A 913,971-nucleotide genomic window follows, 5' to 3' on the forward strand; every position below is an offset into this window, starting at 1 on the left:
TGCGCTGGAACCGGCGTACCGGCCGGGCCCGGTGCGCACCATGACCCTGCTCGGGCTCAACGACGACTCCCGGGCCGCGGCCGTCTTCCCGACCATGATGTCGCTGAACAACCTGCCCTTCCTGAGCTCGGACATCGACCTGGCCCGGGCCGGCACCGTCGAGCAGTGGGACATCGTCAACACCACGCCGTTCGACCACCCCATCCATCTGCACCTGGCCCGGCTGCGGGTGATCGGCCGCCAGCCCATCCTCACCTCGGCCTACTTCTTCGCCAACTATCCGCCCAGGTTCGGCGTCCGGTGGGCGCCGTCGGCCGACGGGTTCGCCATCGGGCCCGAGCAGGGGCCGCCGCCCTGGGAGGCGGGATGGAAGGACACCATCGAGTGCCCCACCGACACCATCACCCGGATCATGGTGAAGTGGCCCTCGGTGGACGAGCTCGGCTTCGATCCCGATGCCGTGATACCGGTGCCGCCGGGTGCGGAGGCCATATCCCTCAACGGATCCGGCATGGCAGGCGGGATGGCGGATACTCCGGAGATCCGCGGCTATGTCTGGCACTGCCACAACCTCGACCACGCCGATCACGACATGATGCAACAGATCCGCGTCCGGCCGTAATGGCGCGGGGGTGCGAAGTTGCCGATGCCCCAAGGCATCTCGCCTCGGATCCCTAGAGTTGGAGCCATGCAGGAATCGGTCGATGCCCGGTTCGAAGCGGTCGCACGCAAGGCCGGGCACATACAGGACGCGGTCGACCGGGTGCGCGCCCGTGCCGTCGCGGACGGAGTGAGTGTCGAGGTGGGACCGGACGGGCGGATCATCGATCTGGTCCTACCCGATGCCGTTCTGGCACAGTCTGTTTCGCGTGCGCACGAGCGGGCGCGTGGCCGTGCGCTCGAACAGGCCGCCGTCCTGCGCCGCGAGCTCACCGCCGATCCCGTGGTCGCGGCCGCCCTGCGCCGGTTTCTGCTGGCCGCGCCCGGACGGTCGAATACGGGTGCACCGCAGCAATTCTCCGGCCCGCGGCCGGTGGACGTCCCGAATCCGTATGCCCTACCGCCCGCCGTCCGGCAGCGCTACGGCTTGGCCTGACCCGGTCGCCGGGACGGGTCGATCGGATGCGGACCCGGCGCTGCCGATCGCGGCCGGCGGGCGTGCCGACCCAAGGTTGCGGGGGGTATCGGTCGAGGCCTTGCCCCGCGTCGATCGGAAGGTTGCGGGCAATGACCGCCCGCCCGGGGCGAGGCCGCGGTCCGCACGGGACGGCGATTTCGTGCCGATCGGGTGCGGCGGAGGCCGGATCGCGAATGCGCGAGAGCTGGAGGTTTGCTCGGATTAGGATGGCCGCGGACCATTTTCGGACCTTAGGGAGAAAGCGGGCGGTTCATGGATCTGGGTGTCCGCTGGAAGGTGCACGGCGACGGCCGCTCGCCCGCGCCGGGGGCGGTGGTGCGGCCGGACGAGCGGCTGTCGTGGCCGCGCACCTTCGGGCTGGGCGCGCAACACGTGGTGGCCATGTTCGGCGCGAGTTTCGTTGCGCCCGTGCTGATGGGGCTCGATCCCAACCTCGCCATCATGATGTCGGGCGTCGCGACCGTGCTGTTCCTGCTCGCGACCCGCGGCCGGGTGCCCAGCTATCTGGGCTGCTCGCTGTCGTTCGTGGGTGTGGCCGCGGTGATCCGGGCGCAGGGCGGCAATAGCGCGACGGTTACCGGCGCCTGCCTGGTGGTGGGCGCCGCGCTGTTCCTGATCGGGCTGGCCGTACAGCGGTTCGGCGCGCGCATCATTCACGCCGCCATGCCACCGGTGGTGACCGGCGCGGTGGTCATGCTCATCGGCTTCAACCTGGCCCCGGTCACCGCCTCGACCTACTGGCCGCAGGATCAGTGGACCGCACTGCTGGTCATGCTGTTCACCGGGTTGGCCGTGGTCGGCCTGCGCGGATTCTTCGCGCGCATCGCGATCTTCCTGGGCCTGGTTTTCGGGTACGGGCTCTCGTGGGTGCTGGACCGGGTATTCGGGCAGATCCATTCGGCCGACGGCAGCGGCAAGGTCACCGATCACTGGCGGCTGGATCTGTCCGGCGTGGCCAAGGCGGATTGGCTCGGCCTGCCCAGCTTCCACGCCCCGTCCTTCCAGTGGTCGGCGGTGCTGGTGGCGCTGCCGGTGGTGATCGCGCTGGTCGCCGAGAACGCCGGGCACGTGAAGGCGGTCGGCGAGATGACCGGCGCCGATCTGGACGACAAGCTCGGCACCGCCATCGCCGCCGACGGCGCGGCCTCCATGCTGTCCACCGCGGTCGGCGGCCCGCCCAACACCACCTACTCGGAGAACATCGGCGTCATGGCCGCCACCCGGGTGTACTCCACGGCCGCCTACTGGGCCGCCGCGTTCTTCGCGCTGCTGTTCGGCCTGTGCCCCAAGTTCGGCGCCATCGTCGCGGCCATTCCGGGCGGCGTGCTGGGCGGGATCACCGTCATCCTGTACGGCATGATCGGCCTGCTGGGCGCGCAGATCTGGACCAATGCCAGGGTCGATCTCCGCAATCCGCTGAACCTGGTGCCCGCCGCCGCCGGCCTGATCATCGGCATCGGCAATGTGAGCATGAAGTTCACCAGCAACTTCACCCTGAGCGGCATTGCCCTGGGCACCCTGGTCGTCATCACCGGCTACCACGTGCTGCGCGTCTTCGCGCCCGCGCACTTCAAGGGGGAGGAGCCGCTGCTCGACGAGGGCACCTCCTCCTACGACGAATCAGGCGGGTAGCGAACGGGGTTCGGCCTCGGCCGGCCCGTCGGCCTGTGCCCCGGCGTAGGGCAGCTGCAGCGCGTACCAGGAGTGCTCGGACGAATACTCCAGGTATTGCGAGGCTTCCGGGTCGCAGGCCAGTCCTTCGATCCGGGTCCACTGCCCGTCACCGGAGGCGATGGTGTCGGTGTAGCGGACGTGCAGATGGCCGTGGAAAAGCACGCTGGGCCGCAGCGTCCGCACCACCCGCTGGATGCGGTCCTGGTTGGGATAGCACTCGTCCTTGTCCTTGCGATTCCACTTCGGCTGCGAGGCGCGCGGTTTGTCGTGGGTGAGCAGCACGTCCACCGGTGAGCTGTCGGCATCGAGCAGGTCGGTCAGCTCGGCGTCGGTCATCTCCTCCTCCGGAAACCACAGCATGCCCGCGGTGTCCGGCCGCTTCGAGGAGCCGTAGCCGCGCCGCTTGGCGACCTGCTCGGCCTTGCGAGCCTCCCGGGCCAGCCGCCAGCCCTTGTCGGTGGAGCGCGCCCCGCCGAACGCGGCGAAGCTGGTGCCCTCCCAGTTCCAGCGGTGCCCGCGCGGGGCGTACCGGAGGTGCTTGCGGCACACCAGGAATCCCTCGTCGTCGGGATGCTCGTCGTAGAGCTCGTGCAGCAGCGAGCTCTTGTCGTGGTTCCCGTCCAGGAAGTACACGGTGACCCCGGCGCGCTTGGCCGCCTTGTTCACCACGTCGAAGTACCGCCGCCCCGAGTGCATGTGCTCCCACGCCCCGAAGTCCCCCACCGCGAACACCCGCTCGCAGTCATTCCGTGCCGCGACCTGTATCAATGTCAGCGCATGCGCGGTGTTCCCGTGCAGGTCTCCGACAATCAGGACATTCCCCATCGCCACATGGTGGCACCCCCGTCTCCGGACGGCATCCGCAATTCCCGCGCGCCGGTTCGGCCGGCCCGAATTAGGCTGACCTCCATGAACTCTGTGTTGGTTACCGGCGCGGCGCGCGGCATCGGCAAGGCCGTCTGCCTGCGTCTGGCGCAGCAGAACTGGCAGGTCTACGCCGGCGTCCGCAAGCTCTCCGACGGTGAGGAGCTGGTCGCGGCGGACTCCCGCATCACTCCGGTCATCCTCGATGTCACGAATCCGGACCACATCGCCGCCCTCGACGAGGTGCTGCCCGCCGACCTGACGGCCGTGGTCAACAATGCGGGCATCGTCGCCGACGGTCCGGTCGAGCTCCTCGATCTGGAGACCCTCCGAAACCAGTTCGAGGTCAATGTCTTCGGTGCGGTCGCGGTCACCCAGGCCGTTCTCCCGCGCCTGCGCGCCACTCGCGGCCGCGTGGTCTTCATCTCCTCGCTGTCCGGCCGCATCTCCACCCCCGGGACCGGTGCCTACAACTCCTCCAAGTTCGCCCTCGAGGGCCTGGTCGACGCCCTCCGGGTGGAGCTGCGCCCCTGGGGAATCCGCACGTCCCTCATCGAGCCCGGCCCGATCGCCACCGACCTCTGGTTCGGCGCGACCGACATGGTCGACACCACGACCGCCCACCTCACCGATGCCCAGCGTGAGCTGTACAGCGCCCACCTCGCGGGCCTGCGCAAGATGTCCCAGCAGGTCCCGAAGATCGCGGCCCCGGTCGACTCGGTGGTCAAGGAGGTCGAAAAGGCCCTCACCGCAAAGCACCCCAGGGCCCGCTATATCCCGGGCCTCGCCGGAAAGATCCAGGTGGTGGCCACCTCGCTCACCCCGACCCCGGTCCTGGACACCCTCTTCGCCCTGGTCTCCGGCATCCGCAAGAAGTAGCGGGCACAGCGCAGCTTGCGCCGGAGCAGATCAGTAATCGGATACGGAACGACCGATTTCGCGAGATCGGGGTAACTCACCGGGTACGTCCAGAACGGTCGGGGCACCCTACCGCCGGCACGGAATGCCAACGGTAGGGCTCTCTGCCGTCCGCTGAAGACCCGGAGAGGCGGGGGAGGTTACGCGCCGTAGACCGGCTCCGGGGTGGTGGCCTTGGACAGCAGGTCGCGCACGACCGGCCCCAGCTCGGCCGGCTCCCAGCGGGCGCCGCGGTCGATGGAGGCGCCGTGGCGCCAGCCGTCGGCGACGGTCACCTTGCCGCCCTCGACCTCGAACATACGGCCGGTGACACCGGCGGAATCGGCGCTGCCCAGCCAGACGACCAGCGGCGAGACGTTTTCCGGGGCCATGGCGTCGAAGCCGTCCTCGGGAGCGGCCATCATGTCGGCGAAGACCGTCTCGGTCATCCGGGTGCGGGCCGCCGGGGCGATGGCGTTGACGGTGATGCCGTAGCGCGCGAATTCGGCCGAGGCGGTGAGGGTCAGGCCCGCGATGCCGGACTTGGCGGCGGAGTAGTTGCCCTGGCCGACCGAGCCGAGCAGGCCCGCGCCGGAGCTGGTGTTGATGATGCGGGCCTCGGGGGTGCGACCGGCCTTGGCCTCGTTGCGCCAGTACTCGGCGGCATGCCGCATGGGCGCGAAGTGGCCCTTGAGGTGCACCTTGATGACCGCGTCCCACTCGTCCTCGGCGAGGTTGACCAGCATCCGGTCGCGGACGATGCCGGCATTGTTGACCAGCACGTCCAGGCGGCCGAAGGTGTCGACGGCGGTCTGGATCAGGCGGCGCGCGCCCTCCCAGTCGGAGATGTCGTCGCCGTTCACGATGGCCTCGCCGCCGAGGGCCTTGATCTCCTCGACGACCTGCGCGGCCGGGGAGTCCGGGCTGGGGGCGCCGTCGAGCTCGGCGCCGAGGTCGTTCACGACCACCTTCGCGCCGGCGGCGGCGAAGGCGAGGGCGTGGGCACGGCCGATGCCACGACCGGCGCCGGTCACGATGACGACGCGGCCGTCGCAGATCTTGTTGTCGGTCATATCGATTACCTCTTCGTGTTCGATCGGTCTAGCGGCCCGAGACGGCGGGGACGTCTGCGGTGGATGCTTCGAGGAAGGCGGGCTTCTCGCCGCCGCCGTGCACGAGTAGCGCGCTGCCGGTGACGTACGCCGCCAGGGGCGAGGCCAGGAACGCGGCGGTACGACCGATGTCCTCGGGCGTCGCCATGCGCTGCATGGGAACCGTTCGGCTCACCGAGGCGATGCCCTCCTCGTCGCCGTAGTGCAGGTGCGAGGACTCGGTGTTGACCAGGCCGCAGATGACGGAGTTCATCCGCACCTTCGGAGCCCACTCCACCGCGAGCGACGAAACCAGGCTGTCCACACCGGCTTTGGCCGCACCGTAGGCCGCGGTGCCCGGGGAGGGCCGATGCCCGGAGACGCTGGAGATCATCACGATCGATCCGCCCGTCTCCTGTTTCTGCATGACCTCGTTGGCGACCTGCGAAACCAGCAGCGGCGCCAGCAGGTTCAGCTGCACGATCTTGGCGTGGAAGTTGGCGCTGGCGTTGGCGGCCAGGGCGAAGGGCGCGCCACCGGCATTGTTCACCACGGTGTCCAAGCGCCCGTACTTCTCGACGATGGCCTCGATCAACCCGCGCACCGAGTCCGGGTCGCGCACGTCGCACGGCAGGAAGTCGATGCCGCGGCCATTGCTCTCGACGGGGGTGTCGCCGGGCCGTCGCGCGCAGGCCACCACGGTCGCGCCCGCGTCCAGGAAGACCCGGCTGATGCCGGCGCCGACGCCGCGCACACCGCCGGTGACCAGGACGACCGAGCCGGACAGGTTTACTTCGATTCCCACCGTGCTAACCTACCAAGCACTTGCTTGTTTTGCCAACGATGGGACATTCGATGGGGATCAACCGTCACACCGAAACCGAGGGCGTCGAAGTCGTCACTGTCGACTACCCCCCGGTCAACGCTCTGCCGTCCGACGGCTGGTTCGCCCTGGCCGATGCCGTCACCGCCGCCGGCCGCAACCCGGAGACCCGGGTCGTGGTGCTGCGCGCCGAGGGTCGCGGCTTCAACGCGGGCGTGGACATCAAGGAGATGAACGCGGACACCGGGCACACCGCCCTGATCCGCGCCAACCACGGCTGCTTCGCCGCCTTCGCCGCGATCTACGACTGCGAGGTTCCGGTCGTCACCGCCGTGAACGGTTTCTGCCTCGGCGGTGGCATCGGCCTGGTCGGCAACTCCGACGTCATCGTCGCCTCCGACGACGCGACCTTCGGCCTCCCCGAGGTCGACCGCGGCGCGCTCGGTGCGGCCACCCACCTGGCGCGACTGGTCCCCCAGCACCTGATGCGGACCATGTTCTACACCGCGGGCACCCTCACCGCGCAGCAGCTGCACCACTACGGCTCGGTCTTCAAGGTGGTGCCGCGCGCCGAACTCGACGCCGCCGCCATGGAGGTCGCCAAGAACATCGCCAACAAGGACGGCCGCGTCATCCGCGCCGCCAAGAAGGCGCTCAACGGCATCGACGTGCAGGACGTGCATCGCTCCTACCGCTTCGAGCAGGGCTTCACCATGGAGCTCAACCTCGCGGGCGTGGCCGACGAGATCCGGGCGCGTTTCGACGACGATCTGGCCGCTCAGAAAAAAGCAAAGTAGAAGGGGCGAAACAATATGCGCGACAAGCGAATGAGCCTCGACGAGGTCGTCGGCGAGCTCCGTAGCGGCATGACCATCGGCATCGGCGGCTGGGGTTCCCGGCGCAAGCCGATGGCCTTCGTGCGCGCCCTGCTGCGTTCGGACATCACCGATCTGACCGTCGTCACCTACGGCGGCCCGGATCTGGGCCTGCTGTGCTCGGCGGGCAAGGTGCGCAAGGCCTACTACGGCTTCGTGTCCCTGGACTCCGCGCCGTTCTACGACCCGTGGTTCGCCAAGGCCCGCACCGAGGGCGCGATCACCGTGCGCGAGATGGACGAGGGCATGGTCAAGTGCGGTCTGCAGGCCGCCGCGGCCCGTCTGCCGTTCCTGCCGATCCGCGCCGGATTGGGTTCTGCCGTCCTCGATTTCTGGGAGGGCGAGCTCGAAACCGTCCAGTCCCCGTACGCCGATGCGGACGGTCGCCGTGAAACCCTCGTCGCCATGCCCGCTCTGAACCTGGACGCCGCCTTCGTGCACCTGGACCTGGGTGACAAGCACGGCAATGCCGCCTACACCGGCGTCGACCCGTACATGGACGACCTGTACCTGCTCTCCGCCGAGAAGCGCTACCTGTCGGTGGACCGTCTCGTCGAGACCGAGGAACTGGTGAAAGCCGTTCCGACGCAGGCCCTCATCCTCAATCGCATGATGGTCGACGGGGTGGTCGAGGCCCCCGGCGGCGCGCACTTCACCTTCTCCGGCAGCTACGGCCGCGACGAGAAGTTCCAGCGCCACTATGTCGAGGCCGCCAAGACGCCCGAGTCGTGGGCCGAGTTCAAGGCTCGCTACCTGGATGTGTCCGAGGCCGAATACCAGGCCGCCGTCAAGGCTTTCGCCGAGGAGCAGAAGTAATGAGCGACACCACCACCATTACTCGGGCCGAGATCTGCGTCGTCGCCGCCGCCGAGATCTTCCGGGGCGCGGGCGAGATCATGGCCTCGCCCATGTCCACCGTCACCACCATCGGCGCGCGGCTGGCGCGGCTCACCTTCGAGCCGGATCTGCTGCTGTCCGACGGTGAGGCGTTGTTCTTCGCCGAGATCCCGCCGATCGGCGGCAAGGCGCCCATCGAGGGCTGGATTCCGTTCTCGAAGGTCTTCGATGTGGTGAATTCCGGTCGCCGCCATGTGGTCATGGGCGCCAACCAGATCGACAAGTACGGCAACCAGAACCTGTCCGCGTTCGGTCCGCTGCAGCAGCCGACCCGGCAGATGTTCGGTGTGCGCGGCGCGCCGGGCAACACCATCAACCACGCCACCAGCTACTTCGTGCCCAAGCACAACAAGCGGGTGTTCGTCGACCAGGTCGACATCGTCTCCGGAATCGGTTACGACAAGGTCGATTCCGAGAACCCGGCCTACCGGTTCCACCACCTGCACCGGGTGGTCTCGAACCTGGGCGTGTTCGACTTCAACGGCCCGGACCACACCCTGCGCGCGCTGTCGCTGCACCCGGGTGTGACCGCCGACGAGGTCGCGGAGAACACCTCCTTCGAGATCGCCGGGCTGGCCGAGGCGGGCGAAACCCGTTTGCCCACCGAGGAAGAGCTCACCATCATCCGGACCGTGCTGGACCCCAAGGGCTTCCGTGAGAAGGAAGTGACGGCATGACCGCGCAAAGGCTCAAGACGCCGCTGACCGAACTGGTCGGCATCGAGCACCCGATCGTGCAGACCGGCATGGGCTGGGTCGCCGGTCCGGGCCTGGTCGCGGCCACCGCCAATGCCGGCGGCCTCGGCATCCTCGCCTCGGCGACCATGACCCTCGACGAGCTCGAGGTGGCCATCGCCAAGACGAAGGCCAAGACCGACAAGCCCTTCGGCGTGAACATCCGCGCCGACCTGTCCGACGCGCCCGACCGCATCGACATGATGATCCGCGACGGCGTGAAGGTGGCCTCCTTCGCGCTGGCCCCCAAGAAGGAGCTCATCGCCAAGCTCAAGGACAACGGCGTGGTCGTCATGCCGTCCATCGGCGCGGCCAAGCACGCGGTCAAGGTCGCCTCCTGGGGCGCGGACGCGGTGATCGTGCAGGGCGGTGAGGGCGGTGGGCACACCGGTTCCGTCGCAACGACTCTGCTGCTGCCGTCCGTTCTCGACGCCGTCGACATCCCGGTGGTCGCCGGTGGCGGTTTCTTCGACGGCCGCGGCCTGGCCGCCGCGCTGTCCTACGGCGCGGCCGGCGTCGCCATGGGCACCCGTTTCCTGCTCACCCAGGACTCGAGCGTCCCGGACTCGGTCAAGCAGGAGTACCTCAAGCGCGGACTGCAGGACACCGTCGTCTCCAAGAAGGTCGATGGCATGCCGCACCGCGTGCTGAACACCGAACTGGTGGACAAGCTGGAGCACTCCAGCGGCCTGCGCGGACTCACCGCCGCCGTCTCGAACGCCGTCAAGTTCAAGAGCATGACCGGCATGAAGTGGTCGACCATGATCAAGGACGGCATCGGGATGCGGAAGCAGAAGGGCCTCACCTGGTCCCAGGTCATCATGGCCGCCAACACCCCGATGCTGCTGAAAGCCGGTCTGGTGGAGGGCAACACCCACGCGGGCGTGCTCGCCTCCGGCCAGGCCGCGGGCATCATCGAGGACCTGCCCACCGTGCAGGACCTCATCGACCGCATCATCATCGAGGCCATCGAGCGCATCGACAGCCTCAACACCTACCGCGTCACCACCACCGCCTGACGCGTCCCCGAACGTGCGCGGCCACCACAGCCCGACCGCGCACCCGGATCCGGCCAACCCTCGGATCCTTGCGCGCGCCCATCCGGCGCGCGCCGAGCCGTCCCCGGAACCTCTCGCCCGGGGGCGGCTTCGCGCGTTCTGCCGACCATGACGCAACGTTGGGGCCCATCGTGTGGATCCATGTCGGGTCGGCGGGGGCACCTGCGAGTTAGCTGCCTTTTGCCTGATTTGTCGGCTTTCGTACGAGGTTTCGGACCTCACAGTTGTTCTGTCTCGACGGTGAGGTCCGGCCCGAAGGGCCTGGCCCGGGCCAATTGGCCTGGGCCGCTGGTGATATTGGCTACATAGGGTGTCGCGCAGGCGTACGGTTTGTAGGCCCCCCTAACGCATTCGGGGACTTGCGCGGATTGCCCTGGTGACCGGTACGATGGCCGCGTTCCGCAACAGTCCGGCAATCGGGGCGACAGTGAGAGCTCGAAACCTGTCCCGATCTGCCTGGTGCGGATCGGGATTCCGTACCCCGGTGCGGAGGAAGCCAAGTGCGCGGTATCGATGAGGGGATGGCTGTCGCATGATCGTCGATCGTGCAATGCGCCTGGTGGCAGTGATCGCAGCTGTCACCGGTTCGGCGCTGCTCGGGCCCGCGGTTGCCGAGGCGCAGCCGGGGAGCATCCCGCTCGATCCCGTACCCGCGGGCCAGGATCCTACCCTGCCCGCTTCCGGCGGTTCGCAACCGCAGGCGGACGCCGTCACGCAACCACGGGCAATTGATGCCACTGGTCCGCAGCCCGTCACCCCGGTGGCCGGACCACAGGATCTGCTGTCCGTTCTGCTCGCGCTCGGAACCGGCTCCGCCGGTGTCGGCTCCGCCGGTGTCGGTTCGGCCGGACTGGGCACCGTGCTGGGCGGTACCGGCTCTGCGGCCCTGGGCGTCGGCTCCGTCGTAACCGGTTCCGCCGGTGCGGGATTGGGTTCGGCCGTCGCCGGTACCGGCTCGGCCGGGGCGGCCACCGGTTCGGCTGCGCTCGGAACCGGTTCGGCCGCAGTCGGTTCCGCCGGTCTCGGTACCGCGGGCGTGCTCGGCCTGGGCTCGGCGGGCGTCGGCTCCGCGGGCGTGGGCACCGGCTCCGCATTGCTGGGCCTGCTGCTCGGCACGGGTTCGGCCGCAACGGGTTCGGCCGCGGTGGGCTCGGCTGCGACGGGTTCGGCCGGACTGGCCGCGCTGTGCACCGGTTCGGCCGCGGTCGGTTCCGCGGGAATCGGTTCCGCCGGTGTGGGTTCCGCGGTCGGTGCGCTCACCGGCCTGGGCTCGGCCGGCACCGGTGCGGGTTCGGCCGCGACGGGCTCGGGTGCCGGTTCGGCCGGAGCGGGTTCCGCCGCAGGCTCGGCCGATCTCGGTTCGGCCGCCGTGGGTTCGGCGGGGCTCGGATCGGCGGGGCTCGGTTCCGCCGCGGTCTGCGCCTCGCCGCTGCTGCTGTTGCTGATCCCGCCGCCCGCCGCACCCGCGGTACCGCCGGTGCCGCTGGAGATTCCGAAGCCCCCGGCCGTGCCGCAGCTGCCCGCCGTGGTGGCCCCGGTGGCCGCGCTGCCCGAGCCGGAGGCCGCGCCCGCCGCGCCACCGCCTCCGCCGGCCCCCGCGCCGGCGCCCGCTCCCGTTCTGGCCCAGCCGAATCCGGATGTGAAGCCGACCTCGAACAACACCCGGCTACCGCAGTGGAAGCCACTGTCGGTGATCGGCGGGCTGATCGCCATGGCGCTGGTGGGCACCGGCTCGGGCGCGGTGAGCTTCCAGAGCGCGTCCGCGGCCCAGGCGCGCGTCGATGCCGCGCGCGCTGCTTTCTTCGGACCGAGGGCATGAGGGGACCACGATGACCGGGAGCAAGGCGCATAGCATCGGGTCCTACCGCCGGGTGGCCGCCGCGGTGGACGCGGTGTGCGCGGTGGCCGCCGATTTCGACGCCACCGACCTGGACGAGGTGGTGCTCGCCATCTCGGCGGAGCGGCGGCGGATCATCGAGATCGCCAGTGCCCAACTGGGTCCGGGCGTGTGCGGCCAGCGCCGCAGCTATCCGGATCGGGATGTGATCGTGCTGGCGCAGTCGCTGCCCAGTCGGGAGCACACCCTCGCGCACGAGCTGGGGCACATCGTCTTCGACCATCCGGGCGAGGCGGCGACCGAGGTGGTGCTGGAGGCCAGCGACGACCTCATCGCCTACATGCTCAGCCAGCGCGCGCATCAGAAGGCCATCGATCTGGGCGACGACGAGCAATGCGAGTGGGAGGCAGAGACTTTCGCGAGCATGCTCATGACCCGCCTGCGCGTGTTCAACAGCCGGGGCGCGGGCGTCTCGGTCCTTCGATTCGATGAGGCGTTGGGATGAGCGAGTCCTTCGGTTATCCCCGAAAGGATGCGGCATGACCTTCTGGGTGACGGCCATGCTGGTGTGGATGGCCTCGGGTGCACGCGTCGGGCGCGTGCTGGTGAAACCGGCGACCACCGCGCGGGTAGCGATCGTGATCGCGGTGGCCGCGGTGGCGCTGGCGGTGACCGTCGGCGTGCCGGAAATCGCTCTGGCCGTTGACCATATGGCGCCGGGTGGCGTGCACGGCCAGTGGCTGGGCGACCGGGTGGTCACCGCGGCATGGATCATGTTCGCCACCGCCACCTCGGTGGTGGCGGCCGCGGCGTGGCCGGTGGTGTCGCGCCGCAATCTGCGTCAGATCGGCATGATGATCTACGCCGGCGGCGCGATCGCCATGATTCTCACGCTGCTCTGGTCGCTGACCTTCGGCTGGGCGATCGTGCTGCTGGAGTGTGTGTTCATCGTGGTTACCGGTGTGCGCAACCTGGATTGGACCACGCTGGGCCGCGGCATCGCGCTCTACACCACCGGTACCGCGGTGGTCGGTGTGCTGGCGGCGATGTCGATTCGCCGCCAGGTGAGCGACGCGCCGATGCCGAAGCCGGGCGACGAGGGCTGGTTCTGGCCGATGTGGCAGATCGCGGCCATGCTCATCGCCATCGGCGCGGTGTGGATCGTGATCGAGCTGTGGTGGCGAGCCCGGGTGCTGCTCGAGCAGATTCGCACCCTGCACCGGGTGCTGATCGGGCGCTTCCCGGAGGTGGTGGCGCACGAGCAGACCGGATCGGGCACGCAGCTCAAGGCTTCCGATCAGGTCGCGCAGATCATGGACGCGCTCTACCTACAGTCCGGTGGCGGGGTGGAGCTGGCTGCGGCGGGTACGCCGCCGGTCTCGGTGGCCGAGCGCGCGCAGCGGGTGGCCGAGTGGTCGCGGAATCCGTTCGGCGAGGTGGTGATCGACGGTCGCTGGATCTCACCGCCGGCGGGGGTCAGTCCGCGCGGCTGGGTGCAGGCCATCGCCCGCGCCTATGACGCGACGGCGGCCGCGTCGCCGAGCACGATTCAGGGCTCCGCACAACGGTAGTCATTACTTTTCCATTACTATTCGGCGGATCTGCGGATTGCCCTCCGACGGGCTCCGAACTTGATCACGCGGAGATCACCGACTCAATTGCGATCTTGTCGCAAATGCGCAAGACCCGCACCGCGCGCGATTGCCAAGGGCGTGGCATTCCGGCGGGCCCTGCACGATGAGACTTCGTATCCGAGGTTTCGTCTCATCGAACCCGTCGTGCGCAGTACGGGACTTTGCTTGTCAGTAGATGTTGTCACTCTTGCTTGTCGCGGATGGTGCATTGGAGGCCGAAACACTCCCAGTGCACAAAACGACATAGTGCACAAAACAACTCATTAGACCGACCGGACTTGCCCAGTCGGCGTAATGCCAGGTTTGTGCATACTGCACCAGCGCAAGGGTCTACGCCACATGGCCTCAGCACGCTGAGACCGGTGCAACATCCATCACTCGGACCGAATGGTCCGGCGGGCCACCGGCACTGCCCTGCAAGCAGTGCCGGTGACCCGTCCATGTCGAGTCCGGAGAAGCCCTGTAACAAACCAACACAGTGCGGCCTCCGAGCTAGCCGCACTGTGTTGCTCTGTGGCAGTGCCTATTCCGTGCCGTCCGGAGGAATTTCGGGCAGTCCTTCGCTTGCCCGCAACTTCTCCGCCATAGAGGTGAGGAGATTCTGAGATTCTTCGGACAGGTCGAACGCCCTACTCGACAGACGACGGAGTCCATAGCCCTGCAGCTGGGACAGCAGCTCGAGATCGTGATCGATCTTCGCCGCGTAGATGTCGTTGAAGAAGTAGTCCGGCTTGACCTTGAAGAACTTTGCCAACGCTGCAACCGTCTCATCCGACGGGTTCGTGCGCTGTCCCGACCGCAACTGCGACAGATACGGTTTCGAGATCGGATGGCCGGATGCCGTCAAGGCGGCCGCCACCTCTGCGTTCGTGTGCGGCTTACGCCCCGGGGGATGCACGGTTTCGAACAGCTTGTTCAGCCGCGCCGCGAAATCAGCCATTGTGAGCCGCCCAATTCCCTTCGCTGTACTAACAGTCGTTATCTCGGATACGTATCATTGATATTAGCGGCTCAGTAACTGAAAACCTACGCCTGATTCGCGATTTCCTTGAAGCTTCTAGGCGGTCATCCGCTTCACCCGCCGTGGCTTGGGCGTTTGCGGGCTAACCCTACGGTTCTTGCTGAGGGCTTAAGAGTCCCGGTTCTGGCCCGTCGCGAGGCTCTTCCCGGACGGGCCACGGGTAGCCATAAGATAGCTGACGTCTCATCTTCCTGGCTGCGCCGGTGAGTGTGTGGCGTACGCCACGTTTCGGGGCCAGCAGGATGAACGTTCAACCTGGCCGAAAATCATTGAGGGACTAGATCCGTTCGATGATCGTGCCCGTCGCGAGGGCGCCGCCGCAGCACATCAGGACCATGGCGGTGCTCTTGTCCGAGCGCTCCAGCTCGTGCAAAGCCGTTGTGATCAAGCGGGATCCGGTGCTGCCGACCGGGTGGCCGAGCGCGATGGCGCCGCCATTGACGTTGACGCGATCGAAATCCGGCTTGTGCACCGAGGCCCACGACAGCACCACGGACGCGAAAGCCTCGTTGATCTCGAACAAGTCGATGTCGGAGATGGTCATGCCGCTGCGCTCGAGCAGTCGCTCGCACGCCTGCACCGGACCGTCCAGGTGGAATTCGGGCTCGCCACCCACCAGGCACTGCGCCACGATACGGGCGCGCGGGCGCAATCCCTCACGCTGCGCGGCCTTTTCGTCCATGAGCAGCACCGCGGCCGCGCCGTCGGAGATCTGCGAGGAGGTGCCGGCGGTGTGAATTCCGCCCTCCAGCACCGGCTTCAGCTTCGCCAGGCCCTCGCGGGTGGTCTCGCGCAGACCCTGGTCGCGGCTGATGTCGGCGAACTCGCCGGTGAGGTTGCCCTCCTTGTCGACCTGCGGCGCGTTCTTGATGGTCAGCACCTCGCGGTCGAAGCGGCCCTCCGCCCACGCCTGCGCGGCCAGTCGCTGCGAGCGCTCGCCCAGCTCCTCGACATCGTCGCGAGTGATGCCGCGCCGCTTGGCGATTCGCTCGGCGGCCTCGAACTGGTTGGGCATGTCGATGTTCCAGGACGCGGGCCGGCGCGGGCCGGCGTGCGTTCCGACGTTGGCGCCCAACGGAACATGGCTCATGGACTCGATGCCGCACGCGATGCCGGCCTCGATGGCGCCGGTGGAAATGAGGCCGGCCACCAGACCCGCTGCCTGCTGCGCCGAACCGCACTGGTTGTCGATGGTGACGGCGCCGGTCTGCCACGGCAGCCCGGCGTGCAGCCAGGCGGTGCGGGTGACGTTGTTGCCCTGCTCGCCCACCTGCATGACGCAGCCGCCGATGACCTGTTCGATCAGCGCGGGGTTCAGCTCCGCGCGCTCGAGCACGCCCTTCTGTGCCGCACCCAGCAGCTCGGCGGCGTGCAGGCCGGCCAGCCAGCCATTGCGCTTGCCGATGGGAGTGCGCGCGGCCTCGACGATGACGGGAGTACCCATGTCTTTCCTTCCGGATTAGAACTGCAACGAGTTCACAACCAGTAACGTAAGCCTGTTCCGGACCAATACCTAGTCCCTTCTCTTGTTTTACCTCCTGTGCTTCAATAGCGGTAGAACGTGTTTCAGTTGGTCAAAGGAGACTGCTGGTGGTCGACACTGCAGCCCGGCCCGATGTGCCGGATGGATTCGATGTCACCGACCCGGAAATGTGGGCGCACCGGGTCCCGGTCGAAGAACTCGCCGAACTGCGCCGCAGCGCCCCCATCTGGTGGAACCCGAAGTCACCGGAGGTCGGTGGCTTCACCGACGACGGCTTCTGGGTGCTCAGCAAGCACGCCGACGTCAAGACCGTCTCGCGGCGCGACGACGTGTTCTCCACCTATGAGAACACCGCCATCCCGCGGTTCCAGGACGACATCACCCGCGAGCAGATCGATCTGCAGCGCTTCGTCCTGCTGAACAAGGACGCCCCGGAGCACACCAAGCTCCGCAAGATCATCTCCAAGGGCTTCACCCCGCGCGTCATCAACGGCCTGCGGGCCGAGCTGACCGCCCGGGCCGAGGCCATCGTGAAGGCCGCCGCCGACTCCGGCACCGGTGACTTCGTGGAGCAGGTGGCCGCCGAGCTGCCGCTGCAGGCCATCGCCGAGCTGATCGGCGTGCCGCAGGAAGACCGCATGAAGCTGTTCAAGTGGTCCAACGACATGACCAGCTACGACGATCCGGACAGCGACGCCGACCCGGTGACCGCCTCCACCGAGATCCTCGGCTACTCGTACCAAATGGCCGAGGCCCGCCGGGCCTGCCCGGCCGACGACATCGTCACCCAGCTCATCAATGCCGACATGGACGGCGAGGCGCTGCTGCCGGAGGAATTCGGCTTCTTCGTCATGATGCTGGCCGTCGCGGGCAACGAGACCACTCGCAATGCCACCACACACGGCATGATCGCGTTCATGGAGAACCCGGATCAGTGGGAGCTCTTCAAGAAGGAGCGGCCCAAGACCGCCGCCGACGAGATCATCCGCTGGGCCACCCCGGTCAGCTCGTTCCAGCGCACCGCGCTCGAGGACGTGGAGGTCAGTGGCGTGCAGATCAAGAAGGGGCAGCGGGTGGTGCTGTCCTACCGCTCGGCCAACTTCGACGAGGAGGTGTTCGAGGATCCGTACACCTTCAATATCCTGCGTGATCCGAACCCGCACCTGTCCTTCGGCGGCACCGGCGCGCACTTCTGCATCGGCGCGAACCTGGCCCGACTCGAGATCGAAATCATCTTCAATGCCATCGCCGACCACATGCCCGACATCTCCAAGCTCGGAGATCCGCGACGGCTGCAGTCCGGCTGGCTCAACGGCATCAAGGAATTCCAGGTCGACTACAAGACCTGCCCTGTGAAGCATTGAGCCGCAGATGATTTGATCCGCCCCGTTCCCCCCTCTCACTCCTCGGGGCGGAGAAAAGGAAGCGGGCGACTGGATGAATCCAGTCGCCCGCTTCGTCTTTCGTGTGCCGACCGGAGGTCTAGGTCTTCTTCATCGTCGCCATGGCGCGCTCGGTCTCCCAAAAGGCGCGCAGGGCCAGGATTTTCCCGTCCTCGTCGACCTTGTAGGTGAAGACGCCCTCCGCGTCGACGATATGACCGCCCATGGTGGTGCGGATGCGGCCCGTATAGGCCACCTCACGACCGCAGGCGAAGGAGTCGTCGAAGAGGAACTCGATGGACTCGGTGGGGGCAATCGCCTTGTCCCAGAAGGCCGCGATGGCCTCCGCGCCGCGGTGCCCGACGCCCTCGGGATCGAAGAAGGACGGCCCGATGGGGTCCTCCACGATCCCGTCGGCGGCGAACAACGCCACCCAGGCCTCCTTGTTCTTCGCCCGTACCGCGGCCTGCGATGCCGTGCCCGCTACCCGGGCCGGGTGTTCGGTCGTGGTGGTCACGGCTGCTCACTCCCGACGACCCACATCGAGAAGTACTGCGAGCCACCGCCGTACGCGTGACCGTAGGCCTTGCGGGCGTTCTCCACCTGGTAGTCGCCGGCCCGGCCCATGACCTGCTTGGCGGCCTCGGCGAAGCGGATCATGCCGGAGGCGCCGATCGGGTTCGAGGAGAGCACGCCGCCGGAGGGGTTGACCGGCAGCTTCCCGCCGATGGCGGTCTCCCCGGCGTCGGTGAGCTTCCAGCCCTCGCCCTCGGGCATGAAGCCCAGGTTCTCCAGCCACATGGGCTCGAACCACGAGAACGGGACATAGATCTCGGCCGCGTCGATCTCCTCGAGCGGGTTGGTGATCCCGGCCTGCTTCCACAGCGCCTTGGCGGCTTCCTGACCGGCCTTGGGGTTGACCTGGTCGCGGCCGGCGTAGGCGAGCGGCTCGGTGCGCATGGCGGTGCCGTGCACCCAGGCCACCTTCTTACCCTGCGCCTCCACGGCCTTGCCGGACGCCTCGTCACCGATCACGATGGCGCAGGCGCCGTCCGAGGACGGGCAGGTCTCGTCGAAACGAATGGGGTCCCACAGCATTTGGGAGGACATCACGGATTCCAGGGTGATGTCGGGCTGGTGCAGGTGCGCGAACGGATTGCGTGCGCCGTTGCGGCGGTCCTTCACCGCGACCATGGCGCCCACGTGCAGTGGGGCGTTGGAGCGGCGGATGTAGGCGCGGACGTGCGGGGCGAAGTAGCCGCCCGCACCCGCGCCGACCGGCATGGTGAACGGCACCGGATTCGACAGCGCCCACATGGCGTTGGACTCCGACTGCTTCTCCCATGCGATGGCCAGCACCTTGCCGTACACGCCGGCCTGCACCTGGTTGGCCGCGACGATCGCGGTCGAGCCGCCCACCGAACCGGCGGTGTGCACCCGGAGCAGCGGTTTTCCGGTGGCGCCCAGGGCATCCGCGAGGAACAGCTCCGGCATCATGGAGCCCTCGAAGAAGTCGGGGGCCTTGCCGACCACCACGGCGTCGATATCGGCCATGGTGAGGCCGGAGTCCACCAGGGCGCGGTCGATGGCCTCGCGGACCATGCCCCCCATGGATACATCCGACCGTTTGGTCACGTGATGGGTCTGTCCGGTGCCGAGCACCGCGGCTGGCAATGTCATCGTGCCTCCAGGGTGGCGACCAGGTTCTGCTGCAGCGCGGGGCCCGAACTGGCGTGGGCCAGTGCGCGATTCGCGGTGCCGTTGATGATTTCGGTGGCGGCGAAGCCGATGCGCTCGAGGCCCGCGGCGAACATCGGATTTCCCGACAGCGGACCGCCGGACGGATTGATCCGGGTGGTGCCGTTCAGGCCGATGGCCTGCTTCAGGATCAGCTCCTCGTGGCTGAACTGCGCGTGCAGCTCGGCGATGTCGAAGCCGCTCGCGTCGCCGCCGGTGAGGGCGTCGGCCGCCTTCTTGGCCGAGGCCGAGACCGTCAGGTCGCGCGCGCCCAGCACCGGGGTGTCGATGTAGTGGGCCATGCCGGTCAGCCAGGCCGGACGCTCGCACAGCTCGCGGGCGCGATCGCCCACGGCCAGCACGATGGCGGCCGCGCCGTCGGTGATGGGCGCGATGTCATGGGCGCGGAAGGGATCGGCGACCTTCGGTGCGGCCAGCAGCTTTTCGGCGTCGGAGCCGGTGCTGCGCGCGGCCACCGCGGCCATGTCCGCCTCGGTCCAGCGGCCCGCGTCCAGGCCCGCGCGGGCCTGCAGGCCGGCGATGGACACCGAGTCCGGCCACAGCGGCGCGACCAGGTACGGGTCGGTCTGCAGGGTGAGGATCTGGCGCAGGGTGCCGGCCGAGGACTTGCCGAAGCCGTACACCAGCGCCGTCTCGGCCTGCCCGGAGCGCAGTTTCACCCACGCCTCGTACAGCGCCCAGGCCGCGTCCATCTCCACGTGCGACTCGTTGATCGGCGGCACCGCGCCGATGGAGTCGATGGCGGAGATGAACGAGAAGGCGCGTCCGGCAAGGTAATCCGAGGAGCCGGAACACCAGAAGCCGATATCGGAGACCCCGATGCCGAGCTTGGTGTAGAGCTCCTGGAAGCAGGGCGCGAGCATCTCGACGCCATTGGTGGTGCCGAAGGTCTCCGGCACGTGCGGCGCGTGCGCGAAGCCCACGACCGCGATGTCAGTTGCCTTGTGGTTCAAGGTGGTTCAGCGCCTCTCTACAGGTGGTGCGCGAAGCTGTCGTAGTCGGCGTCGGGTTCGCCGGTCGGCCGGAAGTGGTCGATATTGGCCATGGACAGGCCCCACTCCTCGCGCGGCTTCCACACCGCCTCCACCCGCATACCCATCCGGACCTCGCTCGCCTCGACGCCGAGCACCAGGTGTAGGAAGGGGATGTCGGCGCCGTCGAGCAGCACATAGGCCGCCACGTACGGGGGCTTGAGGCGCTGGCCCATGAACGGCACGTTCACGATGCAGAAGGTGGTCACGATGCCCTTGTCGGACACCTCGACGTAGTCGTCGGTCGGCGAGCCGTCACGCGGGTCGGCGCCGCGCGGCGGGAAGTACACCTTGCCGTCCATCCGGGCGCGGGCGCCCAGCAGGCGGCCCTCCATGAGGGCCTTCAGGAAGACGGCCTCCTGCGGCGCGGCGGTGTGCTTGATGGAGAAGTCGACCGGGGTCACGATGCCGGTCACTGGTTCGGCATCACTCGCGGAATCGGCCGGGGCGGCAGAGGTCTCGCCCGGTTCGAAGGCCGCGATGTCGTGGATGTCGCCGGTGCGCTCGGCGGCCCAGCGCGCCCGCACCCGCAGGCCGGTGCTGATGTCGGCCGGGGAGGTCACATCCACCGCGTGCAGGATGGCGGTATCCGCGCCGTCCAGCTTGATCAGCGCGTAGGCGAAGGGCCGGTCGAAGGGCTGACCGGGCAGCGGCTCGGCCACCCAGGACCAGGTCTGGACGGTGCCGACGTCGGACACGCCGACGAACTCCGACAGCGCCTCGCCGGTGGCCGGATCGAATTCCGCGGGCGGCACGATCACGCGCCCATCGGAACCCCGCACCCCGACGACCTTGCCGGATCGCAGTTCCGTGAGGAAGCGACCGATGATCGGACCGGTGGAGCGGGTGTAGTCGAATTGCATCCGCAGCGGTGCGGACAGTATTTCGGTGTTCCCCAGAGTCACGAGATCGAGTAGAACAGGTTCTAGTGACGGTGGCAAGAGTACGGGCTGCGGCCCTGACGACCAGCCCCGGATGTTCTAGGAAGGACATGGAAATGCGCTTTGGTTTGCAACTGGGATATTGGGGCGCGCAGCCGCCCGCCAATCATCGGGAACTGGTGCTGGCCGCGGAGGAGACCGGCTTCGACGCCATCTTCACCGCGGAGTCCTGGGGATCGGACGCCTTCACGCCCCTGGCGTGGTACGGCTCGGACACCAGCCGGGTTCGGCTGGGCACCTCCGTCGTGCAGATGTCGGCGCGCACGCCGACCGCCACCGCCATGGCCGCGCTGACCCTCGACCACCTCAGCGGCGGCCGGCACATCCTCGGCCTCGGCGTCTCCGGCCCGCAGGTGGTGGAGGGCTGGTACGGGCAGCCGTTCGCCAAGCCGCTGGCCCGCACCCGCGAGTACGTCTCGATCGTGCGGCAGGTGCTGGCCCGCGAGGGCAAGGTGACCAGTGCGGGCCCGCACTACGCGCTGCCCTACTCCGGATCGGGCGCAACGGGATTCGGCAAGCCGCTCAAGCCGATCACCCACCCGCTGCGCTCGGACCTGCCGATCTGGCTCGGTGCGGAAGGGCCCAAGAACGTCGCGCTGACCGCCGAGATCGCGGACGGCTGGCTGGCCATCTACTACACGCCGCGGCTGGCCGACATGTACAACGAGTGGCTCGACGAGGGCTTCTCGCGCCCGGGCGCGCGGCGCTCGCGCGAGGACTTCGAGATCGCCGCCACCGCGCAGGTGATCCTGACCGACGACCCCAAGGCCGAACTGGATCGGCTGCGCCCGGTCATGGCGCTCTACATCGGCGGCATGGGCGCCGAGGAACTCAACTTCCACGCCGAGGTGTACCGGCGCATGGGCTATGGCGAGCAGGTCGACGAGATCACCCGGCTGTTCCGCACCGGCCGCAAGGAGGAGGCCGCGGCGGTCGTGCCCGACGAGCTGATCCTCGACACCACCATCATCGGCAATGAGGCGCAGGTGCGTGAGCAGCTGAAGGTGTGGGAGCAGGCCGGCGTCACCATGATGCTCGTGGGTGTCCGCGACGTGGCGCAGTTCGAGGCGCTGCGCCCGCTGATCGAGTCGCACGGACACTGATTCGGTCGTAGAACTAGTTCCAGAAATCCGGCCTCGCGGAAGCGCTTCGCGGCCGGTTGGAAAGGGCGCGCCCCAGTGAGTGGGTCGCGCCCTTTCGTATCTGTTCCAAATCAGCGTAAGTCGCCGTAGGGTGTGACAGGGGGCACATCCGGTCACTGGACCAAAGCCGAATCTGTGGCTTGTCACACACAAGAACACGTTCTATTTTGAAGCAGTGAGCTACAACATTGCGGACCTTGTCGAGCACACCATCGACCTCATGCCGGAACGTGTCGCGCTGGTTGACGACGCTCGTTCGGTGACCTACGCCGAGCTCGAGGACCGAGCCAACCGGCTGGCGCACTACCTGCAGGATCAGGGTGTGCAGCCGGGTGACAAGGTCGGCGTGTACTCGCGCAACACCATTGAGGCCGTGGAGGCCATGGTGGCCATCTTCAAGGCGCGGGCAGTCATGATCAACGTGAACTACCGCTACGTCGAGAACGAGTTGCAGTACATCTTCGAGAACTCGGATATGGTCGCGCTCATTCACGAGCGGCGGTACAGCGACAGGGTGGCCAATGTGCTGCCGAACGTGCCGAAGATCAAGGCGGTCGTCACCGTCGAGGACGGCACCGACCTGCCATTGCCCCCGAGCGCGGTGGAATACGAAGCGGCGCTGGCAGGCTCGCGCGGCGAGCGCGATTTCGGCGAGCGCTCCTCCGACGACATCATGATGATCTACACCGGCGGCACCACCGGCATGCCCAAGGGCGTCATGTGGCGGCAGGAGGACTGGTGGCGCGTCCTCGGCGGCGGCATCAACTTCTACACCGGTGAATTCATCCAGGACGAGTGGGAGCAGTCCAAGGGCGGCGCGAGCGGCAACTCGCCGATGGTGCGCTACCCGATTCCGCCGCTGATCCACGGCGGCGCGTTCACCGCGACCCTGCACAGCCTGTTCGACGGCGGCAAGGCCGTCATGCTGCCGGAGTTCAGCGGACACGGTGTGTGGCAGGCGATTCAGCGGCACGGCGTCAACATGATCTTCATTACCGGCGATGCCATGGCCCGTCCGATGCTGGACGCGCTGGCCGAGGGCAATGCGGAAACCGGTGAGGCGTACCAGCATTCGAGCCTGTGGGTGCTGGCCAGCAGCGCGGCGCTGTTCTCGCCCGCACTGAAGGATCAGTTCATCGAGAACTTCCCGAACGCGCTCATCACCGACTCCATCGGTTCCTCGGAGACCGGCTTCGGCGGTCTGGCCGTGGCGGCCAAAGGCGCCACGCACACCGGCGGCCCGCGGGTGAAGATCGACGGCTCCACCAAGGTGATCGACGAGGAGGGCAACGAGGTCGCGCCCGGCTCCGGTCAGGTCGGCATGCTGGCGCGGACCGGCAATATCCCGCTCGGCTACTACAACGACCCGGTCAAGACCGCCGAAACCTTCAAGGTGTTCAACGGCGTTCGCTACTCGATCCCCGGCGACTTCGCCCGCGTGGAGGAGGACGGCACCGTCACCATGCTGGGCCGCGGCTCGGTGTCCATCAACTCCGGTGGCGAGAAGATCTACCCCGAAGAGGTCGAGGGCGCGCTCAAGGCGCACCCGGAGATCTTCGACGCGCTCGTGGTCGGCGTGCCGGACGAGCGCTGGGGCCAGCGGGTGGTCGCGGTCGTGCAGTGCCGTGGCGGCGCCCGCCCGACGCTGGAGGAACTGCGGCCGACCCTGGTCAAGGAGATCTCCTCCTACAAGATGCCGCGCAGCCTGTGGTTCGTGGACGAGATCAAGCGCTCGCCCGCGGGCAAGCCGGACTACAAGTGGGCCAAGGCGCAGACCGAGGCCCGCGAGGCCGACAACCACGCCCAGGCCTCGAACACCAAGTAACACGGCTCAGCTCGTGGCATGTGCCGGTGCCCGTCTGCGATCGCAGACGGGCACCAACCTTTTCGCGGGTGTTTCTTGTCGGTAGGCTGTGCGACGCTGTCTGGCATGAGCGAGAAGGTGGGCGGCACCGTTTCCGACGATGTACTGCGGTCTTTCGAGGGGCATCGGCGGGAGCTGTGCGCCTACGCGTATCGAATGCTCGGGTCCTCGTTCGAAGCCGAGGACGCGGTGCAGGAGACCTTCACGCGGGCGTGGAAGTCCTACGACTCCTTCGAGGGCCGGTCCAGTCTGCGGTCCTGGCTGTACAAGATCACCACCAATGTCTGTCTGGACATGCTGGACGGTCCGCAGCGCCGCGCCAGACCCATGGATCTCACTGGTCCCTCGACCCCCGATTCGCAGCTGCCCCCGCCGGAGCCGGATTACGTGTGGGTGGAACCGATTCCGAACGCCCTCGCCTTCGGCGCCGATCCCGCCGAGGCCGCCAGCGCGAAGGACACATTGCGCCTGGCCTTCGTCGCGGCGGTGCAGCATCTGCCGGCCAGTCAGCGCGCCATCCTGATCATGCGCGAGGTGCTGCGCTTCTCGGCGGGTGAGACCGCCGACATGCTCAATGTCTCCCCGGCCTCGGTGAACAGCGCCCTGCAGCGGGCCCGCGCCACCATGTCGAAGGTGCAGGAGACGGCCACGGTGTCGGACCCCTTCGACGAGAACAACGAGCAGCAGCGCAAACTCGTCGACGATTTCGTCAAGGCCTTCGAGGCCTACGACATGGACGCCCTCACCGACCTGCTGAAAGCCGATGTGGCCCTGTCCATGCCGCCGTTCTCGCTGTGGATCTCCGGTCCCGAGAACGTGGCCGCCTTCATGCTCGGCACCGGCCACGCCTGCCGCGACTCCCGCATGATCCCGCTGGCCGGCGCCAACGGGCTACCCGCCTTCGGCCACTACAAGCCGAGTGACGAGCCCGGCCGCTGGATCCCCTGGTCCATCACCACTCTCGAACTGGACGGTGACCGCATCTCCGGTCTCACCTTCTTCCTCGACACCGAGAAGCTCTTCCCGCTGTTCGGCCTGCCCATGGAGCTCGGCTCGAACTAGGGCGGGCTCGTCACCGTCTGTCGCAGCGCACCATTGGGGTGTTCCGCGGGCCGGTCCCCCTCCATCCACACCTCGGATGACGGGTGAACTCCGGCCCGCGGACCGGCTTGGCGCGCAACCTCCGTCGAAAGACGGAGGACATCGGTGGCCGTCGCTGATCGCCGTTGATCGGAGGCTCCGCACGAACTAGCCGGTTCCCCTACCTTCACGTCGGCGCCGCCACCGGTCAAGATCGGCGACTCACCCTTTTTGGGTGACACCCAGCGCATGCGGTTCATCCGAAACACTGATATCTCGCCGGGGTCGCGAGCCACGGCGGTTGTCGTCGGCGCACACCTCGGGCGGGCACGGGTTGTCCCACCCCCGTTCGAATTCCGGATTCGATCGGCGGGCATCGCCGATGACTGAGCCGATCGACCCGGAATCGAAATATGCTCTCCCACAGGTGCTCACGAGAGGTGCGTGATGACAGTAGAGCTGCACGCGGACGAGCTGTGGGCGGAGAATCTGCGCCGCATGCTGGTGGGGGTGCGCCACGAGGCCGTCATGGCCATCGCCCGGCCTGTCCGGCCGGAGACCGAATACGGTTCCGAGGACACGGTTTTCCGGCAGCTGCATGCCGCCGGCAAGCAGGTCCGGCTGCTGCTGTCGGCCGCCTATGTAGGCGCGCGTGGACGGCAGTCGGTGCTTCGGCAGTTCGCGGTCGGCTCGCAGATCCGGGTCACCGACACCGACTTCTGCAATGTGCTGATCGTCGATCGCGAGCGGGCGGCGCTGTGGTCGGCCGCGCCCGGGCAGCAACCGCGCGGCCTGCTGGTGGCCGAACCGGCGCTGCTCGGCGTGGTGCACCAATTCGCCGTCCGCACCTGGCATTCCGCGCGTCAGCTCCGCGATCACCTGGAGCTGGGGGAGCGCGGGCTGGACGCGGTGGCGCTCGCGGTGGTCGAGCAGCTGTACGCCGGGGCGAAAGACGAGACGGCGGCCCGAGCGCTGGGGGTGTCGCTGCGCACCTACCGTCGCTATGTCGCGCAGCTGATGGTCCGTTTCGGGGTCAGCACCCGATTCCAGCTCGGGGTGCGGGTGCGTGACCTCGGGGTGCTGAGCTGACGGCACACCCGGTCAGCGGGGAGCACGCATCTGCTCGGCGTGCTCGGCCGCATACCGTTTGGCGCCGGGATAGTTCGCCTTGCCGCTGGGCTGCCGCATGACCTGGTCTACCAGCCAATACCCTCGGGGTGCTTTGTATCCCGCGATCTTGGTGCGCAGGTGCATGTCGAGCTCACCGAGTGTGAGCGCGGCGCCCGGCCGCGGCTGCACCAGCGCTGCCACGGCCTGTCCGAAGCGGTCGTGTGGAATGCCGATCACCAGGGCGTCGAAGACCTCGGGATGGGATTTGAGCGCGGTCTCGACCTCTTCCGGGAACACCTTCTCGCCGCCGGTGTTGATGCACTCCGAGCCGCGCCCGAGCAGGGTGACGGTGCCGTCGGCCTCGTAGCGTGCATAATCGCCCGGCGCCACATAGCGTTTGCCCTCCACCTCGGCGAAGATCGAACGTGTCTTTGCGGGATCCTTGTAGTACCCGAGCGGCACGTGCCCGGTCCGCGCCATCCGGCCCACCGCGCCCGGCCGGGGTTCGACCAGGTTGCCGTCGTCGTCGAGCAGGGCGGCCTGCGCGCCGAACTTCACCCGTGGGCCCTGCGTGTGGTCGGAATCCCTGGTGACCACGGACAATCCGGTGCTGCCACTCTCCGAGGAGCCGATCACGTCGGTGATGAAGAGGTTCAGGAAGGTGTCGAGGTACTGCTGTTTGAGCGAGTGTGAGAACAGCGCGGCGTGGCTGCTGAACGCCCACAGCGACGAAACGTCGTAGTGCCCTTCGTGATAGGCCTCCAGCAGCGGTTTGGCCATGGCGTCACCGACCACGGTGAGCACATTGACCCGGTGCCGCTCCACGACCCGCCAGACCTCGTGCGCGTCGAACTGTGGCACGAAAACCACGGTGCCACCGGAGTTCAATGCGAGGAACGCAGCCCACTGCGCGGCGCCGTGGATAAGAGGCGAGAGCGGAGCCATGACGATCCCGGTCGACGCGGACTTCGCGTTCTCGGCCAATTCCCATTCGTCCGAGACGTATTCGCCGGTCACGTGATTGATGCCGCCGCCGAGCGCCCGCCAGACGTCCTCGTGCCGCCACATCACGCCCTTGGGCATGCCGGTGGTGCCGCCGGTGTAGAGGATGTACAGGTCGTCGCCGCTGCGCGGACCGAAATCGCGGTCCGGGGACTGTGCGGCCAGCGCTGCGTCGTAGTCGGGTCCGATCGCGAGTACCTCGGTCACGGACGGCACGGCAGCCTGGACCTCGGCGACGATGGCACTGTACTGCGCCTCGTGGACAAGGGCTTTCAGATCCGCGTTCTCGACGATGTAGCGCACCTCGTCGGCCACATAGCGATAGTTGACGCATACCGATACCGCCCGCAGTTTGTAGGTCGCGAGCATCGTTTCCAGGGCCTCGGCCGAATTGCGTGAGTACACGCCGACGTGATCGCCCGCGCCGATGCCGCGGGCGGCCAGGTGATGGGCGAGGCGGTTGGCCCGCTCGTCCAGTTCGCGATAGGTGAAGTGCCGGTCGGCGCAGATCAGGGCGATTCGGTCCGGGACCGCGTCGACGGCGTGCTCGAACAGGTCTGCAATGGTGAAAGCCATGGGTTCACCCTGGTTCGCACCCGGGTGAACCGACACTTCATCGGATGGCAGGAGGCTGCCGATCGGCGGTCAGGCGGGGTAGGCCATGTGGAAGGGCTCCCACTGGTGGCCGTCGAGATCGAGGAAGTTACGGCTGTACATGCCCACCTCGGCCTCCTGGGCGCGGCGATCGGGGTTGAGTTCTTCGGTGCCGCCGTTCCGGAGGGCCGCTTCGACGAGGGTGTCCACTTCGTGGGGGCTGGACAGGGCCAGGGCGTAGACGCCGTTGACGGTGCCGCGGGTGTCGCCGAGGGGGCGGGTGCTGAAGGTGGTGAAGAAGTCGTGGGTCAGCAGCATGACGCAGATGTTGTCGTCGACCACGATGCAGGCGGCATTGCCGTCGGTGAAGTCCTGGTTCATCTTCCAGCCCAGGGCCTCGTAGAAGCGCTTGGACCGGTCCAGGTCGGCGACGGGCAGATTGATGAAGATCATCTTGCTCGGCATGGTGGTTCGATCCCTCTCATTCGATGTACTGATGGGGACGAAGCGGGTGCGGAAAACTCATCGGTCGTGCGAGAGTGACTGGGGGAGGTGCCCGATGACTCACAGCTACCTGGTCGCCCTCACCGGAAGCGGCGGAACGGTTCCACCGGAGCTGGGCGTGGTGCGGCGTCTGGTGCGGCGTGGCCATCGGGTGACCGTGCTCGCGGAGGAATCCCTGGCCGGCCCGGTGGCGGCCACGGGTGCGCGGCTGCGCCCGCGTGCGGGGGCCGGATTCGCCCGCGACACCGCCGACGAGATCGATGCCGAGCGACCCGATCTGGTGCTGACCTCCTTCTTCGCCTTCGGGGCCATGGTCGCGGCGCAGGCCTGTGGGGTGCCCTTTTCGGTGCTCATCCCCGGCATCTACCCGCTGCCGGTGGAGGGCGGCCCGCCGCCGGGTTCCGGCTTCGGCAAGGCGCACGGTCCGCTGGGCCGGTTGCGCGACCGGGTGGTGGGCTCGCTGGTGCAGCGGCGCTGGGACGAGGAACTGCTCCCGAAGCTCAATGTCCTGCGCGCGGATTTCGGGCTGGAGCAGCTGGCCCACTATCAGGATCAGGCGCAGCTGGCCCGCCGGCAGCTGGTGCTGTCCAGTGCGGCGTTCGATTTCCCGGGGCAGGGGCCCGCTGGGGTGCGCTGGGTCGGCCCGATCCTCGACGAACCGGATTGGGCCGAGGGCGCCACGTGGACGCAGACCGACGGCGGCGACCCGCTCGTCCTGGTCGCGCTGTCCACCACCTTTCAACACCAAACCGATTGCCTGCAGCGCATTTCCGACGCCCTGGGCCAGCTCCCGGTGCGCGGTGTCGTCACCACCGGCCCCGCCGTCGACCCGGACGCGCTGCACGCCCCGCCGAATGTGACGGTCCTGCGCGCGGCCGGGCACCGCGAAATCATGCGGCACGCCAGCCTGGTCGTCACCCATGGCGGGCACGGCACCCTGATGAAGTCCTTCGCCGCCGACCTCCCGGTCGTGGTCCTGCCGCACGGCCGCGACAATGCCGACAATGCCGCGCGCGTCCGCGCCCACAATGCCGGAATCACATTGCCGCGCACCGCGACCCCGCAGCGCATCGCCCGCGGGATCCGCCACGTTCTGCGCACCCCGGCGCACTACCGGGCCGCGGCCGAACTGGGCCGCGCCATCCGCCACGACGCGCGCGGCGAGGCCCTGCTGTACGAACTGGAGCCGTCGACGGATCACCACGACCCGGTGGGTGAGCGCATCTCCTCCGTTCCGTGAATTCGAATCCTGATGTTCGGCCGGATTTCGCGTTCTACCGGCCGCATATGGCTGGCAGGCGGAGTTTTCGCTGGTTAGCGTGGGCCGCATGGATTTCGTGGCCATTTTGCGCGAGAAATTGAGCGAGCTCGGAGAGCTGATCACACCGGGGGTCGATCTGGCCGCACCGGTTCCCAGCTGCGGGGATTGGACCTTCTACGACCTGGTCGACCATGTCGGCCAGGGCAATCTGTGGGTGGTCACCGGCATCCGGGAGGGCCGCGGCGACTACCAGGGCGAACCCGCTCCGAAGGATCCCGTCGATCTGCGGGCCTGGTACGACGAGACCGCGCAGGCCCTGCTCGAGGCGGTGGCGGTCGCCCCCGAGACCCCGGCCTGGACCTTCACCAAGCTGCTGCCGCGCACGGTCGGGTTCTGGCAGCGCCGCCGCGCCCAGGAGACCCTCATGCACGTGTGGGACGGCAAGAACGCGCTCGGTATCGCGGAAGAATTCGATCCGGCGCAGGCCGCCGACGGCATTGCGGAGGTCTTCGAGCTGTTCGCGCCGCGCATGATTCACCGTGGGCTCGCGAGCGAGCCCGAGGTGGCGATCAGGGTCCACGCCACCGATACCGGTGAGAGCTGGACCTACGGCCCTGGCACCCCGGTCGCCGAAATCTCCGGCACCGCTTCGGATCTGCTGCTGGCGCTGTGGCAGCGCAAGCCCACCAAGGACGCGGCGCTGACCTGGCAGGGCAACTGGGCGGCGGGGGAGCGGGTGCTCGCCGGTCCGCTGGTGCCGTAAATCGTTCCCGGACAAAGAAAAACGGCGAGGTGGTGGCCGGTATGGGAGCCACCGCCTCGCCGTCGGCCGCAGTGCAGGGTTCGGCCGAGTCTCCGGGAGTTGGTACCGAGTCTCTCCGAGAGTTGTTACTGCGCAGCGTCGGTCAGCAGCAACCCGAGCGCGCGCAGGTGGTCGGTCGCGCCGCCGAGGGCGAACTCGTTGTGCTTGGCGGCGGTGAAGTACTGGTTCACGATGTGGTCGCGGTCGATACCGACACCACCGTGCACGTGCACCACGGTGTGGGCGACGCGGTGGCCCGCCTCGGCGGCCCAGAACTTGGCGGTGTGCACCTCGGCCGCGGCGGGCAGGCCCTCGGCCAGCCGCCAGGCCGCCTGCTGCACGGCCAGGCGCACGCCCTGGACGTCGATGTAGGCGTCGGCCAGACGCTGTGCCACGGCCTGGAAGCTGCCGATCTTGCGATTGAACTGCTCGCGCTCGCGGGCGTAGTCGGCGACCAGTTCCAGGCCCTTCTCGACCACGCCGAGCTGGGTGGCGGCCAGGCCGAGCCACGCGCGCTCGAGCAGCCAGGTCAGGATCTCGGCGCCCTGGTCGATGGTGCCGACCAACTCGGCCGGGGTGCCGGCGAATTCGACCTCGGCCTCGGGGGAGCGGTCGGTGACGATCTGGTCCTCGACGCGCACCGAGGCGTGCGACGGGTCGACCAGGAAGACGGCGGGGGAGCCGTCGACACTGGCGGACACCAGGATTCGCGCCGCCTGGCGAGCGAAGGGCACCGTGGTCTTGAGACCGGTCAGCTGCCAGCCGTCGCCCGCCATCGCGGTGGTGACGGGGCTGGCGAGCTCCCAGTTGCGCTCCTCGCTCAGGGCGGCGGTGAGGATGACCTCGCCGCGCGCGGCCTGGGCAGCCAGCTCGCGCTGTGCCGTGGAACCGAACTGCGCGAGCGCGCCGGCCCCGAGCACGATCGACCACAGGTACGGCACGGGCGCGACGGACTTGCCGATCTCGCGCAGGATGGCGGTCTGCTCCAGCACGCCGAAGTCGCTGCCGCCCACCGTCTCCGGCAGGGCCGCGGCCAGCACGCCGGTCTCGGCGAGCGAGCTCCACAGCGATTCGTCGAAGCGCACGGTCGGGTTGCCCGACGCGTCGGTGTTGCGGTCGAGCTCACGCAGCCGGTCGGCGGTGACGAGCTTGCCGGTGACCTCGGCGGTGAGGCGGGCCAGATCCTGCTGCGCCTCGGTAAGGGTGAAATCCATGATGGTTACCTTGGTTTCGCGCGATGTGAGCGTCAGGCCCGGAGGAGTCGCTCCGCCTCTCCGTGCTTGCTTGCGTAACCACGGAGGCCCCGCTCACATCGCTATCGGACACAGCTAGCGCGCGGCCGCGGGCTGCTTGAGGGCGGTCATGGCGATGATGTCGCGCTGCACCTCGTTGGTGCCGCCGCCGAAGGTGAGGATCAGGCAGGCGCGGTGCATGCGCTCCAGGCGACCCCGCAGCTGCGAGCCCGCCGAGTCCTGGCGCAGGTAGGCCTGCGGGCCGAGGATCTCCATCAGCGCGCGGTAGGACTCGGTGGCCAGTTCGGTGCCGTACACCTTGGTGGCGGAGGCGTCCCACGGGCGCGGAGCGCCCTCGCCGGTACCGGTCGCGGGGTCCTTTTGCGCGTCGGCGCGCGAGGCGATCTCCCAGTTGGTCAGCTTCAGGTACTCGACCTTGGCGTGGATGCGAGCCAGGCTGATCTGCACCCATTCCTGGTCGATGACCCGGGCGCCATTGGCGGTCTTGGTGTTGCGCGCCCACTCGGTCACCTGCGCGACGGCCAGGGCCAGCGGCGCGGAGGAGGTCAGCGCGACGCGCTCGTGGTTGAGCTGGTTGGTGACCAGCGCCCAGCCGCCGTTCTCCGGGCCCACCATGTCGGAGTGCCTGACCCGCACGTCCTGGTAGTAGGTGGCACTGGTGTCGGGTCCGGCCATGGTGTGCACCGGCGTCCAGGAGAAGCCCTCTGCCGTGGTCGGCATGATGAACATCGAGATGCCCTTGTGCTTCTTGGCGTTCGGGTCGGTGCGGGCGGCGAGCCACACGTAGTCGGCGTAGGCGATGAGGGAGGTCCACATCTTCTGGCCGTTGATGATCCAGTCGTCGCCGTCGCGGACCGCGGAGGTGCGCAGCGAGGCCAGGTCGGTGCCGGCGCCCGGCTCCGAGTAGCCGATGGCGAAGTGCAGCTGACCGGCGGCGATCTTGGGCAGGAAGAACTTCTTCTGCTCCTCGGTGCCGTAGTGCATGATCGTCGGCGCCACCGAGTTGATGGTCAGGAACGGCACCGGGGCGCCGGCGATGGCGGCCTCGTCGGTGAAGATCAGCTGATCCATGGTGGAGCGGTCCTGGCCGCCGTACTCCTTGGGCCAGCCGAGGGCGAGCCACCCGTCGCGGCCCATCTCCTCGACCACCTCGCGGTAGACATTGCCCTCGCCGTACTCTCCGGTCTGCGCCGAAAGCGCTTGCCGCCGTTCGGGAGTGATGAGGCGGGTGAAATAGTCACGCAGCTCGGCACGCAGCTGTTCCTGTTGCGGCGTGTAGGCGATACGCATAGCAGTCCGTATCCTTTCTGCCGCGCCTGCGGCGCGGCGGGTTCGCGGCCCTGGAGGTCTCGTTCTTCCCTCCCTCCGCTCCTCCGCTTCGCTCCCCCGCTCCGCTCAGTCCAGAACGAGACGGGCCGCGAACCTTCGGGTATGGCCCGATCATGGCACATGAACTGGAACTTGTTCCAGTATGGCTGCTTTTTCGGTCCTTGATCGCTGTCGAATGGGAGGTCTGCTTGTTAGGCTCGGGAAGAACCTGTGGTTAAGGAGAGAACTATGAAGGTGATCGTCGATTTCGATCAGTGCGAAGCGAACGGAATCTGTGTCGGAATCGCCCCTGACGTCTTCGATCTCGATGACGACGACAACCTGCACGTCAACGAGGCCGAGGTCACCGAGGCCAACCGTCGCGATATCGAGTCCGCCGTGGCCCAGTGCCCCAAGGCGGCATTGAAGCTGGTCTGAGCGGACGCTTGCCCGTCGGGTGGAACACGTTCTAGAGTCGGCCCGGTGAGCGATTCTGATGTAAGTCTTTCCGGCCGGGTTGCCATCGTCACCGGCGCGGGCGCCGGGCTGGGCCGGGCCGAAGCCCTCGAGCTGGCCCGGGCCGGCGCGTCGGTCATCGTCAACGACCTTGCCGAGAACGACGCGGTGAGCGCAACCCTCGCCGACATCCGGGCGCTGGGCGTCAAGGCGGAGTTCGTGGGCGGCAGTATCGCCGAGCGCGCGACGGCCGACGCATTGATCCGCACCGCCGAGGAGACCTTCGGCGGGCTGGACATCGTGGTGAACAATGCCGGGATCACCCGGGACAAGATGTTGTTCAACATGTCCGACGAGGATTTCGACGCGGTCGTCGCGGTCCACCTGCGCGGGCATTTCCTTCTGACCCGCAATGCGGCCGCCTTCTGGCGTGGCAAGTACAAGGAGACGGGTGCTCCCGTTTATGGGCGCATCATCAACACCTCCTCGGAGGCCGGTCTGCTCGGCCCGGCCGGCCAGGCGAATTACGGTGCGGCCAAGGCCGGCATCACCGCGCTGACGCTGTCGGCCGCGCGGGCGCTGGAATCGGTCGGCGTGCGCGCCAATGCCATCGCGCCGCGGGCGCGGACGGCCATGACCGAGAAGGTCTTCTCCGCGGCTCCCGACCAGGGTCCGGACCCGCTCTCGCCCGATCATGTCGCGCGGCTGGTGGCCTACCTGGCCTCGCCGGCGGCCGAGGCGATCAGCGGTCAGCTGTTCGTCGTCTACGGCCCGATGGTGGCCCTGATGGCGGCTCCGGTGGTGGAGCAGCGCTTCGACGCCGAGGGCGAGTGGACCCGCGAGGGCCTGGCCGCGACCCTGGGCGGCTACTTCTCCGAACGTGGTTCGGACGCTACGTTTTCCGCCTCCTCACTGAAGGATCTGGGCTGAGGCAGGCCTTGGTGTCCCGCCCGGGGGTCGTGAGTTCCTGAAGACACGGCCCGGCCCCCGGCGCCTGCGGTTGATCATGAGATCGATCGTTGGTAAGAAAAGGGACAACTATGTGTGTCGCCTCACAATGCGGCATACCTGTGGTGGTTAGGCTGACATGAACCTGTTCTCAAAACTGGACGCCAGTTCGGAAAGATGACCTGTTCAAAACCGTCGAAACCTTCCCGAACCGTATGAGAACGTGTTCTAATCTTCGAGCGGGACCGAGATCACATTCAGATCTCGGTTGCTATAGCTAGGCAGGGGCAGGAGGAATAGCGGGAATGAATGAAGTCCTTGCCGTACCGCTGCGGGCGGTCGGAGGGTTCTTCGAACTCGCCGGTGCGGTCGCTCGCGCCGCGGTACGGCCCCCGTTCCAGCGACGGGAATTCATCGATCAGTCCTGGTTCATAGCCCGGGTATCCATCTTCCCCACCCTGATGGTGGCAATTCCGTTCACCGTGCTGGTGAGCTTCACTCTCAACATCCTGCTGCGCGAGATCGGCGCGGCCGACCTCTCCGGCGCGGGTGCGGCCTTCGGCACCATCACCCAGATCGGCCCGATGGTCACTGTGCTCATCGTGGCCGGCGCGGGCGCGACCGCCATCTGCGCGGACCTGGGCGCGCGCACCATTCGCGAAGAGATCGACGCCATGAAGGTGCTCGGCATCGATCCGATTCAGCGCCTGGTGGTTCCGCGCGTGCTCGCCTCGATGTTCGTGGCGTTCCTGCTCAATGGTCTGGTGTCCACCATCGGCATCCTGGGCGGATTCCTGTTCTCGGTCTACCTGCAGGGTGTGAACCCTGGCGCCTTCGTCAACGGCCTCACCCTGCTGACCCACCTGCCGGAGCTCGTCATCTCCGAGGTGAAGGCCATGCTGTTCGGACTCGTCGCCGGACTGGTCGCCTGTTATCTGGGCCTGAACGTGAAGGGCGGTCCCAAGAGTGTCGGCGACGCCGTCAACCAGACCGTTGTCTTCGCCTTCATGGCGCTGTTCGTCATCAACGTCGTGGTAACCGCCGTTGGCATCAAGTTCACGGCGCGGTGATCAGATGGCGTTCGTGATCCAGTCTCGTTTTCCCAAGGTGACCAAGCGTTTTCAGCGCTTCACCGAGGCTCTCGATTCGGTCGGCAAGCACGCGGTGTTCTACGCGCAGTCGATCGCCTCGGTGCCCAAGGCGCTGGTGCACTACCGCACCGAGACCATCCGGCTGATCGCCGAGATCTCGATGGGCACAGGAGCTTTGGCCGTCATCGGCGGCACCGTCGTGATCGTCGGGTTCCTGACCCTGGCCGCCGGTGGCACCATCGCCGTGCAGGGTTACAGCTCGCTCGGCAATATCGGTGTCGAAGCCCTGACCGGCTTCTTCGCCGCGTTCATCAACGTTCGCATTGCGGCCCCGGTCATTTCGGGTATCGGCCTGGCGGCGACGCTGGGCGCCGGTACCACGGCACAATTGGGCGCCATGCGCGTCTCCGAAGAGATCGACGCCCTCGAGGTGATGGCCATCCGGCCGGTCCCCTTCCTGGTGGGCACCCGCATGCTGGCGGGCATCATCGCCATCATCCCGTTGTACTCGCTGGCGGTCATCGCCTCCTTCATCGCCTCGCGCTTCGCGACCGTGGTGATCTACGGCCAGTCGGCCGGTGTGTACGACCACTACTTCTCGACGTTCCTGATCCCCAGCGACATCCTCTGGTCCTTCGCGCAGGCGATCTTCATGGCCATGGCGGTCATGCTGATCCACACCTACTACGGCTACAACGCCGCAGGCGGACCGGTCGGCGTCGGCGTGGCGGTAGGTAATGCGGTGCGGGCCTCGCTGATCGCGGTCGTCATGGTGACGCTGCTGATGTCGCTGGCCATCTACGGCACCTCCGGCAATTTCCATCTCTCCGGGTAGGGGCGGGACGACACACATGGTCCAACAACAGCGCGGAGTGTCGAGCCCGATCGGCTCGCCGTTCGTCGAGAAACCCAAGCCGAAACGCTATCTCGAACAGGGGTGGGTCATTCGGCTGGCCGGCGTGGGCATGGTGCTCGGCCTGGCCGCTGCCGTCGCGGTCTGCCTGGTGATGTTCGCCGGCGGATTCGAAGACAAGGTCAAGGTCACGGTCACCGCGCCGCGGGCCGGCCTGGTCATGGACAAGGACGCCAAGGTCAAGATCCGCGGGGTCGAGATCGGGCGGGTCACCAATATCACCGACAGCGCCGACGGGGCGCGCATCGAACTGGCGATGGACCCGGACAAGCTGAAGATGGTGCCCGCCAACGCCACCGTCGACATCAACTCGACCACGGTGTTCGGCGCGAAGTACGTCAACTTCATCGAACCGCAGCACCCCTCCTCCGACTCGCTGAAGGCGGGCTCGGTGGTGCAGGCGGGCGCGGTGACAGTCGAATTCAACACGCTCTTCCAGCATTTGAACGATCTGCTGGCGAAGGTGCAGCCGGAGAAGCTCAATGCGACGCTGACCGCGCTGGGCACCGCCCTGCAAGGTCGCGGCGACAAGCTGGGCCAGCTCATGGTGGACAGCGATCAGCTCCTGAAGGACATCAACCCGAGCCTGCCCGACCTGCAACGCGATCTGCAGACCTCGGTCGGGGTGACCAACCTGTACGCCGACACCGCGCCGGATCTGTTGCGCACCACGCGCAATATGACGGTCACCGGCGGCACCATCGTCGATGAGAAGGACAATTTCGACAAGGTGCTGCTGAACCTGGTCGGCCTGGCCGACGACACCGGCGGCGTGCTCTCGGACAACCAGAAGGCGCTCGTGGACACCCTCGGTGTGCTGCGTCCGACCACCGAATTGCTCAACGAGTACAACCCGGCCCTGTACTGCCTGGTCGTCGGTGCGGCGAACGCGCTGCCGGACGGCAACCGCATCTTCGGTGGCGACGGTCCGTGGGTCACCCTGAACGCCAGCTTCATGGGCGGTGGCACCCCTTACTCGTACCCGAAGGATCTGCCGAAGGTGAATGCCACCGGTGGCCCGCACTGCGAGAACATTCTCGACCGGGTGCCGGGCAGTCACTCCAACTATCTCGTCACCGACACCGCCGAGGGCGAGGTGTGGACGCCGTCGATGTCCACTCACCTCAACGGCCCCAGGGTGTTCCAGCTGCTGTTCTCGGACCTGCCGGGGGTGCCGCACCCATGAGACTCAAAGTGCATTCGAGCAGCGTGAAATTGGGGATCTTCACCCTGATCATGGTGCTCGTCCTGGCCGCGCTGGGCATCGTCTTCAGTCAGATGCGCTTCGCCCGCTCGACCGGCTACCACGCGATCTTCACCAGTGCGGCCGGGATGCTGCCCGGCTCGAAGGTGCGCATCGCGGGTGTGCCGGTGGGCTCGGTGAGCCGCGTGTACGTCGGTAAGGACCATCTGGCCCACGTCGACTTCGACATCGACAACCAGTACCACGTGTATTCCGGCACCCAGGCGGCCGTCCGTTACGAAAACCTCGTCGGCGACCGCTATCTGGAGCTGATGGACGGTCCGGGCACGGCCCAGCCGTTGCGCAAGGGCGCCACCATCGGGACCGACAAGACCAAGCCCGCGCTCGATCTCGATCTGCTGCTCGGCGGATTCAAGCCGCTGCTGCGCGGCCTGAATCCGGAGCAGGTGAACGATCTGACGGGGGCGCTGCTGCAGGTGTTCCAGGGACAGGGCGGCACGCTGGTCTCGCTGCTGAACAGTGGCGGGTCGTTCAGCAAGACCCTCGCCGACCGGGATGCCCTGATCGGCAGCGTGATCGAGAATCTGAAGACGGTGCTGGGCACCATCGACCAGCGCAACGCGGACTTCGGGACCACCCTGAACGAATTGCAGCGCCTGGTCAGCGGTCTGGCGGCCGACAAGGATCCGATCGGCGACGCACTGCCTCGATTGGCCGGGGCCACCGGCGATCTCACCAGTCTGCTGCAGCAGGTCCGCCCGGACCTGAAGGCGAACGTCGAACAGCTCGGCAAGCTGTCCCAGAACCTGGACGACCGCAAGGACGACGTGCAGTACGTGCTGGACCTGCTGCCGGAAACCTACAAGAAGCTGATCCGCATCGGCTCCTACGGCTCGTTCATGAACATGTACGTCTGCGGTACGGCCGTCATCTTCGACGGTCCTGACGGCCAGCATCAGACGCGCATGGTCGCGCCCGGCGGTCAGTCCACCGGAAGGTGCTCGGACAAATGAATCAACAGCGCTCACCCCTGATCGATATCGGGGTCACGGGCATCGTGCTGGCGGTGACGATCTGCCTCACCGCCCTGCAGTTCGACCGGTTGCCCTTCATCCGCTCGGGTGCGGAGTTCACGGCCTACTTCGCCGACGCCGGCGGGCTGCTGCCCGGCGACCAGGTGCAGGTGGCCGGCGTGAAGTCCGGCCGGGTGGAGAATGTCGCGCTGGACGGCGCGAAAGTCAAGGTGCGGTTCACCCTCGACGAGGCGATCGTGCTGGGCACCAAGACCACCGCGGCCATCAAGACCAATACGGTGCTGGGCCGCAAGTCGCTCGAGGTGGTGCCGACCGGTGACGGCGCGCTGCGTCAGGATCAGCCGATCCCGTTGGAGCGCACCACGTCTCCGTACTCGCTCACCGATGCGCTCGGCGATCTGGCGACCACGGTGAAGGGCCTCGACACCGACCAGGTCAACAAGACCCTGGACACCCTGTCGGACGCGTTCACCGATACCCCCGGACCGCTGCGCTCGGCGCTCGACGGCGTCACCCAGCTCTCGCGCAGCCTCAACAACCGCGACAAGGCGCTGACCGAGCTGCTCTCGCACGCCCAGAACGTCACCAAGGTGCTGGGTGATCGTGCGGCGCAGATCAATTCGCTGCTGGTCGACGGCAACAGCCTGCTGGGTGAGCTGGATGCCCGCCGCGCGGCGCTGAGCCAGCTGATCGTGTACATCAACGGGCTCGCCAAGCAGCTCTCGGGCTTCGTCAACGACAACGAGGCGCAGCTGAAGCCGACGCTGGACAAGCTGAACTCGGTGCTGAAGCTGCTGCAGGACAACAAGGACAACCTCGGTAAGGCGGTCGACGAACTCGGGCCGTTCGAGGCCGCGCTCGGTGAGCAGGTCGGCAGTGGACCGTACTTCCAGGCGTACCTGTCCAACGCCACGAGCCCGACCTTGCAGACGCTGGTCGACGCGATGGTCTGGCCGGAGCACCTGCCCTCCTCGCTCCAGCACCAACTCACTGACAACGGGGCCCTGCAGTCCCAGACCGTGCCGAAGGAGCCGGAGCGTTGAACGCAATTCGCAAGCTGCCCCGGTGGACCCGGATCGCCGCAGCGGCACTGGTCGTCGCGCTGGCCGGGTGGCTGGTCTACGGACTGGTCTCCGATATCGGCAAGAAGCACATCACCGCCTACTTCCCCTCGACCAACGGCCTGTACGCCGGTGACGAGATCCGCGTGCTCGGTGTGAAGGTCGGCAAGATCGACTCCATCGATCCCGGCAAGGACAGGGTGACGGTGAAGCTCACCGTCGACCGCGGCGTCGATCTCCCCGCCGACGCCAAGGCCGTGATCATCTCGCCGTCGCTGGTGTCGGCGCGTTTCATCCAGCTCGCACCCGCCTACACCAGCGGGCCGAAGATGGGTGACGGCGCCTCGATACCGGTGGAGCACACCGCTGTTCCGGTGGAGTGGGATGACATCAAGGCCGAATTGACCAAGTTGTCCACCGCGCTCGGCCCGATCGGTGAGGACAAGCAGGGTTCCTTCGGCCGGGTCATCAACACCGCCGCCGACAACCTCGGCAATGGCAATGCCCAGGCCTTCCGCGACACCCTCAAAGAGCTGTCCAGCACGCTGAATACGCTCTCCGACGGCCGCACCGACCTGTTCGGCACCATTCGCAATCTGCAGCAGTTCGTCGATGTGCTGTCCAAGTCCAACGATCAGATCGTGCAGTTCGGCGGCCGGCTGGCCTCGGTCTCCTCGGTACTCGCCGGGGTGTCCACCGATCTCGGCTCGGGCCTGGACAATCTCGATTCCGCGGTCGCCGATGTGAAGCGGTTCCTCGACGGACGCGGCGGGGCGCTGACCGAGAGCGTGCAGCGACTGGCCGACGCCACCCAGGTGCTCGCCGACAAGAAGCCCGAACTCGAGCGGATCATGCACTCCGCGCCGACCGCGCTGGTGAACTTCTACCAGCTCTACAAGCCCGCCCAGGGCTCGCTCACCGGCTTTCTGGCCGCTCCGAACTTCGCCAATCCCTTCGCCTTCCTGTGCGGTGCGGTCGAAGCCAACGAGAACAACGACTCCCAGCACAGCGCCGACCTGTGCAAGCAGTATCTGGCGCCCGTCGTCCAATCGCTGATGATGAACTACCCGCCGCTGCTGGTGAATCCGCTGACCCAGCAGAACGCGTTCCCGAATCAGCTCACCTACAGCACGCCCGATCTGGCCGGCCAGGTGCCCGCACCCGACGCCGCACCGGTGGCGTCGCCCAAGTCCCTGACCGATCTGCTCGTTCCTGGAGGTGGACGATGATGAGCCGCCGACGGATTCGCCTCGCTGGCGCGGCGATCAGCCTGGTCGCGGTGCTCGCGGTGAGCGGCTGCGAATGGGACGGGCTGAACTCGGTGCCCATGCCCGGTGCGGTCGGCACCGGGGAAGGCTCCTGGCAGGTCGACATCCAGATGCCGAATGTGACCACCCTGACCCGTAATTCGCCGGTCATGGTGAACGACGTGCCCGTGGGCACCGTCAGCGGTATCAAAGTCGAGAACTGGCACGCACTGGTGACCGTCTCCCTCGAGAAGGGAGTCGCGTTGCCCGCCAATGCCATTGCGCGCATCGGGCAGACCAGTCTGCTGGGCAGCAATCATGTGGAGCTGGCGGCGCCGACGACCGAACCGGCGCAGGGCCGTTTGAAGGCCGGGGATGTGATCCCGCTCGAGCGGGCCGGGGCCTACCCGACCACCGAGCAGACGCTGTCCTCGCTGTCGGTGGTGCTCAACGGCGGCGGCATCTCCCAGGTGGAGACCATCACCAAGGAGCTCGACGCGACCTTCAAGGGTCGTACCGACGCCATCCGCGACCTGCTGCCGCAGCTGAATCAGCTGACCACCACGCTGGACAAGCAGACCACCGACATCATCGCCGCCATGAGCGGGCTGGACCGGTTCGCCGGGGTGCTGGCGCAGCAGAAGGACGATGTCGCCGACGCCGTCACCAAGATCCACCCGGCCCTGACCGTGCTCGCAGACCGCCGCGAGAACATCACCAAAACCGTGACGGCACTGGGTGGTCTGAGCGATATCGTGCAGCAGATCATCGACAAGGGCGGCGACAACCTCAAGGCCGACCTGGCCAATCTCGAGCCGGCGCTGCAGTCGCTGGCCGCCACCGGCGGCAAGCTCGCCGACTCGCTGCAGTGGCTGCTGACCTTCCCGTTCCCGATCAAGAACATCGACAAGGTCATCAAGGGCGACTACATGAACCTCTTCATGACGGTCGATCTCACCGGCGCCCGGCTGGATTCGAACTTCCTGACCGGAACCCCGCTGGGCGGCACCTTCGGTGGCGCCCAGGCCACCCTCGGCGAGGGGACGCATCCCGCTCCGCCGCAGGGCAAGGGCGATCCGCTGACGGATCCGCTGAAGCCGCCGGCGGAGTCCACCACTCCGACGCCGAGTATCGCTGGGTTGCCGCCGATTCCGGGCCTGCCGGCCATTCCGGGACTCACCGTGCCCGCGCAGCAAGGGGCTGACGGAAAGTGAAACTCACCAAGTTCGTCAAGGTTCAGCTGGCTATCTTCACGGTGCTGACCGTGATCGGCCTGACCGTCATGGGCGGCAACTATGTGAAGCTGCCGGCCATGTTCGGCATCGGACGTTACGGCGTGACAGTGCAATTGGCCGCCACCGGCGGTCTGTACCAGACCGCCAATGTGGCCTACCGCGGCACCAATGTCGGCAAGGTGGATGAGGTCCGGCTCACCCCGTCCGGGGTCGACGCCAAGCTGTCCATCGACAGCGACTACAAGATCCCCGCCGATGTGCGGGCCTACGTGAAGAGCGTCTCGGCGGTCGGTGAACAGTACGTCGACCTGGTTCCGCCGGACGCCCCCACCAGCGGCAACCTGAGCGACGGTGCGGTGATCCCGGTGGATCGCACGCAGCTGCCGCAGGACGTCGGCGCCATGCTCGACCAGGCCGACCGGCTGCTGTCCACGGTCGCGGACACCAAGCTGCAAGAGGTCATCAACGACGCCTTCGTCGCCTTCAATGGCGCCGGGCCGGATCTGCAGCGGTTCATCGACTCGGCGTCCCTGCTGGTGCAGGAGGCGAAGAACAACACCGATCAGACCAAGGATCTGCTGGACAAGATCGGTCCGCTGCTCGACACCCAGAACCAGTCCGCCGACTCCATCCGCGGCTGGACCAAGGACCTCGCGACGGTCACCGACCAACTGCGCCAGCATGATCCGTCGCTGCGCGCGGTGCTGCAGCAGACGCCGTCCACGGTGCAGCGGGTGAACAAGACCTTCCAGGACTTGAAGCCGACCCTGCCGATCATGCTCGCCAACCTGCTCAGCGTCGGACAGGTCTCGCTCAAGTACCACGCCGGGCTCGAGCAGATCCTGGTCGTGTACCCGCCGCTGCTCGCGTCGCTGCTCACCGCCATTCGCGGGGACGTCTCGAACGGCGCCATGGTCGACTTCATGCTCGGCCTCAATGACCCGCCGGGCTGTACCACCGGCTTCCTGCCGCCGAGTGAGCGGCGCTCGCCCGCTGATCTGAGCCAGATCGGCACTCCCGACAACCTGTACTGCAAGGTGCCGCAGAACGCGAAGGAAGCCGTTCGCGGTATCCGCAATACGCCCTGTGTCGATGTGCCGGGCAAGCGGGCTCCGACGCCCGCGCTGTGCCACGACCCGAACGGCTATGTGCCCGAGGGTGACAACCCGCCGTTCGGTGATCCCCAGCCGGTGGACAACAACGGTCAGCCGCTCGATAAGCTGCTCGGTAACCAGAAGACCCCATTCATCGGGCATTCGGACCCGAGTACCGGCACCTTCGTCGGACCCGACGGTCACGTGTACCGTCAGGGGGACGTCAATGCAGATGGTTCAACCAAGGTCCCGTCGAGTTGGCAACAGCTGCTTCAGGAGCCACCGCGATGAGCGATAACCCAGCAAATCGAAACCGCACTCGGCGGCGTGTCGTCCGGCAGGCGGGCCCGCCCGTCGAGGACGACCGCACCGGCATCGAGGTCCGGGAGGCGGCGCTCGGAGCCGCCGGTCCGGAAACAACTGCCGCTGAGCCGAGTACGGTTGCCGATGCTGGGGCGGCGGGCGAGACCGCCGTGCCGAAGCCGGTGCAGACCGCGAAGTCGAAACCGGCGGAGACTGCGGAGTCGAAGCCCGCCGAGGCCTCGAAGTCGACGCCGGCCGAAGACGCAGAGTCGAAGCCCGCGAAAGCCGCGGACCCGATCGACGCCGAATCCGCTGACGCGGAGCCGGAAATCGTGGTCGGGTCCGGGGTGGCCGACGACGAGCCCGTCGAGGATGCGGCGGAATCCGAGGACGGCGAGCCGGACTCGCGGCTGCGCAAGATCTACGTCTCGCTCGGGCGGCTGGGTTCGGTGGCCGCGGTGGTGGCCCTGGTTTCCGCGCTCGTGCTGATCGGTTCGGGTGGCCTGTTCTTCTACCACCAGAACCGCGCGGACGCGCTGCGCGACCGGCGCGCCGAATACGTGCAGGTGGCCAAGCAGGCGTACCTGGACATGGTCACCGTCAAGAGCGACACCGCCGATCAGGACATCGACCGTCTGCTCTCGGTCGCCGGCGGCGGTCTCAAGGACGAGTACGCGACCAACAAGGACGAGTACAAGAAGCTGTTCGAGCAGTTGAAGGTACAGTCCTCCGGCAAGGTCATCTCCGCGGCGATCGAACGCGATGACAAGGACTCGGCCACCGTGCTGCTGCTCGCGCAGCAGACGGTCTCCAATGTCGCGTCCAACGGGCCCATGCAGAAGGACTACCGCTTCCGGGTGACCGTCACCCGGAAGGGCGACTCCGTGACCGCCTCGTCGATGGAGTTGGTGCCGTGAAGCTCACCGTGCGTTCGATTGTCATTGCCGCCGCCGGCATCCTGCTCGTGGCAGCCGTCGTAGTCGGCTCACTGGTCGGGGACCGGTTCTGGTCCGAGCGTCAGGCCGAGCAGAATCGTTCCTCCGCAACCGCTTTCGCGGCGGACACGGTGGAGTCGCTGTTCACCTACAACTACGATTCCGCCGAGAAGGACCTACCGGCCGTCGCTGACAAGCTCACCAGCGACTACAAGGACTCCTACCTGAAGGTGATCCACGAGCAGGCCATCCCGGCGGCCAAGGAGAAGAAGCTCTCCGTCCAGACCACGGTTCAGGCGACCGGGGTCATCTCGACCACCCGTGACCGCGCCACCGTGCTCGTCATCGCGGATCAGCGGTTCTCGAGCGCCGACACGCCGCAGGACACGCTCATGAGCGATCGACTGCAGGTGGAACTCACCAAGCAGAGCGGTCATTGGCTCGTCTCCGACGTCAAGCCGATCTGAGCCGATCCTCCTCGATTCCCATCAAGCGCGCAGCTCCGGACGCGATCCGGGGCTGCGCGCTTTTTCGGCAGCCTATGCCGGGCAATGTATCGAAGTACGTGGAGTTACAGCAACTTTCGGAATTGGCCGCGTTGACACCTTCTGAAACCGGCTCCAGATTTGGAAGCGTGTCCCACACGGGCGGTGCGCGGCACAGCGCCGATGCGCAATGGGGTATCCAGGGTTTCACGGTTGGAATCACGAAAGACATTTGTTTCTGGTTCTTTTCGTTGCTGCTTCCTTCGAGAAGCTCGCGCACATGGCCCCGGTCTCGGTATGCAGGTCGAAGACCTTGGCGGTCACCAGGAGCGGCGGCACCAGCAGGACGGCCGGGACCGCGGCTGGATACTCCGGAAAGTAGCGCCGCAACCGGTACCTGAGCCGGTCTTCGGCCGCCGCGAACGGGCTGGGACGGGATCGGATGCACTCTCGACGAAATCCATTGCACTCCCAGAAGTGAAACGCGACCTAGTCAAAAGATGTCCGTGGGTCCATATGTGTTTGGTCACAGCGGATTTGCCGACCCAAGCTCTGCATCAAGCTGTAGAACAAGTTACAGTGCGAAGGGGTGGGTGGGTTCATGGGTGTTGAAAGTCGCTGAGACGCAATAGATCTGCGTGGACGCGCGGCAATCGGAAACAGCTCGGCCGTGAAACTGGTTGGCGGAGTGGCACAGTCACGCGTTACGGCGATGATAGGGGGTTCTATGGATATGCTGCGGTGTCCAGTACATCGATACCCGTCGGGGACAACGAGATCACTGGGTCTGCAGGTGCGCTGGCACAGCGGGTCCGCGGTCTGGCAGCTGGCCGAACTACCGGTGTGCCTGTGATGGCGGTCGGAATCCTGCGCACCGGCGCCTACGTGCCGCCCGCCGAGATCGGCAATGCCACCATCGCGGAGTGGGCGGGCACCACCCCGGCGTGGGTGGGCGAACGCACCGGCATCGACACCCGGCGGTACGCCAGATCGGAGACGGCCACCTCCGATCTGGCCCACCGGGCGGCCCTCGATCTGCTCGGGCCCAGGGAGACCTGGCCGCGGATCGGCAGCGTCATCGTCGCCACCTCGACCGGGGATCAGCCGCAGCCCGCGACAGCCGCTGCGCTGCAACACAAATTGGGGCTCACCGGCATACCCGCCTTCGATCTGAACTCGGTGTGCGTCGGCTACCTCTTCGCCCTGACCGTCGCCGCCGGACTGCTGGAACGCGAGGGGGAGCGGGCGGACCCGGCACTTGTCGTCGGAGCCGACATCTACTCGCGGATCATGAACCGCGCAGACCGCAAGACCGTGAGCCTGTTCGGTGACGGCGCGGGCGCGACCCTGGTCGGACCGGTGCCGCCGGGCTACGGGCTGCACGCGAGCCGCCTGGTCACCAATGGCGAACTGCGTTCTCTCGTGGAGGTTCCCGCGGGCGAGCGGCTGTTCCGGATGGACGGCCGCGCGGTCCGCGACTACGTGCTGACCATGCTGCCCAAACTCATCGCGGAGGCGCTGGCGGAATCCGGCTTCACGCTCGCCGAGGTGGACCGGATCATCCTGCACCAGGCCAACACCCGGCTGCTGGAGACCTGTATCCGGGAACTCGGCGTGGATCCCGCCCGGGTGCCGCTGACCGCTCCCCGCTACGGGAACACTGGCGCGGCCTCCATTCCCATCACCCTGCACAGCACCCATCTCGAACGCCCGCTGCAACGCGGTGAGCGCATTCTGCTGGCCGGCGTCGGCGGCGGTATGAGCGCCGGGGCGGCGGTCCTGACGTGGTATTGACCCGAACGAAATCGGAGGACTCCTGATGCGGCTCGAAGGAAAGGCCGCCGTCGTCACCGGCGGCACCCGGGGGCTCGGCTTCGCGATCGCGAAAGCGTTTCTCGCGGAAGGCGCGTCGGTCATGTGCTCGGCGCGCACGTCCGGGGACTACCAGCTCCTCAAGGAGGAATACCCGGACCGCTGTCTGTTCCATCCGGCCGATGTCGCCGATCCGGCGGCGGTCGAGCAGCTGATGGCCGCGGCCGCGGAATCGCTGTCCGGACTGGACGTGGTGGTCGCCAATGCCGGGGTGAGCCGGGACGGGCGGATCGAACAGCTCGCCCCGCACGACTGGGACGCCATGGTCGCCACCAATCTGACCGGCACCTTCCTGTGCACCCGCGCGGCCGTGCCGCATCTGCGGGAGCGCGGCGGCGTGATCATCAACATGTCCTCGTCCATGGCGAGTCGGATAGCGGTCGGCGCGGCCGGCTACAGCGCCACCAAGGCGGCCATCGAGATGTTCACCCGGACCAGCGCAATCGAACTGGGGCAGTATGGAATCCGGGTCAACGCCCTCTCGCCCGGCATTCTCGACGCCGGCATGGGCGGCCGGTTGGCCGACAACGACCGGGTCTGGGCCGCCTACCGCAAGCGGTTCGCCCTGGGCCGGGCCGGGCGGGTCGACGAGGCAGCGCAGGCTGCCGTATTCCTCGCCTCCGACGACGCCTCCTACGTCAACGGGGCGATTCTCGATGTCAACGGAGGTTTGATGTGGGCCTGACCGACCAGCGCAACAATCCGTTCAGCGAACCCGAGTAGCTGCCGGGCCTGGCCGAGCGCACGCTGAACGGGACCAAGCTGGCCCGCGGATCGGATTATGTGCTGCCGCCCATGCCCTTCGGCCTGACCGCCGCCCAGACCCGCGCTGCCGCAGCAGATCCCGGGAGTCTCCGGCTATCAGGAGCTTCCGACCTGCAACCGGTGACCGGCGGCGCCGTGCGGGTGCCGATCGGGCTGGATGCCCTCGAATACTGCCCGGACACACCGGGTCCCGGACGCGGCTGGTGCTCACCGGTGATGCTCGAGGTGCGCTGCGCGGTCATCTACCAGAAGCCGCACTCGGCCTGCAGCGCAGGCTGCCGCTGGTCCGGAACCACCGCCATCTGATCGCGCGGCTCACCTTCGCGTAGGGGCCGCGGCGCGGCTGCGGCCCACCGGCGACCGGGTTAAGGTCACAGAGTTGAGTGAAACCCGACCGGTCAGGATGCAGCACGTGGAGAACAAGAAGGCACCGTGGACTGCCGCCGACATCCCGAATCTGCAGGGGCGCACCGCCATTGTGACAGGGGCCAGTGCCGGGCTGGGGCTGGAAACCGCGCTGCGGCTCGCCGAACACGGCGCCCGGGTGGTCCTGGCCTGCCGCAATGCCGACAAGGCCGCGGCCGCGGCGGAAACCATCCGCCGGACCGCGCCGGACGCCGAATTGCCGCTCGTGGAACTGGATCTGACGTCGCTGAAATCGGTCCACCGGGCCGCGGCACGGCTGCACGACGACTTCGGGCAGATCGATCTGCTGGTGAACAATGCGGGCACGCTGTGCCGGGAGCGGACCGTCACCGAGGATGGGTTCGAAACCACCTTCGGCACAAACCATCTGGGCCCGTTCGCGTTCACCGGACTCCTGCTCGATCTACTGCACGCGGCTCCGCAGGCCCGCGTCGTCACGGTGACCAGCGGGGTCCCCGCGCAGAAGGGCACCTGGCTCGACCTCGACGACCTCACCTACGAGCGGCGCACCTACAAGGCCTACCCCGTCTACGCGCAGTCCAAGCAGGCCAACGCCAGCTTCGGATTCGAACTCCAGCGGCAGCTCAACGGCACCGGCAGCCGGCTGATCTCGGTGCTGGCCCACCCGGGCGCCGCCGAATCCGACTTCGCCCAGAACTTCGGTCCCGCAGTCGCCTTCCTGTCCCGGCCATCGCTGCGCTGGGTGTTCCGGATCGTCATGCAGAGCGTCGAGATGGGTGCGCTGCCGAGCCTGCGCGCCGCCACCGACCCCGGTGTGCGCGGCGGTGACTTCTACGGCCCGACCGGCTCGACCAAGGGCTATCCGGTGCCGGACACGGCCGGGGAGCGCACCCGCGATCCCGAGCTGGCGGCCCAGCTGTGGGCCGAATCCGAACGGCTCACCGGAGTCGCCTACCGGTTCGACCAACTCGACGGCGAGTCGGACTAGGCCCGGCACGCCGAACGCCCCCTGAAATCCTCAGGGGGCGTTCGCCTTAGACCGGGTCAGCGGCTCAGATCCGGATCCACGTCGTCGTCGGTCAGCAGGGCGCTGCCGGCGACGCGATCGGTGGCCAGGGCGTCGAGGAAGGCACGCGCCCACCGGTCGACGTCATGGGTGAGGACCTGGCGCCGCATCGAACGCATCCGACGGCGACGGGTGTCGCGGTCGTCGTCGATCGCGCCGATCAGGGCGTCCTTGACGCTGTCGAGATCGTGCGGATTGCACAGGTAGGCCTGCCGCAATTCCGCTGCCGCACCGGTGAATTCGCTCAGCACCAGCGCGCCGTTGAGGCTGCCCTGACAGGCCACGTACTCCTTGGCGACCAGGTTCATGCCGTCGCGCAGCGGTGTCACCACCATGACGTCGGCGGCCACGAAGAACGCGATCAGCTCCTCGCGCGGGATGGGCCGGTGCAGGTAGTGCACCACCGGATAACCCACCCGGGCGAACTCGCCGTTGATCCGTCCCACCTGGCGTTCGATATCGCCGCGCATCTGCTTGTAGGACTCGACCCGCTCGCGGCTCGGCGTGGCCAGCTGCACCATCACCGTGTCCGCCGGATCGATCCGGCCGTCGTGCAACAGCTCCTCCAGCGCGGCCAGCCGGATGTCGATGCCCTTGGTGTAGTCCAGGCGGTCCACACCCAGCAGGATCGTCTTCGGATTGCCCAGCTCAGCACGGATTTTCGCGGCCCGCTCCCGCACCCCGCGCCGGCGTGAATACTCGTCCAGCTCGGTGGAGGTGATGGAGATCGGGAACGCGCCCACCCGCACGGTGCGGAAACCCACCTGCACCACACCGAGTTTCGAGCGCACGCCCACATTGCCGCGCGACGTGGGCTGCCCGGCCAGCCTTCTGGCCAGATACAGGAAGTTCTGCGCGCCGCCCGGCAGATGGAAACCGATCAGGTCGGCGCCCAGCAGGCCCTCGACGATCTCGGTGCGCCACGGCATCTGCATGAACAGTTCCACCGGCGGGAACGGAATGTGCAGGAAGAAGCCGATGGTCAGATCCGGGCGCAGCATGCGCAGCATCTTCGGCACCAGCTGCAGCTGGTAGTCCTGTACCCACACCGTCGCGCCCTCGGCGGCCACCTTGGCCGTGTACTCGGCGAAACGGCGGTTCACCTGCACGTACGCCTGCCACCACTGGCGGTCGTAGACCGGCCGCACGATCACGTCGTGATACAGCGGCCACAGCGTCGCGTTGGAGAAACCCTCGTAGTAATCGGCGACCTCGTCGCCCGACAACGGCACCGGATGCAGTTCCAGACCGTCCTCGACGATCGGATCCAGATCCACATCCGGGACGCCGGCCCAGCCGACCCAGGCGCCCCTGTTGTTGCGCAGTACCGGTTCCAGCGCGGTCACCAGGCCGCCGGGGCTGCGCTTCCAGCGAGTGGTTCCATCGGGTAGTCGCTCCAGGTCGACCGGAAGCCGGTTGGCGACGACGACGAAACCGGAGCCGGAGCTATCCGGATGCACGGGTCATTCGCCTCGCGTCGGACCGATGCCCAGCATGGACAGCAGCATGCGGCACTCGTCGGCATCGGTGGCGTAGGCGGCCACCACGCGCTGGGCCTGTCGAGCGGTTTCGTCGGCGAGCGGTTCCAGATCGTCGTCCGCGATGTCGTTTGCGCCGGTCTTCGCGGCCATCTCATGTCCTCTCGGGGAAGTCTGCTCGGTGCGAGGAGTCCATCGTATCTGCCAGGAAAGTCGAGGCCACCCGCTGCGTACATTGCGAGCCCTAACCGCAATCGTCCGTATCAACGGGACCATCCGGTCGGAATTCATGCGACGCGCCGGTCGGCGGTGCCGAGCGAAACGTTTCGAAGTCGGATGGCTATACGGTGAACGAACCTAAGAATCGGACACATGGTGAAGGGGTCGCAAGCATGCCGTTGGCGACGGTGAACGGAATCTCGCTGAACTACCAGGTCAAGGGAGACGCATCCCGGGGCACGGACGTGAAGGGCTCCGCACCGCTGGTCGTCATGATCATGGGCACCGGCAGCGGCGGCCGGGTATGGGAACTGCACCAGGTTCCGGCACTGATCTCCGCCGGATACCGGGTCTGTACGTTCGACAACCGCGGCATCGCACCGTCCTTCGAATCCCCGGACGGGATCACCATCGACGACCTCGTGCGTGACACCGCCGCCCTCATCGAATTCCTCGGCGAGGGACCGGCATTGGTGGTCGGGCAGTCCATGGGCGCGCGTGTCGCGCAGGAACTCGCGCTGGCCCGGCCCGAGCTGGTCCGCAAGGCCGTCTTCATGGCGGGACACGCCCGGCTCGACCAGTTCCAGAAGACGCTCTCGTTCGGCGAACACGAACTGGACGCTTCCGGCATGCGGCTGCCCGCCAGATACGAGGCCGCCATGACCGCCATCATGAACCTCTCCCCGGCAACCATGGCCGACCCGCACGCCGCCCGCGACTGGCTCGACCTGTTCGAATTCACCGGCGGCCCGGCATCGCCCGGAGTGCGCGCCCAGCGGCGCATGGACCACGATTTCGACCGCACACAGGCCTACCCGGCCATCACCGTGCCCTGCCTGTCCATGGGCTTCGCGGACGACCGGATGATCCCGCCCTACCTTTCCCGCGAGGTCGCCGATATCATTCCGGGAGCCCGTTACCAGGAGGTTCCCGACGCCGGACACTTCGGCTACCTGGAACAACCGGAGGCCGTCAACAAGATCCTGCTCGAATTCTTCGCAGCCTGAATGAAGTGCAGGTAACCGCCCAGCGGTAACGCCTGCCTTGCTAGGGTCGAATCAACGTCGGGGGCTCGTTCCATCACTGCGGTGGCTGGACGATCCGTCTACGTTCCCGTACACAGCGCCAGTATCCAGTGAGGTGAAATGAGCACCAATCCCTTCGATGACGAAGACGGCCGGTTCTTCGTCCTGGTCAACGATGAGGAACAGCACTCCCTGTGGCCCGCCTTCGCCGAGGTTCCGGCGGGTTGGCGAGTCGTTTTCGGCGAGGACAGCCGCGCCGCGTGCGTCGAGTACGTCGAGAAGAACTGGACCGACATGCGTCCGAAGAGCCTGCGTGACGCCATGGCGGCGGACGACGCGGCTCGTCAGGCGGCTCAGTCCTGACACCCTGCGGTTAGTCCGATACTGCGCGAACGGCTTCCGAACGCGGCCGGCCGATGCCACGAGCGTCGCCCGGCCGCGCTCCGGTCTTCCACGCAGCATCGTTCCGACTGGGACGCCGGCTTTTCCGCGCAGCCGGCTACCCCGGTTATGATGGCACCGTTTTCCGCCTCCTTAGCTCAGTGGTAGAGCACCGCTCTTGTAAAGCGAAGGTCGTCAGTTCAATCCTGACAGGGGGCTCAGCAGACAAGCAGGGCGAGGACCTCCGGGTCCTCGCCCTGCTGTCGTTCCGAGGTCCGGGGCGCGGCCCCGCAGCGCCACCCGGGGTTGGTGCGCTCCTCGCAGGAAACTCCCAGGGAAGGGCCAGGTTCTTCGCGGGGGAAGCGCAGAATATGGCCTTATGACAGGTGTGTCCGTTCAGTCGCGCGAATCGGAGGCGAGGGTGCTCGTCGTTGACGACGAGCCCATGATCGTCGAGCTACTGTCGGTGAGCCTGCGGTATCAAGGCTTCGAGGTCGCGAGCGCCGCGAGCGGCACCGAGGGGCTGGACAAGGCCAAGACGTTCCGGCCGGATGCACTGATCATCGATGTGATGATGCCCGGGATGGACGGCTTCGGGCTGCTGCGGCGGCTCCGGGCCGACGGAATCGACGCACCGGTGCTGTTCCTGACCGCGCGGGACGACGTGGATGACAAGATCACCGGGCTGACGCTGGGGGCCGACGACTACGTCACCAAGCCGTTCAGCCTCGAAGAGGTGGTGGCGCGGCTGCGGGTGATTCTGCGGCGGTCCGGGCGCTCGGCGCCGGAGACCAAGACATCGCGGCTGCGATTCGCCGATATCGAACTCGATGACGACACCCACGAGGTGTGGAAGGCGGGCGAACCGGTTGCCCTGTCGCCCACCGAGTTCACGCTGCTGCGGTACTTCCTGGTCAATGCCGGCACGGTGCTGAGCAAGCCGCGGATCCTGGACCACGTGTGGCGCTACGACTTCGGCGGTGAGGTCGGCGTGGTCGAAACCTACGTGTCCTACCTGCGCAAGAAGGTCGACACCGGACCGGATCGGCTCATCCACACCCTGCGCGGGGTCGGCTACGTCATGCGGGAGCCCCGCGGTAAGACGGCCAACGCGTGAACGCTGCCCCGCCGGTCGATGGCAAAGGCACGGCTCGCAGTCTCCGGGGCAGGCTCGCCGACCGGCTCGCCGCGGTGCCGCTGCGCACCACCCTGGTACTCGCGCTGGTGTCCCTGGTCGGATTCGGGCTGCTGGTCTCGGGTATCGCGGTCACCTCCCTGATGCGCAATGTGCTGGTCGAACGCATCGACCGGCAGCTCTACGACGCCGCTCACAGCTGGGCGGCGCCCGGCGCGCAACGCCCCGAACCGCTGCCTACCGTGCGCGGACGGGAACGGCCGCCGCACCTGTACTGGGTGCAGGTGCAGGATTCGACGGGCCAGGTCACGCTGAGCCTGTCGGCGGGCGTGCAGCAGCCCGAGGTGCCCGCGGATCTGGGCAATCGGCCGGAGACCGTCGGATCGGTCGGCGCGTCCACCGAGGAGTGGCGGGTGCTGCGGACCGTCAACGAGTACGGCACCAGCACCATCGCGCTGCGCATGGACGAGACGAACTCGCTGCTGGACAAGCTGATCGTGCTGCAACTGGTGATCGGGGCGCTGGTGCTCGCGGCGTTGGCGGCGGTGGCGCGCATCGTGATCCGGCGCAGTCTGCGGCCGCTGCGGGAGGTCGAGCGCACCGCGGCCGCCATCGCGGGCGGTGACCTGCATCAGCGAGTTCCGGTGCGCGGCACCGACACCGAGGTCGACCACCTCTCACAATCGCTGAACACCATGCTGACCCAGATTCAGCAGGCCTTCGCCGCCACCGAGGCCTCCGAGGAGGCGGCGCGCCGCTCCGAGGCCAAGATGCGGCGCTTCATCGCCGACGCCAGCCACGAACTGCGCACCCCGCTCACCACCATCAAGGGCTTCTCCGAGCTGTACCGGCAGGGCGCGATCACCGATCCGGACATGCTGATGGACCGCATCGAACGCGAGTCCAAGCGGATGGGGCTGCTGGTCGAGGACCTGCTCATGCTGGCCAGGCTGGACGCGCAGCGACCGGTCGAACGGCGGCCGCTGGACCTGCTCATGATGGCCAGCGATGCCGTGCACAGTGCGCGTGCCCTGGCGGCAGCCCAGCGCCCGGAGGGGCCCGAACGCAAGATCGACCTCGAAATCCGGCCCGGGCCCGGCACTCTGGAGATGCTCGGCGACGAGACGCGGCTGCGGCAGGTGCTGGCCAACCTGATCAACAACGCGCTGGTGCACACCCCGCCCGAGGCGGAGGTGACAGTGCGGCTCACCCCGGCCGCCGACGAGGTGCTCATCGAGGTCGCCGACACCGGGCCGGGACTGGAGGCCGAACAGGCCGAGCGGGTCTTCGAACGCTTCTATCGCACCGACGCGTCCCGCAGCCGGGACAGCGGCGGTACCGGACTCGGGCTTTCCATCGTGCATGCACTGGTCGCCGCGCACAGCGGCAAGGTGTCGGTGACCAGCGCGCCGGGGGAGGGCACCACCTTCACCGTCCGGTTGCCGCGCGAACCGTCCCGCCTCTCCGGGCCTTCTGCGCCCGGCTGAGAGCCGTCGGGGTCGTGCATGCGTGCCGGCGGTGGGGAGCCGAACAAATTTTGGGCGTACCCGAGGAGTTGCCCCGATCCTCACGAGATCAGTTGCTGCGTTCCCGACGGTCCCCGTGCCGGCGACTGGCGGGCACGGGAACGTCGGGATCTCAGCTCACTCCGGGACGTTCGCGCCGTAGCCGAGGTCGCGCAGGGCCTGCTTGATCATGGCCTGCGCCTCGTCGAGGGATTCCTTGCTGGGTTCCGGGTCCGCCCCGCTGATGTCGAAGTCACCCAGGTGGAAGGCCGGGAAGACGTGCATGTGCAGGTGCGGCACCTCGAGACCGGCGATGAGCAGGCCCGCCCGCGGGGCGTCCCACGCGGCCCGCACGGCCTGGCCGATCTTCTGGGCGACCGCGGTCAGGCGAGCGAAGGTGCCCGGATCGACGTCCTGCCACTGGTCGATCTCCTTGCGCGGCACCACCAGCGTGTGCCCCTGCGTCACCGGGGCGATCGTGAGGAAGCCGACGAATTCGTCGTCCTCCCAGACGAACCGGCCCGGCAGCTGACCGTCGATGATTGCGGAGAAAACAGAAGCCATGCCCCGGACCTTACGCGGGGAAGGACACCCCCGCGCGAACGCACAACAGACCGCCACCGGTTGCGTCTGCCCAGCCCTTTAAGCTGTCTGCCGTGCGCGTACTCGTCATTGGTTCCGGAGCCCGTGAACATGCCCTCGTCCTGGCACTGCGCAAGGACCCGGCGGTGTCCGCCGTGTATGCGGCGCCCGGCAATGCCGGCATCGCCCAGCACGCCGAGGTGCGTGCGGTGGACGCCACCTCCGGGGCGGAGGTGACCGCCCTCGCCCAGGACCTCGGTGTCGATCTGGTCGTGGTCGGACCCGAGGTGCCGCTGGTGCTCGGCGTGGCCGACGCGGTGCGGGCCGCTGGCATCCCGGCGTTCGGCCCGTCCGCCGCCGCCGCGCGGATCGAGGGCTCGAAGGCCTTCGCCAAGGACGTCATGAACGCGGCCGGAGTGCGCACCGCGCACAGCGAGATCGTCGATCATCCGGGCGAATTGGATGCGGCGCTGGATCGTTTCGGGCCGACCTGGGTGGTCAAGGACGACGGCCTGGCCGCCGGCAAGGGCGTCGTCGTGACCCCGGACCGGTCGGTGGCCCGCGAGCACGGCGCCGAACTGCTCGAGCAGGGTCACCCGGTGCTGCTGGAGTCGTTCCTCGACGGCCCCGAGGTGTCGCTGTTCTGCCTGGTCGACGGCGAGACCGTGGTGCCGCTGCTGCCCGCCCAGGACCACAAGCGGGTCGGCGACGGCGACACCGGGCCGAACACCGGCGGCATGGGCGCGTACACGCCGCTGCCGTGGCTGCCGGACCAGACCCTGCAGGCCATCGTCGACGATGTGGTGAAACCCGTTGCGGCCGAGATGGTTCGCCGCGGCGTGCCGTTCAGCGGCCTGCTGTACGCCGGTCTCGCCGTCGGGCAGGCCGGGCCGGCCGTGGTCGAATTCAACTGCCGCTTCGGCGATCCCGAGACGCAGGCCGTGCTGGCTATGCTGGACAGCCCGCTGGGCGAGCTGCTGTACGCCACCGCGACCGGCACCCTGGACCAGGTGTCCGCGCCGCGCTGGAAGAACGGCGCCGCCGTCACCGTGGTGCTGGCCGCCGAGAACTACCCGGCCCGCCCGCGCAGCGGCGATGTCATCACCGGGGCCGAATCCACCGGCACCGGAACCGAATCCGAGGTGCTGCACGCCGGCACCGCGCAGCGTGAGGACGGCGCGCTGGTGTCCGCGGGCGGCCGCGTGCTCGCCATCGTCGGCCAGGGCGCGGATCTCGCCGAGGCCCGCAAGAACGCCTACGAGCGGCTGGCCGGAATCAAGCTGCCGGGCGGCCACTTCCGCACCGACATCGCCCTGGCCGCCACCGAGGGCCGCATCACCGTCCCGACCTCCGCCTGAAGGCCGACGACCCGACGTCCGAATCCGCGCCTGAATTCGAATGCCGGCGCGACAACTGATTTCGTACCGATCGGGGTAACTCGCCGGGTACGTCCGAAATTGTCTCGGCCCTGAACCACCAGCACGCGTCGCCAACGGTCAACGGCTCCCGAGCCGTGCGCTGAAGTTTCGGGGAGGCGGGGGAGCGGCGGGTCAGAGGATGATGCCGTGCTGGGCCAGCCAGGGCTGCGGGTCCACGTGCTGGCCGTTGATGACGATCTCGAAGTGCAGGTGCGGTCCGGTGGAGTCGCCGCGGTTGCCGATGCGCGCGATCTGCAGGCCCGCCGGGACGCGCTCGCCGACCGACACCGAGAAGTCGTACATGTGCCCGTAGACGGAGATGGTGCCGTCGTCGTGGCGGATGCGCACCCACAGCCCGAAGCCCTGGGCCGGGCCCGCGTCGATGACGGTGCCCGCCGCCACCGCGTAGATCGGTGAGCCGAGCGGCGCGGCGATGTCGATGCCCGCGTGGAAGGTGCCCCAGCGCGCCCCGAATCCGGAGGTGAACACGCCCTTCGCGGGCAGCGCGAACCCGCCGGCGCCGGGAATCACGAAGCCGGGCGGCAGCGAACTGTCCGGCGACGGCGTCATCCACGGCTGCGGCTGCCCGGCGACGGCCGCCGCGGCCTCCGCCTTGGCGCGTTCCAGCGTGGCCGCCGCGGCCGCCGAGACCACCGCCTGCTCGCGCAGATGCTCACCGTTGTTGATGGCGTCCAGATACCGCTTCGACGTCTCCGGGGAGGCCTGTACCTGCAGCGGATACTGCACCGGAACCCGCAGCGCCACACCGGGACCCACCTCGGCGTCGGTGGGCAGCAGGCCCAGTGTGCCGTCCGCGCTCGCGAACACCAGCACCGCGACCACGCCGCCGATCAGCACCCGGTGCCGAATGCTCCACGCGCGCAGCACCGGCCACTGTCGCCGTGCTTCGGCTCGGCCCCGCCGCACCAGCTCGACGGTCTCGGTCCACGAGCGCGGCCGCCGGGCCCACAGCTCGATGGCGCGTTCCCGCGCGATCGGCGCGTATATCCGCAGCCAGGTGATCGCCCGTCCCGCGAGCCGGACCACCGCCCGCCGGACCCGTTCCAGCGCCTCCTGACTCCGCGACGGCTCGTCCTGGAATGCCAGCTGCGACCGGACACCCGGCGTGTAGCTGTGCGTCGCGCCGTCTGTCCGCGGCGGCGCGGATTCGGGTGGGTGCGGGTCGGCCTCCGGGGTGGTCCCGGTGGTTGCTGGTCCCCCCTGCACAGCCGCCTCCTCAGGCATTCGGGTGGCAGTTCCCGGACGGGCGGGGGAGCGGGTGCTCTACCGTCTGTCGAGTGCGTATCGAATCTCGCCGGTCGGCCATCCCACCTTTTTACGTGATGGACGTCTGGAAAGCAGCAGCTGAACGGGCCCGGACACGCGGAGATGTGCTGGTGCTGGCCGCGGGGCAGCCGTCCACGCCCGCTCCGGCGCCGGTTTTGCGCGCCACCAAGGCGGCCATGGATTCCGAATTGCTGGGCTATACCGAGACATTCGGGACCCTGGCGCTGCGGGAGGCCATCGCGGAGCATCATCGCAGCACCTACGGGGTGCGCGTGGACGCGGACGATGTCGTGGTGACCACCGGTTCCTCCGGCGCGTTCACCCTCATCTTCCTGGCGGCCTTCGATCCCGGCGACACCGTGGTGGTGGCCCGGCCGGGCTATCCGGCCTACCGGAACACGCTGACCGCGCTGGGCTGCGACGTCGCCGAACTGGACTGTGGGCCGGAGACCCGGTTCCAGCCGACCGTGGCCATGCTGGAGGCGCTGCCGGAGCCGCCCGCGGGCCTGATCGTGGCGAGCCCGGCCAATCCGACCGGGACCATGATCGCGCCGGAGGAGCTGGCGGCGCTGGCCCGCTGGTGCGACGAGCACGGGACGCTGCTCATCTCCGATGAGATCTACCACGGCATCGTCTACGCCGACACCGAGCCGACCTCCTCGGCCTGGGAGACCTCTCGGGAGTCGGTGGTCATCGGCTCGGTGTCCAAATACTTCTCCATGACCGGCTGGCGGCTGGGCTGGATGCTGGTGCCGGAATCGCTGCGCCCGGCACTGCAGCGACTGGCGTCCAACATGACGGTGTGCCCCCCGGCTATTTCTCAGTTCGCGGCGGTGCACGCGTTCGGCGCGGAGGCCAAAGCCGAACTGGACGGTCATGTGCGGCGCTATGCGGCGAATCGCCAGCTGCTGCTGTCGGGTCTGCCCAAGCTCGGCATCACCGACCTCGCCCCCGCCGACGGCGCGTTCTATGCCTACGCGGATATCGCTCACCTGACCGATGATTCGATGCGCTGGTGCACCGAGGTGCTCGACGCCACCGGTGTGGCGCTGGCGCCCGGCATCGACTTCGACACTCGCAACGGCCATCACACGGTTCGCTTCTCGTTCGCCGGAGCCGGCGCCGACATCGAAGAGGCACTGGACCGATTGGAACGGTATTTGGCCTGATCTGCCAAGGAGATTGAGCGCAGTGGGCAAAATGAACACAGCGCCGGTGATGACTGGCACGATTGCACCGTGACCACTGCGACGACTCCGAAAGGCGAACGGCGTCGCCAAGCGCTGGTTTGTGCCGCCGCCGAGCTCCTGCTCGAAGGTGGCTTCGAAGCGGTCCGGCACCGCTCGGTGGCAACCCGGGCGGAGCTGCCGCTCGCGTCGACCACCTACTACTTCGAATCGCTCGAGGATCTGATCGCGCGTGCGGTCGAGTTCTCCGGCAATGCCGAACTGGAGGCCATGCGCCGCCGCGTCGGCGAGGTAACGCACCGCCGCCGCGGGGCGGAGGCCACCGTGGAATTGGTGCTGGACCTGTTGGTGGGTCCGGAGATTCAGGACCTGGACGCGCGGGGCCAGCTGATCGCCCGCTACGAGCGCTCGGTCGCGTCCGCCCGGCACCCGGAACTACGAGAGGTCCAGCTGCGACTACGCGCGCAGCTGGACGAGCTGCTGACCGACGTGCTGCGTCGCTCCGACCGTGTGGTGCGCGCCGAACAGACCCGCCGCCTGGTGGCGGTCGTCGATGGGGCGGTGGTGACCGCGCTCGGTGAACTCGACCCGCAGCCCCGGCGCATGGCGCGGGGCGCGCTCCTCGAGATCATCGACATCGTCGCCCCACCGGCATAACGCCCCGCCGGCACAACTCTGCCCAACTCCCGGGGCCTCCCAGGGCGGCCTGGGGCCGCCCCGGCCGGGGCGAACCTCCGCCGCGATGACGGCGGGGCAAACCGGCGGGAAACCCACCGGTAAACTGGGACAACGTGAGTCTTGTGCCGAACGTCCTTGCCACCCGCTACGCCAGCCCCGAGCTGGTTCATCTGTGGTCGCCCGAGAACAAGATCGTACTCGAGCGGCGGTTGTGGCTGGAGGTGTTGCGGGCCCAGGCCGAGTTGGGGGTGGATGTTCCGGCGGGGGTCGTCGACGACTACGAGCGGGTCATCGATCGGGTGGATCTGAAGTCGATCGCGGAGCGCGAGCGGGTTACCCGGCACGATGTGAAGGCCCGAATCGAGGAGTTCAACGCGCTCGCGGGGCACGAGCACGTGCACAAGGGCATGACCTCGCGGGATCTCACCGAGAATGTGGAGCAGCTGCAGATCCGGCTGTCGCTCGAGCACGTGTACGGCCACGGCGTGGCCATCGCGGCCCGGCTGGCGGAGCGGGCCGCCCAGTATCAGACGCTGGTGATGGCGGGCCGCTCGCACAATGTGGCGGCGCAGGCCACCACCCTCGGCAAGCGATTCGCTTCCGCCGCAGACGAATTGCTCATCGCGCTGACCCGGCTGCGGGAGCTGATCGACCGATACCCGTTGCGCGGCATCAAGGGTCCGATGGGCACCGCGCAGGACATGCTGGATCTGCTCGGCGGCGACGCGGTCAAGCTGGCGCAGCTGGAGCAGAAGGTGGCCGGCCACCTGGGCTTCGCGAATGTGTTCACCAGCGTGGGCCAGATCTACCCTCGCTCGCTGGACCACGATGTGCTCTCCGCGCTGGTGCAGGTGGGTGCGGGCCCGTCCTCGTTCGCGCACACCATTCGCCTGATGGCGGGCCACGAGCTGGTCACCGAGGGCTTCCAGCCCGGCCAGGTGGGTTCCTCGGCCATGCCGCACAAGATGAACACCCGCTCGTGTGAGCGCGTCAACGGCCTGCAGGTGGTGCTGCGCGGCTACGGCTCGATGGCGGCCGAGCTGGCGGGCGCCCAGTGGAACGAGGGCGACGTGTTCTGCTCGGTGGTGCGCCGGGTCGCGCTGCCGGACGCCTTCTTCGCCATCGACGGCATGATGGAGACCTTCCTGACCGTGCTGGCCGAGTTCGGCGCGTACCCGGCCGTGGTCGACCGCGAGCTCAACCGCTACCTGCCGTTCCTGGCCACCACCCGCATCCTGATGGCGGCGGTGCGCGCGGGCGTGGGCCGCGAGACCGCCCACGAGGTCATCAAGGAGCACGCGGTGGCGGTCGCGTTGGCCATGCGCGAGCAGGGCCGCGAACCCGATCTGCTGGACCGTCTGGCCACCGACGACCGCATGCCGCTGGACCGGGCCGCCCTGGATGCGGCCCTGGCGGACCGTTCCGCCTTCATCGGCGCGGCCGAGGCGCAGACCGCCGATGTGATCGCCCAGGTCCAGAAGCTGGTCGACGCGAATCCGGAGGCCGCCCGCTACACGCCGTCGCCGATCCTCTAGGGATACAACGACTCTCGAATCTCGCCCCCGGCTCCGGAATGGAGCCGGGGGCGATCGCGTTGCCGGGCGGCTCTAGGCTCTGCGGGCATGAACCCTTACACGATCTTCTCCGACATCGTTGCCGGGCGGGCACCGTCGTCCAAGGTGTACGAGGACGAGGATTGCCTGGCGTTCATGGATATTCGGCCGGTGACGCCAGGGCATGTGCTGGTGGTTCCGAAGACGCCCGCCCGGAGCCTGGCGGAGCTGGATCCGGCGTTGGGCGGCAAGCTGTTTCAGGTGGGACAGCGCATCGCGGCGGGCCTGCGGGAGTCCGAGGTGCACTGTGACGGAGTGAATTTCTTCCTGGCCGACGGGGTCACGGCGGGGCAGGAGGTCTTTCATGTGCATCTGCACGTGATTCCCCGCACCCCGGGCGACGGATTCGGGCTGCGGGCGCGGCCGACCAGTCCGGCGCGCGCGGACCTGGATTACCTGGCGGGATCGATCCGGGGCGCACTGTCCCGAATCGCGGCCGACTGATAGCCGATGCGCATTACCATATCCGAACCGTGTGGTTAGCCAACGACACGCCATAACTTCATTCCCGCGCATCACAATAGCCACTCGAGTTACGTTTGATGGTGATTGTGGTGGGCTGATGAAGGTGGGGCCATGCGTCGAAGAGTCGTTGCCGCAGCTGTTTTGGCGATCGCTGCAGGTTTGCTTTATCCGGTGGCCGCCCCACCGGCAATCGCGCACGCGGGCCAGGTCGTCCGCGTCGACCAGCTGAGCGCCACTCGCTCGGCGATCTTCATCGACTCCGCGGCCATGGGCCGCACCATCCAGGTGCAGGTGCTGCATCCGGCCGGCGGCGGCGACCGGCCCGCCTACTACCTCCTCGACGGCCTGGATCCCGGTGCGACCCAGAGCACCTGGACCAATGCCACCGACACCGAACCCTTCTTCCAGGGCAAGGACGTGAACGTGGTACTGCCCATGGGCGGTCAGGCCAGCTACTACACCGACTGGGTGTCCGACGACCCGCGCTTCGGCCGCTACCGGTGGGAAACCTTTCTGACACAAGAGCTTCCGCCCATCATCGACGAATACTTCGCTGGTAACGGGGTGAACGCCATCGGTGGTCTGTCGATGGGCGGCATCGCGGCCTTCGTGCTGGCGGTGCGGCATCCCGAGCTGTACCGGGCGGTGGCGGGCTACAGCGCCTGTCCGGACACCACGATCGCGCAGGGCGCCATGATGTTCTCGGTGGCCAATCGCGGTGGCAATCCGCTCAATATGTGGGGTGCGCCGGGTAGTCCGGCGTGGACGGAGCACAATCCGGCGGTGCTGGCCGAGGCGCTGCGCGGCAAGACCATCTTCCTGTCCACCGGCACCGGCCTGCCCGGCCCGCACGAGCTGGAGATCAAGCCGCAGCTGCCGGAGAACATCTTCTTCGGCGGTCCCATCGAATTCGGGGTGGACGCCTGTGTCACCGCGTTCGAGCAGCGGTTGCGTGCGATGAACATTCCGGCGCGGGTGGAGCACTCGCCGGTGGGCACGCACTCGTGGTCGTACTGGCAGGACACCCTGCACGAGTCGTGGCCGACCATCGGTGCGGCGATAGGGGCCTGAACAGTGTTGTGCCCGGCTCGTTTCGAGCCGGGCACGCCCGAATCAGGCTCCGGGCCGGTTGAATTCGCCGTCCTTGGCCCCGGCCACGAAGGCTTCCCATTCGCCGGGGGTGAAGATCAGTACTGGCCCGTCCGGATTGCGGGAGTCCCGTAATCCGATGTTTCCACTGGCCAGAAACGCGATCTCGACGCCGTCGGCGGTGTCGTCTCCGCGCCGCCACACCGCATCGGCCTCGATGACGCGGTTCTTCGCTTCCACTGTCGGCCTCCCCTGTGCGCACCAGCAGTACTGGTCGGTGATGTAGATCGCACTCATAATGCCAGGGTTTGTGAAGGCTTCGGATCGGATATTCCATCTTCTGTCAGTGGAAGGAGGTATGTGGTGCGCACGCCATGGTCCCCGCAACGAGCCGCCCCGGTCTCCGACAGCTGTGCGGTGGTTCCCGAGCGCTTCACAGCGGAATTGGCCCACAGCATTCTTCGGATCCACCGAAGTTGCCCGACCGACCAATGTGCTCGTCGCAAGGCCGCCGTCTTCTACCTCTACGAGCAGCATCAGCACGCCAACGGGACGCGGCAGCGACGGATGCGATGACGGCTACCGTGCGTCTCCTGCGCTCGACCGGCGCGGGAGCCGCACCCACGCCCGATACCGCCGGGTCGGGGGCCCGCGGTGCGGGATCGCTACTAACGTGGTGCCCATGGCTTTGGACAGTGGTAGCGCGATCTCAGTAGACGGCGCGGTGGTGGCGCCGATCGCCAAGCGGGCTCCGGAGGAGCGCGTGCACCACGGGGATGTCTTCATCGACGAGTACGAGTGGCTACGGGAGAAGACGGATCCCGAGGTCATCGCGTATCTGGAGGCGGAAAACGCCTACACCGACGCGCAGACCGAGAAGCTGGGCCCGCTGCGGGAAAAGATCTTCGAGGAGATCAAGTCGCGGATCCAGGAGACCGATCTGTCGCTCCCGACCCGGATGGGCAAGTTCTGGTACTACTCGCGCACCTTCGAGGGCAAACAGCACGGCGTGCACTGCCGCTGCCCGATCGCCGGTCCGGACGACTGGACCCCGCCCAAACTGGAGGCTTCGGCCACCATGCCCGGCGAGGTGGTCCTGCTGGACTCCAATGAGCTGGCCGAGGGCCACGACTATTTCGCGCTCGGCGCGTTCTCCATCAGCCACGCCGGTGACATGCTGGCCTACTCGGAGGACACCTCCGGTGACGAGCGCTATGTCCTCCGCTTCAAGAACCTGACCACCGGTGAGCTGCTGCCCGACGAGATCACCGGCGTCACCCAGGGCGCGACCTGGTCGCTCGACGGCGCGTATGTCTTCTACTCGACCTACGACGACGCGTGGCGGTCCGACACCGTGTGGCGGCACAAGCTGGGCACGCCGATGTCGGCCGATGTCCAGGTCCTCCATGAGCCGGATGCCCACTACTCGGTGGGCGTGACGGCGACCAATTCGGAGAAGTACCTGCTGCTCTACGTCGAATCCAAGATCACCACCGAGAACTGGATCCTGGAGGCCGACAACCCCGAGGGCGAATTCCGGCTCATCATGCCCCGGCGCGAGGGCGTCGAGTACTCGGTCGATCATGCGGTGGTGGGCGGGGAGGACAAACTGCTCATCCTGCACAACGATGTGGTCGACGGGGTCAAGGCCGAGAACTTCGTGCTCGCCGAGGCGCCGCTGCACGACCCGACCAACCAGACCATTCTGATTCCGCACCGCGACGATGTCCGCCTCAACGGCCTGGAGTCCTTCTCCGACAAGCTGGCGGTCAGCTACCGGCGTGACGCGATGCAGCGGGCCGCGGTCTGGCCGCTGACCGACACCGGGTACGGCGAACTGCACGAGATCGATTTCGGTCTCGAGCTGTTCGACTCCGGCTTCGGCGCCAACCCGGAGTGGGAGCAGCCGATGCTGCGGGTCGGGGTCACCTCCTACATCACCCCGATGAAGATCTTCGACTACGTGCCCGACACCGACGAGCTGCTGCTGCGCAAGGAGCAGGTGGTGCTCGGCGACTACAACCCCGGCGACTATGTGCAGCACCGGGATTGGGCGGTGGCCGCGGACGGCACCCGGGTGCCGATCTCGGTGGTCATGCGCAAGGATGCCCCGGCCGGTCCGAAACCGTTGCTGCTCTACGGCTATGGCTCCTACGAGGCGCCGATGGATCCGTACTTCTCGGTGGGGCGGTTGTCGCTGCTGGATCGCGGCATGGTCTACGCCGTCGCGCATGTCCGCGGTGGCGGCGAGATGGGCCGGCGCTGGTACGAGGAGGGCAAGAAGCTCGAGAAGAAGAACACCTTCACCGACTTCGTCGCCTGCGCACGGCATCTGGTGGATACCGGTGTCACCGCTCCGGACCGCATGCTCGCCGAGGGCGGCAGCGCGGGCGGGCTGCTGATGGGCGCGGTGGTGAACCTCGCGCCCGAGCTGTTCGCGGGCATCCTGACCAATGTGCCCTTCGTGGACCCACTGACGTCCATTCTGGACGAGTCGCTGCCGCTGACCGTCACCGAGTGGGACGAGTGGGGTAATCCCCTGGCGGACAAGGAAGTCTACGAGTACATGAAGTCCTACGCGCCCTACGAGAACGTCGAGGCGAAGGACTATCCGGCGATCCTGGCCATCACCGGGCTCAACGACACCCGCGTGCTGTACGTGGAGCCGGCCAAGTGGGTGGCCAAACTCCGCGCCACCAAGACCGGCGACGCGCAGCTGCTGCTCAAGACGGAGATGAGCGCGGGCCACGGCGGTGTCAGCGGCCGCTACGAGAAGTGGAAGGAGGCGGCCTTCGAGCTCGCCTGGCTCCTCGACACCGTGGGCCTGGCGGGTCAGTAGGTTCCGAGTTCGAAAAACGAAGCGGCGGCGGGAATCTCGCCGCCGCCTCGCGGTATTCGGTTGCCGCCGCGGTTATCCGGCGGCGGCCGAACTCTCGGCCGCGCTCACTTCTTGCCGGCCTTGGATTTGTCGTGCTTGGATTTGGCGGTCTTCTTGCCGTTCCTCGCGGCCTTGCCATCGTCCTTGGCCCGCACCGGTTTCGCCTTGGGGGTGGGGACGACCGCGCGTGCGTTGTGCGGGAAGCCGCCCGCCTCCTCGCGGGTGAGCGAGATCTGCATCGGGTGCTTGTCGAGCACCTTCAGGCTGCGGTGGAGGTCGGCGAGCAGCAGGTCGGCCATGTCGATGGTGAAGCCGTGGCGTAGCACCGCGCGCATGATGACCTCGTCCTCGCGGTCGGCGGGCAGCGGGTAGGCGGCGATGAGCCAGCCGCGGGTGCGCAGCCGATCGGACAGGTCGTAGAGGTTGTAGTCGGCGCCGTCGGCCAGCTTCCACGAGACGGCGGTGATGCCGCGGCGCGGATCGGCATCATGGATGAGCTCGAACGGCCCGGCCTCGGCAATGCCCTTGGCCAGATGCTGGCTCGCGGTGTAGATGGCGGTCTGCACATTGCGGTAGCCGGTGCGGCCCAGCCGGATGAACTCGTAGTACTGGGTGACGGCCTGCCCGCCCGGCCGGGAGAAGTTCAGGTTGAAGGTGGGCATATTGCCGCCCAGATAGTCGACATCGAAGATCAGCTCTTCGGGCAGGTCCTCCTTGGTCCGCCAGATGGCCCAGCCCGCGCCCAGCGGTGCGAGACCGGTCTTGTGGCCGGAGGCGTTGATGGACTTGACCCGCGGAAGCCGGAAATCCCAGCAGATTTCGGGTGCGCAGAAGGGCGCGAGGAAGCCGCCGCTGGCCGCGTCGACGTGGATGGGAATGTCGAGTCCGGTCGCGGCCTGCAGCGCGTCGAGCGCCTTGCTGATGCCCTCGACGTCCTCGAACAGGCCGGTGAAGGTCTGGCCGAAGGTGGGCACCACCATGATGGTGTTCTCGTCGCAGTACGCGGTGATGTCGTCGGGGTGCATGGTGTAGCGCTCGCTGCGCAGCGGGATCTGGCGGATCTCCACGTCGAAGTAGCGCGCGAACTTCTCCCAGCACACCTGGACCGGGCCGCACACGAAGTTGGGGGTGCCGGTGCCGCCGCGCTTGCGCCAGCGGAATTTGGCGGCCAGGCCGCCCAGCATGGCGGCCTCGCTGGACCCGGTGGTGGAGGTGCCCAGCGTGCTCAGCGGATCGGGGGAGTTCCACAGGTCGGCGAGCATGTGCACGCCGCGCTGTTCGAGTTCGGCGGTCTGCGGGTACTCGTCCTTGTCGACGATGTTCTTGTCGAGGCATTCGTTCATCAGCCGCCGGGCCTGGTCGTCGACCCAGGTGGTGCAGAAGGTGGCCAGGTTCATCCGCGAGACGCCGTCGAGCATCAGTTCGTCGTGGACGATCTGGTAGGCGACCTGCGGGAAGATCTCGTGCTCCGGGAAGCCGCGGTGCGGAGCCGCGCGCCTGATGCCGGGCATCGCGAAGACGTCGTCGGGTTCCGTGGTGCCGGTCATATGGCCTCCGATCGAGATTCGGCAGGGGTTTGCCGAGACGATGGTAGCCAGCCGGCCATGATCGAAACTGGTTCAGCGAGCTACCGTTTCGTAATCAAGAGAAAGTTGCTGAACGGTTACTATTCAGCACTATGGGCTATCAGCATGTCATAGCGCAGGCGATGTCCGCCACGCAGCCGCACCTCGGGGAGGGTGCGGTCTCCGATCACGTTCCCGGCCTGGCCCAGCTCGATCCCCAGCAGTTCGAATTCGCCGTGGCGACCGTGGACCGACAGCTCTTCACCGGCGGTGACATGGACGGCGATCGTGATTGCCGATCAGCCGCTGACCCACACCGTCGACCGCAATCGCGCCATCTCCTATCCGATGTCGAGTTCGGAAACCTGCGCACCCTGGAAACAATCGGTCACCTGAAGAAGGGTGAGACCGTGAAACCCGATACCGCCAAGTGATCAGGAGGATGTCATGACCACGACCGCAGGGGTGCAGGAGGATTCGAAGGTGGCCGCGCTGCGCGCCGCTGTCAAGGAACTCATGCCGCGTGCGAAAAGCGATCTCGCGCAGCTCGTCTCGTTCAAATCGGTATACGACGCCCGGCAGTTCCCGATCGAGGAGTGCGAGAAGACCGCGCAGTGGGTGGCCGATGCGTTCGAGGCGGAAGGGCTGACCGAGGTGGGGCTGCACGAAACCCCGGACGGCAGCAAGGCCGTCGTGGCCCGCAGCCGGGGCCCGCAGGGTGCGCCGACCATCATGCTCTACTGCCACTACGACGTGCAGCCGCCGCTCGACGACGCCGCCTGGAAGACGCCGGTCTGGCAGCTCACCGAAAAGGACGGCCGCTGGTACGGGCGCGGCGCGGCCGACTGCAAGGGCAATATCGTCGTGCATCTGACCGCGCTGCGGGCGCTGCGCAAGGTGTACGGCGACGACTATCCGGTCGGGCTGGTACTGGTCTCGGAGGGCTCCGAGGAGCAGGGCACCGGCGGCCTGGAGGAGTTCGTGCCCGGCAATGCCGACCTGCTGCGCGCCGACACCGTGCTCATCTACGACTGCGGCAATTTCGCGGTCGGCGTGCCCACCTTCACCCAGACCCTGCGCGGCAATGTGAATGTGGTCGTCACCGTCGAAACCCTCTCCGGTCCCATGCATTCCGGCATGTTCGGCGGTCCCGCGCCCGACGCGCTGGCCGCCATGATCCACCTGCTCGGCACCCTGCGCGACGTCGACGGCAACACCACCATCGACGGGCTGCGCAATGACCAGGTCTGGCATGGTCACGAATATCCGGTGGGCCAATTCCGTTCCGACGCGGGTGTTCTCGACGGCGTCCATCTGCTGGGCAATGGCGAGGTCGCCGACATGCTGTGGGCCCGTCCGGCGCTCACGGTGCTCGGTATGGACGTCCCGCCGGTGGTCGGCTCCTCGGCGGCCATCCAGCCCAGGACCCGGGCCCGCCTCAACCTGCGCATCCCGCCGGGCACCAAGCCGGAGGACGCGCTGAAAGCCCTGACCGCGCACCTGAAGTCGCACGCGCCGTGGCACGCGAAGGTGACGGTCGAGACCGAGGCCACCGGTTCGCCGTTCGTCGGCAGCACGGACGGACCGGCGCGGCAGGCCATGTCCGCGGCCCTGGAGGCGGCCTACGGCCGTTCCGCCACCACCGAGGGGCAGGGCGGGTCGATCCCGCTGTGCAATGTCTTCGCCGACACCTATCCGCAGGCGGAGATCATGCTCATGGGCGTGGAGGAACCGAAGTGCCTGATCCACGCGCCCAATGAGAGTGTCGATCCGACGGAGATCGAGCACATGGCCCTGGCCGAGGCGCTGTTCCTGGCCTCCTACCGCTGACCCGGGGTGAGGCGGATTCGTCACGAATCCGCCTCGGCCACAAGGGTTACACAGCTCGCGCCGCCGGGCGGTGGCCGCTCCCGCCCGGCGGTGCGGGGTCAGAATTCCGCGTGATCCCCAGGTTCGATGATCTTGAATTCAGTATTGGCGGGACTCATTTCGACCAGTCGACCGAAATAGATGCCCTGTGCTTCGGGGGTGATGATGCCGTAGTGGATGGGGAACGCGACACGCGGATTTACCGCACGCAGGTAATCCACGGCCTCACTGATGCGCATCCACGGGGCGACCGCGGGAATGGCGAGAACACCGACCGGAGTCGGCGGAACCCAGAGCGAATCACCGGGATGGACGAGTTGTGCGGGATCGTCCGGAGTACCGAGTTGGAAGACGGTGTTGTCGATAACGGGGATCTCCGGATGGATGACCGCGTGCCGGCCGCCACCGCCGGTAATGTGGACATCACCGACTTCGAGAATATTTCCGGCGTGCACCGGCTCCCACGGCTCGCCCCGCAGCAGCGCGGTCTGCGGATCGGACAGCAGCCTGGCCTGCGGATTCGCCTCGATCAGCGCCTCGATCCGGTGCGGGCAGATGTGATCGGGATGCTGATGTGTCACCGCAATGGCATCCAATCCGGTGAGGCCTTCGAATCCGTGCGAGAAAATGCCCGGATCGAACAGGATCTTGCTGCCGTTGAGCTCCACGAGAATGCAGGAATGTCCGAAATGGGCTATGTGCATGAATCAACGGTAGCCCGCGGGGCTGTGGTGTAGACCACGGCCGGCACGACCCGGCGGTATGTCCGCCGCCCCCGCCAACTACGCTGATCAGCGATACCCCCCGCCCGGCAGGCATGCATGCCGGGCGCCGCCCCACCAGCTGAGGAGCAACGCGTGGCACGTGTCGTGGTCGAGGTGATGCCGAAGGCCGAGATCCTGGATCCGCAGGGACAAGCCATTGTCGGCGCGCTGGGGCGTCTCGGGCACCCCGGCATCTCGGATGTACGGCAGGGCAAGCGATTCGAACTCGATGTCGATGACAATGTCACCGACGCCGACCTGGAGCAGATCGCCGAATCGCTGCTCGCCAATGTCGTGATCGAGGACTGGAAGGTCGTCCGGCTGTGAGCGCCCGCATCGGTGTCATCACCTTCCCGGGCACGCTCGACGACGTCGACGCCGCGCGGGCGGTGAAACTGGCCGGTTCCGAGCCCGTTTCGCTGTGGCACGCCGATGCCGACCTCAAGCAGGTCGACGCGGTCGTCGTCCCCGGCGGCTTCTCCTACGGCGACTACCTGCGCGCCGGCGCCATCGCCTCCATGGCCCCGGTCATGGGCGAGGTCATCAAGGCCGCCGAGCAGGGCATGCCGATCCTGGGCATCTGCAACGGCTTCCAGATCCTCTGCGAGGCGGGCCTGCTGCCCGGCGCGCTGACCCGCAACGAGGCCCTGCACTTCGTCTGCCGCGACCAGTGGCTGACCGTCGAGCAGACCGACACCGCCTGGACCACCCGCTACGAGCCGGGCGCCCAGATCCTCATCCCCGTCAAGAACGCCGAGGGCCGCTACCAGGCGTCCACCGCCGTGCTCGACCAGTTGGAGGGCGAGGGCCGCGTGGTGTTCCGCTACGCGGGCGGCAACCCCAACGGCTCACAGCGTGACATCGCCGGCATCACCTCGGCCAATCGCCGGGTCGTCGGCCTGATGCCGCACCCCGAGCACGCCACCGAGCCGCTCACCGGCCCCAGCGACGACGGCCTGGGCCTGTTCCTCTCGGTGCTGGACAGCCTCGTCAAGGCGTAGCTCCATGTGAGGCGGGACTAGATCCCGTCCAGGATTTCGAAGTCGACTCCGCCCGCCCTGGCCAGCCAGGTCGGGCGGACTGCTTGTACCCCCTCGAAACCGACCTCACCCCACGGAGTTTCGACGACCCGCCGGTCTGCCACCGCGGCCTGGATGCGCGGCACCTCGAGCGATCCGGCCAGCTCGGCCATGCTGTGCAGGGTGTGGATGGCCTCGTAGCTGGTATTGCTGAAATTGGTGAGCGTGGGCGCGAACCAGCCGTGCAACCGGTGATAGCGGTCCAGCCGCTCCCGATCGTGCGGTCCGTTCACGAAGAAGCCCGACGGCACGAACAGATTGTGGTTCGCGCCGCCGCCCGCGGCCAGCAGCACGTTCTCGTCCACGGCCGGGCTCACCCGCACCTGCTGGTCGGACCGTCCGGTCCGGGAGAACTGCAGGTTGAACCGGGCGACATCGGCGCCCACCAGCAGCACGATGATCCCGTCGGCCAGGTCGAGCCGTGGATCGTCGAGGAACCGGCCGAAATCCCGGGTGCCCATGGGCACGAACATCTCCAGTGGAATCGGCTCCGGATCCTGCAGTGCCGCGCGCACGGCCAGCGCGGTGCGTCGCGGCCACACGTAGTCGTTGCCGATGATCGCCCAGCGCCGGGCCTCGAGGGACCGCCGCAGCCAGTCCAGCGCGGGCACGATCTGGTGTTCGGGATCCGCCCCGATCATGAACAGCCCGTCGGGGACCGACTCCACGCCCTCGTGGTCGGTGGCGAACAGGTATGGCACCCGCCCGGCCGTCACCCGCTCCACCGCGCGGCGCACCGCCGAGGTGTGCCAGCCGGTGACCGCGTGCACCATGCCGGTGGCCAGCAGTGCCGCCACCTCTCCGGCCACCAGGTGGGGTTCGCGTCCGCCGTCAATGTGGGTGACGCGCAATTCCCTTCCCAGAATTCCGGCACCGGAGTTGATTTCTTCCAACGCGAGAGAAATAGCCGCCTCGCAGGATGGCGCGAAGATACCGCCGGGTCCCTGCTGCGGAACTATGTTGATGATCTCGATGACGTTCTCGGGATTCCCGCCGAACGGGGACATGGGCTACCCTTCCCCTCGTTCAAGCGGTTTTCTGACGGGCGGGAAATATGGCGACAATTCTAGGTGGATTTTCCACCTTGCATGGAGCCCTCCGAGCGGCCGAGCGGAGTTGGCTTCGTCACCTGGACGCCGCATTGTGTGCCAGGCGGCTCACCGCCGACCAGTGGTGCATGCTGACGAATCTGTCCGCTGACATCGGCATCACCATGAGTGAGCTGGCGTCGCGGGCGCAGCTCCCCCCGTCCTCGGCCACCCGGCACGCCGACCATCTCGCGGAGCGCGGGCTCATCTTCCGGGTCGCGGCGGCCGACGATCGCCGGCGCATTCTGATCGGACTGAGCCGCCGCGGTGAGGATTTGGTCGATGAGGTGCGCTCCGAGGAGGCGCGAGCCGAGGCCGAAATGCGCCGCAGTCTCGGAAGTGACGACTATCTGGAGCTCGTGCGGCTGCTGGGCCGCGTCGCCGAGGCGCCGCTACCGGACTAGCGCGGCGCTGATCATGGTTGCCTAGGATCGAGCCCATGCCAGTTGCCGAGACCACCGCGACCGCCGCAGGCCTGTGCGCATTCATCGATGCCTCCCCGTCGCCGTTCCACGTCTGCCGAACTGTCGCAGCCGAACTCGACGAGCACGGCTTCACCCGGCTGTCCGAATCGGCGACCTGGCCCGCGGGTGGCGCGGGCCGCTACTACGTGGTGCGCGCCGGTTCCCTGGTGGCCTGGGCCGACGGCGACCCGGACGCGGCCACCGGCTCGGGGCAGACCACTCCCTTCCGGGTGGTCGGCGCCCACACCGACAGCCCCAATCTGCGGGTCAAGCAGCATCCGGACACCGCCGTGGCGGGCTGGCAGATGGTCGGGCTGGAGCCCTACGGCGGCGCCTGGCTGAACTCGTGGCTGGACCGCGATCTCGGGATCTCCGGGCGGCTGTCGGTGCGTGACGGAAATACGGTGCGGGAGCAGCTGATTCGCATCGACGAACCGATTCTGCGGGTGCCGCAGCTGGCCATCCACCTCTCCGACGACCGGCGCGGCGTGCAGCTGGATCCGCAACGGCACGTGAACGCGGTGTGGGGGATCGGCGGCGAGCCGCGCTCGTTCCTGGCGTTCGTCGCCGAACGCTCCGGCATCGACCCGGGCGCGGTGCTGGGCTGGGAGCTGATGACCCATGATCTGGTGCCCTCCAGGCTGATCGGGCGCGACCTGGATCTGATCAGCGCCCCCCGGCTGGACAATCAGGGCACCTGCTACGCCGGGCTGCGTGCCTTCCTGGCCGCCATCGCCGAACCCGGCGCGGCGACGCCGGTGCTGGCCATGTTCGACCACGAGGAGGTCGGCAGCCAGTCCGACCGCGGCGCCCAATCCGGGCTGCTGCCCACGGTGCTGGAGCGGATCGTGCTCGCCCGCGGTGGCGGACGCGCGGAATACCTGGCGGCCCTGGCCGATTCGGTGTGCGCCTCCGGCGACATGGCGCACGCGACGCACCCCAACTACCCGGACCGGCACGAGCCCTCGCACCGCATCGAGGTGAACGGCGGGCCGGTGCTCAAGGTCAACCAGAACCTGCGCTACGCCACCGACGCCACCGGCGCGGGCGCCTTCGCCCTGGCCTGCGCGCAGGCGGACGTCCCGTTGCAGCGCTACGTGCACCGGGCGGATCTGCCCTGCGGCTCCACCATCGGGCCGATGACCGCGGCCCGCACCGGCATGTCCACCGTCGACGTCGGCGCGGCCCAGCTGGCCATGCACTCGGCGCGCGAAATGATGGGCGCCGCAGACGTTCCCGCGTACGCCGCTGCTCTCGCGGCGTTCTTGACCCCTACGAGTTGAGAAGCGCGGCCCTTTCCGGGGCCGGGTTCGGGCGGTAGGTGAGTGCCGCCGCGACGAAGATGGCGAAGGTGAAGATGACGTAGCCGTTGCCGACGATCTGCTGCCACCAGTTCCAGGTGAGTTCGCGGTCGTGGTTGTGGGGGAGCAGCCACATCGGCCCGATGGCGAACATGACCATTGCCAAGCCGACCGCGCCGAGGAACCACGGGTTGCGGCGGCCGCGGGCGACGGCATCGGCGGCCACGATCAGCGCGGGCGCGATCCACACCCAGTGGTGCGACCAGGAGACCGGGGAAACCAGCAGCACCGCAGCGGCATTCACCATCAGGGCCGCGACCGTCGCGCCGGCGTCGAGCAGGCGTTTCATCCACAGCGCGGCCAGAGCCACCGCGGCCACCGACAGCACCAGCCAGATCAGCGTCGAGATCGAGGTCGAGTAGCCGAGCCGGAACACGAAGCCCTTGATCGACTGGTTGCCCGCGTACCAGGGTGGGCCGATGCGGCCGGTATCGGACAGGGTGTGGAACCAGTACTGCGGCGAATCCTTCGGGAACAGCACGAATCCCACCGCCACCGCGCCGATGGCGGACAGCACCAGGGTGATCGCGCCCTTCCAGTCCTTGCGCAGCAGGAAGTAGAGGAGATAGCCGCCCGGGGTCAGCTTCACCGACACGGCGATGCCGATCAGCATGCCGCGCGGCCAGAAGGGCTTGCGCACCAGGCAATCCAGCGTCACCGCGGCCATCAGCACCAGGTTGATCTGCCCGAACCCGTAGGTCTCGCGGATCGGCTCCAGCAGTTGCAGCAACCCGACCGCGCCGATGACGACGGCCAGCCGGGTCTGCCACGCCAGGCTCGGCCGGATCCGGTCCAGCACCACCCACAGCGTCGCGCCCAGCGAGGCGATGGAGACCGCGAGCACCGCCCACTCCGCGACGGCCAGCGGCATGATGGCCAGCGGCGCGAAGAACAGCGCGGCCAGCGGGGGATAGGTGAACGGCAATCCGATCCCGTACACCGCCGGCATCGGCCCGTACAGATCCTTGCCGTCGAGCCAGGCCCGCGCGCCGTTCCGATACACCTGCAGGTCGATGAACCCGTGCCACAGGGTCGCGAAACTGATCGCCGCGGATATCACGAACAGCGCGACCGCGATCGCCAGCAGTTGCCCCTGCCGCCGTGTCAGCCCTCCAGGCGTGGTCACGGGCTTCTCGGTCGGATCCGCGACCCCGGATCGATCGTTCACCCGGACAGAGTAGCGGGCAGCGGTCGCGACTTCGGTTCTCGGCTCGTGCCGGGGTGTGCTCCCGAACACAGCGCCAGGCGGCGCAAGAGTGGGATTTCCCGGCAATTAGACTCGGCCTGTATCTCGCCGACATCCAGCAACGCCGGCTTTCGCTTCCGCCCTGCCCGGCCGAAAGGACTCTGGTATTCCCGTGACCAGCCACGTCGATACCGTCAGCAACGCCGCGGCCACCTCGGACCACCCGCAGCCCTACAAGGAACTCGGCCTCAAGGACGACGAGTATGCCCGGATCATTGAGATCCTGGGCCGGCGTCCCACCGACGCCGAGCTCGCCATGTACTCGGTGATGTGGTCGGAGCACTGCTCCTACAAGTCCTCCAAGGTGCACCTGCGCTACTTCGGTGAAACCACCACCGAGGAGATGAAGAAGTCGATGCTCGCGGGCATCGGCGAGAACGCCGGTGTGGTGGACATCGGCGGTGGCTGGGCGGTCACCTTCAAGGTCGAGTCGCACAACCACCCCTCCTATGTGGAGCCCTACCAGGGCGCGGCCACCGGCGTCGGCGGCATCGTGCGCGACATCATGGCCATGGGCGCCCGCCCGATCGCGGTGATGGACCAGCTGCGCTTCGGTGCGGCCGATCACCCGGACACCCGGCGCGTGGTCGACGGCGTGGTGCGCGGCGTCGGCGGTTACGGCAACTCGCTGGGCCTGCCGAATGTGGGCGGCGAGACCGTGTTCGACTCGTCCTACCAGGGCAATCCGCTGGTGAACGCGCTGTGCGCGGGCGTCATGCGGGTCGAGGACCTGCACCTGGCCTTCGCCTCCGGCCAGGGCAACAAGATCATCCTGTTCGGCGCGCGGACCGGCCTCGACGGCATCGGCGGCGTGTCCGTGCTGGCCTCGGACACCTTCTCCGGCGACGAATCCGGTTCCGGCCGTAAGAAGCTCCCGAGCGTCCAGGTCGGCGACCCGTTCGCCGAGAAGGTCCTCATCGAGTGCTGTCTCGAGCTGTACCACGCCGGACTGGTGGTCGGCATCCAGGACCTCGGCGGTGCCGGACTGTCCTGCGCCACCTCGGAACTCGCGGCGGCCGGCGACGGCGGCATGCACATCGAACTGGACCAGGTGCCGCTGCGCGCCGCCAATATGACTCCCGCCGAGATCCTTTCGAGCGAGTCGCAGGAGCGCATGTGCGCGGTCGTCACCCCCGAGAACGTGGACGCCTTCATGGAGGTCTGCAAGAAGTGGGACGTCACCGCAACCGTCATCGGTGAGGTCACCGACGGCGAGCGCCTGATCATCACCTGGCACGGCGAGACCGTGGTGGACGTGCCGCCGCGCACCGTCGCCCACCAGGGCCCGGTCTACGAGCGCCCGGTCGAGCGTCCCGCGGATCAGGATGCGCTGAACGCGGATTCGGCCGCGCGCCTGAACCGGCCCGAGACCGGCGACGAGTTGCGTGACACCCTGTTGAAGATGCTGGCCAGCCCGCAGCTGTGCTCGCGCAAGTGGATCACCGAGCAGTACGACCGCTACGTGCGCGGCAACACCGTGCTCGCCGAGCACGCCGACGCCGGTGTCATCCGCATCGACGAGGAGACCGGCCGCGGCATCGCGCTGGCCACCGACGCCTCGGGCCGCTACACCAAGCTGGATCCGTACACCGGCGCGCAGCTGGCGCTGGCCGAGGCCTTCCGCAATGTCGCCGTCACCGGCGCCACCCCGAAGGCCGTCACCAACTGCCTCAACTTCGGCTCCCCGGAGGACCCGGGTGTCATGTGGCAGTTCCAGCAGGCCGTGCGCGGCCTCGCGGACGGCTGTGCGGCCCTGGGCATTCCGGTCACCGGCGGCAATGTGTCCTTCTACAACCAGACCGGCCAGACCGCCATCCTGCCGACCCCGGTGGTGGGCGTGCTCGGCGTCATCGACGACGTGCACCGCCGCATCCCGACCGGCCTGGGCACCGAGCCGGGCGAGACCCTCATTCTGCTCGGCGAGACCCGCGACGAGCTGGACGGCTCCATCTGGGCGCAGGTCGAGCACGACCACCTCGGCGGTCTGCCGCCCCAGGTCGACCTGGCCCGCGAGCAGCTGATCTCCGAGATCCTGGTCTCGGGCTCCCGCGACGGCATGGTCTCCGCCGCCCACGACGTCTCGGAGGGCGGCCTGATCCAGACCGTCGTGGAGGCCGCCCTGGCCGGCGAAACCGCCTGCCGCATCATCATTCCCGAGGGCGCCGACCCGTTCGTCACCCTCTTCTCCGAGTCCGCGGGCCGCGTCCTGGTGGCCGTGCCGCGCTCGGAGGAGACCCGCTTCACCAAGATGTGCGACGCCCGCGGCCTGCCGTGGGCCCGCATCGGCGTGGTCGACGACGGGTCGGACTCGGTGGAGGTCCAGGGCCAGTTCAGTGTGAAGCTCGACGACCTGCGCGCCGCCCACGAGGGCACCCTCCCCGCGCTGTTCGGCACCTCCGACCACTGAGCCGACTCGGCCCCGGGGCCGTGGATATTCCGAGAGCCCGCCGGTTCCCCTGGATCCGGCGGGCTCTCGTCATTCCTGCTGTGCGGGACAGTTCAATTGATCTTGAACGGGTCGTGCTCGGCCATCAGCTTCTCCATCCGGGCCTCGTCGATGCGGTGATGCACCTTCGAGGATTCGTGTTGATCGCGAATCACTTTCGCGAGGGTGAAACTGCTGCTCACCAGGAACAGCATTGCCATCAGCAGGAATCCGCGCTGCCAGATGTCCAGCGGGAGGTAGACGATGCCGATGATCAAGGCGCAGAAGCTGATTCCGAAGGCGATCGTGGCCTGAGCCAGAAACGCCGTGGTGCTCTTGGTGTGTGCGCTCGGAGTGCTCATGGTTCGTGAGTCTGGCGGCCCCGCCGCCGAATCGACCGAGTACATCTACTCGAGTGCACCGAGTAGAGGCCGCGGGCGACACGCCGGTGGGATGGTCCCTCTCACATCCCGGGGTCCACGGATTCCGGCCGGTTGCGTCCATACTTGACGGGTGCTGGACTCCGCCGACGCCCTGAACCGGCTGCGCACACGTGGCGCGATGGTGTATCGGCGTGGCACGGTGGTCGCGCGAAAGGTCGAGGACGTCATCGACCTCAACCACACCGGGCTGGTGGTGGCGACCATCTTCTTCGCGTGGTCGGTGACGCCGTCGCTGGTGCCACGCGACTGGCTGTTCCAGGGTTTGATCTCCGGCCTCAATGCCGCCATCGGTTACGGCGTGGGCTGTGTGCTGCAGTGGTTGTTCCGCAAGTGGATTCGGCCGCGCATCAAGATCGCGACTCCGACCGAGTGGGCGCGCTACGTGATCAAGGTCGCCGTGGTTGTCGTCTGCATTCTGGTCGCGGCCTACATGCTGGTGCTGTCCGCCGACTGGCAGCGCGAGATCACCACCCTCATGGGCATGGAGGGCACCACCCGGGCCGCGTATCTGCGTACCGGCGGGCTGAGTTTCGCGGTCGGCGCGCTGGTGGTGGCGGTCTACCGCACGCTGCGCGAGATCGTGCGGTTCCTGGCTCGGCTCCTCAGCCGCTGGGTGCGGGTGCCGCCCGCGCTCGCACCAGCCACCGGCGCGCTGCTGCTCACCGTGCTCATCGTCACGCTGTTCAACGGCGTCGCCACCCGCGCCTTCTTCGCGGTCGCCAACTCGGCGTTCAGCGTCCGCAACGACAAGGTGACCGAATACGCGGTGCAGCCGGCCGAACCCGAGCGTTCGGGCAGTCCGGCCTCGCTGGCCAGGTGGGAGACGCTGGGGTCGGAGGGCCGCTGGTTCGTCTCGCACGGACCCGACCCCATGCTGATCAGCGCCGTCACGGGAAAGCCCGCGCGCGAACCGATCCGGGTGTACGTCGGGTTGCAGTCGGCGAGCAAGGACACCACCGAGGAGGACCTGGCGGTCGCCGAACTCGAGCGCACCGGGGCCTTCGACCGCAAGGTGCTGGTACTGGCCACCACCACCGGCACCGGCTGGGTGAACGGGCAGGCCGCGGCCGCCATCGAATACATGTGGGGCGGCGACACCGCCATCGTGGCCTCGCAGTACTCGTATCTGCCGAGCGTGCTGTCATTCCTGGCGGACCGGCAGAAGGTCGCGATCAACGGGCGGAAGATGTTCGACGCGGTGTACCAGCGCTGGTCGCAGCGACCGCCCGAACATCGGCCCAAGCTGCTGGTGTACGGGGAGAGCCTCGGCTCGCAGGGCTCCGAGTCCGCCTTCGACGGCCTGGCCGACCTGCGCTCCAAGGTGGACGGCGCGCTGTGGGTGGGCCCGCCCAACTCGAATCGCCTGTGGCAGCAGTTCGTTCAGCGCCGCGATCCGGGCACCCGCGAGGTGGATCCCATCTACGCCGACGGCCTGGTGGTCCGATTCGCCGCCACCGCCGCCGATCTGGGCAGACCCTCGGCGGACTGGCGCAAGCCGCGCATCGCCTACCTCCAGCACCCCTCCGACCCCATCGTCTGGTGGTCCTCGGATCTCATCTTCTCCCAACCGGATTGGCTGTCGGAGCCGCGCGGCGCGGATGTCTCGTCCCAGATGCGCTGGTGGCCTCTCGTCACCTTCTGGCAGGTTGTCGCCGACCTTACCAATGCCCAGGGCGTGAGCGACGGTCACGGCCACAACTACGGCTCCCTGGTGCTGGACGGCTGGGCCGCCATCGCCGCCCCACCCGACTGGGATCAGGACCTCGGCGAACGCATCCGCACCCAGATCGAACTCGCGGAGGCGTACGAGCGGGCGGTGAAATAGCCGTGCTCGCCACGGCCCGCGCCCTGCTACGCCCGAAACCCCTTGCCGCGGTGGCGCTCCCGCTGCTGTGGAGCAACCGTGCACTGCCCGCGCTCGACCTCGACATTCGCGGCCGCACTGTCGCCAACACCGCCTTCGCCGCCGCGTACGCCCTCGTCTTCCGGGGCGAGCCGAACTGGCCGTCCCCGCGCGGCCTGCGCGCCGGCGGTCTCGCGGCCGGGCTGGTCCTGTCCGGATACGGGGCGGCCCTGGCCATGCCCGCGACCCGCCGCCACCTCGCCGAACTCGCCGACCGCGGCCCGGGGGTCTCCACCGTCGAATGGACCGCCCTGCACATTCCCGGCGGCACCGTCCTCACCGAGGAGCTCGTCTACCGGGCCACCCTCACGCCGCTGCTGGAGCGGGCCGCCGGGTGTCCGGGAATCGCCCTCGGCGCGTTGACCTTCGGCCTCTCCCACATCCAACCCGCCCGCGCTGCAGCCGATCCCGTCCCCGCCACCGTCGTTCTCACCACCGCCGCCGGTCTGGTCTTCGATCGACTCCGCCGCCGCACCGGCAGTGCCGCCGCCCCGGCCCTGCTGCACCTCGCGCTCAATGCCGGAGGAGCCCTCGCCCCGGTAGCCGCCCGGCGACTCGGGCGACGGTAGCCTCGCGGCATGGCGCGACGAGGTGCGGTGGATCCGGCGGAGGTGCGGGCGGCGGTAGCGGTGGTGGGGGAGTGGCTGCGCGATGAATCCGCCGCGTCCCCGGCCCGAGCCGAGCTCGCGGCGGCGGTGCGGGGGACGGCGCGGGCGCTGGCGGCGGATGCGCCGGGGCATTCGGTCGAGGTGCGGGTGCCGCCGTTCGTGGCCGTGCAGTGCATCGAAGGGCCGCGGCACACCCGGGGGACGCCGCCGAATGTGGTCGAAACCGACGCGCGCACTTGGCTTCTGCTGGCCACGGGGCTGCTGGGGTTCGAGGCCGCGCGCGAGTCCGGGGCGCTGTCCGCCTCCGGTAATCGGGCGGCCGAGGTCGAGCGGTGGCTGCCGGTGACCGGCGTCTAGGCGTCCGTGGATGTGGCGTGCTTGCCGCCGCCGGCGGTCTCCACGGGCCTGCGCTCCAAGCCCTTCCGGTCGTAGACGCGGGTGATGAACAGGCCGCCGACGACGCCGATGGTCAGGCCGAGCACCGCCATCCAGACGCCGCGGGTGAGCCCGGCCTGGCCGTTGCCGTAGAAGTACAGGATCGAGCGGGTGCCCAGGAAGACCTGGTGCATGGGCTCGAACTTGGCCAGCCAGCCGAAGTATTTGGGTGTCGCCTCGATCGGAATGGTGCCGCCGGAGGAGGGCAGGCCCAGGATGATGAAGATGATCAGGTTGATGATGAGGCCCGCGGTGCCGACCGCGGCCAGCATCGAGGTGCAGGTGAAGCCGACCGCGACGATCACCAGGGTGCCGTAGATGAACAGCAGCAGCGGTCTGTCGATCGGCATGCCGAGCGCGGCCGCGATACCCATCAGCGCACCCGAAACCGCCAGCGCCATCACCACCACCGCCGACCATTTGATGAGCAGCGTCTTCACCCGCGAGATCGATGCGCGTGGATAGTGCACGTACCACGGCCCCCACTCGGTCGGCAGGAACCCGAGGGCCGAATCGATGAGCTGATGGATGATCATCGCCCCGACCATGCCGACCAGCAGGAGCAGCAGGCTGTAGAAGAACGCGGTCAGGCCTTCGCCGGAACCGCCGGGCAGCGGCCGGAATTGGTCGACGACGATATTCAGGGGCTGCGCCAGCACCAGCCGGGTGGCGGCGGTGAGTTCCGTCGGGGGTGCGCCAGGGGCCGGTGTCAGCTGCGCCTTCACCTGGTCGGTCAGCTGCTGCCCGACCTGAGCGTTCACCTGGGTGAGAGCTCGCTCACCGAATTTCTGCACCACGGCGGTGGCGAACGCGCCGGTGCGCGGATTGGTCTGCAGCGTGATGATCGGCTTGGTGATGTCGCCGGGCACCACGCTGCCGACGCCCAGAATGCCGAGACGCTTGGAGAAGTCGGACGGAATGATGATCGTGCCGTACACCCGAGCGGACTGCATCTGCAGCTGCGCCTCGTTGATGCCGAGTACCCGCAGATCGATCTGGTCCGACGGCACCGCCTTCTGCAAACCGTCGGAGACCTGATCGCCGAAGTTGACGTGCTTGCCGCCGATATCGTCGCCGGCATCCTGATTCACCAGAGCGATCGGAAAGTCGTGCAGATTCTTCTCCGGATCGACCACGTAATCGAGGTACATGACGCCCAGCAGCGAGGCGAGCAGGGTGACCACCACAATGGGAAACACCCACCTGAACGGGCTCAGATGCCTGGGTCGTGGAGCGGTTTCCGTACCGCCGGTGCTTTCGGTGCTCGCCACGGTCGAACGCTAACAGCAAACCGCCTGCCATTCCGGTTATCCCAACGGTGGGTTGCCTTGCGGTTACCCGTAGAATGGCGAACGCCCCCAGCCCGCCGAACAGGGAGCAAACGGTGACTCTCCCCTCCGCCGCCACCACCTCCGACCAGGACGAGAACGAACCGCGCGAAGAGTGCGGTGTGTTCGGTGTCTGGGCACCGGGCGAAGATGTGGCAAAGCTCACGTATTACGGACTTTACGCATTGCAGCACCGCGGTCAGGAGGCGGCGGGCATCGCCGTCGCCGACGGCTCGCAGGTGCTGGTTTTCAAGGATCTCGGCCTGGTCAGCCAGGTCTTCGACGAACAGACCCTGGCCGCCATGCCCGGCCACGTGGCCGTCGGCCACTGTCGTTACTCCACCACGGGTTCCACCACCTGGGAGAACGCGCAGCCCATCTTCCGCACCACCGCAGTCGGTACCGGAATCGCGCTGGGCCACAATGGAAATCTGGTCAACACCGCCGAATTGAGTACGCGGGCACGGGAACTCGGACTGGTCACCGGCCGGCTGGCGGGTACCGTGGCCGCCACCTCCGACTCCGATGTGATGACCGCGCTGCTGGCGCACGCGGCCGCCGACAAGAGCATCGAGCAGGCCGCCATGGAGTTGCTGCCGACGCTGCAGGGCGCCTTCTGCCTCACCTTCATGGACGAGCACACCCTCTACGCCGCCCGCGACCCGCACGGGGTGCGCCCGCTGTGCCTGGGCCGGCTGGACCGTGGCTGGGTCGTTGCCAGTGAGACCGCCGCCCTCGACATCGTCGGCGCGTCCTTCGTGCGCGAGATCGAGCCGGGCGAGCTGCTCGCCATCGACGCCGACGGCGTGCGCTCGCTGCGCTTCGCCAATCCGACGCCCAAGGGCTGCGTCTTCGAATTCGTGTACCTGGCCCGGCCCGACTCCACCATCTCCGGCCGTTCGGTGCACGCCACCCGCGTGGAGATCGGCCGCCGCCTGGCCGCCGAGCACCCCATCGAGGCCGACCTGGTCATCCCGGTGCCGGAGTCCGGCACCCCGGCCGCCGTCGGCTACGCGCAGGGCTCCGGTGTGCCCTACGGCCAGGGCCTGATGAAGAACGCCTACGTCGGCCGCACCTTCATCCAGCCCAGCCAGACCATCCGCCAGCTCGGCATCCGGTTGAAGCTCAATCCACTACGCGAGGTGATCCGCGGTAAGCGGCTCATCGTGGTGGACGACTCCATCGTGCGCGGCAATACCCAGCGGGCCCTGATCCGCATGCTCCGCGAGGCGGGCGCGTTGGAGATCCACGTGCGCATCGCCTCGCCGCCGGTCAAGTGGCCCTGCTTCTACGGCATCGACTTCGCCTCGCGCGCGGAGCTGATCGCCAACGGCGCGGGCCCCGAGGGCATCGAGGGCGAGAGCCTCGACGACATGGTGGAGGGCGTGCGCCGCTCCATCGGCGCGGACAGCCTCGGCTACATCTCGCTCGAGGGCATGGTCGCCGCCACCGAGCAGCCGCGCTCGCGGCTGTGCTGCGCCTGCTTCGACGGCGATTACCCGATCGCGCTGCCGGCAGAGAACGCCATCGGCAAGAACGTGCTCGAGGGCATGCTGTCCGGTGCGACCGAGACCGAGCTGCTGGCGGGCAATGTCAATGCCTCGGCGCTGAGTCGCCCATAAGCCCGAGCCCGGAGTCGTCCGTAAGCACAAGCATTCACGGTGCCCGTTCGCGTAATCGCGAACGGGCACCGTGCTTTTCCCGCTCCGAACAGGGAAATTCGGTGGCGCAGTTGCGACATGGGCGTCTCGGGGGCGGATGGCCCGATTTGTGTACCGATTGTTCCGAAACGCAACACGCCGGTTATAACCGGTCGATACTGTGCCCAGCCAAAGGATGTCCACCGCGGCGCGGCGGGACCGTGACCCGGCCGCTGCGCTGCGCTTCGAGAGCAGGGCAGTATGCGCGCGAGAAGAGTTGCGGCAGTAGGTTTTGCGGGACTAGCGGTGCTGGCGGTCGCCGGCTGCGGTTCGGGAAAGACATCGGACAGTGGTGGGGGAGCGGGAATCCTGGTCGGCACCACCGACAAGGTCACCTCACTGGATCCGGCCCGGGCCTACGACAACGGCTCACTGCTGGCGGAAACCCAGGTCTACCAGTTCCTGATGAACTTCCCGGCGGGCGAGGCGGTGCCGAAGCCCGACGCCGCCGACAAGTGCGAGTTCACCTCGCCGACCGTCTACACCTGCACGCTCAAACCCGGATTGAAATTCGCCAACGGTGATCCCCTCACCGCCCAGAGCGTGAAGTTCTCCTTCGACCGCATGGTGAAGATCGACGACCCGCAGGGCCCGAAGGCGCTGCTGGACAACCTCGATCACACCGATGCGCCCGACGACAAGACGGTCGCCTTCACCCTCAAGAAGGGCAACGACCAGACCTTCCCGGCCATCCTGCCCACCCAGGCGGCGGCCATCGTGGACGAGAAGGTCTTCCCGGCCGACAAGGTGCTCGCCGACGAGGACATCGTGAAGGCCAAGCCGTTCTCCGGGCCGTACACCATCACCAGCTACGACAAGAACAAGCTGGTCGAATACAGGTCCAATCCGGACTACAACGGGCTGTTCGGCAAACCCAAGACCGACGCGGTCACGGTGAAGTACTACGCCGAGGCCGCCAACCTGAAACTCGATGTGCAGCAGGGCAATATCGACGTCGCCTGGCACACCCTCACCCCGACCGACCTGGACTCGCTGAAGACCAGTGACAAGGTGACCGTGCACCAGTCGCCCGGCGGCGACACCCGCTACATCGTGTTCAACCTCAACACCCAGCCCGGCGGCAATCCCGCCCAGAAGCTGGCCGTGCGCAAGGCGGTCGCCGTCTCCGTCGACCGTGAGGCGCTGGCCACCAGCGTGTTCAAGGGCACCTGGGCCCCGCTGTATTCGCCCGTGCCCAAGGGTGTTCCGGGCGGCACCGAGGCTCTGAAGGACATCTACGGCGCGCTGCCGAACAAGGACGCGGCCGCCAAGTTCCTCGCCGACGCGGGCGTGGCCACGCCGATCGAACTGAACCTGCAGTACACCACCGAGCACTACGGGACCGTCAGCTCCGAGGAGTATGCCGCCGTCAAAAGTCAGCTCGAGGCCACCGGGCTGTTCAAGGTGAACCTGCAGTCCACCGAATGGGTCGCCTACCAGAAGGCCCGCTCCACCGACGGCTACCCGGTATTCCAGTTCGGCTGGTTCCCGGACTACCCGGACGCCGACGACTACCTGCGCCCCTTCTTCACCGAGGACAACTTCCTGCGCAACCACTTCGGCGATCCGAAGATCACCGCGGAGCTGAACGCCGAACTGACCGAACCGGATCCGGCCAAGCGGACCGCCGCGCTCGCCACCGTGCAGCACGACCTGATGGCCGACTTCCTGCCCATCGTGCCGCTGCTCACCGGCAACCAGATCGCGGTGGCGGGCAAGAACATCCAGGGTGTGGACAACACCCTGGACCCGTCCTCCAAGTTCCGCTTCGGCGTACTGAGCAAGTAGTCGGATGGTGACGACCACCGAACCCGAGGGCGGGCCGGCGATCCCGGCCCGCCCTGCGGGTACACGAACGCACCGCAGGTTCTTCCCGGCCCGCCGCGGCGACACCCGCTACGGCGCCCTGACGCGGTACCTCGGGGTGCGAGCCCTGCTCATCATCCCCACCACCTGGATCCTGGTGACCCTGGTCTTCTTCCTGATGCGGGTGATCGGAGATCCCATCACCGCCGCGCAGGGCGGGCGCCTCACCCCCGAGGAGTTGCAGCGGCGCAAGGAGGCCGCCGGACTCACCCGGCCCATCCTCACCCAGTACCGGGACTACCTGTCCGGCCTGCTGCGCGGGGATTTCGGCCGCTCCCAGGACAATCGGGCCATCAGCGACGTCATCGTCACCTACGGCGCGGCCACGCTGGAACTGGTGTTCTGGGCGCTCCTCGTGGCCTTCGCGGTCGGTGTTCCGCTGGGCAGATACGCCGCCACCAAACGGGATTCGGCCGCCGACGTGAGCCTGCGGTTGTTCGCGATCCTGGTGTACGCGGCCCCGGTGTTCTTCGTGGGCCTGCTGCTCAAGTTGATCTTCGCGGTCAAGCTGGGCTGGCTGCCCGTGGCCGGGCGGGCCAGTACGACCGTGGAGCTGCAACTGCAGCACGTGTCGCCCAAGACCAACATCATGATTGTCGACGCGATCCTCTACGGCGACACCGGGAACATCGTCGACGTGCTGAAACACGCTGTGCTGCCGGCGATCGCGCTCGGCCTGCTCACCGCGGGCGTATTCCTGCGACTGGTGCGGATCAACCTGATCCAGACCCTGCGCTCGGGCTATGTGGAGGCAGCCCGGGCCCGCGGCCTGTCCGACCGCGTCGTCACCGGACGGCACGCCTTCCGCAATGCCCTCATCCCGGTGGTCACCGTCATGGGCATGCAGATCGCCATGATGCTCGGCGGCGCGGTGCTCACCGAAACCACCTTCGAATGGAAGGGATTGGGCTACCAGCTCGCCACCTACCTGCAGGCGCGCGACTTCGTGGCGGTGCAGGGCATCGTCGCGTTCATCGCCATCGTGGTGGCCGTCATGAGCTTCGTGGTGGACCTGATCGTGGCGCTGATCGACCCGAGGGTGAGGTTCTGATGACCGTCATCGAAACCGGCGTACGGGCGCCGGTCCCCCCGACCCGCTCTCGGCTGCGGATCCCCGGAACGGCCCTGGTGCGCATGACCTCCGGGCTGCAGCGGGCCACGCTGCTGCTCGGGCTCGCCCTGGTCGCGGGGTTCATCCTGGTGGCCGTCTTCGCGCCGCTGCTGGCGCCCTACGGATTCGCGCAGAACGCCTCCGGCGGCGTCGATTTCGCGCGGCAGCAGGCGCCGTCGGCCGCGCACTGGTTCGGCACCTCGGTGCGCGGGGAGGACGTGCTCTCCCGCGTCATCTTCGGGGCGCGCACCGCGCTTTCGGTGATCGCGGTGTCGCTGGTGCTGTCGCTCATCGTGGGCGTGCCGCTGGGCCTGGTGTCCGGCTACCTCGGGCGCTGGGTGGACCGTGTGCTGGTGCTGTTCATGGACGCCATGTACGCGTTCCCGTCGCTGCTGCTGGCCATCGTGGTGTCGATCGTGGTGTCCGGCGGGCAGTCCAGCAGCTTCGGCGGCATCGTGTCGGCGGCCATCGCCATCACCGTCATCTTCGTGCCGCAGTACTTCCGGGTGGTGCGCAACGCCACCATCTCGGTGAAACAGGAACCGTACGTGGACGCCGCGCGCGTCACCGGTGCGTCCACGCTGCGAATCCTGTTCCGGCACATCCTCGCCAATGTCACCCAGTCGCTGCCGGTGCTCATCACCCTCAATGGCGCGGAGGCCATCCTCACGCTGGCCGGGCTGGGCTTCCTCGGCTTCGGCATCGAACCCACCCAGGCCGCCGAATGGGGCTACGACCTCAACAAGGCGCTGGCCGACGTCTCCAACGGCATCTGGTGGACCGGCGTGTTCCCCGGCGCCGCCATCGTGATCGTGGTGCTCGGCATGACCCTGGTCGGCGAGAGCCTCAACGAGGTGCTCAACCCGCTGCTGCGCACCCGGCGCGCCGCCACCGCGGCCGCCACCGAGACCGAGCCCGCGCAGGAGGCGGCCGATGCCTGAACCCGTCCTGTCCTTCGACTCCCTCACCGTCACCTTCGCCACCGACGCCGGGGCCGTCACCGCCGTGAAAAACGTGTCCTACCAGGTGTATCCGGGCGAGGTGCTGGCCGTGGTCGGCGAATCCGGCTCCGGCAAATCGGTCAGCTCGCGCACCGCCATGGGACTGCTGCCGCCCACCGCCGGCGTCCGCGGGCACGTCCTGCTGGGCGCGAAAGCGATCACCCGGATGAGCGAGAAGGAACTCACCGCGGTACGCGGCGGAGCCGTCTCGATGATCTTCCAGGAGCCCGGCGCGGCCCTGGACCCGCTGTTCACCGTCGGCTTCCAGATCGGCGAGGCGCTGCGGGCACACTCCGGCATGAAGCGGAAACCGGCCCGCGCCAAGGCGATCGAACTGCTGCGCGCCGTCGGGCTGCCCGACCCCGAGGCGCGGGTGGACTACTATCCGCACCAGCTCTCCGGCGGCCAGAAACAGCGTGTGGTGATCGCCATCGCCATCGCCTGCGAACCCCGGGTGATCATCGCCGACGAACCCACCACCGCCCTCGACGTCACCGTACAGGCCGAAATCCTGGAACTACTCCGGGATCTGCGCGACCGCATCGGCGCGGCCATCGTGCTCATCACCCACAATATGGGCGTCGTGGCCGACCTCGCCGACCGCGTCGTGGTGATGCGGGAGGGACGCATCGTCGAAGAGGCCCCGGTGGAAAAGCTCTTCGCCGAACCCGAGCACGAATACACCCGTGCCCTCTTGGCCGCGGTGCCGAAACTGCATGTGCTGCCGGATAACTGGGAAGCCGCGGAGTATCCCGGTGACAGCGCACCGATCGCTGGGGCCGAGGCCCGAGCAGACTCCGCACCCGTGGCCGGGGCGGCACTGGCGAGAACGATCGTCCGCGAACCCATCCCGTCCGATGCCGCCACCGTGCTGGAGGTCTCCGGCCTCGTGGTGGAGTTCCCGGCCCCGCTCGGCCGCCCGTCCTTCCGGGCCGTGAACGAGGTCGGCCTCACCCTGCGCCGCGGCGAAACGCTCGGCCTGGTCGGCGAATCCGGCTCCGGCAAGTCCACCATCGGCCGCTGCGTGGCCGGTCTGCAGCAGCCTACCGCGGGCAGCGTCCGGGTGCTCGGCACCGATATCGCCGGCCTCTCCGAACGCCGGCTGCGGCCCATCCGCCGCCGCTTCGGCTTCGTATTCCAGGACCCGGCCACCTCCCTCAACCCGCGCCTCACCATCGGCGACTGCGTGGCCGAACCGCTGCTGGTGCACAAACAGGCCAAGGGCGCGGCCGCCCGCGACCGCGTCCGCCGCCTCCTCGACGACGTGCAACTCCCGGCCGGGGTGGAAAAGCGCTACCCGCACGAACTTTCCGGAGGCCAGCGTCAGCGGGTCAGCCTGGCCCGGGCACTGGTGCTCAATCCCGACCTGCTGGTCGCCGACGAACCCACCAGCGCCCTGGACGTCTCGGTGCAGGCCCGGGTGCTCGAGCTGTTCGCCGGCCTGCAGCGCGAATTCGGCTGGGCCTGCCTGTTCATCAGCCACGACCTCGCCGTCGTGGATCAGCTGGCCGATCGGATCGTGGTGCTGCGCAACGGGACCGTCATCGAACAGGGCAGCAACGACGACATCCTGCGCAACCCGCGCGAGGAGTACACCCAGCGCCTGGTCGCCGCCGTCCCCGTCCCCGACCCGGTGGAGCAACGGCGTCGGCATCGTTACGAAACGTGACAACAGATCTCTTGGCGCTATGGGTAACTCACCGGGTACGTCCACAATAGATTTGGCACCCAACCGCCGGCACGGGTACTGAGTCAGACGACTCTGTGCCGTCCGCTGAATTCCCGGGGGCGAGCCCACTGAATTCTCGGGGAGGCGGGCGAGCCCGCTGAGTTCTCGGGGAGGCGGGTGAGCTAGCGTGAGCAGGCATCATTCCATCGATTCGGCTTGGAGCTCTCTCCGACAATGACTGAACAGATCCCCAGCGGTGCCGGTGCCTCGTACGCGGCGGCCGGCGTCGACATCGAAGCCGGTGACCGTGCAGTCGAGCTGTTCGCTCCCCTGGCCAAGAAGGCCAGCCGCCCCGAAGTGCAGGGCGGACTCGGCGGCTTCGCAGGACTGTTCGCACTGAAGGGCGGCTACAAGGAGCCCCTGCTCGCCGCCTCCACCGACGGCGTCGGCACCAAGATCGCGGTCGCCCAGGCCCTCGACAAGCACGACACCGTCGGCCTCGACCTGGTCGCCATGGTCGTCGACGATCTGGTGGTCTGCGGCGCCGAACCGCTGTTCCTGCAGGACTACATCGCCGTCGGCAAGGTGGTTCCGGAACGTGTCGCGCAGATCGTCTCCGGCATCGCCGAGGGCTGTGTCATCGCCGGCTGCGCCCTGCTGGGCGGCGAGACCGCCGAGCACCCGGGTCTGATGGGCGTCGACGACTACGACCTGTCGGCCACCGGCGTCGGCGTGGTCGAGGCCGACGCCGTGCTCGGCCCGGACCGCGTCCGCCCCGGCGACGTGGTGATCGGCATGGGCGCCTCCGGCCTGCACTCCAACGGCTACTCGCTGGCCCGCAAGGTGCTGCTCGACATCGACCGCATGTCCCTCACCGGGCACGTGGAGGAATTCGGCCGCACCCTCGGCGAGGAACTGCTCGAGCCGACCAAGATCTACGCCAAGGACTGCCTGGCCCTGATCGCCGAGACCGACGTCCGCACCTTCTGCCACGTGACGGGTGGCGGCCTGGCCGCCAACCTGGCCCGCGTGCTCCCCGCCGGCCTGGTCGCCGAGCTGGATCGCGGCACCTGGAACCCGGCCCCGGTCTTCAAGATGATCGCCCAGCGCGGCCGCGTCGAGCGCGCCGAGATGGAGAAGACCTTCAACATGGGCGTCGGCATGGTCGCCGTCGTCGCCCCCGAGGACGCCGACCGCGCTCTCGCCGTCCTCACCGCCCGTCACATCGACTGCTGGACCCTCGGCACGGTGAAGAAGGCCAAGGACGCCGACGCCGCCCGCGCCGTCCTGGTGGGAGACCACCCGCGCTTCTGAGCCCTCCGGCGCCTTCAGCGCACAGCCTGGGAGCCGCAGCAGGTTTCGCATGCGTGCCGGCGGTCGGGTGGCCGAACCATTTCGGCCGGACCCGACGAGTTACCCGTGCCGCAGCGAAATCAGTTGCCCCGAATACAGACGAAGGCCCCGCACTGTCGAGTGCGGGGCCTTCGTGCTGAGAGCGGCAGGATATACAGAACAACGTCCCATCCAGCGTGGATGGGACGTCAGTGCTGCCCAGCGAACCTTCAGCGTCGGCCGAAGCTCGGCGTAAAACGACGTGCTAAAGGGGGAAGCCCATCGGCCTCCCCCTGCAGTACGTCGAAATATCCGAGTCAGCGACGCCAGTCGTCGTAGCTGTCTTCTTCTTCCCAGCTCGACCGCGATTCGCTCGCGTCATGCTCTTCGGAAAGCACACCACTCCGCTGTGTGTCGGAGGGACTCCCCGACAGCTCGCGCTGAAGGCTCGTGAAGTCGGTAGACGGCGAGCTGTACTTGAGCTCCCGTGCAACCTTGGTCTGCTTTGCCTTAGCCCGGCCACGGCCCATGGCTGACCCCCTCGCGTCACTGCGGGGCGGCCTGGGGTGGGTTTGGCGGCCCCGTTCGAATTAATACTCTTCCTGACGAACACTTTAGCGTGTGTCCGGCGGTCGCGCTTCCAGGAGTGGGGGATAAACGTCCCGGGGCCGGGCCGGGCGATCTCCGGGCCGGTGCGAAAAGGTTGCCGACCGGGGGCTACAGCACCCCGGGAATCGCTCGGACGATGCCCACCCGGGTTCCGCCGCCGAGCACCGCGGGGGCCGCCAGCTCAGCGTGCTCGTCGGTCCACGGCACCCCCATACGCTGGAGAATGGCCAGCGTCAGGGGAAGTCGCGCGCGATCGGCGCCGTCGTCGATCTTGTAGGCGAAGGCCGAACCGTCGGGCAGCGCGCCGGCGTGCACCCCGTCCGCGCCGATCTTGCACACCAGGCCGGGGGTCGCGGTCATCACCCGGAAATCGGGACCGTCCGTGCCGGAAATCACTCGCGGATGCGTGCGGATCGCATCCGCGAGACGGCGTTCCGGGCTGCCCTCGGGCGCAGTGGCGAAGGTCGCGTAGGCGCGGGCCAGATTCACCAGCGACACCGGCACGATCGGCAGGCCGCAGCCGTCGATGCCCAGATCGGTCTCCGGTTCACCGGTCAGCTCGGCGACCGTCTCCAGCACGGCCCGCTGCAGCGGGTGCCCGACCTCGAGATAGCCGCGGGTGGGCCAGTCGTTGATCCGGCAGGTCGCGAGCATGGCGGCGTGCTTGCCGGAGCAGTTCATATAGACGCGGCGGGACGCCTTCGCGCGGTCGCGCCCGGCCAGCGCCTGAGCGCGAGCATGCTCCTCGAACGGCAGATCGGGCGGGCACTCGAGATCGTCCTCGGTGAAGCCGAAGCGCTCCAGCAAACGCTGCACCAGCTCCACATGGTCGGCCTCGCCGAAGTGCGAGGCGGTGGCGATGGCCAGCTCGGCGGCGTCCACCGGCTCGAAACCGTTGCGCAGCAGGGTGAGTGCCTGCATCGGCTTGTTGGTGGAGCGCGGGAAGATCGGGCCGTGCACCGCGCCCACCGCGACCAGCGGCTCGCCGTCCGGGCGCAGCACCACCGCCGAGCCGCGGTGCACGCACTCCCGGAACCCGGACCGCACCACCTCGACCAGATCGACGCTCATGGCTGTGCCCCTTTCACACGTGAGCGGAGCGCTACGTGGTTACGCGCCGCAAGCGCTGGGTGGTGGAGCGGCTCCTCCGCGCTCGACCGCTCACCCGCAGGGCTCCCCTCGGAAGTCGGTGTCATCGGGCGGCCGCCCCGGCGGCGTGACGGCGGCGGTGGCGATCGATCTGCATGCGGACGTCGTCGGAGATGGTGGGTTCGGCCTCGGCCAGCAGCTCCAGGCGGGCCGGGTCGGCGCCGGTGAACAGATCGCGGACGGTGATCCGGTGCTCGGGCACGTACACCACCTGCACCTCGTCGCCCGCGCCGATCGTGCCCTCGGTCAGCACGCGCAGATAGGCACCCGTATTCGCCTGTGCGGTGAAGCGTTTCACCCACTGCGGCTCGCCGGAGTGCCACTGGAAGGTGGCGCACGGGACGCGCGGGGCGGACACCTCGAGCAGGGTGTCGCCGATGGCCCAGCGTTCGCCGATGACCGCGTCGCTCACGGGCAGGCCGGTCAGGCGCAGGTTCTCACCGAACCAGCCCGCGTCGAGGTCCCGGCCGAGCTCGGTGGCCCAGCGCCGCGCGTCCTGCTCCGCATAGGCGTAGACGGCCTGGTCCACGCCGCCGTGATGTTTGGTGTCGCACACATGGTCGCCGTCCAGCCCCAGCGCCCGGACCGGAACCCGGTGCGGCACCGGGCGTTTGTCGATGGCGGTGCGGCCCACCTTGGAGGACCGGGCAGGCACCTCCAGTTCGGCGTGCACGACGCAGACGGCCAGCACCCGGCCGGCCGGAACGACGGCGTTCACCGGCCGCGCAGCTTCTCGACGGCGAGCCGGCCGGCCTGCGGCTCGTCGTGGGCCGGCATCGAATCCGGGTCGATGGCCGCCGCGCACGGGCCCGCCACCAGGGCGGTGTCGGCCGGGATGGTGCGTTTGATCAGGGCGAGGGCGATCGGGCCGAGTTCGTAGTGGTCGACCACGGTGCCCAGGACGCCGACGGCCCGGCCGCCCGCGGTCACCGGGTCGCCGGTCTCGGGGCGGGAATCCGCGGAACCGTCCAGGTGCAGCAGTACCAGGTGCCGGGGCGGCTTGCCGAGGTTGTGCACCCGGGCCACCGTCTCCTGGCCGCGGTAGCAGCCCTTGTTCAGATGCACCGCACCGTGTTCGGCGGGGCCGCCGATCCAGTTCACCTCGTGCGGGATGGTGCGGTCGTCGGTGTCGACGCCCAGGCGCGGGCGCAGCGCGGCCACCCGCAGCGCCTCGAACGCCCACAGGCCCGCGGCCGTCGCACCCGCGTCGCGCAGCCGGGTCCACCAGGCGGCCAGCTGGTCGCGCGGGACGATCAGGTCGAAGGAGTCGGCGGTGGGCCAGGGCATGCGGCGCAGGAAACCGCCGCCGGGCAGGGGGACCGCTCGATAGGTGCCGGGAAGGGCTGGGACGCCGAGGGTTTCGGTGAGCTCGGCCACACCCGGGCCCAGCAGGCTCAGCACCGCATGGTCGTTCGCCTCGACGGGTTTCGCGTCGGCCCAGAACACCATCTTCTGAAGGAAGCTCAGTAGCTCGGGGCCGCGCGCGCCCTCGGTGTCGATCCACACCGTGCCGTCCAGGTCGGTGAGCACGAAGTGGTTGAGCACCCGGCCGTTCAGATCCAGGTCCAGATTCTCGGCGGATTCCCCGTCGCCCAGATCGGCGACCGCCTGACTGGAGATGGTGTGCAGCCAGCTCAGCCGTTCCTTGCCGGTGATCGACAGTACGAATCGGTGGGAGCGATCGACCACCGCGACCCCCTGTACCGCCGCGCGCTGCTCGCCGAAGGGATCGCCGTAATGCCACGCGACCGCGGCATCCGGTGACTCCGGCAGCCCCGCGACAGCCCCTGGAACCTGCAGAATCGGACTGGGTGCAACCGATGAGGACACACACCTACACTAACCCGCCTCTCCGCGCCTTCAGCGCACAGCTCGGGAGCCGTTGCCGGTTGGGCACGCGTGCCGGCAGCCGAACCGAGTTTGGACGTACCCGGCGAGTTACCCGGGTCGGTGCGAGATCAGTCGTCGCGTTGGGAGACGGGACCGGGTGGCGTGATCAGGTCATGGGTGGGTTTGTCGTGCCCGGAACAATGTCGCCAATGGGCCGCGGGCAGAGGTTTACCGCGTGGTGACAGGCGTGTCGACGGGCTGGGTGACGCGGTATAGCCGCCGGGGTCCGCCATCTGTCATAGGGTCGAGTTCATGGTGGAACGGGTCTTGGTGACACTCGACGGCGCGATCCGGGATCCGGACGCGCCGTTGTTGTATGCGGACGACATCGGGGTGCTGCGGGGGGACGGCATCTTCGAGACGGTGCTGGTGCGCGGGGGCGTGCCCTGTGCGCTGGAGTTGCATCTGGCCCGGCTACGCCGCTCGGCGGCGGCGCTCGAGCTGCCCGTGCCGGATCTGGAGGCGTGGCGGTTCGCGGTGGAGCTGGCCGCCGAGCAGTGGGGGAGCGAGCGTGAGGGGACGCTGCGCATGGTGCTCACCCGGGGGCGTGACAGCGATCACGGAGCCGGTGGCGAACGAATGGCGAACAAGGGTGGGGACCTGGCCGGCGCCGAACCGGCAACCACCGGTTACGTTTTCGTGGTGCCGGTCCCGGACCGCGTGGAAAAGGCGCGCACCGAAGGTGTTTCGGTGATCACGCTCTCGAAGGGCATCTCCATCGACCTGGCGCAGAACGCGCCGTGGCTGCTGCTGGGCGCGAAGAGCCTGTCCTACGCCACCAATATGTCCGCGTTGCGGTTCGCCCAGCGGATGGGCGCCGACGACGTCATCTTCACCAGCACCGAGCATCGGGTGCTGGAGGGTCCGCGCTCGACCGTCGTCGTGCAGCGCGACAACAAGCTCATCACCCCGCCCGCGCGCAATGGCGTGCTGCCCGGCACCACCCAGCGCGCATTGTTCGCGCAGGCGGAGAAGGCGGGCTGGGAGTGCCTGTACGAGCCGCTGTTCACCGCCGACCTGATCACCGCCGACGCGGTCTGGATGCTGTCCTCGATCACCCTGGCCGCGCGGGTCAAGTCCCTGGATGGACTGCGCATGTCGGCGCCGGAGAACGCGGACGAGATCGTCGAGATGGTGAATCGCGGCATCGCGCTGCCCGGGAGCCTCGCCGACTGGTGATCGGCCCGGGTTTCCCTGACGGTCACCAGGTTCCGGCGGCGACCGGTGGGATTCGTCGCGGTGTCCATCACATTCCGGCAAATATCCGGCACGCTGTGGTGAGGCATACGTTGATCTGAGCTCCCATGGGCGTAATGTCTGGTACTACGTCATGTCGTAGATCGGCAGGGAGGTCGGATGAGCGTCGTAGATCTGGCGCGCTGGCAATTCGGAATTACCACCGTCTATCACTTCATCCTGGTGCCGCTCACCATCGGCCTCGCTCCGCTCGTCGCGGGTATGCAGACCGCCTGGGTGATCACCGGTAAGGAGCATTGGCTCAGGCTCACAAAGTTTTTCGGCAAGCTGTTCCTGATCAACTTCGCCCTCGGCGTCGCCACCGGCATCGTGCAGGAATTCCAGTTCGGCATGGGCTGGAGCGAGTACTCCCGCTTCGTCGGCGACGTGTTCGGCGCCCCGCTGGCCATGGAGGCGCTGGTCGCCTTCTTCATGGAATCGACCTTCCTGGGCCTGTGGATCTTCGGCTGGACCCGGCTGCCGCGGAAAGTGCACCTGGCCTGCATCTGGCTGGTCGCCATCGGCACCAATGCCTCCGCGTACTTCATCATCGCGGCCAACTCGTTCATGCAGCACCCGGTCGGGGCGAAGTACAACCCGGAGACCGGCCGCGCCGAACTGCACAGCATCTGGGAGGTGCTGACCAACAACACCACCCTCGCCGCCTTCCCGCACGTGGTGGCCGGATCCTTCCTCACCGCAGGCACTTTCGTCGCGGGCATCTCCGGATGGTGGATGGTGCGCAATGCGCGCAAGGGCAAGGCCGAGAGCAGCGACGCGCCGATCGAGGAGGCCCGCACCATGTGGCGGCCGAGCGCGCGCCTGGGCCTGTACGTGATCCTGGTCGCCTCGGTCGCCCTCATCTTCACCGGTGACATCCAGGGCAAGCTCATGTTCAAGCAGCAGCCCATGAAGATGGCCTCGGCGGAATCGCTGTGCCACACCGAGACCGACCCCGACTTCTCGGTCCTGACGGTCGGAACCCACAACAACTGCGACAGCGTCGACCACCTCATCGAGGTGCCCTACGTGCTGCCGTGGCTGGCCACCGGCGACTTCACCGGCGTCACCCTGAAGGGCGTCAAGGACCTGCAGGTCGAGTACAACCAGAAGTACGGCATCGGCGACTACCGGCCCAACCTGTTCGTGACCTACTGGTCCTTCCGCGCCATGATCGGCTTCATGGCCGGCCCGATTCTGTTGGCGCTGGCCGGATTCTGGGTCACCCGCCGCGGCCGGGTACCGGATCAGCCCTGGTACAAATGGCTTTCGCTGCTCGCCATCGTCACCCCCTACCTGGGCAATATCTCCGGCTGGGTGTTCACCGAGATGGGCCGTCAGCCCTGGGTGGTCGCACCCAACCCGACCGGCGACCAGCACATCCGGATGACGGTGCAGCAGGGCGTCTCCGGGGTATCGGCGGGCACGGTGCTCACCTCGCTGATCGTCTTCACGGCGCTCTACGGACTGCTGGCCATCGCGTGGTTCTACCTGATGCGCCGCTACGTGAACGCCGGACCCGAGAAGGCGTCCACCGGTGCGGGTACCCCGAAGATGACCGGGGAGCCCGTCGAGAAGCTTTCCTTCGCCTACTAGGAGCCGAGGATGAGTCTCCCAGAATTCTGGTTTCTCCTGATCGCGGTGCTGTTCACCGGCTATTTCGTGCTGGAGGGCTTCGACTTCGGCGTCGGCATGCTGATGCCGATCATCGGTCGCGGCGACGAGCAGAAGAAGCGGACCGTGCTCAACACCATCGGCCCGGTGTGGGACGGCAACGAGGTGTGGCTGCTCACCGGCGGCGGCGCCATGTTCGCCGCCTTCCCGGAGTGGTACGCCAGCCTGTTCTCCGGGTTCTACCTGGCGCTGCTGCTCATCCTGGTCGGGCTGATCGCGCGGGCCTGCGCCATCGAATGGCGCGGCAAGATCAACGATCCGCGCTGGCGCACCTGGTGTGACGTCGGCATCGCGCTCGGGTCGTGGATTCCGGCGCTGGCCTGGGGTCTGGCCTTCGCGAACATCGTGCGCGGCGTGCAGCTCAACGAGCACCGGCACATCGAGGGCACGCTCCTCGATCTTCTGAACCCGTACGGCATCCTCGGCGGGCTGACCACACTGCTGCTGTTCCTGCTGCACGGCGCGATGTTCATCGGCCTGAAGACCGGCAGCGAAGTGCGCGACGACGCCCAGCGCATCATCCGGCTGCTCTACGCGCCGACCGCGGTCGTGGTGGTGGCCTTCGGCCTCTGGACCCAGCTCGCCCACGGCAAGGGCTGGACCTGGGTTCCCTTGGTACTGGCCGTGATCGGCCTGATGCTGGCGGGTCTCGCCGCCACCCGGGACCGCGACGGCTGGGGCTTCACCGGGACCGCGATCACCATCGCGTCGGCGACGGTGCTGCTGTTCGGGTCGCTGTTCCCCTATGTGCTGCCGTCCACCATCAATGACGCGTTCAGCCTCACGGTCGACGGGCGCGGCGGCACCGTGGCGGCGTCCTCGACCCACTACACGCTGGTGGTGATGAGCTGGGTCGCGGTGGCCCTGGTGCCGATCGTGCTGATCTACCAGGCTTGGACGTACTGGGTGTTCCGCAAGCGGCTCACCGTGGAGCAGATCCCGGCCTCGATCGGGCTGCCCATGGAATCCGCGAAGAGCTGAACGGAGCGGGCGCGCCGAACCCGGTGTCCGCGGGTCCGGCGCGCCCGTTCGCAGAGGAGATCGACCATGGCACGACCGGTGGACCCGCGACTGTGGCGGCACGCCCGCTCCGCCCGCAGCTATCTCGGGCTGAGCGTGGGGCTGTCGCTGGTCACCACGGGGTGCATCGTCGTCGCGGCGCTCGCGCTGGCGCGGATGCTCGCCGGGGTCATCACCGAACCGGACCAGCGCCGCATCGGTTCCTGGACCGTCGAACTGGTGATCTTCGCGGTCGCGGTCGGATGCCGGGCGGCCGCCACCTGGTGGCAGTCGCGGCTGGCGCACCGGGCGGGGGCGCAGGTGGTCGCCGAACTCGAGACCGCCGCACTGGCAGCCGGGGCCCAGCTCCCGCCGCGGGAACTGGAGAGCCGCCGTACCGAACTCGCGGTCGTGGTCGGCTCCGGATTGAGCGGGCTGCGCGCCTACCTCGCGGGCTACCTGCCCGCCCTGCTGCTGGCGATGCTCGTCCCACCGGTGGTGCTGGCCGTGATCGCGGTGCACGACTGGGTCTCCGGCCTGATCATCTTCGTCACCCTGCCGCTGATCCCGATCTTCATGATCCTCATCGGCCTGCTCACCCAGGGGAAATCCGCCGGTACCCTGGCCGCCACCACCCGGCTCTCCGACCAGCTCCTCGACCTCTTCGCGGGCATGCCGACCCTGCGCGCCCTCGGCCGCGAGACGGGACGCGCGGACAGCGGTGGGGGAGAGGGCGATTCGCCGCGCAGCATGGCGGGCCGGGTCCGCGAGCTCGGCGATGTGCTGCACCGCCGGACCATGTCGGCGCTGCGCCTGGCCTTCCTGTCCTCCATGGTCCTGGAAATGCTCGCCACCCTGTGCGTGGCCCTGGTCGCGGTCTCCATCGGCATGCGGCTGGTGTTCGGCCACATGGGCCTGTACGCGGGCCTGCTCGCCCTCATCCTCGCCCCCGAGGTCTACCTCCCGCTACGCGCCGTCGGCGAACGCTTCCACGCCGCCCAGGACGGCATGGCCGCCGCCGACAAGGCTTTCGCCATCCTCGAGCCGGACACCGCACCCGCCGCCGACTCCGACGCGAACACCGATGCGGCATCCGCCGCGCCGACGCCCGTGCCGGCCGGACCCGACCACCGGAACCTGAACGGCCACATCGACATCCGCGAACTCACGGTGCGATCCCGCGACGGATGCGCACCCGAAGGGCTGTCCGCCGCCCTCCGGCCGGGCACGGTCACCGTCCTCACCGGCCCTAACGGCTGCGGCAAATCGACCGCGCTGCAGGCCATCCTGGGACTGCTCACCCCGGACTCCGGAAGCGTTCTCGTCGACGGCGTCCCCGTCTCAGACCTGGACCCCGACCACTGGTGGTCCCACATCGCCTGGCTGCCCCAGCGCCCCGTCCTCGTCCCCGGCACCCTCCGCGCCAACCTCGAACTCCTGGGCCCGCCATCCGGCCCCGACCAGGTCGACGCCGCTTGTGCCGCAACCGGTTTCGACGCCGTCCTGGCCACCCTCCCGTCCCGCTGGGACACCGTGCTCGGCACCGGCGGCATCGGCCTCTCCCTGGGCCAGCGCCAGCGCCTCGCCCTCACCCGCACCCTCGCCGCCCCACGCTCGATCCTGCTCCTGGACGAACCCACCGCCCACCTCGACGACGCCTCCGAGACAACGGTTCTCGCGGCCCTGACCGCCCGCGCCCGCGCCGGAGCCACCGTCGTCCTGGTCGCCCACCGCCCCTCGGTGCTCGCCATCGCCGACCACGTGGTCGAAGTCCGGGCCACTACCCCTGCACAGTCCGAGTATGAACCCGCACAGGCGGATACGACGGCGGCCGCCCCACGGCAATCACAGGCCGTGACGGACTCGGACGCCGAGCCTGGCGGGAGCAGCGCGCAGGGGTCTGCCGACGCCTCCGGAGTCGGTCTCGACGGGTCAGCGGCCGCTCCCGAGTCGGGCGCCTTCGAACCCACGCCCGAAACCGGTGCCGCCGAGACGGTATCGGGTCCCGGAACGGATCCGAGTCCCCGCCGGGCGGACGGGGGCGCACTCGGCCGAGCCGGGAGCGGCGCGAGCGGGAGCGCGGGTGCGGTGAGCTCGATGGAGGTGTGGGCGTGATGAGGGCGGTACTGGCCGATTTCCGGCGGATTCGGGAGCTGCTCGAGCTGTCGCGGGGACGGATGGCGCTGTCGGTGGGGTGGGGGGTGCTGGCGCTCGGGAGCGGGCTCGGGCTGGCGGCATTGGCGGCGTGGCTGATTGCGCGGGCGTGGCAGATGCCGCCGGTGCTGGATCTGAGCATTGCCGTGGTGACCGTTCGGGCGCTGGGCATTTCGCGGGGGCTGTGCCGGTATCTCGAGAGGCTGGCCACTCACGATGTGGCGTTGCGGTCCATGAGCACCGCGCGGACCACGACCTATCGGACGCTGGCGGGTGCGGACATCTGGCGGCTGCGGCGGACCGGATCGGCGGACGGCGATGCCTCCGGTCCGGAGGGCGCGGAAGACGAAGCCCGGCAGGGGGATCCGACGAATCTGCGGCGCGGTGAGCTGCTCGGCCGGGTCATGAGCGATATCGACGATCTCGGGGCCGTGGTGGTGCGCGCGTTCGTGCCGATCGCGGTGGCTCTGATCCTGTCGCTGCTGGCGGTCGGGCTGCTGGCGAGTATCTCGGTGCTAGCGGCGGTGATTCTGGCGGTGGCGCTGGCCGTTTCGGGCATCATCGCGCCGTGGCTGTCGGCGCGCGCGGCCCGGGAGGCGGAGCTCGCGGTGCGGACCGATCGCACCGAGTTCACCGCCGAGGCGCTGACCGTGCTGGATCACGCGCCCGAATTGCGGGTGGCGGGCCGACTTTCCGAGGCGGTCGGCGCGGCCGCCGCGGCGGGGCAGCGGGCGGTCGCGGCGGAGGATCGAGCGGCGGCGCGCAGCGCGTGGGCCGCGGCGGTGCTGCCGCTGTCCATCGGGGCGAGCGTGCTGGGCGCGTTGCTCCTCGGAATCGTGCTGTACGGCAGCGGTTCCCCCATACCGACCGCGGGCTTCCAGACCGTCCCGCCGGGCGGCATCACCCCGATGGCGTTCACGGTGCTGGTCCTGGTGCCGCTGTCCGCCTTCGAGGCCGTGGCGGTGCTCCCCGCCGCCGCGCAGGCCCTCACCACCGGCCGCGCCGCCCTGCACCGCCTGGATCGGCTCGAGCACGGCGAATCCGAGGCTCCCGCACCGAATTTCCCCGCGCTGCCGTCCGGCCGCCGGATCGCCGTGGTCGGTCCGAGCGGCGCGGGCAAGACCACACTGCTGATGTCCTGGGCCGGGCTCTTCGAGACGCCGCGACCGGGCGTCACCTTCTTCGCCGAGGACGCGCACCTGTTCGGTACCACCGTGCTGGAGAACCTGCGCGTGGCCCGCGGTGACATCACCCCGGGCGAGGCCGAATCCGCTCTGCGCGCGGTCGGGGCCGGCGACTGGCTGGACTCCCTCCCCGACGGCGTCGAGACCGACCTGGTCGGCGGCGCGGCCGCGGTCTCGGGTGGTCAGCGCCGGCGCCTCCTGCTGGCCCGCGCCCTGCTCGCCCCGGCCCGCGTACTGCTGCTCGACGAACCCACCGAGCACCTGGAGGCCGACGCCGGGGCCGAGCTGCTGCGCCGCCTGCTCGACGAATCCAGCGGCCTGGTGGAGCGCGACCGCACCGTGGTCGTCGTCACCCACCAGCTGCCGCCGGACACGAAGGCGGACACCATCGTTCGCGTCGAGCCGGGCGGCACCGTCGCCGTCGATCGACTTATTCCCACAACGCGGGCCTGACCTGCGATTTCGCAATCCGAGAAAATACGTTGCCGCTTCTGTCTCACGCGACTAATTTCGTCGGTACACAGGAAGGAGGTGGTTCGAGAATGATTTCTGGGACGCGTGAGGTGGCTGCCGGCTAGGCGCTACCGCTGCAATCGGATTCCGATCGCGCGAGCCCTCGCGAATCCAAGGCAGTCACCCGGCCCCCGAGTTACGGTCCGTCCGACCGGATCAGCGTGAAAAGTTGCATCTCCGCTGATACAACTCGGGGGCCGTACCTGTTTCGTACCAAGCCGACCGGCTGCCGTGCACACAGTTCCGCGACTCGGCGACTGATCTCGTGAGGGCCGGGGGTAACTCCTGGGGTACCCCCGAAATCGGTTCGGTACCCAACGTAGGCACGGAAACCCCAACGCCGACGGCTCCCAGCCGCCCGCTGAAGTCTCGGGGAGGCGGGCTAGCCGATGTACCGCTGTAGGCGGGCCGAGAGTCGCGGCTCCAGTGCACCGTCGGCGGCGATGCGCTCCTCGACGTAGCCCAGGTCGCCGCCCTCGACAATGCCGTAGAGCCGCTTCGCGCCGCCCACCACGATGCCGGACTGGCTGCGGATCACCACGTCGGTGGCCAGCTCCCAGGAGGACTGGGTGAGCGCCTGGCCGTAGAACAGCTCGACAATGCCGGTGGAGTGGGTGAGCAGCAGCTCCAGCACCTCGTCGTCACCGTCGATGCCGACCCGCCAGAAACCGCTCTCCCGCAGATCCGGGCCCCCGTATTCGCCGTGGGCGTCCAGCTTCCAGGAGCGTGCCTCCCAGGTCAGGTAGTCGCCGCCGTCGTGCGAGACGATGATCTGCTGACCGAAGCGGTAGTCGCCGGTCTCGAAATCATTGCCCTCGCCCTCACCGCGCCATACGCCGACCAGTGGCAGCAGCGCGAGCATGGAGGAACTCAGATCCGGGCCCAGCCGCAGGTTCGCGGTATCGACGGGTAACGGCAGATCGGGGAGCGTCGGAACGTTCAGTGCCCCGGTCGACTTGGCACGCTCGGCCGCGTCCGCGACCGCCTGGTCGCCGCTGCGCCGGGGGGCGGCAGCATCAGCGGGCTTCGCGCCCTGGTCGTGGCGAACGGTCGGCGTCGACGACGACGAACCGTTGGCCACTCCGTTTTCGATGTTCTCGTGGGCCGGATCTGTCACGACTCGGTGAACAGCCGGTAGAGGACGTACAGACCGAACCAGGCGATCAGCACGGAGACGAGAACCAGCAGAATCTCGAAGGTAAGCACCACGTCTGGGAGTCTAATCGCACCGGCGAGGTCAGATGAAAACGACCCCGGGAAAATCCGCCGCACACCCCGGAACGTCCTGTGGTGAGGACGAGAACGGCCCCGGGATCATGAATCCCGGGGCCGTTCTTGGTGTTTCGTCTAGTTCGACACCGCGTCTAGTTCGACACCGCGTCCTACTTGGCGACGGAGACGTCCACGTTGTGGATGCCGGCGCCCTCCGGCGACACCTCGGCGGTGCCGTTGCCGGACGCGGACAGCGCGCGCAGGGTCCACGTGCCCGGCGCCGCGAAGAAGCGGAAGTCGCCGGTGCCCGAGGCCACGACCTCGGCGGTGAAGTCGCCGTTGCCGTCCAGCAGGCGGACGAACGCGCCACCGACGGTCTGGCCGTCAGCGGTCAGGACGCGGCCGGTGATGACCGTCTCCTTCTCGACGTCGACATTGGCGGGCAGGGCCTGGCCCTGGGTAGGTGCTGCACACATAGGTAATTACGCTCCCAACTCGATCGGTGCACCGACGAGGGACCCGTACTCGGTCCAGGACCCGTCGTAGTTCTTGACGTTCTGGTGGCCCAGCAGCTCCTGCAGCACGAACCAGGTGTGCGAGGAACGCTCACCGATGCGGCAGTAGGCGATGGTCAGCTTGTCGCCGTCCAGCCCGGCCTCCTTGTAGATCTCCGCCAGCTCGGCGTCGCTCTTGAAGGTGCCGTCCTCGTTCGCGGCCTTGGACCACGGCACGTTGATGGCGGTCGGGATGTGGCCCGGACGCTGCGACTGCTCCTGCGGCAGGTGCGCGGGAGCTAGGATCTTGCCCGAGAACTCGTCGGGGGAGCGCACGTCGACCAGGTTCTTGGCGCCGATGGCTTCGATGACCTCGTCGCGGAAGGCGCGGATGGACAGGTCCTGCGCGGCGGCCTTGTACTCGGTGGCAGCGCGGTCCTTGACCTCCTTGGTCAGCTCGCGGCCGTCCAGCTCCCACTTCTTGCGGCCGCCGTCGAGCAGCTTGACGTCCTGGTGGCCGTACAGCTTGAAGTACCAGTAGGCGTAGGCCGCGAACCAGTTGTTGTTGCCGCCGTACAGCACCACGGTGTCGTCGTTGGCGATGCCACGCTCGGACAGCAGGGCAGAGAACTGCTCCTGGCTCACGAAGTCGCGGCGAACCTGGTCCTGCAGGTCCTTCTTCCAGTCGAGACGCACGGCGCCCTCGATGTGTCCCAGGTCGTAGGCCGAGGTGTCTTCGTCGACCTCGACGAGGACGACGCCCGGGGTGTTGAGGTTCTCTTCGACCCAGTCTGCGGAGACCAGGACATCGGAGCGAGCCATGTTGTTCCTTTCGATGCGGTGCCGGTTCAGGCGTTGCGTTCGTGTGGTTGAGGGATGGACGGTCAGGGGCTAGACAGAGGAGTTCACGGAGCTGGTCGAGGTCGAGACGGTGCTGCCCGGGGCCGAGTGGAACCGCGCGACCAGCGGATAGATCTTGCAGCCCAGGCAGATTCCGAAGGCCGCGTTGAGGAAGGCTGCGAACAGCGCGAATCCGGTGAAGATCGCGCCCGCCACGGGGCTGCCGGCCGCGAAGCCCAGCACGCCCAGCACCGCGAAGGCCAGACCGACCAACTGCGCGAACCGAAGCGGCGCAACGGGTTCCAGCTCGGTCGGCGCACCGATGCGCGGGGCGACCGCGGCGGCGTAGAGCCGGCCGTACGGGCTCCGGCGCGGACCGTAGGCCGCACCCAGGCCGAACACGATGGCCTGCAGCGCCAGCAGCACGGTGGCGGCGGGAACCGAGACGGCGGCGAGAATCAGAACGAGGGCGAGCACCGCGGTGGTGATCCAGGCGGCGAAGCGGGGGCCGCGGACATCCACCTGCCCGGCGGGCGGTGTGCTCGGATGAGGGTTCGACATGGGAGTACTCCTGCGCTGAAGGTGTATTGGCCAGATCGCCGGAGGATCGAAACGATCTCTCGACAGCGGGACAAATCCGGTCGGCGACAGAGGAATACGAAAGGCCGACCGGCTAGCGGCACAGGCAGCAACAACCACCGAGCCGGCACAGGTCTACCGTGCGGCGTCGGGTGAGCATCAGCTCGCGGTTGGATTGCACGAGAGGCAGTTTACCCAATTTTCGGGGGAAATTGGACCCGGGGTCCGTAATGCTGATCACTCAGCCGAGCCGGCGACCGTTAAAGGGGCCAATGACGTGCGCAGATCCGCCGCTTTCGGAACGCCGGAGATACGGAAGCGTTCCAATCCTCGAGAATCCAATCCGAAAGTGGTGGGCAGCGAGAGCACGTTCAGCTCGCGCGCCAGCTCCGGATAGGCGTCGATGTCGACCTCGAGATCCAGCGGCGGCAGCTCGGCCGACTCCAGCTCGCCGACCACCGACGCGACCACCCGGCGCACCGCCGCGCACGGGCCGCACCAGTCGGCCGAGAAGTGCAGCACGGTGGGCCGTTCCGGGACCACGCCGGCCGCGGCCAGCAGCGCGGCCCGATTCGATTCGGGCTCGGGCGGATTCGCCGCCGCGGCGGCGCGCACGCGACCCTCGTTGCGGCGCACCAGGATTCCCACACCGGTCGCCAGGACCAGCATGACCACCAGGATCTCGATCGCGATCATTGCTTCTGCAACCTGTCCAGGTCGACGGTCGCATCGCGGCCGGAGCCCTCCACCACGATCTGCCCGCCGCTGGCCTGGACCCGGGTCGGGACGATGCCGAACGGCATGTTCTTGGTGTCGATGGTGCGGGTGAAGCGGGCCAGCACCGCGGGCCGGTCCTGCTCGGGGATGACGACCCGGTCCTGGTCGGGAAGCACCGAATCGGTGTCGGCCTGTAGATCCCGGCCCGAGATGGCGGTGGCGGTGATCCGCACCTCGTCTCCCTCCAGCCGCAGATCGGCCAGCACGTGCACCTTCTTCTTCGTCACCTTCTCGCCGCCGTCGCCGCGCGGATCGGTGACCGCCGCGGTGTCGGCGTCCGGACCGACCGGCACGGTGCCCTCCAGGATGATGGTGCCCCCATTGGTCGTGGGGACACTGCCGGAACCACCGGAGCCGCCGGACTTGTCGGTGGGCGGGCCGAAGACCTGGAGGTCCGGAATCTTGAACAGCCGGCCCAGCTCGGTCGGCTCGATGCGCATGCGGGCCTGTACCTCGTCCACCGGGACCCGGCCCACATTGCCGTCGATGAGATTGCGCATCGACAGGTGCACGCCCGTCAGATTGGCCTCGACCGTGATCCGGCCGGGAATGTCCGGGCGCATGGCGCGGGCGCGGACATCGATGTTTCCGTACTGGCCGTCCAGCGCCTGGGCGACGAAGGGGTGCCGCAGCGACTCGTGGATGGTGATCTCCGGATCGGCGCTCAGGTCCGAACCGGTCCGCAGGAGTCGCGAGACCCGGTACTCGGAATACGCCGCTACCCCGAAATCGAGTAGGACGGTCAGCCCTGCCAGGCAGAGCAGTCCGATGAGCAACCTCCGGAAACGCATAGCTGCACCCTAATAGGGAAGGCATTCGTGTCAGCGGCGTAGTCACCGCACCGACCACATGCGGAGTGAACGCTGGTAGTTCGCGGCGCGTCTCGTTCTGGACCGAGCGGAGTGGAGGAACGAAGCGGGGGAGCGGAGGGAGGGAAGAACGAGACTTTCAGCGCCGCGAACCCCGCCCGGAGCGGAGCGAAAGGCAGATCCAGCACCGGACACGCTAATGTAGGCAGCGATTACCTGTGATGACCTGCATGAGGTAGTGGCGGACAGTGCGGTAGCCACACACATGCCAGATGGGATGGAGGGCCCCCATGGAGCTGCTCCTGCTGACCTCCGACCCCAACCCCGAGTCGGTGTTGCCGTCCCTGGCGTTGCTGCCGCACCACGTGCGACCCGCGCCGACCGAGGTGGCATCGCTGCTCGAGGCGGGTTCCGCCGATGTGGCGCTGGTCGATGCCCGCACCGATCTGGCCGCCGCGCGCGGACTGTGCCGTTTGCTGGGCAGCACCGGATCGTCGGTGCCGGTGGTGGCCGTGCTGACCGAGGGCGGTCTGGTCGCGGTGAACGCGGACTGGGGACTCGACGACATCCTGCTGCCCGGCACCGGGCCCGCCGAACTCGACGCCCGGCTGCGCCTGCTGGTGGCCCGCAACGGCGGGGTCGCCAGCCCGGAGAACACCGGCAAGATCACCCTCGGCGAGCTGGTGATCGACGAGGGCACCTACACCGCGCGGCTGCGCGGCCGCCCGCTCGACCTGACCTACAAGGAGTTCGAACTCCTCAAATACCTGGCGCAGCACGCCGGCCGGGTCTTCACCCGCGCCCAGCTGCTGCAGGAGGTCTGGGGCTACGACTTCTTCGGCGGCACCCGCACCGTGGACGTGCACGTGCGACGCCTGCGCGCCAAGCTGGGCAGTGAATACGAGTCGCTGATCGGCACGGTCCGCAATGTCGGCTACAAGGCGGTGCGCCCGGCGCGCACGGCCGGCAAGGGCGACGCGGTCACCTTCCCCGACTCCGACGGCACCGACGACTCCGAACTGACCACGGCGAACGGCGCTCTCTGATGGCCTCCTGGACCGACCGCCTGCCCGCCGAGACCGCCGCGCAGGTGCGGGCGGTCCTGGAGCGCGCCACCGCCGCCGACGGTGTGGCACCGGTATCCGAACAAGCGGTGCTGTCGCTCGGAAATGATTCGCCCGCACGACATCTGGTGGACATCCGCGACGGCGCGGTCGCCGGGTACGCGAATCTGGTTCCGGCCCATGACGAACATCCGGCCATGGCGGAGGTCGCCGTCGATCCGGCGGCCCGCGGGAACGGGATCGGCGCAGGTCTGGTGGCCGCCGCACTGGCCGCGGGCGGGCCGGGAGCGCGGGTCTGGGCGCATGGTGACCTGCCGCCCGCGCGGGCGGTGGCGGCTCGTTTGGGCCTGTCCGTTTCGCGTGAATTATGGCAAATGCGAAGAGAATTGGCTAATTCGGAGCTACCGGAATTGGCGGTGCCCGACGGACTTGAATTGCGCACCTACGCAGGGCCTTCCGATGATGCCGAACTGCTGCGCGTGAACAGTGCCGCCTTCTCCTGGCATCCCGAACAGGGCGGCTGGACCGAGCGCGACATCGACGCCCGCCGCGCCGAATCCTGGTTCGATCCCAAAGGTCTTTTCATCGCCGTGGATCCGGCGCGGCCGGACCGCATCCTCGGATTCCACTGGACCAAGGTGCATTCCGATGAGACCCCGCCGATCGGTGAGGTCTACGTGGTCGGCATCGACCCCGATGCGCAGGGGCGCGGCCTCGGCCGGCTGCTGACCCTGGCGGGTCTGCACTATCTGCGCGACCGCGGTCTCGGCGCGGTGCTGCTCTACACCGAGGGTGACAACACCGCGGCCGTCCACACCTACACGCGGCTCGGTTTCACCCGATTCCACATCGACGTCGCCTACTCGAGCGGGTCCTGAAATCCCTTCGGCAACAATGCGGCTAATGTCACATCCGGTGTGCCGCAAAGAGGGTGGGTTGTTCATCTCTCGTTCACCTGTGCTGGTCCAACTGTCAACCAGGTGCCCTTACGTTGCAAGTGGGCCGCAGACCGCTGCCCGGTGCGCTAGTTCGCAGCGAACAGCCGCCAGATCGCGCCCGTCCGACCGTTGAGGGGTTGGACGTGCAATCGTGATTCCCGGAGGAATAGGTGAATCTCAAGCGCAGCAGCGCCCTGCTCGGTGTGTTGGCCGCGGCCGGTGCCCTGACTCTGTCCGCGTGTGGCAGTGACAACAACAGCACCGCCAACGGCGCCGCCAAGATCGACGTCGCGTGTGGCGGCAAGTCGTCGCTGAAGGCCAGCGGCTCGACCGCCCAGAAGAACGCGATGGACCGCTTCGTCGCCGCCTACCAGGCGAACTGCAGCGGTGCCAAGCTGGACTACACCGGCTCGGGCTCCGGCGCCGGTGTGAACGAATTCATCGGCAACCAGACCGATTTCGCCGGTTCGGACTCGCCGCTGTCCGCCGAGAAGGGCGAGACCGACAAGGCCGCCGCCCGCTGCGGCAGCCCGGCCTGGAACCTGCCGGCCGTGTTCGGCCCGATCGCCGTCGCCTACAACATCCCCGGCATGGACGACCTGGTCCTGGACCCGCCGACCCTCGCCAAGATCTTCTCCGGTGACATCACCACCTGGAACGACCCGCAGATCAAGGCCCTGAACACCAACAAGGCCGACAAGCTGCCGTCGGACAAGATCGGCGTGATCTTCCGCTCCGACGAGTCGGGCACCACCGACAACTTCCAGAAGTACCTGACCGCCGCCGGTGGCTACACCAAGGGCGCGGGCAAGGCCTTCAACGGTGGCGTCGGTGAGGGCGCCAAGGGTTCGGACGGCACCTCGGGCGCGGTCGCGAACACCAAGTTCACCATCACCTACACCGAGTGGTCCTTCGCCAAGGCGCAGAAGCTGTCCACCGTGCGCGTGCTGACCACCGCCACCTCCAATGACCCGAAGCCGGTCGAGCTGACCACCGAGTCCGCGGGCAAGGCCGTCGACGCCGCCAAGGTCGCCGGTCAGGGCAACGACCTGGTGCTGGACAACAGCTCGATCTACAAGCCCACCACCGCGGGCGCGTACCCGATCATGCTGGCCACCTACGAGATCGTCTGCTCGAAGTACAGCGACGCCGACACCTCCAAGGCCGTCAAGGCGTTCCTGACCTCGGCGGTCGGCAACGGCCAGACCGGTCTCGCCGACGCCGGCTACGTGCCGCTGCCGGACGCGTTCAAGACCAAGCTGACGACCGCGATCAACGCCATTCAGTGATCGACTGATCGAAAAACCACGATGACCGTGCACGACGAAGCTGCATCCTCGGGTCTGTCCGTTTCGACCGACCCGAGGGATGACCGTGCCCAACTGCCGGGGGATACTGCGCTGATGCCGACCGAACCCAGCACCAAACCGGCCGCGGGGCGCGGCGCACCCACGAAGTTCGGCGCGGAGTTCGCGTTCCGCTCGGCGGCCACGGCCGCCGGCGGGATCATCGTCGCCGCCATCGCCCTGATCGCACTGTTCCTGCTGATCCGGGCGTGGCCTTCGATCATGGCGAACAAGGCGAACTTCTTCACCACCACCGAGTTCAACGTCAAGGACGAGAACAACCTGCGCTTCGGCATCAAGGACCTGATCATGGTCACGGTGCTGAGCTCGGTGTTCGCGCTGGCGATCGCCGTGCCGATCGGTGTGGGCATCGCGCTGTTCCTGACGCAGTATTCGCCGAAGGCGCTCGCGCGGCCGTTCTCGATCATCGTGGATCTGCTGGCGGCCGTGCCGTCGATCGTGTTCGGTCTCTGGGGTCTCCTGGTCGTGGCCCCCAAGCTGGGGCCCTTCCAGGATTTCCTGAACAAGAATCTGAGCTGGCTGTTCCTGTTCTCCGACGGCAATGTCAGCATCGCCGGTGGCGGCACCATCTTCACCGCCGGTGTGGTGCTGGCGGTGATGATCCTGCCGATCATCACCTCCGTCAGCCGTGAGGTCTTCGGCCTCACCCCGCGCTCGCAGATCGAGGCGGCGCAGGCGCTGGGCGCCACCAAGTGGGAAGTGGTGCGCCTGACCGTGCTGCCGTTCGGCCGCTCGGGCGTCATCGCCGGTTCCATGCTCGGCCTGGGTCGCGCGCTCGGTGAGACCATCGCGGTCCTGATCGTGCTGCGCACCTCGACCAAGGCCGGCCACTGGTCGCTGTTCGACGGCGGCTACACCTTCGCTTCCAAGATCGCCTCGGCCGCTTCGGAATTCAGCTCGAAGCTGCCGACCGGCGCCTACATCGCCGCCGGTTTCGTGTTGTTCGCTCTGACGTTCGTCGTCAACGCACTGGCTCGGCTGGCGGCCGGCGGGAAGGTCAACGGATGACCACCACACTCGACAAGCCGATCAAGGCGCCGACCTTCCGGCATGTCAGCGTCGCCCGCCGGCTCAAGAACAATGTCGCCACGGGCCTGGTCTGGCTGTGCTTCGGCCTGGCCCTGGTGCCGCTGCTCTGGGTGCTGTACGTGGTGATCCAGAAGGGCGCGAAGGCCGTCGCCAATATCGACTGGTGGACCAAGTCGCAGAACGGTGTGCTGCCCGATCAGCACGCCGGCGGTGTCTACCACGCCATCTACGGCACCATCGTGCAGTCGGGCATCGCCGCGATCATCGCGGTGCCGCTCGGCATCATGGCCGCCGTCTTCCTGGTCGAGTACGGCCGGGGCTGGCTGGCCAAGACCACCACCTTCATGGTGGACATCCTGGCCGGTGTGCCCTCGATCGTGGCCGCGCTGTTCATCTTCGCGCTGTGGATCGCCACCTTCGGCAACCCGCAGAGCGCCTTCGCGGTGTCGCTGGCCCTGGTGCTGCTCATGCTGCCGGTGGTGGTGCGCAGCACCGAGGAGATGCTCAAGCTGGTTCCGGACGAATTGCGGGAAGCCTCTTACGCTCTCGGCATTCCGAAGTGGAAAACCATTGTGCGGATCGTGATTCCGACCGCCGCGCCGGGCATGATCTCGGGCATGTTGCTGGCCGTCGCCCGCGTCATGGGTGAGACCGCGCCGGTGCTGGTGCTGGTGGGTTATTCGAAGGCCATCAACTTCGATGTCTTCAACGGCAATATGGCCTCGCTTCCGCTGCTGATGTACCAGGAGCTGTCGAATCCGGAGCCCGCCGGCCGCGAGCGCATCTGGGGTGCGGCGCTGACCCTGATCCTGATCATCGCGCTGCTGTACCTCGCCGCCGCGGCGGTCAACAAGCTGCTGACGCGGAACCGATAGAAGGAAAGACTGATGGCCAAGCGAATTGACGTCAAAGACCTCAATATCTACTACGGCAAGTTCCACGCGGTCGCCAATGTCGGGCTGACGGTGCTGCCGCGCAGCGTGACCGCGTTCATCGGTCCGTCCGGTTGTGGCAAGTCGACCGTGCTGCGCGCGCTCAACCGCATGCACGAGGTGACCCCGGAGGCCCGCGTCGAGGGCGCGGTGCTGCTCGACGGCGAGGACATCTACGGCGCCCAGGTCGATCCGGTCGGCGTGCGTCGCACCATCGGTATGGTGTTCCAGCGGCCGAACCCGTTCCCCACCATGTCGATTCGCGACAATGTGGTGGCGGGCCTGAAGCTGCAGGGCATTCGCAACAAGTCCCAGCTGGACGAGGTGGCCGAGCAGTCGCTGCGCGGCGCCAACCTCTGGAACGAGGTCAAGGACCGCCTCGACAAGCCGGGCGGCGGCCTGTCCGGTGGTCAGCAGCAGCGTCTGTGCATCGCCCGCGCCATCGCGGTGTCGCCGGACGTGCTGCTCATGGACGAGCCGTGTTCGGCGCTGGACCCCATCTCCACGCTCGCGATCGAGGATCTGATCACCGAGCTGAAGAAGGAGTTCACCATCGTCATCGTCACCCACAACATGCAGCAGGCCGCGCGTGTGAGTGACCAGACCGCCTTCTTCAATCTGGAGGCGCAGGGCAAGCCGGGCAAGCTCATCGAGATCGACGAGACGGAGAAGATCTTCTCCAACCCTTCGCAGAAGCAGACCGAGGACTACATCTCGGGTCGCTTCGGCTGACAAGCAGACTTTCCGGCGTTCACGGCCCCTGCCATCTGGCAGGGGCCGTTCCGTTTGTGCAGGTGGGGCCGTGTAAGCGGTCGCTGTGTGGCGTCGGTCATATGGTCTGCCGGTGATTGTGTGCAACCGTTCGTAACAGCTAGTCTGACCCCGTTGGTAAACCGATCGGTTTAGTAAGGAGGTATCGGATGACCGTCTCAACGGCGAGCCCGGTATCCGGACAGGCCGCGGCGGAACTGCCGCAGCGGGCCAAGGTGGCGGCCCTGATCGCCATCTGTCTGGCGGAATTGCTCGTGGTCCTGGACAACACACTGGTCAATGTGGCCCTGCCGTCCATGGCCGTACAGCTGCAGGCCGACATGAGCGGCCTGCAATGGATCGTGGACGCGTTCACTCTGGCCTTCTCCGGCCTGCTGCTCGCCATGGGACACCTCGGCGACCGGTTCGGACGACGGCTGTTCATGATCATCGGACTCAGCGGCGTCGCGGTCATGTCCGCCGCCGGCGCACTCTCCTCCGGCCTCGGACAGGTCATCGCGGCGCGCGCCGGTATGGGCGTGTTCGCGGCCGTGGTCTTCCCGGCCACGCTGGCGCTCATCACCAATATCTTCACCGCGGCCCGCGAACGCGCCGCCGCCATCGCGCTGTGGACGGCTATGGCCGGCATCGCCGTCGCCATCGGCCCGACCGTCGGCGGCTGGCTGCTCGAATACTTCTCCTGGCACTCGGTGTTCTGGATCAACGTCCCCGTGGCGCTGGTGGGTATCGGGGCGGTGCTGGCCACCGTGCCGGAATCCCGGGCCGACCACGTGGACCGGCTCGATCGCATCGGCATCCTGCTGTCCCTGGCCGGGGTGACCGCGCTGGTGTGGTCCATCATCGAGGCGCCCAAGCACGGCTGGTTCGCGACCGAAAGCCTTGCGGGCTACCTGCTTTCGATCGCCCTGCTGGCCGCGTTCGTGGGCTGGGAGCTGCGGGTGCCCGCGCCGGTGCTGAACATGCGGCTGTTCCGCAATCGCCGCTTCGCGCTGCCGTCGCTGGCCATCACGGTGTCCTACTTCTCGGCGTTCGGCTTCCTGTTCCTGATCACCCAGTACTTCCAGGGCGTGAAGGAGCTCTCGCCACTCGAATTCGGCATCCACTCACTGCCTTTCGCGGTGGCGGTGGGCTTCGGCGCACCCATCGCGACCATGCTGGCGCAGCGGGTGGGCACCACGGCCATGCTGGTGTCCGGGCTGCTGATCCTGGCGGTGGCCATGTACATCGCGGGCCGGACCACCGTCGAAACCCCATATCTGGGACCAGTTGTGGTGTCCATGATCCTGATGGGCCTGGGCTTCGCCGTGGTGCAGGGACCGGCGACCGAATCCATCATGGGCGCGGTGCCGCTGGAGGAGGCGGGGGCGGGCTCGGCGGTCAACGACACCACGCGTGAGGTGGGCGGCGCGCTCGGGGTGGCCCTGCTGGGTTCGATCATGACCTCGGTCTACGCCGGGAAGATCGGCGGCCGGATCGACGCGATTCCCGCGCAGATCATGAACGCACAGCAGAAGGAACTGGCGGGCAATACGCCCATCAGCATCATCGGGATCGTGAAGGCGCCGGTGAATCCGCTGCTGGCGCAGGCGAAGGCAGATCTGATCCATGCCATGAAGGTCGCGGCGATGCAGGGCGCCGAGGCCGCGTCCTATGTCGCGGTCGGCACCCTGGTGGTGTGCGCGGTCATCGTGGCCGCGACGCTCCCGTGGCGCCCCGAACAGGGTCGATCGATCCTGATGGGCTGGCGCGAGTCCGGCGAGGACTGACCCGCACCGAATCGAGGTAGTTCCGGGGCGCGCCCCGGAACTACCTCGATCGCCGTCCTAGATGCTTTCCTTCTCGGAATCCGGGTCGGGCGGCAGCACGCCGGTGACCAGGAACACCACGCGACGCCCGATCTCGACGGCATGGTCGGCGAAACGCTCGTAGTAGCGTCCGAGCAGCGCCACGTCCACGGCCGCCGCCACGCCGAACTGCCAGTCGCGGTCCATGATCAGCGTGAACAGGTGCTTGCGCAGGTCGTCCATCGCCTCGTCGTCGTCGGTGAGCTTGGCGGCCCGCTCGGGATCGCGGGACTCCAGCACCTCCTTGGCGGTGGCGCCCATCTTGACCGCGACCCGGCCCATCTCGGCGAAGTAGCTGTTGACGGCCTCCGGCACGGCGTGCGCCGGGAAGCGCCGCCGGGTCATCTTGGCCACGTGCAGCGCCAGCACGCCCATCCGGTTCACATCGGCGACGATCTGAATCGCACTGACCACCTGCCGCAGATCGCCGGCGACGGGGGCCTGGAGGGCCAGCAGCGCGAAGGCCTTCTCCTCGGCCAGCTGGATCATCTCGGCGATGCGGTCGTATTCGGTGATCACCTGCTCCGCGAGCTCGAGATCGGCGGTGAGCAGGGACTGGGTGGCCCGCTCCATCGCCGATCCGGCGAGCCCGGCCATGCCGCCGAGCAGATCGGCGAGCTCGGCCATTTGTTCGTTGTAGATGACACGCATGACTCAAGACATTAGTGCGCACCGCTGACCAAGTCACCAACTGCGGGTTAACCGTCGGTGCTGGTCGGTTCCAGCGCCGATGCCGCAGTTCCGGCCAGCGGGACGCGCGGTCACTTACACAGGTCGTCGGCGGCGTTGACGTGCTCCAGATCGGACGGAAGTGTGACCGGAGCCGCACTGGGTCCGCCGGAGTCGCTCGGCGTGTCGGGCAGCGCCTGCCCAAAGGCGGTGGGCGCCTTCACGGTGCCGGTGAAATCGGAACCGGCGACCACTTCGACAATGCTGCCCAGCCCGCTCGCCGGTTCCAGGATGGCGCCCGGAATGGCGCTGGCCACCGTCCCGGCCTCGGCCTCGTGGCCGCTGGAGTAGCGGACCTTGGTCCTGGGCGAGGTGCCGTCGGCGTAGTTGCCGGTGCTGTAGATCTGGAAGCCCTGCGCGGCCAGCTTGGTCGCCGTGGTGCTCGCGATGCCCGCCTGGCCGGAGCCGTTGGACACCTGCACCGAGACGGTTCTCGGATCCACGGCCGCCGGCTTGGGCTTGGCCACGGGCGCGGCATTGGCGCTGGGCGGGGGATCGGTCTTCTTCTCGCCGGGCAGCGGCTGGTCGTCGATGACGGCGCGGAAGATGGCCTTGATATCCGATTCGCGCGGGATCTCGTTGCCGTAGGAGGTGGTGCCCGCGGTGGGGACGGTCAGGAAGGTGATGGCCCCGGCCTGCATCTTCTGCATCGAACGGCCCAGTGTCAGCAGGTCTTTGGTGGTGACGTTGTCCATGAAGGAGTGCTTGGCGAAGGCATCGATGAAGCCGTTGAACTTGCCCGGATCGAAGAGCACCTTGCTCGACAGCGCACTGCGCAGCAGCGAGGACAGGAACCGCTGCTGCCGGTTGATGCGGTCGTAGTCGCTGCGCTCCTCCCCGTACACGTGCCGGGCGCGCACGTAGTCCAGTGCGGTGGAGCCGTTCACGACCTGCTTGCCCGGCGTGGTGAGCACGGTGCCGAGGATGTCGTCGACCAGCGGCTTGGTGGTGCACACCTCGACACCGCCGACCACGTTGACCATGGATTCGAAGCCGGAGAAGTCGATGCCGACGAAGTGGTTGATCTTCAGGCCGGACAGTTTGGTGATCACCTTGGTCAGGCACTTGGGCCCGCCGAGGGCGTAGGTGGCGTTGAGCTTGTCGCCGTCGGCGGCGGGGAACTTCTCGCTGCTGTAGGCGGCCTTGTCGTTGTCCCAGCCCTCGCAGACCGGGCGGGAGACGTCCAGATCGCGGGGGAAGGACACGGCGACCACGCGGGACCGGTTGGCGGGGATGTTGACCAGCATGACGGTGTCGGAGCGCGCGCCCTCGGCGTCGTCCACGCTGCCCGCGCCGAGGCTGCCGTTGACGCCCGCGCGGGTGTCGGTGCCGACGATGAGGAAGTTCTCGTCACCGGTCTGGCCGTCGGCGTCGACGACGTCGGGTGAGTTGTCGTCGAGTGCGGAAACCTGCTGGAAAGTGTTGTCCTTGGCGCGGATGTAGCTCCAGCCGGTGCCGGTCACGATGAGCGCGATGACGGCGACGACGGCGAGCGTGGCGCGGCCGGCCAGTTGCAGCCGCCGGTTGCGGCGGCGGCGCGTGCTCGAAACCCATTTGGCCGGAGCGGGTCCCACTGCCGCCGGGAGCGCGGTGGTCGGATAGTCGGCGGGCGAATCGACCTTTCGCGCGAGCAGTGCCCGGGTGCGGGCGGCCGCGCTGGGTGCGGCCGGTGGCGGTGCGGTGTCGGTGACCGGGGGTAGTTCCACGGTGACCGGATCCGCGGTCGGGTCGGCCGGGCGCGCGCCGCGATTGCCGGGTGCGTTCGCGACCCGGCGTAGGTGGCTGGTGTCGCGCACAGTGCGCTGGGACCCGGTGTTCGCCGCGGGCTGCGCGCCGGTCGAGGCCGTTTGCTGTGCGCCGGCGGCGGGCACGGGTGCCTGCGGGGCTGCCGGTTGTGGCGACGCGGGTGCCGAGCCGTTCGGTCCGGGGGTTTCGCGGCTCGCCGCGGCGGCGGGTTCGTTCGGAGTCTTCGGTTCGGCCCGGGGCCGGCGGCGGGCCTGGCGTTCACTGTCCACGCGCTCGACCAGGTCCTGGACCGAAATGGGTGCGGCGGCAGCGGGTTCGGCGTCGTCGGTGTGCCGGGAGCGGCGGCCGGTGCGCGCCGGATCGTCCCCGTCCGCGGGGTGGCGCTCCCAGGGGGCGCGACCTCCGGACCGTGGCGTACGCCCGTACCGATCGTCACCCACCAACGAACCTCACTTTGCTCTTGATGCCGAGGGCCATGATAACGATTTCGCCACGACGAACCACTCGAACGTATGTCCACCGCAGGTGGGGCCGGTTTTTCCGCTTTGTCGGGTATGTCGCACACCCGGGTAGGCACACTTCGCAAAGTGTGCCAGGGCGTCGCCACGACGCCCGGGAGCTGCGCCGGGCGGTGATCGGATCGAACTCGAAACGGGGAGCGATCAGCCGCCGCCGTAGGTGTCTCAGCCGCCGCCGTAGGTGTCTCAGCCGCCGCTGTGCATGACGTCGGCCGCGGTGGGCACGGTCGCGTCCTCGGGATCGTCGAGCCAGCCGTCGGGGAGGGCCACCTTGGTCTGCGGGGAACCCTGGCGTCCGCGCGGGCCGAGCGCGTCGGCCGGGAACGGTACGTCCGGTTCCAGCTGCCCGACCAGATCCGCGATCTGCGCCAGGCTGGTCACGGTGGCGAACTGCCGGCGCAGCGCCGACCCCACCGGGAAGCCCATCAGGTACCAGGCCATGTGCTTGCGGATATCGCGCATGGCCTTGTCCTCGCCGTCGTGCTCGACGAGCAGCGCGGCGTGCCGGTAGAGGATCTCGCCGACCTTGCCGAGGGTCGGGCCCTCCGGAATCGGCTCGCCGCGCAGAGCGGCGCTCAGCTCCGCGAACAGCCAGGGCCGGCCCAGGCAGCCGCGACCCACGACCACGCCGTCGCAGCCGGTCTCGGCCATCATGCGCAGGGCGTCGTCGGCGGTGAAGATATCGCCGTTGCCCAGCACCGGGATGCTGGTCACGGTCTCCTTGAGCCGGGCGATGGCGGACCAGTCCGCCTGCCCGGAGTACAGCTGCGCGGCCGTGCGGGCGTGCAGCGAAACCGCCGCGGCGCCTTCGGCTTCGGCGATGCGGCCGGTGTCGAGGTAGGTGTGGTGCTCGTCGTCGATGCCGATGCGGAACTTGAAGGTGACCGGCACATCGCCTGCGGCCGCGACCATTTCGCGCACGATCTCGCGGAACAGCCGTCGCTTGTAGGGCAGCGCCGACCCGCCGCCGAGGCGGGTGACCTTGCGCACCGGGCAGCCCAGGTTCATGTCGATGTGGTCGGCCCAGCCTTCGCCGACGACGATGCGCACCGCCTCGCCCAGGGTCTTGGGGTCGACGCCGTAGAGCTGCATGGACCGCGGCGACTCGTCCGGCCCGAAGGCCATCATGTTCAGCGTCTTCTCGTTGCGTTCCACGATGGCCCGCGCGGTGATCATCTCGCAGACGTACAGCGAAGTGGCGCTGCCGAATTCGCGGCACAGGGTGCGGAAGGCGACATTGGTGATGCCCGCCATCGGGGCCAGCACGACCGGCGGATCGAGCGGGTAGGGCCCGATCCGCAGCTCGGTCTTGGGGGCTTCGAGCGAGGCAGTCACATCGCCCAGTCTCTCATCCGCGCACTCGCGGCCAGAGCCGCGTACCGCCCGCAGTGCCCCCGGTCACACGGGTCACCACATTCGCAGGCCGCGGCGCCGCACCACGGCGACCGCGAGCACCGTGCCGGCCAGCCACACCGCGAGCCCGACACCGAGGTGGATCGCACCGCGCAGATCGCCCGGCATCGAGCGGCCCAGGTGGTAGCCGAGGATGGCGCGCTGCTCGCCGTCGATCGGCGCGACGAAGTAGTAGAGCCCGTACGGCAGGACCAGGTGGGTCAGCCAGGGCAGCGTGCTGCGCCAGTCCCGGCGTGCGGCCCAGCGCCGCCCGAGCGCGCGCGGCGGCACCGCGAGCAGCGCCGACACGATATTGCCCACCCCGAGCCAGGCCAGGATCGGCAGCGCCACATCGGCGACCGAAACCCCGGCCCGCTGCATCGGGTGCGCGCTGGTCTTCGCGGTGAGCACGGCCGTGGCCAGCAGCGTCGGCAGTCCCACGATGATCAGCAGCGCGAGGTTCTTGACCACCAGGATGCGCTGCACCGGCACCCCGGCGGCCAGGCTCAGCCGGGTCCGGTCGGCGTCCACGCCCAGCACATTCGTGGTGGTGACGTCGGCGAGCACGAAGGTCGCGAAGTAGACGCCGACCAGCACCACCCAGCCGTGCCTGTGCAGGGTGAGCGGCGAGATCAGCAGAAACAGCCCCGACAGCACCACATTCGCGCCGACACCCTCGAGCCAGAGCGCGGGCGGGGTGAACGACCAGCGCACCTCGCCCGCGACCTGCCGCCACAGCGACTGTCCGGGCTCGATCGGGCTGGGGGCGGGATGCCGGCGCTCGGTGTGGAACTGGGTGCGCGCACGTTCCCGCACGGCCAGCAGGGTGCCGCGCATCGGTTCAGTCCAACGAGTCGACAAAGTCGCCTATCCGGGCGGCCACGGCGGCGGGCAGCCGTCGTGGCAGATGGTGGCCACCCCCGTTGATCAGATCGATTCGGGCACAGGGCAACTGCTCATACAGTGCGTGGGAGGTGGAGATCGGCACGACCCTATCGGCGGGGTCGGCGAGGATCAAGGCCGGCACGCGGATGTCCGCGAGCCGCGCCGTCCACCGGTCCAGCGTGTCGAACATCTCCCGCTGTTCGGTCAGGAAACTGCGCCATACCGGACCGTGCCGGTGGTGCACGCCCGCGAGCAGCGCGAGCGCGGTCCCGGCGGCGGTCCCGGCGGGGCGGTGGTCGAGGCCCTTGCGCGCCAGCCACGGCAGCACCGACCATGCGGTCAATGCGAGTGCGGTGCCGGCGTACGGTGCGGCGAGCAGCTCGTCCCAGGCGGTCAGGCAGCCCGGCCCCACGCTGGAGACCAGTACCAGTCCGCGCACCCGGTGCGGCGCGAGCGTCGCGGCCGCCAGCGCGACCGCCCCGCCGTACGAATGTCCGGCCAGGACGGCACTGTCGATGCCCTCGTGGTCGAGCCGGTCGAGCAGCCAGCGGGCATTGTCCTCGATGGATCCCGCCGGTTCCGGATTGTCGCCGTATCCGGGGCGGTCGAGGGCCAGCGCGGTGAGCGATCCGGGCAGCCGGGCGGTCACCGCGTCCCAGTCGGAGCGATCGCCCGGTTGCCCGTGCAGCAGCACCACATTCGCCGTGCGGACCCGGGTGTCGAGGCTCATGCAGTCATGATCGGGCCCGCGGGCCCGGACCGGCTGGGGAATCCCGGTGAGCTTGCTGTGAGTCACGCGCAGGGCACGAAACGGCCCCTCCGGATCGAAATCCGGAGGGGCCGTTGGCTATTCGCTCGAGGGTCCGAGTCGCAGCCCGCAGCCGCTAGCTGCCGGTGGCGGCCAGCTCCTTCTCACGCTTGGCGGCCTCGCGGGCCAGCATGCGGTCGCGCTGCTCCTCGAACTTCACGACGTCCTTGCCCAGCTTCTCGAGGAAGGTACCCAGGCGCTCCCGGATCTCCTCGCCGCGCACGGTGAAGTCGTCCCGCTCGAAGATCCGCCACTTCTTGAGCACCGGGTTCACCACCTCTTCGAGGTGCTGGCGCAGGTCGTAGATGCCGTGCTTGGCCATCAGCACGCCATTGCGGCGGAAGTTGGGCATGCCGGCGCCGGGCATCTGGAAGTTCTCCAGGATGAGGGTGATGGCCTCGAGGGTCTGGTCGGGCGACAGGTCGAGGGCAGCACCGCACATGTTGCGGTAGAAGATCATGTGCAGGTTCTCGTCGGCGGCGATGCGCTGCAGCATGCGGTCGGCGATCGGGTCGTCGCAGACGCGGCCGGTGTTGCGGTGCGAGACGCGGGTGGCCAGCTCCTGGAAGGTCACGTACGCGACCGAGTAGAGGAAGCCGGCATTGTTCGACAGCTGCTCGAGTTCCTCGGTGGGCGAGGCGAACCCGTTGGTCATGTGGATCATGCGGGCCTGCTCGAGGGCGACCGGGTCGACGCCGCGGGTCACGACCAGGTAGTCGCGCATGACGATGCCGTGCCGGTTCTCCTCGGCGGTCCAGCGACCGACCCAGGTGCCCCAGGCCCCGTCCTGCGAGAAGTTCTCGGCGATCTCACGGTGATAGGACGGCAGATTGTCCTCGGTGAGCAGGTTGGTGATCATGGCCGCCTTGGCGACCTCGCTCAGTTTCGACTGTTCCGGATCCCAGTCGACACCACCCATGGCGGCGAAGTTTCGACCTTCGTCCCACGGCACGTAGTCGTGCGGGTGCCATTCCTTGGCCAGGGAGAGGTGGCGATTGACGTTCTCCTCGGCAACCGGCTCCAACTCCGTCAGCAGCTCGAGTTGAGTCAGATCCTTTGCCATACGTGTGCCCTTCGTGTCGTGCGTCGTGCTGTCGTACCCTCGCCGGCCTGCCGCCGCGCCCATACCTTACGTGACCGTAGGGTGATGTGAAACTCACATGTGCGCCATTGCGGCGTAGGTGAGAGATGTCATATGACAAGCGGCCCGCAGCGACGGGTGTATCGCCGTGGGCCGTGGTTCGTTAGCCGCGCATCCGGTCGAGATGCCCGATTACTTCCTACCCAGTAGCCCGCCCAGCACGTTGCCGAGCACACTGCCCGCGTTCTGGCCGACCGCCTTGCCGAATATGTCGCCCAGACCGCCGCCGCTGTTTCCACCGGTGGCGCCGCCGAGCAGACTGCCGAGCAGATCGCCGATCCCGCCGCCGGCCGCGCCCTCACCTCCGCCCAGGGCCTTCTTGCCGAGGTAGGCCAGCACGATCGGCGCGAGCATGGGGAGCAGCTTGCCCATCAGGTCCTGACTGATGTCGCTGCCTCCGACATTACCGAGAGCGCTGATCACCGTGTTCTTCTCGGCGCCGAAGGTCTGATCGACGATCTGGTTGCCGTTGGAGACGTCCACCTGATTCATGTCGACACCGCCGTCGAGCAGGCCGTGCGGCTGGCTGGCGACTTCGCTCTCCAGATTCAGTCCGACCTCGGGGTTGCCGGCCTGTGCCTGGAAGCCGCCGAGTAGCACGGGGACGGCCGCATCGATCGCCGTCTTCGCCGTCGCCTCGTCGACGCCGAGCTTCTCGGCGATCTGGGCGACTGGGACATTGGAGAGCAGGTCATCGAAGGAAGTCATGAACTCCGCCTGTGGTGATGGTTCCCGGGAAAAACTCTGCTCCGGTCACGGTAGGTGAAGTCCGAGCAGATTGCTGCAGATTCGCGGATGTGGCGAGGGGCCCGGAGGTATCATTCCGGGCCCCTCACATGGGTGTGCCCCCACCAGGGCTCGAACCTGGGACCTGCGGATTAAAAGTCCGTAGCTCTACCAACTGAGCTATAGGGGCGTGCGGGACGTCAGTTTAATGGGCCGACCCCATAAGTGTTAAACGAGTATCCGATTGCGCTCTGGCGGACGGTATTTGCGCAGGTCACGACACGGCGTCGGGGTCCGGGCCGGTGCGGCGCCGGCACGCGACGGGGAACCGCCGGGATCGGTGGCGTCCTGGTGGGAATGACGCGGTGTGCCTTTGGGGTGACGGGTCGTGCCGATCGGCGGGGCTCGGGGGGCCGCGGCGGTCGGTTGGGGGGACGATGTGGCCCTGTGAGGGTGCGGACCGGTCGGTGCGGCACCGCGAGAAGGTGGACCCGGGGGCGGGTCGGGGTCGGCGCGGAGTGTGGGCGGGGTGGGGTGGCGGTGTGGTTTCGCCGTGTCCATTGCCCGATGGGTTCCGGACGGCCCGGTAAGCGGGCGCTGATCGCCGGTGTCGAGGGGTCCGGCAATCGCCTTGCCATTCAGTTTGTTTCGTTGCGCTGGAGTGTGAATATCATCCAATGGTGATGTGTGGCAAGCTATTTGGAGCGGGGGGTGGAAACCGGTCGGAGTCGGCGCAGGCGTGGGGGCGGCGGCTCGGCGGCGATGCGGTGTCGGTGTGGACAGCGCGCGCGGCGGCGATCGGCCGGACGAACATCGGTGGGATATGGGCGAATTCGTCGATTCGAACCAATCATCCCTTCGATTGCTGTGGAATTGCGGCTTTCGATAGGGGGTGTTCTGGCTAACTGACTTTCCGGTACACCTCACGCTGGGTGCGCTTTCCGGGTACGGTGACCGACTGGTGAATTCCCGAAGAACCGGGATTGCCCCGGCGGCACGGGATTCGGCTTATCGTTGATGTGCCCGAACGTGTCGCGACCGGTCTGGCCGATCGCGGCTCCACCACGATGAAGCTGCGGGGAGGCGGACCAGGACGACGTGAACGCCCGGGTGCACAGCCCCTGTGGTGCACCCGGGCGGGAAAAACTTAACCCGTTGGTGTGTTTCAAGTTTTTCGCGCTTTTTCGTACCAAAAGTTTGGTAATTCCGGGCGAAGCCCGTTTAGAAGTATTTGAAAGACACGTAACTTCGCGTCGAGGCCGCGCGGCGGTCGGCGACGGTTAGCTAGCTTCGGAGGCGTTTCGAGCATGGCACGGCAGCAAGAGCGGGCCCGCCGGACACGCGCGGCGATCATCAGGTCCGCCGCCGTTGAGTTCGGGAAGAGCGGCTATGCCGCTGCATCGCTCAACCGCATATTGGAAGGCTCCCGGGCGACCAAGGGGGCCATGTACTTTCACTTCGACTCCAAGGAGGACCTGGCTCGTGCGGTGCTGGAGGCGGCGGTCGACCGCTATCGGGCATCGACCGAAAGATGGCTCGCCAGAGCCGATCTCGGTCCGCTGGATGTACTGCACGGCATGATCGACGAGATCGCGCTGCGGCTGGAGAACGACATCATCATCCAGGCGGAGTTCCGGCTCATCATCGAGCCGGAGTTCTACCGCGACATCCAGGCCGGCGGCGGCCGCATCCTCGGGCGCGCCATCCGGCAGCTCGCGGTGAAAGCGGCCGAGCACAAACAACTGCGCCCGGATTCGGATCCGGACCGGTTCACCCGCACCTTGGCGGCGGCGCTGGCGGGCCAGCGCTATATCTCCGACGTGCTGGCGGGACCGGTGGATCTGCGGGCCCGGTTCGCCGAGGCGCTCGAGGTGATCGTGGAAGCCACCGCGACACCGGAGTGGACCGAGGAGTTCCGCCGCACCGGCTGGCGGGTGTCCGCCCGGCTCGAAGATCTCAACTTGGGACTCTGACCAGCTGATTTGGGAATCACGCGGAGCCTGTCATAAGCTATCTCCGCTCCCAACGGAAGCCGTTGAGCAAACGGTCCGGAGAAATCCGGCGGGCCCCCTTCGTCTAGCGGCCTAGGACGCCGCCCTTTCAAGGCGGTAGCGCGGGTTCGAATCCCGTAGGGGGTACAACGATGGCAACATCGTTGTAGGAGCAAGAGCAAGGCCCTGTGGCGCAGTTGGTTAGCGCGCCGCCCTGTCACGGCGGAGGTCGCGGGTTCGAGTCCCGTCAGGGTCGCAAGACTCCTTGCATGGCAAGAAGTGGTACAGCGTGGCATTCGAATCGGGTGCCTACGGCCAGGTAGCTCAGTTGGTACGAGCGTCCGCCTGAAAAGCGGAAGGTCGCCGGTTCGATCCCGGCCTTGGCCACCGGATCTGGAAGACCCCGTCCCTCGGACGGGGTCTTTCTGCATTCCCGGGTGCTCCGCGTGTTTTTCGACCTGTGGGTCTGATCTCGGTGGAATGCTGGACCTCATGGCTGAGGACAAACAGTGGTATTACTGCATCTCCCATCAGAAGGCGGAGCAGGGGAAGACCTGCTGGGTCGGCGATCGGATCGGGCCCTATCCGGATAAGGCGACAGCGGAGCGGGCGTTGGATATTGTGCGGGAACGAAATCGGCGCGCGGACGAAGAGGACGACTGACGCCGGAGTGACGGGGGTGACGCGCTGTTCGGTGCGCTCACGAGGCACTCAGGTTGACCAGGTACGGTTTCGTAGCCAGAAAACGACCAAGCGGGAGGGTAAACCTTGAAGGTCACCGTGGTGGTGCCGACCTACAACGAGCGGGAGAACCTGCCGGTGGCGGTGGAGCGGCTGACCGCGCTACCGGTGGCCGACCTGCATGTGCTGGTGGTGGACGACAATTCGCCCGACGGCACGGGTGAGGTGGCCGACAAGCTGGCCGCCGACCTGCCGAACGTGGTGGGCGTGTTGCACCGCACCGAGAAGGACGGTCTGGGCCGGGCGTACATCGCCGGCATCACCAGGGCGCTTGACGAGGGCGCCGACGTGGTCATTCAGATGGACGCCGACCTGTCGCACCCGGCCGAGGTCATCCCGGCCATGCTGGACAAGCTGGAGTCCACCGATGCCGGCGTGGTGCTGGGATCCCGTTATGTTCCCGGGGGTTCCACCGCGGCGGAGTGGAAGTGGTACCGCAAGGCGCTGTCGGCCTGGGCCAACTTCTACGTGAATATGATTCTGCGCCTGGGCGTGAAGGACGCGACCGCCGGTTTCAAGGCGTGGAAGGCGGACACGCTGCGCGCCATCGACGTGGCCTCGATCAAGTCCAATGGCTATTCGTTCCAGGTCGAGATGAACTACCGGACGGTCAAGAAGGGCATTTCGATCGCCGAGGTGCCGATCCGTTTCGAAGAGCGCACCAAGGGCGCGTCCAAGATGAGCCTGAAGGTGCAGCTGGAGTCCGCGGCCATGCCGTGGAAGCTGCTGTTCGGTCGCGCTGTCTGACTAACTGCCGGGCCGGCTTTCGGGCCAGTGGAGCAACGTGTCCACGAACAGCTGCCGGACCTGCTCCACCTCGGCGTCCATATCGGCCGGATCCCAGCCGCTGACATCGATCGGCGGTAGGACGGCCACGTCCACGACGCCTTTGCGCACCACGGCGGAATTGCGCCACGCGATTTCGCCCGCATTCCGGATCACCACCGGAATCACCGGCACGCCCGCCTGCCGGGCAATGTGGAACGCGCCCTTCTTGAACGGCCCGATGCGCGGGGTCAGGGATCGGGTGCCCTCGGGCGCGATCACGACCGACAGTCCGCCACGCAGGGTGTCGACGACGGGTTCCAGCGCGGCCTTGGCGGCCGCGGTGTCGGCGCGGTCGATGAAGGTCACCTCGACGAAGCGCATGAGGGGACCGAAGATCGGGTTCTTGGTGATCTCCCGCTTGGCGATGCCGGTGAATCCGGTGCCCAGCACCTCGGCCAGCACCACGATGTCGAACTGGCTCTGGTGGTTGAAGATGAACACTGCCGGGCGTGGGGCGCGGGCGTGCTCGGCGCCCACCACGCGGACCTTCACTCCGGTGCCGCGCAGGGTGGTGTCCGCGGCGTAGGTCATCATCGAATCCGCCATCTGGCGGCGCTGTTTCGTGTGCGCCTTGGCGGCCACGCCGAACAGGGCCCCGCCCAGCAGACCGGTGAATCCGGCCAGGGTGCGGGCATAGTCGGTGGCCCCGGGCGCTTGCCTGGGCCGGAAATGCAGCACCGGCCAATCCTTTTCGGCCGCCTCCAGCACGACGCGCGGATCCGGGTTCACCGCCACCGGGTGCCCGGCGGTCTGCAGTAACGGCAGGTCGGCGGCGCTGTCGGCGTAGGCCCAGCTCTGGGTGAGGTCGATGTCGTGGGTGATGGCGAAGCGGCGCACGGCGTCGGCTTTGCCGTTGCGCCACAGCGGCTTTCCCGCCACGTGCCCGGTGAGCACGCCGTCCTGGACGGCCATGGCGGTGCACAGGACGTGCGGGACGCCCAGTTCCTCGGCTACCGGCCGCACCTGGTAGCAGGTGACCGAGCTGATCAGCACCAGCGTGTGCCCGGCCGCCTCGTGTTCGCGCACCAGCCGCCAGGCCTCCGGGTAGATGTGCCCGTACACGCTGCGCGCGAACGCCTGTCGCCCGAGTTGGGCCAGCTCGTCCTCGGCTGTCCCGGCCCAGCTGTACATCACCGATTGCAGGAAGCGCTCGTACTCGCCCTCGCTGCGCGCCCCGCGAATACTGCCGAGCAGGGCGGCGGTGAGCGCGCCCTGGGTGCTGCTGCGCCGCAGCAGTCGCCGGGGCAGCGGCGGCGGGTTGAATCCGTGCACGACGGTGCCGCCGAAGTCGAAAATCGCTGCGACGCGGGGTCCCTGTGGTCCGGTGCGCACGGCTTCGAGGGCCTCGCCGAGATCCTGTGCGCCGACCGGGCGCTGGGTGACGCCGACGCCGGGCCGGAGCGGCAGTGCGGGCCGGCCCGCGCCGATTCCCCGGACCCGGTGTGTCACAGCGCTTCCAGGCGGTTGGAGGGGTCGAGGGTCGCGGCCCGGGAGATGCGCTGGCCGATGGCGCGCAGTTCGGCGGCGAGCCCGCTGCGGCGGGCGGCCAGATCGGCGGCGGGATCGTCGGAAGGGGTGAGCAGGCCGTGGTTGTCGGCGAGTTTGACCGCGCTGCCGAACAATTCGGAGGACACCGATTCGGGGCTGTGCAGCCGCTGTTGCAGCAGCATCTGCTTGCCGACCTGCAGGCATTCGTCGATGAGGGCCTTCTTGTCGATCTCGGCCATCGGGTCGTGGGCGGCCAGCCGTTCGGCCACCACCAGTTGCGCGTCGAAGAAGGAGCGCAGCACCCGGTGCGCCATCATGAACCCGGATTCGGCCAGCCGGGCCAGAATGTCGGAGCCGACGGTGCCGGCGGCGGTGCGCTGATGCCAGTCGGGGTCCACCAGCAGCATTTCCGCGGTGATCTGGCTGGTGAATTCGGCCCGCTCCGGGAAGAAGAACTCGAACTTGAGCAGGTCGCGCAGCCGGAAGGCGGCCTCCCAGCCGACTCGGAGTTGATCGCCCGCGGGCGCCTCGACGGCGGTGAGGATGGACAGTTCGAGGATGGCGCGGTTGACGAACCAGTGCACGGCGCTGTTGCGGTAGAACGCGGCCTCCAGGTGTGCCCCGGCATTGATGGCGTACACCGGTTCCAGCCCGCCGCGGTACACGGTGACCACGGTGGCGACGGTCAGCTGTTCGAGCACCACGGCCAGCCCGTGATCGTCACGCAGCGCGTCGAGTTCGCCGCTGGGCAGGTTCCGGCGCTGGATGTAGCCGAGCACGGGCGCGATGGCGGCACACAGTTCGCCGCGGGTGAGGGCGCGCTCGTGCACGCCCAGCAGCACCAGGGTGGTGAGGGCGTTCACGGTGATCGGGGTGACGTCGTTGATGCCGACGGCGACCTCGAAGGCGAGCCGCTGTACGGCCAGGTGCTCGAGTTCGAGGGTCCGCTCGGGAGGCGGATTCGAGTGGACCGTCAGCGGATCGCCGTTCGCTGCCAGCCGTTCACGGGCCGAGAGCGGGGTCCCGAAGCGCACGTACACGCGCCCGGCCGAGTGCTGCTGGTTGCGCACGTAGCGGGCCAGCCAGGTCAGGCCCTCGGGTTGTTTGCGGCCGCCGGTCTGTTCATCGGCGATGGCCCCGATCTCGTTGAGCCGCTCGTAGGTGATGGATACCGGCACCAGCATGACGTCGTCGATGCGTTTCGAACGCAGCGCCGCCGCAAGGTAATTCAGCAGCCCGTAGCGGGGCGGCCGGAGTTTGCCGGTGCGGGTGCGCCCGCCCTCGAAGTACCACTCCAGGTTGAAGCGTTTGGTGAGCAGGTAGGCGAAGTACTCCTCGACGACCGCCTTGTACACCTCGTCGTCGCCGAAACTGCGGCGGATGAACACGGTTCCGGTGCGCCGCGCGATGGGCCCGATGGGCCAGAACTTGAGGTTGGCCCCGCCGACCACGTGGTTGGGTGGAAAGTCGTTGCGCGCCAGGATGTCCCCGAGCACGAACGCGTCCACGTAGGAGCGGTGCGAGGGCAGGAAGACGAGCGGGTAGCGCCGGTTGAGCGAGCGCAGCCGGTCCAGCCCGGATTCGTCGGCGTCGACCTTCCAGGTGGAGGCGTGCACCGGCCGCATGGCCTGGGTGAACAGGTCCGACACCAGCCGGCTCTGTGCCGCGACGAGTTCGCGCAGGCCCTTCTCGGCCCGCCGGTACACCTCGCGCGCGGGCACGCCGGTCTCCTCGGCGATGGCGTCCAGCCGCCGCAGGAATTCGGGCGAGTCCAGGATTTCCTCGACCACCAGCCGCGGCACCTTGTATCGGTCGCCGATGACGGCGCGTTCGGCGCGTTCCAGGGCGACGATGCCGGCGCGCACGATGGCCCGCCCGAAAGCGTCGGGCGCACCGGCGGATCCGGGATTGTTGGCGCGCAGCTCGCTGAGCCGGGCGGGTTGCCCGGTCAGCACCAGGTGCCGGTCGGGGGCCTTGCTGAGCAGCCGCCGCTGCATGAGCCGGTTGGGTTTGCGAGGGTTGGTGAGGGTGAGCAGGTCGCTGAAGGTGGTGCGGCGCACGCCGTCTCGCTCGGGCGGCAGCCACAGCACCCGGACCGGCACCACCAGCGGATCGTCGTTGCGCCCGACCAGCCGGGTGGTGACGGCCGCGGGGTCGAGGTCGAGCTGGGTGACGGGGGCGGCGGTGCCGAACTCCTGGGTGATGCCACCCTCGGCCAGCCAGTGTCCGACGAGGGCGCGCTCCACCGGGGAGGCGGCGTCGACCAGGGCGACCACGGACTGCGGAGCGGTGAGCGCGGCTTCGGGGAGCCGGCTGTCATGATCGAGCATTCTGGTTACCTCCGCATGAGCCGCTGCGATCCATTGAAGCCCAAACGTGCGGCGTCGGTCGGTAGGTCGGGCAATTCCCCGGTCGGGGCGTGGGTTTCGGGCGGCGCGGCGGTGTCGTGACGCAGGTCGCGATCGACCCCTCCCCACTCTGGGAAAGGTAATGCTAACCTCACTCGTCGAGTTAGGTAAGCATAACCTTGGAGGTCTGGTGTCGGTCGCTGACGAACGGGTACGGCTCGAGGGGGAGCAGCGGTGGGGCGAACACGTCACCGATCCGGTCGCGGCGGTCACCGCGCTGGCGGCGGCGGATCGCTTCGGCGAATACGTGGTGTACGAGCGCCCCGGCGAATGGGTGTTCGCGGCCGACCCGCTGGGCGGCGTCGAGCTGGACGCGAACGAACTGCGGGTGAGCTGGGACGGACGCACCACCGCCGGGCCGTGGACGGGGAATCCGGCACAGGCCGTCGACGGCGCGCTGGCCGCACTGCCGCTGGACGGCCGAAATGCGTTCGGGTGGATCGGATTCGAGTTCTGCGCCTGGTCGCTGGGCGCGACCGCGCACGTGCACCCGCGAGCGACGCTGGCGCACCTGATGATTCCGCGCATCGAGGTGCGCATCGACGCCTCGGGGGTTCGGGTGTCGGGTGCGACGCCGTCCGAGACCGATGACATCCACGCGCTGATCGCGGCCGCGCAGAACACGCCGCTCCCGGTCGCGCACCCCGTCGACGTCACCGTGGATCCCACGGGCTACCGGGACCGGGTGGCCTCCGGCGTCGCCGAGATCCGGGACGGCAGGTACCAGAAGGTGATTCTGTCGCGGAAGGTGGAACTGCCCTTCGCGGTGAACGTTCCGGCCACCTATCGGCTGGGCCGCGTGCACAACACCCCGGCGCGCTCGTTCCTGCTGCGGCTGGGCGGGCTGGAGGCCGCGGGCTTCAGCCCGGAACTCGTCGCGGCCGTGGACGGGGACCGGGTGGTGACCACCGAGCCGCTGGCCGGGACCCGGGCCTTCGGACGCGGTGACGAGGTCGATCTGGCCGCTCGCGCCGACCTGGTGCGGGATCCGAAGGAGATTGTCGAGCACGCCATTTCGGTGCAGACCTCGTTCGCCGAGATCGCGGCCGTTGCGGAGCCGGACACCACCGCGGTCTCGGACTTCATGGCCGTGCGTGAGCGCGGCAGCGTGCAGCACCTGGCCTCCACGGTGCGCGGGCGGCTGGCGGCCGACCGCAGCCCGTGGGACGCGCTGGAGACGCTGTTCCCGTCGGTCACCGCCTCCGGGATTCCGAAGGCCGCGGGCGTCGATGCGGTGTTCCGTCTCGACCACGATCCGCGCGGCCTGTACTCCGGTGCGGTGGTGACGGTTTCGCCCGACGGTGCGCTGGAGGCGACGCTGGTGCTGCGCGCGGTCTATCAGACCGGGGCGGGCGCGTGGCTGCGCGCGGGCGCGGGCGTGGTCGGGCAGTCCCGGCCCGAACGCGAATTCGAGGAGACCTGCGAGAAACTCGGCAGCGTCGCGCCGTACGTGGTGCGCGCCTGAGCGTCAGACGCCGAACTCGACCCCGGTCAACCGCTCGGACAGCTCCCAGAGCTGCCTGGCGGTCTTCTCGTCGTGGGAGGCGGCATTGGAGCCGACCTTGGCGGGGTGACCGCGCCAGTTGAACCGGTCCGGCCCGTAGTAGCCGCCCGGTTCGACCGCGGCGGTGGCGGCGTACAGCGTTGGCAGAGCGCCCATCTCGGCACTCTGCGCCACCAGCCGATTGCCGAGCCCGACGATCTGCTCCAGCAGGTTCTGGGTCTCCGAGCTGATCTCGGTGGCGGCATAGCCCGGGTGCGCGGCCACCGACAGCGTGGGCGAGCCGGTGAGCGTCAGCCGGCGCTGCAGCTCGTAGGTGAACAGCAGCAGCGCCAGCTTGGACTGTGCGTACGCACCGAAACGGGAGTAGGCGCGCCGCTCCCAGTTCAGGTCCTCCAGATCGATGCGGCCGATGAAGTGGGTGATGCTGGAGGTGTTCACCACCCGCTCCGAAATCCGGTCCAGCAGTAGGCCGGTCAGCGCGAAGTGGCCCAGATAATTGGTGCCGATCTGCAATTCGAAGCCGTCGGCGGTGCGCTGTTTCGGCACCGCCATCACCCCGGCGTTGTTGATGAGGACGTCGGCGCGCTCGATACCCGCGGCGAAGGTGCGCACCGAGGTCAGGTCGGCCAGGTCGAGCTGGCGGATCTGCACGGTCCCGGGCATGGTCCGGGCCACGGCCTGCGCCTTGATCTCATTGCGGCAGGCCATGATCACCTGGGCGCCGGCGGTGGCCAGGGCGCGCGCGGTGGCCTCGCCCAGGCCGCTGGTCGCGCCGGTGACGATCACGATCCGGCCGGTCTGGTCAGGAATGTCCGATGTGCTCCACCCACCCATTCCTGAACCCTAGGGCGTGTGGCTCAGTAGCGCGCGGCGAGGGCCTTCTTGTCGATCTTGCCGACCGCGGTGACGGGCAGGACGTCGGCCTGCCGCAACACATCCGGGAGCTTGTAGGTGGCCAGGCCGCGCTCGGTCAGGAAGGCCTTGATGGCGGCCGCCGACGGCAGGTCGCCCGCGGTCACCAGGACCACGCAGACCTTCTCGCCGAGCGCCGGATCGGGCAGGCCCACGGCGGCCGCGTGCCGGACGCCCGGATAGGCGAGCAGGTGTTCCTCGAGCTCGTCGCAGGAGATGTTCTCGCCGCCGCGATTGATGACGTCCTTGATACGGCCCGACACGATCAGGTGGCCGCTGGGCAGGCGGCGCACCAGATCGCCGCTGCGGTAGTAGCCGTCCGGGGTGAAGGCGCGCGAATTGTGTTCGGGGGCACGGTAGTAGCCGCGCAGGGTGTAGGGGCCGCGGGTGAGCAGCTCGCCCTCCTCGCCGTCTTCGACGTCGTCGCCCTGTTCGTCCACCACGCGGACCTCGTCGGCGGGGGAGAGGGGGCGGCCCTGGGTGGTGCAGACCAGCTCGTCGGAATCCCCGGCGCGGGTGTAGTTGAGCAGGCCCTCCGCCATGCCGAACACCTGTTGCAGCCGCACATCCAGGGCGGGGACGACATCGCGGGCGTTCACCTCGGCCAGCTTCGCGCCGCCGACCTGGAGCAGGCGCAGCGAGGACAGGTCGGCGTCCTCCCACTCCACTGCCGCGCACCAGAGCTGGGCCAGCGGCGGCACCACGGCGGTGACGGTGACGCGGTGGCGTTCGATGGCGGCGAAGGCGCTCTCCGGGCTGGGGTCGGTCACGAAGGCCACGGCGCCGCCGGCGGCCACCGTGCCGAGCACGCCGGGGCAGGCCAGCGGGAAGTTGTGGGCGACCGGGAGGGTCGCGAGATAGACGTCGTCCGGGCCGAGCTCGCAGACCTCCGCACTGGCCTTCGCGTTGTAGGCGTAGTCGTCGTGGGTGCGGGCGATGAGCTTGGGCAGGCCGGTGGTGCCGCCGGACACCAGCATGAGCGCGATATCGGAGGCGTCGACCTCGGGCAGCGAATCGCCGTCGGCGGGAATCGAATTCAGGTCGGTGAACGGGCCCGGGTCGCCGAGCACCAGAACGTGCCGCAGGGCCGGGACGTGCGCGCTCACCTCGGCGGCGAGGGTGCGGTAGTCGAAGTCGGCGAGCCGGTCCGCCGTCACGTAGGCGACCGCGCCGGAAAGCCGTGTCAGATGCTCGATCTCGGCGCGCCGGTGGGCGGGAAGGGTGAGCACGGGGATGATCCCGGCGCGCAGCAGGCCGAACAGCACCGGAACGAACTCGGGAACATTGGGCAGCTGCAACACGACTCGGTCGCCCGGCCGGATGCCCAGGGCGAGGAAACCGTGCGCCATCCGGTCGGACGATAGATCGAGCGCCGCGTAGGAGGTCTCGGTGTCGCCCAGCAGCGCCGGCCGGTCGGGCCACTGCCGGGCCGCGTCGCGCAGGAGTTCGCCCAGCGGCCGGCCCGCCCAATATCCGGCCCGCCGGTACCGCTCGGCCAGGTCGTCGGGAAACGGGACGAAGCCGTCGCGGTGGTCCGTGGCGGGTTTTGCGGTCGATGTCTCCGCGGATGCGGTCGATGTCACAGCTTTGACCTCTGGCTAGTAAGGGTGGCCTTGCATAGGTTAGGCAACCCTATCTCAATGGGTTACGCTGCTGTCGAACGACATCCGAATTCCGGATCGGCAGCGGCCATCCCCTCCCCTCGAACAAGGAGTACCAGCGGAAATGGAGTCACCCCAGGGGTCAGCGGCGAGCATCGCCCGGGACGAGATCCGCACCGCCGTCGCCGGCCACCTCGGCCTCGACCCGGCCGCCATCCCCGACCATGCCGACCTCATCGAGCTCGGCCTCGACTCCATTCGCACCATGAAACTCGCGGGTTCCTGGCGCAAACGCGGCCTGGCCGTCAACTTCGCCCAACTCGCCGCCGAACCCACCGTCGCCGCCTGGCACCGGCTCCTCGGTGGGCCGGGATCGAATGATCCGGCGGGCGACGATGCCGCACCGACGGTGAATCCGGCCGCCGCCCTGGATGATTCGGGTGCACCGAGCTCGGAGCGCGGACAGCGCGGCGGCTCGGCCGCGGGCGATGTGCCGCCGGCCGCGAGCGAGGAGCCGGTCGCGCGGGCGGACGACGGGAGTCCGTTCGGGCTGGCGCCGATGCAGCACGCGTACTGGGTCGGGCGGGGCGAGGGGCAGGAGCTCGGGGCGGTCGCGGCCCATCTCTACGTCGAATTCGATGGGGCCGGGGTGGATCCGGAGCGGCTGGGGGCGGCGGTCGAGGGGCTGGTGCGGCGGCATCCGATGTTGCGGACGCGGTTCCTGCCCGACGGGACCCAGCAGACGCTGGAGCGGCCGGGCCGGGATGTCTGGAGTGTCACCGATCTTCGTGCGGCCGACGCCGAATCGGTGGAGCGGACGCTGGAGGCGTTGCGGGAGCGCCGGACTCATCAGCTGATGGCGGTGGAGGACGGTCAGGTCGTCGATATCGCGCTGACCCTGCTGCCGGACGGGCGCACCCGGCTGCACCTGGATGTGGACATGCTCGCGGCCGACGCCATGAGCTACCGGATCCTGGTGGCCGACCTGGCGCGGCTCTATCACGCCGAGCAGCTGCCGCCGCAGCACTACACCTTCCGGCAGTACCTGACCGAACATGCCGGTCCCGCACCGGAACACGCCGCCGATCGCGAGTGGTGGCAGCAGCGGCTCGCGGAGCTGCCGGGCGCGCCGGAGCTGCCGGGCGCCTCCGAGGTCGAGGAGCAGGCGCGCACCGTGCGGCTGCATCGGTGGCTGTCGCCGGAGGCCAAGGCGCGGATGTTCGCGGCGGCGCATGCGCGGGGGATCACCCCCGCGATGGCGTTGGCGTCGGTGTTCGCGGAGACCATCGGCGGGTGGTCGGCGCAGCGGCGGTTCCTGCTCAATCTGCCGCTGTTCCATCGGGATCCGGTGCATCCGCAGGTGGACGGGGTGATAGGCGACTTCACCTCCTCGGTGTTGCTGGAGGTCGATGTGACCGAGCCGGCCACCGTCACCGACCGGGCTCGCGCGCTGCAGCGTGAATTGCATGCCGCCGGAGCGCATTCCGGCTACACGGGCCTCGAGGTCCTGCGCGACCTGGGCCGGCTGCGCGGCGAACCGATGCTGGCCCCGATCGTCTACACCAGCGCCATCAACCTCGGCGAACTCTTCGCCGACCAGGTCACCGACACCTTCGGCGAGCCGGTCTGGATCATCTCCCAGGGCCCGCAGGTGCTGCTCGATGCCCAGGTCACCGAGGTCCGCGGCGGCCTCCTGCTGAACTGGGACGTCCGCGCCGACGCCTTCCCGCCCGCCATGGTCGAGACCATGTTCACCCGCTACATCGACGCCGTCCTGCGCCTGGCGGGCAGTGACGAGCCGGACGTGGACGTCCGCGACGCGGGGTGGGATGCCGAGGCGGCGGTGCGAATTCCGGTGGAGCAGGCGGTGGTTCGCGCCCGGGTCAATGCCACCGATGGCCCGGTGAGCGGGCGGGCGCTGCACAGTGGGCTGTTCGAGTTCGCTGCCGCGAATCCGGATGCACCCGCGGTCATCTGGGAGGACGACCTCGTGGATACGTCCGCCTCCGCGGCACGGGTGCTGACCTATGGCGAGCTGGCCGGGCAGGCGCTCGCGGTGGCGGGTGCGTTGCGTGCGGCGGGGGTGCGGCCGGGGGATGCGGTCGCGGTGCAGTTGCCGAAGGGGCCCGAGCAGATCCTGGCCTGCGCGGGTGTACTCGCGGCCGGCGGCGTGTATGTGCCGATCGGGTTCGATCAGCCCGCGGCGCGCCGGGACGAGATCGTGCGGACCGGTGCCGTGGTGGCGGCGGTGACGGCCGGGGCGGAGGTCACCGGGGTTTCGACGCTGGCGCTGACCGAGGCGCGGCGGCATCCGGAACCGTTGGCCGAGGCAGTGATTCCGGATCCGGAGGCCATCGCGTATGTGCTGTTCACATCGGGCTCGACGGGGCAGCCGAAGGGCGTGGAGGTGCCGCATCGGGCGGCGATGAACACCATCGACGACCTCGACGAGCGGTTCGGAATCGGCGCTGACGATCGGGCGCTCGCCCTGTCGGCGTTGGAGTTCGACCTGTCCGTCTACGACATCTTCGGCCTGCTGAGTGCCGGGGGTGCGGTCGTCGCGCTGGATGAGGGACAGCGCGACGAGCCGGGGCGGTGGGCCGAAATGATTCGGCGGCATCGGGTTTCGGTGGTCAACTGTGTCCCCAGCCTGCTGGACATGCTGCTCGAGGCGGCCGCCGGGAAGCCTGTGGATAGTTTGCGCATGGTCATTCTGGGCGGCGACTGGGTGGATGTGGCGCTGCCCGGACGGCTGGCCGCGGTGGCCCCGGACTGCCGGTTCGCCGGATTGGGCGGGGCCACCGAGACGGCCATCCACTCCACCATCTGTGAAGTGGTGAATGCCGAAGTGCCGCACGAGTGGTCGGCCGTTCCGTACGGCACTCCGCTCCGCAATGTGCGCTGCCGGGTGGTCGGGCCGTCGGGGCAGGACTGCCCGGACTGGGTCACCGGCGAGCTGTGGATCGGCGGTGCGGGTGTGGCCGCCGGGTACCGCGGCGACGCCGCGCGTACCGCCGACCGGTTCGTCACCCACGAGGGCCTGAACTGGTACCGCACCGGCGATCTCGCTCGGTACCTGCCGGACGGCTGCCTGGAGTTCCTGGGCCGCGCCGACCATCAGGTCAAGATCCGTGGGTATCGAGTGGAACTCGGCGAGGTGGAGAGCGCTCTGCGCGCCCTGCCGGGCGTGCGGCACGCCATCGCGGCGGTGACCGGCGCGGCCGCACCGAAACTCGCGGCGGTCGTGGTGGCGGGCGAGGGCGTCACCCTCGAGGTCCCCGCCCTGCTGGCGGCGGCCGCGGACCTGTTGCCCGCCTATATGATTCCGTCCCGGGTCGAGCTGCTGGGTGAGCTGCCCTTCACCTCGAACGGCAAGCCGGACCGCAAGGTCATCGCGACCCTGCTGGCCGCGGGTGAGCGGGACGGCGAATTCGTCGCTGCCCGAACCGATATCGAGCGCGCGGTGGCCGACATCGTCGCCACGGTGCTGGGCCGCGAGCGGGTCGGCGTGACCGACGACTTCTTCGCCCTCGGCGGCGATTCCGTGCTGGCGACCGCTGTCGTCGCGCGGGTGCGGGATTGGCTGGATTCCCCGGACACCGTGGTCGCCGACTTCTTCGCGGCCCGCACGGTCGCGGGACTGGCCCGCCGCCTGCTGGATCGCGAGGAGCGCGCCGGCGCGGCCGGCCGGCTGGACGAGGTGGCCCGCCTCTACCTGGAGGTGGCCGCCATGTCCGACGACGAGGTCCTCGCCCTGTCCTGACCGCCGGCCGGTACTGGATCCGACCCGGGAATCCGTCACCGCCCCGCTCGGTGACGGTGGCCTCGGTGTCCGCGGCGGTCACAATGTCGGATCAGCACCAGAACGCCCAGCAAACCCGCGACTATCGGCGTGTCCATGGTCGCTGACGCCAGCGCTCGAGCAGGTCGAAGGGTTCGACGGCGCGGCGGACACGCCGCGCCGGAGCGCCCCCGGGGGCGTCGGCAAATTTCGAATCCGGGAGCGGTTCGCGCCGACATCAGACGAGTATGCCGCCGCGCCCCTAGACTCGATCCCGTGAGTGGTTGGGACATCTCCGACATCCCCGATCAGGCGGGCCGGACGGTCATCGTGACCGGCGCCAACAGCGGGCTGGGCGCGGTCACCGCGCGTGCGCTCGCCGGTGCCGGGGCGCGCGTGATCATGGCGTGCCGCAATGAGGTCAAGGCGCGGGCCGTCGCCGACGAGATCGGCCCCAATGCCCAGGTGCGCCGGCTGGATCTGGCCGACCTGACCTCGATCCACGAGTTCGCCGACTCCGTCGACGGCGCCGACGTGCTGATCAACAATGCGGGCGTGATGGCGGTGCCGCTCAAGCGCACCGCCGACGGCTTCGAAATGCAGATCGGCACAAACCACCTCGGTCATTTCGCGCTGACCGGGCTGCTGCTGGACAAGATTCGCGACCGGGTGGTCACGCTCTCCAGCGGTATGCACGCCATCGGCCGCATCGACCTCGAGGATCTCAACTGGGAGCGCCGCTCCTATCAGCGCTGGGCCGCCTACGGGCAGTCCAAGCTGGCCAATCTCATGTTCGCGCGGGAACTGCAGCGCCGGCTGACGGCCGCCGGATCCACCAAGGTGTCGGTGGCCGCGCATCCCGGCTACGCCGCCACCGAGCTGCAGGGGCACACCGAGTCCCTGTACGACACGCTCATGTCCATCGGCAACCGGCTGTTCGCGCAGAGCGCCGAAATGGGCGCGCTGCCAACGCTGTTCGCCGCCACCACGGAGGTCGAGCCGGGTGGCTTCTACGGCCCGACCGGGCTGCGCGGCATGCGCGGCTACCCCGGGCCCAGCACCTCCACCGCCGCCTCCAGGGACGAGGTGATGGCGCGGCGGCTGTGGGAGCTGTCCGAGCAACTGACCAAGGTCACCTATCCGTTCGTTCGCCGCTGACCCGGAGGCCGGGGAACTGATGAGCATTCCATTCGACCGGCGGGATCAGCTCGACAAGATCCAGCAGGGGCTGCTGCCGGGTGAACAGATCCTGGCCGTGTACGACGCCATCGGGGTGGGCACCGGATTCCTGGGGCTCACCGACCGGCGCGTCGTCATCCAGGACAACTCGTTCGTCGGGAAGAAGATCGCCATCACGAGCATCCCGTACGCGCGGATCTCCAGCGTCAGCATCCTGACCAACAAGTCGTTCGCGGGACAGTTCTTCTCCTCCGGGCACATCGCCATCAGCACCGGGCACCACACCTACGAGGTGGAGTTCCGGGGCGACGAGAAGACCCGCCACGTGCACGATGTGATCCTGCACTACATCCTGCGCTGACCTTGGCCGTCCCAGTGCGTGGGACGCTCATCCCATCGAACGTGTCCCACGCCACAGGCACGAACCGGGATCTCTGGTACAGTCCGGGACATGCAGCGTGTGTATTTCTGGTTTAGCGAGCCGGCCCCGGGTGGGTCGCGCGGCGTGAACCTGCGCTGACATACTCCACCCCGAGCCGGACGAAAACAGACCGGCTCCAAGGGGTTTCGAAGGAACTCTGCACGGGTCGGCCTGGGACAGGAAACCCACCCATGACCACCAACGCCGATCTCGACAAACGGCATGTCGATCTGGACGATCAGCGCACACTCAATGTGAGCCCGCTGAGATCGCCCCGCGAGATCCGTGCCGCCCACCCGATCGACGACACCCTCGCTGACACCGTGCGCGCGGGCCGCAAGGCCACCGTCGACGTGCTCAATGGTTCCGACGACCGCCTGATGGTGATCGTCGGCCCGTGTTCGGTGCACGACACCGACGCCGCCATGGACTACGCGCGCCGGCTCGCCGCCAAGGCCGCCGAGCTGGACGACCGGCTGCACGTGGTGATGCGCGTCTACTTCGAGAAGCCGCGCACCACGCTGGGCTGGAAGGGTCTCATCAACGACCCGCACCTGGACGGCAGCTTCGACATCAACACCGGCCTGGACCTGGGCCGTCGCCTGCTGGTCGACATCACCGCGCTGGGGCTGCCGGTGGCGTGCGAGTTCCTGGACCCGATCACCCCGCAGTACATCGCCGACCTGGTCGCCTACGGCGCGATCGGCGCCCGGACCGCCGCCAGCCAGGTGCACCGGCAGCTGTCCTCGGCGCTGTCCATGCCGGTCGGCATCAAGAACGGCACCGACGGCGACGTGCAGGTCGCGGTGGACGGCGTGCGCGCCGCGGCCGCCTCGCACGTCTTCCCCGGCACCGACCTGGACGGGCGTTCCGCGCTCATCCGCACCGCGGGCAACCCGGACTGCCACGTCATCCTGCGCGGCGGCAGCAACGGCCCCAACTTCGACGCCGCCTCCTGCGCGGAAGCCCTGCTGCGCCTGGAGAAGTCGTCGCTGCCGGAGCGGCTGGTCGTGGACGCCTCGCACGGCAACTCCAACAAGGACCACAACAAGCAGGTCGACGTCGTCACCGATCTCGCCGAGCGCATCGCGGCGGGCGAGGACACCGTGGTCGGTCTCATGATGGAGTCCTTCATCGTGGCGGGCCGCCAGGACCTCACCCTCGGCCACCCGGAGGAGCTCACCTACGGGCAGTCCATCACCGACGCCTGCATCGACTGGGACACCACCGCGGCCCAGCTCGACCGGCTCGCCGACGCCGTCACCCGCCGTCGAGAGGCCCGCGGCTAGACGACCCGGCCACCTGACCAGCACCCGCTCGTCGCGAGTTCACCTCGCGTGGAACGAGTCCGGGGTGCACACTGTGTTCGGCGCACACCCAGTCCGGCGGGTGTGCGCCGAACACGTTTCCGGGTGTGTCAGACACCCTCGGGCCAGTGCGGGCTGGGCGTCGTGGGGTCGTCGCGCAGGCGGCCCGCCACCCAGGTGTCGCGGCGGACGCCGCGCTGGAGCGAGCCGCCGCGCAACAGTCCCTCGTAGTGGTAGCCGGCGCGGCGGGCCACCGCGGCGGAGGCGTGATTGCCGACGAAGGCACGCCACTCCAGCCGCTCGAAGGCCAGCCCGGCGGGATCCAGTCCCGCCGCGGTGACCAGGAGCGCGGCCCTGGTCATCAGGCCCTCGCCGCGGGCGGCGGGGGTGAGCCAGAAACCGATCTCGGCGGTGTCCTCGTCCCGCCGGCGATTGGGCAGGGTCAGGCCGATCATGCCGACCACCGGCCCGTCCGCGGCGCGGCGCGGCGCCCAGATGGGGCTGCGGGTGACCCAGCCGGGGCCGACGATGTCGTAGATGAACTTCTCGGCGTCGGCGCGGTGATAGGGGACCGGCATGGTGGTCCAGGCGCCGATGGACGGTTCCTGACACAGGGCCGTGATGGCGTCGATGTCGGAAACTGCGGGCGGCGACAGCCGGACCACGCCGTCGGAGAGGAATTCCGCGTCCATGCGGCCATGCTGTCACGGAAACGTGCGCGGGCACAGCGGGTTCTGGCCACCGGGGCGGTGACGAGGCTGTCGTAGCCCGGCCGTAGGATCGATCCGATGGTTGCCGCTCTCCTTGCCGACTTGTTCGAAACGCATCGGTCGCATCTGCTCTCGGTGGCCTACCGGCTCACCGGCAGCGTCAGCGACGCCGAGGACGCGGTGCAGGAGAGCTGGCTGCGGCTCGCGGTGGCCCGCCAATCCGAGATCGAGGATCTGCGTGCCTGGCTCACCACGGTGGTCGGCCGCATCTGCCTGGACCGGCTGCGCAGCGCCGCCGTCCGGCGGGAAAAGTATGTGGGGCAATGGCTCCCGGAGCCCGTGGTCAGCGCGGTGACGCCCTCCAGCGCCCCGGACCCGCTGGCGGCCGTAGTGCGCAAACAGGAATTCCGCTTCGCCGCCCTCGTGGTGCTGGACACTCTGACCCCGCCGCAGCGCGTGGCATTCGTTCTGCACGACGGCTTCTCGCTGCCGTTCAGTGAAATCGCCGACATCCTGAGCATTTCCGTGGACTCCGCGCGACAGCTGGCCACCCGGGCCCGCAAGGCGGTCGCGGCCGCGCCCGCCCCGGTCACCGACGACGAGCACAATGTCGCGGTGCAGCGGCTGCTCGCCGCGCTGGGCAGCGGCGACGTCGACGCCGTCGTGGCCGCGCTGCACCCGGACGTGCGCACCATGGGTGACGGCGGCGGCGCCGTGTCCACCGCCATCAATGTGGTTGCGGGCGTGGACAAGAACGTCCGCCTCTGGCTGGGCCTGTGGCGCCGATTCGGGCTCTTCGACGCCGAGCACATCGGACCCGCCCGGCTACTCGAACCGGTCCTGGTCAACGGGCAGTGGGGAATCCTCGCGCACGCGATCCCGGCCGAGAACGGGTCCGCCGGGAACCCGCAGCGCGTGTACGCCTTCACCGTGCGCGAGGGCCGGGTGTGGGGCGTCTACGACGTGGTGAACCCCGCCAAGCTGACGGGCATCCGGCTGCCGCAGTGAACCGCGGCCCTTCGCTGTGAGGTAAATCACTGTCGAAGGCTGTTTTCGTCGATGGATTAGGCTCCGGACATGCCGCGCATTCCCACCGTCGCCCGACTGCAGCCCTTCGCGTCGACGATCTTCGCCGAGATGACCGAACTCGCCGTGCGCCACGGTGCGGTCAACCTCGGTCAGGGTTTTCCGGACAGCGACGGCCCCGCGGGCATGCTCGAGGTGGCGCGGCAGGCCATCGCCGACGGGTTCAACCAGTACCCGCCCGGCCGCGGCGTGCCCGTCCTGCGGCAGGCCATCGCCGCCGACCGCGCCCGCCGCTACGGCACCCACTACGACCCGGACACCCAGGTGCTGGTCACCGTCGGCGCCACCGAGGCCATCGCGGCCACCGTGCTCGGACTGGTCGAACCCGGCGAGGACGTGGTGCTCATCGAGCCCTACTACGACTCCTACGCCGCCGCCATCGCGCTGGCCGGGGCACGGCGCCGCACCGCGCGGCTGGTGCCCGACGGCGACGGCTTCGCCCTCGACCTGGACAGCCTGCGCGCCGCCATCACTCCGAAAACCCGTCTGCTGCTGGTGAATTCGCCGCACAACCCGACCGGGACCGTGCTCTCGCGCGCCGATCTCGCCGCCATCGCGGACATCGCCATCGAACACGACCTGTACGTCATGTCGGACGAGGCGTACGAGCACCTCTACTACGACGGGCACGAGCACATCAGCCTTTCCACACTGCCCGGCATGTTCGAGCGCACCATCGTGATCTCCAGCGCCGCCAAGACATTCAGCGTCACCGGCTGGAAGATCGGCTGGGCCTGCGCGCCCGCCCCGCTGCTGGACGCGGTGCTCGCGGCCAAGCAGTTCCTCACCTTCGTCGGCGGCGGGCCGTTCCAGCCCGCGGTCGCGCACGCGCTGAACACCGAGCAGCAGTGGGTGGCCGCGCTGCGGGACACGCTGTCGGAGAAGCGACTTCGGCTCTCGGCCGCGCTCGCCGACGCCGGGTTCGGGGTGAAGCGCAGTGACGGCACCTATTTCGTGTGCGCCGACATCACGCCGCTGGGCGCGACCGACGCCTACGCCTTCTGCAAGGAGTTGCCCGAACGCCTCGGCGTGGCCGCGGTGCCGGTGAGCGTCTTCGCCGATGACAAGGCCGCCTGGAACCACATGGTGCGCTTCACCTTCTGCAAGAAGGAGGAGACCATCGCCGAGGGTGTCCGCCGCCTGCGCGCGGGCCACAACGCGGAAGCGGTCCGCTAGCGCAGCGCGGAAGCGGGCGAGGACGGGGTGATCGTCGGGTCCGGGCCTACGGCATCGATCACGACGATCTCAATCTGATCCAGCGGCGGCCAGACGGCCGGCGGCCGGGCCGGGACGTCGCCGGGGTTGTCGTGCGAGCGGCCGCCGACGGCACCGGGCCCGCGGTTGGTGCGCGCGTCGTTTGCTATCTCGGCTGGGAGGGCTGGGCCGAGCGTATCCCCGTCCCCGTGAAACGCATTGCCGGGCGACGCGCGTGGTCGATTCAGGACGGGCGCAGCTCGGTGGCTCGGGGTTCGGGGTCCAGATGGTGGTGAGTGGACCGCGACAGCGGGCGGGTGGGGCTCGGAGAATTGGCCGGGTGATCGAGACGAGTGCGGTGCTGGGAGTGGCCGCGGCGGCGCTGGGGCTGGTGCTCACGCCGGGGCCGAACATGATGTATCTGGTGTCGCGGACCGTGTCGCAGGGGCGGCGGGCCGGGCTGGTGTCACTGGCGGGGGTGGCGGTCGGGTTCGGGGTGTATCTGGCGGCGGCGACCGCGGGGATCACCGCGGTGTTCGCCATGGTGCCGGCGCTGTATCTGACGCTGAAGGTGGCGGGGGCGGTGTACCTGCTCCATCTGGCGTGGAAGACGTTCCGGCCCGGCGGGGTTTCGCTGTTCACGCCGACGGAGCTGCCCGCGGATCCGACGCGGCGACTGTTCACCATGGGTCTCGTCACCAATCTGCTGAATCCGAAGATCGCGATCCTCTACATGGCGCTCATTCCGCAGTTCGTGGTGCCCGCGCACGGGCGGGTGTGGCTGCAGAGCCTCTGCCTGGGCGCGGTGCAGATCAGCATCGCCATCACGGTGAACGGGTTGATCGTGCTCAGCGCGGGCGCCATCTCGACCTTCCTGGCGCGGCGGCCGCTCTGGCTGCGCGCACAGCGGTTCGCCACCGGCTCGGTGCTCGGCGCCATGGCAGCGCTGGTGCTGTCGGACCGTACCCGCCCGCTTCCGGCCTGACCGGATCGCGGTCGCCGACGCGGTGGCCCGCCGCGAATTCCCGCGGCGGACAACGCCTCACGCGCGCAGGCTGCCGGGGTAGAGGAACTCGTCGGCGGGACGGTCGGTGCGGTCGAGCCAGGCGGTGAAGAAGCCCTTCAGGTCGTGGGGTGTGCGGGTCTGCATGAACGCGCGGAACTCGGGCATGGACGCATTGCCGTACGTGTGCCCCATGACGAAGTCGCGCACTGCCGGGAAGAAGGCGTCATCACCCATGATGCGGCGCAGCGCGTGCAGGAACAGCGGGCCGCGGTAGTAGACGGAGGTGAATTCGCTGCCCTTGCCGGGGTTCTGGAGCGGGATCTCCCAGAACTTCGGGTCGTCATGGTATTTCGCGACCGTCTCTCGGTACTCGGCATCGACGTCCTTGCCGTCCTTGCGTTCCGGCCACAGGTAGTCGGCGGTGTAGCTGGCGAAGCACTCGTTCAGGCAGACGTCCGACCACTGCTTCACCGACACGGAGTCGCCCCACCACTGATGGGTGATCTCGTGCACCACGGTGCCCAGATCGGTCCAGGGGGCGTAGATGGGCCGCGACTGGGTCTCCAGCGAGAAATGCAGATCGGTGTCGACGTAGATGCCGCCCCCCGTGTCGAACGGGTACGGCCCGTACAGCTGCTCCTGGAAGTCCAGGATCTCCGGCAGCCGCGACTCCACCTCCCTGGCCTTCGACGCGTCCGGCGCGAACGCGCTCAGCAGTGGAGTTCCATTGGCGCGCCGCTGTTCCAGGAACTGGAACCGGTCGATGGCGATGGTGGTGAGATACCCGACCACCGGCTGGCGCATCTCCCAGGAGACGGTGCGGACCGCGCCCTGCACGGTGTCGGATACCTTGTCGCCGTTGGACATCACCTCCCACTCCTGCGGCACGGTGGCGTGCAGCGTGAAAGTCGCCTTGTCCAAGGGCGTGTCGTTGAGCGGGTACCAGGCGCTCGCCGAATGCGGTTCGCCCGCAACGAAAGCCCCGCCACTGGGCGAGAACACCCAGCCGGCGCCATCGGTGCCGGTCGCCGCGCCCGCGTACTCCACCTGCACGGTGAACGGCAGGCCGGGCAGCAGCGGGATCAGGGGCGTGACGACCAGTTCGTGCTCATCGGTGCGGTCGAACCAGGCCGGCAGGCCGTTGACCGTCACCTTGGAGACCTCCGGCCCGCTGTAATCCAGATCGAACGTCCGCAGCGCCTGCGTGGCCACCGCGTCGATCCGGGTCGACCCGGTCAGCTGATGGGACGGCGGATCGTAGGAGATGGTGACGTCGTAATGGCCGGCGTGATAGCCGCCATTGCCGTCCATCGGATAGTAGGGATCGCCCAGCCCGGGCGAGCCGGCGAGCGGGTCACCCGAATCCGCCTGCGCGGGAGCCGCATTCGCGCCCGCCAGCAGTACCGCCCCCACCGCCAGGTACCGCCAGTTCCGCCTCATGCCCTGCACCGACCCCTTTCCGTGATCGACCGCCGACCAGCCCGATGCTAATCGGCGCACCCCTCAGTTACCGCTGCCCGACACGGCGACGCTCGCGCCCAGTCCGATGATCATCACTCCGCCCGCGCCGCCGACCACCTCCAGCCGCTTGGGCGACCGGGCGAACCAGTTCCGCGCGGTACCCGCCAGCACGGCGTAGATCGAGTCCGAGATCAGCGCGACCACCAGGAACAGCCCGCCCAGGATCAGCATCTGCACCGGGACCGCGCCCGCCTTCGGCGCCACGAACTGCGGCAGCACCGCGGAGAAGAAGATGATGGCCTTCGGATTGGTCAGCCCGACCAGCACCGCCTGGCGCAGCACCCGGCCGTTCTCCATGGGTTCGACCTTCGCCTCGAAGGCCTCGCGCAGTGAACGCCGTTCCCGGACGGCCTGGATGCCCAGGTAGATCAGGTACAGCGCGCCGGCCAGCTTCACGATCGAGAGCGCGATGGCCGAGGCGGCGAGAATGGCGCCCAGTCCGGCGGCCACCAGCCCCAGGATCACCATGACGCCGACCGAATGGCCCAGCACCGACAGCAGTGCCGCGCGGCGCCCGTAGGTCAGCGCCCGGCCGATCACGAAAAGCACGCCGGGACCAGGAATTATGACAATGACGATGGATGCGACGAGAAACGCCAGCATATTCGCGGCGGGAATCATCCGATCATTCTATTTTCGGCGGCCGCGCCTGTCGCCCGGATTGTTGCCTGTCGCCCGGATTGTTCAGCCGCGCAGTTCTTCCGGCAGCTGCTGCGGGTCCAGCAGCAGGCGCTTGGCGTCCGCGCCGCGCACCTTGGTGGCCAGGTCCAGATTGTCGGTGAGCAGCTTCCACTCCACCTCGTTGATGGCGCCGCGGGCCCGCTCGATGATGTTCAGATCCCGGGTGCCCCAGGCAATGGGCATGGCGCTCACCGACTGCCACAGATCCCCGACCGGGCCGGGCGCGCGGTCCACCCGCACGGTCACCGCGGGCACGCGCTCCCCGGCCCGGGCCCGATGCCCGGGTAGTGAGCGGACCGTGCGGGTCACCAGCGCGTAGCGGGGCCCCGCGGTATTCGGCTTGGCCAGATCGACCAGGGCCAGCAGGGTGGCCCCGTTCCCGTGGGTCTCCGACACCACCGCGGGCACCAGATCGCCGGCGGCGTACAGCTTGTCCACCCGGCCGCGATGCGGCGTCCAGTACCCGATGAACAGCGCGGTCACCGCGGCGAGCAGGAACGCCACCGCCAGCAGCCAGGACCAGGGGTGGTTCACCCAGATCAGGAATGCCGTGCCCAGTCCCAGCCCGACGGCCGCGCTGTACGCCCAGATGCGAAGCCGCCGCAGGTACGCGACGACCTCGTTGACCGCCCGGGCATGGTCGCGATCCACCGCGAATTCGAAGCGCCGCACGTACGTCCCTCCCGCCTTATGGAGGCTCTTCCTCCACTTATCCTATCGTCGGCCCCAGCAGGTCGTCCGCATCGGTGATGCGATAGGCATACCCCTGCTCCGCCAGGAAACGCTGCCGGTGCGCGGCATACTCGGCGTCCAGCGTGTCACGTGCGACCACGGAATAGAAGTGAGCTTGGCCGCCGTCGTGTTTGGGGCGCAACAGCCGTCCGAGCCGCTGCGCCTCCTCCTGCCGCGACCCGAACGTGCCCGAAACCTGCACCGCCACCGAGGCTTCCGGTAGGTCGATGGAGAAATTGGCCACCTTCGACACCACCAGCACCGGGATCTCGCCGCGGCGGAAGGCGTCGAAGAGCTCCTCGCGCTCCCTGGTGCGGGTGGAACCCTGGATGACCGGCGCGTTCAGATGCTCGCCCAGTTCGTCCAGCTGATCCAGGTAGGCCCCGATCACCAGGCTCGGCGCGTCCTGGTGCCGGGCCAGGATCGATTCCACCACCGGCAGCTTGGTGCGCGCGGTGGAGCACAGCTTGTAGCGCTCCTCCGGCTCGGCGGTCGCGTAAGTCATGCGCTCGGCGTCGGTCAGGGTGACCCGCACCTCGATGCAGTCCGCGGGCGCGATCCAGCCCTGCGACTCGATGTCCTTCCACGGCGCGTCGTAGCGCTTGGGGCCGATCAGCGAGAACACATCGCCCTCGCGGCCGTCCTCGCGGACCAGGGTGGCGGTCAGTCCGAGTCGGCGGCGCGACTGCAGGTCGGCGGTCATGCGGAAGACGGGGGCGGGCAGCAGATGCACCTCGTCGTAGATGACCAGGCCCCAGTCCCGGCTGTCGAAGAGCTCGAGATGCCGGTACTCGCCCTTGGTCTTGCGGGTGATGACCTGGTACGTGGCAATGGTGACCGGGCGGATCTCCTTGCGCTCACCGGAGTATTCGCCGATCTCGTCCTCGGTCAGCGAGGTGCGGGCCAGCAGCTCGCGCCGCCACTGCCGCCCGGCCACGGTATTGGTGACCAGGATCAGCGTGGTGGCCTTCGCCTTGGCCATGGCCGCCGCGCCCACCATGGTCTTGCCCGCGCCGCAGGGCAGCACGACCACGCCGGACCCGCCCGCCCAGAAGGATTCCGCGGCCATTTCCTGATAGTCGCGCAGATGCCACTCGCTGGACTCGTAGTCCAGGTTGATCTCGTGGGCCTCGCCGTCCACGTACCCGGCGAGATCCTCGGCGGGCCAGCCGATCTTGAGCAGCATCTGCTTGATGCGCCCGCGCTCGGACGGATGCACGACCACCGTGTCGTCGTCGAGGCGCGCGCCCAGCATGGGCTGAATCTTCTTGTGCCGCAGCACTTCTTCCAGCACCGCGCGATCCAGGCTGACCAGCACCAGTCCGTGCGCGGGATGCTTGACCAGCTGCAGCCGCCCGTAGCGGGCCATGGTGTCGACGATGTCCACCAGCAGTGGCTGCGGCACCGCGTACCGGCTGTGGCTGACCAGCGCGTCCACCACCTGCTCGGCGTCGTGCCCGGCCGCGCGGGCGTTCCACAGCGCGAGCGGCGTCACCCGATAGGTGTGCACATGCTCGGGCGCGCGCTCCAGTTCCGCGAACGGCGCGATGGCCTGCCGCGCCGCATCGGCCGACTCGTGGTCGACCTCCAGCAGCAGCGTCTTGTCGCTCTGCACGATGAGTGGACCGTCGGTCACGACACCTCCTGGCTTTGTCCGAGCCCGAATGGGCCTGGTCCATTCTCCAGGAAGCCACCGACAAAGCCACGTGACCTGCGTCCTTTTCGCTAAGGGCGCACGTGACCGGCCGGGGAATGGCTGATCGATCTCGTGAAAACGGTCAAGCCCCGAGTTTCGGTGGCTACGATCACTCAAAACTTGGACGGATGTCCATTTGGACGATTGACCTGAAAGAACTGAACAAGGATGCCGATACACAGGACCACCACGGCCCGGATCGGGCGCGGACGCGCCGGACGCTGGATCCGCGGACTGCTCACCGCCGCACTGGCGGGTGCGCTGATCGCGCCCGCCGCCGTAGCCCAGGCCGCGCCCGAGGGCTCCGCGCTCGCGCGGCTCCATACCGACGGCGCGCGGTTCGTCGACGACAGCGGCCGCGTCGTCCTGCTGCACGGGGTCAACAATGTCGACAAGGAGCCGCCCTTCCTCGAACCCGGCGACGGCCTCACCGTCACCGCCGACGATGCGGCGCTGCTCGCGCGGCACGGTTTCAACACCGTGCGCCTCGGCGTCTCCTTCGACGCGCTCATGCCGACCAAGGGTGTGGTCGACACCGCCTACCTCGATCGTGTCGCCGGCGTGGTGGACACCTTGGCGCAGTACGGGATTCACACCCTGCTCGACAACCACCAGGACGGACTCTCGAGCATCTGGGGCGGCAACGGCTTTCCCGAGTGGGCCATCCACGCGCGGCCCAGCGGCCTGGAGCCCAATGTCGGCTTCCCGTTCTACTACCTGATGCCCAGCATGAACTCCGGCTGGGACGAGGTCTGGAACAACAGTTACGGAGTGCTCGACTACCTGGGTGACGCGCTCGGGGCGCTCGCGGCGCGGGTGAGCGGACACCCGGGCGCGCTGGGCATCGAACTGCTGAACGAGCCGTGGCCGGGTTCGGCCTTCCTGTCCTGTTTCCCGAACGGCTGTCCGGGCTTCGACGTCAAATACCAGGCGGCCATGCAGAAGCTGACCGATGCCGTGCGCGGCCGCAATGGCGACCTCATGGTGCTGTGGGAACCCAATGTCACCTGGAACGAGACCATGCCCACCAATCTGGGCAAGAATCCGCCGATCAGCGCGCCCGACATCGCCTTCGCCCCGCACGACTACTGCGTCCCGAGCCAGCTCGCCATCTATTCGGGACTGCCCGCCTTCCTGCGCGGTCTGTGCCCGGTGCAGCAGGCCAAGACCTGGGGCAATATCGACGCCTTCACCGCCCGCACCCAGTTGCCCACCCTGGTCACCGAATTCGGTGACGGCGACGCGTCCGTACTGAGCAATACCCTCAGCCGCGCCGACGAGCGCTTCGTCAGCTGGCAGTACTGGGCCTACACCTCGCGGTTCGGCGCGGGCGGGCCGAAGCCGGACCCCTTCCTCGGGGATGTCGGCAAGCAACTGGTGCGGACCTATCCGCAGGCCACCGCCGGCACGCCGGGGCGGATGATCTTCGATCCCGACACCGGTGACTTCGCCTACCGGTACACCCCGCGCCCGGCGAGTGGGCCGACCGAGATCTACGTGTCCGATGTGCACTATCCGAACGGGTACGCGGTACGGGTCGACGGCGGCCATGTCACCTCTGCGGCGGGTGCCCGGGTGGTCACGGTGGAGGCGGATGCCTCGACGCCCGTGACCGTCTATGTCAACCGGCCGGGCTCGAAGGGCGCGACCGTGCCGAGTGGTCCGATCGGGACCGGTTCCGCGGACAGTGGTTCGGCGAGCGGCTCGGCCGACAGTGGTTCGGCGAGTGGCTCGGCCGACAGTGGCTCGGCCAGTGGTTCGGCGGGCACCGGATCGGGGACCGGTTCGGCGCACTGATGCGCGAAACCCGTTGATGTGCTTATGTAACGAGTCGAGGGTGGGGAGCGACACAGGGCGCAGGGACAATGTTGGACCTGCGCCCAGTTTGATCCGATCGAGAGGTACAGACCGTGAACGCCTTCAGCCTGCAGTTGCTCAATGCCCTCCCCACCATCCTCGTGAACCTCTCGTGGCTGGGCATGCGCGGGCTGTCCATGCTGCACTGAGAAAATCATGCGGTTCTGATATAACCCCCATGTCGGATGCGCGTGCAGGCGGCACACAGGTATTCTCACCGCGTTCACAGCCGTGAATTGTTCGGTGAGAAAGGTTTTCGCTAGTGAAGTTCGCAGGAACGAGGACGCTGGTGCGCCTCGTACTCGCCCTCGTGGCGGTGGCCGTGGCCGTGCTGGCCGTTTCCGGCTGTTCGATGCTCAAGGACGCCAGTAAGTCCGACACCGCCAAGTCCAAGGTGGGCGACTGCATCAACGTCATCGAAGGCTCGGCCACCGACTCGAAGACGGCCCCGGTCGACTGCTCCGACCAGAAGGCGGTGTACAAGGTCGCGGCGGTCTACGACAAGAAGACCGACTGCAAGGAGGAGGAGACCTCCTACGAGGAGTCCCTCAATGGCGGCACCACCGCGTTCCTGTGCCTGAGCCCGAACTTCAAGGAGGGCGCCTGCTACAACGAGAGCCCGTCCACCGGCTACAAGTACGTGGCGTGCACGGCTCCCGAGGCGTCCTTCAAGGTGCTCAAGCGGATCGAAGGCCAGGACGACGAATTCGCCTGTGACGCCAGCACCGCCACCAGCTTCCGCATCATTCACGACCCGAAGACCACGTTCTGCCTGGGCAGCCCGAAGGGGTAGCCCAGCGCTCGGGACTTGCGGCCCGGTACGCGGACGACATGACGAATGTCGTTCGGGTACCGGGCTTTTCCTGTTCGAGGGCGACCGAGGCCGCTATTCCACCAGGGCGACCGAGGCGATGCGGTGCAGTGTGAAGTGGCGGACCGCACCGGTGACCGGATCCAGGGCGTCCAGCTGGCCGCCGCCGACCTTGAGCGGTTCGACCACGCGCTGGGTGGCGACGCCCTGGGCGTCCACGTAACCGATGTGGACGGGGCGGCGGGTGCGGGCGGCCAGCTGCAGCAGGTTGAGGGTGGCGGCGGTGCTGGTGCGGGATCCGTCGGAGCGCACCGCCTGGCCGGGGCGGACATTGGCGGCGCGTTCGCCCGCGCGGAGTTCGGCGACCAGGGATTCGAGCTGTTCGGCGCTCGGCGGGTTGGGCCGCCAGTTCGGGCGCTGCTGGCCTCGCGCGGACAGGCGGGCCCCGCGGGGGCGCAGGTCGACGATGGCGCCGGACGAATCCTCGCCCGCCGGGCTGAAACCCGCGGCGCGCAGGCGCTCCAGCACCTCGCCCAGCGGCGCCTGTGAGATGGCGACGGTCGGGGCCACGGCGCGCAGCGCGAGTTCGCCGGCCACGGGCGCGGCCAGCACCTCTGCCAGCAGCGTCGGGTCCTCACTGCGCAGGAAGCTCTGCGCCATGCCCGCGCGCAGGCGTCCATGGCGGCGGGCCACATCGTCGATGAGATAGGTCAGCGACTGGGGGACCGGGGTGCGGGAGTGCGTGATGAACAGATTGTGCAGTTCCGCGGCTGTCGCGCCCGCGTCCAGCGCCCGGCGCACCGAGGTCTCGCTGATGCGGTAAACCGTTGCGGCGCCCGCGGATTCGACATCGGCGACCATGGCGACCCGGTCCTGGAGTTCCGGGGTGAGCGGACCGGGCGCGATGACCGTCAGATCCGCCTGCACCAGGACGTGGTCCACCGGCTCCGGCAGCGCGATCGCCATCTCCGATTCGGCGTCCTCGGGACTGCCGTGCAGCAGGGCCCGGCCCGCCGAGCTGACGGCCCCGCGCGCCACCAGCCCGAGCGCCTCGGCCTCGGCCAGCGTGTTCGCCACCGCCTCCAGCCGGTAGTGCCGTCGCCGGCGCGGCTGTCGCCAGGCCAGGATCCGGCCCAGGTCGGCGGCGGAAATCTCGGTGCCGGGCGGGAATTCGGCCAGCACGCCCAGCACGGCGTGCCGGTCGCGAACGGCGTGCACATACCGCAGCTCCGCCGACAGCGCGGCCAGGGGCTTGTCATTGGCGTCGCGCAGGCCGATCATCCACGGGAACCGATCCAGGTCCAGCCAGGCCTGCGCCAGCACCGTCCAGCGCCGCGGCGGCACCACCGCGAGCCAGGCGTCGGCGGTGGTGGTGGGCGTCCAGTAGTCCTCGGCACCGTCGCTGTCGGGCGCGGGTTCGGGAGTGCCCTTGCCGATCAGCCGGGCCGCGGTGAGGATTTCGGCCAGCAGGCCGACCCGGTTCTCGTCGATGCCGGTCTGCTTGGCGACGCGGCGCAGCTCGCGGACGCCGAGACCGCCGGAGCGCAGCACCGGGGCGGGTGACCCGCCCAGCGCGTCCAGCACGGCCGCGCTGTGCCGCAGCAGTTCTCCCACCTCGCCCGCGGCCACCGCATTGATGTCGGCGGGAGCGTGCTTGGTCGAATCCGGGTGCGGCGGCACCAGCGCATGCGGATCGCTGACCGGCTCGTTGCGCAGCACCTGCCCGACCGAGGCCGGCAGCTCCACGGTCTCCTCGTCGATCCAGTTCAGCAGCCGATGCGCCAGCAGCCGCTGCACCGGGCGCTCGGAGGGGGTGCCGGGCGCGGCATCGCGGGTCCGCCCGCGCGGGCCGGTGCCGGCCAGCTTCTCCAACAGAGTCCGCTCCTGCGGAGTGGACGCGGCCAGGGCCGCCGTGATCTCGGGTTCGGTGAGCGAGTCGGGCAGTTCGGTGGTACTGCCCAGCGGCCACGGGAGGGCCTCCTGGGCGGCGGGTGTGACGCGCAGGGCGGTATCCGGACCCCAGACGAGGGCGCGGGCGCGCAGCTTCTGCAGCGCGGCATTGACCGTGGCCGCCGGTACCCGGTCCGAAAGCAGCTTGCGCAGGGTCTTGGCGGGCAGTGGCACACCGCGGCCGCCGTCTCCGGCTCCTTGCACCACAAGGGTTTCGATGACGGCGAAGTCGAGGGTGTCCAGCTCGTCGCCCGCGCGCAGCACCGAGGCGCGCTGTTCGGTCCGCGCGGCCAGCACGGCCATCGAACCGGGCAGGGGGACGGCCAGATCGGGCCGCAGCTGCAGCAGCGTCACGAGATCCGCGTCGCTGCGCTTGGAAAGCCATTCGGCCAGAGTCACATCCGCGCGGGCGGCGGATTTCGCGGACTTGGCGGGACGGGCGGCCGCGTCGGCGGTCGTGGCTGGGGTGGGGAGGTCGGTCACTTCACCCGATCCATCGGGCAGCCGGCATGTCGGGGAATGCCGTGGCGCGGTTCATCGGGCACGGTGCGGACGCGGTTCAGCGGCCGCCGCGGCGACCAGGCGGTAGGTGGGGCTGCTGGCGTTGTGCCCGCCCCGCGGGCCTGTGGTCGTATACGCGGCGGCCGCCCGGGAACGAGCGCCGTTAACCGCATGGTTGTCGGTCGTGCGTCGGATCAGCGGTTGACGATGGTGTGCGGGTGCACGTAGGGCAGCTGATCGGCCGGCAGCGGGAACTCGGTGTCCTCGCCGTAAGGGGACAGACCACCGGAACGGGTCGACGAGAGTTCGGTGACCGCGTGATCGCCATTGGCCATGTCCGGCCAGCCATTGTCGACATAGGGTTTGTTCGATTTGTTCACCACGCGCCCATTCTGGCATGCGGCCATCGGGACCGCCCCCTCCGGCACTGCGTTAAGAGCAACGCGGGCAATCGGACACGCAGAAACGCCGAATGCCCCGCATCGGCATTGATGCGGGGCATTCCGAAGAGGGAACGAGTTGCTACTGGGGCAGCAGGCCCTTGTTCGCCTCGAAGAAGTTCACGATGCTGGGGTCCAGCTTGGTGCCGTTGGCCTTGGTGGCGTTGAGGAAATCCAGTGCGGGCTGCGGGATGTTGACGCCCTGCGACTGGGCGACCGCGATGGCGCGGTCCACCGCCTGGAAGACTTCCTGGGTGCCGTCCGAGCCGCTGCCGGGGCCCGCCTGCTGCGGGTTCCACTGGGGGGTGTCCGAGGTCGCGGGCGCGGGGGCGGTCCGCGGCGTGGATCCGCTGGTCAGGCCGAGGCTCGAGGAGCAGGTGGGCCAGGCGCCCCAGCCCTGTGTGGCGAGCACCTTCTCGGCGACCGCGATCTGCTGCTCGCGGCTGGCCTGGTTGGCGGTGGGGGCGTATTCGCCGCCGCCCGCTGCGTTCCAGGTGCCGGGCGAGAACTGCAGCCCACCCTGGAAACCGTTGCCGGTGTTGATGCCCCAGTTGCCGCCGGCTTCGCACTGTGCGAGGCGATCCCAGTCGGAGTCGGGTGCCGCGCTGGCGTTACCTGCCATGGCCACTCCGGCGCCGCCGAGAGCGATGCCCGTCAGGGCAACCTTGGCGACAGTGCGGCCGGTGTTGGTCGGCTTGCGATGGCGTCCACTCATTTTCGGGTCTTTCCTCTCGTACGCGCCTGCGAGGCCGACTACCGGGGTCGAACTGAGAGGTCGTCCGGCCCGGCGCACTGGATGTGCGCTGTTCCTCGTCTTCGCCCCTTTTCTCCAGTTGGGGGTCCGGTACCCGCGGGGCGAAGTTCGGTGCGGCGGGCCGGTGGCGCCGGGCTGACCCGGCGAGGAAGACACTACGACGACCGCCGCCAAAAATCACCATTTGGTAACCGCTGTGTCTGTCCGGGTCGCCAACCGGCGCAAGGGGTTCCGGATGGCTTCTTCGCAGGTGGTCACGGCGAGTCCCCGCCGATAGGCGTCTGTCACCGCTCTGTGACCTTCTCGTTATGTGACAAAGATCACACACATGCTCGGGTAACGAACTGGGCAATCTCCGTGCCGCCGCCCGCGTGTCGGCAGACTCCCGATCCCGACCCGGACGGTCAGCGGGAACGGCGGCCCGACCAGAGCGCGTAGACCACCGCGAGCAGGAAGCCCAGCGGCGCGCACATGGCGAGCAGATACAGCCACAGGCCCGGCTTCGCATCGGTCAGCAGATGCACGCCGAAGATCGCGAACACCGCCAGCAATCCAATCGCGAACAGGCCCAAGGCGATATACAGCAGCCAGCTCGCGGAACCGCGAGGGGCCTGCTTGGAAGAAGTGTCGGACACCTCTGAACCGTAAAACTGATGTGCTTGCGCTATTCGCACCGGGGTAGACTCGGTGTCAGTCGCGTCCTGCATAGCTGTGTGGGGCGCGTTCTTTTCGCAAAAGGAAAGGTCGCCGGCGCATGCGCCGGCGACCACGAATGTGCCCGGCTGCCCGGGCTTGAATGACGAACGGGTGAGCGCAGTGCCGACCGGCAAGGTGAAGTGGTACGACGTCGAAAAGGGCTTCGGCTTCCTTTCCCAGGATGAGGGTGAGGACGTCTATGTTCGATCGTCGGCGCTGCCCGATGGCGTGGAGGCCCTCAAACCGGGCCAGCGCGTCGAATTCGGAATGGCGGCGGGTCGCCGTGGCCCGCAGGCGCTTTCGCTGAAGCTGCTGGAGACCCCCTCGCTGCGCGAGGAGCGCGGCGGCCGTGGCGAGCGCGGCGACCGTCGCGGCGGCGGGCGCAATGACGCCCCCATCAACCGCAAGAGCCCCGACGAGCTGCACGGCCTCATCGAGGACATGATCACGCTGCTGGAGACCAAGGTGCAGCCGGATCTGCGCCGCGGCAAGTACCCCGACCGCAAGACCGCCCAGCGCATCGCCGAAGTGGTGCGTGGCGTGGCGCGGGAGCTCGACCACTAGGTCGTGACGAGAAGTCAACGGGCCCCGGTGATTCCATCACCGGGGCCCGTTGCGTTGTTGCGGCAGGCGGGATCTCAGCTGAAGAGCGCGGGGTCGAACGCGGGGGTGTGCAGCGCCCAGATCCCGCGGGAGATGACGCCCTCGTTACCGTTCTCGTCACGGGCGGGAATCGGCAGATGCAGTTCCATGATGGCCAGGCGCACGTGCTCGGTCGGCGGGGTCTTGATGGTCAGGGTGAGCGGCTTGTCGTACTTGGGATCCTTATCCCGCTCCGGCTTGCCCGACAGCCGCCAGGGCTGCTTGTAGGTCAGGACCTCCGCGTCGACCGTGTTGTTCGGCAGGCGGTAGCCGATCAGCATCTCCCACGGCGCGTCGGCGACCTCCTTGGGCAGCGAGATCTGCACCGTCGCGCCCGGGGGCACATCGAGATCGGAGACGGACTGGGTGGAATTGCACTTGCCGATCGCCAGCCGGTCCTTCGACACCTCGAGGTCGCAGTACAGGAACGGATTCACCGACACCGACTTCCCGTGCGCGTACGCGGTGATCTGCGGATCCGGCTTGGTGGTGTGGCGGGCGATGACAACGATCGCGGCGAAATAGGCCACTGCCACCACGACTAGAACCGCCAGCAGAGCGATGATCGTGCGGGCTTTGGATTGGTTCACCGGGGCTTCCTGTCCGTCACTGGGTGGGTTCCCCCGCGCCGTGCGCGGCGGGGATCTCCTGCTTGGCGTGCTGAGGTCGGTTACCGCCCAAACCGGGCAGCAGCGAATGACCACGGTAGCTGACCACGGTTTGGATCAAGCCCAGCGCCATCACCGACGAGACCACGGTGAAACCGATCCACCAGGTCGGCGGCAGCATCACACCCATCGCACCGCCGATCACCCAGGAAAGCTGCAGCACGGTCTCGGAGCGGCCGAAACCGGAGGCGATGGATTCGGGTGGGAGATCGTCCTGGATGGAGGCGTCGAGCGAGACCTTGGCCAGGGCACTCGCGCCCGAGGCGATCAGGGTGGCGATCGCGGCGCCCATCAGGTTGCCCATCACCGCTGCCAGCACCGCGACGCCGACGCACGCTGCGGTGCAACTGACCACGATCAATTGCGGGCGGCCGAGTTTCATACGCGCGCCGGAGGCATTGCCCGCGAAATTGCCGATACCCGCGGCCACGACGATGACGCCCAGCATCGCCACCTGTTGCACGGCCCGGTGCTCGGTGGACTTGGCGACGAATGCACCGTAGAAGGTGAGGAAGCCGGTCAGGATTCGTACGGTGCTGTTGCCCCACAGCCCGGTCACCACCGAACGGCCCAGGGGCTGACGGCGTTTGCTCGGCTGCACCGTGTCGGCCCGACTCGGGTCCAGCACCTCGGTGCGGGCGTCGTTGCCGTGATAGCCGAGGGTGGCCGGGACCTCGCCCTCGGTGACCTCCACCCAGGATGGGATGCGCAGGCTCAGGATCATTCCGGCCGCCGCCAGCGCCGCGGCGAACAGCAGCGCACCGGTGGAGCCCGCGACCTTGGCACAAAGCGCGGCCACCGCACCGGCGCCCATGGTGCCGCCGACGAGGCCGAACACGGTGAGCCGGGAGTTGGTGCGCACCAGGTCGATTCCCGGTGGCAGGACACGCGGCGTGACTGCGGACTTCAGCACCGAGAACGACTTGCTGAGGATCATCATGCACAGCGCGAGCGGGTACAGCGCCCAGTTGTCGATATTGAAGATGAGCAGCCCGGCGATGAACACCCGAAGCGCGAACGAGCCGGCCAGCGCGACCCGGCGACCGCGTTGCAGCCGGTCCAGCATGGGGCCGATGACCGGGGCGATCACCGCGAACGGGGCGATCGTGATCAAGAGGTACAGCGCCACTTTGGTTTTGGACTCCGCCGTGGCGCTCGCGAAGAACAGCGTGTTGGCCAGGGCCACCGCGATCGCGGCGTCGGTGGCGAAGTTGGCCATGGTGGCGTAGATCAGCGCGGTGAGACCCGACTCCTCGGCCCCGTCGGCCTTGGCGGCGCGCTGGAAGGTCGCGAAACCGCTCTGCGTCAGCTCGATGCTGCGGCGTGCCGCGACCCGGGTGACGGTCAGCTTGCGGGGCGGCTTGTGCAGCCCGCCGCTGTCCTGGGCATCCGGGTCGGCCTCGTGCGAAAACGATTGCGTGTGAGCCGCTTCCTGGTGCGGAGGTTCGGTGTGCGCCCGCCGCGTGTTGTCGGGGCGCGTCGGATGACCCTGATCGCGGTGTGCGGGCGGCGCGGATTCCGGCTCGTGCGATCGGGATCGGGACGCGGACTCCGCGTCGTACCGTTCGGAGTCGTGCGAGCGCGAGGGCTTCGGGTCGTGACTACGTGGCTCGTGGCGGTGCGAGCGCTTGGGCTCCGGGAAGTTTCCGGACTCCGGGTCGTAGCGCACCCGTCGCGTGGTGCCGAAGTCGTGCGGCCGCTGCCACGTTTCCGGCTCGCTCGCAGTTCCGTTGGGCGGCTGGGTCTCGTACGGCCGAGTCGGCGGGTTGTCCTTGGCCCTGTCATCCGTTGCGGCCTTGTCATGGCGGCGGCGCGCCCAGCGCGAGGTCCGGCCCTCCGGTTCGCGCGGCGGTTCGCCACCTGAGCTGCGCGGAGATTCGCCACGCGACCTCGACGGCCGGTCGGTGGGACGCGCGGACGTACGCCGGGCCAGGAATTCCGGCACTTCGCTCTCGTCGCCCGGCGGGACGGGTCGGCGGCCCGCGCGGTTCGCGGGCGGATAGCGGTCGTACCCCGGGTGCCGTTCGATCATGGGAGAGTCCTCGTCGTCCCAGCGACCTGGGTCGGCACCGGGGTCACGGGGAGGAGTCACGCACCCAATTCTTGCAGTGCCGTCGGCCGGTGGCTGCACTACGGCCGGTGTGGGCCGCCACAAGTTCGTAGCGACCGGTCGCGATGGACCGGATCAGGCAGGGACGAAACGCACCTCATAGGACGTCGGCCACTTCTTGCCGGTGAGGAGGAAGTGGTCGGTGCCGGGGAGGTGGGCGATGCCGTTGAGGACGTCGGTGTCGGGGGTGCGTGCGCTGCGGGGGAGCAGGCCGGAGGCGTCGATCGCGGCGAGGACCTCGCCGGTGCCCGGATCGATGCGCAGGATGGTGTTCGTCGGCCAGGTGTTGGCGTAGACGGAACCGTCGGGGGCGCAATCCAGTTCGTTGAGCTTGGCGTCCTTGTGGCTGGTCAGCGCCACACTCCCGGTGATCGCGAAAGTGCGCGGATCGCGGAAGGTGAGGGTCGAGCTGCCATTGCTCATGAGCACGCGATCGTCCCGGGTGCACAGGCCCCAGCCCTCGCCGTCGAAATGCGTGGTGCGTAGTTCAGCGAGGGTGCCCGGGTCGCGGGCGATGGCCAGGCCGTCCTTGTAGGTGAGCTGCCACAGCACGTCGCCGGCCCGGGTGATGCCCTCGCCGAACAGGGGCGCGGGCAGGTCGGCGCGGGCGAGTTCGGTGCCGGTGTTCAGGTCCGTCGCCCGGATATGGGAATTGCCGGCGAGTCCGGTGCCCTCGTAGAGAACCGACCCGTCAATCTCCAAGCCCTCGGTGAACGCGCCCGGGTCGTGCGGCCGGGTGGCGACCACCTCGACCCGCAGCTTCGGCGTGTTGTCGCTGCTGGTGCAGCCGGTCGCGGTCGCGGCCAGGGCCAGCGCCGTGGACAGCGTGATCGTGGCGGCCGCTACCGGTGCACGGCGTTTGCGCTCCATACGGCAAAATGTAGGGCGTGAGCGCGGTTGGAGTTTCGGAGTCCGGTATGCGGCCGATCCTGGCGGAGGCGGTCGAGCTGGCCCGCCGTGCGCTCCTGGACCTGGAACCGGTCGGGGTGGGCGCGCATCTGGGCGTGACCGGCGAGGACGAATCCTCGGCCACCCATCACTTCGCGGCCACACTGCCCGGCTATCGCGGCTGGCAGTGGGCGGTCGTGGTGGCCGCGCCGCCCGAGGCGACCAGTGCCACGGTGAGCGAGTCGGCGCTGCTGCCCGGGCCGGACGCGCTGGTGGCGCCCGACTTCATCCCGTGGGAACAGCGCATCCGCCCCGGCGATCTCGCGCCCGGCGATCTGCTGGCCCCGCCGCTCGGCGACCCGCGCCTGGTACCCGGCTATGTCGCCACCGGTGACCCGGCCGTCGACGAGGTCGCCCTCGAGATCGGGCTCGGCCGCACCCAGGTGCTCTCCCGCGAGGGTCGCGAGGAGGCCGCCGACCGCTGGTTCTCCGAATACGGCCCCGACACCGACATGGCCCGGGCCGCCCCGTCCACCTGCGGCCGCTGCGGCTTCTTCGTTCCCATGGCCGGCGCGCTGGGCGCTGCCTTCGGCGTCTGCGCCAATGCCATGGGCGCCAACGGCCATGTGGTCCACGTCGCCTACGGCTGCGGCGCCCACTCGGACGTCGAACTCCCCACCGGCAGCGGCTCTCCCCTCTACGAGGCCTACGACGACGCCGCCGTGGACCTGTTCCCCACCACCGACCTGCGCACCGAAACCACCGTGGCGGAAGCGGAATCCGCAAAGAACGGCGAAGCGGACGAATCCGGCGCGGCAGCGGGTGCGGAAGCGCCTGCGAGCGACACTGATTCGACGCCCACAGCGACGGACGCCGACGCGACGGCCGATGCCGCCACGACCGCTGACGTCGCCACGACCGCTGACGTCGCTGCGACTGCTGACGCTGCCGCTGAGCCTGCCGCGACCGCTGACGCTGCCGCCGAGCCTGCCGCGACCGCTGACGCTGCCGCGACGACCGAGGCCGTGGAAGCTGAACTTGCCGCTGTGGCCGAGGTGGAATCGGGCGAGGCGGACGAATCTGGCGCGGTTCGGACTGCGGAGACCGACACGGTCGCTGCGGACACGAGCGTTGCGGCTGACGCCGATCCGGCGACGGGCCTGACTGATGCCGCGGATGTGCGGGCGGGCGTGGTCGATGCGGACGTCGAGGTCGCCGCTGTTTCGGTGGCACCCGAGAACGGCGAGTCGGCGGGAGCGTCCGAGAACGGCGACGCTGCGGGAGCGTCCGAGAAGTCGGTGGCCGCGGATGATTCCGGCGCGGCCGGGTTGTTCGAGGTGGGCGATCCGGATGCGGTGTACGACGATGCGTGGGCCGTGAATGCGGTGCGGGTGGAGCCCGAGACCGGTTCGGCCGAGTCGCGCTGAGGCGATCGCCCGGATAGGTTGTAGCGCCGCCGGATTCCCGGCGGCGGGTGCGGTTTTCGATGGATCGCGCCGGAGTTCTGTGAGATACCCGGATGCTTGGCTCTGGCGTGCCATCAACGGTTGTGCGGAAGGGGTGTAGGGCGTGGTCGCGACCGATGTGGGGGATCCGTTCGGGACGGCGGAGCTGCGGGCCGGGGTGGTGGCCGCCTGGCGTGGGTCGCCCACCCGGTTGCGGGAGGACGCCGCCACGGAGGCGGACCTGGTCCGGGCCGGATACCGGGACCGGTTGCTGACCGAGCTGGCGCAGAACGCCGCCGACGCGGCCGCCAAGGCGGGCGTCGACGGGCGGATCGCGGTGTGGCTGGACGGCCGCACCCTGCACGTGGCCAATACCGGTGCGCCGCTGGATGTTTCGGGCGTGCACGCGCTCACCGCGCTGCGGGCCTCGGGGAAGACGGACGCCGCGGCCGTCGGGCAGTTCGGCGTGGGATTCACCGCTGTGCTGACGGTGTCGGACGAGGTGGAGTTCCGTTCGACCGGCGGCTCGGTGCGGTTCTCACGGGCCGAGACCTGGGCGCTGCTCGGCGTGGCGGGCATCGAGATCCCGCAGACGCCGGAGGATTTCGAGCCGCCCGCGCTGCGACTGGCCTGGGCCACCGCGGAGAAGCCCGTGAACGGCTTCGACAGTGAGATCGTGCTGCGGTTGCGCGAGAGCGTGGACACCGTCGCCCTGCTCGCGGAGATGCGGTCGGAGGCGGCCGATCTGCTGCTGGAACTGCCCGCGCTGCACGCCATCCGGATCGGTGACGACGAGATCGTCAGTGCCGAGCGGGAACTCGGTGACGGCCTCACGGAACTGCGGGTCACCGGCCCGAATTCCGATGAGCGCGTGTGGTGGCAGTACCGCACCGAGCGCGCCCGCTGGCTGCTGCCCGTGCGCGACGGCCGCCCGATCGCGACCCGGCCCGATGTGCTGCGCGCACCCACTCGCTCCGACGAGGAGCTGTCCATCCCGGCCCTGCTCATCGCCGACATCCCGATGCAGCCGGACCGCCGCCGCCTGCTCCCCGGCGCGCACCTGACCGCCCTGGCTGCCGGTTACGCCGCGTTCGCACGCTCCCTGCCGCCGCGCGACCGCCTGGTCGTGGTCCCCACTCCCGGTTTCGCCCGCAGTGAGGCCGACGGCCTGCTCCGCGAGGCCCTGATCGCCGAGCTCCGCGACAACGAATGGCTTCCGGTCCTCACCGGCCGTCCGGAACGCGCTGCCGAATACGCCCCGGTACCAGAAGAATTCGACGCCGCGTTCGGCGCGGTGGAAGCCGCCGTGCCGGCCGGCAGTGGTGCCGAGGCCGATGAGGTTCAGGCATCGGGCGATCCCGATACCGCGGCCGCGCTCGAACTGGCCGCCGCGCCGGACGTCGACTCGGCCGCCGCGCCGACCGCCAAGGCGAGCGCGGCATGGGAGCAGGAAACCCTGCCGCTGTGGGATCTTCCGGCCCAGGACGAAGTGCCCGGCGACTCGGTCGAACCCCACGACGCCATCGGACCGCACGACGTGGTCGCGACCTTCGGCCCGTCCGAGTTCGAGGAACCATCCCCAGCGGACCTGGGGATCGTTGTGGATGAATCGGCGATCGCCGAAACTCCGCGTGCGGGCGCGGATTCGCGGGAGAACGTCGCCTCGCCGCGCCGGGCCACCGTATTCACCGGTGCGACAGTGGAATTGGCCGATCTGCTGGCGGACATGCTCGGCCCCCTGGTGATTCCGGAGCTGTCCGGCCGCATGTACGCCGATGCCCTCGCCGTGCTGGATGTGCACCGGATCGGCCTGGCGCGGATCGCCGAGCTGTCGAGCAGCCTGGAGCGTGAACCGCAGTGGTGGTATTCGCTCTACGACGCCCTGGAGCCGTTCGCGGTGGATCCGCTGGCGGTGGAGGAACTGGGCGCGCTGGCGGTGCCGCTGACCGACGGCCGCCTGGTGACCGGGCCGCGCACGGTGGTGCTGGACGACCGTCTGGAACAGGCGATTCCGGTGCACTGGGCACGTCTGGTGCACCCGGAGGCAGCGCACGAGCTGCTGGGCCGGCTGGGCGCGCGCCCGGCCACCCCGGAGGATCTGCTCAATGACGCCGGGCTGCAGGCGGTGCTGGAGGACGATCCGAGCGATCCGGACACCGTCGACGCGGTGCTGAAGCTGGCGGCCACCACCCTGGCCGCGCCGGGTGTCCTCCCGTCCTGGCTGGGCCTGGTCGAATTGCCCGATGTCGACGGCGAATCGACGCCGGCCGACGAACTACTGCTGCCCGATGCGCCGCTGGCCCGCGTGCTCGTCGAGGATTCGCCCTTCACCACCGTGGACGCCGGCGTGCTCGAGCGCTACGGCCGGGAGGCCCTGCGCGCCATCGGCGTCGGCTGGAGCTTCACCCTGGTCGCCGAGTCGGATCCGACCGGTCCGGACCACCACCTCGACGACGAGGAGACCTGGTGGGAGGGTCTGGTCGAGGATCCGGCCGAACTGGTGGCGGTCCGCGATCTGGACCTGGTGGACGACGCCGAATGGCCGGAGGCGCTGCGGCTGTTGCTGTCCGATGAGACGACCCGCCGGCTGCTCGCGGACCGCGACGGCTACACCGCCTGGTGGCTGCGCCACCACGCCCACATCGACGGCATTCAGCTGGGCCTGCTGCGCCACCCGGATGACACTCTCTTCGCGGGTCTGCTCCCGCAGTTGCCGGGCTTCGACGCGAACGATCTGGCGGTGCTGCGCGGCGTGCTCGCCGACCCGGAGGTGCTCACCCCCGCGCTGGCCGAGGAACTCCTCGACGCCCTCGCCGATCCGGCGAGAATGCCCACCCCGGAATCGATTTCACAGACGTACCGGTATCTGGCCGAGGCGCTCGACGCGGGCCGCCTGGAGACCGAGGATCTGGTGCTGCCGGGTCAGGTGCGCGCCCTCACCGGCGAGGTGATCCCGGCCGGCGACGCCCTGGTGCTGGATCGCCCGTGGCTGGGCCCGGCGCTGCCCGCCGACCGGCTGGTCGTGGGTGACCTGGCGTCGGCGCGCCCGCTGGCCACGCTGCTGGACCTGCCGCTGGCCTCCGAGGCGGTGACGGCGGAGGTGGTGAGCACCGGCCGGGAGACCAGCTGGACCGCCGAGCCGCTGGGCGTGCTGCTGCGCCTGCAGTTCGACTTGCCGCTGCCCGCAGGCGGTCTCGTGGTGCACGATGAACTCCGGGTCCGGCTGACGGGTGCGTTCGAGGCCACGGTGACGGTCGCGTGGTGGCGGGAGGGCGATATCACCCACGTGCAGGCGCAGCCGCAGAACTTCTCGCGTCGCTGAGGATGCGCGCCGGCCCGAATGGAAGTGCGCGGGCCCGGCCTGGATGAGATACACAGGCGGGCAGGCGAATTCGGGTCCGGCGCGGGCGATGCTGCACAGTGCCCGCGCCGGAGCGGGGGAGGCCCGGGTCAGGCCGAGTGGGCTGCCACGGTGGTGGCGAGGACGTCCAATTGCTGACGGACAGCGGCGCTGTCGTTGTCGACCAGCCAGCGCAGCACGATGCCGTCGATGGCCGCCAATATGAAACGGGACAGCGTGTCGACGGGAACGGTCCAGGAGGTGCCGGTGGCTTCGCGCGCGTGTTCGATGACGTCGGCGACCGTGGAGTCGTTGAAGGTGTACTGCTCGCGTGCGATGGCGAGTTTCGCGGGCGTCTGTTCGCCTTCGCGTAGGGCGTAGGTGGTGGTTTCGTAGGTGAGTAGTTGGCGCTCCGGAGTGGCTTCGATGTTGAGCCACATGAGTTCCAGACCGGTGCGCACCAATTGTTGCAGCGCGTCTTTTCCGGTTCCGACGTCCTGCCATACCGTTTCGTTGGCATCGACGGAATCGCGCAATTCCATCGAGAGTGCCTTGACCAGCTCGGTCATCAGCTGATCTTTGTTTTCGAAACAGTAATGCACCACACCGAGGGAAACACCGGCTGCCTGGGCAACATCGCGCGTGGTAACTCCTGCCACGCCCTTTTTTTCGGCAAGGCCGATGGCTGCCTCGATAAGGTGGGCCCGTCGTTCTTCGACGCTCAATCGGGAGGACACTCCAGGGAGTTAAGCGTCCGAGGCGCGTGCAGTCAATTCGCACGGTCCGCAAGTTCGTTTTGTCAGACCCCACTGGACGGCCGACCAGTCGCTTCTGGTGCTAATCCGGCCCCGGGGCCCGCTAATCCAGACCGAGCTGTGCGCCTTTGTCCCCGCGCCGCGCGCTCCGGCGCTGAATCGTGAAGATCGTGTAGCCGAGCAGACCCACCGCCAGACCCATCAGGCAGACCGGACGCGCGGTCGCCCACGCGTCGTTCGCCCACACCGCCACCGTCGCGATCAGGAAACCGATGGTGCCCACGGCCAGTACCGGGCGCGGATCGGTGAAGCGCGGGGGAATCTCCGGAACGGGCGGCGTGGTCACCCCACCAGCCTAGAGGGCAGGGTCCGGTTCGGGTGGCACACCGGGGCGGCGGGCCCCCACGCACCGGAACAGCCGACTCCCGCGCGGGCGGTCCCGTATCGTTTGCCTCTGTGACAACGCCTTCCGACATTCGAGCGCTCGCCGGTGAACTTTCGCTGGCGGTGGTGCGCTTGACTCGGCATCTGCGAGGCCGGCGGGCCGATGCCCAGATTTCGCTGACCCAGCTGTCCGCGCTCGCCACGCTGAATCGGGAGGGCGCCATGACGCCGGGCACGCTGGCCGCCAAGGAGCGGGTGCAGCCGCCGTCGATGACCCGGGTCATCGCCTCGCTGTCGGAAATGGATCTGGTGGAACGCAATCCGCACCCCACCGACGGGCGGCAGATCATCGTATCGCTGTCCGACGCCGGCCGGGCCCTCATCGCCGACGAGAACCAGGCCCGTGAGGCCTGGATGACCGATCAGCTGTCCCGGCTGTCCCCCGCCCAGGTCGGCGTGCTCGCCGAGGCGGTCGGGATCATGAAGCAGATCGTCGACGAATCCGAGTGACTCAGTAGCCGAAACGCCGGTCGCTGTCCACGATTTCGCGGCCCAGGGGGAACAGTGAGATCGGGATCAGCTTGAGATTGGCCCAGGCGAACGGGATCCCGATGATGGTGACGGCGAGGGCGATGCTGGTCATCAGGTGCCCCAGCGCCAGCCACCAGCCCGCCACGACGATCCAGATGATGTTGCCGAGCATCGAGCCCACGCCCGCGCTCGGCTTCTCCACCGCTTCCCGGCCGAAGGGCCAGAGCACGAAGTTGGCGATGCGGAACGACGCGACGCCCCACGGGATGGTCACGATCAGCACACAGCAGATCAGCCCGGCGATGACATAGCCGATGGCCATCCAGAATCCGACCAGCACGAGCCACAGGATGTTGAGTATCAACTGGATGGGTTTCACGCATCCCAGCATGCCAGCGTCCGGTGCTCACCCACCACCGGGAAAACCCTGAACTCGCCGGGGGTGGCCCTCGCCCGAATCGGGTGAAATGCCCCGAAGGCGAGTTGAGGTATTGACTCGCTGTTAATGTCGCGCTATCTCAGCCCATACAGCTCTATCCATTTTTTCTGGCAAGGAAAGAATCAGGAGCGCATTTTGAGCAAAGCGATACGACTATCGGTGGGTCTGACGGTCCTGGCCTTGGCGGCCACCGGCACGCTCGTCGCGTGCAGCAGTGACAGTTCCTCGGATTCGAGTTCCAGTTCCAGCGCCGCGCCGGACCCGGCGGCCGGGTCGGGCCCGGCCCGCAACCCGTATCTGGCCGCCGACAAATACGCGATCACGCATCTCGATTCGGGCCAGTCCGACGGCTTCCCCGATCCCGTGCCGCGCGGCACCTTCCACATCGACCCCGCACAGATGCCGCGGGTACCGGTCGGGCCGGTCAGCATCATCACCCTCGCGTCGACCTCCGACAACTATCGGTGGATTTCCTCCTCCTCGGGTGTGCGCTACGTCGACGTATCCAATCGTGGTTTCAAGGAGGTCGCGGCGGCGGACGCGCCGGGCGTGCAGCCCATTTCGCCGGACGCGCTGAACAAGGTGCTCGATCAGAACTTCGCCGATGTCGGCCAGATACAGAGCGCGGTCCAGCAGGACTGGGCCGGCGCGACCTGGACTCGCATCGCCAACGGCGTCTACAGCCTGGTGGACAAGGACAATCAGGTCTACTACACCACCGCGGATTCGCAGCTGTACGTCTTCGGCCTGAAGAACAAGGACAAGCCCGAGGACGGCATCGAGGTCGTCCGGCACCTCGATCTGAAGCCGCTGCTCGGTACCGGCGTGACCTCGCTGGGCATCCCGGAGAACGTCGTCGGCGTCAGCATGACCTATGACGGGCACATCCTGGTCGCCACCTCGCGCGCGCTGTTCGCCATGGATCGCAACTTCGAGGGCACGCCGCAGCAGGTGAGGTTCGGCGATGACGAGACCGTCTCCAATTCGATCGCCGTGGACGAGCACAACGGCATCTACATCGCCAGCGACCGGATCATGCGCAAGATCGTGTGGACCGGCTCGAAGCTGTCCGCCGACGAGGCCGACGGGGCATGGTCCTCACCCTACGATTTCGGCGGGCAGCCGCCCGCGGTGAAGTTCGGCACCGGAACCGGTTCGACGCCGACCCTCATGGGCTTCGACGGCAAGTCCGACGAACTGGTGGTCATCACCGACGGCGCGAATCAGATGCATCTGGTCGCGTTCTGGCGCAACAAGATTCCCGAGGGCTTCCAGCAGAAGCCGGACACCGGATCGAATCGAATCGCGGACCAGATCCAGGTGACGGCGGGCCTGCCCGACCCGAAACCCGAGTTCATCCAGTCCGAGCAGTCGGTGGTCGTGAACGGATACGGCGCCTTCGTGGTCCAGAACATCGGTGCCGGCGGCGAGCCCGATCGCCTGATCGACGTGCTGGCCAACGGACCGGTGGACGGCCCGCCGCACGGCATGCAGCGCTTCGAATGGGATCCGCGGGCCCACGCCTGGAAGTCGGTGTGGGAGCGCGGGAATGTCGTGTCCACCTCGATGGTGCCCGCGGTCTCGCTGTCATCCGGCATCGTGTTCGTGAACGGCTACACCAAGGCCGACGGCTGGGAGGTCACCGGCCTGGACTGGAAGACCGGGGAGACGGTGCACCGCACCATCTTCGGGCAGTCCAACCTGGGCAACGGCGCGTACGCCATCGTCGAGGCATTCCCGAACGGGGATCTGCTGTTCAACAGCGTCGGCGGCCCCTTCCGGGCCAAGATCGCCGACAAGTAGGCCGGTCCGAGAACCGAAGCAGGCTGCCGGGCCTCACCAATAGTGGTGCCCGGCAGCCGTTTTCGTCTGCCGACTCAGAAGAACCAGCCGAGTTCGGCGTCGCGTTCGGCGGTGAACGCCTCGTCGAACGCGCGCAGCACGGCCCCGTCCTTGGCCTGGATCCGGTTGGCGGCGGCGAAGACCCGCGCCCGGTACGCGCCGAAGTAGAGGCTGCCGAGTACATCGATGCCGAGTTCCAGATCCGGGGTGCGGCCGGTGGGCGCGCACTCGGCGATGCCGTCGCGCACCCGCAGCGCGAAGCTGCCGCCCGCGTCGCGGAACGGATCGTCCACGGACAGCACGACATCCAGATCCCGCTGGTAGGTACGGGCGGTGAGGGCGGCGGGGACGTCCATCACCCGGGTCCACAGTGCGTCGTGGCGGCCGGTGACCCGCACCAGGCGCGGATTCGTGACCAGGTAGGGGAGTGGATCGTTATCGCTCAGCGTGGCCTCGACCGCGTCCACCAGATCCAGGCTGAGCAGCACCCGCCACAGCGCGACATGGGCTTCCGCTGTGACAGTCCGCAATTCGCGGACCGTGGCGGTGTTCTTGTCCTCGTGCCAGGCGCGCCGCAGGATGGCGTAGCCGTCCGGATGGATCAGGAAGAACTGCGGTGAGCTCTCCTCGCTCTGCACCGCATCGGCGAAGAACCGCTGCTGCCAGCGGGCTGCGGGCCGCGCCTGCGCGCCCGGGACCAGGCGCCGCCAGCGGTCGTAGATCTCGGGCAGCCGGATTTTCGCCTCTTCCAGGCCGGCGACCTGGACGCCGCCGGGATCCGGTGTGGTGGAGCGGAATTCGGCGGTGCGCCCGCGCACGGAGATCTCGTTCTCGACAATGGACGGGCCGTAGCCGAAGCGGCCGTAGATGGTGCCCTCGCTGGCGGTGAAGATGGTGAGCGGTATGCCCTCGGCCTCGGTGCGCCGATGCTGCTCGGTGTAGAGCGCCCGCAGAATGCCGCGCCGCCGATGGGTGGGCGCGACCACGACGCTGGTGACGCCGCAGGCCTGCACGGTGCGCGCGCCGGGCACGGTGACGGTCATGGTGCGGTCGTTGGTGTGCCCCACGATGCGATCGCCGTCCACCGCCACCAGGGCCCGCTCGGTCGGAAAGACGTCGCCGCCGTATTCCAGATCGGCCGGGCCGACCCGCATCCCGAAACAGATCTCCGAGAGCCGGATGATCTCCGCCCGCTCGTCCGCTCGCGCCGAACGCACGGTAATGCCATTCGTCGATGCCATACCCCGAACATCCCACGTATCACCGGGCCCCGCACCCGAATTTCTCCGGTGCCACCTGCCGCCCCCGCCGCGGCAGGTGACACCGGAGCTGAGATCGTTTCCATCTCACGGGAACAAGATTGCCGTCGCACCCCAGCGAGATTCTTAACAAGAACTTGTGAACGAAAAACCCCGCCGCAACCATGCGTTGCGGCGGGGTTCGTCGGAAACCCTTCGGGCGCTGGGCCCGTCGAGGTCAGCGACCGTTGATCTGCACGTAGTCGCGCTCGCCGTAGCCGGTGTAGATCTGGCGCGGACGGCCGATCTTCAGCGGCTCGCGGTGCATTTCGCGCCAGTGGGCGATCCAGCCCGGCAGGCGGCCCATGGCGAAGAGCACGGTGAACATGCGGGTCGGGAAGCCCATGGCCCGGTAGATGACGCCGGTGTAGAAGTCGACATTCGGGTACAGGCGACGCTCGATGAAGTACTCGTCGGTCAGGGCGGCCTCTTCGAGGGCCTTGGCGATGTCGAGCAGCTGGTCGTCGCCGCCGATCTTGGACAGGATGTTGTCCGCGACCTTCTTCACCAGGGTGGCGCGCGGGTCGTAGTTGCGGTAGACGCGGTGCCCGAAGCCCATGAGCTTCACGCCGTCTTCCTTGTTCTTGACCTTGCGGACGAACTCCTTGACGTCGCCGCCGCTGGCCTTGATGTCGTCCAGCATCTCCAGCACCGCCTGGTTGGCGCCGCCGTGCAGCGGGCCCCACAGCGCGTTGATGCCGCCGGAGACGGAGGTGAACAGGTTGGCGTCGGACGAACCCACCAGGCGCACAGTCGAAGTCGAGCAGTTCTGCTCGTGGTCGGCGTGCAGGATGAGCAGCATGTCCAGCGCCGCGGCGATCTCCGGGTCGACCTCGTAGGGCTCGGCCGGGAAGCCGAAGGTCATCCGCAGGAAGTTCTCCACCAGCGACAGCGAGTTGTCCGGGTACAGGAACGGCTGGCCGACCGACTTCTTGTACGCGTAGGCCGCGATGGTCGGCAGCTTGGCGAGCAGCCGGATGGTGGACAGCTCGACCTGCTCGGGGTCGCGCGGGTCCAGCGAGTCCTGGTAGTAGGCCGACAGCGCGTTGACCGCGGAGGACAGCACCGGCATCGGGTGCGCGTTGCGCGGGAAGCCGTCGAAGAACCGCTTCAGGTCCTCGTGCAGCAGGGTGTGCCGGCGGATCCGGTCGGTGAAGTCGTCCAGCTGGGCCTGGGTCGGCAGCTCGCCGTAGATCAGCAGATAGCTGACCTCGATGAAGGTCGACTTACCGGCCAGCTGCTCGATCGGGTACCCGCGGTAGCGCAGGATGCCCGCCTCGCCGTCGATGTAGGTGATGGCCGACCTGGTCGAGGCGGTGTTCATGAAACCGGGGTCAAAGGTGACGTACCCGGTGCTGGCGAGCAGCTTGCCCAGGTCGATTCCGTCATTGCCCTCGACAGCCTTGGCGACGGTCATCGGGTACTCGCCGCCGGGGTATTGCAGTACCGGCTTGGCGTCGTCGTCGACGTTGATGATGTTCTCAGCGGGCACGGAAGGATCCCTCTCAGGCTTGTAACCGTAGGCATCGGACACGGTCGGCGTGCGATGCGCTCGAGTCAACGCTAGCCGCTGTCCACTACGCCCTACCAATGAGGGTGGCTCTTTGCTACCTCACAGTCACATCGTTCGCGGGTGAGGAGAGCGGCTGTCATGTGCTATGTGCATGAACCCCGCGACACTACGCGAGCTGCACCTCCGAATACGCACGTGCCACGCGGTATCGAACGAACGCCGGAAACGCCACGGCCGCGATCATCATGCCGATCACGACCAGCACGCCACCGCCGGCCGCAGCTGTCGCGGTACCCACCGCCGCGGCCGCGAAACCGTGCGCAACATCACCGATGCGCGGTCCGCCCGCCACGACGACGATGAAGACCCCCTGCAGTCTTCCGCGCATCTCGTCGGTCGCCACCGACTGCAGCATGGTGGTGCGCAGGGCCGCGGAGAACATGTCCACCGCGCCGCCGAAAGCCAGGCAGGCCAGCGCGATCCAGAGTGCGAGCGTCATGCTCAGGCCGTGCCCGACCAGGCCAACGGCCAGGCCGAACCCGACCATGCCCAGCCCCCACAGCACGATGCAGACCACCACGGCCAGACCCTGCCGCCGCACCCGCGACAGCCAGCCGGAGAACACCCCGCCCAGCACCGCGCCCACCGACATGGCGGCGAACAGCAGGCCCAGTGCCGTTCCGCCGGAAGCGGTGTCGCCGAAGCTGTCCTGGGCGATCTGCGGGAACAGGGCGCGCGGCATGCCGAACACCATGGCCACCACGTCGACCGCGAACGATGCCAGCAGGATGCGCTGGGTGGCCAGGTAGGCGAAACCGTCGAACACCTCCCGCAGGCCCGCGCGCCGGGTCTCGCCGTGCGGCGGGATGGGCGGCAGCTTCCAGGTCGCCCACAGCGTGGCCAGCAGCGCGATGGAGTCGATCAGGTACAGCGTGGCCAGGCCCGCGAACGGAATCAGCATGCCCGCCAGCACGGGACCGGCGATGGCGCCGAACTGCATGACCGTCATGCTCAGCGAATTGGCCGCGGGCAGCTGGTCGGGCGGCAGCAGCCTGGGGTAGATGGCGCTGCGCGCGGGCTGGTTCATGGCGAAGAACGCCTGCTGCGCCGAGAACAGGATCAGCACCAGCCAGGCGTTGTTCAGCCCGGCGGCAGCCTGCGCCCAGAAGGCCAGCGAGGTCAGGCCGGTGCCCGCGCTGGTGACGAGCAGCATCCTGCGGCGGTCCATGGCGTCGGCGAGCGCGCCGCCCCACAGGCCGAACACGATGAGCGGGATGAGGCCGAACAGCCCGGCCAGGCCGACATACGAAGAGCTGTGGGTGATGTCGTAGAGCTGCTTGGGGACGGCTACGACGGACAGCTGTGCGCCGATCACGGTGACGATGCCGGTGGTCCAGAGCCTCCGGTAGTCGGGATTCCGCAATGGAGTTATGTCGGCGAGCAGCTTCACCGGCCCAACCTAGCCACGTCGAAGAGCGCTTGGGAAGGCATTTTGGGCCGATCATCCCATCATTTGAACGTGAGATATCCAACTCTTTCGGGCCCGGGAGGGTCGGTCAGGGTTGCAGGCGTTCGACTTTCATGACCGATACATCGGTATTGCCCGGTTCGACGGTGACCCGGATGCGGTTGTGCATGCGGCTGCGGCGGCCCTGCCAGAACTCCACGGTCTCCGGCTGAATCTGGAAGCCGCCCCAGAACGGCGGCACCGGGATGTCGCCGACCTCGGCGAACCGGGCGGCCGTCGCATCCATCTGCCGGTCCAGCTCGGCGCGGGAGGCAATGGGCCGCGACTGCTCCGAGGCCCACGCGCCCAGCCGGGAACCGCGCGGACGGGACTGCCAGTACACCTCGGTGGCCTCGGCCGGGACCCGCCGCACCGGCCCGCGCACCGTGACCTGCCGGCCCATGGCGGGCCACACGAAAGTGGCCGAGGCATACGGGGTTCGGGTCAGCTGGCGGCCCTTGAACGATTCGTAATTCGTGTAAAAAGTCACACCTTCGGGAGAAAGCCCCTTGCACAGGACAGTTCGCGACGAGGGTCGCGGACCGGTTTCGGTGATCTCGACGGTGCTCAGCACCATCGAGTTCGGATCGGTCATGCCCGCGCTGGTCGCGTCCTCGATCCAGTTGCGCAGCAACGGCTCCCAGCCGTCGGACAGCCAGGTCTCGTCGAGGTCGGTTTCCGGGCCCGGATGGTTGTCGCCCTGATCGACTCCGTACTCGACCCGCAGGGCGGCCATGTCGACATCGGGCGTGGCGAATTTCTCCTGGTCAACCATGGGGCAGACGTTACTCCGGAGTAATGCGGGGGTTAAGCTCCAGTTGATCGGCGTGGCTGCCCAAAGATCGGGCGGCCCGACTTTGCAAGGAGAGTCACAACATGACTGCCAGCGCTGCGGTACCAAGCTCGGTCGTCCCCGACGGCTTCGTGAGCGGTCTCGAGGGAGTGGTGGCCTTCACCACCGATATCGCCGAACCCGACAAGGACGGCGGTGCGCTCCGGTATCGCGGCGTCGACATCGAGGACCTCGTCGGTAACTCGGTCACCTTCGGCGACGTGTGGGCTCTGCTGGTCGACGGCGAATTCGGCCGCGGCCTACCGCCCGCCGAGCCGTTCCCGCTCCCCATCCACACCGGCGACGTGCGCGTCGACGTGCAGGCCGGCCTGGCCATGCTGGCCCCGATCTGGGGCTACGAGCCGCTGCTCGACATCGACGACGACACCGCCCGTGAGAACCTGGCCCGGGCCTCGGTCATGGCGCTGTCCTACGTCGCCCAGTCGGCGCGCGGCATCTACCAGCCGGCCGTGCCGCAGGCGAAGATCGACGAATCGGCCACCATTACCGAGCGGTTCATGACCCGCTGGAAGGGTGACCCGGACCCGCGCCACATCGAGGCCATCGACGCCTACTGGGTGTCGGCCGCCGAGCACGGCATGAACGCCTCCACCTTCACCGCCCGCGTCATCGCCTCCACCGGTGCCGACGTGGCGGCCTCGCTGTCCGGCGCCATCGGCGCCATGTCCGGCCCGCTGCACGGCGGCGCCCCGGCCCGCGTGCTGCCCATGATCGAAGCCGTCGAGAAGACCGGCGACGCACGGGTTCTGGTCAAGGGCATCCTGGACCGCAAGGAGAAGCTGATGGGCTTCGGTCACCGGGTCTACCGGGCCGAGGACCCGCGCGCCCGCGTGCTGCGCGCCACCGCCAAGCGCCTCGACGCCCCGCGCTACGAGGTCGCCGCCGCCCTGGAGCAGGCTGCCCTGGCCGAGCTGCGCGAGCGCCGCCCCGACCGCGCCATCGAGACCAATGTCGAGTTCTGGGCCGCCGTGATCCTGGACTTCGCCGAGGTCCCGGCGCACATGATGCCCGCCATGTTCACCTGTGGCCGCACCGCCGGCTGGTGTGCCCACATCCTGGAGCAGAAGAAGCTGGGCAAGCTGGTCCGCCCGGCTGCCATCTACACCGGCCCGGCCCCGCGCAAGCCCGACGCCGTCCCGGGCTGGGATCTGGTGTCGCACAAGTAATCCGGTCCGAACACGACGGTGGCCCGCAGCGAGAATCGCTGCGGGCCACCGTTTTTCATATCCGTCCCCGGGTCACCCCCCAGCCCCGGGAAACACTCAGGCCTTCACGACGATGGTGCTGACGATCTTGTCGGCGAAGGTCTGCTTCTTGTTGTCCCAGGCGGGCCACAGGAAGCCGAGGTAGCAGGGGAGAGCGTCGATGAAGTGCAGCAGGCGGCGGCCGATGGCGAGACCGAAACCGACCGGCTGGCCGGTGGATTCGCGGACCAAGCGGATGCCGACCACGCGCTTGCCCGGGGTCTGGCCGGTGGTGCCCTCCTGGTGGCTGATGAAAAGCAGGCCCGCGACGCCGACGACGAAGGCGAGCAGCAGGCAGATGATGCCCACCGCGTTCATCCCGCCGCCCGTGCAGGACGTGTGATAGGTGCCGGGCGTGACGCTGCACTGCACCTTCGAGGTGCCGGCGGTGACCGCGATGGTCCGCAGGATCGCACCGGGCAGAATCCAGATCGCCCCGTCGATCAGGTACGCGCCCACACGCGCGCCCCAGCTCGCATACTGTGCCCCGTACCCTCCGAACGGCGCATAGCCGGGCTGCGGCGCCCCGTAAGCGGGTTGCGCTGCGCCGTAGGCGGGTTGGGGCGCGCCGTACGCGGGCTGCTGCGGAGCGCCGTAGGGGGACTGGGCGTCATAGCCGGGCTGCGGAGCCCCGTACGCGGGTTGCGGGGCGCCGTACGCGGGCTGGGGCGCACCGTAACCGGGCTGAGGTGCGCCGTAGGCGGGCTGCTGCGGCGCGCCGTAGCCGGGCTGGGGTGCACCGTAGCCCGGGGCGGGCTGATCGGCGGGCGGGTAGCCGTATCCGGGCTGCTGCTGCGGGTACGGGTTGTTCGGGTATGTCAATGCGTTTCCTTGCAAAGGGATTGTTTCGGTCGGGCAGGCTACAGTCTGGAGCAATCCGGCCTTCGGGATGAACTGGAAATCCGACACGCCGTGAGCGCTGCGCGATTGCTGATCCGCGCACCGGCGGCGGCGTCCTGAGGTGCTCGTATCCGGGCGGCTGCGGCGAATCCTGCGGTGGAACAATGGATTACATCTGCACCAACGGCGGTGGCGAATTGGTTGCCGGACCGCAACGGTTGGAACAATCATGATCGTGGTCCTGGCTACTGCGACCGGATTCACATAACCTGCACCGGTGCTCGACGCAGGACTGTCCAGGCGCGGCTTCTTCGCCGCGGGCGCGGCGCTCGCCGCAGGCCTCGTCACCGCCGGATGCGGTGTGGCGAACGGCAATTCGTCCGACCGCATCCTCGATCCGCACGCCGGGGCCGATCCGGCCACCGCGCCGGCGCGGCTACCCGCCGCCACGGTGTCGCCCGACGCCGTGGCCGCGAAGTACGCCGGTCGGCAGCCGCAGGGCTGGGGCGTGGACCTCGACGGCATCGTGACCGGGTTCAATGCCACGGGCAAGCAGTTCGCGATCACCTTCGACGCCTGCGGCGGCCCCGGCAACAACGACATCGACGAGAACCTGCTGGCCTTCCTGCAGGCCCAGCAGATTTCGGCCACCCTGTTCCTGAACAAGCGCTGGATCGACGCGAATCCCGGTCGCGCCGGGCAGCTGGCCGCCAACCCGCTCTTCGAGATCGGCAATCACGGCACCGCGCACTGCCCGCTGTCGGTGAACGGCCGCGCCGCCTACGAGATCAAGGGCACCGCCTCCCCGCAGGCGGCCGTGGACGAGGTCTGGGGCAACCACCAGCGCATCACCGCCCTGACCGGGCACGCGCCCCGCTTCTTCCGCGCGGGCACGGCGCACTACGACGACGTGGCCGTGGCGATCGTGAAGGAGCTGGGCGAGACCCCGGTCGGCTTCTCGGTCAACGCCGACTTCGGTGCGACCGCGACCGCCGCCCAGGTCCAGAACAACATGACGGCCGCCAAGACCGGCGGCATCTCCCTGGCGCACATGCACCGCCCCAAGTCGGGCACCGGCGCGGGCATGCTCGCCGCCCTGCCCGCCTTGAAGGCCGGCGGCTTCCAATTCGTGCACCTGCCATAGCCTTTCGGGCCCGGCGGTCAGCCGGGTAGCGAGGCCGCCCAGTCCACCGCGACGGATTCGCCGCGGTCGACGGTGAAGAAGGCGACCTCCAGGTGCCGCCCCCGATCCACCAATTCCAGGGCGGACATGGGGACCGGCTGCACCACCCGGACCCGCCACGGCCCCGGCTCGTCCCAGGCGTGCAGTTCCAGATCCAGCCGCAGCACCGGATCGTCTCTGCCGGTGTAGTCGGCCGCGACCGGTGTCGCGGCCAGCACGGTGGCGCGGGCGCGTCGGCCGTCGGCCAGGATCTTGGCGATATTGGTGCGCGAGGTCTCCTCGGGCGCGGGCGGATACAGCACCACCCGGTCGTCATCGCCCGGATCGACCCGGCAGCGGACGACATCGCCGGGCTGCATCCACTGCCGATCGGCGGCGTTCATCCGCTGCCGGATCCGCGTCTCGTAGGCATGCCGGCCGTCGAGCTGGACCCGCACCCAGAACTCCGGCCCCGGCTCGGCCTCGGCGGTGCCGTGGACACTGAGCACGGTCGCGGCGCCCTCGATGCCGTGCAGCAGCAGTTCGCGCCGCGCGGCGTCGTCGAGAGCCGGCCCGCGGCGGGCGAAGCCGCGGGAACCGAATTGCGAGGACAGCCGGGCGAGCAGGCCGATTCGCGGAGCGGGCGCGACCTGCTGACCGCGGTGCGGCCGGCCGGAATTCGGGGGCGCGCCGGGTCCGGAATCGGGCGGCTGGTCGGAAGCGCTGCTCGGTCGCTCGTGTGCGGCCATGTCCATGGCGATACACCGTAACCGCTGTGTGGCGCCCGACACAGCGATACCCATGGTTTGCCGAACCCGCTCGTGGGAATGTTTTTCCGACCGGACCCGGGCGTGAGCGCGGGTGATAGCACCTCTACCCTTGTCGCCATGACCTCTGCGTTCCCGACCATCCCCGACGATCTCAAGCCCGCCGACGGACGGTTCGGTTGCGGCCCCTCCAAGGTCCGCCCCGAGCAGCTGCAGTCCCTGGTGGATACCGGCGCCTCGGTGTTCGGCACCTCGCATCGGCAGAAGCCGGTCAAGGACGTGGTGGCGCGGGTGCGCTCCGGTCTGCGGGACCTGTTCTCGCTGCCCGACGGCTACGAGGTCGTGCTGGGCAACGGTGGCACCACCGCGTTCTGGGACGCTGCCGCCTTCGGCCTGATCCGCGAGAAGTCGCTGCACCTGAGCAATGGCGAGTTCTCCTCGAAGTTCGCCTCGGTCGCCAAGGGCAACCCGTTCATCGGTGACCCGATCGTGGTGAAGTCGGAGCCGGGCGACGCCCCCGAGCCGACCTCCGACCCGTCGGCCGACCTGATCGGCTGGGCCCACAACGAGACCTCCACCGGTGTCGCCATCCCGGTGTCGCGCCCGGCCGGTTCCGAGCACGCGCTGGTCGCCATCGACGCCACCTCCGGCGCGGGCGGTCTGCCGGTGAACATCGCCGACACCGACGTCTACTACTTCGCCCCGCAGAAGTGCTTCGCCTCCGACGGCGGCCTGTGGATCGCGCTCATGAGCCCGAAGGCGCTCGAGCGGGTGGAGGAAATCAAGAACTCGGGTCGCTGGACCCCCGAATTCCTCTCGCTGCCGATCGCGATCGACAACTCCACCAAGGACCAGACCTACAACACCCCGGCGCTTGCCACCCTGTTGCTGTTCGCCAACCAGATCGAGTGGCTGAATGGCAACGGCGGCCTGGACTGGGCCGTGAAGCGCACCGCCGACTCGTCCTCGCGCCTGTACTCGTGGGCCGAGACCAGCGCGTACGCAACGCCGTTCGTGCAGAACCCGGCGCTGCGCTCGCAGGTCGTCGGCACCATCGACTTCGCCGACAGCGTGGACGCCGCGCAGGTGGCGAAGGTGCTGCGCGCCAATGGAATCGTGGACACCGAGCCGTACCGGAAGCTGGGCCGTAACCAGCTGCGCATCGGCATGTTCCCGGCCATCGACCCCGAAGATGTGTCGCAGCTGACCCGCTGCGTCGACTGGGTCGTCGAAAAGCTGGCCTGAGCAGTAAAAAGACATCGGTTCACGGTTCTCTCACGATCTTCGGGAGATCATGAAACCGGTTTCGCCGCTGAGGCGAATCGATCACACTAATGCGGCGCGGAAGTCTGGGAACAGATTTCCGCGCCGCGTGTCTTGCCCCATGATTCTCAGAAGTGCACTACTGTTCCAGAACGTGGGCGGTGTCGCGAGCCTAGCTATAGCTGTGAGTTGCGCAGCGAACAGGAGGTAACGGTGCGTGAACTTCGAGTAATCGGATTGACGCCCGATTCCACGCACATCGTGTGCATCGATACCGAGAGCGGCCAGAAGTACCGGCTCGCCGCCGACGATAAACTGCGCGCCGCTGCCCGCGGAGATCTTGCCCGATTCGGCCAAATCGAGATCGAAACGGAAGCCACGATGCGTCCTCGCGATATCCAGGCCCGTATCCGTGCCGGTGCGTCGGTGGAGCAGGTCACCGAAGAGTCGGGTATGCCGCTGTCGCGGGTGGAGCGTTTCGCGTATCCCGTTCTGCTGGAACGCGCCCGGGCCGCCGAGCTGGCGCAGAAGGCGCACCCGGTCCGCAACGACGGTCCCGCCGTGGAGACCCTCATCGAGATCGTGTCGGCCGCCTTCGCCGAGCGCGGCCACAATATCGAGGTCGCCGAATGGGACGCCTGGAAGGACGAGAAGGGTTACTGGGTGGCCCAATTGCAGTGGCAGGCGGGCCGTTCCGTGATCGCCGCGCACTGGCGCTACCAGCCGGACGCGCACGGCGGCTCGGTGGTGCCGCTCGACGATCCGGCCTCGGACCTGATCGATCCCGACTTCGGCCGGGCGCTGCGCGGCCTGGCGACCATCCTGCCGAACCAGACCGATCCGGCGGTGGACGAGGTGCCGGCCCCCGCGCCCGCCCCGCGCGAGGAGCGGACCCCCGACTACGAGTCCGCGCCGGCGCGAGTCGCCAAGCAGCAGAACGTGGACGACTACTTCGAGCAGCGCGCCGCGGTCGGCGACGGCACCGTGCCGGTGACCACGGCCGCTGCCCCGGCGCCCGCGCCTGCTCCGGCGGCGAAGGAGCAGCCCGCTCCGGCGCTCCCGGCCGCCCCCACACCCGCTCCGGCCCCGGCGGCTGCCGCCGAGCCCGCGGAACCGGCTCCCGCACCGGCACAGCCGGCCGCGAAGGCCAACGCGCAGAAGCCGAATCGCAAGCCCGGGGAGGCGGGGCGCAAGCGGGGAGGCAAGGCGCCGATGCCGTCCTGGGAGGATGTACTCCTAGGCGTGCGGTCCTCCGGTCACTGAGTCAACCGGACAGGCCGCTCGAATTCCTCGGATGCCAGTGGATTGCTGAATCCGCCGGCCAGCTACTCTGCGCCGCGCCGCGAAACAAGGCTGGCAACGGCGATATTTCGGCCCTCGCGGGGGTAGATTCATTGAGTCGGTGGTCAGCGCCGGGCCGATCCACGTCGATGCCGGCGATCGGCCGCTGAATGTTTGCTCCAAAGTAACCAGCCTGTGTGCAGTGACTGAGGGGAGGTGACGTCGGTGCCAACAACGGTCTCGTCCCTGTGGTACGTCGACGCCCCCGATCCGGTGGCCGTGCTGCGTGCGCACCCGGGACCCGACCCGGACGCCGCCTTCGCACTTGCCAGACAGCTCAACCCGGACCGTGATGTGGTGCCCGCCGCCTCGGGCACCATGAAGGTGTGGGCGGGGCCGGATCCCGAATCCATCTATATCGGTTGCTATCCCGGCGTCACGGTCGTCTGCTCCACCCAGGCCGCGCTGCCGCGTCCCACCAGACTGCCGGAGCTGCTGGTACGTCCGCTCGCCTCCGAGCAGACCTACCTGATCTGCTACGACCTGTCCCTGGGCTGGGGCGCGTTCGCGCACTGGGAGCGCGGCGAATTCCGCCGTTCCTTCAGTGCGACCCGGGTCAATATCCTCGAGGACGAGGGCATGCCGCGGGTGTGGGAGCGGCCCTACTGGGCGGGTGAACATCCCATCCACCTCGCGCCCGGCGAAATGCCCGACCCGCAGCTGCTGCCCTTCAACCCGCCGGACTTCGCCGACGCCGCCAATCAGGAGTGGCTCGGCTTCTGTTATCGCGGCCAGGATCCCGAGCAGGCGCTGACCGCCGACCGGATCGAGGTGTGCGGCTTCTCGCTGTTCCCCCGGGGCGAGGCGCCGCTGGTGGTGGAGGTCGTGCCGGAGGCGCCCGTCGAGCACAACGGCAGCAAACGCGGACTGCTGGGCTGGCTGCGCGGCCGCGACCGGGTCTCCTGACTCAGAACAGCAGCAGGCCCAGCCAGGCCAGCAGTACGCCCGCGCCCAGGCCCGCGATCACCCAGCGGGTCACCGGGGCGTAGCGCCAGCGCCAGGCGGTCGGCGCGGCCCCGCCCACCGCGATCAGGTTGACCGCCACCGACAGCACCGGATGGATCTGGGCCAGCGCCGCGCCGAAGGCGTAGACGCCGACGGCGGTCAGTGCGGCCACCATGACGACCACGGCGATGCCGCTGGCCCACGGGGTGGGTTCGGAATAGCCGTATCCATACGGTCCGTCGGGCGGATGGCTCACTCGGCACGCACTCTCTCGTAGAAGGCCATGGCGGCTGCGGTCGCCACATTAAGCGAATCGGTGCCCGCCGTCATGGGGATGCGGGCACGAATGTCGCTGGCCCGCATGGTCTCCTCGGTGAGGCCGGGTCCCTCCGCGCCGAGCAGCAGGGCCACCTTCTCGCCGGTCATGGCGGTGGCGAGGGTGTCGGCCTTCGGGTTCGGGGTCAGGGCGATGATCTGGAAGCCGTTGTCGCGCAGCAGGTCCAGCCCCGCCGGGAAGGGCGGCAGCTGGGCGAAGGGGACCCGCAGCACGTGGCCCATGGAGACCCGCACGGCGCGCCGGTACAGCGGATCCGAGCAGCGGTCGCCGAACAGCACGGCATCCGCACCCAATCCGGCGGCGTTGCGGAAGATCGACCCGATGTTCTCGTGGTCGTTCACGCCCTCGAGCACCGCCACCGTGCGCGCGTCCGCGAGCAACTCGTCCGCGGTGAGTTCACGCGGCCGATAGGCGCCCGCGAGGACGCCGCGATTCAAATGGAATCCGACGACCTGCGCCATCACCTCGGCGCTGGTCCGGTAATACGGAATTTCCACTCCGGTCAGCTCCTCGGCGAGCTGTTCGTATCTCTTCGCGACTCCGAACAATGCGAAGGGCGTGAATCGCGAGGCCAGCATGCGCTGCACGACCACCACACCCTCGGCGATCACCAATCCCTTGCCGCCGGGCAGGTCGGGGCGTCGATCGGCATTGTTGAGGTCGCGGAATTCGGCGACCCGCGGATCGTCCGGGTCGTCGATATCGATCACTTCGGCCACCGGGACATTTTCGCCTCCGCTGCGGGCGGGCGAATGCGCGGGGCATAAGGTGATCGAGACCCGATTCCGATCTATCGAAGAGGACAGCCCATGAGCAGCAAGCCGGAAATCGAGTTCCAGGATGGTCCCGCCCCCGCCGAGCTCGTGATCAAGGACCTCGTTGTGGGTGACGGCGCCGAAGCCAAGCCCGGCGACACCGTCGATGTCCACTACGTGGGCGTCGAGTACGACTCCGGCGAGCAGTTCGACGCCTCCTGGGACCGTGGTGAGTCCATCGTCTTCCCGCTGCGCGGCCTGATCCAGGGCTGGCAGGACGGCATCCCGGGCATGAAGGTGGGCGGCCGCCGCCAGCTGACCATCCCGCCGAAGCTGGCCTACGGCGAGGCGGGTGGCCACCACCTGTCCGGCAAGACTCTCGTCTTCATCATCGACCTCCTGGACGTCGTGAACTGACGACTCCCGGTCGACGAAAAACCCGTGCCCGCCGTGCTTTTCAGCGCGGCGGGCACGGTTGTCTGCGCTGCCGGAACTCACACCTTCACGACGATGCTGCTGATGATCTTGTCGGCGAAGGTCTGCTTCTTGGCATCCCAGAGCGGCCAGAGCCAGCCGAGGTAGCAGGGGAGGGTGTCGACGATGTGGCAGATCTGCCGGACGAAGGCCATGCCGAAGCCCAGGGGCTGCCCGTCGGCCTCGCGGATCAGTTTGATGCCCAGCAACTTCTTGCCGGGGGTCTGGCCGCTGGTGCCCTCCATATAGATGAGGTACAGCCCGCCGATGATCGCGATGGCCGCGCCGATCAGTACCAGCACGATCCCGCCCGCGGACAGTCCGCCCGAGCAGGACGTGCTGTAGGACGAGTCGGTCGAGTCGGTGGTGCAGTTCATGTCCTTGGACCCGACCGCGAAGCCGATGCCGTAGAAGATGGCCGCCGGCACGCCGATGATCAACCGGTCGATGAGGTACGCCCCGACACGCGCGCCCCAACTGGCGTAGGGCGCTTGGGGATACGCGGCATAGCCGGGTCCCGGCGGATAGCCCCCGGGCTGGCCCGGATAGCCGCCCATCGGCTGCCCGTACCCGGGCTGTCCCCCGTAACCGGGTGGTGGCTGCTGCCCGTAGCCGGGCGGTGGCTGCTGGCCGAACCCGGGCTGCTGCCCGAATCCGGGCTGTTGCGGCTGCTGCGAGTAGGGATCGTTGCCGTACGTCATCGGTTCCTCCCCAGGGGGAATGCGGGGGCTGGGCCCCCGCATTGTCTCCCGAATCCCTACCCGACGATGGCATTCATGATTGTTCCGGCGCTCGTGGCGGTCGCGCCCCCGATCATGGCGTTGGCGACCATCTTGGGGGAGGCCGAGCCGCCGCCCCACTTCTCCCAGGCGAAGCGCCCGCCGCCGTAGGTGATGGCCGCGACGCCCGACATCTGGGTGAACCAGGTGAAGTAGCGGAACATCTTCATCATCTTGTCGGCCATGGGCGGGGTTTCCGCGGTGGGGTTGCCCATCTGGGCGAGAACCGTGCCGTACATGTCATGCGCGGCCATCAGCATGCTCACGATCGTTTCCTCTCCTGTACCGGGTCGCTAGGTGGAGCCAGGTCGGTAGAGCAGTGGAGCTTCCGAAACGGGTCGATTAGAGCAATCCGGACAGAGTGTATCCGGGTGAATCGCCGATTGTTGCTGATTGTTTGCGAACGTTATTTCCGGACGATGTCGACCGGGTCGGTGAGGGCGGCCGCGATGGCCGTTTGCTGTGGCACCCCGAGCTGCGGGAGCGCGCCCATCGCCTGGTTGGCCTGATTGCCCAATGTTTTGGTCACGGCCTGCAATTGGGTGACGCCGCCGGTCAGCGCCTGCATGGCCGCCACCAGCTGGGTGCCCGCCTGATCGGCGATGGCCGGAATACTCTGCGCCAGCGACGCGCCCTGATTCAGTTGCGTGCTCGCGTCGTTCAGCCTGCCGGCCGCGTCGCGCAAAAGTTGTCCGACCTTGGTATCCGGAGTGACTTGCGTACCGGTCAGATTGGCGAAGCCGCTGAGCTGGGTGTTGGCCTGATTCGCCACATTCCGCAGACCCTGCAGCTGGGTGATGACATTCGCCAGCTGCGGATCATCGGCGAACGGCAGCGCCTGCAGCAGTGGCACCACGAAGTCGAGACCGTTGGACAGCGTGCTCGCCGTCTGGGAGACCTGCCCCATGGTGACGCCGGTCGAATCCAGCGCCGCGGCAAGCTGATTCGCCTGCGTGGTGGCGGCGCTCAGCGTGGAGTTCAGTGCGTCGATGCCGGAGGTCAGTTGTCCCGCACCGGATTTCGCCTGATTCAGGAAGTCCATCATCTGGTCCGCGCCGCCGGAGAACTGCTGCGCCCCGTCGGCGGCCGCCTGCACGCCCGCGTTGAGCAGCTGCGAGGTGCCCGCGATCTGCGACACCTGCAGGCGCGCGGTGTTCATCGTCGCGAACAGGGTGTCCAGCCCGGCGGCGCTGATCTTCTTGGTCACCTCGGTCACCGCGTCGTTGACCAGGTTCGGGTCGGCGCGATCGTGGGTGGTGACGGTGACCTGCGCCCGCTTCGGCTTGTCGGTGAGCAGGGAGGTGATATCGGTGCTGAGGTCGGTGGGCAGCGTGACCACCGCGGCGTAGTCCTTGGTGCTCGCCTCGTCGACCACCTCCCAGTGCCGGGCTCCGCTGCCCTGCAGCTCCTTCGCGATGCGCGCGCCCAGCGGCCCGGTATCGCTGTTGATGAGCGCGACCGCGGTGGGCGCGTGGCGCAGCCGCAGGACGCTGATCGTGCCCGCGGTGACCGCGGCGGCGAGCAGCAGGACGATCAGGACCCAGCGGGCGCGTTTTCCGAACACCATTCAGACCGTAGAGGGGCAGCGTGTCCCGGGCTCTGATGGTTGTCTGAGAGTTCGGTAAAGACCGGTACGTTCACCCGCGGCCGGGCTGCGGCGCATCCCGGTCCGGAAGCTCCAGCACCAGGCGCACCCCGCCCAGCGTGCCGTCGTCGAAATAGGCTCGGCCACCGTGCAATTGGGCCTGCTGCGCGACCAGCGCCAGCCCCAGCCCGGACCCGCCCTTGGCGGCATGGCTACCCCGGAAGAACCGTTCGAACACCGCCTCGCGCTCGGCGGCCGGCAGTCCGCGCCCGTTGTCGTCGATGGAGATGACGATGCGCCCGTTCGCCGCCCGGTGCGCCGACACCAGCGCCTCGGTGGCCCCGCCGTGCCGCGCCGAATTGGTGAGCGCGTTGTCCACGGCCAGCCGCAGCCCGGTCGGCAGACCCCGGGTGACGAGTTCGGCGTCGGTGTCGATGCGCACCTTCAGCTGCGGGAAGTGCCGCATGGCGTCGTGCGCGGCGGCGTCGCAGAGCTCGGCCACATCGGTGACCACGTGGTCGCGTTCATCGGTCAGGTCACCGGCGGCCAGTCGTTCCAGCGCCGCGAGGGTGGTCTCCACCCGGTTCTGGCCGCGCTGCAGGTCGCCGAGGATCTCCCGGCGCTGGTCCTCGCTGAGGTCGAGGGTGCGCAGCACCTCCAGATCGGTGCGCATGGCGGTGAGCGGGGTGCGCAGTTCGTGGGCGGACACCGCGGCGAAGTCGCGCGCGGTCTCCAGCGCCGCGGCGATCTCGGCCTGCGCCCGATCCAGCCGCTCCAGCATGGTGTTGACGGCCTCGCTCAGCTTGTCGGCCTCCCTGACCCCCGAACCGTCCACCGGCAGCGGCGCATTCGGGCCGCCGGTGGGCCCGCGCTGATCGACCGCCTCGGTGAGCCGGACGATGGGCCGCACCGCGCGGCCGCCGAACAACCAGCCCAGCCCGGCCGACGCCGTCACCGCGGCCAGCGCCGCGAAGAACACGAACCGCCGCTGCTCCGCGGTGGCGTGCTCGGTCTCCGTGGTCGGAATGCCCAGGGAGACAACACGTCCCGCGGGCTGGTTCTCGGTGGTGGTGAGTACCCGGTAGGAATTGCCGTCCACGGTGACAGTGTGATTACCCACCGACAGGGCGGGCAGCTGCACGGAGGTGCTGGTCATGGAGCCGTCGGCATTGCGCACGGTGAGCGCCAGCTGGTTGGTGGGCCCGAGCACGTCGAGGACGGTCACCGCGAGTTGTGGCTCGATGAGCACGATCCGCGAGGACAACGCCAGCTGCTGATCGGCCTGACTGAGATTGTTGCGCTCGATGGCGGTGACGGTCACCCAGCTGAGCACCGCCACGATGATGGTGGCGCCCAGCGCCGCGGCCGCCGCGACCCGGAAGCGCAGCGAATAGGAGTGACGGCGCCGGCGTGGCGGCGCGGAATCGTGTGCGGGCCGGTTCATTTGGGTGCGCGTAAGACGAATCCCACCCCACGGATGGTGTGCAGCAGGCGCGGGGTGCCGTCGACCTCGAGTTTGCGGCGCAGGTAGCCGACGAAGACGTCCACCACATTGGTGTCGGCGGCGAAGTCGTAGCCCCATACCAGTTCCAGCAGCCGCTCCCGGCTCAGCACCACGCCGGCGCTGCGGGCCAGCGTGGACAGCAGCTCGAATTCCCTTTTGGTGAGCTCGATCTCGGTACCGTGCAGCAGTGCCCGGTAGCCGGCGACGTCGACTTCCAAGGGGCCCACGGTGATCGCGCCCGGGATGGCGGAGGCGGGTACGTCGCTGCGCCGCCGCAGCAGCGCCTTGATGCGGGCGACCAGCTCGGCGAGTACGAACGGCTTCACCAGATAGTCGTCGGCCCCGGATTCCAGCCCGGCGATCCGGTCGTTGACCGAACTGCGCGCCGACAGCACGCAGATCGGCACCTCGTTGCCCATGGCGCGCAGCGCGGTGACCACGCCCGCGCCGTCCAGCACCGGCATGTTCATATCGAGCACGACCGCATCGGGGGCGGATTCGTTGACACTGCGCAGCGCCGCCGCGCCGTCCCGGGCGATGACCACCCGGAACCCCGACAGCCGGAGCCCGCGCTCGACCGATGCGAGCACATCCTCGTCGTCGTCGACGACCAGGACGGTGGGTACCGCTGTATCCAATTTGCCCTCCGCTTCGCTCCGGGCGGGTTCGCGGCCCTGGAGGTCTCGTTCTGCCTCCCTGCGCTCCTCCGCTTCGCTCCCCCGCTCCGCTCGGTCCAGAACGAGACGGGCCGCGAACCTTGTGTGGTGTGCCACCCCGGGTGGCACACCACACAAGTATCGTCCGACGAAGGTCAGTAGTTGTGGCAGGAGTCGGCGACCTGCTGGATCGCCGCGGCGATTCCACCTGCCCGCGGGTCGGCCGCGGCCTGGTTGGCGGCGTCCGGGTTGTCCTTCAGGTACTGGTCGAGTTCGGCCTGACGCTGCTCGGGCGACAGCGCGAACTTCGCCTGCAACTCGGACTTGTAGCCCGGGTTCTGGTCCAGGAACGAGGCCAGCGCCGGGGCCTTGTCGTGCAGGGCGGCATCCACCTGGGCGAAGGTGCAGGTCGAGTTCAATAGCGGCGCAACCAGATCCGCGGGGGAGGCCGAGGCGGTGGCGGGCGCGAGGGCGAGGGCCACGGCGGCGACCGCGCCGGCTCCGAAGAGCGCACCGACGCGGCGATTACGGACGAAGCTCATGCATCGACCTTTCTTGTTCCACAAGCAGAGCGAAAGAGTGGCGCGCGAATTCCGCGATTCGCGCCCGCCCGACGCTAAACCACCCGCATGGGAGGCCGATGAGCGAAGTATGAAAACTCTCTGAGGCTAGCCTGAGACGGCCGAATCCCCGGCCTGAGCGGCCGGACCCACCCCGGGCGCGCCCGTATCGAGGGTGGCCGGATCGACCCGTTGGAACGGGGCGGTGGCGACCGCTGCGGCATCGGCGGCGGCGATGCGCTCCTTGTCCTCCATGAGGGTGACCGCGTCGCGGATCTGCTTCTCCAGGGTGGGCAGCATGCCGGCGTCGTCGATGGTGGGCGGCACCTCGAAGGTTTCACCCGCCGCGATCTGACGCATGGTGCGGCGCAGGATCTTTCCGGAGCGGGTCTTGGGCAGCGCGGTCACCGCGACCACGTCGTAGAGGGTGGCGATGGCGCCGACCCGCTCGCGCACCCGCTCGATGACCTCGGCGCGCAGCCGCTCGGACTCGATGTCGATGCCGGTCTTGAGCACCACGTACCCGATGGGCCGCTGCCCCTTCAGCTCGTCCGGGATACCGACCACCGCGGTCTCGGCCACGGCCGGATGCCCGGAGATGGCCGCCTCGATGCCGCCCGCCGACAGCCGGTGCCCGGCCATATTGATGACGTCGTCACTGCGGCCCAGGACGAACAGGTAACCGTCCTCGTCGAAGAAGCCGGAGTCCCCGGTCAGATAGTGGCCGGGATAGGCGGAGAGATAGGAGCGCTCGTAGCGGGCGTCGTCGCGCCACAGCGTGGTCAGCGTGCCGGGCGGCAGCGGCAGCCCGATGACGATGTTTCCTTCTGTATTGGGTGGGACCGCATTGCCTTCGGAGTCCAGCACCCGCAGCCGGTACCCGGGCACCGGCACCGAGGCCGAACCGGGCTTGATCGGAAGCTGCTGCAGACCGAGCGGATTGGCGCAGATGGGCCAGCCGGTCTCGGTCTGCCACCAGTGGTCCACGACCGGGCAGTCGGGCCGCTCCGCGAGCAGGGTCTCCACCGCCCACTCGTAGGTGGCGGGATCCAGCCGCTCACCGGCGCAGAACAGCGCCCGCAGCCGGGTCAGATCGTGCCGATGCGCCAGCGCGGCATCCGGATCGGCGCGGCGAATGGCCCGCAGCGCCGTCGGTGCAGTGAACATCACGTCCACCTTGTACTCGTCCACCAGTCGCCAGAAGGTCCCGGCGTCCGGGGTCCCGATCGGCTTGCCCTCGTAGAGGATGGTGGTCGCCCCGACCAGCAGCGGCGCGTAGACGATGTAGGAGTGCCCGACCACCCAGCCGATATCGGAGGTGGTGAGCATGGTCTGCCCGGGGCCGACCTCGTAGATATTGCGCATGGACCAGGCCAGTGCGACCGCGTGCCCGCCGTTGTCGCGCACCACGCCCTTGGGTTTTCCGGTGGTCCCGGAGGTGTAGAGGATATAGAGAGGATCGGTCGCGGCCACCGAGACCGGATCGGCCGGTTCCGCGCCGATCTGCGCCTCGTCCCAGTCCAGCCAGCGGGCGGCGACGGTGTCGGACGAGGCGGGCAGGTGTTCGGTGGCGGCCTGCTCGGCCGGAAAACGAATGGTCGGGAAGCCGTCCCGCTGCTTGACCAGCACCGTCCGGGGGGCGGTGGTCTCCGCGAGGTCGAGGGCGGCCAGCACGATCGGCGGGTATTCGATGCGGCGGCCGGGTTCCAGCCCGCCGGAGGCAGTGATAATCAGCACAGGTTCGGCGTCGTCGATGCGGGCCGCGAGTTCGTGTGCGGCGAATCCGCCGAAGACCACCGAGTGCACCGCGCCGATGCGGGCGCAGGCGAGCATGGCCACCACGGCTTCCGGAATCATCGGCATATATATGACGACACGGTCACCGGTCTTGACGCCCAGCCGGAGCATGGATCCGGCAAATCGGGCGACTTCGTCCAGCAGCTCCCGATATGTGTAAATCCTTCTGGACCCGGTCATAGCCGAGTCGTATATTAGGGCCGGTTGTTCAGCGCGACCCCCCTCCTGACCGCCGGTCGGGCCCTCCGGGGATGTGATATCGCGCACATGCCGGTCCAAGGCGTTGTAGGAGGTGTTGAGGCGAGCGTCGGGAAACCAGCGCGCCGTCGGACGGGCCGCCGTATCGAGAATCTGAGTGGGGGGCACGTCCCAGCTGATGGCTTCGGCCGCGTCGCGCCAGAACTCCGAGGGATCGACCAGGCTCAGCTGATACGCCGGTCGGTACTCCTGCTTCGCGTTCAACCCGGTGACTCCCTAGCTCCGCCATGTGTCCTTGAGATGCGCTGAGATGCCCGCCTCGATAGATCCAGCTGATTGTGGCAGACTTCACGCGACGTCCGGGCGGACGCCGCGACCTTTGATTTTGCCTGCAAATGGCAGGTCAGGGACCGGTGGTTGCCAAGAGGTCACACAAGAAGTTATTGATCCGTTAGAATCGCATGTCACATATTTCGGCCGTCATGGACGCAATTTCTCGGCCAGCCGCAGTTCTCGGCCAGCTGTGCCAGTCGAGCCCAGCGTGCGATCGCGGAGGCTCGCTGATGGCGCGTGGCTGGGGCCAGTTTGGAAAGTGAGTGGGAGATGCGTGACGCCGCTAGGTCCGGCAGCAATAAGCGCTGGGCGCTGAGCAACTGGGACCTGCGATGGAAGGTCACGGCGGTGCTCGCCGTGCCGCTGTTGGTCGCCGTTGTGCTGGGAGCGTCCAGGATCTCGGCGGAGTTCGCCGACTCCAGCCGGCTCTCGACGGCGACCGATCATGTCGGGGTCATCCCGGCGATCACCGGTCTCAGTGCTGATGCGGCGCAGGTCGCCAGTGGTCAGATGGTCATGCTGGGCCCGACCCAGTCGCTGACCTCGGATCCGGAGCTTGCGCAGTTGGATACGGCCATCGCGTTCGCGGAGAAGGCCGCCGCGCGATTGAGCGATATGCCCAGCGCCCGCTCGGCGCTGGACGAGATGATCGCGGGCGCCAAGGCGATCCGGGCCCAGGGCCTGGCGCCGTCGAAGTCGATTCCGGACACCGTCACCGCGGTCGAACGGATCCGCGGCGACAGCGTGCGCACGGTGGAGAACATCGTGGCCAGCGTCGCCGACAAGAACGTGGACCAGTCCAAGCTGCGCCTGGTCGACTCGCTGAACAGCCGTTGGATGCTGTTCAACGAGGTCGCCGGTATGGCCGAGGCGCTCCGTAACAACCCCAAGGATGGCCTCAAGGACATCCAGATCGGCGTCAATACCGAGCGGCAGATGCTGGCCGTACTCGCGCACCGCTTCCCGGACGGTGACGCCACCATCGCGGAGCTCGATCGGCAGGCCGACACCCGCGTGCAGCTGGTCAACGGCCCGCAGGCGCTGGCCGGGCAGCTGCCCGTCGCCGAGCTGAAGGATTCGCTGGTCGCCAGCATCAACGGCTACCAGTCCATCGCGACCGCCTCCACCAAGGACATCGTGTCCCGGGTGGACGATCTGGCCGCGGCGGCCCGCTCGGGCGCCATCCGCTACTCGATCATCGTCATCGCCACCATCCTCGGCGCCCTCGCGCTGGCCGTGCTGATCGCGCGCGCGATGATCGTCCCGCTGCGCCGTCTGCGTCTGGCCGCCCTGCGCGTCGCCGAATACGACCTCGGCCAGGAAGTTTCCTCGCTGCGTGACGGTGCGGACCCCGAAGATGTTCCGCTGGAACCGATGCCGGTGCACACCGACGAGGAGATCGGCCAGCTGGCCCGCGCCGTCGACGACATCCACGGTCAGGCGCTGCGCCTGGCCGCCGACCAGGCCGCCATGCGTACCCAGGTCAACGACATGTTCGAGACGCTGGCCCGCCGCTCCAAGTCCCTTGTCGATCACCAGCTCTCGCTCATCGAGGCGATGGAGTACGACGAGAAGGACCCGCGCCTGCTCGAAAACCTCTTCCGTCTCGACCACCTCGCTGCCCGTATGCGGCGAAACGGCGACAACCTGCTGATTCTGGCCGGTACCAAGCAGCGCCGGACCAAGTCCGCCCCCGTCGAGATCGCCGACGTGCTGCGCGCCGCCATCTCCGAGGTGGAGGACTACGAACGCGTCAAGCTGGGTGCCACCCCGCGGGGTGCGCTCGTCGAGCCCGCCGCCTCCGACCTCGCGCACCTGTTCGCCGAGCTCCTGGACAACGCGCTGCGCGCCTCGCCCCCGGAGACGGACGTCAAGTTCACCTTCGCGCAGGCGCACGATCAGGGTCTGCTGATCGAGGTCGCCGACCGAGGTATCGGTATGCCCCCGGCCGAAATGGCCGAGATCAACCGGCGACTGGAGGCCGTGGCCGAGGTCGGTCCGGACACCGCCCGCCACATGGGTCTGTTCGTGGTCGGCCGTCTGGCCGAGCGGCACGGCCTGACCGTGCGGCTGCGCCCGACCTTCGACATCGCCCGGGACCCGGGCGTGACGGTCACCGTGCACGTGCCCAAGCCGCTGATCGTTTCGGCGGGCGGGCCGATATCGGTGCCGCCGCAGCAGGGTCAGACGCCGCCGCCGGCTCCGGCTCCCACGTCGTCCGCGCCGCAGGGTGCGGGCAACCAGGCCGGTGCGCCGTCCTCCATGCAGATGCGCGCGGTCACCCGCACGGCGACCGGCAATGTGATGGTCACCGTGGATCCGGGTGTGAGCGGGCCGATTCCGGCTCCGGCGGGACAGACGCCCGGCGCTGCCCCGGCCCCCGCCGCGGCCAGCGCCTCGACCGGACTGCCCACGCGGCAGCCGGGCGCCCAGGTGCCGGGCGGTCTGCCGACCCGGCAGCCCGGTGTGAACGGGCCCACCGTCAAGCACACCCTGGGGGCTCCGGGCGGGTCGAAGCCCGCCGGCCTACCCCAGCGTGATCCGGGCGCGCACGGTCCGTCCGCGCCCGCGGCCCAGCCGGGCGCCAATCTGCCGCAGCGCGGCCAGAGCCCCGAGGGCCCGTCGCAGCCGCGGGGCGGTCTCGCCGCCAATATGCTCAAGCGTCAAGGTGCTCCGGGCGGCATGCCGCCGCGACCGGGCGAGCCGGGAGCCGCGCCCAGCGGTCCGGGCCAGCTCGGCGGGCAATCGCTGGGAGGCGGAGCGGCGCAGCCGGGTCAGTCCGGTCCGATGCCGCCGCGCAATCCCTCTGTCGGCCTTCCGCAGCGCGATGCCGCGCCGGGTGGGGCTCCGTCGGGACCGGGTGGCCTGCCGCAGCGGCAGCCGGGCACCAACGGTGCGCCGGGCCGCGAGGCCGGCCTCGGCCAGCCGCATCGCCCCGGGCCCGGCGGTCAAGCGCCGGGAGGTGGAGCGGATTCGGGTCCGACCCGTCGTGAGCCCGCCGCTGGTGGTCTCCCGCAGCGTGATTCCGCCGCTGGTGGTCTGCCGCCGCGTGATCCTGCCGCCGGTGGTCTCCCGCAGCGTGATTCCGCTGCCGGTGGTCTGCCGCGTCGGGAGCCGGGTGCCAATGGCGCTCCGCCGCAGCGTGGCCTGGGTGGCCCGGGCCAGGGGCTGCCGCAGCGGGGTGCCGCGCCGCAGCGGGACGGGGCCAATGGCCTTGCCGCCGCTCAGGATTCGGACCTGCCGGGTCTGCCGAAGCGTGATGGCCTCGCGCCGCGCGACGGCGGCCTGCCGCAGCGTGGTGCGGCGGCCGGTGGCCTGCCCCAGCGCGACGCGGGTAACGGTCTGCCTCCGCGTGACGCGGGTAACGGACTGCCGCAGCGTGGTGCCGCGGGTGCTGATCCGTTGTCGGGTGGTCTGACTCAGCGTGATCCGCTGGGTGGTTCGCAGGCGCTGGGAGGTGGAGCGGCGCAGCGTGATTCCGCTGCCGGTGGTCTGCCCCAGCGCGGTGGCAACGGACTGCCGCAGCGGGACGCGGGCAGTGGTCTGCCGCAGCGGGACGCCGGTAGCGGTCTGCCGCAGCGAGAGTCGGCCGGTGGCCTGCCGCAGCGTGGTGCCGCGGGTGCTGATCCGTTGTCGGGTGGTCTGACTCAGCGTGATCCGCTGAGCGGTCCTCTTCCGCAGCGTGATCCGGGCGCGGGCCTCCCGCAGCGGGGCGCGACCGGTCTGCCGCAGCGTGATCCGGGTGCGGTGCTGCCGCAGCGCCCGAGCCCGATTCCGGGTGTGGGTCTGCCGCAGAACGGCTCCGACGCTGTCAAGGAACCAGGACGGCACAGCTTCCGGTCGAATCCGCAGAAGGCGGCGTCGTTCTTCCAGACCCGTTTGCAGCCGGCCGATTCCGGTGGCGATGCGATCATGGGTGGCACGCCGATTTTCGCGGAGATGATGTCGGCGTGGCTGTCGGATCCGAATGCCGACCGGTCCCAGGTGGCGTCGTCGTTCGAATCACCGGGTGACGAGGGCTGGCAGGCGGCTCGCCGAGTCAACGAGTCCTCGGCGGACAGGCGGACCGCCGCGGGTCTGCCGCAGCGCGATCCCGGTAACCGACTTGTGCCCGGTGGTGTCACCGGAAACGCTGACAAGGCGGCCCATCGGGACCCAGAATCCATCAGGTCAAGTCTGAGTCGTCACCAGCAGGGCGTCCGGGATGGCCGCGCGATGAAAGCTATGAACCTAACCGGAGATAAAGGAGACCGATGAACCCCGATCTAGGTGGTACGAAGCGTCAGCTGGATTGGCTGGTTTCGAATTTCGCCAATGAGGTTCCCGGCGTTGCGCACGCGGTCCTGGTGTCGGCTGACGGCCTGCTGATGGCCGCGAGTGCGCAGCTGCCCGTGGACCGCGCCGAACAGCTGTCAGCGGTGACCGCGGGGCTCGCGAGCCTCTCGGTGGGTGTGTCGAACTTGTTCGAGGGCGGCACCGTGCTGCAGTCGGTGGTCGAGATGGAACACGGCTACCTGCTGCTCATGGCGGTCGGCGACGGCTCGTACCTGGCAGTCCTGACGAATACGTCCTGCGACATCGGCCAGGTGGGATACGAGATGGCCTTGTTGGTCGAGCGAGTGGGCCAGACGGTTCAGGCCACACCTCGCGTCACGATGGGTTCCTGATGGCGGGATGGACATAGATAACGAACGCGTTGGGAGCGCCGAACCGAGCCTGGTTCGCCCTTATTCACTGACGGCCGGTCGCACCCGGCCGAAGGTGGAGCTCGCCTTGGAGGCGCTCGTCGCATCGCATCCGGTCGCCCTCGAGCGGCAGTTCGAACTCACCAATATCGAGACGTCAATCGTGGAGTTGTGCAGAGAATCGCCGTCGGTTGCCGAGGTAGCCGCGCGTCTGGGCATCCCGCTCGGGGTCGCGCGGGTGCTGGTCGCCGACCTCATCGATGCCGGCCATGTGCGGGTATCGGCGACATTGAAAGACGATTCCAGCGACGATGAACGTCGCGAGCTGATCGAAAGGGTTCTCAGTGGACTCCGGCGTATTTGATTCGACGACACAGGTCGACACGCGCACCAGCAAGCCCACGTCGGCCAAGATCGTCGTGGCAGGTGGTTTCGGTGTCGGCAAGACCACCCTGGTCGGTGCCGTGTCGGAGATCGTTCCGCTGCGCACCGAGGCTTTGGTGACCAATGCCAGTGTCGGCGTGGACTCCCTGACCGGGATCCCGTCGAAGGCCACCACCACGGTGGCCATGGACTTCGGCCGCATCAGCCTGGCCGATGACCTGGTGCTGTACCTGTTCGGCACGCCCGGCCAGTACCGCTTCTGGTTCATGTGGGACGACCTGATCAAGGGCGCCATCGGCGCGGTGGTGCTGGTCGACACCCGCCGGCTGGAGGACAGTTTCGCCGCCGTCGACTACTTCGAGGCACGGAACCTACCCTTCCTGGTGGCCATCAACGAATTCGATGATGCGCCACGGTATCCGGTCGAGGACATTCGCCAGGCCCTGGCGGTGCCCGCGGACGTGCCGATCCTCTCGATCGACGCCCGTCGCCGGGAGCCGGTGAAGCAGGCTCTGGTCGCGGTCACCGAGTACGCCCTGCGCAAGGTCGTTCAAGGCTACTGACACACGCGGTGATCGGCGTCGACCGCAGTGACGCCGAGCACCGATATGCTGCCCAGACCCACCCTCTGGTTCGCGGCGCGTCTCGTTCTGGACCGAGTGGAGCGGGGGAGCGCAGCGGAGGAGCGGAGGGAGGGAAGAACGAGACCTCCAGCGCCGCAAACCCGCCCGGAGCGAAGCGGAGGGCAAATTGGGTACAGCGCGGGAGCTGCTCGGCGCATTGCTCGATCCCGGTTCCTTCGTGAGCTGGGATCGGCCACCCGTAACGGTGGCGGCATCGGCCCGGTATCGCGAGGATTTGCTGGCTGCTGCGGCAACGGCGGGCACCGATGAGGCGGTGCTCACCGGGGAGGGGTTGCTGCGCGGGCGGCGGGTCGCCGTGGTCGCGTGTGAGTTCGGGTTTCTCGCGGGGTCCATCGGGGTGGCCGCGGCCGAGCGCATCGTGTCGGCGGTGGAGCGTGCCACCGAGCTGGGACTGCCGCTGCTCGCCTCGCCGACCTCCGGCGGTACCCGAATGCAGGAGGGCACAGTCGCTTTCCTGCAGATGGTGAAGGTCGCCGGGGCGCTGGCCGCGCACAAGGCGGCGGGACATCCGTATCTGGTGTATCTGCGCGACCCGACCATGGGCGGGGTATTCGCCTCGTGGGGATCTCTGGGGCACATGACATTTGCCGAACCGGGCGCGCTGGTCGGCTTTCTCGGGCCGCGAGTTTACAAGGCGCTGTACGGGAAACAGTTCCCCGAGGGTGTGCAGACGGCCGAAAACCTTTACCACAACGGCGTTATCGACGGAGTCGTACCGGTGCCGGTCTTCCGCCGGATCGCGCATCGAGCTCTGAATGTCCTGTGTGACCGACCGCTGCCGCTGCCCGAAAAGGCTGGCGGCCCACGCCGTTCCACCGAGGGCGTCGGTTCCTTCCTGGCGGGTCCGGAGGAACATGGCGGGCCGGAGCCGCTCGATACCGGTGATGTCCACGGCTGGCAGTCGGTGCTCATCTCGCGGCGGGCCGATCGGCCGGGAATCCGGGAGTTGCTACGCCACGCCACCGATCGAGTTCCGTTGTCCGGCACCGGACAGGGTGAGCTGGATCGCACCGTCGTGCACGCGCTCGCCCGTTTCCGGGGTCAGCCCTGCATCGTCTTCGGTCACGATCGCGCGGGGCAGTCGCCCGAGAACACCATGGGCCCGGCGGCATTGCGCGAGGCCCGGCGCAGCATGCACCTGGCCGCCGAACTCCGCGTCCCCCTGGTCCTCGTCATCGATACCGCGGGCGCCGCGCTGTCCCGTGAGGCGGAGGAGCGTGGTCTGGCGCCCGAAATCGCCCGCTGCATAGCCGATCTCGTCACCCTCGATACTCCGACGGTGTCGGTGCTGCTCGGCCAGGGCACCGGTGGTGGTGCGCTGGCCCTGCTGCCCGCGGACCGGGTGGTGGCGGCCGCGAACGGCTGGCTGGCTCCGCTCCCGCCGGAGGGTGCGAGCGAGATCGTCTACCGCGACACCTCGCACGCCCCGGAACTGGCCGCCGCCCAGCGGATTCGCGCGCAGGATCTGCGGGCCGACGGGATCGTGGACCGCATCGTGCCCGAGTATCCCGATGCCGCGGACGAGCCGGTGGATTTCGCGCTGCGCACCGTGGCCGCCATTGCCGATGAACTCGCCGGTCTCACCAGTAGGTCCTCCGTGGATCTGCTGGCCGCCCGGCAGCTGCGATACCGTCGGCTGGGTCTCGGGTCGTAATTCTCGTCGCATCGCACCAGAGTGACGCTGAGAAGTTGCCGCCGTGCGGATCAGATCCGGTTTCTTCCCTATCGCATGTTCGGTTGACGGGGCGGAACCGCGCTTCTACCTTCGGAATGGTGACTTATCGGTTCGAGGCCAGCGACATCCCAGCGATAGTGCTCAATGATGGCCAGGTCATGCCGAAGCTAGGGTTCGGTGTGTACGACGTCGTCGGCGACGAGGCGGTCGGCACCATTACGACGGCCCTCGAGCTCGGCTACCGGAGCATCGACACCGCCGCCTTCTACGGCAATGAGGAGGAGGTCGGCCGCGCGGTCCGCGCATCGGGCCTACCGCGGGACGAGGTGTTCGTCACCACCAAGCTGTGGAACGCCGACCACGGCTACGACGCCGCCATGCGCGCCTTCGACGCCAGCGTCAAGCGGCTGGGCCTGGACACCATCGACCTGTTCCTGATCCACTGGCCGCTGCCCGCGGCCGACCTGTACGTCGACACCTTCCGCGCGCTGCAGACGCTCAAGCGGCAGGGCCGGGTGGTCTCCATCGGCGTCTCCAACTTCACCAGGGCGCACCTGGAGCGGGTGCTGGGCGAGACCGGTGAGGTGCCGGCCATCAATCAGGTTGAGCTGCACCCGTATTACGCGCAGTCGGAGCTGCGGGCGTTCCACGCCGCGCACGGCATCGTGACCGAGGCGTGGAGTCCGCTGGGGCGCGGGGCGGAGTTCAACGACTCGGTCATCATCGCGCTGGCGGACAAGCTCGGCCGGACGCCCGCGCAGATCATCCTGCGCTGGCACATGCAGCTGGGGAACGTGGCCATTCCGAAGTCCACGATGCGGTCCCGGATGGCGGAGAACCTGACGGTCTTCGATTTCGAGCTGACCGGCCGGGAGATGACACAGATCGCCGGCATCGACAAGGGGGCGCGGCAGGGCGCGGATCCGAATACATTCGACATGGACGCCCCCGCCTGACCTCACGGCTCGTGCTGGGTGGGAATGCCCAGGTACGAGGTCAATTCGACGGCGGCGGCCCGGCCCGCGCGATTCGCGCCGATGGTGCTGGCGGACGGGCCGTAGCCGATCAGGTGGATGCGCGGATCGGCCTCGACCCGGGTGGCCAGCCGACCGCCCATGGTGATGCCGCCGCCGGGACCGCGCAGCCGCAGCGGGGCCAGATGGTCGAGGGCGCTGCGGAATCCGGTGGCCCACAGGATCACGTCGGCGTGCTGGAAAGTGCCGTCGGCCCAGCGGATTCCGTCGGCTTCGAGGTGGTCGAACATGGGTCGCCGGTCCAGCACGCCGCGGTCGCGCATGGCCCGCACCCGCGCGTCCTCGGGCAGGCCGGTGACCGAGACCACCGAGCCGGGCGGGAGTCCGCGCCGCACACGGTCTTCCACCATGGCCACCGCCGCCCGCCCGTCCTCGGGCGCGAATTGCCCCGAGCGGAACACGGGTTCGCGCCGGGTCACCCACGTGGTGCCGGTGACCTGCGAGATCTCGTCCAGCAGTTGAACGGCGGTGATCCCGCCGCCCACCACGACCACGTGCTTGCCCGCGAATTCCTTTGCGGTGCGGTAATCGTGGGCGTGCAGCTGACGCCCCGCGAAGGTGTCCGCGCCCCGGTAGTAGGGAATGAACGGCTTGTCCCAGGTGCCCGTCGCATTCACCAGCCCGCGCACCCGCAGCGTCGCCTCCGGTGTCAGCTCCGCGTGCAGCAGCCCGTCGACCTCCTGATCCGGGCAGGTGGCCGCGGTGGCCCGGTCGCACACCAGGCTGACCGACACCGGCCGGTGCACCCGCAGATCGAAGCGCTTCTCGTAGAGCTCGAAGTAGTGCGGCACGGCCGTGGCCGCCTGTGCGTTCTCCGAGCCCTCGGGCAGCGTCTCCGCGAACGACATGCCCGGAAGATCGTGCACCCGATTGACGTTGCTCAATGTCAGTGACGGCCACCGGAACTGCCACGCCCCGCCGGGCGCGGGAGCGTGGTCGACAATGAGAAAGTCCTGCTCCGGCCGCAAACCGAGCCGTCGCAGGTGATATCCGACCGATAAGCCGGCCTGCCCGGCGCCGATTACCAGGATGTCGACGTCGGGAGTTGCGGTCACCGGCCCGACGGTACGCGCACCTAGAGTGAAAGCCGATCATGGGTCGAAAGCGCAGGTGAGTTGGACAGTGGGGAAGACACAGATGCTCGGAGTCAGCCGCGATGGCGAGGTAGTGACCATCGAACTGCAGCGTCCGGATCGACGGAACGCCCTGAACGAGGAGCTGATCGGGCTGCTGCGCACGGCGCTCGAGGAGGCCGCGACCTCGGCCCGCGTGATCGTGCTCACCGGCCAGGGGCCGATCTTCAGTGCGGGCGCGGATCTGGACGGCGTGTATTCGGACAAGTTCCTGACCGGGCTGCTCGGCATGCTGCGCACCATCGAGACGATCCCGGTGCCGGTGATCGCCGCCATCAACGGCGGGGCGCTGGGCGCGGGCGTGCAGCTGGCCTTGGCGTCGGACCTACGGGTCATGACGCCGGACTCCTTCATCGCCGTTCCGGCGGCGAAACTCGGTATCTCCGTGGACCGTTGGACCGTGCGCCGGTTGTCCAACCTGATCGGGCCCGGCCCGGCGCGCACCATCCTGATGGGCGCCGAGCGGGTGCAGGCCGCGGACGCGTACCACTTCGGTTTCGCCAACCGGATCGGCTCACTGGCCGATGCGCAGGCCTGGGCCAAGCAGATCGCCGACCTCGCGCCGCTGTCGCTGCGGCATCTGAAACTGGTGTTCAACGACGACGACACCCGCGGTCCCGACTCCCCTGAGCAGACCGCGGCTCTGGACGCGGCGTGGCAGAGTGCCGACGCGCAGGAGGCGCGCACGGCACGCCAGGAGAAGCGGCCCGCGAAGTTCGAGGGCAAATGAACCGGCAGCGCGCGACCGCGAATACGCGGAAACTGGTGGGTATGTCTGCGGGTGCATTCGGTCTTTCCTGGTTGGTGCGGGCGGCGTGGGGGATTCCCTCCGCCATGGGCGCCTCCATGTCCGCGATCGCGCCGACGGCGCGCGGGGCGACCACCTATCGCAATCGGCAGTTCCACAACACCGAACCGAGCAGCCAGATCACCGGTTCCCCGCTGGAGCTGCTGTATCAGCTGGCCACCGAGCGCAACCGGGGCCGCCCGGCCGGGACGATCCCGCTGGTGACGCCCGCACTGCCGGAGCAGGCGGGGGACCTGGCCGTCACCTGGTACGGGCACGCCACCTGCCTGATCGAGGTGGACGGCTACCGGGTGCTGGCCGATCCGGTGTGGAGTGAGCGGGTCTCGCCGTCGCCGCTGGTGGGTCCGGCACGGCTGCATCCGGTGCCGTCGCCGCTGTCGGAGCTGCCGGCGCTGGACGCGGTGCTCATCTCCCACGACCACTACGACCATCTGGATCGCGACACCGTGATCGAGCTGGTGGACAGTCAGGATTGCGTGTTCATCGTGCCGATCGGCATCGGCGCGCATCTGCGGCACTGGGCGGTGCCCGAGCATCGCATTGTCGAATTGGATTGGGCGGCTGCGGTTTCGCTGTCGGAGCTGCAGCGCGATCACGGTGACGGCACCGATCTGGTGATCACCTGCGCTGAGGCGCGGCACTTCTCCGGCCGGGGGCTGGTGCGCAACACCACGCTGTGGGCGTCCTGGTCGATCGCCGGTCCCACCCGCCGGGTCTACTTCGGCGGCGACACCGGCTACACCAAGGCCTTCGCGGAGGCGGGTGCGCGGCTGGGCCCGTTCGATCTGACCCTGCTGCCCATCGGCGCCTACGACCGGCACTGGCCGGATGTGCACATGAACCCCGAGGAGGCGGTGCGCGCCCACGCCGATCTGTGTACCGGTGATGCGGGCTACGGGCTGTTGGTGCCGATCCACTGGGCCACTTTCAATCTGGCCTTCCACGGCTGGTCGGAGCCGGTCCGGCGGTTGGTCGAGGCGGCAGAGGCGGCGGGGACACGCATCGCCGTGCCGAAGCCGGGCGAGCGGATCGATCCGATTGGCCTCCCACCACGGGATTCGTGGTGGGAAGATGTTCGCCAATGACGGACCGAGATTGAAGGAGCAGCGCTGTGAGTCTCATGGACACGCTCAAGGGCTTGGTCGGCAAGGGCAAAGAGGTGGCGGCCCAGAACGCCGAGAAGATCGAGCAGGCGGTCGATAAGGCCGGACATGTGATCGACGAGAAGACCGGGGGGAAGTTCTCCTCCCAGATCGACAAGGGTGCGGAGGCGGTCAAGTCCGCCATCAAGCCCGAGGCGCCGGCCGCGGCCCCCGCGGAGGCTCCCGCGGCCGAACCGCCCGCGGAGCCGGCACCCGCCGAGGCGGCGGCCGAACCGGCTCCGGAACCCGCTGCGGGGGCCGCGGAAGGCGAACAGCCTCCGGCGTAATCGTCGCGGCGTCTCGTAGTAGTCGCACCGGTCGTTCCACGGGCTGTTCGGGAGTGGCGGGATTCCCGTCGCTGACCTGAACGGCCCGTTGGCATTTCACGGATGGCGCGAGTTCGGGTTGCGGGTTTTTGCCGGGACCCGGACCTAAACTGCTGTCATGGGGTCCCGCAGGGATTTCGGGGGTATCGAGGTTGGGCTGACCAACCTCGACAAGGTGCTGTACCCGGCCACCGGGACCACCAAGGGGGAGGTCATCGACTATTTCACGGCCATCGCGCCGGCCCTGCTGCCGCATATCGCGCAGCGGCCGGTGACCCGCAAGCGGTGGCCGAACGGGGTGGACGAGCAGTCGTTCTTCGAGAAGAACCTGGCCGAGCACGCGCCGAAGTGGTTGGAGCGGAGGACGGTTCGGCATTCCGATCGGCCGGTCACGTACCCGCTCATCGACAATCTGGCGGGCATGGCCTGGCTCGGGCAGCAGGCAGCGCTGGAACTGCATGTGCCGCAATGGTGTTTCGACGGGGCCGAGGTCGGGGATATCACTCGCCTGGTGTTCGACCTGGATCCCGGGCCGGGGGCCGGGCTGGAGCAGTGCGCCGAGGTGGCGCTCATCCTGCGGGACGTGGTGCGCGAGGTGGGGCTGGAAGCCTACCCGGTCACCAGCGGCTCCAAGGGAATTCACGTCTATGTGCCGCTGGACCGCAGACTCGGGCCGAACGGGGCGTCGGCGGTGGCCAAGCAGGTCGCCACCAACCTGCAGCAGCTGCGGCCGGAGCTGGTGACGGCCACCATGGCGAAATCGGCGCGCGGCGGGAAGGTGTTCCTGGACTGGAGCCAGAACAATCCGGCCAAGACGACCATCGCGCCGTATTCGCTGCGCGGGCGCACCGAGCCGTGGGTGGCCGCCCCGCGGGCCTGGACCGAGATCGAGAAGCCGAAACAGCTGCGGCACTTGCGCTTCGACGAGGTGCTGCGGCGCTGGCGGGAGCAGGGGGATCTGCTCGAAGGACTGGACGAACCACTGCCGGAACCGGGTCCGGACCGGCTCGACACCTACCGCTCCATGCGCGACCCGCGGCGCACACCCGAACCGGTCCCGCCGGGCCCGCCCGACGCCGGGCCTGGGAATCGGTTCGTGGTGCAGGAGCATCACGCCCGGCGGCTGCACTGGGATGTCCGGCTGGAACGCGAGGGCGTGCTGGTGTCCTGGGCGGTACCCAAGGGCCCGCCCACCGATACCGGCGAGAACCGGCTGGCCGTGCACACCGAGGACCATCCGATGGAGTACCTCACCTTCCACGGGAGCATCCCCAGGGGCGAGTACGGCGGCGGCGAGATGACCATCTGGGACACCGGCACCTACGAGACCGAGAAGTGGCGTGACGACGAGGTCATCGTCTGGCTGCGCGGGCAGCGGCTGACGGGGCGGTACGCGCTGATCCAGACCAACGGCAACCAGTGGCTCATGCACCTGATGAAGGATCAGACGCCGCCGGGGGCGGAAGGGGATGGGGCGCAGCCGGTTCCGGCCGCGCCGCCGCGCACGCCCGCGCCCATGCCGCGGGGACTGAAACCCATGCTGGCCACGGCGGGTGATGTGGGGACCCTCGACGCCGAGCACTGGGCCTTCGAGACCAAGTGGGACGGGTTCCGGCTGATCGCCGAGATCGAGGACGGCGCGGTCACGCTGCGCAGCCGGGCCGGGCACGTGGTGACCGGGAAGTATCCGGGCCTGGCGGTGCTGGGTTCGGAACTGTCCGGGCACAGCGCGGTGCTCGACGGCGAGGCGGTGGTCTTCGACGATCACGGCGGCGCGAATCTCGGTCTGCTGCGGGAGGATTCGACGCGGGCGGTCTTCCTGGCCTTCGACCTGCTGTATCTGGACGGCACCTCGCTGGTCCGCAAACGCTACGATGACCGGCGACGGGTGCTGGAAGCCCTTGCCGGGCAGGCACGTTCGCTGATCGTGCCGAAACAGCTGCGCGGGTCGGGCGCGGAAGCCCTGCGATACAGCCAGGATCACGGCATGGAGGGCGTGGTCGCCAAGCGGCGGGACTCGGTGTATCTGCCCGGGCGGCGCGGGCAGTCGTGGATCAAGACCCGGAACTGGCGGACGCTGCCGGTGGTGATCGGCGGCTACCGGAGATCGGAGGCGCGGCAGTTCGCTTCGCTGCTGGTCGGTGTGCCGCACGAGGGGGAGCTGTACTACCTGGGCCGGGTCGGCACCGGGTTCAGTGAGCAGGAGATGAGCGACATCGCCGATCGGCTGCGCCGCCTGGCACGCAAGACCAGCCCGTTCGACAATGAACTCACCGCCGACGAGCGCAAGGACGCGGTGTGGGTGACGCCGAAACTCACCGGCACCGTGCGCTTCATGAACTGGACCGAGACCGGACGCCTCTGGCATCCGGCCTGGATTCCCAGCTCCGACTGACCGTTTCGGCTAGCTCGACTTCTCGAGCAGCGGCACGATGCTGTCGATATCGGTGACGATGGCGTGGCCCTGGAAGGCGAAATCGTCCCAGGCGCGCTGCTGTCCGGGCTCGTCCCGCCCGCCGACGCCGTCCCGGATCACGACCGGGATGAAACCCAGATCGGTGGAGTGGCACACGGTCGGCGCGATGCCGATCTCGAGCGCGACGCCGACGATGGCGTACGCCCCGATTCCGAGGTCCCGCAGGGTGGAGGCCAGCGGGGTGCCCTCGAACGCCGACATAGAGGTCTTGTCGAAGACGGTCTCGCCCGCCTGCGGCCGAAGTTCCGGCACCAGCTCGAATCCCGGGGTGTCCCGCTGCAGGATCGGCACCACATCGTCCGCGGATTCCACGCCCTGCCAGCTCATGGCCATGCGCAGTGCGAAGGTCCCCATCAGGCGCTTCGGCAGGAAGAAGTGCCGCAGGAAGATCACGGGGTAGCCGCCGCGCCGCGCCGCCTCGACGACCCGCGCGACCCGTTCGGTGATCGCCGGGCCGTCGTCGAGCTGCCCGAGCACCCCGACCTGCATGTCGTACACGACGACCGCCATCTTCTCCGGCGAACACACGTCCTCGAGCGTCTCCGGAATCTCCAGCCCGTTCCCGCGCCGCATAAAGCCCTCCGCAATCTCCCACTGCCCCACCCTCTTTCGCCACCCTACCCCGCCGGTGAATCACGATCGGGGACCTCTCGATGCGGGTAATCGGGCGAATCCCTCGACGGAAGCTCCCTGACTCAGGCGGCGGGGCGGGCTGGGCGGGGCGCGGGCACCAGGCCGAAGCGGATGAGGCTTTCGGCGGTGTCCAGCAGGGAATCCGCCACGGGGCGCATGGTCCAGTTGAGGTCGTGTTCGGCCTTGGCGGCGCTCAGGTGCGCTGCGCGGCCGAGGAAGCGGACGGCGGTGCGGGCGTCGGGGTTGAACCGGGCGCTCAGCCGGACGAGCCAGTCGGGGAGCACGCGGGTCGCGACCCGGTAGCGCTGGGCGAGGATCTGCGCCATCTGCGGGAAGGAGACTTCCTCGCCCGCGCAGATGTAGCGATTGCCCGCGGCCTGCAGGGTTTCCATGGCGAGGCGATGCGCCACCGCGAGGTCGCGGACATCCACGGTCGCGAAGTTCAGGCGCGGGACGCCGGGCATGCCCCCGGCCAGCAGGGCGCGGATGCCGTCCACCGAGGTGCCGGCCTCGGCGCGCAGGATGGGGCCGATGATCATGCCCGGATTGATCACGGCCAGTTCGAGATTCGGGTGTTGGGCGGCGAAATCCCAGGCGGCGCGCTCGGCCAGGGTCTTGCTCTTCTGGTAGGCGTCGCACTGTTCGGTGTCGGACCAGTCCACCTCGGTGAGCAGATGCCCTTCGTTGCCGACCTCGACCGCCGCGATCGAGGAGGTGACGACGACCCGTTCGACACCGCTCCCGGCGGCCGCGCGCAGCACCCGCAGCGTGCCGTCCACGGCGGGGCGGACGAGTTCGTCCTCGTGGTCGGGGACGCCGGAGGGGAAGGGCGAGGCGGTGTGCAGCACGAAGCGGCAGCCCGCAACGGCCGCGGCCCAGCCCGCGTCCGAACCCAGATCGGCCTCGACCAGCTCGACGCCGGGCAGTAGTTCCGCCACCGCGGTGGCACGGGCGGCCGAGCGCACGGTGCCGCGCACCCGATAGCCCTGGCCGAGCAGTTCCTGGATGACATGGCCCGCGACATAGCCGGAGGCGCCGGTGACGAGAACGAGATCGGACATTGCCTGACTCCAATCTGAGCAGTGCTTAGAATCTGAACAATGTATAGATTCCGAGGCCGGGAGCCGTCAACCCCTTACGCTCATCCCATGCCGCCGACCAAGGACCGCTATCACCACGGAGACCTCCGCGAGGAACTACTGCGCGCCTCCCTGCAGCTGATCGAGTCCGAGGGCCTGGCCGCGGTGAGCCTGCGCAAGGTCGCCCGCGAAGCCGGCGTCAGCCCCGGCGCGCCCTACCACCACTTCGCCGACCGCGCCGCCCTGATGTCCGCACTCGCCGCCCGCGGTTTCGAAATCCTCGGCGCCGCAATGACATCCGCCCGCGCCGCCGCCCCCGATCCGCGCGCCGCCCTGCTAGCCATGGCCGAGGGGTACGTCGGCTTCGCCCGCGACCACGCCGCCTACTTCCGGATCATGTTCCGCCCCGAGCTGTCCCAGCCCGAGAAGCACCCCGACACCGAGGCCGCGGGCGACGCCGCCTACGCCGTCCTCGAATCCGCCGTCGCCGACGCCGTCCGCTCCGGCTTCCTCCCCGCCACCGACGCCGAAACCATGGCCCTGGCCTGGTGGTCGCTGGCTCACGGCATGGCCGCCCTCACCGTCGACGGCAAATTCGGCCTCCGCGCAACCCAATCCGGCACCACCCCCGAAGCCCTCACGACCCGCATCACCCACATCTTCGCCAACCTCATCGACCAGCACCCGGCCTAGCGGCCCGCGCTGCGGTCCCATCCGCGTGACCGCCGGGTGGGCCATGCCATAGAAGTCGGTGTTTCCGCTGATCGACCGCTGATATTTGTGGCGGCACTGCCCGCAGTCTGTGGAGATGTTGAGAGGTCGCGGTGGGTTGGGGTGCGGACACGGCAGACTGGTAGGCGTGACCGATTCGTACCGGATTCGCGGTGGGCTGGCCGAGCAGGTCGGGGTGTCCAGTGCCGGGAGCAGTGCTGAGGCGACGCTTCCGACGGGGGCGTTGCGGCCCATCGAGCTGGCTGCCTCGGCCGTGCTGGGCGGGGCGACGGTGGGGCTGGTGACGCTCGGGTCGCTGGTGCCGTTCGCGGCTGCGCTGCAACTGGTGGCGGCGGTGCCCATGGGGCTGCTGGCGCATCGGCACCGGTTCCGCGCGCAGCTGGCGACCACCATCGCGGGGGCGCTGGTGACCTTCGTCGCGGCGGGGCTGCTGCCCGCCGAGAACCTGGTCGGCGTCGCCGTGATCGGTGGAATCATCGGCACTGTCAAGCGCAGGCGAGGCGGTCTGCCCGCGGTGGTGGCGCTGTCGGCGGTGGCCGGATCCGTGATGGCCGCCTTGACGGTCGGCATGCTGCTGGTATTCGCCCAGTCGCGGCACTTGCTGTTCGACAGCATCCGCAACTCCGCGGCAGGCATCGAAAACCTTGCGGCGCGCCAGTCTTCGCTGGAGCCGCTGGGCCGTGCCGTGGCCGACTACACCGACACCGTCCTGCACTGGTGGTGGGCCTTCGTGGGCGGCGGCATCATCGCCGCCATGGTGGTCAGCGGAGTGTTCTCCTGGTTCGTGCTCGGGCGGGTGCTGGATCGCCTGTCCTGGCTGCCGGGCCGTGACAGCCTGCTGGACGCGCCCGCGGACCCGCGTCCGGTCGCGCCGCTGCCGGTCACGTTGCGGGAGGTCGCGTTCCGATACTGGGGAGCGCGCACCGATGCGCTGCACAATATCGACCTGACCGTCGACGTCGGCGAATTCGTGGCGGTGGTCGGCCACAACGGGTCCGGAAAGTCGACGCTCACCAGGATTCTCGCGGGTCGCCCACCCACCGCGGGCACAGTCACCCGGCTGGGCGCGGCGGGTCTGGGCGTGCGTGGCGGTACCGCCATGGTGCTGCAGCGACCGGAGAGCCAGACGCTGGGCGTGCTCGTCGCGGATGACGTGGTGTGGGGCCTGCCCACCGCGGATGCCGCGGCCGTCGATATCGACGGACTGCTGTCCGAGGTCGGCCTGGCCGGTATGGGCGGCCGCGAGACCTCGACCCTGTCGGGTGGCCAGCAGCAGCGGCTCGCGGTGGCCGCCGCCCTGGCCCGGCAGCCCACGTTGCTCATCGCCGACGAGGCGACCTCGATGATCGACCCCGAGGGACGTCGCGACCTGGTCGCATTGCTGGCCGACCTGCCGCGCAGACATCCGATGGCCGTGGTCCTGGTGACCCATCACGAGGCGGACGCGGCCGCCGCGGACCGGGTGGTCCATCTGGAACAGGGCCGGTCGGTCGGCCATCTGCCCGCCTGGCCGCGCCCCGTCCGCGATCCACGCCGCCGGCCCATGGGCGCCGCCGTCCTCGAATTGCGGGGCGTCGGCCACACCTACAACCGCGGCACCCCCTGGGAGGCGCCCGCCCTGCACGACATCGACCTGAGCGTGCGCCGGGGCGAAGCCCTGCTCATCGTGGGCGGCAACGGTTCCGGAAAGTCCACGCTGGCCTGGATCATGGCCGGGCTGACCATGCCCACCGCCGGCACCTGTGTGCTGCGTGAACCCATGGGCACCACCCGTCCGGTGCACAAGCGGATCGGGGCCGTGCAGCTGGCCTTCCAGCATTCCCGCCTGCAATTGCAGCGCCAGGACGTCGGCACCGAGATCGAGGACTGGGGTGGCCGCGGCAGTTACGCGGTCGCGCGTGCCCTCGACGCCGTGGGACTGGACCGGGCACTGGCCTCGCGCTCGGTCGAGGAGCTCAGTGGCGGGCAGGCCAAGCGGGTGGTGCTGGCGGCGATCGTGGCGAGCCACCCCCAGGTGGTGGTGCTCGACGAGCCGCTGGCCGGGCTCGATCCGGAGGGCCGCGCCGGCGTGGTGGAACTGCTTGCCCGGCTGCGGGATTCGGGCCTGACCCTCATCGTCATCTCGCACGACGTGTCCGACATGGCGGCGGTGTGCGACCGCACCGTCCACCTGCGCGACGGCCGCCTGGTCGAGAACGGTTCCGCCGCAGTGCACGACAACCGTATTCAGGATTTCACCGGAGGTGTCCGATGAGCAGCGTCGTCCTCCGCGAGGTCCCGGTCGACAGCCCCGTGCATCGACTCTGGGCCGGTACCAAGATGATCGGCGTCTTCGCCGTCAGCGTGCTGCTCATGTTCATCCCGTCCTGGGCGCTGCTGGGTGTCGCGACGCTGTTCCTGGTGGCGGTGTTCCTGCTGGCGAAGCTGCCGCTGGGCACGCTGCCCCGCCTCCCGTGGTGGTTGTGGGCGGGCGTGCTGATCGGGGCGGCCATCAACGCGCCCGTCGGCGCGTCGGCGCTGCTGCGGTACGCGCAGGTGGTCCTGTTCGGCTTCCTGTTGCTGGGTGCGTCGTTCCTGGTCGCCTGGACCACGCCGATGGGTGAGGTGGCGCCCGCGCTGGCCCGACTGGGCGCGCCGCTGAAGCGAATCGGCTGGACACGCAATGGGGTCCGGCACGCGATTCCGGTCGACGAGTGGGCGGTGGTGGTCGCGCTGACCCTGCGCGGCCTGCCGCTGCTGATGGAGGAGATGCGCATCCTGCGCGCGGCTCGCAAACTGCGGCCCAAGGATTCGCTGCTGCATCGCGCGTCGGAGAACCCGCTCGTCGACATTCTGACCGCGAGCATGGCTGTCTCGAGCCGACGTGCGGGTGAACTCGGCGAGGCCATCACCACCCGCGGTGGCACCGGCGAGCTGACCGCCCGCCCGGGATCGCCGGGGCGCGCCGACGTGGTGGCGCTGCTGGTGGTGGCTCTGGTGTGCGCCTTGGGTATCGGCGTCGAACTGCTCTTCTAGCAACACTCGAGCCGAAAATAATTCGCGGTGTCGGTGCCGCGCGCTACGCTACCGTGCCAGTAGAACGCGTTGCTTATGCAGCACGGGCTCACAGTCGCAAAGGGGGGAATTCTTTCAACTGAGCCGTGTGTTGCCACAAACACCTGATCAAGATTGGAAGACCCATGATGCTGCGCAAGATCACCGCCATCGCCGCGCCGGTTGTCACGGCAGTCGCCATCGCCGGAGCCGGTGTGGCACACGCGGATCCGGCGGTGCCCGACATCGGTTACCAGACCCGGCTGGTCGGCACTACCGTTGTCACCACCCTCACCAACGGCAGCTTCGAGTTGGCCGGGCGAGCGGTGAACGTCAAGGACTCCGCGGGCGCGACCGTCCTCAGCTTGCCGCTGGCCTTCGAGCAGGACGGCCTGAGCTACCCGGTGCCGGGCACGGTCAGCGATGACGGCGCCACCCTGTCCCTGACCGCGGTCAAGGATGTCGCCGCGGCCACGCCGGCACTGCACCCGGTGGCCTCGACGAACGAGAATCAGCGCGCCATGGAGGCGTTCAGCACCCAGTTCGGCATCGGCACGGCCATCGGCAGCTTCCTGGGCCTGGCGCTGGGTGCGGCGGTCGGCGCGATCGGATTCCTCGGTGGCGCTTTCGGTTTGGCGACCGTCCCGGTCGCCGCGGCTGTCGGCGCGGTCATCGGCACCCTGGTGGTCGGCGGGCCCGCCCTGCTCATCGCCGGCATCGAGCTGATCAACACGCTGAACGCGGAGCCCGGCAGCACCAAGTGGGCACAGCCCGGCGACCGGTAACGCACTGGCGCGGGTGCACCGACCGCTGCGGACGATCGTCAGCGCACGGTGCACCCGGCGACCACCGGATCCCCGTCGAAGCGATCCGACAGAAAGTTCATGGCCCCCAAGGCTTCTCCCGCAGCGGCCGGATTGTGGCCCGGTATCGCCGAGTGCACGGCGGTGAGGTTCGCGCCCAGCGCGCAGTAGCGGTCCACGAGGGCGCTGAAGCCCGCCGATGGAATCACGTCGTCATTGTTGCTGTGGTACAGGTACAGCGGCACGTCGGGGGCCCAGTCGCCCAGCTCCTGATGGTTGGTGGCGGCCCGGAAGGCTTGGCTGTCGAGGATGTCCGGGACGCTCGAGTAGTCGTCGACGTGCCCGAAGATGTGGCGGACCACCAGATCGCCGCCGCAGGAGGCCGCCTCCTGCGCCAGCAGCGCCCGGCCGCTGTCATTGAGCGTGTCCGCGAGTCCGGAGCCGGAATCGTTGCGCGCCAGGGCGAGCAGGATCAGCACCGCGAGCCCCGCCTGATAGCCGCCGTCCACGCCGCGCGCGATGGCGGGGATATCGGCGGGTACGCCACCGGAGGTCACGCCGGCGAACCAGATCTCGGGCGCGTAGCTCGCCCGCAGCTGCATGGCCCACAGGGTGGCGAAGGCGCCGCCGGAGTAGCCCCAGGCTCCTAGCGGGCTGGCGTCCGTGATACCGAGTGGTGCAAAGGATTTGGCTGCGCGCACGCCGTCCAGCACGGCCCGGCCGGAGTTCACGCCGTCGAAGAAGCGGGACTGCGGGCCCTCGTAGTCCGACACCACCACGGCCCAGCCGCGGCGCAGCGCCTCGGCCAGGAACGGTATGTCCAGCAGGGTGGTGGCAATGGAGAAGTCGCGCCCGCCGCGCAGCGCGAACGATGGGGCGCAATGGGTTCCGAGGCTGTCCTCGGCGATCTGATACGACAGCAGCGGGCGATCGCCGGGACCGGTCCAGGGCGTGAGCGGCGTCATGACGGTGGCCACGTCGGCGGCGGCCTCCCCGGCGGAATCGGTGGTGCGGTACTGCACCTGCCAGCCCGCCACCGGGAGCGGCAGTCCGAAGACGGCGATCGGCCGGGAGTTGAGAATTGCCCCGTTTGCGAACTCTCCCAGGTTGATCGGCGCGACGTAGAACGGATCATCGTCGGGATAGGGGATGTCGGCGCGAGTGCCGGGCACCGCGACGGCCGCCAGCAGGGTCATCGCGCCGATCAGTCCGGCGCGCCACCGATGTCGAACCTTGGGTGAGCGCCCCGTGAATCCGCGCGTGCGTACCCCGAACCATGCGCCGTCCCGCCGCATAACGCCTCCAGCGTCGAATCATCCGACGCTCCAGACATCACGGACCCGCTGTTCGCGCCGACAAGAATTCCGGCGCATCGGAGAATCAAAATTACGTCGGTCCGGTCCTCGCGGTCAACGGCGTCTCCGCGCGTCGTAACTACGGCGTTGCGCGGTTTCTTGTACGAAAAGATATATCCACCTTGATATCCAGATCTTTGCGACTGGCTCTACCGGTTGCATGCCAGTTGCCGCCATGCTCGGTCAATGTTGTTGCGCCGCCTCATTGCCCTGTATGTCGGACTCTGGTTGTACGGGTTCTCCATGGCCGTGATGATCCGCGCCGCGCTCGGCCTGGATCCATGGGATGTGTTCCATCAGGGCGTGGCCGATCAGGTGCCGCTGAGTTTCGGTACGGTCGTGGCGATTATGGGCGCGGCGGTACTGCTGGCCTGGATTCCCCTGCGGCAATGGCCGGGTCTGGGCACGGTCAGCAATGTCGTGGTCATCGGCGTCTCGGTGGACGCGGGGCTGTGGTTGCTGCCGGAGTTGCACGCATTGCCGATCCGGATCGCGGCCATGGGAGCGGCGGTGGTGCTCAATGCGATTGCGACGGTGCTCTATATCGGCGCGGGCATGGGGCCGGGTCCGCGCGATGGCCTGATGACTGGCCTGGTTCGGCGCACGGGCAAGCCGGTGTGGGTCATCCGGACAGGGCTGGAGGCGACGGTGTTGTCCGTCGGTTGGATCCTCGGCGGCAGTGTCGGAGTGGGCACGGTCGTGTACGCGTTCGCCATCGGACCGCTGATCCAGCTGATGATCCCGTTCGTGGACCGGTTCCTGCCGGGCTTCCATCCCGCGGAATCGGCTGGTTCGCCCGCCCCGGAGGCTGAGCCGATGGCCGCCTGAACCTCCGGGGTTGACTGGCTAACGACGTTAGCCTAACGTGGTGGCTAACAACGTTAGCTCCAGTTAGAAGCCTCGGAGGGTCCGATGACCATCATCGCCGCCAACCTGCCGGCCACCACCGATCACCGCGTCCCGGCCCTCGTCCGCAAGGCCGGATGGATCACCTGGACCGTCTTCCTCGCCGCCTTCGCCATCCTCGAGGGCGTCAATCACGGCACCGGCTCCTGGCTGGCCCTGACGGCCGGCCTCATCGCCCCCGACCTCACCTTCTTCGCCGCGATCGGCACGATAGACCCTGTGCAGCAGGGCCAATTGCCTCGCCGGGCCGTCCCGTTCTACAACACCGCCCACCGCACCTGGATCCCCCTGACCCTGGCCGTCGCGTACGCCTTTGCCCCCCTCCAGATCCCGGCCCTGTTCACCTTCCTCCTGGCCTGGATGCTGCACATCGGCATCGATCGCAGCGCCGGCTACGGCCTCCGCACGGCGGACGGATTCCTCCGTGCCTGACCGGACCGGACCACTCACCGAGCGGCAGCGGCAGATCGCCGCCGCCGCTCGCACCCTCCTGGACACCCGGGGCCCCGAGGCCTTGACCATGCGAAACGTGGCCGAGGCCTTGGGCATCAAAGCCCCCTCCCTCTACAAACACGTCCCCGACAAGACCGCCCTCGAAACCCTGGTGGTGGCCCAGGCTTTCACCGAGGTGGCGCAGGCCCTGGAAACCGCCTCCACACGGGGCCTCCCGGGCGTGGCCAAGGCATACCGCGACTACGCCCTGGCCCACCCGCACGTATACCGCCTCATGAACTACCGTCCACTCCGCCGCGACCTACTCCCGCCCGATCTGGAAGAACGCACGGCACAACCACTCGTCACGGCGGTCGGCGGCGACCCGGCCCGAGCCCGCGCCCTCTGGGCCTTCGCCCACGGCATGGTGAGCCTCGAAATCGACGGCCGCTTTCCCAGCGACGCCGACCTCGAGGCCGCCTGGCAATCCGGCCTCGCCGCCTTCGGCGGGTAGCGGCCGATCTCGCAGTGAGCGCCTCAGCGCACGCTGCAGCCGGAGGGCATCGGTTTGCCGGCGAAGCGGTCGGACAGGAAGTTCAAGGCTCCCAGGGATTCCACGACCGCTGCGGGGTTGTGGCCGGGTATCTGTGAGTGGATGGCGGTCAGGTTTGCGCCGAGGGAGCAGTAGCGGTCGACGAGGGCGCTGAAGCCTCCCACCGGGATCACGTCGTCGGCATTGCTGTGGTAGAGGTACAGCGGGGTATCGGGGGCCTGGGCGCCCAGTTCCTGACGGCTGGCGGCGGCCTTGAACGCTTGGCTGCCGATGAGATTCGGTGCGGTCGAGTATTCGTCGAGGTGCCGCATGGCGTGGTGGACAACCAGATCGCCGGCGCACGAGCCGGCCTCCCGGGCCAGCAGCGTGCGGCCGTTGTCATTGAGTGTCTTGGCCAGCCCGGTGCCGAAATCGTTGCGCGCCAGGGCGATCAGGATGAGCACGGCGAGCCCGGCCTGGAAGCCGCCGTCCACCCCGCGCATCATGGAGGGGATGTCCACGGGCACGCCGCCGGAGGTCACGCCCGCGAACCGGAGTTCGGGTGCGTAGCTCGACCGCAGCTGCATGGCCCACAGGGTGGCGAAGGCGCCGCCCGAATAGCCCCACGCGCCGAGCGCGCTGTTCGCGGTAATACCCAGCGGGGCAAAGGATTTGGCGGCACGCACGCTGTCCAGCACGGCCCGGCCGGAATTGACGCCGTCGAAGAAACGGGACTGCGGGCCCTGGTAGTCGGATACCACCACCGCCCAGCCGCGCCACAGCGCCTGAGCCAGGAACGGGACATCCAGCAGCGTGGTGATGATGGAGAAGCCGCGTCCGCCGCGCAGCGCGAACGATGGCGCGCACCGCGTTCCGAGACTGTCCTCGGCGACCTGGAACGCCAGCAGCGGGCGGTCACCCGGCCCGTTCCACGGGGTATTGGGCTTCAACACCGTGGCCATATCGGCGGCGGCCTCGCCGCTGGAGCCGGTGGTTCGGTATTGGACCTGCCAGGCCGTTACCGGCAGCGACTGCCCGAACACCGAGATCGGCCGGGAGTTGAGAACCGACCCGTTCGCGAATTGTCCCAGGTCGGCGGGCGCCGCGTAGAACGGATCGTTGTCGGGGAAGGGGATATCGGCGCGGGCGCTGGGCACCGCGATTGCCGTCGTCAGCAGTGTGACTGCGCCGATGAGTCCGGCGCGCCACCAGTATCGGATTGTTTTCGATAGCTTGGTCGATCTCTTCGTGCGTTTCCCGAACCGTGCGGCATCGAGCTTCAAAACGCCTCCAGTGTGTATCGGCCGACGCTCCAGATACCACGGACCACTGCTTGCGCCGGTAAGAATTCCGGCGCATCGGAGAACAAACTAGGTGGCCTGGTACGCGCGGTCAACGATGACTCGCGCACGGCGACAAAGGTGTTGTGCGGAGTCCAGCTCTCCGGCCCCCGATGCCCTCGGCTACCCTTCGGTCCGGCCGGCCGAGGGCCGGTTGTCATCCGCAGATCCAGCTACTACGAAAGGTTGGTCTCACATGAGGTTGATCAGTGCGCGGTACGCAGGCGTGATTGCAGTGACGATTGCCGGATTCGCCGCCGGTGCGGCACTGTCCGGTGCCGGAGTGGCGGGGGCCGATCCGATGAGCGATCTCGAACCGCTGTTGAGCTCGAGTTGCTCGTTCGATCAGATCGACGCCGCCTTCCACCAGGTGGAGCCCCAGATCGCGGCGCAGCTCGATGCCGCACCGGCGCGCAAGGCCGCGTTCCGGATGGCCTACGACCAGCCGGCCTGGCAGCGGCGCCTCGCCTTCGAGGCCCTGCTCGCCGAACAGCAGCAGATGGGCGCGCCCACCGACATCAACTCGGATTTCGGTCCGCACCTGCGCCAGGTCACCGACAGCTGCCACCAGTACTGACCAACGGGGTTGCCCTTCTGATTCTCATTGAGCATCTGATTCTCATTGAGCGGTGAAGCCGAGGAATCGGGAAGGTTCGATGCTGGTGGCAGACGGCCCAAGCGGATCGCCCGCCGTCTGCTGCCGGCACCGTGTTTCCTCGCATGGTTGAGATGACTTGGTGGGCAAGGGATTTCGCGTCCAGGCCGACTCAGGCCAACCCGTTTTGCTGATCAGCCTCGGATCGGGGTGAAGGTGTAATCGGGGAGGCGGAGGGAGCGGGTGCGGCGGCGGTAGCTGCGGGTGGTGCCGGGCCAGTTGTTGGTGATGCGGCCGGAGGGTGTCCGATACCAGCTGGTGCAGAAGTTCCACGGGGTGCGGGCCAGGCGCTGCTGAAGGGCGTCGTTGAAGGCCAGCTCGGCTTCGGGGCGGACTTCCAGACAGGTGCGCGGTCGTTCGGCGAGGAGTTGCAGGGCGTGGCGGATGTAGTGGGCCTGGGATTCGATCATGTAGATGACGGATCCGGCGGCGAGATTGGTGTTGGGGCCGTAGACCATGAACATATTGGGGAATTCGGGGACCGTGATGCCCAGGTAGGCGTGGGCGCCGCCGTCCCACACGTCGCTCAGGTTGCGGCCGCCGCGGCCCCGGATCTTCATGGGCCACAGGAATTCCGTGCCCTTGAAGCCGGTGCCGTAGATGATGACGTCGGCCTCGTACAGCACGCCGTCGGCGGTGCGGACGCCCTCGGGGACGATCTCGCTGATGGCGGTGGTCTCCACGTGCACATTGGGCTGGGTGAGGGCCGGGAAGTAGTCGTTGGAGAACAGTCCGCGCTTGCAGCCGATGGGGTAGTCGGGGGTGAGCTTGGCGCGCAGCTCCGGATCCTCGACCTTCACCTCCAGATGCTTCTCCGCGATCCGCGCGACCGCGCGCACGATGCCGGGGAACTCGACCAGCCCCAGCGATATGAACTCGCCGATCAGCCACCACGAAAGGCGCTCGGCCCTCGGCATTCCCGGAATCGAGATGAGGATCCGCTGATGCACCGGCTTGTAGTCGGTGTCGAACTTGGGCAGCACCCAGGCAGCGGAGCGCTGGAACACCGTCAGCTGAGCGGCCTGCGGCTGGATCTCGGGAATGTACTGGATCGCGCTGGCCCCGGTCCCGATGCAGGCCACCCGCTTGCCGGCCAGTTCGACCCCGTGATCCCACTGCGCCGAATGGAACGATTCCCCGCTGAAGAGTCCGATGCCAGGAATCGGCGGCATGGCCGGGCGCGACAGCTGCCCCGCGGCCGGGATGAGCACATCCGTGGTGCGCGTCACCCCATCGGCGGTGCGCACCGTCCACTGCCCGGTCGTCTCGTCGAAGTCCGCCTCGGTGACCTCGGCCCCGAACACGATGTGGTCCAGCAGCCGATGCCGCTCGGCGATCCCGTGCATGTACGCCCAGATGTCCTCGCGTGTCGAATACCGCTGCCGCCACTTCGGTTTGGGCTCGTGCGCGAACGAGTACAGCGGTGACGGCACATCGCAGGCCACCCCGGGGTAGGTGTTCTCCCGCCACACCCCGCCCAGATCGGCCGCCTTCTCCAGGATGGTGAACTCGCGGAAGCCATTGCGCTGCAACTCGATCGCCATGCCGAGCCCGCCGAATCCGGCGCCGATGATGATGATGGACGGCATTGTGGTGCTCCTCACATCGAAGACTCTTCTCACTGTAGGAGCGAGCGTTCGATTTGGTGGGCGACCGGATCGAGAATTTCGGCCATAATCAGGCTATGGGCACGGTGCAGGAGGCGGGGATTCGCGACTGGAATTTCCCGCGCGGCGTGGCGAGTGTCGCCCTCATGGTCGGATTCGCGCGCGAGCACGGGGTCCCGCCGGCCCGCATGCTGCAGGGCAGCGGGTTGAACGAGAAGCAACTGGCCAATCCGGACGAGCAGATCGACGCGCACACCGAACTGGCGGTGATCCGGAACCTGGTGCGTGAACTGGGCGCCCGCCCCGATCTCGGGCTGGAGGTGGGCCGGCGGTACCGCATCACCACCTTCGGTATCTTCGGCTTCGCCTGCGTCAGCAGTCCCACTCTCGGTGAGGCCATCTCCCTCGCCCTGCGCTACCTGGAGCTCAGCTTCACCTTCTGCATTCCGGCGGCCCGCTGGCGGCCGGGCGAATTCGTGGCCCGCATCCATGACGAGCGGGTGCCCGCCGACGTCCGCCGCTTCCTGGTGGAACGCGACGTCACCGCCATGTTCCAGATGCTGTCGGACCTGATGGGTCACCGCGTCGAACTGCTGCGCGCCGATTTCGATTTCGAGCCGCCGCCCGACCTCCGCCTCTACACCGAAATCTATGGTCTGACACCGAATTTCGAGGCCGAGCACAATCTGTTCACCATGGATCCGGCGATCCTGGAGCAGCCGCTGCCGCAGGCCAACGAGCACACCTGGGCCATGTGCCTGGCGCAGTGCACCGAACTGGTCTCCCGCCGCCGCGCCCGCACCGGCATCGCCGCCGAGGTGCGGGAGCTGCTGGTGCCGCGCGGCGGCCTGGACGGCTTCGCGGTGCCGCCCGGAATCGATTCGGTGGCAAGGGATCTCAATATGAGCACCCGCACCCTGCGCCGCCACCTGGACACGGCGGGCACCAGCTACCGGCAACTGCTGGACGAGGTGCGGCGCGCACTGGCAGAGGAAATGCTCACGGCCACACCGCTGTCGGTGAGCGATGTGGCGATCCGGCTCGGCTACGCGGAGGCATCCACCTTCATTCACGCCTTCAAACGCTGGACCGGCACCACGCCCTCGGCCTACCGGCGTGGCGCGCTCACTCCGTCGGTTCGCTGAGCCAGCCGCCCATGGCGATGGGCCGGAACATCGACAGCAGCCGGCCGTCGGTAATGGAGTGGAAGATCATCGACGGGTCGGGCGCGAAATCGATCGGCACGTGTCCCGGTGCGGCCGTTTCCCATTCGCAGCCGATGGTGGAGGAGACGCTGGGCGCCACGATCAGCGGCTTGCCCGCGAACTGGGTCATGAGCCCGGCGTGCACGTGGCCGGTGAGGACGGCGGTGATGCGGTCGTCGCCCGCCACGATCTCGGCCAGGCGCTCCGGATTGGTGAGCCGGATGGGATCCACGACGGTGGACTGCACCGGCACCGGCGGATGGTGCATGGCCACCAGCACAACGTCATCGTCCGGGGCGGCCGCCAGCAACTCGGTGAGGAAGTCGTAGGTCTCGTCCTCGAGCATGCCCTCCGGTTTGCCGGGGATGCTGGAGTCCAGCAGGGCCAGGGTCACGCCGTCGACCCGGTAGGACTGGTTGATCGGTCCGGTGCCCGAGGTGGCGGGGAAGAGCACGCTGCGCATATTGGCGCGGTCGTCGTGATTGCCGGGCAGGATCAGCACGGGCAGATCGGCGGTCAGGGCCGCGCGCGCCTGCTGGTACTCCTCCACATCGCCCTCGTCGGCGATGTCCCCGGTGACGATGATGACGTCGGGTCGCTGCGGCAGCTCGGCGAGAAAGGCCATCACCCGTTCGGCGCGTTCGACATTGCGGGCGCCCATATTGAAATGGGTGTCACTGAGCTGAGCCAGCAGAACCATCGGCGTTCGCTTTCTGTGAAGGGCAGCATCATTGCGCCCGGCTGTGCCGCCGCACCGCGGTCACCCCATTCAGGCTAATTGACCTGCCCTGATGCGGTCTCGGTGAGACCCGCCACCCAATATAGCGAAGTCGCATCAATAACCGGTCGATGTGGTGCGCGTCATGAGTTCGCTTGCGCTGCTCAACAGTTGCCGCGGATCGGTGGTGACCGGGGTGTCGCCGATCCGCCAGAAGTCGGCGCCGGGCTCGGCCTCCAGTTCGAGTGTGCCGGTGGGACGCCACGCCGCGTCCAGGGTCAAACGCCACGAATGCAGATGCGTGCGGGGAAATACGCCGGACCGGTCGAACAGCGGGTCGCCGACGATGGGGTGACCGATCCAGGCCAGGTGCACGCGAATTTGATGCCGCCGCCCGGTGATCGGGCGCAGTGCCAGCACGGTGTGGGAATCGGTGCGGGCCAGGGTGATGAATTCGGTGACCGACGGATAGCTCTTGCCCGCCGCCACCTCCTGCTCGTCGACCAGCCAGGTGTCGCCCGCGCGGTGAATGCTCTCGCGGGGCGCGGCGATTCGCACCCGGTTCTTGCGGCCCACGCTCAGCGGCAGGTCGATGACGCCGCGGTCGGGCAGGCCCGTGGAGGCGGTGACGGCCAGGTACGCCTTCTCCGCGGTGCGCTTGTTGAACTGCCGGGTGAGCTGCCCGTGCGCGGGCAGCTCCTTGGCCAGCAGGACGAGACCCGAGGTGACCTTGTCGATCCGGTGCACCGGATACAGCGTCTCGCCCTGCGCCGCGGCCATTTCCACGATGTCGGTGTCGTGGCGTTCGCCCGTCACCGAGATCCCGGCCGGCTTGTTCAGGGCCAGGACCGCCTCGTCCTCGAGGATCAGGCACTCGGTGCGCAGTTCGGGCCACGATGTTTCCACGCGGACCAGCGTAATGAGGCTCTGCGCGGCCCCTTGCCACGAGGCGTCAGGCGACTGCTCGCTCCAGCTCGGCCAGGCCGTTCTCCAGGTGGTCGGTCATGCGATCGAGATCCGGCACGGTGCGGCGGCAGCCGACCAGGCCGAAATCCAGATTGTCGCCATTGGTGGTCAGCGTGATGTTCATGGCCTGCGATTCGAACGGAATCGACAGCGGGTAATTGGCGTCCAGACGCGCACCTTGCATATAGACCGGTTTGCGCGGCCCGGGCACATTCGAGATCACCAGGTTGAACGGCATGCGCGGCAGTGCTTCGAAGCCCGGTAGTAGCGACACCCCGAACGGCGTCATCAGCGCGGCCGACAGCAGCATGGCCTCCAGCTTCGGCAATTGCGTGAACACCCGTTTGGCGTCGCGCATGGAGGTACTGATGGTTTCCAGCCGGACCGCCGGATCCTCGATGTGGGTGCCGAGGTTGGCCAGGCAGGCCGCCACCAGATTGCCCTCGGAGGTATCGGATTCGGCGGAGCTGCGAATGTTGACCGGCACCATGGCGATCAGCGGCTCGTCCGGCAGTGCGTCACGCTCGAGCAGATAGGCGCGCAGTGCGGCAGCGCTCATGGCCAGCACGATGTCGTTGACGGTGGCCCCGGTGGCCAGCCGGACCGCATTGATCCGCTCCAGCGGCCAGGACCGCACCGTGATGCGCCGGGCCCCGCCGATGGAGGTGTTGAACATGGTGCGCGGGGCGGTCATGGGCAGCGTGAGCCGTCCGTCGATGGCGCCCCGCAACGGCGCGGCGATCGATCCGGTGGCGCGCAGGATCCTCGGCACCGCCCGGCGCAACTGCGTCCAGGGGCTTTCGGGTTCGGCGCCGTCGTCGCGCGGCACCGGCGCCGTGCCCCACGGGACGGTGAGCCGGCTGTCGAACGGGTCGTCGGTGAGGGTGCGCTGCAGCAATCGCATCGCCGAGACGCCGTCGATGAGGGCGTGGTGCATCTTCATGTAGACCGCGAAGCGGCCATCGGACAGGCCCTCGATGAGCCGGGCCTCCCACAGCGGGCGGTGCCGGTCCAGCAGGATGCCGTGCAGGCGCTCGGTGAGGTCCAGCAGATCACCCATGCCGCCGGGCGCGGGCAGCGCGGAACGCCGCAGGTGGTAACCCAGATCCACGGTCTCGGCATGGGACCAGGCGAGGCTCGAGAAGCCGCCCAGCAGCCGACTCGGTTTGCGCCGGAATCGGGTGCGGACTTCGGTTTTCGCCGCCATCGCCGCGAAGAGCTCATGGGTGAAGTCGGGGCCCGCGTCGGCGGGCGGTTCGAACAGCTGCAAGCCACCCACGTGCATGGGATGCTCGCGGGATTCGATGGCCAGGAAGATCGCGTCGAGCGGGTTCAGAAGGTCCATGGGAGCCGCCTTGGCCGGGTGGGGCACAACTGCCCGGAGCGGATACGGTGCGGCGACGCTGCCCCCCGCTGCGTTATCGGTTAATCAGGCTATCACTCTATATGATTCAGCCCACGTCGACCTGTTGGCGCAAACTCCCAGCTCTGCGCGGCGTGTCTGCTATCGGGGCGCGAGTTCGGCCGCCCGCCACGGGACTTCCCGCTCGGTGTCGGTCCGCGACGCGAAAGTCATCGTGACGATGGTGCGGCGGCCGTGCGCGAAGGGGTGCACGCGGTGCAGGGTGGTGTCGGTGCGCATCAGGTAGAGGTCGCCGGGCTGTATCTCCCACGAGTGGATCGGATTGCGGGTCAGGGTCCGGTAGATGTCGGCGTGATCCCAGTCGCGGCGGGTGTGCGCGACCGTCTGCACGAAGCCGCCGTCCGCCAGCGGCGGGCACTCCACCACCAGGACGAGGGCGAAAGCGTACTCGTCCCAATGCCATTGGTCGGCCGAGTCGTCGTGGTGCAGGCGGCTCACGCGGTAGCGTTCGGCCTCGGGGCGGGCCAGGACCGGTTCGGCGGCGACCACGGAAAGGCTGTGCCGCAAGGGTTCACAGTCGTAGAGCCGCGGGATGCAGGAGGCGTGGGCGGCCACCTCCTGCTCGGTCAGGTCGACCTGCTGCCGGGCCAGGCCCTCGCCCTCGGGCAGCAGGTCGCCCCACTGTTTGTGATGATCGAGCAGGGTCAGCGCCTCGGCCGCGAGGGCCCGTTTGACCCGGTGCGGGAGCAGAAATCCCAGCCGTGCGATTCCGGTCTCCGCCAACCGGTTCCGCGCGTGGTGCAACGCCGAGGGATCCACTCCCCTCAGGTGCCGTAGGGCGATGTCCACCGTGCTGTGAGCCGGCATCGCGCACGTCCTTTCACCCGGCCGTCTCGCGAGCGGCCCACTGCCGAAAAGACCGGGTCGTGACCCGGGCGACCCGGTCTCAATTGTATTCCCTTGCCCGGCAACGACTATGGAATCGGGTTGCCAGTTGATCACGATCCGGAACGGCTGCCGCCGCTCGGACGCGCCGAATCCGCGCGATTTCGCCCGGGCGCCCCCGACGGCGCGGTAGCTTGATATTCGCTATGGCGGATTACGGGCATGAGCTCCGGTTCGGGATCTTCGTGCCGCCCGAGGCGGCGCGCGGGCGTCTGCTGCTGCGCCTGGTGCGTCACGCCGACGAGTCCGGGCTGGAAGTGCTGGCGGTGCAGGATCATCCGTATCAGCCCGCCTTCCTGGACACCTGGACCCTGCTGTCCTATCTGGCCGGCGTCACCCGCAACCTCACCCTCATGCCCGCGGTCGCGAACCTCCCGCTGCGCCCGCCCGCGGTGCTGGCCCGCAGCGCCGCCAGCCTGGACCTGCTCAGCGGCGGCCGGGTCGAGCTGGGCCTGGGTGCCGGCGCGTTCTGGGACGCCATCGAGGCCATGGGCGGCACCCGCCGCAGTCCCGGCCAGGCCCTGGCCGCGCTGCGCGAGGCCATCGCGGTCGTTCGCGCGCTGTGGGGTGAGGGTGAACGCTCGCAGCTGGCCGGGGAGTTCTATTCGCTGCGCGGTGCGAAACCCGGTCCGCGCCCGGTCCATCCGATCGGCATCTGGCTCGGCGTCTACGGTCCCCGTGCCCTGCGCCTGACCGGTGAACTGGCCGACGGCTGGCTCGGCAGCTTCGGCTACGCCCCGCCTGCCACCCTGGCCGCCATGATGACCGCCATCGACGCCGCCGCCCGCGGGGCGGGTCGCGTCCCGGCTCTGATCCGCCGCGCCTACATCATCGACCCCACCATGACACCCGGCCAGCTCACGGAAGTGGCCCTGGCCCACGGCATCAGCGAATTCCTGCTCCCCGTCGACCCCGGCGGCGACCGCGCCACGCACCATTTCGCCACCGAGACCGTCCCCGCGGTCCGGGCCGCGGTCGCATCGGCCCGCGCCGGTCACCCGGTTGTCTAGCCCCGAAGACAGCTATCTGGCCCCGAAGAATCGGTTGTGCATGATCTGGCGGATGGGGGAGAGCAGTCCGTCGAAGGTCACCCGGTCCGAGCGGACGGTGTGCAGGCTGGCGTCGCCGCGCTTGGGGTCCTCGCAGATGACGCGCAGTTTCTTGGCGTTGCTGTGCACCGCACCGAGCGTGAGGGTGACGGTGCCGTCGGCGCCGACGATGCCCCACGGACCGCTGATATCGGACGCCGCGATCTGGCACTTGTTGTCCGGCTTCTCGCCGGTGACCCGGGCGGTCACCTCGGTGCGGCCCTGGATCACTGCCTTGGGTTCGCCATGGGCATTGGTGGCGGCACCCACGGCGAGCACGGTGCCGAGGCTGCCGACCACGGCGACGGTGAGAACGCGGGTGCGCAGTGATCGAGACATAGCACCGATATTGGACCCTGCCTCGTGAGTATTTCGTGATGGCGCGGGATGAACTGCCAATGAACAACGCACCAAACCTGTTCGAGACCGCCATCGACGCGGAGGGTTGCTCTGCAGTATCTTGCATTCCAATCGCTGTTCACCCCGACCGGAGTGTTTTCGGCGAGGATCGATTTGCTGTCGGTACGCTGTGCGCCGTTCTATGTGCCCCGATTGGTAGAGCTGGACGGAACCCTCCCGAGGAGGATGTGGTGACTGCAGTTGCTCCAAAGCCCGAACAGAATCTCGAGGCGGTGCGCCCGTTTCCGCCCCGGCACAGTCCCAAGGGCTCGTTCATCCTCAAAGTGATCACCACGACCGATCCCAAGATGCTCGGCATGATGTACATGACCACGGCCATCAGCTTCTTCCTGATCGGTGGCCTGATGGCGCTGCTCATGCGCGCCGAGCTGGCCCGGCCGGGTATGCAGTTCCTCTCGACGGAGCAGTTCAACCAGCTGTTCACCATGCACGGCACGATCATGCTGCTCTTCTACGCGACCGCGATCGTGTTCGGATTCGCGAATGTGGTGCTGCCGCTGCAGATCGGCGCGCCCGACGTGGCGTTCCCGCGCCTGAACGCGCTCAGTTACTGGCTGTACCTGTTCGGCGCGAGCATGGCGACCGCCGGCTTCCTCACCCCCGGCGGTGCGGCCGACTTCGGCTGGACCGCCTATACGCCGCTGTCGGACATCACGCACGCCCCGGGCGTGGGCGGCGACCTGTGGATTCTGGGTCTGGCCGTTTCCGGCCTGGGCACCATCCTCGGTGGCGTCAATATGATCACCACCGTGGTCTGCCTGCGCTGCCCTGGCATGACGCTGTTCCGGATGCCGGTGTTCGTCTGGACCATTCTGGTGACGAGTTTCCTTATCCTGGTGGCCTTCCCGATCCTGACCGCCGCCCTGTTCGCGCTGGCCTTCGACCGCCACCTGGGCGGGCACATCTACGATCCGTCGAACGGCGGCAGTATTCTCTTCCAGCATTTGTTCTGGTACTTCGGGCATCCCGAGGTGTACATCATCGCGCTGCCGTTCTTCGGCATCATCTCCGAAGTCATTCCTGTGTTCTCGCGCAAGCCGATCTTCGGTTACACCACCCTGGTCTACGCGACCTTCGCCATCGCGGCGCTGTCGATCGCGGTGTGGGCGCACCACATGTACGCGACGGGTGCGGTGCTGCTGCCGTACTTCTCGTTCATGACCTTCCTCATCGCGGTGCCGACCGGTGTGAAGTTCTTCAACTGGATCGGCACCATGTGGCGCGGTCAGCTCACCTTCGAGACACCCATGCTGTTCGCGCTCGGCTTCATCGTCACCTTCCTCTTCGGTGGTCTGTCCGGCGTCATCCTGGCCTCGCCGCCGCTGGACTTCCACGTGTCCGACACCTACTTCGTGGTCGCGCACTTCCACTACGTGCTCTTCGGCACCATCGCCTTCGCCACCTATGCGGGCATCTACTTCTGGTTCCCGAAGATGACCGGCCGCATGCTCGACGAGCGCCTGGGCAAGTGGCACTTCTGGACCACCTTCCTCGGCTTCCACGCCACCTTCCTGGTGCAGCACTGGCTGGGTGCGCAGGGCATGCCGCGCCGGTACGCCGACTACCTGCCCAGCGACGGATTCACCACGCTGAACACCATTTCCACCATCGGGTCCTTCATTCTGGGCGCGTCGGTGCTGCCGTTCGTGTGGAACGTTTTCAGGTCCTATCGGTACGGCGAGGTCGTGACCGTGGACGACCCGTGGGGCTACGGCAACTCGCTGGAGTGGGCGACCTCCTGCCCGCCGCCGCGGCACAACTTCTACGAGCTGCCGCGCATCCGTTCCGAGCGTCCCGCGTTCGAGCTGCACTACCCGCACATGATCGAGCGCATGCGCGCCGAGGCGCATGTGGGGTGGGGTTCCAGGCAGCACGCGGTGGAGGAGTTGGAGAAGACTCCCAGCTAGCTCGTTCCGCACGTCAGGGCGCGGCGGCCGTCTCCGGATGGCCGTCGCGCTTTTTGTGTGCTGAGCAGGGTCTTTCCACTCGGGAGAAATTTTATGTTTGACATAGAAACTGGATCGACACTAATTTTAGAACCAGCATAGAAACCCTGGCCGCAGCGTCGGGTCTCACCGAAAGGCACTGCCAGTGCGCAAGATTCAGTTCTCCGGCCGCAGCCCCGTCGTCGTCACCGCCGCCGATCTCGTGCCCGGCCCGGCCCAGTTGCTGGTGCGCACCGAGCTGGCGGGCGTCCATCTCGGGCTGGTGCGCATGCTGCAGCGGGACGGCGGCCCCGACGGCGGTGAGATCGTCGGCACGGTGGTGGCGGCCGGGCCGGACCTCGCCGACTGGGTGGGCAAGCGGGTCGGCGGCGTGGTCTTCGAGGGCGCCTACGCCGAATATGCTCTCGCCGCACCGCAATTGATGTCCGAGATCCCCGCCGGGGTGAATGCCGCCGACGCGCTCACGCTGGTGCGGGGCGGCGTCATCGCCCTGGGCCTGCTGCAGACGGCGCGGTTCGTCGCGGGGGAGTCGGTGCTGGTCACCGGCGCGGCCAGCGGCGTCGGGCATCTGGCCGTCCAGCTGGCCCGGGCGCTGGGTGCGGTGCGGGTGATCGCCGCCGTCGGCAGCCTGGACAAGGCCGAGTTCCTGCGCGGCTGTGGCGCGGACGAGGTCGTCACCTACGCGGACGCCTGGACCGAGCGGGTGGACGTCGTCCTCGATGGCGTCGGTGGCGACGTGGCTCAGCGCTGCGTCGACATCCTCGGCCCACACGGTCGTCTGATCGCCTTCAGTGCTTTCGGCGGAAGTATCGACGCGGGCAGCCTGCTCGGTGACCTGAAGACCGTCGGCGGCTTCTCGATGGGCCTGCTCAGCCGGACCCGGGCCGATCTGTTGGAGAATTGGCGTGTCGAACTGTGGAACCTGCTGGCGTGCGGGCTGATTCGTCCGCGCCACACCATCTTTCCGCTCGACGAGATGGATGCCGCACTCGAGCTCATCGAGACCCGCGGCAATCGGGGCCGGGTCGCGGTGCGCATCGCCTGAAGTCGGGGCACACCCTCTGCGCAGTCCGGCGATCCGTCAGGGGCGAGGCCAGGGCCGCCCGTCGAGGCGCTCGATATCGGTGTTGAAGCGTTCGAGATAACTCGCGAAGGCGGCGACGTCGACGGCCGACCAGTTCACCATGACGCGGTCGAGGCCATCGGTATTGGCCTGCCGCTCGGACTCCAGGGCCTGTTCGCCCGTGTCGGTGATGCGGAATTTGCGGGCGATGCCGCCGACGGGGTCGGGGATGCGGTCGACCAGTCCGGCGCGCAGCAGCGCGGCGGACTGCCGGTTGACGGTCGAGGTGTCGAGGCCGAAGGCCTCGGTGAGCTGGCCGATGGACATGGGTCCCTCGACGCTGAGGCGGCTGAGCAGGACGTAGGCGCTGCGGTCGAGGCGGGTGCCGTCGCGGCGGTAGCGGGCGGCAATGGAGTAGCGGCCGAGCAGCATGGTCTCGAATTCCACGCGGTCCGTGGCTTTTTCGGATGAGACCGGATTTCCGGACGAATCCGCGGGCTGTCCCATGCCGTCCTTTCGTTGCGAGCTGCGGAATCTGTTTATCACAGCGGGAAGAACGGTCGCCGTCCTGGCGCCGCCCGTCGCCTGATCATTCGTCCATCTGCGGCACGAATCGAATAGCGGCGGACTTGCTGCTCCGGTGCGGTACTGTCCGCAATCGGAGCGCGAAACCGCCGCGCTCCGATGCGATCCGCAGGTCTCGACTTCGGGAGGGACAATGCTTGCCGATTCCCCGGATGTTTGCGATACCGCAACGACATTCGCCGGTAGCTCCACCGACTCGCCCTACGATTGGCAACGGCAGCTACGACGGTGGAACGACACCAGCACGGCCGCCGCGCTGACGCTACCCCAGCTGCTCACCCGGGCCGCCTCCTACGATCCGGAGGCTGCTGCCGTGGTCTCCGGGACCGTCACGCTCACCTACCGCGAGCTCGCTGAGCATTCGAATGCCTTGGCGCGCAAACTGATCGATGCCGGCATCGGCCCCGAGGACGTGGTGGTGGTGGCGCTGCCGCGCTCGCCGGAATGGGTGGTGGCGGTGTGTGCGGTGGCGCACGCCGGGGCCGCGTTCCTCGCGGTCGACCCGGACGCGCCGATCACCCGCGTCAACCCGATCCTCACGGATTCGGCTGCGGTCGCGGGGATTACGGCCGCCCACCGGCGGGACCTGCTGCCCGACTTGGCCGCCGGGTACTGGCTGTTGATCGACCCGATCGAGCCCCTGGAACGGCTCGGCGCCGCTTCGTCCGCACGGGCGGGGGTGTGGTCGGCCCCGATCACCGCTCGGGTCACCGATGCGGAACGGGTACGGCCGCTGCGCCTGCAGCATCCGGCCTGTGTCGTCTATCCGCACGAACCGAGCGACATCGTGCGCGGTGCGACCCTCACCCATGCCGGGCTCGCCGATCTGGTGGTGACCCAGGCGCAACGGTGCGACTCCGATCCGGACGCGCGGGTGCTGGCCGCCGCAGTACCGGGCCGCGACGCCGCAGTGTGGGAACTGTTGCTGGCCTTGGCATCCGGTGCCACCCTGGTGCTCGCCCCGGCCGGACCCTACGCGGGCGCGGACCTGTACGAACTCATGGTGGACGCCCGGGTCACCCATGCGGTGCTCACCCCGCACATCCTGGCCACCCTGCCCGGCGCGGAACCGCTGCCGCACCTGCGGCTGCTCGCCACCGCGGGTGCGCCCTGCCCGGCCAAGCTGACCGGAATCTGGTCGGCCGGAAGGTCGTTCGTGAGCGGCTACGGCTGGGCGGAGGCGGGCCTGTGCGCCACCATGAGCCGCCCGCTGAGCCCGGTCGCGCCGCATGCCGCGGTGTCCATCGGCGGGCCGGTGGTCGGCGCCCGCTGCTATGTGCTGGACGAGGGGATGAATCGGCTGCCGCCGGGAGTGGTCGGCGAAATCTATGTGGCCGGTGCGGGATTGGCGCGCGGCTACCATCACCGGCCGGGGCTCACCGGAACCCGGCTGATCGCCGACCCGTACGGTGCGCCCGGCGATCGGATGTACCGCACCGGGGAGCTGGGCTGCTGGCGCAGTGACGGCGAGCTGGACCACCACGGCCGGCTCGGGTCGCTGCCCATCGGACAGCTCGTCGGCTACGGCACCGCCACCGTGCTGAATACGGCGGGCGCGCAGGCCTGACGGAAGCGGCTGCCGCCCGGCCGATTTCGCCGGGCGGTACCCCGTTCGCTCACGCCTGCTGGGTCGGCAGGACGACCACCTGGCGCAGGTTCACGTGCGCCGGACGGCTGGCGGTGTAGGCGATCAGATCGGCGATATCGTCCGCGCGCAGCGACTCCATGAACCCGAACATGCCGTCCAGCTCGCCGCTGAGCTCGGCATTGTCGATGTGGCTGCCGAGTTCGGTGTCGGTGAGGCCGGGCTCGATATTGGTGACGCGCACCTTGCGCGCGCCGAGTTCGGTGCGCAGCGTCGCCGACAGTTGGGTGATGGCGGCCTGGGTGGCCCCGTACACCGCGTAGCCGGGGAAGGCCACGTGCGCGCCGATCGAGGAGATATTGACAAGGTCGGCGGTGCGGCCCGCGTCCGCGGCGGCCAGCAGGTCCGGCAGGAAGGCGCGGATCATGCGCAGCCGCCCGGCCACATTGGTCTCCAGCATGCGGGTCCACTCGTCCTCGCGGCCGTCGGTGATCGGGTTGGGCAGCATGACGCCCGCCGAGTTCACCACCAGATCGACCGGGCCGAACGCGGCGTGCACCGCATCCGCCGCGGCGGTCACGCTCGCCGAGTCGGTGACGTCCACAGGCACCGCCAGCGCGGTCCCGCCCTCGGCTTCGATCTTGGCGGCCAGGGTGTCGAGCCGGTCCGCGCGCCGCGCCAGCAGCGCCACCCGGGCCCCGTTGCGGGCCAGCAGCAATGCGGTGGCCTCGCCCATGCCGCTGGCGGCTCCGGCGATGACGGCGGTGCGGCCGGACAGGTTCTCGTAGCTCATGTCGAATGCTCCTTCGCTTTCTGCGTGTGCATTCATCCTGCGAGCGCGCGCGGATGGCAACGAGGGTTGCGGTTTTCCTGGGTCTGCCGGTACCAGGATGGGTTCGTACGCTGGACCGGGACGGTCTCGAGCAGCGAACGACCGTACACGCCAGCAGAATTGGATCGGTTCGCAGCACACGCCGGATCGGGCCGTGCTCACGATCTGCGTCGGCTAGCGGATCGGCACTGTCACGCCGGGTGACGATGGCTCCCCGTGCAGGATCAGATGGCTCGGAGCGACGTCTTTCCTATCGTCGTTCTTTTTGCCCATATCGTCCTTCTTGTTGCCCGCCTTGTCGGGGAGTTCGAAGGCCAGCGGAATCGTGGTGGTGGTGCCGGGAGCGAGCTGGTAGAACTCGCCGTTGTACGGGTGAAGCCTCGCTGTGGCGGCTGCATCGGGGGCTACCGAGCGGCCGTCGACGGTGATCAGGCGCTGAGCGGCGATGGTGAACAGTTGCTGACGTCCGGATATGTTCGTGACCGTCAGTGTCACGATGGTGTAGGAGCGGTTCGCGTTCGCCGGGGCGGTGATGAGAACTCCGGAAACCACATCGCTCACGGTGAAGGCGAAACTGCCGTCGTACACAGTGTGCGCCGGGTCCGCGGGCTGACCGCCGATCGTGGACGGCAGCGGACCGGACGCTGTTGTCGCCGAAACAGAAGGCTGCGCCGGGATGCTCGTACCTGGGCCCGACCCGGTATCCAGGCCGCTGGTAAACAGCCACAGAATCACCGCAGCGATGAGCGCGATCCCGGCCGCCGCCGATATCCATCTGGGTCCCAGAGGATTTCGTCGTGGATCGGAATGTGCGGCAGGGGCAGGTGAGGATGCGTAGGACTCGTGCGTCACTGGGCGAGTCGCCGCCGGGCCGGTGGCAGTTGTGACGGGGGTCGGCGGGCTGGGGCCGGGGGCTGCCGCGTCCAGGATCGGCGGGGGCGGTCGTGCCGGTGCAGGCAGGTCCAGGGCGGCTCGCGCGGCAGCGGCGAATTCTCCCGCGCTTGCGTAGCGATTGTCCGGGTTCTTGGCCATGCCGCGGGCGATGACATCGTCGAGCGCGGTCGGGACAGCAGGGACAGCCTGCGAGGCGTGCGGTGGTTCGGACATCAGATGCGCGTGCATCTGCTGTGCCGGGGTGCCGCTGAAGGGCGGATGCCGGGTGAGGGCCTCGTAGAGTACACAGGCCAGTGAATAGATATCGGAGCGCGCGTCGAGCGTGCCGGTGAACCGCTCCGGTGCCATATATTCCAACGTGCCCACCACCAGACCGGTGGCTGTGAGTGCGGTGCTGTCGGCGGCGCGGGCGATACCGAAGTCGATCAGGTACACGAAACCGGTGGTGTGCTCGAGGATATTGCCCGGCTTGACATCCCGATGGACAAGTCCCGCCGCGTGTGCGGCATCCAGCGCCTCGGCCGCCTGGGCGATGACCTCCACGGCCCGAGCCGGAGCCATGGTGCCCGACCGCAGGCGCGCGGCCAGGTCGATGCCTTCGATGTAGGCCATCTCCAGGAACAGGTGCCCGTCGATTTCACCGAAGGCGCGAATGGGGACGATATGCGGGTGGCGCAGCTGAGCCCCCAACCGAGCCTCTCGCTCGAAGCGACGCCGATAGCCCTGATCTGCCGAGTTCGCGGCAGACAGCACCTTCACGGCTACGGTGCTGCCGGTACGGTCGCGCGCCAGCCATACCTCGCCCATGCCGCCACTCCCCAGCAAGCGTTCGAGACGATAGGTCCCGAACGAGCCGCCGTGCTGCCCGGACATGCTCCGACCGTACCCCCGGAACAGACCGCTGCACGACCGCGACGGCGCTGGGTTCATACGCTGGACCCCATGCAGAACGATCTCGGTGACTTCCTGCGCTCGCGCCGCTCCCGTATCCAGCCCGCGGACGCGGGGCTGCGCGAATACGGCCGCCGCCGGGTCCCCGGTCTGCGCCGCGAGGAGGTGGCGCAGCTGGCCGGGGTCAGCGTCGACTACTACATCCGCCTGGAACAGGGCCGCGGCAAACATGTTTCGGATGCCGTGCTCGACGCGGTCGCCCGCGCCCTGCGGCTGAGTGATCCGGAGCGACTGCACCTGTACGCGCTGGCCCGGCCGGGCGGCACCGTCGACGCGCATCCGACCACCGTGTCCAGCGTCTACAGCGACGCCGTCCACCCCGGTGTCCGGCTGGTGCTCGACGCCCTCACCGCGCCCGCCTTCGTGCTGGGGCGGCGCATGGATGTGCTGGCTTGGAATGCCCTGGGCGACTTGGTATCCGGCTTCTCCCGCATACCCGCCGCGGAGCGGAACCAGGCGCGCTACCTGTTCCTGGATCCCGCCGCGTCCACCTTCTATCCCGACTGGGAGACGGTGGCCGGCGAGACCGTCGCGTTCCTGCGGCGCGATGCGGGACTGCATCCCGACGATCCGCGGGTGGCGGCGCTGGTCGGGGAACTCTCCGCCCGCAGCGCGGTCTTCCGGCGGCTGTGGGCCGCGCATCCGATCAAGGAGAAGACGCGCGGCGCCAAGCTGATTCAGCATGCCGAGGTGGGGCGGCTGGACCTCGGCTACGAAACCCTCGCGCTGCCGGGCGATCCCGATCAGCTGCTGGTCGTGTACACCGCGGCGCCGGAGTCACCGGCCGCGGCGGCGCTGGCCCGGCTCGCCGGGCTGCACTCCGTTCACGCCTGAACCAGCAGTCGACTCTCAGTTCGTGGCAATGGATTTGCGGTGCACCGGGCCGTGCGCGTCCTGGCAGTGCGGGACGTGGTCGTGCTCGGTGTCCGGGCATTCCTCGTGGTCGGTGTAGTCGACCTGGAGCACGCTGTGATCGATGTGGTGCTTGTCGGAGAGCATGCCGGCGACCGCGGCGCGCACCGCCTGGCTGTCGGTGCCCGGCCCGACCAGGATGTGCGCCGACAGTGACGGGGTACCGGAGGTGATCTCCCAGATGTGCAGGTCGTGCACCTCGATGACGCAGTCCACCTCGGCCATCTCCCGGCCGATCTCGATCGGGTCGAGGTAGGCGGGCGCGGCCTCGAGGAAGATGCGGCCCGAGGCGCGGACCAGGCTGACGCCGGCCTTCACCATGAGCACCACCACGATCAGGGTGGCGATGCCGTCGGCGCGGGCGAAGCCGGTGAGCATGATGATCAGACCGGCGACCGCGGTGGCGATGAAGGCGAACAGGTCGTTGAGGATGTGCTGATAGGCGCCCTCGACATTGAGACTGGTCCGGTTGGCGCGGCTGATCATCCAACCGGCCAGCACGTTCACCACGATGCCGACCAGCGCGGTGGCCAGCACCAGGCCACCGGTCACCTCGGGCGGGTTGATCAGGCGGCGGATGGCCTCGTAGGTGAGCCAGGCCGCCAGGCCCAGCAGGGTCAGGCCATTGGCCTGGGCGGAGAGGATCTCGGCGCGCTTCCAGCCGTAGGTCATGCGGCCCGCGGCGGGCCGGGCCGCCAGCCGGATGGCCCACAGCGCCAGCACGATCGAGGCCGCGTCGGTGAGCATGTGGGCGGCGTCGGAGAGCAGTGCGAGCGAGCTGGCGACCAGGCCGACCACGACCTCACCGAGCAGGAACGCCACGATGACCGCGAGCGCGCCGGCCAGCCAGCGCTTGTCGCTGTCGGCGGTCGCGCCGTGTGAATGTCCGGCGTGGTCATGCCCGTGTGAATGCTCGTGCCCGCCCATAACCCTCCTTCGGTAGTGCCCGACGAACACCATATGCATGAATCGCTATGTATGCAATGTTTGTGACACGTCCGATTCGGGTGGTTTGCCCGGAGAAAGCTCCGGCCTCGTCATGAGAGGTCGCGGAACGTCATGAGGAACCCGGCGAACGCGATCACGAACAAAGCGACGAACCCGGCCGCCCGCAGCCCCGGCCAGGGCCAGTCCCGGACCCACAGCCCGGTGAGCATGACCCCGACCAGCATCAGCGCCCCATAGAACGGCGTCCGCTGCGGATGACGACCCATGACTCCTGCATACGCCTGTTCCGGGGATCGGGCACTCGCGGCACGCCGGGCCCGCGTGGGATCAGTTCCCCTATTACCGCACCGCGGGCGCCCCACATCGCTGGTGGTCGCGCACGCACATCGAGACCACGACACAGCTGGAGTCGGTGGCCGACGCGCTGACGATTCGCCGGCGGACGCACCGTGCAAAGCCGACAGCGCCCCGTCCGATCGTCGAAAAGCCTAGAATCACAAGGGTGGACGCAATCCTGACAACCATCGGTGTGGTCGTGGTGATCGGCATCTCCGGCGCGGCCTACGCCGCGTTTCTGCTGCTACGCGGACGTAAATAGCTCGGGGGCAACGGGTTCCGCGTTGCCGCCTGCTCAGTTCTGGACCCGCGGCCAGGGGTAGAAGGCCAGGTGGATGAGTAGCACCACGAGTGCGGCCAGCAGGATGCCGGCGACCGGGTGGGCGCGGCGCTCCAGGTAGCCGATGGTGCGAAACAGGGTGGGGAACGGGACATCCCGGCTGAAGAACATGGCCAGAATGCTGGGCACGATGACCCACATCAGGGCGATCAGTCCGTAGAGGACGTACGCGCCCAGGTACGACTGCGCGTGCATACCCCGGTCGGCGGCGGCGAACAGGACGCCGAAGACGAAGGTGCCCGCCGCGGCCAGCAGGTACCCCGCGCCCAGCAGGGTGATCGGCGAATACGGGTTGGTGACACGGCCGTTCACGGTGAGGGTGCGCCCGGCGACCATCTGCGGGGTGGGCTCGGGCGCGGTGGCCAGTTGTGGGACAGCGTAATACGCCAGCAGCACGATCACCGACACGACGATGAGCCGCACGAACGAGTGCTGAGTCTCCAGATGCCCGATGGTGTTCGAGATGGTCGGCCAACTCGCCAGTCCGAAGACCGACGCCAGCTCCGAGGTGGCGATCGCCAGTCCCGCGAGGCCCCACATGCAATAGCCCCAGAATTCCACCGAGCGCCCCGCCGCTGTCGGTACGGCCGCGCTGCCGACATCCTCCGTCATACTGCCGTTGTATCACTGGAACGGGGGCCTACCTGGGACCATGCGCAGTCGATGCCGGGTTGTCACGGGTCCGACATCTAACGGTACCGGCGGGTCGGTTCGGGTGCGTCACAGCTGGTTTCGGCTCCCCCGGCGACCCGCCGGTGTACCGACTACTTGCCGTCGGCCGTCAGTCGACCGGCCGTGCCCCAGCTGTCGGCGGGCGTCTCGTGGATCCACACCTGTACGGCCTCGGCCGGAATCTGATAGGCGTCCACGAAGGCGTCGGTGATACGGCGGACCAGGTCCCGCTTCAGCTCGACGGTGCGCGGGCCCTGCTGCACGGTGACGATGGGCATGACTGTTCTCCTTCGCGAAAACTGCTGGGATACCGGCCATCTCGGAAACTGGGGTTCCGATCTCCGATCCGTTCGGCGGCCTGGGAACAGTTCACCGGAAATCCATGCCTCGACCAATGAGCAGGTCGTGCGCGCAGCGATAAGCGAGCCTTATCGCCTGTGCGCCCGCGAGATCCCTACGCGCCCGCGAGCAGAGCGCCCAGCAGGCGCAGATTCGGCGAGGCCGCATCCGCCCGCACCGCCAGCGCGATGGGCAGGGTCAGGCCCGCATCGGCGAAGGGGCGGAAGGCGACCCGGGCATTGTGCACCTGCCGCGCATTCGATTCGTAGACCACCGTCCACATGGGCGAGCCCGCGCCGATGGCGGCCAGGGTGTCCTGCAGGGTGGTGGAGGTGGGCGCGGGCACCGGCTCGAATCCGGCGCGCACACATGCGTTCAGCACCAGATCCACCAGCGCCGGATGGTTGCGCCGTTCGGTCAGCCGCAGCGGCACCGTGGCCAGGTCCGCCAGCCGGACCGAATCCTGGGTTGCCAGTGCATGTTTGGCGGGCAGGGCCGCTACCAGCGGATCGTCCCAGGCGGGCAGGAAGTCCAGTTCCGGGCTCTCACCGGGTTCCGGCGAGCGTACGAAGGCGGCGTCCAGACCGCCGTCCGCCACCCGGGCCAGCCGATCCCGCACCGGCAGTGCCACCAGCTCGACCTGTACCTGCGGCGCCTGCTCGGCGAAGGCATCCAGGACCGCGTCCAGGCGCTCGCCCAGTCCGGTCACCGTGCCCAGCCGGAACACCTCCGCGCGGCCGCCCGCCAGACCGGCCACGCTGGCCCGGGCCTGGTCGGCCGCGGCCAGCACACCCCGCGCCGCGGGCAGGAAGCGCAACCCGGCCTCGGTCAGCCGCACCCGCCGCGGCGACCGGTCCAGCAATTGCACGCCCAGGTCCCGTTCCAGCCGGCGCACCTGCTGGCTCACCGCGGGCTGCGCGATGTGCAGGCGCTCGGCCGCTCGCCCGAAGTGCAACTCCTCGGCGACGGTCACGAAGTACCGCAACTGACGCAATTCCACGAGCCCATGGAACCATCAGCGCCCGCCCGGGCCGTAGCGAGGCGGCCGGGTCGGCGTGACCGGCGGGGTCAGGCCAGGTAGCGGCCGTACCAGTCGAGCACCCGGCGCCAGGCCTCGGCGGCGGCGGTGGGCTGGTAACGGGGGCCGGTGTCGTTGAAGAAGGCGTGGTCGGCATTGTCGGCCACGAAGCTCTCGTGCGGGAGCCCCGCCTTGTCCAGGGCCGCCTCGGCGGCCGAGCGGGAGGCGTCGACCCGGCTGTCCAGCGCGCCGTAGACGGCCAGTACCGCGGCCTTGGATCCGGTGACCTCGCCGCCGTCGGGGAACGGGCCGTAGAAGGGGGTGGCGGCCGCGAGTTCGGGGGTGCCCGAGGTGAGCAGCAGCCAGGTCAGGCCGCCACCGAAGCAGAAACCGGTGGCGCCCAGCTTCTTTCCGGGCACGCGGCGCTGCAGCTCGGCCAGGCCCGCGCGCAGATCGGCGACGAATCGGTCCTGGGGGATCTTGCCGAGCGCGGCGGTGGCGGCCGCCTGATCGGTGAAGGTGGCGGTGCCGCCCTCCTCGGAGAGCAGATCCACCGCGAGCGCCGAATACCCGACACCCGCGAAACGCCCTGTCACCGAACGGATGTGGTCGGTCAGGCCGCGGTTCTCGTGGATGACGAGCACGCCGCCCATGGGCTGGGACGCCTCGGCCCACGCGGCCTGCAGGGTGCGGCCCTCGGGTCCGGCGAAGGTGATGGCGGTGGGCTGCAGGGCCGTCGCGGTGCCGGGCGGTGCGGCCGGCGGGGTCGCGGACGAGCTCGTGGCGGCGGTCGTGGGGGAGGACTGCTTACCCGAGTCGGCGCAGGCCGCCAGCAGCGCGACGGCCGCCGGTGTCCCCATGCCGAGCAGCCCCAGCCGCCGTAGCGCTTCCCGTCGGCTGAGCAGGCCCTCCGCGTGATCGGTGGCGATTTCCTCTGCGATATAGCGCTGCAGCGGCGTCATGCCCTCAGCCTAGGCCGCCGGACCGGTTCGGTCTCGGCCGAAACGCTGTGGATCTGCCGTCTGCCGAGATGGCCGACGCGTGAGCGGCCGGGGTCAGCGATAGGCGGAAATGTCGAAGGCGCCGTTGCTCTGGCGGAACGAGACTGCTGAGTCCGGCCAGAGCAGTGTGACGCGACCGGTCTGTTCGTCGCGGTACCAGCTCGTGCAGCGGCCCTGGGTCCACACCGTGTCGCGGGCGCGCTCCTCGATATCGAGCATGGAGGAGCGGACCGCCTCGGGCGTGACCTCCAGGACGGTGTCCGCGCTGGAGGCGAGATGGTCGAGCGCGCTGAGCACGTAGTCGATCTGGGTCTCGATCACGTAGATCGCGGAGTTGTGGCCCAGCGCCGCGTTCGGCCCGTCCAGCACATACATATTGGGGAAGCCGTCCACGGTGGTCGACGCGTGCGCGACCATGCCGTTGCTCCAGCGCTCGGACAGCAGCGAGGTGCGGCCCCGGATGTGCTTGGCGATCGACGGCCGGGTGGCGTTGAAACCGGTGGCGAAGACCAGGATCTCGAGATCGTGGGTGTGCCCGCTCGCGGCGATGGCCAGGCCGTCGTCGATGCGGGTCAGCTCGGTCGGTTCCAGGTGGACGGTGTCCCGCTGCAGGGCCGCGTAGTAGTCGTCGGAGAAAAGGATTCGCTTGCAGCCGATTTCGTAGTCGGGCGTCAGCCGCTGCCGCAGGCGTGGATCGCGGACCTGGGCCGCCAGATGGTCCGTGGCGCGCTGGTGCAGCAGATCGATCTCCGGGTGGCGGCGGCGCCGGGCGGCGATGCTGAGCTCGGCCTCGGCGAACAGCTCGTCGCGTAGGTCGGTGATGGTCCGTGGATCGGCGGCGAAGCTCGACAGCTCGTCGGGGGTGTAGAAGCGATCCCCGCGCGGCAGCACATAGGGCGCCGAACGCTGGAAGACCACGACCTCGCTGGCCTCGCCCGCGAGCCGCGGCAGGATCTGGACCGCGGACGCGCCGGTGCCCACCAGGCCGACCCGCTTGCCGACCAGGGATACCTTCGGATTCCAGCGTGCCGAATGCCAGTGGCGGCCACCGAAATTCTCCAGGTTCGCGATCGGCGGGATCTTGGGTTCGGTCAGCCGTCCGGTGGCGATGATCAGGGTGGCGGCCGAGAAGTCGCCGCGGGAGGTCCGGACGAACCAGCGCGCCTCGGCCTCGACCCACTCCGCCTGTTCCAGCGCGCAATTCAGCCGCAGATACGGTTCCAGCTCCTCCTGCTGGACGCACGACCGCAGGTAGGCGTGGATCTCCGCGCCCTCGGCGAAAACTCGCGACCATCGCGGATTCGGCCGGAACGAAAAGGAATACAGGTGGGCGGGGATATCGCAGGCCACGCCCGGATAGCGATTGTCGCGCCAGGTGCCGCCCACATCGTCGGCCTGCTCGATGATGACGAAGGAGTCCCGGCCCCGGCGGGCGAGCTGAATACCCATGCCGATACCGGCGAAACCCGCGCCGACGATCAGGACGTCGACCCGTTCGGGGCTCGAATGTCCTTCGGCGGTGGCCGGATCCGTGCTTTCAGGCATGGCCGTACCCGGTGGTGCGGCGGCGCAGCGAGCGGCCCAGCTCCGCGGCGATCCGATCGACATCGGTGACGGTGAGGCTGAGCCCGGCCTCCGGACCGGACTCCGGCGCGAGCCGGCCGTCGAGCAGCAGGCCGCCGAGATCGTTCGCGCCGCCGCGCAGCAGCTCGACCGCCACCGCCAGCCCCAGCCGGGGCCATGCGGCCTGAATATTGTCGATGCGCCCGTGCAGGAGCAGCCGCGCGACGGCGTGCACCGCCCGCGTCTGCCGCCGGAGCGCTTCGGGCACAACGGGATCGAGGAAGCCGGACGCCGCGGTCACGGGAACCATGGGCATGGCGATGAATTCGGTGAAGCCACCGGTGCGGTCCTGGATATCGGCGAGCAGCCGCAGGTGGGCCACCTGCTGCGCGGGGGTCTCCACATGCCCGTAGACCATGGTCGAGGTGGAGGTCAGGCCCGCGCGGTGGGCGGTCTCGATCACCTCCGTCCAGCGGCTCACGGGCAGGTCCGGGCTGCCCTTCAAGCGGGCGCGGACATCGTCGTCGAGGATGCGCGCACCGGTGCCGGGAACCGATCCGAGGCCGGAATCCTTGGCCCGCGCCAGAAAGTCGTCCAAGGGCATCGCGCGGCGTGCGGCGCCGTCGAGCAGTTCCTCCGGGCGGAAGGCGTGCAGGTGCAGGGGCGCGGTCTCGGTGATGGCGGCGATCAGCGCCAGATAGTCGTCATCGCTGTCGGCGGGCAGCGGGCCCTGCATGCAGATCTCGGTGGCGCCCAGCGCGTGCGCCTCGGACACCAGCGCGGCCAGTCGCTCCCGCGCCGCGGAGCCGGAGACCACTGCGGTATCCAGATTCCGATTCACGACATAGGTGAGGCCGTCGCCGACCGTCCGCTGCCGGAGCGCATCGGCCAGCTCGCACAACCGCTCCAGCTCGGAGCCGTCCGCGTGCAGCAGCGCGATGTATCCCGCGTCCGGCAGGCCCGCCGGATTCCGCTCCGCTTCCGCGAGCCACTCCCGCACCCGGCCCGCATCGGACAAGCCAACCTCGGCGACACCACGATCCACGATCGCCACGATACCGCCGCGCCTGCGGGCGTCCCGGCCCGCTCGGTGCTGCGAACACCCGGCCCCGATTCAGGCGGGCCGGAGCCGTCCGAGCAGGGCCGGGAGTTTGGTGGCGGCGAGCAGGGCGCGGAAGGCCCGGCTGTCGTCGCGGGGCAGGATGCCGGCGCGCTGGGTGACATCGAAAGCGTCGTAGAGGGTTTCGCCCTCCGCCATGAGGCCGGCGGCAGTGAAGTGGTAGCGGTCGACCGCCGGGCACTGGATGAAGCGGCCGTCGCCGTGCAGGGCGGGGGCGGTGCGGTCGTAGGGGTACAGGCGCAGCGGGCCGCGCCAGTGGCCGCTGCCGAGGTAGCGGATGACGGTGCGCACGGTGCCCTCGGGGGTGACGTCGATGTAGGCCTGCCCGGGGATCGGGTCGTAGCGCCAATCGGGGATGGCGTCGAAGAAGGCGAAGTTGTAGGTGACGAAGTCGTCGATGCCGACGATGGTGCGGCCGAAGGTCGTGACATCGGTATAGCGCACGTCGGAGGCGTAGAGCTCGTGGTTGTGGCTCATGTCCCGAGTGAGGAAGCTCCACCAGTACTTCTTGGCCCACACCAGCAGCCAGGACAGGTCGAGGCCGAGCTTGCCGTAGAACTCCAGCTTGCGCTCGAACTCGCCGAACCACGCCTGGGTGCCGGCTCGGAGTTCGGATTCGGGCACCACTCGGATCGGAACCGCCCGATTGGCTTGCAGCACATCGGGAACCGGGCCCGAGAGCCGATTGCGGCGCAGGGCTTGCCGGAACTCTTCCTCGTCGAACACGACGCACCTCTCCGTGAACTGGAATCATGTGATTCTTGTTGAATCGTATGATTCAAGTTCAAGGACGGGCTGTCAACGGTTTCCCGGAACCCCTGATGCGACGATGAGGCCATGAACGCACCCAAGCTGTGGCGAGGACAGACCCTGCGGGACCGGTCCGTCGACCGTCGCGAGCAGCTGCTGGAGGTCGCGTTCGAACTGCTGGGCACGGCCGGGGCGGCGGCGGTCACCATGCGCGCGGTCACCCGGCTGGCCAATCTGAGCCCCCGCTATTTCTACGAAAGCTTCGACAGCCGTGAGCAATTGGTGACCACCGTGTACGACCGTGTCGACGACGAGCTGCGGTCCAGGATGCGAAACCTGCCCGCTGACGCCGGGCCGGCCGCGACGGTGCGCGCGGCCCTGGAGATCTGCGCCGACTACTTCGAGCAGGACCCGCGCCGTGCCCGCGTCCTGCTGCGCGAACCGCTCGCCGACGACGCGCTGCGCCGCCATTCCGCCCAGCGCGCATCGGCTTTCGTCCGCGCCCTCGCCGCCGCGCTCGGCCCGGAAACCCAGGCCCTGCTGCCTGCCGACGAGCAGGCCCTCGCGCTCACCACCACCGCCCTGAGCGGCGCGCTGGTGGCGCTCTATCTGGATTGGATCGACGGCCGCCTCGAAGTCTCCCGCGACGGCCTCGCCGACACCGCCACGGAAGTCACGCTGGCCCTGGTCGATCGCGATCGCTGACGGTTCCACTGCTCCAGGGCTGCCGGGTGGGCGGCCCTGAAGCAGGGTGTCGACAACCATGCTCGTCAGGCGGCGGTGGTGTGCCCGATGGTGATGTTGCCGTAGGAGTTCCGGGCGTGGACCTCGACGATGTCCTGCGGCCGGCTGACGGGGTACAGCTGGTTCTGGATGGTGCCCTTCTGTGCGTTGGTTTCCATGCGGGCGGCGCTGCCCGGGTGGATGCCGACCGACAGGTCGCCGGTGGAGGTCTCCACGTCGATCACGCCGCGGGCGGCCTCGACGATGCGGATGTCGCCCTTCGCGACCTTCGCGGTGACCGAGCCGAGCGGCCGCTCGACGGTGATGTCACCGGCGGAGACCTCCAGCTCGCATTCGCCGAGCGGGCCCGCGCCCAGCAGGTTGCCCATGCCGAGCGAGCCGGTCAGGCGGGAGCCGGCGGGCACCTCGATGGTGACCTCGACCGACCCGCGGCCCGCGAGCGGGGAGAACTTCCGCCAGCCCTTGGGGGCCTGCACGGTCAGGGTGCCCGCGGCGAACTCGGCGCGGATCTGCTCGGCGGCGCGCACATCCTCCTTCTTGGACGCGTCGGCCGGGCGGATCTCGACGACGGTGTCGGTGCGGTTCGAGGCGATGACGGTGACGTTTCCGGCGGCCACCTCGACGGCGACGGTGATGGCTTCGGGGGTCTGGAACGCGGTCATGGTGTTTCTCCTTCGAGGGTCTGTGCTGCTGATGTGACTACTTTCGCGAGCCCGGCTGACAGCGGCCTGACGCCGGACTGACACGTCCGCTGACACGTGTTCGGCCCGGCTGGACAGCGCACGGCAGAATGGTCCAGGTGCAGATCGGAATGCTTGGGCCGCTCGAAATCCGAGCAGACGACGGCGGATTGCTGGAGGTACCGGGCGCCCGGTTGCGGTCGCTGCTGATCGCGCTCGCGCTGGAACCCGGCCGGGCGGTCTCGAAAGGGCGGCTGGTCGACTGGATTTGGGGCGAGGAGCCACCGTCCGATGCGGCGAATGCCTTGCAGGCCTTGGTTTCCCGATTGCGGCGGGTTCTGCCGGACGGGTCGATCGACGTGCAGGCGGGCGGCTACCGGCTGACGGTGGCGCCCGGCGACATCGACGCCGTGCGGTTCGAACAGCTTCTCGACCAGGCCCGCGGCGGCGATGACGTCCACCAGGCCGAACTGCTGCGCGAGGCCCTCGCACTGTGGCGCGGCGCGCCCATGCGGGATATCGGTGCACAGGACGGCGCGGCCCTCGACGCGGTGATCGCCCGGCTCGAGGGACTGCACCTCGGTGCGCTCGAGGATCGGTACGACGCGGAACTCCGGCTCGGCCGGGGCGCGGAACTGGTCACCGAACTGAATGATCTGGTGGCCCAGCACCCGGTGCGCGAACGGCTCGCCGCGTCGCTGATGCGCGCGCTCGCCGCCGCGGGCCGGGGCGCCGAGGCGCTGGTCGTGTACCAGCGAGTCCGGGAGGCCCTCGCCGACGAGCTGGGTGTGAATCCCGCGCCGGAGTTGTCCGCCCTGCACGTCGCCTTGCTGCGCGGGGAGGTGGGCGGTCGGGAGGACGACCGCCGGACCAACCTGCGCGCCGAGCTGACCCGATACGTCGGCAAGCAGGCCGACGTCGCCGCGGTGAGCGCCCTCGTCGCCCGCCATCGGCTCACCACGGTGACCGGACCGGGCGGTTCGGGAAAGACCAGGCTGGCCACGGAGACCGGGCAGGCCCTGCTCGACGGGCTGCCGGACGGCGCGTGGCTGGTGGAGCTGTCCTCCTCTAGCGCGGGCGGTGACCTCGCACAGGCGGCACTGGCCGCGCTCGGGCTGCGGGACGCGCTGCTGGGCGGCGGGTCGAGTGCGGAACCCATGGACCGTTTGATCGCGGCCATCCGGGAGCGCGACATGCTGCTGATCCTGGACAACTGCGAGCACGTGATCGAGTCCTCGGCGGCGTTCGCCCACCGTCTGCTCGGGGAGTGCCAGCGGTTGCGCATTCTCGCCACCAGCCGCGAACCGCTCGGCATCACCGGTGAAGCGCTCTGGCAGGTCGAGCCTTTGGCGCTGCCCGCCGCGGACGCGGACCCCGGCGCGATCGAATCCTCCCCGGCCGTCCAGCTTTTGCGCGACCGCGCCGGCGCGGTGCGCCAGGACCTCGGCGCCGATGCCCGCACCCTGGCGACCATGGCCCGCGTGTGCCGTGCGCTCGACGGGATCCCGCTGGCGATCGAACTGGCCGCGGCCCGCCTGCGCACCATGTCCCTGGAACAACTCGCCACCCGTCTCGACGATCGGTTCCGGCTGCTGACCGGGGGCAGCCGGACCGCGCAACCGCAGCACCGGACCCTGCGGGCGGTCGTGGACTGGAGTTGGGAACTGCTCAGTGAGGCCGAACAGGCTGTGCTGCGGCGGCTTTCGGTGTTCGCCGGCGGCGCGAGCCTCGAGGCGGCCGAACGGGTCTGCGCCGGCGGCGAATCCGAGGGGCAGCCTGCGGTCGAACAGTGGGAGGTGCTCGAACTGCTGACCGCGCTGACCGAGAAATCGCTGCTGCTCACCGCGGGCGACGACGGGCCGCGCTACCGGATGCTCGAGACGATCAAGCAGTACGCCCGCGACCGGCTCGCGGAGGCGGGGGAGGCGGACGCGGCGCGGCGCGCGCATCTGGCGTACTTCACCGGACTGGCCGCGACCGCGGAACCGCATCTGCGCCGGGCCGAACAGCTGGAATGGCTCGCCGTCCTCGAACCCGAGCACGACAATATCGCGGCCGCCATGCGCGGCGCGCTCGCCGCGGAGGACGCGACCGCGGCCATGGGGCTGGCCGCGGCCGCCGGCTGGTACTGGTGGCTCAGCGGGCACAAGGCCGAGGGCATGGAGCTGGTCACCGCGGCCGCCCGGACGCCCGGCGAAGCCGACGACGAGACCCGGGCCACGGTGTACGGGCTCGTCGTGCATTTCATGACCTCCGGCCCGAATGACGAACACCACGTGGAGGAATGGATCCACCAGGCCTACCGGGCCGGCGGCGATCGGACCGGCGCCGGCCGGACCGGTCATCCGACGCTGGCGTTCGTGGTCGCGCTGGAACGCATGCTGCAGGGGCCGGATCAGTTCCTGCCCGCCTTCGAGGCGCTGCTCGACGACGACGATCCGTGGGTGCGCGCGCTGGCCCGGCTGCAACTGGGCAAGTTGCGGACCGTGCTCGGCCAGGGCGGGCCGGAGGCCGACGAACAGCTGGAGCTGGCGCTGGCGGAGTTCCGGGCCGTCGGTGAGCGCTGGGGGATCTCGTTCGCGCTGACCGAGCTGGCCGACAGCCTCGCCCTGCGCGGCGAATTCGCCAGTGCGTGTGAGTATCTCGAGCAGGCGATCGCGGTGGTCGCGGAGGTCGGCGCGATCGAGGACCTGGTCCGGATGCGGTCACGGCAGGCGCAGCTGTACTGGCTGCTGGGCGAGGCGGCGGCGAGCGCGGCCGCCATGGCCGAGGCCCAGCGGTACGCGGATCAGACCGGCTGGCCGATCGCACTGGCCGAAATGGCCCTGGCCCGAGCGGAATTGGCGCGCTGGAGCGCGGATCCCGAAGAGGCGCACCGGCAGATCGGCCTCGCGACGACCCTGCTGGCGGGGGAATCGGAGCAGCCGTTCATGAGTGCGGTGATCCACGATCTGCTCGGCTATCTGGCGGACGGTCTCGACGAGGCCCGGGACCATCGGGCCGTGGCCTTCCGGGTGGCGTCGGCGGCGGGGCACGCGCCCCTGCTGGCCAAGGTGCTGGTCGGTCTCGCGGATCTGGCGCTGCGGGCGGAGCAGGACGAGCAGGCGGTGCGGCTGCTCGCGGCCAGTACCGCGGTGCGTGGCGTATCCGATCATTCCCACCCGGATGCGGCCCGGATCGAGCGGACAACGCGAAGTCGCCTCGGTGACGTGAAGTTCACCGAGGCGACGGGGGAGGGAGCGCGGGCGGTCTGGCATGAACTGGCCGAGATCACGCTCGCTTCGTGAAAGTGGCACGGGACCACAGATATCCGACGATCGCGAACCCGGCGCACCAGGCGAGCGCCGCGGCGGTGTAGCCGCCCGACGGGTGCCCGGTGAGGAACCCGCGCAGGGACTCGATGATCGGGGTGAAGGGCTGGTACTGCGCGAACTGCCGCACGCCCTGGCCCATCTGGTCGGCCGGGACGATCGCGCTGCTCACGAAGGGCAGCATGATCAGCGGCACCACGGACATGCCCGCGGACTCCGGGGTCTTGGCGGCCATGCCCAGCGCGACGGTCAGCCAGGACGCGCCGAACGAGGTGGCCAGGACGATGCCGAGCGCGCCCAGCCAGTCCAGCGCGGTGGCCGGCGGCCGGAAGCCCAGGGCGAACGCCACTCCCAGCACGGCCGCGATGGCGACCACATTGGTGAGCATGGTGGCCACCACGTGCCCGGTCAGCACGGCGCCGCGGGAAACGTCCATGACCTTGAAGCGGTTGATGACGCCCTTGGCCATGTCCGAGCTCACCGCGACCGCGGTGCCGGAGAGCCCGTAGCTGATGGCCAGCAGGATCATGCCCGGTGTCGCGTAGTTGATGTAGTGCTCGCCGACATTGAAGGCGCTGCCGAACACGTAGACGAAGATCAGCAGCATCACCACCGGCATCAGCGCGGCGTTGAAGATCGCGACCGGGTTCCGGGCGATGTGTTTGAAGTTGCGGCGCAACATGATCGCCGAGTCGCCCAGCGACGCTGCCAGGGCGCCGGCCGCGACGGTGCGGTTCGGGGTGCTGTCGGTGGAAACGATGGTGCTCATTGTGCGTCGGCCTCCGTGGTGGCATGCCCGGTCAGGGCAAGGAAAACGTCATCGAGATCAGGGGTGTGGATGGAGATCTCCGCGGCCTCGACCGAGTGATCGGCCAGCCGATCCAGCAGGGCCCGAAGGGTTTTGGTGCCGCCGTTGCCGGGCACCTGCAGGGTCAGCGCCTCGCGGTCCATGGTCGCGGCGGGCAGGATCCGCGCGGCTGCTTCCAGTTCGGTGAGGTGGGTGAACCGCAGCTGGAGGTAGCTGCCGGGGACGCGGCGCTTGAGGTCGTCCGGGGTGCCTTCGGCGACGATGCGACCCCCGTCGAGGACCGCGATCCGGTCGGCCAGCTGGTCGGCCTCCTCGAGGTACTGGGTGGTGAGGAAGATGGTCACGCCGTCGGAGGTCAACTCCCGCACGATCTCCCACATGGTGCGCCGGCTGCGCGGGTCCAGTCCGGTGGTCGGCTCGTCGAGGAAGACGATGTCCGGCTTGGTGACCAGCGTCATCGCCAGGTCCAGCTTGCGGCGCATGCCGCCGGAGTAGGTGGCCGCCTGCTTACGCGCGGATTCGGTGAGGTCGAAGCGCTCCAGCAGTGTGTCGACCACCTGCTTGCGGGCCGCGCCTCGCAGCCGGTGCAGATCGGCCATCAGCTGGAGGTTCTCTTCGCCGGTCAGCAGGTCGTCCACCGCGGCGAACTGACCGGTCACCCCGATGGCCGCCCGCACCGCCTTGGTCTCGGTGGCGATGTCGTGCCCGGCGACCCGGGCCGTCCCGCCGTCCGCCTTCAGCAGTGTGGTCAGCACGTTCACCGTCGTGGTCTTGCCCGCGCCGTTCGGCCCGAGCAACGAGAAGATCGTTCCCGCACCGATGTTCAGATCAATGCCGTCGAGGATCGTCTTGTCCCCGTAAGCCTTCCGCAGCCCCGAGGCCGCGATTGCTGTGCTGTTCATGTGGACTACTGTCGCGACCCGGCCTGATACCGGCCTGACACCGACCTGATACGCCCTCTGACACGGTGTTCTGCCTGTTCACGAGGGGTGGGCGAGGATTGTCGGCCGCCGGACGGAGCCGGCAGGGCGTCGGCCGGATGGCTCTTGCTTCACCTACCTCGACCCCATCATCGGCGACCCCAACTGTTGGGGCTGTCGGTGGTGGCGGCCCGGGTCGATACTTGCTCCCGCCGAGATCGAGAAAGATGGAGCCGCAGATGAATTCGAAGAAGACCTTCGCCGCGTTCGCCGTGTTCGCGGCGCTCCTCGCACCCGCTGCCGGGCTGGCCGCCTCCGCCCGGGCTGACGCGCCGGCGTCGACTCAGGTCCAGCCCGTGGACACCACCGCCACCGGCTCGTCCAGCGGGTCCTACTCCGCAGCCAACCATCTGGTCTGCATCCTCTTCCACACCAGCCTCGATGGCTCCGTGGGCATCCCGTTCTGCTGACGGCCGCCGGCCGGGACTGTGATTCATCACGTTTATCTGCTTCAGTGACCCGTACTGCCTCGGCAGCGCTTACCGTGCGCGGGGCACAACGGTTTGTTTGGGAAGGTGGCAACAAGCGTGATCGGTACGCGGGCGAAGCTCGATGAACTGGCCAAGATCCTGGAGATGGCCGCGGAACCGGCGGGTGAGGCCGGCATCGCCAAGCGGGCGTCGAAAGGCATTCCGAGCGTTCGGCAGCGGGTGGAGATGCTGCTCGACCGCGGGACGTTCATCGAGACCGGCGCGCTGGCTCGCCAGCCCGGTCAACTGGACGCGCTCTACGGTGACGGGCTGGTCACCGGTCGCGGGCTGATCGGGGGGCGTCCGGTGGTGGTGATCTCCCACGATCAGACCGTGTACGGCGGGTCGGTCGGGGTCACGTCCGCCCAGAAGTTCATGCGGGCACTGAAATTCGCGTTCGACAACGCGTGCCCGGTGGTGACGATCAACGATTCGGGCGGCGCGCGGATCCAGGACGCGGTGGGTTCGATCGCTTCGTTCGGTGATATCTCCCGGGTGCTGGAGAAGCTGTCCGGCTATGTGCCGCAGGTGTCGATCATTCTCGGCAAGTGCGCCGCGGGCTCGGTGTACGGGCCGATCAATACCGATGTGCTCATCGGCACCAAGGACTCGTACATGTTCGTCACCGGGCCGGAGGTGATCAAGGCCGTCAACGGTGAGGACGTCACCGCCGAAGAGCTCGGCGGCGCGAAGGTACAGGCCGAACGCGGCACCCTGCATCACGTGGCCGAGACCGAGCAGGAAGCCTACGAGTGGGCCCGCAACTACCTGAGCTTCATGCCGACGAGCTGCCTCGAGCAGCCGCCGATCGTGAATCCCGGCCTGGAGCCGGAGATCACGGCCAGTGATCGGGAGCTCGACACGATCATCCCGGACTCCGATCGTGCCGGTTACGACATGCACGAGATCCTGCTGCGCCTCTTCGACGATGGCGAGTTCCACGAGATTCGCGCCGCGTTCGCGCCGAACCTGATCACCGGCTTCGCCCGCGTCGACGGCTATCCGGTCGGCGTGATCGCGAATCAGCCACTGGTGCTGGGCGGTTCGATCGACGCCGCCTGCTCGGACAAGTCGACGTACTTCATCCGGCTCTGCGACGCCTTCAACATCCCGCTCGTGTTCGTCGCCGACACTCCCGGCGTGCTGCCGGGCCTCGCGGAGGAGGCCAACGGCGTCATCATCCGCGGCGGCCGTGTCCCGCGCGCCATCATCGAGGCGACGGTGCCGATCATCAACCTGGTGGTGCGCAAGTCCTATGGCGGCGCATACGGCATGATGGCCGCCCGGCAGGTCGGCGCGGACGTCAGTTTCGCCTGGCCCACAGCCCGTATCGCGGTGATCGGCGCCGAAAGCGCGGTCGACCTCCTCGGTAAGCGCCAACTGGCCGCGATGCCGGAGGAACATCGCGCCGCAGCCCGCGAATTCATGATCAACCAGTACAACGAGACGGTCGCCACCCCCTGGGTCGCCGCCGAACGCGGCTATATCGACGCCGTCATCGAACCGTCCCGCACCCGCCTGGAAATCCGCCAGGCCCTCCACCTGCTCCGCGACAAGAAGCCGGTCAAGCCGGAGTTCAACCCCCGCAAGCACCCGGTGTACCCGATGTGACCTACCTCCGCGAAAACCGGTGCGGGACAACAGCCGGATGGCCCTGAGCCATCCGGCCCAGCGCCCCCGTCGTCGCCTGTCGTCACGTGCGGGGTGACGGATTCCGAGGGCTCGGACGGATCGAAATCGTGTCCGAGCCGGTCAGGAAGATCAGCTGGTTCTGCGTACTACAGGTGGAGAGTCGGCCATCGATCAGCTCCTGTCGTTCGTCGATATTCGATGCAGGCGAATGGGTCCCACGAAGCGGCGCCTGGGTGCTGTTTTGGTGTTCACGAGCGAGAGGTCGCCGTCGTAATGGGCCAGGACACGGTGGTCCATGACGGCGCGCCAGAGCGGTGGAACGGCGGCGAGCACGATCATGGTGGCGTAGCCGGCCGGGAGCTGTGGTGCCTGTTGTGAGCTCCGCAAGGTTTGGTAGCGGCGACCGGGATTGGCGTGATGGTCGCTGTGGCGCTGTAGGTGGAACAGGAATAGGTTCGTGACCAGGCGGTCGCTGTTCCAGCTGTCGCGCGGGGAGCACCGTGCGTAGTTGCCGTTGGCGCGGCGCGGGCGCAGCAGTCCGTAGTGCTCGATGTAATTGACCGTTTCCAGCAGCCCGGCACCCAGCACCGCCTGCAGCATCAGAAACGGAATTATCCCGAGGCCGAAGACCAGGATCAGGGTGCCCCACAACGCGACAGTCATCGACCAGGCCTGCAACAGCTGGTTGTGCCAGCTGAACCAGTGTCTGCCCTTGCGGGACAGGCGTTCTCGCTCCAGAGCCAGTGCCGAGCGGAAGCCGCCGACCGCGCTGCGCGGCAGGAACTCCCACAGCGACTCGCCGAATCGGGCGCTGGCCGGATCCTCGGGCGTCGCCACACGCACATGATGACCCCGATTGTGTTCGACGAAGAAATGACCGTAACCCGACTGTGCCAGAGCGACCTTCGCCAGCCAGCGTTCCAGTTGTTCGGACCGATGCCCGAGCTCGTGGGCGGCATTGATACCGATGCCGGACACGAACCCGAGCGTCACGGCCAAACCGAGCTTGTCGGCTACGCTCAGCTCGGAGCTTGCCCAGAGATAGCCCGCAATAAGCAGACCGATGAACTGCAGCGGCAGAAAGAGATACGTACACCACCGATAGAACCGGTCTTCGGATAGTGCGTCGTAGTCCTCGTCGCGTGGGTTGCTCCCGTCATCCCCCACGGACAGATCCAGCAGTGGTATCAGCACCAGCACGAAAACTGGACCGATCCACCAGAATATTGGTAGCCCCGTGCGGGCTACCAATTGTGAGGGAAGTACAGCGCACGAAGGAGCGATCAACCCCAGAATCCAGAGGTATCTCTTGGGGTCTCGGGCCTTCGAATCCTGGAAAATCGACATAGGCGCCTCTTTGATCCAACACGGCACTCGGTCACGAGTGCGGACGGCCGAAATCGTTTGGCTCAAACCCGTCGATTCAGATTAGACGGTTTTCTGTGTTGCGCTAGATGAACTGCCAAAAATGGTGACTGACCGGGCAATTCGCCCCATGCCCGGTCACGAAACATCGAGTTCTATACATGATGCCCGGCAGTCGGGGTCGGTGCGAGGACCGATCCCGGCTGCCGGGCATCATGGGCCGAACGTCGGAGGGTCAGGGCAGGGCGCCGCAGTTGGTCGGAGCGGGCCAGCCGGCGAACCGATCGGTCAGCCACTGCTGCGAGTCCGCCAGCGACGGAAAGAACGCCAGCACATGGGTGCCCACCAGACCCCACATGGTCGGAATCTGCGCGTTCGGATCCAGTTCGACGGGTACGCCGCCACCGCACCAACTGGCCGCCATCTCCCGCACCGGCACGTAGGGCGCACCCTCATCGTTCATGGCCGAGGCGGTGAGGACCGGCACCGACGGGGTGAGCGTGCCGATGCGCTGTTCGTCGAAGGCCGATTTCAGCTCGGGGTTGCGATCGATGACCGCGGTGAGCGGTTCGCCGCTGGTGGTCCATTCGGAGGTGCGTGGATGGTCCTGAGCCAGGCCGATCGGGACCGCGCATTTGCCCAGAGCTTCGTGCAGGATCGCTTTACCGGTGTCATTGAGCTCGGCGTCGAGTATCGGGCGAGTCTCCGGGTAGTCGGCGGCGATGCCATTGAGAATCCAGGCGAAAGCCGGTGCGATGGAGGACCGTCCGTCGTTGTATCCGATGAAGTATTCGTCATCGACCACCGGACCGCCCACATAGGCGCCGCGTACATTCAGTTCGGGAGCGTAGCTCGACTGCAGTTCGGCCGCGCCCGCGGAGGCCATGCCGCCCTGCGAGTATCCGTAGAGAGCCACCGGAGCAGCGGGGTTGAGGCCGGTGCCGGGCAATTGCAGTGCGGCGCGCGCCGCATCCAGCAGTGCGTAGGCCTGTGCCTTGCGGTTGAGGTAATCGTGCACGTCGGGCGTGCCGAGGCCGTGGTAGTCGGTCACCACCACCGCCATTCCTCGGGCGAGCAGCGAAGACAGCGCCAGCAGGTCGTATTCGAAGATGATGTCCGCCGGGGGCTGGTATTGCACGACCTGCGTCATCAGTTTCGACGGCGCACATTGATTGCCCTGGCCCTTGGTGCCGCCCGCGTACGCGATCAGCGGGCGCTCGCCTGGGCCGGTCCACGGCACGCTCGGCTGCAGGTACGTGCCGACGACCGCCGTCGGCGCATCGTGGGTGTCGCTGCTGACGTACATCATTCGCGTCGCGGCGGCCGGAACGATGCCGGGCATTCCGGGCGCGGAGAGGGCCACCTGTGCCGGTTCGGCGCGCACGATGGCTCCCGGTGTGGGTGGTAGCGGCGGCGGCAGGTAGAAATCGTCGCCCGCCGCGACGGGATTCGCGCTGGCGAGCAGCACCGAGTTCGCGGCGCCTCCGCCGGCCATGATGAGGGTTCCTGTCAAAGCTACGGCCAATCCAAGCAGTCGCCTCCGCACTTTTTCGGTCCTTCCTGCGATTGTGAGGGGCCCAGGGCATCTCGAATCGGATGTTGAGGCTATACGCAGGGTTAACGGTTTTTTGTGAATCAGCGGAAGAAACGCCGAACTTGCGTCGGCCCACCACGACTCGACCGCGTGTCGTTACGGGATTGGTTGTCGTGTCGGTATTGCCAATTCAGGGATGTCCGTGAACGATCTGTGCGCCGTGGAATGATCTGTGCGCCGTGCGTGATTGGGAATCCGCGGGTTACGCAGGCGCGAGGGCACGTTATCGGGTGGTCGGCGTCGGGCAGGCGAGCATGTGAATCCCGGTCTCGGGGATGACTCTTGGCTGATCAATGGCAAAACGCACGTTTTGGCATGTAGCTGAAAGTTTGCCGATATAGTCGCATCAGAATTCTGACGAGCTTGTCGAACGACGTGAACTATTCATGGAGGTCAGACTGGTGCTTGGTCGGTTTCGTGTTTCCCTACGCAGCGGCTCGGTGAAAGTTGCGGGTGCGCTGGGCGGTGTGGTTCTCGGGTTGTCGATGACGACAACGGTTGCGGCGGAGCCGATATACCCGGTACCCGATCCGGATCCGTTCTACGCTGCCCCGGCGGATCTGGCGGCACACCGGCCCGGTGACGTGCTCCGCGTGCAGGCACTGCCGCCGGTGGCCGCATTTCCCGGCGCCACAGCCACTCTGGTGCAATTCCGATCCACCAACTCCCACGGTGCGCCGATCGCGGCGACCACCACGGTCCTTACCCCGCTGGGTCACCAGCCCGATGCCCCGTTGATGTCGTATCAGCACTTCATCAATGCGCTCGGCACCGGCTGCGCAGTGTCGCATCTGTTGTACTCCAACGATGTGAATCTGGTAGCGACGGCGTCGATTCTGAATGTGGCACTGGCGCAGGGCTGGAGCGTAGCGCTGCCGGATCATCTCGGTCCGTACTTCGCATTCGGGGCGGCGCGTCTGGGTGGCCGGATCGTCTTGGACGGCGTCCGAGCGGTGGAACGGCTGCCAGAACTCGCCGCCCAGAACAGTCCGGTTGTGTTGGCCGGCTACTCCGGCGGCGGCATGGCCACCGGGGCGGCGGCTGCGCTCCAACCGTCGTACGCGCCGGAGCTGAAACTCGCGGGCGCGGCCATCGGCGGTGCTCCGATGAACCTGATGAGCATGGTGCAGGCGTTGGGCTATGACCCGCACCCGGCCTTCGGGCTGGCCATGGCGGCGGCCATCGGCCTCGAGCGCGAATATCCACGCGAGCTGCCGATCAGCTCGTACCTCAACCAGCGTGGCTTGGCGGTCCGCGATGCCATGGCCAATGACTGCACCAATCAGATCCTCGCAGACGGTGTCGGCGGCAGCGCGCGGGAATACATTACCGATACCTCGGGCTTCGACGTCCGTGAAGGCGAGACGGTGCTGGCGGAGAACAGCTTGGAACTCTTCGACGAAGTGCCGCAGATACCGGTGTTCGAATGGCATTCACCTGACGACCCGCTGATTCCGGTCCAAGCGATCGACAACACGGACCACCACTGGTGCGCAGCCGGCGTTCCGGTGCAGATGCTGCGCGTTTCCGCACCCGAGCATCTGACGGCAGCGGTGCAGGGTGCCCCCGAGGTACTGACGTGGCTCAACGGCCGGGTTCGCGGCGAGCCCGCACCCAGCAGCTGTTGACAGGAGCCGGGTTGGCGTGACTTCTCGGTAGGCGTTCTCACCCGGTCCGGGCGGCCTGGCAGGTCGCCCGGACCGTGCTGCTCTGTCCGATCGGGCGGCTCCGGCTTCCCACCCCGGCAGGGTGGTCGGCCGAGCTCGACGCTCTGACCTGGATAAGTGTGCCCTCGGCAGGATTCGAACCTGCGACACCCGCTTTAGGAGAGCGGTGCTCTATCCCCTGAGCTACGAGGGCTGGACGTTCCGCGCGGGAGGCCCGGCCGGGACGTCGGGGAGTCTACCTGGTCGAGGGGCCGGGGGCCGCATTCGTGGTCGGGTAGCGGGGTGGGCTGATCGGCGGGGCGTCGGGCGTGGCGAGCCGGCCCGGAGTCGCTAGCGGCCTGCGGGTCGGCTCTCGTCGTAGTCCGACGGTGCGAATCTGCTTGTCTTCCAGCGGAAGAGGAGGGTGGCACCGGGCCAGTTGTTGGTGATTCGGCCGGAGGCGTTGCGGTACCAGCTGGAGCAGAAGTTCCAGGGGGTGTCCTTCAGGCGGCGCTGCAGCCAGTCGTCCCAGGACTTTTCGGCGTCGGGGCGGGGTGAGAGGCAGTGGCCGGGGCGGGCGGAGAGGTAGTCGATGACCTGGCGGATGTAGCGGGCCTGGGACTCCAGCATGTAGATGATGGAGCCGGAGCCGACGTTGGTGTTCGGGCCGTACATCATGAACAGGTTGGGGAAGCCGGGGACCGACATGCCGAGGAAGGCGCGGGCGCCCTCGGGGGACCACTCGTCGGCGAGCTTGCGGCCTTGCAGGCCATAGATATTCATAGGGGCGAGGAACTCGGTGCCCTTGAAACCGGTGCCGTAGACGATGACGTCGACGGGATGCTCGATGCCGTCGACGGTGCGAATGCCGTTGGGCGTCACCGCCTCGATGGCGGTGGTCTCCACGGTGACATTGTCCTGGGTCAGGGCGGGGAAGTACTCATTGGAGAACAGGCCGCGCTTGCAGCCGGCGGCGTAGTCCGGAGTCAGCTTGGCGCGCAGCGCCTCATCCGGCACCTGCCTGTTGCGATGCCGGTCCGCGACGGCGATCACCGGATGCTTGATGGCGGGAATGTCCGTGAGCGCCAACGCCATCACCTCGAAGAAGGTCCAGATGGCGAATCGCTCGGCCAGCCGCGTCCCGGGCACGTACTCGAACAGCGCGTGGTGCAGCGGGGTGTACTCGGTGTCGAACTTCGGCAATACCCAGGCGGCCGAGCGCTGGAACAGCGTGAGGTGTTCGACCTTCGGCTGGATCGCCGGAATGTATTGGATGGCACTGGCTCCCGTGCCGATGCACGCCACTCGCTTGCCCGTGAGATCGACCGAGTGATCCCACTCGGCGGAGTGGAAGGCCGCGCCGGTGAAGGTGTCGATGCCGGGGAGGTTGGGCAGCGCGGGGCGGGAGAGCTGCCCGACGGCGGGGATGAGGACGTCGGCGAGGTGGGTGACGCCGTCGGCGGTGCGGACCCGCCACAGGCCGCCCTGCTCGTCGAATTCGGCGTCCACCACCTCGGCGCCGAACTCGATCTTGGCGGGCAGGTCGTGCTTCTCCGCGACGGTGCGCATGTACGCGTGAATGTCGGCCTGCTGCGAGAACCGGCGCGGCCAATCGGATTTCGGCTCGAACGACCACGAGTACAGCGGCGAGGGCACATCGCAGGCGGCGCCCGGGTAGGTGTTCTCGCGCCAGACGCCGCCGAGGTCGGCGGCCTTCTCCAGGATGGTGAAGTTGGTCAGGCCGTGCCGTTGCAATTCCAGCGCCATGCCCAGCCCGGCGAATCCGGCACCGATGATCAGAATGGATGGCTCTCGCTGCATACCAGCAACGGTAGGGCGTATTCCCGCTGGTCCTGCAGACATCGCCGGACAGTGAATCCGCATTTTCGGTCACCCCGGGCGGGTGAGTCCGGATTCATCCCTGGCAATCATGGGAAGGCCTCCCTCACGGCCGGCTGTCCGGGTCAGTGAGTGCCGTCTGACCTGCGACGCTGTCCTCGACTGGACAGCCCGGTGTCACACTCAATATATTCACGGAAGTTCTTGCTCCAATTTACTTGTCCTGGTTAGTGATTGGCTATTCTGCGCCGCCGCAGGGGGCGTCGTCAGCAGGTCGTGACGCTGATCGGGATTGCGGAGCCGGCTGGTCGTCGTGTTGGGCGGCGGCGGGTCGGCTACGGGCTGCGGGCGGCGACGGTGGGGTACGCCGCCCGCAGCTCGAATAATTCGCCAGCTCACCGCCCCGGACTGAGGTCACCATGCCGTCAGTTCGGGCCCCGACCCGTGTATGTCCGAATCGGCTAGGCTCGCCGCAAGTGACTCAGTTCACTCTCCAGTAGGTACATGCAAGGAGCGGTTGGGAAATGTTGAGCACCATGCAGGACGAGCAGCTGTCACTCGCGACACTGCTGCGCTATGCCTCCACCTTCCAGGGCGACAGTCACGTCTCCACCTGGACCGGCGACGGCTTACGCACCCAGACCTATCGCGAGGTCGGCCAGGACGCGGCCCGGCTCGCCAATGCCCTGCGTGACCTGGGTATCGGCGTCGGTGACCGGGTCGGCACGTTCATGTGGAACAACAATGAGCACATGGTCGCCTACATCGCGGTCCCCGCGATGGGCGCGGTGCTGCACGCGCTGAACATCCGGCTCTTCCCCGAGCAGCTGGTGTACGTGGCCAACCACGCCGAGGATCAGGTCGTCATCGTCGACGGCTCGCTGCTGCCGATGTTCGCGCAGTACCTGCCGAACCTGAAGACGGTGCGCCACGTCATCGTCGCCAATGGCGATGCCGCCGCGCTGCAGGCCCCCGAGGGCGTCACCGTGCACTCCTACCGCGAGCTGCTCGACGCCCAGCCCGACACCTACGACTACCCGGTCGTCGACGAGCGTTCCGCCGCCGGCATGTGCTACACCTCGGGCACCACAGGCGACCCCAAGGGTGTCGTCTACTCGCACCGGTCGAACTGGCTGCACGCCATGCAGGTGATCTCGCCCAACGGCATGGGTTTCACCGCAGCCGATAACGTGCTGGCCATCGTGCCGCTGTTCCACGCCAATGCCTGGGGCATTCCGTACGCCGCGCTCATGTCGGGCGCGAATGTGCTGATGCCCGACCGTTTCCTGCAGCCCGCACCGCTGCTGGAGATGATGGCGGCGGCGAAGCCGACCTTCGCCGCCGCGGTCCCGACCATCTGGGGCGGCGTGCTGGCCGGGCTGCAGGCGCAGCCGCAGGACATCTCGCACCTGCGCACCTGTGTGGTCGGTGGCGCGGCGGTCCCGCCGTCGATGATGCGGGCCTTCGAGGAGCGGCACGGCGTGAAGCTGCTGCACGCCTGGGGCATGACCGAGACCTCGCCGCTGGGTTCGGTGGCGAACCCGCCCGCCGGCGCCGAGGGCGAGGAGGCCTGGAGCTACCGCTACACCCAGGGCCGCTTCCCGGCCGGTGTGCAGGCGCGCCTGGTCGGCGATGACGGTTCGGTGCTGCCGAACGACGGAGAAGCCCTGGGCGAGTTGGAAGTTCGCGGCCCGTGGATCACCGGCGCCTACTACTCGCCGTCCGGCGGCGAGGTCGATCCCGACAAGTTCCACGACGGCTGGCTGCGCACCGGTGACGTCGGCAAGATCAGCCCCAATGGCTACCTCACCCTGGTCGACCGGTCCAAGGATGTCATCAAGTCCGGCGGCGAATGGATTTCGTCGGTGGACCTGGAGAACGCCGTCATGGGTCATCCGGCCGTGGCCGAGGCCGCCGTCATCGGCATCCCGGACGCGAAGTGGGACGAGCGCCCCCTGGTCGCCATCGTCCTGGTCGAGGGCACCGAGGCCAAACCCGAAGAGCTGCGGGACTTCCTGGCCCCCAAGTTCGCCAAGTGGCAGCTGCCCGAGCACTGGTGCTTCATCGCCGAGGTCCCCAAGACCAGCGTCGGCAAGTTCGACAAGAAGCGCCTGCGCGCCCAGCACGCCGACGGCTCGCTGACCGTCGTCACGCTGTCCTGACCCACCCGGGTGCGCCCTCGGCACGAGGGCGCACCCGCCGGTCTGCATTGGCGGAAATGCGCTGTGTCGCAGCGCGTCACGCCGTCCCGAGCGGATTCAGGACGGCGAATCGCCATTCCCCGTTCTCGAGCTGCCGGGCGATATTCGCGGTGGTGCCGGTGGGGGAGACCCGCGTGCCGTCGGGCGCGTCGATCTCCAGGGTCCAGTCGGTGACCAGCAGGGCTGCGTCACCGCCGATCAGCAGATGCTGGCTGTTGTTGGTGAGCTGTCCGCGGGCGGCGACCGTGCCGCTGATCTCCTGACGCAGGGCGTCCGAGCCGGAAATGACGGCTCCGGTGGTGGTGCGCATGGTCGCGCCCGGGGCGAAGAGCGACAGCACACCCGCCACGTCGCCTGCGTTCAGGCGTTCTTCGAAAACCCTTGGCAGTTGGGCGGGATCGGTGATCTGGGTGGCCATGACCTGGTCCTTTCGTGGTCGGATCGACGCTGTCCATGCTGGTCTGCGGCGGTGACCCGGGCGAGGTCGAAAGGGGACGTGTCCTGGTCAGAAGTGGACAATCGCGGTTCGGCTAGCCCTCCGGGTAGAAGACGAACAGGGTGCAGCCGGTGACCGTCGAGGGGACGTGCCAGGAACCGGCGGGGGCGTGCAGGAAGGTTCCGGCGGGGTAGTCACGCGCGCCGTCGTTGAAGACGCCCGAAACCACGTACACCTCTTCGGGACCGGGTTCATGGATGTCGCGACCGTGCCAGGAGGCGTTCGGGTCCAGCTCGACGACATTGGCGCTCGCGCCGTTCGGTCCGGTCCAGAGGTTGCGTACCCGGATGCCCGGGAAGATCTCGCGCGCAGGGGATTCCGTGACGGAGGCCGAGATGTAGCCGCGCTGGGTGAGGATTTCGGAAGTCATGCCGATCACAGTGCCGTGCGTGGCATGGGCGGCACAGTGTCAGCAAAGACGTTATGGGGTACTTTTCTGCCATGCATCGCGTGACGGCTCTGGTGCGACCGGTCCAGTCGACCTTCGAGCTCGGCTGTGCCGCAGAGGTATTCGGCACCGAACGGGAAGGTGTGCCGAACTACTACGAATTCGGGGTGTGCACCGAGACGCCGGGGCTGGTGCCCACGACGGCCGGGTACTCGCTGGATGTGGCGCACGGGCTTGCGGCCCTGGCCTCCGCCGACACTGTGATAATTCCGGGCTGGACGCCGGTGGAGGCTCCGCTCTCCGAAGGTGTGCGTCGCGCGCTGCTGCGGGCGCACGGCCGCGGTGCTCGAATCGTCACGATCTGCCAGGGCGTATTCGCCCTGGCGCGCACCGGATTACTCGACGGCAGGGCCGCCACCACGCACTGGGCGCGCGCCGAGAAGCTGCAGGCGGAGTTTCCCGGAATTCACGTGCAGCCGGACGTCCTCTACGTCGACCACGGCGACGTCGCCACCAGCGCCGGTGCGGGCGCGGGCATCGATCTGTGCCTGCACCTGGTCCGCCGCGACCACGGCGCCGCCCACGCCGCACTGCTCGCCCGGCACATGGTGATGCCGCCGCACCGCGAGGGCGGCCAGACCCAATACGCGCCGACGCCCCCGCCCGTCGACGTGCTGGACGGCCTGCTCGACTGGGTGGCGGACCGGCTCGGATCCCCACTCTCGGTGCGCGACATGGCCGCTCACCTCAATGTCTCGCCCCGCACGCTGGCCCGCCGCTTCGACGATCAACTCGGCACGAGTCCGGGTGCGTGGTTGCTCGCACGCCGGGTGGCGGCGGCCCGCACGCTGCTCGAGGACACGGACCTGCCGGTGGACGCCATCGCGACCCGCGTCGGTCTCGCCTCGGCGGTGAACCTGCGCCGTCGTTTCCATGCGCAGGTGGGGACGACTCCGGGTGCGTACCGCAGGGCCTTCCGGATCCCGTGAGCGCCCGGTGTCGCCGCGGGGCTAGGCGTCCTTGACCGCGGACAGACCGTAGAGGACCGGGATGATGGGGTCGGTGGGAGGGAGTCGCCACCAGCCGGTTTCGGTCCGGATCATCTGGGGCCAGCGGGGCCACGGGAGGATGTCGGTCTCGGTGAGGTCCGTGATGCGCAGGCCCGCCGCGAGCAGGGCGTTGACGACTTCGCCGAGGCCGTGACGCCATTCGTAGGCGGTGGTGTCGGTGCTGAGGTCGGGGCCGTCGGTGTAGGTGTGGGCGCTGTCGCGGCGCTGGGCGCCGCGGCCGGCGAGGTAATCGTCGTGCAGCACAAGCTGTCCCGGGTCGACACCGGGTGGCGGGGTGGGTCCGAGGGCATGCAGGAGCGGATGGAATTCCACCAGATAGAGCAGTCCGCCCGGGCGCAGCAGGCCGGCGATTTCGCGCGCCCAGCGGGGCAGGTCGGGGAGATAGCAGAGCGCGCCCTTGCCGGTGTAGGCGATGTCGAAGGTGCGCTCGCCCAGGGCTTCCCGCGCGTGGTAGACGTCCGCGCAGACGTAGTCGACCGCGCCCCCGGCCAGTTCGCGGGCGTGGCGCACCGATTCGGCCGAGAAGTCCAGGCCCACCGCGCGGGCCCCGCGCCGCGCGAATTCGATTGTCTCCGTGCCCAGATGGCATTGCAGGTGCACCACGTCGAGGTCGCGCACGTCGCCGAGGGCGTCCCATTCGAACGGCGCGAACCAGTAGCTGGAATCCCGGTCGCGATAGAAGCTGCTGGCGGCGTGAATGCCCGCCCGGGCATCCCAGTTCCGCCGGTTCGCCGACAACGGATCTGTCACGGTCGCCACTATAGGCACCGCGCGGACCCCGGGGCCGGAGCCTGCATCGGAGAGGTTCCGGTCGCGGCTCCGGATCCGTACCGTTAGTTTGAGGGCAGATGCCCGCAATCTGCAGGGGTGGACGAGGAGGTCCGGGTGGAATCGACACGCGCGCACACCGCATGGCCGGTCACGGCGGGGAAGGTACCGTCGATCACACAGGCCGGGGGTGGCCGCGCATGACGCTCGGGCTGATCAGATCGGTGGGGGAGCGGGCCTATCTGGAGGCGGAATCGGCGCGGTTGGTGCTGGAGGCCGGGCTGGCCCGGCTGGAATCACCGGCGGTGCTGCTGTCGGCGGCCACGGCCATGCTGCGCTACGGCACGCTGGCGGCCGCGTTGCGGCTGTCGGCGGCGCGGTACGGCGGGCGGGTCGCGGTCATCGACGAGCTGGGCGAGCTGACCTTCGCCGAACTGGAGGACCGGTCGAATCGGCTGTCCAACGCCTGGCGCGAGCGCGGCCTGAAACCCCATGAGGGCGTGGCGATCCTGGCTCGCAATCACCGCGGCCTGCTGGACGCGATCTTCGCCGCCGCCAAGTGCGGGGCCCGGATCATCCTGCTCAATACCGATTTCGCGGGCCCGCAGATTCGCGATGTCGCCACCCGCGAGGGCACCGACCTGCTCGTCTACGACGACGAGTACGCGCACATGCTCGACGAGGTGAGCCCCCGGCGCGGCAGCTACCGGGCCTGGACCGAGCAGCCACGCGAGGACAGCCTCGAATTCCTGATCGAGACCGGCTCGTCCGACGCGCCGCCCGCGCCCGGCGCGGAACCCAAGATCATCCTGCTGACCAGCGGTACCACCGGCACCCCCAAGGGTGCGCCGCGCGCCGAGCCGAAATCCCTGCTGTCGCTGGGCGGTCTGCTGTCCAAGGTCCCGTTCCGGGTGAACGAGGTGACCGAGTGCTGCGCCCCCATGTTCCACACGCTCGGATTCGCCTGCGCCATGCTGACTCTGGGCTTCGGCTCCACCCTGGTGATCCGCCGCCGCTTCGACCCGCAGGCCGCCATCGACTCCATGGCGCGGCACGGGGCCACCACGGCGATCGTCGTCCCGGTCATGCTGGCTCGCATGATCGACCTCGGCGGCCGCGCGCTCACCGGGCGCGATCTGTCCGCGCTGCGCATCATCTTCGTCGCGGGCTCCCAGCTGGGCGCGCAGCTGTGCCGGGAGGTGACGGCGGCCTTCGGGCCGGTCGTCTACAACCTGTACGGCTCGACCGAGGTCGCCTACGCCACCATCGCCACGCCCGAGGACCTGGCCGCGGAGCCCGGGTGCGTGGGCCGGCCGGTGCTGGGGGCGCGGGTGGAGATCCTCGACGACAGGGGCCGCCGGGTGCCGGCCGGGGCCACCGGCCGCATCTTCGTCGGGAACACCATCCAGTTCGAGGGCTATACCGGCGGCGGCCACAAGGAGGTCGTCCGCGGCCTCATGTCCTCCGGCGATGTCGGCCACTTCGACGGTGCGGGCAGGCTTTTCATCGACGGCCGCGACGACGACATGATCGTCTCCGGTGGTGAGAACGTCTTCCCGGTGGAGGTCGAGGAACTGCTCTACACCCACCCGTCGGTGCGGGAGGCGGCCGTCCTCGGCGTCCCCGACGAGCAATTCGGCGCGCGCCTCGAGGCTTTCGTGGTCGTCCACGACGGCCACCAGCTCAGCGAGCTCGAGATCAAGGACTTCGTGAAGGCCAATCTGGCCCGCTACAAGGTTCCCCGCGAGGTGGTCTTCCTGGCCGAACTACCCCGCAACCCCACCGGCAAGGTGCTCAAGCGCAAGCTCCGGGAGGCCTGAGCCGACAGCGATTCGGGGGATTCGGCACCGTGTGTTTCCCCGCCCGGGGTCGTATGCTGGGCACCTCGCAGTACGCGGCTGAGCATGGGGGAGGACAGGTGCCGGGGGCAGGCAATCTCGGCCATTATCGACTCGTCGAGCTGATCGGGCGGGGCGGCATGGGCCAGGTGTGGCTGGCCGAGGACACGCACCTGGAACGGGAAGTCGCGCTGAAGCTGCTACCCGTCGAGCTCGCCACCGACGAGGACTACCGGCGGCGGTTCGAACGCGAGGCCCGGCTGGCCGCCCGACTGCGCGGACCGCATGTGGTGCCCATCCACGCCTTCGGCGAACTCGACGGCCGCCTGTACATCGACATGGAGCTGATCGAAGGCTCCGATCTGGGCAAGACCCTGCGCGAGGTGGGCTCGCTCCCGCCCGACCGCGCGGTCGACCTCATCACCCAGATCGCCGAAGCCCTCGACATCGCGCACCGGGCGGGCCTGGTGCACCGGGATGTGAAGCCCTCCAACGTCCTGACCCTCCCCAACGGCTTCGCCTACCTCATCGACTTCGGCATCGCCCGCGGCGTCGGCCAGGCCACCATCACCAGTACCGGTGTGGCAGTGGGCACCTGGGCCTACATGGCCCCCGAGCGCTACTCCGGCACCGAGGACCTCCGCTCCGACGTGTACTCACTGGCCTGCCTGCTCTTCGAAGTCCTCACCGGGGCCAAACCTTTCGCCCACACGGATCCGGTCCAGCAGATGGCCGCCCACCTGACGGCCGACCCGCCCCGGGCCAGCGACCGCAACTCGCTCATTCCCGCGGCGCTGGACGCGGTCGTCGCACGCGGCCTCGCCAAGGACCCGGCGCACCGCTTCCCCAGCGCGGGCGCCCTGGCCGGCGCCGCCCGCGCGGCCCTCGAAGCTCGCCCGGCCCCGGTCCGGCCGGCGCCCGCGCGCCCGGCCCCGCCGACGGTCAAATGGGATGGGGGACGGGCGCCTACCGGTTACACGCCGGGCTTCACACCGCACGCCGCGAATCCGGTGGCGACCCCGTCGCCGACCCGGTTCGCTACGCCCCCACCGCCGACGGGATACACCCCGCCGCCGGCGATTTCCCCTGGTTACCAGTCGTCGGTATCGTCGGTCGGCCCGTCACAGCTGGGCGGCTCGGGGTATCCCGGGTACCCGGTGGCGAATCTGCCTGGGACTCAGGGCGGTCCGTTCCAGTCGGGCGTTGCCGCCTACTACGCGCCCCCGCCCCCGCTCCCGAAGATCGGTTTCCTGCGCGTGCTCTGGTGGATAGTCCTGGCGATCGTGCTGCTGTTCTTCGGCCTGATGACCATTTTCGCGATTCACGACATCTTCACGCGCGGCTTCGAATCCGCGGCCGTGGCGATCGGTGTCAACGTTTTCGTCGACGGTCTCTTCGTTGTGTTCGCGTGGCTGGCCTGGCGGGAGATCAGGCTGGTGCGGCGATCTTCGCACCAACCCGTCCCACGGCATTGATCCGGCGCGACCCGGTCGCGGTCGCGCCGGATCGGTTGTGCGCTCAGCGGTTACCGCATCGCACTCAGCAGTTCCGGAGTTCCGGGCTCTGGTTGAGCAGCTGGGCGCGGGTGGAGATGAAGGTGGTGTAGGTGTCGCCGCCGACCGAGGTGAGCGGGAAGGCCGCCACCCGGTGACAGTTCTGGAAGGCGAGCTTGATGCCGAAGTGGCGTTCGAGGCCGCCGCGGATGGCGTCGGAGGCCATGGCGCGCAACAGCTGGCCGCGGGCGGTCTCATCCGGCGGGGGAATGGTGTTGTCGGCGTATTCCGCCGTGCCGGAACGCAGATCGGCGGCTACCCGGCTGACGACCTCGTAGGCGTAGGGCAGCGAATTACGGACGCATTCGACGAACTCTGCGTCGCTGACTTCACCGCGTTCGGCGCGCTCGAGTAGTGCGGTGGGTACGTCGAGTGACATATCGCTCTCCTCATGGGATGGCGGAAGGTGTCAGCCGATTGTAGATGGAATCGGTTGTCAATAAGTCTGGATTCGCAGCGAAAATGCCCGCTCCAGAGCATTTTTCGCATCCGCCGACAGGGTGCGGACCAACTCGCCCGCCGGTAGCTCCGGCGCCAGCGAATGCGCTTGACCGGCCCAGAGATTCACCGCGTCGGCATTGCCCGCCGTCCGCGCGGCCGCCCGCAAAGGCCCGGTGGCGTAATGGATCTCGGGGTACGCGACGGGGGCGTCCGGATGCTCCACCATGAACCGATTGCGCAGGCCGCGCGCCCGCCGCCCGGTGAAGGCGCGGGTCAGCATGGTCGGCGTCGATGCGGTGATGGCGTCCCGGACCAGGGGCGCGGTTCCGGCCTCGGGGCAGCGCAGGAACGCGGTGCCGAGCTGCGCCGCCGCCGCGCCCGCGCACAGCACCCCCGCGACCGCCGCCCCGGTCGCGATGCCGCCCGCCGCCACGATCGGTGTGTCCACCGCGGCGCGCAGCAGTTGCAGCAGCGTCAGCAGTCCCAGCGGGTCGGTGAGGTCGTCGGCCGGATCGTCGACGAAGACGCCGCGGTGCCCGCCCGCCTCCGCGCCCTGTGCGATCAGCACGTCCGCGCCCGCGGCAACCGCCTGCCGGGCCTCGGCCACGGTGGTGACCGTCACCCACACCTCGGACCCGGCCGCGTGCAGGCGCGCGATCTCCCCGGCGGTCGGGCAGCCGAAGGTGCTGGACACCACCGGTACCGGATCGGCGATCAGCAGGTCCAGCTTGGCGGCCCAGTCGTCGCTGTCGTAGCGGGCCTCGCCGACCGGGAACTCGGCCGCCAGCGTCCTTACATATGCATCGAACCGATCGGTCGGACTCGGTTCGGACGGATAGAACAGATTGACCCCGAACGCCCCGGAGGTCAGTGCCCGGGTGGCCTTGATCCGGGCGGCCAGCTCGCTCGCCGGCAGGTATCCGGCGGCAACGAAGCCCAGCCCACCGGCCTCGGTCACGGCGGCGGCCAGTTCGGGGGTGGACGGTCCGCCCGCCATGGGGGCAAGAACGATCGGCGTATCCAACTCGTCGAGAACCATCTCGCAAGTGTGCGCCTTCCGTTACGGTTTGTGACCAAGGGTTCGAGCACTCGACCTGGTGTTATCGCACAAAAGGTTGCGAATTGGTCACAGGCGAGTACAGTTTCCGTCACAGCGATGCCGAATCGTTACCGGACCCACCGAACGCTAGGACTTGCAGTGCCGCACCATCGAACGACCGCGAACTCTGTCACAGTCATGGATCTGATTGGTGATTCCGGTGCGGGCAGCACTGTCACCATGCCGCGCCGACGCCACCGGGCCGAACCCTCCACCGCCGAGCGCGTGAAGACCGCCGCGGGTGTGGCCGTCGCCGCCGGCGCCCTGATCGGCACCGGGACGCAGCTGGTCCCGGCCCTGGCGCACGCCGCGCCGCTGCTACCCACGCACGACGAGAAGCCCACCACCATCGGCGAGGACGTCGCCCCGGTCGAGCAGGCCGACCTCGATCTGAAGCAGGCGAAGGACTCCGCCCCCGCGGCGCAGATCCCGCAGGCCCAGCTGATCGCGGCCACCACGCCCGATCCTGCCCCGTTCGGCCTGCAGAACCTGCCGCCGGAGATCTCCGCGCCGCTGCAGCAGGCCGAGCAGACCCTCAAGAACCTCCAGCAGCAGCTGAACCCGGGCCCGAACGTGGTCAAGCCGGTCGACGGCCAGCTCACCTCCGGCTTCGGCATGCGCTGGGGCGCAATGCATTACGGCATCGACTTCGCCGATCCGATCGGCACGCCGATCCGCTCGGTCATGGGCGGTGAGGTCATCTCCGCCGGCCCTGCCGCGGGCTTCGGCCTCTGGGTGCGCGTCAAGCAGGACGACGGCACCACCGCGGTCTACGGCCACGTCAACGACATGTACGTGACGGTAGGCCAGCGGGTGAACGCCGGCGATGTCATCGCCTCCGTGGGAAACCGCGGAAACTCCACAGGTCCCCATCTGCACCTCGAGATCTGGGACGCCGCCGACAACAAGATGGATCCGCTGCCATGGCTAGCCAGCAAGGGCGTTCTCATGCAGCAGCAGTGGGGACCGGACCAGTAGACCGTTCACCGCTGCCCTCGACCGGACGCTTTCCGGACCGGCGCCCGCCGGTGGGTGCGGTGACGACACTGGACGATCTCTTCGACCCGGCCTCCGTGCCCGGCCGCTCCTACGCGGTGCTCGTGCAGCACCCGCGCTCGACCGTGCTCGAGGTGGCCGAGCGGCTGACCATCCCGCCGCGCGTGGCCGAGGCCGCGCTGGAGGCGCTGTGCCAGCTCGAGGCCGCGGTGCGCCTCACCGACGGCAAGGGCGTGGTGCGGTTCGACGCGCACGCGCCGGAAGCCTTGTCGGAGGCCGAGACTCGCCGGCGCAATCAGGACATGTTGCGCATGCAGTCGGCCGCCGCGCGCCTGGGCGAGACCTTCCGCTCGGTGCGCCGCACCACCGATGCCGACGGCGCGGTGGTCGCGGTCTACGAACGCCGCCAGCTGCTGGCCGATTTCGAGGACCTGCAGCACACCGCGCACGCCTGCGTGAAGGTGGTGGAGCGCGGCCCGTTCCTCTCCGATGTGGAGACCGAGGAGCGGATGTTCGAGCTGAAGTCCTCGCGCATCGCCGCGGGCATCGCCTACCGCACCCTGTACCAGGAGACCATCTACCAGGACCCGGAGCGGCTGCGCCACGTCCTGGCCACCAATGCGATTGGGGCGCAAGCGCGTACGCTGCCCGATCCGCCCATGAAGCTGATCGTCGCCGACGATCGGCGCGCGGTGCTGGTGCTGCACACCGATGAGCGCCGCGGCGACCCCATGGGCGTGCGCGTCGGCCCGTCGCCCACGCTGGACCTGTTGGTCAAGACATTCGACTCGCTGTGGCTGATGGCCACGCCGATCTCGGTGAACCCTTCCGAAGCCCTCGACGAGCGCGACAAGGCCATTCTGACGCTGATGAGCATGGGCGCCACCGACGACACCATCGCCCGCCGGCTCGGCCTCTCGCGCCGAACGGTGGTGCGCCGCACCGCGAGTCTGCTCGAGCGCCTCGGCGCCAGCACGCGGTTCCAGGCCGGCGTGCAGGCGACACGCCGCGGCTGGCTCTGAACCGCTGTGGTGCAAGTCACTTCATAGCAACAATCATTGCTGCTCAGCGATAGTCACTGTGCTCGGGCCGCTCGAGGCCGCTCGCGAGCATCGATATGATTGTTTGATCCGCTCACCCGTTGGCGTCCAAGGGAACAAGACGCCTTTTTTTCGTGGGTCGGGCCGAGTGTCTTCGGCCTGCGGAAAAGATGAACCCGAGAGGTGAATGCACGCGAATGGATACTGCCCGCCGTACAGCTCGCGGTAATCGTCGGCGTCGGTCCGGCAGCCCACTCTTCGGGCAGTTGCTCACCGCCGCGGTCGAGTCCGCCGCCGACGACATCGCCATCCGGTTCAATCCCACCGGAAACCCGGCCGACCAGCGCGAGATCAGCTACCGCGAACTCGATGCCGGGTCCTCGCAGCTCGCCCGGGAATTGATCGGCCGCGGCGTCGGCCCCGGCGACATGGTCGCGATCGGCATCACCCGCTCCATCGAATCGGTGCTGTCGGTCTGGGCCATCGCCAAGACCGGCGCGGCCTACGTGCCGGTCGATCCGGCCTATCCGCCCGATCGCATCGAACACCTGCTCACCGACTCCGGCGCGGTGCTGGGCCTGACGACGCGGGAGTACCGCGCCGCGCTGGGCACCGCCGCCGAATGGATCGAACTGGACGATCCGGCGCACGCGCAGCGCATCGCCGCGCACCCGGATCACCCCATCTCCTATGCCGACCGGCCGGGCACGCTCACCGAGCAGCATCCGGCCTATGTCATCTACACCTCCGGGTCGACCGGAAAGCCCAAGGGCGTGGTGGTCACCCACACCGGCCTGGCCGGGCTGGTGGCCGCCGAGCGGGAGCACTACGCGGTCACCGCGGATTCGCGTGTGCTGCACGTCTGCTCGCCGAGCTTCGACGTCTCGGTGCTGGAACTGCTGCTGACCTTCACCGCCGGTGCGACCCTCGTCATCGCACCGGCCGGGGTCTTCGGCGGCGTGGAACTGGCCGAGCTGCTGGGCCGTGAGGCCGTCACCCATGTGCTGATCACCCCGGGCGCACTGGAATCGGTGGATCCGGCCGGGCTGACCGAGCTGACCACCGTGGTGGTGGCCGGTGACAAGTTCGGCCCGGAACTGGTGTCGCGCTGGGCGACCGCCGACCGCTCCTTCTACAACGGCTACGGCCCGACCGAGGCGACCATTCTCGCCACCTCGAGCGCCCCGCTGCTGCCCGGCGAGCCGATCACCATCGGCTCGGCCATCCCGGGTGTCGGTGCGTACGTACTGGATTCGCGCTTGCGGCCGGTGCCGGACGGCGTCGTAGGCGAGCTGTACCTGTCGGGTCCGGCACTGGCGCAGGGCTACAAGGGGCGGCCGGGGCTGACCGCGGAACGCTTCGTGGCGAGTCCCTTCGGCGAGGCGGCGGGTACACCGGGCGCGCGCCTGTACCGCACCGGCGACCTGGTGCGCCGCACCCCCGCCGAATCGGACAACCCGGGCATCATCGAGTACCTGGGCCGCTCCGACTTCCAGGTCAAGATCCGCGGCCTGCGCATCGAACTCGGCGAGATCGACAATGCGCTGAGCGCGCACCCCGACGTGGATTTCGCTGCGACACTGGGCAAGACGCTGCCCTCCGGCGCGACCGCGCTGGTGTCGTACGTGCTGCCGCGGCCGGGCGCGACCCTGGACACCGCGGCGCTGGCGGCGCACGTCGGCGAATCGCTGCCCGCCTACATGGTGCCCGCCGCCCTGCTGGTGCTGGACGAGATTCCGCTGACCCCGGTCGGCAAGCTGGATCGGAATGCCCTGCCGGAACCGGTTTTCGCGGCCCGCGAGTTCCGGGCCCCCGCCACCCGCGCCGAGGAGATCGTCGCGGAAGTGTTCGCCGCCTTGCTGATTCCGGACAACCCGGACGCGCGGGTGGGTGCGGACGACGACTTCTTCGAACTCGGCGGCAACTCGCTGCTGGCCGCACAGGCCGCCGCGCGCATCGGCACCGCACTCGGCGTGCGGGTCCCGGTCCACGTGCTGTTCGAGGGCTCGACCGTGGCCGAGCTGGCCCGGCGGCTCCACGGCGAATCGGCCCCGGCCGCCGCGGGACCGGCACTCGGCTCGCTGCCCCGCCCGAACCGGGTGCCGCTGTCGTTCGCGCAGCAGCGCATGTGGTTCCTCAACCGCTTCGACCCGAACAGCGCGGTCGACAACATGCCGCTCGCGGTGCGGCTGTCCGGCGCCCTCGACGTGGACGCCATGCGCGCCGCGGCCGCGGATCTGGTTGCGCGCCACGAGGTCCTGCGCACCCTCTACCCGGAGGTCGACGGCGAGGGCTACCAGCTGGTGCTGCCCGCCGGCGATCCGCGGGCGCTGCCCGAACTGCCGGTCGTCGACATCGACGCCGCCGAGATCCCGGCCCGGGTGGCCGAGGTGGTCGGCGCCGGCTTCGATGTCACCGCCGCCCCGCCGCTGCGGCTGCGCCTGCTGCGGCTCGCGCCCGACGAGCACGTGCTGGTGGCCGCCATCTATCACATTGCCGCCGACGGTGTTTCGATCGGCGTGCTGGCTCGCGACCTGGTCTCCGCCTACGCCGAGCGCATGCGCGGCGCCGCCCCGCAGTGGGCCCCGCTGCCGGTGCAGTACGCCGATTACGCGGTGTGGCAACGGGAATCGCTGGGCAGTGAGGACGATCCTGACTCGGCGCTGTCCCGCCAGATCGCCTACTGGCGCGAGGCCCTCGCGGACCTGCCCGATGAACTGGTGCTGCCCTGGGATCGGCCGCGGCCCGCCGTCGCCTCCTACCGCGGCGGCACCCACGCCTTCCGCATCGACGACGAGATCTACGCGGCCGCCCGGCATTTCGCCGAGACGCACAACACCACCCTGTTCATGGTGGTGCACTCGGCGCTGGCCGTGCTGCTGGCCCGGCTCTCCGGCACCCGCGACATCGCCATCGGCACGCCGGTGGCCGGACGCGGTGAGGCCGAACTCGACGACCTCATCGGCATGTTCGTCAACACCCTGGTGCTGCGCACCGACATCGACCCGGCCGTCTCCTTCGCGGACCTGGTGGCGCGGGTGCGCGAGACCGACGTGCGCGCCTTCGGCCACGCCGACGTGCCGTTCGAGCGTCTGGTGGAACTGCTGGACCCGGCCCGCTCGCAGGCCCGCAATCCGCTGTTCCAGGTCATGCTGACCTTCCAGAACATGGCGCCGACCCGTTTGGAACTCCCCGGGCTCACGGTGGCCGGCGCGGACCTCGAGATCCCGTTCGCCAAGTTCGACCTGCAGCTCACCATGCAGGAGTCGCACGACGAGCACGGCGACGCCACCGGCCTGGCCGCCGAATTCTCCTACGCCCTGGACCTGTTCGACGCGGCCACCGTCGCCGAACTGGTCGCTCGCTTCCAGCGGGTGCTCGCCGCGGTGACCGCCGCCCCGGCCGCCCCGGTCGGCGATCTCGCGCTGTTCTCCGCGGGGGAGCGGCACCGGGTGCTGGGCGACTGGAACGCCACCGCCTTCGACGTGGCGGCGACGCTGCCGGAAGGCGCTGCGGCGACCCTGGTTTCGCGGTTCGAGGCGCAGGTGGCGGCCACCCCGGACGCCATCGCGCTGAGCTTCGCGGACGAGACCCTCACCTATCGCGAGCTGTCCGAACGGGCCAATCGCCTGGCGCGGCTGCTCATCGCCGAGGGCGCGGGGCCGGAATCGCTGGTGGCGCTGGCCCTTCGGCGTTCGACGGAACTGGTCGTGGCCATGTACGCGGTGCTGCACGCCGGCGCCGCGTACGTGCCGCTGGACCCGGACCAGCCGCTCGACCGCATCGGCCACATTCTCGACACCGCGCGCCCGCGCCTGCTGCTCACCGCCGAGCGGGACGAATTCGACGCCGGCGCACGCGAGGTCGTGACGGTCACGGTGGAGCGGGCGGAGGCCGCGGCGCGGTCGCACAGCGGTGCGCCGATCACCGATGCCGAGCGTGTCCGGCCGCTGCGGCCGGAGCACACCGCCTACGTCATCTTCACCTCCGGCTCGACCGGCCGCCCCAAGGGCGTCGCCGTCGAGCACCGGGCCATCGTCAATCGCCTGGTGTGGATGCAGCACGAGTACGCGCTGACCGCGGAAGACGCGGTGCTGCAGAAGACCCCGGCCACCTTCGACGTGTCGGTGTGGGAGTTCTTCTGGCCCTTGCAGACCGGCGCGCGCCTGGTGGTCGCCAAGCCGGACGGGCATCGCGATCCGGTGTACCTGGCGCAGATCATCGCGGAACAGCGCATCACCACGGTGCATTTCGTGCCGTCCATGCTCGCGGTATTCCTCGCGGCACTGGGTGAGACCGGCCCGATGGTTCGCGGCGCGTCTCGTTCTGGACTGAGCGGAGCGGGGGAGCGAAGCGGAGGAGCGGAGGGAGGGAAGAACGAGACCTTCAGCGCCGCGAACCCGCCCGGAGCGGAGCGGAGGGCAATCGAACTCAGTCGGGTGTTCGCCTCGGGTGAGGCGCTGCCCGCGCCCACCGCGCGGCAGCTGCGGGAGCTGACCGGTGCGCGGCTGCACAACCTCTACGGTCCGACCGAGGCCGCGGTCGACGTCACCTATCACGAGGTGACCGAGGCCGACACGGTGTCGGTGCCGATCGGCCGCCCCGTCTTCAACACCCGTGTCTACGTGCTGGATTCGCGCCTGAATCCGGTGCCCGTCGGCGTCGCGGGCGAGCTGTATCTCGCCGGTGTGCAGCTGGCGCGCGGCTACGTCGAACGGCCCGACCTGACCGCCGATCGCTTCGTGGCCGATCCCTTCGGCACGGGCGAACGCCTGTACCGCACCGGCGATCTCGTGAAGTGGGATGCCGCCGGTGAGCTGGAGTACCTGGGCCGCACCGACTTCCAGGTGAAGCTGCGCGGTCTGCGCATCGAACTCGGTGAGATCGAGGCGGCGCTGCTGGCGCGGCCGGGCGTCGCGCAGTCGGTCGTGGTGGTGCGCGCGGACGCGCACACCGGTGACCAGCTGGTCGGCTACGTGGTGAGCGCCGAGGCCACCGCCGATGAGCTGAAAGCCGGTCTGGCCCGCGCGCTTCCGGCCTACATGGTGCCCAGTGCCATCGTGGTGCTCGACGCGTTCCCGCTCAATGCCTCCGGCAAGCTGGACCGCAAGGCGCTGCCGGCCCCGGTGTTCGAGGCCAAGAGCTTCCGCGCGCCCTCGACCCCGATCGAGGAGAGCGTGGCCGATGTCTTCGCCGAACTGCTCGGCGCGGACCGGGTGGGCGCGGACGACGACTTCTTCGAGCTGGGCGGCAACTCGCTGATCGCCACTCGCGCGGTGGCCCGCATCAACGCCGCCCTCGACGCCAATGTGGCCGTGCGCGAACTCTTCGAGACCGCAACGGTTTCCGGTCTGGCGGCGCGTATCGTGCCGGGGGCCGCGACGGGCGTGCGTCCGCCGCTGGTGGCGGGAGAGCGTCCGGCGCGGGTCCCGCTTTCCCTTGCACAGCAGCGCATGTGGGTGCTCAATCAGCTGGATCCGGAATCCCCGGCCTACAACATTCCGATGGTCATCCGCCTCACCGGCGCACTCGATGTGCCCGCCCTGCGGCACGCCGTCGAGGATGTGCTGACCCGCCACGAGGTGCTGCGTACGCGCTACCCCGAATCGGCTCCGGGCGCACCGGCCTACCAGGAGATCCTCTCGGTCGCCGATGTGCTGCCGCACGGCCTCGAGGTGGAGCGGTCCGGCGATATCGGCGGCCGGGTCGCCGAGCTGGTCGGCACCGGATTCGATGTGGCCCAGCGGGTTCCGGTGCGGGTGCGCCTGATCACCGGCGACGATCCGGACGACTACCTGCTGGTCCTGGTGGCCCACCACATCGCCGCCGACGGCGCTTCCATGGCCCCGCTCGCCCGCGACCTGATGACCGCCTACCTCACGCACGCCGCCGGCGAGGCCCCGGCGTGGGCGCCGCTGCCGGTGCAGTACGCCGACTACGCGGTGTGGCAGCGGGCGGCCATCGGCGTCGAGGACGACGCGGACTCGCCCGCCGCCGCGCAGGTCGCGTTCTGGCGTGAGCAGTTGGCCGGACTGGCGGATCGCCCGATCCTGCCGCTGGACCGGCCGCGCCCGGCGGCGGCCGCCATGCGCGGCGCGCTGCTCGACTTCACCCTGCCCGCCGAGGTGCACGCGGGGCTGAATCGCCTGGCGCGCAACCACAATGCGTCGCTGTTCATGGTGGTGCACGCGGCGGTGGCGGCCTGGCTGTCGCGGCTGTCGGGCAGCGCCGACATCGTCCTGGGCACGGCGGTCGCCGGGCGCGGCGAGCGTGCGCTCGACGATCTGGTCGGCATGTTCGTCAATACCCTCACCCTGCGCACCCGGGTCGATGCGGCCGCACCGTTCGACGAGCTGGTCGAGCGGGCCCGCGAGACCGACCTGTCGGCCTTCGCCCACGCGGATGTGCCGTTCGAACGGGTCGCCGAACTCGCCGCGCCGGGCCGGATCGCAGCGAATCCGCTACTGCAGGTGGTGCTCTCGCTGCAGAACACCGAGACCCCGGTGCTCGAGCTGCCGGGCCTGACGGTGGCGGCGGTCGACACCGAGCTGGCGACGGCCAAGTTCGATCTGCAGATCAGCGTGGAACCGCGCCCCGGCGCGGCGGGCGCTGCGGGTGAGCTGGCAGTGATCCTCAACTACGACACCGAGCTGTTCGAGGCCTCCTCCATGGAGTCCTTCGGCCGGGCCCTCGAGCGGGTGCTCACCTCGGTTGCCGCGGATCCACAGCTGCCCGTCGGTGACATCGTGCTGCTCGATGCCGCGGAATCCGCTGCGGTGCAGGCACTGTCGCAGCCCGCGTCGGAAACCGCCGGCGTCGGTGTGCGCGGCGCCGCCCTGGCCCAGGTGCTCACCACCGCCGCCGAGGACGACCCGGACGGCCCGGCGCTGGTGTGGGGCGACGAGGCGCTCACCTATCAGGAACTCGACGCCCGCTCCTCCCGGCTGGCCCGGGTGCTCATCGCCCGCGGCAGCGGCCCGGGCACCGGCGTGGTGCTGCGCCTGGACCGCGGCGTCGACCAGGTGGTCGCGGTGTGGGCGGTGCTGAAGGCGGGCACCATGGTGGTGCCCTTCGCCGCCGCGGAAGTCCCGGGCCGGGATGTGAAGGTCGGCATCACCGTCGGCACCGCGCCCGACAGCGTGCGCGGCATCGAATGGCTGTCGCTCGACGACTCCGAGACGGCCGCCGAGATCGCCGCCGAATCGGCGCGACCGGTCACCTACGCCAACCGGATTCGCGCACTGAGCGGCACCGATATCGCCCACGCGGCGGCGGACCGGACCCTCACCTACGACGGCCTGGCCGCCGCGGTGGACCGGGCCCGAGCCCTCGCCCTGACCTTCGAGTCGCGCACCTTCCACCACGGTGCGGCCGATTCCGCGCTGACCCTGATCGAGGTGGTCGCGGCGGGCGCGGTCGGAGCCTCTGTGGTCCTGGTGGATTCGGCCGGACCGGATCTCTCGGAGGCGCTGGGCGACGAGTGGGTCACCCACGTCTTCGCCGACCACGATCGCCTCGGAGAGCTGAATCCCGCTCCGCTCGAGGATCTTCGGGCCGTGGTGCTCGACGCGCCGACGACGGCCGCCGAGCGCTGGACGGACGCCGCCGTGCTCGTCCTACCCGAGTAGCCGTGCGCTAGCGGGTCGTGCTCGCGCCGCCGGATCCACCTCCCGGCGGCGCGAGTAGTAGCGAACGGCAATCGCTATGGCGCAGGTCACATGCTGCAACGCCGGGACCGGGCCGCCGATAGTCCCTCCAGTTCGAGCGGCCGTAGCTGCTGTGCGCGGCTATGCTGTGCCGGTTCGCCCGGGCGAGTCGGTTTCGTCGGCCCGGGCTGTCGAAGAAATTCGACATGTGTGGATTGCTGGACGTGTGAGGTGGACAACACGGATGGATACAACCCGTAGATCAGTCCGTGGGAGCAGACGCCGCCGGTCCGGCAGCCCCTTCTTCGGTCAACTGCTCACCGCGGCAGTCGAATCCGCCGGCGATGCCGTCGCCATCAGTTTCAATCCCACCGGAAACCCTTCCGACCAGCGCGAACTCACCTACCGGGAGCTCGACGAGCAGTCCTCGCGGGTGGCGCGCGAACTCATCGCCCTGGGCATCGGCCCAGGTGACGTGGTGGCCATGGGCATCGCACGCTCGGTGGAATCGGTGCTGGCCATGTGGGCCATCGTGAAGACCGGCGCCACCTATCTGCCGGTGGATCCGACCTATCCGGGCGACCGGATCGAACACATGCTCACCGACTCCGGCGCGAAATTCGGCGTCACCCTGGCGACCCACCGGGCCGGGCTGGGGACCGCCGCCTACTGGATCGAACTCGACGATCCCACCCGGGCCGAGCGCATCGCGGCCCGGCCCGCGCACCCGATCTCCTATGCCGACCGCACCCGGCCGCTGACCGAGCAGCACCTGGCCTACGTCATCTACACCTCGGGCTCCACCGGTAAACCCAAGGGTGTGGCCATCACGCACTCCGGGCTGGCCGGGCTGGCCGCCCGCCGGGAAAGCCGTGCGGTGACCGAGGATTCCCGCATCACCCAGCTCACCACCCCGAGCTTCGACTTCTCCATCGTCGAGATGCTGTACGCCTTCACCGCGGGCGCCACCCTGGTCGTGGTGCCGCCGGACGTGTTCGGCGGCCACGAGCTGTCCGAGCTACTCAGACGCGAACGGATTACCCACATCTGCATCACGCCGGCGGTGCTGGAATCGCTCGATCCGGCTGTCCCGCAGGACCTGCGCGCCATCATGTGCGGCGGTGAGCGGGTGCCGCCCGCCCTGGTGGATCGCTGGATCACCCCCGACCGCGACTTCCATATCGAATACGGCCCGACCGAGGTCACCGCGCTGTCCACCGGCACCGCGGCGCTGTCGCCCGGCGGCGGCACGCACATCGGCACCCTGCTGCCCGGGATCGGCGCGTACGTGCTGGACGCGGGTCTGCGGCCGGTGCCGCCCGGCGTGGTCGGCGAGCTCTATCTGGCCGGACCGGCACTGGCCGCGGGCTATCTGAACCGGCCCGTGCTGACCGCGGAGCGCTTCGTCGCCGGACCCTACGGCGAACCCGGACAGCGGCTGTATCGGACCGGCGACCTGGTCAAACGCCTGGAGAACGGGAACTTCGAACACCACGGCCGCACCGACTTCCAGGTCAAGATCCGCGGTCTGCGCATCGAACTCGGCGAGATCGACAGCGCCCTCACCGCGCACCCCGGCGTCGACTTCGCGGTCACCCTGGGCACCACCCTGCCCACCGGCGCCGCCGCCCTGGTCACCTACGTGCTGCCCAGCCCCGGAACCGCCCTCGACACCGCGGAATTGGCAGCCTTCGCGGGAGAATCCCTGCCCGCGTACATGGTTCCCGCCGCCATCATGGTGCTCGACGAGATCCCGCTGACCCCGGTCGGCAAGGTCGACCGCGAGCGGCTGCCGGAGCCGGTCTTCACCACCCGGGCCTTCCGTGCCCCCGCGACCGCCGCCGAATCCGCTGTCGCGGAGGTCTTCTCCGGCCTGCTCACCCCGCCCGGCGCCGAGCCGCTGCGCGTCGGCTCCGACGACGACTTCTTCGAGCTGGGCGGCAATTCGCTGCTGGCCACCCAGGCGGTGGCCCGCATCGGCACGGCGCTGGGCCTGCGGGTTCCGGTGCGCGTGCTGTTCGAGGCGTCCACCGTCGCCGACCTGGCCGCGCTGCTGGCCGGGGAGGCCGACGGGAACACCGCCCCCGCACTGGTATCCGGGCCGCGGCCCGATCGCGTGCCGCTGTCCTACGCACAGCAGCGCATGTGGTTCCTCAATCGGTTCGCACCCGACAGCGCGGTCGACAATGTGCCGCTCGCGGTGCGGCTCTCGGGCGAGCTCGACGTCGAGGCCATGCGCGCCGCCGTCCGGGACCTGGTCGAGCGGCACGAGGTGCTGCGCACCGTCTACCCCGAGGTGGACGGCGAAGGCTATCAGCAGGTGCTGCCGCTCACCGATCCCCGTGCGATACCCGACCTCCCGGTCGAGGACATCGATGCCGCGGAGCTGACCACCCGGGTGATGGCACTCGGCGGGACGGGCTTCGACGTCACCGCCGCCCCGCCCATCCGGTTGCGGGTGCTGCGCCTCGGACCCGGCGAGCAGGTGCTGGTCGGCGTGGTGCACCACATCGCCGCCGACGGCTTCTCCATGGGCCCGCTCACCCGGGACCTGGTGACCGCGTACGTATCCCGCAGTTCCGGGGCCGCGCCGCACTGGGCTCCGCTGCCGGTGCAGTACGCCGACTACACCCTGTGGCAGCGCACGGCACTCGGCGCCGAGGACGACGAGAACTCCACGCTGGCACGGCAGATCGCCTTCTGGCGCGAGACACTGGCCGAACTACCCGACGAACTGGTGCTGCCGTCGGATCGCCCGCGCCCGCCGGTCGCCTCGTATCGCGGCGGCACCTACCGCTTCGAACTCGCCGACAATGTGTACGCCGCCGTGCGCCGGCTGGCCCGTGGCCACAACGGCACCACCTTCATGGTCGTGCACACGGCACTCGCGGTCCTGCTGGCTCGGCTGTCCGGCACCCGGGACATCGCCGTGGGCACCCCGGTGGCCGGGCGCGGCGAGGCCGAATTGGACGACCTCATCGGCATGTTCGTCAATACCCTCGTGCTGCGCACCGACGTCGATCCCGCCGCCGGGTTCGCCGACCTGCTGGATCTGGTGCGCGACACCGACGTGCGCGCCTTCGGCCACGCCGACGTGCCCTTCGAACGACTGGTGGACCTGCTCGATCCGGCCCGCTCGCAGGCGCGCAATCCGCTGTTCCAGGTGATGCTCTCGTTCCAGAACCTGGCGCCCGCCGAATTCCGGCTACCCGGGCTCACCGTCTCCGGCACCGACCTGGAGGTGCCCTTCGCCAAGTTCGACCTGCAGCTGACCGTGCAGGAGAGGGTGGACGAGCGCGGCGACGGCACCGCGATGGCGGCCGAATTCTCCTATGCCCTGGACCTTTTCGATGAGCCGACCATCGCGTTGTTCGCCCGCCGTTTCGCCCGGGTGCTGGAACTGGTCGCGGCCGACCCGGGCGCACCCGTCGGGGATCTCGACCTGCTCGCGCCCGAGGAACGCCGCCGCGTCCTGACCGACTGGAACGCCACCGGCTTCGACGTCACCGCCGCGGCCGGCCTGCCGAACGATGTCGCGCCGACCCTGATCTCGATGTTCGAGGCGCAGGTCGCCGACACTCCGGACATCGTGGCACTGGTCTACGCGGACGAGCGCCTCACCTATCGGGAACTGGCCGACCGTGCCCGCCGGCTGGCCCGCGAACTCATCGACGGCTACGGGGTCGGGCCGGAAACCTCGGTGGCCCTGGCCATCCGGCGCTCCACCGACCTGGTGGTGGCCATGTACGCCGTCCTCATGGCCGGCGCCGCCTACCTGCCGCTGGACCCCGAACAGCCGCTCGACCGCAACGAGCACATTCTCGGCACCGCCGGGCCCCGCCTGGTGCTGACCACTCGGCGGGACGGCTTCGACAGCGGGCGTGGCACTCCCGCCCTCTTCGTCGAGGAGGCCGAGGAGCGGGCGCGGACCCGGCGGGCGAGCACACCGATCTCGGACGCCGAACGGATCCGTCCGCTGCGGCCGGGGCACCCCGCCTACATCCTGTTCACCTCCGGCTCGACCGGTCGGCCCAAGGGCGTGGCCGTCGGCCACGCCGCCATTGTCAATCGGCTGGTCTGGATGCAGGCGCAGTACCGCCTCACCTACGCGGATGTGGTGCTGCAGAAGACTCCGGCCACCTTCGACGTGTCGGTGTGGGAGTTCTTCTGGCCCTTGCAGACCGGCGCGCGCCTGGTGCTCGCCACCCCGGACGGGCACCGCGATCCGGTGTACCTGGCCCAGGTGATCGCCGAACAGGGCGTCACCACGGTGCATTTCGTGCCGTCCATGCTCGCGGTATTCCTTGCGGCACTGGGTGAGACCGGCCAGAACCCGCCCGGAGCGGAGCGGAGGGCAATCGAACTCCGTCAGGTGTTCGCCTCCGGCGAGGCACTACCCGGGCCGACGGCGCAGCGACTACGGGAGCTGACCACCGCCCGCCTGCACAACCTCTACGGTCCGACCGAGGCCGCGGTCGACGTCACCTATCACGAGGTGACCGATGCCGACACCGTGTCGGTGCCGATCGGCCGACCGGTCTTCAATACCGCTCTCTACGTGCTGGATTCGCGGTTGCGACCGGTCGCCCCCGGCGTCCCGGGCGAGCTGTATCTGGCCGGTGCCCAGCTGGCCATCGGCTATGTGGCCCGCCCGGACCTGACCGCCGACCGGTTCGTCGCCGACCCCTTCGGTCACGGGGCGCGCATGTATCGCACCGGCGATCTCGTGAAGTGGCGTGTCGACGGCGAACTGGAATATCTGGGCCGCACCGACTTCCAGGTGAAACTGCGCGGCCTGCGCATCGAACTCGGTGAGATCGAGGCGGCCCTGCTGGCCCAGCCCGGGGTGGCCCAGTCGGTCGTGGTGGTGCGCGCCGACGCGCAGGGCGGTGAGCAGCTGGTCGGCTACGTGGCCCGCGACCCCGCCGCGGAGGTCGATCCCACGCTGGTGAAAGCCGCTCTGACGCAGCTGCTTCCGGCCTACATGGTGCCCTCCTCGATCGCGGTCATGGACGCCTTCCCGCTCAACGCCTCCGGCAAGCTGGACCGCCGGGCACTGCCCGCCCCGGTGTTCGAGCCCCGGCGTTTCCGCGCGCCGTCGACCCCGATCGAAGAGATCGTGGCGGGCGTCTTCACGGATCTGCTCGGCGCGGACCGGGTCGGCGCGGACGACGACTTCTTCGAGCTGGGTGGCAACTCGCTGATCGCCACCCGGGCGGTCTCGCGGATCAATGAGGCGCTGGAAGCCGGCGTCTCGGTGCGCGAGCTCTTCGAGACCGCAACGGTTTCCGGTCTGGCCGCCCGGATCGCGCCGGGCACCGCGACCGGTGCGCGTCCGCCGCTGGTGGCGGGGGAGCGTCCGGCGCGGGTGCCGTTGTCGCTGGCGCAGCAGCGCATGTGGGTGCTCAACCAGCTGGACCCGGAATCCCCGGCCTACAACATCCCGATGGTGATCCGCCTCACCGGCACCCTCGACGTGCCCGCGCTGGCACGGGCCGCGGAGGACGTCCTGACCCGCCACGAGGTGCTGCGCACCCGCTACCCGGAATCGGGTCCCGGCGGCGCTCCCTACCAGGAGGTGCTCTCGGTCGCGGAGGCGCTGGCGGGTGGTCTCGAGACGGAGCGCGCCCGCGACATCGGCGCGCGGGTGCAGGAGCTCATCTACGCCGGATTCGATGTCGCGCACCAGGTTCCGGTGCGTATGCGACTGCTCACCGGGGACGCGCCCGACGATTACCTGCTGATCCTGGTCGCCCATCACATCGCCGCCGACGGCGCCTCCTTCGCGCCGCTGGCCCGCGATCTCATGATCGCCTACACCGCGCGCGCCGCGGGCGAGACGCCCGGCTGGGCGCCGCTGCCCGTGCAATACGCCGACTTCGCACTGTGGCAGCACGCGGTGATCGGCTCGGACACCGACGAGAACTCCGTCGCCGCAGCGCAGGTGGACTACTGGCGCGGACAGCTCGCCGATCTGCCCGCGCGGCCGCTGCTGCCGCTGGACCGGCCCCGCCCGCCGGCGCCGTCCATGGCGGGCGCGCTGGTCGACTACGTCGTGCCCGCCGAGATCCACGCCGAGTTGAATCGCATTGCGCGCCGCCACAATGCGTCACTGTTCATGGTGATGCACGCGGCCGTCGCGGTTCTGCTGGCGCGGCAGTCGGGCAGCCCTGACGTCGTCGTCGGCACCCCGATCGCGGGCCGCGGCGAGCAGGTGCTCGACGGCCTGGTCGGCATGTTCGTCAATACCCTCACCCTGCGCAGCACGGTCGATCCCGCCGCCTCCTTCGACGATCTGGTGGCCGCCGCCCGCGAAACCGATCTGTCGGCCTTCGCCCACGCGGACGTGCCGTTCGAGCGCGTGGTGGAGGCGGTCGCGCCCGGCCGTGGCCAGGCCGATCCGCTGCTGCAGGTGGTACTGGCGTTGCAGCACAACGAGGTGGCCGAGCTCGAGCTGCCCGGCCTGTCGGTCTCCGGGGTGGACGCGGCACTGGAGGCCGCCAAGTTCGACCTGCAGATCGGCGTCGAGGCCGGGCCGCTCGCCGCGGACGGCACCCCCGGCGACCTCGCCGTCGTCTTCTCCTATGCCACCGAGCTTTTCGACGAGTCCACCATCGAGGCCCTGGGCGCGCGCCTGGTGCGCATCCTGGCCGCGGTGGCTGCCGACCCGCACATGCCGGTGGGCGACATCGATCTGCTGAGCCCGGCCGAGCGCGCCCGCCCCCGGGCGCTGCCCGCGCCCGCCCCGGCGGTGACCACCACCGCGCACGGCACGGCGCTGCCGCAGTCGCTGTCCGCCGCGGTCGAGGACGACCCCGACGGTCCCGCTCTGGTCCGGGGTGAGGAGACGGTGTCCTACCGCGACCTCGACGCCCGCTCCTCGCGTTTGGCCCGCTTCCTGATCGGGCGCGGCTGCGGGCCCGGCACCGGCGTCGCCGTGCGGCTGGGCCGGGGAGCCGACCTGGCCTTGGCCACCTGGGCCGTGCTCAAGACCGGTGCGGCGGTGGTGCCGCTGGCCGGTCTGGACCGGCTGCCGCCCAGCGGACTGGATGTGAAGGTGGGCCTGACCGCCGGGAAACCGGTCGCGGTGCCCGGCATCGACTGGCTCGCGCTGGACGATCCCGCGGTGACCGCCGAGGTCGCCACCGAATCGGCCCGGCCGGTCACCTACGCGCACCGCATTCGCGCGCTGCGCGGCGATGACACCGCCTTCGCGGCGCCGGGCCGGACGTCGCTGAGCTATGACGAGGTCGCGGCCATGGTGGATCGGGTGCGGGCCGAGTCCGAGCTCACCTTCGAATCACGCACCTACTGGTCCGGTCTGGCGGATCACCCCCTCGCGCTCATCGAACCGATCGCCGCCGGCGGCGTCGGGGCGTCAATGGTCCTGGCGGAGGCCGGCGCCGATCTCACCGAGACCCTCGCCGACGAATGGGTCACCCACCTGTTCGCCGACCGGGTCCGGCTCGACGGGCCGGACCCCGCGGAACTGGACGATCTCACCGCCCTCGTGGTGGACGGGCTGCCCGTCCCCGCGCGGTGGTCGGGTCTGACCGTCGTCGCCGTCCCGGGGGCCGCCACCGCCCGATGAGCACCTGGTGAGCGGCCCGGAGTGGCCCTCCCGCTCGCAGGACTGAATACTCCTTTGGGGAAGCGCGCGTGACCGGTCCCTCCGCGGGGGCCGACAGCCCTGCCACCAGCAGGGTCGAGTAACGCGGCCTGCGTGAACCCGATGAACAATGTCGGTGCACGCGGCGGTATGGGCAATGACGGACAGGATGAGGACAGGCTGCATGATTCGGGTGGTCGGGGACCGGAAGATCGAGCTCGTGGCGGTGGCGGCATGACCCGCACGGCTCGCGTACGTCCCACCCGGACCCGCCGCGGACCCCATATTCCGACACTCCCGCAGTTGCTGGCGACCGCGGTCGAGGCCAATCCGGGCGGCCTCGCTGTCACGGTCGCCGACGCCGACCGCAGCCTGGCCGCGCTGAGCTACGCCGAACTCGACGAGCGTTCGAACCGGCTGGCGCGCCTGCTCATCACCCGGGGCATCGGCCCGGAGGATCTCGTAGCGGTCGGTATCCGCCGCTCGCTGGAGTCGGTGGTGGCGGTGTGGGCGGTCGCCAAGACCGGCGCGGGTTTCGTCCCCGTGGACCCCAACTATCCGGCCGACCGTGTCCGGCACATGATCTCGGACTCGCGGGCCGTGCTCGGCCTGACCGTGGCCGAGACCCGCTCGAGCCTGCCGACCACGCTGCCCTGGCTGGAACTGGACACCGAGGAGATCGCGGCCGCCGCCCAGGGCTATCCGGCCGAACCGGTCACCAATGCCGACCGCGCGCGCCCGCTGCGGGCCGAGCATCCGGCCTACGCCATCTACACCTCGGGGTCGACGGGCCTGCCCAAGGGCGTGGTGGTCACCCACACCGGCCTCGCCGCGCTGACCGCGGAGATGCGCGAACGCTTCGGCATCGGGCCGGAGTCGCGGGTGCTGCAGGTGGCCACCCCGTCCTTCGACGCCTCGATCATGGAACTGCTGATGGCCATCGGCGCGGCCGCGACCATGGTGGTCGCGGTGCCCGAGGTGTACGGCGGTGACGAACTGGGCCGCCTGATCGCCCGGGAGCGGGTCACCCACGGCCTGATCACGCCGTCGGTGCTGGCCTCGCTGGATCCGGATCAGCTCACCACCATGGAGGCCATTGTCGGTGGCGGCGAGGCCATTTCGGCCGAGCTGGTGCGCCGCTGGTCCGGCGACTCGTCCGGTCGCCGCCGCTTCCACAATGCCTACGGCCCGACCGAGGCGACCATCGCGACCAATATCTCCGATCCGCTGTCCCCGGACCGGCCGGTGACCATCGGCGCCCCCATTCGCGGCGCCGGCGCGTACGTGCTGGACGAATGGCTGCGGCCGGTGCCGGTCGGCACCCCGGGCGAGCTGTACATCGCCGGTGCGCTGCTGGCGCGCGGCTATCACGCCCGGCCGGAACTGACCGCGGCCCGCTTCGTCGCGAACCCGTTCGGCGGGGGCGCGGGCGCCCGGCTCTACCGCACCGGTGACCTGGTGCGTGCCAATGCCGCCGGTGAGCTGGAGTATGTGGGCCGCAACGACTTCCAGGTGAAGATCCGCGGCCTGCGCATCGAGCTGGGCGAGATCGACGCGGTGCTCGCCGGGCACGAGTCGGTCGACTTCGCGGTCACCGTCGGTCACGAGGTGAACGGCCGCGCCACCGCGCTGGTCTCGTATGTGCATGCGGCCCCGGGCTTCTCGGTGGACACCGCGGTGCTGTCGGAGCTGGCCGAGCGGACGCTGCCCGCGCACATGGTGCCGGCCGCCATCATCGTCCTCGACACCATCCCGCTGACGCCCGCGGGCAAGCTGGACCGCCGCGCGCTGCCCGAGCCGGAGCTCGAGGTCACCGAGTACCGGGCTCCCGAGACGGCGACGCAGCAGGCGGTGGCCGAGGTCATCGCCGAGGTGCTGCGCCTGGATCGGGTCGGCCTCGACGACGACTTCTTCAGCCTCGGCGTGGATTCCATCACCGCCATCCAGATCGTGTCCCGGGCCCGGGCCCGGGGTCTGGGCTTCAAGCCCAAGGAGATGTTCACCGCCCGCACCGTGGCCGCGCTGGCCGAGCTCGCGGTGCCGGTCGACACCGCCGCCGCCACCGAGGAACTCGCCACCGGGCCGCTGGTCGAGCTGAGCGCCGACGACGAGGCGCGGCTGCGCGAGCGCTACCCGAACCTGTCGGAGGTGTGGCCGCTCACCCCGCTGCAGACCGGCATGCTGTTCCACGCGCGCCTGGCCGAATCCTCGGTCGACGCCTACATGGTCCAGTTCGCCCTCGACCTGGCCGGTGAGATCGACGTGCCGCGCGTGCACGCCGCCGCCCGCGCCATGCTGGACCGGCACGTGAACCTGCGGGTGGTCTTCGCCGAGGACAGCGCGGGCAATCCCCTGCAGGTCGTCCTCGACGAGGTCGAACTGCCCTGGCAGTACCTGGATCTCAGTGACCGGGTGCCCGCCGAGGCGTTGGCCGAGACCGACCGCCTGATGGCCTTCGACGTGGCCCGCCACTTCGACATGAGCACCGGGCCGCTGCTGCGCGTGGCGCTGTACCGCACGGGCGCCGACCAAGCGCAGGGAGGTGGAGCGTATCGGGTCTGCGTCACCAGCCACCACATCCTGATCGACGGCTGGTCCATGCCGCTGCTCATCCAGGACATGCTGCTGCTGTACGCGGCCGGCGGCGACGCGGCGCAGATCCCGGCGGCGCGGTCCTACCGTGACTACCTGGCCTGGCTGGCCGCGCGCGATCACGACGCGGCGCGGAAGGCGTGGCGCGAGACCCTCGACGGGTTCACCGAGCCGACGCCGCTCGCGGCCGTCGATCCCTCGCGCGAGATCACCTCGGGCATCGGCGAAGTCACCTTCCAGCTGTCCGAGGACGACACCGCCGCGCTCACCAGGGTGGCGCACCAGGCGGGTGTCACCCTCAATACCGTCGTGCAGGCCGCGTGGGGTCTGCTCATCGGCCGCAGCACCGATCGCGACGACGTCGTCTTCGGCGCCACCGTGTCCGGCCGTCCGCCGCAGCTGGCGGGCATCGAGACCATGATCGGCCTGTTCCTCAACGCCATTCCGGTGCGGGTGCGGCTGACCCCGGGCAGCACGCTCACCGAGGTGCTGCGGGCGCTGCAGGACGAACAGGCCGCGCTGCTCGACCACCACTACGTCGGGCTGGGCGAGATCCAGGAGATCGCCGGAGTCGACGGGCTTTTCGACTCCATCGTGGTGTTCGCCTCCTTCCCGGTGGACGAGGAGTCCCTCGACGACGCCGCCGCGCCCATCGACGGCGCGGGCATTCTCGGCGCATCCGCGGTGAACGGCACCCACTACCCGCTCACGGTGATGGTGCAGCCGCGCGGCAAGGGCCTCGGCTTCGGCGTGAAGTACCTGCGCGACCTCTTCGAGGCGGACGCGGCCGAGGCCATCGCGCACCGGCTTTCGGCGCTGCTGTCCCGCATCGCCGCCGACCCGCGGGCGCGGGTGGCCGCGGTGGACGCGCTGCTCGACGGCGAGCGCCGCGAGCTGGCGGCCGTCAATGCCACCGAAGTGCCCGAGCTGCTGGACGATTCGACGCTGCTCACCCTGTTCGACGCCCAGGCGGCGCGGACCCCGGACGCCCCGGCCGTGATCTTCGGCCGCACCACCCTGACCTATGCCGAGCTGGACGCCCGCTCCCGCCGGCTGGCGCAGGAGCTCACCCTGCGCGGTGTCGGCGCGGAATCCCGGGTGGCCGTGGCCATGCGGCGCGGCATCGATCTGGTGGTCGCCGTCTACGCGGTGCTGCGCTCCGGCGGCGCGTACGTGCCGGTGGATCCCGATCATCCGGCCGAGCGCAACGAGTACGTCCTCGAGGGCTCGGCGCCTGTGTGCGTGCTCACCCGCGCGGCCGACGACTTCGAAACCGCTTCCGGCGTACCGCTGTTCTTCGTGGACGCGCTCGCGGGCGCGGACCCGTTCGTGGAGGTCGCCCCCGCGGGCGTGCGCCCGGACAACGCCGCCTACGTCATCTACACCTCCGGCTCCACCGGCCGCCCCAAGGGCGTGGTCATCACGCACCGGCAGATGGCCAACCAGTTCCGCTGGGCCCAGCGCACCTACCCGCACCGCGCGGGCGACGTGGTGCTGCACAAGACGCCCATCACCTTCGACATCTCCACGTGGGAGCTGTTCTGGCCGTTGCAGACCGGCGCGGCCGTGGTGGTGGCCGAACCGGACGGGCACCGCGACCCGGCCTACATCGCGCGCACGATCGACGAATACGCCGTCACCTCCGTGCATTTCGTGCCGTCCATGCTCGACGCCTACCTCGACGGCGCGGCCCGGCGGCACGCCTCGCTGCGGTGGGTGTTCGCCGCCGGTGAGGCCCTCACGGCGGAGAGCGCCACGAAATTCGCTGCCACGCTGCCGGATACCGAGCTGGTGAACTGGTACGGCCCGGCCGAGGCCACCGTGGTCACCGCGCACCCGGCCGAGCGCACCCACGGCGTCGCCGTGCCGATCGGCAGCCCCGTCGCCAATACCCGCGTGCTGGTGCTGGATCGGCAGCTGCTGCCGGTGCCCTTCGGCGCGGCCGGTGAACTCTATGTCGCCGGTGTGCAATTGGCGCGCGGCTACCTCGGCGCGCCCGCGCTCACCGCCGAACGCTTCGTCGCCCACGAGGACGGGCAGCGGCTCTACCGCACCGGTGACGTGGTCCGCTGGATCGACGTCGGCGGTGCCGAGCCGGCCGGGGCCGGTACCTCGCATGCCCTGGAGTACCTGGGCCGCAGCGACTTCCAGGTCAAGCTGCGCGGCCAGCGCATCGAGCTCGGTGAGATCGAGACCGTGCTGCTCGGCCAGGCGGCCGTGCACCGGGCCGCGGTCTCGCTGGTGCGCGGCGCGAGCGGCGACCGTCTCGTCGCCTACGTGGTGCTCGAGGACGGCGCGCAGGTCACCGACGCCGAACTGCTCTCGCACACCCGCGAATCCGTGCCGTCCTACATGGTGCCCTCCGCCGTGGTGCGGCTGGACGCCATGCCGCTCAACGCCTCCGGCAAGCTGGACCGCAAGGCGCTGCCGGTGCCGCAGTTCCAGGCCCGCGAATACCGCGAGCCCGCCACCGCCGCCGAGCGCACGGTGGCCGAGGTGTTCGCGACCGTGCTGCACCTGGACCGGGTGGGCGCGGACGACGACTTCTTCGAGCTGGGCGGCAACTCGCTCAATGCCACCCGGGTGGTCGCGCGACTGGGGGCCGCGGTCGGCGCCCGGGTGCCGGTACGCGCCCTGTTCGAGGCGCCCACCGTTGCCGAACTCGCGAATTCGCTGGGAGCACTGGACGATTCGGCCGTCGCGCCGCTGCGGCCGATGCCGCGGCCGGAGCTGGTGCCGCTGTCCTATGCGCAGCAGCGCATGTGGTTCCTCAACCGCCTCGACACCGACGCCGCCACCTACAACCTGCCCATCGCGCTGCGCGTCACCGGCCCGCTCGACGTGCCCGCGCTGCGCGACGCCGTGGCCGACCTGGTCGCCCGGCACGAGGTGCTGCGCACCTACTATCCCGAGCACGAGGGCGTCGGCCACCAGGTGATCCTGGATGTCCACGAGCCCGACGCCATGCCATCACTGCCGGTCGTTCCGGTCACCGAAGCCGAGGTGGCGCAGGTGGTCTCGGAGGCCGCCTTCGCGCCCTTCGACGTGACCACCACCCCGCCGCTGCGGCTGCGGCTGCTGCGCCTGGACGCCGAGGACCACGTGCTGGTCTGCGTGGTCCACCACATCGCCGGCGACGGCTTCTCCGGCGGCCCGCTCACTCGCGACCTGATGACCGCCTACTTCGGCCGCATGCAGGGGCAGGAACCGTCCTGGACCCCGCTGCCGGTGCAGTACGCCGACTACGCGCTGTGGCAGCGCGAAAGCCTCGGCGACGAACACGATTCCGGCTCGCTGCTGGCCCGCCAGTTCGACTACTGGCGCTCCGCCCTGACCGGACTGCCCGATCAGCTGGAGCTGCCCACCGACCGGCCCCGGCCGGTGGTGGCCTCCGGGCGCGGCGCGGTGCACGCCTTCGATATCGACCCGCACGTGCACGGTGCCCTGAACCGGGTTGCGCAGCAGCACAATACGACGCTGTTCATGGTGCTGCACGCCGCCTTCGCGGTGCTGCTGGCGCGGGTGTCCGGCACCCGCGACATCGCCATCGGCGCGCCCATCGCGGGCCGCGGCGAGGCCGAGCTGGACAACCTGATCGGCATGTTCGTCAACACCCTGGTGCTGCGCACCCAGGTCGACCCCAATGCCAGCTTCGCCGAAGTGCTCGCCGCCGTGCGGCAGACCGACCTGGCCGCCTTCGAGCACGCCGACGCGCCGTTCGAACGCATTGTGGAGCTGCTGGATCCGCCGCGCTCGCAGGCCCGGCACCCGCTGTTCCAGGTGTCGCTGACCGTGCAGAACATGGCCCCGGCCGTGTTCGACCTGCCCGGCGTCACCGTCTCGGACGTCGACCTGACCGTGCCGGTCGCCAAGTTCGACCTGGACCTGACGCTGGTCGAGCGGACCACCGCCGACGGTGTGGCACAGGGCATTTCGGCCGCGTTCACCTACGCCACCGACCTGTTCGATCCGGAATCCCTGGATCGGCTGGCCGAGCGGCTGCGCCGCACCCTGGTCGCGGTGGCCACCCATCCGGAGCGGGCCGTCGGCGACTTCGACCTGCTGGCCGTGGACGAACGGCAGCGCGTGCTGTCGGACTGGAACGCCACCGCCGTCGACGTCGCGGCCGGGCTGCCCCGCGCGGCCACCGCGACCCTGGTGTCGCTGTTCGAGACCCAGGCGCTGCGCACCCCCGACGCCATCGCCCTGGTCCACGACGGCGAGCAGCTCACCTACACCGAGTTCTCGGCCCGTGTCCACCGCCTGGCCCGCCGCCTCATCGCCGAGGGCGTCGGACCGGAATCGCTGGTGGCCCTGCACATCCGGCGTTCGCTGGACTTCGTGACCGCGGTATACGCCGTGCTGGCCGCGGGTGGCGCGTACGTGCCGCTGGACCCGGACCAGCCCGCCGAGCGCATCGCGCACGTGCTGGACACCGCCGAACCGGTGTGCGTGCTCACCACCTCCCGCGACGCCTTCGACGCGGGCGCGCACCCGGTGCTCGAGGTCGATACCGCCATCCTCGCCGGGTACGCCGACCACCCGGTCATCGACGTGGAACGCCGCGCGCCGCTGCGCGCGGAGAACACCGCGTACGTCATCTTCACCTCCGGCTCCACCGGCCGCCCCAAGGGTGTGGCCGTGCCGCACGCCGCCGCCGTGAACCAGATCCGCTGGATCACCGCCGAATACGCGCTCGACGGCGACGACATCGTGCTGTTCAAGACCCCGGCCACCTTCGACGTGTCGGTGTGGGAACTGTTCGGCCCCTTGGCCACCGGCGGCCGCATGGTCGTCGCCACGCCCGACGGGCACCGCGACCCGCTGTACCTGGCCGATGTCATCGCCGCCGAACGGGTCACCCTCACCTCGTTCGTGCCGTCCATGCTGCGCGCCTTCTCGGCGGCCGCCGATCCCGCGCTGCTGACGTCGCTGCGGGCGCTGCTGGTGGCCGGTGAGGCGTTCACCTCCGATGCGGTCGACGCCTTCCGCGCGATCAGCCCGGCGGAGCTGCACAACCTGTACGGCCCCACCGAATTCACCGTGCACGCCACCTACGCACCGGTCGCCGGCGACGTCTCCGGCGCCGTGCCGATCGGCGGCCCGGTCTGGAACGCCCGCGCCTACGTGCTGGACTCGCGCCTGTACCCGGTCGCCCCCGGCCTGGTGGGCGAGCTCTACCTGGCGGGCGCTCAGCTGGCCCGCGGTTACGTCGGCCGCGCCGATCTGACCGCGGATCGCTTCGTGGCCAGCCCCTTCCGCCGCGGCGAGCGCATGTACCGCACCGGCGACCTGGTCCGCTGGAACGCCGACGGCAACCTGGTCTACCTGGGCCGCACCGACTTCCAGGTGAAGCTGCGCGGCCTGCGCATCGAGCTCGGCGAGATCGAGGCCGCGCTCACCTCGCACGCCTCCGTGGACCAGGCCGTCGTGGTCCTGCACTCGGCCGAGAACACCGGCGACATGCTCGCCGCCTACCTCGTGCCCGCCGCCGGCGATATCGACCGGCACGCATTGAAGGCGCACCTGGCCGCCCGGCTGCCGTCGTACATGGTGCCCGCCGCCCTGGTGGTGCTGGACGCCATGCCGGTCAACGCGAACGGCAAGTTGGACCGGAAGGCGCTGCCCGCACCGGAATTCGAGGCCCGCGAGTTCCGCGCCCCGGTCTCCCCCGTCGAGCAGACCGTCGCCGGCGTCTTCGCCGAGACCCTCGGCCTCGGTCACCCGGTCGGCCGCGACGACGACTTCTTCGCCCTCGGCGGCAACTCCCTGGTCGCCACCCAGGTGGTGGCCCGCCTCGGCGCGGCCCTCGACACCCGCGTCCCGGTCCGCATCCTCTTCGACGCGCCCTCGGTGGCGGCGCTGGCCGCCGCCCTCGAATCGGCCACCGGCACCGGCCGCCGCGCCCTGGTGGCCGGTCCGCGCCCGGAGCACATTCCGCTGTCCCCGGCGCAGCAGCGCATGTGGTTCCTCAACCGCTTCGACACCGAGTCCGCCGCCTACAACATCCCCGCCGCGGTCCGGCTCACCGGCGCCCTGGATGTGGCTGCGCTGCGCGCGGCCGTCGCGGATGTGGTTGCGCGCCACGAGATCCTGCGCACCATCTACCCCGAGACCGACAACGGTCCCGTGCAGGTGGTACTTCCGGTCGCGCAGGCGACGCCTGTCCTCGAGGTTCGCTCCGTCGCCTCCGGCGAGGTTCCGGGCGCGGTGCTCGCGGTGGCCTCGCACCTGTTCGACGTCACCACCGAGGTGCCGCTGCGCATCGCGTTGTTCGAGATCACCGACGCCCCCGGCGAATACGTGCTGACCCTGGTGATCCATCACATCTCCGGCGACGGCTCGTCGGTGACCCCGCTGACCCGGGACCTCATGGTGGCCTACGCCGCCCGGTCCATGGATCTGGAACCGGCCTGGCAGCCGCTGCCGGTGCAGTACGCCGACTACGCCATCTGGCAGCGCGAACTGCTGGGCGACGAGCACGATCCGCAGTCGGTGGCCGCCGCCCAGATCGGCTACTGGCAGCAGGCGCTGGCCGGACTGCCCGACCAGCTCGACCTGCCCTCGGACCGGCCGCGCCCGGCCGTGCAGTCCTTCCACGGCGGCAAGGTCGAGCTCAGTATCGATGCCGCCGCCCACCGCGCGCTGGTGGATCTGGCGCGCGCCGAGGGCGCGACGCTGTTCATGGTCGTGCACACCGCGCTGGCCGTGCTGCTGGCCCGGCTCTCGGGCACCGACGACATCGCCATCGGCACGCCGATCGCGGGCCGCGGCGAAGAGGCGCTCGACGACTTGATCGGCATGTTCGTCAACACCCTGGTCTTCCGTACCCGGGTGGACGCGGGCGCGAGCTTCACCGAACTGCTCGCGCGGCAGCGCGAAACCGACCTCGCCGCCTTCGCGCACGCCGACGTGCCGTTCGAGCGCCTGGTGGAGGTGCTCAACCCGGTGCGGTCCACCGCCCGGCACCCGCTGTTCCAGTTGGGCCTGTCCTTCCAGAACCACAGTCAGGCCGGTCTGGAACTGCCGGAGCTGACCGTCGCGGGCCTCGACATCGACACCGAGCTGTCGCAGTTCGACCTGCACCTGATCGCTGCCGACCGCTACAGCGAAACCGGCGAGCCCGCAGGCATTCTCGGCCACTTCACCTACGCGACGGCCCTGTTCGACCAGGCCACCGTCGAAGGGTTCGTCGAGCGTTTCGTGCGGCTGCTGACCCGCGTGGTGGCGGAACCGGCCACCCCCGTGGGCGAGGTGGAGTTGCTCGCGCCCGAGGAGCGGGCCCGAATCCTGCAGGGCTGGAACGACACCCGGAACGAGGTCGACACCCGCGCCACGCTGGCGTCCCTGCTCGACCGGACCGCGAGTGCCCACGCGGGGCGGACCGCCCTGGTCGCCGACGGCGAGGGCGAGCTGACCTACGCCGAACTCACGCAGCGGGTCAACCGCCTGGCGCGCCACCTGATCTCGCTGGGCGTCGGCCCCGAGTCCCGGGTGGCGCTGGCCCTGCGGCGCTCGACCGACCTGGTGGTCGCCATGTACGCGGTCACCGCGGCGGGCGGCGCGTACGTGCCCGTCGATCCGGATCAGCCCGCCGAGCGGACCGGCCACATCCTGGAATCGGCCGCGCCGGTGTGCGTTCTCACCACGACCAGGACCGGCTTCGTGACCGGTCTCGCACCGATGGTCCGCATGGACGAGCTGGCGACGGATTCGGTTCCGGCCGGGCCGATCACCGACGCCGAGCGGGTCGCGCCACTGCGCCCGGCGAACACCGCCTATGTCATCTTCACCTCGGGATCGACGGGCCGCCCCAAGGGCGTGGCCGTGCCGCACGCGGCGATCGTCAACCAGTTGCAGTGGAAGACAGCGGAATTCGATCTCGGCGTCGACGACGCGGTACTGCTGAAGACGGCGTCCACCTTCGACCTGTCGGTGTGGGAATTCTGGTCGGCCGCCGTCTCGGGCGGCCGCCTGGTCATCGCCGAGCCCGACGGCCACCGCGATCCGGTGTACCTCAATGCGCTCATGGCCCGCGCGGCCGTGACCGTGCTGCACACGGTGCCGTCCATGCTGGACGCGCTACTGGCCGAATCGAATTCGGCCGTCGGACTGGGCGCGCTGCGGCGCGTGCTGGCCATCGGCGAGGCGCTGCCCGCGACGCTCGCACAGCGGTTCCGCACCGCCTTCCCGGCGGTGGGTCTGTACAACCTCTACGGCCCGACCGAGGCCGCGGTGTCCATCACCAACCACGAGGTCACCGCCGCCGACCGCGTCTCGGTGCCCATCGGCGCACCGGAATGGAACAGCCGCGTCTACGTGCTCGACGCCCGGCTGCGGCCGGTGCCCGCCGGGGTGCCGGGCGAGTTGTACCTCGCCGGTGCGCAATTGGCGCGCGGCTACTTCGGGCGTTCGGACCTGACCGCGGATCGCTTCGTGGCCGATCCGTTCGCGACCGGTGAGCGCATGTATCGCACCGGTGACCTGGTCGCCTGGTCCGGCAATGGTGAGCTGGAGTACCGGGGTCGCACCGACTTCCAGGTGAAGATTCGTGGTTTCCGTATCGAGCTCGGTGAGATCGAGGCGGCGTTGCTGGCGCTGCCGGAGATCGCGCAGACCGCGGTGCTGGCCAAGACCGACGCCAAGACGGGTGACCGGCTGGTGGCCTACCTGGTCCCGTCCGGCTCGGGTGTCGATGTGCCGCTGGTGAAGTCGGCGCTGTCGGCGGCGCTGCCGTCGTACATGGTCCCGGCTGCCTTCGTGGTCCTCGACGCCCTGCCGTTGAACGTGAACGGCAAGCTGGACCGCACCGCGCTGCCCGACCCAGAATTCGAGGCGGCCGTCTTCCGTGCCCCGGCCACCGCCCTGGAACAGACCGTGGCGGAGGTCTTCGCCGACGTGCTCGGCCTGGAGCAGGTCGGCGCGGACGACGACTTCTTCACCCTCGGCGGCAACTCGCTGCTGGCCACCCAGGTGGCGAGTCGCCTGCGCACGCTGACCGGCGCCGAGGTCCGGGTGGCGTGGTTCTTCACCGCGCCGACCGTGGCCGGACTCGCCGCGCAGATCCTGGCCGCGCTGGAGGGCGAACACGACTTCGACTCGAATTCCGAAGCCGGACTTCAGGTCGTGCTGCCGATTCGCGCCACGGGCACCCGGACGCCGATCTTCTGCGCCCCGCCCATGTCCGGAATGTCGTGGTGTTACGCCGGTCTGGCGCGTTTCCTCCCCGAGGACCAGCCGCTGCTCGGCCTGCAGTCGCCCGCCCTCACCGAGGCCGACTACGACCCGGCCGACCTGGCCGACGTGGCCCGCCGCTACGCCGCCGAAATGCGCGCCATCCAGCCGGAGGGCCCCTACCGGGTGCTCGGCTACTCGCTCGGCGGCATCCTGGCCTACGCCATCGCCACCGAGCTGCAGGCCGCCGGGCAGCGGGTCGACCTGGTCGCCATCCTGGACTCCTACCCGGAGTCGAAGTCCGACTTCCGGACCTCGATCCTGGACGAGTTCGCCACTATCGGCGTCGGCCCCGAGGCCTTCCCCGACGGCGACCTGCTCAACCTGAGCGAGGAGGCGCTCACCGCGCTGCACGGCGCGGTGCCGCCGGACCTCGGCGTCCTCACCCTGGACCGCCTGCGCCGCATCTACCGCGGCGCGGTGCGCAGCCTCGAGCTCGAATCGCAGTACCGGCCGCGGCATTTCGACGGCCCCGTCGAGCTGTTCCGAGCCGAGTTCCTGAGCGCCGGTGTCCCGCAGACGAAGTCGTCCGCCGACTGGCGGCCGTACGTCAGCGGGACCGTGGGCGAGCACCCGGTGCCCGGCACCCACCAGATGATGACCACCGCGGAAACCCTCGCCGTGATCGGACCGGTGCTGGCCGGCCTCATCGATCGCGCCGACACCGAACCGGCCGTGGTGTCCGAACCTGTGGTGCGGTCCGAACCGGCTGTGTGGTCCGAACCGGCTGTGCTGTCCGGCGACACCGCCGCTGCCGCCGAGCCGGTGGGCACGCTGCCCGAGCTCATGGCCGCGGCCGTCGAGGCGAATGCGGCCGGCACGGCGGTGATCATCCGCGGTCGTGCCTTCACCTACGCACAGCTCGACGCCGAATCCTCGCGTCTGGCACGGGTTCTCATCGATCAGGGCGCGCGCCCGGGCACCCGGGTGGCCGTGGCGCTGCCCCGCTCGGTGGCGCTCATCCTCGCGGTGTGGGCGGTCGCCAAAACCGGTGCGACCGTGCTGCCGGTGGATCCGGCCACCGGTGACACGGGTGCGATCGACCACCGGACCACGCACGGCATGACCCTCAGCACCGCGACGGCCGCGCTGCCCCCGCTGGCCGCCGGCGGGGAGTGGCTCGTGGTCGACGATCCGCGCGTCGGCGCGGACGTCGAATCCCGTTCGCCCGCACCGGTCGCCGACTCGGACCGCCGCGCACCCGTCTCGCCCGGCGACGCGGCCTGGGTCGATCGCGCGGCCGACGGCTCCGGCGAGGTGGTGCTCGCCCAGGCGGACCTGTACGCGATCGCCACCCGGACGCTGTCCTTCGGCCTGCACGGCGAGGCACGGGCGATCTATCTCGCGGCGGCCGGGTCGAGCCTGTCGCCGCTGGAACCGCTGCTGCCGCTCGGCGCCGCCGCCGCCCTGGTGGTCGCGCAGCACCGCGCGTACGAGCCGGGCGAACTCACCGAACTGCTCACCCGCGAGGCGGTGACCCACCTGGTCCTCGCCGAACCGGTGCGGGACGCCCTGTCCCCGGCGGTCCCCGCGGACGTGCGGATCATCGCCGCCGAGGACCTGCGCGCCCGGCCCGTGGCCGGCATCCGCGACGACGCCGTGTCCGCTACCGGCGAGCCGGTGTCCGTCACAGACGAATCCACGTCCGCCGCAGGGCAGTCCGAGGAGCTCGAGGTCGACTGGGCCACCACCGCGGTGCTCCCGGTGATCAGGCCCGAGGATCTCGAGCGGTCGGTGAAGCTGCGCGATCCGGAACAGCCCGCCGAACCGGAATCGATCCGGGAGCCCGAGCCGGATCCCGATATCGCGTTCCGGCCGGTTGCCGAGCCCGAGCCGGTGAGCCGGGCCGCTGCTGTCACCTCGGAGAACGACGTGGCGGTCGCATCCGAGGAGACCGCACCGGCCGCGTCGCCGCGCGTGGCCGTCCAGAAGCCGATCATGGGGCCGAGACTCAGTGCGGTGGGCGAGGTTTCGCCGCTACCCGCGGGCGCCATGGGCCTGCTCGAGGTGGAACCGTCCGGGGTCTGGGTCCGGGCCATCACCCTCGATATCGCCGCCGGCATCTCCGGCACCCGGGTCCGCCGCTCGGTCGCCGGACTGCTGGACCGGCATCCGGGCCTGTGGGCGCGACTGCGCCGCAATGGCGACGCGGTGGCGCTCGACATCCCGGCCGCCCAGCCGCGCGGCGCCGCGGTGGTCTGGCAGATCGACCCCAACCTGGAGGCCGTCGGTGACCCCATCGAGGCCGTGATCCACGCCGCCGCCGCCGAGTTGGACCCCGAGAAGGGGTACAACATGCGCTTCGTGCTGGTGGAGAACGCGGCGACCGACTCGGCGGAGGAACCGCAGGACCGGCCGGCCGCCGTGCTCGTCGTGGTCGCCAACGGTCTGGTCGTGGACGACGCCTCCTGGCGCACCGTCATCGAGGACCTCACCGCCTCCTGGTCCGGCGGCCACGCGACCCCGCACAGCGCGGACGCCCACCCGCTCGGTATCGCCCGCGCGCTGGCCGAACGCGCCGTGGACGCCGACACCATCGACGAATTGGACTGGTGGCGTGGCCAGCTCGCCGACGTCTCGGAGGGCGTGTCGCCGGAGCTGGTGCTCGGCGACGCCGATTCCGGCGCCCGCGGCCGGGTCTCGGTGTCCATCACCGGCGAGGGCGCGGCGGCCGTCGACGGCGTGGCACGCCGCTACGGCGCCAGCATCGACGACGTGCTGCTGGCGGCCCTGGCCGCCACCCTGCTCGACCCGGGGGCCGAAACCCTGTGCGACACACTGGGTTCGGTGGTGCGGTTGATCGCCGACGGCCGCACCCCCGGCGATCCGGCCGGGCTGCGGACGGTCGGCGCGTTCAGCACCGCCTACCCGTTCCCGCTGCGCCTGGACGGCGTCGACCTCGCGGAGGTGCGGGCCGGCGGCCCGACCGCGGGCGCGGTGATCGAGCAGATCCGCGACCGGGCCCGCGAAGTACCCTCGCAGGGCGTCGGTTTCGGGCTGCTGCGGCACCTGAACCCGGAGACGGTGGCGGAGATCGCCGTACTCCCGGTGGGCCGCATCGGCTTCCGCTACCGTGACCTGCGTCCGGCCCGGGTCTACCCGGAACCGGTCGCCGACGACCTGTACCTGGACATCACCGTGGACACCAGCCAGGACGGCCTCATCGCCCGCTTCGATTTCGTGGGCACGGCGCTCGGTCTGGACCAGGTCAAGCAACTGGTGGAGGGCTGGGTGCAGGCGCTCGGTGGACTCGCCGAGCACGGGCGCTGACGCCCGCGGTGTGACCGACCCGTAGTATCAGCTGAATTCGACACGAGATGAAGGTGCGAAACATTGATTCGTCGACATGTCCGGAACGGGCGGCGCGGGCTGCGAGCCGCGGCCTTTCTTGCTGCCACAGCGGTTCTCACCGGTCTGATGACCGGCGTCGGTGGCGGCACCGCCTCCGCTGACCCGATCATCGACGGCAAGAAGCTGCTGGCCGATCCGGTCTCGGCGGATGGTTCGAAGATCACCAAGGCCGAGATGAAGGACGACCGGAACATCCGGCTCTACGTCTACTCAGCGGCCATGGGCGCCACCTACCCGGTCGACGTGCAGCGGCCCGCGGACGCCTCGGTGCCGCGCCCGACCCTGTACCTGCTCAATGGCGCGGGCGGCGGTCAGGACGACGCCTCCTGGGTCAAGAAGACCAATATCGTCAATGGCTTCCTGGGCGACAAGAACGTCAATGTCGTGCAGCCCATCGGCGGCAAGTGGTCCTACTACCAGGACTGGGACAACGACGATCCGGTCCTCGGCCGCAACAAGTGGACCACCTTCTTCAGCGAGGAACTGCCCCCGCTGATCGACGCCGCCCTCGGCACCAACGGCGTCAACGCCATTGCCGGCATCTCCACCTCCGGCACCACCGTGCTCACCCTGGCCGAGGCCAAGCCGGACCTGTACAAGTCCGTCGCCGCCTACTCCGGCTGTGCCCAGATGGCCGACCCGCAGGGCCAGGAGTTCATGCGCCTGACCGTCGAGACCTGGGGCGGCGGCAAGCTCGAAAACATGTACGGCCCGGCGGATTCGCCCGAGTGGGCCCAGCACGATCCGGTCATCAATGCCGACAAGCTGCGCGGCATCAACCTGTACATCTCCTCCGGTAGCGGTCTGCCCGGCGTGTACGACACCCTCAACGGCCCGTACGCGCTGCCCGGCGCCTACGGCCTGGCCAACCAGATCATCATCGGCGGCGTGATCGAGGCCGGCACCAACTTCTGTAGCCACAACCTGGCGAACAAGCTGAACTCGCTGGGCATCCCGGCCACCTACAACTTCCGGGCCACCGGCACCCACTCGTGGGGCTACTGGAACGACGAGTTCATCAACTCGTGGCCGATCCTCGCCCAGGGCCTCGGCATCTGACCGAAAGTCCACGCGGACAAGGCAGGACAGCCCGGCACCGACAAGGTGCCGGGCTGTTGCGCGTTATGGCTGTGGTCACAGCTTGGTAGGAAGGGCTAAACAAAAAGTTCGGGTACCCGTAAACTCGGTGTGTGAGTACCAGCTTGGCCTATCAGCGCAGCCCGTTCCAGCGAGCGCGATCGGCCGCGGTGCTATTGGGCCCGGCCTTCGTCGCCGCCATCGCGTATGTCGATCCGGGCAATGTCGCCTCCAATATCAGCGCCGGTGCGCAGTACGGCTACCTGCTGGTGTGGGTGGTGGTCATGGCCAATGTGATGGCCGGGCTGGTCCAGTTCCTGTCCGCGAAACTCGGCCTGGTGACGGGCAAGTCGCTGCCGGAGGTGGTGCGGGAGAAGTCCGGCCGTCCGGTGCGGCTCGCGTACTGGGCGCAGGCCGAGACCGTGGCGGTGGCCACCGATCTCGCCGAGGTGGTGGGCGGGGCGATCGCGCTGAACCTGCTGTTCGGACTGCCGCTCATGATCGGCGGCATCATCACCGGCATCGTGTCGATGATCCTGCTGCTGGTCCAGAATCTCCGCGGGCAGCAGCCCTTCGAGCGCGTCATCACCGGCCTGCTCGGCATCATCGCGATCGGATTCCTTGCCTCCCTGGTGTTCTCGCCGCCGTCGGCCTCGGAAACCGTGGGTGGCCTGGTGCCCCGCTTCGACGGCTCCGGCAGCGTGCTGCTGGCCGCGGCCATGATCGGTGCGACCGTCATGCCGCACGTGGTCTACCTGCACTCCGGCATGGCCCGCGACCGGCACGGGCATCCGGAGGTGGGCGCCTCGCGGAACCGGTTGCTGCGCATCACCCGGTACGACGTCGGCCTGGCCATGCTGCTGGCGGGCACCGTGAACCTGGCCATGCTGCTGATGGCGGCCAGCACGCTGCGCGGCCGCGACGGGGTGGACACCATCGAGGGCGCGCACGCCGCGGTCCAGCAGGTGCTCGGCCCGGTGGCCGGGCTGTTGCTCGCGGTCGGCCTGCTCGCCTCGGGCCTGGCGTCCACGTCGGTAGGGGCCTATGCGGGGGCCATGATCATGCAGGGCCTGCTGGACCGGCACATTCCCCTGGCCGTGCGCCGCGTGATCACGCTGATACCCGCCCTGGTGGTGCTCGCGCTGGGCATCGATCCCACTCGCGCCCTGATCATTTCGCAGGTGGTGCTGTCGTTCGGCATTCCGTTCGCGCTCATCCCGCTGGTGCGCTTGACCAGCGATGCCGGGCTCATGGGCGCGAACGTCAACCACCGCGTCACCACCGGCCTGGCCTGGCTGGTGGCCGCGGTCATCACCGCCCTGAACGTGGTGCTGATCTACCTGACCGTCGTCGGAAAAGGCTGACGCGCCGCGCTATTCGGCGAAGACCGCCCGGCGCTTCTGCAGCATGGCGGCCGCGCCCTCGGCGAAATCGGCCGAGCCGAGCAGTTCGCACTGGCCGGCCTTCTCGGCGGCCAGGGCGGCGTCCAGCGACGTCAGCGCCGCCGCATTGAGGGCGCGCTTGGTGAGCTCCAGGGCGCGGCGCGGACCGTGCGCGAGCTTGGCGACCGCCGCCTCCACCTTGGCATCGAGCTCCTCGTCGCCGTACACGCCCGTGATCAGGCTGTGCTCCACCGCCTTTCGTGCCGGGAGCCGCTCGCCGAGCAGCGCCATCTCCGCGGCCAGCGGGCGACCGGCCGCGGCCGCCACCAGGGCCGCCGCGCCGCCGTCGGGCATCAGGCCGATATTGATGAAGGCCAGCAGCAGGTAGGCGTCCTCGGAGGCGTAGGCCAGATCGGCGGCCAGCGCGAAGGCCACGCCCACCCCGGCGGCCGCGCCCTTGACCCGGGCGATGACCGGCACGGGGGAGTCGACGATCGCTTTGATCATCCGGTTGGCCACGTCCATGGTCATCTCGGGCGTGATGCCGCGTTCCTTCTCGCCCGGGGCGGCGGCCAGATCCGCGCCGGTGCAGAAGTCGCCGCCCGCTCCGGTCAGTACGATGACCCGCACGGCCGGATCCGTCGAGGCCGCGAGCACGGTATCGCCCAACCCGGCCATGGTGTCGTAGCTGAGCGCGTTCTTGCGCTTGGGGTTGGTGATGGTGATGCGCAGGACCCGCCCGTCCTGAACCGCGGTGTACCCCGGCGTGGTCGCGATGTGGCCACCCGTCGCCCCACCACCGCTGACGGAATCGCTGCGCGATGCGGCATCCATGTGCGCTCCCCGGATATATATGCGGCGGCAATGCCGCAGACTGTGTTCGGCTTTGCGAATTGTGGTTAACTTAGGGGGGTTCGTCCGGCACTGTCAACAGCCGGTGTTCGTCGAGAAGGAGAAACTGTATGGTCGCCGATCGCAGCGAGGCAACCCTCGCTTCCGCGCGACCGGACAGCGCCACCGGGCCATCCGACAGCGAACCCGGGCCCCGCCGCCGCCCCAAGAACCGCAAGGCCCAAATCGTGCGGGTAGCGGCCCGGGCGTTCGCCGAACGCGGCTACCACCCGGTCGGGGTGGACGAGATCGCGGCCGAGGTCGGCATCTCCGGTCCGGCACTGTACCGCCACTTCACCAATAAATACGCGCTGCTGGTGGCCGCCGCGGAAATGGGCGCACAGCAATTGCTGGACGCCGCCAAGGCCGCCGACCATCCCGAGCTGGAACCGGAACCGCGACTCACCGCGCTGATCCGCGGCATTGCCGAGTACACCATCGATGTGCGCCGCGAGGGCGGGCTGTACCGGTGGGAGCGCCGCTACCTGGAACGCGCGGACCGCGACCGCATCCGGGTCATCTACAACGAACTGCGCGCCACCCTGGCCGCCGCGATCGCCGAGCTGTACCCCGACGCGGACACCGCCGACATCGAGCTGCGCGCGGCCGCGGTACTCAGCGCCATCGGCTCCATCACCGCGCACCGCACCGCCCTGTCCACCACCCGCCTGGTCAACCTGATCACCGAGATCTGCTGGGACCTGCTGCGCTGCGACCTGCCACCCGCGCCCGCCCCGGACACCGGCGACACGCTGGTGCGCGGCCTGCCCGTCATCTCCAAGCGCGAGCAGCTGCTCACCGAGGCCATCCGCATCTTCGGGCGGCAGGGCTACCACGAGGCCAGCATCGAGGAGATCGGCGCCGCCGCCGGCATCAACGCCTCCAGCGTCTACCGCTACTTCGCCAGCAAGGCCGACCTGCTGGCCGCCGCCTTCCACCGCACCGGCGAACGGGTCGCCATCGGCAACAACGAGGCGCTGGCCGAGGCCACCAGCCGCGCCGACGCGGCCGTGCGGATCGCCGACCGGTTCTCCCGCATGACCTTCGCCATGCCCGAGATCCTGCCGGTCTACTTCTCCGAATTCTCCAATCTGCCCGCCTCGGAACAGCATCGGCTGCGCTCGGTGCAGCGGCAGAACGTGCTCGAATGGGCCAACCTGCTCGAGGGCGATCAGGTCGAGGCGCGCTTCCGGGTGCACGCGGCCATCGCCCAGGTCATCGATGTGGGCCGCCGTATCCGCTTCGACGGGCGGCCCGAGAACCTGGCCCGGGTGAGCGCGCTCATGCGCGCCGTGCTGCTGGGCGTGCCCGCCGCCGAATAGCCTCCGGCGGCAGCCACTTCCACCGTCAGACCCGGTGCCGCATCCGGAACAACGCGCGGGCCACCCGGAGACGACGCGGATGCTTCTCGAAGGTGCCCGAGGTGATCTGGTCCGGCGGATGCTTCTCGGTGATCGTCTGCGGCCGCGCGAATTCCCGCAGCGTGCGCGGATCGCGAATGCGGCCGGGCCCGTTGACCCCGTAGACCGGGGCCGCGTTGACCGTGATGAGCTCGCTGCGCAGCCGGGCCGCGAAGTCCGGGACGCTGCGGGTGTCACGCGTGAAAACCGAGACGGCGCGCGGCCTTTCGGCGGCATTCACCCGATCGGCAGCCTCGTCCATGGTGGACACCCGATTCACCACCAGCACCGGCCCGACGGCGTCCCCGGTGACCGCGGTGCTCACCTCGGGCACCTCGGTGAGCACGATCGGCTCGATATACGGTTCGCGGATCGACTCCAGACTCCCGACCACCAGCCGCGCACCCCGGGTGACGGCATCGCGCACCTGGCGGCGCACCACGTCGATCTGGGCGTCCAGGATCATCGGTCCGTAGGAGGCGCGGCGATCCGCGCCGGGGCGTAGCCGCCGGGCCTGATCGGCCACCAGCTCCAGGAACGGTTCGTACACCGAGTCGGCCACGTACACGCACTGCACGCCCGCGGGCTGCTGACCGGAATTGGCCATGGCGCCGTACACCGCGGCCGCCGCGGCGGTATCGAGCTTGGCGTCGACCTGGACCACCATCGACCCGCGTCCCCCCTGCTCGACGAGCAGGGGGGTGGACGCCTGCGCGGCCAGCGTGGCCACCTCCCGCGCCCCCGCGCCGGATCCGGCATAGGCCAGCTTGTCCACGCGGGCGCGGCACAGGGCGGCGGCGGTGCCGCTGTCGCCGGTGACCACCTGCAGCACAGGCTGATTCGGGGCGAGGTGGTTCCAGGTGTCGGCGAGCCAGGCGCCCACACCGGGGGTCAGCTCACTGGGTTTGAACACCACCGCATTGCCCGAGGCCATCGCGCCGGCGATCGAATTCATCGGTGTCAGAACGGGATTCTGCCAGGGGCCGAGCACGCCGACCACGCCCAGCGGCAGGTAGCCGACGGTGCCGGCGGCCTCGCGGCGCAGTGCGGTGCCCAGCCGGGTGGTGCGGCCCAGCGTCTTCTCCGCATGCCGCGCAACCCAATCCAGGTGTTCCACCGCCAGCGTCACCTCGATGGCGGCGTCGATGCGCGGCTTGCCGGTCTCGCTGCTGATCAGCTCGACCAGATCGCGGGTGCCGCGGGCCAGGCTGCGTTTCCAGTCCAGCAGCCAGCGTTTGCGCGCGTCGAATCCCAGTGCCGCCCACCATTGTTCGGCACTGCGTGCCGAGCGGACGGTGCGGGTGAGCTCGCCCGCGCCCATGCTGGCGTATTCGCCGACGACCTCCCCGGTCCGTGGGTCGAAGGACGTCAGCACCTTGGATCGGCGCGCGCCGGCGCGCCCTGTTGCCGGCTGCGCCGACTCGGCCATGGTCAACCTCTCGTGGCCTGTGAATGTCTCTCCCCGCCAACGCCAGACTATGGTTCGAGTCGCAGATGCGACAAGGTAGCGAAATTGCCGCATACCGGCCGGTCTGCGCCTGGATCAGCAGCTATGCCGGAACCCTCCGGTTTGTGACCAAGCGCACAGTTTGGAGAATGCTGCTTCCACAAAGAAACGGCCTTGTTTGGGATGCGCCGGTAACATCACGCCCGGCGGTGTGGATCATCCCGGCGGGCGGTAACGACCTATCCTCGCGGGATGTGCGATCCGCCGCACAGGGCGACATCGTTCAGCCCGACCAGTCGATAGTGGAGAGTTGATGCCCAGCTTGGACAGACCGCAACCCGGAGCACCCGATGATCCGGCCGTTTTCGTCGAAGACGTCCGCAAGTCCTTCGGCGAGGTGCACGCGCTGCAGGGGATCAGCTTCACCGCCGCCCGTGGACAGGTCCTCGGCATTCTCGGCCCCAACGGGGCGGGCAAGACCACCACGGTCAAGATCCTGTCCACTCTGCTGCGTCCCGACTCCGGCATCGCCCGCATCGCCGGGCACGATGTGCGCTCGGACCCCGCCGCAGTGCGCCGATCGATCATGATGACCGGCCAGTACGCGGCCCTCGACGAGAACCTCTCCGGTCGCGAGAACCTCGAGCTCTTCGGCCGCCTGATGGGCCTGCCCCGCAAGGCCGCCCGGCAGCGCGCCGACAATCTGCTCGAGGAATTCGACCTGACGGGTGCCGGCCGCCGCGCGGTGCGTCACTACTCCGGCGGCATGCGCCGCCGCGTCGACATCGCCTGCGGCCTGGTGGTCCGGCCCGAGGTGGTGTTCCTCGACGAACCCACCACCGGCCTGGACCCGCGCTCGCGGCAAGGCGTCTGGGACCTCGTCACCGCGCTCAAGAACCAGGGCATCACCGTCCTGCTGACCACCCAGTACCTCGAAGAGGCCGACGTGCTCAGCGACAACATCATCGTCATCGACAAGGGCACCGTCATCGCCGAGGGCACCGCCGACGCCCTCAAGGAGAAGACCGGCGGCAGCTACTGCGAGGTCGTGCCGCTGGATCCCAAGCAGCTCACCACCGCCGCCGACGCGCTCGGGGACCTGGTGCCCGAGGCGGTGCGCGCGGAAATCGATGGCGGCGACCGGCTTTCGATCCCGGCCCCGGATGGCGCGGACACCCTGTCGGAGGCGCTGCGCCGGCTCGACAGCGCCGGGGTGCGACTCGCCGACATCGGGCTGCGCCGCCCCTCGCTCGACGACGTGTTCCTCACCCTCACCGGGCACTCCGGGACCAAGGAGGCGGAGGAATCGTGACGGCAGTGGAAAGCGAACGCGCCGCCGACCTCTTCGCCGGCGTACCCCCGGCCCGGCCCAACAGCTTCGCGCAGTGGCGGGCGCTGACCGGACGCGTCGTGTGGGTGATGGCCACCAAGGGCGAACTGATCGTCGCGGTGATCATCCCGCTGGTCTTCACCCTCGGCTTCTACCTGCCGCTGAAATTCGTCATGCAGGTCAAGGGCATTCACTACGAGCAGTTCGTGATGCCGATCATCGTGCTGCAGACCATGTCCTTCACCATGATGTCGAACGCGCAGCTGGCCGCGTTCGAGGCCATGACCGGACTCAACACCCGCATGCAGACCATGCCCATCGGCAAGATGGTGCCGCTTGTGTCGCGGCAGTCCGCGGGCTTCGTGCGGTCGGTGGTGTCGCTCGTCGCGGCGCTGGGCTGGGGCCACATGATCGGCTTCCGGTTCGTCGCCGGGTGGGGTCAGGCCGTGCTGTTCTGCGTGTTCTCGCTCGCGGTCGGCACCGTGCTGGCCATCGGCGCGGACGGGCTCGGGTCGCTGACCAAGAGCCCCGAATCCCTCAGCCAGGCGCTGACTTTGCCGACGCTCATCTTCGGCATGCTGTCCTGCGGGTTCGTGCCCGAGGCCGGATTCCCGGCGTGGGTGCGGCCGTTCGTGCGCAATCAGCCCATCTCGCAGTTCTCCTTCGCGCTGCGGGACATGGCCGACCACGGGGTGACGTGGCAGGTGTTCTGGGTGCCACTGGTGTGGCTGGTCGGCGCGGCGGTCGTCTTCACGCCGTTCGCGGTCTGGGCGAGTGTGAGGCGGTCATGAGTACGACGACCACGGCAGAAGTGGCGGAACAGGATTCGTGGGCGGGGCATCAGCCGCTGCCGACGGTGAAACCGCGCTCCGAGCGCACGCTCGCGATCTGGGTGGAACAGAGCTTCATCCAATGTAAGCGGTTGCTCATCGGCTGGATGCGTGATCCCTCCACCACCATTCAGACGCTCGTGTTCCCCGCGGCCACGCTGATCATGTTTCGGATCGTGCTGGGCGACTCCATCGAACAGGCCACCGGCATGCCCGCCATCTACGGCTTCGTGCCGATGGTCATGCTGGTGGCGGCCATGTCCGGATCCATCGTGAGCGCGCTCGGCTTCAAGGCGGAGAAGGCCACCGGACTGCTCGGGCGGTTCTACACCATGCCGATCCACCGCGCCGCCGGACTCACCGGACGATTGCTGGCCGAGGCCGTGCGCGTGCTGATCACCTCGCTGTTCGTGCTGGCGGTCGGCCTCGCGCTGGGCTTCCGGTTCTGGTACGGGCCCGCGGCTTCGATTGCCATGCTGGCCATTCCGATCCTGTTCGCCATCGGGTTCGCGGTCCTGGTGACGGCGCTGGCCACGCTCACCGAGGGCGTCATGCTGGTGGCGGTCGTCGGCATCGTGCAGACGCTGCTGATGTTCTTCAACTCCGGCTTCGTGCCGGTGTTCGCCTACCCGGTGTGGCTGCAGAAGACGGTCGAGAACCAGCCCATGAGCACCGCCATCGACGCCATGCGCGGACTGTCCTACGACGGTCCGATCGCGACACCGCTGTGGAAGACCGTGGCGTGGTCGGTCGGCATGATCGTGGTGTTCGCCTACCCCGCGGTCCGCGGGTACCGGCGGGCGGCCGAGACCGGAGCCTAGACACGCCCGACCGTTTCCCCGGGGCCGCACCGGAGTTCGAGTGACGTACATCACGTTAAGGTGGGCGCCATGAATTACCTGGTTACCGGGGCAACCGGGTTCATCGGTCGATTTCTGCTTCCCGAACTTCTGAAACGCGGCGCGGACGTCCACGTCCTGGTGCGACCGGGCGAAGACTCCGTGTTGCGTTTCAACCGCTGCCTACGGGACTGGGGCGCCTCCGACCGGGTGCGCCCGGTGCGCGGCGACCTCGGCGCGCCCGGGCTCGGCATCGACGCGGGCTGGATTGCGGCGCACCGCGGTTCGATCGACCATGTCTTCCACCTGGCCGCCGGCTTCGACACCCGCGGCGCGGGCGGCGGTACCCGGCGGGTCGCCGAACTCGCGGCGGCGCTGGAAGCCGGACGGCTGCATCATGTTTCGACGGTGCGCGTCGCCGGGGCCTGGGAGGGCCTGTTCACCGAGGACATGACCGACGTCGGGCAGCTGCTGCCCACCTACTACCAGCGGGCCATGCTGCGGGCCGAACAGGACGTGCGCGAGCAGACCGCGGTGCCGTGGCGGATCTACCGCCCCGCCATCGTGATCGGCCATTCCCGCACCGGCGAGATCGACCGCATCGACGGCCCCTATTACTTCTTCCGGCTGCTGCGGATGGCCGCGCAGCTGCCCCGCATCCTGCCCGTGATCGCGCCCGAACTCGGCGAAACCAATCTGGTGCCGGTCGATTTCGTGGCCCGCGCCCTCGACCACATCGCGCACCGGCCCGGCGACACACCCGCCACCTATCACCTGGTGGATCCGCGCGAGCAGAGCGTCGCCGACGTTTTCAACCTCGTCGCCGACGAGGCCGGGGCGCCGCACCTGATCCAGGTCATGCCCAAGCAGACCCTCGACCTCACCCTGCGCGTGCCCGGCATGGGCTGGGTGTTGCGCCAGGTCGGCATCCCCATGGACGTCATCGAGGACACCGAACTGTCCTGCCGCTTCGACTCCCGCCACACCGAGGCCGCGCTCGCCGGCACCGATATCAAGGTGCCGCCACTGGCCGCCTACGCCGCGGTCGTCTGGAAGTACTGGATCGAGAACTGGGTCTGAGCCCTACCTCGGTCCGGCGTGCTACTGCGCGGTGTCCCCGGGTAGCAGATCCTCCCGGGGTAGCAGTAGGTCGTCCAGAGGGCGCGGGCGGCCGTAATCCCAACCCACCCAGCGGTTCCGGTTCCCCCAGCCGACCAGGTCGTAGCGCCAGCGGAACGGCCGGGTGGTGCCGACCGTCATGAACAATGCCGTACCCAGCGCCGAGTAGTCGGCGTGCGCCGACAGCAGCGCGCGCTGCTGCCGGGGCGGGCGGGTGAAGAACGCGTCGAACATGGCGATGGACTGGGCGGTCGTCAGCCGCCCCAGGCCGTACACGCCCCGCATGCGCATCCAATAGACCAGGCGCGCCTGCCACGGCCACAGCGCCTCGACCGGATCGTCGCCGCGGCGCACCGCGGCCAGGGCGGTATCCACCAGCGCCAGCGAATCCGCCACGCAGTAACCGGTGATCGGATGCATCATGCCGCCGCGCGAGCCGAACGGAATCACCCGGCCGCGACCGGCTTTCGGGGGCAGCTCGTCGAGCGGATAGTGGGCGGCCTCGGTCGGCTCGTCACCGCGCAGCCGAATCCCGTGCGCCGCCAGCCGATTCAGGGTGCGCCGCCGCAGCTCGTGCTGCGGCATGCCGCCGCGCAGGCCCAGGCTGGTCTCCTCGAAGATCACCGTGCCGTCCCCGAGCGGCACCGAGTACAGGAACGACGGCGGCTCGTCCGGGCCCGCGCCGTTCTCGTCGCGCCAGTCCAGCAGCAGGCCCTCACCGGCGGTCACCATCGGGGCCGCGGTGTCCTCGTCCACGAAGATGCCGTGTGCGCTGGCGGTGCGCCGCGTGCCCGGCGCGGCCTGGCCGCGGGTGTCGAACACGGTGGCGGCGCGCACCTCGGTACCGTCGGCCAGCTCCACCCGGTGCGCCTCCACCGTGCGTGCGCGGCCCGCGATGACCGTCGCGTCGTCCAGCGGCAGCGCGTCGAACAGACCCTGCTTGGACAGCACGCAGTAGGGCCGGGGAATCCGGTGCTCGGTGGTGGTCCACACCGCGGGCGCCTCGATGCGGCTGGCAATCGCACCGTGCCCCAGCCACTCCGGCAGCTCGTCCACCCAGCACGAGAACGTCGGCGCCCACAGCCGTGTCGGCCGCGGATCCACCGCGACCACCCGCATACCCGCCGCCATGGCGCGATGCGCCAGCGCCCGCCCTGTGGGACCGAGCCCCACCACGCACACGTCGGCAGCCCCGCCGACCTCACGGCCACTCATATCCGCATTCAAACAGCCGCGTCCCGCCCCCGCCAGGCCGACTCCGACTTCGCACCCCCGCGCCGTGCGGCCGAATCCTCGCCGCGCGCCACCCTTCGGCGGTTATTGCCGCTTGCTATCGTGCCTGCCGTGGGCGACCGGCGGATGCGATGCGGTGGGGGAGAGGCGGAATGAAGACCGGCGAGCGGTACTGGTGGGTGCCGCCGACCGCGTCGTCGGTGCTGTTCGGGTTCGGCCTGCCCCTCTACTTCGCGCTCTTCGTGCTCAGCGGGTTCGCCACCGACTCGTGCAACGGCCGCGACTCCTGCCCCGATACCTTCGGCCACCTCGACGACGCGCAGCAGTTGCTGCTGTTCGGGCTGCTCGCGGTGACCACGCAATGGGTGGTCGCCTACTGGGCGCCGTGGGCGGTGCGGATCGTGCTGGCGGTGGCGCCGATCGGGCTGGGTCTCGCGGCCCTGGTCATGCTGATCAGTACCCCGGTCGGTGCATAGCCGGACCGGGGAGGGTGGCAAGTCCATTGCGGCACAACGGACTTGCCGGCCATCGAACATGCGGTGCGATGGAGCGGCTCACTCGGCCGGCGTCGATGACGGTGCCGCGGGCGGGGTAGCGCCGGATGTGGCCGACGGGGTAGCGCCGGATGTGGCCGGCGGGGTAGCGCCGGGTGTGGCCGGCGGGGTGGCGCCGGGCGAATTCGGCGGCGTCCCATTCATATCGGCGTGCTCGCGGGCGTGAGCGATGCGGGTCGCGGCAATGGTGCCGTTGGATTCCTGACCCTGCACCATGATCTGATCGCCGACCGCGAACTGCGCGGCGGTCTCGCTCTTCGCCCGGGTGCCGAATTCCGTGGTGGAGGAGATGGTCACGTTCTCGGTGCTGCCGTCCTGCTTGGTGATCACCCAGGATCCGGAGTCCTCGCTGGTGATCTTGCCGCCGACGCCCCGGCCGCTCTGGCCGTCGCCGTGATGTCCGCCGGGCCCCTGCTGTTGATTGCCGCCGCCAGCGGAGTTGTGATCGCTGGACCCGCAGGCGGCCAGGCTCAGCGTGGCCGCCAGGGCCAGCGCCGCGCCGGCCACGGCGAGGGCGACACGACCGGGCCGGCGTCGTCCCGGAAGGGGGTGGGAACTGTCTGCGGCGGGAATTGAATCTGTCATGGCCGCAACGCTATTGATGGTAGCTGTGAGGTTCCTCGGCGTCGGCTGGTGAGTCGCTTCCAGGTGGTTGTGACTACTTCGGCGTCACCCAGGTGGTGATGTCGGCGTGCACGACCTCCAGGCCCGAGCGGTCGAAGATCGACACCGGCACCACCAGATCCCGCCCCTCGGTGATCTGCGAGAAATCCGGAACCTCCGGCAACTTCGCGACCGCCCGCAGTCCCGAGTTCGCCTTCGCCAGATACTGCACGTTCATCGCCTTGGGGATCCACCGGTGCGTCTCCGGCACCGTCGCCTCCGACAGCATGCCCATCGCCACCTCGGCCAGGTTGCAGGCCGCGATCGCGTGGAACGTCCCCAGATGATTGTGAATCCCGAACCACTTGGGTGCGGTCACCTCGCACAGCCCCGGTTCCAGCCGCACCACGCTCGGCAGCACGGTCCCGAAATACGGCACCCGCGCCACCATCCCGAGCGAGAACAACGTGTGCCCGATCCAATTGTCGGGAAGCTTCTTCCACCCGCGATATGTAGCGGTCTCTTTGGCCATGCCCGTATCTTACTCAAAAGTAAGTTCTGTGGAAGCGTCTCTCGCGTTCAGCTCTCGTACTCCCGCGAATAGGTCATCGAATCGGTAGGCGGCTTGCCTCGACGCGCGAGACCGGCTGGTTGCTTGTTATCTGGATTGGCCGCGCCGGAGGTGCGGCTGGGAGCCGACGCCACACGGGTCGGCTATCGGGGAAATCAGGAGTTCTCGAAATCATGCGTATTCGCACCGCGGTGGCCACCGTTGGCATCGCACTCGCGGGGGCGGCCCTCGCCACCACCGCATCCGCCGGTTCGGCCGCGGCCTTCACGCCGTACATCAATCCGGGCGGCGGCATCTACGTCGGCGTGGACCTCGACCACGACGAGACCGTGGCCCTGTCCAACACCTGGATCCCGGCGGCGATCGACCAGATCAACAGGGCCCACAACCGGATCGCCCTCGACCCGTACTACTCGGAGATTCCGATGGTCGACGGCAAGATGTACGGCAACCTGACCCAGGTCGTCGCCGAGGCCGCCGACACGCCTGGCGGCCAGGTCGGCCTGGCCCTGACCGACCCCGCCGTGCATCACGGTGGCAACTTCCTGTTGATTCAGGACCTCGGCGGCTGGGACTACTACCTCCAGTACCTCCGCAACCGCTGAGATGTGAAATGGCCGGTGCGAGATCACAGTTCCGCACCGGCCATCGCGCTCTCCGGGCCGGGCGGCTCGACCCGGTGTGACCAGGGCCATCGAGTCCGGGGTGGGGGAGGGGGCGATTTGAAGTGGGCTGGGGACTCGAGGCATACTGTTCGGGTTGCCCACACCGGGTTGCGTCTTTTCCGTTGGATCGGCGCTGGTGATGGGTGAGCAAGACCCAATTTTGCACCCCGCTGGATTGCGGCGTGGGTGCGTCCGGAACAATGTTCCGAGGCTTACAGGATTTTGGTCCGGGCTGAGGAATGGGCGGCGGAGCGACACGCCCGACCGCGTGGACCGGATGAACCATGACAGATGAACAGCGGCGATGGATCGGGCCCAGGTGGCCGGTCGTGTGGTGGCTGATGCGTCTTCGTGTGTTCGGGCTGTGCAAATGAGGGTGGTGTGAGAGCGAAAGCTCTTGGACCACAACGTAAGCGGAGAAAAGGACACTCAGCGTGGCGGGACAGAAGATCCGCATCAGGCTCAAGGCCTACGACCATGAGGCGATCGACGCGTCTGCGCGCAAGATCGTCGAGACGGTGACCCGTACCGGTGCCCGCGTCGTCGGCCCGGTGCCGTTGCCCACCGAGAAGAACGTGTACTGCGTCATCCGTTCGCCGCACAAGTACAAGGACTCGCGCGAGCACTTCGAGATGCGTACTCACAAGCGGCTGATCGACATCCTCGACCCGACGCCGAAGACGGTTGACGCCCTGATGCGTATCGACCTGCCGGCCAGCGTCGACGTCAACATTCAGTGACGGGGACTTCGAATATGACTGACAACAAGAGCCGTCCGGCCGCGGGCATCCTGGGCACCAAGCTCGGCATGACCCAGGTCTTCGACGAGAAGAACCGCGTCGTTCCCGTGACCGTCGTCAAGGCGGGCCCGAACGTCGTTACCCAGATCCGCACGGTCGAGCGTGACGGCTACTCCGCCGTCCAGGTCGCCTACGGCGCCATCGACCCGCGCAAGGTGAACAAGCCGGTCTCCGGCCAGTTCACCAAGGCCAACGTCACCCCGCGCCGCCACATCGCCGAGCTCCGCCTCGCCGATGTCTCGAACCTCGAGGTCGGCCAGGAGCTCAACGCTGACGTCTTCGAAGAGGGCGCCTACGTCGACGTGACCGGCACCTCCAAGGGCAAGGGCTTCGCGGGCACCATGAAGCGTCACGGCTTCCGTGGTCAGGGTGCCTCGCACGGTGCGCAGGCCGTGCACCGGCGTCCGGGTTCCATCGGTGGTTGCTCCACCCCGGGCCGTGTCTTCAAGGGCATGCGCATGTCGGGCCGCATGGGTAACGACCGCGTCACCACGCAGAACCTCTCGGTCCACAAGGTGGACGCCGAGAACGGCCTGCTGCTGATCAAGGGCGCGATCCCGGGCCGCACCGGCGGCATCGTGATCGTCAAGAGTGCAGTGAAGGGTGGTGCCCGGGCATGAGCACCGAGACCAAGACCAACCTGACGCTCACGGTCAAGGCCGCTGGCGGCAAGACCGAGGGCACCGTCGAGCTCCCCGCGGAGATCTTCGACGTGACCGCGAACATCGCGCTGATGCACCAGGTCGTCGTGGCCCAGCAGGCCGCGGCTCGCCAGGGCACGCACGCCACCAAGACCCGCGGCATGGTCCGCGGTGGTGGCAAGAAGCCGTACCGCCAGAAGGGCACCGGCCGTGCGCGCCAGGGTTCGACCCGTGCGCCGCAGTTCGCCGGCGGTGGCACCGTCCACGGCCCGCAGCCGCGTGACTACACCCAGCGCCTGCCCAAGAAGATGAAGGTCGCCGCGCTGCGTGGCGCTCTGTCGGACCGGGCTCGCAACGAGCGCATCCACGTGATCACCGAACTGGTTGCGGGACAGACCCCGTCGACCAAGTCGGCCAAGTCCTTCCTCGCCGAGCTGTCGGAGCGGAAGAACATCCTGGTCGTCGTCGGCCGTGAAGATGTCACCGCGTGGAAGAGCGTGGCGAACCTGCAGGGCGTGCACCCGATCGCCCCGGACCAGCTGAACACCTACGACGTTCTCAAGAGCGACGAAATCGTGTTCTCGGTCGAGGCGCTCAACGCCTTCGTGCACGGCCCCGCCGAAGCTGCACAGGAGGAGAGCAAGTGACCACCATCGCCGATCCCCGCGACATCCTGCTCGCGCCGGTGATCTCCGAGAAGTCCTACGGACTGATCGAAGAGGGCACCTACACCTTCCTGGTGCACCCGGACTCGAACAAGACGCAGATCAAGATCGCCGTTGAGAAGGTTTTCGGTGTGAAGGTCACGAGCGTCAACACCGCCAACCGTCAGGGCAAGCGCAAGCGGACCCGCTTCGGTTACGGCAAGCGCAAGGACACCAAGCGCGCGCTCGTGACCATCTCGGCCGACAGCAAGCCCATCGAGATCTTCGGAGGCCCGGTCGCGTAAGCGGCTGGAGCTCCAGAAAGTAGAGAAGAACTCATGGCAATCCGTAAGTACAAGCCGACAACCCCGGGCCGCCGCGGTGCCTCGGTCTCGGACTTCGCCGAGATCACCCGCTCGACCCCCGAGAAGTCGCTGCTGCGTCCGCTCACCAAGACCGGTGGCCGTAACGCGCAGGGCCGCATCACCACTCGTCACAAGGGTGGCGGCCACAAGCGCGCCTACCGTCTGATCGACTTCCGTCGACTGGACAAGGACGGCATCCCGGCCAAGGTCGCGCACATCGAGTACGACCCCAACCGCACCGCCAACATCGCGCTGCTGCACTTCGCCGACGGCGAGAAGCGCTACATCATCGCGCCCAAGGGCATCGCCCAGGGCACGAAGATCGAGTCGGGCACCGGCGCGGACATCAAGCCGGGCAACAACCTGCCGCTGCGCTCCATCCCGACAGGTACCACCGTCCACGCGGTGGAGCTGCGTCCGGGCGGCGGCGCCAAGCTGGCTCGTGCCGCGGGCATGTCCATCCAGCTGCTGGGTAAGGAAGGCGCCTACGCCGTCCTGCGTATGCCCTCCGGTGAGATCCGTCGCGTCGATGTGCGCTGCCGCGCCACCATCGGCGAGGTCGGCAACGCCGAGCAGTCGAACATCAACTGGGGTAAGGCCGGCCGTATGCGGTGGAAGGGCGTTCGCCCGACCGTCCGTGGTGTGGTCATGAACCCGGTCGACCACCCGCACGGTGGTGGTGAGGGTAAGACATCCGGTGGCCGCCACCCGGTCTCCCCGTGGGGCAAGCCCGAGGGCCGCACCCGTAAGCCCAACCGTCCCAGCGACAAGCTCATCGTCCGCCGCCGCGGCAAGAAGCGTTAAGGAGGAGGTTAGACATGCCACGCAGCCTGAAGAAGGGCCCGTTCGTCGACGAACACCTCCTCAAGAAGGTGGACGTCCAGAACGAGAAGGGCACGAAGCAGGTCATCAAGACCTGGTCGCGTCGTTCCACCATCATCCCGGATTTCATCGGCCACACGTTCTCGGTCCACGACGGCCGCAAGCACGTGCCGGTGTTCGTGTCCGAGAACATGGTTGGACACAAGCTCGGTGAATTCGCGCCGACCCGCACGTTCAAGAGCCACGTCAAGGAAGATCGGAAGAGCAAGCGGCGATGAGCACTGAAACTCAGAACCCGACCGCGCGCGCGACCGCCAAGCACGTTCGCGTGACGCCGATGAAGGCCCGTCGCGTCGTGGACCTGGTCCGTGGCCGCCGTGTCGAGGATGCGCTGAACATCCTGAAGTTCGCGCCGCAGGCCGCGAGCGAGCCGGTCGCCAAGGTGGTGGCCTCGGCCGCCGCCAACGCGGAGAACAACCTCGGCCTGAACCCGGCCACGTTGGTCATCTCGACCGCGTACGTCGACGAGGGCGCGACCATGAAGCGTTTCCAGCCGCGTGCCCAGGGCCGCGCGTTCCGGATCCGCAAGCGCACCAGCCACATCACCATCGAGGTCGAGAGCGTGCCCACCGCCGGCGCTGCCACTCGTAGCCGCCGGAAGGGAGGGGCAAAGTAAATGGGACAGAAGATCAATCCCCATGGCTTCCGCCTCGGTATCACCACCGACTGGAAGTCGCGTTGGTACGCGGACAAGCAGTACGCGGACTACGTGAAGGAAGACGTCGCGATCCGCAAGCTCCTCGCCACCGGCATGGAGCGGGCCGGCATCTCGAAGGTCGAGATCGAGCGCACCCGTGACCGCGTGCGTGTGGACATCCACACCGCGCGCCCGGGCATCGTGATCGGCCGTCGTGGCGCCGAGGCCGACCGCATTCGCGCCGAGCTGGAGAAGCTCACCAAGAAGCAGGTTCAGCTGAACATCCTCGAGGTCAAGAACCCCGAGTCGGATGCGCAGCTGGTTGCTCAGGGTGTGGCCGAGCAGCTCTCGAACCGTGTGGCGTTCCGTCGTGCGATGCGCAAGGCCATCCAGTCGGCCATGCGTTCGCCGAACGTCAAGGGCATCCGTGTGCAGTGCTCCGGCCGTCTCGGCGGCGCGGAAATGTCGCGCTCGGAGTTCTACCGTGAGGGTCGGGTGCCGCTGCACACGCTGCGCGCCGACATCGACTACGGCCTGTACGAGGCGAAGACCACCTTCGGCCGCATCGGCGTGAAGGTCTGGATCTACAAGGGCGACATCGTCGGCGGCAAGCGTGAGGTCACCGCGGTGGCCCCGTCCGGCCGCGAGCGTGACGACCGCCCGCGTCGCGAGCGTCCGAGCCGTCCGCGTCGCAGCGGTGCCCAGGGCACCACGGCGACCAGCACTGAGGCCGGCCGCGCCGCCACCGCTGTGGCGGAGGCTCCGGCAGAGAATCAGGAGGGCTGACCTATGCTGATGCCCCGCAAGGTCAAGCACCGTAAGCAGCACCACCCCAAGCGGTCCGGCATGGCCAAGGGTGGCACTGCGGTGTCGTTCGGTGAATTCGGCATTCAGGCTCTCGAGCCCGCCTACGTCACCAACCGTCAGATCGAGTCGGCGCGTATTGCGATGACCCGCCACATCAAGCGTGGCGGCAAGGTCTGGATCAACATCTACCCGGACCGTCCGCTCACCAAGAAGCCTGCCGAAACCCGCATGGGTTCCGGTAAGGGTTCGCCGGAGTGGTGGATCGCGAACGTGAAGCCCGGTCGGGTCATGTTCGAGTTGTCTTACCCGAACGAGGAGACCGCTCGTGAGGCCCTGCGCCGCGCGATGCACAAGCTCCCGATGAAGTGCAGGATCGTGACCCGAGAGGAGCAGTTCTGATGGCTACTGCCAATCCGGCCGCAGAGCTCCGCGAGCTCGACAATGACGCGCTCGTCGCGAAACTGCGCGAATCCAAGGAAGAGCTGTTCAACCTGCGCTTCCAGATGGCGACCGGCCAGTTGCAGAACAACCGGCGCCTGCGTGTGGTCCGCCACGAGATCGCGCGCATCTACACGGTCATGCGTGAGCGCGAGCTCGGCCTGGCCTCCGGTCCTGAAGGCAAGGGAGACGCGGCATGAGTGACGCCAAGGGCCCGGCCAAGACGCCGGCCAAGCAGGAGGAGCGGGGCCAGCGCAAGGTGCGCATCGGCTACGTCGTCTCCGACAAGATGACCAAGACCATCGTGGTCGAGCTGGAAGATCGCGTGAAGCACAAGCTTTACGGCAAGATCATCCGCACCACCTCGAAGGTGAAGGCCCACGACGAGAACGAGATCGCCGGTGTCGGCGACCGCGTGCAGCTGATGGAGACCCGTCCGCTGTCCGCCACCAAGCGGTGGCGTCTGGTCGAGGTCCTGGAGAAGGCCAAGTAAGCCTGCTCCTCGACTGAAACGGTCGTAAGCGTAAGGCCCGCTTCCCATTCGGGAAGCGGGCCTTATCTCTTTTTCCGAGTGTTTTTCTGTGGGTCGATAGGTTCTATGCGTGCCCGCGCTCGAGTGTGATCAAACCGAAACCCTGTATATCCGAACGGAATTGGCGTGTCGCCCCGGTGAGGCGCTAGTTTTGTCTGGCTATGAGGGATGCTGCAACAACTTCCGGGGCTTGGCGGATCGACGACCGGACCGCGGTGACATTCCGCGATGCGGCGGTGGCCTGGGCTCTGGCCGCCCACGAGGTGCTGGCCGAATGCGCCTCGGGCTACGGCCATTTCGTGACCATCAATGAGCTGGCCGAGCGGGCGCAGGAGATGTCGGGCATCCGTACCGACGCCCCCACCCGCACCTGGATGGACGCCATCCTGCGCAAGGTCGCCCGCCGCTGCCACAATGCCGGCGAGCCGCCGTTGACGGCATTGTGCGTCAAGCAGAACCACAAGGTCAGCGACAGCTACAAGTACGTGCTGGAGCTGGCCCACCTGCCCGTCCCGGCCGACCTCGAGGTGCATGCCGCCTACGCCCGCTGGCAGTGCTACGCCGCCTACGGCGCGGACATCCCCTCCGACGGCGGCATCCCGCCCCTGATTCCGCGCAATGGCGGCGCGCCCCGCCGGGTCACTCCCGCCGGCCCGGTCTCCACCCCCAAGCCGGAACCCGAGGCCCGCAAGGCGGTCTGCAACTCCTGCTTCACCGAACTCCCCGCCAACGGCGTCTGCTACTACTGCTGACGCGCGGTCGAGCCGGAACTCGAAGGCCCGCTTCCCCCGGAGCGGGTCTGCGCGTCTCCAGAGCCCTCACGCGTCCCTGTGGCAGACCGCCTCCAGCATGATCCCGTCGAAGCCGGTCCAGAACGTCGCGTAATAGGGCGGCGGGTACTGCGGGAATTCCTGTGGCGCGTGCAGGATTTCGTCTCCGCGCCCGGCCGCCCACTCGTGCACCCGCCGTACCGCCGCACGCGTGGGCACCATGAACGCCAGGTGCTGAAGTCCCGGCAGCGCCCGCGAATACCCGCCCGACGCCGCCGGGTAGAAGAACACGTAGGTGCCGATCTTGCGGGCCGCGGGCCAATAGGCGAACTGGGTGTCGTCGGCCAGCAGCGGTTCGTAGTCGAGCAGCGGCATCAGTTCGTCGTAGTACTTTCGCGCACCTGTCAGATCGCTGACATTGATCCCGAGATGTCCAAGAGGCATGCCCCGAACCTACGTCCGGAACTTGTTGCGGGCGTCCCGAATTGGTCATCGCCGCTGCAGCTTCGACTCATGTGAGCCCCGAGTGCCATTGCGGTACTAGCCGGCCTCTTTCTGGAACCAGGCGAGCAGGTCCGGTTCGGTGGTGATCGCGGTCGGGGGTGCCCCCGCGGCCCCGGCGCAGTACACGCTCACAATGGGTTGGCCGTCGAGGATCGAGCCCAGGCAGGGCCGGTGGTCGTCTGGGTGGATCTGATCGCCGGGGTATGGGTAACAGGTAAACCGGCCGATCGGTTGATTGTTTCGGGTCCAGATGCTGTCCTGTCCGGGCCGACCATCGCAGGCGTGGCCTGAGTTCACGTTGATCATGGTTTGGTACGTCGTTCTCGCTGCGTTGGCGGTGGGATAACTCAGGAACCCTGCGCTGGGGTAGTTCACCGGTGTGCCACAGTCGATTTCCGTGTTCGCGGGTTGTGGTGGGTTAGTGTGCCGGCAGTTCGTGCGGGTGAAGTCCTGCCCGAGATGTGACAGCAGGTTTTTGTCGGCGGCGTTGAATACGTCCGGGTCGTTCGCTTCGTCCGGCGCCAGGAACTGGCGGTAACCCCGCGACGCGTGGTAGTCGCGTAGTTGTTCAGCAAGAGGTGAGGTCCAGTCGGTAGGCAGGTAGGCGAAAGTGGCGATCGCGAGATCGGGTTCATCGGTCACGGTCAGCACCGACGCGGGCGGGCTGACCGAAGGATCGAGGCCGCAGGTTTTGCGGCCGACCAGTTTGTGCAGATTGTCGAAGACGGGCGCGTCTGGACCCGGCGGGTCGCTCGGGCAGTTGCCGGTGTGCAAGGTCCGACCGATCGTTTGGAAGAAGTCGGTGAGTTTGTCGGCGTTGGAGAATCGGTAGAACTGCGAAAATGGCGCGCCCGCTGCTTTGGTGGTTTCACAGACGATATGGGCGATCTGGCCCGGGTCCGGGTCGGCGTGGTAGCAGTTGCTGCGGTGACTGCTGCTCGAGTCGATCAGTCCGAGCAAGTCGATGTCGGGCCCTCGGAGTGCTGTTTCGTCGGCGATGGGGTGACCGGCTATGCCGGTACGGGCGAGGTGCCAGCCGCCTACCGCGACTACGCAAGCGATCGTCACAGCGGCGGCTGCCAGAGGTATCGCCCATTTCCGGGGTACAGCCCATTTCCGGTCGCGGAGTCTGCGTCGGGAACTGCTGTCGCGGCGTTCGATTGTCCGGTGTTCCGGTGGGACAGGCGGCCCGGGTTCGCTGAACACCCGGGCGATGGTCGGCGCGTCTTCGTGTTGTGCGGCGTCGTTGCCGCGCCCCGGCGGCGTTGCCGGGGTGGTCTCGCCGACCGGCTGGGGGTCGGGCTTCATGGTCGTATCGGTGCCGTCACCGGCCGGCGGCGTTGCCGTGCCGGTGGGGTTGGCGTCGAGCCAGTGGGCGGCCGCGGCGGCGATGGCGCGGCTGTCGTCGTCCAGGAGTCGGGTGATGGCGTCGCGGACGCGGGACCGGACAATGGCGCCGCCGGTGCGGTGCAGCTGGTCCAGGTCATCGAGCGCGTTCCGCCGATCGCGGACGGCCGGACTGTCGAGTGCGGTTCGAATATGTTGCGGTACTTGCCAATTGCGGTTGCGGGCCAGCAGGGTGCGGCCTTCGATATTGTCTTGTTTCTTGGGCCGCTGGCGGGGGCGTTCGGCGACGACATGGTCGTGTACGTAGCTGTAGAGCTCGTCGACGGTGATGTCGCCGTCCTGGTCGAGGTCGGCGCCGCCGTCGCGCAGACCGGCGACGAGGTGCCGGGTGAACACCGACTGCGTCGCCTGTCCGTGCGGAGTCTCGCCCTCGAATGCGAACTGGGTGGCGTCGGAGGCGGTGAGCACGCTCCGGCCCCGGCCGCTGAAGGTTTCCAGGGCGTGGACCTGGTCGTCGGCCTTGGCGATGGTGCCGACGGGGAAGGCGCCGCTGTAGCAGCAGTCCAGGATCAGCACCTGATGGTTGGAGAGGCAGCCGGTCATGGCGTAGTCGATCTGATCCGCGGCGACCGAGGTGAACAGGGGGTTGAGCGTGCGGGTGTCGGTCATCGCGAGGTAGAGCTTGCCGGCGTCGTCCTTGAGTCCGTGCCCGCTGAAGTACAGCAGCGTCAGATCATCGCGCCGGCGGTCCGAGAAGAAGTCGCCGATCGCCGCGCCGACCACGTGGTGCGGCTGGTTGATCAATGTGGTGACCTCGAACCCGCCGATCGCGGGGTCGGCCAGCACCTCGGCGAGTGCCTCGGCATCGTGCGCGGGTGCGGTCAACTGCCGCAATCCGGGATCGTGGAACGTGTAGGTCGCCACTACCAGGGCGAATCGGCCGGTCATCGCCGTCACCCCGCCACGACGCCGCCGTGGCGGCGAATATAGGCGTCGACCAGTGCGCGCTGCTGGTCACCGCTCGCGGCCTCGAGCTCGATGCTCTCGCCGTCGATCGTGACCGTCACCCGATGGGTGCCCGGATGGCGGCCCAGCCAGTCCCGCACCGTCTCGATCAGGGTGGTGAACACCCCGCCGGAAGCACTCAGCGCCAGCACGATCGCGCCGATCGTGACGGGGTCGGCCACCTTCGTACCCGGCGTCGTTCCGGCGCTGTCCCGCGCCAGCGCCGCCGATTCGACGCCGTCCATCGCGGCCAGCTCCGCCCGCAGCATCCGGGTCTGCCGGTCCAAGCGCTCGTCGTCGATCCCCGTGGCGGCCATCGATACTCGAACTGTCACGCCGCGGTGGTCGTTCTGCGCGATACCCATCGGAAACCTCTTTTCCCGCCTGGGCGGCCGACGCCGACCAGGATGCGAATCGACAAGACCGATTCTCATCGCTGGTATCCGGCGTCACACGGGTACGCGGCTACCTGAACCAGGCAAAACGGGCAGTGCGGCCGGCGCGATGCCATCACCCGCAGCGGGATGGGGCCGACCATCACCGGCGCGGCCCACAGAGTCCGTTGTGGCACAACAAGATCGGCAACCTGCGCGCCGGCCCTTCGCCGCGCGACGTAGGTAGCCGACTACTTGCCGACAGCTATCTCAGGGTTCCGCGCCGTAGGCCGGTCCTGGGAATCAGGCTGGGGCGCGGAGGGATTCGAGGGTGTGGACGAGCGGTGCCAGTTCGGGATTGCGGGAGGCCGCGGTGAGCGCCTCGCGGAGGGCGGTGGCGTTGGTGGGTCGGGCCGCCTCCAGGAGTTCATGGCCGGAGTCGGTGACCTTGGTGTAGATGCCGCGGCGGTCGTGGGGGCAGAGGTAGCGCGCGAGGAGGCCGCGGTCCTCGAGGCGAGTGACCAAGCGGGTGGTGGCGGATTGGGAGAGGACGACGGCGTCGGCCACCTGTTTCGTCTGGAGCATGCCGCCGTCGCCGTCGTGCTCCTTGCGCTCACCGAGGGCCAGATCGTCGCCGAACGCCTCTCGATCCGCCTGGCGCCGCTGCTCGGCAAGCCGATCGCCAAAGAAGGCCCTGCAGGCGGCCTCCTTCGAGGCGCGGACCACCACTCGGCCGCTGGCCGACATCCTCGCCGAATGCCCCGATATCGCCCTGCATCTGACCAAACCGGAACTGGCCGAGCTCCTCCGCCCTGAGAACTATCTCGGCGCGGCCCCCGACCTGGTCGACCGGGTGCTGCGCCGGATCTGATCCGATTCGGCGGTGGCGGAAGGGAGTTCAGGGCAGATGACCGGGCCGGGGCGTCGCGTTCAGTTGCCGAAGCGGTTCTTGGGCGGGCGGTTGGAGGCGGCGCGGCGGGCGGCCTCCTTCTCCTTGACGCGTCCGGCTTCCTTGCGGACCGCGACCAGATTCTCGCGTTCGCGGAGCAGCCATTCGGGCGGGTCGGCGAGCAGGGCCGCGATCTCGTCCGCGGTGAGGGCGTCGGCGACGCCGGCGCGGGCCAGACCGGAGTTGGAGATGCCCAGCTTGCGGGCCACCACATCGCGCGGGAAGGGCCCGTTGGCCCGCAGCTCGATCAGCCACTGCGGGGGATCGGTGCGCAGTTCCTCGAGCTGGCTGCGGGTGACGGGTGAGTTCCGGAACTCCGCGGGGGTTGCCGGGAGGTAGATGCCGAGTTTGTTCGCCGCGGTGAGCGGCTTCATGGTCTGGGGGTTCTTGTCCGGGCTCACCGATCAAGGGTATCGGGCGGGTGGGGTGAACCTCCTGGCCGGTGCAATACCGTGGACGCCATGAGCCGGTTGGAGTCCATCGATCTGACGCGCCTGCGCTGGTTCGTCGCGGTTGCCGAGGAATTGCATTTCGCCCGGGCGGCGCGTGGCCTCGGCATTTCGCGGCAGCGCTTGAGCGGGACGGTCATCGAGCTGGAGGAAGAGCTCGAAACCAGACTGTTCGTGCCGGGCGCGCAGCCCACCCAGCTGAGCGAGGACGGGCGCGTGCTGCTGGACGAGGCCCGCGCCCTCATCGCGGCCTCCGCGGCCGCGGAGCCGGAGCCGGCCGCGGCGGACCGCCTGCGCGTCGGCTTCGTTCCGGGCGTGACCGTCACCAAATGGGAGCGCATCTGGCGCGAGCGGTTCCCCGAGGTCGCGCTGGAGCTGACGCCGATCCCGATGAAGGAGCAGGAGCAGGCCCTGCGCACGGACGCGGTCGACATGTGTTTCGTGCGGCTGCCCATCGATCGTGATGGGGTGAGCGCGATTCCGCTCTACCGCGAGGTCCCGGTCGTGGTCGTCCCCAAAGATCATCCGATCGCCCTGTTCGATCAGGTCGCCACGGCCGATCTGGCCGATGAGCGCATGCAGGACGCCGCCGATCTGGACGACGCCGCCATGACCATGGAGCTGGTGGCCGCGGTGAGCGGGGCAGCCATCGTGCCGCACTCGATCGCCCGCCTGCACCACCGCAAGGACCTGGTCTACCGGACCGTCACCGATGTGCCCGAGACCGAGATCGCGCTGGCCTGGCCTGCTGACCGCACCACCGAGCTGGTGGAGGAGTTCGTGGGCGTGGTGCGCGGCCGTTCCCAGCGCAGTTCCCGTTCGCCGTCCGGTCAGCAGCCGGACAAGCCTGCGCGGCAACAGAATTCGCCGAAGCGGGCGGGTGCGGCCAAGGCGGGCGGGACGCGCGATCAGGCCGGGGGGAAGAAGCCGCAGACCGCCGCGAAGTCGAAGCAGGGCGGTGCGAAGAAGCCGGGCAAGCGGCGCGGGCGCTAGCGCGGATGACCGACGAGGGCCCGCCTCCCGTTCGGGAGGCGGGCCCTTTCGTGTCCGGATGCTCAGGGATGTACCTGGAGAAAGTTCAGGGTCGAGTCAGGGTTGCGCTATACGTATACGTCTACTTATAGTGGCTGAAGACGGGAATGACCGTCCGGAACCCTGAGAAGTGCAGCGGCACAGCGGGTATCGACCCGCAGTGCCGTGCTGTACACGCATGCCCATATGCGCATTCACTGATGATTTGGAGCATCCCATGGCCCTCGATATGGACAAGTCCAACGACGCCGACCCGCAGGACGCCCCGGCGCCGGAGGCACCGGCCGCGACCGGCGCCGACCTGGTGCCGGACCCGCTGCCCGAGGGCATGCGGGAGATCACGCTGCGCGTCGGTCCCGGCGGTGGCCGCACCCAGCGCTTCGTCGGCCGGCTGCTGGCCGAGGCCCAGCACGTGACCAAGGAGGGCAGCGAGTCCGTGCAGGTCTTCCTGAGCCGCAAGGGCAAGCTGGTCGTGCACCGGCACTATGTCGAGTGGTCGGATTTCGCTCAGGCCTCCAAGAACGCCGCGCGCGAGCGGAAGGAGGAGTTCCTCACCGCCCGGCACGGTTCCGACCAGTCGGACCTTGCGGTATTCACGAACTGGGCCAAGGGATTTAAGAACTGGCGCGAATTCCTCGGCCTGGGTGAGGATGGTTACGGCGACTTCACATTGGAGATCGTGGACTCGCTCGTGGAACTGCGCGACCGCATTCCGGCGAAGGTCTATCGTATCGTCGCCGACGTGGTGGAGAACCCGTCCTCGCAGGTCCTCGACATCTGAATAACGCGGCCGAACCCGGAAAGGACTTCTCCCGCATGTTCTCCCGCTTGGGGCGCTTCGTCGTCCGATTCCCGTGGCTGGTGATCGCCTCGTGGCTGATCGCCATCGTCGCGGTCGTCGCCACCGCGCCGAAGCTCACCGCCACCACCGACCAATCCGACTTCCTGCCTTCGCATTACGAATCCATCCAGGCAGCGAAGTTGCAGCAGCAGGCATTTCCCAACAGCAATACCCCCGCTGCGCTCATCGTCTTCGAACGCTCCGACGGAGCCCCGATGACCGATGCCGACTCGACCGCGGTGGCCGCCGCCGCGGCCAAGCTGTCGGAGCGGAACATCAAGGATGTCACCGGAATCCAGGCGGTGCCCCCGGCGGAGAACCGGGCGATCGAGGTGGTCGCGGTGCAGATGACCAAGGTCGCCGGCGCCAATGACACCCACCAGTCCGACGCGGTGAAGTCCCTCCGGGACGCGCTGAAGGAACAGGTGAACGGCACCGACCTGAAGGCCGGCATCACCGGCACCGCCGCGCAGACCCTGGATCAGCAGGATTCCAGCACCAAGGGCCTGATCATCATCGGTGTGGCGACCGTGGTGCTGATCCTGCTGTTGCTGCTGCTCATCTTCCGCAGCCCGATCATCGCGCTGCTGCCCATCCTGGTCATCTTCATCGCGGTGTCCCCGATGGCCAGCGGTCTGATCGCGATCGCCAGCAACACCTTCGACCTCAAGATCGACAGCTCGGTGCAGTCACTGCTGGTCGTGGTGCTCTTCGGCGTCGGCACCGACTACATCCTCTTCCTGATGTTCCGCTTCCGGGAGCGCCTGCGCGCCGGTGAGGACGCCAAGACGGCCGTGGTCAGCGCGGTCACCCGGGTCGGTGAGGCCATCACCTCGGCGGCCGCGGCGGTGATCATCGCCTTCGGCGCGCTGACGCTGTCCACCCTGGGCATGTTCCGGTCCATGGGTATCGCCCTGGCCATCGCGGTCGCGGTGGCGCTGCTGGCCGGGCTCACGCTCATCCCCGCGATCGTTTCCCTGTTGGGCACCAAGGTTTTCTGGCCCTCGAAGGCCTGGCAGGTGGAGCCGACGGGTGCGCGGTTCGCGGCCGTGGGTGGCGCGCTGGGCAAGCGGCCGGGCCTGTTCGCCGTGGCGTCCGGCGGTGTCCTGATCGCCCTGGGCGTCTTCGCCTTCGGCTTCAATCCGACCTTCGACCTGAGCTCGGGTTCGACCTCGGGCAGCTCCGAATCCGTGGTCTACGGCAAGGAATTGCTCAAGGGCATGCCCGCGGGCAGCACCCAGCCCTCGCAGGTGTACCTGCGCAGCGAGCACGGCGCGCTGAGCGCCGACGAGCTGAACGCCTTCGGTGCGGCACTGCGCGGCGTCCACGGTGTGGGCGAGGTGGGTCCGCAGCCAGCACTGTCGGCCGACAAGACGGTCGCCGAATACCAGGTGACGCTGTCCGACAAGCCGGAATCCGATGCGGCCCTGAAGACCGTGAAGGGTCCGCTCCGGGATGCCGCGCACGCGGCGGCGCCGGTCGGCACCTCGGCGGTGGTGGGCGGCATGACCTCGGTGTTCGTCGACTTCCAGCACGCCATGAACCGGGACTACATGGTGGTGTTCCCGGTGGCGGCCATCCTGATCATGATCGTGCTGGCCCTGCTGCTGCGCAGCGTGGTGGCGCCCTGGTATCTGATGGCCTCGGTGTTCCTCGGCTTCGCCGCGACGCTGGGTTCGGCGGTGCTGGTCTTCCAGCATCTGCAGGGGGATTCGGGTCTGATCTTCACGCTGCCGCTGATCATGTACCTGTTCGTCGTCGCCCTCGGGACGGACTACAACATCCTCATGGTCGCCCGGTTGCGGGAGGAGGCGCGGGAGGGCAACGACCCGCACCGCGCGGCCGCTCTGGCGCTGCGCCACACCGGCCCGACGGTGGCGGCGGCCGGTGTCATCCTGGCGGGCACCTTCGCCTCGATGATGCTGGCGGGCAACGACACCCTGTCGCAGATGGGCTTCGCCATCTCGGTCGGCATCGCCATCGCCGCGTTCGTCATGGCCATGTTCTTCACCCCCGCGGTGACCGCGCTGATCGGCCGCCGCGCCTGGTGGCCGGGCCACGGTGGTGATGCGCAACAGCAGCAGCCGCAGTGGGATACGGAATGGACGCCGCCCGATGTGGTGAGTGACGCTCGCCGCTGACGATCCGAGTTTGCTCCGAACGGGTCGGCCCGCCTCTCCTCCGGGGAGGCGGGCCGATTTCGTTGTGGCGATCCTGCCGCTGACCTGCATCGAACCACGTCTGACAGAAACGTGTTTCAGTATTTTCCCAAAAGTGCCACGCGATGAACTGGACAACCGATACAGTTCGCCGGACCGCATCGAAGCGGGTTGGCACCAAGGAGTTGAAGACATGACAGTGTCCCTGAGCAAGCGCATCGCCCGGCGGGCCGGCGTCGGCCTCACCGCCGTCGCCGCGATGGCCTGTTCCGTGGGCCTGACCGCCTCCACCGCCTCGGCCGTACCCACGGGCCTGTCGGTGAACGCCCGCAATATCTACATGGGCTGCGTGTACCAGATCACCGCGACCTACGACAGCTGGATCCAGGCCTGGTTCTACGACAATGGCATGGTCATCTCGGGCAGCCCGATCACCCCGAGCAACGGGCAGGCCACCATTCAGTGGACCCCGCACAGCGCGGGCACCCACACCCTGTCGACCCTGCAGGGTTCGGCCTGGGAGCTGAAGGTGAACGTCCTCGAGCCCACCCTGACCGGCAGCGCCACCTGTGGCGCGGGCCCGCTCGGGTTCCTCGGTTCGTAGCAGAGCTTCCCGGGCTCGTAGAAGACTCGGTTCGGTGTGGGCTCGACCCGCCGGACCGTTCCCGGGCCGACTGACCATAATCCTCTGTTCCCAGGTCAGTCGGCCCCCTCTGCGTTCGCGCGCCCGGCCGCGGTCAGTGCACGGTCACGTGCCAGACCACGGCCGCGGCCAGCGCGCCCGCGCCGTTCACCGCCCAGTGCAGTGCGATGGGCGCGAGCAGGCTGCCGCTGCGTCGCCGCAGCCAGGTGAAGACCACGCCCGCACCGGCGGTCGCGAGGACCGCGAGCGCGATGCCGAGCAGCTGTCCGGCCGGGCCGCCGCCGAGGAATCCGGTCAGTCCCTTGTTCCCGCTGGTCAATCCCAGCGACGAGGCAATGTGCCAGAGCCCGAACAGCATTGATCCCGCCGCGAACACCCCGCGCGCCCCGGCCACCCGGTCCAGGGTGCCGTGCAGCACGCCGCGGAAGGCGAGCTCCTCCGGGATCGCGGTCTGCAGCGGGATCACGATCATGGACGCGATGAGCGCGCCCGAGACCGCGGCGTAGCGGTCGTTCAGGAAGAAGGGCCGGGTGATCGGCAGCGCCGCGCCGATAACGACGGCCGCCAGCACCACGCCGACCGCCGCCAGCGCCCACAGCGACCCGCGCCGCCACTGTCGCGGTGACAGGCCGAGGTCCTCCCAGCCCAGGCCGCGGCGGCGCACCAGGGCAACCAGCACCAGTGCGGCAATCGGCACCGTGAAGATGCTCGCCCACCGGTTGGTGAAGTGTGCGATGAGATTCGTGCAGATCAGGACGGCAACGACGACAGCCACATCCACGTAGGCGTGCAGCTTGTGGCCGGGCAGCGGGGGCGGATCAGGGAGCACCGCGATCGCACCGTTATCGTTTCGCGACATCCTGGCCAGTCTACGAGCGGATTCTTGGAGCGGCCTTCGATTGTGGTTAATCCCGCTGTGCGGAATACCCCGAGGCCGGCACTCGTCCACTCGCCCAGCCGTCGGGATCGTCCCAGGCCTGCAGCGTGCGCGCGGTGTCGAAGCGACGCGGCTCCCGGGTGATCGGATCGATGAATTCCAGTGCCGAGGCCAGTAGTTGCAATGGCCGGGTGTAGTCGTCGACCGGTTTGTCGGTGAGTTCGGGATAGAAGTCGTCACCGAGGATCGGGACCCCGAGGCTGTTCATGTGCAGCCGGATCTGATGCGTCCGCCCGGTCCGCGGCCGGAGCCGGTAGCGCCCCGATCCGTCCCGCTGCTCGACCAATTCGACGAGGGTCTCCGCATTCGGTTCGCCCGCGGTCTCATAGGCGCGCAGCACCTGCCGCTCCTTGACGATCCGGCTGATGATCGTGCGCGGCAGCGCGAGTTCCGGATCGAAGCGTGCGACGGCCTCGTATTCCTTGTGCACCAGCCGCTTGTGGAACATGGTCTGATACGCCCCGCGCACAGCCGGATTCACGATGAACAGCACCAGCCCGGCGGTGACCCGGTCGAGCCGGTGCGCGGGCACCAGATCGGGCAGGTCCAGATCGCGGCGCAGTTTCACCAGGGCGGTCTGCAGAATGTGCTGCCCGCGCGGGATGGTCGAGAGGAAGTGCGGCTTGTCCGCGACGAGGATGTCGTCGTCGCGGTAGACGATGCCGATCGGGAACGGAACCTCGGTCTCGTCCGGCAGATCGCGGTGGAACCACACCGCGCCGCCGGGGGCGTAGGGCGTGTCGAGGGCGATCGGGCCGTCCAGATCCACGATGCCGCCGGTGGACAGCAGCTCGTCGATGCGTTCGGGGCGCACCCGCGGCAATCGCTCCACGAGATGGTCGCGAATGGTCGCCCAGTCGCCGTCCTCGGGTAGCCGCAACCGGGCCGGGTCCAGCCCGTGCCGCTTGGGTAGCGGTGGTTGCTGCCTGCGTCTCACTCGCCAAACCCTAGTCCCCGAGTTTGTCCGGACCAGGAGGTACGGTTGGCCAACGCCCGGAATGTCCGGGTCGGAACGAGTGATCGGGGGTCTCGTGTACCCGAACGACCAACAGCCGCAAGGGTTACCGGGTCAGCCTGGTCAGCCGGACTACGGCCAGATTCCACAACCCCCGCAACCGGAATACGGCCAGCCGCAGCCGGGATACGCCCAGCCCGCCTACGGTCAGCCGGGTCAGTGGGATTACGGCCCAGGTGGTCAGCCCGGCTATCAGCCGATGCCGCCGGGCTATCCGATGGCTCCGCCGCCTCCGCAGGGCACCAATGGCCTGGCCATCGCCACCCTGATCCTCGGTCTGCTCGGCGCCTGTCTGCTCGCCGTCCCGTTCGGCATCATCGCGCTGACCCAGATCAAGCAGCGCAATCAGACCGGTAGGGGGCTGGCCATCGGCGGCCTGGTCGCCTCCGGGGTGTGGGCACTGATCGTCGTCATCCTCGTCGCCGTGGGCGTGGTGAACGACTCGGATACCTCGGCGTCACAGGACAATCCGATCCGCACCTCGGCCCTGCCGGATTCGCCCACCTCCATCTCGGTCGACGAGGTGAAGATCGGCGACTGCCTGCAGACCGTCGAGGAGAACAACCACATTCGCAAGGTGACCGTGCTGCCCTGCGATTCCGCGCACGATGCCGAGGTGATCGCCCAGGTGCATCTGACGGGTTCCTGGCCGGGTTCGCTGGATGCCTCGTTCCAGCAGGCCAATGACGCCTGCCTGGACGAGATCGACAAGCAGCTGAGCAAGAGCTCGATGTACGACCAGCTGGAGACCTTCATTCTCTACCCGGCGAACGAGACCCAGTGGAACAAGCTCAATGGCCGCGCGACGTGCATGGTCCATGACGCGAGCGGCAAGAAGCTGACCGGGAAGGTGCCGCGCTGACCGTCGGTGTGGTCGTTCAGCAAAAGTTAGCCTAACCTATCTTCTCGCCGGTGTTCGTGGGAGCGCCGGACGAGAAGGTGGGAGGCGGACTGATGACGGTCGAGTCACCGCCCGCGGTCGAGGCACACGCCATCGGTCCGGGCCCGGCGGCAGCCGACACGGGCGGGCCGGACGCGAAAGCGGAGGTGAAGGCGCGCCGACGGCGGGAGGCCGCCGCGCGCAAGGAGATCCTCGCCCCGGTGCGCGGGCCGCTCACGGTGGCCGGGCTGATCGTGGCGGTGGCCGCGGTGTGCTCGGTGCTGCCGTTCCTGCTGATCGTCTCGGCCTGCCGTGAGCTGCTGCGGGATGCGCCCGACGCCGACCGGGTGTGGCGGCTGCTGCTGATCGCGGTGCTGGTGCTGGTGGCCCGGGCCGTGCTGCAGGCGGTCGCGCTGACCTGGTCGCACGCCGTGGACGCCCGCTACCAGCTGACCCTGCGCCGGCTGCTGGCCGACAAGCTGACCCGGGTGCCGCTGGGCTGGTTCGGCGCCCGCACCTCCACCGAGGTGAAGAAGTACCTCCAGGACGACGTCGAGGCGCTGCACTATCTGGTGGCGCATGCACGGCTGGACTTCATCGGTTCGGTGACCGTCCCACTGGTCACCCTGGTCTACCTGGCGACCGTGGACTGGCGGCTGACGCTGATCCTGCTGCTGCCGCTGGTCGTCTACGCGCTGTGCATGCGCGCGATGCTGGACGAGCCCGGCCGCGAACGCCTGCTGGCCTACAACGCCGCCGAGCAGCGCACCCGCGCCGCGACCGTCGAATTCGTGGATGGCATCCAGGTGGTGCGGGCCTTCGGGCGAGCGGGCAGGGCGCACAGCGAGTTCCGGGCCGCCGTCGAGGAGCAGACCGAGCGGCTGCGGCGGCTGAAACTGCCGGTGATGACGGTGCAGTCGATCTCGGACACGGTGGTCTCGCCGGTGTTCGTCATGCTGCTGGTCGTGGTGGCCGGGCTCGCGGGCGTGGGCCTCGAGTGGATCGAGCCGCTGGATGTGCTGCCGTTCCTGCTGGTCGGGCTCGGGCTGGGCAGTTCGCTGCTGGGTCTGGGCTACGGCACCCAGGCGCTGCGCACGGCCGGTGACGCGGCGCTGCGGCTGCACGATCTGATGCAGACCGCCGAATTGGCCTCCGGCACAGGCGATTCCGCATCGAAGCAGGCTCCCGCCGGGCTGATCCGTTTCGAGGGCGTGAGTTTCGGCTACCGCGCCGACCATCAGGTGCTGCGCGACCTCGACCTCGAGCTCGTGCCCGGCACCATGACCGCCCTGGTGGGCCCCAGCGGTTCCGGCAAGTCGACGCTGGCCAAGCTGCTGCCGCGCTTCTACGACGTGGACGCGGGCCGGATCACTCTCGGCGGCCGCGATATTCGCGACTTGCCGAGCGAAGAGCTCTATCGCACGGTCGGATTCGTCTTCCAGGACGTCCGCCTGATCCGCGGCACCATCGCCGACAATCTGCGCCTGGCCCGCCCCGACGCCGATGCCGCAGCCCTGGAGCGCGCGGCCCGCGCGGCCCGCGTTCACGACCGCATCCTGGCGCTGCCGCGCGGCTACGACTCCGAGATCGGGGTGGAGGCGGTGCTGTCCGGTGGTGAGGCGCAACGGCTTTCGATCGCCCGCACCCTGCTGGCCGACACCCCGATCCTGGTGCTGGACGAGGCCACCGCCTTCGCCGACCCCGAATCCGAGGCGGCGGTGCAGGACGCGCTGGCCGAACTGGTGGCCGGTCGCACCGTGCTGGTCATCGCGCATCGGCTGCACACCATCACCGGCGTCGACCGAATCCTGGTGTTGGAGAACGGAACCCTGGTCGAACAGAGTGACCATACGACTCTGAGCACCGCGGGCGGCGTCTATCAGCGGCTCTGGGAAATCAATGAGGCGGCGCTGCGGGCGGTCGGCAGTACCGAGCCCGCCGCTCGGCGTTCCGGCCCGCTGCCCGACGGAATCGAGACGGTGGCTGGAGATCTCGGCGACGACCGGGCCGCGACGACGGCCGGCGCGTCAGCCGCTGCTGAGGAGACGAATCGATGATCCGCAAGGTGCTCGGCTTGGTGCCGGGTGAGTTCGCGCGACTGACACCGCGATTGCTGCTGGCCATCGTGGCCCAGGCGTTGTCGCAGGCTGCGGCCTATGTGCTGTTGGTGCCGGTCCTGCAGGCGCTGTTCGACCGGGATCTGGGCCGGGCCTGGTGGTGGACGCTCTGGCTGGCGCTGGCCGTGGCCGGGGTCGTGGTGTTCGGTTACCTGCAGTCGGTGCTGGGCCTGCGCGTCGGCGTGGGCATGCAGCACGGTTTGCAGACCCGGCTCGGTGATCACCTGAATGCCCTGCCGCTGGGCTGGTTCGACGACCGGCACGCGGGAGAGTTGTCGCGGGTGATGGTCGAGAACGTCCGCGAGGTGCAGGGCCTGATCGCCTATCTGCTGGCGAAAATGCTGACCGGCGTGCTGGTTCCGCTCGGTGTGGCGGTGGGCATGCTGGTCGTCGACTGGCGTATTTCGCTGGCCATGCTGGTGACGGCCCCGGTGCTGTACCTGGTGAATCTGTGGGCCAACCGCTCCTATGTCGCCGCCGATGAGCGCATGCACGACGCCGCCGCCGAGGCGAACGCCCGGGTGCTGGAATTCGCGCAGGCGCAACCGGTGCTGCGTTCGCTGGGCGCGGTCGGCGCGGGCAATCGCGCGTTGGACGCGGCATTGGCCCGCCAGCGGCGGGCCGCCAATGGCCTGCTGATCGCCGCGGTGCCCGGCCTGATCGTGTTCTCGCTGGTGGTGCAGGCCGTCTTCCTGGTGCTGGTCTACCTGGTGGTGGGCCGGGCCACCGACGGCGCGCTCTCCGCCGCCGCGGCGATCGCCCTGATCGCGGTGAGTTCCCGTTTCATCGAGCCGCTGACCCAGGCCGCGCAGCTGGGTGGCGCCCTGCGCTCCGCCGCCGCGGCGGCCGACCGGGTGAGTGCGCTGCTGGCCGAACCGGCACTGCCGCAGCCGGATTCACCGGTGCCGCCAGGCGCCCCGCAGGTGGAGTTCGACCGGGTCAGCTTCGGCTACGGCCCGGACAAGGTGGTGCTGCAGGACATCTCGTTCACGGCGGCGCCCGGCACCACGACCGCCATCGTGGGCCCGAGCGGCGCGGGCAAATCCACGCTGCTGCGCCTGGCCGCCCGCTTCCACGACACCGATTCCGGTCGTGTCGTGGTCGGCGGCCACGATGTCCGCGAGCAGCCGGCGGCGACCCTGCTGAACCGGCTGGCGCTGGTCTTCCAGAACGTCTACCTCTTCGATCGCTCTGTGCTGGAGAACATCCGGGCGGGCCGTCCGGACGCGACCGAGGCCGAGGTCCTCGCGGCCGCCCGGGTCGCGCGGGTGGACGAGATCGCCGACCGGCTGCCCGACGGCTGGCAGACCGCGGTCGGCGAGGGCGGTTCCGCGCTGTCCGGTGGTGAGCGCCAGCGTGTTTCGATCGCCCGCGCCCTGGTCAAGGATGCCCCGATCGTGCTGCTGGACGAGGCCACGAGCGCCCTCGACCCGCACAACGAGGCGGCGGTGGTGCGCGGTGTGCACGAACTCACCCGTGGCAGAACCGTTCTCGTGGTGGCGCATCGTCTCGCGACCATCGCGCACGCCGACCAGATCCTGTTCATGGACGCCGGTCGTATCGTCGAACGCGGTACGCACGCCGAGCTGCTCGCGCTCGGCGGCCGCTATGCCGCCTTCTGGACCGAGCGCACCCGTGCCTCCGGCTGGCGTCTGGCGCCGGTACCCGCCTAGACGGACGGCCCCGGATTCCGCGCGAGTCCGGGGCCGTTCGGGGTGGGTCACTCTCGAAGTGCCCGAGTCACTCTCGAAGGATCAGAGGCTGCAGGGCAGCATGGCAACGCTTGCGACGGTGCACTCGGCGTCGCGGGACAACTTCCAGTTGCCGTCGATGAGCTTCCAGGTGAGCGGGAAGGTGAACGGGTCGAACCCGTCCACGGCGGTCTGCAGGGTGGCCGAGAGGGTGTCGCCGTCCTCGGTGACCGGGCCCAGGATGGTCCAGCGGAAGCTGGGCGGGGCGGCGTTCATGGCGGTGCCGACCTGGTCGAGCAGCGGCAGGCCGGCCTCGCCGGCCTCGAGCTCGGCGGCGCGGGTGGCGGCCGGGGCGCCGGTGTTGAGAGCGGTCTGCAGCTTGGCCTTCAGGTCGCCGGTGCCGGGGGTGGCGGTGCGCACGGGGGCGAAAGCCGGTGCGGCCGTGGCGGTCACCGCGCTGACGCCGGTTCCGGCGAGCAGGGCGGCGGCGGTGAGGGCGGCACCGAGGAGGCGCGAAGTACGGGGCATTGTGTTCTGTCCAATCTTTTCGTCTCGAGCGCTTCGCAAGCGCTGCCCAGCAATATAAGGTAAGGCTATGCAAACCTAAAGCGATTGGTGGGTTGTGCGAGGCAGGCAACAGTGAGCAACTGGGACGGAGAACCGGTGGAGACACTTCTGGTGGTCGGTGCGGGGCCGAAAGCCCTGGCGGTAGCGGTCAAGTCGCATGTGCTGCGGAAACTCGGCCTGCCCGCACCGCGGGTGACCGTGGTCGAGGCGCAGACAGTCGGCGGTAACTGGCTACCCACCGGCGGCTGGACCGACGGTCGGCACCGCCTGGGCACCAGCCCCGAGAAGGACGTCGGCTTCCCGTACCACTCGACCTGGGCGCGCGGCCACAACCGCGAGATCGACACGGCCATGCGGGCTTTCAGCTGGACCGCCTTCCTGGTCGAGCACGGCACCTACGCCGAGTGGATCGACCGCGGCCGGCCCAGCCCGCAGCATCACGTGTGGGCCAAATACCTGCAGTGGGTGGCCCGGTGCATCGACCTGGATCTGGTCCGGGGCACGGTGACCGGCATCGCCGCCGCGGCCGACGGCTGGCTGGTGTCGGTCACCGACGCGGACGGCCACGTGGACGAGATCGATTGCGACGCGGTCATGATCACCGGACCCGGCCGCAGCGACCGGGCCCTGGCCGAGCACCCGAAGGTGCTCAGCATCTCCGAGTTCTGGGAGCTGGCGGGCCGCCGCGAACTGCCCCCGTCCTCGCGGGTCGCCGTGATCGGCGGCGGCGAGACCGCGGGTTCGGCGCTGGACGAATTGGTTCGCCACGAGATGCTTACTGTCTCGGTGATCTCGCCCAAGGCGACGCTGTACACGCGCGGTGAAAGCTATTTCGAGAACTCGCTCTACAGCGACCCGACCAAGTGGGCGGGCCTCGGCATGGCCGAGCGCCGCGATGCCATCCGGCGCACCGATCGTGGGGTGTTCTCGGTGCGGGTGCAGGAAAGCCTGCTGGGGGACAACCGGGTTCACCATCTGCAGGGCCGGGTGGTGAAGCTCGCCGACCAGGACGATCGGGTCGCCCTCACCCTGCGCAACGACCTGCGCGCCGATCAGGTGCACACCTTCGATCTGGTGGTGGACGCCACCGGTGGTCAGCCGCTGTGGTTCCTGGATCTGTTCGATTCGGCCGCAACCGATCTGCTCGAACTGGCGGTGGGCGGCCCGTTGGAGCCCGCGCGCATCGAGGCGGCCATCGGCTTCGACCTGGCGGTGTCCGGTCTGGATGCCAAGCTGTACCTGCCGAACATGGCCGCCATGGCGCAGGGTCCGGGTTTCCCGAATCTCAGCTGCCTGGGCGAGCTTTCGGACCGGATCCTGCAACCGTCGGTGAATCCCGCGACGCGCTACCGGATCTCGGGCAGGTCGGTCGCACTGCGCGGTAGCGCGTAGAGCGAGATGCGCCGATCCGGCCGGATGTCGAAGTCGCCCAGGTGCTGCCACCCGATCTTCTCCAACGCCTTCCGCATGGGGGTGTTGCGATGATCGGGTTCGCACAGCAGCCGGCGGCATTCGGGTTCGGCCGCCAGGATCGCCTGCCCCAGCAGGCGCATCCAGCCCGACATGACACCGCGGCCCAGCAGGGTTGTGTCCGCAGTGGCGATGTGGAAGCCCATGTCGCGGGCGTCGGCGTCGTAGAGCCGCGCGATCTCGTCCTTGGCGGGGCGGTACAACTCCACATAGGCCACCTCGCGGTTGCCCAGGTCGGGGCGGTCCAGGGCGGCGAAGTCGTATTCGAGAATGCACGGGCGGGAGAAGGTTCCGGCCAGTTGCGCCGCGCAGTCGGCGCGGCGGCGATCGGCGTCCCAGGCCTGTTCCCAGGTCTCGAGCAGGTGCGGCCGGTGCATCCACTCGGTGATGGTCTCCGGATCGCGGGAGTCGACTTCCACCGGCCGCAGTGTGAACGGTGCGGCGAACTCGGGCAGCACCGGGGCGGGCGCGTGGCGGATGTGGTCGGGAAGGTCCGTGAGTTCGCGCGCGAGGACGTAGGTCGTCCGGTTCATCGCTGTGGCGCTCCGTTCGTCGGTTAGCTTGATCACCCTGCTTGGTAAGGCTAGCCTATACTAAGTAGGCGGTGTTACGGTTGCCCGGACATTGCAAGGGGGACAAGCGGAACCGACGCCGAATGCGGTCGGGCAGTTGCGTAGGAGAGATGCGGGAAATGCCACGGGAACTCGGCTGGATCAGGCAATTTCAGGCCCCGAGTGCGGAATCCGCGCCACCACTGCTGATCTTCCCGCACGCCGGTGCGGGCGCCTCCGCCTATCGGGTTTTCGCCAAGACGCTGGCCGCCGAATTCGATGTCGTGGTGTTCCAGTACCCGGGCCGTCAGGACCGGGCCCGCGAGGCGGCCCTGGAAACACTGCCCGATATCGCGGCCGGGGCCTTCGCCGAATTCCGGGAATCCGCGCATGAAACCGGTGTTCCCCTCACGATTTTCGGGCACAGCATGGGCGCGGTGATCGCGTTCGAATTCGCCCGCCTGGCCGAGGCCGCGGGGCTGAGCGTGCGACTGCTGGTCGCCTCATCGGCCGCCGCACCAGCCCGGGTCGCCGCGCTGCCGGGGCATCCCACCGAGGACGAGGCCCTGCTCGACCACATGTCGGCGCTCAACGGCACCGGTGCGGAGGTGCTGGGCAGTCGCGAGGTGCTACGCATGGCGCTGCCGGTCATGAAGGCCGACTACCGTGCCTTCGACGCGTATTCGTGTACGCCGGATATTGCCGTGGACGCGCCGATTCTGGTCCTGGGTGGCGACGAGGACGAATTCGTCGCGCCGCGTGATCTGTACGCGTGGGAAAGCCACAGCCGCGGCGGAATTCGGGTCACCCTGTTCGCGGGCGGGCATTTCTATCTCAACGACCATGTCGACGGCATTGCCGAACTGCTGGTAGCCGAGAAGAGCGTCGTCGCGTGAGCGCGCTGGATTCCGGCGATCCCATTGTGATCGTCGGCATGGGTATCGAGGCGCCCGGCGGCATCGACACCCTGCCGGAATTCTGGGCGGCGCTGGCGTCCGCGCGGGAATTGCTCGGCCCCTTTCCCCGTGATCGGGAATGGCCGCTGGCGGAATTGCTGACACTGGACCGGCACGAGGGCTGGGGCGCGGTGCCGGACGCCGGCGGGTTCCTCACCGGCGCCACCGACTTCGATGCGCTGTTCTTCGGCATCACGCCGCGCGAGGCCGTGGCCATGGATCCCCAGCAGCGGGTCGGCATGCGGGTGGCCTGGCGGGCACTCGAGCAGGCCGGGATCAATCCCGGTGCGGTGGACGGTGATTCGGCCGGATGCTGGATGGGCGCCTCGGTCATGGAGTACGGGCCGCGGGCGGCCTCGGTCAACGAGTACAGCGGGTACCGGGCCACCGGCACCGCGCTGGGTGCGGTGGCCGGGCGGATCTCGCACGGGCTGGGCCTGATCGGGCCGTCGGTCACCGTCGACACCGCGTGCGCGTCCGCGCTCACCGCCGTGCATCAGGCGGCCGCCGCCATTCGGGCGGGGGAGTGCGAGTGGGCGCTGGCGGGCGGGGTGTGCGTCATGGGTTCGCCGGGCGCGTTCTACGAGTTCTCCAAGAACAATGCGCTGGCCGCCGACGGCCACTGCCGGTCCTACTCCGCCGACGCCACCGGCACGCTGTGGGGTGAGGGCGCGGGAGTCGTTGTACTGGAACGGGAGTCGCGGGCGCGTGCGCTCGGGCATCGGGTGTACGGGCGGCTGCTGGGTTCGCGCGTGAACCACAATGGCAAGGGCGCGCCGATCGCGGTCCCGAGTGCGGCGGCGCAGGAGCGGCTCATCCGCGACACCCTGGCCGTGTCCGGGATCTCCGCCGGACAGGTCGGGCTCATCGAGGGGCACGGCACCGGCACTCCGGTGGGCGACCCGCTCGAATTGGCGGCGCTCGCGGCCACTTACGGCCTTCCGTCCGCCGCGGGTCCGCGGCTGGGCTCGGTGAAGTCCAATGCCGGTCACGCGCAGGCCGCCTCCGGGGTGTTGGGCCTGATCAAGGTGCTGCTGGCAGGAGTGCACGGGCAGATCCCGCCCACCCTGCACGCCGAGCGGCCGACCGCCGAAATCGATTGGGCCGAGACCACTCTGCGGCTCGCCACCGAACTCGAACCCTGGCCCGCCGTGGACGGCGTGCGATACGCGGCCGTGTCCTCGTTCGGTGTCGCGGGCACCAATGCCCATGCCCTCGTGAGCCTGCCCGAGCTGGAGAAAAGCGATGTGTAGCCACCGGCTGCCGGATGGCAGCATCCCCGTCCTGCTCTCGTCCGATACCGCCGACGGCGTGCGCGCCGAGGCCGCGGGCATCCTGGCCTACCTGGAGGAGCGGCCCGCCGTCGCCCCGGATCCGTTGGCGGACATGCTGTTCCGCACCCGCACAGCACGCCGGTACCGGGCATTGGCCATGGTCACCGGGCGTGCGGATCTGCTCGATGCCCTGCGCGCCGTCGCCGACGGGACCTCGCATCCCGCGGTGGTGCTGGGTGACGGTCCCGCCACCGCGCGCCGGATCGGCTTCGTGTTCCCCGGTCAGGGCAGTCAGCGTCCCGGCATGGGCGCGCTGTACTACGACCTGTCCCCGCACTACCGGGCCGCCGTCGACGAGTGCGCGGCCGTGCACGCCGAGCGTTTCGGCCACGATCAGCCGCTGCACTATCTGCTCGGCACCGCGGGCGGGTACCAGGACACGGTGTGGGAGGTGCAGCCCGCCTTGATGTTCCACATGGCCGGTCTGGCCGCCATGTGGCAGGCCGCCGGTGTGCGCCCGGCCGCCACCATCGGCCACAGCCAGGGCGAGCTGGCCGCGGGCGCGGTCTCGCGGGTCATGTCGGTGCGCGACGCCGTGCTGGTGGTGACCCACCGCGCGCGCCTGGTGGAGCGTCTCTCGCCGCGCGGCTACGCCATGGCCGTGCTGGCCATGAACCGCGAGGACTGCGAGGCGCTGCTGGCCCGCCATTCGGGCTGGGCCGAGCTGTCGGTGGTGAACGCCCCGCACATCATGGCCATCTCCGGCGACCGCGACACCATCGCCGACATGGTCGCCGCCGCCACCGAGCGCGGCCATTTCGCCCGCGAGATCGGCGTCGCCTACCCCGCGCACACCTCGATCGTGGCGGAGCTGCGCGCCGAATTCGAAGGCTTCCTCGGCGGCGAGCTGACCCACCCGACCTTCGCCGACACCGACATCCCCTGCTACGGTGCGACTCTCGGCGCCCCGATCACCGCCGACCTGATCCAGGAACAGTACTGGTACTGGAACCTGCGCAACCGTGTCCGCTTCGACCGCGCCGTGGTCGCCGCCGCCACCGACGGCATCGACACCCTCATCGAGGTGGTCGAACACCCCGTCCTGCAACTGGCCCTCCAGGAAAACCTCTCCCTGGTCCCGCGCGACCCGTCCCGCGGCTCCCGCGACGTCAAGGTCCTCGGCACCTCCCTGCGCACCGCCACCTCCCTGCGCGAATTCACCCGCAACCTGGCCACCATCGCCGTCCACGACCTCGCCTACGACTGGACCGCCCTGCGCACCGACGCGCCCCCGGCTCTCCCGCTGCGCGACTTCCCCCACACGGTCATGAACCCCAAACGCCTGTGGGCCAACCCGGGCTACGCCCCCGAGACGGTGCACCCGCCGACCCCGGCCGTCCCCAAACCCCAACGCCTGGTGGAGAAGTGGACCCCCTGGGAACGCCGCTCCCTGACCCCGCCCCGCCGCCTGGCCTTCGTCGATCCGACCGGCCGTTGCGCGGAACAGGTGTCGGCCCTGCTCGCCGCGGCAGACTGCTACGGCGCCACGGCCATTGCCCTCGAGCCCGCCGCGCTCGCCGGGACAGTTCGGGCTGCCGAGACCAGTCAGGCCGAACCGGCGACGACCGCAGGCGTGGCGGCGCACGTCACCTCGCGCGGCACCGAGCCGGAAATCCTGGGCCACCGGGCAGTCGGCCGTTTCGATGTCGGCGCGGTTCTGGACCTGGCCGAGATGGCGGCGGTCGTCGCGGAGAACGCCGGCCGCGACGCACTCGGCGAGGCGCTGGCCGCCGAAGCCGCCTCGGTCCTGTCCGGATCGGGCATCGGCACCGGAACGCAATCACCACAGCAGGCGGACTTCGACAGCGTGGTGATCCTGTGGCCCGCGCTGCCCGAGTCGACCGCCGCGGACGCGGTGGCGGAGCTGACGGAGTTCTTCGCCGCCCGCAGCTGGCTATCCGCGGTATCGGATGTGTGTGCGGGCGGCGAGGTCTGGCTGGTGACGGTCGGGGGTGAGGTCGTGGTGCCGGAGGATGCGGTGCCGCAGTTGTTCCACGGGGCCGTGGCGTCCGGGTTCCGGTGTGTCGGGGTGGAGAAGCCCGGGGTGCTGTTCCGGCATCTGGATATCGCGGCCGGTGCCGGGGCCGGGGAAGCGAATCGGGTTGTCGCGGCGCTGCACACGGCGGGTGAGCCGGAGGTGGCGCTGCGTGGCGGAAAGGTGTTCGTCAAGCGGTTGGTCGCGGACGAGTCTGTGCCGGGGGAGACCGCTGAGCTCGATCATGTGCTGATCGTCGGTGGCACCGGCAAGCTCGGGCTGTTGTTCGCCGAGCACTTCGCGCGGCAGGGCGCCGGGCGGATCACGCTGGTGAGCCGGTCCGGCGAATCCGGTTCGGCTGCCGCGGAAGTGGCGCGACTGCGCGCGCTCGGTGACACCGAGATCGTGGCCGCGGCCGGCGATGTCAGCGATGCGGACGCTGTCGCGCGTCTCGCGGCAGGGCTGGGGGAGCGGCCGGTGAGCCTGCTCGTCCATGCGGCGGTCAACTACGTGGACGCCGGGATCGAGGAGATCACCGCCGAGATGGTCGCCACCGCCGCGGCGTCGAAGGTGCTGGGCCTGGAGGCGGTGCTCGACGCGGTGCCGTTGCGTCCGACTGGCCGCGTGCTGCTGTGCTCGTCCATGGCCGCGACACTCGGTGGGCGCGGACAGATTCTGTATGCCGTCACCAACCGGATGCTGGATATTCTCGCCCGCCGCCTGCGCAGGCGCGGGATCGATTGCTCCGCACTGGAGTGGGGCCTGTGGAGTGTCGCGGGTCCGCTCGATGCTGCGGGCATGGCGCGGGTGGAGGGTGCCGGGGTGTACCCCATGAATCCGGCCGACGCCATCGCCGCGGGATTCACCGGGCAGCCGACCGACGCGGTGGTGATCTCCGCCGACTGGCCGTTCCTGCGCGCTGTCTTGGGAGCCTTCGGCCAGGCTGCTGTGCTGACGGAAGTGCCGGAGCCGGAGACGATTACGCCGCCGCGCATCGCAGATACGGCAGTTGCGGATGCGAGCGTGAATCAGCCTGTCACCGAGACCAATACGTCATCTCCTGCCGCTGACCACCAGCCGTCGGCATCGACCCCGGACCGCCCACTGGCCGACCAGGTGCTCGCCGAACTCGAGCGGGTCATGGGCATCGACGCCGGCGACACCATCGATCGCTCCACACCGCTGGTCGCACTGGGCCTGGATTCGTTGCAGGCCCTGGACTTCCGCAAGCGGGTCCAGGCCTCGCTCGATCGGGAGCTGCCGGTCGCGGCGATCCTGGGCGGCGCGTCGCTGGACGATGTCGTGCTGCTGATGGCAGAGAACACCAACTAGGGCTAGGGGCCAGATTTCATGTCAGACACCGATGCCACCGTGACCGTGGCCGGAACCTCCGTCGCCGACCGTCGCCGGGAACTGCTGCGGCGCAGGCTCGCCGAGCAGGGACTGGCCGCCGCCACCGCCGCGCCGGTGCGCCGCACCCGGGCCGGGGAGCGGCGACCGCTGTCGGCCGGGCAGCGCCGCATGTGGTTCCTGCAGACGCGCGACCCCGAGGACACCACACTGAATATCTGTGTGGCGTACCGGCTCACCGGCGCACTCGACGAGCAGCGCCTGCGGACCGCGGTGGCGGCGGTGTTCGCCCGGCACGACGTGCTGCGCACCACCTTCGGTACCGACGCGGACGGCGAGCCGTTCCAGGTGTTCGCCGAGGACATCACGCTGCCGTGGCAGTCGCACGATCTGACCGACCTGGCCGAGTCCGCCCGCCCGGTGCGGGTGGAGGTGCTGGCCCGCCGGGAATTCGGCCGCCCCTTCGACCTCGCCACCGAGGTGCCCCTGCGAATCACACTGGTGCGCAACGGAACAGCGGAGTGGGTGCTGCTGCTGGCCGCACACCACAGCTGCTGGGACGACGACGCCTGGGGCGTGTTCTTCACCGACCTCAATGCCGCCTACAACGGAGTCCGGACCGCGGCGCCGGCCGCGCAGTTCGTCGATCTCGAGGTCCTGGACGCCCCGGCCGAGGACGAGGCGGACATCGCCTACTGGCGGAACACCCTGCGCCCCTTGCCGGAACCCCTCGAACTGCCCGGCTCGGCCGTGGTCGCGGCGTCGAAGCGAGCCGACCGCTGCACCGTCGCGCTGCCGGCCGATCTCCTGAACCGGGTGGACGTCTTCGCCCGCGAGCAGGCGGCCAGCCCGTTCATGGTGCTGCTCGCCGGCTACGCCGCCCTGATCCAGCGCTACACCGCCGCCGATGATTTCCTGGTCTCCATCCCTGTCACCAATCGCCGGTCGGCGGCCGCCGAACAGCTCATCGGCTACTTCGGCAACACTCTGCTGCTGCGCGAAACCTTCGACCGCGCCGAGACTTTCACCGGCCTGGTCGCGGCCACCAAGCGCACCTGCCTGGACGCCTTCGCCCATCAGGCCGTCGGCATCGACCGCGTGGTGCGCGAGGTGAACCCGGAGCGCGTCGCTGGACGGGACGGCATGGATCAGCTGGTGCGCCTGGGCTTCAGCGTCCGCAAGAGCGCCGACGGTTTCGCGCTGGACGGCGTCACCTCGACCCAGCTGGACGAACTGGGCGCTCCCACCGCGCAGGTCCCGCTGGCCGTCGCGGTCGTGACCGAGAGCGCGCACGGCGCGGTGCTCGAGGCCGAATACCAGGTGGACGTGCTGCCCCGGCCGATGGTGCAGCGCATGCTGGAACACTGTGTGCGACTGCTGGATCGGGCGCTGAACACCCCTGACGGCCGGCTCGCCGACCTCGACATACTGGGCGGTGACGACCGCCTCGCCATCCTGGAACAGTCGCGTGGCGCGGACGTGCCGGCCGACCCGGCCACCATGGTCGACCTGTTCGAGGCCAGTGTCGCCGCCGGACCCGGCACCCTGGCACTGGTCTCCGACGACCTCGAACTCACCTACGGCGACCTGAACCGCCGCGCGAACCGCCTGGCGCACTGGCTGATTCGCGAGGGCATCGGCAGCGAGGACATCGTCGCCCTGCGCATGAGCAACTCGGTCGAGTTCATCGTGGCCGTCTACGGCGTGCTCAAGGCGGGCGCCGCCTACCTGCCCATCGACCCGGCCTACCCGGACGACCGCATCGACTACCTGATCGCCGACGCGGGCCCGCGGCTGGTGCTGGGCCGCGTCGAACTCGACGCCGCCGAGGATGCCGCCGCCGCGCTGCCGGACACCGATCCCGCCGACACCGACCGCGTCCGCCCGCTGCTCCCGGCGAACCTGGCCTACGTCATCTACACCTCCGGCTCGACCGGCAAGCCCAAGGGCGTCCCGGTCTCGCACGCCGCCATCGCCGAGCATGTGGTGAGCTTCACCGCCGAATGGGGCATGACCGCCGACGACCGGCTGCTGCAGTCCTCCTCGGTGAGCTTCGACGCCTCCCTGCTGGACATCTTCGTCACCCTGGCTCTGGGCGCGCGGCTGATCGTGCCGAAACCCGATGCCTTCCGCGACATCCGCTACGTCGCCGACCTGATCACCCGCCGCGGCGTGACCGTGCTGCACATGGTGCCGTCCATGCTCGGCACCTTCCTGCTGCTGCCCGAGGTGAGCGAGTGGCGTGCGCTGCGCCATGTCCCGGTGGGCGGCGAGGCGCTGCCGGGCGAGGTGGCCGATCGGTTCGCCGCCGTCTTCGACGCCGAACTGCGCAATCATTACGGGCCGACCGAGGCCGTGGTGTGCGCGACCCATCAGCCGGTGGCGGGCCCGCAGGGCACCGGTATCGTGCCCATCGGCGTGCCCAATCAGAACGTGCACGCCTACGTGCTCGACGAGGCCCTGCAGCTGGTGCCCGCCGGGGTGGCCGGCGAGATCTACCTGGGCGGTGCGCAATTGGCGCGCGGCTACCTGGGCCGTCCCGCGCTCACCGCGAGCCGCTTCGTCGCCGACCCGTTCACCGCCGGTGCGCGGCTCTACCGCACCGGAGATCTGGCCCGCCGCAACGAGTTCGGGGAACTGGACTTCGTCGGCCGCGCCGACGAGCAGGTCAAGGTGCGCGGCTTCCGCATCGAGCTCGGCGAGGTGGAGTCGGCGCTGACCACGCATCCGAGCGTCGGGCGCTGCGTGGTGATCGTGACCGAGGATCCGGCCGTGGGCGCACAGCTCGCCGCCTACCTGGTGCCCGCGGCCGGTGCGACGATCGAGGTGGACCAGGTGCGCGCCCACGCCGCCGCCGCGCTGCCGGAGTACATGGTGCCCAGCGCTTTCGCCGTCATCGACGAGATTCCGCTGACCGTCAACGGCAAGCTGGACAAGCGGGCGCTGCCCGCGCCGGCGCCCGCGGTCGAGCGGGTGCACCGCGCGCCCGCCACCGCCACCGAACGCCGCCTGTGTGCCATCTACACCCAGCTGTTCGGGATTCCGACGGCCGGCGCGGACGATTCGTTCTTCGAACTGGGTGGGCATTCGCTGCTGGCCGCGCGCCTGGTCGCGCAGATCCGCGCCGAATTCGGTGTGGAGCTGGATGTGCGGATCGTGTTCGACACCCCGACCCCGGCCGGGCTGGCCGCCGGTCTGGCCGCGCGGTTCCGTGACGAGTTCGGCATCGACCTGGATGCCATGGACGACGACGTCGAGACGGCCGAGACCGTTGTTGCCGCACCGGTTTCCGGGCGTCCGGCCGTCATCGCGCGCCCGCGTCCGGACCGACTGCCGCTGTCCTACTCGCAGCTGGCCATGTGGTTCCAGTACCGCATGGAGGGCCCGAGCGCGGTCGGCAATCTGCCCTTCGCGGTCCGGTTCGACGGCGGCATCGATATCGCCGCGCTGCGGGCCGCACTCGCCGATGTGGTGGCCCGGCACGAGGCGCTGCGCACCGGTTTCGGTGAGCGGGACGGCGTTCCGTACCAGGTGGTGCGAGCCGCCGGGGAGGTCGAGCTCGAAGTCACCGGCATCGATGCCGACCGGTTGACGGACGAGCTCGCCGAGATCGGCCGCTACCCCTTCACGGTCGAATCCGAGCCGCTGCTGCGGGCCCGCCTGCTGGTCCTCGACCCGGGCACGCACGTGCTGTCGCTGCTGGTCCACCACATCGTGGCCGACCACGCGTCGCTGGGCATCCTGCTCGAGGACCTGGTCGCCGCCTACCGTGCGCGGGTCGATGGCGGGCGGGCGCCGCAGTGGACCCCGCTTGCCGTGCAGTACCCGGATTACGTGCTGTGGCAGCACGATGCGTTCGCCTCCGGTGCGGATGGCCTGCCCGGCGACTACGGCCGGGCGCAGCTGGACTTCTGGCGCGTCGCCCTCGCCGGTCTGCCGGATCAGATCGATGTCGCCCCTGATCGGGCGCGGCCGGCGGTCCTCGGCAAGCGCGGCGAGGTCGCGACCTTCGCGGCGCCCGCCGCCCTGCGCTCCGGACTGGCCGCGCTCGCGGAAGCCTGCGGCGCAACGGAATTCATGGTGTACGAGGCCGCCGTCGCGACCCTGCTGCACAAGCTGGGCGGCGGCACGGACATCACCCTCGGCACGCCGGTGGCCTGCCGCGTCGACGACGCGACCGCACCTCTCGTCGGTCTCTTCGCCAATATGGCCGTGCTGCGCAACGATCTGTCGGGCACCCCGACCCTGCGCGACACCGTGCTGCGCGGCCGCGACGTGGTCCTGGATGCCCAAGCGCACCAGGAACTTCCGATCGAACGCCTGGTGGAGGCGCTCAATCCGCCGCGCTCGCGCTCCCGGAACCCGCTGTTCCAGAGCATGCTGCACTTCCGCGGCGCGGACTGGGCGCCCGCCACCCTGGCCGTGGCGGGCGCGACCACCGCCACCGTGCTGCCGGTCGACTTCGACGTCTCCTTCCTGGACCTCAATGTCTCCGTGAACGTCACCGGTGACGGCGGCCTGGCCGTGCGCGTGGTCGCCAATGCCGACCTGTACGACCGGGAGACCGTGCAGCACATCGCGACCGCGCTGGCCACCACCCTGGAGGCGTACGCCACCGCGCCCGACCGCACCGTGGTCGAGCTCGAGGTGCTGCCCGTCGACCGGCTGGAGCGGCTGCTCGCCCCGCCCGCGCCCGCCGCGGCGACCCGCGCCGCCGCCACCGGCGACCACGCGCGCACCGAACGCGCGCTGATCGAACTGCTCGAAGAGCTGTTGGACATCAGCGAGGTCGAGGCCGACGACAACTTCTTCGCCCTCGGCGGCGACAGCGTCATCTCCATCCAGTGGTCGGCCCGCGCCACCGCGCTCGGCCTGCCGCTCAGCCCGCAGCTGGTGTTCGAGCACCTCACCATCGCCGAACTCGCCGCCGCGGTCGACGCCGCCGAACCAGTTGCCGCGCAAGCAGAGTCGACCCGACCGGAGGAATCCGCCCCCATGAGCGCCTCCGGCCTCGACGCCGACGCCCTCGCCGCCCTCACCTCGTCCTGGCAGGCCCGATGACCACCACCGAAAACCGCACCGCGCCACCGCAGATCGAAGACGTGCTGGCGCTGAGCCCGCTGCAGGAGGGGCTGTTCTCGCTGTCGCGCCTCAACGGCGACGGCCTCGACCTGTACACCATGCAGTTCGTGGTCGACATCGACGGACCGCTGGACACCGAGCTGCTGCGGCGCAGCGCACAGGCCATGCTGGACCGGCATCCCAACCTGCGCGCCGCCTTCTGGGACGAGAACATGCCGCGGCCGGTGCAGATCGTGCCCGCAGAGGCCGAACTGCCCTGGGCCGAAAAGCAAGCGCGGCCGGCGGAATTCGACGCCATCGCCGCGGCCGAACGACACGCGCCGTTCGACCTGAGCCGCGGCCCGGCGCTGCGCATCCTGCTGCTCACCGTGCCGGACACCGGCACCCGGCGCATGATCCTCACCGCCCACCACATCCTGATGGACGGTTGGGCGGTGGCGGTGTTCTTCACCGAACTGCTCGCCGTCTACCGGTCCGGCGGATCCGTTGCGGCACTGCCGAAACCGCGTCCCTATCGCGACTACATCGCGTGGCTGGGCGCACAGGACACCGCCGCGGTCACCCAGCGCTGGGTCGACTACCTCGCGGGGGTGAGCGGTCCGCTCATGCTGGCGGACGGCGCACCGGCCGGCCCGAACGCCGTGCCGGAGAAGACCCGCCTGCTGCTGTCCGCCGCCGACACCGACCGGGTCCGTACCTGGGCCGGTGCGCACGGGCTGACCCTCAACACCGCCGTGCAGTTCGCCTGGACGGTGCTGCTCGGGCGGCTCACCGATCGCCGCGACGTCGTATACGGCACCACCATCTCCGGTCGGCCCGACCAGCTTCCGGGCGTGGAGGGCATGGTCGGGTTGTTCATCAACACCGTGCCCGTCGCCCACCATCTGGACTCCGGCATCTCCATCGCCGACCAGTGCGCCCGCCTGCAGCGCGAGTGCGCCGCCATGCGCGACATCGGCTTCCTGAGCCTGTCGGCCGTGCAGCGCGCCGCGGGGCACGGCACCCTCTTCGACACGCTGTTCGTCTTCGAGAACGCCCCCATCGACGACGCCATCCGCACCGTCACCGCCCCCGACGGCGCCTGCTTCCGCCCGATCGAGATGGAAAGCCTCGCGCACTACCCGCTCACGGTGGTCGCGCACATGAGCGGCGAAGAGCTGCTGGTCCAGCTCGAGGTGATGCCCGCCGCGCTGCCCTACTTCCCGGCCGCGGACCTGGGCGAGCGGCTGCTGGCGCTGCTGCGGCAACTACCGGAAACCGGCACGGCCACACCCGATTCGCTCAGCGTGCTCACCGCGACCGAGCAGGAGATGTCCGCGGCGCCGATCAGCCCCGTCTCGCCCGCCGCGATGACGGAAGGGTCCACGACCGCAGTCGCCGACGCCGCCTCGGTCTGGGAGTTGTTCGAGCGGCAGATGGCCGCCACGCCGGAAGCCGTTGCACTCCAGGACAGCTCCGGCTCCCAGAACACCTACCGCTCCCTGTATGACGCGGCCGTCCGGCTCGGCGCGGAGTTCGCCGCGCAGGGCGTCGGCCCGGAAACTGTGGTGGCGCTGATGCTTCCACGTACCGTGCGATCGATCGTCGCGGTGCTGGCGGCCTTCGCCGCGGGCGGAGCCTATGTGCCGGTGGATATCACGCTGCCCGCCGCACGCATCGAGTCGATCCTCCGGCAGGCGCGGCCGACGTTGGTTGTCACCGACGACAACACCCGCGACCTGCTCGAAACCGCCGGTGCACCGCAGTCCGGCGCAGATGTCGTAGCCGTCGGCGGGCAGCGGGTGCCGGTGTTGCTCCTCGGCGATCCCCTGGTCGCCGAACAGCCCTCGGCCGCCCCGGTCGAACTCCCGTGCGTCGTCCGCCACCGGGACCAGCTCGCGTACCTCATCTTCACCTCCGGCTCGACGGGTGAACCCAAGGGCGTCGCCGGGACCAATGCCGCGCTCATGGCCTACTTCGCCGACCATCGCGACCGGGTCTACCGGCCCGCCATGGCCCGCCTGGGCCGGCCACTGCGTATCGCGCATGCCTGGTCGCTGAGCTTCGACGCGTCCTGGCAGCCCATGGTGGGCCTGCTCGCCGGGCAGACCATCCACCTGTTCGATACCACGGAAATGCGTGACGCGCAGCGCTTGTGCGCGGGCATGATCGCCCACGACATCGACATGATCGACACCACCCCGTCGATGTTCGCGCAGCTCAACGCCGCCGGGCTGGTGGATCGCGAGCTGCCCGTGCTGGCGCTGGGCGGTGAGGCCATCGACGCCGCGCTGTGGTCGCGGCTGCGCGCGCTGGCCCCGTCCGAAGGCCGGTCCGGCACCGCGGTCTACAACTGCTACGGACCCACCGAGACCACCGTCGAGGCCGTGGTGGCCCCGGTCGCGGACTTCGACACCCCGACCATCGGCACCGCGAACGCCGGAATGTCCGGCTACGTCCTGGATTCCAGGCTGCGCCCGGTACCCGGCGGCGTCGTCGGCGAGCTGTACCTGTCCGGGCCGCAGCTGGCCCGTGGCTATATCGGCCGCGCCGCAACCACATCCGACCGCTTCGTCGCCGACCCCTTCCGGCCCGGCCGCCGCATGTACCGCACCGGCGATCTGGTCCGCCGCCTGTCCCACGGCGGCCTCGGCTACCTGGGCCGCGCCGACGCGCAGGTGAAGGTGCGCGGCTACCGCATCGAGATCGGCGAGATCGAGACCGCCCTGCGGCGACTGCCCGGCGTGGACACCGCCGCCGTCACCGTGGTGCGCCGCGCCGGCGGGGCGAGCCTGGTCGGTTTCGTCGTGGGGGAGCGGGGCGAGTCCGTCGATCCCGCGCGTACCCGCGCCGCGCTCGCGGACCGCCTGCCCGCCTACATGATTCCGGCCCGCGTGCTCGCCCTGCCACGGCTGCCGGTGAACGCCAACGGCAAACTCGACGGCCCCGAGCTGACGCGGCTCGCCGAAGCGGCCCTCGCCGATACCGGATCGGGCGCCGCGCCCAGCACCGCCACCGAGAAGGAGCTCGCCGAGGTCCTCGCCGAACTCTTCGACGGCCGCACCCCCGGCCTCGACGACGACTTCTTCGCCCTCGGGGTGGACAGCATCGTCGCCATCTCCCTGGTCAACAAGGCCCGCCGCCGCGGCCTCACCCTCACCCCGCGCATGGTGCTGGCCACGCCGACCCTGCGCGAACTCGCCGCCGCCCTCGACGCCGCGGACTCGACCACCGCGGTGCGGGTGGCGGATTACGGAGCGGTGCAGCCGCTTCCGGTCGTCTCGTGGATGTACGAGTACGGCAATTACCGCCGCTTCACCCAGACGGCCCTGCTCCGGCTGCCCGACGGCAGCGACCGCGATACCCTCGAGGCTTCGCTGCAGGCCGTCCTCGACGGCTACGACACCCTGCGCTCACGCCTCGTCGACACCGACGACGGCCCGCGCCTGGTCACCGCCGCGCCGGGCACCATCCGTGCGGCCGACATCCTCACGCACACAGCCGATCCCGCCGACACCGACGCGGCAATCCACGCCGCGGCCCGGACGGTCATGGACCAGATCGACCCGCGCACCGGCGATATGGTGCGCGCCGTCTGGTTCTCCGGCACCGAGCACGGCGATGTCCTGCTGCTCACCCTCCACCACCTGGCGGTGGACGTGGTCTCCTGGCACCTGCTCATCGCCGCCCTGAACGAGGGCGCCGCCCTCCCCGAATCCACCTCGTACCGCGAGTTCTCGCGCCGCATGGCGGAGCGGGCCGAGTCCGCGGAAGTCCGTGCGCAGCAGGACTATTGGCGTGACCAGCTCGCCGCCCCCGACCCCGCCATCGGCCGCCGCGTCCCCTACCCGCACACCGACACCTGGTCCTCCCTGCGCGTCGCCACCGCCGTGACACCGGTCGAGGTCACCGCCCGCCTGCTCGCCGCGCTCACCCGCGACGAGGGTGTGCGCGAACTGCTGCTCACCGCCCTGACCATCACCCTGGCGAGCTGGCGGCGCGAGCGCGCCCAGGATCCCGCCCACGGCGCCCTCCTCGCCCTGGAGGGCCACGGCCGTGCCGACGACCTGCTCGACACCGACACCAGCAACACCCTCGGCTGGTTCACCAGCGTGTTCCCGGTCCGCCTCGGCGCGGGCGAGACGGTGGATGCCGAACGGGCGGAACAGGATCCGGCCGTGGTCCGCGCCCTTCTGGAATCGGTGACCGCGCACCTGTCCGCCGTCCCCAATCAGGGCCTGGACTACGGCCTGCTCCGTTACACCACCCGCGTCCCCGAACTGGCCACCGCTCGGCACCCCCAGGTCGAGTTCAACTACCTCGGCCGAGTCGACCTCAGTGGTCACGACCCCCGATCCTGGTCCCTGCTCACCGGCCCGCTCAACGAGGCACTGCCGCTGGACCCCGAACCCGACCTCCCCCTGCGCTACGCGCTGGATGTGATCGCGGGCATCGGCTCGACCCCGGAGGGCCCGCAGCTCACCACCAATTGGCGCTGGAGCGAAACCCTGTTCACCGAGGCGGAAGCCAACCGCCTGACCGAACTCTGGCAGCACAGCCTGGCCGCCCTGGCAGTCGCCGTGTCCTGATCACCCAGGCGGTAAGGCCGCCCGCCGCGGGAGAGCGGGCGGGCGGCCGGTACCGCGGAAGAAGTTCGGCGGTACCGGCCGCCGCAGGAGCAGCTGCGCGGTCGGCCGAGGATACGGGCGGAGTGGTCAGGCCGCGGCGCAGCCGGTGGTGTCGTCCCGACCCGGCGCGGGCTCGGTGGCCGAAGGCGCTGCGGGAGACGAGGATTCGATCATGTCCAGCAGCAGCCAGCCGTCGGCGGTCCACCCGCCGTGGGTGTCGGTGCGCACCAGCCGGCCGCCGGGTACGAAGGGGTCGTCCACGAAACCCTCGGCGGCACCGTCCAATTCCAGCGCCAGTGCGGAACCACCCAGGTACACCCGGCCGGAGCGTCCCGGCGGCACCAACCGCAGCGATTCGTCCAGCACCAGCAGCCGCGCGCCCGGAATCGGCCGCACCCGGCCGGAGCCGTCCAGCGGTCCGCGCGCCGCGACGCCCGCGTATTCCGGAGTGGTGTAGGCGAATCCGGCGCAGGAGCCGGGGGCGAGTTCGCACAGCAGGGCGGAAAGCGCTGCCGGGCAGTCGTTTCCGAACACATCCCAGCGCCGCACGGTCGGCAGCGCGGGGGAGGGCAGGAAGGCCAGGTTCGCGAGGGTCCCGGCGTCGGCCACCACATGAGTCGAGGCGCTCAGGGCGATCAGCTCGGCCAGGGCGGCCGCGTCCGCGCGCTGGGCGGTGGTGGCCAGCACCAGGGTCGCGCCGTCGGCCAAGGTGGCCAGCAGTTCCACCGCGGCGTCGGTGGTGTCCCAGCGGATGGCCAGCAGCCGCACATCCGGCGAGCCGTAGGCCCGGTCGATCGGGCAGGAGCGCTGATCGGCGGCAACCGCGCGGCGATCGTCGGCGGCCGCGGCCACCGCGACCGGCTTCATGCCGGTGCCGTGCGGGCCCAGTTCGGCCAGCACCGCGCCGAATTCGGCGGCCGCGACGATATCGCACAGCACGCGGGCCAGATCGTCGAGCGTGGGCCCGGCGGTCCCGGTGACGCCGCCGTCGAGGCGTTCGAAGAGTTCGGCATAGGTGAGGATGTGATCGCCGCAGCGCACGGCGGTCCGCAGGGAGGGCACGCGGCGACCGCACTGGATGAGCATGGAGACCGACGGCACGTCGTACAGTTCGACGCCATTGGCCCATTCGTCGACGAGCCGGTGACGCTCGACGGCGGACAAGATTTCCGGCACCGCTCGCTCCATCGTTCCAAACCCCCGGGTTCTAACTTATGCAACCCTAACCTAATCGATCAAGGGCACGATCGACCACCCCGTAGGGGATCGAATCGGCGACAACGGTCCCCATCCCTCGAGGAAATTAGGCTAGGCTCACCTACTGCTCGCCCCGTACGGGTGGGCATCGGCAGACAGGAGAGTCACGATGAAGTCGGCTTTCACCGCGCGTAGCGGGCGATCGATCACCGCGCGAGCCGCCCTTGCGGCCGTGGTGAGCCTGCTCGCCCTCGGGCTCGCGGCCTGCGGATCGAAGTCCGACGACTCTGCCGCCGGCGGCGGCGAACCGGTCACCATCACCCACGCCCTCGGGCAGACCACCGTGACCGGGACCCCGGCACGCATCGTGGCGCTGGGCAATCAGTGGCTCGACACCGCGCAGGCACTCGGCGTCACCCCGGTCGGCTACATCGACAACATCGCGGTGCTCAGCAAGGGCGCACCGCCCTGGGAACCGGCCGCGCTGGCAAAGTCCACCGCGCTGCAAACCACCGGCAACCTCGCCGAACAGGTTGCTGCGCTGAACCCGGACCTGATCCTGGCCGACCCGTTCATCGCCGACGCCAAGACCTACGGCGACCTGTCCAAGGTCGCGCCCACCCTGCCGGGGCTCACCAAAGAGGCCGTCACCCCCTGGGCCGACCAGGTGCGCGCGCTCGGCCAGGTGCTGCACAAGACCGACGCCGCCGACAAGCTCATCGCCGACCTGAACGGCCGCATCGACGGTATCGCGCAACGCAATCCGGGCCTGAAGAACAAGACCTTCATCAGCTCCTGGCTGGCCGGGCCGTCGCAGCTCATGGTGCTCACCGACCCCAAGGACGGGTCCAGCCGCCTGTTCACCCAGCTCGGTATGACCATCCCGCAGCACCTGGTGGACCAGGGCGGCTCCGGTGGCCGCCTGGCCCTCTCGCCCGAACGCCTCGACGAACTCGACTCCGACCTGCTGCTGGCCGGCTACTCGCCCGGCATGGACGAGAAGTACCGCGGCCTGCCGGGATTCGGCGCCCTGCCCTCGGTCAAGAAGAACTCGGTGGTCTTCCTCACCGTCCAGGAGATCAGCGCCATCAACCAGCCCACCCCGCTGGCGCTGCCCTACCTGCTCGACAAGCTCGAACCGGCTCTCGCCAGCGCCGCCAAATGATCCGCACCGACGACACCCGCTACGGCCTCCGTCCCGGCGTCACCTGCCTGATCGTCCCCGGCGGCGCGGTGCTGTTGAACCCGCCGCACAACGAGAAGCTGACCGGGCTGACCCCGGCTCAGAGTCAGGCGCTGAAGACCCTCAATCAGGGTCCGGCGACGACCAGCGAGCTCGCGGCCGAATCCGATTCGGTGGCAACCCTTCTCGACCGGCTGGCCGGAGCGGGCTGGCTGGAGGTCACCGTCCGCGACGGCGACCGGGACCTCTACACCCTGCGCCCCTTCACCACCCCGCCCGCACGTCCGGGCACGGGCGACGGGCCGCGCACGGTCCTCTCGAAATTCACTGTCATCCACCGTGATCCGGACGGCCTGGTCCTGGAACACCCCACCTCGTGGTGCGATCTCCGCGTCCACGACCCCCGGCTGCTGGCCCTCGCCGCCGGCGCCGATCCCACCGAACTCGGCCTGCCCGAGTCCCTTTCGGCCCGCATCGCCGCCGACCTGCGCTGGGGTGGCTTCACCGCCGACCCCGCCGCCGAGCACCGCGACTTCACCACCCGCAGCTGGAGCGCCCCCGACCTCTGGTTCCACCGGCGCAGCACCCTCGGCTCCCGCACCGTCACGTGGGACGACTTCGGCCCCACCGCATGGGCGAAAGACGAGTTCCCGCAACGCCCGGCGCAGCGCGCGCCCTACCCGGGTGTCCCGATCGCGCTCCCGGCGCCGGACCTCGCCACCCTCCGCGCCACCGACCCGACCCTGACCGCAGTCCTCGAGGACCGACGTTCCTGCCGGTCCTTCGACGACGCCCGGCCGATCACCGTCGCCCAGCTGGCCGAACTGCTCTACCGCAGCGCTCGCACCCGGTCGGTGGAGTCCACCCCGGACGGCGGCGAACTCCCTTCCCGCCCTTACCCTTCCGGCGGTAGCGTCCACGAACTGGAGCTGTACCCGGTGGTCCGCAGTGTCGAGGGCCTGGCCCCCGGCATGTACCACTACGACTCCTTCGAGCACGCCCTGCGCCCCGTCGCCCCCGCCGATTCCCCCGCGGTCCAGCGACTCCTGCGCACCACCACGGCCACCCTCGCCAACGCCACCGAACCGCAACTGCTGCTGCTGATCTCGGCTCGGGCAGGCCGGGTCATGTGGTCCTACGAGTCGGTCGCCTACGCCAATATCCTCAAACACGTCGGCGTCCTCATGCAGACCCTCTACCTCACCGCCACCGCCATGAACCTCGGCGCGGTGGCCCAGGGCTTCTCCGACACCGCCGCCTTCACCACCGCCACCGGTGCCGACGAACTGGAGGAATGCAATGTGGGCAGCATGATCCTCGGCACCCCCGGCGGGGACCGATAGCCCGGGTGTCATACCCGGCTGGGAGCATCGAGATCATGACGGCGACCGGGGATCAGGTGCGGGCGGTGGCGCTCGCGCTGGCGCGCACCACCGAGCAGTTCGAATGGCAGATGCCCACGTTCCGGGTGGCCGGGAAGCTGTTCCTGACCCTGCCCGAGAACGAGACCTCCATGGCCGTCCGGTGCCCCATCGTGGATCGGGACGAACTGGTGCAGGCCGAGCCGGAGAAATTCTGGATCGCCCCGCACGAGGCGGGCAACGCGTGGGTGCGGGTGCGACTCGCCGCCCTGGACGACCACGATGAACTGACGGCCATCGTCACCGACTCCTGGCGGCTGGCCGCACCCCGGGAACTGGTGGATCCGGCCTGAACGGCCGGATCCCGCCGCGATCGGGATGGGTCAGAAGGTGACGCGCTGGTCCTCGGCCAGGAAGAGTTTGTCGCCGTCCTTGGTGGCGAAGGCCGCGTGGTACTCGGCCTGGTTGCGGACCACCTGGTTGGCGCGGAACTCGTCGGGCGAGTGGGAGTCGTTGGCGAGCAGATTCTCGGTGTACTGCGGGGTCTGCTTGGACCGCCAGTTGCGGCCCCAGGATTCGAGCATGGGCTGATAGTCGGGGTTCTCGACGCCGGCGCGCTTCTGGTTGATGCGATAGGCGGCGAAGGCCATCTGCAGGCCGCGGTTGTCGGCGACGTTCTCGCTCAGGGTGAGGGTGCCGTCGACGTGGTGCGCCGGGTCGAGACCCTCGGGGACCAGGCCGTTGTACTGGTCGACGAGCTTCTTGGTGCGGTCGTCGAACTTCGCCCGGTCCTCGGCGGTCCACCAGTCCTTCAGATTGCCGTCGGCGTCGTACTTGGAGCCCTGATCGTCGAAGCCGTGTCCGATCTCGTGACCGATGACCGCGCCGCCCGCGCCGTAGTTGACCGCCGCCTCGGCCTTCGGGTCGAAGAACGGCGGCTGCAAAAAGGCTGCGGGGAACACGATTTCATTGTTGACCGGCTGGTAGTAGGCGTTCACCGTCTGCGGCGTCATACCCCACTCGGTCTTGTCGACCGGCTTGTCCAGCTTGTCGAACATCTTCTTGGCGCCGAAAATATTGGCGGCGCGCAGGGATTGGATGAGCTGGCCGCGGGTGATCTTCAGCCCGGCGTAGTCCTCCCACTTGTCCGGATAGCCGATCTTCACGCCCATCTTGCTCAGCTTGACCAGCGCGGCGTCCCGGGTGGGCTGCGACATCCACGTCGAATTGGTGAAGTTGTCCTTGTAGGCCGCGACCAGGTCGGCCACCATGTCCATCGCCCGATTCTTGGCCTCGGGCGGGAAATGCTTGGCCACGTACAGCTTTCCGAGCTGCTCGCCCACCGTGCTGTCGACTGTGCCGACCGCCGACTTCCACCGATCCGGCCGCTGCAGCTGCCCGCTCATCACGGTTCCGAAGAATTCGAAGTTGGCGTCGGAGAGCGTCTTCGGCAGGAACCGCGCGAACTCCCGCACCACCGCCAGCTTCAAGTAGTCCCGCCACACCGCGATATCCACGTCGTGCCACAGCTGCCCGGCCGCGGTGACGAACGAAGGCTCGCCGACGATCACCGTCGCGAACAGGCTCTTGGGCCGATCGGTGTTCCCGGAAAGCCAGGGATCCCAATCGAATTGCGGCGCCAGCGCCACCATGTCGGTCCACGACATCTTGTTGTAGCTGGCCTCGGTGTCGTGCAGTTTGATGTTGTCCCAGAATCCGGCCGCGATCCGCTTCTCCAGATCCAGTACCCGGCCCGCCATGGCCGCCGGGTCCGGGAATCCGGCGCCCGTCGCGATCTTCTCCAGGTAGGTCTTGTATCCGGCCAGCTTGTCGGCGTATTCGGGCTTGCGATAGTACTGCTCGCTCAAGCCGATTCCGGACTGACCGACCGAGGCGATGTGCGCGCTGGAGTTCTTCCGGTCCACCGAGACGCCCAGCCCGATCAGCCCGCCGATCGGCAGCGCGCCCATCACCCTGGCCAGCTCCGGCTTGCCCGCGGCCTTGTCGATGTCGGCGAACATGTCGGCGAGCGGCGTGAGGCCCAGCTTCTCGATGGTGTCGACATCCATCCGGGCGTCGTACAGATCGCGGATCTGCTGCTCGGGTGTGTCCGCCTCGGGATCCTTGATGCCCTCGATGATCTCGCGCAGCTGGCCCTCGACCCGATCCGCGACATCGTCGAACGTCCCGAACGACACCTTGTCGGCCGGTAGCTGATACTCCTTCAGCCACTTGCCGTTGACGAACCGGTACAGGTCGTCCTGCGGACGCACCGCCGCGTCCGACCCGGACATGTCGGGGCCGGTGAGCTGGGTCGAGGTGACCGTGTTCTTCGTATCGCTGCCACACGCCGCCAGCGTGGCGACGGCCGGTGCGAGACCGAGCGCGATCAGAAAACGACGACGGTCCATACCGGCCGGACGATCCGACGAACTCACAGGCACTACCTCTCCCCGAAGCTGCGATACCGACGCGAGGCTACCGGGGACGGCGGCCTCGCGCGGGTTGTCGCGTTCTCAGAGGGTGACGCGCTGGTCCGGCGGCAGGTATGCCTTGTCGCCGTCGTTCACGTGATAGGTGCTGTAGAACTCGCCCAGATTCCGTACCACCTGATTGCACCGGAATTCGGCAGGGGAGTGCGGATCGGACGCGATCTGACTCTGCAGCGCCTCGGTGGTCATCTTGGTGCGCCAGGTCCGGCCCCAGGATTCGAACATCGGCCGGTAGTCGGGAGTGTCCGTCCCCTTGCGCTTCTCGGCCATCCGATAGGCCGAGAGGGAAATCTCGAGCCCGCGCAGATCCGCCAGGTTCTCGCCGACCGTGAGCTCGCCGTTGACGTGCTGATCGGGCGGCAGGCCCGCCGGCACCAGCGCGTTGTACTGCGCGATCAGCTGCTTGGTCTTGGCTGCGAAGGCCGCCTTGTCCTCCGGTGTCCACCAATCCTTCAGATTGCCGTCCCCGTCGTACTTGGAACCCTGATCGTCGAACCCGTGGCCGATCTCGTGCCCGATCACCGCACCGCCCGCACCGTAGTTCACTGCGGGCTGGGCATCCGGATCGAAGAACGGCGGCTGCAGAAAGGCCGCGGGGAACACGATTTCATTGCCGCTGGGGTTGTAGTAGGCGTTCACCGTCTGCGGCGGCATGACCCATTCCGACTTGTCCACCGGCGTCCCCAGCCGATCGAACATCCGCTTCGCCTCGAAAGCGTCCGAGGAGCGCAGGGATTCGACCAGCCGGCCCCTCGTGACCGTGAGTTTGGAGTAATCCTCCCACTTGTCCGGGTAGCCGATCTTGGCATTGATCTTCCCGAGTTTCGCGATCGCCGCGTCCCGGGTGGGTGGCGACATCCACGTCGAATTCTGGAAGTTCTCCCGGTACGCCGCGCGCAGATCGTCGACCATCTCGAGTGCCCGCTTCTTGGCCTCGGCCGGGAAATGCTTGGCCACGTACTGCTTTCCGAGAGCTTCGCCCACGGAGGTGTTGACCGTTTCCACAGCGCGCCGCCACTGCTCCGGCTGCTCCTGCAGACCCTGGACCACCTTGCCCATGAAATCGAAATTGGCGTCGGCGATCGCCTTGGGAAGATAGGGCGCGTACGCCCGCACCAGGCTCAGCTTCAGGTACTCGCGCCAGGCGGCGAGGTCGACATCGGCCCACAGCTGCCCCGCGCCGGTCACGAAGGACGGTTCGGCCACATCGATCTTGTCGAACATGTTCTTCGGCCGGTCGGTGTTGCCCGAAAGCCAAGGTTCCCAGTCGAATTGAGGTCCCAGTGCGGTCAGCTCGGTCCAGGCCATCAGGTTGTAGGTCGCGTCGGTATCGCGGGTTCTGACGTTGTCCCAATGGAATCCGGCGATGCGGGTCTCCAGGTCCACCACCCGGCCGGCCAGCGCGGTCGGGTCCGGGAACCCGGCTCCGGCGGCGAGGCGCTGCATGAACGTCCGGTACGCGGCGAGCCGGGCGGCGTATTCGGGCTTGCGGTAGTACTGCTCGCCCATGCCGAGCCCGGACTGCTCGATCGAGGGGAGATAGGCATCGGAGTTCTTCGGGTCCGGGCCCACGCTCAGGCCGATGAGACCCACATTGGTCAATCCGCCCATCACATGCGCGAGATCAGGCTTGGTCGCGGCCTTGTCGATCTGATCGAACAGGTCCTGCAGCGGCGTCATGCCGAGCGTCTCGATCTCGTCCCGGTTCATCCGCGCGTCGTAGAGGTCACGGATCTTCTGCTCGTCAGACCCGGGCTCGGGATCGCGGATCCCCTCGATGATCGTCCTCAGCTGGTCCTGGACCCGCTCCTGCACCTCGTCGAAGGTCCCGAACGACGACTTGTCCGGCGGCAGCTGATACTCCTGCAGCCACTTCCCGTTGACGAACCGGTACAGATCGTCCTGCGGCCGCACCGTCGGATCCGACCCGGACATATCCGGGCCCGTCGGCTGTTTCGGCGGCTTGGAGTCGGGGGAGCAGGCGGGCAATACGGCCACCGCGGGTGCCAGGCCCAGGGCGATCAGGAACGTACGGCGGTCGAGAGCGATGGGGCGCTCGGACAACGCGAATCTCCTCTACCGGATGATCGGAACAGCTCGGACGTTGCTCGCGCCGACGCTAGTTGACCCGACTGAGGAAAATCTGAATCCGCGCCGAGCCATGTGTTCCGCCCCCGATTTCTCCCTGAACAGGGTCTTCGCTAAACTGTTCCGGTTGCCTGCGGGAGCTATGCCCGCACTTCGGCCGCGAACCCACAGTGGTTGTTCTCCTGTTCGGTGAAAAACCGCTGGCAGGCGCTGCCCCGCGTACCTGCGGAGCGGGCCATTGGCTCAGCTGAAGGGCAACTGACCATGCCCGTCGGGTCGGCAATCCGGCGTGCATATCGTCCAGGTCTAGGAGGAGCTGAAGTGATTCAGCAGGAGTCGCGGCTGCGCGTCGCCGACAACACGGGTGCCAAGGAGATCCTCTGCATCCGCGTTCTCGGTGGTTCGTCGCGTCGCTATGCCGGCATCGGTGACATCATCGTCGCCACTGTCAAGGACGCCATCCCCGGCGGAAACGTCAAGAAGGGCGAGGTCGTCAAGGCCGTCGTCGTGCGCACCGTCAAGGAGCGTCGTCGCCCGGATGGCTCGTACATCAAGTTCGACGAGAACGCTGCGGTGCTGATCAAGGCGGACAACGATCCGCGTGGCACCCGCATCTTCGGCCCGGTCGGCCGTGAGCTGCGTGAGAAGCGCTTCATGAAGATCGTCTCGCTGGCCCCGGAGGTGCTGTAACCATGAAGGTGCACAAGGGCGACACGGTCATCGTGATCTCGGGCAAGGACAAGGGCGCCAAGGGCAAGGTCATCCAGGCCTACCCGGCGACCGGCAAGGTCCTCGTCGAGGGCGTGAACCGCATCAAGAAGCACGTCGCGAACTCCGCGAACCAGCGTGGCGCCAGCTCGGGCGGCATCGTCACCCAGGAAGCGCCGATCCAGGCCTCCAACGTGATGGTCGTCGACTCCGACGGCAAGCCGACCCGCGTGGGCTACCGCACCGATGAGAACGGCAAGCGGGTCCGCATCTCCCGTCGCAACGGGAAGGACATCTGAGATGACTTCTACTGAGAACAAGGTGCAGCCGCGCCTGAAGACCCGCTACCGCGAGGAAATCAAGCCGGCCCTGAACAACGAGTTCAACTACGCCAACGTGATGCAGATCCCGGGCGTGGTGAAGGTCGTCGTCAACATGGGTGTCGGCGACGCCGCCCGTGACGCCAAGCTGATCAACGGTGCGGTCGCCGACCTCACCCTGATCACCGGCCAGAAGCCCGAGATCCGCAAGGCCACCAAGTCCATCGCGCAGTTCAAGCTGCGTGAGGGCATGCCGATCGGCGCGAAGGTCACCCTGCGCGGCGACCGGATGTGGGAGTTCCTGGACCGTCTGATCTCGATCGCGCTGCCGCGTATCCGCGACTTCCGTGGTCTGTCGCCGAAGCAGTTCGACGGCAACGGCAACTACACCTTCGGTCTCTCCGAGCAGTCCATGTTCCACGAGATCGACGTCGACAAGATCGACCGTCCGCGTGGTATGGACATCACCGTGGTGACCACCGCCACCAACAACGAAGAAGGCCGGGCCCTGCTCAAGCACCTCGGCTTCCCGTTCAAGGAGAACTGATCCATGGCTAAGAAGGCTCTGATCAACAAGGCCAACGCCAAGCCGAAGTTCGCGGTGCGCGCCTACACCCGCTGCCAGCGCTGCGGCCGCCCGCACGCTGTCTACCGCAAGTTCGGCCTGTGCCGCGTCTGCCTGCGCGAGATGGCCCACCGCGGCGAACTCCCGGGCGTCCACAAGTCGTCCTGGTGAGCTAGTACCCCCAAACCCGAAGGCCCCCACCGAGATCCGTCCCGGTGGGGGCCTTCGGCGTCTCCTGCGTGCTGGATCTTTCGATGAGATTCCGACGGCTCCGCAGTTCAGTACCTGCGCGGAGGAAGCCGGCTCTGCAGTTCCGCGAACGTCACCGCGAGGGTCACCGGCTCGGTGAGCACCAGCGCGTCGGAATGCGTGTGGCGGGTGACGTAGCGCCGCCCCGACCAGTCGAGCCGGCACTCCTCGATCTCGGTGATCTGCTGCCAATCCTTGGCGAAGTGCACGATCAAATAAACCGGAATCCCCTCGCGCGCATACAGCTCTCGTTTGATCCCGATATCCGCGTCCACGGTGTCTTCGGACGTGATCTCGACGACCAGGAGAGTCTGCCGAGCGACGCGCTGAACGTCGTACGGGCCGTCGGTACAGTCGCGCAGCACCAGGTCTGGATACCGAACCCGAAGGCGCCGTGCGTTTTCGCCGGAATCGCCGTCCGCCAACCGCATCGGTGTGTCACTGTGGACCTCGCGGCACGGGCCCCGCGGGTCGATCGCGTACTCCAGGGCCGCGGCCAGCCTCCGGACGACCAGATCGTGTTCCGGCGACTGCGCCATCGCGGTGATCAGCACGCCGTCGTGGATCTCCGCGAACGACTCGGGAGGCCCCGCCAAGAACTCCTCCACCGACACGAGGTGAGGCGACTCGTCTTGCGGTGTCGACATGCGGTTCACCCTACCCACCTCGACAGCAGGATGCCGCGCTGTCGATCCGATCCCGGCGGCTGTGTCGTTGCCATTGCCGACCTCATTGCGGGGAATCATGACATCGGAGCCGGGCAGAACGACGCACTGAAGGCGATCATCGAGGCCGCCAGGCGGGCCGAGCGCAGCAAGGCGTTCGCCGAGCTGTTCGAGATGGCCGAACGTTGCGATTTCGACAATCCGCTCGACAAGCGGATCTACCGGCCACTGCCCTGCTGAGACGGTGCGCCGAGAAGCGTGCCTCCCGAACTCGTCGCCCTTGTGCCGTCGCCCGCGATTCGAATGAGGGCGAAAACCTGACCGTCCCCTCCGAAGTGCGGCCAGGGCATCGCCCGAGGTCAATCCTTTCAATGTGGTGAGCGGTCCAGCAAGATCACGCGGTGTCCCAAACCGGTGGTAGCGTCTGGCGCTCTACCCCCCATCGCGGGGGAGTCGAATTTCTCACAGGTGCAAAGGGTCCGCAGATGCTGTTCGGCGATGGGGTCGAAGTCGAGATGCCGACGCTCGCAGCGTTCGTGAAGCGACTACGCCTGCGGCGCGGATGGACGCAGCGGCAATTGGCGCAGCACGCGCACCTCGGACTCGGCACGGTGCAGAAGCTCGAACAGGGGGACAAGGTCAGCGTCGGTGACCGGGCGCTGTCCGTCCTCGCGGACGCGATGTGCGACGACGAACACGAGTGCGCGCACCTGCGGGCCTTGGCGGGGCGACCCGATGTCACCCTCGACGAGTTCGCGTCGGCCGAGGATGTGGCCATGCTGCTCGACCGGCTCACATCTCTCCCCGCGGCATGGGTGGTGAATTGGGGCGTGGCCGCCGCGAACGATTGGTATCGGCGGCTGCTGCCGGGGCTGGTCGAGGCGAAAACCATGCCGCACTGGTTGTTCGGGGATCCCCGAGCCAAGCTGGTGTTGCCGACCTGGCAGCTCGAGGCCACCGTCGTGACGGGTATGTTGCGCCACCACTATGCGGCCGCACCGGGAGTCGGGGGCACCGCTGAGATCGCCCGGGAGCTGGCGGCGAGCCATGGAGATTTTCGCCGGCTCTGGGATTCCGGTGTCGTCTATGTCCGTCGGCCGAAGGGTGACCGCCGGATCTGGTCGCCGGACACCGCGACCATGACCGTGCTGCGGGAGTCTGTCATTCCGGCGGCGTCGGGCTGGCTGGTCATCGGGTTCCCGGCCGGCGCCGGGGACTCATCAGGCCGGCAGTCCGTCCAGGAATTCCCTGATCTCGGGGTTCACCAGCTCGGGGTGGGTGAGGTTGCAGATATGGGTGGCCGTATCGGCGGAAATCGTCTGCATTCGTGCCGGACCGCCCAATCCTGTTGCGAGCCCTTGCATGTGCCCATGGTTGAAGGCCTGGTCACCGATGCCGCGCAGCAGCAGCGCGGGCACGGTGATCTCCGGGAGCAACTCGGTGATGGCCTCGCGATCGATGAGGCAGCGCGCGGCCTGCGCGAGCCGCCCGCGCTCGCTCGCCCGCCACTTCTCCACCCACGGCCGCTGATGCCGGTCCCGATCGCCACCGATCATCACCGCGGCCATCGGCAACGCGATGTCGTCGATCGGCACCGCGCCCCCGACCCAGCTCTTCACGATCACCCGCTCGTAGCCTTCCCGCTCCTGCTCGGTATAGGCGGCCGCGGTCGTGCCGATCAACACCAGCCCGCGTGTGCGCGCCGGCTGCAGCAACGCCATCCGCAACGCGGTGAATCCACCCTGCGAGAGTCCGCCGACGACCAGACGATCCACGCCCAGCGCATCGACGACCTTCCACGCGTCCCAGGCGAGATCCCAATAGGTGAACGGATTCCCGGCATCCTCGGTATCGCCGTGTCCCCGCGCATCCACCGCTATCACACGATACCGATCGGCCAGCGCGTCCAGCTGCGGAAGCCACATCTCGGCGTCCATGAAGAACCCGTGCCCCAGCAGCAGCGCCGGCCCGTCGGTCTCGGTGTCCAAGTAGTGGACCTTGGTCCCGTCATCGGTGGTCACATAGGGCACCGGCCCAACCCCTTGCCATTTCATCGAATTCGCGTGCTGGTCCGCCAGGTTAGCCCGTGGCCGTCGCGGCGGCACGCTGCGCGGCAATTCCGCGGAAGCCTCGGTGTCGAACTGTCAGCGATCCTCGCGTCACTGCGCACTGGCGGGAACTGACGGATGCCCTCGATCGACCGTTCGCACCGCAGGCCGTGGCTCGGAACGTCGAAACGCCGATGCTGGCCGCGTTCGTGAAACGCCTGCGCCCACGGCGCGGGTGAACGCAACGGGAAGTCGGTTGGCGCGCGCACCGCGTAATCGGCACGGCGTAGAAGCGGAGCAGCTCGACAAGGTCAGCGTCGCATGCCAGGTGTTGTGATCAGTTGGCCTCGGCGAGTAGGACTGTGCGGGCGAACTCCGCTGCCTCGGAGTTGTACTGGAACCCCATGCGGCGAATGTCGTAGTGCCGCATCTTCATTCGGTCGAATGGATCGACGGTTCGCTGGAACGATCGGGTCCGGAGGTGGCTGATGGTGACGGAACCGGCCGGCAGCGGGGACATCGGTTGCAACAGGTCGAGCAGGGTGGGTTCGACGGTGTCGGTGAGCCCCGCCGCCACCACGACCAGGAACAGCTGGGCGGCGGCATCTTCGACCCGCGCGGCTTCGGCGGCGGTGCGCTGGGCGAGGTGTCGCCACAGCGCGACCGGGTCCTCGGCGAGTGCCAGACCCACGCGTGTCGGGCGGAGCTTGCCGCTGCGCTTGAAGAGCAGGCCCAGGCGTTGTGCGGACTCGCGCAACAGCAGCACCGGGGTTGTCTGGTCCTCCCGGTTGCCCTTGCCGATCCAATCCTGGTCCATGCCGAGCTCGGTGTACACCGCGGTGACCACAGCGGGCGGAAGGTAACCCGCGCTCGTCAATGTGACTCCGCTGTGGCCGATCAGGTCGAGCAGGGTTCGATACGGGGAAGTGGCCGCCGCCGCGACCGACGGATCGACCGGAAATCCCTGTGCGACAACGTCTCCGGTCGCCTCCTACACCTATCAGCGCCCAGGCCAGATCATGCCCGGCGTTTTCTGTCTCGGCTCCGCCCACTGACCAACCGGCACGGTCGATTCCCTCAACCGGCACGGTGTATTTCGCTGCCGAGCCGTGGGATCGGCGTTGACCTCCGGCTGCTCCGTCACCAGGCGTTGTCGGGGTCGAGCAGTTCCGCGGGGTCGAGGGCGAAGGGAAATGGCGAATCGATGCGGAGCAGTTCTCCGGCCTGAAATTTCTCCGGCCGACCGTAGGCGCCGTTCTCGAGACCGTGCAGGGCGATCTGGGGGTGCGGCTCCAGATCGATGATCCAGTACTGCGGGATACCTGCGGCGGCATAGTCGTCCAGCTTGTCCACCCGATCGACCCGCTCGCTTCCGCTGCGGCGGGATACGACCTCTACGACCAGCAGGACGTCGCGGCCGTAGAAGGTACGGACGTTCGCTTCGTGCGCGGCGCGTGCGGCGGCTCGATCCATTACGGCCACATCGGGTTTGCGCACTCCGGCAGGAGTGGAGATGTCCATCGGGCCTTGGATGTGGACCTTGGCTCCAGCGGCTCGCGCGGCTTCGCGCAGTCGATCGCGCAGGATGTCGGCGGCCATGTCATGGCGAGCGCCCGGGGACAACGGGATCAACCACCCATCGGCGAGTTCGTAACCCTTACCCTCATCCGGTAGCGCGTCGAGGTCGTAAACCGTGTACGGCCCGAAGCCGTGCTCATGGGCGACACTCACAGCGTCCTTCCTTTCGGGCTGCGAATCGACATCGACAGGTTAGTCGCCGAGACCCTGATTTGGTCGCTGATCAGCCCTTGTCTACACTAGACCGGTTGCTCGGGCACAGTTGTGTCCGCACGCGCCTCGCGCGTGCGGCGGTTGCTCCGGGCGCAAGCGCTAAATCCGGTCGGGCACTCCCGGCTGGACCGCCCCGAATTGTCGTAGGCCCACGACCGCCGATCTCAGACGGTGCTGAATGGGAACCGCGGCGAGAAAGGTACCGGTCAAACACATGACCATGACTGATCCGATCGCAGACTTTCTGACCCGTCTGCGCAACGCCAACTCGGCGTACCACGATCAGGTGAAGGCTCCGCACTCGAAGCTCAAGGTGAACATCGCCGAGATCCTCAAGCGCGAGGGCTACATCGCCGACTTCCGCGTCGAAGACGCGCCCGTCGGCAAGAACCTGATCGTCGACCTGAAGTACGGCCCGAGCCGTGAGCGTTCCCTGCAGGGTGTGCGCCGCGTGTCGAAGCCGGGCCTCCGGGTCTACGCGAAGTCCACCAACCTGCCCAAGGTGCTCGGCGGCCTGGGCGTGGCGATCATCTCCACGTCCTCGGGTCTGCTCACTGACCGTCAGGCCAAGCAGCAGGGCGTGGGCGGCGAAGTCCTCGCCTACGTCTGGTAAGGGAGGTAGGAACAATGTCGCGTATCGGTAAGAAGCCGATCCCGGTTCCCGCCGGCGTCGAGGTGACCATCGACGGCCAGAACGTGACGGTCAAGGGTTCCAAGGGCACCCTTTCCCACGTTGTCGCCGAGCCGATCACCGTCGTCAAGGCCGAGTCCGGTGAGCTCGAGGTCGTTCGTCCGAACGACGAGCGTCAGAACCGCTCGCTGCACGGCCTGACCCGCACCCTGATCAGCAACATGATCGAGGGTGTGACCAAGGGCTACGAGAAGAAGATGGAAATCTTCGGCGTCGGTTACCGCGTGCAGGCCAAGGGCTCGAACCTCGAGTTCGCCCTGGGCTACAGCCACCCGGTTCCGGTCGACGCGCCCGAGGGCATCACCTTCGCGGTGGAGTCCCCGACCAAGTTCTCGGTGTCCGGCATCGACAAGCAGAAGGTCGGCCAGATCGCCGCGGTGATCCACGGCCTGCGTAAGCCCGATCCGTACAAGGGCAAGGGCATCCGCTACGCCGGCGAGGTCGTTCGCCGCAAGGTCGGAAAGACGGGTAAGTAAGCCATGGCACAAACCGAAAAGCAGAAGGCCGCTCGCAAGCCGATCGGCAAGGACGCCTCGACCGCGCGCCGCCTGTCCAAGACGCGTCGTCACTTCCGTCTGCGCAAGAAGGTCGTCGGCACCACCGCGCGTCCGCGCCTGGTGGTCAACCGCTCCTCGCGCCACATCCACGCCCAGCTGATCGACGACTCCGCCGGCAAGACCATTGCCGCCGCGTCGACCATCGAGGCCGATGTGCGTGCTGTCGAGGGTGACAAGTCCGCCAAGGGCGCCAAGGTCGGCGAGCTGATCGCCGCCCGCGCCAAGGCTGCCGGTGTCGAGGCGGTCGTGTTCGACCGTGGTGGTCACGACTACCACGGCCGTATCGCGGCTCTCGCTGACGCCGCCCGTGAAGGTGGGCTGAAGTTCTGATGATCAACACTGCGAACGGAAGGAACGTCTGATGCCGGGACGTCAGCGGCGCGACGGCGGAAACGGTCCCGCCGGACAGAATGGTGGCAGCGACAACCGCGATCAGCGCGGTGGCGGTCGCGACCGCCGCGGCGGTGGCGACCGCCGCGACAATGCCGCCGAGAAGAACCAGCTCGAGCGCGTCGTCGCGATCAACCGCGTCTCCAAGGTCGTGAAGGGTGGTCGTCGCTTCAGCTTCACCGCCCTCGTGATCGTCGGTGACGGCAACGGTCTCGTCGGCGTCGGCTACGGCAAGGCCAAGGAAGTTCCCGCGGCCATCCAGAAGGGTGTCGAAGAGGCTCGCAAGAACTTCTTCCGCGTTCCGATGATCGGCTCCACCGTCACCCACCCGGTTCAGGGTGAGGCGGCCGCCGGTGTCGTCATGCTGCGTCCGGCTTCGCCCGGTACCGGTGTGATCGCCGGTGGCGCGTGCCGTGCCGTGCTGGAATGCGCGGGCATCCATGATGTTCTGGCCAAGTCGCTCGGTAGCGACAACGCCATCAACGTCGTGCACGCCACCGTTGCGGCTCTCAAGATGCTGCAGCGTCCCGAAGAGGTCGCCGCTCGCCGCGGTCTGCCGATCGAGGACGTGGCCCCGGCCGGCATGCTGCGTGCGCGCGCGGGACAGGGAGTCTGATATGGCACAGCTGAAAGTGACCCAGGTCAAGTCCAGCATCGGCGCCAAGGCGAATCAGCGGGACTCGCTGCGCACCCTCGGGCTGCGCGGTATCCGCAAGTCCGTGGTGCGTGATGACAACGCGCAGAATCGCGGCCTGATCAACGTCGTGCGCCACCTCGTTCAGGTTGAGGAGGTCTAAGCATGACCATCAAGTTGCACCACCTGCGTCCTGCCCCCGGTGCCAAGACCGAGAAGACCCGTGTGGGTCGCGGTGAAGGCTCGAAGGGCAAGACCGCGGGCCGCGGTACCAAGGGTACGAAGGCTCGCAAGAATGTCCCGGTCCGCTTCGAGGGCGGTCAGATGCCGATTCACATGCGTCTGCCCAAGCTCAAGGGCTTCACCAACCCGTTCCGCACCGAGTACCAGGTCGTGAACGTCGGTGACATCGCCCGCGTGTTCCCCGAGGGCGGCACCATCGGCAAGGCCGAGCTGGTCGCCAACGGCCTCGTTCGCAAGAACGAGCTCGTGAAGGTGCTCGGCGAGGGCGAAATCGCTGTGGCCGTTCAGGTCTCGGCCGACAAGTTCTCCGGCTCCGCCAAGGAGAAGATTGCTGCGGCGGGTGGCACTGCCACCGAGCTGGCCTGACGGTAACCTGAAATAGCAATGGCACCGGGCGAGTCGCGAGCTCGCCCGGTGCCGCTGTTAGAGTTCAAGTGTTGTCTGCCAACACCGTCATGGTTCTCGGCGTTTTTCGGCTAAACCAGCCCATCGCTGAATCCGTGGCCTGACCCATGTCGTTAGCCAGGAGGATCTGTGCTTTCCGCCTTCGTGTCGGCTTTCCGGACCCCGGACTTACGGCGGAAGATTCTCTTCACGCTGGGACTGATCGCGCTCTACCGGCTCGGTGCGTCGCTACCCTCGCCGGGCGTCAGTTACAAGAACGTTCAAGAATGCATCAACCTGGTCAACGGCGGTAATGACGCCGGCATCTACCAGCTGATCAACCTCTTCTCCGGCGGCGCGTTGCTGCAGCTGTCCGTGTTCGCGATCGGCATCATGCCGTACATCACGGCGAGCATCATCATCCAGCTGCTGACGGTCGTCATCCCGCGGTTCGAGGAACTGCGCAAAGAAGGCCAGTCGGGTCAGAACAAGATGACCCAGTACACGCGGTATCTGTCGATCGCGCTGGCCGTGCTGCAGTCGACCGGTCTGGTCGCGCTCGCCTCCCGCGGTCAGCTGCTGCGTGGCTGCCAGAAGGACATTCTGGACGACACCTCGATCTTCGGCATGATCATCATCGTGCTCGTCATGACCGCGGGCGCGGCCCTGGTCATGTGGTTCGGTGAGCAGATCACCGAGCGCGGCATCGGTAACGGTATGTCGCTGTTGATCTTTGCCGGTATCGCGGCGCGAGTTCCGTCACAGGGCAAGCAGATCTACGACAGCCGTGGCCTGGTCACCACCATTCTGGTCGGTTTCGCCGCCCTGGTGGTCATCGTCGGCGTCATCTTCGTCGAGCAGGGCCAGCGCCGGATTCCGGTGCAGTACGCCAAGCGCGTGGTCGGCCGGAAGATGTACGGCGGGTCCTCGACCTATCTGCCGTTGAAGGTGAACCAGGCGGGTGTCATCCCGGTCATCTTCGCGTCCTCGCTGCTGTATCTGCCGAACCTGTTGGCGCAGTTGACCCAGAAGAGTTCGGGTAACCCTGCCAAGTGGCAGGAGCTGATCCAGAAGTACCTGGTCAACCCGAGTAACCCGGTCTATGTGGCGATCTACTTCGCCCTGATCGTGTTCTTCACCTACTTCTATGTCGCGATCACCTTCAATCCGGAGGAGCGCGCGGACGAGATGAAGAAGTTCGGCGGCTTCATTCCCGGCTACCGCCCGGGCAAGCCGACCGCCGATTACCTGAACTTCGTCCTGAGCCGGATCACCCTGCCCGGCTCGCTCTACCTCGGCGCTGTTGCTGTGCTACCGAACCTGCTGCTGGGCATCGGCTCCGGAGGTGGCGGCGTGTCCAGCCTGCCGTTCGGCGGTACCTCCGTGCTGATCATTGTGAGCGTCGGCCTCGATACCGTGAAACAGATCGAGAGCCAGTTGATGAACCGAAACTACGAAGGGTTCCTGAAGTGAGACTCGTACTGCTCGGACCGCCCGGTGCCGGTAAAGGCACCCAGGCCGAACTGTTGTCGGAAAAGCTCGGTGTTCCGCACATCTCTACCGGGAACCTCTTCCGCACGAATATCGCGGAGCAGACTCCGCTGGGCCGCGAGGCACAGCAGTACCTGGACGCCGGCAACCTGGTCCCGTCGGACGTGACCAACCGCATGGTCGAGGCGCGCATCGCCGAGCCGGACGCTGTCAACGGCTTCATCCTGGACGGCTACCCGCGCACCGTGGATCAGGCCGAGGCTCTGGAGAAGATGCTCAAGGAGGCCGGTAAGGAGCTCGACGCCGTCATCTCCTTCGTGGTCGACGAGGACGTGGTGGTCGAGCGCATGCTGGCCCGTGGCCGCGGCGACGACACCGAAGAGGTCATCCGCAACCGTATGCGTGTCTACCGCGAGGAGACCGAGCCGCTGCTGGAGCACTACGACGGCCAGGTCGTCTCGGTCGAGGGCATCGGCGAGGTCGCCGAGGTCAACGAGCGGACGCTGAAGGCCCTGGGTCGCTGAATGGTCTTCGGCCGCAAGAGCAAGCGGGCGGTGCCCTTCCGGACCGCCGGTGAACTGGACGCCATGGCGGCTGCCGGCGCTGTCGTCGGCCGCGCGCTGGTGGCGGTGCGAGCCGCCGCGGCGCCCGGCGTCTCCACCTGGGAACTGGACGAGGTGGCCGAGCAGGTCATCCGTGAGGCCGGGGCGATCCCGTCCTTCAAGGGCTACCACGGTTTCCCGGGTTCCATCTGCTCGTCGGTGAACGACCGAGTGGTGCACGGCATCCCGTCCAAGGACGAGATCCTCGCCGAGGGCGACCTGGTGTCCATCGACTGCGGTGCCATCCTCGAGGGCTGGCACGGCGATTCGGCGTGGACCTTCGGCGTCGGCACCATCATCGAGGCGGACCGCCTGCTCAGCGAGGCGACCCGGCTGTCCATGGAGGCCGGCATCGCCGCCATGCTCCCGGGGAACCGGCTCTCGGACGTCTCGCACGCCATCGAGCAGGGCACCTACGCCGCCGAGAAGCTGCACGACCGCAAGTACGGCATCGTCGCCGGTTACGGCGGCCACGCCATCGGTCGCGAAATGCACATGGACCCGTTCCTGCCCAACGAGGGCGCACCCGGCAAGGGCCCCGAACTCCGCGTCGGCTCCGTCCTCGCCATCGAGCCCATGCTCACCCTCGGCACCACGGAAACCCATGAGCTGGACGACAACTGGACCGTCGTCACCGACGACGGCACCCGAGCCGCCCACTGGGAGCACACGGTAGCGGTCACCGAAAACGGTCCGCGCATCCTGACACTGCGCCCGGAGTAGGCTCCGCACAGCACTTTCCGCACCCGCTTCGGCCCCAGGCCGAAGCGGGTGCGGTCGTTTCCGGCCCGCTCTGCCGGCCGATGTCCTCCGATGGCTCCCTTCGCGCGATCGATTCACGAAGCCTGCCAACGGTTTCCGCAATCTATCTGACCGAAGCAGGTCTGCCGCAGGTGGTTTCCGCAGCGGTAATGGTCGGCGGCACGGTCCGCGTTTATCCCCCCGAAATAGTCTCCTCCGACCCATGCGGGTTCGTGATACCGGGTATGCGGGATTCTCGCTGTTCGCATGCCCCCACCGCTCGTAGCGTCGAGCGTATGAGCACCATGGACAACCACGTGAGTACCACGGACAACAGAGAACTCATCCGAGCCGTCTTCGAGCAGCTGGCTCTGGGCAACGGTCGCGCCCTGACCGACGCCATGGCCGACGATTGCCGCTGGACGTTCCCCGGGTCATGGTCCTGGTCAGGCACCTGGGGTCCGAAAACCACTGTGGTGCAAGGTCTCCTACGTCCCCTCATGGGCCAGTTCGCCGGCACCTACCGCATGGAGGCGGATCTGATCCTGGCCGACGGCGACCGAGTGGTGGTCCAGGCCCGCGGCTACGCCACCACTCTCGCCGGCGAGCCCTACCGCCAGACCTACTGCCTGCTGTTCACCATGGCGGACGGCCGGATCACCGAGGTGGTGGAGCACTGCGACACAGCCCTGGTGGAGCGGGTCCTGAAGCTGCTCACGCCCACGTCCTGATCCATCTGGTCCCGCCCGCCTTACCGCATACCCGGTCGTCTTCCGTTGGCAGACTTCGGACTTCGCCCGCGCGTTCGTCGACGACAGCCTGCCGGACCTCGACGACTCCATCGTGGCGAGCTTGACGTCGAAATGGTCCGCTGACTACTCGGTTCAGAACAGGCGAATATGCCTGATGCCCAACAGGACTCGGCGAAGCTCGGTGCGGAGCGGGCCGTCGGTGTTCGGGGTCAGGGTGAGGCCGCAGGTGGTGGCGATCCGATCAGCGACCTCACGCAGCGTTAGCTCGTCGGTGTGGATGTGCTCGGCGAATTCCGGTGCGGCCAGCGCGTTCAGGCAATGGTCGACCCGTTCGACCGCGAAACTCTCGTGCCGCAAGCCGCCCAGCGCGCGTTCTCGCAGCCGCCGCACCACCGTCTCGGGCCGCGCCATCAGCGCGAAATGCCGAACCTCATACCCTTTTTCACGCAATCGCCCGACAGTCTCCGCGAAGTAGGTGGGCTCGACCACGGTCATCGGTGCGATCACCGGCCCATCATGCTTGCTCAACACCAGATCGAGCGTCTCGAAAACGCCCTGTCGCCAGGCCGGTAGATCTTGAAAATCCGGCCGCAACTCCTTCGGAATGACCCGATGCAGCCCGAACCCGACCTCCTCGGGATCGCACACCACACTCCCGGGCAACCGCCGATGCAGCTCGTACGCGGTGTGCGTCTTCCCTCCGCCGAAGGGCCCATTGATCCACAGCAGCATGCCCACCACCCTAGCCGCGGGGGGTTGTTGTCCCTGGTCAGCTTTCGAGCAGGATGGTGACGGGGCCGTCGTTGACCAGCTCGACATGCATATGCGCCCCGAACCGTCCGGTGGCGACCGTCGCCCCGAGTGCGCGCAGGGCTGCGGCGAACGTGTCCACCAGCGGTTCCGCGACCGGCCCGGGGGCGGCGGCGTTCCACGAGGGGCGACGGCCCTTGGCGGTATCGGCGTAGAGAGTGAATTGGCTGATCACCAGAATGGGCGCGGACAGGTCGGCGGCGGAGCGCTCCCCATCCAGAATCCGCAATCGGAACAGTTTGTCGGCCAGCGCTTTCGCGGTGCCCTCGGTGTCGGTGTGGGTAACGCCGACCAAGGCCACCAGCCCGTGGGGCGCGCCGTGTGCTGCCGGATCGATCCGTCCGACCACCTCGCCGTCGACGGTCACCTGAGCCGATGTCACACGCTGCACCAGTACTCGCATGACAATCGATCTTCCCAGATAGCCGAGTCACGCTCGCTTGGCTACCCTGGGACGGCCGCGCATGCCCCGAATTTCCTTGTGCGCCACTGGGAGTTCACAGCAGTAGGCTGTGCTGGCATCTTCAGCTGGCAACGGGCGGAGCGACAGTAGTTAGCGATGGCACCTGATAACAAAGACAAATACAAGGACAAGGACCAGACGGCCTGGCCGACGCTGAAAGACCAGGCGAATTCCGGTCACCTGGAATTCGAGCCGGGCGCGGCGGAGCAGGGAGCGCAGGCCGCGGCGACTCTGGTGGGCGATCTGCTGTACTACCAGCAGATCATCGACGGTCATCTCACCGATATCGGCCCGATCGGCGATCAGGAGTCGGGCAAGACGCTGGCCACGTATCTCGGTGCGATCGGCACGCACATGTCGGATGCGCTCACCACGCATATCGCCATCCTGCGGGACATGATCGACACGTTCAATCAGGCGGGGCGGAACTACGTCAACACCGACCACATGTCGGCGGACAACCTGCGGTACCTGCACACCTCGGCGCCGGACACCGCCACCAACCTGAACATCGACATCCCGAACAAGAAGTCGCCCGACAGTTACGACGATTCGGCCGACGACAGCTACCCGGACAGCCTGAAGAATTACAAGGGCGGCAAGGAGTCCTACTCCGTACGTCCGGAGCCCAAAGACACCAGGAGCTGGGAGCAGCTGTACAACCTCGGGCAGGATATGAAGCCCGATCCGTACAACAACGCCTATGAGCTCTACAAGCTGCTGAAGACCAAGGTCGACGGCAGCCTCACCGACTTCGACAACAAGGTCCAGGCGCTGCAGAGCAAGTGGCGCAGTGATGGCGCGAGCGCCGCGCAAGCCGCGGTGACGAGCTATTGCAACAGCATTCAGCCGCTGCTCGACACCATGGACAACGCGTCCCAGGTCATGCGGTACACCAACCGCTGGATGATCCAGACCGCGGCGGCCATGCCGTACGAGGGTCCGCATCAGCCGTGGAGTTGTGACAAGCAGGGCGAGCTGGACCGTTACCGCGGCTATTACCAAGACCACTACGTCGACGGCATGAACCACACAGTGCAGTCGACCCCTTCGGTTCCCGTTCCGGCGCCGGTCGACAAGCCCAAGCCGAATCCCAACCCCAATCCGAACCCCAACCCCAACCCCAACCCCAATCCGAACCCGAATCCCAACCCTAATCCGAACCCGAACCCCAATCCGAACGCCAACCCCAATCCGAACCCTGGTGGCGGCACGCCGAATTCCGGTGGTGGTACCCCGAACGCCGGTGGCGGCACTCCGAACGCCGGTGGTGGCACTCCGGCCCCGAACCCCAAGATTCCTCCGCTCAAGGACGTCAAGGATCCGAACCCCAACGGTTCCAACCCGAACGGCAGCAATCCGAACGGCACGAACCCGAACGGCTCGAATCCCAACGGTTCCAACCCGAACGGTTCCAACCAGAGCTTCCCGAATCAGTCACAGCCGCAGAACACCTCGACCGGCGGCAGCTCCGGCGGTTCGGATATGTCGTCGCTCACCAGCCTGCTGAGTTCGCTGGTCAGCGGTGCGAGCACCGGCATTTCGACGCTGGCCCAGCAGCTGCCGTCCATCCTGCAGGCGCTGGACTCGATGCACTCCACCGATCTGTCGACATTGGCGACCGCGCTGGGCGTGCCCGAGGACAAGCTGACGACCGCGTTCACCGCGATCGAGCAGGACCCGTCGAAGGTGACGCAGCTGTCGCAACTGCTGGGCCTGTCGGGGACCACCCCGCAGACGCCGACACCGACCGCCGGATTGCCGGGCGACACCACGCCGCTGGGCGCGGTGACCACGCCCCACTCGGGTCTGGCGAACGAGATTCCCGCAGCCGCCGTGACCAATTCGCCCTTGGCCGGTCTGACCAACCTGTTCGGCGGAGCTTCGGGCCCGGGTGCCGGTCTGGAGCCGCTGGTGGGTGTCGTGGCCGCGCCGTCGGACTCGGCCGCGCCGATCGCGACCGGGATCGCGACCGCCGGGGCGGAACCCGAGGCGGAACACGTCGACTTCATCCGGGGTCTCGGGCAGACCATCGAGGGCGTCGTCGAAGGGAACCCGGTGGTCGAGGCATGACCTGGGAGTTCACCGACCTCGAGTTCAGGGTCCTGTGCAATCTGTACCGGCAGGGCGCGATCCCGTCGCCGCTGGTGTACACGAGCCGGACCATGGATCCCGACGTCTACGACCGTGAGCTGTTGGCGGCCCAGGAGGACCTCGACCGGCGACTCGATACGCAGTTCCGCGCGGTGTTCGAAGCCGTCTGCAACCCGGAGGTTTTCGTTGGTGTGCACGGCTGGCACGACGCGGATATCGACAATCCGGCAAAGCATCTGGTGGTGCACGGGGCGCGGCGCGGCCGCCGCGCCTGCATGCTGATCCAGAAGCCCGGCGAGACGACGATGCACAGCGGCGGCGTCACGATGATCGAGTGCGACCCGGAGGACTTGTCGGCATTGCTGGTGGCGCAGCTCCCCGAGGTCGAGCCCGGCCAGTCGACCGCGATCCCGATCGCCACCGAGCCCGCGCCGCCGGATCCCTATGAGGCGCCGCGTGCTTCGGCCTTCGACACCTTCGAGGAATCCGTCGACACCCGCAGTCTGCGTTTCTTCTCGACTCCGGCCGACCAGACCGGGGCCATGCAGATTCTGCAGGGCCGCTCCAAATACGGACCCCGAGGTGTCGCGGTCTCCACCCTGGTGTGGCGGGATCTGCCCGGTGACGGCCGCTATCTGATCGATCTCGATCCGGAGGTGAAGTCCGCTGTCGGCGTGGACAATCGCCGGTTCATCGAGCACCTCGACGGTGTCATCGCGCAGATTCTGATGCACATGGAGGCTCGCGGGGAACAGCAGGAATTCGTCTGATCGACGCGGGGGACACGACGCTGACGCGGCCGTGTCCCCCGGATCACCACTCTCCGTTCAACTTCCGGCAACTGACTGGTTGCCGGGAGCTGAAAGGGTCCTCGTCATGAGTGGTCGGTTGGAGTCCTACCGGGACTTGTTGATGAAGGCCTCCGAGAAGACCGGTGAAGTCCGCGACGGCATCAACGGCGTGGTGAACACCTTCACCGCTCAGGCCGACGCGCTCGGCACGCCGTGGGGCAACGACTCGCTCGGCAATCAGTTCGCGAATGGCGATCAGGGCTATCTGGCCAGCAAGAAGAACATCCTCGAGGGCGCGACCAACATGGCGGGCACGTTCGCGAATTTCTCCAAGTCGCAAAAGGATTCGGCCGACGAGCTGGAGCGCACCGAAGAGGCCAACCGCGAAGGCTTCCAGCAGGCCGCGCAATGAGCAACGAGCGTCAGAAGGCCGAGCTGGCCGAGATCCTCGACGGCTTCGGTGAGCAGATGCGCCTCATCACCCGGCTGCAGCGCGAGCGTGCGGCGCTGACCGCGTCGGTCACGGTGCGCAAGCGGGTGACGGTCACGGTGAACGCCGACGGCACAGTGATCGAGACCAGATTCTCTTCCGACATCGAGGATCTCGACTATTCGGAGATCGCCCGGGCGGTCACCGAGGCCGCGCAGCAGGCAGCCGCCGAGGTGGCCCGTCGCGGCCGCGACATCATGGCTCCGGTGTCGCAGAACCGGAAGCGGCTGCCCACCCTCGCCGACCTGGTGCCCGGCATGCCCGACCTGAGCAAGGAGCTCGCGATTCCGGAACCGCCGGTGGTGTCCACCGCGCCGCCCAAATCGCCGCAGCGCCTGGATGGTTATCGCGAAGGGGATGCGAATACCGATGTGGCACAGTCGCGGCGGGGCGGGGCCACCGATTCCGGATGGTGATACAACCGCGCCGGGCGAGGTAGCCGACCATGGCTCTCGAACTGCCCTCGGAACTCGAATGGCTGGGCTGGATCGTCGGTGTCGAATGGCCCGAGGGCAACGAAGACCAGATGTGGGACCTGGCTACCTACTGGAAGAACGCGGCCGGCGGCCTGCGTGACCAGGTCTCGGGTATGGACGCGGCCAAGTCCGCCACGCTGGCCGCGTATGTCGACGGTGACGGCCGGGACCAGATGGCCAAGCAGTTCGACCTGATGGCCGGTGCCGGCGGGAAACAGGACGGCAATACCTCCATCCTGGATCTGGCGGGCTTCTTCGATCAGCTGGGTGATTCGGTGCACGACACCGGAACCGAGATCGAATCGACCAAGCTGATGTTCTACTCGTCGCTGGCCATACTGGCGTTCGAGATGGCGGCGGCCTGGGTCTTCCCGCCCACCGCCCCGGCCGTGGAGGCGGCGGCGCAGGCGGCCACCCGCATAGCCGTGCGCATCATCGGCAGGGAGGCGGTCGAGCGCATCGCCGAATACGTCGGCAAGCTGGTGGGCTCGTCGCTGGCGAAATTCATGCTGCGGCATTTCGTGATGGACGCCGGGCTGGGCGTGCTCCAGGAAGTGGGCATCGAGGGCTACCAGATCGCGGCCGGGCACCGTAGTGGCCTGGACTGGGGCAAGATCGGCGTCACCGCCGTCAGTTCGGCCGCGGGCGGCATCGCTGGCGGCAAGGTTGGCAAGGCGCTGGGCGAGCACTTCGAGGGCTCGGCCATGAACCACTATCTGAGCGCGGCCATCACCGGCACGAGCGCCGGATTGGCCGGTGCGGGAGCGGGATTCCTGGCCGGTACCGGGGCGCAGTTCGGCCTCGACGCGTACCAGCACGGTTGGGGCGACGCCTTCAAGAACATGGGCAACGCCTTCACGAATTTCGATCCGCGCATGCTGACCGCGGGCGTCGCCAACGGTGGTCTTTCCGGTCTGAATCACACGGCGTCTCATCAGTTCTGGGAACCACGGGTGGCGCGCATGCGGGCGGGAGTGCCCGACAATTTCAATGTCGGTTTCCGCCCCGATGCGGGCAGCACCGGCGACTTCGCCGGAAACTCCCATAGCGGCGGTGACCAGGGCGGCTATGGTCATGTCGGCGGCGATGACGGCGGCGGACCCCGGACCCATGCCGCCGGATTCGCGGGTGACACACACGATTCCGACGCGCGCCCCACCGGCGACGGCAGTACGGCGCGCCCCGAGGGTGGCGATTCGAATGGCAACGGCGGCTATGGCGCCTCCGACTCCCGCGCACCCGCGGATCGCGGCACGACAGAGGATCCGGGCGCGGCGACCGGCGGTGACCACGGCGGCCAGTCCCATGCCCCGTCGGACACCGGGTCCGTGGCGCACACGCCCGCCGATTCCGGCGCGCAGTCGCAGGTGCATGCTCATGAAAGTTCCAGCGGCACTATGGAATCCGGTGTCCAGGCGGGAAGTCGTGAGACACCCGCGCCGACGTCGGCCGCCACCAGTCCCGGCAATACGGGGATGGCTCCCGCCTCCGGAACCGACCCGGTCACGGGCGGCGGTCGGGTAGGCGAGACCGCTCCGGCGGGTGGAGGCAACTCGGCCGCGCAGTCGGCCGCACCCAGCACCGACTCCCGAACCGCACCGGGTTCCGCATCCGGCGGCAATTCGGTGTCACCCGACAACGGCGGGCGCGGCTCCGGGAGCACCTCCGAGGCCACCCCAGGGGACTCGAGCGCCACCGCCGCCACCGCGGATTCCGGTGCGGCTCCCCCGCCCGCGGATTCACGCGCCGGGGACGCCGGGAACTCCCACGGTCTGTCCCCGCAGAGCGCCCCGGCCGGACCGGCCGTCTCGCACGATGCGGGCGCGTCCCCGGCCGCCGCGTCGGGAACGGTCGCCGAACACGCGGATTCCCCGATCGCCGCTTCCGCCAGCGGAACTCAGGTTCCGGGCAGCCCGGCCCTGGCTGCCTCTGCTTCCGCCGTGGCCGCTCCCCAGCACGGAACGGCGACTCCCGAGCCGCGCGCGGTCTCGGAGACATCCCGTCCGACCGCCGAGGTCCGCCCGACCGGCGAGGCGCGTCCGGCGGGTGCCCGTGTGGGCGATGCCGCCGGGGCGCGCGCCGATGCCCCGCGCACCGACGGGTCTCGCCCGGATACGACCCGCCCCCAAGGAGCGGATGCCCGCCCGGCTACGGGAGCCCAGGCCCGCCCAGCCGCCCCCGAGACCGGGCGTGTGCCCGAGCACGCCGCCTCGGAGGACAGCGCGACCGTGCGCCCCGGCCTGGAAGAGCCTGTCGCGCAGCAGGAACCCCGCGCCCCCGAGGCACTGCTCCCTGAGACGGAACACCCGCTCGCTCCCGAGCCCACCGATCCGCTCGCAACCGAACAGCGCCCGGAGGCAAGTGGTACCGATTCGCCTCCGGTGTCGGATGACCGTGTGGAACAGCCGGATTCTCGCGCCCACTCCGAGGAACCCCGCGAGTCGGCCGTCGGCGACGAACCCGCCTCCCGGGCAGGTCTGGAGCCAGAACGCGAGCGCGCCACCGCTCGCTCGGATTCCGATCACCCGGTGGAACAGCGGGATTCGCGCGATTCCGATGCGCCCCGGGAGACGGAACCGCACCCGGACACCACGCCGGAACGCGACGGAGCCCTGGACCATGCGGACGAGGCCCGCGATCCCGCTGCGACGCGCACCCACGACGGACGCGAGGGCACCGAGCCCACCGCGCAGCGTGACGAATCCGGCACGCACCGAGATGATTCCGCACTGTCGCACGATGATTCCATCCCGTCGCACGACGATTCGGTGGCTCAACACGACGACCCCACGCCGCGCGCCGACGACTCGGTGCCGCAGCGTGAGGAATCCGCAGCGCGTACCGATGATCCGTCCCCGAGCGAGTCCGATCCTCGGTCGCGGCAGGATGATCCGCAGTCGCGCCAGGGCGATCCGCAGTCGCATGTGGATTCGCAGCCGCGTGATGGTTCCGCCGATCGCCCGGCGTCCCCGGCGGGTGCGAACCACCCCGATTCCGAGCGTCCGCATTCCGCCGGGGAGCGGCCGGAACCTGGTGCGGCACAGCGGAATGGGGAGGTGCACGACGGCACCCGGTCGAAGGACGAACACGACCCGGCCGACCCGGACGCGGGACTGCTGGTCGCGCCGATTCCCCTCGGCGATCACCCGGTCGGACGTGCGCCGGAGCATCGGGCTGCCGGGGTTGATCGGCCGCACGCGAGCACCGGAGCCGATCGCGCGCCCGAACGGTCCGTCACCACCGAACGCCCGGCCGATCGGCGCGATGGTGCGCCCAAGCGCGGGGATGGCGCCACGGCGCATCCGGGCACGCTCGCCGAGCCTTCGGAAGTTCCTGCCTCGCATCATGACCCGGAATCGGAACCGGCCCGTGGCCCGGAGAACCCGAATCGCGGGCGCTGCGCCGAACTCTCCCTGCGCCTGCTGCGGATGATCACGGGTAACGACTCGATCCGGGTACCGGATCGCGCGGTCGGCCCGGAGGGCATGTCCGTATCGGAGGTCGTGGCGGCGGCGGGCGGCAAGCTGCGCACCTACGACGACCACGATGCCATCGCCGCCCGACTGCTCGAACTGGGCCCGGGCTCCTCCGCGCTGGTCATCGACCGCTACGCCGGTCCCGCCGACGAGCACGGTGTCGGCGCGCACGGCTACGTATTGATCAATGACGGCGGCGAGGTGAAGGTCCTCGACCCCGGGGCCGGTCGCGAACACGGCTTCCCGCCCGATGTGCCTCGCGAGACCCAGGCCACCCACGCCATCCTCTTCGAACCCGCCGAAAAGGGCGGCGCGGCCGTCGATCCGCTCAATGCCAGAACCCGCGCGGGCCTGGATCCGGTGCACTTCGGTCACCACGCCACGCCCGAACAGGAGACCGCCGAGTCCGAGGAAGCCACCGCCGACGCGATCCCGCCCGAACTGCGAACCGAGTCGACCCCGGCGCCCGAGCCGGTCCGGGCCTCGGACGATCAGCGGAGTCCGGATGATCGGTCGTCACGTCCGGAAGGGGAGTCGCGCCCAGCGGACCCGCCAAGCGAACAGGGCCGGTCGCGTCCTGATGAGCAGCCGCGTGATGAGAACGAGTCGCGTTCGGAACAGACCCTGCGTGATGAGAACGAGTCGCGTTCGGAACAGACCCCGCGTGATGAGAACGAGTCGCGTTCGGAACAGACCCCGCGCGAGGAGAACGAGCCGCGTTCCGAGGAGGCCCCGCGCGAAGAGGATCAGCCGCGTCCGGATGGTCAGCCTCAGCCGGGCGAGTCTCGTGAGGGGCAGCCGGCGGCCGACGATCATCCGGATGCCCGGCAGCCCAGCGAAGTTCGGTCGGACGAGCGGCCTTCCGCTGAGGAACCCGACGATCCGCGGCGTTCCGAGCCGGATCGGGCGACCGCACCGGTATCGCCGGAGGACACCGGTGGCGAGGTAGCCCCGCGGGAGGAAACGCGGTCCTCCGGAAGCGCCGACCTCGAGTCGGCCGGCGTGGATGAGCCGTCCCGTGGAACGGCTGCGGCGGACCGCTCCGACGCTGGCACCGAGCGCGCACCGCAGGTGGATCGTCCCGGCGGGCCGGGCGATGAGCACACGCAGTCGGTCGCTCCGAACGAGTCAGTGCCCGTGCATGATTCGCAGCGCGCACCCGGCCACACCGAAGAGCGCGTGGAGTCGGAGGCCCGAGTCGCCGATTCGCGCGCAGGTGGCGAGCCTCCGGCGCACAGCGGCGACCGGCACGAGCAAACGCCCACCGCGCGGCACGACGCCGCTCACGAGGCGACGGACGCCGAGAGGCACAAGCCGGAATGGGCCTTGCAGATCGATGACGAGTGGTCCGGCCTGAACGCTGAGCAGATTGCCGAGAAGCTCGAACAGCGCTGGGACATAGACGTTTTCGGATTCGACTCCGATCTTCATCCCGAGGTCCTGCGCGAGTTCGCGCGCGCCGTCGACGCCATGTTCGAGAAGTATCCCGCCACCAATGTGCGTTCGGTCGGGATCGGGGATCTGCCGGACAAGGTCTACGCGCGGTCGACACCGGAGAAGAGTCCCAAGGTCGGCTGGTACGCCGAGAAGATCGTTCTCAACGAGCGGTACGCACGCGATCCGGCGGAGGCGCACCGACTGGCCATGCGGGACGAGGCTTCCGGCCATGACGTGCGTGGCTCGGGCACCCGTCCGATCTACGCGACGATCATGCACGAATTCGCGCATGCGATGGACTGGACCGGCCAGGGTAAAGCCCGCAACGGCATGATGGACGCGCTTGCGAGGCATTATGTGGCCGAGAACGGCAATATCGTCGGGTTCCGGCGTTGGCTCGAGCAGAGCCTCTCGGGCTACAGCTTCGACGGTCGAGACCCCCTCAACAAGCGCATCGACAAGGTCGAAGCCCTGGCCGAGGCCTTCCAGGACGTCGAACTCAACGGCGAAAACGCCAGTCCGGCCGCCAAGGTCATCCACCAGGTCCTCGTCGACGCCCTGGCCGAACACGCCGCCCAGCACCCCGCCGAAGGCGGCCCCCGCACCCGCATCGAGCCCCCGCCCGTTCCCACCCACGACCCGGGCGCCAACAGCGCATCGAACACCCACGATCACGAAAACCTCGGAGCCCCAGCGGAATCGCCCACCCCGACGGGCACCCGTGACCGCGAGGAACCGCAGCCCGCAGCCTCCCTGCCGGGCGAGCACCCCGCCCCCGACCATTCGCCGTCGCCGCAGCGCGACACGGCCATCCCAGCCGATGAGGAATCGCGGCCGCCCTCGGATACAGCCGAGCCCACCACGAACGATGTTGCGCCAGCAGCACACGATCCGGCGACCGCAACCGATCCCGCGGTCCTCCACGAGCCGGGTCCGACCCGTGAGCCGGATGTTGTACGTGATCCGGCAAGTGATGCGCGGGAATCCGAGCCGTCCGCGCAGCCGGAGAAGACGGTGGACGCCGCAACCGATCCCGCGGCCATCCACGAGCGCGGTCCGGCCCGTGAGCCGGATGCTGTGCGTGACCCGGCGAGGGACCCGCGGGAGTCCGAGCCGTCCACGAAGCCGGAGAAGGCGGTGGACGACGAGCCGACCGGCACGACGCACACGGCGGAGCGTGACGGGGAATCGTCCGTCGCAGATCGTCCGGATGCGGAGCGGCCCAGAGAGATTCGGGCTGATGAACTTCCCTCGGTCGAGGTCGAGCCGAGGCAGGGGGAGTCGGAGGCCGCCCGCGAAACCGTGCGCGCTCCGCACGATTCGGAGCCGACCGAAAGGCCGCAGCGGGCAGAGGAAGATTCGCCCGAGAGCAGCGGTGTTCGAGAGCCGTCCGAAGCGGCGGAGCGTCCGGTTGCCGAGGCGGCCCGCGGCTCGGATGCCGCTCGGCCGGACGGCGAGCGGCCAGAGCAGCGTGGCTCCGACGAGGCGCGGCCGGAGCGGGCGCGTCCCGGGAGCGAGCGTCCCCTGGAAACCGAGCAGCCCAGGGATTCTCGCTTCGGCAGGCGGTCCGAGGAGCCCGGCGGCGAGCACACGTCACAGCCGCATGAGGGCGAGCCTGCGTCCGGCAGGGAACAACGCCCGACCGGGTACGACGACGGAAAGCCCATTCCCCCACCGGAATCGGAGCGGGGTCCGCGGGTGCCGAAGGAGGAGTACCTCGCGGCTTCTGCCAAGGAGCGGCAGACCATCAACCTCCCGCTGGACGAATGGTCGTCGAAATCACCGTCGGAGGTGGCCGAAGAGCTCGGCGAACGTTGGGGTCTGGAGGTCACCGGATTCGACGACGCGACGGTCGATCCGCATGTCGCGCGGGAATTCGCGCGTGCCGTCGACGACATGATGCGGCGTTATCCGGCCGTCCGGAATTTGAAGCGCATCTCGATCGAGGAGATGGCGGACAACAACGTCTACGCCTACTGCGAGCGCACGATCCCGAGGCGCTTCGAAGGCGGGCCGCGGAAGCTGGAGGCCGACGCGATCGTATTGAACGCGCACTACGCGCACGATTACGCCCTGCTGCGGAAGGCGATCGGCATCGAGGTGAAGGCGGGCGTCACACCGCGAGGCGCCTCCAGACGCCCCGTGCACGCGGTGATCGTGCACGAGCTCGCGCACGCGATGGACGTCGAGGCCACACCGGCCGGGGCGATCCGGAATCGGCCGTCCAGGAGTGCGCTGCGGGTCCTGCGGGACTACTTCGAGGCGACTCGACCCGACCTGGGTCGCAAGGAGTTCCGCGCTGCCTTCCAGGATTGGCTGGATCAGCTCAGCGGGTACAGCCGCGGCGGGACCGAGCGCGTGGGCGTGGGCCCCAAGTACAAGTTCGACGGCGGCGAGGCGATGGCCGAGGCGCTGCAGGAGGTCGAGTACAACGGCGAACGGGCGTCCGAACCGGCAAAGGTCCTGTACTGGCACCTGATGGACAGCATGGCGGAGCACGCGCGCATCGACGCCTCCTATCACATGCCGCCCGAAGCGATTTCGAGGCCGACCGGCCCGAACTCGGTGGAGGAGCACGCTCCGGCCGCCCGCCGCGCCGCCGCACCACCGAAGGTCGAGATCGCCGGCGATGATTCGCAGGTCGGCGGCACACGGCCGGAAGCGATTCCGTCGAACCTGGCGGACGATTCGAATAGCCTTGGTGCACAAGATGAGTCGGCTCCGGTCGAGCCGCAGGGCCGCCACGGCGAAACCGAAGCTGCTGCCGAGCCGGGCAAGCCCGACGGCGGCGACGAGGGCAACCCGCGCGCCCGCGATCAGAAGGCCGGTGACCAGGACGAATCCGGTGATGCCCGGCGGAACGAGACCGAGGGTGCCGACCGAGTCGAGCCCGAGAGCGACTACCCCGCCGAACCGGCCGCCAGTGGCGCCGGAGGCGAGGAACCCCCGGGCCCGGGCAACAAGGCCGCCCCCGGTCCAGAGCCCGAGCCGAACAGCGGTGACCACGAGACGCCCGCAGGCAATGGCGAGCAGCCCGAAACCTCCGGTACGGCATCTGAGCCGGACGAGCGCAGCCCTTGGCTACGGCGCGAGGAGGCGGTCCAAGCCGACTGGAATGCCGAGATGGCGGACCAGCGCGCGAAGTGGCTGCGCGGTGTGGCCGATTCGCTGCCGGAGGGCAGCGCCGACCGCGCCCGGTACGAAGCGCGAGCTTCCGAAGCGGAGGCCGAAGCCTCCGCGGCCAAGACCACCGCGGATCAGATGTGGGACAGCGCCGGTGGCCGACCGGACGAGCCGGTCACCTTCAACGACCCGAATCCGACCGAGCCTGGCCCGAATCCGACCGAGCCGGGCCAGGGTCCGGGCTCGACCGTCGAGGCCACGCTGCCGGATAGCCGCCTGCACACCGACACCCTCGTCGATCCGGTCTTCCCCGAGGCCCGTACCCAGGAATTGCTCATCCCCGCGGCGGAGCCGATACATCCCGCCGATCCGGTGGACGCCTCCTCGGCCCTGCACGCGGTGGCCGACTACCTGGGCCGGTCCGAAGCCCCGCCCAGCCTTCGTGAGCACACGCCCGCCGAACAGGCGTACGCGAAGGGCCTGATGGACGCCCTCGGCATGGAGGAATTCATCGGTCAGCAGCGGGATCCGCTGGCCGCCATTCGGGACGTGGCCGAGAATGCCCGCGCCCGTGGTGCTTTCGGTGATCCGTCGGGTGATCGCCCGCCGCGCGCACTGCGCCCGGAAGAATTCGGCCGGCTGTCGGACGAGGAGCGCTTCCTTCCGAAACCGGTGGAACGCCCCGCGGGGGAGACGCCCCCCGAGCTGCCGCTCGAGCCGTGGGCAGCAACGAATCACGGTCCCGCCGAGGGCGAACCGCGCGCTTACACACTGCCGGAATTGCGCCAGGAGCTGGCCGACCGCCTGGGCCTGCGGCCCGAGGACCTCACTCCGGAACACCTGTCCGAGCTGGCCGGTGAACTCCAGTACCGAAACCTGTTGCGCGCCGGCGCGATCGAGGCGCTCGCCGATGCGATGCACCTGCGCGATCGAGCGGCCACGCCCGAAGGGCGTGAGGTCTTCGGAAAGATCCGCGACGAGTGGGCGCGCTTGCTCGGCGTCGATCCCGAACACCTGGCCCGCGATCCCGAGGGTGTCCTCACCGGTCTGCGCGACGAAACCCTGCGTCGCGCGAGCGATGTCGCGGACCTGATGGCCGCGACCTTCCACCAGCCGGACCCGGCGGCCGGTCCGCGGCTGGTCCTCGAGGCCGATGGCCACCGCGTGCATGTCGAGGTCACCGCGGGCCCGGATGGAACGCACGGGCTCCGGGTCGTCGATCGCCCGAACGTGGCGTTCGAGTCGAAACCCGTTGCCCCGGAACAGAAAGTCGGATTGCTCCGGCGGGCCTGGCGCTCGTTCAAGGGCTACGAGGGCCAGTACCCCAAGTACATGTCGGGCTACGAACACGGTGACGGTGAGGGACAGGCCAAGGTCATCCGGGGCGTCGCCCACATGTTCGGCCACGACTTCCCCCTCGAAGAGGAGGCGAATCCGCACGAGCATGTCGCCCCGGGACACAAACCCCACACGATCGAGGTCCTGGGGGAGGCTCCCATCGCCCGCGCCATCAAGGAGGGCGCCACCATCTGGAAGGCGCGGGAGCGGATGCCGTTCCTGAAGCGCTGGACCAGCCGCGTCGCGGATGTCTCCGCGGATGTCGTCCCCATGCGCGGCCGCCGCGGCGGCGAATACGAACCCTGGTTCTCCGAGGCCGATCCCAACCTCCGCGCCGAGATCGAGCACAGCCTGCGCCTGGGCGGGATGAAGACCGAAGCGGACTACCTCCGAGAAGGTCGACAAGGGCAGACGCAGGAGCTTCCAGCCGGATCGTATGCCCCGGAACTGCCGGCTCCGCCGGAACACCATTGGGCTTCGAACCTGCCCGAACCCGTGGCGCACGCGATCGACGCCCGCGACGCCGCGCTGCGCGAGCTGGCGCGGGTGGCCGCCGCCCACGGATACGAGCTCTCCGAGGCGACTCCGGAGCAGCTGCGCCGTGTCATCACCGACGAGGCGTACAAGCTGCTCCGTCGCGCCGCCGCGCTCGAGGCCCTGAACCACGTCGCGCACGAGTTCAACGAGGTGGAGGCGCGGGTCCCCAGGCGTCCGGTCGCCCACAATGACAAGAATCCGCTGGGCCGCTTCGTGCGTGAGGTCCACGCGGTCCAGGAACTGGAGCGCCGACAGGCACAGGCCGACCGCAAGCGGGAGAAATACGGTGCCGCACAGGAGGATCCGTCGGAGCGGTTCCAGCCGAAGAAGCCCCGCAACACCTTCCTCGACGCCGTGGGCACCAATAACAACGGCGAGTGGGCGAACCACTTCGAGGATGCGGACGAAGGGTTCCGGCAGAGCGAACGGGGAGATCTGTTCCGTGACGCTCTGCTGCGCGACCAGCTCGCCGAGGAGCGATCGAACTGGGCTCAGCTGCTCGGTATCGACCTGGAGGAACTCGGTCCGGATCGCGGTGGACTCGATCGCACCATTGCCGAGCACCGGATGGCGGTGCGCGACGCCCGTGACCATCTGAACGAATTGTCCGCCGCGGTGGAGCATTTCATCCAGCTGGACGAAGCGTCGAAGCAGCAGGGCCGAGACCTGATCGACGGCGCGGCGCACGATTGGATGGACGCCAATGGTGGCGCCATGCTCGAGCCCGGAATCGGGGTGCGTCCGGGCGAGCACGCCGGCGACCCGAACCGTCTGGTCGTGATCAGCGGCGACGATGACCACCACGCCCGGCTGGCCGAGGCCCTCGCCAAGTATCCGCGACTGGCCGACATGCTCAATCGCGGTGACCTGCACTTGGATTACCGCACTGTCGGCATGAACGACGACGGCGTGCTCCACGTCGTCGACGAAGCCACACCGCGGGTCCGCTTCTCGAATCTGGAGCCCGGCGGTGACGGCGCCCCAGTGCTCATGCTGCGTGACGGCCACGGTCCCTGGGAGGTCGTCCAGCCCGAAAGCCGGTCCGCCACACCGGAGCCCGAGACGCCCGCCCGGAGCGAAACCCCGAGTGCACCACGCGATCCGGATGTGGTGCGCGCCGAACGCAATGCGGTCGCTGCCCGTCTCGAGGGCGCCACCCACATGGATCTGGGCGAGCACCTCGACGAGACTATCGCCGCCCTGCGCCAGGACAATATGCTGCGGGCCGCCCAGATCGAGGGCATGGCCGACTACATTCGCAGCAGCGACGCCATCGAGAACTTCCACGAGCTGAGCGACAAGCTCGGCGATCTGGGCCACGTGCTGGGCATCGACCCCGAGCACATGTCGCCGCAACGCGTCGCCGAGGCGATCACCGACCCGAAAACTGCGAAGGCGCGTCGCACACAGGCCATCGGCGATCTGCTGGACTACGCGAAACAGCTGGGCAAGACCAAGGGGCCGGAGGTCGTCGCCGCCCGGGACCGGCTCGCGCGGCGGCTCGGCGTCGAGCCGGAGGACCTGCACGGATCGAAGTACCAGAAGAGCGACGACAAGCGGAGGATCACCGGCTACGGGCCGGAGGCCGGCAGCACCAGCAAGCCCGCGATGGTGCGCGCCATCAACAATGCGCTGGGCCGCGAAGGGGAGCGCGCGCACGTGGCCGCGGCGCTCGCCGAGTACGCGCGCGCACTCGGAGCCGTCGACCCATACCATCCGGACCTGCGTTTCGACCCGCGTTTCGACCCGCGCGCGGCCGACGGCGTACTGCCGATCCACACCGACTCCGCGACCGCGCTGCTGCACAGCCTGTTGAGCGAAACCGTCGGCGAGCGACCGCTTTCCGGCAATCCGTCACAGGCCACCGGCGTCTGGTCGCACCTGCTCGGCACCGATGTCCACGACGTCGACCGCATGGTCGAGTCGTATCGCCAGCAGCTGCCGGGCCTGCACGACCGGATGTCGCCGGAGCAGATGAGACAGGCCTTGGGCTCGCTGCCGGAGCACGCCACGCTCGAGCGGCTCAGGGAGCGCAAGCTCACGTCGGAGGAGCTGAACGCGGTCCGGGCGTCCTTCGACGAATACATGGCGGGGATGGCGTCCGATCAACGCCCGCTGTCGATCGGCGATTACGTCGAACTGATCCAGGGCGTCAGGGACGCCCGGTTCGCCGAGGTCTACGAGGTCTACCGCGACGGCAAGATCGAGGAGCACGAGCGCCCCAAGGCGGAAAAGTTCAAGCAGATGCTCGACGAGATGCGCGCCGAGGTCCGCGCCCGCGAGGCGGATATCGACGAGCTGCAGCGACTGGCCGCCGAACACTACGCGCTCACCTCGACACCGGAAACACAAGCGCCACATCGGAGTCCGCTCGAGGAGGCAGGCGATCTGGTCGAAGCCAGGAAGGCCCGCGACCTGGCCCTCGAACAGCGCGACGCCGCCCTGAGCCACCTGGACTCCGGCTCGGACCGCCCCCTGAGCGCGAGCGATCTGACTCCCGGACGACTGCCCGGCACCCTCGAGTACCTGGCCACCCGTACCACTGAGGACGGTCATGCGCTCAACTCCCAGCAGCGCATCGACGAGCTGTCCCGCGCGGCCACCGAATTCAATGACGCGCAGGCCCGCGTCGACGGCCAGGAGGCGCGAGTGCGCGCGTCCATCGAGGCCGCGGCGGGCCCCGGCGACACACCGGCCGATGTATGGCGTCGCGAAGTCGACAGTGCCGGAGCCGATGTGGTCGCCGAGGCGGCCGCCACTCCGGGGCGCTGGCCCGAGGATCGGGATCAGATCGTCGGGCAGCTGGACCGGATCTCGCGCGGACTGCCGGAGAGCGGTGCGGAGCTCACCCACGAACTCGACCCCCTCCGCGAGGCCGTGCAGCGGTACCAGACCGCACTGGACTTTCAGGGCGCGGTGCGTCCCGAGCCGATCGAGTCGGTGCGCGCGGGGGAGTCGCCGCAGCAGCAGGCCGAGCGCGAACTGAACTACGCCCGCCAGGACGCCGACATCACCAAGCTGGCCGTGGAGTCGGCGCGGGCGGGTCTCCCGGTCACCGAGGCCGACCTCACCCGCGACTGGATCGACCGGACCCGAAGGGAACTCGGTGACATCCCGGGCGACCAGCTCACCCCCGAACAGCGCAGCCTGCTCCGCCTCGCCGACGTCGCCGAACACCATCTCGACGTTGCGGACCGTGCGTCCCGCTGGCAGACCCAGCTCGACCACCTCGCCGCCGACGCCCGTCATGCCGCCGACACTCCACAGGCCGCCGCGGCGCGCGCCGTCGACAATGCCCGCGCCGACCTGAGTGCCGCGATCGAGAACGTGCGCCGCCAGCTGGGCGTGCACATCGACGAAACCGCGCTCACCCGAGCCAATCTCGCCGACACCATCGCGGACCTGTCGAACCGCACCATCATCACCGCCCCGGGCGAGGACCCGCTTGTAGCCATGGCCGCGGCCGAACACCTGCGGGCCGCCGCCGAAAAACTGCACACCGCGGAAGATTTCGCCGACTGGGTCGACCGCCATCTCACCGACCACGACCCCGGCGAGGACCCCCGCGGCGACTCCGGGAACGATTCCGGCACCGGCTCCGGCGACGGTTCGGACCCTTCGAAGCCCGGCGGCCCCGGCGGCAAGCCCACCTCCGACGACTCCGGAACCGGCGCAACCGATCCCGGCGAGCAGGCCCGCCAGAGCGGCGCGGGCAAGGGCGGCGACGACGGCGGCGACGGCTCGTCCAAACCCCCGACCGGTTCCGACGACCCTGACGGTTCCGGCGATCCCAACCGCGGCAAGCCGGGCGACAACTCGACCAACGCGAACGAGGGCAAGGACTCCAACGCAGGTGTGGACCCGACTGCGGCGACAGATTCCACTGCGGGTAGCTACCCAGACGCGGGCAATGATCCCAATGCGGGTGTGGATCCCAGTGGGGGACCGGTGGTTTCGGGTCCGGGCGGAGCCTGGGAACCTGTCGGTCCGAGCAGGGTGCACGTGCCCGCGGATCCGGCCGTCGCCACCGAGATCCGCGAAACCATCCAGCGGGCGCACGACGCCCGCGACCGGGCCGAGAATGTCGAGCGACCCAGGCTGGACGCGCTGGCGCGGGAGTTCGGCGTCGACCCGACCGGTCGAGACATTCGCGACCTGGAGCGCACCCTCAATGCCGCCTTCGACGCCGAGGACGCCCGCATCGCCGAGGTGAAGAACCGGACCGGCGTGACGAAGTCTCAGATGGTGTCCTACTTCGGCGAAGTGAAGGCCGCGGACCTGCGTTCGGGCGAGGTGGCCGCCGCCCGCGCCGCCGCCCTGCGCACCTTCGCCGACTACCACGCCAGACTCCAGGGCGTCCCCGGCGATTTCGTCCGCGCACACCAGCTCGCGTCCCGAGATGTGCTGGACGCGACCACCGATCGCCCCCTCAACGACAATGTCGGCCTGGTCTACGACCCGCCCGGAGTCATGGTCGTCACCCACCTCGACGACCCCTACACGATCCTCGACGAAACCAACCGTGCAACCCTCCAGCAGCAGGGCCGCACCGTCACCTACCACCGCATCGAGGTAGACCCCGACGGCACAATCCACCTCCAGGAGGTCCGTCCCCCGAGCGATCCCGGGTCACCCGACCCGGCCGCAAGCGATCCCGGCGGCTCCGGCGGCGACCCCGGATCAGCGAACCCGGCTGGTCCGGGTGCCAAGGTCCCCGGCGACAACGGCTCCGGCACAGAGAAATCCGGCTCCACCGAGCCAGAATCCGGTGGCGCGGGCGGAAAATCCGGGTCTGGCGGCAAGGGCTCCGGCGGCGGCACCGACGACCCCGCCGCTGGCCCGGGCACCCCCAACCCGGACGACGACCCAACCTCCGAACTTCCATCCCCACCGGACCGCCCGACTGCCGAGCTCCCGCCGTCGCCGGAGCGCCCGACAGCTGAGTTGCCGTCGGAGCCCGCCGAGGCCCCAACCGTTGAGGTGCCGCCGCATTCGTCCGGCGATCCGACTGTTGAGGTACCCCCGCACTCGTCCGGTGACCCGACCGTGGAGTTGCTGCCGGATCCGGGCGACCCGACGGTTGAAGTGACGCCGTCGGAGCGCCCGACTGCTGAGCTTCCGCCGCTGCCGGAGCGCTCGACAGTCGAGTTGCCGTCAGAGTCCTCCGAGGCTCGGACCGTGGAGGTGCCACCGCATTCGTCGGGCGACCCGACCGTGGAGTTGCCGCCGCCGGGGTCCGGGGATCCGACGTTTGAGTTGGCGCCGCCTTCGTCCGAGGCGGCGACGGTTGAGGTTGCGTCGACGGCGGAGGATGAGCCGCTGTCGGTGAATCCGGCTGTTGTGTCGCCTACTTTGAAGGCGGTTGCGGAGTTTTTGGCGGATGCGCCGCTCGAGGAGCATGCGCGTCAGCGGACGCCTGAGGAGCTCGCCTATCTGGCGCGTCTGGCCGATGGGCTGGGTATGGTGGAGCCGTTGTCGCAGCGGCCGGACGCGCTGGCCACGCTGCGAGAGTTGGCCGAGATGGCCAGGGCGCGAGGGTTTTTCGGCGATCCGGAAACCGGTGCCGATCCGGCGTCGATGCGCGATTCCGGCGACTTCCGCCCGCTCGCCACCGATGAGCGCTACGGCGGCGAGGAGTACTGGCGCTCCGAGGTCGATCCACGCGAGCTGCGGGCCATCGAGGCAGAGTTCCGGGACCTGGGAATCGCCGACCGCCTGCAGCGGGCCGAGGCGGAGGAGGCCGCCGCTCGACAGGCATTGGAGCAGAACGCGTCTCACCCCACGGGACCGGCGCGGGATCTTCCGCTCGAACCATGGTCGGATTCCACTCACCCGGCGGGCACCCCGCCGCGCGCCATGACGCTCGAGGAGCTGCGTCAGGACATCGCCACCCGTCTGGGCTTGTCGGACGCCGACCTCACCCGGCAGCGCCTACCGGAGGCCGCGGGCGAGCTGCAATACCGGAACATGTTGCGCGCCGGTGCGATCGAGGCCCTCGATGACGCGGCTACCCGTCACGACGCGGCGACCGATCCGCAGCACCGCGCACAGCTCGCGGAGGTGCGCGACGAGTGGGCGCGCCTGCTCGGCGTCGATACCGACCGTCTCGCGCCGGAGCGCCGGGCCGCGACCCTGGCCGAGCTGCGCGACGAAACTGTCCGCCGCGCAAACGATATCGCGGATCTGATGGCCGCCACCTTCCACGACGCCGATCCGTCCGCTCCGCAGCGACTGGTCCTCGAGGTCGACGGCCATCGTGTCCACGCTACGGTCCGCACCGACGCCGACGGCGTGCGCCACCTGGAACCGGCCACCCGCCCACCCCTGCCCGGGGACCGTCTCCCGGCCGAGCGGCCCAAGGTCCGCCCGCCGTTCGTGCGCCGCCTGTGGGACATGGTGCGCAGCGGATTCAAGGGCCAGTACCCGAAGTACGCCTCGGGTTCGGGTATCGACGGCACCGGCCAGAAGCAGATCATCCACGAGGTCGGCGGCTGGCTGCACAACCATTTCCTCGAACACGTCGAAGTCAACCCGTCGCGCCTCGGCAAGGAGCTCGCCACCTTCTGGAAGGCGCGCGAGGATCTGCCGTTCGTCAACCACCTCACCGCGCGGGTGCCGGAGGTGGCCTCCGAACTGGTGCCCATGCGCACCCGCGACGGCGGCGAGTACGAACCCTGGTACAGCGAGGTGGATCCCGCCACCCGGGCGCGTATGGCGGCGGAGCTGGAGTTCGCGGGCATCGATCCTGGCGAGCCGGAACCCGTCGGACAGCACACGCCTCTCGATCCGATCACCGGCCCCGCCGCGGTCGCCCAGCGCGAGCCGCTGCCGGAGCTGCCCACCGGTGCCGACCCCGCCTCCGGACACGCCGGGGCACAACCGGATCCGGCGACCTCATCTCACCAGCCCGACCCGCCGGTATCGCGCGACGCCTTGCCCAAGGCCCTCGCAGACGGCCTCGACGTCCGGGATGCGGCCTTGCGCGAGGTCCTGAAACAGGCCGCGCGCCAAGGCATCGACGTGCGCACGGCCGATCCGGAGACGCTGCGCCGCCTGGTCGACGAGACGAAATACGTGATGCTGCGCCGAGCCGGAGCGGTGGAGGCGCTGTTCGACGCCGCCCAGCGCTACAACGCCGAAGACGCCCGCATCCCCTACAGCCGCGACATCAACTACTTCGACAAGGATCCACTGGGCCGCTTCCTGCGCGAGCTGGTGCACAGCGATCCGACCCGCCGGGACTGGGCGGTTTCGCGCCTGGCTCGGAAGCTCGGGCTGTTCGACAAGGACGCCCCGCTGTTCACCGCCCTCGAATGGGACGCCAGCCCCAATGGCGGCGAGCCCGCCCTGCATTTCGACGACCTTTCGCCCGAGGAACTGCTGACCCGCAAGGAGGGCGTGCTCTTCACCCAGGGCCTGGACCGCGACCAGGTCCGCGAGGAGCGGGGCAACTGGGCCCAGCTGCTGGGTGTCGGCCTCGACGAGCTGACCCCGGAACGCCTGCCGCACACTGTGTCCGAATTGCGCATGGCGGTGCGCGAGCACGCCGACCAGATCGCCGATCTCGGCCGCGCCGTCGATGAATACGTGCGCGCCGACTCCGAACTGCGCGCCACGGCGAACGATATCGCCGACGATGCGGCCCGCATCTGGACCGACGAGCACGGCGGTGCGCCACTCGATCGCGGAGTGTCCGTACTGCCGGGTGATCCGCCCCGCCTGACGGTGATCAGGGCCGATGGCGCGCACGAGCGGGCGCTGGCCGAATACCTCGCCGACCACCCGGAGATCGGACGTCAGCTCAATGACGGTCGTCTACGACTGGACTTCCGGACCGTCAGGATGGACGAGCAGGGGCAGACGCACGTCGTCGCGGAACACACTCCCGAGGCACGCTTCCACGAGCCCGAGGTCGGTGGCGAGACCATTCCCACCACCACGGTGCGCGACCATCCGGCGGGCCCGTGGCGGGTCGTCGACCATCCGCCCGCCGACCTGGCCCCGCCCGCCGACCTGGCCCCGCCCGCCGCGCCCGAGCAGACTCGTTCGCCGGACGAATTGCACACGGCACGTGATGAACTGGCCGCCAAGCTGGGCGTCGATCTGGACAGTCTCGCACCCGACAAACTGGCCGACACCATCAAGGCCCTGCAACACGACAACGCACTGCACGCCGCGCAGATCGAGGGCATCCGCGACTTCATGCGCAGCAGTGACGACATCGAGTCGTTCAACGATCTGAACGCCGCCCTGCAGCAGTTGGCGCACCGTCTCGATCTGGAGCCCGCCGAACTGACCCCGGAGAGCTTGGCGCGGGCCCTGACCGATCCCGGCCTGCGCAATGTGCGGCGACTGCAGGCGGTCGAGGATCTGGTCCGCTACGCGAAGTCGGTGCGCGGCGTGGACGAACGGGCGGCGCTGGCCGCGCGCGATCGCCTGGCGGAGCGTCTCGGTGTCCCGCGCGGGAAGTTGCTTGCCGGCAAATACAACAAGACCGCCGACCGGTTCGAGCCCGATGCGAAGAGCATCGCCCCCAAGGCCCTGCTGCGCGCGATCAACGACATGCAGCACCGTTCGCTGGAGCAGCCGAAACTGGTCGACGCACTGGCCGAATACGCGCGCACGCTCAGCGGCATCGACCCCTATCACAACGATCTGCGCTTCGACCCGAGTACTGATCCCAGGGTGGCGGAGGGCGAGCTGCCCATCAACGATCCGGCCGCCCCCGCCCTGCTGCGCGGCTTCGATCCCGAATTGATGGGTGAGCCACCCCGTTTGGACGATCCCTCCTGGGTTGATTCCGCGTGGGCTCGGCTCCAGGGCCTGGAACTCGGCGACGATCCGGCGCGTCTGGCGAAGGCATACGAGGCCTACCGCGACGGCAAGATCGAGAAGTTCGAGCGTCCCGACGATGCCCAAACCCGCGCTGCTGTCGAGGAATTGCGCGCCGAGGTCCGCGAGCGGGCCGCCGATATCGAGGCGCTGCGCCGGCTCGCGCACGAATACAACGAAACGACCGCTCCGTCCCGGACGCCGCCGCAGCCGCTGCGCCCGATGCGGGCCGCGCGCGAACTCCACAGTGCGCGTGCGGAGTTCGAGCACGCACGCAACGCCCGCGACTACGCACTGTCGCGGATCACCCACCCCGACGAGCACCCGCCGCATCTCGAGGGCGCTCCGGGCCGCAGGATCGACGCCGCGGACCTGACCCCGCAGCGGCTGCCCGCCACGATCGAGCATCTCCGGCAGCTGCCCATGCTCGATGCCATGCGCCCCCACCATGAGGCCAGGGTCGCCGAACTGCGTGCTGCGGCAGAGCATTACCACGAGGCCGAGCACGGTCTTCGTGCGGCCGAGCACGAGCTCGACCGGTCGCTCATGGCCGGTGCCCGGCCGGGTGAGGTCCCGGTGGACACCCTGCGCCGGGCACTCGATCAGGCCCTCCGTGAGCGCGATAGCGCGACCCGGGGTGTGCGGGTCGATCCCGCCGACCTGACGCCCGAGCGCTATCACGACGCCCTCGCCGAGGCGGCGCAGCACGCCCGCACCCCGGAGGAACAGGCGACGGCCACGCCGCTCATCCAGCGTCTGCACGACGCGACCGTGCGAGTGCATCAGATCGAGGAACTCATTGCCGGTCATGAGGCCGAGGCGCGGGCGCACGCCAGGTCCGCCGAGACGCCCCTGGATACCGCTCGCCGGGAATCGACCGCGGCGCAGCGGGAACTCCGCGCGGCCCAGACCGACCGGGCCGCGGTCGCGGTCGCCCCGAAGCCGACCGATCCGGCCGCGGCCGCCGCACACGACGACGGCCTGCGCGCCGCCGCAGACCGGGTCGATCAGGCCCGAGCCGCCGCCGACCGCTGGTCCACCGAGCTGAAGCGACTGTGGGCCGCCCACGTCCGCGCCGAGATCACTCCGCACGAGGCGGCCGAATCGGCCCGCGACGACGCCCGCGCCGCCCTGCGGCAGGCCATTGCCGATTTCCACGCCGCGACCGGTCTGCGCGTCGCCGAGTCCGATCTCACCCCCGAGGCCATCGATCCGACGATCGAGTACCTGCAGGGCAAGACGGTGCTGGCGAACGGCCCCGGCAGCGCCACCGCCTTCGAAGATCTCCGCCACGCGGCCGAACACTCCCACCAGGCCGACGCCCTGGCCCAGTGGGTCGACGACAACCTCCCGCACCCCGGCAACCCGGAAGCCGACCCCGGCGACCCGAATTCGAACCCGAACGGCCCCGATTCCGACGCGGGCGGCCCGGCCCCGGGCCACAACCCGAAGCCCGCCACCGACACCGGCGACGCCGCCAAGCCCACCACCGACCCCGATTCCGTTGTCACCCAGGTCATCACCACCAAAGTCCCTGCCGAACACGCCACCGCACCCGGGAACACGCCGCCGCCCAAGACTTCCGACGGATCCGAGGACGGATCCCTTCCGGTCGCGGAATCCGCTTCGGCGACGGCCGATGTGGAGAAGTCGGCGAGCGGTGACGAGAAGGACGCCGACGAGTCGAGGGGGGTAGAGGCCGGGAAGGTACTGCCGCCCAGGGCTTCTGATAGATCCGAGGATGAATCCGTCCTGGTCGCGGAATCCGCCTCGGCGACGGCGGGTGTGGAGAAGCCGGCGAGCGGTGACGGGGGTGATCCCGGCGAGCCGAGCGCCATGAATGCCGGGAAGATGCTGCCGCCCAGGATTTCCGGGGACGTGGGGAATGGTGCTGTCCCATCGGCCGAGTTCGGTTCGGGTGTGGGTGGAGAGGCAGGTGGGCAGAAGCCGGGCTCTGGCAGCGATGGCGCCGACTCCGCAGATCCCTCGAATCGCGGGGACGAACAGAGCGGCATGGAGGCCGCCAAGACGCTGCCGCCTAAGGTGTCCGGGGACGTGGGGAATGGTGCTGTCCCATCGGCCGAGTTCGGTTCGGGTGCGGGTGGAGAGGCAGGTGGGCAGAAGCCGGAATCCGGCAACGATGGCGCCGACCCCGGTGACTCCTCGGGTCGCGGGGGCGAACCGGATTCGTCGCGGTCGGGGCCGAATTGGGAGCATGTGCGGTCGCATTTGCCAAAGGTGCCTCGGGACTTCCATCCGGAGTTCCCGCAGTACACGCCGCAGCCGTCACAGGAGGCGGCGCCGTGGACGCTGCCGCCGGATGCGAATCCGCCACAGCCACCGGCACCGCCGAATCCACCGCAGCCGCCGAATCCGCTGCCGCCCGGTGGACCGGGCGGGCAGCCGTACCCTGGTGGGCCCGGAATGCCAGGCGGGGCGATGCCGGGTCAGCCGTACCTGCCGCAGCCACCACACATGCCGCAGCCACCACACATGCCGCAGCCACCACACATGCCGCAGCCACCACACATGCCGCAGCCGCCGCACCTGCCACAGCCCCCGGTGATACCGCCCCATGGGCAGACGCCGCCAGGTGGTTCGTATCCGGTTGTGCCGACGCCGCCTGACCCCGGCTGGCCGGGCGGTCAGCTGCCGCCGAACGGCCAACAGCCGCCGTGGGGTTCGTGGCCCGGTTCACAGCAGCCGGGCGGTTCCCCACAGTGGCCCAACGGGTCCCCGCAATGGCCCGGCTCGCCCGACGGGCAGAATCCCGGCTACCCGGGATCGCCCGGACAGAACCCTGGCTACCCGGGCTCGCCCGACGGGCGGGATCCCGGCTATCCGGGCTCGCCGTCGACGCCGGGCGGGACGCTGGGCCCGCACGCACCCGGTGGGCCCAATGGCTCCGCGCCCCATGGTCCGCACGGTGCGCCTGGCTGGAATGCCATGCCGGACAACAATCCGTCCGGCGGCTACGGCCAGAACGGTGTCGGCGCCAACGGCAATGGCGCCAACGGTAATGGCGCGAACGGCGCGCCCGGAGCCTCGGGTGGATTCCCGGGTGGCCCGATGGGCGGCGCGCCCGGCGGCCAGCAGCCGGGCGCGTCCAATGGCGGCCGCTCGCGCGGTGGCAACCGTTTCCCGCGAGCGTCGGGTCCGGCGTCCTCGGGCTCCGGGGTCTACCTGCGCTCGCATTCCGGTTTCGGTGAGTTCGCCATGCTGAACCCGCTGACCGGTGAGCTGAACTCGGCCCCGGTCGGCGCGGGTTCGCTGGCCGGCGTCTACGACGATATGGACGGCTTGCGGGTGATCTTCTACCGCGATCCCCAGTCGGGGCTGGTGCTGCGGGTCGGCGATCAGGCCATAGAGGTGGACCGGATGGGCGCTGACGTGTACTGGGAGCGCACTCAGCAGGGCTTCAACCGCCTGCTGGTCGGTGTGGGCGGCACTCAGCAGTGCGAGGTGCGCTATCGCACCGTCCCACAGGACGCCGATCTGGGTCTGCTGATTCGCGATGTGCTTTCCGATCCCCAGCGGCGGGCGGGCATCTTCGGGTGATCCGTGGCCGAGTTCGCCGATTCTTACGGTTCCCGCAACCGCGCGGTCGATCGGAATATGTGATGCTGAGATCCGGCTCGGCACAGGGAGGAGAAGGACATGCGGCACGGCCACCCCAGCGACGATGAGTTGCGGGAGAACTTCGACGAGGTGCTGACGCATGTCTTGGCGGGCCGTGGCGTGCACACCGCCACCGGTCTGGACGACGACACCCAGGACGCCCTCTGGGCCATCGCCGAGGCGTATCCGAATGCCACCCCCGAGCTGATCGATGCCGCCAGACGGGCCTTCGCCGGTCAGCTCGACGGCAGCAATGCCGAACGCTGGCAAGAGGAAATGGACAATTGGTTCGAAGAACGCGAAGAGCGGAAGGCCGCCCGCGAACGGCAGCAGGGATCGGCAGAGGGTAGCTGACGGACCTGATCCGGCTCGCCTCGTGGGCGGTGCCGTCGTGGGCCGAGGAGAAGATTGCGTGTGACGATTTCCCGTGACGACAGCGAAAACCGCACCGGCGCAGCCGCATCCGCCGGAATCGCGCCCCCGGCGGCGCGCGATGCCGGGCCGCCGTCCTTTGGTGACGATACCGATCTCCCCGAGTTCGACGGTCTGGCCGCCGTCATCGGCATGCCGAGCGCGGATCGGGATCCGGCCGGGTCGCAGACCCGCGAGATGATCGAAACCTCCAACGTCCCGGGTGATTCCGATCCCGATATCGGTTTCAGCATGACCGCCCCGGTGATCGACGTCCCGCAGCGCGCCCGCAACCTGGCCCACCGTATCGCGGGGGAGTTGCGTGAACTGGGCCCGCAGGGCTGGGTGCGCCTGAGCGCCGCGTTCGCCCTCACGGTCAATGGCCAGCGGACGCGGGTCGTGTTCTTCGACGACCAGCAGCGCGGCGCGCAGATCCTGCCGCCCACGGAGATCCTCGCGCTGGTGGCCGAGCACCGCCGGCTCTCCGCCGAGTTCGGCGACCCCTGGTGGCGGCTGGAACTGGAGGTCACCGCCGCGGGCGAACTGAGCGTCGACCACGACTATGGTGACGAGCCGTTCCCGGCCGACCAGATGTTCGATCCGCGGGACTACCTCGCCGACCTCGTGGCCTACCCGCGCGATGACCTGCCGATGTGGCTGGCCGCCTATCTGCGGCACGACAACCGTCAGACCCGAGATCCGCTGCAGGCCGCCGTCGCGGCACGCGCGGATCGCGAATCCGGTTATCTCCCGGTGGTTTCCGAGGACGACTTCCCGAGGTTCGCACTGCTGTGGTCGCGTTGGGCCGCCATCTCCGCCGCCTTCGTGGCGGTCGGCTCGGAGTGGGGTCCACGGGTGCTGCCGTCGTTCGGCTGGTTCGAGGGTTCGCGCCGATCCGGTTCGTCGCTGTACCTGCTGCCCGGTGGTCGCGCGGTGTTGTCCGGAGGTGTCTGGAACGCACCGGAATTGGCGGCCGCCTATAACGGCCGAGGCCCGCTGCCGCGCCTGTTCGCGGGTGCGCCGGAGTGGGTCGCCAACCCAGTGCTGAACACCCGCGCGGGTGGCGGCCTGCTCACCTTCTGCTACTGGTGGGAGCGTGGTCGCTGGTATCGCGGCGAGTCCCCGGCCGCCGCCGACGTGGCCGCCGCCGTGCCGGGCATCTGGACGGCCACCACCGCCGTCGAGGTGATCAGCGGTCTGGTCGCCGAGGCGCCCACCTCCGAACAGCGTTCGGCCGTAGTGGAATTCGTGACCGCCGCCGAGCGGTCCGATGTCACCCGCGCCGTGCTCCTGGCGGCCTTCGGGGCAACCGCGGACCTCGATGGCGCGCACTACCAGTTGACCTTGGCCGGGGTGGCCCGGCTGGGTCCGGATCCCCTGCCCGAGTCCGAGGCGCTGGACGCGGTCCGCCACCATGTGCGCACCGCGGGCGAGGAAACCCCCGCCTATCCGCTGGATCGGCTTCGCGCCGAACGGCTTCCGGTCGGCTGGATGGTGTACGCGCCCACCGAGCCGGATGAGCTCATGATCGATCGGGCCCTCTACTACGTCGCCGATGACGGCGTGGTGGAACAGACCACCTCCAGCATGCCCGCGTCGGTCTACCTTCCGGGACTGGAACAGCGGTTCCGCCAACGACATTCGCAGTGAAGCGAGTCGGACGAGTGTGGAATCTGCGTCGGCGGCCCGTAATCTTTCATGTGTTGGTCGAGTTAGGAGCGGTACATGGGTGACGGTGGCAAGATCGACAACCCTTGGCTCGGACTGTCCCGGGACGCGCACTTGAAACACGATCGGCTGCAACTGGACCCGGGCTCGGCCGAGGCGGGCGCCAAGTACGCCGCCGAGGCCATCAACGCGCTGAACGCGGCCAAGGGCTACGCCTATCTGCTCGATCAGTACTCCGGTTTCAGCAATAACGGTGTGCTGCAGTCGGCTCTGAACCTCCAGGATCGTTTCGCCAAGGAGGGCGGCCGCGTCGGCGGAATCATCGATGACTACATCTCCCTGTTGAACGCCATGGGCGACACCTTCACGGCGGCGGGCAAGACATACCGGGAGACCGACGATCAATCGAAGTCGGACTTCGACAAGCTCAAGACCCAGGCCGTCGTCGACATGCACTTCGACGGAATCCCGTTGGACGGCACGACGCAGCTGTCGAGTTGGTCGGATTCATCGTCGCCGACGCCCTCCGACAGCAACGGCATGGGCGACATGGCGAAGGTCGCGAAGGAGAAATCGGGCCGCTATACCGACGCGATCGGCCCCGAGGACCCGACCCATCACGACGGCAAGTGGTTCTTCGACGTGGGGCAGGGCATCGACCCGACGCCGATCGCCAACCGCAGCGCCCTGTGGAAGTGGATCGCGCAGGTGGTCGGCTCGTCGTTCGAGAGCTTGACCGGGGCGGTCAAACGGCTGGAGTCCGACGGCCATTGGACGGGTCAGGGTGCCGACGCCGCGATCGCCGCGTGTCAGGCCTTCGAGGCGCAGGGTACGGAATTCTCCACGGACCTGTGGGCCGTCGCCGAGAATCTGCTCTACACCGCCACCTGGTTGAACCAGACCAAGGCGGGCATGCCGCGCAACTGGGAGGACAGCTTCAAGGGCACCTCCACCGAAACGTACATCATCAACACCGGCACCGCCGCCTTCACCGCCTGGTACATCCCGGGAATCGGCAACTCCAGCACGACGATTCCGATCCTGGTGGATCCCACCAAACCGCCCACGCGGAACCCCTCGGACAACCCGCGCTCGGATTACGGCGGCACCCGGCCGGATCCGAGGTCCGGCGGCCCGACCGGCCGAGTCACGCCGACCGGTCCGGGCGGAGGCGATCCGGGCGCGAAGAAGCCGGGCGGAAAGACCGACCCCAAGGGCGCGCATCCGGGCAAGGACGATCCGAAGGACAAGGATCAGAAGGACCCGCACGGCAAGGACGGCAAGGATCCCAACGGCAAGGACGGCAAGGATCCCAACGGCAAGGATCCGACCAAGACCGACCCCAACGGCAGGAATCCGAACGGCACCTCGCCGAACGGCTCGAATCCCGATGGCACGAACCAGAATTCATCCAACCCGAGTTCCTCGAATTCGGGCCAGTCCGCGCTGTCGGGTCTGCAGAGCGCGCTGCAGTCGATGGCCTCCACGACGGGACAGACCACAGACCAGAAGAAGCAGCAGGACCTGAAGGACGCGCTGAAGGATTCCCCGCTGACCAATCTGCTCGACAATCTGAAGGTGCCGCAGGGCGGTTCCCCCGGCGGTGGCGGTCCCGGCGGTTCCCCGATCAAGCCGCTGGCCGAGGTGGCCAATGCCCGCCTGTTCCCGCGTGCGGCCGTGGCGGAGGAGGCGGTGGAGAGCGGCATCGCCGCCGGTTCCGCCCGCGCGGGTATCGCCTCCGGCTCCGGCACGAGCGGCATGGGCGGCGGCATGGGCGGCATGGGCCATGGCGGCGGCGGTGCGCACGGAGCCCAGGGCAAGGAGCACAAGCGCCCGGACTTCCTGGATTCCAACGAGTACCTGGACGAGGCCATGGGCACCGCGCCGATCGTGGCGAAGCCCGTGGTGGAGGGCTGAATCTGTGCTTCGGACCTGGAAGTTCACCGACCTCGAGTTCCTGTCGCTGTGGCAGGGCCTGGGCGAGGAGTTCCTGCCGCACCCGCTGACCTTCGCCAGCCGCACCGAGTGGTGGAACGACCACCTGGCGAATATCGCGCGCGCCCGCGAGAGCCTGCGCGCGCGAGAGGCCGACTACGCCGATGTGCTGCGGGCCGTCCTCACGCCGGAGGTGCGGGTCGAGGTGGAAGGCTGGGACGGCCGGGACGTTCTCGCCGCATCCGCCCGCATTCGCCTGCTGGGCGTACGTTCGGGCGATGCCGGATACCTGCTCGTGCAGCATCCAGGCGAAACCTACCGGCACGGTAGCGGTTTCACGCTCTCGGAGTTCTATGCCGAGGAACTGGCCGAGCGGGTCGTGGCGGCGCTGCCGGATACCCCGGCCGGCCGCGACTTCCCGGGCGCGCAGGGCGGCGATCTGGTGCTCGCCGAGACCCGGGACACCGACGACACCGACTACGACTTCGGCATGTCGCCCGCGCACGAAACCCTGGAGGGGACCGTCGTCACCCGCGCCGCCGACTTCCTGGCCGCCCCCGCGCCGAGCATGGGCGCCATCGATGTGGTGCAGGGCCGTTCGCGTTTCGGCCCGCGCGGCATCGCGCGCTACCGCCTGCACTGGCGTGACCTCGAGGACGACGGCCGCTATGTGGTCACCGGCGAGTATCCCCCGGTGGCCGCCGCGGCCGACCGCCGCCGCTTGGTCCAGACCCTTGATGCCCATATCGCGGAGGTGGTACAGGTGATGGCCGATGAGTGAAGGGAACGACGCGCCCGTGGAATCCCCGGACTTCCCGACCGAGTTCACCCTGTCCTCGCGAACCGGCGCGATCGTGGTGACCACCACGGAAGCGGGCCTGCCCCGGGCGATTTCGGTGGAACGCGATCGCCTGCGCGAGGACCCGGAGCTGCTGGCGGCGGAAATCCTGCGCCTGTGCCGCCAGTCCGCGGCCCGCGCCGGGATCGAGCGGCGCGCCCAGCTGCAGGCCGCGGGTCTGGCCCCCGAGCTGCTGGCATTGACCGGTCTGCCGACCGCGGCAGAGGTGACCCGCCAGGAATACGTCGAGGAACAGGAGTACGAGACCGAACCCGACAGCTGGCTGCGCCCGATCTGATGGCGATGAAATATACGGTGCGGCAACGGCATCCGATGCCACCCGGGTAACCTGCGGAATACCCGGCGTTCACTGGTCTGTTCGTCAGTTCGTGAACTCTTCGCTATGCCGGGCGAATGTCCGCTCTGTATAGTTCGATTCGAAATGATCTTCCCGATGGGGGTCTCATGAGCAGCCACCTCGTTGCCACACCGGATGCGATCCGCGCCTACGGAGACGCCTCTGCCACCATGGCGAGCGCTGTCGCCGGCGCCGCCGCGGTCGACCAGGTCGCCACGGTCGCCGGATTGGTGCCGGTCTTCGGCCTGATCGGGCAGGACTTCCTGCTGAGTTACGCGGGCGCGCAAGGCAATCACCTGTCCTCGGTGGCCGAATTGGCCGCCGTGCACGCGGGCACCGCCGTCACCGCCTACGAGGCGGCGGCGGGCTACGAGGCCACCGATGAGGCCGCGGGCGTCGACTTCCTCTCGTTGTCGCGGGACCTGTGAGTACGCCCTTCGACCAGGGCTCGACCGGCGCCGTGCAGGCCACACCGACCGCGGCCGCCGGTCAGTCGGTGGCGGATGCCTTGCGCGACACCAACTTCGCGCCGCTGCTGGACAGCCCGGTGGGCGACGTCCTGCAGACGCTGGGCCTGCCCGCGTTGCCGCAGCTTCCGGCGTTTCCGCCGTTGCCGGACATGCCGCCGCTGCCCACCCTGGATCTGACCGCGCTCACCAAACCGCTCACCGATCTGGCCTCCGCGTTCGGCACCGGCCAGCTGGGTCAGGGCCTGGACGCGTCGAAGATGCTCTCGGGCGTCTCGAGCGCGCTGCAGCAGGTGATGTCGATCGCCCAGTCGGTCATGTCGCTGGCCGGCTCGAATTCGTGGCAGGGCGACGGTGCGACCGGCGCGGCCGAGAAGGGCGCCGCGGCCCAGACCAACGCGCTGGAGCTGGAAGGCCAGAACCTGCACCAGAAAACGGTCATGGCCGGCGCGGCGACCTCGGTGGCCACCGGCGCGGCCCTGATGTCGGCCATCATCACCAAGTTCGTCACCGGTGTCACGGTGGCGGCACCGTTCATCGGCACCCCGCCCGGGCAGGCGTTCCTGCTGTCCCTGGCCAGCGAGACGGCCGCGGAGGCGACCGCGGTGGTGGCCAAGACCCGCACCGAGATGACGGTGCACAGCGCCAATATGACCACGGCCGGACACAAGGTGAAGGTCACCGACGCCCCGAAGGGCGTGGATTCGCTCTCGCAGGTGACGCAGCTGCTGAGCCTGATCTCGCCGGTGAGCAGCGCGGCCAGCACGGGCGTGCAGCAGTTGCAGCAGCTCCAGTCGATCAGCCAGACCTCGACTGTGGAGCCGACCCCCGATGCGGAAAAGATTGCCGCGCCGACGGATTCGAGTGCCCTCGGCGGTGGCGGCATGGCCCCGATGGGCGGTCTGGACGGCTTGGGCACGCCTTCGACTCCCCTCGGCCAGGCCAGCCCGCGCACCATGAGCGCGACCACCACGCCGCCCGTCGCCGTGCCGACCCCTATGCCCGCCACCGGCGCGACCGGCATGGGCGGCGGGATGGTGCCGCCGATGGGTGCCGCGGGCGCGTCCGCGCAAGCCGGCGACGCCGATGAGGAAGTGCGCACCAATATGGTCACCGCCGAGCACGGCGACGAGGTCGTGGGCGAACTGGGCTACACCGGTGTCCCGGTGGTCGGCGCGGTCGGCACCAACGGGCCGCGCCCGGCACAGTGACCGAGCGTTTCGGGGTACGGAAACCGGGTCGTTGTATGTCCGGGCGACACGGTAAGATTCGCGCGGAAAGGGAGGGACAATGAGCGAATTCAACTTGGGCGGTGTGCGTTTCGACGCCGACACGGTGCTGGCCGCCGCCGCCGACCTGGAAGCCATGGCAGACCGGCTGGAAACCGCGCTGGGCGCGGACACCCCGGCGCTCTCGGTGCCCGCCGCCGGCTCCGACAAGGTGTCCCTGGCCGCAGCCGAAACCCTCACCGCCGTCGGCGCGTCCTTCGTGTCGCAGAGCGGTCTCGGCGTGGACGAGCTACGCAGGCTGGCCGCGGTGGTGCGGAATCAAGCCACCACCTTCGGCCAGGTCGAGGTCGACAACTCGACCGACTTCACCAACCTCTGATCGGCGGCGGAGCCCCAGGAAGTCTCGAGGGGTTTCAGGGATGAAACCCCTGAGAGCCCCCGAGAGTTGGGTTACTCCTACGGATGCTCGATAACGGCGGGAAGCGGTTCTCCCGCCTCGGAATCCGGGTCGAAAGGCGGAGTCGATCCGGCCAGGCTGAGGTATCCGTTCACGCTCTGAGTGAGGGCGAAGCTGTACCCATCTGGTGTGTGCGCGTAGCCGACGCGGGGGAACTCGTCCGGCTCGGAGCTCGTCGACCAGCCCTGTTCGCTCCACGCCCGCAGCACGAGATCGAGATATCGATCCGAGGTCTCGGGCGTGGTGCCGAGCACCCAGTACCGGATATCCAGGAATACCAGCGGGTTGTCGGGATCGCTGCCGTCCCAGGGCAGCGTGACGCCGCGGTGGAACACCGCCTTGGGCAGGTCCGGATGGCGCAGCGCCAGCGACAGCTCGACGGGCAGCGCGCGCAAGGTCTCGCCGAAGTGCCGCAACAGTTGTGCGCGGGCGGCACTCTGCGTGGTCGCCGTCGGCATTCGGTCCTCGTTTCGTCGATTCGAAGGGTGCACGCGTGTACGTTGTCAGCGCAGCCGATGGGCGTTGCCGGTCAGGATCATTCCCAGGATCCGGTACGACTCGTGCGCGGCGCTGAAGTAGTTCTTACCGCCGTGGTCATCCGGATTCCAGCCCAGCCGCGTCCGGGTAGGTTCGGTGCCGGACTCGAAAACCCTAGCGCCGTACTCCGGATCGCTGGGCAGGGGCCCGTGGGTGGGCGGCATCAGCATGAGCGAGTCGTATTCGGCCATGGTCGCGAAGACATGGTCGCCGGTCTCGGCCGGGTCGACGCCGGTCAGCCGGAGATCGCCGACATTCGTGACGCCGGAGCCGATGGCGCCGATGAAAACCAGCGCGTCGGTATTCAATTCGTGCCCGTGCCCGGCCGCGTGCCCCGCGGTGACGCCGCCGTACGAGTGCGCGATGGTGGTGGTGTTCGCGGGCGGTCCCTGATGGGTGGCCCGCAGCCCGTCGTGGAATTCCCGCAGCTTCGCCGCGCCGCCCTCGCCGTGCTCGGAATGCATGCCCTGGATCAGCGAATTCGGATTGTTGTAGGCGCCGAACAGGATCACCGACGTCTCCGCGTTCGGGTCGATCGCCAGGGCGGCCTGCCGCACCTGCGCCAGCGTCTCGAGTGCGTAGCCGACGCCGCTGCGCCGCCGGAACGCACCGGCCACCTCGATGGCCACGTTCTGGGCGGTATCCGGATCGCCCAGGGCGTAGATGTACTGGAGCTTCTCGTCGATGTAGGACAGGTGGACGGCGGGCATGCCCTCTTCGGTCGGCAGGCTCAGATACTTGTCCCACATGTCCCGAATGATGTCCAGGCGCTCCTGTATCCGCTTGCGCTCGGCCAGCACCTCCGGTGTCTCCGGTTCGGCCTGTGCCCGCAGCATGTCCTGCTCGGCCTGGTGCCGCAGCATGTCGAAGGTCTGCCGGTTGTATCGATCGCGGTCGGCGTGCGGTATGCCGTCGCGGTTTCCGATGAACGGGTCCGCGCGATGCCAGGCGTCCCGCTCCTCGAGGGACAGGTTCTGCCACTCGTGGTGCAGTTGCTGTGGATCGGTCGGCAGCCGGCGGTCGGGATCGGTGGGGAGCCCGATGTCCGGCACCGGCGTGTGGTCGGGATATTCGTGTGTGCTCGGCGGCCATCGGAACCAGCGTTCCCCGGTTCGGGGATCCTCGACCATGTGATGGTCGCCGACGAGCCGCAGCGGTCCCGAGTCCGTCGCCTGGTGTGCCTGTGCGAGATGCTCGGCCAGCTCGGCCCGGTAGACCATCTGGGTCCGAAGGATGGCACCGTGGGTCGGGATGGACAGGTAATCGATCGCGTCCGCGGCCCGGCGCTCGAGGCGGACGGTCTCGACGTATTCCCGGTCGGGAGCGGACAATTCGGTGTCGCGGCGGCCGACGTCGGCGAGTAGTTCTTCGACGTGCCCGCGCGCCCGCTCGGTCAGGTATTCGGAGACGATCGCACGCCGATCGGCCGCGCCCGGTGTGCCCTCCCGCAATCCGAGCCGTTCGACCAGAGCCAGCGCCTCCCGGCGGGTGGCGGTGTCGTGGCCCGCCTGCGCCCCTTCCGCCAATGCGCGCAACTGCCGGATGCGTCCGAGATCGTGTGCGGTCGGCGTGGCGTCGTGGTCCACCGGCCCGGGGCGCAGGACTCCGTCATCCGGTATGCGCAGCTGATCGATCAGTCGCGCCAGGTCCGGATCATGCCGGGCCAGTAGCCGTTCCACGGTGGGCGCGTGCTCGGGATCGTGCAGTCCCAGGTGGTGCATCAGATCGCTGAGATCGCGGCGCAGGGGCGCCAGGAGATGGGGCTTCACGCGTGCGGCGACGCCCTCACCGATCTGCTCGACCAGCACGCGCAGTTCGGCGAAGCGGCCGCCCAGATGCGAGGTCATGCGCGTGGGCCGATCGTCGACCGGATCGATGACCACGTGCTCGTCGTGCGCCAGCCGGATCTCGGCCAGCTCGTGCGCCACCGCGCGGACGACGTCCCCGTCCCGGGCGTGTGGGGAAACCTGGATGTCGTATCCGGTGACGCGTCCGGATTCGTCTGTGCGCGCGGTGAATTCGGCGACCGCGTTGCCGGTTGTCGGACCGACGTCCACCCGGATGTCGAGAGTGCGCCCGTCGTGCGTCATCTCGAACCGGCCCGCCTCGTGGTTCCACACGACGTCCTCGGGCTCGATGAGCCGGAGATTGCGCTCGACGGTGTCCACCATGGATTCCCGCGTCAGCGGTTGCGCGCCCTCGGGTCGCGCATCACCGCGGAATTCGCCGACCGGGCTCGCCGTGCCGTGGTCGGCACGCGGTGCCGCTGGGATCGAATGTCCTTGCTCACCAGTCGAATGCGGATCGTAGGTGATCACCATGCGGTGTTCGGGCAGCGGCGGGTTATAGGTCGCCATCAGCGCGGTATTCAGCTTGTTACTGGCACCGGCGTCGATGGTGTAGTCGTAGTTGTCATTGCCGGGATGCGGGAACTCCTGGGACGTCCGCTTGAACGGGTTCTCCTGGTCCCGGTAGTGCCATTCGATGGCCTCCCACAGCTTGGTGCCCAGAATGTGGTTGCGATCGCCGGGTTTACCGTCGGTCGTCTCCGGCTTCATGTCCCACTGCACCTCGACGCGCCCACCCGGGGCGAGGGTCTCGGGCAGTCGCGCGGCGATGTCGTGGTAGACGGCATCGGGCAGCTCGGCGCTGACATTGTTGATGAAGATCCGCGCCACCTCGCCGGTGGGTGCGGCGGTCAGGATATTGCCCTGGGTGAGCAGGTCGCCGAAGACCATGACGGTGCCCGGCTCGGTCAGTGGTCCGGGATCGAGGATGCCGAGATCGCGTCGGCGCTGTCCCTTGATGGGGAATTCGGAGGCGAGTTCGGTCTTGATGATCAGCCCGCGGCCGGCACGGTCCGCGGCCGGGGTCATCTCGACGGCGAAGGCGCTGCGCCCAACGCCGATATCGATGGTGTGGCCCTCGACGCCAGCGGCGGGCAGCCGCTCGTGCCGGATGCGAGTGTTGTTCTCGCCGAACACATTCTGCTCCAACGGCAGCCGGTGCTGCGGCCGCGGCCGGGACAGCACCTCGACGGCGGACCGGCCGTCCACGGCATCGTGCACGACCACCGTGTACTCGACATTGAGCCCGTTCTCGCCCGCGCCGCGATTGGCGCTGTCCACCTGGCGCAGGAAATCGCCGAGGTTGGTGGCCTCGCCGTCCACGACGAGCACGCCGGTGGCGTGGTCCATCACGGCATTGATCCGGTCCATGCCGGACGCGACGGTGTCGGCGGCCCGGTACATATCGTGGAAAACCTGCGTGCCGATGGCCTCGTGGAACTTCTCGGGCATATCGTCGCGGAAGCGCGCGATGGCCATCTTCATCGCCTCGGCGCGGTCGACGCCGCTCAGCGTCGGGTCATTGATCGCCGCGTTGAGCGGGTCGAGCGCGTTGAGCAGGTATTCGATGTCGACGGTCTTGCGGGCGGCCTTGGTGCTGGCGTCGAAGAGCGGGTCGAAGACGCGGCGCGCCAGCTCCTCGCGCATGCGCCCATCGAGCGCCAGCTGCTCGGTCCGCACCACATCGGCCACGTGGTCGCCTGACAGCAAGTGCTGCAACTGATCCAGGTGTTCAGCGCTGGAGTGCTCGAAGTCGGATTCGGTCAGGTGGGGGTCGAAGGTCGGCCGATGCTCGTGCAGGCCCTGCTCTTCGAGCCTGAATCGCTGTGCGAGCTCCGGATCGTGTGCGGTCAGCAGATCGCGCACGGTGGCGGCATGCGTCGGATCGTTCATGCCGAGGTGGTCGGCGAGATCGCGCAGGTCCTGACGTAGTCGTGGAAGCTCATGCGCGCGAGCCGGATCGGCGATGGCGCGGTCGATATGCGCCTCGAGCACCCGCATTTCGGCGAATCGGCCGCCCAGGTGGGTGGACATCCGGGTGGGCCGATCATCGTGCGGATCGATCAGGATGTCCGGGTCCTGCGACAGGCGGATCTCGGCCAGCTCGTGTGCGAGCGCCCGCACCACGTCCTCGTTGCGGGCCCGCTCCGAGAGCACCACGTCGTATCCGGAACCGTCGGCCCGAGCGTGGAATTCGGCCACATTGCCGTCGCTGGTGGCGCCCACGGTCACCTTCACGGTGCCACCGTCGCCGGGGAGCAGGAAGTGGTGCTCGTCGCGGTTCCAGGCGACGCCCTCCGGGGTGATGAGCCCCAGATTGTCCCGGATCTGGTCGAGCACGAACTCCGGCTTCAGGTTCGCCTCGCCCTCGCGCGCGTCGCCGTGGAAGTCGCCGATCGGGCTGGCGTGACCGTTGTCGGTGTCCTGGTCGTGCGGGAGCGACGCCCGTTCGTGCTCCGAGAGCCCGTGCGTCGCAGTGGAATCCGGGTCGTAGACCATGATCCACCGATGCTCGGGCTGCGGCGGTGAGAACCCGGCCATCCGCTGGTGCGGCAGCTCGTTACTGGAGCCCGCGTCGATGGTGTAGTAGTAGTCCGGATTGCCGGGGTGCGGGAAGTTCTTGCGCTCCACCAGCTTGAACGGGGCCCCGCCGTCGGGGTACGGCGCTTCCATCGCCTCCCACAGCTTGGTGCCGAGGATGTGGTTCCGATCGCCCCGCACGCCGTCGGGCTTCTCGGGCTTCATGTCCCACTGGATCTCGACCTGGCCGCCGGGGGCCATGATCTTCGAAAGGTGTTCGGCGATCGGGTGATACGCCTCGTCGGGGAGCTTGGCGCTGACGTTGTTGATGAAGACGCGGGCGATGTCACCGCCGAGCAGGTGCCCATTGCCCAGCAGGTCGCCGTACACCATGACGGAGCCGGGTTCCATGAGCGGGCCCGCGTCGAGGATGCCCAGATCGCGGCGGCGCTGCCCGCCGATCGCGGCGTCGGTGAGTTCGGTCTTGATGATCAGCCCGCCACCGGCCTTGTCGGCCGCCGGGGTCATCTCGACGGCGAACGCGCCGCGGCCGACACCGACATCGATGGTGTGCCCGCCCGCCGCTGCCGCCGGGGCGGAAGGCCGGGGTCGGTGGTCGATGGGATGGTTGTCGTCGCCGAACCGATACTGCTCCAAGGGAAGTCGATGCTGTGGCTGCGGGCGGGGGAGCACCTCGACCGTGGACAGGCCGTCCACCGCGTCGTGCAGGATGACCGTGTACTCGACGGTGAGGTGATTGTCGGTCGCACCCCGGTTGGCGCGGTCGATGCCGTGCAGGAAGTCGGCGAGGGTGGTCTGCTCGCTGCCGATGGTCATGCGCCCGGTCGCGTGATCGATGACGCCGGTGATGCGGTCGGGCGCGGTGGCGAAGGCGTCCGCGGCGGCGTGCATGCGGGCGAAGCGCTCGGGGCCGAGGGCGTCGCGGGCCGACTGCGGCATGCCGTCGTGGAAGGCGTCGATCGCCCGGTGAATGGCGGCGGCCTGTTCGTGTCCACGCAGCGTCGGATGGTTGATGGCGGCGTTGACCGGGTCGAGCGCCGGTAGCAGCCCGGGCACCTGCTTCCGGGAGGCCTTGGCCTCCTCTTCGAAGATCGGCTCGAAGACGCGGCGGGAAAGTTCCTCGCGCATACGGCCGTTGAGTCCCTGCTGTTCGGCGCGCAGGAGATCCGCGGCGTGATCGCCGGTCATCAGCTCGTGCAGTCGGTCGAGATGTTGCTCGGCCGCGTGCTGGAATTCGTCCTCGGTGAGGTGTTGGTCGAAGGTCGGCCGTTCGGCGAGCACACCATCGGCCTCCAACTTCAGCCGCTGCGCGAGATCCGGATCATGGTTGGCCAGTAGGCGTTCAACGGTCGGCGCGTGCGCCGGATCGTTGAACCCGAGATGATCCATCAGATCGTGCAGGTCGTGCCGCAACCTGGGCAGCTGTTCCGCACGGGCCGGGTTCATGGTGGCGTGATCGATCTGCGTGGTGAGCGTCCGCAATTCGGCGAAGCGCCCACCCAGTTGGGTGGACATCCGGGTGGGCCGATCATCGTGCGGATCGATCAGGATGTCCGGGTCCTGCGACAGGCGGATCTCGGCCAGTTCGTGGGCGAGCGCGCGCACGACGTCCTCGTTGCGGGTCTTGTTCGACAGCCGCACGTCGTAACCGTCCGCGCTGGGCCGGAATTCGGCCACGTTCCGGTTCGACGTCTCGCCGACCTCGATCCGGACGACGCGCCCGTCGGACAGGACGAAATGGCCCTTCTCCGGATTCCACGACATCCCTTCGGGCGTCATGATCCGCAGGCCTTCCTGAATCTGGCCGTGCACATCCGTGAGCGTGAGTTCGCCGGTGCCGCGGTTGTTTCCGTGGAAGTCGCCAACCGGACCGGCCGCGGCGGGAGCGTACTCGCGGGCGTCCGGTCGGGCGTGCGCCGGCGTGTCGACGGGAAGGGGGAAGACGGCCACGCCGTCCGGATGCTCGCTCGGCGAACCTGCCCGGTCATCGGGGGATACGCGGTGATCGCCGGGCAGTCCGCCGCGGTCGTCGGTCGGGCCGTCCTGCTCGGGGGACCGGGTGGGATGGCTTCCCGGCCGGTCGGCGTGATCCCCGGACTGATCGGCACGGTCGTGTGCGGTGGCGGCCGGATCGACCGGCTGTCGCGTCGTATCGCCGGAGAGGTTCAGGAAGTCGTCCGGTGCGTGTGCGTCCACACGCTGCTCGTGGTCGCCTCCGGCGTTCGAGTCGGCCTGTTGCGCAGTCGGTTCGACGCCGGTGCGGTTCGCCTGCACCGGGGCGTCGGGCCGGGTGGCGCGGTCGACTCCGATTCCGGCGCGGCTGTCGGGGGTCCTGGGCGAACCGCCGTCCGTAGGCTTGGGGGCGGTGCCGTCCGTGGCTCTGGGAGCACTGCCCTCGGTGGGTTTGGGAGTGCTGCCGTCGGCGGGTTTGGGGATGCTGCCGTCGGCGGTGCCGCGGGGCAGGTCGCGTGGTGCGGCGGCCTTGGTCGGATCCGCTGCCGGGGAGCGTGTTTCGCTGTTGGAGGCGCCGGTATCGGTCGATTTGCCGGGCTCGCCGACGGGCCGGGTGCTGCTCTCGTTCGAGAAGTTGGTCGCCGCTGTGGAATTCGCGTCCCTGGACGATTCCCCGGTGTGATCGGCGGTGGATTCCGATGTGCGCGCGTCCATTCCGGTGTCGTGCGCGCGGCCGGTCGGATCAATGGCGGCCGTTCCGTCTCCGGCGCGATGTTCCGGAGCTCCGCCGCTCGTGTCCGCGCGCGTGGTATCGCCGGGTGACGAGTCGCCGACCGAGTGGGTATCGGAGACGCGATGCGACCCGGAATCTGTTGCGCCGCCGGTGTCCTGCACACTCTGGTCCGCGGGCGCGCGGCGGCCGTCCGAGGTGAACGAGCCGTTGTTGTCGGACCGCTGGGAGTCGCCACTGTGGTCGGTGGACTGATCGTGGGTGGGTGGCGCGGTGTCGGTGGCCTCCGGTGCGCTGGCCGCGTGCAGGCGGGGTCCATCGGACTGCTGCCCGTGCGGGTTGTCGCCCCCACCGGCCGAGTCCCCGGTATTCCCGTGCTGCCCAGTGCCATTCGGGTCTCCACCTGTGCCGTGCTGCCCGTTCGCGCTCGGATCCCCGGTGGTGGCGTGCTGCCCGTTGGGCCCCGCGTCCCCGGTGGTTCCGTGTTGCCCGTTCCCGTTCGGGTCGCCGGTGGTGGCGTGCCGGCCGTTGGCATTCGTCTCGCCAGGGCTGCCGTGTTGACCAGCGCCCGAGTCTCCGGATGTGTTCTGCCCGTTGCTGGAGGCATCGACGTTGGGCGTACGGCTGTCCGGGGTGGTGCCCGGCTGCTCGGGTACGTCGGCTCTGGTGCCGGTCTCCCCGGGGGCGCGCACACTGCCGTCGCCCCGTTCGCTGCCCATGGGCGCTCCGGCGTGAGGCGATTCGCCGTTGTAGCCGTGCAGTCCGCTGGGACCCGCACCCGCGAACGCGCCACCGGTGAGGGAGCGCGGGTCGAATGACCAGTCGCCATTGACCAATCCATTGGCCAGCCAGCCCGCGCCCGCGCCGCCCGCTCCGGCGGTCGCGCCGGTGAGCATGCCGCTGAACGCGCCCTTCCAACCGCCCCCGGTCTCGCTGGGCAGGATATGGTGCGCGCCCAGGCCGAGCGCGCCGCCCGCACCGCCGGACAGTCCCGCGACCAGTGCGTTCTTCCCTATCGCGCCGAGGTCGAAACCGTGCCCGTGCCCATCCAGGTTCTGAATGGACTGAACCAGCAATTCCTGGGTGGTGGCCTGGATGGTGGAGATGACCGCGCCCTTGCCGATCTCGTAGATCAGCTTGGTCAAGACCTCCCGCAACAGCGCATTGGTGATCCGACTCTCGACCAGTTCCGCGATCCGGTCCGCGAACAGCTGACCCAGCTTGCGGAACGCGATGCGCGCCGTCGCGAAGACCGCGGCCTCCGACTCCGGCGCGAAGGGCCCGGTGGCCGCGGCCCAGGCGAGCTCCCCAATCAGCCATCCGCCCGCGATATAGAAGTTGAGCTTCGCGCCCTGCAGCTGATCGCCGAATCCGTCAGCGGCCGTGGACAGCTGGCGGTAGTTATCGCCGAACTCCTTGATCGAGCCGTGCCCGGAGCCGTCCCCGTCGCGCAGCGGCTTCAGCCATTTCAGGATCTCGTCGCCGCCGGTGCCGTCCGGATAGGCCTTGCCGATCGAGTCGATCAGATGATCGAGATCATCGAGTAGCTGATCGGCCTGTCCGCCAACCGATTCCAGGTCGCGGGCCATCTGCCACATGGTGTCTTCGTTGCCATGCGGCCATTCGGAGCCCACCAACCAGCTCAGCCATTCGAGCCACGATGGAAACTCCAGCGCCACAGGCCACCTCACGCCGGTCGGGATCTGATCTTGGCCAGTCCGACTGTGCCACAACCAAGCAGGTGAACTCAACACGAACGCCGAATGAGTCACCGGTGACCGGCCCGCATACATCCTGCGGTGATAGGGTCCGGCGGGAAGGAGGCCGCATGGGCGACATCTCGAGTGCACGCGAGGAACTGGACCGGCTGGGCGCGGCCCTGCGGGCGCAGCTGGTCGAGCTCATCACCGACCTGACCCCCGGCACCGACCTGAGCCTGCTGTTTCTCGACGAGCCCACGGTCGTCGACTGGGCCGAGCCGCCGCGCTACCACTATTCGGGCCTGATCCGCGGGCAGCGCCCCGCGCAGGTCCCGCCCGCCGATATCGTCCAGCGTGCGAGCGCCCTGCTCGCCGCCGCGGGTTGGGAGGTCAGCGCACAGGAGGTCGAGGCCCGCGCCGTGCTGGTCACCGGTCGCCGCGACGGCAACACCATCGAAGTGCGTGTGAGCGACCAGAGTTCATCGGTGATGTTCAGCGGCCGGACCCCCGCACTGGCCCTGCGCGCGGCGGGGGAGTACCGCCGCCCCGACCCGGCGCGCACTCCAGAAACCCTGACCCCCGGCTACGTCCTCTGCTACGAATGCGACGGCCTGGGCGCCTGCCCCGAATGCGATGGCAGGGGCCGACTGTCCAGCGGCCGCCTGTGCCCCGAATGCAACGGCTCCCGCTACTGCCCCATCTGCCGGGGAGCGGGCCAACTGGCAGTCTCCGAACTGTCGCCCTTCCAGCGCACCTACTATCCCGAATTGCGCGGGGGGTCAGAGTAATCGCCCGAGGCACCGGCGTGATCGATAGGAGCGCTGGTGTGATCGCGTGGGGTGCTGGTGTGATCACACGGAATGCTGACTTGGCCGTGCGGAGTGCTGGTGTGGTCGTGCGTGTGCTGGCGTGATCGCACGGGGCGCAGTGTTCAATTACGCTGGGTGCCAGTGTGATTCACCAGCCGGAGTCGGTGGCTCCGCGCTTGTCCTGCCCTTCGGTCCATGCCTCGTAGCCGACGGCATTGCCGAATTCGGGCCCGGGTTCGCCGAGCTGGGACAGCCGCTCCCGCGACCGCGGGGGCGCGAGCGAGGCGGGTTCGACCGTCGGCGCTTTGCCTTCGATATCCGGCATGCCCTCGATCAGTTCCGACAGCTTGGGCATCCGCGCCCGCTTGTCCCGCAACGGCTGCAACAGTTCTCGCCCCTGCCGCGCCACATCGGTCGCGGCGTTCTGCGCGGCCGTCGTGACCGCCTTGGCGATCTCCTCATAGGTCAGTTCGTCGATATCGGAGGAGAACCGCGTGGCGATCACGACGCCGTCCGCGTTCACCGTGACCTGCACGCGTCCGCCCGCCGCCGAGGCGCTGGCGATCAACCGGGTCCGCTGGCGCGAGGCCTCCGCGATCTCCCGCATCTGCGCCGTGAACCCCTCGAGGATGTCGGCCTTCGCGATTTCGCCGTTCTCCCTGGTCATTTCGCCCGCCTACGCGAAGGTGTCGTGGTTGCTGTGCTCCATCTCGTCGAGCTTGTTGGCGGAGTTGGTCAGCCCGCTGTGCAGATTCTTGAACGAGTCCGCCAGCTTCTCGGTCCCATTGGCCATGTTCTCGCTACTGGTGGAGAACCCCTTCGCGCCGTCGGCGAACTTGCCCCCGAAATCGTCATCGCCCCATCCGGAGGCCCCCGGCGAGACGGCCGCCCGCGCATTGTCGGCCATCGACTGCAATCGGGCCTGAATATCCGCGGCGAACCCCGCGGCAGTGCGCACCGACTCCGGATCTACCTGCACTCTCCCGGCCATAAGATCGACTGTCCCACAACCGATCAGTGAACACAACATGAACGAGACGTGCCGCCGCGCGCCTGGCAAGATCAATCCCGTACCGCCCACCCCGGCCGAAGGAGCCCCCATGCCCGACACCCTCCCGCTGGCCAGAACCAACGCCGAGGCCCGTCTCTACCTCACCCTGCAACCCTGCCCCACCTGCGGCGAAACCCGCTGCCAATTCCGCAGCGCGGTCATCACCACCGACGACGGCGACCTGGCCAGCCGCTACACCGGCGAATGCCCCACCTGCGGCACCGCCCGCGTCTACGAATTCCGCCTCCCCGCCGACATCCTCCCGCCGCCCGCCGACGCGGTCCGCTTCGGCCTGGACAACCCCTCCGAACTCCTCGACCCCGGCGTCTGGCTCTGGTACTCCGACAACTGCGTCCGCCAGGTCCCACCCACCACCACGGGCCTCGATGAACGCGCCGCCCGCACGGCCCGCCACACCCTCGCCACCGCCCTGGCCGCCGTGGAAGAAACCCTGAAATTCCTCCCGCCCACCACCGACCGAATCCCCGCCTCGGCTTTCATCTCCCCGAGGGGCCGCGCCACCTACAACACCGAACCGGGCCGCTTCACCCGTCCCCGCCTGGAAGCCCTCCGCGACACCTACGCTGCCGCGCTATCCGACCGCTGACCGGCCTGACCCGCTCAACTACCGGTAATCACACGAATGGCCGCGTCGTGGGCTCCTGACGGCTCGGCCCGAACCAGTACTCCGCCTCGCCCGGCTCATCGCGCACCTGCCGGTAATAGACAAGCAACGCCATAGCCTCACCAGTCGTCCGCGCGAATCCGGCCGGGAGTGATGTCATCCAGATACTCGACGTCGGTGAATGTCATGATGGGATCGCTGTGCTGTTGCCGCTCAGGCGAATTCGGTGGAGCCGTGGAGGCGGGAATAGGTTCTGGAATTCGGTCGGTGAGGTCCGGCAACCCCTCGATGAGGTCCGACATTTTCGGCATCCGCCCACGCCGTTCCTGAATCGGATTCGTGAGTTCGGCAGTCTTGCGGGCCAATTCGGTGGCGGCTGCCTGTGCGGCTTCGGTGACGGCCTTGCTCAGCTCATGAAGCGGCAGCCCCTCGAGATCCTCATCGAACCGTGTCTCGATAACCGTCCCATCGGCATTCACCACCACCGTCACCCGCTTTTGCAGGGCGTACCCGGTGGCCATGAGCTGCGCCCGTTTCTGCTGCATCTCGCCGAGAACTCGCATCTGCTGCTGGAACTCGTCGATCATCGAGGCCAATTCGGCCTTCACGCTCTCATTGGCCATGGCTACTTGCCGAACGCGTCGGCGTTGCCCTGATCGGTACCGTCGAGCTTCTTGCCGGATTGGTTCTGTCCGTCGGAGTTGTTCTCGGCGTTCTTGGCCAGAGTCTCGGAGAGGCCCTTCAGCGTCTTGCGGGCGGCCAGATAGCCGGACCCGTCCTCGGTCCCGGCGAATTCTGTACCGTAGCTGTCGTTTCCCCAAGGTTCGCCCTTGCCGCCGGTGCTGGCCATGAGACCGTCCACCACCCCGCGCAGCCGACTGTTGACCAGGTCCGTCTTGGCCGACGCCTTCTTCAATAGCTCGGGATCGACGTCGAGTTTGTCTGTCATCAGGTATTACTCCTCCCCATAGCTGCCGGTCAGCACGTCAGCCGCGCTGCCGCATCCGTTCCTGAAACCGTTGAGTGAACCCCGCGATGTACACCGTCGGCGGCACCGAGGACGACGAGGGTTCGATCTCGCCGTCGTCGGCCATGTAGTAGATCGCGCGACCGATCATGATCTCGCCCGGCCGCGTGGGCACGAAAACCATCCAGCCGTTGTCGATTCGTTCGGCGGTCAACTGGTCGAGGGGATAGCCGCTGGTGTCGGTACCGCGCGCCAGGATGAATCGTCGGACTTGCTCGACGGCGTCGATCCGGCTCAGCGGCGGCGCGGTGACAAAGGTCCGAAGGCCGGCCAGCGTGAACTGGTTCAGGGCCGAATCCACATCGTGCTCGGCCGGATCGAAGACCGCGGCCACCGTCTCGTAGGTCACCAGGCCCGCCTGTGCCGCTGAAACCAGCGTCGCGACAGCGGATTTGGTGGCATCGGTGACCGTCTTCCCTGCGGAGGTCATGACCTGCAGGATCACCTCGACGGTCGAGTCGGTGGTCCAGATCCCGGGTACCGCGGCAGTAACACCGGGGCCGTCCGGCGATTCCCCCCGGAACCACTGTCCCTCCTCCCACCAGTAGCAGAAGGTCAGCTGCCCGGTGGCCGCCCGCGGATTCAACACCGCGTCGGTTACCCAATCCGGTGCGCCCGCATACAAGCTGGGTAGTAGACCGCCGTCGTTGTAGACGGCGTCGAGTTCGGGTGCGTTGAGCACACCGCCCGAGATTACCGCCCGATCTCCCGGCAGCACGTACAGCGTGCTGCCGCTGCGATTCGGCCCTTCGAACCAGGCGAGCGACGGTAGCATCCGGGGGCCGTTCGGTGCGTCGAGAGCGACGAATACCGCTGCGAGCGTGGTCCAGTGCGACCACATCAGCGGTAGCGGCGGGAAAACCTCGGTCGTGCTCTGGCCGCGAATCTCCTTCGCGCGATCGGACCGAGCCTGCTCCGCGGCGACTCGCGGTGAGCGCATCAGTCGCCCGCCGTGGCTCACGTACGCCGCCAGCCAGACAGGTAGTCGGTTGCGCGGGTACTCGCGCAGATCGGCCAGATACGCCTCGGCCGGAAATAGTTGGTTGTCCGGAAACGGCTCGTCGCCGTAGTCGTAGTCGGTCTGCACCTGGCCCGCGTTATTGAGGCTGATTCGGATCCGCCACCACGGTCCTTCGCTCATCCCCGCCGCGACGTCGCGCTGCTCCTGCACCAATTGCAGGACCGACTGCGCGGGTTCGACCTGAACCGCCTGCTCCCCGGCCGAATACACGACGCTCCAGGTCTTGTCGGTCACGGTCCACGCGAAGGTCGCGTCGACCCGCTCCCATCCCTCCGGTGCGGCGGCCGCGAGTTCCTGGGCGATCCGATGCGTCAATCCCCGCGCTCGCTCGATGATCTCCTGCTCATCGGCCACCGCTTCGGGACCGGGATGCGAAACCAGGCTGAATCCGATGTCCGGCTCCGCGTTGGACTCCGCGAACCCAGCCATGAACGACTTCATGAATTCGTCGTCCGGATTCCCGCCCTGAGGTCTGCTCACGTCCCGACTCCCCTCCTCGACCGGTCCCGCGCCTTTCACCCGGTCGGATACCTGTGCGACCTTACACATTCGAGGTGTCGGCGTCGGCCGGGGTGGGGTTAGCTCAGAGTTCGCGGGAGCTTACGTAGCCCTCGTCGGTAATGCGCAGAGCATCCAGCGTCGCCGTCGGGCTGCCCGACAGAACGACGTCCCAGCCACCGTCGATGCGCTGCGGGGCGAAGCCCATGGCCCCGATATCCACGCCGGCACCGATCAGATACATCCGGATTCGGCTCGATGCCTCGGCCGCGGACATCCCGCCCGGAGCCGCCGCGTGCACAGGCCATGGACGGCGATCGAAAAACCCGAGGCGTTCCGCCTCGCGTTGCCGGTTCTTCTCGCTGTGCCGGTAGTGGTCGGAGGTGTTCGTGAACGGTATCCGCCAGAGTGCCGGGCGCTTGGCCCAACCGTAGAAGTAGGGCCCGCCGGTCACCTGCAATCCCGCGGTGATCAGTCGGGAATCCTTCGGCTGAACGAGCGTGATGATGCCGCTGTGCCAGGAACCGTCGGCCAGCCGAACACGGCAAGTCCTGCGGTGGGTCGCGGTGCGGTTCTCGATCTCGCCGACGACATCGGAGGGCATCGCGGCGAAACGGCTCACCAGCTCATCGAATTCCGCTGGTGGGCCCGAGAATCCGGCGGTGATCTCGTGGAGGCGGCCGTTGGATCCCTTGTCGACCCGGTTGAACCCCTCGCCGACGAAGGCATTCGCGCTCCAGGTTTCGGAGCCGTCACCGTCGGCGGTGAATCCCGCGCCCTCCAACAGCGAGACCAATTCCGAGGCACGCCTGCGCCCGTGCGCGATGACGGCCGCGGCCTGTGCCTTGCCGATGGGCTTCAGCGTCGAGGAGACCCCGCCCCGATATCCGGTGCTCTCCTCCGGCCCGACCACGGCGATGCCGTGCGGAATGAACCACAGTGATCGCACGGTGACACTCCTTCGGTGGCGGCTGTCCCGATTCCGTTGCCGACCCTAGCCGATCGATAACGGCGGTCGCTTTCCCAGTTGATCGTCGGCGCGTTCTGTGGCAGCGTGTCGCGAGATCGTGAACTGTCCGCGCGCCGAATGCGCTGCAGGACAGCGAATCAGCAATGCAGATCAGCGCGTATTCGGGGGCGATAGTGGGGTCACGGGGGTGTCTGATTGAAGCCACCGCTGCGCGAGTGATTCTCGTCGCAGGCGGTCCGCGATGATCTGGAAGCCGCCCGCGGCGGGAGGTCTCGGCTGGCTCGTCGGCATGAAATGGCCCGAAGGCAATGAAGACCTCATGTGGGGGATTGCCGACGACTGGACCGGTGCCGCGAAGGATATGCGCAGTATCGATGCCGACATCGATGCCGCGATCGCGGCGGTGCGCCAGGCCTATCCGACGGGTGACGGCGGCGACAAGATCATCGCTCAGCTGTCGGACATGCGGACCGGCAACCAATCGATCGACAAGCTCGCGGACTGGTTCGACACGATTGCGGGAACCGCGAACAACACCGGTACACAGCTCGAATACACGAAGCTGATGTTCTACACGACGCTGATCACGCTGGCCGCGGATATCGCGGCGGCGTGGGCGTTTCCGCCCACCGCGCCGATGGCCGAGGGCGCGATCATCGGCGTCGGCCGGATCACTGTGCGGATCCTTACCCGGCGCGCGATCGACTTCCTCGGCAAGGAAGCCGAGAAGGCCGGTGAGATCGCGCTGAAGAAGTTCATTCTGAAGCAGGTACTCATCGGTGGTGCGCTGGGTGGATTGCAGGACGGTGCGATCCAGGCCTATCAGAACGAATTCGGACGCCGCAACGGTATCGATTACAAGCAGTTGGGGTTGTCAGCGGCAGGTGGTGCTGTCGGTGGTCTGATCGCCGCTCCCGTCGGCAAATACGTCCCGAAGATGCTGCTGAGCCCGCTGTCGAAGGACGTCGCCCAGAAGATGGTGACGCAGAAGGCCGCCAACTTCATCGGCGGTGGAGTCGCCGGTGGTGTGGCAGGTCTGGGCGGTTGGGTCGTCAGCGGTGGTGTTACGCACAACTGGGAATTCGACCCCCGTGTGGTCACCGCGGGTATCGCGGGAGGCACGCTGCCCGGTGTCGCCCACGAAGTCCCGTCGCCCTGGAAGGGCGGCGAGCCGAAGCTGTCCACTGCGGGAGTCAAGACCGACGGCGCTCCGTCGGGCATCACTGAGCAGCACAAGACGCCTGAGATCGAAACCGGCAAGCCGTCGATCGGTGAGCAGCCTCATCAGACGCCTTTGTCCGCCGAGAACGCAGGTCGAGATGGTGCTCCGGCGGCCGAGCATCCCCAATCGGTGGAGCCGAAAGCGCAACTGACCGATCACGGGAACCAGCACGAAACTCCGGCCGGCGGGCGGCAAGCCGCACCGAATGCGCAAGCGCAGGTGCACAACCCACAGGTTGTCGAGGCGCGTCCGGCGGACGGTCCGCAGGCCGCCAACACCGGGCAGTCACCGGCTTCGACTGATCAGCGTCAGGTAACTCCCGCGGGCGCGCCGCGCGCCGAGACGCCCGGTGTACTGCGCACCGAAACACTAGCTGCGCTGAAACCCGAAACACCGGTCACCTCGAATACGGCGCGTGCCGACCTACCCGGATCACAGACCCCGCAGGCTGCCGAACCGAGAGCCACGGCCGCCCCGGCACGCGATGGCGGTGCCGCGCTGACTACGATGAGTACCAGGGCCACCGGGCAGGACGTTCCCACTCGCGTGGGCGAGCACACGGATCTGAGCCAGTCCGCGCGGACAGCGGAACCGGCGGCCGGCCGGCCGGACGGCAGGGATCTGGTGGGGGCCGGTAGCGGTCCGGCTTCCAGAATCGGCGCGCGACCCGAGAATCCTTTGGGCGGAAGGGAACCGCGGCCCGATGGGCAGTCGAATCATCCGTCCGGGTCTCCGACAGAGCACAACCGGGGACCCAACGACCAACGCGGCCCGAATCACCCGGCGGCGGGTCCGGCACCCGACCCGACGGCCACCCATACGACGCCGCCGCACGATTCCACGCCCGCGCACACGCTCCCGCGGGACCCCGAACATCCTGTGCTGCCGAAGGATTCGCCGGTCACCGAGGCCGAGCACGCGCACGTTCGTGAAGCCTTGGATCGCCTGGGCCCGGAGGCGACGCCCGAACACCTTGCGCACGAACAGGACAGCTCTGTCGCGGCCGCGCACGACCGAGCGACCGAGAACCACGAGTGGTGGCACTCGCTCACCCCGGAGCAACAGGACGCCATGCTGCGCGTCCACCCGCACGAGCTCGGCAATGCCGACGGCGTCCCACCGCACATCCGAGACGAAGCCAACCGCCTGGCGATCGCGCGCGACATCAACCAGGTACGCGAACAGAATCCGCGGGTCGACAACTTCCTCACCCGGTTCACCGATCCGGAGAGCGTCCGGCAGTGGAAGAACCTGCGGTCCACCGTGGAAGCCCTCGAGCACGCGGACGATCTGGCTCGCAGCTTCGCGGACAAGAACGCCGGTCACGAGCCGCCGGTACAGGTGCTCTCCTACGACTCGGAGGCGTTCGGCGGCGAGGGTCGCGCGGTAGTCGCATTCGGTGATACCCAGCACGCGTCCACCGTTTCGTTCCACGTTCCGGGTATCACGACCACGGTGCGAAGTCTGGGAACGAACCTGGACAACGCCTTCAACCACTACCGGGCCACGTCGGAGAACAGGGATCCCGCCGAGGTCGCGTCTATCGCGTGGATCGGTTATGACGCGCCGAGCGGATTCCCGAAGATTCTGCGCGAGATGACCGACGCGCGGCTGGCTTCACGCGGAGGCCAACTCCTCGCCCGAGATGTGGCCGCGTTCAGTCAATCCCGTCGCTCGGACGCCGCCCTGCCCGGTGGCTCGCCGACACCCGACGTGCACCTGTTCGGCCACAGCTACGGCTCCACCACCACGGCCTTCGCGGGCGCGGGCGGGCGCCTGTCCGGCGACATCTCCACCATCACGCTGCTGGGATCGCCCGGTGCGGGTCCGGTGGGGCACGCCGCGGATTTCGGCATCGGCGCGCACAACATCTTCGTCGCCAGTTCCTCGCGCGATCCGGTCACCTGGATCGGCGCCAACACACACGGCGAAATCAGTCGCATGCCACCGGGTCTCGGCAACGGCCTGGGAATGGACCCCGCCATTTCGGCATTCGGCGCCAACCGCATCGCCGCCCAATCCCCCGGCGGCATACACACACTCAGCGGCATCTCGACCCACACGGGCTACTACAACTACCTGGACAAGGGCGCCACGGTCCCGACCGAGTCCCTGCACAACTTCGCCCGTATCGCCAATGGCGAGAGCCCCCACACCCTGCCCGAATACCCGCGCCCGGGCCGCGACGACCTCAACGCGTGGCAGCGCAACGTCGGCTCTCTACCCCACGACCCGGCGGGCTTCCGTGCTCCCGAACCCAATGTCCACCAGGGCGAACACCCTTACGGCTACGACGATCTGGTCAACCAGCACCGCACCCAGGACCCGGCTCCGGTCGCTCGTGAACGTACGCACTCCCAGGTAAACGACTGCGGCCCCCAGGCCCTCCGCCAGGTCCACGAGCTAACCGGCAACCCCGACGTCCACGTCCCCGAAGACGCCCACATCGCCGACCACGGCATGACCGCGGCCGAACTCGAGAACGCCGCGGGCGCCCACCTCGACCGCCACGAAACCCTGGGTTCGATCGCCGACCAACTCCACCGACTAGGCGACGGCGCGACCGCCCTCGTCGTCGACGAATTCCACGGCCCCACAGACGCCAACGACATCGGCGCCCACGCCTACACCATCACCAACGACGGCGGCCGACTAGTGGTCCACGACAACGCCGTCCCCGGCGGCCCCCACTCCTTCCCCCCGGACCACACCAACGTCAAATCCACCCACGCCATCATCTACGACTCCCACGGCAACCCGGTACATCCGCTCGAACGAACCCCTGAGACCACTCCGGCGAATGTCCGCGATACTCGCCCGGAAGCCCGTATAGGCCAGCCGGATTCACGCTCCGAACCCGCGCATCAAGGGCAGCACCCCGAGCCCCAGCACGAACCAATCACCCCCGAATTCACCCATCCGACCGATCATGAGGTCGGTGGTCCCGCCCACGATTCGATCCGGCGTTTCGACACACCTGACGCTGCTCGCCGCTATGGCGAGGAGATACTCGGTCCTATCCGAGACATGATGTCCGGCCCTGAACTACGTGAGCTGCAGGTATACACCAAGAAGTCTTGGATCAATGAATTCTTGCGCGCGCCGGACCCGGTGAAGTTGCTCACCAAGCTTGGCGAGGACGAAGTCCACTACGGGCAATTGATGCGGCTCACCGGCGGCAGCCCGATGATGCCGAAGATCGAAGTGCTCGAGCGATTGCTTGCGGAGCATCCCGATCCTCGCGATCCGAATCTCGATCCGCCCCTGCGCGCTGCGATCGACAGCATCCTCAACGAGGACAATCCGCACGCTCGGCTCCAGGAGCTGTGGCGTAACTCCGGCAAGCTGCCTTCGATGCGTGAGTATTTCGGCGGTGACCCGACGATGGATATCCTTCGATCTCAGGTCGCTCACCTCGACCAAGCAACGAATCGTCCGCTCCCCGAGGGAGTGGAGGTTTCGCGCGGTATCAGCATGAGGAGTCTCGACCGTCTCATCGGACCCGACGGCCGGCCACTGAACGGTCGTAATCCAAAACTGCTGAAGGGCACGGTCCAGGACGACCACGGCTACATGTCGACCAGTCTGGGACCGACCCCGCCTCAAGAATTCAGGCTCAAAGTCCGTATGGAACTAGAGGTTCCGGCTGGGTCGAAGGGCGCGTGGGTCGGCGACAAGGGACTGTCCGGACCTGAGAACGAACTCATCCTCCAGCGTGAATCCCGCTTCCTGATCACAGATGTCATCGAGGATCCGCAAGGCGCGAGATACGACGATGGGTACGTCGACTACCTGGTCAAAGGAACCCTCGTACCGGCGGATTACGTCCACGAGCCGCACGTCGAAGTCACGGATGCCCACGATCCGAACTCGACGACGGACAAGCCCGAAGCGGATCCGGTTCATCCTCCGACGGACGGACCCGACGAAGACCACGTTCCCTTTCGGCTGGGCGACGAGACGCAGCATCCGGTCGAGCCGGAGCACCCGCAAGAGGCTCCGCATGCCGAAGACAACGGACCCGAACATGTGCCGACCGATCCTGCCGATCGACCCTCGACGCTCACACCGCATCTGGCCGACCGCTTCAACGAGATGCATGAGCGCATCGCCGACATAGCTGCCGCCTACAACGATCCGACTCGCACCGCCGAACTACCCGGACTACGACTCGGACTCGGCGACCTGATGGACAAACTCGGAATGCTCGACCGCTCGACAGCGGTGACTGCGATGCGACTGTTCAACGAGTACAACCCCGAGTTCGCGAAGTATCTGAATGAAAACTATAAGGCCCTACTGCCACACCCATCGGACGTTGAAAGTCATGGCGCGGTTCCGACGCACACGACTGAGCACCCTCCAGAGGTCGCCGATCATACCGAGCCATCCAAAGAACATTCGTCAGCTGACGAGCCGAACTCGGAACCCGCTCACGAGTTGCCGGAAGCCGGTGCTCCATCGGAGCTCACCCCACACGAGCAAGATGCATTGCACCGCTACACCGACCCCGACGCGGGCGTCTACGCCGATCTGAACAAGCGTCTTCGCAGTGGCGCTGACCTGGATCCCCATCAAGCGGAACTCGCAGATCATATCTCCTCGGCGCTCGATAAGCTTCCTACCTTCGAAGGCACGGTATGGCGAGGCACAAACCTCTCACCCGAGGACCTCGCTCGCTACGTGAAGGGCGCCACAGTTCGTGAGCCCTCATTCACTAGTACCTCGACCGACCGCAACCGAATCTTCACCGGCAATGTCGAATTCATCATGCACTCGACGAATGGTCGTGAAGTCAGCCCGCTTTCGGCCCGTCCGGCTGAGAAGGAGATCCTGTTCGACCGCAACGCGACGTTCGAAGTCCGAGGCGTGGTCCACGACCCCAACGCCAACCTCTTCGGCGTCACTCGCATCTATCTGGTCGAAACCACCAGCCACACAGCCATTCACGAAACTTCGCCGGAGCATGCCAACACCCATCCCAGCGATAGCGAGGCTACCCATGCTCCGAACACTCGAGACCTGGTCCCCGAGGATCCTCCCGTCCGTTACGGAACCGACCGCACCTCACTAGGCGATTCCCCCGAAGTCGAGCGAGTCTTCCAAAACCTCCGTAACGAGGGCGAACACGATGTAATCCTCCACGGCGACCGCTTCGGCCGCCCCACCGCCGACGGCGGCCACGAGATCGACCCGCAAAAGGTCGTAGAAGCAATCCGCAACAACCCGGACTATGTACCGGGGACCCCGGTCCGCCTCATCTCCTGCCACAGCGGAAACGAAATCGGCTGGGCCCAACACATCGCTCATGAACTGGGTGTCCCGGTCCGGGCCCCGTCCGATCTGGTCGGTGTGAGGGCTCACCCGGATTCTCCAGCGGTCGTCCACAACGAAGGCACTTGGAAGACCTTCCACCCGGAAGGGCCGGGCGGAAGAACCCCCGAACCCACCGTCCACCAGCCGGATCCCCTTGTCGACGCGGCCCTGCCCAGAGGCGGGGACACCCGAGATGGCTGGGACATTCTCGGCAATGAGACAGCGGATGAGCATTCGGGTTCGCCGCACGATGAGCATCCGAGTTCGCCGCACGACGAGCAGTCTGATTCGCCGCACGATGAACACGGGCTCGACGGCGATTCGGCCTCTTCGAGGTACGCGGACCTCGAAGACGATGTGATCATCGATTCGGGCGATCCGAAGTACAACGAGCGATTCGTGGAATGGAATCGCCCTAGTCACCGCCCCCCGGATCCCGAGAATCCGCACGCGCCGCGGCGGCCGCTCGATGTGCACGAAGAGATCCGAGCGCCACACCGTGACCGTGATAATGTGCCGGACGGCAACACGGAGCCTGACAGACTTCGGCCGGATGAGAGCCCGGATCCGATACCTGAGCCGCTGCGTGACTTGGCCGGGGACGGCGGGCTCCACCCGTGGACGGAATACCCTGTGGTCAACCAAAATGGCACTCGCACAACATTTTTAACCGACGGTGATGGTGTCGTCAAATGGGTTGAGGCTGCTCCTGGTGCACGTGATATGGCCGTCGATGGCAAGGGAAAATGGTCTGGATTCAACCCCGACCTGAGCTTCCCATTGCTACCGGACGTTCAATATCAGGTTCCAAATTTTCATAACAATGAGAAATTACTGAACTTCCATACCGACGAGCACGGCCAGACGGATCGACTCACTGGAGATGTCGAAGCGCGGGGGCAGGACAAGAACCATCGCGACGACGACAGCAAGAAAGGCGCGCAGAAGCGTGCCAACCAGGAAGGGGAAGCTGCCTTCCCGAAGAACCCGCCCGGGCGTACGCTGACGCTCCTTGAACGAGCGAAGGCTCGTATCAAGTGGGCGGGCGGGCACCTGCTCGCGAATGAGCTCGGTGGTCTTGGTGAATATCTGAACATGCATCCGCAGATGGCAGCATCGAACTCCGGAAATGATCGAGACGGATGGGTTCATGCTGCATCGTGGCGGGCAAAGGAGAACCAGCTCGTCGAATTCGCGAGTCAGGATCATCAGGATATTCGAAACTATCAGGTCAAGATGATCAGAGAAGCCGACGGAGTTCCGGCTTCGGTTGTCATGCGCTGGCAAGAGGTTACCTACGCACGCAATTCCGACGGCACCGTGCAGCTTGGTTTGAACGGTAAGCCCGTGGTGGAGTCGGTGGTTACCAAGGAACGAGCGTTCTCGAACAAGGAGGCGAACTTTGGACCAGCCACCCCATACAACGGTCGCTGAGATCTGCGCGATAGTGGAGCGTTCGGCGCCAGTGAGCTGGGCGCGCCTTACCCTGCAGGTCTGGGCGAATGTGATGTCGTACGAAGTCGCGGTGTCCGCGCAGGATGCCAACGGCAGGTCCGCGGGCGAGGTGAGCCAGCCGGCGGTGACCGATCTGCTGGTACGGCTGCGGAACGAGATGTACGAGCCTGATCGTGGAGCTTGGCTCTCCGCGAGGTTTGTGCTGAATCGTGGGGAAGAACCAGATATCTCGTTCAACTATGACGATGATCCACAGTGGTCACCTGACTTGCATCCGCTGATGTACGCGCGCGACCTGGAAGTGTATCCACGTGCGGAGCAGCATGTTCCGCAGTGGTTGCAGGATCGGGTGGCGTTCGGCCTGGAACTGGAACGCCAGCATGAGGCCGACGGCGATACACAGTAGGGTGTGCATTGATGATCGGTTTCCGAGGAGGACTTGCCTGATGTCGAACCAGCCGTTGAACCCGATGGAACAACAGGAGAAGCTGTCGGACATCACATTGGAAATACTCGAGACCCTGCCGATGGGATGGACGCGCTTGATTGTTCGCGGTCGGATTCTCGGTCGGTACGCTGAGCGTGAGAGTGGGGTGAAGATGCCGGATGGATCTGTGCAGGGCTTCTCCTTCCCGCCTACCGCATGGCGAAAGTTCCAAGATTTACGGGACGGTATGTACACCCCTGGTCTGGGCACCTGGGTCGAGTTCGAATATGTACTGGATCCGCCCGGCCGGTTTGTTATCGACTACAACCGTGACCAACTTCCCCGATTCAGTAAGAAAGGTCCGACGAGCAGCGATTTTGCCCTCGAGAACGAGTGGTATCCGCGCACGGCCGAGCACATGCCCGAATGGTTCCACCATGGATTGGGCACGCCTTCCTCGGAACATCTCGGCTGATGCACACAGGAGTGTGGTGGTGATCGGTCTGAAGCCCGTTGGTATCTACCAGGAGATGTACCGAAAAGCGCGGGAAGGGCTTCCGTCGTTGCGAGATTCGTACACCGACCAGGTGGTTGGGGAACGAGATCTGGTAGTCGCCTATATGAGGTCGGCCACGCCGGTCTTCGACGTACCGGCGGATGTCACGGATCTGGTCGATGTTTCCCAGACTATCCGTAACGGTCCATCACTGCTTTCTGACGGAGAGTGGATCTGGCGCATCGACTCGATCCATTATCTCGCGAACTACTCCCTCACAATTCCGTCTGCGTTCCTCGATCACGTGCGCGCGCAAAACTACCGTCCCGCAACCGATGTCGACGTGTCTGACGCAAAGTTCGACGCTGCGATTTCTGCGTACTTCTGAACGAACTCAGGACTCCGCCATGACGCTTCCGCCTTGGGTGACCCCGCCGGATGAAACCGACGACAGCGAGATCGACAAGAAACTCGCGGCGAGACTGGGTGTCACCGTCGACCAGTTGCACGAGATCGACCGGCAGATGGCCGAGGATGTACGTGCCCGCGACGCTGTTCCGCCTGCGGACCGAATCGTCGACAGCAGTCCAAAGTTCAATGAGGGTTTTGGGCCCGACAACGCCGCGGACACCGCACAGTCCGGCGAGATCCGAGCCTCCGCCACGCCCCCGCCTCTTGTGTCGGCGGACGACGCGATGGCGCCGAACTACGACGCCTGGACGCGTCTTCCGGTGTTTTACTTTCCGATCACGGTAGGCGACACCCTGATCGGCTACCTGTGGGGGTCACAGGACGGGAAGTCCGCGGGGTTCTTCCGGAACCTCGCGTCCGCGGTCGATCGTGTGAAATTCGCTGTGTACTGGAACAATCGGCTCGAAGAGACCTACGGTATGGGGCTCACCCCGGCGGAGGCGATCGAGTATTGGCGTGGAAGGCCTGGGGACCCCCAACTCGGTGCGATCGCTGGTGACGCGGAGCGAGGTGAGTCGCGGACTATCCAGGAGTTGGCGCTGCGCTTGAATCCCGATAAACCGTTGGGCGATGGTCCATGGGTCCAGGACGGCACCTTTCCAAGTGGCAGTCCGGAGGATCGCTCGGAAGGATTCAGCGCGATCGCGCCTTCTCCGACAACCACATACCCCGAGGAAACCGCTTCGGCTGTCATTTATCTGCCCGTCAGTCTGAAAGGCACGATCGTCGGGTACGTGTGGGCGTCGACGAGTGACGATGCCGCCGGGTACATCCCGCGCACCGCGGTCGGCCACACGGGCTTCGTTGCGGGGGGACTGTGGCGCTCACGTCTCATCAATGCACATATGGCTGGTCTGTCGGCGCTCGATGCGGTTCGGCGTTGCCGGTCGCTACCAGACAATGCCCCTGGGACATTCGGTGTGATCGAGCCGATTCCGGAGCAGGAGGCGCCCACGCTCGCCGATCTCCGCCGGCTCGCCGATCAAGATTGACCGCTGCGAGAGCTGCGGCCGCGACATGGGCGCCGTGAAACGGATCGATCGGACCTACGACCCACCAAATCTCCACCGGTGATGATCTGGCACTGTCGAAAAGTGAATCCGCCGAACTGATTCGGAGCCGGGCGGTCGATTGGAAATAAGGGAGTCGGCGTATGGCCCCGGTCGCAGGTCGCCTATGGCGTAAGTCCAGCTACAGCGGAAGCAATGGGGGCCAATGTGTCGAGGTATGCGTCACCGCGCAGACGGTTCTGATCCGCGACAGCAAATACACCGGTCCGAGTGAGCCCCGGCCGATCGTCTCGGTACCGGGTGCTCTCTGGCCCGAGGTACTCGACGTAGTGCTCGCGGGGAGCTCAGCTACGGTCGGGGCGGAGCTCGATATCAAGGTGGACGCCGCCGGCGGCGCGAGTCTGACGGACAGCCGCGGCAGTCGGTTGACATTCACCGCGGGCGAGTGGGATGCGTTCATGAAAGGCGTTGCGGACGGCCAGTTCCGATAGGTTTGGCCGCTATTTCACCGGCATCGTGGTGGTCCACTGGCCCTTGCTGTCGGCGATCGTCGCCTTCGTGAACATGCCCTGACTCGGGTCCGAGAGCACGACCCAGGCGTGGAGGGTTTCGTAATTGCCCGCGGCGCAGGACGGATCGCACTTGTTCACGTGGTAGGTGCCTTCGCCGACCGCCACGTCGGATCCCCAGACTTGCCCGGGTAGTGACCCCGTTCCGGCGATGGTCGACCAGGTCTTGGATCACGCTCGTCGAGTCGTACCGAACCACCCGCAGTTGTTCCCGGGACACGAAAATCCGCCCATGCTCGAAGAGCTCCAGCCATTTGCCGGAATTCCGCTGCCCGTAGAAGAGCCCGTGCACAATCGAAAACAGCGCCGCCAGCCCCACGATCAGCGCGAAGTACATCGCTGCTTCCAACAACTCGACTCGCACGGCGAACCCCACCACCGTCAGCGCGACCAGCCCGACGAATATCATCCCGAGTCGTCCGATGCCGCGCCAGTCCATCGTGACCGCGCCGTAGGTCTGAACGTGCCTCCCCAGACCCGCCCGCACAGCCGCTTCCGAAATGCGCTGTGTGTCATCGGTTTGCAGGCCTGGCTGCGTCATGATTCCCCCTGTCGTCAAACGTTCTTCCAACGATGGTGCACGAGCGTGTCACCCGCGGTATTGACCACCGCTATTGAGCTGCGCCGCAGCCTGGTTGACGGCTGTGGCGAGCTCGGTCATCAGTCGTATGACTTCCAGGTAAGCGGCGGAATCACGGGGGATGGTGCCGCGGATCCAGCAGATCAGTACTCCATCGTTCACGCGAATGCGCGCCGTAGGGGCAATCTGGACGATCGCGTACGCCGTCTTCTTGACGGGGAGCGTCAGTAGCTGCCGGACATGATCAGGGCTATTGGGGGTCAGACCGAGGTACCAGCGATCGAATTCCGCGTCACCGCTGGAGAATCGGCGGTGTTCGACCGATTTCTTATTGAACTCGAGAAGCCACTCCCCCTGGGTCGACAGGAGGTCCAGCCGGTCCACCGTGGGATCGACGCCTTCGAGCAAGGCCGCGGTGTGTCGCCAGGTCTTGATCGTATTGAGGTACATGGTCTCGTGCTCGACCAAGAATGTGGTGAACGGGAAGCATAGGGCCTGACCGTGGATGGGCTCCTGGTATTTCGCCTTCGAAGGGTAGGGGCACAGCCCGACCTTCGCGTGTTGCTCGCGCCAGACCTCGGTGGGCCAGCTGGGCACACCACCCATCGCGACCGCCATCGCCGCATGCGCCTCACGGTTCTTCGCAGTGCCACTGATCGCCAGCGCACCCCACGCCACGACGATAACCACCCCGATGACAATGGCAATAACCATGAACTCCCCCTGTAATCAAGCGTCCATCAACCGCCCGCAGCTTAGTCACCGCCCGGATACGCCGCTATTCGACAGCTATGTCCGCTGGCCAGCGGCCCTGCGCCTGCCCGGCTAGGATCGTCTGAAACGTGTCGGGGTGGGAGGTTCCAAGGGTGAGTGCCGAATTCGACGAGCTTCCAAGGCTCGCGCGCGTCTATGACCACCGCGACGAAAACGGTCGCCCGGTCGCAGTCAGGGCGTCGCTGCCCTCACACCTGTGTGACCGGCTCCTCGCCTACCTCGACTCCGCCCCGATAGTCCTGGCCGCCCGCAGCTTCGAGGTCGACGAATTCATCCCCTCCGTCCGTGACGTGCCCCTGACTTTCCGTACCGACGGCGTCTGGATCTGGTCCGGCGCGGTATCCCACTACCTACGCAAGCACGCCTTTCCGCCAGACCCAGAGCTGGTGCGCCACATCATCGCTCGTGACTTCCAGTTCCGCGAGGTCAGTCCGGAGGAGAAAAATCTCGCTGTACGCGTGATCACCACCGGATGACCACAATCTCCCGCCGGTGGTACGGTCGGGCCGTATCGTCACCGGGGGCTGGGTAGCGCAACGCGGTGTAGTCAAAGTCGTATCAGTGTTGGGTCGCAACGCTGTTGGACGGGGAGGGAGAACGTTTCGTGGCCGATGGCGACGCCTTCACCAATCTCAGAAACGACGGCCAGAAGGGTGTGTACTTCGACTCCGGAGCCGCCCAGACGATGGCGCAGCAGGCCGCCGACATGTTGACGGTCGTGAACGCGGCTATGGCTCTGGTCCAGCCGGAGACGAACCTGCAACCGTTCAATCAGCGAGACTCCGGGCGGATGCTCGCGGACAAGCTCAATGCAGCTACGCAGCGTTTGAGCGGCACGGTCGCGAAGGACCATGTGGAAGTTCTCACCAGTATGGGTGAGGCCTTCGTCGGGGCGAATAAGGCGTACGCGGACGCTGATCAGACGTCAGCTGTGAACTTCGACCAGAATGTGCGCGACAGATTCAGCGGTATGCACGCGAGTGGGCAGCCCGGATTGGCGACGACGTCTCCGCTGGCCGCGCTGACACAGCACGTCGACTCCGTCAGCCTGCCGGGATGGGGGCAATCCAATAGGGGCAACGTCTACGAGTGGTCCGGAACGTCGAAGGACGACTACTCCAACAAGCTCCAGAGCACAGACCAGGCGGGCCAGCTCAGCTCCGCTGCCAAGGCTGCGGGGATTGCGTTGGACGGTAAGCAGATTACTCCCGAACCGGGCAGCCAATACGGCTGGGACGATTTCCATAATCACTGGCAATATATTCACGATTCCACGATCCTCAGCGTGCTCGCGCAGCATGCGCAGGACTGGAAGACCGCGAGCGCTTACATCAAGAGTCAGGCGTCTACTTTTTCCGCGGCCAAGGACCAGTATCTGACGGGCTACCAGGGTGACAACTCGATCGGGGACAAGATCTGGGCCTCCGACGCTGCCAAGCAGGCGCGGGACGGGATCGGGCACTACCTCGACAATGTGAAGACCCTGACCGATTCGATGGATTTGATGAGCGCCAATCTCGCCTTTGCCGAGGGATGGCTGAAGAAGCTGCAGAATTTCTTGCCGTACAAGAGTATTTCGCAGACCACAGAACTTGTCGCGGCGGGAGAATCGGCCGTCGAGATGCCCATTTCGCAGAGTTCCGTCGATGAAGCGATGAACGAGATGCGGCAGGCATGGGATGAGTGGTACGGCAATGGCGTCAGGGACTCGAGCGGTGCGGTGCCCATCATCCCCGACCCGAAGGCTGCGGTCTCGATAACGCCACCGGGCCCGGCACCCGCCGATCAGCCGGATCCGAATGCGAAGCAGCCGGCGGGTACTCCCACCACGCAGACCCCGACCACCCAGACACCCAATATCGACAACCCGGACGGTCAACAGCCGACCAACACTGATCCGAAGGACACCGATCCCAAAAAGACCGACACGCCGACAACAACGACTGACACGACGCTCCAGACGCTGATCACGCAGGCCAGCACGGTGCTTCAGGCTGGCATCACCGCCGCCGAGCAGGGCGTCGAGAAGCTCGCCTCGGCGGTCGAAACGGCGCTGACGCAAACACAGACGACGACGAAGACCACCGATCCGACGGATCAGCTCACTCAGCAGTTGCAGAACCTGGGCTTGATTCCGAACACCGATACACCCGGCGGAACCCCGACCGGAGGCAGCCCCACGGGTGGCACGCCCACTAGCCCCGGGTCGCCCCAGACACCGAAGACTCAGATCGCTCCTCGTTCCGCCAACCAGTCAACGACGACCGAGACGGACGCGGAGGAAACCACGACTTCGCGTGCAGGACTGGCGTCTACGTCCTCGGCCTCCTCCAGCGGCTCAACCGGCGGTATGGGTGGTTCGCCGATGTCGGCAGGTTCGCAGGGGCAGGGCAAGGAACACAAGCGTCCGCAGTTCCTCACGAACCTCGACAATCTCGAAGAAGTTCTCGGTGAGGCTCCGGCCGCGGTCACCCCGGTGGCGGAGAAATGACGCCGAGCTGGCGATTCACCGAGGCCGAGTTCTACGCCCTCTGGATGGATCGGACGGGGCAAGCGCCGCCGAAGCCTTTCTTGTTCACCTCGGCCACGCAGACCGCGGACGAATTCGACGCCGAGCAGTCGGAGGCTCGGGAAAGTCTGAGCCACAAGGTCGGCGGTAATTTCGAGCTCGTTTTCGACGCCATTGCAAACCCCGATCTGTTCCTGACCGCTTACGGATGGGATGAACGGGACCGCTTCGGTATCGGCTCGATGATTCGGGCCCGCGCTACGCGTAAGGGACCAAAGGGCTATGTGATCAAGCAGTTGCCCGGCACGAGCTACTTCCAACGTGGCGGCTACACGGTGACCGAATGCGATCCCATCCAGCTCGCCGACGAAATCGTTCGTGCCATGCCTTCCGTCGAGCGGGGCCGCCTCGGCGACATCGGATTGGCCTCACGCGAGCAAGATCTGGACCACGATTTCGGCCGTTCGTCCATCGCCGCCGCACCGGACACCGCGGTCGCCCGCACGCGGGAGTTCATGGCGCAGTCCATCACGACGGCCGGTGAGGTCCGGATCGTGCAGGGCCGATCGGTGTTCGGTCCGCGCGGAATCACCAGCCACATCGTGCGTTTCCGCGATATCGAAGATGACGGTCGTTACGTCATGGTCGAGAACCCCCAGCGCGCACTCGCGGTCGATGAGACCAGATTCATCTCGGTAGTCAACAACTATGTCGCCGCCGTGGTGCAGACCATCAAGGACGAGCGCGGGTGAACGCATCCGCGCATCGAAATGCGGTTGGCTTGTCGAACCGGCCTGTGATACTCATACGCATAGCTAACTGGGAGGGAGTTCGGCATGACTGAGTCGGGGGCGACCAGTTCTGGTGCTGGCGAGGGCGATTGGGCCTCGCTAGTTGTTGCCAGCACGTCCGGGTCTATTCGGGTGCGCGCGACCAATCAGGGGTTGCCATTGGCCGTGAAGGTCGAATCCGCTGAGCTGCATCGGGATCCGGGACAGCTCGCTGGGGAAGTCTTGCGGCTGTGTCAGAAGGCTGCCAACCGGGCTGGCCTCGCGCTGCGGAAGCAGTTGGAGGAGGCCGGGCTTGGTGCTGAGGGCCTCGCTCGGACCGGGCTGCCCACCGAGGCCGAGGTTGCTCGGCAGGAAATCGTCGAGGAGCAGGACTACGATACTGAGCCGCAGAGTTGGCTCAGGACGGTGTGAGAGGGGGCACGCGTGGTCTCGTCGATGGATGAGTTGCAGGAGCAGGTTCGGCGGCAGCTGTATCGGTTTCAGGATCTGGCGGATCAGATGAAGGCCATCAGGGGGCGGGAGACTTCCGAGGACGGGGCCGTGACGGCCGAGGTCGACGGGAACGGGGCGCTCACGGATCTCCAGTTCAGCAGCGCTGTTTCGCGCATGACGCCGGCCGAGTTCGAGCAGGCTGTGGTGACGACGGCGGCGCAGGCGGCGCGGCGGGCGTTCGAGCGGCGGGCCGAGGTCGTGAACCGGTTCAATGAGGAGATGGCCGGGTAGCGCCCGGTTCGTTAACAGAACTTTGCGTCAGAATTTGCATCTTGCGGTCTGGCACAAGATTTTTCGCACTTGTAGTCTGAGCACGATCATAGGTAGTGGGAGGGACACTCATGGCCGATCATGTGGCGGCGGAATTCGCGCCCATCTTGGCGTACGGCACTCAGAAGGCGGGCATCGCCGCGCAGGTCGCGGGGGCGGCCGGAGCCGATGTGGCTACCGCGCTCGCGCAGGCGGTGCCGGTGTTCGGGCTGATCGGGCAGGAGTTCCTGGCGGCCTTCGCTGTCGCGCAGGGTAATTACCTACTGTCCTCAGCGGAAATCGCGGCGGTCCACGCGGACACCGCGACCACGGCGTACGCGGCTGTCGGGGCCTACGGCACCAACGAAGTGACCTCGGCGGCGAGCTTCCTATCGACGGTGCTGTGACCAACCCGTCGAACCCGACCGTGCTGGACGAGCTACGCAGCAGTCCGATCGGTCAGTACCTCGATACTCCGGTCACGGATGTACTGAGCAATCTGGGATTGCCTCAGCTGCCCCAACTTTCGTCGATCAGCCTGCCGGATCTGTCGGGGCTACAGATGCCCACGCTGCCGACGATCGACGTGACGAGCCTGATTCAGCCGGTCGTCAGTTTGCTGCAGTCGTTCGGGACGGGGAGCCTGAGCAACAGCAGTTTCAATCCGGCGACCATTCTGACCTCCCTGATCAGCGCACTGACTTCGGCTGTGTCGCAAAGTAAGTCGGCGACCAGCACGGTCATGAACACCTGGACCGGCGATGCCGCCAATGCCGCGCAGGATAAGAGTAAGACGGTCGAGGCCAATAGCGTCGAGGTGGCCGCGCAGGGGGCTCAGCAGCACGGGATCCTGCTGAGCGCCGAGGCCATCGTCGCCGAGGGGTATGCCGAAATCAGCGCTGTCATCGCAAGATTCGTCGCGGAGGTTACCGCGGGCATCGCGATGCTGGCGACTCCCGCCGGCATCCCGTGGTTGATCGCGACCGCGACCGACGCGATCACGGAAGGCACGGCCATCGCGGCCAAGACCAGCGCTGAGCTGGCGGGCAGCACCGCCGAGATCACCGCGGCCGGAACGAAGATCATGATCGCGGGTGCGCCGATCGCGTCCAATATCGCGGATCTGGTGAACATGGTGGGCACCGCGCTGCAGCCTGTCGCCAGCGTCGCGCCGACGGTCGCGGAAAAGCTGGTCGAGAAGGGTGCTTCGGTCGTCTCCACCGGCGTCAGCGACATCAGTTCGGCGCTGAGCAACAGCAATACCAATACGAACACAAACACCAATACCAATACGAACACCAAGACCAACACGCCCACCGACACCATCACCAAGACCGACGACGCCACGAAGACCGACAGCCCGGACGCCACCAAGACCGACGGTGGCGGTGGGAGTCCGCTCAGCACCCTATTCGGCGGCGTGCCCACCACCACGACACCGGCGAATACGCCCGGCACCAGCCGGATTCCGGCGGGTGAGGTCACCTCCGGCGCCGGAGCTCCCAAGACCGCCACCGAGGCGACCGGTCGCACCACCGCCACCACCTCGCCGGGGATGGCCTCGGGCGCCGGCGCCGCGGGTCGGGCCGGCGCCGCCGACGAAGAGTCGACCTCGGACCGCTCGGGCCTGGTCACCGGCGCGCATGGCGACGAGGTGGTCGGTGTCATCGAGGGTGTGGTCCTGCCGGTGGTCGGCGCCATCGAAGCCATCGAAGAGCCGCCGGACAAGGCGCTCACACTCTGAGATCACTGTGATGTAGGGACCGAATTGCCAGGGGTAACAGGAGGATTGGCATGAGCACCAACGCATTCGACGGTCTGCGCTTCGACGCCTCGACCGCGCACGACGCCGCGGCCCAGCTGGACGCGCTCGCCGACCGTATCGCCAACGGACTGGGCATCGAGCAGGTCAAACTCGACTTCGCGCCCGCCGGAGCGGACGAGGTGTCGCAGCGCGCAGCGCAGACGCTCAACGCGGTGGCCGCGTCCTTCGTGGCCTCCGGCGGCGACGGCGTCACCGAGCTGCGCAATCTCGCTTCGACGCTGCGTAGTCAGTTCGACACCTTCGGGCAGGTCGAGGAGCAGTCCGTCCTCGGCTTCGCCGGCTGAGCGGAGAGACCTTCCCCGATGCTGGAACCGACGAAACCCGGCTTCACCGAGACGGTTTGGGAATCCCGGCCGCCCGAACAGCTGGCGCGCGACCTGGTGACGGGTGCCGGTGCGGTACCCGCCGCCGAGGCCGGTCTCGCGTGGACGCGATTGAGTGCGGGTTTCGCGGCTGCCGCCGTCGAATACGAGCGGATTCTCGTAATTCTCGACAGCGCTTGGGAATCCAAGAACAGCGGCCCGTTCATCGAACGCATCAAGGCGTTGCGGGACTGGCTCGGGGCATCCGCGTCGGCTGCTGCCGGCAACGCCACGCAGGCGGAATCGCACGCTGCGGCATATGAACTCGCGAAGCTGACCATGCCGGACGTCGACGAGGTCGAGAAGCTCAAGGACATCCAGCAGCTGACGCAGCAGCTCGGTCTGGCCGCCGGCCTGCCGCTGCTGGGCGGACTGGCGACGACCGAGACCGACGCCGAGAAGGCGAAAGCCGAGGCGGCCCGGGTGATGCGGACGTACGAGGCTGCCACCGAATCGCTGGCCAAACCCTGGGAACACCAGGCGCCGCCACAGGTGACCGCAGGGCTGACGCCTACAGAGCAACCGGCCGATCCTGTGGAGACCCCGGAAACGCCGTCGATAGCGCCGACCTCGCTGCCCACCTTGTCCCTCGACTCGCTGAACCTGCCGCCGATGCCACTGACCCAGGTGCGCGCGACAACTGTCGAGGCCAAGGAGTCGACGACGCAACGTGTTGTGACGCAGCCGGTTACGGTTCAGCAGACCGGCACCTCGATGGCGCCCGCCGCCATGGGCAGTGCGGGGCAGGACAACGACGAGGAGCACATCCCGCGCGCCGGGCTCGTGGGTGCACCCACCAGCGACGCCGAGCTGGGCCTCACCTCCGGGATGCAGGTCGCGCCCGCCGTGCTCGGCGGAATCGACCCGGCCGCGCAGCGCGCCCCGGTCGACATCGCATTCAACGCGGGCAGTACTGGATCTGAAAGTGCCTCTGTCGCGAAGGAATCCGCTCGAGAGGCCGCCTCATGACGACCCTCACCAACGACGGCGTGATCGCGCTCGCTGGACACCTAGGTGTGCAGACCCTACCTCTGGTGCTATCGATCGGCCCGCAGCAGGATTCGTACCAGGAATGGGAACAGGCGCAGCAGCTAGCCCGTGCCGACCTACGCGCCCGTCGCATAGTCGACGCCCACGGTGATGTCGACACCGACACCGCCACAGCACTTTTCGTACTATCCCAGCCCGACCGTGAACTGGCCATGCGTGTCCACACCGCCAACGGCCCCATCCGCGTCTGCGTCACCCGCCGCGCCGAAGACCATGCCGTCGCCATCCGCCGCGGCGACACCCTCGACATCTACCCCCTGTGGTCCGACGGCTCCGGCGCCTCCCTCGCCCGCCCCCTCCTCGACGCCCTCGGCCCCTGCCCGCCCGCCGACCTCGCCGCCTTCAGCGCAGAGTCCGCCGACCTGGCCGAACGCCTCGACACCGCAACAACTTCCGCGGACTACGCGAGCACCGTCTACAGCCTCGGCGTCCCCGACACCGACGCCACCACCTACGGCCTCGCCCTCTCCGCCACCCACGCCTACGCCGAAATCGTGGCCTACGCCTACGCCGACGGCCTCACAGACCGATCGCCCGGAGCCGTCGCTGTCTACGACACCGCACGGGGCCGCATCGTGGCCGCACCGGGGGTCGCCCCGGACCAGCAACTCTGGTCCACGCTGACACCGGGCAGTGATCACCGTATCGCGCAGTCGATTTCAGCACTGATCGACTCGCTGCCTGGGGGGAGGTGGCTGTCGTGAGTCATTCGTGACCCACCTACAGCTAGTCAACCCGAACCGGTGATGCGCAACGCATCGCCTATCCATTCCCAAGAAAAGGCAAGGTACAGACGATGGTTGCAGTAGAAAAGGAACTCGCGGTCAAGGCGCAAAGCCACATGGCCGACGTGGTCGCCTCTGTCAAGGGCATCCTGAGCAAGATCACTGACCGCGTGGATTCGTCCAAGGGCAGCTTCCAGGGCGAGGCGGCCGGCGCGTTCCAGACCGCCGCGCAGTCGTGGGACGACGAAGCGCAGCGTCTGAACAAGGCGCTGGACGAGTTCCAGGAGAAGGTCGGCCAGGGCACCAACGTGTTCGAGCACACGGACATCGCCAGCAAGGACGACTTCACCAAGGCTCTCACGAACCTCGGCTAATAGAGGTCGCGCTCACTTCAACTTCCCAACACTTGCAAAGGAACAGAAATGCTTTACGACAAGGCGGGGATGACCCAGCTCATCGCGGATCTGCGGCAGTACCACAGCGACCTGGTCGCTGTTGCCGGTGACGGAACGTCCGCGGTCGACACCAGCAGCGACCTCGGCCAGGCCTACAGCCAGCTGAAGTCGGCGTGGTCGGACCCGAGCAGTGGCCAGGAGAACGGCGCGCTGGAGGCCGTTATCGCCGCGAAGAACGATTGGGACACCGCTTACGCCGACAAGTGCCTGACGACCCTGGACGCAGTTGCCACCGCGGTCGAGAATGCGCTGAACAACGCGCTCGCCGCGGACGCCAAGGTTGGCCAGTCCTTCGCCTAGCGAGGGCGTCGGTGCCGCTCACGACAGCGCACGCCTCCGGCCAGGAGGGGTGCGCTGTCGTCGGTCGCGGCCCAGTAATCTACGTGCCCGTAGTTCCCGGTTCGACGGAGGATTTGGTTAGTGCCAGCCCAATTGACCACCCGTGCCCAGGTCAATGGATACCGCTTTCTGCTGCGTCGACTCGATCATGCGTTGGTACGACGTGACGTTCGTATGCTGCACGATCCGATGCGCTCGCAGTTCCGATCGCTTATGGTCGGAGCAGTTCTCGCGGTGCTCGTGGTCGCGGGTGCGGCGATCATGGCTTTCATTAGGCCGCAGGGCTCTATCGGCGACGCCAACATCGTGATGGGCAAGGACAGCGGCGCGCTGTACGTCATCCTTCGGGACAAGGACGACAAGAACAAGATGACCATGTACCCGGCGTTGAATCTCGCTTCGGCGCGGTTGATCTCGGGCACAAGTGAGACACCGAAATCGGTCAAGGACAGCAAGCTCAATACGGTTCCACGCGGCCCGATACTCGGAATCCCCGGTGTGCCTGCAGCTTTGCCTGGCACGGGACAGGGCGAACGGTCTCAGTGGACCTTGTGTGACAGGGTGCCTTTGTCCGCGTCCGGTGGTGCAGCGTCATCCTCGGGCGCGGAGACTACGGTTATTGCCGGTGGCCTCGAGCTCAGTGACCGTGTCAAGGCAGCTGACCCGGGCTCAGCAATTTGGGTGAGCAAGGCCGGCAAGGACTATCTGATCTACGACGGCAAAGTCGCGGAGTTCGATAAGACGAAGGATTCGATCGCACAGGCACTCGGCTTGAGCGGCAAGCGACCGCGGCCCGCCACGACCGACCTGATTGGTGCGGCGGTGAAGGTGCCGCCACTGGTCCCGCCCACGATTCCACGAATCGGCGAGTACGGACTGGGCAAGCTGAGCAGTGTGCCCGTCGGCGGCATCGTCAAGGTCGCTGCGCTGGATGGTTCGGACCGGTCCGACCTGTATGTCGTGCTGGCCGATGGCGTGCAGCGCATCTCGGCGTTTGCCGCCCAAGTGATCGGGTCCGACAATTCTCAGGGCATGAACGGCTTCAAGTCTGTGACTCCTGATGTACTCAACGGGATCCCGGTAGTTCATACCCTGCCGGTCGACGATTTCCCTAACGCCTCGCCGAAGATCATTACCGCGGAAGACAACCCGGTAGCCTGCATCACCTGGGCCAAGAAGAGCGGTCTCGGCAAGGAACAGTCGGACGCAACCGAGGGGCCCTCGGACCGAGCCACGGTTCAACTGTTGCTCGGCACGCGCCTGCCGCTGCCGGATTCGCAAAAGCCAGTCGAATTGGCGACCAAGGACGGAGCCACAGGTGACCGTGTCGATGCTGTCTACGTCCCGCCTTCGACCGGTGAATTCGTGCGCACCACCGGCATCGAGCCGGGCAGTCAGCGGCGTGAGAATCTCTTCTACATCGCTGACAATGGAATCCGATACGGCATACCGGACCTTGCGACAGCACAGATACTCGGGCTCGGTACCACACCGCATTTGGCCCCGTGGGAGATCATCGGCCAGTTGGTTCCCGGTCCCACGCTGTCAAAGCAGGATGCGCTGAAGAACTGGGATACGTTGCCCACCCAGTAGTAAAGGTCGAGCGGCAGCTAACCGGAGCGCGCTATTTGACGCTCTTGCGGAGGATCGGCAGCAACTTATCGAGCAGGACTTGTTCGGAGTTGTCCGACCATTGACGGATGGCGGCGACCGCGGTCGGGTCATCGAGGACGATGACCGAGGCTGTGGTCGACGTCACCGCGGCCGGGAGATTCACCAAACCGCCGCCACCGGCATCGGTGTCGCTACGGACCGCCAAGAGGTAGCCGGATTTTATGGGTGTCAGTGCGTCATACTGGGTATCGGATCCCGGTTTGATTGGCCGGGGATTCGGTTCATCACCCTTGCGTAGGAAGTTCGGGTTGTAATTGAACCCTAGGTCTTCGAAGAATTCCGACTGGGAGCCTGGCTTCAGCTGGATATCCATTTCTGCGGAATAGCCGCTGTTTCCTGAAATATCCATCACGACAATGGTTTTGCCGCTGAAGGCTGGATTCTGGGCGCGGGCGTTGTCTAGAGCGCTCCGTGTGGCTGAGGCCGTTGAGCCGTGCTGCGTTACCAAGACGCCGACACCGGCCGCCAGCACGACAACCGTTGCTGCGACCCCGCCGATGAGCCACATACGCTTGCGTGGAGCGGAGTTCGTCGGCGCAGTGGGCGTCGTCAGCGGTGGTGCCGTGACTGCGGGCGCCTGATGGCGTGGCACGGTGTTCATGGACAGCCCCGAAACCCCGTACTCGAGTGCGGATTTCAGGGCAGTTGTGAACTCGTGACAGGTGTCGAATCGTTCCGCTGGGTTCTTTGCCATGGCAACGGCCATCACGTCGTCCGCGGCAGCGGGAAGCGTGGGGTCAACAGCGGTGATTCGTGGTGGTGGCTCGTTGAGGTGTCCCATCATCACCACAGCCGGCTGGGTTCCTGGATACGGATTCTGGCCCGTCAGCAAGCGGAAGAACGAGCAGGCGAGGCTGTAGATGTCGGCGCGGTGATCGAGCCGATTGCCGCTCAACTGCTCGGGTGATGCATAAGCGATAGTGGCTACGAAGGCACCGGCCTGGGTGAGCTCATTGGTGTCCTCGGTAGATTTGGCGACGCCGAAGTCGGTGAGTAGCACTCTTTCTTCGCCGTTGTCACCCATGGACAGCAGGAAATTGGCGGGTTTGACGTCTCGATGCAGCAGACCCCTACGGTGTGCGTGGTCGAGACCACGTCCAACCTCGGTGATGATGTGCAGTGCACGCCACGGCGTGATCGATCGCGGATCCTGTTCGGCTGCCGCCGCCGCATCGATGCCGTTGACATATTGCATTGCGATCCAGAGCTGGCCGTTGTCCTCGCCGCGATTGTAAATCGAGACGATGTTCGGATGATCCAGAGCTGCAGCGAGATTCGCCTCACGCTCGAATCGCGCGCGATACTCGGCATCTTGGCTGAACTGCGGGCTGAGGACCTTGAGTGCATCCCAGCGTGGCAGTTCCGGATGCTTGGCCAGATACACCGTGCCCATGCCGCCCGCCCCGAGTACGCGCTCGATGCGGTAGCCGCGAATGATGGTGCCCGGTCCGATATTCATCCGATTCCTCACATGTACCGGCTGTTGGCGAGCAAGGCGTACTGTGCTGCGGCCTTCTGCTGCGCATCACTCAGTTGGGGGCTGGCCACGCGGGCGACGTAGCGGTCGTAGTGCAAGGTGCAGATGTAGACCGTGGCGGATTCCGCGACGTCGTACGCAAACCGTAGGACGCCGGTCTTTTCGGTGGGCACAGCGCTGCAGGAGGTGTCGGGGACCTTGGCGGGTGCCTCGGCAGGGTCGCCTGTGGTGCGGTCTATTCCGGACCAGAGCTTCGCGGCGGCTTCACTATCGCGGGCTCGGAACAGTAATCCACCGTAGCTCGCAGTAGATATGCGATCGACGCCATTGTCGTCGAGCAGTTGCTTCCATGTCGCCTGATCATCCGCGTAATGGAGATGGCCGCGAGGTGTATGGGTCGCCTCGCTGATGGGGTGGGGCCGGTAGTCGTCCCTGGGGTGTAGGGTCCGGCGCAGCATGGCGTCCGGGTCGTAGTCCAGCCGGAAGATCTCATGCGGTGATAGGGCCGGCGCCTGGTCGAGGAGCGGCAGTTGCGTCGCGAAGACTTGCTCGGCGAGACCACGTAGTCCCTCTTGGTCGGGATCCGGTTGTGCCACATAGACATTCACGACGTACTGGCCGTACGGCATCGTGGCTGCCATGGACGGAACGCCGGGTCGCCAGTGGGCCTTCGCGGTCGGTTGCTTGGCGAGGGTGACGTGGACGTTTTCATCGTCAGCCACAGCGAAGTCGGCGGCCTCCATCTGATCAGCAGCCGCCTGTGCCCGTTGCTGATCGGGGAATTGCAGCACGGTGACATTGAAAACGGTGGCTTCCGGGTCGGATTGGGCCCCGTTGAATGGGTTGAAATTGCCGGATCGATCGCTACGGACCGACGAAGGCAGCGGCCGGGAACTTGCCGCAGCGGAGTAGCCGAACATCAGGCCGTTAGCGTCCAGCACGGGCCGGGCCGCGCTGGCCAGTACCGAGGCCAGTGTCGCCGTTGACGACTCCAGCGACAGCGCCAGTACATTGTGGCTGAACTTCGGGTCGACGTCCGCTCCGATGACGACATGATCGGCCAGCCGAGCCAGCGCAAGGGCCTTGCCGCTGGCGGTTCCATGGTGGTAGGAGACGCGGACATCGAGCGGATCGGTCGAGTAGTTGCCGACGGCCAGCTGCCGCACATCCACCTCGCCTGCGGCGGAGGTCCCGCCGACCTGGCTCCCACACCCGGAGAGCGAAGCCACGATCAGAAGAATGGCGAGTGCCACTCCGCAGCCGGAACGGTGAGCACCGATTTTCTTCACAAGCCCCCCTACTTGCTGTTGGCAAGAATGGCGTACTGCGCGGAGATCCGTTGGTACGCGTCCTGTTGTTGTTGAGACCACACGGTTGCGACATACCGTCCGTATGCCACATTGCAAGTAAAGGGCGCGGCGTACTCGTCGGGGCCGTGATACTTCGTGCAGGTTGCCGTCGGGAGCCCGGCTGGTGGGTCGATCCGATGCTTGAACCGAGAAGCGAATGCGGCGTCGAGGAAGGTCTGCGCTGAAGCCGCGTCCTTGGTTCGAACCAGAATTCCGGCACCGTAACTGAAGAAGTCCACTCCGGTCTTGTCGAACAGCGCACGGTACATGGCCGGGTCGCCCACCGTATGTAGAGCGCCGTGCTGGTCGAGGGTCCCGGTGAATGCATTGGCGGTCTGGTCGCCCGCCGGGCGGGGCAGGGTCAGCCGGAGAAGGCCGTCAGGGTCGAGCGGCAGTTTCGCCAGCTGGTCCGGCGCTGTCGGCTGGAAGGTCTTCAGCCGGTCGGTGGTGACGTCGATGGTCTTGTCAGCCAATGCCACCGGCGCGGGCTCGGGTGCAATGCCGAAACCGTTTCCGACGGTACGATTCTCGATCTGGTCGATCAGGGAGAAGACGACGAACTTGCCGGTCGGATACCAGGAAGCGAGCCGCTGGTTTGTGTGATCCCAGATCATCTGGGCCGCCGGATGCGCGCTCGACTGAACCGGGCCGACCTGCATGTTCGTGCCATCCGGCGCGAAGCCGCTGCGGGCGAGGGCGGTTGCGGCGGACGCAGCGCTCGCCTCGCTGTCGAAGATCATGACGGTGTTGGTCAGCGTGTAGCCGAGGAAGACGTCCTTCGAGGGCCGTCCGCTGGTGGCGAAGCCCGAGACGAATCCGGTTGTGTCAGTACTGAAATGGTCGACGTTGAGAAGGCCGTCGTAGGAGTTCGGTTCGACGAATACGTTCGTGGCCGACGCATTGCGGGAAAGCGACGGGTCGATCTCGGAGGCCAGCGGCAGGATATTGCCGAGTCGTAGCCCTTCGATAATACGGGTACGCTTCGCCAGGTCCGTCGTAGTCGGGTCTTGTGGTTTGGTCGCGAACTTGCCCGTGTCAAGCTTGCTCAAATCCACAGTTTGTTCCTCGGCCGCATGGGATTCCGACCCACAACCGGCGCTCGTCAACACTGAGATCACCAGCACCGCGGCCGCCGCCGCGCGCACGCCGATACGGGCCGACCGTAGTCGGCCAAAGCCATGACGCATGTCGAGCATCCCCCCGCCGCCACCGAATTGCCTGTTATGCCTTGCTTCTCGTGGGCAGAGTGTACTGGGAGTCTTGGACGTGAGGCGCACCATGCCGATCCGCTGCGGTGCTTCTCACAGGTACCGGCTGTTCACGAGCACCGCGTACCGTGCCACCGCCTTGCTGTGCGTCGATCATCTGGTTGCCAGCGACTCCGGCCAGGTGTCTGGGCTTGATCGAAGCGCCCAGCCTTCGCGGCACCGGCGAGCCTTTCCTAGGCCGGGCCGTCGAAGACCAGGACCGATTGGACTACCCAAGTTTCCAGTCCCACAGGGTAATCCGCCGTAGGCGGGTCGCTGCTGCGCAGCTCCCTGAAGCTGAGCATGCGATCAGGCCCGGTCGAACTCCCCGTCATGGACGCCGGCGGTGAAGGCGTCCCATTCGCCGGGAGTGAAGATCAGCACCGGGCCGGTGGGGTTCTTCGAGTCGCGGACGCCTACGTTGCCGCCCGCGAGGAATGCGACTTCCACGCACTCCCCACCTTGCGAGCTATGACTGGATTTGAACCATTTTGCTCCGCGGTCAACGTTCACTCTCATGTCTCCTTGCTATCTCTCTGATGATGTCGCGGCTCGAACGGACGTCTAGGCTGGCCTGTTGAAGTTTCCGGAACGCGCGACGAAATATCACCACGTCCGTTCGCTTTTCGAGGTAAGCGCTGCCCGCGTAGCCTTCGCAGTAGACCTGGGCAGGTTCCACTACCTGATTGCCTTGTGCGCTATTCTCGAAATCCATGATCGTGAATGGCGGCACGGCAGCTCCGAGGGGAAGGCCAGCCTGATACGTCACCACGCGAATGTCGATGTTGTCTCGGGTACTCATGTCCGCAACGTGCCGACACTGCGCCGACATCACCCGATTGTTCCCCACGACAGTCCGCAGTACGTTCTCGTGCAGGATGATCGCCATCGTGGCCGGTTCGCGGGAGCAGATGAGGATGTTCTGCCTCTGTCGGCGGACATGGATGCGTCGCTCGAGTTCGTGCTCGGTGTCGTCGGGGAAGTTGAGTCGGTCCAGTGCTCGCGCGTAGTCGGCGGTCTGGAGGAGCCCATGAATGATCAAGGGCTGGAAGACGGTCAAGGATGTTGCGCGCGCCTCTAATCCGACGAACAGATTCGCCCATGTTGGGATGAGGTCGCTGTAGGTCTGCCACCACGACTTGGCGGGCACCTGCGCGGCCAGGCCTTTCGCGAGAGCGGTCGTCCCCTCATCCAAGCCATACGCTTCACAGATCGCCAGAATGTCCGAGACCCTTACCTTCTGGGTCTCGCCCCGTTCGAGTCGGCTCAGCGTGGGTCGACTCCACTGCACCAGGGCGGCAGCCTCGTCCAGATTCATTCCCGTTGCCGCGCGCGCGTCCCGCAGCAGTCGTCCGAGCTGCCGCCGCGGCAAGGTGGTATCGGTCTCCTCCGATCCGTGCTTCGCCATGCGCCCGCCCTCTCACCATGTCGCGTCATTCTTCTCATTTCGATACCAAGGGTAGGTCTCTTGTGAGAAGCGAGCTGCGGATTCGAGGCAATTCCGCAGATCCATCGCCTATCCCGGTCAGACGTCCTCATCCGGCGCATTGTTTCGGCATCAGTCGACGACCGGTCGTCAGCGATCGGCACGAGTCATCGGGAGGTCGTAATGGCTTGGGACACATGGGCGCTGCTGTCGATCCTCGGCCTCTGCGTGGCCGTCATCTGCTGGTCGGCATGGGGCTTCTACTCGGACAGCCACTCGGGGGATTCCGGCACCTTTCGGCTCCCGCTCGCCGGAGGCGGATACCTCGACGTCCCCCATCCGCCCGGCCACAGTGCCGGACGACACCGCCCGCGCGGCCGGAGGTGATCGGATCATGAATGCCGCCGAGGTCGCCGTCCTGGCCGCGCTTCATCCCAACCACACGCTGACCGCAACGCAGATCCGGCAGACAGCCACCTTGACGAGCTGGCGGACACGAAATGCCTTGGCCCAACTCGAATCCCGCGGCCTGATCATGCCCAGCCGCCCGCGCGGCCGCTGGCGGATCAGCGCCCGCGGCCGCGCCGCTCTGATGACCAAGGGAAAGCGCTTCGCGTAGCACCCGGCCGCGACCGCCTCACATTTCGGCAGGCGATGTCGTCGGACTTGTGTACGACCACGAAGGAGGACGCGATGACCACCCACGATTCCGAACTGAAGGCTTTCCTGGAGAGCCGCGCCGAGGCCCAGCAGTCCAAGGACATCGATCGGCTCATGCGGCATTACGATTCCGGCATCGTCTACTACGATGCCGTGCCCCCACTGCAGTTCTCGGGGACCGAGCAGGTCCGCCGCAACTTCCAGCGCTGGTTCGACGGCTACGAAGGCCCCATCAGCCTGCAAAATCACGATCTGACCCTGGCCACCAGCGGGGAGCTCGCCTTCGCGAACATGCTGCATCTGGACACCGGAACCCGCACGAATGGTCTCCAGTCCTCGATCTGGGTGCGCGAAACCGTATGTCTGCGGCTCTCGGACGTCGGTTGGCTGATCACCCACGAACACGTCTCGATCCCGATCAACCCAGAGAACCTCCAAGCCTGGCTCCCGAGCGAAAAGGATCAGGCCGCCTGACCAAGAAGTCGGTGATCACCGCATGGCACAAATGACTTGCCTTGATGATCAGTCGATTCGGAAGCTCATGCGCGGAGCAGGGTGATGGTGCGGCCGGAGGGAGTATGGGCCTGGTGGAAAGCGGTGCGCTCAGCGATCGGGGCGGCCGTGTGTCGGCGATCGAAGATCACCAGTACGCCGGTCGTCAAGCTGAGTCGGTCGAGGTAACCATCGAGTTGGGCGAGGCCCTCGGTCAACGGGTCCGGTCGGCCCTCGGCCCAGACCTTCAACTCCAGTGCCTCGCGCTGTTCCGCGCGGCGGCCTTCTGAGTCCTGGAAGGGCTGGCGCACCAGCAGATCGATCCGGCCCCGGCCGACACCGCACTCGCGGTCGATATACCCGGCGCCGTTGACGATCCGATGCAGGTACGCCATCAACACCAACTGCGCGGCGGCCTCGTGGTAGTTGTCGCGGGCGGCCAGCACGTCGCCGTGCTGTACCCAGAATGCCGTGAATTCCCTCAGCAGACGCGGGAAGTCGATACGGCCGTCGGGGAAACGAAAGCTCGGCGGCTCCGCGGTGATCACCGCCTCGGTGCGCTGACCGAGCACTCGGACGATGACCTCCTGGTAGATCGGATTCGCGAACCGCAACTGCTTGCCCTGGGCGATCAGTCCGAGGTCCCGAGCGTAGGCCAGGTCGTCGTCGAATCTGGTATCCAGATCGGGGATTTCGCCAGTGATGACGGGCTCGAGGATCCGCTGCACTCGCGGCTCGCTCAATTTGTTGATCAGCGAATCGAGATGAGTGGCACGCGCAAGGATCAGCCGCTCCTTCGCGGTCTCGACGTGATCGAGGGTGATGGTCTCGCGCACCCGCATTTCGCCGATGATCTCCCAGGCCAGCGCGTTCACCAACCACGGTTGACCCTGGGTGTAGTAGAACGCGAGATCGATCGCCTTATCATCGAACTCTTGCCCGGTATCGGTGGTGTGCTGGCGGAACAGCTGTCGCATTTCGACCTTGTCGAAGTCGCCGATCCGAATTGATTTGATCTTGATGTTGAAAGGGCTCGCCGTCCCCCGCCGCTTCGGGTCGCCCCCGGACGCCGGCTTGTAGTCCCGCACATCCCGCAGCCCGCACAACACCACCGAGTGCACGAACTTCTTGCGGTCCTGTGTGTATCCGGCGCGCAGTTGCTGCAAGACATTGAGCAGTCCGTTACCGCGCAGCGCGTCGATTTCGTCGAAGAACAGAACCAGCGGGCGCGGGCATTTGGCCACCCAGGCGGCCAGACCGGCCTTCAACCGGGTGCCCGGCGCGACGTCCGGCCATTCGTCGGGGTGGCAGCAACTCCGGCGCCCAGCCTTGCCGCTCGGCCGTTTGCCGAAGCTCGCTGAGCAGAGCGGCCTCCACTCCCGCGAAGTCGTCGCCCAGCACGTGCGCGGTCTCGCAGGAGATCGACATCGCCAGGAAATGCCCCTCGGCGGTCAGGTCGCGCGCCAAACCCAGCAGCGCGGTGGTCTTACCGGATTGCCGAGGCGCATGGACGACGAAGTAGAAACCGAATTCGAAGTACATCCGGGCATCGGGCAGCCGCTCCTCGGCGGGAAGCATGTAGTGCAGGTCCGGATGACACGGACCCGCCGTGTTGAAGAACCTCACCTGCACACCCTATCGACCCGATCGAGGCTGGAAGCCATAAGAGAAGATTTGGGCGATCGGGGTAGTCGGCGTGCAGGTGGCGCGATTCGAGCCGGTCGCCGCGTGATCGTCGGTCAGCGTCGGGCCATGGCCCCGCTGATGTAGTGCTGTTCCGCCGGTGTGGTGACCATTTGCGCGGTCGTCATGGTCGCGGGCGTGTGCACGGAGATGGTGTGCGGGGCGTCCGGGTGCTGGACGATGGTGACGTCGGCGTCGGGTTGGTAATCGGCGGAGATGGTTTCGTGGATTGTGACCACGGTGGCCGAGCCCGGGGGCGCGCTGGCGGGGACGCCGTCGAAGACGATGACGGTGGCGGCGGGGGTGGGTAAACGGCCTGTGATGGCGGTGCCTCGGGAGCTGTGGGTTACCGAGGATGCTAGGGAAAGGGCGTGGGGGGCCGCGACATTCGCCACCATGGCCTGCCAGGCGCCGGGGCGGGCGGTGTGGACGACCGCGCCGGCGCCCAGGGCGATGGCGCGGAGGATGACCTGTTGGGCCAAGGGGAGGCTGGCGATGATGTCGATGCGGCGGGAGCCGTCGCCGATGAGGGGCACCGCGATGCCGCTACCGGTGCTGTCTGCGCCGATGAGCTGGCCGCAACCTGCGGTGGGCATGGCGATATCGGTGAGGACGTCGACGGGGCCGCGGTAGCCGCTGGGGCGAATTTCCTGGGTGCCGTAGGACAGCGTGTCCATCAGCGCCCACATTTGGCGGCGGGGTAGTTCCTTCAGGCCCGCGACCGGGGGTTCGCCGTGCTCGTAAGGGGTGTCGTAGCGGACCCGGGCGTCCACCTCGATGATGCTCGCGGGCTGGCCGGGCTTCGCACCCGGCTCGGGGACCGGTTGCAGGCGGACTGTCACGGTGGTGGCGAGGCTGCGCACGGCCCAGATCTTGGCCAGGCCATCGGAATTGAACAGCTGGGGATCGATCTGGTAGCTCGTCAGGTGAACCCCGTTGTGCTCCAGGTTGTCCGGATGCTCGGTGAATTCGCCGACGGGAATGCCGCGGGTGAGCTCACGTACCGCGGTCGTCATCTCTGACGTCGTCAGTATCGACGCTGTAATGCCGTGCCCGGCAAGGCGATTCGCTACCCGGCGGGTGGCGACCAGGGCCGAGCGCAGCGCGCCCTCCGGACCGCCACCGCGATTGTCGACGGCCTTGGCGTTGTCGAGCGGATTCAGCCGCAGGACCAGCCACATGGTGCGGTGCGCGATGGCGGGCAGCGGGCCCAGGATCTCGTCGTACAGACGGCCCAGCGGTGCGATGCTGGCCGCGTAGCCGGAGATCACCGCCTCGGTGCTGGCGGTGCGGGTGCCGGTGCTGATGACATCGACCGAATGCAGCTCGACATCGTATTGCCGCAGGCAGGCCGCGATCTCGTTGAGCGGTAGCAGCTGATCGGTACTCAATGAACCGCGTCGCAGCAAGGTCAGCGTGTCCGGCGGCGGATCGATGCGCAGCATGGTGGTCAACAGCGTGCCGTCCCAGCGCAATCCGCAGCTGCCACCATCGGGCAGCGGGACGTCGACGAGGGCGTTCTCGTCGAGACTCGCGCGCCGCGCCTGTTTCCAGCGATACGCGACCCATCGTCCCAGCCGCAGTCCGATCGGTGTGCCGGTCACCGGCACCAGCCCGATGAGCGCGGGCACCAGCCCGGCCACCAGCGCCGCCCACCAGGGTGCGTGCAGCGCCACCACGACCAACGAGACCGCGACTCCGATCAAGGCCACCGGAATCACCAGCCGCAGTGGCAGATTCCGCAGCAGCCACAGATCATCCGAACGCAGCTCGGCCGCAACGGCATTCGCCGCTGGCCGGTTCGCTGCGGGCTGCGAGCGCTGCCCCTGAGGCTCCACGGGCTCCGGTGCGGACTGCGCCGCCGGGGGACGCGCTTGCGGTGGCGCCGGTCGCGGCGGTGCGGCTACGGTCGAGCCGCCGGGCGAGAACTCGTCGTACCCGCCTCGGCCGAAATCGCTGTCCCCGCTGCGTGAATGGCCGCTTGCCGCACCGGTCGGCGCGAAGTTGCCGGGTCCGCCGGGTCCGCCGGGCCCGAAGCCCGGCTCGCCCTGTCCGTATTCGCGTGGTCCGCCCTGGCCGTAACCGCCCGGACCACGCTGCGGGTAACCGCCCGGCGGCCGGTCGTGCCGTCCGTCTCCGGGGTAGCCCCCGTCCCCGACTGGGTTCCCACCATTTCCGCCCGGCTGATAGCCGCCCGCTCCCCGCGGAAAGTCGTTCACAGTTCAGTTGCCCCTCAGTCGGCGGCCGACGACAGGTTGAGTGACGCGAGCAGGGTGCTCAGCGCGGCTTTCATGTCGGGCCCCTCGATCCGCATGAGCACCGATTCGTCGATGGCGCTCAGATCGATGGATTCGTCATTGGCCAGCCGGAATTCGCGTTCCTCCTCGGCGGCCTCGATCAGGTTGCGGATGAAACGACCGTTGCCGGCCACGTCGACACCGCGGCGCGGTTGCCCGCTCTGGTCGGTGCTCTCCATGGTGTAGAGCTTCTCGCAGGTCGTGACCAATGCTTGTAGTGCGTCCTCGGACAGCTCCGAATCCCGCTTGGACGCGACGACCTCGCCGATCCGGCCGAGCTCCTCCGCGGTGTAGGACGGGAACTGGAGCCGCTTGGCGAAGCGGGAGGCCAGACCGTCGTTGGCGGCCAGGAATCGGTCGATCTCGCCGTCGTATCCGGCGATGATCACCACCAGGCGGTCGCGGTCGTTCTCCATGCGGGCCAGCAGCGTGTCCACGGCCTCGCGGCCGAACGCGTCACCGCCCGAAAGGCCCTGCTGGATCAGGGTGTACGCCTCGTCGATGAACAGCACGCCGTCCATGGCGGTGTCGATCAGCGCGTCGGTCTTGATGGCGGTGGAACCCAGGTGCTGGCCGACGAAGTCGGAGCGCTTGGTCTCGACGACCTTGTCGGTCTTGAGAATGCCCAGGCCGCAATAGATCTTGGCGACCACGCGCGCGATGGTGGTCTTACCGGTTCCGGGCGGGCCGGTGAACGCGAGATGCTGACCGCGCGCCGAACTCGAAAGCCCCTTCTCCGCACGGATCTTCGCGAGCTGCGCGCTCGACTGCAGCTTGGCCACCTGCGTCTTCACCGCGGCCAGGCCGATCTGCTTGTCCAGCTCGGCGCGCGCCTGCGCCAGGACCTCCTTGGCCCGGTCCTCGTGCTCGGCGGCCTGCTTCTCCTCCAGCGAGGGCGCCGAGGCCGGATCCCACTTGTCGGTGCGGGCCTCGATCACCTCCTTGGTGGTGAGGGTGATCCGGTACGTGCGGTCACGCATGGCCGCGGTGTTGGCGTCGAAATCCGGTGCCTGCGAATACACCTTCTCGAACAGCGCCTGCGCCTCGTCGGCGGCGCCGTTCTCGCGCAGGCACAATCCACGGCAGAACATGGCCGCGGTGCGGGCCGCCGGAATCGGGCCCGCCTCAGCGGCTTCCATCCGGCGAATCGCTTCACCGAACAGACCCAGCTGCGCACAGGCCGTGCCGACCATCACATGCGCGCCCGCCGCCAGATACGGATCTTCCCAACCCTCGGAACCGGCCAGCACGGTCATCACGTCCGGCCAGCGCTGGGTGTTGTAGTGCAGGATGCCGCGCACGTACTTGGCGATGCGGCCGTCGATTTCGAAGTCCGGCTCGGAAGCCCGTGCCCGCCGGTGCTTTTCGAGTTCGTCGAGCACCTGCACGGCCTCGTCGTACTGCTTCTCGGCGATCAGATGCGAGGCCCATGCCAGGTGGATCTCGGTGAAACCGGCCAGCGGGTAGTCGATATAGAGGCCCGGCAGGAAACGTCCGGCAAGCTGTCGCGGCGCCAGCCCCAACCGGCGCTGTTCCCGCCCCAGCGAGACGGTGCTGCACTTGTACAGATTGCTCAGAACATCCTTGGTGACCTCACCGGCGGCGGCCCGGCCCAGCCAGGCGTCGGCCATGGTGGGGTCCCATTCGGTCGCGCGCTGGAAGGCGAGTTTGGCGTAGTCGAGGTCCCGGTTCGACTCCTGGCCCTCGATGCTCAACCCCAGTGACAGCACTCCCGCATCGAAGGCGCGTTGGGCCTGGCGAGTGTCGATCATCCTAGTCGAACCCCGAATTCGTCGAACCTGGTTGGTCTTTCGTTCACAATCCCCACCCACACCTTGCGAATCGCACGGCTGCGGACAGTCGGATACATTATGGTTAACCGCCCTGGGCGGGCAACTGTTGAGAGCTACAGGGGAGCAGTTCAGCTAGTGACAGCACAGTCGATCAGCGGCCCGCGGGCGGCTGAACCCGAATTGTGCCGTGTGTCCGTCATCGGGGGGAATACCCAGCTCGACGTCGGTCTGCCGGCCAACGTTCCGATCGCCGCCTTCATCGGTGATCTGGTGCGCCTCATCGAATCCCGCAATCCGGATCCGATCGGCGGCGAGGAGGGGGGAACACCACTCCAGTCGCAGCATTGGACACTGGCCAAGTTGGGACGCGACATGATCGCGCCCAGCCAGACGCTCAATGACGCCGAGATCTACGACGGCGAATTGCTGGTGCTGCGGGCGGTTTCCGCCAAGGAAGCGCCCGCGCTGTTCGACGACGTCATCGACGCTGTGTCGCGACTCACGGCCGAGGAGTTCCGCAGCTGGTCCGTGACCGCCGCACGGTGGACGGGACTGGTGGCGGGTGTGGCCGCGGTCGCGTTCGCGGTTGTGCTGGGCCTGATCTCGCGATCCGCGGGCGACAAGTTCGTCGCGCCGCCGCTGCTGCTGGGCGGCGCCGTCGCCGCGCTGGTCGCCGCCGCCATCGCCATGCGCAAGTACGCCGACGAGCTGACCGCGACCGTGCTCACGCTGTGCATGCTGCTGCTCACCTTCGGCGGCGCGGCGCTGGCCGTGCCCGGCTCGGTGGGCAGTCCGCACCTCATGCTCGGCGCGGCCGCGACCCTGCTGCTCGCCGTGGTCGGCTACCGCATCATCGGGGCCGGCGCGGCGGTGGTGTCCGCCGTCGTGACCGTGGTGATCCTCTCCGGAATCGGCGCGGCCGTGCGCATGATCTGGGATGCCGGGGTGCCGAAAGTGGCTGCGGGCGTACTGGTCGCGTCGATCATCGTGCTGTCGATGGTGCCGCGACTGGCCGCCATGCTGGCGCGACTACCCGTGCCGCCGGTGCCCACCGCCGGTGCCGCCATCGATCCGGCCGATCATGAACCCCGACCCACCATCGAGGGCATCGGCGCCATCGGCGCGACCGTGCTGCCCTCCGCACACGGGCTCGGGCAGCGTGCCCGCACGGCCAATCAGTTCCAGACCGGCATCGTCATCGGCAGTGCGCTGGGCGCCGTCGCCGGTGCGCTCGGCACGGCCGACCCGCTGCACTCCGACCGCTGGCAGGGCATCATCCTGGCCGTCGTCATCTCGATCATTCTCTGCCTGCGCGGACGCTCGTTCGCCGATCTCACCCAGGCCGCCACGCTGATCGCCAGCGGCTGTGTCGCTTTCATCGGTCTGGCGGTGCTGCTGGCACTGTCCGACGATGGGATGCTGCTCGTCTCCGCCGGGCTGCTACTGGTATTCGCGGTGGGAGCCATCGGATTCGGCGTCATCGGCCCGCACGTCGAGGTCACCCCGGTCACCCGGCGCTTCAACGAGCTGTTCGAATACGCCCTGATCGTGTCGATCGTCCCGTTGGTGCTGTGGATCATGGATGTCTACTCGACGGCTCGGAACATATGAGTCGGCGTCCTGGAAACTGGGCGCGAACACTGTGTGCGGGGGCGATTCTCGGCGGTGCGCTGCTGGGGCCGCAGGGCACCGCGGCGGCCACCGTCACCCAGCCCGATCCTGACCTCTCCCATATCGGGGATGCGCAGGCGTTGGCCGGCAAGCCCGCGCCACCGGTGCCGACCCAGAAGAACGCGGTCTGCGTCGAACAGTCCCTGAAGGGTGACACCCCGCGCGATGAGCCCGTCGCGCAGAAGGTGCTCGACCTGCCCGGGGCCTGGCAGGCCAATCCGGGGCCGAACCACAAGGGCGCGGGGCAGAAGGTCGCCGTGATCGACACGGGTGTGAATCGGCATCCACGACTGGCGAACCTGCAGGGCGGCGGGGATTTCGTCTCCGACGGCGACGGCACCACCGAGGACTGTGACGGCCACGGCACCCTGGTCGCGGGCATCATCGCCGCTCAGCCCAGCGCGGACGACGCCTTCGTGGGCGTCGCGCCGGACGCGGAGATCCTGTCGATCCGTCAGCTCAGCGACGCCTACAAGGCCAAGGACTCCAATGGCGGGGACACGCCGGGCAGCATGAGCAAGTCGGGGTACGGCAATATGCAAACCCTCGCCGCGGCCGTGGTGCGCGCGGTGAATATGGGTGCGACCGTTATCAATATCTCCGAGGACGCCTGTACGGCCGCCGGTGGCGACACCGCGGACGCCGCGCTCGGCGACGCCATGCGCTTCGCCTACGAACAGAACGTGGTCGTGGTCGTCGCCGCCGGCAATGTGGACCAGGCCAATGGCTGCGGAACGCAGAACGACCAGTACAGCAATACCAAGACCAGCTGGGACAAGGTGAAGACCATCTCCAGCCCGGCCTGGTTCAACAGGTACGTGCTGGCGGTCGCCTCGGTCGATCCCACCGGCGGACCCTCCAGCTTCTCGCTCTACGGCCCGTGGGTCGGTGTCGCGGCGATCGGGACCAACATCGTCTCGCTCGACAACAAGCCCGGCGGGACCGGGCTGGTCAACGCCACCGGCCTCGACTCGGGCCAGAAGGCCATCAACGGAACCAGTTTCGCCGCACCATACGTCGCGGGCCTGGCGGCGCTGGTGCGGGCGAAGTACCCGGACTGGACCGCGCGGCAGGTGATGAACCAGATCATGCTCACCGCGCATCAGCCCGGCACCGGCCGCGATGACCGCGTCGGCGCGGGCCTGATCGATCCGGTCGCCGCCCTCACCGCGCAGTTCCCGGCGAGCGCGCTCACCGCGGACACGCCCGAGCTGCCGATCCATGTCGGGGCCGCGAAATCCCAGGCCTTCCCCACCCCGCAAAAGCCTGTCGGCCCACCGCGATTGCCGCGGCTGGTCGCCACCGTCGGAACCCTCGTCTGTCTGTCCGCGCTGGGAATCGGTCTCGCCGTGTCGATTCCGTTCCGGCGACGCCGCCGCGACGACGAGCTACCCGACCTCGATTCCTAACGACCGGAGAAATACCCATGGCTACCGAAGGTTTCGTGCGCCGGCCCCGCATCGCCCCACCCCGCGCTCCGGGCGGTGAGATGGCGCTGACCGCGCCGCCGGAGATTCCGCGTCCGGTGCCCGCGCCGCTCATGAGCAAGCTCATGCCGGTCGTCATGGTGGTCGCCATGATCGGCATGCTCGCCATGATGAGCTTGATGGGCCGGTCGATGCTGTCCAACCCGTACATGATGATGATGCCGATGATGATGATCATGTCGATGGCCGGCATGCTCATGGGTCAGCGCGGCAGCAGCAAGAGCTCGTCGGAGCTGAACGAGGAACGCAAGGACTACTTCCGATACCTCGACCAGACCCGCCGCGAGGTCCGGCGCACCGGGCAGAAGCAGTTGGAGACGCTGGTCTGGAGTCATCCGGAACCGGCGGACCTGCCGTCCATCGTGGGCACCCGGCGCATGTGGGAGCGGCGGCCCAACGATCCCGACTTCGGGCACGTGCGCGTCGGCATCGGCACGCATCGGCTCGCGGCCAAGCTGGCGCGGCCGGAAACCGGTCCGCTGGAGGACCTGGAACCGGTCTCCACGGTGGCGTTGCGTCGTTTCGTGCGAACGCATTCCGTGGTGCACCACCTGCCGACGGCGGTGTCGCTGCGCGCCTTCCCCGCCATCAATGTCGAGGGACCGGCCGAGGACGTGCGCGGGCTGGTGTGGTCGATGCTCATGGAGCTCACCGCGTTTCACGGACCCGACCACGTCGGCGTCGCCATCGTCACGGCCGAACCCGACTGCGAGGCCTGGTCGTGGGCGAAATGGCTGCCGCACGTGCAGCATTCGAGCCAGCGCGACGGGATGGGCGCGGCCCGCATGATCTACGGCTCGCTCGGTGAGCTGGAGACGGCGCTGGCGGACGATCTGCTCGAGCGCGGACGGTTCATGCGCAATCCGCAACCGACGCAGGGGCGCATGCACCTGGTGGTGATCATCGACGACGGATATGTCAGCGGCAGTGAGCGTTTGATCAGTGAGTCCGGTCTGGATGCGGTCACCGTCATCGACCTGAGCGCCGCCGAGAACAGCCTGGCCGCGCGGCGCGGGCTGCAGCTCGTCGCGGTCGGCGGAGAGGTGTTCGCCAAGAGCGCGGCGGGCACCGAGAAGTTCGCCAATGCCGATAGCGTGACCCTCGCCGAGGCGGAGGCGTTCTCGCGCAGCCTGGCTCGCTTCCGCATCGCCACCGCGGCGCAGATCGTCAGCCTCGGCGACAACACCTCCGCCGCCGACCCGGGTCTGATGAACCTGCTCAAGATCCCGGACGCGTCCCAGATCGACCCGGCCAAGGTGTGGCGGCCGCGTGCCGGACGCGAACGACTACGTGTGCCCATCGGCATCACCCCCGACGGGACTCCCGTCGAGATCGACATCAAGGAATCCGCCGAGAACGGTATGGGGCCGCACGGCCTCTGCATCGGCGCGACCGGTTCGGGTAAGTCGGAATTCCTTCGCACACTGATTCTTTCGATGGTCACCACGCACTCGCCGGATCAGCTCAACCTGATCCTGGTCGACTTCAAGGGTGGTGCGACGTTCCTCGGCATGGATCCGCTGCCGCATGTGGCGGCGGTCATCACCAATCTCGAAGAAGAGCTCTCGCTCGTCGACCGTATGCGTGATGCGCTCGCCGGTGAGATGAACCGGCGGCAGGAACTGCTGCGCTCCGCGGGCAACTTCGCCAATGTCAACGAGTACGAGAAGGCACGCGCGGCCGGCGTGCCGCTCGACCCGCTGCCCGCGCTGTTCGTGGTCATCGACGAGTTCTCCGAATTGCTCTCGCAGAAGCCGGATTTCGCGGATCTGTTCGTCATGATCGGCCGCCTGGGCCGCTCGCTCCACGTCCACCTGCTGCTCGCCTCGCAGCGGCTGGAGGAGAACAAGATGCGCGGTCTCGACTCGCATCTGTCCTATCGAATCGGTCTGCGTACGTTCTCGGCCAACGAATCCCGCGCGGTGCTCGGTATCACCGACGCCTATCACCTGCCCGGTGTCCCGGGCTCCGGCTATCTCAAGAGCGACGCGTCGGATCCGCTGCGGTTCAACGCGACCTATGTCTCGGGCCCCTACGTCGCGCCCCGGGCAGCCCGGCAGGCCGCAGACGGCACCACCGTCGTCGAAGCGCCGCCGCGCGAATTCACCGCCGCGATGGTCGAAGTCCTCGAGCTGCCCGAACCGGAGAACCCGTTCGATCCGCTCGACCTGCTGCCGCCCCCGCCGCCGACGGGCGACGAAGGCCTGCCCGACAGCCTGCTCCAGACGGTCGTGAAACGCCTGACCGGTCACGGCCGCCCGGCCCACGAGGTCTGGCTGCCGCCGCTGGACGAGTCGCCGACCGTGGACATGCTGCTTCCGGACCCGGACTGGCGGTCGCCGGTCAACCGGCACGGGCAGCTGTGGATGCCGATCGGCATCATCGACAAGCCCTATGAGCAGCGCCGCGACGTGCTCACCATCAATCTCGCTGGGGCGCAGGGCAATGTCGCCGTGGTCGGCGGCCCGCAGTCCGGCAAGTCCACCACGCTGCGCACCATCATCATGTCCGCGGCGGCCACGCACACGCCCGAACAGGTGCAGTTCTACTGCCTCGACTTCGGTGGTGGCTCCATGGCGGGTCTGGTCGGCCTCCCGCACGTCGGCTCGGTCGCGGGCAAGCTCGACTCCGACAAGGTGCGGCGCACCATCGCCGAACTCGCTACCCTGCTGCGGGAACGCGAAGAGCGCTTTGCCGCCCAGGGCATCGAATCCATGGCCGAATTCCGGCGGCGCAAGCACGCCGCGCTGGCCTCGGACCGCACCGACGACCCGGTACTGGCCGACCGATTCGGCGACGTGTTCCTGGTGATCGACAACTGGCAGGTCATCCGCGAGGAATTCGACAGCCTGGAGCCGCTGGTCGGACAGCTTGCCGCCCAGGGTCTTTCGTACGGCATCCACGTGATCCTGGGCGCGAACCGCTGGGGCGAGATCCGCGCCTCCGTGAAGGACATGATCGGCACCCGTATCGAGCTGCGCCTGGGTGACCCCTCCGACTCCGAGATGGGCCGCCGCGTCGCGGTCAACGTCCCGCTCAACCGGCCCGGCCGCGGTCTCACCCCGGACCAGCTGCACATGCTCATCGCCATGCCGCGCCTGGACTCCGACACCAACGTCCAGAATCTGGCCGAGGGTGTGGCCGCCGCGCGCACCGAGATGCAGGCCATCTGGGGCGAACGCCGCGCACCCGCCGTCCGCACGCTGCCCGGCAGCGTGCCCCGCGAACAAGCGCTGGAACTGGCCCACCGCCACGGTATTCAGCAGAGCCCCACCAAGGTGGTCATCGGCATCGGCGAATCCGAACTGCAGCCGATCGTCCTGGATTTCAGCTCCGACCCGCACTTCATGGTCTTCTCCGAAGTCGAATCGGGTAAGACCACGGTGCTGCGCAACATCATTCGCGGCCTGGCCGAGAGCTCCAATGCCGATACGGCCCGCGTCATCCTCATCGACTACCGCCGCACCCTGCTGGGTGTGCTGGAAGGCGACCAGCTGGCCGGGTATTCCACCTCCTCGCAGACCTGTGGCGGCATGATCAAGGAAGTAGTCAACTACCTCTCCAAGCGCATTCCCGGCTCCGACATCACCCCCCAGCAGCTGCGCGACCGCGACTGGTGGACCGGCCCCGAGATCTACGTCGTCGTCGACGATTACGACATGGTCGTCGCGGGCGGAAACCCCCTGGGCGCCTTGGTGGAGCTGCTACCGCAGGCCCGCGACATCGGCCTGCACGTCATCATCTCCCGCAACATGGGCGGCATCTCCCGAGCCCTCTACGACCAGGTCCTGGGCTCGATGAAGAACCTGTCGGTCCCGGCCCTCCTCATGAGCGGCTCCCGGGACGAAGGCAAACTCATCGGCGACATCCGCCCCATGCGCCTCCCACCGGGCCGTGGCATCCTGTGGTCCCGCTCCCGCGGCGACGAAATGATCCAAATCGCCGACCTCCCCGCACTGTAACCGGGTGGTACACAAGGAAGTCGCATGAACATCGGCCCCGGCTCGATGCTCGGCGGCTACCGCATCGAACGCGCGCTCGGCGGCGGCGGAATGGGCACGGTCTACCCGGCCGCCCATCCCGCCGCGAGGCCCTGAAGGTCCTCTGGCCCACCCCGTCGAGGACCCCGAAATCCGCGGGCTGCTTCTACCGCGAAGCGAATCTCGCCGCGCCCCTCGACCATCCGAACATCGTCGCCGTACACAGCACGATGTCTGCGGACGCGCGGCGTCGCCGAAAGCGTCTACGCCGGTGACGATCCGAAACTGCGCCACTGAGATGCATCAGCCACAGGGGTCACGTGGTTGCCGGGCCCGGCTCGGTGATCGCGCCGGGGAGGGTGCGCAGAAGTGGGTTATGGGTGAGGGACCAGGTGGTGGTGGGGTCCGGGTTCACGGCGAAACGCGTGGCTTCGCCTGCTGCCAGGGTGAGGGTTGGGCGAGTCGTGACGAGATGGGGCCAGGCTGCTGTGGGGCGTTCGAAGAGGGCTCGGGAGGGGCCGGTGGCTTCGGGGCCTGCTATGCGGGCGAGGCGGAAGCCGGCGCGGCGGTAGTAGGCATGGAGGTCGGTGTTGGTGGTCCAGGCGTCGAGGCGGACCCAGGTGCGGTGTTGTTCGCGGGCCAGGTGGGCGGCGTGGGCCAGGAGGGCTTCGCCGACGCGGGTTCCGGCGAAGCGGAGGTCGACGATCATGTAGTGGATGATCACGGCGTCGGCGAGTTCGCCGGGGGACCAGAGGTTCTCGTCGGCGCGGTCGTTGACGGTGATGGTGCCGGCCGCTTCGCCGTCCACCTCGGCGATCCAGGTCTCGCCCTGGCGGACCGCGTGGGCCACGAACCGGACGAAGGTCTCGATGGGGAGTCCTCGCCCAGCCCGGGTCCACTGGTCACTGCCGCGCGCCGCCAGCCAGCTCGTACGTTGCAGCCGGAACCGGGTGATGGTCCCCAGATCAGTGATATGGGCGCGGCGCAGGTGCGGTTTCATGGCGAACCGGGTAGCAGGGAATTACCGAAGGAATGAGAATTTCCGGACGGAAATGGAGTGCCCAGAGTTTTACGAATAATGTCCGTTCCTTCGTCATCGCCCAATTCGTATGCCAATCGATTGCGGGCCGCTGTGGAACGATGGCGCGTCACTCGGGTGATGCGCTCATGATTGGCTCCGATGCGGAGATGGTCGAGCAGTAGCGTACCCGGGCCCACGCCCAGCAACGCCGCCTCCTCGGCCGTGGCGGGGCGTGCGACGACGGTGTCGCGATGGGCCGTCTCGGCGAATCCGCGTTCGGCGAGCCGTCGTGTGGTGCCCTCCGGGATGTCGTACGGCGCGTCGATTCCGGTGGCTTCGGCCAGATCTCGCGGATAGAAGCTGACCTCCCACGACCAGGGCTCGTTGTCCAGATACTGCATGATCGTGCGCGACACGACCCACTCGTCGCGTGCGACACCCAGCCAGTGCGCCACTTCCGAACTGGCCGGTTCCATTCTGGCGCTGAACTGTTTGGACGGTCCCCGCCCCGCTGCGCGCGCGATCTCGGAGAAGATATCGTGCGCCGCCTTCGGCCGATCCGGCCGAATATGGTTGGTGACAACGGATTCCAGCACTTCCTGACTGCGCACGATGGTGCCTCGGGAAGTGGCTGTGTAAACAAGATTTTCAGCAACCAGGAGTTGAATTGCGTTGCGAGCAGTCGTAATCGAAACCTGCATCTGGTCGGCCAGCTCATTGTGACTCGGCAGTCGATCCCCCGGTTCCCACTTGCCGGCGCGGATCTCCTCGCGGAGGAGGTCTGCGATCCGTTGATATCTCGGACCGTCCGCCATCTCGCTCCTCGGTTGTTGCTTCAAGGCTCAGAAGTCTACTCCCGTAGTACTACTGCCGTGTAAGGCTTGACACCAGCATTCTGAGGTTTATTGTAATGAACGTCCTGAATGCGGTGTTGTTATACGTCGAAGAACGCGAGGCAACGTGGCAGGTTCGGAGACATCGAACACGGTCGTTGTGGCATTGCCCGACGTGTCCGCTTCGTATGCGGATATGGAGGCGCAGCCCTTGGCTGCCGGTCTATTGCCGACCTCCGACCTACTACTGCGCGCTTGTCGCGGTCACCGGGTGATCGGCGGACCCCTGCTGTGGTTCGCCCATGATCTCGCGGTGCTGCACGAGCGGCGGCTGGTCGGGCGCGGCGGTATCGGTCCGGAAACCGATCCCACCTCGATCATCGAAACAAAGCGCCGCCGAATTGAATTGGTCATGGCCATCGACGACTGGATCGTGCGCTCGGTTCCCCAGCATCGACTGGGTGCGACCCTGCACACCGAAACGGTCGGTTCGGTCATCGATCGCCTCGCAGAGGCTTCGGTTCGGGCCCATCACGCGTTGATGACCCTTGACGCGAATGATGAAATGCTGCACGGCGCTTGGCACCATTTAGCCGAATTGTCGGACGCTTACGACGATCTCGTTCGTGATGTGCTCGCCGGTCGGCGGCGGTTGCCCGCCTGGTAAATAGCTGAACAACTGCGCGGTCCGGGCCCGAGGGCGGCCCGGACCGCGCAGTTCTGCGCGAAAGATCATTTTCGCAATCGCGGCAGGCGGTTTACTTCGGCAGCCGCGAGATAGCCTCGCCGAGCAATTTCACGGCTTTGCCGCACGCGTCCGGTGAATTCGACAGATCGGACACCATGACCTTCAGTTGCTCGGCATTGCCTTTATCCGTGGGCCGCACCAGATAACTGAGGTAGCAGTCATTGCTGGAGCGAGCGCCGGTGACGTACGCGGTGAATTCGCCGGCCTGCAGCGTTTCGTAGGTCCAGTCGCCCTGATCGGGGCGGCTCTGGTCGACCAGGTCGACGCGGACCCAGCCGTCCCGGCCGATGGTCGCGCAGGCGTGCGGAGAGCGCTGGTGGTCGGCGATATCGCCGACGATCTCCTGAATCGTGCTGTCCTGCACCACCGAACACGGGTCCACGCGCAGAATCGAATTCGACGGGACCGTCCGCTGGGGCACATACGAGGTGAGCTGCTGCGCTACGGCGGTCAGCGCGTCCTCCGCCGCGGTGCAGGCGGTTCCCGGCTGGGCCACGGGGTCCAGCTCCTCGGCCGACATCCGCAGCGGCACATTCCCGCCGGACTGGGTCACCAGCACGGTGTCGCATTTGTTGTCCGCGGCTCCGGCGCTGAGGATCGGGCCCCAACCGGCGGTCCGGCCCGTCGGCGTCAACTGGTCCACACCGATGGCGTGGTCGGGAATGTCCAGGTTGTAGTGGACCTTGCGCTGCGCCGAATCCACCACGGTGGTGCCGCAGCCGCCCTCGGGCAAGGCTTGCGGATCACCGGTTCGCGTGCCGAGCTTGCCGGGCACGGCCTTGTCGATGACCGCGCAGAAGTCCAGCAGTCGCAATTCCATGGCCGTCAAGTCCAGTGACGGGTCCGTGCGCGGCTGGGCATTGCCGTCGGTCTGCGACGACCGGCTCAGCCCCGCCAGCGTGCCGCTCACCACCACCAGGCCGGTGACGGCCGCCGCCGCCCAGCCGATCGTGCGCCGCCGCCGACCGGCCAAGCGTGCCAGCTGATCCCGATAGCGGGTCTCCTGCTCACCGCTGGACGCCCACCATTCGGCATCTGCCCGATGCGACTCGATGAACTCCAGAACCGGTTGCGGCCACGCCGATTCCGCGGGAATGCGCTCCGCCTGCTCCAGCAGCTGACGCGCCGACGGGCGATGCGCGTGATCGGGCGCCAGGCAGGACTCCACCAGTTTGCGCAGCGCATGCGGGACCGCCTGCAGATCCGGTGTGGCGGACATCGATCCGGTGGCGGCCAGGACCAGTAGCATGCCGACCGCGTAGATGTCGACGGCGGAGGTCACAGGCTCGCCCTCGGCCTGCTCGGGGGCCACATAGGGCGCAGCGTCGGCGACAGTGGCCGAAGCGCCCTCGCCGTCGCGTGCCCGGGTGATACCGAAATCGATGATGCGCGGGCCCTCGGGCATCAGCAGGACGTTGCCGGGCTTGAGATTCCGGTGCACCAGGACCGCCCGGTGCACCTCGATCAGGGCAGTGGCCAGGCCGGTCGCCAGCAGGCGCAGTGCCGGCAGCGGCATCGGACCGCACGCCGCGACGACCGCCGCGAGATCCGGCGCCGGAAGGTATTCGGTGGCAAGCCAGGGACGTTCGGCATCCGCGTCACTGTCCACCACGGCTGCTGTATAGGGTCCGGTCAGCTGCTTGGTGGTCTCCAGCTCCCGCTGGAAGCGCGCCCGGAACTCCATATCCACGGTCTGTGAGCGGTGAATCTGCTTGACCGCCACCAGCTTTCCGGTGGGCGTGCGGCCCAGCAGCACTCGGCCCATATCGCCGGTGCCGATGACGGCGATCATATGGTGCGGGCCGATCCAGCGCGGATCGTCGGGCATCAGTGCCTTCATCGCGGACCTCCCATGATCGTGTACTGCGCCGCCGCCAGCTGCCGGACATCGGTCTCGGTATTGCTGTAGACCACGGCCACATACCCGTCGCGCACCACCACACAGCGATATCGGCGGGCCTGCACGGATTTCGGGTCCGGGCGGGTCGCCTGCGAACAGGTTGCGGCGGTCAGGCCGCGGACATTACGCATCCAGGTGTACTCCGAGTTCTCAGGGTCGGCGGCGAGGTCTCGGCCGTACTGTGCGGCGGCCTTCGAATCCCGCATCCGATACAGGTACTTGTTGTGGGACACCGCCAGCGTCGTCACGCCGCTGCCGGAATATTTGCTGAAAGTGTGCGGCGGCTCCGGTGAGAGCGCCGAGTAGGCGCGGACCCCGAAGGCGGCGAACGTCTTCGGATCGGCCAGCGGATCACCGGTGCGCACCAGCCGGATCAGCAGGCCGTCCGGATCGAGCGCCACCGTGGCCGGATCCGGCACCGGGGCGGTGTCGAAACCGGCCAGCCCGGCCACCTGCTTGCGATAGGTGGTGGTGACCATATCGACCAGCCGGCCCGGATCGGGATCCGGCAGCTCGGCGTACACCCGGATCACCACGTTCTTCCACGCCATGAGACTGCCCAGCGAAGGGACGCCCGGCCGCCAATGACTCAGCGCGGCCGGGAAGGCATCCACCCCGACCGGCGCGTTGTCGGGACTCGCCTCGAAATCGACCCTGGCCATCTCCGCCGCGGCCGCCGTCGCCGACCGCTCGTCACGAAATGCCGTGAGCGACACCGCCAGATACTTCTGCGGCGGACCGTCACCGGCGGGCCGGTTCGCCGCCGCGATACCGAAGGAACCGGCCACCCCGAAGGGGCGCGCCGCCGCCCGCTGCTGCGGCGAGAGCGCGTTCTCGTGGAAGCCGCGATCGTCGGCCGAGATCCCGCCACCGCGCACCGTCGTCAGGTCGGGATCGATATCGGTCGCGAAGACGATGTGATCCGCCAGCCGCACCGACTCGGCGAAGATCCCGCGGATCCGGCTCGGCTGCCGATCGAAGTCATCGTCGCCATGAATCGCGTACGGCCCGTAATCCGGTGCACCGCCGTCGTTCCCGCACGCGGCGGCCAGGACCAGCACGGCGGCACCCATTCCGGCGGTGCACCATCGCCCGGACCTCAGACGCATGCGATCCCCTCACCCACCGGTCAGTGGCGGGCCGGCCGTACGTGCGAAACCCGCATCGCGCCGAGGCGAGTGGCGCGATCGAGCCACAAACTAGCACCCGGCCGGTGCCATGTCATGCGCAGCCGTCCCGGCCGAAGCCACTGCCCGCGAAGGGGTTAGGAGCCGGTGCCGGAACCGGCCCCGGCTCAGCCCCGATAGTGCCGGTGGTCGGCCCCGAAATCGTCGGCGACCGTGGCCGCCAGCTCGACATACGCGCGTTTGGTGGGCTTGCTCAGGCGGTGCAGATCGATCTCCGCGCCCTCACCCAGATGCGCGTCGTAGGGGATGATGTGCACTGCGCGGCAACGCGACAGGAAATAGTCGCGCAGCTGATTGATGCCGACATTCGGAGCGCCCGGGCGCGGCAGGTTGATCACCACCACGGCATTGCGGACCAGATGATCGTGGCCGTGCAGCGACAGCCAGTCCAGGGTGGCGGCGGCACTGCGCGCGCCATCGATGGCCGAGGACGAGATCAGCACCAGGGAGTGCGCCAGATCCAGCACACCCGCCATGGCCGAATGCATCAGGCCGGTACCGCAGTCGGTGAGGATGATGTTGTAGAAGCGCTGCAGAATACGCGCGACCGCGCGGTACTCCTCCTCGCTGAACGCCTCCGACGCCGCCGGATCCCGCTCACTGGCCAGCACCTCCAGCCGGCTGCTGCCCTGCGAGGTGTGGCGGCGCACGTCCGAATACCGCTGAATGTGCTCGTCCAGCAATAGATCCCGCACCGTCGACCGGGTCTGCAACGGCACCCGCTGCGACAACGTCCCGAAGTCCGGATTCGCGTCGACCGCGATCACCCGGTCTCCACGAATCGAGGAGAAGATCGAGCCCAGCCCCATGGTGGTCGTCGTCTTCCCGACGCCGCCCTTCAGCGACAACACCGCGATCCGGTAATCCCCCCGCACCGGCTGCCGGATCCGCGCGACCAACTCCTGCAGCCGGCGCTCCTCCGCTGACATCCCGGGATTGATGGTGCCACCGGACATATGGTGTACGGCCCGCCGCCACCCCGACTCCGGAGCCTTCTTGGCCCGCCGCATCGGCACATCATCCAGCGACGGCACGGACCCGCCCGCGAAACCGGTCGGCCCGCTCGCACCCCAGGTGCCCGGCCCGCGAACACCCGGTTGCGCGGAAGCCATGCCGTACTGCCCGAAACCGCTGGGCCCGGGCTGCCCTGCGACACCGGGTCCCGGAGTGCCGTACTGGCCAGGAGCCACGCCGTACTGTCCGGGAACACCCGAGTGACCGGCTGCTCCCATGTCACCCGGCTGTCCCGGGCCGCCGGGCATCACGCCCGTATCAGGGGCGGAACCGTTCGGGTGAACGGCACCCTGTTCCTGTCCCGGTGCGGCCCAGGGCATTTGCCCACCCGGGCCCTGCGACCTGTCCGCACCAGGCTGCCCCGGTGCGCCCCAAACCGGCTGTCCCTGCGCGGGGTCGCTCGGCGTGCCCATCCCGTGCGGTCCCGGATCAACGGTCTGCGGGCCGGACAGGCCGGCAGCCGCTGCCTCGGACATGGGGGCGTTCGCCCACGGATTCGCGTCCGAGTTGGCATCCGCGCCACCCGAGATCGGACCGTCCGGTCCTTGTGCCCAGGGATTCAGCTGCGGCGGAACGGCACCTGCCGGGAAGCCCGGGGTCTGCTGCATCGGCGGCAAGCCCGAATCTGCCCGGCCCGGGCCGCCCGCCTGAGGTCCGCTGAAACCGGCAGCGGGTGCCTCGGACATGGGCGCGTTCGCCCAGAGGTTCACACCCTCGTCAGGGTTGCTGGACTGGACATCCGCATTGGTGAAATTCGGACTCGGCGCCTGCGCCCACGGATTCGGCTGCGGCGGAACGGGACCCGCCGGGAAGCCGGGATTCGGCGCCATCGGCGGAACCCCGGATTCGGCTGCGGGCGGCATTACCTGCATGCCTGGCATCGGTCCCGGGATCGGCGGCGCGGGCGGCATCCACTGGCCGTCACTGCCGGGCATCTGTGCACCGGGCCCGGGAACGTGAGGCAGCGGGACGGATCCAGCGCCCTGCCCCAGCGGACTCGCTCCCTGCGGACCGGGTGCGGGGACCTGCGCGATCGGACCGGTGCCCCCGGGCTGCGGGATCGGTCCCGTGCCCTGCGGTGCGGTGCCGGGGACCTCGCCAATCGGGCCGGGGCCCTGCGGTACCGACGCGGACTGCGGCGGTGTGGTGCCGGGCATCGGCGGCAGTGGCCGGCGGCCGTGCGCGGACTCGGCGGAACTGTCCTGCGGTGCAGGGGGTACCGAGCCGCCGACGTGGGGGTCCGGGGGCAGCGGGAGGGGGACTTCCGCGGCGCGGTGGCGGCCCGGCGTCATCGACTGGTCGAAATCGGCGTTCGGGTCGGCCTGTTCGCCCTCGGCGGATGCACCGGTCGGGCCGGCCATCTGGGCCTCGAGCAGCTCGTGGGCGGCGGCCGTCGTGTTCGGCACAGGCGCAGCGTCATTCGCGGCAGCCGGGCTGGGGATGCGTGTGGTGGGGTCGGCGGGCGGACGCTGACCGGCGACTGCCTGAGGATCCCCGGCAGCATTGCCCGTGTCGCGTTTACCCGCGGTGGCGGCCTGGCCTGGTTCCGCCCGGTCAGCGTCATCGGGCTGATGGGAATCCGGTCGGCCTGCGGCCGGACCGGTTTCGGGGGCCGAGGGGATCGGCATACGTGTGGTCGGACCGGCCGGGGCGATGATGCCGGAACCGGTCGCGTCCAGGTCGCCCGGCGCCGGCGGCAGGGGCGGGTGCGACATCTTGGTCGGAGCACCGGATACATCGGCCGCCGACGGGGTTTCGGCATCTACTTCGCCGGGAGCCGGAGGCAGCGGCGGGCGAGCGGGCCGGAGCGCCGGATCGTTTGCGGCCGAGTCGATTTCGTCGGGCGCGGGCGGGAGCGGCATGCGCGTCGTCGGATCGGCCGGGGGACGTGCGGTGGCCGGGCCGGGAGTGCCCGCGGCCGGTGCACCGGCGAGGGAGGCGCCCCTCGGGTGTGACTCGGCCGAACTCGGGCTCTGCGGCGAATTGGGCGAGGCCGGCAGCGGCGGCGGGGTGAATTCGGGTTGGGCGTGATGCGGTTGCGCCGGGCTGGACAGTTCCGCTTGATTCACGGGCTCGGCGGGCGGCGTCGGTGGCGTCGAGAATTGCGGTCTCTGAGCCGGATCCAGCTGACCGGAATGCCCGCCCAGCCGAGCCGGTTCCGCGCCGGCGATGCGCTGCGTCGGATCGACCTGGGGTGTCGGCGGCGGTGAGAACTGCGGACCGGGCGCGGGTTGCCCGCCATTGGCCGGAGGCACGTCGAAGCGAGGCCCCGGGGGAGGAGTGGGCGCCTGGCCAGAGTGCGGTGAACCGCCGAAGCCCTGGCCACTGGGCGGCATCGAGCCCTGACCGTTGGACGACGGGGGAGTGGAGAACTGGCCATTGGGCGGCTGCGATACAGGACCCTGGCCGTTGATCGGCTGGGGCGCGGGCCGCTGACCGTTCGGCGGGAACTGCGTGGGCGCCTGGCCGTTCGGCCGCCCGTCGCCGGGCTGCTGGGGCGCGCTGCCCGGCTGGTCGTCGCGGTGCGGCAGGTTGAAGTGGGTGCCGGGGTCGCGGATCGGCATCGGGGTGCCGGGCTGCTGGGCTCTCGGGTCCGGTTCGACGGGACCGGAGGCAGGGGCGGGATTCGGGGCGCGCTTGGGAGGTGCGTCCTTGCGGGACTTGCGCTTGCCGAAGAGGCCGCGGCCGCCCTTCTGCTCGGGGATGACATCGTCCTGGGGGAGGTTCTCGACGGGAGCCTCGTAACCGGTTGTGGCAACGTCACTCTCGGAGAGCCAGGGTGGGAGCATTGGGAGTCCGTCGTTCTCGCGACTCACATCTACCCCCGGTGTTCGATCGAGCGTGCAGGACAGGGCGTAGTTTAGCGATCTCCGACGGGTGCGCGCCCGGCGTATCTCGTCCGGCTCGGTGGCGCGCTGCGCGGAACGGGTGGCATCCGCCGTGCACGGCGGGGCACGTCACCGCACCCGTATTTGGCCGGGTCTGGGGAAACGGGTAAGCTAGGTCGCTGGTGACTTACATAGTGGTTGTGGCATGTCCTAGTGCCGCCTCCAGTGAGTATGTCACCGGGTTGGCCGCAATGCACCACCAACTTCGGGGCCGACCAGCCGTAATGAGCTTGAACCAACCAGGTTCAGCCTAACCGGGATCGCGGAGGATATGGCGAAGAAGGAAGGGGCCATCGAGGTCGAGGGCCGGGTTATCGAGCCGTTGCCCAACGCGATGTTCCGGATCGAGCTGGAAAACGGTCACAAGGTGCTGGCCCACATCAGCGGCAAGATGCGGCAGCACTACATCCGCATCCTGCCCGAGGACCGCGTCGTCGTGGAGCTGTCGCCCTACGACCTGACCCGCGGCCGCATCGTCTACCGCTACAAGTGAGTCACCCCCACGGGTGCCAAAGACTTCCGGGGCGCGAGTCCCGGGTTTTCCCCGGTCAAACCGGCCGGGGAAAAACTGTGTTCACGGCCAGTGAACACCGACCCAGATTGGATCTGACGTGAAGGTTCAGCCGTCCGTCAAGCCGATCTGCGAGAAGTGCAAGGTGATCCGCCGCCACGGTCGGGTCATGGTGATCTGCGAGAACCTGCGCCACAAGCAGCGTCAGGGCTGATTGCGGCCTCGTGCCGTGATCGCCGGGACAGTGGATTCTTCACGCCCCCGGTCGCTCACCGCCAAGCACCGAACGCGGTTCGGATTGGCAACAAAGAAGAACTCCCAGCGCCAGTCGCCGTCGCCGAGTCCCGTAGGGGACGGATGGCGGCCCACCCCCGGTACGGAGGCCGGGGCCCCACTCACGAGGGGACGGACAGGGAGCAGACCTCCGCAAAAGTAAGGAATCGCCAACCATGGCACGTCTGATGGGCGTCGACCTCCCGCGCGAAAAGCGCATGGAGATCGCGCTGACCTACATCTTCGGCATCGGCCGTACCCGCGCCAAGGAGATCCTGGACGTTACCGGCGTCAGCCCGGACCTGCGTTCCAAGGATCTCAGCGATGACGACCTGACCAAGCTCCGCGACTACATCGAGTCGCAGGACTTCAAGGTCGAGGGTGACCTGCGCCGCGAGGTGCAGGCCGACATCCGTCGCAAGATCGAGATCGGCTGCTACCAGGGCATCCGCCACCGCCGTGGCCTGCCCGTTCGTGGCCAGCGGACCAAGACCAACGCCCGCACGCGCAAGGGTCCGAAGAAGACCGTCGCCGGCAAGAAGAAGTAGGGATAGCGTATGCCTCCGAAGAGCCGGGCCTCGGGCCCGAAGAAGACTCAGAAGTCGCGTCGCCGGGATAAGAAGAACATCCCGCACGGCCACGCGCACATCAAGAGCACGTTCAACAACACGATCGTGTCCATCACCGACCCCGAAGGCAACGTCATCTCCTGGGCGTCCTCCGGCCACGTCGGTTTCAAGGGCTCGCGTAAGTCGACTCCGTTCGCCGCGCAGCTGGCCGCCGAGAACGCTGCCCGCAAGGCGCAGGAGAACGGCGTCAAGAAGGTCGATGTCTTCGTGAAGGGCCCGGGTTCGGGCCGCGAGACCGCGATCCGCTCCCTCCAGGCCGCCGGCCTCGAGGTCGGCACGATCTCCGATGTCACCCCGCAGCCGCACAACGGCTGCCGTCCGCCCAAGCGGCGTCGCGTCTAGCGGGAAGGAAGAGTAGAAGACAATGGCTCGTTATACCGGCCCTATCACCCGCAAGTCGCGTCGTCTGCGTGTCGACCTCGTCGGAGGCGACCAGGCGTTCGAGCGTCGTCCTTACCCGCCCGGCCAGCACGGCCGCGCGCGGATCAAGGAGTCCGAGTACCTCATGCAGCTGCAGGAGAAGCAGAAGGCTCGCTTCTCGTACGGCGTCATGGAGAAGCAGTTCCGCCGCTACTACGAAGAGGCCAACCGCCAGAAGGGCAAGACCGGCGACAACCTGCTGCGTCTGCTCGAGTCGCGGCTGGACAACGTCGTGTACCGCGCCGGTCTGGCCCGGACCCGTCGTGGCGCCCGTCAGCTGGTCTCGCACGGCCACTTCACCGTCAACGGTGTGAAGGTGGACGTGCCCAGCTTCCAGGTCTCGCAGTACGACATCATCGATGTCAAGGCGAAGTCGCTGGCCATGTACCCCTTCCAGGTGGCGCGTGAGACCGTCGGCGACCGTCCGATCCCGGGCTGGCTGCAGGTCGTTCCCGGCCGTCTGCGGATTCTGGTGCACCAGCTCCCCGAGCGTGCGCAGATCGATGTTCCGCTGCAGGAACAGCTGATCGTCGAGTTCTACTCGAAGTAATAGGTGCGCGTAAGCGCGCCGCTGGTTGTGGCCCTGAATCCCTCAGGGCCGCAACAGCTCCCCAAATAGTGGGCGTCAAATAGTGGGCGTCCGAAGGAGGAAGAAATGCTGATTTCACAGCGACCGACGCTGACCGAAGAGGTCGTGTCCGAGAACCGGTCGCGGTTCACCATCGAGCCGCTGGAGCCGGGTTTCGGTTACACCCTCGGCAACTCGCTGCGCCGCACGCTGCTGTCGTCGATTCCTGGTGCCGCTGTCACCAGCATTCGCATCGACGGCGTGCTGCACGAGTTCACCACCGTCCCGGGCGTGAAGGAGGATGTCACCGACATCATCCTGAACCTCAAGGGTCTGGTCGTGTCGTCCGAAGAGGACGAGCCGGTCACCATGTACGTGCGCAAGCAGGGCCCGGGCACCGTCACCGCCGGTGACATCGTCCCCCCGGCGGGCGTGACCGTGCACAACCCGGACATGCACATCGCCACCCTGAACGACAAGGGCAAGCTGGAGATCGAGCTCGTGGTCGAGCGCGGTCGCGGCTACGTCCCGGCCGTGCAGAACAAGGCGTCGGGTGCGGAAATCGGCCGGATTCCGGTGGACTCGATCTACTCGCCGGTTCTGAAGGTGACCTACAAGGTCGAGGCCACCCGTGTCGAGCAGCGCACCGACTTCGACCGGCTCATCCTGGATGTCGAGACCAAGAACTCGATCTCCGCGCGGGATGCGCTGGCGTCGGCGGGCAAGACCCTGGTCGAGCTGTTCGGTCTCGCGCGCGAGCTGAACGTCGAGGCCGAGGGCATCGAGATCGGCCCCTCGCCGGCCGAAGCGGACCACATCGCTTCGTTCGGTCTGCCGATCGAGGACCTGGATCTCACCGTGCGGTCGTACAACTGCCTCAAGCGTGAAGGCGTGCACACCGTCGGCGAGCTGGTCGCCCGCACCGAGTCGGACCTGCTGGACATCCGCAACTTCGGTCAGAAGTCCATCGACGAGGTCAAGGTCAAGCTGCACTCGCTCGGCCTGTCCCTCAAGGATTCTCCGGCTTCCTTCGATCCGTCCTCCGTCGTCGGCTACGACGCGGCCAGCGGCACCTGGAGCGACAGCGGTTCGTTCAGCGACACCGACAACGGCGAGCAGGACTACGCCGAGACCGAACAGCTTTAGGTCATTCGGGGTGTAGCGCCCCGAATCGGCCTTCAACACAGGAGATTCAAACAATGCCCAAGCCCAAGAAGGGTGCCCGCTTCGGCGGGACGGCGTCGCACCAGAAGGCGATCTTCGCCAACCTGGCGACGGCGCTCTTCGAGCACGGTCGCATCACGACCACCGAGGCCAAGGCCAAGGCGCTGCGCCCCTACGCCGAGAAGCTTGTCACCAAGGCGAAGGGCGGCACCCTGGCCGACCGTCGCGAGGTCATGAAGGTGATCCGCTCCAAGGACATCGTGCACGCCCTGTTCGCGGAGATCGGTCCCTCGTTCGAGGGCCGTGAGGGTGGCTACACCCGCATCATCAAGACCATCCCCCGCAAGGGTGACAACGCTCCGATGGCGATCATCGAGCTGGTCCGCGAGAAGACCGTGACCAACGAGGCCGACCGTGCCCGTCGTGTCGCCGCTTCGCAGAAGGCTGCCGAGGCTCCGGCCGAGGCCAAGGCCGAAGAGGCTGTCGCCGAGGCTCCGGCCGAAGAGGCTGCCGCCGAGGACAAGGCCGCGGAGTAAATCCGGTCCTTCGGACTCGACAAGGGGTTTCAGGGGCGTTCCCTGAAACCCCGAGGGTGAGATTCCATGAGTGAGCCCGCCGTCCCCTCCGGGTCGGCGGGCTTTCTCCATGTTAACCAGGAGATCGCTGTGACCGTGGAGGATCCGACGCCCGAACCGGTTTCGATTCGGGTACGGCTGGACATCAGTTACGACGGCACCGATTTCACCGGCTGGGCGCGCCAGCCCGGCCTGCGTACCGTGCAGGGCGTGCTGGAGGACGCGCTGAGCAAGGTGCAGCGCGAGCCCATCCAGCTCACCGTGGCCGGGCGCACCGACGCGGGTGTGCACGCGGAAGGTCAAGTCGCGCACTTCGATACGCACACCGAGGTGGACGGCCCCAAGCTGGTGCACCGGCTGGCGCGCTTCCTGCCCAAGGATGTGCGCGTCAAGGCGGCCCGCCTCGCGCCGCCCGAGTTCGACGCCCGCTTCTCCGCCATCCGCCGCCACTACGCCTACCGTCTGACCACGGCTCCCTTTGGCGCGGAACCGCTTCGGGCGCGCAGTGTCGTCCCGTGCCGCCCGGGCCCCGATGTCGAGGCCATGCGTGAGGCGTCGCGAAAGCTGTTGGGCCTGCACGATTTCGCCGCCTTCTGCCGCCGCCGTGAGGGCGCGACGACCATCCGCGAACTGCAGCGCTTCGACTGGGTCCAGGACGGCGACCTGTTGACCGCCTATGTCAGCGCCGACGCCTTCTGCTGGTCCATGGTCCGGAGCCTGGTCGGCGGTGTCCTGGCCGTGGGGGAAGGCCGCCGCACGCCCGCCTGGATCGCTGGTCTGCTGAACGAACGCGAGCGCTCGAGCTCTGTCACCGTGGCCCCGGCCCACGGCCTGTCGCTGATCGCGGTCGACTACCCCGACGACGCCGACCTGGCCACCCGCAATGCCCAGACCCGCGAGGTCCGCACCGTTCCCGACCCCGAGGGTTGCTGCGGCGACTGACTCGTCCCGAACCGGTGGACGCAACCGGTCGGCCGAGCGCTGACAAGCGACCGCGCTGACGCCGTGTTCCACCAACCGGTGTGCGGTCTCGGCCGTTTCGGTCTTTGGAAGCGCCGAGCACCCGGGCCGGGCCACGTGCGTCGGCTGCCTTGTTCAACCACTGGCCGGTGGCCGGCGACGCGTTCGGCCGCAGTGTGAGTAGGCACGAAATGTAAAGGGCGAACTCCCTTTTGGTTCGAGGGTGCGAAGTTTCGCTTTGCGGTGTGGCGGCCGGGGTGCGGGCGGATAGTCGTCGGTATGGGGAAATCGAAGCGGGGCCGCGGGGTCGAAAGCACAAGGGCGGGCGTGGCGGCGGGCGTCGGCCGGAGCGGGTGCTCGTATCGGACGAGGATCAGTTCGCCCGGTCCGACGGACAGGAGTTCGATCTACGGGAGCCGATCGACCGTGTGCTGGCGGACGCTGCCGAGTTGGGGGACGACACCGATCCCCTGGAGGTCGAATTCCTGGTCGCTGATCTGCTCGCCGGAGGCGACGAGGGTTCAGGGTTCGCCGAGCTGTTCGGCGCATGGGCTGTGCTCGTGCTCGAGGAGCGGGCGACCTCGGAGGCCTTGGGCACGCTGCGCGCCCTGGCCCGGCTCTCGACCGACGAGCTGTCGCGTGCGGCACGGGCCGCCGCGGATCGGCTCGAGGCGCAGGGCGTGAGCGTGCCGGGCTGGTCGGTCCGATCGGCCGGTCCTTTGCGGGCGGTCGCGTGCACCCGCTCGACTGCCCTGGGCGCTTCGGTACTCGTCGGCAGTTTCGAACGCGCGGACCGCATCCATACCTTCCTCGTCTGGATACTCCATGACGGTGGGGAGATCGCGCAGGTTATCGACCTGCTCCCGGGCGATCGGACTGACGTGGCGCGGCAGTTGGCCGGCGCGGACCTGCCCGGCGTCACGGAGCGGCTGTCGCCGTGGGAGTTTCGCCGGCAGGTGGAGGCGGCGCTGGATCGGCGGGCGCGTGTGCGCGCGGCGCTGATGGCGGATCTCGACCTGTTCGACGACCCGGACGACGACGACCCCGAAGCCGATCTGCCGCCGTATGCGCTCGCCGCGACGGTACTGCGTGCGCAGCTGCGGACGATCGACTCGACCGTTTGATGTGGTCGGGCCTGCCCGGCGGACGGGCGGCGAATTCGATGTCGGGGGAAGCGACGGCCATGTGATCGCGGATGGCGGGTGGGTGAAAGTGCGAGTCCGGGATGAGGATTCGTGGTGCGAGTTGCGGGTAATCGGGAAATTCGGGCGATGTGATGAAAGTTGGACGTTGTTAAGGGAATTCGAGGATCGGGGGGGCGTGGGGTGCGAGAATCGGGCGATGAGGGGCGGCGTCGAGCCCGCGGTGATGGAGGTGCGGTCCACACCGGAGGTTTCGCAGCAGGAGACTTTCGAGGAATGGGAGGCCGTTGTCGCAACGGCCTACGTTCCGCTGGTGGTGACACCGGTAGGGTCGGGGGAGTTCCGGGCGCGCATCGTGCAATCGCGATTCGACGGCATCGATGTGTCCATGGTGACGGCCAGCGGGCAGCACCTCAGCCGGATACCGCGGCTCCTCCACGAGCCCCAGGAACCCATTCTGTTCGCCAGCGTGACCACGCACGGGCACGGCTGGCTGGAGCAGGACGGGCGGGTCGGGGAACTCGCCGACGGCGGGCTCACCCTGCATGTCAGTTCCCGGCCCTTCAGCGCGCATTTCGAGCAGTCCTGGGGCGTGGTGGCGGTGCAGGTGCCGCTGGCGGAGGTGGTGGGGGCGTCGGGGGTGCCGGCGGACCGGCTGCCGACCGCGGTGCGCTTCCCGCCCGAGGGGGCGGCGGGCATTGTGGGCCGCTTCTTCTGCGGCCTCGCGCAATTGCAGTACACCGCACCGGACCAGGCGGCGGTGCTGGCCAAACACGGTACGGGACTGCTCGCTTCGGTGGTGCAGCTGGCGGCGGGCGACCTGCCGCGCGACGAACCCGCGCAGACGCTGGCCAAACAGCGGGCGCTGGCGTTCATCCAACGCCACTATGCCGACCCGGAACTCACCGTCGATCAGGTGGCCGGCGCCTGCGCGGTGTCGCGCCGCACTCTGTACCGGTTGTTCGAGCACGGCGAGGACGGTGTGGCGGCCATGCTCCGGCGCATGCGGATCGAGCGGGCCCTGGCCCTGATCCGCACCGATCCGACTCGGCCGCTGCTGTCCGTGGGCCGGGCATCGGGCTTCGTGTCCGAGCGGCAGTTCTATCGGGCCTTCAAACGCGAAATGGGGATCACCCCCGGCGAATTCCGGTCGAGTCATGCCTGATCAGGAGGTGTGTCGGGGCTGACGTCAATTGGCAGTGATCTGGCACGCCCGGGCAGTCACAGCGGCGTGGCGGATGGGAATACTGGAAAAGCGCCGCCCGGTCGCCGCCTTCGAGCCGCCGGCGACCGGGCAGGCGGCCTATCCGGATCGGCTTGATTACCAGGACAATCCGGCCGACTGGTCCGTTTTGTCGGATCGGTCGGCTTCATTCGCAGTTTCCCGGCGGCCGGTAGTGGAATGATGCACGGTGTGGGTATCGCGTCCACTGCCAGCGTCGAAGTCCGTACGACCTCAGAGGTTTCCGCGCGGCAGGCATTCGAGCAGTGGGAGGCCATTGTGGCCGACGCGGTGCTGCCGTCGATCTGTGAGCCACTCGGCAAGGGTCAGTGGCACGGCAAGCTGCGCTTCACCCAGTTCGATCACTCCAGTCTCACCATGATGACCTCCAGCGCGCAGCGGGTGGTGCGTAACAAGCGCCAGCTCGATCAGGCCGCCGGGGACTTCCTGCTGGTGAACATTGTTGTGGAGGGCGCGAACTGGACCGAGCAGAACGGCCGGATCACCGAGGGCGGGGCCGGGACCATCGCCTTCTACGACAGCGCCCGCCCGATCGAGAGCCGCACCACCGAGAACGCGGTGTCCACGATTGTGCGCGCGCCCATGAGCGCGGTGCTCGATCATGCCGGGCTGGTGCGCGACGAGCTACCGATCGCCAAGGCACTACCCGCCACCGGCGCGATGGGCGTGGTGGTCGACTTCTTCCGCGGCATGGCCGCTCTCCCGGTCAAGGAAACCGACCGGGCCGCACATGCCCTCGAATCGCAGATCACGGCCATGCTCTCCTCGGCGGTGCTGCTGGCCAACGGGCAGAACTCGCCGGCTCCGGCCGATTCGCTCTACACGCGCCAGCAGGTGCTGTCGGTGCTGCGCCAGCGCTATACCGATCCGGATCTGACCGTCGATGAGGTGGCGCACGCCTGCCTGGTGTCGCGGCGCACGCTCTACCGGGTGTGCGAGGACATCGGCGGCCCCGCCGCACTGGTGCGCCGCATGCGGGTCGAGCATGCCCGGCGGCTGTTGCGGGCCGACCCGGCCCGGCCGCTCTCGGCGATCGCCGCAGCTTCCGGATTCTCCACCGATCGCCATTTCTACCGCTCATTTCGCCAGGAAACCGGCGTGACGCCCGGTCAATTTCGGTCACAACTGGACGCAGGCACGCGCGGTCGGTAGCCCGGCACGGGATGTCGCTGTGACCGGTTCACGTTCGGCGAAGGGTGATTGCACATCATCCGATACCCGTCGAAGGAGCCGACGTGCTGACGAAGGTGCGAGTCGCAGCCGTCCAAGCCGAGCCACGATGGCTGGATCTGCGTGCCGGTGTCCAGCAGACCATCGAGTTGATCGAGGACGCGGCCGGGGGCGGCGCGCAGCTGGTGGCCTTCCCGGAGACCTTCCTGCCCGGATATCCGTGGTGGTTGTGGCTGGAATCGGTGAGCTGGGGCCAGGGGTTCTTCGCGCGGTATCGCACGCATTCGATGACGGTGGGCCGCACCGAGTTCCGCCGCATCGCCGACGCCGCGCGGCGGCATCGCATTCACGTGCTGCTCGGCTTCAGCGAGCGCAGTGCCGGCGCGCTCTACATGTCGCAGTGCCTCATCGATGATCGCGGGGTACTGCTCGGAGTCCGTCGCAAGCCCGAGCTGACGCCGCTGGAGCACAAGATCTTCCGCTGCGCCGAGCCGGGCGAGTCGCAGGTCTTCCACACCGGCATCGGCCGCATCGCGGTGCAGGGCGGCTCGGAGCAGTTGCATCTGCCGGCGCGGCGGGAGCTGGAGCGCACCGGCGCGCAGATCCACGTGGTGTCCTGGCCGGGCTTCATCGTGGCGCGGGACGTGGATTGGGGTGTGCGCGTGAACAATGCGGCCACGCTCTGGTACGCGGTGGTCGGGCAGCTGAACGTGATCGCGGCCTGTGCGGTGATGGATGTGGCGGGCAGTGAGAGCCGCCGGGGTTCGGAGCCGGCCAAGCAGCTGGTACCCGGGCCGGGCGGGCATGCACGCATCTTCGCGCCGGGCGGCGAGGAACTCGCGTCGCCGCTGGCCGGGCACGAACAGGGTTTGCTGTACGCCGATCTGGAACTGGACCTGAGTTTCGAGTCCGCGGCCTAGTGGTATCGCTGCGTACCGCTCCGGGGTATTGGCTCGAATTCCCCTGATCTGACACACTCTCCCGAGTATTCGGCCGTACATCGGCCGACCATTGTCATCGAGGGATGGGGAGTGGAACGGTCAGAAGCGGTCGATCGGATCGAGGTGCGATCCGGACCGGAGCAGTCGGCGACGGAGGCATTCGAGCGCTGGGAAGCGCATGTGAGCGATGCCTATGTGCCATTGGCGGTTTCACCAAAACCGACCGATCGTTTTGTTGGCTATATCGAACACGCTCGATATGGCGACCTCGATCTGACCGTCGCCGGATCCTCCACTCAGCTCATCCGCCGCACCGATCGGCTGATAGCGCAGGCGAATGACGAGTATCTGATCGCGAGTATTCCCCTTTCGGGTCACGGACGCCTGCAACAGGACGGCCGGGTGGCCGACGTCCGTCCCGGTTCGATCGTGTTCTACGACACCACTCGTCCCTATCAGTGGGACTTGCAGCAGGAGTGGGAACAGGTCGTGGTGCAGGTCCCGTTGAGCCGGCTGCGCGATCACTACGGCGTTTCCGATCCCGAAGTCCCCACGGCCACTGTGTTTTCCAGTGGAACCGCGCCGGGAATCGTGGCGCAATTCTTCCGGGGTGTCGCGGGATTGCAGCGCACCGATCCGGCCGGGGCGGCACTGCTGGCCGAACCGGGGATGGATCTGCTGGCGGCGGCGGTGATCGCGGCGTCCGGGCGCACCCCGCACGACCAGTCCGCGGACGCCCTGAACCGGCAGCGGGTGCTGGCTTTCATGCGCAGCAACTGTGCGGATCCGGATCTCGGAGTCGATCGAATCGCCGAGGGCTGCCGCATGTCGCGGCGTACTCTCTACCGGGTATTCGGCGAGTTCGAGGGTGGACCGGGAACGGTGCTGCGCCGCATGCGAATCGAACGTGCTTGCGACCTACTGCGAAATGCGCCACAGTTGCCGCTTTCGGCCGTTGCGAAGGCGTCGGGATTCCTCACCGAGCGTAGTTTCTACCGAAGCTTCCGTTTGGAAATGGGCACGACTCCGGGCGCTTTTCGTACCCTGGCATGATCAGTCGGTGATTCGGCACTCGTTGCCATTGTTTGGCCGGAAACTCTTGGCAAGCATCACGTTCCATGAGGGAACAGCGATGAGGATTACGGTGCGAGTCGCCGCCGTCCAGGCCGAACCCAGCTGGCTGCGGCTGTCCGACGGCGTGGAGCAGGTCGTCGAACTGATCCGAGCAGCAGCGACGCAGGGCGCTCGCCTGATCGCATTCCCGGAGGCGTTTCTCCCGGGATATCCCTGGTGGCGCTGGATCGATACCAATCAGTGGAATGTCGAATACTCGACTCGGTGCCGCGAGAATTCGATGACTCGGGATGGCGTGGAAATGCGCGCGATCACCGGGGCCGCCGCCGCGCACGACATTCACGTCGTCCTCGGATTCGGTGAACGGCAGGATCGGCGAATCTATATGTCGCAGGCCGTGATCGACGATTCCGGCGAGTTGCTGTCCGTACGCCGCAAGGCCGGGTTGAACAGCGTGGAACGCAAGATATTCGCCTCGGGAACTCCGAATCTGCCTGCGGTGCACCACACTCCGATAGGCAAGTACGGCGCGCTGTCCGGGCAGGAGAACCAGCGGCCGCTGCTGACCCGCGCGCTACGCGCCGACGAGGAGCAGATCCATGTGGCCGCCTGGTCCGGCAGTCCGTACGCCGATGCGGCGGGGCCGGATTCGAGCACCACGGTCAGCCGGATGTACGCACTGGAGGTCGGCGCCTTCGTGCTCGCGCCCACCGCGGTGGTGGGGGAGTCGGCGTTCGACGGTATGGGCGGCGCCCCTCGGATCAGCAGCCCCACCGGCCGCGCCTGCATCTACGCCGCGGACGGCCGCGAAGTGGTGACCCCGCTCGAGGAGGGCGAGGAGGGCATTCTCTACGCCGATCTGGACCTGGTCGCCGACAGCGCCGACACCCAGCAGTGCGACTCCGCCCGGGCCGCGCGTGACCGCAAGGACCGCGACCCCGCCCCCGTCCGCCGCGGGTCCCGGCGGGTCGCCTCCGGCTGGCAGTCCGGCCCGGACCGCTGGGCGCTGCCCATGTCCCTGGGTACGTATCCCGGCGGCACCGCCGCCTGCTGAGGACTAGCTCCGCACCAGGCGGGCGATGGCGTCGGTGGCTTCCTTGATCTTGGCCTCGGCCTCGGGTCCGCCGGCGACGGCCGCGTCGACCACGCAGTGGCTGATGTGATCCTCGAGCAGGCCCATGGCGACGGCCTGCAGGGCCTTGGTCATGGCCGAGACCTGGGTGAGGATGTCGATGCAGTACTTCTCCTCCTCGACCATGCGCTGCAGGCCGCGGGCCTGGCCTTCGATGCGGCGCAGGCGCTTGAGGTAGTCGTCCTTGGCGGTGATGTAGCCGTGGGTGGCGTGGTCGTGGCAGGACTCGGCGGCTTCGGCGGGCGCAGCCGGGTCTGTGGTCGCGGTCTTGTCGTTGGTCACCTGCGCTGTCCTCACTCCCGGGCGTTAATACCCCCCTAGGGTACATGGTTTGCCCTGGTCCCACCACTCGTCCGCGCATGCGCGAGAATCGAGGGCATGAGTGAGGATCCACGGGCAGCGCTCGCCATCATCGGAGGTAGCGGGTTCTACGACTTCTTCGGCGATGACGCGACCACGGTCGAGGTCGAAACCCCCTACGGCGCGCCCAGCGCGCCCATCACCATCGGACAGGTGGAGGGGCGGGCGGTGGCGTTCCTGCCCCGGCACGGCCGCAAACACGAGTTCTCGCCGCACACCGTGCCCTACCGCGCCAATATGTGGGCCCTGCGTTCGCTGGGCGTACGCCGCATCTTCGGCCCGTGCGCGGTCGGCAGCCTGCGTGCCGACTGGGGCCCGGGCACCGTGTCCGTGCCGGACCAGCTGGTGGACCGCACCTCCGGTCGCGCCCAGACCTTCTACGACACCGGCGGCGTGCACGTGGCCTTCGCGGACCCGTACTGCGAGGAGCTGCGTTCGGCGGCGATCGGTGCCCTGGGCGACGAGCTGCCGGCGCACGATCACGGCACCATGGTCGTAGTGGAGGGCCCGCGCTTCTCCACCCGCGCCGAGAGCCGCTGGTTCGCCGGACAGGGCTGGGCGCTGGTCAATATGACCGGGCACCCCGAGGCCGTGCTCGCCCGCGAGCTCGAAATGTGCTACTCCGCAATCGCTCTCGTGACCGACCTGGACGCCGGCCTGGAGACCGGTGAGGGCGTCAGCGCCGCGGCCGTCTTCGCCGAGTTCGAGCGCAACCTGGTGCCGTTCAAGGCGCTGGTGCGCCGCGCGGTCGCCGCCGTCGAGGGCGACGACACCTGCGACAAGTGCCGCGTGCTGACGGGTACCGGCGTGCAGCTGCCCTTCGAACTGCCCTGAGCTCCCCGCGCCTTCGGCGGACGGCTGAGAGCCGTCCGCCGAAGGCGAGCCGTACCGTCGGTTGGGAGCGAAACCGATTCTGGGCGACCCCGGCGAGTTACCCTGATCGGCGCGAAATCAGTTGTTGCGTCTGATTCGAAGAGACCTGAATGAGAATGCGGTCGCGACGTTGTCCAGCGGACCTGAGCGTCGGAGGCCGGTCGAATAGGCTGGAACCATGAATTCCGGCGGTCCCGACCCCGTGCGCGTGTTGCTGACCGGCGCGGCCGGTTACTTGGGCTCCCATGTGCACCGCGCTCTGCTGGCGGCCGGTCACGAGGTCGTCGCGATCGATGCGTTGCTCGAGAGCGTGCACGGTGCGAATGCCGCTGGCCCCGAAGATGTTTCCCGCCTCGATGTCCGCGATCAGGACGCGCTCGAACCCCTGCTCGCCGATATCGACGTGGTCTGCCACCTGGCGGCGGCCGTGCCGCTGCCGCAGCTGCGGGGCGCGATCGAGCCGGTGCCCGCCGACTCCTCGAATCTCGCTGCCCCGCAGGACGTTCCGCATCTGCATCGCGTCTCGGGGGAGGGGCAGCGCGGCCGTGACGATTCCGCCCACGGCGCCGGTCCGTGCGTGCGCGCCCCGCTCGGCGCGGACCGGGCCGGCGCGGCGCGGCCGGGCGCGGAGGGCATGCGCTGGGCCGCGCTCTACGCCGCCCACAATGACGTGGGCACGGCCGTCCTGCTGGCCGCCATGGAGCGGGCCGGGGTGCCGCGGCTGGTGCTCGGGTCCTCGGTGGCCGTATACGGCGAGGGCCGGTATCGGGGCGTGCGCAGCGGGCCGTTCTATCCGGGGCTGCGGCGGCGTGGTGACCTGGATCGGGGATTGTTCGATCATCGCGCGCCGCGGTCGGGGGAGGTGCTGACCTGGGAGCCGATGGGGGAGGACGCACCGCTGCGGCCCCGGAGCGCCTATGCGGCAAGCAAAGTCGCGCAGGAGCGCTACGCGCTGGCATGGGTCGCCAATACTGGCGGGGATGCCGCGGTGCTGCGGTATCACCAGCTCTACGGCGAACCGGTGGCGGACGGCCGCAGGGTGCGGTCGGCGGAATCCGGTGTGGTGGCGCGCTTTCGGGCCGAGCTGGTGGCGGGCCGCCCGCCGCAGGTGTTCGAAGACGGCGGTCAGGTGCGGGATTTCCTGCACGTGCGGGACGCGGCGGTGGCCACCGTTGCGGCCGTGGAACGCCGGCTGCCCGGTTTCGTGCCGTTGAATATCGCCTCGGGGCGGCCGCTCACGCTGTGGGAGGTGGCCTCGGTCATGGCAAAGGCGACGGACGGGCCGACCCCGGTGGTGACGGGTCAATGCCGTGTCACCGATATCCGCCATATCGTCGCGCACCCGGAAAGAGCCCGGCACGCGCTGGATTTCACCGCGCGCACCCAGCCCGCCAAGGGGCTGGCCGACTATGCCGCGCGCGGGATCGGGCGGCGCTGACCGCCCAGCCGATAGGCTCCCGGCATGGACACCCCGCTGCGGCTCGAGGTCATCATCGCCAGTGTGCGTCCCCAGCGGTTCGCGCCGGTGGTCGCGGACTGGTTCCTGCGCCGTGCCCGCGCCGACGCGGATTTCGAGGTGGGCGTCATCGACCTCCTCGACACCCCGCTGCCGCTGGATCTGACGGATTCCCCCGAGGTGCAGGCGTTCCGGCAGCGGGTCGGGGCCGCGGATGCGTTCGTGGCGGTGACCTCCGAGTACAACCACGGCTACCCGGCGTCGCTGAAGACCGCCTTCGACAGCGTCAAGCGCGAATGGCGCGGCAAGCCCATCGGTTTCGTCAGCTATGGCGGTCTGTCGGGCGGGCTGCGCGCGGTCGAGCAGCTGCGGCAGGTGGTCGCCGAGATCCATATGGTCTCCATCCGCGAGACCGTGAGTTTCCATGAGGCCAAACGCAAGTTCGACGCCGAGGGCGAGACCCGGGACGGCGCGGCCATCGACGCCGCCGATCGCATGCTGCGCCAGCTCGCCTGGTGGGCGGCGGCCTTACGCACCGCTCGCGCCGCGGATCCGTATCCGGGCAGCTAGCGCGCGAGCGCGCCGGCGGCGCGGGGCTGTCCGATGTAGGTGGACTCGCGGGGGATGGAGACCAGGGTCAGGGGCACCCCGGTGGTTCCGGTGCGCAGGATGATCCGGTTGCCGGTGGCGGCGGGCTGGTGGATGGACAGGTCGGGTTTGGTGCCGGGCCAGCCGAGCGGGTCTCCGGTCAGGTAGACGGTGGTGACGCCGGCGTGGGGTGCGGGCGCCAGCACACCGTCCACCAGCGTCGCGGTGAAATCGGCGTCGGATTGGTGGGTTTCGACGGCGACGGTGAGGCGGTCCGGATTGCCGATGGTGGTGACCAGCTGCTGCCAGGCCTCGGGGCGGTCGGTGCGGATGAGGATGCGTTCGCCGACGGCCAGGGCGCGGAAGACGATCTGCTGGGCGAGATAGAGCTCCCCGGCCAGATGGACGCTCGAAATGCCCTGCCCGACAAGGCGGATGGCGACGCCGTTGCCGTCGTCGTCGGAGCCGAGCAGCTGGCCGCATCCAGCGGAAGGCAGTTGCAGGGCCTCGATGCCGGCGATGTCGCGGATCTCGGTGGGCACGGTGTCGTCCAGGCCCGGCACGGCGAAGGGGAGATGCGCGAGCAGCGCCTCCCGATGGCGGCCGTTCATGGAGATCATGTGCTGCTGCACCGGTTCCGCGGGCAGCTCCCGCGCGGTGAGCCGCCAGGCCGCGCCGATGCGCACCGTGTCGGCGCTGCGGCCCGGGCGCAGCCGCACGGCCACGGTGGTGCCGCGTGAGGCGGGCACCCACAGCTGGGCGAGCAGATCGGAGGCCAGCTGCCGGGGATCCACGGCCGCACCGATGTTCACGCCGTTGCCGAGTTCGGCGTAGCGCCAGCGCTGGGTCAGTGCGCCCGGATCGACACCCGCGGTGACCTGCAGCGCGGCCTGCCGGATCTCGGGCGCGGTGAGCAGCCGGGCCGAGCAGCCGGCGTCCTCGAGGGTGCGCATGATGCGCTGGGTGGCGATGGTGACCGCCCGGCACGCGCCGGTCAGCCCGCCGCCGCGCCGAGTTGCGGCCTCGGGGCAGGCGATCGGGTCGAAGGCGATGGCCAGCCATACCGTGCGGTGCGCGGTGGCGGGCAGCGGGCCGAGCAGGGTGTCGTAGATCGCGCCCGCGGGTGTGCCGGAACGGCTGCGGAAGCCGTGCGAGACGATGTCGATGCCGGACAGCAGAATGTCGTGCCGGCTCAGGCTTTTGGCGAGTTCCGGCAGTGGCAGCAGATGGGTGGACTGCACGGTGCAGCGCCCGAGCCGGGTCAGTCCGCCCTTGGGCGCGAGCACCTCGACGACCGCCACCACGCGGCCGCCGTCCCGGTAGAGCCCGAGCGAGCGCCCGTCGGGGGCGCGGAAATCGATGATGTCGGCGGGTGGGTGGCCGCGCCGGGTGCGGAAGCGGCCGCGGGTGGCGATCCAGTCTGAAACAGTGCGTTTGCCGAGGGGTAGCAGAAGAATCAGACCGACCACTATGCCGAGAGCTGGTGCGCCCCACCAGGTCAGCCCGCACCGCATGCCGAGGACCAGAACGACCAGTCCGGCAACCTGGGCCCAGATCAGGTTCGCGAGAGAGATCCGGCCGAGCAAAGGCCGCGTCGCCGTCTCCCCGGATTCGATCGTCATCGTCGGTCCCCGGCTCCCCGATATCGGCCCCGCGCGCTGTCCGAGTGCGCCGCGCGGCGGCCGAGTGCAAATGAATGTCCTTGTAAATGTACTGTATTCGGCGAACGCAACGACTTGCCGGGGACTTGGATGCCTTCGAAACCCACCACCCGATGGCAGGTGAGCGGCTATCGCTTCCTGGTCCGTCGTATGGAGCACGCCCTGGTTCGCCGGGACGTGCGAATGCTGCACGATCCCATGCGTTCACAGGCGCGGGCGTACGCCGCCGGACTCATCCTCGCGTGTGTCGGACTGGCGGGTTGCGGAGTATTGGCTCTGCTGCGGCCGCAGGACCGGATCGGGTCCGACAAGATCCTCATCGGCAAGGACTCCGGCGCGGTCTACGTAGTGCTCGGCAATGTGGTCCATCCGGCGCTGAACCTGGCCTCGGCGCGCCTGGCCGCCGGCGACGCGGTCGAGCCCGCGACCGTGCGGGAGTCCGAGCTGGCCGGGAAGCCGCGCGGGCAGCTGATCGGCATACCGGGCGGGCCGACCTCCCTGACCTTCACCGGTGGCGACGGCCGCAGCTGGACGGTGTGCGACGTGCTGTCCAATGACGGCAGCCGCACTCTCACCACCTCGGTGCTGGCCGGCGATACGGGCCAGGCGGACAAGGCATCTCCCATGGCGTCCGGCACGGCGCTGCTGGTACAGGGCCGGGACCACACCTACCTGATCTACGACGATCGGCGCGCCCGGATCGATCTGGACGATCGGGCGGTGGTCGATGCCCTCGATCTGCGCGGCCGGACCCCGCGCCCGATCAGCGACGGCCTGCTGAACGCGATTCCCGAAGCGCCGCCGCTGGTTCCGCCGCGCATCGAGAAGTCCGGCGCCGCACCGGATTACCCGCTCGGCGACCACCGGATCGGCGATGTGGTGCAGGTGCGGACCGACAGCAAGTACTACGTGGTGCTGTCCGACGGCCTACAGCCGGTCTCGGCGCTGACCGCCGACATCATCCGGAATGCCTACCGCGCCAGCGCCGCCGACGACTACATCGCGCAGGCCGACCGTACCGGCGCGCCGGTCTCCTCGGCGCTGCAGGTATCGAAGTATCCGGACCGGGCCCCGGCCCTGGTGGACGGTAAGGATCAACCCGTCGACTGCCTGTCGTGGAAACCGGTCGGTTCCGCCGACACGTCCGATGGCAGCAAGCACGCCGAGCTGGCGGTGCTCACCGGACACGCGGTACCGATTCCCGACCGCGCCAGGCTGGTTCCGCTGGCGCAGGCCGACGGCAGCGGCCCGAATGTGGACAGCTTCTATATGAAGCCGGGCGCGGGAGCGTACGTGCAGTCCACCGGTATCGAGCCGGACAGCCAGCGCCACGACAGCCTGTTCTTCGTATCCGACTACGGAGTGCGGTTCGGGATCAAGAATCTGGATTCTGCCGAGGCGCTGGGTATGGGCCCGGAGCAGGTGCGGCCGGAATCGGTGCCGTGGCCGATTCTCGGATTGCTCGCTCCCGGACCGACTCTCAGCCGGGAAGCGGCCATGGTCGCCCACGACGGGGTCGCGCCCGATCCGAATCCCGCCAGGGAGCCGGTGAAAACACGAGCACCGAACGGGAACTGAGCTCAAGCGTCGGTGTCGTGCACACCGAACCTGCGGCGCAGTGGGAACGAGGCCAGGAAGCCGAGCACCAGCAGCAGCGCTACGCCGCCGGTGCCGATCAGGGCGACATTGCGCGGTGTGCGGTCGGGTGCGGGCGGCGTGGTGGGCAGGGCGAGCTGCTGATTCCGTGGCCCGGCGGGACGCTTGGGCGGCACGCTGTTTCGCACCTCGGCGGTGAGTGCGGCCACAGGATCGACTGTGCCGTACCCGATGGCCGGATTCCAGCCCTCGCCCGGCGCGTGCGCGGTGGCCTCGATGCGCTCGATGACCTCGGCGGCGCGCAGATCCGGGAAGCGGGCCCGCACCAGCGCGGCCACGCCCGAGACCTCTGGCGCGGCGAAACTCGTTCCGCTGTAGGGGACGACCTGTCCCTGATTCGTCACCTTGGCCGTGGTGAGCCCGGTGTTGCGGGGATCCAGCGAGACGATGTTCTCGCCCGGCGCGGCCACCCCCACCCACGGCCCGGGGACGGTGAACTTCGACGGCTGACCGGAGGCGTCCACCGAGCCGACCGACAGCACATAGGCGTCCCACCAGGCCGGCACCACATACGACGTGACGTGATCCCACGGATCGTCGGCAGGGTGCAGGGGATCCAGACCCGGATTGCTCGCCGTGCAGGTATCGGTATTGCCCGCCGAAGCCACGATGACCACGTCCTTCTCGACGGCCGCGTAGTGCACCGCCGCGCCGAGCGCGCCCATTTCCGCGTTGGCGGGCTCGACGGTGGGGCAGGCGACCAGGGAGATATTGATGACCCGCGCGCCCGCGTCGGCGGCCCGGCGCACGGCCGCGGCGAGCGCGGAGATCTTGCCGTAGCCGTCGGGCATATCGTCGGGGCCCTTCTCCCGGCCCGCGCCCTTGGTTTGATACAGCGCGCTGGTCTGGCGGATGGTCATGATCCGCGCCTCGGGCGCGACCCCGGCGAAGCCCTGGCCGCCGATCTCGGAAGCGGCGATCAGGCCCGCGACTATGGTGCCGTGCGCGTCGCAGTCCTCGGTGCCGTCGCCACCCGCGGCCACATAGTCGCCGCCGGGAATCAGGCCGGGCAGCCTAGGGTGTGGGGACACCCCCGTGTCGATGACGGCGACCAATTGCCCTGTGCCCCGCGAGAATTGCCACGCATCGGGCAGGTCGAGGGTGCGCTGGGTGGGCGGGATGGTCGGACCGTCATCGCCCGCCTGGGTGCTGGAGCACGGCGAGTTCGCGGGGTGTTCGGTCTCGGTCGGCGGCACGGCCGGACCGCCGGGAGGCAGCAGGCCCGAGTCGATGGGCGGCGGCCGGTCCGCGAACGCGACACCCGGCCCGGCTCCCGTTCCGACTACCGCACCGAGCGCCAGGACCACCGAGGCTGCCGCGACCCGCAATCCCCGCACGCCCGGAGCCGCCGCGCGATGGCGGAAACCGTTGATGCTCAGTGCTCTATCCGGCATGGCCGACGACGATCACAGTCCGCGAACGAGGGCGTAGAGATCGGTCACCCAGAAGGCCAGCGGCACCACGGCTGCCACGAAGCCGTATTCGAGCAGTTCCACCGCCCGCCGCGTGGGTGGGGTCGCCTGCCGGCGGGGCACGATGGTGCCCATGACCAGCGCCGCGGTGAAAAGCGTCAGTGCCACACCGAAAATCGTGAGTGGTTGTCGCTGGGTGAGGGCCGCGCCGAGGAGCGCCGGCAGCACGATGAATGTGCCGCCCGCGATCAGGACCACGGCTTGTTCCGCGCCCGCGTAGGTGCGGCTGCGGAACATCAGCACCACGGCGCACACCAGTGCGAGGGCCAGGCCCGGCCAGTACGGGGTGCCGGCGCTCGGATTCACGGCGGCGACCCCACCGGCCGCCACCACCGCGGTGGTCGCCGTGACCAATCCGGCCAGATAGTCGCGCGCCTGTTCGGATTTCGCGCGCAGCATCTCCATGGTGGGCAGGGCGCGATGGTCGTCGGGGTCGTCCTCGGTGGGGTCGATCGGGGTGCCGGGTGTGGGGACCGGCGGCAGCGGCAGCTTGGCCAGCAGCATGGAAAGCCGTGGGGCCAGGGACAATCCGGCCAGGCCCAGCGCCGCCGCGTCGGCGCCGATAGCGTGCACGGGCAGATCCGTCAGCAGGCCCACCAGCGTCGCGGGGATGGCGAAGACCGCCAGCGCGGTCGCACCGATGAACAGCCCCAACCCCACGCCGCTCACCCGCCAGGCCAGCATCGCGGTGGCCCCGGCCAGGACCGCGCCCAGTAACGCGTTGGCCCAGCCGTAGTGGCTCGGCACGAACAGCATGCCCGCGCTGAAGGCGGTGGGCAGTGCGCAGCCGCCCAGCACCAGCGCGCTCGCGCGGTCGCGGTACATGCGGCCGAGCACCGTGCTCGCGGTGACCAGCAGCAGGGTGACGGCGGTGGCCACGGTCGCGCTCACCCAGCCGGGAATCGCGGTGGGCGCGGCCAGCAGGCCGAGGCAGCCGGTCAGCATGAGGGCCACCGCCAGCGCCGATCCGGTCAGCCGGGCCGTGCGGGGCGTCCAGCCGCGGAAGTGGTCGGCGTCGGCGATGGCGACGTTGTACATGATGTCGTCGAAAAGCGGTGTGGGCGCGATATGTTCGGCGTTCTCCAGCATGAGCAGTTCCCCATCGCGCACGCCCTGATCGGACAGGCTCAGGGAATTGGAGAAGGGCGGCTGTCCGACACGGGCCAGCACCCACTCGTGCGGCTCGAATGATTCGCCGTCGTGGTCGAAGTCATTGACGCGATTGTGCTGATCGACCATGTCGACCACGCTCGGGATGATCAGAGCCACCGGCACATCGACCGGAATGGCCATGTCGACCTGAGTGTGCTTGGCCAGAATCGTGACTCGCGCCAGATCGGGCGCGCGGACCGTGCCGTGGAGTTCCTCGAGGTGATCGGTCCGCGACTGCGCCACGCCCGCACTGTACGGCATGATGGTTGCCGTTCGTACACTGAGCCGCAATTCAATTCGAATTCGTGGGGGATTTCCGCGATGAGCACCGTACGGTTCCAGCGCCGGCCGCGCCGGGAGATGCCCCGCTCACCCGGCGGCGAGGTGACCCTGCAACCGCCGCCGGAGATTCCGCGGACGGTTCCGGCCAATCTCTTCACCAAGCTCATGCCGGTGGTGATGGGCGTGGGCATGCTCGGGATGGTCGCGCTCATGATCACCTCCGGGAGTGGTCTCGCCGCCAATCCGATGAGCCTGATGTTCCCGATGATGATGGTGTTCTCCATGGTCGGGATGTATGCGGGGCAGGGTGGCAAGGGGCAGAAGGCGGCCGAGGCCGACGAGGATCGCAAGGACTATCTGCGCTATCTGGACCAGGTCCGCCGGGATGTGGAGGAGACGGCCGGGCAGCAGCGGGCGGCCGTGGAGTGGAGTCATCCGGAGCCCGCGCTGATCTGGATGCTGGCGGGGACCACGCGGATGTGGGAGCGCCGGCCGGGGGACAAGGATTTCTGTCACGCCCGAATCGGGCTCGGTAACCAAAGGCTTGCTACCAGACTGGTCGCCCCGGAAACTGGGCCCGTCGAGGAGCTCGAACCCATTGCCGCGGTCTCGCTCCGGCGCTTCGTGCGCACCCACTCCACCGTGCCCGATCTGCCCACCGCCCTCGCGGTCAAGGGCTTCGCCGCCGTCCAGCTGACCGGCGACCGCATCCAGGCTCGCGACATGTCCCGCGCGATGCTGTTGCAGCTGGCCATGTTCCAGGGCCCCGACCAGGTACTGATCGCCGTGGTCTGCGGACCGGACACCGTCCGCGAATGGGAGTGGACCAAGTGGCTGCCCCACACTCAGCACCCCGAATCGCAGGACGGCGTCGGCAGCGGGCGCATGATGTACGGCTCCGTCCGTGAGGCGCACGCCGATCTGAATCCCCTGTTGCACAACCGGGTTCGGTACTCCCGCAATCAGCCGCCCGATTCGAACCTGACCCAGGTCGTGCTGGTGGTGGATGGCGGACTACTCGAAGTCGAGGAAGATCCCCTGCGGGAGAACGGTTTCGAGGGCGTGACGGTCATCGACCTGTGCGGGTACGCGCCGCGGCTGGCCGCCTCCCGGGGCATCCAGATGGTGGTCGAGAACGGCGAGTGCGCCGGGCGCGGCGCCTCCGGGGCGATGGAGCGCTTCGCCGTCGTCGACCGCATCACGGCCCGCGAGGCCGAGCAGGCCGCGCGCCGGCTCGCGCCGTATCGGGCCGCCGTCGCGCGCACTGCCGAGGCCACCGGCGAGGAGGGCGAGGTCATCTCGAGCTGGTCGCAGCTGCTGGGCCTGGGCGACATCGGTGCCTTCACCCCCGAGACGGCGTGGAAGCCGCGCTACGGCCGGGAGCGGCTGCGGGTGCCCTTCGGTATCGGGGCCGACGGGCTGCCGGTGGTGCTCGACATCAAGGAGGCGGCCGAGGGCGGTATGGGGCCGCACGGGCTGTGCATCGGCGCTACCGGCTCGGGTAAGTCGGAGTTCCTTCGGACGCTGGTGCTTTCGCTCATCGCCACGCACTCGCCGGATCAGCTGAACTTCGTGCTGGTGGACTTCAAGGGCGGCGCGACGTTCCTCGGGCTGGAGGGGGTGGCGCATGTCGCGGCCATCATCACCAATCTGGAGGAGGAAGCCGATCTGGTCGACCGCATGCGCGACGCGCTGGCCGGCGAGATGAACCGCCGCCAGGAACTGCTGCGCGCGGCGGGCAATTTCGCCAATGTCTCCGAGTACGAGAAGGCACGGGCGGCGGGCGCGGATCTGGATCCCCTGCCCGCGCTGTTCGTGGTGCTCGACGAGTTCTCCGAATTGCTCTCGCAGCATCCGGATTTCGCGGAACTGTTCACCATGATCGGCCGGCTGGGGCGCTCGCTGCATGTCCATCTGCTGCTGGCTTCACAGCGGCTGGAAGAGGGGCGGCTCAAGGGTCTGGAAAGTCACCTGTCCTACCGGATCGGCTTGAAGACCTTCTCCGCCAATGAATCCCGGCAGGTGCTGGGCGTGCCGGATGCCTACAACCTGCCCAATAGTCCCGGCGGCGGCTACCTGAAATCCGATTCCGGGGAGATCCAGCGGTTCCGGTCCGCCTATGTCTCGGGACCCTGTGCCGGCGGCAGGTCGCGGCGCGATGCCGCGGTGGCCACCCGGTTCGGCGACGTCGATGTGACCGCGCGGCCGTTCACCGCCGACCGTGTGGACTTCCGTGCCGCCGACCGGGTTCCGCTGCCCGACCTGCCGGAACCGGTGACAGCCCCCGCCGGCGCGGATCAGATCTCCAACCTGCAGATGCTGGTGTCGCGGGTGCGAGGGTACGGCCGTCCGGCCCATGAGATCTGGCTGCCGCCGCTCGGTGCGGCGTCCACGCTGGATCAGCTGCTGCGGCGCTCGATCCTCACCGGGGACTGGAATCCCGTTGCGGCCCTGCGTGCCCCGATCGGCATTGTCGACCGGCCGTACGATCAGCGCCGCGACCCCATGGTGGTGGACCTGTCCGGATCGCGCGGCAATGCGGCAGTTGTCGGCGGCCCGCAGTCGGGGAAGTCGACCGCGCTGCGCGCGCTGGTCATGGCGATGTCCTTGACGCACACTGCCGAACAGGTGCAGTTCTATCTGCTCGACTTCGGGGGCGGCACCATGATCGGTCTGGAGGGGCTGCCACACGTGGGTGCGGTCGCCAGCCGCATGGAGGAGGACAGGGTGCGGCGCATCGTGGCCGAGATGGTGGGCATCGTGCGCCGCCGCGAGGCCACCTTCCGGCGGCTCGGCGTGGAGTCCATGGCCGAGTTCCGGCGGCTTCGCGCCGACCCGGGGACCGGTGATCACCCCGCCGACCAGGGAACCGGTCCCACCGCCGCGGGAGTGCACGAGGATCCGTTCGGCGACGTGTTCCTGGTGATCGACGGGTACGGCGCGTTCCGGCAGGAGTTCGAGCTGCTGGATCAGACCGTCATGAATCTCGCGGTGCAGGGACTTTCGTACGGCGTGCACGTGGTGATGTCGCTGAACCGCTGGGCCGAGGCGCGGCCCGCGCTCAAGGACCAGATCGGCACCCGCATCGAACTGCGGCTCGGCGACCCCATGGACTCCGATCTGGGGCGCAAGTTCGCGGCGCTGGTGCCCATGGGCCGCCCGGGCCGCGGCATGACCGCCGACGGGCTGCACATGCTGACCGCGCTGCCGCGCTTGGACGGCGACCCGGATCCGGCGACACTGGGAATCGGTGTGGCGCAGGCTGTTTCGGACATCGCCCAGTTCACCCCGGGGCGTCGGGCACCGGCGGTCCGCATGCTGCCCGACCGGCTGCCGCGAGCGGAACTGCTGCGGCTGGCGCGGGACTGGCCCGCCGAGATGGACAACACACAGCCGTGCCTGCGCTTTCCGCTCGGCATCAATGAATCCGGGCTGGCCCCGGTGTATCTGGATCTGGCTGCGAGCCAGCATTTCGTCGTCATCGGCGATTCCGAGTGCGGTAAGACCACCCTGCTGCGCGCTCTGGTGCAGTCCATCTGCGCGTCCAATACCACCGATCAGGCCCGCATCATCATGGGCGACTACCGCCGGACCATGCTCGGCGCCGTGCCGCAGGGCTATCTCGCCGGCTACGGCACCACCGCCCCGCAGTTCACCCGGAACATGGCCGACCTGGCCGCCTACGTCACCCAGCGCATGCCCGGCCCCGAGGTGACCCCGCAGCAGCTCAAGGACCGGTCCTGGTGGCGCGGCCCGGAACTCTACGTCGTCGTCGACGACTACGACCTGGTCGCCACTGCCGGCGGCAACCCGCTGCACGCCCTGGTCGACCACCTGGCCCACGCTCGAGACCTCGGTTTCCACCTGATCCTGGCCCGCCGGTCCGGTGGCGCGGGCCGGGCCATGTACGAGGCCACCCTCAACCGCCTCAAGGAACTCAACTCCGCATCACTGATCATGAGCTGCAGCCGCGACGAGGGCGCCCTCTTCGGCACCACCCGCCCCTCCCTCATGCCCCCGGGCCGAGGCACCTACGTCACCCGCGCAAGCGAGAACCTGATCCAAACCGCCTGGTTGCCCGCGGCCGATCTGTGACCGCGAGCTGCGACTTGTCCGCACTCACCCGAGTGATGGATAGTCTCTGGTTCGATCGTTCTGATCGCCGTGACGGTTGGCCACAGCCACCGCCCGGTCTCGGCGACACATACCCGATAATCGGCCGAAAGGTCCTGAGGGGCAAGTCTTTTCGGCTTCCCGACCCAGTGTGGCCATCGAGGCCGAAGGAGCGGGGAGGTGGGTCAGAACAAGCCGGCGAGGGCGGTGTCCTTGGCCTGGAGTTCGGCATTGCCGGTGCGGACCAGGGTGGCCGCGCCGTTGAGGGTGGTGTTGAGCTGGAGGACGTGCTGGTTCCACGCGCGCTGGAGGTCGGTGAACGCGTCGTTGGCGTCACCCTTCCAGTTGTTCTGGACGAACTCCTCCACGCTGCGGTGGAAGGCCTCGAGTTGGTCGCGGATGACCTCCGCGCGGCGGATGATCGAATTCGCGCCGTCGGCGACGCCCTCGAAATGGGCGGAGATGATCCTGCCGTCTACTGCTGCCATGATGAATTCCTTTGCCACTGGTCCGAATAGAAGGGCTAGGCCGAATCGGCTAGACGGCCGGGAGGTCCAGGCTCGAGACCTGCGCGGTGACCTTGGATTCGTAATCCTTGTCGTGCTCTTCGTAGTTGGAGCCGACCTTGACCAGCGTCTCCGCGGTGTGCACCAGCTTGTCGTTGAGTTTGTCGGCCTGGAAGTAGTACCGCTGCATGAACGCATTGAAGGCGTCGGCCGCACCGCCTCTCCAGTTCGCACCGGCGACCATGCTGTCCTCATCGCGCTTCAGATCGGCGATGGCATGCATCAGCATGTCGTGGGTCTGCTGGAACTCCTGGGCCTTGGCCTGAATGAGCTCATTGCTGGCTTCGAATGCACCGGCCACGGTGTCTCCTCTCGGTTCGCGGGCGGATGACCTCTCAGTGCTATTGGACGTGGGTCACGACCCGCCGGTTCCACCCTGCTCGGCTATTCGCCAAAGAACCGACTACCAGGTGCTATTCGCCAGCAAGGCGTACTGGGCGGCCGCCCGCTGATGGGCGTCCGCGAGCTGATTCGACTCCACCGCAGCCGTGTAGCGGCGGTAGCTGACCATGCACCGAAAGCGCTTGGCGCCACTGTTCCGGTTCTTGTCGGAGGTCTCCCCGCACTTCGCGTTCGGAACCCCGGTGGGCGCGTCCGCGACGCTGGAATAACCGCGCTCGAGAACTGCCGCGGACAAGTGCTCGGCCGCCTGCGCGTCCCGGGCCCGGAAGAGCATGCTGATGCCGTCGTACGACGCGCCGGAGGTGGCGAAGCGATCCATCCCGCTGTCGGTGACCGCCCGCCGCCAGAAATCCTGGTCGCTCACCCGATTCAGGAATCCGCGCGGTTCGGCGACCGCCTGATTGGTGAAGTCGGGCGCGAAATAGACCTGTGTCGCGAGGGTCCTGCGCAGCATCCCGTCCGCGTCGAAGGGCAGCCGCAGGACGCCCTCGCGGTCCAGCGGCGGGAGCGAATCCAGCAGGGGAAGTTGGGCGTCGTAGACCTTTTCGGCCAGCGCCGTCAATTTCGACAGGTCCGGATTGCTCACCCCGAGATAGGTGTCCACGACGTAATTGCCGTGCGCCAGAGTCGACCCGATGCTGGCGACACCGGGACGCCAATGGCTGTGGGCGTCGGGGTATTTCGACAGCGACACGTGCTGATTCACATCGGCCGCCACCCCGAAATCGGCGTTCTCCAGGTCCGCGGCCGCCTTCGACGCCGCCGTCGCATCGGGGAACTGGATCACCGTCACCGTGGTGAACGGGCTGTCGTCGGGCGCCTTGCCGAACTCGTCCGGCTGTTTCACGCTGTGCCCCACCGCGACACCGAACATCATCTTGGCGGCGTCGAGGATCGGCGCGGTGACCTTGGCCAGGACAGCGGTGGCTCCGTCCGAATCCTTGAAGGCCTGAACGCCGGTGCTGTACTTGAATTCCGGATCGACGTCCCCGGCGTTGACCACGTGGTCGGCCAGCCGCTGTTCGGCCAGTTCGAAACCCGTGGCCATGTCGGGGGAGTACGCGTAGCGCATCTCCAGCGGATCAGTGGAGTACTTGCCGACATCCAATGTGCGGACGTCGATTTCCCCGGGGTGGGTGCTGCCCTGGACGGTCGCGCCGCACCCCGCCACCGTGGCGGCGGTCAGTACGAGCAGGGCTGTCACCCGAAATCGTTGCGAGAGCATGGTGTTCCCCTCCTCACTTGTCCGCGTTGACCAGCAGGGCGTACTGCGCCGAGATGCGCTGCTGGGCATCGAGGAGCTGATTCGCCGACACCTCGGCGGCGAAGCGCCCGTGTGTGACGTAGCAGTAGTGGAGGATCGCGAACTTCTCGGGACCGGTGTACTTGCGGCACTTGGCATTCGGCAGGTTCGCGGGCGAGTCGGCGGGCCGGAAGGTGCGTGAGGTCTCGCCGCGCGCGGCGATGATCGCATCGGCGCCCGCGGCGTCGCGGGCACGGAAGACGGTGCCGCCGTTGAACGCCACCCGGTCGACACCCGCCTTGTCGAACAGCGCCGCGTTGTCGTCGCCGGGGAACAGCTGCAGACCGCCGTGCCGGTCGTAGACGCCGGGAATGCCGCGTTGGGATTGATCGTCGTACACGGTCGGCAGCGTGCGCCCGAGGACTCCGTCCATATCGACGGGCTGTTCGGTCAGCTGGTCCCGGGGAATGACCGGGAACTTGGCGAGGGCGGGCGGGATGGCGTCGAGGCCGAGTTGCGCCCGGGCGGTGAGCCTGGCCGGATCACTCACCCCGGTCTTGGCCATCACGTCGTCCCAGATGTAGGTGAAGAGGACGAATCTTCCGGTGGCATACCAGGATCGGACGGTGGCATTGAAGTTGTACTGGGTGTCGAGGTAGACGAATGCGTCCGGATACTTGTCGATCCGCAGGCGCTGACTACCCGGGGCGGCATCGAAGTCGGCCTGGCCGAGGGCTCGGGCGGCGGCGCTCGCCGCGGCGTCGTCGGTGAAAATCAGGACGACGTTCGAGTGCTCGTAGGCCAGGGCGCGCTGTTCATCGGAGTCGCCGGTAGTGACGAAGCCCGAAATGAACCCGGGGGCCGCGGCCCTCAGCGCATCGGCTTTGGCGTTGGTGCGCAGTCCCATAGCGCCCGAACCGAAATCGATGAACGGGCGGATGGCGCCGTTCACTGCGGCTGCCGGGTACTTGACCTGTGGATTCACCTCGGACGGCAGGGGAATGTAGTTGGCCAGCCGCTCGGCCTGCACGACGCGCGCCAGGTCGGGGTTGGTCGCCTTGTCGTAGTGCTTGGGCTGGGTGGGCAGATTGCCGGTGTCGAGCTTGCTGAGGTCGATCACCGGTTCGGCGGGCGCCGCCGGGGCCGCTTCGGTATCCGAGCCGCAGCCGGCTGTCACCACTGCCGATAACACCAGGGCGACGGCCACGGCCGCCCATCTCACCGTGCGCATGCTTCCCCCTCCATCAGCAAACAATCGGGCACACCCTAGCGGTTACCAGGTGCTGTTCGCCATGAGTGCGTACTGGGCGGCGGCGCTGATACGTGTTTGTTGTCCGGGTCGCCGCTCGGTCTGCCCGAGCGCCTGCGCAGCGGCGCTCGTCGGTTTCGCATCGTTGCGGCGACAGCTACGGACACGACAGCGCGTGCGCGCTTGCGCATGGTTCCCCCGAAAACGAACTATCGGTCGATACCCTACTTGATTCTGTTGTGCAGCACCGGAACCAGCTTGTTGATCAGGGTCTGCGACGAATCCGCGGTCCAGCCGCGCAGTGCGGCCACCGCGGCCGCATCGTCGAGCGGAATGACTAACGCGCGCGAACTGGTGATCTCGTTCGGCAGGCCGAGCAGCCCACCGCCACCGGCCTTTTCATCGCTGCGCACCGCGATGATGTACGAATTGTCGGGCACGGTCAGCGACCCGTAGCCGTCGGAGGGGCGGGGCGAGGTCTCGTCGGCCTTGGGCTGGTACTCGGCGTTGTAGACGAAACCGAGGCTCTCCAGGAACTTCGCCTGCGGCGTACCGGCCAGGTAGATGCTGTATTTGGTGTTGAACTGGGCACCGGTCACGTCGACCATGGTGACCGTCTTGCCCGCGAAGGCGGGATTCTCCTTGCGCGCCTTGTCCACCGGGCTCAGATTCGGATCCACCGAGGTCGCCGTGGCGGGGGCGGTGCTGGAAGTCGTTGCGGCGGTATTGGTCTCGTCGCCGCCGGTGGCCACGATCCCGATGCCCACGGCCAGCGCGACCGCCACCACCGCCGCGCCGATCCCGATGTAGAGCCGGTTGCGGTTGCGCGGGGTCTCTCCGGTCTCGGTGGGCTCGGCGGCGGACAGCGGTGTGCCGCTCTGGGTTCCGCCGCCGGGTAGCAGCATGCTCGGCGGCGCGACCTGGATCGGGTAGGTCGGCGAGGTCGTGGTCGACACCGGGTTGTAGCCGGGCACCAGTGCGGCCGTGGCGGCCTCGGTGAACTCGCGGCAGGAGTTGAAGCGCTCGGCCGGGTTCTTCGCCATGACCCGCGCGAAGATCTCGTCCAGCGTCGCGGGCAGGTGCGGGTTGACGTCGGTGGCGCGCGGCGGCGGCTCGTGCAGGTGGCCCATCATGACCAGCGCCGGTTGCGTTGCGGGATAGGGGTTTCGGCCGGTCAGCAGCTTGAAGAAGGAGCAGCCGAGGCTGTAGATGTCGGCGCGGTGGTCCAGCGGCTGGCCGGACAGCTGTTCCGGCGGCGCGTAGGCGATGGTGGCCACGAAGCTGCCGGTCTGGGTGAGCTCGGTGGTGTCCTCGGTGGACTTGGCGACGCCGAAGTCGGCGAGCAGGGCGCGCTCGTCCTCACCGTCGACGCTGGAGAGCAGGAAGTTGGCGGGCTTCACATCGCGGTGCAGCAGGCCGCGTCGGTGCGCGTAGTCCAGGCCGCGGCCGATCTGGGTGACGATGGACAGCGCGCGCAGCGGCGGCACCGCGGCCGGATCACGCTTGAGCTCGGCCGAGGCGTCGGTGCCCTCGACATACTGCATGGCGATCCAGAGCTGGCCGTTCTCCTCGCCGCGATTGTGGACCGAGACGATATTCGGGTGGTCCATGCCCGCAACCACATTCGCCTCGCGTTCGAAGCGGCCGCGGAACTCCTCGTTGGTGGTCAGATCGGAGGAGAGCACCTTGAGCGCGTCCATGCGCGGCAGTTCGGGATGTTTGGCCAGGTAAACCGTGCCCATGCCGCCCGATCCGAGCACCCGGACGATCCGATACCCGCCGACGATGGTGCCTGGACTCATCGCCATTGCGTCTCCCCGTGACTTCAGCGGGCGGCTGAGAGCCGTAGGCCGTCGCGCACCCGTGCCGGCGGCCCGGTGCCGAACCGATTTCGGACGTACCCGGGGAGCTACCCCCATCGGTACTAGATCATTGGTCACTTTGGCATACGAAGACTCCTCAGTCGAATGGACTGCGGGATGGGGCGGCCAGGTGGTCCAGGGCCGGGACGTAACCTGGATGCTGTGTTGAACAATCCCTGCCGTGTGCTCCTCGGGGGTCGGTTCCCTTGATGGATCGGCAGGTCGAGGTGGTTGCGGGCGGCCATGTGGTGAGCCGGGTGGCGGGTGCGGTCATCCTGGTGGCGCATCGGGAGCCCGGGGCGCTCACACCCGGATCGCGGGCCGTGGTGGCGGCGCGGGCGCTGGGCGATCTGGTCGCGGACGCGACGGATCAGGCCCCGGACGGGCCGGGTCGGCTGGTCGCGCGGCACGCCACCCGCTGGCTGATGAAGGAGGCCGAGCGCATCTCGCCCGGCGCGCCAATCGAATTCGGCATTCTGACCGCCGCCGACGCCGGTGGCCTGGCGATCTTCCTGCACGGATCGGTGACGGCGCTGCTGGCCGGGTCCGTGGTCGAGTACTACCGCGGCAGTGATGCCGCCTTCACCGTGGACCGGGTGGCCGAGCCGCCCGCGCGGGCCGCCGCCCTGTTCATCGATGACACACGGCCGCCTGAGCTACCGGGGCGCGGAATCGGTTCGCTCATCGAGGGTGTCGCGCCCGCAGCGGGCGCCGTGGTGTGGTTCGAGGGCGAGCCGGTGGTGTCGCGACGGTCGGCGCGCCCGGCCGGGGCGCGGCAGCGGGTCGTGGAACCGCCGCCGCCGACCGCGGCGTTCGACGCGGAGCGGGATCCTGAGCCGGAAGCGATTCCCCTGGACCCCAACCTGATTCCGACCCGCACCTCCAATCGCATTCCGGCGAGCCTGGACCCGGAACCCGGGCCCGCCCAGAATGATCCGGACACCGAGGGCATCGACCTGCACCGCGCTCCGACCGAGATGGGCGGCGCCCGGGAGGCGAACGGCACCAACCCCGCGCCCAAACCCGACCCGGATCTGCAGCGTCGACTGGAGGCCACCGCCAAGGCCACCGCGCTCACCGTGAAGGTGCTCGGATTCAAGTGCGCGCGTGCGCATCCCAGCGATCCGCGGGCGGCCTTCTGCACCGTGTGCGGCATGCCCGTGGATCAGACCCAGCAACCCGCCGAGGTGATCCGGCCGCCGCTGGGCATGCTGGTGCTCGACGACGGCATGACCTACATGGTGGCCGCCGACGCCGTGGTCGGCCGCGACCCCGAGCACTCCGATCCGGTGCGAGCGGGCCTGCTGCCCTTGCGAATCGACGACAACTCCGGCGGCATGTCCCGCGTCCACGCCGAGATCCGCCTGGTGAACTGGGACATCACCATCGTCGACCACGGCTCCACCAACGGCACCCGGGTCCGCCCACAGGGCTACCGGGATTGGATTCGGCTGCAACCGAATCAGCCCTTCACCCTGACCGCCGGCACCGAAATCATGCTCGGCAACCGGGTGCTGCGGCTCGATCCGGTTGCACCCCCGCCCTTCGGATGAGGCGCGATCAGGTATAGCGCGAGTAGCAGGTGTCCGGGGTTCCGAGGACGCCTGCGCGGAAGGCGTCGACCCGGGAGAAGCCGCTGGGGACCGTCTTGCCGTCGGTGTCGCTGGCGGCCAGGCCGTCGGAGAGCAGGCCGGAGACCGCCTCGTCGAGATCGCCCGCCGACAGCGAGATGTCGCCCTGGGACCTGCTTCGGTTGGGGTCGGCCAGCTTTCCGGAGATCACGCCCGACAGGCAGGCCGCGCGCAGGCCGGTCTTCGCCCCTTTCAGCGGCAGTCCCGCGGCATGCTGCACGGCCAGGGTGTAGCGCGAGATGAAGACGATGTAGGCGGTGAAATCGCCGGTCACATCGGCGGGCAGGGCGTCCTGGTCGTCGGTGTTGGAGACGCCGCGATCGTGCAGCGCGGGCACGTCGGTGCCGATCAGGTTGGTGGCGGGGCAGTAGGTGACCGGGACGGTGTCGGCGCCGTTGCGGCAGTTCAGTTTGGCCGAGTCGTAGCCGTATTTGGGCTCGTCCGGGATCGGCATGATGGCGGCCATGGCCTTGGCCAGTTCCTGCAGGTTGGCCTTGTTCACGTCGGACTGGCCGTGGCCGGAGTCGTTGCCCAGGGTCTGCGGCAGATCGCCGCGGCGGCGGTCGATCTCGTTCTGGTCGATGGCCTTACAGCCCTTGGGCCCGTCGGTGAAACCGATCTGCACCGCGGTCACCCGCTCGAACGCCGAACCGTGCACGTTCTGCGGATCGTCCGGATCGGCGTCGCGGAAGGCGACGGTGGCGGCCAGCACCGCGTTCAACCCGTCGGAGGTATTGATGGTGAAGTGCTTGGCCTTCCCCTCCGCCACGTTCCGGATGAACGCCCCCGCAAAGCAATCCGCCTGCTGCTCCTTGACGATGGTCGGGGTGCGGCGGCCGACGAGCTTGGCCATCTCCTGGATGGCGTGCCCGTACTCGTGGGCCAGCACCATCACGACCGACATCTTCCCGAACTCGTCGGCCACCGCGGGCAGCAGCACCCCGCGATCCCAGCCGACGGATCCGTCCAGGCGGCAGTAGGCGGCATTGACGAGCCGGTAGCTGGACTCCCCGCAGAACTGCCCGGCCTGCGAGCGCGGCGTCTTGGCGCTCCACGAGATGAACTTGCCGACCGGGTTGAAGACGCCGCCGAACTCGAGCGGAAACTCGCCCTGCCAATAGGTCTGGATATCGTCGAGCGCGTTGAGAACCAGGTGGTCGACCTGGCCGCCGTCGGAATCCTGCGCGGTCAGCGTCGAATCCGAGGCGCCCGCGCGTGGACCGCTGGGGCCGCTGGTGGTGGGCAGACCGGCCACCTTGAACGGGTCGTCGTAGATGGAAACCGCGCGACCGTGAACAGTTCGTGTACATCCGGACAAGAGTGCGACCGCGAGCACCAGCACCCCCGCCACCACGACCACGCGGCGAATCCCCCCGGACCGGCGCGTGTGCACCGCCTCCCCCTGGCGTCTCGCCACGTGCACTCCCTCGCAGGCCGATTCGATCTCTGTCCCGTTATCGGGCCTGCGGCCGATGAGCGCAACGCCGGACTTCGGGGGCTTCGCTTATTATCCAGCCATGTCTTCACCGGGGGCGCAGCAGATCACCGTGCGTCATGAAGGAACCGAGCGGGTCTTCGACGCGACCCAGCAGATCACCATGGGCAGGGCGCCGGAGGTGACGCTGTTCGTCGACAGCCCGCTGGTGTCCCGGGTGCACGCGACCCTCAGCTATGAGGCCGGGTCGTGGATGCTCAGCGACAACGGCAGCACCAACGGCGTCTTCGTGGACGCCCGCCGCCTGACCACGCCACTGGTCATCAACCGGCCCACCCAGGTGCGGCTCGGCGATGCCATCACCGGGCCGCTGCTGCACCTGCTGCCGCAGACCGGCCGGGGCGGTGGCACGCCGCCGCAGCAGCAGCGCCCGGGCATGATGCCGCCGCCGAATCGGCCGCCGTCCCGGCCGATGCCGCAGGCCGGGCCGCCCGTCCAGCAGGCGCAGCAGCCGCCGGTCCAGCCCTTCGCACAGCGCCCGCCCGTGCAGTCGCGGCCGAATCCGCAGCAGGCGTGGCCGAACCAGGCTCAGCACAACCCGAATCTCGCGCAGCGGCCGAACCTGAACCGGCCGATGTCCGGGCCCCAGCCCCAGCAGCCGAACCCGGCGCAGCATCAGCAGCCGAATCCCGTGCAGCAGCGGCAGAATCCGCCCGCCGCCACCTCAGCGACGCCGAATGTGCCTCGCCCGCCGGTGAATACACCGCCCGCGAGCGGCGGCGACGCCATCAACATGACCACCAAGGCGACCACCTCCGCGTTGCCACCGATCCGCGCCCGCGCCTCCACCGCCGCCATCGCGCGCGCCGACCGGGTCCCGCGCGACGGCCTGAACATCGGCCGTACCAGCGACAATCAGATCGTGGTCAACGACCCGATGGCCTCGCGCCGGCACGCCCGCCTGGTGCCGGACCGGCAGGGCCTGGCCATCGAGGACCTGGGCTCGGCCAACGGCACCTTCGTCAACGGCCGCCGCGAACAGCGGGCGCTGCTGCGTGAACGCGACATCGTCACCATCGGTAACGTCGACTTCGTCGTGCAGGAGGGCACGCTGGTCCATCGCCAGCGGCCGGTCGCCGAGCAGGGTCTGCACGTGCACGGCGTCTCGTTCACCGTCGAGGGCAACAAGCAGCTGCTCATCGACGTGAACATGCAGGCCGGGCGCGGCTCCCTGACCGCGTTGATCGGCCCCTCCGGCGCGGGCAAGTCGACCCTGTCGAAACTCATTGCGGGAACGACGCATCCGTCCGCGGGCGTGGTCACCTTCGAGGGCCGCAACCTGCACGCCGAGTACGAAGCACTGCGCTCTCGTATCGGCATGGTGCCGCAGGACGACGTGCTGCACCGGCAGCTGACGGTCAAGCAGGCGCTCAACTTCGCCGCCCAGCTGCGTCTGCCCCCGGACACCAGCAAGACCGATCGCCAGCAGGTGATCGCCGATGTGCTGAAGGAACTTTCGCTCACCCAGCACGCCGACACCCGCGTGGACCGGCTCTCCGGCGGTCAGCGCAAACGCGCCTCGGTCGCCATGGAGCTGCTCACCGGTCCCTCGCTGCTGATCCTGGACGAGCCCACCTCGGGCCTGGACCCGGCGCTGGACCGGCAGGTCATGACCATGCTGCGGGAGCTGGCCGATGCCGGGCGCACCGTCATCGTGGTCACCCACTCGGTGGCCTGCCTGGACATGTGCGATCAGGTGCTGCTGCTCGCGCCCGGCGGCAAGACCGCCTTCTGCGGTCACCCGGGCAGCGTCGGGCACGTCATGGGCACCAGCGACTGGGCCGAGATCTTCGGCCGCGTCGCCGCCGATCCGGACGGGGCCTTCGCGAATTTCCGCTCCCGCCAGGCATTCGCGGAGCCGCCCGCGCCGGTCAAACCGGTGGAACGGGCAAAGGCGCCGAAATCCAGTCCGCTCAAACAGTTCTCGACGCTGTCGCGGCGGCAGCTGCGGCTCATCTTCGCCGATCGCGGCTATCTGGCGTTCCTCGCGATCCTGCCGTTCGTGCTGGGCGGCCTGTCGCTGGTCGTGCAGGGCAAGAGCGGATTCGAGTCCGTGGGCTTCGTGCAGGCGCCCGACGGCAGTTTCGTGCGCGCCAACAATGGCGAGGCCCAGCAGCTGCTGGTGGTGCTCATCCTCGGCGCCTGCTTCATGGGCGCCACGCTCACGGTGCGTGACCTGGTCGGCGAGCGGGCCATCTACTACCGGGAGCGTGCGGTCGGATTGCGTTCCGGCGCATACCTGATGTCGAAGGTCGTGGTCTTCAGCCTTGCGGCACTGCTGCAGTCGGCCGTGATGATCGGCATCGTGCTGGCGGTGAAGAAGCCGCCGAGCAAGGGCGCGGTGATTCCCTACGGCCCGGCGGAGCTCTATCTCGATGTCGCCCTCACCGCGGTGACCTGTGTGGTGCTGGGTCTGGCGCTGTCCGCGCTGGCCAAGTCCAATGAGCAGGTGATGCCGCTGCTGGTGGTGATCATCATGGCGCAGCTGGTGATGGCGGGCGGCATGATCCCGGTGACGGGCCGCGTTGTGCTGGACCAGCTTTCCTGGCTGTTCCCCTCGCGCTGGGGCTATTCCGCGGGGGCGTCCACGGTCGATCTGCCCAATCTGTCGGCCTCGGCGGCGGCGCAGCAGGACCACTTCTGGAAGCACACCGTCGGCGCGTGGGCACTGGATGTCTCCGTGCTCGCCGTGATCGCCGTGCTGCTCGCCCTGTTCACTTGGTCGCGCCTGCGCTTGAAGAAGTCGGCTGCGTGATCGGCCATTCGCGCAGGCGGGGGTGCGAAGTGTGGATTCGGTCGCGCGCGCCGCGAAGCGAGCAGGCAGACTGATGACTGTGACGGCTCGAGTTGGGGCAGTGCATCTCGGCTGGGACGTGGTGTCGGTGGCCGCCGGTGGCGGCGGTTCGCCCATTCGCCCGGTCCAGGTCGAAAGCTCATACACACCGCCCGCGTACCTGCTGGCGGATTCGTCCGGCCGGCTACACACCGCCGGCGTGGACCGGCGTCCCGACGTCGGCATCGCCATCTCCGATGTGCGCGACATCATCGGGCATCCGCAGATCGTGGTGGCCGGGGCGACCTGGCCGGCCGAGCTGGTCTTCCGGGCCCGCATGCACAATCCGCTCGCGTCCATCGTCGAGCACCTGGGCGGTGCGCCGGACGTGCTCGCGCTGCCCTTCCCCGATGAATGGCCCGACCCCAAGGTCGACGAATTCGTGCGCCTGGTCGAGCAACTCGGCGTGCCCGCCGAGCCGCTGCCCGAATCGGTCGCGCTCTCCGGCTATGTCCGCGCCCTGGGGCTGGTGCGCGCGCCCGGTCGCGGTCCGGCGGTCGGCGCGGTCGGCGTCTACTCCGACGGCCGCGAATGTCTTGTCGTCGCCGTCCACGGCAATGACGATCAGCCCACCGAGTCGGTCAGCGTCGCCATCACCGCCGAGGCGCTGCACGAGGCCCACGCCGCCGACAACGTGGTCATCGAGGTGATGGCCGCGGCCCGCGCCATCGATGCAGACACCTCGACGGTGCTGCTCACCGGCAACGTGTGCTTCAACGACGCACTGCGCCTGGCCTTTCAGAACCATCTCGGCCACCGCTTCCAGGTCGCCGATCACCCGATGCACGCCCTGGTCCTGGGCGCGGCCCATCTGCTGGTCGCCGATAGCGAGGGCGACCCGGCCTACGACCGGCCCGCGGCTGCCGCGCCACAGCCGGCGGGCGCCGATGCGCGCCCGATCGAGCAGGGTCCGCGTCATGTCACCGGCGGCCCGGCTGCCGGGCAGCCACTGCAGCGTCAGCCCGAGCCGCTGGCCCACCAGCCGGAATTGATTCCCCGGCACATGGATTCACCGCCCGCACCCGAATCCGGCACGCAGCGACCGGATTCCGCGCGCGGCACCGGCCCGCAACCCACGGTCGATCCCGCTGCCGCGCCGGATCACTCGGGTGATGTCCCGGCGGGCGCGACCGTCCGCCTCACCGCCGAGGAGGCCGCGGCCATCACCGCCGCTGCCCAGGCGAAGCGGGCAGGTGGGACTGGCCCACAGGCCGCCGCCGATCCCGCCGCGGAAGGACTCACCAGGCGAATCACCGCGCAGGAGGCTGCATCTCAGAGCGCCGGCGCGGGTGCGCCGACCGGACCCGGCGGCCTGACCCAGCGGATGACGGCCGAGGAAGTCGCGCGGTTCACCGCGCAGGCGGCGGGCGGCACCGCGCAGGCGGCGGGGCAGCCGCCGGGCGGCGATGCGGGCCAAGGGGTTCCCCGTGGCACCGAGAATCCGAGCACCGGGCCGCAGCCGGTGGCCGGCGGCCGCGGCACACTGCCGCCCGGGCTGGAGGGCGTGGGTGGCCGGTTCATGCGGCCGCCCGGGTCGCCGGCCGATGATCAGCTGACCACGGTCATGGGCCAGGGCGGCGCCGGGGCGGGCCAGCAGGGATTCGGTCAGCCGGGCGCGCCCGCCGCCGATGCCGGGCCGGGTTCGGGTGCAGGCGCGCAACAGGGTTCGGGTGCCGGAGGCGCGCAACACGGTTCAGCTGGTGCGCCCGCCGGATCGTACGGTTACGGGCCGGCCGGTGGCTACGGGCAGCCGGGTTACGGCCAGTCCGGGGGGCAGCCCGCCGGCCAGTACGGACCCGGTGGTTCCTACGGTTCCGGTCAATCCGGATCGGGCGCCGGGTCCTCCGGCTACCCGGCCGGTGTGGGTTACGGTCCGGCGAATGCTCCGGGCTCCGATGCGGCCGCTCAGGGCGGCTACGGTCCGGGCGGTGCGCAGCCGAATCCGGGTGGCCAGTACACCCCGCAGCAGGGCGCCGCCGGGCAGTACGGTCAGGGCGGATACGGCTCGGGCGGCTATGGGCAGCAGGGTGGGTACAACACCGGCGGCTACCCGGTCGGTCCCTATGGGCCCGAGGGAGATACGTCCGGTTCGGGTCGCGGAAGTTTTGCTGGATCCGGTGGAAACGCACCTGGCCAGTCCGGCGGGATGTACGGTGGGTCGATGTCGACGGGGGCGCGTGGGGCGGATCCGCAAACGCCGGAAGATGCGGCTGGGCAGTCGGATTCGGAATCCGGCTCCGAGGGCGAGCACAAGCAGCGCAAGGGCAAACTGTGGAACAAGATGCGCAAGCCCTTCGGCGCTCCGATCATCGTCGGCGCGGCGGCGTTGTCGCTGCTGGGCGCGCACTCCGACCAGCGGTCCGATCCGGTCGCGTCAACCACGACCTCCGACACCGTGATTCGGGACGGTGGCGGGACCGTGAGCCCGGTCAACGAATCCTGCGCCGTGACCCCGTTCGTGTCCGGCCTCCCGCACGCGGGCATCGCCACCGTCGGTGATCCCAGGGATCAGGACTGTCTACGCTTCGGCATCGACACGCTGCGCTACACCATTCCCGGCCCCGCGCGCGGCGCCGATCCGGGCCCGCCCCTGCACATCTGATCCGTCCGCCGCGAGATCGTCGAGCCGCAGCCAGTTGGTGAGGGTCAGCAGCTCGACCCGGGAGACCCGGGGCGCGGGTCCGGTGTGACCGGTCAGCGCCCAGGCGCGTTCGATGGTGAGTCGCAGCAGCCGCCGGGCCGCGTAGAAGAGCAACGCGGCCAGCGGCAGTTCGCCGATGCCGGCGGAGAGCACGGCGAACCACAGATCCGGGCTGTTCCAGTCGAGCACGATGTCGAACCAGGCATCGCAGATCAGCAGCGTCCCGGTGATCATCGCCCACGGTATGAAGACCTGCCGACGCCGCCAGGCGTGCCAGGCGGTCATCCCGATCGCGCCGACCAGCGCGAAATCGAAGCCCACCCACGCGATGTCCCACTGGCTCACCTGCCGTTCGGAGGGCAGGCTGACCGAGAGGTACGCGATCCAGGGGATCAGGAAGACCAGACTTCCGGTCACCACGGTCAGCAGGATCCGGCGCATGGCGGCCGCATGCGGGTGAGGCATCGCCGCTGCGCGCCAATGCGTCGGCTGGATACTGATCGCCATGGCGGCCTCCATTGGCAGGACGGCTGGACCAACCGTCGCGATGGTTCCCGTCCTCCTTGCAATGCCTGTACCGGAGGTACTCATTCCGCTTAGGCTGTGAGATGAATCACTCTCCGCTCGGGCGTTCCCTGCCCGCCGGGACCGATTCGGGAGACGGTCGCCCTCGCTGGTAAGGTGGCTCGTTGGCGTGCGGTACGGCCGGGTAACCGGTTGTCGTACGAGCCCCGGGTCTCCACCGGCCGCCGGGAATCAGCTCGACCTCACGCTTGGCTGGCAAAACCTACGACAGACAGGGATGCACTGTGCCTACGTACAGCCCCAAGGGCGGTGACGTGACCCGCAAGTGGTACGTCATCGACGCCACTGACGTAGTGCTCGGCCGTCTTTCCGTGCAGGCTGCCAACCTGCTGCGCGGCAAGACCAAGCCGACCTACGCCCCGAACGTGGATGGTGGCGACTTCGTCATCATCATCAACGCGGACAAGGTCGCCGTCTCCGGCAACAAGCGCGAGGACAAGGTCCTCTACACCCACTCCGGCCACCCCGGTGGTCTGAAGGGTCGTACCGTGGGCCAGATCCTGGACACCCGCCCCGACCGCCTGGTCGAGCGTGCCGTCAAGGGCATGATCCCGAAGAACAAGCTGGGCAACCAGATCATTCGCAAGCTGAAGGTCTACGCGGGCCCGAACCACCCGCACGCCGCCCAGCAGCCCATCCCCTTCGAGATCAAGCAGGTGGCCCAGTGACCGCTCCTGAGGAATTCAACGACGACTACGTCGTCGAGGACACCGCCGTGGAGGTCGTCGAGGAGGGTGACGGTTACGAGGCCGAGGCCGAGTACACCGAGACCTTCTCCGCCCCGGTCGTCATCGACCGCCCGGTGCAGACCGTCGGCCGCCGCAAGGAGGCCGTGGTCCGCGTGCGCCTGGTGCCGGGTTCCGGCAACTTCGTGCTGAACGGCCGCACCATCGAGGATTACTTCCCGAACAAGGTGCACCAGCAGCTGGTGAAGTCCCCGCTGGTCACCGTCGAGCGCACCGAGACCTTCGACGTGCACGCCCGCCTGGTCGGCGGCGGCCCGTCCGGTCAGGCCGGCGCCCTGCGCCTCGCCATCGCGCGTGCCCTCATCGAGGTCACCCCGGACGACCGTCCCGCCCTCAAGCGTGCCGGCTTCCTGACCCGTGACCCGCGTGCCACCGAGCGTAAGAAGTACGGCCTCAAGAAGGCCCGCAAGGCGCCTCAGTACTCGAAGCGCTGATATTGCGCCGTCGGGCTCTACCGTGCCCGGTCCTTCCGGGGGCCGGGCACGGTACGGTCTACACGGCAACCTGTACGAGAGCAGGCTCCCCGCAACAGTTTTCACAACTGTTGCCCCTTATTTCCTGGACACACTCCGCCGCGGAACGCGGCGGAGTGCGAGAGTCCGGGAGAGGGCCGGAAGCCTGCTCTCGTGCTGTATCGACCGAACCAGCAGGGGTGTTGAGGTAATGGGACGTTTGTTCGGCACCGATGGTGTGCGCGGGCTCGCCAATGAATCGTTGAGTCCGGAACTCGCGCTGCAGGTTTCATCAGCGGCCGCGCAGGTCTTGAGTCGGGGGAAGAAGCGCGCGCTGGCCGTCGTCGGCCGCGACCCACGTGCCAGCGGCGAGATGCTGGAGGCCGCAGTCACCGCGGGCCTCACCGCCGCCGGTGTGGACGTGCTGTCGGTCGGCGTGCTGCCGACGCCCGCCGTGGCCTACCTGACCGGCCTGTACGACGCCTGCCTGGGCGTCATGATCTCCGCCTCGCACAACCCCATGCCGGACAACGGCATCAAGATCTTCGCCGCGGGTGGCCACAAGCTGGACGACGCCATCGAGGACCGCATCGAGGCGCTCATCGCCGAGGGCGCCTTCACCCGCCCCACCGGGGCCGCGATCGGGCGGGTGCTCGGCCGTCCCGGGCTCGGTGGGCACGTCTACGACCGCTTCAGCCTGGAAGGCACCCACGAGCGCTACGTCGAGCACCTGGTCCAGGCCACCGGCCGCGACCTGCGCGGGCTCACCGTCGTGGTGGACTGCGCGAACGGCGCGGCCTCCGAGGTCGGGCCCACCGCCTACCGCGAGGCGGGCGCCACGGTCATCGCCATCAATGCCGAACCCGACGGCCTGAACATCAATGACGGCTGTGGCTCCACGCATCTGGAGCAGGTCCAGCGCGCCGTCCGCGAGCACGGCGCGGACCTCGGCCTCGCTCACGACGGCGACGCCGACCGCTGCCTGGCCGTGGACGCCACCGGTGCGGTCGTCGACGGCGACGCCATCATGGCCATCCTCGCCCTGGCCATGCGGGACTCCGGTGACCTGGTGCAGAACACCCTGGTCGCCACCGTCATGAGCAATCTCGGCCTGCACATCGCCATGCGCGAGGCCGGAATCACCATGCGCACCACCGCCGTCGGCGACCGCTACGTCCTCGAGGACCTGCGGGCGGGCGGCTACACCCTGGGCGGCGAGCAGTCCGGCCACGTGGTCTTCCCCCGGTTCGGTACCACCGGCGACGGCATTCTGACCGGCCTGAAGCTGATGGCCCGCATGGCCGAAACCGGCCGCGGCCTGGCGGAATTGGCGAGCGTCGTGCAGACCGTCCCACAGGTGCTGGTGAACGTCCCGGTCTCCGACAAGGCGGCGGTCGCGGCCGCGCCGTCGGTGCTGGAGGCCGTCGCCGAAGCCGAGCGCCTGCTGGGCGACACCGGCCGAATCCTGCTGCGCCCCAGTGGAACCGAACAGCTGGTCCGCGTCATGGTGGAGGCGACCGACCCCACCCAGGCACATGACCTGGCCGACAATCTCGCCAAGCTGGTCGCCGCCGTCTGAGTAGCCCCTGCCGCCCCGGCATGCCGAATCGCATGCCGGGAGCACGGGGTCAGAGCGTTTCGGTGAGCTGCCCGCCGTCCATGTGCCAGCGGCGGGTGGCGCGGACATTGTCGAGCATGCGACGGTCGTGGGTGACCAGGAGGACTGTGCCCTCGAAGGATTCGACGGCCTGTTCCAGCTGCTCGATGGCGGGCAGGTCCAGATGGTTGGTGGGCTCGTCCAGGACGAGCAGGTTCACGCCGCGGGCCTGGAGCAGGGCCAGTGCGGCGCGGGTGCGCTCGCCGGGGGAGAGAGTGTCATTGGGGCGCAGCACATGTGGGCCGCGCAGGCCGAACTTGGCGAGCAGGGTGCGGACGTCCGACTCGTTCCAGTCGGGCACCTCGGCGCTGAAAGTGTCGGCCAGGATGGCGGTTCCGCGGAACAGGCCGCGCGCCTGATCGACCTCGCCGACGGCGACGCCCGAGCCGAGGGCGGAGGATCCGCCGTCCGGCCTCGTCTTTCCGAGCAGCAGGGACAGCAGCGTGGACTTGCCGGAACCGTTGGCGCCCGTCAGCACGATGCGGTCGCCCCAATCCACCTGCACCGTCACCGGTCCGAGAGTGAAGTCGCCACGGCTCACGGTGGCGCCGGACACGGTCGCCACCACCGAGCCGCTGCGCGGGGCGGCGGCGATGGACATGCGCAGCTCCCACTCCTTGCGCGGTTCCTCCACCGTGTCCAGACGTTCGATGCGTTTGAGGGTTTGCTTGACCTTGGCGGCCTGCTTCTCGGTGGATTCCGCGCGGGCCTTGCGACCCATCTTGTCGGAGTCCACCTTCGACTTGCGGCGGGCATTGCGAACACCGTGTTCCATCCAGTTGCGCTGCATGTTGGCTCGCGCTTCCAGACCGGACCTGGTGTCGGCGTACTCGTCGTAGGCCTCGCGCGCGTGCCGGCGCGCGATCGCCCGCTCCTCCAGGTAGGACTCGTAACTACCGTCGTAGACGCCGACCTGCTGCTGGGCGAGATCCAGTTCCACGATGCGATTCACGGTGCGCGCCAGGAACTCCCGGTCGTGGCTGATCACCATGAGGGGCTCGCGGACGCCGGTCACGAACTGCTCGAGCCGGGCCAGGCCGTCGAGATCCAGATCGTTGGTCGGCTCGTCGAGCAGCAGGATGTCGAAGCGCGACAACAGGACCGAGGCCAGCCCGGCGCGCGCGGCCTGACCGCCGGAGAGCACGGTCATGGGGGTGTCGAGGCCGTGCGGGAGGCTCTCGGCCATGCCGAGATCGGCCGCCACCTCCTCGGCACGCTGTTCCAGGTCCGCGCCGCCGAGGGCGAGCCAGCGTTCCAGGGCGGGGGAGTACTCGTCGTCGCCGCCGTCGGCGAGGCGTTCGGCGGCGGCGTCCATGAGCTGCTGGGCGGCGGCCACACCGGTACGGCGGCGCAGGAATTCGAGCACGGTCTCGCCGGCCAGTCGCTCGGGTTCCTGGGCCAGGTAGCCGACGGTGGCGTCGGGCGGGCTCAGCACGATCTCGCCCTCGGGGGCGCGACCGTCGGCGAGCATGCGCAGCAGGGTGGACTTCCCGGCGCCGTTCACCCCGACCAGCCCGATCACATCGCCCGGGGCGAGGATCAGGTCCAGGTCGGAGAACAGAATCCGCTCACCGTGTCCGGCGGCCAGGCCGCGCGCATGCAGAGTGGTGCTCACCAGGGCGATTCTGCCGTGTTCGGGGTGGCACCCTGACTCCGGCCCTCGGAAAGTTCAGGGTCGTATTGGGGCGCGCGACCGATGTGCGCCGAGATCGAACTGGGCACAGTGGGAGACATGACGACACAGTTTCCGACTCCGGCCCCCAAGCGACTGACCCGCTCCACCACCGACAAGTGGATCGGCGGCGTGTGCGGCGGCCTCGCCCAGTACTTCGGCTGGAACGCCAACCTCATTCGCGCCCTGTTCGTGCTGTCCTGCCTGCTGCCCGGGCCGCAGTTCCTCCTCTACATCGCGCTGTGGATCGTGATCCCGAAGCAGTGAGTTGTCCACAGGCCGCGAGTTGTCCACATTCGCGATCGAGGGTGATGCGGGTGCCTCGGCAAAGTGACAGGATGAGAGCCACGTCACAGCAGAGGAGTGCACACCATGGTCACATCGGGTGATCTGCCCGGACTGGAGCTGCCGGATCTCGACGCGCACACGGAGCTCGGCGGGCTCGGCGCGGTCGAGTTATCGCACCCCACGCAGGATCTCGACGGTGACGGCCTGCTGGATACCGTGACCACCAGCACCGATCATGCCATGCAGGTGTGGACGGATCTGGATCACGACGGCTACGCCGATCATGTGACCGTGGTGGACAGCGGCGGGGACTTCTCGGCCTGGGAGTTCCACCACAATCCGGACGGCACCACCGAGTGGGTGCGCATGGACGTAGGACACCTCGGCGGCACATAGCCGGGGCGGCGGGGGTTTTCACGGGCATCGGGATTCGAGGGGGAGCAATGAGTGAATCCGGCGATTTCGGCGTGCGCATCGCGGCCCTGCACGACGGGGCCACCACCTTGCGCGACAATGCGGCGGCCCTGGGGCGGCATGCCCGTACGGTCGGCGAACATGCCTTCGGCATCGGCAGGGACGAAGCCGGGCGCAACTATTCCGCGCAGGGCATTGCCGTGCACCAGGGCTTCGAGCGCGCGGCCGCTTGCCTGCGGTACTGGGGTGCGGCCGCCTCCGCCACCGCCGAGGTATTCGACCGCGCCGCCACCGAATACGCGCGCCTGGACCGTGAACACGCCACCGCGCTCACCAGGGTGGGCCGATGAGCTTCGACCCGACCGGCAAGAGTGTCGACCAGATTCTCGACTACGGTGCGCCCGGCCTTCAGTACTGGGAACACTTTCTGCCCCTGTACACCAGGGCCTTCGGCGCGCCGGAGGGGCTCGTCCTCGCCGACCTCTATGCCCGCTACGACGAGCAGCGAGGCGCGGATCTCGTCGAATTCGACACCGCCCGAACCGAACTGGACAGAGCGCTCACGGATGCCGAGTCGCGCTGGTCATCGCACCAGGCCATCGCGCAAACCCTGCCCACCGCCTGGACCGGCGCCACCGGCACCGAGGCGCTCACCATCGTGAATTCCCAACTGCGCCAAGCTCGCGACGATCTCGATACCATCCGCGCCGCCTCCACCGCCATCGCCGCCGCCCTGGACCCCCTCCGCGACTCCGTCCTCACCAAGGCCGAACACACCCTCGCCCTGCTCGAGCCCACTCCGGACGGCGAAGGCCGCCTCGCCATCGACGGCAAAACCCCGGACGACATCGAAGCCCTCGACACCACCGACGCCTGGCTCACCGGAACGTTCCGTGTCGACGTCGATCACAAGCTCGCGGCCTTCAGCGCCGCCTGCGCCGCCACGAACGCGACCTTCGAATCCCACTACCGCACCATCGTCATGGCCCTGGCCCAGGTCATCGACCATCCCTACCCGCAACCCGCCCAAGCCCTGCTGCCCCGGCCCGAAGAGAGCCCGGCCCCGAGTATTCCTGCGCCCCAGCCCCTTCCAGCGCCGCAGTCGTACCCAGCGACAACGCCGCCGCCATCGCACCCACAGCCCTCGCAGTCGGCCGTCCCGCCTGGATACCCGCCGCCATCGGGTGGGGCAACCACACCCGACGCGGCCCAGCCACCGTCTCCGGATCGAGCCCAGCCGTCCACCGTCCCGCCGGAATCCCTGCCCAGCCGGGCGGGTTCCACAGCGCCGGCCGCCGAGACGCAACCGGCCGGGGCTGCGGACCTCAGCGGTGCGGAGCCCGGTGGTTCCGCGGGCTCGGCGGACACTGGAACAACAGCAGTCACGGACCTGGCCCAGCAGCGATCCAACCAGTTCGGCCGGACTCTGAAAGACACTCTGACCCAACTCGGAACTGGACTCCAGCAGGGCATTTCCGCCGCCGTAGAGAAGCTCGGCGCCCTCACCGGCCAGACGTCGCCATCGCCCGGTGAACCCGAGGCCGTAACCGATCCCGAGCCGGATCACTCGGATGAGCCGGCTCTCCCATCCGGTCGACTCGAATTCGACCTGTCCGGAAAGCATTTCGTCCTCGAACGCACCCCCACCGGCGACCTGACCCTTGCAATGACCGACGAATCGGGCCAAACCAAGACCTACACGCTGTCTTTCGACCAGAACGGCGCCCCCGCCCTCAGCACCGACGACCCGGTCCATACCCCCACCGCGCCCGCCGGTGGTGCCCACTCGGACCCGACCCCGCCGCCCACCCCGGCGGACGCGCCACCCACTACAGCTGGCGGCGCAACACCCGGTCCAGACTGTGCACCCCGCACCTGCACGGTTCCCGACCCGCCGATCGCTCCGTCGGACCCCTGCCCCGATCGCACCCTGAATCAGACTGCGCCGCCCGAGGTTCTGTCCCCGCCACCCACCGCCGCGGGCGGTGTGCCCGACTGCACCCAGCCACCCACCCCCGATCCAGCTCCGGACCAGACCGCGGGCGGTTGCGCGCCACCGACACCGCCCGTTCCGACCGACCCGCCGCCCGTGCACCCGTTCGAAAACCCTGTTCCACCAACAGCTGCGGGTCAACCCGGATCCGACGCACCGCCCGCCGAAGCCGCGCCCTGGTCAGCGGAACCGCACGCGCCACTGGAGATCCCGGACGGAGGTCTCGAAATTCCGGAGACCACTGAACCTCTCGCGCCGTAATCGTCGTCCTGCCCGGTGCTGTCTGGACTCCGCGCAAGCACCCGTCCCGCCACGACGCGCTGCCGCAAGCGGGGACCCCGTCTCGCCCGTGAATCCGGTTCCCGCGCTGGGGAGTCCGGACGGGCTGATGGAGAGCACCGCAGGAGGCGTCGAACTCCCCAGGCCGGCGCAACCGGAGGCGCCGCAGTTCCACCCGCGGAGTCGCTCGAGCCGAGCGTGCGCTGGCCGCCCCGGGTTACTTGCGCAGGGCTTGGATGAGTTGGAGGACGGGGAGTTTCTGGGGCTGCTCGGGCTCTTCCTCGATGGCGTTGGGATCCACGAGCTGGGTGTGGGGAAGGGCGGCTTCGGGGTCGGCGAAGGGCTTGTATTTCTTGTCGCCGAGGACCGTGTAGTTGAGATAGCCGACCAGGAGGGCTCGGGTGAGGCGTTCGGTCTTGGGTTCGTGCTTGCCCGCGCCGAGGGCGGACAGGGCGCGGCGGCCCTCGACCATGCCGTTGTGGCCGGACTTGTCGAGCGAGCGCAGGATCGCGCCCTCGCCCCAGGCGGCGGCCAGCGGGATGGCGTCGGAGCTGACCGAGTCGATATCGGTGGCGCCGGCCAGAATCAGGGCCGGAGCGTCGATCTTGGGGGCCAGGGCCTCGGCGGAGGGCGCGGTGGGGGACGGGTACAGGGCCGCGACGGCGGCGACGTCGCGCTGGGAGGCGGCGATGACCGCAGCGCCCGCACCCATACCGTGCCCGGCCAGGGTCAGCCGCTTCGGATCCACGCTGATATTGCCCGCGCCCAGCCGCACTCCGGCGCAGATGTCCAGGGTGGTCAGCAGATCCGTCGCGAGGTTCAGGTGCGAGGGGATGGGTCCGCGCTCGGTGTCGGGCGCCGCGGCGACATAGCCCCAGGAGGCCAGGTGCTCCAGCAGCCGGCGGTAGTTTCCGACCCCGGTCAGCCACCCGTGCCCGAACGCAACCGCGGGCAGATTGAGTCCCTTCCCTGGCGTGTACACCACGCCGGGCAGCCCGGCGATGCCGAGATTCCCGCGCAGCACCTCGTGCGGGCCACGCAGGGTCAGAGTGCTCAGGAGCGATTTCACAGACGCCGACACGGTCTAGAACCTATCCGATGGAGGCGGGCTTGGGGCGTTTCGCCCGGTCGGACATCGACTCGGATATGTCCGGCGCGGCTACCCCGTTAGGCTAGGGGGCCATGTGCGGAATCGTGGGGTATGTGGGGTACCGGGATGCGCTCGGCGTGGTGGTCGATGCGTTGCGCCGCATGGAATATCGAGGTTACGACTCCGCGGGAGTGGCGATCCTGAACGGCGCGGGCGGCCTCGCGGTCGAGCGCAAGGCGGGGCGCCTGGCCAATCTGGAGGCGGAGCTCGCCGAGATCGGCCGGGACCGTTTCGCCGGATCGACCGGCATGGGTCACACCCGCTGGGCCACGCACGGCGCGCCGACCGATCGCAACGCCCATCCGCATCGCGATGGCACGGGCCGGGTCGCGGTGGTGCACAACGGCATCATCGAGAACTTCGCCCCACTGCGCCGCGAGCTGGAGTCGGCGGGTGTCGAGCTGGGCAGCGACACCGATACCGAGGTGGCGGTGCACCTGGTGGCCCGCGCCTACGCGGCCGGGGACACCGCCGGTGATTTCGTCGCCTCCGCGCTCGCGGTGGTGAGCCGCCTGGAGGGCGCGTTCACCCTGGTCTTCTCGCACGCCGACCACCCGGGCACCATCGTGGCCGCCCGCCGCTCGACCCCGCTGGTGGTGGGTGTCGGCCAGGGCGAGATGTTCATCGCGTCGGACGTGACCGCCTTCATCGAACACACCCGGGAGGCAGTCGAACTCGGCCAGGACCAGGCCGTGGTCATCACCGCCGACGGCTACCGGGTCACCGACTTCACCGGTGCGACCGACGGTGTCCGGTTCCGTCCGTTCACCATCGACTGGGATCTGGCCGCCGCCGAGAAGGGTGGCCACGACTACTTCATGCTCAAGGAGATCCAGGAGCAGCCGGCCGGCGTCGCCGACACCCTGATCGGCCACTATGCGGGCGGCCGCATCATTCTGGACGAGCAGCGGCTGGCCGATCAGGAGCTGCGCGAGTTCGACAAGGTCTTCGTGGTCGCCTGCGGCAGTTCGTATCACGCGGGCCTGCTGGCCAAGTACGCCATCGAGCACTGGACCCGGCTGCCCGTGGAGGTCGAGCTGGCCAGCGAATTCCGTTACCGCGACCCGGTTCTGGACCGTTCCACCCTGGTAGTCGCCATCTCGCAGTCCGGCGAGACCGCCGACACGCTGGAGGCCGTGCGTCACGCCAAGGAGCAGAAGGCGCGAGTCCTGGCCATCTGCAATACCAATGGCGCGCAGATCCCGCGCGAGTCCGATGCTGTGCTCTACACCCGCACCGGCCCGGAGATCGGCGTGGCCTCGACCAAGGCGTTCCTGGCCCAGATCACCGCCAACTATCTGGTCGGCCTGGCACTGGCGCAGGCGCGCGGCACCAAGTATCCGGACGAGGTGGCGCGCGAGTTCGCCGAACTGGAGTCCATGCCGAAACTCGTTGCCCAGGTGCTGGAGTCGGCCGACCGGGTGCGGGAGATCGCCCGTCAGTTCGCACACGTCCCGACCGTGCTGTTCCTGGGCCGCCACGTCGGCTACCCGGTCGCTCTGGAGGGCGCGCTGAAGCTCAAGGAACTGGCCTACATGCACGCCGAGGGTTTCGCGGCGGGCGAACTGAAGCACGGCCCGATCGCCCTCATCGAGGACGGGCTGCCGGTCTTCGTGGTCATGCCCTCCCCGAAGGGCCGCGCGGTGCTGCACTCCAAGCTGCTCAGCAATATCCGGGAGATCCAGGCGCGCGGCGCGCGCACCATCGTCATCGCCGAGGAGGGCGACGACACCGTGCGCCCGTTCGCCGACCACCTGATCGAAATCCCTTCGGCCCCAACGCTGTACCAGCCGCTGCTGTCCACGGTTCCGCTGCAGATCTTCGCCGCCGAGGTGGCGCAGGCCCGCGGCTACGACGTCGACAAGCCGCGCAACCTGGCCAAGTCCGTCACGGTCGAATAGCCGCGCGGCTACTGGACGGTGACCGAGCCCTTCATGTCCGGGTGCAGCGGGCACAGGTAGCGGTAGGTGCCGGGCGTGGTGAAGGTGTGGCTCCACTCGCCCTTGTGGATGATCGGGCTGTTGATGCCCAGCGCGACATCGCCGATGCCCTGCACGGCGTGCGGGGCGCGGTCGTCGAACTTCCAGGTCACCGTGTCCCCGGCCTTGACGGTGATGTCGGCCGGGGAGAACTTCATGTCCTTCACCTCGACGGTCACCGCGGCGGCAACCGCCGGACCGGTGGAGGTGGCCGTCGCGGAGGCGGCCGGAGCGGCCGTGGTCGAGGTGGCCGCGGTCTTCGAGGTGTCCGACGAGCAGCCCCCGGCCACCAGTGCCGCGGCCACGACGGCGACGAGAAGCAGGACACGCGAGGACGACTGGCGACGGATCGACATGCCAGCCAGGTTAGTACCCGGCGATAGCGCGCCATTCGCGGGCGCCGCGCTGACCTGCGCCGCGATTCGTCAGGCGTAGTCTCCTGAAGCGCAGGCAATCACATCCGGGAGGCGATCATGACCGCACCGGCGGTGCGCGGGTACTACACGGCCGACGAGGTCCGGGCCGCGGAGGCCGAGCTGTTCACCAGGGTTTCCGAGGGAATGCCCATGCGGCGGGCCGCCTTCGGCCTCGCCGACGTGGTGGCGCGGGAGCTGCGGGAACGCACCGCGGGCGTCGCCGGTCGCGCGGTGACCCTGCTGGTCGGGTCGGGCGACAATGGCGGCGACGCGCTGTGGGCGGGCTCGTTCCTGCGGCGGCGCGGGGTCGCGGTGCGAGCGGTCCTGCTGGTACCGGAACGCGCCCACGCGGCGGGCCTGGCGGCCCTGCGCCGGGCGGGCGGGCGGATTCTCGCCGTCACCGCCACCGCCGAGGAACTGCGGGAAACGGATCCGCGCCGACCCGGGCTGCTGCAACACGTCTACACCGGCACCTCCGTGCCCTACCGGGTCGATCAGCTGCTGGGCGCGCCGGATCTGGTGGTGGACGGCATCGTCGGCATCTCCGGTCGTGGCCCGCTGCGCCCGGTGGCGGCCGAACTGGTTGCGGGCGTGCGCTGTCCGATCATCGCCGCCGACCTCCCCTCCGGCGTCGATCCCGATACCGGAGCCGTGACCGGTCCGGCCGTCCGCGCGGACGTCACCGTCACCTTCGGCGCTTGCAAGCCGGTGCACGCGCTCGCCGCACCGCACTGCGGCCGAATCGAGTTGGTGCCCATCGGATTACAACTGCGCGAGGCGAATCTCATCGCGCTGGAACCGCGGGCGGTCGGCGCGGGCTGGCCGGTCCCGGGCCCCGCCGACGACAAGTACACCCAGGGCGTCACCGGCGTCTGCGCGGGCAGCGGCACCTATCCGGGCGCGGCCGTGCTGTGTACGGGCGGCGCGGTCGCCGCCACCTCGGGCATGGTGCGCTACGCGGGCACCGGCGCGGAGCAGGTCCTCGCCCACTTCCCGGAAGTGATTGCCGCCGAGACCATTTCCGCGACCGGCCGGGTCCAGTCCTGGGTCTTCGGCCCGGGCGCGGGCACGGACTCCGCCGCCCGCGACCGGCTGGCCGAGATCCTGGCCACCGACCTGCCCGTGGTGGTGGACGCCGACGGCCTCACCCTGCTCGCCGCCGAGCCCGGTCTCGTCACCGGCCGCCCCGCCCCGACCATCCTCACCCCGCACGCCGGCGAATTCGCCCGCCTGACCGGCGCCGAACCCGGCCCCGACCGCGTCGCCGCCATCCGCAAGCTCGCCGAATCCTGGCAGGTGACAGTGCTTTTGAAGGGCCGCGCCACCCTGATCGCGGGCCCCGGCGTCCCGGTATTCGTCAATGAGGCGGGTGGCTCATGGGCCGCCACCGCCGGCTCCGGTGACGTCCTCTCCGGCATCGTCGGCGCTCTCCTGGCCCGCGGTCTCCACCCGTCCTGGGCCGCCGCGGCCGCCGCCCGCGCCCACTCCCTCGCCGCCAATCTGGCGGCCCACGCCACCACCTCCGCCGGAGCCCCGATCTCCGCCTCCCCCTTGCTCTCCCATGTCGGCGAGGCCATCGGCACCCTCCGCGAGCTCGCCGCCTGACCCTCGAGCTCCGGTGATCCCCAGAATTCGGCTGTTCGTCGTCGCCTACGCGCTGTTCCATCCCGACGACTTCACGCAGCCGTACCGGTAGCGGCGGCATGCAGGGCGGTGCGCGCGGCCGTGACGATCGGATGGGCGCCGGTGCCGCTGCGATAGGCGAGGTGGGTGCGGCGGCGGGTCGGCAGGGCGGTGAGGGTGACGCCCGGGGGTGTCGAGAGTGCCCCCAGGTCGGGGACGAGCGCCACGCCCTGGCCCGCGGCGACGAGCGCCAGCACGGTGCCGAAGTCGTCGGCGTGATGGCGGATGCGCGGGGTGAATCCGGCGGCGAGACAGGCTCGGACGGTCATCTCGTAGCAGAGGGTCCCGGGCGTGCCCGCGATCCACGGCGAATCCGCCTGTGCGGCAAGCGGTCCGGGCTCGCGGGCGGCCAGGTGGATGGTTTCCTCGAACAGCGGCTCGGTGTCGAGGCCGGGTTCCGGTGCGAGGGGAACGTAGTCGTACTCCTGAAGCAGCGCGATATCCAGGGTCTCGGCCCGCAGGGCGGCGGGGGCGGCCGCCGGATCCAGTTCGGTGACAAGCAGTTCCAGCCGCGGATGGTCTCGGCTCAGCGATACCAGCGCGGGGGAGAGGATGGTGTGTACGGCGGTCGGGAACGCACCGATGCGCAGGGTGCCGGTGAGTTCGGTTCGGGCCGAGGCGAGTTCGGCGGTGGCCTGTTCCAGCACGGCCAGAATGGTCTCGGTGTGCTCGACCAGCCGCAGCGCGGCCGGAGTCAGGGTGACGCTGCGCCCGGTGCGTTCCAGCAGCGGCACCCCGGCCTCCCGTTCGAGCGCGGTGAGCTGCTGGGACACCGCCGACGGCGTATAGGTCAGGGCCTCGGCGACCGCGGCGATGGTCTTGCGGTGCGCGAGCTCGCGGAGCAGGCGCAGACGGCGGACCTCCAGCATCAGCTGATCTTATGCTCGGGCGAAGAAACGTGAAATAGACCTGAAGCCCGGCATCGATCACGCTCGACACATGACATTCACCGGCCTCTACGTGCCCCTGGTCACGCCCTTCACCACCGACGGCGACCTGGCCGCCGACGCCCTGGAAGCGCTCGCCCACGAGGTCCTCGACGCGGGCGCGGCGGGCCTGGTCGCGCTCGGCACCACCGGCGAACCGGCCACTCTGAGCGCGGCCGAGCAGGCCCGGGTCATCGAGATCTGCGCGAACGTCTGCCGCGAGCGCGCCGCCGCCCTCATCGTCGGCGCGGGCTCCAACGCCACCCTCGACTCGGTCCGCGCCCTCACCGCCCTCGACCCGCGCGCCACCGCCGCCCTCGCGGTCGTCCCCTACTACACGCGGCCCTCGGAAGCCGGTGTGGTCGAACATTTCCGGACCCTCGCCGCCGCCAGCCCCGTGCCGCTGCTGATCTACCACATCCCGTACCGCACGGCCCTGACCCTCAGCGCCGATACCCTGCTCCGCCTGGCCGAACTGCCGAACGTCGCGGGCTTCAAGTACACCGCGGGCGGCATCGACGACACCACGATCGCCTTCATGTCCCGGATACCCGACCACACCTCGGTGCTCGCGGGCGACGATCTGTATGCCGCCCCGCTGCTGGCCCTGGGCGCGTCGGGCGCGATTCTCGCCTGCGCCAATGTCGCCCCCGCCGCCTACGCCGCCCTGACCGCCGCCTGGCGCCGGGGCGAACTGGAATCCGGCCGCGAACTCGGCAACCGCCTGGCTCCGCTCGCCGCCGCCCTGTTCACCGAACCCAATCCCGTTGTGGTGAAGGCGGTTCTGGCCGCCCAGGGCCGCATCCCCACCCCGGCCGTCCGGCTGCCGCTGCTCCCGTCGAGCGATGGGTCGTTGTCCGCCGCGTTGGCGGCGATTGCCGCTGCGAAGGTGACAACTGATTTCGTCAGGGCCGGGTAACTCGCCGGGTACGTCCAAAATCGGTTCGGCACCCAACCGCCGGCACGGGTGCGCGACGGTCAACGGCTCTCAGCACCCGCTGAAGGTTCGGAGCTGCGGGGGAGCGTGGCAGTATCGTGGGCGTGAAGAAGCCAGACCCACAGGTGGAGATCGTCGTCGACCTGGATGCCATTGCCCACAATGTGCGGATCCTGGCCGAGCACGCCGGAGACGCCGCGGTCATGGTCGTGGTCAAGGCGGACGGGTACAACCACGGTGCGGCCGAGGTGGCGCGGGCGGCCCTGGCGGCGGGCGCGCGGGAACTCGGCACCACCACGGTCGGCGAGGCCGTGGAGCTGCGGGCCGCGGGGATCACCGCACCGATCCTGTGCTGGCTCAACACCTCCGATACCGACTACGCGAGCGCCATCGGCTCCGATATCGAAATCGGCGTCTCCGGGCTCGCGCAGCTCGAGGACGTGGCGCGGGCGGCGCGGCAGCTCGGCCGGACCGCCACCGTGAGTCTCAAGGTGGATACCGGGCTCAACCGCAACGGCATCCCCATCGCCGAATTCCCCGAGGTGCTGGACCTGCTCGGGCGGCTGGTGGCCGAGGAGACGGTGCGCTTCCGCGCCATCTTCTCCCACCTCGCGCTCGCCGACGAGCCGCAGCATCCGGTCAATGACATGCAGCGCGAACGGTTCCTGGAATTCATCGCCACAGCCAAGGAGCACGGCCTGCAGCCGGAGCTGGTGCACCTGGCGAATTCCGCTGCCGCACTGACCCGTCCGGACCTCGCCTTCGACATGGTGCGCCCCGGCATCGCCGTGTACGGCCTGTCACCAATCCCGGAGCTGTCCGATTTCGGCCTGCGTCCGGCCATGACCTTCCGCGCCCGGGTGCTCCGGGTGAAGCAGGTCGCGGCGGGGGAGGGTGTGTCCTACGGTCACGAGTGGATCGCCGATCGGGACACCACGGTCGCCCTCGTTCCGGCCGGCTACGCCGACGGCGTGCCGCGCCCGCTGGGCGGCCGATTCTCGGTGGCGCTGGGCGGCGTCCGCTACCCGCAGATCGGCCGGGTCTGCATGGATCAGATCGTGGTGGACCTGGGCGAGAACGAAGCCGGGGTCCGGGCGGGTGACACCGCGGTGCTGTTCGGTGGTGAGCCCGGTCACCCGCACGCCCAGGAGTGGGCCGACACGCTCGGCACCATCAACTACGAGATCGTCTGCTACCCCCGCGGCCGCGTGGTCCGTACCCACGTCGGCGGTGACCGGTGACCGATCACCGCATGCTCGCCACCGTCGAGGACACCGAGGCGCTGGGCCGCGAGCTCGCCGGACAGCTGCAGGCCGGGGATGTGGTCATCCTCGACGGCCCGCTGGGCGCGGGCAAGACCGCGCTCACCCGTGGCATCGCCGCCGGGCTGGGTGTCGAAGGACGGGTCAGCTCACCGACTTTCATCATCGCCCGCCAGCACCGCGCCGGAACCCACCCGGGTGCGGTGGCGCTGGTGCACGTGGACGCCTACCGACTCGGCGGCGACCTCGACGAACTGGACGCCCTCGATCTGGACACGGATCTCGATCACGCCGTGGTGGTGGTCGAATGGGGTCTGGGCGTGGCCGAACACCTGGCCGATCGCCATCTGCGCGTGCAGCTGCGCCGTGAACCCGAGTCCGACGTGCGCACCGCCGAATGGGAGTGGGTCGCCGCGGTTTGAAGCCGGACCGGAAAAGTCCCGGATACGCCGGTAAATTCCCGCAGGCAGACACCACGCCGAGTGGGCTGTACCACCCGGTATCGTAAAGACAATCATGCTGATATTGGCTGTCGACACCGCGACCCCCGCCGTCACGGCGGGACTGGTGGAACTGGAACCGGCGCAACCCGGGTCGAACGCACCGCAGATCACCACGATCACCGCCAAGGTGACCGTGGACGCTCGCGCGCACAACGAGGTGCTGACCCCGCAGATCCTGGCCTGCCTCGCCGAATCCGGCCGCTCCCGTGCCGATATCGCCGCTGTCGTGGTCGGTGTCGGGCCCGGGCCGTTCACCGGACTGCGCGTCGGCATGGCCACCGCGGCCGCCTTCGGTGACGCACTGGGCGTTCCGGTGCACGGGGTGTGCAGCCTGGACGCCATCGCCGCCGACACCGAGAGCTATCTGCGTGAGAGCGCCGACCCGATCGAGCTGCTGGTCGTCACCGACGCCCGCCGCCGCGAGGTGTACTGGGCGCGCTACCGCACCCCGGCCGGGGGCCGCACCCTGACTCGGTCGGAGGGACCCGAGGTGAGCAAGCCCGCCGATCTGGATCAGGCCGCCGCCACCGTGATCGCCGGATCCGCTTCGCACGTCGACTATTTCGATCTGCCGGTGCTGCCGGTCGAGACGCCGTCCCCGGCGGGCCTGGTGCGCTGCGCCGCCGCCGAGATCCTGGCCGGCGTCGTGCCCGCGCCGCTGGTGCCGCTGTACCTGCGCCGCCCCGATGCCGTCGAGAAGAGTTACGCGCAGGTGGGCCGATGACCATCCGCATCGAACCGATGCGGCCTGCCGACGTCACCCGCTGTGCCGAACTCGAGCAGGTGCTGTTCCCGGAGGACGATCCCTGGCACGAGGTTTCGTTCCTGTCGGAGCTGGCCGGACCGCACAACCGCTACATCACCGCGCGCGACGCCGACGGCCGCATGATCGGCTACGCGGGCATCGCACTGCTCGGCACCGCCGAACATCCCGAGGCCGAGGTCCACACCATCGGCGTCGATCCCGCCGAGCACCGGCGCGGCATCGGCACCCTGCTGCTGGAGGCGCTGCTGCTGGAGGCCGGCCGCCGCGGCGGGCCGGTGTTCCTCGAGGTCCGCACCGACAACGCGCCCGCCATCACGCTGTACGAGAAGCACGGCTTCCACATCATCGGATTGCGCAAGAACTACTACCAGCCCAGCGGGGCCGACGCGTACACCATGCGGCGACCCGCCATGGCCGGCTTCCCACAGGACGGATTCACCACCGACGCCGAGGTCTCGTCATGATCGTCATGGGTATCGAAAGCTCCTGCGACGAAACGGGAGTCGGCATCGTGCGCCGACTGCCCGACGGCAGCTGCGAACTGCTCGCCGACGAGGTCGCCTCCAGCGTGGACCAGCACGCCCGCTTCGGCGGCGTGGTGCCCGAGATCGCCTCCCGCGCACACCTCGAGGCCATCGTGCCCGCCATGCGCCGGGCCCTGGCCACGGCCGGCATCAGCAAGCCCGACGCCCTCGCCGTCACCATCGGCCCCGGTCTCGCGGGCGCGCTGCTGGTGGGCGTCGCGGCGGCGAAAGCCTATGCGGCGGCCTGGGATATCCCGTTCTACGCGCTCAACCACCTGGGCGGGCACGTGGCCGTGGACACCCTCGAACACGGGCCCATGCCACCGGCGGTCGCGCTGCTGGTGTCCGGCGGGCACACCCACCTGCTGCAGGTCACCGATCTCGCCCACCCCATCACCGAATTGGGCAGCACGGTCGACGACGCCGCGGGCGAGGCCTTCGACAAGGTGGCCCGCCTGCTCGGCCTCGGCTACCCGGGCGGGCCGGTGCTGGATTCCATTGCCACCGCGGGCGATCCGAGCGCCATCGCCTTCCCGCGCGGCATGACCGGCCCCCGCGACCCGCGCTACGACTTCTCCTTCTCCGGCCTGAAGACCGCCGTCGCCCGTTATGTCGAAGCGGCGCAACGGGAAGGCCGCGAGCTGCCCATCCCGGATATCGCGGCGTCCTTCCAGGAGGCCGTGGCGGATGTACTCACCATGAAGGCGGTGCGCGCGGTCCAGGACACCGGCGTCGACACCCTGGTGCTGGGCGGCGGCGCGACCGCCAACTCCCGCATCCGCTCGATGGCCGAAGAGCGCTGCACCGCAGCCGGTATCACCCTGCGCGTCCCCAAACCGCGCCTGTGCACCGACAACGGCGTCATGATCGCCACCCTCGGCGCCCACGTGATCGCCGGCGGCGCAGAGCCTTCCGAACTCACCGTCGCGACCGACCCCGGCCTCCCTGTTTCCACCAGCCACCTCTGAATACCGCCTGCAACAGGTCGTGGGCGGTTCGGCGAATGCCAAGGCGACAACTGATTTCGTGACGTTCGGGGTAACTCGCCGGGTACATCCGAACTCGGTTCGCCGCCCAACCGCCGGCACGGGAACGCGACCGTCGACGGCTCTCAGCCGGCCGCTGAAATCTCGGGGATGCGGGGGAGCGTGCCACCGTCGGTCTCGGAGCCCGAATCAGTGGGCGTGCCGTCCGTGACCGAGATATGCGACTCCGACTCGGCCGGCGGCAGCGAGGTGCCGAGCAGCGGCCCGAGCAGGCGGGGGAGATCCGCGGGAAACGGGATCTGGGGTAGGTCGGGATCCGGGCGCAGCGGCGGCTGCTGGGCGGTGCTGCTCGGCGCGGTGGGCGCGCCACCGGCCGAACCGGTCAGGGGTGTCGGAACCGCGGCCGTGGTGCGGCGCTGGGTGGTCGTGGTGCTGGTGGAGCCGCCCGAAGGACCCGTCGGCGTGGTCTGCGGGACCGGCTGCTGCGGGCCGGTCGTGGAGGGCGAGTAGTGGGTGTTCTGCGGTTCGGGCACCACGAATTCCTTGACCCCGTACCCGACGATCAGGCCGACCACCACGATCGCGCCCGCCAGCGTCCCCGCCAGCTTGGTGAAGGTGCCGATCGGCGCGTCCGAGCCCAGGCCGATCACCGGGAAGGTGCTGCTCGGCGTGGTCGAATCCGCCACCAGCGCCGCGCCTTTCGCGATCGCGGCCTCCGGCTCCGGGACGGTGACGACCGGCACGTCGAGCTGGCGCTCCAGCCCCACCACCATGATCGGCACATTGGCGCCGCCGCCGATCACGGCGACCGCCTCCGGGAACTTCGGGGCGCGCGCGAACACGGCACGGGAGAACACCGCCAGCTCGCGCAGCAGGTCGGCGACGATCTCCTCGAAGTCCACCCGGGTCAGTTTGAGCGGCTGCCCGGCCACATGGTCGATGGTGACCGCCGGAACCACCGACAGATGCTCCTTGGCGGCGCGGCTGCGGTTGAGCAGAATTCCCCGGTTGGGGCGAATGCCTCGGCGGGACAGGTGACAGTCCAGCAGGTGCTGCAGGATCAGTTCGTCGATGGCGTTGCCGCTGATGGCGGTGATGCGCTCGGTGCGCAGGACGGTGCCGTCGGCGTGGTCGGCCACGGTGACCGTGGTGCCGGTGGCCCCGATGTCGATGAGCGCCACCGTGTTCCAGCGGTCCAGCAGCCCGGTGTGCCGCAGATAGGCCAGGGCCGCGGTGCTCTCCGGGATGAGCTGCACGCCGTGCCGCTGCCGGCCGATCGCCGAGCGGATGATCTGGGCCTGCTCCCGGTCCCGGTAGGCGACCGCGATGTCACCGGGCGGGGCCGAGTCGGGGTCGCGGTGGCCGTTGCCGCGGGCGATCGGATGGGCGCCGACCGGATGTACGCTCTCTCGCGGGATCTGGGTGGTCATCAATTCGATCGAGGACGCCACCAGATCACCGACGTCGGAGTGGGCGGTATCGGCCGTCACGACGCGGTAGTCGAAGTTCTGGGCGCCGTTGGGTGCGGTAGCGACCGTCGCCGAGCACACCACCTCGCTCCCGGCGGAGATGCCGAGGGATGTTCGCATGTTCACCTCCCTTCGAGCGGATGGTCCGGGTGGAGACGACCATCTCGAACGGACTCCGGACGCGCCCTACGGGTAGCGGACGTCTCCGAGCTTCGGATCGCGACGGGCCCTTGTCCGATGGGGCATCCGGACCTGCCACTGATCACTTGCGGTCTTGCTCTCTTCTCGAGCCCGCGCGCAGGGTTGCCGCGCGGTTAGCGGGGTGAAGCAGTTGTGAAACTCTCGACGGTGCACGTGGCGGGACCGTTTCGGTCTCGTCGCGCGGCCGACGTCAATGGTGTCACAATCCGTTATCCGAACGTTACAGATTTTCGGATTTCTTTGGAAGCCCTCAGATTCCCGCGCCGTCGTGTCGGCGAGTCGTGTTCAATTTGCCCTCCGCTTCGCTCCGGGCGGGTTCGCGGCCCCGTTACCTCGGCCTTCCCTCCTCCGCTTCGCTCCCCCGCTCCGAGGCGGAGGTTTATCGAGCCGCGGTCCGGGCCGAGGCGGGCCGCGAAAACTGGGTGGTCGATATGGCAGCCCCTTACCTTGAGCGCTGGCACTCGCATGTATAGAGTGCTAGTTGGCACTGTCAGTGCTCCGGTGCCAGCTGATGACTACTGAGCAGGGGTCCCGGCACCCGCGACGACGGGGCTGATTGCGCAGGGTCACACACATGACCGAAACCGTGAGTCCGGGGAACAGCCCCGGACGCGACGAATCCCCTGAAAGTGGAGGGCTCAACGTGGCGAGCGTGAACATCAAGCCGCTCGAGGACAAGATCCTCGTCCAGGCCAACGAGGCCGAGACGACGACCGCCTCCGGCCTGGTCATCCCCGACACGGCGAAGGAGAAGCCCCAGGAGGGCACCGTCATCGCCGTGGGCCCGGGTCGCTGGGACGAGGATGGCGAGAAGCGGATTCCGCTGGACGTCAAGGAAGGTGACGTCGTCATCTACAGCAAGTACGGCGGCACCGAGATCAAGTACAACGGCTCGGAGTACCTGATCCTGTCGGCTCGCGACCTGCTGGCCGTCGTCACCAAGTAGGAACGCTCCAACTCTCGGGGCTCGGGCCTCCGCCTCCCCGCGGCCGGGCTTCCCAGAGCACCGAGAGACACCGCCCCGGAGTCGCAGCTGCCAATACAGCAACCGGCCCGGGGCGGAGTGCGTTCCGACCCAACTCATTTCAGGAGTAGGTACATGGCAAAGCAGATCGAGTTCGACGAGAAGGCTCGTCGGGCTATGGAGCGCGGCGTCGACAAGCTCGCCGACGCCGTCAAGGTCACCCTGGGCCCGCGCGGCCGGCACGTGGTGCTGGCCAAGGCGTTCGGCGGCCCGACCGTCACCAACGACGGCGTGACCATCGCCCGCGACATCGACCTCGAGGACCCGTTCGAGAACCTGGGCGCGCAGCTGGTCAAGAGCGTCGCCACCAAGACCAACGATGTCGCCGGCGACGGCACCACCACCGCGACCGTGCTGGCGCAGGCCCTCATCAAGGGTGGCCTGAAGAACATTGCCGCGGGCGCCAACCCGATGACCCTGGGCAAGGGCATGAGCAAGGCCGCCGAGGCCGTCGCCGCCGCCCTGCACGCCGCCGCGACCCCGGTCAACGGCGAGAAGTCCATCGCGCAGGTCGCCACCGTGTCCTCGCGGGACGAGGAGATCGGCGCGCTGGTCGCCGAGGCGCTGACCAAGGTCGGCAAGGACGGCGTCGTCACCATCGAGGAGTCCTCGGGTCTGCAGACCGAGGTCGCCATCACCGAGGGCGTGCAGTTCGACAAGGGCTACCTGTCCCCGTACTTCGTCACCGACCCGGAGACCATGCAGGCGGTCTACGAGGACGTGTGGATCCTGCTGAACCGCGAGAAGATCAGCTCCCTGCCGGACCTGCTGCCGCTGCTGGAGAAGATCGCGGAGTCGGGCAAGCCGGTCGTCATCATCGCCGAGGACGTCGACGGCGAGGCGCTGTCCACCCTGGTGGTCAACGCGATTCGCAAGACCCTCAAGGTCGTCGCCGTGAAGGCCCCGTTCTTCGGTGACCGCCGCAAGGCGTTCCTGGACGACCTGGCCATCGTCACCGGTGGCACCGTGGTCAACCCGGACCTGGGCATCACCCTGCGTGAGGCCGGCCTGGACGTGCTGGGCAAGGCCCGCCGCGTCGTGGTCACCAAGGACGAGACCACCATCGTCGAGGGCGCCGGCTCGCAGGCCGACATCGACGGGCGAGTTGCCCAGCTGCGCAAGGAGATCGAGAACACCGACTCCGACTGGGACCGCGAGAAGCTGGAAGAGCGCCTGGCCAAGCTGGCCGGTGGCGTCGCCGTCATCAAGGTCGGCGCGGCCACCGAGACCGAGCTCAAGGAGCGCAAGTACCGCGTCGAGGACGCTGTCGCCTCGGCCAAGGCCGCGGTCGCCGAGGGCATCGTCCCCGGCGGTGGCACCGCCCTGGTGCAGGCCGCGGCCACGCTGCCCGCCCTGCGCGACTCGCTTTCCGGTGACGAGGCGGTCGGCGTCGAGGTCGTGCGCCAGGCCCTGCTGTCGCCGCTGTTCTGGATCGCCAGCAACGCCGGTGTCGACGGCGCGGTCGTCGTCTCCAAGGTGTCCGATGGCAAGCACGGCTTCAACGCCGCCACCCTCACCTACGGCGACCTGGTCGCCGAGGGCGTCATCGACCCGGTGAAGGTCACCCGTTCCGCGGTGGAGAACGCCACCTCGGTGGCCCGCATGGTCCTCACCACGGAGTCCGCGATCGTGGACAAGCCGGTCGACGAGCCCGCCGACGCGCACCACGGCCACGCCCACTGACCCAGCCCCGCTGACGTCAGCTCAGGCCCCCGGACAGCCCGCTGTCCGGGGGCCTCGCCGTCTCCGAACCCCAACCGCGCCACCCGACTTCCTCCGGCGCGATCCGGCCGTCGGCGCGACTGCGCCACGCCCCGCGCTGCCGTGGTTTCGCCGGCACTACCGTGGTTCCGCCCGGACTGCATTGCGCCACTGTCATTTTCGGGTCGCCGCGCCCCGTCCACCGAGGCGGTGCGGGCCTCGTTCCGTGAAAGTTGCAATGCCCGAACCGAACCCGGCCGCCGCGCGCTTTCGGTCCGGGCATGCGGGCCCGCAGCGGTTTTCGGGCGGCGGTCAGCGCGCCGGGGAGATCGTCACCGTGGGCCCGGGGTAGAAGTCGGTCGGCGACGGCGTCAGCCAATTCGGGCCCAGTGGGCCGGAGACGGGCGGGAGTGGGACGGCGGGGGATCGGTCCCGGAGATCGTTCGCGCGGGAGTCGGTGAAGACGTAGAGGCCCGCGATGACCAGGGTGAGAGCGGCCACGCCCGCCAGGCCACGGCGGTACGAGCGGATAAGGATGCTGAGGAGTCGCATACGAATCGGCCTTTACCGGCAAAGCATGCAGCCGAAACCGGTCAGGCGACCTGAATCGGCGGCATGCAAGAAGGCCTCGCGGGCGTGACGGGTTCTGGACCTCTTACTTCGGGAAATGAGCTCTCAGTCGTGGATCGGACTGGGGGAGCGGCCGTTTCCGTGGTGGAGACCGGGGTGGGAGCGGTGGATCGTGTTCGGCGGTGCCTGGTCCGTGGCTATCGCGGCGAGAAGGCGATCGCGGAGCGCGGGCGGTGGCGGTACGGCCACCGCGGACGCGGCCAGCATGATGGCTTCTCGGGTCTGCTGCACTTCCTGGGTGAAGGCGGCGCGCAGTACGGCGTCGTCGGTATCCAAAAGGTCCGCCACTGCGCGCTGATCTTCGTCGCCGATCGATCCGAGCGCGACAGTGTGCGCGAGATCGATCTGGCTTTCTTTCATCTCACGTCACTCCCAAACTTTTCTTGAGTCGTGTCAATCCATCCCGTATACGGGACTTAACGGTCGGCAAACCTACGCCCAGATGGGCCGCGACCTCGGCATACGTGCGTCCGCCGAAGTATGCGAGGGAGATGGCTTCCCGCTGCGTCTCCGTCAACGTCGCCAGGCCGGCGAGCACCGCCTGCTGTTCCAGCCGACGCCCGACCTCCTCGGTGACTTCGTCGAACTCGTTGCCGAGAGTGCTGGTGCCGTACGCGACCTCGCGCAGGGCGTGCGCCTGCTCGGCCCGAACCCGGTCGACCGCGCGCCGATGGGCCAGCGTCATCAACCAGGTGACGGCCGAACCCTTGGACGAGTCGAAGTTGGCTGCCGTGCGCCAGATCTGGAGGTAGACCTCCTGCGTGGTCTCCTCCGCATAGCCCGGATCATGTAGCACGCGTAGGACCAGGCCGAACACTCTCGCGCTGGTGCGGTCGTACAGCTCGGCGAACGCCTGCTGATCCGACTGCCCGCAACGCTCGAGGAGTGCGGCTAGTTCCAGACTTTCGGCTGCGCGCGCCGTCACCGCAGAGTCCACGCTGGGCGTTTCCGCCCCTCCGTCCCTCGAGCTCTGGAACGAGTTGCCCTCTGCGGCAGGCGGCCGCGCTGTCACAACGCTCCGTTCTGTGTCATCGGCCACGAGGGTAGCGTGCCGCTATAACCTCCTCTCGCGTGGGGGTATCGGCAAAGAGACTGTGGCAGAGTGGCTTTCCAGTTGCACCGAAACGTCGCATACATGACATTCGAGACATGACGTGACGTCGGTCGTCGCCGACCCTCTCGAGCGGTGCCGGGTGTTTGCTAGACATTCGGCACGCCATCGCTGTCGGATGGGAGGAATCTCGAGCCCGCCCGGTCGCCGGCCCTCGGCGACACCGCTGGTGAACACCGGTCACGCGAGTTTGCCCGGAGCGCAGAACGGGTCGGTCAGGCGACGATGCGACGGCGGTTGCGGCGGGCGTGTAGCTCACGCTCGGTCTCGGACATGCCGCCCCAGATGCCGTAGGGCTCGCTGACCTTCAGCGCGTGCGACCGGCACTGCAGCAGCACCGGGCAGGACTTGCAGATCTCCTTGGCGCGTAGCTCGCGCTGGGCCCGGGCGCGGCCGCGTTCGCCGTCCGGGTGGAAGAACACCGCGGAGTCCTGACCGCGGCAGGATCCGCGCATCTGCCAATCCCAGACATCGGCGTTCGGACCTGGGAGGTGGGTCGGCATAGGCATGGTGAACTCCTCATGGTGCGAGCTCGTCGGCATTGTCGAGCGGTGCTGGTGGCAAACAGGTGGCCGCATCGCCGTGGCCCGGCGATCGCACTTCGTCGGCTCCGCAATTCGACACGACGCCAACGACGGCGATGACGTACGTTAGGTCGGACAACGAATTCGAGTCAATAGCTTCATTCGACTCGAGCCGAATACGTGCACATTAGAGAATTAACATCCCAGCTATTTACAAGACCGCCTACCTGTGGTGATACTGATCGGTTGCCCAGCACCGTGACCAGCCTGTGATAGCCCATCCGACTGGTAGAAACGCCTGGTAGCAGCAGCTTTTCGAGGGTCGAAACCTGTCACTCGATCTATGCAACAGTCTCGATCAGAGTGATCTCAGCCATTGGACATCTCGCGCTGAGTAGGGTAGAGATGGCCGATTCGCGGCCGTCAGGTTAATAGCGCGAAACGCTATACGAATTCCTTACGGGCGTGCTGGGCGATAGCGAGAACAGATTTACGGAGTGGAAACACATAGGCGCATGTGAATGCTGATCGATAGCTGAGGGGCTGTGGTATGGCGGCTGCCCTCACTTGCCCCGGCACTGGTTACAGTGCGGCTGTGCCTGTGCTCGAAGTGAACTCCGAACTCGCCGACGCCGCTTTCGGCGCCACGCCAGAACGCGCTGCCACCGGGTTGCCCGCTGCCGCCGACGCCACCGGATCCTGGTTGCGAGCAGTCTCGCTCAGTGGGATCGGACACTACGCCGCCGCGCGCGCAGAGCTCGGCCGCGCCCGCCGCACCACCACCGATCCCGCGCTGCTGTCGCTCACCCACAGCACCGAGGCCTCGTTGCTGCGCCAGCTCGGCTGGCACGGCGACGCCGCCGTCGCCGACGGCCGCGCGGCCGCCCTCGCCCTGCCCCCCGTCGCCGGCGATCTTGCTCCCGCGGTCGCGCCCGCCGCGACCCCGGCGGAAATCAGGCGCGCCGAAGCGGTTTGCGATGCGTTGACCGGACTCGCCGCCGATGCTCTCGGCACCCTCCGCCCGGCGCTTGCCGCCCGGCTGCTGGATCGTTGCCGCAAACACCTCGACGTTCATCTGACCGATGCCGCGAGTGCGTGGCGCCCGCGTGTCCGCCTGCACTGGGTGGCTGCCGAGACGGCGCTGTCGGCCCCCGGCTCCGGTTTGATCTCCCTCCCCGCGGCCGACCTCGCGGCCGGCGGTCGCCCGGCTCCTGCGGATCCCGCCCTGGCCCACGCCGAGGCCGCCCTCGCCCTGGCGGAAAACTCGCCGTCGCTGCGGCATCGAGTGAAATCCCGGCTACTTCTGGCCGCCGCCAGCGCCGCCGCGGGCGACCTCGACCGATCCCGGGCTCTCGCAACCGAAGTCGATCGCGCCTGCGCCGAACACGAGCTGCTGCCGCTGCGCTGGGCCTGCGCCATGCTCCGCTCCGGCGTCGAACCCGGAGGCGACGGCGCGATCGTGGCCGCCGAGTGTGCACGGTTGCTGGACACTCGCGGTGGGCGATTGCGTTCGGCCAGGGGCCTTCTCGGCCATCCCTGAGTGCCCCCCGGGACTTCCCTGAGTCGTCCCCGAGAAGGACCCCGTAACGGCTGGCATGAATGCGTCAGCCGCTATTGTTGGACCGTTCCGCCCCCCTCGGCGGAAGCACCGGCTCTCCTGCCGCCGTGCCACTCTCGAAAACGCCAGGAACAGCTCTGACGATGAACAACACGGGTGAGGAGTTGGATCCCGCAGTCGTCGCTGCCGCAGCGCAGGGCGACCGGGCGGCCCTTTCCCAGGTACTGGTGAGCATCCGCCCCCTCGTGGTGCGGTATTGCCGTGCGCGCATCGGATCGGCCGAACGTGGCCAGCTCTCCGCTGACGACGTCGCGCAGGAGGTTTGTCTGGCCGTCATGACCGCCCTCCCCAGGTACCAGGATCAGGGTCGGCCGTTCATGGCATTCGTCTACGGCATCGCCTCGCACAAGGTCGCAGACGCCCACAGAAATTCCGCCCGTAACAAGGCGGACGCCATGGCCGAAGTACCGGATGTCATATCCACCGACCAGGGACCGGAGCAGCGAGCTCTCGAATCCGAAACGAGCCGGCAGATGAACGCTCTGCTGGCGACCTTGCCGGAAAAGCATCGAGAAATCCTGATCCTTCGCCTGGTCATGGGTCTGTCGGCTGAAGAAACTGCAGTCGCCGTGGGCAGTACGGCGGGTGCTATACGAGTCGCCCAGCACCGGGCACTCGCGAAACTCAAGTCTCAAGTGGCGAGGGCAGGTGAAATGTATGGCTAGGGATGGCGAGCGCGGTCGGGGCGACTGGAAGGCGCAACCTGGATCGCAGAACAGCGGTCCCTACGCCGAGGCGTCCGGTGATACCGGGCCGGTGGACATTGCCGCGGTGCGACGCGACGATGCACTGATCGACGCCATCTCCGGCGATGGACCCGTGCAGACGGGTACCTCGGAGGAGTATCAGCTCGCCGCCTTGCTGGCGGACTGGCGCGCGGAGATCGTGGCCGAGCCGTTGCCGGCCGGACCGGACCTGGATGCCATTGTCGCCGCGGTCAACCAGGAGATCGGCGCACGGCAGGCCAGAATCGGCGCGTCGAATCGCGGCCGACTCAGGCTTGTCCGGCCCATCCTGGGTGCGGCGGCGGCTATGGCACTCGTCATCGGCGGTCTGACGGCGTTCTCGTACAACGCGAGTCCCGGTGATCCGCTCTGGCGGGTCAAGGAGGTCGTGTTCAGCGAACAGGCCCAATCGACGGTTGTCTCGCGGGCGGACAGTGATCTGGCGCAGGCGCAGCAGCTCATCGCGCAGGGCAAGGCCGACGAGGCCAAGCCGCTGATGGAGCGTGCCGCCGACAATGCCTCCCAGGTCAACGACTCCGGCAAGAAGGACAACCTGACCGACCGCTGGCAGCAGCTGTACACGGTGCTGCAGCAGAAGGCGCCCGAGGTGGCCAGCTCGCTGGCGTCGCTCGCCCCGACCAGCAGCACCACCAAGGTGCCGGTCGTGACGACCACGCCGAATGAGCCGGTGCCGCCGGTGAATCCGCCGACCAAGACGGAAGGCAACCCGTCGACGACCATCGATTCGCGGGGGCTCGAAACCGCGCCGAGCCCGAATCCGGGCACCGGAGGCGGAGTTTCGACGGTGCCGACCGTTCCGCAGGTGACCACCCTGCCGTCTGTCCCGCAGGAATCCGAGCCGCCGGTGGTGCCGCCGACCGGTGGCGGCGGGAACTCGACGTCGGCCGCGGTTCCGACCGGAGGCAATACCGGAGGTAGTACCGGTGGCGGTACGACGGGTGGTGGCCTGCAGCCGACGCCGCAGCCGCCGGTCGAAAAGCCGTCCCCCGTCGCGCCTATCCCGTCCACGATCGTCCTGCCGACCGGCGGCGGCCTGCTGCCGCCGGCTCCGGTGCCGGGGACGCACTAGCACACCCGCTTCACCCGATCGTCGTGCGCCGATCGGGTTTTCACGTCAGCGGGGCGGAACGACCTTCGCGGGACATGCGAAAAGGGCCTGCATCCTTGGGATGCAGGCCCTTTTCGATGAATCAGACGTCGAACCCGTCGAATCCGTCGCCGTGCAGTGCCTCGTTCATGGAAGCGTCCGCGTAACCGCGGCAGTAGTCCCAGGTGACGTAGGCCTCGGGCGTCGGATCGTAGGCGGGCTCGTGCGGTCGCACCGTCCCGTCCACCAGTAGCTGGAGGAGGTTGGCGCGCAACATGTCCCAGTCGTGGTAATGATCCTGCCGGCAGTCCTCGCAGCTGACCACGAGACCGCGGATGCCGCGGTGGGCCAGCAGCGCCTCGTAGACCGCGAGATCGGCGAGATCCTCTTCGACCGCTAGGCGCTCGTGAGGATCCAGCGGCTCCCCCGGCTCGATGGCATCGAGCGCGGCCGACGGGTCGGAGGGGTCTCCGGCGAACGGATCCGGCGGCAAGCCAGGTGGTAGATGGTCACGCACAGTCCCACGGTACGCAGAACCACCCCATGTGCGCCAGCGCTGAAGGGGATTTGCCCTCACTTCGCTGGTGGTGCGGCGCACAGTGCGCTCCCGGTGTGGCGCGCAGTGTTGTCCTGGGCAGGCACGGTGGTTGTCCTGGGCAGGTGCAGTGATGTCGTGGCAGCCGACACAGTAATGGCACGGCCGACAAACCGCAGCGGATGTGGCTGTCGATACGGCGCTGTCAGGCCCACTGACGCGGGGTCGGGCGGGGTGCGGCGTGGAATTGTCGAGCCGATACCATGGTTGACCAAAGGCCGGGTAGCAAACGCCGGCATTGCCGTTCATCCACGCGTTCACCGGTGCCCGGTCCGGTGGATGTTGCCGAGGTCCAGGAGGGGTCGATCCGAATGAGCAGTCCCGTGACGGGCGAACGAAACGCTGGCCGCCCCCATACGGGCGGCGATGATCCCGACAAGATCGCCATGCTCGGTCTCACCTTCGACGATGTGCTGTTGTTGCCGGCGGCCTCGGATCTGATTCCGAGCTCCGTCGACACCTCGAGCAATCTGACGCGTGAGATCTCGCTGCGCACCCCACTGGTGAGTTCGGCGATGGACACCGTCACCGAGGCGCGCATGGCCATCGCCATGGCGCGCGCGGGCGGTATGGGTGTGCTGCACCGCAATCTGTCGGTGGAGGCGCAGGCCGCGCAGGCCGAGACGGTGAAGCGGTCCGAGGCGGGCATGGTGACCGATCCGGTGACCTGTCGCCCCGATGACACGCTGGCCGAGGTCGACGCGATGTGCGCCCGCTTCCGCATCTCCGGTCTGCCGGTGGTGGACGAGCGCGGCATGCTGGTCGGCATCATCACCAACCGCGATATGCGGTTCGAGGTCGATCAGGACCGCAAGGTCGCCGAGGTGATGACCAAGGCGCCGCTGATCACCGCCCAGGAGGGCGTCACCGCCGAGGCCGCGCTGGGTCTGCTGCGCCGCCACAAGATCGAGAAGCTCCCGATCGTGGACGGCAGCGGCAAGCTGCGCGGCCTGATCACGGTCAAGGACTTCGTCAAGACCGAGCAGTACCCGAACGCCACCAAGGACCGTGACGGCCGCCTGCTGGTCGGCGCCGCGGTCGGTGTCGGCGAGGACGCCTGGGTCCGGGCCATGACGCTGGCCGAGGTCGGCGTGGACGTGCTGGTGGTCGACACCGCGCACGGTCACCAGTCGGGCGTGCTGCAGATGGTCTCCAAGGTCAAGGCCGAGGTCGGCGACCGGGTGCAGATCGTCGGCGGCAATGTCGCGACCCGCGCGGGCGCCCTGGCGCTGGTCGAGGCGGGCGTGGACGCGGTGAAGGTGGGTGTGGGCCCCGGCTCCATCTGCACCACCCGCGTGGTCGCCGGTGTCGGCGCGCCGCAGATCACCGCGATCCTGGAGGCCGTGGCGGCGTGCAAGCCGCACGGTGTGCCGGTCATCGCCGACGGTGGTGTGCAGTACTCCGGTGACATCGCCAAGGCCATAGCGGCCGGCGCCTCGACCGTCATGCTCGGTTCGCTGCTGGCCGGTACCGCCGAGTCCCCCGGCGAGCTGATCCTGGTGGGCGGCAAGCAGTTCAAGAGCTACCGCGGTATGGGTTCGCTGGGCGCCATGCAGGGTCGAGGCGAGGCCAAGTCGTACTCCAAGGACCGCTACTTCCAGGACGACGTGCTCTCGGAGAAGAAGCTGGTGCCCGAGGGCATCGAGGGCCGGGTGCCGTTCCGCGGCCCGCTGGATCAGGTCATCCACCAGCTGGTGGGCGGTCTGCGCGCGGCCATGGGCTACACCGGTTCGCAGAGCATCACCGATCTGCAGGCGGCGCAGTTCGTGCAGATCACGGCGGCGGGCCTGAAGGAGTCGCACCCGCACGACATCACCATGACCGTCGAGGCTCCCAACTACACCACCCGTTCGTAGCCGGACCGAACCGGCAAAATACGTACGCCCACAAGGTTCGCGGCGCGTCTCGTTCTGGACTGACGGAGCGGGGGGCGAAGCGGAGGAGCGGAGGAGGGAAGAACGAGACTTCCAGCGCCGCGAACCCGCCCGGAGCGAAGCGGAGGGCAAATTACACACAGGAGGACTGACGATGCGCGATATGGTCGAGATCGGCATGGGCCGGACCGCCCGGCGCACCTACGAACTGGACGATATCGACATCGTTCCGTCCCGTCGGACCCGCTCGTCCAAGCAGGTGTCGCTGTCCTGGCAGCTGGACGCCTACCGCTTCGAGATCCCGTTCCTGGCGCATCCCACCGACGCGCTGGTGTCGCCGGAGTTCGCCATCGAACTGGGCAGGGCCGGCGGCCTGGGCGTCATCAACGGTGAGGGCCTGTGGGCCCGGCACGCCGATGTGGCCGCCAAGATCCAGCAGCTGACCGAGGTCGGCGAGAAGCAGGGCACCGAGGCCGCGGTGGCGCTGCTGCAGGAGCTGCACGCCGCCCCGATGCAGCCCGATCTGCTGGCCGCCGCGGTCGCGCAGGTGCGCGCGGCCGGTGTCACCACCGCGGTGCGGGTGAGCCCGCAGAACGCGCGGGCACTGACCCCGGGGCTGGTGCAGGCGGGCATCGACCTGCTGGTGGTGCACGGCACCATCATCTCGGCGGAGCATGTGGGCGACGGTGAGCCGTTGAACATGAAGACCTTCATCGCCGAGCTGGATGTGCCGGTGGTGGCGGGCGGCGTGTCCGATCACCGCACCGCGCTGCACCTGATGCGCACCGGCGCGGCGGGCGTCATCGTCGGCTACGGCTCCATGCAGGGCGCCACCACCACCGGTGAGGTGCTCGGCATCGGGGTGCCGATGGCCACCGCCATCGCCGACGCCGCGGCCGCGCGTCGCGACTACCTGGACGAGACGGGTGGGCGCTACGTGCACGTCATCGCCGACGGCGAGACGCTGACCTCGGGCCACATCGCCAAGGCGATCGCCTGTGGCGCGGACGCGGTCATGCTGGGCGTGCCGCTGGCCATGGCCCGGGAGACCCCGGGCAACGGCTGGTACTGGCCGTCGGCCGCCGCGCACCCGTCGGTGCCGCGCGGCGCGGTGCTGCCGTATGCCGTCGAAGAGGAGCGCGTCCCGCTGGACCAGGTCCTCAACGGCCCCTCGAACGACCCGTTCGGTTCGCTGAATCTGGTTGGCGGCCTGCGTCGTTCGATGGCGAAGACCGGCTACAGCGACCTCAAGGAATTCCAAAAGGTCGGTTTGAACGTCCGCGCCTGACCGGAGACTCCATCCTCGCGCCCTTGTGCATTCACCCGAATGTGCAAGGGCGCTAACTGTATCCGACGTCCGCGCTACCGGTTGACTTCGGCCGCTGTCGAAGTCTTGGAGCGGTCGTCTCCTCCGCCTCCCCGTGCCTTCAACGCCCGGCTCGGGGGAGCCGTCGGCGGTCGTACACGCGTGCCGGCGGTCGGGTGCCGAAACGACTGTGGACGTACCCGACGAGTTACCCGGACCGGTACGAAATCAGTTGTCACCTTTGCGAACGGAGTCAACGGCTCCCGAACTGGGCGCTGAAGGCGCGGGGCGGCGGGGGAGTCAAGTCGCGGAGGAATTCTCGGACCGCGGTGTTGACGGCCACGGGGTGGGTCATGTTCACCGTTTGGCGGGCGCCCTCGATTTCGAGGTAGTGGGCATTGGGGAGGCGGTCGGCGAGTTCGCGGGCGTGGGAGCGGGGGACGCCGGAGCGGGTGGGGTGGATGACCAAAGTGGGGCAGGTGATTTCGGATAGTCGGTCCAGGACCGAGTCGCGGCCCAGCAGGGCGCCGGCGGCCACCTCGGTGGCATTGGGGTCGCGGGCGAGCCAGCGTTTCACCCAGACGGCGCGGTACCAGTCGTCGTCGCCGATGAGCCAGCGGGCGAGGTATTCGGCGAGGGCGGGGCGGGGGCCGTCTTCATACCATTTGTCGAGAAACCTACGGGCATTGGTGAGTTCGGCCGGGGTGGGTTCGTGCGCCTCGCTGGAGAGCAGGACGAGGGCGGCGACGCGGCCGGGGGCCAGCAGTGCCGTGCGCAGGGCGATGAAGCCGCCCTGCGAAATCCCGCCCACCACGGCACGTTCCGCGCCGAGTTGATCCAGTACGGTCAGCGCGTCCCGGGCGGAGGTCCAGTACGTGAACGGCAGCCCCTCATCACGGGTGCGGCCGTGCCCGCGCGCATCCCAGGTCACGATCCGGAACTCGGGTGTCAGCGCCGCCTGTTGCGACGCGAACATCGTTCGGTCCATGAGGAATTCGTGCCCCAACAGCACCACCGGGCCTCCGCCCCCGCTGTCCTCGTAGTGGATCTCGGCATCGATCGCACGGGCGAATGGCACGAGGTAGAGGATAGCCAGCACCGGTGACAATCCGGCGAGCTTTCTTGCTCACCGCGACGCTCGGCGCCGCGGGTCGGCCGTGTCACGATGCGACGGGCCGAGATTCGAGAGGAATGGGCCGGAAGTCCCTATCGGTGACCCACTCGACGCGAATACCGTCCCGATGCCACCACTTCCGGGCCGGGCGGGCCGCCGCTTCCGAGGCCGCGGCGCACCTCGGCCCGGGGTGGAGGTCCATCCCGCCTCCCCGAGACTTCAGCGGGCGGCTCGGTGCCGTTGACTGCCACGCACCCGTGCCGGCGGTCGGGCGCCGAACCGAATTCGGACGTACCCGGTGAGTTACCCGCATCTCACAAGATCAGTTGACACCTACCGATCCGCAGGTATACCCGGCGGATACCGAAGGCCGGGGAGGCGTGGTCAATGTGATGTGTATCGCTCACTAGACTGTGGCCGTGGCAGAAACCCAGCGACCAGTCCTTGTCGTCGACTTCGGCGCGCAGTACGCGCAGTTGATCGCGCGCCGGGTGCGCGAAGCGAGCGTGTATTCCGAGGTGGTTCCGCACACGATCACCGTGGAGGAGATCGCGGAGAAGAACCCCCTCGCGGTGATTCTCTCCGGCGGGCCGAGCAGCGTGTACGCCGAGGGCGCGCCGCAGCTGGATGCGCGGCTGTTCGATCTGGAGCTGCCGGTCTTCGGTATCTGCTACGGATTCCAGGCCATGGCCCAGGCGCTCGGCGGGACGGTAGCGCACACCGGGACTCGCGAGTACGGGCGCACCGAGCTGAGCGTGGACGGCGGCATCCTGCACGGCGGCCTGCCGACCCGGCAGCCGGTGTGGATGAGCCACGGTGACGCCGTCACCGATGCCCCCGCCGGGTTCGAGGTGACCGCGACCTCCGCGGGCGCACCGGTCGCCGCGTTCGAGGATCGGGCGCGCAAGCTGGCGGGTGTGCAGTACCACCCGGAGGTGCTGCACTCGCCGCACGGCCAGCAGGTGCTGAGCCGGTTCCTGCACGAGATCGCCGAGATCCCGGGCGCGTGGACGCCCGCCAATATCGCCGACGCGCTGATCGCCCAGGTGCAGGAGCAGGTCGGGGACGGCCACGCCATCTGCGGTCTGTCCGGCGGTGTGGATTCCGCGGTGGCGGCGGCGCTGGTGCAGCGGGCCATCGGTGATCGTCTCACCTGTGTGTTCGTCGATCACGGTCTGCTGCGGGCGGGTGAGCGTGAGCAGGTGCAGCGTGATTTCGTCGCCGCGACCGGGGCCAAGCTGGTCACCGTCGACGCGGTGGAGAAGTTCCTGGGTGAGCTGAAGGGCGTCACCGACCCCGAGGAGAAGCGCAAGATCATCGGCCGGGAGTTCATCCGGTCGTTCGAGGACGCGGTCTCCGAGGTGGTCGGCGAGCAGGGCGAGACCAAGGTCGAGTTCCTGGTCCAGGGCACGCTGTACCCGGACGTCGTGGAGTCCGGCGGCGGTGCGGGCACCGCGAACATCAAGAGCCACCACAATGTCGGCGGTCTGCCGGACGATCTGGAGTTCGCGCTCGTCGAGCCGCTGCGGCTGCTGTTCAAGGACGAGGTGCGCGCGGTCGGCCGCGAGCTGGGCCTGCCGGAGGAAATCGTTGCGCGCCAGCCGTTCCCGGGTCCGGGTCTGGCCATCCGCATCATCGGCGAGGTGACCCACGACCGGCTGGAGCTGCTGCGCCAGGCGGATGCCATTGCGCGCGAGGAGCTTACGGCCGCCGGTCTGGACAAGTCGATCTGGCAGTGCCCGGTGGTGTTGCTGGCCGATGTCCGCAGTGTCGGCGTGCAGGGTGACGGCCGCACCTACGGCCACCCGATCGTGCTGCGCCCGGTCTCCAGCGAGGACGCCATGACGGCCGACTGGACCCGCCTGCCCTACGAGGTGCTGGAGCGCATCTCCACCCGCATCACCAATGAGGTGGCGGAGGTCAACCGCGTGGTGCTCGACGTGACGAGCAAGCCGCCGGGGACCATCGAGTGGGAGTGAAATGAAAGGCCCCGCACCTCGAAAGGTGCGGGGCCTTTCCTTCTCGGAGGGCAGTCCGGGAAGGAGGGTGCGCTACCCCGGCGAGGGGAAGGGGCAGCGCGGTCGGCTCGCTAGTCTCGGTTCTTCCTCGGGGTGAGAACCAGGACGATACCGACGACAATGGCGGCAATTACCACGATCCAGCCCAGGGACAGTCCGCCGGAGACGGGCCAGAAGTGGGGGCCGACGAAGGCCCACACGCTCACGCCCAGGCCCAGCAGGCCGGCCAGCAGGAGTCCGAACGAGGGACGACGGTTCTTGTTCTGGTTCTCAGCCACGGTTCACCTCCGCATTTCCCATCTGCACATCGACGGTCAGGTTCAGGACGGGACCCGTTGCCGGGCCGGACATTCCGCTCAGGCAATTCGAATCGCCCATGCGGACAGTGCATGTCGTATTGACGCGCAGGTTGGGCGGTAGCACCACGCGGGCGTCGCCCATGCGTACCTTCACCGCGACGTCGCGGTCCTCGGTCAGCTGCAGCCTGCTCAGGTCGAGCGTGCCCGAACCCATGCTGACGTGGTACTCGGGCAGGAGCTCGGAAGCCGTTGCGGCGGTCCACCGATGGTCGCCCATCGTGCCCTGATCGAACTCGATGGGACCCACCAGCGAGGCCAGGATGACGAATCCGGCCAGCGGGGCGAGGAGCACCATGAGGCCGTGGCCGCGGCGCAGGAACGCGCCGATGATCAGCCCGAGCGCGATCACCGCGAGGGCCGCCGCCCCGATCCGGGCCGGGGTCATCCAGTCCACGCCCGAGGCGGCCACGGAACCCGCTGCGGCGGCGGCCAGGATCGCGAGGCCGATGGTGACCGCGGTCAGCCGGGAGCGCGGGCGGCGCGGGGGCGCCTGCACGGCGGTCTGCTGTAGCGGCATGCCCGGCTCGGGGAGCTCCCAGGCCAGCGGGGCCACGCCGAGCGGATCCCAGCCCGGCGGGGTGGGCCCGAAGTCGGGCGAGATGGGCGCGGGCCCGAATCCGGCCCGGGGGCGATCGGCGGCCGGCGGAATACGATGCAGCGCACGGGGTTCCCCGACCTCGGGGATGGCCGGCGTCTCGTTTCCGCCGGTGTCGCCGTCGTCCGGTGCGGGGCTGCTCGGCGCAGACGGGGTCGGGGCTCCGGACTTGCTCATATCGACCGGTGCCGCCGGACCTGCGCTGCCGGGCTGGCCGGAATCCGCCGCTCGGCTCCCGGCGGACGCGCCCTGATCCGGGGTCCCGGTCCGGGCGGCGTCGGTCGGCTCACCGGAAGTGCCTGGGCCCGAGGGAGATCCGGACTTCCGTATCACCGCGGTGTCGGCCACGGCGGATGCCGGGGCGTAGCGAGTGTCGAGCACTTCGGTTACCGCGGCGTCCGGAAGGTGCTGCGGGGTAGGTGATTCCGGGTGCAGGACGGCGGTGCCGGCATCGGGCGGGTTGGCGCGGAGTACCGCAGTGTCGGCGTCGCCGCTCGGGGAGGGGTGCTGTTCCGTGCCGGGCTGCGACATGGGCTGGGCGGCAGCGGATTCCGGCGCGGGCGGCTGGTTCGGGTCGGGCTCGTAGTGGTCCGGGAGGGTGGTGTACGGGCCGTAGGTCTGGAAGGTGACGGCGTTCGCGCCCGGGTAACCGGTCCAATACGGGTTGGTGGTGCCGGGGTAGCCGGTGTTGAGGAGGCTGTCGGCGGCCGTCTGGTCGAAATAGGCGGCGGGCGGCTGGGTTTGGCGCTGGTAGAGCAGCCACCAGCCGGCCAGCATGAGCGCGAAGCTGATGACGCCGGACCCGCCGAGCCCGACGCCGACGGGTCCCATCGTGCTCACGGCGATCCCCAACGCCACCATGAGCACGATGGTCCGGGACGAGTTCTGCGAGGACTGGCCGCGGCCGAACAGCGATTCCGCCGGCGAGGACTGGTCGCCCGCCTGCGGGAGCAGCAGCCAGCCGAGCAGGTACAGCACGATGCCCGCGCCGCCGAACAGTGCCGACACCACGAACGCCACCCGCACCAGGACGGGGTCCACGTTGTAGCGGCGACCGAAGCCGACGGCCACGCCCGCGAGCGGTCCGTCTTTCGGGAAGCGCATCGGCCGGGTCTGCCACAGATCGTGAAGCTGATCGGAGAAGCCGGTACGCCCGGCGCTCTTGGACCAGTCGCTCGTTCTCGTCATGGCTTCCATCGTGCTGTTCGGTGTTGTCCGGGCGCATCGGGGATCACCCTGAATGGGTACCTGAACTTCGGCCCGGAGCCGTGCCCTACCGGCGGCGATGGGCTCGGACCCGGGCCCTACAGGGTGATGGGGTCGCCGTACACCGCGCCGCTGCCGCCGTCGGGTCCGGAGTCGGCGCTGATGAGCGTGTAGGGCCGGATGGTGAGTGGTCCGCCGCAGCCGCCGACCATGAGGTGGAAGTCCTGGATCAGCAGTGTCCCGGTGCCGCCGTTGCCCGGCAGGTCCTTCTCCCCGGCGACCACGTCGGCGATCTTGCCCGGGGCGATGGAGATGTCGACGCCGACGCCGCCGGTGACCGTGGGCCCGACGCTGAGGTCGACGCCGGCGTGCGGGCCGAGCGAGGTGTCGAGCCCGGCAGTGGCGGTGACGGCGGGATCGAGGTCGAGTTCCGGGTCGATGTGCAGCTTGGCGTCGATGTCCGCCTGGCAGGCCACGTAGTACCCGGTCTTCAGGTGTCCGGCGCCTCCGGCGGGCACGGTCCCGTAGGAAGTGCTGTCCAGGAACACTTCTCGGTTGGTCGGCATGCCGTTCAAGGGCGCGATCGGCCGGGCGTCCAGGTCCCGCTGTCCGACGGTGAACGCGAATCCGCTTGCCGTCGAATAGGTTTTCTCGTGCGGCGCGTAGGCCGCGCACGCGTGTGCTGTGATCATTGCGTATCCGACGGCTGCCGCGACAGTCGTCAGTACCCGTGCGCCCTGCATTGTTCTCCCCGCGATCCTGCCCAAATCTGCGGCACGCTGCGCGGGCCGTTGTCGATGATCAGCGGCGAATCTCCATGAGCACTGCGGGTTTCCTGGGAGTCGGCTGTGGGGATCAGTGGCAGGGCGGGCGGTAGGGGGCTGTACGTAAGGTGAGGCGGATCGGAGGCGCGGTTGTCAGCTTGCCTGCTGCTCGACCGTGCCGGAGTCCCAGCGGCGAGCCGCGCGGCGCAGTGCGCGCACATCGGAATAGCCGAGACGGCGGGCCAGCGACGACTTGGTGGTGGTCTCGGCGGCCTGCCGGGCCACCGTCTGCCGGGCGTGGTCCAGTTCACGCCGCCAGGTCGTGCCGGACTCGGCCAGATGGCGCTGCAGGGTTCGCGGGCTCACCGTCAGGCATCGCGCCACGGCGTTCAGCGAGACATCGTCCCCACCGAGCATCTCCCGCAGCGCCCGCTGCACCTGCTCCGGCCAGGAGGGCTTGTCGAGCATCGGGGCCGACAGCGACTCCGCGTGCCCACGAACGATTTCCGCGAGTACCGGATCGGCGGTGCGCAGCGGCAACGCCAGATCGCCGGCCCGCAGCGTCACGCTGTCGAACGGCGCGTCGAAGTCGATGGCCGCCGTACCGAAGGCATCGACGAACGCTCCCATGGCCCGAGGTGGTTTCTGTCGCAGGGTGATTCGGGTCGGCGTGATCGATGCCCCGCTGGCGTGCCGGATGCGAGCCAGCGTGCTGGCGTAGGCGGCCTGGATGGTCAGATCGGCACCGCGCCCATCGCCGTCGATCATCTCCAGCACCATGGTGTGCTCGCTGTCGCTCGTGTCCCAAGCCGAGCTGTAGTGGTGATTGGTGGTGGCCATCAGCGCGCCGCTGCGCCGCACCGCGGCGAGCCCTTCGGCGACGGTGGCGGCCGTGCTGAACAGGTAGTCGAAGATGCCGAATCGGCCGATCCGGTACGTCGAGGCGATCCGCAACCCGACTTCCGGTGCGTCCTGGCGGAATTCGGCGCGCTCCCACAGCCGCAGGTAGGCGCGGCTGGACACCATGCCGTGCTCGGTGGTCAGCACCGACTGCGGCAGCCCGGCGTCACGCAGCAGCATGTGCGTGTCGACTCCTTCGCCGGCCGTGTTCAGTACGCATCGGGCCAATACTGCGCTATAGGCGGGCACCGAATCGAACACATGGTCATCGTAAGCGCTGACCGGAATCGGACGCTCAGGTCACGCTCTCGGCGAAATCGGTGGTGGATCGCCTTCGCGGTGGTGGCCGGTCGAGGATGACGCGTTCGGTTCCCTGCCTGACATGAACGGTCCTTCTGCGAGTCGCCCGTGGTCAGCAACGCTGAGGCGGTGTCAGAGACTACGACCGGGGAACCGCGGCGGCTGGTGGTGGGAATCAGCGGAGCGACCGGAATCGCCTATGGCATCCGGGCATTGGAACTCGCACGCAAAGCCGGGGTGCAGACCCATCTGGTGGTGACTCCCGCTGGGCAGCAGACCAGGGCCTACGAAACCGGGTTCAGCGCAAAGGATCTCGCGGCCATGGCCGACGTGGTCTATCGTCCCGCCGACATCGCGGCGGCCATTGCGTCGGGCTCGTTCCGGACGGCGGGGATGCTGGTGGCGCCGTGCTCGATTCGGACACTGTCGGCCATCGCCTACAGCAACGGTGACAACCTGCTCACCCGCGCGGCGGACGTGACCCTCGAGGAACGGCGCCGGCTGGTGCTGATGGTGCGCGAAACCCCGCTGACACTGGGCCATCTGCGCGCGATGACCGCGGTCACCGAATCCGGCGGCATCGTGATGCCGCCGGTGCCCGCCTTCTACCTGCGCCCCGACAGCATCGACGAACTGGTCGATCACACCGTCGGCCGGGCGCTGGATCTGTTCGGCATCGATCTACCGGATATGCCCCGCTGGGGCGAGTGACACCTGCTCGAAGGAATCATCGTGAAACATCTGAAGAGCCTGCGCGAATTTCTCTCCGAGCTGGAGCGGATCGGGGAGCTGCAGACCATCGATCACGAGGTCGACTGGGATCTGGAAATCGGTGCGGTCACCCGACGCTCCTACGATCTGAGGGCTCCCGCACCGCTTTTCACCAACGTCACCGGATACGGCGACACCGGGTTCCGAGTGCTGGGCGCCCCCGGCGCATTCAGCAGCGCCGAACATCAGCTGGCGCGTATCACAATGGCGCTCGGGCTACCCGCCGAGGCGAAGGGCCAGGAGCTGATGGAGGCGTTGGTCGCTGCCCGCGGCAAGCCGGGTATTCCGCCGGTGGGGGTGCCCGCGGAGGGCGCGCCTTGCAAGCAGAACGTCCTGCTCGGTGACGACGTCGATCTCACGATCTTCCCGACGCCGCGCATTCACGGCAACGACGGCGGTCGCTACATCGAGACCTGGGGCATCAATATCGCCCGCACCCCGGACGGGTCGTGGACGAACTGGTCGGTCAACCGCATGATGATCCACGACCGCAAGAGCCTGGCCTGCCTGATCGCTCCGGTGCAGCATCTGGGCATCGTCCGCTCGAAGTGGGCCGAGATCGGCAAGCCGATGCCGATCGTGCTGGCGCTGGGCGTGGAGCCGGGACTGCCGTTCGTGGGCGGAATGCCGTTGCCGGAGGGCGTATCCGAGTGCGACTTCATCGGCGGCTATTTCGGTGAGGGCATCGAGGTGGTGCCGGCCGAGACGGTCGATCTGCTGGTGCCCGCGACCGCGGAGATCGTGATCGAAGGCTTTGTGTCGATCGACGAAACCGTCATGGAGGGCCCGTTCAACGAATTCCCGGGCTACAACGCCACTGTCGCCTCTCCGAAGGCGCGTTTCGATGTCACCGCGATCACCTATCGCGACGGTGCCATCCTCCCGGTGGTCGCCGCGGGCCCGCCGGTCGAGGAAGACCACACCTGCACCGCCACCATGCACGGCGCGGAACTGCTCTACCAACTGCGTCAGGCCGGGCTGCCGATCTCCTCGGCCTGGCACACTCCCGAGGCCGCGATGCACTGGCTGACCCTGTCGGTGCGCCAGGACTGGCACAGGACCCTCGGGATCTCCTCGGCCGAATTGGTACAGCGGGTCGCCGATGTGGCGTTCACCGGCAAGGCATCGGTCAACGCACCCAAGATTCTGCTGGTCGAGGACGATGTCGACATCACCAACGTCGACGAGGTGGTGTGGGCGTTCGCGACCCGGTCGCACCCCGACGTGGCGCGCGGTGAATTCCATTTCCCGCACAAGCTCAGCGACGACCTGCCGGTGTACCTCGACGACGAGGAGAAGCACACCTTCATGGCGGGCAAGGTGGTCTACAACTGCCTGCTCGCCGACCTCTACCCGGAGGGCAAGCGCCCGGTGAAGGGCAGCTTCGAAAACGGCTGGCCCACCGAGATTCAGCAGCGTGTGCTGTCGAATTGGCAGAAATACGGATACCGCTGATCCGTATTCCGAGAAACGAAGGAAAGATCGATGAGCAATCCCGAAACCACCCATGCCACCGGCCGGATCACGGTCCACAAGTACGAGCCGACGGCCTACGAGGAGCCTGCCGAGGGCCCGGTGCTGACCCGGATCCATGTGGAGGAGAGCTTCAGCGGTGATATCTCCGGTGAGGGCGTGGTGGAGTTCCTGCAGTCCGCCAATGCCGACCGCACTGCCAGCTTTGTCGGCATCGAGCGGGTGACCGGCACCATCGCCGGCCGGGCGGGCACCTTCCTGCTGCAGGACCAGGGCAGCGTCGCCGACAATATCGTCGGCGGCGAGTGGTTCGTGGTACCCGAGTCGGGCACCGGCGAGCTGGCCGGCTTGCGGGGCACCGGCGGCTTCAAGGCCAATCTCGGTGAGAACGCCGAGATCTGGCTCGATTACTGGTTCGAGTAGAAGGCAAGGGACATCGCATGTCTGAATCACTGGCCGGCAGAACGGCCCTCGTGACCGGGGCCGCCACCGGGATCGGCACGGCCATCGCCCGCGCCTTGGCGGCCGCGGGCGCGCAGGTGGTGATCAATCACCCGCACACCCCCGATCTCGCCAAAGCCGCTGTCGCCGAGATCGAATCGGCCGGCGGCAGCGCGATCGAGATCGCCGCGGATGTCACGAACCCGGACGAGTACCGGGCGATGGTGGAGCAGTTGCTTTCCATCTTCGGTCGCTGGGACATCCTGGTGAACAACGCGGCGGTGGCCATCACCAAGCCGTTCGACCAGGTCACCTCCGAAGAGTTCGATCGCAGCTTCGCGGTGAACGTCAAGGGCGTGTTCCACGGTCTGCAGCTGGCCTGGGATCACCTGGCCGACGGCGGGCGCATCATCACGATCTCGAGCTCGACGACCGGATTGATGTTGCCCGGCTACGCGGTCTACGACGCCACCAAGGGCGCGGTCGAACAGTTCACCCACATCCTGTCCAAGGATTTCGGTAAACGCGGCATCAGCATCAATACCGTCAGCCCCGGCGCGACGGAGACCGAGACCTACCGGATCGGCAAGAGCGAACAGTTCCTCGCCGGCCTGGAAGCGTTGAGCGCCTTCGGAAGGCTCGGCCGGCCCGACGAAATCGCCGCCGTGGTCGCATTTCTCGCCTCCGACGCGGGCGGCTGGGTGACCGCCCAGAACATCCGCGTCAACGGCGGCACCGTCTAGCACTGCCGCTGCATTCGGGTGAGCGGGTGGCCTCGGCGTCGTCTTCGCTGTCGGCGAGGCCACCCTTGCGGCAAGGGTTTTCGTGGCCGCAGACCAGCCCGGGGCGGCGAATCACGCGAGTGCAGTCGCAGTATCCGTCGAGTCGGAACCCGCCCAGCCGATCAGGCTGCCCGCTGCTGCACCAGCTTGCCGCGACGGGCGCATTGTGGTCCGACTGCCCGAGGGGTTGAACGACATTCGAAAGGTCAACGGCCCGTACGATTCCGGGCCGTTGACCGTCGAGGCCGTGGTCATGCGGAGGTGGCGATCTTCCAGAGGTGGCCGTCGGGGTCGGCGATGTAGCCGAAGTAGCCACCCCATTGGGCGGCGGTGGCGGGCTTGACGATGGCGCCGCCGGAGGAGGTTGCGGTGGCGATCACGGCGTCGACGTCCTCGGGGGTGTCGACGATGTGGTGGAAGGAGACGCCGCGGAAGCCGGTGCCCTCCGGGGAGACCCCGGCGTCGCCGGCGGCGTGGGCCACCGGGTAGATGCCGAGTGCGGAACCGCCGTCGAGTTCGAACGAGGCGAAGTTCGGGAAATCCTGGCCGAGCTTCGCGCCGAGGGCGCCGTAGAACTTCTTGGAACGCTCCATGTCGTCCACTGCCAACATGATGGTGGTGACCTGCAGAGCCATTGTCTTCTCTTTTCTGCCGTCGTTTGCGGGTTCACTCTCTCGACCGGCCGCGTCGGCAGTATGTGACAGACAGTGGCGTGGATCACATACTCGGTGCCATCCGTCGTTTGTTCTCAGGCGGTTTCGCGGTACACCGCGATCACGGGAATCTTCCGGGTCGTCTTGTCCCGGTATTCGGCGAACACCGGCATGAGTTCGATCATTCGGTCATAGAGCTCGTCGGCTTCCGGCTCGGTGACGAATTCCGCCTTGCCCGTGTATGTTTCGTCGCCGACCTCTACCGTGAGCCGGGGATCGGCGCGCAGGTTGTGGTACCAGGCGGGATGCTTGTCCGCGCCGCCGTTGGACGCGATGAGAACGATGCGCTCACTGTCGGGGACGTAGACGAGTGGATTGGTGATCGCCCGGCCGGATTTCGCCCCGGTCGTGGTGATCAGTACCAAGTTGGCGCGGCCCTCGAACGGCCCGCCGACCTTCCCGCCGTTGGCCCGAAACTCCTCGATCACGGATTCGTTGAATGCGTTCATAACCCCTGTCCTGTTCCAGATCTGCTGCTGCCAACCGACCGGGCCGGGGAGAAATTCCGCTTCGTCAGTTGGACGGTGCCGTCCTCACTGGCGGTCACCATGGCGTGCGCGACGGCGCTGAAGCCGACGGAGGTGATGCTCAACGTGTGCGCGGCGACCGGCTCGCCGAGCTGGCCCGGGTTCGCGGGGTCGGTGATGTCCCAGCTCTGGAGGAGTTCGTGGGCGGTGACGACCATGGTGCTTCCGTCGGGGGTGAATCTCGCCTGGGTGTCGCTGGTATCGGATTGCCCGCTGCCTCATAGAGTTCGGTGGAGCGCTGGGCGAAAAGTGCACCGTTCGCCCCGCTGAAACGAAGGTAGGAAGACAACCCCTGACCGGGCGACGACCTCGGCCGCGACGGCCGGAAACGCCCTGATCGGCGGCCCAGGAGCAATTGTCCGGTCCGGCCGGGGCGGTCCTGCCGCAGCTCGGGTCGGCCATCCGGTCCGGCCAGGGCATCATCGGCTGCAGGACCCGGGGGGACCCCGCGTCGAACTTGATTGCCATCCAGGTCAGCGAGGCTTTCCTGTCCGGTCCGGCCAGAGCGGCGCCTCAGGGATCGAATCGGGGTGTTTCCTGATGTCGGGTGTCACCGGGTCGTGCCAGTATCGAAGGCATGTATCCGTCCGCGCCCCTGTACGACCCTGCCCGCGGGGCGGTCACACCCGTGACCCAGCCCAGGCTGGTGCGGCGTACCGGCGGGCGCATCGTGGGCGGGGTCGCGGGCGGGCTCGCCGATCACCTCGGGATCGACGTGTTCAAGGTGCGGATCGGTTTCGTGCTGCTGTCCGCGCTGGCGGGGGCCGGGATCGTGGCCTACGGCATGCTGTGGATCTTCACGCCCGCCGGGGGTGACGCGGCTCCGCCGACCGGGTCGGAGCGGCGGCAGGCCATCGGGTTGGCGCTGCTCGGTATGGCTTTGGCGGTCGCCACCGCGTGGGTCTTCAACGGGACGGCCGCGCATGTGGTGGGTCCGATCATCGTGGTGGCGGTCGGCGCGGCGCTGGTGTGGCGCGAATTCGACGCGGACGGGCCGAGATCCGTCATCGGGCTGCCCGCCAAACCGTCGGTGGTCACCTGGGCGCGCATCGTCGGCGGGGCCACCCTCATCGTGGTCGGGCTGGGCGTGGTGGTGCTGGGGCGGATCAACCTCAGCTCGCTGGGGTCGGCGCTGCTGGCGGTGGCGGTGACCCTGGTCGGGGCCGGGCTGCTGACCGTGCCGCTGTGGCTGCGCATGATGCGCGCGCTGAATGCCGAACGCTCGGCGCGGATCCGCAACGACGAACGCGAGGAGATCGCCTCGCACCTGCACGATTCCGTACTGCAGACGCTGGCCCTGATCCAGCGGCAGGCCGGCGACCCGCAGGAAGTGGTGCGGCTGGCCCGCAGTCAGGAACGCGAGCTGCGCAAGTGGCTGTTCGAGGACACCGCGCCGGCGCAGTCCAGCCTGGCTGCCGCGCTGCGCACCATCGCCGGCGAGGTGGAGGACCAGCACGGCGTGAAGGTCACCCCGGTCACCGTGGGCGACGTGTCCATGGACCTCGACGACAGCGGAATCGGGCTGCCCAAGGAACATTTCACCGCGCTGCTCGGGGCCGCCCGGGAGGCGCTGGTCAATGCCGCCAAGCACGCCGGGGTACCGACCATCGACCTGTACGCCGAGGTGGAGCCGCATCAGGTGAGCGTCTTCGTGCGCGACCGCGGCAAGGGCTTCGACCCGGACGCGGTGTCGAAGGACCGGCAGGGCGTGGCCAAATCCATCCACGCCCGCATCGAACGCCGCGGCGGGCACGTGGAGATCAAGTCCGCGCCCGGCAACGGCACCGAGGTGCGAATCTTCATGCCGCGCAAGGACGGTGGCGACGAGCGGCTGGTGGTGCAGAACGACACCCCGGAAGATACCGCCCAGCTGTGAGTCACGGAGTGTGGTACCGATGGGGGCAGGGTTCGGGTTCGGCGTCAGGTGAGGAGTCTTAGGTGAGCGTCCGGGTCTTTCTGGTCGACGATCATGCCGTGTTCCGGTCCGGGGTGCGGGCGGAGCTGAGCCGCGAATCCGATATGGAGGTCGTCGGCGAGGCGGGCGGGGTGGCCGAGGCCATCGCCGGGATCAAGACGACCGCACCGGACGTGGTGCTGCTGGACGTGCACATGCCCGACGGCGGCGGAGTCGCGGTGCTGCAGGGCATCGACCCGGGGCCGGTGTGCCTGGCGCTCAGCGTCTCCGACGCGGCCGAGGACGTGATCGCGGTGATCCGGGCGGGCGCGCGCGGGTACGTCACCAAGACCATCTCGGGGCCGGAACTGGCCGACGGGATCCGCCGGGTCTCCGGTGGGGACGCGGTGTTCTCGCCGCGGCTGGCCGGCTTCGTGCTGGACTCGTTCACCGGCAAGTCGCCGGTGCCGGAGCCGCCACTGGACCCGGAACTGGACTCACTGACCCCGCGTGAGCTCGAGGTGCTGCGGCTGCTGGCGCGCGGCTACACCTACCGCGAGATCGCCGAGACCCTGTTCATCTCGGTGAAAACGGTCGAGACGCACGCGTCGAACGTGCTGCGCAAGACCCAGCAGTCGAACCGGAACGCCCTCACCCGCTGGGCGCACCGGCGTCGTATCGATTGAAATTACCCAGGGTGACAACTGATTTCGCGCGTCGAGGGTAACTCGTCGGGAACGTCCGAAATTGCGGGGAGGCGGCTACAGCACAATCAGAACGACGATGATGATCAGCAGGCCGATGAGCAGGCCGATCGCCACCGCGAGCGGGCCCGCGTTCGGGCCCAGGGCGCTCAGGTCGAAGCCCTTCGACTTGGGTTGCGGGGCAGCCGGAGCCGCGACCGCCTGCCGCTGCGGGCGGGGGAGCGGGCTGGAGTGCGGGCTGCGCAGCCCGGCGGCGGAATTGCGGGCCGCCCAGGCCGGGATCGTCCCGTCCTCGGTGCGGACCGGCGCGCCCAGAATGTAGGGCGCGGTGCCGGGACCGAAGGCAGCGGTGAGGATTTCGTTGCGCGCCTCGGTCATGGTGGGGCGGCGCTGCGGGGCCGGCTCCATCATGTGCAGCAGCACCTCGGTGAGCGGGCCGCTGCGGGCGGGCGGAGTGATTTGGGCCATGGCGGCGCGTTCCACGATGACATCGCTGTCCTCGTCGAAGCCGTAGGGCGGCTGCCCCTCGATGGCGGTGTACAGCGTTGCGCCGAGCGAGAATACGTCGCTGGCGGTGGTGGGGCGGGCGCCGCGCGCGACCTCCGGCGGCAGGTAGGCCGGGGTGCCGGTGATGACGTCACCGATCTCCTCGGTGACGTCGTTGGCGCCGCTGGAAATGCCGAAGTCGCTGAGCTTGACCTTGCCGACCTCGTCGCCGCGATCGGCGACCAGGATATTGCCCGGCTTGATGTCGCGGTGCACGATGCCGGCGGCGTGCGCGGTCGCCAGCGCGTCCGCCACCTGCGCGCCGATCTGCGCCACCTCGATCGGGGACAGCTGATCCACCAGCGCAAGTGCTTTGGCCACACTGCGCGAGGGCAGATACTCCATCACCAGCCAGGGCTCACCGGCCTCCAGCACCACGTCGTACACGGCGATGGCGTGCTCGTGCGACAGCTTGGCCGCCACCCGGCCCTCGTGCATGATCCGGCTGCGGACCTCCTGCGCCTCCTCCTCGCTGAGCCCCTGCGTGGTGAGGACCTGCTTGATGGCGACATCGCGGTGCAGCAGCCGATCGGTCGCCAGCCACACGGCACCCATGCCACCACCGCCCAGCTTCGACTGCAGGCGGTAGCGGCCGGCCACCAGATAGTCGGGGCCGACAATGGGACGGGCGCGTTCGGTCACGGGTGCAGGGTAGCGGAAAACCATCCTGACTGGCCTGCTTCGAAATCCGAGGTTTGCTGGGCATCCGGGTGCAGACCGGGGTATTTCTTCCAGACCCATACGGACACAGCGCGTTTCGCTTCTCGGGGCCCGCGTGCCCGGCCTGGAGAGAATCTTGCGGGCCTTCTGGCCTTCCGGACGAAACTGACCAAACGGCGACAGTCACCGCCGCCGCGGCAGTCCGTGGAGGTTCGCCCGGACCACCTCATATCACAATGCGCAGTGAAGAGGCCCGCCCCTATTTTTCGGGGGTTTCTTTTCGTGGCTTCGGACCCGATGACTCGCGATATTCGTGAACGCGTCGCACGCTACTGAACGAACTCGAATTCCGAACCTGTAATTCGTGCGCCGGCCGTCACGCGAATTGCCTTATACGGTCGACCTCCACCGCGGTGGCGGGTTTCGGGGCGGCGCCGCAGCTGGCCTGGCGAGGTGAGTAGGCCAGGGTGCGGGTGGTGACCAGCCAGCTGCGCCCATCGCGATGGGTGACCCGGGCCGCGCCCGCGAAAGTGGCGGGTTCGGTGGCGTATTCGGTGTCGTCCGGGGCCGGTTCGACGGTGAGGTCGTCGATGCCTGCGGTCGGATCGGCGTCCCCGGGCACGGTGGTCGCCAGCCCGCTGTCGTCGAGGAGCGGGGTGGTCAGGGTGTAGGAGGCGTCCGCGATGCGCTGGCGGACCGCGACTTCCGCGACCTGCTCGACCGGGGAATAGCAGCTGCGGCCGCGCAACCCGGTGAGCGAGACCTCGCCCTTGTCGGCGGCGGTGAGCATGGCGTGGGCCGAATCCTCGTCCAGGCGGCCGTAAGTGAGTCCGGTGGGAAGGACGATGACGGCGGGGGCGAAGCGGTGGCCGCCGGTGTGCGAGCACTCCCACACCCGGTCGGGATGGGCGGCGGACAGGCTCGCGGCGATGGGGCGGCCCAGCCGGGCGCAGCACTGATCGCGTTTGCCGTGTGCGCAGACCAGGACCAGCGGATCCGTCACGGCCGCACCGATTCCCGGGGCCGGGCCGTTGAGCAGGTGCAGGTCCAGATCCAGCAGCTCACGCAGGTCACTGATCTCGAGCCGCTCGCACCAGGACCCCTCCGGCCGCGAACTGGCGAGCAGAACCGTTCGCAATCCCGTGAATTCCGTGCGCCCGGGCCGCCGGATCAGGGTCGGCCGGACGTGCGCGGCCTTGGTGCGCGCCGCCAGTTCGGGCGTGATGTCGGGCCCGAGCACCTCGTCGCCGATCACATCGCGACCCCACGCACCGGCTTGTTCGACGCACAGCCAGCCGGTGATGCGGGTCGCGCTCCCGGGTAGCGGAACCTCCAGCGCCGCAGCCGAACACGTCAATCCCTCGAACCCCGTCACAATGGCTTCCCGTCGATCAGCTTCCTGATCACCTGCTCCAGCCGCCGCGCTCGCGCCTCCGGCCGCACCGCGCTGCCCAGGTGGTAGCCGACCGCGATGCGCGACTGCATGGGCAGCGTCTCGAAGTAGGCCGCCGCCTCCGGATGCCTGGCCAGCGCCGCCAGGAAATCTTCCGGCAGATCCCGGCCGACGGCATTGTGCCAGCGGCCGTCCGCCTTGGCCCGGTCCACCTCGGCCTGACCGGCCGGATGCATGAGCCCGGTCGCGATCAGCTCGCCCGCCAGGCCGACATTGTGCTGCGACCACTGGCTGCGCTGCCGGCGCGGGGTGAAACCCATGACGAAGAAGTCCTCGTCGAGCTTCTTGGACTGCCCGTCGATCCAGCCGAAGCACAGGGCCTGCCGCAGCGCGCCGTCATAGTCCAGCGAGGCGTACCCGGAGCCCTTCTTCGCGAACTTCAGCCAAATGCCGTCCACCGCCGCGTGATTGGCCGACAGCCAGTCCCGGAACGACTGCTCGTCGGGAAACCACAGCGTGGGACGCTCGGATGCGGACACCGTTCAACTGTAGATTCCGGCAGCTCAGTGCCCCAGAAAGGGGAGCACTTCGGCCTCGAACTCGTGGTAGCGGTCGCGGTGGATGCTGTGCCCGCACCCGAAGGTGCGAACCGTGCAATCGGGCAGGCTCGTGCGCACCCGCTCGAGCTTGTCCGGGTCCACCATGCCGCCGGGCCCGCCGCGCAGGAACAGTGTGGGCGCGGTGATGTCGGACAACCCCTCCCACCACTCCGGATGCGGCTTGCGGAACTGTTCGAGTGCCATCCCGGTCATGGAGCGATCGAAGGCCAGCACCGCGCGCGGATGGCGGATGATGCTGGTGGTGGCGTGCCACAGCTCCGGGATCGACGGCAGCCTGCGGGTGAACCGCATCTGCTCGTCGCCGGAGCGCAGCGGCAGCGGCTGTTCCTCGATCACCAAGCGACGCACCAGTTCCGGGCGTTCCATCGCCAGCCACGAGATGGCGTATCCGCCGAGCGAATGGCCGACCAGATCCACCGTTTCCAGTCCGAGTCGATCGCACAGCCGCAGCAGGTCGGCCCCGAATTCCGGGAAGCGGTAGGAGGCGGTGTGCCGGCTGCGTCCGTGCCCGCGCAGGTCGGGAATGATCACCCGGCGTCCACGTCGCACCAGCTGGGTGGCGAATCGATCCCAGGTGTGTCCGTCCCCGCCCATGCCGTGCACCAGCACCACGGGTGTGTCGCTGTAGAGATGCCCGCCCGTCGCGCCGGAATCCCGGTAGGCGATCTGGACGTCTTCGAACTCGACCCGGGTGACCGCTGACTCCACGATGGTCCAGAGTACGGATCGGGATCCGGGTGGCGCCCCAGTTTGTGCGCAGCGCCATATCTAAATTCCGATTCGGTTGCCTATTCATTCCGATGGCGAATGATGGCGAAACCCTGCACATCCTGGCGTGATATCCGCTTGCCGCAGCATGTGAAATAGATCACTTTCACATTGTCGATAATCGGTCAACCGTGACGGTAGCGTCATTGCCTGATTCACCAATAGCTTTTCTGCCGGGGAAATATGGTTCTCAATGCTGCCGCCCCCGCGGTCGATCTCCAGGATCTCCAGGAACCGAGCCCGCCGCGGCCCACCTTCGCTACGGCGTGGGTCCTTCTACTAGCCGCACTCAGCGGGGCCTTTCTCGCCGTCCCCACGCTGCGCTACGACTTCTTCGGCGACGAGCTGTATTTCGTCGCCGCGGGCGCGCACCGCAGCATCACCTACGCCGACCAAGGCGTGCTCATCCCACTGATGGCCCACCTGGCCGACGCCGTGGCGCCCGGGTCGGCGCCCGTGTTGCGATTGCCGGCGGTCCTGATGACCGCGGCCGCGGTCGTGATCAGCGCCGCGGTCGCCTACGAGCTGGGCGGCTCGCGCACCGCGCAACTGCTCGCGGCCGCCGCCTACGGGGTCTCGCCACTCGCCGCGACCCAGGCCGTCCAGCTGAGCACCTTTTCCTTCGACGCCACCCTGCAGGCAGCTGTCATCTGGTTGCTGATCCGCTGGATTCGCACCCGCGACGACCGCCTGCTCGTCGCGCTCGGCCTCGTCGCCGCCATCGATCTGCAGGTCAAATGGTTCATCCCCACGATCCTGCTGTGCCTGGGCGCGGGCGTGCTCGTCGCGGGACCGCGGCAGCTGCTGTGGCGGCCCGCGCTGTGGCAGGGCGCGTCGATCTTCGCGATCTCCGCCGTGCCCGGCCTGTGGTGGCAGCACACGCACGGCTGGCCGGCGCTGGCCATGAGCAAGGTGATCGGCGCCGAACAGGACGCGGCCGGCGGCGGGCCGCTCGCGTGCATGCCGCAGATGATCGGACTGACCGGTTTGCTGGGCGGGCTGCTCGCCGGCTGGGCCTTCTGGTGCCTGGCCCGGCAACGCTGGCTGCGGCCCTACCTTTTCATGCTCGTCGCCTCGGCGCTGCTGGTGCTCGTCGTCCTCGTCGGGCACGGACGGCCTTACTACACAGCAGGATTCCTGCCCGTGCTGTTCGGCATCGGCGCGGCCTCGCTGCCCTACTCGGTGAACGACCGCGGCGGCCGATTGCTGCGGGTCGTCGCGCCGCCGATCGTGGTGCTGTCGCTGGCCATCATCACCACGCTCGTGGCCACGCTTCCGCAGCCGCCCTCCCGGGTGCACAGCGCCATCCGGAACCAGGCCGACTTCGCCATGCGCACCAGCATCTTCGGCTCCTCGGGCTGGTCGGATCTGACCGCGAAGGTCGCCGACGCCTACCGGCAGCTCCCGGAGGCGGAGCGCCCGAAAGCGATCATCGCCCAGAACTATTGGCAGGCGGCCGCGATCCAGAACTTCGGGCGCGACTACGACCTGCCGCCCGTCTACAGCCCCAACCGCGGCTTCGGCTACTTCGGCCCGCCGCCGTCGGACGCCGACGCCATCCTCTATGTCGGCCTCGACAGCGCCGAACCCGCGCTGCGGCGGCAGTTCGGCGAGGTGACGGTCCGTGCGCACCTGAACATCCCGAACGGATTCCCCGGCGTGAACAGCGATATCGCCATCGCGGTCTGCCGCGAACCCGTGCACCCCTGGACCGAGCTCTGGCCCACCATGATGGATCTGCGCCTGCCGCTGGGCATTTGAGCGGGCGCCTACTCGTAGAGCCCCTCCACATGCCAGGCGCTGTTGTAGCCGAGCAGGAGCAGCGCGCGCAGGCGGGTGGCGTCCTCGGCGTCCAGCTGCACCTGGGCGCGGGCGGCGAAGCCGTGCTCGAAACGGTGTGTCCACCAACGATCGTCGACCGGCCAGGGTCCGGCCCAGCCGGTCAGCCGCCAGGAGCTGCTGCCCCAGTGCAGGTGAGCGGGATCGGCGGTGAACAGGCCGCGCTCGGTGACCCAGATCGGGGAACCGTCGGCAGCCTCCAGGCGCACCTCCGGATGATGGGTGAGCACCAGCGCCGGAGCGGGCTCGGGAAGCCGGCCGGGCCAGGGCTGGGCCGGATCGGTCGCGGGCACCGGCTCGTCACCGAGGGTGACCATGGTGATGCGCTCCCCGGGTCCGCGGCCGCCGCTGAGCACACCCATGCGCACGGCGTCACCGCCCAGCAGACTCTGCACCCGGATCAGCGCGCGGCGCGCCCGCTCCTCGTCCTCGCCGACCCCACCCCACAGGCCGAGTTGCAGGGCGCCGGCCGACACCACCTCGACGGGTTCCAGGCGCAGGAGGGTGACGGCCGCGTTCGGGCCGGCATCCCAGTCGTCGTGTGCCTCCGGCGAATCGGGAGCCGCGGCGCGGGTCCGGCCGCGATCGAGGGCACGGCGGGTGAGCCAGCCGTCGAGCTGCCAGCGGATGCGGTCGGCGGTGCTGTCCGGGGTGAGTGGTTCGGCACAGCGCCAGATGCGGGAGAACTCCTCGCCCGCTTCGGTTTCGGCGTGGATGACCAGGCGGGTGCAGGCCACGGCGGCGGCGGAGAGCTTGGTGTGCAGCTCGGTGGCGAGCAGACGGCCTGCGAAGGCGGCCATGTCGACGCGTTCGATCGGGGGATCGCAGCGGTGCTCCACGGTCAGGTCGGCGGCGGGCAGGCGGGCGGCGGGCGGGCGCTCCGGGACCGCGCGGGCGCAGCGGTGCGCGATGATCGCGTCCGCGCCGAACCGCGACGCCACCTCGGCGGGGGTGAGGGCCGCGAAGTCGCCGATGCGGCGCAGGCCCAGCCGGTGCAGCAGATCCACTAGTTCGACGCGCTGCGGCGCGGCCAGCACCGGTTCCACGGCCAGCTCCGAAACCGGCATGGGCGCAAGGAATTCCGCGCCCCGGCCGGGCGGGACCAGGGTGGCGCGGCGGGCGGCGAAGACCGCGGTGGACAGCTCGTCGGCAATGCCGATCTGGCATTCCACGCCGACCGCCGCCACGGCGTCCACCAGGCGCTCGGCGGCGGCCTCCTCGGAGCCGAAGAACCGCGTCGCGCCGCGCGCGGAGAGCGCCAGCATGCCCGGGCGCAGCACCTCCACGCCCGGCACGGTCGCGTCCACGGCCGCCACCACGGGTTCGAACAGACGGGCGTCGCGATCCGGATCATCCTGCACCACCAGCAGATCCGGGCAACGGCCCTGAGCCTCCCGCTTCCGCAAACCCCGGCGGATCCCTTCCGCCCGTGCCACCGCCGTACAGGCCACCACCCGATTGGCCGCGAACACCGCCACCGAGCGAGTGGCCTCCGCGCCCGCCTCGGCGGCCGCCGCCACCGCGGGCCAATCCGGGCACCACACCACCATCACCCGCCGCGCCTTCACGGCCGGCCTGCTCTCGCGGCGCTACCGCATCGGTCGGCAGCCGGAAGACAATCGCGGCGGTCAGCCCGCGACACGACGCCCGCCCACACGCGGGGGCACCCGGAAGGCACGGGAAATCCGCTGCGTCGCAGGCGCTATCGCCTGGCCGGCGGCGGTCGGGGCAGCGGTCGGCGATCGGTCAGGACGCGGCATGACGCGCCGGGCGCAGTGGTTCGGGAGTGGCGGCGGGCCGGGCGGGGCCGGGGGTGGCGACCCATTCGACGCGACCGTCGGCGGGGCTGAGGGCCAGGTGGCCGGATCGGGGTTGGGCGGAGCGGCCGCGGACGGAGACGTCGAGGCGGACGGTGCGCAGGCGGCCGCAGCCGCGGCCCAGGCCGCTGTATCCGGCGACCCGGGTGTCGATGTGCAGGGCGGAACCGGACCAGGAGCCGTTGGTCACCATCAGGGTGGAGTTCTTGCTGCGGGCGCGGGCGGCGAGGATGCGGGCGCGGGACATGGGGACGGCGAGACCGTTCAGCCCGAGCACCACCAGATCCAGGCCATCCAGCAATACGGAGGCAACTTCGAGCGGGTCCGGTCCGGGATCGGAGACCACTGCCAGCCGGTCGAGCCGGGCCCCCATCTCCGCGGCGGCCAGCAACCCCAGCCGCGGCAGCCCGACCACCGCGGCATGGCCCCCGGAGCCCGTCACCGCGGCCAGCAGTCCCGAGATCAGCGACCCCGCGCCGTTGTAGACGACCACCGACCCCTTGGCCAATCCGCCATCGGGTAAAAGGTTTTCGAGCGCGCCCGGCACCGGCAAGGACTCCCGCCGCGGCTCTTCGGACACGGGCACATGGGCCGCCACCTCGGCCCCGCGCGCGGGCACGGCGGCCATCCGCCGCCGCAACTCGGCCAACTGCGCCCGCCTGGCCTCCGCAGCCGCACCCATCTATTGACCACCTCTCCCAGTCGACGGGACCCAACCCTCGGAAACGCAAGCCAGCACCGAGCCAGCTACCTAACATAATCGAAAGTTTGTTCGATCAATGCACAGTAGAACTCGAATCCCAGGACGCGTCAAGAGGCGTGTGATCAAGCGCCGTATCCGTCACGCTGCCCCGGGCTCTGCGTCATCGCCCGATCTCGGGGCACTTCCAGCCGCTGTAGTTGACGTAGTCGGCGTTCGCGAGGCCCGGTACCGAGTCGAGGTGATTCGGGGCGGGGGTCAGTCGAGGGTGACCACCACGGTTTCGCCGTGCCGGGTTATTTCGATGCTGCTGCCTGCCGGAGCTTCGGCCGTGAGCAGGACATCGCGTATCAGTTCGATCCCCGCGCGCCAATCGTCGATCACTGTCAGGGGGAGGTCGTCGACCCAGCTGCCGTCCCTCCGGCCCAGCCGGGCGGGTCCGTGCTTGGTGGTTCCCAGTCCGGCGGCTCGGAGGGCGGCGTTGAGAGCGGGCTTCAGCTGTGACGCCGGGCCGTTCCGAGGAGCTTCGGATGAGGAAACGGGCAGGTAGGCGTGGGCGTGGTAGCGGCGGGGCGGTGGGGATGTGTGGTCGGCGCGGGTTCGCAGCAGGGTGTGAGGGTCGATGCCGAGGAGGAGCTCGGTCATGACCAGGGCACGGAGTTCACCCGCGCCGGGGGACAGCGCCGACAGGACGGACCGGTCGATGCAGCCCGCGGTGTGCAGCGCGGTGGTCAGGGCCGTCCGGTGCGCCGCTGTGGGATCGGCGGCGAAGGTCTCGGCGGCCGCCTCGACCTCGGGGTGTCTCGACCAGGGCTGGTCGCGGACGGCCGCGCAGCGGGCGCGTGCCCGGTCGACAGCGGTTGCCAGTGCGGCGAAGGGGAATTCGGGATCGTCCGGGTCGCGCATCGAGTACAGGTCGCCGGCGGGGTAGTCCGGATCATCGCGATAGGGATTGTCCGGCTCCTCGATGTAATCGAGGTACCACCAACCGGTTTCGTCGTCCCGCAACCAATCCACGCCGAATGCCCGGATATCGCCGTGCGCGGCATACGCACGCCGCTGATAGGGGTCCAGGCCCGGTATGGCGGCGAATGCCTCACGCAGCAGCGGGACGGCGATCGCGGCGTCGGCGTCGGTGCACAGCGGGGCGAAACGGCCGAGCATGGCCAGGTACGGACCGGGGTAGACCGCGTCGGGGTCGGCCAGTGCGGTGGCGCGGCAGATCAGGTCGACCTCGGACCACCGCAGGGCGTGCGGATGCCAGTGCGCGAGATCGTCCCAGCCCAGCTCGACCGGGCGGGTGGCACCGGGATGGCGCAGTGTCAGGGAGGAACCGTAGAAGCCGGATCCGACCTGGAATACGTACCCGTCGCCGAGGTCGTACTCCGCCTCGAAGTCGTCGTACTCCTCCTCGCGGTCGGCGCGGTCCCCGCCGGGCACATCGGAGGCGTACTCGTCGAGAAAGCTCGCGGCCCAGAGCTCGGGTCGAGAGAACAGGGAATCCGGCTGCCGGACCTCGGTCATGCCGAGATCCTGCCAGGTCCGATCCTGTCGGCAACCCTTGGGGCGCACGGGCTTCGGCGCGCCGCGGCGTGGTGGCTTCGCCGGTGGGTGGTCACCAGTGGGTACCCGGGACCAGCCGGGCCGCGCGGCGCAGGGCAGTACCGGTTACCCGGACCGCGGGTGGGACCGTGCGGCGGCGGCGTTGCGGGACAACGGTGTCCACGTCGGTCGTCTCCGGCTCGGGAACCGCCTCGCCCTTGGCGGCGGGGGAGTCGGGGATGGCGCGGTAGTAGCGGTGCAGGACCCGCTCCTTGATGCCGGGCGCGAACATGGAGCCGTACTCGGCCAGGGTGCCGAGCGGTACGTCGATACGGCGGGGGCGCTCGGTGAGGGCCCGCACGATGAGCGCCGCCGCCCACTCCGGGGACTGGGTGCCGGTGCCCTGGTCGCCGCTGGGGGTGATCATGGGAGTGCGGACCAGTGGCATGTGGATGGTGGTGAAAGTGATATTGCTGGAACGCATTTCGGCCGCTGTCACCTCGGCGAACTTGTCCAGGGCGGCCTTGCTGGCCAGGTAGGCGGCGAAGCGCGGGGTGGCGACCTGGACGCCGGCGCTGGAGATGTTCACGATGTGGCCGTCGTGGCGCTCCCGCATGCCGGGCAGCAGGCCCAGGGTCATGCGCACCGCGCCGAAGTAGTTGACGGCCATGGTGCGCTCGAAGTCGTGCATGCGGTCTGTGGAGCGGTGCACGGCGCGGCGGATGGAGCGGCCGGCATTGTTGACCAGCATGTCGACGTGCCCGTGGGTGTCGAGCACGACCTGCAGGGTCCGGTCGACCGAGTCCTGATCGGTGACATCGCACGGGTAGCCGAACGCGGCGCCGCCCGCGGCGGTGATCTCGTCCACCACGGTGGACAGCTCGTCGGCGCGGCGGGCCAGCAGGATGACGACCGCGCCCTTCTCTGCGATGGCGAGCGCGGCCGAGCGGCCGATGCCGGAGGATGCGCCGGTGATGACGACGTGCTTGCCGGTCAGATCGCGGCGGGCGCGGCGTCGGGCCAGGTAACCGGTGCCGTTGTCGGCCGAGGTATCGGGCCCGCCCGTCGCCTCGCCGCCACCCCTGACCGAATCGCTTCGCGATGCCATCATTTCTGCTCCCTTGCAGGTGGAATTGCCTCGAACTTACTCCAAAGTAAGTTACCGCGCCACGGTGTGGTTGCCCACCCCCGAATCGGCCTCCTGGGATTTGGTGCGTGCCGCTGTAGAGACCAATCGGTTTCGAATGTATGTTCGATACTCAAGACCGGTCGGATTGTGGAGGAGGTGCGTCATGGGCTGGCACAATGGCCCGCCTTCCTGGGCGGAGATGGAACGGGTGCTGTCCGGACGGCCCGATCCCGCGCGCAAGCCGGTCGACGGCGACGGCGGCGACAGCCCGGCCTGGTCGCGGAAGCGGGAGAAGTACGAGGCCGGGGAACTCGGGCGGGTCGCGCGATCGGCGGTGCCGTACGCCGAGCTGCACACGCACTCGGCCTACAGCTTCCTCGATGGCGCCAGCCAGCCCGAAGAACTCGTGGAGGAGGCTGTGCGACTGGGCCTGGAGGCCCTCGCGCTGACCGACCACGACGGGTTCTACGGCGTGGTGCGGTTCGCGGAGGCGGCGCGGGAATGGCGGATGCCGACCATCTTCGGCGCCGAGCTGTCCATCGGCACCGCGGCCCGCGCCGGTGCGCACCTGGCGCCCCGCGGGCGGCGGCGCGGCCGCGAATCCGACTCGGACGCACTGAATTCCGAGCCGCGCACCGGCACGCCCGACCCGGCCGGACCGCACCTGCTGGTGCTGGCACGCGGACAGGAGGGGTACCGGCGGCTGTCGCGGGAGATGGCCGCCGCGCACATGGCGGCGGGGGAGAAGGGCATCCTGCGCTACGACCTGGAACGGCTCACCGCCGCGGCGGGCGGGCACTGGCACATTCTCACCGGCTGCCGCAAAGGGACTGTGCGACAGGCGCTTCAGCAGGGCGACGCGGCGGCCGAGGCGGCGCTGCGCGATCTGATCGAACGATTCGGGCGCGAGCAGGTGAGCGTGGAGCTCACCCACCACGGCATCCCCGAGGACGATGAGCGCAATGCCCGGCTCATCGCCCTCGCCGACCGGCTCGGGCTGCCCGTACTCGCCACCACCGGAGCGCATTTCGCGGCCCCGCCGCACCGGCGCCGAGCCATGGCGCTGGCCGCCATCCGGGCTCGCTCCAGCCTCGACGACATGGCCGGCTGGCTGGCTCCCACCGGCGGCGCGCACCTGCGCTCCGGTGACGAGATGGCGCGGCTGTTCGCCGCCTGCCCCGAGGCGGTGGCGAATGCCGTTGCGCTGGGCCGGGACTGCGCGTTCGATCTGCGGCTGATCGCGCCCCAACTGCCGCCCTTCGACGTGCCGGACGGCCACGACGAGAACTCGTGGCTGCGCGAGCTCACCCTCCGCGGCGCGGCTCGCCGCTACGGGCCACGGGCCGGGAACCCGGACGCCTACCGGCAGCTGGAACACGAACTGGACGTGATCGCCACCCTGAACTTCCCGGGCTACTTCCTGGTCGTGCACGACATCGTCAGCTTCTGCCGCGACAACGACATCCTCTGCCAGGGCCGGGGTTCCGCGGCCAATTCGGCGGTCTGCTACGCCATCGGCATCACCAATGTGGACCCGGTCGCCAACAAGCTGCTGTTCGAACGGTTCCTGTCGCCGGAGCGGGACGGGCCACCGGACATCGACGTGGACATCGAATCGGATCGGCGCGAGGAGGCCATCCAGCACGTCTACGCCAAATACGGGCGCGAGTACGCGGCGCAGGTGGCCAATGTGATCACCTACCGCGGGCGCTCCGCGGTGCGGGATGCCGCACGCGCCCTGGGCTTTTCGACCGGACAGCAGGACGCCTGGAGCAAACAGGTGAGCCGCTGGACGGGCGTGGCGGAAGAACAGCACACCGACATCCCCGGCGACGTGCTCACGCTGGCCGGTGAACTGGAGGGGCTGCCAAGGCATTTGGGCATCCACTCCGGCGGCATGGTGATCTGCGACCGGCCCATCGCCGACGTGTGCCCGACCGAATGGGCGCGCATGGCCGATCGCAGTGTGCTGCAGTGGGACAAGGACGACTGCGCGTCGGCGGGACTGGTCAAGTTCGACCTGCTCGGGCTGGGCATGCTGTCGGCGCTGCACTACATGATCGACCTGGTGGCCGAGCACAAGGGGCACACCGTCGAACTGCATCGGCTGGACCTGGGCGAGGAAGCCGTCTACGACATGCTGTGCCGCGCCGACTCCGTCGGCGTCTTCCAGGTGGAGTCCCGCGCGCAGATGGCGACCCTGCCGCGCCTGAAGCCGCGGAATTTCTACGACCTGGTGGTGGAGGTGGCACTCATCCGGCCGGGACCGATCCAGGGCGGGTCGGTGCACCCCTACATCCGTCGCCGCAATGGCAGGGAGGAGCCCGATTACGACCATCCGGCACTGGAGAATGCGCTGGAACGCACCCTCGGCGTCCCGCTGTTCCAGGAGCAGCTCATGCAGATGGCCGTGGACGTCGCCGGATTCACCGCCGCCGAGGCCGATCAGCTGCGCCGCGCCATGGGATCCAAACGGTCACCGGAGAAGATGGAACGGCTGCGGGCCCGCTTCTATCAGGGCATGAAGGGCCTGCACGGCATCACCGGCGAGGTGGCCGACCGCATCTACGAGAAGGTGTACGCCTTCGCGAATTTCGGTTTCCCGGAAAGCCATTCGCAGAGTTTCGCCTCACTGGTGTTCTACTCGGCGTGGTTCAAACTTCATCACCCGGCCGCGTTCTGCGCCGGACTGCTGCGCGCCCAGCCGATGGGGTTCTACTCGCCGCAGTCGCTGGTCGCCGACGCGCGACGGCACGGGGTGGTGGTGCACGGGCCCGACATCAACCACAGCCTGGCCGAGGCGACCCTGGAGGCGCGGGGCCTGGAGATCCGGCTGGGGCTGGCCGCGGTCCGGCACATCGGCACCGAGCTGGCCGAACAGATCGTGACCGCCCGCGAAATCGGGCCCTACACCACGTTTCTCGACCTCACCGGGCGCGTGGAGCTGAGCGTGCCGCAGGCCGAAGCGCTGGCCACCGCGGGCGCGCTGACCAGTCTCGGCGGCACCCGGCGCGAGGCGCTGTGGGCGGCGGGCGCGGCCGCGGGGGAACGGCCCGACCGGCTGCCCGGCACCGGCGCGGCCACCGCCGCACCCGCCCTGCCCGGGATGAGCGCGCTGGAGCTGGCCGCCGCCGACGTGTGGGCCACCGGCGTCTCGCCCGGCAGCTACCCGACCGAATTCCTGCGCGAGCGCCTCGATGCGCTCGGCGTCATTCCCGCCGCGCAGCTGCTCGACATTCGTGACGGCACACGGGTTCTCGTCGGCGGCGCGGTCACCCACCGGCAGCGTCCGGCCACCGCGGGCGGGGTCACCTTCCTCAATCTGGAGGACGAGACCGGCATGGTGAACGTGGTCTGCTCGGTCGGCCTCTGGGCCCGCTACCGCCGCCTGGCCACCACCGCGCGCGCCCTGCTCATCCGCGGGCGGGTGCAGAACGCCGAGGGCGCGGTCACCATCGTCGCCGACCATCTGCAGCGCATGGACCTGCGCATCGAGGGCCGTTCCCGCGACTTCCGCTGAACACGGCCGCCGGCACCATATTTCGGTGGCCGCCGGGGCGGAGCCGGCATCGGTGCGGGCCGACGCGAGTGAGCGGTCAGAAGTCGCCGCCACCACCGCCGGAGTCGCCACCGCCGCCGAAATCGCCGCCACCGCCGCCGAAGTCGCTGCCGCCGCCGCCGAAGTCGCTGCCGCCGCCGAAGTCGTAGTCTCCGCCGCCCCCGCCCCACTGCTGCGGGCCGGGGTCGTAGCCACCGCCGGACTCCGGGGGCGGGCCGTAGTCATGGCGCTCGCGCTCCTCGTGTTCGCCTTCCATCCGGCCGAGTTCATAGCCGAGCAGGCCGCCTCCGACCGCGCCGCCGACCGCGCCGAGACCCGCGGCCGCGCCGGGGCTCATGCCGCCCCGCCCGCTGCCGTAGGGCGGGTTGCCGTAGCCGGGAGCGCCGTAGCCGGGACCGCCGGGGGCATAGCCGCCACCGAAGCCACCGCCGCCGGGCGGGGGCGGCGGGTTGCCGCGGCGGCGGCGGAAGAACGCGACGACGGCCGCGATGATGCCGCCGATGATCACGATCGGGCACAGAATGCCCAGCCACCCCCAGCCGCTGCCCTTGGATTCGGGTTTCGCGGCGGGCGCAGGCGCCGGATTGCCGGCCCGGGCGCTGGTGGGCGCGGCCTGATCGGTCGCCGACTTCAGCGCGCCCAGCGCCGCGACGGTCGCGCCCGTGTAGTCGCCGCTGCCGAAGGCGTTCTTGAATGCCGTACCGGCGGAACCGGTTTCGCGAATGTGCGAGTTCGCGCCGGTGCGGATCGACAGGAACTTGGACTTGGTGTTGATGGCCAGCACCACGTCCGCCGGATCCTTGACGTGGCTCTGCGCCTCCTGATCGAACTTGCCGTGATCGTCGGAGAACTTCTCGGTGGTGAAGATCTGCACCGGATTCGACAGCTGGTTCGCCGCATCCGTCACCTTGGCGACGTCCAGCACCTTGGAGTCGTCGTGCACCGTGACCGGTCCGGCCGCGGCCGCCCCCGTCGCCAGCAGGATCACCCCCAGTAAGGCCGACAGCAGTAATACGAGACGCTTGACCATCTTGCTTTTCCTTTCGGGGCGACCTTCCGCCACGGCACACCGGACACTACGGCTTCACGCCCTCCCTCGCTTACCCCGTTTTCTGTGGCTTCTATCGCAGACCCCGGCTGTTGACCCCGGACGCATCCGAGACAATGGGCCTCGACGAGTCAGGAAGGGAGTGCGGTGTGGCCATAGTCCGGGCGACCATCAAACCCGGCAGCAAGAAGGGGCCCCTGGTCGAGATCCTCGACGACGGGGCGCTGCAGCTGTACGTGCGTGCCCCGGCGGTGGAGGGCAAGGCCAACAGAGCAGCCATCGAGCTGCTGGCCGCTCACTACGGCGTCCCCAAATCCGCGGTCCGCCTGACGGGCGGCGCGACCTCCCGCTTCAAGCGCTTCGAAATCGACGACTGATTCGAACCCGCCCCCGGAAACCCGGACCGCCCCCGGAAACCCGGACCGCGCCCGGAAACCCGGACCGCGCCCGGATGCTCAGACCGCGCCCGGAAAACCCAGCTGGCGCCAGGCCTCGTACACGGCGACGGCCGCGGCATTGGACAGATTCATCGAGCGCCGGCCCGGCAGCATCGGGATGCGCAGCTGCTCGGTGACGCGGGGATCGGCGAGCACCTCCTCGGGCAACCCGGTCGGCTCGGGCCCGAAGAGCAGCACATCGCCCGAGCGATAGGCGACATCGGTGCTGTGGGTGGTGGCCGTCGCGGTGAAGGCGAAGACTCGCTCGGGCCCAATGGCATCCCACGCGGCGGCGAGACTTTTGTGCACGGTGACGACGGCCAGGTCGTGGTAGTCCAACCCGGCCCGGCGCAGTTTCGGCTCGGACAGGTCGAAGCCGAGCGGTTCGATCAGGTGCAGTTCGCAGCCGGTACCGGCCGCCAGCCGAATGGCATTGCCGGTATTCGGGGGGATGCGAGGTTCGAAGAACACGAGATGGAACACGGGCTCCAGCATCGCAGAGGGCCGGATAAGCTCGTGCGGTGAGTCCAGCCCATGCCGCACCCGAGAGCCGTAGCAGTCGTGCGGGGGAGTTCGTCCGGGACAATCTGCCCATACTGCTGGTAGCGATGGTGCTGGTGGTGGCCGTGGTCTTCCTGGCCTGGGACCGCTGGCGGCGCGGCACGTTCTTCTTCGGCGGCGGGGCGCTGCTGGCCGCGGCACTGCGGCTGATTCTGCCGACCGACCGGGCCGGTCTGCTCGCGGTGCGTAGCAAGGGTTTCGACGTCGCCTGGCTGACGGTGCTGGGCGGCGCGATCATCGTGCTGGCCGCGACCATCAGCAGCCTCGGCGTCACCTAGACCGCGCCGAGGTCGGGGCCGCGACCGGAGTCGCGGCACTGAATGTTCGATCGGATGGTGGCCGCGAACCCGCGGCGCTGGGGGATTGCTAGACCGAGGTCATGCGGCGGCCGAGCTCGCGGCGCAACACTTCCTGGTCGGGGAGTCTGTGCAGGACACGGAGTATGGCCGGGCGAAGTTCACGCTGCTCGTCCTCGGAGAGCAGATCGACGAGATCGCGTAGATCCATGTCATCGAATGCGGCGGTCATGCCTGAATACATTACGGGTGCCGAGCCTCGCGCACACGTATTCCGGGCTGACGGTTACGGAGGTGTCATGTGCGCGAAACCGGAAGCGCGTCACGGCAATTCGCGCGAAACGGACACGATACGCGAGGTAACGCGCCTCCGGTGAGGCAGCGGAGATGCAGCGGACGGGCAGCGTTGTTTCAGCGGTCCGACTCGCGCAGGGTGCGGGCCAGGTCCATCGTCTCCAGCATGAGCTTGCCGACCGCCTCGGTCTCGGTCAGGAACCCGTCGTGGCCGTCCCGGGACCGGATGATCTCCAGCCCCTTGGAACCCGGCAGCAGATCGGCCAGCTCCTGCAGGGTGCGCAGCGGGTACAGCCGATCCGAGTCCACCCCGCCGACCACGCACGGCACCGGCGTGGACCCCAGCGCCGCCGCGATACCGCCGCGGCCGCGGCCCACGTCGTGGCGGTTCATGGCCTCGGTGAGCAGCACATAGGTGGCCGGGTCGAACCGTGAGATCAGCTTGTCGGCCTGGTACTCCAGATAGCTCTGCACCGCGTAACGCCCACCCGCCCACGGGTCCTCATCGCCCTGGGCATGGTTCTCGAAGCGGTGGTCGAGCTCGAACTCGGTGCGATAGGTCAGGTGCGCGATGCGCCGGGCGATGCCCATGCCGGTCATCGGGGCGCGCCCGGTGCCGTGGTAGTTGCCGCCCTGCCAGTCCGGATCGGCCGTGATGGCCGCGATCTGGGTGGTCTGGGTGCCGATCTGGTCGGCGGTGCCGCGCGGGCCGACCGCCAGCACCAGGGCCGCCCCGACCCGCTCGGGCCGGGCGACCATCCATTCCAGCACCCGCATGCCGCCCATGGAGCCGCCCACCACGGCGGCCAGGCGGTCGATGCCGAGCAGGTCGAACAGCGTGATCTCGGCGGCCACCTGATCGCGGATGGAGATCTCGGGAAACCTTGCGCCCCAGGGTTTTCCGTCCGCCGCCAGCGACGACGGCCCGGTGCTGCCCTTACAGCCGCCGAGCACATTGGTGGCGATGACACACCACTCGCGGGTGTCCACCGGCGCGCCGGGACCCACGATGCCGTCCCACCAGCCGGCCTGGCCGTGGTGCACGTCGGCGGGGCCCACCACGTGCGAATCACCGGTCAGCGCGTGCTCCACGAGCACCACGTTGTCCGCGTTCGCCGATAGTTCGCCCCACCGCTGCACAGCCAGCGTGACATCGGGAATGACGGCTCCGGTCTCGAGCTCGATATCCCCGATGGCAATGCTGCCGAGCGTCCCGTCGGGCGGCGGCAACAGCAGCTCCGCCGCGTGCCGGGCCGTGTTCGATTCGATGTTCACGGTCAATTTGCCGCCGCCGTCAGTCCGGCGCGCAGATCCGCCAGGATGTCGCCGATCCCCTCGATACCCACGGCCAACCGGACCAGACCAGGTGTGACACCGGACGCCAGTTGTTCGGCGGGAGTCAGCTGGGAATGCGTGGTGGAGGCCGGGTGGATGACGAGCGAGCGCACATCGCCGATGTTAGCGACGTGGCTGTGCAGCACCAGCGCCTCCACGAACTTCTTGCCGGCGTCCACGCCACCGGCCAGCTCGAAGGAGACGATGGCGCCGACGCCCTTGGGTGCCAGCTGTTTGCCCCGCTCGAACCACTGGGAGCTGGGCAGTCCTGCGTAGTAGACCTTCTCGACGCCGGGCTGCTCGGCCAGGAACTCGGCCACGGCCTGGGCATTGGCCACGTGCCGCTCGACGCGCAGGCTCAGCGTCTCGATGCCCTGCGCGATGAGGAAGGCGTTGAACGGCGACACCGCCGCACCCAGATCGCGCAGCAACTGTACCCGCGCCTTGAGCGCGTAGGCCGGCGCGCCGAGATCGGCGAACACGGCGCCGTGGTAGCTGGGATCCGGGGTGGTGAAACCCGGGAAGCGGGACTCACCCGCCGCGTCCCGCACGGTCCAGTCGAAGTTGCCGCCGTCCACGATCACGCCCGCGACCGCGGAGCCGTGCCCGCCCAGGTATTTGGTGGCCGAGTGCACGACGATGTCCGCGCCCAGTCGCAGCGGCTGGATCAGGTACGGCGTGGCGACGGTGTTGTCCACGATCAGCGGCACGCCCGCCGCGTGCGCGACCTCGGCGATGCCCGGGATGTCGAGCACCGAGCTGCTCGGATTGGCGACCGTCTCCCCGTAGAACGCCTTGGTGTTGGGCCGCACGGCCGTGCGCCACTGCTCGAGATCGTCCGGATCCTCGACGAAGCTGACCTCGATGCCCAGCTTGGGCAGCGAGTAGTGCAGCAGGTTGTAGGTGCCGCCGTACAGGTGCGGGCTGGCCACGATGTGGTCGCCGGCCTGCGCCAGATTCAGGATCGCGTAGGTCTCCGCGGCCTGACCGGAGGCCAGCAGCAGCGCGGCCACACCGCCCTCGAGCGCGGCGATGCGCTGCTCCACCGCGTCCTGGGTGGGGTTCATGATGCGGGTGTAGATATTGCCCGGCTCGGCGAGCCCGAACAGCGCGGCGGCGTGATCGGTGTCGCGGAAGGCGTAGGAGGTGGTCTGGTAGATGGGCAGGGCGCGGGCTCCGGTGGCCGGATCGGGAGCCTGTCCGGCGTGAATCTGCTTGGTCTCGAAGGACCAGCCGGCCGGATCCAGGTTGCCGTCAGCCGAGACGGCCGCGGGCGCGGTCGAGTCACTCATGTGTTCTGCTCCAAAAACAAGGTCGCCGAGTGGCGGAAGTTTGATGTTATCGAGAGGCGAATGGGCTTCGACACCAACACATTTCGGTAGACCTCCTAGTTGCGCTTGCGTTCGGCCTTCGAACGCCGGGTCTGCACCCGGAGCACCCCACCGCAGCTGGAGGGTTGCCGATCAGCAAGCCGGGGCCTTAACGCTGATGCTCTTGACCTGTCGCGCGATTCTAGCGGGCGGACGCCGGTGTTTCGGAAGTGGGGCTGGCCACAGCGGGCTCCGCGCAGGTGCGAACGAATTCGTGATACGCGCCGACCACGGCCTCCGCCATGCGGCGCGGTGACGCGATCAGACGCTCGTCGGCGAAGCCGGAATCGAAGTCCGATTCGGTGCCGGCCCGCATGATGGCGTGGAAGGTGCCGAGCAGCAACCGAACTCGCAGATCTGCGACGGTGGTGCCGAGGCGTTCGGCCAGCACCTGCGCGGTCTGCTCGGTCTTGTTCTCGGTGGCGGCCATGCTGCACGCCCGTACCGCGGCGGTGGACCGGATGATGCGCTGCATTTGCTGGAACCAGCGGAAGGGCAGCGGTTCGTCGTGGTCGACCACGCGGTCCACGATGGCCAGGAAGCTGTCCAGCAGCGCTTTCAGCTCGTTGCCGGTGCTCGGCTGCTCGCGCAGCGCATCCGCGTGTGCCCGCGCCCAGTCGGCGATGGGCGCGATGACGATGTCTTCCTTGCTGTCGAAGTACCGGTTCACGGTGCGCGGCGAGACGTCGGCCTCGTCGGCGATCTGTTCCACGGTGGTGGCGTCGAAGCCCTGGTCGTCGCACAGCCGCAGGGCGACGTCGATGATCCGCGCCCGGGTCTGTTCCTTCTTCCGCTCACGCAGGCCCGGCCGGTGACGTGCGATCACACCGAGGTGAGTTGACAACTCCGACATACCTCCATGGTAAGGGTTCGAGCGCTTCTCGTGTCCCATTATGCCAACTGTCGCAGTGCGACAAATTTCTCTTGACGTCAATTGGCCTCAGGGGTCAAGATTGTCGAGGGTGTTCCCGACCGTCCGTGAGGAGACGACATGACCGCCGCGACAACAACACTCGAAGACCGATCACAAAGCGCCGACCGGCGCGGAGCTGCGCGCTGGTGGGCCCTGGGCGTACTCGCTATCGCCCAGCTGATGGTGGTGCTGGACGCCACCATCGTCACCATCTCCATGCCTTTCGCCCAGCGTGACCTGGGCATCAGCGACGGCGACCGGCAGTGGGTGCTCACCGCCTACACGCTGATCTTCGGCGGCCTGCTGCTGCTCGGCGGCCGCCTCGCCGACTACCTGGGCCGCCGCCGCATGTTCCTGATCGGCCTGGTCGGCTTCGCCGGCGCGTCGGCGCTGGCCGGGCTCGCGCAGAACGGCGCGGAACTCTTCGCCGGGCGCGGGCTGCAGGGCGCGTTCGCCGCCCTGCTCGCGCCGGCCGCGCTGTCACTGGTGTCGGTCACCTTCACCGAGGCCAGGGAGCGTGCTCGCGCCTTCGGCGTCTTCGCGGGTGTGTCCGCGGGTGGCGCGGCCATCGGCCTGATCGTGGGCGGGGCGCTCACCGAATACGCCAACTGGCGCTGGTGCCTGCTGGTCAACGCCCCGATCGCGCTGATCGCCTTCCTGGGCGCACTCGCCTTCGTGGTCCGGGACGTGCCCGCGCCGCGCACCGGCGGCTATGACCTGCCCGGCGCGGTGACCGCCACGCTCGGCCTGGTCTCGGTGGTCTACGGCTTCAGCCGCGCGGCCTCCGACGGCTGGACCGCGAGCACCACCCTGGCCCTGCTGATCGCGGGCGTCGCGCTGCTGGCCGCCTTCGTCGCCATCGAGCGGCGCTCGTCGAATCCGCTACTGCCGCTGCGTATTCCGGGGGAGATCAACCGGGGCGGCTCGTTCCTGGTGGCGCTGCTGCTGCCGATCGCCATGTTCGCCATGTTCATCAACATGAGCTACTACTTCCAGATCACGCTGGGCTGGTCGGCGCTGAAGGCGGGGGTGGCGTTCCTGCCCTTCCCGATCGGCATCGTCGTCTCCGCGGGCGTCGCGAGCGGGCTGCTGCCGCGGATCGGGCCGCGGCCGCTCATGATCACCGGTTCGGTGCTGGGCATGGCCGGGCTGCTGTACCTGTCGCGGCTGAGCTTCGGGGACAGCTACGCCGGGGGCGTGCTGCCGGCAGTGATTCTTATCGCGCTCGGCATGGGCGGGCTGTTCGTGGCCATGCAGACCACGGCGCTGCACCAGGTCGAGGAGCGTGACTCCGGTGTCGCCAGCGCGCTGCTCAATGCCGCGCAGCAGGTGGGCGGCGCGATCGGCACCGCGCTGCTGTCGACGATCGCGGTGCAGGTGGCCGAGCGGTTCGCGAAGAACAATCCGGGCGTCGACCACGTGATGGCCCGGGCCGCGATTCATTCCTATGACATCGCGTTCCTGATCGGCGCGGGGTTCTTCCTGGTGACCATTCCGATCATCGCGTTCATGGTGCGGGACAAGCCGGAAAATCTGCTCGAAGGTTCCGAGCACGTGCACGTGGGCGTCTGACCGGCCGACTATTCACCCGCGGGTCGCGACAACATATATCCCGCGGTCCGCGGGTTTGGGGGTTGCCGCGGGCCGCGGGTTTTCGCATCCTGGAAAGTGCGTAAAGTCACGCGAAAAGCTACTTATCGGTAACCGCACTGAATCCCGCACAGCGGGGGCCACCCGAGCGGTGAGATCGATAGCAGCAGTACGCTTGTCTTGCTTGACGCCACAGCGTACGTGGACTTGGCACCACAGGTCCCGTGCCGAGCGCCATGCGTATACGTTGTCTGTTGAACAGCTGGGGTCCGCTACAAGCGGTGCTCACCGGCCGTGCAATGGGAGCACCACCTTCCTAGGAGGACACGAAGATCCATGTCCAAGATCAAGGTTGAAGGGACCGTCGTCGAACTCGATGGCGACGAGATGACCCGGATCATCTGGCAGTTCATCAAGGACAAACTGATCAACCCGTATCTCGATGTGAACCTCGAGTATTACGACCTCGGCATCGAGTACCGCGACAAGACCGATGATCAGGTGACCATCGACGCCGCCAACGCCATCAAGAAGCACGGCGTGGGTGTGAAGTGCGCGACGATCACCCCGGATGAGGCCCGCGTCACGGAGTTCGGTCTGAAGAAGATGTGGCGGTCGCCGAACGGCACCATCCGCAACATCCTCGGCGGCACCATCTTCCGTGCGCCGATCATCATCTCCAATGTGCCGCGTCTGGTCCCGGGCTGGACCAAGCCGATCATCATCGGCCGCCACGCCTTCGGTGACCAGTACCGCGCCACCGATTTCAAGGTGCACCAGGCGGGCACCGTCACCCTGACCTTCACGCCCGAGGACGGCTCCGAGCCGATCCAGCACGAGGTCGTCCGCATGCCGGAAGACGGCGGCGTGATCATGGGCATGTACAACTTCAAGGACTCGATCCGGGACTTCGCGCGGGCCTCGCTGAACTACGGCCTGCAGCAGAACTACCCGGTGTACATGTCGACCAAGAACACCATCCTCAAGGCCTACGACGGCATGTTCAAGGACACCTTCCAGGAGGTGTACGAGACCGAGTTCAAGGAAGAGTTCGACGCGGCCGGTCTCACCTACGAGCACCGCCTGATCGACGACATGGTCGCCTCCGCGCTCAAGTGGGAGGGTGGCTACGTCTGGGCCTGCAAGAACTACGACGGCGATGTGCAGTCCGACACCGTGGCGCAAGGCTTCGGCTCGCTGGGTCTGATGACCTCCGTGCTGCTCACCCCGGACGGCCGCACCTGTGAGGCCGAGGCGGCGCACGGCACCGTGACCCGGCACTACCGTCAGCACCAGCAGGGCAAGCCCACCTCCACCAACCCGATCGCCTCGATCTTCGCGTGGACGCGTGGCCTGGCCCACCGCGGCAAGCTGGACAACACCCCCGAGGTGATCGGCTTCGCCCAGACGCTCGAGGATGTCGTCATCAAGACGGTCGAGTCCGGCCAGATGACCAAGGACCTCGCGCTGCTGGTCGGCGGCGACCAGGGCTACCTGACCACCGAGGAGTTCCTCGGCGTGCTGGACGCCAACCTGGCTCGCGAGCTGCGCTAGAAAGAAGATCCCAGCTCTCGGGACTCTCAGGGGCAAGCCCCTGAAACCCCAAGGGCAAGAGGTTGTTCAGGGGCCACCCCTGAAAACCCAGGAGCGCATGCTCCCACGCGCCGACGAACGTGAACAGCGCGAAGCGGTGAAGATGGCGGCCGGGACCACAGTCCCGGCCAGGACCATCCACCGCGCCACACGGGCACCTGCCCCCATCGGAACCGGTGGGTGGGCGGGTGCCCGAACTGTTTTCGGGGTTCTGCCGGCCGTGATCACGAAACGTTCACACGGTCCTTGCCAGCATGGCCGCGTGCCAACGGGTTAACGCACCCGATCGAACGGTCAATACCCCTGTGACAGATGGGGTTCGGCCGCGGTACGCGCGGCGGCGAAGGAGGAGCGATGACGGCGATCGGTGGCGAACTGCGCACTGTGGTGCGGGGCCGGGTGCTGGTACCCGGGGACGAGGGTTTCGAACAGGCGAGCACCCCGTGGAATCTCGCCGTGCGGCAGCGGGTTTCGGCGGTGGTGGAGGTCGCGGACGCGGCCGACGCCGCGGCGCTGGTGCGGTTCGCGGCGGCGGCCGAGCTGCCACTGAGCACGCGGGCGACGGGGCACAGCCCCTCCTCGTCGGCGGACGGGACCGTGCTGGTGACGACCCGGGCGCTGGACGGGATCGAGATCGACCCCGCGGCGCGGGTGGCACGGGTGCAGGCGGGGGTGGCGTGGCAGCCGGTGCTGGAGCGGGCCGCCGCACACGGATTGGCCGGAGCCTGCGGCAGTTCCGCGGTGGTCGGGGTGACGGGGTACACGCTGGGCGGCGGTGTCGGCTGGTTCGCGCGCAGCCGCGGCTACGCCGCGCATGCGGTGCGAGCGCTGGAGGTGGTGACCGCGGACGGCGATCAGCGCCGGGTGACCACGGACTCCGAGCCCGAGCTGTTCTGGGCCCTGCGCGGCGGCGGTGGCGATTTCGCGCTGGTGACCGGCATGGAATTCGAATTGTTCGACGCGGCCGAGCTTTTCGGCGGCCGCATACTCTGGCCCGCAGAGCAAACCGAGGCGGTCGTCGCGGCCTTCCGGCAGGCCACCGCGGAAGCCGAAGAGGGACTGAGCCTTTGGCTGACCCTCGTGCAGTTCCCGCCGTTCCCCGAGATTCCCGAGATGCTGCGCGGCCGGGCCATGGTGGCCGTTGATGTGGTCGCGCTGGGCGCGGTGACGGGTCCGCTGCGGTTGTTCGACGAGATTCCGGGTGCGGTGCTGGACACCCGGCGGCCGCTGGATGCCGCGCAGGTCGGCGGTGTCTGCATGGAGCCGGCCGACCCCAGCCCGGCCCGGGTGCGCGGTGAGCTGCTCACCGAGTTCTCCGCGCGGGTGAGCGACGCGCTGCTGGCCGCTGCGGCACCGCGGGGCGGGGTGGGGCCGCTCGCGCTGGTCCAGGTCCGGCATCTGGGTGGCGCGCTGACCCGGCCGCGCGCCGACGCGGGCTGCGCGGGCGGGATCGCCGAGCCGTACCTGTTGTCGCTGCTGGGCCCCGCGCCGACCGCGGACTTCGAGGCGGTCGTCGTCGAGCGCGGTGACGCCGTGGTGGATGCGCTGCGTCCGTATCTGAGTGGCCGGAAGCCGTTCACCTACCTGGATTCCGGTGAGACCCCGGCCGCGGTCTTCGATCCGGTCACGCTGGCTCGGTTGCTGGAGATCAAGGACCGGTTCGACCCGGATGGCTTGTTCCGCAGCAACTTTCCCGTCATTCCGCCGCTCGGCGAGGCGGATCCCAGCCGGGTCGCCGCACCAGCCACGGTCTGACCGGGGGCGCGCGGGCAGCCCGCCGGGACCAGCGTCCCGGCGGTCGCGTGGCGTGGGCCGGCCCTGATCCGGGCCGGTCGGTGAGTGAAATCACCGGACCGGACGGTATCGGGACGGTTCGCCACTGTGTTGCGCTTGGTTGTGCCCGAATCCGTGTCCGCAGCCACCACCGCATCCGCCGCCGATGAGATGAGCCCCGACGGGATGGATCGTCCCGTCGGGTCCGCGCCCGAGGCCGTCGGGTCCGCGCCCGAGGCGGGGCCACGCGAGCGGTGGCATGTGCCCGCCATGCTGGCGCTGGCCCTGGGTGGGTTCGGAATCGGTACCACCGAATTCGTCACCATGGGTTTGCTGCCCGATATCGCCGACTCCATGAAGGTCTCCGAACCGACTGCCGGACACATTGTTTCGGCCTACGCGCTGGGTGTGGTCGTCGGTGCGCCGGTGATCGCGGCGCTGTGCGCGCGGGTCCCCCGCAAGCGGCTGCTGATGGCGTTGATGGCGGCATTCACACTGGGTAATGCGGCCAGCGTGATCGCACCCGGCTTCTCGACGCTGACCGTGGCGCGGTTCGTCTCGGGCCTGCCGCACGGCGCGTACTTCGGTGTGGCGTCGCTGGCGGCGGCCTCGCTGGCACCGGCGGGGCAGCGTGCCAAGGCGGTTGCCGCAGTTATGCTGGGTCTGAGCGCCGCCAATGTCGTCGGCGTTCCCGCAGCCACCTGGCTGGGCCAGAACCTGGGCTGGCGGAACGCTTTCGTGGTGGTCGCCGTGATCGGTATCGCGACCGTCGCCGCCATCTCCCGCTTCGTGCCGGACCTGCACGGCATTCGCATGACCGACCCCCGCACCGAACTGACCGCCCTGCGTCGCCCCCAGGTGTTGCTGACACTGCTCGTCGGCGCGGTCGGTTTCGGTGGCATGTTCGCCGTCTACACCTACATCACCACCACCCTGACCGATGTCGCCGGCCTGCGGGTGGGCCTGGTTCCGCTGGTGCTCATGCTCTTCGGCCTCGGCATGGTGGCGGGCAATATCGCCGGCGGCGTGCTCGCCGACCGCGGCGTCGACCGCGCGGTGTTCATCTCCCTGCTGGCCATGGTGGTGATTCTCGCCGGATACATTGCGGCAGCGCACAACCCGTACACCGCGGCCCTCGGCGCGTTCCTGGTCGGCGCGTCCGGCGCGGCCCTGGCCCCCGCCCTGCAGACCCGTCTGATGGATGTCGCCCACGACGCCCAGACCCTCGCCGCCGCTCTCAACCATGCGGCCTTGAACATCGCCAACGCCGCCGGGGCGTGGCTCGGCGGCGTGGTGATCGCCGCGGGCCTCGGCTACACCGCCCCGGCGGCGATCGGCGCGGGCCTGGCGGTCGTCGGCGTGGCACTCTTCGCGGTGACGGTCGTGGTGGGCCGTGAAAACCTGCACGGCACACCGGTGTAAACCTCACATTCAGGGTGAAAGACTCACAGCGTTCATTGATCGGAATTCACATCGAACGGGGTTAATCTCGTCGAGTTATCGGCCGAATACGAGCGCTCTCGACCGGACACCTTCTTCTCTTGCGGAAAGGACGTATCCGTCATGCGTGCTGTTCGAATCGCTGTGCTCGCCGGAGGTGTGCTGCTCGGGCTGGCAGTGCCCGCCGTCTCCTCCGCCGACCCGGTGACCTGCGGTAGTGATCTCAATGGCTGTGCGATCAACTGTCGCCAAGTCATCGGCAACCAGAACGTCCGGCTCAACGACTGCGTCATGACCGCCACCGGCTGGTTCTGCGACGCCTGCATGTACAACTCCCAGACGTAATCTCGCCCGCTGTCAGGGTGCGGGCCGGAGTCCGGCCCGCACCCCCGGCGTGAACATACACGAGTGTATGTAAGTGTAAGATCCCCCCATGACCAGCTCCGCCGTCTCGAAACCCCCGCGCCGCACCCAGGAACAGCGCAGCACCGAGACCCGGACGCGGCTGCTGGACGCCACCATCGACTGCCTCGTCGAGTACGGCTACGCCGGGACGACGACGCCACGGGTGGCCGAGCGCGCGGGCGTGACCCGGGGCGCGCAGGTGCATCATTTCGGTTCCAAGAGCGAGCTGGTGGTCGCGGCGATCAGTCATCTGGCGCAGCGGCGCACCGAGGCGGCCATGAAGGAGATCCGGCGGGTCCGCACCGGGGACGATCCGATCGGCGCCACCCTGGAGGCCATGTGGGAGCTGCATCAGGGCCCGCTGTTCGTCGCGGCCATCGAATTGTGGGTGGCCAGCCGCACGGATCGGGTGCTCGCGGTCGAGATGGAGAAGGTCGAGCCGTTCGTGAACAACGCGGTGCTGCTGGCCGTCGCGCAGTTGGTGCCGAATGAGCTGGACCGCAAGAACGTTCGCGATTTCGCCTACACCGCGATGGACACGCTGCGCGGAATCCTGGTGACCAACTTCATTTCTCCCGATCCCGAGCGGGCGCACCGGCGCTGGCTGCGGGCTTCGGCGCAGTTGCGCCTGGCGGCCGAGGCGCGGATGCCCGACTTCCGGATCGCCGACGAATAGCTGATCGATCCGGCCCGAAGGCCCTCGCCGCGGTGTGCGGCGGGGGCCTTCGCCGTTTGCGCGGGTGGGGTCACCGCATCGGCGGTATGTCCCGGTGTGCCGGCCGGAGCTGCCGATCTTGTGCTAGATGTCGAGAACACCGCCGCCCTCTTGCCTAGTTACATACAGCTTTGTATGTTTGTTTTCGTTCCCCTATGTGAGGAGTTCGATGACGAACAAGGTCTACGTCGTCGGCGTCGGCATGACGAAGTTCGAGAAGCCGGGGCGGCGCAAGAACGAGGACGGCAGTGACTGGGACTACCCGGACATGGCCCGGGAGTCGGGGACCAAGGCCCTCGCCGACGCCGGAATCGACTACCGCGAGATCGAGCAGGCCTATGTCGGCTACGTCTACGGTGAATCCACCTCCGGCCAGCGCGCCGTCTACGAACTGGGACTGACCGGCATTCCGGTGATCAATGTCAACAACAACTGCTCCACCGGCTCGACGGCGCTCTACCTTGCGGCACAGACGATCCGGGGCGGGCTGGCCGACTGCACGCTGGCGCTGGGCTTCGAGAAGATGCAGCCGGGCTCGCTCGGCTCCACCTGGGACGATCGCGAACAGCCCATGGCGCGCCACATCATGGCGCTCGCGGAGATCTCCGAGGTGCTGTTCCCGGTGGCCCCGTGGATGTTCGGCGCGGCCGGGCGCGAGCACATGAAGAAGTACGGCACCACCGCCGAGCACTTCGCCAGGATCGGATACAAGAACCACAAGCACTCTGTGAACAACCCGTATTCACAGTTCCAGGACGAGTACACGCTCGATGACATCCTGGGCTCGCGCATGATCTACGACCCGCTCACGAAGCTGCAGTGCTCGCCGACCTCCGACGGGTCCGGCGCGGTCGTCCTGGCCTCGGAGGAATTCGTGGACCGCCACGACCTGTCGCGGCAGGCGGTCGAGATCGTCGGCCAGGCCATGACCACCGACTTCCAGTCCACCTTCGACGGCAGTGCCAAGAACCTCATCGGTTACGACATGAATGTCCGGGCGGCGGAGAAGGTGTACGCGCAGGCCGGCCTCGGCCCCGAGGACTTCCAGGTCATCGAGTTGCACGACTGCTTCTCCGCCAACGAGCTGCTGCTGTACGAGGCGCTCGGCCTGGCGAAGGAGGGCGAGGCGGGGCACCTCATCGACTCCGGCGCGACCACCTACGGCGGCAAGTGGGTGGTGAACCCCTCCGGCGGGCTCATCTCCAAGGGACACCCTTTGGGCGCAACGGGTTTGGCGCAGTGCAGCGAACTCACCTGGCAGCTGCGCGGCGCCGCCGACAAGCGGCAGGTCGACAACGTGACCGCCGCCCTGCAGCACAACATCGGGCTCGGCGGCGCGGCCGTCGTCACCGCCTACCAGCGCGCCGACCGCTGATCGGCACCCTCCATCCCCGACTACGAAGAGGTGATCCCGTGGGACACATCGAAGCTTCCAAAAACCTGACCGCCACCCCCGACGGCCTGTGGGCCGTGGTCTCCGACCCGCAGACCTGGGACAAATGGTTCTCCATCCACGAGCGCTGGATGGAAGAGCCGCCGGCCGTGCTGGCGCCGGGCGCGAAGCTGACCGCCAAGATCATGATGCTCGGCATGGCCAACAAGATCGAGTGGGTGGTCGAGAGCGTCGAGACCCCGAACAAGCTGGTGCTCAGCGGCACCGGCATGGCCGGGGTGAAGGTGCAGTTCGCCTTCGACATCACCCCTGAGGGCGCGGGCAGCCGCTTCTCGGTGTCCGGCGATTTCGAGGGCGCGCTGATCAAGGGGGCGCTGGGCAAGGCGGTCGAGAAGGATGGCCTCACGCAGCTGGACAAGACTCTCGCCGCGCTCGACGCGCTCGCCACGGCGGCCTGACGGCGAGCGGGCGCACGAGATGACTTCCACCGCTGTCGAATTCGACGAGTCGGGGCTGGGTTCCTGGTCCGGCGAGGAGACGTTCGAGGTCACGCGCGAGCGGATCGCCGAATACGCCGCGGCCACCAACGATCCCATTCCCGCGCACCTGAAAGGCGATGCGGCCCCGCCGGTCTTCGCCATCGTGCCCGTCTTCGAAGCCATGATGATGCCGGTCATCGAGGTGGCCCCGATGAACATCTTCGGACGGGTGGTGCACGGGGAGCAGGACTTCCACTTCCATCGGCCCATCCGGCCCGGCGACAAGCTGGTGTCGCGGGCCAAAGCCATCGGGTTCGAGGGCAAGGACAACGGCTCGACCATCACCATCCGCATCGAATGCCGTTCCGAGGCCGGGGAACTGGTCAATGAGCAGTATCTGACCGCGTTCTTCCGCAATGTCGACGCGGGCGAGCAGGCGGGCGAGCAGGCTCCTGCGCACCGGTTCGATCCGGCACTGCTGGAGCGGGAGCCGCTGGCCACGGTCGCCGCACACGTCGACGCCGATCAGACGTACCGGTATTCGCCGGCCTCCGGTGATCCGGTGCCGCTGCATCTGGACGACCAGGTCGCCCGCGATGCCGGTCTGCCCGGCATCATCGCGCACGGGCTCTGCACCATGGCCATGTCGTCGTGGGGGGTGCTGACCCAGGTCGCGGGCTCGGATGTGGCTCGGCTGCGACGGTATGCGGTGCGCTTCGCCAAGATGGTCTTCCCGAACGACGACCTGGAGACCCAGATCTGGAAGGTCGGCTCGGCCGACGGGGTGACCACCTACGCCTTCCGCACGGTCCGCGGCGGCGACACCGTCCTCAGCGACGGCCTGGCCGAAATTTCCGACAACTCTTAGGGAGACATTCATGGGTGCACTCGACGGACGGGTCGCCATCATCACCGGAGCCGGCCGGGGGATCGGCCGGGAGCACGCGCTGCTGTTCGCCCGGGAGGGCGCGGCGGTCGTGGTGAACGACCTCGGCGGCAGCAATGCCGGTGAAGGCGCGGACACCGGTCCGGCGCACGAGGTCGTGGCCGAGATCCTCGCCGCAGGGGGGCGGGCGATCGCCAACACCGACAGCGTGGCCGACTGGCAGGGCGCGAAAAACCTGGTGGATCAGGCGGTGTCGGAGTTCGGGCGGCTGGATGTCGTGGTCAACAACGCGGGCATCCTGCGTGACGCCTTCGTGGCGGGCATGGACGAGTCGCAGTGGGACGCGGTACTGGCCGTGCACCTCAAGGGGCACGCGGCGGTGCTGCGGCACGCGGCCGGGTACTGGAAGGAGCAGTCCAAGGCGGGCAATCAGCCTGTCGCGGCGGTGATCAATACCGCGTCGGCGTCGGGTACCACGGTCCCCAATGCCGGGCAGGCGAATTACGGTGCGGCCAAGGCCGGTATCGCCGCACTCACCCTGGTGGCGGCCGATGAGCTGGCCCGCTACGGCGTGCGCGTGAACGCCATCGCGCCGATCGCGCGCACCCGGCTCACCCTGGCCACGCCGGGCATGGGCGAGATGATGGCCGCGCAGCAGGCCGGACTGGAAGAAGGCGAGTTCGATGCCTTCAGTCCGGCCAATATCTCGCCGCTGGTGGCGTATCTTGCCACCGAGAAGTGCCCGATCACCGGCAAGGTGTTCGCGGTGCAGGGTGGCGCGATATCCGAACTGGCGGGCTGGCACGACGTGAAGACCATCGAGACCGAGGGGCCCTGGTCCATCGACGATATCGCCGGGCGACTACCGTAATCAGGAAGGCGGACAACGATGTTCGAATGGTCCGAGACCGATGAGCTGATCCGCGGCGCGGTGCGGAGCTTCATCGACAAGGAGGTGCGCCCGCACCTGGACGCCCTCGACAACGGCGAGATGCTGCCGTATCCGATCATCCGGAAGCTGTTCGCCGAGTTCGGCATCGACGCGCTGGGCTCGGAGACGGTCGCCAAACTGCTTGCCAGGCAACGTAAGCGGGAGGAAGCACTGGCCGCCGGGGAGCCGCTGCCGGAGAAGAAGGCGAAGCCCGGCGGCGACGGCGGGCCCTTCTCCGGGCAGGAATCACTGATGGCGGTGCTCGTCAGCGAGCTGTCCGGCGTGTGCATGGGATTGGTCACCGCCATGGGCGTGAGCATCGGGCTCGGCGCGACGACCATCCTCTCGCGCGGCACCCTCGCTCAGAAGGAGCGCTGGCTCGGCGACATCGTGATCATGAAAAAGGTTGCGGCGTGGGCGATCACGGAGCCCGACTCGGGGTCCGACGCCTTCGGCGGGATGAAGACCTACGTTCGCCGCGACGGTGACGACTACATTCTCAACGGGCAGAAGACCTTCATCACCAACGGTCCCTACGCCGACACCGTCATCGTCTACGCCAAGCTGGACGAGGGAGACGGCACCCCCGAGTCCAAGACGATCGCGGCCAAGCGCGACCGCAAGGTGCTGACCTTCGTGCTCGACAAGGGCATGGAGGGCTTCACCCAGGGCAAGCCGTTCAAGAAGATGGGCCTGCACGCCTCACCCACCGGCGAATTGTTCTTCGACAATGTGCGATTGAGCCGGGACCGGCTGCTCGGCGAGACCGAGCAGCACGAGGGTGGCGACGGACGGGAAAGCGCCCGTTCGAGTTTCACCGCCGAGCGCATCGGCGTGGCGTTCATGGCGCTGGGCATCGTCAACGAATGCCACCGGCTCTGCGTGGATTACGCCAAGACGCGCAAGTTGTGGGGGCAGGAGATCGGCCGCTTCCAGCTGGTCCAGCTCAAACTGGCCAGGATGGAGATCGCCCGGATCAATGTGCAGAACATGGTCTTCCACGCCCTGGAACGCTCCCGGGCCGGCAAACCGCCGACCCTGGCCGAGGCCTCGGCCATGAAGCTGTACTGCTCGGAGATCGCCACCGAGGTCGCCATGGACGCCGTCCAGCTCTTCGGCGGCAATGGCTACATGTCCGAGTACCACGTCGAACAGCTGGCCCGCGACGCCAAGTCGCTGATGATCTACGCGGGCAGCAACGAGATCCAGGTGACCCACGTCGCCAAGGGACTGCTCGCCTACTAGGCGCGCGGGAAGTCCGGGGCCGCCACCAGTCGCCGGCGGCGGCTCCGGACGCCACATTCGGCACCGCGTGCTCGAAGTAGCGGCCTACGGGACGGAGACGGGGCGCAGGCAGCTCTCCAGGGGCAGGATGATGGAGCAGAGGGCGGGTTTGCGGGTGGGGCGGTAGTCGGCGGAGACGCCGCCCTGGGTGCTGATGGATTTGAAGGCGGCTACGGCGTCGGTGGGGCGGCGGGTGAGGGTCGGGTCGGTCTTCGCGTCGACGGTGTAGAGGCCGAATCGCGGTGAGTAGCTGCCCCATTCGTAGTTGTCGGTGAGGCTCCAGTAGTTGTAGCCGATCACGTCGATGCCGTCGGCCTTGGCGCGTTGCAGCCAGTAGACGGTGTCGCGCAGGTGGTCGGCGCGGTCGTAGCCGTCGCTGCGGGGGGCGGCGTTGTCGGTGGGAAGTCCGTTCTCCACCACGTAGATCGGCAGGCCCGGGAACTTCTCGGTGTAGGTGCGCAGGTCGTAGTAGATGCCCTCGGGCTCGATGGCGTTCTTCCACAGCTCGTCACCCAGCAGCGCGGTGCTCGGCAGGTGCGTCAGGGACGCGCCGTAATAGAAGTCGACGCCGATGAAGTCGAGCTTGCCGCGGAGGCGGTCGGCGAACAGCAGGTCGGTCAGGTTCTGCACGATCGGGTACTGCGCGATATTGCTGGTCACCCGCGCGCCGGGCTGGCGGGAGTGGATGTAGTCGTAGATCGCGGTATGCGCCTGCACCAGCCGGTCGAACATCGGCAGCGCGTCGAGCACGCCGATATCGCCGATCTTGATCGATTGCGCGACATAGCCCATGGGCTCGTTGATGGTGACCCACATCGGGTCGTCGGGCGCGTATCGGTCGACCACCTTGCGCATATTGGTGAGCCAGTCCGACACCATGCCCTGGTTCTTCCAGCCCCCGCGATCCGCCTCCCACCCGGGGATCACCCAGTGGTCGAGGGTCAGCATCGGCCGCATCCCCGCCGCGCGGATCTTCTGGATGACCTGGTCGTAGAAGCGGAAGCCGTTCTCGTCCCACGTATTCGGCTGCGGCTGCACCCGGGCCCATTCGATGCTGAGCCGGAACACCTTCAGGCCCATCCCGGCCGCCAGGTCGATGTCCTCGGCGTACCGGTCGTAGAAGTCGACCGAATTGCCGTACGGGTCGTGCGCTTTGCCGGAATTCGCGTACCGGCTCCAGTTGCTGTCCGGCGCATGGCCTTCGGATTGGAATCCCGCCATGGCCACGCCCCACATGAAGTCGGGGCCGAGCGACGGCACGCTGGTCGGCGCACCACCGGCGCTCCCGGTCCCGGATCCGCTGGCGCTGCCCGACCCCGAGCCGCTGGAACTCCCGGACCCCGAGCCGCCGGCACTTCCGGACCCCGAGCCGCTGTCGGCCGGCGCCGCCCCGGCCACGGCAGACCCGCTGGACACGATGGCCAGTGCCGACAGGACCGAACACAGAACCCGCGCAGTTCTCATCTCAGCGAAATCTCCCACAGTGCTTCGGACGCGGCCCCTTGCCGCGCGGCCGGGTGGCCGTCCAGACTCTACTGGTCATGCGTCCAACATGAGGGTGTTTCACTCAATATCGGTTTGTCGGGGGTTATGGCTAGGGTTCGGGGCGTGACCGATCGTGAGAGTTTCGCTCCACTGGTGTTCTTCGAATACGACCACAAGCCCGGGCACTACTGCCTGATGCTGTCCGACAACCACATGCTCGCCGCGGAACCCGTATTCGCCGAATTCGGTTACGAGGGAGGCGGTTACGGCTGGGCCGGAGTGGCACGGTCGGCGGTGGCGACACAGGAGGCCGGGGTCGGGGAGCGGGTGAGCTTCGACCCTGAGGCGGGCATGTTCGTCGCCTACGGGCAAGACGCACCGGCGCTGCGGGCGCTCGGGGCGCTGCTGCGGGACGCGCTCGCGGATCCGGCCGCTCTCCGCGAGCTCATCGCTGCGGGCGATCCGGAGTGGTTCGACTGAGCACCCGCTGATCGTGTGCAGTGATCAGCGGGCGGCGCAAGGGGTTTCGGGGCTCAGGGCTTGCGGGAGAGGGCCGCGGAGATCAGCTGCTCCCAGATGCTGAGGTCGTGGTGGTCGCTGCCGATGCGGGCCACGCCCTCGGCGGTGGGTTCGGGGCGCCACAGGGAGCAGGGCACCAGGCCCGGCTCGAGGATTTCGAGATCGCCGAACAGGCCCAGGATCTCCTCGTCGGTGCGCCAGCGGCCGCGGCCGAAGGTGGTCTGCAGCTTCTGCTCGGCGACCCGGGTCTCCTCGTTGAAGCCGGACCGGAAGTGGGAGATGTAGAGCATGCTGCCGGAAGGGATCTGGTCGGCCCAGTAGCGGACCACCTGCTCGGGCTTCTCGTCATTGTTGAGGTGGTGCAGGATGGCGCTGAAGATCACGGCCACCGGCTGCGAGAAGTCGATGAGCCGCTCCACTTCCGGATGGTGGCGGATGGCCTCGGAATCGCGTAGGTCGGCCTGGATGACGGTGGTGAACTCGTCCGTCTCCAGAATCGCGCGGCCGTGCGCCAGCACGATGGGGTCGTTGTCCACATAGACCACGTGCGGCTCGGGCTGGTGCCGCTGTGCCACCTGGTGCACATTGTCGGCGGTGGGCAGGCCGCTGCCGATGTCGACGAACTGTTTGATCCCCGCGCGCGAGATCTCGCCGATGGCGCGCACGAGGCAATTCCGATTCGCGTACGCGATATCCACCGAACCGGGCAGATCCTTGATGAAGAAGTCCCCGATCTCCCGGTCGGGCGCGTAATTGTCCTTGCCGCCCAGGAGATAGTCGTACACCCGGGCGATGCTGGGCTTGGACTGGTCCACCTGCGGTTGTTCCGTCATCTCTCCACACACCCCTGTCGGTATCGAATTTGCCCTCCGCTTCGCTCCGGGTGGGTTCGCGGCCCTGGAGGTCTCGTTCTTCCCTCCCTGCGCTCCCCGCTTCGCTCCTCCGCTCCGTTCGGTCCAGAACGAGACGGGCCGCGAACCTGGCGACGTGGATCCGACGTAATCCTATGTAACCGAACGAGTTCGGGTGCGCGGTTCCAGGTAACACCGAGCGTGCGTGTGGGCGTAGGTGATTCGGGGCCCGTCAGACCGCCCGCAGGCGGGTGCGGCTGGCGTAGACGTGCTCGGCGATCAGGGTCGCGATGCGGTCGGGCGCCTCGAGCATGGGGACGTGGCCGACGTCATGGACCAGGATGCGGTCCGCCGACTCCGGCAGTTCCTCCAGGAAACGGCGGGCGTACAGGCGATTCGGGATGATCCGATCGTTCTCGCACATGAGCAGTCGCACCGGGGTCCGCAGCGTGGCCAGGTGCTCGAGGGCCGTGAATCGCAGGCCGCTCACCAGCATCGGCAACATGGCCTTGCAGTGCATGGCCGCGGTGATGGCCGCCTCGATGCCCGCCCGCGAGGCCGCCTCGGTGTTCTTGGTGAGCAGCAGCGCCACCGCCTGCCGGACGAGCCCGCTGTACGCGATGGCGGCCGGCAGATGTTTGCCGATCTCCACGAACGGCACCATCGACAGGAACTTCAGTCCGACGCGAAGCTGCAGCGTGGAGGGGGTTTGCCAGCCGCCTGCGGGCGCGATAGCGGTGAGGGTGCGGGCCCGGCCCCGGCGTGCCAGCTCGAAGCCGACCCAGCCGCCGAGCGAATTGCCCGCGATATGGCAGGTGCGCCAGCCCATCTCGTCGAGTTGGTCCTCGACACGGTCGGCAAGGGCGTTGATATCGAGGTACCAGCCCTCGAGCTCGGGGCCGCCCCAGTGCCCGGTGAAGGCCGGAGCGAACACTTCGCAATGGCTCGACATGCGCTGTGCCACCTGCTCCCAGCAATGCGGGGACAGCATGAATCCGTGCAGCAGGAGCAGTGGTTCGCCGGAGCCGGTGTGGAGCGCGCGGATGGGCGCGGGCGGGGCGGTGGGCCGGGTGGTGCCTGACGTCATCGTCGTCACCCCTTCCTGGACCTCGATGTCCGTGAAGAGAGTCGGTAAGCCGCATTGTACGGTCGTGAAGTGGCGAAAATCATCAGTACGTGCAACGTGAACGGGGTGCGTGCCGCGGCGGGCAAGGGATTGCTCGAATGGCTGGCCGCGACCGAGGCCGATATCGTCTGCCTGCAGGAGACCCGGGCGACCGATGAGCAAACGCGTAGCGCGCTAGCGCCCGCGCTGGACGCCGGATGGTTCCTCAGCCATGCCGAACCGGGCCTGAAGGGCCGGGCGGGCGTGGCGATCCTGTCCCGGCACCAGCCCGACGCGGTACGCGTCGGCGTCGGCCTGCTCCAGGGCGGAAGCTGGTCTCCCACAGAGGAATTCGTCACGCTCGGCCGCTATGTGGAGGCCGACTTCGAGGATCTCACCATCGCCAGCGTCTACGTCCACACCGGCGAGGCCGACACTCCGCTGCAGGACGAGAAGTACCGCTTCCTGGACGCCATCGGCGCACGCATGCTGGCCCACCCGGGCGAGTTCGTGATCATGGGCGATTGGAATGTCGCGCACACCGAGCTCGACATCAAGAACTGGAAGGGCAACGTCAAGAACGCGGGCTTCCTGCCGCAGGAACGCGCCTGGGTGTCGTCCATGCTGGCCGCCGGCTACGTCGACGTGGTCCGCGAACTGCACCCCGGCGTCCCCGGCCCCTACAGCTGGCACTCCTACCGCGGCCGCGCCTTCGACAATGACGCGGGCTGGCGCATCGACTATCAGCTGGCCCGCGGCGACATCGCCACCCGCGCCAAACAGGCCGTGGTCGAAAAGGCCGCGACCTACGCCGAACGCTGGTCCGACCACGCGCCGGTGACGGTGCAGTACCGATGAAGAAGCCCTCCAGGAAGCAGAGTGCCTGGGTGACGCTGGGCGTGGCCGTGCTCGCGCTGATCGCCGCCATCGTCGCCAACCGCATCAACACCGACCATCCGACCGACACCGGCAGCGCCAAACCCGTTGTCACATCGGTGGTCAAGACGACTGCCAAACCGGGCGGTGTCACACCGGCTCCCGGCGCGGCCGATCGAGCGGCCCCGCCTTCCAGGGTGCCCGGCGTACCCGACCAGGCATACAAGACCCTGGTCGAAATCGACGCCGGGCGCTGGCCCGGCTCCGCCAACTCGCCCGGCACCCACGGCGGCGACACCTGGAACAACCGGGACGGTAGCCTGCCCCGCAAGGACGCATCCGGCACGGCGATCAGCTATCAGGAGTGGGATGTGAATCCCAAGCAGCCCGGTCAGACCCGCGACGCCGAGCGCATCATCACCGGCAGCGACGGTTCGGCCTATTACACGGGGGACCACTACAAAACCTTCACGAGGATGCGCTGAATGACCGAGCCGATGCCGCTGTCGCAGTTCCTCTCCGCTCCCGCCGAAGATATCGCCGAGCGCCGGGCCCCCGCTCCGGTGCTCGGGGTGCTGCCCATCGGCGCGGCCGAATTCTCCGGCGTCCGTTACCGGATTCCCGACGACTACCTCGCCCGGGAACTTCGCGGCCGCAAGATGCGCACGGTCACCGAGGTTTTCGACGAGTTCGCCGCCGCCTTCCAATTCCCCTACTACTTCGGGGAGAACAAGGACGCCTTCGACGAATGCCTACGTGACCTCGACGAATTCGTCGGAGCCGCACAGGGATACGTGGTGGTGATCCGCAATGCCGCGCTCATGCTCGACCGGCAGCCCGACGAACGCGACTGGTTCGCCGAGGCCATGGCCGACTGCGCGACCATCTGGGCGGCCCGCGGCATCCCCTTCCGGGTGGTCCTGCAGGACGCCACGCCGCCCGGATTGCCGGTGATACCCCTGGCCCTCGACCCCGAAGCCGAAAATTCTTGATTCACCGGACTTTCCACTTCAGTTAACCTGCGGTCGAACAAAACTGTCCTGGACGCTGCAATGGTTCCGCTATGCGATCGCGGCCTGACGCGATCCGGATAGACCTGGAGGTTCCATGTCCGCCTCGGCACGCCGCCGTCGCCCAAGCCCGGCAGTCGCCCATGGCCGTCGCTTCGGTAAACGAAGCCGCGCCGCCGCCGCGTTCGCCGCGCTGGTCGCGCTGAGCGCCACCTCGTGTTCGTCGTCGTCCGACCAGGCGGCTCCGGACACCGACACCGCGACGCCCATCAAGCACGTGGTGGTGATCTTCCAGGAGAACGTCTCCTTCGATCACTACTTCGGCACCTACCCGAACGCGGCCAACACCGACGGCACCAGGTTCACCGCGCAGCCGAACACGCCGAAGGTGGACGGCCTCACGCCGGATCTGCTCACCAAGAACCCCAACAAGGCGCAGCCCGTACGCCTCGGCGGTCCGAACCAGCAGATCACCTGCGACCAGGACCACGAGTACAAGGACGAGCAGCTCGCCCTCGACGGCGGCAAGATGGACCAGTTCGTCGAGCACACCAACGTGTCCGAGGGCAAGTCCTGCAAGCAGCCGACCTACGGCCCGCAGGGCCTGGTCATGGGCTATTACGACGGCAATTCGGTGACCGCGCTGTGGAATTACGCGCAGCACTACGCCATGAGCGACAACTCCTGGACCTCCACCTTCGGCCCGTCCACCGTGGGCGCGCTGAACCTGGTCGCGGGCCAGACCCACGGTGTCACCAAGATGGAGCCGCCGAAGCCGGGCCAGCCCTTCCCCGCCGACACCGTGCTGGAGAACGCCGGCAACGGCCAGGGCACCGTGGTCGGCGACCCGCAGCCCTACGGCGACGACTGCTCCAACCGCGACACCGTCCAGATGAGCGGCACCACCATCGGCGACCTGCTCGACAAGAAGGGCGTCAGCTGGGGCTTCTTCCAGGGCGGCTTCAAGCCCACCGACACCAAGGACGGCAAGGCCGTCTGCGGCGCCACCCACAATGTCGGTGTGGCGCTGGGCGGTACCGGCAAGACCGGTGACAAGGCCTGGGACACCAAGGGCGACTACATCCCGCACCACGAGCCGTTCCAGTACTTCGCGTCGACGGCCAACCCGCACCACCTGCCGCCGACCTCGGTCGACAAGATCGGCCACGACGATCAGGCCAACCATCAGTACGACCTGACCGACTTCTGGGCCGCCGCCGACAAGGGCAACATGCCCGCGGTCAGCTACCTGAAGGCCGCCGGCTACCAGGACGGCCACGCCGCCTACTCCGATCCGCTGGACGAGCAGCAGTTCCTGGTGGAGACCATCAACCACCTGCAGAAGCTGCCGGATTGGAAGGACACCGCGGTCGTCATCGCCTACGACGACTCCGACGGCTGGTACGACCACACGGCGCCCAAGCTGGTCATGAACTCCGCCTCCGAGCAGGACGGCTACAGCGGCCCCGGCGTCTGCGGTGACGCCAAGGCGAATCCGGCCAAGTACCAGGGCCGTTGCGGCTACGGCCAGCGCGTGCCGCTGCTGGTCGTCTCGCCCTACTCGAAGGCCAACTTCGTCGACCACGGCGTGACCGACCAGGCCTCGGTCCTGAAGTTCATCGAGGACAACTGGAAGACCGGCCGCATCGGCGACGACTCGTTCGACGAGAAGGCCGGCACCCTCGACGCCATGTTCGACTTCAAGGCCGCCGCGCAGCCGGCCCTGCAGCTCGACCCGAAGACCGGCGCCGCGAGCTAGCCCGGATTCGCCGACCGCCCGGCCCGATCCCGTGGACCCGATCCATTGGAAAAGGCCGGGCGGTTTTGTATTCGAGGGAGGGCGGTTCCCCCTATAGTCGCTGACAGTGTGTCGAGCGAGTGGGGTTCGGTTGTGATCAGTCGTCGAAAAGTGTTGCGGGACGGGGCGATTCTCGCCTTCGCCGGGGCGGCGGCCGCGTGCGCCGCGCCCCGGCGGGTGGCGGGGACCGCGGCGTCCGGGAGCATCGCCTGGGAATACCAGGTCGACGGCGGGGTGCGGGGACTACGGTACGGCGCCGGCACGGTAGTGGTGGAGAACGCCGCCGTGCTCACGGGGCTCGAGGCCCGGAGCGGACGCGAGTTGTGGCGGTTCCCGATCACGACACCGGGAATCGGCCGTCATTCCTGCGTCTGGAGCGGCGCCCTCGTGGTCTGCGGGGCCGAACCCGATGCCGCGGGGGATCGGGCCGTGGCCGTGGATCTGGCGTCGGGGAGACGGAATTGGTCCTTCGACGCACCCGAGGGGGTCGTGCTCGGCGGAGTCTTCGGCGTGCGGGACTCCGTGCTCTATCTGATCGCCTCCGAAGGCGACAAGGGCGGGCGCGAGGCGTGGGCCGTGGACATGCAGAGCAAGACCGTCCGCTGGCGGGTGCCCTGCGACGCCGAGGCGCTGTCGGTGCCCGACAGCGGTTCATTTCTCTACAACCAGAGTCCCGGTACCGGCGGCGGTCTCGTCGCCCTCGACCTCGGGACCGGTGCGACCGCCTGGTCTCGCGCGGGCGACTCGGCGGTCTCGGCCAGCACCATCGCCTCCGGCCTGGTCCAGGGCGCCGTACTGGCCACCGACGGCGCCCACATCGTCTCCGGCCTGGATCCGAAAACCGGTGCGGCGCTGTGGACCACGCCCACCCTGCCCTACACGGCCGGCGTCGTCTTCGGTTCCGGCGATGCCTACTACCTGTGTGACGGCACGAGGCTGCATGCCATGACTCCCGGCGGCGAGGCGGCCAAGCTGTGGAGTATCGACATCTCGTCTCAGGGCACCGCGGCCGATGTCGGCGGATACCCGAGCACGGGGGCCTTCTACCTGCTGGCCGACCGCACCCTGCGCGCCATCGACGCGCACACCAGCCTCATCCGCTGGACGCAATCGATTCCGGACAAGGCCGGCTCCCAGGTGTCCTTCGCCGTCGGCGATGCCCACTGCTACGTCGAATCCACCGAGGACGACCCGGGCGCCTCGGCGATCGTCGCCATCGTGCGCTGATTCGGATTCGGCTTCGGGAGGCGATGATTCGGGCTGCGGCTCAGCGGCGGATGTCCCGAGCCAGATCCTCGCCCAGCAGTACGAAAACGTCGGTGGTGGCGTCGATGAGTTCGTCGCGGGTCATGGGGAGGTCGCCCTGGAGCCAGGCCGCGAGGGTCTGGACCAGGCCGCCGACCAGGTAGGTGGCGCGGAAACCGATCACGGGCGGAGGGTCGCCCTCGGTGAGGCCGTAGAAGTCGATGCCCTCGGCCGCCACGAGATTCGCGAACGCCTTGATGGTGTGGGTTGTGCGGGTGCGTAATTCGGGGGTGGCGGAGCTGACCACCAGGGCCACCCGGGCCTTGCGCGGATCGTCGGTGAGGACGTGGATGCCCGCGGTGATGGCGGCGTGCGCCTTGGCGCGCGTGTCGTCGGGGGCGGTGTGCAGCCCGGCGAGCAGGGCGCCGGCCAGCTCCTCGGCGACGGTGTCGAACAGTGCCGACAGCACGGCGTCGCGGTTGTCGAAGTTCTCGTAGTAGTAGCGCTCGTTGAGGCCCGCGCCGGTGCACAGGGCCGAGACGGTGAGCTTGTCGATGCCCTGGGTGCCGAGGATGTCGAGGGCGGCGTCGAGCAGGGCGGTGCGGCGCTGGGTGCGGCGTTCGTCCGCGGAGATGCCGCCGTAGGTCCGTTGCCCGGTCACGAACCGATTCTGGCACGGCCGCGATTCTGGCAGAAGGTCTTGCCAGAATCTGGAATCTGGGGGACTCTATTGCCAGATGTGATGGCCCGCATCACACCCACCGGGAGGCAACGATGCCTGCACGCGCGGCCCAGAGCGGCTACTTCTCCGACGACTCGATGATCCGCAGGGTCATGCGCAAGCGCGCGGTCGGACTCACCTACGGCCAGCGGGCGCTGGTGATCGGCGCGGTGCATCCGCTGCTCTATGTCGGAACCGCCGAGAACACCCAGCATCGGACCACGCCCTACACCCGGCTCGCCCTCACCGGCCGCCTGTTCGAGGCCGTCTCCCTGGGCACCCGTGAAGAAGCCGATCGGGCACGGTCTTTCACCCGTAAACGGCATGCCCCGGTCGACGGCGTGCTGCCCGAGGACGCGGGCGCGGCCAACCCGGCCGGCACCCACTACTCCGCGGCCGACCCGCATCTGATGTTCATGACCATGGCCTTCACCTTCGATTCCGCCGAGGTCATGCACGATCTGCTGGTCCGCCGCCTCACCCCGACCGAACGCGAAGGGCTGTACCAGGACTACGTGCGCTGGGGCGAACTGTTCGGCATGCCCCGCAGCGCCGCCCCCTACACCTACCGCGAATTCCGCGACTACTTCGACGGCTACCTGGCCTCCGACGAGCCCCACCTCACCGAGGAGGCCAAACTGGTCGGCTCCTACCTGATGGGCCAGCGCGTCCCCCACCCCCTCCCGGCCCCCATCCAGCAGGCCCTCACCGGCTTCTCCCTCCTGGTCCAGGGCAGCCTCCCCGAGCGCGTCCGCGATATGTACGACCTCGACTGGGGCCTGCGCGAGCAGCTCGCCTTCCGCAGCCTGTCCCGCGCCGTCCGCACCGCCCACCTCTCCCCACCCCTGCTCGGCAACCCCCTGACCGCCCCGATGACCGGCCCCAGCTACCCCCTCTACAAACTCGCCACCCGCCGCGAACAGCGCCTGATCGGCTCCGGCCGGCCCAGCATGCCAGGCGTCGATCCGCGCCCCTTGTCGGACCGAATCGGCGCGTGACCGGCTGCTTTGGCGGACGACCCAGAGGTTCGCGGCCGTCTCGATTCTGGACTGCGGCTGGAATAGACCTCCGCCTTGGAGCGGGGAGTGAAGCGGTGGCGCGGAGGAGGGAAGACGCGAGACCTCGGGGCCGCGAACCCGCCCCGGAGCGAAGCGGAGGGGCAAATTAAGCTCGAGCCATGTCGAGTCCTGAAGCCGCCGCTGAGCGTAAGCAGCGGGTACTGTCCGGAATCCAGCCCACCAGCGATTCCTTCCACCTCGGCAACTACCTTGGCGCGCTGCAGTATTGGGTGCGGTTGCAGGACGACTACGACGCCTTCTATTTCATTCCGGACCTGCACGCCATCACGGTGCCGCAGGATCCGAAGCAGCTGCGTACGCGGGTCAAGATCTCGGCCGCGCAGCTGCTGGCCCTGGGGCTGGACCCCAAGAAGTCCACGCTGTTCGTGCAGTCGCAGGTGCCCGAGCATGCCGAACTGGCGTGGGTGCTGAACTGCATCACGGGGTTCGGTGAGGCGAGTCGGATGACCCAGTTCAAGGACAAGTCGGTCAAGCAGGGCGCGGACAATGCGACCGTCGGACTGTTCACCTACCCGGTGCTGATGGCCGCCGACATCCTGCTCTACCGCGCTCAGCTGGTGCCGGTCGGCGAGGATCAGCGCCAGCACCTGGAGCTGACCCGAAACCTGGCGCAGCGCTTCAACACTCGCTACAAGAAGACCTTCGTGGTGCCCGAGCCGCACATCGTGACCGGCACCGCCAAGATCTATGACCTGCAGGATCCCACCGCGAAGATGAGCAAGTCGGCCAACACCGACGCGGGCCTGCTCAACCTGCTCGACGATCCGAAGGTCTCGGCCAAGAAGATCCGCTCCGCGGTCACCGACGTCGAGCGTGAGATCCGCTACGACCCGGAGACCAAGGCGGGCGTGAGCAATCTGCTGGTCATCCTCAGCTCGCTGACCGACACTCCGATCGTCACGCTCGAGCAGGACTACGCCGGCAAGGGCTACGGTGACCTGAAATCGGACACCGCCGACGCGCTCATCGAGTTCGTGACGCCGCTGCGCGAGAAGGTGCAAGAATACATGTCCGACCAGGGTGAACTGGACCGCATCCTCGCCGCGGGGGCCGAGCGGGCGCGGGAGGTCGCCGGGAAGACTCTCGCGCAGGTGTACGACCGGGTGGGCTTCCTGGCCCGCTGAACCGGCCGCCGCGCGTCCGGTGTGCGGAGGTGGCGGTGTGTTCGGGAGCGTGAAGGCGTGGATCGAGCGGCAGATCCAGCGTCGTCCCTGGCTGGATCACGTGGTCCGCGCGGGTGAGCGCTATCAGCGTCAGCGCGGCGACTACTACGCCGCGGGCATCACCTATTTCACGGTGCTGTCGCTGTTTCCCCTGCTGATGGTGGGTTTCGCGGTGGCCGGCTTCGTGCTGTCGCGGAATCCACAGTGGCTCACCGATATTCAGAACAAGATCGTCGCGAATATTCCGGGCGACGCGGGCAGCCAGGTCAACGACCTGATCCACCGGGCCGTGGAGTCGCGGACGGGCGTGGGTTCCATCGGTCTGGTGACCGGCGCCTACGCCGGGCTCGGCTGGATCGGCAACCTGCGGGCGGCGCTCACCGAGCAGTGGGATCAGCCCAGTAAGAAGCGAAACTGGTTCCTCGCCAAGGTCTCCGACCTGCTGGCGCTGATCGGGCTGTTCGTCGCCATCCTCGTCTCCCTCGGCCTGTCCGCGCTGGCCTCCGGGGGCCTGATCACCCACCTGCTCAACCGCCTGCACGTGCACGAGTCGGCCTGGGCGAAGGTCCTGCTCACCGTGGCGTCGCTGCTGCTGGCGGTGGTGGCGAACTGGGCCGTGTTCGTCTGGATCATCGCCCGCCTGCCACTGCACCCGGTCACCTTCCGCAGTGCCGCCCGCGCGGCAATGATCGCGGCGGTCGTCTTCGAGGCGTTCAAGCAGCTGGCCTCGGTCATTCTGCGATCGGTGGTCAACGGCCCGGCCGGGGTGGTCTTCGGGCCGATCATCGGCCTGATGGTCTTCAGTTACTTCACCGCGCGGATCATCCTCTTCGCCACCGCCTGGGCCGCCACGGCCGCGGACAACGAGGTGCCCGCCGAGATCCCGCCACCCGCCCCGGCGATCATCCGCCCCCGGATGTCCGCGGGCGGACTGTCCACCGGAGCGGGTGCGGCCTGGTTCGGTGCGGGAGCCCTTGCGGCGACGCTGCTTTCGACACTCCGCCGCCGCTGACCGCTCAGCGGCGGCGGCTCATCCGGCGCGCGCTCAACAGCAGCACCGGGACGAGGATCACGCCGCCGGCCATCAGGGCGATCCGCAGATCGTCGTGGTCCGAGCTGGAACCGGAATACGCGGCCGGGACGGGCTCGGCATCGGTCCGGGCGGGCGGACTCGCCAGCGCCACAGAGGGATTCGCGCCTCCGGAGCTGCCGTCGGGCATGCTGCCCACGGTCGCGCCGGCCGGCAGCGCGAAGGCGTAGTCGAGCAGTTTGGCCGCCTGCTCCCACGGCCGGAAGGGCCGCACGTCCGCCTTGAGCAGCGTCACCACGTAGCGGTGGCCATTGCGCTGCGCGGCCGCGACGAAGGTCTGCCGGGCGTCGTCGGTGTAGCCGGTCTTGCCGCCGATCGCGCCGTCGTACTCGAAGAGCAGATGATTGTCATTGCCGATCGGGAAGCCCGGATGATCCTTGTCGTCGGGGTTCGTCGGGTCGGCCGGGTAGCCGGGGAAGTCCACCTGCTCGGTGTGGATCAGCTCGGCGAACAGCGGCAGCGTCATCGCGTGCCGGAACAGCAGCGCCAGGTCGTAGGCCGAGATGCTCATGCCCGGCCCGTCCAGCCCCGAGGGCGTGGCGGCCCGGGTGTCCAACGCCTGCAACTGTTTCGCCAGCGTGTTCATCTTGGCGACGGTGGCGTCGTCCCCGCCCAGCTGGGTCGAGATGGCATGCGCCGCATCATTGCCCGACGCCATGATCAGCGCCTGCAACAGCTGCTTGTTGGTGTAGCGCCCACCCGGTCCTATGCCGACCCGGGTGCCGTCGGCATTGGCGTCGTCCTGGGTGCCGATCACCGTCTTTTCCAGGTCCAGCGCCGGGATCGCCACCGATGCCAGCAGCACCTTGATGGTGGAGGCGGGCCGATAGCGCCCGTGCGGATCCTTGGCCGCGATGACCCGCCCGGTATCCAGATCCGCCACCTCCCAGGCGGTGGCCGAGATCCCCTCCGGCAGCGGCCCCGCCCCCGACGGCAGGATCACCCCGCACCCGCCGAGCTGCTTGCCCCCGATCGGCGAATCCGGAATCGCCAGCGCCGCCGGCGCCGTCTGCCCCGGCTCGGGCGCCTCGGAGGTGTCGATGGGCGGCGGCGGAGCCGTCTTGTTCGGGCAGCCGTCGGTATTGGGCGTGGTGAAAGGCGTTGTCGTGGTGGACGGTTGGGCCTGCACCGCACCCGGTAACCCGAAGCCGACCCCGGCGAACGCGGTGAGACCGGCCGCCACGGCCGCGACGGTGACAAGGGGGGCGCGCCGCCGACCAGCGGCCTGGCGCGCGGTTCGGCGCGAATACCTGCGGATACTCATCGCGCCCGACTCTATAGCCGACCGGTCGCCCCGGCGCGCGATGTCCCGCGGTGCGGTCGCGACCGTGTCGGCAGGGGGGAGGGGCTAGTTCGCGGTGTGGGTGACCGGGCAGCCGTGGGCCAGGGGACCGAGCAGCTTGTTGTTGTCGTAGAAGTGCTCGAGCTCGAGGATGCGCAGGTCCTCGGAGACCTTGGCGATGGTGACGCCGGTCATCTCGATGAGCTCGCCGGTGGGCTGGTGGCCCTTGTACTCGCCCTCGTAGCGACCCCAGTGGCGCCACTTGAAGGTGACGGTCGGCGGGCCGGACAGCACCTCGAGCACCTCCCAGAAGAAGCCGCCCGGGAACGCGGTGTGGAAGATCTTGTGCGAGGTCTCGAAGGTCTCGCCCGCGGCATCGTAGAAGGGGTTCTCGCCGATCAGGATGTTGTAGGACCCGATGCTCGCGAATTCTTCTGCGTCCTGCCAGTTTCCGCCGTTGACGCGGCCGCGGTAGTGCTCGGCCACCAGCGAGACCCAGGTGGCCGGGTCCTTCTTGTGCGAGACCTCCATCTCGAAGACCTTCACCAGCTCTTCGACGATGTGCTCCAGCGAATCCGGCGCGTGCTGGGTGGTGCGCTCGACCGGAATGACTTCCTTGCTCAGGTGGTAGTCGGGCGCGCCCTCGCGCCAATCCTCAGGCGCCGCAGCGGCGATGACGGCGTCACGGCCCTGCAGGTGCAGCGGGGTCTCGACGGATTCGGTTGCTTGGTCGGTCATTTCGTGCCTCACGTGTCCAGACCCATTGGGGGGTCATCGATCTCAGAAACGGACCGCATGACGGTAACAGCACGAGGACTTCATGTCGCGACAAGCATTTGGGACTCCGGTACCAGACAGCGGAATGGTGATACACCCCATCCCGGCCGGCGCCGACCCATGACACGACAAGAATTGACAGTCTCTATGAAATGAGAGACTCTCTCATTATCGAGAAGATCTCAAATGATTGGAGCTGTCATGAAAGCTCAGGGAGTGCGCCGCTGGCTGGCGCTGGGAGCCCTGGCGGTCGCCATGCTGACCATCGGCCTCGACGTCACCGTGCTCACCGTCGCCCTGCCCACCCTCGCGGTCGACCTGCACGCCGATACCTCCGCGCTGCAGTGGTTCAGCAGCGCCTACACCCTGGCCCTGGCCGCCTTCATGCTCCCGGCGGGAGCCCTCGGCGACCGGTACGGGCGTAAGAAGTTCCTGCTCGCGGCGTTGCTGCTGTTCGGCGTGGCCTCGGTGGCGTGCGCCTTCGCCACGTCCTCCGGCCAGCTCGTCGCCGGCCGCGTGGTCCTCGGCCTGGCCGCGGCGATCATGATGCCGCTGTCCATGGCGGTGCTGCCCACCCTCTTCCCCGAGCAGCGCGAACGGCAGCGGGCCATCACCATCTGGATCACCTCGACCGCCATCGGGCTGCCCCTGGGCCCGATCGTGGGCGGCTGGCTGCTGCAGCACTACTGGTGGGGCTCGGCCTTCCTGCTGAATGTGCCGCTGGTGATCATCGGCGCGACCGCCGTCGGCCTGCTGGTCCCGGAATCCAAGAGTGAGAGCACTTTCCGCATCGATCTGCCCGGCGCTCTGCTGTCCGCGGCCGGAATGCTCGGCATCACCTACGGTTTCATCCGCTGCGGTCAGGAGGGCTGGGGCGACGCCGTGGCCTGGACCGCCATCGCCGCGGGCGTCGTCCTGGGCGGGGCATTCGTGCTGTGGCAGCGTCGCACCGCGCACCCGCTGGTCGACCTCGGACTTTTCCGCGAGCCCGGATTCCGTTGGGGCACAGTGTTCATGGTGCTGGTGAACTTCGCGATGTTCGGCCTGTTCTTCACCATGCCGCAGTACTTCCAGGCGGTGCTGGGAGCCGATACGCTCGGCAGCGGCCTGCGCCTGCTGCCGCTCATCGCGGGCCTGGCCGCCGGCTCCCGGGTGGTGGACAAGCTGCTCCCGAAGGTCGGTGTCCGCACCGTGCTGGTGGCCGGATTCGCCTTGCTCGCGGCGGGTCTCGGCATGGGCGCGCTGATCACCGTGGACAGCGGGTACGGCTTCGCGGCCGCCGCACTGGTGCTGCTCGGTCTCGGGATGGGATTCGTGATGCCCGCGGCCATGGGTGCGGCCACCGACGACCTCACCCCCGAGCGGGCCGGTTCCGGATCCGCGCTGCTGCAGGCGCTGCGGCAGGCGGGCGGCACCATCGGCGTCGCCATCCTCGGCACCGTGCTCTCCACCCAGTACCGCTCCGGCCTGGGTGATCTCGACCGCGCACCCATCTCCGACGGCGTGAACGCCGGGGTCGGCGTGGCCCGCAAGCTCGGCGACCCGTCCCTGCTGGCCCACGTGCAGAGCGCCTTCGTCGACGGTATGAGCGCCATGCTGTGGGTATGCACCGCCATCTGCGCGGTCGCCGCGGTGCTGGCAGCCTTCGTGATCCGCCGCAAGGATCCGGTCGTGACCACCGATCTCGATGCGGGACAATCGGTCCATGTCGGCTGAGACTGCCTCCGCGACGCCCCCGGCCCCGGTGAAGACCGCGGCCGGGGGTGGCCTGCGTGAACGCAAGAAGGAACGCACCCGCCGCACCATTCGCACCGAGGCCTTCCGCCTGTTCCGCGAGCAGGGCTACAACGAGACCACGGTCGAGCAGATCGCCGCGGCCGCCGACATCTCGCCCAGCACGTTCTTCCGGTACTTCCCCTCCAAGGAGCAGGTGGCGCTGGCCGACGATCTGGACCCGATCATGATCGCGTCCATCGAGAAGCAGCCGAAGGAACTGTCCATGCTGGCCGCGTTCAAGCAGGCCACCCTCGACGCCTTCGCGTCCCTGTCGCCCGAGGAATTCGCCTTCGAGCAGCAGCGGGTGGAATTGCTCTACTCGATTCCGGAGCTCCGGGGCGCGGTGGCCCGGGAGTTCGAGCGCAGCATCGAACTGATCGTCGAGATCATCGCGCGGCGAACCGGCCGTGCCGCAGGGGATTTCGAGGTACGGGCCTTCGCCGGTGCGCTCAGTGGAGCGATGATGGCGTTCATCGGCGACGCGCCGTTCACCCCGGAGCACATCATGCGCGTCATCGACTTCCTCGAGGCGGGTATGCCGCTCTAGGTCGGTTTCACTGCCATGAGCCGCTCCACCGTCTCATCGGTCATGGTCTCGAAGAACCCGCCGACCACATCCTCGATCTCGCCGACGGATTCGGCGCAGTACAGGATCGGCTGATAGTGGGTGATGTCGTAGGAGATGGTCCCCATGGCGTGAATGTCCAGCGGCCGCAGCTCGGCCTGGCGGAACTCCTCGATCTCCCCGAAAGAGGACAGCAATCCCGCACCGTAGCAACGCACTTCGCCGTGCTCGCGCAGCACCCCGAACTCCATCGAGAACCAGAAAACGTCGGCCAGGAACTTCAGCGCCCGGTCGGTCTCCAAGCGGGCCACCGCCGCGCCGACCGTCTCGTACACGGACGCGAAGCGCGGGCTGGCCAATTGATTGGCGTGCCCGAGGATTTCGTGCACAGCGTCCGGCTCCGGGGTGTAGAGCGGCGCGGAGTGGTGGCGAATGTACTGGGTGGAGTGGAAGGTCCGGTCGGCGAACGAGCCGAAGAACTCCCGCAGCGGCACCAGTCCGGCCGCGGGCGCGTACCGGAATCCGGTGAGCGGCATCAGCTTCGCGGTCACCTCGTCGAGTTGCGGAATATGGTCCGAGGGCAGCCCGAGCCGCTCGGCGGCCGTGATCACCTCCGCGCACGCGTAACGTTCCCGCTTGCGCGCCAGTTCGGCGGAGACGATCCGCCAGACCTGTTGCTCCTCCGCGGTGTAGTCGATGTGCGGCACCCGGGCCCCGGGGTGGTACTCCAGCGCCATGGCGGCGATCGCATTGCGGCGGGCCCGGTACACGGGGTCGTGCACACCCGGATGCTCGTCGCTCAAGTGCACTGTCACATCGCCGTCGGCCCCCTTTGTGACCGGCGAGTACAGCTGAGCCTCGGTGAACATACTTCGATGCAAGCACCGGTATGTGATCTAGACAACGAAAGACCGCCCAGCTGGTCAGATTGACCAGCTGGGCGGCTTCGGTCTCGGCGAACGACGAGCGGCGAGCCGCTGTCAGGTAGGCATTCGTACCCGTATCGAACGCGGCGGCCCGGCCGGTCCCCCGCCGGACCCGTTTGCAGCCGGGCCCGGCGGGAGGCGGTGATCAGCGCGGTGCGTTGGCCGGGTCGAGCAGGGTCGGGGTGCGGCCCTCCCGGTGCGCTTGCTTGGCGTCCTCGAAGAACTCGCGGCTGAACAGGGCCGACAGCACCGCGATGCCGCCGCGATGGATGCGGAACTCGCTCTTGGTGCTGGAACCGGTGAGCCGGATGACGCGGCCGGCGGCGTCCTGCGGGCGGGCCATGTCCTTGACCCGGCCACGACCGGTCCAGGCCAGCTCGGTCTGGTCGATGACCGCGTCCTCGGGGACCAGCAGCTTGACCATGGCGTGGTCGAGGTCGGCGTGCACCACGATCTCCTGCTCGCCCTCGATCCAGGGCGAGCGCAGGTCGATGACGACGCTGCCGTAGCGGGCCTTCACCTCGAACGAGGAGGAGTGGGTCCAGTCGCCCAGGTGCTTGGTGGTGGCGTGGTCGGTGTGGATCTTGACGGTGTCGGCGCCGGTGCTGGTGGTGTCGATGGCGTTCATGTCCCTGTCCTTTCGGAGGTGGTGGTGCTGGTCGGGTTCGCCTGCTCCTCAATAGTGGCATACAAACTAGTTACTTTGCAACTAGTTATTCGAAACTAGTTTTTGGGCACCTAGTAAGATGGACGGCATGACAGCATCGACGCAGGCCACACAGTTCAAGCGGTCGCCCCTGGCCATGGCGGTGCTCGGCATCCTGCACCTGGAGCCGATGCACCCCTACGCCATCCAGCGCCGCATCAAGGAGTGGGGCAAGGACAAGGTCGTGAACGTGGGGCAGCGCGCGCAGCTCTACAAGACGATCGCGCGCCTGCAGGAGGCCGGCCTGGTGGCCGTGCGTGAGACGGGGCGCGATCAGCAGTACCCCGAGCGCACCGTCTACGAGATCACCGACGCGGGCCGGACCTCGTGCATCGCGTGGATCAACGAGATGGTCAGCACGCCGCGCAACGAATTCCCGGAATTTCCTGCGGCACTGTCATTTCTGATGCTGCTCACCCCTGCCGCCGCGCGCGCCGAACTCGAGAAGCGGGCCGCCGCCCGGCGTGCCGACCTGGAGGCGATCGACGCGGGCATGGCGCAGGCCGGACAGTTCGGGCTGCCGCGCATCACCATGCTCGAGGACGAATACCAGCGCGCGCTCATCGCGGCCGAATCACATTGGCTGGAAGGCGTTCTCGCCGACCTCGCCGATGGCAGTCTGACCTGGTCGTGGGAATCGCTGGCGCGCTTCCAGGATCAGACCACGGTGTAGGCGAACGGCGCGGTGCCGCACGCGAACGGCTTCGGCCCGCAATAGGGCAAGGCCGCCCGCATCGGAAGATGCGGGCGGCCTTGATATTTCGGACGGCTGTGACCGATGGATCAGAAGAAGCCGTCGTCGTTGTCGTAGTCGTCGCCGTTGTAGTCGCCACGGCCGGCGTCGTCGAATCCGCGTTCGTAAGCACGCTCTTCGTCGCGCTCGTCATCGTCGGACAGCATCTCGCCGATCAGCATGCCGCCCACCAGACCGGCCGCACCCGCCCCGATCATGGCGCCGGTGCTGTGGCCCCGGCGCGGCGGCGGGGGAGCATACCCCGGCTGCGGGGCATACCCCGGCTGGGCTGGATACCCGGGCTGCGGCGGATACCCCGGCTGCGCGGGGTAACCGGGCGGTGGATAGCCGGGCTGCGGCGGATACCCCGGCTGCGGATAACCCTGCTGCACCGGCTGATAGAACGGCGGCTGCGTGGTTTGGATACGCTGCGCACAGAATTGGCAGACCTCGACGGTACGGGCTACCCCCCACTGCGGCTGCCACGTCACTTGCATGGCGGCCGGGCCGTGAGCCGGGTCGAAGAAGCAGATCACAGGAGTTTCCTCTACGTGCGCGCCCGGCCGCGACCGGACTTGGTGCCTTCGCAAGGAAAACGCCCGAACCCGCTCTCCCGGTTCCCGTGCCCTTCGTCTCACAGGGAAGGGCGCCCGCATCGGAAGATGCGGGCGGCCTTCGAGTTTCGACTCAGTCGATCACCGCGCGAACAGGAGGGCGCGCTTGACCTCCTGGATCGCCTTCGTGACCTCGATGCCACGGGGGCAGGCGTCGGTGCAGTTGAAGGTGGTGCGGCAGCGCCACACACCCTCGACATCGTTGAGGATGTCGAGGCGCTCGCGGGCGCCCTCGTCACGGCTGTCGAAGATGAAGCGGTGCGCGTTCACGATCGCGGCCGGGCCGAAGTAGCTGCCGTCGCTCCAGTACACGGGGCAGGAGGTGGTGCAGCAGGCGCACAGGATGCACTTGGTGGTGTCGTCGAAGCGGGCGCGGTCGTGCTGGGACTGGATGCGCTCGAACGTCGGCTCGTTGCCACGGGTGATCAGGTACGGCTTGACGGCCTTGAAGGCGTCGAAGAACGGCTCCATGTCCACCACGAGGTCCTTCTCCACGGGCAGGCCGCGGATCGGCTCGACGGTGACCGTCAGCTCCTTGCCGCTCTTGGGCAGCATGTCCTTCATGAGGATCTTGCACGCCAGGCGGTTGACGCCGTTGATCCGCATGGCGTCCGAGCCACACACGCCGTGCGCGCAGGAACGACGGAAGGTGAGCGTGCCGTCCAGGTAGGACTTGATGTAGATCAGCACGTTCAGGAACCGGTCGGTCGGCAGCACCGGAACCTTGAATTCGTCCCAGTGCTGGCCCTTCCCGTCCTCCGGGTTGAAGCGGGCGATCTTGACCGTGATCAGGGTCGACCCGTCCGGCACCGGAGCCGGCTTCTGCGGCGTTTCAGCGACAGCAGTCATCAGTACTTACGCTCCATCGGCTCGTAGCGGGTCTGCACCACCGGCTTGTAGTCCAGGCGGATGTCGGAGATGAGCTCCGGGCTGGTCTTGTAGGCCATGGTGTGCCGCATGAAGTTGACGTCGTCGCGGTCCGGGTAGTCCTCGCGCGCGTGGCCGCCGCGGGACTCCTTGCGGTTCACCGCACCCGCCACGGTCACCTCGGCCAGCTCCAGCAGGAAGCCCAGCTCGACGGCCTCGAGCAGATCGCTGTTGTAGCGCCGGCCCTTGTCCTGCACGGTGATCCGCGAGTAGCGCTCCTTGAAGACCTGGATCTCCTCGAGCATGGACTTCAGCGACTCCTCGGTGCGGTACACACCGGCCTTGTCGTCCATGGAGTTCTGCAGCTCGGTGCGGATGTCGGCGACGCGCTCGTTGCCGTGATCGCTGAGCAGACCGGCCAGCCAGTCCTGCACCATCTGCGCCGGGTTCTCCGGCATCTCGACGAACTCGGCGCGCGCCGCGTACTCGGCGGCGGCGATGCCGGCGCGACGGCCGAACACGTTGATGTCCAGCAGCGAGTTGGTGCCCAGCCGGTTGGCGCCGTGCACGGAGACACAGGCGCACTCACCGGCGGCGTACAGGCCGGGAACGATGTCGGTGTTGTTGCGCAGCACCTCACCGCGGATACGGGTCGGGATGCCACCCATCACGTAGTGACAGGTCGGCATGACCGGCACCGGCTCCTTGACCGGGTCCACGCCCAGGTAGGTGCGGGCGAACTCGGTGATGTCGGGGAGCTTCTCCTCGAGCACGTCCTCGCCGAGGTGGGTCACGTCGATGAGCACGTAGTCCTTGTTCGGGCCGGCACCGCGGCCCTCACGGACCTCGAGCACCATGGAACGCGCGACGATGTCACGCGGCGCCAGGTCCTTGATGGTCGGCGCGTAGCGCTCCATGAAGCGCTCACCGGAGGCATTGCGGAGGATGCCGCCCTCACCACGCACGGCCTCCGAGATCAGGATGCCCAGGCCCGCGAGGCCTGTCGGGTGGAACTGGTGGAACTCCATGTCCTCCAGCGGAAGTCCCTTGCGGAACACGATCGCCATGCCGTCACCGGTGAGGGTGTGGGCATTGGAGGTGGTCTTGTACATGCGACCCGAACCACCGGTGGCGAAGATGATCGCCTTGGCGTGGAACACGTGCAGCTCACCGGTGGCCAGCTCGTAGGCGACCACACCGGTGGCGACGGGGCCGCGGTCGGTGTCGGTGAGGATCAGATCCAGCACGTAGAACTCGTTGAAGAACTCCACGTCGTGCTTGACGCAGTTCTGGTACAGCGTCTGCAGGATCATGTGGCCCGTGCGGTCGGCGGCGTAACACGCGCGACGCACCGGCGCCTTGCCGTGGTCACGGGTGTGACCGCCGAAACGACGCTGATCGATCTTGCCCTCGGGCGTGCGGTTGAACGGCAGGCCCATCTTCTCCAGGTCGAGCACGGCGTCGATGGCCTCCTTGGCCATGATCTCCGCGGCGTCCTGGTCGACCAGGTAGTCACCACCCTTGACGGTGTCGAAGGTGTGCCACTCCCAGTTGTCCTCTTCGACATTCGCGAGCGCTGCGCACATACCGCCCTGCGCCGCACCGGTGTGCGAGCGGGTCGGGTAGAGCTTGGTCAGCACGGCGGTGCGGACCCGAGGACCGGCCTCGATCGCCGCACGCATTCCAGCGCCACCGGCACCGACGATCACGACGTCGTAGCGGTGCTCCTGAATCGGTCGGGATTCACTCATCGAGGTGGCCTGTTCCTAACTGATGTTGGGGTCGAAGGTGAAGATCACGTAGGTGCCGGTGACCATGACCAGGATCATGGACACGACCAGCAGCGTCTTCAGCCAGAAGCGAGTGGAGTCCTTGCGCGCGTAGTCGTCGATGACGGTGCGCAGGCCGTTGCCGCCGTGCAGCTGGGCCAGCCACAGCATGGTGAGGTCCCAGATCTGCCAGAACGGCGAGGCCCAGCGGCCGGCGACGAACGCGAAGTTCAGGCGGTGCACACCGCCGTCGAGCATCAGCATGATCGTCATGTGGCCGATGACCAGCACGACCAGCAGCAGGCCGGAGGCACGCATGAACAACCAGGCGTACTTCTCGAAGTTGTTGCCGCCGACGCGACGGGGGGCGCGCGGAGCGTCGAGGGAGGCGGGGCGGTCGTAGGACTTGCCGAGAATGGGTGCGGTCATGTCGGCTCTCAATTCGTCAGCAGGTAGAAGAACTGGCGGCCGACGCCGGCGCCGGCGACGACGATCCAGATCGCGAGCACGACCCAGAGCATCTGCCGCTGATAACGCGGGCCCTGCGACCAGAAGTCGACCAGGATGATGCGGATGCCGTTGAACGCGTGGAACAGCACGCAGACAACGAGGCCCATCTCCATCAGGGCGACGACGGGGTTCTTGTAGGTCTCGATCGCATGGTCGTAGGTGTCCGGGCTGACTCGCACCAACGCGGTATCGAGGACGTGGACGAACAGGAAGAAGAAGATCGTCACGCCGGTGATGCGGTGCAGAGCCCAGGACCACATGCCGGGGTCGCCTCGGTACAGGGTCCGCTTCGGCTTGGCCGGAGCTTCTAGCGTGGTCATAGAGTGCGGTGCCTCCAACGTCGTTGATGGACCCGGTCAGAATCCGGCGCGGAGCCTTCGGACTGTCGAAACCACCTGCTCACGAGCGGAATCAAACGTCCGGTGGCAGTGCTGCAGGCCCGCTTCGGGTACCTGAACCGATCTGTCGTGAACTCTAAACCCAGCTTTGAGGGGGAACTAATTCGGCGTGCCGCTCGTTGGGCCAAATTGTTGCGAGTTAGGTTTGCCTTTCCTGATTTTTGCGACCGGGTGGAACGCCTATCACGCGGGTGTCACCACGTCCATGGGAGGATGGTCCGAAATGTCTGATATTGACTGGAAAATCCTGCGTGGCAAGGCTTTTGAAGTCATGCAAGAGGCTTATGCCCCTTACTCTCGTTTCCCTGTCGGGGCCGCGGCTCTCACCGTCGATGATCGCGTGGTGAGCGGCTGCAATGTGGAAAATATCTCATACGGTTTGGGCCTCTGCGCCGAATGTGTACTGGTCGGTAACTTGATTTCGACCGGAGGCGGGCGGCTCCGGGCGGTCTCGGTCTGCGACTCCCGAGGCGCCGTGCTCATGCCCTGTGGACGCTGCCGGCAGATCCTGCTCGAACACGGCGGCGGCGAGTTGCTCGTCGATCACCACGGCGGCCCCGTCACCCTGAATACTCTGCTGCCGGACTCGTTCGGCCCCGGCGACCTCGCCGCCGGACAACTCTGACCATCGGTGCTCGAAGGCTATAACCGCTGATCGCCGTGGCGCGCGCGGGAATCCGTGCACATCGGGCCGGGCTCATGCCAGGGTGGAGGGTGTGAGTGTGCACTCGGCGGTGGACGTGATTCGGGCCAAGCGAGACGGCGGTGAACTCAGCGACGCGCAGATCGATTGGGTGGTGGACGCGTTCACGCGCGGGGAGGTGGCCGACGAGCAGATGTCGGCGCTGGCCATGGCCATCGTGTGGCGGGGCATGACGCGGCGCGAGACCGCGCGCTGGACCCGGGCCATGATCGACACCGGGAAGCGTTTGGACTTCACCGATCTGGGCCGCCCGACCGTCGACAAGCACTCCACCGGCGGGGTGGGGGACAAGATCACGCTGCCGCTGTCGCCGCTGGTCGCGGCGTGCGGGGCCGCCGTGCCGCAGCTGTCCGGGCGCGGATTGGGCCACACCGGAGGCACTCTCGACAAGCTGGAGGCCATTCCCGGCTGGCAGGCCGACATTCCGGTGGACCGCATGCGGAAACTGCTGTCGGATCCCGCCGTCGGGGCCGTGGTGTGCGCCGCCGGGGCCGACCTCGCGCCCGCCGACAAACGGCTCTACGCGCTGCGTGACGTGACCGGGACCGTGGAATCCATCCCCCTGATCGCCAGCTCCATCATGAGCAAGAAGATCGCCGAGGGCACGGGAGCGCTGGTGCTGGACGTGAAGGTCGGGCGCGGGGCCTTCCTGAAACAGCTGGACCAGGCGCGCGAACTCGCCACCGCCATGGTCGAACTCGGCACCGACGCGGGCGTGCGGACGGTGGCGCTGCTCACCGCGATGGACACCCCGCTGGGCCATACCGCCGGAAACGCCCTGGAGGTCTGCGAATCCCTGGACGTGCTGGCCGGCGGCGGCCCGGCCGATGTCGTCGACCTCACCCTCGCCCTGGCACGGGAGATGCTGGCGCAGGCCGGGATCACCGACATCGACCCGGCCGACGCCCTCGCCGACGGCCGGGCCATGGACCAGTGGCGGGCCATGGTGCGCGCCCAGGGCGGCGACCCGGACGCGCCGCTGCCGCAAGCACGCCATACGGAAACCGTGCGCGCCGCCGCCGGGGGCACGTTGACCCGCCTCGACGCCCTCGATGTCGGGCTGGCCGCGTGGCGGCTGGGCGCGGGCCGGGCGCGGCAGGGTGACCCGGTGCAGGCCGGGGCGGGCATCGAAATGCACGCCAAGCCAGGCGATTCCATTGTTCCGGGGCAGCCGCTGCTGACCCTGCACACCGATACTCCGGAGGCGTTCCCGGTCGCGCTCGAGATCCTGCGCGGCGCGTACACCGTCTCCGAGACCGATCCGGTGGAGCAGCAGCCGCTGATCCTGGGCCGCATCACCGCCTGACCCGGCCTAGCCTGGGATTGTGAAGCACAGAACCGATTTCCGAGGCCGGGCCGCGGCGGCGGCCGCGCTGGGCGTGTTCGGCCTCGTCGCGCCGCTGGGCGCGGTGCTGCCCGCCGCGTGGTCGCCGGCGCCGGTCGCGCAGGCCTCGCCCGCGGACAATATTCCGTCCGACTCCTCCGGGGACAATCAGCCGAACTCGCTCTCGCGCGGCGATGTCACACCACCCTCGACCGAGAAGAAGGCCAAGCCGTCGCCCGTCTACACCAGCTGTGAACAGGTGTGGGCGCAGGGCGGGGGCCCGATCTACCTGGGCCAGCCCGGGTATTCGGTGCTGCTCGATCCGGACGGGACCGGCGTCGCCTGCTCCCGCTAGGCGCTCGCCGGTGCCCGGTAGGTGAAGGATTCCTACTGGTCAGCAACGTGACGGCAACGACATGCCGAACTGTGGGGTGAGTCCGGTCAACCGCCCTGCTGCAGCACGCGAATGCGGCTAACGTTGCTACATGACTGGACCGATGCCCCTCACTCTCGCTTCGATCCGCCAGGCTCCGAAGGCGGTCCTGCACGATCACCTCGACGGCGGGTTGCGGCCCGCGACCGTGCTGGAGCTGGCCCGCGCCTGCGGCTATGACCAGTTACCGGCCGGCGATGCCGCCACGCTGGCGGACTGGTTCCGGGACGCGGCCGACAGCGGCTCGCTCGAGCGCTATCTGGAGACCTTCGCGCACACCGTCGCCGTCATGCAGACCCCCGAGGGCCTGCGCCGGGTGGCCCGCGAATGCGCCGAGGACCTCGCTGCCGACGGCGTCGTCTACGCCGAGGTGCGGTTCGCGCCCGAGCAGCACCTCGAGGCCGGGCTCACCCTCGACGAGGTGGTCGAGCACACCATCGCCGGATTCCGCGAGGGCGAGGCCCTGGCAGCGGCCGCCGGCACCCCGATCACCGTGGTCTGCCTGCTCACCGCCATGCGGCACGCGGCCCGCTCCCGCGAGATCGCCGAGCTCACCGTGCGCTGGCGCGACCGCGGCGTCGGCGGGTTCGACATCGCGGGCGCGGAGGCGGGCTATCCGCCCAGCCGCCACCTGGACGCCTTCGATTACATGCGGGCCAACCTGGCGCACTTCACGATTCACGCGGGCGAGGCCTTCGGGCTGCCGTCCATTCACGAGGCCGTCGCGTTCTGCGGCTGTGAGCGCCTCGGCCACGGTGTGCGCATCACCGACGACATCACCGATTCGGCCGACGGCCCCAGACTCGGCGTGGTCGCGAACTATGTGCGGGACATGCGAATCCCGCTCGAACTGTGTCCGTCCTCCAATGTGCAGACCGGCGCGGTGCCCTCGCTCGACAAGCACCCCTTCGATCTGCTGGCCCGCCTGCGCTTCCGCGTGACGGTCAATACCGACAACCGGTTGATGAGCGACACGACCATGAGCAAGGAGATGCTCAAGCTGTCGGAGACCTTCGGCTACGGCTGGAGCGATCTGGAACGCTTCACCATCAATGCCATGAAGTCGGCGTTCATCCCGTTCCCGGACCGCCTGCGCCTGATCGACGAGGTGATCAAGCCGGGCTACGCGGTATTGCTGGGATAGGGATACTGCGGTGTTGTCGGGATAGGTTGTCCCGCAAAGTAATTCGGGCCGCACCCGGAGGTGCGGCCCGAATCGGGTTTGCGATCAGCCCTGCTGCAGGCGACCCTCGAAGGCCGACTCCAGGACCTTCCAGGCATCCGCTTCCGCCGCGAACGGCGGGTTGGGGGCCATCCGGGTCGGGTCGGGGTTGAGCAGGTAGGAGACGTACCAGCCCAGCGGGGTGGACACGGCCAGGGCCGATTCGACCGAGTCGTCGTCGGCGTAATCGGCTGCGTCGGTGAACAATTCGACGGCCAGGTCGAGCTGGTCGGTGTCCACGGACTTGGGGCCGGACGCCAGATCCTCGGACAGGCCCGGCAGGACGTAGACGTTCTCCTCGTCGACCTCGACATCGAGGGAGCCGTCCACGGCGGCGGTCTGCACCTCGCCGTAGGTGCTCACCCGGGCCAGGTCGTGGTCGTGGTCGTCGGCCAGGTAGCGGGCCAGGGCGCGCTCGGAACCGAAGACCGTGATGCTGCCGTCCTTGCCCAGGAAGATGGGCTCGTCGTCGACATAGCAGCGCAGGGTGAAGACGGTGCCGTCGGAGGTGACGATCTTGACCGGGTCGATGCCGACCTCGTGCCAGAACGAGAGCTCCTCGTCTTCGTCGTCCTCGTCCAGGTCGACGGCCTCGATCTCGTCGTCATCGCTCTCGGCCGCATCTTCGGCGTCGACGATGTTCTCCTGCGCCGCAAGCAGTTCCGCCTCGGCGACCGAGACCGCGTCGGCGTCCACCTCCGGAATCGTCACCACCGAGTCGATGGCGTCGATGACCGCTTCCCAATCCTTGGCGATGGCCGCGCCGATCTGGTCCCAGAGTTCCTCGCCCTCCCGCCCGGCGAAGGCGCCGACGCCACCGGCGAGCGCGCCCAGCACCGGGTGCGAGCCGAAGAACTTGGTGACGGTGTCGAGTTCGCACACGTCGCCGATATTGCGGACCATCTCGAGGGTCTCCTCGAGCTCGGAGACCACCTCCGGGTCCGGGTCGTCGGCGGCCAGCTCGGGCACGCCGACCAGATCGAAGACGTACTGCTCCTCCGGCTCCAGTTCCGCCGCCGACAGTCCGGCGATGATCTTCCAGGCCGGATGATCCACCAGATCGTTGTCGGAGTTGGTGCGAATGAACGCGGCCAGCTCCGCGACGGACTCGAATCCGTACAGGTCTTCCTCGTGACCGAGGAATGCCTGCCACTCATCGTCACCGTCTCGCCAGCGGGGTGCCCAGAGGGTGACAAGATCGCCTTTGGTCAGGCCGAGCGCGATCGGGACGATGTCTCCAGAAGCCATGACCCGAAGCCTATCCAGTCGCCGCGTCAGGCACTATCCGGGCCGCCCCCAACATTTCTCGAGACGTCTCCGCCGGACAGTGAGTCGTTCAATCGGGCAATGATTCGGGAGCGCCGCGCGGTCGCCTCGGCAGCCGCCTGCCGACACGTCCAGAGGATCAGCCGCGATACCTCGGCGGGAGCGCGCGAGGTCACCGATTCGGCCAGCCACAGCCTGGTCAGCGCGCCGTCGCCATCGACCTCGGCGGTCACCGAACCGTCCTCGGACGTGCAGCGGCCCTGGATCCGGGACAGCCCGTGCAGCGTGGCCTCGAGTGCTTCCAGCTTGTCGCCGACACCCTGGATCAAGGCATCCATCTCGGCGCTCATCGGTTTCGCAGCCAACTGGTCTGTCCGGTATCGGCGTCGTCGAGCCGGTCCAGCTCGTCCACCGCGGCCTGCCGGGTGGGCAGGCCCAGCCGATCCAGCATCGCCTCCGGGACGCCGGCCTCGGCCAGCTGTTCGCGCCGCCGCGCCCGGGCCACGATCGCCGAGCGCTGGGTGAGCCGCAGCATCTCGGCGGCGAGAGCCGGTGCGCCGTACCGGTATTCAGCGCGCTCGAACCGGATCTCCACCGGCATGCCCTGATCGGTGGCGCGCACCGTCACCGTGCCGGATCGATTGGTGGCCGCGGCGACAGCCACCGCCGGAACCTGTGGTCGCGTCATCCTGTCTCCCTTCGAAACGCCTGTTCGTGGCCCGAATGCCCAAGCTGTGGGCCGGTGGAACCTAGGCGGTGGGCCGGTAGAAACCGAGGAACCGCATCCCGCTGTTCTCGCTCCGGATCGGCCCGACCTGAACCGGATCACCCGCTTCGACCAATTGCCCGTTCCCGATCACCATCGCGACGTGGCCGTCCCACACCGCAAGATCACCGGGCATCAAGTCCCCTGGACCGACCCGCTGGTGCCCGTACCCCTGCTCCTGCGCCAGCCGCGGCAGCGCGACACCCGCCTGCGCATAGGCCCACTGGGTCAGACCGCTGCAATCCATCCCCGCCCCGGGCGTCTCCCCACCCCACACATACGGCGTCCCCACCGCGCTCAACGCATTCCGAACCGCATCCGCCGCCTGCTGATTCGGCGCTTCCACGGTGCTCCCATCCGGCAGCGTCACCCTCACCCCACCCCCTTGCGGCCGCGTAACCGTCGAGTCATGGCCGCGATCGGGCGTCTTCGGCGTCGTCACCGATGCCGGGCTGGTGTGCAGGCCGCCCGGCGAGAAGCCGGACCCGAGCAGTGTGTCCCCGGCCGCCGCGACCGCGCCCCCGGCGGCCGCGAGGCTCGTCCCGGCCTGCGGCGCCACACTGTCCATCGGCACACTCGCCGCCGGCACGACCACCGCATCGCCCGGTCCGCCCGACGCGGGCGTCATCTGGCCGGGCGCCGGGACAGGTCGCGCCAACTCCGCCATGAGCGCAGTCTCCGAATCCAGTTCGGCCCGCACCCGCTCGACCACCCGCATGGCCCGCCCGATGTGATCGATCGCCGACTCCACCAGGGCCGCGACCCCACCCGCGGTCAACCCGGTCGCCCCCATCATCTCGACCTCCGCCGTGAACGACCGCAGAATCGCCTCCACCTCCCGCCGCCCGGCGGCGACCTCCGCATCCGCCCGCTCCACGACGACCGCCATGGCCAGCCCCCGTTCGGATGCGATGGCGGCCGAGGTCTGCACCCGCAGCGCCTCGTCCACGGCCGCATCACCGGCCCGCCCCCGCCACGCGTCGGACATCCGGTCGACACTCGACCGGCTCTCGGCGTGAACCTGGTCCACAGCGGCGGACGTCTCCCGCAGCACCTCGGCAGCCCCGCCGGGCCCGGACCCGAAGCTCCGCAGCAACTCGACGATCGGCTCCGCCAGCGCCCCGACCGCCGGCTCTCCGCTCATCCGCCCACTCCCGCCCGAGTCCTCCCGCACGGCAACCTCTTTCGATCCACCCCGCCGCGCCGCCCTGCCGCCCAGCGGATCTCGGGTGCGGCCGTCATGCGCCCGCCTCCGCGCCGGCGGTGCCCAGCATCGCGGCGTACGCGCTGTCGTGGGCGGTGTAGGCGGCGGTGGCGGTGGCGGTGGTGGCGCTCATGGCGGTGAGGGCCGTCGAGACCTCGTCGAGAGTGGTCAGGTGGGTGCCATGCGCCGCGGCGTAGGCCGTGAGGAAGTCGGCGCCGATGAGGCCGAAGGCGGGCACGAGTAGTTCGGGGGCGGCGGTGGCGGCGTGCGCGGCGGCGGCCGCGAGATCTGCGCCGAGGACGGTGGTGGTCGTAGCGTAGGCGGTGAGGCCGTCGGGATGGATCGAGATGCGGTGCATGAATGCCCCCTTCATGCCGGTCGCCGGGATGGATGTGTGCTGCACGGGGTTGGACGCGGGGCGGGGCCGGGTGGTTCCCGGGGCGGAGGAATTCCGGTGGGCGGGGATCGCGGACGGCGGTGCTGACCTATGGTTTTCGTATGCGCACACTCGTCGTGGACCATCCGCTCGCTGCCGCTTTGCTGACCACCATGCGAGATGCCCGGACGACCAATCCGACATTCCGGGCCGCGCTCCGGGACCTGACCGGGATTCTGGTCTATGAGGCCATGCGGGACGCCCCGGTGGAGCGATTCCCGATCACCACGCCGGTGGCCGCCGCGGAGGGGACGCGGCTGAATGCTCCGCCATTGCTGGTTCCGGTGCTGCGCGCGGGGCTGGGCATGGTGGAGACCGCGGAGAACCTGATTCCGGACGCCCGGATCGGGTTCGTCGGCCTGGCCCGCGACGAGGAGACGCATCAGCCGACCCCGTACATGGAGTCGCTACCCGACGACCTGTCCGGCACCCCGGTCATGGTGCTCGACCCCATGCTCGCCACCGGCGGCTCCATGGTCTACACCCTGGACCTGCTGGCCACCCGCAATGCTCGCGACATCACCGCGCTGTGCGTTGTCGCCGCACCGGAAGGCATTGCTGCCCTGGAGAAGTCGGGTCACCCGGTGCGCCTGGTCACCGCCTCGGTGGACCGCGGCCTCAACTCCGACGCCTACATCGTCCCCGGTCTCGGCGACGCCGGCGACCGCCAATTCGGCCCGCGCTGAACCACTCCCGTGCTCAGAGCTTCTCGCAGAACATCCGGATCTCGGAGAGCCGCTGCGCCGCAGCGGCCTTGGCGGCCGGGAGTCCGTTCCGGTCGGCCACGGGCACGAACGTCTCCAGATAGCACTTGAGCTTCGGCTCGGTACCGGACGGCCGGACCACCACGCGAAGCGTTGGACCCTCGAAAACCAGTGCGTCGGTGCGCATCTGCCCACGTAGCCGCGCCATATCGGTGCAGCTCACCGCCTCCCCGGCGATCTCGGCCGGCGGCATCTCGCGCAGCCGCGCCACCACGGCCGCCGCCTCGCTCACGTCCGGCAGCCGCAGCGACACCTGATCCCCCGCGTGCACACCGAATTCGACCGCGAAGTCGTCGAGGACGTCGAACAGCGTCCGCCCCTCCGCCTTCACCTGCGCCACCAGATCGGCCGCGACGACCGCCGCCGAGATACCGTCCTTGTCGCGCACCGCGGCCGGGTCCACGCAGTGGCCGATCGCCTCCTCGTACGCGTACACCAGCCCCGCACCCGCCCGGGCCAGCCACTTGAACCCGGTCAGCGTCTCCGCGTACCGCGCCCCGCGAGCCCCGGCCAGCTTGCTCAACAGCCGCGACGACACGATGGTCGTGGCCACCAGGGAGTCCGGCGCGGCCGTTCGCAGCACGAAATCGCCCAGCAGCACCCCGGTTTCGTCGCCCCGCAGCATCCGCCACCCGTGCGGTCCCCGCACCCCGAGCGCGCACCGATCCGCATCCGGATCGAGTGCGATGGCGATATCCGCGTCCAGCCGCTCGGCCAGCCCCAGCAGCAGATCCGCCGCGCCCGGCTCCTCGGGATTCGGAAAAGCGACCGTCGGAAAATCCGGATCCGGCGCGAACTGCTCGGTGACCACCAGCACTTCGTCGAACCCGGCCCCGCGGAGCGCCGCCACCGCCAACTCCCCGCCGACACCGTGCATGGCGGTCAGCGCGATCCGAATGTCGCTGCGCTGCCGTGCCTCCCACGCAGCGGGCATCGTCGTGCCGGTCGCTGCTCCGCCATCGCCGGCCACCTCCACCGCGGTTGCCCCGGGCGGCTGCGTCGTCTGCTCGCCGCCGATCAGGCTGGGCAGCAGGGTGACTCGGGCCAGGTAGCGGCGGACGATCTCCTCGCCGAGCTCCTCGACCGGGGTGCCGGCGGGCAGTCCCAGAATGCTCGGGTCCGGGGCGGTCGGGCCGGGGTCGGTGCGGGGGATCCGGCCGGTGACGGCGTCGATGCAGCGCTCGATCTCGGCGTCGGCGGGTGGGATGAGCTGGGAGCCGCCGTCCAGGTAGACCTTGTAGCCATTGTCGGTGGCGGGGTTGTGGGAGGCGGTTATCTGCACTCCGGCAACGGCTTTCAGCTCGCGAACCGCGAAGGCCACCACCGGGGTGGGCAGCGGGCGGGGGAGTGTCAGCACCGAGAAACCGGCCGCCGCGAAGACTTCCGCCGTCGCGGCGGCGAACTCGGCGGAGCCGTGCCGGGCATCGCGGCCCACGATCACCAATCCGCCGCCCAGGCAGCGGTCGCGCAGCCAGGCGGCGATGCCGGCGGAGGCCCGCGCGACGGTGTCCACGTTCATGCCGTCCGGGCCGTCCTGGAGCGGACCGCGCAGCCCGGCGGTTCCGAAGCGCAGCATCCCCGCGCGCCTAGAGGCGTTCCAGCACGCCGCGCAGCAGTTTGCCCAATCGCGGTGCGGCGGCGTGGCCTTCGGCCAGCACCTCGGCGTGCGAGAGGTGCGCGCCGGTGACTCCGGCGGCCAGGTTGGTGACCAGCGAGATGCCGAGCACCTTGGCTCCGCCCTCGCGGCAGGCGATGGCCTCGAGCACGGTGGACATGCCGACCAGGTCCGCGCCCATGGTGCGCAGCATGCGGATCTCGGCGGGGGTCTCGTACTGCGGCCCGGTCAGGCCCGCGTACACGCCCTCGGTCAGGCTGGGGTCGATTTCCTTTGCGAGCCTCCGCAATTCGGGATCCCAGGCGTCGACCAGATCGACGAAGTTCGCGCCCTCGATGGGCGTCCGGCCGGTCAGGTTGATGTGGTCCGCGATGAGCACCGGCTCGCCGACCGACAGCCCGTCCCGAATGCCGCCCGCGGCATTGGTGAGCAGCACGGTCCGCGCGCCCGCGGCCAGCGCGGTGCGCACATTGTGCACGACCTGGCTCGGCGCATGGCCCTCGTAGAGATGCTGGCGGCCCATGAGCAGCAGCACCGGCGCGTCATCGACCGTGACGGAATGAATGGTGCCCTGGTGCCCCTGTGCCGTCGGCGATCCGAATCCCGGCACCTCGGCCATCGGAATGGAGGTCGTCGGTTCGCCGATCTCGGCGGCAGCCTCCTGCCAGCCGGACCCCAGCACCACGGCAATCCGGTGCTGCTGCACTCCCGTTCGTTGCGCAATGGCTTCGGCGGCTAGTTCGGAAACCCCGCCCATGGCCTTCTCGGCTAGCATGTCGCCCACCCTAGTCGTGTTCGATTGCCTCCGCTTCGCTACGGCGGGTTCGCGGCCGACGCGCAGGTCTATGGAGCCGGAAGCTCGGTCCAGAATCGAGCCGGGCCGCGAACTGCCTGCTTGCTACCCGCCAGTAGTAAAACCTGTTGGGAGCGCTACCCTCTGCCCATGCCGTATTTGAAGCGTGATGGGGATGTGTTCGTGCTGTACCTCGGGACCGAGGGTCAGGCCATCGACAACGAGAACCGCTTCCACCCCGACTGGATCACCGAGGTCCACGCGCTGCTCGACGAGGTCGAGGCGTCCGAGGGCCCGGCCGCCCTGGTCGTCACCGCCGACGGCAAGTTCTTCTCCAACGGCCTCGACACCGACTGGCTGTTCGGCAACTTCGACAAGAACTGCTGGTACCTCGACCGCGTGCACTCGCTCTACAGCCGCCTGCTGGCCTTCGGCCTGCCCACGGTCGCCGCCGTGAACGGCCACGCCTTCGGCGCCGGCGCCATGCTCGCCACCTCCTGCGACTTCCGGGTCATGCGGGCCGACCGTGGCTTCTGGTGCCTGCCCGAGGTGCACCTGGGCATGCCGTTCACCGTCGCCATGAACGCGCTCCTCACCAACCGCCTGGTCAATCAGGTCGCGGTGGAGGCCATGACCACCGGCCGCCGCTACAGCGCCGATGACGCCATTGCCGCGGGCATCGTGGACGCCAAGGCGGATGCGGACGTGTTGCTCGCCACCGCGGTCGCGCGGGCCGACATGCTCAAGGGCAACCGCAAGCCGAACCTGCCGGTCATCAAGCGCGCGCTGCACCAGCAGGCGCTGGCCGGGCTGGCCGTGGAGACGACCCCGGAGAACCTGGCCTTCAATCCGTAAGGATCCGATCCTTCCGCTTCGCAGGGGTTCGAGGGTTCGCCCTCGAACCCCTGATTTCTGAGCGTGCCGCGATGATTTCTGCGTGTCCGGCACTCTGCCGGAGATTTTCCGGCTTACCTGCTGCGACAGAGTTGCGCGGCAGTGCGAGACTGTTGGAATGTCACCATCGCGCAACGGCGATGACCGGAGATCCTGCGTACCGATCGGTCGGCACGACTCGTCCGTGCCGCCCTCGAACGCTGCCGTGGCATCGGCGGATCCGGCCCTGCTCGCCGCGGCCGATGCGGCCGTCGCCGGGTACCGCGATCAGCTGATCGCACTCTCCCACGACATTCATGCGGAACCCGAGCTGGCCTTCGAGGAATTCCGCAGCGTCGCAAAGACAATCGAGCCGTTGCGGGAACGCGGATTTCGCATCGAATCCGGCGTGGCGGAACTGCCGACCGCATTCACCGCCGAATACGGCAGCGGTGACCTGGTGGTCGGTATTTGTGCCGAATATGACGCCCTCCCCGAAATCGGCCACGCCTGCGGCCACAACATCATCGCCGCCGCCGGGGTCGGCGCGGCGCTGGGCCTGGCCGCGGTCGCCGACGCCTGCGGCATCACGGTGAAGGTGCTGGGCACGCCCGCCGAGGAGTCCGGCGGCGGCAAGGTGCTCATGCTCGAGCGCGGCGTCTTCGACGATCTCGCCATGGTCATGATGGTGCACCCGGGCCCGGAGGATATCGCCGGTGCGCATTCACTGGCCCTCGCCGATTTGTCGGTGGTTTTCCACGGCCGGGAATCGCATGCCAGCGCCGCGCCGCAGTACGGGCGGAATGCCCTGGATGCCGTTACCGTCGCGCAAGTTGCTCTAGGTTTGCTACGGCAGCATCTCCTGCCCGGGCAGCAACTGCACGGTATAGTCGGATCGGGCGGCGTCGCCCCCAATATCGTGCCCGGACACGCGGAGCTGCTGTATTACCTACGTGCGGTCGACTCCGCGACCCTCGATGATCTGATGCAACGAGCATCGGCATGTTTCGAGGCAGGTGCCCTGGCGACCGGCTGCACACATGAAATCCGGAAGCTTGCGCCGACATATACCGAGCTCACTCCCGATAGCGCACTACTGTGCGCCTATCGCGAGCAGATCACCGCACTCGGCCGCGAGCCGATCGCCCCGGAATTCGAGGCGGCACGGCCGCTGGGCAGCACCGATATGGGCAATGTCACCAATGTCATCGCCGGTATCCACCCGGTCATCGGCATCGATGCGGGGGGCGCGGTGACCCACCAGCCCGCGTTCGCGGCCGCCGCCGTGAACGCGTCGGCCGATCGCGCCGTCCTGGACGGGGCAACGGCACTGGCTCGCACCGCGATACACATCGCAGGCGACAAATTGCACAGGGACAGGTTGTCGGAACGAGTCATACAACGGCAGTTTCAGCGACAGGAGGACATTCGGTGAGCACAACCGGCCGGTCCGCGGCGCGCGTCAACGGACCACTGGCGGCGTCGTGCGTGAACAACACGCAGACGCCGGCCGACGCCGCGATGGACCCGGCGACCGGGCACGAGGTAGTGGAGTCGTGGCTCGCGGAGCACATGGACGACCTCACGACGTGGCGTCGCCATATCCACGCCAACCCGGAGCTGTCCCGAACCGAGTTCGGCACCACCGAATTCGTGGAGTCATGGCTGGTCAAGGCCGGGCTCGAGCCGCGCAAGCTACCGAGCGGCACCGGCCTGATCTGTGATATCGGTCCCGACGGCCCGCGCATCGGCCTGCGTGCCGACATGGACGCGCTGCCGCTGCAGGAGTACACCGGGCTGCCGTTCGCCTCCACCGTGCCGGGCGTGTCGCATGCCTGCGGGCACGACGCGCACACCACGATTCTGCTCGGCACCGCGCTGGCGCTGGCCGAGATCGAGGACCTGCCGGTCGGCGTGCGGCTGGTGTTCCAGCACGCCGAGGAGGTCATGCCCGGCGGCGCCGTCGACATGGTCGCCGCGGGCGCCATGGAGGACGTCTCGCGCATGTTCGCGCTGCACTGCGACCCGCGGCTGGAGGTGGGCCGGGTCGGCATCCGGGTCGGCCCGATCACCTCGGCCGCCGACACCGTGGAGCTGGTGCTGGACTCGCCCGGCGGCCACACCTCCCGCCCGCACCTGACCAGCGACCTGGTCTACGCCATCGGCACGGTCATCACCGGCCTGCCGGGTCTGCTCTCCCGCCGCATCGACCCGCGCACCAGCACGGTCATGGTGTGGGGCGCGGTGTCGGCGGGCAAGGCGCCCAACGCGATTCCGCAGACCGGCATGCTCACCGGTACCGTCCGCACCGGCGATCACGCCACCTGGTCGCTGCTCGAGCCCATGGTCCGCGAGATCGTCGAGGGCCTGCTGGCTCCCACCGGCGTCCGCTACCAGCTCAACTACAAGCGCGGTGTGCCGCCGGTGGTCAATGACGAGCAGGCCGTGCGCATGTTCGAGGACGCCATCCGCGGTCTCGACCCCGATGCCCTCGCCGACACCCCGCAGTCCGGTGGCGGCGAGGACTTCTCCTGGTATCTGGAGGAGGTTCCCGGCGCCATGGCCCGCCTCGGCGTCTGGTCCGGGCAGGGCGAGCAACTCGACCTGCATCAGCCCACCTTCGACCTCGACGAGCGCGCTCTCGCCGCCGGAGTCCGGGTCCTCACCAACATCGTGCTGAACGCCCGCTGACGCAGCGACAACGAAGCCGGGCCGCACTGGAAAGTGCGGCCCGGCTTCACGTTTCGGGGAACTGCTTCGCCTTGCCGGCGGGAACTACTCGGCCTTGCCGGCGGGAACTACTCGGCCTTGTTGGCGATGTCGCCCCAGGCGTGCCAGCGGTCGATCTCGATCCAGGCGGAGACGCGCTTCTGGTCGCGGACGGCGTAGTCGCTGCCGATGTAGTGCTGGGCGATGCGGTCGATGACCGAGGAGTCGGGGTCGTTCTCCAGGGAGACGATGCGACCCTGGATGCTGACGTGGCTGTACCAGTTGTCGCCGTCGAGAACGGTGAGGCTGACGCGGGGATCCTCGCGCAGGTAGTCCAGGCGCTTGCGGAAGTCGGCCAGGTTCACCAGGATTCGGCCGTTCTCGTACAGATACCAGGTGGCGACCGAAACCGGCTGGCCATCCGGACGATTCGAGGCGAAGATCGCCGGGTTGGGGCGGGACAGGAATTCGGCGATCGGGGCGGGCACGGGGGTGGCGGGCATCGGCTGCTCTTTCGACGGTTCGAAGATCGTTTCCGGTTCCCGTAACAGCGGCGCCGCGCCGAATCTTCCGGCCCCGGCCCCGCTGATCCGTCGCACCGCGTCCGATGCGCCGCGCGTGCTACGGCCCGAAGGTGCCGGGTCCGACGTTCTTGCTGTTGCGGGTGCGTAGCGCGTGCGTGTAATCGTTTGGCGCACCGGCCTTCTCGGCGGCGTCGGCGATGACGCCCAGATAGCGCGCGGAGGGTAGCCCGCCCTCGTAGGCGTCCAGGACGTACAACCACGCCAGCACCGGCTCGCTGCCGGTGCCCGCGTTCGGGGTGACGCGCAGGCGGATCTTCTTGTGGATGCCGAAGTCCGACCCCTCCCAGCGGTCGAGGCTCAGCTCGTCCTCACCGGGAACGTCGTAGAGCACCACGAAGACCCGTTGCCCGGCTTCTTCGACCACCGTCGCCAGCGGTCCCTCCCAGCCGATGTCGTCCCCGGCGAAGGTGAGTCGCCACCCTTCCAGCCAGCCGGTTCCGTACACCGGAGAGTGCGGACAGCGCTTGAGCATCTGCTCGGGATCCATGTTGGACCCATAGGCGGCGTAAATCGGCACCAGGAAAGCCTATCGAACAAACCCGGAAGACCATCCCCGATCCCGATCACAAGGCGGTTCGCGCGGGCCCGATCGATTGCCGCGAAGTCGCCGGAGGACCCGTCCGCCCCGCTCGATGGCGGTTCTGCCTGCGGTGACGGTGAGCTCGCGCGCCCACCGTCATGACACGCCGCCTCGCCGAATGGAATGCGCCACAGTGCGAAAATTGTCCGGAGACGCGGTTAAAGCTGTGGGTAGCTGCGGGGATAACGTTAGAGACCGGCACCGGAGATCCCGGGCGCCGACCTGAAAGCGGAGGAACAATGACCCGCATTGCGATCATCGGTGGCGGCCCCGCCGGATATGAAGCGGCGCTGGTGGCGGCACAGCACGGGGCGCCGGTCACGCTGATCGACAGTGACGGCATCGGCGGCGCGTGCGTGCTGTGGGATTGCGTGCCGTCCAAGACCTTCATCGCCTCCACCGGCGTGCGCACCGATCTGCGCCGCGCCCGTGACCTGGGCATCACCGTTCATCCCTCGCAGGCGCAGGTGCGCCTGGCGGAGGTGAACTCCCGGGTGAAGGCGCTCGCGCAGGCCCAGTCCTCCGATATCCGCGCCAAGCTGCAGACCGCCGGGGTAACCGTGCTGTCCGGCTACGGCGAACTGATCGACCAGGCCCCGGGTCTGGCCACCCACCTGGTCAAGGCCACCCTCGCCGACGGCCAGGAGCGCGTGATCGAGGCCGAGGTGGTGCTCATCGCCACCGGTGCCAGCCCGCGCGTGCTGCCCGGCGCGGAGCCGGACGGTGAGCGAATCCTGAACTGGCGTCAGCTCTACGACCTCAGGGAGCTGCCGGAGACCCTGGTGGTCGTCGGTTCCGGTGTGACCGGCGCCGAATTCGTCTCCGCCTATACCGAGATGGGCGTGCAGGTGAAACTCGTCTCGAGCCGCGACCGCGTGCTGCCCGGCGAGGATGCCGACGCCGCCCTGGTGCTGGAGGATGCGCTGGCCGAGCGCGGTGTGGAGCTGGTCAAGCACGCCCGCGCCGACGCCGTGGAGCGCACCGCCGAGGGCATCGTGGTGAAGCTGTCCGACGGCCGCAATATCAGCGGCACCCACGCACTCATGACCGTCGGTTCCATTCCGAACACCACCGGGCTGGGCCTGGAACGGCTCGGGATCGAGCTGGACAAGGGCGGATACCTGCGGGTGGACCGGGTTTCCCGGACCACCGCGCCCGGCGTCTACGCGGCCGGCGACTGCACCGGCCTGCTGCCGCTGGCCTCGGTGGCCGCCATGCAGGGCCGCATCGCCATGTACCACGCGCTGGGTGAGGGCGTGCAGCCGATTCGCCTGAAGACCGTTGCCTCCGCCGTGTTCACGCGCCCGGAGATCGCGACCGTCGGCGTCTCGCAGACCGCCATCGACAATGGCGAGGTTCCGGCCCGCACGGTCATGCTGCCCCTGAACACCAACCCGCGCGCCAAGATGTCGGGCCTGCGACGGGGTTTCGTGAAGATCTTCTGCCGCCCGGCCACCGGCGTGGTGATCGGTGGTGTCGTCGTGGCCCCTATCGCTTCCGAGCTGATCTTGCCGATCGCGCTGGCAGTGCAGAACAACCTCACGGTGAACGATCTGGCACAGACGTTTTCGGTGTATCCGTCGCTCACCGGATCGGTCACCGAAGCGGCGCGTCAGCTCATGCGACACGACGATCTGGACTAACCGCAACACGTTTCGGGCCCCTTTGTTACCGGCCCGTCTTGCTGCCTTGTCTCCCTTGTGATTAAGTTCGCGGCGGAAGCGATCGGCAGGGCGGTCGCGAGCGTTACGTAACGGGGGGTTCTCAATTCCCCTCCGATGTGAGGCTCTTCGATGCCCGGAGCGATCGTGCCGCCGAGGGACGAAGGAATTGAGCGAAACGTGAAGCACCGCAAGCCGAGTCGGATCAAGGCGAGCACCTCCCTGACGCTGGCCGGTGCGGCCGCGGTGGTGTCGCTGCTGTCCGCGCCCGCCAACGCCGCCCCCGCCGACCCGGGCGCGGTCCCGGCCGATCAGCAGCAGCCCGACGGCACCCAGCCGCCCACCGAGTCGCCGGCCCCGGACGCGAAGGCGCAGGTCGTGCCCGCGCCCAAGCCGGAGAACGTGCAGCCGGGCACCACCAAGCCGCAGCAGAGCCAGCCGGGCGTCACCACCCCGACCACGCCGAACACGCCGGCGCCGGACAACGGTGCGGCCAAGCCGGATTCGGGCCAGCCGCAGGGCGCCACGCAGCCGGACGGTGCCACCCCGAAGCCGGACGCCAACGCGCCCAAGAGCGATCCGAACGTGCAGCCGGCCGGCACCGACCCGCAGCCCGCGCAGCCCAAGTCGTTGCGGCCCTCGCAGCCGGGTGTGACCGTGCCGCGCGTGGCGCCGCTGCCGGTGCCGGGTCAGTCGACCCAGGCCCAGCCCGCGGTCACCACCCCGCAGCCGGGCCAGCAGACCCAGCCGGGCCAGCAGACCCAGCCGGGGCAGCAGGGCACCCAGCCGGTGAAGCCGAACGACCAGAACGCGCAGCCGGCCGTCACCACCCCGAACCAGGACCCGGCCGTGGACACCATGACCGGCCAGCCGACCGTCACCCCGCAGCAGCAGCCGCACTGGCAGTCGCCCGCGGTGGACACCGCCCCGGCCGCGCCGGTGGTCGAGATGACCGGTCCGCACACCGAGCTCGGCGTCAACCTCGACGGCGGCGCGGTGCTGCCGGGCTGGGCCGCCAACACCCATCACTTCAGCAACCTGGACGGTTACGTCGGCACCATCGGCTACACCACGCCGGGCGGGATCGGTGAGGCCGGTATGTCGCTGGACTTCACCAAGGTCAACCAGATCAAGGTGACCGCGTTCGCCGGCAATGGCCCCGACAACGACCAGAAGATGGAGTTCGTGCTGGACACGGCCGCGGCCAATGCGGCCAAGGCCGATGCCGAGAACTTCATCCGCCTGATGCCGGGTGGCGCTACAGTCCTGGAGGCCGCGGCCCAGATTGGTAAGCTCCCCGAGGGTGATCGGCCGTCGCAATCGGTCGACGTCGCCGGCGTGACCGCGCAGGTGGGCGGTTCGGTTCAGTACTGACAGGTCCGTCAGGGACCGGATACGGTGCCGGCAGGAGCAGCGTTGTCGCGTGGGGCGGTCGGGAGCGACCGCCCCACGCGTCTGTGGCGAAAGGACGGGTGATGGCTTCGGGTAAGGACGAATCCGCCGACCGTCAGGTATCCGAGGGCCGGCAGCCGGAATCGGCCGGGCCGCCGGATTCCGGGTTCGGGCCCTCGCTCAATGACTTCGGGCCGTCCCTCAATGATTTCGGCCCCTCGCTGAACGACTTCGGTCCCGCGCCCACCGCCGACGCCCCGGGCTGGAGTCCCGCGCCCGCTGCGCAGAGTCCCGATCTGGCCTGGCGGCCCGCGGGCGCGCCGCCGCAGTTCCGCGCGCCCGACGCGTGGCAGCCGGTCACCGGTCAGTACCCGCCCGTCACCGGTATGTCCACGGGCCAGTATCCGGCCGTGGACGGCGCCGGGCAGCCCGCCAGTACCGCCGACGTCGAACAGACCGTGAGAATCCCGCCTGGCGGGTCGCAATCGGACGCGGCGGCGATGCCCCGCGGCGCTGATCCGGTGGCCGCCGAACGGAATTCGGCGGTCGGCGACGAGACCGCCGAGCCGGACGGGCCCGCGGATTCCTGGTGGCGCTCCGCGCCCAGCGGCTTCCCGCCCGCGCCGCCGTCGGAATCGGCTGCGGCCCAAGGGGAATCGCTGTCCTGGGCGGATGATCCGATTGCCAAGGCGCTGGCGCCGAAAACCCCTGTGCCGGAGCGCAAGCCGGAGTCCGAGGGTCCGCCGTGGCGCCGGATCGGCCTGATCGCGGGCACGGCGGTGCTGGTGCTGGCGGTGGCGGGCGCCGCGGTCTTCGCGGTCACCCGCGGCAAGGACGACACGGCGGCCGGCGGGGCCACCACCACTGGCGGGGCCGCGCCCACCGTGACCGACGCCGCACTGAGCTGCCCGGCCAAGCGGGACGGCAAGCTGACCATCGGCAACGGCGCGGGCGGCACCGGCAGCGGTGTCGACGCGATTCTCGGCTTCGAGCACGCCTTCTACGTGGACCGCAACGGCGCGAAGGCGCGCACGTTCGTGGTGCCGGAGGCGACGACGGTCCAGCCGGCCGACGTCATCCAGCACAGGGGCATCGACCTGCTCAAGCCGGGCACCACCTACTGCCTGAAGATCGTCGAGGTCGCCCCGGAGTCCTACGACGTGGACATCACCGAGCATCACGCGGATGGCACCACCGATGTCTACACCGAGCACATCATGACCACGGTGCGTGACGGTAAACACCTGATCATGTCGATCGAGTAGCCGGACCTGGGCGTCTTGCGGAAGCCGGGGCCGGTCCACCGGCGTCGAAGTGGACCTATCGTCCCATGATTCGGGAATGGGATTTCATATCCTGGTAGCCGTGTGACATGGTGGAATTTCGCATACCCCGGCATTGCCTTCGGAGGTGTTTCCATGTCCGCGACCTTCCCGTCCCTCGCGCGGCGTCTCGACGGCCTGCAGAGCTCGGCGATTCGTGACCTGCTCAAGCTCACCTCGCGCGCGGACATCATCAGCTTGGCCGGAGGTTTGCCGGACGCCGAACTCATGCCCCGCGACCGCATCGCGGTAGCCGCCGACGCGGCGCTGTCCGACCGCTCCCGGCTCCAGTACACCGAGTCCCCGGGCTGGGGTCCGCTGCGCGAGGTGCTGGCCGCCCGCGAGTCCGGCCGGCTGGGCCGCGCGGTCCCGGTCGAGGAGATCTTCGTGACCCACGGCTCGCAGCAGGCGTTGTCGCTGCTGTCGGAGGTGCTGCTGGATCCGGGTTCCCTGGTCGTGGTGGAGGATCCCGCGTATGTCGGTGCGCTGCAGGTCTTCCGGGCCGCCGGGGCGCGCATCGTGGCCGTGCCCCTCGATTCCGAGGGTATGCGCCCGGACGCCCTGCGTGAGCTGCTGGCGGCGGGGGAGCGCCCGGCCGTGGTCCACACGGTCAGCAACTTCCACAATCCGGGCGGGGTCACCCTGAGTCCCGAGCGCCGCCGCGAGCTGGCGAATCTGGCCGAGCAGTACGGCTTCTGGATCATCGAGGACGACCCCTACGGTGAGCTCTGGTTCGACCGGCCCTCGCCAGCGCCGGTGGCGACCTACTCGCCCAATGTGATCCGCCTCTCCAGCGCCTCCAAGATCCTCGCCCCCACGCTGCGCGCGGGCTGGATGATCGCCCCCGCCCCGGTGTGCCGCGCCGTGGAGCTGCTCAAGCAGGGCGCGGACCTGTGCGGTTCGGCGCTGACCCAGCAGATCACCGCCGACCTGCTCTCCGACACCGAATGGCTTGCCGCCCACGTGGATTCGGTCCGCCAGGTCTACGGCACCCGCGCCAAGGCCCTCGTCGACGCCGTGCGCGGCCGCTTCGGCGACCGCGTCTCCAGCACCGACGCCGCCGGCGGCATGTTCGTGTGGGTCGACTTCACCGACGGCACCGACACCACCGCCCTGCTGTCCCGGGCGCTCGACGCCGGCGTCGCGTACGTCCCCGGCAATGCCTTCGCCGTCTCCACGGACTACACCCACTCGATGCGGCTGTGCTTCACCACCTCCGACGAGGCGACGCTCGCGGAAGCCGTCGACCGGCTGGCCAAGGCGCACGTGTCCGCCTAGTGCTCACACCCAGTCGTAGGTACGTTCCACCGCCTTGTTCCACTCGCCCATGAGGTGGTCGCGGTCGGCGGCCTGCATGGCCGGGGTCCAGCGTTTGTCCTCGGCCCAGTTGGCGCGGATGTCGTCGGTGGAGGACCAGTAGCCCACCGCGAGACCGGCCGCATAGGCGGCGCCCAGGGCGGTGGTCTCGGTGACGACCGGCCGGACCACGGTGACGTCGAGGATGTCGGACTGGAACTGCATGAGCAGTTCGTTGACCACCATGCCGCCGTCGACCTTGAGGGTGACCTTCTCGACATCCAGGCGCTGCGCGTCGGCGTCGGCGCGCATGGCGTCGATGACCTCACGGGTCTGGAAAGCGGTGGCCTCCAGCACGGCTCGGGCCAGGTGACCCTTGGTGACGAAGCGGGTCAGGCCCGCCACGACGCCGCGTGCGTCGGGCCGCCAGCGCGGGGCGAACAGGCCGGAGAAGGCGGGGACCACGTACGCGCCGCCATTGTCGGCGACCGTGCGGGCCAGCGGTTCGATCTCCTCGGCGGCGGAGATGATGCCCAGATTGTCGCGCAGCCACTGCACCAGCGAGCCGGTGACCGCGATCGAGCCCTCCAGGGCGTAGACCGCGGGCTGATCGCCGAGCCGGTAGCAGACGGTGGTGAGCAGCCCGTGCTCGCTGAAGACCGGGGTGGTGCCGGTGTTCATGAGCATGAAATTGCCGGTGCCGTAGGTGTTCTTGGTGTCGCCGGGGGACAGGCAGGCCTGGCCGAAGGTGGCGGCCTGCTGATCGCCGAGAATGCCGGCCACCGGGACGCCCGCCAGGGCGCCGGTCGTGATGGGCGCGTAAACCTCGGAGCTGCTGCGGATTTCGGGCAGCATGGCCATGGGCACGCCGAACTCGGCGCAGATCTGCGGATCCCATTGCAGCGTGCGCAGATCCATCAGCATGGTGCGCGAGGCATTGGTGACGTCGGTGATGTGCAGGCCGGTCAGGTTCCACAGGATCCAGCTGTCCATGGTGCCGAAGCACAGTTCCCCGGACTCGGCGCGCAGCCGCGCGCCCGGCACGGCGTCGAGGATCCAGCGCAGTTTCGGCCCGGCGAAATAGGTGGACAGCGGCAGGCCGGTGCGGTCGGCGTAGCGGTTCGGGCCCTGGTCGCCTGCGAGTTCCGCGGTGAGGTCGGCGGTGCGGGTGTCCTGCCAGACGATGGCGTTGTGGATGGGCTTGCCGGTGGCGCGTTCCCAGACCACGGTGGTCTCACGCTGATTGGTGACACCGGCGGCCGCCACCTCCGCGGCGCCGATTCCGCAGCTCTGCAATGCCTCGGCGATCACCGATTCGGTGTTGCGCCAAATGGATTCGGGATCGTGTTCGACCCATCCGGGTCGCGGGAAGATCTGTTCGTGTTCCCGCTGAGCGACTCCGGCGATTCGGCCCTGATGATCGAAGACGATGCACCGACTCGACGTCGTGCCCTGATCGATGGCGGCCACATAGCGACGCATTGATCGAGGCTAACCGACCGGCCCTACTACTGTGGGCTACGGTAGCGCTGGGTAGCCGAAAATTAGCCCGGAGGAGTCTCGCATGACGAATCACTCGCGATCGCAGTTCCTCGGCCCCGAGCAGCGTGAGGCTGCCTGGGGGCGGCTCGGCAAGGACACCTTCGACGTCATCGTCATCGGCGGCGGCGTGGTCGGCGCCGGAATCGCGCTGGACGCCGCTACCCGGGGCTTGGAGGTCGCCCTGGTCGAGGCCCGCGACCTGGCCTCCGGTACCTCCAGCCGCTCCTCCAAGATGTTCCACGGCGGTCTGCGCTACCTGGAGATGATGGAATTCGGGCTGGTCCGTGAGGCTCTCAGGGAGCGCGAGCTGGCGCTGTCCACGCTGGCGCCGCACCTGGTGAAGCCGCTGAAATTCCTCTACCCGCTCACCCACCTCGGCTGGGAGCGTCCCTATGTGACCGCCGGTCTGGTGCTCTACGACACCATGGGCGGCGCGAAATCCGTTCCCGGACAGCATCATCTGACCCGCTCGGCCGCGCTGCGGCAGGCCCCCGGCCTGAAGCGCGACGCCCTCACCGGCGGGGTGAACTACTACGACACCGTCGTCGACGACGCCCGCCACACCATGACCGTGGCCCGCACCGCCGCCCACTACGGCGCGGTCATCCGCACCTCCACGCAGGTGGTCGGCTTCCTCAAGGAGGCGGACCGGGTGGTCGGCATCAAGGTGCGCGACACCGAGGACGGCCGCACCAGCGAGGTGCGCGGCAATGTCGTCATCAATTCCACCGGCGTGTGGACCGACGAAATCCAATCGCTCGCACAGCAACGCGGCCGATTCCATGTGCGTGCGTCCAAGGGCGTGCACATCGTGGTGCCGCGCGACCGCATCGCCAGCGATACCTCGCTCATCCTGCGCACCGAGAAGTCCGTGCTCTTCGTCATCGCCTGGAACACCGACCACTGGATCATCGGCACCACCGACACCGACTGGAACCTCGACCTCGCGCACCCGGCCGCCACCAGATCCGACATCGACTACCTGCTCGAACGCGTCAACAAGGTGCTGGTCACCCCGCTCACCCCCGCCGATATCACGGGCGTCTACGCCGGCCTGCGGCCGCTGCTGGCCGGAGAGAGCGACCAGACCTCCAAGCTGTCCCGGGAACACGCGGTGGCCCGCATCGCCCCCGGCCTGGTCGCCATCGCCGGCGGCAAGTACACCACCTACCGAGTCATGGCCTACGACGCGGTCGACGAAGCGGCACAGTACATTCCGCAGCGGGTGCCGCCCACCATCACCGAGAAGGTGCCGCTGCTGGGCGCGGACGGCTATCACGCGCTGATGAACCAGACCCCGCACCTGGCCGAGAAGTACGGCGTCCATCCGTACCGGATCCAGCACCTGCTCAACCGCTACGGCTCCCTCATCGACGAGGTGCTCGGCCTCGCCGACGGCAAACCCGATCTGCTGCAGCCGATCACGGACTCACCCGGCTACCTGCGGGTGGAGGCCGTCTACGCGGCCGTCGCCGAGGCCGCCCTGCACCTGGACGACATCATGGCCCGGCGCACCCGCATCTCCATCGAATACGCCCACCGCGGTGTCCAATCCGCCGACGAGGTGGCGCGGCTGGTGGCCCCGGTGCTGGGCTGGTCGGAAGCCGATATCGAGCGTGAGGTAGCGATCTACACCGCCCGGGTCCGGGCCGAGGTCGAATCCCAGACCCAGCCCGACGACGCCTCCGCCGACGCGCTGCGCCTGGAGGCCCCGGACGCGCGCCGGCAAGTGCTGGACGCTCAGCGCACCAACTTGTAGTTGAACTCCGTGGTGCCGAGTGCGCCCATGAGCCGCACCCACAGCGGCAGCATCATCTCGGTGCCGCGCGCGGTGGTGATATCGCCGAGATCGATGATGTCGCGCCAGCCGAACTCGCGCAGCAGGTCGCTCACGGTCTCCTTGGCCTCGGCGTCGTCGCCGGAGACGAAGATCGTGTGGTCGCCGCCCGCCACCCGCTCCGGATGCACCATCACCTCGGCGGTGACGGTATTGAGGGTCTTCACCACTCGCGCCTCGGGAAACGCCCGCTGCACCTGCTCGCCGACCGAATCGGTATTGCAGATCGCCAGAAACGGCGGAAATCCCAGCGAGAAGTCCAGCGGATTCGAGATGTCCACCACCACCTTTCCCGCCAGATGCTCGGCCCCCGCGCCGGACAGCGCGGCCACACTGGCCTGCCCCGCCGTCGCGTTGATGATCAATTCCGCCCCGGCCGCCGCCGCGGCCGCCGTGGCCAGCGGCGCCGGAAACGGCTCCTCTTTCCGCGCCTCCGTGGCCTGGACATCCCGGGTCCCGATCACCACGTCATGTCCCAGTTCCACCAACCGCGCCGACAACGTCCGTCCGACCGCCCCGGTGCCCAGGGTTGCGATTTTCATGCCCGCAACCCTAGGCCCGGAAACCGGGCCCGGGAACGCATTTCGGCAGCGACGAATTGGGCCTGTCGCGTGAAATATCGGGACACGGCCTGCCGCCGAGAGCGGTCAGCGGTGGGGCGGCTGGCAGCGGGGGCAGAAGTAGATGCCGCGTTCGGCGCGGGTGGCGTCCGCCTCGTCGCCGAGCAGGTGGACGACCAGGGCTGTGCCGCAGCGGGGGCACGGGCGGCGCTGGCGGCCGTATGCCTGTGCGCGCCAAGGCGGTTCGTGAGCGGCCTTGACCAGGACCCGGTGGGCCTCGTCGACCAGGGCGGGCAGGTCCTCGATCTCGCCGACCGGGGTGGCGGGATGGACGCGGCGGAGGAAACAGATTTCGCTGCGGTAGATATTGCCGATCCCGGCGAGGTTGGTCTGATCCAGCAGGGCCAGGCCGATGGGGCGGCCGGGGTCGCCGGCCAGGCGGCGGACCGCCTCGGCGGGATCCCAGTCCGGGCCCAGCAGATCGGGGCCGAGATGGTCGGTCGCGGTGTGTTCGTCGGAGCGGCGCAGGACCTCGACCAGGCCGAGGGAGAAGCCGACGGCTTCGGCGTCCGCGGTGGTCAGGATCAGGCGCGCGGTGAAACCCGGTCTGGTCCACCGCTGTCCGGGCGTATAGACCCGCCACTCGCCTTCCATCTTGAGATGGGTGTGGATGCTCAGGTCCGGGGTGCGGACGAACAGGTGCTTGCCATAGGTCCCGACGCTCTCGATCTCCCGGCCCCTCAGGTCGAGGGTCGCGTATCTGGGCACCCGGAAGTCGCTGCGGGTCAGCGCCTTGCCCGCCAGGGCCTTTCGGAGCCGGTTGGCGGTGAGAAAGACCGCGTCGCCCTCAGGCATGCGGGCTCACGGGCGGCTCCGTAGCCGGAAGCCCTTCGGGGTCGTCGCGAAACCGGCCTCGGTGAGGAAGCCGGCGAAGGTGTTGCCGTGCACCGATTCCCCGTTCACCCGGTCGATGACCAGGGAGTCCACCCGGCGGTCGTGGACCAGGGCGGCCAGCGCGGTGGCCGCGGCGGTGCGTACCGCCGGGTCCTCGGTGAAGGTGAGCAGGGTCTTGCCGCCGCGCTCCAGATACAGCGCGAGTTCGCCGTCGACCAGGACCACCAGCGCACCCGCCTTGCGGCCGGGGCGGTGTCCCGCGCCCTCGGCCGCCGCCTTGGGCCAGGGGAGCGCCGCGCCGTACGGATTCGCCGGATCGCAGGCCGCCAGGGCCACCGCGATGCCGACCGGGCCGGGTGAGAGGTCGTCGCCCGCCACGCGGGTGCGATCGGTGTCGAAGGAGCGCAGGCGGTCCACCACGTCGGTCGTCGAGAACTGCGCGCCGCCCAGCGAATCCACGAAGTATCCACGCCGGCAGCGGCCGCGATCCTCGAACTCGGTGAGCACCCGGTACATGAGCGCGAACCCGCCCGGCACGCCTTCGCTCTGCACCGAGCCGCGGGTCAGCACGCCGTACCGCTCCAGCAGCACATCGGCGGTGGCGTGGGCGCGAATCGTGGTGTCGGCCACCCGTTCCGGCAGCAGCGACCAGCGGCCCGACACCTGTGGCGAGGCGGTGCGGGCGGGCATACCGGTGCGCGGCAGGTACATTCGCCCACGGGGGGCGCGGCGCGGCGTCCGGTGCGCGGTGGTGGTGCGGGTGGTGCCCGACAGCAGGGCGCGCACGGGCGCGAAGGTGTCGCCGCCGATGTGCCCGGCCCACACCAGATCCCACAGTGCGGCCGTCACGGTGGCCTCGTCGTCGGAACCGGCACCGTCCACCAGCTGCCGGAAGAAGTACGCGCCGCCGGTGCTGCCCGCGACCACCTGGTATTCGCCCTTCGGCAGCGTGGTGCCGACCGGTTCCTCGCCCTCCGCCCCCGCGACCCGCGCGGCCGCATCGACGGTGCCGCCGATCACGGTGGCCCCCAGGGTCGTCAGCAGCTCGATGTGCCGCTCGGTGAGATCGATGTCATCGGGCGGAGGAAGCGTCAGCCCTGCCTGCTCGGCCGGATGCAGGGCGATCCAGCCGTCCTTGGCGGTGATCGACCCGTGCCCGGACCAGATCACCTCGCCGGTGGCCATGAGTTCGTCCAGCATGGCGGGGGAGTAGTCGCGCACCCGCAGCGGCAGGATCAGCGATTCCCACGCCGAGGCCGGAATCGGCACGCCCGCAAGCTGTTCCACCACCGCCGCGACACCGTCCACGCCGCGCAGCTCGCCGGAGCCGACATGCTGCCAGGACGGCAGGAAGCGGCCCAGCGCGGCAGTCGCCACCGGTTCCACCTCCTTGCGGGCGGCGGCCAGCGAGCGCCGGCGCAGGCGGCGCAGCACCTCGCTGTCACACCACTCCGCACCCGCCGCGCCGGGCGTGAATTCGCCCTCCACCACCCGCTTCTCGAGCCCGAGGCGGTGCAGCGCGGTGGCCGCCACGGCCGGACCCAGCCCGAAACGATGCGCCGCCTGCGTCAGGGTGAACGGCCCGTGCGTGCGCGCGTAGCGGCCGACCAGATCGCCCAGCGGATCGGCGACCGGCTCGATGAAGGCCGCCGGGACCCCGATGGGCAGCGGCACGCCGAGGGCGTCCCGCAGCCGCGAGGCATCCTCGATGGCCACCCACCACTGCGACCCCGCGAAGGAAACCTCCAGTGCCCGGCGCGATTTCACCAGCTCGGCGAACCACTCCCGCGGCTCCGCCACGCACCGCTCGGCCGCCTCCCCGGCCGTCAGCGGGCCCAGCAGCCGCAGCAGATCGGCCAGCCCCTCCAGATCCCGCGCCTGCCGCTCGGGTGTGAGCCGCTGCAATTCCCGCTCGGTCCGCTCCAGTACCCCGGCATCGAGCAGCTCCCGCAGCTCGACCCGGCCCAGCAGCTCCGCCAGCAGGCTGGAGTCCAGCGACAGCGCCGCCGCCCGCCGCTCGGCCAGCGGGCTGTCGCCCTCGTACATGAACTGCCCGATGTAGTCGAACAGCAGGGAATTCGCGAACGGTGACGGCGCGGCCGTCTCCACCTCGACCAGCCGGATCTGCCGCCGCGCCACCCGGCCCAGCAGGTCCCGCAGCGAGGGCAGGTCGTAGACGTCCTGGAGGCACTCCCGCACGGTCTCCAGCAGGATCGGGAACTCGGGGAACTTACGCGCCACGTCCAGCAGCTGCGCCGCCCGCTGCCGCTGCTGCCACAGCGGCGCGCGTTTGCCCGGATCCCGGCGCGGCAGCAGTAGCGCCCGCGCCGCGCACTCCCGGAACCGCGACGCGAAAAGCGCTGAGCCGCCGACCTGTTCGGTTACCAGATCGTCGATCTCGTCGGTCTCGAACACGAACAGCTCGGCCCCCGGCGGATCGTCGGTGGTGTCCGGCAGGCGCACCACGATCCCGTCGTCCGACGGGGTCGGCGCGGCATCCACCCCGAACCGCTCCCGCAGCCGGGCCGCGACCGCCAGCGCCCAGGGCGCGTGCACGGGCAGCCCGTACGGCGAGTGCAACACCACCCGCCAGTCGCCCAGCTCGTCCCGGAACCGTTCCACCACCAGCGTCTTGTCCGTCGGCAGCTGCCCGGTGGCCTCCCGCTGTTCGGCGAGCAGTGCCACCAGATTCCCGGTCGCGTTCTCGTCCAGGCCCGCCTTCCGGGAGACCCGCTCGAGTTCGGATTCCGGCGTGTGCTTGCGCCCGGCGGTTTTCGAGGCGCGTGCTTTCGAAGCAGCGGCTTTCGGGGAGTCCTCCGCCTTGGCTTCGGGATCGTGACCCGCGGCGAATTCGGCCAGGGCCTGTGCCAATTCGACGGGGGCCCGCCCCTTGGATTTCCCGGTTGCCTTCTGTCCGGCCGCCCTGGGCTCGGCCGTGCCTCGGCCGGCCGCGCGGTGCTGCTCGACGGCCTGTCCGGCGAGGCGCACGAATTCACCCAGCGCCGCACCCAATTCGGCGGGGCGGCCCAGTGAATCGCCGTGCCAGAAGGGAAGCCGGCCGGGGAGCCCGAAGGCGGGTGTCACCAGCACTCGATCGAAGGTGATCTCCTCGATCCGCCAGCTCGTCGCACCCAGGGCGAAGACATCGCCCACCCGCGACTCGTAGACCATCTCCTCGTCGAGTTCGCCGACGCGGGAAGCTTTTTCGCCGACCATGAAGACCGGGAACAGGCCGCGGTCCGGAATCGCCCCGCCCGAGGTCACCGCCAGCCGCTGCGCGCCGGGGCGGCCGGTGAGGGTGCCCGCGTCGCGGTCCCAGACGATGCGCGGCCGGAGTTCGGCGAACTCGTCGGAGGGGTAGCGTCCCGCCAGCAGGTCCAGGACCGACTCGTAGGCCGAACGGGGCAGCGCCGCATAGCTTCCCGTGCCGCGGACGGTGTCGAACCAGGCGTCGGCGTCGATCGGCTCCAGGGCGCAGGCCGCCACCGTCTGCTGGGCGAGGATGTCGAGCGGGTGGGCCGGGACCTGGAGTTGCTCGATCTGCCCGGCCGTCATGCGCAGGGACGCCACCGCGCAGTGGATGACATCGGTGCGGTGTTTGGGGAAGATCACGCCCCGCGAGATCTCACCCACCTGGTGCCCGGCCCGGCCCACCCGCTGCAGCCCGGAGGCCACCGACGGCGGCGCCTCCACCTGCACCACCAACTCGACCGCACCCATGTCGATACCGAGTTCGAGACTGCTGGTGGCGACCACGCAGCGCAGCCGGCCACTCTTGAGGTCGTCTTCGATGAGCGCCCGCTGCTCCTTGCTCACCGACCCGTGATGGGCGCGCGCCAAAAGCGTCGACGCGCCGTGGATCACCTCCGTCGAGGCGCCCAGCTGCGCGGGCGGAGCGTGCTCGGTGTCCACGGTTTCGCCGATGCGCGCCGCGTACGCCTCGTTCAGGCGTGCCGTCAGCCGCTCCGACAGCCGCCGCGAATTCGCGAACACGATCGACGACCGGTGCTCGAGCACCAGATCCACGATGGCCTCGTCCACGTGCGGCCAGATCGAGCCCGGTTGATCCGAATCCTCCGCGCCCGCATCGGGTTCGGTCATATCGGGCACCGGCACCCGCACCGACAGGTCGAAGGTCTTGGGCGCCGGCGGCGCGACAATCGTGATGGGCGCGCTCCCGACCAGGAACCGCCCCACCTCATCCGGCGGCCGCACCGTCGCCGACAGCCCGATCCGCTGTGCCGGACGTTCGAAGTGCGGGGAGGCGGAGCGGAGCAGGTCCAGTCGCGCCAGAGAAAGCGCCAGGTGCGCACCGCGTTTCGAGCCCGCGATGGCGTGCACCTCGTCCACGATCACCGTGTGCACCCCGCTCAGCGTCTCCCGCGCCGCCGAGGTCAGCATGAGGAACAGCGATTCCGGCGTGGTGATCAGAATGTCCGGCGGCGTGCGCTGCATGGTGCGCCGATCCGCGGCACTGGTGTCACCGGAACGCACCCCCACGCGAATCTCCGGCGCGGCCACACCCAAGCGCCCGGCCGTCTGCGTGATCCCGACCAGCGGCGCCCGCAGATTCCGCTCCACATCCACGGCCAGCGCCTTGAGCGGAGAGATATAGAGCACCGACGTCTTGCGCGGCCCCTCGGCCGGTTCCCGGGTCGCCAGCTGGTCGATGGCCCACAGGAACGCCGACAGTGTTTTGCCCGAGCCGGTGGGCGCGATGACCAGCGTGTGCTGCCCCGCCGCGATCGACTCCCACGCCCCGAGTTGCGCGGCCGTCGGCGCGGGGAACGCACCGTCGAACCACTCTCTGGTAGCGGGTGAGAACCGATGCATTGCCCCAGTCTGCACCCGCGCACCGACAGACTCCGCCAACATTTCGGGGCAACCCCGTCATACGTGGCATCGCGATACGCCTCCAGGTCCCACGCGTAGGCTTCGGACCGTGCAGAAGGTGCTCCGACTCGACCTGGTCAGTCACGGTATGACCGAGGCGATGCGCAGAGCACGATTCCCGGTCGACGAACCCCTCACGGAAGCGGGCCGCCGCGCGGTCTCCGCCTGCGGCCGCCTGACCGCCGCCCGGGTGATCACCGCCCCCGAGCGCCGCGCCGTCGAAACCGCCACCCTCATGGGACTCACGGGCGACGAGGACGATCGACTACGCGATCTCGACGCCGGGGCCTGGCGTGGTGGCGAACTCATGTCCGTGCCCAAGGAAGACCTCTATCTCTGGCTCACCGACCCCGGCTTCCGCGGTCACGGCGGCGAGGCGGTGGTCGACGTCATCGAGCGCACCGGCGAGTGGCTCGCCGATATCGCCCTCGACGGCGAGCCCACCATCGCCGTCACGCACCCCGCGGTGATCCGCGCCGCGCTGCTGGTCACCCTCGACGCGCCCGCAAAGTCCTTCTGGCGCATCGACGTTCCGCCCGTCAGCGTGACGCGGCTGCACTATCGGGGCGAATGGACGCTCCACTTCCGCTCGTGACCGGCTAGCTCTGCGAAATGCGCTGCGCGGCGGCCAGCATGGCCCGCACGGCGTCGGTGATCAGGCGGGCCGAGATCCCGGGGTCCACGGCGCGTTGAATGCCAAGGCCCAGACCGAGACTCAGCAGTGTGGTCGCGGCATCCTCGGCCGACATGGGCAGGGTCAGGTGCATGGAGTCGGCCAGCCCCTGCAGCTGAACCGCGACCGCGCCGCGCATCATGCTCAGGCTGGAGACCAGCGCGGCCTGCAGATCCGGGTCGTCGCGGGCCACGATGGCGAACTCGAATTCCAGCAGGGTCCAGCCGACATCGCCGAGCGTGCGCTCGGCCCAGCCCTGGAAGCGTTCCAGCCGCGCCTCCAGGTCGTCCTCGCCGGCGAGCAGATCGCTCAGCTCGGTGAACTTGGTCTCGTGAATGAGCGCCAGCACCTCGAGGCAGAGCGCGGATTTGGTCCGGAAGTTCGAGTAGACCGCTCCCTTGGAGTACCCGGCCTCCTCGGCGACCCGTTCCAGGCCGGTCTTGGCATACCCGTCCGTCAGGAACATCTCGCGCGCCGTGGCGAGCAGATCCGCACGGGTGCGCGCCTGGCTCTCGGTCCTGGTCAGTCGTGCCATGGCCACGATTCTATGTACTCCAGGATTTGGGATACCGACGGTATGTGAAAACTGCTAGTCTGCGAAACCATGAGTAACAGGAACGGGTCACAGCGACGTGGCCTGGCCATCGGGTGCGGCGGCACGGTCGGCATGGCCTGGATCGTCGCCGCGCTGGCCGCGGTGCGGGACGTGCTCGACTGGGACCCGCGCACCGCCGACGTCATGATCGGCACCTCGGCGGGCGCGGAGGCACTGACCATGCTGGGCAGCGGCATCGGGGTCGACGACCTGGTCGCCATGCAGCGCGGCGTCGCCACCAACCCGATCCTCACCGACCACATGCGCTCGGAGCCCGGACGATTCCCGCCGCTGCCGCGCCCGCGCCCGGGTGCGCCCGGCCGCGCGGTCCGGGAACTGCTGGCCCGTCCCGGAAACGGTCACGCCCTGCTCACCGCGGGCAGTGGGTTGCTGCCGCAGGGAAGCGGTGACCCGGCCTGGCTCCAGCGACTGGCCGAGCGCCTGAACCCCGGCCGGGACTGGGTCCAGCACCCGGCGACCTGGCTGGTGGCCATGGACAATGCCGGCGGCGAGCGGGTGGCCTTCGGCTCCCCGTCCGCCCCCGACGCGAATCTCGGTGCGGCCCTGCGTGCTTCGTGGGCGGTACCCGGCTGGTTCCCGGCCGTCCCGATAGCGGGCCGCCGGTTCATCGACGGCGGCGCGGCCTCCACCGCGTCCGCCGACCTGCTCATCCCGGCCGGCCTCGACGAGGTCGTGGTGATCGCCCCCATGGCCTCCACCGGCCGCCTGCCGGTCACCGGCCCCGGCCACTTCCTCGAGCGCCAGCTGCGAAACCGTATGAGCGAGAAGCTCGATGCCGAGGTCGCCCTGCTGCGCGCCAGTGGCGTGCGGGTGCTGCGCATCGACGCCACAGCCGGGGATCTCGCCGTCATGGGCCCCAACTTCATGGACGGCCGCCGCCGTCTCGACACCTTCGAACACAGCCTGGGCAGCACCCGCCGCCAGGTCGAGCAGGGAGAGTTCAGATGAGCATCCTCGGAAACGGCTATCCCGCCATCGAATCGACCGGCGCCCGGGTCCTGATCACCGGCGCGGGCCGCGGCATCGGCCGGTGCACCGCCGAGCTCTTCGCGAGCAAGGGTGCGCAGGTCGCCATCGCCGACGTGGACACCGCCGCCGCGCAGACGGCCGCGGCCGCGCTGAACGCCAGGGCTTTCGAGCTCGACGTGCGCGACCGGACGCAGTGGGACAAGGTCGTCGCCGACTTCGGCACCGTCGACATCCTGGTCAACAATGCGGGCGTCATGCCCGCGGGCGCCTTCCTCGACGAACCGGACGCGGTGGGCCACAGCACCATGGACGTCAATGTCTGGGGCCTCATCCACGGCATGCGCGCCGTCGTCCCCGGCATGATCGAGCGCGGCCACGGCCACGTGGTGAACGTCGCCTCGCTGGCCGGCAAGATCCCGATTCCGGGCCTGGCCGTCTACAACGCCAGTAAGTTCGCCGCCGTGGGCCTGTCGGCCGCCACCCGTCTGGAGTTCGCGCCGCACGGCGTCAGCGTCAGCTGCGTCATGCCGTCGGCCGTGCGCACCCGCCTGTCCTCGGGCCTGGCGCTGGGCGGCGGGATGCCGACCGTCGACCCGGAGGACGTGGCCGAGGCCGTGCTGGGGACCGTGCGCACCCGCCGCGCCGAGGTCGCCGTCCCGAATTACCTGGGCCCCATCGACATCGCGCTGGCCGCCGCGCCCGAGCCCGCGGTCCGCCTGGTGCGCCGGCTCTTCAACGGCGACCGGGCGCTGCACCCGGCCGACGCGCAGGTGCGCGCCCGGTACGAGGAGCAGGTGCGCGCGATCGCCGCCGAGGAAGGCCGGCCCGAGGCATAGGCGGGTCGGGCAGGCGAACTCCGAGGGGTGCCTACTCGAACCGAATGCCTTGTGCCAGTGGCAATTCGGCAGAGTAGTTGACGGTGTTGGTGGCCCGGCGCATGTATGCCTTCCAGGAGTCCGACCCGGACTCCCGGCCACCGCCCGTCTGCTTCTCACCGCCGAACGCGCCGCCGATCTCGGCCCCCGAGGTGCCGATATTGACATTGGCGATGCCGCAGTCCGACCCGTCGGCGGCCAGGAACCGTTCCGCCTCGCGCTGGTCCCGGGTGAAGATCGACGACGAAAGTCCCTGCGGCACACCGTTGTGCAGCTCGATGGCAGCGTCGAGGCGGTGGTAGGTGAGCGCGTACAGGATCGGCGCGAAGGTCTCCTCCCGGACCACTTCGGTCTGTGCGGGCATGCGCACCAGGGCCGGCCGGACGTAGAAGGCGTTCTCGCCCGGCCCCTCGATACGCTCACCACCGCAGATCAATTCACCACCGTCGGCCACTGCACGCTCCAGCGCCGCCCGCATGCCGTCGTAGGCCCGCTCGGTGATGAGCGGCCCGACGAGAACGCCCTCCTCGAGCGGGTTACCCACGCGCAGTTGGCGATACGCCGCCGAAATCCGGTCCAGCAGCGGCCCGGCCACATCCACGTGCACGATCAGCCGCCGCAGCGTCGTGCACCGCTGGCCCGCGGTGCCCGCCGCCGCGAAAACGATTCCCCGCGTGGCGAGGTCGAGATCCGCCGAGGGCGTGACGATCGCCGCGTTGTTGCCGCCCAGCTCCAGCAGGCAGCGACCGAATCGCGCCGCCACCCGCGGCGCGACCTGCTGCCCCATCCGCACCGACCCCGTCGCGCTCACCAGCGCCACCCGCGGATCGTCCACGAGCTGCTCGCCGATCGCCGCCGGGCCCTGGATCAGCTGGTGCACTTCGGGATCCGCGCCCACCTCCCGCGCCGCCCGGCGCAGCAGGGTGTGACAGGCCAGCGCGGTCAGCGGCGTCGCCTCCGACGGCTTCCACACCACGGTGTCCCCGCACACCAGCGCGACCGCTGTATTCCAGGCCCACACCGCGACCGGGAAGTTGAACGCCGAGATGACCCCGACCACCCCGAGCGGATGCCACGTCTCCATGAGCCGGTGCCCGGGCCGCTCCGACGGCATGGTCCGCCCGTACAGCTGCCGCGACAGCCCGATGGCGAACTCGCAGATATCGATCATCTCCTGCACCTCGCCGCGCGCCTCCGCGCCGATCTTGCCCGCCTCCACGGTGACCAGTTCGCCCAGCTCGTCCCGGTGCGCGGAGAGCAGCGCCGCCAGCCGCCGCACCACCGCGGCCCGCTGCGGCGCCGGTACCGTGCGCCAGCTTCGGAAGGCGGTCTCGGCGCGGGCGATGGCGGCATCGACCGCGGCGGAATCGCTCGCGCCCAAGGTGATCAGCTCGTCGCCGGTGATCGGGGTTCGGGCCGAGAGTTCGCCCGGTTGAGGCGTTTCGACACCGAGGCGTTGCAGCAACTTCTCCGTTTGCTCACGGAGCTCACGGGTCACCCCGTCTGACAGTGCGTGACTCATTACATGCTCCAGGTTGGGTTCCGGCACCGAGTTCGGTTCGCTGCGTTAGCCTTCGCTGATGGCGGATACACCGGCGAAACTTGTACTCGACGACATCGATCGACTGCTGATCCGTGAGCTGATTGCCGATGGTCGCGCCACCCTGTCCAATCTGGCAGAGAAGGCCAACCTTTCGGTCTCCGCGGTGCAGTCGCGGGTGCGGCGGCTCGAGGCGCGGGGCGTGATTCGCGGCTACACGGCGAATGTCGATCCCGAGGCGCTGGGCCAGATGTTGTCGGCTTTCGTCGCGATCACTCCTCTCGACCCGTCTCAACCCGATGACGCACCCGCACTGCTTCAGCACATTCCGGGTATCGAAGCGTGTCACTCGGTCGCCGGCGATGAGAGCTACATGCTGATGGTGCGGGTGGCCTCGCCCAGGCACTTGGAGCAGCTGCTGCAGGAGATCCGAGCGACGGCCAACGTCCGGACGAGAAGCACCATCATTTTGCAGACATTCTATGACAAGTAAGGTCGCGGCGGCCGCAGACATTCAGGTTTCGCGCCGGTCACGGGCGTAATTATTCCGGAACTTGCGGGCATAGCCGTAAAAGTTCATTTACGCTTGATGGTGTGACCCTCGAACTCGATCGGCTCGGGGCGGCCGCCGAAACCACCCTTGTCACCCCCGCCCGGGTGCATGAGATCCTCGCCGGGAGCATTCTCGCCGACGGCTTCGACCTGGTACTGGACTTGCGCGAGTCTCACGGCCGCCGGCTCGTGGACGCCCGCGACGGCACCGCGTACCTGGACATGTTCGGCTTCTTCGCGTCCTCGACGCTGGGCATGAACCACCCCGCCCTGCTGGGTGACAAGCCCTTTCTGGCCGGCCTCAGCGCCGCCGCGCTCAACAAGCCCAGCAACTCCGACGTGTACACCGTCGAAATGGCGCGCTTCGTGGACACTTTCGTGCGCGTGCTCGGTGATCCGCTACTGCCGCACCTGTTCTTCATCGACGGCGGCGGCCTCGCCGTCGAGAACGCCCTCAAGACCGCCTTCGACTGGAAGTCGCGCCACAACGAAATGCACGGGCGCCCAGACGAACTCGGCACCAAGGTGCTGCACCTGACCGGAGCCTTCCACGGCCGCACCGGCTACACGCTCTCGCTCACCAACACCGACCCGGTCAAGACCGCGCGCTTCCCCAAGTTCGACTGGCCCCGCATCGACACCCCGTATGTCGGGCCCGACCATCCCGACATCGAGGCCGCCGAGCGGCACGCGCTCGACCAGGCGCGCCGCGCCTTCGCCGAAAACCCCGACGACATAGCGTGTTTCATTGCCGAGCCGATTCAGGGGGAGGGCGGCGACCGGCATCTGCGCCCGGAGTTCCTGCGGGCGATGCAGCAGCTGTGCCACGAGCACGACGCGCTGTTCATCCTCGACGAGGTGCAGACCGGCGTCGGCATGACCGGCAGCGTGTGGGCCTACCAGCAGCTCGGCCTCGAGCCGGATGTCGTGGCCTTCGGCAAGAAGACCCAGGTCTGCGGCATCATGGCGGGCGGCCGGGTGGACGAGGTGCCCGACAATGTCTTCCATGTCAGCTCGCGCTTGAACTCGACCTGGGGCGGCAATCTGGCCGACATGGTCCGGGCCCGGCGGGTTTTCGAGGTGATGGAGCACGAGGATCTGGTGGGCCGGGCCCGGGAGCTGGGTCTGTTGCTGCTCACCCGGCTGACCGAATTGTCCACGGCCCATGCGGAAGTCACCGATCCACGCGGCCGCGGCCTGATGTGTGCCATCACCCTGGCAACCCCGGAGCTGCGCAACGAGGTGGTGAATCGGCTGCGCGAGCAGGAGCACGTCCTGATCCTCGGCACCGGCGAGCGTGGCATTCGTTTCCGGCCGCCGCTGACGGTAACCGAGGCGGAGCTGGACGAGGCCGTGGACGGTCTCGAACGCGTATTGGCCTGAGCCGCAACCCGACCGGTTGGGTCCGGGTTGCCCGTGTTTGCTGAATAGTCGCTTTTGCCCGAACCGCGTGGCGCGGAGCGACATCCCGTGATCACGCCGCGAACCTCCATGTCGCCGCCTAATATTCGACTACATGTCAGCTCACCGCAATGCCGTCATGGCACGGTGCACCCTGTGATCGCGCGCCGTGCACGTCTGGGTCTGATCATCTCCATCGCAATGCTGGCCGGTTGCTCGAGCGGTGGCGCGGTCACCGTGCCGCGCCCTTCCGCGCCCCCGGCCGCCGCGCCCGGTGTGGCGGTGGCGCCGGACCTGTTACCCGGTATGCCGCCGCCACTCTCGCCCGACGATGTCTACGCGGCCACCCGCGAACTCAGTCCCGCCGTGGCCGACCAGCCCACCCGCGTCTACGTCCCCAACAGCGAATCCGACACCATCACGGTCATCGACCCGGACACCTTCCAGGTCATCGACACCTTTCCGGCCGGCGGCCGTGAACCCCAGCACGTCGTCCCCTCCTACGACATGCAGATGCTCTACGCCAACAACGACCTCCCCATCGGCAGCGGCAGCCTGCTGCCCATCGACCCCCGCACCGGCGAGGCGGGCGACCCCATCCCGGTCCGCGATCCGTACAACATGTACTTCACCCCCGACGGCAAGTACGCCCTCGTCGTCGCCGAGGCCGACCGCTCCCTGGACTTCTACGACCCGCACAGCTGGGAGAAGCTGCACGACATCGCGGTCCCCGACTGCCCGGGCGTCAACCACATGGACTTCACCGCCGACGGCCGCACCGCCCTGGTCAGCTGCGAATTCAGCGGGCGCCTGGCCGTGGTCGACATCGCGGGCCTGCGCCTGCTGCGCATGATCGACCTGCCCGACGGCCGCTCCGGCATGCCGCAGGACGTCAAGCTCGCGCCCGACGGCCGCACCTTCTACGTGGCCGACATGATGGCCAACGGCATCTACGTCTTCGACGCCAAGACCTTCGACAACACCGGCTTCATCGCAACCGGCGCGGGCACCCACGGTCTCTACGTCACCCGCGACTCCAAGCAGATGCTCATCACCAATCGCAAGGAAGGCAGCATCTCGGTGCTGGACTTCGCGACCGGACAGCTGGCGAGCAAGTGGCGGATCCCCGGCGGCGGCAGTCCGGATATGGGAAATCTCTCCGCCGACGGCCGCGTCTTCTGGGTCTCCGGCCGCAACAACAGCGAGGTCTATGCCATCGACATCGTCGAGTGGAAACTGCTCGCGCGCATCCCCGTCGGCCGCGGCGCGCACGGTCTCACCATCTGGCCCCAGCCGGGCAGGTACTCGACCGGCCACACCGGCGTCATGCGTTGAGCCCCTCGGCTTTCCGGGGCCGCGCACGGGCCGGAATCCCGCCGGCCCGCGGTGTGTGGACCCGGCCAAAACCGGGCCGGGATGACTGGGGGAATCTGCTATTGAACAGCGTTCGAGTCGCGCCGGTGCCGCGCCCGAATCGAGCCCTCTACCTGCGACTTTCTACTGGCGGGTAGTCAATAACCGTACTCGCGAGTAGCCCCGTCTGGATTACGAAGGGGGTCTGGTACTGGTTACACTCCCCGTCATGACGAGTGTCCAGCAGCAGCCTTCGCCGGGGTCGGCGGGCGCCCCTGATATCCACACCACCGCCGGCAAGCTGGCTGACCTGCGCAATCGGCTGGAAGAGGCCAAGCACCCGATGGGTGAGGCCGCGGTCGACAAGGTCCACGCCAAGGGCAAGATGACCGCGCGTGAGCGCATCCTCGCCCTGCTGGACGAAGGCTCGTTCGTCGAACTGGACGCCCTGGCCCGCCACCGCAGCGTGAACTTCGGCCTGGAGAACCAGCGTCCGCTGGGCGACGGCGTGGTGACCGGCTACGGCACCATCGACGGCCGCGACGTCTGCATCTTCTCCCAGGACGTCACCGTCTTCGGTGGTTCCCTCGGTGAGGTCTACGGCGAGAAGATCGTCAAGGTCATGGACCTGGCGCTCAAGACCGGCCGCCCGCTGATCGGCATCAACGAGGGCGCCGGCGCGCGCATCCAGGAAGGCGTTGTCTCCCTGGGCCTCTACGGTGAGATCTTCCACCGCAACATCCAGGCCTCGGGTGTCATCCCGCAGATCTCGCTGATCATGGGTCCGGCCGCCGGTGGTCACGTCTACTCGCCCGCGCTGACCGACTTCGTGGTCATGGTCGACCAGACCTCGCAGATGTTCGTCACCGGTCCCGACGTCATCAAGACCGTCACCGGTGAAGAGGTCACCATGGAGGAGCTGGGCGGCGCCCACACCCACATGGTGAAGTCCGGTGTGGCGCACTACGTCGCCTCCGGCGAGCAGGACGCCCTGGACTACGTCCGCGATCTGCTGAGCTACCTGCCCAGCAACAACCGCGCCGAGGCCCCGCGTTTCCCGGCCACCGCCGCCGCGGGCGCCATCGAGGAGAACCTCACCGAGGCCGACCTCGAGCTGGACACCATCGTCCCGGACTCGCCGAACCAGCCCTACGACATGCACGAGGTCATCAAGCGCCTGGTGGACGACGAGGAGTTCCTCGAGGTCCAGGCCGAGCGCGCGATGAACGTCATCGTCGGCTTCGCCCGGATCGACGGCCGCAGTGTCGGTTTCGTGGCCAACCAGCCCTCCCAGTTCGCGGGCTGCCTCGACATCGACGCCTCGGAGAAGGCCGCGCGCTTCGTGCGCACCTGCGACGCCTTCAACGTCCCGATCATCACCCTGGTCGACGTGCCCGGCTTCCTGCCCGGCACCGGTCAGGAGTACAACGGCATCATCCGGCGCGGTGCCAAGCTGCTCTACGCCTACGGTGAGGCAACTGTGGGCAAGATCACAATCATCACCCGCAAGGCCTACGGCGGCGCCTACGACGTCATGGGTTCCAAGCACATGGGCGCCGACGTGAACCTGGCGTGGCCGACCGCGCAGATCGCCGTCATGGGCGCCTCGGGCGCCGTCGGTTTCGTCTACCGCAAGCAGCTGCAGACCGCGGCCGCCGAGGGCAACGACGTCGACGCGCTGCGCCTGGAGCTGCAGAACGAGTACGAGGACACCCTGGTGAACCCGTACGTGGCGGCCGAGCGCGGCTACGTCGACGCGGTCATCCCGCCCTCGCACACCCGCGGCCAGATCGTGTCGGCCCTGCGGCTGCTGGAACGCAAGATGGTGTCCCTGCCGCCGAAGAAGCACGGCAACATTCCGCTCTGATAGTGCGATATGCGCGGTGTGGGGCGCACACTGTCGAATGGGACAAAGGTCTCGTACCGCGCACGATCGCCTCATCCGAGCGAAGATGTTCAGGAATGGCCCTCGCTGGCGAGGGTTGTATCGAATACCGTTTGCGGCCCGGACAAACACGGGCCGCGAGCGCGCCGCACACCCTGCGGCGAACGGACAGGAGGACTGGCGCTGTGACGACCATGGCCGATGACGAAGTACTGCGCGCCGCCGAACTGGATCTGGCAACCGTCGATGAACTGGCGGACGCCGTCGACACGGCCGTCACCGAGGTCGCACCGTCGAGCACCGACCCGGTCATCCGGGTCCTGAAGGGCAACCCGACCGACCTCGAGCTCGCCGCCCTGGTCACCGTGTTCGCCGCCGCGTCCGCGAGCGCCGCGGCCGCACCGGCCGAGACCGGTCCGGCCGACAACTGGGGTGTGCCGACCCTGCTGCACCGTGGCTCTTCGCCCTTCTCGCCCTACGCTTTCCCGGCGCTGTCGCACCGGTGCGACTGACGGCCTGTGACCGTTTTCGTACTAGCGTCTCAATCTCCGGCCCGGCTCGGTGTCCTGCGCAATGCGGGCGTCGAGCCGGTCGTCCGGGTGTCCCATGTGGACGAGGACGCAGTGGCCGCGGCGCTGCCCGCGGATACCGCACCCGATCGTGTCGTCATCGAACTGGCCCGCGCCAAGGCACGTGAGATCGCCGGTCAGCTGGCGGCCGATCCCGCCTTCGCCGATTCCGTTGTGGTGGGCTGCGATTCGATGCTGCTCGTGGACGGCGTACTCCAGGGCAAGCCCATGACCCCCGAGGTCGCCCGCGCGCGCTGGGCCGAGATGGCCGGGCGGAGCGCCGATCTGCTCACCGGGCACTGCGTACTGCGCCTGAGTGCCGGTGAGGTCACCGCCGAGGCCGCCGACTGTAGTTCCACCACGGTGCATTTCGCCAAACCCGAACCCGATGAACTCGACGCGTACATCGCGACGGGGGAGCCGCTGCAGGTGGCCGGATCCTTCACCCTGGACGGCCTGGGCGGCTGGTTCGTGGACAAGATCGACGGTGATCCGTCGAGTGTGATCGGTATCGGCCTGCCGCTCGTGCGCCGGCTACTGGCCGAAGTAGGCGTCGGTATTGCGCAGCTGTGGGTCGGTGGCCGCGCGTAGCTGCGGTTCGGTGGTTGTCCGCAGTTGCGGTGCGAGACGGCCGGTCGAGGGCGCTAGTCGAGGCTCTCCGGACTCGGCCTGATCCTCCTCGCGCCCGGCCTCGCCGGGACGCCCCTGCAGTAGTTCCAGACGTGCCACACACAGTTCGGGTTCCACGAACGGGTGTAGGCGTACGGTCACGCTCTCGCGACCTCCGTTGCGATCCAGTGCTTCTCGCATGAGCCCCAGGTGCACGCCGCACACCACCTCGGAATGGGTGCGGGCCAGTTCACGTAGCGGGCAGGCGGTCATGCGGATCAGGGCCGACTCGTCGGTCTCGCCGGCCTGGTCGCGTTCGGGGGCGAAGCCGAGTTCCGACATCAGCGTGACGGTGAGGTCCTTGGCGTCTTCCAGCGATTCGACGGGCTGGTCCGCCGCTTCCAGTTTCGAGCCCCAGGCGCGTCCGGCCGCGATGGCGGCGTCGGAACGGCGGCGCGGATCGCTGCCCAGCTGATCGGCCAGCACCTGCGCCAATTCCTGATAACCCACCGATCGCTGTACAGCGGTATAGCCGATGCGCGGGCGACCGCGGCCGCGCGGCGGCTGCTGAAATTGGCGGACCAGCGATTCCCGGGTTAGGACGTCCAAATGAAAACGCACTGTTGTCACATGTTGTCCGGTGACGCGCGCCAGTTCCTGGGCGTCGAGAGGCTCGCTGGCGCCACGTAGGATCGCAAGCAGTCGCCGTCGCGGCCAAGAATCGGACATAGCTCACCCCTCCTCTCGAGAGACTTTATCGGATGAAGCTGCGCTTAATTCGCTCAATCATCCGATTCGTGATCTGAAACGAGTTACGCAACCGCCACATGCCTACGATCGGTGTCGAGATTCGAACCGCCAATATCTAACCCACCACGCGTGAAGGACCACAACGTGCCCGTCGCTCCGGATCCGCATCATTCGTTCGGCTCCTACGCACATCCTCACCGACTAGTAACCACAGAGTGGCTGTCGGCAAACATCGGCACGCCGGGACTCAAGATCATCGAGTCCAACGAAGACATATTGCTATACGACATCGGGCATGTGCCCGGCGCCATCAAGATCGACTGGCGTACCGAGCTGATCGATCCCAGCACCCGCGATGTCGTCAACGGCGTCGCCTTCGCCAACCTGATGCGGGTCAAGGGCATCGAACGCGACGACACCGTGGTCATCTACGGCGACAAATCCAATGGCACCGCGGCCGCCACCCTGTGGGTGTTCTCCCTCTTCGGACATGAGGACGTGCGCCTGCTGGACGGCGGCCGCGACGCCTGGATCTCCGAGGCCCGCGACACCACCTTCGAGGTGCCCGCGGCCGGGCTGGGCGACTATCCGGTGGCCGATCGTGACGACAAGTCCGCCCGCGCGTTCCGTCAGGACGTGCTCGCGCACTTCGGCGGCCCGCTCATCGATGCGCGCGGGTTCGGCGAGTACACCGGGGAGCTGGTCGTTCTCGATCGCCCCGAGGAACAGGCGCTGCGCGCGGGTCACATTCCCACCGCGGTCAATATTCCGTGGACCTCCTCGGTCGGCGCGGACGCCCGCTTCCGGCCGCGGGCCGAGCTCGATGTCATCTACGGCGCGGTGGTCACCGGCGTTGCGCCGCTGGTCTACTCGCGGGTCGGTGAACGGTCCGCGCTGACCTGGTTCGTGCTGACGTATCTGCTGGGTGTGCACGGTGTGCGCAACTACGACGGCTCCTGGACCGAGTGGGCCAATGCGGTCGGTGCGCCCATCGTGATCGGCGAAGAACCCGGCGAGGCGCCCGCGGTCGTGGCAAGCTCGTAACGCTCGCGCCCCTCCCGGAGTATGCACAGGCGAAGTGTCCCCGGAGGATCTGGTAGAACAGGTTCTAAAAAAGACCGTTCGAAGAGTCGCATTGCTCACTCTTCGGGCTTACTCTTCGGTAGCCCTATCCTCGGTTCGGTGATTGTTGGCACGATGCCTACACTGCCGACAGACGAAAGTATCCAGAGCACAGGAGGCTCAGTGCCCAACCATGCCAACGCGCAGATCACAAAGGTCCTCGTAGCCAACCGAGGCGAGATCGCCGTGCGCGTGATCCGGGCCGCCAAGGACGCCGGTATCGCCAGTGTGGCCGTATACGCCGAACCGGACGCCGATGCGCCGTTCGTCAAGCTCGCCGACGAGGCCTTCGCCCTGGGCGGCCAGACCTCGGCCGAGTCGTACCTGGTGTTCGACAAGATCCTCGACGCCGCCGCCAAGGCCGGCGCGGACGCCATCCACCCCGGCTACGGCTTCCTCTCCGAGAACGCCGATTTCGCGCAGGCCGTGATCGACGCCGGGCTGATCTGGATCGGCCCCTCGCCGCAGTCGATCCGCGACCTGGGTGACAAGGTCACCGCGCGCCACATTGCCGAGCGTGCCGACGCGCCGATGGCCGCGGGCACCAAGGACCCGGTCAAGAACGCCGACGAGGTCGTGGCGTTCGCCAAGGAGTTCGGCGTTCCGGTGGCCATCAAGGCCGCCTTCGGTGGTGGCGGTCGCGGCATGAAGGTCGCGCACACCATCGAGGAGATCCCCGAGCTGTTCGAGTCCGCCACCCGCGAGGCCATCGCCGCCTTCGGTCGCGGCGAGTGCTTCGTGGAGCAGTACCTGGACAAGGCCCGCCACGTCGAGGCGCAGGTCATCGCCGACAAGCACGGCAATGTCGTGGTCGCCGGCACTCGCGACTGCTCGCTGCAGCGCCGCTTCCAGAAGCTCGTCGAGGAGGCCCCCGCGCCGTTCCTGTCCGACGAGGTGCGCTCCAAGATCCACGAGTCCGCCAAGCGGATCTGCAAGGAGGCCGGTTACTACGGCGCCGGCACCGTGGAGTACCTGGTGCAGGGCGAGACCGTCTCGTTCCTCGAGGTGAACACCCGCCTGCAGGTCGAGCACCCGGTCACCGAGGAGACCGCGGGCATCGACCTGGTGCGCCAGCAGTTCCGCATCGCCGAGGGCCACGAGCTGTCCATCAAGGAGGACCCGACCCCGCGCGGCCACTCCTTCGAGTTCCGCATCAACGGTGAGGACGCCGGCCGCGGCTTCCTGCCCGCCCCCGGCCCGGTCGTCGTGTACAAGGAGCCCGCGGGCCCCGGTGTGCGTGTCGATTCCGGTGTGGTCGAGGGCTCGGTCATCGGCGGCCAGTTCGACTCCATGCTCGCCAAGCTGATCGTCACCGGCGAGAACCGCGAGCAGGCGCTGCAGCGTGCCGCCCGCGCGCTCGACGAGTACCAGATCGAGGGCCTGGCCACGGTCATCCCGTTCCACCGCCACATTGTCGAGAACCCGGCGTTCGTCGGTGACGGCACCCAGTTCGACGTCTACACCAAGTGGATCGAGAACGAGTGGGACAACCACATCGAGCCCTACGCCGGTGCCCAGCCCATCGAGGACGAGGACGAGGCGCCGCGCCAGAAGGTGGTCGTCGAGGTCGGCGGCCGTCGCCTCGAGGTGTCGCTGCCGGGTCAGTTCTCGGTCGGCACGGCCGCTTCCGGCAATGGCGTGGGTGTGGTGCGCAAGAAGCCGAAGCCGCGCAAGCGCGGTGGCGCGGGCGCCGGTGCCGCCTCCGGTGACGCCGTGACCGCCCCGATGCAGGGCACCGTCGTCAAGGTCGCCGTCGAAGAGGGCCAGTCCGTCGAGGCGGGCGACCTGGTGGTGGTGCTCGAGGCCATGAAGATGGAGAACCCGGTCACCGCCCACAAGGCCGGTGTGATCACGGGTCTCTCGGTGGAGGCGGGCGCCGCCATCACCCAGGGCACCGTCCTGGCCGAGATCAAGTAGCGCAACACAATTCGCGTCGAGTAGCGCAACGCAAGTCGCCGAGTGGCCGCTCACCTGCAGGTGGGCGGCCACTCGCGCTAATGTCATGGCATGGCTGAACCACCCGAGATCCGTATTGGCACCGCCGAGCGTGAGGACGCGATGAAGCGGCTGTCCGATCATTTCGCGGCGGGACGGCTCAGCGTCGCGGAGTTCGACGAGCGCAGCGGGGTCGTGGCCGCCGCCCTGACTCGCGGTGACCTCGAGCGGGTGTTCACCGATCTGCCGGAGCCGGTGTCGGAGAAGAGCGTTCCGGCGCAACGGGAGTCGCGGTTCGGTGCGCACTGGCGCGATCGGGTGATGCCGGTCGTCCCGATCATCGCGCTGATCCTGTTCTTCGTGACCCGCCAGTGGTGGATGTTCCTGTTGATCCCGCTGGCGGGCGCGGTGCTGTACGGCGGCCGTAATCCGGGGCAGCGGCGGGAGCACCGGGATCGCCGGCGGCAGCGGCGACTGGATCGGGGATCGGAGGACTGATGGAGCCCATCGAGATCAATGCGGGCAGTTGGTATCTGCGCGCCCTGCGCGCGGACGAGCGCATCGACGACCGGCCCGCCCTGGCCGACGCCGGCATCACCGAGGCCGGCTATGTGGCCCGGCGCAGCGCCGAATGGGCCGAGGAGACCCACTTCTCGTGGGCGGTGTGCATTCCCACCACCGCGGAGATGGTCGCCGAGATCGGTGTGCGGCCCAATGCCGACGGCACCGCGACCGTGACCGGCTGGGCCCGTGCGGGATACGACGCCGCGCTGGCGGACGGCCTCGTGACAGTTCGCCGATTCACCGCAGGCGCCCTCGGCCTGGAACCGGTCGACGCCTGAATCCGAGCCGCCGGACCCGTCCCGCTGTCCGGTCCGGACACGGATCTCCGTCGTGAAAGTCCGCCCCTACCAGCCTTGATGGCGTCCGCACCCGAAAAACCGTTCGTGCTCGGCCCGGTCGTGGGTCACTCTGGAGTCGCATCCGAAACCGACGACCTGGGGAGGCGGTTATGTGGAGCTGGAGTGAACACCAAGCAGATCGGGCAGCGGCGGCATCGTTCATCGCGTGGCGGATCCGTGATCCGGAGCCGACAGTGACCGATTCGGAATTCAGTGAGACCTCGGACGGCGACGGCACGAGCGCCGACGGGCGCACCACCGCGCTCGCCGGCGACGGCCGCACCGGGGGTGGCGGCGATACGACGGGGGACGCCGCCGCTCCGGAGTACGCGGAGATGCCGTGTGCGGGCCGGGTGATGCCGGTCCCGGGCATCCCGGTGGCGGGCCCGGCTACCCCGGTACTCATGGCCGCCGACGCCGAGTCCGACGCGACCGAGCTTGCGCGCGAGGACATTTCCGAGCATGTGCTCACGGGCCTGTTCGAGGCCCTCGCGGGCATGTTGCAGGCGGTGTCCGCGTCGCGGTAGCGCGCCGGGCGAGAAGGGGCGGGTCCGATCCGGACCCGCCCCTTGTCGTTGCCGTGTGGATGCGGGCGGGGGAGTAGCGTGCGGTGCATGGACAGGTCGCCGCTGGATGTTGAGGTGCTGGGCCGGAGTGTTGCCGAGGTGCCCGAGCTGGGTTTCTTCTCGGCCGTCGAGGTGGTCGAGTCGACCGGGTCGACCAATGCGGATCTGGTTGCGCGGGCCGCGGATTCGAGTGCCGATCGGCTGGTGCTGATCGCCGAGTCGCAGGAACACGGCCGCGGCCGCCACGACCGGCGGTGGGTGAGCCCCGCGCGGGCGCAGATCGCCATGTCGCTGCTGGTGCGGGTGCGCGGGATCGATCCCGCCGTGCTGGGCTGGCTGCCGCTGCTCACCGGGGTGGCCGTGGTGGACGCGGTGCGCGCGGTGGCCGTCGTGAAGGCGGTGCTCAAGTGGCCCAATGACGTGCTGGTGGACGGCCGCAAGCTGGCCGGGATCCTGGCCGAGATCGCTGCCGTGGGTGCGGACCCGGCGGTGGTGGTCGGGGTCGGACTGAACGTGTCCCTCACCGAGGCCGAACTGCCTGTCCCGCACGCCACGTCCCTGCTGCTGGCCGGGGTTCCCGAAATCGATCGCACGGTGCTGGTGCAGGCGATGCTGCGCGAGTTCGCCCACCGTTTCATCGCCTGGGAGGCATCGGGATGGGATATCACCGAGCTGTCCGCGGCCTACCGTGACCGGTGCGCCACCCTCGGCGCACAGGTCCGCGCGGAGCTGCCCGGCGGGGAGGTTCTCACCGGAATTGCCACGGGCATCGACGAATACGGCAGGCTGCTGATCGGTGATCGCGCCGTCTCGGCGGGCGATGTCACCCACCTGCGCGCCGAGTACTGACAGAAACGCGTTTCCCGCAACCTGATTCGTGTCTGCTCCCGGACAGGTTCGGCGCGTGGACTATTGGCTGTACTGTCCGCGTGGGCGGCCGCCGTGGTGGTTGCCGCCGGCGGGCCCGGGGAAGCCCGGAAGAGTGAAGCCGGGACCGGGAAGACCGGGACCGGGGATCTCGAGTCCGGGCAGCCGCGGGCCGGCCGGGGCGTCGATGGTCGGCGGTTCGGCGGGGGCCAGCGTGTCGTCCGGCGCTGGTGTGACGGATTCGGCCGCGGGGTCCTCCGGAGGCTCGACCGTATGCTCGGTGGTCGGTGGAATCGCGGCCTGGACAGGAAGTTTCGTGTTCGGTACGGCCGAGGTCCGGGCGCGCTGCTCGGGCTGCGGTTCCGCGGCCCGGCCCGTGAACAAGGCGGCGCCGATCGTGATGGCGATGGCGGCGGCCGCGAAGCCCGCGGCGGCCGGCAGTCGTCGCTGGTTCCAGTGGCGAGCGGGCAGACCCAGATCGGCTTCCTTGGACAGCGCGACCGTGCGCACGTCCACACCGCCGGGGATTCCCGCAGCGGGCGCGGGGCGCGGGAGGGCGGCGGTGGTGCGCGCTTCGGTGCCGGCCGGGTTGGGGATGGCCACGGTCACCTGCGCCTCGGGACCGGGCTCGGCCGGGACGGCGGGCGCGGTGAGGGCGGCCTTGGCGGCGGCCGCGAATTCGCCTGCGGTGGAATACCGTTCGCTGGGCTTCTTGGCCAGGGCGCGTAGGACGACGGCGTCGAGAGCGGCCGGAACGGTCGCGTCGATGGTGGACGGCGGCTTGGGCGCGACGTCGAGGTGGGCCCGCATGAGCTGCGCCGGATTACGCACCCGGAAGGGCCGCTGCCCGGTGAGGCATTCGTAGAGGACGCAGCCCAGGGAGTAGATGTCGGAACTCGGTGAGGCGGCGCCCTCGAAGCGCTCCGGCGCCATGTAGGCGGGGGTGCCGACCAGCATGCCGGTCTGGGTGATGGCGCTCTGGCCGTCCTGCAGGGCGGTGCCGAAGTCGATGAGGTAGGCGACGTCGTCGGGGGCGACGATGATGTTCTGCGGCTTGACGTCCCGGTGGATCAGCCCGGCGGCATGGGCGTCGTCGAGCGCGGAGGCGACCTGGGAGATGAGGTCGACGGCCGCCTCCGCGGCCATCGGACCCTCCCATTCGAGCAGGGCCTCGATATCGAGGCCGTCCACGAATTCCGAATCGATGTAGAGCCGGCCCTCGAGTTCGCCGTAGCTGTGCACGGGCACCACGTGCGGTCCGTGCAGCAGTGCCGCGGCCCGGGCCTCCCGCTCGAAGCGCCGCCGGTATTCGGGATCGGCGGTCAGTACGGGTGCCAGCATTTTGAGCGCGACGGTGCGATCCGCCACGGTGTCGTGCGCACGCCACACTTCCGCCGACCCGCCGCTGCCGAGCAGTTCGTCGAGGCGGTATCGGCCCAGGTAGCCATCCCCCAACGGATTTCCTCTCGTCACACTGGGGGACACCTTAGCGAACCGAATTTATTTCAATCGCACACAACGCTCTTCTGTCGTGAGACCGTCTGCAACTCGGTGAGCAGATTGGTGATCATCGCGATCTTGGCGACCTCGGTCAGCCGCGACTGCGAGGATGGTCTTGCGCGGTACAACCAGTAAGAAGGGCAACTCGTGCCTGCCGACGGTATCGGCAACCGCGCGATTGTGCCCGGCCCGCAGGTCGCCGGGCAGCCTTCCGGTATCCGGCCGCGATAGGGTTTCGGTATGGGTTATCCGGAGGAGGCGTTGGCACCCGAAGAGGTGCTGCTGCTGCACCGCCATCCGCATTGGAAGATGTTGTTCTGGCCCGCTGTGACTTTCATTCTGATCACCGCTTTGGCCGGATTTGCCGCGGGGGTGACGGCGCGCAATACCGGCGGCACCCTCCAGACCGGATTGCTGCTCGGCATTCTGGCGCTGTGGCTGGGGATCGTGGTGTGGCGCAGCGTCGCTCCGCTGATCCGGTGGAAGTCGACGCATTTCATCGTGACCGATCGGCGGGTGCTGATCCGGCAGGGCGTGCTCACCCACACCGGCATCGACATTCCGATGAATCGGATCTCGAATGTGCAGTTCCGCCACGGGTTGTTCGATCGCATGCTGGGTACCGGCACGCTGATCATCGGGTCGTCGTCGGAGGATCCGCTGGAGTACGACGACATTCCGCATGTGCAGCAGGTGCACGCACTGCTCTATCACCAGGTCTTCGATGTGGTGCAGAACAATCCGAACGGTGGCGGCTTCTACGGATCCGCCGGGGCGTACCCGTAGTCTGGTGCCGTGACCGCAGTACTGCTGGCCGAAGACGACGAGGCCATCGCCGCCCCGCTGTCGCGGGCGCTGGGCCGTGAAGGCTATTCGGTGACCGTGGAGAGCTACGGTCCCGCCGTGCTCGAGCGGGCCCTCGAGGGTGGTCACGACCTGCTGATCCTCGACCTCGGCCTGCCCGGTATGGACGGGCTCGAGGTGTGCCGTCAGGTGCGGGCGCGCGGCGCCGAGCTGGCCGTGCTCATGCTCACCGCGCGCACCGACGAGGTGGACTTCGTGGTCGGCCTGGACGCCGGCGCGGACGACTATGTGGGCAAGCCGTTCCGGCTGGCCGAACTGCTGGCCCGCGTGCGGGCGCTGTTGCGCCGCAGCGGAATCGGGGACGAGGCCGTGGAGGTGGGCGGCATCCGGCTGGAGCCGGCCGCGCGGCGGGTGCTGGTGAACGGCATCGAGGTGAACCTGGCGAACAAGGAGTACGAACTGCTGAAGGTGCTCATCGACCGCGCCGGGCAGGTGGTCTCGCGCGAGATGATCCTGCGCGAGGTGTGGGGTGACGCCGATCTGCGCGGCTCCAAGACCCTGGACATGCACATGTCGTGGCTGCGCCGCAAGATCGGCGACGAGGGGCCGGTGGCCGAGCGGCGTATCGTGACCGTCCGCGGCGTAGGCTTCCGGTTCAACACCGACTAGCCGCTCAGTTCGAAATCCGTTTGTTGTGCTGTTCCGCGCGCGTCCGAACCCCGAAAACCCGGCGAAGCGAGGCATCTCGACGATGAGACGCAGGATCCTGCTGTCCATGGTGGCTGCCTTGACCCTCACCACTCTGGTTCTCGGTGTGCCGCTGGCGTTCACGGCCTGGAAGTGGGTCGAGGACATCAATCGCAACGAACTGCGCAACCGGCTGGACGGCATCTCCGAGGAGGTGACACGGCAGGAGCGCGACGGCGTGGTGTACGGCGAGCTGGACACCAAGGCGGTGCGGCTGCTGATCCCCGCCAACGGCAAGCTGACCATCATCTATCCGACGCCGACCGAACCCAACAAGAAGGTCGACATCGGCGCGGACATGGTGCGCGATCCGCTGTCGGAGTCCTGGTCCATGGGCACCGACGGCTCGCTGCGGCTGGAAGTGCCCTCGGCCCCAATGCATTCCATGCAGCGGCAGGCGCTCGGCGCGGTGCTGGGCCTGGTGCTCATCTCGCTGGGCGCGGGCATCGCGGTGGCCGTGGTGACCGCGCGCCGGGTGGCCGACCCGCTGCGGGACGTGGCGGCCCGCGCGGCGCGGCTGGCCATGGGCGACTTCCGCGCCGATCCGCGCCGCCACGGCATCACCGAGCTGGACCGGGTGTCCGACGTCCTGGATTCGGCCACGGTGGAGATCGCGGGCCGGCTGCAGCGCGAGCACGCCCTGGTCGCCGATGTCTCGCATCAGCTGCGCAGCCGGCTCACCGCCGTGCGCCTGCGTCTGGACGAGCTGTCCGCGCACGCCGACCCGGCGGTGGTGCACGAGGCGGAAGAGGCCATGGCACAGGTGGATCGGCTCACCGACGCCATCGACGAACTGGTGCGCGCCTCCCGCGACGAGGGCGCGGCCGAACGCGATCCGCTGCCCGTGGTGGCCGAATTGCGCAGTGTCGTCGCGGAATGGCGGCATCCCTTCGCCGAGGCCGGGCGCAAGCTGGTGCTGCTCGGTGACCCGACTCTCAAAGCGCCCGTGACGGGTTCACGCCTGCGCGAGGCGCTCGCGGTGCTGGTCGACAATGCGCTCATGCACGGCGGCGGCACCTGCACGGTGTCGGTGCGCACGGTGACGGGCCGCATGGACGATCACGAGCCACTGGTGGTCGTCGAGGTCGCCGACGAGGGCGACGGTGTGCGAGATGAGCTGGCGCCGCACATCTTCGACCGCGGCTTCTCGGCGGCGGGCTCCACCGGCGTCGGGCTGGCCCTGGCCCGCGCGCTGATCGAAGCCGACGGCGGGCGACTGGAACTTCAGCGCCGCCGCCCCGCCCTGTTCGCGGTGTTCCTCGGCTCCTCGGGGGTGGCGTCGCGGCCGATCGCGGTCGGCACCGAGCCGCGCTGATCTTCTATCCGTTCTCTAACCGTTCGTTAGCCGGACCTGAGAATCCGCTTCCTACCTTCGGATTCGTCAACCGGAACCGGCGGCCATCGCCGGTGAGAGAACAGGAGACGCCATGCCGACCTTCACCGTCCGCCGCACCGCGACCGCCGCGGTCCTCGGGACCGCCGCCCTCGGGGCGCTCGCACTGCCAGCGGTGGCGCAGGCCGCGACGCCGGATTCGATTGCGGGACTGGCGGATACGGGCAGCAACGAGCCCGCCGCCCCGGCCGCTCCCACCGGCCCGGGCGTGCTGATCATCAAGGACCGCGACGGCAATGTCACTGTGCGCCAGGCCGAGCCGGGTGTGCCGCCCGGCCCGGACGCCGTGCCGGCACTCCCGTTGCGGCCGGGCCTGCCGGCGCCCGGCGTGCTGACCGTGCAGCCGGGCGACCCCGGCGTGGCGATCGTGCCCGGCAAACCGTCGCAGACGATCGTGGTGAACCCGGCTCGCTGAGCTCCGCTCTCAGCTCGCGTCAGTATCGTCTGACCTTGTGACGGGTCCCCGGATTCTGATTGTGGACGACGATGTCAGGGTGCTGTCCTCGGTGGCTCGGGGGCTCCGGATGTCGGGTTTCGACGTCGAAACCGCGGCAGACGGGGCCGCCGCGCTCCGCCAGATCGCCGCGTACGCCCCGCAGGCCATGCTGCTCGACCTGAACATGCCGAATCTGGATGGCGTGCAGGTCGTCACGGCACTGCGCTCGCTGGGCAACGACATCCCGATCTGCGTGCTCAGCGCCCGCGCGGAGGTCACCGATCGCATCGACGCGCTGGAGGCCGGGGCCGACGACTACCTCACCAAGCCCTTCGACCTGGGCGAACTGGTGGCCCGGCTGCGCGCCATGCTGCGCCGTGCGCCCGCCCCGGCCCACGTCACCGACGATCACATCGCCGTGGGCCCGCTGACCATCGCACCCGGCGCCCGGCGCGCATGGGTCGACGGCACGCCCCTCGACCTCACCAAACGCGAATTCGATCTGCTCGCCGCGCTGGCCTCGGCGCCGGGGCAGGTCTTCTCCCGCGCCCAGCTCCTCGACCGGGTCTGGGGCTACGACTTCGAAACCCAGACCAAGGTGGTCGATGTGTTCGTCTCCTATCTCCGCCGCAAGATCGAGGCCGCCGGATCCCCACGGCTCGTGCACACCGTCCGCGGTGTCGGCTTCGTCCTGCGGACCGAGCCGTGACAAGGCTGCCGCGCCGGCCGGTGTCGCTGCGCGCCCGGGTCGCGCTGGCGAGCGCCGCGACGGCCGCGGTGGTGGTCGCCGCCATGTCGGTGGTGCTGTTCGCGTTCGCGCCGAACGACGCGGCGAATCAGGTCGGCCGGGTGGTCAGCGCGATCGCGCTCGCCCCCGCCCCACTACAGCCCGGCCGGTCGCTGCCGGAACCCGTGCTGCCGAGTCTCCCCGTGCCCGGCGGAGGGGATGCTCCCGAGCCGGCCCTGCCGGCCGTCACGAAACCCGGGGTCCTCATCGTGCGCGGCGAGCCGGGCAGTCCGGAGGCGGAGTACTCGCGCACGGTGGCGCTCGACGGTCATCCGGTGGCGGTGACCGTGCCGACCGGCGTGGCCTCGGATTCGGCTGCGCAGCAGCGGATCCGGATCGTGCTCATCGGACTGGCCGCGGTGCTGCTGGCGGCGGTGCTGGGCTGGTATTTCGCGCATCGGGCGGTGGTCCCGCTGCGGCGGCTGACCGCGGCGACGGCCGGGCTGGGGGAGGGGCTCGCCCTGCAGACCCCGCGTCATCCGGTGGCCAGCGAGACGACGGAATTGGCCGAGGCCATGAACACCATGCTGGGGCGCATCGCGACCGAGCGCCGGCACACCGACGAAGCACTGGTCACGGCACGCGATTTCGCCGCGACCGCCGCGCATGAGCTGCGGACGCCCCTGACGGCCATGCGCACCGATCTGCAGGTGCTGCGGTCCATGCCGCTGTCGGAAGCCGAGCGCGCGGAGATTCTCGACGAGATCCTCGGTGCGCAGAGTTCGGTCGAGGCCACCCTGCAGGCCCTGGAACGGCTGGCGGCGGACGATCTGGCCACCGAATCCGATCGGGAGGATCTGGAGCTCGGACAGCTCATCGATCAGGTGGTGGATGACGCGCGGCGCTCGAATCCCGGCGTGCTCATCGACACCGAGGCGGTGGAGCCCATCGTGCTGCGCGGGCTGGCCGCGGGGCTGCGTTCGATCGTCGACAACGCGGTGACCAATGCTGTCCGGCACGGCGGGGCGCAGCGCATCGAGATCGCGACGCGGCGCGACGGCGATCACGTCGTCCTCACCGTCGACGACGACGGTCGCGGCATCCCGGCACCGGATCGGGAGCGCGTCTTCGAACGGTTCTACCGGGCGAGCACGACGCCGGGCAGCGGTCTGGGTCTGGCCCTGGTCGCGCAGCAATCCCGCCTACACGGCGGCACCGCGACCATCGGGGAAAGTCCGGCAGGCGGCGTCCGCCTGACCGTCACCCTCAGCTGTGACCCAGCTGCTGCTCCTCGTTCTCGGTGACGAGATCTTCGTTCTCGTTGACGAGGTCCTCGAATTCGGTTTGCAGTTCCTGCATTTCGTCGGGGAACACCCACCGCTTCATGGCCCAGAATCGGAATGCCATTTGCAGCAGGTTGCCGATGATGAAGGCGCTGAAGAAGTCGGCGATGTTCTCGACGGTGAAACTGACATTGGGCTGCCGGAGGTCGAAGACGTAGCTCGACACCCACAGCGGCAGCGCGGCGAGTCCGACGCCGATTCCGCTGACCAGGAAGAACAGCAGCGCTTCGTGGTGCTTCTCGCGCCCACCGCGCTTGTCGAAGGTCCATTCCCGGTTGAGGATGTAGGACACGATGACCGCGATGGTGCCCGACATGATGCGGGCCACGGTCGGCTTGGTGTCCATGATCGTCCATTTGAGGACGTAGAAAATGCCCAGGTCGATGACGAACGTGGTCGCACCGACTATCGCGAACTTGAGTAGTTCGTAATGGCGGTCCGCGAGGGCCCGCAGGGGTGTGGGCAGGCGGTTGACCACTTTGTCGACAAATGACACGGAGCGAGTCTACGTCTCTGGTCCATGCGCTGTCCGGCCGGTACAAATGGGGGCAGATACCTGTCATGCGACCCGCGGGTCAGTAGCCGGTGGGTGTCATGACAACATGGTGCAGCGTGAGCGCCCGTTCCTTCGATTCCTCCGCGATGCCCACCGTCACCATGATCGGCGGTGGCCAGCTCGCGCGCATGACCCATCAGGCGGCCATCGCGCTGGGCCAGCGGCTGCGCGTGCTCGCCGAGCGCCCCGACGACCCGGCCGCCCAGGTGACGCCGGACGTGGTCCTCGGCAGCCACGACGATCTGGCCGCGCTGCGCAAGGCCGCCGTCGGCTCCTATGCGCTGACCTTCGATCACGAGCACGTGCCGACCGCGCACCTGGAGGCGCTCATCGCCGAGGGTGTGAACGTGCAGCCGCCGCCGCAGGCGCTGATCTACGCCCAGGACAAGCTCCGGATGCGGCGCAAGCTGGCCGAGCTGGGCGTGCCGATCCCGGCCTACACCGAGGTGACCTCGGTCGCCGACGCGGTGACCTTCGCCGACGAGCACGGCTGGCCCTTCGTGCTCAAGGCGGTGCGCGGCGGCTACGACGGCCGCGGGGTGTGGATGCCCGCCGACGCCGCCGAGGCCGCCCCGATCATCGAAGACCAGCTGGCCCACGGGGTCTCGCTGATGGCCGAGGCCAAGGTGGACCTGAAGCGGGAGCTGTCGGCCATGGTGGCGCGCTCCCCGTTCGGGCAGGCCGCCGCCTGGCCGGTGGTGGAGACCGTGCAGCGCAACGGCCAGTGCGCGGTGGTCATCGCGCCCGCGCAGGACCTGAACGAGGCCCGGGCCACCGAGGCCGAGGCGCTCGCCCTCCGTCTGGCCGCCGAGCTCGGCGTGACCGGCGCCATGGCCGTGGAGCTGTTCGAGACCCACGCCGGCGAGCTGTTGGTCAACGAGCTGGCCATGCGCCCGCACAACTCCGGCCACTGGGGCATGGACGGCGCCTGCACCGGCCAGTTCGAGCAGCACCTGCGCGCGGTCCTGGACTACCCGCTGGGCAGCACCAGGCCGCTGGCCCCGGTCACCGTCATGGCCAATATCCTGGGCGCGCCGCAAGCCCCCGAGATGTCCATGGACGAACGGCTGCACCATCTTTCGGCCCGGATCCCCGAGGCCAAGGTGCACCTCTACGGCAAGGGCGAACGCCCCGACCGCAAGATCGGCCACATCAATATCCTCGGCGACGACGTGGCCGAGACCCGGGAGAAAGCCGAGCGGGCGGCGCACTGGATGTCGCACGCGATCTGGACCGACGGATGGGATCCGCACCATGACTGACACCGCACAGGTTGGCCTCATCATGGGGTCGGACTCCGACTGGCCCACCATGGAGGCGGCCGCGGAAGCCCTGGCCGAGTTCGGCATTCGCTTCGAGGTCGGCGTGGTCTCCGCGCACCGCACCCCGCAGCGCATGCTCGACTACGCCAAGAATGCTGCCGATCGCGGCGTCAAGGTGATCATCGCGGGCGCGGGCGGCGCGGCCCACCTGCCCGGCATGGTCGCCTCCGCCACCCCGCTCCCGGTCATCGGCGTTCCCGTGCCGCTGAAGTACCTGGACGGCATGGACTCCCTGCTGTCGATCGTCCAGATGCCCGCCGGCGTCCCGGTCGCCACGGTCTCCATCGGCGGCGCCCGCAACGCGGGCCTGCTCGCGGTCCGCATCCTCGCCACCGCGGACCCCGAATTGCGTTCCCGCATGGAACGTTTCCAGGCGAGCCTGGAAGAGCTGGTCCTGGAGAAGGACGAGGCGCTGCGGACCAAACTGCTGGGCTGACACCTCACCTTCTCCCGAGCTGACGTCACCGTTCCGCGCGCCGTCGACCGTGGCGTGTGGAACGGCCCGCCCGGGTCGCTACGGTTGGCGGATGCCTACCGACCAGCCCGCACGGCCGCGCGCCGACGCGGATTCGACCCAGCGCCGTCTCACCGTGGTGGATCAGGCGCTCCGGCTCTTCGCCGAAAAGGGTTACGAGGCAACGACGGTCGATGAGATCGCGGAGGCGGCGGGGATTTCGCGGCGGACCTTCTTCCGGCAGTTCCGGTCCAAGGAGGATGTGGTCTTCGCCGATCACGAGTCGCAGCTGGCACAGGCGCGGGCATTCTTGGAGAGCACACCGTCGGAGGCGGCGCAGGGGGATCCGTGGGATGCCGTGTGCGAGGCCGTGGTCGAGGTGTTCGAGCGGTTCACGCAGTGGCGGGAGATCGCGGCCCGGCGCTACCGGGTGGTGCGGCAGGTGCCGACGCTGCGCGAGCGGGAGATCGTGACGGTATTCCGGTACGAGCGGCTGTTCACCGATTATCTGCGCGGGCGATTGCAGGGGACCGCGGATCTGGAGCTGGTGCAGTTCACGGCCGCGGTGACGGCTACCCACAACTATCTGCTGCGGCGGATGGTCCGGGGTGAGTCGGCGGCGAGCCCGGCGGATCTGCGGGCGGCGCTGGCGGCGATTCCACGCGGGGGACGCGGGCCCGCGTCGGCCTCGGGCGAGATGGTTGTGGCGGTGTTTCCCCGTGATCTCTCGCCACGTCAGGTCGCGGACCTGCTGGCTCGTCGCCTCGATACGCCGTGAGATGCCCACAGTGGCGCAAATGACACTGCGTGCCACAGATTGGTGCACAAGTACCCGCACGTAACTGCGATATCGCGGCGTATACTCAACTTCGACTGGCACTGAGTGCCGCGATGCTGGGCCACCAGCGGCGATCCCCCGACGACCAGGAGACAACCCCATGGCGGGCAACCCCGATTTCAATCTGTTCCAGCTCGAGGACTTCCACCACGAGCTGCGCGAGGCCATCCGCGGCCTGTCCGAGAAGGAGATCGCCCCCCACGCGAAGGACGTGGACGGCAACGCCCGCTTCCCCGAGGAGGCGCTGACCGCGCTCAACGCGGCCGGCTTCAATGCCGTGCACGTGCCGGAGACCTACGGCGGCCAGGGCGCGGACTCGGTCGCGACCTGCATCGTGATCGAAGAGGTCGCCCGCGTCTGCGGCTCCTCCTCGCTCATCCCGGCCGTCAACAAGCTGGGCACCATGGGCCTGATCCTGAACGGTTCCGAGGAGCTCAAGCACAAGGTGCTGTCCGACATCGTCGCGGGCAAGATGGCCTCCTACGCCCTGTCCGAGCGTGAGGCCGGCTCCGACGCCGCCTCCATGCGCACCCGCGCGCGTCAGGACGGCGACGGCTGGATCATCAACGGCTCCAAGTGCTGGATCACCAACGGCGGCCGGTCCGACTGGTACACCGTCATGGCCGTCACCGACGCCGACAAGGGCGCCAACGGCATCTCCTCGTTCATGGTCCACAAGGACGACGAGGGCTTCGTGGTCGGCCCGCTGGAGCACAAGCTGGGCATCAAGGGTTCCCCGACCGCCGAGCTGTACTTCGAGAACTGCAAGGTCCCCGGCGACCGTATCGTCGGCGAGCCCGGCACCGGTTTCAAGACCGCCCTGCAGACCCTGGACCACACCCGCCCGACCATCGGCGCGCAGGCCGTCGGCATCGCCCAGGGCGCCCTGGACGCCGCGATCGCCTACACCAAGGACCGCAAGCAGTTCGGCAAGGCCATCGCCGACTTCCAGAACACCCAGTTCATGCTGGCCGACATGGCCATGAAGATCGAGGCCGCCCGCCTCATGGTCTACACCTCGGCCGCCCGCGCCGAGCGTGGCGAGAAGAACCTCGGCTTCATCTCCGCGGCCGCCAAGTGCTTCGCCTCGGATGTGGCCATGGAGGTCACCACCAACGCCGTCCAGCTCTTCGGCGGCGCCGGCTACACCACCGACTTCCCGGTGGAGCGCATGATGCGCGACGCCAAGATCACCCAGATCTACGAGGGCACCAACCAGATCCAGCGCGTCGTCATGTCGCGCCAGATCCTGCGCTGATCGCTCTCCGATCCGGCACAGACGCGGGAGGCGGCTCCGAGCTGAGCTCGGGGCCGCCTCCGTTGCGTTCGGCCCGGATGAGGGAGTGCCGGGCCGGACGTTGGCGAACTACTGCGCCGACAGGCTGCAGCCGCGTGACGCGCGGCCGCGGACGCGGCGAAATCTGTTCAGTAGCTGAAGGATTGCTCTGATAGTCGGCTCGCCGCCCATGTGCGGCAAGAGGGTTCGCCGGAACTTCTCTTCGCGGATTCCTCGGGTAAAGCACAGGTTTGAGGACTGTTCGGGTGGGGATGCCGGGGGCACTATGGAGCCATGGCCGGAGTCGAAATCAACGACACCTTCGTCCGGCGCACACTGGCCGACGGACGGGTGGAAGAGGTCGCGTGGACGGAACTGGCAGAGGTGCGGATCATTACGGCGGCCGACGGCCCGTTCGCGGGGGACGTGTTCTTCGTGTTGATCGGGGCGACCGGTAAGGGGTGTGTGGTGCCCTACTCGGCCGCCGACACCGCGTTCCTGGCCAAGCTGCAGTCACTGCCGGGGTTCGACGACGCGAAGGTGGGTGAGGCGATGGTGGGCAGCGCCGACCGGCACTTCCGGGTCTGGCAGCGTCGGCACCACCGCGCGAATTAGGCCACCAGGTCGGCGTATTCGGGGTGCTCCCCGATGTACTTCTCGACGTACCAGCAGGTGGGAATGATCGAGAAGCCGTCAGTGCGCGCATCGTTCAGCGCGAACTCCACCACCTGCGCGGCCACGCCGCGGCCCCGGAACTCGGGAAAGGTGAGGGTGTGCTGGATGTCGCGGACCTTGGTGTCGCCGTCCACCCGCTCCGCGTAGTCGGCGTAGCCCGCGAGAGTGCCGTCCAGGTAGATCTCGTAGCGGGTCGCGTCGGCATTGTGTTCCAGCTTGGTGCTCATGACCGGTGTGAACTCCCTTGCGATGCGTATTGTTCCGGCGGCCGGTCAGAGGACCGCGCCCGGATTGAGTATCCCGTGTGGATCCAGCGCTTCCTTGATCCGGCGCGTGAGCGCCATCACGTCGGGGCCGAGCTGATCCGGTAACCAGGCCTTCTTGAGCCGGCCCACGCCGTGCTCGCCGGTGATGGTGCCGCCCAGGCCGATGGCCAGGTCCATGATCTCGCCGAACGCGAGGTGCGCGCGCTCGGACTCTTCCGGGTCGGCGGGGTCGTGGACGATCAGGGGGTGGGTGTTGCCGTCGCCCGCATGCGCGATGACGGAGATGAGCACCCCCCGGCGCGCGGCGATCTCGGCGATACCGGTGACCAGCTCGCCGAGCCGGGGCAGCGGCACGCCCACGTCCTCGAGCAGCAGCGGCCCCTTGCGTTCCACGGCCGGTATGGCGAATCGCCGTGCCGCGCAGAAGGCTTCGCCCTCCTCCGGATCGTCGGTGCGGAAAGCCTCGGTGGCCCCGGCCTTTTCGCAGGCGGCCAGCATGATGTCCGCCTCGTGCCCGGCGTGTTCGCCCGGGGCGTCGGACCGCGCCACCAGCAGCCCCGCCGCGTTCCGGTCGAGTCCCATGCGCAGCTCGTCCTCGACGGCATTGATGGCCACCGAATCCATGAATTCCAGCATGGAGGGCCGCAATTGGCCGGTGATGGCCAGAATCGCGTCGGTCGCCGCGGTGAGCGTGGGGAAGGTGGCGACCACGGTGGACTGCGGCGGCTGTGCGGGCAGCAGTCGCAGGGTCAGCTCGGTGATGATCCCCAGCGTGCCCTCGCTACCCACGAACAGTTTGGTCAGCGAGAGTCCCGCGGAGTCCTTGAGCCGCGGCCCGCCCAGTCGCACCGCGGTCCCGTCGGCCAGTACGACCTCCATGCCGAGCACGTAATCGGTGGTGACGCCGTACTTCACGCAGCACAGCCCGCCGGCATTGGTGGCCGCGTTCCCGCCGATGGAGCAGATCTCGAAGGAGGACGGATCCGGCGGGTACCACAGCCCGTGTTCGGCCACGGCCCGCTTGACCTCGGCGTTCAGCAGTCCCGGCTGCACGACCGCGGTCCGCGTCACGGTGTCGACGCTGATCTCCCGCATCTTCTCGGTGCTCAACACCAGTGCCCCGGGCTGCGCGGTGGCCCCGCCGGACAGTCCGGTCCCGGCCCCGCGCGGCACGATCGGCACCCGATGCTCGGCCGCCCACCGCACAGTGGTCGCGACCTGCTCGGTTGTCATCGGCCGCACGAGAGCGAGCGCGGTCCCGGCATCCGGATCCAGCGCCCGATCCTGCCGATATCCGGCCAGCACATCCGGATCGGTCACCACCATGCCCGTCGGGAGCAGACCGCGCAGTGTGTCGAGATCGATGTCCACACTCAGGAAAGTACGTGCTTCCGGCTGATTTGTCCGGAAGCCCGTACGACAAGCGGGAGTTCTCAGTGTGCGGTGGCCGCCTTCGGCAAGGCGAGTGCGGCGGTGAGCACGACGGCCAGCACCGCGGCCCCGCCGAGCGCAGCCATCTCCATGGCGGTCACGTAGCCGCCGGTCCCGTGGTGCGCGCCCAGGGCGCTGAAGAAGATCACCCCGAGAACCGTTGCGCCGATGGCGTTTCCGAACTGCTGCGAGGTGGTCAGCACGCCGGCCGCCATCCCGGCCTGTCGCGCCGGAATCCCCGACGACAGCACCGCACCGACCACCGACGGAATGGTCAGACCATTGCCGGTGCCGACGATCATCATGCCCGGGATGAGCGCGAGCACGCTCACGTTCTGGCCCATGGTGACCAGCACGGCCAGGGTCAGCGCCAGCCCGGTGAGGCTGGTGAGCGTCCCCACCACCATGACCCGATTGCCGATGCGGGCGGCGACCCGCGGCGCGAGGAAGAACGAGCTGCCCGCGAAGCACAGTCCCAGCGGCGCGAAGGCGAGCCCGGCGGTGAGCGGTGAGAGCCCGAGCCCGTTCTGCAGCATGAGCGTCAGGCACAGCATGAATCCGGCGAAGAAGGTCAGGTACCCACCCGCGATCACCAGTCCGAGGCTGAAGCCGCGTTCGCGCACCATGCCGGTGTCGAGGACCGGTTCGCCGCCGCGCGCGGCCAGCCGGTTCTCGTAGCGCAGGGTGAGCAGCAGCATCGGGATCGAGGCGAGCATGCTGACCCAGGTCCATACCGGCCAGCCCTCGGGGCGGCCCAGCGTGATCGGGACCAGCAGCAGCGCCAGCGCGGCCGAGATGCCCAGCGCTCCGATCGGATCCAGTCTCGGCCGGTGGGTCGGCTCGTGCCGGGGCAGCCAGCGCGCGGCCAGGGCGGCGGCGATCAGCCCGATGGGCACATTGATGTAGAAGATGGTGCGCCAGCCCCACCCGAACAGGTCGGCGTCGAGCAGCACCCCGCCCAGCACCTGACCCGATACCGCGCCGATGCCGATGGTGGCGCCGAAAGCGGCCATGGCCCTGGGCCGTTCGTGCGGCGGGAAGAGCGTATTGATGAGCGCGAGCATCTGCGGCACCATGAGCGCCGCGGTCCCGCCCTGCAGAATGCGGAAGGCGACCAGCGCCCAGGCATTGGGCGCGAGCCCGCACAGCAGTGAAGCGAAGGTGAAGGCGAGCATGCCGATCACGAACAGCCGCCGGTGTCCGTGCAGGTCGCCGAGCCGGCCGCCGGTGATCAGGCCCGAGGCGTAGGCGAAGCCGTAGCCGCCGACGATGAGTTCCAGCGCCGATTCACCGGCGTGCAGGTCGTGGTCCAGCGAGGAGGCGGCGACATTGACGACGAACCAGTCGAACATCGCCATGAACATGGCACTGAGGATGACGGGCAGCGCGCGCCAGCGGGCGGCGAACTCGAGGGGGCCGGTCGCGACGGGAGCCGTTGCGGTGGGCCGGTTTTCGAGGGTGGTCACGTCGTTCTCCCGAGCGTGAAGGGGGACTGGGGTGGCGGGCGCGCCGTTGCGCCGGAAACTCGAGTCTTGTAACTAACCGGTTGGTTAGAGATATTCCACCGGGGACCCGCGGCTTGTCAACCAGTTGGTTGGTTACCATCGAAGGCATGGCAGGCACCAGGGACCCCGAGGCCACGAAGGCGCGCATCTTCGAGGCCGCGACCGCGGAATTCGCGCAGTACGGGATCGCCGGGGCGCGGGTGGACCGCATCGCGCGCAACGCCAAGGCCAACAAGCAGCTCATCTACGCCTACTTCGGCGACAAGGAGAAGCTCTTCCACCAGGTGCTGGAGAAGACCATGCTGGTCGTGGCCGGCTCGGTGACCACCGATATCGAGGACCTCGACACCTGGATCGACCAGCACATCGACTACCACCGCGAGCATCCCGAACTGCTGCGCCTGCTGCAGTGGGAAGCCCTGGAGCTGGGCCGGGAGCACGCCTCGGCGGGCGAATTGCGCTGCGGCCGTTACCTGGAGAAGCGCGAGAAGGTCGAGGTGGCGCAGGGCAAGGGCCTGATGCGCGCGGACATGCCGTCCGGTCAGGTGCTCATGCTGCTGATGTCGATGATCAACTATCCGCTGGCCGTTCCGCAGGTCACCGCCTTCACCATCGGCGTGGACGCCGATCCGGAGGCGCAGCGCGCCTGGATCAAGGACGCCATCCGCCGCATCGTCGCGCCCGAGACCGCGGCGGCGGCCGTCGGGCCGGACGCGGGCACCGGGGCGTAACCGCTCGTACTCGCGCAGTACACTGCCGCGGTGTCCGATGCCAAGCTAGAGATCCAAATGCTGCACGACCGCGTCATGGTCAAGCTCAACCCCGAGGCGGGCGAGCGGCGCAGCAGCGGCGGCATTCTCATCCCGGCCACCGCGCAGGTGGCCAAGCGCCTGTCGTGGGGCGAGGTCTGCGGTGTGGGTTCCCATGTCCGCGCGGTGAGCGTCGGTGACCAGGTGCTGTTCAGCGCCGACGACCAGTTCGAGGTGGAGATCCAGGCGCAGGCGTATTACGTACTGCGCGAACGTGATCTGCACGCTGTCGCCAACACCCATCCCGAACACGGCACCGGCCTGTACCTGTAGCACGCTCGAAGCCCAACGGCCCGCGTCCTTTTCGAGGACGCGGGCCGTTTCCGTGACGGTCGATCAGGCCGTCTTCAGGATGCCGCCGTCGATCACGTAGTCCGCGCCGTTGATGATGGCGGCCTGCTCGGAGGCCAGGAAGGCCACCAGCGCCGCCACCTCCCGGGCCTCGGCGATGCGGCCGGAGGCGATATCGAACTGGGCCGGAATGGCGTTCAGGAACTGCTCCTGGTCCAGTCCGCTGGCCGCGGCCAGCTTCGCGCCGAGATGGTCGGGGCCGCGCCAGATATCGGTGCCGACCGGCCCGGGCGACACCGTGTTCACGCGGACGCCCTGCGGGCCGAACTCCTCGCTGAGCCGCTTGCCGAAGTTGGTGAGCGCGGCCTTGGCCTCGCTGTAGCCGACCGGGCCTTTCGCCGGGATCCGGGCGTTGATCGAGGACACGGTCACGATCGCGCCGCGCCGTTCGATGATGCTCGGCAGCGCGGCGCGAGTGGTGGTGACGACACCGAACAGGTTGAGGTCGAACAGCTTTCGCCACTGATCGTCCGGCGTCTGGAGGAAGCCGCCGAGGACCAGCTGGTCGGGGTCGCCGCCGCCGACATTGTTGACCAGGATGTCGATGCCGCCCAGCTCGGTCAGCGCCCCCTCGACCGCCGCCAGCGCACCCTCGGTGGTGCTCAGGTCGGCGGAAACGGTTGCCGCCGCGACCTTTTCGAGCTCCGGCGAGATGTTCCGGGCGACGCCGACCACCCGCACGCCCTCCTCGGCCAGCGCTTCGGCGACGGCCAGTCCGATGCCCCGGCTGGCGCCGGTGACGAGGGCGGTCTTGCCGTTCAGTCCGAGATCCATGATTCGTACCTTTCTTGAACTGTGGGTCAAAAATTGGGGTAAAAGAAAAGGCCGCGGAATGCGGCCCGATCCGGGCGGTGGTTCAAAGGGTGGACAAGGTGGTGTCGATGATCCGGTACAGCATGGCCGAGTCCGCGATCTTGGTCGTGACGCGCAGGCCGCCAATGGCATTCATCAGGTACTCGCTGTAGGCGCGCGCATCGAGCTCGGTGCGGACGTCGCCGTCGCGCTGTCCCTGTTCGATGCGCTCGGCGATCACCTCGACCATGTGCGCATGGGCGGCCGTGACCGCTTTGGTCGCCTCCGCATCGTGCCCGCCGAGTTCCATGGCGGTGTTCACCACCATGCACCCGCGCCGCACCGGCTGCGACAGATCGCTGTCCACGACCCAGCGCATCCAGGCCCGCAGGCACTCCCGGGTGGTCCCCGGTTGCGCCAGGGACTCACGTGCGAACGCGGCCCCGAGCTGGTCGTAGCGCGCCATGCACAGGTCGAACAACTCCCGCTTGCTGCCGAAGGCGTTGTAGAGACTGCCTTTTCCGATCCCGGTCGCCTCGGCGAGCTGGGCGGGCGAGGTGTTCGCGTACCCGTGGGTCCAGAACGCCTCCATGGCGCGATCCACCACCGCTTCCTCGTCGAAGTTGCGTGGCCGGCCCATGGCTCGACTCTAGAAGTTCTAGACCTTCGGGTCAAGAACTGGGGCGAAAATCGGCCCGCGCCGGAAGACGCGGGCCGATTGTGCTGTGCTGTGGGGCAACCCGTGGGCTACAACGCCTTGAGCTCCTCGGTGACGGCGCCGACGGACTTCTTGGCGTCGCCGAACAGCATGGAGGTGTGGTCGGCGTAGAACAGCGGGTTGTCGATGCCGGCGAAGCCGGAGTTCATCGACCGCTTGAGCACGATCACGCTCTTGGCCTGGTCGACGTTCAACACGGGCATGCCGTAGATCGGGGACGAGGCGTCCTCGCGGGCGGCCGGGTTGGTGACGTCGTTGGCGCCGATGACCAGGGCGACATCGGTGCGGGCGAACTCGCCGTTGATGTCGTCCATTTCCTTCATGGCGTCGTAGGACACCTCGGCCTCGGCCAGCAGCACGTTCATGTGGCCGGGCATACGACCGGCGACCGGGTGGATGGCGTACTTGACCTCGACGCCCTTGGCCTCGAGCAGGGCCGCCATCTCCTTGACCGCGTGCTGGGCCTGGGCCACGGCCATGCCGTAACCCGGGACCACGATGACCTGGTTGGCATAGGCCATCTGGATCGCGGCGTCGGCGGCGGAGGTGGCCTTGGCCTGCTTCTGTTCGCCGGAGCCGGACGCGCCGGGAGCGGCTGCACCGCCACCGAATCCGCCCGCGACGATGGCGGGGATGGACCGGTTCATGGCCTTGGCCATCAGGTTGGTCAGGATGGTGCCGGACGCGCCGACGATCATGCCGGCCACGATCATGGCGGTGTTGTTCAGCGCCAGACCCGCGGCCGCGGCCGACAGACCGGTGAGGGCGTTGAGCAGCGAGATGACGACCGGCATGTCCGCGCCGCCGATCGGCAGCACGACCATCAGGCCGAGGACACCCGCGAGCACCAGCACCGCGATCATCCAGTACTGCGGCACACCGTCATTGGTGGCGCCGATGCCGATCACCACGGCCGCGGCGATCGCACCGGCGAGCAGCAGCAGGTTCAGCGGCTGCTGCAGGCGGCCGACGCTGATCGGGCGGCCGGACAGCAGCTCCTGGAGCTTGGCGAAAGCGATGATCGAGCCCCAGAACGAGACCGAGCCGATGATGGCCGCGAACAGCGAGCCGATCACGATGTGCACCGAGGGCTGCTCGTGCACCTGGGAGAAGCCCTTGGTGTCGAGGAATTCGGCCCACGCGATGAGCGCGACGGTGCCACCGCCGACGCCGTTGAACGCGGCGACCAGCTGCGGCATGGCGGTCATCTTGGTGAACCGCGCGGGCGGAACACCCAGCGCCACACCGACGACCAGACCGGCCACGATCAGGATCCAGTTGTTGGTGTCGCGGATCGAGATGAGCGTCGCAATGACCGCGATCGCCATACCGACCGCCGCGATCAGGTTGCCGCGCACCGCGGTCTTGGGGCCGGTCAGGCCCATCAGACCGTAGATGAACAGCGCGAACGCGGCGATGTAGAGAATATTGACCAGATTGTCCATGGCTCAGCGGCCCGCCTTCGCAGTGTCATCGCTGCGCTTCGCTTCGCCCGCAGCAGGCTTCTTGGCCTTGAACATGCCCAGCATGCGGTCGGTCACGACGAAACCGCCGATGACGTTCAAGGTTCCGAACACGACGGCCACGAACAGGATGATCTGCATCAGCACCGACGGGTGCGCCACCTTGCCGAACACCACCAGCGCGCCCAGCACGACGATGCCGTGGATGGCGTTGGTGCCGGACATGAGCGGGGTGTGCAGGGTGTTGGGCACCTTCGAGATGACGGCGAAGCCCACGAACCCGGACAGCACCAGGATCGCGATATTCGCCAGCAGTTCGGTGTACATCAGGCTTCCACCTTCTGAGCGCTCTGCTCGCTCCGCTCGCGTGTGACACAGGAATCGGCCAGCACCTGATCCTCGAAGTCCGGTGCCAGAGCACCGTCTTTCAGCATGAGTTCGAGCAGGGCGGCGATGTTCTTGGAGTACAGCTCACTGGCGTGCTCCGGCATGGTGGCCGGCAGGTTCAGCGGCGAGGCGATGGTGACGCCGTGGCGCACAATGGTTTTGCCGGGTTCGGTCAGCTCGCAGTTACCGCCGGTCTCACCGGCCAGGTCAACGATCACGCTGCCGGGCTTCATGCCCTCCACGGCGGCCGCGGTCACCAGGCGCGGGGCCGGGCGGCCGGGCACCAGCGCGGTGGTGATGACCACGTCGAAGCCCTTGATGGCGTTCTCGAGGGCCTGCTGCTGCTGGGCCTTCTCCTCGTCGGTGAGCTCACGGGCGTAACCGCCCTCACCGGCGGCGTCGATGCCCAGGTCCAGCCACTGCGCGCCGACCGAGCGCACCTGATCGGCGACCTCGGGGCGGACGTCGTAACCGGTGGTCCGGCCGCCGAGGCGCTTGGCGGTGGCCAGTGCCTGCAGACCGGCGACACCGACGCCGAGCACCAGCACGGTGGCCGGCTTCACGGTGCCCGCGGCGGTGGTCAGCATGGGGAAGAAGCGGGTGGACTCCGACGCGGCGAGCAGCACGGCCTTGTAGCCGGCGACATTCGCCTGCGACGAGAGCGCGTCCATCACCTGGGCGCGGGAGATACGCGGAATGGCTTCCACCGCAAAGGCTTGCACGCCCGCGCTCTTCAGCGCGCCGATCTTGTTGTCGGCGTTGCGAGGTGCGAGGAACCCGATCAGCGTCTGCCCCGACGACAGCTTGGCGATCTCGCTGTCGTTCGGCGCGGCGACCTTCACGACCACGTCGGCGCTGTACGGATCACCCAGCGTCGCACCGGCTTCGATGTACGCCTCGTCCGGAATCAACGCGCCCAGACCGGCACCGGCCTCGACGATCACCTCGACGCCCTGCTTCAGCAGGGCCGGGATGATCTTCGGCACCAATGCGACGCGTCGTTCGTCCGGGTTCGTCTCGCGAACCACTCCGACGCGCGCACCGCGGGGCGCAGCGGTCTGTGCGCTCTGCGTTGTGTCCACTAGTCAAACTTCCTTCTCGTGGTGAGCCCAGGTCACCCTCATGTCGGGGCCGCTTCACCGGTCCAACGGCGGGCCGAACTTACTCGGTAGTAAGTTCGTGAGAATTCTCGCAACTGTACCTGGTTCGGCGTGAGCGTAGCGGAGATGCCCGTCACATGGTGTGGCGAGAAAACCGGACAACTCCATGCTCGACCGGGGTTCGAGCGGCGACAAGTACGAAGAATTCGGCGTGCTACTCACCGGTAGGTGTGTTGCTGGTTGTGCCCACATCGGGGGCGTGTAGGGGGTGTCGCACATCACTTGTACGCCGTAATGTCTGCATGGTGAGTGGCTGCATGTTCTGCCGGATCGTCACGGGCGACGCACCCGCGACCAAGATCTTCGAAGACGACACGCTGGTGGCATTCCTGGACATCCGGCCCATCACCCGCGGGCACACCCTGGTGATCCCCAAGCGCCACGCCACCGATCTCGACGAACTCGACCCGGCCCTGGGCGCACAGCTTTTCGCCTTCGGCCATCGCCTGGCCAAGTCCATGCGTCGCGCCGGCCTCGCCGCGGACGGCGCCAACCTGCTGATCAATGACGGCAAGGCCGCCTTCCAGACCGTTCACCACGTGCACCTGCACGTGATCCCGCGCCACCACGGCGACACCCTGCGCTTCGCCAAGGGTTTCGTACTGCGCCGCCCGCACGACACCGAGCGGACCGCCACGGCACTGCGCTCCGGACTGGACCGGCTCGCCGATGAAGAAAGGGAGACCACCGCATGACCGACACGGTGCCGGACCGCGCCGAGATCACGGCCCTCTTGTCCGACCAGTGGGACGCCCTTACCCGGCTGGTGGACGGCCTGGATGAGAACCGCTGGCGCACGGCCTCACCGCTGCCCGGTTGGACGGTGTTCGATGTGCTCGCCCATGTGATCGGCACCGAATCGATCCTGCTGGGCGAGCCGACCCCCGATCTCGCGGTGGCCGGCGAGCACATTCGCAACGACATCGGAGCGCTCAACGAGAAGTGGATCGACTCGCTGCGCCCACTCGCCGGTTCGCAGCTGCTGGAACGGTTCCTGGACGTCACCGGCCGCCGGCTGAAGATGCTGGAGCAGACCACCGACGAGGCCTGGGCCGAACTCGTGCCGACCCCGGTGGGCATGGCCCCCTACGGCCGGTTCATGCGGATCCGCCTGTTCGACTGCTGGATGCACGAGCACGATATCGCCGACGCGCTCGGTGTGGCCGTCGACGAGGGCGGCAGCCGCGGCGCCACGGCCTTCACCGAACTGCTGACCGCGCTGGGTAAGGCCGCGGTCAAAGGCGCGGGCGCACCGGACGGTTCGCGTATCACCTTCGAGCTCACCGGTCCGGTGCCGCGGACGCTGCACCTGGTCGTCGACGGCGGCCGGGCGAGCCTGGTCGAAACCCTCGACGCCCCGGCAGGTCTCGTGGTGACCATGGACTCCGACCTGTTCGCCCGCCTGCGCGGCGGCCGCACCACCGCCGACGCGCACGCGGGGGAGATCACGCTCACCGGCGACACCGACCTGGGCGAACGCCTGGTCCGCAGCCTGGCCTTCACCATCTGACCCGTGCGACTGTTCCTGTCCAGCTACCGTTTCGGTGCGCACCAGCGGCGACTGCTCGAACTGGTCGGCGATCCCGGACCGGTGGCGGTCATCGCCAATGCCTGTGATGCCTGGCCCTCGGCCTGGCAGGCCGCGGTGACCAGCGACCTGGTGCCGTTGCGCCGCCTGGGTTTCCGGCCCGATGTGCTCGACCTGCGCGAATACCTCGGCCGTCCGGCCGAGGTGGAGCGGCGGCTGCGCGAGTATCCGATGGTGTGGGTGCGCGGCGGCAATACCTTCGTGCTGCGCGCCCAATTCGCACGCAGCGGAGCCGATCTCGCCCTGACGACGCTGCTCGCGGAGGACGCGCTGGTCTATGCCGGCTACAGCGCGGGCGCCTGCGTCATGACGCCCGACCTGCACGGCATCGAAGCCATCGACGACCCGGACGAGGTCCGCACCGCCTGCGGCGTCGAACCACGATGGGACGGACTGGGTCTGGTCGATCACCGCATCGTCCCGCACCTGGATTCCCCGACCGACCCCGAGGGGCTGTCCCGGAAACTGGTGCGTGAGTACGCAGCTGCGGGAGTCCCGCACTGGGCGCTGACCGACGACCATGTCGTTGTCGTCGACGGCGCTCGTACCGAGGTGCTGATCTAGCGGTGCCCGATAGAAAAAGCCCGCGCACGCCGACGGCGTGCGCGGGCTCTTCTGCCCGATGGATGGTCAGTGCCCCTTGTGGCGGATGCCGTGGCCGAGAGCGACTGCGGCCGCACCGAAGGCGCCGATGGCCAGGGTCGCGAAGCTGGCGACGTACGCGCCCTCGGTCGGGACCGCGGCGTGCGGGCCGAGGTGCAGGACGTGGGCGGTCAGGATGGAGCCCGTGATCGCACCGGCGATCGAACCGCCGGCGGTGCGCACCAGCGAGTTGATGCCCGAGGCGATACCGCTCTCGCTCATCGGCACGTGCTGCACGGCCAGGGTGCCCAGCGCCGCATAGCCGATGCCGAAACCGGTGCCCTGCAGCACATTCGCCATGATCATGTCGAACTTGTGATCGTGCGAGACGGCCAGCCAGCCCATGGACAGACCGGCGAAGACCGCGCCGATGGCCAGCGTGTAGGCCGGACCGATCTTGGCGGAGATGCGGCCGGTGTTGAAGGAGAAGAAGGTCATCAGCGCCGCGCTCGGGATGCCGTAGAGGCCGACCGAGAGCACGGTGCCGGACAGGCCGTAGCCGACCTTGTCCGCCGGGGTCTGAATGAAGTTGGACACCAGCGAGAACGCGCCGAACATGGAGAAGCCGAGCAGTGCGGAGGCCACATTGGCCGACAGCGACTGCGGTCCGACCAGCAGCTGCAGGCGCACCAGCGGCTGTTCGACCTTGAGTTCCACGAACACCCAGATGGCGGCGAGCACCGCGGCGGCGGCGAACAGCGCGATGACCGAGCCGGAGCCCCAGCCCCAGCGCGGGCCCTCGCTGATGCCCAGCAGCAGGCAGACCAGCAGGGCGGCCAGCAGTGCGGCGCCGACGAAGTCGGGCTTGCCGCCGTGGCGGACGCCATTGTTCTGGGCGCTCACCTGGATCAGCACGGTGGCGATCACTCCCAGGCCCGCGGTCAGCCAGAAGACCGGGTGCGGGTTGGTGGTGTGGTCGGCGATGACGCCGGTGGCCAGCAGGCCGATGGTGCCGCCGACGCCCATGGTGCCGGACACGATTCCGATTGCGCTGACCAGCTTTTCGCGCGGGAAGGTGTCTCGGATGATGCCGATGGCGAGCGGGATCATGGCCGAGGAGATGCCCTGCAGGGCGCGGCCGGCGATGTAGACCGGCAGCGAGGTGGCGAAGGCGCAGATGACCGAGCCCACGATGAGCACGCCCATCGCGACCATGACCATGGGCTTCTTGCCGTACATGTCGCCGAAGCGGGAGAGCAACGGGGTGGCGACCGCGCCGGAGAGCAGGGCGGCGGTGAACAGCCAGGTGACACCGGCGACGTCGGTGTGCAGCTGCGTGATGAAACGCGGCAGCAGCGGAATCACGACGGTCTGCTGCAGCGACACGACCAGGCCGGCCGCGCACAGCGCGAGCAATGTCAGGCCGAGGTGAGCCTTCGAATGGTCTGCGGGTTTGGTCCCGTCGACCTGACCGACAACGGTCGTAGTCATGCGGTGATCCTTTGGTTTACTTACCAAAATTAAGTAAATGGGGTTTCGTAAGATAACCACATGCCGCGACCGGAAGCCACTGCCGCCAAAGAAGTTGATGCAGCTCACATAGTGGAACTGGAGCGTGCGCTGGCCCGGGTCGCCTACCTGCTGACCCGGGTCCGCCGCCACGACCAAGCCATGGTGCAGTGCGGGCTCACCATGGATCGGGCCAGTGTCCCGCTGCTGCGGCTGCTCGCCGACGCCGCCGAACCCATGCGCCTGGGCGAGCTCGCCACCCGCCTCGATGTGGAGGCCCCGCACGTGAGCCGCCAGATCCAGCGCCTGGAGAAGGCGGGATACGTCGAGCGCGTTCCCGACCCGGACGACCGTCGCGCGCAACGGGTCCGCCCCACCGCCTCCGGCCGGCGTGCCGTCGAAGCCGTGCGCCAGGTCCTGCGCGGCTGGATGGCCGAGGCCCTCACCGACTGGACCACCGAGGACCTCCGGGCCCTCGCGGTCCTCAACCACCGCATGGTCGACGACTTCCTCGACCACGCCGAATTCATCGGCGACCTCGGTGCGACCGCGCGAGACCGGCCCAGCCGCACCGCCTGACCCCGCGGCTATCGGCCCGCGGGCGCTCGCGCCGGTGCGGCGACGGCGCGAGCGCCCCAGGCGCACAACAGCATTGCCAGCAGCGGCACAGCCATCGCGGCGGTCAGCGGCATGGCCTTGTCGAGCCACCCGATGATCGCGGGCCCGGCCAGCAAGCCCACATACCCGAGCCCGAACACTCGCGACATATCGGTGGCGGCGGTGCGTGAGCCCAGGTTCCCGGCGGCGGTGAACACCTGCGGCACACCGCCGGACAGCCCGATGCCGCACAGCGTCCACCCCAGCAGCGTGAGCGGCAGCCACCCGGAGGCCACCACCAGCCCGAAACCGATGGCCGCCAGCAGCGTTCCCCAGCGCACGATGGCCACTCGCCCGAGCCGCCCGCTCACCCGGTCCGTGCCGAACCGGCCGAGCGTCATGGCCAGCGAGAACCCGGTGAACGCCAGCGCCGCCGTCCCCGCCTCCACTCCGAGCCGCCCCTGCACCTGCAGTGCACTCCAATCCGCGGCCACCCCCTCCGCCATCAGCAGTGCGAACGCGATCAATCCCAGCGCCAGCACTTTTCGCCCGATCCGCGTCCCCGCCGGTGACCCCGGGCTCGGATGCTCTCCTTCCCGCCCACCCGGGGCAACGGTGGCAGCGCCGGTGAGTCCGCTGGACACGGCCGGTTCCGTGCCGGGCGTCACGGCGTGATCGACGGCGCCGCGAGCAGTGGGCAGGACATCCGCGCGCGGGTCGACCGGAGCGCTCGGGAAGTGCTGGGCGGCCGGCTGGTCGGCTCCGCCGCGGTTGCCTTCGGCCGCTGATGTGCTCGGGGCCGGGTGGGTCGCGGGAACGGTGTGCGGGAGCAGGCGGGGAATCGCGATGGCCACGGTGGCGAGGCCGAAGGCACTCGACAGGGCGAATGTTGTGTGCAGGGGCCAGTGGGCGTGCTGGGTCGCCGCGCCGAAGGCGGAGCCGAGGAAGCCGCCGCAGGAGAAGAAGGCGTGGAACGCCGACATGATGGGGCGGGCGTAGGCGCGCTCGATGTGCACGGCCTGCGCGTTCATGGAGACGTCGATCGCTCCGTTGGCGGCACCGAAGGCGGCCAGGGCCAGTCCGAGGGTGAACGGCGAGGTTGCGTGGGCGGGGCCGAGCAGGGCCAGGGACAGCAGGGTGGCGGCGGTGGCGGTGAGGGTGCGGCTGCCGAGCCGGTCCGCCAGGGGCCCGGCGGCCTGCATGCCGAGGATGGCGCAGGCCGCCATGAGCAGGATCAGCATGCCCAGGGTGGTGGGTGACACGCCGGTGCGCCCGGTGACGGCGGGGATGTGCACGATCCAGACGGCCGAGAGCATCCCATTGAGGCCGAAGACCGCGAACAGCGCCAGGCGCGCCTTCCGGATCCGGAGAGCGGGCGTCGTAGCGGCCATCGGTACGACGCTACCGGGTATGTCCCGGCATCTCTCCGGTTTCCGCAACCCCTCGCGGCATCTTCGGCGCTCGGGGCTGCGATCCGAATCGTCTGCAGTACAACCTGTTCGATATCGAGTGTAGGCGGGGGCACCGACAGGTTATGCGCTCGCCGGGACCGCCCAGGCGCCCGAGCTCGCCACCTCGCGCACATACTCGGCGAAGTCGCGCGGCTCCCGGCCCAGCGCCCGCCGCACCCCGTCGGACAGGTGCGAATTCCGCCCGTCGAGCACCGTGCCGAACAGGTAGTCCAGCAGGCTGATCTCCTCCCCGGGCACCCCGTAGGAGGTCAGTGCGGCCACGAAATCGGTTCGGGTGAGCGGAACGTAGGCGATCTCCCGCCCGGCCGCCGCGCCGATCTCGGCCACCGCCTCGGCGAAGGTGAGCGCGCGCGGGCCGGTCAGCTCGTACACCTGTCCGGCGTGCCGGTCGTCGAGCAGCGCCGCCACCGCCACCTCGGCGATATCGTCCGCGTGCACGAACGGCTCCGGCACGTCCCCGGCGGGCAGCGCGACCTCACCGGCCAGGATGAAATCGGCGAACGCGCCCTCGCTGAAGTTCTGCGCGAACCAGGCACACCGCACCACGGTCCACCCCAGGCCCGAATCCCGCACGATGTCTTCGCATTCCAGCGCCTCGGGCTCGCCGCGACCGGACAGCAGCACCAGCGTGCGCACGCCGGCGGCGACCGCCCGATCGCAGAACGCCTTGATATCCGCGGGCGCGCCCGGAACCGCCAGATCCGGCTGGTAGGCCAGGTACACGGCATCCACTCCCGCCAGGGCCGCGCCCCAGGTGCCGCGGTCGGTCCAGTCGAACGGGATTGCGGCCGTGCGCGAACCGGCCCGCACCGGCACGCCGCGCGCGCCCAGCAGGGCGGCCACCCGATGCCCGGTCTTACCGGTCGCACCGAGCACGAGAACGGTGTTTGCGCTGTTCGAGGTGTTTTCGATGATCATGTATCGAGTACACCGGGATTCGGCGAGCACGAACATGGTTGAGAAGCGCCCGAGCATTTGCCATCGTCTTCGGTATGGATGCGTTGGCCAGCCTGCTCGAAGGACCACGCGCGCGAGCCGCATTCGTGATGCGCTCGTCGGTCGACCCGCCCTGGTCCCTGCGCATCCGCGACGAGGCCCCGCTGACCGTGGTGGCGGTGGTGCGCGGCGGTGGCTGGGTGACACCGGAGCCCAAGGGCGGCAAGCCGACTCCGCCGCGACAGCTGCGCACCGGCGATATCGCCATCTTCCGGGGCCCCGACCACTATGTCGTCGCCGACGATCCGGCCACGCCGCCGCAGGTGCTCATCGAACCCGGCAATATCACCACCACCATGGACGGTGAAGTGCTCTGCGAGGCACTGAGTCTGGGGGTGCGCAGCTGGGGCACCCGTGCCGACGCGGAGACCGTGCTGGTCACCGGCACCTACGAGCACGAGTCGGCGGCCAGTCGCCGCCTGCTGCGGGCGCTGCCGCCGGTCGCGGTGCTCGGCCGCGGCGAAGTCGATGCCCGGGTGCTGGATCTGCTGGTCGACGAGGCCGCCAAGGACCTGCCCGCCCAGAGCGCCATGCTGGATCGACTATTGGATCTGCTGCTCATCGCCGCCCTGCGCGCCTGGTTCTCCCGTTCCGACGCGCCCGCCTGGTATCACGCCTACGGCGATCCGCTGGTCGGCCGCGCATTGCGCCTGATGCAGCACAATCCGGCCCACCCGTGGACGGTGGCGTCGCTGGCCGCCGAGGTCGGCGTCTCCCGGGCCGCCCTGGCCCGCCGGTTCACCGAGCTGGTCGGCGAGCCGCCGATGGCCTTCCTCACCGACTGGCGGCTTGCCCTGGCCGCCGACCTGCTGCACGAATCCGACGCCACCCTGGAATCCATTGCCCGCCGGGTCGGCTACGGCAGCGCCTTCGCCCTGTCCACCGCGTTCAAACGCCACTACGGCATCAGCCCCCGGGACCACCGCGCCACCCCTGACGAACGCTCCGCCTGACCGCCGAACGGCATTCGCGGACGAAGCGGCTAGGGTTCGTACTCGGCATGCCCTCACTCGAAGGTTCGCGGCCGTCTCGATTCTGGACCGACTGGAGCGGGGGAGCGAAGCGGAGAGAGGGAAGAATCGAGACTTCGGGGCCGCGAACCCGCCCGGAGCGAAGCGGAGGGCAAAATGACACATGGCTACCCGGTGCTCTGGCCGGTGCCGACGCGCTGGGCCGACAACGACCACTACGGTCACGTGAACAACGTGACGTACTACTCGTACTTCGATACCGCAGTGAATGCCTGGCTGATCAGCGCCACCGGTACCGACATCCGCGACCTGCACGCCATCGGAGTGGTGGCGCAGACCTCCTGCACGTTCCTCGGCTCGATCAGCTTCCCGGACATGTTGCAGGTGGGCATCCGGGTCGCGCGGCTGGGCAACTCCAGCATCAACTACGAGCTGGCCGTCTTCCGCGAAGCCGGCGACAGCTTGGAGCTGGCCGCCACCGGCACCTTCACCCACGTCTACGTGGACGAGCAGACCCGCAAGCCGGTGCCGATCCCGGCGGTCATCCGCGCGGCGGCCGAGCCGCTGGTGGTCACCGCGCCCGCGGAGGGCTAGACCCGGCCGAGCAGGGTCAGCGGATCCTCCAGCAGGGCCGCGATGCTCGCCAGGAAGCGTGCGCCCTGTTCGCCGTCGATCATGCGGTGATCGAAGCTGAGCCCCAGATTGGTCACCCAGCGCACGGCCAGTTCATCGCGATGCACCCACGGGCGCTTGCGGATGGAACCCAGGCACAGGATGGCCGCCTCGCCCGGATTCACCAGCGGCACACCGGTATCCACGCCGAAGACACCGACATTCGTGATGGTGAAGGTGCCGCCGGTCAGGTCGGCGGGCGTGGCGGTGCCGCTCCGCGCCTTGCCGGCCACCCCGGCGATCTCCAGGCACAGATCGCGCAGCGTGAACCCCTGCGCATCCTTGAGGTTCGGCACCAGCAGCCCGCGTTCGGTCGCGACCGCGATGCCCAGATTCACGTAGTGCTTGGTGACGATCTCCTGATTGGGCTCGTCCCAGGCCGCATTGATCTCGGGAAACTCGAGGAGCGCCGCCAGCGTGGCCCGCGCGACCAGCGCCAGCGGAGTCAGGGTCAAGCCGGTGAAGCTGGGTGTGGCCCGTAGATGCTCGAGCAGCTCCATGGACGCGGTGAAATCCGCGGTCACGAAGGTGCTGGCCTGGGGAATGTGCTGGGCGCTGGCCACCATGGCGGCGGCGGTGCGCTTGCGGATTCCACTGATGGGCGTGCGGGTTTCGCGTTCGGCCGGGGCGGCGCGCCCGCCGGCCGCCGGATGCATGGGCAGGACCTCCGGCGCGGGATGCGGCGTCGGCACGGCGCTGAGGGTGGCGGGCGGCGGCGGGGTGTGGATCGGAATATGGCCCGTCCCAAGGGCTTCGGGCCGCATCCCGTACAGGTCCTCCACGGTGACCGCGCCCTGCGGCCCGGTCCCGATCACCGCCCCCAGATCGATCCCGATCTCGCGGGCCAGTTTCCGGGCGGCTGGGGTGGCGGCGGGCCGTCCGGCCGGGGCCGAGCTGCCCAGCCCCTCGGGGCCGTCCGAGCCCATCGCACGTCGTCTCGAAACAGTCTGTGTGTCAATCGTTTTCGCGGCGGCCCGGGCGGCGCGGCGCGATACCGGCTCACTGTCGGGACCGTAGCCGACCAGCACCGACCGGCGTTCTGCGGGCGGCTGCGCGCCGGTCTCACCGCCCGCGTCCGGGCCGGCGCTCGAGGCCGCGGCGGCACCGGTCTGCGCCGGCACACCGATCCGGATGAGCGGCGCGCCGACCGGCACCGTGTCGCCCGGTTCCGCCAGTAGTTCGAGTACCCGGCCGCAGTACGGGCTGGGTAGCGCCACCTGCGCCTTGGCGGTCTCGACCTCGGCGATGATCTGGTTCAGGTCCACGGTGTCGCCGACCGCGACGGACCACGACACCAATTCCGCATCGGCCAATCCCTCTCCGAGATCGGGCAAACAGAATTCCATGACCTGCTGCTGATCTTCCACCGGGCTTCCTCCGTGGCTTGACCGTTAGGCGGCGAGCGAGCGATCGACCGCGGCGAGAATGCGATCGGGGTCGGGCAGGTGGTGCCGCTCGAGTTTAGCCGGGGGGTAGGGGATGTCGAAGCCACCGACGCGCAACACCGGTGATTCCAGATGGTAGAAGCAGCGTTCCGTGATGCGTGCCGCGATTTCGGCTCCCAGCCCGGCGAATACGGGCGCCTCGTGTACCACGATGAGCCGCCCGGTTTTCCGCACCGAGGTTTCGACGGTGTCGAAATCGATCGGGGACAGGCTGCGCAGATCGATCACCTCGATCGAATGACCCTCCGACGCCGCGATATCGGCGGCGGTGAGCGCGGTGGCGACGGTGCCGCCGTAGGCCACGATGGTGGCGTCTTCCCCGCTGGCGCAGACCTGGGCCTGGTCCAGTGCCGGTCCGCCATCCTGGTCCAGCCGGTCGACATCCACCTCGGCCTTGTCCCAGTACCGGCGCTTGGGTTCGAAGAAGATCACCGGATCGTCGAGGGCAATGGCCTGGCGGATCATCAGATACGCGTCGGCCGGATTGCTCGGCGACACCACCCGCAGTCCCGCGGTGTGCGCGAAATACGCTTCCGGTGATTCCGAGTGATGCTCGACCGAGCCGATGCCGCCGCCGAACGGAATGCGAATGGTGATGGGCGCGATCACTTTTCCGCGCGTGCGGGAGTGGATTTTCGCGACCTGCGAGACGATCTGGTCGAAGGCGGGATACACGAATCCGTCGAACTGGATTTCACAGACCGGCCGAAATCCGCGCAATGCCATTCCGAAAGCCGTTCCCACGATTCCGGATTCGGCGAGCGGCGTATCGATGACGCGGTTGTTGCCGAAATCCTTCTGCAGCGTGTCGGTGACCCGGAAGACCCCGCCCAGCCGCCCGATGTCCTCACCCATCAGCAGGACCTTCGGGTCGTCCTCCAGCGCGCGGCGCAGTCCGTGGTTGATGGCTCCCGCGAAGGTGGTCTTCATCGCCCCACTCCCTCCAGATAGGCGGCGTACTCGCGGCGTTCCTCCTCGATCAGCCGATGCGGTGTGGCGTACACGTGGTCGAACAGCTCCGTGGGTTCCGGGTCGGGCATGGTGAGGGTGGCGGTGCGCAGCCGGGTCGCCACCTCGTCGGCGCGTTCGGCGACGGAGGTCTCGAAGGCGGTGTCCCACAGCTCTTCTCGTTCGAGCAAGCGCCGCAGGCGGTCGATGGGATCGCGCCGCCGCCAGATCTCGAGTTCGGCGGCGGTGCGGTAGCGGGTGGGGTCGTCGGCGGTGGTGTGCGGGCCCATCCGGTAGGTGATGGCCTCGATGAAGCTCGGCCCGCCGCCGGCCCGTGCGCGCAGCAGCGCCTGCCGGGTCACGGCCAGCACGGCGAGGGCGTCGTTGCCGTCCACCTGCACGCCGGGAATGCCGTAGCCGAGCGCGCGCCGCGCGATCGGCGTGGCGCTCTGTATCCGGACCGGCGCGCTGATCGCCCAGTGATTGTTCTGGCAGAAGAACACCACCGGCGCGCTCCAGCCGGCCGCGAACCCGAGCGCCTCGGCGATATCGCCCTGACTGGTCGCACCGTCGCCGAAGTAGGCGATGGTGGCGATCTCGGCGCCTTCGAGGTGCGCGGCGTAGGCGTAGCCGGTGGCGTGTAAACCCTGCGACCCCACCACGATCGCGGGATTGGTCATCTTCACCGCGTCGGCGTCCCAGCAGGAGTGGGCGGCGCCACGCCACAGCCGGGTCAGGTCCTCGGGTGGGACACCGCGGCAGTAGGCGACGCCCGCCTCCCGATAGCTGCAGAACACATAGTCGCCGGGGGCGAGGGCGTGGGCCGAACCGATCTGCGCGGCCTCCTGGCCCAGCAGCGGCGGCCACAGTCCGAGCTGGCCCTGCCGTTGCAGGGCGGTGGCCTCGGTGTCGATGCGCCGGGTCACCACCATGTCGGTGTACATGGCTCGGAGTCGGGTGCCGTCGATATCGGCGACGAGCGGGGCGTGTACGCGATCCAGTACGCGATGACCGTCGGGCTGTACGAGCTGCACCGGGTAGGTGTTCTTCTCGGGCATGGATGTCGCCTCCTGACACCGGGTTACACCGTTGTCGCCCGGGGATTGTGTCCCGTGGGCAACCGATGTGTGTCCTGTACCACACAGCATCCTCCGTTGAGCGATGTGTGCAAGTATGGCGCGCCAAACTGTGCAGAATGCTCGGTCAAGGGCCAGTCGCGGGTGTCATACTGATCCCCATGAGCAGCAGGGAGCCCCTTTCTGCCCCGCTGGATGCCACCGATGCCCGGCTGTTGCTGGAGCTGGTGGCCAATCCGCGCGCGACCGGTGTCGAATTGGCCGCTCGCCTGGGTCTCTCGCGCAATACCGTGCAGGCCAGGCTGGCTCGCTGGGAAGCGAGCGGGGTGCTGGCCAGCTTCGAGCGACGGGTCGACCCCCGGGTGCTGGGTTATCCACTGGCAGCCTTCGTGGCGGTGGTGGTGGATCAGCATCGGCTCGACTCGGTGGTTGCCGAGCTGGCCGAGATTCCAGAGGTCACCGAGGTCTGCGGCATGACCGGGCCGACCGATCTGACGGTCCGGGTGGTCGCCGCCGACGCCGATGATCTGTACCGCCTGACCGGCAGCATTCTGAAGATCCCGGGGGTGGAGCGCACCAATATGGCGCTGGTGATGCGCTCGCTGGTCGGGCCGCGTGTCACGCCGCTGCTGGAGCGGCTGGCAATGCAGAACGGGTCGGGGGGCCACCCGCAGGATGCCGAGCGGTTCTGACTGTTTCGGTGAATTCAGTCCAGTTTCAGGAGATTGGCCGCTGACCTCGAGGTGACTGGACCGCGACGATGACCCGATGAGCACTAGCGTCACCAGCACTCCGGAGGTCGAGAGTCCGCGCACCGCCGGGATCGGGCAGCCGATCGGGGCCGGAATCGTCACCGCTCTCGTCGGATTCACCAGCTCGTTCGCGGTGGTGCTGGCGGGCCTGACCGCCTTGGGGGCAACCTCGGCGCAGGCGGCGTCCGGACTGCTGGCGGTCTGCGTGACCCAGGCCGTCGGCATGATCGTGCTGAGCCGGCGGTACCGGATGCCGATCACACTGGCCTGGTCCACCCCGGGTGCGGCATTGCTGGCCAGTACGGGCGCGGTGTCCGGCGGCTGGGCGGCCGCGGTCGGCGCGTTCGCGGTGGCGGGCGGACTCATTGTGCTGACCGGATTCTGGCAGCGGCTGGGCGCGCTCATCGCGGCGATTCCGGTGGAGATCGCGCAGGCGATGCTGGCCGGGGTGCTGCTGCCCATGTGCCTGGCGCCGGTGAAGGCGTTGCCGGTGAGCCCGGCGGTGGTGGTGCCGGTCATCGCGACCTGGCTTGTGCTGCAACGCTTCGCGCCGCGCTGGTCGGTGCTGGCCGCCTTCGCCGTCGCGGCCGTCGGCGCGGGTGTCGACATCGCCGTCACCCATCGCCGGATGGACCTGTCGGCCATGGTGCCGCGGGTGGAATGGACTGTGCCGCACTGGAGTTGGCAGGCGGTGATCGGGGTCGCGGTGCCGCTCTACATCGTGACCATGGCCGCGCAGAACATTCCGGGCACGGCGGTCATGAAGACCTTCGGCTATCAGGTGCCGTGGCGGGCGGCCATGACGGTCACGGGCCTGGGCACCGTGCTCGGTGCGCCCGCGGGCGGGCACGCCATCAATCTGGCGGCCATCAGTGCCGCGCTCTCCGCCGCGCCGTCCGCGCATCCGGATCCGAGCCGCCGGTGGATCGCCGCGTTCACCGCGGGCTGCATGTACCTGGTGCTCGCACTGGCCTCGGGCGCGCTGGTGATGCTGGTGGCCGCGGCGCCGAAGGGCGTGCTGGAAACCGTTGCGGGCCTTGCCCTCATCGCTACCCTGGCGGGTGCGCTGACCGCCGCGTTGACGCCCGCCGCACACCGTTCCGCGGCCGCGCTCACCTTCCTGGTGGCCGCGTCCGGAATCTCGCTGCTCGGCATCGGCGCGGCCTTCTGGGCGCTGGTCGCGGGTCTGCTGGCACGCTGGTTCCTGCCCCCGTCGAAATAGCGGGCCGGGCAGGCTGCAGGGTGCGGCCGGCGGTGGCTAGGGTGGGGTGGTTCGACTTCACAGGGCGATGAATCGGCGAAGAGGAGTTGGCTTGAGTTCGGTGCTGATTTCGGTTGCGGAGCTTGCGGACCTGCTGGACCAGAGCGGCGGCCGGGTGCGATTGCTGGACGTCAGGTGGGCGCTCGGAGATCCGGACGGACCGCAGCATTATCTGGACGGCCATATTCCGGGCGCGATATTCGTCGACCTGGAAACCGAACTCGCCGATCCGCCCTCCGCCGCCAAGGGCCGCCACCCCATGCCGGACCTGACGCACCTGCAGAAGTGCGCGCGCAGCTGGGGCGTCTCCGACGGGGACATGGTGGTCGTCTACGACGCCACCGGCGGCATGGCCGCCGCGCGGGCCTGGTGGCTGCTGCGCTGGGGTGGCGTGGCCGATGTGCGCATTCTCGACGGCGGACTGCCGGCGTGGGAGCAGGCCGGGGGCAAGATCGTCACCGGTGACGAAACCGCCCCGCAGCCGGGCACCGTGGTCCTGTCCCCGGGCAATATGCCGACCATCGACGCCGACGGCGCGGCCGGCTGGCCGGGCCTGCTGCTGGATGCCCGCGCGGGCGAGCGCTACCGCGGCGAGGTGGAACCGGTGGATCCGCGCGCCGGGCACATTCCGGGTGCGGTGAGCGCGCCGACCGCCGAGAACCTCACGGCCGCTGGGCAATTCAAGTCGCTCCTCGAATTGCGTTCCCGTTTCGAAGGATTCGGCTCCGGGCCGGTCGCGGTGTACTGCGGTTCCGGAGTCACCGCCGCCCACCAGGTCGCGGCGCTGGCCGTCGCCGGCATCGATGCCGCGCTCTATCCAGGCTCCTGGTCGCAGTGGTCCAACGACCCCAAGCGGTCGGCCGCCACCGGCGCGGAACCGGCCTGATCAGCCGGGTTTGACGGCGGTGAGGATGCCGGTCGCGAACGGGCCGGTGCGGAATTCGACTGCGGTGAAACCGATGTCGGTGAGCACGTCGCGGTAGCGGCGAATGTCGACCGCCGACAGCGGATCCCCGGCCGCGTCGCCGTCATGGGAGTGGCCCTGGCCGCCGGCGCGGTGTGCGGCCAGCTGGGCCATGGCGCGAACGGCGAGCCCGCGCAGGCCCGAGGTCGGGTGGGTGTCGGCGAGCAGTAGGCGGCCGCCCGGGCGCAGGACGCGGAAGACGCCCGCCAGGGCGGTCTTTCGCTCGGATTCGGCGATGTGGTGCATGGCGAAGGTCGAGGTCGCCACATCGAACGAGGCGTCCGGGTAGGGCAGCGACTGGGCCGCGCCGAGGTCGAAGCTGCAGTTGGGGGCGGCGTGGGCGGTTGCGTAGGCGATCATCTGCGGGGAAGGGTCCACGCCGACCGCCCGGCCGTCCGGTCCGGCCTGCCGGGCCAGCTCATTGGCCAGTCGGCCGGGGCCGCAACCGAGATCGAGAGCGTGATCGCCCGGGCGGATGCCACTGGTGGTGGCGAAGTACCGGGCCAGGCTGCCCGCGCGGCCCAGAAAGTAGACGTCGGTGAGCAGCTGATAGCGGCGCGGCCAGGTGATGAGGGCCCCGACGGGCCGGGATTCGATATCGGACACTTGCTTGTGCTGGGTCATGTGGTCAATCATCGAAGCATGGGAAAGCCCAGGCCAGGCGCAGTTTCTGGGGATGCGTACGATTCCGGACAGTCGGACGGAATCCGTCCGGGAACGGCCCCGGACGCCGTTTCGGCGACCATGAGGCCGGAGGCCGCGACCATGAGGCCCGAGGCCGACCGCCGCGTCCGCCGCACCCGCACGGCACTGCACCGGGCGCTCATCGAGCTCATGCAGGACCGGCCCTATGCCCGGATCACGGTGCAGGACATCATCGATCGCGCCGACGTCGGCCGCTCCACCTTCTACGCGCACTACCGCGACAAGGACGATCTGCTGCTGGTCAGCTGTATCGAGCATGTGCGGGGCGAGATTTCGGCCCAGCTGGCCGCCTATCCGGTCGAACCGCCGCCGCTGGCTCCCGTCGAGATCCTGTTCAAGCTGGTCGCGGCGCATCCGGACGTGTACCGGCCACTGGTCCGGCAGCGGGCGAACACCATTGTGCTGCGGTCGATCCGGCAGATGTACGCCGAACTGCTGACCGAGCACCTGGGCCCGCGGCTCGGGCCGGACCCCGTCGCGGCCGGCGCGACCATCACATTTCTGTCCTGGGGTCTATACGGATTGCTCGAATCGGTCATGGATCCGCGCCAGGAGCTCACCGCCGATCAGGCCTACCGGCACTTCGCCACGCTATGGGCAGCCGCGGGCGACCCGCGCCAGCGCGTCCCGGTCGGCGGTGGTGACCGGTAGCCCGTACCGGTTCGCGGCCATCAGGTATTTGCCCGCGTAGAAGCAGCGGTTCGCGCGGGCGGGTGGCAGCCAGTCGCCGGGTGTGCGATCGCCCTTGTCCTCGTTGATCTTTCCGTCCACCGCGAGCAGGTTGTAATCGACGTCGTTGGCGAAGCGCACACGCCGCGGCAGCGGCCATCCGGACGCGCCCAGATCCCAGGCGGCTGCCAGCGGATACACATGATCGATCTGCACGGCCTTGGGCGCGGCCCGATCGAAGGCGATGCGCTGCCCGGTGTAGGGATCGTCCAGCGACCCGGCCACCACCACGCAGCCGTTCCCGGGCCGGAAGGCCACCCGGGTGAGCTGCCTGGCCAGCACGGTATTGCGGCTGTCGCACCCGTCGTGACCGCCCGGCCCGTCGTGATCATCGGTCCACGCCGGTCCGAACACGCACCCCTGCCCGCTGCCGCAGCCGCGTTCGTAACCGCCCGGATGTGGCCGGGCGGGTACGGTGCGGACACCCGTGAGCAGCCGTTCGAGTTGGACGCGGGTGGGGCTGCCCGGCGCCGGGGTCACCTGCCCGAGGGACTCGCACCCAAGGACCGCGAGCAGGACGACCACCGCACCGAGCAGCCGGAGCAGGAAGGTTCCACCCGTGAGCCACACGGCAATACGTGTACCGCACCAGCCGATCGGTGAGTGCCGTCACGCGGACTTCGCACTCCCGTTGGGCTTACTAGAGCCAGGCGTGCGCGAGGATGTCGTCCGCGGCGGTTTCGGAGAGCTGCGGCGGAAAACGGGTTGCCGCAATGGAATCCACACGCGCGCCGTCGTGGCCGATGAGCCACGAACCGCCCCGCTCCTCGCATTCGGCGATCTTGGCGAAAACGGTGAGCAGGAACGTGATGGAGTCGCGCGGGTCGGCGGTGCGGGCGAGGCGCTGCGACTCGCCGGGCCGGGACAGATCCAGCCAGACCCCGGACTGCCCGTCCAGGCGCATCCCCACGATCTTGCTCGTGTCCACGAAGGTGAATTTCCGCCGTTCCCACTGTGTCGTGGGGGTGAAGCTCTGCTCGAGCACTTGGAGCAGAATCGTCATCGTCACGGCCTCCCTACGGTCTCGAAAGTGCCACGGCTCCGGATTGAGTCGCGGTGGATTGTCGGGTGCGCCCCGCGCGGCTGCCGTCCGGGCACGACAATGTAGTGCAACGGACACAGCGGACACCGACGCGTGCGGTGACCTGCGGATTTATCCAGTATGTTCCGTATCCGATCAGAAATAAAGAGGGCCCGGCGGGCTTGTCGGGGGTGACTGATTGGATGGGCGGATGTTGCACGGGCTGTGGTCGCCGGGGTCCGGGTTGGTGCTGTGGCACGACCCGGGCGATGACACGGCCGGGGATGCGGAGGGTTTGCCGGAGCCGCTGGGGTCGATCGCGCGCGGGGCAAAGTGGCGGCATCGGGCGCAGGTGCTGGTGAGGGGGGAGTACGGGCCGGAGCAGACACAGGTGCGGGCGCATGCGCTGGCACCGGAGACGGCTGCCCGGGTCCTGTCGCAGGAACTTCCGGCAGGGGCGGTGGCGGGGGATCTCCGGTTTCTCGGGCATGTGGCGCGCGGGGTGCAACGGTGGGTGCGGGCGGGGCGGGTGGTGCCGGAGGTGCGGCGGGACGACGGGGAGTGGTGGGTGCGGTGGCGGCTGGTGGGCGGGCAGCGGCAACGGGCCTGGCTGGCGGAGCTCGCCGTGGCCATGCCGGGCGCGTTGCAGGTGGCCGGGCGGCCTGCCGAGGTGCTGGAGAACCTCGTCGCCGAGTTGACCGATCCCCTCGTGCGCCTGCGCGTTCGGGAACGGCAGGATCGGGAATCCGGGCCGCATCCGCTGCTGACCGCGCTGGTCGAGGCGACGCCGCTGGAGACCGGATCGCATCGGGTGGCGTCGGTGCTGGACGACTGGCGGACCAGCCTCACCGCCGATGAGCCGGAGCTGGTGCTGCGCCTGCTGGAACCCGACGGCGAGGAGCCGGGCGAACTGTGGCGGCTCGAGGTCTGCCTGCGCGAGGAGGGGGAGGCGCCGCAACCGGTGCTGCTGCCGGGGGATCCGCAGCTCATGCGGATTGCGGGGGAGAAGCTGGCGGCCGCCAAGCAGGCGTATCCGCGCCTGCGCGATCTGCCCGGCGATGCCCGCAGCATGGATCTGTTCCTGCCCACCGAGGTAGTGATGGATCTGGTCGCGCACGGGGCGAACGCGCTGCGGTCGGCCGGGGTGCGGCTCATGCTGCCGAGGGCCTGGCGGGTGGCCGCGCCCGCCATGAAATTGCGGGTGCAGAGCCCGGCCGCCACCGAAACCGCCGTCGGGCTCAAGGGTTTGGTGTCCTTCCGCTGGGAGCTGGCGCTGGGCGACACCGTGCTGACGCCCGCCGAGATGGCGCGAATGGTGGACGCGAAATCGGATCTGGTGCGGCTGCGCGGGGAGTGGGTGCAGGCCGATCACCGCATGCTGGCCGCGGCCGCCGACTACGTCTCGGGCCGCACCGACGAGACCGAGACCACCGTCGGCGGCCTGTTCGCCGAACTGTCCGCGCATCCGGTGATCGGGGTGCCGCTGGAGGAGGTCACCGCGACCGGCTGGGCCGCGGAGCTTTTCGACGGTAAGAGGGTGGTCGAGCCCGTCCCGGAGCCGGTCGGGCTGAAGGCCCAGCTGCGGCCGTATCAGCAGCGCGGCCTGACCTGGCTGGCGGCCATGAGCCGGCTCGGATGCGGGGCGATCCTCGCCGACGACATGGGTCTCGGCAAGACCGTGCAGGTGCTGGCCCTACTGCTGCACGAGCGTGAAACAGCAGCTGCCGCAAGCGGATCGGAGGCCGTGGGGCCTACCCTGCTGGTGTGCCCGATGTCGGTGGTGGGCAACTGGCAGCGCGAGGCCGAACGCTTCGCCCCGGATCTCCGGGTGCTGGTACACCACGGCGCCGGGCGGCGGTCGGGCGCGGAATTTGCTGCGGCGGTGACGGATTCGGATCTGGTGGTCACCACCTACGCGCTGCTGGCCCGGGATGTCGAGAACCTGAAGGATCAGGACTGGCAGCGGATCGTGCTGGACGAGGCACAGCACATCAAGAATGCCGGGACCCGGCAGGCGCGCGCGGCGCGGCTGGTGCCGGCCCGACACCGCCTGGCGCTCACCGGAACCCCGGTGGAGAACCGGCTCGAGGAGCTGCGCTCGATCCTGGATTTCGCCAATCCCAAGCTGCTGGGTAAGGCCTCCGAGTTCCACGCCCGCTTCGCGGTGCCGATCGAGCGCGAGCACGACGAGAATGCCGTCACCCGCCTGCGCGCCATCACCTCGCCGTTCGTGCTGCGCCGGGTCAAGACCGATCCGGCGGTGATCTCGGATCTGCCGGAGAAGATCGAGATGACAGTGCGGGCCAACCTGACCGTGGAGCAGGCGGCGCTGTATCAGGCCGTGCTGGACGATATGTCGGCCAAGCTGAAGGCGGCCGAGGGCATGGAGCGCAAGGGCGCGGTGCTCGCGGCACTCACCCGGCTCAAGCAGGTGTGCAACCATCCCGCGCATTTCCTCGGCGACGGGTCGGCGCTGCTGCGCCGGGGGCATCATCGGTCCGGGAAACTGGCGCTGGTGGAGGACATTCTGGAGTCGGCGATCGCCGACGGGGAGCGGGCGCTGCTGTTCACCCAGTTCGCGGAGTTCGGAAACCTGCTGGCGCCCTTCCTGTCCGAGCGTTTCGGGGCGGAGGTGCCGTTCCTGCACGGCGGGGTGAGCAAGCAGCGGCGCGACGATATGGTCACCCGGTTCCAGGCGGAGGACGGCGCGCCGCTCATGCTGCTGTCGCTCAAGGCGGGCGGCACCGGCCTCAACCTGACCGCCGCCAATCACGTTGTGCACCTGGACCGCTGGTGGAACCCGGCGGTGGAGAACCAGGCCACCGACCGCGCCTTCCGCATCGGCCAGCGTCGTGATGTCCAGGTGCGCAAGCTGGTCTGCGTCGACACCATCGAGGAGCGCGTCGACGACATGCTGAAGGGTAAGAGCCAGCTCGCCGACCTCACCGTGGGCACCGGCGAGAACTGGATCACCGAACTCGGCGACGACGAATTGCGCGAACTGTTCGCCCTGGGGTCGGAGGCGGTCGGCGAATGAGCAATGTCATCGACTTCAGCGAGTACGGCAAGCGCCGCCCGGTGCGCGGCGGGGTGCAGCCGCGCAGCCGCCGGGGCACCGCGTTCGCCCGGACCTGGTGGGGCCGTTCGTTTCTGGAGGCGGTCGAGGGCGTCGCGGACGCCGGTCGCCTGGCTCGCGGCCGTTCCTACGCCCGCACCGGTCAGGTGGTGAACTACCGCCTGGAGCCCGGCCTGGTGAGCGCGGAAGTGCAGGGCAGTCAACCCCGCCCGTTCATCTCGGTGCTGACCCTGCGACAGTTGCGCGACGACCGCCTCGATGAGCTGGTGGACGTGGTCCGCGCCACCCCCGGCATGCTGGGCGAGATCGCGGCGGGCACCCTGCCCCAGGCCCTCGGACCCCTGCTGCTCCCCACCACGGTGTCCGAGCTCGACTTCTCGTGCAGCTGCCCCGATTCCGGCTGGCCCTGCAAGCACGCCGCCGCCGTCTGCTACGTCATCGCCGAACGCCTCGATGAGCGCCCGGGCGAACTGCTCACCCTGCGCGGCATCGAACTCGAGGCTCTCATCGGCAGCGTCCAACGCGCCGATCCGCCCGCCGAATCCACCGATCTCTATGGCGACAACACGGCGCTTCCCGCCCTCCCGAAGCCCGAATTTCGTCCGGCCCCGGACGATCTCGACGCCGTCCTGCTCCGCCAGGCCCTGCGCATGACGGCCGAGGACGAGCAGTCCGTCGCCGCCGGTCTACGCGAACTCCGCGCCCTCTACTGCGCCTTGGACACCTGAGGCATCCGGCTGGGCCGTCGCGGTGCGGGCCGCGGGGCGGCCGGTGGTGCGGCGTTCGCCGAGGGATTCGAAGCGGTAGTCGCGCAGGTCGAAATGGGCGGCACGCCAGGCGGCTTCGGGGGTGCTCATGGCGCGCAGGGGGACGTCGCCGTTCTTGTCGAAGTAGTAGGAGTTGGCCAGGGCGCAGCTGTCCTGCCAGAAGACCTGGGTGCCACGGCGGGCCAGCATTTCCTGGAAGTAGCGCTCGTTGGCCTCGGGGGTGACCTCGATGCGGGTGGCGGCACGGCGGCGGGCATCGCGGAGCAGGCGCAGGATGTGGGTGGTCTGCATCTCGATGAGGGTGAAGTAGGACGCGCCGTTGTAGCCGTAGGGGCCGATGATGGTGAAGAAATTGGGAAAGCCGGGCACGCTGACCCCCTCGTAGGCCTGCAGGCGGTGGGTGTCCCACCAGTCCTCGAGGCGCAGCCCGCCGCTGCCGTGCAGGTCGAAGGTGGGCATATTGCCGGACTCCATGACCTTGAAGCCGGTGGCCATGATGAGCACGTCGACCTGGTGGTGGCGGCCGGTGGTGCCCAGTCCGGTGGCGGTGATCTCGGTGATGGGATCGGTTTCCAGCGTGACGTTCTCACGGTTGAAGGTCTTCAGGTAGTCGTTGGAGAAGGACGGCCGTTTGCAGCCCAGCGCGTATTTCGGCGTGAGCTGCTCCCGGACGACCGGGTCCTGCACCTGGTCGCGCAGGTGTGCCAGCCCGGTGCGCTCGCCGAGCTTCACCATGGGCAGCACCTTGTAGTAGTGCGCCGAGAGCGGGAAGGTCAGCTCCACGAACGCCTGGCTGAGCCAGCGGGTGAGGAACTGCCCGCCGGGCAGTCGCATCAGGGCGCGCACCGGTGGCGGCAGCGGCGCGTCCGGCCGGGGCAGGCACCAGATCGGAGTGCGCTGGAAGACAACGAGTTCCGACACCTCCGGGGCGATCTCGGGAATGACCTGGATGGCCGAGGCGCCGGTGCCGATGATGCCGACCCGCTTGCCGCGCAGATCGATCCCGTGATCCCAGCGCGCGGTGTGCATGGTCTCGCCCCGGAACCGTTCCGCGCCGGGGATATCGGGCAGTTTCGGCCGGGTCAGCACCCCGGTCGCGCCGATCAGGAAGCGGCAGGTGAGCTCGTCGCCGTCGGTGGTGCGCACCCGCCACAGGTGCAGCACGTCGTCGAAGTCGGCGCGGGCGATGGTGGTGCCGAACCGGATCCGCGGCCGCAGCCCGTACTTCCTGACGCAGTGCTCGGCGTACGCCTTCAGCTCTCGCCCGGGCGCGTACACCCGCGACCAGGAGCGCTGCTTCTCGAACGAGTACTGGTAGCTGAACGACGGAATATCCACGGCGATACCGGGATAGGTGTTCCAGTGCCAGGTGCCGCCCACCCCGTCGGCCTCGTCGATCATGACGAAATCGTCGAAACCGGCTTTGCGCAGCGCGATCGCGGTCCCGATTCCCGAGAATCCCGCGCCCACAATGACGATCTCGTGGTCCACGACGGTATTTGTCACGATGCGTCCTCCGCGTAGATGATGCAGTCCACCCGATGCTCGACCCCGTCCACGGTGCGAATCCCGAGCGGCGCGAGCCGGGCGATGGGCCAGCTGATGAGCCGGCAGTTCCGCTGCCGCAGGGCCCGGTAGTAGCGACTGTGCATCCGCACCGCGGCGGGCCGATCCGGCGTCAGCTGCCGCCGCTCCCACGAATCCCCCACCTGCGCCCGCAGATTCGCCGCGGCCGCCCGCCGCAACGCCTGCTGTGCACACCAGCGCAGCACTCCCGGCCCCGAGGCGCTCAGCGCGGGTCCCGGAGCTCCACGGGCAACCTCCCTGGATCCGGGATGCGGTGGACCGTCTTCGCGCGGCGCTCGTGTCGGACCGCGTTCCTCCGCACCCCTGTCGGCCGGCGCGGTGCTGCCTCCCCGGCGGCCGGCCCCACGCTCGGCCTGGTGTGCCGGATCTCCGGGCAATGGCGGCGCGGAGTCGCTGGGCAGCAGTCCCAGCGCATCGGCGGGCAACCGGCGCAACAGAATTCCCGCTCCGGGGACGAGTGGGGTGGGCAGGATCCAGATCGGATCGTGCTGGAACACGGTTACTCTGCGCGCCTGGGCGACGATCGGCGGGACCACCCGGGCCAGTGCGGCGCCGCTGCCGATGACCGCGACGTGCAGGCGGTCCAGCTCATGCTGGTCACGCCAGTGGGTGCAGTGAATCCGGGGGCCGGTGTAGGCGTCTCGGGCTCTGCCCGGGTCGTTCCGGCGGATCGGGGCGGTCATTTCGCCACCGGCTCGTAGGTCAGGGCCTTGGACCAGGAGGGGGTGTGGCGCAGGACGCGCACGGGGAAGTGGTCGATGGCCTTGTTCAGGGCGTCGTTGAAGCCCTGGATCGGCTGCCAGTGGTTGATGGTGGCCATGCCGTGCAGCCGGACCACGTGGTAGAGCGGCACGCGTTTGATGTCCGGGCTGCGCTCACCGGCTTTCTCATAGCGCCGCACGGCATTCCAGAGCTTCTCCTCGTCCAGCCCCATCGCCATGATGTTGGCGGACATGCGGGACAGCAGCGGCGTGTACAGCAGCGCGCCGAGCAGGAAGGTGGGCCGCAGCGCGAAACCCGCTGTCTCGATGGCGATTCGCCGCAGCGGTCCGGCGCCGAGCTGCTCGAGCACCTGGAACCCCACCGCCAGATGCCGGGACTCGTCGCTGTTGATGTGCCGGAACACCTCGTGGCACAGCGGATCCCGCACCTCGTCGAGCAGGAACTTCACCAGTGCCCCGTCCAGCGCGCACTCCAGCGAGGGGATCACGGTGCCCAGCACCGGCAGGGACAGGTCGTCCCCGCACCGGTCCAGCCATTCGATGACGAGCCGGATGTTCTTGTTGGGCAGCGGCATCGCGTCCCCGTCGAGCATGCCCCAGCGCCGCATCAGGGCCAGTTCGGCATTGGCGTGCTTCTGCTCCTCGGCGTGGAAGTACCGATAGATCTCCTTCAGCGGCCCGTCGGGCGCGCGCAGCGTGAGCGCCGCGAACCCGCGGGCGCCGACGTGCTCGATCCACACCAGATCGGCCATGAAGGCCGCGAGCGCGGGTCGCTGCTCATCGGTGATGAGCTCGGCTCCCGGTGCGTCCCAGTCGAGATCGGCCAGCGCCCACTGCCGGTCCTGGACGACACCGAGCATGTCGGAATACGCGAACGCCATTGTTCAACTCCTTGCCGCTGTGGCTACCGCACCAGCCGCTCCAGCAATCCGGCGGCGCGGGTGTAGGTCTCGGGCAGCAGTCGCTTGGACTGCCAGATCGCCTTGGCCTCGAGCTGCGGGACCACGTACAGCCGGCCGTGATCCACCGCGTCGAGGGTGGCGCGGGCGATGGACTCGGGCGGGCGGCCGGTCCAGCGGATGAGGCGGTCGCCCCAGAGCTGGATGGTCTCGTCGCCGATCTCCACGCCTTCCAGAATGTTGGTCCGCACCCCGGTGGGGCACAGCACGGTGACGGTGACGCCGGTGCCGGACAGTTCCGCGGCCAGCGTTTCCGACAGCGCCAGCACCCCGGCCTTGCTCACGTTGTAGGCGCCCATGCGCGGCGCGGACCCGAAGGCGGCCGCCGAGGCCACGTTCACGATCGAGCCGTGCCCGCTCGCGCGCAGCCGGGGCGCGAAGACGTGGCAGCCGTGGATGACGCCCCACAGATTGACGTCGAGCACCTGATGCCATTCCGCGGGCGGGGTGTCGCCGATGAGTGTGCCGCCGCGCCCGATGCCGGCATTGTTGACCACCAGATCCGGGCTCTTGCCGAACCATTCCTCGGCGGTGTTCGCCAGCACGGTCACCTGGTCCAGGCTGCTCACGTCGCAGACGGTGTCGAAGGCCTTTCCCCCGGTGTCGCCGATCATTTCGGCGGTGTCGCGGGCGCGTCCGGCGTCGATGTCGGAGCAGACCACCCGGCCGCCGCGCTTGCCGATCTCGATCGCGAAGGCGCGGCCGATGCCGCTGCCCGCGCCGGTCACCACCGCGTCCGCCTGCTGAGTGCGGCGGGATCCACCGAAGGGGTTGAGTCGCATGGGAACTCCCGGGGCCGTGCCGTCCGGGCAGTCAATTGGTGGCGTGTGCCACCACTGGCCGCACCTGCCACCAATTAGGCTCTCGGTGCGCTATTTTGTCAACTATGGACGTGCCCGCACCGGCAGCCGCCGACGTGTCCCCGGGGCCCGCGCCGACCCGGCGCGGCGGCACCTGGGGTGGCCGCACACAGGAGGAACGCCGCGCCGAGCGCCACGAGCGGCTGATCGCGGCGGCGCTGGACATCTGGCTCGAAAACGGCTGGGCCGCAGTGACCATGCGCGGCGTGTGCACCCGCGCGGGCCTCAATGACCGCTACTTCTACGAGCACTTCGCCGACCGCGACCAACTGCTGGGCGCGGTCTGGGACGAAGTCGGATTCCAAGTGCTGGCCGAACTCTCGGCCGTGGTCGCCGAGAACCTCGAGCATCCGGCGCCGGGCATTCTGCGCCTGGCCATCGCCCGCGCGGTCGCCCTGCAGTCGGAGGGCCCGGCGCGCATCCTCTTCGGCGACCATGCCGGCAGCCGCATCCTCGAGGAGCGCCGCACCGCCATGCTCACCGAGGCCACCGACCTGCTCATCGCCACCGCCCGCCCCTACCTGCGCCCCGGCGTCGACGAATCCGACCTGCGCATGGGCGTTCTCATGGGCATCGGCGGCTTCATCGAACTCCTGACCGCCTGGCGCACCGGCGCCATCGACGCCGACGCCACCCGCATCGTCGACCACGTCAGCCGCACGGCCGATCTGCTCGGCGCGCAATACCTCGCCTTGCCGGGTTAGCGGCTACTTCACCGCCCAGACCATGGACTCCGGCCCGGCGAGGTGTTCGGTCTGGGGGTCGCGGAAACCGGTGTCGGCCAGCCAGGTTCGCAGGTCCGCGGCGGTGTAGTCGAAGCCCTCCGGGGTCTCGATGAGCATGTTGAGGCTCATCAGCAGGCCGGAGAGATTGGTGCGGCGGTCGTCGTCGATGAGCGACTCGTAGACGAGGATGGCGCCGCCCTCGGGGAGAGCGCGGTGGGCCTTCTCCAGCAGCATGAGCTTGGTGGACAGGTCCCAGTCGTGCAGGATGTGGCCGAAGACCAGGACATCGGCCTCGGGCAGCTCATCGGTGAAGAAGTCGCCGGGCCGGAAGGTGACCCGATCTGCCACCGGCGCACTGTATTCGGCGAAGATCGGCTCCACCGCCGCCAGGTCGTAGCCGATACCGTGCAGGTGCGGATTGGTCTCCAGGACGGTCCGCAGCAGCGCGCCCTGGGCGGTACCGATATCGGCCACCGACTTCCAGCGATGCCACGGGAACACCTCGGCGATGGCGTGCGCACTGGGCAGCGACAGCCCGGTCATCGCCCGCTGAAAGTCGAAGAGCCGCTGCGGATCCCGGTAGAGCTCAGTGAAGAAGCCGCCGCCGTCGCGGGCCTCGTTCTGCGGCTGCCCGGTGCGCAGGCCCTCGGTGAGCCGGCCCCAGAACGGGTAGAGCCGGGCCGCGGCCATCTCCAGGAAGCCGCCGATGTACTCGCTGCCGGTGCTGTCCAGGTAGGTCGCGGTGTCGGCGGTATTGGCGTACCGATCGTCGGTGCGCCGCAGCATCTCCATGGCCACCAGTGCGTCGAAGAAGTCGCGGGCGGACCGCGGATGCAGGCCCAGTTCGCGCTGTAGCTGCTCGGCGGTCAGTTGCCGATGCCCGAGCACCGTGAACACCCCGAGTTCGACGGCGCTGAGCAAGGTCCGGGACTCCCAGAAACCCATTCCGATCCGCAGGATCCGTTCCATGGCGCATCACGATAGCCACAGCGACCCTCCGGCAAAGGCAGACGCGACAAATCCGTCCGGGGAGTGGGCTCAGAGCACGTCGATCCCGTACACCCGTTCGGCATTGCGGCGGAAGATCTGCTCGATGGCCTTGTCGTCGGCCCCGTGCCCGGCCAGCGCGGTGGCCACCGCCTCCGCGGCATTCGGGATGCTCGTAATCGGCTTGTCCACCGGGAAATTCGAGCCCCAGATGAGCCGGTCGGCCCCGAATGCGTCGAGCGCGTGCTCCAGCATCGGCGAAATCCGTTCCAGCAGAACCGGAACCGGGGTCGGCCGGCCCCGCCGCGGCACCGGATGCCCGAGGATCGGCATCATCAGGCCGCTCACCTTGGCCACCACATTGGTGTGCTGGGCGAGAGCGGTGAGGTCGTCGCGCCAGCGCACGAACAGCTCACGCCGCTGCCCGGGATTGCGCCCGGTGTTCCGCCCGACCGGCCCGAAAATGCCTGCGGGCGTGGCGAGATGGTCGAGCACGATGGTGGTGTCGGGATAGCGCTCGGCCAGCGCGGCCACCTCGGGCAGCTGCCCCGAATACACCCACGCCTCGAACGCGAGCTCGCGGTCGGCGAGCGCGCCGAAGCCGTCCAGGAAGGCGGGGGAGGTGAGCAGGCCAGGCGTCTTGCGGGTCGCGCGTACGTCCGGGTCCGGGTGGTATTCGACGCGGGCGCGAATGCCCCGGAACAGCGGCGAGGCGGCCCGGTGCGCGTCGAGCAGTTCGGCGAACTCGGCGGCGGTGGGATCGCCCGCGCCCATGATCGCCCCGAGCGCGGGGGTGTCCACGCCGAACGGCAGGCTGCTCACCCACCGGGTTTCGTCGGCGGGCCCGAGCGGACCCTTGCCGACCCACTCCACCTCGATGTGCACGATGGCCTCGACCGGCACGTCCCCGGCGTCTTCCTGGTAGTCGCGCGGCAGGTACGGATGGACGACAGGTGTTGGGTCCCCGGCGAATTCGCGGTCGCGCCGCGGCGCCAGCCGTTTCGCCAGATCGATCGGCACCGGCACATAGCGGAACAGCTTCGCCAGCCCGCTGAACTCGCGTGGCGTGGTGAGCGGATCCCACTGGTGAATGTGGGCGTCCACGACAGTCGTTCCCGCAAGGTCCATGAGATGCCTTCCGTCTGGGGCAGCCTGTTCGGATTGTTCCACGCCCACCCGCCCGAGTTCGCGTGTTCGGACTTCGAAGCACGCCACGCCCACGCCACCCGACGACACCGCCGCAGGCCCCGACGACACCGCCGTGGTCGCAGGCCCCGCCGGTATCCCCGCGGTTCGGTAGACGACTGTGCCGCGCCCGGCGAGGTGGGCGCGGCACAGGTGTTGTGCGGTGGTGCGATTCGGGGTTACGGCAGCACCTGCGGGATGGCGTTGGGGTCGAGTATGCCGACCAGGGCGCCGATGCCGCCGCCGATCAGGGCGCCGAGGGCCGAGCCGCCGATCATGCCGGGGATGGAGCCGACGACCGAGCCGAGGGCCGCGCCGCCCGCACTGCCGGTGAGCGCGCCCGCGGCCGCGCCGTTCAGGGCCGGGTCGGGGAACTGGGCATTCGGGTTGGTGGCCACCGGGTCCAAGGGGAGGCCGGCGGCGACCGGAGTCGCCTGGACCGGCTGTACGGCCGGGGCCGCGCTGTCCGGTGCATCCGCCGAGGCCACGCCCGCGAACAGGGTGGCGGCGGCCGCGACCGGCAGCGCGACGGCGATCAGTCTGGCGGTGGTTCTCCGAGTGGTCTGACGCATCATGGTCTTCCTGTCCTCCCCGACCCCGATTCTCCGACGCGAATCGAATGTCAGCTGTGATCGAACCGAACGATTCAGATATAGCTGAGAAATTGCTGCCGGTCGGACATTGGCGCGCGCCAGAAATCGGGGGGTTGCAGAAACGCGGGAAGAAGGCCGTAGCCCATCGCCGTCTCCAGTGAGATATGGCAATAGCTATCGATAGATTGTCTCAGACATTGCGACGATATTGACCGCCCACCGTGAAGAAGGTGTCGGTGACCTGCTGGAGTGTGCACACTCGCGCGGCATCCATCAGTACCTCGAAAACGTTCTCGTCGCTCGCCGCGGCCGCCGCGAGCCGGGCCAGCGCCGCCGGCGCCGCATCCCGGTGGCGATCGGTGAATTCGCGGACTCGTTGCAGCTGAGACTGTTTTTCAGCCTCGGTGCCGCGGGCCAATTCCAGCACCCGAGGCGCTTCCTCGTGCCCATTGCGGAAGGTATTGACCCCGATGATGGGCAGGCTGCCGTCGTGCTTGCGCCGCTCGTAGAGCATGGACTCGTCCTGGATCCGCCCGCGCTGATAGCCGGTCTCCATGGCCCCGAGCACCCCGCCGCGCTCGCTGATCCGCTCGAACTCGCGCAGCACCGCCTCCTCCACCAGATCGGTCAGCTCATCGATGATGAAGCTGCCCTGCAGCGGGTTCTCGTTCATCGCGAGCCCCCACTCCCGGTTGATGATGAGCTGGATGGCCAGCGCCCGGCGCACCGATTCCCCGGTCGGCGTGGTGACCGCCTCGTCGTAGGCATTGGTGTGCAGGCTGTTGCAGTTGTCGTACACCGCGATGAGCGCCTGCAGTGTGGTGCGAATGTCGTTGAAGCTCATCTCCTGGGCGTGCAAGGACCGCCCGGAGGTCTGGACGTGGTACTTCAGCTTCTGTGACCGCTCGTTGGCCCCGTACCGGTCGCGCATGGCGATCGCCCAGATGCGCCGCGCCACCCGGCCGATCACCGAGTACTCGGCGTCCATGCCATTGGAGAAGAAGAACGACAGGTTGGGTGCGAAGTCGTCGATGTCCATGCCACGCGCGAGATACGCCTCCACATAGGTGAAGCCATTGGCCAGCGTGAAAGCCAGCTGGCTGATCGGGTTCGCCCCGGCCTCGGCGATGTGATACCCGGAGATGGACACCGAGTAGAAATTGCGAACGCCGTTGCGCACGAACCACTCCTGGATGTCGGCCATCATGCGCAGGCTGAACTCGGTGGAGAAGATGCAGGTGTTCTGGCCCTGGTCCTCCTTGAGGATGTCGGCCTGCACGGTGCCGCGCACCGTGGCCAGGGTGCGGGCGCGCAGGCCGGCCGCCTCGTCGGGGGTGGGCTCGCGGCCCTGCTCGGCCGTGAACTCCGCCACCGCCTGATCGATGGCGGCATTGAGGAAGTAGGCCAGAATCGTCGGCGCGGGACCGTTGATGGTCATGGACACCGAGGTGGCAGGCGCGTCGAGGTCGAAGCCGTCGTAGAGCGCCTTCATATCGTCGAGAGTGGCGATGGACACCCCGGAGGTGCCGACCTTGCCGTAGATGTCCGGCCGCTCGGCCGGGTCGTGCCCGTACAGCGTGACCGAGTCGAACGCGGTCGAAAGCCGTTTGGCCTCGGCGTGTTCGGAGAGCACCTTGAACCGGCGGTTGGTGCGGAAGGCGTCGCCCTCGCCCGCGAACATGCGCGCCGGATCCTCGTTGTCCCGTTTGAACGGGAACACCCCGGCCGTGAACGGGAAGCGTCCCGGCAGGTTCTCCGAGCGCAGGAACCGCAGCAGCTCACCGTGATCGGTGAAGCGGGGCAGCGCCACCCGGGGAATCGAACTGCCGGACAATGTCTCCCGGCGCAGCGCGGTCCGCAGCTCCCGATCGCGGACCCGCACCACCTGTTCGTCGCCGCGGTACGATTCCGCGACCGCGGGCCATTCCGCCAGCAGCGCGGCGGTTTCCGGCGTCTGGTCGGCGCGAGCCTGCGCGAGCAGCCCGCGCAGAACCTCCCCGGCAGCATCGGACGTGCCGGCATCGCCGGTGGTCGCGGTCGCAAGGGAAGCCGGGGGTTCGCCGCCGCCCGGCAGCTCGGCGAGCACCTGCTCCAGGCGCTGGACGCGTCGCGCGGCATCCATCTCGCGGGCGGTGCCGGCGTGGTAATCCCGTACGGCTTCCGCGATTTCGGCCAGATAGCGCACGCGGGCGGGCGGAATGATCTGGGCGAAGCGGGTGGAGGTGCGGGTGGCCACCCGCGGCAGCACGCCCTCCTGCAAAGGCAGGCCCTGCTCGGCGAGCAATCCGCTCAGGTGCTGGTAGAGCGCCGTCACCCCGTCATCGTTGAAGGTCGCCGCGCTGGTGCCGAAGACCGGCATGTCCTCGGGCCCGGCGTGGAACTCCTCGCGATTCCGCACCAGCTGCCGTGACACATCGCGCAGCGCGTCCTCGGCTCCACGCCGCTCGAACTTGTTGATGGCCACCACATCCGCGTAATCGAGCATGTCGATCTTCTCGAGCTGGGAGGCCGCGCCGAACTCCGGCGTCATCACATACAGCGACACGTCCACGTGCTCGGCGACGGCCGCGTCACCCTGGCCGATGCCGGGCGTCTCCAGGATCACCAGATCGAATCCCGCTGCCTTGCAGGCGATCACCATGGTGTCGATATCGTGCGGCAGTTCCCGCTCACCCCGGGTGGCCAGCGAACGGAAGTAGACCCGTTCGCCGTCGAGGGCGTTCATCCGGATCCGGTCGCCCAGCAGCGCACCCCCGCCACGTCGCCGGGTCGGGTCCGCCGCCAGCACCGCGACCCGCAGCTTGTCCTGCTGATCGGTGCGCAGCCGCCGCACGAGTTCGTCTGTGAGCGAGGACTTTCCGGATCCACCGGTGCCGGTGATGCCCAGCACGGGCACGTGCCGCACGGCCGCCGCGGCAGTCAGCGCCGCTCGATCCGCTTCCGGCAGCGTCCCCTGCTGCAGGCAGGTGAGGGTCCGCGCCAGCGCCGCCCGATCCCCGCTCAGCACCGCCTCCACCGACGCGGGCGTGTGTGAAAGATCCACGTCGCAAGCCGAGATCAGCTGATTGATCATCCCCGGCAGCCCGAGTCGCTGCCCGTCCTCCGGCGAGAAGATGGTCACCCCCGACTCGGCCAGCCGCGCGATCTCCTCGGGAATGATCACCCCGCCGCCCCCGCCGAAGATCTTCACGTGCTCGGCCCCGGCCTCCTTCAGGGCCTGTGCCAGGTACTCGAAGTACTCGATGTGCCCGCCCTGATACGAGCTGACCGCGACGCCCTGCACGTCCTCGGTGACGGCCGCGTCCACGACGTCGCGCACGGCCCGGTTGTGCCCCAGATGAATCACCTCGGCTCCCTGGGCCTGCAGGATTCTTCGCATGATGTTGATGGCCGCGTCATGGCCGTCGAACAGCGCCGCTGCGGTCACGAACCGCACTGGATGAACCGGGACATGCAGATCGGGCATGCGGTTGCTCCAACTCTAGGAGGCTCTCTGGTGCTGTGAATTATCCCACAGCCAATACTTGGATGTCCAACTATAGGATCGCCACAGACCGCGCAATCGGCGCGCAAGCATCGAGACAGGACTGGCATGGTTCGCGAACTCACTCATTTCATCGACGGCAAGCAGGTCCCGGGAACTTCGGGCAAATTCGGCGATGTGTTCAACCCCAGCACCGGCCAGGTTCAGGCGCGGGTGCCGCTGGCGAGCAAGAGTGAGGTCGAGGCGGTCATCGCGAATGCCGCCGCCGCGCAGCCGGCCTGGGCCGCCACGAACCCGCAGAAGCGGGCTCGGATCCTGATGAAGTTCCTGACGCTGGTGCAGGACGAGATGGATTCGCTGGCCGCGCTGCTCTCCAGCGAGCACGGCAAGACCGTCGCCGACGCCAAGGGCGACATCCAGCGCGGGCTCGAGGTCATCGAATTCGCCGTCGGCATTCCGCACCTGCTCAAGGGCGAGTACACGGAGAGCGCCGGCACCGGCATCGACGTCTACTCCATGCGGCAGCCGCTGGGTGTGGTCGCGGGCATCACCCCGTTCAACTTCCCGGCCATGATCCCGCTGTGGAAGGCCGGACCGGCGCTGGCCTGCGGTAATGCCTTCGTGCTCAAGCCCTCCGAGCGCGACCCCTCGGTGCCGCTGCGTCTGGCCGAGCTGTTCCTCGAGGCCGGACTGCCCGCGGGCATCTTCAATGTGGTCAACGGCGACAAGGAAGCCGTCGACACGCTGCTGCACGACGAGCGCATCAAGGCCGTCGGCTTCGTCGGCTCCACCCCGATCGCGCAGTACATCTACGAGACCGCCTCCGCCAACGGCAAGCGCGCCCAGTGCTTCGGCGGGGCCAAGAATCACGCCATCGTGATGCCGGACGCCGACCTCGACGATGTGGCCGACCAGCTCATCGGCGCGGGCTACGGCTCCGCGGGCGAGCGCTGCATGGCCATCTCGGTCGCCGTGCCGGTGGGCGAGGAGACCGCGGATCGCCTGCGCGCCAAGCTCATCGAGCGCATCGACAAGCTCAATGTCGGCGTCTCCGACGACCCGGGCGCGGACTTCGGCCCGCTGGTCGGCCGTGACGGCGTGGACCGGGTGAACAACTACGTCCAGATCGGCGTCGACGAGGGCGCGGAACTGGTGATCGACGGGCGCGGCCTGGTCGTCGAGGGCGGCGAGGACGGGTTCTTCGCGGGCGCTTCGCTGTTCGACCGCGTCACCCCGGAGATGCGGATCTACAAGGAAGAGATCTTCGGCCCGGTGCTGGCCCTGGTCCGCGCCAAGGACTACGAAGAGGCGTTGCGCCTGCCCAACGAGCACGAATACGGCAATGGCGTAGCCATTTTCACCCGCGACGGCGACACCGCCCGCGACTTCGCCGCCCGCGTGCAGGTCGGCATGGTCGGCATCAATGTCCCGATCCCGGTGCCGATCGCGTACCACACCTTCGGCGGCTGGAAGCGGTCCGGTTTCGGCGACCTCAACCAGCACGGCCCGGACTCGATCCGCTTCTACACCAAGACCAAGACCGTGACGCAGCGCTGGCCTGCGGGGCAGAAGGAATCCAACGCCTTCGTCATCCCGACCATGGACTGACCGATGTTCGTACTTGACGAGGACGAGAAGGCGATCGTCGAGACCGCCCGCTCCTTCGCCGACGAGCTGCTCGCGCCCAATGCCCTGGAATGGGACGAGCGCAAGCACTTCCCGGTGGACGTGCTGCGCAAGGCGGGCTCGCTCGGCCTGGGCGGCATCTACGTGCGCGAGGACGTGGGCGGCTCGGAGCTGCGGCGCCTGGACGCCGTGCGCATCTTCGAGCAGCTGGCCACCGGTTGCCCGGCGGTGGCCGCATACATCTCCATCCACAATATGGCGACGTGGATGATCGACACGTATGGCGATGAGGCGCAACGCAATCGGTGGCTGCCCGGCCTGACATCCATGGACCGGCTGGCGTCCTACGCCCTTACCGAGCCGGGTGTCGGTTCCGACGCGGCGGCGCTGAGCACCAGGGCCGTTCGCGACGGCGACGACTACCTGCTCACCGGCGTAAAGCAATTCATCTCCGGTGCGGGCAGCAGCGATGTGTACGTGATCATGGCCCGCACCGGAAACGAAGGGGCGCGCGGGATCTCGGCGTTCATCGTCCCGGCCGATACGCCGGGGCTGTCCTTCGGGGCGAATGAGAAGAAGATGGGCTGGAACGCGCAGCCTACCCGCCAGGTCATTCTCGACAATGCCCGGGTGCCCGCCGCCAACCTGCTCGGCGCGGAGGGCAATGGCTTCCGCATCGCAATGAACGGGCTCAACGGCGGGCGGCTGAACATCGCCGCCTGCTCGATGGGTGGGGCGCAGGTCGCGCTGGACAAGACCGTCGAATACATGGCGCAGCGCAAGGCCTTCGGCTCCCGGCTGCTGGACAACACCGCCCTGCAGTTCGAGCTGGCCGATATGCGCACCTCGCTCGAGGCCGCCCGTACCCTGCTGTGGCGGGCCGCCGCGGCCCTGGACGCCGACGCCCCCGACAAGGTGGAGCTGTGCGCCATGGCCAAGCGGTTCGCCACCGACGCCGGGTTCGAGGTGGCCAACAAGGCCCTGCAACTCCACGGTGGCTACGGTTACCTGGCCGAATACGGCATCGAGAAGATCGTCCGCGATCTGCGGGTGCATCAGATTCTCGAGGGCACGAACGAAATCATGCGGGTGGTCGTCGCCCGCTCGGTGGTAGGAGCAGCATGAGCGCTGAGGCATCGAAAAGCACGGTGCACGAACCCGAGGTGTTGATCGAGCAGCGCGACGGCCTCGGCCTGATCACGCTCAACCGGCCCCGCGCCATCAATGCGCTCAATCACCCGATGGCGCTGACCATCCTGGATGCGCTGCGGGCCTGGGCGGACGACGACGAGGTGCGCGCGGTGGTGCTCACCGGCGCGGGCGAGCGCGGGCTGTGCGCGGGCGGCGACATCGTCGCCATCCACAACGACGCCGAGCACGCTGTCGCCCAGGGCGATTCGCCCGAGGTGGCCGCGGATTCCCCGAGCGGCACGTTCTGGCGCGACGAGTACATCCTCAATGCCCTCATCGGCCGCTACCCGAAGCCGTACGTCGCGGTCATGGACGGCATCGTCATGGGCGGCGGCGTCGGCCTGTCCGGGCACGCCTCGCACCGCATCGTGACCGAGCGGTCCATGGTCGGCATGCCCGAGACCGGCATCGGCTTCATCCCGGACGTCGGCGGCACCTACCTGCTGGCGCACGCGCCGGGCGAGATCGGCACCCATGTCGCGCTCACCACCGCGCGCATGTCCGCCGCCGACGCCATCGCGGCCGGGTTCGCCGACTATTTCGTTCCGTCGGAACACATTCCGGCGCTGCTGGAGGCGCTGACCACCGCCGAGGTCGACGTGGCCATCGCCAAGTTCGCGCAGCCCGCACCGGTCTCGGAGTTCGTGGCACAGCAGGAGTGGATCGACTCCTGCTACAGCGCGGACACCGTCGAGGAGATCGTGCACCGGCTGCAGCTCGACGGCCGGGCCGAGGCCGCCAAGGCCGCCGCCGACGTGCTGTCGAAATCGCCGGTGGCGCTGAAGGTCACGCTGCGCTCGCTGCGCGATGCGCGCCGGGCCGCCGACCTCGAGACGGCGCTGAACCAGGAGTACCGGGTCTCCGTCGCCTCCCTGAACACCCACGACCTGGTGGAGGGCATCCGCGCCCAGGTCATCGACAAGGACCGCAACCCGCAGTGGTCGCCCGCCACCCTGGCAGACGTCACCGGCGCCGACGTGGACGCCTACTTCGGCGCGCTCGGCGATCGCGAATTGGGTTTGGCCGCACCTGTTTCAGGCGAATAGAGCGCCGCGCCTGTTTCAGGCGAATAGAGCATTGAAGGACGAGCAATGAGCAACAACACCAAGGTCGGGTTCCTCGGTCTCGGGCACATGGGCGGACCCATGGCCGCCAACCTGGTCGAGGCAGGATACGACGTCCTCGCCTTCGACCCCGTGCCCGCCGCACAGGATCAAGCCCGCCGGGACGGGGCGACCGTGGTCGCCACTGCCGCGGAGGCGGTTTCGGCCTCCGACATCGTGATCACCATGCTGCCCAACGGCCGCATCGTGCTCGACCTCTACGGCGAGATCCTCCCGGCCGCCAAGCCGGGCACCCTGTTCGTCGACTGCTCCACCATCGACGTCGCCGATGCCAAGCAGGCCGCGGAATTCGCTGCGGCAGCGGGACATCGGGCACTCGACGCCCCGGTCTCCGGCGGCGTGGCGGGCGCGGCGGCGGGCACCCTCACCTTCATGGTGGGCGGCGGGGACGCCGACTTCGCCGACGCGCTGCCGCTGCTGGAGGTCATGGGCGGCAAGGTCGTGCACTGCGGCGGCGCGGGCGTGGGTCAGGCCGCCAAGATCTGCAACAACATGCTGTTGGGTATTTCCATGATCGGCCTCTCGGAAGCCATTGTGCTGGGCGAGAAGCTGGGGCTCACCCACGACAAGTTCTTCGACGTGGTGTCCACCGCCTCGGGGCAGTCGTGGGCGTTGACCTCCTACTGCCCGGTGCCGGGACCGGTTCCGGCCAGCCCGGCCAACAATGACTACCAGCCCGGCTTCGCGACCGCGCTCATGTCCAAGGACCTGGGTCTCGCGGCGAACGCGCTGCGGGCCAATGGCGTCGACGGGCAGATCGGGCAGCTGGCGGCGGAGATCTACAGCCGCTTCAACCAGGACGGGGCGGGCAAGGACTTCTCGGCTATCGTCACCGATATCCGCAAGCGATCTGGAGAGGAACCGGCGTGACCGACTTCGAGACCATTCTGCTGGAGCGCAAGGGGCGTGTCGCCCTCATCACGCTGAACCGGCCGAAGGCCCTCAACGCGCTGAACTCGCAGGTCCTGGCCGACATTTCGGCCGCCCTCGACGAGCTGGAGAACGACAACGAGGTCGGCGCGGTCGTGCTGACCGGGTCCGACCGGGCCTTCGCGGCCGGCGCGGATATCAAGGAGATGCAGTCCAAGTCCTATATGGACATGTTCCTGACCGACCATTTCGCCGGTTGGGACCGACTGGTCGCGTTCCGTAAGCCCATCATCGCCGCGGTCGCCGGCTACGCCCTCGGCGGCGGCTGCGAACTCGCCATGATGTGCGACATCCTGCTGGCCGCCGACACCGCCAAGTTCGGGCAGCCCGAGATCAAGCTGGGCGTCATCCCGGGCATGGGCGGCTCCCAGCGCCTCACCCGCGCCGTCGGCAAGGCCAAGGCCATGGATCTCATCCTCACCGGCCGCAATATGGACGCCGAGGAAGCCGAACGCGCGGGCCTGGTCTCGCGCATCGTGCCCGCCGCCGACCTCGTCGCCACTGCCATGGAGGTCGCCGAGACCATCGCGTCCATGTCGCTGCCGTCGGTCATGATCGCCAAGGAAGCGGTCGACCGCGCCTTCGAAACCACCCTCACCGAGGGCCTGCGCTTCGAGCGCCGCGTCTTCCACTCGCTCTTCGCGACCGAGGACCAGAAGGAAGGCATGACCGCCTTCGTCGAGAAGCGCCCGGCGAACTTCACCAACAAGTAAGCGCCGCAACCATTCTCGGAACTCCCCGTGCCCCGCTGCCTGAACGCAGCGGGGCACGGTGGCGAGAGGGGGCAGGTACCGCTCGGCGGGACCTCGTGCGCGAGGTCATCGGCGCGGGCGCCGATGTCAGCCGTGTTTCGGCGGGCCGACCACTTCGACGGTCGGGGGCTTGCCGTCGGTGTGTTCGCCACCGTCGCGGTTCATGGCCAGCGCGCCGACGATGGTGCCGCCCAGGGTGGCGGTAACCGCCACCGCCGCAACGAGTTTGCGACGGGAGACGGGCGAGGTGGCGGGGGCCTCGTGGGAGGTGGCGGCCGGGGTCAGGTGCATACTGCGGATGCTGCGGGCCGACGGCCGTTCGGCGGCCAGCAGGACCGCGCCGCGGGTGGAGACGAATTCGGGTTCGGGATCGTAGATGAGCGGATAGCCCAGCTGCTGTTTCAGCTCGTCCCGGATGCTCTTGTTGCGGGTGCAGCCGCCCAGCAGCGCCATTCCGGTGGGCTGGACGCCGGTCTCGTCGATCATGTGGCGGACGAAGGACGCCGAGTGATGAATGCCCGCTTCGACCAGTTCGGCGAAATCGCTGCGGGTGACCACGGTGCGCTGCCCGGTGATCGGGTCGCAGACGGCCAGGACGCGCTCGGAGGCCAGCGCCTCCTTCTGGCGGCGGGTGGTGGCCAGATCCACGGTGACCCCGGCGCGGGTGAGCAGCCAGCGCAGCAGCGCGTCGTGGCCGTCACCGCCCAGGACGGTGCTGCGCTTGGTGGCGAGGACGGCATCGTTGCGGCAGTCGATCTGGGTGAGGGTCAGTCCCGACGCTCCCAGGTCGTAGAGCAGGACCGAACCCTCGCTGGGCAGCTTCCGGGTGAATCGGAGGTATCGGAGCTGCGCCACCGGCTCATCGATGACCGTGAGGCGGTTGCGGCCCGCAGCGGTGCGGATGGCTTCGGCGTGGGTGGCCGAGCGGCAGGTCACGGCGATGCCGGTAATGAATTCGTCGCGCTCGGCGGCCGACTGGCGCATCTGCTGGATGGCCTCGAAGACGGGGTCCTCCATGCCGCGATCACCGGTCCGGCGCAGCACCTTGCAGCGGTCGATGGGAGGCAGGTGAGGCTGGTCGGAATGGGTGAGCATGGCACGTGCGCCAGCAGCGCCCGCCGACACCCCGAGGACCAGCACCATGGCCTCAATGGTGAACCTTTTACGAGCCGAATCCAAGACTATGACGCAGGAAATTGGCTGCTGGGTCGCTGACCGGTTACTGACCGGCCCATCGTGTCGGCGAGGTACCCGGATCGAAGTCGCCGGCGCTCTGCCGGAACTCCGACAGCAGTTGCAGCAGCAATTGCAATCGTTCCGGCGGCAGTCCGGCCTCGGCGAAAACTCGCCGGTTCAGCTCGGTGGTGGCTCTGGCCACCAATTCTCTTCCGGCATCTGTGATTTCGATCAGCGTCGCCCGCCGGTCACTGGGATGTGGCACACGCTTCACCAAGTGCGCCGCCTCCAGCCGGTCCACGGTGTTGGTGACGGAGGTGGGGTGCACCTGCAGTCGGGCGCTGGCCACCGCCATCGGCAGCGCGCCGGTTTTGCTGAAACTCAGCAACATCAGTAACTCGTACCGGGAAAAGGTCAAACCGGACGGCCGCAGGGCTTCGTCCACCCGCGCCATCACGATCTGCTGTGCTCGCACCAACGACGTCACCGCCGCCATTCCGTCGGCCACGTCCCCCCAGCCGTGCTCGATCCACTGACGGTGCGCCTCCTCGATCGGGTCGAGTGGCAACGGACGTGGTCGAGACATGACCCGATCATCGCACGTTGCGAACCGGTTGGTCGCAGCGCCGAGCCGATCCGAGGGGCGCATACAAATCACGGTGATTCAAAACCTCGGCCGCAGGCCCGATTCGCCGCACTATTGGGTACACCCTGCGGCTGTGTCCGAGTTGGTCAGGAGCAGGCCTGCAAAGCCTGTCACACGGGTTCGAGTCCCGTCGGTCGCTCCATCGGAGAACGCCTCCCATACATACGGGAGGCGTTCTCGCATTCAGCTCGCGATCACGCCGGAGAGATTGCGCGACACCACGAAATTGCGGTCGGCGGTCGTGCCCAGCGTGTATTCGGGCAGCAGACCGTAGTATTCGCCCCGCGACCGCGTACTCCAGCGCCGCGCGGCCTCGGTGCGGGTCTTGTAGAAATTCAGCATGTAGCCGCCCTCGTAGAGGCGCAACAGCGTGTAACCGCCCGGATATTCCTTGGTCGCCGCCACTTCCAGGAATTCGACCGGAATGGGCAGATCGGGCTGGGTGCGGCGGTTGCGGTGGGTGTGCCCCGCATGGTGCAGGAAGACACCGGGCGCGGAGCGGTAGATCGATTGCAGCTCGGCGGCATTCGCGGCATCGAGAATGAAGCTCGGTCCGGCCAGATTGGACCGGCCGGACTCGGTGGTGACCGGGTGATGGCCGAAAACGAGTGTGGGACGGTCCGGGTCGCCGGTGAGCCGGTCCCGCAGCTCGTCGAGCTGGGACCGGTCCAGGGTGCCGCCCGGGGCGTCGAGCTGGGTGGTGTCCAGGGCGATCAGGCGCAGCTCGCCGACCTCGTGGGCCGCCAATTGCTGTCGGGCGGTGAAGGAATCACCCCAGCAGTCGTGGTGGTCGAGGTACGGGCTGCAGTCCGTGTAGTCCGAGCCCAGGTGCGGGCGGTCGTGATTGCCGCGGGCGGCGAACCAGTCCCGGCCCGGGGCACCCCAGTTCGCGAGCTGGGCATGGACGCCGCGCACCTGGTCCGGGGTGGCCTCGGCGGTGAGGTCACCGGCGATCAGCAGATGATCGACGGCACGGTCGGGCCGGTGCATATCGTCGAGCAGCGCGGTCAGCATGACCTCGGGATACGGTGCGAGACCGGGCTCCTGGCGCACGCCGGGCGGCAGCCCCGCGGCAATGAGCCCGCTGACCTCCTCGCCGAAGTGAATGTCATTGGACAGGGCGAGGGTTCGCAGCAGCCGGCCCGGCGGCGGCACCAGCGTGGTGAAGAACCCTTGCGTCTCCGGCGTATTCGGCAGGCGGGTGGCGACATTCAGCGCGGGCGCGGCGGCGATGCCCTGCGAGCGCGCCTCGAACCGATAGACGCGCCCGGGCTCGAGCCCGGTGACCTCGGCGTAGTGATAGGCAGTCGGCTGCGGGTCGCCGAAGACCTGCCGCAGCCCGGTCCCGTCCGCGGGACCGAGCCAGACCTCGCCGTCGGTCTCCACCGGAACGGGGTTGCCGGCCGCGTCCGGGCCCAGCGTCGTCCAGGTGAAGACGGCCGACTGCTCGGTTATGGTGACGACCTCGAGATCGGTGGCGACCAGCGAACCCGGCTGTGCTCGAGCCGGAATCGGCGCCGCCAGCGGCAGGGCCGCGGCCGCCGCCAGCAGGCCCAGCAGCTGCCGCCGGTTCGGGCCGCAGCAGCTCATGACCGTCCTACTTCGCGTCGGTGGAGCAGACCTTCCATACGCCGTCTTCCTTGCGCAGGTGTTCATCGGTGGAACGCTTGCTGTCGGCGGTGCCGGGCAGGGTGAGGGTGCCCAGGGTGACAGCGGTGGCGCGGTCGCCGGTGATGGTGATGCCCTGCACCGAATCGACCTTCATGGAGATCTTGCCCTGGTCCATGGCCTTCCTCTGGGCTTCGGGCAGCGCGTCGTACTGGGCGCGGTCACCGGCGCAGGTCTTGCCGACGGCCTGCGACGCGCCGCCGGCGGAGAGCGCGTCGTAGAAATCGCGCACCGCGGTCTCGACGCGCTTGTCGTCGCTCGGTCCGGAGTCCTTGCCGTTCAACGTCACCGCGGCGGCGATGCCGCCTCCCACGAGCACCACGGCGGCCACGCCGAGTCCGATGGTCAAGGGGGTACGCCGCTGCAAGCTCATCGAGATCCTTCGACTCCTGCCGATCTTCGGTTGCTGTCCGTCCGGGGCCGTGCCCCGGAACGCACGCAGACTACAGCGATTCCGTGTCGATTGGTGGGGTGGCATTTGAACCCGTGACATGGGACGGTACGTTGGTTAGGCAAACCTCATAGGCGAGGCTGGGCAAGGGAAAGGACGGTCATGACGGCGGCTCGATGGAAACTGGTGTCCGGTGCACTGGCGGCGATCGCGGTGCTCGGCGCGACCACTGCCTGCTCCAGCTCGTCGAAGAACGACAACGAGATCCTGGTCTACAACGCGCAACACGAATCCCTCACCAAGGAGTGGGTGGAGGCGTTCACCAAGGACACCGGCATCAAGGTGACCCTCCGCAACGGTGGTGACACCGACCTCGGCAACCAGATCGTGGCCGAGGGCAAGAACTCGCCCGCCGACGTCTTCCTCACCGAGAACTCCCCGGCCATGGCGCTGGTCGAGAACGCCGGCCTGTTCTCCGATGTCGACAAGGACACCCTCGCGCAGGTGCCGGACCAGTTCCGCCCCTCCACCGGCAAGTGGACCGGAATCGCCGCGCGCTCCACCGTTTTCGTCTACAACACCGCCAAGCTCCCGGCCGACCAGCTGCCCAAGTCGCTGCTGGATCTGCAGCAGCCGCAGTGGAAGGGCCGCTGGAGCGGCGCCGCCTCCGGCGCGGACTTCCAGGCCATCGTCGCCGCCCTGCTCGCCCAGAAGGGCGAGGACGCCACCAAGGCGTGGCTGAAGGGCATGAAGGACAACGCGGTCATCTCGCAGAACAACACCACCGTCATGAAGGGCGCCAACTCCGGCCAGTTCGAGGGCGGCGTGATCTACCACTACTACTGGTACCGCGACCAGGCCAAGACCAAGGAGAACAGCGGCAACACCCAGCTGTTCTACTTCAAGAACCAGGACCCGGGCGCCTTCGTCTCCATTTCCGGCGGCGGCGTGCTGAAGTCGAGCAAGAAGCAGGCCAACGCCCAGAAGTTCCTGGCCTACATCACCTCCAAGCAGGGCCAGGAGGTGCTTCGTGACGGTGACTCCATGGAGTACCCGGTGGCCTCCGATGTCGCGGCCAATCCGGCGTTGCCGCCGCTGGCCTCGCTCGACGCGCCCAAGATCGACCCGAGCAAGCTGGACGCCAAGAAGGTCACGCAGCTCATGACCGAGGCGGGTCTGCTCTAACCGTGGCTGTTCGGACCGCTGTACCCACCCGGGCCGCGAAGGACCTGCCCCGCAGGGTCTCTCGGGCATCGGCCATCCGGCCCGGGTCGATCGTCACGATCGCCGCCCTGCTCATGGTGGCGGCCACCTTCGTGCCGCTGGGGTACATCGTGTCCACCCTGGTCTCGACCGGATGGCACGAGACCGCACAACTGGTCTTCCGCCCACGCGTGGCCGAATTGCTGCGCAACACCGCCGAACTGGTGGTGCTGACCGTGCCGATCTGCGTGGCGCTGGGCATCGGCCTGGCCTGGATCGTGGAGCGCACCGACGTGCCGGGCGCGGCCTGGTGGGGCCCGATCTTCGCGGCCCCCCTCGCGGTTCCGGCCTTCGTCAACAGCTACGGCTGGGTCAGCGCCATTCCCTCGCTGCACGGGCTCTGGGCGGGTGTGCTCGTTTCGACGGTCTCGTACTTCCCGCTGGTGTACCTCCCGGCGGCGGCCACTCTGCGGCGGCTGGATCCCGCCGTGGAGGAATCGGCCCGGGCCCTCGGCTCCGGGCCCGTCGCCGTCTTCGCACGCATCGTGCTGCCGCAGCTGCGGCTGGCGATTCTCGGTGGCGGACTGCTGATCTCACTGCACCTGCTGGCCGAGTACGGCGCCTTCGCCATGATCCGGTTCGACACCTTCACCACCGCCATCTTCCAGCAGTACCAGTCCAGCTTCGCGGGCGCGGCGGGCAGCACGCTCTCGGGCGTGCTGGTGGTGCTGTGCCTGGTGCTGCTGGCCGGCGAGGCCACCGTGCGCGGCCGGGCCCGCTATGCCCGGATCGGCGGCGGCGCGCAGCGGGGCGCGAACCGGATTCGGCTGGGCCTGACCAGGATTCCCATGTTCGCGCTGTTGGCCGCCGCGCTGGCGGCGACGCTGGGCGTGCCGCTGTGGACCATCGGCCGGTGGCTGAAGATCGGCGGCTCGGCGGTATGGAACACCACCGATATCGGCGAATCCCTCGGTCAGACCATCGGTTTGGCCGCCACCGCCGCGGTGATCACCACCCTGTGCGCGTTCCCGGTGGCCTGGGTCGCGGTGCGCTCCACCTCGCGGTTCGCGCGAATCATCGAGGGGGCCAACTACATCACCAGTTCGCTGCCGGGCATCGTGATCGCGCTGGCGCTGGTGACCGTGTCGATTCGCTGGCTGCCCGCGCTCTATCAGACGGCCGCGACCATCCTGGCCGCCTACACGCTCATGTTCTTGCCGCGCGCGCTGGTGAGCGTGCGCGCCGGGCTGGCGCAGGTGCCGGTGGGACTGGAGGAGGCCTCGCAGGCGCTCGGAAAGTCCCCGGCGGCCACCTTCTTCCGCGTCACCCTGCGGCTCACCGCGCCCGCGGCGGCCGCGGCGGCGGCCATGGCGTTCGTGGCCGTGGCCACCGAGCTGACCGCCACTCTGCTGCTGGCCCCCAACGGCACCAATACCCTCGCCATGCAGTTCTGGCAGCTGTCGGGCGAATTGGACTACGCGGCCGCCGCGCCGTACGCGCTGATCATGATCATCGTCTCGGTGCCGGTCACCTATCTGCTGTTCACCCAATCCAGGAAGGCGGCGGGACTGTGAGTCGTCTTGTCGTAGACCAGGTTCGCAAGACCTTCGGACAGGCGCCGGTGCTCGACGGCATCAGCCTCGACGTCGCCGACGGCAGCGCCACGGCGGTGGTCGGATCCTCGGGATGCGGCAAGACCACGCTGCTGCGGGTGATCGCCGGATTCGAGAACCCGGACGCCGGATCGGTGTCCGTCGGCGGGGAAACCATTACCCGCCAGGGCTTCTCGGTACCGTCGCACCGGCGCAGAATCGGCTACGTGGCACAGGACGGGGCGCTGTTCCCGCACCTGACCGTTGGGCAGAACATCGCCTACGGGCTCGGCGGGGGACTGGGCGCGCGGCGCAAGCATCGGCAGCACGTCGCCGAACTGCTCGACATGGTCTCGCTCGACCCGTCCTATGCGGATCGGCGGCCGCATCAGCTCTCCGGCGGCCAGCAGCAGCGCGTCGCCCTGGCCCGCGCCATGGCCCGCAAACCCAACCTCATGCTGCTGGACGAGCCCTTCAGCGCCCTGGACACCGGACTCCGCGCCGCCACCCGGCAGGCCGTCGCCGAGACCCTGCGCGCCGCGGGCATGACCAGCATCCTGGTCACCCACGATCAGGAGGAGGCGCTGTCCTTCGCCGACCAGGTCGCGGTCATGTGCTCGGGCCGGTTCACCCAGGTCGGCACCCCGGAGCAGGTGTACGCGGCCCCCGCGGACCTGTTCACGGCCGGATTCCTCGGCGACACAGTGCTTCTCGACGCCACCATCGGCACGGAGACCGCCCAGACCGTGCTCGGCCGCATCCCCGTGCAGGTGAACGCGCCGACCGGTGCGGGCGCGGTCATGATGCGGCCCGAACAGCTGCTGGCCCGGGCGGCGGCCGATGATCACGCCGGCTGCGCCACCGTGCGCGCCCTCGAGTTCCGGGGTGCGGACGTCCTGCTCACCCTCGACCTCGACGGCTGCCCGGAACCTGTCCAGGTGCGCCGGGTGAGCGTGGACGCGCCCGCGGTCGGCGACCGGGTCGAGCTCGAAGTCCTCGGCGCGGCAGTCGCTTTCACCTCCGACCAGTGCGCCGCAGCCGGCCGGACGCCCGGCGCGGCCGCCGCGAGCCGGGTCGGCGCGGTCTCCGCGGTCTGAACGATCGGCCCGTCCGGCCGGGCGGAATGCGACCGATCGGACCGGGGAGTCCCTATAGTGGCGCGGAGGCCGAATCCTCGGCCGCAGAGGCGAACTGCCTCAGCTCGTCCCGAAGGAGACCCGGTGCGCCGCACGCTGCTCGTCACATCCGCTCTCGCCGCCGCGTGCGTCCTGTCCCCGCTCGCGTCCGCGGAGCCGCCCGCCGATCCCGCGGTGAAGGTGCTGGCGGTCTACGGCCCCGAGCAGTTCCCCATGGCGGGCGTGGCCGCCGACATCGCACCCTGCGGCGGTGGCGCGAATGTGGCGACTCTCACCACCGGCGTCGACGGCACGGCCGTCTACAACGGCGCGCTCGGCTGCTACCGGGTTCAGGTCAGTACCCCGATCGGCTGTGCGCTGGACAGTGATCCGGCCGTTCAGGTCACCTCGGTGCCGGGCGTCACCCCACTGGCGAGCTTCCGTTTCCGCTGCGCCTGACGGTGTCTCGGGCCCGCTCCCGGCCCGCCGAAGGACTGTGACCGACTCCACTTCTCAGAATTCCCACATGCCGCGGCTGTTAATGTCGCGAGAGATAGCTGCTCGTTATTGCTGTAACGCGGAAGGCGTCGCATCACCGAGGGAGTAGGTGACGAGATGGGCGCGAGATTCGCGTTGGCAGACCCGCAGAGCAGGACCGCGCCCCTGGCGCTGCGACGTTACGCGGTTCCGATCGAGGCGATGGCCGCCCTGCTGGGCGCGGCGGTGGCCGGACTACTGCTCATGGCCCCCCTCGACCTGGGCTGGACCTCCGAAGGCCCGGTGCTGCAGTTGGACCTGCTGGTGCTGAACATGCCGCGCGCGGCCGCGGCCGGCGCGGCGTTCGCGGTGGTCTCGGCGGCGCTGGTGGTCGCACTCGGGCGCAAGACCGCCTGGATCGCCTCGAGCGGCAGCGCGGTGGTGCTGGTGATCGACCGGCTGTGGAACTGCGACGCGGCGACCCCGGGAAATATGACCACCGCCAACTACATCGACTCCATCTTCAGTGGCATCCTGCTCGGCGCGCTCGCGGTGGCGGTATTCGGCAAGCCCATCGCGACGGGCGCGTACCTGATCGGCGCCCTGTCCGCGATCCTGATCGCCGACCAGACCGCGCTGCCGCCCGCGGGCGGCCGGGGCAATCCCCTCATCGAATGGGCGTCGAGCGGAACGCTGCCGGTGTGGCTGCTCGTGCTGGCCGGTGCGCTGCTGGTCGCTGGGATCGCCGTCCAGCAGCCGGAACCGGCGGGCGAACACGAGAACACCGATCTGGCGATGGGCCCGATCCTGTCCGCGCTGATCCTGGTCACCGCGACCACACTGTCGACGGAGTGGTTCGTGCAACACGCCGGCACGCCCGCGCAGATGGGTGTGGCCGCGGCCATCACCATCGGCGCGGCGCTGGTCGCAGCGCTGCTGCTGCCCGGCCGCGAGGGCACCCTGGTGCTGCTGGCGGTCGCGGTGGCCAATGCGGGCAGCGCGGTCATCGCGGTGCCCCGGCCGGATTGGAGCGCGCCGTTCCCGGTCCTGGCCGTGGTGGCCGGGCTGGCGGTGGGACGCCGGTGGCGCGCGCCCTGGATCGCGCTGGCCGCGACCGCCGGACTGGCGGTCTTCGCGGCCGGCACCGCGGGCATCGCGCACCAGTACGCGGTGATCCCGGTGCTCGGTGTGATCCTCACCGCGCTGGCCATCGGCTTCTGCTTCGGCACGGCGGTCCCGAAGACCGCGGGCAGTGCCGTGGTGGCGCTCGCCGTGCTGGTGGTGCCCTGCCTGGTGGTGGCGCTGCGGGGCAGTAGCTTCGGCCGGGTCGCCTACTCGGCGCGCTGGTACCGGGATCCGCACGGGGCGGTCTCCGCGGTGCCCGGCACGGTGGCCCTGGTGATCACCCTGGGCTGTGCGGCCGGGCTGTACCTGCTGTGGCGGATCCGATCCCCGCGGGCCGTGTCCGCACCGGAACGCACTCTCCCGCCACGGGTGATCGCCGTGCCCGATAGGACGCGGAACGTCTTGCCGCAGGGCTAGTCTGGCCGCATGGCCGACAAGTCACCGGTGGACCCGACGATCGATCTCCTGGAACGGGCCGTCGCCCAGATGGGCGATGTCATCGCCGCCGTCACCCCGGACCAGGCAGCCCTGCCGACGCCGTGCGAGGACTGGCACGTGCGCCGGCTGCTGGACCATATCGTGGGCCAGATCCTGCGCGACTTCACCATCGCCGCGCGCGGCGAGATGCCGGACTGGGGCGCACCGCACGACCCGGTCGGCGCGGACTGGGCCGCCGAGTTCCGCACCCGCGCGCAGCCGTTGCTCGAAACGTGGCGCGCCGCCGATCCGGAGCGGCTGGTGCCCGGCATGGGCGGGGAGGCCCCGCTGCGCGGTCGCGCCGATCAGCAGATCACCGAATTCGCCATGCACGCCTGGGATCTCACCCGCTCCACCGGTCAGGGCCGCACCCTGGATCCGGAGTTGGCCGAGCACGGCCTGGCCTGGTCCAAGCAGTTGCTGAAGCCTGAATTCCGCGGTCCCGGAAAGGCTTTCGGCATCGAGGTGCCGATCGCCGCCGACGCGCCCGCCTACGACCGGCTGGCCGCCTGGTTCGGCCGCGATCCGGGCTGGACACCCGCGGCTTGACCGCCTACCGGCCGAACCGGGTATCCACCCAGGCCAGTGCGTCATCGAACGACGCATCGAGCACGCCGCGGTGATCCGCGCCCGGATAGCTGTGGTACTGCACCGGCTGACCGCCCGCGCGCTGCTGCACCACCATGGCGTCGGTGGCGAGCGCCGGCACCGTGGTGTCGGCGCGGCCCTGCAACACCAGCAGCGGCTGCGTGAGAGCCAGTGCGCTGGGGTCGTTTTCGTTCAGCACCCGGATCAGTTCGGAGATGTCCCCGTCGCGGTTGAAGACGTCGTCGGCGGTGAGGCCGCCCCACGAATCCTGTTGCCGCAGCCGGCCGATGCATCCGGTGTCGGCTTGCGCGAGCATGGATTGCGCACGGGGCGTGAGGAATCGGGCAGGATCCAGCGGCGTCATCGTCTGCGCACCACGAATGATCAAGGGCAGGAACGACACCGTGCCGCCGGTGAGCGGGGTCAGCGCGCCCGCCACGCCCGCGGTGGTGGCCAGCTGCGACGCCTGCAGCCCGATGCCCTGGTGGGAGGCGGGCGCGAGCGCCACCGAACCCAGCAGTTGCAGCTCCGGGGCCCACTGCTGGGCCTGGGCATCGGTGAAGATGACGGCCTGCCCGCCCTGGGAGTGGCCCATCGCCACCCAGCGGACCCCGATATCCGGGTCGACTTGCCGTGCGGCCCTGGCCATATCGGTGACGGCCCGCTGTTCGGCGGTGCCGATCAGGTAGCCGTGCGGGCCGGGTGTGCCCAGCCCCTGATAGTCGGTCTGGGCCACCGCGTACCCGGCCGCGATCCAGCGCTCCTGCAGGCGGCGCACCAGCGCGGTGTAGTCGTGGGCGGGGAAGCCGGGGGAGGTGTCCTGGGAAGGCGCGCAGACATCGGCGACGCCGGTGGTGCCGTGCGCCCAGGAGATCAGCGGCCAGCCGCCCGGCGGCGGGGTGCTGTCCGGGACCGCGAGGGTGCCCGACACGGCGACCGGATTGCCCTGCATGTCGACCGAGCGGTACAACACCAGGTAGTTGCGTGCGCCCGCGAGGGCGGGATCGCCTGTGAGCGGCCGCAATTGGATGACCGATCCGGGGGTGCCCGGGACCCGGTCCCCGGCCGGGAGGTAGAACGACGCCTCGGTCGACTCCTCCGTCGCCACCGGGGTGGCGGCGACCGGCGCGGCCAGGCTCAGGCCCGCGATCGCGGCCGCCAGGACCGTGGTGAATCCCCCGGCGAGCGGGCGTGAGACGCGACGCTTCGGCTGTTCTGCACGGGCGCTCTCGTTGTCCGACACCTCTCGGAACATACCGGCCCGTTCTTGTTTCACATGGAAGCAGGGCCGTTCGCACTGCGAATGAGTCGGCCGGGTGCGCGGTCCGCACAGCAGGCGTATCGGGGATCGATCGAAAACGGGTCGCAGAGCTATGAATTCGCCCATCGTGGAGCCCGAAAACGCGATCGCGGTGTCCGGCTGCCTCCTGCACAACCGGACACCGCGATGCGCAGCTACCACCTTTGCTGCCGAGTCCCCGATTCGGAATCCCAATCGGTCACGATGGCACGATAAGTCAGTCATTCGGTGCCGAAACAGCCTGCAGCCCGCGAACGAGTAAGGCCCCGACCGTGATCCACGGTCGGGGCCTTACTGTGGTGCCCTCGGCAGGATTCGAACCTGCGGCCTTCTGCTCCGGAGGCAGACGCTCTATCCCCTGAGCTACGAGGGCGGGGATGGTCCCGTCCGGTCTCCCGGTCGGGCTGGGACAGCGTATCGCATCGCTCGCGCTGCGCCAAAAACGAACACGGACCGGGCGTTTCTCTGCCCGGTCCGTGTTCGTCGGAGGCGCTCGATCAGTTCAGCGGCAGCGGTGCGACCTTGCGTTCGGCCAGCATCTGGGTCATCAGATCGGCCTCGCTCTTCTGGGTCTTGGCCATGCTCTCGGCCAGCGAGCGCACCGCGTCGGTGTCCGCGCGCTGGGCGGCGTACTCGATCATCGGCATGCCGCCCTGGTGGTGGCGCAGCATGAGCTGCAGGAACAGCGCATCCAGGGCCGGGCCGGTGGCCTGGCCCAGGGCGGCCATCTCCTGATCCGACGCCATGCCGGGCATGGTCTGCACCGCGCCGGAGTGCATGGCGGTACCCGAGTGCTCATGCGTGGACATGTTGGTCATCCAGCCCATGTAGCCGTCGGGGGAGATGAGCGGCTTGTCCCACTGCTGCAGCCAGCCCTGCATGCGGCCGGCCTGATTGGCCTGCGTGGTGAGGATGTCGTAGGCGAGCCGCTTCACCGCCGGGTCCGTGGTCCCCGACAGCGCGACGCCCGACATCTGCACCGCCTGCGTGTGATGCACCGACATGTCCTGGGAGAAGCCGACATCCACCACGCCCGGCGTCTCGGGGCCGTGGTGCATGGCATTACCCACCAGCAGTCCGGCCATGAAACCGATGAGCAGCACCGCGACCACCCCGATCGCCATCAGGGCGGGCCGCTGGTTGCGGCGCGTTTGCGGCACAGGTTCGGCGGCGGGATCGGGCTCGGAGCTGCGGTCTGGGATATCGGACATGAACGGCGGCACTACTGGGTCGGAGCCGGCTGATCCGGCTGGGTCGGGCCGTCGGTCGGGGCCGGGATGGACGGGATGCCGCCGGGCAGGCTCGGGCTACCGGTGGGCAGACCCGGTATGCCGTTCGGGAGACCCGGGATACCGCCGGTGGGCATGCCCGGAATACCGCTGCCGCCACCCAGCTCGCTCGAATCCTGCTGCAGGCCCTTACCGTCCATCGGCACCGCGTCGGGGCCGGGCGGGGTCGGGTCGAAGGCCGGCGGGTTGTCCGTGTTGAAAGTCGGGTTCGCGCAGTCCGCGCCGACCTCCGGGTAGGCGTACTGGTTCAGGCGCAGTGCGGTGATGAACTCGCCGACGCGCTTGTCGTCGGCGCTGTTCAGCTTCAGCTGGTGACCCCACGACTGCAGGGAGATCGGCGTGTCCAGGCCGGGGTAGGGCGACATCAGGCTGTAGGGCTTGCCCTTCACCTTCGACTTCAGGGTGTCGATGCCGGCCTGATCGACCTTGTCCGGGTTGTAGGTGATCCAGACCGCGCCGTGCTCGAGCGAGTGCACCGCGTTCTCGGTGCGGATCGCCTTGGCGTACACCACGCCGGTGCAGGCCGCCCACGAGCCGTCGTGCGGACCGCCGAAGGGCGGGGCCTGGTCGTAGTTCACGCGCTGGGTGGCCGCGACGTGCATGCCCGCCGCGTAGTCCTTCTTCACCACGCCCGGAATCTGATCCGAGGGATCCTTCTTCTGGGCGGACGGCGTGTACTTGTTCTGCTCCTGCTTGTCCTGGATCTTGGGCACCAGCACCCAGGCGATGCCGCCGATGAGGGCGAGGATGCAGACCACGGCCCCGATCATGAGCCACGGAATCTGACGCTTACCGCCCAGGCTGCCGCCTCGACCGCCCTTCCTGGACGATCCGGCCGACTTGCCCGCGGCCTTGATGGCCTTGGCCGACTTGGCACTGGTCTTGCTCGGCATGCTTGTTGTGCTCTTTTCGACGTGTCGGACAATCAAACGACGCGGCCGCATCGTTTGCTGGGCACCTGCCCGGTGGTGCCCGCTCGCGGCGTTCACCTGCTCAGACCATAGGATAGTGACTCGTGACTCCAGCTGACCTTGCAGATCTCCTTCGTGCTACCGCTGCGAAGGTACTTGTCGAACGCGGATCAGACCCTGCGATCCTGCCCGACGAGGTCAAGGTGGAGCGTCCCCGCAACCCCGAGCACGGTGACTATGCCACGAATGTGGCCATGCAGGTAGGCAAGAAGGCGGGAATGAACCCCCGCGATTTCGCGACGTTGCTGGCCGAGGCGCTGTCGGCCGCCGAGGGCGTCGAGGCTGCCGAGGTCGCGGGACCGGGCTTCCTGAACATTCGCCTGGCCAAGGCCGCGCAGGGCGCGATCGTCGAGAAGATCCTCGAGGCCGGTGCGAAGTTCGGCACCGCGGACGCTCTCGGGGGCACGAAGATCAACCTCGAATTCGTCTCCGCCAACCCGACGGGCCCGATCCACCTGGGTGGAACCCGCTGGGCCTCGGTCGGCGACGCGCTCGGCCGGATCCTGGCGGCCCAGGGCGCGGACGTCACGCGCGAGTACTACTTCAATGATCACGGCGCGCAGATCGACCGCTTCGCCAACTCGCTGGTGGCCGCCGCGCTGGGACAGCCGACCCCCGAGGACGGCTACGCGGGCGCCTATATCAACGAGATCGCCGACACCGTCGTGAAGGCCAACCCGGGTGTGCTGGAACTCCCGGAGGCCGAGCGGCACGAGCTGTTCCGCCGCGAGGGCGTCGAGCTCATGTTCGCGCACATCAAGAAGACGCTGCACGACTTCGGCACCGACTTCGACGTGTACTTCAACGAGAGTTCGCTGTTCGCATCCGGTGCTGTCGAGCAGGCCATCGAGACGCTGAAGGCGTCCGGCAAGCTGTACGAGAAGGACGGCGCCTGGTGGATCGCCTCCACCGAATACGGCGACGACAAGGACCGCGTCGTCATCAAGAGCGACGGCAAGTCCGCCTACATCGGCGGTGACATCGCCTACTTCCAGAACAAGCGCTCGCGCGGTTTCGATCTGTGCATCTACATGCTCGGTGCGGACCACCACGGTTACATCGGCCGTCTCAAGGCGGCCGCGGCCGCGTTCGGCGACAACCCCGACACCGTCGAGGTGCTCATCGGCCAGATGGTGAACCTGGTGAAAGATGGTGCCGCCGTTCGCATGTCGAAGCGCGCGGGCACCGTCGTCACCCTCGACGACCTGGTCGAGCAGATCGGCGTGGACGCGGCGCGGTACTCGCTGGTGCGCTCCTCGGTGAACTCCAGCATCGACATCGACCTGGACCTGTGGACCCGGCAGGACAGCGAGAACCCGGTCTACTACGTGCAGTACGCGCACGCGCGCACCAACCAGATCCTCGGCAACGCGGCCGCGTTCGACTACGCCTCGGTCACACCGGATTTCGCGCTGCTGACCGATGATCGCGAGGGCGCGCTCATCCGCACGCTGGGCGAGTACCCGCGCGTGGTGGCCACCGCCGCCGAGATGCGGGAGCCGCACCGGGTCGTGCGCTACCTCGAGGAACTCGCCGGGGCCTACCACCCCTTCCAGTCCGAGAAGACGCTGCGCGTCATCCCGCAGGGCGACGACGTGGTCACCCCGCTCAATGCCGCTCGCCTCGAGCTTGTCAAAGCCACCCGTCAGGTTCTCGCCAACGGCCTCGGCCTCCTAGGCGTCAGTGCACCGGAGCGTATGTAGATGAGTGCCCACCCCGCAGGACCCCGCCACGCGGACATCCCGCACGCGCCCACGCTCGCCGAGCGTCCCAGCGCACCCGCGCAGATGATCGAGTTGCCCGCGAATGTGTGGCCGCGCAACGCCTGTCGCGACGCCGACGGCGTGGTGCGGCTGGCGGGCGTGCCGGTGCACGAGCTGGCCGCCGAGTACGGCACCCCGCTGTTCGTGATCGACGAGGACGACTTCCGCTCCCGCTGCCGGGACATGGTCCGCGCCTTCGGTGACGGCGCGCGAGTTCACTACGCCTCCAAGGCCTTCCTGTGCGGCGAGGTCGCCCGCTGGATCCGTGACGAGGGCCTGCACCTGGATGTGTGCTCCGGCGGGGAGCTGTCGGTGGCGCTGCATGCCGGCTTCCCGGCCGAGCGGATCGCCCTGCACGGCAACAACAAATCGGTGCCCGAGCTGGAGATGGCGGTCGGGGCGGGCGTCGGCGACGTGGTCGTCGACTCGCTGATCGAGATCGAGCGCCTGGAGGCGGTGGCCAAGCGCGCCGGCAAGGTGGTGGACGTGCTGATCCGCGTCACCGTCGGCGTGGAGGCCCACACCCACGAGTACATCTCGACCGCGCACGAGGACCAGAAGTTCGGCTTCTCCATCGCCGGCGGCGACGCCATGCAGGCCATCGCCCGGGTCTTCGAGTCCGACAATCTGCGCCTGGTCGGCCTGCACTCGCACATCGGCTCGCAGATCTTCGAGATCGACGGCTTCGAGATCTCCACCCGCCGCATGCTGGGCCTGCTGCGCGAGGTCGCCGACAAGTTCGGCATGGAACGCGCCGAACAAATGCGCGTGCTGGATCTCGGTGGCGGCCTGGGCATTTCGTACCTGCCGCACGAGGATCCGCCCGCCTTGGACGGCTTCGCCGCCAACCTGCGCCGCATCGTGGCCGAGGAGGCCGAGCGGGCCGGGCTGCCGGTGCCGACCATCGCGGTCGAGCCGGGCCGCGCCATCGCCGGTCCCGGCACCGTCACCCTCTACGAGGTCGGCACCATCAAAGATGTTGTGCTCGACGGTGGTAATCGCCGACGCTATGTGAGCGTCGACGGCGGCATGAGCGACAACATCCGTCCCGCCCTGTACCAGGCCGAGTACGACTGCCGCCTGGTCTCGCGTTCCAGCGAGGCCGGTCCGGTGGTCGCACGAGTGGTCGGAAAGCATTGCGAGAGTGGGGATATCGTCATTCGTGACACCTGGCTCCCGGCCGATGTGGGCCCGGGCGACCTGGTGGCGGTGGCCGCGACCGGCGCGTACTGCTACTCGATGTCGAGCCGCTACAACTTGCTCACCCGGCCCGCGGTGGTCGCGGTGCGAGACGGCAAGGCGCGCTTGATCCTTCGCCGCGAAACGGTGGAGGACCTACTCAGCTTGGAGGTGAAGGCATGACCGGGTCCACGGCGAGCCGTGAATTGGGTTCCAGCAGAAACGGCGTGTGGGGACAGGACCATCCCATTGGCGTGGCCGTCCTCGGCATGGGCACGGTCGGCACCGAGGTGGTCCGCATCATTCGTGACCACGCCGACGACCTGTGCAACCGGGTCGGCGCTCCGGTCGTGCTGCGCGGTGTCGCGGTGCGCGACCTGAGCAAGGACCGCGGCCTGCCCGCCGAGCTGGTCACCACCGATGCCGAGGCCCTGGTCACCCGTGACGACGTGGACATCGTGGTCGAGGTCATGGGTGGCATCGACCCCGCCCGCGACCTGATCAAGTCCGCGCTCACCAAGGGCAAGTCGGTGATCACCGCGAACAAGGCGCTGCTCGCCGATTACACCGGTGAGCTGGCCGCCGCGGCCGAATCCAACCGCGCCGACCTGTACTTCGAGGCCGCCGTCGCCGGGGCCATCCCGGTGATCCGCCCCCTCATCCAGTCGCTGTCCGGCGACCGGGTCAACCGCGTGGTCGGCATCGTCAACGGCACCACCAACTTCATCCTCTCGGCCATGGCCGAGACCGGCGCGGACTACGGCGACGTGCTGGCCGAGGCCACCCGCCTGGGCTACGCCGAGGCCGACCCGACCGCCGATGTCGAGGGCTACGACGCCGCCGCCAAGGCCGCCATCCTCGCCTCCGTCGCCTTCCACACCCGCGTCACCTCCGGTGATGTGTACCGCGAGGGCATCTCCAAGATCACCTCCGAGGATCTGGAGACCGCTGCGGCCGTGGGCTGCACCGTGAAGCTGCTGGCGATGGCCGAGCGCGTCACCGACGACGGCGGCAAGGAGAAGATCTCCGTGCGCGTCTACCCGGCCCTGATCCCGCGCAAGCACCCGCTGGCCGCGGTCAACGGCGCGTTCAACGCCGTGGTCGTGGAGGCCGAGAACGCCGGCCGGCTGATGTTCTACGGCCAGGGCGCCGGCGGCGCGCCGACCGCCTCGGCAGTCATGGGCGATCTGGTGATGGCGGCGCGCAACAAGTTCTACGGTGGCCGCGCCCCGGGCGAATCGGTCTATGCTGAGCTGCCGATCGCTTCGATCGGCGACACCCCGACCCGCTACCACGTGAACCTGCAGGTGGCCGACCGCACCGGTGTGCTGGAAGCGGTCGCCGGGGAATTCGCCAAGCACAGTGTGAGCATCTCGACGGTCCGTCAGGAAGGTCACGACGTCGGCGCGCGCCTGGTCGTGGTGACCCACCATGCGCAGGAATCCGCGCTTGCGGATACCGTTGCCGCATTGGCCGAACTGGACTCCGTCACGTCCGTGACCAGTGTTCTGAGATTGGAAGGCACCGAGGAATGAGTGCAACCGCACGCGCGACAGCCGTGCATACGCCGTGGCCGGGTCTGATCGACGCCTACCGCGATCGGCTCGCGATTCCCGCTGACTGGGAAGCCGTCACTCTCTTCGAGGGCGGCACCCCGCTGGTGCCCGCGCATCACCTCTCCGAGCTGACCGGCTGTGAGGTTTACCTCAAGGTCGAGGGCGCGAACCCGACCGGTTCCTTCAAGGACCGCGGCATGACCATGGCCATGACGGATGCGAAGTACAACGGCAAGACCGCCGTGCTGTGCGCCTCCACCGGCAACACCTCGGCCTCGGCCGCGGCGTACGCCACCCGCGCCGGTCTGCACTGCGCGGTGCTGATCCCGTCGGGCAAGATCGCCATGGGCAAGCTGGCCCAGGCGGTCATGCTGGGCGCGAAGATCATTCAGGTGGACGGCAACTTCGACGACTGTCTCGAGCTGGCCCGCAAGGTCACCGCGGACTTCCCCGAGGTCGGCCTGGTGAACTCGGTCAACCCGGCCCGCATCGAGGGCCAGAAGACCGCGGCGTTCGAAATCGTGGACGCGCTGGGCAAGGCGCCCGATGTACACGTGCTGCCGGTCGGCAATGCGGGCAATATCACCGCGTACTGGAAGGGCTACAGCGAGTACCACGCCGACGGCATCACCAGCTCGCGCCCGCGCATGCTGGGTGTGCAGGCCGCCGGCGCCGCGCCGCTGGTCAACGGTGCTCCGGTCGCGAATCCGGAGACCGTGGCCACTGCCATCCGGATCGGCGCGCCCGCCTCGTGGAACGGCGCCATGAACGCCAAGGCGGAGTCGGGCGGCGCGTTCCGTGCGGCCACCGACGAGGAGATCCTGGCTGCGTACCACCTGGTCGCGGCCAAGGAGGGCGTGTTCGTCGAGCCCGCTTCCGCCGCTTCGGTGGCCGGTCTGCTGGCCGCGCGCGCCGAGGGCTGGCTGGATTCCGGCCTCACCGTGGTCTGCACGGTGACCGGCAACGGCCTCAAGGATCCGGACAACGCGCTCAAGGGCATGCCCGAGGTGACGCCGATCGCGGTCGACCCGGTCGCCGTGGCCCACGAACTCGAGCTGGCCTGAGTTGAATTCTCGTGATGGTCAGCTCCGTGAGCGAGCGGAGCGAGCGAACAATGTCACAGCCGCTTCGCGGTACGGCGGTGCCGAGCGTCAGCGAGGCACCGGCGTGACGCGGACGCTGCCCGCCGGAATCTCCGTCATCGTGCGGGTTCCGGCGTCGAGCGCCAACCTGGGCCCGGGTTTCGATTCCCTCGGAATCGCTTTGGGGCTGTACGACGAGATCACGGTGTCCACCACCGACTCCGGGCTCACCATCAGGGTGGAGGGCGAGGGCGCCGACGATGTGCCCTGGGGCCCTTCGCATCTGGTGGTGCGCGCCGTCGAGCGCGGCCTGCAGGCCGCGGGCGTCTGGGCCGACGGCCTGGATGTGGTGTGCCGCAACGTGATTCCGCACTCGCGGGGCATGGGCTCGTCGGCGTCGGCCGCGGTGGGCGGCCTGGCGGCCGGGCGTGGGCTGGCCGCGAAGTTCGATCCGGAGCTGGCCTACGGCGATGACGTGCTGGTCCAGCTGGCCGGTGAATTCGAAGGCCACCCGGATAATTCGTCCGCCAGCATCCTGGGCGGATTCGTGGTGTGCTGGACGGAAACCGACCGTTCGGCGGACGAAAACGGCAGTGCCGACGCGCATCACGCCCGCCTGTACCGCGCGGTGCAACTGGAGCCGCATCCCTCGCTGCGGCCCGTGGTGCTCATTCCCGAGGAGCGTTCCGCCACCGCGCACACCCGCGGCCTGCTCCCGGAGACGGTTCCGCACGTGGACGCGGCCTTCAATGCCAGCCGGTCCGCGCTCGCCGTAGTCGCCTTGACGCAGCGGCCCGACCTGCTGCTTCCCGCCACGGCCGACCGGCTACACCAGGGCTACCGCGCCTCGGCGCTGCCGCTCACCACCAAATGGGTGGAACGGTTGCGCGACGCGGGCATCGCGGCCACCGTGTCGGGCGCGGGCCCGACCGTGCTCGCCTTCGCGACCAGCGAATTCCCCGAAGAACTGCGCGAACTCGCGATCGCGGACGGCATGCGCGTTCTCGAGCCGGGCATCGCCGGCGGCGTCTCGGTGGATTGACAGCGTGCCTGCCTTGCCGATGTAAAAGGTGGGAGCTATCCTGAGCGAGTCCGTACATCGTGCGCGTCAGACGCCGGTGCTTCATCAGGGCAAATCGCTCCAGAGGCTCCTTGCTCAGGCTCGAGGCTTGAGGCTCGAAACTTGGGGGTAGCCGGTCAACTGGAATGATCTCTCCCACCTTGTCAGTTGGATGAGCACCAGCACTCGGTGGCGAAGCCCACGTGGTGGCAACCCCACCGGCCCGGCGGGACAGGCGATACGGCATCCGAGTCCGGCATGTGACCGGACTGCAGGAGGAACCCTCGAACAGGCACACGGCGGTCGAGGGAAGGAAAGGATTTCCGTGACAGATACGGACCTGCTCGCGACACCCGGGACGGATAGTGATTCAGCGTCCTCGGGTAGCCGCGAAAGTGACTCCGGACAGATTTCGAAGATGAGCGAACAAACTGACGTCGCACGATCGGGGCTGACTGGAATGTTGTTGCCGCAGTTGCGTGCGCTTGCGGGAGAGCTCGGTATCCGAGGCACTTCCGGGATGCGTAAGGGTGATCTCATCGCCGCTATCAAGGAGAACCAGGCCGGGGGCGCCAAGCCTGTTGCCGCCGCCGGCGGCAAGCCCACGCGGAACGCGAAGGCCAAGGCCGAGGACGCGCCGAGCGGCGGGGAGTCCGTGCCGGCCCCCGCGCGCGAGGTGAAGAAGGCCGCTGCTGTTGCCGACTCCGCTCCGGCCACGGCCGAGGTGAAGGCGGAGGCGAAGGCCGGCCGCGCGGACAAGGTCGAAGCGCGCAAGGCCGACGCCGAGTCGCGCCAAAACGCTTCGGAGACGCGCGAATCCAAGCGCGAGGAGGGCGAGAGCGCCCGCGCCGAGGGCGGCGACGACAGCCGGGACGGTGGCCAGCGCGGCCGCGGTCGCCAGCGCCGGGGCCGCGAGCAGCGTGGTGCCGCCACCGCCGAGACCACCGCCGAGGCTCCCGCCGCCGACAAGGGCGAGCAGGAGGGCGGCGAGCGCCGTCGCGATCGTGGCAACCAGGGCGAGCGTCGCGATCAGGGCGAGCGTCGCGACCAGGGCGAGCGTCGCGACCAGGGCGAGCGCAACCAGCAGAGCCAGAACGGCGCCGGCCGCGGCAACCAGCGTGATGATCGCGGCGGTGACGACGAGGAAGGCGGCCGCGGCCGCCGGGGCCGTCGCTTCCGCGAGCGTCGTCGCGGGCGGGACCGCGAGGGCGGCGCCGCCGGTGGCGAGGCCCGCGAGATGGAGATCCGCGAGGACGATGTCCTGCAGCCGGTCGCCGGCATCCTCGACGTGCTCGACAACTACGCGTTCGTCCGCACCTCCGGCTACCTGGCCGGCCCGAACGACGTGTACGTCTCGATGAACCTGGTCCGCAAGAACGGCCTGCGCCGCGGTGACGCCATCACCGGTGCGGTCCGCGCTCCGCGCGACGGCGACCAGAGCAACCAGCGGCAGAAGTTCGATCCGCTGGTGCGGTTGGACACGGTCAACGGCGCGGACGTCGAAAGTGCCAAGCGCCGACCGGAATTCAACAAGCTGACCCCGCTGTACCCGAACCAGCGCCTGCGGCTGGAGACCCAGCCGAACAAGCTGACCACGCGCATCATCGATCTGATCATGCCGATCGGTAAGGGTCAGCGCGCGCTGATCGTGTCCCCGCCCAAGGCGGGTAAGACCACGATCATGCAGGACATCGCGAACGCGATCTCGGTCAACAACCCCGAGTGCTACCTGATGGTGGTGCTGGTGGACGAGCGTCCCGAGGAAGTGACCGATATGCAGCGCTCGGTGCGCGGCGAGGTCATCGCCTCCACGTTCGACCGGCCGCCGAGCGACCACACCTCGGTCGCCGAGCTCGCCATCGAGCGGGCCAAGCGCCTGGTGGAGCAGGGTCAGGACGTCGTCGTGCTGCTCGACTCGATCACCCGATTGGGCCGTGCGTACAACAACTCGTCCCCGGCCTCGGGCCGAATCCTTTCCGGTGGTGTGGATTCCACCGCGCTGTACCCGCCCAAGCGGTTCCTCGGCGCGGCCCGCAATATCGAGAACGGCGGCTCGCTCACCATCATCGCCACCGCGATGGTGGAGACCGGTTCCACCGGTGACACGGTCATCTTCGAGGAGTTCAAGGGCACGGGTAACGCCGAGCTCAAGCTCGACCGCAAGATCGCCGAGCGTCGTGTGTTCCCGGCGGTCGACGTCAACCCGTCCGGCACCCGCCGCGACGATCTGCTGATGTCGCCCGACGAGGCCGCGGTCCTGCACAAGCTGCGCCGCGTGCTCTCCGGCCTGGATTCACATCAGGCCATCGACCTGCTGGTCGACCGGTTGAAGAAGACCAAGAGCAATGTCGAGTTCCTGATGACGGTCTCCAAGACCGCCCCGGGCGCGCTCGACGAATGAGCCTGTAGCACAAGGCTATTGACGACGGCGGCTCCGCTTCTGCGGAGCCGCCGCCGTCGTTCCGGCAGTGCCTCCGGTCTTCCCGGGACCGGGCGCGGGCTGTAGAAGAACAGTCCGATCAGCGCGCCGCCGGCGATCATGAAGCCGAGAATGAGCGCGGTCACGGCACCGGACATGTCCGCTGCCGTGACCGCTGTGTAGGTGAGGGTGGCGTCCCCCCGCGGCGGGATGGGGGTCGGGCTCAGGGGTCCCACCGCGTTGCCGGACTCTCCGGGAGCCATCCACCAACCCGCTACCGCCAGAAGCGTCAGTGTGACGAGGACCGCCCCCGCGACGAGCTCCGCGCGCCGCCGGTCTGCCCTCCCGGCCTCGGCGTGCACGGTGACGAGGGACGGGTCCCCGATCGTCGCGTCCTTCCTGGTCACTGCTGCCCTTCCGATGGTCGCGTGACTCTCACCTGGACAAACTCTATGAACATGAGTGTTCGTAGTCCTGAGTAGCGAGCTACTCGACTTCCAGCCTCACTCGAATACACGAAATATGCGTGCCCGTAGTTTTATGGGCGAACAGCCGGGAACAAACCGGTTCAACCACCTGTTCACGACGGTGTCACCCCTCGTGACGACCACTCGCTCACGGCACATATACTGTTCCGTCGGCAACCATGCCTAGTCGGTTCCGGTTCACGTCTCGCATCGCCAGGCGACCCGGAGCCTTTCGAAAGGACACCCATGAAGGCAGGAATTCACCCCACGTACGTGGACACCACGGTCGTGTGCGGCTGCGGCAACACCTTCCAGACCAAGAGCACCAAGGAGTCGGGCCAGATCACGGTCGAGGTCTGCTCCCAGTGCCACCCGTTCTACACGGGCAAGCAGAAGATTCTGGACACCGGTGGCCGCGTGGCTCGCTTCGAGGCCCGCTACGGCAAGCGCGACAAGGCTGCCAAGTAGCTGTCCCGCCGACGCCCGTCCTGCACAACCGCAGGCCGGGCGTCTGTGTTTAGTTGCCTCCGCGTTCCATTGCCTCCGCTTCGCTCCGGCGAGCCGCGGAGTGGTGAAGGCGGTCGCGGCCCTGCAAGCTCGTTTTTCCTCCTCCGCTTCGCTCCCCCGCTCCGTCAGTCCAGAATCGAGCCGGGCCGCGAACCGTGGGCGGTTCGTCTCTCGCCTGTATCCAGAACCAAGTTCTCGAAGGAGCCCACACGCCATGGCCGACAAGCAGGCGGCCCCGTCCGCGATCGATGACATCCTGGCTGAGTACGCCGGTCTGGAAACTCAGCTCGCAGACCCGGCGCTGCACAACGATCCCGGAGCAGCACGGCGCGTGGGTAAGCGTTTCGCCGAGCTCGGCCCGATCATGGCCACCTACACCAGGCTGAAGACCGCGCGCGAGGATCTGGACGCCGCCGAGGAGCTCGCGGCCGACGATTCGTCCTTCGCCGCCGAGGTCCCGGGGCTGCAGGAGCAGGTGGAGGAGCTGGACAAGCAGCTCACCGACCTGCTCGCGCCGCGCGACCCGCACGATGCCGACGATGTCATCCTCGAGGTGAAATCCGGTGAGGGCGGCGAGGAATCGGCGCTGTTCGCCTCCGATCTGGCCCGTATGTACCTGCGCTACGCGGAGCGGGCCGGCTGGAAGGTCGAGGTGCTCGGCGTCACCTACTCCGATCTGGACGGGTACAAGGACGCCAGCTTCTCCATCAAGAGCAAGGAAGCGACCCGCGACGGCGTGTGGTCCAAGCTCAAGTTCGAGGGCGGCGTGCACCGCGTGCAGCGCGTGCCGGTGACCGAATCCCAAGGGCGCATTCACACTTCGGCCGCGGGCGTGCTGGTGTACCCGGAGCCGGACGAGGTCGAGGAAGTCGAGATCGACGAGAAGGACCTGCGGATCGACGTCTACCGCTCCTCCGGCAAGGGCGGCCAGGGCGTCAACACCACCGACTCGGCCGTGCGCATCACCCACCTGCCCACCGGCCTGGTGGTAACCTGCCAGAACGAACGTTCGCAGCTGCAGAACAAGATTCGCGCCAAGCAGGTGCTGGCGGCGCGGCTGCAGGCCCTCGCCGAGGAACAGGCCGATGCCGACGCGGCCGCGGGTCGCGCGTCGCAGATCCGCACGGTGGACCGCTCCGAGCGCATCCGCACCTATAACTTCCCGGAGAATCGCATCGCCGATCACCGCATCGGTTTCAAGGCGCACAACCTGGACTCGGTGCTGGACGGCAACCTCGATGACCTGTTCAACGCCCTGGGCGAAGCCGACCGCGCCGCCCGCCTCGCCGCGGAATAAGCGGAATAACCGGCATACCATCACGGTCAGCGTTCGGCGGCCAGTATCGTCTCCCAACGTGACAACTGATTGCGTCGCGCCCGGGGTAACTCCTCGGGTACGTCCAGAATCGGTTCGGCACGCGACCGTCGGCACGGATGCGCGGCGGTCGACGGCTCTTGGCCGTCCGCTGAAGGCTCGGAGAGGCGGGGGAGTGAAAGGCTGCGAACCGTGAGTCGTGTACCGTTGCGCCCCGCGGTCCGGGAGGCCGTCGAGATCCTGGTCGCGGCCGGGGTCCACAGCCCGCAGGCCGACGCGGAATACCTTGCGGCACATGTGCTGGGCGTCGATCGGGGGCGCCTCGCCCTCATGCCCATGCTCACCCCCGACCAGCTGGAGGAGTACCGCAAGCTGGTCGCCAGACGGGCGGAGCGCGTTCCGCTGCAGCACCTTACGGGCACCGCGGCGATGGGGGAGATCGACCTCGCGGTCGGTCCCGGAGTCTTCGTCCCACGCCCGGAGACGGAATTGCTGTTCGCCTGGGCGCTCGGTCAGCTCGAAGCCCTCGGCCACGAGCATCAGCCGATCGTGGTGGACCTGTGCACCGGTTCCGGCGCGCTGGCCCTGGCCATCGCGCATGCCCGCCCCGACGCCCAGGTGCATGCCGTCGAACTCGACACCGAGGCCCTGGCCTGGGCCCGCCGCAATGCAGTGCAACTGGCCGACGAGGGCGACACCCCGATCGACCTGCACGCCGGCGACGTCACCGACCCCGCCATCCTCGAGCAGCTCAACGGCCGAGTGGACGTGGTCGTCTGCAACCCGCCCTACATCCCCGAGGACGCCGAACTCGATCCCGAGGTGATCGACCACGACCCGCACCGCGCCCTCTTCGGCGGCCCCGACGGCCTGTCCGTCATCCGCCCCATGACCGCCACCATCGCCCGCCTCCTGCGCGAAGACGGCACGGTGGCAGTCGAACACGACGACACCAACGGCTCCGGCGTCGCCGCCCTCTTCGCCGACCACGGCGGCTTCACCGACATCGTCGAACACCCCGACCTCGCCGGAAAACCCCGCTTCGTGGTGGCCCGCCGCATCGCCGACTGACGGTTACTCGGGGCTGCCCTCGATCTCCACGCCGTGCCAGAACGCGACATGATCCTTGATCTTGCGCGCCAGCGGGCTCGGCTTCGGGTAGTACCAGGCCGCGTCCGCATTCTCCTTCCCGTCCACCGTGACCGAGTAGTAGCTCGCAATGCCCTTCCACGGGCACACGGTGTGGTGGGAACTCTCGCTGAAGAACTCCCGCTTCAACGACTCCACCGGAAAGTACTGATTCCCCTCGACCTCCACGGTCCGTGGAGCCTCGGCGATAACCGTCCCGTTCCAGATCGCACGCATCATGAGTCGTGCCTCCTTCGTCACCCCCGAGCCTACGTTCGCCCGGCATCCCCGCAATCCGTACGAAGAGTGCCGATCCTGCGAATCCACGCCCCTGGACGCTCGTCGTGTCCCGCGGCAGCGGCCGCAAGGGCCCTTTCCAGTGCTTACGGCCGTCGCGCTTACCCGGGTCGGCGTTCGGCGGGCCGGGGCTGCAACGTCTCGTCCAGGGTTCGGGCGGGCTGCAACGTCTGGCCAAGGGTCCGGGGTCGGGGCTGCAACGTCTGGTCGCGGGTTCGGGCGGGCTGTGACGCCTCGTCGAGCGTTCGGGGCCGGGGCTCCAACGCTCGGCGGGGGGTTCGAGGTCCTGGCTCGAATGGCTCGTCGGGGGTTCGGGGACGGAGCCCCCGGGATTCCCGGGGTTTCAGGGGCTTGCCCCTGAGAGCTATCGAGAGTTGATCCGTGCCAAGATGTCAGCCGTGAGTACCGTCTACGACTGTGCCGATCCCGACTCCCGCGCCGCCGGCCTGAGTGCCGCGCGCAGCACGCTGAAGTCCGGGCGATTGGCCGTCATTCCGACCGACACGCTCTACGGACTCGCTGCCGACGCGTTCGACAGTCAGGCGGTGAGCGCGCTGCTGGCCGCCAAGCGGCGAGGGCGGGACATGCCGGTGCCGGTGCTGGTCGGGTCGTGGAACACCATCGACGGACTGGTCTTCTCGGTGCGCCCACAGGCCCGCGAGCTGATCCGCGCCTTCTGGCCGGGCGGGCTGAGTCTCGTTGTGCAGCAGGCCCCTTCGCTGGCCTGGGATCTGGGTGACGCACGTGGCACGGTGATGCTTCGCATGCCGCTGCACCCGGTCGCGCTGGAGCTGCTGCGCGAGGTGGGTCCGCTGGCGGTGTCGAGCGCGAACGTCTCCGGGCAGCCGCCCGCCACCACGGTGGCCGAGGCGCAGGCGCAGCTGGGCGATCTGGTCGGGGTGTACCTCGACGGCGGACCGGCTGATCACGCGGTGGCGTCCACCATCGTCGATCTCACCGCGGACACCCCGCGCATTCTGCGCGAGGGCGCGGTGCCGGTCGAGAAGGTCGCGGAGGTGCTCGGCATGTCGCCCGAGGAGCTCCGTCAGGCGGGCGCGCGGTGACGGCCCGTTAAATGCTGCTGAGTCAGGGCGTATTCAGCCAGGGCGCGGTCGTCCCGCTGCGGGAGCTGCTGCTGGTGCTGCTCGTCGCCACGGTCATCGCCTACCTGACCACCGGTGGAATCCGGGTGCTGGCCATCGCCTTCGGTGCGGTCGCCATTCCGCGTGAGCGCGATGTGCACGTGAAGCCGATTCCGCGAATGGGCGGGTTGGGCATCTATCTGGGCCTGCTGGCGGCCGTGCTGTTCGCCCACCAGCTGCCGGCCCTGCGCCGCGGATTCGACTATCCCAAGGACATTCCGGCGGTGCTGGCCGCGGCCACACTCATCGTGCTGGTCGGCATCATCGACGACCGCTGGGGCCTGGACTGGCTGACCAAGCTGGTCGGCCAGATCACCGCGGCGGGTGTGATGGCGGTGATGGGCCTGAGCTGGGTGGCCATCTACAACCCCTTCACCAACGAGACCGTGGTGCTCGATCCGCTCCAGGGCGGTTTGGTGACGGTGGGCATCACGGTGACGGTCGTGAATGCCATGAATTTCGTGGACGGCCTGGATGGTTTGGCCGCGGGCCTCGGTTTCATCGCGGCCGTCGCGGTTTTCGTGTTCACCGTGGGTTTGCTCTATGAGGTGGGCGGTTCCACCGACACCTATCCGCCCGCGTTGCTGGCCGCGGCGCTGGCCGGTGCGTGCCTGGGATTTCTGCCGCACAATTTCTCTCCGGCCCGCATTTTCATGGGTGATACCGGATCCATGCTCATCGGATTGATGCTGGCCGCGGTGTCCACCGGCGCTTCCGGTCGAATTCCGCTGCAGGGTTACGGCCCGCGCGACATCGTGGGTCTGCTGTCGCCGTTGTTGCTGGTGGGTGCGGTGATGTTCATTCCGGTACTCGATCTTGTTTTGGCGGTGGTCCGCCGTGTTCGCGCAGGTGTGAGTTTTTCCACGCCCGACAAAATGCATCTGCATCACCGTTTGCTGCAGATCGGGCATTCACAGCGCCGCGTGGTGCTGGTGATCTATCTGTGGGTGAGCGTGCTCGCATTCGGCGCGGTCGGGACCTCGCTGATCTCGGACAGGCGCATGGTGGTGCTGCTGTTCGCCGCCGGTCTGGTTTTCGCGCTGATCGTCACCGCGGTGCCGTCCTGGCGGGAACTGAAGATCAACTCCGTCCGCAAACCGCCCCGCGATCGCGATCACGTCGCCGGGTAGAGTTGCTGATCGTGAGCACGCCTTTCGATCCCGGTCCCGACGCCCCGCTGCGCGCGGCACTGCGCTATGGCATCGCCGGTTTGGCTGTGCTGGTTGTGGTTTCGGCCATCCTCTCGACCGTCTTCGCGGGCCTACCCGGCCTGTGGGGCGCGTTGATCGGCGCCGCCCTGGGTGGCGCCTTCATCCTCACCACCGCCGCGTCGGTGTTGTTCAGCGCGAAGATCGAATCCGGCCTGCAGGGCATCGTGCTGCTCGGCAGCTGGGTCGGAAAGCTGCTGCTGACAGTGATTGTCGTCGCAGTGCTCCAGCAGTACGACTTCTACAGCCGCGGTGCCCTGTTCTGCACCGTGGTCGGCGCGCTGCTCATCGTGCTGGGCGCGGAGACGTACGGTCTTCTGCGCCAACGGGTTCCGACCGTGCAGGTGGACCGCGACCTGTAGCCCGGGATCCCCGCGGCGACCTCGCGAAACACCGTTCGTCACGCGTTTCCGCGACCCCCTACGCATTGTCGTAGATAACTTGATAAACTCTTTACCTGTAGCCAACCGAATCAACAGGGGGGTCCGCTGAGGCCCGCTTGAGAGCAGGTTATGCTTACAGCCGTACCGGACCCTGTCGGGTCGCGGTTCTGCACCGTCGACGATGTCGCCGACGCGCGTACAGACGCCAGGGCGTGATGCCACAGCTGCTGACGAACTTCGAGCCGACCTGAGTCGACCCACCAGATCGTCAATGTCCGATCGAACCGCAGGAGAAAACTATCTCCTGCGGCCGACCACGGGAGAGAACGCTGAGCGTCACCATTTTGGCGGGCGAGTTCCACGCGCCGTCACTCAACGACTTCTTCCCTCCAGCAGTGCTGTTCGAGGGGACGCCTTTCGAGCTCGACCGTTTGATGCTGATTCGCATCCTCATGTCGGTCGTTCTCCTGGCTGTGATGTTTGCCGCTTTCCGTCGGCCGCAGCTGGTTCCGCGCGGACTCCAGAATGTCGCCGAAACCGGTCTGGTGTTCGTCAAGGAGCAGATCTGCGACGAGGTGCTCGGCAAGGAATCCGGCAAGAAGTTCTTCCCGCTGATCGCGTCGATCTTCTTCACCGTGCTGTTCCTGAACTTCTCGGGTGTCATTCCGGGCCTGAACATCTCGTCGAACGCGCGAATCGGCATGCCCCTGGTGCTGGCGGTCGTCGCCTACGTCACCTTCAACTACGTGGGCATCAAGAAGTACGGCTTCCTGAAGTACATGCGCTCGTCCATCGTGGTGCCGGATGTGCCGGCCGCGCTGCACCTGCTGCTGATCCCGATCGAGTTCATCTCGACCTTCGTGCTGCGCCCGTTCACGCTGACCGTCCGTCTTCTGGCGAACATGCTGGCCGGCCACATCATGTTGGTGCTGTTCTTCAGTGCCACCCAGTTCTTCCTGTTCGATGCCGTCTCCTGGATGAAGGTGTTCTCGCCGTTCTCGCTGCTCGCGGGCCTCGGCTTCACCCTCTTCGAGCTGCTGGTGGTTTTCCTGCAGGCGTACGTGTTCGCGCTGCTGACCGCTGTCTACATCGGTCTGGCGCAGCACGCCGACTCTCACTGACCGACCGCACCAACATCACAAACCTGCCTTCCACGCCGCCCGGCGGGTGGGCGACAGAAAGGGAATGAAACACACATGAGCACCCTCTCGTACCTGGCTGCTGAAGTTGCCGAGTCCAAGTCCAAGGGCTTCGGCGCCATCGGTTACGGCCTCGCTGCGATCGGCCCCGGCATCGGTGTTGGCATCGTTGTCGGTAAGGCCATCGAGGGCATCGCCCGTCAGCCCGAGCTGCAGGGCACCATCCGGACCAACATGTTCCTGGGTATCGCGTTCACCGAGGCCCTGGCGCTGATCGGTCTCGTCGCCGGCTTCATTTTCTGATTCCGGCCCAAGACTAGGAATCAACGATGAACAGCACCTATCTGCTCGCGGCTGAGGGGTCTTCCGACGTGAACCCCCTCATCCCGGAGCCGTATGACATTTTCTGGTCTGCGGTCGTCTTCATCGTTATCGCCTTTGTCTTCGCCAAGTACGTCGTCCCGCGCCTGACCAAGGTGCTCGACGAGCGTTCCGAGAAGATCGAGGGCGGTATCGCCAAGGCCGAGGCCGTGCAGGCCGAGGCGCAGGCCACCCTGCAGCAGTACCAGGAGCAGCTGGCCGAGGCTCGCCTCGAGGCTGCCCGTATCCGTGAGGAAGCCCGCACCCAGGGTGCGGCCATCCTGTCGCAGATGCGTGCCGATGCGCAGGCCGAGGCCGACCGCATCGTGGCCGCCGGTCACTCGCAGCTGGAGGCACAGCGCCAGCAGATCGTGACCGAGCTGCGGTCCGAGCTGGGCCGTACCGCGGTCGACCTGGCCGAGAAGATGATCGGTCAGTCGGTGGCCGACGAGGCCAAGCAGGCGGCGTCGATCGACCGGTTCCTCGCGGAACTGGATGCGAACGCCGGCATCGGGGTCGGAAGGTAACGAGCCGAAAGTGGGAAGCATGTACGCAGCGAGCCGCGAGGCGAGTTCCCGTGCGCGGGAAGCTCTTCGGGCCGCTCTGACCGGTAGCGACACCGTCGCGGCTACTACGGGGTCGGAACTGTTCGCCGTTGTCGCCGTCCTCGACGACCAGCGTTCGCTGCGTGTGGCGCTCGCGGATAAGTCGGTGTCGAGTTCGGCACGCGCCGAGCTGGCCGAACGCGTCTTCGGCGGCAAGATCAGCGGCACCACCCTGGCCGTGCTGACCACGGCGGTGGCCCAGGACTGGTCGCGGGCCCGCGATCTGGTCGACACGCTGGTCCTGCTCGGCCGCGAAGCGCTGCTGCGCGCCGCGGACGAGCGTGGCCGCCTGACCGCGGTCGAGGACGAGCTGTTCCGGCTGGCCCGGATCATCGACGACAACCCGGACCTGGAGCAGGCGCTGCAGGACCACGGCAAGCCGGCGGAAGCCAAGCGTGCCCTGGTGCAGCGTCTGCTCGCGGGCAAGGTCGAGGACATCACCCTGCAGCTGGCCGAGCAGGCCGTGCTGCGCCACAAGGGTGATGCCGGCGCGGCCATCGACGAGCTGTCCGACCTGGCGGCTTCGCTCCGGGAGCAGATCGTGGCGCACGTGCGCGCCGCGGTGGCCCTGACGCCGCAGCAGCGCGAGCACCTCGCCGCGTCGCTGCAGCGCATCTACGACAAGCCGATCACGGTGCACGTGGAAGAGGACCCGAGCCTGTTGGCCGGCGTCGTCGTCCGCGTGGGCGACGACCTGATCGACGGCAGCGCCGTCGGGCGGCTCCAGCGCTTGCGTCAGTCTCTCGCTTAGAGACAAACGCCAGAAGCGCAGTAACACACCGACATTCGAGACCACAGCGAGAGCAGGAAGAACATGGCGGAGCTGACGATCTCCCCCGATGAGATCCGTAGCGCGATCGAGAGCTACACCCAGAGCTACACCCCCGAGACCTCCATCGAAGAGGTCGGTGTCGTCACCGACACCGGCGACGGTATCGCCCACATCAGCGGCCTGCCGTCCGCGATGGCCAACGAGCTGCTGGAGTTCCCGGGCGGCGTCCTCGGCGTGGCGCTGAACCTGGAGGACACCGAGATCGGTGCCGTCATCCTGGGTGAGTTCGACACCATCGAAGAGGGCCAGCAGGTCCGCCGCACCGGCGACGTGCTCTCGGTTCCCGTGGGCGACAAGTTCCTCGGCCGCGTCATCGACCCGCTGGGCGCGCCGATCGACGGCCTGGGCGAGATCGAGGCCGACGAGCGCCGCGTGCTCGAGCTGCAGGCCGCGACCGTGCTGGAGCGTCAGCCGGTCGGTGAGCCCATGGCCACCGGCATCACCGCCATCGACGCCCTGACCGCCATCGGCCGCGGCCAGCGTCAGCTCGTCATCGGCGACCGCAAGACCGGTAAGACCGCGGTCTGCATCGACGCCATCATCAACCAGAAGGCCAACTGGGCCACCGGCGATCCGTCGAAGCAGGTGCGCTGCATCTACGTCGCGATCGGCCAGAAGGGCTCCACCATCGCGGGTGTGAAGTCCGCCCTCGAGGCGCACGGCGCGATGGAGTACACCACCATCGTCGCGGCGCCCGCGTCGGACTCCGCCGGCTTCAAGTGGCTGGCCCCCTACACCGGTTCGGCCCTCGGCCAGCACTGGATGTACCAGGGCAAGCACGTCCTGATCGTGTTCGACGACCTGTCCAAGCAGGCCGAGGCCTACCGCGCCATCTCGCTGCTGCTGCGCCGCCCGCCGGGCCGCGAGGCGTACCCGGGTGACGTCTTCTACCTGCACTCGCGTCTGCTGGAGCGTTGCGCGAAGCTGTCCGACGCGCTGGGCGCGGGCTCGATGACCGGTCTGCCGATCATCGAGACCAAGGCCAACGACGTCTCGGCGTTCATCCCGACCAACGTCATCTCCATCACCGACGGCCAGGTGTTCCTGGAGTCGGACCTCTTCAACAAGGGTGTCCGCCCGGCCATCAACGTCGGTATCTCGGTGTCCCGAGTCGGTGGCGCCGCGCAGACCAAGGCCATGAAGAAGGTCTCCGGTTCGCTGCGTCTGGAGCTGGCCTCCTACCGTGAGCTCGAGGCGTTCTCCGCCTTCGCCTCCGACCTGGATGCCGCCTCGCTGGCCCAGCTGGAGCGTGGCGCGCGCTGGGTCGAGCTGCTCAAGCAGGACCAGTACGCTCCGGTTTCGGTCGAGGACCAGGTCGTTTCGCTGTTCCTGGTGGACGGCGGCTACTACGACTCCGTCCCGGTCGGCGACATCCGCCGCTTCAACTCCGAGCTGCTGGAGAGCCTGCACGCCAGCGTGCAGTCCTCCTTCGACGCCCTGCAGGGCGGCGCCAAGGTGCTCGAGGGCGAGGCCGCCGACGCCATCAAGGCCGCGACCGACAAGTTCAAGCAGGGCTTCCTGGCGTCCGACGGCACCCGCGTCGTCGAGGCCGAGGCCGGCCAGCTGGACCACGAAGAGGTCGAGTCTCTTTCCGTCACCCGCAAGCACGTCGAGAAGTAATCGAGACGAGCACATGCGAATGACCGAATCGACGAATGAAGGGAGTGTGAACCGCTAATGCCAAGCGTGCGTGAACTTCGCTCCCGTATTCGTTCCGTGAGCTCGATCAAGAAGATCACCAAGGCCCAGGAACTGATCGCGACCTCGCGAATCAGCAAGGCGCAGGCCCGCGTTGCCGCCGCCAAGCCGTACGCGGAAGAGATCACCAAGGTGCTCGCCGAATTGGCCAGCGCCAGCGGCAATCTCAACCACCCGCTGCTCACCGAGCGTGAGAACGCCCGCCGCGCAGCGGTTCTGGTCATCACCTCCGACCGCGGTATGTGCGGTGGCTACAACTCCAACGTGCTCAAGCGCGCCGAGGAGCTCATGACCACGCTGCGCACCGAGGGCAAGGAGCCGGTGCTGTACGTGATGGGCGCGAAGGGCCTGACGTACTACACCTTCCGCCGTCGCACCGTGAACGGTTCCTGGCTGGGCTTCTCCCAGCAGCCGAACTACGTGGACGCGTCCGCCGCGTGCAACCACCTGGTCGAGGCGTTCATGGCCGGATCCGACGGTGAGGTGGCGTCCCCGAACGGGGTCGGCACCATGGCCGGCGTCGACGAACTGCACATCGTCTACACGCGTTTCGTGTCGATGCTGTCGCAGCAGCCGGAGGTGCGTCGCCTGGCGCCGATCCAGGTGACGTTCGTGGACGAGAACTTCGAGATGGGTCCGGACAGCTTCACCGACGGAAACTCGCAGCCGGTCGCCCAGTACGAGTTCGAGCCGGACGCGGATCGCCTGCTGGGCGCGCTGCTGCCGAAGTACGTCAACACTCGGATCTACTCGTCGCTGCTCGAGGCGGCGGCATCGGAGTCGGCTGCGCGCCGCACCGCCATGAAGGCCGCGACGGACAACGCCACGGAACTGGTCAACTCGCTGACCCGGACCGCGAACTCGTTGCGCCAGGCACAGATTACGCAGGAAATCACGGAAATCGTCGGTGGCGCCAACGCGCTGGCGTCGAGCTCGGACCGCGACTAAGGCCCAGGAAGAGAACCAATGACCGCAGCTACTGAAACCCGGGTCGGCACAGGCCGTGTCGCCCGCGTCATCGGACCCGTCGTGGACGTCGAGTTCCCGCGCGGTTCCATTCCCGACCTGTACAACGCCCTGAACGTGGACATCGCGCTCGCGTCCGTGGCCAAGACCCTGACCCTCGAGGTCGCGCAGCACCTGGGCGACAACATCGTTCGCACCATCTCGATGCAGCCGACCGACGGTCTGATCCGTGGCGCCGAGGTGCGCGACACCGGCAAGCCGATCTCGGTGCCCGTCGGTGACGTCGTCAAGGGCCACGTGTTCAACGCGCTCGGCGACTGCCTCGACACCCCCGGCCTGGGCCGCGACGGCGAGCAGTGGGGCATCCACCGCCAGCCGCCCGCCTTCGACCAGCTCGAGGGTAAGACCGAGATCCTGGAGACGGGCATCAAGGTCATCGACCTGCTCACCCCGTACGTGAAGGGTGGCAAGATCGGTCTGTTCGGTGGTGCCGGTGTCGGCAAGACCGTTCTGATCCAGGAGATGATCACCCGTATCGCGCGTGAGTTCTCCGGTACGTCCGTGTTCGCGGGCGTCGGTGAGCGCACCCGTGAGGGCACCGACCTGCACCTGGAAATGGAAGAGATGGGCGTCCTCCAGGACACCGCCCTCGTCTTCGGCCAGATGGACGAGCCGCCGGGGACGCGTATGCGCGTCGCCCTCTCGGCCCTGACCATGGCCGAGTACTTCCGCGACGTCCAGAACCAGGACGTTCTGCTGTTCATCGACAACATCTTCCGCTTCACCCAGGCCGGTTCCGAGGTCTCGACCCTGCTGGGTCGTATGCCTTCGGCCGTCGGTTACCAGCCGACCCTGGCGGACGAGATGGGTCAGCTGCAGGAGCGCATCACGTCGACCCGTGGCCGCTCGATCACCTCGATGCAGGCGATCTACGTGCCCGCGGACGACTACACCGACCCCGCGCCGGCCACCACCTTCGCGCACCTGGACGCCACCACCGAGCTGTCGCGTCCGATTTCGCAGAAGGGCATCTACCCGGCCGTCGACCCGCTGTCGTCGACCTCGCGAATCCTCGAGGCATCGATCGTCGGCGAGCGTCACTTCCGGGTGGCCAACGAGGTCAAGCGAATCCTGCAGAAGTACAAGGAACTCCAGGACATCATCGCGATTCTGGGTATGGACGAGCTCTCCGAAGAGGACAAGGTCCTCGTCGGTCGCGCCCGTCGCCTGGAGAAGTTCCTGGGCCAGAACTTCATCGTGGCCGAGAAGTTCACCGGCCAGGAGGGTTCCGTCGTGCCGCTGGAGCAGACCATCGACGACTTCGATCGGGTCTGCAAGGGCGAGTTCGACCACCTGCCGGAGCAGGCGTTCAACTCCTGCGGTGGCCTGGACGACGTCGAGGCTGCTGCGAAGAAGATCGCCGGGAAGTAGTCCACCATGGCGGATATGTCAGTTGATCTGGTCGCCGTCGAGCGGCTGCTGTGGTCGGGCCGGGCGAAGTTCGTCTCGGCTCAGACCACGGAGGGTGAGATCGGCATCCTGGCCGGCCACGAACCGCTGCTCGGGCAGCTGGTCGAGGGCGGCACCGTGACCATCGTGTCCGACGACGACGAGCGTGTGGTCGTGGCCGTGCACGGCGGGTTCTTCTCGGTCACCGCCACTTCGGTGCGCGTGCTGGCCGAATCCGCCGATTTCGCCTTCGATATCGACGAGGCGGCCGCCAAGGCCGTTGTCGCCGACCCGGATGCGAGCCCGGCCGCGCTGGCCAAGGCACAGGGCCAGCTGCGGGCGGTCGAGAAGGCGGCCTCTGCGTAGCCTTCCGGCGCTGAAACCAAGAGCGGCGGTCCCAGGGAAAATCCCTGGGGCCGCCGCTTTTTCGCGTTCACACCGACCCGCACTCGCGCCCGGCACCAGCCGCGCGCGAGTGCGTCGTTCTCACTGGAAGGCGAGAATGGGCTTGATCGTGGTGCCGTGGTGGGCGTCCGCGACCGCGGTGTCGATATCGGTGAATGCGTAGGTCTTGCTGATCTTCTCGATCGGGAACTTGCCTTCGGCGTGCCATCGCAGCAGTTGCGGAATGAATTGCTGCGGATCACCACTGCCCTCGATGCAGCCCCGGACGGCCTTGCCGTTGCCGGTGAGGTGGCCGATTTCGAGGTCCATGCTGGCCTCGCCCAGTCCGACGAGCACGAGGGTGCCCATGGGGGCCAACGCCTCCAGGCCCTTGGCGATGACGGCATTGAGGGCGGTCGTGTCGAGCGCGAAGTTCGCGCCACCGTTGGTCGCCGCGACGATCTGCGCCACCACGTCCTCGGCCGCGCCGTCGATGGTGACGTCCGCGCCGAGCTCCTTGGCCACGGCCAGCCGATCGGCGGAAAGGTCGATGGCGACAATGGTTCCCGCGCCGATGGCACGGGCCGCCATGAGGGCCGCCATCCCCACGCCGCCGACGCCGAAGATCGCCAGCGAGTCGTTCGGCCCCGGCTTCATGACATTGGCGACCGCGCCCGCACCGGTCTGCACACCGCACCCGAACGGGGAGGTGGCCACCAGGTCCACGTCCTTGTCGACCACCACGACACTGCGCGCCGGCACCAGTGCGTGGGTGGCGAAACTCGATTGCCCGAAGAACGCGCCCATCACGCGTTCGCCATTGCTGCTCAGCGGCGAGGTGAAGTCCGCGCGTCCGCCCGAGGTGTTCAGAATGACGAAATTCTCGCAATAGGGCGGAAGCCCGTCGGCGCATCGCGAACAGGTTCCGCAACTGGCATAGGTGAGCAGCACATGGTCACCGACTTCGATTCCGGTTACCTCCGAGCCAATCTGCTCGACGATCCCGGCGCCCTCGTGCCCGAGCACGATCGGCAAATCGGCAGGAAACACGCCCTTGGTGACCAGGTCGGTATGGCAGACCCCGGACGCGACGATACGCACCAGGACCTCGTCCGGTCGCGGTTCCTCCAGGGTGAGGGTCTCCATCGAGAACGGCACGTCCGCTCCCCGGGCCACCGCAGCGGTAATTTCCACGGAATCTCCTTCCAAGACATCCCAATTGTCCGGAGCATAAGAACGTGTTCCAGTTTACGGCCATCGTCGATCCCGCTCAGCGGGTCGCACGTTCGGCTCTTCCCGCCGGGAGCTGGTAAGCGGCCGAGATATTCGGATGCCCTGCGCCGCAATTGAGACCTTGGCTACCCAATGTGGATAAATGCATTCGCCGGTGCCCGAATGCGATCTGAAGCATTCGGCAAAGCACCGGCTATTCCAGCACCTTCGGCTCGACCTCCACGCACCCCGCGTTGCCTGCACCTGCACATCGCGTTGCCCATGAATGCGCACCGCACGATGGGCGAGGGGTTGATGAGCCGCGCGGCGTCAGGTCTCGGTGGTCGAGATCACCGATGGAAGGGATCGTATGTACGGCAAGGGAATTCGTGCCCGGGCCGGCAGGGCCTGTGGGATGGCGCTGATCGCGGCGGCGGTGTTCGGGTTCGGACGAGATCAGCGGGCCCATGGGTGACACCTCGCTGTACCGCGATGTTTGGACCACCGGGGTGACCAGCGTGGACCCGGACGGCCCGACCGCCTCGATCAAGATCGGCCCCGGCTATGTGGCGGCTGCCAGGTGGATGTCGGTGGAACAGACAGCGGCGGGGAGACGACCGACATGGCGCAGGTGATTCCGAACAATCAGCTCGGCGCCATTGCCCCGACCTCGGGGCTGTCCGAGGGCATGCCGCTCGGGCCCGGCCAGGCCGCCACCCTGCTGATGCTGGATCTCTAGCGCCCCGACGACAACGGCCAGGAATCCCCACAAGCGCTACAACGAGGTTCCCGGCCCCCATGGCAGCGTCGGCTGGACGGACGAGACCCTCGCAGTGAACGGGTACAGCGGCTACCGCCCAGCCGCGCTCGTTTGTGGCGGTCGCGGTCGACTGCTCGACCTACATCGGCAACCTGGTGCTTTACGGTGAGCCGTTCACCATGGGTGGATATATCTTCTGCACCCTGCTGATCAGCGCATACGTCACATTCGGTGGATGGCCGGACTTCGCGTTTCCGCGGTCGCTACTATCGACCGATAGCGGGGCCCGGCCGTCGGCCGGTCAGTGATCGACAGCAACGCGGATGTGAAGGGACGGAGCGGCATTGCAAACCGGGATGTGGCTTCTGATCATTCTGGTGTTGCTGCTGGTCGGCCTGGCCCTGGCCTCGACGTATCGCCTGGTGATGCTGCGCCGCGGCGGAACCGCCGCCCTGCTGCGCGTGCTGCCCGCCCGCGGCCACGGCGGGGGCTGGCGGCACGGCCTGATCCGTTACGACGAGGACACGCTCCTCTTCTACAAACTCTCCAGCCTCAAGCTCGGCCCGGATTCCACCATGCGCCGGCTCGCCATCGAGGTGGGCCCGCGGCGGTCCCCGCAGGACGACGAGTACGACATCATGACCGACGAGGTCATCGTCCAGGTCTCCGACGGTGACCACCGCTACGAGCTGGCACTCGACCGCGGCGCCATGGCCGCCTTCCTGTCCTGGGTGGAATCCCGCCCCTCCGAGCGAATTCGCCGCCGCCGCGCCGGATAGTGTGACCCTGTGAGCGTTCACTTGACGCGGATCTACACGCGGACCGGCGACGACGGCACCACGGGGCTGAGCGATTTCTCGCGGGTGGCCAAGACCGACCCGCGGCTGATCGCCTACGCCGACTGTGACGAAACCAATGCCGCGCTGGGTGTCGCCATCGCGCTCGGGCAGCCGGACGAGCGGATGCTCGCTGTGCTGCGTTCCATACAGAACGATTTGTTCGACGCCGGCGCGGACCTGTCCACGCCCGTCGTCGCGGAGCCCAAGTACCCGCCGCTGCGCATCACCCAGGTCTACATCGACCGCCTCGAGAAGTGGTGCGACGAGTTCAATGAGCCTCTGGCGCCGTTGAATTCGTTCATCCTGCCCGGCGGCACACCGCTGGCGGCACTGCTGCACACCGCCCGCACCGTGGCGCGACGCGCCGAGCGGTCGGCGTGGGCCGCGGTCGCGGCGCACCCGGACGACACGAACGCGCTGCCCGCCAAATACCTCAACCGCCTGTCCGACCTGCTGTTCATCCTCGGCCGGGTCGCCAATCCGGACGGCGACATACTTTGGCGGCCGGGCGGAGACGCCGCGAGCGCGAGAGAGGACCACTAGGCTGACCCCCGTGAGTGAACGGTTTCTGGTGACCGGGGGCAGCAGGCTCGTCGGTGAGGTCGCGGTAGGCGGCGCGAAGAACAGCGTCCTCAAGCTGATGGCCGCCGCGTTGCTGGCCGAGGGGACGACCACCATCACGAACTGCCCGGACATCCTCGACGTGCCGCTCATGGCCGAGGTGCTGCGCGGTCTCGGATGTGACGTCACCGTCGACCACGAGACCGTGACCATCGCGACGCCGCCGGAACCGAAATACCACGCGGACTTCCCGGCCGTCACCCAGTTCCGTGCCTCGGTATGTGTGCTGGGTCCGTTGATGGCGCGCTGCAAGCGAGCTGTGGTGGCGCTCCCGGGTGGTGACGCCATCGGTTCGCGCCCGCTGGATATGCATCAGGCCGGTCTGCGACTGCTGGGCGCGACCTCCGAGATCGAGCACGGCTGCCTGGTGGCGCGCGCGGAGGAGCTGCAGGGCGCCCGGATTCGCCTGGACTTCCCGTCGGTCGGCGCGACCGAGAACATCCTGATGGCCGCGGTGCTGGCCGAGGGGGAGACGGTCATCGACAATGCCGCGCGTGAACCCGAGATCGTGGATCTCTGCAACATGCTGGCGCGGATGGGCGCGAAGATCTCCGGTGCGGGCACCTCGGTATTGACCATCGAGGGCGTGGACAAGCTGTCGCCGACCACCCACCGGGTGATCGGCGACCGCATCGTCGCCGCGACCTGGGGTATCGCTGCCGCCATGACCACCGGCGACGTGCGGGTGACCGGCATCAACCCCAAGCACCTGTCCCTGGTGCTGGACAAGCTGCGCTCCGCGGGCGCGCGAATCTCGTTCGAACCGGATGGTTTTCGTGTGGTGCAGGCGGATCGCCCTCGCGCCGTGAACTTCTCGACCCTGCCGTTCCCCGGGTTCCCCACCGATCTGCAGCCGATGGCCATCGGCCTGGCCGCGATCGCCGACGGCACCTCGATGATCACCGAGAACATTTTCGAAGCGCGCTTCCGCTTCGTCGAAGAGATGATCCGCCTGGGCGCGGATGCCCGCACCGACGGGCATCACGCTGTGGTGCGCGGGATTCCGCGACTGTCCTCGGCGCCGGTGTGGTCGTCGGACATTCGCGCCGGCGCGGGTCTGGTGCTCGCGGGTCTGGTCGCCGACGGTGTCACCGAGGTCCACGATGTCTTCCACATCGACCGTGGCTACCCGGATTTCGTGGAGAACCTGCGCTCGCTCGGAGCCCGGATCGAACGCGTCGGAACCGCGGACTGAACAGCCGGTGTCGGGACGGGTTCGCGAAAACCCGTCCTGAACAGGCGATTTGACATGCGAACAACCAACACGTAACTTATTCCAGGTCAGAGCGACACGGACACCGACTCCGGTGAGACGAGCTTCGCCTGATGATCACACTAGCTCCCAGCCAACCAGCGGATTTGGTTCTGCTGTGCGGACGGGGCTAAGCTTTGAAAGTTGCCTCACGATCGAGCGGGACTAAGAGCCCGGGAGATCGTGTGTGCGTGTGTTCTTTGAGAACTCAATAGTGTGTTGATGAATGTCAGTGCCAAATTTTGAAATTTGGTTCCGATTCTCACCCCCCGTGTGAGGGTCGGACATTTAAGTCGGCTAATTTCCAGCCGGCTATTTTTGCTAGGTTTTCGGACTCTGGTTCGAGATACTTCTGATTCACCTTCGGGTGTTTCTAGAGTCTTCAACGGAGAGTTTGATCCTGGCTCAGGACGAACGCTAGCGGCGTGCTTAACACATGCAAGTCGAGCGGTAAGGCCCTTCGGGGTACACGAGCGGCGAACGGGTGAGTAACACGTGGGTGATCTGCCTTGCACTCTGGGATAAGCCTGGGAAACTGGGTCTAATACCGGATATGAGCCTGGACTGCATGGTCCGGGTTGGAAAGGTTTACTGGTGCGAGATGGGCCCGCGGCCTATCAGCTTGTTGGTGAGGTAACGGCTCACCAAGGCGACGACGGGTAGCCGACCTGAGAGGGTGACCGGCCACACTGGGACTGAGACACGGCCCAGACTCCTACGGGAGGCAGCAGTGGGGAATATTGCACAATGGGCGCAAGCCTGATGCAGCGACGCCGCGTGAGGGATGACGGCCTTCGGGTTGTAAACCTCTTTTGACAGGGACGAAGCGCAAGTGACGGTACCTGTAGAAGAAGCACCGGCCAACTACGTGCCAGCAGCCGCGGTAATACGTAGGGTGCGAGCGTTGTCCGGAATTACTGGGCGTAAAGAGCTTGTAGGCGGTCTGTCGCGTCGATTGTGAAAACTTGCAGCTCAACTGCAAGCTTGCAGTCGATACGGGCAGACTAGAGTACTGCAGGGGAGACTGGAATTCCTGGTGTAGCGGTGAAATGCGCAGATATCAGGAGGAACACCGGTGGCGAAGGCGGGTCTCTGGGCAGTAACTGACGCTGAGAAGCGAAAGCGTGGGTAGCGAACAGGATTAGATACCCTGGTAGTCCACGCCGTAAACGGTGGGTACTAGGTGTGGGTTCCTTCCACGGGATCCGTGCCGTAGCTAACGCATTAAGTACCCCGCCTGGGGAGTACGGCCGCAAGGCTAAAACTCAAAGGAATTGACGGGGGCCCGCACAAGCGGCGGAGCATGTGGATTAATTCGATGCAACGCGAAGAACCTTACCTGGGTTTGACATACACCGGAAAGCCATAGAGATATGGCCCCCCTTGTGGTCGGTGTACAGGTGGTGCATGGCTGTCGTCAGCTCGTGTCGTGAGATGTTGGGTTAAGTCCCGCAACGAGCGCAACCCTTATCTTATGTTGCCAGCGCGTAATGGCGGGGACTCGTGAGAGACTGCCGGGGTCAACTCGGAGGAAGGTGGGGACGACGTCAAGTCATCATGCCCCTTATGTCCAGGGCTTCACACATGCTACAATGGCCGGTACAGAGGGCTGCGATACCGCGAGGTGGAGCGAATCCCTTAAAGCCGGTCTCAGTTCGGATCGGGGTCTGCAACTCGACCCCGTGAAGTTGGAGTCGCTAGTAATCGCAGATCAGCAACGCTGCGGTGAATACGTTCCCGGGCCTTGTACACACCGCCCGTCACGTCATGAAAGTCGGTAACACCCGAAGCCGGTGGCCTAACCCTTGTGGAGGGAGCCGTCGAAGGTGGGATTGGCGATTGGGACGAAGTCGTAACAAGGTAGCCGTACCGGAAGGTGCGGCTGGATCACCTCCTTTCTAAGGAGCATCTCGCACAGACGCCTCGAAGAGTCGAGAGCTGCTGTGCCAGAGCCGTTTTGGAAGCAACTGTCTTCCAGCGGAGCTCATGGGTGGAACGCTGACAATCTTCATCGCATCATGTTCGAAGCCATGTCTTCGAGCGCGGTGAATATACCGACACACTATTGGGTCCTGAAAGAACAGGCGTTCTTTCCAGGCAAAAAAACGATCCGCTCGGATCTCTTGCGAAACCGCCGGCTGTGCCGGTCAGGTCCTTGAATCCAATCCGATGCGGGTGTGTTGTTTGAGAACTGCACAGTGGACGCGAGCATCTTTGTTAGTAAGTGTGTAAGAGCGTACGGTGGATGCCTTGGCACCAGGAGCCGATGAAGGACGTAGTAGGCTGCGATAAGCCTCGGGGAGCTGTCAAACGAGCTGAGATCCGAGGATTTCCGAATGGGGAAACCCGGCACGAGTGATGTCGTGTCACCCGCACCTGAATATATAGGGTGTGTGGAGGGAACGTGGGGAAGTGAAACATCTCAGTACCCACAGGAAGAGAAAACAACATGTGATTCCGTGAGTAGTGGCGAGCGAAAGCGGAAGAGGCTAAACCGTGTGGATGTGATAGCTGGCAGGCGTTGTCCATGCGGGGTCGTGGGACATTACTTCCTGTTTCTGCCGAAGCAGGCGACAGTCAGAAAAGATCGCGTTAGTCGAATTGGTCTGGGACGGCCAACCGTAGACGGTGAGAGTCCGGTAGACGAAAACGTGTTCTCTGTCGTGTAGTGCTCCCGAGTAGCAGCGGGCCCGTGAAATCTGCTGTGAATCTGTCGGGACCACCCGATAAGCCTGAATACTACCTGGTGACCGATAGCGGACTAGTACCGTGAGGGAAAGGTGAAAAGTACCCCGGGAGGGGAGTGAAATAGTACCTGAAACCGTGCGCTTACAATCCGTCAGAGCTGTTAAAGGTGATGGCGTGCCTTTTGAAGAATGAGCCTGCGAGTCATCGGTGTGTGGCAAGGTTAACCCGTGTGGGGGAGCCGTAGCGAAAGCGAGTCCGAATAGGGCGTTGTAGTCGCACACTATGGACCCGAAGCGGAGTGATCTACCCATGGCCAGGGTGAAGCGACGGTAAGACGTCGTGGAGGCCCGAACCCACTTAGGTTGAAAACTGAGGGGATGAGCTGTGGGTAGGGGTGAAAGGCCAATCAAACTCCGTGATAGCTGGTTCTCCCCGAAATGCATTTAGGTGCAGCGTCGCGTGTTTCTCGCCGGAGGTAGAGCTACTGGATGGCCTAGGGGGCCCACAAGCTTACCGAAGTCAGCCAAACTCCGAATGCCGGTGAGTGAGAGCGCGGCAGTGAGACTGTGGGGGATAAGCTTCATAGTCGAGAGGGAAACAGCCCAGATCGCCGGCTAAGGCCCCTAAGCGTGTACTAAGTGGAAAAGGATGTGGAGTCGCGAAGACAACCAGGAGGTTGGCTTAGAAGCAGCCACCCTTGAAAGAGTGCGTAATAGCTCACTGGTCAAGTGATTCTGCGCCGACAATGTAGCGGGGCTCAAGTACACCGCCGAAGCCGCGGCATTCAGACATTATCCCGCTTTCGAGCCAGGAGTCTGGATGGGTAGGGGAGCGTCGTGTAGCCAGGGAAGCGGCGGGGTGACCTAGTCGTGGAGGCTGCGCGAGTGAGAATGCAGGCATGAGTAGCGAAAGACGAGTGAGAAACTCGTCCGCCGAATGACCAAGGGTTCCTGGGCCAGGTTAATCCGCCCAGGGTGAGTCGGGACCTAAGGCGAGGCCGACAGGCGTAGTCGATGGACAACGGGTTGATATTCCCGTACCCGTGTATCCGCGCCAAATATCGAATCAGTTGTGCTAAGTGCCCAAAAGCGGATGGACCTCCTTCGGGAGGCCGGAAGTGGCTGCGCACGACCCCGGCTGTAGTAGGTAAGCGATGGGGTGACGCAGGAAGGTAGCTGGGCCAGGTGATGGAATACCTGGTGTAAGCCTGTAGGGCGAGACATAGGCAAATCCGTGTCTCATGAGCCTGAGAGGTGATGCGTAGCCGATTGAGGCGAATTCAGTGATCCTATGCTGCCGAGAAAAGCCTCTAGTGAGTTGGTACACGGCCCGTACCCCAAACCGACACAGGTGGTCAGGTAGAGAATACTAAGGCGATCGAGATAACTGTGGTTAAGGAACTCGGCAAAATACCTCCGTAACTTCGGGAGAAGGAGGGCCCGGTCTGGTGAACACCCTTGCGGTGGGAGCTGGGTTGGGTCGCAGAGACCAGTGAGAAGCGACTGTTTACTAAAAACACAGGTCCGTGCGAAGTCGTAAGACGATGTATACGGACTGACGCCTGCCCGGTGCCGGAAGGTTAAGAGGACCGGTTAGCTCTTCGGAGCGAAGCTGAGAATTTAAGCCCCGGTAAACGGCGGTGGTAACTATAACCATCCTAAGGTAGCGAAATTCCTTGTCGGGTAAGTTCCGACCTGCACGAATGGCGTAACGACTTCTCAGCTGTCTCAACCACAGACTCGGCGAAATTGCAGTACGAGTAAAGATGCTCGTTACGCGCGGCAGGACGAAAAGACCCCGGGACCTTCACTATAGCTTGGTATTGGTGTTCGGTACGGTTTGTGTAGGATAGGTGGGAGACTGTGAAGCGGGTACGCCAGTATTCGTGGAGTCATCGTTGAAATACCACTCTGATCGTATTGGACCTCTAACCTCGGACCCTGATCGGGTTCAGGGACAGTGCCTGGTGGGTAGTTTAACTGGGGCGGTTGCCTCCCAAAATGTAACGGAGGCGCCCAAAGGTTCCCTCAGCCTGGTTGGCAATCAGGTGTTGAGTGCAAGTGCACAAGGGAGCTTGACTGTGAGACCGACAGGTCGAGCAGGGACGAAAGTCGGGACTAGTGATCCGGCACCGGCAAGTGGAAGCGGTGTCGCTCAACGGATAAAAGGTACCCCGGGGATAACAGGCTGATCTTCCCCAAGAGTCCATATCGACGGGATGGTTTGGCACCTCGATGTCGGCTCGTCGCATCCTGGGGCTGGAGTAGGTCCCAAGGGTTGGGCTGTTCGCCCATTAAAGCGGCACGCGAGCTGGGTTTAGAACGTCGTGAGACAGTTCGGTCTCTATCCGCCGCGCGCGTTAGAAACTTGAGGAAGGCTGTCCCTAGTACGAGAGGACCGGGACGGACGAACCTCTGGTGTGCCAGTTGTTCCGCCAGGAGCACGGCTGGTTGGCCACGTTCGGAAGGGATAACCGCTGAAAGCATCTAAGCGGGAAGCCTGTTCCAAGATGAGGTTTCTCACCCCCTCGAGGGGGTAAGGCCCCCAACAGACCATTGGGTTGATAGGCCAGAACTGGAAGTCTGGTAACAGATGTAGGTGACTGGTACTAATAGGCCGAGGACTTACCAACAAAGAAGCTACGCGTCCACTGTGCAGTATCTGAAACAACACACAGATCACTGAGAAGACAGGAACCGAGGCCCGGCAACGGGATTCGCGCCCTGGCTCTCTGTGTGACAGTTTCATAGAGTTACGGCGGCTATAGCGGTGGGGAAACGCCCGGTCCCATTCCGAACCCGGAAGCTAAGGCCACCTGCGCCGATGGTACTGCACTCGACAGGGTGTGGGAGAGTAGGACACCGCCGGAACATCCTTCGCGAAGGCCCCGACCAATTCTGGTCGGGGCCTTCTGCGTATCCTGGGTATTCACGGATGTATCCGGGGTACATATCAGTAGGCAGGAATCCACAGGAAGCTCCCAGCGGACAGGAAGTTCCGATGAGGGCGGGAAGACAACGATCGACAGCATGATTCACCAGCTCGCGCCACAGCGGCCGGCCGACAAGGCCCCCCGGTTCCAGTGGGCGGCTCTGTGGCTGCCCGCCACCTACAGCTACGTGGGTCTGCTGCTGCTGGGCGCCGTGGCCCTGACCATGGTCAGCGCGCCGCGGGAGTCGCGCATCGTGCTGCATGCCAGCACGAACCTGAACAATCTGACCGAGGGCCGCCTCGGCACGCTGTTCTCGAGCGCCTTCCTGGTGGGTGAGGGCGCGGCGACGGTGTTCCTGATCGTGCCGATGCTGGCCTGTCTACTCGCTTTGGCGGAGCGGCGATTCGGGACCGTGAAGCTGGTGCACACCTTCTTTGTCGGCCATGTGGGTGCAACCGTGCTGGTGGCGGTGGGCCTGTGGGTGGCGGTGCAGTCGCAGCTGGTGCCGGGCAGTATCGCGATGGTCGAGGACGTCGGCGTCAGCTATGGCGCGATGGCCGTGGTGGGTGCGCTGGTGGCGGCGCTGCCGCCGCATCGCCGGTGGGTGTGGGCGAGTACCTGGCTGACGTTCGCGCTGGGCGGGGTGGTGCTCTGGCACACCTTCACCAATGTGGGTCACTTCCTGGCGCTGTGCCTGGGTCTCGGTATCGGGCGGTTGACGATCCGCCGGCAGGGCGGGACGGTGCGGCCGTTGAACGTGCCGGAATACCTGTTGCTGGCGGCCGGTTCCGTTTTTGCCTGCCTGATGCTGCTGGGCTGATGCCCGGTCACTAGACTCGACCGGTGCGCCTTGTGATTGCTCGTTGCCAGGTCGATTACGTTGGCCGTCTGACCGCCCATCTGCCCATGGCCCGCCGTCTGCTCATGATGAAGGCCGACGGCTCGGTGCTGGTCCATTCCGATGGCGGCTCCTACAAGCCTCTCAACTGGATGAGCCCGCCGTGCTGGCTGGAGGAACGGGAAACCGATTCCGAGACAACCCAACTGTGGGTGGTGTCCAACAAGGCCGGCGAGGAACTGCGCATCACCGTCGAGGACATCGAGCTGGATTCCAAGCACGAGCTGGGGGTCGATCCCGGGCTGGTGAAGGACGGCGTCGAAGCGCACCTGCAGGAGTTGCTCGCCGAGCACATCGAAACCCTCGGTCCCGGTTACACCCTGATCCGCCGCGAGTACATGACCGCCATCGGCCCGGTCGACATCCTGTGCCGTGACGCCGACGGCGCGACGGTGGCAGTGGAGATCAAGCGCCGCGGTGAGATCGACGGCGTCGAACAGCTCACCCGCTACCTCGAACTCCTCAATCGCGACCCGCTGCTGGCTCCCGTCGCGGGCGTCTTCGCCGCCCAGCAGATCAAGCCGCAGGCCAAGACCCTTGCCGCCGACCGCGGCATCCGCTGCCTCACACTGGATTACGATGCCCTGCGCGGCACCGACTCCAGCGAGTTCCGGCTCTTCTGAGGCCATGCCTCGCCGCAAGCCCCGCCCCAAGGATTCGGCGCGATCCCACCGGGATCCGCGCCCCCTGGGTGACGTCTTCGGCCGCACCGAGCCCGGCCCCGGCACCGACGAATCCTTCATCGTCCGCACGGTCCCCGGCACCCGCGCCACCAAGCCCTACCGCTGCCCCGGCTGCGATCACGTAATCCCGCCCGGCACACCGCATATCGTCGCCTGGGCGGCCCACGACGGCGAGGACGACCGCCGCCACTGGCACACCGGCTGCTGGAAGGGCCGCAACACCCGCACGATCACCCGCCGGTGGTCCTGACCCCCTGGATTTGGGGGAGCGCCAAGGTGAGGGACGTGAGCGTCACGGTGCTGCCGTCGACGCCGTGCCCGGCCACCGCAGGGCGGCCATGCAGCGCAAGTCGACCACCCGGTCCTGATCCCCTACTGCGCCAGCGGTTTCGGGCGCGGGTGAGGATGACTCGCCGAGACGCATAAGGAAGGCCGCCTCCCCCGGAGGGGAAGCGGCCTTCGAACGGATGCGGGTTGTCGCCCGGTCGGTGAATTAGCTGGAGACGTCAGCGTTCTCGCGCTCGTCGACGATCTCGTCTTCTTCGCGAGCGTCGGCGATCGCCTTGCGGCCGCCCTTCTGGATGGAGCGCTGTTCCGGTGCGCCGTCGAGCAGTTCGCTCTCGCGGTTGACGGCGGCGAGCATGGCCGGGACCGAGTCGAGCTGGCCGCGGATACCGAGCAGCTGGGCCAGGACGCGGCCGCGGAGCACACGCATCTCCTCGGCAAGTTCCTTGGCGTGCGCGATCTTTCGATCCGCGGTGTTGGTCGCCGAGGTGATGAGGCGGTTGGCCTCGTCGGTGGCGTCCTTGATGCGCTGGGCGGCCTCGGCGCGCGAGGTGGCCTCCAGCTCCTCCATGGCGCGGGTCAGCTTGGTACGCCGCTCCGCCATGGTGACCTCGAAGTCCTGCTGCGTGGCCTTGCGCTTGGCCTCGGACTCCTTGGTGAGGCGATCGGCCTCGGCATTGGCGGCTTCGACGATCTTGGCGGACTCGGAGCGAGCGTTCGCGAGAGTCTGCTCGAATTCGATCTCGAGCGCTTCGCGCTTCTCCTTGGTCTCGGAGAGGAGCGATTCGTACTTCCCACGCATTTCGGTGGCCTGCTGCTCGGCAATCGAGATCATCTCGGCGGCCTCGGCCTGCGCCTGAGCGCGGACCTCGGAGGCCTCATCCGAGGCCAGACGCAGCATGCGGGAGATGCGATCGGACATGCCTTCGGCGGTGGTCGGCGGCACGGAGAGCCGGTCGACCTCCTTACGGAGCTCGTCGATCTCGTCCCGGGCATCCTCGAGCTGGGCCGCCAGGTTGCGGGCCTGGGCTGCGGCGGCATCGCGGTCGGTGGCGGTGACCCTTAGCTCGGCATCGAAACGGTCGAAGTAGTTACGCACCTCGTCACGGTCATAGCCCTTCCGCACAACGGTAAAGGGCAGCGCGACGAAGCGATTACGATCGGGCTCAGTGGACGACATGACCCACAAACTACAGCCTGACGACACCAGATGGTGACCCGACCGCGAATGTTGTTACGCCCTCTTTAGGAGGGCGGAACACGGTACTAGTGGGTAGTTTTCGCCGCCGGTTCGACGAGTTCCACCAGCACACCGCCAGCATCCTTCGGGTGGATGAAATTGATGCGGGAACCAGCGGTGCCGCCGCGCGGCTCTGCGTACAGCAAACGCAAGCCCCGTTCACGCAGTTGCGCGGAGACAGCCTCGACATCGGTGACACGATACGCGAGCTGCTGCAGGCCAGGCCCGTTTCGGTCGATGAATTTCGCGATCGTCGACTCCTCGTTGAGCGGAGCCAGCAACTGCAGAGCGACCGAGCCGGCCGGAGTGCCGGGCACGGACAGCATGGCCTCGTGCACGCCCTGCGCCTCGTTGATCTCGCGGTGCGTCTCCACCATGCCGAGATTGTCCCGGTACCAGGCCACCGCCGAATCGAGATCTGGCACAGCGATTCCGACGTGATCGACGGCGGTGACGTATTCCGACGGGATGAATCCGGTGTTCTCTGTGTTGCTCACACCAGTGACGGTAGCGCGCCCCTCGGAAGGATGCCGGACCGCCGCACGTTACCTTTGAGTACGGCTCCGATGGTTGGCGGAGCAGTCATCATTCGACGTAAGCGAGGCTCATCGTGACCACCACCTCCGTCATCGTCTCCGGCGCGCGCACCCCGGTGGGCCGGCTGCTCGGATCGCTGAAGGGCTTCAGCGGCTCCGACCTGGGCGGGTTCGCCATCAAGGCGGCGCTGGAGAAGGGCGGGGTGGCGCCCGAGCAGGTCGACTACGTGATCATGGGCCAGGTGCTCACCGCGGGCGCGGGCCAGATCCCGGCCCGGCAGGCCGCGGTCGCCGCCGGCATTCCGATGGATGTCCCGGCGCTCACCATCAACAAGGTGTGTCTGTCCGGTATCAATGCTATTGCGCTGGCGGACCAGCTGATTCGGGCCGGCGAGTACGAGATCGTGGTGGCCGGCGGCCAGGAGTCCATGACCAACGCCCCGCACCTGCTGGAGAACAGCCGCGAGGGCTACAAGTACGGCGACGTCAACCTGCGCGACAGCATGGCCTACGACGGCCTGCACGACATCTTCACCGATCAGGCGATGGGCGCGCTCACCGAGGCGCGCAACGACGCCGACGCCATCACCCGCGAGGAGCAGGACGCCTTCGCCGCCGCCTCGCACCAGAAGGCCGCGGCCGCCTGGAAGAACGGCGTCTTCACCGACGAGGTCACCCCGGTCTCGATCCCGCAGCGCAAGGGCGACCCGATCGTGTTCGCCGAGGACGAGGGCATCCGCGCCGACACCACGGCCGAGTCGCTGGGCAAGCTGCGCCCGGCCTTCCGCAAGGACGGCACCATCACCGCCGGTTCCGCCTCCCAGATCTCCGACGGTGCGGCCGCGGTGGTCGTCATGTCCAAGGCCAAGGCCGAACAGCTGGGTCTGAGCTGGATCGCCGAGATCGGCGCGGCCGGCGTCGTGGCAGGTCCGGACTCCACCCTGCAGGACCAGCCCGCCAACGCCATCGCCAAAGCCTGTGCCAAGGAAGGCATTTCGCCCGCCGACCTGGATCTGGTCGAGATCAACGAGGCGTTCGCGGCGGTCGGCATCGCCTCCACCCGCAAGCTGGGCATCGACCCGGAGAAGGTCAATGTCAATGGCGGCGCCATCTCCATCGGCCACCCGCTGGGCATGTCCGGCGCCCGCATCGTCCTGCACCTGGCGCTCGAACTGCAGCGCCGCGGCGGCGGTGTCGGCGCGGCCGCGCTCTGCGGTGGCGGCGGCCAGGGCGACGCCCTCATCGTCCGCGTGAAGTAGGAACACTGCTCATAAGGAACAGCCCCGGCTCGTGAGCCGGGGCTGTTCCGGTTCTCATACCAGGAATCCAGCGCGCCCGTCCCAGATGTGACGAGGTCCACTACAGGGCGTCGTAGGCATCGGGCAGAATGGTTGCCATGGGTGATCTGTTCGACCTGTCCACGGTCGCTAAGCGCGTGCGTTTCTTCGGCCTGCTCGAGGTGCCCTCGTGGGTGCTGCTGTTCCTCGGCTCGGCCCTGAAGCGCGCGGATGCGCTGGGGATCGCCGATCAGCCGATCAAGTGGCCGGTGATGGTGTTCGGCATGCTGCACGGCATCGTGTTCCTGGCCTACGCCATCAACTGCCTGCTGGCCTCGCGCGAGTTCGAATGGCCGGGCAAGACCACGGGTCTGGCGCTGCTGTCGTCGGTGGTCCCGTTCACGTCCGTGTTCTTCGAGCGGTGGGCGATCAACTCCGGTCAGCTGGGTGAACTGAGCCAAGCCGCGGCACCCGCCGCCGCACGTTCGTGACAAACTGGATGTCGTGACTCGACCTGCACGCCGTCCCTCCGCCGCCGCAGCCGCCGCCATGTCGGGCGCGGTGGACCTGTCCGCTCTCAAGCAGCCGGCCGCCGCCGCGGGAGATGTCCCGGGTGACCATGCCGTCACCGAGGCCAATTTCGAGGATCGAGTGCTACGGCGCTCCACCCAGGTACCGGTGGTGGTGGCGCTGTACTCGCAGCGCAGCCCCGGGAGCATCGAGCTGGTGAAGCTGCTGGAGCAGCTGGTCGGCCAGAGTGGTGGCGACTGGGATCTGGCCACCGTCGAGGCCGAGGCCAATATGCGCATCGCGCAGGCTTTCGGCGTGCAGGGCATTCCGACCGTGGTCGCCGTGGCCGCGGGCCAGCCGCTCGCCGACTTCACCGGCAACCAGCCGGAGGAGCAGGTGACCCAGTGGATCGCCGCCGTGGTGGATGCGGTGCGCGGCAAGCTCCCCGGCGTCGGCGCGGCGGCCGCCGATGCCGAGCCGGAGGCTCCCGAGGATCCCCGCTTCGTCGCCGCCGAAGAGGCCTTGGAGCGCGGCGAATTCGACAATGCGATCGCCGCGTACGAGGCCATCCTGGCCGCCGAGCCGAACAACGCCGAGGCCAAGGCCGCCCTGCGTCAGGTCCAATTCCTTTCCCGCGTACAGGATCTCGACCCCGCCGCCGTCGCCAAGTCGGACGCCGACCCGGCCGATCTGGACGCCGCCATCGCCGCTGCCGACCTGGAAATGTTCAACCAGCAGCCGGAGGCCGCCTTCGACCGCCTCGTCGCCCAGGTCAAGCGCACCGCCGGCGACGACCGCACCAAGGTCCGCACCCACCTGCTCGAACTCTTCGAACTCTTCGACCCCGCCGAACCCATCGTGGTCGCCGCCCGCCGCAAGCTCGCCGCCGCCCTGTACTGACGACTGGAGATCAGGGAGCTCTCATCGCGGGGATTCGAACGAAATCCCGCAGGGCGAGTTCCCTGATCTTGTTCAGACGGTGGGGAGGCCGGCGAGGGCGGCGTCGATACGGGGTTGGGGGAGTTCGAAGTCGGGGATCTCGCCCGCGAGATAGCGCTCGTAGGCCGTCATGTCGAAGTGGCCGTGGCCGCACAGGGCGGTCAGCAGGACTTTCTCCTCGCCTGATTCGGTGCAGCGCTTGGCCTCTTCGATGACGGCCGCCAGGGCGTGGGAGGGTTCGGGCGCGGGGAGAATGCCCTCGGCCTTCGCGAAAGTGACGGCCGCGGCGAAGCATTCGCGCTGCTGCTTCGCCACCGCCTCGAACAATCCGAGCTCGTACATGTGCGACAGCAGCGGCGACATGCCGTGGTATCGAAGGCCGCCCGCGTGTACCGGATCGGGGATGAAGTCGTGGCCCAGGGTGTGCATCTTCATCAGCGGGGTGAAGCCGGCAGTATCGCCGAAGTCGTAGGCGTAGATGCCGCGCGTGAACGACGGGCACGCGGCGGGCTCGACGGCCCGGATCACCGGATCGGCTCGGCCCGCGAGCTTTTCACGCAGGAAGGGCAGGAACAGCCCCGCGAAGTTGGACCCGCCGCCGGTGCAGCCGATGATCAGATCGGGCAGGCGTTCACCCGCCACGGCGAACTGCTTCAGCGCCTCCTCCCCGATGACGGTCTGGTGCAGCAGCACATGATTGAGTACGCTGCCCAGCGCGTAGCGGGTTGCCGGATCGGCCGCTGCCACCTCCACCGCCTCGCTGATGGCAATGCCCAGGCTGCCGGGTGAATCCGGATGGTCGGCAAGGATTTTCGCGCCCGCGGCGGTGATCGGCGAGGGGCTGGCGTGTACGGTCGCACCCCAGGTCTGCATGAGCGTGCGCCGGTGCGGTTTCTGGTCGTAGGAGGCGCGCACCATCCACACCTCACAGTCGATGCCGTATTGCGCGCAGGCGAAGGCGAGCGCGCTGCCCCACTGGCCCGCGCCGGTCTCGGTGGTCAGTCGCCGGGTGCCCTCGGCGGCGTTGTAGAACGCCTGCGGCACAGCGGTATTCGGTTTGTGTGAACCGGCGGGGGAGACGCCCTCGTACTTGTAGTAGATCCGGGCCGGGGTGCCGAGCGCCTTCTCCAGTCGTCGCGCCCGGAACAGCGGCGTCGGCCGCCAGAGCCGGTAGACGTCGATGATCTCGTCCGGAATGTCGAGGTAGCGGTCGCCGCTCACCTCCTGCCGGATGAGCTCCATCGGGAACAGCGGGGCCAGATCCTCGGGCCCGACCGGCTGTCCGGTGCCGGGATGCAATGGGGGTGGCGGTGGTGCGGGCAGGTCCGGAATGACGTTGTACCAACGTCTCGGGATATCGGATTCGTCCAGCGTGATCTTGGTGCGCTCGTCCACGGGACCCTCCCGGCTCGAAACGGCTGTCTGTCCAGACTGCTCCCGCCGCGAACCCGTTGGTGTGGAATTCGCCGGATTGTCACTGTCGCCGACGCGCGGAAATTTATAAGCTTGTGCGTATGATAAGCACGTACGATGAATTGCTGGCCTCGGGAACCGAACTGCTGGCGCTGGACGCCCGTGCGGTGCGCACCAGCATCGAGGTGGTGGCCGGCCTGACCCCCGCCGACCTGGACGCACCCACGCCCTGCGCGGGCTGGACGCTGCGGGACCTGCTGGAGCACATGATCGTTCAGCACTACGGCTTCGCGGCCGCCGCCCGCGGCGAGAGCGATCTCGCGCTGTGGAAGCCGCAGCCGCTCGGCGACGATCCGATCGGTGAGTACCGGGCCGCGGCCGAGCACGTGCTGGCCACCTTCGCCGAGCCGGGCGTCCTGGAACGGCAGTTCCCACTGCCGGAGGTCCGCGACGGCATCGTGATTCCCGCGCCGCTGGCCATCAGCTTTCACTTCATCGACTACATCGTGCACGCCTGGGATGTCGCGCGGGCGCTCGGACAGACCGTGGAATTCGACGCGGACCTGCTCAGCGCGGGGCTGCCGGTGGCGGAGGCGGTGCCGCGCGGTCCGGAGCGGGAACGGCCGGGCTCGTCGTTCGCACCCGAGGTCACCGTGCCGGAGACGTCCGGGCTGGACCGGATCCTGGCTGTGCTGGGCCGCGCGCCCGGCTGGCCGGAGTGATCGGGGGAGCTCTCCCGCAGATGGTTCCCACTCCCGTCCGGTGGGGAACGGTCGTCCTACCCGGTGCCGGCCAGTGGCGTCCTCGACAACCAGACGGCGCTGTTCGGCGCGAGGGTCAGGGCGGCCGACACCGGGCGGCCGTGCCAGGGCACGGGCTCGGCGGCGATCGCGTCGGCATTGCCCGCGCCGCCGCCGCCATAGGCGATGGCATCGGTGTTCAGCACCTCGTACCACGAATCAGGTTCGGGCCCGGGCAATCCGATGCGATAGCCGCTGAGCTGACGGCCCGAGAAGTTGTAGACGCAGGCGAGAATGGATCCGTCGGTGCCGTAGCGCAGGAACGACAGCACATTGTTGTCGCGGTCGTCGGCATCGATCCAGGAGTAACCGCCCGGCGACGTATCCTGGCTCCACAGTGCGGGATCGGCGGCATACAGCCGGTTGAGGTCCCCGACCAGCCGCTGAATGCCCTGGTGCAGAGGGTTTTCCAGCTCGTGCCAATCCAGTCCGCGATCGTGGTCCCACTCCCGGAACTGGCCGAATTCCTGGCCCATGAACAACAGCTGCTTGCCCGGATGCGCCCACATGTAGGCCAGCAGTGCGCGGACCCCGCTCGCCCTGGTGAAATCGTCGCCGGGCATGCGGGTCCACAGCGTCCCCTTGCCGTAGACGACCTCGTCGTGGCTGATGGGCAGCACGTAGTTCTCGCTCCAGGCGTAGGTCAGCGAGAAGGTGACCTCGTTGTGGTGCCAGGTCCGGTACACCGGATCGTGGGCGAGATACCCGAGCGTGTCGTGCATCCAGCCCATATTCCATTTCATGGTGAAGCCCAGGCCGCCGACCTCGGTGGCGCGGGTGACCCCGGGCCAGGTGGTGGACTCCTCGGCCACGGTCAGCACGCCCGGATGGTGCTTGTGCACGGTCGCGTTCATTTCCTGCAGGAAGGCGACGGCCTCCAGGTTCTCGCGGCCGCCGTGGATGTTCGGCTCCCAGTCGGGGCGGGAGTAGTCCAGGTAGAGCATCGAGGCCACGGCGTCCACGCGCAGGCCGTCGATGTGGAATTCCTCGATCCAGTACAGCGCGTTGGCGACCAGGAAGTTCCGGACCTCGTGGCGGCCGAAGTTGAAAACGTAGGTGCCCCAGTCGAGTTGCTCGCCCCGGCGCGGGTCGGCGTGCTCGTAGAGGGCGGTGCCGTCGAATCTGGCCAGCGCCCACTCGTCCCGCGGGAAGTGCGCGGGCACCCAGTCGAGGATGACGCCGATTCCCGTGCGGTGCAGGTGATCCACCAGGAACCGGAAGTCGTCGGGAGAGCCGAAGCGGGCGGTCGGCGCGTAATAGGAGGTGACCTGGTAACCCCAGGAGCCGCCGAAGGGATGCTCGGCCACCGGCAGCAGCTCGACATGCGTGAAGCCCTGGGCGAGCACGTATTCCGCCAGCTGCTCGGCGATCTCGCGATACCCGAGCCCCGGCCGCCACGAACCCAGATGTACCTCGTAGATGCTGACCGGTGCGCGCAGCGGATCGGTGCGGGCCCGCGCCCGCAGCCATTCGGCGTCGCCCCAGGCGAATTCGCTCGCGGTGACGACCGACGCGGTCGCGGGCGGGACCTCGGTGGCGTAGGCCATCGGATCGGCGTGGTCGACGGTGCGTCCGTCCGCCCCGTGCACGCGGTACTTGTACAGCGCCCCGGCTTCGATGCCGGGCAGGAACAGCTCCCACACCCCGGAATCGCCGAGTTTCCGCATGGGGGCGGTGTTTCCGCTCCACCCGTCGAAATCCCCGATCACCGCCACGCCGCGCGCATTGGGGGCCCACACCGCGAAGGCCGTGCCGGACACCTCGCCGTCGAGGGTTGGGTAGCGCTTCGGGTGCGCGCCCAGCACCTCCCAGAGCCGCTCGTGCCGGCCCTCGCCGAGCAGGTGCAGATCGACGTCGCCGAGGGTGGGCAGGAAGCGGTATCCATCCGCGTCCACCACCGTGCGCCCGCCCGGATAGGAGGTGACCAGGCGGTAGTCCCACAGCTCCGGGAACGGCACCACGGCCTCGAAGACGCCGTGCTCGCGGTGTGCCAGTGGATGATCCACGTCGCCGATCCGGGCCGCGACCGTCTCCGCGTGCGGCCGAAGCACCCGGATGACGGTCCCGTCGGGATGCGGATGCGCCCCCAGCACCGTGTGCGGATCGGGATGCGTGCCCGCCGCCAGCAGCAGGAGGTCGCGCCGATTCATCGGAACGATCGGCGATGGGCGAGCTCGGTGCGCGCGGCGGCCGGCACCGGCGGCAGCGCGAGAATGTGGGCCACCGACCGGGCCGGGTCCAGCCGCACGTAATTGCTCTGGCCCCAGTGGTATTCCTCGCCGGTGACCTCGTCGTACACCGTCGGCCGGTCGTGCCATTCGCGGCCGATGGCGGGCAGGTCGAGCGAGACCATGCCCTGCTCGGCGCCGAACGGGTTCAGGTTCACCACCACCAGCACGGCATCGCCGGTGGTCGGGTCGAACTTCGAGAACGCCAGCAGCGCATCGTTGTCCACGTAATGGAAGTGGATGCAGCGCACCTGCTGCAGCGCGGGATGCGCGCGCCGGATCTCGTTGAGCCGGGTCAGCCACGGCTCCAGGGATTCCCCGCGCGCGGCCGCCTCGGTGAAACGGCGTGGCCGCAGCTGGTATTTCTCGGAGTCCAGGTACTCCTCGCTGCCCGGCCGCACCGCCTGGTGCTCGTAGAGCTCGAAGCCCGAGTACACGCCCCAGGTGGCCCCGAGCGTCGCGGCCAGCACCGCGCGAATCGCGAACATGCCGGGCCCGCCGTACTGCAGGCTCTCGTGCAGGATGTCGGGGGTGTTCACGAACAGGTTGGCCCGGGCCTCATCGGCCTTGGCGGCCAATTCCCGGCCGAATTCCTCGAGGTCGTGTTTGTGTGTGCGCCAGGTGAAATACGTGTAGGACTGACTGAATCCCCGCCGCGCCAGACCGTACATGCGTGCGGGGCGGGTGAACGCCTCCGACAGGAAGATGGTCTCCGGATTCTTCCGGTGCACCTCGGCGATCAGCCATTCCCAGAAGTCCGCCGGTTTGGTGTGCGGATTGTCGACCCGGAACACGGTGACGCCCAGGCCGATCCAATGCCGCACCACCCGTAGCACCTCGGCGTAGAGCCCGTCGGGCTCGTCGTCGAAATTGAGCGGATAGATGTCCTGATACTTCTTCGGCGGATTCTCCGCGTACGCGATGGTGCCGTCGGGCAGCGTGGTGAACCACTCCGGATGCGCCGCCACCCACGGATGGTCGGGCGCGCACTGCAGCGCCAGGTCCAGCGCCACCTCCATACCCAATTCCCGTGCGGCCGCGACGAAGTCGAGGAAGTCGGCCTCGGTGCCCAGCAGCGGGTGGATGGCGTCGTGCCCGCCCTCCGCCGAGCCGATGGCCCACGGCGAGCCGACATCCGCGGGTCCGGCGGTCAGGGAGTTGTTGGGCCCCTTGCGATTCACCGTGCCGATCGGGTGGATCGGCGGCAGGTACACCACGTCGAAGCCCATGGCGGCAATGCGGGGCAGATCCTTGGCGGCGGTGGCGAAGGTGCCGTGCACGGGCCGGCCCCCGGCGTCCCAGCCGCCGGTCGACCGCGGGAAGAATTCGTACCAGGCCCCGACCAGCGCCCGCTGCCGCTCCACCTGCACGGTGTGCAACGGTCCGTGAGTCACGAACTCCCGCAACGGTGTTATCCGCAGGATCTCGCCGACCTCGGCGCCGAAGGCGGCGGCGACCCGGGCGGGCAGTTGGGCGTCGCTGCGCAGCGCGGTGGCCGCGGCGCGCAGGATCTCCCACTGCCGCTTCGGGACCGCGAGGGCGGCCCGCTCCAGCAGCCGGGCCCCGGTCTCCAGATCATTGGCCAGATCGACGGCACTCTGCCCGACGGCGAGCTTGGCCTCGACCCCGGACCGCCAGGTGGCGAGAGGATCGCTCCAGCCCTCGATCCGAAAGGTCCAGCGCCCGGGCATGGTCGGGGTGAACACCGCGTTGAACACGTCCGGCTCGTACTCCGGACTCATGCGAATGCGCTGCGTGCGTGTCGAACCCGGGGCCTGCACCGCCAGCGTGGCGGCCACCGCCTCGTGGCCTTCGCGCCAGACCACCGCTCGCACCGGGACGACCTCGCCGACCACGGCCTTGGTCGGCCGGCCGCCGGGAATCACGGGGGCGGTGTCATCGATGGCGATGCGGCCGGTCACGCCCTCGAACTTACCGGAGTGGCTACTGCTGGCCCGGCTTGAGGAGCACGAACAGGCCGTGGGCCTCGGCACACAGCCGGTCGCCGTCGTGCAGGGTGGCGCGCACGAACACCTTGCGGCCCTCCTGCCGCTCCACCCAGCCGCGCAACACCAGTTCGGTGTTCAGCGGCGTGATGGACCGGTAGTCGACGTGCAGGAAGGCGGTGCGGGTGGCCTGCCTGGTGTACAGGGCCGCCGTCATGCCGAGCAGGTCGTCGAAGCCGAGGGCGATGTGGCCGCCGTGGGCCGCGCTGTTGCCGCCCAGGTGAAAGGTGCGGAAGGTGATGCGGGCCCGCACCCCGTCCTTGCCCGCCGCGTCGACCTCGAACGGCGGCAGCGTGATGTTGCCGCGCGCGGGCAGGTCGTTGCGATGCCAGGGCGGCGCGTCCCATTCGTCGACGACCGCCGCGTCGAGCTTGTCGTTGAGCTCCTTCAGGGTGGCGATCACGTCCAGCGCCAGCGCGTCGGACGGGTCGGCCAGCCGCACCCGGTCCATCAGCCCGCGCACCTCGTCGATGAACTCCCCGTAGTGCGCTCCGCCCTTGGTGTTGTCGCGGCCCAGTTCTCGGATCGGCCGGAACCCGCCCTCGTGATGCTCCTGGGTGGGCTGTCCATCGACCGCCTCGATCTGCTGCTCGCTCATGTGAAACACGTTATCGGTTGCCGGCAGGATGCTCCGCGCGGGGGATGTCATGCCCTGACCAGCGTGAGATCGCTCGAAGGTTCGCGGCCGTCTCGATTCTGGACTGCGGCTGGAATCGACCTCCGCCTTGGAGCGGGGGAGCGAACGGCTCCATAGACCTGCGCCTTGGAGGAGCGGAGGAGGGAAGAATCGAGACCTAGGGGCCGCGAACCGGCCCGGAGCGAAGCGGAGGGCACAATAAACACCGTGAAGGCATTGCGTCGATTCACCGTTCGAGCCCATCTGCCGGAGCGGTTGTCCGCATTGACCGAGCTGGCGACCAATTTGCGCTGGTCGTGGCATGGGCCCACGCAGGATGTGTTCGCGGAGCTGGATCGCCGGCTGTGGGTGGAGGTCGGGCACGATCCCGTTCGGATGTTGGGCGAGGTGCCCGCGGCCCGGCTCGACGAGCTGGCCGGGGACGAGGCCTACGTGCGGCGTGTCGATGCCGCGGCGGCCGATCTGCAGGACTATCTGGACCGCCCTCGGTGGTTCCAGAAGCAGCAGCGTGGGCCGCGCGGTATCGCGTACTTCTCCATGGAGTTCGGCGTCACCGAGGTGCTGCCCAACTATTCGGGCGGGCTCGGGATTCTGGCGGGCGACCATCTCAAGGCCGCCTCGGATCTGGGCCTGCCGCTCATCGGCGTCGGATTGCTGTACCGCTCGGGCTATTTCCGGCAGTCGCTGACCGCCGACGGCTGGCAGGCCGAGCACTATCCGGCCCTGGACCCGATGGGGCTCCCGCTGCGGCTGCTCACGGAGGGCGGCGCGCCGGTGCTCGTGCATGTGGCCATGCCCGAGGGGCGGGTGCTGCGGGCCCGGGTGTGGATCGCCCAGGTGGGCCGGATTCCCCTGCTGCTCTTGGACTCCGATATCGCCGACAACGATCCGGAACTGCGGGCCGTCACCGACCGGCTCTACGGCGGCGATCAGGACCACCGCATCAAGCAGGAGATCCTGGCCGGTATCGGCGGCGTCCGGGCGGTGCGTGCCTACACCCGCGCCACCGGCCTGCCCGATCCCGACGTCTTCCACATGAACGAGGGCCACGCCGGATTCCTCGGCATCGAGCGCATTCGCGAATTCATGGCCGCCGGAATGGATTTCGACTCAGCGCTGACCGCGGTCCGCGCCGGCACCGTCTTCACCACCCACACCCCGGTTCCCGCGGGCATCGACCGCTTCGCCGGCGCCCTGGTGCGCCGGTACTTCGGCGGCGCGCACGGTGAACGGGAATCACCGGTGCTACCGGGCGTCTCCGTGGACCGCATCCTGGCCATGGGACGCGAGGCCGATCCGTCGGTGTTCAACATGGCCCATCTCGGTCTGCGCCTGGCACAGCGCGCCAACGGCGTGTCGAAGCTGCACGGTGAGGTCAGCCGTGCCATGTTCGCGCCGCTGTGGCCGGGCTTCGACGCGAGCGAAGTCCCGATCGGCTCGGTCACCAATGGCGTGCACGCCCCCACCTGGGCCGCACGCGAATGGATCGACAAGGCCCGTGAACTCATCGGCGCCGAACTGGTCGAGGAGGCTCGCGGCTGGGAGCGGCTGTGCGATGTGGACCTGCGTGAACTGTGGTCCACCCGGAATGCCCTGCGCGGCATTCTGGTCGACGAGGTGCGCCGCCGGCTGCGCAACTCGTGGCTCGAACGCGGTGCCGCCAGCGCCGAACTCGGCTGGATCGACGAGGTTTTCGACCCGGGCGTGCTGACCGTCGGCTTCGCCCGGCGCGTTCCCACCTACAAGCGCCTCACCCTCATGCTGCGTGACCCGGAACGCCTGCGAGCCATGCTGCTCGATCCGGAGCACCCGGTGCAGCTGGTGGTCGCCGGCAAATCCCATCCGGCCGACGAGGGCGGCAAGGCGCTCATCCAGCAGGTGGTCCGCTTCGCCGACGATCCGGCCGTGCGTCACCGCATCGTCTTCCTGCCCGACTACGACATGTCCATGGCCCGCTACCTGTACTGGGGCTGCGACGTCTGGCTCAACAACCCGCTGCGCCCGCTCGAGGCCTGCGGCACCTCCGGCATGAAGTCGGCCCTCAACGGCGGCCTCAACCTGTCCGTCCGCGACGGCTGGTGGGACGAGATGTACGACGGCGAGAACGGCTGGTCCATCCCCACCGCCGACGGCGTCCGCGACGAGCACCGCCGCGACGACCTGGAGGCCTCGGCCCTCTACGACCTGCTGGAACGCGCTGTGCTGCCGCGCTTCTACGACCGCGACCACGACGACCTGCCGGCCCGCTGGATGGAAATGGTCCGCCACACCCTGCGGACGCTGGGGCCGAAGGTGCTGGCCTCCCGCATGGTCCGCGACTACGCCGTCGACTACTACGCGCCCGCCGCCGCGGCCTATGAAGCGGTGTCCGCCGACGACTTCAAGGGCGCGCAGGACCTGTCGGTGTACCGCCGCCGCGTCGAATCCGCCTGGCCCACGGTGAAAGTCCTGCAGGTGGACAGCTCCGGCCTGCCCGACACCCCGGTCATCGGCGCGGACCTGGACCTACGCGCCCGCATCGACCTCGGCGGCCTCACCCCCGCCGACGTCAGCGTGCAGGCCGTGCTCGGCCGGGTCTCACCCACCGACGACCTGTCCGACGTCCACATCTTCCCCATGCGCCACACCGGAACCGATTCCGGCGCCGACATTTTCACCATCCAGACGCCGGTCCCGCTGTCCGGTGCGGTCGGATACACGATCCGCATCCTCCCGCACCACCCGCTCCTCGCCACGGACGCCGAACTCGGCCTGATCGCCACGCCCAGCCCGTGACGATCAGGTGGGCGCGATCAGCGTCCGTTTGAGAATCTTCCCGGTGGGGTTGCGGGGCAACGCATCCAGGAACGTGACGTCGCGGGGGACGGAGAAGCGGCTGACGCGGTGGCGGATGTAGTTGCGGACCATGTCGGAGTCGAGGCCGGAGCCGGGCCGTTTGACCACGAAAGCGGCCAGGCGCTGGCCGAATTCGTGATCCGGGACGCCCACCACGGCGACCTCGCTCACCTGCGGCAGATGGGAGAGGGCCTCCTCGACGGCACGCGGGAAGACGTTCTCGCCGCCGGAGATGATCATCTCGTCGTCGCGGCCGGCAACGAACAGCTTGCCGGAGGCGTCCAGGTAGCCGATATCGCCGGTGTCGAGCATGCCGTCGGCCTCGTCGGGCGGGGTGGCGTCGGTGTAGCCGTCGAACAGCATGTGATTGCCGACGAAGATGCGCCCGGTCGCCCCCACCGGCACCGGACGCCGATCCGGGCCCAGCACAGCGAGTTTCGTGCCCAGCGGCGGCCGCCCCGCGGTGGTGGGGGACACGCGCAGATCCGCCGGATCGGCGATGGAGGCCCACGACACCTCGGTGGAGCCGTACACGTTGTAGAGGATCTCGCCGAAGGCGTCGAGGAACGCCAGCACCGTCGCGCCGGCCAGCGGCGCCCCGCAACTCGCCACGATGCGCAGGCTGGACAGGTCGTAGCGGGCGCGAACGTGCGCGGGCAGATCCAGGATCCGGTTCACCATGATCGGCACCACGATCAACGCCGTCACCTTGTGCTCGGCGACGCGGCGCAGGCAGTCCTCGGCGTCGAAGCGGTCACCCAGCAGCACCGTCGCCCGGACGGCCGTGGAGATCTGCAGGGCACCCAGCCCCCAGGTGTGGAACAGCGGGGCCGGAATGAACATGGTCTCGTTGGTGCCGAACGGAATTCGCGACAGCAGCGCCGCCACCGTCCCGAAACCCTTGGGATGCGGCCGCCGCGCGCCTTTCGGCGTTCCGCTGGTCCCCGAGGTGAGCACCACCAGCCGGCCCGGCCGCGGCGGCTTGCGCGGTGGCTCCTGGCGCATGGCGATGAGTTCCTCGATGGTGGTGCGGCCTGGATCCGGCGCCGCGTCGTCGCTGGTGAAGCGCGGCAGCTCGGTGGGCAGATACCGCACCAGATGCTCGAACTCGCTGTCCGCGAACAGCGCCGACAGCCGATGCCGCTCCACGATCTCCTCGACCTGCCGGGCGGGCAGTCCGGTATTGAGCAGCACCGCGTCCGCCCCCGACTTGCCCGCCGCCACCATGCACTCGACCATGCCGGTGTGATTGCGGCACAGCAGCCCGATCGCGGTGCCGGGCCCGAACCCCAGCGCGGCGAAGGCCCCCGCCAGAGCGCTACTGCGCGCGTGCAATTGGTCGAAGGTGCTGGAATACCGGTCGTCGATCACCGCCGGCCGCTGGGGCGAGTGCGCGGCCCCCGCCGCGTAGCCGCCGGCCAGGCTGAAGCCCCACTTGGCCAGTCCGCCGATCTGCCGCAGGCCCACGTCCGGGCGGTAGGTGCGCACCACGCCGGAGGCCACCATCCGCTTGACCACTCCGGCCTGCAGCCGCATCCGGGAATCCTCGCCATTGACGATGAGCGAGGACGGCGTGCCCTGGACCAGGTCGCCGACCCGCCTGAGCCCGGCCAGCGTCCAGGCCACCACCGCCGAGTTCGGCAGCTGTGCGGGCAGCGGATGCACCCGCCCGGCCTTGAAGTAGGTCACGTAGATCCGGGTGTGCTGGGTGTCGCCGCGGAGGCGCAGGGTCGTGAAGCTGCCCTGTTCGGGGCAGTGCAGCTCGAAGCTCTCGCCGGCGCGGGTGATGTGCAGTTGCACTCGCAGCACCCGGATTTCGATGCCATTGCCCCCTACGCGCATATTCAACGTGGGATGCGTATCGACGGTGTCGAGTTGTTCGCACGCGCCGATTCCAGGAAATAGCCGGGGGTAGGTCTGCGGGTCGACCAGGACATCCCAGATCGCTTGGCGGTCGATCGCGAAGTCCGCGACCGCGTCGATGACATCGGTTACCACTGGCGTACTACTTCTGCCTGGCCGGTTCCCCTGAACACCTCCGGCGGAATACGTATTTGTAACGTTCCAGGCAATAGGGGTCAAGACTCTCGAATTACCGGCCGGTAGTTATTTAAATAGCCGATCAATTGCGATGGCGGCACCGGAAAAACAATGCTCAGGCAGGTGTGATTGCCCACAATTCGCGGGGTCAGTGACAGATCGTGCCATCCGGACCAGTACGGTGCCCACGGCAGCCTTCTACCCTCCCGCCGACTGGAGACACCCCACATGACCACCGACGTCCTCACGCGTACCAAGGGGCGCGTCGACGCGTACTTCGGCATCAGCGAACACGGTTCCACCTTCAAGCGCGAGGTCATGGCGGGAACCATCACGTTCCTGGCCATGTCGTATGTGCTCGCCGTGAACCCCCGGATCCTGGGCGATCACGGCGACCTCGGCGACAAGGGCATGCCGTTCCAGGCCGTCTTCACCGCGACCGCCGTCGCCGCCATCTTCGGCACCCTGGTCATGGGCCTGTGGGCCAAGTATCCGGTCGCGCTCGCGCCCGGCATGGGCCTCAACGCCTTCTTCGCCTACACGGTCGTCCTGCACATGGGAATCCCATGGCAGCAAGCACTTTCGGGCACTCTCATCTCCGGTGTCGTGTTCTTCGTCCTCGCCGTCACCAAGGTGCGCGAGAAGATCATCGAAGCCATCCCCATGCAGATGAAGCTCGCGGTCGGCGCGGGCATCGGCCTGTTCGTGGCGTTCCTGGGCCTCAAGAGCGCGGGCATCGTCACCTCCGACCCGGCCACCCTCGTGCACCTGGGCAACTTCCACCACGGCACCACCCTGCTGGCGCTCTTCGGCCTGGTCGTGACCGTCGTCTTCCTGACGCTCGGCTGGCACGGCGCGGTGCTCTACGGCATCCTCTGCACCACCGTGCTCGGCATCGTCACCGGCCTGGTGCAGCTGCCGAATTCGGTCGCCGCCATGCCGCACGGGCTGGATCAGACCTTCGGCCAGGCCATCATCCACCTGCCCGACGCCTTCACCGGGAAAATGGTGGTCGTCGTGCTGACCATGCTGTTCGTCGACTTCTTCGACGCCTCCGGCACCTTGATCGGCGTCGCCAACCAGGCCGGGCTGCTCACCAGGGACGGCAAGCTGGACCGCGCGGGCCAGGCGCTGGCCGCCGACTCGGTCGGCACTGCCGCGGGCGCGATCATCGGCACCTCCTCGACCACCGCGTATGTCGAATCCACCGCGGGTGTTTCGGCGGGCGGGCGCACGGGTCTCACCGCGGTCACCACGGCCGGCTGGTTCCTGATCGCCCTGTTCTTCTTCCCGATCTTCGCCACCTTCGCCGACCTGTCGGCCGTGACCGCGCCCGCGCTCATCGTGGTCGGCGTGCTCATGTCCCGGGCGCTGGGCGAAATCGAGTGGAACAGGCTGGAATACGCGGTCCCGGCGTTCATCACCGTGATCATGATGCCGCTGACCTACTCGATCGCGAACGGCATCGCGATGGGCCTGCTCTTCTACCCGATCGTCATGGTGGCCAAGAAGCGTGCGCGCGAGGTGCATCCGGTCATGTGGGTGCTGATGGCCGTGTTCCTCTACTACTTCTGGTACCTGGCCAAGTAGGGCCGGCTCTCAGGGGGCCGGCCCTGAAGTCCTTTCCCGGGCGCGAGGCGGAATAGCCTCGCGCCCGGTCTCGTTGGGGTCCTGCTGTAGGCTGCAAAACGGACCACGGTCCGGATGGAATCGCCGCAGAGCCGTACAGACCGAGAGACGAGGACCCCGACATGACCGCAACCGTGAACGCCACCTCCCGAGCCGCCGCCTCGAACGGCCTCGGCGGCACCGATATCGGCCTGCTGGTCGCCCGGCTGGGCTTCGGTGGCGGGCTGGTCGTGCACGGCGCCCAGAAGCTGTTCGGCTGGTTCAACGGCTACGGCCTGGACGCGACCGCACAGGGCTTCGAGGGCATGGGCTACGACCCGGGCAAGTTCTTCGCGACCCTGGCCGGCCTGAGTGAGCTCACCGGCGGGCTGCTGCTGATGCTGGGCCTGCTGACGCCGCTGGCCGGCGCCATCGCGCTGGGCACGATGATCAATGCCGTGCACGTCACCTGGAGTGGCGGATTCGCGATGTGGGAGTTGCCGGCGGTGTACGCCGTGGCGGCCGCCGCCTTCGCCTTCGCGGGGCCGGGGCGGCTGTCGCTGGACTCCGGTCGGCCGTGGCAGCGCCAGGGTCTGGTCTGGGGCGCCGGGGCGGTCGCGCTGGGCGTGGTGGCCGCGCTCATCACCCTCGCGGTGAAGTAGGCCGGGAAGAAAGTTGCGGTGTCCCCGCGCCGCGTGCAGGGCTTGGCGCGGGGACGACGGACACGTCCGATGTGGGAATTGGGGGGTTCACCGGAGTATCGAAGGCTAATTTACTTCTGATCGGAAGTAGGAACCACCCCTGTGACTGTTCTCACAAGGTCATTTCATTTGCGCGACACTATTTGTCAGTCTTTCGAGAGCTTTTGTCACAACTTGGGGATCGGATGTTTCCCAATATGGTGGTAATGATGCTCGGAGATAACCGCCATAGCGCGCCGTCGCCAGTCTCGAATCCAGAATTGCGATAACACCGCGATCGTCCACACTGCGCAGCAAACGGCCCGTTCCCTGCGCCAGCAGCAGCGCCGCATGATTGGCCGCGACCGACAGGAATCCATTGCCACCCCGCGATTCCACCGCGCGCTGACGCGCCACCAGCAGCGGGTCGTCCGGGCGCGGGAACGGAATCCGGTCCAGGATCACCAGACTCAGCGAGGGGCCGGGAACGTCCACGCCCTGCCACAGTGAAAGTGTCCCGAATAGTGAGATTTCCGGGTCCTCGGCGAATTTCCGGACAAGAGCGCCGGTGGCGTCGTCACCCTGGCACAGGATGGGGGTGTCGAGACGCTCCCGCAGAATTTCGGTGGCCGCCTTGGCTGCTCGCATGGACGAGAACAGCCCGAGGGTGCGCCCGCCCGCCGCGCGGATGAGGCGTTCGATCTCGTCCAGATACGACTGCGGCAGCCCGTCCCGTCCCGGTGCGGGCAAATGCTTTGCCACATAAAGGATTCCGGACTTGGCATGGTCGAAGGGCGAACCCACGTCGACCGAATTCCAGCGCAGCGTCTTCTCGTCCGACGGGGCCTCGGTGCCGGTGGCCAGCGCCGGGTCCACGGTCGCCGAGGACTGCGGCGGCAGGCCCCAGGTCACCGCGAGATTGTCGAACGACCCGCCGATCTGCAGTGTCGCCGAGGTGAGAACCACGGTGGCCGTACCGAACAGGCGGCTGCGCAGCAGCCCGCCCACCGACAGTGGGGCCATGTGCAGCGTGCGGCGCGCGACTCCGCGCACATCCTCCGATGCCAGCCAGATGACATCGCGGTGCGCGGCGGGATCGGACTCCTCGAAGGTGGTCAACACCCGCACCGCCGCGTCGTGCACCTCCTCGACGGCCGCCAGCGCCTGATTGCGGGCCGCCGCGGATTCCGGGTCGCCGGTGGCGGAACTTCCGCCCTGCGGGGCCAGGGCGGTGCGGGCGTTCCAGGCGGCGTCGCGGATGAGCGCGAGCACAGGCGCCGCGCCGTCCGGCATCCGGTCCCAGCGTCCGGGCTGCAGGTCGTCGAGCAGCTCGTGCCAGGCCTCGGCCGCGCCCTCGAGCCGGTCCACCTCCTGCTCGTCGATGAGTTTCGAGCACCGCTTGGCTGCCGCGCTGATGGCCGAGGTGGACAGTTCGGCGGTGGCCACACCGGTCACCCGGTCCACCAGCTCGTGCGCCTCGTCGACCACCACCACATCGTGTTCGGGCAGCACCTGGATACCGCTGATGGCGTCGATGGCCAGCAGTGCGTGGTTGGTGACCACCACATCGGCCTGCCCGGATTCGGCGCGCGCCTTCTCGGCGAAGCAGTCCTGTCCGAACGGGCAGCGCGACTTGCCCAGACATTCCCGGGAACTCACGCTCACCTGCCGCCAGGCCCGATCACTGACGCCGGGGGCGAGCTCGTCGCGGTCGCCGGTCTCGGTGTCGGAGACCCACTCGTTCAGCCGCTGCACCTCGCGGCCCAGCTTGGAAATGGCGAAGGCGTCGAAGAGCTCGGCCTCCGGCTCCTCCGGGATCGCGCTGTTGATCTTGTTCAGGCACAGATAGTTGTTGCGCCCCTTGAGAATCGCGAACTGCGGCACCCGCCCCAGCGGCGTCGCCAGCGCATCGGCCAGCCGCGGCAGATCCCGGTCCACCAGCTGCCGCTGCAGCGCGATGGTCGCGGTCGACACCACCACGGTCCGCCCGGTCCGCACCGCGTGCCGCAGGCTCGGCACCAGATACGCCAGCGACTTCCCGGTACCCGTCCCCGCCTGCACCGCCAGATGCTCGCCGGTGTCGATGGCGTGCGCGACAGCCGCCGACATCGTCTGCTGCCCCTTGCGCTCCTTACCCCCCAACGCCTGCACAGCGGTGGCCAACAGCTTCGGGACGGGAGGCAGTTCAGGCACGGCGGCCAGATTACTGCGCCGCCCCGACAACCCTCGCGCAAACCTCCACGGGCCGCCCGTCAGGACCGTTTTCCGCCGATCAGGGCAGGACTTCTCACCCAACCGGGTAGTTGGTCAGTTCTCCAGTGTTCCGGCCAGTTCGACGCCGGAGGCGCGGAGTTCGTCCAGGGCGGAGGCCAGGGTCGCGGGGGAGACGGCGGCGGTGAGGCCGAGCAGGACCCGGGTGTCGAAGCCTGCGGCGCGGGCGTCGAGCGCGGTGGCGCGGACACAGTGGTCGGTGGCGATGCCGCAGACGTCGACGGCATCGATGGCGTGGGCGCGCAGCCAGTCGGCGAGGGTGGTCGAGCCGTCGGCGGCGGTGCCCTCGAAGCCCGAATAGGCGGCGGTGTACGCGCCTTTGGAGAAGATCTCCTGGATGGGCCCGATGTTCAGGCTGGGATGGAAGTCGGCGCCGGGGGTGCCGACGCGGCAGTGTGGGGGCCAGGTGTCGACGTAGTCGGGCTGCTCGGAGAAGTGGGCGCCCGGATCGATGTGGAAGTCGCGGGTAGCGACGACGGCGGTGTAGTCGGAGACGCCCAGGTATTCGGTGATGCGCTCGGCCACGGCCGCGCCGCCCGCGACGGCCAGTGATCCGCCTTCACAGAAATCGTTCTGGACGTCGACGACGATCAGGGCTCGGCTCATGAGCGGACCTCCCGGGAATCGGCGGCTTGAACCACGACGGCGCGCCGCACGTATTGCATTGTGCCGCCCGGCGCCCGGCCGGTCCACGGCAGCATCGGTCGCTCCATCGCGGGCCGAGACGAAAGATGTAACGGGGGAAATGATGAAAAGTGCCGCACTGATGGCCCTGCGGTTCTTCGTGGCGTTCGAGATCGCCAGTGTGGTGGCGAATCTGGCGTGGCACGAGATCTCGTTCGAGGCCGACGACCTGCTGGGCGCGCTGGTGCGCACGGCCCTGTTCGCCGCGCCCGCCGCGGTGATCGCGGCGGGGCTGTGGTGGCGGGTCAGCTCAGAAACGTCGTCGGAATCGCGGGTTCGCCCGCCGACAGCTTCAGGCCCTCCCAGGGAAGGCTGATCAGGCTCTTGGCCACCAGTTCCCGGCTCTGCGCCAGGGTGGGCAGGCCGGCCGGCACCTCACCGTCGCGGACCAGCGGGACCTGGACGTCGCGGATGTCGAAGCCGTCCGGGTCCGGGCGGGCCGCGGCAGCGGGGTAGACGATTTCCTCGACGATGGTGCCGGTGCGCCGCGCCAGCCGGACCGCCCGCTTGGTGCCGCCGCGAGACTCCTTGTGGGAGCTGCGTTTCGCCACCGGGATGCCCTCCACCTCGACCAGCTTGTAGACCATGCCCGCGGTCGGCGCGCCGGAGCCGGTGACCAGTGACGTGCCGACGCCGTAGACGTCCACCGGTTCGGCGCGCAGCGCGGCGATGGCGTATTCGTCCAGATCACCGGACACGACGATGCGGGTGCGCACCGCGCCCAGTGCGTCGAGCTGCTCGCGCACCTGCCGCGCCAGCACACCCAGATCACCGGAATCGATACGCACGCCGCCCAATTCGGTCCCGGCCACCTCGATGGCGGTGGCCACCCCGCGGGTGATGTCGAAGGTGTCGACGAGCAGCGTGGTGCCCACGCCCAGCGCCTCGAGCTGGCTGCGGAAGGCGGCCGCCTCGTGCGCGCCGTCCGCGCCGCTGTGCAACAGGGTGAAGGCGTGTGCGCTGGTGCCGGCGCTGGGGATACCGAAGCTGCGGGCCGCCTCCAGATTGGAGGTGGCGTCGAAGCCGGCCAGATAGGCGGCGCGGGCGCTGGCGGGGGCGGCGAGTTCGTGTGTTCGGCGCGAACCCATTTCGATCATGCGGCGGCCGCCGGCGGCGCTCACCATGCGGGCGGCCGCGGCGGCGATGGCGCTGTCGTGGTTGTAGATGGACAGGATGAGGGTTTCCAGCAGCACGCATTCGGCGAAGGTGCCGCGCACGGTGAGGATCGGGGAGCCGGGGAAGTAGAGCTCGCCCTCGCGGTAGCCGTCGATCTGGCCGCGGAAGCGGTAGTCGCGCAGCCACTCCAGGGTGCGGTTGTCCAGGAAGCGTTCGGCGACCGCGAGTTCGGGTTCGCCGAAACGGAATTCGCTCAGGGCCGCCAGCAACCGCCCGGTCCCCGCGACCACGCCGTAGCGCCGGCCGTTCGGCAACCTGCGAGCGAATACTTCGAAGGTGCACTGCCGCTGGGCCGAACCGTCCGCCAGCGCCGCTGCCAGCATGGTGAGTTCGTACTGGTCGGTCAGCAAAGCCGTACTGGTCAGTCCGTCCGCGATCATCACGGGAACCACTCTAAGCACATCGAAAGTCGTCCCACCGACCATGCGCCACGCCCGGGCATCGATCCCAACTCCACGTCGGGACGGCGTGTCGCGCGGGCTGTTGTTTCTGTGTTCTCAGGTCGTACCCTGGTTGTTATGGGTCTGTGTAATCAGGACGTTGTCCGGGTCGCCGCCGGTCCGGCGGGCGTCAACGTGACTATGTCGGCGGCACAGGCGACACCGGAGGCCATTGAATACGCCGAGATTCTGGAGGCCGAGGACCGGCCGTGGGTGACCGTCGTATGGGACGATCCCGTCAACCTCATGCACTACGTGACCTACATCTTCCAGAAGCTCTTCGGCTACAGCAAAGGCAAGGCAACCGAGCTGATGCTGAAGGTCCACAACGAAGGCAAGGCAGTGGTGTCCGCCGGCTCGCGCGACAAGATGGAGCACGACGTCCAACGGCTGCACGCGGCCGGGCTGTGGGCCACCATGCAACGTGACGAGTGAACAGGACGACTACGGTAACCCCGTGCGGAAGTGGAGCAGAAAGACCTCCCTGGGTGGGCTGAAACTGCGTTCGGAAATGGACGCCCACGAGGCGGAGGTATTGCGTTCGCTGGTCGGGGCCGTCACCGGACTGCTCACCGATCGGGCCCGTTCGGCACCCGAGGACGACCTCGCGGAGCTGACCGGGCTACAGACGGGCAACACCGAACCGCCCGATGATCCGCGGCTGGCCCGGCTGTTGCCGGACTTCCATCGCCCCGAACCCGGTTCCCCCGACGCCGAGCGCGCCGGCCTCAACAGCGCTCTGCGCAGCCTGCACGAGCCGGAGATCATCGAGTCCAAGGTGGCCGCCGGGCTGGTCATCCTGGAAACGCTGCCGCCGCAGGGCGGCAAGATCATCATCAGCCAGGAACAGGCGCACGCCTGGCTCACGGCGCTCAACGACGTGCGGCTGGCCCTCGGCACGGCCCTGGACATCACCACCGACACGCCCGACCATTTCCCGGACGACGATCCGCGCGGGCCGAGCCTCGAGGTCTACCACTGGCTCACCTGGATGCAGGACTCACTGATCCAGGCGCTCGCGCCCTAGGGCAGCGGACGTGGCCACCGAGGAGGAACTGCCGTGAACAGTGTTGCGGGACCACGTAATTCGATCACCGATGTCGACGGTGTGCTGGTCGGCCACTACCACGTGCTGGATGCGAACGCCACCCTCGGGTCGGGCGCGGCCACCGGCTGCACGGTGGTGCGGGTGCCGGACGGGGCCGTGGCCGCGGTGGACGTGCGGGGCGGCGGTCCGGGCACCCGCGAGACCGACCTGCTGGACCCGGGAAACACTGTGCGGCAGGTGAATGCGATCCTGCTCACCGGCGGCAGCGCCTACGGGCTGGCCGCGGCCGACGGCGTCATGCGCTGGCTGGAGGAACACCGGGAGGGAATCCCGATGGATGCCGCCGACCCGTCCCGCGTGGTGCCGATCGTGCCCGCGGCGGTCATCTTCGATCTTCCGGTGGGGGCGTGGAACATTCGGCCCGACGCCGATTTCGGTTTCCTGGCGGCGGAGGCCGCGGACCCGCAGTTCGAGCGCGGGTCGGTCGGTGCGGGCGTGGGCGCGCGGGCGGGGTCGCTCAAGGGCGGGATCGGCACGGCCAGTGTGCGTTTCACCGACGGCCCGGCGGCGGGCATCACCGTCGGCGCGGTGATGGTGGCCAATCCGGTCGGCTCGGTCTTCGACCCGCGCACCGGATTCCCGTGGGGCGTGGGCACCGACGGCCCCGAACATTTCGGATTGCGCCCGGCCACCGCCGAACAGCTGGCGGCCGCGAATTCCCTCCCGGTGAAGGGAACCGTGCTCAACACCACCATCGGCGTGATCGCGACCGATGCGGCGCTGGATCCCGCGGCCTGCAGGCGGCTGGCTGCGACCGCGCACGACGGGCTGGCCCGGGCCGTCCGGCCCGCGCATTCGCCGCTGGACGGCGACACCCTGTTCGCGCTGGCCACCGGCACCGCCGAGCAGCCGCCGGCGTTTCCGATGCCCCCGGCCTTCCCCGCTGATCTGCTGATCCTGGACCAGCTGTGCACGGCCGCGGCCGTCTGCGTGGAGCGCGCGATCGTGGACGCGATCCTGTCGGCGACCTCGGTGGCGGGCATCCCCGCCTACCGTGACCTGTTCGGGGCTCCGGCGTGACGGGCGCCGGGCACCGGGGTGTGACCGAGTTCATCGGGAATAGCCGCCTAGTCTCACCTGTTGACGACAGCGTTTCGGCCGTTCGGCCGGGGGCGTCGAGCGGAAGGATGCGACTGTGCTGGTGATCAGGGCCGACCTCGTGGAGGCGATGGTCGCGCACGCGCGCGCCGACCACCCCGACGAGGCGTGCGGTGTCATCGCCGGTCCCGAGGGCTCCCATCGGCCCGAGCGGTTCATCCCCATGATCAATGCCGCGCGCTCGCCCACCTTCTACGAGTTCGACTCGGGTGAGCAGCTGCGGCTGTGGCGGGAGATGGATGCCGCCGACGAGGAGCCGGTGGTCATCTACCACTCGCACACCGCCACCGAGGCGTACCCGAGCCGCACCGATATCTCGTTCGCGTCGGAGCCGAATGCCCACTACGTGCTGATCTCCACCCGCGATCCGGAGCGGCACGACCTGCGCAGCTATCGGATCCTGGAGGGCGAGGTCACCGAGGAGCCCGTCGAGATCGTCCCCGCCTACAGCCAATCCGCCTGAGCCTGAACGAAATACACAAGGAGTCCCCCTCATGCCGGTCACCGTGTCCATCCCGACCATCATGCGCCCGATCACCAAGGGCGAGAAGCGGGTTCAGGCCCAGGGCGCGACCCTGGCCGCCCTCATCGCCGACCTGGAGGCCAACTACCCGGGCCTGGAGGCGAAGCTGCTCAAGGACGGCAAGCTCAACCGCTACGTCAACATCTACGTCGACGACGAGGATGTCCGCTTCAGCGGCGGGCTCGAGGCCGAGGTGCCCGAGGGCGGCACCGTCACCATCCTCCCGGCGGTCGCCGGCGGCGCGCGCTAATCGTGGCGCGCTACGAGTCGCTGATCGCGACACTGGGCAACACCCCGCTGGTGGGGTTGAAGAACCTGTCCCCGCAGTGGGACGGTGACGAGCACGTGCGGCTGTGGGCCAAGCTCGAGGACCGCAATCCGACCGGATCCATCAAGGACCGCCCGGCGCTGCGCATGATCGAGCAGGCCGAGGCCGACGGGCGGCTCACGCCCGGCTGCACGATTCTCGAACCCACCAGCGGCAATACCGGCATCTCGCTGGCCATGGCGGCCAAGCTCAAGGGCTATCGCCTGGTGTGTGTGATGCCGGAGAACACCTCGGTGGAGCGGCGGCAGCTGCTCACCATGTTCGGCGCCGAGATCATCGACTCCCCGGCCGAGGGTGGCTCCAATCAGGCTGTGGCGCTGGCCAAGCAGATCGCCGCGGAGAATCCGGACTGGGTGATGCTCTACCAGTACGGCAATCCGGCGAACTCGCTGGCGCACTACGAGACCACCGGCCCCGAGATCCTCGCCGACCTGCCCGAGATCACGCACTTCGTGGCGGGTCTGGGCACCACCGGCACGCTCATGGGTACCGGCCGTTTCCTGCGCGAGAAGGTCCCCGGCATCGACATCGTCGCCGCCGAGCCGCGCTACGGCGAACTGGTCTACGGCCTGCGCAATCTCGAGGAGGGCTTCGTCCCCGAGCTCTACGACGAGTCCGTCCTGACCTCCCGCTTCTCGGTCGGCCCCTACGACGCTGTCCGCCGCACCCGCGAATTGATCCTCGAAGAGGGCATTTTCGCGGGCATCTCCACCGGCGCCATCCTGCACGCCGCCCTCGGCGTCGCCAAGAAGGCCCAGCAGGCCGGCAAGCGCGCCGACATCGCCTTCATCGTCGCCGACGGCGGCTGGAAATACCTCTCCACCGGCGCCTACGACGGCACCCTCGAAGAGGCCGAGGAGAAGCTCGACGGCCAGCTCTGGGCCTGACTCGGCCCCCGTCTTCCGCGCCCGCTGCGAAATCGCAGCGGGCGCGGCTCGTTTGAGGCCCTGACCGGGTGCGCACCTGCGCGTAGACCCCGCCGGAAGACCGGCGGCTCGGGGATTTCCCCGAGGCGGTCCGACTCGATGCGGCGGTAGGCTCGGGGCAGGGCGGCTAGGAGGTCTTGCTATGAGCGGCGGGAGCGGGATGGGCGCGTCGTTCGATCCGGATCGGATCGCGCGGTTGCGGGGGCAGCTGGCGAAGCCGGCGGGCGGGTCGGACGGGAATGGTGCTCTGAAGTTGCTGTGGCAGCGTGCCATTGCGCTGACCCTGGGATTCACGGCATTGCTGTATGTCGTGGAGGGGGTCAACAGCCTCACGAACAACGAGCTCGATCAGGCGGGGGTGAAGCCGCGCAGCGAGGACGGGCTGGCCGGCATTCTGTTCGCGCCTGTGCTGCATGCCAATTGGGGCCATCTGTTCGGGAACACGCTGCCGGTGATCGTGCTCGGACTGCTCACCCTGCTGACCGGGATCGGGCGGGGGCTGACGGCGACGGCCATCATCTGGGTGATCGCCGGGGTGGGCCAGTGGTTCACGGCGCCGCCGCACAGCGTGTCGGTCGGCGCCTCGGTGCTGGTGTTCGGCTGGCTCACATATCTGATCTGCTGGGGCTGGTTCGCGCGAAATGTGTTGCAGATCGCGGTCGGAGTGGCGGTGGCGGTGCTCTACGGTTCGATCCTGTGGGGCGTCCTGCCCGGCAACCCGGAAATCTCTTGGCAAGGACATCTTTTCGGGGCGATAGGTGGAGTGGTTGCCGGATGGGTACTCTCTGGTCATGAACGTCGTCATCGTCGTGGGGCTGACGCCGGCCGTCTCGCGTCGCAGGGGTGACGCTGGACGCGGTCGGCGATTTGGGGGATCCCTCCTTGAGTGAGAATGCAGCGTGGCAGCATGGGGGAATGCGCCTCACCGTCCTCGGGTGCTCGGGCAGCGTGTCCGGCCCGGATTCCCCGGCGTCGGGTTACCTGCTGACCGGCCCGGATATGACACCGACCGTCATCGATTTCGGCCCCGGGGTACTCGGCGCGCTGCAGCGCCACCTGGATCCGGGTGAGGTCGACATCTTCCTGACCCACTTGCACGCCGACCACTGCCTGGATTTGCCGGGCCTGCTGGTGTGGCGTCGCTACCACCCCAATCCGCCCACGGGTAAGGCCGTCGTCTACGGCCCCACCGACACCGCGCTGCGAATCGGCAACGCCTCGGCGGAGATCGGCGGCGAGACCGACGACTGGTCCGACGTGATCGACATGCGGGTCTGGCAGGCGGACGTTCCGGCGCCCCTCGGCCCCGGCCACACCGTCGAGGCCCGCCGCATGTACCACCCGCCGGAGTCCTACGGCCTGCGCATCTCCACCGCCGCCGGCCGCACCCTCGTCTACACCGGCGACACCGCCCTGTGCGACGAGGTCTTCGAGTTGGCCAGCGGCGCAGACGTTCTGCTCTCCGAGGCCTCCTGGACCCACGACCCGGCCAACCGCCCGCCGGGCATCCACCTCTCCGGCCACGAGGCGGGCCTGATCGCCGCCCAGGCCGGTGTCGGCGAACTTCTCCTCACCCACATTCCCCCGTGGACCTCCCGCGAGGATGTCATCGCCGAAGCCAAGGCGGTTTTCAGCGGTCCCGTGCACGCGGTCTCCCCGGGCGAGGTCTTCGACATCTGATCTTCGGCACGCGCCGACGCTATTCAGCGGGGCGCGGGCGACAGCGGATCGTGGGCCACTACGCTGAGGGCCGTGTCGAAACGAGCCGATGGCAGGGCGGATGACGAACTCCGCGACGTACGGATCACCCGCGGCTTCACCACGCACCCGGCAGGGTCCGTGCTGGTGGAGTTCGGGCAGACGCGGGTGATGTGCACCGCGAGCGTCACCGACGGGGTGCCGCCGTGGCGGCGTGAATCCGGATTGGGCTGGCTGACGGCCGAATACGCCATGCTGCCCGCCGCGACGCACACCCGCTCGGGACGAGAGTCGGTGAAGGGCAAGGTCGGTGGCCGCACCCAGGAGATCTCGCGGCTGATCGGCCGTTCGCTGCGCGCCTGCATCGACCTGTCGACCATCGGCGAGAACACCATCGCGGTGGACTGTGATGTGCTGCAGGCCGACGGCGGCACCCGCACCGCCGCCATCACCGGCGCGTATGTCGCGCTCTCGGACGCCATCACCTACCTGGGCGCGGCCGGGAAACTGACCGACCCGCAACCGATCTCCTGCGCCATCGCCGCGGTGAGCGTCGGCGTGGTCGACGGCCGGGTGCGCCTCGACCTGCCGTACGAGGAGGATTCGCGCGCCGAGGTCGACATGAACGTGGTCGCCACCGACACCGGCACCCTGGTGGAGATCCAGGGCACCGGCGAGGGCGCCACCTTCCCGCGCTCCACCCTCGACAAACTGCTCGACTCCGCGCTGGCGGGCTGTGAGCAGCTGTTCGTGGTGCAGAAGGCAGCCCTCGCACTGCCCTACCCGGGCGTGCTGCCGGAGCCCGGGGAGTCCAAGAAGCGATGACCCGCCGTGTCCTGGTCGCCAGCCGCAATGCCAAGAAGCTGAACGAGCTGCGCCGCATCCTGGATGAGGCCGGTATCGCGGGCATCGAGATCGTCGGGCTGAACGACGTGCCGCCCTACGACGAGGCTCCCGAGACCGCCCCGACCTTCGAGGGCAATGCCGTCGCCAAGGCCCGCGACGGTTTCGCCGCCACCGGATTGCCCTGTGTCGCAGACGATTCCGGTCTCGAGGTGGATGCGCTCAACGGCATGCCCGGCGTGCTGTCGGCGCGTTGGTCCGGCGCCCACGGCAATGACGGGGCCAACAACACCCTGCTGCTGGCCCAGCTCGGCGACGTCCCCGACGAGCGCCGCGGCGCCCGCTTCGTCTCCGCCTGCGCCCTGGTCGCCGACGGCGTCGAGGAGGTCGTGCGCGGCGAATGGCCGGGTGTGATCGGCCGGAAGCCGGTGGGCGACGGCGGTTTCGGCTACGACCCGCTGTTCTTCCCGGACGGCGGCGACGTCTCCTCCGCCCAGCTCACCCCGGCCGAGAAGGACGCCGCCTCGCACCGCGGCCGCGCCCTGCGTCAGCTCCTCCCGGCGCTGGCGGCCCTCACCGGCAACTGAATTCCCGTAGACGCGACAGGGGTTCGGGGACATGGTCCCCGAACCCCTTTCGGTCGTTCGTGTGTCGTGCGCCGTCAGAGGCCGAAGGCGCTCTTGACCTCACGGGTGCGGTAGTGCTCGAAGACGAAGGACAGGAACGGGATCGTGCCCGCGATGCAGGTCAGGGCCGTGGTGGCGGGCTTCCAGCGGGCCTTGATGCCGAGGTCGATGGTGAAGACCAGGTAGAGCATGTAGAAGATGCCGTGCACCTGGCCGATGTAGAACAGCCAGTGCGGGGCGGTGCTGCTGTCGTCGAGGATGAGGTACTTGTAGACCATTTCACCGCACAGCACCAGCAGCCAGACACCGGTGATATAGGCCAGGGTGCGGTAGCGGGTCAGCGCGCCGCGGATCTTCGCGGGCGCGGCGGCGCCGAGTGGGCGGGGTGCCAGCGTGGTGTCACCGGCGACGGGGGATGGTGCGGAGTTGTCGCGGGTGCTCAACCGGCGCTCCTCTCGGTGTGGTGCAACCCGGCGTCACGGACCCTGTCGTCCATGTCGCGGGCGTGCAGATCGGCCAGGTACCTGTTGTATTCGGCGAGTTCGGGATCCTCGTCCCGGGCGGCTTTCGGGCGCTCCGGCAGCAGGCCCGCCGGGATTTCGCGCGGCGTGGCGGGTTTCGGCCGGCGCGGCCGGTCGGCGGGGTCGCTGGTCGTCGTGGACGCGGCGGCCGGTTCGGACACCGGAGTGTCGTCCTGCTCGGCTTCCTGCTCCAGGCGCACGAATCGGACGTAGGCCCACACCACGAACCCCGCGAACAACGGCCATTGCAGCGCGTAGCCGAGATTCTGATAGGTGCCGCCACCGGACTCGAAACGGGTCCACTGCCAATAGCCCAGCCCCAGGCATGCCGCGAACGCCACGACCACGAACACGATCAGAGCCGGGCGGCGATGGGGAGCGGACACGCACTCCACGGTACCTGGGGACTACGCACTGCGTAGTAGGAGGTGGGTAACAGCGGGGCCCGCCGCACCGGATGATGCGAGGGGCCCCTGGCACGAGGCTCAGAACTTGTAGGTGACCCCGGTCAGACGCTCGGACTCGGTCCAGAGCCGGCGCAGCAGTTCCGGATCCTGCGAGATCTTGCTGGACGGCGAGGGCTCGACCGGGCCCTGGCTGCCGAACCAGCGGGTGGGACCCCAGTAGATGGTCGGGTCGGCGTCGACCTCGGTCGCGGCGAACAGCGAGGAGTAGGCCGCGTGGTACGGGGACTGGCCCACGATCCGGATGAACGGCTTCGAGATCTTGTCGAGGACGGTTTCGGTGTGGGCGAACAGGTCGGTCGCCGAGACGCCCGGGTGCACCGCGTAGGAGCGCTTGGCCGAGCCGGACTCGGTCAGCCGCCGCTGCAGTTCGCGGGCGAACATCAGGTTCGAGAGCTTCGCCTGCGCGTAGGCGAGATTGCGCTGGTAGCGGCGGTGCTCGTAGTTGAGGTCGTCGATCCACAGCTTGGGCGTCTGCTTGTGGGCGATGGAGGCCAGGGTGACCACCCGGTCGCCGATCCGGTCCAGCAGCAGCCCGGTCAGGGCGAAGTGGCCGAGATGGTTGACGCCCCACTGGGTTTCGAAGCCGTCCTTGGTGCGGGAGAACGGGATGTTCATCAGGCCGGCGTTATTGATGAGTACATCGAATTCACCCGTACCCTCGGCGAATTGCCGCACCGAGTCGAGGCTGGCCAGGTCCAGGCTCGCCACCCGCACATCACCCTCGATGCGGTCGGCCACCTCCTGGGCCTTGGCGGCATTGCGGCAGGCCATGATGACGGTGGCCCCCTTGCCCGCGAGCACCTTGGTGGTCTGCTCACCGAGCCCGCCGTTGGCGCCGGTGATCACGAAGGTGCGTCCGGTCTGGTCCGGGATTTCGCTTGGCTTCCATGCCATGGCTGCTGACCTCACAATTCGAGTCGTTTGTTCGACCTTACTTCAGAGTAAGTTCCGGCGATAGCCCTTGCGGACAGGGGGCGAACTTGTGACAGTCATAAAATAGTGATGATAATGAATTCATGGCATCCTCGCCCACCGCCGCGCCGTTGGGCTTGCGCGAGCGCAAGAAGCTGCAGACCAGGCAGAACATCTCGAACACCGCCACCCGGCTGTTCCTGGACCGCGGCTACGACAATGTCACCATCGCCGAGATCGCCGAGGCGGCCGAGGTCGCCAAGATGACCGTGACCAACTACTTCCCGCGCAAGGAAGACCTGGTGCTGGATATTCACGACGCCTTCGTCGCGGGTCCGGCGGTCACGGTGCGCGAGCGGCGGGCCGGTGAGTCGGCGCTGGCCGTGCTGCGGCGGGCGTATCTGGCGGCCGTCGCGGACAGGGATGCCGTGCTCGCCGGATTCTCCGGGCCGGATTTCGCCGCCCTGATCACCGGCAGCCCCGCGCTGGTAGCGCGGCTGCGGGAGTTCCACGAGGACCGGGAGCGGCGGCTGGCCGAGGCGCTGGCCGGGGAAACCGATTGCGCCGCTGATGATTTCACGGCCCGGCTCGCGGCTGCGCTGCTGGGCGGCGTGCATCGCACCCTGTTCGAGGAGGTGGTGCGGCGCACGGTCGCGGGGGAGTCGAACGACGCCATCGCCGCGGTGCTGGGTGAGCAGGTGGCCGCGGCCTTCGACACCCTGGAACCCGCGCTCGGTGGGTACGCGGTGCGCGCGAACTGACCGGTGCCGCATACGAACTGATCGGTCGCTCTGCCGGAGTGGCCGAGGCGCCGTGTCGTTGCCGCATAGTGGCTGGTGAGCGGCACATACTGGGCCGATGACCGGTGCCGGCGCCACCGCCGAGAAGCCTGCCCCGCCCCGTCCGCTGAGCCGGGCCCGCAGAAACGTCATTTTCGGAACCGTCGCGCTCGGCATGCTCATGGCCGCGCTGGATTCCACCATCGTCTCCACCGCCCTGCCGACCATCGTGGCGGACCTGGGCGGGGCCGGGCACATGGCCTGGGTGGTCACCTCCTACCTGGTGGCCGAGGCCATCTCGACCGCACTGTCCGGCAAGTTCGGCGACCTGTTCGGCCGCAAGCTGGTGTTCCAGATCAGCGGCGCCGTCTTCATCATCGGCTCGATGGTCGCCGGGCTCGCGAACGGCATGACGCTGCTCATCGTGGCGCGCGCGGTGCAGGGGCTGGGCGCGGGCGGGCTCATGGTCACCTCGATGGCCCTCATCGCCGATGTCATCCCGCTGCGCGAACGCGGCAAGTACCAGGGCGCGCTGGGCGCGGTCTTCGGCATCACCACCGTCATCGGGCCGACGCTGGGCGGGCTGTTCACCGACCACCTGAGCTGGCGCTGGTGCTTCTACGTGAATGTCCCCCTCGCCATCGTCATGATCGCGCTGGCGGCCCGCACCATTCCGATGACCAGGGCGGTCGTCAAACCGATCGTGGACTACCTCGGCATCGCGCTGATCGCGGTCGGCGTCACCTGCCTGATCCTCGGATTGGAGTGGGGCGGGCAGGAATACGCGTGGGGCTCGCCCACGATCATCGGCCTGTTCGCGGCCGCGGCGGTGCTCATGGCGACCTTCGTGGCCGCGGAGTTCCGGGCCCCCGAACCGATGCTGCCCATGCACCTGTTCCGCAGCAATGTGTTCACGGTGTGCTCGATCCTGAGCTTCATCGTCGGCTTCGCGCTGCTGGGCGCCATGACCTACCTGCCCGCGTATCTGCAATACGTACAGGGTGTTTCGGCGACCGCGTCCGGAGTGCGCACGCTGCCGCTGGTGGTCGGGTTGTTCTTCACGTCGATCCTGTCCGGCAATATCGTCGGAAAGACGGGGCACTACAAGGCTTTCCCGATCATCGGCTGCGCGGTGATGGCGCTGGGGCTGGGGCTGATGTCGACGATGGGGGCGAACACCAGTTTCTGGGTCATGTCGGTGTACATGCTGATCCTGGGCCTGGGTGTCGGTCTGGCCATGCAGGTGCTGACCATCGCCGTGCAGAACAGCGTCCCCTACTCGGATCTGGGGACCGCCACCTCCGGCGTCACCTTCTTCCGCACCATCGGCAGCGCGTTCGGCACCACCGTTTTCGGCACCCTGTACACGAACAAGCTGCGCCCGAGTCTGGAGACGGCGCTGATCGAGGCGCGGGTGCCGCCGCAGGCGGCGCAGAATCCGGCGGCGCTGCGGGAGCTGCCGAAACAGCGGTCCGCGCCGATCATTCAGGCCTACGCGGACTCCATCGACTTCGTTTTCCGCTGGGTGGTGCCGGTGGCGCTGCTCGGTTTCGTGGTGGCGTTCTTCCTGAAGCAGGTGAAGCTGCGCGACAGCGCGCGGGCCGAGGCCACCGATGTGGGGGAACAGTTCTCCGTGCCGGACTCCGCCGACCGTCTGGTGCAGTTGGAGCGGTGCGTCGCGCAGGTGCTGAGCAAACAGCGCGACAATGTGGTGCCGGATCCGGGAATCCTGGCGGCGGCGGGCAGTTCGCTGGGGCGCGACGAGGCCTGGGCGCTGGGGCAGCTGCGCATGTACAACCGCCTGCTCGGGACGGCGACCATCGACGACATCGCCCGGACCCATTGGATCCCGGCGGAATTGATCGGCCCGGTGTACGACAAGGCCGAACGCGACGGTCTGCTGCGCCGTGACGGTGACGAGCTCGCACTCACCGACAAGGGTGTGCAGGAGGTGGATCGGGTGCGGGACGCGTGGAAGCGCTGGCTCGAAACTCAGCTCACCGGTTGGGATTCCACCGATGCCGCCGATCGGGTTCTGCTGGATCAGGCCATCGACAATATCGCCACCAAGCTGTTCGACGAGGCCGACCGCCCGGACGTCCTGCCGGTGCGCTGACGATCGCACGATGCCCCGCCGCGGAATTCGCGGCGGGGCATCGTGTTTTCGACGGTCAGGCGGAGACGGTAGCGGGTCGCACGGTGGCGTCCCAGTCGATCCGGAAGCGTTGCTCACCGCCCAGCATCTTCTCCGGATCCATCCGCTTGAACAGCAGCGGCATCATCAGCTGCATGGCCTTACGTGCGACGGGCCCGGCCGCCTTGGTCTGGTTCATCCGGGCGACGCGGGCCGCGACCCCCTCCACCCGCGGCCGCCGCAGCGCCTCGTAGGTGGCGAAAGCCCGTGCCGGATCATCGATATCACGCAGGCACCGGGCCAGCTCGATCCCGCTCTCGATGGCCAGCGAAGCCCCCTGCCCGGAGGTGTTGCTGGGCGCGTGGATGGCGTCGCCGGTGAGCACCAGCCGGCCCCGGTGCCAGTGCGGCACCGGCGGCATGATGTGCAGCGCGCCGATCACGGCGAGTTGCGCCGGGGTGGTGCTGCGGGCCAGCTGCTCACCCGGATCCTCCCCGGCGTAGGTCTCGCGCAGCGTGCACAGCCACTGCTCGGCGGGGACGGCCCGGGCCTCGGTCAGCGAGTAGTACTGCTCGCTGGGCAGATTCGCGCCCCACGCGACCCGCCCGTCGGGCATGGCCCAGTACAGGTAGTAGGCGCGTCGGCCGAAGGCGAAGGTCATCATGCCCGGCTCCAGGTCGATCGGGCAGTCGGTGTACGCGCCGAAGCTCAGCATGCGCAGGTACGTCGGCCCGGGGGCCTTCGGATCGACCAGGGTGCGCACGGTGGAGCGGATGCCGTCCGCGCCGATGAGGACATCCGCGGTCGCGCTGCTGCCGTCGGCGAAGATGGCGGTCACCCCGCCCGCGTGCTCCTCGACCTCGATGAGCCGCTTGTCGTACTCGAAGCGCACCCCGGCGGCGACGGCACTGTCGTGCAGTACCTGGTGGAGGTCGGCGCGGTCGATCACCCGCAGCGGCTCGATACCGGTCATGCCGGGCAGCTCGAATCGCTTGCCGTTGACCGACATCGAGGATCGGCTGATGGGCACCGCGTGGGCGCGCACCGCATCGCCGGCCCCGACGATGTCCAGCGCGGCCACGCCATTGGGCGCGAGCGCCAGGTTGGAGCCGATGCCATAGGCGGGACCCGGATAGGCCTCGAAGACGGTGACGTCGATACCGGATTTGTGGAGCGCGGTGGCGGTGACGGGGCCGGAGATGCCGCCACCGATGACGAGTGCGGAACGAATGGACATGGTTCTCTCCCGAGAAGTGTTCGCAGGGTTGTCGAAACCCCGAACCGTCCCGCGCGTGGAGAACCCAGTTATCCTGTAGTTGCCAAACTCGGTGCCGGGTTCGCCTGCACGGACGCGGTTCGAGACGGTGTGTTCCCGGGCTTCGGCGGCGGTGTTGCAGCACCTTCGCCGGGGCCCGGTCCATGTGGATCAGTCGTGCTGGGACTGCGGTGTGTCGGCTCCCCCTTCCGCCGGCGTGGCGATGTCGGCGGGTATGCCGCCGTCGCGATGCCAGGCCCGCCAGCCCTCCACGTCCGGGAAGCTGCCGTCGGCGAGCGAATCACGCAGTGCGCGTGCCCATTCGGACTCCGCCGCCAGCATGGCCAGCTCGTAGTCCTCTTCGATCAGGAACAGCCGCGGCACGGTGCCGTCCAGGGCGGCCAATTGGGCGCGGTTTTCGGCAATGATCCGGTCCAGCTTGGTGATTCGCTGGGTGAGCAGGTCGACGACCTCGTCGGGCGGCAGCACCGAGGCGACGGACAGCCCGGCCATGAAGCGGCGCTTCTCGGGCTCGGGGTCGGCGATGAGTTCCCTGGTCCAGTCGGTGAGTTCGGCGCGCCCGGCGTCGGTGATCCGGTAGATGGTCCGTTCCGGCCGGGCGCCGTCGCGTTCGCTGCCGGCGATTTCGAGGAAGCCGTGCTTGGCGAGGTTGTCCACGACCGTGTAGAGCGAGCCCCACTTGACGCTCATGTCGTTGTCCTTGCCCCATGCCCGCAACTGCGCGGCGATCTCGTATCGATGCATGGGTTTGACGACGACGGCGGACAGCACCGCCAGCCCCATCAGATTCGCGACCTTGCGCTTGCGGGCCATTCCGGAACCCCCTTACTCGTCTACGAATATACGTCTACGAGTATTCGGCGACAACCATTCGGCCCGAATCGAACTCCGATCGGCGTCTACGCGTGGGCGAAGCGGGCGCGCAGGTGGTCGGAGGTGGCCTGGTCGGCGGGCAGGAACGCCTCGAGGTGCAGCTCCGACAGGGTGATGTCGGTGGCCGTCGCGAACGAGGTGATCGTGGTGATGAGCCGGAGTTCGCCGGCCTCGGACCGCAGCCGGAGCGGCACCGCGAAACCCAGATGTCCCGGGCCCGGCTCCACCGGCGGCAGATAGCCTTCGAGTTCGGCGATGAGCGCGTCCAGTGCGGGATCCGGGCTCCGGCCCGCGCGATTGCGGAGGCTGTCGGTGACGTGCCGCCCCCACTCCGGCAGGTTCTCCACCCGCCTGGCCAGCCCGTCCGGATGCAGGGCCAGTCGCAGCACATTGATCGGGGGCTCCAGCAGTTCCGGCGCACAGCCCTCGGTCAGCAGCTCGAATCCGGGATTGGCCGCCACCAGCACGCCGAACGGCCGGGTCACCACGGCCGGATACGGCAGATGCCCCTGCAGGATGGTGTCGAGCGCATGCCGGACCGCGTCGAGTTCCGGTGCGTCCAGCGAGGATTCGGGAAAGATCGGCGCATAGCCCGCCGCCAGCAGCATTGCGTTGCGCTCCCGCAGGGACAGTCCCAGCACCTCGGCCAGGCGGACCACCATGATCCGTCCCGGCTGCGAGCGCCCCTGCTCCAGGAAGCTCAGATACCGCTGGCTGGTCTCGGCGGCGATGGCCAGATCGAGCTGACTCAACCGCCGCCGAGTCCGCCAGCCGCGGAGCTGCTGTGCGAACGGTGTGGTCGTGGCCGGGGCCATGGTCGTCATACCTCCACTGTGTTCGAGGCGGTGTCGCGTCGCGATTCCCTCCAGGGAATCGTCACACGGCCGGGGAGCCGCGCCTTGATCATTCCCTGTAGGGAATCGCGGTGGCGGCCGGCGCGGCACAGACTCGGAGCCATGAGCGATGGACATGATCAGAACCCGAATGGTGTTGCCTACCACCTGGATCCGCTGCGCGGCATGGCCGGATTGAGCACGGCGGTGCAGGCGGCGCCGATCCCCGGCCCGCACCAGGTGCTGGTGCGGGTGCGCGCCGCCTCCCTGAACCGGCGCGACATCATGCTGATGGAGGGCACCTACCCGGTGCCGGCCCGGCCGGGCGTGGTGCCGCTGGTGGACGGCGTCGGTGAGGTGATCGGCCTGGGTGCGGGCGTGACCCGCGCGGCGCTGGGCGACCGGGTGATGGGCACCTACTTCGTCGGCTGGAACGACGGCCCGCAGACCCAGGCGCTGAGCGGTCAGCAGTACGGCGCGACCCACGATGGCTGGCTGGCGACCTATGTGGTGCTGGAAGAGGACTCCGTGGTCCAGGTGCCGCCGCATCTCACCGATGCGGAAGCCGCCGCCCTGACCTGCGCGGGTCTGGTGGCCTGGGCCGCGGTGACCAAGCCGGTGCCCGTCGGCCCCGGCGACACCGTCCTCACGGTCGGCTCCGGTCCGGTCGGCCTCTTCGCGGTGCAGCACGCGAAAATGCTGGGCGCGCAGGTCATCTCCCTCACCTCATCGCCGGAGAAGGGCGAGCGCCTGCGCAAGCTGGGCGCGGACGAGGTGGTGGACCGGACCGCGACCCCGGACTGGGAGCGGGTGGTGCTGGAGTACACCGACGGCCTGGGCGTACAGCGCGTGGTGGAGGCGGTGGGCAAGCGGACGCTGGCGAAATCCCTTGCGGCTACGGCCTACAACGGCGAGGTCGTGCTGATCGGGGCCTTCCCGGCCGAGCCCGGGCAGCAGCCCGCCGATCCGCTGGGCGGCAAGTATGTCGGCCTGCGCCGCGTCGCGGTGGGCAGCCGGGCGGATCTGGAGTTCATGAACCGCACCATGGCCGAGCACGGCGTGCGGCCGGTGATCGATCGGGTGTATCCGTTCGAGCGGGCGGTCGAGGCGTTCGAATACTTCGAGACCGGTGACCCGTTCGGTAAGGTGGTGCTCACCCTGAATTGATAGCAACTTATCGGCAATCGGTTCGGATAGATATCCACCTGGAACTATTTCCTTACCTTGTAGCCGGTTCAGATAGCCAGCAAATCTGTGTACCGTGCCTTGAAGGAGAAGCATTTCGGATCTACGGGTGTGTGCTTCGAGCCGAAGGAGTTCCCCGGTGGCGGTGGGCGCGGTACGCGAGAGACCCGGTGCGGCGGGGGAGGAGCCCGCCGCCGCGAATGACGGGATCCCTGGTCTGACCGCGGCGGGGGCGATGTCCTTCAAGGTGCTCGGCGGCCTCCTGGTCCTCTCCTTCAGCGTGATCGTCGCCCTCATCGGCGGCACCATGTGGGCCGCGCTCGAGCGACCCGGCGGTGCCGAAACACCGGACACCCCACCGGCTTCCACGTCCACCGCCCCGGTGTCCGTCAAGGCGCAGCCCCGGGTGCCCCCCTCCGCCCCCTCCGCCGCTCCGTCGCCACCACCGCCCGCCCCGGCCGGAGCACAGAATCCCGCGCCCGCCCCGGCACCCGCGCCCGCCCCGGCACCCGCGCCCGCGCCGGCACCCGCTCCCGCCCCCGCCCCGCAAACCGAGCAATACGTCCCTCCGCCCGCGCCGGTCCAGGTGGCTCCCGAGCCGCCCGCACCCGCTCCCGCGGCGCCGCCTCCACCACCGGCCCCCGCACTGCCGGACATTCTGGCCCCGATCCTCCCGTTCCTGGTGCCACCCCCGCCCCCGCCCGCTCCCTAGCTGTCGGGGCCCGGAATCCGAAGGAGGACAGCCATGCTCGGCACCGCAGACGAGATCGGGCGCGACCACGGCGATATCGACCCCCGGCGGCTGGGCCGCGTGATCCTGGCCGCCGTCCTCATGGCGATGGCCGTCGGGGTGGGCATCTGGCTCACCTCGTCCGGTGATCGCCCGATCGCCGGCACCTCGATCGTGAATGTCCCCCGCCCGCGTCACGACCATGTCGCCCCCGCTCCGCATCCACCCAATGTCGCTCCCGCCGAACAGGTTCCGTCCCCTCCCGGACGGACCCCGGATCCGGCTCCGCCGGTGGTGATTCCGGCGCCGGTCGCACCGCATCCGGTGGATATCCCGGCGCTGGTGGGCCCGAACGGCGGGCCGGTGAATCCGCCCGCGCCGCCGGAGGATTCGGGCCGACCCTCCGGCTAGAGTCCGGAAACCCCTGCCAGCTGGCCGATTCCGTAGGTAACGGCCATGGCCAGCGCACCGCCGATGACCACCCGGAGCACGGCGCGGCGCGGATTGCTGCCACCGAGCCGGGCGCTCACCGACCCGGTCAGGGCCAGCGCCACCAGCACGGCGGCGAAACAGACGGGGATGCGCCACTGGGTCGGGGGCAGCAGGATGGCCAGGATCGGCAGGATGGCGCCGATGGTGAAGGATACGGCCGACGACAGCGCGGCCTGCCACGGATTGGTGAGTTCGTGTGGGTCCAAACCCAATTCGGCCTCGGCGTGGGCGGCGAAGGCATCGTGCGCGGTGAGTTCCTGGGCCACCTGGCGGGCGGTCTCGGCGGACAGTCCCTTGGCCCGGTAGATCTGGGTCAACTCGGCCAGTTCGTATTCCGGCTCCTCGGCCAGCTCCCGCTTCTCCTTGGACAGCAGTGCGCGCTCGGAGTCGCGCTGGGTGCTGACCGAGACGTATTCGCCGACCGCCATGGAGATGGCGCCGGCGGCCAGGCCCGCGACGCCCGCGGTGAGGATGGCGCTGGAGTCGGTGGACGCGGCGGCGACACCGACCACCAGGCCGGCCGTGGAGACGATGCCGTCATTGGCGCCCAGCACGCCGGCCCGCAACCAGTTGAGGCGGGCGGCGAGGCCCTCGTCGTGCGGCTCGTGCGGGTGCGGTAGCGCTCCGTCGGCGGTTCCGGCTCCGGTGTCGTCCACGTGGGCAGCCTAATTCACCGGGACGCACTCATGCGGCAGTGCGTCCGGGAGAGGCATGGCTCCCATTTGTGAGGTGTGCGGACGGTTTGCTGCAACGATGGGGTCATGGCGGGTTTGGGCAAGCGGTACTGGTCGGTCGTTCTCCCAGTGCTGGGCGCCGCAGTACTGGCCGTGACCTGGGGGCACCAGCTGGGCCCGGTCCCGGCGGTCCTGGTGGGGGCGGTGCTGATCGGTGCGGTGCTGGCCGCGGTGCACCACGCGGAGATCGTCGCGCACCGGGTGGGCGAGCCGTTCGGGTCGCTGATCCTGGCGATATCGGTGACCATCATCGAGGTCGGGCTGATCGTCACGCTCATGCTCTCCAGTCCGGAGAAGTCCGCCGCACTGGCACGCGACACCGTCTTCGCCGCCGTAATGATCACGTGCAATGGCATTTTCGGCCTCTCGCTGCTGGTGGGCGCCCTGCGGAGGCGGGTGGCGGTCTTCAATGCCGAGGGCACCGGCGCGGCGCTGGCCACGGTCGCCACGCTCGCGACGCTGAGTCTCGTACTGCCGACCTTCACCACCAGTGAGCCCGGCCCGGTGTTCTCGTCCTCGCAGCTGACCTTCGCGGCCGTGGCCTCGCTGGTCCTCTACGGCGTGTTCGTGATGGTGCAGACGGTCCGGCATCCGGACGACTTCCTGCCCGTCGAGGGTGTCGCGGCGGTCGACGACGGGCACGAGGAGCCACCCACGCGGCGGCAGGCGCTGCGCAGTCTGGGGTTGCTGCTGATTGCCTTGGTCGGCGTGGTCGGCCTGGCGAAGGTGGACACGCCGAATATCGAATCCGGTATCGCCGCGGTCGGGCTGCCGCAGTCCGCGGTCGGCGTGGTGATCGCGATGCTGGTGCTGCTGCCCGAAACCATTGCGGCCGTGCGCACCGCGCGCCGGGATCGGGTGCAGATCTCGCTGAATCTGGCGCTGGGTTCGGCCATGGCCAGTATCGGCCTGACCATTCCGGCCATCGCGCTGGCCTCGATCTGGATCCCGGGCCCGCTCATGCTCGGTCTGGGCGCGACCCAGATGGTGCTGCTGGCGCTGACGGTGGTGGTCGGCGCGCTCACCGTGGTGCCCGGACGCGCGACGCTGCTCCAGGGCTGCGTGCACCTGGTGTTGTTCTCCGCCTTCGTTTTTCTGGCGGTCAGTCCGTAATCAGGAGTTCCAGCGATAGACCTGGCCGTCGCGTAGCTCGTAGGACGTCGCGGGATTGGTGGCATCGTGACGGGACAGCAGCGCCATGACGCGGGTTCGTCCGCGGGTGGTGACGCCGTCCTCGGTCCAATGCACATAGGGGTGCACCAGTTTCGCGAATTCCGCCCAGTCGCCGGCTTCGATCGTGTGCAGGACCGCCGACACCGTGTTGTCCACAGCGACAGTGAACACGCACTGTCCGGGTTGTGCGCGGGTTCGCGGTGAAATCGGGGTAGCTGCGAGATCACTCAATTCGGGTTTGGGTATGGCCGAGGGGTGTGGAACGGCCTCGCCTGAGGTTCGCTCCGCGTGTGATGGGCATCATATCGATAGCCGATCAGCTCTGATAACACGTTCTAGATCTGCAGGTCACGTGCCTATTGGTCCCGCTGACCGGGACCGATCTCGGAGGTACCGATAGGTAACTTAGAGGTTCCGGTCACACCTTGAACCGATTTGTTGTAACTCCGGGTAACCATTAGCTTTGATGGCAGGCAGTGTTGCCGATCACGGAGAAGAAATTTGAAGCTCGCCACCACACGTCGGTTCCGGCGTCCCGAAGAAGCAGTCCTGCGATGACCCGGGCCGTCCATGATCGGTCCGCCGTGCGCATCGTGCGTGACAACTTCTACAGCACCTCGGTGGCGTCGCTGCGCACCTTCGGTCGCGCGGTCGGAATTGCCGAGGAAGCCGTGGTCGGCACCGTCACCGATATCGCGCGCCGCCAATTCCAATGGAAAGAAGCCATTCTCCAGGCCTGGCGGCTCATAACCGTGACCGCGATTCCGGCCGTGCTCATCGCGATTCCGTTCGGTGTCATCGTTTCGGTCCAGGTGGGCAATCTGATTCACACCCTGGGCGCGGATTCACTGCTGGGCGCGACCGGCGGCCTGGGCGTCATCAAGCAGGGCGCGCCGCTGGCCACCGGCTTCCTGCTGGGCGGCGCGGGCGCCGCGGCACTGGCGGCGGATCTGGGCGCGCGCACCATCCGCGAGGAGATCGACGCGCTGAACACCATGGGCATCAGCCCGATTCACCGGCTGGTGATCCCGCGCCTGGTGGCCATGGTCTTCGTCGCGCCGCTGCTGAACGTGCTCATCATCTTCGTGGGCGTGCTCGCCGGCTACGGCGTCGCCATCGGCGGGCAGGGCGTGACGCCGGGCTCGTACTGGTCCACCTTCGGATCCTTCACCACCACCGCTGATGTGTGGGTGTCGTTGTTGAAGGCCGTGATCTTCGGCTTCCTCGTGGTGATCATCGCCTGCCAGCGCGGGCTCGAGGCGAAGGGCGGCCCGCGGGGTGTCGCCGACGCCGTGAACGCCGCGGTGGTGCTGTCGGTGGTGTCGATCGTGACCGTCAATCTGGTCGCCACCCAGGTCACCGATCTCTTCCTGCCCACGAGGCTGGCCTGATGTCGGCAACCTATGTGCCCAAGGGGCTGGGCTGGGCCGCGCGCGCCTATCGCCGCCGTGGCCTGATCCTGCGCCGGGTGGAGAACCTGGGCTTCACGCTGGCCTTCGTCTGGCAGGTGCTGTCGTCGATTCCGTTGACGCTGAAGCGCTACCGCAGCGAGACCATGCGGGCCATCTCGGATATGACCTGGGGCCGCGGCTCGGTCATCGTGGGCGGCGGGACCGTGCCGATGATGATCGTGCTCGGCCTGGTCATGGGCGCGTCGGTGGCGGTGGAGTCGTTCACCACGCTGGACATGCTTGGCATGGGCCCGGTGTCCGGCCTGGTGTCGGCCTACGCCACCACCCGTGAGCTGGCGCCGATCGTGGCGGCCATCGGGTTCGCCGCGCAGGCGGGCTGCCGCATGACCGCCGAGATCGGGTCGATGCGCATCTCCGAGGAGATCGACGCCATCGAATCCCTCGGTCTGCGTTCGGTTCCCTTCGTGGTGACCACCCGCGTGCTCGCGGGCGCGGTCGCCATCGTGCCGACCTTCCTGATCGCGCTGATCCTGTCCTACGCGGCCTGCCGCGGGCTGATCACGCTGGTGCACGGGGCCTCGGCCGGTGTGTACGACCATTACTTCTTCCAGTTCGTGTCCGGGTTCGACGTGATCGCCGCGGTGGTCAAGGTGGCCGTGTTCGCGGTGGTGGTCATCCTGATCCACTGCTACTTCGGCTTCTTCGCGACCGGCGGGCCGGAGGGTGTGGGCATCGCCTCGGGTAAGGCGGTGCGCGCGAGTTCGGTGGCCATCGTGGCCATGGACATGGTGCTGTCGCTGTCCCTGTGGGGCTTCAACTCGGCGATTACGTTCACGGGGTAGGGGATGCCGAATTACGGAATGCCGGGTGTGGCCGTCGATCGCAAGCGGGCGATGACGGTCGGCACCGTCGCGCTGGCGCTGGTGGTGGCCGTGGTGGCGGGCTGGGCGCTGTACCGGTCACAGCAAACCGAGGCCGGACTGCCGATTTCACTGCGCACCGAGCAGATCGGTGACGGCGTGCTGGTCGGCACCGACGTGCGGGCCAATGGCGTGGTGATCGGCAAGGTCACCGAGATCGCGCCGGATCAGCACGGGACGCAGCAGATTTCGCTGCGGCTCGACGATGCCGAGCTGTTCGGGCTGGACGACAGCCTGCAGGTGGACTACGCGCCGGCCAACCTCTTCGGCATCAGCGAGATCGAATTGCGCAGGGGCGCGGGCGGTTCCCCGCTGCGCTCGGGCACGGTGCTGGACTTCACCGGCAGCCGCGCCGCCGCGGTCTACGACGCCACCATGGGCTCGCTGCTGCGGAGCGCCTCGCAGGTGGGCGGTTCGGTGCTGACCCCGCAGATGGCGTCGGTGATCGCGCAGGCCGCGGCCGATACACAGGCGCTCATGCCGCTGGCGCAGGCGCTCGTCACCGCGCAGCGCACCATTACCGACAACCAGAAGATGCCGATGTCGGAGCTGGTCGGCAAGCTCGGCCCGGCCTTTGACGGCGGCGGCCGATTCGCGGGCGCGACCGTGCAGGTGGTGGATCTGATCCGCAGTATGCAGCGGCTGCAGACCGACCGCGCCGCCTACGACAAGGGCGTCGCGACGGTCACCGGCCAGCTGCTGCCGGCGCTGGCGACCACCTTCACCCAGGCCGGGAATCAGCTCTCCGGCACCACCGACATGCTGGTGCCGGTGCTGACCGCGCTGGCGCAGATGGTGCCGCAGCCGCAGCAGTCCGCGGCCGAATTGCGCCTGCTGCTGGAGCGTTTGCGCGCGGCCATGCCGGACACCGGGCAGGGGCCGGTGCTGAATGTGGAGGTCGACCTGAAGAGTGTGCCGGCCATCGCGGTGCCGCTGCTGGGAGGGGCCAAATGAGGCGTGCATCGCGCAGCGATTCCATCAGGGGCGGCGGTGGGGCGACGGGTGGGCGTGTGAAAGCCGCAGCCTGGCGGCTGGCCTTGTTCGCGGGCGTCATCGGGGTGGTGCTCATGTTGGTGCTCACCGCGATTCAGCGGCCGGTGTCGGGGAAGACCGAGACCCACGATGCCATCTTCACCGATGCCAACGGTTTGAAGGTCGGCGACGACGTGCGCATGTTCGGCGTGCAGGTCGGCAAGGTGAAGCAGATCGGTCTCGAGGGTGCGAAGGCGCGGGTTCAGTTGTCGGTCAAGACCGATGCGCCCGTCTACGACAACTCCAAGCTGGCCATCCGCTACCAGAACCTGACCGGCCAGCGGTACATCGATCTGCAGCAGCAGCCGCAGCCCGGCAACCGGATTCCGGCGGGCGCGCGCATCGGCGAGGACCACACCGTGCCGTCGTTCGATGTGACGCAGCTGTTCAACGGCCTGAAGCCGGTGCTGCAGACCATTTCCCCGGAGGCCATCAACCAGTTCAGCGCCAGCATGGTGGCCCTGATCGAGGGCGACGGCAGCGGGATCGGCCCGGCCATGGACGCGATCGGGAAACTGGCGTCGTACGTGGACAACCGGCAGCAGGTGATCTCGACGCTGATCCACAACATGTCGGATCTGTCGGACCGGCTGGGCGGGCGCGTGCACTACCTGGTGCCGCTGCTGAAGCAGCTCTCCGACATCTTCGAGGCGCTGCAGCAGAACATCGGCGGCCTGGCGCAATTCGCGGTCACCGCGCCCTCGGTGCTGCGGCCCATCGACAATCTGCTGCGCTCGCTGGGGATCGACAGCGGGTCCGATGTGGACGCGCTGATCCGCAAGATCTTCCCCGATGCCAAGGAGGCGGTGGACGCCTTCGGCCGCCTGCCCGCGGTGCTGGGCGCGGCCGACGCGGCCCTGCCGACCGGGCCGAGCGGCTGGAAGCCGGTGTGCAGCAAGGGAACCGCCGATGTGCCGGCGGTGGTCAGGGTGCTCGTGTCGGGACAGCAGGTGGCGATATGCAACGGATGACATGGCCCCGCTTCTCGAGCGGGCTCGGTTTGAAACGTGACGATCGGGTGGTCGACGACGCCACCGAGCAGAAGCGGCACCTGCGCAAGGGCGTCATCGGTGCGGTGCTGGTGGTGCTGGGCCTGACGGCCGCAGGTGCGCTGTACGTGATCCCGTTCGGCAAGCACACCTACACCGCGGAACTGTCCGAGGCGCAGTCGGTGAAGGCGGGCGACGACGTGCGCATCGCCGGTATCTCGGTCGGCGAGGTGAAGTCGCTGGAGCTGAAGCCGGACAGGGTCGTCATGCGCTTCACGGTGAAATCCGATGTGTTCCTGGGCGATCAGACCTCCCTCGACATTCGTATGCTGACCATTGTCGGCGGCCACTATGTGGCGGTGTTCCCCGCCGGGAGCAAACCGCTGGGGTCCGCGGCTATTCCGGCGGACCGGGTGCGCCTGCCCTACAGCCTGATCGAGACCTTCCAGGACGCGGCCACCCCGCTCTCCAAGATCGACGGTTCGACGCTGAACAAGAACCTTGCGGCACTGGGCAATTCGATCGACGGTTCACCCGACACCCTGCGCACCACGCTGACCACGGTCGAGACCTATGTGGACGCGCTGGACAAGCAACGCAGTCAGGTGTCGAACGCGGTGGCCGTGGCCGACGAGTACGTGCGCATGTACGACGGCGCGAAATCCGATCTGGGCCGGCTCATGGACAATGCCAACCTGCTGGTCACCGTGCTCGACGACAAGCATGCCGAGATGGCCGAGGCCATCCGGCTGCTCAGCGACGTGCTCGGCCGGCTCGGCGGTGTGGAACCCACCTGGTCGGATCTGAAGCCCAAGCTGACCGAGGCCATCACCCAGCTCGAACAGCTCGGCCAGAAGTTCACCCCGACCCTGACCGCCGCGCAGGACCTGCAGAAGAAGCTGTCGGACCTGGTGATTCCGGACGGGGGCGTGCAGGTCGACCAGTCGCAGCAGACCGTCACGTTGTCGCAGCAGCCCGTGGCACAGCCGCAGGTGTGCATTCCGGTGCCGGGGAAGGACTGCTGATGTTCAAGCGGATGCTCGGATCGCAGGCGTTCATGTCGGTCGCCGGTGCGGTGCTGGTGGTGCTGCTGGCGGTCGTCGGCTACCTCCTGTGGTTCAACCCGATGAAGAAGACCGTGTCCTACTGCGCCGTCATGCCCGACGCCGTCGGTCTGTACGCCGGCAACAAGGTGACCATGCGCGGAATCCCGGTCGGCACCGTCGATTCCATCGACTCCGACGGCACCAAGGTCAAGGTGAAGTTCTCGGTCGACGCGAAGTACCCCGTGTACGCGGACGCCGCCGCCACGACGGTCTCGGATTCCATTGTGGCCGATCGCAATCTGGCCGTGCTCAACAGCGGCAAGGATCTGGCGCACTGGGATTCGTCGCAGTGCATCACCAAAACCTTGACGCCCAAGAGCATTACCGAGACCCTGACGGCGATGGCCGATCTGTCCTCGCAGCTGCAGCAGGCGCAGGCCCCGGATGCGCTGGCGCACGGCCTGTCCGCGCTGGACTCGGCCACCCAGGGCGCGGGCCCGCAGATCAACGAGATCGTCAAGAAGCTGGGTTCGGCGCTGGCCCAGCCGGATGCCGACATCGGGCACCTGGCGGGCATCTTCGACGCCTTCGCCGCGGTCGGTGCGAAGGTCGAGCAGCACTGGGGCGACCTGCGCTCCATGCTGCTGCGGCTGGCTCCCGCCCTGAACAATGCCGGCACCGAATTGCTCGGTCCCGGTGCGCAGCTCATCGACCGGCTCGGTGAGGTGCTGCCCATGCTCAATGATCTGGTCACCATCGCGGGCGACCCGATCATGCGCGGTCTCGACGACACCCTGCCGCTGGTCCGGCTGCTGCGCGCCAACGTCGGCTCGCTGTCCGAGGTGATGCTGAAACTCCCGGTGCTGGCCAATGCGGCCCAGAACATCATGGGCAACGGCATCACCTACGGCTCCCCGCGCGCCGCCCTGCCGGCCCCGCAGGCCGAACAGGTCTGCGCCGCCGTCAACGCCGTCACCCCGGGCAGCTGCACCGACGCCGCCAACGGCATGGTGAACGTCCCGCTGGTCCCGTTGGTGCTCGGAATGGCAGGTGTGCGATGAGGTTCGGACGCTGGGAGATCGTCATCGCCACCCGGCCTGGTTCCGGTGCGCGAGAGGTCAGCTCGGCCTGTTCGTCGAAGCCTGCGCAGGGGGCAGGCTCCGACCGACGTCCGCGGGGACGTGCGGCCAGGCGTGCCGGAGCCGCTGTGCTGGCTGCCGGGTTGTTCGCCGGGGTGGGGGGCTGTGCCTTCGACCCGTCCTCGGTGCCGGTGCCGGGCACCACGATTTCGGGCCCGACCTACCGGCTGCACATCGAGTTCGGCAATGTGCTGAACCTGCCCGCGAAAGCCAAGGTCATCGCCAATGGCGCGCAGGTCGGTTCGGTCAGCGGTGTGCGCGTGGTGGATTCGGCGCACGCGGGCGGGCGCGGCGGCTACGTCGTGGTGGACGCGGACATCTCGTCCAAGGTGCAGCTGCCGGCCACCACGGTGGCCGAGCTGCGGCAGAACACGGTGCTGGGTGACATCCATCTGGCGCTGACCACACCGCCGGACGGTTTCGGGTCGCTGTTGAAGGACGGCGGCACCATCACCCAGGACCACACCCGCCCGCCGGTGCAGCTCGAGGACACCATGGCCGCGCTGGCCGCTTTCACCCAGGGCGGGGCCGTGAATCAGTTGCAGGACATCATCAACCACTTCAATGCGGTGCTGCCCCGCGATCCCGAGGAGACCAAGCGGATCGCGCAGAACGCGGCCGGGAACGCGGTGGATCTGGCGGCCAATCTGGACCAGGTCGACAAGCTACTCGACGGTCTGGGTGTGAATGCCCAGGTGCTGCACGATCGCGCGGACTTCCTGGACCACGAGCTCAGCCAGGAGTCGGTGGACGCCATGACCGGGATCACCGGCTCGATCAAGGGCGTCACCCAGATCTTCGCCGTGCTCGGCCAGCTCGGGCAGTCGCTGGTGTGGCTGGCCCCGCTGGCCACCGCACTGGATCCGGTGACGCAATCCTTTGCACCGCTGGCGCTTTCGGGACGGCCGCTGGACCTGACGGTGCCGTCGAACCTGTCGCTGCTGACCTCGCTGCTGCGGGACAAGCTGATTCCGTTCGTCGAGAACGGGCCCAAGGTGAACATCACCGGCGTCCAGGCGGATTCGGTCTCCCACGATGATCAGGTCACCAACATTCTGGCCGGGCTGCGCATGATCGGAGCGGTGCGATGAAGTGGGGTTCGCTGGCGTCGCTGGGCGGCATCGCGGCCGTCACCGTGGTGGGCGCGAGCTATCTGACCTTCGGCGTGGTGCGGGCGGATCCGTTCGCGCACTACACCGACGGGTCCATGGTGATGGCGAATTCCGGTGGGCTGAGCGTGGGTTCGCCCATCCTCCTCACCGGCATGAGGGTCGGCAAGATCACGTCTGTGGACTCCACCCCGCGCGGCGTCGAGGTGGGCTTCCGCATCGACGGGGACCGCAGGCTGCCCACCGACAGTGACGTCACCATCGAGCAGCTGTCCGCGCTGGGCGAGCCGTTCGTGGAATTCCGGCCCCGCACCGCGGGCGGGCCGTACCTCGAGGACGGCCAACGCCTGGACGCCGCCGCGGTGAAGTCGCCGCTGTCCATTCCCGAGGTGTCGCGACTGGTCAACAAGGTCATGAACCAGGTCGACCCGAAGGTGGCGGCCTCGCTGGCGAGCACGCTGGGAGCGGCCTTCCACGATACGGATTCGGCCGTGCCGAACCTGACCCGCGCCGGAGATCTACTGGCCGCGGCGATTATGAGCCGCGAGCCCAAGATTGCTCAGCTACTCAACAGCTTCCAGGCGGCGGCCTTGAATATCGATGGCATGGGCGAGGCCACGGCCGCCGCGGCCCCGGCGTTCGTGCAGTTCGAGCAGTCGCTCGAGGAGCTCATCAATGCCGTCGGTAGACTGGTCGACCGTGCCCCCGGGCCGCAGGCATATGTCTCCGGCAACGGTCTGGCGCCCTTCCTGGCGAAGCTGAACGAATGGCTGCAGCAGGCCGGACCCGAATTGAAAACCCTCGCGCCCCAATTGCAGCCGCTCGCTGACGCGGCACGCGCCGCCGGGCCTCAGCTCAATATCAGCAGCTTGATCTCGCAGGCGCTCGCGTCCACCGGTGACGGTGCCGTGCGCGTGCAGGTCGGCGTGAAGTAGCAGTACCAGCAAGGAGGAGACCCATGTCTCAGGACACCGAATCGAAGCAGCCGATCGACCCGGATCCGGCGCCGACCCCGGGCAGGACGGTGCAGCTGAAGGTCTCGACCCTGGTGACCGCGTGCGCCGCGGTGCTGCTCATCGGCGCGCTGGTGACGGTCATCGTGCTGTGGCAGTCCGCGCGCGGCGACCTGAACGACCGCGACACCCAGGCCGCGAACGACAAGCACGCCGAGCAGGTGGCCTCCGACTACGCCATGGGCGCGGCCAACCTCAACTTCTCCGACTTCAACGCCTGGACCGCTCGCCTCAAGTCCAACACCACCCCGGCGCTGGCGAGCAAGTTCGACGCCACCTCCTCGAAGCTGCAGGAGATCCTGGTTCCGCTGAAGTGGACCTCGAGCCCGACCCTGCTCAGCTCTCAGGTCACCGATCGCGACAACGGCGCCTACAAGGTGAACGTCTATCTGAACGTCAACTCCACCAATGCGCAGAACCCGGACGGCGTCCTCACCACCATCTACTACACGGTGAGCGTCGACCCCAGGAGCGAGTGGAAGGTCACCGACGTGGGCGGCATCGACCTCCCGCTGCCCAAGCAGTAACCGCGTCCCGGAAAGCGCCGGCCCGCCGCAGCTTTCGAGCTCGGCGGGCCTTTCGGTACACCCGTCAGGTGGCGGCGCCGCGCAGCTTGTCGGCCAGCCGCACGGCCAGCGCGACGATGGTCAGGGTGGGGTTGGCGTGGCCGTTGGTGGGGAAGACCGAGCTGCCGGCGATATAGAGGTTGCGCATGCCGTGCACTCGGCAATCGCCGTCCACGACGCCGGTGCGCGGGTCCGCCGACATGCGGGTCGCGCCGGTGGGGTGCGCCCAGTCGGTCAGCCGGGCCGGGAGATCACTGGTCTCGCGGACCCATTCGTCCAGGGCGGGTGGGGGATAGCCGAGGCGGGCGAACTCACCCGCGACCAGGGCGGCGGCGCGGCGGACGGTAGCGTCCTCCTGCGCGCTGACCTGCCAGTCGATGCGCGGATGCGGTATGCCGAGGCGATCCACGGTGTCGCTCAACGTGATCCGGCTGCGCGGATCCGGGGTCTGCTCCACCATGCAGCGCAGTTCCACGTGCTCGAGTTTGCGCGGCAGGCCGGTGTGGTCGATGAGACGGCGTTTGGCCCCGGAGAGCAGCAAGCCGGGATGGCTGGCGACGGTGCGGGCGTCGTGCAGGTTCATGTGCCCGCGCAGCAGGTTCTTCACCGACTCCCAGGGGTCGTCCTCGGCGGGCACCTCCTGAATCCACAGGGCGCAGTTGAGGAGTCCCTCGTCGGCTTGGATTTCCGGCGACAGTGCCAGCCCGTGCAGGAAGGTGTGCTTACCGCCGCGGGTTTTCACGACGTATTTGCCGAATCGGTCGCGCGCGGCGGCCGAGGTGTGCGGGTCCAGCGCGCCCACCGCACCGCAGCGATGATCCAGCAGATACCGGCCCACCACATCGTGACGATTACCGATACCTTCCGGCACAATGCGATTCGACGCGAGCAGCAGGCGCGCGTTTTCGATTCCTCCGGCGGCCAGCACAATTCGCGTCGCACGCACCATACGGGTACTTCCGGCGGAATCCACCACCCGTAATGCCTCGACCCGACAGCCGTCCGGATCGGTATCGATATGGGAAACGGTGGCATTCAGCAGAATTCGAATATTGGCCGCGGAGATCTCCCCGGCATGGACACCGAATCGCTTGGAGTCGAACGGATCCGCCGGGTCCTTGCTGATCTGCCAGAAGTAGGGCCGCAGCCAGCGGCGGTCTACCTCCGGATGGGCCGGCATCCGGTCGGCCAGCTCCCAGAACCGGTCGCCGGTGAACCCGGCCCCGTATCCCAGTCCCAGATGTCCCGCCGCCCGATCCAGATACGGTTCGACCTCGGTGAATCCGATCGGCCAGCCGGAGAACGGGACCCAGGCGCGGGCCGCGAAATCCAGTTCGTCCAGCGGTGCGCAGCGTCCGCTCCAGGTGTGCGAACTGCCGCCCAGAATGCGATTGCGGGCATTGCGATACGGCTGGGCGCGCGCGGCGCCGATATTCTCGATGTCATTGAGCGCATCGGTGCCGGGGGCGAGTTCGCGCCCGCCGCTCTCCAGCACCAGCACCCGCAGCGAACTTCCCGCGAGTTCGGCAGCCAGGGTCAGACCTGCCGGTCCGGACCCGATAATGCACAGGTCGGCCGTCAGCTCGCTGTCCCGCACGGCACGAAGGTCGTCGATACGCACCGGAAATCCTCCCGCACCCGCATCCACCCCCGCGACGGACGCGCTTCCCTTTGCCCGGGCCTCATCGTAACCGTTCAATTGCGCGGCCGTGGCGCATCTTTCGGCTCAGCATCCGCGCTGCAGAAACGCGCGCACATAACCCGCCGACTGCCGCACATACATCCACGACCAGAACAACAGCCCCGAATCGCTGGGGCTGGCGACCATGGTGATCTGTCCGGAAAAACACTTCTCCACGATGTATCGCGCGCGCGAGACGTGCGGTGTGTAGGTCACCACGATGATGTGCTGCCAGTGTCCGGCCTGGGCCCGCCGGCGGATCTCCTCGGCCTCGCCCTGGGTGGTCCACGGGTTCGGCACGAAGCAGGAGACCGTGAAGTCGAACCCGCCGTCGCAGTAGCGGTCCATCACCGGGTCGTTCTGGCCGGTGGATCGCGAGATCAGCAGCTCGGGCGCATAGCCCTGCTGGGCGAGCCGCAGCCCGACGTCGTAGCGCGCGTAGGCCGTCCCGCCGAGCACCACGATGGCGTCGGCCCGGCGCAGCGGATCCACCTGCGGGTGCACGAACACCGGCAGCCCCGCGAACGCGAGAGCGACGATCAGTGCCGTCACGGTGACGACCCCCGCAATGACCCTCCGGAGAGCAGGCACGCCTCCGACGGTACAGATCCCGGTGTGGACCTTCCCGCCGTGATCGTGGGGCAGACTGTATTGCGCACGAACGCACGGCATCAGGCACGAACACAAGGTATGTCGTCCCCAACGGAGGAGTCCGTCATGGAGCTGGGCCTGCACTACTGGAACTACTCGCACCCCGCCGCGACCGCGCGGATCGCGTCGACGCTGGCGCATACCGCCCGAATTGCCGAACAGGCCGGATTCGCGCAGTTCACCGTCATGGACCACTACTTCCAGATGGAGCTTCGCGGCACCGCCGAGGAACCCATGCTGGAGGGCTACACCACCCTCGGCTACCTGGCGGCGCTGACCGAGCGCATGCGGCTGGGACTGCTGGTGACCGGGGTGATGTACCGGTATCCCGGCCTGCTGGCCAAGATCGTCACCACCCTCGACGTGCTCTCGGGCGGCCGGGCCGAACTGGGCATCGGCGCGTCCTGGTACGAGCGGGAGCAGCGCGGGCTCGGCGTACCGGTCGTCCCGATGGCCGAGCGGTTCGAACGGCTCGAGGAGACACTGCAGATCTGCCTGCAGATGTGGGGCCCGGACAACGGGCCGTACAAGGGCGAGCATTACCAGCTGGCCGAGACCCTGTGTGTGCCTGCGCCTTTGAGTCGGCCGCGCCCGCCCATCCGGATCGGCGGCGGCGGTGAGCGCAAGACGCTGCTGCTGGTGGCCCGCTACGCGGACGCCTGCAATCTCTTCGCGAGCAGCCCCGAGGAGGTCGCCGCCAAGCTGGCCGTGTTGCGCGCGCACTGCGAGGCCGAGGGCCGCGACTACGACGCCATCCGCAAGACCGGTGTCTATGTGTCCGATGCCCTCGGCAATCCGGACCAGATGCTGCGGGATGCCGAGCAGCTTGCCGCCCTGGGCATCACCGAGCTGGACTTCATGCCCGATGGCGATCCCATCGCGTTCGTGACCGAATTCGCCGAACGCCTACTGCCGCGCCTGGCGAACATCTAGTCCGGGGCCGGGGCGTTCGGTATCATCGCGCGCGCTTGCCAACATCTGGAGGACACTGTGCCCGCGAATCCCACCGCCGCCGAACTATTGGCGACCGTCGAAGCGTCACCGCTGGCGGTCGGCGCGCACGACAAGGCCGCCTGGGTGGGCCTTTTCGCCGACAACGGCAGCGTCGAGGACCCGGTCGGCTCGCGCCCGCACATCGGGCGTGCGGCCATCGAACGCTTCTACGACACCTTCATCGCGCCCAACGGCATCGTCTTCGACGTGACCGATGACGTGGTGTGTGGCATGACGGTCTTCCGCGATCTCACCATCGCCACCACCATGTCCACCGGGGTCACCCTGCATGTGCCCATGCATCTCCGCTACGACCTGGCCGAGGTGGACGGCGCGCTGAAAATCCGTGCCCTGCGCGCACATTGGGAGCTGGCGGGCATGATCGGCCAGCTGCTGGGATCGGGCACGCAGGGCCTGCTGGCGGGCGCCAAGCTGGGTCCGCAGCTGATCGGCAACCAGGGCATCGGCGGGGCGATGGGCTTCATGTCCGGCCTGCGCGGTGTCGGCGCGGCGGGCAAGCAGGCCGCCGGGCAGCTGCTGGATGCCGTGGCCGCCGGTGATTCGTCCAGTGCCCGTGCGGTTCTGGCTCCGGTCCCGCGCCTGGAGTGGGGTGTGGACGGCGCGATGTCGCTGGAGGACTTCACCACCCGGGTGAAGGGCCTGCGCTGGAGCAAGGCCATTGCCGCCGGGCACTCGGTGACGGTGTCGGTGGAGACCCGTGAGGGCCGCGGCATCGCCGAACTCGACTTCGCCGACCGCGGGCTGCGCATCGAGTCGGCGCGAATCTTCGTGCCGGCGAGCTAATCCCGGATCCCGGCGATCTCCGCCAGGGGATTGTTCCCGCTGAACGTGGTGCCCCCGGCCGCGCCGACCACCTTCCCGTGCACGCTGATCAGCCACTGGCCGCACACGCAGCGCAGGTACTGCACCCCGCGGTGGGTGGAGACAGCCGTGGGAGAGGGCCAAGCGCAGGAAGGGCATTCGGCGATCATCAGGACATCCTGGGGTCGGGAGCGCCGATTGACCATGATCGACACGCGGCGACTCGCAAATCGAGTGCGTGTCATGAGCGACTCGCCGTGGGTGATTTGCCAATGGGCCCATCGAAACTCGGTGGCGTCCCGTTGACATCCAGTGTGGTCAGCCCGCTTTGCCCTTGCGCACCGCGGTCGGTGTTGCACCCCACCAGCGCTGGCAGCAGCGTGTGAATACGGACTGTTCCGACAATCCGATGAGCGAGGCCACCTGGCTCATCGGCATATCCGTCGTGGTCAGGTAGCGCCGCGCCTCGGTGCGCCGGACCTCGTCGAGAATCGCCGCGAAGGTGGTGTCCTCGGCGGCCAGCCGTCGCTGCAGGGTGCGCGGATGGAGGGTGAGCAGCCGTGCCACGGCATCGATTTCGGGGGCGGTGGTGCCCAGCAGCTGCTGCAGGGTGGTCCGCACGCGCGGCGTGATGGCCGTGGCCGCGCCGCCGGACTGCTGGGCCAGGAACGCCATCGCCATCCGGTGCAGGTTCTCGTCGCCGCCGGAGAGTTGCCGATTGCCGAGGGTGGCCGGTATCCGCAGCAGTGCGGCCGGACGCTCGATTCGCACTGGCGCGCCGAAGAATTCCTCGTACGCCTGGATCGGGGCGGCGGGCCGGTAGGGAACCTCCACCGAGCGCAGCCCATAGCGCCCCTCGGCCAGGCGCTGAATCGTCCTGTGTACGAAGGCCAATCCGAGATCGGTGCCCTGGACGGGGGTGGGCTGGCCGGGCGCGGTGACGCCGTAGCGCAGCGCGATGACGCCGCGATCGCCGTAGGGGTCGGGTTCCATGGTCAGGCTGAGCGAGCGGGCGTGCACGAACAGGTACCGCGAAGTGCAGTCGAGCGCCGCGGCCAGGGTGGTGGCATTCCGGATGGCCAGCGCCAGCGGACCGAGCATGTCCAGGTCCTGCCGCGACGCCATCCGCAGCCCCAGATCCGGGCAGTCGAGCCGATGGGCCGCCAGCTCCAGCACCGCCCCGACCGCATGGTCGGGGACCAGTAGATCGTCGGTGTCCAGGGCGGCGAGGGGCAGTCCGCAGGCGGTGGCCAGCTCCTCGGCGTCCCCGCCGAGCTCGGCCACGGTCGCACGGAAACCCCGGAGTCCGGCGGATCTGATCACCGACATGTCGTCAAGGATCAAATACTTGTCGTGCAGAGTCAAGGAACCGGATGGCAGGCGCAACAGACTGGAAGTCATGAACGCCGCGCAACCTCTCGCCGAACACCTCGACGTCGTGATCGTCGGAGCCGGGCTCTCCGGCATCGGCGCGGCGTATCGACTGCAGTCCGAGCAGCCCGGCCGCAGCTACGCCATTCTCGAGGCACGCGACGCGCTCGGCGGCACCTGGGACCTGTTCCGCTACCCGGGCATCCGCTCCGACAGCGACATGTTCACCCTCGGCTACCCGTTCAAGCCCTGGCGTGACGCCAAGTCGATCGCCGACGGGCCGGCCATCCTGCGCTACATCACCGAGACGGCCACCGAGAACGGCATCGACGGGCACATCCGGTACGGCACCAAAGTCGTTGGCGCCGAATGGGACAGCGGCGAGTCGCGGTGGACCCTCACGCTCGAGCGGCGTACCTCCGAGGGTGTCGAGCGTGGCACGCTCACCTGCGGCTTCCTCTACTCCTGCTCCGGCTATTACAACTACGACCACGGCCACGAGCCCGAGTTCCCCGGCATCGCCGACTTCGCCGGCACCGTGGTGCACCCTCAGTTCTGGCCCGCGGACATCGACTACACCGGCAAGCGCGTGGTGGTCATCGGCAGCGGCGCGACCGCGGTCACCCTGGTCCCGGCCATGGCCGAGCAGGCCGAACTGGTGACCATGCTGCAGCGCAGCCCCACCTGGATCTCCGCCGTCCCCGGCCGCGACAAGGTGGCCGACCGGATGCGCGAACTGCTGCCGCCGAACCTTGCGCACCGGCTCATCCGCACCAAGAACATCCTGTTCAACATCGGCTTCTACCAGTACTGCCGGCGTCGGCCCGAGGCCGCCCGCAAGCTGCTCACCGGGCTCACCACCCGAATCCTGAAGGACGAGAAGCTGGTCGCCGAGCACTTCACCCCCGAATACAACCCGTGGGATCAGCGCCTGTGCGCGGTGCCCAACGCCGACTTCTTCAAGGCGATGCGCAAGGGCAAGGCCGAGGTGGTCACCGATCACATCGAAACCTTTGTGCCCGAGGGCATCCGGCTGAAGTCCGGGAAGGTGCTGGCGGCCGACGTGGTGGTCACCGCCACCGGTCTGCAGCTGCTCGCCTTCGGCGGCGTCGACCTGGTGGTCGACGGCGCGCCGGTGGAGTTGTCCGAGCAGTTCGTCTGGCAGGGCACCATGCTGACCGGCGTGCCCAATTTCGCGGTGTGCATCGGCTACACCAACGCCTCCTGGACGCTGCGGGCCGACCTCACCTCGCGACTGGTCTGCAAGGTGCTGGGGTACATGGACCGCAACGGCTATCGCGCGGTGGTCCCGCAGCCGCAGCGCACCCTGCAGGAGCGGCCACTGCTGGATCTGGCCTCCGGGTACGTCCAGCGCTCGATCGGCGACTTCCCGCGCCAGGGCGATCGGCATCCGTGGCAGGTGCGGCAGAACTACCTGCTGGACACCGCGATGGTCCTGCGCGCCGACCTCGGCAAGACGCTGCGGCCCGTCGCGGCGGCCGAGGTGCTCGAACCGGTTCACTGAATTCGCTTCCGCCACAGTGCCTGCGTCTTTCGCGGACCATCGGTGGCGGGCCACCGGCACGGTTTCCGGGCCTTCGCTGCGGCCGGTATCGCCATGCCCGATCAGTACGACCCGCAGTCCGGGCAGCTGTGGACCATCAGCCGGTTGCTCCACCTGCCCACCGACCTGCTGGGGCGGCTCGCGCTGCTGAAGTAGCCCGAGGGGTGCGAATCCTGATTTGGGGTCGTCTGCGTTCGGCTGGGCTGCCATGCTTTCGCGCCATGGGAGGAGTCGAGACGAGAGCGGTGGTCGAGCCGTGGGCAGCGGTGGACTCGAGGACGGCAGCGGACTCGAGGGCAGCGGCGGGCGGATTCCTGCTGCCCGCACCACGATTCGAGCCGCCGCTGGAACAGTGTCGTGGCAAGCCGGAGCCGGTCCGCCACGCTCCGAGGGCAGGCCGCAACGCACCGCAGGTGGGCCGCCGGGCACCGCAGCCCGATCAGTGGCCGGCCGCCACCGCGGGCCGAACGCCCGGATGCCGGAATCGAGTGGATCGCCGATCGGTGTCTGCCGCGCCCGGATCGGTCGGCCTGCAACGGTTTCTGCGTTCTTCGCACGCTGTGAAATCCCGGGGTAGTGATGAATGCAACACTGCGGCAAGGCAATTCGCCGGAGCGACGCTGCGGCTGGCGCTCGAGGTGCTGGACGGCCGCCGTCCGGTGAGGCAGCTGGGCCCGCTCGCCGAGCCGGCGGTGGTGGCTGCGGTGCGCACGTTGGCGGGGGCGGGCCGGCTACCCGGGCGGGAACTCGGCACCGCCATCCTCACCAGGGTGGATGTGATCATGGACGGGCCGGGGCAGGCGGAAGTTTGCGCGGGTTACGACCGCGGCGGGCGGCGTTTCGCGCTCGCCGCCCGCATTGTCCACGGTCGTTCCGGGTGGCGCTTGGCCGCATTCCGGGTGTGCTGAAGACCGGACGGTCTCTGCGGTAATAGCAGAATAGTCTGGTCGCCCCTAATTCGATTCGCGCCTGGTTTGAATCCTGCATCGCGCGGCATTAACATTTCGGCGAATAGCGGCACCTCACACGTGGAAGGGCAGTCCATGGCGAAGAAAGTCACCGTAACTCTGGTTGACGACTACGACGGCGAATCGAAGGCCGACGAAACCGTCTTTTTCTCGATCGACGGCAACGACTTCGAGATCGACCTGTCGAACAAGAACGCCGGCAAGCTGCGGGAGGCCCTGGAACCGTGGACCGATAAGGCCCGCAAGGTCGGTCGTTCCAAGCGGACCGGCAAGGTGGCCGCGGGCGGCCGCACCCGTCCGGCGGTGGACCGCGAGGAGAGCACCGCGATCCGCGAATGGGCGCGCGCTCAGGGGCACCAGGTTTCCTCGCGCGGCCGTATCCCGGCCGAGATCGTCGACGCTTACCAGCGCGCCAAGAATTAACCAGCGCAAATCAGGCCGCTGGAAATTCGCTGAGAGCCGAGAGCCGGTTGGCATCGGCTCTGGGCGCGGGGAGGCGGAGCGACATTTCAGGCCAATGACTCGATCCGGATTTCTCGTGCATCAGGTCGCGCGCAGTAGTGCGGCGCCGCACTCGGGAAGTTCGGCTCGAATCCTTTCCAGCAGGTGTTCCGCACGGTCGCGATGTGCAGCGGCCGCCTCGGCGTCGCCCTGGGCGGCGGCCAGCGCCGCCAGGATCGAATCCATCGGTCCGAACTCGGTCATCCCGGTTTCGAGCCCGATCAGGGTGCCGCTGTGCGGCGCCAGGTATTCGTAGAGCCGCTGAATTGCTGGAGTGTCGCTGAGCTCAATGGCGGCGACCGCCCGCAATGCCGACATGAGGACCGGATAGAAGCCCGCCGCAATCGGATCCGAGTCCTCGTACACGCCGCGTGCGCGCTCGCGCTGTCCGCTCTGCAGCAGCGCGAGCGTGTAGGCCGGGGCGGCGGCCGCGGGAAGCGCCGCATAGGCGTTCGCGAGCCGATCCGTCAGGCCCCCCAGTTCGCCTCGCGCCCAGCCGATCGCGAGCGCGCAGAACAACTCCGCCTCCGCGTGATTGGCCACGCCGGAAAGCCGGGTGCGAGTGGTGAACCGCTGGTACAGCTCGTCGGCCGCGTCGATGTTCCCGCGCAACAGTTCCATGGTCCCGGCGAAACAGCTGACCATATCCAGCAGCGGCTGCAACTGGCCCTCGTCGGCGAACGACACCGCGGCCGTCGCCCGCCGCCCTGCCTCCCGCAGATCCGCCCGGGCCACCGCGGCCCGATATCCCAGATAGTGCGCCAGCGCCCGGTACTCGGCCAGGCCGGCGGCGGTGGAAAGCCGCTCCAGTTCGCCGACCAGTGCCGAGAACTCCGCGTCGTACTCGAATGCGAGATAGGTCACCGCATTGATGGCGGCACAGAGCAATTCGGGATCGCTCGTGCGTCGCGCCGTCTCCAGGGCCAGTCGGGCCAGTCGCCGCCCGGCGGCAGACTCCACCAGTCCCGTCTCGAAGGTCGCCGCGACCAGCAGGCGCACCAGATCGGCATCTGCCGCGTCGTTCGAATCGACCTGCGCCGCAACGGTATTCGTGTCGTCGCTGGCCGGAGCCGAGGGCTCGGGGACCTCGCTCACCAGCAAGGCCAGGGTGGACGCGCCGATGCCGTAGCGGGCCAGGGCGCGCGCCAGCGCCCGTCGCATGTGCTGATCGGGCTTGCGCCAGTTGCGAATCGCCCAGATGATCGGGGCACGCCAGCAGGTCAGCGCCCGGACCACGAGGTCCGGATCGCCCAGCTGCTCGGCGAGGGTGAGGGCCCGGTCGCGTTCGACACGGGCCTCCCGATGCCGATTGTCGTAGGCGAGGGCCGTGACCAGCGCGCAGCGGGTACGCAGCAGTGCGATGCGGTCGCCGGCGGGCGCGTGGTCGGCGTCGTGGCGGGCCAGCCGGTGCAGGTCCACCGCCGACCGCAGCAGCCGCACACCGGCACTGCGTATCCCGCGGCTGGTGCGCCGCTCGGCCGCCCGCCCCACGTATTCGATGGCGCGCGAGGCGGTTTCGGCGGTCGCGCCGGCGAGGGCGTGCCGGGCCAGCACATCCGGGTCCCGCGCCACCGCCGGATAGGCGTCGGCACGCTGTTCCAGCAGCTCCAGCGCAGCCCAGTGCATCCGGCCCCGCCGCAGCGGCGGTATGCCGAGATACACGGCATCGCGAATCAGCCCATGCTCGAACCGAATACGCCCGCCGCTCCCGGAGCCCACCAGTCCGGCCGCCTCGGCCGCCGCGACCAGATCGATCACGGTGTCCTCGGCCAGCCCCGCCGCCGCACTGAGAATCGCCAGATCGACGCTCTCACCCCAGATGGACAGCTGCCGTAGCACCTCGGCGACCCCGTCTGGCAGCTGCGCCACCCGATCTTCGATCAGCTCCCGGATCGAATCCGGTACCTCGTCCAAACTCCCCTGTGCGGCAGCCGCTTTCGCCACCTCCCGGACGAACAATGGATTCCCGCCCGTCCGCCGCTGCAGCTGTTCCAGCGCCTCGGCCTCGATCCCCGTCAGCCCGGCAGCCGCCGCGGCTCGCCGCGTCCCCTCCGGGTCCAGTCCATTGAGCTCCAGCCAGGCTCCCGTATGCTGCGCCAGCGCCGCGACCGTATTGCATGCCCCCTGCCCAGCCTCCGATCGCCGCATCGTGACCAGCACGAATACCGGTTCGTCCCGCAGCCAGCTCGCCACCTGCCGCAATACCTGCAAGGTCCCCGGATCGGCCCGCTGCACATCCTCGAGCAGCAACGCCACCGGCGCGGAACCGGCCGCGCGCCTGCATTTTTCCGCGATGACCCGCGCCAGCGTGAACGCGTCCTCGGCCGCCGTCCCCGAGTCGATCGCGCTCGGCTGCGGTGTGACCGGTGAAATCGGCTGGGAGGTGGCGGTATCCGTCGGTGCCGCGGCGGCAGCACCCGGTGCGCCGACCGCGCTCTCCGAAAGCTGTCCGGCCGCAGCCCGGCTCGGCTCGCTCACGTCGAGGGCGGTGCTGATCTCGGTCCAGGCCCAGGCGGTGGGCGCGCCGTCGATCTCCGGGCAGGTTCCCGTCACCGCGGTCCAACCCGCGGTGGACAGCGTGGCGAGGGTGGCCTCCGCCACCACGGTCTTGCCGATTCCCGCCTCCCCGGCGACCCAGGCGACCCGCAACTGGCCGGCCCGCGCCGCCTCGGCGGCGTTCAGCAGCTCCGACAACTCGGTGAGATAGCCGGTAGCGCAATGGAACCCGTCGGCAGACTCGGGGGCGGCGCTGGTTCGCGCCGTCTCGATTCCCGGGCCGGAGACCGGCGCGGGAGCGGTCGTACTCGTGGTGGCAGGGGGTGCGGCGGGGCCGGTGGGGTGGCGGCCGTGAGCCGGCAGGGGCGGGGTCCGGGCGAGTCCGGCGGAGTGATTGAGAATTGCTATTTCGAGTTGGCGCAGTGCGGGGGAGGGATCGACGCCGAATAGGCCGCCGAGGAAATCGCGGGAGCGCCGGATGGTGGTGAGCGCCTCGAGCTGCTGGCCCAGCTGGTATTGCGCCAGGGCGAGCAGGCGGACGATTTCCTCGCGCCCGGGATTGTCCTCGAAGAGCTGGCGGAGTTCGCGGACCACTTCGCCGGAGCGGCCCAGTTCCAATTCGGTGCGGGCATTGAGTTCGACGGCGGTGAGGTAGAGGTCGGTGAGCCGATCGGCCTCGGCGACGGCCCAGTCGGCCTCGGCGAAGGCCTCCAGGGCGGGACCGTGCCAGAGCGAGAGGGCGGCATCCAGCAGGGCATTGCGCTCGGTGGGGTCGGTGTGGATCTCGGGGTTGCTGACCAGTTCCTGATAGGTCCGCAGCTGCTGCTCGAAATGCCATGCGTCCACGGCGTTCTCGGGGATCTTCAGGGCATACCCTGACGACTCGGACACGATGAACCGGGAGGGTGCACGCCGTGGGCGCTGGGGTTCGAACAGTCGCCGCAGATTGTGGATGTGCACCTGCAGTACCGCGGTGGCCTTGGGTGGCGGATGCCCGGACCACAGATCGTCGATCAGCCGTTCGGTGCTCACGACCTGGCCGTGCGCGACGATGAGGCGGCCCAGCACGGCGCGCTGCATGGGGGTGCCCAGAGGGGTGTCGCGACCGTCGACGGACAGCTGCAGGGGGCCGAGCACTCTCAGCTCCGCGCCTGCCATCGGTGTCCTCCTGCGACCGGAGGCGAACTGGTCATTCGCCGCAAGAAGAGCACTATCCCTCGAAAACCTGGAGATGCCAAAAGGTAGCCGAATGGTTGTCGGATAGTTATGGCCGGTCTCGGTCATAAAGAAGACCGTGTGGTACGGAATTCTGTTTCCAATGCTAACGGTGCGTATGCGTCACACAACCCCGCCGGAAGTGGATCGCAAGAGTGGGCGGGGAGAATACTTCTGACTGGAAGCAACCTTGAAGTTAAGGGGTGGTTGGTGTGACGAAGCCAGTGAATTTCCCCAGGGGTCTGGGAGAGACCGGCATCGAGCCCGAGAGCACCGGCATGTATGTGGACCGCGACGGCGATATCTGGGAGAAGCAGGACGATGGCTGGCGGCTGATTCTGCAGCGCGGTGTATCCGTGGACCCGAAGTCCCTCTGGGATTGGACCGAGGGTCACGTCCGCGACTACGCGCCCTTCATGGCGGTCGTCGCCGGGCGCTGACCGTTTCCGCCGCGAGGGTGATCGCGGCGCACAAATCGACTGCGGCACAAACTATTCGGGTACGAGCGCGCCGCGCAGATGGTCGTAGGCCACCTGTGCGTGCAGTCGCACGCCGGTGACGAGGGTGTCGTCGTCGGCGTAGAAGTGCGGGTTGTGGTTCATGAAGAGTCCGCGCCCGCCGGGTATCGGCGCCGGCAGACCCGCGGCGTCGAGCTGCGTGTCCTGCACGCCCAGCGTCACGTACAGCCCGCCATACCTGTTGACGAACTCCGAGACGTCGTCGTATCCGAGCGTGGCCCCCGTCGGCACCACCCGGTCGTCCCCGGCCACCCGGCGGAAGGTGGGCAGTCCGGCATCCATCCACGCCTGCTCGTTGTGCACGGCGGGCACATCCTGCAGGAAATCCACTGCGGCCGAACAGTTGTAGGCGCCGGCGGTGTTCATGGCGAGGGTCCGCAGCCGCGTCTGCACCTCGTCCATGTCGTGCTCCACCGCGCAGCGGATGGTGCCCCACAGCGTCACGGTCTGGCCGATGATATTGAACCGCCCCACGTCCTCGACGTGCCCGATGCTCACGGTGACCGGGTCGAAGGCGCTGACCTGCCGGTAGAGCTGCCCGATTCCGGTCAGGATCGCTCCGGCCGCCGGCATCGGGTCGATGCCCATCCACGGCGTGGACCCGTGCACCTGCAGGCCGGTGAGGGTGATCCTGGTCAGGCAGGACGCCCCGAACTGGTTTCCGATCCGATATCCGATGTAGCCCTTGGGGTATGGGGTGACGTGGAATCCGAACGCCATGGTCGGTGCGGGATCGTCGAGCGCGCCCTCGGCGAGCATTTCACGCGCACCGCCCTTTTCGTTCACCGGCGGGCCCTCCTCGGCAGGTTGGAACACGAAAAGCACGGTGCCCGGTAGCTTTTCGCGGATGCCGGCCAGGACAGTGGCCGCGCCCATGAGCATGGCGGTGTGGCAGTCGTGCCCGCAGGCATGTGACACCGGGAACGGCCCGCCGGGGTACTGCTGATCGACCACGTGGGAGGTGAACGGCACCCCGCACAGGTCCGGCACCGGCAGTGCGTCGATGTCCCCGCGCAGCGCCACCACCCGGTCGCCCGTCTGCCCGCCGCGCAGCACACCGACCACCCCGTGCCCGGCGATGCCGGTGCGAACCTCGTCCAGGCTCAATGCTTTCAGGTGATCGCTGATCAGCGCCGCGGTGTTCACCTCGCGATTGGAGAGTTCCGGATGCTCGTGCAGATGCCGCCGCCAGCGCACCACCTGTCCGGCCACCGCAGCCGCGCGGGCGTCGAGTTCGTCGTGGATCGCAGGCATCAGGACTCCGTTCGATCGGTACTCCGACGACGGGGCGAGGGCCGAACCGATCCAAAACAAAGTCGTTACGGCCATTTGCCGTCCGCGCCGAGGCTACTACTGTGGACCCCGAGTTCGCCATCCGTTAGCTGACGCGTCGGCAGGCTCGTTGCGAACCCGAGTCCTTCCGAGCGTCACCCGAAGCCACGAGGTGACCATGACCCAGGGTTGGCCCAGTTCGATGGGTTCCTTCGACTCCTTCGACGATATCTTCAACCGATTCTTCGGATCCGGAATGTCCCGCCAGCCGCCGGTGCAGCGTATCGACCTGAGCCGTTTGCTGAGCGAGAGTGCCAAACAGGTCGTGGACTCCGCCCGGCAGGCCGCCCACGACTGGGGCAGCGCCGAGATCACCCCCGAGCACCTGCTCTACGCGGCCGCCGCCACCGAGCCGTCCCAGAGCATCATCGCCGAAATCGGCAGGGAACCCGGACAACTGCGCAAGCAGATGCAGACCGCCGCGGGCAGTGGCGTCGGTGCGCACGGCGCCGACCACGCCCTGGCCCTGAGCCCGGGCGCCAAGCTGGCCCTGCGCAATTCGCAGCGCAGCGCCGCCGAGGCGGGCAGCAGCTACATCGGGCCCGAGCACATTCTGCTCGGCATCGCGAGCGTGCACGACAGCCCGGCCGCCCAGGCCCTCGCGGGCGCGAAGATGCCCGCCGCCCAGACCGCCAAGGAGCCCTCCGACACCCCGACCCTCGACGAGTACGGCCGCGACCTCACCGCGGAGGCCCGGGCCGGCCAGGTCGATCCGGTGGTCGGCCGGGCCGAGGAGATCGAGCAGACCGTGGAGATCCTGTCGCGGCGGCGCAAGAACAATCCGGTGCTCATCGGTGATCCGGGCGTCGGCAAGACCGCCATCGTGGAGGGGCTGGCCCAGCGCATCGTCAATGGCGACGTGCCCGCCACCCTGACCGACCGCCGTGTCATCGCGCTGGACGTGAGCTCGATGGTGGCGGGCAGCAAGTATCGCGGCGAATTCGAGGAGCGCCTCACCAAGGTGCTCGACGAGGTGCGCGCGCACTCCGACGAACTCGTGGTCTTCATCGACGAGCTGCACACCATCGTGGGCGCCGGCGGCGGTGGCGAGGGCTCCATGGACGCGGGCAATATGCTCAAGCCCGCCCTGGCCCGCGGCGAACTGCACGCCATCGGCGCCACCACCATCGACGAGTACCGCAAATACATCGAGAAGGACGCGGCCCTGGAACGCCGCTTTCAGCCGGTCATGGTGTCCGAGCCGTCGGTGGCCGACACCATCGAGATCCTGCGCGGGCTCTCCGATGTGTACGAGGAGCACCACCAGGTGCGCTACCTGGACGAGGCGCTGATCGCCGCGGCCGAGTTGTCCGATCGCTACATCACCGACCGCTTCATGCCGGACAAGGCCATCGACCTGGTGGACCAGGCGGGTGCGCGCGTCCGATTGCGTACGCGCACACCGGATCCCAAGGTGCGCGAGCTGGAAGAGAAACTGGCGCACCTGAATCGGGAGAAGGACGCGGCGGTCGCCGGCGAGGACTACGAGCGGGCCAACAAGATCAAGGCCGAGATCTCGAAGCTGGAGAAGAAGACCGCCGACGAGGTGGACCGCACCGAGATCCCGACGGTCGAGATCACCGATATCGCCGAGGTGGTGTCGCGGCAGACCGGCATCCCGGTCGCCGACCTCACCACCGAGGAACGCGCGAAACTGCTGAAGCTGGAACAGGATCTGCACCGGCGGGTGATCGGCCAGGACGAGGCCATCGTCGCGGTGGCCGAGGCGGTGCGGCGCGCCCGCGCCGGGCTCAAGGACCCCAACCGGCCCATCGGCTCGTTCCTGTTCCTGGGACCCACCGGTGTCGGCAAGACCGAACTCGCGAAAGCCCTGGCGGAGGCCGTCTTCGGTGACGAGGACCGGCTCATCCGCTTCGATATGAGCGAGTTCCAGGAGAAGCACACCGTCTCGCGGCTGGTGGGCGCGCCGCCCGGATACGTGGGCTACGACGACGCCGCACAGCTCACCGACAAGGTGCGCCGGCAGCCGTACTCGGTGATCCTGTTCGACGAGGTCGAGAAGGCGCATCCGGACGTGTTCAATGTGCTGCTGCAGCTGCTCGACGACGGCCGGGTCACCGACTCCAAGGGCCGCACGGTGGATTTCAAGAACACCATCGTGATTCTCACCAGCAATATCGGCTCCGATCTGATCCTGTCCGCGAAGGAAGGCGACCTGGACTCGATCACGCCGCAGCTGGAGGAGCGGCTGCGCAGGCAGTTCCGGCCCGAGTTCCTCAACCGGCTCGACGAGCAGATCATCTTCCACCGGCTCGACAAGTCGCAGCTGCGCAATATCGTCGGCCTGGTGCTCGACGGCACCAAGCGGCGGCTGCACGCCCAGGACATCGACCTGGATGTTTCGGATCGGGCCATGGACTGGCTGGCGGACAACGGATATCAGCCCGAGTTCGGCGCCCGGCCGCTGCGCCGGACCGTGCAGAAGCAGCTGGACAACGCGCTGTCGAAGAAGCTGCTCGAGGGCGCGCTGGCGCCCGGCGACACGGTGCGCATCGATGCCGACGGCAGCGGTCTGCAGATCGAGGCGATCCACCACACCGGTGGGAAGAAGACCGACGCCGAGATCACCGAGGAATCGGTCATGACCGTCGGCAAGGGCGGCAAGGCCAAGTCCGACAAATCGGATGCCAAGCACGCCGGCGGAAATGGCCACGGCAAGCACAGCGCGAAGGCGTCGGGCGGCAAGGCGTCCCCCACCAAGCACTAGCACTGTCGCACACGAAAAGCGCCGCGCCGGAATCGATCCGGCGCGGCGCTGCCGTCCGGGCTACGGCACGGTTCCGGTCACTGCCGGGCGGTGACCGTCATGTGGCCATGGCCGATGGTGTGGGAAGGCCGCCGGCGCCGGCGGGGTAGTGCGGCATGTCGACTGCGGGGTGGTTGCGATCCGGTACTGAATGTGCGTTAACTTCTGGGCATGGACCACAATCGCGACGCCGCGCCGCTACCCCTGGGCGACCTCGTCGCCGACGGGCCCTTCCCGCCGCATCACCCCGGCTGCTTCGGCTGTGGCCCCGCCAATCCGGCCTCCCCGCAGATCGCCTTCGGGCGACTGGGCGATACCGTGCGCGGCACCTTCACCATGGACGAACGGCACCAGGGTGCGCCCGGCGTTGCCCACGGCGGCATCGTGGCCGCGGCCCTGGACGACGCCTGCGGTGCGATCCTGGTCCCCCTGCGTCAGCCCGCCGTCACCGTCAAACTCGACGTCACCTACTGTGCCCCGGCCCGCCTGCACCGCGAATTCGTGGTCACCGCGGTGCTCGCGGCCCGGGAGGGCCGCAAACTCTTCATCGACACCACGCTGACCGATGGCGACACCGTGATCGCCACCGGCCGTGCGATTTTCGTCGAGGTCGCCGCCGAGCACTTCCTGAGCCTCGGAGCGACCCTCGGGGAGATGCCCAGCATCGGATTGTGATCCGGCGCCGCGCGAGAATACTCGCGCGGCGCCGGAACGCTCGGGGTTATCGTCAGCCGACGGCGATCATGCGGGCCGCGTTGGCCGACTCGTCGTCCTTCTCCTCGTTGGCCGCCAATTCGGCGTGTACGCGGTCGAAGTAGCGGTTGATCTCGGCATTGGTGCGCTCGTCGTCCCAGCCCAGGTGCGGGGCGATGAGGCGGGCGATCTCCGGCGCCGCCCGCAGGCCGCGGTCGGGCACCTCGATGGAGATGCGGGTGCGGCGGGTGAGCAGGTCGTCCAGGTGCAGCGCGCCCTCGTGGGTGGCGGCGTAGACGGCCTCGGCGGCCAGGTAGTCCTCGGCACCCGGAATCGGTTGGCCGAGTTCGGGAACCGAGGCGATGAGATCGACGATCTCCGCGGTCAGTGAGCCGTAACGGCCCAGCAGATGCGCCACGGTCTCGACCGGCAGCCCGGCCCGCGCCGCCACATCGGCGATGGTGTCGACCATGTCCTGGTAGCCGACCGCGCCCAGGATGGGCAGGTTCGCGGTCACCGACGGCGCGACATCGCTGCCGAGGCGCTCGGCGGCGGCGTCCACCACGTCGGCGGCCATCACCCGGTAGGTGGTGTACTTGCCGCCCGCGATGACGAACAGGCCCGGGGCCGGTTCGGCCACCGCGTGCTCGCGCGACAGCTTGGAGGTCTCCTTCGACGCGCCGGTCATGAGCGGCCGCAGGCCCGCGTAGGTGCCGACGATGTCGGCGCGCGTGAGCGGTTCGCGCAGTAGCGAATTGACGTGGTCGAGGATGTACTGCACATCGGCGGCGGTGGCGGTCGGGTGGTTCTTGTCCAGCGACCAGTCGGTGTCGGTGGTGCCGATGATCCAGTGCTCGGCCCACGGGATGACGAACAGCACGGACTTCTCGGTCTTCATGGCGATTCCGGTGTTCAGCTCCAGCTTCTCGCGCGGAACCATGATGTGCACGCCCTTGGACATGCGCACGTGGAACGGGAAGTCGACGCCGGTCATCTTGATCATGTCGTCGGTCCACACCCCGGTCGCCGAGATCACGGTCTTGGCCCGGATGCTGTGCTCCAGACCGGTTTCCAGATCCACGACCTTCGCGCCCACGACCTTCTCGCCATCGCGCAGCAGCCCGGTGACCCGGGTGCGGGTCAGCACGGTCGCGCCGTGCTGGACCGCGGTGCGGGCGATCATCATGGTGTGCCGGGCGTCGTCGACCTGGGCGTCGTAGTAGCGGATGGCGCCGGTCATGGCGTCTTCCCGGAGCGCCGGGGCCAATTCCAGTGCGCCGGAGCGGCTCAGGTGGCGGTGCATGGGCACCGAGCGCGCGCCGCCCATGGTGTCGTAGAGGGCGATGCCGGCGCCGATGTAGAAGCGCTCGTAGTGCTTCTGCAGCGGGAACAGGAACGAGACCGGGTGCACCAGGTGCGGGGCCAGCTTGTTGAGCAGCAGGCCGCGCTCCTTCAAAGCCTCACGGACCAGGGCGAAGTCGTACTGTTCCAGGTAGCGCAGGCCGCCGTGGATGAGCTTGGAGGACCGGCTGGAAGTACCTGCGGCGAAGTCGCGCGCCTCGACCAGGGTGACGGACAGGCCGCGAGAGGCGGCGTCGAGGGCGGCGCCCGCTCCGGTCACTCCACCACCGATCACGAGAACGTCGATTTCGGTGTCGCCGAGCGAATCAATCGCCCGGGCGCGGTAGGCGGGATCCAGTTGTGCGGACACGAAATACTCCTTGTTATCGGTGTTTCGAAGTGTGTGGGGCACCGGTCAGTCCTCGTCGTCGAGGTCGACCCAGTCGAGGGTGCGCGAGACGGCCTTGACCCAGCGCGTATAGCCGCGCTGTCGCCGCTCCTCGGTCATGGTGGGCTGCCAGTTCCTGTCCTCGTGCCAGTTGGCGACGAGTTCGTCTGTACTACGCCAGAATCCGACCGCGAGACCGGCGGCGTAGGCGGCGCCGAGCGCGGTGGTCTCGGCGACCACCGGCCGGGATACCGGCACCCCGAGGAAGTCGGCCTGTATCTGCATGGCGAGTTCATTGGTGGTGACACCGCCGTCGACCCGCAGGGTGTCGAGCCGCACCCCGGAGTCCTGCTGCATGGCCTCGACCACATCGCGGGTCTGGTAGCAGATGGATTCCAGTGTGGCCCTGGCGATGTGGGCGTTGTTGCTGAAGCGGGACAGGCCCACGATCACCCCGCGGGCATCCGCGCGCCAGTACGGCGCGAACAGCCCCGAGAAGGCGGGCACGAAGTAGACGCCGCCATTGTCCGGTACCTGACGGGCAAGGGCCTCAACCCTTTCCGCGCCCGAGATGATGCCCAGCTGGTCGCGCAGCCACTGCACGGCCGAGCCGGTGACGGCGATCGAGCCCTCCAGCGCGTACACCGGCTTGTCGTCGCCGAACTGGTAGGCGACCGTGGTCAGCAGGCCGTGCTTGGAGTGCACGATCTCGGTGCCGGTGTTCAGCATCAGGAAATTCCCTGTGCCGTAGGTGTTCTTGGCCTCGCCCGGCCGGAAGCAGACCTGGCCGACGGTGGCGGCCTGCTGGTCGCCGAGCACGCCCGCGATCCGTACCGCGCCCTTGAACGGCCCGTCGGGGTAGGTGGTGCCGAAGCCCTCGGGATTCGACGAGGGCGCGATGCGCGGCAGCATGGCGCGCGGCATCCCGAACACGGCGAGCAATTCGTCGTCCCAGTCCAGGGTTTCGAGGTCCATGAGCATGGTGCGCGACGCATTGGTCGGGTCCGTGACGTGCACACCGCCGTGGATGCCGCCGGTGAGGTTCCAGATGATCCAGCTGTCGGAGGTGCCGAAGAGGGCGTCGCCGTTCTCCGCGTCCGCGCGCACGCCGGGGACATTGTCGAGGATCCACTTCAGTTTGCCGCCGGAGAAGTACGGCGCAGGCGGCAGTCCGGCGCGTTCGCGAATGAGATCGCCGTGGCCGGCCTTGTCCACCTCGCCCACGATGCGGTCGGTGCGGGTGTCCTGCCAGACGATGGCGTTGTAGTAGGGGCGTCCGGTGTGGCGGTTCCACACGATGGTGGTCTCGCGCTGATTGGTGACGCCGACGGCGGCCAGGTCGCTCGCGGTGAGACCGGCTCCGGCCAGGGCGCTCTTGATGACGGTGCGGGTGCGCTCCCAGATCTCGTCCGGGTTGTGTTCCACCCAGCCGGCCTGCGGGAGAATCTGCTCGTGTTCGAGTTGATGGCGGGCAACCACATTGCCGCCGTGGTCGAACACCATGAATCGCGTGGAGGTCGTGCCTTGATCGATGGCTCCGACATACTGCGTCATCACGGTCCTTCCGGAAAGCTCGTCATTGAGTCCGTTTCCCCTGGTGAGACCGGTACTTGCCTCCCTGGCTACACGTTACGAAGTGGAACGTGCTTATGGCAGAGGACGCGTTCGACAATGCCGAACGGTTAGCTGGTAGGTTACGGGCATGCCGGGTCCGATTCAGTCGATCGAGCGCGCCGCGGCCATGCTGCGACTACTCGCGCGCGGGTCCGGGCGTATGGGAGTGGGGGAGATCGCCGCGGCGCTGGGGCTGGCCAAGCCGACCGCGCACGGCATTCTGCGGACGCTGCAAGGGGTGGGATTCGTCGATCAGGATCCCGTGACGGGCAAGTATCTGCTGAGTCCGGCGCTGCAGGATCTCGGTTCGGGGCACTTGGACGCCAATGAACTGCGTTCCCGTGCCATCAACCGCGCCGACGCGCTGGCCGCGCGCAGTGGGGAATCGGTGCGGATCGCGGCGCCGGTGCACGGGGAAGTGATCGTGATCCACCACGTCTTCCGGCCCGACAATACCGAGCAGGAACTGGCGGTCGGAGAGGAATTGCCACCGCACGCAACGGCTCTGGGCAAGGTGCTGCTGGCCTACGACGGGGAGCTCGCCGACGCGGCGCGCGACGGCCGGCTACCCGCGATCACGCACCGCACCCTCACCGATCCGGCGGAGCTGCGGCGGGCCATCGCCGAGGTGCGGCGCACCGGCTGGGCCGGGGATATCGGCGAATATCGTTCCGATGAGGCGAGCGTCGCCGCGCCGATTCGCTCCCGGGGTGGTTTGGTGGTCGGTGCCATCGGCATCACCGGGCCGGTCGACCGGCTCTGCGACGGGCAGCTGCGGTTCCGGTCCGCGCCCATCGCCCAGGTGCGCGACGCCGCCGCCGCGGTGTCCCGGGATCTCGGTGGCGCGCAATGACTTTCCCGGACAGGAGCAGGCTCGGATGACGCAACGCTATGTGCTCGCCATCGACCAGGGCACCACCTCCACCCGGGCCATCCTCTTCGATCAGCGGGCTCGGCTGACCGGGGTGGCGCAGCGCGAGCACCGGCAGCACTATCCGCGGCCGGGGTGGATGGAGCAGGACGCGCTCGAGATCTGGCGCAATGTGGAGCGCATCGTGCCCGCGGCACTGCGGGATTCGGGGATCACGCTGGAGCAGGTGGCAGCGGTGGGGATCGCCAATCAGCGCGAGACCACGGTGGTGTGGGACCGGCACACCGGGGCGCCGATCGGGCGGGCCATCGTGTGGCAGGACGTGCGCACCGAGGAACTCGTCGAGCGGCTGCGGGAATCGCCCGGGGCGGAACGGATTCGGGAGCTGTGCGGCCTGCCGCTGGCCACCTACTTCGCCGCGCCGCGGCTGCGGTGGCTGCTGGATCGCACGCCGGGGCTGCGGGAGCGGGCCGAGCGCGGGGACGTGCTGTTCGGGACCATGGAGACCTGGCTCATCTGGAATCTCACCGGGGGAGCCGATCACGGGGTGCACGTCACCGATGTCTCCAATGCCGGTCGGACGCTGCTGATGAACCTGTCCACCCTGGAATGGGACCGAGAACTGTTGCGGTTCTTCGATATTCCCAAGGCCATGCTGCCCGGGATCCAGCCCTCGACCGGTGAATTCGGCACGGCGCGGCGGGTGCTGCCCGGGGTGCGGATCGCGGCGGCGCTGGGCGATCAGCACGCGGCGCTGTTCGGGCAGACCTGTTTCGCGCCCGGCGAGACCGAATGCACCTACGGCACCGGCGGATTCCTGCTCATGAACACCGGGCGGGAGCTGGTGCGGTCCGAGCACGGGCTGCTCACCACCATCGGGTACCAGGTGGGGCCGGAACCGGTGTATGCGCTGGAGGGGCCGATCGCGGTGACCGGCTCGCTGGTGCAGTGGCTGCGAGACAACATCGGGCTCATCGCCAGTGCGCCGGAGATCGAAACCCTCGCGGGCACAGTCGAAGACAATGGCGGCTGCTATCTGGTGCCCGCATTCTCGGGGCTGTATGCGCCGCACTGGCGCAGTGACGCGCGCGGGCTGCTCATCGGTCTCACCTCGTATATCACCAAGGGGCACATCGCCCGTGCGGTGCTCGAGGCCACGGCCTGGCAGACGCGCGACGTGGTGGAGGCCATGAACGCCGACTCGGGACTGCAGGCCGGGGCGCTGCGGGTGGCGGGGGGGATGACCTCGGACAACCTGCTCATGCAGATCATCGCCGATGTGCTCGACATACCGGTCATGCGTCCGATCGTGGCCGAGACGGTGTCGCTGGGCGCCGCCTACGCGGCGGGCCTGGCGGTCGGCTACTGGCCGGATCTCGAGGGCCTGCGCCACAATTGGCGCGTCGCGGCGCAGTGGCTGCCACGCATGGACGCGGACCTGCGCGCCGAGGAGTACGACAACTGGAAGCGGGCCGTGCAGCTTACCTTCGGCTGGCTGCGGCCCAACAAGCCGGTGTCCTGACGACACGGAAGTCGTTGACATAACGTGGCAGGTATGCGGCTCTACGTCGGTTGCGCAATGTGGACACACCCGGACTGGCAGGAGAAGCCGCTACCCCCGGCAGAACGCCTGCGCACCTACTCCTCCTGGTGCAACGCGGTGGAGGGCAACACCACCTTCTACGCGGTTCCGCAGCGGCGCACCGTCGAATCCTGGGCCCGCCAAACCGACCCCGACTTCCGCTTCGTGATCAAACTGCCCCGCACCATCACCCACGACCGCCGCCTCACCGGCATCGACGACGAGATGGCGACGTTCCTGGACGCCATCGAACCGCTGGGCCGCCGCCTGCATTCGCTGTGGGTGCAGTTGCCCGCCTCCTTCACCGATCTGCCCGCTCTCACCGAGCTGCTCGACGGCCTGCCGTCGCACTACCGCTGCGCCGTCGAGGTGCGTCATCCCGCCTTCTTCGAAAACCCGCGCGCCACCGCCCAACTCGAACGGGTGCTGACGGCCGCGGGGGCGGAGTGGATCCCGTTCGACACGACCGTGTTGTTCGACGGCCCGCCCGTCAGCCCGGCCGAGTACGAGGCCCGCTCCAAGAAGCCCAACAACCCGCGCCGCGCCCGCGCCCTCACCGAATACCCCATCGTGCGTTATCACGGCCGCGACGACATCGCCACCACCGTCGCCGGCTGGCAGCCCTGGATCGATACCACCGTCGCCTGGCTGCGCGAAGGCCGCTCCCCGACCGTGTTCATCCACACCCCCGACAATGCCTCGGCCCGCACCCTCGCCCGCCGTTTCCACGCCGACGTCCGCGCCCACCTCCCCGACCTCGAACCCCTGCCGGACCCCATCCCCACCGACCCCATGACCCTGTTCTGACCGAACCCCCGGACCGTTCGGCGCAGGCCGAAGGATGGCGGCGGGACACTGGACCCATGGAACCGATCAGAGACGGCGATGTGGACATCTCCGGCGTCGCCCGCCTCCTGGCCGACCCGGCCCGGGCCCGCATGCTCACCGTCCTGGCCGACGGCCGCGCCCAGCCGGCCGGCGAACTGGCCCGGGCGGCGGGCGTCACGCCCGCGACCGCCAGCGAGCACCTGGGCAAGCTGGTCGATCAGGGCTGGCTGGCCGTCGAGAAGACGGGCCGTCACCGCTATTACCGCATCGCACTCCCCGAGGTGGTCCAGGTCCTGGAATCCATGGCCCTGATCTCGCCGGTCCAACCGGTCCGTTCACTACGTGGCGCTCGTGCCAATCGCGACCTGAGGCTCGCCCGCTCCTGCTACGACCATCTCGCCGGAGCCGTCGGGGTAGCGATCTTCGACGCCCTGCACGACGCCGCCCTGCTGAACGTGATCGGCGGCCACTGGACCGCCGCCGACCATTCGCACCCCCTCCTCGACGAATTGGCCATCACCCCAACCGATCTCCGCCATTTCGGCCGCCGCCCGCCGGTCAAGGCCTGCCTCGACTGGTCCGAACGCCGCTACCACCTGGCCGGCGGCCTCGGCGCACTGATCCTGCGCCGCATGCTCGACAACCACTGGTGCACGCCCGGAACCACACCCCGCGCAATGGCATTCACCCCCGCCGGCTGGGCAGCACTCAACCGCACAGCCGGCATCGACAAGACCGCCATCAGCTCCGAGATCCCCGGGTCCGCCACCCGAGCCCCCGCAGCGCCCGTTCCCCGCGGCGCCTGAAAAAACGAGCCGCGCGCGCCCGAAACGGAGTGCTGCCGGAATGCGCAAACCGGTCAGCCCGAACGGCACACGGTGGAGTTTGCGAGCCGGGCCCGCACTCCACCGTGCGCCGCCGGATGATTCAGCCCACGAGGACCGGAGGTTTGCCGGAGCGCTGGGCTTCGCGGGCGAGCGCGCGGTCGCGCTGCTCCTCGAAGCGGACCACATCCTTGCGGAGCTTGTCGAGGAATTCGCCGAGCTCGTTGCGGCGCCGTTCGCCGGCGGGGCCGAAGTCGGTGCGCTCGAAGATGTTCCACTTCTTGAGGTTGGGGGCCAGCACCTCGTCGAGGTGCTGGCGCAGATCGTAGATGCCGTGCTTGGCCATCAGCACGCCGTTGCGGCGGAAGTTGGGCATGCCCAGGCCGGGCATCTGGAAGCTCACCACGACATTGGTGATGGCGTCCATGGCCTGGTCGGGCGAGAGGTCCAGGGCCGCGGCGCACAGGTTGCGGTAGAAGAGCATGTGCAGGTTCTCGTCTGCGGCGATCCGCTGCAGCATGCGGTCCGCGACCGGGTCGTCGCACACCCTGCCGGTATTGCGGTGGGACACCCGGGTCGCCAGTTCCTGGAATGTCACATAAGCGACAGAATGCATGAATCCGGCATCGGCGTGGATGAACTCGGTGTCCGAGTACTTCTTGATCAGACGCGCGGGGTTGTACCCGTCGGTCATGTGAATCATTCGCGCCTGCTCCAACGCCACCGGATCCACACCCCGGGTGACCACCAGATAGTCGCGCATCACGATGCCGTGCCGGTTCTCCTCGGCCGTCCAGCGGCCCACCCAGGTACCCCAAGCCCCGTCCTGGGAGAAGTTCTCGGCGATCTCCCTGTGATAGCTGGGCAGATTGTCCTCGGTGAGGAGATTGGTCACCATGGCCGCCTTGGCGACCTCGCTGAGCTTCGACTGCTCGGGCTCCCAGTCCACACCCTCCATAGCTGCGAAGTTGCGACCTAGATCCCAAGGCACGTAGTCGTGCGGGTGCCAGTCCTTGGCCATCGATAGGTGACGGTTCACGTTCTGCTCGGCAATCGGCTCCAGCTCGATGAGCAGTTCCAACTGCGTGAGACTCCTGGCCACGATCCTGTGCCCTCCCTCGAATGGCTCGGCGCTGGGGGAATGATGTAGGAGAGAAACGCTGGAGATCCGGCGATCGCCGCTGCGGCGAGGGGATCCGTGGAGTTGAAAAGGGATGCCCGCGTGTCGCTTAATGAGACTGGTCGGCTCCGCCTCGGATAATCTAGCTCAGTTCGCCGAATATTGGCTCAATACCCCGCCGATGCGTTCACGGCCGGGCCTGCTCGCTAGTTCCAAACAGCCCTTGACAGCCATGCGGATCGCACGCTGGTTCGCCGAAGCATTGCTACGGAGAGTGAACATGCAGACGCCCCATCGCAGGCAGTACCCCAGTGTCGTGGTCACCGCGCTCGCGGCGACCACCTCGATCGCGGGAGACGTCGACTCGACGTGGAAGGGACTACTCAACGGCGAGAGCGGGATCGACGTCCTCGAGGACGGCTTCCTGGACGATTTCGGCTTACCGGTCCGCATCGGTGGTCACCTCAAGGTCTCGCCCACCGGCCAGCTCACCAGGGCCGAGGCCAGGAACCTGTGCTACATCGAGCAGATGGCGCTGGCGCTGTGCCGTGAGGTGTGGGTCAATGCCGGCAGCCCCGAGGTGGACCAGGATCGCCTCGGCGTCTCCATCGGCACCGGTCTCGGCGGCGCGGAGGTGCTCATGGCCGCCCGCGACAAGCTGGTCAACGGCGGCTACCGCAAGGTGGTCCCGCATACCGTGCAGGCCGTGATGCCCAATGGCGCGGCCGCCTGCGTCGGTGTCGAGCTGGGCGCGAGGGCCGGTGTGTCCACGCCCGTTTCGGCTTGTTCGTCCGGTTCCGAGGCGATCTCCAATGCCTGGCGCATGGTCGTCATGGGCGACGCCGACATGGTGGTCACCGGCGGCGTGGAGGGCTCCATCCAGGCGCTGCCCATCGCCGGGTTCTCCATGATGCGCGCCATGAGCACCCGCAACCACGACCCCAAGGGCGCCTCGCGGCCGTTCGACATGGACCGCGACGGTTTCGTCTTCGGTGAGGCGGGCGCGCTCATGGTCATCGAGACCGAGGAGCACGCCAAGGCCCGCGGCGCCACCATCCACGCCCGCATCATGGGTGCGGGCGTCACCTCCGACGGCTTCCACCTGGTCGCCCCCGACCCCGAGGGCACCGGCGCGGCCCGTGCCATGACCCGCGCCATGGAGTACGCGGGCCTGTCCAAATCCGATGTCACGCATATCAATGCGCACGCGACCGCCACACCGATCGGCGATACTGCGGAGGCGAAAGCCATCAAGCAAGCCGTCGGCAATCACCCTGCGGTGTACGCGCCGAAGTCCGCCCTCGGGCATTCCATCGGCGCGGTCGGCGCGCTGGAGTCGGTCATCACCGTCCTCAGCGTGCGGGACGGAATCGTCCCCGCCACACTGAATCTGGAGAATCAGGACCCCGAGATCGATCTCGACGTGGTGAAAGGCCAGGCCCGGCCGGGTCGCTACGACTACGCCCTGAACAACTCCTTCGGCTTCGGCGGGCACAACGTGGCCATCGCTTTCGGCCGCTACTGATCGCCCTGGCCGTACGCGTTACCTCCATCGGCCGTAGACAGTGACGCGGGATTCCGGCACCTGCTAGAGTTCCCCAGCCCCCAGCTACATTCGGGCTTTCGTGTCGATCTTTGTTCGGTGTCACTGCACAGTTCCGACGACTGTGAGTTGAAAAAGGATAGGGAATGATCGGCGAGACCATCGATGACTATCTGGACGAGCACGGCAACATCAAGATCCCTGATAACCAGACCATGGTCGACCTGGTCGACAAGCACGCTGCGGCCAACGGGGACGAGCTCGCCTACCGCTATATCGACTATTCACGCGAACGCGACGGCGAGTACCACGACATCACGTGGAATCGCTTCGGCATCCGGCTGCGCGCCGTAGCCGCCCGGCTGCAGCAGGTCACGCAGCCGGGCGACCGGGTCGCCATCCTGGCCCCACAGGGAATCGACTACATCGTGGCCATGTACGCCGCGGTGTACGCGGGCAATATCGCGGTACCGCTGTTCGATCCGGACGAGCAGGGTCACACCGACCGGCTGTACGCCGTGCTCGAGGACTGCATGCCCGCGGCCATCATGACGGTCGGTGCGGCCGCCGCCGGGGTGCGTGAGATCTTCAAACACCTACCCGCACCGCAGCGTCCGCGCATCATCGCGGTCGAGGCGATCCCGGACGGCGTGGGGGAGAGCTGGGTGCGGCCGCACCTGCAGATGGACGATGTGGCCTACCTGCAGTACACCTCCGGCTCCACCCGTACTCCGGCCGGCGTGGAGATCACGCACCGGGCTGTCGGCACCAACCTGCTACAGATGGTCGATGCCATCGGCATCACCGAGAAGGCCCGCGGCGTCACCTGGTTGCCGTTGTTCCACGACATGGGGCTGCTGACGGTCATCCTCCCCACCATCGGCGGCAAGTACATCACCATCATGTCGCCCAGCGCCTTCGTGCGCCGGCCCTACCGCTGGATCAGGGAGCTGGCCGCCCAGGAGGACGGCGCCGAGATCTTCGCCGCCGCACCGAATTTCGCCTTCGAGCACGCCGCGGTCCGCGGATTGCCCAAGGCCGGTGAGGAATTGGACCTGTCCAATGTCATCGGACTGATCAATGGCAGCGAGCCGGTGTCGGTGACCTCGATGCAGAAGTTCAACGACGCCTTCGCCCCGTACGGCCTGCCCAAGACCGCCATCAAACCCTGCTACGGCATGGCCGAGGCCACGCTGTTCGTGTCCGCCACCAAGCGCGAGGACGAGGCCCGCACGGTCTGGGTGGACCGCACGCGGCTCAATGCCGGGCGCATGGTCGAGGTCGACGAGTACGCGGAAAACGCTGTGGCCCAGGTGTCCTGCGGTTACGTGGCGAAGTCCCAGTGGGCGGCCATCGTGGACCCGGACACCGGCGCGGAGAAGGCCGACGGCGAGGTCGGCGAGATCTGGCTGCACGGTGCGAACATGGGCCGCGGCTACTGGGGCCGTCCGGAGGAGAGCCTTGCCACGTTCCGGAACAGGCTCACCTCCCGGCAGCCCGCGAGCCACGCGGAAGGTGCGGCGGCGGACGGGAACTGGATGCGTACCGGCGACTTCGGCGCGTACTACGACGGCGAGCTCTTCATCACCGGCCGTGTCAAGGATCTGGTGATCGTGGACGGCCGCAACCACTATCCGCAGGATCTGGAGTACTCCGCCCAGGAGTCCAGCACCGCCCTGCGCCCGGGTTTCGTGGCGGCCTTCTCCGTCGCGGGGGATCAGCTCCCGGCCGAGGTGGTCACGGTCGACACCGGCGAGCCCGCCTCCGCCGCCGAGCAGCTGGTCATCGTGGCCGAACGCGGTACCGGCGCGGCCAAGCTCGACCCGGAGCCGATCACCGAGATCGTGCGGGCGGCCATCGCCAAGCGCCACGGCGTCACCGTGCGGGACCTGCTGCTGGTTCCCGCGGGATCGATTCCGCGCACTTCCAGCGGCAAGATCGCCCGCCGCGCCTGCAAGGCGGCCTATCTGGAGGGCACCCTCCGCGGCGGCCAGCGTCAGCAGGCATTCCCGGACGAGACCGACTGACCGGGCTCCTCGGCGAGTGGCACATCTTCGAGAGACCTCGGAGCTGTGCCACTCGGCGTTTCGGGTCGGGGGAATGTGTCAATTCTCGAGCTGTACCGAGGTGAGCGGCTCGGCGGGGTGGGCGGCGTGCGCGGCCAGGGTGCGGGCGGCGGCGTTCAGACGGGTGCGGGCATCCGCATCAGCAACCAGACCATCTGGTCCGATGCTGCTCTGGAGCACGGTGATGCGACCGCAGGCCGCCTCGACCAACTCGGCTCCGACGTAGCCGAGCACGGTGCGCAGGGTGGTCACGGCGGCCTCACCTCGGCCCTCGTAGGCGACGTTCACATAGGCGACCGGCTTGTCGCTGAGATCGGCGTTGCCGACCGTCCATTCGAGCAGGTTCTTCAGGCTGCCGGGGATCATGCCCGCGTATTCGGGGGTGCAGAACAGCACCGCGTCGACCTCGGCGAGCTGCCGGTGCAGGGCCTCGACCACGGGCGGCTCGGGCTCGTCACCGGGGATGAAAGCTGGCAGGTCGAGCAGGCCCTGGTACCGAACGGCCTCGAAATCGGACCCGGCGTCGGCAGCGATCGACCGCAGCGCGGCGGTGTTCGTCGAGCCCTCGCGAGTGCTGCCCGAAATCAACAGGATGCGGGGAATAGTCACAACTGCGCCAACATGGCTGGGGCCGGGAGTATTTCGAGGTCACGGAGCCGTTGTCTCCTATGCGCCGTCCCACCGAATGGGAGTTGTTGTGACAAGAGGTGTCGCTATCTCTCATAGTGGGTATGGTTCCGTTCAACTGGACTGTCCGGGACAGCTGACGCCGCCCCCTCGGGTCCGGTTGTGCGACAACTGCATAACGCGAGTGTGTGCAAGAAGGGCAGGCAACGATGACTGCGAACACCAACCGCTTCGACGAGGCGGCGGTCGGTGCCGGACATCCCGGTGCGTTCGAACCCGGCAGGCTGCTGGCCGCCGAACCGATGACCGCACGGATGCTGCCCGGGGTTCCGCTGCCTGCTCGCGCCTGGCGCATCAACTACACCTCGACCACCGCCACCGGGGCTCCGGCGCAGGTCAGCGGCACCGTGCTGGTGCCGAACACGCCGTGGCGCGGACCCGGCTCGCGACCGCTACTCGGGTACGCGGTCGGCACACAGGGCCTGGCGAGCACGGTCGCCGCCGCGTCCTGGCAGCTGCGGTTCGGGCTGGAGTACGAATCGGTCTTCCTCCGCGCCGCCCTGCGCCGCGGCTGGGCGCTCGCCATCACCGACTATCCGGGCCTGGGCAATCCCGGTCTGCACCCGTACGTCATGGGCCGCGCCCTGGGCCCGGCTGTCCTGGACAGCATGCGCGCCGCGCGCCGACTGCCCGAGGCGGACCTGGATCCCGATGGCCCGCTGGGCATCTACGGCTACTCCGAGGGCGGCAATGCCGCGGGCTGGGCACTGCAGTTGCAGCCCGACTATGCCCCTGACCTGCCGCTCACCGGCGGCGTGGTCGGCTCGGCGCCGGCCGACATGGTCGACATGGTGAAGTTCCTCGACGGCACCCCCTACGCCTTCCTGCTCTTCTACGGCGTGCTGGGCATCGAGGCCGCCTATCCGGAACTGAATGTGCTGCAGCACCTCAAGCCGCAGGGCCGCGCCCTGGCCGCGCTGTTCCGCCGCACCCATGTCGCCGCCGCGGCCGTGCTCGGGATCGGTGCGGGTCTGGTTGTGCCCACGAAGGTCTCGACCTTCTGCCACCGGCCCCCGTTCGACGTGCCCGAGGTCAAGGCCCGGCTGCTGGAGAACCGGCTGGGCGGAATCGCGCCCGCCACACCGGTTCTGGTCGCCGGTGGCACCAGCGAGCAGGTCATCCCGTATCCGCAGGCCGTGCGCCTCGCGGAGGACTGGGAGGCGCTGGGCGCGGACGTCACCATGCACACCATGCGGGGACGTGAACACATCGGCGGCGCAATGGCCTTCGCCGGACCGGCCATGCGGTTCCTCTCCGAGCGTTTCACCGAGCAGGCCGACGCTCCGCTGCTGCGCCGCGGCGCGTAATCATCGGCAAAGGGCCGGGATCCACCACGGACCCCGGCCCTTTCTCGTGAATCTCAGCCCGCGACACCCCAATGCAGGACGCGCGAGGTGAACAGCACCAGGCCGAGTGAGACCACCGCGACGGTCACCAGACCGACCACGGCGACCACCAGCGGCCGCCAGCCCGTGCGGGCCAGCTCGCGAATATTGGTATTGAGCCCGACGCCCGCGAAGGTGAGCAGGAACGCCCAGCGGGACACATTGGCCAGGTTGGTGACCTGCTGCTTGCTCAGCCAGTGGAAGGTCGCCACCGCCGACACGGCCAGGAAGCCCAGCACGAACTTCGGGAACTTGGACCACACGAACACCGCCTTCGCCCGCAGCCCGGGCGCGATGGCCGCGGCTTCGCCGCGCGCCGCCCAGTAGGCCGCGAAGCCCAGCACCACGAACCCGATCAGGGCATTGCGGGTGGACTTCACCAGCACCGCGACCTTGCCTGCCTCATCGGAGAACAGATAGCCGGTGGCCGTGGTCTCGGCGGTGTTGTCCACGGCCAGACCCGCCCACAGCCCGAACTCGTGATCGCTGAGCCCGATGGCGTGCCCCAGCGGTGGCAGGGCGAACAGCGCGACCGCGCCCAGCGCGAGGATGGCCGCGATGGCATAGCCGACATCGGAGTTACGGGCCCGGATCGCGCCCTTGCCCGCGATGATGGCCGACACTCCGCAGATGGCGGTGCCGATGGCCAGCAGTGATCCGAGCTTGCCGGACAGGCCCAGCCAGCGCGCCACCGCCAGGATGATCGCGCCCGACACGGTCATGTCGACCAGGATCTGGATGAAACTGGTACCGCCCAGCTTCGCCACGTCGCCGAGCACGAAGCGAGAGCCGAGCGCCACGATGCCGATCTTGAGCCAGAATTCGTAGGTGCCGACACCGGGCCGGAAGATCGGGTGCAGGCCAACGGTATTGGTGATGAGCAGGCCGATCAGGATGGCCCACAGCACGTATTCGATATCGGGGACGGTCCAGTGCTGATGCTTGGCGGCGGCGTTCCACCAGATCTGCGCGTACTTGCCGAGTACGCCGACCGCGATGAGCAGCAGGATGCCGGGGACGTAGCCGAGCAGGCGGGCAACGGTCAGCGGACCCGAGGGTTCGTCGAAGTCGGTTGCTCCGGAGCCGGTTTCGGCGTTCTTCCCGAAATTCACGGCGGTGTCACTCACGGCGTCACCACGGAATCTTCGGCAGCGCGTCGAACACGGCGAGCACGGTCACCACGCCCGACACGATCACCGACCACCAGTCGGCACCCAGACGCCCGAGGGCGTCCGGCAACGACGGCCGGGCGGCGGATGTCTCCGGCGCGGCATTGGGACTGTTCACCAGGGGCCTCCAGGTCGAAAAAGCGCAGTACAGCAGGTCTGCACTATGGGGTGCCCGGAGGATTTCGGACAGCGTTGGAATCGGCCTGATTCCAGCTCGGCCGCGCGGTTTTCCCCTCAGTCGCGGCGGTGCGCGCGCCGATGGGCGGCCGGTGTGGTGCCGGTCCAGCGTTTGAACGCGTGGATGAACGGGGTGGCCTCGGCGTACCCGAGCCGAATGGCGATGTCGTCCACCGACAGTGGCGTCGCGGTCAGCATCTCCTCGGCCAGGGTGCGGCGCACCTCGTCGAGCAGTGCGCGGTAGGAGGTGCCGGCCGCCTCGAGATGGCGGCGCAGTGTGCGGGCGCTGACATTCAGGTCGTGAGCGACCCCGTCCAGGGTGGGCGGGGCGGCGAAACCCGTTGCGCCGGAACCGGGGAGCAGCCGGTCGCGGACCTCGGCGGCGATGCCGGTGCGGGCGCTGCGGCGGTGCAGCAGGTCGCGGCACTGGGCCACGCACAGGGCCCAGGTGGGCTGGTTGGCCTGGGGGAGCGGCCGGGCCAGCAGGTCGGGGTCGATGCCGAAAACGGTATGCGTGCAGTCGAATCGCGGTCGCACGCCGAACAGCGATTCCAATCGCTGCCCGGCATCGGTTCCCGGATAGCCGAATTCGGCGCGGGTGTAGTCGACGCGGGCGCCCAGCAGATCGCTCATCACCCGGTGCATGGCGACGATGTCCCGCTCGACCAGGAAGCGCTGCACGTCGGCGGGCACGGTGTCGTGGTGGATCCAGGTCACCACCTCGTGCGCGTGCGACTCCACGATCGGTGTGCAGAAGGCGAATCCGAGCCGGTAGTAGCGCAGCGCCAGCGAAATCGCCTCGCGCAGTGTGGGACTGGTGACACAGGCATAGCCGAAGATGCCGAAGGTGCTGATCCGGTAGCGCAGGCCCACCTCGACGCCGAGGGCGGGGATGTCGCCGAGCTCGCGGACCAGGGTGCGCACCACGGCCAGTTCGGTCTCGGCGGGGATCTGCGTCTCGGCGTCGGTGAGCTGTCGTTCGGTGAGGCCGGTGTCCGCCAGCATCCGTGCTGCCGGGACGCCGTGCTCGCCGGCGAATTCGGTCATGACCGCGACGCTGGCCGTGCCGCGCGGGAAGTTCCAGGTCCGGACCTCCGGCTCCTCGACCGTACTCATGGACCGATTATGGCCGAAAGTGTTGATTTTGTGGCCGTCGCTCTTTCGTGACGGGATATGCGCAGGTCGTAGCGTCGGACTCGAGCACATCGAGGTGAGGAGAGGGACGCATGACCACCAGCCCGTCGATCGTCATCATCGGCACCGGCTTCGGCGGCCTCGGCATGGCACTCGAGCTGACGCGCGCCGGGATCGACGACTTCGTCATCCTCGAGCGCGGCGGCGATGTCGGCGGGGTGTGGCGCGAGAACACCTATCCGGGCGCGGAGTGCGATGTGCCCTCCCCGCTGTACTCGTACTCGTTCGAGCCGAATCCGTCCTGGTCCAAGCGGTGCGCGCCGCAGGCGGAGATCCAGCGGTACCTGCGCGGGCTGGCCGAGAAGTACGGGCTGCTCGGCCGGATCCGCTTCGGATCCGATGTCACAGCGGCCGAATTCGACGATGCGACCGGCACGTGGACGGTGTGGCTGGCCGACGGCGACGAGCTGCGCGCCGGCATCGTGGTCTCGGCGGTCGGCCAGCTCTCCCGCCCGGCGGTGCCGGACCTGCCCGGCATCGAGACCTTCACCGGCGCCGCCTTCCACTCGGCGGAGTGGGATCACGACGTGGACCTGCGCGGCAAGCGGGTGGCCGTGATCGGAACCGGTGCCAGCGCAGTCCAATTCGTGCCCGCCATCCAGCCCGAGGTGGCGGCGCTCACGGTGTTCCAGCGCTCGGCCACCTGGATCCTGCCCAAACCCGACACCGATTACGGCCCGGTCCGGCAGGCCCTGTTCGACCGGATGCCGCCGGTCCTGCTCGCGGAGCGGCTGGCCTGGTGGGCGCTGTGCGAGACGGTCTCGCTGAGCATCGTCGACATTCCGGCCATTCGCCCGATCGTCAGCCGGATCAGTTCCCGGCATCTGGAGCGGCAGGTGCCGGATCCGGTGCTGCGGGCCAAGCTGACGCCCGACGCTCCGCCCGGGTGCAAGCGCGGGCTGTTCTCCAACGACTACTTCCCGGCGCTCACCCGGCCCAATGTGCATGTGGAGACCGGCGGCATCGCCGAGATCACCCCGACCGGAGTGCGCACCGCCGACGGCACGCTGCACGAGGCGGATGTGATCATCTACGGCACCGGGTTCAAGGGCACCGAATTCCTGTGGCCGATGAGCGTCACCGGCCGCAGGGGCCGCAAACTGCACGACGAATGGGCCGGTGGAGCCCGGGCTTTCAAGGGGATCACCGTCCCCGGATTCCCGAATCTGTTCCTGCTGTACGGGCCCAACACCAATCTGGGCGCGGGTTCGATCGTGCACATCATCGAGTCGCAGACCCGCTACATCCGCCAGGCCGTCGAACTGCTGAACCGCCGCCCCGGCGAGGTGCTGGAGGTTCTTCCCGAGGTCGAGGCCGCCTACGACGCGGATATCCAAGGGCGGCTGGATCGTTCGGTGTGGAACTTCTGCACCAGCTGGTACCGCAATGCCGCCGGGCGCATCACCAACAACTGGCCGGGCACCGTCACCGGATACCGCCGCGCGACCCGCCGCCTGCACCCCGCCGACTTCCGGCTCACCCCGGTCGCCGACACAGAATCCCAGGAGTAGCAATGCGATTCGACTACGACGTCCTCGTCATCGGTTCCGGTTTCGGCGGCAGCGTGAGCGCCCTGCGGCTGACCGAGAAGGGCTACCGCGTCGGCGTGCTGGAGGCGGGCCGCCGCTTCGAGGACCACGAGTTCGCGAAGACCTCGTGGCGGCTGCGGCAGTACCTGTGGGCCCCGGCCCTGGGCTGCTTCGGAATTCAGCGGCTGGCGCTGCTGAACGACACGTTCGTGATGGCGGGTGCGGGTGTCGGCGGCGGCTCGCTGGTCTATGCCAACACCCTCTACGAGCCGCCGGACAAGTTCTACGCGGACCGGCAGTGGGGTCACATCACGGACTGGAAGGACGAGCTCGCCCCGCACTACGACCAGGCCAAGCGCATGCTGGGCGTGACTGCCAATCCGGCGACGACCCCGGCGGATCGCGTGCTGCGAGATGTGGCCGAGGGTATGGGAATCGGCGACACCTACCAGCCCACCCCGGTCGGCGTCTTCTTCGGCGGGCCCGGCCGCCGCCCCGGCGAGGACGTGCCGGACCCGTTCTTCGGCGGCGCAGGGCCGGACCGGCGCACCTGCACCCACTGCGGTGAATGCATGACGGGCTGCCGGCACAATGCCAAGAACACGCTGGTCAAGAACTACCTGTACCTGGCCGAAAAGGCCGGTGCCGCAGTGCATCCGCTCACCACGGTCACCGATGTGCGACCGCTGAGCGGCGGCGGCTACGCGGTGGAGACCGTCGTAACCGGGCGCGTGGTCCGGAAGCATCGTCGCGAATTCACCGCCGAGCACGTGATCTTCGCCGCCGCCTCGCTCGGAACCCAGCGGCTGCTGCACCGGCTGCGGGACAGGGGCTCGCTCACCGGAATCTCCGACCGGCTCGGCTATCTGTCACGCACCAATTCCGAGGAATTGCTCGGCGTGCGCAGCCGTGACGAGCACGCGGATTACACCAGGGGCGTGGCGATCACGTCCTCGATCCACCCCGACCACGACACCCATGTGGAGCCGGTCCGCTATGGCAAGGGCAGCAATGCCTTCGGCGTGATGAGCACCCTCATGGTCGACGACGAGGGCGACACCCCACGCTGGCGGCTCTGGTTGCGAGCGGCCCGCCGTCGGCCTCGCGACGCGGTCCGGGTGCACAATTCGCGACACTGGTCCGAGCGCACCATCGGTCTGCTGGTCATGCAGTCGGCGGACAACTCCATCACCACCTACACCAAGCGTGGGCTGTTCGGCCGTCGCATGACCACCAAACAGGGTGAGGGCCAGCCCAATCCGACCTGGGTCCCCGCCGGGCACGAGGTCGCCCGCCGGGTGGCGGACGCCATCGACGGCATTCCCATCGGCGCCAGCTCCAGCATTCTGAAGATCCCCATGACCGGACATTTCCTGGGCGGCTGCGCCATCGGGGACTCGCCGGCCACGGGCGTCGTCGACGCCTACCACCGGCTCTACGGTCACCCGGGCCTGCACGTCATGGACGGCTCCACCATCTCGGCCAACCTCGGCGTCAACCCGTCGCTCACCATCACCGCTCAGGCCGAACGCGCACTGTCGCTGTGGCCCAACAAGGGTGAGCCGGACCCCCGCCCGGAGGTCGGCGCGGCCTACCGCCGTATACCCCCGATTCCGCCACGTAACCCGGTTGTCCCGCTCACCGCCCCGGCCGCCCTGCGGCTCCCGCTGGTCGGCTTCAACGAAGGTGTGAAGACACACGCGGACAACTGATCCCCCGACTCCGGATCGCGAGAGGGTCCGGAAGCCCCGCGGGGCGGCGGCCGCCGAGTCGCCCCGCGGTCCCGGCTTTCGCCATGTTGCCTTCGGTCGATGCCGCGCCTCGAGGCTCGGCCTTGTCGGGAAAGTCGTTGAGCTGCAACGGGAAAAGGGCGGGCGCGGGTGCGCCCGCCCTTTCGCGGCGGCGGAGCGGGTGCGGTCAGAGCGCCAGCAGGCGGGCCTTGGCCTCGTCGTATTCGCGGATGAGGCGTTCGACCAGGTCGGCCGCCGGGCGCACGGCGTCGACCGTGCCGATGCCCTGGCCCGAGCCCCAGATGTCCTTCCAGGGCTTGGCTCCGGGCGTGGTGGAGTCGGATTCGCCGGTACCGAAATCCATGGCGGACGGGTCGGACTTGCCCAGGTTGTCGGGGTCCATGCCGGCGGCGGTGATACTGCCGCGCAGGTAGTTGCCGTGGACGCCGGTGAACAGGTTGGAGTAGACGATGTCGCCCGCGCCGGAGTCGACGATCATCTGCTTGTAGCCGGGCACCGCATTGGCCTCGTCGGTGGCGATGAAGGCCGAGCCGATGTAGGCCAGGTCCGCGCCCGCGGCCTGCGCGGCCAGGATGGACCGGCCGTGTGCGATGGACCCCGACAGCAGCAGCGGGCCGTCGAACCAGGACCGGATCTCCTGGGTCAGCGCGAAGGGGGACTGGGGTCCGGCGTGCCCGCCCGCGCCCGCCGCCACCGCGATGAGGCCGTCCGCGCCGCGCTCGACGGCCTTGTGCGCGAACACATTGTTGATGATGTCGTGCAGCACGATGCCGCCGTAGGAGTGCACGGCCTCGTTGACATCGGGCCGCGCGCCCAGCGAAGTGATGACGATCGGCACCCGGTGCTCGACGACCGTGGCCAGGTCCTCCTCCAGCCTGTCATTGCTCTTGTGCACGATCAGGTTCACCGCGTACGGCGCCGACGGTTGCTCCGGATTGTCGGCGTCGTGCTTGGCGAGCTCCTCGTTGATCCGCACCAGCCACTCCTTGAAGAGCGACTGCGGCCGCGCGTTCAGCGACGGGAACGAACCCACGATGCCCGCCTTGGACTGGGCGATCACCAGCTCGGGCCCGGACACGATGAACATGGGAGAGGCGACCGCGGGCAGGCGCAGGCGCTCGGACAGGATGGGCGGCAGGCTCATTGACCAGATTCCTTCATCAAGGGGTTACCCGGCATAGGTTACTCGTCGGTAAGAAGTTCAGGCCGCGCGGGTTTCGGCCAGCCGATCGTGGCGGGCGTAGGTGCGGTCCGGATTGTTCACGAGGGCGGCCCGCCGCATCATGCGCTGGGTGGCGCGGCGGCCCAGCCGCTCGCTCAGCCGGGTCGCGCCCGGAATGATCCGGCGCGGCACCTCGAGCACGCCGTTGACGGCAGCCGTGGCCAGCACCGCCGCCAGGAAGACGCGGCTGCAAGGCATCTCCAGGAAGTCGGAGTTGGTCTTGCCCAGCAGGATTCGGCTGTAGGAGACCGAGTACATGGTGAAGGCCCAGCGGAGCGCGCGGGAACGCAGGCCGGGCCCGTCGAACCCGTAGACCGGGCCGAGTGCGGACACCAATGCCTTGGACAGCCGCCGGGAGTCCTCGTCGGGCAGGAATTCGTAGTCGGCCTGCAGCCACAGCAGCCGCCAGGTGTCGGTCTCGTCGGCGGGCAGGATCTCGGGATCGAGCCCGATCACGTGGCCGACATACCGCCACAGGTGATAGACGGCCGCCTTCTCCTTCTTCGAGAACCGAAGCCCGACGGCATTGCACCCGGCAATCGTGGCCAGCGAGAACAACATCAGCGTGCCCGCGGTCAGGGACTGGTTGAGCGGCTGATCCCACTGCTCGTAATCCCAGTCCGGCCGCCGGTTCATGCCCGCCCGCACCTGGGCGTGCATGATGCGCACCCGCACGGTGTTCTTGAATCCCGGCGCGAAGCGCTCCAGTCCGCCCGGCGCGGTCACGTCGATCCACCAGGTCGCGGTTTCGACGACCCGGCGGGGCGCCATGGTCTCGGCCGACAGTCCGCCGGTGCCGACCAGTACCTTGCCCGCCCGGGAGGCGAGGTAGCCGCCATTGAGCGAGAACATGGACAGGGCCAGGTTGGTCGCCCACGGCCCGACCCGGCCGCTGACCCGCGCGGCCCGGTCCATCTTGTCCTGGTCGAGCCAGAACGGCACCGAATCGAGGTGCGCGAAAAAGGCTTTCAGCTCGGCGGGTGCCTCCGGCACCGCGTCGATGCCGCGTTCCAGGGCTGTCTCGAACATGGCTCGGCCCTGCCCGGTGGGCAGCCGCCGGAACATCTCGACCACGGCATCGGCCAGTGGGTCGCCCATCTTGGTGAACCTGCGGTAAGCGGCTTGCTGCTCGGGGGTCGGGCGGATGTCTCCGGGGGCGAGGATCTTGACCCCGATATTGAACGGGAACTCCCGGAAGATCACCGGATCGGGCAACTCGGAACGCGTCATTGCGTGCCTCCTGGGTGCGTTCACATTCTGGTGAAGGACGTCACCAGAACTTTGGTGATAGTCTTCACCAAACTCTGCGGCATGGCAACAGACAGGGCGGAACCGTGGACATACCCCGTGGCCGATATGCCGGTCTCAGCGCTGATGAGCGCCGGAACCAACGGCGCGAGCGGCTGCGCGAAGTCGCGCTGGAGGTGATCGCCGAGGAGGGCATCGGCGGGTTGAAGGTGCGCGCACTCTGCGCCCGCGCCGGGCTCAACGATCGCTACTTCTACGAGACCTACAGCCACACCGACCGGCTGCTGTACGAACTGGTCGACGAGCAGCTGGCCGAGGTCGTCGCCACGGTCATGGGCGTCATCGCGTCCGAGCCGGCCGACACCCGGGTCCGGCTGCGGGCCGTGATCGAGGCCGGTGTCACCGCCATCGCCGATCATCCCGCCCGCCGACGGCTGGCCATCGACATGCAGACCACCGACGAATTGCGTCGCCGCCGAACCGAACTCGTCGATGTGGTCGCCCAGGTCATGCTCGATCAGGGGCGCGAACTGCTCGGCGACGCCGCCGTCACCGGGGTGCAGGCCGAGCTCGCCGCCCGCACGGTCGCGCACGGCGGCCTCGAGATCCTGATCGAATGGCTGCGCGATGAGCTGGACATCGACCGCACCCAGCTCATCGACTTCCTGGTGGCCATGATCCTCACCGCGTCCGAGATCACGACCACCGTGCAACGCGAAATGGCTGCTAACTGAGACCCTTTTCGGCGGCGCGGATCTTGCGGTAGACGCGCCGGTCGTAGCGCAGCGGCCGGGGGATCAGGGGCCAGGTCGTCCGGACCGCGCCGGCAAAGACCCGGAAACCTAACTGGTCCAGGCGATTCCAGTCGATACCGAGGATCTCGCGGCCGCGCTCGGGCATCAGGGCGGCCAGTAGCCAGACGTTGAACTCCATGAACGGCCGCCGGATGACCGTCCATGCCCACTCCGGAATCCCGGGCACGGGCGGAATCGGGGTGGCCGCGGCTCGCAGTGCGAAGTCGGTGGTCTCATTGGCCTCCAGCTCCTCGGCGAGCATGTGCGCCCAATACGTCTGGAACTCTTCATAAGTCCCGAACACCGGCTGCATGGACAGTCCGTAGCGCTCCCACCAGGTGACGCCCTCTGCCCACAGCTGCTGCTTCCGGGTGTCGGTCAGGGGTGTGCCGAAGTGCTCGTTCATGGCCATGACGGCCTCGACGAAGGTGACGTGCGTCCACCAGAAGATGTCCGGATTCAGGGCGTGATACCGCTGTCCGTGGTGATCGACACCCTTGATGTCACGGTGATAGTCGCGCACGCGCACGGCCGCGGCGGATTCGGGCGGGTCGTAGACCGAGTCCTCGATTCGCGGCACCGAGCGCAGCAGCCGATCCCACGGATCGTCGAAGAAGTTCGAATGCTGTTGCAGCGCTGCGGTAACGGCGGGGTGCATGTTCTGCAGGGTGCCCGATCGCCCGAAGAACAGTTTGAGGCGATGATCGCCGAAGTACTCCCACAGTAGTGAGCCGGGACCCAGGGGTGCGCCCTTCGGCAGGGTCGTCGGCTGGTCGATCTCTGCTGCGCTGCTCATGGCACGGCCTCCACGTCATTGGGAACTCCTACCGAAGAGTGCAACATATTGTCTCTCTTTGTCGCAATATCATGCGACAAAATTTGTCGCACTGTCGCACACTGGCTAGACTTCGGTGAGGAGGTGCGCCCGGTGGAATCACCCTTGTCGCTACAGGCCCTGCTCACGGCCGTCGAACCCGACGATGCCGTCGACACGCGCATCAAAGAGGCCGCCCTGGAACAGTTCTCAATGGTCGGCATCCGTCGGACGAGCGCCGACGACATCGCCAAGCGGGCCGGGGTGAACCGGGCCACGCTGTACCGTCGGATGGGTGGCCGCGAGGAGATCACCCGGGCCGCGCTCTCGCACGAGGTGCGCCGGACGCTCGCCGAGATCGAGGACGGCATCGGGGATATCGCCGACCCGCTGGAACGTCACACCCGCGGCTTCATCATGACCGTCACGACGCTGCGCGATCATCCGCTGCTGCGCCGGCTCTTCGCGGTGGACCGCGACGAGGTGCTGGGCTGGCTCACCCTGGAGGCCGGCGAGATCCTGCGCATCGCCACCGCGTTCGTGACCGTGCAGGTGAACACCGGTCGCGCCCAGCTCGGGCTGGAGGCGAACGAGCAGGCGGAGTTCTACGCCACCACGGTCGTGCGGTTGATCCACTCCCTGGTGCTGACGCCGGACGCGCCGCCACTGCTGGAATCCGAAGCGCAGCTGCGTGATTACGCGGTCCGGTATCTCCAGCCCTTGATGACCGCACCCTGACGCTCTGTCACACCGCTGCCAATCGTTTTCGCCGTCGCACGACCTCATCCTCGATGGCTGAATTCGGCGGTGGCCGAGTCGGATCCGGACCGCCTCGGCGGGTGTCGAGGCGGTCCGGCGGTCTCCCGAGCGTCAGGGCACGACGACAGTGAAATTGGGATCGGCCTTGTCGAGCAGGCCGGTGAGCCGCTTCCACACCCCGGTATCGCCCTTGGTCTGCAGGCCGTCGAACGAACCGGCCGCCATCAGCTGCAGCAGGCCGAGCTTGGTCAGGGTGATGTCGAGATCGGCATCCCGCTTGCGGGTGGCCGGATGGTGGATGAGCGCGCCATGGCTCAGCTCCATCCGGTACTCCTCGCTGCTGTCGGTGAAATGCCAAGCGATGCTGAACTTCTCGTCCCACGCCTTGGATCCGACGATGTTCAGCGACAGCGTGTCGAACAGCTGGGTGATGCTCATGGCGAGGGCTACCGCCTGGCTGGCGGCGATCGCCGTGGGGACGACGCCCTGGCGGAGTTCCTGTGCGCCGGTGAGGAAACAATTGCGCCAGGTCGCGTTCTCGGAACCGAGGCCGAGCTGTTCGAACACCGCCGCCAGGGTCTCCTTGGCCTCGGTATGGGACGGGTCGGCGAAGACCGCGTGGCTGCCGAGTTCGGCCGCGAAGCGCAGATCGCCCTGGTCCACGAACTCCTTCACCTTGGCGACGATCGCGTCCACACCACCGAGCAGCCGCACGTAGCGGGTGGCCTGCTCCTGCGGCGGGTGCATCCACAGGTGCGCCGGATTGGCGTCGTACCAGCCGAGATAGCGCTGGTAGACCGCCTTCACGTCATGGCTGATGGAGCCGTAGTACCCGCGGTTGTTCCACTGTGCGGCCAGGTCCGGGGCCAGCGGGAAGTTCTCGGCGATCTCGGTTCCGATCTCGCCCTGGTTCATTCGCCGCACGGTCTGGTCGTGCAGGTAGGCGTAGGTGTCGCGCTGCTGGATCAGGAACTCCACGATGTTGTCCCGGCCCCAGGTCGGCCAGTGGTGCGAGGCGAACACGACATCGGTACGGTCGATGAACATCTCGATCGCCTCGGCGATGTACCGCGACCACATGCGGGCATCGCGGACTTGCGCGCCGCGCAGGGTCAGAATGTTGTGCAGGGTGTGGCAGGCGTTCTCGGCCATGCACAGCGCATTGCGGTCGGGCAGCAGGAAGTTCATCTCGGCCGGCGCCTCGGTGCCGGGCGTCATCTGGAAGATGATCCGCACCCCGTCGACCACTTCCTCCTGGCCGGTGGCGGTGATGTCGAGTGTCGGTGCGAGCAGCCCGAATTCACCTGCCGAGGCGATCGGGCCCAGGCCCATGCCGACCAGCCCCTTCGGGTCGCGCGCCAGATTCGCGCCGGAGTAGTACATGCCGCGGCGCAGCATGGCCGTGCCGGCGTACACGTTCTCCGAGATGGCGTGTTCCATGAAGTGCTCGGGCGCGATGATCGGGACCGTGGTGTCCTGATCGACCACACCCAGGACGCCGCCGAAGTGATCGGCGTGCGGGTGGGTGTAGATCACCGCGGTGACCGCACGGTCACCGCGGTTCGCGCGGTACAGCGCCAGCGCCGCGGCGGCGGTCTCCGCGCTGACCAGCGGGTCGATCACGATGACGCCGTTGTCCGACTCGATCAGCGTCATGTTCGAAATATCCAGGCCGCGAACCTGATACACGCCCTCGCATACCTCGTAGAGGCCGTGCATCGCGGTGAGCTGGGACTGCCGCCACAGGCTCGGCGGGACGGTGGCCGCGCCGTCGGCCTTCAGGAAGTCGAAGGAGTCCGCGTCGTAGACCACGCCGCCGTTCTTGCCGGGAATCACGGCGGGGGAGAGCCGCGCGATGAAACCGCGCTCGGCATTGTCGAAATCGGTGCGGTCAACGGGTGCTGCTGTCATGTGCCACCTCACTGTTGTGTTTTCCGACTGTCGATCCAGGTGGTTCCGCGGTCGACGGCCGCGGCGACCGGCCCGAAGATTTCGGGCTCGGTTTCGACGATGCCGTCGACGCCGAACTCGTCGGTGAGCCCGATGTGCTTCATGACCTGCGCCGGCTCGGGCTGCACGCCCGCCGGCACGAGCGCCGCGTTCCGGGCCCCGGACACGTCGGGCCGCGCTGCCCGGCGATGGAGGCGTAGGCCATGCCCTCGGGGATGCTGAACAGACCGGTGGCCATACCGGAGGTGATGTCCTCGGCCGTGGGTTTGCCGAGCTTGCGCTTTGGCCGCGCCACTCTCTTGTCCACGCGTTGTCCCCTCGCCGACCGTCTGCCACCGCAATCCTCGAGCCAGTACGGACATCTACAGAGCCCGTACCCGGACTCTGTCCACGCGACGTCTTCGGCCAGCCTCACACAGAACGGGTGAACTTCTAGCAATTTGAGATAGGTCTGTTGCAGGGGTTATCCAAGGTGAATTTGGTGCATTTGCGAAAATTCAGCTATCTGGCGGATATCCAGCGGCCCACCCGCGATGGCCGCATTGACCCTGGACGAATCCGGACTCACATCTCAGGATGAGACCTGATCTTCATCGATGAGGAGTGGGCATGGTGACCGAGCAGCGCGTGGACTGGCTGGCGGGTGGCGTGCGGCGGTCGGTCGCCGCGGACCGGATCGTCGGAGTCGCGTCGGAGCTGTTCCAGGCGCGCGGGTTCGATCATGTGGGGATGGACGAGGTGGCGAGCGCGGTCGGCTGCTCGCGGGCCACACTGTATCGGCACTATCCCGGCAAGGCCGCGCTGTTCGACGCGGTGATGGCCAAATCGGCTATCGCGGTGGCGGAGCGGGTGGCCGCGGCGGTGCGGCGCTACGAGGGCTCGCGGCGGATCGTGGAGGCGATCCTGGCGTCGGTGGCGGCGGTGCGCTCGGATCCGGTGCTGGCCAAGGGATTCGCGGGCACCCGGGCGGGCGGCAGTGACGGGGCCTTCGCGAGCTCGCCGGAGCTGGGGCGGATCGCCACCCTGCTCACCGGGATCGCGCCGGATGACGAAGCGGCGCAATGGATTGTGCGCATGGTGCTGTCGCTGCTGACCTGGCCGCTGGCCGATGCCGCCAGCGAGCGGCGGATGGTGGAGCGCTTCATTCGCTGAGCTGGGGAAGCGGCAGCAGCGGCGCGTCCGGATCGAGGGTGAGACCGCGGGCGGCGGCGGTGGCCGCGAGCGCGCCCCAGGCGAAGGCGGTCAGCTCCTCGGCGAGTTCCTTTGCGGTGATGGCCGGTTCGTTGAGCCAGCGCAGCACGCCCAGGCCGATCGCGCCGAGCATGGCATCCACCGCGAACTGAGTGTGGTCGCCGTTCGCGCCGCGCAGGCGCAGTACGCCGGAGAAGAAATCCGCGACTGTATCGGACAGTGGGCGGCCGTCCTCGATCAGGCGGGTCGCGCCGAAGGCCGCGACCACATGTGAGCTGACAATGAAGCGAAACAGGTTGGGGCGCTCCGCTACCAGGTCGATGTAGGCGGTCAGGGCGGTGCGCAGACCGTCACGGACCGGTCCGGCGGGGTTCAGGTGCGGGGTGACCCGCTCGACGATGAGCTGCTGGACGCTCCCGCTCACCGCGGCGAGCAGTTCCACCTTGTCGCCGAAGAATCGATACAGCTTGGGGCGGGTTATGCCAGCGGTTTTCACCACATCGTCGATGGACAGATCGGGGCCGTGGGCGTCGATGGCGCGGATGGTGGCCGCGATGAGTTCGGCCCGGACCGAGGTGCGGTGCGAGTGCCAGCGGTCGTAGCGCGCATCGCCCTTCCTCTCGCCCGGGCGGTCGTGACGCGGGTGGGAGGCCATGCGGCAGATTGTAATTCGATCCGTTACGGTCCACCCCTTGTGTGCTGTCTGGGACAATTCTACACTAGGCATCACATCGAACACGCAGTACTAGGTACTTCGTGTTACATCAAGGATGGTCCAGATGGCGAATGCCCTTCCGGCGCAGGCCTATCCCAAGGCCCGCCGCATCAGGTTCCGATTCGATCAGCGCACAGCCGGCGACAAGTACTTCGTCGAAAACGACATGGTCTACAGCCATTTCGTGGCCGGCATGTCCGGCGGCTTCCCGGCGGGGGAGGAGTCCTTCATCCGTTCGGTGCGCCGGGTGGCCGACCGGGTCACCGATCCGATGCTCAAGAAGCGGGTGACCGGTTTCGTCGGGCAGGAGGCCATGCACGGCCAGGAGCACCGCAAACTCAATGAAAAGCTGGTCGCGCTGGGCTATCCCATCGCCTGGCTGGACTCCGAGCGGGCCAAGGAGCGCATGCTCTGGATCGAGGAGCGGGTGTCGCCCGAGGTGCACCTGGCCATGACCGCGGCGGCCGAGCACTACACCGCCGTGCTGGCGCAGCGGGTGCTGTCCAGCGACGAGATCCAGGCCATTCCCGGTGATCCGGAAGTGTGGAGTCTGCTGAATTGGCATGCGCTGGAAGAACTCGAGCACAAGTCGGTGGCCTTCGACGTGTTCCGAGCGGTCGGCGGGACCGAGCGCACTCGCATCGGGGTCATGCTCGCCATGTACTCGCTGACCTTGCCGCTGACCTATGTGAGCTTGGCCCTGGCCGTCGGGCGTGATCCGGCCGCGCGGCGCCGGCCGGTCCGGGTCGCGCGCGAGGCATACCGGCTGTTCACCGGACCGGTCTTCCGCGGGCTCATGCCGGAGCTGGGCAAGTACCTGCGGCCAGGCTTCCATCCCGACGACATCGACACCGCGGCGCTGCTGTCCCGTTGGCAGCAGGAGCTTTTCGGGAGCGACGGTCAGCTCGTCGACCACTTGAAGTAGACACGACTCCATTGCCAGAAAGGACCGGCCAATGTCGATCGGTCGGCAGGACAGCACGTCCCTCATGCCCTATCCGAAGGTGCGGCGCATGCGATTCCGGTTCGGTGAACCCGAACCGATGGCGCATCAGTTCGTCCGGGATGACATTCCGTTGACGCATTTGATCGCCGTGCTCTCGGGGGCCTTTCCGCCGGGCGAGGAATCGTTCATCCGCTCGGTGCGCAAGTTCTCCGGCGAGGTCACCGATCCCGTGCTCAAGAAGCGGGTGGCCGGATTCATCGGCCAGGAGGCGGTGCACGGGCAGCAGCATCGGCGGTTGAACGAGCAGCTCATCGAGAACGGCTTCCCCATCGTCCGTCTCTTCACCTTCGCGCCCGGCGCTCTGCGGGAGCGCGGCGTCATCGCGATCGAGAACTCGGTGCCGCCCCAGGTGCACCTGGCGTTCACGGCGGCGGCCGAGCACTACACGGCCACCCTCGCCAAACGAATTCTGAGCAGCCAGGAGATCCAGGACATTCCTGGAGACCCGGAGGTGTGGCATCTGCTGAACTGGCACGCATTCGAGGAACTCGAGCACAAGTCCGTGGCCTTCGACGTCTTCCGGGCCACCGGCGGGACGGAAGTCGCCCGGATCGGGGTGATGGCGGGGTTGTATGTGGCGACCATTCCGCTGGTCTCGCTCGGCGTGTTCGCCTCGATCCTCAGTGATCCGCGCAGCTGGCGGCCGTGGAAGGTGGCGCGGCAGACGATCCGGCTGGCCCGGGGGCCCATCGTCAAGGACCTGTTGAAGGAGATGCGGCCCTATATGCGGCCGGGTTTCCATCCCGACGACATCGATACCAGCGGGTTGCTCGCGCAGTGGCAGCGGGAGCTGTTCGGCGCGGACGGCGAACTGTCCGACCGCATCGGCTGAGCCGGAGGAGACCGACATGGCAACACGGCGTGGTGGCACGGGTGCGCCGGCCACGGTCCGGCCCGATCACGAGGTCATCGTGGTCGGGGCCGGGTTCGGCGGCATCGGCAGCGGTATCGCCCTGCAGCGCAGAGGCATCCACGATTTCGCCATCGTGGACAAGTGGGACCGCGTGGGCGGCACCTGGCATGCCAATACCTATCCCGGGGTCGCGGTCGACATTCCGTCGTTCATCTACAGCTTCTCCTACGAGCAGCGTGGTGACTGGTCGCGAATCTTCGCGCCGGGCACCGAATTGCGTGACTACGCCGAGAGCATGGTCGACAAGTACGGGCTGCGGGACAAGGTGGAGATTCGGCAGGAGGTGCACGACGAGTACTTCCAGCGGTGCCTGCGGCGGCAGGAGAAGAACTTCCTGTTCACCCCGGTCTGTGCGGGCTCCAACACCTACTACATCGACAATCACGGCGATTCGCCGTTCCGTCCGTCCACACACGGCGAGATGTATTGGCAGAAACGCCATTTCGATCTCGACGTGTACCGCTACACGGTGGGCGCTCCGGCGGCGTCGGAGGCGGTCGTGCTCTCCGAGGAGGTCTCGTGAAACTCAACAGTGTCGATCCGAAGCTGGTGGTCGTCACCGGCGCGGGCAGTGGGATCGGGCGGGCCACGGCGCTGCGGTTCGCGCGCATGGGATCCCGGGTGATCGTGTCCGACATCGACAAGGACGCGGCGCTGTCGACGGTGGCCGTCATCCAGTCGCAGGGGCAGCGGGCGGTCGCCATGCAGCTCGACGTCACCGACCCGCACGCGTGGGCCGCCTTCGCCCGGGACGTGCACGCCGATCACGGGGTGCCGGATGTGCTGGTCAACAATGCCGGAATCCTGGTCAGCGGAGCGTTTCTGGACCTCGAGCCAGAGGATTGGGAGCACCAGCTCAGCGTGAACCTGCTCGGTGTCGTGTTCGGCTGCCGGGCCTTCGGGCGGCTCATGATCGACGAGGGCAAGCGCGGGCACATCGTGAACATCGCCTCGGCGGCCGCGTTCACGCCGACGCCGGTCATGTCGGCGTACTCGGTGTCCAAGGCCGGAGTGAAGATGCTCACCGAGTGCCTGCGGCTGGAGCTCGCGCCCAAAGGCGTCGGGGTGAGCGCGATCTGCCCCGGCGTGATCAATACCGATATCGCCCGGCACGCGATCGCGGTGGGCGTCGATCCGCGGCTGCTGGAGCGCGGGCAGCAGCTCACCGCGCGGATTCAGGAACTGGCCGAGCGGCTCCCCTTCTCGCCGCTGAGCCCGGATCTGGTGGCGCGGGCCGTGGTGCGCGCCCTTCGTTACGACCTGGCGGTGGTTCCGGTGCGCGCCGAGGCGTGGCTGGGCTACTTCATGCTGCGTATTGCGCCGGGCATCAATCGCCGTATGACGCAACCGCTTTCGATGGAGCGCATCCAGTCCCTGGGGGAGCTGGCGTTCGGCAGGGGAGGGCCCCGTTGAACGCACGCGCCCACCGGCTGAAGGTGCGCGAAGTCATCAGCGAGACCGCCGACGCGGTCTCGCTGATCTTCGATATCCCCACCGACCTGACCCGCCGCTTCGCCTACGCACCGGGGCAATACCTCACCCTGCGCGTTCCCAGCGAGCACACCGGCTCGGTAGCCCGCTGCTACTCCCTGTCCAGCAGCCCGCACTGCGACGAGCGGCCCACCGTGACGGTCAAACGCACGCCGGGCGGTTATGGCTCGAACTGGCTGTGCGACAGCGTCTCCGGGGGCGACATCCTCACCGTTCTCGAACCGGCGGGCAATTTCGTGCCACGCGTGTGGGACCGCGATCTGCTGCTCTGCGCGGCGGGCAGCGGCATCACGCCCGTGATCTCCATCCTCAAATCGGCGCTCGCCATCGGGCGCGGCAATATCGCGCTGTTCTACGCCAACCGGGACCGGGAATCGATCATCTTCGCGAACCGGCTGCAGCAGCTGGCCCGTGGTTACCCGCGCCGCCTGACAGTGACCCACTGGCTCGAATCCGAGCGGGGGCTGCCGTCCGCGCGTGTCTTCGCATTATGGGCGCGTCCCTACCGGCGTCATGACGTCTACGTGTGCGGCCCGGCGGGTTTCGCGTCCTCGGTGGAGCAGGGCCTCGGTCAGCTCCGCATTCCCGGCGGGGCCGTCCACAAGGAGAACTACCGCTCGCTCACCGACAACCCGTTCGAAGTCAAGCAGGCCATGGCGACCGTCCGGGGCACCGCCGCCGCGGATGTCGCAACGGTCCGGGTCGACATCGACGGCGAAACCCACACCCTGCCGTGGCCGAGATCCGAGAAACTCCTGGATGTCCTGCTGAACCACGGCATCGACGCCCCCTACGTGTGCCGCGAATCAGCCTGCGCCACCTGCGTCTGCACCGTCAAACAGGGCCGCACCCGCATGCTCATGAACGAATCCCTGATCGAAGACGAACTGGCGCGGGGCCTGACGCTCGCCTGCCAGACCCTGCCCGAATCGGACGACCTCCACATCGCCTTCGACCAGTGAGTGCCCGACGCAAGCCGCGCGTCAGGTCGACGTCAGGTCGATGTCAGTCGCGCTGGCGACAGTGATCACATGAACACCACCGCCGATCTCGGACTGCGCTACCTGCGCGGCGATCACGTCTTCGCCCAGCTGATCCGCTTCGCCCTGGTCGGCGGCGCCAGCAATATCACCTACCTCCTACTGTTCCTGACCCTGAACAGCGCCGGCCCCCTGATCGCCAATATCGCCGGCTCGATCCTCAGCACCGTGATCGCCAACGAACTCCACCGCCACCTCACCTTCCGTGCCGCCGGCCGCGTCACCTGGCTCACCGCCCAATGGGAAGGCGGCGGGCTGGCCGTGATCGGCCTCCTGATCAGCACGGCCGCCCTCGCCGCCCTCGACTCCTGCGCGCCCGGCCTGAGCCCGCTCACCCGCGCGGCTGCCGTCATCGCCCTCACCGCGGCCATCGGCGGCCTCCGCTTCCTGGCCCTGCGCGGCTTCGTCTTCGGATCGCCGTCCCCCGAATCCCCCACGGAGCTCGAAGTGCAGCATTCCACGGAATCCGGAGACGCCCTTCGGTATTCGCGGCCCCGCGGCGACGTACGGCCGACCTTTCTGATGGGTCCGATAATGGCCTGAACCTGCAGAACCCTCCCTGTCGCCGGCTTTCAGGCGCGGGTGAGTTCGGCTCGGGTGGCGGTGAGCATGGTGGTGATGGCGGCGGGGAGGGCTTGGGCGGGGTCGGGGGCGAAGCGGGGGGAGTGGTTGGAGGGGAAGCGGGGTGGGAGGGCGCCCTCGGTGAGCATGTAGGCCTGGTCCTCCTCGGTGAAGCGGGCGGGGTCTATGCCGCCGATGTGCCAGAAGACGGAGGGGGCGTGGGCCGCGGTGCCGAAGGCGCCGAAGTCCTCGCTGCCGGTGATGGGGTGGTCCATGGGCATGACGGGGAGGCCGGCGGCGGTGAGGGTGGCCAGGACCCGTTCGGTGTCGCCAGGGGTGTTCTCGGTGACCGGGAAGTGGTCGTAGAACTCGACTTTCGGCTCCTGGGGTGCGCCGGCGGCGGCCGCCTCGGCTTCGGCCATGCGCTGGATGCCCTCGACCATGTGGTTGCGCGAACTGTCGGTGAAGGTGCGCAGGCTGAGCAGGACCTCGGAGGTGTCCGCGATGATGTTGGGGCGGGTGCCCGCGTGCAGGGCGCCGGCGGTGAGGACCGGGCCGGCGGCGGTGGCGGTCTGGCGGGCGGTGAGCGATTGCAGCCGCACCACCAGGGAGGCCGCCATGAGCAGCGGGTCGATGGCCGTATGCGGCTGAGAAGCGTGACCGCCCTTGCCCAGGAAGGTGACCCGGACCGAGTCGGAGGCGGCCATCAGGGTGCCGGGCCTGCTCAGGATGATGCCCGCGGGCAGCGGGCTCACATGCTGGCCGAGCACGATGCGCGGATGCGGAAAGCGTTCCAGCAGACCGTCATTGATCATGCCCTGCGCGCCCGCGCCGGTCTCCTCGGCGGGCTGGAACAGCGCCACCACCGTGCCGGGCAATGGATTCGCCGACAGTTCCGCGCAGGTGCCGAGCAGTGCCGTGACGTGCACGTCGTGGCCGCAGGCGTGCATGACCCCGGGGATCGTGGAGGCGTAGTCGAGCCCGGTCTCCTCCTGCACCGGCAGCGCGTCCATATCCGCGCGCAGCCACACCACCGGCCCGGGACCACTCTGCAGCACGCCGACAACACCGGTGCCACCAACGTTCTCGGTCACCTCCCAGCCGGGCAGGGCGCGCAGCTCATCGGCCACCAGCCGGGCGGTGGCATGCTCCTGGCCCGACAGCTCCGGGTGGGCGTGCATATGGCGGTAGACCTGCTGCCAGTGCTCGGTCATGTGAGACTCTCCTTCGTCGGGACGGTCGCCGCGGCGCGGCGGGCCAGCGTCGCCCGGAACGCGTCGGCAGTTTGCGGGACGACGGCCGCCGCCAGCAGCGCCAGCAGCGGTCCGAGGGACATGGCTTCGAAAGCCGTTGTGTACGAGACGTGATCGGTGATGACACCGAAGGTGAGCGGGCTCGCCACACCCGCCAGCTGCCCGCCGAAGATGATCACGCCGGTGGCCGCGCCGATATAGGCGCTCGGCAGCGATCGCAGCGGCACCGAGAACGCGGGCATGTAGGCCATACCGGCGACCAGGCTCATCAGGGTGCCCAGCAGCACGAACAGCGGGAAGGACTCGGCGCGCGGCAGGGCGAAGAGCATGGCGGCGGTGAAGGCCATGGCAGGCACCACGATCACCCGCGGCCGCCCGCCGATCCGATCGGAGAGCCGGGCGCCCAGCACCACCCCGGCCGCCGCGGCCAGCGTGGTCGGCACGGCGGCGATGGCGATGCCGCCCATGGAGATTCCGCGCTGCTCGTGCAGGAAGGTCGGCGTCCACGCGGTGACGCCCCACACCAGTACGTCATAGCCGAAGAAGATGACCCCGAAGCCGATCAGCGCGGGTGAGAACAGCACGGCGAGGCGTTCGGCCCTCGTGCCGGCGTTCACGACCGGAATCTCGTCCTGCACCAGCGGTTCCGGCATCCACCGCCGCCACACCAGGATGACCGCCACCCCCAGCACCGAGATGACCCCGAACATCACCCGCCACCCGACCGTGGGCAGCATGACCCCCGCGATCACCGCCGCCAGCAGCAGGCCGGCCGCGTTCGAGGAGTTCGTCCAGCCCGCCGCGGTCGTCCGCTGCTCGGGCAGACTGCGTTCCGCCAGCGCCTTGATGGCCGCCGCGGGAAAAATACCCTGCACCAAGCCGAACAGGAACCGGATGGCCAGCAGGACCGCGAAAGACCAGGCGACCGCTGTCAATCCGGTGAAGATGGACCAGGCCGTGAGACCCACGATGCCGACCTTCAGGGCCCCGAACCGATCCGCCAGCAAACCTCCGGGAACCTGGATGAGCGCGTACGCGATGAAGAACACCGACACCAGCAGACCCTGTTGTGTGTGGTCGAGACCCAGGTCGTCGCCGATCGAGGGCAGCGCGAAATTGATCACGGTCCGATCGATGTAATCGACCACCCACGCCGCGAACAGCAGCATGATGGTTATCCGGGTGGTGCGTGGCATCCAGGCCCCTTCGAAAGCGGGAGTAGTGGCTGGGTGCCACGTTCGTGCCGATGCCCGAGCATACGACGCAATTGCTGGGAGCCGCCATGTGAGGCGGTGACACCCTGATCGCGCGATTGGTGAACGCTCTGCAATTGACTGGAAGGGGGTTCGAGACGCGTGAGTCATGCCCGCACCCGTGGTGTGCGGCGTGGCGCTGGGCGTGTCGTAGTCTCGCGTTCGATGAGCGACATGACTATTCACGGGTATGTGGCCGACGGGTACGGGCGGGTTGCGGACGCCTTCCGGCGCAACTTCCAGCACGGGGAGATCGGCGCGGCCGTGGCGGTGTTCGATGGCGACACGCCCGTGGTGGACCTCTGGGGCGGCCGGCGGGATGCGGTCCGGCGGCTGCCGTGGGAGCGGGACACCATCGCCCCGGTGTTCTCGTCGACCAAAGGTGTTGCGGCGCTGTCGCTTGCCATGCTGGTGTCGCGCGGGCAGCTGGACTACGACGAGCCGGTGGCGCGGTACTGGCCCGAATTCGCGGCGCGTGGCAAGGCCGAGGTCACCGTCCGGCAGCTGATCGATCATCAGGTGGGCCTCCACATTCTGCGCGATACCCGGATGACCCTGGCCGACCTGTTCGATCTGGATCACGTCGCCGGTGTGCTGGCGGCACAGCGGCCGGGGTGGACGCCGGGTACGCGCCAGGGCTATCACCCGGTCAGCATCGGGCTGTACATCAATGAGCTGGTGCGCCGCGCCGATCCGGCCGGGCGCAGCATCCGGCAGTTCATCGCCGAGGAGATCTCCGGTCCGCTGGGCGTCGATTTCACGATCGGCCTGGGTGCGGATCTCGGGGGTGAGCGAATCGCCCGGCTGGTCCGCACCTCCGGGCTGGACCTGCGCCACGAGCGGAATCTGCCCTGGAATCAGGCGGTTCCGGCGCTGCTGCGCCGGGGCCCGCTCTTCCGGGCGCTGACGGTGCCGGACCTGGGCATGCCCGAGGACTTCGTGCGACCCGAGATCATGTCGGTGGAGCTGCCGGGCAGCAACGGCGTCGGCTCGGCGCGCGGCCTGGCGCGGATCTATGCGGCCGGGCTGACCGGTGAGCTGCCGATCGCGGGCGATGTGCGCGCGCGCATCGCCGGCCCGGGACCGGTGCCCGCACCCGATGCCGTGCTGAAGACCACGACTCGATTCCACCTCGGTTTCCGGAAGTCGTGCCCGACCTACCCGTTCGGTTCGCCCGGCCACCGCGCCTACGGCACACCCGGTATGGGCGGTTCGCTCGGGTTCGCCGATCCCGAAAGCGGGCTCTCCTTCGCCTACGTTCCCAACCGCCTCGGGCTCACTCTGAACGGCGACCGGCGTTGCCTCCGCCTGGCCCACGCGGCCTTCGGGAAGGCGACACGCCGATCGGGTACTCGCACTGAACCCCGGCAGGCCGCCGATCGTTGACTGGATAGACCGGCCCTACGCCGGTAGCCATCCAGATGCGGTCCGGTTCTCCCCCTGCGTCCGGACCGGGACCCCGCCGAGGTATCCCCGGCGGGGTCTTTGTGTGGCTAATTACGCTGCGCAACAGTAACTTCCGGCTTCGGTGTGACTTGGGACACGTTGATCGAGCTCGCTTCGGATGGATACCTTGTGTGCGATGTATCGCGGACAAGGCAATGTGAAACGGGGGATTGTGTTCGAGAGAAAACCCGAATTCCGAACCGTGGCCGACCTCATCGCCGAGCGGATCGCGGCACACACCGACCACGTATTCGGCGTGGGCGGCGCCAATATCGAGGACCTCTACGACGCCCTCCATCGGCACCCCGGCCTCACCGGCATCATCGCCAAACACGAATTCGGCGCGGCCACCATGGCGGACGGCTACGCCCGCGCCACCACCCGCCTCGGCGTGGTGGCGGCCACCTCCGGCGGCGGCGCCATGAATCTCCTCGCCGCCCTCACCGAATCCTTCGACTCCCGGGTCCCGGTCCTGGCCCTGGTCGGCCAGCCCCCGACCACCCTCGAGGGCCGCGGCGCCTTCCAGGACGCCAGTGGCCACCCCGGCCGCCTCGACGCCGAGCGCATCTTCACCGCGGTCTCCCGACACTGCGCCAAAGTCACTCGGCCCCAGGACATCTCCGCCGAACTGGACCGCGCCATCGCCGCCGCCCTGTCCGGCGGCCCAGCAGTCCTACTGCTCCCCAAGGACATTCAGGCAACCCTGATCTCGAGCGGCTCCACCCTGGCGGCCGGCCCGGGGTACGAGCCCACCCATGTGGGTCGGGATGAGCCGATTGCGAGCTCGGAGGAAACGCCGGCGGACATCGCGGCGCTGCTCGCCGCCGATAGGCCTGCCGGAAGCCGGGTGGTCGTCATCGCCGGACCCGAGGTAGCCGCGGCAGGTGCACGGGCCGAGCTGGCGGAGGTGGTGCGGGGGCTGGATGCGGCGGTGCTGGTCACCCCGGATGCCAAGGACGCCTTCTCGAATCGCGACGCCCGCTTTGCCGGGGTCGTCGGGGTCATGGGGCACCCCAATGCTGCCGGGCTGGTCGCGGAGGCGGAGCTGTGCTTGCTGGTGGGGGCGACGCTGTCGATGACCGCACGGGCCGGATTGGATGCGGCGCTGGCCGCCTGTCCGCGCGTGGTGTACCTGGGAGCGGAACAGCCGTTCGTGCCGGTCCATGCCGAGGCGCGAGGGCCGCTGGGTGCCCTGCTCGGGGAACTGCGTGCTTCCCTGGCGGAATCGGCCGTCCTGCCGGGACCCTCGGCGATGGCCGGTGGCACCGAGGTGGCCTCGGAATCGATTGGTGTGCACTCGAATCCGCGCGCACCGCACGAGCTGGCCGTCCCGCCCACGTCCGGGCCGGGTGTGCGATATCGGCCGGCCGTCGCCGCCATCGAGGCGGCGCTGGAGCCCGGCACCGATGTGGTCGCGGATGCCGGGAACACGGGCGCCGCGGTCGTGCACTACCTGCGGATCCCGGAGGACGGGCGGTTCCTCATCGCGCTCGGCATGGGCGGGATGGGGTACTCGTTCGGGGCGGGGATCGGGTGTGCGCTGGGGCGGGGGCGGCGGGCCGTGGTGATCGCCGGGGACGGCGCGTATTTCATGCACGGCCACGAGGTGCACACGGCCGTCGAGTACCGGGTGCCGGTGACCTTCGTGGTGTTCAACAACAACGCGCACGCCATGTGCGTGACGCGTGAGCAGGTCTTCTACTCCGGCGAGTACAGCTTCAATCGGTTCCGGGCGGCGGAGATCGGCGCGGGGGTCGCGGCCATGTTTCCCGAGCTGCCCGCCTGCACCGCGCGCACGCTGTCCGAATTCGAGAACGCACTGGACAGGACGCGGGCCGTACCGGGGCCCGCGTTCATCGAACTGCAGTGTGACCCAGACGAAATCCCACCGTTCGCCCCCTTCCTGAAGGAGTCCCTCGCATGACCGAGACCGTCACCGACGCGCCGATCGAAGTCCCGGAGCTGGATATCCCGGGCGTGTACCGCATCGAGACCATGGCCCTCAAGGAGGGCATGCCGCTGGTACTCGACATGACCCGCGCCGTGTACCCGCACGACGAGATCTACGGGGAGTACTGCACCGTCACCGAATTCATCGCCGCCCCGCCGGACGAGGTGTACGGATACCTGGCCGACACTCGCAGCCTGTGCGAATGGACATACAGTATGCGGGGTTTCGAGCGCACCGACGATCCCGAGATCTGGGTGTCGGACGACCGGATCGGCTCGCACACCCGCATTTACACCCGTACCGTCGCCAACCCCGACGCCCGCACCGTGGACTACCACTGCGCCTGGGACCAGGCCGACCACCTGTGGATGATCTATCTGATGCGGGTCGTGGACGCGCAACTCGTGCTGAACAAGCCGGGATCCGTTGTCACCTGGACCAATTGCCATCACCCGTTCTACGAGGACAACGGCTATCCCGAGACCGAGCCGGAGGGCCGCCCGGTCTGGGTGGGCGACTTCTGGCACCTCTTCGCGGCCGGGCACTTGCTGGAACTGCGCAATCTCAAAGCGATCTGTGAACACCGGCACGCCGCCGGGCAGCCGATCAAGCCGGAATGGATGGCCTGACCATGAGCACTGTCAGCCTGCTCGACGTCGCCGGATACCTGCCCGAGAACATCGTCCCCGCAGACTATTTCGCGCAGTACGCGGATCCGGACGAGGTCACCTCGAACCTCATGTTCAAGGCCCCCAAGTTCCGCCACCACGTCGCTCCCGGCGAGACGCCCGCCGATATGGCCGAGCGCGCCGTGGCCCCGATCCTGGCCCGGCAGGGCCGGGATGCGTTGCGCGACATCGATGTTCTCATCGTGCACACCCAGCTCCCGGACATCGGCATCGTGGGCAGCGGTGGCGACGTGGCCGCCCGCCTCGGCATCGCGCCGGAGTGGCTGATCGACCTGCACAACGGCGGCTGCGCGTCCTTCGTCTACGGCATGAAGCTGGCCCGCCAGATCCTGCTCTCCTCCGACGCCCGCTCCGCGCTGGTGGTGACCATCCAGAATGTCGCGGGCCAGGTCTTCACCCAGGAGCAGGTGCGCGGCAAGGCGCAGGCCGCCATTCCGGGCGACGGCGCGGGCGCGGGACTGCTGGTGAAGTCCGGCGTTTCGCCGATCCTGGATATCGAGACCCGGCACCTGCCGGAGTTCGCCGGGCAGATGACCGTGATCGCCGACCCGCCGCGCCGCTACTGGGAGGCCGGATCCGGCCAGATGCACGTGGGTTTCACCGAATCCAAGATCGCCAAGGTGCTGCAGCGCGGCAACCGGCTGGTGCCCGAGGTGGCGAACGCGGTGTGCGGTCGCATCGGGGTGTCGGCGCAGGAGCTGGATCTGCTGGTCACCAATCAGCCCAACCGTGCCTTCCTGCGCAACTGGCGCGATGCCCTGCAGTTGCCGCCCGAACGGCACCCGGACACCTTCGACGACTGCGGAAACCTGTTCGGCGCGGGCATTCCCGTCACCTTCGACCGGGCGGTCGACGAGGGCCGGGTGCCGGCCGGGTCGCTGGTGATGTTCGCGGGCTTCGCGCACGCGGGTGATTTCGCCGGGGCCGCCGCCGTCCGCTGGGGCGGGCGCTGAGGGGCCGGCCGCGATGAGTCCGCTGATCACGGCCGGACATCGGCTGCAGCTCAACGAGATTCCCTACGGACCGCCGCCCTCGGTCCAGCAGGCGCTGAGCGCCGCCCTGGCCTCGGCCAATCGCTATCCTGAATTCCTGCCGCAGCGGCTGCCGCGGCTGATCGCCGCTCGTCTCGGCTGCGACCCCGATCGCATCGTGGTGGGCGCGGGCGCGACCGGCGTGATCATGCACATCGTCCAGGAATTCGGTTCCGGCGCGGCCGAAGTCGTCATGGCGACGCCCACCTTCGACGGGTTCCCCATCCTGACCAGCATGGCGGGCGGGCGGCCCGTCACGGTGCCGCTCACCGGCGCGGGCCGCCAGGACCTGGCGGCGCTGGCCGCCGCGGTGACCGAGCGGACCCGGCTGCTGGTGGTCTGCAGCCCGCACAATCCGACCGGAACCCTGGTGCCGACAGGGGAATTCGAGGCCTTCCTGCACGAGATCCCGGCGGCGGTCACCGTCGTCCTGGACGAGGCCTACGTGGATTTCGTCGCCGAGGCGGACCGCATCGATGTCTTCGCCCTGCTGGAGCGACACCCGAATCTGCTCGTGCTGCGCACCTTTTCGAAGGCGTACGGCCTAGCGGCGCTGCGGGTCGGCTACGCGCTCGGTGCGCCGGAGCTCATCGAGCGCATCGCCCGCTGGCAGCTGCCGTTCGGCATGACCGCGCTGGCCGAGGTGGCGGTGCGGGCCTGCTACGAGGCGGAGGACGAGATCGCGGCGCGGGTGGCGGTGCTGGGCGAGCATCGGGCTCATCTCACCGCCGGGTTGCGCGAGCTCGGCCTGCGCGTTCCCGACAGCTACGCCAACTTCTCCTACCTCACCCTGCCCGGCGCCGAGGCCGATCGGGTGGCAACCGCATTGGCGGGCGCGGACATCCACGTCAAGACCTATCCCACCGGTATCCGCATCACGGTCGGCGATCGCGCGGCCACCGACGCCGTGCTCGCCACGGTCCGCAGTACAGTGCAGTAATGCACGAACATCCGCCTTCCGCACCCGACGGGCAACGGGCCGGAGCGGACGAGGAGATCGACTACGCACTGCTGTCGCTCAATGCCCAGCTGTGCTTCGCGCTGTACTCCACGTCGCGATCCATGACCGCCGCCTATCGGCCGTTCCTGGACGACATGAACCTGACCTACCCGCAGTATCTGGTGCTGCTGGCGCTGTGGGAACGGCCCGGTATCACCATGAAGGACCTCGGTGAACAGGTGCATCTCGACTACGGCACGCTCTCGCCCCTGGTGCAGCGACTCCAGTCGCGCGGCCTGGTCGAGAGCGTGCGCAGCGCCACCGACGGCCGGGCGGTGGTGCTGCACGCCACGGACGCCAGCCGCGAACTCCAGCACGGCGCACAGCAGATGATCCGCACCGTGGTGGACCTGGTCGGTGTCCCGATCGAGGACATCGAGACACTGCGCGACCAGGTCAAGGCCCTGGGCGCCCGCCTCGACGCGGCCGCGGCAGCCGCCCGCGGCCGCTGATCGCGGATCCCCGGACCGCCGACCCCGGCCGGTCACCACGCCGGTGATCGGCGACGGGTACGCGAGCGGTGCTTTCGGTCACGCGAATTTGGCCAGTGCGTCCGCCACGATGGCGTCCAGCCGTGCGTGGTGCGCGCCCTTCCAGTAGGTCTGGCCGCAGTCGGCGCACTGGGCGAAGGAGTCGTAGGTCTGGCCCGTGTTGTCGGGCAGGCGGTCGCGGACGGTCTCGCGGTCGGCGGGGCGCAGCGTGCCGTTGCAGGAGGTGCAGCGGGTCCACGGGGCCAGGCGCGGGGCGAAGCGGGACAGCACGTCATCCAGCTGCTCCGCCGGTTGGTGGCTGTAAACATAAGCGCCGGAATAGATTTCGCGGCGGCGCAGCAGGCCGCGATCGCGGGAGAGCAGCACCCGGCGCTCGGCCGCGGAGCGAGCCGCCAGCGCGGCGTCGCCGATATCCGGATTCTCGTATGCCGCATCGATTCCCAGCAGGCGCAACCGCCGGGCCAGGGTGCCCAGATGGATGTCGAGCAGGAAGCGCAGCGGTTCGGGGCTGGTCTGCGGGCGGGCCACCGCCGCCACCGTGACGCTCTCGCCGCCGCGTGGAATATGCCCGGCCGCAACCGGTTCCCCGTTCACCAGCAGGGCGCCCACCTCGGTGAGCGGCACACCCGATGACTCCACCACATGCCCCAGCGTCGAGGTGCCGTCCACCCGGACCCGCGAACCGTCGCGCTGACCGACGAACACGCGCAGTTCGGGCGCGAACTCGACGGTGATTTCCCCTGCGTTCACCAGCCCAGGATCCCAGAAACCGGGCGCCGGCGAGCAACTCCATTTCGATCCCGGACGGCCGGGCGGGCGGCGTGGAAAGTGAAATGGAGGCCAATTTCAGTGGTGCAGTGGCCTGAAGCACAGCCTAAAGGTGTGAGAACAGTTCGTTAACCAATTGTTTGCAAGCTGGGTGGTTGCGGAGTTGGAATGTTGATGTTTTTCTTGGTGCGCAGGTCGTTCGACCCACCGATGGACGAAGGGTATTTACCCATCGGGTGCCATTCTCGGCAGCGTCGCCGCCGCACCACCGGCCTGCCGCCCACAAGTCGCCGTTCTCGGCGCCTGTCCTGATGAAGGTGAAAGGAAATCGGGTCATGAGTGCACTCCGGTTCGGTCCCGCCCTCGCGGGCCTCGGTAGCGCCGCCACCGGTACCGGCGGCTCCACCGTCGCCGGAGTGGCCGGGGAACTCGCCGCCGGCAGCTCCGCCGTGGGCAGCCCGGCCGAGCTGATTCCCGGACCCGGTTCGGTGCTCGGACTGCTCGGCACCGGCTCCGGCGCGGTGAGTGGTTCGGCGCAGGCGGGCGGGGACGCCGCGCAGGCGCCGGGATCCGGCAGTGCCTGTGCCGGTGCGGGATCGTCCGCCGAATAGTGTCCCCGCGAGGACGATAGCTTCCAATTCGCCGGTTGGCCTATAAACCGTTTCGAACGCATTGATTTCGCGCACTGTGAGTGATTTGCGGAAATCGAACGGACACACCGACGCCGGCGGAATTCGATGAGGGAGACGGTCATGGATTACACCCACCTGTCCGAATTCGCCGTGCGCCCAGGCGCACTCACGCTGTGGCGGGCCGAACTGGCCGCCGGGTCCGAGTGGGCCGCCGACGACCGGCCCCTGGCCAGCGTGCACGTTCGTCACTGCCGGGAGACGGACGCCGCCGACCTGCGCCCGGGCCGAGGTCGCTGGATCGGAACCATTTTCGAGATGGACGCGCCCTTCGACGCCGAGCACTGGCGCGAGACCGCACGGCAGTGGCACGCCCGCCACGAGGGCCTGCGCACCACCCTGGCCCGCCACGACTCACCCGAGCCGGAGCGGCTGGTGTGCGCCGCCGCCGATATCGGCGTCACCGGGGAGCCGGTCCCCGGGGTCACCGGGTCGCGGGAGATCAACGAATACCTCACCGGCGCACTGGAATCGCGGCTGTCACCGCTGCAGTGGCCGCACTGCCTGCTGGCCACCGTGGAGCACGCCGACACCGGTGATTTCACCGTTCTGGTCGGCGCCGACCACTCCGTCATGGACGCCTACTCGCAGGCCATCGTCATCCTGGAACTGCGCACGCTGTACCGCTCGGTCGCCGGGGGCGGGCCGGTGCGCGAATCACCGACCTTCGGCAGCGCCGCGGATTTCGCGCAGTGGGAGCGCAGCACCGCGGCGGCCCTGACCACCGAGTGCGAGCCGGTGCGGTACTGGCGGCGATTCCTGGACGGCTCCGGCGGCATGCTGCCGCGCTTCGAGCCCGCCATCACCGCGGGCGGCGGCCCGGACGGCGAGCGGGTGCAGGCCAGCGTGTCGCGAAAGCTCTTGTCGCTCACCGAGCTCGAACGCGTCGAGCAGGCCGTCGCCCAGCGCGGGCACCGGCTCGCGGTCGCCGTCTTCGCCGCGCTGGCCGTCGCCTACCGCTGCACCTTCGGCTATGAGTCGCTGCGCGCCATCATGCCCATCGCCACCCGCCCCGACCTGCGCTGGCTGGAATCCATGGGCTGGTTCGTGAATGTCGTCCCCATCGACATCACCCTCGCCCCCGATCTGGATCCCGACAGCGCCCTGGAATCCACCCGCACCGTCCTGCGCCGTTCGCGCATCGCCAGCGACGCCCCCTGGACCCGAGTCCTGGAACTCCTCGACTGCGGCGATCGCCCCCGCTTCGGCATCTCCTTCCTCGACATCCGCGTCCTCCCCGACTACGAACTCGTCCGATCCCTGCGCGGCCACACCCTCCGCGCCGAGTCCTACTCCACCGACGAGGTCTTCTTCTGGATCGTCCGCGCCGCCGACGGCCTCCGACTCTCCACCCGCTTCCCCGCCTCCTTCCCCACCATCGAAATGGACAGCTTCCTCACCGAATTCACCCGCGCCATGCGCGAATTCGCCGCCGAGGCCCGGATGTCGGCCACCGTGCCGGACCTGTTCACGACCAGTCCAGCCGTCTCTTCGGCAGCGGCGGTCCTGTGCGGTGACACCGACGCCGCGCCGGCGCGGATCCCGGCCCCGGCCCCGGCTCAGGTGTGATCCATGCGCGCGCTGGGGCTGGATCGGATCGGGGGTTCGAGATGAAGGTGTTGCTCGCCTTCGCTGGTAGCCGGGGTGATGCGCAGCCGGGGGTGCTGCTCGGGCGGGAGCTGGCGGGTCGGGGGCACGAGGTGACCGTGGCCGTGTCGCCGAATCTGGTCGAGTTCGCTGAGCGGCACGGGGTTTCGGCCGTGCCGTTCGGAAACGACAGTGACGAGCTGTTGCGGGCTCAGCGGGATGACCGGCGCTTCCGGCACGTGAATCCGGTGCAGCGGGTGCGCGCGGTGCTGGAACTGCAGCGGCGGGGTTTCGCCGAGGCCGCGCATGATCTGCTCGCTCTCGCGGGGGACGACGAGGTCCTTGTGAGCGGGATGGCGTGCGAGGAGGTGGCCGCCGAGGTTGCTCGGCAGCACCGCATTCCGCTGGCGGCGATGCACTTCTTCCCTATCCGCCCGAATCGGTCGGTTGCGGTCCTTCCCACACCCGGAGGCGGTCATGTTCCGGCCGCGGTCAATCGTCTGGGCTGGAAGGCTCTGACCGCCGCTCGCGCCTGGGCGCTGGCCCCCGAAATCGCGGCCCTGCGCGACGACGCCGGGACCTCGGCGATGTCAGCCGGCTCTGGGGAAGTACCGGCGTACATGGCCATTCAGGCCTACGACCCGGCACTCTTTCCCGGTCTGGCCGATGAACTCGGGGCGGTGCCCTTCACCGGATTCCCGGTCGTGACCGACGGTGGCGCCGGGATCGGCGGGGAGCTGGGGGAGTGGCTGATCGCGGGGCCTGCGCCGGTGTACGCCGGATTCGGGTCGATGCCGGTGACCGATCCGGTCGCCACCGAGGCGATGGTGCGGGAGGCGTGCCGACGGCTCGGGCTGCGACTGCTGTTGGTGGGGAGGCAGTTCCGGGGACGGATCATCGGAGACCTCGCGGTGGTCGAGCAGGTCGATCACCGTGCGGTGCTGCCGCGGTGTGCCGCGGCGGTGCATCACGGCGGGGCGGGTACGACTGCGGCGGCGCTGCGGGCGGGGGTGCCGTCGGTGATCTGCTCGGTGCAGGCGGATCAGCCGTACTGGGGCAGGCAGGTGGAGGCGCTCGGGTTGGGAGCGACGGCGCAGTTCGCCGGGTTGAGTGCGAATCGGCTGGAGCGGTTGCTGATTCGGGCGACCGAGCCGGGGGTGGTGTTGCGGGCGGCCGCTCATGGGGCGCGCTTCCGCGACGACGGGATCCAGCGGGCCGCCGATGTCATCGAATCCCTTGCGCTGGAGCCGGAATCGCCTCCAGCGGGTGCAGTCGACGGTGTTTCGACAATGATCGGAGGTGTGCGGTGAGCACGGAGATCGCCATCGAAACGCGCGGGCTGGGTAAGAGTTTCGGGTCCATGACAGCGGTGGACGCGGTCGACCTGAGCGTCGCCGCGGGCACGGTGTTCGCGCTGCTCGGCCCGAACGGGGCGGGGAAGACGACCACCGTGCGCATGCTGGCCACGCTGCTGCGGCCGACCCGCGGCACGGCAACGGTTTTCGGCTACGACGTGGCCGGGCAGGCCACGGCGGTGCGGTCGATGATCGGGCTCACCGGGCAGTACGCGGCCGTGGACGAGAACCTCACCGCCTGGGAGAACCTGCGACTGTTCGGCCGGCTGCTCGGGCTGAGCCGGCGGGCGGCGCAGGATCGGGCGGCGCAACTGCTGGCGGAGTTCGAGCTGACCGAGGCCGCGCAGCGGCGGGTCGGGTCGTTCTCCGGGGGCATGCGACGGCGGCTGGATCTGGCGGCGACGCTGATCACGGTGCCGCCCTTGATCTTTCTGGACGAGCCCACCACCGGCCTGGACCCGCACACCCGGGAGCGCATGTGGTCTGTGGTCCGGGGGCTGGTCGGACGGGGCGCGACGATCCTGCTCACCACGCAGTACCTCGAGGAGGCCGACGCCCTCGCCGACCGGATCGCCGTCATCGATCACGGCACCGTGGTGGCCGAGGGCACGGCGGGTGAGCTGAAGTCCTCCATCGGTGCACAGATGCTGCGCATCGACCTGGCCGATCCGGGGCAACGGCCACTCGCCGACGCCACCGTCGAACGCCTCACCGGAACCACACCGCCGCACGGCGACAATCACGCCACCCTGACGGTGCCGCTCAGCGATATCGGCACCGCCGCCGACATCGTCACCGCATGCCGCGACAGCGGAATCCGCCTGCGCGGCTTCGGGGTCGAACGCCCCGACCTCAACTCGGTGTTCCTGGCGCTCACCCAGCGCCCGGCCCGCACCTCGCCTCCGGCCGAAAGGCGGACCGCATGACCGTCCTCTCCGACACCCCGGTGCTGCTGCACCCCACCGCCCGCATCGCCCGGCAGCCGCGCATCACCCATGTCGGTATCCGGGCCGCGCTGGTCCAATCCCTGGTGATGGCGCAGCGGGGTCTGCTGACCTTCCGGCACAGCCCCCAGCTGCTCTACGACGCGGTGCTGCTGCCCATCGTGGGCCCGCTGCTGTTCGGCAGTGTCTTCGGCAGGGCCATCGCGGGCAGCCTGGACGCCTACCTGCCCACGCTGATTCCCGGCGTGCTGGTGCAGATCGTGCTCACCTCGTCGGTGGCCATGGGGGTCCAGCTCTCCGAGGACATCCGCTCCGGCGTCTTCGACCGCTTGGTCTCCATGCCCATCGCGCGTTTCGCGCCGGTGGCCGGGGGACTGCTGGCGGGCGCGACCCGCTACGTGATCGCCGCCCTCATGGTGCTGCTGGTCGGCTTCGGCATGGGCTACCGCCCGGACCATCCGCTGGGCCTGATCCTGGGCGCGGCCCTGGTGGTGTTCGCCACCACGGCCATGAGCTGGCTGTTCGCCTTCATCGGCGTGACGGTGGCCGAACCCGCCGCGGTGCAGGGCATGTCGATGCTGGTGCTGACGTTCGCCAGCTTCGCCTCCAATGCCCTGGTGCCGGTGGCGGCCATGCCCGCCTGGCTGCGCCACGTCTCCGACTACAACCCCGTCTCGCATCTGGTGGCCGCCGTGCGCACCCTCGCGGACTCCGGCTCGGTCGGCGCCGACTTCGCCTGGTCGGTGGGCGCCGCGCTGGTCGTCGCGATCGTGTTCGCGCCCTTGACCGTTCGCACCCTGCGTGCCCGCTGATCCGGAGACCGTCATGACCGTCGTCCTGAACCGGCTCACCGCCGACGACGACCTGTTCCTGAAACTGCACGGCCTCTACGGCAACGCACTGGTCAATCAGCTGGCCTGGCGCTTCGACGAGGCGCTGGATCCGGCTGTGCTGGAACGGTTTCACGCCCACCTCGCACACGGATTCCTGGCTCGGCGGGTGATGACCACATCGGTGCCCTTCGCCCGGCCCCGGTGGGTGTCGGCGTGCACCGCGGAACCGCTCGCGGTGCAGGAAGATCCGGTTCCGGAAGCGGGCGTGCTGGATTGGTTCTCCGACCAGAGCCGCGTGGAGTTCGATCCGGTCACCGGGCGGGTGTGGCGGCTGTCGGCCGCCCCCACCACCACGGGCGGCACCCTGCTCTCCCTGGTCACCTCGCACGTGGGCGCGGACGGCGGCGCGGTGCTCTATGCGGTGGGCGACGCGCTCGAGCGCCTCGACGCCGAGGAAACGCCGAATACCGCCACCAGTTCGGGACGCTTCGTGGGATCGATTCCGCCGACCGGGCTGCTGCGCTCCCATCTAGCCGACGCCCTCGGCCAGCTGCGCGCGGCCGCTCGGGGCATCCGTGCCGCCGTCAAGTCCCGCAATGTCCGCGAGCCCGAGCGCAATCCGCGCCCGGCCGCACCCCTGCTGCCGCTGCCGGACCGCTACTCCGCCGCCGACCTGGTCGTGGAAGTCGATGCGGCCGAATGGAATTCCGTCGCGGCCGCGCACGACGGCACCGCCAACGGCCTTATGGTCGGCGTGGCGGTCGGCATTCTGGGCCGCAGCGGCCGGATCGCCGACGACTCGGCGGTCCGCGTCGACATCCCCCACTCCCTGCGCGGCATCGACGACCCCCGCGGCAATGCCACCACCGGCCTCCCGATCGCCGTGCCCTACCGCAAGGGCGAGCGCACCGACCTGCGCGGCGTGCGCGCGTCCATCAAACAGGCCGCCCGCGCTTACGCCGACCCGGCCACCACCCCGGCCCTTCAACACCTGCAGCCGGTCCAGATGATGCTGCCCAGAATCGTGCTCGCCCACTTCTCCCGCACCGCCAAGGCCCCGGAATGCCTGTGCACCAATCTGGGCGAGACCGGCCGGGCAGTCGCCACCATCGCCGGTGTCCGCGCCCGCTCGGTCCTCATGCGCCCGGTGGTCTGCACCGCCGAGACCGACCTCTTCCGCCGCCTCGAGGTGGGCCTCAACCTGTCCTGGTCCAGCGACGGCGACACCGTCACCCTGGCCGTCACCGGCGCCGACCCGGACCGCTTCCCGACCCGGGAAAGCCTGCGTGACCTGGTGGTCGATGAGTTCGAGGAGTGGGGTCTGCACCCGCGCTTCTGGTCGTAGCCGATCTCTTGTTGACGCCTTGCCAGCATAGGTGTAACGATGGGAAACAGATACTTAGGTCACTTCCCGAGAGGCTCTGACAATGACGTCAGCATCCGTGACGGCCGACGACCCTGCGGTCGCGCTTGCCCGGCAGTATGCCGAGAAGCTCATGCTGCTCTCGCAGGGCTCGGTCGACAAGAATTTCGATCCGTTCACCGATATCGACTGGGATCACCCCGATTTCGCGGTGAAGACCGACGACAAGCGGTGGATCCTGCCGGTTTCCGGCGATATGTTCGCCCGGCATCCGTGGTATCAGGCGCAGTCCGAGGCGCGCAAGATCGCCATCGGGCTGTGGCGGCAGGCCAATATCGCCAAGGTGGGGCTGCAGTTCGAGACGCTGCTCATCGGCGGCATGGTGCAGCACACCTTCAAACTGCCCAATGGCTCACCGGAGTTCCGGTACTGCACCCACGAGGTCATCGAGGAGTGCAACCACACCCTGATGTTCCAGGAGATGGTGAACCGCATCGGGATCGATGTGCCGGGCATGAATCCGGTACTCGAGCAGCTCACCTATCTGGTGCCGCCGCTGGCCTCGGTCTTCCCGAACCTGTTCTTCATGGCGGTGCTCTCCGGCGAGGAGCCGATCGACCACATTCAGAAGGCGATCCTGCGCGCGGGCGAGGACATTCATCCGATCATGCGCGGTGTCATGGCGATCCACATCGCCGAGGAGGCCCGGCACATCTCCTTCGCCCACGAGTTCCTGGAACATCATGTGCCGCAGGCGAATCCGATCGACCGCTTCGTGCTGTCGCTGGCCTTTCCGATCGTCCTGTGGATCGGCGGCCGGGCCATCCTCGTTCCGCCGCGCGCGTTCTTCCGGGAATTCGGAATTCCACGCTCGGTCCGCAAGGACGTCTTCTTCGGGCTGCCCGACTCCAAGGAGGCCTTCGCGGGCTTCTTCGGTGACGTGCGGTCGCTGGCCAAGAAGATCGGGCTGATGAATCCGGTGTCCAAGCAGGTGTGGAAGGCGCTGGGCATCGACGGCGCGACCACCCGCTATCGATCGGAACCGGATCGCCCGGGTCAGGTCCGCGCGGCCTGACCGGGGTGACGGGCGCGGACCGGGGACTTCGGTTCCCAGCTGCCCGCGACAGTAGACGTTACCGTAAATAACATGTAATACTCGGTGCGTCCGGACGCCGGTGTCCGGGCGCGACGAGAAGCGAGAACCTCAATGACGCGGCATGTCGACGTACTGATCATCGGGGCGGGTCTGTCCGGAATCGGCATGGCCTGCCATCTGACCCGCGAGCAGACCGGGCGCAGCTACCTGATTCTGGAGCGCCGGACCGCCATCGGCGGCACCTGGGACCTGTTCAAGTACCCCGGCATCCGCTCCGACTCGGACATGTACACCTTCGGCTACGGCTTCCGGCCCTGGCACGGCACCAAGGTGCTCGCCAACGGACCCCACATCCGCCAGTACATCGAGGACACCGCCGCCGAATACGGCGTCACCGACCACATTCGCTTCGGTCGCAAGGTCACCAAGACCGCCTGGTCCAGCGGCGAGGGCGCATGGACCGTCGAGGTGCTCGACGAGCGCACCGGCAAGACCGAGACCTACACCAGCAACTTCCTCGTCGGCTGCACCGGCTACTACGACTACGACAAGGGCTACCGGCCGCAGTTTCCCGGCGAGGAGAACTTCGGCGGGCAGATCGTGCACCCGCAGCACTGGCCCGAGAACCTCGACTACCGCGGTAAGCGCGTGGTCGTGATCGGCAGCGGCGCGACCGCCATCACCCTCATCCCGGCCATGAGCAATGACGCCGCGCACGTCACCATGCTGCAGCGCTCGCCCACCTACATCGCCGCGCTGCCCGCCGACGACCCGGTCGCGGTCGGCTTCAAGTTCGCGAGAGTGCCTGCCGCCATTGCCTACAGGGCGGGCCGGGCGCGCAATATCGCGCTGCAGCGGGCCAGCTACCAGCTCTCGCGCACCAACCCCAAGCTGTCGGCCAAGCTCATGCTGGCCGCGGTGCGCGCGCAGGTCGGGCCGGACATCGACATGAAGCACTTCACCCCGAGCTACAACCCGTGGGACCAGCGCCTGTGCGTGGTGCCCAACGGCGATCTGTTCCGGGTGCTGCGCAAGGGCGAGGCGTCCATCGTCACCGACACCATCGAGACCTTCACCGAGAAGGGCATCCGCCTGTCCTCGGGCGAGGAGCTCGAGGCCGACATCATCGTCAGCGCAACGGGTCTCACCGTGCAGATGCTCGGCGGCGCGGAGCTGGAGGTGGACGGCGAGGCGCTCGCCACCCGGGACCTGGTGGCCTACAAGGGCGCACTGCTCGGGACCGTCCCGAACATGATGGTGATCCTCGGCTACACCAACGCCTCCTGGACCCTCAAGGCCGATCTGGCCGCCGAGTACTTCTGCCGCCTGCTGAACCACATGCGCGACAACGGTTTCACCGAGGTCGTCGCCATCCCCGAGGAGGGCGACCGCTCCGAGGCGTCCCTCATGGGCGGCGCTCTGACCTCGGGCTACATCCAGCGCGGCGACGGCGTCATGCCCCGCCAGGGCACCCGCGGCCCGTGGCAGGTCATCAACAACTACTTCCGCGACCGCGCCATGCTCCGCAAGGCCCCGCTGGAGGACGGCGTCCTGCGCTTCCGCCGCGCCACCCGCCAGTCCACCCCGACCCCGGCCGAATCCCGTTCCGCCTGACCCCTTTCCCGCGTCGCCGGATTCACGATCAAGCCAGTGATCCGGCCGCTGGCCCTTTCGCGCACCGCCGGCGGGATCGCAGGATGGTGGAATGACCACCACTCCGCCTTCGTTCCCGGCCATGGTGCGCGAGGAGTTCGCGCCCACGACGACTTACCTGAATGCGGCCAGTTACGGCCTGCTACCGAAATCGGTTGTGGCGGAGGTGGTCACGGCCGAGGAGCAGCGTATGCACGGCGAGTTCGACATCCCCGGCGTGGACGCGCACGTCGATGCGTGCCGGGCCGCGTTCGGACGGCTCACCGGGTTCGAGGCGGCCCAGGTGGCGGCCGGCGCGCAGGTCTCGCAACTGGTCGGGCTGGTGGCGCAGAGTCTGCGGCCGGGCGCGAACGTGCTGGTGCCCGAGCACGAATTCAATTCGGTGCTCTGGCCTTTCCTGGTCCGGACCGACTTGAACGTGCGGGTGGTGCCGCCGGCGGACCTGCCGGACGCAATCCGGCCCGGCGACGATGTGGTGGCCGCCGCCCTGGTGCAGTCCGCCGACGGTGCGGTGCTGGATGTGGCGGCGACCGTGGCCGCCGCCCGTGCCCACGGCACGCGGGTGCTCTTCGACGTGAGCCAGGCCGTCGGCTGGCTGCCGGTGCACGATACCGGGGCCGATTGGATCGTGAGTGTCGGCTACAAGTGGCTGCTCGGTCCGAAGGGCACCGCGTTCCTCGCGGGAACGCCTGCGGCACTGGATGATCTGAGCCCCGTCGCCGCCGGCTGGTACGCCGGGTACAACCCCTGGGAGACCGTCTACGACGGTCCGTTGCGGCTGGCGGAGGATGCGCGCCGGTTCGATGTCGGGCCGGTGTGGCCCGCGTGGATCGGGCAGCGGCGGAGCCTGGAGCTGATCGAACGGGTCGGTATCGACGCCATTCACCGGCACGATGTGGCGCTGGCGGATCGGCTGCGCAAGGGACTCGGCCTGCCCGAGGGCAATTCGGCGATCGTGTCGATCGAGGTGCCGGAGCAGACCCTGGAGCGGGTGCGCGAGGCGCGCATCGTCGGCGCCCTGCGGGCCGGGCGACTGCGGCTGGCCTGCCACTTCTACAACACCGAGGCGGATATCGACCGGGCGCTCGACGTGCTCGCCGGGTAGGCCGGAGGTCAGATCGGCTGGAAGCCGCTGCCGACGCCCTTGCCGGCGTCGACGGCCGCGCGGACGATGTCGAAGGCCACGGCGATGACGGGGGTGTGGAGCGGGTTGTCGGCGTTGGCGCAGCTGAAGTGGATGACTCGGGTGTCGGCGATCAAGGGGGCGGAGACCATGCCGACTAGTTGGTCGCCGTTGGTGACGGGGCCGCCGGAGTCCCCATAGCTGGAGCAGGCCTGTTCGAGGAAGCCCACGGGACTGGAGGCCCAGACGACGCCGCAGGCGTGGCCACTGGTGCGGCCGTTCTGGCAGACGATACTCAGAGCCGGTGGTGCCGGGGCGAGGGCGGTGATGGTGCTGCCGTTGACGGCGCGCAGCGGGGTGACCACGGACGGATCGAATTCGATGACGGCATAGTCGAGTTGCTTGTCGGCGTCGCGGACCACGCCGACCACTCCGGCATCGGGGAACTGCTCACCGCGCACCTCGGTCCCCGCCGCGGCGCAGTGGCCGGCGGTGAAGCCGACCAGTCGCCCGGCGTCGTCGTAACCGATGGTGGTCAGGCTGCATTTGGTGGCGCGTCCCAGGACCAGACCGGAGCCGCCGCCTAGCGCGGCCTGCGTGTCACCGGGATCGGCGTGGGCGGCGGGCGCCGCGGACAGCCCCAGGGTCGCGGTCACCGCGACCGGTGCGATCCAGCGGTTCACCTGCATGCCTACCACCTATCCGACTCGACGCGTACGGTTTCCGGCTTTCGCTACACGGTAGCCTCCGGGGTCAGCGCAGCCAGATCGGACGCTGTGCGGCGAATGGATCGGACTGGACGTGCGGAGCATCGGACCAGATCATGGTCTCGCGCCGGTCGAGAGTGTAGCGGGGCCAGCCGCCACCCGGGTCCGCGTTGCTGACGAACGACACCCACGCCCGGTGCACGGCATCGGCCAGCGACTGCGGCGGATTGTCGCCCGCCACCGCGGTGACGCCCGGCGCCCCCAACAGGTCGAAGGCGAACGGCACGTCCAGGCAGTGGAACGACATGCCCTGGTACTTGGGCGCATTCGAGGCCCAGGTGAATTCGTAGAGCCAGGTCGGCTGGTTGCGCCCGGCGCGCATCTCCGCCACCCGGTAGGACGGCATCCGGATAACGGCGTCGCTCTGCGCCTGTCCCGCAAGCTGATTCGCGCTCATCCCCGGGTAGGCGAGGCCGAACGCACCGGTGGTGGCGGCGCCGAAACCGAGCGCGCCCAGCGCCGCCGGCAGCGTGGCGTCGGTGACCGGCGGCTGTTCGCCGCCGAGCGAGGCGCCGTTGAACTCCTGCGCGGTGAAGCCGATCATGAGCGGAATATCCTGGTCCGCACCGGATTTCAGGACGTCGGCGCTGGTCGCGGGAATCAGCGTGCCGTCCGCCCAGGGGGCCAGGCCGAGCAGGGTGGCGGTGGTGTTGTCCGGACCGGGTGCGCGCAGCGCGTCCTCCATGTCATGCAACTGCACCTTGCTGATGTCGCGCAGCGCGGCGGCGGTGGCGGGGACACCGGTGCGCTTGGTGAACAGCTGGGACATGGCCAGCGCGGTGGCGCGATCATTGGGTTGCGTGACCGCGCCGGACTCCGAAATGCCCGCGCGGAAAAGGCCTTTCGCAGACGGGGTGTTCATCAGCGCCCACACCGCACCGCCGCCGGCCGACTGGCCCGCGATGGTCACCCGGGCCGGGTCGCCGCCGAACTCGCCGATATTGTCGCGGACCCAGGTGAGCGCGGCGATCCAGTCCAGGACCCCGCGATTGTCGGGTGCGTCGTCCAGGTGCAGGAAGCCCTCGATACCGAGCCGATAGCCGGCCGACACCAGCACCACGCCGTCGCGATTGAAGGCCGCGCCGTCGTACCACGGACTGGCGGGGCTGCCCGCCACGAAGCCGCCGCCGTGAATCCACACCAGCACCGGCAGTTTCGCGGCCCGGTCCGGGTTCGGGGTGAAGACGTTGACGGTGAGGATGCCGTCGCCCGGGATGGAGGGCTCCGGGATGGCGGTCACCTCCGACAGCTGTTTGATCTGCGCGGTGGGGCCGTACTTCGTGCAGTCATGGGTCTCCACCCAGGGGACCGGGCTCTTGGGTGCGGCGAAGCGCAGATCGCCGATCGGCGGCTGGGCGAAGGGGATGCCGAGGAAGGCGACGCCGGTGTCGCGGCGCTCGCCGCGGACGGGCCCCGAGGTGGTGGTGACGGTGTCGGCCACGCGCGCCCGGTCCGATCCGGATTTCCCGCTCGAGCAGGCCGCGGTCAGGGCCAGTACCCCCGCCCCGAGCAGGAGGGTCCGTCGTCCGATCTGTTCCGCGGCCATGCCAACCTCTGATCCACTATTTACGTCAACACTTGAAATAATTAATCGACACCCTAGTCTCGACCCCGTGGATCCCGCACCCCCGCCCACCGACGCCGCCGCCATCCGCCGCCGCAATCTGGGCCTGGTCCTGCGTCACCTCGCCGACCACGGTCCCTGCCCTCGCACCGAGGTGGCCGCCGCCACCGGACTCGCCCACGGTTCCGTCACCGCCCTCGTCGCCGATCTCACCGACCGCGGCCTGCTCCGCGAGGACGACGTCCTCCGCTCCGGCACGCGCGGCCGCCCCGGCCGGCCGCTCCGCCTGGAACCGCGCCGCGCCGTCGTGGCCGCGATCCAGATCACCTCCGAACATCTCCGGGTCGCCGTCTCCGATCTCGTGGGCGGCGTCCTCCACCGCCAGGTCGTGCCGCACGACCTGGCCCCCGGAACGCCCGAGGCCATGGCGGACGCCGTCGCCACCGTCATCGCCCACATCGAGACGTCCTTACCCGGATTCGCCACCACCGAAACGGGCCCGCACCCCGCGCCGGTACTCGCGCGGATCGTGATCGCCATGGCCGGACCCGTGCGCGACGATGCGGCGCAAACCGTCGTGGTAGCACCGGATTTCGGTTGGATGGAACCGGTGCGCCTGCGCGCCCTGGTGGCCGCCCGGCTGCCCGCGCCTGCCGTCGGGATCGACGTGGTCAATGACGCGAACGCGGCCGCCCTGGCCGAGTTCCATGCCCTGCAGCACGTTTCGCGCGGCCTGGTCCTGATCGAGGCCGGTACCGGGATCGGCGGCGGCGTCGTCCTCGACGGCCGCATCCACACCGGCAGCCACGGCATCGCCGGCGAACCCGGGCACATCCCGGTCGCCATGGACGGCCCCATCTGCGTCTGCGGCGCCCGCGGCTGCTTGGTCTGCTTCGCGGGCCCGGAGGCGGTGTTCGAGGCCGCCGGACTCGGGGAACTGTTGCGTCACAAGGGTTCGCGGGCCGCCCAGGCCGAGCTGCTGGCCCTGCTGAGCCGGGCCGATACGCGCGCGGTGGCCGCGCTCGACACCGCCGCCCGGGCCCTCAGCACCGCGATCCTGTCCATCACCGCACTCCTCGACGCCGTCGAAGTGGTCCTGGGTGGCCTGCTGAGCGACTGGTTCCGCTGGCTGATCCCGGCCATCGAGTCCCGGCTGGCCGGCCGCCGGGCCCTCGCGCCCGCGCTGGCCCTGCGGGTCACCCCGACGGCCCTCGGCGAGAACGGCATTCTGACCGGCGCCCTCGGCTTCGCCCGCCGCGCAGTCCTTTCCGACCCCGCGGTGGTGCCGCCGCTGCCGGCGGCGGCCCGGGCGGGCGCCTGATCAGGCGGGGGCGGTCCCGAGTATCAGCCCGACCAGCACCACGCTGGTCGCGGCGGCGATCGAGCCGGTCGCCCAGCGGCTGAAATGCCGGTTGCCGGTGCGGATATTGGTGACGGTGAGCGCCCGGAACTCGCCGAACCGGTTCTCGTGACCGTCCGCGAACGCGGGATCGCCCAGGTGCAGGTCGGTGCCGAACAGCGGCAGGAAATGCAGAACCCAGTGGGCCCCCGCATCATCGGTGATACCGACCCGCATCCCGAGATACCGGCGTACCGGCGCACAGCGTCCGGCCAGCCGGGCCAGCGGCCCGATCCGGGGCCGGGCCGCCAGGTGAACGAGCAGGGCGGTGACGGCCACCCCTCCCGCCGTCACCGCCATCGCCGCCCGCGAAAGCGGGAGCATTCCCTCGCCGACCAGCGCCACCGCGGTGCCCACGAACCACAAGGGCTGCAGCGCAGGCATTTCCATCGGTCGCGGCGGCGAGGTGATCGTGCCGATCAGACTTGACCTCCGATACCCGGCCGTCGGCAGCGGCACCGCCGCGACCTGCCCGAGCGGCCGCCTGCAGCCCCGGCAGGCGCCGGCATCGTGCGCATTGGTCCAGCCGCAGCGCGAACATCGGAGGGTGGAATCGGTGGTCATGGAGATCTCCTCCCCGGGATCTCGAAAGGTGGTGCCGGTCAGCGGATTCGCTGATCAGCTGTGGAGCGGGGCCGCCGGGTGCGGCGGCGCCGGCGTGAATTCGGTGCGCAGGTCTGGCTGTGCGGACCGAACCCACAGCAGCACAACGACTTCGCGCAGGGTGAGGTCCAGCTCGGCGGCCAGCAGCTCGGCCACCGCAAGGGCCTGGTCGGGATCGTCCGGACTCGGATCGCTCAGGATCTCGTCGAGGACCAGGCCGCGGCAGGCCGCTTCGTGGGTGAGCAATCGATCCGGGAGCCAGGTGAGCACCCAGATATCGGTGGAAAGTGTTGTGCGAACGGCCATCTCGGGCGTCTTGTCGCTGCGGACGGTCCAGGGTGTGAATTCGAGGGCCATGAGGTCGGGAACCTCCTCGAAGAGTGGTTGTAGCACCAAGGATACTGGAGTGCTTCGATGGCACATAGCCAGAAGAATTGCTCAAGGCCGATACCGAAAAAGCAACTGTTGCTCAGAAATAAGCGTATCGGCGTACAAGTATCCCGAATATCGTAGATATCAAGCGTTTTGGATGCTGCAGCGCTGAGTGTTGCTGTATTCGAATCACAGATCTGCCGCCCAGCTGATATCCGCCATGGCCGTTTCGCCCGTTCAGCCTGACCTGTAAAAGAATCGGCAGACTCGTGCTGGATCTGCGATGGCGAAGATGACACATCGTGCTTAGGATGGGCTTCGCGTGACACGTCTGAGCAATGCGGATCATGATGGGAGACGAGCATGTCTGGCTCGGCCTCGGACGGCGAGCAGATCGGCGCGGCAGTCAAGCGACTCCGCCGGCAACGCAATCTCACCCAGGAGGCGCTGGCCGATCGGGTCGGTTGCTCGCGCAGTCTGATTCAACAGATCGAGAACGGCAGACGCGTTCCACCCCGCCCCCAGCGCGAAAAGCTGAGTGCGGCCCTGGGTGAACGCCTGCCCGGCCTCGACGACGAGACCGAAGCCGAGCGTGTCATCAGCGACCTGCGCATCCGTTTCGAGATCCTCTCGACCGAGAAGCCCGACCTGGCCGCCCGCATCCTCGCGCTCGCCCAGAGTCTGTCCAATCTCGACGACATGGGCGAACAGCTCGTGCCGCTCCGGGAGATCGCCGAGCGCCAGCTGGTCCGGGCCGAGGAGGTGCTGGTTCAGATTCCCTCCGGCAGTGTCGTTGTGCCGGAATGGAATACGGTCCTCGACTGGCTCACCGTGCTGGATCGCGCGCAGCAGCGGATCTGCGCGATCCACACCGCCGAACTGGGCGCGATCGGCGGCGATGTCGGCGTCGAATATCACCGGGCGATCCTCGCCAAGGCCCGATCCGGTGTGTCTGTGCAGCGTGTCTATGTGCTGGACGACGTTGTGAACGTGACGCCCTATGAGGACAAGCTCTGGCAACAGGTCAAGGCGAAGGTGGAAACCACCCTGGTGAACCGGGAGTTCGCTCCCAACGCACAGGGCATGCTCATCGTCGACGACAGTTACGTGCTGGCGGGCGACTATGATTTCCGCCGCCGCGAGCGTGACTCCAGCCGGTTCTCGTCACTGTGGCACGACGTCCAGACCGCCCACCGCAAGTTCAAGCACCTCCGCGATCTCAGGGCGGACGGAATGGCGCTCGTCGTCAACGATCTCGTGGAACGGACAGGATTGATTCGGTTCGAGCACCTGGACCAGGAGGACTGCCGCGACCGTTTCCGTGCGGCCCTGCGTGAGGCGTGGAACGACGGGCAGCCCGGATCTGAAGGCGCGCCCAGATGAGCCGAGGGTTCGCGGTGTCGCCGCCGCTGGACCCGGTCGACGTGGCGGACCGTTCCGACCAGCGCAAGCATCTCGCGCGGAACTACCTCGACAGCGAGAGCCGGTTCGCGGGGACGAACGGCCGGATCTATCGCGGGATCATCGACGCGTATCACGGTGAGACCGGCCTGCCCATGGACCGGAACGCCACGGCGGCCCTGAATTCCGCATGGGCCGAGGTGATGGCAGGTCATGGCGCGGCGGGCGGCGGACATCTCACCGACGGCCGGGACGGGTCACCCTACGCCAAGAAACAGCCGGAGGTCCTGCGCCGGTTGGCGGCCGAGCGGCTGTTCGCACGGATATCGCAACCGATCGACGGAATGCCGGGAGTCGACATCGATCCCGGCGAGGTGATCGTCAGTCCCTACTCGAGCACCGTGCTGCTGGAGGAGGCGATCGCCACACTGGCTCGGCCCGGTGGCGTCCTGGTCTGCCCGGAGGGCTACTACAAGAGCGTGGCCGGGCACATCGCCAAGTTCGGCATGCGGATGGCGATCAGCAGTGTGACCGCGGGCAGCGACTTCCGGATCGACCCGGTATCGCTCGATCGAACCCTGAAACAGCATGCGGCGCAGGGAAACCTGTGCGGGGTCCTGCTGACCCTGCCCGGCAACCCGGTGGTCGCCGACTACACCGTCGAGCAGTTGATCGAGATCGGCCGGGTACTCGTCGCCGCCGATGTGCCGGTGATCTGCGATATGTCGTTCGACCTACTGGTCGAGGGGCACATCCCGATTGCGTCGATCGTCGTCCAGACGGCCGGCGGTCCGGTGCGGCTGTATGACCGGGTGCTCAGCATCACCGGTAATTCCAAGGCGTTCAATGCCTTCGGGCCGTGCAAGCTGGGTGCGGCCTGTTCGGGAGACCAGCAGTGGCTGGCCCGGGTGCGCGAGCGGCTGCGCGTCGCATTCCAGCGTGAGACCACGCATCTGGCCCGTGCCACGATCGAGGGCACCTCGGACGGCTACCTGATCCGGAACCGAGTGCTGCTGCGGGAGCGGATGGATGCCGCGCGGCGGCTGGTGGCCGGGATCAATGCCGGATTCGGCGCCGAACTGCTGCGGCCCCTGGGCAGCCGGGACGGCATGTTCCTCACGATCGAATTCGATGCCGGGGTGATGTCGGCGGCGGCGGTGCGATCCAGCGCGGACCTGGAAGACCTGCTGTTGATGGCGGCCGGTATCGACTGCGTGGCGCTGGACCGCACCGGATCGCATCGAATGGGCGTGCGGCTCAATGTGACGACGCCCCGGCGCGCCACCGGCGAGGTGGGGCCGGACCTGGTCGTCGAATTGTTCGACCGCATCGAGCGGCTGCTCCAGCGGATCGACGCCGGCATGACGTATTCCGGCGCCCTGCTGGAACGACGGATTCCGGCTCGGTCCCCGCGTGTCTCCACCGTCGGCGTGCTGCGCGAAACGGCCGCCCACGAATTGCGTGTCGCCTCCACGCCGGATGATGTGACGGCGCTGGTTCGCAGCGGGCTGAAGGTAGTGGTGGAGCAGGATGCCGGGCGGTGGGCCCGGTTCGACGACGCCGACTATCGGGCCGCGGGCGCCTCGGTGGTGCCGGGACCCGAGTGTGTCTTCGCCGTCGCCGACCTGGTCGCCTGGGTGAAACCGCCTGCCTACGACCTGGATACGATGCCGACCCGGACCGGGCAGCTACTACTCGGATTCCAGGATCCGGTGAAACGCCGCCGGTCCATTCACCGGCTGAGCCAATACGGGGTGGAGTCGGTGGGCTTCGAGCACATGCCACCGGATCTCGAAACGGCTCACCTCGATCCGCTGACCGCCATGAGCCGGATCGCCGGTGAGGTGGCCTACCGCGAGGGGCGTGAGCGCCTACGCGAAAAGGATCCGGATTGTGCGGTGCGTGCGCTGATCATCGGCTGTGGACAGGCCGGGCTCGCCGCCATCGAGGCCGCGGTTCGCTGTGGTGATGCGTCGCCGGCCGCCATCGGTCGGCGTGCCGAGCAGCGGGCCGCCGCCTCGGCCCGTGGCGCGAATCGCTTTCTCCTCGATCCCGATCCGGGCCGGGTCGCGGACTACATCCGTTCCATCCGTCCGAATCTGGTGGTGTGCGCGGCCGGACGGCGCGGGACGGCCGCACCGGTGCTGCTGGACCGGTCGGGTCTGGCGGCGTTGCCGAACGGTGCGGTGGTGGTCGATCTGACCGCCAAGTCGGGTGGCAACTGCGTGGTGACCCGCGTGGACGGCACGGTGACGCTGGCCAACAACGTCACCGTGATACATCGCTCGAACTTCCCGTCCGTGCGTCCGGATGTCGCGAGTCGCGCGTACGGTGCGGCTGCGGCCACTGCGATCCTGGGGTACAGTGCGGCGCCCGGGTCAGGTGGAAGGGATGTCGTCCCAAGCGTTTTCGATGGCGGAGCGGAACAGGGTGCGGCAATCGCCGGTATCGAGATGAGCGAACTGTGACAGCGGCGGGGTCGCGATCAGTGCATTGATGCCGATGGCTCGGCCGCGCCGGTGCAGGGCTTCGAGCCGGTCGAAACGATCCAGCTGAAAGTCGATGTCGGGCTGGAGAGCCGAGAACCGGGTCGCCAAGCGACCCTCGCGGAAATTGTCGTATTCACCGGAAACGGTGAATTTCTCGTCCACCACCAGCAGGCCCTGGGCATTGGGCGCGTGCTCGCGCTTGACCACCAGGTTCGTGATTCCGGCCCGGGCCAGCCGCCACAGGCGATCGTCGTAGGGCCACAGGTCCGCGATCGAGTCGATGACATAGATCCGGCGCATATCGAGGGTGGCCGCCCCCGTCCGGGCCGCGAGCCGCAGCATCGCGGTGTGGTATTCGTCGCCCGCCTCCCCGCCGATCGCCGCGAATCCGGCGACATGCACCATCCGAACCGATCTGATCGCCTGCTCGAGCACGGTGCACCAGTCGGTGACGGTGTTCCATTCCGGCACCCGTGCGATACGCGAAGGCACCTGCGCCAGGATGTTTTCCGCGCGTTCCAGCTGCCGGCGGGCAATGGCCTGGAGGGCGGTCACCTCCGGACCGGCGGCAGCCGCCTCGACGAGACGCTGTGCGATGCGCAGGGCGTGTTCGGCCACCGCGGGATCCTGGCCCAGCAGCACATTGAATCGCATGCGCAGGGTGTCGGGGACGTGGTCGGCGGTCCCGGCCACGGAGCCCATTCGTCCGGCGGCGGGCAGGGCGACACCGAGGACGGCGCTCAGTCTCTCGCGCAGGGACAGCTGCGGGACGCGGGTGCCCTGTTCGATCTGCTGGATCAGGCTGCGTGAGCATTTGGCCTTGTCGGCCAGGGTTTTCTGGGTGAGGCCCCGTTCCTTGCGCAGCCTGCGGATCATGTCGCCGATCGGTTCTCCGATCGGATTCGCGCGCGTCATGCCGGGCCCCCTGCGCCGACCCCGATGCCCAGGGCGTGTCACGAAAGCCTAGTTCGTGGCCATGCCGGTGGCCAGCGATCCGATGATTACCGGCCACGCCTGCGACATGTCCGTTATCCACGGCAAAGAGCAAGGGCCAGTGGGCAGTTCGATGGATGACACCGAGCCGTACTCGCAGACTTTCGGTATCGCACCGGAATTCGAGACAGCGAGGACCACATGACCCTGCAGGTGACCGATCGGTCCATCACCAGCGACGTCACCCCCGAGATCGCGTACCACATCCCCGATCCGGGAGGCGGGAACTGGGTGCTGACCTGGCTGCCCGGACGACTGTTGACGCACGAGCAGGCTCTCGAGGGGATGCGGCTGGACGAGTTGCTCAGTGACCCGCTGGTGGACGGCACGGCGGCCCTGCGGTCCGCCGCGGAACGCGCGGCGGCGCTGGGGCTCGACCTCCCCGAGGTGGTGGTCAGGCTGGCCACGCGGATCGCGGAGCGGGATCGGTGGCGCGCCGCCCGGTCGCTCCACCGGCGAGAACACGGACCGCGCTGCGCGAAATGGATGGTGCCGCACCGGGTTCTGATCGGCTGCCTGTCGCTGTCCGCGGTGCTGGCGCGCACGCTGTACGCGGTGGCCACCCTGCCCTCGCTGTCATTGGTGGTGGCGGCGCTGGTGACCGCGCGACTGACCGGCAACGGGTGGTCGGTCACCGGCGTCTCGGTAGCGACGTCGGCGCTCATCTGCTCACTGACACTGGCGGGGAGTCATTGAGGCTGCGTGTCGCCGGAGATTCGCGGGATTCGGCTGCACTGTGGTCCCGGCGGTCGCGGCGTGGATCGGTCAGGCGCCGGGGAACGTCATACCGGTGAACTGCGCCCAGCACTGCTGGAGATAGAACTCCATGTCGATGGTCGGGTCGATGAGCCAGCGCGATTGCAGGCCGTCGGAAAGCGCCATGAACACGGTGGCCATCACCTCGGGGTCGACGGTTTCGGGGATGTTGCCCGCCCGCTTCATGCTGCGAAGGAGTTCGGCGAGGCCGGCGGTGCCGAGTTCGTAGCGCAGGCGCATGTATTCGTGGGCGGGGTGGCGCGGATCGGCGGCGGCCGCCTGCATGTGGGTGAACAGCTCGATGAGGCCGGGCACCTGGGTGTTCCGGCGAATGATCCGGATCAGCGCGTCGGGCGTGGGGTCGCCGATGGCGGCCGCGTCGATCTCGTCCCGCTTGCGCAGGACCGCGATGAACAGCTCCTCCTTGGAGCCGAAGTAGTGCAGCAGCCCGCTCTGGCTCAGGCCGACCGCCTCGGCGAGCTCCGCCACCGAGGTCGCCAGGAATCCGCGCTCGGCAATGGTGTGCAGTGCGGCTTCCAGGATCTGCTCTCGCCGTTCGATGCCTTTCCCGTAGGGTCCTCGTTTCGCCATCGGTCGAGTCTAAGCGGACTCCGAGAGTTTCTTGTCAGCCAAAACCGATCATTGTACGGTTTTCGGCATGCGATTCCGCCGCCAGCTGGGCGTGAAGGTGGACCGGATCGGCATCGAATGGGCGCGGGTTATCGGAGTCTCACCGACAACTATGAATGGGGTTCCTGCACACCGCGATTCGGCCTCTGCACGGTGGATGTGCTGACCGACCCCGCCCTCACCCGCCGCCCCACCGACGCGGTCCCGGCCTACACCGAGATCACCCGCGCGGGCGGCGTCCCCGCCGACTACCGCCCGATCCGCGAACCCAGGACCTGCTCGCTGGTCGACGCCCCCGTCAGCCGCACCGATCCGGTGACGCTGCCCCGCTGACCACCTGGCGGCTCGCCGGATCGGCCGTGCGACACCGTGTCAGGTGCTTCCCCTGACCGGCCCGGCCCGTGCATCGGCAGTCGACCAATCGGTCCGATCCGGCGATGCACCGCATGCCGCCCGCTGACGCGGACATCGGTGTCAGCGGGCGGTTTTCGGGTTCAACGCAGCGCGGGGACGACCTCGCGCTCGAAGAGCTCCAGGCCGGACGTGTCGTAGGCGGTCTCCGGGAAGTAGTGGATGGAGTAACCCAGCCCGAGATCCTTGACGTGCGAGAGCCGCTCGACGATCTGCTCGGGGGTGCCGACGGCGGGGGAGTCACGGAACAGATCCTTCACGTGCTGGGCCGCGCCCTCGGCCCCGATGAAGGGGGTCAGGCGGGCCTCCAGCTGGGTCAGGCGGTCCTGCACCTCGGCCTCGGTCGCGCCGACCAGGGTATTGAAGTTGGAGCTCCGGGTGATGGCGTCGAATTCGGTTCCGACCGCGGCACAGTGGGCGCGCAGCAGGTCCGACTTCTGGGTGAAGGTCTCCGGATCGCCCGCGAAATTGGTGTACTGCGCGTACTTCGCCGCGATGCGGAGCGTCACCTTCTCGCCGCCGCCCGCGATCCAGATCGGAATTCCGCCCTCCTGCAGGGGAAGCGGGCGCACGATCGCGCCGTCGACCTGGTAGTGCTTGCCGTCGAGAGTGGCCCTGCCGGTGGTCCACGCCTGCTTGAAGATCTGCACGCCCTCGTCCAGGCGGCCCAATCGCACACCGGCGGAGGGGAATCCATAACCGTAGGCGCGCCACTCGTGCTCGTACCAGCCGCCGCCGATGCCCATTTCCACCCGGCCGCCCGAGATGAGATCGACGGTGGCGGCGACCTTGGCGAGGTAGGCGGGGTCCCGGTAGCTCATGGCGGTGCACATCTGGCCCAGCCGGATGCGCGTGGTACTGGCCGCCAGCGCGGACATGAGCGACCACGCCTCGTGGGTGGCCTCCTCGGTGGGGACCGGCACGGTGTGGAAGTGGTCGTACACCCACAGCGACTCCCAGACGTCCCCCGAATCCGCGCGCTGTGCCAGGTCCCGCATCACTCCCCACTGTGCGGCGGGATCGATGCCGACCAGGTCGAGCCGCCAGCCCTGCGGGATGAAGATGCCGAAACGCACTAGATGTCTCCTCTGTTCGAATCCGGTGTGGTCACCTCGGCC

The 913,971-nt window shown here is 68.5% G+C and carries 784 protein-coding genes, 8 tRNA genes, 3 rRNA genes, 7 pseudogenes and 1 riboswitch (2 of these 803 only partly in view); of the genes and pseudogenes, 486 read left to right on the forward strand and 316 right to left on the reverse strand.

Going from position 1 to position 913,971, the window contains the following annotated elements; translation table 11 throughout:
- The 3 genes from ACQP1O_RS02560 to ACQP1O_RS02570 all read left to right on the forward strand — a co-directional run.
- Window positions 1–622: the final stretch of a multicopper oxidase family protein gene (locus ACQP1O_RS02560; RefSeq protein ID WP_433564316.1), read on the forward strand. It extends 1,097 nt beyond the left edge of the window; 622 of the gene's 1,719 nt are visible here — the last part of the coding sequence; its start codon lies off the left edge, out of view; the stop codon is at window positions 620–622.
- Between the two features lie 66 nt (window positions 623–688).
- Complete coding sequence (locus ACQP1O_RS02565; protein ID WP_433564317.1) at window positions 689–1,096, forward strand: hypothetical protein; 408 nt, start codon at window positions 689–691, stop codon at window positions 1,094–1,096.
- Between the two features lie 294 nt (window positions 1,097–1,390).
- Window positions 1,391–2,770, forward strand: coding sequence for a uracil-xanthine permease family protein (locus ACQP1O_RS02570; protein WP_433564318.1), 1,380 nt, complete (start codon window positions 1,391–1,393; stop codon window positions 2,768–2,770).
- Here ACQP1O_RS02570 and ACQP1O_RS02575 read toward each other — a convergent pair.
- On the reverse strand, window positions 2,759–3,637 hold the full coding sequence (locus ACQP1O_RS02575) for a metallophosphoesterase family protein (protein ID WP_433564319.1): 879 nt from the start codon (window positions 3,635–3,637) through the stop codon (window positions 2,759–2,761). The two genes, ACQP1O_RS02570 and ACQP1O_RS02575, sit on opposite strands and share 12 nt — an antisense overlap.
- A gap of 84 nt (window positions 3,638–3,721) precedes the next feature.
- Here ACQP1O_RS02575 and ACQP1O_RS02580 point away from each other — a divergent pair, with 84 nt between their 5' ends.
- Complete coding sequence (locus tag ACQP1O_RS02580) at window positions 3,722–4,555, forward strand: SDR family oxidoreductase (RefSeq protein WP_433564320.1); 834 nt, start codon at window positions 3,722–3,724, stop codon at window positions 4,553–4,555.
- A 179-nt stretch (window positions 4,556–4,734) separates the two neighbouring features.
- Here the strand turns inward: ACQP1O_RS02580 and ACQP1O_RS02585 are convergent, their stop codons facing one another.
- Window positions 4,735–5,646: an SDR family oxidoreductase gene (locus tag ACQP1O_RS02585; RefSeq protein ID WP_433564321.1), complete on the reverse strand. Its 912-nt coding sequence runs from the start codon at window positions 5,644–5,646 to the stop codon at window positions 4,735–4,737.
- Between the two features lie 28 nt (window positions 5,647–5,674).
- Complete coding sequence (locus ACQP1O_RS02590) at window positions 5,675–6,469, reverse strand: SDR family oxidoreductase (RefSeq protein WP_433564322.1); 795 nt, start codon at window positions 6,467–6,469, stop codon at window positions 5,675–5,677.
- A 50-nt stretch (window positions 6,470–6,519) separates the two neighbouring features.
- Between ACQP1O_RS02590 and ACQP1O_RS02595 the strand changes: the two genes are divergently transcribed.
- The 7 genes from ACQP1O_RS02595 (at window position 6,520) to ACQP1O_RS02625 (ending at window position 13,459) form a co-directional block, all read left to right on the forward strand.
- Window positions 6,520–7,284, forward strand: a complete 765-nt coding sequence (locus ACQP1O_RS02595) for an enoyl-CoA hydratase family protein (protein ID WP_433564323.1) — start codon at window positions 6,520–6,522, stop codon at window positions 7,282–7,284.
- 15 nt (window positions 7,285–7,299) lie between these two features.
- Window positions 7,300–8,178, forward strand: a complete 879-nt coding sequence (locus tag ACQP1O_RS02600) for a CoA transferase subunit A (RefSeq protein ID WP_433564324.1) — start codon at window positions 7,300–7,302, stop codon at window positions 8,176–8,178.
- Window positions 8,178–8,936 carry a CoA-transferase subunit beta gene (locus tag ACQP1O_RS02605; RefSeq protein ID WP_433564325.1) on the forward strand — a complete coding sequence of 253 codons (759 nt, stop codon included), beginning with the start codon at window positions 8,178–8,180 and terminating at the stop codon, window positions 8,934–8,936. The genes ACQP1O_RS02600 and ACQP1O_RS02605 overlap by 1 nt, the downstream gene beginning before the upstream one ends.
- The gene (locus ACQP1O_RS02610) at window positions 8,933–10,012 is read left to right on the forward strand and encodes an NAD(P)H-dependent flavin oxidoreductase (RefSeq protein ID WP_433564326.1); all 1,080 of its coding nucleotides are present in this window, start codon (window positions 8,933–8,935) and stop codon (window positions 10,010–10,012) included. The genes ACQP1O_RS02605 and ACQP1O_RS02610 overlap by 4 nt, the downstream gene beginning before the upstream one ends.
- 571 nt (window positions 10,013–10,583) lie before the next feature.
- Window positions 10,584–11,870 carry a hypothetical protein gene (locus ACQP1O_RS02615; RefSeq protein ID WP_433564327.1) on the forward strand — a complete coding sequence of 429 codons (1,287 nt, stop codon included), beginning with the start codon at window positions 10,584–10,586 and terminating at the stop codon, window positions 11,868–11,870.
- 10 nt (window positions 11,871–11,880) lie between these two features.
- Window positions 11,881–12,393 (forward strand): ImmA/IrrE family metallo-endopeptidase, encoded by a 513-nt coding sequence (locus ACQP1O_RS02620; RefSeq protein WP_354831205.1) that lies wholly within the window; start codon window positions 11,881–11,883, stop codon window positions 12,391–12,393.
- 34 nt (window positions 12,394–12,427) lie between these two features.
- A complete protein-coding gene (locus tag ACQP1O_RS02625) occupies window positions 12,428–13,459 on the forward strand; it encodes a hypothetical protein (protein ID WP_433564328.1) in 1,032 nt (343 codons plus the stop codon).
- 586 nt (window positions 13,460–14,045) lie between these two features.
- Here ACQP1O_RS02625 and ACQP1O_RS02630 read toward each other — a convergent pair.
- Window positions 14,046–14,462: a helix-turn-helix domain-containing protein gene (locus ACQP1O_RS02630; RefSeq protein ID WP_011207048.1), complete on the reverse strand. Its 417-nt coding sequence runs from the start codon at window positions 14,460–14,462 to the stop codon at window positions 14,046–14,048.
- Window positions 14,463–14,820: 358 nt separating this feature from the next.
- On the reverse strand, window positions 14,821–15,987 hold the full coding sequence (locus ACQP1O_RS02635; RefSeq protein ID WP_433564329.1) for a steroid 3-ketoacyl-CoA thiolase: 1,167 nt from the start codon (window positions 15,985–15,987) through the stop codon (window positions 14,821–14,823).
- A gap of 206 nt (window positions 15,988–16,193) precedes the next feature.
- Between ACQP1O_RS02635 and ACQP1O_RS02640 the strand changes: the two genes are divergently transcribed.
- Window positions 16,194–17,390, forward strand: a complete 1,197-nt coding sequence (locus ACQP1O_RS02640) for a cytochrome P450 (RefSeq protein ID WP_433567563.1) — start codon at window positions 16,194–16,196, stop codon at window positions 17,388–17,390.
- Between the two features lie 118 nt (window positions 17,391–17,508).
- Here ACQP1O_RS02640 and ACQP1O_RS02645 read toward each other — a convergent pair whose 3' ends face one another.
- From ACQP1O_RS02645 to ACQP1O_RS02660, 4 genes are read right to left on the reverse strand one after another with little or no spacing between them, the layout of a single operon-like run.
- On the reverse strand, window positions 17,509–17,925 hold the full coding sequence (locus ACQP1O_RS02645) for a nuclear transport factor 2 family protein (RefSeq protein WP_433564330.1): 417 nt from the start codon (window positions 17,923–17,925) through the stop codon (window positions 17,509–17,511).
- Window positions 17,922–19,088: a thiolase domain-containing protein gene (locus ACQP1O_RS02650; RefSeq protein WP_379398122.1), complete on the reverse strand. Its 1,167-nt coding sequence runs from the start codon at window positions 19,086–19,088 to the stop codon at window positions 17,922–17,924. Before ACQP1O_RS02650 ends, ACQP1O_RS02645 begins: the two co-directional genes overlap by 4 nt.
- Entirely contained in the window at window positions 19,085–20,119 is a 1,035-nt protein-coding gene (locus tag ACQP1O_RS02655) for a thiolase domain-containing protein (protein WP_433564331.1), read from the reverse strand. Before ACQP1O_RS02655 ends, ACQP1O_RS02650 begins: the two co-directional genes overlap by 4 nt.
- Before the next feature lie 17 nt (window positions 20,120–20,136).
- Window positions 20,137–21,102 (reverse strand): Zn-ribbon domain-containing OB-fold protein, encoded by a 966-nt coding sequence (locus ACQP1O_RS02660; protein WP_433564332.1) that lies wholly within the window; start codon window positions 21,100–21,102, stop codon window positions 20,137–20,139.
- A 92-nt stretch (window positions 21,103–21,194) separates the two neighbouring features.
- On the opposite strand from ACQP1O_RS02660, the gene ACQP1O_RS02665 reads away from it, so the two are divergent.
- The 4 genes from ACQP1O_RS02665 to ACQP1O_RS02680 all read left to right on the forward strand — a co-directional run bounded on the left by ACQP1O_RS02665 (window position 21,195) and on the right by ACQP1O_RS02680 (window position 26,313).
- Window positions 21,195–22,241: an LLM class F420-dependent oxidoreductase gene (locus tag ACQP1O_RS02665; protein WP_433564333.1), complete on the forward strand. Its 1,047-nt coding sequence runs from the start codon at window positions 21,195–21,197 to the stop codon at window positions 22,239–22,241.
- A 214-nt stretch (window positions 22,242–22,455) separates the two neighbouring features.
- Window positions 22,456–24,105: an acyl-CoA synthetase gene (locus ACQP1O_RS02670; protein WP_433564334.1), complete on the forward strand. Its 1,650-nt coding sequence runs from the start codon at window positions 22,456–22,458 to the stop codon at window positions 24,103–24,105.
- Window positions 24,106–24,210: 105 nt separating this feature from the next.
- Complete coding sequence (locus ACQP1O_RS02675; protein ID WP_433564335.1) at window positions 24,211–25,206, forward strand: sigma-70 family RNA polymerase sigma factor; 996 nt, start codon at window positions 24,211–24,213, stop codon at window positions 25,204–25,206.
- Window positions 25,207–25,671: 465 nt separating this feature from the next.
- Window positions 25,672–26,313, forward strand: a complete 642-nt coding sequence (locus tag ACQP1O_RS02680) for a hypothetical protein (RefSeq protein WP_433564336.1) — start codon at window positions 25,672–25,674, stop codon at window positions 26,311–26,313.
- A gap of 12 nt (window positions 26,314–26,325) precedes the next feature.
- Here the strand turns inward: ACQP1O_RS02680 and ACQP1O_RS02685 are convergent, their stop codons facing one another.
- Both ACQP1O_RS02685 and ACQP1O_RS02690 read right to left on the reverse strand, forming a co-directional pair.
- Window positions 26,326–27,912, reverse strand: a complete 1,587-nt coding sequence (locus tag ACQP1O_RS02685; RefSeq protein ID WP_433564337.1) for an acyl-CoA synthetase — start codon at window positions 27,910–27,912, stop codon at window positions 26,326–26,328.
- A gap of 69 nt (window positions 27,913–27,981) precedes the next feature.
- A complete protein-coding gene (locus ACQP1O_RS02690; RefSeq protein WP_433564338.1) occupies window positions 27,982–28,395 on the reverse strand; it encodes a VOC family protein in 414 nt (137 codons plus the stop codon).
- A gap of 94 nt (window positions 28,396–28,489) precedes the next feature.
- Here ACQP1O_RS02690 and ACQP1O_RS02695 point away from each other — a divergent pair, with 94 nt between their 5' ends.
- Both ACQP1O_RS02695 and ACQP1O_RS02700 read left to right on the forward strand, forming a co-directional pair.
- Complete coding sequence (locus tag ACQP1O_RS02695; RefSeq protein ID WP_433564339.1) at window positions 28,490–29,674, forward strand: glycosyltransferase; 1,185 nt, start codon at window positions 28,490–28,492, stop codon at window positions 29,672–29,674.
- Window positions 29,675–29,762: 88 nt separating this feature from the next.
- A complete protein-coding gene (locus ACQP1O_RS02700; protein WP_433564340.1) occupies window positions 29,763–30,458 on the forward strand; it encodes a maleylpyruvate isomerase family mycothiol-dependent enzyme in 696 nt (231 codons plus the stop codon).
- 125 nt (window positions 30,459–30,583) lie between these two features.
- On the opposite strand, the gene ACQP1O_RS02705 is transcribed toward ACQP1O_RS02700, so the two are convergent.
- Together ACQP1O_RS02705 and ACQP1O_RS02710 are read right to left on the reverse strand one after the other, a co-directional pair.
- Window positions 30,584–31,711 (reverse strand): acyl-CoA dehydrogenase family protein, encoded by a 1,128-nt coding sequence (locus ACQP1O_RS02705; protein ID WP_433564341.1) that lies wholly within the window; start codon window positions 31,709–31,711, stop codon window positions 30,584–30,586.
- A gap of 114 nt (window positions 31,712–31,825) precedes the next feature.
- Window positions 31,826–33,040 (reverse strand): acyl-CoA dehydrogenase family protein, encoded by a 1,215-nt coding sequence (locus ACQP1O_RS02710; RefSeq protein ID WP_433564342.1) that lies wholly within the window; start codon window positions 33,038–33,040, stop codon window positions 31,826–31,828.
- 267 nt (window positions 33,041–33,307) lie between these two features.
- Here ACQP1O_RS02710 and ACQP1O_RS02715 point away from each other — a divergent pair, with 267 nt between their 5' ends.
- The 16 genes from ACQP1O_RS02715 (at window position 33,308) to ACQP1O_RS02790 (ending at window position 49,076) form a co-directional block, all read left to right on the forward strand.
- Window positions 33,308–33,496 carry a ferredoxin gene (locus ACQP1O_RS02715; protein WP_040854753.1) on the forward strand — a complete coding sequence of 63 codons (189 nt, stop codon included), beginning with the start codon at window positions 33,308–33,310 and terminating at the stop codon, window positions 33,494–33,496.
- A gap of 45 nt (window positions 33,497–33,541) precedes the next feature.
- Window positions 33,542–34,444, forward strand: a complete 903-nt coding sequence (locus ACQP1O_RS02720) for a 3-oxoacyl-ACP reductase (protein ID WP_364606228.1) — start codon at window positions 33,542–33,544, stop codon at window positions 34,442–34,444.
- Between the two features lie 323 nt (window positions 34,445–34,767).
- Entirely contained in the window at window positions 34,768–35,532 is a 765-nt protein-coding gene (locus tag ACQP1O_RS02725; RefSeq protein ID WP_040854757.1) for an MlaE family ABC transporter permease, read from the forward strand.
- Between the two features lie 4 nt (window positions 35,533–35,536).
- Window positions 35,537–36,388: an MlaE family ABC transporter permease gene (locus ACQP1O_RS02730; RefSeq protein ID WP_433564343.1), complete on the forward strand. Its 852-nt coding sequence runs from the start codon at window positions 35,537–35,539 to the stop codon at window positions 36,386–36,388.
- A 130-nt stretch (window positions 36,389–36,518) separates the two neighbouring features.
- Complete coding sequence (locus ACQP1O_RS02735; RefSeq protein WP_433567564.1) at window positions 36,519–37,652, forward strand: MCE family protein; 1,134 nt, start codon at window positions 36,519–36,521, stop codon at window positions 37,650–37,652.
- Window positions 37,649–38,683, forward strand: a complete 1,035-nt coding sequence (locus ACQP1O_RS02740) for an MCE family protein (RefSeq protein ID WP_433564344.1) — start codon at window positions 37,649–37,651, stop codon at window positions 38,681–38,683. The genes ACQP1O_RS02735 and ACQP1O_RS02740 overlap by 4 nt, the downstream gene beginning before the upstream one ends.
- The gene (locus ACQP1O_RS02745; RefSeq protein WP_433564345.1) at window positions 38,680–39,747 is read left to right on the forward strand and encodes an MCE family protein; all 1,068 of its coding nucleotides are present in this window, start codon (window positions 38,680–38,682) and stop codon (window positions 39,745–39,747) included. The genes ACQP1O_RS02740 and ACQP1O_RS02745 overlap by 4 nt, the downstream gene beginning before the upstream one ends.
- A complete protein-coding gene (locus ACQP1O_RS02750; RefSeq protein WP_433564346.1) occupies window positions 39,744–40,994 on the forward strand; it encodes an MCE family protein in 1,251 nt (416 codons plus the stop codon). Before ACQP1O_RS02745 ends, ACQP1O_RS02750 begins: the two co-directional genes overlap by 4 nt.
- On the forward strand, window positions 40,991–42,226 hold the full coding sequence (locus tag ACQP1O_RS02755; RefSeq protein ID WP_433564347.1) for an MCE family protein: 1,236 nt from the start codon (window positions 40,991–40,993) through the stop codon (window positions 42,224–42,226). The genes ACQP1O_RS02750 and ACQP1O_RS02755 overlap by 4 nt, the downstream gene beginning before the upstream one ends.
- Window positions 42,223–43,632 (forward strand): MCE family protein, encoded by a 1,410-nt coding sequence (locus ACQP1O_RS02760; RefSeq protein ID WP_433564348.1) that lies wholly within the window; start codon window positions 42,223–42,225, stop codon window positions 43,630–43,632. Before ACQP1O_RS02755 ends, ACQP1O_RS02760 begins: the two co-directional genes overlap by 4 nt.
- Complete coding sequence (locus ACQP1O_RS02765; RefSeq protein ID WP_433564349.1) at window positions 43,629–44,561, forward strand: hypothetical protein; 933 nt, start codon at window positions 43,629–43,631, stop codon at window positions 44,559–44,561. The genes ACQP1O_RS02760 and ACQP1O_RS02765 overlap by 4 nt, the downstream gene beginning before the upstream one ends.
- The gene (locus ACQP1O_RS02770; protein WP_433564350.1) at window positions 44,558–45,046 is read left to right on the forward strand and encodes a h domain protein; all 489 of its coding nucleotides are present in this window, start codon (window positions 44,558–44,560) and stop codon (window positions 45,044–45,046) included. Before ACQP1O_RS02765 ends, ACQP1O_RS02770 begins: the two co-directional genes overlap by 4 nt.
- A gap of 870 nt (window positions 45,047–45,916) precedes the next feature.
- The gene (locus tag ACQP1O_RS02775; RefSeq protein ID WP_433564351.1) at window positions 45,917–46,858 is read left to right on the forward strand and encodes a 3-oxoacyl-ACP synthase III family protein; all 942 of its coding nucleotides are present in this window, start codon (window positions 45,917–45,919) and stop codon (window positions 46,856–46,858) included.
- A 25-nt stretch (window positions 46,859–46,883) separates the two neighbouring features.
- Window positions 46,884–47,621, forward strand: coding sequence for an SDR family NAD(P)-dependent oxidoreductase (locus tag ACQP1O_RS02780; protein ID WP_433564352.1), 738 nt, complete (start codon window positions 46,884–46,886; stop codon window positions 47,619–47,621).
- Window positions 47,622–47,731: 110 nt separating this feature from the next.
- Window positions 47,732–48,007: a hypothetical protein gene (locus tag ACQP1O_RS02785; RefSeq protein WP_433564353.1), complete on the forward strand. Its 276-nt coding sequence runs from the start codon at window positions 47,732–47,734 to the stop codon at window positions 48,005–48,007.
- 106 nt (window positions 48,008–48,113) lie between these two features.
- Window positions 48,114–49,076 carry an oxidoreductase gene (locus ACQP1O_RS02790; protein WP_433564354.1) on the forward strand — a complete coding sequence of 321 codons (963 nt, stop codon included), beginning with the start codon at window positions 48,114–48,116 and terminating at the stop codon, window positions 49,074–49,076.
- 56 nt (window positions 49,077–49,132) lie between these two features.
- On the opposite strand, the gene ACQP1O_RS02795 is transcribed toward ACQP1O_RS02790, so the two are convergent.
- Together ACQP1O_RS02795 and ACQP1O_RS02800 are read right to left on the reverse strand one after the other, a co-directional pair.
- Complete coding sequence (locus ACQP1O_RS02795) at window positions 49,133–50,614, reverse strand: alpha,alpha-trehalose-phosphate synthase (UDP-forming) (RefSeq protein ID WP_433564355.1); 1,482 nt, start codon at window positions 50,612–50,614, stop codon at window positions 49,133–49,135.
- Between the two features lie 3 nt (window positions 50,615–50,617).
- Complete coding sequence (locus tag ACQP1O_RS02800) at window positions 50,618–50,785, reverse strand: hypothetical protein (protein ID WP_162958162.1); 168 nt, start codon at window positions 50,783–50,785, stop codon at window positions 50,618–50,620.
- A gap of 239 nt (window positions 50,786–51,024) precedes the next feature.
- Between ACQP1O_RS02800 and ACQP1O_RS02805 the strand changes: the two genes are divergently transcribed.
- From ACQP1O_RS02805 to ACQP1O_RS02825, 5 genes are all read left to right on the forward strand, one after another.
- Window positions 51,025–51,858 carry an alpha/beta fold hydrolase gene (locus ACQP1O_RS02805; protein WP_433564356.1) on the forward strand — a complete coding sequence of 278 codons (834 nt, stop codon included), beginning with the start codon at window positions 51,025–51,027 and terminating at the stop codon, window positions 51,856–51,858.
- A gap of 138 nt (window positions 51,859–51,996) precedes the next feature.
- Window positions 51,997–52,239: an MbtH family protein gene (locus ACQP1O_RS02810; RefSeq protein WP_019931522.1), complete on the forward strand. Its 243-nt coding sequence runs from the start codon at window positions 51,997–51,999 to the stop codon at window positions 52,237–52,239.
- Between the two features lie 165 nt (window positions 52,240–52,404).
- Window positions 52,405–52,476, forward strand: a tRNA-Thr gene (locus ACQP1O_RS02815).
- Between the two features lie 160 nt (window positions 52,477–52,636).
- A complete protein-coding gene (locus tag ACQP1O_RS02820; protein WP_433564357.1) occupies window positions 52,637–53,374 on the forward strand; it encodes a response regulator transcription factor in 738 nt (245 codons plus the stop codon).
- A gap of 74 nt (window positions 53,375–53,448) precedes the next feature.
- Window positions 53,449–54,879 carry a sensor histidine kinase gene (locus ACQP1O_RS02825; protein ID WP_433567565.1) on the forward strand — a complete coding sequence of 477 codons (1,431 nt, stop codon included), beginning with the start codon at window positions 53,449–53,451 and terminating at the stop codon, window positions 54,877–54,879.
- A gap of 156 nt (window positions 54,880–55,035) precedes the next feature.
- On the opposite strand, the gene ACQP1O_RS02830 is transcribed toward ACQP1O_RS02825, so the two are convergent.
- Window positions 55,036–55,461, reverse strand: coding sequence for an HIT family protein (locus ACQP1O_RS02830; RefSeq protein WP_433564358.1), 426 nt, complete (start codon window positions 55,459–55,461; stop codon window positions 55,036–55,038).
- A 92-nt stretch (window positions 55,462–55,553) separates the two neighbouring features.
- Here ACQP1O_RS02830 and purD point away from each other — a divergent pair, with 92 nt between their 5' ends.
- Window positions 55,554–56,837, forward strand: a complete 1,284-nt coding sequence (gene purD / locus ACQP1O_RS02835) for a phosphoribosylamine--glycine ligase (protein ID WP_433564359.1) — start codon at window positions 55,554–55,556, stop codon at window positions 56,835–56,837.
- A 192-nt stretch (window positions 56,838–57,029) separates the two neighbouring features.
- Here purD and ACQP1O_RS02840 read toward each other — a convergent pair whose 3' ends face one another.
- Entirely contained in the window at window positions 57,030–58,124 is a 1,095-nt protein-coding gene (locus ACQP1O_RS02840) for a M23 family metallopeptidase (protein ID WP_433564360.1), read from the reverse strand.
- A gap of 71 nt (window positions 58,125–58,195) precedes the next feature.
- On the opposite strand from ACQP1O_RS02840, the gene ACQP1O_RS02845 reads away from it, so the two are divergent.
- The 5 genes from ACQP1O_RS02845 to ACQP1O_RS02865 all read left to right on the forward strand — a co-directional run bounded on the left by ACQP1O_RS02845 (window position 58,196) and on the right by ACQP1O_RS02865 (window position 63,198).
- On the forward strand, window positions 58,196–59,353 hold the full coding sequence (locus ACQP1O_RS02845) for a pyridoxal phosphate-dependent aminotransferase (RefSeq protein WP_433564361.1): 1,158 nt from the start codon (window positions 58,196–58,198) through the stop codon (window positions 59,351–59,353).
- Between the two features lie 69 nt (window positions 59,354–59,422).
- Window positions 59,423–60,028: a TetR/AcrR family transcriptional regulator gene (locus ACQP1O_RS02850; RefSeq protein WP_433564362.1), complete on the forward strand. Its 606-nt coding sequence runs from the start codon at window positions 59,423–59,425 to the stop codon at window positions 60,026–60,028.
- 134 nt (window positions 60,029–60,162) lie between these two features.
- Window positions 60,163–61,584, forward strand: coding sequence for an adenylosuccinate lyase (gene purB / locus ACQP1O_RS02855; RefSeq protein WP_433564363.1), 1,422 nt, complete (start codon window positions 60,163–60,165; stop codon window positions 61,582–61,584).
- Between the two features lie 87 nt (window positions 61,585–61,671).
- Complete coding sequence (locus ACQP1O_RS02860; protein ID WP_433564364.1) at window positions 61,672–62,106, forward strand: HIT family protein; 435 nt, start codon at window positions 61,672–61,674, stop codon at window positions 62,104–62,106.
- Window positions 62,107–62,238: 132 nt separating this feature from the next.
- Window positions 62,239–63,198, forward strand: coding sequence for an alpha/beta hydrolase (locus ACQP1O_RS02865; protein ID WP_433564365.1), 960 nt, complete (start codon window positions 62,239–62,241; stop codon window positions 63,196–63,198).
- A 42-nt stretch (window positions 63,199–63,240) separates the two neighbouring features.
- On the opposite strand, the gene ACQP1O_RS02870 is transcribed toward ACQP1O_RS02865, so the two are convergent.
- Window positions 63,241–63,513, reverse strand: a complete 273-nt coding sequence (locus tag ACQP1O_RS02870) for a DUF397 domain-containing protein (RefSeq protein ID WP_083868551.1) — start codon at window positions 63,511–63,513, stop codon at window positions 63,241–63,243.
- 385 nt (window positions 63,514–63,898) lie between these two features.
- Between ACQP1O_RS02870 and ACQP1O_RS02875 the strand changes: the two genes are divergently transcribed.
- Window positions 63,899–66,055, forward strand: a complete 2,157-nt coding sequence (locus tag ACQP1O_RS02875) for a S9 family peptidase (RefSeq protein ID WP_433564366.1) — start codon at window positions 63,899–63,901, stop codon at window positions 66,053–66,055.
- 104 nt (window positions 66,056–66,159) lie between these two features.
- Here ACQP1O_RS02875 and ACQP1O_RS02880 read toward each other — a convergent pair whose 3' ends face one another.
- Entirely contained in the window at window positions 66,160–67,641 is a 1,482-nt protein-coding gene (locus tag ACQP1O_RS02880) for a glutamate decarboxylase (protein ID WP_433564367.1), read from the reverse strand.
- Window positions 67,642–67,772: 131 nt separating this feature from the next.
- Between ACQP1O_RS02880 and ACQP1O_RS02885 the strand changes: the two genes are divergently transcribed.
- Window positions 67,773–68,093: a hypothetical protein gene (locus tag ACQP1O_RS02885; RefSeq protein WP_433564368.1), complete on the forward strand. Its 321-nt coding sequence runs from the start codon at window positions 67,773–67,775 to the stop codon at window positions 68,091–68,093.
- 13 nt (window positions 68,094–68,106) lie between these two features.
- A complete protein-coding gene (locus ACQP1O_RS02890) occupies window positions 68,107–69,489 on the forward strand; it encodes a dipeptidase (RefSeq protein ID WP_433564369.1) in 1,383 nt (460 codons plus the stop codon).
- A gap of 98 nt (window positions 69,490–69,587) precedes the next feature.
- Here the strand turns inward: ACQP1O_RS02890 and ACQP1O_RS02895 are convergent, their stop codons facing one another.
- Entirely contained in the window at window positions 69,588–70,232 is a 645-nt protein-coding gene (locus ACQP1O_RS02895) for an MBL fold metallo-hydrolase (RefSeq protein ID WP_433564370.1), read from the reverse strand.
- Between the two features lie 153 nt (window positions 70,233–70,385).
- Here ACQP1O_RS02895 and purS point away from each other — a divergent pair, with 153 nt between their 5' ends.
- Together purS and purQ are read left to right on the forward strand one after the other, a co-directional pair.
- Window positions 70,386–70,619, forward strand: coding sequence for a phosphoribosylformylglycinamidine synthase subunit PurS (purS, locus tag ACQP1O_RS02900; protein ID WP_040803258.1), 234 nt, complete (start codon window positions 70,386–70,388; stop codon window positions 70,617–70,619).
- Window positions 70,616–71,293 carry a phosphoribosylformylglycinamidine synthase subunit PurQ gene (gene purQ / locus ACQP1O_RS02905; protein WP_433564371.1) on the forward strand — a complete coding sequence of 226 codons (678 nt, stop codon included), beginning with the start codon at window positions 70,616–70,618 and terminating at the stop codon, window positions 71,291–71,293. Before purS ends, purQ begins: the two co-directional genes overlap by 4 nt.
- Window positions 71,294–71,310: 17 nt before the next feature.
- On the opposite strand, the gene ACQP1O_RS02910 is transcribed toward purQ, so the two are convergent.
- Window positions 71,311–72,378 (reverse strand): substrate-binding domain-containing protein, encoded by a 1,068-nt coding sequence (locus ACQP1O_RS02910; protein ID WP_433564372.1) that lies wholly within the window; start codon window positions 72,376–72,378, stop codon window positions 71,311–71,313.
- Window positions 72,379–72,425: 47 nt separating this feature from the next.
- Between ACQP1O_RS02910 and ACQP1O_RS02915 the strand changes: the two genes are divergently transcribed.
- Together ACQP1O_RS02915 and ACQP1O_RS02920 are read left to right on the forward strand one after the other, a co-directional pair.
- The gene (locus ACQP1O_RS02915) at window positions 72,426–72,863 is read left to right on the forward strand and encodes a MarR family winged helix-turn-helix transcriptional regulator (RefSeq protein WP_433564373.1); all 438 of its coding nucleotides are present in this window, start codon (window positions 72,426–72,428) and stop codon (window positions 72,861–72,863) included.
- 35 nt (window positions 72,864–72,898) lie between these two features.
- The gene (locus tag ACQP1O_RS02920; RefSeq protein WP_433564374.1) at window positions 72,899–74,206 is read left to right on the forward strand and encodes a M18 family aminopeptidase; all 1,308 of its coding nucleotides are present in this window, start codon (window positions 72,899–72,901) and stop codon (window positions 74,204–74,206) included.
- Here ACQP1O_RS02920 and ACQP1O_RS02925 read toward each other — a convergent pair.
- Window positions 74,196–75,452, reverse strand: coding sequence for a glycosyltransferase 87 family protein (locus ACQP1O_RS02925; protein WP_433564375.1), 1,257 nt, complete (start codon window positions 75,450–75,452; stop codon window positions 74,196–74,198). The genes ACQP1O_RS02920 and ACQP1O_RS02925 overlap by 11 nt on opposite strands.
- A gap of 190 nt (window positions 75,453–75,642) precedes the next feature.
- On the opposite strand from ACQP1O_RS02925, the gene purL reads away from it, so the two are divergent.
- Window positions 75,643–77,937, forward strand: a complete 2,295-nt coding sequence (gene purL / locus ACQP1O_RS02930; protein ID WP_433564376.1) for a phosphoribosylformylglycinamidine synthase subunit PurL — start codon at window positions 75,643–75,645, stop codon at window positions 77,935–77,937.
- 92 nt (window positions 77,938–78,029) lie between these two features.
- Here the strand turns inward: purL and ACQP1O_RS02935 are convergent, their stop codons facing one another.
- Window positions 78,030–78,317, reverse strand: coding sequence for a YiaA/YiaB family inner membrane protein (locus ACQP1O_RS02935; RefSeq protein WP_354831026.1), 288 nt, complete (start codon window positions 78,315–78,317; stop codon window positions 78,030–78,032).
- 151 nt (window positions 78,318–78,468) lie between these two features.
- Between ACQP1O_RS02935 and ACQP1O_RS02940 the strand changes: the two genes are divergently transcribed.
- The 3 genes from ACQP1O_RS02940 to ACQP1O_RS02950 are packed head-to-tail and all read left to right on the forward strand — an operon-like array spanning window position 78,469 to window position 81,266.
- A complete protein-coding gene (locus ACQP1O_RS02940) occupies window positions 78,469–80,223 on the forward strand; it encodes an alpha/beta hydrolase (RefSeq protein ID WP_433564377.1) in 1,755 nt (584 codons plus the stop codon).
- A gap of 2 nt (window positions 80,224–80,225) precedes the next feature.
- Window positions 80,226–80,870, forward strand: a complete 645-nt coding sequence (locus ACQP1O_RS02945) for a CPBP family intramembrane glutamic endopeptidase (RefSeq protein ID WP_433564378.1) — start codon at window positions 80,226–80,228, stop codon at window positions 80,868–80,870.
- 9 nt (window positions 80,871–80,879) lie between these two features.
- The gene (locus tag ACQP1O_RS02950) at window positions 80,880–81,266 is read left to right on the forward strand and encodes a sterol carrier family protein (RefSeq protein WP_433564379.1); all 387 of its coding nucleotides are present in this window, start codon (window positions 80,880–80,882) and stop codon (window positions 81,264–81,266) included.
- Here the strand turns inward: ACQP1O_RS02950 and ACQP1O_RS02955 are convergent.
- Window positions 81,263–82,615, reverse strand: coding sequence for a YhgE/Pip domain-containing protein (locus tag ACQP1O_RS02955; RefSeq protein WP_433564380.1), 1,353 nt, complete (start codon window positions 82,613–82,615; stop codon window positions 81,263–81,265). The two genes, ACQP1O_RS02950 and ACQP1O_RS02955, sit on opposite strands and share 4 nt — an antisense overlap.
- Before the next feature lie 113 nt (window positions 82,616–82,728).
- Here ACQP1O_RS02955 and purF point away from each other — a divergent pair, with 113 nt between their 5' ends.
- From purF to purM, 6 genes are all read left to right on the forward strand, one after another.
- The gene (gene purF, locus ACQP1O_RS02960; RefSeq protein WP_433564381.1) at window positions 82,729–84,294 is read left to right on the forward strand and encodes an amidophosphoribosyltransferase; all 1,566 of its coding nucleotides are present in this window, start codon (window positions 82,729–82,731) and stop codon (window positions 84,292–84,294) included.
- A gap of 279 nt (window positions 84,295–84,573) precedes the next feature.
- Window positions 84,574–86,160, forward strand: coding sequence for an ABC transporter substrate-binding protein (locus ACQP1O_RS02965; RefSeq protein ID WP_433564382.1), 1,587 nt, complete (start codon window positions 84,574–84,576; stop codon window positions 86,158–86,160).
- Window positions 86,161–86,164: 4 nt separating this feature from the next.
- Window positions 86,165–87,289, forward strand: a complete 1,125-nt coding sequence (locus ACQP1O_RS02970; protein WP_433564383.1) for an ABC transporter permease — start codon at window positions 86,165–86,167, stop codon at window positions 87,287–87,289.
- Entirely contained in the window at window positions 87,289–88,290 is a 1,002-nt protein-coding gene (locus ACQP1O_RS02975) for an ABC transporter permease (RefSeq protein WP_433564384.1), read from the forward strand. The genes ACQP1O_RS02970 and ACQP1O_RS02975 overlap by 1 nt, the downstream gene beginning before the upstream one ends.
- Window positions 88,283–90,019 (forward strand): ABC transporter ATP-binding protein, encoded by a 1,737-nt coding sequence (locus ACQP1O_RS02980; protein ID WP_433564385.1) that lies wholly within the window; start codon window positions 88,283–88,285, stop codon window positions 90,017–90,019. Before ACQP1O_RS02975 ends, ACQP1O_RS02980 begins: the two co-directional genes overlap by 8 nt.
- Before the next feature lie 234 nt (window positions 90,020–90,253).
- Window positions 90,254–91,333, forward strand: coding sequence for a phosphoribosylformylglycinamidine cyclo-ligase (purM, locus tag ACQP1O_RS02985; protein WP_356998884.1), 1,080 nt, complete (start codon window positions 90,254–90,256; stop codon window positions 91,331–91,333).
- Window positions 91,334–91,668: 335 nt separating this feature from the next.
- On the opposite strand, the gene ACQP1O_RS02990 is transcribed toward purM, so the two are convergent.
- The 4 genes from ACQP1O_RS02990 to ACQP1O_RS03005 all read right to left on the reverse strand — a co-directional run bounded on the left by ACQP1O_RS02990 (window position 91,669) and on the right by ACQP1O_RS03005 (window position 94,939).
- Entirely contained in the window at window positions 91,669–91,881 is a 213-nt protein-coding gene (locus ACQP1O_RS02990) for a DUF3073 domain-containing protein (RefSeq protein WP_433564386.1), read from the reverse strand.
- 187 nt (window positions 91,882–92,068) lie between these two features.
- Window positions 92,069–93,031, reverse strand: a complete 963-nt coding sequence (locus ACQP1O_RS02995; protein WP_433564387.1) for an asparaginase — start codon at window positions 93,029–93,031, stop codon at window positions 92,069–92,071.
- A 121-nt stretch (window positions 93,032–93,152) separates the two neighbouring features.
- Entirely contained in the window at window positions 93,153–93,827 is a 675-nt protein-coding gene (locus ACQP1O_RS03000; protein WP_433564388.1) for an MOSC domain-containing protein, read from the reverse strand.
- The gene (locus ACQP1O_RS03005) at window positions 93,824–94,939 is read right to left on the reverse strand and encodes a YgfZ/GcvT domain-containing protein (protein ID WP_433564389.1); all 1,116 of its coding nucleotides are present in this window, start codon (window positions 94,937–94,939) and stop codon (window positions 93,824–93,826) included. Before ACQP1O_RS03005 ends, ACQP1O_RS03000 begins: the two co-directional genes overlap by 4 nt.
- Before the next feature lie 312 nt (window positions 94,940–95,251).
- Between ACQP1O_RS03005 and ACQP1O_RS03010 the strand changes: the two genes are divergently transcribed.
- From ACQP1O_RS03010 to ACQP1O_RS03030, 5 genes and pseudogenes are all read left to right on the forward strand, one after another.
- A complete protein-coding gene (locus ACQP1O_RS03010; RefSeq protein ID WP_433564390.1) occupies window positions 95,252–96,178 on the forward strand; it encodes an aminodeoxychorismate lyase in 927 nt (308 codons plus the stop codon).
- 177 nt (window positions 96,179–96,355) lie between these two features.
- Entirely contained in the window at window positions 96,356–97,831 is a 1,476-nt protein-coding gene (locus ACQP1O_RS03015; protein ID WP_433564391.1) for a cytochrome ubiquinol oxidase subunit I, read from the forward strand.
- A 9-nt stretch (window positions 97,832–97,840) separates the two neighbouring features.
- Complete coding sequence (cydB, locus tag ACQP1O_RS03020; RefSeq protein ID WP_433564392.1) at window positions 97,841–98,890, forward strand: cytochrome d ubiquinol oxidase subunit II; 1,050 nt, start codon at window positions 97,841–97,843, stop codon at window positions 98,888–98,890.
- A 66-nt stretch (window positions 98,891–98,956) separates the two neighbouring features.
- Window positions 98,957–100,687: pseudogene (gene cydD / locus ACQP1O_RS03025) on the forward strand (thiol reductant ABC exporter subunit CydD); the annotation flags it as partial.
- Between the two features lie 335 nt (window positions 100,688–101,022).
- Entirely contained in the window at window positions 101,023–102,699 is a 1,677-nt protein-coding gene (locus tag ACQP1O_RS03030) for an ATP-binding cassette domain-containing protein (RefSeq protein WP_433567566.1), read from the forward strand.
- Between the two features lie 442 nt (window positions 102,700–103,141).
- Here ACQP1O_RS03030 and ACQP1O_RS03035 read toward each other — a convergent pair whose 3' ends face one another.
- From ACQP1O_RS03035 to ACQP1O_RS03060, 6 genes are all read right to left on the reverse strand, one after another.
- Window positions 103,142–103,852, reverse strand: a complete 711-nt coding sequence (locus tag ACQP1O_RS03035; RefSeq protein WP_433567567.1) for an FABP family protein — start codon at window positions 103,850–103,852, stop codon at window positions 103,142–103,144.
- A 289-nt stretch (window positions 103,853–104,141) separates the two neighbouring features.
- Window positions 104,142–104,447, reverse strand: coding sequence for a DUF1416 domain-containing protein (locus ACQP1O_RS03040; RefSeq protein WP_433564393.1), 306 nt, complete (start codon window positions 104,445–104,447; stop codon window positions 104,142–104,144).
- Window positions 104,448–104,453: 6 nt separating this feature from the next.
- The gene (locus ACQP1O_RS03045; protein WP_433564394.1) at window positions 104,454–105,287 is read right to left on the reverse strand and encodes a sulfurtransferase; all 834 of its coding nucleotides are present in this window, start codon (window positions 105,285–105,287) and stop codon (window positions 104,454–104,456) included.
- A 69-nt stretch (window positions 105,288–105,356) separates the two neighbouring features.
- Window positions 105,357–105,866 carry a DUF4395 domain-containing protein gene (locus tag ACQP1O_RS03050; RefSeq protein WP_433564395.1) on the reverse strand — a complete coding sequence of 170 codons (510 nt, stop codon included), beginning with the start codon at window positions 105,864–105,866 and terminating at the stop codon, window positions 105,357–105,359.
- A gap of 255 nt (window positions 105,867–106,121) precedes the next feature.
- Window positions 106,122–106,580: a thioredoxin family protein gene (locus ACQP1O_RS03055; RefSeq protein ID WP_433564396.1), complete on the reverse strand. Its 459-nt coding sequence runs from the start codon at window positions 106,578–106,580 to the stop codon at window positions 106,122–106,124.
- On the reverse strand, window positions 106,577–107,452 hold the full coding sequence (locus ACQP1O_RS03060) for an LmeA family phospholipid-binding protein (protein WP_433564397.1): 876 nt from the start codon (window positions 107,450–107,452) through the stop codon (window positions 106,577–106,579). The genes ACQP1O_RS03055 and ACQP1O_RS03060 overlap by 4 nt, the downstream gene beginning before the upstream one ends.
- A 308-nt stretch (window positions 107,453–107,760) precedes the next feature.
- Here ACQP1O_RS03060 and ACQP1O_RS03065 point away from each other — a divergent pair, with 308 nt between their 5' ends.
- The 7 genes from ACQP1O_RS03065 to ACQP1O_RS03095 all read left to right on the forward strand — a co-directional run bounded on the left by ACQP1O_RS03065 (window position 107,761) and on the right by ACQP1O_RS03095 (window position 115,337).
- Window positions 107,761–108,516, forward strand: coding sequence for a winged helix-turn-helix transcriptional regulator (locus ACQP1O_RS03065; RefSeq protein ID WP_040854884.1), 756 nt, complete (start codon window positions 107,761–107,763; stop codon window positions 108,514–108,516).
- The gene (gene mshD, locus ACQP1O_RS03070; protein WP_433564398.1) at window positions 108,516–109,412 is read left to right on the forward strand and encodes a mycothiol synthase; all 897 of its coding nucleotides are present in this window, start codon (window positions 108,516–108,518) and stop codon (window positions 109,410–109,412) included. The genes ACQP1O_RS03065 and mshD overlap by 1 nt, the downstream gene beginning before the upstream one ends.
- Before the next feature lie 230 nt (window positions 109,413–109,642).
- Entirely contained in the window at window positions 109,643–110,761 is a 1,119-nt protein-coding gene (pstS, locus tag ACQP1O_RS03075) for a phosphate ABC transporter substrate-binding protein PstS (protein WP_433564399.1), read from the forward strand.
- A gap of 114 nt (window positions 110,762–110,875) precedes the next feature.
- Entirely contained in the window at window positions 110,876–111,847 is a 972-nt protein-coding gene (gene pstC, locus ACQP1O_RS03080) for a phosphate ABC transporter permease subunit PstC (protein ID WP_433564400.1), read from the forward strand.
- A complete protein-coding gene (gene pstA, locus ACQP1O_RS03085; RefSeq protein WP_354830962.1) occupies window positions 111,844–112,743 on the forward strand; it encodes a phosphate ABC transporter permease PstA in 900 nt (299 codons plus the stop codon). Before pstC ends, pstA begins: the two co-directional genes overlap by 4 nt.
- 12 nt (window positions 112,744–112,755) lie before the next feature.
- A complete protein-coding gene (pstB, locus tag ACQP1O_RS03090; protein WP_040854892.1) occupies window positions 112,756–113,532 on the forward strand; it encodes a phosphate ABC transporter ATP-binding protein PstB in 777 nt (258 codons plus the stop codon).
- Between the two features lie 188 nt (window positions 113,533–113,720).
- The gene (locus ACQP1O_RS03095) at window positions 113,721–115,337 is read left to right on the forward strand and encodes an MFS transporter (protein WP_433564401.1); all 1,617 of its coding nucleotides are present in this window, start codon (window positions 113,721–113,723) and stop codon (window positions 115,335–115,337) included.
- Window positions 115,338–115,394: 57 nt separating this feature from the next.
- On the opposite strand, the gene phoU is transcribed toward ACQP1O_RS03095, so the two are convergent.
- The 8 genes from phoU to ACQP1O_RS03135 form a co-directional block, all read right to left on the reverse strand.
- Entirely contained in the window at window positions 115,395–116,066 is a 672-nt protein-coding gene (phoU, locus tag ACQP1O_RS03100) for a phosphate signaling complex protein PhoU (RefSeq protein ID WP_354830957.1), read from the reverse strand.
- A gap of 110 nt (window positions 116,067–116,176) precedes the next feature.
- Entirely contained in the window at window positions 116,177–118,330 is a 2,154-nt protein-coding gene (locus ACQP1O_RS03105; protein WP_433564402.1) for an LCP family protein, read from the reverse strand.
- A gap of 264 nt (window positions 118,331–118,594) precedes the next feature.
- The gene (gene dusB, locus ACQP1O_RS03110) at window positions 118,595–119,743 is read right to left on the reverse strand and encodes a tRNA dihydrouridine synthase DusB (RefSeq protein WP_379435788.1); all 1,149 of its coding nucleotides are present in this window, start codon (window positions 119,741–119,743) and stop codon (window positions 118,595–118,597) included.
- 72 nt (window positions 119,744–119,815) lie between these two features.
- Window positions 119,816–120,637, reverse strand: coding sequence for a hypothetical protein (locus ACQP1O_RS03115; RefSeq protein ID WP_433564403.1), 822 nt, complete (start codon window positions 120,635–120,637; stop codon window positions 119,816–119,818).
- A gap of 4 nt (window positions 120,638–120,641) precedes the next feature.
- Window positions 120,642–121,415: an alpha/beta fold hydrolase gene (locus ACQP1O_RS03120; RefSeq protein ID WP_433564404.1), complete on the reverse strand. Its 774-nt coding sequence runs from the start codon at window positions 121,413–121,415 to the stop codon at window positions 120,642–120,644.
- A 154-nt stretch (window positions 121,416–121,569) separates the two neighbouring features.
- The gene (locus tag ACQP1O_RS03125) at window positions 121,570–122,556 is read right to left on the reverse strand and encodes an acyl-ACP desaturase (RefSeq protein WP_433564405.1); all 987 of its coding nucleotides are present in this window, start codon (window positions 122,554–122,556) and stop codon (window positions 121,570–121,572) included.
- A 210-nt stretch (window positions 122,557–122,766) separates the two neighbouring features.
- Entirely contained in the window at window positions 122,767–123,342 is a 576-nt protein-coding gene (locus ACQP1O_RS03130) for a DUF937 domain-containing protein (RefSeq protein ID WP_433564406.1), read from the reverse strand.
- A 135-nt stretch (window positions 123,343–123,477) separates the two neighbouring features.
- A tRNA-Lys gene (locus ACQP1O_RS03135) sits at window positions 123,478–123,550 on the reverse strand.
- A 1,117-nt stretch (window positions 123,551–124,667) separates the two neighbouring features.
- On the opposite strand from ACQP1O_RS03135, the gene ACQP1O_RS03140 reads away from it, so the two are divergent.
- From ACQP1O_RS03140 to ACQP1O_RS03165, 6 genes are all read left to right on the forward strand, one after another.
- Window positions 124,668–125,333, forward strand: a complete 666-nt coding sequence (locus ACQP1O_RS03140; protein WP_433564407.1) for a TetR family transcriptional regulator — start codon at window positions 124,668–124,670, stop codon at window positions 125,331–125,333.
- Between the two features lie 92 nt (window positions 125,334–125,425).
- Window positions 125,426–125,498: transfer RNA gene (locus tag ACQP1O_RS03145), tRNA-Glu, on the forward strand.
- Window positions 125,499–125,533: 35 nt separating this feature from the next.
- Window positions 125,534–125,607, forward strand: a tRNA-Asp gene (locus ACQP1O_RS03150).
- A gap of 57 nt (window positions 125,608–125,664) precedes the next feature.
- Window positions 125,665–125,738, forward strand: a tRNA-Phe gene (locus ACQP1O_RS03155).
- Window positions 125,739–125,843: 105 nt separating this feature from the next.
- Window positions 125,844–126,014, forward strand: a complete 171-nt coding sequence (locus ACQP1O_RS03160) for a hypothetical protein (RefSeq protein ID WP_433564408.1) — start codon at window positions 125,844–125,846, stop codon at window positions 126,012–126,014.
- A gap of 123 nt (window positions 126,015–126,137) precedes the next feature.
- A complete protein-coding gene (locus tag ACQP1O_RS03165; protein ID WP_354831630.1) occupies window positions 126,138–126,839 on the forward strand; it encodes a polyprenol monophosphomannose synthase in 702 nt (233 codons plus the stop codon).
- Here ACQP1O_RS03165 and ACQP1O_RS03170 read toward each other — a convergent pair whose 3' ends face one another.
- Window positions 126,840–128,369: an HAD-IB family hydrolase gene (locus tag ACQP1O_RS03170; protein WP_433564409.1), complete on the reverse strand. Its 1,530-nt coding sequence runs from the start codon at window positions 128,367–128,369 to the stop codon at window positions 126,840–126,842.
- Window positions 128,366–130,738: a glycerol-3-phosphate 1-O-acyltransferase gene (locus tag ACQP1O_RS03175; protein ID WP_433564410.1), complete on the reverse strand. Its 2,373-nt coding sequence runs from the start codon at window positions 130,736–130,738 to the stop codon at window positions 128,366–128,368. Before ACQP1O_RS03175 ends, ACQP1O_RS03170 begins: the two co-directional genes overlap by 4 nt.
- A 160-nt stretch (window positions 130,739–130,898) precedes the next feature.
- On the opposite strand from ACQP1O_RS03175, the gene ACQP1O_RS03180 reads away from it, so the two are divergent.
- Window positions 130,899–132,281, forward strand: coding sequence for a salicylate synthase (locus ACQP1O_RS03180; protein WP_433564411.1), 1,383 nt, complete (start codon window positions 130,899–130,901; stop codon window positions 132,279–132,281).
- A 3-nt stretch (window positions 132,282–132,284) separates the two neighbouring features.
- On the opposite strand, the gene ACQP1O_RS03185 is transcribed toward ACQP1O_RS03180, so the two are convergent.
- Together ACQP1O_RS03185 and ACQP1O_RS03190 are read right to left on the reverse strand one after the other, a co-directional pair.
- Window positions 132,285–133,154 carry an oxidoreductase gene (locus ACQP1O_RS03185; protein WP_433564412.1) on the reverse strand — a complete coding sequence of 290 codons (870 nt, stop codon included), beginning with the start codon at window positions 133,152–133,154 and terminating at the stop codon, window positions 132,285–132,287.
- 23 nt (window positions 133,155–133,177) lie between these two features.
- Window positions 133,178–134,815, reverse strand: a complete 1,638-nt coding sequence (locus ACQP1O_RS03190) for a (2,3-dihydroxybenzoyl)adenylate synthase (protein ID WP_433564413.1) — start codon at window positions 134,813–134,815, stop codon at window positions 133,178–133,180.
- A gap of 142 nt (window positions 134,816–134,957) precedes the next feature.
- On the opposite strand from ACQP1O_RS03190, the gene ACQP1O_RS03195 reads away from it, so the two are divergent.
- The 4 genes from ACQP1O_RS03195 to ACQP1O_RS03210 all read left to right on the forward strand — a co-directional run bounded on the left by ACQP1O_RS03195 (window position 134,958) and on the right by ACQP1O_RS03210 (window position 141,503).
- Entirely contained in the window at window positions 134,958–138,596 is a 3,639-nt protein-coding gene (locus ACQP1O_RS03195) for an amino acid adenylation domain-containing protein (protein WP_433564414.1), read from the forward strand.
- Window positions 138,597–138,890: 294 nt separating this feature from the next.
- A complete protein-coding gene (locus ACQP1O_RS03200) occupies window positions 138,891–139,772 on the forward strand; it encodes an oxidoreductase (RefSeq protein WP_433564415.1) in 882 nt (293 codons plus the stop codon).
- Between the two features lie 19 nt (window positions 139,773–139,791).
- Window positions 139,792–140,154, forward strand: coding sequence for a PH domain-containing protein (locus ACQP1O_RS03205; protein WP_433564416.1), 363 nt, complete (start codon window positions 139,792–139,794; stop codon window positions 140,152–140,154).
- Between the two features lie 251 nt (window positions 140,155–140,405).
- On the forward strand, window positions 140,406–141,503 hold the full coding sequence (locus ACQP1O_RS03210; RefSeq protein WP_433564417.1) for a 3-deoxy-7-phosphoheptulonate synthase: 1,098 nt from the start codon (window positions 140,406–140,408) through the stop codon (window positions 141,501–141,503).
- A gap of 128 nt (window positions 141,504–141,631) precedes the next feature.
- On the opposite strand, the gene ACQP1O_RS03215 is transcribed toward ACQP1O_RS03210, so the two are convergent.
- The gene (locus ACQP1O_RS03215) at window positions 141,632–142,213 is read right to left on the reverse strand and encodes a GNAT family N-acetyltransferase (protein WP_433564418.1); all 582 of its coding nucleotides are present in this window, start codon (window positions 142,211–142,213) and stop codon (window positions 141,632–141,634) included.
- A gap of 96 nt (window positions 142,214–142,309) precedes the next feature.
- Here ACQP1O_RS03215 and sigJ point away from each other — a divergent pair, with 96 nt between their 5' ends.
- From sigJ to ACQP1O_RS03230, 3 genes are all read left to right on the forward strand, one after another.
- Window positions 142,310–143,239, forward strand: coding sequence for an RNA polymerase sigma factor SigJ (sigJ, locus tag ACQP1O_RS03220; protein WP_433564419.1), 930 nt, complete (start codon window positions 142,310–142,312; stop codon window positions 143,237–143,239).
- Between the two features lie 69 nt (window positions 143,240–143,308).
- The gene (locus ACQP1O_RS03225; protein WP_433564420.1) at window positions 143,309–144,493 is read left to right on the forward strand and encodes a pyridoxal phosphate-dependent aminotransferase; all 1,185 of its coding nucleotides are present in this window, start codon (window positions 143,309–143,311) and stop codon (window positions 144,491–144,493) included.
- Window positions 144,494–144,851: 358 nt separating this feature from the next.
- Window positions 144,852–145,496: a LysE family translocator gene (locus ACQP1O_RS03230; protein WP_433564421.1), complete on the forward strand. Its 645-nt coding sequence runs from the start codon at window positions 144,852–144,854 to the stop codon at window positions 145,494–145,496.
- A gap of 57 nt (window positions 145,497–145,553) precedes the next feature.
- Here ACQP1O_RS03230 and ACQP1O_RS03235 read toward each other — a convergent pair whose 3' ends face one another.
- From ACQP1O_RS03235 to ACQP1O_RS03250, 4 genes are all read right to left on the reverse strand, one after another.
- Window positions 145,554–146,957: a M1 family metallopeptidase gene (locus tag ACQP1O_RS03235; RefSeq protein WP_433564422.1), complete on the reverse strand. Its 1,404-nt coding sequence runs from the start codon at window positions 146,955–146,957 to the stop codon at window positions 145,554–145,556.
- Window positions 146,958–147,020: 63 nt separating this feature from the next.
- Window positions 147,021–147,659, reverse strand: coding sequence for a LysE family translocator (locus ACQP1O_RS03240; RefSeq protein WP_433564423.1), 639 nt, complete (start codon window positions 147,657–147,659; stop codon window positions 147,021–147,023).
- A 63-nt stretch (window positions 147,660–147,722) separates the two neighbouring features.
- Window positions 147,723–148,391, reverse strand: a complete 669-nt coding sequence (locus tag ACQP1O_RS03245; protein WP_379382956.1) for a DUF3239 domain-containing protein — start codon at window positions 148,389–148,391, stop codon at window positions 147,723–147,725.
- Between the two features lie 37 nt (window positions 148,392–148,428).
- Window positions 148,429–150,087, reverse strand: a complete 1,659-nt coding sequence (locus ACQP1O_RS03250) for a DNA repair helicase XPB (RefSeq protein ID WP_433564424.1) — start codon at window positions 150,085–150,087, stop codon at window positions 148,429–148,431.
- 228 nt (window positions 150,088–150,315) lie between these two features.
- Here ACQP1O_RS03250 and ACQP1O_RS03255 point away from each other — a divergent pair, with 228 nt between their 5' ends.
- Together ACQP1O_RS03255 and ACQP1O_RS03260 are read left to right on the forward strand one after the other, a co-directional pair.
- Window positions 150,316–151,944 carry a cellulase family glycosylhydrolase gene (locus ACQP1O_RS03255; protein WP_433564425.1) on the forward strand — a complete coding sequence of 543 codons (1,629 nt, stop codon included), beginning with the start codon at window positions 150,316–150,318 and terminating at the stop codon, window positions 151,942–151,944.
- 322 nt (window positions 151,945–152,266) lie between these two features.
- Window positions 152,267–152,797, forward strand: coding sequence for an LppU/SCO3897 family protein (locus tag ACQP1O_RS03260; RefSeq protein ID WP_433564426.1), 531 nt, complete (start codon window positions 152,267–152,269; stop codon window positions 152,795–152,797).
- 93 nt (window positions 152,798–152,890) lie between these two features.
- Here ACQP1O_RS03260 and ACQP1O_RS03265 read toward each other — a convergent pair whose 3' ends face one another.
- The 4 genes from ACQP1O_RS03265 to ACQP1O_RS03280 all read right to left on the reverse strand — a co-directional run bounded on the left by ACQP1O_RS03265 (window position 152,891) and on the right by ACQP1O_RS03280 (window position 157,095).
- On the reverse strand, window positions 152,891–155,248 hold the full coding sequence (locus ACQP1O_RS03265; protein WP_433564427.1) for a helicase-associated domain-containing protein: 2,358 nt from the start codon (window positions 155,246–155,248) through the stop codon (window positions 152,891–152,893).
- A 212-nt stretch (window positions 155,249–155,460) separates the two neighbouring features.
- On the reverse strand, window positions 155,461–155,649 hold the full coding sequence (locus ACQP1O_RS03270; protein WP_356999003.1) for a hypothetical protein: 189 nt from the start codon (window positions 155,647–155,649) through the stop codon (window positions 155,461–155,463).
- A 139-nt stretch (window positions 155,650–155,788) separates the two neighbouring features.
- The gene (locus ACQP1O_RS03275) at window positions 155,789–156,421 is read right to left on the reverse strand and encodes a transglycosylase family protein (RefSeq protein WP_433564428.1); all 633 of its coding nucleotides are present in this window, start codon (window positions 156,419–156,421) and stop codon (window positions 155,789–155,791) included.
- Window positions 156,422–156,864: 443 nt separating this feature from the next.
- Window positions 156,865–157,095, reverse strand: coding sequence for a hypothetical protein (locus tag ACQP1O_RS03280; RefSeq protein WP_433564429.1), 231 nt, complete (start codon window positions 157,093–157,095; stop codon window positions 156,865–156,867).
- Between the two features lie 181 nt (window positions 157,096–157,276).
- Here ACQP1O_RS03280 and ACQP1O_RS03285 point away from each other — a divergent pair, with 181 nt between their 5' ends.
- A complete protein-coding gene (locus tag ACQP1O_RS03285; protein WP_364606729.1) occupies window positions 157,277–157,720 on the forward strand; it encodes a cold-shock protein in 444 nt (147 codons plus the stop codon).
- A 74-nt stretch (window positions 157,721–157,794) separates the two neighbouring features.
- Here ACQP1O_RS03285 and ACQP1O_RS03290 read toward each other — a convergent pair whose 3' ends face one another.
- The 3 genes from ACQP1O_RS03290 to ACQP1O_RS03300 form a co-directional block, all read right to left on the reverse strand.
- Entirely contained in the window at window positions 157,795–158,388 is a 594-nt protein-coding gene (locus ACQP1O_RS03290; protein WP_433564430.1) for a DUF2771 family protein, read from the reverse strand.
- A 16-nt stretch (window positions 158,389–158,404) separates the two neighbouring features.
- Window positions 158,405–160,135 carry an MFS transporter gene (locus ACQP1O_RS03295; protein ID WP_433567568.1) on the reverse strand — a complete coding sequence of 577 codons (1,731 nt, stop codon included), beginning with the start codon at window positions 160,133–160,135 and terminating at the stop codon, window positions 158,405–158,407.
- A 516-nt stretch (window positions 160,136–160,651) separates the two neighbouring features.
- Entirely contained in the window at window positions 160,652–161,446 is a 795-nt protein-coding gene (locus ACQP1O_RS03300; RefSeq protein WP_433564431.1) for a glutaminyl-peptide cyclotransferase, read from the reverse strand.
- A 17-nt stretch (window positions 161,447–161,463) separates the two neighbouring features.
- Here ACQP1O_RS03300 and ACQP1O_RS03305 point away from each other — a divergent pair, with 17 nt between their 5' ends.
- Window positions 161,464–162,891, forward strand: a complete 1,428-nt coding sequence (locus ACQP1O_RS03305; protein WP_433564432.1) for a DUF3027 domain-containing protein — start codon at window positions 161,464–161,466, stop codon at window positions 162,889–162,891.
- Window positions 162,892–163,033: 142 nt separating this feature from the next.
- A complete protein-coding gene (locus tag ACQP1O_RS03310) occupies window positions 163,034–166,231 on the forward strand; it encodes a sacsin N-terminal ATP-binding-like domain-containing protein (protein WP_433564433.1) in 3,198 nt (1,065 codons plus the stop codon).
- Between the two features lie 128 nt (window positions 166,232–166,359).
- Here ACQP1O_RS03310 and ACQP1O_RS03315 read toward each other — a convergent pair whose 3' ends face one another.
- Together ACQP1O_RS03315 and ACQP1O_RS03320 are read right to left on the reverse strand one after the other, a co-directional pair.
- Window positions 166,360–166,974, reverse strand: coding sequence for a TetR/AcrR family transcriptional regulator (locus ACQP1O_RS03315; protein ID WP_433564434.1), 615 nt, complete (start codon window positions 166,972–166,974; stop codon window positions 166,360–166,362).
- 133 nt (window positions 166,975–167,107) lie between these two features.
- Window positions 167,108–167,350, reverse strand: coding sequence for a DUF2530 domain-containing protein (locus ACQP1O_RS03320; protein ID WP_379397883.1), 243 nt, complete (start codon window positions 167,348–167,350; stop codon window positions 167,108–167,110).
- Between the two features lie 110 nt (window positions 167,351–167,460).
- Between ACQP1O_RS03320 and ACQP1O_RS03325 the strand changes: the two genes are divergently transcribed.
- Complete coding sequence (locus tag ACQP1O_RS03325; protein ID WP_354830859.1) at window positions 167,461–167,898, forward strand: MarR family winged helix-turn-helix transcriptional regulator; 438 nt, start codon at window positions 167,461–167,463, stop codon at window positions 167,896–167,898.
- Window position 167,899: 1 nt separating this feature from the next.
- On the opposite strand, the gene ACQP1O_RS03330 is transcribed toward ACQP1O_RS03325, so the two are convergent.
- Window positions 167,900–168,310 carry a YccF domain-containing protein gene (locus ACQP1O_RS03330; protein WP_433564435.1) on the reverse strand — a complete coding sequence of 137 codons (411 nt, stop codon included), beginning with the start codon at window positions 168,308–168,310 and terminating at the stop codon, window positions 167,900–167,902.
- A gap of 183 nt (window positions 168,311–168,493) precedes the next feature.
- On the opposite strand from ACQP1O_RS03330, the gene ACQP1O_RS03335 reads away from it, so the two are divergent.
- Window positions 168,494–170,161 carry a hypothetical protein gene (locus ACQP1O_RS03335; protein WP_433564436.1) on the forward strand — a complete coding sequence of 556 codons (1,668 nt, stop codon included), beginning with the start codon at window positions 168,494–168,496 and terminating at the stop codon, window positions 170,159–170,161.
- Between the two features lie 74 nt (window positions 170,162–170,235).
- Here ACQP1O_RS03335 and ACQP1O_RS03340 read toward each other — a convergent pair whose 3' ends face one another.
- From ACQP1O_RS03340 to pdxH, 4 genes are all read right to left on the reverse strand, one after another.
- Window positions 170,236–171,441: a GNAT family N-acetyltransferase gene (locus ACQP1O_RS03340; RefSeq protein ID WP_433564437.1), complete on the reverse strand. Its 1,206-nt coding sequence runs from the start codon at window positions 171,439–171,441 to the stop codon at window positions 170,236–170,238.
- Window positions 171,442–171,676: 235 nt separating this feature from the next.
- Window positions 171,677–172,990: a citrate synthase gene (locus tag ACQP1O_RS03345; protein WP_433564438.1), complete on the reverse strand. Its 1,314-nt coding sequence runs from the start codon at window positions 172,988–172,990 to the stop codon at window positions 171,677–171,679.
- A 187-nt stretch (window positions 172,991–173,177) separates the two neighbouring features.
- A complete protein-coding gene (locus ACQP1O_RS03350) occupies window positions 173,178–174,461 on the reverse strand; it encodes an MFS transporter (protein ID WP_433564439.1) in 1,284 nt (427 codons plus the stop codon).
- A gap of 106 nt (window positions 174,462–174,567) precedes the next feature.
- Window positions 174,568–175,293, reverse strand: a complete 726-nt coding sequence (pdxH, locus tag ACQP1O_RS03355; RefSeq protein ID WP_433564440.1) for a pyridoxamine 5'-phosphate oxidase — start codon at window positions 175,291–175,293, stop codon at window positions 174,568–174,570.
- A 101-nt stretch (window positions 175,294–175,394) separates the two neighbouring features.
- Between pdxH and ACQP1O_RS03360 the strand changes: the two genes are divergently transcribed.
- Window positions 175,395–176,537 (forward strand): citrate synthase 2, encoded by a 1,143-nt coding sequence (locus ACQP1O_RS03360; RefSeq protein WP_433564441.1) that lies wholly within the window; start codon window positions 175,395–175,397, stop codon window positions 176,535–176,537.
- Window positions 176,538–176,633: 96 nt separating this feature from the next.
- Here ACQP1O_RS03360 and ACQP1O_RS03365 read toward each other — a convergent pair whose 3' ends face one another.
- Complete coding sequence (locus ACQP1O_RS03365) at window positions 176,634–177,437, reverse strand: RDD family protein (RefSeq protein WP_433564442.1); 804 nt, start codon at window positions 177,435–177,437, stop codon at window positions 176,634–176,636.
- Between the two features lie 295 nt (window positions 177,438–177,732).
- On the opposite strand from ACQP1O_RS03365, the gene ACQP1O_RS03370 reads away from it, so the two are divergent.
- Entirely contained in the window at window positions 177,733–178,599 is an 867-nt protein-coding gene (locus ACQP1O_RS03370; protein ID WP_433564443.1) for a polysaccharide deacetylase family protein, read from the forward strand.
- Window positions 178,600–178,616: 17 nt separating this feature from the next.
- Here the strand turns inward: ACQP1O_RS03370 and ACQP1O_RS03375 are convergent, their stop codons facing one another.
- Window positions 178,617–179,372: a hypothetical protein gene (locus ACQP1O_RS03375; protein ID WP_433564444.1), complete on the reverse strand. Its 756-nt coding sequence runs from the start codon at window positions 179,370–179,372 to the stop codon at window positions 178,617–178,619.
- 132 nt (window positions 179,373–179,504) lie between these two features.
- Here ACQP1O_RS03375 and serC point away from each other — a divergent pair, with 132 nt between their 5' ends.
- The 3 genes from serC to ACQP1O_RS03390 all read left to right on the forward strand — a co-directional run bounded on the left by serC (window position 179,505) and on the right by ACQP1O_RS03390 (window position 182,894).
- The gene (gene serC, locus ACQP1O_RS03380; protein WP_402761506.1) at window positions 179,505–180,629 is read left to right on the forward strand and encodes a phosphoserine transaminase; all 1,125 of its coding nucleotides are present in this window, start codon (window positions 179,505–179,507) and stop codon (window positions 180,627–180,629) included.
- Between the two features lie 231 nt (window positions 180,630–180,860).
- Complete coding sequence (sepH, locus tag ACQP1O_RS03385) at window positions 180,861–181,910, forward strand: septation protein SepH (RefSeq protein WP_433564445.1); 1,050 nt, start codon at window positions 180,861–180,863, stop codon at window positions 181,908–181,910.
- Between the two features lie 243 nt (window positions 181,911–182,153).
- Window positions 182,154–182,894 (forward strand): DUF6928 family protein, encoded by a 741-nt coding sequence (locus ACQP1O_RS03390; RefSeq protein WP_433564446.1) that lies wholly within the window; start codon window positions 182,154–182,156, stop codon window positions 182,892–182,894.
- Window position 182,895: 1 nt separating this feature from the next.
- Here the strand turns inward: ACQP1O_RS03390 and ACQP1O_RS03395 are convergent, their stop codons facing one another.
- Both ACQP1O_RS03395 and ACQP1O_RS03400 read right to left on the reverse strand, forming a co-directional pair.
- Window positions 182,896–183,189, reverse strand: coding sequence for a DUF2537 domain-containing protein (locus ACQP1O_RS03395; protein WP_379382921.1), 294 nt, complete (start codon window positions 183,187–183,189; stop codon window positions 182,896–182,898).
- Entirely contained in the window at window positions 183,186–183,989 is an 804-nt protein-coding gene (locus tag ACQP1O_RS03400; RefSeq protein WP_433564447.1) for a TrmH family RNA methyltransferase, read from the reverse strand. The genes ACQP1O_RS03395 and ACQP1O_RS03400 overlap by 4 nt, the downstream gene beginning before the upstream one ends.
- Window positions 183,990–184,079: 90 nt before the next feature.
- Here ACQP1O_RS03400 and ACQP1O_RS03405 point away from each other — a divergent pair, with 90 nt between their 5' ends.
- The gene (locus tag ACQP1O_RS03405) at window positions 184,080–184,442 is read left to right on the forward strand and encodes an FKBP-type peptidyl-prolyl cis-trans isomerase (RefSeq protein WP_433564448.1); all 363 of its coding nucleotides are present in this window, start codon (window positions 184,080–184,082) and stop codon (window positions 184,440–184,442) included.
- Window positions 184,443–184,519: 77 nt separating this feature from the next.
- Here the strand turns inward: ACQP1O_RS03405 and ACQP1O_RS03410 are convergent, their stop codons facing one another.
- The 7 genes from ACQP1O_RS03410 to ACQP1O_RS03440 all read right to left on the reverse strand — a co-directional run bounded on the left by ACQP1O_RS03410 (window position 184,520) and on the right by ACQP1O_RS03440 (window position 191,842).
- Window positions 184,520–185,200, reverse strand: coding sequence for an RDD family protein (locus ACQP1O_RS03410; protein WP_433564449.1), 681 nt, complete (start codon window positions 185,198–185,200; stop codon window positions 184,520–184,522).
- A 56-nt stretch (window positions 185,201–185,256) separates the two neighbouring features.
- Complete coding sequence (locus ACQP1O_RS03415; protein WP_379383426.1) at window positions 185,257–185,538, reverse strand: hypothetical protein; 282 nt, start codon at window positions 185,536–185,538, stop codon at window positions 185,257–185,259.
- A 146-nt stretch (window positions 185,539–185,684) separates the two neighbouring features.
- The gene (locus ACQP1O_RS03420; RefSeq protein WP_433564450.1) at window positions 185,685–186,845 is read right to left on the reverse strand and encodes a YhgE/Pip domain-containing protein; all 1,161 of its coding nucleotides are present in this window, start codon (window positions 186,843–186,845) and stop codon (window positions 185,685–185,687) included.
- Window positions 186,846–186,915: 70 nt separating this feature from the next.
- Complete coding sequence (locus tag ACQP1O_RS03425; protein ID WP_433564451.1) at window positions 186,916–188,307, reverse strand: HAMP domain-containing sensor histidine kinase; 1,392 nt, start codon at window positions 188,305–188,307, stop codon at window positions 186,916–186,918.
- Window positions 188,304–189,005: a response regulator transcription factor gene (locus ACQP1O_RS03430; RefSeq protein WP_433564452.1), complete on the reverse strand. Its 702-nt coding sequence runs from the start codon at window positions 189,003–189,005 to the stop codon at window positions 188,304–188,306. Before ACQP1O_RS03430 ends, ACQP1O_RS03425 begins: the two co-directional genes overlap by 4 nt.
- A gap of 173 nt (window positions 189,006–189,178) precedes the next feature.
- On the reverse strand, window positions 189,179–189,565 hold the full coding sequence (locus ACQP1O_RS03435) for a hemophore-related protein (protein ID WP_433564453.1): 387 nt from the start codon (window positions 189,563–189,565) through the stop codon (window positions 189,179–189,181).
- Window positions 189,566–189,691: 126 nt separating this feature from the next.
- A complete protein-coding gene (locus tag ACQP1O_RS03440) occupies window positions 189,692–191,842 on the reverse strand; it encodes an AMP-binding protein (protein ID WP_433564454.1) in 2,151 nt (716 codons plus the stop codon).
- Between the two features lie 339 nt (window positions 191,843–192,181).
- Here ACQP1O_RS03440 and ACQP1O_RS03445 point away from each other — a divergent pair, with 339 nt between their 5' ends.
- From ACQP1O_RS03445 to ACQP1O_RS03470, 6 genes are all read left to right on the forward strand, one after another.
- Window positions 192,182–196,168, forward strand: coding sequence for an ATP-binding protein (locus tag ACQP1O_RS03445; protein WP_433564455.1), 3,987 nt, complete (start codon window positions 192,182–192,184; stop codon window positions 196,166–196,168).
- Complete coding sequence (locus ACQP1O_RS03450; RefSeq protein ID WP_029930951.1) at window positions 196,165–196,578, forward strand: roadblock/LC7 domain-containing protein; 414 nt, start codon at window positions 196,165–196,167, stop codon at window positions 196,576–196,578. Before ACQP1O_RS03445 ends, ACQP1O_RS03450 begins: the two co-directional genes overlap by 4 nt.
- A 7-nt stretch (window positions 196,579–196,585) precedes the next feature.
- Entirely contained in the window at window positions 196,586–196,960 is a 375-nt protein-coding gene (locus ACQP1O_RS03455; RefSeq protein WP_033085504.1) for a DUF742 domain-containing protein, read from the forward strand.
- Window positions 196,941–197,543: a GTP-binding protein gene (locus ACQP1O_RS03460; protein ID WP_354830800.1), complete on the forward strand. Its 603-nt coding sequence runs from the start codon at window positions 196,941–196,943 to the stop codon at window positions 197,541–197,543. The genes ACQP1O_RS03455 and ACQP1O_RS03460 overlap by 20 nt, the downstream gene beginning before the upstream one ends.
- 187 nt (window positions 197,544–197,730) lie before the next feature.
- Entirely contained in the window at window positions 197,731–199,278 is a 1,548-nt protein-coding gene (locus tag ACQP1O_RS03465; RefSeq protein WP_433564456.1) for a carboxyl transferase domain-containing protein, read from the forward strand.
- A gap of 179 nt (window positions 199,279–199,457) precedes the next feature.
- Window positions 199,458–200,255 (forward strand): aldo/keto reductase, encoded by a 798-nt coding sequence (locus ACQP1O_RS03470; protein ID WP_433564457.1) that lies wholly within the window; start codon window positions 199,458–199,460, stop codon window positions 200,253–200,255.
- Between the two features lie 2 nt (window positions 200,256–200,257).
- On the opposite strand, the gene ACQP1O_RS03475 is transcribed toward ACQP1O_RS03470, so the two are convergent.
- Window positions 200,258–201,388 (reverse strand): NAD(P)-binding domain-containing protein, encoded by a 1,131-nt coding sequence (locus ACQP1O_RS03475; protein WP_433564458.1) that lies wholly within the window; start codon window positions 201,386–201,388, stop codon window positions 200,258–200,260.
- 82 nt (window positions 201,389–201,470) lie between these two features.
- On the opposite strand from ACQP1O_RS03475, the gene ACQP1O_RS03480 reads away from it, so the two are divergent.
- The 4 genes from ACQP1O_RS03480 to ACQP1O_RS03495 all read left to right on the forward strand — a co-directional run bounded on the left by ACQP1O_RS03480 (window position 201,471) and on the right by ACQP1O_RS03495 (window position 206,137).
- Entirely contained in the window at window positions 201,471–202,196 is a 726-nt protein-coding gene (locus tag ACQP1O_RS03480; RefSeq protein WP_433567569.1) for an enoyl-CoA hydratase, read from the forward strand.
- A gap of 41 nt (window positions 202,197–202,237) precedes the next feature.
- Entirely contained in the window at window positions 202,238–203,359 is a 1,122-nt protein-coding gene (locus tag ACQP1O_RS03485; protein WP_433564459.1) for an MBL fold metallo-hydrolase, read from the forward strand.
- Window positions 203,360–203,394: 35 nt separating this feature from the next.
- Entirely contained in the window at window positions 203,395–203,703 is a 309-nt protein-coding gene (locus ACQP1O_RS03490; RefSeq protein WP_433567570.1) for an antitoxin, read from the forward strand.
- 157 nt (window positions 203,704–203,860) lie between these two features.
- Entirely contained in the window at window positions 203,861–206,137 is a 2,277-nt protein-coding gene (locus ACQP1O_RS03495) for an ATP-dependent DNA ligase (RefSeq protein ID WP_433564460.1), read from the forward strand.
- Window positions 206,138–206,146: 9 nt separating this feature from the next.
- On the opposite strand, the gene ACQP1O_RS03500 is transcribed toward ACQP1O_RS03495, so the two are convergent.
- A complete protein-coding gene (locus ACQP1O_RS03500) occupies window positions 206,147–206,791 on the reverse strand; it encodes a cysteine hydrolase family protein (protein WP_433564461.1) in 645 nt (214 codons plus the stop codon).
- A 122-nt stretch (window positions 206,792–206,913) separates the two neighbouring features.
- Entirely contained in the window at window positions 206,914–207,912 is a 999-nt protein-coding gene (locus ACQP1O_RS03505; protein WP_433564462.1) for an SDR family oxidoreductase, read from the reverse strand.
- A gap of 87 nt (window positions 207,913–207,999) precedes the next feature.
- On the opposite strand from ACQP1O_RS03505, the gene ACQP1O_RS03510 reads away from it, so the two are divergent.
- The 4 genes from ACQP1O_RS03510 (at window position 208,000) to ACQP1O_RS03525 (ending at window position 212,480) form a co-directional block, all read left to right on the forward strand.
- On the forward strand, window positions 208,000–208,623 hold the full coding sequence (locus ACQP1O_RS03510) for a TetR/AcrR family transcriptional regulator (RefSeq protein WP_433564463.1): 624 nt from the start codon (window positions 208,000–208,002) through the stop codon (window positions 208,621–208,623).
- A 214-nt stretch (window positions 208,624–208,837) separates the two neighbouring features.
- On the forward strand, window positions 208,838–210,916 hold the full coding sequence (locus tag ACQP1O_RS03515; protein WP_433567571.1) for an ATP-binding cassette domain-containing protein: 2,079 nt from the start codon (window positions 208,838–208,840) through the stop codon (window positions 210,914–210,916).
- Window positions 210,913–211,677, forward strand: coding sequence for an energy-coupling factor transporter transmembrane component T family protein (locus ACQP1O_RS03520; protein ID WP_433564464.1), 765 nt, complete (start codon window positions 210,913–210,915; stop codon window positions 211,675–211,677). Before ACQP1O_RS03515 ends, ACQP1O_RS03520 begins: the two co-directional genes overlap by 4 nt.
- Before the next feature lie 164 nt (window positions 211,678–211,841).
- Window positions 211,842–212,480 carry an ammonium transporter gene (locus ACQP1O_RS03525; RefSeq protein ID WP_433564465.1) on the forward strand — a complete coding sequence of 213 codons (639 nt, stop codon included), beginning with the start codon at window positions 211,842–211,844 and terminating at the stop codon, window positions 212,478–212,480.
- A gap of 38 nt (window positions 212,481–212,518) precedes the next feature.
- Here ACQP1O_RS03525 and ACQP1O_RS03530 read toward each other — a convergent pair whose 3' ends face one another.
- On the reverse strand, window positions 212,519–213,694 hold the full coding sequence (locus tag ACQP1O_RS03530; RefSeq protein WP_433564466.1) for a lipase family protein: 1,176 nt from the start codon (window positions 213,692–213,694) through the stop codon (window positions 212,519–212,521).
- A gap of 345 nt (window positions 213,695–214,039) precedes the next feature.
- Between ACQP1O_RS03530 and ACQP1O_RS03535 the strand changes: the two genes are divergently transcribed.
- From ACQP1O_RS03535 to ACQP1O_RS03545, 3 genes are all read left to right on the forward strand, one after another.
- On the forward strand, window positions 214,040–214,681 hold the full coding sequence (locus tag ACQP1O_RS03535) for a YczE/YyaS/YitT family protein (RefSeq protein WP_433564467.1): 642 nt from the start codon (window positions 214,040–214,042) through the stop codon (window positions 214,679–214,681).
- Between the two features lie 84 nt (window positions 214,682–214,765).
- Complete coding sequence (locus tag ACQP1O_RS03540) at window positions 214,766–215,191, forward strand: DUF4260 family protein (RefSeq protein ID WP_433564468.1); 426 nt, start codon at window positions 214,766–214,768, stop codon at window positions 215,189–215,191.
- The gene (locus tag ACQP1O_RS03545; protein ID WP_433564469.1) at window positions 215,184–215,705 is read left to right on the forward strand and encodes a TetR/AcrR family transcriptional regulator; all 522 of its coding nucleotides are present in this window, start codon (window positions 215,184–215,186) and stop codon (window positions 215,703–215,705) included. The genes ACQP1O_RS03540 and ACQP1O_RS03545 overlap by 8 nt, the downstream gene beginning before the upstream one ends.
- A gap of 23 nt (window positions 215,706–215,728) precedes the next feature.
- Here ACQP1O_RS03545 and ACQP1O_RS03550 read toward each other — a convergent pair whose 3' ends face one another.
- Window positions 215,729–216,880 carry a lipase family protein gene (locus tag ACQP1O_RS03550; RefSeq protein ID WP_433564470.1) on the reverse strand — a complete coding sequence of 384 codons (1,152 nt, stop codon included), beginning with the start codon at window positions 216,878–216,880 and terminating at the stop codon, window positions 215,729–215,731.
- A 379-nt stretch (window positions 216,881–217,259) separates the two neighbouring features.
- Between ACQP1O_RS03550 and ACQP1O_RS03555 the strand changes: the two genes are divergently transcribed.
- Window positions 217,260–217,640 carry a hemophore-related protein gene (locus ACQP1O_RS03555; protein ID WP_433564471.1) on the forward strand — a complete coding sequence of 127 codons (381 nt, stop codon included), beginning with the start codon at window positions 217,260–217,262 and terminating at the stop codon, window positions 217,638–217,640.
- A 212-nt stretch (window positions 217,641–217,852) separates the two neighbouring features.
- Here the strand turns inward: ACQP1O_RS03555 and ACQP1O_RS03560 are convergent, their stop codons facing one another.
- Entirely contained in the window at window positions 217,853–219,307 is a 1,455-nt protein-coding gene (locus ACQP1O_RS03560) for a flavin-containing monooxygenase (protein WP_433564472.1), read from the reverse strand.
- A 95-nt stretch (window positions 219,308–219,402) separates the two neighbouring features.
- Between ACQP1O_RS03560 and ACQP1O_RS03565 the strand changes: the two genes are divergently transcribed.
- Window positions 219,403–220,470, forward strand: a complete 1,068-nt coding sequence (locus ACQP1O_RS03565) for an AraC family transcriptional regulator (RefSeq protein WP_433564473.1) — start codon at window positions 219,403–219,405, stop codon at window positions 220,468–220,470.
- Here the strand turns inward: ACQP1O_RS03565 and ACQP1O_RS03570 are convergent.
- The 4 genes from ACQP1O_RS03570 to ACQP1O_RS03585 form a co-directional block, all read right to left on the reverse strand.
- Complete coding sequence (locus tag ACQP1O_RS03570; protein ID WP_433564474.1) at window positions 220,451–221,230, reverse strand: metallophosphoesterase; 780 nt, start codon at window positions 221,228–221,230, stop codon at window positions 220,451–220,453. The two genes, ACQP1O_RS03565 and ACQP1O_RS03570, sit on opposite strands and share 20 nt — an antisense overlap.
- 135 nt (window positions 221,231–221,365) lie before the next feature.
- Window positions 221,366–222,154: an RluA family pseudouridine synthase gene (locus ACQP1O_RS03575; RefSeq protein ID WP_433564475.1), complete on the reverse strand. Its 789-nt coding sequence runs from the start codon at window positions 222,152–222,154 to the stop codon at window positions 221,366–221,368.
- A 46-nt stretch (window positions 222,155–222,200) separates the two neighbouring features.
- Window positions 222,201–223,559 carry a WS/DGAT/MGAT family O-acyltransferase gene (locus ACQP1O_RS03580; RefSeq protein WP_433564476.1) on the reverse strand — a complete coding sequence of 453 codons (1,359 nt, stop codon included), beginning with the start codon at window positions 223,557–223,559 and terminating at the stop codon, window positions 222,201–222,203.
- Window positions 223,560–223,718: 159 nt separating this feature from the next.
- A complete protein-coding gene (locus ACQP1O_RS03585; RefSeq protein ID WP_433564477.1) occupies window positions 223,719–224,444 on the reverse strand; it encodes a HalD/BesD family halogenase in 726 nt (241 codons plus the stop codon).
- Between the two features lie 224 nt (window positions 224,445–224,668).
- On the opposite strand from ACQP1O_RS03585, the gene ACQP1O_RS03590 reads away from it, so the two are divergent.
- Window positions 224,669–225,532 carry an LLM class flavin-dependent oxidoreductase gene (locus ACQP1O_RS03590; RefSeq protein WP_433564478.1) on the forward strand — a complete coding sequence of 288 codons (864 nt, stop codon included), beginning with the start codon at window positions 224,669–224,671 and terminating at the stop codon, window positions 225,530–225,532.
- 12 nt (window positions 225,533–225,544) lie between these two features.
- On the opposite strand, the gene ACQP1O_RS03595 is transcribed toward ACQP1O_RS03590, so the two are convergent.
- Entirely contained in the window at window positions 225,545–225,949 is a 405-nt protein-coding gene (locus ACQP1O_RS03595; protein WP_433564479.1) for a hypothetical protein, read from the reverse strand.
- 251 nt (window positions 225,950–226,200) lie between these two features.
- Here ACQP1O_RS03595 and ctaD point away from each other — a divergent pair, with 251 nt between their 5' ends.
- Together ctaD and ACQP1O_RS03605 are read left to right on the forward strand one after the other, a co-directional pair.
- Window positions 226,201–227,937, forward strand: coding sequence for an aa3-type cytochrome oxidase subunit I (gene ctaD / locus ACQP1O_RS03600; RefSeq protein ID WP_433564480.1), 1,737 nt, complete (start codon window positions 226,201–226,203; stop codon window positions 227,935–227,937).
- 184 nt (window positions 227,938–228,121) lie between these two features.
- Entirely contained in the window at window positions 228,122–229,021 is a 900-nt protein-coding gene (locus ACQP1O_RS03605; protein ID WP_433564481.1) for a quinone oxidoreductase family protein, read from the forward strand.
- 36 nt (window positions 229,022–229,057) lie between these two features.
- Here ACQP1O_RS03605 and ACQP1O_RS03610 read toward each other — a convergent pair whose 3' ends face one another.
- Window positions 229,058–229,546 carry a MarR family winged helix-turn-helix transcriptional regulator gene (locus ACQP1O_RS03610; protein WP_433564482.1) on the reverse strand — a complete coding sequence of 163 codons (489 nt, stop codon included), beginning with the start codon at window positions 229,544–229,546 and terminating at the stop codon, window positions 229,058–229,060.
- A gap of 211 nt (window positions 229,547–229,757) precedes the next feature.
- Here ACQP1O_RS03610 and ACQP1O_RS03615 point away from each other — a divergent pair, with 211 nt between their 5' ends.
- Window positions 229,758–231,191, forward strand: coding sequence for an AMP-binding protein (locus tag ACQP1O_RS03615; RefSeq protein ID WP_433564483.1), 1,434 nt, complete (start codon window positions 229,758–229,760; stop codon window positions 231,189–231,191).
- Between the two features lie 49 nt (window positions 231,192–231,240).
- Here ACQP1O_RS03615 and ACQP1O_RS03620 read toward each other — a convergent pair whose 3' ends face one another.
- Together ACQP1O_RS03620 and ACQP1O_RS03625 are read right to left on the reverse strand one after the other, a co-directional pair.
- A complete protein-coding gene (locus ACQP1O_RS03620) occupies window positions 231,241–232,002 on the reverse strand; it encodes an SDR family oxidoreductase (protein WP_433564484.1) in 762 nt (253 codons plus the stop codon).
- A 213-nt stretch (window positions 232,003–232,215) separates the two neighbouring features.
- The gene (locus ACQP1O_RS03625) at window positions 232,216–233,808 is read right to left on the reverse strand and encodes a serine/threonine-protein kinase (RefSeq protein WP_433564485.1); all 1,593 of its coding nucleotides are present in this window, start codon (window positions 233,806–233,808) and stop codon (window positions 232,216–232,218) included.
- 69 nt (window positions 233,809–233,877) lie between these two features.
- Here ACQP1O_RS03625 and ACQP1O_RS03630 point away from each other — a divergent pair, with 69 nt between their 5' ends.
- Complete coding sequence (locus ACQP1O_RS03630; protein ID WP_433564486.1) at window positions 233,878–234,720, forward strand: helix-turn-helix transcriptional regulator; 843 nt, start codon at window positions 233,878–233,880, stop codon at window positions 234,718–234,720.
- Between the two features lie 15 nt (window positions 234,721–234,735).
- Here the strand turns inward: ACQP1O_RS03630 and ACQP1O_RS03635 are convergent, their stop codons facing one another.
- From ACQP1O_RS03635 to ACQP1O_RS03675, 9 genes are all read right to left on the reverse strand, one after another.
- Window positions 234,736–235,725 carry a cation diffusion facilitator family transporter gene (locus ACQP1O_RS03635; RefSeq protein ID WP_433564487.1) on the reverse strand — a complete coding sequence of 330 codons (990 nt, stop codon included), beginning with the start codon at window positions 235,723–235,725 and terminating at the stop codon, window positions 234,736–234,738.
- A gap of 110 nt (window positions 235,726–235,835) precedes the next feature.
- Window positions 235,836–236,012, reverse strand: coding sequence for a hypothetical protein (locus ACQP1O_RS03640; protein WP_433564488.1), 177 nt, complete (start codon window positions 236,010–236,012; stop codon window positions 235,836–235,838).
- Window positions 236,013–236,377: 365 nt separating this feature from the next.
- Window positions 236,378–237,034 (reverse strand): hypothetical protein, encoded by a 657-nt coding sequence (locus tag ACQP1O_RS03645; protein ID WP_433564489.1) that lies wholly within the window; start codon window positions 237,032–237,034, stop codon window positions 236,378–236,380.
- Window positions 237,035–237,186: 152 nt separating this feature from the next.
- Window positions 237,187–237,372, reverse strand: a complete 186-nt coding sequence (gene dmpI, locus ACQP1O_RS03650) for a 4-oxalocrotonate tautomerase DmpI (protein WP_036545806.1) — start codon at window positions 237,370–237,372, stop codon at window positions 237,187–237,189.
- Between the two features lie 176 nt (window positions 237,373–237,548).
- Window positions 237,549–238,433 carry a LysR substrate-binding domain-containing protein gene (locus tag ACQP1O_RS03655; protein WP_433564490.1) on the reverse strand — a complete coding sequence of 295 codons (885 nt, stop codon included), beginning with the start codon at window positions 238,431–238,433 and terminating at the stop codon, window positions 237,549–237,551.
- A gap of 68 nt (window positions 238,434–238,501) precedes the next feature.
- Complete coding sequence (locus tag ACQP1O_RS03660; RefSeq protein WP_433564491.1) at window positions 238,502–239,413, reverse strand: dienelactone hydrolase family protein; 912 nt, start codon at window positions 239,411–239,413, stop codon at window positions 238,502–238,504.
- Window positions 239,414–239,506: 93 nt separating this feature from the next.
- Window positions 239,507–240,997: a flavin-containing monooxygenase gene (locus ACQP1O_RS03665; protein WP_433564492.1), complete on the reverse strand. Its 1,491-nt coding sequence runs from the start codon at window positions 240,995–240,997 to the stop codon at window positions 239,507–239,509.
- Entirely contained in the window at window positions 240,990–242,060 is a 1,071-nt protein-coding gene (locus tag ACQP1O_RS03670) for an FO synthase (protein WP_433564493.1), read from the reverse strand. The genes ACQP1O_RS03665 and ACQP1O_RS03670 overlap by 8 nt, the downstream gene beginning before the upstream one ends.
- Window positions 242,061–242,129: 69 nt before the next feature.
- Window positions 242,130–242,861, reverse strand: a complete 732-nt coding sequence (locus ACQP1O_RS03675; protein ID WP_433564494.1) for a nuclear transport factor 2 family protein — start codon at window positions 242,859–242,861, stop codon at window positions 242,130–242,132.
- Between the two features lie 111 nt (window positions 242,862–242,972).
- On the opposite strand from ACQP1O_RS03675, the gene ACQP1O_RS03680 reads away from it, so the two are divergent.
- Entirely contained in the window at window positions 242,973–243,590 is a 618-nt protein-coding gene (locus ACQP1O_RS03680) for a TetR/AcrR family transcriptional regulator (protein WP_433564495.1), read from the forward strand.
- A gap of 65 nt (window positions 243,591–243,655) precedes the next feature.
- Here the strand turns inward: ACQP1O_RS03680 and ACQP1O_RS03685 are convergent, their stop codons facing one another.
- Entirely contained in the window at window positions 243,656–244,291 is a 636-nt protein-coding gene (locus ACQP1O_RS03685; RefSeq protein ID WP_433564496.1) for a DUF4097 family beta strand repeat-containing protein, read from the reverse strand.
- 128 nt (window positions 244,292–244,419) lie between these two features.
- Between ACQP1O_RS03685 and ACQP1O_RS03690 the strand changes: the two genes are divergently transcribed.
- Complete coding sequence (locus ACQP1O_RS03690) at window positions 244,420–247,596, forward strand: BTAD domain-containing putative transcriptional regulator (protein WP_433564497.1); 3,177 nt, start codon at window positions 244,420–244,422, stop codon at window positions 247,594–247,596.
- Here the strand turns inward: ACQP1O_RS03690 and ACQP1O_RS03695 are convergent.
- Both ACQP1O_RS03695 and ACQP1O_RS03700 read right to left on the reverse strand, forming a co-directional pair.
- Window positions 247,580–248,389, reverse strand: coding sequence for an ABC transporter permease (locus ACQP1O_RS03695; RefSeq protein ID WP_433564498.1), 810 nt, complete (start codon window positions 248,387–248,389; stop codon window positions 247,580–247,582). The genes ACQP1O_RS03690 and ACQP1O_RS03695 overlap by 17 nt on opposite strands.
- A complete protein-coding gene (locus ACQP1O_RS03700; RefSeq protein WP_433564499.1) occupies window positions 248,386–249,330 on the reverse strand; it encodes an ATP-binding cassette domain-containing protein in 945 nt (314 codons plus the stop codon). Before ACQP1O_RS03700 ends, ACQP1O_RS03695 begins: the two co-directional genes overlap by 4 nt.
- A gap of 257 nt (window positions 249,331–249,587) precedes the next feature.
- Here ACQP1O_RS03700 and ACQP1O_RS03705 point away from each other — a divergent pair, with 257 nt between their 5' ends.
- Both ACQP1O_RS03705 and ACQP1O_RS03710 read left to right on the forward strand, forming a co-directional pair.
- Window positions 249,588–249,818, forward strand: coding sequence for a hypothetical protein (locus tag ACQP1O_RS03705; protein WP_433564500.1), 231 nt, complete (start codon window positions 249,588–249,590; stop codon window positions 249,816–249,818).
- A gap of 117 nt (window positions 249,819–249,935) precedes the next feature.
- Window positions 249,936–251,489, forward strand: a complete 1,554-nt coding sequence (locus ACQP1O_RS03710) for an acyl-CoA carboxylase subunit beta (protein WP_433564501.1) — start codon at window positions 249,936–249,938, stop codon at window positions 251,487–251,489.
- A 192-nt stretch (window positions 251,490–251,681) separates the two neighbouring features.
- Here ACQP1O_RS03710 and ACQP1O_RS03715 read toward each other — a convergent pair whose 3' ends face one another.
- Together ACQP1O_RS03715 and ACQP1O_RS03720 are read right to left on the reverse strand one after the other, a co-directional pair.
- Window positions 251,682–252,857, reverse strand: a complete 1,176-nt coding sequence (locus ACQP1O_RS03715; RefSeq protein ID WP_433564502.1) for an alkane 1-monooxygenase — start codon at window positions 252,855–252,857, stop codon at window positions 251,682–251,684.
- A gap of 253 nt (window positions 252,858–253,110) precedes the next feature.
- Complete coding sequence (locus ACQP1O_RS03720) at window positions 253,111–254,370, reverse strand: lipase family protein (RefSeq protein WP_433564503.1); 1,260 nt, start codon at window positions 254,368–254,370, stop codon at window positions 253,111–253,113.
- Between the two features lie 485 nt (window positions 254,371–254,855).
- Between ACQP1O_RS03720 and ACQP1O_RS03725 the strand changes: the two genes are divergently transcribed.
- Complete coding sequence (locus ACQP1O_RS03725) at window positions 254,856–256,097, forward strand: lipase family protein (RefSeq protein ID WP_433564504.1); 1,242 nt, start codon at window positions 254,856–254,858, stop codon at window positions 256,095–256,097.
- 159 nt (window positions 256,098–256,256) lie between these two features.
- Here ACQP1O_RS03725 and ACQP1O_RS03730 read toward each other — a convergent pair.
- Window positions 256,257–256,329, reverse strand: a tRNA-Arg gene (locus tag ACQP1O_RS03730).
- Window positions 256,330–256,466: 137 nt separating this feature from the next.
- Entirely contained in the window at window positions 256,467–257,936 is a 1,470-nt protein-coding gene (locus ACQP1O_RS03735; RefSeq protein WP_433564505.1) for a flavin-containing monooxygenase, read from the reverse strand.
- Between the two features lie 542 nt (window positions 257,937–258,478).
- Between ACQP1O_RS03735 and ACQP1O_RS03740 the strand changes: the two genes are divergently transcribed.
- Window positions 258,479–260,116 carry a long-chain fatty acid--CoA ligase gene (locus tag ACQP1O_RS03740; RefSeq protein ID WP_433564506.1) on the forward strand — a complete coding sequence of 546 codons (1,638 nt, stop codon included), beginning with the start codon at window positions 258,479–258,481 and terminating at the stop codon, window positions 260,114–260,116.
- Window positions 260,117–260,192: 76 nt separating this feature from the next.
- Here the strand turns inward: ACQP1O_RS03740 and ACQP1O_RS03745 are convergent, their stop codons facing one another.
- Window positions 260,193–260,573 carry a YybH family protein gene (locus ACQP1O_RS03745; RefSeq protein WP_433564507.1) on the reverse strand — a complete coding sequence of 127 codons (381 nt, stop codon included), beginning with the start codon at window positions 260,571–260,573 and terminating at the stop codon, window positions 260,193–260,195.
- 112 nt (window positions 260,574–260,685) lie between these two features.
- Entirely contained in the window at window positions 260,686–261,021 is a 336-nt protein-coding gene (locus ACQP1O_RS03750) for a cupin domain-containing protein (RefSeq protein WP_433564508.1), read from the reverse strand.
- A gap of 71 nt (window positions 261,022–261,092) precedes the next feature.
- On the opposite strand from ACQP1O_RS03750, the gene ACQP1O_RS03755 reads away from it, so the two are divergent.
- On the forward strand, window positions 261,093–262,028 hold the full coding sequence (locus tag ACQP1O_RS03755; RefSeq protein ID WP_433564509.1) for a helix-turn-helix domain-containing protein: 936 nt from the start codon (window positions 261,093–261,095) through the stop codon (window positions 262,026–262,028).
- Between the two features lie 21 nt (window positions 262,029–262,049).
- On the opposite strand, the gene ACQP1O_RS03760 is transcribed toward ACQP1O_RS03755, so the two are convergent.
- A complete protein-coding gene (locus ACQP1O_RS03760; RefSeq protein WP_433564510.1) occupies window positions 262,050–262,859 on the reverse strand; it encodes a class I SAM-dependent methyltransferase in 810 nt (269 codons plus the stop codon).
- Window positions 262,860–263,077: 218 nt separating this feature from the next.
- Between ACQP1O_RS03760 and ACQP1O_RS03765 the strand changes: the two genes are divergently transcribed.
- Both ACQP1O_RS03765 and ACQP1O_RS03770 read left to right on the forward strand, forming a co-directional pair.
- Window positions 263,078–264,697 carry an acyl-CoA synthetase gene (locus ACQP1O_RS03765; protein ID WP_433564511.1) on the forward strand — a complete coding sequence of 540 codons (1,620 nt, stop codon included), beginning with the start codon at window positions 263,078–263,080 and terminating at the stop codon, window positions 264,695–264,697.
- Window positions 264,698–264,795: 98 nt separating this feature from the next.
- Complete coding sequence (locus tag ACQP1O_RS03770) at window positions 264,796–266,190, forward strand: protein kinase domain-containing protein (protein ID WP_433564512.1); 1,395 nt, start codon at window positions 264,796–264,798, stop codon at window positions 266,188–266,190.
- 64 nt (window positions 266,191–266,254) lie between these two features.
- On the opposite strand, the gene ACQP1O_RS03775 is transcribed toward ACQP1O_RS03770, so the two are convergent.
- A complete protein-coding gene (locus ACQP1O_RS03775; RefSeq protein WP_354830660.1) occupies window positions 266,255–266,647 on the reverse strand; it encodes an SCO5389 family protein in 393 nt (130 codons plus the stop codon).
- A 57-nt stretch (window positions 266,648–266,704) separates the two neighbouring features.
- Window positions 266,705–267,748, reverse strand: a complete 1,044-nt coding sequence (locus tag ACQP1O_RS03780) for a nitronate monooxygenase (protein ID WP_433564513.1) — start codon at window positions 267,746–267,748, stop codon at window positions 266,705–266,707.
- A 198-nt stretch (window positions 267,749–267,946) separates the two neighbouring features.
- Here ACQP1O_RS03780 and ACQP1O_RS03785 point away from each other — a divergent pair, with 198 nt between their 5' ends.
- From ACQP1O_RS03785 to ACQP1O_RS03815, 7 genes and pseudogenes are all read left to right on the forward strand, one after another.
- A complete protein-coding gene (locus ACQP1O_RS03785; RefSeq protein ID WP_433564514.1) occupies window positions 267,947–268,786 on the forward strand; it encodes a M23 family metallopeptidase in 840 nt (279 codons plus the stop codon).
- Window positions 268,787–268,845: 59 nt separating this feature from the next.
- Window positions 268,846–269,826 carry a LuxR C-terminal-related transcriptional regulator gene (locus ACQP1O_RS03790; RefSeq protein ID WP_433564515.1) on the forward strand — a complete coding sequence of 327 codons (981 nt, stop codon included), beginning with the start codon at window positions 268,846–268,848 and terminating at the stop codon, window positions 269,824–269,826.
- A gap of 215 nt (window positions 269,827–270,041) precedes the next feature.
- The gene (locus ACQP1O_RS03795) at window positions 270,042–277,472 is read left to right on the forward strand and encodes an amino acid adenylation domain-containing protein (protein ID WP_433564516.1); all 7,431 of its coding nucleotides are present in this window, start codon (window positions 270,042–270,044) and stop codon (window positions 277,470–277,472) included.
- A gap of 262 nt (window positions 277,473–277,734) precedes the next feature.
- The gene (locus tag ACQP1O_RS03800) at window positions 277,735–285,081 is read left to right on the forward strand and encodes an amino acid adenylation domain-containing protein (protein ID WP_433564517.1); all 7,347 of its coding nucleotides are present in this window, start codon (window positions 277,735–277,737) and stop codon (window positions 285,079–285,081) included.
- A gap of 303 nt (window positions 285,082–285,384) precedes the next feature.
- Window positions 285,385–300,195 (forward strand): annotated as a pseudogene (locus tag ACQP1O_RS03805) (amino acid adenylation domain-containing protein); the annotation flags it as partial.
- Between the two features lie 147 nt (window positions 300,196–300,342).
- Window positions 300,343–301,335 (forward strand): alpha/beta hydrolase, encoded by a 993-nt coding sequence (locus ACQP1O_RS03810; protein ID WP_433567572.1) that lies wholly within the window; start codon window positions 300,343–300,345, stop codon window positions 301,333–301,335.
- A 131-nt stretch (window positions 301,336–301,466) separates the two neighbouring features.
- Complete coding sequence (locus tag ACQP1O_RS03815) at window positions 301,467–302,717, forward strand: Nramp family divalent metal transporter (protein ID WP_433564518.1); 1,251 nt, start codon at window positions 301,467–301,469, stop codon at window positions 302,715–302,717.
- Between the two features lie 9 nt (window positions 302,718–302,726).
- Here the strand turns inward: ACQP1O_RS03815 and ACQP1O_RS03820 are convergent, their stop codons facing one another.
- On the reverse strand, window positions 302,727–303,569 hold the full coding sequence (locus ACQP1O_RS03820) for an enoyl-CoA hydratase-related protein (protein ID WP_433564519.1): 843 nt from the start codon (window positions 303,567–303,569) through the stop codon (window positions 302,727–302,729).
- A 128-nt stretch (window positions 303,570–303,697) separates the two neighbouring features.
- On the opposite strand from ACQP1O_RS03820, the gene ACQP1O_RS03825 reads away from it, so the two are divergent.
- Complete coding sequence (locus ACQP1O_RS03825; protein WP_433564520.1) at window positions 303,698–304,948, forward strand: TetR/AcrR family transcriptional regulator; 1,251 nt, start codon at window positions 303,698–303,700, stop codon at window positions 304,946–304,948.
- A gap of 25 nt (window positions 304,949–304,973) precedes the next feature.
- Here ACQP1O_RS03825 and ACQP1O_RS03830 read toward each other — a convergent pair whose 3' ends face one another.
- Entirely contained in the window at window positions 304,974–306,455 is a 1,482-nt protein-coding gene (locus ACQP1O_RS03830) for an aldehyde dehydrogenase family protein (RefSeq protein ID WP_433564521.1), read from the reverse strand.
- A gap of 331 nt (window positions 306,456–306,786) precedes the next feature.
- Here ACQP1O_RS03830 and ACQP1O_RS03835 point away from each other — a divergent pair, with 331 nt between their 5' ends.
- The 4 genes from ACQP1O_RS03835 (at window position 306,787) to ACQP1O_RS03850 (ending at window position 310,552) form a co-directional block, all read left to right on the forward strand.
- The gene (locus tag ACQP1O_RS03835; RefSeq protein WP_433564522.1) at window positions 306,787–307,785 is read left to right on the forward strand and encodes an ATP-binding cassette domain-containing protein; all 999 of its coding nucleotides are present in this window, start codon (window positions 306,787–306,789) and stop codon (window positions 307,783–307,785) included.
- Window positions 307,782–308,594, forward strand: coding sequence for an ABC transporter permease (locus ACQP1O_RS03840; RefSeq protein ID WP_433564523.1), 813 nt, complete (start codon window positions 307,782–307,784; stop codon window positions 308,592–308,594). The genes ACQP1O_RS03835 and ACQP1O_RS03840 overlap by 4 nt, the downstream gene beginning before the upstream one ends.
- Window positions 308,591–309,454, forward strand: a complete 864-nt coding sequence (locus ACQP1O_RS03845; RefSeq protein WP_433564524.1) for an ABC transporter permease — start codon at window positions 308,591–308,593, stop codon at window positions 309,452–309,454. The genes ACQP1O_RS03840 and ACQP1O_RS03845 overlap by 4 nt, the downstream gene beginning before the upstream one ends.
- Before the next feature lie 69 nt (window positions 309,455–309,523).
- Entirely contained in the window at window positions 309,524–310,552 is a 1,029-nt protein-coding gene (locus tag ACQP1O_RS03850; protein ID WP_433564525.1) for an SDR family oxidoreductase, read from the forward strand.
- Window positions 310,553–310,573: 21 nt separating this feature from the next.
- On the opposite strand, the gene ACQP1O_RS03855 is transcribed toward ACQP1O_RS03850, so the two are convergent.
- Window positions 310,574–311,806 (reverse strand): lycopene cyclase family protein, encoded by a 1,233-nt coding sequence (locus ACQP1O_RS03855; RefSeq protein WP_433564526.1) that lies wholly within the window; start codon window positions 311,804–311,806, stop codon window positions 310,574–310,576.
- 170 nt (window positions 311,807–311,976) lie between these two features.
- Here ACQP1O_RS03855 and ACQP1O_RS03860 point away from each other — a divergent pair, with 170 nt between their 5' ends.
- On the forward strand, window positions 311,977–312,300 hold the full coding sequence (locus ACQP1O_RS03860; protein WP_433564527.1) for a hypothetical protein: 324 nt from the start codon (window positions 311,977–311,979) through the stop codon (window positions 312,298–312,300).
- Between the two features lie 78 nt (window positions 312,301–312,378).
- Here ACQP1O_RS03860 and ACQP1O_RS03865 read toward each other — a convergent pair whose 3' ends face one another.
- Together ACQP1O_RS03865 and ACQP1O_RS03870 are read right to left on the reverse strand one after the other, a co-directional pair.
- Window positions 312,379–312,963 (reverse strand): DUF5666 domain-containing protein, encoded by a 585-nt coding sequence (locus ACQP1O_RS03865; RefSeq protein WP_433564528.1) that lies wholly within the window; start codon window positions 312,961–312,963, stop codon window positions 312,379–312,381.
- A gap of 73 nt (window positions 312,964–313,036) precedes the next feature.
- The gene (locus ACQP1O_RS03870; RefSeq protein WP_433564529.1) at window positions 313,037–313,513 is read right to left on the reverse strand and encodes a hotdog fold domain-containing protein; all 477 of its coding nucleotides are present in this window, start codon (window positions 313,511–313,513) and stop codon (window positions 313,037–313,039) included.
- Between the two features lie 212 nt (window positions 313,514–313,725).
- Between ACQP1O_RS03870 and ACQP1O_RS03875 the strand changes: the two genes are divergently transcribed.
- The 13 genes from ACQP1O_RS03875 to ACQP1O_RS03935 all read left to right on the forward strand — a co-directional run bounded on the left by ACQP1O_RS03875 (window position 313,726) and on the right by ACQP1O_RS03935 (window position 320,715).
- The gene (locus tag ACQP1O_RS03875) at window positions 313,726–314,157 is read left to right on the forward strand and encodes a hypothetical protein (protein ID WP_433564530.1); all 432 of its coding nucleotides are present in this window, start codon (window positions 313,726–313,728) and stop codon (window positions 314,155–314,157) included.
- A gap of 494 nt (window positions 314,158–314,651) precedes the next feature.
- On the forward strand, window positions 314,652–314,957 hold the full coding sequence (gene rpsJ, locus ACQP1O_RS03880; RefSeq protein ID WP_003938093.1) for a 30S ribosomal protein S10: 306 nt from the start codon (window positions 314,652–314,654) through the stop codon (window positions 314,955–314,957).
- Window positions 314,958–314,971: 14 nt separating this feature from the next.
- Window positions 314,972–315,637, forward strand: coding sequence for a 50S ribosomal protein L3 (gene rplC / locus ACQP1O_RS03885; RefSeq protein ID WP_433564531.1), 666 nt, complete (start codon window positions 314,972–314,974; stop codon window positions 315,635–315,637).
- The gene (rplD, locus tag ACQP1O_RS03890) at window positions 315,634–316,305 is read left to right on the forward strand and encodes a 50S ribosomal protein L4 (protein WP_379381510.1); all 672 of its coding nucleotides are present in this window, start codon (window positions 315,634–315,636) and stop codon (window positions 316,303–316,305) included. The genes rplC and rplD overlap by 4 nt, the downstream gene beginning before the upstream one ends.
- Window positions 316,302–316,607, forward strand: coding sequence for a 50S ribosomal protein L23 (gene rplW, locus ACQP1O_RS03895; RefSeq protein ID WP_014981657.1), 306 nt, complete (start codon window positions 316,302–316,304; stop codon window positions 316,605–316,607). Before rplD ends, rplW begins: the two co-directional genes overlap by 4 nt.
- Before the next feature lie 33 nt (window positions 316,608–316,640).
- Window positions 316,641–317,471, forward strand: a complete 831-nt coding sequence (gene rplB, locus ACQP1O_RS03900) for a 50S ribosomal protein L2 (protein WP_356996884.1) — start codon at window positions 316,641–316,643, stop codon at window positions 317,469–317,471.
- A gap of 14 nt (window positions 317,472–317,485) precedes the next feature.
- On the forward strand, window positions 317,486–317,767 hold the full coding sequence (gene rpsS, locus ACQP1O_RS03905; protein ID WP_019931198.1) for a 30S ribosomal protein S19: 282 nt from the start codon (window positions 317,486–317,488) through the stop codon (window positions 317,765–317,767).
- A complete protein-coding gene (gene rplV, locus ACQP1O_RS03910) occupies window positions 317,764–318,165 on the forward strand; it encodes a 50S ribosomal protein L22 (RefSeq protein ID WP_040855202.1) in 402 nt (133 codons plus the stop codon). Before rpsS ends, rplV begins: the two co-directional genes overlap by 4 nt.
- On the forward strand, window positions 318,166–318,972 hold the full coding sequence (gene rpsC, locus ACQP1O_RS03915; protein WP_354830580.1) for a 30S ribosomal protein S3: 807 nt from the start codon (window positions 318,166–318,168) through the stop codon (window positions 318,970–318,972).
- A gap of 3 nt (window positions 318,973–318,975) precedes the next feature.
- Window positions 318,976–319,392, forward strand: coding sequence for a 50S ribosomal protein L16 (rplP, locus tag ACQP1O_RS03920; RefSeq protein ID WP_040804212.1), 417 nt, complete (start codon window positions 318,976–318,978; stop codon window positions 319,390–319,392).
- Window positions 319,392–319,631, forward strand: coding sequence for a 50S ribosomal protein L29 (gene rpmC / locus ACQP1O_RS03925; protein ID WP_040855205.1), 240 nt, complete (start codon window positions 319,392–319,394; stop codon window positions 319,629–319,631). Before rplP ends, rpmC begins: the two co-directional genes overlap by 1 nt.
- Window positions 319,628–319,924 (forward strand): 30S ribosomal protein S17, encoded by a 297-nt coding sequence (gene rpsQ / locus ACQP1O_RS03930; protein ID WP_354830578.1) that lies wholly within the window; start codon window positions 319,628–319,630, stop codon window positions 319,922–319,924. The genes rpmC and rpsQ overlap by 4 nt, the downstream gene beginning before the upstream one ends.
- A gap of 200 nt (window positions 319,925–320,124) precedes the next feature.
- On the forward strand, window positions 320,125–320,715 hold the full coding sequence (locus ACQP1O_RS03935; RefSeq protein ID WP_433564532.1) for a hypothetical protein: 591 nt from the start codon (window positions 320,125–320,127) through the stop codon (window positions 320,713–320,715).
- A gap of 66 nt (window positions 320,716–320,781) precedes the next feature.
- On the opposite strand, the gene ACQP1O_RS03940 is transcribed toward ACQP1O_RS03935, so the two are convergent.
- From ACQP1O_RS03940 to ACQP1O_RS03955, 4 genes are all read right to left on the reverse strand, one after another.
- The gene (locus ACQP1O_RS03940; RefSeq protein ID WP_433564533.1) at window positions 320,782–321,177 is read right to left on the reverse strand and encodes a VOC family protein; all 396 of its coding nucleotides are present in this window, start codon (window positions 321,175–321,177) and stop codon (window positions 320,782–320,784) included.
- Window positions 321,178–321,273: 96 nt separating this feature from the next.
- Window positions 321,274–323,532 (reverse strand): caspase family protein, encoded by a 2,259-nt coding sequence (locus ACQP1O_RS03945; RefSeq protein ID WP_433564534.1) that lies wholly within the window; start codon window positions 323,530–323,532, stop codon window positions 321,274–321,276.
- Window positions 323,533–323,537: 5 nt separating this feature from the next.
- Window positions 323,538–323,954 (reverse strand): effector-associated constant component EACC1, encoded by a 417-nt coding sequence (locus ACQP1O_RS03950; protein WP_433564535.1) that lies wholly within the window; start codon window positions 323,952–323,954, stop codon window positions 323,538–323,540.
- Window positions 323,955–324,266: 312 nt separating this feature from the next.
- Window positions 324,267–324,710 carry a MarR family winged helix-turn-helix transcriptional regulator gene (locus ACQP1O_RS03955; protein ID WP_433564536.1) on the reverse strand — a complete coding sequence of 148 codons (444 nt, stop codon included), beginning with the start codon at window positions 324,708–324,710 and terminating at the stop codon, window positions 324,267–324,269.
- Here ACQP1O_RS03955 and ACQP1O_RS03960 point away from each other — a divergent pair.
- Window positions 324,709–324,834, forward strand: coding sequence for a hypothetical protein (locus ACQP1O_RS03960; protein ID WP_433567573.1), 126 nt, complete (start codon window positions 324,709–324,711; stop codon window positions 324,832–324,834). The two genes, ACQP1O_RS03955 and ACQP1O_RS03960, sit on opposite strands and share 2 nt — an antisense overlap.
- A 59-nt stretch (window positions 324,835–324,893) precedes the next feature.
- Here the strand turns inward: ACQP1O_RS03960 and ACQP1O_RS03965 are convergent, their stop codons facing one another.
- Entirely contained in the window at window positions 324,894–325,286 is a 393-nt protein-coding gene (locus tag ACQP1O_RS03965) for a DUF5997 family protein (RefSeq protein WP_433567574.1), read from the reverse strand.
- 87 nt (window positions 325,287–325,373) lie between these two features.
- Between ACQP1O_RS03965 and ACQP1O_RS03970 the strand changes: the two genes are divergently transcribed.
- The 4 genes from ACQP1O_RS03970 to ACQP1O_RS03985 all read left to right on the forward strand — a co-directional run bounded on the left by ACQP1O_RS03970 (window position 325,374) and on the right by ACQP1O_RS03985 (window position 329,997).
- Window positions 325,374–326,354 carry a LysR family transcriptional regulator gene (locus ACQP1O_RS03970; RefSeq protein WP_433564537.1) on the forward strand — a complete coding sequence of 327 codons (981 nt, stop codon included), beginning with the start codon at window positions 325,374–325,376 and terminating at the stop codon, window positions 326,352–326,354.
- 256 nt (window positions 326,355–326,610) lie between these two features.
- The gene (locus ACQP1O_RS03975) at window positions 326,611–327,174 is read left to right on the forward strand and encodes an EXLDI protein (protein ID WP_433564538.1); all 564 of its coding nucleotides are present in this window, start codon (window positions 326,611–326,613) and stop codon (window positions 327,172–327,174) included.
- 35 nt (window positions 327,175–327,209) lie between these two features.
- A complete protein-coding gene (locus tag ACQP1O_RS03980) occupies window positions 327,210–329,375 on the forward strand; it encodes an MMPL family transporter (RefSeq protein WP_433564539.1) in 2,166 nt (721 codons plus the stop codon).
- Between the two features lie 211 nt (window positions 329,376–329,586).
- Entirely contained in the window at window positions 329,587–329,997 is a 411-nt protein-coding gene (locus ACQP1O_RS03985) for a hypothetical protein (protein WP_433564540.1), read from the forward strand.
- Window positions 329,998–330,130: 133 nt separating this feature from the next.
- On the opposite strand, the gene ACQP1O_RS03990 is transcribed toward ACQP1O_RS03985, so the two are convergent.
- Window positions 330,131–330,895, reverse strand: a complete 765-nt coding sequence (locus ACQP1O_RS03990) for a CPBP family intramembrane glutamic endopeptidase (RefSeq protein WP_433564541.1) — start codon at window positions 330,893–330,895, stop codon at window positions 330,131–330,133.
- A gap of 46 nt (window positions 330,896–330,941) precedes the next feature.
- A complete protein-coding gene (locus tag ACQP1O_RS03995; RefSeq protein WP_433564542.1) occupies window positions 330,942–331,910 on the reverse strand; it encodes an RluA family pseudouridine synthase in 969 nt (322 codons plus the stop codon).
- Window positions 331,911–331,989: 79 nt separating this feature from the next.
- Here ACQP1O_RS03995 and ACQP1O_RS04000 point away from each other — a divergent pair, with 79 nt between their 5' ends.
- Genes ACQP1O_RS04000 through ACQP1O_RS04010 form a run of 3 tightly spaced genes read left to right on the forward strand, consistent with a single transcriptional unit; the run spans window position 331,990 to window position 336,658 of the window.
- A complete protein-coding gene (locus ACQP1O_RS04000; protein ID WP_433564543.1) occupies window positions 331,990–332,850 on the forward strand; it encodes a DUF4190 domain-containing protein in 861 nt (286 codons plus the stop codon).
- A 50-nt stretch (window positions 332,851–332,900) separates the two neighbouring features.
- The gene (locus tag ACQP1O_RS04005) at window positions 332,901–334,925 is read left to right on the forward strand and encodes an ABC transporter ATP-binding protein (protein ID WP_433564544.1); all 2,025 of its coding nucleotides are present in this window, start codon (window positions 332,901–332,903) and stop codon (window positions 334,923–334,925) included.
- Window positions 334,922–336,658: an ABC transporter ATP-binding protein gene (locus tag ACQP1O_RS04010; RefSeq protein ID WP_433564545.1), complete on the forward strand. Its 1,737-nt coding sequence runs from the start codon at window positions 334,922–334,924 to the stop codon at window positions 336,656–336,658. Before ACQP1O_RS04005 ends, ACQP1O_RS04010 begins: the two co-directional genes overlap by 4 nt.
- Window positions 336,659–336,739: 81 nt before the next feature.
- On the opposite strand, the gene ACQP1O_RS04015 is transcribed toward ACQP1O_RS04010, so the two are convergent.
- Entirely contained in the window at window positions 336,740–337,204 is a 465-nt protein-coding gene (locus ACQP1O_RS04015; RefSeq protein WP_433564546.1) for a hypothetical protein, read from the reverse strand.
- A 135-nt stretch (window positions 337,205–337,339) separates the two neighbouring features.
- Between ACQP1O_RS04015 and ACQP1O_RS04020 the strand changes: the two genes are divergently transcribed.
- Window positions 337,340–338,635 carry a SidA/IucD/PvdA family monooxygenase gene (locus tag ACQP1O_RS04020; RefSeq protein WP_433564547.1) on the forward strand — a complete coding sequence of 432 codons (1,296 nt, stop codon included), beginning with the start codon at window positions 337,340–337,342 and terminating at the stop codon, window positions 338,633–338,635.
- Here ACQP1O_RS04020 and ACQP1O_RS04025 read toward each other — a convergent pair.
- Window positions 338,590–339,246: a GNAT family N-acetyltransferase gene (locus tag ACQP1O_RS04025; protein ID WP_433564548.1), complete on the reverse strand. Its 657-nt coding sequence runs from the start codon at window positions 339,244–339,246 to the stop codon at window positions 338,590–338,592. The genes ACQP1O_RS04020 and ACQP1O_RS04025 overlap by 46 nt on opposite strands.
- A gap of 158 nt (window positions 339,247–339,404) precedes the next feature.
- Here ACQP1O_RS04025 and ACQP1O_RS04030 point away from each other — a divergent pair, with 158 nt between their 5' ends.
- From ACQP1O_RS04030 to ACQP1O_RS04050, 5 genes are read left to right on the forward strand one after another with little or no spacing between them, the layout of a single operon-like run.
- A complete protein-coding gene (locus ACQP1O_RS04030) occupies window positions 339,405–340,160 on the forward strand; it encodes a thioesterase II family protein (RefSeq protein WP_433564549.1) in 756 nt (251 codons plus the stop codon).
- A 5-nt stretch (window positions 340,161–340,165) separates the two neighbouring features.
- A complete protein-coding gene (locus tag ACQP1O_RS04035) occupies window positions 340,166–341,473 on the forward strand; it encodes a polyketide synthase (protein ID WP_433567575.1) in 1,308 nt (435 codons plus the stop codon).
- Window positions 341,466–344,861, forward strand: a complete 3,396-nt coding sequence (locus ACQP1O_RS04040; RefSeq protein WP_433564550.1) for an SDR family NAD(P)-dependent oxidoreductase — start codon at window positions 341,466–341,468, stop codon at window positions 344,859–344,861. Before ACQP1O_RS04035 ends, ACQP1O_RS04040 begins: the two co-directional genes overlap by 8 nt.
- 18 nt (window positions 344,862–344,879) lie before the next feature.
- A complete protein-coding gene (locus ACQP1O_RS04045) occupies window positions 344,880–349,940 on the forward strand; it encodes an amino acid adenylation domain-containing protein (RefSeq protein ID WP_433564551.1) in 5,061 nt (1,686 codons plus the stop codon).
- Window positions 349,937–354,529 carry an amino acid adenylation domain-containing protein gene (locus ACQP1O_RS04050; protein ID WP_433564552.1) on the forward strand — a complete coding sequence of 1,531 codons (4,593 nt, stop codon included), beginning with the start codon at window positions 349,937–349,939 and terminating at the stop codon, window positions 354,527–354,529. The genes ACQP1O_RS04045 and ACQP1O_RS04050 overlap by 4 nt, the downstream gene beginning before the upstream one ends.
- 126 nt (window positions 354,530–354,655) lie before the next feature.
- Here ACQP1O_RS04050 and ACQP1O_RS04055 read toward each other — a convergent pair whose 3' ends face one another.
- Window positions 354,656–355,744, reverse strand: coding sequence for a hypothetical protein (locus ACQP1O_RS04055; RefSeq protein WP_433564553.1), 1,089 nt, complete (start codon window positions 355,742–355,744; stop codon window positions 354,656–354,658).
- A 190-nt stretch (window positions 355,745–355,934) separates the two neighbouring features.
- On the opposite strand from ACQP1O_RS04055, the gene ACQP1O_RS04060 reads away from it, so the two are divergent.
- The 3 genes from ACQP1O_RS04060 to ACQP1O_RS04070 are packed head-to-tail and all read left to right on the forward strand — an operon-like array spanning window position 355,935 to window position 358,662.
- The gene (locus ACQP1O_RS04060) at window positions 355,935–356,930 is read left to right on the forward strand and encodes an ABC transporter substrate-binding protein (RefSeq protein WP_433564554.1); all 996 of its coding nucleotides are present in this window, start codon (window positions 355,935–355,937) and stop codon (window positions 356,928–356,930) included.
- Complete coding sequence (locus tag ACQP1O_RS04065; RefSeq protein WP_433564555.1) at window positions 356,927–358,291, forward strand: SagB family peptide dehydrogenase; 1,365 nt, start codon at window positions 356,927–356,929, stop codon at window positions 358,289–358,291. Before ACQP1O_RS04060 ends, ACQP1O_RS04065 begins: the two co-directional genes overlap by 4 nt.
- A gap of 35 nt (window positions 358,292–358,326) precedes the next feature.
- Window positions 358,327–358,662, forward strand: coding sequence for an MmcQ/YjbR family DNA-binding protein (locus ACQP1O_RS04070; RefSeq protein WP_364605618.1), 336 nt, complete (start codon window positions 358,327–358,329; stop codon window positions 358,660–358,662).
- 30 nt (window positions 358,663–358,692) lie between these two features.
- Here ACQP1O_RS04070 and ACQP1O_RS04075 read toward each other — a convergent pair whose 3' ends face one another.
- Together ACQP1O_RS04075 and ACQP1O_RS04080 are read right to left on the reverse strand one after the other, a co-directional pair.
- Complete coding sequence (locus tag ACQP1O_RS04075; RefSeq protein ID WP_433564556.1) at window positions 358,693–360,747, reverse strand: M13 family metallopeptidase; 2,055 nt, start codon at window positions 360,745–360,747, stop codon at window positions 358,693–358,695.
- Between the two features lie 78 nt (window positions 360,748–360,825).
- Entirely contained in the window at window positions 360,826–362,865 is a 2,040-nt protein-coding gene (locus tag ACQP1O_RS04080) for a M13 family metallopeptidase (RefSeq protein WP_433564557.1), read from the reverse strand.
- 345 nt (window positions 362,866–363,210) lie between these two features.
- Between ACQP1O_RS04080 and rplN the strand changes: the two genes are divergently transcribed.
- From rplN to ACQP1O_RS04100, 4 genes are read left to right on the forward strand one after another with little or no spacing between them, the layout of a single operon-like run.
- Window positions 363,211–363,579 (forward strand): 50S ribosomal protein L14, encoded by a 369-nt coding sequence (gene rplN / locus ACQP1O_RS04085; protein WP_033090674.1) that lies wholly within the window; start codon window positions 363,211–363,213, stop codon window positions 363,577–363,579.
- Between the two features lie 2 nt (window positions 363,580–363,581).
- Window positions 363,582–363,896, forward strand: a complete 315-nt coding sequence (gene rplX / locus ACQP1O_RS04090) for a 50S ribosomal protein L24 (protein ID WP_040804283.1) — start codon at window positions 363,582–363,584, stop codon at window positions 363,894–363,896.
- A 1-nt stretch (window position 363,897) separates the two neighbouring features.
- Window positions 363,898–364,464 (forward strand): 50S ribosomal protein L5, encoded by a 567-nt coding sequence (rplE, locus tag ACQP1O_RS04095; protein ID WP_354830525.1) that lies wholly within the window; start codon window positions 363,898–363,900, stop codon window positions 364,462–364,464.
- 3 nt (window positions 364,465–364,467) lie between these two features.
- A complete protein-coding gene (locus tag ACQP1O_RS04100; RefSeq protein ID WP_029923637.1) occupies window positions 364,468–364,653 on the forward strand; it encodes a type Z 30S ribosomal protein S14 in 186 nt (61 codons plus the stop codon).
- Between the two features lie 107 nt (window positions 364,654–364,760).
- Here the strand turns inward: ACQP1O_RS04100 and ACQP1O_RS04105 are convergent, their stop codons facing one another.
- Window positions 364,761–365,759 carry a Uma2 family endonuclease gene (locus ACQP1O_RS04105; RefSeq protein ID WP_433564558.1) on the reverse strand — a complete coding sequence of 333 codons (999 nt, stop codon included), beginning with the start codon at window positions 365,757–365,759 and terminating at the stop codon, window positions 364,761–364,763.
- A gap of 152 nt (window positions 365,760–365,911) precedes the next feature.
- Between ACQP1O_RS04105 and ACQP1O_RS04110 the strand changes: the two are divergent.
- A pseudogene (locus ACQP1O_RS04110) lies at window positions 365,912–366,565 on the forward strand (helix-turn-helix domain-containing protein); the annotation flags it as partial.
- Between the two features lie 51 nt (window positions 366,566–366,616).
- On the opposite strand, the gene ACQP1O_RS04115 reads toward ACQP1O_RS04110, so the two are convergent.
- The 3 genes from ACQP1O_RS04115 to ACQP1O_RS04125 form a co-directional block, all read right to left on the reverse strand.
- Complete coding sequence (locus ACQP1O_RS04115; RefSeq protein WP_433564559.1) at window positions 366,617–367,426, reverse strand: alpha/beta fold hydrolase; 810 nt, start codon at window positions 367,424–367,426, stop codon at window positions 366,617–366,619.
- Between the two features lie 355 nt (window positions 367,427–367,781).
- Complete coding sequence (locus ACQP1O_RS04120) at window positions 367,782–368,321, reverse strand: hypothetical protein (protein WP_433564560.1); 540 nt, start codon at window positions 368,319–368,321, stop codon at window positions 367,782–367,784.
- Window positions 368,322–368,584: 263 nt separating this feature from the next.
- Complete coding sequence (locus ACQP1O_RS04125) at window positions 368,585–369,175, reverse strand: Uma2 family endonuclease (protein WP_433564561.1); 591 nt, start codon at window positions 369,173–369,175, stop codon at window positions 368,585–368,587.
- 274 nt (window positions 369,176–369,449) lie between these two features.
- Between ACQP1O_RS04125 and rpsH the strand changes: the two genes are divergently transcribed.
- The 10 genes from rpsH to ACQP1O_RS04175 all read left to right on the forward strand — a co-directional run bounded on the left by rpsH (window position 369,450) and on the right by ACQP1O_RS04175 (window position 375,699).
- Window positions 369,450–369,848, forward strand: a complete 399-nt coding sequence (rpsH, locus tag ACQP1O_RS04130; RefSeq protein ID WP_213558035.1) for a 30S ribosomal protein S8 — start codon at window positions 369,450–369,452, stop codon at window positions 369,846–369,848.
- A gap of 14 nt (window positions 369,849–369,862) precedes the next feature.
- Window positions 369,863–370,402: a 50S ribosomal protein L6 gene (gene rplF, locus ACQP1O_RS04135; protein WP_433564562.1), complete on the forward strand. Its 540-nt coding sequence runs from the start codon at window positions 369,863–369,865 to the stop codon at window positions 370,400–370,402.
- 3 nt (window positions 370,403–370,405) lie between these two features.
- Window positions 370,406–370,813, forward strand: coding sequence for a 50S ribosomal protein L18 (gene rplR, locus ACQP1O_RS04140; RefSeq protein WP_433564563.1), 408 nt, complete (start codon window positions 370,406–370,408; stop codon window positions 370,811–370,813).
- Window positions 370,814–370,844: 31 nt separating this feature from the next.
- Window positions 370,845–371,489, forward strand: coding sequence for a 30S ribosomal protein S5 (rpsE, locus tag ACQP1O_RS04145; RefSeq protein WP_433564564.1), 645 nt, complete (start codon window positions 370,845–370,847; stop codon window positions 371,487–371,489).
- A gap of 1 nt (window position 371,490) precedes the next feature.
- On the forward strand, window positions 371,491–371,670 hold the full coding sequence (gene rpmD, locus ACQP1O_RS04150) for a 50S ribosomal protein L30 (RefSeq protein ID WP_433564565.1): 180 nt from the start codon (window positions 371,491–371,493) through the stop codon (window positions 371,668–371,670).
- A gap of 2 nt (window positions 371,671–371,672) precedes the next feature.
- Complete coding sequence (rplO, locus tag ACQP1O_RS04155; RefSeq protein WP_040855287.1) at window positions 371,673–372,116, forward strand: 50S ribosomal protein L15; 444 nt, start codon at window positions 371,673–371,675, stop codon at window positions 372,114–372,116.
- 168 nt (window positions 372,117–372,284) lie between these two features.
- The gene (gene secY / locus ACQP1O_RS04160; protein ID WP_433564566.1) at window positions 372,285–373,607 is read left to right on the forward strand and encodes a preprotein translocase subunit SecY; all 1,323 of its coding nucleotides are present in this window, start codon (window positions 372,285–372,287) and stop codon (window positions 373,605–373,607) included.
- Window positions 373,604–374,149 carry an adenylate kinase gene (locus ACQP1O_RS04165; protein ID WP_433564567.1) on the forward strand — a complete coding sequence of 182 codons (546 nt, stop codon included), beginning with the start codon at window positions 373,604–373,606 and terminating at the stop codon, window positions 374,147–374,149. The genes secY and ACQP1O_RS04165 overlap by 4 nt, the downstream gene beginning before the upstream one ends.
- Complete coding sequence (gene map, locus ACQP1O_RS04170; RefSeq protein WP_433564568.1) at window positions 374,150–374,950, forward strand: type I methionyl aminopeptidase; 801 nt, start codon at window positions 374,150–374,152, stop codon at window positions 374,948–374,950. It abuts the gene before it with no gap.
- A gap of 314 nt (window positions 374,951–375,264) precedes the next feature.
- Entirely contained in the window at window positions 375,265–375,699 is a 435-nt protein-coding gene (locus tag ACQP1O_RS04175; RefSeq protein WP_433564569.1) for a nuclear transport factor 2 family protein, read from the forward strand.
- Between the two features lie 153 nt (window positions 375,700–375,852).
- Here the strand turns inward: ACQP1O_RS04175 and ACQP1O_RS04180 are convergent, their stop codons facing one another.
- Together ACQP1O_RS04180 and dtd are read right to left on the reverse strand one after the other, a co-directional pair.
- Window positions 375,853–376,452 (reverse strand): AAA family ATPase, encoded by a 600-nt coding sequence (locus tag ACQP1O_RS04180; protein ID WP_433564570.1) that lies wholly within the window; start codon window positions 376,450–376,452, stop codon window positions 375,853–375,855.
- 37 nt (window positions 376,453–376,489) lie between these two features.
- Window positions 376,490–376,933, reverse strand: coding sequence for a D-aminoacyl-tRNA deacylase (gene dtd, locus ACQP1O_RS04185; RefSeq protein WP_433564571.1), 444 nt, complete (start codon window positions 376,931–376,933; stop codon window positions 376,490–376,492).
- Window positions 376,934–377,089: 156 nt separating this feature from the next.
- On the opposite strand from dtd, the gene ACQP1O_RS04190 reads away from it, so the two are divergent.
- The 13 genes from ACQP1O_RS04190 to ACQP1O_RS04250 all read left to right on the forward strand — a co-directional run bounded on the left by ACQP1O_RS04190 (window position 377,090) and on the right by ACQP1O_RS04250 (window position 410,490).
- Window positions 377,090–379,066, forward strand: a complete 1,977-nt coding sequence (locus ACQP1O_RS04190) for a hypothetical protein (protein WP_433564572.1) — start codon at window positions 377,090–377,092, stop codon at window positions 379,064–379,066.
- Window positions 379,063–379,857, forward strand: coding sequence for an ESX secretion-associated protein EspG (locus ACQP1O_RS04195; RefSeq protein ID WP_433564573.1), 795 nt, complete (start codon window positions 379,063–379,065; stop codon window positions 379,855–379,857). Before ACQP1O_RS04190 ends, ACQP1O_RS04195 begins: the two co-directional genes overlap by 4 nt.
- A gap of 106 nt (window positions 379,858–379,963) precedes the next feature.
- Window positions 379,964–380,290 carry a hypothetical protein gene (locus ACQP1O_RS04200; RefSeq protein WP_433564574.1) on the forward strand — a complete coding sequence of 109 codons (327 nt, stop codon included), beginning with the start codon at window positions 379,964–379,966 and terminating at the stop codon, window positions 380,288–380,290.
- A complete protein-coding gene (locus ACQP1O_RS04205; RefSeq protein WP_433564575.1) occupies window positions 380,287–380,784 on the forward strand; it encodes a YbaB/EbfC family nucleoid-associated protein in 498 nt (165 codons plus the stop codon). The genes ACQP1O_RS04200 and ACQP1O_RS04205 overlap by 4 nt, the downstream gene beginning before the upstream one ends.
- Window positions 380,785–380,813: 29 nt before the next feature.
- A complete protein-coding gene (locus ACQP1O_RS04210; RefSeq protein ID WP_433564576.1) occupies window positions 380,814–403,145 on the forward strand; it encodes a hypothetical protein in 22,332 nt (7,443 codons plus the stop codon).
- Between the two features lie 99 nt (window positions 403,146–403,244).
- Window positions 403,245–403,559, forward strand: a complete 315-nt coding sequence (locus ACQP1O_RS04215; protein ID WP_433564577.1) for a hypothetical protein — start codon at window positions 403,245–403,247, stop codon at window positions 403,557–403,559.
- A gap of 60 nt (window positions 403,560–403,619) precedes the next feature.
- A complete protein-coding gene (locus ACQP1O_RS04220; protein WP_433564578.1) occupies window positions 403,620–405,266 on the forward strand; it encodes a hypothetical protein in 1,647 nt (548 codons plus the stop codon).
- Window positions 405,267–405,341: 75 nt separating this feature from the next.
- On the forward strand, window positions 405,342–407,201 hold the full coding sequence (locus ACQP1O_RS04225) for a hypothetical protein (RefSeq protein WP_433564579.1): 1,860 nt from the start codon (window positions 405,342–405,344) through the stop codon (window positions 407,199–407,201).
- A 4-nt stretch (window positions 407,202–407,205) separates the two neighbouring features.
- Window positions 407,206–408,000, forward strand: a complete 795-nt coding sequence (locus ACQP1O_RS04230; RefSeq protein WP_433564580.1) for an ESX secretion-associated protein EspG — start codon at window positions 407,206–407,208, stop codon at window positions 407,998–408,000.
- Window positions 407,993–408,355, forward strand: a complete 363-nt coding sequence (locus ACQP1O_RS04235) for a hypothetical protein (RefSeq protein ID WP_433564581.1) — start codon at window positions 407,993–407,995, stop codon at window positions 408,353–408,355. The genes ACQP1O_RS04230 and ACQP1O_RS04235 overlap by 8 nt, the downstream gene beginning before the upstream one ends.
- 167 nt (window positions 408,356–408,522) lie before the next feature.
- Window positions 408,523–408,843, forward strand: a complete 321-nt coding sequence (locus ACQP1O_RS04240; protein WP_433564582.1) for a type VII secretion target — start codon at window positions 408,523–408,525, stop codon at window positions 408,841–408,843.
- Window positions 408,840–410,093, forward strand: coding sequence for a hypothetical protein (locus tag ACQP1O_RS04245; RefSeq protein ID WP_433564583.1), 1,254 nt, complete (start codon window positions 408,840–408,842; stop codon window positions 410,091–410,093). Before ACQP1O_RS04240 ends, ACQP1O_RS04245 begins: the two co-directional genes overlap by 4 nt.
- A 79-nt stretch (window positions 410,094–410,172) precedes the next feature.
- A complete protein-coding gene (locus ACQP1O_RS04250) occupies window positions 410,173–410,490 on the forward strand; it encodes a PE family protein (protein WP_433564584.1) in 318 nt (105 codons plus the stop codon).
- 77 nt (window positions 410,491–410,567) lie between these two features.
- On the opposite strand, the gene ACQP1O_RS04255 is transcribed toward ACQP1O_RS04250, so the two are convergent.
- Window positions 410,568–411,026: a hypothetical protein gene (locus ACQP1O_RS04255; protein WP_433564585.1), complete on the reverse strand. Its 459-nt coding sequence runs from the start codon at window positions 411,024–411,026 to the stop codon at window positions 410,568–410,570.
- A 45-nt stretch (window positions 411,027–411,071) separates the two neighbouring features.
- Window positions 411,072–419,765, reverse strand: coding sequence for an alpha/beta hydrolase (locus ACQP1O_RS04260; RefSeq protein ID WP_433564586.1), 8,694 nt, complete (start codon window positions 419,763–419,765; stop codon window positions 411,072–411,074).
- Between the two features lie 239 nt (window positions 419,766–420,004).
- On the opposite strand from ACQP1O_RS04260, the gene ACQP1O_RS04265 reads away from it, so the two are divergent.
- The gene (locus ACQP1O_RS04265) at window positions 420,005–420,664 is read left to right on the forward strand and encodes a hypothetical protein (RefSeq protein WP_433564587.1); all 660 of its coding nucleotides are present in this window, start codon (window positions 420,005–420,007) and stop codon (window positions 420,662–420,664) included.
- 169 nt (window positions 420,665–420,833) lie between these two features.
- On the opposite strand, the gene ACQP1O_RS04270 is transcribed toward ACQP1O_RS04265, so the two are convergent.
- Window positions 420,834–421,352, reverse strand: coding sequence for a YbaB/EbfC family nucleoid-associated protein (locus ACQP1O_RS04270; protein WP_433564588.1), 519 nt, complete (start codon window positions 421,350–421,352; stop codon window positions 420,834–420,836).
- Window positions 421,353–421,361: 9 nt separating this feature from the next.
- On the reverse strand, window positions 421,362–421,676 hold the full coding sequence (locus ACQP1O_RS04275; RefSeq protein ID WP_433564589.1) for a WXG100 family type VII secretion target: 315 nt from the start codon (window positions 421,674–421,676) through the stop codon (window positions 421,362–421,364).
- A 109-nt stretch (window positions 421,677–421,785) separates the two neighbouring features.
- Between ACQP1O_RS04275 and ACQP1O_RS04280 the strand changes: the two genes are divergently transcribed.
- Entirely contained in the window at window positions 421,786–422,343 is a 558-nt protein-coding gene (locus ACQP1O_RS04280) for a hypothetical protein (RefSeq protein ID WP_433564590.1), read from the forward strand.
- A 137-nt stretch (window positions 422,344–422,480) separates the two neighbouring features.
- Here ACQP1O_RS04280 and ACQP1O_RS04285 read toward each other — a convergent pair whose 3' ends face one another.
- The 4 genes from ACQP1O_RS04285 to ACQP1O_RS04300 all read right to left on the reverse strand — a co-directional run bounded on the left by ACQP1O_RS04285 (window position 422,481) and on the right by ACQP1O_RS04300 (window position 425,856).
- Window positions 422,481–422,984, reverse strand: coding sequence for a YbaB/EbfC family nucleoid-associated protein (locus ACQP1O_RS04285; protein ID WP_433564591.1), 504 nt, complete (start codon window positions 422,982–422,984; stop codon window positions 422,481–422,483).
- A gap of 2 nt (window positions 422,985–422,986) precedes the next feature.
- Complete coding sequence (locus ACQP1O_RS04290) at window positions 422,987–423,310, reverse strand: hypothetical protein (RefSeq protein WP_364605532.1); 324 nt, start codon at window positions 423,308–423,310, stop codon at window positions 422,987–422,989.
- 37 nt (window positions 423,311–423,347) lie between these two features.
- Entirely contained in the window at window positions 423,348–424,889 is a 1,542-nt protein-coding gene (locus ACQP1O_RS04295) for a hypothetical protein (protein WP_433564592.1), read from the reverse strand.
- Window positions 424,890–424,992: 103 nt separating this feature from the next.
- Window positions 424,993–425,856: a hypothetical protein gene (locus ACQP1O_RS04300; RefSeq protein WP_433564593.1), complete on the reverse strand. Its 864-nt coding sequence runs from the start codon at window positions 425,854–425,856 to the stop codon at window positions 424,993–424,995.
- Between the two features lie 262 nt (window positions 425,857–426,118).
- Between ACQP1O_RS04300 and ACQP1O_RS04305 the strand changes: the two genes are divergently transcribed.
- The 6 genes from ACQP1O_RS04305 (at window position 426,119) to ACQP1O_RS04330 (ending at window position 436,765) form a co-directional block, all read left to right on the forward strand.
- On the forward strand, window positions 426,119–433,849 hold the full coding sequence (locus ACQP1O_RS04305) for an ADP-ribosyltransferase (protein ID WP_433564594.1): 7,731 nt from the start codon (window positions 426,119–426,121) through the stop codon (window positions 433,847–433,849).
- A 31-nt stretch (window positions 433,850–433,880) separates the two neighbouring features.
- Window positions 433,881–434,276 (forward strand): hypothetical protein, encoded by a 396-nt coding sequence (locus tag ACQP1O_RS04310; protein WP_364605524.1) that lies wholly within the window; start codon window positions 433,881–433,883, stop codon window positions 434,274–434,276.
- Window positions 434,277–434,316: 40 nt separating this feature from the next.
- Window positions 434,317–434,772, forward strand: coding sequence for a hypothetical protein (locus tag ACQP1O_RS04315; protein ID WP_433564595.1), 456 nt, complete (start codon window positions 434,317–434,319; stop codon window positions 434,770–434,772).
- Window positions 434,773–434,791: 19 nt separating this feature from the next.
- Window positions 434,792–435,181: a hypothetical protein gene (locus ACQP1O_RS04320; RefSeq protein ID WP_433564596.1), complete on the forward strand. Its 390-nt coding sequence runs from the start codon at window positions 434,792–434,794 to the stop codon at window positions 435,179–435,181.
- Window positions 435,182–435,200: 19 nt separating this feature from the next.
- Window positions 435,201–436,256, forward strand: coding sequence for a hypothetical protein (locus ACQP1O_RS04325; protein WP_433564597.1), 1,056 nt, complete (start codon window positions 435,201–435,203; stop codon window positions 436,254–436,256).
- A 161-nt stretch (window positions 436,257–436,417) separates the two neighbouring features.
- Window positions 436,418–436,765 (forward strand): DUF397 domain-containing protein, encoded by a 348-nt coding sequence (locus ACQP1O_RS04330; RefSeq protein ID WP_433564598.1) that lies wholly within the window; start codon window positions 436,418–436,420, stop codon window positions 436,763–436,765.
- A gap of 9 nt (window positions 436,766–436,774) precedes the next feature.
- On the opposite strand, the gene ACQP1O_RS04335 is transcribed toward ACQP1O_RS04330, so the two are convergent.
- Complete coding sequence (locus tag ACQP1O_RS04335; protein ID WP_433564599.1) at window positions 436,775–436,951, reverse strand: hypothetical protein; 177 nt, start codon at window positions 436,949–436,951, stop codon at window positions 436,775–436,777.
- Between the two features lie 481 nt (window positions 436,952–437,432).
- Window positions 437,433–438,137, reverse strand: coding sequence for a hypothetical protein (locus tag ACQP1O_RS04340; RefSeq protein WP_433564600.1), 705 nt, complete (start codon window positions 438,135–438,137; stop codon window positions 437,433–437,435).
- Window positions 438,138–438,289: 152 nt separating this feature from the next.
- Between ACQP1O_RS04340 and ACQP1O_RS04345 the strand changes: the two genes are divergently transcribed.
- From ACQP1O_RS04345 to eccB (ACQP1O_RS04405), 13 genes are all read left to right on the forward strand, one after another.
- Window positions 438,290–438,673 carry a hypothetical protein gene (locus tag ACQP1O_RS04345; RefSeq protein ID WP_433564601.1) on the forward strand — a complete coding sequence of 128 codons (384 nt, stop codon included), beginning with the start codon at window positions 438,290–438,292 and terminating at the stop codon, window positions 438,671–438,673.
- 128 nt (window positions 438,674–438,801) lie between these two features.
- Window positions 438,802–440,688, forward strand: coding sequence for a hypothetical protein (locus ACQP1O_RS04350; RefSeq protein WP_433564602.1), 1,887 nt, complete (start codon window positions 438,802–438,804; stop codon window positions 440,686–440,688).
- Window positions 440,685–441,458 (forward strand): ESX secretion-associated protein EspG, encoded by a 774-nt coding sequence (locus ACQP1O_RS04355; RefSeq protein WP_433564603.1) that lies wholly within the window; start codon window positions 440,685–440,687, stop codon window positions 441,456–441,458. Before ACQP1O_RS04350 ends, ACQP1O_RS04355 begins: the two co-directional genes overlap by 4 nt.
- Window positions 441,459–441,542: 84 nt before the next feature.
- A complete protein-coding gene (locus ACQP1O_RS04360) occupies window positions 441,543–441,908 on the forward strand; it encodes a hypothetical protein (protein WP_433564604.1) in 366 nt (121 codons plus the stop codon).
- Window positions 441,909–441,920: 12 nt separating this feature from the next.
- Window positions 441,921–442,220 (forward strand): YbaB/EbfC family nucleoid-associated protein, encoded by a 300-nt coding sequence (locus ACQP1O_RS04365; RefSeq protein ID WP_433564605.1) that lies wholly within the window; start codon window positions 441,921–441,923, stop codon window positions 442,218–442,220.
- Between the two features lie 110 nt (window positions 442,221–442,330).
- Complete coding sequence (locus ACQP1O_RS04370; protein ID WP_364605502.1) at window positions 442,331–442,645, forward strand: hypothetical protein; 315 nt, start codon at window positions 442,331–442,333, stop codon at window positions 442,643–442,645.
- The gene (locus tag ACQP1O_RS04375; RefSeq protein ID WP_433564606.1) at window positions 442,642–443,982 is read left to right on the forward strand and encodes a hypothetical protein; all 1,341 of its coding nucleotides are present in this window, start codon (window positions 442,642–442,644) and stop codon (window positions 443,980–443,982) included. The genes ACQP1O_RS04370 and ACQP1O_RS04375 overlap by 4 nt, the downstream gene beginning before the upstream one ends.
- A 50-nt stretch (window positions 443,983–444,032) precedes the next feature.
- Entirely contained in the window at window positions 444,033–444,347 is a 315-nt protein-coding gene (locus tag ACQP1O_RS04380; protein ID WP_433564607.1) for a PE family protein, read from the forward strand.
- Between the two features lie 18 nt (window positions 444,348–444,365).
- A complete protein-coding gene (locus tag ACQP1O_RS04385; protein WP_433564608.1) occupies window positions 444,366–445,394 on the forward strand; it encodes a PPE domain-containing protein in 1,029 nt (342 codons plus the stop codon).
- Window positions 445,391–446,179: an ESX secretion-associated protein EspG gene (locus ACQP1O_RS04390; protein ID WP_433564609.1), complete on the forward strand. Its 789-nt coding sequence runs from the start codon at window positions 445,391–445,393 to the stop codon at window positions 446,177–446,179. Before ACQP1O_RS04385 ends, ACQP1O_RS04390 begins: the two co-directional genes overlap by 4 nt.
- A gap of 92 nt (window positions 446,180–446,271) precedes the next feature.
- Complete coding sequence (locus tag ACQP1O_RS04395) at window positions 446,272–446,574, forward strand: WXG100 family type VII secretion target (protein ID WP_433564610.1); 303 nt, start codon at window positions 446,272–446,274, stop codon at window positions 446,572–446,574.
- A 48-nt stretch (window positions 446,575–446,622) separates the two neighbouring features.
- The gene (locus ACQP1O_RS04400) at window positions 446,623–446,955 is read left to right on the forward strand and encodes a hypothetical protein (RefSeq protein WP_433564611.1); all 333 of its coding nucleotides are present in this window, start codon (window positions 446,623–446,625) and stop codon (window positions 446,953–446,955) included.
- A 132-nt stretch (window positions 446,956–447,087) separates the two neighbouring features.
- Window positions 447,088–448,587, forward strand: coding sequence for a type VII secretion protein EccB (gene eccB, locus ACQP1O_RS04405; protein WP_433564612.1), 1,500 nt, complete (start codon window positions 447,088–447,090; stop codon window positions 448,585–448,587).
- 31 nt (window positions 448,588–448,618) lie between these two features.
- On the opposite strand, the gene ACQP1O_RS04410 is transcribed toward eccB (ACQP1O_RS04405), so the two are convergent.
- From ACQP1O_RS04410 to ACQP1O_RS04430, 5 genes are all read right to left on the reverse strand, one after another.
- Window positions 448,619–450,127 (reverse strand): serine/threonine-protein kinase, encoded by a 1,509-nt coding sequence (locus ACQP1O_RS04410; RefSeq protein ID WP_433564613.1) that lies wholly within the window; start codon window positions 450,125–450,127, stop codon window positions 448,619–448,621.
- Between the two features lie 8 nt (window positions 450,128–450,135).
- Entirely contained in the window at window positions 450,136–451,434 is a 1,299-nt protein-coding gene (locus tag ACQP1O_RS04415; RefSeq protein WP_433564614.1) for a DUF7373 family lipoprotein, read from the reverse strand.
- Between the two features lie 8 nt (window positions 451,435–451,442).
- A complete protein-coding gene (locus ACQP1O_RS04420) occupies window positions 451,443–452,690 on the reverse strand; it encodes a DUF7373 family lipoprotein (protein WP_433564615.1) in 1,248 nt (415 codons plus the stop codon).
- Between the two features lie 360 nt (window positions 452,691–453,050).
- Window positions 453,051–453,260, reverse strand: a complete 210-nt coding sequence (locus ACQP1O_RS04425; protein WP_433564616.1) for a DUF397 domain-containing protein — start codon at window positions 453,258–453,260, stop codon at window positions 453,051–453,053.
- Window positions 453,244–454,149 carry a helix-turn-helix domain-containing protein gene (locus tag ACQP1O_RS04430; RefSeq protein ID WP_433564617.1) on the reverse strand — a complete coding sequence of 302 codons (906 nt, stop codon included), beginning with the start codon at window positions 454,147–454,149 and terminating at the stop codon, window positions 453,244–453,246. Before ACQP1O_RS04430 ends, ACQP1O_RS04425 begins: the two co-directional genes overlap by 17 nt.
- 201 nt (window positions 454,150–454,350) lie before the next feature.
- On the opposite strand from ACQP1O_RS04430, the gene ACQP1O_RS04435 reads away from it, so the two are divergent.
- The 3 genes from ACQP1O_RS04435 to ACQP1O_RS04445 all read left to right on the forward strand — a co-directional run bounded on the left by ACQP1O_RS04435 (window position 454,351) and on the right by ACQP1O_RS04445 (window position 455,301).
- A complete protein-coding gene (locus ACQP1O_RS04435; protein WP_433564618.1) occupies window positions 454,351–454,554 on the forward strand; it encodes a hypothetical protein in 204 nt (67 codons plus the stop codon).
- A 7-nt stretch (window positions 454,555–454,561) separates the two neighbouring features.
- Window positions 454,562–454,786, forward strand: a complete 225-nt coding sequence (locus ACQP1O_RS04440; RefSeq protein WP_433564619.1) for a hypothetical protein — start codon at window positions 454,562–454,564, stop codon at window positions 454,784–454,786.
- A gap of 74 nt (window positions 454,787–454,860) precedes the next feature.
- Complete coding sequence (locus ACQP1O_RS04445; protein ID WP_433564620.1) at window positions 454,861–455,301, forward strand: YybH family protein; 441 nt, start codon at window positions 454,861–454,863, stop codon at window positions 455,299–455,301.
- A 65-nt stretch (window positions 455,302–455,366) separates the two neighbouring features.
- On the opposite strand, the gene ACQP1O_RS04450 is transcribed toward ACQP1O_RS04445, so the two are convergent.
- From ACQP1O_RS04450 to eccA, 4 genes are all read right to left on the reverse strand, one after another.
- Complete coding sequence (locus ACQP1O_RS04450; protein WP_433564621.1) at window positions 455,367–456,587, reverse strand: ATP-binding protein; 1,221 nt, start codon at window positions 456,585–456,587, stop codon at window positions 455,367–455,369.
- Window positions 456,502–456,897, reverse strand: coding sequence for a hypothetical protein (locus ACQP1O_RS04455; protein WP_433564622.1), 396 nt, complete (start codon window positions 456,895–456,897; stop codon window positions 456,502–456,504). The genes ACQP1O_RS04450 and ACQP1O_RS04455 overlap by 86 nt, the downstream gene beginning before the upstream one ends.
- Before the next feature lie 161 nt (window positions 456,898–457,058).
- Window positions 457,059–459,221, reverse strand: a complete 2,163-nt coding sequence (eccE, locus tag ACQP1O_RS04460) for a type VII secretion protein EccE (protein WP_433564623.1) — start codon at window positions 459,219–459,221, stop codon at window positions 457,059–457,061.
- Window positions 459,222–459,235: 14 nt separating this feature from the next.
- Window positions 459,236–461,071, reverse strand: a complete 1,836-nt coding sequence (gene eccA, locus ACQP1O_RS04465; protein ID WP_433564624.1) for a type VII secretion AAA-ATPase EccA — start codon at window positions 461,069–461,071, stop codon at window positions 459,236–459,238.
- A gap of 210 nt (window positions 461,072–461,281) precedes the next feature.
- On the opposite strand from eccA, the gene eccD (ACQP1O_RS04470) reads away from it, so the two are divergent.
- The 3 genes from eccD (ACQP1O_RS04470) to eccCa (ACQP1O_RS04480) are packed head-to-tail and all read left to right on the forward strand — an operon-like array spanning window position 461,282 to window position 468,212.
- Window positions 461,282–462,703, forward strand: coding sequence for a type VII secretion integral membrane protein EccD (gene eccD / locus ACQP1O_RS04470; protein WP_433564625.1), 1,422 nt, complete (start codon window positions 461,282–461,284; stop codon window positions 462,701–462,703).
- Window positions 462,700–464,172 carry a type VII secretion-associated serine protease mycosin gene (gene mycP / locus ACQP1O_RS04475; protein WP_433564626.1) on the forward strand — a complete coding sequence of 491 codons (1,473 nt, stop codon included), beginning with the start codon at window positions 462,700–462,702 and terminating at the stop codon, window positions 464,170–464,172. Before eccD (ACQP1O_RS04470) ends, mycP (ACQP1O_RS04475) begins: the two co-directional genes overlap by 4 nt.
- Before the next feature lie 17 nt (window positions 464,173–464,189).
- A complete protein-coding gene (eccCa, locus tag ACQP1O_RS04480; RefSeq protein ID WP_433564627.1) occupies window positions 464,190–468,212 on the forward strand; it encodes a type VII secretion protein EccCa in 4,023 nt (1,340 codons plus the stop codon).
- A 334-nt stretch (window positions 468,213–468,546) separates the two neighbouring features.
- On the opposite strand, the gene ACQP1O_RS04485 is transcribed toward eccCa (ACQP1O_RS04480), so the two are convergent.
- Entirely contained in the window at window positions 468,547–469,230 is a 684-nt protein-coding gene (locus ACQP1O_RS04485; RefSeq protein ID WP_433564628.1) for a GNAT family N-acetyltransferase, read from the reverse strand.
- Window positions 469,227–470,090, reverse strand: a complete 864-nt coding sequence (locus tag ACQP1O_RS04490) for a GntR family transcriptional regulator (protein WP_433564629.1) — start codon at window positions 470,088–470,090, stop codon at window positions 469,227–469,229. The genes ACQP1O_RS04485 and ACQP1O_RS04490 overlap by 4 nt, the downstream gene beginning before the upstream one ends.
- A 154-nt stretch (window positions 470,091–470,244) precedes the next feature.
- Between ACQP1O_RS04490 and ACQP1O_RS04495 the strand changes: the two genes are divergently transcribed.
- Entirely contained in the window at window positions 470,245–470,751 is a 507-nt protein-coding gene (locus ACQP1O_RS04495; RefSeq protein WP_433564630.1) for a DUF4254 domain-containing protein, read from the forward strand.
- 91 nt (window positions 470,752–470,842) lie between these two features.
- Here the strand turns inward: ACQP1O_RS04495 and ACQP1O_RS04500 are convergent, their stop codons facing one another.
- The 3 genes from ACQP1O_RS04500 to ACQP1O_RS04510 form a co-directional block, all read right to left on the reverse strand.
- Window positions 470,843–472,672 carry a serine/threonine protein kinase gene (locus tag ACQP1O_RS04500; protein ID WP_433564631.1) on the reverse strand — a complete coding sequence of 610 codons (1,830 nt, stop codon included), beginning with the start codon at window positions 472,670–472,672 and terminating at the stop codon, window positions 470,843–470,845.
- Window positions 472,669–473,841, reverse strand: a complete 1,173-nt coding sequence (locus tag ACQP1O_RS04505) for a DUF7373 family lipoprotein (protein ID WP_433564632.1) — start codon at window positions 473,839–473,841, stop codon at window positions 472,669–472,671. The genes ACQP1O_RS04500 and ACQP1O_RS04505 overlap by 4 nt, the downstream gene beginning before the upstream one ends.
- Window positions 473,842–474,026: 185 nt before the next feature.
- Window positions 474,027–475,541: an AAA family ATPase gene (locus ACQP1O_RS04510; protein WP_433567576.1), complete on the reverse strand. Its 1,515-nt coding sequence runs from the start codon at window positions 475,539–475,541 to the stop codon at window positions 474,027–474,029.
- Between the two features lie 2,551 nt (window positions 475,542–478,092).
- Here ACQP1O_RS04510 and infA point away from each other — a divergent pair.
- The 14 genes from infA to ACQP1O_RS04580 all read left to right on the forward strand — a co-directional run bounded on the left by infA (window position 478,093) and on the right by ACQP1O_RS04580 (window position 489,545).
- Window positions 478,093–478,314, forward strand: a complete 222-nt coding sequence (gene infA / locus ACQP1O_RS04515) for a translation initiation factor IF-1 (protein ID WP_040804562.1) — start codon at window positions 478,093–478,095, stop codon at window positions 478,312–478,314.
- 118 nt (window positions 478,315–478,432) lie between these two features.
- A complete protein-coding gene (gene rpmJ / locus ACQP1O_RS04520) occupies window positions 478,433–478,546 on the forward strand; it encodes a 50S ribosomal protein L36 (protein ID WP_033085975.1) in 114 nt (37 codons plus the stop codon).
- A 235-nt stretch (window positions 478,547–478,781) separates the two neighbouring features.
- Complete coding sequence (gene rpsM / locus ACQP1O_RS04525; RefSeq protein WP_040855471.1) at window positions 478,782–479,153, forward strand: 30S ribosomal protein S13; 372 nt, start codon at window positions 478,782–478,784, stop codon at window positions 479,151–479,153.
- 9 nt (window positions 479,154–479,162) lie between these two features.
- A complete protein-coding gene (gene rpsK, locus ACQP1O_RS04530; protein ID WP_040855472.1) occupies window positions 479,163–479,576 on the forward strand; it encodes a 30S ribosomal protein S11 in 414 nt (137 codons plus the stop codon).
- Between the two features lie 22 nt (window positions 479,577–479,598).
- On the forward strand, window positions 479,599–480,204 hold the full coding sequence (rpsD, locus tag ACQP1O_RS04535; RefSeq protein WP_433564633.1) for a 30S ribosomal protein S4: 606 nt from the start codon (window positions 479,599–479,601) through the stop codon (window positions 480,202–480,204).
- Window positions 480,205–480,309: 105 nt separating this feature from the next.
- Window positions 480,310–481,368: a DNA-directed RNA polymerase subunit alpha gene (locus ACQP1O_RS04540; protein WP_040855475.1), complete on the forward strand. Its 1,059-nt coding sequence runs from the start codon at window positions 480,310–480,312 to the stop codon at window positions 481,366–481,368.
- Window positions 481,369–481,421: 53 nt separating this feature from the next.
- Complete coding sequence (rplQ, locus tag ACQP1O_RS04545) at window positions 481,422–481,922, forward strand: 50S ribosomal protein L17 (protein WP_433564634.1); 501 nt, start codon at window positions 481,422–481,424, stop codon at window positions 481,920–481,922.
- A 66-nt stretch (window positions 481,923–481,988) separates the two neighbouring features.
- Window positions 481,989–482,903 carry a tRNA pseudouridine(38-40) synthase TruA gene (truA, locus tag ACQP1O_RS04550; protein ID WP_433564635.1) on the forward strand — a complete coding sequence of 305 codons (915 nt, stop codon included), beginning with the start codon at window positions 481,989–481,991 and terminating at the stop codon, window positions 482,901–482,903.
- Window positions 482,904–483,166: 263 nt separating this feature from the next.
- Window positions 483,167–484,045 carry a hypothetical protein gene (locus tag ACQP1O_RS04555; protein ID WP_433564636.1) on the forward strand — a complete coding sequence of 293 codons (879 nt, stop codon included), beginning with the start codon at window positions 483,167–483,169 and terminating at the stop codon, window positions 484,043–484,045.
- 217 nt (window positions 484,046–484,262) lie between these two features.
- Complete coding sequence (locus ACQP1O_RS04560; RefSeq protein WP_433564637.1) at window positions 484,263–485,228, forward strand: helix-turn-helix domain-containing protein; 966 nt, start codon at window positions 484,263–484,265, stop codon at window positions 485,226–485,228.
- A 249-nt stretch (window positions 485,229–485,477) separates the two neighbouring features.
- Complete coding sequence (locus ACQP1O_RS04565) at window positions 485,478–486,458, forward strand: AraC family transcriptional regulator (protein WP_433564638.1); 981 nt, start codon at window positions 485,478–485,480, stop codon at window positions 486,456–486,458.
- A gap of 83 nt (window positions 486,459–486,541) precedes the next feature.
- Window positions 486,542–487,396, forward strand: coding sequence for a nitrilase-related carbon-nitrogen hydrolase (locus ACQP1O_RS04570; protein ID WP_433564639.1), 855 nt, complete (start codon window positions 486,542–486,544; stop codon window positions 487,394–487,396).
- Between the two features lie 111 nt (window positions 487,397–487,507).
- Window positions 487,508–488,470, forward strand: a complete 963-nt coding sequence (locus tag ACQP1O_RS04575) for a helix-turn-helix domain-containing protein (RefSeq protein ID WP_433564640.1) — start codon at window positions 487,508–487,510, stop codon at window positions 488,468–488,470.
- A 79-nt stretch (window positions 488,471–488,549) separates the two neighbouring features.
- Window positions 488,550–489,545: a nitrilase-related carbon-nitrogen hydrolase gene (locus tag ACQP1O_RS04580; RefSeq protein ID WP_433564641.1), complete on the forward strand. Its 996-nt coding sequence runs from the start codon at window positions 488,550–488,552 to the stop codon at window positions 489,543–489,545.
- A gap of 3 nt (window positions 489,546–489,548) precedes the next feature.
- On the opposite strand, the gene ACQP1O_RS04585 is transcribed toward ACQP1O_RS04580, so the two are convergent.
- A complete protein-coding gene (locus ACQP1O_RS04585; protein WP_051028944.1) occupies window positions 489,549–489,818 on the reverse strand; it encodes a metal-sensitive transcriptional regulator in 270 nt (89 codons plus the stop codon).
- A 183-nt stretch (window positions 489,819–490,001) separates the two neighbouring features.
- Here ACQP1O_RS04585 and ACQP1O_RS04590 point away from each other — a divergent pair, with 183 nt between their 5' ends.
- The 3 genes from ACQP1O_RS04590 to ACQP1O_RS04600 all read left to right on the forward strand — a co-directional run bounded on the left by ACQP1O_RS04590 (window position 490,002) and on the right by ACQP1O_RS04600 (window position 492,882).
- A complete protein-coding gene (locus ACQP1O_RS04590) occupies window positions 490,002–490,817 on the forward strand; it encodes an S-methyl-5'-thioadenosine phosphorylase (protein ID WP_433564642.1) in 816 nt (271 codons plus the stop codon).
- A 217-nt stretch (window positions 490,818–491,034) separates the two neighbouring features.
- Entirely contained in the window at window positions 491,035–492,294 is a 1,260-nt protein-coding gene (locus tag ACQP1O_RS04595) for an NAD-dependent epimerase/dehydratase family protein (RefSeq protein ID WP_433564643.1), read from the forward strand.
- Between the two features lie 24 nt (window positions 492,295–492,318).
- Window positions 492,319–492,882: an NADPH-dependent FMN reductase gene (locus ACQP1O_RS04600; RefSeq protein WP_433564644.1), complete on the forward strand. Its 564-nt coding sequence runs from the start codon at window positions 492,319–492,321 to the stop codon at window positions 492,880–492,882.
- Here ACQP1O_RS04600 and eccE (ACQP1O_RS04605) read toward each other — a convergent pair.
- Window positions 492,879–494,522 (reverse strand): type VII secretion protein EccE, encoded by a 1,644-nt coding sequence (gene eccE, locus ACQP1O_RS04605; RefSeq protein WP_433564645.1) that lies wholly within the window; start codon window positions 494,520–494,522, stop codon window positions 492,879–492,881. The two genes, ACQP1O_RS04600 and eccE (ACQP1O_RS04605), sit on opposite strands and share 4 nt — an antisense overlap.
- A gap of 129 nt (window positions 494,523–494,651) precedes the next feature.
- Between eccE (ACQP1O_RS04605) and eccB (ACQP1O_RS04610) the strand changes: the two genes are divergently transcribed.
- Window positions 494,652–496,139 carry a type VII secretion protein EccB gene (eccB, locus tag ACQP1O_RS04610; RefSeq protein ID WP_433564646.1) on the forward strand — a complete coding sequence of 496 codons (1,488 nt, stop codon included), beginning with the start codon at window positions 494,652–494,654 and terminating at the stop codon, window positions 496,137–496,139.
- 2 nt (window positions 496,140–496,141) lie between these two features.
- On the opposite strand, the gene mycP (ACQP1O_RS04615) is transcribed toward eccB (ACQP1O_RS04610), so the two are convergent.
- Together mycP (ACQP1O_RS04615) and eccD (ACQP1O_RS04620) are read right to left on the reverse strand one after the other, a co-directional pair.
- Window positions 496,142–497,611 carry a type VII secretion-associated serine protease mycosin gene (mycP, locus tag ACQP1O_RS04615; protein ID WP_433564647.1) on the reverse strand — a complete coding sequence of 490 codons (1,470 nt, stop codon included), beginning with the start codon at window positions 497,609–497,611 and terminating at the stop codon, window positions 496,142–496,144.
- Between the two features lie 12 nt (window positions 497,612–497,623).
- Window positions 497,624–499,084, reverse strand: a complete 1,461-nt coding sequence (gene eccD, locus ACQP1O_RS04620; RefSeq protein WP_433564648.1) for a type VII secretion integral membrane protein EccD — start codon at window positions 499,082–499,084, stop codon at window positions 497,624–497,626.
- Between the two features lie 78 nt (window positions 499,085–499,162).
- Here eccD (ACQP1O_RS04620) and eccCa (ACQP1O_RS04625) point away from each other — a divergent pair, with 78 nt between their 5' ends.
- Window positions 499,163–503,218: a type VII secretion protein EccCa gene (gene eccCa / locus ACQP1O_RS04625; RefSeq protein WP_433564649.1), complete on the forward strand. Its 4,056-nt coding sequence runs from the start codon at window positions 499,163–499,165 to the stop codon at window positions 503,216–503,218.
- Between the two features lie 203 nt (window positions 503,219–503,421).
- Here the strand turns inward: eccCa (ACQP1O_RS04625) and ACQP1O_RS04630 are convergent, their stop codons facing one another.
- The 5 genes from ACQP1O_RS04630 to ACQP1O_RS04650 all read right to left on the reverse strand — a co-directional run bounded on the left by ACQP1O_RS04630 (window position 503,422) and on the right by ACQP1O_RS04650 (window position 508,504).
- Window positions 503,422–503,724, reverse strand: coding sequence for a WXG100 family type VII secretion target (locus tag ACQP1O_RS04630; protein WP_433564650.1), 303 nt, complete (start codon window positions 503,722–503,724; stop codon window positions 503,422–503,424).
- Between the two features lie 49 nt (window positions 503,725–503,773).
- A complete protein-coding gene (locus ACQP1O_RS04635) occupies window positions 503,774–504,103 on the reverse strand; it encodes a WXG100 family type VII secretion target (RefSeq protein ID WP_433564651.1) in 330 nt (109 codons plus the stop codon).
- A gap of 102 nt (window positions 504,104–504,205) precedes the next feature.
- Complete coding sequence (locus tag ACQP1O_RS04640) at window positions 504,206–505,429, reverse strand: DUF7373 family lipoprotein (protein WP_433564652.1); 1,224 nt, start codon at window positions 505,427–505,429, stop codon at window positions 504,206–504,208.
- 13 nt (window positions 505,430–505,442) lie between these two features.
- Complete coding sequence (locus tag ACQP1O_RS04645; protein WP_433564653.1) at window positions 505,443–506,678, reverse strand: DUF7373 family lipoprotein; 1,236 nt, start codon at window positions 506,676–506,678, stop codon at window positions 505,443–505,445.
- Window positions 506,679–506,920: 242 nt separating this feature from the next.
- A complete protein-coding gene (locus ACQP1O_RS04650; protein WP_433564654.1) occupies window positions 506,921–508,504 on the reverse strand; it encodes a serine/threonine-protein kinase in 1,584 nt (527 codons plus the stop codon).
- A 263-nt stretch (window positions 508,505–508,767) separates the two neighbouring features.
- Between ACQP1O_RS04650 and ACQP1O_RS04655 the strand changes: the two genes are divergently transcribed.
- On the forward strand, window positions 508,768–510,111 hold the full coding sequence (locus tag ACQP1O_RS04655) for an FHA domain-containing protein (protein WP_433564655.1): 1,344 nt from the start codon (window positions 508,768–508,770) through the stop codon (window positions 510,109–510,111).
- A 7-nt stretch (window positions 510,112–510,118) separates the two neighbouring features.
- Here the strand turns inward: ACQP1O_RS04655 and ACQP1O_RS04660 are convergent, their stop codons facing one another.
- Window positions 510,119–511,606 carry a metallopeptidase gene (locus tag ACQP1O_RS04660; protein ID WP_433564656.1) on the reverse strand — a complete coding sequence of 496 codons (1,488 nt, stop codon included), beginning with the start codon at window positions 511,604–511,606 and terminating at the stop codon, window positions 510,119–510,121.
- Between the two features lie 100 nt (window positions 511,607–511,706).
- Between ACQP1O_RS04660 and ACQP1O_RS04665 the strand changes: the two genes are divergently transcribed.
- Complete coding sequence (locus ACQP1O_RS04665) at window positions 511,707–514,439, forward strand: ATP-binding cassette domain-containing protein (RefSeq protein ID WP_433564657.1); 2,733 nt, start codon at window positions 511,707–511,709, stop codon at window positions 514,437–514,439.
- 79 nt (window positions 514,440–514,518) lie between these two features.
- Window positions 514,519–517,119, forward strand: a complete 2,601-nt coding sequence (locus tag ACQP1O_RS04670) for a hypothetical protein (protein WP_433564658.1) — start codon at window positions 514,519–514,521, stop codon at window positions 517,117–517,119.
- Here ACQP1O_RS04670 and ACQP1O_RS04675 read toward each other — a convergent pair.
- The gene (locus tag ACQP1O_RS04675) at window positions 517,036–517,665 is read right to left on the reverse strand and encodes a hypothetical protein (protein ID WP_433564659.1); all 630 of its coding nucleotides are present in this window, start codon (window positions 517,663–517,665) and stop codon (window positions 517,036–517,038) included. The two genes, ACQP1O_RS04670 and ACQP1O_RS04675, sit on opposite strands and share 84 nt — an antisense overlap.
- Window positions 517,666–517,967: 302 nt before the next feature.
- Here ACQP1O_RS04675 and rplM point away from each other — a divergent pair, with 302 nt between their 5' ends.
- The 3 genes from rplM (at window position 517,968) to glmM (ending at window position 520,520) form a co-directional block, all read left to right on the forward strand.
- A complete protein-coding gene (rplM, locus tag ACQP1O_RS04680; RefSeq protein WP_326309446.1) occupies window positions 517,968–518,411 on the forward strand; it encodes a 50S ribosomal protein L13 in 444 nt (147 codons plus the stop codon).
- Window positions 518,408–518,923: a 30S ribosomal protein S9 gene (rpsI, locus tag ACQP1O_RS04685; protein ID WP_433564660.1), complete on the forward strand. Its 516-nt coding sequence runs from the start codon at window positions 518,408–518,410 to the stop codon at window positions 518,921–518,923. Before rplM ends, rpsI begins: the two co-directional genes overlap by 4 nt.
- 229 nt (window positions 518,924–519,152) lie before the next feature.
- A complete protein-coding gene (gene glmM, locus ACQP1O_RS04690) occupies window positions 519,153–520,520 on the forward strand; it encodes a phosphoglucosamine mutase (RefSeq protein ID WP_433564661.1) in 1,368 nt (455 codons plus the stop codon).
- A gap of 49 nt (window positions 520,521–520,569) precedes the next feature.
- On the opposite strand, the gene ACQP1O_RS04695 is transcribed toward glmM, so the two are convergent.
- Window positions 520,570–522,213 carry an ABC-F family ATP-binding cassette domain-containing protein gene (locus ACQP1O_RS04695; RefSeq protein WP_433564662.1) on the reverse strand — a complete coding sequence of 548 codons (1,644 nt, stop codon included), beginning with the start codon at window positions 522,211–522,213 and terminating at the stop codon, window positions 520,570–520,572.
- Between the two features lie 117 nt (window positions 522,214–522,330).
- Between ACQP1O_RS04695 and ACQP1O_RS04700 the strand changes: the two genes are divergently transcribed.
- The 4 genes from ACQP1O_RS04700 (at window position 522,331) to ACQP1O_RS04715 (ending at window position 525,226) form a co-directional block, all read left to right on the forward strand.
- Window positions 522,331–522,537: a PspC domain-containing protein gene (locus ACQP1O_RS04700; RefSeq protein WP_433564663.1), complete on the forward strand. Its 207-nt coding sequence runs from the start codon at window positions 522,331–522,333 to the stop codon at window positions 522,535–522,537.
- Between the two features lie 105 nt (window positions 522,538–522,642).
- Window positions 522,643–522,954 carry a DUF6802 family protein gene (locus ACQP1O_RS04705; RefSeq protein WP_364605403.1) on the forward strand — a complete coding sequence of 104 codons (312 nt, stop codon included), beginning with the start codon at window positions 522,643–522,645 and terminating at the stop codon, window positions 522,952–522,954.
- 47 nt (window positions 522,955–523,001) lie between these two features.
- Complete coding sequence (locus ACQP1O_RS04710) at window positions 523,002–523,322, forward strand: hypothetical protein (RefSeq protein ID WP_433564664.1); 321 nt, start codon at window positions 523,002–523,004, stop codon at window positions 523,320–523,322.
- The gene (locus ACQP1O_RS04715; RefSeq protein ID WP_433564665.1) at window positions 523,319–525,226 is read left to right on the forward strand and encodes a hypothetical protein; all 1,908 of its coding nucleotides are present in this window, start codon (window positions 523,319–523,321) and stop codon (window positions 525,224–525,226) included. Before ACQP1O_RS04710 ends, ACQP1O_RS04715 begins: the two co-directional genes overlap by 4 nt.
- 235 nt (window positions 525,227–525,461) lie before the next feature.
- Here the strand turns inward: ACQP1O_RS04715 and ACQP1O_RS04720 are convergent, their stop codons facing one another.
- Entirely contained in the window at window positions 525,462–526,325 is an 864-nt protein-coding gene (locus ACQP1O_RS04720) for a dienelactone hydrolase family protein (protein WP_433564666.1), read from the reverse strand.
- A gap of 101 nt (window positions 526,326–526,426) precedes the next feature.
- Here ACQP1O_RS04720 and glmS point away from each other — a divergent pair, with 101 nt between their 5' ends.
- Complete coding sequence (gene glmS, locus ACQP1O_RS04725) at window positions 526,427–528,295, forward strand: glutamine--fructose-6-phosphate transaminase (isomerizing) (protein WP_433564667.1); 1,869 nt, start codon at window positions 526,427–526,429, stop codon at window positions 528,293–528,295.
- Window positions 528,296–528,303: 8 nt separating this feature from the next.
- On the opposite strand, the gene ACQP1O_RS04730 is transcribed toward glmS, so the two are convergent.
- Window positions 528,304–528,729, reverse strand: a complete 426-nt coding sequence (locus ACQP1O_RS04730; protein ID WP_433564668.1) for a plastocyanin/azurin family copper-binding protein — start codon at window positions 528,727–528,729, stop codon at window positions 528,304–528,306.
- A gap of 132 nt (window positions 528,730–528,861) precedes the next feature.
- Here ACQP1O_RS04730 and ACQP1O_RS04735 point away from each other — a divergent pair, with 132 nt between their 5' ends.
- Window positions 528,862–530,394: an NAD(P)H-hydrate dehydratase gene (locus ACQP1O_RS04735; protein ID WP_433567577.1), complete on the forward strand. Its 1,533-nt coding sequence runs from the start codon at window positions 528,862–528,864 to the stop codon at window positions 530,392–530,394.
- A 71-nt stretch (window positions 530,395–530,465) separates the two neighbouring features.
- On the opposite strand, the gene ACQP1O_RS04740 is transcribed toward ACQP1O_RS04735, so the two are convergent.
- A complete protein-coding gene (locus ACQP1O_RS04740; protein ID WP_433564669.1) occupies window positions 530,466–531,341 on the reverse strand; it encodes a LysR substrate-binding domain-containing protein in 876 nt (291 codons plus the stop codon).
- Between the two features lie 70 nt (window positions 531,342–531,411).
- On the opposite strand from ACQP1O_RS04740, the gene dapA reads away from it, so the two are divergent.
- From dapA to tsaD, 6 genes are all read left to right on the forward strand, one after another.
- On the forward strand, window positions 531,412–532,317 hold the full coding sequence (dapA, locus tag ACQP1O_RS04745; RefSeq protein WP_433564670.1) for a 4-hydroxy-tetrahydrodipicolinate synthase: 906 nt from the start codon (window positions 531,412–531,414) through the stop codon (window positions 532,315–532,317).
- Window positions 532,318–532,439: 122 nt separating this feature from the next.
- Window positions 532,440–533,576 (forward strand): alanine racemase, encoded by a 1,137-nt coding sequence (gene alr, locus ACQP1O_RS04750; RefSeq protein ID WP_433564671.1) that lies wholly within the window; start codon window positions 532,440–532,442, stop codon window positions 533,574–533,576.
- 11 nt (window positions 533,577–533,587) lie between these two features.
- Window positions 533,588–534,019 carry a tRNA (adenosine(37)-N6)-threonylcarbamoyltransferase complex ATPase subunit type 1 TsaE gene (gene tsaE / locus ACQP1O_RS04755; protein ID WP_433567578.1) on the forward strand — a complete coding sequence of 144 codons (432 nt, stop codon included), beginning with the start codon at window positions 533,588–533,590 and terminating at the stop codon, window positions 534,017–534,019.
- Between the two features lie 94 nt (window positions 534,020–534,113).
- Complete coding sequence (gene tsaB, locus ACQP1O_RS04760) at window positions 534,114–534,824, forward strand: tRNA (adenosine(37)-N6)-threonylcarbamoyltransferase complex dimerization subunit type 1 TsaB (RefSeq protein WP_433564672.1); 711 nt, start codon at window positions 534,114–534,116, stop codon at window positions 534,822–534,824.
- A complete protein-coding gene (gene rimI / locus ACQP1O_RS04765; RefSeq protein ID WP_433564673.1) occupies window positions 534,821–535,330 on the forward strand; it encodes a ribosomal protein S18-alanine N-acetyltransferase in 510 nt (169 codons plus the stop codon). Before tsaB ends, rimI begins: the two co-directional genes overlap by 4 nt.
- On the forward strand, window positions 535,327–536,358 hold the full coding sequence (tsaD, locus tag ACQP1O_RS04770; RefSeq protein ID WP_433564674.1) for a tRNA (adenosine(37)-N6)-threonylcarbamoyltransferase complex transferase subunit TsaD: 1,032 nt from the start codon (window positions 535,327–535,329) through the stop codon (window positions 536,356–536,358). Before rimI ends, tsaD begins: the two co-directional genes overlap by 4 nt.
- A gap of 143 nt (window positions 536,359–536,501) precedes the next feature.
- On the opposite strand, the gene ACQP1O_RS04775 is transcribed toward tsaD, so the two are convergent.
- Complete coding sequence (locus ACQP1O_RS04775) at window positions 536,502–537,965, reverse strand: Hsp70 family protein (RefSeq protein WP_433564675.1); 1,464 nt, start codon at window positions 537,963–537,965, stop codon at window positions 536,502–536,504.
- Window positions 537,966–538,689: 724 nt separating this feature from the next.
- Between ACQP1O_RS04775 and groES the strand changes: the two genes are divergently transcribed.
- Both groES and groL read left to right on the forward strand, forming a co-directional pair.
- Window positions 538,690–538,992 (forward strand): co-chaperone GroES, encoded by a 303-nt coding sequence (gene groES / locus ACQP1O_RS04780; protein WP_033086015.1) that lies wholly within the window; start codon window positions 538,690–538,692, stop codon window positions 538,990–538,992.
- Between the two features lie 153 nt (window positions 538,993–539,145).
- Complete coding sequence (gene groL / locus ACQP1O_RS04785; RefSeq protein ID WP_433564676.1) at window positions 539,146–540,753, forward strand: chaperonin GroEL; 1,608 nt, start codon at window positions 539,146–539,148, stop codon at window positions 540,751–540,753.
- Window positions 540,754–541,083: 330 nt separating this feature from the next.
- Here groL and ACQP1O_RS04790 read toward each other — a convergent pair whose 3' ends face one another.
- The 4 genes from ACQP1O_RS04790 to ACQP1O_RS04805 all read right to left on the reverse strand — a co-directional run bounded on the left by ACQP1O_RS04790 (window position 541,084) and on the right by ACQP1O_RS04805 (window position 543,021).
- A complete protein-coding gene (locus tag ACQP1O_RS04790; RefSeq protein ID WP_433564677.1) occupies window positions 541,084–541,323 on the reverse strand; it encodes a hypothetical protein in 240 nt (79 codons plus the stop codon).
- Between the two features lie 123 nt (window positions 541,324–541,446).
- A complete protein-coding gene (locus ACQP1O_RS04795; protein WP_379425686.1) occupies window positions 541,447–541,761 on the reverse strand; it encodes an RskA family anti-sigma factor in 315 nt (104 codons plus the stop codon).
- A 1-nt stretch (window position 541,762) separates the two neighbouring features.
- Window positions 541,763–542,338 carry a sigma-70 family RNA polymerase sigma factor gene (locus ACQP1O_RS04800; protein ID WP_433564678.1) on the reverse strand — a complete coding sequence of 192 codons (576 nt, stop codon included), beginning with the start codon at window positions 542,336–542,338 and terminating at the stop codon, window positions 541,763–541,765.
- Between the two features lie 389 nt (window positions 542,339–542,727).
- On the reverse strand, window positions 542,728–543,021 hold the full coding sequence (locus ACQP1O_RS04805) for a WhiB family transcriptional regulator (protein ID WP_040855647.1): 294 nt from the start codon (window positions 543,019–543,021) through the stop codon (window positions 542,728–542,730).
- Between the two features lie 610 nt (window positions 543,022–543,631).
- Between ACQP1O_RS04805 and ACQP1O_RS04810 the strand changes: the two genes are divergently transcribed.
- The 3 genes from ACQP1O_RS04810 (at window position 543,632) to ACQP1O_RS04820 (ending at window position 546,469) form a co-directional block, all read left to right on the forward strand.
- Complete coding sequence (locus tag ACQP1O_RS04810) at window positions 543,632–544,576, forward strand: hypothetical protein (protein ID WP_433564679.1); 945 nt, start codon at window positions 543,632–543,634, stop codon at window positions 544,574–544,576.
- Window positions 544,577–544,737: 161 nt separating this feature from the next.
- The gene (locus tag ACQP1O_RS04815; protein ID WP_213557917.1) at window positions 544,738–545,319 is read left to right on the forward strand and encodes a sigma-70 family RNA polymerase sigma factor; all 582 of its coding nucleotides are present in this window, start codon (window positions 544,738–544,740) and stop codon (window positions 545,317–545,319) included.
- The gene (locus ACQP1O_RS04820; RefSeq protein WP_433564680.1) at window positions 545,312–546,469 is read left to right on the forward strand and encodes an anti-sigma-D factor RsdA; all 1,158 of its coding nucleotides are present in this window, start codon (window positions 545,312–545,314) and stop codon (window positions 546,467–546,469) included. The genes ACQP1O_RS04815 and ACQP1O_RS04820 overlap by 8 nt, the downstream gene beginning before the upstream one ends.
- Before the next feature lie 121 nt (window positions 546,470–546,590).
- Here the strand turns inward: ACQP1O_RS04820 and ACQP1O_RS04825 are convergent, their stop codons facing one another.
- Complete coding sequence (locus ACQP1O_RS04825) at window positions 546,591–547,004, reverse strand: DUF5319 domain-containing protein (RefSeq protein ID WP_029923780.1); 414 nt, start codon at window positions 547,002–547,004, stop codon at window positions 546,591–546,593.
- Between the two features lie 389 nt (window positions 547,005–547,393).
- On the opposite strand from ACQP1O_RS04825, the gene guaB reads away from it, so the two are divergent.
- Together guaB and ACQP1O_RS04835 are read left to right on the forward strand one after the other, a co-directional pair.
- The gene (gene guaB, locus ACQP1O_RS04830) at window positions 547,394–548,938 is read left to right on the forward strand and encodes an IMP dehydrogenase (RefSeq protein ID WP_433564681.1); all 1,545 of its coding nucleotides are present in this window, start codon (window positions 547,394–547,396) and stop codon (window positions 548,936–548,938) included.
- A 172-nt stretch (window positions 548,939–549,110) separates the two neighbouring features.
- Window positions 549,111–550,244, forward strand: a complete 1,134-nt coding sequence (locus ACQP1O_RS04835) for a GuaB3 family IMP dehydrogenase-related protein (RefSeq protein WP_433564682.1) — start codon at window positions 549,111–549,113, stop codon at window positions 550,242–550,244.
- Between the two features lie 271 nt (window positions 550,245–550,515).
- On the opposite strand, the gene ACQP1O_RS04840 is transcribed toward ACQP1O_RS04835, so the two are convergent.
- Window positions 550,516–551,340: an alpha/beta fold hydrolase gene (locus ACQP1O_RS04840; protein WP_433564683.1), complete on the reverse strand. Its 825-nt coding sequence runs from the start codon at window positions 551,338–551,340 to the stop codon at window positions 550,516–550,518.
- A gap of 449 nt (window positions 551,341–551,789) precedes the next feature.
- On the opposite strand from ACQP1O_RS04840, the gene guaA reads away from it, so the two are divergent.
- On the forward strand, window positions 551,790–553,355 hold the full coding sequence (gene guaA / locus ACQP1O_RS04845) for a glutamine-hydrolyzing GMP synthase (protein WP_433564684.1): 1,566 nt from the start codon (window positions 551,790–551,792) through the stop codon (window positions 553,353–553,355).
- Window positions 553,356–553,465: 110 nt separating this feature from the next.
- Here the strand turns inward: guaA and ACQP1O_RS04850 are convergent, their stop codons facing one another.
- From ACQP1O_RS04850 to ACQP1O_RS04865, 4 genes are all read right to left on the reverse strand, one after another.
- The gene (locus ACQP1O_RS04850) at window positions 553,466–553,672 is read right to left on the reverse strand and encodes a hypothetical protein (protein ID WP_354830305.1); all 207 of its coding nucleotides are present in this window, start codon (window positions 553,670–553,672) and stop codon (window positions 553,466–553,468) included.
- Window positions 553,665–555,536 (reverse strand): PspC domain-containing protein, encoded by a 1,872-nt coding sequence (locus ACQP1O_RS04855; protein ID WP_433564685.1) that lies wholly within the window; start codon window positions 555,534–555,536, stop codon window positions 553,665–553,667. Before ACQP1O_RS04855 ends, ACQP1O_RS04850 begins: the two co-directional genes overlap by 8 nt.
- Window positions 555,537–555,652: 116 nt before the next feature.
- Window positions 555,653–556,246 (reverse strand): MspA family porin, encoded by a 594-nt coding sequence (locus tag ACQP1O_RS04860; protein ID WP_433564686.1) that lies wholly within the window; start codon window positions 556,244–556,246, stop codon window positions 555,653–555,655.
- Between the two features lie 225 nt (window positions 556,247–556,471).
- On the reverse strand, window positions 556,472–557,479 hold the full coding sequence (locus tag ACQP1O_RS04865) for an AraC family transcriptional regulator ligand-binding domain-containing protein (protein ID WP_433564687.1): 1,008 nt from the start codon (window positions 557,477–557,479) through the stop codon (window positions 556,472–556,474).
- 168 nt (window positions 557,480–557,647) lie between these two features.
- Here ACQP1O_RS04865 and ACQP1O_RS04870 point away from each other — a divergent pair, with 168 nt between their 5' ends.
- From ACQP1O_RS04870 to ACQP1O_RS04885, 4 genes are read left to right on the forward strand one after another with little or no spacing between them, the layout of a single operon-like run.
- Window positions 557,648–558,229 (forward strand): UbiX family flavin prenyltransferase, encoded by a 582-nt coding sequence (locus ACQP1O_RS04870; RefSeq protein ID WP_433564688.1) that lies wholly within the window; start codon window positions 557,648–557,650, stop codon window positions 558,227–558,229.
- A gap of 21 nt (window positions 558,230–558,250) precedes the next feature.
- Window positions 558,251–559,744, forward strand: coding sequence for a UbiD family decarboxylase (locus ACQP1O_RS04875; protein ID WP_433564689.1), 1,494 nt, complete (start codon window positions 558,251–558,253; stop codon window positions 559,742–559,744).
- A 30-nt stretch (window positions 559,745–559,774) separates the two neighbouring features.
- Window positions 559,775–560,185: a DUF3224 domain-containing protein gene (locus ACQP1O_RS04880; RefSeq protein ID WP_433564690.1), complete on the forward strand. Its 411-nt coding sequence runs from the start codon at window positions 559,775–559,777 to the stop codon at window positions 560,183–560,185.
- Window positions 560,186–560,202: 17 nt separating this feature from the next.
- The gene (locus ACQP1O_RS04885; protein ID WP_433564691.1) at window positions 560,203–560,946 is read left to right on the forward strand and encodes an SDR family oxidoreductase; all 744 of its coding nucleotides are present in this window, start codon (window positions 560,203–560,205) and stop codon (window positions 560,944–560,946) included.
- Window positions 560,947–561,236: 290 nt separating this feature from the next.
- Here ACQP1O_RS04885 and ACQP1O_RS04890 read toward each other — a convergent pair whose 3' ends face one another.
- The 3 genes from ACQP1O_RS04890 to ACQP1O_RS04900 all read right to left on the reverse strand — a co-directional run bounded on the left by ACQP1O_RS04890 (window position 561,237) and on the right by ACQP1O_RS04900 (window position 562,383).
- Window positions 561,237–561,620, reverse strand: coding sequence for a VOC family protein (locus tag ACQP1O_RS04890; protein ID WP_433564692.1), 384 nt, complete (start codon window positions 561,618–561,620; stop codon window positions 561,237–561,239).
- A gap of 113 nt (window positions 561,621–561,733) precedes the next feature.
- A complete protein-coding gene (locus tag ACQP1O_RS04895; RefSeq protein WP_433564693.1) occupies window positions 561,734–562,147 on the reverse strand; it encodes a nitroreductase/quinone reductase family protein in 414 nt (137 codons plus the stop codon).
- Window positions 562,144–562,383, reverse strand: coding sequence for a hypothetical protein (locus ACQP1O_RS04900; RefSeq protein ID WP_433564694.1), 240 nt, complete (start codon window positions 562,381–562,383; stop codon window positions 562,144–562,146). The genes ACQP1O_RS04895 and ACQP1O_RS04900 overlap by 4 nt, the downstream gene beginning before the upstream one ends.
- 419 nt (window positions 562,384–562,802) lie before the next feature.
- Here ACQP1O_RS04900 and ACQP1O_RS04905 point away from each other — a divergent pair, with 419 nt between their 5' ends.
- Complete coding sequence (locus ACQP1O_RS04905) at window positions 562,803–564,101, forward strand: ATP-binding protein (RefSeq protein ID WP_433564695.1); 1,299 nt, start codon at window positions 562,803–562,805, stop codon at window positions 564,099–564,101.
- A 62-nt stretch (window positions 564,102–564,163) separates the two neighbouring features.
- Window positions 564,164–564,805, forward strand: a complete 642-nt coding sequence (locus tag ACQP1O_RS04910; RefSeq protein ID WP_040855660.1) for a response regulator — start codon at window positions 564,164–564,166, stop codon at window positions 564,803–564,805.
- 75 nt (window positions 564,806–564,880) lie between these two features.
- Here ACQP1O_RS04910 and ACQP1O_RS04915 read toward each other — a convergent pair whose 3' ends face one another.
- From ACQP1O_RS04915 to ACQP1O_RS04930, 4 genes are all read right to left on the reverse strand, one after another.
- Window positions 564,881–566,035, reverse strand: coding sequence for a serine/threonine-protein kinase (locus tag ACQP1O_RS04915; RefSeq protein WP_433564696.1), 1,155 nt, complete (start codon window positions 566,033–566,035; stop codon window positions 564,881–564,883).
- A gap of 370 nt (window positions 566,036–566,405) precedes the next feature.
- On the reverse strand, window positions 566,406–567,404 hold the full coding sequence (locus ACQP1O_RS04920) for a sucrase ferredoxin (RefSeq protein ID WP_433564697.1): 999 nt from the start codon (window positions 567,402–567,404) through the stop codon (window positions 566,406–566,408).
- Window positions 567,401–567,961 carry a YdeI/OmpD-associated family protein gene (locus ACQP1O_RS04925; protein WP_433564698.1) on the reverse strand — a complete coding sequence of 187 codons (561 nt, stop codon included), beginning with the start codon at window positions 567,959–567,961 and terminating at the stop codon, window positions 567,401–567,403. The genes ACQP1O_RS04920 and ACQP1O_RS04925 overlap by 4 nt, the downstream gene beginning before the upstream one ends.
- A gap of 24 nt (window positions 567,962–567,985) precedes the next feature.
- A complete protein-coding gene (locus ACQP1O_RS04930; RefSeq protein ID WP_433564699.1) occupies window positions 567,986–568,750 on the reverse strand; it encodes an alpha/beta fold hydrolase in 765 nt (254 codons plus the stop codon).
- A 243-nt stretch (window positions 568,751–568,993) separates the two neighbouring features.
- Between ACQP1O_RS04930 and ACQP1O_RS04935 the strand changes: the two genes are divergently transcribed.
- The gene (locus tag ACQP1O_RS04935; protein WP_433564700.1) at window positions 568,994–570,571 is read left to right on the forward strand and encodes an ArnT family glycosyltransferase; all 1,578 of its coding nucleotides are present in this window, start codon (window positions 568,994–568,996) and stop codon (window positions 570,569–570,571) included.
- 8 nt (window positions 570,572–570,579) lie between these two features.
- Here the strand turns inward: ACQP1O_RS04935 and ACQP1O_RS04940 are convergent, their stop codons facing one another.
- The 4 genes from ACQP1O_RS04940 to ACQP1O_RS04955 form a co-directional block, all read right to left on the reverse strand.
- The gene (locus tag ACQP1O_RS04940) at window positions 570,580–572,199 is read right to left on the reverse strand and encodes a DNA polymerase Y family protein (RefSeq protein ID WP_433567579.1); all 1,620 of its coding nucleotides are present in this window, start codon (window positions 572,197–572,199) and stop codon (window positions 570,580–570,582) included.
- A 196-nt stretch (window positions 572,200–572,395) separates the two neighbouring features.
- Window positions 572,396–573,148 carry a hypothetical protein gene (locus tag ACQP1O_RS04945; protein ID WP_433564701.1) on the reverse strand — a complete coding sequence of 251 codons (753 nt, stop codon included), beginning with the start codon at window positions 573,146–573,148 and terminating at the stop codon, window positions 572,396–572,398.
- 276 nt (window positions 573,149–573,424) lie between these two features.
- Window positions 573,425–574,690 (reverse strand): hypothetical protein, encoded by a 1,266-nt coding sequence (locus tag ACQP1O_RS04950; protein WP_433564702.1) that lies wholly within the window; start codon window positions 574,688–574,690, stop codon window positions 573,425–573,427.
- A 91-nt stretch (window positions 574,691–574,781) separates the two neighbouring features.
- Complete coding sequence (locus ACQP1O_RS04955; RefSeq protein WP_433564703.1) at window positions 574,782–575,819, reverse strand: SDR family NAD(P)-dependent oxidoreductase; 1,038 nt, start codon at window positions 575,817–575,819, stop codon at window positions 574,782–574,784.
- A 181-nt stretch (window positions 575,820–576,000) separates the two neighbouring features.
- Here ACQP1O_RS04955 and ACQP1O_RS04960 point away from each other — a divergent pair, with 181 nt between their 5' ends.
- Window positions 576,001–579,357, forward strand: coding sequence for an error-prone DNA polymerase (locus ACQP1O_RS04960; protein WP_433564704.1), 3,357 nt, complete (start codon window positions 576,001–576,003; stop codon window positions 579,355–579,357).
- A 76-nt stretch (window positions 579,358–579,433) separates the two neighbouring features.
- On the opposite strand, the gene ACQP1O_RS04965 is transcribed toward ACQP1O_RS04960, so the two are convergent.
- Window positions 579,434–580,426 (reverse strand): hypothetical protein, encoded by a 993-nt coding sequence (locus ACQP1O_RS04965; RefSeq protein ID WP_433564705.1) that lies wholly within the window; start codon window positions 580,424–580,426, stop codon window positions 579,434–579,436.
- A 134-nt stretch (window positions 580,427–580,560) separates the two neighbouring features.
- Here ACQP1O_RS04965 and ACQP1O_RS04970 point away from each other — a divergent pair, with 134 nt between their 5' ends.
- Window positions 580,561–580,821 carry a DUF167 domain-containing protein gene (locus ACQP1O_RS04970; RefSeq protein ID WP_433567580.1) on the forward strand — a complete coding sequence of 87 codons (261 nt, stop codon included), beginning with the start codon at window positions 580,561–580,563 and terminating at the stop codon, window positions 580,819–580,821.
- Window positions 580,822–580,899: 78 nt separating this feature from the next.
- Here the strand turns inward: ACQP1O_RS04970 and ACQP1O_RS04975 are convergent, their stop codons facing one another.
- Window positions 580,900–581,364 carry a tRNA (cytidine(34)-2'-O)-methyltransferase gene (locus ACQP1O_RS04975; protein ID WP_433564706.1) on the reverse strand — a complete coding sequence of 155 codons (465 nt, stop codon included), beginning with the start codon at window positions 581,362–581,364 and terminating at the stop codon, window positions 580,900–580,902.
- Window positions 581,365–581,402: 38 nt separating this feature from the next.
- On the opposite strand from ACQP1O_RS04975, the gene ACQP1O_RS04980 reads away from it, so the two are divergent.
- Complete coding sequence (locus ACQP1O_RS04980) at window positions 581,403–581,720, forward strand: DUF3017 domain-containing protein (RefSeq protein ID WP_433564707.1); 318 nt, start codon at window positions 581,403–581,405, stop codon at window positions 581,718–581,720.
- Between the two features lie 88 nt (window positions 581,721–581,808).
- Here ACQP1O_RS04980 and ACQP1O_RS04985 read toward each other — a convergent pair whose 3' ends face one another.
- From ACQP1O_RS04985 to ACQP1O_RS05000, 4 genes are all read right to left on the reverse strand, one after another.
- Complete coding sequence (locus tag ACQP1O_RS04985) at window positions 581,809–581,970, reverse strand: hypothetical protein (protein WP_169336776.1); 162 nt, start codon at window positions 581,968–581,970, stop codon at window positions 581,809–581,811.
- Between the two features lie 179 nt (window positions 581,971–582,149).
- The gene (metX, locus tag ACQP1O_RS04990; RefSeq protein WP_433567581.1) at window positions 582,150–583,268 is read right to left on the reverse strand and encodes a homoserine O-acetyltransferase MetX; all 1,119 of its coding nucleotides are present in this window, start codon (window positions 583,266–583,268) and stop codon (window positions 582,150–582,152) included.
- 41 nt (window positions 583,269–583,309) lie between these two features.
- Complete coding sequence (locus ACQP1O_RS04995) at window positions 583,310–584,659, reverse strand: bifunctional o-acetylhomoserine/o-acetylserine sulfhydrylase (RefSeq protein WP_433564708.1); 1,350 nt, start codon at window positions 584,657–584,659, stop codon at window positions 583,310–583,312.
- 96 nt (window positions 584,660–584,755) lie between these two features.
- Window positions 584,756–584,867, reverse strand: a riboswitch (SAM riboswitch).
- A gap of 12 nt (window positions 584,868–584,879) precedes the next feature.
- The gene (locus ACQP1O_RS05000; RefSeq protein ID WP_433564709.1) at window positions 584,880–585,590 is read right to left on the reverse strand and encodes a TetR/AcrR family transcriptional regulator; all 711 of its coding nucleotides are present in this window, start codon (window positions 585,588–585,590) and stop codon (window positions 584,880–584,882) included.
- Window positions 585,591–585,728: 138 nt separating this feature from the next.
- On the opposite strand from ACQP1O_RS05000, the gene ACQP1O_RS05005 reads away from it, so the two are divergent.
- The 11 genes from ACQP1O_RS05005 to ACQP1O_RS05055 all read left to right on the forward strand — a co-directional run bounded on the left by ACQP1O_RS05005 (window position 585,729) and on the right by ACQP1O_RS05055 (window position 598,100).
- Window positions 585,729–587,222, forward strand: coding sequence for an MFS transporter (locus tag ACQP1O_RS05005; protein WP_433564710.1), 1,494 nt, complete (start codon window positions 585,729–585,731; stop codon window positions 587,220–587,222).
- A gap of 354 nt (window positions 587,223–587,576) precedes the next feature.
- Complete coding sequence (locus ACQP1O_RS05010; protein WP_433564711.1) at window positions 587,577–588,794, forward strand: NADP-dependent isocitrate dehydrogenase; 1,218 nt, start codon at window positions 587,577–587,579, stop codon at window positions 588,792–588,794.
- A gap of 393 nt (window positions 588,795–589,187) precedes the next feature.
- Complete coding sequence (locus ACQP1O_RS05015) at window positions 589,188–590,588, forward strand: FAD-binding oxidoreductase (RefSeq protein ID WP_433564712.1); 1,401 nt, start codon at window positions 589,188–589,190, stop codon at window positions 590,586–590,588.
- Between the two features lie 204 nt (window positions 590,589–590,792).
- Window positions 590,793–592,028: an MFS transporter gene (locus ACQP1O_RS05020; RefSeq protein ID WP_433567582.1), complete on the forward strand. Its 1,236-nt coding sequence runs from the start codon at window positions 590,793–590,795 to the stop codon at window positions 592,026–592,028.
- Window positions 592,029–592,169: 141 nt separating this feature from the next.
- Complete coding sequence (locus ACQP1O_RS05025) at window positions 592,170–592,391, forward strand: hypothetical protein (RefSeq protein WP_433564713.1); 222 nt, start codon at window positions 592,170–592,172, stop codon at window positions 592,389–592,391.
- A gap of 88 nt (window positions 592,392–592,479) precedes the next feature.
- Entirely contained in the window at window positions 592,480–593,127 is a 648-nt protein-coding gene (locus ACQP1O_RS05030; RefSeq protein ID WP_433564714.1) for a TetR/AcrR family transcriptional regulator, read from the forward strand.
- Window positions 593,128–593,335: 208 nt separating this feature from the next.
- Window positions 593,336–594,541: a lipid-transfer protein gene (locus tag ACQP1O_RS05035; protein ID WP_433564715.1), complete on the forward strand. Its 1,206-nt coding sequence runs from the start codon at window positions 593,336–593,338 to the stop codon at window positions 594,539–594,541.
- A gap of 38 nt (window positions 594,542–594,579) precedes the next feature.
- On the forward strand, window positions 594,580–595,017 hold the full coding sequence (locus tag ACQP1O_RS05040) for a type II toxin-antitoxin system Rv0910 family toxin (protein ID WP_433564716.1): 438 nt from the start codon (window positions 594,580–594,582) through the stop codon (window positions 595,015–595,017).
- A gap of 19 nt (window positions 595,018–595,036) precedes the next feature.
- Complete coding sequence (locus ACQP1O_RS05045) at window positions 595,037–595,906, forward strand: MaoC/PaaZ C-terminal domain-containing protein (RefSeq protein ID WP_433564717.1); 870 nt, start codon at window positions 595,037–595,039, stop codon at window positions 595,904–595,906.
- A gap of 10 nt (window positions 595,907–595,916) precedes the next feature.
- Window positions 595,917–596,795: an SDR family oxidoreductase gene (locus tag ACQP1O_RS05050; RefSeq protein WP_433564718.1), complete on the forward strand. Its 879-nt coding sequence runs from the start codon at window positions 595,917–595,919 to the stop codon at window positions 596,793–596,795.
- Window positions 596,796–596,813: 18 nt separating this feature from the next.
- Window positions 596,814–598,100: an acyl-CoA dehydrogenase family protein gene (locus tag ACQP1O_RS05055; protein ID WP_433564719.1), complete on the forward strand. Its 1,287-nt coding sequence runs from the start codon at window positions 596,814–596,816 to the stop codon at window positions 598,098–598,100.
- A gap of 84 nt (window positions 598,101–598,184) precedes the next feature.
- Here ACQP1O_RS05055 and ACQP1O_RS05060 read toward each other — a convergent pair whose 3' ends face one another.
- The gene (locus tag ACQP1O_RS05060) at window positions 598,185–599,603 is read right to left on the reverse strand and encodes a family 1 glycosylhydrolase (protein WP_433564720.1); all 1,419 of its coding nucleotides are present in this window, start codon (window positions 599,601–599,603) and stop codon (window positions 598,185–598,187) included.
- Window positions 599,604–599,747: 144 nt separating this feature from the next.
- On the opposite strand from ACQP1O_RS05060, the gene ACQP1O_RS05065 reads away from it, so the two are divergent.
- Window positions 599,748–600,104 carry an Imm51 family immunity protein gene (locus tag ACQP1O_RS05065; protein WP_433564721.1) on the forward strand — a complete coding sequence of 119 codons (357 nt, stop codon included), beginning with the start codon at window positions 599,748–599,750 and terminating at the stop codon, window positions 600,102–600,104.
- Between the two features lie 53 nt (window positions 600,105–600,157).
- On the opposite strand, the gene ACQP1O_RS05070 is transcribed toward ACQP1O_RS05065, so the two are convergent.
- Complete coding sequence (locus ACQP1O_RS05070; RefSeq protein WP_433564722.1) at window positions 600,158–600,976, reverse strand: SAM-dependent methyltransferase; 819 nt, start codon at window positions 600,974–600,976, stop codon at window positions 600,158–600,160.
- Between the two features lie 250 nt (window positions 600,977–601,226).
- Window positions 601,227–602,081: an alpha/beta fold hydrolase gene (locus tag ACQP1O_RS05075; RefSeq protein ID WP_433564723.1), complete on the reverse strand. Its 855-nt coding sequence runs from the start codon at window positions 602,079–602,081 to the stop codon at window positions 601,227–601,229.
- Between the two features lie 69 nt (window positions 602,082–602,150).
- Between ACQP1O_RS05075 and ACQP1O_RS05080 the strand changes: the two genes are divergently transcribed.
- The 5 genes from ACQP1O_RS05080 to ACQP1O_RS05100 all read left to right on the forward strand — a co-directional run bounded on the left by ACQP1O_RS05080 (window position 602,151) and on the right by ACQP1O_RS05100 (window position 607,010).
- Window positions 602,151–602,957, forward strand: a complete 807-nt coding sequence (locus ACQP1O_RS05080; RefSeq protein ID WP_433564724.1) for an exodeoxyribonuclease III — start codon at window positions 602,151–602,153, stop codon at window positions 602,955–602,957.
- Entirely contained in the window at window positions 602,954–603,460 is a 507-nt protein-coding gene (locus tag ACQP1O_RS05085) for a ribonuclease domain-containing protein (protein ID WP_433564725.1), read from the forward strand. Before ACQP1O_RS05080 ends, ACQP1O_RS05085 begins: the two co-directional genes overlap by 4 nt.
- The gene (locus tag ACQP1O_RS05090; protein ID WP_433564726.1) at window positions 603,461–603,967 is read left to right on the forward strand and encodes a barstar family protein; all 507 of its coding nucleotides are present in this window, start codon (window positions 603,461–603,463) and stop codon (window positions 603,965–603,967) included.
- A 115-nt stretch (window positions 603,968–604,082) separates the two neighbouring features.
- On the forward strand, window positions 604,083–605,744 hold the full coding sequence (locus ACQP1O_RS05095; protein ID WP_433564727.1) for a phospholipase C: 1,662 nt from the start codon (window positions 604,083–604,085) through the stop codon (window positions 605,742–605,744).
- 132 nt (window positions 605,745–605,876) lie between these two features.
- Window positions 605,877–607,010: a PQQ-binding-like beta-propeller repeat protein gene (locus ACQP1O_RS05100; RefSeq protein ID WP_433564728.1), complete on the forward strand. Its 1,134-nt coding sequence runs from the start codon at window positions 605,877–605,879 to the stop codon at window positions 607,008–607,010.
- 40 nt (window positions 607,011–607,050) lie between these two features.
- Here ACQP1O_RS05100 and ACQP1O_RS05105 read toward each other — a convergent pair whose 3' ends face one another.
- Complete coding sequence (locus tag ACQP1O_RS05105) at window positions 607,051–607,689, reverse strand: TetR/AcrR family transcriptional regulator (protein ID WP_433564729.1); 639 nt, start codon at window positions 607,687–607,689, stop codon at window positions 607,051–607,053.
- A 113-nt stretch (window positions 607,690–607,802) separates the two neighbouring features.
- Between ACQP1O_RS05105 and ACQP1O_RS05110 the strand changes: the two genes are divergently transcribed.
- The 3 genes from ACQP1O_RS05110 (at window position 607,803) to yhjD (ending at window position 611,003) form a co-directional block, all read left to right on the forward strand.
- Window positions 607,803–608,747, forward strand: a complete 945-nt coding sequence (locus ACQP1O_RS05110) for an oxygenase MpaB family protein (protein WP_433564730.1) — start codon at window positions 607,803–607,805, stop codon at window positions 608,745–608,747.
- A 179-nt stretch (window positions 608,748–608,926) separates the two neighbouring features.
- Window positions 608,927–609,952: a tryptophan--tRNA ligase gene (gene trpS, locus ACQP1O_RS05115; protein WP_433564731.1), complete on the forward strand. Its 1,026-nt coding sequence runs from the start codon at window positions 608,927–608,929 to the stop codon at window positions 609,950–609,952.
- 37 nt (window positions 609,953–609,989) lie between these two features.
- Window positions 609,990–611,003 carry an inner membrane protein YhjD gene (gene yhjD / locus ACQP1O_RS05120; protein WP_433564732.1) on the forward strand — a complete coding sequence of 338 codons (1,014 nt, stop codon included), beginning with the start codon at window positions 609,990–609,992 and terminating at the stop codon, window positions 611,001–611,003.
- Between the two features lie 4 nt (window positions 611,004–611,007).
- On the opposite strand, the gene ACQP1O_RS05125 is transcribed toward yhjD, so the two are convergent.
- Together ACQP1O_RS05125 and ACQP1O_RS05130 are read right to left on the reverse strand one after the other, a co-directional pair.
- Window positions 611,008–612,345 carry a D-alanyl-D-alanine carboxypeptidase family protein gene (locus tag ACQP1O_RS05125; protein ID WP_433564733.1) on the reverse strand — a complete coding sequence of 446 codons (1,338 nt, stop codon included), beginning with the start codon at window positions 612,343–612,345 and terminating at the stop codon, window positions 611,008–611,010.
- An 84-nt stretch (window positions 612,346–612,429) separates the two neighbouring features.
- Window positions 612,430–613,101: a SnoaL-like polyketide cyclase gene (locus ACQP1O_RS05130; protein ID WP_364605198.1), complete on the reverse strand. Its 672-nt coding sequence runs from the start codon at window positions 613,099–613,101 to the stop codon at window positions 612,430–612,432.
- 240 nt (window positions 613,102–613,341) lie between these two features.
- Between ACQP1O_RS05130 and ACQP1O_RS05135 the strand changes: the two genes are divergently transcribed.
- Both ACQP1O_RS05135 and ACQP1O_RS05140 read left to right on the forward strand, forming a co-directional pair.
- Window positions 613,342–614,856, forward strand: a complete 1,515-nt coding sequence (locus ACQP1O_RS05135; protein ID WP_433564734.1) for an MFS transporter — start codon at window positions 613,342–613,344, stop codon at window positions 614,854–614,856.
- Window positions 614,846–615,463 carry a TetR family transcriptional regulator gene (locus ACQP1O_RS05140; RefSeq protein WP_433564735.1) on the forward strand — a complete coding sequence of 206 codons (618 nt, stop codon included), beginning with the start codon at window positions 614,846–614,848 and terminating at the stop codon, window positions 615,461–615,463. The genes ACQP1O_RS05135 and ACQP1O_RS05140 overlap by 11 nt, the downstream gene beginning before the upstream one ends.
- Here ACQP1O_RS05140 and ACQP1O_RS05145 read toward each other — a convergent pair.
- Window positions 615,460–616,350: a phenylalanine 4-monooxygenase gene (locus ACQP1O_RS05145; protein WP_433564736.1), complete on the reverse strand. Its 891-nt coding sequence runs from the start codon at window positions 616,348–616,350 to the stop codon at window positions 615,460–615,462. The two genes, ACQP1O_RS05140 and ACQP1O_RS05145, sit on opposite strands and share 4 nt — an antisense overlap.
- Before the next feature lie 202 nt (window positions 616,351–616,552).
- The gene (locus ACQP1O_RS05150; protein ID WP_354830193.1) at window positions 616,553–617,035 is read right to left on the reverse strand and encodes a hypothetical protein; all 483 of its coding nucleotides are present in this window, start codon (window positions 617,033–617,035) and stop codon (window positions 616,553–616,555) included.
- 127 nt (window positions 617,036–617,162) lie between these two features.
- On the opposite strand from ACQP1O_RS05150, the gene ACQP1O_RS05155 reads away from it, so the two are divergent.
- Window positions 617,163–617,786: a PadR family transcriptional regulator gene (locus tag ACQP1O_RS05155; protein WP_433564737.1), complete on the forward strand. Its 624-nt coding sequence runs from the start codon at window positions 617,163–617,165 to the stop codon at window positions 617,784–617,786.
- A gap of 110 nt (window positions 617,787–617,896) precedes the next feature.
- Here the strand turns inward: ACQP1O_RS05155 and ACQP1O_RS05160 are convergent, their stop codons facing one another.
- The 5 genes from ACQP1O_RS05160 to sdhC all read right to left on the reverse strand — a co-directional run bounded on the left by ACQP1O_RS05160 (window position 617,897) and on the right by sdhC (window position 621,926).
- Window positions 617,897–618,382, reverse strand: a complete 486-nt coding sequence (locus ACQP1O_RS05160; protein WP_433564738.1) for a hypothetical protein — start codon at window positions 618,380–618,382, stop codon at window positions 617,897–617,899.
- A gap of 159 nt (window positions 618,383–618,541) precedes the next feature.
- Window positions 618,542–619,309, reverse strand: a complete 768-nt coding sequence (locus tag ACQP1O_RS05165; protein ID WP_433564739.1) for a succinate dehydrogenase iron-sulfur subunit — start codon at window positions 619,307–619,309, stop codon at window positions 618,542–618,544.
- Window positions 619,309–621,060 carry a succinate dehydrogenase flavoprotein subunit gene (gene sdhA / locus ACQP1O_RS05170; RefSeq protein ID WP_433567583.1) on the reverse strand — a complete coding sequence of 584 codons (1,752 nt, stop codon included), beginning with the start codon at window positions 621,058–621,060 and terminating at the stop codon, window positions 619,309–619,311. Before sdhA ends, ACQP1O_RS05165 begins: the two co-directional genes overlap by 1 nt.
- A 33-nt stretch (window positions 621,061–621,093) precedes the next feature.
- Window positions 621,094–621,525, reverse strand: a complete 432-nt coding sequence (locus tag ACQP1O_RS05175; RefSeq protein WP_379381912.1) for a succinate dehydrogenase hydrophobic membrane anchor subunit — start codon at window positions 621,523–621,525, stop codon at window positions 621,094–621,096.
- An 8-nt stretch (window positions 621,526–621,533) separates the two neighbouring features.
- Window positions 621,534–621,926 carry a succinate dehydrogenase, cytochrome b556 subunit gene (gene sdhC / locus ACQP1O_RS05180; RefSeq protein WP_364605183.1) on the reverse strand — a complete coding sequence of 131 codons (393 nt, stop codon included), beginning with the start codon at window positions 621,924–621,926 and terminating at the stop codon, window positions 621,534–621,536.
- Window positions 621,927–622,227: 301 nt separating this feature from the next.
- Between sdhC and ACQP1O_RS05185 the strand changes: the two genes are divergently transcribed.
- From ACQP1O_RS05185 to ACQP1O_RS05200, 4 genes are all read left to right on the forward strand, one after another.
- The gene (locus ACQP1O_RS05185) at window positions 622,228–622,629 is read left to right on the forward strand and encodes a cytidine deaminase (protein WP_433564740.1); all 402 of its coding nucleotides are present in this window, start codon (window positions 622,228–622,230) and stop codon (window positions 622,627–622,629) included.
- 97 nt (window positions 622,630–622,726) lie between these two features.
- Window positions 622,727–624,013, forward strand: a complete 1,287-nt coding sequence (locus ACQP1O_RS05190; RefSeq protein WP_433567584.1) for a thymidine phosphorylase — start codon at window positions 622,727–622,729, stop codon at window positions 624,011–624,013.
- A 19-nt stretch (window positions 624,014–624,032) separates the two neighbouring features.
- Window positions 624,033–624,386, forward strand: a complete 354-nt coding sequence (locus ACQP1O_RS05195; protein ID WP_433564741.1) for an excalibur calcium-binding domain-containing protein — start codon at window positions 624,033–624,035, stop codon at window positions 624,384–624,386.
- A gap of 130 nt (window positions 624,387–624,516) precedes the next feature.
- The gene (locus ACQP1O_RS05200) at window positions 624,517–625,608 is read left to right on the forward strand and encodes an adenosine deaminase (RefSeq protein WP_433564742.1); all 1,092 of its coding nucleotides are present in this window, start codon (window positions 624,517–624,519) and stop codon (window positions 625,606–625,608) included.
- Window positions 625,609–625,692: 84 nt separating this feature from the next.
- On the opposite strand, the gene ACQP1O_RS05205 is transcribed toward ACQP1O_RS05200, so the two are convergent.
- The 5 genes from ACQP1O_RS05205 to ACQP1O_RS05225 form a co-directional block, all read right to left on the reverse strand.
- On the reverse strand, window positions 625,693–626,934 hold the full coding sequence (locus ACQP1O_RS05205; RefSeq protein WP_433564743.1) for a primosomal protein: 1,242 nt from the start codon (window positions 626,932–626,934) through the stop codon (window positions 625,693–625,695).
- A 26-nt stretch (window positions 626,935–626,960) separates the two neighbouring features.
- On the reverse strand, window positions 626,961–627,290 hold the full coding sequence (locus tag ACQP1O_RS05210) for a YbaB/EbfC family nucleoid-associated protein (protein WP_433564744.1): 330 nt from the start codon (window positions 627,288–627,290) through the stop codon (window positions 626,961–626,963).
- Between the two features lie 8 nt (window positions 627,291–627,298).
- The gene (locus tag ACQP1O_RS05215) at window positions 627,299–627,640 is read right to left on the reverse strand and encodes a hypothetical protein (protein WP_433564745.1); all 342 of its coding nucleotides are present in this window, start codon (window positions 627,638–627,640) and stop codon (window positions 627,299–627,301) included.
- A gap of 61 nt (window positions 627,641–627,701) precedes the next feature.
- A complete protein-coding gene (locus tag ACQP1O_RS05220) occupies window positions 627,702–628,862 on the reverse strand; it encodes a C40 family peptidase (RefSeq protein WP_433564746.1) in 1,161 nt (386 codons plus the stop codon).
- 94 nt (window positions 628,863–628,956) lie between these two features.
- Window positions 628,957–629,280, reverse strand: a complete 324-nt coding sequence (locus ACQP1O_RS05225; protein ID WP_433564747.1) for a type VII secretion target — start codon at window positions 629,278–629,280, stop codon at window positions 628,957–628,959.
- Window positions 629,281–629,420: 140 nt separating this feature from the next.
- Between ACQP1O_RS05225 and upp the strand changes: the two genes are divergently transcribed.
- The gene (gene upp, locus ACQP1O_RS05230; RefSeq protein ID WP_433564748.1) at window positions 629,421–630,044 is read left to right on the forward strand and encodes a uracil phosphoribosyltransferase; all 624 of its coding nucleotides are present in this window, start codon (window positions 629,421–629,423) and stop codon (window positions 630,042–630,044) included.
- A gap of 13 nt (window positions 630,045–630,057) precedes the next feature.
- Here upp and ACQP1O_RS05235 read toward each other — a convergent pair whose 3' ends face one another.
- Together ACQP1O_RS05235 and ACQP1O_RS05240 are read right to left on the reverse strand one after the other, a co-directional pair.
- A complete protein-coding gene (locus tag ACQP1O_RS05235; protein WP_433564749.1) occupies window positions 630,058–631,698 on the reverse strand; it encodes a phospho-sugar mutase in 1,641 nt (546 codons plus the stop codon).
- Window positions 631,699–631,708: 10 nt separating this feature from the next.
- The gene (locus ACQP1O_RS05240; protein WP_433564750.1) at window positions 631,709–632,512 is read right to left on the reverse strand and encodes a purine-nucleoside phosphorylase; all 804 of its coding nucleotides are present in this window, start codon (window positions 632,510–632,512) and stop codon (window positions 631,709–631,711) included.
- Window positions 632,513–632,680: 168 nt separating this feature from the next.
- Between ACQP1O_RS05240 and ACQP1O_RS05245 the strand changes: the two genes are divergently transcribed.
- The 3 genes from ACQP1O_RS05245 (at window position 632,681) to ACQP1O_RS05255 (ending at window position 636,094) form a co-directional block, all read left to right on the forward strand.
- Window positions 632,681–633,385 carry an enoyl-CoA hydratase/isomerase family protein gene (locus ACQP1O_RS05245; protein ID WP_433564751.1) on the forward strand — a complete coding sequence of 235 codons (705 nt, stop codon included), beginning with the start codon at window positions 632,681–632,683 and terminating at the stop codon, window positions 633,383–633,385.
- 265 nt (window positions 633,386–633,650) lie between these two features.
- Window positions 633,651–634,838 (forward strand): M20 family metallopeptidase, encoded by a 1,188-nt coding sequence (locus tag ACQP1O_RS05250; protein ID WP_433567585.1) that lies wholly within the window; start codon window positions 633,651–633,653, stop codon window positions 634,836–634,838.
- 86 nt (window positions 634,839–634,924) lie between these two features.
- Window positions 634,925–636,094: a M20 family metallopeptidase gene (locus ACQP1O_RS05255; protein WP_433567586.1), complete on the forward strand. Its 1,170-nt coding sequence runs from the start codon at window positions 634,925–634,927 to the stop codon at window positions 636,092–636,094.
- 107 nt (window positions 636,095–636,201) lie between these two features.
- Here ACQP1O_RS05255 and ACQP1O_RS05260 read toward each other — a convergent pair whose 3' ends face one another.
- Together ACQP1O_RS05260 and ACQP1O_RS05265 are read right to left on the reverse strand one after the other, a co-directional pair.
- Entirely contained in the window at window positions 636,202–636,615 is a 414-nt protein-coding gene (locus ACQP1O_RS05260; protein WP_433564752.1) for a PPOX class F420-dependent oxidoreductase, read from the reverse strand.
- 118 nt (window positions 636,616–636,733) lie between these two features.
- On the reverse strand, window positions 636,734–637,213 hold the full coding sequence (locus ACQP1O_RS05265) for a gamma-glutamylcyclotransferase (protein ID WP_356997244.1): 480 nt from the start codon (window positions 637,211–637,213) through the stop codon (window positions 636,734–636,736).
- Between the two features lie 302 nt (window positions 637,214–637,515).
- Here ACQP1O_RS05265 and ACQP1O_RS05270 point away from each other — a divergent pair, with 302 nt between their 5' ends.
- From ACQP1O_RS05270 to ACQP1O_RS05285, 4 genes are all read left to right on the forward strand, one after another.
- Window positions 637,516–638,919, forward strand: a complete 1,404-nt coding sequence (locus ACQP1O_RS05270; RefSeq protein ID WP_433564753.1) for an NAD(P)H-quinone dehydrogenase — start codon at window positions 637,516–637,518, stop codon at window positions 638,917–638,919.
- A 198-nt stretch (window positions 638,920–639,117) separates the two neighbouring features.
- Window positions 639,118–640,311, forward strand: coding sequence for a hypothetical protein (locus ACQP1O_RS05275; protein ID WP_433564754.1), 1,194 nt, complete (start codon window positions 639,118–639,120; stop codon window positions 640,309–640,311).
- 101 nt (window positions 640,312–640,412) lie between these two features.
- On the forward strand, window positions 640,413–641,594 hold the full coding sequence (locus tag ACQP1O_RS05280) for a hypothetical protein (RefSeq protein WP_433564755.1): 1,182 nt from the start codon (window positions 640,413–640,415) through the stop codon (window positions 641,592–641,594).
- Window positions 641,595–641,747: 153 nt separating this feature from the next.
- On the forward strand, window positions 641,748–642,929 hold the full coding sequence (locus ACQP1O_RS05285; RefSeq protein WP_433564756.1) for a PLP-dependent aminotransferase family protein: 1,182 nt from the start codon (window positions 641,748–641,750) through the stop codon (window positions 642,927–642,929).
- Window positions 642,930–642,932: 3 nt separating this feature from the next.
- Here ACQP1O_RS05285 and glpK (ACQP1O_RS05290) read toward each other — a convergent pair whose 3' ends face one another.
- On the reverse strand, window positions 642,933–644,429 hold the full coding sequence (gene glpK / locus ACQP1O_RS05290; RefSeq protein ID WP_433564757.1) for a glycerol kinase GlpK: 1,497 nt from the start codon (window positions 644,427–644,429) through the stop codon (window positions 642,933–642,935).
- 82 nt (window positions 644,430–644,511) lie between these two features.
- Between glpK (ACQP1O_RS05290) and glpD (ACQP1O_RS05295) the strand changes: the two genes are divergently transcribed.
- Entirely contained in the window at window positions 644,512–646,248 is a 1,737-nt protein-coding gene (glpD, locus tag ACQP1O_RS05295) for a glycerol-3-phosphate dehydrogenase (protein WP_433564758.1), read from the forward strand.
- Here glpD (ACQP1O_RS05295) and ACQP1O_RS05300 read toward each other — a convergent pair.
- From ACQP1O_RS05300 to ACQP1O_RS05310, 3 genes are all read right to left on the reverse strand, one after another.
- Window positions 646,230–646,868 (reverse strand): NADPH-dependent F420 reductase, encoded by a 639-nt coding sequence (locus ACQP1O_RS05300; RefSeq protein ID WP_433564759.1) that lies wholly within the window; start codon window positions 646,866–646,868, stop codon window positions 646,230–646,232. The two genes, glpD (ACQP1O_RS05295) and ACQP1O_RS05300, sit on opposite strands and share 19 nt — an antisense overlap.
- Window positions 646,869–646,973: 105 nt before the next feature.
- Window positions 646,974–647,741 (reverse strand): DNA-formamidopyrimidine glycosylase family protein, encoded by a 768-nt coding sequence (locus ACQP1O_RS05305; RefSeq protein ID WP_433564760.1) that lies wholly within the window; start codon window positions 647,739–647,741, stop codon window positions 646,974–646,976.
- A 6-nt stretch (window positions 647,742–647,747) separates the two neighbouring features.
- The gene (locus tag ACQP1O_RS05310) at window positions 647,748–652,613 is read right to left on the reverse strand and encodes an ATP-dependent helicase (protein ID WP_433564761.1); all 4,866 of its coding nucleotides are present in this window, start codon (window positions 652,611–652,613) and stop codon (window positions 647,748–647,750) included.
- 109 nt (window positions 652,614–652,722) lie between these two features.
- Between ACQP1O_RS05310 and ACQP1O_RS05315 the strand changes: the two genes are divergently transcribed.
- Complete coding sequence (locus ACQP1O_RS05315; protein WP_433564762.1) at window positions 652,723–653,268, forward strand: histidine phosphatase family protein; 546 nt, start codon at window positions 652,723–652,725, stop codon at window positions 653,266–653,268.
- Window positions 653,269–653,272: 4 nt separating this feature from the next.
- On the opposite strand, the gene ACQP1O_RS05320 is transcribed toward ACQP1O_RS05315, so the two are convergent.
- The gene (locus tag ACQP1O_RS05320) at window positions 653,273–653,881 is read right to left on the reverse strand and encodes a TetR/AcrR family transcriptional regulator (protein ID WP_433564763.1); all 609 of its coding nucleotides are present in this window, start codon (window positions 653,879–653,881) and stop codon (window positions 653,273–653,275) included.
- A gap of 69 nt (window positions 653,882–653,950) precedes the next feature.
- On the opposite strand from ACQP1O_RS05320, the gene ACQP1O_RS05325 reads away from it, so the two are divergent.
- Entirely contained in the window at window positions 653,951–654,910 is a 960-nt protein-coding gene (locus tag ACQP1O_RS05325; protein WP_433564764.1) for a patatin-like phospholipase family protein, read from the forward strand.
- Window positions 654,907–655,767 carry an SDR family oxidoreductase gene (locus ACQP1O_RS05330; protein ID WP_433564765.1) on the forward strand — a complete coding sequence of 287 codons (861 nt, stop codon included), beginning with the start codon at window positions 654,907–654,909 and terminating at the stop codon, window positions 655,765–655,767. Before ACQP1O_RS05325 ends, ACQP1O_RS05330 begins: the two co-directional genes overlap by 4 nt.
- Window positions 655,768–655,798: 31 nt before the next feature.
- On the opposite strand, the gene amaB is transcribed toward ACQP1O_RS05330, so the two are convergent.
- Window positions 655,799–657,328 (reverse strand): L-piperidine-6-carboxylate dehydrogenase, encoded by a 1,530-nt coding sequence (gene amaB, locus ACQP1O_RS05335; RefSeq protein ID WP_433564766.1) that lies wholly within the window; start codon window positions 657,326–657,328, stop codon window positions 655,799–655,801.
- Window positions 657,329–657,386: 58 nt separating this feature from the next.
- Between amaB and ACQP1O_RS05340 the strand changes: the two genes are divergently transcribed.
- The 6 genes from ACQP1O_RS05340 to ACQP1O_RS05365 all read left to right on the forward strand — a co-directional run bounded on the left by ACQP1O_RS05340 (window position 657,387) and on the right by ACQP1O_RS05365 (window position 663,697).
- Entirely contained in the window at window positions 657,387–657,839 is a 453-nt protein-coding gene (locus tag ACQP1O_RS05340) for an Lrp/AsnC family transcriptional regulator (protein WP_040855781.1), read from the forward strand.
- Between the two features lie 101 nt (window positions 657,840–657,940).
- Window positions 657,941–659,281 carry an L-lysine 6-transaminase gene (gene lat / locus ACQP1O_RS05345; protein WP_433564767.1) on the forward strand — a complete coding sequence of 447 codons (1,341 nt, stop codon included), beginning with the start codon at window positions 657,941–657,943 and terminating at the stop codon, window positions 659,279–659,281.
- A 174-nt stretch (window positions 659,282–659,455) separates the two neighbouring features.
- Window positions 659,456–660,634 (forward strand): beta-propeller fold lactonase family protein, encoded by a 1,179-nt coding sequence (locus ACQP1O_RS05350; RefSeq protein WP_433564768.1) that lies wholly within the window; start codon window positions 659,456–659,458, stop codon window positions 660,632–660,634.
- 247 nt (window positions 660,635–660,881) lie between these two features.
- Window positions 660,882–662,519 (forward strand): acyl-CoA carboxylase subunit beta, encoded by a 1,638-nt coding sequence (locus ACQP1O_RS05355; protein ID WP_354830132.1) that lies wholly within the window; start codon window positions 660,882–660,884, stop codon window positions 662,517–662,519.
- Window positions 662,520–662,731: 212 nt separating this feature from the next.
- Window positions 662,732–663,049: an acyl-CoA carboxylase subunit epsilon gene (locus ACQP1O_RS05360; protein WP_433567587.1), complete on the forward strand. Its 318-nt coding sequence runs from the start codon at window positions 662,732–662,734 to the stop codon at window positions 663,047–663,049.
- A 6-nt stretch (window positions 663,050–663,055) separates the two neighbouring features.
- Window positions 663,056–663,697 (forward strand): Maf family protein, encoded by a 642-nt coding sequence (locus ACQP1O_RS05365; RefSeq protein ID WP_433564769.1) that lies wholly within the window; start codon window positions 663,056–663,058, stop codon window positions 663,695–663,697.
- Here the strand turns inward: ACQP1O_RS05365 and ACQP1O_RS05370 are convergent.
- Window positions 663,641–664,324 (reverse strand): helix-turn-helix transcriptional regulator, encoded by a 684-nt coding sequence (locus tag ACQP1O_RS05370; RefSeq protein WP_433564770.1) that lies wholly within the window; start codon window positions 664,322–664,324, stop codon window positions 663,641–663,643. The genes ACQP1O_RS05365 and ACQP1O_RS05370 overlap by 57 nt on opposite strands.
- 285 nt (window positions 664,325–664,609) lie before the next feature.
- On the opposite strand from ACQP1O_RS05370, the gene ACQP1O_RS05375 reads away from it, so the two are divergent.
- From ACQP1O_RS05375 to ACQP1O_RS05400, 6 genes are all read left to right on the forward strand, one after another.
- Window positions 664,610–665,509, forward strand: coding sequence for a sulfurtransferase (locus ACQP1O_RS05375; protein ID WP_433564771.1), 900 nt, complete (start codon window positions 664,610–664,612; stop codon window positions 665,507–665,509).
- A 201-nt stretch (window positions 665,510–665,710) separates the two neighbouring features.
- Complete coding sequence (locus ACQP1O_RS05380; protein WP_433564772.1) at window positions 665,711–667,504, forward strand: acetyl/propionyl/methylcrotonyl-CoA carboxylase subunit alpha; 1,794 nt, start codon at window positions 665,711–665,713, stop codon at window positions 667,502–667,504.
- A 90-nt stretch (window positions 667,505–667,594) separates the two neighbouring features.
- Window positions 667,595–668,020, forward strand: a complete 426-nt coding sequence (locus ACQP1O_RS05385; RefSeq protein ID WP_433564773.1) for a DUF1707 SHOCT-like domain-containing protein — start codon at window positions 667,595–667,597, stop codon at window positions 668,018–668,020.
- A complete protein-coding gene (locus tag ACQP1O_RS05390; protein WP_433564774.1) occupies window positions 668,020–668,364 on the forward strand; it encodes a hypothetical protein in 345 nt (114 codons plus the stop codon). Before ACQP1O_RS05385 ends, ACQP1O_RS05390 begins: the two co-directional genes overlap by 1 nt.
- A 254-nt stretch (window positions 668,365–668,618) precedes the next feature.
- Window positions 668,619–668,951, forward strand: a complete 333-nt coding sequence (locus ACQP1O_RS05395) for a hypothetical protein (RefSeq protein ID WP_433564775.1) — start codon at window positions 668,619–668,621, stop codon at window positions 668,949–668,951.
- 87 nt (window positions 668,952–669,038) lie between these two features.
- Window positions 669,039–669,839, forward strand: coding sequence for a biotin--[acetyl-CoA-carboxylase] ligase (locus tag ACQP1O_RS05400; protein WP_433564776.1), 801 nt, complete (start codon window positions 669,039–669,041; stop codon window positions 669,837–669,839).
- A 60-nt stretch (window positions 669,840–669,899) separates the two neighbouring features.
- Here ACQP1O_RS05400 and ACQP1O_RS05405 read toward each other — a convergent pair whose 3' ends face one another.
- Window positions 669,900–671,330, reverse strand: coding sequence for a serine/threonine-protein kinase (locus ACQP1O_RS05405; protein WP_433564777.1), 1,431 nt, complete (start codon window positions 671,328–671,330; stop codon window positions 669,900–669,902).
- 267 nt (window positions 671,331–671,597) lie between these two features.
- Between ACQP1O_RS05405 and ACQP1O_RS05410 the strand changes: the two genes are divergently transcribed.
- From ACQP1O_RS05410 to ACQP1O_RS05435, 6 genes are all read left to right on the forward strand, one after another.
- Window positions 671,598–672,143, forward strand: coding sequence for a PH domain-containing protein (locus ACQP1O_RS05410; protein WP_433564778.1), 546 nt, complete (start codon window positions 671,598–671,600; stop codon window positions 672,141–672,143).
- 9 nt (window positions 672,144–672,152) lie between these two features.
- Window positions 672,153–672,830 carry a response regulator transcription factor gene (locus ACQP1O_RS05415; protein ID WP_354830111.1) on the forward strand — a complete coding sequence of 226 codons (678 nt, stop codon included), beginning with the start codon at window positions 672,153–672,155 and terminating at the stop codon, window positions 672,828–672,830.
- Window positions 672,831–672,912: 82 nt separating this feature from the next.
- Window positions 672,913–674,223, forward strand: coding sequence for a sensor histidine kinase (locus ACQP1O_RS05420; RefSeq protein ID WP_433564779.1), 1,311 nt, complete (start codon window positions 672,913–672,915; stop codon window positions 674,221–674,223).
- Between the two features lie 112 nt (window positions 674,224–674,335).
- A complete protein-coding gene (locus ACQP1O_RS05425; protein WP_433564780.1) occupies window positions 674,336–674,716 on the forward strand; it encodes a hypothetical protein in 381 nt (126 codons plus the stop codon).
- A gap of 37 nt (window positions 674,717–674,753) precedes the next feature.
- Window positions 674,754–675,446, forward strand: a complete 693-nt coding sequence (locus ACQP1O_RS05430) for a response regulator transcription factor (protein WP_433564781.1) — start codon at window positions 674,754–674,756, stop codon at window positions 675,444–675,446.
- A complete protein-coding gene (locus tag ACQP1O_RS05435) occupies window positions 675,443–676,768 on the forward strand; it encodes an ATP-binding protein (RefSeq protein WP_433564782.1) in 1,326 nt (441 codons plus the stop codon). Before ACQP1O_RS05430 ends, ACQP1O_RS05435 begins: the two co-directional genes overlap by 4 nt.
- On the opposite strand, the gene ACQP1O_RS05440 is transcribed toward ACQP1O_RS05435, so the two are convergent.
- Window positions 676,731–677,303: a GtrA family protein gene (locus tag ACQP1O_RS05440; RefSeq protein WP_433564783.1), complete on the reverse strand. Its 573-nt coding sequence runs from the start codon at window positions 677,301–677,303 to the stop codon at window positions 676,731–676,733. The genes ACQP1O_RS05435 and ACQP1O_RS05440 overlap by 38 nt on opposite strands.
- Before the next feature lie 98 nt (window positions 677,304–677,401).
- Here ACQP1O_RS05440 and ACQP1O_RS05445 point away from each other — a divergent pair, with 98 nt between their 5' ends.
- The 5 genes from ACQP1O_RS05445 (at window position 677,402) to ACQP1O_RS05465 (ending at window position 681,868) form a co-directional block, all read left to right on the forward strand.
- Complete coding sequence (locus ACQP1O_RS05445) at window positions 677,402–678,625, forward strand: 5-(carboxyamino)imidazole ribonucleotide synthase (protein ID WP_433564784.1); 1,224 nt, start codon at window positions 677,402–677,404, stop codon at window positions 678,623–678,625.
- Window positions 678,618–679,121, forward strand: coding sequence for a 5-(carboxyamino)imidazole ribonucleotide mutase (purE, locus tag ACQP1O_RS05450; RefSeq protein ID WP_433564785.1), 504 nt, complete (start codon window positions 678,618–678,620; stop codon window positions 679,119–679,121). The genes ACQP1O_RS05445 and purE overlap by 8 nt, the downstream gene beginning before the upstream one ends.
- 91 nt (window positions 679,122–679,212) lie before the next feature.
- A complete protein-coding gene (locus tag ACQP1O_RS05455; protein WP_433564786.1) occupies window positions 679,213–679,917 on the forward strand; it encodes a TetR family transcriptional regulator in 705 nt (234 codons plus the stop codon).
- Window positions 679,918–680,077: 160 nt separating this feature from the next.
- On the forward strand, window positions 680,078–681,235 hold the full coding sequence (locus ACQP1O_RS05460) for an acyl-CoA dehydrogenase (protein WP_433564787.1): 1,158 nt from the start codon (window positions 680,078–680,080) through the stop codon (window positions 681,233–681,235).
- A 312-nt stretch (window positions 681,236–681,547) separates the two neighbouring features.
- Entirely contained in the window at window positions 681,548–681,868 is a 321-nt protein-coding gene (locus ACQP1O_RS05465) for a hypothetical protein (protein ID WP_354830095.1), read from the forward strand.
- On the opposite strand, the gene ACQP1O_RS05470 is transcribed toward ACQP1O_RS05465, so the two are convergent.
- The 3 genes from ACQP1O_RS05470 to ACQP1O_RS05480 form a co-directional block, all read right to left on the reverse strand.
- Window positions 681,865–682,155, reverse strand: a complete 291-nt coding sequence (locus tag ACQP1O_RS05470; protein WP_379382006.1) for a GNAT family N-acetyltransferase — start codon at window positions 682,153–682,155, stop codon at window positions 681,865–681,867. The genes ACQP1O_RS05465 and ACQP1O_RS05470 overlap by 4 nt on opposite strands.
- Before the next feature lie 45 nt (window positions 682,156–682,200).
- Window positions 682,201–683,520, reverse strand: a complete 1,320-nt coding sequence (locus tag ACQP1O_RS05475; protein ID WP_433567588.1) for an FAD-binding oxidoreductase — start codon at window positions 683,518–683,520, stop codon at window positions 682,201–682,203.
- 107 nt (window positions 683,521–683,627) lie between these two features.
- Window positions 683,628–685,091: an MFS transporter gene (locus ACQP1O_RS05480; RefSeq protein WP_433564788.1), complete on the reverse strand. Its 1,464-nt coding sequence runs from the start codon at window positions 685,089–685,091 to the stop codon at window positions 683,628–683,630.
- A gap of 146 nt (window positions 685,092–685,237) precedes the next feature.
- Between ACQP1O_RS05480 and ACQP1O_RS05485 the strand changes: the two genes are divergently transcribed.
- Both ACQP1O_RS05485 and ACQP1O_RS05490 read left to right on the forward strand, forming a co-directional pair.
- The gene (locus ACQP1O_RS05485) at window positions 685,238–685,861 is read left to right on the forward strand and encodes a TetR family transcriptional regulator (protein ID WP_433564789.1); all 624 of its coding nucleotides are present in this window, start codon (window positions 685,238–685,240) and stop codon (window positions 685,859–685,861) included.
- A gap of 30 nt (window positions 685,862–685,891) precedes the next feature.
- Window positions 685,892–686,212, forward strand: coding sequence for a GroES family chaperonin (locus ACQP1O_RS05490; protein ID WP_433564790.1), 321 nt, complete (start codon window positions 685,892–685,894; stop codon window positions 686,210–686,212).
- 63 nt (window positions 686,213–686,275) lie between these two features.
- Here the strand turns inward: ACQP1O_RS05490 and ACQP1O_RS05495 are convergent, their stop codons facing one another.
- The 5 genes from ACQP1O_RS05495 to ACQP1O_RS05515 all read right to left on the reverse strand — a co-directional run bounded on the left by ACQP1O_RS05495 (window position 686,276) and on the right by ACQP1O_RS05515 (window position 690,732).
- Complete coding sequence (locus tag ACQP1O_RS05495) at window positions 686,276–687,064, reverse strand: oxidoreductase (protein ID WP_433564791.1); 789 nt, start codon at window positions 687,062–687,064, stop codon at window positions 686,276–686,278.
- Between the two features lie 82 nt (window positions 687,065–687,146).
- The gene (locus tag ACQP1O_RS05500) at window positions 687,147–687,722 is read right to left on the reverse strand and encodes a TetR/AcrR family transcriptional regulator (RefSeq protein ID WP_433564792.1); all 576 of its coding nucleotides are present in this window, start codon (window positions 687,720–687,722) and stop codon (window positions 687,147–687,149) included.
- Window positions 687,723–687,829: 107 nt separating this feature from the next.
- Complete coding sequence (locus tag ACQP1O_RS05505; protein ID WP_433564793.1) at window positions 687,830–689,245, reverse strand: NAD(P)(+) transhydrogenase (Re/Si-specific) subunit beta; 1,416 nt, start codon at window positions 689,243–689,245, stop codon at window positions 687,830–687,832.
- Window positions 689,246–689,248: 3 nt separating this feature from the next.
- Window positions 689,249–689,590, reverse strand: coding sequence for an NAD(P) transhydrogenase subunit alpha (locus ACQP1O_RS05510; protein ID WP_433564794.1), 342 nt, complete (start codon window positions 689,588–689,590; stop codon window positions 689,249–689,251).
- Window positions 689,590–690,732 (reverse strand): Re/Si-specific NAD(P)(+) transhydrogenase subunit alpha, encoded by a 1,143-nt coding sequence (locus ACQP1O_RS05515; RefSeq protein WP_433564795.1) that lies wholly within the window; start codon window positions 690,730–690,732, stop codon window positions 689,590–689,592. Before ACQP1O_RS05515 ends, ACQP1O_RS05510 begins: the two co-directional genes overlap by 1 nt.
- A gap of 323 nt (window positions 690,733–691,055) precedes the next feature.
- Here ACQP1O_RS05515 and ACQP1O_RS05520 point away from each other — a divergent pair, with 323 nt between their 5' ends.
- Genes ACQP1O_RS05520 through ACQP1O_RS05530 form a run of 3 tightly spaced genes read left to right on the forward strand, consistent with a single transcriptional unit; the run spans window position 691,056 to window position 692,962 of the window.
- Entirely contained in the window at window positions 691,056–691,505 is a 450-nt protein-coding gene (locus ACQP1O_RS05520) for an HIT family protein (protein ID WP_433567589.1), read from the forward strand.
- Window positions 691,502–692,320, forward strand: coding sequence for a maleylpyruvate isomerase family mycothiol-dependent enzyme (locus tag ACQP1O_RS05525; protein ID WP_433564796.1), 819 nt, complete (start codon window positions 691,502–691,504; stop codon window positions 692,318–692,320). Before ACQP1O_RS05520 ends, ACQP1O_RS05525 begins: the two co-directional genes overlap by 4 nt.
- A gap of 3 nt (window positions 692,321–692,323) precedes the next feature.
- Window positions 692,324–692,962 (forward strand): Type 1 glutamine amidotransferase-like domain-containing protein, encoded by a 639-nt coding sequence (locus ACQP1O_RS05530; RefSeq protein ID WP_433564797.1) that lies wholly within the window; start codon window positions 692,324–692,326, stop codon window positions 692,960–692,962.
- 66 nt (window positions 692,963–693,028) lie between these two features.
- On the opposite strand, the gene ACQP1O_RS05535 is transcribed toward ACQP1O_RS05530, so the two are convergent.
- Window positions 693,029–694,471 (reverse strand): MFS transporter, encoded by a 1,443-nt coding sequence (locus tag ACQP1O_RS05535; protein WP_433564798.1) that lies wholly within the window; start codon window positions 694,469–694,471, stop codon window positions 693,029–693,031.
- Window positions 694,472–694,531: 60 nt separating this feature from the next.
- On the opposite strand from ACQP1O_RS05535, the gene ACQP1O_RS05540 reads away from it, so the two are divergent.
- A complete protein-coding gene (locus ACQP1O_RS05540; protein WP_433564799.1) occupies window positions 694,532–695,068 on the forward strand; it encodes a MarR family winged helix-turn-helix transcriptional regulator in 537 nt (178 codons plus the stop codon).
- Window positions 695,069–695,076: 8 nt separating this feature from the next.
- On the opposite strand, the gene ACQP1O_RS05545 is transcribed toward ACQP1O_RS05540, so the two are convergent.
- On the reverse strand, window positions 695,077–696,477 hold the full coding sequence (locus ACQP1O_RS05545) for an MFS transporter (protein ID WP_433564800.1): 1,401 nt from the start codon (window positions 696,475–696,477) through the stop codon (window positions 695,077–695,079).
- Between the two features lie 141 nt (window positions 696,478–696,618).
- Window positions 696,619–697,476 (reverse strand): NAD(P)H-binding protein, encoded by an 858-nt coding sequence (locus tag ACQP1O_RS05550; RefSeq protein WP_433564801.1) that lies wholly within the window; start codon window positions 697,474–697,476, stop codon window positions 696,619–696,621.
- Between the two features lie 74 nt (window positions 697,477–697,550).
- On the opposite strand from ACQP1O_RS05550, the gene ACQP1O_RS05555 reads away from it, so the two are divergent.
- Together ACQP1O_RS05555 and ACQP1O_RS05560 are read left to right on the forward strand one after the other, a co-directional pair.
- Window positions 697,551–698,507 (forward strand): cupin domain-containing protein, encoded by a 957-nt coding sequence (locus tag ACQP1O_RS05555; RefSeq protein ID WP_433564802.1) that lies wholly within the window; start codon window positions 697,551–697,553, stop codon window positions 698,505–698,507.
- A 174-nt stretch (window positions 698,508–698,681) separates the two neighbouring features.
- Window positions 698,682–699,119, forward strand: coding sequence for an acyl-CoA thioesterase (locus ACQP1O_RS05560; protein ID WP_433564803.1), 438 nt, complete (start codon window positions 698,682–698,684; stop codon window positions 699,117–699,119).
- Here the strand turns inward: ACQP1O_RS05560 and ACQP1O_RS05565 are convergent.
- Genes ACQP1O_RS05565 through pdhA form a run of 3 tightly spaced genes read right to left on the reverse strand, consistent with a single transcriptional unit; the run spans window position 699,116 to window position 702,648 of the window.
- On the reverse strand, window positions 699,116–700,543 hold the full coding sequence (locus ACQP1O_RS05565) for a dihydrolipoamide acetyltransferase family protein (RefSeq protein ID WP_433567590.1): 1,428 nt from the start codon (window positions 700,541–700,543) through the stop codon (window positions 699,116–699,118). The two genes, ACQP1O_RS05560 and ACQP1O_RS05565, sit on opposite strands and share 4 nt — an antisense overlap.
- Before the next feature lie 45 nt (window positions 700,544–700,588).
- Window positions 700,589–701,572 (reverse strand): alpha-ketoacid dehydrogenase subunit beta, encoded by a 984-nt coding sequence (locus ACQP1O_RS05570; RefSeq protein ID WP_433564804.1) that lies wholly within the window; start codon window positions 701,570–701,572, stop codon window positions 700,589–700,591.
- Window positions 701,569–702,648 (reverse strand): pyruvate dehydrogenase (acetyl-transferring) E1 component subunit alpha, encoded by a 1,080-nt coding sequence (gene pdhA, locus ACQP1O_RS05575; RefSeq protein ID WP_433564805.1) that lies wholly within the window; start codon window positions 702,646–702,648, stop codon window positions 701,569–701,571. The genes ACQP1O_RS05570 and pdhA overlap by 4 nt, the downstream gene beginning before the upstream one ends.
- Before the next feature lie 179 nt (window positions 702,649–702,827).
- On the opposite strand from pdhA, the gene ACQP1O_RS05580 reads away from it, so the two are divergent.
- From ACQP1O_RS05580 to ACQP1O_RS05590, 3 genes are all read left to right on the forward strand, one after another.
- Complete coding sequence (locus ACQP1O_RS05580) at window positions 702,828–703,358, forward strand: Lrp/AsnC family transcriptional regulator (RefSeq protein ID WP_433564806.1); 531 nt, start codon at window positions 702,828–702,830, stop codon at window positions 703,356–703,358.
- Between the two features lie 76 nt (window positions 703,359–703,434).
- Window positions 703,435–704,640 carry a benzoate/H(+) symporter BenE family transporter gene (locus ACQP1O_RS05585; protein WP_433564807.1) on the forward strand — a complete coding sequence of 402 codons (1,206 nt, stop codon included), beginning with the start codon at window positions 703,435–703,437 and terminating at the stop codon, window positions 704,638–704,640.
- A gap of 67 nt (window positions 704,641–704,707) precedes the next feature.
- Window positions 704,708–705,565: a sulfurtransferase gene (locus ACQP1O_RS05590; RefSeq protein ID WP_433564808.1), complete on the forward strand. Its 858-nt coding sequence runs from the start codon at window positions 704,708–704,710 to the stop codon at window positions 705,563–705,565.
- On the opposite strand, the gene ACQP1O_RS05595 is transcribed toward ACQP1O_RS05590, so the two are convergent.
- On the reverse strand, window positions 705,566–706,267 hold the full coding sequence (locus ACQP1O_RS05595) for a methyltransferase domain-containing protein (RefSeq protein WP_433564809.1): 702 nt from the start codon (window positions 706,265–706,267) through the stop codon (window positions 705,566–705,568).
- A gap of 141 nt (window positions 706,268–706,408) precedes the next feature.
- Between ACQP1O_RS05595 and ACQP1O_RS05600 the strand changes: the two genes are divergently transcribed.
- Window positions 706,409–706,999: a TetR/AcrR family transcriptional regulator gene (locus ACQP1O_RS05600; RefSeq protein WP_433564810.1), complete on the forward strand. Its 591-nt coding sequence runs from the start codon at window positions 706,409–706,411 to the stop codon at window positions 706,997–706,999.
- Here ACQP1O_RS05600 and ACQP1O_RS05605 read toward each other — a convergent pair.
- Together ACQP1O_RS05605 and ACQP1O_RS05610 are read right to left on the reverse strand one after the other, a co-directional pair.
- Window positions 706,940–707,647, reverse strand: coding sequence for an HNH endonuclease family protein (locus ACQP1O_RS05605; RefSeq protein ID WP_433564811.1), 708 nt, complete (start codon window positions 707,645–707,647; stop codon window positions 706,940–706,942). The genes ACQP1O_RS05600 and ACQP1O_RS05605 overlap by 60 nt on opposite strands.
- Window positions 707,648–707,717: 70 nt before the next feature.
- Entirely contained in the window at window positions 707,718–708,080 is a 363-nt protein-coding gene (locus ACQP1O_RS05610; protein ID WP_364623305.1) for a hypothetical protein, read from the reverse strand.
- Between the two features lie 229 nt (window positions 708,081–708,309).
- Between ACQP1O_RS05610 and ACQP1O_RS05615 the strand changes: the two genes are divergently transcribed.
- Together ACQP1O_RS05615 and ACQP1O_RS05620 are read left to right on the forward strand one after the other, a co-directional pair.
- Window positions 708,310–711,135, forward strand: coding sequence for a DEAD/DEAH box helicase (locus ACQP1O_RS05615; RefSeq protein ID WP_433564812.1), 2,826 nt, complete (start codon window positions 708,310–708,312; stop codon window positions 711,133–711,135).
- Window positions 711,132–711,902 carry an SWIM zinc finger family protein gene (locus ACQP1O_RS05620; protein WP_433564813.1) on the forward strand — a complete coding sequence of 257 codons (771 nt, stop codon included), beginning with the start codon at window positions 711,132–711,134 and terminating at the stop codon, window positions 711,900–711,902. The genes ACQP1O_RS05615 and ACQP1O_RS05620 overlap by 4 nt, the downstream gene beginning before the upstream one ends.
- On the opposite strand, the gene ACQP1O_RS05625 is transcribed toward ACQP1O_RS05620, so the two are convergent.
- The 4 genes and pseudogenes from ACQP1O_RS05625 to ACQP1O_RS05640 all read right to left on the reverse strand — a co-directional run bounded on the left by ACQP1O_RS05625 (window position 711,861) and on the right by ACQP1O_RS05640 (window position 715,991).
- Window positions 711,861–713,447, reverse strand: coding sequence for a flavin-containing monooxygenase (locus ACQP1O_RS05625; RefSeq protein ID WP_433564814.1), 1,587 nt, complete (start codon window positions 713,445–713,447; stop codon window positions 711,861–711,863). The genes ACQP1O_RS05620 and ACQP1O_RS05625 overlap by 42 nt on opposite strands.
- 11 nt (window positions 713,448–713,458) lie before the next feature.
- A pseudogene (locus tag ACQP1O_RS05630) lies at window positions 713,459–713,698 on the reverse strand (4-hydroxyacetophenone monooxygenase); the annotation flags it as partial.
- 509 nt (window positions 713,699–714,207) lie between these two features.
- A complete protein-coding gene (locus tag ACQP1O_RS05635) occupies window positions 714,208–715,131 on the reverse strand; it encodes a ferritin-like domain-containing protein (RefSeq protein ID WP_433564815.1) in 924 nt (307 codons plus the stop codon).
- A 23-nt stretch (window positions 715,132–715,154) separates the two neighbouring features.
- Window positions 715,155–715,991, reverse strand: a complete 837-nt coding sequence (locus ACQP1O_RS05640) for an SDR family NAD(P)-dependent oxidoreductase (protein WP_433564816.1) — start codon at window positions 715,989–715,991, stop codon at window positions 715,155–715,157.
- A gap of 104 nt (window positions 715,992–716,095) precedes the next feature.
- Here ACQP1O_RS05640 and ACQP1O_RS05645 point away from each other — a divergent pair, with 104 nt between their 5' ends.
- The gene (locus ACQP1O_RS05645; RefSeq protein ID WP_433564817.1) at window positions 716,096–716,773 is read left to right on the forward strand and encodes a TetR/AcrR family transcriptional regulator; all 678 of its coding nucleotides are present in this window, start codon (window positions 716,096–716,098) and stop codon (window positions 716,771–716,773) included.
- Window positions 716,774–716,776: 3 nt separating this feature from the next.
- On the opposite strand, the gene ACQP1O_RS05650 is transcribed toward ACQP1O_RS05645, so the two are convergent.
- From ACQP1O_RS05650 to icmF, 4 genes are all read right to left on the reverse strand, one after another.
- Window positions 716,777–717,763, reverse strand: a complete 987-nt coding sequence (locus ACQP1O_RS05650) for a methyltransferase (RefSeq protein WP_433564818.1) — start codon at window positions 717,761–717,763, stop codon at window positions 716,777–716,779.
- A gap of 69 nt (window positions 717,764–717,832) precedes the next feature.
- Window positions 717,833–718,909, reverse strand: a complete 1,077-nt coding sequence (locus ACQP1O_RS05655) for an amidohydrolase family protein (protein WP_433564819.1) — start codon at window positions 718,907–718,909, stop codon at window positions 717,833–717,835.
- Window positions 718,910–719,145: 236 nt separating this feature from the next.
- Window positions 719,146–719,541, reverse strand: a complete 396-nt coding sequence (locus tag ACQP1O_RS05660; protein ID WP_433564820.1) for a hypothetical protein — start codon at window positions 719,539–719,541, stop codon at window positions 719,146–719,148.
- Between the two features lie 208 nt (window positions 719,542–719,749).
- Window positions 719,750–723,025 carry a fused isobutyryl-CoA mutase/GTPase IcmF gene (gene icmF, locus ACQP1O_RS05665; RefSeq protein ID WP_433564821.1) on the reverse strand — a complete coding sequence of 1,092 codons (3,276 nt, stop codon included), beginning with the start codon at window positions 723,023–723,025 and terminating at the stop codon, window positions 719,750–719,752.
- A 126-nt stretch (window positions 723,026–723,151) separates the two neighbouring features.
- Here icmF and ACQP1O_RS05670 point away from each other — a divergent pair, with 126 nt between their 5' ends.
- From ACQP1O_RS05670 to ACQP1O_RS05690, 5 genes are read left to right on the forward strand one after another with little or no spacing between them, the layout of a single operon-like run.
- Window positions 723,152–724,651 carry a CoA-acylating methylmalonate-semialdehyde dehydrogenase gene (locus tag ACQP1O_RS05670; RefSeq protein ID WP_433564822.1) on the forward strand — a complete coding sequence of 500 codons (1,500 nt, stop codon included), beginning with the start codon at window positions 723,152–723,154 and terminating at the stop codon, window positions 724,649–724,651.
- Between the two features lie 3 nt (window positions 724,652–724,654).
- Entirely contained in the window at window positions 724,655–725,794 is a 1,140-nt protein-coding gene (locus ACQP1O_RS05675; protein ID WP_433564823.1) for an acyl-CoA dehydrogenase family protein, read from the forward strand.
- Window positions 725,791–726,906 (forward strand): enoyl-CoA hydratase/isomerase family protein, encoded by a 1,116-nt coding sequence (locus tag ACQP1O_RS05680; RefSeq protein ID WP_433564824.1) that lies wholly within the window; start codon window positions 725,791–725,793, stop codon window positions 726,904–726,906. The genes ACQP1O_RS05675 and ACQP1O_RS05680 overlap by 4 nt, the downstream gene beginning before the upstream one ends.
- A 45-nt stretch (window positions 726,907–726,951) precedes the next feature.
- On the forward strand, window positions 726,952–727,854 hold the full coding sequence (gene mmsB, locus ACQP1O_RS05685) for a 3-hydroxyisobutyrate dehydrogenase (RefSeq protein WP_433564825.1): 903 nt from the start codon (window positions 726,952–726,954) through the stop codon (window positions 727,852–727,854).
- Window positions 727,851–728,627: an enoyl-CoA hydratase gene (locus tag ACQP1O_RS05690; protein ID WP_364623263.1), complete on the forward strand. Its 777-nt coding sequence runs from the start codon at window positions 727,851–727,853 to the stop codon at window positions 728,625–728,627. The genes mmsB and ACQP1O_RS05690 overlap by 4 nt, the downstream gene beginning before the upstream one ends.
- 126 nt (window positions 728,628–728,753) lie before the next feature.
- Here the strand turns inward: ACQP1O_RS05690 and ACQP1O_RS05695 are convergent, their stop codons facing one another.
- Complete coding sequence (locus tag ACQP1O_RS05695; protein ID WP_433564826.1) at window positions 728,754–729,809, reverse strand: hypothetical protein; 1,056 nt, start codon at window positions 729,807–729,809, stop codon at window positions 728,754–728,756.
- Window positions 729,810–729,885: 76 nt separating this feature from the next.
- Window positions 729,886–730,428, reverse strand: a complete 543-nt coding sequence (locus ACQP1O_RS05700; RefSeq protein ID WP_433564827.1) for a MarR family winged helix-turn-helix transcriptional regulator — start codon at window positions 730,426–730,428, stop codon at window positions 729,886–729,888.
- 127 nt (window positions 730,429–730,555) lie between these two features.
- Between ACQP1O_RS05700 and ACQP1O_RS05705 the strand changes: the two genes are divergently transcribed.
- Window positions 730,556–730,630, forward strand: a tRNA-Cys gene (locus tag ACQP1O_RS05705).
- Window positions 730,631–730,671: 41 nt separating this feature from the next.
- On the opposite strand, the gene ACQP1O_RS05710 is transcribed toward ACQP1O_RS05705, so the two are convergent.
- Window positions 730,672–732,078 (reverse strand): metallophosphoesterase family protein, encoded by a 1,407-nt coding sequence (locus ACQP1O_RS05710; RefSeq protein ID WP_433564828.1) that lies wholly within the window; start codon window positions 732,076–732,078, stop codon window positions 730,672–730,674.
- Window positions 732,079–732,085: 7 nt separating this feature from the next.
- Complete coding sequence (locus ACQP1O_RS05715; RefSeq protein WP_433564829.1) at window positions 732,086–732,529, reverse strand: Rv0361 family membrane protein; 444 nt, start codon at window positions 732,527–732,529, stop codon at window positions 732,086–732,088.
- Between the two features lie 180 nt (window positions 732,530–732,709).
- Between ACQP1O_RS05715 and ACQP1O_RS05720 the strand changes: the two genes are divergently transcribed.
- From ACQP1O_RS05720 to ACQP1O_RS05745, 6 genes are all read left to right on the forward strand, one after another.
- Window positions 732,710–733,732, forward strand: coding sequence for an iron ABC transporter substrate-binding protein (locus tag ACQP1O_RS05720; RefSeq protein WP_433564830.1), 1,023 nt, complete (start codon window positions 732,710–732,712; stop codon window positions 733,730–733,732).
- 2 nt (window positions 733,733–733,734) lie between these two features.
- Window positions 733,735–735,324, forward strand: a complete 1,590-nt coding sequence (locus tag ACQP1O_RS05725) for an ABC transporter permease (RefSeq protein ID WP_433564831.1) — start codon at window positions 733,735–733,737, stop codon at window positions 735,322–735,324.
- Window positions 735,321–736,439 (forward strand): ABC transporter ATP-binding protein, encoded by a 1,119-nt coding sequence (locus tag ACQP1O_RS05730; RefSeq protein ID WP_433564832.1) that lies wholly within the window; start codon window positions 735,321–735,323, stop codon window positions 736,437–736,439. Before ACQP1O_RS05725 ends, ACQP1O_RS05730 begins: the two co-directional genes overlap by 4 nt.
- A gap of 123 nt (window positions 736,440–736,562) precedes the next feature.
- Window positions 736,563–736,916, forward strand: coding sequence for a hypothetical protein (locus tag ACQP1O_RS05735; protein ID WP_433564833.1), 354 nt, complete (start codon window positions 736,563–736,565; stop codon window positions 736,914–736,916).
- A gap of 156 nt (window positions 736,917–737,072) precedes the next feature.
- On the forward strand, window positions 737,073–738,476 hold the full coding sequence (locus ACQP1O_RS05740; RefSeq protein WP_433564834.1) for a hypothetical protein: 1,404 nt from the start codon (window positions 737,073–737,075) through the stop codon (window positions 738,474–738,476).
- Between the two features lie 9 nt (window positions 738,477–738,485).
- On the forward strand, window positions 738,486–739,085 hold the full coding sequence (locus ACQP1O_RS05745) for a TIGR03086 family metal-binding protein (RefSeq protein ID WP_433564835.1): 600 nt from the start codon (window positions 738,486–738,488) through the stop codon (window positions 739,083–739,085).
- 4 nt (window positions 739,086–739,089) lie between these two features.
- Here ACQP1O_RS05745 and ACQP1O_RS05750 read toward each other — a convergent pair whose 3' ends face one another.
- From ACQP1O_RS05750 to ACQP1O_RS05765, 4 genes are all read right to left on the reverse strand, one after another.
- On the reverse strand, window positions 739,090–740,367 hold the full coding sequence (locus ACQP1O_RS05750) for an alpha/beta hydrolase family protein (RefSeq protein WP_433564836.1): 1,278 nt from the start codon (window positions 740,365–740,367) through the stop codon (window positions 739,090–739,092).
- 354 nt (window positions 740,368–740,721) lie between these two features.
- Window positions 740,722–740,797, reverse strand: a tRNA-Arg gene (locus tag ACQP1O_RS05755).
- Window positions 740,798–740,921: 124 nt separating this feature from the next.
- Window positions 740,922–741,635, reverse strand: a complete 714-nt coding sequence (locus tag ACQP1O_RS05760; protein WP_433564837.1) for a DUF305 domain-containing protein — start codon at window positions 741,633–741,635, stop codon at window positions 740,922–740,924.
- A gap of 11 nt (window positions 741,636–741,646) precedes the next feature.
- On the reverse strand, window positions 741,647–742,606 hold the full coding sequence (locus ACQP1O_RS05765) for a DUF3105 domain-containing protein (RefSeq protein WP_433564838.1): 960 nt from the start codon (window positions 742,604–742,606) through the stop codon (window positions 741,647–741,649).
- Between the two features lie 122 nt (window positions 742,607–742,728).
- On the opposite strand from ACQP1O_RS05765, the gene argS reads away from it, so the two are divergent.
- From argS to prmC, 9 genes are all read left to right on the forward strand, one after another.
- A complete protein-coding gene (argS, locus tag ACQP1O_RS05770) occupies window positions 742,729–744,387 on the forward strand; it encodes an arginine--tRNA ligase (RefSeq protein ID WP_433564839.1) in 1,659 nt (552 codons plus the stop codon).
- Window positions 744,388–745,809, forward strand: coding sequence for a diaminopimelate decarboxylase (gene lysA / locus ACQP1O_RS05775; RefSeq protein WP_433564840.1), 1,422 nt, complete (start codon window positions 744,388–744,390; stop codon window positions 745,807–745,809).
- Window positions 745,806–747,161, forward strand: coding sequence for a homoserine dehydrogenase (locus ACQP1O_RS05780; protein ID WP_433564841.1), 1,356 nt, complete (start codon window positions 745,806–745,808; stop codon window positions 747,159–747,161). Before lysA ends, ACQP1O_RS05780 begins: the two co-directional genes overlap by 4 nt.
- Window positions 747,158–748,246 (forward strand): threonine synthase, encoded by a 1,089-nt coding sequence (thrC, locus tag ACQP1O_RS05785; RefSeq protein ID WP_433564842.1) that lies wholly within the window; start codon window positions 747,158–747,160, stop codon window positions 748,244–748,246. The genes ACQP1O_RS05780 and thrC overlap by 4 nt, the downstream gene beginning before the upstream one ends.
- A gap of 103 nt (window positions 748,247–748,349) precedes the next feature.
- Window positions 748,350–749,306: a homoserine kinase gene (gene thrB, locus ACQP1O_RS05790; RefSeq protein WP_433564843.1), complete on the forward strand. Its 957-nt coding sequence runs from the start codon at window positions 748,350–748,352 to the stop codon at window positions 749,304–749,306.
- A 343-nt stretch (window positions 749,307–749,649) separates the two neighbouring features.
- The gene (gene rho, locus ACQP1O_RS05795; RefSeq protein WP_433564844.1) at window positions 749,650–751,725 is read left to right on the forward strand and encodes a transcription termination factor Rho; all 2,076 of its coding nucleotides are present in this window, start codon (window positions 749,650–749,652) and stop codon (window positions 751,723–751,725) included.
- Window positions 751,726–752,456: 731 nt separating this feature from the next.
- A complete protein-coding gene (rpmE, locus tag ACQP1O_RS05800; RefSeq protein ID WP_040856062.1) occupies window positions 752,457–752,678 on the forward strand; it encodes a 50S ribosomal protein L31 in 222 nt (73 codons plus the stop codon).
- Between the two features lie 253 nt (window positions 752,679–752,931).
- Entirely contained in the window at window positions 752,932–754,014 is a 1,083-nt protein-coding gene (prfA, locus tag ACQP1O_RS05805; protein WP_433564845.1) for a peptide chain release factor 1, read from the forward strand.
- A 210-nt stretch (window positions 754,015–754,224) separates the two neighbouring features.
- Entirely contained in the window at window positions 754,225–755,103 is an 879-nt protein-coding gene (gene prmC, locus ACQP1O_RS05810) for a peptide chain release factor N(5)-glutamine methyltransferase (protein WP_433564846.1), read from the forward strand.
- Window positions 755,104–755,106: 3 nt separating this feature from the next.
- Here prmC and ACQP1O_RS05815 read toward each other — a convergent pair whose 3' ends face one another.
- Window positions 755,107–755,400 carry a DUF427 domain-containing protein gene (locus ACQP1O_RS05815; RefSeq protein ID WP_433564847.1) on the reverse strand — a complete coding sequence of 98 codons (294 nt, stop codon included), beginning with the start codon at window positions 755,398–755,400 and terminating at the stop codon, window positions 755,107–755,109.
- A gap of 455 nt (window positions 755,401–755,855) precedes the next feature.
- Between ACQP1O_RS05815 and ACQP1O_RS05820 the strand changes: the two genes are divergently transcribed.
- The 11 genes from ACQP1O_RS05820 (at window position 755,856) to ACQP1O_RS05870 (ending at window position 765,605) form a co-directional block, all read left to right on the forward strand.
- Window positions 755,856–756,521, forward strand: coding sequence for an L-threonylcarbamoyladenylate synthase (locus tag ACQP1O_RS05820; RefSeq protein WP_354849536.1), 666 nt, complete (start codon window positions 755,856–755,858; stop codon window positions 756,519–756,521).
- Window positions 756,522–756,532: 11 nt separating this feature from the next.
- Window positions 756,533–757,729, forward strand: a complete 1,197-nt coding sequence (locus tag ACQP1O_RS05825; RefSeq protein ID WP_433564848.1) for an MraY family glycosyltransferase — start codon at window positions 756,533–756,535, stop codon at window positions 757,727–757,729.
- Between the two features lie 2 nt (window positions 757,730–757,731).
- Entirely contained in the window at window positions 757,732–758,169 is a 438-nt protein-coding gene (locus ACQP1O_RS05830) for a hypothetical protein (RefSeq protein WP_433564849.1), read from the forward strand.
- A 416-nt stretch (window positions 758,170–758,585) separates the two neighbouring features.
- Complete coding sequence (gene atpB, locus ACQP1O_RS05835; RefSeq protein ID WP_433567591.1) at window positions 758,586–759,311, forward strand: F0F1 ATP synthase subunit A; 726 nt, start codon at window positions 758,586–758,588, stop codon at window positions 759,309–759,311.
- A gap of 75 nt (window positions 759,312–759,386) precedes the next feature.
- Entirely contained in the window at window positions 759,387–759,632 is a 246-nt protein-coding gene (locus ACQP1O_RS05840; RefSeq protein ID WP_040856073.1) for an ATP synthase F0 subunit C, read from the forward strand.
- A gap of 26 nt (window positions 759,633–759,658) precedes the next feature.
- Entirely contained in the window at window positions 759,659–760,216 is a 558-nt protein-coding gene (locus tag ACQP1O_RS05845) for a F0F1 ATP synthase subunit B (RefSeq protein WP_433564850.1), read from the forward strand.
- 19 nt (window positions 760,217–760,235) lie between these two features.
- A complete protein-coding gene (locus tag ACQP1O_RS05850; protein ID WP_433564851.1) occupies window positions 760,236–761,045 on the forward strand; it encodes a F0F1 ATP synthase subunit delta in 810 nt (269 codons plus the stop codon).
- Window positions 761,046–761,108: 63 nt separating this feature from the next.
- Window positions 761,109–762,746 carry a F0F1 ATP synthase subunit alpha gene (atpA, locus tag ACQP1O_RS05855; RefSeq protein ID WP_433564852.1) on the forward strand — a complete coding sequence of 546 codons (1,638 nt, stop codon included), beginning with the start codon at window positions 761,109–761,111 and terminating at the stop codon, window positions 762,744–762,746.
- 57 nt (window positions 762,747–762,803) lie between these two features.
- Window positions 762,804–763,772, forward strand: coding sequence for a F0F1 ATP synthase subunit gamma (locus ACQP1O_RS05860; protein ID WP_433564853.1), 969 nt, complete (start codon window positions 762,804–762,806; stop codon window positions 763,770–763,772).
- 18 nt (window positions 763,773–763,790) lie between these two features.
- Window positions 763,791–765,221 (forward strand): F0F1 ATP synthase subunit beta, encoded by a 1,431-nt coding sequence (atpD, locus tag ACQP1O_RS05865; RefSeq protein ID WP_157388301.1) that lies wholly within the window; start codon window positions 763,791–763,793, stop codon window positions 765,219–765,221.
- A gap of 6 nt (window positions 765,222–765,227) precedes the next feature.
- Window positions 765,228–765,605 (forward strand): F0F1 ATP synthase subunit epsilon, encoded by a 378-nt coding sequence (locus ACQP1O_RS05870; protein WP_433564854.1) that lies wholly within the window; start codon window positions 765,228–765,230, stop codon window positions 765,603–765,605.
- Between the two features lie 120 nt (window positions 765,606–765,725).
- On the opposite strand, the gene ACQP1O_RS05875 is transcribed toward ACQP1O_RS05870, so the two are convergent.
- Window positions 765,726–766,817: an NAD(P)-dependent alcohol dehydrogenase gene (locus ACQP1O_RS05875; protein WP_433564855.1), complete on the reverse strand. Its 1,092-nt coding sequence runs from the start codon at window positions 766,815–766,817 to the stop codon at window positions 765,726–765,728.
- 1,134 nt (window positions 766,818–767,951) lie between these two features.
- Between ACQP1O_RS05875 and ACQP1O_RS05880 the strand changes: the two genes are divergently transcribed.
- From ACQP1O_RS05880 to ACQP1O_RS05920, 9 genes are all read left to right on the forward strand, one after another.
- On the forward strand, window positions 767,952–768,374 hold the full coding sequence (locus ACQP1O_RS05880; RefSeq protein ID WP_433567592.1) for a DUF2550 family protein: 423 nt from the start codon (window positions 767,952–767,954) through the stop codon (window positions 768,372–768,374).
- Window positions 768,375–768,383: 9 nt separating this feature from the next.
- A complete protein-coding gene (locus tag ACQP1O_RS05885; RefSeq protein WP_433564856.1) occupies window positions 768,384–768,977 on the forward strand; it encodes a cob(I)yrinic acid a,c-diamide adenosyltransferase in 594 nt (197 codons plus the stop codon).
- A 10-nt stretch (window positions 768,978–768,987) separates the two neighbouring features.
- Window positions 768,988–770,250, forward strand: coding sequence for a UDP-N-acetylglucosamine 1-carboxyvinyltransferase (gene murA, locus ACQP1O_RS05890; protein ID WP_364623179.1), 1,263 nt, complete (start codon window positions 768,988–768,990; stop codon window positions 770,248–770,250).
- A gap of 439 nt (window positions 770,251–770,689) precedes the next feature.
- A 16S ribosomal RNA gene (locus tag ACQP1O_RS05895) occupies window positions 770,690–772,205 on the forward strand.
- Between the two features lie 320 nt (window positions 772,206–772,525).
- Window positions 772,526–775,627, forward strand: a 23S ribosomal RNA gene (locus ACQP1O_RS05900).
- A gap of 121 nt (window positions 775,628–775,748) precedes the next feature.
- Window positions 775,749–775,865 (forward strand): 5S ribosomal RNA (rrf, locus tag ACQP1O_RS05905).
- Together the 16S, 23S and 5S rRNA genes form the textbook arrangement of a ribosomal RNA operon.
- Window positions 775,866–776,024: 159 nt before the next feature.
- A complete protein-coding gene (locus tag ACQP1O_RS05910) occupies window positions 776,025–776,747 on the forward strand; it encodes a rhomboid-like protein (RefSeq protein WP_433564857.1) in 723 nt (240 codons plus the stop codon).
- 23 nt (window positions 776,748–776,770) lie between these two features.
- Complete coding sequence (gene nucS, locus ACQP1O_RS05915; RefSeq protein ID WP_354850151.1) at window positions 776,771–777,448, forward strand: endonuclease NucS; 678 nt, start codon at window positions 776,771–776,773, stop codon at window positions 777,446–777,448.
- Between the two features lie 4 nt (window positions 777,449–777,452).
- Window positions 777,453–777,758 (forward strand): ATP/GTP-binding protein, encoded by a 306-nt coding sequence (locus ACQP1O_RS05920; protein ID WP_433564858.1) that lies wholly within the window; start codon window positions 777,453–777,455, stop codon window positions 777,756–777,758.
- A 243-nt stretch (window positions 777,759–778,001) separates the two neighbouring features.
- Here ACQP1O_RS05920 and ACQP1O_RS05925 read toward each other — a convergent pair whose 3' ends face one another.
- The gene (locus tag ACQP1O_RS05925) at window positions 778,002–778,973 is read right to left on the reverse strand and encodes a hypothetical protein (RefSeq protein ID WP_354850157.1); all 972 of its coding nucleotides are present in this window, start codon (window positions 778,971–778,973) and stop codon (window positions 778,002–778,004) included.
- An 86-nt stretch (window positions 778,974–779,059) separates the two neighbouring features.
- On the reverse strand, window positions 779,060–779,530 hold the full coding sequence (gene mce / locus ACQP1O_RS05930) for a methylmalonyl-CoA epimerase (protein ID WP_354850160.1): 471 nt from the start codon (window positions 779,528–779,530) through the stop codon (window positions 779,060–779,062).
- A 113-nt stretch (window positions 779,531–779,643) separates the two neighbouring features.
- Between mce and ACQP1O_RS05935 the strand changes: the two genes are divergently transcribed.
- The 3 genes from ACQP1O_RS05935 (at window position 779,644) to ACQP1O_RS05945 (ending at window position 782,256) form a co-directional block, all read left to right on the forward strand.
- Window positions 779,644–780,828: an acetyl-CoA C-acetyltransferase gene (locus ACQP1O_RS05935; protein WP_433564859.1), complete on the forward strand. Its 1,185-nt coding sequence runs from the start codon at window positions 779,644–779,646 to the stop codon at window positions 780,826–780,828.
- A 137-nt stretch (window positions 780,829–780,965) separates the two neighbouring features.
- A complete protein-coding gene (locus ACQP1O_RS05940) occupies window positions 780,966–781,337 on the forward strand; it encodes a DUF3817 domain-containing protein (protein WP_433564860.1) in 372 nt (123 codons plus the stop codon).
- Window positions 781,338–781,395: 58 nt separating this feature from the next.
- Entirely contained in the window at window positions 781,396–782,256 is an 861-nt protein-coding gene (locus ACQP1O_RS05945) for a tetratricopeptide repeat protein (protein ID WP_433567593.1), read from the forward strand.
- Between the two features lie 72 nt (window positions 782,257–782,328).
- Here the strand turns inward: ACQP1O_RS05945 and ACQP1O_RS05950 are convergent, their stop codons facing one another.
- On the reverse strand, window positions 782,329–783,690 hold the full coding sequence (locus ACQP1O_RS05950) for a TrpB-like pyridoxal phosphate-dependent enzyme (RefSeq protein WP_433564861.1): 1,362 nt from the start codon (window positions 783,688–783,690) through the stop codon (window positions 782,329–782,331).
- Window positions 783,691–783,809: 119 nt separating this feature from the next.
- Here ACQP1O_RS05950 and ACQP1O_RS05955 point away from each other — a divergent pair, with 119 nt between their 5' ends.
- Window positions 783,810–784,430 carry a TIGR03086 family metal-binding protein gene (locus ACQP1O_RS05955; RefSeq protein WP_433564862.1) on the forward strand — a complete coding sequence of 207 codons (621 nt, stop codon included), beginning with the start codon at window positions 783,810–783,812 and terminating at the stop codon, window positions 784,428–784,430.
- Between the two features lie 56 nt (window positions 784,431–784,486).
- Here the strand turns inward: ACQP1O_RS05955 and glgB are convergent, their stop codons facing one another.
- From glgB to ACQP1O_RS05970, 3 genes are read right to left on the reverse strand one after another with little or no spacing between them, the layout of a single operon-like run.
- Window positions 784,487–786,658: a 1,4-alpha-glucan branching protein GlgB gene (gene glgB / locus ACQP1O_RS05960; RefSeq protein WP_433564863.1), complete on the reverse strand. Its 2,172-nt coding sequence runs from the start codon at window positions 786,656–786,658 to the stop codon at window positions 784,487–784,489.
- Window positions 786,655–788,658: a maltotransferase domain-containing protein gene (locus ACQP1O_RS05965; RefSeq protein ID WP_433564864.1), complete on the reverse strand. Its 2,004-nt coding sequence runs from the start codon at window positions 788,656–788,658 to the stop codon at window positions 786,655–786,657. The genes glgB and ACQP1O_RS05965 overlap by 4 nt, the downstream gene beginning before the upstream one ends.
- A gap of 22 nt (window positions 788,659–788,680) precedes the next feature.
- Window positions 788,681–789,340 (reverse strand): PaaI family thioesterase, encoded by a 660-nt coding sequence (locus tag ACQP1O_RS05970; RefSeq protein ID WP_433564865.1) that lies wholly within the window; start codon window positions 789,338–789,340, stop codon window positions 788,681–788,683.
- A gap of 246 nt (window positions 789,341–789,586) precedes the next feature.
- Here ACQP1O_RS05970 and glgP point away from each other — a divergent pair, with 246 nt between their 5' ends.
- The gene (gene glgP / locus ACQP1O_RS05975; protein WP_433564866.1) at window positions 789,587–792,154 is read left to right on the forward strand and encodes an alpha-glucan family phosphorylase; all 2,568 of its coding nucleotides are present in this window, start codon (window positions 789,587–789,589) and stop codon (window positions 792,152–792,154) included.
- A 3-nt stretch (window positions 792,155–792,157) separates the two neighbouring features.
- Here the strand turns inward: glgP and ACQP1O_RS05980 are convergent, their stop codons facing one another.
- Window positions 792,158–794,212 carry an AMP-binding protein gene (locus tag ACQP1O_RS05980; protein ID WP_433564867.1) on the reverse strand — a complete coding sequence of 685 codons (2,055 nt, stop codon included), beginning with the start codon at window positions 794,210–794,212 and terminating at the stop codon, window positions 792,158–792,160.
- Between the two features lie 270 nt (window positions 794,213–794,482).
- Between ACQP1O_RS05980 and ACQP1O_RS05985 the strand changes: the two genes are divergently transcribed.
- Both ACQP1O_RS05985 and ACQP1O_RS05990 read left to right on the forward strand, forming a co-directional pair.
- Window positions 794,483–795,844 (forward strand): NCS2 family permease, encoded by a 1,362-nt coding sequence (locus ACQP1O_RS05985; protein ID WP_433564868.1) that lies wholly within the window; start codon window positions 794,483–794,485, stop codon window positions 795,842–795,844.
- Between the two features lie 161 nt (window positions 795,845–796,005).
- Complete coding sequence (locus ACQP1O_RS05990; RefSeq protein ID WP_433564869.1) at window positions 796,006–796,524, forward strand: DoxX family protein; 519 nt, start codon at window positions 796,006–796,008, stop codon at window positions 796,522–796,524.
- Window positions 796,525–796,683: 159 nt separating this feature from the next.
- On the opposite strand, the gene ACQP1O_RS05995 is transcribed toward ACQP1O_RS05990, so the two are convergent.
- Both ACQP1O_RS05995 and ACQP1O_RS06000 read right to left on the reverse strand, forming a co-directional pair.
- Window positions 796,684–798,735, reverse strand: a complete 2,052-nt coding sequence (locus tag ACQP1O_RS05995) for an ATP-dependent DNA helicase (protein WP_379387885.1) — start codon at window positions 798,733–798,735, stop codon at window positions 796,684–796,686.
- Window positions 798,736–798,849: 114 nt separating this feature from the next.
- Window positions 798,850–799,419 (reverse strand): nicotinamidase, encoded by a 570-nt coding sequence (locus ACQP1O_RS06000; RefSeq protein ID WP_433564870.1) that lies wholly within the window; start codon window positions 799,417–799,419, stop codon window positions 798,850–798,852.
- A gap of 139 nt (window positions 799,420–799,558) precedes the next feature.
- Between ACQP1O_RS06000 and ACQP1O_RS06005 the strand changes: the two genes are divergently transcribed.
- The gene (locus ACQP1O_RS06005) at window positions 799,559–799,813 is read left to right on the forward strand and encodes a hypothetical protein (RefSeq protein ID WP_433564871.1); all 255 of its coding nucleotides are present in this window, start codon (window positions 799,559–799,561) and stop codon (window positions 799,811–799,813) included.
- Here the strand turns inward: ACQP1O_RS06005 and ACQP1O_RS06010 are convergent.
- Window positions 799,743–801,053, reverse strand: a complete 1,311-nt coding sequence (locus tag ACQP1O_RS06010) for a nicotinate phosphoribosyltransferase (protein ID WP_433567594.1) — start codon at window positions 801,051–801,053, stop codon at window positions 799,743–799,745. The two genes, ACQP1O_RS06005 and ACQP1O_RS06010, sit on opposite strands and share 71 nt — an antisense overlap.
- Window positions 801,054–801,191: 138 nt before the next feature.
- On the opposite strand from ACQP1O_RS06010, the gene clpS reads away from it, so the two are divergent.
- From clpS to ACQP1O_RS06060, 10 genes are all read left to right on the forward strand, one after another.
- Window positions 801,192–801,548 carry an ATP-dependent Clp protease adapter ClpS gene (clpS, locus tag ACQP1O_RS06015; RefSeq protein WP_433564872.1) on the forward strand — a complete coding sequence of 119 codons (357 nt, stop codon included), beginning with the start codon at window positions 801,192–801,194 and terminating at the stop codon, window positions 801,546–801,548.
- A 22-nt stretch (window positions 801,549–801,570) separates the two neighbouring features.
- A complete protein-coding gene (locus ACQP1O_RS06020; protein ID WP_379387911.1) occupies window positions 801,571–802,140 on the forward strand; it encodes a DUF2017 domain-containing protein in 570 nt (189 codons plus the stop codon).
- Between the two features lie 33 nt (window positions 802,141–802,173).
- Window positions 802,174–803,241: a P1 family peptidase gene (locus ACQP1O_RS06025; RefSeq protein ID WP_433564873.1), complete on the forward strand. Its 1,068-nt coding sequence runs from the start codon at window positions 802,174–802,176 to the stop codon at window positions 803,239–803,241.
- Between the two features lie 115 nt (window positions 803,242–803,356).
- Window positions 803,357–803,782: a Mov34/MPN/PAD-1 family protein gene (locus ACQP1O_RS06030; protein WP_433564874.1), complete on the forward strand. Its 426-nt coding sequence runs from the start codon at window positions 803,357–803,359 to the stop codon at window positions 803,780–803,782.
- Window positions 803,783–803,813: 31 nt separating this feature from the next.
- Window positions 803,814–804,092, forward strand: coding sequence for a MoaD/ThiS family protein (locus ACQP1O_RS06035; RefSeq protein WP_433564875.1), 279 nt, complete (start codon window positions 803,814–803,816; stop codon window positions 804,090–804,092).
- 2 nt (window positions 804,093–804,094) lie between these two features.
- Entirely contained in the window at window positions 804,095–805,057 is a 963-nt protein-coding gene (locus ACQP1O_RS06040) for a PLP-dependent cysteine synthase family protein (protein WP_433564876.1), read from the forward strand.
- Between the two features lie 181 nt (window positions 805,058–805,238).
- On the forward strand, window positions 805,239–805,943 hold the full coding sequence (locus ACQP1O_RS06045) for a rhomboid family intramembrane serine protease (RefSeq protein WP_433564877.1): 705 nt from the start codon (window positions 805,239–805,241) through the stop codon (window positions 805,941–805,943).
- Between the two features lie 68 nt (window positions 805,944–806,011).
- Window positions 806,012–806,776 (forward strand): cyclic nucleotide-degrading phosphodiesterase, encoded by a 765-nt coding sequence (locus tag ACQP1O_RS06050; RefSeq protein WP_433564878.1) that lies wholly within the window; start codon window positions 806,012–806,014, stop codon window positions 806,774–806,776.
- A 72-nt stretch (window positions 806,777–806,848) separates the two neighbouring features.
- Window positions 806,849–807,619 (forward strand): ribonuclease PH, encoded by a 771-nt coding sequence (rph, locus tag ACQP1O_RS06055; RefSeq protein WP_354850219.1) that lies wholly within the window; start codon window positions 806,849–806,851, stop codon window positions 807,617–807,619.
- A complete protein-coding gene (locus ACQP1O_RS06060; RefSeq protein ID WP_433564879.1) occupies window positions 807,616–808,224 on the forward strand; it encodes a non-canonical purine NTP pyrophosphatase in 609 nt (202 codons plus the stop codon). Before rph ends, ACQP1O_RS06060 begins: the two co-directional genes overlap by 4 nt.
- A gap of 74 nt (window positions 808,225–808,298) precedes the next feature.
- Here ACQP1O_RS06060 and ACQP1O_RS06065 read toward each other — a convergent pair whose 3' ends face one another.
- The 3 genes from ACQP1O_RS06065 to ACQP1O_RS06075 all read right to left on the reverse strand — a co-directional run bounded on the left by ACQP1O_RS06065 (window position 808,299) and on the right by ACQP1O_RS06075 (window position 810,145).
- Complete coding sequence (locus ACQP1O_RS06065; protein WP_433567595.1) at window positions 808,299–808,655, reverse strand: DUF3817 domain-containing protein; 357 nt, start codon at window positions 808,653–808,655, stop codon at window positions 808,299–808,301.
- Window positions 808,656–808,702: 47 nt separating this feature from the next.
- Window positions 808,703–809,179 (reverse strand): transcriptional regulator, encoded by a 477-nt coding sequence (locus ACQP1O_RS06070; protein WP_433564880.1) that lies wholly within the window; start codon window positions 809,177–809,179, stop codon window positions 808,703–808,705.
- Between the two features lie 90 nt (window positions 809,180–809,269).
- Window positions 809,270–810,145 carry an oxidoreductase gene (locus ACQP1O_RS06075; protein WP_433564881.1) on the reverse strand — a complete coding sequence of 292 codons (876 nt, stop codon included), beginning with the start codon at window positions 810,143–810,145 and terminating at the stop codon, window positions 809,270–809,272.
- Window positions 810,146–810,267: 122 nt separating this feature from the next.
- Between ACQP1O_RS06075 and ACQP1O_RS06080 the strand changes: the two genes are divergently transcribed.
- Both ACQP1O_RS06080 and ACQP1O_RS06085 read left to right on the forward strand, forming a co-directional pair.
- On the forward strand, window positions 810,268–810,924 hold the full coding sequence (locus ACQP1O_RS06080; RefSeq protein ID WP_433564882.1) for a TetR/AcrR family transcriptional regulator: 657 nt from the start codon (window positions 810,268–810,270) through the stop codon (window positions 810,922–810,924).
- Window positions 810,925–811,021: 97 nt separating this feature from the next.
- Window positions 811,022–813,058 carry a DHA2 family efflux MFS transporter permease subunit gene (locus ACQP1O_RS06085; RefSeq protein WP_433564883.1) on the forward strand — a complete coding sequence of 679 codons (2,037 nt, stop codon included), beginning with the start codon at window positions 811,022–811,024 and terminating at the stop codon, window positions 813,056–813,058.
- Window positions 813,059–813,113: 55 nt separating this feature from the next.
- On the opposite strand, the gene ACQP1O_RS06090 is transcribed toward ACQP1O_RS06085, so the two are convergent.
- The 3 genes from ACQP1O_RS06090 to ACQP1O_RS06100 all read right to left on the reverse strand — a co-directional run bounded on the left by ACQP1O_RS06090 (window position 813,114) and on the right by ACQP1O_RS06100 (window position 816,049).
- Window positions 813,114–814,313, reverse strand: a complete 1,200-nt coding sequence (locus ACQP1O_RS06090) for an FAD-dependent oxidoreductase (RefSeq protein WP_433564884.1) — start codon at window positions 814,311–814,313, stop codon at window positions 813,114–813,116.
- Window positions 814,314–814,502: 189 nt separating this feature from the next.
- Entirely contained in the window at window positions 814,503–815,165 is a 663-nt protein-coding gene (locus tag ACQP1O_RS06095) for a PadR family transcriptional regulator (RefSeq protein WP_433564885.1), read from the reverse strand.
- A gap of 86 nt (window positions 815,166–815,251) precedes the next feature.
- A complete protein-coding gene (locus ACQP1O_RS06100; protein WP_433564886.1) occupies window positions 815,252–816,049 on the reverse strand; it encodes a helix-turn-helix domain-containing protein in 798 nt (265 codons plus the stop codon).
- A 132-nt stretch (window positions 816,050–816,181) separates the two neighbouring features.
- On the opposite strand from ACQP1O_RS06100, the gene ACQP1O_RS06105 reads away from it, so the two are divergent.
- The 3 genes from ACQP1O_RS06105 to ACQP1O_RS06115 all read left to right on the forward strand — a co-directional run bounded on the left by ACQP1O_RS06105 (window position 816,182) and on the right by ACQP1O_RS06115 (window position 818,384).
- A complete protein-coding gene (locus tag ACQP1O_RS06105; RefSeq protein ID WP_433564887.1) occupies window positions 816,182–817,225 on the forward strand; it encodes a zinc-dependent alcohol dehydrogenase family protein in 1,044 nt (347 codons plus the stop codon).
- Between the two features lie 157 nt (window positions 817,226–817,382).
- Complete coding sequence (locus tag ACQP1O_RS06110; protein ID WP_433564888.1) at window positions 817,383–817,955, forward strand: hypothetical protein; 573 nt, start codon at window positions 817,383–817,385, stop codon at window positions 817,953–817,955.
- Window positions 817,956–817,988: 33 nt separating this feature from the next.
- Complete coding sequence (locus ACQP1O_RS06115) at window positions 817,989–818,384, forward strand: hypothetical protein (RefSeq protein WP_433564889.1); 396 nt, start codon at window positions 817,989–817,991, stop codon at window positions 818,382–818,384.
- On the opposite strand, the gene ACQP1O_RS06120 is transcribed toward ACQP1O_RS06115, so the two are convergent.
- A complete protein-coding gene (locus ACQP1O_RS06120) occupies window positions 818,381–819,121 on the reverse strand; it encodes a VIT1/CCC1 transporter family protein (RefSeq protein ID WP_433564890.1) in 741 nt (246 codons plus the stop codon). The two genes, ACQP1O_RS06115 and ACQP1O_RS06120, sit on opposite strands and share 4 nt — an antisense overlap.
- 105 nt (window positions 819,122–819,226) lie before the next feature.
- Here ACQP1O_RS06120 and ACQP1O_RS06125 point away from each other — a divergent pair, with 105 nt between their 5' ends.
- Window positions 819,227–820,312, forward strand: coding sequence for a calcium:proton antiporter (locus tag ACQP1O_RS06125; RefSeq protein ID WP_433564891.1), 1,086 nt, complete (start codon window positions 819,227–819,229; stop codon window positions 820,310–820,312).
- Here ACQP1O_RS06125 and ACQP1O_RS06130 read toward each other — a convergent pair whose 3' ends face one another.
- The gene (locus ACQP1O_RS06130; protein WP_433564892.1) at window positions 820,313–820,543 is read right to left on the reverse strand and encodes a nuclear transport factor 2 family protein; all 231 of its coding nucleotides are present in this window, start codon (window positions 820,541–820,543) and stop codon (window positions 820,313–820,315) included.
- 383 nt (window positions 820,544–820,926) lie between these two features.
- Here ACQP1O_RS06130 and ACQP1O_RS06135 point away from each other — a divergent pair, with 383 nt between their 5' ends.
- The 9 genes from ACQP1O_RS06135 to ACQP1O_RS06175 all read left to right on the forward strand — a co-directional run bounded on the left by ACQP1O_RS06135 (window position 820,927) and on the right by ACQP1O_RS06175 (window position 829,559).
- Entirely contained in the window at window positions 820,927–821,763 is an 837-nt protein-coding gene (locus ACQP1O_RS06135) for an ABC transporter permease (protein WP_433564893.1), read from the forward strand.
- Entirely contained in the window at window positions 821,763–822,626 is an 864-nt protein-coding gene (locus ACQP1O_RS06140; RefSeq protein WP_379387864.1) for an ABC transporter permease, read from the forward strand. Before ACQP1O_RS06135 ends, ACQP1O_RS06140 begins: the two co-directional genes overlap by 1 nt.
- A gap of 3 nt (window positions 822,627–822,629) precedes the next feature.
- On the forward strand, window positions 822,630–823,658 hold the full coding sequence (locus ACQP1O_RS06145) for an MlaD family protein (protein WP_433564894.1): 1,029 nt from the start codon (window positions 822,630–822,632) through the stop codon (window positions 823,656–823,658).
- 56 nt (window positions 823,659–823,714) lie between these two features.
- Window positions 823,715–824,707: an MlaD family protein gene (locus tag ACQP1O_RS06150; protein ID WP_433564895.1), complete on the forward strand. Its 993-nt coding sequence runs from the start codon at window positions 823,715–823,717 to the stop codon at window positions 824,705–824,707.
- Entirely contained in the window at window positions 824,695–825,750 is a 1,056-nt protein-coding gene (locus ACQP1O_RS06155; protein ID WP_433564896.1) for an MlaD family protein, read from the forward strand. The genes ACQP1O_RS06150 and ACQP1O_RS06155 overlap by 13 nt, the downstream gene beginning before the upstream one ends.
- Window positions 825,750–826,832, forward strand: a complete 1,083-nt coding sequence (locus tag ACQP1O_RS06160; protein WP_433564897.1) for an MlaD family protein — start codon at window positions 825,750–825,752, stop codon at window positions 826,830–826,832. Before ACQP1O_RS06155 ends, ACQP1O_RS06160 begins: the two co-directional genes overlap by 1 nt.
- Window positions 826,833–826,978: 146 nt before the next feature.
- A complete protein-coding gene (locus tag ACQP1O_RS06165) occupies window positions 826,979–828,001 on the forward strand; it encodes an MlaD family protein (protein ID WP_433564898.1) in 1,023 nt (340 codons plus the stop codon).
- Window positions 827,998–828,954 carry an MlaD family protein gene (locus ACQP1O_RS06170; protein WP_433564899.1) on the forward strand — a complete coding sequence of 319 codons (957 nt, stop codon included), beginning with the start codon at window positions 827,998–828,000 and terminating at the stop codon, window positions 828,952–828,954. Before ACQP1O_RS06165 ends, ACQP1O_RS06170 begins: the two co-directional genes overlap by 4 nt.
- Before the next feature lie 23 nt (window positions 828,955–828,977).
- Window positions 828,978–829,559, forward strand: coding sequence for a hypothetical protein (locus ACQP1O_RS06175; RefSeq protein ID WP_433564900.1), 582 nt, complete (start codon window positions 828,978–828,980; stop codon window positions 829,557–829,559).
- Between the two features lie 64 nt (window positions 829,560–829,623).
- On the opposite strand, the gene ACQP1O_RS06180 is transcribed toward ACQP1O_RS06175, so the two are convergent.
- Both ACQP1O_RS06180 and ACQP1O_RS06185 read right to left on the reverse strand, forming a co-directional pair.
- Window positions 829,624–831,219, reverse strand: a complete 1,596-nt coding sequence (locus ACQP1O_RS06180) for a GMC oxidoreductase (protein ID WP_433564901.1) — start codon at window positions 831,217–831,219, stop codon at window positions 829,624–829,626.
- A gap of 105 nt (window positions 831,220–831,324) precedes the next feature.
- Window positions 831,325–831,870, reverse strand: coding sequence for a YdcF family protein (locus tag ACQP1O_RS06185; RefSeq protein WP_433564902.1), 546 nt, complete (start codon window positions 831,868–831,870; stop codon window positions 831,325–831,327).
- Between the two features lie 126 nt (window positions 831,871–831,996).
- Here ACQP1O_RS06185 and ACQP1O_RS06190 point away from each other — a divergent pair, with 126 nt between their 5' ends.
- Window positions 831,997–832,863, forward strand: a complete 867-nt coding sequence (locus ACQP1O_RS06190) for an LLM class F420-dependent oxidoreductase (RefSeq protein ID WP_433564903.1) — start codon at window positions 831,997–831,999, stop codon at window positions 832,861–832,863.
- A 57-nt stretch (window positions 832,864–832,920) separates the two neighbouring features.
- The gene (locus ACQP1O_RS06195) at window positions 832,921–833,727 is read left to right on the forward strand and encodes a nuclear transport factor 2 family protein (RefSeq protein ID WP_433564904.1); all 807 of its coding nucleotides are present in this window, start codon (window positions 832,921–832,923) and stop codon (window positions 833,725–833,727) included.
- On the opposite strand, the gene ACQP1O_RS06200 is transcribed toward ACQP1O_RS06195, so the two are convergent.
- Together ACQP1O_RS06200 and ACQP1O_RS06205 are read right to left on the reverse strand one after the other, a co-directional pair.
- Complete coding sequence (locus ACQP1O_RS06200) at window positions 833,724–833,915, reverse strand: hypothetical protein (protein ID WP_433564905.1); 192 nt, start codon at window positions 833,913–833,915, stop codon at window positions 833,724–833,726. The two genes, ACQP1O_RS06195 and ACQP1O_RS06200, sit on opposite strands and share 4 nt — an antisense overlap.
- A 148-nt stretch (window positions 833,916–834,063) precedes the next feature.
- Complete coding sequence (locus tag ACQP1O_RS06205) at window positions 834,064–835,146, reverse strand: AraC family transcriptional regulator (RefSeq protein WP_433564906.1); 1,083 nt, start codon at window positions 835,144–835,146, stop codon at window positions 834,064–834,066.
- Here ACQP1O_RS06205 and ACQP1O_RS06210 point away from each other — a divergent pair.
- The 4 genes from ACQP1O_RS06210 (at window position 835,145) to ACQP1O_RS06225 (ending at window position 838,071) form a co-directional block, all read left to right on the forward strand.
- On the forward strand, window positions 835,145–836,641 hold the full coding sequence (locus tag ACQP1O_RS06210) for a flavin-containing monooxygenase (protein WP_433564907.1): 1,497 nt from the start codon (window positions 835,145–835,147) through the stop codon (window positions 836,639–836,641). The genes ACQP1O_RS06205 and ACQP1O_RS06210 overlap by 2 nt on opposite strands.
- A gap of 42 nt (window positions 836,642–836,683) precedes the next feature.
- Window positions 836,684–836,836, forward strand: a complete 153-nt coding sequence (locus ACQP1O_RS06215) for a hypothetical protein (RefSeq protein WP_433564908.1) — start codon at window positions 836,684–836,686, stop codon at window positions 836,834–836,836.
- A gap of 347 nt (window positions 836,837–837,183) precedes the next feature.
- Complete coding sequence (locus ACQP1O_RS06220; RefSeq protein ID WP_433564909.1) at window positions 837,184–837,588, forward strand: Rv3235 family protein; 405 nt, start codon at window positions 837,184–837,186, stop codon at window positions 837,586–837,588.
- Between the two features lie 135 nt (window positions 837,589–837,723).
- A complete protein-coding gene (locus tag ACQP1O_RS06225) occupies window positions 837,724–838,071 on the forward strand; it encodes a histone-like nucleoid-structuring protein Lsr2 (RefSeq protein WP_040860441.1) in 348 nt (115 codons plus the stop codon).
- A gap of 120 nt (window positions 838,072–838,191) precedes the next feature.
- On the opposite strand, the gene ACQP1O_RS06230 is transcribed toward ACQP1O_RS06225, so the two are convergent.
- Window positions 838,192–841,803, reverse strand: a complete 3,612-nt coding sequence (locus tag ACQP1O_RS06230; protein WP_433564910.1) for a BTAD domain-containing putative transcriptional regulator — start codon at window positions 841,801–841,803, stop codon at window positions 838,192–838,194.
- Between the two features lie 269 nt (window positions 841,804–842,072).
- On the opposite strand from ACQP1O_RS06230, the gene ACQP1O_RS06235 reads away from it, so the two are divergent.
- A complete protein-coding gene (locus ACQP1O_RS06235; RefSeq protein ID WP_433564911.1) occupies window positions 842,073–842,300 on the forward strand; it encodes a hypothetical protein in 228 nt (75 codons plus the stop codon).
- A gap of 51 nt (window positions 842,301–842,351) precedes the next feature.
- Here the strand turns inward: ACQP1O_RS06235 and ACQP1O_RS06240 are convergent, their stop codons facing one another.
- Window positions 842,352–843,632, reverse strand: coding sequence for an amidohydrolase (locus tag ACQP1O_RS06240; protein ID WP_433564912.1), 1,281 nt, complete (start codon window positions 843,630–843,632; stop codon window positions 842,352–842,354).
- A 196-nt stretch (window positions 843,633–843,828) separates the two neighbouring features.
- Here ACQP1O_RS06240 and ACQP1O_RS06245 point away from each other — a divergent pair, with 196 nt between their 5' ends.
- Together ACQP1O_RS06245 and ACQP1O_RS06250 are read left to right on the forward strand one after the other, a co-directional pair.
- Window positions 843,829–846,438, forward strand: a complete 2,610-nt coding sequence (locus ACQP1O_RS06245; RefSeq protein WP_433564913.1) for an ATP-dependent Clp protease ATP-binding subunit — start codon at window positions 843,829–843,831, stop codon at window positions 846,436–846,438.
- A gap of 210 nt (window positions 846,439–846,648) precedes the next feature.
- The gene (locus ACQP1O_RS06250; RefSeq protein WP_433564914.1) at window positions 846,649–847,152 is read left to right on the forward strand and encodes a PaaI family thioesterase; all 504 of its coding nucleotides are present in this window, start codon (window positions 846,649–846,651) and stop codon (window positions 847,150–847,152) included.
- Window positions 847,153–847,204: 52 nt separating this feature from the next.
- Here the strand turns inward: ACQP1O_RS06250 and glpD (ACQP1O_RS06255) are convergent, their stop codons facing one another.
- Both glpD (ACQP1O_RS06255) and glpK (ACQP1O_RS06260) read right to left on the reverse strand, forming a co-directional pair.
- A complete protein-coding gene (gene glpD / locus ACQP1O_RS06255; protein ID WP_433564915.1) occupies window positions 847,205–848,881 on the reverse strand; it encodes a glycerol-3-phosphate dehydrogenase in 1,677 nt (558 codons plus the stop codon).
- A gap of 45 nt (window positions 848,882–848,926) precedes the next feature.
- The gene (glpK, locus tag ACQP1O_RS06260) at window positions 848,927–850,453 is read right to left on the reverse strand and encodes a glycerol kinase GlpK (protein ID WP_433564916.1); all 1,527 of its coding nucleotides are present in this window, start codon (window positions 850,451–850,453) and stop codon (window positions 848,927–848,929) included.
- Between the two features lie 148 nt (window positions 850,454–850,601).
- On the opposite strand from glpK (ACQP1O_RS06260), the gene ACQP1O_RS06265 reads away from it, so the two are divergent.
- The 4 genes from ACQP1O_RS06265 to ACQP1O_RS06280 are packed head-to-tail and all read left to right on the forward strand — an operon-like array spanning window position 850,602 to window position 854,600.
- On the forward strand, window positions 850,602–851,366 hold the full coding sequence (locus tag ACQP1O_RS06265; RefSeq protein WP_433564917.1) for an IclR family transcriptional regulator: 765 nt from the start codon (window positions 850,602–850,604) through the stop codon (window positions 851,364–851,366).
- 25 nt (window positions 851,367–851,391) lie between these two features.
- Entirely contained in the window at window positions 851,392–852,906 is a 1,515-nt protein-coding gene (glpK, locus tag ACQP1O_RS06270) for a glycerol kinase GlpK (protein WP_433564918.1), read from the forward strand.
- A 33-nt stretch (window positions 852,907–852,939) separates the two neighbouring features.
- Window positions 852,940–853,773: a DUF72 domain-containing protein gene (locus tag ACQP1O_RS06275; protein ID WP_433564919.1), complete on the forward strand. Its 834-nt coding sequence runs from the start codon at window positions 852,940–852,942 to the stop codon at window positions 853,771–853,773.
- A gap of 56 nt (window positions 853,774–853,829) precedes the next feature.
- Window positions 853,830–854,600, forward strand: a complete 771-nt coding sequence (locus ACQP1O_RS06280; RefSeq protein WP_433564920.1) for an ArsR/SmtB family transcription factor — start codon at window positions 853,830–853,832, stop codon at window positions 854,598–854,600.
- 121 nt (window positions 854,601–854,721) lie between these two features.
- Here the strand turns inward: ACQP1O_RS06280 and ACQP1O_RS06285 are convergent, their stop codons facing one another.
- Window positions 854,722–855,720, reverse strand: a complete 999-nt coding sequence (locus tag ACQP1O_RS06285; protein ID WP_433564921.1) for an acyl-ACP desaturase — start codon at window positions 855,718–855,720, stop codon at window positions 854,722–854,724.
- 298 nt (window positions 855,721–856,018) lie between these two features.
- Here ACQP1O_RS06285 and ACQP1O_RS06290 point away from each other — a divergent pair, with 298 nt between their 5' ends.
- Both ACQP1O_RS06290 and fadD32 read left to right on the forward strand, forming a co-directional pair.
- Window positions 856,019–857,263 (forward strand): KasA/KasB family beta-ketoacyl-ACP synthase, encoded by a 1,245-nt coding sequence (locus tag ACQP1O_RS06290; protein ID WP_433564922.1) that lies wholly within the window; start codon window positions 856,019–856,021, stop codon window positions 857,261–857,263.
- A 164-nt stretch (window positions 857,264–857,427) separates the two neighbouring features.
- Window positions 857,428–859,308, forward strand: coding sequence for a long-chain-fatty-acid--AMP ligase FadD32 (fadD32, locus tag ACQP1O_RS06295; protein ID WP_433564923.1), 1,881 nt, complete (start codon window positions 857,428–857,430; stop codon window positions 859,306–859,308).
- A gap of 78 nt (window positions 859,309–859,386) precedes the next feature.
- Here fadD32 and ACQP1O_RS06300 read toward each other — a convergent pair whose 3' ends face one another.
- Entirely contained in the window at window positions 859,387–859,956 is a 570-nt protein-coding gene (locus tag ACQP1O_RS06300; protein ID WP_433564924.1) for an NADPH-dependent FMN reductase, read from the reverse strand.
- Between the two features lie 227 nt (window positions 859,957–860,183).
- Here ACQP1O_RS06300 and ACQP1O_RS06305 point away from each other — a divergent pair, with 227 nt between their 5' ends.
- Complete coding sequence (locus tag ACQP1O_RS06305) at window positions 860,184–861,341, forward strand: lipase family protein (protein ID WP_433564925.1); 1,158 nt, start codon at window positions 860,184–860,186, stop codon at window positions 861,339–861,341.
- Between the two features lie 53 nt (window positions 861,342–861,394).
- On the opposite strand, the pseudogene ACQP1O_RS06310 reads toward ACQP1O_RS06305, so the two are convergent.
- The 3 genes and pseudogenes from ACQP1O_RS06310 to ACQP1O_RS06320 all read right to left on the reverse strand — a co-directional run.
- Window positions 861,395–862,456, reverse strand: a pseudogene (locus ACQP1O_RS06310) (YeiH family protein); the annotation flags it as partial.
- A 94-nt stretch (window positions 862,457–862,550) separates the two neighbouring features.
- Window positions 862,551–862,706, reverse strand: coding sequence for a hypothetical protein (locus ACQP1O_RS06315; RefSeq protein ID WP_433564926.1), 156 nt, complete (start codon window positions 862,704–862,706; stop codon window positions 862,551–862,553).
- Window positions 862,707–862,822: 116 nt separating this feature from the next.
- Entirely contained in the window at window positions 862,823–863,881 is a 1,059-nt protein-coding gene (locus tag ACQP1O_RS06320; RefSeq protein ID WP_433564927.1) for an AraC family transcriptional regulator, read from the reverse strand.
- A gap of 110 nt (window positions 863,882–863,991) precedes the next feature.
- Here ACQP1O_RS06320 and ACQP1O_RS06325 point away from each other — a divergent pair, with 110 nt between their 5' ends.
- Complete coding sequence (locus tag ACQP1O_RS06325) at window positions 863,992–865,470, forward strand: flavin-containing monooxygenase (protein ID WP_433564928.1); 1,479 nt, start codon at window positions 863,992–863,994, stop codon at window positions 865,468–865,470.
- A 2-nt stretch (window positions 865,471–865,472) separates the two neighbouring features.
- Window positions 865,473–867,200, forward strand: a complete 1,728-nt coding sequence (locus ACQP1O_RS06330; protein WP_433564929.1) for a GMC oxidoreductase — start codon at window positions 865,473–865,475, stop codon at window positions 867,198–867,200.
- Between the two features lie 205 nt (window positions 867,201–867,405).
- On the opposite strand, the gene ACQP1O_RS06335 is transcribed toward ACQP1O_RS06330, so the two are convergent.
- Complete coding sequence (locus tag ACQP1O_RS06335) at window positions 867,406–868,383, reverse strand: NAD(P)H-dependent flavin oxidoreductase (protein ID WP_433564930.1); 978 nt, start codon at window positions 868,381–868,383, stop codon at window positions 867,406–867,408.
- Window positions 868,384–868,440: 57 nt separating this feature from the next.
- Window positions 868,441–869,691, reverse strand: a complete 1,251-nt coding sequence (locus ACQP1O_RS06340; RefSeq protein WP_433564931.1) for an oxygenase MpaB family protein — start codon at window positions 869,689–869,691, stop codon at window positions 868,441–868,443.
- A 104-nt stretch (window positions 869,692–869,795) separates the two neighbouring features.
- Between ACQP1O_RS06340 and ACQP1O_RS06345 the strand changes: the two genes are divergently transcribed.
- Window positions 869,796–870,443 carry a TetR/AcrR family transcriptional regulator gene (locus tag ACQP1O_RS06345; protein ID WP_433564932.1) on the forward strand — a complete coding sequence of 216 codons (648 nt, stop codon included), beginning with the start codon at window positions 869,796–869,798 and terminating at the stop codon, window positions 870,441–870,443.
- Here the strand turns inward: ACQP1O_RS06345 and ACQP1O_RS06350 are convergent.
- Window positions 870,436–871,299, reverse strand: a complete 864-nt coding sequence (locus ACQP1O_RS06350; RefSeq protein ID WP_433564933.1) for an oxygenase MpaB family protein — start codon at window positions 871,297–871,299, stop codon at window positions 870,436–870,438. The two genes, ACQP1O_RS06345 and ACQP1O_RS06350, sit on opposite strands and share 8 nt — an antisense overlap.
- A 132-nt stretch (window positions 871,300–871,431) precedes the next feature.
- Here ACQP1O_RS06350 and ACQP1O_RS06355 point away from each other — a divergent pair, with 132 nt between their 5' ends.
- Complete coding sequence (locus ACQP1O_RS06355) at window positions 871,432–872,055, forward strand: TetR/AcrR family transcriptional regulator (protein ID WP_433564934.1); 624 nt, start codon at window positions 871,432–871,434, stop codon at window positions 872,053–872,055.
- Window positions 872,056–872,187: 132 nt separating this feature from the next.
- Here the strand turns inward: ACQP1O_RS06355 and ACQP1O_RS06360 are convergent, their stop codons facing one another.
- From ACQP1O_RS06360 to ACQP1O_RS06370, 3 genes are read right to left on the reverse strand one after another with little or no spacing between them, the layout of a single operon-like run.
- Window positions 872,188–873,987 carry an alkyl/aryl-sulfatase gene (locus ACQP1O_RS06360; protein WP_433564935.1) on the reverse strand — a complete coding sequence of 600 codons (1,800 nt, stop codon included), beginning with the start codon at window positions 873,985–873,987 and terminating at the stop codon, window positions 872,188–872,190.
- Between the two features lie 8 nt (window positions 873,988–873,995).
- The gene (locus ACQP1O_RS06365; RefSeq protein ID WP_433564936.1) at window positions 873,996–874,130 is read right to left on the reverse strand and encodes a hypothetical protein; all 135 of its coding nucleotides are present in this window, start codon (window positions 874,128–874,130) and stop codon (window positions 873,996–873,998) included.
- The gene (locus ACQP1O_RS06370) at window positions 874,127–874,333 is read right to left on the reverse strand and encodes a hypothetical protein (RefSeq protein WP_433564937.1); all 207 of its coding nucleotides are present in this window, start codon (window positions 874,331–874,333) and stop codon (window positions 874,127–874,129) included. The genes ACQP1O_RS06365 and ACQP1O_RS06370 overlap by 4 nt, the downstream gene beginning before the upstream one ends.
- A 302-nt stretch (window positions 874,334–874,635) precedes the next feature.
- On the opposite strand from ACQP1O_RS06370, the gene ACQP1O_RS06375 reads away from it, so the two are divergent.
- Window positions 874,636–875,178, forward strand: coding sequence for a TetR/AcrR family transcriptional regulator (locus ACQP1O_RS06375; protein ID WP_433564938.1), 543 nt, complete (start codon window positions 874,636–874,638; stop codon window positions 875,176–875,178).
- On the opposite strand, the gene ACQP1O_RS06380 is transcribed toward ACQP1O_RS06375, so the two are convergent.
- Entirely contained in the window at window positions 875,168–875,872 is a 705-nt protein-coding gene (locus tag ACQP1O_RS06380; protein WP_433564939.1) for a TetR/AcrR family transcriptional regulator, read from the reverse strand. The genes ACQP1O_RS06375 and ACQP1O_RS06380 overlap by 11 nt on opposite strands.
- Before the next feature lie 115 nt (window positions 875,873–875,987).
- Between ACQP1O_RS06380 and ACQP1O_RS06385 the strand changes: the two genes are divergently transcribed.
- The 6 genes and pseudogenes from ACQP1O_RS06385 to ACQP1O_RS06410 all read left to right on the forward strand — a co-directional run bounded on the left by ACQP1O_RS06385 (window position 875,988) and on the right by ACQP1O_RS06410 (window position 880,925).
- Window positions 875,988–876,857: a metal-dependent hydrolase gene (locus tag ACQP1O_RS06385; protein WP_433564940.1), complete on the forward strand. Its 870-nt coding sequence runs from the start codon at window positions 875,988–875,990 to the stop codon at window positions 876,855–876,857.
- A 31-nt stretch (window positions 876,858–876,888) separates the two neighbouring features.
- Entirely contained in the window at window positions 876,889–877,770 is an 882-nt protein-coding gene (locus tag ACQP1O_RS06390; protein ID WP_433564941.1) for a metal-dependent hydrolase, read from the forward strand.
- Between the two features lie 16 nt (window positions 877,771–877,786).
- Window positions 877,787–878,125, forward strand: a pseudogene (locus ACQP1O_RS06395) (NAD(P)-binding protein); the annotation flags it as partial.
- 245 nt (window positions 878,126–878,370) lie between these two features.
- Window positions 878,371–879,264, forward strand: coding sequence for an SDR family NAD(P)-dependent oxidoreductase (locus ACQP1O_RS06400; protein ID WP_433564942.1), 894 nt, complete (start codon window positions 878,371–878,373; stop codon window positions 879,262–879,264).
- Complete coding sequence (locus tag ACQP1O_RS06405) at window positions 879,261–880,304, forward strand: 2Fe-2S iron-sulfur cluster-binding protein (protein WP_433564943.1); 1,044 nt, start codon at window positions 879,261–879,263, stop codon at window positions 880,302–880,304. Before ACQP1O_RS06400 ends, ACQP1O_RS06405 begins: the two co-directional genes overlap by 4 nt.
- Window positions 880,305–880,373: 69 nt before the next feature.
- The gene (locus ACQP1O_RS06410; protein ID WP_433564944.1) at window positions 880,374–880,925 is read left to right on the forward strand and encodes a GtrA family protein; all 552 of its coding nucleotides are present in this window, start codon (window positions 880,374–880,376) and stop codon (window positions 880,923–880,925) included.
- A 29-nt stretch (window positions 880,926–880,954) separates the two neighbouring features.
- Here ACQP1O_RS06410 and ACQP1O_RS06415 read toward each other — a convergent pair whose 3' ends face one another.
- Entirely contained in the window at window positions 880,955–882,157 is a 1,203-nt protein-coding gene (locus ACQP1O_RS06415) for an amidohydrolase (protein ID WP_433564945.1), read from the reverse strand.
- Window positions 882,154–883,392, reverse strand: a complete 1,239-nt coding sequence (locus tag ACQP1O_RS06420) for an MFS transporter (RefSeq protein ID WP_433564946.1) — start codon at window positions 883,390–883,392, stop codon at window positions 882,154–882,156. The genes ACQP1O_RS06415 and ACQP1O_RS06420 overlap by 4 nt, the downstream gene beginning before the upstream one ends.
- A gap of 222 nt (window positions 883,393–883,614) precedes the next feature.
- On the opposite strand from ACQP1O_RS06420, the gene ACQP1O_RS06425 reads away from it, so the two are divergent.
- The 6 genes from ACQP1O_RS06425 (at window position 883,615) to ACQP1O_RS06450 (ending at window position 890,018) form a co-directional block, all read left to right on the forward strand.
- Window positions 883,615–884,835: a serine hydrolase domain-containing protein gene (locus tag ACQP1O_RS06425; RefSeq protein WP_433564947.1), complete on the forward strand. Its 1,221-nt coding sequence runs from the start codon at window positions 883,615–883,617 to the stop codon at window positions 884,833–884,835.
- 262 nt (window positions 884,836–885,097) lie between these two features.
- Window positions 885,098–886,819 (forward strand): thiamine pyrophosphate-binding protein, encoded by a 1,722-nt coding sequence (locus tag ACQP1O_RS06430; protein ID WP_433564948.1) that lies wholly within the window; start codon window positions 885,098–885,100, stop codon window positions 886,817–886,819.
- A 23-nt stretch (window positions 886,820–886,842) separates the two neighbouring features.
- The gene (locus tag ACQP1O_RS06435) at window positions 886,843–887,475 is read left to right on the forward strand and encodes an SRPBCC family protein (protein WP_433567596.1); all 633 of its coding nucleotides are present in this window, start codon (window positions 886,843–886,845) and stop codon (window positions 887,473–887,475) included.
- A gap of 2 nt (window positions 887,476–887,477) precedes the next feature.
- Window positions 887,478–888,488 carry a 3-oxoacyl-ACP synthase III family protein gene (locus ACQP1O_RS06440; protein WP_433564949.1) on the forward strand — a complete coding sequence of 337 codons (1,011 nt, stop codon included), beginning with the start codon at window positions 887,478–887,480 and terminating at the stop codon, window positions 888,486–888,488.
- A gap of 13 nt (window positions 888,489–888,501) precedes the next feature.
- On the forward strand, window positions 888,502–889,506 hold the full coding sequence (locus tag ACQP1O_RS06445) for a pyridoxal phosphate-dependent aminotransferase (RefSeq protein ID WP_433564950.1): 1,005 nt from the start codon (window positions 888,502–888,504) through the stop codon (window positions 889,504–889,506).
- A 122-nt stretch (window positions 889,507–889,628) separates the two neighbouring features.
- Window positions 889,629–890,018, forward strand: a complete 390-nt coding sequence (locus ACQP1O_RS06450) for a MarR family winged helix-turn-helix transcriptional regulator (RefSeq protein ID WP_433567597.1) — start codon at window positions 889,629–889,631, stop codon at window positions 890,016–890,018.
- Between the two features lie 78 nt (window positions 890,019–890,096).
- Here the strand turns inward: ACQP1O_RS06450 and ACQP1O_RS06455 are convergent, their stop codons facing one another.
- Window positions 890,097–890,807, reverse strand: a complete 711-nt coding sequence (locus ACQP1O_RS06455) for a Mut7-C RNAse domain-containing protein (protein WP_433564951.1) — start codon at window positions 890,805–890,807, stop codon at window positions 890,097–890,099.
- A gap of 353 nt (window positions 890,808–891,160) precedes the next feature.
- Between ACQP1O_RS06455 and ACQP1O_RS06460 the strand changes: the two genes are divergently transcribed.
- The 9 genes from ACQP1O_RS06460 (at window position 891,161) to ACQP1O_RS06500 (ending at window position 901,450) form a co-directional block, all read left to right on the forward strand.
- Window positions 891,161–891,436 (forward strand): hypothetical protein, encoded by a 276-nt coding sequence (locus ACQP1O_RS06460; protein ID WP_433564952.1) that lies wholly within the window; start codon window positions 891,161–891,163, stop codon window positions 891,434–891,436.
- Window positions 891,437–891,577: 141 nt separating this feature from the next.
- Complete coding sequence (locus ACQP1O_RS06465; RefSeq protein ID WP_433564953.1) at window positions 891,578–893,083, forward strand: condensation domain-containing protein; 1,506 nt, start codon at window positions 891,578–891,580, stop codon at window positions 893,081–893,083.
- A 41-nt stretch (window positions 893,084–893,124) separates the two neighbouring features.
- Window positions 893,125–894,411, forward strand: a complete 1,287-nt coding sequence (locus ACQP1O_RS06470) for a glycosyltransferase (RefSeq protein ID WP_433564954.1) — start codon at window positions 893,125–893,127, stop codon at window positions 894,409–894,411.
- Window positions 894,408–895,382, forward strand: a complete 975-nt coding sequence (locus tag ACQP1O_RS06475) for an ATP-binding cassette domain-containing protein (RefSeq protein WP_433564955.1) — start codon at window positions 894,408–894,410, stop codon at window positions 895,380–895,382. Before ACQP1O_RS06470 ends, ACQP1O_RS06475 begins: the two co-directional genes overlap by 4 nt.
- Complete coding sequence (locus tag ACQP1O_RS06480) at window positions 895,379–896,212, forward strand: ABC transporter permease (protein ID WP_433564956.1); 834 nt, start codon at window positions 895,379–895,381, stop codon at window positions 896,210–896,212. The genes ACQP1O_RS06475 and ACQP1O_RS06480 overlap by 4 nt, the downstream gene beginning before the upstream one ends.
- A gap of 13 nt (window positions 896,213–896,225) precedes the next feature.
- Complete coding sequence (locus tag ACQP1O_RS06485) at window positions 896,226–897,578, forward strand: hypothetical protein (RefSeq protein WP_433564957.1); 1,353 nt, start codon at window positions 896,226–896,228, stop codon at window positions 897,576–897,578.
- Window positions 897,579–897,660: 82 nt separating this feature from the next.
- Window positions 897,661–898,671 (forward strand): AurF N-oxygenase family protein, encoded by a 1,011-nt coding sequence (locus tag ACQP1O_RS06490; protein ID WP_433564958.1) that lies wholly within the window; start codon window positions 897,661–897,663, stop codon window positions 898,669–898,671.
- A gap of 132 nt (window positions 898,672–898,803) precedes the next feature.
- On the forward strand, window positions 898,804–900,306 hold the full coding sequence (locus ACQP1O_RS06495) for a flavin-containing monooxygenase (RefSeq protein ID WP_433564959.1): 1,503 nt from the start codon (window positions 898,804–898,806) through the stop codon (window positions 900,304–900,306).
- Window positions 900,307–900,397: 91 nt separating this feature from the next.
- Window positions 900,398–901,450 carry an aminotransferase class V-fold PLP-dependent enzyme gene (locus tag ACQP1O_RS06500; protein ID WP_433564960.1) on the forward strand — a complete coding sequence of 351 codons (1,053 nt, stop codon included), beginning with the start codon at window positions 900,398–900,400 and terminating at the stop codon, window positions 901,448–901,450.
- 8 nt (window positions 901,451–901,458) lie between these two features.
- On the opposite strand, the gene ACQP1O_RS06505 is transcribed toward ACQP1O_RS06500, so the two are convergent.
- On the reverse strand, window positions 901,459–902,157 hold the full coding sequence (locus tag ACQP1O_RS06505) for a hypothetical protein (protein WP_433564961.1): 699 nt from the start codon (window positions 902,155–902,157) through the stop codon (window positions 901,459–901,461).
- 64 nt (window positions 902,158–902,221) lie between these two features.
- Window positions 902,222–903,781 carry a carboxylesterase/lipase family protein gene (locus ACQP1O_RS06510; RefSeq protein ID WP_433564962.1) on the reverse strand — a complete coding sequence of 520 codons (1,560 nt, stop codon included), beginning with the start codon at window positions 903,779–903,781 and terminating at the stop codon, window positions 902,222–902,224.
- A gap of 67 nt (window positions 903,782–903,848) precedes the next feature.
- Here ACQP1O_RS06510 and ACQP1O_RS06515 point away from each other — a divergent pair, with 67 nt between their 5' ends.
- Window positions 903,849–905,120, forward strand: a complete 1,272-nt coding sequence (locus tag ACQP1O_RS06515; RefSeq protein WP_433564963.1) for an ROK family transcriptional regulator — start codon at window positions 903,849–903,851, stop codon at window positions 905,118–905,120.
- On the opposite strand, the gene ACQP1O_RS06520 is transcribed toward ACQP1O_RS06515, so the two are convergent.
- A complete protein-coding gene (locus tag ACQP1O_RS06520) occupies window positions 905,121–905,762 on the reverse strand; it encodes a hypothetical protein (protein WP_433564964.1) in 642 nt (213 codons plus the stop codon).
- 54 nt (window positions 905,763–905,816) lie between these two features.
- Window positions 905,817–906,194 (reverse strand): hypothetical protein, encoded by a 378-nt coding sequence (locus ACQP1O_RS06525; protein ID WP_433564965.1) that lies wholly within the window; start codon window positions 906,192–906,194, stop codon window positions 905,817–905,819.
- Between the two features lie 342 nt (window positions 906,195–906,536).
- Between ACQP1O_RS06525 and ACQP1O_RS06530 the strand changes: the two genes are divergently transcribed.
- Both ACQP1O_RS06530 and ACQP1O_RS06535 read left to right on the forward strand, forming a co-directional pair.
- Complete coding sequence (locus ACQP1O_RS06530; protein WP_433564966.1) at window positions 906,537–907,556, forward strand: helix-turn-helix domain-containing protein; 1,020 nt, start codon at window positions 906,537–906,539, stop codon at window positions 907,554–907,556.
- Window positions 907,553–910,042 (forward strand): aminotransferase class I/II-fold pyridoxal phosphate-dependent enzyme, encoded by a 2,490-nt coding sequence (locus ACQP1O_RS06535; protein WP_433564967.1) that lies wholly within the window; start codon window positions 907,553–907,555, stop codon window positions 910,040–910,042. Before ACQP1O_RS06530 ends, ACQP1O_RS06535 begins: the two co-directional genes overlap by 4 nt.
- Here the strand turns inward: ACQP1O_RS06535 and ACQP1O_RS06540 are convergent.
- Window positions 909,953–910,978: a helix-turn-helix domain-containing protein gene (locus ACQP1O_RS06540; protein WP_433564968.1), complete on the reverse strand. Its 1,026-nt coding sequence runs from the start codon at window positions 910,976–910,978 to the stop codon at window positions 909,953–909,955. The genes ACQP1O_RS06535 and ACQP1O_RS06540 overlap by 90 nt on opposite strands.
- 219 nt (window positions 910,979–911,197) lie before the next feature.
- On the opposite strand from ACQP1O_RS06540, the gene ACQP1O_RS06545 reads away from it, so the two are divergent.
- Window positions 911,198–911,752 (forward strand): hypothetical protein, encoded by a 555-nt coding sequence (locus ACQP1O_RS06545; protein ID WP_433564969.1) that lies wholly within the window; start codon window positions 911,198–911,200, stop codon window positions 911,750–911,752.
- A 69-nt stretch (window positions 911,753–911,821) separates the two neighbouring features.
- Here the strand turns inward: ACQP1O_RS06545 and ACQP1O_RS06550 are convergent, their stop codons facing one another.
- The gene (locus tag ACQP1O_RS06550) at window positions 911,822–912,403 is read right to left on the reverse strand and encodes a TetR/AcrR family transcriptional regulator (RefSeq protein ID WP_433564970.1); all 582 of its coding nucleotides are present in this window, start codon (window positions 912,401–912,403) and stop codon (window positions 911,822–911,824) included.
- Window positions 912,404–912,520: 117 nt separating this feature from the next.
- On the opposite strand from ACQP1O_RS06550, the pseudogene ACQP1O_RS06555 reads away from it, so the two are divergent.
- Window positions 912,521–912,775: pseudogene (locus tag ACQP1O_RS06555) on the forward strand (glycoside hydrolase family 1 protein); the annotation flags it as partial.
- Between the two features lie 161 nt (window positions 912,776–912,936).
- Here ACQP1O_RS06555 and ACQP1O_RS06560 read toward each other — a convergent pair.
- Together ACQP1O_RS06560 and ACQP1O_RS06565 are read right to left on the reverse strand one after the other, a co-directional pair.
- Window positions 912,937–913,929 (reverse strand): LLM class F420-dependent oxidoreductase, encoded by a 993-nt coding sequence (locus tag ACQP1O_RS06560; protein WP_433564971.1) that lies wholly within the window; start codon window positions 913,927–913,929, stop codon window positions 912,937–912,939.
- Window positions 913,929–913,971: the 3' end of a MarR family winged helix-turn-helix transcriptional regulator gene (locus ACQP1O_RS06565; RefSeq protein ID WP_364621920.1), read on the reverse strand. It continues 431 nt past the right edge of the window; 43 of the gene's 474 nt are visible here — the last part of the coding sequence; its start codon lies off the right edge, out of view; its stop codon occupies window positions 913,929–913,931. Before ACQP1O_RS06565 ends, ACQP1O_RS06560 begins: the two co-directional genes overlap by 1 nt.

Source organism: Nocardia sp. CA-151230, assembly GCF_050942175.1.
Taxonomy (GTDB): Bacteria; Actinomycetota; Actinomycetes; order Mycobacteriales; family Mycobacteriaceae; genus Nocardia.

What these genes read in the sequence shown, in the direction of transcription:
- ACQP1O_RS03095 (WP_433564401.1), top strand. Translation starts at nt 113,721, where the DNA reads ATGACCGTCTCAACGGCGAGCCCGGTATCCGGACAGGCCGCGGCGGAA.
- ACQP1O_RS03340 (WP_433564437.1), bottom strand. Translation starts at nt 171,441, where the DNA reads ATGGCATCGACGAATGGCATTACCGTGCGTTCGGCGCGAGCGGACGAG.
- ACQP1O_RS05260 (WP_433564752.1), bottom strand. Translation starts at nt 636,615, where the DNA reads ATGCCCGCCACCCCCGTGCCCGCCCCGATCGCCGAATTCCTGTCCCGC.
- eccB (WP_433564646.1), top strand. Translation starts at nt 494,652, where the DNA reads ATGCCTTCGAAACCCACCACCCGATGGCAGGTGAGCGGCTATCGCTTC.
- ACQP1O_RS05355 (WP_354830132.1), top strand. Translation starts at nt 660,882, where the DNA reads ATGACGAGTGTCCAGCAGCAGCCTTCGCCGGGGTCGGCGGGCGCCCCT.
- ACQP1O_RS06000 (WP_433564870.1), bottom strand. Translation starts at nt 799,419, where the DNA reads ATGAGCCGAGCCCTGATCGTCGTCGACGTCCAGAACGATTTCTGTGAA.
- ACQP1O_RS03015 (WP_433564391.1), top strand. Translation starts at nt 96,356, where the DNA reads ATGAGCGTCGTAGATCTGGCGCGCTGGCAATTCGGAATTACCACCGTC.
- ACQP1O_RS03360 (WP_433564441.1), top strand. Translation starts at nt 175,395, where the DNA reads ATGACTGCCAGCGCTGCGGTACCAAGCTCGGTCGTCCCCGACGGCTTC.
- ACQP1O_RS03990 (WP_433564541.1), bottom strand. Translation starts at nt 330,895, where the DNA reads ATGTCGCGAAACGATAACGGTGCGATCGCGGTGCTCCCTGATCCGCCC.
- ACQP1O_RS05535 (WP_433564798.1), bottom strand. Translation starts at nt 694,471, where the DNA reads ATGACTACGACCGTTGTCGGTCAGGTCGACGGGACCAAACCCGCAGAC.
- ACQP1O_RS06035 (WP_433564875.1), top strand. Translation starts at nt 803,814, where the DNA reads ATGCCGGTCACCGTGTCCATCCCGACCATCATGCGCCCGATCACCAAG.
- ACQP1O_RS05585 (WP_433564807.1), top strand. Translation starts at nt 703,435, where the DNA reads ATGAGCACTAGCGTCACCAGCACTCCGGAGGTCGAGAGTCCGCGCACC.
- glpK (WP_433564916.1), bottom strand. Translation starts at nt 850,453, where the DNA reads ATGACGCAGTATGTCGGAGCCATCGATCAAGGCACGACCTCCACGCGA.
- ACQP1O_RS05815 (WP_433564847.1), bottom strand. Translation starts at nt 755,400, where the DNA reads ATGATGCGTGCGATCTGGAACGGGACGGTTATCGCCGAGGCTCCACGG.
- ACQP1O_RS02870 (WP_083868551.1), bottom strand. Translation starts at nt 63,513, where the DNA reads ATGAGTGCGATCTACATCACCGACCAGTACTGCTGGTGCGCACAGGGG.
- rpsM (WP_040855471.1), top strand. Translation starts at nt 478,782, where the DNA reads ATGGCACGTCTGATGGGCGTCGACCTCCCGCGCGAAAAGCGCATGGAG.
- ACQP1O_RS04815 (WP_213557917.1), top strand. Translation starts at nt 544,738, where the DNA reads ATGAACAACACGGGTGAGGAGTTGGATCCCGCAGTCGTCGCTGCCGCA.
- ACQP1O_RS03300 (WP_433564431.1), bottom strand. Translation starts at nt 161,446, where the DNA reads ATGGAGCGCAAACGCCGTGCACCGGTAGCGGCCGCCACGATCACGCTG.
- ACQP1O_RS05760 (WP_433564837.1), bottom strand. Translation starts at nt 741,635, where the DNA reads ATGTCCGATATCCCAGACCGCAGCTCCGAGCCCGATCCCGCCGCCGAA.
- ACQP1O_RS02820 (WP_433564357.1), top strand. Translation starts at nt 52,637, where the DNA reads ATGACAGGTGTGTCCGTTCAGTCGCGCGAATCGGAGGCGAGGGTGCTC.
- ACQP1O_RS02635 (WP_433564329.1), bottom strand. Translation starts at nt 15,987, where the DNA reads ATGGGTACTCCCGTCATCGTCGAGGCCGCGCGCACTCCCATCGGCAAG.
- ACQP1O_RS02595 (WP_433564323.1), top strand. Translation starts at nt 6,520, where the DNA reads ATGGGGATCAACCGTCACACCGAAACCGAGGGCGTCGAAGTCGTCACT.
- ACQP1O_RS04195 (WP_433564573.1), top strand. Translation starts at nt 379,063, where the DNA reads ATGACCTGGGAGTTCACCGACCTCGAGTTCAGGGTCCTGTGCAATCTG.
- ACQP1O_RS03470 (WP_433564457.1), top strand. Translation starts at nt 199,458, where the DNA reads ATGCCGAAGCTAGGGTTCGGTGTGTACGACGTCGTCGGCGACGAGGCG.
- ACQP1O_RS03225 (WP_433564420.1), top strand. Translation starts at nt 143,309, where the DNA reads ATGCCGCGCATTCCCACCGTCGCCCGACTGCAGCCCTTCGCGTCGACG.
- ACQP1O_RS02950 (WP_433564379.1), top strand. Translation starts at nt 80,880, where the DNA reads ATGGCGCGACGAGGTGCGGTGGATCCGGCGGAGGTGCGGGCGGCGGTA.
- ACQP1O_RS03490 (WP_433567570.1), top strand. Translation starts at nt 203,395, where the DNA reads ATGGACACGCTCAAGGGCTTGGTCGGCAAGGGCAAAGAGGTGGCGGCC.
- ACQP1O_RS03210 (WP_433564417.1), top strand. Translation starts at nt 140,406, where the DNA reads ATGACCACCAACGCCGATCTCGACAAACGGCATGTCGATCTGGACGAT.
- ACQP1O_RS06500 (WP_433564960.1), top strand. Translation starts at nt 900,398, where the DNA reads ATGACCACCACTCCGCCTTCGTTCCCGGCCATGGTGCGCGAGGAGTTC.
- ACQP1O_RS05210 (WP_433564744.1), bottom strand. Translation starts at nt 627,290, where the DNA reads ATGGATGCCTTGATCCAGGGTGTCGGCGACAAGCTGGAAGCACTCGAG.
- ACQP1O_RS06340 (WP_433564931.1), bottom strand. Translation starts at nt 869,691, where the DNA reads ATGACGCGTTCCGAGTTGCCCGATCCGGTGATCTTCCGGGAGTTCCCG.
- pdxH (WP_433564440.1), bottom strand. Translation starts at nt 175,293, where the DNA reads ATGGTTGACCAGGAGAAATTCGCCACGCCCGATGTCGACATGGCCGCC.
- ACQP1O_RS05325 (WP_433564764.1), top strand. Translation starts at nt 653,951, where the DNA reads ATGAGTAACAGGAACGGGTCACAGCGACGTGGCCTGGCCATCGGGTGC.
- ACQP1O_RS05200 (WP_433564742.1), top strand. Translation starts at nt 624,517, where the DNA reads ATGACTGGACCGATGCCCCTCACTCTCGCTTCGATCCGCCAGGCTCCG.
- ACQP1O_RS04265 (WP_433564587.1), top strand. Translation starts at nt 420,005, where the DNA reads ATGGGCGACATCTCGAGTGCACGCGAGGAACTGGACCGGCTGGGCGCG.
- ACQP1O_RS04070 (WP_364605618.1), top strand. Translation starts at nt 358,327, where the DNA reads ATGACGGCGACCGGGGATCAGGTGCGGGCGGTGGCGCTCGCGCTGGCG.
- ACQP1O_RS04960 (WP_433564704.1), top strand. Translation starts at nt 576,001, where the DNA reads ATGGGCTGGCACAATGGCCCGCCTTCCTGGGCGGAGATGGAACGGGTG.
- ACQP1O_RS05970 (WP_433564865.1), bottom strand. Translation starts at nt 789,340, where the DNA reads ATGAGCGAGCAGCAGATCGAGGCGGTCGATGGACAGCCCACCCAGGAG.
- ACQP1O_RS02865 (WP_433564365.1), top strand. Translation starts at nt 62,239, where the DNA reads ATGCGTCGAAGAGTCGTTGCCGCAGCTGTTTTGGCGATCGCTGCAGGT.
- ACQP1O_RS05010 (WP_433564711.1), top strand. Translation starts at nt 587,577, where the DNA reads ATGTCCAAGATCAAGGTTGAAGGGACCGTCGTCGAACTCGATGGCGAC.
- lysA (WP_433564840.1), top strand. Translation starts at nt 744,388, where the DNA reads ATGAGTGCCCACCCCGCAGGACCCCGCCACGCGGACATCCCGCACGCG.
- ACQP1O_RS06440 (WP_433564949.1), top strand. Translation starts at nt 887,478, where the DNA reads ATGAGCACTGTCAGCCTGCTCGACGTCGCCGGATACCTGCCCGAGAAC.
- ACQP1O_RS04820 (WP_433564680.1), top strand. Translation starts at nt 545,312, where the DNA reads ATGGCTAGGGATGGCGAGCGCGGTCGGGGCGACTGGAAGGCGCAACCT.
- rpsE (WP_433564564.1), top strand. Translation starts at nt 370,845, where the DNA reads ATGCCGGGACGTCAGCGGCGCGACGGCGGAAACGGTCCCGCCGGACAG.
- ACQP1O_RS04360 (WP_433564604.1), top strand. Translation starts at nt 441,543, where the DNA reads ATGACTGAGTCGGGGGCGACCAGTTCTGGTGCTGGCGAGGGCGATTGG.
- ACQP1O_RS06425 (WP_433564947.1), top strand. Translation starts at nt 883,615, where the DNA reads ATGAGCGACATGACTATTCACGGGTATGTGGCCGACGGGTACGGGCGG.
- ACQP1O_RS05610 (WP_364623305.1), bottom strand. Translation starts at nt 708,080, where the DNA reads ATGACGATTCTGCTCCAAGTGCTCGAGCAGAGCTTCACCCCCACGACA.
- ACQP1O_RS03175 (WP_433564410.1), bottom strand. Translation starts at nt 130,738, where the DNA reads ATGCTCGATCATGACAGCCGGCTCCCCGAAGCCGCGCTCACCGCTCCG.
- ACQP1O_RS02580 (WP_433564320.1), top strand. Translation starts at nt 3,722, where the DNA reads ATGAACTCTGTGTTGGTTACCGGCGCGGCGCGCGGCATCGGCAAGGCC.
- ACQP1O_RS04945 (WP_433564701.1), bottom strand. Translation starts at nt 573,148, where the DNA reads ATGGGTGCGGCTGCGGAGGCCAGGCGGGCGCAGTTGGCCGAGTTGCGG.
- ACQP1O_RS03755 (WP_433564509.1), top strand. Translation starts at nt 261,093, where the DNA reads ATGCATCGCGTGACGGCTCTGGTGCGACCGGTCCAGTCGACCTTCGAG.
- ACQP1O_RS06505 (WP_433564961.1), bottom strand. Translation starts at nt 902,157, where the DNA reads ATGCAGGTGAACCGCTGGATCGCACCGGTCGCGGTGACCGCGACCCTG.
- ACQP1O_RS05150 (WP_354830193.1), bottom strand. Translation starts at nt 617,035, where the DNA reads ATGAACGCCATCGACACCACCAGCACCGGCGCCGACACCGTCAAGATC.
- fadD32 (WP_433564923.1), top strand. Translation starts at nt 857,428, where the DNA reads ATGATCGGCGAGACCATCGATGACTATCTGGACGAGCACGGCAACATC.
- ACQP1O_RS05155 (WP_433564737.1), top strand. Translation starts at nt 617,163, where the DNA reads ATGACAGCATCGACGCAGGCCACACAGTTCAAGCGGTCGCCCCTGGCC.
- ACQP1O_RS03845 (WP_433564524.1), top strand. Translation starts at nt 308,591, where the DNA reads ATGAGTACGACGACCACGGCAGAAGTGGCGGAACAGGATTCGTGGGCG.
- ACQP1O_RS02665 (WP_433564333.1), top strand. Translation starts at nt 21,195, where the DNA reads ATGCGCTTTGGTTTGCAACTGGGATATTGGGGCGCGCAGCCGCCCGCC.
- ACQP1O_RS05550 (WP_433564801.1), bottom strand. Translation starts at nt 697,476, where the DNA reads ATGATCATCGAAAACACCTCGAACAGCGCAAACACCGTTCTCGTGCTC.
- ACQP1O_RS05285 (WP_433564756.1), top strand. Translation starts at nt 641,748, where the DNA reads ATGTCCGCGACCTTCCCGTCCCTCGCGCGGCGTCTCGACGGCCTGCAG.
- ACQP1O_RS03720 (WP_433564503.1), bottom strand. Translation starts at nt 254,370, where the DNA reads ATGGCCGGCGGAGGCGCCGCGAACTCGGTGCTGCTCGCCAGCGCGAAT.
- ACQP1O_RS06225 (WP_040860441.1), top strand. Translation starts at nt 837,724, where the DNA reads ATGGCGAAGAAAGTCACCGTAACTCTGGTTGACGACTACGACGGCGAA.
- pstB (WP_040854892.1), top strand. Translation starts at nt 112,756, where the DNA reads ATGGCCAAGCGAATTGACGTCAAAGACCTCAATATCTACTACGGCAAG.
- ACQP1O_RS03120 (WP_433564404.1), bottom strand. Translation starts at nt 121,415, where the DNA reads ATGAGCCTCGACACCCGGGTCCGCACGGCGAATGTGGTGCTGCTGCAC.
- ACQP1O_RS02565 (WP_433564317.1), top strand. Translation starts at nt 689, where the DNA reads ATGCAGGAATCGGTCGATGCCCGGTTCGAAGCGGTCGCACGCAAGGCC.
- ACQP1O_RS03555 (WP_433564471.1), top strand. Translation starts at nt 217,260, where the DNA reads ATGAGGTTGATCAGTGCGCGGTACGCAGGCGTGATTGCAGTGACGATT.
- ACQP1O_RS05940 (WP_433564860.1), top strand. Translation starts at nt 780,966, where the DNA reads ATGGGTGATCTGTTCGACCTGTCCACGGTCGCTAAGCGCGTGCGTTTC.
- ACQP1O_RS03855 (WP_433564526.1), bottom strand. Translation starts at nt 311,806, where the DNA reads ATGAGTGGCCGTGAGGTCGGCGGGGCTGCCGACGTGTGCGTGGTGGGG.
- ACQP1O_RS02975 (WP_433564384.1), top strand. Translation starts at nt 87,289, where the DNA reads ATGACCGTCATCGAAACCGGCGTACGGGCGCCGGTCCCCCCGACCCGC.
- ACQP1O_RS05825 (WP_433564848.1), top strand. Translation starts at nt 756,533, where the DNA reads ATGCTGCTGAGTCAGGGCGTATTCAGCCAGGGCGCGGTCGTCCCGCTG.
- rpsD (WP_433564633.1), top strand. Translation starts at nt 479,599, where the DNA reads ATGGCTCGTTATACCGGCCCTATCACCCGCAAGTCGCGTCGTCTGCGT.
- rimI (WP_433564673.1), top strand. Translation starts at nt 534,821, where the DNA reads ATGACCATCCGCATCGAACCGATGCGGCCTGCCGACGTCACCCGCTGT.
- ACQP1O_RS03690 (WP_433564497.1), top strand. Translation starts at nt 244,420, where the DNA reads ATGGTCCAGGTGCAGATCGGAATGCTTGGGCCGCTCGAAATCCGAGCA.
- eccCa (WP_433564649.1), top strand. Translation starts at nt 499,163, where the DNA reads ATGAGCACCGTACGGTTCCAGCGCCGGCCGCGCCGGGAGATGCCCCGC.
- ACQP1O_RS06200 (WP_433564905.1), bottom strand. Translation starts at nt 833,915, where the DNA reads ATGATCGCCGAATGCCCTTCCTGCGCTTGGCCCTCTCCCACGGCTGTC.
- ACQP1O_RS04380 (WP_433564607.1), top strand. Translation starts at nt 444,033, where the DNA reads ATGAGCACCAACGCATTCGACGGTCTGCGCTTCGACGCCTCGACCGCG.
- ACQP1O_RS05060 (WP_433564720.1), bottom strand. Translation starts at nt 599,603, where the DNA reads ATGAGAACTGCGCGGGTTCTGTGTTCGGTCCTGTCGGCACTGGCCATC.
- ACQP1O_RS06460 (WP_433564952.1), top strand. Translation starts at nt 891,161, where the DNA reads ATGAGTGCACTCCGGTTCGGTCCCGCCCTCGCGGGCCTCGGTAGCGCC.
- rpmE (WP_040856062.1), top strand. Translation starts at nt 752,457, where the DNA reads ATGAAGGCAGGAATTCACCCCACGTACGTGGACACCACGGTCGTGTGC.
- ACQP1O_RS04200 (WP_433564574.1), top strand. Translation starts at nt 379,964, where the DNA reads ATGAGTGGTCGGTTGGAGTCCTACCGGGACTTGTTGATGAAGGCCTCC.
- ACQP1O_RS05240 (WP_433564750.1), bottom strand. Translation starts at nt 632,512, where the DNA reads ATGCTAGCCGAGAAGGCCATGGGCGGGGTTTCCGAACTAGCCGCCGAA.
- ACQP1O_RS02715 (WP_040854753.1), top strand. Translation starts at nt 33,308, where the DNA reads ATGAAGGTGATCGTCGATTTCGATCAGTGCGAAGCGAACGGAATCTGT.
- ACQP1O_RS04255 (WP_433564585.1), bottom strand. Translation starts at nt 411,026, where the DNA reads ATGCCGACGGCGACCACGCAGAGTGCCGCCCGCGCACAACTGTTGCGG.
- ACQP1O_RS05500 (WP_433564792.1), bottom strand. Translation starts at nt 687,722, where the DNA reads ATGGGCCGGCCACGCAACTTCGACGAGGAAGCGGTGGTGGATCGCGCC.
- tsaD (WP_433564674.1), top strand. Translation starts at nt 535,327, where the DNA reads ATGATCGTCATGGGTATCGAAAGCTCCTGCGACGAAACGGGAGTCGGC.
- ACQP1O_RS05410 (WP_433564778.1), top strand. Translation starts at nt 671,598, where the DNA reads ATGGGTTATCCGGAGGAGGCGTTGGCACCCGAAGAGGTGCTGCTGCTG.
- ACQP1O_RS04655 (WP_433564655.1), top strand. Translation starts at nt 508,768, where the DNA reads ATGGATCGGCAGGTCGAGGTGGTTGCGGGCGGCCATGTGGTGAGCCGG.
- ACQP1O_RS05225 (WP_433564747.1), bottom strand. Translation starts at nt 629,280, where the DNA reads ATGCACCGCATCTCGATCCATCCCGACGGCCTCACCGCCTACGCTACG.
- rplP (WP_040804212.1), top strand. Translation starts at nt 318,976, where the DNA reads ATGCTGATGCCCCGCAAGGTCAAGCACCGTAAGCAGCACCACCCCAAG.
- rpsH (WP_213558035.1), top strand. Translation starts at nt 369,450, where the DNA reads ATGACCATGACTGATCCGATCGCAGACTTTCTGACCCGTCTGCGCAAC.
- ACQP1O_RS02775 (WP_433564351.1), top strand. Translation starts at nt 45,917, where the DNA reads ATGGCGGTCGGAATCCTGCGCACCGGCGCCTACGTGCCGCCCGCCGAG.
- ACQP1O_RS05070 (WP_433564722.1), bottom strand. Translation starts at nt 600,976, where the DNA reads ATGACGGAACAACCGCAGGTGGACCAGTCCAAGCCCAGCATCGCCCGG.
- glpK (WP_433564757.1), bottom strand. Translation starts at nt 644,429, where the DNA reads ATGCGTCGCTATGTGGCCGCCATCGATCAGGGCACGACGTCGAGTCGG.
- ACQP1O_RS03750 (WP_433564508.1), bottom strand. Translation starts at nt 261,021, where the DNA reads ATGACTTCCGAAATCCTCACCCAGCGCGGCTACATCTCGGCCTCCGTC.
- ACQP1O_RS05590 (WP_433564808.1), top strand. Translation starts at nt 704,708, where the DNA reads ATGAATCGGCGAAGAGGAGTTGGCTTGAGTTCGGTGCTGATTTCGGTT.
- ACQP1O_RS04630 (WP_433564650.1), bottom strand. Translation starts at nt 503,724, where the DNA reads ATGGCAGCAGTAGACGGCAGGATCATCTCCGCCCATTTCGAGGGCGTC.
- mshD (WP_433564398.1), top strand. Translation starts at nt 108,516, where the DNA reads ATGGCCTCCTGGACCGACCGCCTGCCCGCCGAGACCGCCGCGCAGGTG.
- eccCa (WP_433564627.1), top strand. Translation starts at nt 464,190, where the DNA reads ATGGCTACCGAAGGTTTCGTGCGCCGGCCCCGCATCGCCCCACCCCGC.
- ACQP1O_RS03540 (WP_433564468.1), top strand. Translation starts at nt 214,766, where the DNA reads ATGACCATCATCGCCGCCAACCTGCCGGCCACCACCGATCACCGCGTC.
- ACQP1O_RS05360 (WP_433567587.1), top strand. Translation starts at nt 662,732, where the DNA reads ATGGCCGATGACGAAGTACTGCGCGCCGCCGAACTGGATCTGGCAACC.
- ACQP1O_RS03425 (WP_433564451.1), bottom strand. Translation starts at nt 188,307, where the DNA reads ATGAACCGGCCCGCACACGATTCCGCGCCGCCACGCCGGCGCCGTCAC.
- ACQP1O_RS04205 (WP_433564575.1), top strand. Translation starts at nt 380,287, where the DNA reads ATGAGCAACGAGCGTCAGAAGGCCGAGCTGGCCGAGATCCTCGACGGC.
- ACQP1O_RS02805 (WP_433564356.1), top strand. Translation starts at nt 51,025, where the DNA reads ATGCCGTTGGCGACGGTGAACGGAATCTCGCTGAACTACCAGGTCAAG.
- ACQP1O_RS03780 (WP_433564513.1), bottom strand. Translation starts at nt 267,748, where the DNA reads ATGGTTCTCGACGAGTTGGATACGCCGATCGTTCTTGCCCCCATGGCG.
- ACQP1O_RS04500 (WP_433564631.1), bottom strand. Translation starts at nt 472,672, where the DNA reads ATGAAGGCACTGATGCCCGACGATCCGCGCTGGATCGGCCCGCACCAT.
- ACQP1O_RS06465 (WP_433564953.1), top strand. Translation starts at nt 891,578, where the DNA reads ATGGATTACACCCACCTGTCCGAATTCGCCGTGCGCCCAGGCGCACTC.
- ACQP1O_RS04775 (WP_433564675.1), bottom strand. Translation starts at nt 537,965, where the DNA reads ATGCGAACATCCCTCGGCATCTCCGCCGGGAGCGAGGTGGTGTGCTCG.
- tsaE (WP_433567578.1), top strand. Translation starts at nt 533,588, where the DNA reads ATGCTCGCCACCGTCGAGGACACCGAGGCGCTGGGCCGCGAGCTCGCC.
- ACQP1O_RS02700 (WP_433564340.1), top strand. Translation starts at nt 29,763, where the DNA reads ATGGATTTCGTGGCCATTTTGCGCGAGAAATTGAGCGAGCTCGGAGAG.
- ACQP1O_RS05525 (WP_433564796.1), top strand. Translation starts at nt 691,502, where the DNA reads ATGACCGACACGGTGCCGGACCGCGCCGAGATCACGGCCCTCTTGTCC.
- ACQP1O_RS02785 (WP_433564353.1), top strand. Translation starts at nt 47,732, where the DNA reads ATGCCCTTCGGCCTGACCGCCGCCCAGACCCGCGCTGCCGCAGCAGAT.
- ACQP1O_RS03945 (WP_433564534.1), bottom strand. Translation starts at nt 323,532, where the DNA reads ATGACCGGCCGATTCGCCCTGGTAGTGGCGACCTACACGTTCCACGAT.
- ACQP1O_RS05270 (WP_433564753.1), top strand. Translation starts at nt 637,516, where the DNA reads ATGACCCGCATTGCGATCATCGGTGGCGGCCCCGCCGGATATGAAGCG.
- ACQP1O_RS06510 (WP_433564962.1), bottom strand. Translation starts at nt 903,781, where the DNA reads ATGGCCGCGGAACAGATCGGACGACGGACCCTCCTGCTCGGGGCGGGG.
- ACQP1O_RS05635 (WP_433564815.1), bottom strand. Translation starts at nt 715,131, where the DNA reads ATGGCGTTCGCGTATTCCGACATGCTCGGTGTCGTCCAGGACCGGCAG.
- ACQP1O_RS06445 (WP_433564950.1), top strand. Translation starts at nt 888,502, where the DNA reads ATGAGTCCGCTGATCACGGCCGGACATCGGCTGCAGCTCAACGAGATT.
- ACQP1O_RS04305 (WP_433564594.1), top strand. Translation starts at nt 426,119, where the DNA reads ATGATCTGGAAGCCGCCCGCGGCGGGAGGTCTCGGCTGGCTCGTCGGC.
- ACQP1O_RS06100 (WP_433564886.1), bottom strand. Translation starts at nt 816,049, where the DNA reads ATGACGACCATGGCCCCGGCCACGACCACACCGTTCGCACAGCAGCTC.
- ACQP1O_RS05320 (WP_433564763.1), bottom strand. Translation starts at nt 653,881, where the DNA reads ATGGCACGACTGACCAGGACCGAGAGCCAGGCGCGCACCCGTGCGGAT.
- ACQP1O_RS02995 (WP_433564387.1), bottom strand. Translation starts at nt 93,031, where the DNA reads ATGAGCGTCGATCTGGTCGAGGTGGTGCGGTCCGGGTTCCGGGAGTGC.
- ACQP1O_RS04905 (WP_433564695.1), top strand. Translation starts at nt 562,803, where the DNA reads ATGTATCCGTCCGCGCCCCTGTACGACCCTGCCCGCGGGGCGGTCACA.
- ACQP1O_RS04855 (WP_433564685.1), bottom strand. Translation starts at nt 555,536, where the DNA reads ATGACGAGAACGAGCGACTGGTCCAAGAGCGCCGGGCGTACCGGCTTC.
- ACQP1O_RS03665 (WP_433564492.1), bottom strand. Translation starts at nt 240,997, where the DNA reads ATGCCTGAAAGCACGGATCCGGCCACCGCCGAAGGACATTCGAGCCCC.
- rplD (WP_379381510.1), top strand. Translation starts at nt 315,634, where the DNA reads ATGAGCACCGAGACCAAGACCAACCTGACGCTCACGGTCAAGGCCGCT.
- ACQP1O_RS05460 (WP_433564787.1), top strand. Translation starts at nt 680,078, where the DNA reads ATGGCGGGCAACCCCGATTTCAATCTGTTCCAGCTCGAGGACTTCCAC.
- ACQP1O_RS03455 (WP_033085504.1), top strand. Translation starts at nt 196,586, where the DNA reads ATGGACATAGATAACGAACGCGTTGGGAGCGCCGAACCGAGCCTGGTT.
- ACQP1O_RS05145 (WP_433564736.1), bottom strand. Translation starts at nt 616,350, where the DNA reads ATGTTCACCGAGGCTCAGCTGTACTCGCCGGTCACAAAGGGGGCCGAC.
- sdhC (WP_364605183.1), bottom strand. Translation starts at nt 621,926, where the DNA reads ATGACCACGCTAGAAGCTCCGGCCAAGCCGAAGCGGACCCTGTACCGA.
- ACQP1O_RS06095 (WP_433564885.1), bottom strand. Translation starts at nt 815,165, where the DNA reads ATGGCCCGCAAGCGCAAGGTCGCGAATCTGATGGGGCTGGCGGTGCTG.
- ACQP1O_RS04250 (WP_433564584.1), top strand. Translation starts at nt 410,173, where the DNA reads ATGAGCGAATTCAACTTGGGCGGTGTGCGTTTCGACGCCGACACGGTG.
- ACQP1O_RS03050 (WP_433564395.1), bottom strand. Translation starts at nt 105,866, where the DNA reads ATGTCGAACCCTCATCCGAGCACACCGCCCGCCGGGCAGGTGGATGTC.
- ACQP1O_RS04270 (WP_433564588.1), bottom strand. Translation starts at nt 421,352, where the DNA reads ATGACCAGGGAGAACGGCGAAATCGCGAAGGCCGACATCCTCGAGGGG.
- ACQP1O_RS03205 (WP_433564416.1), top strand. Translation starts at nt 139,792, where the DNA reads ATGAGCATTCCATTCGACCGGCGGGATCAGCTCGACAAGATCCAGCAG.
- ACQP1O_RS05955 (WP_433564862.1), top strand. Translation starts at nt 783,810, where the DNA reads ATGATAAGCACGTACGATGAATTGCTGGCCTCGGGAACCGAACTGCTG.
- ACQP1O_RS06205 (WP_433564906.1), bottom strand. Translation starts at nt 835,146, where the DNA reads ATGACTTCCAGTCTGTTGCGCCTGCCATCCGGTTCCTTGACTCTGCAC.
- ACQP1O_RS02605 (WP_433564325.1), top strand. Translation starts at nt 8,178, where the DNA reads ATGAGCGACACCACCACCATTACTCGGGCCGAGATCTGCGTCGTCGCC.
- ACQP1O_RS03810 (WP_433567572.1), top strand. Translation starts at nt 300,343, where the DNA reads ATGACCGGCGTCGGTGGCGGCACCGCCTCCGCTGACCCGATCATCGAC.
- ACQP1O_RS05475 (WP_433567588.1), bottom strand. Translation starts at nt 683,520, where the DNA reads ATGGTGGTGACCGATCCGGATGTGCTGGCCGGATATCGGCAGGATCGG.
- ACQP1O_RS05465 (WP_354830095.1), top strand. Translation starts at nt 681,548, where the DNA reads ATGGCCGGAGTCGAAATCAACGACACCTTCGTCCGGCGCACACTGGCC.
- ACQP1O_RS02910 (WP_433564372.1), bottom strand. Translation starts at nt 72,378, where the DNA reads ATGTCCCCGTTCGGCGGGAATCCCGAGAACGTCATCGAGATCATCAAC.
- ACQP1O_RS02730 (WP_433564343.1), top strand. Translation starts at nt 35,537, where the DNA reads ATGGCGTTCGTGATCCAGTCTCGTTTTCCCAAGGTGACCAAGCGTTTT.
- ACQP1O_RS05780 (WP_433564841.1), top strand. Translation starts at nt 745,806, where the DNA reads ATGACCGGGTCCACGGCGAGCCGTGAATTGGGTTCCAGCAGAAACGGC.
- ACQP1O_RS06485 (WP_433564957.1), top strand. Translation starts at nt 896,226, where the DNA reads ATGACCGTCGTCCTGAACCGGCTCACCGCCGACGACGACCTGTTCCTG.
- ACQP1O_RS04370 (WP_364605502.1), top strand. Translation starts at nt 442,331, where the DNA reads ATGGCCGATCATGTGGCGGCGGAATTCGCGCCCATCTTGGCGTACGGC.
- ACQP1O_RS05485 (WP_433564789.1), top strand. Translation starts at nt 685,238, where the DNA reads ATGGCAGGCACCAGGGACCCCGAGGCCACGAAGGCGCGCATCTTCGAG.
- ACQP1O_RS06125 (WP_433564891.1), top strand. Translation starts at nt 819,227, where the DNA reads ATGGCGGGTTTGGGCAAGCGGTACTGGTCGGTCGTTCTCCCAGTGCTG.
- ACQP1O_RS04790 (WP_433564677.1), bottom strand. Translation starts at nt 541,323, where the DNA reads ATGCGACTCCTCAGCATCCTTATCCGCTCGTACCGCCGTGGCCTGGCG.
- pdhA (WP_433564805.1), bottom strand. Translation starts at nt 702,648, where the DNA reads ATGCCCGAGAAGAACACCTACCCGGTGCAGCTCGTACAGCCCGACGGT.
- ACQP1O_RS03235 (WP_433564422.1), bottom strand. Translation starts at nt 146,957, where the DNA reads ATGAGGCGGAACTGGCGGTACCTGGCGGTGGGGGCGGTACTGCTGGCG.
- ACQP1O_RS06530 (WP_433564966.1), top strand. Translation starts at nt 906,537, where the DNA reads ATGTCTGGCTCGGCCTCGGACGGCGAGCAGATCGGCGCGGCAGTCAAG.
- ACQP1O_RS06275 (WP_433564919.1), top strand. Translation starts at nt 852,940, where the DNA reads ATGCGGCTCTACGTCGGTTGCGCAATGTGGACACACCCGGACTGGCAG.
- ACQP1O_RS03660 (WP_433564491.1), bottom strand. Translation starts at nt 239,413, where the DNA reads ATGACGCCGCTGCAGCGCTATATCGCAGAGGAAATCGCCACCGATCAC.
- ACQP1O_RS05110 (WP_433564730.1), top strand. Translation starts at nt 607,803, where the DNA reads ATGCCTGCACGCGCGGCCCAGAGCGGCTACTTCTCCGACGACTCGATG.
- ACQP1O_RS03060 (WP_433564397.1), bottom strand. Translation starts at nt 107,452, where the DNA reads ATGCGTTTCCGGAGGTTGCTCATCGGACTGCTCTGCCTGGCAGGGCTG.
- ACQP1O_RS06550 (WP_433564970.1), bottom strand. Translation starts at nt 912,403, where the DNA reads ATGGCGAAACGAGGACCCTACGGGAAAGGCATCGAACGGCGAGAGCAG.
- ACQP1O_RS02570 (WP_433564318.1), top strand. Translation starts at nt 1,391, where the DNA reads ATGGATCTGGGTGTCCGCTGGAAGGTGCACGGCGACGGCCGCTCGCCC.
- ACQP1O_RS03980 (WP_433564539.1), top strand. Translation starts at nt 327,210, where the DNA reads ATGTTCTCCCGCTTGGGGCGCTTCGTCGTCCGATTCCCGTGGCTGGTG.
- ACQP1O_RS06075 (WP_433564881.1), bottom strand. Translation starts at nt 810,145, where the DNA reads ATGGCATGGAAGCCAAGCGAAATCCCGGACCAGACCGGACGCACCTTC.
- ACQP1O_RS03830 (WP_433564521.1), bottom strand. Translation starts at nt 306,455, where the DNA reads ATGGCCGAGTCGGCGCAGCCGGCAACAGGGCGCGCCGGCGCGCGCCGA.
- ACQP1O_RS05255 (WP_433567586.1), top strand. Translation starts at nt 634,925, where the DNA reads ATGGACCCGGCGACCGGGCACGAGGTAGTGGAGTCGTGGCTCGCGGAG.
- ACQP1O_RS05165 (WP_433564739.1), bottom strand. Translation starts at nt 619,309, where the DNA reads ATGACTGCTGTCGCTGAAACGCCGCAGAAGCCGGCTCCGGTGCCGGAC.
- ACQP1O_RS03615 (WP_433564483.1), top strand. Translation starts at nt 229,758, where the DNA reads ATGCTTGCCGATTCCCCGGATGTTTGCGATACCGCAACGACATTCGCC.
- ACQP1O_RS02880 (WP_433564367.1), bottom strand. Translation starts at nt 67,641, where the DNA reads ATGACCGGCACCACGGAACCCGACGACGTCTTCGCGATGCCCGGCATC.
- ACQP1O_RS04240 (WP_433564582.1), top strand. Translation starts at nt 408,523, where the DNA reads ATGAGCAGCCACCTCGTTGCCACACCGGATGCGATCCGCGCCTACGGA.
- ACQP1O_RS04485 (WP_433564628.1), bottom strand. Translation starts at nt 469,230, where the DNA reads ATGAAACCGCACCTGCGCCGCGCCCATATCACTGATCTGGGGACCATC.
- infA (WP_040804562.1), top strand. Translation starts at nt 478,093, where the DNA reads ATGGCGAAGAAGGAAGGGGCCATCGAGGTCGAGGGCCGGGTTATCGAG.
- ACQP1O_RS03745 (WP_433564507.1), bottom strand. Translation starts at nt 260,573, where the DNA reads ATGGCCACCCAGATCACCGATCCCGCCCAACTGCCAAGGGTTTTCGAA.
- ACQP1O_RS03420 (WP_433564450.1), bottom strand. Translation starts at nt 186,845, where the DNA reads ATGGTGTTCGGAAAACGCGCCCGCTGGGTCCTGATCGTCCTGCTGCTC.
- ACQP1O_RS06210 (WP_433564907.1), top strand. Translation starts at nt 835,145, where the DNA reads ATGAACGCCGCGCAACCTCTCGCCGAACACCTCGACGTCGTGATCGTC.
- ACQP1O_RS05745 (WP_433564835.1), top strand. Translation starts at nt 738,486, where the DNA reads ATGGCCGACAAGTCACCGGTGGACCCGACGATCGATCTCCTGGAACGG.
- ACQP1O_RS06330 (WP_433564929.1), top strand. Translation starts at nt 865,473, where the DNA reads ATGCGATTCGACTACGACGTCCTCGTCATCGGTTCCGGTTTCGGCGGC.
- mycP (WP_433564626.1), top strand. Translation starts at nt 462,700, where the DNA reads ATGAGTCGGCGTCCTGGAAACTGGGCGCGAACACTGTGTGCGGGGGCG.
- ACQP1O_RS04965 (WP_433564705.1), bottom strand. Translation starts at nt 580,426, where the DNA reads ATGGTCAAGCGTCTCGTATTACTGCTGTCGGCCTTACTGGGGGTGATC.
- ACQP1O_RS06305 (WP_433564925.1), top strand. Translation starts at nt 860,184, where the DNA reads ATGACTGCGAACACCAACCGCTTCGACGAGGCGGCGGTCGGTGCCGGA.
- ACQP1O_RS04315 (WP_433564595.1), top strand. Translation starts at nt 434,317, where the DNA reads ATGTCGAACCAGCCGTTGAACCCGATGGAACAACAGGAGAAGCTGTCG.
- ACQP1O_RS06365 (WP_433564936.1), bottom strand. Translation starts at nt 874,130, where the DNA reads ATGAAGCACATCGGGCTCACCGACGAGTTCGGCGTCGACGGCATCGTC.
- ACQP1O_RS04995 (WP_433564708.1), bottom strand. Translation starts at nt 584,659, where the DNA reads ATGAGTGACTCGACCGCGCCCGCGGCCGTCTCGGCTGACGGCAACCTG.
- ACQP1O_RS03580 (WP_433564476.1), bottom strand. Translation starts at nt 223,559, where the DNA reads ATGGACCTTCTGAACCCGCTCGACGCGATCTTCCTGGCCATCGAATCC.
- phoU (WP_354830957.1), bottom strand. Translation starts at nt 116,066, where the DNA reads ATGCGTGTCATCTACAACGAACAAATGGCCGAGCTCGCCGATCTGCTC.
- ACQP1O_RS04715 (WP_433564665.1), top strand. Translation starts at nt 523,319, where the DNA reads ATGAGCTTCGACCCGACCGGCAAGAGTGTCGACCAGATTCTCGACTAC.
- ACQP1O_RS05615 (WP_433564812.1), top strand. Translation starts at nt 708,310, where the DNA reads ATGTTGCACGGGCTGTGGTCGCCGGGGTCCGGGTTGGTGCTGTGGCAC.
- ACQP1O_RS04400 (WP_433564611.1), top strand. Translation starts at nt 446,623, where the DNA reads ATGCTTTACGACAAGGCGGGGATGACCCAGCTCATCGCGGATCTGCGG.
- ACQP1O_RS03535 (WP_433564467.1), top strand. Translation starts at nt 214,040, where the DNA reads ATGTTGTTGCGCCGCCTCATTGCCCTGTATGTCGGACTCTGGTTGTAC.
- purM (WP_356998884.1), top strand. Translation starts at nt 90,254, where the DNA reads ATGACTGAACAGATCCCCAGCGGTGCCGGTGCCTCGTACGCGGCGGCC.
- rplF (WP_433564562.1), top strand. Translation starts at nt 369,863, where the DNA reads ATGTCGCGTATCGGTAAGAAGCCGATCCCGGTTCCCGCCGGCGTCGAG.
- ACQP1O_RS02860 (WP_433564364.1), top strand. Translation starts at nt 61,672, where the DNA reads ATGAACCCTTACACGATCTTCTCCGACATCGTTGCCGGGCGGGCACCG.
- ACQP1O_RS02800 (WP_162958162.1), bottom strand. Translation starts at nt 50,785, where the DNA reads ATGGCCGCGAAGACCGGCGCAAACGACATCGCGGACGACGATCTGGAA.
- ACQP1O_RS03620 (WP_433564484.1), bottom strand. Translation starts at nt 232,002, where the DNA reads ATGAGCTACGAGAACCTGTCCGGCCGCACCGCCGTCATCGCCGGAGCC.
- ACQP1O_RS04330 (WP_433564598.1), top strand. Translation starts at nt 436,418, where the DNA reads ATGGCCCCGGTCGCAGGTCGCCTATGGCGTAAGTCCAGCTACAGCGGA.
- ACQP1O_RS05555 (WP_433564802.1), top strand. Translation starts at nt 697,551, where the DNA reads ATGGATGCGTTGGCCAGCCTGCTCGAAGGACCACGCGCGCGAGCCGCA.
- ACQP1O_RS04015 (WP_433564546.1), bottom strand. Translation starts at nt 337,204, where the DNA reads ATGCCCCGTACTTCGCGCCTCCTCGGTGCCGCCCTCACCGCCGCCGCC.
- ACQP1O_RS06155 (WP_433564896.1), top strand. Translation starts at nt 824,695, where the DNA reads ATGCAACGGATGACATGGCCCCGCTTCTCGAGCGGGCTCGGTTTGAAA.
- trpS (WP_433564731.1), top strand. Translation starts at nt 608,927, where the DNA reads ATGTCGAGTCCTGAAGCCGCCGCTGAGCGTAAGCAGCGGGTACTGTCC.
- ACQP1O_RS02685 (WP_433564337.1), bottom strand. Translation starts at nt 27,912, where the DNA reads ATGGCTTTCACCATTGCAGACCTGTTCGAGCACGCCGTCGACGCGGTC.
- ACQP1O_RS06380 (WP_433564939.1), bottom strand. Translation starts at nt 875,872, where the DNA reads ATGGCCTCCCACCCGCGTCACGACCGCCCGGGCGAGAGGAAGGGCGAT.
- ACQP1O_RS05050 (WP_433564718.1), top strand. Translation starts at nt 595,917, where the DNA reads ATGGGTGCACTCGACGGACGGGTCGCCATCATCACCGGAGCCGGCCGG.
- ACQP1O_RS03700 (WP_433564499.1), bottom strand. Translation starts at nt 249,330, where the DNA reads ATGAACAGCACAGCAATCGCGGCCTCGGGGCTGCGGAAGGCTTACGGG.
- ACQP1O_RS06005 (WP_433564871.1), top strand. Translation starts at nt 799,559, where the DNA reads ATGATGAAAAGTGCCGCACTGATGGCCCTGCGGTTCTTCGTGGCGTTC.
- ACQP1O_RS04410 (WP_433564613.1), bottom strand. Translation starts at nt 450,127, where the DNA reads ATGAATATCGGACCGGGCACCATCATTCGCGGCTACCGCATCGAGCGC.
- ACQP1O_RS04325 (WP_433564597.1), top strand. Translation starts at nt 435,201, where the DNA reads ATGACGCTTCCGCCTTGGGTGACCCCGCCGGATGAAACCGACGACAGC.
- ACQP1O_RS04225 (WP_433564579.1), top strand. Translation starts at nt 405,342, where the DNA reads ATGGGTGACGGTGGCAAGATCGACAACCCTTGGCTCGGACTGTCCCGG.
- ACQP1O_RS03740 (WP_433564506.1), top strand. Translation starts at nt 258,479, where the DNA reads ATGTTGAGCACCATGCAGGACGAGCAGCTGTCACTCGCGACACTGCTG.
- ACQP1O_RS05910 (WP_433564857.1), top strand. Translation starts at nt 776,025, where the DNA reads ATGATTCACCAGCTCGCGCCACAGCGGCCGGCCGACAAGGCCCCCCGG.
- ACQP1O_RS06050 (WP_433564878.1), top strand. Translation starts at nt 806,012, where the DNA reads ATGCGCCTCACCGTCCTCGGGTGCTCGGGCAGCGTGTCCGGCCCGGAT.
- ACQP1O_RS03560 (WP_433564472.1), bottom strand. Translation starts at nt 219,307, where the DNA reads ATGCCGTCCATCATCATCATCGGCGCCGGATTCGGCGGGCTCGGCATG.
- ACQP1O_RS03680 (WP_433564495.1), top strand. Translation starts at nt 242,973, where the DNA reads ATGAACGCACCCAAGCTGTGGCGAGGACAGACCCTGCGGGACCGGTCC.
- ACQP1O_RS05220 (WP_433564746.1), bottom strand. Translation starts at nt 628,862, where the DNA reads ATGAGCGGAGAGCCGGCGGTCGGGGCGCTGGCGGAGCCGATCGTCGAG.
- ACQP1O_RS05840 (WP_040856073.1), top strand. Translation starts at nt 759,387, where the DNA reads ATGAGCACCCTCTCGTACCTGGCTGCTGAAGTTGCCGAGTCCAAGTCC.
- ACQP1O_RS03405 (WP_433564448.1), top strand. Translation starts at nt 184,080, where the DNA reads ATGAGCAGCAAGCCGGAAATCGAGTTCCAGGATGGTCCCGCCCCCGCC.
- ACQP1O_RS04835 (WP_433564682.1), top strand. Translation starts at nt 549,111, where the DNA reads ATGCGCGATATGGTCGAGATCGGCATGGGCCGGACCGCCCGGCGCACC.
- ACQP1O_RS02710 (WP_433564342.1), bottom strand. Translation starts at nt 33,040, where the DNA reads ATGCGTATCGCCTACACGCCGCAACAGGAACAGCTGCGTGCCGAGCTG.
- ACQP1O_RS04560 (WP_433564637.1), top strand. Translation starts at nt 484,263, where the DNA reads ATGAGGGGCGGCGTCGAGCCCGCGGTGATGGAGGTGCGGTCCACACCG.
- ACQP1O_RS04590 (WP_433564642.1), top strand. Translation starts at nt 490,002, where the DNA reads ATGAGTGAGGATCCACGGGCAGCGCTCGCCATCATCGGAGGTAGCGGG.
- ACQP1O_RS02615 (WP_433564327.1), top strand. Translation starts at nt 10,584, where the DNA reads ATGATCGTCGATCGTGCAATGCGCCTGGTGGCAGTGATCGCAGCTGTC.
- ACQP1O_RS03695 (WP_433564498.1), bottom strand. Translation starts at nt 248,389, where the DNA reads ATGAGCACCATCGTTTCCACCGACAGCACCCCGAACCGCACCGTCGCG.
- ACQP1O_RS02935 (WP_354831026.1), bottom strand. Translation starts at nt 78,317, where the DNA reads ATGAGCACTCCGAGCGCACACACCAAGAGCACCACGGCGTTTCTGGCT.
- ACQP1O_RS05385 (WP_433564773.1), top strand. Translation starts at nt 667,595, where the DNA reads ATGGCTGAACCACCCGAGATCCGTATTGGCACCGCCGAGCGTGAGGAC.
- eccE (WP_433564645.1), bottom strand. Translation starts at nt 494,522, where the DNA reads ATGACGATCGAATCCGGGGAGACGGCGACGCGGCCTTTGCTCGGCCGG.
- ACQP1O_RS04425 (WP_433564616.1), bottom strand. Translation starts at nt 453,260, where the DNA reads ATGAGAGTGAACGTTGACCGCGGAGCAAAATGGTTCAAATCCAGTCAT.
- ACQP1O_RS05025 (WP_433564713.1), top strand. Translation starts at nt 592,170, where the DNA reads ATGCGTGCTGTTCGAATCGCTGTGCTCGCCGGAGGTGTGCTGCTCGGG.
- ACQP1O_RS03590 (WP_433564478.1), top strand. Translation starts at nt 224,669, where the DNA reads ATGGCGGATTACGGGCATGAGCTCCGGTTCGGGATCTTCGTGCCGCCC.
- ACQP1O_RS04935 (WP_433564700.1), top strand. Translation starts at nt 568,994, where the DNA reads ATGGTTCTCAATGCTGCCGCCCCCGCGGTCGATCTCCAGGATCTCCAG.
- ACQP1O_RS06410 (WP_433564944.1), top strand. Translation starts at nt 880,374, where the DNA reads ATGAACACCACCGCCGATCTCGGACTGCGCTACCTGCGCGGCGATCAC.
- ACQP1O_RS06140 (WP_379387864.1), top strand. Translation starts at nt 821,763, where the DNA reads ATGTCGGCAACCTATGTGCCCAAGGGGCTGGGCTGGGCCGCGCGCGCC.
- prfA (WP_433564845.1), top strand. Translation starts at nt 752,932, where the DNA reads ATGGCCGACAAGCAGGCGGCCCCGTCCGCGATCGATGACATCCTGGCT.
- ACQP1O_RS03795 (WP_433564516.1), top strand. Translation starts at nt 270,042, where the DNA reads ATGGATACTGCCCGCCGTACAGCTCGCGGTAATCGTCGGCGTCGGTCC.
- atpD (WP_157388301.1), top strand. Translation starts at nt 763,791, where the DNA reads ATGACCGCAGCTACTGAAACCCGGGTCGGCACAGGCCGTGTCGCCCGC.
- ACQP1O_RS03570 (WP_433564474.1), bottom strand. Translation starts at nt 221,230, where the DNA reads ATGGTTCTGCTGGCTCAGCTCAGTGACACCCATTTCAATATGGGCGCC.
- ACQP1O_RS03635 (WP_433564487.1), bottom strand. Translation starts at nt 235,725, where the DNA reads ATGGGCGGGCACGAGCATTCACACGGGCATGACCACGCCGGACATTCA.
- ACQP1O_RS05845 (WP_433564850.1), top strand. Translation starts at nt 759,659, where the DNA reads ATGAACAGCACCTATCTGCTCGCGGCTGAGGGGTCTTCCGACGTGAAC.
- ACQP1O_RS06375 (WP_433564938.1), top strand. Translation starts at nt 874,636, where the DNA reads ATGGTGACCGAGCAGCGCGTGGACTGGCTGGCGGGTGGCGTGCGGCGG.
- ACQP1O_RS02650 (WP_379398122.1), bottom strand. Translation starts at nt 19,088, where the DNA reads ATGACATTGCCAGCCGCGGTGCTCGGCACCGGACAGACCCATCACGTG.
- ACQP1O_RS03725 (WP_433564504.1), top strand. Translation starts at nt 254,856, where the DNA reads ATGGAGGTCAGACTGGTGCTTGGTCGGTTTCGTGTTTCCCTACGCAGC.
- ACQP1O_RS03140 (WP_433564407.1), top strand. Translation starts at nt 124,668, where the DNA reads ATGGCACGGCAGCAAGAGCGGGCCCGCCGGACACGCGCGGCGATCATC.
- ACQP1O_RS06245 (WP_433564913.1), top strand. Translation starts at nt 843,829, where the DNA reads ATGACCCAGGGTTGGCCCAGTTCGATGGGTTCCTTCGACTCCTTCGAC.
- pstC (WP_433564400.1), top strand. Translation starts at nt 110,876, where the DNA reads ATGCCGACCGAACCCAGCACCAAACCGGCCGCGGGGCGCGGCGCACCC.
- ACQP1O_RS06170 (WP_433564899.1), top strand. Translation starts at nt 827,998, where the DNA reads ATGAAGTGGGGTTCGCTGGCGTCGCTGGGCGGCATCGCGGCCGTCACC.
- rpsC (WP_354830580.1), top strand. Translation starts at nt 318,166, where the DNA reads ATGGGACAGAAGATCAATCCCCATGGCTTCCGCCTCGGTATCACCACC.
- eccA (WP_433564624.1), bottom strand. Translation starts at nt 461,071, where the DNA reads ATGATCGACACTCGCCAGGCCCAACGCGCCTTCGATGCGGGAGTGCTG.
- ACQP1O_RS04985 (WP_169336776.1), bottom strand. Translation starts at nt 581,970, where the DNA reads ATGACCGCCGCATTCGATGACATGGATCTACGCGATCTCGTCGATCTG.
- ACQP1O_RS06335 (WP_433564930.1), bottom strand. Translation starts at nt 868,383, where the DNA reads ATGAGCCTGCCGCCCATCCTGTCCGAGCGCCTGCGCCTGCCCGCGGTC.
- ACQP1O_RS04710 (WP_433564664.1), top strand. Translation starts at nt 523,002, where the DNA reads ATGAGTGAATCCGGCGATTTCGGCGTGCGCATCGCGGCCCTGCACGAC.
- ACQP1O_RS02680 (WP_433564336.1), top strand. Translation starts at nt 25,672, where the DNA reads ATGACAGTAGAGCTGCACGCGGACGAGCTGTGGGCGGAGAATCTGCGC.
- ACQP1O_RS04440 (WP_433564619.1), top strand. Translation starts at nt 454,562, where the DNA reads ATGAATGCCGCCGAGGTCGCCGTCCTGGCCGCGCTTCATCCCAACCAC.
- ACQP1O_RS05470 (WP_379382006.1), bottom strand. Translation starts at nt 682,155, where the DNA reads ATGAGCACCAAGCTGGAACACAATGCCGACGCGACCCGCTACGAGATC.
- ACQP1O_RS05055 (WP_433564719.1), top strand. Translation starts at nt 596,814, where the DNA reads ATGTTCGAATGGTCCGAGACCGATGAGCTGATCCGCGGCGCGGTGCGG.
- ACQP1O_RS05425 (WP_433564780.1), top strand. Translation starts at nt 674,336, where the DNA reads ATGCCGACCTTCACCGTCCGCCGCACCGCGACCGCCGCGGTCCTCGGG.
- ACQP1O_RS06535 (WP_433564967.1), top strand. Translation starts at nt 907,553, where the DNA reads ATGAGCCGAGGGTTCGCGGTGTCGCCGCCGCTGGACCCGGTCGACGTG.
- ACQP1O_RS03820 (WP_433564519.1), bottom strand. Translation starts at nt 303,569, where the DNA reads ATGGATGCCGCATCGCGCAGCGATTCCGTCAGCGGTGGTGGGGCGACG.
- ACQP1O_RS03450 (WP_029930951.1), top strand. Translation starts at nt 196,165, where the DNA reads ATGAACCCCGATCTAGGTGGTACGAAGCGTCAGCTGGATTGGCTGGTT.
- ACQP1O_RS03850 (WP_433564525.1), top strand. Translation starts at nt 309,524, where the DNA reads ATGAATTACCTGGTTACCGGGGCAACCGGGTTCATCGGTCGATTTCTG.
- ACQP1O_RS04900 (WP_433564694.1), bottom strand. Translation starts at nt 562,383, where the DNA reads ATGGTCGTCACCGCCCACGAACTCCTCCAGAGCTGGGACATCACCGAC.
- glgB (WP_433564863.1), bottom strand. Translation starts at nt 786,658, where the DNA reads ATGAATCGGCGCGACCTCCTGCTGCTGGCGGCGGGCACGCATCCCGAT.
- ACQP1O_RS05185 (WP_433564740.1), top strand. Translation starts at nt 622,228, where the DNA reads ATGTCTGATATTGACTGGAAAATCCTGCGTGGCAAGGCTTTTGAAGTC.
- ACQP1O_RS06450 (WP_433567597.1), top strand. Translation starts at nt 889,629, where the DNA reads ATGACCGCCGCCTATCGGCCGTTCCTGGACGACATGAACCTGACCTAC.
- ACQP1O_RS04420 (WP_433564615.1), bottom strand. Translation starts at nt 452,690, where the DNA reads ATGCTCGACATGCGTCATGGCTTTGGCCGACTACGGTCGGCCCGTATC.
- ACQP1O_RS05420 (WP_433564779.1), top strand. Translation starts at nt 672,913, where the DNA reads ATGAGACGCAGGATCCTGCTGTCCATGGTGGCTGCCTTGACCCTCACC.
- ACQP1O_RS04060 (WP_433564554.1), top strand. Translation starts at nt 355,935, where the DNA reads ATGAAGTCGGCTTTCACCGCGCGTAGCGGGCGATCGATCACCGCGCGA.
- ACQP1O_RS03715 (WP_433564502.1), bottom strand. Translation starts at nt 252,857, where the DNA reads ATGTCGATTTTCCAGGATTCGAAGGCCCGAGACCCCAAGAGATACCTC.
- ACQP1O_RS02690 (WP_433564338.1), bottom strand. Translation starts at nt 28,395, where the DNA reads ATGCCGAGCAAGATGATCTTCATCAATCTGCCCGTCGCCGACCTGGAC.
- ACQP1O_RS03785 (WP_433564514.1), top strand. Translation starts at nt 267,947, where the DNA reads ATGGATCTGATTGGTGATTCCGGTGCGGGCAGCACTGTCACCATGCCG.
- mycP (WP_433564647.1), bottom strand. Translation starts at nt 497,611, where the DNA reads ATGCCGGATAGAGCACTGAGCATCAACGGTTTCCGCCATCGCGCGGCG.
- ACQP1O_RS04210 (WP_433564576.1), top strand. Translation starts at nt 380,814, where the DNA reads ATGGCTCTCGAACTGCCCTCGGAACTCGAATGGCTGGGCTGGATCGTC.
- rplO (WP_040855287.1), top strand. Translation starts at nt 371,673, where the DNA reads ATGACCATCAAGTTGCACCACCTGCGTCCTGCCCCCGGTGCCAAGACC.
- map (WP_433564568.1), top strand. Translation starts at nt 374,150, where the DNA reads ATGGTCTTCGGCCGCAAGAGCAAGCGGGCGGTGCCCTTCCGGACCGCC.
- ACQP1O_RS04955 (WP_433564703.1), bottom strand. Translation starts at nt 575,819, where the DNA reads ATGATGGCATCGCGAAGCGATTCGGTCAGGGGTGGCGGCGAGGCGACG.
- ACQP1O_RS04890 (WP_433564692.1), bottom strand. Translation starts at nt 561,620, where the DNA reads ATGGCTCTGCAGGTCACCACCATCATGTTGGCAGTGGACGACATGGAG.
- ACQP1O_RS05510 (WP_433564794.1), bottom strand. Translation starts at nt 689,590, where the DNA reads ATGTACACCGAACTGCTGGCGAATATCGCGATCCTGGTGCTGTCCGGG.
- ACQP1O_RS03495 (WP_433564460.1), top strand. Translation starts at nt 203,861, where the DNA reads ATGGGGTCCCGCAGGGATTTCGGGGGTATCGAGGTTGGGCTGACCAAC.
- rpmC (WP_040855205.1), top strand. Translation starts at nt 319,392, where the DNA reads ATGGCTACTGCCAATCCGGCCGCAGAGCTCCGCGAGCTCGACAATGAC.
- ACQP1O_RS05045 (WP_433564717.1), top strand. Translation starts at nt 595,037, where the DNA reads ATGACTTCCACCGCTGTCGAATTCGACGAGTCGGGGCTGGGTTCCTGG.
- ACQP1O_RS02765 (WP_433564349.1), top strand. Translation starts at nt 43,629, where the DNA reads ATGAGCGATAACCCAGCAAATCGAAACCGCACTCGGCGGCGTGTCGTC.
- ACQP1O_RS02625 (WP_433564328.1), top strand. Translation starts at nt 12,428, where the DNA reads ATGACCTTCTGGGTGACGGCCATGCTGGTGTGGATGGCCTCGGGTGCA.
- ACQP1O_RS02890 (WP_433564369.1), top strand. Translation starts at nt 68,107, where the DNA reads ATGACCACGACCGCAGGGGTGCAGGAGGATTCGAAGGTGGCCGCGCTG.
- ACQP1O_RS04645 (WP_433564653.1), bottom strand. Translation starts at nt 506,678, where the DNA reads ATGCGCACGGTGAGATGGGCGGCCGTGGCCGTCGCCCTGGTGTTATCG.
- ACQP1O_RS04065 (WP_433564555.1), top strand. Translation starts at nt 356,927, where the DNA reads ATGATCCGCACCGACGACACCCGCTACGGCCTCCGTCCCGGCGTCACC.
- ACQP1O_RS06230 (WP_433564910.1), bottom strand. Translation starts at nt 841,803, where the DNA reads ATGGCAGGCGCGGAGCTGAGAGTGCTCGGCCCCCTGCAGCTGTCCGTC.
- ACQP1O_RS05595 (WP_433564809.1), bottom strand. Translation starts at nt 706,267, where the DNA reads ATGACCCAGCACAAGCAAGTGTCCGATATCGAATCCCGGCCCGTCGGG.
- purE (WP_433564785.1), top strand. Translation starts at nt 678,618, where the DNA reads ATGACTGACACCGCACAGGTTGGCCTCATCATGGGGTCGGACTCCGAC.
- ACQP1O_RS03435 (WP_433564453.1), bottom strand. Translation starts at nt 189,565, where the DNA reads ATGAGCTTCGTCCGTAATCGCCGCGTCGGTGCGCTCTTCGGAGCCGGC.
- ACQP1O_RS04805 (WP_040855647.1), bottom strand. Translation starts at nt 543,021, where the DNA reads ATGCCTATGCCGACCCACCTCCCAGGTCCGAACGCCGATGTCTGGGAT.
- ACQP1O_RS05870 (WP_433564854.1), top strand. Translation starts at nt 765,228, where the DNA reads ATGGCGGATATGTCAGTTGATCTGGTCGCCGTCGAGCGGCTGCTGTGG.
- ACQP1O_RS05135 (WP_433564734.1), top strand. Translation starts at nt 613,342, where the DNA reads ATGAAAGCTCAGGGAGTGCGCCGCTGGCTGGCGCTGGGAGCCCTGGCG.
- ACQP1O_RS05715 (WP_433564829.1), bottom strand. Translation starts at nt 732,529, where the DNA reads ATGAGCTTGCAGCGGCGTACCCCCTTGACCATCGGACTCGGCGTGGCC.
- ACQP1O_RS03255 (WP_433564425.1), top strand. Translation starts at nt 150,316, where the DNA reads ATGCCGATACACAGGACCACCACGGCCCGGATCGGGCGCGGACGCGCC.
- ACQP1O_RS05125 (WP_433564733.1), bottom strand. Translation starts at nt 612,345, where the DNA reads ATGAGTATCCGCAGGTATTCGCGCCGAACCGCGCGCCAGGCCGCTGGT.
- ACQP1O_RS03480 (WP_433567569.1), top strand. Translation starts at nt 201,471, where the DNA reads ATGCTCGGAGTCAGCCGCGATGGCGAGGTAGTGACCATCGAACTGCAG.
- rpsS (WP_019931198.1), top strand. Translation starts at nt 317,486, where the DNA reads ATGCCACGCAGCCTGAAGAAGGGCCCGTTCGTCGACGAACACCTCCTC.
- ACQP1O_RS05015 (WP_433564712.1), top strand. Translation starts at nt 589,188, where the DNA reads ATGACGGCGATCGGTGGCGAACTGCGCACTGTGGTGCGGGGCCGGGTG.
- ACQP1O_RS04280 (WP_433564590.1), top strand. Translation starts at nt 421,786, where the DNA reads ATGCCCGACACCCTCCCGCTGGCCAGAACCAACGCCGAGGCCCGTCTC.
- ACQP1O_RS04445 (WP_433564620.1), top strand. Translation starts at nt 454,861, where the DNA reads ATGACCACCCACGATTCCGAACTGAAGGCTTTCCTGGAGAGCCGCGCC.
- ACQP1O_RS05620 (WP_433564813.1), top strand. Translation starts at nt 711,132, where the DNA reads ATGAGCAATGTCATCGACTTCAGCGAGTACGGCAAGCGCCGCCCGGTG.
- mmsB (WP_433564825.1), top strand. Translation starts at nt 726,952, where the DNA reads ATGAGCAACAACACCAAGGTCGGGTTCCTCGGTCTCGGGCACATGGGC.
- ACQP1O_RS05400 (WP_433564776.1), top strand. Translation starts at nt 669,039, where the DNA reads ATGGACAGGTCGCCGCTGGATGTTGAGGTGCTGGGCCGGAGTGTTGCC.
- ACQP1O_RS05990 (WP_433564869.1), top strand. Translation starts at nt 796,006, where the DNA reads ATGACCGCAACCGTGAACGCCACCTCCCGAGCCGCCGCCTCGAACGGC.
- ACQP1O_RS03215 (WP_433564418.1), bottom strand. Translation starts at nt 142,213, where the DNA reads ATGGACGCGGAATTCCTCTCCGACGGCGTGGTCCGGCTGTCGCCGCCC.
- ACQP1O_RS06085 (WP_433564883.1), top strand. Translation starts at nt 811,022, where the DNA reads ATGACCGGTGCCGGCGCCACCGCCGAGAAGCCTGCCCCGCCCCGTCCG.
- truA (WP_433564635.1), top strand. Translation starts at nt 481,989, where the DNA reads ATGAGTGAGCCCGCCGTCCCCTCCGGGTCGGCGGGCTTTCTCCATGTT.
- ACQP1O_RS02875 (WP_433564366.1), top strand. Translation starts at nt 63,899, where the DNA reads ATGGCTTTGGACAGTGGTAGCGCGATCTCAGTAGACGGCGCGGTGGTG.
- ACQP1O_RS03565 (WP_433564473.1), top strand. Translation starts at nt 219,403, where the DNA reads ATGGGCACGGTGCAGGAGGCGGGGATTCGCGACTGGAATTTCCCGCGC.
- ACQP1O_RS05850 (WP_433564851.1), top strand. Translation starts at nt 760,236, where the DNA reads ATGTACGCAGCGAGCCGCGAGGCGAGTTCCCGTGCGCGGGAAGCTCTT.
- glpD (WP_433564758.1), top strand. Translation starts at nt 644,512, where the DNA reads ATGACGAATCACTCGCGATCGCAGTTCCTCGGCCCCGAGCAGCGTGAG.
- glmS (WP_433564667.1), top strand. Translation starts at nt 526,427, where the DNA reads ATGTGCGGAATCGTGGGGTATGTGGGGTACCGGGATGCGCTCGGCGTG.
- groL (WP_433564676.1), top strand. Translation starts at nt 539,146, where the DNA reads ATGGCAAAGCAGATCGAGTTCGACGAGAAGGCTCGTCGGGCTATGGAG.
- ACQP1O_RS06280 (WP_433564920.1), top strand. Translation starts at nt 853,830, where the DNA reads ATGGAACCGATCAGAGACGGCGATGTGGACATCTCCGGCGTCGCCCGC.
- ACQP1O_RS06135 (WP_433564893.1), top strand. Translation starts at nt 820,927, where the DNA reads ATGACCCGGGCCGTCCATGATCGGTCCGCCGTGCGCATCGTGCGTGAC.
- ACQP1O_RS05880 (WP_433567592.1), top strand. Translation starts at nt 767,952, where the DNA reads ATGTGGCTTCTGATCATTCTGGTGTTGCTGCTGGTCGGCCTGGCCCTG.
- guaB (WP_433564681.1), top strand. Translation starts at nt 547,394, where the DNA reads ATGAGCAGTCCCGTGACGGGCGAACGAAACGCTGGCCGCCCCCATACG.
- ACQP1O_RS06265 (WP_433564917.1), top strand. Translation starts at nt 850,602, where the DNA reads ATGCCGGGTCCGATTCAGTCGATCGAGCGCGCCGCGGCCATGCTGCGA.
- ACQP1O_RS03055 (WP_433564396.1), bottom strand. Translation starts at nt 106,580, where the DNA reads ATGATCGCGATCGAGATCCTGGTGGTCATGCTGGTCCTGGCGACCGGT.
- ACQP1O_RS03445 (WP_433564455.1), top strand. Translation starts at nt 192,182, where the DNA reads ATGCGTGACGCCGCTAGGTCCGGCAGCAATAAGCGCTGGGCGCTGAGC.
- ACQP1O_RS03985 (WP_433564540.1), top strand. Translation starts at nt 329,587, where the DNA reads ATGACAGTGTCCCTGAGCAAGCGCATCGCCCGGCGGGCCGGCGTCGGC.
- rplE (WP_354830525.1), top strand. Translation starts at nt 363,898, where the DNA reads ATGACTTCTACTGAGAACAAGGTGCAGCCGCGCCTGAAGACCCGCTAC.
- ACQP1O_RS06490 (WP_433564958.1), top strand. Translation starts at nt 897,661, where the DNA reads ATGACGTCAGCATCCGTGACGGCCGACGACCCTGCGGTCGCGCTTGCC.
- ACQP1O_RS03870 (WP_433564529.1), bottom strand. Translation starts at nt 313,513, where the DNA reads ATGGCCAAAGAGACCGCTACATATCGCGGGTGGAAGAAGCTTCCCGAC.
- ACQP1O_RS04190 (WP_433564572.1), top strand. Translation starts at nt 377,090, where the DNA reads ATGGCACCTGATAACAAAGACAAATACAAGGACAAGGACCAGACGGCC.
- ACQP1O_RS06385 (WP_433564940.1), top strand. Translation starts at nt 875,988, where the DNA reads ATGGTCCAGATGGCGAATGCCCTTCCGGCGCAGGCCTATCCCAAGGCC.
- ACQP1O_RS03595 (WP_433564479.1), bottom strand. Translation starts at nt 225,949, where the DNA reads ATGTCTCGATCACTGCGCACCCGCGTTCTCACCGTCGCCGTGGTCGGC.
- ACQP1O_RS04455 (WP_433564622.1), bottom strand. Translation starts at nt 456,897, where the DNA reads ATGCTTCCCGCCGAGGAGCGGCTGCCCGATGCCCGGATGTACTTCGAA.
- ACQP1O_RS05660 (WP_433564820.1), bottom strand. Translation starts at nt 719,541, where the DNA reads ATGATGCGTCAGACCACTCGGAGAACCACCGCCAGACTGATCGCCGTC.
- ACQP1O_RS03585 (WP_433564477.1), bottom strand. Translation starts at nt 224,444, where the DNA reads ATGCCGGCTCACAGCACGGTGGACATCGCCCTACGGCACCTGAGGGGA.
- ACQP1O_RS04395 (WP_433564610.1), top strand. Translation starts at nt 446,272, where the DNA reads ATGGTTGCAGTAGAAAAGGAACTCGCGGTCAAGGCGCAAAGCCACATG.
- ACQP1O_RS02600 (WP_433564324.1), top strand. Translation starts at nt 7,300, where the DNA reads ATGCGCGACAAGCGAATGAGCCTCGACGAGGTCGTCGGCGAGCTCCGT.
- tsaB (WP_433564672.1), top strand. Translation starts at nt 534,114, where the DNA reads ATGCTGATATTGGCTGTCGACACCGCGACCCCCGCCGTCACGGCGGGA.
- ACQP1O_RS05540 (WP_433564799.1), top strand. Translation starts at nt 694,532, where the DNA reads ATGCCGCGACCGGAAGCCACTGCCGCCAAAGAAGTTGATGCAGCTCAC.
- ACQP1O_RS03630 (WP_433564486.1), top strand. Translation starts at nt 233,878, where the DNA reads ATGCAGAACGATCTCGGTGACTTCCTGCGCTCGCGCCGCTCCCGTATC.
- ACQP1O_RS05095 (WP_433564727.1), top strand. Translation starts at nt 604,083, where the DNA reads ATGTCCGCCTCGGCACGCCGCCGTCGCCCAAGCCCGGCAGTCGCCCAT.
- ACQP1O_RS05300 (WP_433564759.1), bottom strand. Translation starts at nt 646,868, where the DNA reads ATGAAAATCGCAACCCTGGGCACCGGGGCGGTCGGACGGACGTTGTCG.
- ACQP1O_RS05305 (WP_433564760.1), bottom strand. Translation starts at nt 647,741, where the DNA reads ATGCCTGAGGGCGACGCGGTCTTTCTCACCGCCAACCGGCTCCGAAAG.
- ACQP1O_RS03685 (WP_433564496.1), bottom strand. Translation starts at nt 244,291, where the DNA reads ATGACCGCGTTCCAGACCCCCGAAGCCATCACCGTCGCCGTCGAGGTG.
- ACQP1O_RS06480 (WP_433564956.1), top strand. Translation starts at nt 895,379, where the DNA reads ATGACCGTCCTCTCCGACACCCCGGTGCTGCTGCACCCCACCGCCCGC.
- ACQP1O_RS04940 (WP_433567579.1), bottom strand. Translation starts at nt 572,199, where the DNA reads ATGGTGGTGTGGTGCCCGGATTGGCCCGCGGTGGCGGCGGCCGCCGAG.
- ACQP1O_RS02640 (WP_433567563.1), top strand. Translation starts at nt 16,194, where the DNA reads ATGTGGGCGCACCGGGTCCCGGTCGAAGAACTCGCCGAACTGCGCCGC.
- cydB (WP_433564392.1), top strand. Translation starts at nt 97,841, where the DNA reads ATGAGTCTCCCAGAATTCTGGTTTCTCCTGATCGCGGTGCTGTTCACC.
- ACQP1O_RS05130 (WP_364605198.1), bottom strand. Translation starts at nt 613,101, where the DNA reads ATGACCGACCAAGCAACCGAATCCGTCGAGACCCCGCTGCACCTGCAG.
- atpA (WP_433564852.1), top strand. Translation starts at nt 761,109, where the DNA reads ATGGCGGAGCTGACGATCTCCCCCGATGAGATCCGTAGCGCGATCGAG.
- ACQP1O_RS03530 (WP_433564466.1), bottom strand. Translation starts at nt 213,694, where the DNA reads ATGACCCTGCTGGCGGCCGTCGCGGTGCCCGGCACTCGCGCCGACATC.
- amaB (WP_433564766.1), bottom strand. Translation starts at nt 657,328, where the DNA reads ATGAGTCACGCACTGTCAGACGGGGTGACCCGTGAGCTCCGTGAGCAA.
- ACQP1O_RS03065 (WP_040854884.1), top strand. Translation starts at nt 107,761, where the DNA reads ATGGAGCTGCTCCTGCTGACCTCCGACCCCAACCCCGAGTCGGTGTTG.
- ACQP1O_RS03485 (WP_433564459.1), top strand. Translation starts at nt 202,238, where the DNA reads ATGTCTGCGGGTGCATTCGGTCTTTCCTGGTTGGTGCGGGCGGCGTGG.
- ACQP1O_RS02830 (WP_433564358.1), bottom strand. Translation starts at nt 55,461, where the DNA reads ATGGCTTCTGTTTTCTCCGCAATCATCGACGGTCAGCTGCCGGGCCGG.
- ACQP1O_RS06160 (WP_433564897.1), top strand. Translation starts at nt 825,750, where the DNA reads ATGTTCAAGCGGATGCTCGGATCGCAGGCGTTCATGTCGGTCGCCGGT.
- ACQP1O_RS03185 (WP_433564412.1), bottom strand. Translation starts at nt 133,154, where the DNA reads ATGGGTGGGTGGAGCACATCGGACATTCCTGACCAGACCGGCCGGATC.
- ACQP1O_RS03505 (WP_433564462.1), bottom strand. Translation starts at nt 207,912, where the DNA reads ATGTCCGATCTCGTTCTCGTCACCGGCGCCTCCGGCTATGTCGCGGGC.
- ACQP1O_RS05140 (WP_433564735.1), top strand. Translation starts at nt 614,846, where the DNA reads ATGTCGGCTGAGACTGCCTCCGCGACGCCCCCGGCCCCGGTGAAGACC.
- ACQP1O_RS03965 (WP_433567574.1), bottom strand. Translation starts at nt 325,286, where the DNA reads ATGAAGCCGCTCACCGCGGCGAACAAACTCGGCATCTACCTCCCGGCA.
- ACQP1O_RS05640 (WP_433564816.1), bottom strand. Translation starts at nt 715,991, where the DNA reads ATGCGACTCAACCCCTTCGGTGGATCCCGCCGCACTCAGCAGGCGGAC.
- ACQP1O_RS05740 (WP_433564834.1), top strand. Translation starts at nt 737,073, where the DNA reads ATGGGCGCGAGATTCGCGTTGGCAGACCCGCAGAGCAGGACCGCGCCC.
- dtd (WP_433564571.1), bottom strand. Translation starts at nt 376,933, where the DNA reads ATGCGAGTACTGGTGCAGCGTGTGACATCGGCTCAGGTGACCGTCGAC.
- ACQP1O_RS04510 (WP_433567576.1), bottom strand. Translation starts at nt 475,541, where the DNA reads ATGCAGCAGACCCCGGGCTTCCCGGCAGGTGCCGTTCCGCCGCAGCTG.
- ACQP1O_RS06250 (WP_433564914.1), top strand. Translation starts at nt 846,649, where the DNA reads ATGGACCACAATCGCGACGCCGCGCCGCTACCCCTGGGCGACCTCGTC.
- ACQP1O_RS03825 (WP_433564520.1), top strand. Translation starts at nt 303,698, where the DNA reads ATGGTCGCCGATCGCAGCGAGGCAACCCTCGCTTCCGCGCGACCGGAC.
- clpS (WP_433564872.1), top strand. Translation starts at nt 801,192, where the DNA reads ATGGGTCTGTGTAATCAGGACGTTGTCCGGGTCGCCGCCGGTCCGGCG.
- ACQP1O_RS04290 (WP_364605532.1), bottom strand. Translation starts at nt 423,310, where the DNA reads ATGACAGACAAACTCGACGTCGATCCCGAGCTATTGAAGAAGGCGTCG.
- ACQP1O_RS02745 (WP_433564345.1), top strand. Translation starts at nt 38,680, where the DNA reads ATGAATCAACAGCGCTCACCCCTGATCGATATCGGGGTCACGGGCATC.
- ACQP1O_RS05985 (WP_433564868.1), top strand. Translation starts at nt 794,483, where the DNA reads ATGACCACCGACGTCCTCACGCGTACCAAGGGGCGCGTCGACGCGTAC.
- ACQP1O_RS03115 (WP_433564403.1), bottom strand. Translation starts at nt 120,637, where the DNA reads ATGCGCGGCACCCTGCTGGCCGTGCGGGAACGTGCGCGCACCCAGTTC.
- ACQP1O_RS05390 (WP_433564774.1), top strand. Translation starts at nt 668,020, where the DNA reads ATGGAGCCCATCGAGATCAATGCGGGCAGTTGGTATCTGCGCGCCCTG.
- ACQP1O_RS04970 (WP_433567580.1), top strand. Translation starts at nt 580,561, where the DNA reads ATGGGCCTCGACGAGTCAGGAAGGGAGTGCGGTGTGGCCATAGTCCGG.
- ACQP1O_RS06010 (WP_433567594.1), bottom strand. Translation starts at nt 801,053, where the DNA reads ATGATCGCGGACGGACTGACCAGTACGGCTTTGCTGACCGACCAGTAC.
- ACQP1O_RS04040 (WP_433564550.1), top strand. Translation starts at nt 341,466, where the DNA reads ATGTGTAGCCACCGGCTGCCGGATGGCAGCATCCCCGTCCTGCTCTCG.
- rpmD (WP_433564565.1), top strand. Translation starts at nt 371,491, where the DNA reads ATGGCACAGCTGAAAGTGACCCAGGTCAAGTCCAGCATCGGCGCCAAG.
- ACQP1O_RS03975 (WP_433564538.1), top strand. Translation starts at nt 326,611, where the DNA reads ATGGCCCTCGATATGGACAAGTCCAACGACGCCGACCCGCAGGACGCC.
- ACQP1O_RS05700 (WP_433564827.1), bottom strand. Translation starts at nt 730,428, where the DNA reads ATGTCTCGACCACGTCCGTTGCCACTCGACCCGATCGAGGAGGCGCAC.
- ACQP1O_RS06470 (WP_433564954.1), top strand. Translation starts at nt 893,125, where the DNA reads ATGAAGGTGTTGCTCGCCTTCGCTGGTAGCCGGGGTGATGCGCAGCCG.
- ACQP1O_RS06115 (WP_433564889.1), top strand. Translation starts at nt 817,989, where the DNA reads ATGCTCGGCACCGCAGACGAGATCGGGCGCGACCACGGCGATATCGAC.
- ACQP1O_RS03330 (WP_433564435.1), bottom strand. Translation starts at nt 168,310, where the DNA reads ATGCTGGGATGCGTGAAACCCATCCAGTTGATACTCAACATCCTGTGG.
- ACQP1O_RS04505 (WP_433564632.1), bottom strand. Translation starts at nt 473,841, where the DNA reads ATGCGTCTGAGGTCCGGGCGATGGTGCACCGCCGGAATGGGTGCCGCC.
- ACQP1O_RS04880 (WP_433564690.1), top strand. Translation starts at nt 559,775, where the DNA reads ATGAGCAATCCCGAAACCACCCATGCCACCGGCCGGATCACGGTCCAC.
- ACQP1O_RS06495 (WP_433564959.1), top strand. Translation starts at nt 898,804, where the DNA reads ATGACGCGGCATGTCGACGTACTGATCATCGGGGCGGGTCTGTCCGGA.
- ACQP1O_RS03640 (WP_433564488.1), bottom strand. Translation starts at nt 236,012, where the DNA reads ATGGGTCGTCATCCGCAGCGGACGCCGTTCTATGGGGCGCTGATGCTG.
- ACQP1O_RS05030 (WP_433564714.1), top strand. Translation starts at nt 592,480, where the DNA reads ATGACCAGCTCCGCCGTCTCGAAACCCCCGCGCCGCACCCAGGAACAG.
- ACQP1O_RS03865 (WP_433564528.1), bottom strand. Translation starts at nt 312,963, where the DNA reads ATGACAGATTCAATTCCCGCCGCAGACAGTTCCCACCCCCTTCCGGGA.
- sigJ (WP_433564419.1), top strand. Translation starts at nt 142,310, where the DNA reads ATGGTTGCCGCTCTCCTTGCCGACTTGTTCGAAACGCATCGGTCGCAT.
- ACQP1O_RS04285 (WP_433564591.1), bottom strand. Translation starts at nt 422,984, where the DNA reads ATGGCCAATGAGAGCGTGAAGGCCGAATTGGCCTCGATGATCGACGAG.
- ACQP1O_RS02920 (WP_433564374.1), top strand. Translation starts at nt 72,899, where the DNA reads ATGCCAGTTGCCGAGACCACCGCGACCGCCGCAGGCCTGTGCGCATTC.
- ACQP1O_RS05695 (WP_433564826.1), bottom strand. Translation starts at nt 729,809, where the DNA reads ATGGTGCTGGTCCTCGGGGTGTCGGCGGGCGCTGCTGGCGCACGTGCC.
- ACQP1O_RS02735 (WP_433567564.1), top strand. Translation starts at nt 36,519, where the DNA reads ATGGTGCTCGGCCTGGCCGCTGCCGTCGCGGTCTGCCTGGTGATGTTC.
- ACQP1O_RS06390 (WP_433564941.1), top strand. Translation starts at nt 876,889, where the DNA reads ATGTCGATCGGTCGGCAGGACAGCACGTCCCTCATGCCCTATCCGAAG.
- ACQP1O_RS05560 (WP_433564803.1), top strand. Translation starts at nt 698,682, where the DNA reads ATGACACATGGCTACCCGGTGCTCTGGCCGGTGCCGACGCGCTGGGCC.
- ACQP1O_RS03525 (WP_433564465.1), top strand. Translation starts at nt 211,842, where the DNA reads ATGATGCTGCGCAAGATCACCGCCATCGCCGCGCCGGTTGTCACGGCA.
- ACQP1O_RS03040 (WP_433564393.1), bottom strand. Translation starts at nt 104,447, where the DNA reads ATGTGTGCAGCACCTACCCAGGGCCAGGCCCTGCCCGCCAATGTCGAC.
- ACQP1O_RS05680 (WP_433564824.1), top strand. Translation starts at nt 725,791, where the DNA reads ATGAGCGCTGAGGCATCGAAAAGCACGGTGCACGAACCCGAGGTGTTG.
- thrC (WP_433564842.1), top strand. Translation starts at nt 747,158, where the DNA reads ATGAGTGCAACCGCACGCGCGACAGCCGTGCATACGCCGTGGCCGGGT.
- ACQP1O_RS06325 (WP_433564928.1), top strand. Translation starts at nt 863,992, where the DNA reads ATGACCACCAGCCCGTCGATCGTCATCATCGGCACCGGCTTCGGCGGC.
- ACQP1O_RS02620 (WP_354831205.1), top strand. Translation starts at nt 11,881, where the DNA reads ATGACCGGGAGCAAGGCGCATAGCATCGGGTCCTACCGCCGGGTGGCC.
- ACQP1O_RS03045 (WP_433564394.1), bottom strand. Translation starts at nt 105,287, where the DNA reads ATGGCTCGCTCCGATGTCCTGGTCTCCGCAGACTGGGTCGAAGAGAAC.
- ACQP1O_RS02965 (WP_433564382.1), top strand. Translation starts at nt 84,574, where the DNA reads ATGCGCGCGAGAAGAGTTGCGGCAGTAGGTTTTGCGGGACTAGCGGTG.
- ACQP1O_RS03500 (WP_433564461.1), bottom strand. Translation starts at nt 206,791, where the DNA reads ATGCGGCGCGGGAACGGGCTGGAGATTCCGGAGACGCTCGAGGACGTG.
- ACQP1O_RS03415 (WP_379383426.1), bottom strand. Translation starts at nt 185,538, where the DNA reads ATGCTGATGGCCGCGCATGACATGTACGGCACGGTTCTCGCCCAGATG.
- ACQP1O_RS03520 (WP_433564464.1), top strand. Translation starts at nt 210,913, where the DNA reads ATGAGCAGCGTCGTCCTCCGCGAGGTCCCGGTCGACAGCCCCGTGCAT.
- rpsQ (WP_354830578.1), top strand. Translation starts at nt 319,628, where the DNA reads ATGAGTGACGCCAAGGGCCCGGCCAAGACGCCGGCCAAGCAGGAGGAG.
- ACQP1O_RS05215 (WP_433564745.1), bottom strand. Translation starts at nt 627,640, where the DNA reads ATGACGCGACCACAGGTTCCGGCGGTGGCTGTCGCCGCGGCCACCAAT.
- ACQP1O_RS04740 (WP_433564669.1), bottom strand. Translation starts at nt 531,341, where the DNA reads ATGCTGGAGGTCCGCCGTCTGCGCCTGCTCCGCGAGCTCGCGCACCGC.
- ACQP1O_RS02980 (WP_433564385.1), top strand. Translation starts at nt 88,283, where the DNA reads ATGCCTGAACCCGTCCTGTCCTTCGACTCCCTCACCGTCACCTTCGCC.
- ACQP1O_RS02610 (WP_433564326.1), top strand. Translation starts at nt 8,933, where the DNA reads ATGACCGCGCAAAGGCTCAAGACGCCGCTGACCGAACTGGTCGGCATC.
- ACQP1O_RS04730 (WP_433564668.1), bottom strand. Translation starts at nt 528,729, where the DNA reads ATGTCGATCCGTCGCCAGTCGTCCTCGCGTGTCCTGCTTCTCGTCGCC.
- ACQP1O_RS03610 (WP_433564482.1), bottom strand. Translation starts at nt 229,546, where the DNA reads ATGGGACAGCCCGCGGATTCGTCCGGAAATCCGGTCTCATCCGAAAAA.
- ACQP1O_RS03765 (WP_433564511.1), top strand. Translation starts at nt 263,078, where the DNA reads ATGACGCTCGGGCTGATCAGATCGGTGGGGGAGCGGGCCTATCTGGAG.
- ACQP1O_RS05280 (WP_433564755.1), top strand. Translation starts at nt 640,413, where the DNA reads ATGGCTTCGGGTAAGGACGAATCCGCCGACCGTCAGGTATCCGAGGGC.
- upp (WP_433564748.1), top strand. Translation starts at nt 629,421, where the DNA reads ATGCGCACACTCGTCGTGGACCATCCGCTCGCTGCCGCTTTGCTGACC.
- ACQP1O_RS06545 (WP_433564969.1), top strand. Translation starts at nt 911,198, where the DNA reads ATGACCCTGCAGGTGACCGATCGGTCCATCACCAGCGACGTCACCCCC.
- ACQP1O_RS05580 (WP_433564806.1), top strand. Translation starts at nt 702,828, where the DNA reads ATGAGCAGCAGGGAGCCCCTTTCTGCCCCGCTGGATGCCACCGATGCC.
- ACQP1O_RS05600 (WP_433564810.1), top strand. Translation starts at nt 706,409, where the DNA reads ATGAGGCCCGAGGCCGACCGCCGCGTCCGCCGCACCCGCACGGCACTG.
- ACQP1O_RS04260 (WP_433564586.1), bottom strand. Translation starts at nt 419,765, where the DNA reads ATGGCCCGCGACCTGGAATCGGTTGGCGGACAGGCCGATCAGCTACTC.
- ACQP1O_RS05925 (WP_354850157.1), bottom strand. Translation starts at nt 778,973, where the DNA reads ATGTCGTCCACTGAGCCCGATCGTAATCGCTTCGTCGCGCTGCCCTTT.
- ACQP1O_RS05860 (WP_433564853.1), top strand. Translation starts at nt 762,804, where the DNA reads ATGCCAAGCGTGCGTGAACTTCGCTCCCGTATTCGTTCCGTGAGCTCG.
- ACQP1O_RS04540 (WP_040855475.1), top strand. Translation starts at nt 480,310, where the DNA reads ATGCTGATTTCACAGCGACCGACGCTGACCGAAGAGGTCGTGTCCGAG.
- ACQP1O_RS05765 (WP_433564838.1), bottom strand. Translation starts at nt 742,606, where the DNA reads ATGCCGAGCAAGACCAGTGCCAAGTCGGCCAAGGCCATCAAGGCCGCG.
- ACQP1O_RS03160 (WP_433564408.1), top strand. Translation starts at nt 125,844, where the DNA reads ATGGCTGAGGACAAACAGTGGTATTACTGCATCTCCCATCAGAAGGCG.
- ACQP1O_RS05495 (WP_433564791.1), bottom strand. Translation starts at nt 687,064, where the DNA reads ATGGATCTCGGACTGAACGGCAAGACCGCCCTCGTCACCGGCGCCAGC.
- ACQP1O_RS04390 (WP_433564609.1), top strand. Translation starts at nt 445,391, where the DNA reads ATGACGACCCTCACCAACGACGGCGTGATCGCGCTCGCTGGACACCTA.
- ACQP1O_RS04045 (WP_433564551.1), top strand. Translation starts at nt 344,880, where the DNA reads ATGTCAGACACCGATGCCACCGTGACCGTGGCCGGAACCTCCGTCGCC.
- glmM (WP_433564661.1), top strand. Translation starts at nt 519,153, where the DNA reads ATGGGACGTTTGTTCGGCACCGATGGTGTGCGCGGGCTCGCCAATGAA.
- ACQP1O_RS03375 (WP_433564444.1), bottom strand. Translation starts at nt 179,372, where the DNA reads ATGGACATGGCCGCACACGAGCGACCGAGCAGCGCTTCCGACCAGCCG.
- ACQP1O_RS04950 (WP_433564702.1), bottom strand. Translation starts at nt 574,690, where the DNA reads ATGACCGAGGTCCGGCAGCCGGATTCCCTGTTCTCTCGACCCGAGCTC.
- ACQP1O_RS06360 (WP_433564935.1), bottom strand. Translation starts at nt 873,987, where the DNA reads ATGACAGCAGCACCCGTTGACCGCACCGATTTCGACAATGCCGAGCGC.
- ACQP1O_RS06540 (WP_433564968.1), bottom strand. Translation starts at nt 910,978, where the DNA reads ATGACGCGCGCGAATCCGATCGGAGAACCGATCGGCGACATGATCCGC.
- ACQP1O_RS05710 (WP_433564828.1), bottom strand. Translation starts at nt 732,078, where the DNA reads ATGAGCTGCTGCGGCCCGAACCGGCGGCAGCTGCTGGGCCTGCTGGCG.
- ACQP1O_RS05505 (WP_433564793.1), bottom strand. Translation starts at nt 689,245, where the DNA reads ATGGACAATCTGGTCAATATTCTCTACATCGCCGCGTTCGCGCTGTTC.
- ACQP1O_RS05330 (WP_433564765.1), top strand. Translation starts at nt 654,907, where the DNA reads ATGAGCATCCTCGGAAACGGCTATCCCGCCATCGAATCGACCGGCGCC.
- ACQP1O_RS04650 (WP_433564654.1), bottom strand. Translation starts at nt 508,504, where the DNA reads ATGGCGATGAGTCCAGGCACCATCGTCGGCGGGTATCGGATCGTCCGG.
- ACQP1O_RS06190 (WP_433564903.1), top strand. Translation starts at nt 831,997, where the DNA reads ATGGAGCTGGGCCTGCACTACTGGAACTACTCGCACCCCGCCGCGACC.
- ACQP1O_RS06350 (WP_433564933.1), bottom strand. Translation starts at nt 871,299, where the DNA reads ATGAGCAGCGCAGCAGAGATCGACCAGCCGACGACCCTGCCGAAGGGC.
- ACQP1O_RS02705 (WP_433564341.1), bottom strand. Translation starts at nt 31,711, where the DNA reads ATGGATTTCACCCTTACCGAGGCGCAGCAGGATCTGGCCCGCCTCACC.
- ACQP1O_RS04600 (WP_433564644.1), top strand. Translation starts at nt 492,319, where the DNA reads ATGGACACCCCGCTGCGGCTCGAGGTCATCATCGCCAGTGTGCGTCCC.
- ACQP1O_RS05310 (WP_433564761.1), bottom strand. Translation starts at nt 652,613, where the DNA reads ATGCATCGGTTCTCACCCGCTACCAGAGAGTGGTTCGACGGTGCGTTC.
- ACQP1O_RS03010 (WP_433564390.1), top strand. Translation starts at nt 95,252, where the DNA reads ATGGTGGAACGGGTCTTGGTGACACTCGACGGCGCGATCCGGGATCCG.
- ACQP1O_RS06090 (WP_433564884.1), bottom strand. Translation starts at nt 814,313, where the DNA reads ATGTCCATTCGTTCCGCACTCGTCATCGGTGGCGGCATCTCCGGCCCC.
- ACQP1O_RS04580 (WP_433564641.1), top strand. Translation starts at nt 488,550, where the DNA reads ATGAGGATTACGGTGCGAGTCGCCGCCGTCCAGGCCGAACCCAGCTGG.
- glpK (WP_433564918.1), top strand. Translation starts at nt 851,392, where the DNA reads ATGACGCAACGCTATGTGCTCGCCATCGACCAGGGCACCACCTCCACC.
- ACQP1O_RS04340 (WP_433564600.1), bottom strand. Translation starts at nt 438,137, where the DNA reads ATGGTTATTGCCATTGTCATCGGGGTGGTTATCGTCGTGGCGTGGGGT.
- ACQP1O_RS03970 (WP_433564537.1), top strand. Translation starts at nt 325,374, where the DNA reads ATGAGCCGGTTGGAGTCCATCGATCTGACGCGCCTGCGCTGGTTCGTC.
- ACQP1O_RS05675 (WP_433564823.1), top strand. Translation starts at nt 724,655, where the DNA reads ATGTTCGTACTTGACGAGGACGAGAAGGCGATCGTCGAGACCGCCCGC.
- ACQP1O_RS04355 (WP_433564603.1), top strand. Translation starts at nt 440,685, where the DNA reads ATGACGCCGAGCTGGCGATTCACCGAGGCCGAGTTCTACGCCCTCTGG.
- ACQP1O_RS04895 (WP_433564693.1), bottom strand. Translation starts at nt 562,147, where the DNA reads ATGAACGCATTCAACGAATCCGTGATCGAGGAGTTTCGGGCCAACGGC.
- ACQP1O_RS02695 (WP_433564339.1), top strand. Translation starts at nt 28,490, where the DNA reads ATGACTCACAGCTACCTGGTCGCCCTCACCGGAAGCGGCGGAACGGTT.
- ACQP1O_RS03645 (WP_433564489.1), bottom strand. Translation starts at nt 237,034, where the DNA reads ATGACGGAGGATGTCGGCAGCGCGGCCGTACCGACAGCGGCGGGGCGC.
- ACQP1O_RS04180 (WP_433564570.1), bottom strand. Translation starts at nt 376,452, where the DNA reads ATGCTGCTGTGGATCAATGGGCCCTTCGGCGGAGGGAAGACGCACACC.
- ACQP1O_RS06420 (WP_433564946.1), bottom strand. Translation starts at nt 883,392, where the DNA reads ATGCCACGCACCACCCGGATAACCATCATGCTGCTGTTCGCGGCGTGG.
- ACQP1O_RS03705 (WP_433564500.1), top strand. Translation starts at nt 249,588, where the DNA reads ATGAATTCGAAGAAGACCTTCGCCGCGTTCGCCGTGTTCGCGGCGCTC.
- rplR (WP_433564563.1), top strand. Translation starts at nt 370,406, where the DNA reads ATGGCACAAACCGAAAAGCAGAAGGCCGCTCGCAAGCCGATCGGCAAG.
- ACQP1O_RS05945 (WP_433567593.1), top strand. Translation starts at nt 781,396, where the DNA reads ATGTCGGGCGCGGTGGACCTGTCCGCTCTCAAGCAGCCGGCCGCCGCC.
- ACQP1O_RS03240 (WP_433564423.1), bottom strand. Translation starts at nt 147,659, where the DNA reads ATGATTCCCGCCGCGAATATGCTGGCGTTTCTCGTCGCATCCATCGTC.
- ACQP1O_RS02990 (WP_433564386.1), bottom strand. Translation starts at nt 91,881, where the DNA reads ATGGGCCGTGGCCGGGCTAAGGCAAAGCAGACCAAGGTTGCACGGGAG.
- ACQP1O_RS04915 (WP_433564696.1), bottom strand. Translation starts at nt 566,035, where the DNA reads ATGGTTTTCCGCTACCCTGCACCCGTGACCGAACGCGCCCGTCCCATT.
- ACQP1O_RS05075 (WP_433564723.1), bottom strand. Translation starts at nt 602,081, where the DNA reads ATGACGTCAGGCACCACCCGGCCCACCGCCCCGCCCGCGCCCATCCGC.
- ACQP1O_RS06145 (WP_433564894.1), top strand. Translation starts at nt 822,630, where the DNA reads ATGCCGAATTACGGAATGCCGGGTGTGGCCGTCGATCGCAAGCGGGCG.
- ACQP1O_RS06240 (WP_433564912.1), bottom strand. Translation starts at nt 843,632, where the DNA reads ATGCCTGCGATCCACGACGAACTCGACGCCCGCGCGGCTGCGGTGGCC.
- ACQP1O_RS03775 (WP_354830660.1), bottom strand. Translation starts at nt 266,647, where the DNA reads ATGTCACTCGACGTACCCACCGCACTACTCGAGCGCGCCGAACGCGGT.
- ACQP1O_RS05920 (WP_433564858.1), top strand. Translation starts at nt 777,453, where the DNA reads ATGCCTCGCCGCAAGCCCCGCCCCAAGGATTCGGCGCGATCCCACCGG.
- ACQP1O_RS05720 (WP_433564830.1), top strand. Translation starts at nt 732,710, where the DNA reads ATGACGGCGGCTCGATGGAAACTGGTGTCCGGTGCACTGGCGGCGATC.
- ACQP1O_RS02780 (WP_433564352.1), top strand. Translation starts at nt 46,884, where the DNA reads ATGCGGCTCGAAGGAAAGGCCGCCGTCGTCACCGGCGGCACCCGGGGG.
- ACQP1O_RS03195 (WP_433564414.1), top strand. Translation starts at nt 134,958, where the DNA reads ATGGAGTCACCCCAGGGGTCAGCGGCGAGCATCGCCCGGGACGAGATC.
- ACQP1O_RS04275 (WP_433564589.1), bottom strand. Translation starts at nt 421,676, where the DNA reads ATGGCCGGGAGAGTGCAGGTAGATCCGGAGTCGGTGCGCACTGCCGCG.
- ACQP1O_RS04435 (WP_433564618.1), top strand. Translation starts at nt 454,351, where the DNA reads ATGGCTTGGGACACATGGGCGCTGCTGTCGATCCTCGGCCTCTGCGTG.
- ACQP1O_RS06045 (WP_433564877.1), top strand. Translation starts at nt 805,239, where the DNA reads ATGAGCGGCGGGAGCGGGATGGGCGCGTCGTTCGATCCGGATCGGATC.
- ACQP1O_RS04430 (WP_433564617.1), bottom strand. Translation starts at nt 454,149, where the DNA reads ATGGCGAAGCACGGATCGGAGGAGACCGATACCACCTTGCCGCGGCGG.
- ACQP1O_RS02895 (WP_433564370.1), bottom strand. Translation starts at nt 70,232, where the DNA reads ATGCACATAGCCCATTTCGGACATTCCTGCATTCTCGTGGAGCTCAAC.
- ACQP1O_RS03950 (WP_433564535.1), bottom strand. Translation starts at nt 323,954, where the DNA reads ATGGGTATCGCGCAGAACGACCACCGCGGCGTGACAGTTCGAGTATCG.
- ACQP1O_RS05455 (WP_433564786.1), top strand. Translation starts at nt 679,213, where the DNA reads ATGCCTACCGACCAGCCCGCACGGCCGCGCGCCGACGCGGATTCGACC.
- ACQP1O_RS04050 (WP_433564552.1), top strand. Translation starts at nt 349,937, where the DNA reads ATGACCACCACCGAAAACCGCACCGCGCCACCGCAGATCGAAGACGTG.
- dapA (WP_433564670.1), top strand. Translation starts at nt 531,412, where the DNA reads ATGACATTCACCGGCCTCTACGTGCCCCTGGTCACGCCCTTCACCACC.
- ACQP1O_RS04385 (WP_433564608.1), top strand. Translation starts at nt 444,366, where the DNA reads ATGCTGGAACCGACGAAACCCGGCTTCACCGAGACGGTTTGGGAATCC.
- ACQP1O_RS03030 (WP_433567566.1), top strand. Translation starts at nt 101,023, where the DNA reads ATGAGGGCGGTACTGGCCGATTTCCGGCGGATTCGGGAGCTGCTCGAG.
- ACQP1O_RS06105 (WP_433564887.1), top strand. Translation starts at nt 816,182, where the DNA reads ATGAGCGATGGACATGATCAGAACCCGAATGGTGTTGCCTACCACCTG.
- ACQP1O_RS03625 (WP_433564485.1), bottom strand. Translation starts at nt 233,808, where the DNA reads ATGTCCGGGCAGCACGGCGGCTCGTTCGGGACCTATCGTCTCGAACGC.
- ACQP1O_RS04640 (WP_433564652.1), bottom strand. Translation starts at nt 505,429, where the DNA reads ATGCTCTCGCAACGATTTCGGGTGACAGCCCTGCTCGTACTGACCGCC.
- ACQP1O_RS05570 (WP_433564804.1), bottom strand. Translation starts at nt 701,572, where the DNA reads ATGAAGACCACCTTCGCGGGAGCCATCAACCACGGACTGCGCCGCGCG.
- ACQP1O_RS02725 (WP_040854757.1), top strand. Translation starts at nt 34,768, where the DNA reads ATGAATGAAGTCCTTGCCGTACCGCTGCGGGCGGTCGGAGGGTTCTTC.
- ACQP1O_RS04795 (WP_379425686.1), bottom strand. Translation starts at nt 541,761, where the DNA reads ATGAAAGAAAGCCAGATCGATCTCGCGCACACTGTCGCGCTCGGATCG.
- ACQP1O_RS05175 (WP_379381912.1), bottom strand. Translation starts at nt 621,525, where the DNA reads ATGACCGCACCCATTCTCGGCAAGTCCTACGACCGCCCCGCCTCCCTC.
- ACQP1O_RS03180 (WP_433564411.1), top strand. Translation starts at nt 130,899, where the DNA reads ATGCTAACCTCACTCGTCGAGTTAGGTAAGCATAACCTTGGAGGTCTG.
- ACQP1O_RS03875 (WP_433564530.1), top strand. Translation starts at nt 313,726, where the DNA reads ATGCGTATTCGCACCGCGGTGGCCACCGTTGGCATCGCACTCGCGGGG.
- rplX (WP_040804283.1), top strand. Translation starts at nt 363,582, where the DNA reads ATGAAGGTGCACAAGGGCGACACGGTCATCGTGATCTCGGGCAAGGAC.
- rplB (WP_356996884.1), top strand. Translation starts at nt 316,641, where the DNA reads ATGGCAATCCGTAAGTACAAGCCGACAACCCCGGGCCGCCGCGGTGCC.
- ACQP1O_RS05235 (WP_433564749.1), bottom strand. Translation starts at nt 631,698, where the DNA reads ATGCTGCGCTTCGGAACCGCCGGGCTGCGCGGTCCGCTCCAGGACGGC.
- ACQP1O_RS02915 (WP_433564373.1), top strand. Translation starts at nt 72,426, where the DNA reads ATGGCGACAATTCTAGGTGGATTTTCCACCTTGCATGGAGCCCTCCGA.
- ACQP1O_RS06320 (WP_433564927.1), bottom strand. Translation starts at nt 863,881, where the DNA reads ATGAGTACGGTCGAGGAGCCGGAGGTCCGGACCTGGAACTTCCCGCGC.
- ACQP1O_RS05020 (WP_433567582.1), top strand. Translation starts at nt 590,793, where the DNA reads ATGGATCGTCCCGTCGGGTCCGCGCCCGAGGCCGTCGGGTCCGCGCCC.
- rpsK (WP_040855472.1), top strand. Translation starts at nt 479,163, where the DNA reads ATGCCTCCGAAGAGCCGGGCCTCGGGCCCGAAGAAGACTCAGAAGTCG.
- rplQ (WP_433564634.1), top strand. Translation starts at nt 481,422, where the DNA reads ATGCCCAAGCCCAAGAAGGGTGCCCGCTTCGGCGGGACGGCGTCGCAC.
- ACQP1O_RS06415 (WP_433564945.1), bottom strand. Translation starts at nt 882,157, where the DNA reads ATGACCGAGCACTGGCAGCAGGTCTACCGCCATATGCACGCCCACCCG.
- ACQP1O_RS02740 (WP_433564344.1), top strand. Translation starts at nt 37,649, where the DNA reads ATGAGACTCAAAGTGCATTCGAGCAGCGTGAAATTGGGGATCTTCACC.
- ACQP1O_RS06175 (WP_433564900.1), top strand. Translation starts at nt 828,978, where the DNA reads ATGTCTCAGGACACCGAATCGAAGCAGCCGATCGACCCGGATCCGGCG.
- ACQP1O_RS02755 (WP_433564347.1), top strand. Translation starts at nt 40,991, where the DNA reads ATGATGAGCCGCCGACGGATTCGCCTCGCTGGCGCGGCGATCAGCCTG.
- ACQP1O_RS05645 (WP_433564817.1), top strand. Translation starts at nt 716,096, where the DNA reads ATGGACGTGCCCGCACCGGCAGCCGCCGACGTGTCCCCGGGGCCCGCG.
- ACQP1O_RS05670 (WP_433564822.1), top strand. Translation starts at nt 723,152, where the DNA reads ATGGTTCGCGAACTCACTCATTTCATCGACGGCAAGCAGGTCCCGGGA.
- ACQP1O_RS05205 (WP_433564743.1), bottom strand. Translation starts at nt 626,934, where the DNA reads ATGGCTTCTGGAGACATCGTCCCGATCGCGCTCGGCCTGACCAAAGGC.
- ACQP1O_RS05650 (WP_433564818.1), bottom strand. Translation starts at nt 717,763, where the DNA reads ATGGAACGGATCCTGCGGATCGGAATGGGTTTCTGGGAGTCCCGGACC.
- ACQP1O_RS02970 (WP_433564383.1), top strand. Translation starts at nt 86,165, where the DNA reads ATGGTGACGACCACCGAACCCGAGGGCGGGCCGGCGATCCCGGCCCGC.
- ACQP1O_RS05545 (WP_433564800.1), bottom strand. Translation starts at nt 696,477, where the DNA reads ATGGCCGCTACGACGCCCGCTCTCCGGATCCGGAAGGCGCGCCTGGCG.
- pstA (WP_354830962.1), top strand. Translation starts at nt 111,844, where the DNA reads ATGACCACCACACTCGACAAGCCGATCAAGGCGCCGACCTTCCGGCAT.
- ACQP1O_RS02675 (WP_433564335.1), top strand. Translation starts at nt 24,211, where the DNA reads ATGAGCGAGAAGGTGGGCGGCACCGTTTCCGACGATGTACTGCGGTCT.
- ACQP1O_RS05090 (WP_433564726.1), top strand. Translation starts at nt 603,461, where the DNA reads ATGACCGAGCCGATGCCGCTGTCGCAGTTCCTCTCCGCTCCCGCCGAA.
- ACQP1O_RS04595 (WP_433564643.1), top strand. Translation starts at nt 491,035, where the DNA reads ATGAATTCCGGCGGTCCCGACCCCGTGCGCGTGTTGCTGACCGGCGCG.
- ACQP1O_RS04665 (WP_433564657.1), top strand. Translation starts at nt 511,707, where the DNA reads ATGTCTTCACCGGGGGCGCAGCAGATCACCGTGCGTCATGAAGGAACC.
- ACQP1O_RS04235 (WP_433564581.1), top strand. Translation starts at nt 407,993, where the DNA reads ATGAGTGAAGGGAACGACGCGCCCGTGGAATCCCCGGACTTCCCGACC.
- ACQP1O_RS02585 (WP_433564321.1), bottom strand. Translation starts at nt 5,646, where the DNA reads ATGACCGACAACAAGATCTGCGACGGCCGCGTCGTCATCGTGACCGGC.
- ACQP1O_RS03860 (WP_433564527.1), top strand. Translation starts at nt 311,977, where the DNA reads ATGAAGACCGGCGAGCGGTACTGGTGGGTGCCGCCGACCGCGTCGTCG.
- ACQP1O_RS02810 (WP_019931522.1), top strand. Translation starts at nt 51,997, where the DNA reads ATGAGCACCAATCCCTTCGATGACGAAGACGGCCGGTTCTTCGTCCTG.
- ACQP1O_RS03125 (WP_433564405.1), bottom strand. Translation starts at nt 122,556, where the DNA reads ATGGCAAAGGATCTGACTCAACTCGAGCTGCTGACGGAGTTGGAGCCG.
- ACQP1O_RS04100 (WP_029923637.1), top strand. Translation starts at nt 364,468, where the DNA reads ATGGCTAAGAAGGCTCTGATCAACAAGGCCAACGCCAAGCCGAAGTTC.
- ACQP1O_RS04215 (WP_433564577.1), top strand. Translation starts at nt 403,245, where the DNA reads ATGCGGCACGGCCACCCCAGCGACGATGAGTTGCGGGAGAACTTCGAC.
- ACQP1O_RS02885 (WP_433564368.1), top strand. Translation starts at nt 67,773, where the DNA reads ATGGGCTATCAGCATGTCATAGCGCAGGCGATGTCCGCCACGCAGCCG.
- ACQP1O_RS04885 (WP_433564691.1), top strand. Translation starts at nt 560,203, where the DNA reads ATGTCTGAATCACTGGCCGGCAGAACGGCCCTCGTGACCGGGGCCGCC.
- ACQP1O_RS04705 (WP_364605403.1), top strand. Translation starts at nt 522,643, where the DNA reads ATGGTCACATCGGGTGATCTGCCCGGACTGGAGCTGCCGGATCTCGAC.
- ACQP1O_RS03800 (WP_433564517.1), top strand. Translation starts at nt 277,735, where the DNA reads ATGGATACAACCCGTAGATCAGTCCGTGGGAGCAGACGCCGCCGGTCC.
- ACQP1O_RS06080 (WP_433564882.1), top strand. Translation starts at nt 810,268, where the DNA reads ATGGCATCCTCGCCCACCGCCGCGCCGTTGGGCTTGCGCGAGCGCAAG.
- rplV (WP_040855202.1), top strand. Translation starts at nt 317,764, where the DNA reads ATGAGCACTGAAACTCAGAACCCGACCGCGCGCGCGACCGCCAAGCAC.
- ACQP1O_RS05245 (WP_433564751.1), top strand. Translation starts at nt 632,681, where the DNA reads ATGCCGTATTTGAAGCGTGATGGGGATGTGTTCGTGCTGTACCTCGGG.
- ACQP1O_RS05655 (WP_433564819.1), bottom strand. Translation starts at nt 718,909, where the DNA reads ATGGACCTTGCGGGAACGACTGTCGTGGACGCCCACATTCACCAGTGG.
- ACQP1O_RS04175 (WP_433564569.1), top strand. Translation starts at nt 375,265, where the DNA reads ATGAGCACCATGGACAACCACGTGAGTACCACGGACAACAGAGAACTC.
- ACQP1O_RS04030 (WP_433564549.1), top strand. Translation starts at nt 339,405, where the DNA reads ATGCCACGGGAACTCGGCTGGATCAGGCAATTTCAGGCCCCGAGTGCG.
- ACQP1O_RS04010 (WP_433564545.1), top strand. Translation starts at nt 334,922, where the DNA reads ATGATCCGCAAGGTGCTCGGCTTGGTGCCGGGTGAGTTCGCGCGACTG.
- ACQP1O_RS02575 (WP_433564319.1), bottom strand. Translation starts at nt 3,637, where the DNA reads ATGGGGAATGTCCTGATTGTCGGAGACCTGCACGGGAACACCGCGCAT.
- ACQP1O_RS05000 (WP_433564709.1), bottom strand. Translation starts at nt 585,590, where the DNA reads ATGTCGGAGTTGTCAACTCACCTCGGTGTGATCGCACGTCACCGGCCG.
- ACQP1O_RS02630 (WP_011207048.1), bottom strand. Translation starts at nt 14,462, where the DNA reads ATGGCTGATTTCGCGGCGCGGCTGAACAAGCTGTTCGAAACCGTGCAT.
- ACQP1O_RS03935 (WP_433564532.1), top strand. Translation starts at nt 320,125, where the DNA reads ATGAGGGATGCTGCAACAACTTCCGGGGCTTGGCGGATCGACGACCGG.
- ACQP1O_RS06060 (WP_433564879.1), top strand. Translation starts at nt 807,616, where the DNA reads ATGACCCGCCGTGTCCTGGTCGCCAGCCGCAATGCCAAGAAGCTGAAC.
- ACQP1O_RS05445 (WP_433564784.1), top strand. Translation starts at nt 677,402, where the DNA reads ATGACAACATGGTGCAGCGTGAGCGCCCGTTCCTTCGATTCCTCCGCG.
- serC (WP_402761506.1), top strand. Translation starts at nt 179,505, where the DNA reads ATGACCTCTGCGTTCCCGACCATCCCCGACGATCTCAAGCCCGCCGAC.
- dmpI (WP_036545806.1), bottom strand. Translation starts at nt 237,372, where the DNA reads ATGCCCATCGTCACCGTGCAGCAGGGCCCGCGCACCGTCGAGCTGAAG.
- ACQP1O_RS05340 (WP_040855781.1), top strand. Translation starts at nt 657,387, where the DNA reads ATGGCGGATACACCGGCGAAACTTGTACTCGACGACATCGATCGACTG.
- ACQP1O_RS03510 (WP_433564463.1), top strand. Translation starts at nt 208,000, where the DNA reads ATGCCGCCGACCAAGGACCGCTATCACCACGGAGACCTCCGCGAGGAA.
- ACQP1O_RS05035 (WP_433564715.1), top strand. Translation starts at nt 593,336, where the DNA reads ATGACGAACAAGGTCTACGTCGTCGGCGTCGGCATGACGAAGTTCGAG.
- ACQP1O_RS06520 (WP_433564964.1), bottom strand. Translation starts at nt 905,762, where the DNA reads ATGACCACCGATTCCACCCTCCGATGTTCGCGCTGCGGCTGGACCAAT.
- ACQP1O_RS03130 (WP_433564406.1), bottom strand. Translation starts at nt 123,342, where the DNA reads ATGACTTCCTTCGATGACCTGCTCTCCAATGTCCCAGTCGCCCAGATC.
- ACQP1O_RS03835 (WP_433564522.1), top strand. Translation starts at nt 306,787, where the DNA reads ATGCCCAGCTTGGACAGACCGCAACCCGGAGCACCCGATGATCCGGCC.
- ACQP1O_RS05565 (WP_433567590.1), bottom strand. Translation starts at nt 700,543, where the DNA reads ATGGAATTCTGTTTGCCCGATCTCGGAGAGGGATTGGCCGATGCGGAA.
- ACQP1O_RS03410 (WP_433564449.1), bottom strand. Translation starts at nt 185,200, where the DNA reads ATGACGTACGGCAACGATCCCTACTCGCAGCAGCCGCAACAGCCCGGA.
- icmF (WP_433564821.1), bottom strand. Translation starts at nt 723,025, where the DNA reads ATGCCCGATCTGCATGTCCCGGTTCATCCAGTGCGGTTCGTGACCGCA.
- ACQP1O_RS03735 (WP_433564505.1), bottom strand. Translation starts at nt 257,936, where the DNA reads ATGCAGCGAGAGCCATCCATTCTGATCATCGGTGCCGGATTCGCCGGG.
- ACQP1O_RS04700 (WP_433564663.1), top strand. Translation starts at nt 522,331, where the DNA reads ATGACGACACAGTTTCCGACTCCGGCCCCCAAGCGACTGACCCGCTCC.
- ACQP1O_RS04025 (WP_433564548.1), bottom strand. Translation starts at nt 339,246, where the DNA reads ATGAACCGGACGACCTACGTCCTCGCGCGCGAACTCACGGACCTTCCC.
- rplC (WP_433564531.1), top strand. Translation starts at nt 314,972, where the DNA reads ATGACTGACAACAAGAGCCGTCCGGCCGCGGGCATCCTGGGCACCAAG.
- ACQP1O_RS06290 (WP_433564922.1), top strand. Translation starts at nt 856,019, where the DNA reads ATGCAGACGCCCCATCGCAGGCAGTACCCCAGTGTCGTGGTCACCGCG.
- ACQP1O_RS04860 (WP_433564686.1), bottom strand. Translation starts at nt 556,246, where the DNA reads ATGATCACAGCACACGCGTGCGCGGCCTACGCGCCGCACGAGAAAACC.
- ACQP1O_RS04675 (WP_433564659.1), bottom strand. Translation starts at nt 517,665, where the DNA reads ATGGCGATCAGTATCCAGCCGACGCATTGGCGCGCAGCGGCGATGCCT.
- ACQP1O_RS03940 (WP_433564533.1), bottom strand. Translation starts at nt 321,177, where the DNA reads ATGCCTCTTGGACATCTCGGGATCAATGTCAGCGATCTGACAGGTGCG.
- ACQP1O_RS05085 (WP_433564725.1), top strand. Translation starts at nt 602,954, where the DNA reads ATGAAGAAGCCCTCCAGGAAGCAGAGTGCCTGGGTGACGCTGGGCGTG.
- ACQP1O_RS03955 (WP_433564536.1), bottom strand. Translation starts at nt 324,710, where the DNA reads ATGTCGGCCAGCGGCCGAGTGGTGGTCCGCGCCTCGAAGGAGGCCGCC.
- ACQP1O_RS03275 (WP_433564428.1), bottom strand. Translation starts at nt 156,421, where the DNA reads ATGAGTGGACGCCATCGCAAGCCGACCAACACCGGCCGCACTGTCGCC.
- ACQP1O_RS05005 (WP_433564710.1), top strand. Translation starts at nt 585,729, where the DNA reads ATGACCGCCGCGACAACAACACTCGAAGACCGATCACAAAGCGCCGAC.